At 67.0% G+C, this 904519-nt stretch carries 813 protein-coding genes, 12 tRNA genes, 1 other RNA gene, 4 pseudogenes and 3 riboswitches (2 of these 833 cut by a window edge); of the genes and pseudogenes, 397 read left to right on the plus strand and 433 right to left on the minus strand.

The window, feature by feature from the left end; genetic code table 11:
• The 3 genes from ACQY8B_RS12545 to ACQY8B_RS12555 form a co-directional block, all read right to left on the minus strand.
• Positions 1-347: the beginning of an efflux RND transporter permease subunit gene (locus ACQY8B_RS12545; RefSeq protein ID WP_422086997.1), read on the minus strand. It extends 2935 nt beyond the left edge of the window; 347 of the gene's 3282 nt are visible here — the first part of the coding sequence; the start codon lies at positions 345-347; the stop codon falls past the left edge of the window.
• Positions 348-387: 40 nt separating this feature from the next.
• A complete protein-coding gene (locus ACQY8B_RS12550) occupies positions 388-1638 on the minus strand; it encodes an efflux RND transporter periplasmic adaptor subunit (RefSeq protein WP_422086998.1) in 1251 nt (416 codons plus the stop codon).
• Positions 1639-1786: 148 nt separating this feature from the next.
• Positions 1787-2683 carry an alpha/beta hydrolase gene (locus tag ACQY8B_RS12555; RefSeq protein ID WP_422086999.1) on the minus strand — a complete coding sequence of 299 codons (897 nt, stop codon included), beginning with the start codon at positions 2681-2683 and terminating at the stop codon, positions 1787-1789.
• Between the two features lie 181 nt (positions 2684-2864).
• Between ACQY8B_RS12555 and ACQY8B_RS12560 the strand changes: the two genes are divergently transcribed.
• Together ACQY8B_RS12560 and ACQY8B_RS12565 are read left to right on the plus strand one after the other, a co-directional pair.
• Positions 2865-3779, plus strand: coding sequence for a LysR family transcriptional regulator (locus ACQY8B_RS12560; protein WP_422087000.1), 915 nt, complete (start codon positions 2865-2867; stop codon positions 3777-3779).
• Positions 3780-3999: 220 nt separating this feature from the next.
• Positions 4000-4752 carry a flagellar brake protein gene (locus tag ACQY8B_RS12565; RefSeq protein WP_422087001.1) on the plus strand — a complete coding sequence of 251 codons (753 nt, stop codon included), beginning with the start codon at positions 4000-4002 and terminating at the stop codon, positions 4750-4752.
• 14 nt (positions 4753-4766) lie between these two features.
• On the opposite strand, the gene ACQY8B_RS12570 is transcribed toward ACQY8B_RS12565, so the two are convergent.
• The 17 genes from ACQY8B_RS12570 to ACQY8B_RS12650 all read right to left on the minus strand — a co-directional run bounded on the left by ACQY8B_RS12570 (position 4767) and on the right by ACQY8B_RS12650 (position 22231).
• Positions 4767-5231 (minus strand): OsmC family protein, encoded by a 465-nt coding sequence (locus ACQY8B_RS12570; RefSeq protein WP_422087002.1) that lies wholly within the window; start codon positions 5229-5231, stop codon positions 4767-4769.
• A 29-nt stretch (positions 5232-5260) separates the two neighbouring features.
• Positions 5261-5812, minus strand: coding sequence for a GNAT family N-acetyltransferase (locus ACQY8B_RS12575; protein ID WP_422087003.1), 552 nt, complete (start codon positions 5810-5812; stop codon positions 5261-5263).
• A gap of 47 nt (positions 5813-5859) precedes the next feature.
• Positions 5860-6588: an LrgB family protein gene (locus tag ACQY8B_RS12580; protein ID WP_422089191.1), complete on the minus strand. Its 729-nt coding sequence runs from the start codon at positions 6586-6588 to the stop codon at positions 5860-5862.
• A 268-nt stretch (positions 6589-6856) separates the two neighbouring features.
• Entirely contained in the window at positions 6857-7210 is a 354-nt protein-coding gene (locus tag ACQY8B_RS12585) for a CidA/LrgA family protein (RefSeq protein WP_422087004.1), read from the minus strand.
• A gap of 21 nt (positions 7211-7231) precedes the next feature.
• A complete protein-coding gene (locus ACQY8B_RS12590) occupies positions 7232-8248 on the minus strand; it encodes an aminotransferase class I/II-fold pyridoxal phosphate-dependent enzyme (RefSeq protein ID WP_422087005.1) in 1017 nt (338 codons plus the stop codon).
• Positions 8245-9237, minus strand: coding sequence for an adenosylcobinamide-phosphate synthase CbiB (cbiB, locus tag ACQY8B_RS12595; protein WP_422087006.1), 993 nt, complete (start codon positions 9235-9237; stop codon positions 8245-8247). Before cbiB ends, ACQY8B_RS12590 begins: the two co-directional genes overlap by 4 nt.
• A 9-nt stretch (positions 9238-9246) precedes the next feature.
• On the minus strand, positions 9247-13218 hold the full coding sequence (gene cobN / locus ACQY8B_RS12600) for a cobaltochelatase subunit CobN (RefSeq protein ID WP_422087007.1): 3972 nt from the start codon (positions 13216-13218) through the stop codon (positions 9247-9249).
• 35 nt (positions 13219-13253) lie between these two features.
• On the minus strand, positions 13254-13607 hold the full coding sequence (locus ACQY8B_RS12605; protein ID WP_081266948.1) for a DUF2149 domain-containing protein: 354 nt from the start codon (positions 13605-13607) through the stop codon (positions 13254-13256).
• A complete protein-coding gene (locus ACQY8B_RS12610) occupies positions 13604-14077 on the minus strand; it encodes a MotA/TolQ/ExbB proton channel family protein (protein ID WP_422087008.1) in 474 nt (157 codons plus the stop codon). The genes ACQY8B_RS12605 and ACQY8B_RS12610 overlap by 4 nt, the downstream gene beginning before the upstream one ends.
• Complete coding sequence (gene bluB, locus ACQY8B_RS12615) at positions 14077-14766, minus strand: 5,6-dimethylbenzimidazole synthase (protein WP_422087009.1); 690 nt, start codon at positions 14764-14766, stop codon at positions 14077-14079. The genes ACQY8B_RS12610 and bluB overlap by 1 nt, the downstream gene beginning before the upstream one ends.
• A 303-nt stretch (positions 14767-15069) precedes the next feature.
• The gene (cobO, locus tag ACQY8B_RS12620) at positions 15070-15639 is read right to left on the minus strand and encodes a cob(I)yrinic acid a,c-diamide adenosyltransferase (RefSeq protein ID WP_422087010.1); all 570 of its coding nucleotides are present in this window, start codon (positions 15637-15639) and stop codon (positions 15070-15072) included.
• 22 nt (positions 15640-15661) lie between these two features.
• The gene (locus tag ACQY8B_RS12625; protein WP_422087011.1) at positions 15662-16438 is read right to left on the minus strand and encodes an ABC transporter ATP-binding protein; all 777 of its coding nucleotides are present in this window, start codon (positions 16436-16438) and stop codon (positions 15662-15664) included.
• Positions 16435-17460 carry a FecCD family ABC transporter permease gene (locus ACQY8B_RS12630; protein WP_422089192.1) on the minus strand — a complete coding sequence of 342 codons (1026 nt, stop codon included), beginning with the start codon at positions 17458-17460 and terminating at the stop codon, positions 16435-16437. The genes ACQY8B_RS12625 and ACQY8B_RS12630 overlap by 4 nt, the downstream gene beginning before the upstream one ends.
• A complete protein-coding gene (locus ACQY8B_RS12635) occupies positions 17457-18332 on the minus strand; it encodes an ABC transporter substrate-binding protein (protein WP_422087012.1) in 876 nt (291 codons plus the stop codon). The genes ACQY8B_RS12630 and ACQY8B_RS12635 overlap by 4 nt, the downstream gene beginning before the upstream one ends.
• Complete coding sequence (locus ACQY8B_RS12640) at positions 18329-18928, minus strand: bifunctional adenosylcobinamide kinase/adenosylcobinamide-phosphate guanylyltransferase (protein WP_422087013.1); 600 nt, start codon at positions 18926-18928, stop codon at positions 18329-18331. Before ACQY8B_RS12640 ends, ACQY8B_RS12635 begins: the two co-directional genes overlap by 4 nt.
• Entirely contained in the window at positions 18912-20330 is a 1419-nt protein-coding gene (locus tag ACQY8B_RS12645) for a cobyrinate a,c-diamide synthase (protein WP_422087014.1), read from the minus strand. Before ACQY8B_RS12645 ends, ACQY8B_RS12640 begins: the two co-directional genes overlap by 17 nt.
• Complete coding sequence (locus tag ACQY8B_RS12650) at positions 20315-22231, minus strand: TonB-dependent receptor domain-containing protein (protein ID WP_422087015.1); 1917 nt, start codon at positions 22229-22231, stop codon at positions 20315-20317. Before ACQY8B_RS12650 ends, ACQY8B_RS12645 begins: the two co-directional genes overlap by 16 nt.
• A 93-nt stretch (positions 22232-22324) precedes the next feature.
• Positions 22325-22588, minus strand: a riboswitch (cobalamin riboswitch).
• Between the two features lie 53 nt (positions 22589-22641).
• On the opposite strand from ACQY8B_RS12650, the gene ACQY8B_RS12655 reads away from it, so the two are divergent.
• From ACQY8B_RS12655 to ACQY8B_RS12670, 4 genes are all read left to right on the plus strand, one after another.
• On the plus strand, positions 22642-24357 hold the full coding sequence (locus ACQY8B_RS12655; RefSeq protein ID WP_422089044.1) for a ClcB-like voltage-gated chloride channel protein: 1716 nt from the start codon (positions 22642-22644) through the stop codon (positions 24355-24357).
• A 98-nt stretch (positions 24358-24455) separates the two neighbouring features.
• Positions 24456-24680 (plus strand): DUF904 domain-containing protein, encoded by a 225-nt coding sequence (locus ACQY8B_RS12660; protein WP_081270851.1) that lies wholly within the window; start codon positions 24456-24458, stop codon positions 24678-24680.
• Positions 24677-25021, plus strand: coding sequence for a cell division protein ZapA (locus ACQY8B_RS12665; RefSeq protein WP_422087016.1), 345 nt, complete (start codon positions 24677-24679; stop codon positions 25019-25021). Before ACQY8B_RS12660 ends, ACQY8B_RS12665 begins: the two co-directional genes overlap by 4 nt.
• Before the next feature lie 303 nt (positions 25022-25324).
• Complete coding sequence (locus ACQY8B_RS12670) at positions 25325-26146, plus strand: sulfite exporter TauE/SafE family protein (protein WP_422089045.1); 822 nt, start codon at positions 25325-25327, stop codon at positions 26144-26146.
• A gap of 33 nt (positions 26147-26179) precedes the next feature.
• Here ACQY8B_RS12670 and ACQY8B_RS12675 read toward each other — a convergent pair whose 3' ends face one another.
• Complete coding sequence (locus ACQY8B_RS12675) at positions 26180-27142, minus strand: helix-turn-helix domain-containing protein (RefSeq protein WP_422087017.1); 963 nt, start codon at positions 27140-27142, stop codon at positions 26180-26182.
• Between the two features lie 199 nt (positions 27143-27341).
• Between ACQY8B_RS12675 and ACQY8B_RS12680 the strand changes: the two genes are divergently transcribed.
• Together ACQY8B_RS12680 and ACQY8B_RS12685 are read left to right on the plus strand one after the other, a co-directional pair.
• On the plus strand, positions 27342-28346 hold the full coding sequence (locus tag ACQY8B_RS12680; RefSeq protein ID WP_422087018.1) for a carbon-nitrogen hydrolase family protein: 1005 nt from the start codon (positions 27342-27344) through the stop codon (positions 28344-28346).
• 18 nt (positions 28347-28364) lie between these two features.
• A complete protein-coding gene (locus ACQY8B_RS12685; protein ID WP_422087019.1) occupies positions 28365-29429 on the plus strand; it encodes a phenylacetaldoxime dehydratase family protein in 1065 nt (354 codons plus the stop codon).
• A 6-nt stretch (positions 29430-29435) separates the two neighbouring features.
• On the opposite strand, the gene ACQY8B_RS12690 is transcribed toward ACQY8B_RS12685, so the two are convergent.
• The 7 genes from ACQY8B_RS12690 to ACQY8B_RS12720 form a co-directional block, all read right to left on the minus strand.
• On the minus strand, positions 29436-30974 hold the full coding sequence (locus ACQY8B_RS12690) for a malonate--CoA ligase (protein WP_422087020.1): 1539 nt from the start codon (positions 30972-30974) through the stop codon (positions 29436-29438).
• 12 nt (positions 30975-30986) lie between these two features.
• Complete coding sequence (locus tag ACQY8B_RS12695; protein WP_422087021.1) at positions 30987-31787, minus strand: enoyl-CoA hydratase/isomerase family protein; 801 nt, start codon at positions 31785-31787, stop codon at positions 30987-30989.
• Positions 31784-32770, minus strand: coding sequence for a Bug family tripartite tricarboxylate transporter substrate binding protein (locus tag ACQY8B_RS12700; RefSeq protein WP_422087022.1), 987 nt, complete (start codon positions 32768-32770; stop codon positions 31784-31786). The genes ACQY8B_RS12695 and ACQY8B_RS12700 overlap by 4 nt, the downstream gene beginning before the upstream one ends.
• 111 nt (positions 32771-32881) lie before the next feature.
• On the minus strand, positions 32882-34348 hold the full coding sequence (locus ACQY8B_RS12705; RefSeq protein ID WP_422087023.1) for a malonyl-CoA decarboxylase: 1467 nt from the start codon (positions 34346-34348) through the stop codon (positions 32882-32884).
• 28 nt (positions 34349-34376) lie between these two features.
• On the minus strand, positions 34377-35045 hold the full coding sequence (locus tag ACQY8B_RS12710; RefSeq protein ID WP_422087024.1) for a GntR family transcriptional regulator: 669 nt from the start codon (positions 35043-35045) through the stop codon (positions 34377-34379).
• A 124-nt stretch (positions 35046-35169) separates the two neighbouring features.
• Positions 35170-36000 (minus strand): prolipoprotein diacylglyceryl transferase, encoded by an 831-nt coding sequence (gene lgt, locus ACQY8B_RS12715; RefSeq protein WP_422087025.1) that lies wholly within the window; start codon positions 35998-36000, stop codon positions 35170-35172.
• 75 nt (positions 36001-36075) lie between these two features.
• The gene (locus ACQY8B_RS12720; protein WP_422087026.1) at positions 36076-37020 is read right to left on the minus strand and encodes a LysR family transcriptional regulator; all 945 of its coding nucleotides are present in this window, start codon (positions 37018-37020) and stop codon (positions 36076-36078) included.
• Positions 37021-37123: 103 nt separating this feature from the next.
• On the opposite strand from ACQY8B_RS12720, the gene ilvD reads away from it, so the two are divergent.
• Positions 37124-38818 carry a dihydroxy-acid dehydratase gene (gene ilvD / locus ACQY8B_RS12725; protein WP_422087027.1) on the plus strand — a complete coding sequence of 565 codons (1695 nt, stop codon included), beginning with the start codon at positions 37124-37126 and terminating at the stop codon, positions 38816-38818.
• A 112-nt stretch (positions 38819-38930) separates the two neighbouring features.
• Here ilvD and ACQY8B_RS12730 read toward each other — a convergent pair whose 3' ends face one another.
• Complete coding sequence (locus ACQY8B_RS12730; protein ID WP_422087028.1) at positions 38931-39182, minus strand: TIGR04438 family Trp-rich protein; 252 nt, start codon at positions 39180-39182, stop codon at positions 38931-38933.
• Between the two features lie 107 nt (positions 39183-39289).
• Here ACQY8B_RS12730 and ACQY8B_RS12735 point away from each other — a divergent pair, with 107 nt between their 5' ends.
• On the plus strand, positions 39290-39604 hold the full coding sequence (locus ACQY8B_RS12735) for a c-type cytochrome (protein ID WP_422087029.1): 315 nt from the start codon (positions 39290-39292) through the stop codon (positions 39602-39604).
• Between the two features lie 19 nt (positions 39605-39623).
• Here the strand turns inward: ACQY8B_RS12735 and ACQY8B_RS12740 are convergent, their stop codons facing one another.
• Positions 39624-40139: a LapA family protein gene (locus tag ACQY8B_RS12740; RefSeq protein ID WP_422087030.1), complete on the minus strand. Its 516-nt coding sequence runs from the start codon at positions 40137-40139 to the stop codon at positions 39624-39626.
• Between the two features lie 137 nt (positions 40140-40276).
• The gene (acs, locus tag ACQY8B_RS12745; protein WP_422087031.1) at positions 40277-42274 is read right to left on the minus strand and encodes an acetate--CoA ligase; all 1998 of its coding nucleotides are present in this window, start codon (positions 42272-42274) and stop codon (positions 40277-40279) included.
• Between the two features lie 157 nt (positions 42275-42431).
• Here acs and ACQY8B_RS12750 point away from each other — a divergent pair, with 157 nt between their 5' ends.
• Positions 42432-43070, plus strand: a complete 639-nt coding sequence (locus ACQY8B_RS12750; RefSeq protein ID WP_237680148.1) for a YqhA family protein — start codon at positions 42432-42434, stop codon at positions 43068-43070.
• A gap of 13 nt (positions 43071-43083) precedes the next feature.
• On the opposite strand, the gene ACQY8B_RS12755 is transcribed toward ACQY8B_RS12750, so the two are convergent.
• Positions 43084-44001: a LysR family transcriptional regulator gene (locus tag ACQY8B_RS12755; RefSeq protein ID WP_422087032.1), complete on the minus strand. Its 918-nt coding sequence runs from the start codon at positions 43999-44001 to the stop codon at positions 43084-43086.
• Between the two features lie 101 nt (positions 44002-44102).
• Here ACQY8B_RS12755 and ACQY8B_RS12760 point away from each other — a divergent pair, with 101 nt between their 5' ends.
• Complete coding sequence (locus tag ACQY8B_RS12760; RefSeq protein WP_422087033.1) at positions 44103-44720, plus strand: NAD(P)-dependent oxidoreductase; 618 nt, start codon at positions 44103-44105, stop codon at positions 44718-44720.
• A gap of 89 nt (positions 44721-44809) precedes the next feature.
• Here the strand turns inward: ACQY8B_RS12760 and fumC are convergent, their stop codons facing one another.
• On the minus strand, positions 44810-46207 hold the full coding sequence (gene fumC / locus ACQY8B_RS12765; RefSeq protein ID WP_422087034.1) for a class II fumarate hydratase: 1398 nt from the start codon (positions 46205-46207) through the stop codon (positions 44810-44812).
• Positions 46208-46710: 503 nt separating this feature from the next.
• Between fumC and proV the strand changes: the two genes are divergently transcribed.
• From proV to ACQY8B_RS12795, 6 genes are read left to right on the plus strand one after another with little or no spacing between them, the layout of a single operon-like run.
• Entirely contained in the window at positions 46711-47979 is a 1269-nt protein-coding gene (gene proV, locus ACQY8B_RS12770; RefSeq protein ID WP_422087035.1) for a glycine betaine/L-proline ABC transporter ATP-binding protein ProV, read from the plus strand.
• Between the two features lie 21 nt (positions 47980-48000).
• Complete coding sequence (proW, locus tag ACQY8B_RS12775; protein WP_422087036.1) at positions 48001-49182, plus strand: glycine betaine/L-proline ABC transporter permease ProW; 1182 nt, start codon at positions 48001-48003, stop codon at positions 49180-49182.
• Positions 49183-49199: 17 nt separating this feature from the next.
• A complete protein-coding gene (gene proX, locus ACQY8B_RS12780; RefSeq protein ID WP_422087037.1) occupies positions 49200-50216 on the plus strand; it encodes a glycine betaine/L-proline ABC transporter substrate-binding protein ProX in 1017 nt (338 codons plus the stop codon).
• A gap of 56 nt (positions 50217-50272) precedes the next feature.
• A complete protein-coding gene (locus ACQY8B_RS12785; protein WP_422087038.1) occupies positions 50273-51826 on the plus strand; it encodes a fumarate hydratase in 1554 nt (517 codons plus the stop codon).
• 1 nt (position 51827) lies between these two features.
• Positions 51828-52622, plus strand: a complete 795-nt coding sequence (gene murI, locus ACQY8B_RS12790; RefSeq protein WP_422087039.1) for a glutamate racemase — start codon at positions 51828-51830, stop codon at positions 52620-52622.
• Between the two features lie 30 nt (positions 52623-52652).
• A complete protein-coding gene (locus ACQY8B_RS12795) occupies positions 52653-53426 on the plus strand; it encodes a hypothetical protein (RefSeq protein WP_428745022.1) in 774 nt (257 codons plus the stop codon).
• Between the two features lie 13 nt (positions 53427-53439).
• On the opposite strand, the gene ACQY8B_RS12800 is transcribed toward ACQY8B_RS12795, so the two are convergent.
• The 8 genes from ACQY8B_RS12800 to tig form a co-directional block, all read right to left on the minus strand.
• Entirely contained in the window at positions 53440-54081 is a 642-nt protein-coding gene (locus tag ACQY8B_RS12800; RefSeq protein ID WP_422087041.1) for a DUF6806 family protein, read from the minus strand.
• Positions 54082-54101: 20 nt separating this feature from the next.
• Positions 54102-54193 (minus strand) — tRNA-Leu (locus ACQY8B_RS12805).
• A gap of 99 nt (positions 54194-54292) precedes the next feature.
• Positions 54293-54366 (minus strand) — tRNA-Cys (locus tag ACQY8B_RS12810).
• A 63-nt stretch (positions 54367-54429) separates the two neighbouring features.
• Positions 54430-54505: transfer RNA gene (locus tag ACQY8B_RS12815), tRNA-Gly, on the minus strand.
• A 65-nt stretch (positions 54506-54570) separates the two neighbouring features.
• The gene (gene lon / locus ACQY8B_RS12820) at positions 54571-57012 is read right to left on the minus strand and encodes an endopeptidase La (protein ID WP_422087042.1); all 2442 of its coding nucleotides are present in this window, start codon (positions 57010-57012) and stop codon (positions 54571-54573) included.
• A gap of 23 nt (positions 57013-57035) precedes the next feature.
• Complete coding sequence (gene clpX, locus ACQY8B_RS12825; protein WP_422087043.1) at positions 57036-58301, minus strand: ATP-dependent Clp protease ATP-binding subunit ClpX; 1266 nt, start codon at positions 58299-58301, stop codon at positions 57036-57038.
• A 109-nt stretch (positions 58302-58410) separates the two neighbouring features.
• Positions 58411-59019 carry an ATP-dependent Clp endopeptidase proteolytic subunit ClpP gene (gene clpP, locus ACQY8B_RS12830; RefSeq protein WP_081270880.1) on the minus strand — a complete coding sequence of 203 codons (609 nt, stop codon included), beginning with the start codon at positions 59017-59019 and terminating at the stop codon, positions 58411-58413.
• A gap of 115 nt (positions 59020-59134) precedes the next feature.
• Positions 59135-60451, minus strand: coding sequence for a trigger factor (tig, locus tag ACQY8B_RS12835; protein ID WP_422087044.1), 1317 nt, complete (start codon positions 60449-60451; stop codon positions 59135-59137).
• A gap of 267 nt (positions 60452-60718) precedes the next feature.
• Between tig and ACQY8B_RS12840 the strand changes: the two genes are divergently transcribed.
• Positions 60719-61684 (plus strand): tetratricopeptide repeat protein, encoded by a 966-nt coding sequence (locus tag ACQY8B_RS12840; protein WP_422087045.1) that lies wholly within the window; start codon positions 60719-60721, stop codon positions 61682-61684.
• 86 nt (positions 61685-61770) lie between these two features.
• Here ACQY8B_RS12840 and ACQY8B_RS12845 read toward each other — a convergent pair.
• The 4 genes from ACQY8B_RS12845 to ACQY8B_RS12860 all read right to left on the minus strand — a co-directional run bounded on the left by ACQY8B_RS12845 (position 61771) and on the right by ACQY8B_RS12860 (position 68300).
• A tRNA-Leu gene (locus ACQY8B_RS12845) sits at positions 61771-61857 on the minus strand.
• Between the two features lie 101 nt (positions 61858-61958).
• On the minus strand, positions 61959-65117 hold the full coding sequence (locus tag ACQY8B_RS12850) for an efflux RND transporter permease subunit (protein ID WP_422087046.1): 3159 nt from the start codon (positions 65115-65117) through the stop codon (positions 61959-61961).
• Positions 65114-66325: an efflux RND transporter periplasmic adaptor subunit gene (locus ACQY8B_RS12855; protein ID WP_422087047.1), complete on the minus strand. Its 1212-nt coding sequence runs from the start codon at positions 66323-66325 to the stop codon at positions 65114-65116. Before ACQY8B_RS12855 ends, ACQY8B_RS12850 begins: the two co-directional genes overlap by 4 nt.
• A 130-nt stretch (positions 66326-66455) precedes the next feature.
• Positions 66456-68300, minus strand: a complete 1845-nt coding sequence (locus ACQY8B_RS12860) for a potassium transporter Kup (protein WP_422087048.1) — start codon at positions 68298-68300, stop codon at positions 66456-66458.
• A 153-nt stretch (positions 68301-68453) separates the two neighbouring features.
• Here ACQY8B_RS12860 and hpnC point away from each other — a divergent pair, with 153 nt between their 5' ends.
• The 4 genes from hpnC to ACQY8B_RS12880 all read left to right on the plus strand — a co-directional run bounded on the left by hpnC (position 68454) and on the right by ACQY8B_RS12880 (position 71893).
• A complete protein-coding gene (hpnC, locus tag ACQY8B_RS12865) occupies positions 68454-69368 on the plus strand; it encodes a squalene synthase HpnC (protein ID WP_422087049.1) in 915 nt (304 codons plus the stop codon).
• Entirely contained in the window at positions 69365-70204 is an 840-nt protein-coding gene (gene hpnD / locus ACQY8B_RS12870) for a presqualene diphosphate synthase HpnD (protein ID WP_422087050.1), read from the plus strand. Before hpnC ends, hpnD begins: the two co-directional genes overlap by 4 nt.
• 127 nt (positions 70205-70331) lie before the next feature.
• Positions 70332-71588: a hydroxysqualene dehydroxylase HpnE gene (hpnE, locus tag ACQY8B_RS12875; RefSeq protein ID WP_422087051.1), complete on the plus strand. Its 1257-nt coding sequence runs from the start codon at positions 70332-70334 to the stop codon at positions 71586-71588.
• Positions 71585-71893 carry a hypothetical protein gene (locus ACQY8B_RS12880; RefSeq protein ID WP_422087052.1) on the plus strand — a complete coding sequence of 103 codons (309 nt, stop codon included), beginning with the start codon at positions 71585-71587 and terminating at the stop codon, positions 71891-71893. Before hpnE ends, ACQY8B_RS12880 begins: the two co-directional genes overlap by 4 nt.
• Before the next feature lie 15 nt (positions 71894-71908).
• Here ACQY8B_RS12880 and ACQY8B_RS12885 read toward each other — a convergent pair whose 3' ends face one another.
• Entirely contained in the window at positions 71909-72553 is a 645-nt protein-coding gene (locus ACQY8B_RS12885) for a LysE family translocator (protein WP_422087053.1), read from the minus strand.
• Between the two features lie 120 nt (positions 72554-72673).
• On the opposite strand from ACQY8B_RS12885, the gene ACQY8B_RS12890 reads away from it, so the two are divergent.
• Complete coding sequence (locus ACQY8B_RS12890; RefSeq protein WP_422087054.1) at positions 72674-72979, plus strand: NIPSNAP family protein; 306 nt, start codon at positions 72674-72676, stop codon at positions 72977-72979.
• Positions 72980-72983: 4 nt separating this feature from the next.
• On the opposite strand, the gene ACQY8B_RS12895 is transcribed toward ACQY8B_RS12890, so the two are convergent.
• Positions 72984-73715, minus strand: a complete 732-nt coding sequence (locus ACQY8B_RS12895; protein WP_422087055.1) for an HAD family hydrolase — start codon at positions 73713-73715, stop codon at positions 72984-72986.
• A 15-nt stretch (positions 73716-73730) separates the two neighbouring features.
• Between ACQY8B_RS12895 and hemH the strand changes: the two genes are divergently transcribed.
• Positions 73731-74762 carry a ferrochelatase gene (hemH, locus tag ACQY8B_RS12900; RefSeq protein WP_422087056.1) on the plus strand — a complete coding sequence of 344 codons (1032 nt, stop codon included), beginning with the start codon at positions 73731-73733 and terminating at the stop codon, positions 74760-74762.
• 7 nt (positions 74763-74769) lie between these two features.
• Here hemH and ACQY8B_RS12905 read toward each other — a convergent pair whose 3' ends face one another.
• From ACQY8B_RS12905 to ACQY8B_RS12965, 13 genes are all read right to left on the minus strand, one after another.
• A complete protein-coding gene (locus ACQY8B_RS12905) occupies positions 74770-75333 on the minus strand; it encodes a thioredoxin family protein (RefSeq protein WP_422089046.1) in 564 nt (187 codons plus the stop codon).
• A 159-nt stretch (positions 75334-75492) separates the two neighbouring features.
• Positions 75493-75999 carry a DUF1993 domain-containing protein gene (locus ACQY8B_RS12910; RefSeq protein WP_422087057.1) on the minus strand — a complete coding sequence of 169 codons (507 nt, stop codon included), beginning with the start codon at positions 75997-75999 and terminating at the stop codon, positions 75493-75495.
• Positions 76000-76053: 54 nt separating this feature from the next.
• Complete coding sequence (locus tag ACQY8B_RS12915; protein ID WP_422087058.1) at positions 76054-76944, minus strand: alpha/beta fold hydrolase; 891 nt, start codon at positions 76942-76944, stop codon at positions 76054-76056.
• Positions 76941-78008, minus strand: coding sequence for a branched-chain amino acid ABC transporter permease (locus tag ACQY8B_RS12920; protein ID WP_422087059.1), 1068 nt, complete (start codon positions 78006-78008; stop codon positions 76941-76943). Before ACQY8B_RS12920 ends, ACQY8B_RS12915 begins: the two co-directional genes overlap by 4 nt.
• 16 nt (positions 78009-78024) lie before the next feature.
• Positions 78025-79005: a branched-chain amino acid ABC transporter permease gene (locus ACQY8B_RS12925; RefSeq protein WP_422087060.1), complete on the minus strand. Its 981-nt coding sequence runs from the start codon at positions 79003-79005 to the stop codon at positions 78025-78027.
• Positions 79002-79730, minus strand: a complete 729-nt coding sequence (locus ACQY8B_RS12930) for an ABC transporter ATP-binding protein (protein WP_422087061.1) — start codon at positions 79728-79730, stop codon at positions 79002-79004. The genes ACQY8B_RS12925 and ACQY8B_RS12930 overlap by 4 nt, the downstream gene beginning before the upstream one ends.
• Positions 79727-80491, minus strand: a complete 765-nt coding sequence (locus ACQY8B_RS12935; protein WP_422087062.1) for an ABC transporter ATP-binding protein — start codon at positions 80489-80491, stop codon at positions 79727-79729. Before ACQY8B_RS12935 ends, ACQY8B_RS12930 begins: the two co-directional genes overlap by 4 nt.
• A gap of 44 nt (positions 80492-80535) precedes the next feature.
• Positions 80536-81990 carry an extracellular catalytic domain type 2 short-chain-length polyhydroxyalkanoate depolymerase gene (locus ACQY8B_RS12940; protein ID WP_422087063.1) on the minus strand — a complete coding sequence of 485 codons (1455 nt, stop codon included), beginning with the start codon at positions 81988-81990 and terminating at the stop codon, positions 80536-80538.
• 245 nt (positions 81991-82235) lie between these two features.
• Positions 82236-83423 (minus strand): substrate-binding domain-containing protein, encoded by a 1188-nt coding sequence (locus ACQY8B_RS12945; protein ID WP_422087064.1) that lies wholly within the window; start codon positions 83421-83423, stop codon positions 82236-82238.
• 145 nt (positions 83424-83568) lie between these two features.
• The gene (locus ACQY8B_RS12950; protein WP_422087065.1) at positions 83569-83844 is read right to left on the minus strand and encodes a hypothetical protein; all 276 of its coding nucleotides are present in this window, start codon (positions 83842-83844) and stop codon (positions 83569-83571) included.
• A complete protein-coding gene (locus ACQY8B_RS12955; RefSeq protein ID WP_422087066.1) occupies positions 83841-84179 on the minus strand; it encodes a hypothetical protein in 339 nt (112 codons plus the stop codon). The genes ACQY8B_RS12950 and ACQY8B_RS12955 overlap by 4 nt, the downstream gene beginning before the upstream one ends.
• 47 nt (positions 84180-84226) lie before the next feature.
• Positions 84227-85348 (minus strand): DUF4272 domain-containing protein, encoded by a 1122-nt coding sequence (locus tag ACQY8B_RS12960; RefSeq protein WP_422087067.1) that lies wholly within the window; start codon positions 85346-85348, stop codon positions 84227-84229.
• Positions 85349-85400: 52 nt separating this feature from the next.
• Entirely contained in the window at positions 85401-86924 is a 1524-nt protein-coding gene (locus ACQY8B_RS12965) for a sigma-54 interaction domain-containing protein (RefSeq protein ID WP_422087068.1), read from the minus strand.
• 144 nt (positions 86925-87068) lie between these two features.
• Here ACQY8B_RS12965 and ACQY8B_RS12970 point away from each other — a divergent pair, with 144 nt between their 5' ends.
• Genes ACQY8B_RS12970 through ACQY8B_RS12985 form a run of 4 tightly spaced genes read left to right on the plus strand, consistent with a single transcriptional unit; the run spans position 87069 to position 93561 of the window.
• Positions 87069-87764: a TetR/AcrR family transcriptional regulator gene (locus ACQY8B_RS12970; protein WP_422087069.1), complete on the plus strand. Its 696-nt coding sequence runs from the start codon at positions 87069-87071 to the stop codon at positions 87762-87764.
• Positions 87761-89284, plus strand: a complete 1524-nt coding sequence (locus ACQY8B_RS12975; protein WP_422087070.1) for an efflux transporter outer membrane subunit — start codon at positions 87761-87763, stop codon at positions 89282-89284. The genes ACQY8B_RS12970 and ACQY8B_RS12975 overlap by 4 nt, the downstream gene beginning before the upstream one ends.
• Positions 89281-90423: an efflux RND transporter periplasmic adaptor subunit gene (locus tag ACQY8B_RS12980; RefSeq protein ID WP_422087071.1), complete on the plus strand. Its 1143-nt coding sequence runs from the start codon at positions 89281-89283 to the stop codon at positions 90421-90423. The genes ACQY8B_RS12975 and ACQY8B_RS12980 overlap by 4 nt, the downstream gene beginning before the upstream one ends.
• A gap of 21 nt (positions 90424-90444) precedes the next feature.
• Positions 90445-93561, plus strand: coding sequence for an efflux RND transporter permease subunit (locus tag ACQY8B_RS12985; RefSeq protein WP_422087072.1), 3117 nt, complete (start codon positions 90445-90447; stop codon positions 93559-93561).
• 88 nt (positions 93562-93649) lie between these two features.
• On the opposite strand, the gene ACQY8B_RS12990 is transcribed toward ACQY8B_RS12985, so the two are convergent.
• The 3 genes from ACQY8B_RS12990 to ACQY8B_RS13000 all read right to left on the minus strand — a co-directional run bounded on the left by ACQY8B_RS12990 (position 93650) and on the right by ACQY8B_RS13000 (position 96810).
• Complete coding sequence (locus ACQY8B_RS12990) at positions 93650-95173, minus strand: tripartite tricarboxylate transporter permease (RefSeq protein ID WP_422087073.1); 1524 nt, start codon at positions 95171-95173, stop codon at positions 93650-93652.
• A 1-nt stretch (position 95174) separates the two neighbouring features.
• Entirely contained in the window at positions 95175-95711 is a 537-nt protein-coding gene (locus ACQY8B_RS12995) for a tripartite tricarboxylate transporter TctB family protein (protein ID WP_422087074.1), read from the minus strand.
• Positions 95712-95850: 139 nt separating this feature from the next.
• The gene (locus tag ACQY8B_RS13000) at positions 95851-96810 is read right to left on the minus strand and encodes a Bug family tripartite tricarboxylate transporter substrate binding protein (protein WP_422087075.1); all 960 of its coding nucleotides are present in this window, start codon (positions 96808-96810) and stop codon (positions 95851-95853) included.
• Positions 96811-96941: 131 nt separating this feature from the next.
• Here ACQY8B_RS13000 and ACQY8B_RS13005 point away from each other — a divergent pair, with 131 nt between their 5' ends.
• From ACQY8B_RS13005 to ACQY8B_RS13025, 5 genes are all read left to right on the plus strand, one after another.
• Positions 96942-97622, plus strand: coding sequence for a response regulator (locus ACQY8B_RS13005; RefSeq protein ID WP_422087076.1), 681 nt, complete (start codon positions 96942-96944; stop codon positions 97620-97622).
• Entirely contained in the window at positions 97619-99049 is a 1431-nt protein-coding gene (locus tag ACQY8B_RS13010; RefSeq protein ID WP_422087077.1) for a sensor histidine kinase, read from the plus strand. Before ACQY8B_RS13005 ends, ACQY8B_RS13010 begins: the two co-directional genes overlap by 4 nt.
• A gap of 18 nt (positions 99050-99067) precedes the next feature.
• Positions 99068-99502 (plus strand): RNA-binding S4 domain-containing protein, encoded by a 435-nt coding sequence (locus ACQY8B_RS13015; protein WP_422087078.1) that lies wholly within the window; start codon positions 99068-99070, stop codon positions 99500-99502.
• A 43-nt stretch (positions 99503-99545) separates the two neighbouring features.
• Positions 99546-100352: a polyphosphate kinase 2 family protein gene (locus tag ACQY8B_RS13020; RefSeq protein ID WP_422087079.1), complete on the plus strand. Its 807-nt coding sequence runs from the start codon at positions 99546-99548 to the stop codon at positions 100350-100352.
• A 123-nt stretch (positions 100353-100475) separates the two neighbouring features.
• Complete coding sequence (locus ACQY8B_RS13025; RefSeq protein ID WP_422087080.1) at positions 100476-100658, plus strand: hypothetical protein; 183 nt, start codon at positions 100476-100478, stop codon at positions 100656-100658.
• Between the two features lie 19 nt (positions 100659-100677).
• Here the strand turns inward: ACQY8B_RS13025 and ACQY8B_RS13030 are convergent, their stop codons facing one another.
• A complete protein-coding gene (locus ACQY8B_RS13030) occupies positions 100678-101349 on the minus strand; it encodes a hypothetical protein (RefSeq protein ID WP_422087081.1) in 672 nt (223 codons plus the stop codon).
• Positions 101350-101481: 132 nt separating this feature from the next.
• Between ACQY8B_RS13030 and ACQY8B_RS13035 the strand changes: the two genes are divergently transcribed.
• From ACQY8B_RS13035 to ileS, 14 genes are all read left to right on the plus strand, one after another.
• The gene (locus ACQY8B_RS13035; RefSeq protein WP_422087082.1) at positions 101482-101922 is read left to right on the plus strand and encodes a DUF3592 domain-containing protein; all 441 of its coding nucleotides are present in this window, start codon (positions 101482-101484) and stop codon (positions 101920-101922) included.
• A 29-nt stretch (positions 101923-101951) separates the two neighbouring features.
• Entirely contained in the window at positions 101952-102266 is a 315-nt protein-coding gene (locus tag ACQY8B_RS13040) for a c-type cytochrome (protein ID WP_422087083.1), read from the plus strand.
• 146 nt (positions 102267-102412) lie between these two features.
• On the plus strand, positions 102413-104320 hold the full coding sequence (locus tag ACQY8B_RS13045) for a sensor histidine kinase (protein WP_422089047.1): 1908 nt from the start codon (positions 102413-102415) through the stop codon (positions 104318-104320).
• A 165-nt stretch (positions 104321-104485) separates the two neighbouring features.
• The gene (locus tag ACQY8B_RS13050) at positions 104486-105325 is read left to right on the plus strand and encodes an AraC family transcriptional regulator (protein WP_422087084.1); all 840 of its coding nucleotides are present in this window, start codon (positions 104486-104488) and stop codon (positions 105323-105325) included.
• Positions 105326-105603: 278 nt separating this feature from the next.
• Complete coding sequence (locus tag ACQY8B_RS13055; RefSeq protein ID WP_422087085.1) at positions 105604-106596, plus strand: class I SAM-dependent methyltransferase; 993 nt, start codon at positions 105604-105606, stop codon at positions 106594-106596.
• Between the two features lie 47 nt (positions 106597-106643).
• Positions 106644-107465, plus strand: coding sequence for a hypothetical protein (locus tag ACQY8B_RS13060; protein ID WP_422087086.1), 822 nt, complete (start codon positions 106644-106646; stop codon positions 107463-107465).
• A gap of 57 nt (positions 107466-107522) precedes the next feature.
• Positions 107523-107822: a DUF1330 domain-containing protein gene (locus tag ACQY8B_RS13065; RefSeq protein ID WP_422087087.1), complete on the plus strand. Its 300-nt coding sequence runs from the start codon at positions 107523-107525 to the stop codon at positions 107820-107822.
• An 80-nt stretch (positions 107823-107902) separates the two neighbouring features.
• On the plus strand, positions 107903-108832 hold the full coding sequence (locus tag ACQY8B_RS13070; protein WP_422087088.1) for a DMT family transporter: 930 nt from the start codon (positions 107903-107905) through the stop codon (positions 108830-108832).
• Between the two features lie 23 nt (positions 108833-108855).
• On the plus strand, positions 108856-109581 hold the full coding sequence (locus tag ACQY8B_RS13075) for an alanyl-tRNA editing protein (protein WP_422087089.1): 726 nt from the start codon (positions 108856-108858) through the stop codon (positions 109579-109581).
• 9 nt (positions 109582-109590) lie between these two features.
• Positions 109591-110265 (plus strand): Rieske 2Fe-2S domain-containing protein, encoded by a 675-nt coding sequence (locus ACQY8B_RS13080; protein WP_422087090.1) that lies wholly within the window; start codon positions 109591-109593, stop codon positions 110263-110265.
• Positions 110266-110532: 267 nt separating this feature from the next.
• Positions 110533-111624 carry a Leu/Phe/Val dehydrogenase gene (locus ACQY8B_RS13085; protein ID WP_422087091.1) on the plus strand — a complete coding sequence of 364 codons (1092 nt, stop codon included), beginning with the start codon at positions 110533-110535 and terminating at the stop codon, positions 111622-111624.
• On the plus strand, positions 111621-112760 hold the full coding sequence (gene argE, locus ACQY8B_RS13090; RefSeq protein WP_422087092.1) for an acetylornithine deacetylase: 1140 nt from the start codon (positions 111621-111623) through the stop codon (positions 112758-112760). Before ACQY8B_RS13085 ends, argE begins: the two co-directional genes overlap by 4 nt.
• Positions 112757-114109, plus strand: coding sequence for an MFS transporter (locus ACQY8B_RS13095; RefSeq protein WP_422087093.1), 1353 nt, complete (start codon positions 112757-112759; stop codon positions 114107-114109). Before argE ends, ACQY8B_RS13095 begins: the two co-directional genes overlap by 4 nt.
• Before the next feature lie 66 nt (positions 114110-114175).
• The gene (gene ileS / locus ACQY8B_RS13100; RefSeq protein WP_422087094.1) at positions 114176-116956 is read left to right on the plus strand and encodes an isoleucine--tRNA ligase; all 2781 of its coding nucleotides are present in this window, start codon (positions 114176-114178) and stop codon (positions 116954-116956) included.
• Between the two features lie 79 nt (positions 116957-117035).
• Here the strand turns inward: ileS and ACQY8B_RS13105 are convergent.
• The 6 genes from ACQY8B_RS13105 to cysS all read right to left on the minus strand — a co-directional run bounded on the left by ACQY8B_RS13105 (position 117036) and on the right by cysS (position 122511).
• Positions 117036-117128 (minus strand) — tRNA-Ser (locus tag ACQY8B_RS13105).
• A gap of 27 nt (positions 117129-117155) precedes the next feature.
• Positions 117156-118424, minus strand: a complete 1269-nt coding sequence (locus tag ACQY8B_RS13110; RefSeq protein ID WP_422087095.1) for an aspartate kinase — start codon at positions 118422-118424, stop codon at positions 117156-117158.
• A gap of 55 nt (positions 118425-118479) precedes the next feature.
• Positions 118480-119457 (minus strand): tRNA lysidine(34) synthetase TilS, encoded by a 978-nt coding sequence (gene tilS / locus ACQY8B_RS13115; protein WP_422087096.1) that lies wholly within the window; start codon positions 119455-119457, stop codon positions 118480-118482.
• Positions 119458-119470: 13 nt separating this feature from the next.
• Positions 119471-120451: an acetyl-CoA carboxylase carboxyltransferase subunit alpha gene (locus ACQY8B_RS13120; RefSeq protein ID WP_422087097.1), complete on the minus strand. Its 981-nt coding sequence runs from the start codon at positions 120449-120451 to the stop codon at positions 119471-119473.
• A 15-nt stretch (positions 120452-120466) separates the two neighbouring features.
• Positions 120467-121117 (minus strand): DNA-3-methyladenine glycosylase family protein, encoded by a 651-nt coding sequence (locus tag ACQY8B_RS13125; protein ID WP_422087098.1) that lies wholly within the window; start codon positions 121115-121117, stop codon positions 120467-120469.
• A gap of 17 nt (positions 121118-121134) precedes the next feature.
• On the minus strand, positions 121135-122511 hold the full coding sequence (gene cysS / locus ACQY8B_RS13130; RefSeq protein ID WP_422087099.1) for a cysteine--tRNA ligase: 1377 nt from the start codon (positions 122509-122511) through the stop codon (positions 121135-121137).
• A gap of 189 nt (positions 122512-122700) precedes the next feature.
• Between cysS and ACQY8B_RS13135 the strand changes: the two genes are divergently transcribed.
• From ACQY8B_RS13135 to ACQY8B_RS13160, 6 genes are all read left to right on the plus strand, one after another.
• Positions 122701-123288, plus strand: coding sequence for a tetratricopeptide repeat protein (locus ACQY8B_RS13135; RefSeq protein WP_422087100.1), 588 nt, complete (start codon positions 122701-122703; stop codon positions 123286-123288).
• 80 nt (positions 123289-123368) lie between these two features.
• Positions 123369-123962 carry a peptidylprolyl isomerase gene (locus tag ACQY8B_RS13140; RefSeq protein ID WP_422087101.1) on the plus strand — a complete coding sequence of 198 codons (594 nt, stop codon included), beginning with the start codon at positions 123369-123371 and terminating at the stop codon, positions 123960-123962.
• Positions 123963-123988: 26 nt separating this feature from the next.
• The gene (locus ACQY8B_RS13145) at positions 123989-124501 is read left to right on the plus strand and encodes a peptidylprolyl isomerase (protein WP_422087102.1); all 513 of its coding nucleotides are present in this window, start codon (positions 123989-123991) and stop codon (positions 124499-124501) included.
• Between the two features lie 25 nt (positions 124502-124526).
• Positions 124527-125288, plus strand: coding sequence for a UDP-2,3-diacylglucosamine diphosphatase (locus ACQY8B_RS13150; protein WP_422087103.1), 762 nt, complete (start codon positions 124527-124529; stop codon positions 125286-125288).
• A gap of 17 nt (positions 125289-125305) precedes the next feature.
• On the plus strand, positions 125306-126109 hold the full coding sequence (locus tag ACQY8B_RS13155; RefSeq protein ID WP_422087104.1) for a zinc-dependent peptidase: 804 nt from the start codon (positions 125306-125308) through the stop codon (positions 126107-126109).
• 81 nt (positions 126110-126190) lie between these two features.
• Positions 126191-126787, plus strand: coding sequence for a hypothetical protein (locus tag ACQY8B_RS13160; protein WP_422087105.1), 597 nt, complete (start codon positions 126191-126193; stop codon positions 126785-126787).
• A gap of 74 nt (positions 126788-126861) precedes the next feature.
• Here the strand turns inward: ACQY8B_RS13160 and ACQY8B_RS13165 are convergent, their stop codons facing one another.
• Positions 126862-129696: a DUF349 domain-containing protein gene (locus ACQY8B_RS13165; protein WP_422087106.1), complete on the minus strand. Its 2835-nt coding sequence runs from the start codon at positions 129694-129696 to the stop codon at positions 126862-126864.
• Between the two features lie 202 nt (positions 129697-129898).
• Positions 129899-133720 carry a DUF748 domain-containing protein gene (locus ACQY8B_RS13170; protein ID WP_422087107.1) on the minus strand — a complete coding sequence of 1274 codons (3822 nt, stop codon included), beginning with the start codon at positions 133718-133720 and terminating at the stop codon, positions 129899-129901.
• Between the two features lie 674 nt (positions 133721-134394).
• On the opposite strand from ACQY8B_RS13170, the gene ACQY8B_RS13175 reads away from it, so the two are divergent.
• From ACQY8B_RS13175 to nrdR, 3 genes are all read left to right on the plus strand, one after another.
• A complete protein-coding gene (locus ACQY8B_RS13175; RefSeq protein ID WP_422087108.1) occupies positions 134395-135228 on the plus strand; it encodes a transglycosylase SLT domain-containing protein in 834 nt (277 codons plus the stop codon).
• 39 nt (positions 135229-135267) lie between these two features.
• Positions 135268-135393: riboswitch (ZMP/ZTP riboswitch) on the plus strand.
• Between the two features lie 41 nt (positions 135394-135434).
• Entirely contained in the window at positions 135435-136679 is a 1245-nt protein-coding gene (gene glyA, locus ACQY8B_RS13180; RefSeq protein WP_422087109.1) for a serine hydroxymethyltransferase, read from the plus strand.
• Between the two features lie 18 nt (positions 136680-136697).
• On the plus strand, positions 136698-137141 hold the full coding sequence (gene nrdR / locus ACQY8B_RS13185; protein ID WP_106934830.1) for a transcriptional regulator NrdR: 444 nt from the start codon (positions 136698-136700) through the stop codon (positions 137139-137141).
• Positions 137142-137176: 35 nt separating this feature from the next.
• Here the strand turns inward: nrdR and ACQY8B_RS13190 are convergent, their stop codons facing one another.
• The 6 genes from ACQY8B_RS13190 to ACQY8B_RS13215 all read right to left on the minus strand — a co-directional run bounded on the left by ACQY8B_RS13190 (position 137177) and on the right by ACQY8B_RS13215 (position 143534).
• Positions 137177-137638, minus strand: a complete 462-nt coding sequence (locus ACQY8B_RS13190; RefSeq protein WP_422087110.1) for a type IV pilin protein — start codon at positions 137636-137638, stop codon at positions 137177-137179.
• Between the two features lie 14 nt (positions 137639-137652).
• Positions 137653-140985, minus strand: a complete 3333-nt coding sequence (locus ACQY8B_RS13195; RefSeq protein WP_428745023.1) for a pilus assembly protein — start codon at positions 140983-140985, stop codon at positions 137653-137655.
• Between the two features lie 53 nt (positions 140986-141038).
• Positions 141039-141653, minus strand: a complete 615-nt coding sequence (locus ACQY8B_RS13200; RefSeq protein ID WP_422087112.1) for a pilus assembly PilX family protein — start codon at positions 141651-141653, stop codon at positions 141039-141041.
• A 65-nt stretch (positions 141654-141718) separates the two neighbouring features.
• Positions 141719-142543: a PilW family protein gene (locus ACQY8B_RS13205; protein ID WP_422087113.1), complete on the minus strand. Its 825-nt coding sequence runs from the start codon at positions 142541-142543 to the stop codon at positions 141719-141721.
• The gene (gene pilV, locus ACQY8B_RS13210; RefSeq protein WP_422087114.1) at positions 142540-143091 is read right to left on the minus strand and encodes a type IV pilus modification protein PilV; all 552 of its coding nucleotides are present in this window, start codon (positions 143089-143091) and stop codon (positions 142540-142542) included. The genes ACQY8B_RS13205 and pilV overlap by 4 nt, the downstream gene beginning before the upstream one ends.
• Positions 143085-143534, minus strand: a complete 450-nt coding sequence (locus ACQY8B_RS13215) for a GspH/FimT family pseudopilin (protein WP_422087115.1) — start codon at positions 143532-143534, stop codon at positions 143085-143087. Before ACQY8B_RS13215 ends, pilV begins: the two co-directional genes overlap by 7 nt.
• A 276-nt stretch (positions 143535-143810) precedes the next feature.
• Here ACQY8B_RS13215 and ribD point away from each other — a divergent pair, with 276 nt between their 5' ends.
• The 11 genes from ribD to ACQY8B_RS13270 all read left to right on the plus strand — a co-directional run bounded on the left by ribD (position 143811) and on the right by ACQY8B_RS13270 (position 153476).
• Complete coding sequence (gene ribD, locus ACQY8B_RS13220) at positions 143811-144932, plus strand: bifunctional diaminohydroxyphosphoribosylaminopyrimidine deaminase/5-amino-6-(5-phosphoribosylamino)uracil reductase RibD (protein WP_422087116.1); 1122 nt, start codon at positions 143811-143813, stop codon at positions 144930-144932.
• A gap of 131 nt (positions 144933-145063) precedes the next feature.
• Complete coding sequence (locus tag ACQY8B_RS13225) at positions 145064-145729, plus strand: riboflavin synthase (RefSeq protein WP_422087117.1); 666 nt, start codon at positions 145064-145066, stop codon at positions 145727-145729.
• Positions 145726-146880 (plus strand): bifunctional 3,4-dihydroxy-2-butanone-4-phosphate synthase/GTP cyclohydrolase II, encoded by a 1155-nt coding sequence (gene ribBA / locus ACQY8B_RS13230; RefSeq protein ID WP_081271158.1) that lies wholly within the window; start codon positions 145726-145728, stop codon positions 146878-146880. The genes ACQY8B_RS13225 and ribBA overlap by 4 nt, the downstream gene beginning before the upstream one ends.
• 7 nt (positions 146881-146887) lie before the next feature.
• A complete protein-coding gene (ribH, locus tag ACQY8B_RS13235; protein WP_081271157.1) occupies positions 146888-147352 on the plus strand; it encodes a 6,7-dimethyl-8-ribityllumazine synthase in 465 nt (154 codons plus the stop codon).
• Positions 147349-147906, plus strand: coding sequence for a transcription antitermination factor NusB (gene nusB, locus ACQY8B_RS13240; RefSeq protein WP_081271156.1), 558 nt, complete (start codon positions 147349-147351; stop codon positions 147904-147906). Before ribH ends, nusB begins: the two co-directional genes overlap by 4 nt.
• The gene (locus tag ACQY8B_RS13245) at positions 147903-149099 is read left to right on the plus strand and encodes a pyridoxal phosphate-dependent aminotransferase (protein ID WP_422087118.1); all 1197 of its coding nucleotides are present in this window, start codon (positions 147903-147905) and stop codon (positions 149097-149099) included. Before nusB ends, ACQY8B_RS13245 begins: the two co-directional genes overlap by 4 nt.
• A complete protein-coding gene (locus ACQY8B_RS13250) occupies positions 149096-149554 on the plus strand; it encodes a YbgC/FadM family acyl-CoA thioesterase (RefSeq protein ID WP_422087119.1) in 459 nt (152 codons plus the stop codon). The genes ACQY8B_RS13245 and ACQY8B_RS13250 overlap by 4 nt, the downstream gene beginning before the upstream one ends.
• Positions 149551-150273: a protein TolQ gene (gene tolQ / locus ACQY8B_RS13255; protein WP_081271153.1), complete on the plus strand. Its 723-nt coding sequence runs from the start codon at positions 149551-149553 to the stop codon at positions 150271-150273. The genes ACQY8B_RS13250 and tolQ overlap by 4 nt, the downstream gene beginning before the upstream one ends.
• Before the next feature lie 15 nt (positions 150274-150288).
• Complete coding sequence (locus tag ACQY8B_RS13260; RefSeq protein ID WP_081271152.1) at positions 150289-150726, plus strand: ExbD/TolR family protein; 438 nt, start codon at positions 150289-150291, stop codon at positions 150724-150726.
• A 3-nt stretch (positions 150727-150729) separates the two neighbouring features.
• Complete coding sequence (locus tag ACQY8B_RS13265; protein ID WP_422087120.1) at positions 150730-151656, plus strand: energy transducer TonB; 927 nt, start codon at positions 150730-150732, stop codon at positions 151654-151656.
• 86 nt (positions 151657-151742) lie between these two features.
• Positions 151743-153476: a peptidoglycan D,D-transpeptidase FtsI family protein gene (locus tag ACQY8B_RS13270; RefSeq protein ID WP_422087121.1), complete on the plus strand. Its 1734-nt coding sequence runs from the start codon at positions 151743-151745 to the stop codon at positions 153474-153476.
• 58 nt (positions 153477-153534) lie between these two features.
• On the opposite strand, the gene dnaE is transcribed toward ACQY8B_RS13270, so the two are convergent.
• Positions 153535-157053 carry a DNA polymerase III subunit alpha gene (gene dnaE, locus ACQY8B_RS13275; protein WP_422087122.1) on the minus strand — a complete coding sequence of 1173 codons (3519 nt, stop codon included), beginning with the start codon at positions 157051-157053 and terminating at the stop codon, positions 153535-153537.
• Positions 157054-157198: 145 nt separating this feature from the next.
• Between dnaE and ACQY8B_RS13280 the strand changes: the two genes are divergently transcribed.
• The 5 genes from ACQY8B_RS13280 (at position 157199) to ACQY8B_RS13300 (ending at position 162478) form a co-directional block, all read left to right on the plus strand.
• Positions 157199-157990, plus strand: a complete 792-nt coding sequence (locus ACQY8B_RS13280; RefSeq protein ID WP_422087123.1) for a sulfurtransferase — start codon at positions 157199-157201, stop codon at positions 157988-157990.
• A 27-nt stretch (positions 157991-158017) separates the two neighbouring features.
• Complete coding sequence (locus tag ACQY8B_RS13285) at positions 158018-158728, plus strand: response regulator (RefSeq protein WP_422087124.1); 711 nt, start codon at positions 158018-158020, stop codon at positions 158726-158728.
• Positions 158685-160232, plus strand: coding sequence for a sensor histidine kinase (locus ACQY8B_RS13290; protein ID WP_422087125.1), 1548 nt, complete (start codon positions 158685-158687; stop codon positions 160230-160232). Before ACQY8B_RS13285 ends, ACQY8B_RS13290 begins: the two co-directional genes overlap by 44 nt.
• A gap of 145 nt (positions 160233-160377) precedes the next feature.
• Complete coding sequence (locus tag ACQY8B_RS13295; RefSeq protein WP_422087126.1) at positions 160378-160899, plus strand: tripartite tricarboxylate transporter TctB family protein; 522 nt, start codon at positions 160378-160380, stop codon at positions 160897-160899.
• A gap of 4 nt (positions 160900-160903) precedes the next feature.
• The gene (locus ACQY8B_RS13300; protein ID WP_422087127.1) at positions 160904-162478 is read left to right on the plus strand and encodes a tripartite tricarboxylate transporter permease; all 1575 of its coding nucleotides are present in this window, start codon (positions 160904-160906) and stop codon (positions 162476-162478) included.
• 75 nt (positions 162479-162553) lie between these two features.
• Here the strand turns inward: ACQY8B_RS13300 and ACQY8B_RS13305 are convergent, their stop codons facing one another.
• From ACQY8B_RS13305 to ACQY8B_RS13320, 4 genes are all read right to left on the minus strand, one after another.
• Positions 162554-163477 carry a pirin family protein gene (locus tag ACQY8B_RS13305; RefSeq protein ID WP_422087128.1) on the minus strand — a complete coding sequence of 308 codons (924 nt, stop codon included), beginning with the start codon at positions 163475-163477 and terminating at the stop codon, positions 162554-162556.
• A 160-nt stretch (positions 163478-163637) separates the two neighbouring features.
• Positions 163638-164189 (minus strand): flavodoxin family protein, encoded by a 552-nt coding sequence (locus ACQY8B_RS13310; protein WP_422087129.1) that lies wholly within the window; start codon positions 164187-164189, stop codon positions 163638-163640.
• Between the two features lie 109 nt (positions 164190-164298).
• Positions 164299-164715, minus strand: coding sequence for a DoxX family protein (locus ACQY8B_RS13315; RefSeq protein WP_422087130.1), 417 nt, complete (start codon positions 164713-164715; stop codon positions 164299-164301).
• A gap of 77 nt (positions 164716-164792) precedes the next feature.
• Entirely contained in the window at positions 164793-165494 is a 702-nt protein-coding gene (locus ACQY8B_RS13320) for a pirin family protein (RefSeq protein ID WP_081270110.1), read from the minus strand.
• 160 nt (positions 165495-165654) lie between these two features.
• Between ACQY8B_RS13320 and ACQY8B_RS13325 the strand changes: the two genes are divergently transcribed.
• The 5 genes from ACQY8B_RS13325 to ACQY8B_RS13345 all read left to right on the plus strand — a co-directional run bounded on the left by ACQY8B_RS13325 (position 165655) and on the right by ACQY8B_RS13345 (position 170766).
• The gene (locus ACQY8B_RS13325; RefSeq protein WP_422087131.1) at positions 165655-166608 is read left to right on the plus strand and encodes a LysR substrate-binding domain-containing protein; all 954 of its coding nucleotides are present in this window, start codon (positions 165655-165657) and stop codon (positions 166606-166608) included.
• A 118-nt stretch (positions 166609-166726) separates the two neighbouring features.
• Positions 166727-167827 (plus strand): NAD(P)/FAD-dependent oxidoreductase, encoded by a 1101-nt coding sequence (locus tag ACQY8B_RS13330; protein WP_422087132.1) that lies wholly within the window; start codon positions 166727-166729, stop codon positions 167825-167827.
• 7 nt (positions 167828-167834) lie between these two features.
• Positions 167835-168758: a tRNA glutamyl-Q(34) synthetase GluQRS gene (gluQRS, locus tag ACQY8B_RS13335; protein ID WP_422087133.1), complete on the plus strand. Its 924-nt coding sequence runs from the start codon at positions 167835-167837 to the stop codon at positions 168756-168758.
• Positions 168758-169513 (plus strand): tRNA (guanosine(46)-N7)-methyltransferase TrmB, encoded by a 756-nt coding sequence (trmB, locus tag ACQY8B_RS13340; RefSeq protein WP_422087134.1) that lies wholly within the window; start codon positions 168758-168760, stop codon positions 169511-169513. The genes gluQRS and trmB overlap by 1 nt, the downstream gene beginning before the upstream one ends.
• Positions 169514-169593: 80 nt before the next feature.
• Positions 169594-170766, plus strand: coding sequence for an ABC transporter substrate-binding protein (locus ACQY8B_RS13345; protein WP_422087135.1), 1173 nt, complete (start codon positions 169594-169596; stop codon positions 170764-170766).
• Positions 170767-170792: 26 nt separating this feature from the next.
• Here ACQY8B_RS13345 and ACQY8B_RS13350 read toward each other — a convergent pair whose 3' ends face one another.
• Positions 170793-171515 carry a Crp/Fnr family transcriptional regulator gene (locus tag ACQY8B_RS13350; protein WP_422087136.1) on the minus strand — a complete coding sequence of 241 codons (723 nt, stop codon included), beginning with the start codon at positions 171513-171515 and terminating at the stop codon, positions 170793-170795.
• 119 nt (positions 171516-171634) lie between these two features.
• Between ACQY8B_RS13350 and ACQY8B_RS13355 the strand changes: the two genes are divergently transcribed.
• The 3 genes from ACQY8B_RS13355 (at position 171635) to ACQY8B_RS13365 (ending at position 175446) form a co-directional block, all read left to right on the plus strand.
• Positions 171635-172225: an HD domain-containing protein gene (locus ACQY8B_RS13355; RefSeq protein ID WP_285411851.1), complete on the plus strand. Its 591-nt coding sequence runs from the start codon at positions 171635-171637 to the stop codon at positions 172223-172225.
• 23 nt (positions 172226-172248) lie between these two features.
• Positions 172249-173016, plus strand: a complete 768-nt coding sequence (locus tag ACQY8B_RS13360; RefSeq protein WP_081270119.1) for a class II aldolase/adducin family protein — start codon at positions 172249-172251, stop codon at positions 173014-173016.
• Positions 173017-173160: 144 nt separating this feature from the next.
• A complete protein-coding gene (locus tag ACQY8B_RS13365) occupies positions 173161-175446 on the plus strand; it encodes a glycoside hydrolase family 3 N-terminal domain-containing protein (RefSeq protein ID WP_422087137.1) in 2286 nt (761 codons plus the stop codon).
• Positions 175447-175464: 18 nt separating this feature from the next.
• Here the strand turns inward: ACQY8B_RS13365 and ACQY8B_RS13370 are convergent, their stop codons facing one another.
• The gene (locus ACQY8B_RS13370) at positions 175465-175818 is read right to left on the minus strand and encodes a hypothetical protein (RefSeq protein WP_422087138.1); all 354 of its coding nucleotides are present in this window, start codon (positions 175816-175818) and stop codon (positions 175465-175467) included.
• A 475-nt stretch (positions 175819-176293) separates the two neighbouring features.
• Here ACQY8B_RS13370 and ACQY8B_RS13375 point away from each other — a divergent pair, with 475 nt between their 5' ends.
• Positions 176294-176644: a VOC family protein gene (locus ACQY8B_RS13375; RefSeq protein ID WP_422087139.1), complete on the plus strand. Its 351-nt coding sequence runs from the start codon at positions 176294-176296 to the stop codon at positions 176642-176644.
• Positions 176645-176663: 19 nt separating this feature from the next.
• Here the strand turns inward: ACQY8B_RS13375 and ACQY8B_RS13380 are convergent, their stop codons facing one another.
• Positions 176664-177962, minus strand: coding sequence for an aspartate carbamoyltransferase (locus ACQY8B_RS13380; RefSeq protein ID WP_422087140.1), 1299 nt, complete (start codon positions 177960-177962; stop codon positions 176664-176666).
• A gap of 153 nt (positions 177963-178115) precedes the next feature.
• Between ACQY8B_RS13380 and ACQY8B_RS13385 the strand changes: the two are divergent.
• Positions 178116-178427, plus strand: a pseudogene (locus ACQY8B_RS13385) (RraA family protein); the annotation flags it as partial.
• Between the two features lie 64 nt (positions 178428-178491).
• Here the strand turns inward: ACQY8B_RS13385 and ACQY8B_RS13390 are convergent.
• The 9 genes from ACQY8B_RS13390 to urtA form a co-directional block, all read right to left on the minus strand.
• Complete coding sequence (locus ACQY8B_RS13390; protein ID WP_422087141.1) at positions 178492-179346, minus strand: patatin-like phospholipase family protein; 855 nt, start codon at positions 179344-179346, stop codon at positions 178492-178494.
• 304 nt (positions 179347-179650) lie between these two features.
• Entirely contained in the window at positions 179651-180001 is a 351-nt protein-coding gene (locus ACQY8B_RS13395) for an alpha/beta hydrolase (RefSeq protein WP_081270124.1), read from the minus strand.
• A 160-nt stretch (positions 180002-180161) separates the two neighbouring features.
• Positions 180162-180503, minus strand: coding sequence for a zinc ribbon domain-containing protein (locus ACQY8B_RS13400; RefSeq protein ID WP_422087142.1), 342 nt, complete (start codon positions 180501-180503; stop codon positions 180162-180164).
• A gap of 14 nt (positions 180504-180517) precedes the next feature.
• A complete protein-coding gene (gene fmdA / locus ACQY8B_RS13405) occupies positions 180518-181750 on the minus strand; it encodes a formamidase (protein WP_422087143.1) in 1233 nt (410 codons plus the stop codon).
• A 38-nt stretch (positions 181751-181788) separates the two neighbouring features.
• Positions 181789-182478 carry an urea ABC transporter ATP-binding subunit UrtE gene (urtE, locus tag ACQY8B_RS13410; RefSeq protein ID WP_422089048.1) on the minus strand — a complete coding sequence of 230 codons (690 nt, stop codon included), beginning with the start codon at positions 182476-182478 and terminating at the stop codon, positions 181789-181791.
• 122 nt (positions 182479-182600) lie between these two features.
• On the minus strand, positions 182601-183344 hold the full coding sequence (urtD, locus tag ACQY8B_RS13415) for an urea ABC transporter ATP-binding protein UrtD (protein ID WP_093073602.1): 744 nt from the start codon (positions 183342-183344) through the stop codon (positions 182601-182603).
• A 17-nt stretch (positions 183345-183361) separates the two neighbouring features.
• A complete protein-coding gene (gene urtC, locus ACQY8B_RS13420; protein WP_422087144.1) occupies positions 183362-184552 on the minus strand; it encodes an urea ABC transporter permease subunit UrtC in 1191 nt (396 codons plus the stop codon).
• A 32-nt stretch (positions 184553-184584) separates the two neighbouring features.
• Positions 184585-185499 (minus strand): urea ABC transporter permease subunit UrtB, encoded by a 915-nt coding sequence (gene urtB, locus ACQY8B_RS13425; protein ID WP_422087145.1) that lies wholly within the window; start codon positions 185497-185499, stop codon positions 184585-184587.
• 145 nt (positions 185500-185644) lie between these two features.
• Positions 185645-186910 (minus strand): urea ABC transporter substrate-binding protein, encoded by a 1266-nt coding sequence (urtA, locus tag ACQY8B_RS13430; protein ID WP_422087146.1) that lies wholly within the window; start codon positions 186908-186910, stop codon positions 185645-185647.
• A 244-nt stretch (positions 186911-187154) separates the two neighbouring features.
• Between urtA and ACQY8B_RS13435 the strand changes: the two genes are divergently transcribed.
• The 3 genes from ACQY8B_RS13435 (at position 187155) to ACQY8B_RS13445 (ending at position 192323) form a co-directional block, all read left to right on the plus strand.
• On the plus strand, positions 187155-190550 hold the full coding sequence (locus tag ACQY8B_RS13435; RefSeq protein ID WP_422087147.1) for an ATP-binding protein: 3396 nt from the start codon (positions 187155-187157) through the stop codon (positions 190548-190550).
• Positions 190528-191430 carry a response regulator gene (locus ACQY8B_RS13440; protein ID WP_422087148.1) on the plus strand — a complete coding sequence of 301 codons (903 nt, stop codon included), beginning with the start codon at positions 190528-190530 and terminating at the stop codon, positions 191428-191430. Before ACQY8B_RS13435 ends, ACQY8B_RS13440 begins: the two co-directional genes overlap by 23 nt.
• Before the next feature lie 122 nt (positions 191431-191552).
• On the plus strand, positions 191553-192323 hold the full coding sequence (locus ACQY8B_RS13445; RefSeq protein WP_422087149.1) for a TIGR04325 family methyltransferase: 771 nt from the start codon (positions 191553-191555) through the stop codon (positions 192321-192323).
• Positions 192324-192344: 21 nt separating this feature from the next.
• Here the strand turns inward: ACQY8B_RS13445 and ACQY8B_RS13450 are convergent, their stop codons facing one another.
• Positions 192345-192833 carry a Spy/CpxP family protein refolding chaperone gene (locus tag ACQY8B_RS13450; protein ID WP_428745024.1) on the minus strand — a complete coding sequence of 163 codons (489 nt, stop codon included), beginning with the start codon at positions 192831-192833 and terminating at the stop codon, positions 192345-192347.
• A 172-nt stretch (positions 192834-193005) separates the two neighbouring features.
• On the opposite strand from ACQY8B_RS13450, the gene ACQY8B_RS13455 reads away from it, so the two are divergent.
• The 3 genes from ACQY8B_RS13455 to ACQY8B_RS13465 all read left to right on the plus strand — a co-directional run bounded on the left by ACQY8B_RS13455 (position 193006) and on the right by ACQY8B_RS13465 (position 195029).
• Complete coding sequence (locus tag ACQY8B_RS13455) at positions 193006-193902, plus strand: SPFH domain-containing protein (protein WP_422087151.1); 897 nt, start codon at positions 193006-193008, stop codon at positions 193900-193902.
• 23 nt (positions 193903-193925) lie between these two features.
• Positions 193926-194123, plus strand: a complete 198-nt coding sequence (locus ACQY8B_RS13460; RefSeq protein ID WP_422087152.1) for a hypothetical protein — start codon at positions 193926-193928, stop codon at positions 194121-194123.
• A gap of 93 nt (positions 194124-194216) precedes the next feature.
• Positions 194217-195029: a substrate-binding domain-containing protein gene (locus ACQY8B_RS13465; protein ID WP_422089049.1), complete on the plus strand. Its 813-nt coding sequence runs from the start codon at positions 194217-194219 to the stop codon at positions 195027-195029.
• 13 nt (positions 195030-195042) lie between these two features.
• Here the strand turns inward: ACQY8B_RS13465 and ACQY8B_RS13470 are convergent, their stop codons facing one another.
• Both ACQY8B_RS13470 and ACQY8B_RS13475 read right to left on the minus strand, forming a co-directional pair.
• The gene (locus tag ACQY8B_RS13470; RefSeq protein WP_422087153.1) at positions 195043-195939 is read right to left on the minus strand and encodes an alpha/beta fold hydrolase; all 897 of its coding nucleotides are present in this window, start codon (positions 195937-195939) and stop codon (positions 195043-195045) included.
• 17 nt (positions 195940-195956) lie between these two features.
• Positions 195957-196340, minus strand: a complete 384-nt coding sequence (locus ACQY8B_RS13475; protein ID WP_428745025.1) for a hypothetical protein — start codon at positions 196338-196340, stop codon at positions 195957-195959.
• Between the two features lie 114 nt (positions 196341-196454).
• On the opposite strand from ACQY8B_RS13475, the gene ACQY8B_RS13480 reads away from it, so the two are divergent.
• Both ACQY8B_RS13480 and ACQY8B_RS13485 read left to right on the plus strand, forming a co-directional pair.
• Positions 196455-197147, plus strand: a complete 693-nt coding sequence (locus ACQY8B_RS13480; protein WP_422087155.1) for a response regulator — start codon at positions 196455-196457, stop codon at positions 197145-197147.
• On the plus strand, positions 197144-198652 hold the full coding sequence (locus tag ACQY8B_RS13485) for an ATP-binding protein (RefSeq protein WP_422087156.1): 1509 nt from the start codon (positions 197144-197146) through the stop codon (positions 198650-198652). The genes ACQY8B_RS13480 and ACQY8B_RS13485 overlap by 4 nt, the downstream gene beginning before the upstream one ends.
• A gap of 12 nt (positions 198653-198664) precedes the next feature.
• Here ACQY8B_RS13485 and ACQY8B_RS13490 read toward each other — a convergent pair whose 3' ends face one another.
• From ACQY8B_RS13490 to ACQY8B_RS13510, 5 genes are all read right to left on the minus strand, one after another.
• Positions 198665-201199 (minus strand): response regulator, encoded by a 2535-nt coding sequence (locus tag ACQY8B_RS13490; protein WP_422087157.1) that lies wholly within the window; start codon positions 201197-201199, stop codon positions 198665-198667.
• The gene (locus ACQY8B_RS13495) at positions 201192-201650 is read right to left on the minus strand and encodes a response regulator (RefSeq protein WP_422087158.1); all 459 of its coding nucleotides are present in this window, start codon (positions 201648-201650) and stop codon (positions 201192-201194) included. Before ACQY8B_RS13495 ends, ACQY8B_RS13490 begins: the two co-directional genes overlap by 8 nt.
• Positions 201643-203883, minus strand: a complete 2241-nt coding sequence (locus ACQY8B_RS13500; RefSeq protein WP_422087159.1) for an ATP-binding protein — start codon at positions 203881-203883, stop codon at positions 201643-201645. The genes ACQY8B_RS13495 and ACQY8B_RS13500 overlap by 8 nt, the downstream gene beginning before the upstream one ends.
• Before the next feature lie 103 nt (positions 203884-203986).
• On the minus strand, positions 203987-204616 hold the full coding sequence (locus ACQY8B_RS13505) for a biliverdin-producing heme oxygenase (protein WP_422087160.1): 630 nt from the start codon (positions 204614-204616) through the stop codon (positions 203987-203989).
• Positions 204613-205029, minus strand: a complete 417-nt coding sequence (locus tag ACQY8B_RS13510; RefSeq protein ID WP_422087161.1) for a response regulator — start codon at positions 205027-205029, stop codon at positions 204613-204615. The genes ACQY8B_RS13505 and ACQY8B_RS13510 overlap by 4 nt, the downstream gene beginning before the upstream one ends.
• 167 nt (positions 205030-205196) lie before the next feature.
• On the opposite strand from ACQY8B_RS13510, the gene ACQY8B_RS13515 reads away from it, so the two are divergent.
• Positions 205197-205949, plus strand: a complete 753-nt coding sequence (locus ACQY8B_RS13515) for a transporter substrate-binding domain-containing protein (protein WP_422087162.1) — start codon at positions 205197-205199, stop codon at positions 205947-205949.
• A gap of 5 nt (positions 205950-205954) precedes the next feature.
• Here ACQY8B_RS13515 and ACQY8B_RS13520 read toward each other — a convergent pair whose 3' ends face one another.
• The 4 genes from ACQY8B_RS13520 to alaS all read right to left on the minus strand — a co-directional run bounded on the left by ACQY8B_RS13520 (position 205955) and on the right by alaS (position 213013).
• Entirely contained in the window at positions 205955-206374 is a 420-nt protein-coding gene (locus tag ACQY8B_RS13520; protein WP_422087163.1) for a hypothetical protein, read from the minus strand.
• Positions 206375-206388: 14 nt separating this feature from the next.
• On the minus strand, positions 206389-208635 hold the full coding sequence (locus tag ACQY8B_RS13525; protein ID WP_422087164.1) for a M1 family metallopeptidase: 2247 nt from the start codon (positions 208633-208635) through the stop codon (positions 206389-206391).
• Between the two features lie 697 nt (positions 208636-209332).
• Entirely contained in the window at positions 209333-210349 is a 1017-nt protein-coding gene (locus ACQY8B_RS13530) for a 2-dehydropantoate 2-reductase (RefSeq protein WP_422087165.1), read from the minus strand.
• A 39-nt stretch (positions 210350-210388) separates the two neighbouring features.
• A complete protein-coding gene (alaS, locus tag ACQY8B_RS13535) occupies positions 210389-213013 on the minus strand; it encodes an alanine--tRNA ligase (protein WP_422087166.1) in 2625 nt (874 codons plus the stop codon).
• A 250-nt stretch (positions 213014-213263) separates the two neighbouring features.
• Here alaS and ACQY8B_RS13540 point away from each other — a divergent pair, with 250 nt between their 5' ends.
• From ACQY8B_RS13540 to ACQY8B_RS13550, 3 genes are all read left to right on the plus strand, one after another.
• Positions 213264-214085: a ferritin-like domain-containing protein gene (locus tag ACQY8B_RS13540; protein ID WP_422087167.1), complete on the plus strand. Its 822-nt coding sequence runs from the start codon at positions 213264-213266 to the stop codon at positions 214083-214085.
• A 211-nt stretch (positions 214086-214296) separates the two neighbouring features.
• Positions 214297-214611 (plus strand): hypothetical protein, encoded by a 315-nt coding sequence (locus tag ACQY8B_RS13545; RefSeq protein WP_422087168.1) that lies wholly within the window; start codon positions 214297-214299, stop codon positions 214609-214611.
• Between the two features lie 772 nt (positions 214612-215383).
• Positions 215384-215653, plus strand: a complete 270-nt coding sequence (locus ACQY8B_RS13550) for a hypothetical protein (protein ID WP_422087169.1) — start codon at positions 215384-215386, stop codon at positions 215651-215653.
• Here the strand turns inward: ACQY8B_RS13550 and ACQY8B_RS13555 are convergent.
• Both ACQY8B_RS13555 and ACQY8B_RS13560 read right to left on the minus strand, forming a co-directional pair.
• Complete coding sequence (locus tag ACQY8B_RS13555; protein ID WP_428745026.1) at positions 215634-216113, minus strand: Crp/Fnr family transcriptional regulator; 480 nt, start codon at positions 216111-216113, stop codon at positions 215634-215636. The two genes, ACQY8B_RS13550 and ACQY8B_RS13555, sit on opposite strands and share 20 nt — an antisense overlap.
• A 191-nt stretch (positions 216114-216304) precedes the next feature.
• Positions 216305-216583, minus strand: coding sequence for a hypothetical protein (locus ACQY8B_RS13560; RefSeq protein WP_422087171.1), 279 nt, complete (start codon positions 216581-216583; stop codon positions 216305-216307).
• Positions 216584-216788: 205 nt separating this feature from the next.
• On the opposite strand from ACQY8B_RS13560, the gene ACQY8B_RS13565 reads away from it, so the two are divergent.
• Both ACQY8B_RS13565 and ACQY8B_RS13570 read left to right on the plus strand, forming a co-directional pair.
• Positions 216789-217268 (plus strand): DUF4188 domain-containing protein, encoded by a 480-nt coding sequence (locus ACQY8B_RS13565; RefSeq protein WP_422087172.1) that lies wholly within the window; start codon positions 216789-216791, stop codon positions 217266-217268.
• Between the two features lie 93 nt (positions 217269-217361).
• Positions 217362-217435 (plus strand) — tRNA-Gly (locus ACQY8B_RS13570).
• 22 nt (positions 217436-217457) lie between these two features.
• Here ACQY8B_RS13570 and ACQY8B_RS13575 read toward each other — a convergent pair.
• Positions 217458-218369: a LysR family transcriptional regulator gene (locus tag ACQY8B_RS13575; RefSeq protein WP_422087173.1), complete on the minus strand. Its 912-nt coding sequence runs from the start codon at positions 218367-218369 to the stop codon at positions 217458-217460.
• Between the two features lie 124 nt (positions 218370-218493).
• Here ACQY8B_RS13575 and ACQY8B_RS13580 point away from each other — a divergent pair, with 124 nt between their 5' ends.
• From ACQY8B_RS13580 to ACQY8B_RS13590, 3 genes are all read left to right on the plus strand, one after another.
• Positions 218494-219489, plus strand: a complete 996-nt coding sequence (locus ACQY8B_RS13580; RefSeq protein ID WP_422087174.1) for a Bug family tripartite tricarboxylate transporter substrate binding protein — start codon at positions 218494-218496, stop codon at positions 219487-219489.
• A 10-nt stretch (positions 219490-219499) separates the two neighbouring features.
• Positions 219500-221047: an amidase gene (locus ACQY8B_RS13585; protein WP_422087175.1), complete on the plus strand. Its 1548-nt coding sequence runs from the start codon at positions 219500-219502 to the stop codon at positions 221045-221047.
• 121 nt (positions 221048-221168) lie between these two features.
• On the plus strand, positions 221169-221588 hold the full coding sequence (locus ACQY8B_RS13590) for a hypothetical protein (protein WP_422087176.1): 420 nt from the start codon (positions 221169-221171) through the stop codon (positions 221586-221588).
• Here the strand turns inward: ACQY8B_RS13590 and ACQY8B_RS13595 are convergent.
• On the minus strand, positions 221510-222502 hold the full coding sequence (locus tag ACQY8B_RS13595) for a LysR substrate-binding domain-containing protein (RefSeq protein ID WP_422087177.1): 993 nt from the start codon (positions 222500-222502) through the stop codon (positions 221510-221512). The genes ACQY8B_RS13590 and ACQY8B_RS13595 overlap by 79 nt on opposite strands.
• A 113-nt stretch (positions 222503-222615) precedes the next feature.
• Between ACQY8B_RS13595 and ACQY8B_RS13600 the strand changes: the two genes are divergently transcribed.
• From ACQY8B_RS13600 to ACQY8B_RS13615, 4 genes are all read left to right on the plus strand, one after another.
• Entirely contained in the window at positions 222616-223887 is a 1272-nt protein-coding gene (locus ACQY8B_RS13600; RefSeq protein WP_422087178.1) for an SGNH/GDSL hydrolase family protein, read from the plus strand.
• Positions 223888-223965: 78 nt separating this feature from the next.
• Entirely contained in the window at positions 223966-224187 is a 222-nt protein-coding gene (locus ACQY8B_RS13605) for a hypothetical protein (RefSeq protein ID WP_422087179.1), read from the plus strand.
• Positions 224188-224197: 10 nt separating this feature from the next.
• The gene (locus ACQY8B_RS13610) at positions 224198-224716 is read left to right on the plus strand and encodes a 2'-5' RNA ligase family protein (RefSeq protein WP_422087180.1); all 519 of its coding nucleotides are present in this window, start codon (positions 224198-224200) and stop codon (positions 224714-224716) included.
• Between the two features lie 33 nt (positions 224717-224749).
• Complete coding sequence (locus ACQY8B_RS13615) at positions 224750-225766, plus strand: phosphotransferase (RefSeq protein ID WP_422087181.1); 1017 nt, start codon at positions 224750-224752, stop codon at positions 225764-225766.
• A gap of 21 nt (positions 225767-225787) precedes the next feature.
• Here the strand turns inward: ACQY8B_RS13615 and ACQY8B_RS13620 are convergent, their stop codons facing one another.
• The 4 genes from ACQY8B_RS13620 to imuA form a co-directional block, all read right to left on the minus strand.
• The gene (locus ACQY8B_RS13620; protein ID WP_422087182.1) at positions 225788-226711 is read right to left on the minus strand and encodes a hypothetical protein; all 924 of its coding nucleotides are present in this window, start codon (positions 226709-226711) and stop codon (positions 225788-225790) included.
• Between the two features lie 71 nt (positions 226712-226782).
• Positions 226783-230151: an error-prone DNA polymerase gene (locus tag ACQY8B_RS13625; protein WP_422087183.1), complete on the minus strand. Its 3369-nt coding sequence runs from the start codon at positions 230149-230151 to the stop codon at positions 226783-226785.
• Entirely contained in the window at positions 230144-231496 is a 1353-nt protein-coding gene (locus ACQY8B_RS13630; RefSeq protein WP_422087184.1) for a Y-family DNA polymerase, read from the minus strand. Before ACQY8B_RS13630 ends, ACQY8B_RS13625 begins: the two co-directional genes overlap by 8 nt.
• A complete protein-coding gene (gene imuA, locus ACQY8B_RS13635; RefSeq protein ID WP_422087185.1) occupies positions 231465-232271 on the minus strand; it encodes a translesion DNA synthesis-associated protein ImuA in 807 nt (268 codons plus the stop codon). Before imuA ends, ACQY8B_RS13630 begins: the two co-directional genes overlap by 32 nt.
• Before the next feature lie 153 nt (positions 232272-232424).
• On the opposite strand from imuA, the gene ACQY8B_RS13640 reads away from it, so the two are divergent.
• A complete protein-coding gene (locus tag ACQY8B_RS13640; RefSeq protein WP_422087186.1) occupies positions 232425-233360 on the plus strand; it encodes an aldo/keto reductase in 936 nt (311 codons plus the stop codon).
• Here ACQY8B_RS13640 and ACQY8B_RS13645 read toward each other — a convergent pair.
• The 7 genes from ACQY8B_RS13645 to ACQY8B_RS13675 all read right to left on the minus strand — a co-directional run bounded on the left by ACQY8B_RS13645 (position 233347) and on the right by ACQY8B_RS13675 (position 241465).
• A complete protein-coding gene (locus ACQY8B_RS13645) occupies positions 233347-234318 on the minus strand; it encodes a Bug family tripartite tricarboxylate transporter substrate binding protein (RefSeq protein ID WP_422087187.1) in 972 nt (323 codons plus the stop codon). The genes ACQY8B_RS13640 and ACQY8B_RS13645 overlap by 14 nt on opposite strands.
• A 15-nt stretch (positions 234319-234333) precedes the next feature.
• Positions 234334-235461: a porin gene (locus ACQY8B_RS13650; RefSeq protein WP_422087188.1), complete on the minus strand. Its 1128-nt coding sequence runs from the start codon at positions 235459-235461 to the stop codon at positions 234334-234336.
• Between the two features lie 126 nt (positions 235462-235587).
• Positions 235588-237288, minus strand: coding sequence for a dihydroxy-acid dehydratase (locus tag ACQY8B_RS13655; protein WP_422087189.1), 1701 nt, complete (start codon positions 237286-237288; stop codon positions 235588-235590).
• A complete protein-coding gene (locus ACQY8B_RS13660; protein WP_422087190.1) occupies positions 237285-237737 on the minus strand; it encodes an aconitase X swivel domain-containing protein in 453 nt (150 codons plus the stop codon). The genes ACQY8B_RS13655 and ACQY8B_RS13660 overlap by 4 nt, the downstream gene beginning before the upstream one ends.
• Positions 237734-239029 carry an aconitase X gene (locus ACQY8B_RS13665; RefSeq protein ID WP_422087191.1) on the minus strand — a complete coding sequence of 432 codons (1296 nt, stop codon included), beginning with the start codon at positions 239027-239029 and terminating at the stop codon, positions 237734-237736. The genes ACQY8B_RS13660 and ACQY8B_RS13665 overlap by 4 nt, the downstream gene beginning before the upstream one ends.
• A 53-nt stretch (positions 239030-239082) precedes the next feature.
• On the minus strand, positions 239083-239925 hold the full coding sequence (locus ACQY8B_RS13670; protein ID WP_422087192.1) for an IclR family transcriptional regulator: 843 nt from the start codon (positions 239923-239925) through the stop codon (positions 239083-239085).
• Between the two features lie 85 nt (positions 239926-240010).
• Positions 240011-241465, minus strand: a complete 1455-nt coding sequence (locus ACQY8B_RS13675) for an FAD-dependent oxidoreductase (protein WP_422087193.1) — start codon at positions 241463-241465, stop codon at positions 240011-240013.
• 155 nt (positions 241466-241620) lie between these two features.
• On the opposite strand from ACQY8B_RS13675, the gene ACQY8B_RS13680 reads away from it, so the two are divergent.
• The gene (locus ACQY8B_RS13680) at positions 241621-242616 is read left to right on the plus strand and encodes a Bug family tripartite tricarboxylate transporter substrate binding protein (RefSeq protein ID WP_422087194.1); all 996 of its coding nucleotides are present in this window, start codon (positions 241621-241623) and stop codon (positions 242614-242616) included.
• A complete protein-coding gene (locus tag ACQY8B_RS13685) occupies positions 242613-243629 on the plus strand; it encodes a Bug family tripartite tricarboxylate transporter substrate binding protein (RefSeq protein ID WP_422087195.1) in 1017 nt (338 codons plus the stop codon). Before ACQY8B_RS13680 ends, ACQY8B_RS13685 begins: the two co-directional genes overlap by 4 nt.
• Before the next feature lie 15 nt (positions 243630-243644).
• Here the strand turns inward: ACQY8B_RS13685 and ACQY8B_RS13690 are convergent, their stop codons facing one another.
• Together ACQY8B_RS13690 and ACQY8B_RS13695 are read right to left on the minus strand one after the other, a co-directional pair.
• A complete protein-coding gene (locus ACQY8B_RS13690) occupies positions 243645-244496 on the minus strand; it encodes an alpha/beta fold hydrolase (protein WP_422087196.1) in 852 nt (283 codons plus the stop codon).
• An 8-nt stretch (positions 244497-244504) separates the two neighbouring features.
• Positions 244505-245077 carry a cytochrome b gene (locus tag ACQY8B_RS13695; RefSeq protein ID WP_422087197.1) on the minus strand — a complete coding sequence of 191 codons (573 nt, stop codon included), beginning with the start codon at positions 245075-245077 and terminating at the stop codon, positions 244505-244507.
• A 128-nt stretch (positions 245078-245205) separates the two neighbouring features.
• Between ACQY8B_RS13695 and ACQY8B_RS13700 the strand changes: the two genes are divergently transcribed.
• On the plus strand, positions 245206-246663 hold the full coding sequence (locus tag ACQY8B_RS13700) for a glycosyltransferase family 2 protein (RefSeq protein ID WP_422087198.1): 1458 nt from the start codon (positions 245206-245208) through the stop codon (positions 246661-246663).
• A gap of 26 nt (positions 246664-246689) precedes the next feature.
• Here ACQY8B_RS13700 and ACQY8B_RS13705 read toward each other — a convergent pair whose 3' ends face one another.
• From ACQY8B_RS13705 to ACQY8B_RS13740, 8 genes are read right to left on the minus strand one after another with little or no spacing between them, the layout of a single operon-like run.
• A complete protein-coding gene (locus ACQY8B_RS13705) occupies positions 246690-247724 on the minus strand; it encodes an L-idonate 5-dehydrogenase (protein WP_422087199.1) in 1035 nt (344 codons plus the stop codon).
• A gap of 12 nt (positions 247725-247736) precedes the next feature.
• A complete protein-coding gene (locus tag ACQY8B_RS13710) occupies positions 247737-248705 on the minus strand; it encodes a Bug family tripartite tricarboxylate transporter substrate binding protein (RefSeq protein WP_422087200.1) in 969 nt (322 codons plus the stop codon).
• A 23-nt stretch (positions 248706-248728) separates the two neighbouring features.
• A complete protein-coding gene (locus ACQY8B_RS13715) occupies positions 248729-249496 on the minus strand; it encodes an SDR family oxidoreductase (protein ID WP_422087201.1) in 768 nt (255 codons plus the stop codon).
• A 10-nt stretch (positions 249497-249506) separates the two neighbouring features.
• On the minus strand, positions 249507-250754 hold the full coding sequence (locus ACQY8B_RS13720; RefSeq protein WP_422087202.1) for an enolase C-terminal domain-like protein: 1248 nt from the start codon (positions 250752-250754) through the stop codon (positions 249507-249509).
• Positions 250755-250765: 11 nt separating this feature from the next.
• Positions 250766-251989, minus strand: a complete 1224-nt coding sequence (locus ACQY8B_RS13725; protein WP_422087203.1) for an ABC transporter ATP-binding protein — start codon at positions 251987-251989, stop codon at positions 250766-250768.
• A 22-nt stretch (positions 251990-252011) separates the two neighbouring features.
• Complete coding sequence (locus ACQY8B_RS13730; protein WP_422087204.1) at positions 252012-252848, minus strand: carbohydrate ABC transporter permease; 837 nt, start codon at positions 252846-252848, stop codon at positions 252012-252014.
• Positions 252848-253756 (minus strand): carbohydrate ABC transporter permease, encoded by a 909-nt coding sequence (locus tag ACQY8B_RS13735; protein WP_422087205.1) that lies wholly within the window; start codon positions 253754-253756, stop codon positions 252848-252850. Before ACQY8B_RS13735 ends, ACQY8B_RS13730 begins: the two co-directional genes overlap by 1 nt.
• A 20-nt stretch (positions 253757-253776) precedes the next feature.
• Positions 253777-255033: an ABC transporter substrate-binding protein gene (locus ACQY8B_RS13740; protein ID WP_422087206.1), complete on the minus strand. Its 1257-nt coding sequence runs from the start codon at positions 255031-255033 to the stop codon at positions 253777-253779.
• Between the two features lie 204 nt (positions 255034-255237).
• Here ACQY8B_RS13740 and ACQY8B_RS13745 point away from each other — a divergent pair, with 204 nt between their 5' ends.
• On the plus strand, positions 255238-256026 hold the full coding sequence (locus tag ACQY8B_RS13745; RefSeq protein WP_422087207.1) for a GntR family transcriptional regulator: 789 nt from the start codon (positions 255238-255240) through the stop codon (positions 256024-256026).
• Positions 256027-256056: 30 nt separating this feature from the next.
• On the opposite strand, the gene ACQY8B_RS13750 is transcribed toward ACQY8B_RS13745, so the two are convergent.
• The 6 genes from ACQY8B_RS13750 to ACQY8B_RS13775 form a co-directional block, all read right to left on the minus strand.
• Entirely contained in the window at positions 256057-256881 is an 825-nt protein-coding gene (locus ACQY8B_RS13750) for a DODA-type extradiol aromatic ring-opening family dioxygenase (RefSeq protein ID WP_422087208.1), read from the minus strand.
• Positions 256882-257004: 123 nt separating this feature from the next.
• Positions 257005-257889 (minus strand): LysR family transcriptional regulator, encoded by an 885-nt coding sequence (locus ACQY8B_RS13755; protein WP_422087209.1) that lies wholly within the window; start codon positions 257887-257889, stop codon positions 257005-257007.
• A gap of 62 nt (positions 257890-257951) precedes the next feature.
• Positions 257952-258674, minus strand: coding sequence for an ABC transporter ATP-binding protein (locus ACQY8B_RS13760; protein ID WP_422087210.1), 723 nt, complete (start codon positions 258672-258674; stop codon positions 257952-257954).
• A 34-nt stretch (positions 258675-258708) separates the two neighbouring features.
• On the minus strand, positions 258709-260634 hold the full coding sequence (locus tag ACQY8B_RS13765) for an ABC transporter permease subunit (protein WP_422087211.1): 1926 nt from the start codon (positions 260632-260634) through the stop codon (positions 258709-258711).
• 25 nt (positions 260635-260659) lie between these two features.
• The gene (locus tag ACQY8B_RS13770; RefSeq protein ID WP_422087212.1) at positions 260660-261535 is read right to left on the minus strand and encodes a branched-chain amino acid ABC transporter permease; all 876 of its coding nucleotides are present in this window, start codon (positions 261533-261535) and stop codon (positions 260660-260662) included.
• Between the two features lie 83 nt (positions 261536-261618).
• A complete protein-coding gene (locus ACQY8B_RS13775; protein WP_422087213.1) occupies positions 261619-262848 on the minus strand; it encodes an ABC transporter substrate-binding protein in 1230 nt (409 codons plus the stop codon).
• 219 nt (positions 262849-263067) lie between these two features.
• Between ACQY8B_RS13775 and ACQY8B_RS13780 the strand changes: the two genes are divergently transcribed.
• Positions 263068-264924: an ABC transporter ATP-binding protein gene (locus ACQY8B_RS13780; RefSeq protein ID WP_422087214.1), complete on the plus strand. Its 1857-nt coding sequence runs from the start codon at positions 263068-263070 to the stop codon at positions 264922-264924.
• Positions 264925-264930: 6 nt separating this feature from the next.
• Here the strand turns inward: ACQY8B_RS13780 and ACQY8B_RS13785 are convergent, their stop codons facing one another.
• Complete coding sequence (locus tag ACQY8B_RS13785) at positions 264931-265362, minus strand: VOC family protein (RefSeq protein WP_422087215.1); 432 nt, start codon at positions 265360-265362, stop codon at positions 264931-264933.
• Positions 265363-265445: 83 nt separating this feature from the next.
• On the opposite strand from ACQY8B_RS13785, the gene ACQY8B_RS13790 reads away from it, so the two are divergent.
• The 3 genes from ACQY8B_RS13790 to ACQY8B_RS13800 all read left to right on the plus strand — a co-directional run bounded on the left by ACQY8B_RS13790 (position 265446) and on the right by ACQY8B_RS13800 (position 269196).
• The gene (locus tag ACQY8B_RS13790; protein WP_422087216.1) at positions 265446-266027 is read left to right on the plus strand and encodes a TetR/AcrR family transcriptional regulator; all 582 of its coding nucleotides are present in this window, start codon (positions 265446-265448) and stop codon (positions 266025-266027) included.
• A gap of 341 nt (positions 266028-266368) precedes the next feature.
• Positions 266369-267778: a DUF2868 domain-containing protein gene (locus ACQY8B_RS13795; protein ID WP_422087217.1), complete on the plus strand. Its 1410-nt coding sequence runs from the start codon at positions 266369-266371 to the stop codon at positions 267776-267778.
• On the plus strand, positions 267775-269196 hold the full coding sequence (locus tag ACQY8B_RS13800; RefSeq protein WP_422087218.1) for a GTPase/DUF3482 domain-containing protein: 1422 nt from the start codon (positions 267775-267777) through the stop codon (positions 269194-269196). The genes ACQY8B_RS13795 and ACQY8B_RS13800 overlap by 4 nt, the downstream gene beginning before the upstream one ends.
• Before the next feature lie 6 nt (positions 269197-269202).
• Here ACQY8B_RS13800 and ACQY8B_RS13805 read toward each other — a convergent pair whose 3' ends face one another.
• Positions 269203-270198 (minus strand): sialic acid TRAP transporter substrate-binding protein SiaP, encoded by a 996-nt coding sequence (locus ACQY8B_RS13805; RefSeq protein ID WP_422087219.1) that lies wholly within the window; start codon positions 270196-270198, stop codon positions 269203-269205.
• Positions 270199-270393: 195 nt separating this feature from the next.
• Between ACQY8B_RS13805 and ACQY8B_RS13810 the strand changes: the two genes are divergently transcribed.
• The 5 genes from ACQY8B_RS13810 (at position 270394) to ACQY8B_RS13830 (ending at position 274760) form a co-directional block, all read left to right on the plus strand.
• The gene (locus tag ACQY8B_RS13810; RefSeq protein WP_422087220.1) at positions 270394-270900 is read left to right on the plus strand and encodes an O-acetyl-ADP-ribose deacetylase; all 507 of its coding nucleotides are present in this window, start codon (positions 270394-270396) and stop codon (positions 270898-270900) included.
• On the plus strand, positions 270897-271667 hold the full coding sequence (locus tag ACQY8B_RS13815) for a class I SAM-dependent methyltransferase (RefSeq protein ID WP_422087221.1): 771 nt from the start codon (positions 270897-270899) through the stop codon (positions 271665-271667). Before ACQY8B_RS13810 ends, ACQY8B_RS13815 begins: the two co-directional genes overlap by 4 nt.
• 135 nt (positions 271668-271802) lie before the next feature.
• Positions 271803-273206 (plus strand): glycerophosphodiester phosphodiesterase family protein, encoded by a 1404-nt coding sequence (locus ACQY8B_RS13820; protein ID WP_422087222.1) that lies wholly within the window; start codon positions 271803-271805, stop codon positions 273204-273206.
• A gap of 37 nt (positions 273207-273243) precedes the next feature.
• Positions 273244-273867 (plus strand): PAQR family membrane homeostasis protein TrhA, encoded by a 624-nt coding sequence (gene trhA / locus ACQY8B_RS13825; RefSeq protein ID WP_422087223.1) that lies wholly within the window; start codon positions 273244-273246, stop codon positions 273865-273867.
• A 47-nt stretch (positions 273868-273914) separates the two neighbouring features.
• Positions 273915-274760, plus strand: coding sequence for an amidohydrolase family protein (locus tag ACQY8B_RS13830; protein WP_422087224.1), 846 nt, complete (start codon positions 273915-273917; stop codon positions 274758-274760).
• A 16-nt stretch (positions 274761-274776) separates the two neighbouring features.
• Here ACQY8B_RS13830 and bla read toward each other — a convergent pair whose 3' ends face one another.
• On the minus strand, positions 274777-275664 hold the full coding sequence (bla, locus tag ACQY8B_RS13835) for a class A beta-lactamase (protein ID WP_422087225.1): 888 nt from the start codon (positions 275662-275664) through the stop codon (positions 274777-274779).
• 180 nt (positions 275665-275844) lie between these two features.
• On the opposite strand from bla, the gene ACQY8B_RS13840 reads away from it, so the two are divergent.
• The 6 genes from ACQY8B_RS13840 to ACQY8B_RS13865 all read left to right on the plus strand — a co-directional run bounded on the left by ACQY8B_RS13840 (position 275845) and on the right by ACQY8B_RS13865 (position 280989).
• On the plus strand, positions 275845-276186 hold the full coding sequence (locus ACQY8B_RS13840; protein ID WP_422087226.1) for an ArsR/SmtB family transcription factor: 342 nt from the start codon (positions 275845-275847) through the stop codon (positions 276184-276186).
• A 35-nt stretch (positions 276187-276221) separates the two neighbouring features.
• Complete coding sequence (locus tag ACQY8B_RS13845; RefSeq protein ID WP_422087227.1) at positions 276222-276764, plus strand: SRPBCC family protein; 543 nt, start codon at positions 276222-276224, stop codon at positions 276762-276764.
• A gap of 332 nt (positions 276765-277096) precedes the next feature.
• Entirely contained in the window at positions 277097-277357 is a 261-nt protein-coding gene (locus ACQY8B_RS13850; protein ID WP_237679913.1) for a hypothetical protein, read from the plus strand.
• Between the two features lie 149 nt (positions 277358-277506).
• On the plus strand, positions 277507-278094 hold the full coding sequence (locus ACQY8B_RS13855) for a hypothetical protein (RefSeq protein WP_422087228.1): 588 nt from the start codon (positions 277507-277509) through the stop codon (positions 278092-278094).
• Positions 278095-278389: 295 nt separating this feature from the next.
• Positions 278390-280120: a caspase family protein gene (locus ACQY8B_RS13860; protein ID WP_428745027.1), complete on the plus strand. Its 1731-nt coding sequence runs from the start codon at positions 278390-278392 to the stop codon at positions 280118-280120.
• Positions 280117-280989: a hypothetical protein gene (locus tag ACQY8B_RS13865; protein WP_422087230.1), complete on the plus strand. Its 873-nt coding sequence runs from the start codon at positions 280117-280119 to the stop codon at positions 280987-280989. The genes ACQY8B_RS13860 and ACQY8B_RS13865 overlap by 4 nt, the downstream gene beginning before the upstream one ends.
• A 69-nt stretch (positions 280990-281058) precedes the next feature.
• On the opposite strand, the gene ACQY8B_RS13870 is transcribed toward ACQY8B_RS13865, so the two are convergent.
• Positions 281059-282186 (minus strand): hypothetical protein, encoded by a 1128-nt coding sequence (locus ACQY8B_RS13870; RefSeq protein WP_422087231.1) that lies wholly within the window; start codon positions 282184-282186, stop codon positions 281059-281061.
• Between the two features lie 494 nt (positions 282187-282680).
• Here ACQY8B_RS13870 and ACQY8B_RS13875 point away from each other — a divergent pair, with 494 nt between their 5' ends.
• On the plus strand, positions 282681-283547 hold the full coding sequence (locus tag ACQY8B_RS13875) for a DUF2272 domain-containing protein (protein ID WP_422087232.1): 867 nt from the start codon (positions 282681-282683) through the stop codon (positions 283545-283547).
• 24 nt (positions 283548-283571) lie between these two features.
• Here the strand turns inward: ACQY8B_RS13875 and ACQY8B_RS13880 are convergent, their stop codons facing one another.
• The 3 genes from ACQY8B_RS13880 to ACQY8B_RS13890 are packed head-to-tail and all read right to left on the minus strand — an operon-like array spanning position 283572 to position 284853.
• Positions 283572-283835, minus strand: coding sequence for a DUF3297 family protein (locus ACQY8B_RS13880; protein WP_422087233.1), 264 nt, complete (start codon positions 283833-283835; stop codon positions 283572-283574).
• A 48-nt stretch (positions 283836-283883) separates the two neighbouring features.
• Positions 283884-284351 carry a ribonuclease HI family protein gene (locus ACQY8B_RS13885; protein ID WP_422087234.1) on the minus strand — a complete coding sequence of 156 codons (468 nt, stop codon included), beginning with the start codon at positions 284349-284351 and terminating at the stop codon, positions 283884-283886.
• A 10-nt stretch (positions 284352-284361) separates the two neighbouring features.
• Positions 284362-284853 carry a hypothetical protein gene (locus ACQY8B_RS13890; RefSeq protein ID WP_422087235.1) on the minus strand — a complete coding sequence of 164 codons (492 nt, stop codon included), beginning with the start codon at positions 284851-284853 and terminating at the stop codon, positions 284362-284364.
• A 53-nt stretch (positions 284854-284906) separates the two neighbouring features.
• Between ACQY8B_RS13890 and ACQY8B_RS13895 the strand changes: the two genes are divergently transcribed.
• The 8 genes from ACQY8B_RS13895 to ACQY8B_RS13930 all read left to right on the plus strand — a co-directional run bounded on the left by ACQY8B_RS13895 (position 284907) and on the right by ACQY8B_RS13930 (position 292156).
• Positions 284907-285647, plus strand: a complete 741-nt coding sequence (locus ACQY8B_RS13895) for a glutamine amidotransferase (protein ID WP_422087236.1) — start codon at positions 284907-284909, stop codon at positions 285645-285647.
• 112 nt (positions 285648-285759) lie between these two features.
• Positions 285760-286398 carry a CDP-alcohol phosphatidyltransferase family protein gene (locus ACQY8B_RS13900; RefSeq protein WP_422087237.1) on the plus strand — a complete coding sequence of 213 codons (639 nt, stop codon included), beginning with the start codon at positions 285760-285762 and terminating at the stop codon, positions 286396-286398.
• A gap of 27 nt (positions 286399-286425) precedes the next feature.
• A complete protein-coding gene (locus ACQY8B_RS13905; RefSeq protein WP_422087238.1) occupies positions 286426-287007 on the plus strand; it encodes a glutathione S-transferase family protein in 582 nt (193 codons plus the stop codon).
• A 94-nt stretch (positions 287008-287101) separates the two neighbouring features.
• Entirely contained in the window at positions 287102-289504 is a 2403-nt protein-coding gene (locus tag ACQY8B_RS13910; protein ID WP_422087239.1) for an acylase, read from the plus strand.
• A 13-nt stretch (positions 289505-289517) separates the two neighbouring features.
• Positions 289518-290168, plus strand: coding sequence for a histidine phosphatase family protein (locus ACQY8B_RS13915; protein ID WP_422087240.1), 651 nt, complete (start codon positions 289518-289520; stop codon positions 290166-290168).
• Positions 290169-290228: 60 nt separating this feature from the next.
• On the plus strand, positions 290229-291191 hold the full coding sequence (locus ACQY8B_RS13920) for a DnaJ C-terminal domain-containing protein (protein WP_422087241.1): 963 nt from the start codon (positions 290229-290231) through the stop codon (positions 291189-291191).
• 2 nt (positions 291192-291193) lie between these two features.
• Positions 291194-291511 (plus strand): chaperone modulator CbpM, encoded by a 318-nt coding sequence (locus ACQY8B_RS13925; protein ID WP_422087242.1) that lies wholly within the window; start codon positions 291194-291196, stop codon positions 291509-291511.
• Between the two features lie 60 nt (positions 291512-291571).
• Entirely contained in the window at positions 291572-292156 is a 585-nt protein-coding gene (locus ACQY8B_RS13930) for a DNA-3-methyladenine glycosylase I (RefSeq protein ID WP_422087243.1), read from the plus strand.
• A gap of 78 nt (positions 292157-292234) precedes the next feature.
• On the opposite strand, the gene ACQY8B_RS13935 is transcribed toward ACQY8B_RS13930, so the two are convergent.
• The 18 genes from ACQY8B_RS13935 to ACQY8B_RS14020 form a co-directional block, all read right to left on the minus strand.
• Positions 292235-292588 carry an alpha/beta hydrolase gene (locus ACQY8B_RS13935; protein ID WP_081266769.1) on the minus strand — a complete coding sequence of 118 codons (354 nt, stop codon included), beginning with the start codon at positions 292586-292588 and terminating at the stop codon, positions 292235-292237.
• A gap of 231 nt (positions 292589-292819) precedes the next feature.
• Positions 292820-293788 carry a Bug family tripartite tricarboxylate transporter substrate binding protein gene (locus ACQY8B_RS13940; protein ID WP_422087244.1) on the minus strand — a complete coding sequence of 323 codons (969 nt, stop codon included), beginning with the start codon at positions 293786-293788 and terminating at the stop codon, positions 292820-292822.
• 65 nt (positions 293789-293853) lie between these two features.
• Positions 293854-294846, minus strand: coding sequence for a Bug family tripartite tricarboxylate transporter substrate binding protein (locus ACQY8B_RS13945; RefSeq protein ID WP_422087245.1), 993 nt, complete (start codon positions 294844-294846; stop codon positions 293854-293856).
• Positions 294847-294978: 132 nt separating this feature from the next.
• Entirely contained in the window at positions 294979-295782 is an 804-nt protein-coding gene (locus ACQY8B_RS13950) for a hypothetical protein (protein ID WP_428745028.1), read from the minus strand.
• Positions 295783-295876: 94 nt separating this feature from the next.
• Positions 295877-296548, minus strand: a complete 672-nt coding sequence (locus ACQY8B_RS13955) for a DUF1345 domain-containing protein (protein ID WP_422087247.1) — start codon at positions 296546-296548, stop codon at positions 295877-295879.
• 129 nt (positions 296549-296677) lie between these two features.
• Positions 296678-296932: a hypothetical protein gene (locus ACQY8B_RS13960; protein ID WP_422087248.1), complete on the minus strand. Its 255-nt coding sequence runs from the start codon at positions 296930-296932 to the stop codon at positions 296678-296680.
• 8 nt (positions 296933-296940) lie between these two features.
• The gene (locus tag ACQY8B_RS13965) at positions 296941-297504 is read right to left on the minus strand and encodes a YbjN domain-containing protein (protein ID WP_422087249.1); all 564 of its coding nucleotides are present in this window, start codon (positions 297502-297504) and stop codon (positions 296941-296943) included.
• 27 nt (positions 297505-297531) lie between these two features.
• A complete protein-coding gene (locus tag ACQY8B_RS13970; RefSeq protein ID WP_422087250.1) occupies positions 297532-298446 on the minus strand; it encodes a peptidylprolyl isomerase in 915 nt (304 codons plus the stop codon).
• Complete coding sequence (locus ACQY8B_RS13975) at positions 298443-299180, minus strand: hypothetical protein (RefSeq protein WP_422087251.1); 738 nt, start codon at positions 299178-299180, stop codon at positions 298443-298445. Before ACQY8B_RS13975 ends, ACQY8B_RS13970 begins: the two co-directional genes overlap by 4 nt.
• A gap of 10 nt (positions 299181-299190) precedes the next feature.
• Positions 299191-300978, minus strand: coding sequence for a putative porin (locus tag ACQY8B_RS13980; RefSeq protein ID WP_422087252.1), 1788 nt, complete (start codon positions 300976-300978; stop codon positions 299191-299193).
• A gap of 68 nt (positions 300979-301046) precedes the next feature.
• Complete coding sequence (locus ACQY8B_RS13985) at positions 301047-301787, minus strand: energy transducer TonB family protein (RefSeq protein ID WP_422087253.1); 741 nt, start codon at positions 301785-301787, stop codon at positions 301047-301049.
• 10 nt (positions 301788-301797) lie between these two features.
• Positions 301798-302211, minus strand: a complete 414-nt coding sequence (locus ACQY8B_RS13990) for an ExbD/TolR family protein (RefSeq protein WP_258352369.1) — start codon at positions 302209-302211, stop codon at positions 301798-301800.
• Positions 302212-302223: 12 nt separating this feature from the next.
• The gene (locus tag ACQY8B_RS13995; RefSeq protein ID WP_422087254.1) at positions 302224-304032 is read right to left on the minus strand and encodes a DUF2341 domain-containing protein; all 1809 of its coding nucleotides are present in this window, start codon (positions 304030-304032) and stop codon (positions 302224-302226) included.
• 64 nt (positions 304033-304096) lie between these two features.
• Positions 304097-305725 (minus strand): ShlB/FhaC/HecB family hemolysin secretion/activation protein, encoded by a 1629-nt coding sequence (locus tag ACQY8B_RS14000; RefSeq protein ID WP_422087255.1) that lies wholly within the window; start codon positions 305723-305725, stop codon positions 304097-304099.
• A 291-nt stretch (positions 305726-306016) separates the two neighbouring features.
• Entirely contained in the window at positions 306017-319723 is a 13707-nt protein-coding gene (locus ACQY8B_RS14005) for a filamentous haemagglutinin family protein (protein ID WP_422087256.1), read from the minus strand.
• Positions 319724-319853: 130 nt separating this feature from the next.
• Entirely contained in the window at positions 319854-320798 is a 945-nt protein-coding gene (locus tag ACQY8B_RS14010) for a FecR family protein (protein ID WP_422087257.1), read from the minus strand.
• 31 nt (positions 320799-320829) lie between these two features.
• The gene (locus ACQY8B_RS14015) at positions 320830-321390 is read right to left on the minus strand and encodes an RNA polymerase sigma factor (RefSeq protein ID WP_422087258.1); all 561 of its coding nucleotides are present in this window, start codon (positions 321388-321390) and stop codon (positions 320830-320832) included.
• 13 nt (positions 321391-321403) lie between these two features.
• The gene (locus ACQY8B_RS14020; RefSeq protein ID WP_422087259.1) at positions 321404-322081 is read right to left on the minus strand and encodes a TonB family protein; all 678 of its coding nucleotides are present in this window, start codon (positions 322079-322081) and stop codon (positions 321404-321406) included.
• A 310-nt stretch (positions 322082-322391) separates the two neighbouring features.
• On the opposite strand from ACQY8B_RS14020, the gene ACQY8B_RS14025 reads away from it, so the two are divergent.
• Entirely contained in the window at positions 322392-322769 is a 378-nt protein-coding gene (locus ACQY8B_RS14025; RefSeq protein WP_422087260.1) for a hypothetical protein, read from the plus strand.
• A gap of 32 nt (positions 322770-322801) precedes the next feature.
• Here ACQY8B_RS14025 and ACQY8B_RS14030 read toward each other — a convergent pair whose 3' ends face one another.
• The 6 genes from ACQY8B_RS14030 to ACQY8B_RS14055 all read right to left on the minus strand — a co-directional run bounded on the left by ACQY8B_RS14030 (position 322802) and on the right by ACQY8B_RS14055 (position 332165).
• The gene (locus tag ACQY8B_RS14030; RefSeq protein WP_422087261.1) at positions 322802-323584 is read right to left on the minus strand and encodes a Crp/Fnr family transcriptional regulator; all 783 of its coding nucleotides are present in this window, start codon (positions 323582-323584) and stop codon (positions 322802-322804) included.
• A 101-nt stretch (positions 323585-323685) separates the two neighbouring features.
• On the minus strand, positions 323686-328413 hold the full coding sequence (locus ACQY8B_RS14035) for a beta strand repeat-containing protein (protein WP_422087262.1): 4728 nt from the start codon (positions 328411-328413) through the stop codon (positions 323686-323688).
• 102 nt (positions 328414-328515) lie between these two features.
• Positions 328516-329925 (minus strand): CsgG/HfaB family protein, encoded by a 1410-nt coding sequence (locus ACQY8B_RS14040; RefSeq protein ID WP_422087263.1) that lies wholly within the window; start codon positions 329923-329925, stop codon positions 328516-328518.
• Between the two features lie 16 nt (positions 329926-329941).
• Entirely contained in the window at positions 329942-330538 is a 597-nt protein-coding gene (locus tag ACQY8B_RS14045; protein ID WP_422087264.1) for a hypothetical protein, read from the minus strand.
• 44 nt (positions 330539-330582) lie between these two features.
• Entirely contained in the window at positions 330583-330789 is a 207-nt protein-coding gene (locus ACQY8B_RS14050) for a hypothetical protein (RefSeq protein WP_081266675.1), read from the minus strand.
• Positions 330786-332165 carry an EAL domain-containing protein gene (locus tag ACQY8B_RS14055; protein ID WP_422087265.1) on the minus strand — a complete coding sequence of 460 codons (1380 nt, stop codon included), beginning with the start codon at positions 332163-332165 and terminating at the stop codon, positions 330786-330788. The genes ACQY8B_RS14050 and ACQY8B_RS14055 overlap by 4 nt, the downstream gene beginning before the upstream one ends.
• Before the next feature lie 682 nt (positions 332166-332847).
• Here ACQY8B_RS14055 and ACQY8B_RS14060 point away from each other — a divergent pair.
• The gene (locus ACQY8B_RS14060) at positions 332848-333210 is read left to right on the plus strand and encodes a hypothetical protein (RefSeq protein WP_422087266.1); all 363 of its coding nucleotides are present in this window, start codon (positions 332848-332850) and stop codon (positions 333208-333210) included.
• 82 nt (positions 333211-333292) lie between these two features.
• On the opposite strand, the gene ACQY8B_RS14065 is transcribed toward ACQY8B_RS14060, so the two are convergent.
• The 3 genes from ACQY8B_RS14065 to ACQY8B_RS14075 all read right to left on the minus strand — a co-directional run bounded on the left by ACQY8B_RS14065 (position 333293) and on the right by ACQY8B_RS14075 (position 334865).
• A complete protein-coding gene (locus tag ACQY8B_RS14065) occupies positions 333293-333550 on the minus strand; it encodes a hypothetical protein (RefSeq protein ID WP_422087267.1) in 258 nt (85 codons plus the stop codon).
• A gap of 122 nt (positions 333551-333672) precedes the next feature.
• Positions 333673-334371, minus strand: coding sequence for a Crp/Fnr family transcriptional regulator (locus tag ACQY8B_RS14070; RefSeq protein ID WP_422087268.1), 699 nt, complete (start codon positions 334369-334371; stop codon positions 333673-333675).
• A gap of 260 nt (positions 334372-334631) precedes the next feature.
• Positions 334632-334865, minus strand: a complete 234-nt coding sequence (locus tag ACQY8B_RS14075) for a hypothetical protein (RefSeq protein WP_422087269.1) — start codon at positions 334863-334865, stop codon at positions 334632-334634.
• Between the two features lie 279 nt (positions 334866-335144).
• Between ACQY8B_RS14075 and ACQY8B_RS14080 the strand changes: the two are divergent.
• A pseudogene (locus tag ACQY8B_RS14080) lies at positions 335145-335408 on the plus strand (DUF3761 domain-containing protein); the annotation flags it as partial.
• 160 nt (positions 335409-335568) lie between these two features.
• Here ACQY8B_RS14080 and ACQY8B_RS14085 read toward each other — a convergent pair.
• The 11 genes from ACQY8B_RS14085 to ACQY8B_RS14135 all read right to left on the minus strand — a co-directional run bounded on the left by ACQY8B_RS14085 (position 335569) and on the right by ACQY8B_RS14135 (position 345894).
• A tRNA-Pro gene (locus ACQY8B_RS14085) sits at positions 335569-335645 on the minus strand.
• Between the two features lie 26 nt (positions 335646-335671).
• A complete protein-coding gene (locus ACQY8B_RS14090; RefSeq protein WP_422087270.1) occupies positions 335672-336136 on the minus strand; it encodes a MerR family transcriptional regulator in 465 nt (154 codons plus the stop codon).
• A gap of 72 nt (positions 336137-336208) precedes the next feature.
• On the minus strand, positions 336209-336586 hold the full coding sequence (locus ACQY8B_RS14095; protein WP_422087271.1) for an integration host factor subunit alpha: 378 nt from the start codon (positions 336584-336586) through the stop codon (positions 336209-336211).
• Positions 336587-336591: 5 nt separating this feature from the next.
• A complete protein-coding gene (gene pheT / locus ACQY8B_RS14100) occupies positions 336592-339033 on the minus strand; it encodes a phenylalanine--tRNA ligase subunit beta (protein WP_422087272.1) in 2442 nt (813 codons plus the stop codon).
• A gap of 40 nt (positions 339034-339073) precedes the next feature.
• Positions 339074-340150 (minus strand): phenylalanine--tRNA ligase subunit alpha, encoded by a 1077-nt coding sequence (gene pheS, locus ACQY8B_RS14105; protein ID WP_422087273.1) that lies wholly within the window; start codon positions 340148-340150, stop codon positions 339074-339076.
• Between the two features lie 112 nt (positions 340151-340262).
• Positions 340263-340622, minus strand: coding sequence for a 50S ribosomal protein L20 (gene rplT, locus ACQY8B_RS14110; protein WP_012747009.1), 360 nt, complete (start codon positions 340620-340622; stop codon positions 340263-340265).
• 24 nt (positions 340623-340646) lie between these two features.
• A complete protein-coding gene (gene rpmI, locus ACQY8B_RS14115; RefSeq protein ID WP_007832497.1) occupies positions 340647-340850 on the minus strand; it encodes a 50S ribosomal protein L35 in 204 nt (67 codons plus the stop codon).
• A 151-nt stretch (positions 340851-341001) separates the two neighbouring features.
• Positions 341002-341622 carry a translation initiation factor IF-3 gene (gene infC / locus ACQY8B_RS14120; protein WP_422089050.1) on the minus strand — a complete coding sequence of 207 codons (621 nt, stop codon included), beginning with the start codon at positions 341620-341622 and terminating at the stop codon, positions 341002-341004.
• A 101-nt stretch (positions 341623-341723) separates the two neighbouring features.
• Positions 341724-343631: a threonine--tRNA ligase gene (gene thrS, locus ACQY8B_RS14125; protein WP_422087274.1), complete on the minus strand. Its 1908-nt coding sequence runs from the start codon at positions 343629-343631 to the stop codon at positions 341724-341726.
• Positions 343632-343942: 311 nt separating this feature from the next.
• Positions 343943-345274 (minus strand): isocitrate lyase, encoded by a 1332-nt coding sequence (gene aceA, locus ACQY8B_RS14130; RefSeq protein WP_007832492.1) that lies wholly within the window; start codon positions 345272-345274, stop codon positions 343943-343945.
• A 227-nt stretch (positions 345275-345501) separates the two neighbouring features.
• Complete coding sequence (locus ACQY8B_RS14135; protein WP_422087275.1) at positions 345502-345894, minus strand: gamma-glutamylcyclotransferase family protein; 393 nt, start codon at positions 345892-345894, stop codon at positions 345502-345504.
• 98 nt (positions 345895-345992) lie between these two features.
• On the opposite strand from ACQY8B_RS14135, the gene ACQY8B_RS14140 reads away from it, so the two are divergent.
• Together ACQY8B_RS14140 and ACQY8B_RS14145 are read left to right on the plus strand one after the other, a co-directional pair.
• Entirely contained in the window at positions 345993-346856 is an 864-nt protein-coding gene (locus ACQY8B_RS14140) for a DMT family transporter (protein ID WP_422089051.1), read from the plus strand.
• 154 nt (positions 346857-347010) lie between these two features.
• Positions 347011-347463, plus strand: coding sequence for an SWIB/MDM2 domain-containing protein (locus ACQY8B_RS14145; RefSeq protein WP_081266636.1), 453 nt, complete (start codon positions 347011-347013; stop codon positions 347461-347463).
• 87 nt (positions 347464-347550) lie between these two features.
• Here ACQY8B_RS14145 and ACQY8B_RS14150 read toward each other — a convergent pair whose 3' ends face one another.
• Positions 347551-348294, minus strand: coding sequence for an AraC family transcriptional regulator (locus ACQY8B_RS14150; RefSeq protein WP_422087276.1), 744 nt, complete (start codon positions 348292-348294; stop codon positions 347551-347553).
• Positions 348295-348397: 103 nt separating this feature from the next.
• On the opposite strand from ACQY8B_RS14150, the gene ACQY8B_RS14155 reads away from it, so the two are divergent.
• On the plus strand, positions 348398-348697 hold the full coding sequence (locus ACQY8B_RS14155; protein WP_422087277.1) for a hypothetical protein: 300 nt from the start codon (positions 348398-348400) through the stop codon (positions 348695-348697).
• Here the strand turns inward: ACQY8B_RS14155 and ACQY8B_RS14160 are convergent.
• Positions 348657-350387 carry a thiamine pyrophosphate-binding protein gene (locus ACQY8B_RS14160; protein WP_422087278.1) on the minus strand — a complete coding sequence of 577 codons (1731 nt, stop codon included), beginning with the start codon at positions 350385-350387 and terminating at the stop codon, positions 348657-348659. The two genes, ACQY8B_RS14155 and ACQY8B_RS14160, sit on opposite strands and share 41 nt — an antisense overlap.
• Before the next feature lie 93 nt (positions 350388-350480).
• Here ACQY8B_RS14160 and ACQY8B_RS14165 point away from each other — a divergent pair, with 93 nt between their 5' ends.
• From ACQY8B_RS14165 to ACQY8B_RS14210, 10 genes are all read left to right on the plus strand, one after another.
• Entirely contained in the window at positions 350481-351155 is a 675-nt protein-coding gene (locus tag ACQY8B_RS14165; RefSeq protein WP_422087279.1) for a TetR/AcrR family transcriptional regulator, read from the plus strand.
• Positions 351156-351313: 158 nt separating this feature from the next.
• Complete coding sequence (locus ACQY8B_RS14170) at positions 351314-352306, plus strand: tripartite tricarboxylate transporter substrate binding protein (protein ID WP_422087280.1); 993 nt, start codon at positions 351314-351316, stop codon at positions 352304-352306.
• Positions 352307-352328: 22 nt separating this feature from the next.
• Positions 352329-353102 carry an ABC transporter permease gene (locus ACQY8B_RS14175; RefSeq protein WP_422087281.1) on the plus strand — a complete coding sequence of 258 codons (774 nt, stop codon included), beginning with the start codon at positions 352329-352331 and terminating at the stop codon, positions 353100-353102.
• A 39-nt stretch (positions 353103-353141) separates the two neighbouring features.
• Positions 353142-354152, plus strand: a complete 1011-nt coding sequence (locus ACQY8B_RS14180; RefSeq protein WP_422087282.1) for an ABC transporter substrate-binding protein — start codon at positions 353142-353144, stop codon at positions 354150-354152.
• 57 nt (positions 354153-354209) lie between these two features.
• Positions 354210-354989, plus strand: coding sequence for an ABC transporter ATP-binding protein (locus ACQY8B_RS14185; protein WP_422087283.1), 780 nt, complete (start codon positions 354210-354212; stop codon positions 354987-354989).
• Positions 354990-355000: 11 nt separating this feature from the next.
• A complete protein-coding gene (locus tag ACQY8B_RS14190) occupies positions 355001-356431 on the plus strand; it encodes an enolase C-terminal domain-like protein (RefSeq protein ID WP_422087284.1) in 1431 nt (476 codons plus the stop codon).
• Positions 356432-356473: 42 nt separating this feature from the next.
• Positions 356474-357637 (plus strand): Gfo/Idh/MocA family protein, encoded by a 1164-nt coding sequence (locus ACQY8B_RS14195; protein WP_081266627.1) that lies wholly within the window; start codon positions 356474-356476, stop codon positions 357635-357637.
• 7 nt (positions 357638-357644) lie between these two features.
• Positions 357645-358832, plus strand: coding sequence for a dihydrodipicolinate synthase family protein (locus ACQY8B_RS14200; protein WP_422087285.1), 1188 nt, complete (start codon positions 357645-357647; stop codon positions 358830-358832).
• Positions 358833-358841: 9 nt separating this feature from the next.
• A complete protein-coding gene (locus ACQY8B_RS14205) occupies positions 358842-359720 on the plus strand; it encodes a sugar phosphate isomerase/epimerase family protein (protein WP_422087286.1) in 879 nt (292 codons plus the stop codon).
• Between the two features lie 443 nt (positions 359721-360163).
• Positions 360164-361441: an IS256 family transposase gene (locus tag ACQY8B_RS14210; protein WP_422089052.1), complete on the plus strand. Its 1278-nt coding sequence runs from the start codon at positions 360164-360166 to the stop codon at positions 361439-361441.
• 150 nt (positions 361442-361591) lie between these two features.
• On the opposite strand, the gene ACQY8B_RS14215 is transcribed toward ACQY8B_RS14210, so the two are convergent.
• Together ACQY8B_RS14215 and ACQY8B_RS14220 are read right to left on the minus strand one after the other, a co-directional pair.
• Positions 361592-362167 carry a DUF6998 domain-containing protein gene (locus tag ACQY8B_RS14215; protein ID WP_422087287.1) on the minus strand — a complete coding sequence of 192 codons (576 nt, stop codon included), beginning with the start codon at positions 362165-362167 and terminating at the stop codon, positions 361592-361594.
• 278 nt (positions 362168-362445) lie between these two features.
• The gene (locus ACQY8B_RS14220) at positions 362446-362715 is read right to left on the minus strand and encodes a hypothetical protein (protein ID WP_422087288.1); all 270 of its coding nucleotides are present in this window, start codon (positions 362713-362715) and stop codon (positions 362446-362448) included.
• A gap of 448 nt (positions 362716-363163) precedes the next feature.
• Here ACQY8B_RS14220 and ACQY8B_RS14225 point away from each other — a divergent pair, with 448 nt between their 5' ends.
• The 4 genes from ACQY8B_RS14225 to arsC all read left to right on the plus strand — a co-directional run bounded on the left by ACQY8B_RS14225 (position 363164) and on the right by arsC (position 368030).
• A complete protein-coding gene (locus tag ACQY8B_RS14225) occupies positions 363164-364258 on the plus strand; it encodes a DNA glycosylase AlkZ-like family protein (RefSeq protein ID WP_422087289.1) in 1095 nt (364 codons plus the stop codon).
• A gap of 271 nt (positions 364259-364529) precedes the next feature.
• Positions 364530-366716 carry a TonB-dependent siderophore receptor gene (locus tag ACQY8B_RS14230; RefSeq protein ID WP_422087290.1) on the plus strand — a complete coding sequence of 729 codons (2187 nt, stop codon included), beginning with the start codon at positions 364530-364532 and terminating at the stop codon, positions 366714-366716.
• A gap of 97 nt (positions 366717-366813) precedes the next feature.
• A riboswitch (FMN riboswitch) is annotated at positions 366814-366983 on the plus strand.
• A gap of 98 nt (positions 366984-367081) precedes the next feature.
• Positions 367082-367594, plus strand: a complete 513-nt coding sequence (locus ACQY8B_RS14235) for a 6,7-dimethyl-8-ribityllumazine synthase (protein WP_422087291.1) — start codon at positions 367082-367084, stop codon at positions 367592-367594.
• A gap of 46 nt (positions 367595-367640) precedes the next feature.
• On the plus strand, positions 367641-368030 hold the full coding sequence (gene arsC, locus ACQY8B_RS14240; RefSeq protein WP_422087292.1) for an arsenate reductase (glutaredoxin): 390 nt from the start codon (positions 367641-367643) through the stop codon (positions 368028-368030).
• Here the strand turns inward: arsC and queG are convergent.
• Positions 368027-369100 (minus strand): tRNA epoxyqueuosine(34) reductase QueG, encoded by a 1074-nt coding sequence (queG, locus tag ACQY8B_RS14245; protein WP_422087293.1) that lies wholly within the window; start codon positions 369098-369100, stop codon positions 368027-368029. The two genes, arsC and queG, sit on opposite strands and share 4 nt — an antisense overlap.
• Here queG and tsaE point away from each other — a divergent pair.
• The 3 genes from tsaE (at position 369086) to ACQY8B_RS14260 (ending at position 371515) form a co-directional block, all read left to right on the plus strand.
• Positions 369086-369592: a tRNA (adenosine(37)-N6)-threonylcarbamoyltransferase complex ATPase subunit type 1 TsaE gene (tsaE, locus tag ACQY8B_RS14250; RefSeq protein WP_422087294.1), complete on the plus strand. Its 507-nt coding sequence runs from the start codon at positions 369086-369088 to the stop codon at positions 369590-369592. The two genes, queG and tsaE, sit on opposite strands and share 15 nt — an antisense overlap.
• Entirely contained in the window at positions 369589-371076 is a 1488-nt protein-coding gene (locus tag ACQY8B_RS14255) for an N-acetylmuramoyl-L-alanine amidase (RefSeq protein WP_422087295.1), read from the plus strand. Before tsaE ends, ACQY8B_RS14255 begins: the two co-directional genes overlap by 4 nt.
• Before the next feature lie 154 nt (positions 371077-371230).
• Positions 371231-371515 carry a glycine zipper domain-containing protein gene (locus tag ACQY8B_RS14260; RefSeq protein WP_422087296.1) on the plus strand — a complete coding sequence of 95 codons (285 nt, stop codon included), beginning with the start codon at positions 371231-371233 and terminating at the stop codon, positions 371513-371515.
• 74 nt (positions 371516-371589) lie between these two features.
• On the opposite strand, the gene ACQY8B_RS14265 is transcribed toward ACQY8B_RS14260, so the two are convergent.
• Positions 371590-372258 (minus strand): DedA family protein, encoded by a 669-nt coding sequence (locus ACQY8B_RS14265; protein WP_422087297.1) that lies wholly within the window; start codon positions 372256-372258, stop codon positions 371590-371592.
• Between the two features lie 85 nt (positions 372259-372343).
• Between ACQY8B_RS14265 and mutL the strand changes: the two genes are divergently transcribed.
• The 5 genes from mutL to ACQY8B_RS14290 all read left to right on the plus strand — a co-directional run bounded on the left by mutL (position 372344) and on the right by ACQY8B_RS14290 (position 378766).
• Complete coding sequence (gene mutL, locus ACQY8B_RS14270) at positions 372344-374251, plus strand: DNA mismatch repair endonuclease MutL (protein WP_422087298.1); 1908 nt, start codon at positions 372344-372346, stop codon at positions 374249-374251.
• 191 nt (positions 374252-374442) lie between these two features.
• Complete coding sequence (locus tag ACQY8B_RS14275) at positions 374443-375417, plus strand: alpha/beta hydrolase (RefSeq protein ID WP_422087299.1); 975 nt, start codon at positions 374443-374445, stop codon at positions 375415-375417.
• Between the two features lie 82 nt (positions 375418-375499).
• Positions 375500-376555 (plus strand): tRNA (adenosine(37)-N6)-dimethylallyltransferase MiaA, encoded by a 1056-nt coding sequence (gene miaA / locus ACQY8B_RS14280; RefSeq protein WP_422087300.1) that lies wholly within the window; start codon positions 375500-375502, stop codon positions 376553-376555.
• Positions 376552-377202: an ABC transporter ATP-binding protein gene (locus ACQY8B_RS14285; protein ID WP_422087301.1), complete on the plus strand. Its 651-nt coding sequence runs from the start codon at positions 376552-376554 to the stop codon at positions 377200-377202. The genes miaA and ACQY8B_RS14285 overlap by 4 nt, the downstream gene beginning before the upstream one ends.
• Positions 377203-377428: 226 nt before the next feature.
• Positions 377429-378766, plus strand: coding sequence for a TIGR03118 family protein (locus ACQY8B_RS14290; protein ID WP_422087302.1), 1338 nt, complete (start codon positions 377429-377431; stop codon positions 378764-378766).
• Positions 378767-378770: 4 nt separating this feature from the next.
• Here the strand turns inward: ACQY8B_RS14290 and ACQY8B_RS14295 are convergent, their stop codons facing one another.
• A complete protein-coding gene (locus ACQY8B_RS14295) occupies positions 378771-379736 on the minus strand; it encodes a threo-3-hydroxy-L-aspartate ammonia-lyase (RefSeq protein WP_422087303.1) in 966 nt (321 codons plus the stop codon).
• Between the two features lie 117 nt (positions 379737-379853).
• Here ACQY8B_RS14295 and ACQY8B_RS14300 point away from each other — a divergent pair, with 117 nt between their 5' ends.
• The 5 genes from ACQY8B_RS14300 to ACQY8B_RS14320 all read left to right on the plus strand — a co-directional run bounded on the left by ACQY8B_RS14300 (position 379854) and on the right by ACQY8B_RS14320 (position 384556).
• Positions 379854-380561, plus strand: a complete 708-nt coding sequence (locus ACQY8B_RS14300; protein ID WP_422087304.1) for a GntR family transcriptional regulator — start codon at positions 379854-379856, stop codon at positions 380559-380561.
• Positions 380558-381433, plus strand: coding sequence for a phytanoyl-CoA dioxygenase family protein (locus ACQY8B_RS14305; RefSeq protein ID WP_422087305.1), 876 nt, complete (start codon positions 380558-380560; stop codon positions 381431-381433). The genes ACQY8B_RS14300 and ACQY8B_RS14305 overlap by 4 nt, the downstream gene beginning before the upstream one ends.
• A 4-nt stretch (positions 381434-381437) precedes the next feature.
• Positions 381438-382799 carry an NAD(P)H-dependent oxidoreductase gene (locus ACQY8B_RS14310; RefSeq protein ID WP_422087306.1) on the plus strand — a complete coding sequence of 454 codons (1362 nt, stop codon included), beginning with the start codon at positions 381438-381440 and terminating at the stop codon, positions 382797-382799.
• A 162-nt stretch (positions 382800-382961) separates the two neighbouring features.
• Positions 382962-383324, plus strand: coding sequence for a YciI family protein (locus ACQY8B_RS14315; RefSeq protein ID WP_422087307.1), 363 nt, complete (start codon positions 382962-382964; stop codon positions 383322-383324).
• Positions 383324-384556 carry an RNA polymerase sigma factor gene (locus tag ACQY8B_RS14320; protein WP_422089053.1) on the plus strand — a complete coding sequence of 411 codons (1233 nt, stop codon included), beginning with the start codon at positions 383324-383326 and terminating at the stop codon, positions 384554-384556. The genes ACQY8B_RS14315 and ACQY8B_RS14320 overlap by 1 nt, the downstream gene beginning before the upstream one ends.
• Before the next feature lie 6 nt (positions 384557-384562).
• On the opposite strand, the gene ACQY8B_RS14325 is transcribed toward ACQY8B_RS14320, so the two are convergent.
• On the minus strand, positions 384563-385219 hold the full coding sequence (locus tag ACQY8B_RS14325; RefSeq protein ID WP_422089054.1) for an NUDIX hydrolase: 657 nt from the start codon (positions 385217-385219) through the stop codon (positions 384563-384565).
• Positions 385220-385374: 155 nt separating this feature from the next.
• On the opposite strand from ACQY8B_RS14325, the gene ACQY8B_RS14330 reads away from it, so the two are divergent.
• Together ACQY8B_RS14330 and ACQY8B_RS14335 are read left to right on the plus strand one after the other, a co-directional pair.
• Positions 385375-385935 (plus strand): NADAR family protein, encoded by a 561-nt coding sequence (locus ACQY8B_RS14330; protein ID WP_422087308.1) that lies wholly within the window; start codon positions 385375-385377, stop codon positions 385933-385935.
• Positions 385932-386834, plus strand: a complete 903-nt coding sequence (locus tag ACQY8B_RS14335; RefSeq protein WP_422087309.1) for an ADP-ribosylglycohydrolase family protein — start codon at positions 385932-385934, stop codon at positions 386832-386834. Before ACQY8B_RS14330 ends, ACQY8B_RS14335 begins: the two co-directional genes overlap by 4 nt.
• A 13-nt stretch (positions 386835-386847) precedes the next feature.
• On the opposite strand, the gene ACQY8B_RS14340 is transcribed toward ACQY8B_RS14335, so the two are convergent.
• The gene (locus tag ACQY8B_RS14340) at positions 386848-388296 is read right to left on the minus strand and encodes a serine hydrolase domain-containing protein (RefSeq protein ID WP_422087310.1); all 1449 of its coding nucleotides are present in this window, start codon (positions 388294-388296) and stop codon (positions 386848-386850) included.
• A gap of 81 nt (positions 388297-388377) precedes the next feature.
• Here ACQY8B_RS14340 and ACQY8B_RS14345 point away from each other — a divergent pair, with 81 nt between their 5' ends.
• The 3 genes from ACQY8B_RS14345 to ACQY8B_RS14355 all read left to right on the plus strand — a co-directional run bounded on the left by ACQY8B_RS14345 (position 388378) and on the right by ACQY8B_RS14355 (position 393238).
• On the plus strand, positions 388378-391011 hold the full coding sequence (locus ACQY8B_RS14345) for an FtsX-like permease family protein (RefSeq protein ID WP_422087311.1): 2634 nt from the start codon (positions 388378-388380) through the stop codon (positions 391009-391011).
• 68 nt (positions 391012-391079) lie between these two features.
• Complete coding sequence (locus ACQY8B_RS14350; RefSeq protein ID WP_422087312.1) at positions 391080-392156, plus strand: PLP-dependent cysteine synthase family protein; 1077 nt, start codon at positions 391080-391082, stop codon at positions 392154-392156.
• Between the two features lie 5 nt (positions 392157-392161).
• Positions 392162-393238, plus strand: a complete 1077-nt coding sequence (locus ACQY8B_RS14355) for a lipocalin-like domain-containing protein (RefSeq protein ID WP_422089055.1) — start codon at positions 392162-392164, stop codon at positions 393236-393238.
• Between the two features lie 37 nt (positions 393239-393275).
• Here the strand turns inward: ACQY8B_RS14355 and ACQY8B_RS14360 are convergent, their stop codons facing one another.
• The 12 genes from ACQY8B_RS14360 to ACQY8B_RS14415 all read right to left on the minus strand — a co-directional run bounded on the left by ACQY8B_RS14360 (position 393276) and on the right by ACQY8B_RS14415 (position 412209).
• Positions 393276-399758, minus strand: coding sequence for a S8 family serine peptidase (locus ACQY8B_RS14360; protein WP_422087313.1), 6483 nt, complete (start codon positions 399756-399758; stop codon positions 393276-393278).
• Between the two features lie 146 nt (positions 399759-399904).
• The gene (locus ACQY8B_RS14365; protein WP_422087314.1) at positions 399905-400660 is read right to left on the minus strand and encodes a hypothetical protein; all 756 of its coding nucleotides are present in this window, start codon (positions 400658-400660) and stop codon (positions 399905-399907) included.
• Positions 400661-400747: 87 nt separating this feature from the next.
• Positions 400748-401560 (minus strand): hypothetical protein, encoded by an 813-nt coding sequence (locus ACQY8B_RS14370; RefSeq protein ID WP_422087315.1) that lies wholly within the window; start codon positions 401558-401560, stop codon positions 400748-400750.
• A 194-nt stretch (positions 401561-401754) separates the two neighbouring features.
• Positions 401755-401886, minus strand: coding sequence for a hypothetical protein (locus ACQY8B_RS14375; protein ID WP_422089197.1), 132 nt, complete (start codon positions 401884-401886; stop codon positions 401755-401757).
• A gap of 493 nt (positions 401887-402379) precedes the next feature.
• A complete protein-coding gene (locus tag ACQY8B_RS14380) occupies positions 402380-403855 on the minus strand; it encodes an HlyD family type I secretion periplasmic adaptor subunit (protein ID WP_422087316.1) in 1476 nt (491 codons plus the stop codon).
• Positions 403852-406113 carry a type I secretion system permease/ATPase gene (locus ACQY8B_RS14385; protein ID WP_422087317.1) on the minus strand — a complete coding sequence of 754 codons (2262 nt, stop codon included), beginning with the start codon at positions 406111-406113 and terminating at the stop codon, positions 403852-403854. The genes ACQY8B_RS14380 and ACQY8B_RS14385 overlap by 4 nt, the downstream gene beginning before the upstream one ends.
• Positions 406114-406286: 173 nt before the next feature.
• The gene (locus tag ACQY8B_RS14390) at positions 406287-407285 is read right to left on the minus strand and encodes a branched-chain amino acid ABC transporter permease (RefSeq protein ID WP_422087318.1); all 999 of its coding nucleotides are present in this window, start codon (positions 407283-407285) and stop codon (positions 406287-406289) included.
• 10 nt (positions 407286-407295) lie between these two features.
• Complete coding sequence (locus ACQY8B_RS14395) at positions 407296-408171, minus strand: branched-chain amino acid ABC transporter permease (protein WP_422087319.1); 876 nt, start codon at positions 408169-408171, stop codon at positions 407296-407298.
• Positions 408172-408216: 45 nt separating this feature from the next.
• Positions 408217-409413 carry an ABC transporter substrate-binding protein gene (locus ACQY8B_RS14400; RefSeq protein WP_422087320.1) on the minus strand — a complete coding sequence of 399 codons (1197 nt, stop codon included), beginning with the start codon at positions 409411-409413 and terminating at the stop codon, positions 408217-408219.
• A gap of 54 nt (positions 409414-409467) precedes the next feature.
• Positions 409468-410667, minus strand: a complete 1200-nt coding sequence (locus ACQY8B_RS14405) for an ABC transporter substrate-binding protein (protein ID WP_422087321.1) — start codon at positions 410665-410667, stop codon at positions 409468-409470.
• A gap of 64 nt (positions 410668-410731) precedes the next feature.
• Positions 410732-411439: an ABC transporter ATP-binding protein gene (locus ACQY8B_RS14410; RefSeq protein ID WP_081266595.1), complete on the minus strand. Its 708-nt coding sequence runs from the start codon at positions 411437-411439 to the stop codon at positions 410732-410734.
• Positions 411439-412209: an ABC transporter ATP-binding protein gene (locus ACQY8B_RS14415; protein ID WP_422087322.1), complete on the minus strand. Its 771-nt coding sequence runs from the start codon at positions 412207-412209 to the stop codon at positions 411439-411441. Before ACQY8B_RS14415 ends, ACQY8B_RS14410 begins: the two co-directional genes overlap by 1 nt.
• A gap of 268 nt (positions 412210-412477) precedes the next feature.
• On the opposite strand from ACQY8B_RS14415, the gene ACQY8B_RS14420 reads away from it, so the two are divergent.
• The gene (locus tag ACQY8B_RS14420; RefSeq protein ID WP_422087323.1) at positions 412478-413686 is read left to right on the plus strand and encodes an AGE family epimerase/isomerase; all 1209 of its coding nucleotides are present in this window, start codon (positions 412478-412480) and stop codon (positions 413684-413686) included.
• A 52-nt stretch (positions 413687-413738) separates the two neighbouring features.
• On the opposite strand, the gene ACQY8B_RS14425 is transcribed toward ACQY8B_RS14420, so the two are convergent.
• From ACQY8B_RS14425 to ACQY8B_RS14440, 4 genes are read right to left on the minus strand one after another with little or no spacing between them, the layout of a single operon-like run.
• On the minus strand, positions 413739-415301 hold the full coding sequence (locus tag ACQY8B_RS14425; protein ID WP_422087324.1) for a DHA2 family efflux MFS transporter permease subunit: 1563 nt from the start codon (positions 415299-415301) through the stop codon (positions 413739-413741).
• A 50-nt stretch (positions 415302-415351) separates the two neighbouring features.
• On the minus strand, positions 415352-416668 hold the full coding sequence (locus ACQY8B_RS14430; RefSeq protein ID WP_422087325.1) for an efflux RND transporter periplasmic adaptor subunit: 1317 nt from the start codon (positions 416666-416668) through the stop codon (positions 415352-415354).
• A gap of 38 nt (positions 416669-416706) precedes the next feature.
• A complete protein-coding gene (locus ACQY8B_RS14435) occupies positions 416707-418179 on the minus strand; it encodes an efflux transporter outer membrane subunit (protein ID WP_422087326.1) in 1473 nt (490 codons plus the stop codon).
• Positions 418172-418708 carry a MarR family winged helix-turn-helix transcriptional regulator gene (locus ACQY8B_RS14440; RefSeq protein WP_422087327.1) on the minus strand — a complete coding sequence of 179 codons (537 nt, stop codon included), beginning with the start codon at positions 418706-418708 and terminating at the stop codon, positions 418172-418174. The genes ACQY8B_RS14435 and ACQY8B_RS14440 overlap by 8 nt, the downstream gene beginning before the upstream one ends.
• Positions 418709-418784: 76 nt before the next feature.
• On the opposite strand from ACQY8B_RS14440, the gene ACQY8B_RS14445 reads away from it, so the two are divergent.
• Positions 418785-420569, plus strand: a complete 1785-nt coding sequence (locus ACQY8B_RS14445; RefSeq protein ID WP_422087328.1) for an ABC transporter transmembrane domain-containing protein — start codon at positions 418785-418787, stop codon at positions 420567-420569.
• A 15-nt stretch (positions 420570-420584) separates the two neighbouring features.
• Here the strand turns inward: ACQY8B_RS14445 and ACQY8B_RS14450 are convergent, their stop codons facing one another.
• The 26 genes from ACQY8B_RS14450 to ACQY8B_RS14575 form a co-directional block, all read right to left on the minus strand.
• Positions 420585-421037 carry a DUF1178 family protein gene (locus ACQY8B_RS14450; protein ID WP_422087329.1) on the minus strand — a complete coding sequence of 151 codons (453 nt, stop codon included), beginning with the start codon at positions 421035-421037 and terminating at the stop codon, positions 420585-420587.
• A 7-nt stretch (positions 421038-421044) separates the two neighbouring features.
• On the minus strand, positions 421045-421653 hold the full coding sequence (locus tag ACQY8B_RS14455) for an NUDIX domain-containing protein (protein ID WP_422087330.1): 609 nt from the start codon (positions 421651-421653) through the stop codon (positions 421045-421047).
• 4 nt (positions 421654-421657) lie between these two features.
• Complete coding sequence (locus tag ACQY8B_RS14460; RefSeq protein WP_422087331.1) at positions 421658-421963, minus strand: DUF2818 family protein; 306 nt, start codon at positions 421961-421963, stop codon at positions 421658-421660.
• A gap of 15 nt (positions 421964-421978) precedes the next feature.
• Entirely contained in the window at positions 421979-423466 is a 1488-nt protein-coding gene (nuoN, locus tag ACQY8B_RS14465) for an NADH-quinone oxidoreductase subunit NuoN (protein WP_422087332.1), read from the minus strand.
• Positions 423467-423490: 24 nt separating this feature from the next.
• Positions 423491-424969, minus strand: a complete 1479-nt coding sequence (locus tag ACQY8B_RS14470) for an NADH-quinone oxidoreductase subunit M (RefSeq protein WP_422087333.1) — start codon at positions 424967-424969, stop codon at positions 423491-423493.
• 25 nt (positions 424970-424994) lie between these two features.
• On the minus strand, positions 424995-427028 hold the full coding sequence (gene nuoL / locus ACQY8B_RS14475) for an NADH-quinone oxidoreductase subunit L (RefSeq protein ID WP_422087334.1): 2034 nt from the start codon (positions 427026-427028) through the stop codon (positions 424995-424997).
• A gap of 7 nt (positions 427029-427035) precedes the next feature.
• Complete coding sequence (gene nuoK / locus ACQY8B_RS14480) at positions 427036-427344, minus strand: NADH-quinone oxidoreductase subunit NuoK (protein ID WP_019653383.1); 309 nt, start codon at positions 427342-427344, stop codon at positions 427036-427038.
• Complete coding sequence (locus tag ACQY8B_RS14485; protein WP_422087335.1) at positions 427341-427997, minus strand: NADH-quinone oxidoreductase subunit J; 657 nt, start codon at positions 427995-427997, stop codon at positions 427341-427343. The genes nuoK and ACQY8B_RS14485 overlap by 4 nt, the downstream gene beginning before the upstream one ends.
• 37 nt (positions 427998-428034) lie before the next feature.
• Positions 428035-428556 carry an NADH-quinone oxidoreductase subunit NuoI gene (nuoI, locus tag ACQY8B_RS14490; RefSeq protein ID WP_042579825.1) on the minus strand — a complete coding sequence of 174 codons (522 nt, stop codon included), beginning with the start codon at positions 428554-428556 and terminating at the stop codon, positions 428035-428037.
• Positions 428557-428574: 18 nt separating this feature from the next.
• Positions 428575-429654 (minus strand): NADH-quinone oxidoreductase subunit NuoH, encoded by a 1080-nt coding sequence (gene nuoH / locus ACQY8B_RS14495; RefSeq protein WP_422087336.1) that lies wholly within the window; start codon positions 429652-429654, stop codon positions 428575-428577.
• Positions 429651-431822: an NADH-quinone oxidoreductase subunit NuoG gene (nuoG, locus tag ACQY8B_RS14500; protein ID WP_422087337.1), complete on the minus strand. Its 2172-nt coding sequence runs from the start codon at positions 431820-431822 to the stop codon at positions 429651-429653. The genes nuoH and nuoG overlap by 4 nt, the downstream gene beginning before the upstream one ends.
• Positions 431823-431842: 20 nt before the next feature.
• Complete coding sequence (gene nuoF, locus ACQY8B_RS14505) at positions 431843-433183, minus strand: NADH-quinone oxidoreductase subunit NuoF (protein WP_106934983.1); 1341 nt, start codon at positions 433181-433183, stop codon at positions 431843-431845.
• Positions 433183-433737 carry an NADH-quinone oxidoreductase subunit NuoE gene (gene nuoE, locus ACQY8B_RS14510; protein WP_422087338.1) on the minus strand — a complete coding sequence of 185 codons (555 nt, stop codon included), beginning with the start codon at positions 433735-433737 and terminating at the stop codon, positions 433183-433185. Before nuoE ends, nuoF begins: the two co-directional genes overlap by 1 nt.
• Before the next feature lie 10 nt (positions 433738-433747).
• Positions 433748-435001 (minus strand): NADH-quinone oxidoreductase subunit D, encoded by a 1254-nt coding sequence (locus ACQY8B_RS14515; RefSeq protein ID WP_422087339.1) that lies wholly within the window; start codon positions 434999-435001, stop codon positions 433748-433750.
• A 5-nt stretch (positions 435002-435006) separates the two neighbouring features.
• The gene (locus tag ACQY8B_RS14520) at positions 435007-435618 is read right to left on the minus strand and encodes an NADH-quinone oxidoreductase subunit C (protein ID WP_422087340.1); all 612 of its coding nucleotides are present in this window, start codon (positions 435616-435618) and stop codon (positions 435007-435009) included.
• A 13-nt stretch (positions 435619-435631) separates the two neighbouring features.
• Positions 435632-436111 carry a NuoB/complex I 20 kDa subunit family protein gene (locus ACQY8B_RS14525; RefSeq protein ID WP_007837763.1) on the minus strand — a complete coding sequence of 160 codons (480 nt, stop codon included), beginning with the start codon at positions 436109-436111 and terminating at the stop codon, positions 435632-435634.
• 15 nt (positions 436112-436126) lie between these two features.
• Positions 436127-436486 (minus strand): NADH-quinone oxidoreductase subunit A, encoded by a 360-nt coding sequence (locus ACQY8B_RS14530; RefSeq protein ID WP_012748607.1) that lies wholly within the window; start codon positions 436484-436486, stop codon positions 436127-436129.
• A gap of 67 nt (positions 436487-436553) precedes the next feature.
• Positions 436554-436638, minus strand: a tRNA-Leu gene (locus ACQY8B_RS14535).
• Between the two features lie 119 nt (positions 436639-436757).
• Positions 436758-437168, minus strand: a complete 411-nt coding sequence (secG, locus tag ACQY8B_RS14540; RefSeq protein WP_422087341.1) for a preprotein translocase subunit SecG — start codon at positions 437166-437168, stop codon at positions 436758-436760.
• 39 nt (positions 437169-437207) lie between these two features.
• Positions 437208-437972 carry a triose-phosphate isomerase gene (gene tpiA / locus ACQY8B_RS14545; protein WP_422087342.1) on the minus strand — a complete coding sequence of 255 codons (765 nt, stop codon included), beginning with the start codon at positions 437970-437972 and terminating at the stop codon, positions 437208-437210.
• 13 nt (positions 437973-437985) lie between these two features.
• Positions 437986-438984 (minus strand): NAD(P)H-quinone oxidoreductase, encoded by a 999-nt coding sequence (locus ACQY8B_RS14550; RefSeq protein WP_422087343.1) that lies wholly within the window; start codon positions 438982-438984, stop codon positions 437986-437988.
• An 89-nt stretch (positions 438985-439073) separates the two neighbouring features.
• Positions 439074-441398 (minus strand): polyribonucleotide nucleotidyltransferase, encoded by a 2325-nt coding sequence (gene pnp, locus ACQY8B_RS14555; RefSeq protein WP_422087344.1) that lies wholly within the window; start codon positions 441396-441398, stop codon positions 439074-439076.
• 206 nt (positions 441399-441604) lie between these two features.
• Entirely contained in the window at positions 441605-441871 is a 267-nt protein-coding gene (rpsO, locus tag ACQY8B_RS14560) for a 30S ribosomal protein S15 (RefSeq protein WP_007837783.1), read from the minus strand.
• 88 nt (positions 441872-441959) lie between these two features.
• Positions 441960-442895 carry a DMT family transporter gene (locus ACQY8B_RS14565; RefSeq protein WP_422087345.1) on the minus strand — a complete coding sequence of 312 codons (936 nt, stop codon included), beginning with the start codon at positions 442893-442895 and terminating at the stop codon, positions 441960-441962.
• Positions 442896-442986: 91 nt separating this feature from the next.
• Positions 442987-444159: a pyridoxal phosphate-dependent aminotransferase gene (locus ACQY8B_RS14570; RefSeq protein ID WP_422087346.1), complete on the minus strand. Its 1173-nt coding sequence runs from the start codon at positions 444157-444159 to the stop codon at positions 442987-442989.
• Positions 444160-444191: 32 nt separating this feature from the next.
• Entirely contained in the window at positions 444192-445472 is a 1281-nt protein-coding gene (locus ACQY8B_RS14575; protein WP_422087347.1) for a branched-chain amino acid ABC transporter substrate-binding protein, read from the minus strand.
• Positions 445473-445597: 125 nt separating this feature from the next.
• Between ACQY8B_RS14575 and ACQY8B_RS14580 the strand changes: the two genes are divergently transcribed.
• Both ACQY8B_RS14580 and ACQY8B_RS14585 read left to right on the plus strand, forming a co-directional pair.
• Entirely contained in the window at positions 445598-445969 is a 372-nt protein-coding gene (locus ACQY8B_RS14580; protein ID WP_422087348.1) for an Hsp20/alpha crystallin family protein, read from the plus strand.
• A 188-nt stretch (positions 445970-446157) separates the two neighbouring features.
• Positions 446158-446919, plus strand: coding sequence for an alpha/beta hydrolase-fold protein (locus ACQY8B_RS14585; protein ID WP_422087349.1), 762 nt, complete (start codon positions 446158-446160; stop codon positions 446917-446919).
• Here ACQY8B_RS14585 and tsaD read toward each other — a convergent pair.
• Positions 446855-447916 (minus strand): tRNA (adenosine(37)-N6)-threonylcarbamoyltransferase complex transferase subunit TsaD, encoded by a 1062-nt coding sequence (gene tsaD / locus ACQY8B_RS14590; protein ID WP_422087350.1) that lies wholly within the window; start codon positions 447914-447916, stop codon positions 446855-446857. The genes ACQY8B_RS14585 and tsaD overlap by 65 nt on opposite strands.
• A 127-nt stretch (positions 447917-448043) precedes the next feature.
• Here tsaD and ACQY8B_RS14595 point away from each other — a divergent pair, with 127 nt between their 5' ends.
• From ACQY8B_RS14595 to ACQY8B_RS14685, 19 genes are all read left to right on the plus strand, one after another.
• Positions 448044-449309: a nitrate- and nitrite sensing domain-containing protein gene (locus ACQY8B_RS14595; protein ID WP_422087351.1), complete on the plus strand. Its 1266-nt coding sequence runs from the start codon at positions 448044-448046 to the stop codon at positions 449307-449309.
• A gap of 335 nt (positions 449310-449644) precedes the next feature.
• Positions 449645-450889 (plus strand): CmpA/NrtA family ABC transporter substrate-binding protein, encoded by a 1245-nt coding sequence (locus ACQY8B_RS14600; protein WP_422087352.1) that lies wholly within the window; start codon positions 449645-449647, stop codon positions 450887-450889.
• A 10-nt stretch (positions 450890-450899) separates the two neighbouring features.
• Entirely contained in the window at positions 450900-451838 is a 939-nt protein-coding gene (gene ntrB / locus ACQY8B_RS14605; RefSeq protein WP_422087353.1) for a nitrate ABC transporter permease, read from the plus strand.
• 55 nt (positions 451839-451893) lie between these two features.
• Positions 451894-452703 (plus strand): ABC transporter ATP-binding protein, encoded by an 810-nt coding sequence (locus ACQY8B_RS14610; RefSeq protein WP_422087354.1) that lies wholly within the window; start codon positions 451894-451896, stop codon positions 452701-452703.
• A gap of 24 nt (positions 452704-452727) precedes the next feature.
• On the plus strand, positions 452728-455199 hold the full coding sequence (gene nirB / locus ACQY8B_RS14615; protein WP_422087355.1) for a nitrite reductase large subunit NirB: 2472 nt from the start codon (positions 452728-452730) through the stop codon (positions 455197-455199).
• A gap of 11 nt (positions 455200-455210) precedes the next feature.
• Positions 455211-455615, plus strand: a complete 405-nt coding sequence (gene nirD, locus ACQY8B_RS14620; RefSeq protein WP_422087356.1) for a nitrite reductase small subunit NirD — start codon at positions 455211-455213, stop codon at positions 455613-455615.
• A 12-nt stretch (positions 455616-455627) separates the two neighbouring features.
• Positions 455628-458423, plus strand: coding sequence for a molybdopterin-dependent oxidoreductase (locus ACQY8B_RS14625; protein WP_422087357.1), 2796 nt, complete (start codon positions 455628-455630; stop codon positions 458421-458423).
• A 110-nt stretch (positions 458424-458533) separates the two neighbouring features.
• Positions 458534-459439, plus strand: a complete 906-nt coding sequence (ybiB, locus tag ACQY8B_RS14630; protein WP_422087358.1) for a DNA-binding protein YbiB — start codon at positions 458534-458536, stop codon at positions 459437-459439.
• Positions 459436-460245: a uroporphyrinogen-III C-methyltransferase gene (cobA, locus tag ACQY8B_RS14635; RefSeq protein WP_422087359.1), complete on the plus strand. Its 810-nt coding sequence runs from the start codon at positions 459436-459438 to the stop codon at positions 460243-460245. Before ybiB ends, cobA begins: the two co-directional genes overlap by 4 nt.
• Positions 460246-460342: 97 nt before the next feature.
• On the plus strand, positions 460343-461461 hold the full coding sequence (locus ACQY8B_RS14640) for an ABC transporter ATP-binding protein (RefSeq protein ID WP_422087360.1): 1119 nt from the start codon (positions 460343-460345) through the stop codon (positions 461459-461461).
• Positions 461462-461522: 61 nt separating this feature from the next.
• On the plus strand, positions 461523-462791 hold the full coding sequence (locus ACQY8B_RS14645) for an ABC transporter substrate-binding protein (RefSeq protein WP_422087361.1): 1269 nt from the start codon (positions 461523-461525) through the stop codon (positions 462789-462791).
• Positions 462792-462807: 16 nt separating this feature from the next.
• A complete protein-coding gene (locus ACQY8B_RS14650) occupies positions 462808-463725 on the plus strand; it encodes an ABC transporter permease (protein ID WP_422087362.1) in 918 nt (305 codons plus the stop codon).
• Between the two features lie 207 nt (positions 463726-463932).
• Positions 463933-464823, plus strand: coding sequence for an ABC transporter permease (locus tag ACQY8B_RS14655; RefSeq protein ID WP_422087363.1), 891 nt, complete (start codon positions 463933-463935; stop codon positions 464821-464823).
• Positions 464824-464887: 64 nt separating this feature from the next.
• A complete protein-coding gene (locus ACQY8B_RS14660; protein WP_422087364.1) occupies positions 464888-466018 on the plus strand; it encodes a sterol desaturase family protein in 1131 nt (376 codons plus the stop codon).
• Positions 466018-466806: a YaeF family permuted papain-like enzyme gene (locus tag ACQY8B_RS14665; protein WP_422087365.1), complete on the plus strand. Its 789-nt coding sequence runs from the start codon at positions 466018-466020 to the stop codon at positions 466804-466806. The genes ACQY8B_RS14660 and ACQY8B_RS14665 overlap by 1 nt, the downstream gene beginning before the upstream one ends.
• Entirely contained in the window at positions 466803-468020 is a 1218-nt protein-coding gene (locus ACQY8B_RS14670) for an NAD(P)/FAD-dependent oxidoreductase (protein WP_422087366.1), read from the plus strand. The genes ACQY8B_RS14665 and ACQY8B_RS14670 overlap by 4 nt, the downstream gene beginning before the upstream one ends.
• A gap of 230 nt (positions 468021-468250) precedes the next feature.
• Positions 468251-468463 carry a 30S ribosomal protein S21 gene (rpsU, locus tag ACQY8B_RS14675; RefSeq protein ID WP_007833691.1) on the plus strand — a complete coding sequence of 71 codons (213 nt, stop codon included), beginning with the start codon at positions 468251-468253 and terminating at the stop codon, positions 468461-468463.
• A gap of 109 nt (positions 468464-468572) precedes the next feature.
• On the plus strand, positions 468573-469022 hold the full coding sequence (locus ACQY8B_RS14680; protein ID WP_081266549.1) for a GatB/YqeY domain-containing protein: 450 nt from the start codon (positions 468573-468575) through the stop codon (positions 469020-469022).
• Positions 469022-469498: an NUDIX domain-containing protein gene (locus tag ACQY8B_RS14685; protein WP_422087367.1), complete on the plus strand. Its 477-nt coding sequence runs from the start codon at positions 469022-469024 to the stop codon at positions 469496-469498. Before ACQY8B_RS14680 ends, ACQY8B_RS14685 begins: the two co-directional genes overlap by 1 nt.
• Before the next feature lie 7 nt (positions 469499-469505).
• On the opposite strand, the gene ACQY8B_RS14690 is transcribed toward ACQY8B_RS14685, so the two are convergent.
• Positions 469506-470264 (minus strand): sulfite exporter TauE/SafE family protein, encoded by a 759-nt coding sequence (locus tag ACQY8B_RS14690; protein WP_422087368.1) that lies wholly within the window; start codon positions 470262-470264, stop codon positions 469506-469508.
• Positions 470265-470365: 101 nt separating this feature from the next.
• Here ACQY8B_RS14690 and ACQY8B_RS14695 point away from each other — a divergent pair, with 101 nt between their 5' ends.
• Positions 470366-471301 carry a LysR family transcriptional regulator gene (locus ACQY8B_RS14695; protein WP_422087369.1) on the plus strand — a complete coding sequence of 312 codons (936 nt, stop codon included), beginning with the start codon at positions 470366-470368 and terminating at the stop codon, positions 471299-471301.
• Positions 471302-471310: 9 nt separating this feature from the next.
• On the opposite strand, the gene pmbA is transcribed toward ACQY8B_RS14695, so the two are convergent.
• Positions 471311-472681: a metalloprotease PmbA gene (gene pmbA / locus ACQY8B_RS14700; protein ID WP_422087370.1), complete on the minus strand. Its 1371-nt coding sequence runs from the start codon at positions 472679-472681 to the stop codon at positions 471311-471313.
• A gap of 105 nt (positions 472682-472786) precedes the next feature.
• Here pmbA and yjgA point away from each other — a divergent pair, with 105 nt between their 5' ends.
• On the plus strand, positions 472787-473443 hold the full coding sequence (gene yjgA, locus ACQY8B_RS14705; RefSeq protein ID WP_422087371.1) for a ribosome biogenesis factor YjgA: 657 nt from the start codon (positions 472787-472789) through the stop codon (positions 473441-473443).
• Positions 473440-474039 (plus strand): molybdopterin adenylyltransferase, encoded by a 600-nt coding sequence (gene mog / locus ACQY8B_RS14710; protein WP_422087372.1) that lies wholly within the window; start codon positions 473440-473442, stop codon positions 474037-474039. The genes yjgA and mog overlap by 4 nt, the downstream gene beginning before the upstream one ends.
• Positions 474040-474059: 20 nt before the next feature.
• Here mog and ACQY8B_RS14715 read toward each other — a convergent pair whose 3' ends face one another.
• The 7 genes from ACQY8B_RS14715 to czcI all read right to left on the minus strand — a co-directional run bounded on the left by ACQY8B_RS14715 (position 474060) and on the right by czcI (position 484301).
• On the minus strand, positions 474060-474332 hold the full coding sequence (locus ACQY8B_RS14715; protein WP_422087373.1) for a hypothetical protein: 273 nt from the start codon (positions 474330-474332) through the stop codon (positions 474060-474062).
• A 161-nt stretch (positions 474333-474493) separates the two neighbouring features.
• On the minus strand, positions 474494-476752 hold the full coding sequence (gene katG, locus ACQY8B_RS14720; protein ID WP_422087374.1) for a catalase/peroxidase HPI: 2259 nt from the start codon (positions 476750-476752) through the stop codon (positions 474494-474496).
• Between the two features lie 210 nt (positions 476753-476962).
• Complete coding sequence (locus tag ACQY8B_RS14725; RefSeq protein ID WP_422087375.1) at positions 476963-477874, minus strand: cation diffusion facilitator family transporter; 912 nt, start codon at positions 477872-477874, stop codon at positions 476963-476965.
• A complete protein-coding gene (locus tag ACQY8B_RS14730) occupies positions 477864-481076 on the minus strand; it encodes a CusA/CzcA family heavy metal efflux RND transporter (RefSeq protein ID WP_422087376.1) in 3213 nt (1070 codons plus the stop codon). Before ACQY8B_RS14730 ends, ACQY8B_RS14725 begins: the two co-directional genes overlap by 11 nt.
• Positions 481077-481086: 10 nt before the next feature.
• The gene (locus ACQY8B_RS14735) at positions 481087-482448 is read right to left on the minus strand and encodes an efflux RND transporter periplasmic adaptor subunit (RefSeq protein ID WP_422087377.1); all 1362 of its coding nucleotides are present in this window, start codon (positions 482446-482448) and stop codon (positions 481087-481089) included.
• Positions 482449-482466: 18 nt separating this feature from the next.
• Positions 482467-483831 (minus strand): TolC family protein, encoded by a 1365-nt coding sequence (locus ACQY8B_RS14740; protein ID WP_422087378.1) that lies wholly within the window; start codon positions 483829-483831, stop codon positions 482467-482469.
• A 95-nt stretch (positions 483832-483926) separates the two neighbouring features.
• On the minus strand, positions 483927-484301 hold the full coding sequence (gene czcI / locus ACQY8B_RS14745) for a cation efflux protein, CzcI family (protein ID WP_422087379.1): 375 nt from the start codon (positions 484299-484301) through the stop codon (positions 483927-483929).
• A 160-nt stretch (positions 484302-484461) separates the two neighbouring features.
• Between czcI and ACQY8B_RS14750 the strand changes: the two genes are divergently transcribed.
• Together ACQY8B_RS14750 and ACQY8B_RS14755 are read left to right on the plus strand one after the other, a co-directional pair.
• Positions 484462-485139, plus strand: coding sequence for a heavy metal response regulator transcription factor (locus tag ACQY8B_RS14750; protein ID WP_422087380.1), 678 nt, complete (start codon positions 484462-484464; stop codon positions 485137-485139).
• Complete coding sequence (locus ACQY8B_RS14755) at positions 485136-486461, plus strand: heavy metal sensor histidine kinase (protein ID WP_422087381.1); 1326 nt, start codon at positions 485136-485138, stop codon at positions 486459-486461. The genes ACQY8B_RS14750 and ACQY8B_RS14755 overlap by 4 nt, the downstream gene beginning before the upstream one ends.
• A gap of 4 nt (positions 486462-486465) precedes the next feature.
• Here the strand turns inward: ACQY8B_RS14755 and ACQY8B_RS14760 are convergent, their stop codons facing one another.
• A complete protein-coding gene (locus ACQY8B_RS14760) occupies positions 486466-487719 on the minus strand; it encodes a cation:proton antiporter (RefSeq protein ID WP_422087382.1) in 1254 nt (417 codons plus the stop codon).
• 81 nt (positions 487720-487800) lie between these two features.
• Positions 487801-490116 (minus strand): heavy metal translocating P-type ATPase, encoded by a 2316-nt coding sequence (locus tag ACQY8B_RS14765; RefSeq protein ID WP_422087383.1) that lies wholly within the window; start codon positions 490114-490116, stop codon positions 487801-487803.
• A gap of 70 nt (positions 490117-490186) precedes the next feature.
• On the opposite strand from ACQY8B_RS14765, the gene cadR reads away from it, so the two are divergent.
• Positions 490187-490657, plus strand: a complete 471-nt coding sequence (gene cadR / locus ACQY8B_RS14770) for a Cd(II)/Pb(II)-responsive transcriptional regulator (RefSeq protein ID WP_422087384.1) — start codon at positions 490187-490189, stop codon at positions 490655-490657.
• A gap of 10 nt (positions 490658-490667) precedes the next feature.
• Here cadR and cysE read toward each other — a convergent pair whose 3' ends face one another.
• Together cysE and ACQY8B_RS14780 are read right to left on the minus strand one after the other, a co-directional pair.
• Entirely contained in the window at positions 490668-491441 is a 774-nt protein-coding gene (cysE, locus tag ACQY8B_RS14775) for a serine O-acetyltransferase (protein WP_422087385.1), read from the minus strand.
• A 76-nt stretch (positions 491442-491517) separates the two neighbouring features.
• The gene (locus ACQY8B_RS14780) at positions 491518-492258 is read right to left on the minus strand and encodes an RNA methyltransferase (RefSeq protein ID WP_422087386.1); all 741 of its coding nucleotides are present in this window, start codon (positions 492256-492258) and stop codon (positions 491518-491520) included.
• A gap of 109 nt (positions 492259-492367) precedes the next feature.
• Here ACQY8B_RS14780 and ACQY8B_RS14785 point away from each other — a divergent pair, with 109 nt between their 5' ends.
• Genes ACQY8B_RS14785 through ACQY8B_RS14795 form a run of 3 tightly spaced genes read left to right on the plus strand, consistent with a single transcriptional unit; the run spans position 492368 to position 496766 of the window.
• Complete coding sequence (locus ACQY8B_RS14785; protein ID WP_422087387.1) at positions 492368-493426, plus strand: inositol monophosphatase family protein; 1059 nt, start codon at positions 492368-492370, stop codon at positions 493424-493426.
• A gap of 2 nt (positions 493427-493428) precedes the next feature.
• Positions 493429-495681 (plus strand): FUSC family membrane protein, encoded by a 2253-nt coding sequence (locus tag ACQY8B_RS14790; protein ID WP_422087388.1) that lies wholly within the window; start codon positions 493429-493431, stop codon positions 495679-495681.
• Positions 495681-496766 carry a mechanosensitive ion channel family protein gene (locus tag ACQY8B_RS14795; RefSeq protein ID WP_422087389.1) on the plus strand — a complete coding sequence of 362 codons (1086 nt, stop codon included), beginning with the start codon at positions 495681-495683 and terminating at the stop codon, positions 496764-496766. The genes ACQY8B_RS14790 and ACQY8B_RS14795 overlap by 1 nt, the downstream gene beginning before the upstream one ends.
• On the opposite strand, the gene ACQY8B_RS14800 is transcribed toward ACQY8B_RS14795, so the two are convergent.
• Positions 496733-497218 carry an Lrp/AsnC family transcriptional regulator gene (locus tag ACQY8B_RS14800; protein ID WP_422087390.1) on the minus strand — a complete coding sequence of 162 codons (486 nt, stop codon included), beginning with the start codon at positions 497216-497218 and terminating at the stop codon, positions 496733-496735. The two genes, ACQY8B_RS14795 and ACQY8B_RS14800, sit on opposite strands and share 34 nt — an antisense overlap.
• A 106-nt stretch (positions 497219-497324) precedes the next feature.
• Between ACQY8B_RS14800 and ACQY8B_RS14805 the strand changes: the two genes are divergently transcribed.
• The gene (locus ACQY8B_RS14805) at positions 497325-497945 is read left to right on the plus strand and encodes a LysE family translocator (RefSeq protein WP_422087391.1); all 621 of its coding nucleotides are present in this window, start codon (positions 497325-497327) and stop codon (positions 497943-497945) included.
• Here the strand turns inward: ACQY8B_RS14805 and ACQY8B_RS14810 are convergent.
• Entirely contained in the window at positions 497918-499132 is a 1215-nt protein-coding gene (locus tag ACQY8B_RS14810) for a DUF418 domain-containing protein (RefSeq protein WP_422087392.1), read from the minus strand. The two genes, ACQY8B_RS14805 and ACQY8B_RS14810, sit on opposite strands and share 28 nt — an antisense overlap.
• Positions 499129-500088, minus strand: coding sequence for a pca operon transcription factor PcaQ (gene pcaQ, locus ACQY8B_RS14815; protein ID WP_422087393.1), 960 nt, complete (start codon positions 500086-500088; stop codon positions 499129-499131). Before pcaQ ends, ACQY8B_RS14810 begins: the two co-directional genes overlap by 4 nt.
• A gap of 125 nt (positions 500089-500213) precedes the next feature.
• Between pcaQ and ACQY8B_RS14820 the strand changes: the two genes are divergently transcribed.
• From ACQY8B_RS14820 to ACQY8B_RS14830, 3 genes are all read left to right on the plus strand, one after another.
• Positions 500214-501224: a Bug family tripartite tricarboxylate transporter substrate binding protein gene (locus tag ACQY8B_RS14820; protein WP_422087394.1), complete on the plus strand. Its 1011-nt coding sequence runs from the start codon at positions 500214-500216 to the stop codon at positions 501222-501224.
• A gap of 145 nt (positions 501225-501369) precedes the next feature.
• Entirely contained in the window at positions 501370-502368 is a 999-nt protein-coding gene (locus ACQY8B_RS14825; RefSeq protein ID WP_422087395.1) for a Bug family tripartite tricarboxylate transporter substrate binding protein, read from the plus strand.
• Positions 502369-502388: 20 nt separating this feature from the next.
• The gene (locus ACQY8B_RS14830; protein ID WP_422087396.1) at positions 502389-503720 is read left to right on the plus strand and encodes a sulfatase; all 1332 of its coding nucleotides are present in this window, start codon (positions 502389-502391) and stop codon (positions 503718-503720) included.
• A 95-nt stretch (positions 503721-503815) separates the two neighbouring features.
• Here the strand turns inward: ACQY8B_RS14830 and ACQY8B_RS14835 are convergent, their stop codons facing one another.
• The 4 genes from ACQY8B_RS14835 to ACQY8B_RS14850 form a co-directional block, all read right to left on the minus strand.
• Positions 503816-505744 carry an ATP-dependent nuclease gene (locus ACQY8B_RS14835; protein ID WP_422087397.1) on the minus strand — a complete coding sequence of 643 codons (1929 nt, stop codon included), beginning with the start codon at positions 505742-505744 and terminating at the stop codon, positions 503816-503818.
• A gap of 142 nt (positions 505745-505886) precedes the next feature.
• Positions 505887-506990 (minus strand): hypothetical protein, encoded by a 1104-nt coding sequence (locus ACQY8B_RS14840; protein WP_422087398.1) that lies wholly within the window; start codon positions 506988-506990, stop codon positions 505887-505889.
• A gap of 48 nt (positions 506991-507038) precedes the next feature.
• On the minus strand, positions 507039-507812 hold the full coding sequence (locus ACQY8B_RS14845; protein WP_422087399.1) for a hypothetical protein: 774 nt from the start codon (positions 507810-507812) through the stop codon (positions 507039-507041).
• Positions 507813-507905: 93 nt separating this feature from the next.
• Entirely contained in the window at positions 507906-508187 is a 282-nt protein-coding gene (locus ACQY8B_RS14850) for a hypothetical protein (RefSeq protein WP_422087400.1), read from the minus strand.
• A gap of 614 nt (positions 508188-508801) precedes the next feature.
• Between ACQY8B_RS14850 and ACQY8B_RS14855 the strand changes: the two genes are divergently transcribed.
• Both ACQY8B_RS14855 and ACQY8B_RS14860 read left to right on the plus strand, forming a co-directional pair.
• A complete protein-coding gene (locus tag ACQY8B_RS14855) occupies positions 508802-509785 on the plus strand; it encodes an IS5 family transposase (protein WP_422087401.1) in 984 nt (327 codons plus the stop codon).
• A 178-nt stretch (positions 509786-509963) separates the two neighbouring features.
• Positions 509964-510836, plus strand: coding sequence for an HNH endonuclease (locus ACQY8B_RS14860; RefSeq protein WP_422087402.1), 873 nt, complete (start codon positions 509964-509966; stop codon positions 510834-510836).
• A gap of 21 nt (positions 510837-510857) precedes the next feature.
• On the opposite strand, the gene ACQY8B_RS14865 is transcribed toward ACQY8B_RS14860, so the two are convergent.
• Both ACQY8B_RS14865 and ACQY8B_RS14870 read right to left on the minus strand, forming a co-directional pair.
• Positions 510858-511781 carry a hypothetical protein gene (locus tag ACQY8B_RS14865; protein WP_422087403.1) on the minus strand — a complete coding sequence of 308 codons (924 nt, stop codon included), beginning with the start codon at positions 511779-511781 and terminating at the stop codon, positions 510858-510860.
• 97 nt (positions 511782-511878) lie between these two features.
• On the minus strand, positions 511879-512673 hold the full coding sequence (locus ACQY8B_RS14870) for a DUF1266 domain-containing protein (protein ID WP_422087404.1): 795 nt from the start codon (positions 512671-512673) through the stop codon (positions 511879-511881).
• A 228-nt stretch (positions 512674-512901) separates the two neighbouring features.
• Between ACQY8B_RS14870 and ACQY8B_RS14875 the strand changes: the two genes are divergently transcribed.
• Positions 512902-513480: a PadR family transcriptional regulator gene (locus tag ACQY8B_RS14875; RefSeq protein ID WP_422087405.1), complete on the plus strand. Its 579-nt coding sequence runs from the start codon at positions 512902-512904 to the stop codon at positions 513478-513480.
• A gap of 46 nt (positions 513481-513526) precedes the next feature.
• Positions 513527-514366 carry a siderophore-interacting protein gene (locus ACQY8B_RS14880; RefSeq protein WP_422087406.1) on the plus strand — a complete coding sequence of 280 codons (840 nt, stop codon included), beginning with the start codon at positions 513527-513529 and terminating at the stop codon, positions 514364-514366.
• Between the two features lie 131 nt (positions 514367-514497).
• Here the strand turns inward: ACQY8B_RS14880 and ACQY8B_RS14885 are convergent, their stop codons facing one another.
• Genes ACQY8B_RS14885 through ACQY8B_RS14895 form a run of 3 tightly spaced genes read right to left on the minus strand, consistent with a single transcriptional unit; the run spans position 514498 to position 517524 of the window.
• Positions 514498-516030 carry a DHA2 family efflux MFS transporter permease subunit gene (locus ACQY8B_RS14885; RefSeq protein WP_422087407.1) on the minus strand — a complete coding sequence of 511 codons (1533 nt, stop codon included), beginning with the start codon at positions 516028-516030 and terminating at the stop codon, positions 514498-514500.
• Entirely contained in the window at positions 516027-516494 is a 468-nt protein-coding gene (locus tag ACQY8B_RS14890; protein WP_422087408.1) for a MarR family winged helix-turn-helix transcriptional regulator, read from the minus strand. Before ACQY8B_RS14890 ends, ACQY8B_RS14885 begins: the two co-directional genes overlap by 4 nt.
• Before the next feature lie 52 nt (positions 516495-516546).
• Positions 516547-517524: a magnesium and cobalt transport protein CorA gene (locus ACQY8B_RS14895; protein ID WP_422087409.1), complete on the minus strand. Its 978-nt coding sequence runs from the start codon at positions 517522-517524 to the stop codon at positions 516547-516549.
• Between the two features lie 190 nt (positions 517525-517714).
• Between ACQY8B_RS14895 and ACQY8B_RS14900 the strand changes: the two genes are divergently transcribed.
• The 4 genes from ACQY8B_RS14900 to ACQY8B_RS14915 all read left to right on the plus strand — a co-directional run bounded on the left by ACQY8B_RS14900 (position 517715) and on the right by ACQY8B_RS14915 (position 523773).
• Positions 517715-519244, plus strand: a complete 1530-nt coding sequence (locus tag ACQY8B_RS14900) for a sensor domain-containing diguanylate cyclase (RefSeq protein ID WP_422087410.1) — start codon at positions 517715-517717, stop codon at positions 519242-519244.
• 224 nt (positions 519245-519468) lie between these two features.
• Positions 519469-522099 carry a DNA mismatch repair protein MutS gene (gene mutS / locus ACQY8B_RS14905; RefSeq protein WP_422087411.1) on the plus strand — a complete coding sequence of 877 codons (2631 nt, stop codon included), beginning with the start codon at positions 519469-519471 and terminating at the stop codon, positions 522097-522099.
• Between the two features lie 28 nt (positions 522100-522127).
• Positions 522128-522967: a peptidase gene (locus ACQY8B_RS14910; RefSeq protein WP_422089056.1), complete on the plus strand. Its 840-nt coding sequence runs from the start codon at positions 522128-522130 to the stop codon at positions 522965-522967.
• Between the two features lie 5 nt (positions 522968-522972).
• Entirely contained in the window at positions 522973-523773 is an 801-nt protein-coding gene (locus ACQY8B_RS14915; protein ID WP_422087412.1) for an alpha/beta fold hydrolase, read from the plus strand.
• Positions 523774-523782: 9 nt separating this feature from the next.
• Here ACQY8B_RS14915 and ACQY8B_RS14920 read toward each other — a convergent pair whose 3' ends face one another.
• The 7 genes from ACQY8B_RS14920 to ACQY8B_RS14950 form a co-directional block, all read right to left on the minus strand.
• On the minus strand, positions 523783-525255 hold the full coding sequence (locus ACQY8B_RS14920) for an amidase (RefSeq protein WP_422087413.1): 1473 nt from the start codon (positions 525253-525255) through the stop codon (positions 523783-523785).
• A 318-nt stretch (positions 525256-525573) separates the two neighbouring features.
• Positions 525574-525918: an AzlD domain-containing protein gene (locus ACQY8B_RS14925; protein WP_422087414.1), complete on the minus strand. Its 345-nt coding sequence runs from the start codon at positions 525916-525918 to the stop codon at positions 525574-525576.
• Positions 525918-526628 carry an AzlC family ABC transporter permease gene (locus tag ACQY8B_RS14930; RefSeq protein WP_422087415.1) on the minus strand — a complete coding sequence of 237 codons (711 nt, stop codon included), beginning with the start codon at positions 526626-526628 and terminating at the stop codon, positions 525918-525920. The genes ACQY8B_RS14925 and ACQY8B_RS14930 overlap by 1 nt, the downstream gene beginning before the upstream one ends.
• 26 nt (positions 526629-526654) lie before the next feature.
• The gene (locus ACQY8B_RS14935) at positions 526655-528292 is read right to left on the minus strand and encodes a dipeptide ABC transporter ATP-binding protein (RefSeq protein ID WP_422087416.1); all 1638 of its coding nucleotides are present in this window, start codon (positions 528290-528292) and stop codon (positions 526655-526657) included.
• Between the two features lie 12 nt (positions 528293-528304).
• On the minus strand, positions 528305-529177 hold the full coding sequence (locus tag ACQY8B_RS14940) for an ABC transporter permease (RefSeq protein WP_422087417.1): 873 nt from the start codon (positions 529175-529177) through the stop codon (positions 528305-528307).
• 13 nt (positions 529178-529190) lie between these two features.
• Positions 529191-530132 (minus strand): ABC transporter permease, encoded by a 942-nt coding sequence (locus ACQY8B_RS14945; protein ID WP_081266501.1) that lies wholly within the window; start codon positions 530130-530132, stop codon positions 529191-529193.
• 4 nt (positions 530133-530136) lie between these two features.
• A complete protein-coding gene (locus tag ACQY8B_RS14950) occupies positions 530137-531747 on the minus strand; it encodes an ABC transporter substrate-binding protein (RefSeq protein WP_422087418.1) in 1611 nt (536 codons plus the stop codon).
• Between the two features lie 157 nt (positions 531748-531904).
• On the opposite strand from ACQY8B_RS14950, the gene ACQY8B_RS14955 reads away from it, so the two are divergent.
• Genes ACQY8B_RS14955 through ACQY8B_RS14970 form a run of 4 tightly spaced genes read left to right on the plus strand, consistent with a single transcriptional unit; the run spans position 531905 to position 536594 of the window.
• The gene (locus tag ACQY8B_RS14955) at positions 531905-533335 is read left to right on the plus strand and encodes a PLP-dependent aminotransferase family protein (protein ID WP_422087419.1); all 1431 of its coding nucleotides are present in this window, start codon (positions 531905-531907) and stop codon (positions 533333-533335) included.
• 54 nt (positions 533336-533389) lie between these two features.
• Complete coding sequence (locus ACQY8B_RS14960; RefSeq protein ID WP_422087420.1) at positions 533390-534022, plus strand: GNAT family N-acetyltransferase; 633 nt, start codon at positions 533390-533392, stop codon at positions 534020-534022.
• A gap of 41 nt (positions 534023-534063) precedes the next feature.
• Positions 534064-534768, plus strand: coding sequence for a response regulator transcription factor (locus ACQY8B_RS14965; RefSeq protein WP_422087421.1), 705 nt, complete (start codon positions 534064-534066; stop codon positions 534766-534768).
• Complete coding sequence (locus ACQY8B_RS14970) at positions 534678-536594, plus strand: ATP-binding protein (RefSeq protein ID WP_422087422.1); 1917 nt, start codon at positions 534678-534680, stop codon at positions 536592-536594. The genes ACQY8B_RS14965 and ACQY8B_RS14970 overlap by 91 nt, the downstream gene beginning before the upstream one ends.
• Positions 536595-536605: 11 nt before the next feature.
• Here ACQY8B_RS14970 and ACQY8B_RS14975 read toward each other — a convergent pair whose 3' ends face one another.
• On the minus strand, positions 536606-537430 hold the full coding sequence (locus tag ACQY8B_RS14975; protein WP_422087423.1) for an undecaprenyl-diphosphate phosphatase: 825 nt from the start codon (positions 537428-537430) through the stop codon (positions 536606-536608).
• 158 nt (positions 537431-537588) lie between these two features.
• Between ACQY8B_RS14975 and ACQY8B_RS14980 the strand changes: the two genes are divergently transcribed.
• On the plus strand, positions 537589-538473 hold the full coding sequence (locus ACQY8B_RS14980) for a hypothetical protein (RefSeq protein ID WP_422087424.1): 885 nt from the start codon (positions 537589-537591) through the stop codon (positions 538471-538473).
• Here the strand turns inward: ACQY8B_RS14980 and ACQY8B_RS14985 are convergent.
• From ACQY8B_RS14985 to ACQY8B_RS14995, 3 genes are read right to left on the minus strand one after another with little or no spacing between them, the layout of a single operon-like run.
• Positions 538465-539106 (minus strand): aspartate/glutamate racemase family protein, encoded by a 642-nt coding sequence (locus tag ACQY8B_RS14985; protein WP_422087425.1) that lies wholly within the window; start codon positions 539104-539106, stop codon positions 538465-538467. The genes ACQY8B_RS14980 and ACQY8B_RS14985 overlap by 9 nt on opposite strands.
• A gap of 13 nt (positions 539107-539119) precedes the next feature.
• Complete coding sequence (locus ACQY8B_RS14990; RefSeq protein WP_422087426.1) at positions 539120-540034, minus strand: transporter substrate-binding domain-containing protein; 915 nt, start codon at positions 540032-540034, stop codon at positions 539120-539122.
• Positions 540035-540086: 52 nt separating this feature from the next.
• On the minus strand, positions 540087-541421 hold the full coding sequence (locus tag ACQY8B_RS14995; protein ID WP_422087427.1) for an aspartate aminotransferase family protein: 1335 nt from the start codon (positions 541419-541421) through the stop codon (positions 540087-540089).
• A 144-nt stretch (positions 541422-541565) separates the two neighbouring features.
• On the opposite strand from ACQY8B_RS14995, the gene ACQY8B_RS15000 reads away from it, so the two are divergent.
• Positions 541566-542432 (plus strand): MurR/RpiR family transcriptional regulator, encoded by an 867-nt coding sequence (locus ACQY8B_RS15000; RefSeq protein WP_422087428.1) that lies wholly within the window; start codon positions 541566-541568, stop codon positions 542430-542432.
• A gap of 19 nt (positions 542433-542451) precedes the next feature.
• Here ACQY8B_RS15000 and ACQY8B_RS15005 read toward each other — a convergent pair whose 3' ends face one another.
• Positions 542452-543141: a GntR family transcriptional regulator gene (locus ACQY8B_RS15005; protein ID WP_422089057.1), complete on the minus strand. Its 690-nt coding sequence runs from the start codon at positions 543139-543141 to the stop codon at positions 542452-542454.
• A 347-nt stretch (positions 543142-543488) separates the two neighbouring features.
• Between ACQY8B_RS15005 and ACQY8B_RS15010 the strand changes: the two genes are divergently transcribed.
• Positions 543489-543854, plus strand: coding sequence for an SPW repeat protein (locus ACQY8B_RS15010; protein ID WP_422087429.1), 366 nt, complete (start codon positions 543489-543491; stop codon positions 543852-543854).
• A gap of 61 nt (positions 543855-543915) precedes the next feature.
• Here ACQY8B_RS15010 and ACQY8B_RS15015 read toward each other — a convergent pair whose 3' ends face one another.
• From ACQY8B_RS15015 to ACQY8B_RS15030, 4 genes are read right to left on the minus strand one after another with little or no spacing between them, the layout of a single operon-like run.
• A complete protein-coding gene (locus tag ACQY8B_RS15015; protein WP_422087430.1) occupies positions 543916-545400 on the minus strand; it encodes an efflux transporter outer membrane subunit in 1485 nt (494 codons plus the stop codon).
• 10 nt (positions 545401-545410) lie between these two features.
• A complete protein-coding gene (locus ACQY8B_RS15020) occupies positions 545411-548701 on the minus strand; it encodes an efflux RND transporter permease subunit (protein WP_422087431.1) in 3291 nt (1096 codons plus the stop codon).
• 34 nt (positions 548702-548735) lie between these two features.
• A complete protein-coding gene (locus ACQY8B_RS15025) occupies positions 548736-551852 on the minus strand; it encodes an efflux RND transporter permease subunit (protein ID WP_422087432.1) in 3117 nt (1038 codons plus the stop codon).
• Between the two features lie 46 nt (positions 551853-551898).
• Positions 551899-553404 carry an efflux RND transporter periplasmic adaptor subunit gene (locus ACQY8B_RS15030; protein WP_422087433.1) on the minus strand — a complete coding sequence of 502 codons (1506 nt, stop codon included), beginning with the start codon at positions 553402-553404 and terminating at the stop codon, positions 551899-551901.
• Positions 553405-553661: 257 nt separating this feature from the next.
• On the opposite strand from ACQY8B_RS15030, the gene ACQY8B_RS15035 reads away from it, so the two are divergent.
• From ACQY8B_RS15035 to ACQY8B_RS15055, 5 genes are all read left to right on the plus strand, one after another.
• Complete coding sequence (locus tag ACQY8B_RS15035) at positions 553662-554183, plus strand: DUF6622 family protein (RefSeq protein ID WP_422087434.1); 522 nt, start codon at positions 553662-553664, stop codon at positions 554181-554183.
• Positions 554184-554245: 62 nt separating this feature from the next.
• Complete coding sequence (locus ACQY8B_RS15040) at positions 554246-555202, plus strand: sterol desaturase family protein (RefSeq protein WP_422087435.1); 957 nt, start codon at positions 554246-554248, stop codon at positions 555200-555202.
• Positions 555199-555498: a 2TM domain-containing protein gene (locus tag ACQY8B_RS15045; protein ID WP_422087436.1), complete on the plus strand. Its 300-nt coding sequence runs from the start codon at positions 555199-555201 to the stop codon at positions 555496-555498. Before ACQY8B_RS15040 ends, ACQY8B_RS15045 begins: the two co-directional genes overlap by 4 nt.
• 53 nt (positions 555499-555551) lie before the next feature.
• On the plus strand, positions 555552-556565 hold the full coding sequence (locus ACQY8B_RS15050; RefSeq protein WP_422087437.1) for a sensor histidine kinase: 1014 nt from the start codon (positions 555552-555554) through the stop codon (positions 556563-556565).
• 9 nt (positions 556566-556574) lie between these two features.
• Complete coding sequence (locus tag ACQY8B_RS15055) at positions 556575-557411, plus strand: LytR/AlgR family response regulator transcription factor (RefSeq protein WP_422087438.1); 837 nt, start codon at positions 556575-556577, stop codon at positions 557409-557411.
• Positions 557412-557492: 81 nt separating this feature from the next.
• Here the strand turns inward: ACQY8B_RS15055 and ACQY8B_RS15060 are convergent, their stop codons facing one another.
• A complete protein-coding gene (locus ACQY8B_RS15060; RefSeq protein ID WP_081271540.1) occupies positions 557493-557840 on the minus strand; it encodes a hypothetical protein in 348 nt (115 codons plus the stop codon).
• A gap of 147 nt (positions 557841-557987) precedes the next feature.
• Between ACQY8B_RS15060 and ACQY8B_RS15065 the strand changes: the two genes are divergently transcribed.
• Positions 557988-559802: a glutamine--tRNA ligase/YqeY domain fusion protein gene (locus tag ACQY8B_RS15065; protein WP_422087439.1), complete on the plus strand. Its 1815-nt coding sequence runs from the start codon at positions 557988-557990 to the stop codon at positions 559800-559802.
• A 61-nt stretch (positions 559803-559863) separates the two neighbouring features.
• Here the strand turns inward: ACQY8B_RS15065 and ACQY8B_RS15070 are convergent, their stop codons facing one another.
• Complete coding sequence (locus ACQY8B_RS15070; RefSeq protein ID WP_422087440.1) at positions 559864-560172, minus strand: hypothetical protein; 309 nt, start codon at positions 560170-560172, stop codon at positions 559864-559866.
• Positions 560173-560258: 86 nt separating this feature from the next.
• Here ACQY8B_RS15070 and ACQY8B_RS15075 point away from each other — a divergent pair, with 86 nt between their 5' ends.
• From ACQY8B_RS15075 to ACQY8B_RS15090, 4 genes are read left to right on the plus strand one after another with little or no spacing between them, the layout of a single operon-like run.
• A complete protein-coding gene (locus ACQY8B_RS15075; protein WP_422087441.1) occupies positions 560259-560810 on the plus strand; it encodes a pseudouridine synthase in 552 nt (183 codons plus the stop codon).
• A gap of 40 nt (positions 560811-560850) precedes the next feature.
• Complete coding sequence (locus ACQY8B_RS15080; protein WP_422087442.1) at positions 560851-561762, plus strand: peptidoglycan DD-metalloendopeptidase family protein; 912 nt, start codon at positions 560851-560853, stop codon at positions 561760-561762.
• Between the two features lie 39 nt (positions 561763-561801).
• Positions 561802-562092 (plus strand): nucleotidyltransferase family protein, encoded by a 291-nt coding sequence (locus ACQY8B_RS15085; RefSeq protein WP_422087443.1) that lies wholly within the window; start codon positions 561802-561804, stop codon positions 562090-562092.
• A complete protein-coding gene (locus tag ACQY8B_RS15090; RefSeq protein ID WP_422087444.1) occupies positions 562089-562448 on the plus strand; it encodes a DUF86 domain-containing protein in 360 nt (119 codons plus the stop codon). Before ACQY8B_RS15085 ends, ACQY8B_RS15090 begins: the two co-directional genes overlap by 4 nt.
• On the opposite strand, the gene ACQY8B_RS15095 is transcribed toward ACQY8B_RS15090, so the two are convergent.
• The 4 genes from ACQY8B_RS15095 to ACQY8B_RS15110 form a co-directional block, all read right to left on the minus strand.
• Entirely contained in the window at positions 562445-562840 is a 396-nt protein-coding gene (locus tag ACQY8B_RS15095; RefSeq protein WP_422087445.1) for a hypothetical protein, read from the minus strand. The genes ACQY8B_RS15090 and ACQY8B_RS15095 overlap by 4 nt on opposite strands.
• 13 nt (positions 562841-562853) lie before the next feature.
• The gene (locus ACQY8B_RS15100) at positions 562854-563789 is read right to left on the minus strand and encodes a succinylglutamate desuccinylase (RefSeq protein ID WP_422087446.1); all 936 of its coding nucleotides are present in this window, start codon (positions 563787-563789) and stop codon (positions 562854-562856) included.
• 80 nt (positions 563790-563869) lie between these two features.
• A complete protein-coding gene (locus ACQY8B_RS15105; protein WP_106935068.1) occupies positions 563870-565072 on the minus strand; it encodes an ammonium transporter in 1203 nt (400 codons plus the stop codon).
• A gap of 151 nt (positions 565073-565223) precedes the next feature.
• Positions 565224-566126 carry a LytTR family DNA-binding domain-containing protein gene (locus tag ACQY8B_RS15110; RefSeq protein WP_422087447.1) on the minus strand — a complete coding sequence of 301 codons (903 nt, stop codon included), beginning with the start codon at positions 566124-566126 and terminating at the stop codon, positions 565224-565226.
• Positions 566127-566279: 153 nt separating this feature from the next.
• Here ACQY8B_RS15110 and ACQY8B_RS15115 point away from each other — a divergent pair, with 153 nt between their 5' ends.
• Positions 566280-567503: an acyltransferase family protein gene (locus ACQY8B_RS15115; RefSeq protein ID WP_422087448.1), complete on the plus strand. Its 1224-nt coding sequence runs from the start codon at positions 566280-566282 to the stop codon at positions 567501-567503.
• Here ACQY8B_RS15115 and ACQY8B_RS15120 read toward each other — a convergent pair.
• A complete protein-coding gene (locus ACQY8B_RS15120; RefSeq protein WP_422087449.1) occupies positions 567433-567858 on the minus strand; it encodes a PaaI family thioesterase in 426 nt (141 codons plus the stop codon). The genes ACQY8B_RS15115 and ACQY8B_RS15120 overlap by 71 nt on opposite strands.
• A gap of 198 nt (positions 567859-568056) precedes the next feature.
• Between ACQY8B_RS15120 and ACQY8B_RS15125 the strand changes: the two genes are divergently transcribed.
• On the plus strand, positions 568057-569700 hold the full coding sequence (locus tag ACQY8B_RS15125; RefSeq protein WP_422087450.1) for a DUF4139 domain-containing protein: 1644 nt from the start codon (positions 568057-568059) through the stop codon (positions 569698-569700).
• A 144-nt stretch (positions 569701-569844) separates the two neighbouring features.
• Positions 569845-570681: a hypothetical protein gene (locus ACQY8B_RS15130; RefSeq protein WP_422087451.1), complete on the plus strand. Its 837-nt coding sequence runs from the start codon at positions 569845-569847 to the stop codon at positions 570679-570681.
• A gap of 1 nt (position 570682) precedes the next feature.
• Here the strand turns inward: ACQY8B_RS15130 and ylqF are convergent, their stop codons facing one another.
• Positions 570683-571645: a ribosome biogenesis GTPase YlqF gene (gene ylqF, locus ACQY8B_RS15135; RefSeq protein ID WP_422087452.1), complete on the minus strand. Its 963-nt coding sequence runs from the start codon at positions 571643-571645 to the stop codon at positions 570683-570685.
• A 193-nt stretch (positions 571646-571838) separates the two neighbouring features.
• On the opposite strand from ylqF, the gene bamE reads away from it, so the two are divergent.
• The 3 genes from bamE (at position 571839) to ACQY8B_RS15150 (ending at position 573498) form a co-directional block, all read left to right on the plus strand.
• Positions 571839-572447: an outer membrane protein assembly factor BamE domain-containing protein gene (gene bamE / locus ACQY8B_RS15140; RefSeq protein ID WP_422087453.1), complete on the plus strand. Its 609-nt coding sequence runs from the start codon at positions 571839-571841 to the stop codon at positions 572445-572447.
• A gap of 146 nt (positions 572448-572593) precedes the next feature.
• Positions 572594-573022 carry a CBS domain-containing protein gene (locus ACQY8B_RS15145; protein ID WP_422087454.1) on the plus strand — a complete coding sequence of 143 codons (429 nt, stop codon included), beginning with the start codon at positions 572594-572596 and terminating at the stop codon, positions 573020-573022.
• A gap of 116 nt (positions 573023-573138) precedes the next feature.
• Positions 573139-573498, plus strand: a complete 360-nt coding sequence (locus ACQY8B_RS15150) for an HPF/RaiA family ribosome-associated protein (protein ID WP_422087455.1) — start codon at positions 573139-573141, stop codon at positions 573496-573498.
• Here ACQY8B_RS15150 and ACQY8B_RS15155 read toward each other — a convergent pair.
• The 7 genes from ACQY8B_RS15155 to ACQY8B_RS15185 form a co-directional block, all read right to left on the minus strand.
• Entirely contained in the window at positions 573485-573973 is a 489-nt protein-coding gene (locus ACQY8B_RS15155) for a MerR family transcriptional regulator (protein WP_422087456.1), read from the minus strand. The two genes, ACQY8B_RS15150 and ACQY8B_RS15155, sit on opposite strands and share 14 nt — an antisense overlap.
• Positions 573963-574385: a nuclear transport factor 2 family protein gene (locus ACQY8B_RS15160; protein WP_422087457.1), complete on the minus strand. Its 423-nt coding sequence runs from the start codon at positions 574383-574385 to the stop codon at positions 573963-573965. The genes ACQY8B_RS15155 and ACQY8B_RS15160 overlap by 11 nt, the downstream gene beginning before the upstream one ends.
• A 120-nt stretch (positions 574386-574505) precedes the next feature.
• On the minus strand, positions 574506-575435 hold the full coding sequence (locus ACQY8B_RS15165) for an SDR family NAD(P)-dependent oxidoreductase (RefSeq protein ID WP_081271525.1): 930 nt from the start codon (positions 575433-575435) through the stop codon (positions 574506-574508).
• A 110-nt stretch (positions 575436-575545) separates the two neighbouring features.
• A complete protein-coding gene (locus ACQY8B_RS15170; RefSeq protein WP_422087458.1) occupies positions 575546-575926 on the minus strand; it encodes a response regulator in 381 nt (126 codons plus the stop codon).
• Positions 575927-576112: 186 nt separating this feature from the next.
• Complete coding sequence (gene gshA / locus ACQY8B_RS15175) at positions 576113-577675, minus strand: glutamate--cysteine ligase (RefSeq protein ID WP_422087459.1); 1563 nt, start codon at positions 577673-577675, stop codon at positions 576113-576115.
• A gap of 175 nt (positions 577676-577850) precedes the next feature.
• Positions 577851-578168 (minus strand): putative quinol monooxygenase, encoded by a 318-nt coding sequence (locus tag ACQY8B_RS15180; protein ID WP_422087460.1) that lies wholly within the window; start codon positions 578166-578168, stop codon positions 577851-577853.
• A 13-nt stretch (positions 578169-578181) separates the two neighbouring features.
• A complete protein-coding gene (locus tag ACQY8B_RS15185) occupies positions 578182-578844 on the minus strand; it encodes an alpha/beta hydrolase (protein ID WP_422087461.1) in 663 nt (220 codons plus the stop codon).
• A gap of 146 nt (positions 578845-578990) precedes the next feature.
• On the opposite strand from ACQY8B_RS15185, the gene ACQY8B_RS15190 reads away from it, so the two are divergent.
• Positions 578991-579299, plus strand: coding sequence for a hypothetical protein (locus ACQY8B_RS15190; protein ID WP_422087462.1), 309 nt, complete (start codon positions 578991-578993; stop codon positions 579297-579299).
• 15 nt (positions 579300-579314) lie between these two features.
• Here ACQY8B_RS15190 and ACQY8B_RS15195 read toward each other — a convergent pair whose 3' ends face one another.
• Positions 579315-580313 carry a Bug family tripartite tricarboxylate transporter substrate binding protein gene (locus ACQY8B_RS15195; RefSeq protein WP_422087463.1) on the minus strand — a complete coding sequence of 333 codons (999 nt, stop codon included), beginning with the start codon at positions 580311-580313 and terminating at the stop codon, positions 579315-579317.
• Positions 580314-580482: 169 nt separating this feature from the next.
• On the opposite strand from ACQY8B_RS15195, the gene ACQY8B_RS15200 reads away from it, so the two are divergent.
• A complete protein-coding gene (locus ACQY8B_RS15200) occupies positions 580483-580971 on the plus strand; it encodes a Fur family transcriptional regulator (RefSeq protein ID WP_422087464.1) in 489 nt (162 codons plus the stop codon).
• 10 nt (positions 580972-580981) lie between these two features.
• Here ACQY8B_RS15200 and zigA read toward each other — a convergent pair whose 3' ends face one another.
• The 4 genes from zigA to ACQY8B_RS15220 all read right to left on the minus strand — a co-directional run bounded on the left by zigA (position 580982) and on the right by ACQY8B_RS15220 (position 584929).
• Positions 580982-582175, minus strand: a complete 1194-nt coding sequence (gene zigA / locus ACQY8B_RS15205) for a zinc metallochaperone GTPase ZigA (protein WP_422087465.1) — start codon at positions 582173-582175, stop codon at positions 580982-580984.
• Positions 582176-582274: 99 nt separating this feature from the next.
• Positions 582275-582988 (minus strand): DUF899 family protein, encoded by a 714-nt coding sequence (locus ACQY8B_RS15210; protein WP_422087466.1) that lies wholly within the window; start codon positions 582986-582988, stop codon positions 582275-582277.
• Between the two features lie 128 nt (positions 582989-583116).
• Positions 583117-584016, minus strand: a complete 900-nt coding sequence (locus ACQY8B_RS15215; protein WP_422087467.1) for an SDR family oxidoreductase — start codon at positions 584014-584016, stop codon at positions 583117-583119.
• A gap of 43 nt (positions 584017-584059) precedes the next feature.
• Positions 584060-584929, minus strand: coding sequence for a helix-turn-helix domain-containing protein (locus ACQY8B_RS15220; protein WP_422087468.1), 870 nt, complete (start codon positions 584927-584929; stop codon positions 584060-584062).
• Positions 584930-585029: 100 nt separating this feature from the next.
• Here ACQY8B_RS15220 and ACQY8B_RS15225 point away from each other — a divergent pair, with 100 nt between their 5' ends.
• Positions 585030-585677 (plus strand): glutathione S-transferase, encoded by a 648-nt coding sequence (locus tag ACQY8B_RS15225; RefSeq protein ID WP_422087469.1) that lies wholly within the window; start codon positions 585030-585032, stop codon positions 585675-585677.
• Here the strand turns inward: ACQY8B_RS15225 and ACQY8B_RS15230 are convergent.
• On the minus strand, positions 585674-586576 hold the full coding sequence (locus ACQY8B_RS15230) for a LysR family transcriptional regulator (RefSeq protein WP_422087470.1): 903 nt from the start codon (positions 586574-586576) through the stop codon (positions 585674-585676). The two genes, ACQY8B_RS15225 and ACQY8B_RS15230, sit on opposite strands and share 4 nt — an antisense overlap.
• Before the next feature lie 135 nt (positions 586577-586711).
• On the opposite strand from ACQY8B_RS15230, the gene ACQY8B_RS15235 reads away from it, so the two are divergent.
• Entirely contained in the window at positions 586712-588031 is a 1320-nt protein-coding gene (locus ACQY8B_RS15235) for an MFS transporter (RefSeq protein ID WP_422087471.1), read from the plus strand.
• Positions 588032-588085: 54 nt separating this feature from the next.
• Positions 588086-589189 (plus strand): M14 family metallopeptidase, encoded by a 1104-nt coding sequence (locus ACQY8B_RS15240; RefSeq protein WP_422087472.1) that lies wholly within the window; start codon positions 588086-588088, stop codon positions 589187-589189.
• 26 nt (positions 589190-589215) lie between these two features.
• Here the strand turns inward: ACQY8B_RS15240 and ACQY8B_RS15245 are convergent, their stop codons facing one another.
• The 3 genes from ACQY8B_RS15245 to ACQY8B_RS15255 form a co-directional block, all read right to left on the minus strand.
• Entirely contained in the window at positions 589216-590013 is a 798-nt protein-coding gene (locus ACQY8B_RS15245; RefSeq protein ID WP_422087473.1) for an enoyl-CoA hydratase/isomerase family protein, read from the minus strand.
• A gap of 15 nt (positions 590014-590028) precedes the next feature.
• Positions 590029-590454: a hypothetical protein gene (locus tag ACQY8B_RS15250; RefSeq protein ID WP_422087474.1), complete on the minus strand. Its 426-nt coding sequence runs from the start codon at positions 590452-590454 to the stop codon at positions 590029-590031.
• Between the two features lie 66 nt (positions 590455-590520).
• Complete coding sequence (locus ACQY8B_RS15255; RefSeq protein ID WP_237679590.1) at positions 590521-590793, minus strand: DUF2164 domain-containing protein; 273 nt, start codon at positions 590791-590793, stop codon at positions 590521-590523.
• Between the two features lie 113 nt (positions 590794-590906).
• Between ACQY8B_RS15255 and ACQY8B_RS15260 the strand changes: the two genes are divergently transcribed.
• Together ACQY8B_RS15260 and ACQY8B_RS15265 are read left to right on the plus strand one after the other, a co-directional pair.
• A complete protein-coding gene (locus ACQY8B_RS15260; RefSeq protein WP_422087475.1) occupies positions 590907-592103 on the plus strand; it encodes a lactonase family protein in 1197 nt (398 codons plus the stop codon).
• Between the two features lie 29 nt (positions 592104-592132).
• Positions 592133-592345, plus strand: coding sequence for a hypothetical protein (locus ACQY8B_RS15265; RefSeq protein WP_422087476.1), 213 nt, complete (start codon positions 592133-592135; stop codon positions 592343-592345).
• A gap of 33 nt (positions 592346-592378) precedes the next feature.
• Here the strand turns inward: ACQY8B_RS15265 and ACQY8B_RS15270 are convergent, their stop codons facing one another.
• From ACQY8B_RS15270 to ACQY8B_RS15280, 3 genes are all read right to left on the minus strand, one after another.
• On the minus strand, positions 592379-593287 hold the full coding sequence (locus ACQY8B_RS15270) for a DUF808 domain-containing protein (protein WP_422087477.1): 909 nt from the start codon (positions 593285-593287) through the stop codon (positions 592379-592381).
• A gap of 79 nt (positions 593288-593366) precedes the next feature.
• The gene (locus ACQY8B_RS15275) at positions 593367-594050 is read right to left on the minus strand and encodes a PepSY-associated TM helix domain-containing protein (protein ID WP_422087478.1); all 684 of its coding nucleotides are present in this window, start codon (positions 594048-594050) and stop codon (positions 593367-593369) included.
• 11 nt (positions 594051-594061) lie between these two features.
• Complete coding sequence (locus ACQY8B_RS15280; protein ID WP_081271502.1) at positions 594062-594580, minus strand: GNAT family N-acetyltransferase; 519 nt, start codon at positions 594578-594580, stop codon at positions 594062-594064.
• An 87-nt stretch (positions 594581-594667) separates the two neighbouring features.
• Between ACQY8B_RS15280 and ACQY8B_RS15285 the strand changes: the two genes are divergently transcribed.
• From ACQY8B_RS15285 to ACQY8B_RS15295, 3 genes are read left to right on the plus strand one after another with little or no spacing between them, the layout of a single operon-like run.
• Entirely contained in the window at positions 594668-594817 is a 150-nt protein-coding gene (locus ACQY8B_RS15285) for a hypothetical protein (RefSeq protein ID WP_172839976.1), read from the plus strand.
• The gene (locus ACQY8B_RS15290; RefSeq protein WP_422087479.1) at positions 594814-595101 is read left to right on the plus strand and encodes a VF530 family DNA-binding protein; all 288 of its coding nucleotides are present in this window, start codon (positions 594814-594816) and stop codon (positions 595099-595101) included. Before ACQY8B_RS15285 ends, ACQY8B_RS15290 begins: the two co-directional genes overlap by 4 nt.
• A 10-nt stretch (positions 595102-595111) precedes the next feature.
• Positions 595112-595399 carry a 2Fe-2S iron-sulfur cluster-binding protein gene (locus ACQY8B_RS15295; protein WP_422087480.1) on the plus strand — a complete coding sequence of 96 codons (288 nt, stop codon included), beginning with the start codon at positions 595112-595114 and terminating at the stop codon, positions 595397-595399.
• Between the two features lie 14 nt (positions 595400-595413).
• Here the strand turns inward: ACQY8B_RS15295 and ACQY8B_RS15300 are convergent, their stop codons facing one another.
• Positions 595414-596619, minus strand: coding sequence for an MFS transporter (locus ACQY8B_RS15300; RefSeq protein ID WP_422087481.1), 1206 nt, complete (start codon positions 596617-596619; stop codon positions 595414-595416).
• A 206-nt stretch (positions 596620-596825) separates the two neighbouring features.
• On the opposite strand from ACQY8B_RS15300, the gene ACQY8B_RS15305 reads away from it, so the two are divergent.
• Positions 596826-597488, plus strand: coding sequence for an RluA family pseudouridine synthase (locus tag ACQY8B_RS15305; RefSeq protein WP_422087482.1), 663 nt, complete (start codon positions 596826-596828; stop codon positions 597486-597488).
• Positions 597489-597502: 14 nt separating this feature from the next.
• Here the strand turns inward: ACQY8B_RS15305 and ACQY8B_RS15310 are convergent, their stop codons facing one another.
• The 5 genes from ACQY8B_RS15310 to egtB form a co-directional block, all read right to left on the minus strand.
• Complete coding sequence (locus ACQY8B_RS15310; RefSeq protein ID WP_007833935.1) at positions 597503-597943, minus strand: universal stress protein; 441 nt, start codon at positions 597941-597943, stop codon at positions 597503-597505.
• Positions 597944-598087: 144 nt separating this feature from the next.
• Complete coding sequence (locus tag ACQY8B_RS15315; protein ID WP_422087483.1) at positions 598088-598843, minus strand: 2OG-Fe dioxygenase family protein; 756 nt, start codon at positions 598841-598843, stop codon at positions 598088-598090.
• Positions 598840-599124, minus strand: a complete 285-nt coding sequence (locus tag ACQY8B_RS15320) for a DUF427 domain-containing protein (protein WP_422087484.1) — start codon at positions 599122-599124, stop codon at positions 598840-598842. Before ACQY8B_RS15320 ends, ACQY8B_RS15315 begins: the two co-directional genes overlap by 4 nt.
• 512 nt (positions 599125-599636) lie before the next feature.
• The gene (gene egtD, locus ACQY8B_RS15325) at positions 599637-600641 is read right to left on the minus strand and encodes an L-histidine N(alpha)-methyltransferase (RefSeq protein WP_422087485.1); all 1005 of its coding nucleotides are present in this window, start codon (positions 600639-600641) and stop codon (positions 599637-599639) included.
• A gap of 2 nt (positions 600642-600643) precedes the next feature.
• A complete protein-coding gene (gene egtB / locus ACQY8B_RS15330) occupies positions 600644-601903 on the minus strand; it encodes an ergothioneine biosynthesis protein EgtB (protein WP_422087486.1) in 1260 nt (419 codons plus the stop codon).
• A 156-nt stretch (positions 601904-602059) separates the two neighbouring features.
• On the opposite strand from egtB, the gene ACQY8B_RS15335 reads away from it, so the two are divergent.
• Together ACQY8B_RS15335 and ACQY8B_RS15340 are read left to right on the plus strand one after the other, a co-directional pair.
• Positions 602060-603406, plus strand: coding sequence for an NAD(P)/FAD-dependent oxidoreductase (locus tag ACQY8B_RS15335; RefSeq protein ID WP_422087487.1), 1347 nt, complete (start codon positions 602060-602062; stop codon positions 603404-603406).
• Between the two features lie 100 nt (positions 603407-603506).
• A complete protein-coding gene (locus ACQY8B_RS15340; protein WP_422087488.1) occupies positions 603507-605171 on the plus strand; it encodes a phospholipase D-like domain-containing protein in 1665 nt (554 codons plus the stop codon).
• A 10-nt stretch (positions 605172-605181) separates the two neighbouring features.
• Here the strand turns inward: ACQY8B_RS15340 and ACQY8B_RS15345 are convergent, their stop codons facing one another.
• Positions 605182-605703 (minus strand): thermonuclease family protein, encoded by a 522-nt coding sequence (locus tag ACQY8B_RS15345; RefSeq protein WP_422087489.1) that lies wholly within the window; start codon positions 605701-605703, stop codon positions 605182-605184.
• A gap of 118 nt (positions 605704-605821) precedes the next feature.
• On the opposite strand from ACQY8B_RS15345, the gene ACQY8B_RS15350 reads away from it, so the two are divergent.
• A complete protein-coding gene (locus tag ACQY8B_RS15350) occupies positions 605822-606304 on the plus strand; it encodes a tetratricopeptide repeat protein (RefSeq protein ID WP_422087490.1) in 483 nt (160 codons plus the stop codon).
• Between the two features lie 12 nt (positions 606305-606316).
• Here the strand turns inward: ACQY8B_RS15350 and ACQY8B_RS15355 are convergent, their stop codons facing one another.
• Positions 606317-608014: a long-chain fatty acid--CoA ligase gene (locus tag ACQY8B_RS15355; protein WP_422087491.1), complete on the minus strand. Its 1698-nt coding sequence runs from the start codon at positions 608012-608014 to the stop codon at positions 606317-606319.
• A 226-nt stretch (positions 608015-608240) separates the two neighbouring features.
• Here ACQY8B_RS15355 and ACQY8B_RS15360 point away from each other — a divergent pair, with 226 nt between their 5' ends.
• The 20 genes from ACQY8B_RS15360 to ACQY8B_RS15455 all read left to right on the plus strand — a co-directional run bounded on the left by ACQY8B_RS15360 (position 608241) and on the right by ACQY8B_RS15455 (position 623195).
• Positions 608241-608681, plus strand: a complete 441-nt coding sequence (locus ACQY8B_RS15360; protein WP_422087492.1) for an OsmC family protein — start codon at positions 608241-608243, stop codon at positions 608679-608681.
• A 49-nt stretch (positions 608682-608730) separates the two neighbouring features.
• A complete protein-coding gene (locus tag ACQY8B_RS15365) occupies positions 608731-609696 on the plus strand; it encodes a Bug family tripartite tricarboxylate transporter substrate binding protein (RefSeq protein ID WP_422087493.1) in 966 nt (321 codons plus the stop codon).
• A gap of 195 nt (positions 609697-609891) precedes the next feature.
• Complete coding sequence (locus ACQY8B_RS15370; RefSeq protein ID WP_422087494.1) at positions 609892-610581, plus strand: hypothetical protein; 690 nt, start codon at positions 609892-609894, stop codon at positions 610579-610581.
• Positions 610578-611333 (plus strand): tetratricopeptide repeat protein, encoded by a 756-nt coding sequence (locus tag ACQY8B_RS15375; RefSeq protein ID WP_422087495.1) that lies wholly within the window; start codon positions 610578-610580, stop codon positions 611331-611333. Before ACQY8B_RS15370 ends, ACQY8B_RS15375 begins: the two co-directional genes overlap by 4 nt.
• A gap of 135 nt (positions 611334-611468) precedes the next feature.
• Positions 611469-612260 (plus strand): GntR family transcriptional regulator, encoded by a 792-nt coding sequence (locus tag ACQY8B_RS15380; protein ID WP_422087496.1) that lies wholly within the window; start codon positions 611469-611471, stop codon positions 612258-612260.
• On the plus strand, positions 612257-613057 hold the full coding sequence (locus tag ACQY8B_RS15385; RefSeq protein WP_422087497.1) for a transporter substrate-binding domain-containing protein: 801 nt from the start codon (positions 612257-612259) through the stop codon (positions 613055-613057). Before ACQY8B_RS15380 ends, ACQY8B_RS15385 begins: the two co-directional genes overlap by 4 nt.
• Positions 613058-613173: 116 nt before the next feature.
• A complete protein-coding gene (locus ACQY8B_RS15390) occupies positions 613174-613836 on the plus strand; it encodes an amino acid ABC transporter permease (RefSeq protein ID WP_422087498.1) in 663 nt (220 codons plus the stop codon).
• Positions 613837-613857: 21 nt separating this feature from the next.
• Positions 613858-614511 (plus strand): amino acid ABC transporter permease, encoded by a 654-nt coding sequence (locus ACQY8B_RS15395; protein ID WP_422087499.1) that lies wholly within the window; start codon positions 613858-613860, stop codon positions 614509-614511.
• Positions 614495-615277: an amino acid ABC transporter ATP-binding protein gene (locus tag ACQY8B_RS15400; protein WP_422087500.1), complete on the plus strand. Its 783-nt coding sequence runs from the start codon at positions 614495-614497 to the stop codon at positions 615275-615277. The genes ACQY8B_RS15395 and ACQY8B_RS15400 overlap by 17 nt, the downstream gene beginning before the upstream one ends.
• Positions 615278-615467: 190 nt before the next feature.
• Positions 615468-615974 (plus strand): AAA family ATPase, encoded by a 507-nt coding sequence (locus tag ACQY8B_RS15405; RefSeq protein WP_422087501.1) that lies wholly within the window; start codon positions 615468-615470, stop codon positions 615972-615974.
• 19 nt (positions 615975-615993) lie between these two features.
• Positions 615994-616485 carry a GNAT family N-acetyltransferase gene (locus ACQY8B_RS15410; RefSeq protein ID WP_422087502.1) on the plus strand — a complete coding sequence of 164 codons (492 nt, stop codon included), beginning with the start codon at positions 615994-615996 and terminating at the stop codon, positions 616483-616485.
• A 152-nt stretch (positions 616486-616637) separates the two neighbouring features.
• Complete coding sequence (locus ACQY8B_RS15415) at positions 616638-617180, plus strand: DUF1439 domain-containing protein (protein WP_422087503.1); 543 nt, start codon at positions 616638-616640, stop codon at positions 617178-617180.
• A 2-nt stretch (positions 617181-617182) separates the two neighbouring features.
• Positions 617183-618178: a glycerophosphodiester phosphodiesterase gene (locus tag ACQY8B_RS15420; RefSeq protein WP_422089058.1), complete on the plus strand. Its 996-nt coding sequence runs from the start codon at positions 617183-617185 to the stop codon at positions 618176-618178.
• On the plus strand, positions 618175-618462 hold the full coding sequence (locus ACQY8B_RS15425; RefSeq protein ID WP_422087504.1) for a hypothetical protein: 288 nt from the start codon (positions 618175-618177) through the stop codon (positions 618460-618462). The genes ACQY8B_RS15420 and ACQY8B_RS15425 overlap by 4 nt, the downstream gene beginning before the upstream one ends.
• A 24-nt stretch (positions 618463-618486) precedes the next feature.
• Positions 618487-618909: a hypothetical protein gene (locus ACQY8B_RS15430; RefSeq protein ID WP_422087505.1), complete on the plus strand. Its 423-nt coding sequence runs from the start codon at positions 618487-618489 to the stop codon at positions 618907-618909.
• 77 nt (positions 618910-618986) lie between these two features.
• Positions 618987-620483 (plus strand): TolC family protein, encoded by a 1497-nt coding sequence (locus ACQY8B_RS15435; protein ID WP_422087506.1) that lies wholly within the window; start codon positions 618987-618989, stop codon positions 620481-620483.
• A 1-nt stretch (position 620484) separates the two neighbouring features.
• On the plus strand, positions 620485-621879 hold the full coding sequence (locus ACQY8B_RS15440; protein ID WP_422087507.1) for a multicopper oxidase family protein: 1395 nt from the start codon (positions 620485-620487) through the stop codon (positions 621877-621879).
• Positions 621880-621902: 23 nt separating this feature from the next.
• Complete coding sequence (locus ACQY8B_RS15445; protein WP_422087508.1) at positions 621903-622415, plus strand: cupredoxin domain-containing protein; 513 nt, start codon at positions 621903-621905, stop codon at positions 622413-622415.
• Between the two features lie 10 nt (positions 622416-622425).
• The gene (locus ACQY8B_RS15450; RefSeq protein ID WP_422087509.1) at positions 622426-622872 is read left to right on the plus strand and encodes a DUF411 domain-containing protein; all 447 of its coding nucleotides are present in this window, start codon (positions 622426-622428) and stop codon (positions 622870-622872) included.
• Between the two features lie 32 nt (positions 622873-622904).
• On the plus strand, positions 622905-623195 hold the full coding sequence (locus ACQY8B_RS15455; protein ID WP_422087510.1) for a copper-binding protein: 291 nt from the start codon (positions 622905-622907) through the stop codon (positions 623193-623195).
• A gap of 16 nt (positions 623196-623211) precedes the next feature.
• Here the strand turns inward: ACQY8B_RS15455 and ACQY8B_RS15460 are convergent, their stop codons facing one another.
• The gene (locus ACQY8B_RS15460) at positions 623212-624513 is read right to left on the minus strand and encodes an NAD(P)/FAD-dependent oxidoreductase (RefSeq protein WP_422087511.1); all 1302 of its coding nucleotides are present in this window, start codon (positions 624511-624513) and stop codon (positions 623212-623214) included.
• Between the two features lie 40 nt (positions 624514-624553).
• Here ACQY8B_RS15460 and ACQY8B_RS15465 point away from each other — a divergent pair, with 40 nt between their 5' ends.
• The 5 genes from ACQY8B_RS15465 to ACQY8B_RS15485 are packed head-to-tail and all read left to right on the plus strand — an operon-like array spanning position 624554 to position 629702.
• Positions 624554-625582, plus strand: a complete 1029-nt coding sequence (locus ACQY8B_RS15465) for a P1 family peptidase (RefSeq protein ID WP_422087512.1) — start codon at positions 624554-624556, stop codon at positions 625580-625582.
• A gap of 17 nt (positions 625583-625599) precedes the next feature.
• Entirely contained in the window at positions 625600-626979 is a 1380-nt protein-coding gene (locus ACQY8B_RS15470) for a TAXI family TRAP transporter solute-binding subunit (RefSeq protein WP_422087513.1), read from the plus strand.
• Positions 626969-628774: an aminodeoxychorismate synthase component I gene (gene pabB, locus ACQY8B_RS15475; protein ID WP_422087514.1), complete on the plus strand. Its 1806-nt coding sequence runs from the start codon at positions 626969-626971 to the stop codon at positions 628772-628774. Before ACQY8B_RS15470 ends, pabB begins: the two co-directional genes overlap by 11 nt.
• A gap of 51 nt (positions 628775-628825) precedes the next feature.
• Entirely contained in the window at positions 628826-629323 is a 498-nt protein-coding gene (locus ACQY8B_RS15480; protein ID WP_422087515.1) for a MerR family transcriptional regulator, read from the plus strand.
• Positions 629241-629702, plus strand: coding sequence for a carboxymuconolactone decarboxylase family protein (locus tag ACQY8B_RS15485; RefSeq protein ID WP_422087516.1), 462 nt, complete (start codon positions 629241-629243; stop codon positions 629700-629702). The genes ACQY8B_RS15480 and ACQY8B_RS15485 overlap by 83 nt, the downstream gene beginning before the upstream one ends.
• 3 nt (positions 629703-629705) lie before the next feature.
• On the opposite strand, the gene ettA is transcribed toward ACQY8B_RS15485, so the two are convergent.
• Entirely contained in the window at positions 629706-631367 is a 1662-nt protein-coding gene (ettA, locus tag ACQY8B_RS15490) for an energy-dependent translational throttle protein EttA (RefSeq protein WP_056587499.1), read from the minus strand.
• 302 nt (positions 631368-631669) lie between these two features.
• Here ettA and ACQY8B_RS15495 point away from each other — a divergent pair, with 302 nt between their 5' ends.
• Both ACQY8B_RS15495 and ACQY8B_RS15500 read left to right on the plus strand, forming a co-directional pair.
• Positions 631670-633478 carry a DEAD/DEAH box helicase gene (locus ACQY8B_RS15495; protein ID WP_422087517.1) on the plus strand — a complete coding sequence of 603 codons (1809 nt, stop codon included), beginning with the start codon at positions 631670-631672 and terminating at the stop codon, positions 633476-633478.
• A gap of 117 nt (positions 633479-633595) precedes the next feature.
• Positions 633596-634636, plus strand: coding sequence for an endonuclease/exonuclease/phosphatase family protein (locus ACQY8B_RS15500; RefSeq protein ID WP_422087518.1), 1041 nt, complete (start codon positions 633596-633598; stop codon positions 634634-634636).
• A gap of 12 nt (positions 634637-634648) precedes the next feature.
• Here the strand turns inward: ACQY8B_RS15500 and ACQY8B_RS15505 are convergent, their stop codons facing one another.
• The 5 genes from ACQY8B_RS15505 to ACQY8B_RS15525 all read right to left on the minus strand — a co-directional run bounded on the left by ACQY8B_RS15505 (position 634649) and on the right by ACQY8B_RS15525 (position 639748).
• A complete protein-coding gene (locus ACQY8B_RS15505; protein WP_422087519.1) occupies positions 634649-635719 on the minus strand; it encodes an ABC transporter ATP-binding protein in 1071 nt (356 codons plus the stop codon).
• Positions 635720-635742: 23 nt separating this feature from the next.
• The gene (locus ACQY8B_RS15510; RefSeq protein WP_422087520.1) at positions 635743-636594 is read right to left on the minus strand and encodes a carbohydrate ABC transporter permease; all 852 of its coding nucleotides are present in this window, start codon (positions 636592-636594) and stop codon (positions 635743-635745) included.
• On the minus strand, positions 636591-637472 hold the full coding sequence (locus ACQY8B_RS15515; RefSeq protein WP_422087521.1) for a carbohydrate ABC transporter permease: 882 nt from the start codon (positions 637470-637472) through the stop codon (positions 636591-636593). The genes ACQY8B_RS15510 and ACQY8B_RS15515 overlap by 4 nt, the downstream gene beginning before the upstream one ends.
• Positions 637473-637515: 43 nt before the next feature.
• Positions 637516-638898, minus strand: coding sequence for an ABC transporter substrate-binding protein (locus ACQY8B_RS15520; RefSeq protein ID WP_422087522.1), 1383 nt, complete (start codon positions 638896-638898; stop codon positions 637516-637518).
• Between the two features lie 106 nt (positions 638899-639004).
• Positions 639005-639748: a FadR/GntR family transcriptional regulator gene (locus tag ACQY8B_RS15525; RefSeq protein WP_422087523.1), complete on the minus strand. Its 744-nt coding sequence runs from the start codon at positions 639746-639748 to the stop codon at positions 639005-639007.
• Between the two features lie 149 nt (positions 639749-639897).
• Here ACQY8B_RS15525 and ACQY8B_RS15530 point away from each other — a divergent pair, with 149 nt between their 5' ends.
• The 5 genes from ACQY8B_RS15530 (at position 639898) to ACQY8B_RS15550 (ending at position 644738) form a co-directional block, all read left to right on the plus strand.
• Positions 639898-641634 (plus strand): IlvD/Edd family dehydratase, encoded by a 1737-nt coding sequence (locus ACQY8B_RS15530; RefSeq protein ID WP_422087524.1) that lies wholly within the window; start codon positions 639898-639900, stop codon positions 641632-641634.
• Positions 641635-641946: 312 nt separating this feature from the next.
• Entirely contained in the window at positions 641947-642858 is a 912-nt protein-coding gene (locus ACQY8B_RS15535) for a 2-dehydro-3-deoxygalactonokinase (protein WP_422087525.1), read from the plus strand.
• A complete protein-coding gene (locus tag ACQY8B_RS15540) occupies positions 642855-643496 on the plus strand; it encodes a 2-dehydro-3-deoxy-6-phosphogalactonate aldolase (protein ID WP_422087526.1) in 642 nt (213 codons plus the stop codon). Before ACQY8B_RS15535 ends, ACQY8B_RS15540 begins: the two co-directional genes overlap by 4 nt.
• Before the next feature lie 38 nt (positions 643497-643534).
• Positions 643535-644272: an aldolase gene (locus tag ACQY8B_RS15545; RefSeq protein ID WP_422087527.1), complete on the plus strand. Its 738-nt coding sequence runs from the start codon at positions 643535-643537 to the stop codon at positions 644270-644272.
• Positions 644273-644420: 148 nt separating this feature from the next.
• Entirely contained in the window at positions 644421-644738 is a 318-nt protein-coding gene (locus ACQY8B_RS15550; RefSeq protein WP_422087528.1) for a hypothetical protein, read from the plus strand.
• Between the two features lie 12 nt (positions 644739-644750).
• Here the strand turns inward: ACQY8B_RS15550 and ACQY8B_RS15555 are convergent, their stop codons facing one another.
• The 4 genes from ACQY8B_RS15555 to ACQY8B_RS15570 form a co-directional block, all read right to left on the minus strand.
• Positions 644751-645461: an SDR family oxidoreductase gene (locus ACQY8B_RS15555; RefSeq protein WP_422087529.1), complete on the minus strand. Its 711-nt coding sequence runs from the start codon at positions 645459-645461 to the stop codon at positions 644751-644753.
• A gap of 44 nt (positions 645462-645505) precedes the next feature.
• Positions 645506-646927 (minus strand): MATE family efflux transporter, encoded by a 1422-nt coding sequence (locus tag ACQY8B_RS15560; protein ID WP_422087530.1) that lies wholly within the window; start codon positions 646925-646927, stop codon positions 645506-645508.
• Positions 646928-646950: 23 nt separating this feature from the next.
• Positions 646951-648273, minus strand: coding sequence for an MFS transporter (locus ACQY8B_RS15565; protein ID WP_422087531.1), 1323 nt, complete (start codon positions 648271-648273; stop codon positions 646951-646953).
• A 102-nt stretch (positions 648274-648375) separates the two neighbouring features.
• Entirely contained in the window at positions 648376-648831 is a 456-nt protein-coding gene (locus tag ACQY8B_RS15570) for a MarR family winged helix-turn-helix transcriptional regulator (RefSeq protein ID WP_422087532.1), read from the minus strand.
• 75 nt (positions 648832-648906) lie between these two features.
• Here ACQY8B_RS15570 and ACQY8B_RS15575 point away from each other — a divergent pair, with 75 nt between their 5' ends.
• The 7 genes from ACQY8B_RS15575 (at position 648907) to ACQY8B_RS15605 (ending at position 655020) form a co-directional block, all read left to right on the plus strand.
• Positions 648907-649455 carry a PaaI family thioesterase gene (locus ACQY8B_RS15575; RefSeq protein WP_422087533.1) on the plus strand — a complete coding sequence of 183 codons (549 nt, stop codon included), beginning with the start codon at positions 648907-648909 and terminating at the stop codon, positions 649453-649455.
• 160 nt (positions 649456-649615) lie between these two features.
• The gene (locus tag ACQY8B_RS15580; protein WP_422087534.1) at positions 649616-650680 is read left to right on the plus strand and encodes a Fe(3+) ABC transporter substrate-binding protein; all 1065 of its coding nucleotides are present in this window, start codon (positions 649616-649618) and stop codon (positions 650678-650680) included.
• Positions 650681-650825: 145 nt separating this feature from the next.
• The gene (locus ACQY8B_RS15585; protein ID WP_422087535.1) at positions 650826-652502 is read left to right on the plus strand and encodes an ABC transporter permease; all 1677 of its coding nucleotides are present in this window, start codon (positions 650826-650828) and stop codon (positions 652500-652502) included.
• Complete coding sequence (locus tag ACQY8B_RS15590; protein ID WP_422087536.1) at positions 652499-653185, plus strand: ABC transporter ATP-binding protein; 687 nt, start codon at positions 652499-652501, stop codon at positions 653183-653185. The genes ACQY8B_RS15585 and ACQY8B_RS15590 overlap by 4 nt, the downstream gene beginning before the upstream one ends.
• 102 nt (positions 653186-653287) lie before the next feature.
• Positions 653288-653968 (plus strand): glutathione S-transferase family protein, encoded by a 681-nt coding sequence (locus ACQY8B_RS15595; RefSeq protein ID WP_422087537.1) that lies wholly within the window; start codon positions 653288-653290, stop codon positions 653966-653968.
• 61 nt (positions 653969-654029) lie between these two features.
• On the plus strand, positions 654030-654443 hold the full coding sequence (gene gloA / locus ACQY8B_RS15600) for a lactoylglutathione lyase (protein WP_422087538.1): 414 nt from the start codon (positions 654030-654032) through the stop codon (positions 654441-654443).
• A gap of 19 nt (positions 654444-654462) precedes the next feature.
• Complete coding sequence (locus ACQY8B_RS15605; protein WP_422087539.1) at positions 654463-655020, plus strand: DUF1697 domain-containing protein; 558 nt, start codon at positions 654463-654465, stop codon at positions 655018-655020.
• On the opposite strand, the gene ACQY8B_RS15610 is transcribed toward ACQY8B_RS15605, so the two are convergent.
• The 4 genes from ACQY8B_RS15610 to ACQY8B_RS15625 form a co-directional block, all read right to left on the minus strand.
• Positions 655021-655749 carry a haloacid dehalogenase type II gene (locus tag ACQY8B_RS15610; protein ID WP_422087540.1) on the minus strand — a complete coding sequence of 243 codons (729 nt, stop codon included), beginning with the start codon at positions 655747-655749 and terminating at the stop codon, positions 655021-655023.
• Between the two features lie 2 nt (positions 655750-655751).
• A complete protein-coding gene (eda, locus tag ACQY8B_RS15615; protein ID WP_422087541.1) occupies positions 655752-656387 on the minus strand; it encodes a bifunctional 4-hydroxy-2-oxoglutarate aldolase/2-dehydro-3-deoxy-phosphogluconate aldolase in 636 nt (211 codons plus the stop codon).
• A 159-nt stretch (positions 656388-656546) separates the two neighbouring features.
• The gene (gene edd, locus ACQY8B_RS15620) at positions 656547-658376 is read right to left on the minus strand and encodes a phosphogluconate dehydratase (protein WP_422087542.1); all 1830 of its coding nucleotides are present in this window, start codon (positions 658374-658376) and stop codon (positions 656547-656549) included.
• A gap of 197 nt (positions 658377-658573) precedes the next feature.
• Positions 658574-659131, minus strand: a complete 558-nt coding sequence (locus tag ACQY8B_RS15625; protein ID WP_422087543.1) for an OmpA family protein — start codon at positions 659129-659131, stop codon at positions 658574-658576.
• Between the two features lie 135 nt (positions 659132-659266).
• Here ACQY8B_RS15625 and ACQY8B_RS15630 point away from each other — a divergent pair, with 135 nt between their 5' ends.
• Both ACQY8B_RS15630 and ACQY8B_RS15635 read left to right on the plus strand, forming a co-directional pair.
• Positions 659267-659962, plus strand: coding sequence for a gamma-glutamylcyclotransferase (locus ACQY8B_RS15630; RefSeq protein WP_422087544.1), 696 nt, complete (start codon positions 659267-659269; stop codon positions 659960-659962).
• Positions 659959-660495 carry a superoxide dismutase family protein gene (locus tag ACQY8B_RS15635; protein ID WP_422087545.1) on the plus strand — a complete coding sequence of 179 codons (537 nt, stop codon included), beginning with the start codon at positions 659959-659961 and terminating at the stop codon, positions 660493-660495. The genes ACQY8B_RS15630 and ACQY8B_RS15635 overlap by 4 nt, the downstream gene beginning before the upstream one ends.
• Here ACQY8B_RS15635 and ACQY8B_RS15640 read toward each other — a convergent pair.
• Positions 660485-661063: a nucleotidyltransferase family protein gene (locus tag ACQY8B_RS15640; RefSeq protein WP_422087546.1), complete on the minus strand. Its 579-nt coding sequence runs from the start codon at positions 661061-661063 to the stop codon at positions 660485-660487. The genes ACQY8B_RS15635 and ACQY8B_RS15640 overlap by 11 nt on opposite strands.
• Positions 661064-661092: 29 nt before the next feature.
• Between ACQY8B_RS15640 and pdxH the strand changes: the two genes are divergently transcribed.
• A complete protein-coding gene (pdxH, locus tag ACQY8B_RS15645; protein WP_422087547.1) occupies positions 661093-661746 on the plus strand; it encodes a pyridoxamine 5'-phosphate oxidase in 654 nt (217 codons plus the stop codon).
• Between the two features lie 21 nt (positions 661747-661767).
• Here pdxH and ACQY8B_RS15650 read toward each other — a convergent pair whose 3' ends face one another.
• The 6 genes from ACQY8B_RS15650 to msrA all read right to left on the minus strand — a co-directional run bounded on the left by ACQY8B_RS15650 (position 661768) and on the right by msrA (position 668669).
• Positions 661768-662718: an AEC family transporter gene (locus ACQY8B_RS15650; protein WP_422087548.1), complete on the minus strand. Its 951-nt coding sequence runs from the start codon at positions 662716-662718 to the stop codon at positions 661768-661770.
• Positions 662719-662876: 158 nt separating this feature from the next.
• Positions 662877-664970: a TonB-dependent receptor gene (locus ACQY8B_RS15655; protein ID WP_422087549.1), complete on the minus strand. Its 2094-nt coding sequence runs from the start codon at positions 664968-664970 to the stop codon at positions 662877-662879.
• An 82-nt stretch (positions 664971-665052) separates the two neighbouring features.
• A complete protein-coding gene (locus ACQY8B_RS15660) occupies positions 665053-665403 on the minus strand; it encodes a hypothetical protein (protein ID WP_422087550.1) in 351 nt (116 codons plus the stop codon).
• 52 nt (positions 665404-665455) lie between these two features.
• Positions 665456-667633, minus strand: a complete 2178-nt coding sequence (locus tag ACQY8B_RS15665; protein ID WP_422087551.1) for a TonB-dependent receptor — start codon at positions 667631-667633, stop codon at positions 665456-665458.
• A gap of 80 nt (positions 667634-667713) precedes the next feature.
• Positions 667714-668103, minus strand: a complete 390-nt coding sequence (locus ACQY8B_RS15670; protein WP_422087552.1) for a hypothetical protein — start codon at positions 668101-668103, stop codon at positions 667714-667716.
• A gap of 14 nt (positions 668104-668117) precedes the next feature.
• The gene (gene msrA, locus ACQY8B_RS15675) at positions 668118-668669 is read right to left on the minus strand and encodes a peptide-methionine (S)-S-oxide reductase MsrA (protein WP_422087553.1); all 552 of its coding nucleotides are present in this window, start codon (positions 668667-668669) and stop codon (positions 668118-668120) included.
• A gap of 102 nt (positions 668670-668771) precedes the next feature.
• Here msrA and ACQY8B_RS15680 point away from each other — a divergent pair, with 102 nt between their 5' ends.
• The 4 genes from ACQY8B_RS15680 (at position 668772) to ACQY8B_RS15695 (ending at position 672130) form a co-directional block, all read left to right on the plus strand.
• Positions 668772-669449 carry a TetR/AcrR family transcriptional regulator gene (locus ACQY8B_RS15680; protein WP_422087554.1) on the plus strand — a complete coding sequence of 226 codons (678 nt, stop codon included), beginning with the start codon at positions 668772-668774 and terminating at the stop codon, positions 669447-669449.
• Positions 669450-669538: 89 nt separating this feature from the next.
• Positions 669539-670216: a protein-L-isoaspartate O-methyltransferase family protein gene (locus ACQY8B_RS15685; protein WP_422087555.1), complete on the plus strand. Its 678-nt coding sequence runs from the start codon at positions 669539-669541 to the stop codon at positions 670214-670216.
• Positions 670217-670232: 16 nt separating this feature from the next.
• Positions 670233-670568 (plus strand): rhodanese-like domain-containing protein, encoded by a 336-nt coding sequence (locus ACQY8B_RS15690; protein WP_422087556.1) that lies wholly within the window; start codon positions 670233-670235, stop codon positions 670566-670568.
• A gap of 20 nt (positions 670569-670588) precedes the next feature.
• Positions 670589-672130 carry a TolC family outer membrane protein gene (locus ACQY8B_RS15695; RefSeq protein ID WP_422087557.1) on the plus strand — a complete coding sequence of 514 codons (1542 nt, stop codon included), beginning with the start codon at positions 670589-670591 and terminating at the stop codon, positions 672128-672130.
• Between the two features lie 9 nt (positions 672131-672139).
• Here ACQY8B_RS15695 and ACQY8B_RS15700 read toward each other — a convergent pair whose 3' ends face one another.
• Both ACQY8B_RS15700 and ACQY8B_RS15705 read right to left on the minus strand, forming a co-directional pair.
• Positions 672140-673525: a 3-deoxy-D-manno-octulosonic acid transferase gene (locus tag ACQY8B_RS15700; protein ID WP_422087558.1), complete on the minus strand. Its 1386-nt coding sequence runs from the start codon at positions 673523-673525 to the stop codon at positions 672140-672142.
• Positions 673526-673529: 4 nt separating this feature from the next.
• On the minus strand, positions 673530-674912 hold the full coding sequence (locus tag ACQY8B_RS15705; protein ID WP_422087559.1) for a phosphomannomutase/phosphoglucomutase: 1383 nt from the start codon (positions 674910-674912) through the stop codon (positions 673530-673532).
• 111 nt (positions 674913-675023) lie between these two features.
• Here ACQY8B_RS15705 and ACQY8B_RS15710 point away from each other — a divergent pair, with 111 nt between their 5' ends.
• Genes ACQY8B_RS15710 through ACQY8B_RS15720 form a run of 3 tightly spaced genes read left to right on the plus strand, consistent with a single transcriptional unit; the run spans position 675024 to position 678096 of the window.
• Complete coding sequence (locus tag ACQY8B_RS15710) at positions 675024-676616, plus strand: DNA-3-methyladenine glycosylase 2 family protein (RefSeq protein ID WP_422087560.1); 1593 nt, start codon at positions 675024-675026, stop codon at positions 676614-676616.
• A 6-nt stretch (positions 676617-676622) separates the two neighbouring features.
• Positions 676623-677120 carry a methylated-DNA--[protein]-cysteine S-methyltransferase gene (locus tag ACQY8B_RS15715; protein WP_422087561.1) on the plus strand — a complete coding sequence of 166 codons (498 nt, stop codon included), beginning with the start codon at positions 676623-676625 and terminating at the stop codon, positions 677118-677120.
• A gap of 28 nt (positions 677121-677148) precedes the next feature.
• The gene (locus ACQY8B_RS15720; RefSeq protein ID WP_422087562.1) at positions 677149-678096 is read left to right on the plus strand and encodes a DMT family transporter; all 948 of its coding nucleotides are present in this window, start codon (positions 677149-677151) and stop codon (positions 678094-678096) included.
• A 19-nt stretch (positions 678097-678115) separates the two neighbouring features.
• Here ACQY8B_RS15720 and ACQY8B_RS15725 read toward each other — a convergent pair whose 3' ends face one another.
• Positions 678116-678775: a DUF1345 domain-containing protein gene (locus tag ACQY8B_RS15725; RefSeq protein WP_422087563.1), complete on the minus strand. Its 660-nt coding sequence runs from the start codon at positions 678773-678775 to the stop codon at positions 678116-678118.
• 236 nt (positions 678776-679011) lie between these two features.
• On the opposite strand from ACQY8B_RS15725, the gene ACQY8B_RS15730 reads away from it, so the two are divergent.
• Together ACQY8B_RS15730 and ACQY8B_RS15735 are read left to right on the plus strand one after the other, a co-directional pair.
• Positions 679012-679851, plus strand: a complete 840-nt coding sequence (locus ACQY8B_RS15730) for a hypothetical protein (RefSeq protein ID WP_422087564.1) — start codon at positions 679012-679014, stop codon at positions 679849-679851.
• Between the two features lie 100 nt (positions 679852-679951).
• Complete coding sequence (locus ACQY8B_RS15735) at positions 679952-681583, plus strand: class I adenylate-forming enzyme family protein (protein ID WP_422087565.1); 1632 nt, start codon at positions 679952-679954, stop codon at positions 681581-681583.
• Here the strand turns inward: ACQY8B_RS15735 and ACQY8B_RS15740 are convergent.
• The 3 genes from ACQY8B_RS15740 to ACQY8B_RS15750 are packed head-to-tail and all read right to left on the minus strand — an operon-like array spanning position 681568 to position 685087.
• Positions 681568-683118: an AMP-binding protein gene (locus ACQY8B_RS15740; protein WP_422087566.1), complete on the minus strand. Its 1551-nt coding sequence runs from the start codon at positions 683116-683118 to the stop codon at positions 681568-681570. The two genes, ACQY8B_RS15735 and ACQY8B_RS15740, sit on opposite strands and share 16 nt — an antisense overlap.
• Positions 683119-683122: 4 nt before the next feature.
• Positions 683123-684259, minus strand: a complete 1137-nt coding sequence (locus ACQY8B_RS15745; protein WP_422087567.1) for a DUF5938 domain-containing protein — start codon at positions 684257-684259, stop codon at positions 683123-683125.
• A 24-nt stretch (positions 684260-684283) separates the two neighbouring features.
• The gene (locus ACQY8B_RS15750) at positions 684284-685087 is read right to left on the minus strand and encodes an SDR family NAD(P)-dependent oxidoreductase (protein ID WP_106935146.1); all 804 of its coding nucleotides are present in this window, start codon (positions 685085-685087) and stop codon (positions 684284-684286) included.
• Positions 685088-685291: 204 nt separating this feature from the next.
• On the opposite strand from ACQY8B_RS15750, the gene ACQY8B_RS15755 reads away from it, so the two are divergent.
• A complete protein-coding gene (locus tag ACQY8B_RS15755) occupies positions 685292-685984 on the plus strand; it encodes a TetR/AcrR family transcriptional regulator (RefSeq protein ID WP_422087568.1) in 693 nt (230 codons plus the stop codon).
• On the opposite strand, the gene ACQY8B_RS15760 is transcribed toward ACQY8B_RS15755, so the two are convergent.
• The 3 genes from ACQY8B_RS15760 to ACQY8B_RS15770 form a co-directional block, all read right to left on the minus strand.
• Positions 685981-686961 (minus strand): LysR substrate-binding domain-containing protein, encoded by a 981-nt coding sequence (locus ACQY8B_RS15760; RefSeq protein WP_422087569.1) that lies wholly within the window; start codon positions 686959-686961, stop codon positions 685981-685983. The genes ACQY8B_RS15755 and ACQY8B_RS15760 overlap by 4 nt on opposite strands.
• An 89-nt stretch (positions 686962-687050) precedes the next feature.
• Positions 687051-688469, minus strand: coding sequence for an FAD-binding oxidoreductase (locus ACQY8B_RS15765; RefSeq protein WP_422087570.1), 1419 nt, complete (start codon positions 688467-688469; stop codon positions 687051-687053).
• A 10-nt stretch (positions 688470-688479) separates the two neighbouring features.
• On the minus strand, positions 688480-689799 hold the full coding sequence (locus ACQY8B_RS15770; protein WP_422087571.1) for an MFS transporter: 1320 nt from the start codon (positions 689797-689799) through the stop codon (positions 688480-688482).
• 190 nt (positions 689800-689989) lie between these two features.
• Between ACQY8B_RS15770 and ACQY8B_RS15775 the strand changes: the two genes are divergently transcribed.
• The 4 genes from ACQY8B_RS15775 to ACQY8B_RS15790 are packed head-to-tail and all read left to right on the plus strand — an operon-like array spanning position 689990 to position 693413.
• Complete coding sequence (locus tag ACQY8B_RS15775; RefSeq protein WP_422087572.1) at positions 689990-690949, plus strand: TIGR03571 family LLM class oxidoreductase; 960 nt, start codon at positions 689990-689992, stop codon at positions 690947-690949.
• A gap of 51 nt (positions 690950-691000) precedes the next feature.
• A complete protein-coding gene (locus ACQY8B_RS15780) occupies positions 691001-691705 on the plus strand; it encodes a glutathione S-transferase N-terminal domain-containing protein (RefSeq protein WP_422087573.1) in 705 nt (234 codons plus the stop codon).
• Positions 691706-691730: 25 nt separating this feature from the next.
• Positions 691731-692540 (plus strand): 4'-phosphopantetheinyl transferase family protein, encoded by an 810-nt coding sequence (locus ACQY8B_RS15785; protein ID WP_422087574.1) that lies wholly within the window; start codon positions 691731-691733, stop codon positions 692538-692540.
• Positions 692541-692570: 30 nt separating this feature from the next.
• Positions 692571-693413, plus strand: coding sequence for a plasmid replication/partition related protein (locus ACQY8B_RS15790; RefSeq protein ID WP_422087575.1), 843 nt, complete (start codon positions 692571-692573; stop codon positions 693411-693413).
• Between the two features lie 21 nt (positions 693414-693434).
• On the opposite strand, the gene ACQY8B_RS15795 is transcribed toward ACQY8B_RS15790, so the two are convergent.
• Complete coding sequence (locus ACQY8B_RS15795) at positions 693435-694019, minus strand: BPSL1445 family SYLF domain-containing lipoprotein (RefSeq protein ID WP_422087576.1); 585 nt, start codon at positions 694017-694019, stop codon at positions 693435-693437.
• Between the two features lie 324 nt (positions 694020-694343).
• Here ACQY8B_RS15795 and ACQY8B_RS15800 point away from each other — a divergent pair, with 324 nt between their 5' ends.
• From ACQY8B_RS15800 to ACQY8B_RS15820, 5 genes are all read left to right on the plus strand, one after another.
• Complete coding sequence (locus ACQY8B_RS15800) at positions 694344-695096, plus strand: hypothetical protein (RefSeq protein WP_422087577.1); 753 nt, start codon at positions 694344-694346, stop codon at positions 695094-695096.
• Entirely contained in the window at positions 695093-695617 is a 525-nt protein-coding gene (locus ACQY8B_RS15805; protein WP_422087578.1) for a GTP-binding protein, read from the plus strand. The genes ACQY8B_RS15800 and ACQY8B_RS15805 overlap by 4 nt, the downstream gene beginning before the upstream one ends.
• Before the next feature lie 31 nt (positions 695618-695648).
• The gene (locus ACQY8B_RS15810) at positions 695649-696032 is read left to right on the plus strand and encodes a roadblock/LC7 domain-containing protein (RefSeq protein ID WP_422087579.1); all 384 of its coding nucleotides are present in this window, start codon (positions 695649-695651) and stop codon (positions 696030-696032) included.
• 99 nt (positions 696033-696131) lie between these two features.
• Positions 696132-696491, plus strand: a complete 360-nt coding sequence (locus tag ACQY8B_RS15815) for a hypothetical protein (protein WP_422087580.1) — start codon at positions 696132-696134, stop codon at positions 696489-696491.
• Positions 696492-696618: 127 nt separating this feature from the next.
• Positions 696619-697620: a DUF418 domain-containing protein gene (locus tag ACQY8B_RS15820; protein ID WP_422087581.1), complete on the plus strand. Its 1002-nt coding sequence runs from the start codon at positions 696619-696621 to the stop codon at positions 697618-697620.
• On the opposite strand, the gene ACQY8B_RS15825 is transcribed toward ACQY8B_RS15820, so the two are convergent.
• Together ACQY8B_RS15825 and ACQY8B_RS15830 are read right to left on the minus strand one after the other, a co-directional pair.
• The gene (locus ACQY8B_RS15825; RefSeq protein WP_422087582.1) at positions 697551-699380 is read right to left on the minus strand and encodes a bifunctional metallophosphatase/5'-nucleotidase; all 1830 of its coding nucleotides are present in this window, start codon (positions 699378-699380) and stop codon (positions 697551-697553) included. The genes ACQY8B_RS15820 and ACQY8B_RS15825 overlap by 70 nt on opposite strands.
• 92 nt (positions 699381-699472) lie before the next feature.
• The gene (locus ACQY8B_RS15830; RefSeq protein ID WP_422087583.1) at positions 699473-699946 is read right to left on the minus strand and encodes a hypothetical protein; all 474 of its coding nucleotides are present in this window, start codon (positions 699944-699946) and stop codon (positions 699473-699475) included.
• 186 nt (positions 699947-700132) lie between these two features.
• Between ACQY8B_RS15830 and ACQY8B_RS15835 the strand changes: the two genes are divergently transcribed.
• Together ACQY8B_RS15835 and ACQY8B_RS15840 are read left to right on the plus strand one after the other, a co-directional pair.
• A complete protein-coding gene (locus ACQY8B_RS15835) occupies positions 700133-700342 on the plus strand; it encodes a hypothetical protein (protein WP_422087584.1) in 210 nt (69 codons plus the stop codon).
• 807 nt (positions 700343-701149) lie between these two features.
• Positions 701150-723037: an Ig-like domain-containing protein gene (locus tag ACQY8B_RS15840; protein WP_422087585.1), complete on the plus strand. Its 21888-nt coding sequence runs from the start codon at positions 701150-701152 to the stop codon at positions 723035-723037.
• A gap of 175 nt (positions 723038-723212) precedes the next feature.
• Here ACQY8B_RS15840 and ACQY8B_RS15845 read toward each other — a convergent pair whose 3' ends face one another.
• From ACQY8B_RS15845 to ACQY8B_RS15875, 7 genes are all read right to left on the minus strand, one after another.
• The gene (locus ACQY8B_RS15845; protein WP_422087586.1) at positions 723213-723491 is read right to left on the minus strand and encodes a flagellar transcriptional regulator FlhD; all 279 of its coding nucleotides are present in this window, start codon (positions 723489-723491) and stop codon (positions 723213-723215) included.
• Positions 723473-724768 (minus strand): tetratricopeptide repeat protein, encoded by a 1296-nt coding sequence (locus ACQY8B_RS15850; protein ID WP_422087587.1) that lies wholly within the window; start codon positions 724766-724768, stop codon positions 723473-723475. Before ACQY8B_RS15850 ends, ACQY8B_RS15845 begins: the two co-directional genes overlap by 19 nt.
• Before the next feature lie 9 nt (positions 724769-724777).
• A complete protein-coding gene (locus tag ACQY8B_RS15855; RefSeq protein ID WP_422087588.1) occupies positions 724778-726076 on the minus strand; it encodes an HlyD family type I secretion periplasmic adaptor subunit in 1299 nt (432 codons plus the stop codon).
• Positions 726063-728180 carry a type I secretion system permease/ATPase gene (locus ACQY8B_RS15860; protein WP_422087589.1) on the minus strand — a complete coding sequence of 706 codons (2118 nt, stop codon included), beginning with the start codon at positions 728178-728180 and terminating at the stop codon, positions 726063-726065. Before ACQY8B_RS15860 ends, ACQY8B_RS15855 begins: the two co-directional genes overlap by 14 nt.
• A complete protein-coding gene (locus ACQY8B_RS15865; RefSeq protein WP_422087590.1) occupies positions 728177-729604 on the minus strand; it encodes a TolC family outer membrane protein in 1428 nt (475 codons plus the stop codon). The genes ACQY8B_RS15860 and ACQY8B_RS15865 overlap by 4 nt, the downstream gene beginning before the upstream one ends.
• 205 nt (positions 729605-729809) lie before the next feature.
• A complete protein-coding gene (locus tag ACQY8B_RS15870; RefSeq protein ID WP_428744976.1) occupies positions 729810-730808 on the minus strand; it encodes a response regulator transcription factor in 999 nt (332 codons plus the stop codon).
• A gap of 388 nt (positions 730809-731196) precedes the next feature.
• On the minus strand, positions 731197-733140 hold the full coding sequence (locus ACQY8B_RS15875; protein ID WP_422087592.1) for a sensor histidine kinase: 1944 nt from the start codon (positions 733138-733140) through the stop codon (positions 731197-731199).
• 59 nt (positions 733141-733199) lie between these two features.
• On the opposite strand from ACQY8B_RS15875, the gene ACQY8B_RS15880 reads away from it, so the two are divergent.
• The 7 genes from ACQY8B_RS15880 (at position 733200) to ACQY8B_RS15910 (ending at position 739577) form a co-directional block, all read left to right on the plus strand.
• Positions 733200-733931: a response regulator transcription factor gene (locus ACQY8B_RS15880; RefSeq protein ID WP_422087593.1), complete on the plus strand. Its 732-nt coding sequence runs from the start codon at positions 733200-733202 to the stop codon at positions 733929-733931.
• A 169-nt stretch (positions 733932-734100) separates the two neighbouring features.
• Positions 734101-735594 (plus strand): NCS1 family nucleobase:cation symporter-1, encoded by a 1494-nt coding sequence (locus tag ACQY8B_RS15885; RefSeq protein ID WP_422087594.1) that lies wholly within the window; start codon positions 734101-734103, stop codon positions 735592-735594.
• Between the two features lie 31 nt (positions 735595-735625).
• A complete protein-coding gene (locus ACQY8B_RS15890; protein WP_422087595.1) occupies positions 735626-736363 on the plus strand; it encodes an aspartate/glutamate racemase family protein in 738 nt (245 codons plus the stop codon).
• A 14-nt stretch (positions 736364-736377) separates the two neighbouring features.
• On the plus strand, positions 736378-737142 hold the full coding sequence (locus ACQY8B_RS15895; protein WP_422087596.1) for a GntR family transcriptional regulator: 765 nt from the start codon (positions 736378-736380) through the stop codon (positions 737140-737142).
• Between the two features lie 10 nt (positions 737143-737152).
• Positions 737153-737356 (plus strand): helix-turn-helix domain-containing protein, encoded by a 204-nt coding sequence (locus tag ACQY8B_RS15900; RefSeq protein ID WP_422087597.1) that lies wholly within the window; start codon positions 737153-737155, stop codon positions 737354-737356.
• A gap of 69 nt (positions 737357-737425) precedes the next feature.
• A complete protein-coding gene (locus ACQY8B_RS15905) occupies positions 737426-737935 on the plus strand; it encodes a hypothetical protein (protein WP_422087598.1) in 510 nt (169 codons plus the stop codon).
• A 151-nt stretch (positions 737936-738086) separates the two neighbouring features.
• A complete protein-coding gene (locus ACQY8B_RS15910; protein WP_422087599.1) occupies positions 738087-739577 on the plus strand; it encodes a nucleobase:cation symporter-2 family protein in 1491 nt (496 codons plus the stop codon).
• An 11-nt stretch (positions 739578-739588) separates the two neighbouring features.
• Here the strand turns inward: ACQY8B_RS15910 and ACQY8B_RS15915 are convergent, their stop codons facing one another.
• Both ACQY8B_RS15915 and ACQY8B_RS15920 read right to left on the minus strand, forming a co-directional pair.
• A complete protein-coding gene (locus tag ACQY8B_RS15915; protein WP_422087600.1) occupies positions 739589-740446 on the minus strand; it encodes an aldo/keto reductase in 858 nt (285 codons plus the stop codon).
• A 31-nt stretch (positions 740447-740477) separates the two neighbouring features.
• Entirely contained in the window at positions 740478-741950 is a 1473-nt protein-coding gene (locus ACQY8B_RS15920; RefSeq protein WP_422087601.1) for a sensor histidine kinase, read from the minus strand.
• A gap of 348 nt (positions 741951-742298) precedes the next feature.
• On the opposite strand from ACQY8B_RS15920, the gene ACQY8B_RS15925 reads away from it, so the two are divergent.
• Genes ACQY8B_RS15925 through ACQY8B_RS15965 form a run of 9 tightly spaced genes read left to right on the plus strand, consistent with a single transcriptional unit; the run spans position 742299 to position 752400 of the window.
• Complete coding sequence (locus tag ACQY8B_RS15925; protein ID WP_422087602.1) at positions 742299-743381, plus strand: tartrate dehydrogenase; 1083 nt, start codon at positions 742299-742301, stop codon at positions 743379-743381.
• A 39-nt stretch (positions 743382-743420) separates the two neighbouring features.
• Positions 743421-744371 (plus strand): ABC transporter permease, encoded by a 951-nt coding sequence (locus tag ACQY8B_RS15930; protein ID WP_422087603.1) that lies wholly within the window; start codon positions 743421-743423, stop codon positions 744369-744371.
• Positions 744368-745249 (plus strand): ABC transporter permease, encoded by an 882-nt coding sequence (locus ACQY8B_RS15935; protein WP_422087604.1) that lies wholly within the window; start codon positions 744368-744370, stop codon positions 745247-745249. Before ACQY8B_RS15930 ends, ACQY8B_RS15935 begins: the two co-directional genes overlap by 4 nt.
• Before the next feature lie 7 nt (positions 745250-745256).
• Positions 745257-746258, plus strand: a complete 1002-nt coding sequence (locus ACQY8B_RS15940) for an ABC transporter ATP-binding protein (RefSeq protein ID WP_422087605.1) — start codon at positions 745257-745259, stop codon at positions 746256-746258.
• A complete protein-coding gene (locus ACQY8B_RS15945; RefSeq protein WP_422087606.1) occupies positions 746255-747070 on the plus strand; it encodes an ATP-binding cassette domain-containing protein in 816 nt (271 codons plus the stop codon). Before ACQY8B_RS15940 ends, ACQY8B_RS15945 begins: the two co-directional genes overlap by 4 nt.
• A 45-nt stretch (positions 747071-747115) precedes the next feature.
• Positions 747116-748609 carry an ABC transporter substrate-binding protein gene (locus ACQY8B_RS15950; RefSeq protein ID WP_422087607.1) on the plus strand — a complete coding sequence of 498 codons (1494 nt, stop codon included), beginning with the start codon at positions 747116-747118 and terminating at the stop codon, positions 748607-748609.
• A 4-nt stretch (positions 748610-748613) separates the two neighbouring features.
• Complete coding sequence (locus ACQY8B_RS15955; protein ID WP_422087608.1) at positions 748614-750026, plus strand: amidase; 1413 nt, start codon at positions 748614-748616, stop codon at positions 750024-750026.
• A 25-nt stretch (positions 750027-750051) separates the two neighbouring features.
• On the plus strand, positions 750052-751500 hold the full coding sequence (locus ACQY8B_RS15960; RefSeq protein ID WP_422087609.1) for an aldehyde dehydrogenase family protein: 1449 nt from the start codon (positions 750052-750054) through the stop codon (positions 751498-751500).
• A gap of 9 nt (positions 751501-751509) precedes the next feature.
• On the plus strand, positions 751510-752400 hold the full coding sequence (locus tag ACQY8B_RS15965; RefSeq protein WP_422087610.1) for an NAD(P)-dependent oxidoreductase: 891 nt from the start codon (positions 751510-751512) through the stop codon (positions 752398-752400).
• Positions 752401-752451: 51 nt separating this feature from the next.
• Here the strand turns inward: ACQY8B_RS15965 and ssrA are convergent.
• The 4 genes from ssrA to ompA form a co-directional block, all read right to left on the minus strand.
• Positions 752452-752836, minus strand: a transfer-messenger RNA (tmRNA) gene (gene ssrA, locus ACQY8B_RS15970).
• Positions 752837-752848: 12 nt separating this feature from the next.
• Positions 752849-753520 carry a phosphoglycolate phosphatase gene (gene gph, locus ACQY8B_RS15975; RefSeq protein WP_422087611.1) on the minus strand — a complete coding sequence of 224 codons (672 nt, stop codon included), beginning with the start codon at positions 753518-753520 and terminating at the stop codon, positions 752849-752851.
• Positions 753517-754236 (minus strand): bifunctional 2-polyprenyl-6-hydroxyphenol methylase/3-demethylubiquinol 3-O-methyltransferase UbiG, encoded by a 720-nt coding sequence (gene ubiG / locus ACQY8B_RS15980; protein WP_422087612.1) that lies wholly within the window; start codon positions 754234-754236, stop codon positions 753517-753519. Before ubiG ends, gph begins: the two co-directional genes overlap by 4 nt.
• Positions 754237-754364: 128 nt before the next feature.
• Positions 754365-755015, minus strand: a complete 651-nt coding sequence (ompA, locus tag ACQY8B_RS15985) for an outer membrane protein OmpA (protein WP_422087613.1) — start codon at positions 755013-755015, stop codon at positions 754365-754367.
• Between the two features lie 224 nt (positions 755016-755239).
• Here ompA and gyrA point away from each other — a divergent pair, with 224 nt between their 5' ends.
• From gyrA to ACQY8B_RS16095, 22 genes are all read left to right on the plus strand, one after another.
• A complete protein-coding gene (gene gyrA, locus ACQY8B_RS15990) occupies positions 755240-757885 on the plus strand; it encodes a DNA gyrase subunit A (RefSeq protein ID WP_422087614.1) in 2646 nt (881 codons plus the stop codon).
• Complete coding sequence (locus ACQY8B_RS15995; protein ID WP_422087615.1) at positions 757882-758463, plus strand: DUF2059 domain-containing protein; 582 nt, start codon at positions 757882-757884, stop codon at positions 758461-758463. The genes gyrA and ACQY8B_RS15995 overlap by 4 nt, the downstream gene beginning before the upstream one ends.
• Before the next feature lie 69 nt (positions 758464-758532).
• Positions 758533-759600 (plus strand): 3-phosphoserine/phosphohydroxythreonine transaminase, encoded by a 1068-nt coding sequence (gene serC / locus ACQY8B_RS16000; protein WP_422089059.1) that lies wholly within the window; start codon positions 758533-758535, stop codon positions 759598-759600.
• A gap of 29 nt (positions 759601-759629) precedes the next feature.
• Positions 759630-760754 (plus strand): prephenate dehydratase, encoded by a 1125-nt coding sequence (gene pheA / locus ACQY8B_RS16005; protein WP_422087616.1) that lies wholly within the window; start codon positions 759630-759632, stop codon positions 760752-760754.
• 20 nt (positions 760755-760774) lie between these two features.
• Entirely contained in the window at positions 760775-761665 is an 891-nt protein-coding gene (locus ACQY8B_RS16010; protein ID WP_422087617.1) for a prephenate dehydrogenase, read from the plus strand.
• 1 nt (position 761666) lies between these two features.
• The gene (locus ACQY8B_RS16015) at positions 761667-763679 is read left to right on the plus strand and encodes a bifunctional 3-phosphoshikimate 1-carboxyvinyltransferase/cytidylate kinase (RefSeq protein WP_422087618.1); all 2013 of its coding nucleotides are present in this window, start codon (positions 761667-761669) and stop codon (positions 763677-763679) included.
• Positions 763680-763883: 204 nt separating this feature from the next.
• Entirely contained in the window at positions 763884-765572 is a 1689-nt protein-coding gene (rpsA, locus tag ACQY8B_RS16020; protein WP_422087619.1) for a 30S ribosomal protein S1, read from the plus strand.
• 71 nt (positions 765573-765643) lie between these two features.
• Complete coding sequence (locus ACQY8B_RS16025) at positions 765644-765970, plus strand: integration host factor subunit beta (RefSeq protein WP_093236803.1); 327 nt, start codon at positions 765644-765646, stop codon at positions 765968-765970.
• A 57-nt stretch (positions 765971-766027) separates the two neighbouring features.
• Entirely contained in the window at positions 766028-766369 is a 342-nt protein-coding gene (locus ACQY8B_RS16030; protein ID WP_422087620.1) for a LapA family protein, read from the plus strand.
• Complete coding sequence (lapB, locus tag ACQY8B_RS16035; RefSeq protein ID WP_422087621.1) at positions 766359-767528, plus strand: lipopolysaccharide assembly protein LapB; 1170 nt, start codon at positions 766359-766361, stop codon at positions 767526-767528. The genes ACQY8B_RS16030 and lapB overlap by 11 nt, the downstream gene beginning before the upstream one ends.
• Before the next feature lie 137 nt (positions 767529-767665).
• Positions 767666-767986, plus strand: coding sequence for a ComEA family DNA-binding protein (locus tag ACQY8B_RS16040; protein WP_422087622.1), 321 nt, complete (start codon positions 767666-767668; stop codon positions 767984-767986).
• A 145-nt stretch (positions 767987-768131) separates the two neighbouring features.
• Entirely contained in the window at positions 768132-769100 is a 969-nt protein-coding gene (locus ACQY8B_RS16045) for a TRAP transporter substrate-binding protein (protein WP_422087623.1), read from the plus strand.
• A 21-nt stretch (positions 769101-769121) separates the two neighbouring features.
• Positions 769122-769631: a TRAP transporter small permease gene (locus tag ACQY8B_RS16050; RefSeq protein ID WP_422087624.1), complete on the plus strand. Its 510-nt coding sequence runs from the start codon at positions 769122-769124 to the stop codon at positions 769629-769631.
• A complete protein-coding gene (locus ACQY8B_RS16055; RefSeq protein WP_422087625.1) occupies positions 769624-770925 on the plus strand; it encodes a TRAP transporter large permease in 1302 nt (433 codons plus the stop codon). Before ACQY8B_RS16050 ends, ACQY8B_RS16055 begins: the two co-directional genes overlap by 8 nt.
• Positions 770926-770956: 31 nt before the next feature.
• Positions 770957-771334: a fluoride efflux transporter CrcB gene (gene crcB / locus ACQY8B_RS16060; protein WP_422087626.1), complete on the plus strand. Its 378-nt coding sequence runs from the start codon at positions 770957-770959 to the stop codon at positions 771332-771334.
• 86 nt (positions 771335-771420) lie between these two features.
• Positions 771421-774363 carry a monovalent cation/H+ antiporter subunit A gene (locus tag ACQY8B_RS16065; RefSeq protein ID WP_422087627.1) on the plus strand — a complete coding sequence of 981 codons (2943 nt, stop codon included), beginning with the start codon at positions 771421-771423 and terminating at the stop codon, positions 774361-774363.
• A complete protein-coding gene (locus tag ACQY8B_RS16070; RefSeq protein WP_422087628.1) occupies positions 774363-774713 on the plus strand; it encodes a Na+/H+ antiporter subunit C in 351 nt (116 codons plus the stop codon). The genes ACQY8B_RS16065 and ACQY8B_RS16070 overlap by 1 nt, the downstream gene beginning before the upstream one ends.
• A gap of 41 nt (positions 774714-774754) precedes the next feature.
• On the plus strand, positions 774755-776425 hold the full coding sequence (locus ACQY8B_RS16075; protein ID WP_422089060.1) for a monovalent cation/H+ antiporter subunit D: 1671 nt from the start codon (positions 774755-774757) through the stop codon (positions 776423-776425).
• Positions 776422-776913, plus strand: a complete 492-nt coding sequence (locus ACQY8B_RS16080) for a Na+/H+ antiporter subunit E (RefSeq protein ID WP_422087629.1) — start codon at positions 776422-776424, stop codon at positions 776911-776913. The genes ACQY8B_RS16075 and ACQY8B_RS16080 overlap by 4 nt, the downstream gene beginning before the upstream one ends.
• Positions 776910-777188, plus strand: a complete 279-nt coding sequence (locus tag ACQY8B_RS16085; RefSeq protein WP_081266821.1) for a K+/H+ antiporter subunit F — start codon at positions 776910-776912, stop codon at positions 777186-777188. Before ACQY8B_RS16080 ends, ACQY8B_RS16085 begins: the two co-directional genes overlap by 4 nt.
• A complete protein-coding gene (gene mnhG, locus ACQY8B_RS16090) occupies positions 777185-777541 on the plus strand; it encodes a monovalent cation/H(+) antiporter subunit G (RefSeq protein WP_422087630.1) in 357 nt (118 codons plus the stop codon). The genes ACQY8B_RS16085 and mnhG overlap by 4 nt, the downstream gene beginning before the upstream one ends.
• A 645-nt stretch (positions 777542-778186) precedes the next feature.
• Positions 778187-779092 carry a PKD domain-containing protein gene (locus ACQY8B_RS16095; RefSeq protein ID WP_422087631.1) on the plus strand — a complete coding sequence of 302 codons (906 nt, stop codon included), beginning with the start codon at positions 778187-778189 and terminating at the stop codon, positions 779090-779092.
• Between the two features lie 18 nt (positions 779093-779110).
• Here the strand turns inward: ACQY8B_RS16095 and ACQY8B_RS16100 are convergent, their stop codons facing one another.
• The 7 genes from ACQY8B_RS16100 to ACQY8B_RS16130 form a co-directional block, all read right to left on the minus strand.
• Positions 779111-780133, minus strand: a complete 1023-nt coding sequence (locus tag ACQY8B_RS16100; protein ID WP_422087632.1) for an XdhC family protein — start codon at positions 780131-780133, stop codon at positions 779111-779113.
• 19 nt (positions 780134-780152) lie between these two features.
• Positions 780153-780767, minus strand: a complete 615-nt coding sequence (locus ACQY8B_RS16105) for a CoxG family protein (protein WP_422087633.1) — start codon at positions 780765-780767, stop codon at positions 780153-780155.
• Between the two features lie 36 nt (positions 780768-780803).
• Complete coding sequence (locus tag ACQY8B_RS16110; protein WP_422087634.1) at positions 780804-782018, minus strand: vWA domain-containing protein; 1215 nt, start codon at positions 782016-782018, stop codon at positions 780804-780806.
• Positions 782019-782033: 15 nt separating this feature from the next.
• Positions 782034-783020: an AAA family ATPase gene (locus tag ACQY8B_RS16115; RefSeq protein WP_422087635.1), complete on the minus strand. Its 987-nt coding sequence runs from the start codon at positions 783018-783020 to the stop codon at positions 782034-782036.
• Positions 783021-783171: 151 nt separating this feature from the next.
• Positions 783172-783966: an FAD binding domain-containing protein gene (locus tag ACQY8B_RS16120; RefSeq protein ID WP_422087636.1), complete on the minus strand. Its 795-nt coding sequence runs from the start codon at positions 783964-783966 to the stop codon at positions 783172-783174.
• A 40-nt stretch (positions 783967-784006) separates the two neighbouring features.
• Positions 784007-786391: a xanthine dehydrogenase family protein molybdopterin-binding subunit gene (locus ACQY8B_RS16125; protein WP_422087637.1), complete on the minus strand. Its 2385-nt coding sequence runs from the start codon at positions 786389-786391 to the stop codon at positions 784007-784009.
• A gap of 10 nt (positions 786392-786401) precedes the next feature.
• Positions 786402-786899 carry a (2Fe-2S)-binding protein gene (locus ACQY8B_RS16130; protein ID WP_422087638.1) on the minus strand — a complete coding sequence of 166 codons (498 nt, stop codon included), beginning with the start codon at positions 786897-786899 and terminating at the stop codon, positions 786402-786404.
• Between the two features lie 178 nt (positions 786900-787077).
• Between ACQY8B_RS16130 and ACQY8B_RS16135 the strand changes: the two genes are divergently transcribed.
• Entirely contained in the window at positions 787078-788223 is a 1146-nt protein-coding gene (locus tag ACQY8B_RS16135) for a helix-turn-helix domain-containing protein (RefSeq protein WP_422087639.1), read from the plus strand.
• 38 nt (positions 788224-788261) lie between these two features.
• Here ACQY8B_RS16135 and ACQY8B_RS16140 read toward each other — a convergent pair whose 3' ends face one another.
• From ACQY8B_RS16140 to ACQY8B_RS16175, 8 genes are all read right to left on the minus strand, one after another.
• A complete protein-coding gene (locus ACQY8B_RS16140; protein ID WP_422087640.1) occupies positions 788262-788639 on the minus strand; it encodes a nuclear transport factor 2 family protein in 378 nt (125 codons plus the stop codon).
• Positions 788640-788743: 104 nt separating this feature from the next.
• Positions 788744-790237, minus strand: coding sequence for a M81 family metallopeptidase (locus ACQY8B_RS16145; RefSeq protein ID WP_422087641.1), 1494 nt, complete (start codon positions 790235-790237; stop codon positions 788744-788746).
• On the minus strand, positions 790234-791487 hold the full coding sequence (locus ACQY8B_RS16150) for a Zn-dependent hydrolase (protein ID WP_422087642.1): 1254 nt from the start codon (positions 791485-791487) through the stop codon (positions 790234-790236). Before ACQY8B_RS16150 ends, ACQY8B_RS16145 begins: the two co-directional genes overlap by 4 nt.
• Before the next feature lie 34 nt (positions 791488-791521).
• A complete protein-coding gene (locus tag ACQY8B_RS16155; RefSeq protein ID WP_106935190.1) occupies positions 791522-792238 on the minus strand; it encodes an ABC transporter ATP-binding protein in 717 nt (238 codons plus the stop codon).
• A complete protein-coding gene (locus tag ACQY8B_RS16160) occupies positions 792235-793002 on the minus strand; it encodes an ABC transporter ATP-binding protein (RefSeq protein WP_093050013.1) in 768 nt (255 codons plus the stop codon). The genes ACQY8B_RS16155 and ACQY8B_RS16160 overlap by 4 nt, the downstream gene beginning before the upstream one ends.
• The gene (locus ACQY8B_RS16165; protein WP_422087643.1) at positions 792999-793961 is read right to left on the minus strand and encodes a branched-chain amino acid ABC transporter permease; all 963 of its coding nucleotides are present in this window, start codon (positions 793959-793961) and stop codon (positions 792999-793001) included. Before ACQY8B_RS16165 ends, ACQY8B_RS16160 begins: the two co-directional genes overlap by 4 nt.
• Positions 793962-793972: 11 nt before the next feature.
• Positions 793973-794833 (minus strand): branched-chain amino acid ABC transporter permease, encoded by an 861-nt coding sequence (locus tag ACQY8B_RS16170; protein ID WP_422087644.1) that lies wholly within the window; start codon positions 794831-794833, stop codon positions 793973-793975.
• A gap of 22 nt (positions 794834-794855) precedes the next feature.
• On the minus strand, positions 794856-796061 hold the full coding sequence (locus tag ACQY8B_RS16175) for an ABC transporter substrate-binding protein (protein WP_422087645.1): 1206 nt from the start codon (positions 796059-796061) through the stop codon (positions 794856-794858).
• Between the two features lie 206 nt (positions 796062-796267).
• On the opposite strand from ACQY8B_RS16175, the gene ACQY8B_RS16180 reads away from it, so the two are divergent.
• Entirely contained in the window at positions 796268-797032 is a 765-nt protein-coding gene (locus tag ACQY8B_RS16180) for a FadR/GntR family transcriptional regulator (protein ID WP_422087646.1), read from the plus strand.
• 33 nt (positions 797033-797065) lie between these two features.
• On the opposite strand, the gene ACQY8B_RS16185 is transcribed toward ACQY8B_RS16180, so the two are convergent.
• A complete protein-coding gene (locus ACQY8B_RS16185; protein ID WP_422087647.1) occupies positions 797066-798025 on the minus strand; it encodes a LysR family transcriptional regulator in 960 nt (319 codons plus the stop codon).
• Positions 798026-798130: 105 nt separating this feature from the next.
• Here ACQY8B_RS16185 and ACQY8B_RS16190 point away from each other — a divergent pair, with 105 nt between their 5' ends.
• On the plus strand, positions 798131-799486 hold the full coding sequence (locus ACQY8B_RS16190) for an aspartate aminotransferase family protein (RefSeq protein WP_422087648.1): 1356 nt from the start codon (positions 798131-798133) through the stop codon (positions 799484-799486).
• A gap of 25 nt (positions 799487-799511) precedes the next feature.
• Here ACQY8B_RS16190 and ACQY8B_RS16195 read toward each other — a convergent pair whose 3' ends face one another.
• Genes ACQY8B_RS16195 through ACQY8B_RS16220 form a run of 6 tightly spaced genes read right to left on the minus strand, consistent with a single transcriptional unit; the run spans position 799512 to position 805370 of the window.
• Positions 799512-800900: an FAD-dependent oxidoreductase gene (locus tag ACQY8B_RS16195; RefSeq protein WP_422087649.1), complete on the minus strand. Its 1389-nt coding sequence runs from the start codon at positions 800898-800900 to the stop codon at positions 799512-799514.
• Between the two features lie 18 nt (positions 800901-800918).
• On the minus strand, positions 800919-801368 hold the full coding sequence (locus tag ACQY8B_RS16200; protein WP_422087650.1) for a GNAT family N-acetyltransferase: 450 nt from the start codon (positions 801366-801368) through the stop codon (positions 800919-800921).
• Positions 801365-801931 (minus strand): phosphonate degradation HD-domain oxygenase, encoded by a 567-nt coding sequence (locus tag ACQY8B_RS16205; protein WP_422087651.1) that lies wholly within the window; start codon positions 801929-801931, stop codon positions 801365-801367. Before ACQY8B_RS16205 ends, ACQY8B_RS16200 begins: the two co-directional genes overlap by 4 nt.
• A 6-nt stretch (positions 801932-801937) precedes the next feature.
• Positions 801938-803386, minus strand: coding sequence for a phosphonoacetaldehyde dehydrogenase (phnY, locus tag ACQY8B_RS16210; protein ID WP_422087652.1), 1449 nt, complete (start codon positions 803384-803386; stop codon positions 801938-801940).
• 27 nt (positions 803387-803413) lie between these two features.
• Positions 803414-804640: a phosphonoacetate hydrolase gene (phnA, locus tag ACQY8B_RS16215; protein ID WP_422087653.1), complete on the minus strand. Its 1227-nt coding sequence runs from the start codon at positions 804638-804640 to the stop codon at positions 803414-803416.
• 1 nt (position 804641) lies between these two features.
• The gene (locus ACQY8B_RS16220; protein ID WP_422087654.1) at positions 804642-805370 is read right to left on the minus strand and encodes a phosphonate utilization associated transcriptional regulator; all 729 of its coding nucleotides are present in this window, start codon (positions 805368-805370) and stop codon (positions 804642-804644) included.
• Between the two features lie 158 nt (positions 805371-805528).
• Here ACQY8B_RS16220 and ACQY8B_RS16225 point away from each other — a divergent pair, with 158 nt between their 5' ends.
• The 5 genes from ACQY8B_RS16225 (at position 805529) to ACQY8B_RS16245 (ending at position 812335) form a co-directional block, all read left to right on the plus strand.
• Positions 805529-806569 carry a putative 2-aminoethylphosphonate ABC transporter substrate-binding protein gene (locus ACQY8B_RS16225; RefSeq protein WP_422087655.1) on the plus strand — a complete coding sequence of 347 codons (1041 nt, stop codon included), beginning with the start codon at positions 805529-805531 and terminating at the stop codon, positions 806567-806569.
• Positions 806570-806749: 180 nt separating this feature from the next.
• The gene (locus tag ACQY8B_RS16230; RefSeq protein ID WP_422087656.1) at positions 806750-807886 is read left to right on the plus strand and encodes a putative 2-aminoethylphosphonate ABC transporter ATP-binding protein; all 1137 of its coding nucleotides are present in this window, start codon (positions 806750-806752) and stop codon (positions 807884-807886) included.
• Entirely contained in the window at positions 807883-809616 is a 1734-nt protein-coding gene (locus ACQY8B_RS16235) for a putative 2-aminoethylphosphonate ABC transporter permease subunit (protein WP_422087657.1), read from the plus strand. The genes ACQY8B_RS16230 and ACQY8B_RS16235 overlap by 4 nt, the downstream gene beginning before the upstream one ends.
• Before the next feature lie 46 nt (positions 809617-809662).
• On the plus strand, positions 809663-810793 hold the full coding sequence (locus tag ACQY8B_RS16240) for a 2-aminoethylphosphonate--pyruvate transaminase (protein WP_422087658.1): 1131 nt from the start codon (positions 809663-809665) through the stop codon (positions 810791-810793).
• Between the two features lie 93 nt (positions 810794-810886).
• Positions 810887-812335 carry an MFS transporter gene (locus ACQY8B_RS16245; protein ID WP_422087659.1) on the plus strand — a complete coding sequence of 483 codons (1449 nt, stop codon included), beginning with the start codon at positions 810887-810889 and terminating at the stop codon, positions 812333-812335.
• Positions 812336-812453: 118 nt separating this feature from the next.
• On the opposite strand, the gene ACQY8B_RS16250 is transcribed toward ACQY8B_RS16245, so the two are convergent.
• A complete protein-coding gene (locus tag ACQY8B_RS16250; protein ID WP_422087660.1) occupies positions 812454-813740 on the minus strand; it encodes an SUMF1/EgtB/PvdO family nonheme iron enzyme in 1287 nt (428 codons plus the stop codon).
• A gap of 162 nt (positions 813741-813902) precedes the next feature.
• Here ACQY8B_RS16250 and ACQY8B_RS16255 point away from each other — a divergent pair, with 162 nt between their 5' ends.
• A complete protein-coding gene (locus ACQY8B_RS16255; protein ID WP_422087661.1) occupies positions 813903-814529 on the plus strand; it encodes a TRAP transporter small permease subunit in 627 nt (208 codons plus the stop codon).
• Between the two features lie 19 nt (positions 814530-814548).
• Positions 814549-816384, plus strand: a complete 1836-nt coding sequence (locus tag ACQY8B_RS16260) for a TRAP transporter large permease (protein ID WP_422087662.1) — start codon at positions 814549-814551, stop codon at positions 816382-816384.
• Positions 816385-816453: 69 nt separating this feature from the next.
• On the opposite strand, the gene ACQY8B_RS16265 is transcribed toward ACQY8B_RS16260, so the two are convergent.
• Complete coding sequence (locus ACQY8B_RS16265) at positions 816454-817536, minus strand: TRAP transporter substrate-binding protein (protein WP_081266844.1); 1083 nt, start codon at positions 817534-817536, stop codon at positions 816454-816456.
• A gap of 223 nt (positions 817537-817759) precedes the next feature.
• Here ACQY8B_RS16265 and ACQY8B_RS16270 point away from each other — a divergent pair, with 223 nt between their 5' ends.
• The 5 genes from ACQY8B_RS16270 to ACQY8B_RS16290 all read left to right on the plus strand — a co-directional run bounded on the left by ACQY8B_RS16270 (position 817760) and on the right by ACQY8B_RS16290 (position 822295).
• Positions 817760-818914 (plus strand): ABC transporter substrate-binding protein, encoded by a 1155-nt coding sequence (locus ACQY8B_RS16270; protein ID WP_422087663.1) that lies wholly within the window; start codon positions 817760-817762, stop codon positions 818912-818914.
• Positions 818915-819017: 103 nt separating this feature from the next.
• The gene (locus tag ACQY8B_RS16275) at positions 819018-819899 is read left to right on the plus strand and encodes a branched-chain amino acid ABC transporter permease (RefSeq protein ID WP_422087664.1); all 882 of its coding nucleotides are present in this window, start codon (positions 819018-819020) and stop codon (positions 819897-819899) included.
• Position 819900: 1 nt separating this feature from the next.
• The gene (locus tag ACQY8B_RS16280; RefSeq protein ID WP_422087665.1) at positions 819901-820764 is read left to right on the plus strand and encodes a branched-chain amino acid ABC transporter permease; all 864 of its coding nucleotides are present in this window, start codon (positions 819901-819903) and stop codon (positions 820762-820764) included.
• Entirely contained in the window at positions 820761-821564 is an 804-nt protein-coding gene (locus tag ACQY8B_RS16285) for an ABC transporter ATP-binding protein (RefSeq protein WP_422087666.1), read from the plus strand. The genes ACQY8B_RS16280 and ACQY8B_RS16285 overlap by 4 nt, the downstream gene beginning before the upstream one ends.
• Positions 821561-822295 (plus strand): ABC transporter ATP-binding protein, encoded by a 735-nt coding sequence (locus tag ACQY8B_RS16290; protein ID WP_422087667.1) that lies wholly within the window; start codon positions 821561-821563, stop codon positions 822293-822295. Before ACQY8B_RS16285 ends, ACQY8B_RS16290 begins: the two co-directional genes overlap by 4 nt.
• 139 nt (positions 822296-822434) lie before the next feature.
• On the opposite strand, the gene dxs is transcribed toward ACQY8B_RS16290, so the two are convergent.
• From dxs to xseB, 3 genes are read right to left on the minus strand one after another with little or no spacing between them, the layout of a single operon-like run.
• On the minus strand, positions 822435-824288 hold the full coding sequence (gene dxs, locus ACQY8B_RS16295) for a 1-deoxy-D-xylulose-5-phosphate synthase (RefSeq protein WP_422087668.1): 1854 nt from the start codon (positions 824286-824288) through the stop codon (positions 822435-822437).
• A 22-nt stretch (positions 824289-824310) separates the two neighbouring features.
• On the minus strand, positions 824311-825234 hold the full coding sequence (locus tag ACQY8B_RS16300; protein ID WP_422087669.1) for a polyprenyl synthetase family protein: 924 nt from the start codon (positions 825232-825234) through the stop codon (positions 824311-824313).
• The gene (xseB, locus tag ACQY8B_RS16305) at positions 825231-825497 is read right to left on the minus strand and encodes an exodeoxyribonuclease VII small subunit (protein WP_081266851.1); all 267 of its coding nucleotides are present in this window, start codon (positions 825495-825497) and stop codon (positions 825231-825233) included. The genes ACQY8B_RS16300 and xseB overlap by 4 nt, the downstream gene beginning before the upstream one ends.
• A 229-nt stretch (positions 825498-825726) precedes the next feature.
• On the opposite strand from xseB, the gene ACQY8B_RS16310 reads away from it, so the two are divergent.
• From ACQY8B_RS16310 to ACQY8B_RS16345, 8 genes are all read left to right on the plus strand, one after another.
• On the plus strand, positions 825727-826866 hold the full coding sequence (locus ACQY8B_RS16310) for an aromatic ring-hydroxylating oxygenase subunit alpha (RefSeq protein ID WP_422087670.1): 1140 nt from the start codon (positions 825727-825729) through the stop codon (positions 826864-826866).
• 73 nt (positions 826867-826939) lie between these two features.
• Entirely contained in the window at positions 826940-827872 is a 933-nt protein-coding gene (locus ACQY8B_RS16315; RefSeq protein ID WP_422087671.1) for a DMT family transporter, read from the plus strand.
• Between the two features lie 52 nt (positions 827873-827924).
• On the plus strand, positions 827925-828833 hold the full coding sequence (locus tag ACQY8B_RS16320; RefSeq protein ID WP_422087672.1) for a sulfurtransferase: 909 nt from the start codon (positions 827925-827927) through the stop codon (positions 828831-828833).
• Complete coding sequence (locus ACQY8B_RS16325) at positions 828830-829408, plus strand: DUF2796 domain-containing protein (protein ID WP_422087673.1); 579 nt, start codon at positions 828830-828832, stop codon at positions 829406-829408. The genes ACQY8B_RS16320 and ACQY8B_RS16325 overlap by 4 nt, the downstream gene beginning before the upstream one ends.
• A 4-nt stretch (positions 829409-829412) precedes the next feature.
• A complete protein-coding gene (locus tag ACQY8B_RS16330; protein WP_422087674.1) occupies positions 829413-830159 on the plus strand; it encodes an ABC transporter ATP-binding protein in 747 nt (248 codons plus the stop codon).
• Positions 830156-831418: an ABC transporter permease gene (locus tag ACQY8B_RS16335; RefSeq protein WP_081266856.1), complete on the plus strand. Its 1263-nt coding sequence runs from the start codon at positions 830156-830158 to the stop codon at positions 831416-831418. The genes ACQY8B_RS16330 and ACQY8B_RS16335 overlap by 4 nt, the downstream gene beginning before the upstream one ends.
• Before the next feature lie 2 nt (positions 831419-831420).
• Positions 831421-832059, plus strand: coding sequence for a DUF3299 domain-containing protein (locus tag ACQY8B_RS16340; RefSeq protein WP_422087675.1), 639 nt, complete (start codon positions 831421-831423; stop codon positions 832057-832059).
• Between the two features lie 163 nt (positions 832060-832222).
• The gene (locus ACQY8B_RS16345; protein ID WP_422087676.1) at positions 832223-834271 is read left to right on the plus strand and encodes a DUF3300 domain-containing protein; all 2049 of its coding nucleotides are present in this window, start codon (positions 832223-832225) and stop codon (positions 834269-834271) included.
• Between the two features lie 55 nt (positions 834272-834326).
• Here ACQY8B_RS16345 and ACQY8B_RS16350 read toward each other — a convergent pair whose 3' ends face one another.
• Together ACQY8B_RS16350 and ACQY8B_RS16355 are read right to left on the minus strand one after the other, a co-directional pair.
• The gene (locus tag ACQY8B_RS16350; protein ID WP_422087677.1) at positions 834327-835595 is read right to left on the minus strand and encodes a M20/M25/M40 family metallo-hydrolase; all 1269 of its coding nucleotides are present in this window, start codon (positions 835593-835595) and stop codon (positions 834327-834329) included.
• Positions 835596-835692: 97 nt separating this feature from the next.
• Positions 835693-836421, minus strand: coding sequence for a helix-turn-helix domain-containing protein (locus ACQY8B_RS16355; protein WP_422087678.1), 729 nt, complete (start codon positions 836419-836421; stop codon positions 835693-835695).
• 203 nt (positions 836422-836624) lie between these two features.
• On the opposite strand from ACQY8B_RS16355, the gene ACQY8B_RS16360 reads away from it, so the two are divergent.
• The 8 genes from ACQY8B_RS16360 to ACQY8B_RS16395 all read left to right on the plus strand — a co-directional run bounded on the left by ACQY8B_RS16360 (position 836625) and on the right by ACQY8B_RS16395 (position 846522).
• Positions 836625-837785 (plus strand): NAD(P)/FAD-dependent oxidoreductase, encoded by a 1161-nt coding sequence (locus ACQY8B_RS16360; protein WP_422087679.1) that lies wholly within the window; start codon positions 836625-836627, stop codon positions 837783-837785.
• A 35-nt stretch (positions 837786-837820) separates the two neighbouring features.
• Complete coding sequence (locus ACQY8B_RS16365) at positions 837821-839266, plus strand: M81 family metallopeptidase (RefSeq protein ID WP_422087680.1); 1446 nt, start codon at positions 837821-837823, stop codon at positions 839264-839266.
• A 137-nt stretch (positions 839267-839403) separates the two neighbouring features.
• A complete protein-coding gene (locus tag ACQY8B_RS16370) occupies positions 839404-840987 on the plus strand; it encodes an ABC transporter substrate-binding protein (protein WP_422087681.1) in 1584 nt (527 codons plus the stop codon).
• Positions 840988-841017: 30 nt separating this feature from the next.
• Positions 841018-841953: an ABC transporter permease gene (locus ACQY8B_RS16375; protein WP_422087682.1), complete on the plus strand. Its 936-nt coding sequence runs from the start codon at positions 841018-841020 to the stop codon at positions 841951-841953.
• A gap of 19 nt (positions 841954-841972) precedes the next feature.
• Positions 841973-842884, plus strand: coding sequence for an ABC transporter permease (locus tag ACQY8B_RS16380; RefSeq protein WP_422087683.1), 912 nt, complete (start codon positions 841973-841975; stop codon positions 842882-842884).
• Positions 842885-842894: 10 nt separating this feature from the next.
• Positions 842895-843926 carry an ABC transporter ATP-binding protein gene (locus ACQY8B_RS16385; protein ID WP_422087684.1) on the plus strand — a complete coding sequence of 344 codons (1032 nt, stop codon included), beginning with the start codon at positions 842895-842897 and terminating at the stop codon, positions 843924-843926.
• Entirely contained in the window at positions 843923-844921 is a 999-nt protein-coding gene (locus ACQY8B_RS16390; protein WP_422087685.1) for an ABC transporter ATP-binding protein, read from the plus strand. The genes ACQY8B_RS16385 and ACQY8B_RS16390 overlap by 4 nt, the downstream gene beginning before the upstream one ends.
• 140 nt (positions 844922-845061) lie before the next feature.
• A complete protein-coding gene (locus ACQY8B_RS16395; protein ID WP_422087686.1) occupies positions 845062-846522 on the plus strand; it encodes an N-acyl-D-amino-acid deacylase family protein in 1461 nt (486 codons plus the stop codon).
• 19 nt (positions 846523-846541) lie between these two features.
• On the opposite strand, the gene ACQY8B_RS16400 is transcribed toward ACQY8B_RS16395, so the two are convergent.
• The 6 genes and pseudogenes from ACQY8B_RS16400 to ACQY8B_RS16425 all read right to left on the minus strand — a co-directional run bounded on the left by ACQY8B_RS16400 (position 846542) and on the right by ACQY8B_RS16425 (position 850476).
• Positions 846542-847081, minus strand: a complete 540-nt coding sequence (locus ACQY8B_RS16400; protein WP_422087687.1) for a DUF6886 family protein — start codon at positions 847079-847081, stop codon at positions 846542-846544.
• Between the two features lie 37 nt (positions 847082-847118).
• The gene (locus ACQY8B_RS16405; RefSeq protein ID WP_081266868.1) at positions 847119-847331 is read right to left on the minus strand and encodes a hypothetical protein; all 213 of its coding nucleotides are present in this window, start codon (positions 847329-847331) and stop codon (positions 847119-847121) included.
• Positions 847332-847442: 111 nt separating this feature from the next.
• Positions 847443-848345 carry a ZIP family metal transporter gene (locus ACQY8B_RS16410; RefSeq protein ID WP_422087688.1) on the minus strand — a complete coding sequence of 301 codons (903 nt, stop codon included), beginning with the start codon at positions 848343-848345 and terminating at the stop codon, positions 847443-847445.
• Between the two features lie 120 nt (positions 848346-848465).
• A pseudogene (locus tag ACQY8B_RS16415) lies at positions 848466-848681 on the minus strand (dienelactone hydrolase family protein); the annotation flags it as partial.
• A 118-nt stretch (positions 848682-848799) separates the two neighbouring features.
• Complete coding sequence (locus ACQY8B_RS16420) at positions 848800-849549, minus strand: aspartate/glutamate racemase family protein (protein ID WP_422087689.1); 750 nt, start codon at positions 849547-849549, stop codon at positions 848800-848802.
• 36 nt (positions 849550-849585) lie between these two features.
• Positions 849586-850476, minus strand: coding sequence for a transporter substrate-binding domain-containing protein (locus ACQY8B_RS16425; RefSeq protein WP_422087690.1), 891 nt, complete (start codon positions 850474-850476; stop codon positions 849586-849588).
• Between the two features lie 241 nt (positions 850477-850717).
• On the opposite strand from ACQY8B_RS16425, the gene ACQY8B_RS16430 reads away from it, so the two are divergent.
• Positions 850718-851929 (plus strand): D-amino acid dehydrogenase, encoded by a 1212-nt coding sequence (locus tag ACQY8B_RS16430; RefSeq protein ID WP_422087691.1) that lies wholly within the window; start codon positions 850718-850720, stop codon positions 851927-851929.
• A gap of 22 nt (positions 851930-851951) precedes the next feature.
• Here ACQY8B_RS16430 and ACQY8B_RS16435 read toward each other — a convergent pair whose 3' ends face one another.
• Genes ACQY8B_RS16435 through polA form a run of 3 tightly spaced genes read right to left on the minus strand, consistent with a single transcriptional unit; the run spans position 851952 to position 857031 of the window.
• The gene (locus tag ACQY8B_RS16435) at positions 851952-852854 is read right to left on the minus strand and encodes a LysR family transcriptional regulator (protein ID WP_422087692.1); all 903 of its coding nucleotides are present in this window, start codon (positions 852852-852854) and stop codon (positions 851952-851954) included.
• Between the two features lie 20 nt (positions 852855-852874).
• A complete protein-coding gene (locus tag ACQY8B_RS16440) occupies positions 852875-854173 on the minus strand; it encodes a M20/M25/M40 family metallo-hydrolase (RefSeq protein ID WP_422087693.1) in 1299 nt (432 codons plus the stop codon).
• A gap of 41 nt (positions 854174-854214) precedes the next feature.
• The gene (polA, locus tag ACQY8B_RS16445) at positions 854215-857031 is read right to left on the minus strand and encodes a DNA polymerase I (protein WP_422087694.1); all 2817 of its coding nucleotides are present in this window, start codon (positions 857029-857031) and stop codon (positions 854215-854217) included.
• Between the two features lie 96 nt (positions 857032-857127).
• Here polA and ACQY8B_RS16450 point away from each other — a divergent pair, with 96 nt between their 5' ends.
• The 3 genes and pseudogenes from ACQY8B_RS16450 (at position 857128) to ACQY8B_RS16460 (ending at position 859461) form a co-directional block, all read left to right on the plus strand.
• Entirely contained in the window at positions 857128-857502 is a 375-nt protein-coding gene (locus ACQY8B_RS16450; protein ID WP_422087695.1) for a hypothetical protein, read from the plus strand.
• A gap of 55 nt (positions 857503-857557) precedes the next feature.
• The gene (locus ACQY8B_RS16455) at positions 857558-858622 is read left to right on the plus strand and encodes a homoserine kinase (RefSeq protein ID WP_422087696.1); all 1065 of its coding nucleotides are present in this window, start codon (positions 857558-857560) and stop codon (positions 858620-858622) included.
• Between the two features lie 9 nt (positions 858623-858631).
• A pseudogene (locus ACQY8B_RS16460) lies at positions 858632-859461 on the plus strand (BPSS1780 family membrane protein).
• 32 nt (positions 859462-859493) lie between these two features.
• Here the strand turns inward: ACQY8B_RS16460 and ACQY8B_RS16465 are convergent.
• From ACQY8B_RS16465 to ACQY8B_RS16475, 3 genes are all read right to left on the minus strand, one after another.
• On the minus strand, positions 859494-861020 hold the full coding sequence (locus ACQY8B_RS16465) for a DUF3999 domain-containing protein (protein ID WP_422087698.1): 1527 nt from the start codon (positions 861018-861020) through the stop codon (positions 859494-859496).
• The gene (locus ACQY8B_RS16470) at positions 861017-864733 is read right to left on the minus strand and encodes a DUF2339 domain-containing protein (RefSeq protein WP_422087699.1); all 3717 of its coding nucleotides are present in this window, start codon (positions 864731-864733) and stop codon (positions 861017-861019) included. The genes ACQY8B_RS16465 and ACQY8B_RS16470 overlap by 4 nt, the downstream gene beginning before the upstream one ends.
• Before the next feature lie 107 nt (positions 864734-864840).
• On the minus strand, positions 864841-867279 hold the full coding sequence (locus ACQY8B_RS16475) for a UvrD-helicase domain-containing protein (RefSeq protein ID WP_422087700.1): 2439 nt from the start codon (positions 867277-867279) through the stop codon (positions 864841-864843).
• 206 nt (positions 867280-867485) lie between these two features.
• Here ACQY8B_RS16475 and ACQY8B_RS16480 point away from each other — a divergent pair, with 206 nt between their 5' ends.
• The gene (locus ACQY8B_RS16480) at positions 867486-868463 is read left to right on the plus strand and encodes a GMP reductase (RefSeq protein WP_422087701.1); all 978 of its coding nucleotides are present in this window, start codon (positions 867486-867488) and stop codon (positions 868461-868463) included.
• A gap of 27 nt (positions 868464-868490) precedes the next feature.
• Here the strand turns inward: ACQY8B_RS16480 and ACQY8B_RS16485 are convergent, their stop codons facing one another.
• Complete coding sequence (locus tag ACQY8B_RS16485; protein WP_422087702.1) at positions 868491-869357, minus strand: alpha/beta hydrolase; 867 nt, start codon at positions 869355-869357, stop codon at positions 868491-868493.
• Positions 869358-869447: 90 nt separating this feature from the next.
• Between ACQY8B_RS16485 and ACQY8B_RS16490 the strand changes: the two genes are divergently transcribed.
• A tRNA-Ala gene (locus tag ACQY8B_RS16490) sits at positions 869448-869523 on the plus strand.
• A 51-nt stretch (positions 869524-869574) separates the two neighbouring features.
• Here ACQY8B_RS16490 and ACQY8B_RS16495 read toward each other — a convergent pair.
• Positions 869575-870282, minus strand: a complete 708-nt coding sequence (locus ACQY8B_RS16495; protein ID WP_422087703.1) for an SDR family NAD(P)-dependent oxidoreductase — start codon at positions 870280-870282, stop codon at positions 869575-869577.
• 139 nt (positions 870283-870421) lie between these two features.
• On the opposite strand from ACQY8B_RS16495, the gene ACQY8B_RS16500 reads away from it, so the two are divergent.
• From ACQY8B_RS16500 to ACQY8B_RS16515, 4 genes are all read left to right on the plus strand, one after another.
• Positions 870422-870497, plus strand: a tRNA-Lys gene (locus ACQY8B_RS16500).
• Positions 870498-870744: 247 nt separating this feature from the next.
• Positions 870745-870927, plus strand: a complete 183-nt coding sequence (locus tag ACQY8B_RS16505; RefSeq protein WP_422087704.1) for a hypothetical protein — start codon at positions 870745-870747, stop codon at positions 870925-870927.
• A gap of 182 nt (positions 870928-871109) precedes the next feature.
• Entirely contained in the window at positions 871110-871382 is a 273-nt protein-coding gene (locus ACQY8B_RS16510; protein ID WP_422087705.1) for a hypothetical protein, read from the plus strand.
• 491 nt (positions 871383-871873) lie between these two features.
• Positions 871874-872683 carry a winged helix-turn-helix domain-containing protein gene (locus ACQY8B_RS16515; protein WP_422087706.1) on the plus strand — a complete coding sequence of 270 codons (810 nt, stop codon included), beginning with the start codon at positions 871874-871876 and terminating at the stop codon, positions 872681-872683.
• A 46-nt stretch (positions 872684-872729) separates the two neighbouring features.
• Here ACQY8B_RS16515 and ACQY8B_RS16520 read toward each other — a convergent pair whose 3' ends face one another.
• The gene (locus ACQY8B_RS16520) at positions 872730-873146 is read right to left on the minus strand and encodes a hypothetical protein (RefSeq protein ID WP_422087707.1); all 417 of its coding nucleotides are present in this window, start codon (positions 873144-873146) and stop codon (positions 872730-872732) included.
• A 272-nt stretch (positions 873147-873418) separates the two neighbouring features.
• Here ACQY8B_RS16520 and ACQY8B_RS16525 point away from each other — a divergent pair, with 272 nt between their 5' ends.
• Complete coding sequence (locus ACQY8B_RS16525; RefSeq protein WP_422087708.1) at positions 873419-873595, plus strand: hypothetical protein; 177 nt, start codon at positions 873419-873421, stop codon at positions 873593-873595.
• Between the two features lie 91 nt (positions 873596-873686).
• Here ACQY8B_RS16525 and ACQY8B_RS16530 read toward each other — a convergent pair whose 3' ends face one another.
• From ACQY8B_RS16530 to ACQY8B_RS16550, 5 genes are all read right to left on the minus strand, one after another.
• Positions 873687-874250, minus strand: coding sequence for an HNH endonuclease (locus tag ACQY8B_RS16530; protein ID WP_422087709.1), 564 nt, complete (start codon positions 874248-874250; stop codon positions 873687-873689).
• A gap of 61 nt (positions 874251-874311) precedes the next feature.
• Positions 874312-874385: transfer RNA gene (locus ACQY8B_RS16535), tRNA-His, on the minus strand.
• A gap of 34 nt (positions 874386-874419) precedes the next feature.
• Positions 874420-874626 (minus strand): short-chain dehydrogenase, encoded by a 207-nt coding sequence (locus ACQY8B_RS16540; RefSeq protein WP_422087710.1) that lies wholly within the window; start codon positions 874624-874626, stop codon positions 874420-874422.
• Positions 874627-874664: 38 nt separating this feature from the next.
• Positions 874665-874741, minus strand: a tRNA-Arg gene (locus tag ACQY8B_RS16545).
• A 272-nt stretch (positions 874742-875013) separates the two neighbouring features.
• Positions 875014-875217: a hypothetical protein gene (locus ACQY8B_RS16550; protein ID WP_422087711.1), complete on the minus strand. Its 204-nt coding sequence runs from the start codon at positions 875215-875217 to the stop codon at positions 875014-875016.
• Positions 875218-875370: 153 nt separating this feature from the next.
• Here ACQY8B_RS16550 and ACQY8B_RS16555 point away from each other — a divergent pair, with 153 nt between their 5' ends.
• Positions 875371-875766 carry a hypothetical protein gene (locus ACQY8B_RS16555; RefSeq protein WP_422087712.1) on the plus strand — a complete coding sequence of 132 codons (396 nt, stop codon included), beginning with the start codon at positions 875371-875373 and terminating at the stop codon, positions 875764-875766.
• A gap of 10 nt (positions 875767-875776) precedes the next feature.
• On the opposite strand, the gene ACQY8B_RS16560 is transcribed toward ACQY8B_RS16555, so the two are convergent.
• From ACQY8B_RS16560 to ACQY8B_RS16670, 23 genes are all read right to left on the minus strand, one after another.
• Positions 875777-876211 carry an acyl-CoA thioesterase gene (locus tag ACQY8B_RS16560; protein WP_422087713.1) on the minus strand — a complete coding sequence of 145 codons (435 nt, stop codon included), beginning with the start codon at positions 876209-876211 and terminating at the stop codon, positions 875777-875779.
• Between the two features lie 2 nt (positions 876212-876213).
• Entirely contained in the window at positions 876214-876744 is a 531-nt protein-coding gene (locus ACQY8B_RS16565; RefSeq protein WP_237679327.1) for a MarR family winged helix-turn-helix transcriptional regulator, read from the minus strand.
• On the minus strand, positions 876741-877517 hold the full coding sequence (locus ACQY8B_RS16570; RefSeq protein ID WP_422087714.1) for an SDR family NAD(P)-dependent oxidoreductase: 777 nt from the start codon (positions 877515-877517) through the stop codon (positions 876741-876743). The genes ACQY8B_RS16565 and ACQY8B_RS16570 overlap by 4 nt, the downstream gene beginning before the upstream one ends.
• A 53-nt stretch (positions 877518-877570) precedes the next feature.
• Positions 877571-878317, minus strand: coding sequence for an SDR family NAD(P)-dependent oxidoreductase (locus ACQY8B_RS16575; RefSeq protein ID WP_422087715.1), 747 nt, complete (start codon positions 878315-878317; stop codon positions 877571-877573).
• A 4-nt stretch (positions 878318-878321) separates the two neighbouring features.
• Entirely contained in the window at positions 878322-879911 is a 1590-nt protein-coding gene (locus ACQY8B_RS16580) for an ATP-dependent acyl-CoA ligase (protein WP_422087716.1), read from the minus strand.
• On the minus strand, positions 879901-880632 hold the full coding sequence (locus ACQY8B_RS16585; protein ID WP_422087717.1) for an ABC transporter ATP-binding protein: 732 nt from the start codon (positions 880630-880632) through the stop codon (positions 879901-879903). Before ACQY8B_RS16585 ends, ACQY8B_RS16580 begins: the two co-directional genes overlap by 11 nt.
• Positions 880633-880714: 82 nt before the next feature.
• Positions 880715-882502 carry an ABC transporter permease subunit gene (locus ACQY8B_RS16590; protein ID WP_422087718.1) on the minus strand — a complete coding sequence of 596 codons (1788 nt, stop codon included), beginning with the start codon at positions 882500-882502 and terminating at the stop codon, positions 880715-880717.
• A complete protein-coding gene (locus tag ACQY8B_RS16595) occupies positions 882499-883554 on the minus strand; it encodes a branched-chain amino acid ABC transporter permease (RefSeq protein ID WP_422087719.1) in 1056 nt (351 codons plus the stop codon). Before ACQY8B_RS16595 ends, ACQY8B_RS16590 begins: the two co-directional genes overlap by 4 nt.
• A 34-nt stretch (positions 883555-883588) precedes the next feature.
• On the minus strand, positions 883589-884752 hold the full coding sequence (locus ACQY8B_RS16600) for an ABC transporter substrate-binding protein (RefSeq protein ID WP_422087720.1): 1164 nt from the start codon (positions 884750-884752) through the stop codon (positions 883589-883591).
• Positions 884753-884795: 43 nt separating this feature from the next.
• Positions 884796-885260 carry an aromatic-ring-hydroxylating dioxygenase subunit beta gene (locus ACQY8B_RS16605; protein ID WP_422087721.1) on the minus strand — a complete coding sequence of 155 codons (465 nt, stop codon included), beginning with the start codon at positions 885258-885260 and terminating at the stop codon, positions 884796-884798.
• Positions 885257-886582 (minus strand): aromatic ring-hydroxylating dioxygenase subunit alpha, encoded by a 1326-nt coding sequence (locus ACQY8B_RS16610; protein ID WP_422087722.1) that lies wholly within the window; start codon positions 886580-886582, stop codon positions 885257-885259. The genes ACQY8B_RS16605 and ACQY8B_RS16610 overlap by 4 nt, the downstream gene beginning before the upstream one ends.
• Positions 886583-886720: 138 nt before the next feature.
• On the minus strand, positions 886721-887866 hold the full coding sequence (locus ACQY8B_RS16615; protein ID WP_422087723.1) for an ABC transporter substrate-binding protein: 1146 nt from the start codon (positions 887864-887866) through the stop codon (positions 886721-886723).
• Position 887867: 1 nt separating this feature from the next.
• A complete protein-coding gene (locus ACQY8B_RS16620; RefSeq protein WP_422087724.1) occupies positions 887868-889034 on the minus strand; it encodes an ABC transporter substrate-binding protein in 1167 nt (388 codons plus the stop codon).
• Between the two features lie 49 nt (positions 889035-889083).
• Positions 889084-889818, minus strand: a complete 735-nt coding sequence (locus tag ACQY8B_RS16625; protein ID WP_422087725.1) for an SDR family NAD(P)-dependent oxidoreductase — start codon at positions 889816-889818, stop codon at positions 889084-889086.
• Entirely contained in the window at positions 889815-890627 is an 813-nt protein-coding gene (locus ACQY8B_RS16630; RefSeq protein WP_422087726.1) for a cyclase family protein, read from the minus strand. Before ACQY8B_RS16630 ends, ACQY8B_RS16625 begins: the two co-directional genes overlap by 4 nt.
• 16 nt (positions 890628-890643) lie before the next feature.
• A complete protein-coding gene (locus tag ACQY8B_RS16635) occupies positions 890644-891897 on the minus strand; it encodes an SDR family NAD(P)-dependent oxidoreductase (RefSeq protein ID WP_422087727.1) in 1254 nt (417 codons plus the stop codon).
• Positions 891898-891982: 85 nt separating this feature from the next.
• Positions 891983-893158, minus strand: a complete 1176-nt coding sequence (locus ACQY8B_RS16640; protein ID WP_422087728.1) for a thiolase family protein — start codon at positions 893156-893158, stop codon at positions 891983-891985.
• A complete protein-coding gene (locus ACQY8B_RS16645; RefSeq protein ID WP_422087729.1) occupies positions 893155-894780 on the minus strand; it encodes an AMP-binding protein in 1626 nt (541 codons plus the stop codon). Before ACQY8B_RS16645 ends, ACQY8B_RS16640 begins: the two co-directional genes overlap by 4 nt.
• 7 nt (positions 894781-894787) lie before the next feature.
• A complete protein-coding gene (locus ACQY8B_RS16650) occupies positions 894788-895276 on the minus strand; it encodes an aromatic-ring-hydroxylating dioxygenase subunit beta (RefSeq protein ID WP_422087730.1) in 489 nt (162 codons plus the stop codon).
• Positions 895276-896589 carry an aromatic ring-hydroxylating dioxygenase subunit alpha gene (locus tag ACQY8B_RS16655; protein ID WP_422087731.1) on the minus strand — a complete coding sequence of 438 codons (1314 nt, stop codon included), beginning with the start codon at positions 896587-896589 and terminating at the stop codon, positions 895276-895278. The genes ACQY8B_RS16650 and ACQY8B_RS16655 overlap by 1 nt, the downstream gene beginning before the upstream one ends.
• Before the next feature lie 20 nt (positions 896590-896609).
• Positions 896610-897602 carry a PDR/VanB family oxidoreductase gene (locus ACQY8B_RS16660; RefSeq protein WP_422087732.1) on the minus strand — a complete coding sequence of 331 codons (993 nt, stop codon included), beginning with the start codon at positions 897600-897602 and terminating at the stop codon, positions 896610-896612.
• Positions 897603-897615: 13 nt separating this feature from the next.
• On the minus strand, positions 897616-899124 hold the full coding sequence (locus ACQY8B_RS16665) for an indolepyruvate oxidoreductase subunit beta family protein (RefSeq protein ID WP_422087733.1): 1509 nt from the start codon (positions 899122-899124) through the stop codon (positions 897616-897618).
• 4 nt (positions 899125-899128) lie between these two features.
• The gene (locus ACQY8B_RS16670; protein ID WP_422087734.1) at positions 899129-901321 is read right to left on the minus strand and encodes a thiamine pyrophosphate-dependent enzyme; all 2193 of its coding nucleotides are present in this window, start codon (positions 901319-901321) and stop codon (positions 899129-899131) included.
• Positions 901322-901465: 144 nt separating this feature from the next.
• Here ACQY8B_RS16670 and ACQY8B_RS16675 point away from each other — a divergent pair, with 144 nt between their 5' ends.
• Positions 901466-901945: a MarR family winged helix-turn-helix transcriptional regulator gene (locus ACQY8B_RS16675; RefSeq protein ID WP_422087735.1), complete on the plus strand. Its 480-nt coding sequence runs from the start codon at positions 901466-901468 to the stop codon at positions 901943-901945.
• A gap of 27 nt (positions 901946-901972) precedes the next feature.
• On the opposite strand, the gene ACQY8B_RS16680 is transcribed toward ACQY8B_RS16675, so the two are convergent.
• The 3 genes in view from ACQY8B_RS16680 to ACQY8B_RS16690 are tightly spaced (each overlapping or abutting the next) and all read right to left on the minus strand, a layout consistent with a single transcriptional unit that may run on beyond the window.
• On the minus strand, positions 901973-902857 hold the full coding sequence (locus tag ACQY8B_RS16680; RefSeq protein WP_422087736.1) for a quinone oxidoreductase family protein: 885 nt from the start codon (positions 902855-902857) through the stop codon (positions 901973-901975).
• Positions 902854-903657 (minus strand): alpha/beta fold hydrolase, encoded by an 804-nt coding sequence (locus ACQY8B_RS16685; RefSeq protein ID WP_422087737.1) that lies wholly within the window; start codon positions 903655-903657, stop codon positions 902854-902856. The genes ACQY8B_RS16680 and ACQY8B_RS16685 overlap by 4 nt, the downstream gene beginning before the upstream one ends.
• On the minus strand, positions 903654-904519 hold the 3' portion of the coding sequence (locus tag ACQY8B_RS16690) for a 3-hydroxybutyryl-CoA dehydrogenase (RefSeq protein ID WP_422087738.1). Its footprint extends 139 nt past the window's final position; the window shows 866 of its 1005 coding nt (coding positions 140-1005); its start codon lies beyond the right edge, outside the window; the stop codon is at positions 903654-903656. Before ACQY8B_RS16690 ends, ACQY8B_RS16685 begins: the two co-directional genes overlap by 4 nt.

A 904519-nucleotide genomic window follows, 5' to 3' on the forward strand; every position in this document is an offset into this window, starting at 1 on the left:
GCTTGCGAGACGCGGTTCTGCACGAGCTGCTGCGCCTTGTCGGGATCGGTGCCCAGGCGGAAGGTGACGGTGAGCGTCAGCACGCCGTCGGTGGTCGCCTGGCTGCCCATGTAGAGCATGCCTTCGACGCCGTTGATCTGCTCTTCGAGCGGGGTGGCAACGGTCTCGGCGATCACCTTCGGGTTGGCGCCGGGGTACTGGGCGCGCACCACCACCGAAGGCGGAGCGACTTCCGGGTACTCCGAAATCGGCAGCCCGCGCAGCGCGATCAGGCCGGCTATCAGCATCAATAGCGACAGCACGCCGGCAAAGATCGGCCGGTCGATGAAGAATTTTGAGAGATTCATGTTGGTTCTCCGGCGGGCGCGGCTGCGCCCCCCTCCGAAATCAGGACTTCGCGGCCTCGGCCACGCGTTCCGGTTGTTGTTGCTTGGGGTCGGCCTTCGCGTCCATGGTCACTTGCTGCGGCGCCACCAGCGCACCCGGGCGGATGTGCTGCAGGCCGTTGACGATGACGCGGTCACCCGCCTTCAGGCCCTTGCTCACGACACGCAGGCCGTTGATGGAGGCGCCCAGCGTCACCTCGCGGTAGACCGCCTTGCTGTCGTCACCCACGACCATCACGAACTTCTTGTTCTGGTCGGTGCCGATGGCGCGCTCGCTCACCAGCAACGCGCTGTCGCTGCGCGCCTGGCCCATGCGGATGCGGGCGAACTGGCCGGGGATGAGCGCGCCGTCCTTGTTGTCGAACGAGGCACGCACGCGCACCGTGCCGCTGCGGGCGTCGACCTGGTTGTCGATCAGTTGCAGCTTGCCGGTGAAGGGCGTGCCGTCGAGGCCGGCGGTGCCCATCTGCACCGGAATGCTCTCGATCTGGCCGCGGGCGCTGGAGCCGCTGGGCAGTTCTTTCAGGGCGCGGGTGATGACCTGCTCGTCGGCGTCGAAGCTCGCGTAGATCGGGCTCACCGACACCAGCGTGGTCAGCACCGGGGCGCCCGGACCGGCCGCCACCAGGTTGCCCACCGTCACCTCGATCCTGCCGATGCGGCCCGACACCGGTGCGCGCACCTGGGTGTAGCCCAGGTTCAGGCGCGCCGACTGCAGCGAGGCCTGCGCCGCGCGCAGGTTGGCGTCGGCTTCGCGGCCGGCGTTCACGCGCTCGTCGAATTCACGCTGGGCGATGGCCTTGTCGTCCCACAGGCGCTTGGCGCGCTCCTGTTCGCTGCGGCTGAACGACTGGCGGGCCTGGGCGGATGCCACCTGCGCTTCGGCGCGCTCGACCTCGGCCGCATACGGCGCGGGGTCGATGGTGACCAGCAGGTCGCCCTGCTTGACCAGCGCGCCTTCACGGAAATGCACCGACTGCACGGCCCCCGCGACGCGAGAGCGCACATCGACGCGCTCGACGGCTTCGAGCCGGCCCGAGAACTCGTCCCAGGCGTTGATCTCGCTCGAAGCCACGGTCGCCACGGACACCGGCGTGGCCTGGGGCGCGGCGGGGGTGTTGTTGGCTTCTGCCTTGAAGCTGTACATGCCCACCACCGCGGCGGCCACTGCCAGCAGCGCGGTCAGGCCGGTCACGGCGGGCCACAGGCCCTTGCGGGCAGCGGAAGACAGCTTTTTCTCGTTGTTCGACATGATGGTTCGTCCTTCTCGATGACTTTTGGGATGCAACAGGCCAGCCCGGCGCTTTTCGGCACCAGGAGGCGGATTTCGGAAAAAAAGAGGCCCTGGCACGCCGCCGCGCTGGCAGCGTGTCGATCAGGCGGACGGGGTCGGCCGGCTACTAACTGGGGTGGTTGGGCGCCGTACCCGAAGGCACGGCCTTTGGCGTGGTGGCGCTGAAGAACTCGCGGAAGTGCTGCTGCACCGTGGCCTCACAGGCCACGCAACCCGTGTTCTCGGTGTCGTAGAGCGCCTTCGGCCAGTCGGTGGCACTGGGCAGCACGCTGCTCGTGACCTCGATGCCGGCGGCCCGCAGGCGGCCCGCGAAGGTCAGCGCCTCGTCGCGCATGGCGTCGTCCTGCCCCACCAGCACCAGCGCGGGCGCCAGGGCCGACAGCCGCAACGAGCCGCTGGGCACCGCATAGGGGTGCGTGGCGTTCGACGGGCAGCTGAGGTACTTTTCCCAGCCGCTGGCCCAGCGGCACTCGGCCGCGTCATTGGTGGCCTTGCGCAGCGAGGCGGTGCCGGCGCACGGGTCGAGCATGGGCGACAGCAGGATCTGGCCCGCCACCGGCGGATGCGCCCGGTCGCGGGCAATAAGTGCCACGGCAGCCGCGAGGTTGCCACCGGCTTCCTCGCCGGCCAGGTAGACCTGCGCGCCCTTGCCGCCCAGCTTGGTGCGCTGCTTGTAGAGCCATTCGAGGGCGGCGTAGCCCACCTCGATCGGTTCCGGGAACGGCGACTGGGGTGCCAGCGGGTAGGCCAGCGAAACCACCACCGCCCCGGCGCCGGCCAGCAGCCGGGCCACGTTGCGGCCGTTGTCCAGGCCGCCGCACACGAAGGTGCCGCCGTGGAAATGCAGCACCAGCGGCACCACCTCGCCCTTGGTACGCTGGCCGTACACGCGCGCGCCGACCGGTTCACGGCCGGGCAGCTCGATCGACAGATCGGCTTCCACGCCTTGTGCCGCGGCGCGCGCTGCGGCTTCGGCGGAACTGGACGATGGAACGGGTGACATGGGCGACCTCGGGGGAATGGGCGATGGTTGAAATATAAGGCGCTCCATGGAGCGTTAAACAGGAAACATGGCCCCACTCTGTTTCCAAACCGACAACAATCCCGGGCGCCATGGGGAATGCCCGCATATGTGAGAATCCGCTCCCCCCGGTGTGGGCCGGGTATCCCAGAACAGGCATTCAATGGATCAAATCCAGGCCATGCGGATCTTTGTCCGCGTCGTGGAGGCCGGCACTTTCACCCGGGCAGCCGACTCGCTCGCGCTGCCCAAGGGCACCGTCACCAAGCAGATCCAGGCGCTGGAATCGCGCCTGCGGGTGAAGCTGCTCAACCGCACCACGCGCCGCGTGACGGTCACGCCCGACGGCGCGGCGTACTTCGAGCGGGCCGCGCGCCTGCTGAACGACTTCGACGACATGGAAGCCAGCATGACGAATGCGCAGGCCAACCCCACGGGGCGGCTGCGCATCGACATCGGCACCTCGGTGGCGCGGCTCATCATCCTGCCCGCGCTGGCCACCTTCTGCGACCGCTACCCCGACATCCAGGTCGACCTGGGCGTGAGCGACCGCACGGTCGACCTGATCAGCGACAACGTCGACTGCGTGATCCGCGCGGGCGAACTCAGCGACCAATCGCTTGTGGCGCGGCGCATCGGCACGCTGCACTTCGTCACCGTGGCGTCACCGGCGTACATCAAGCGCTACGGCATGCCGCAGCATCCCAATGACATCGAGAAGCGGCACCACGTGGTGAGCTACTTCTCGGGCACCACGCGGCGGGTGTACCCGCACGAGTTCAAGAAGGGCGACGAGCAGATCGAGCTGAACGGGCCCTACCGGGTGTCGGTGAACGAAAGCAACGCGCACATCACGGCGGTGCTGGGCGGCTTCGGCATTTCGCAGTGCATCACCTTCATGGCCGAGCCGCTGCTGGAAAGCGGCGAACTGGTCGAGTTGCTGCCCGACTGGAGCCGCGACCCGCTGCCCATCCACGTGGTCTACCCGCCCAACCGGCACCTGAGCGCGAAGGTACGGGCCTTCGTGGACTGGGCGGCGGAGCTGTTCGCGAAGAATCCGAGGCTGCAGCGGCGCTGATTGGGCCGTGCGGCACGCCAGTTCCGCCACATTTGCAGAAGATAATTCGCGCCGGACCCTAAAACTTGGCCGTCTGATGCCGCTAATAACTCAGGTCCGATTCCGGAAAGCGTCGCGATTTCCGGTTTGACGCACGTGCCGCGGACCCCATAAGGTCCGCGCAGCAGCCCCGGCAGGAGCCTTGGTACGCGCCCGCAAGAACATACACACCGGCAAGCTCATGGATACAGACCAGTCGAACGGCCAGGCCAACGCGCCCGACGAAACAGGCAATTTCGGACGCCGCACGCCGGCGGAAATCGGCGTTCAGCTGCGCAACCTCGTCAATCGCAGCAACAACCTCACCGTTCAGTACGCGGGCGGCCAGCTTGTGACGCAGCTGCTGGACGTCGATCTGCGCAGGCGTGTCTTCATCTTCGACTGGGGCTCGCAGCCCGAGCAGAACCAGGGCCTGCTGGCAGCACGGCGCTGCCTGTTCCAGGCCCAGCCGGAAGGCGTGCGCATCGAGTTCTCCATCGCCACGCCGCGCGAGGTCCGCTACGAAGGCATGCCCGCATTCGAGGCCGACTTTCCCGAAGTACTGGTCTACATGCAGCGCCGCGAGTATTTCCGCGTCGATGCGCCCATCCTCGATTCGTACACCTGCTCGGGCCGCCTGCCGCCCAAGGGCGATCCGTTCAGCTTCGAGGTGCAGGACCTGTCGCTCGGCGGCGTCGGCCTGCGCACCAAGGACGAGCGCGTGGCCGAATTGCCGCTGGGCACGCGCCTGCTCGACTGCGAACTGTCGCTAGGCACGCTGGGCCAGCTCACGCTCGACATGCAGCTGGTGTCGCAGCGCGCCACCACGCTGGAGAACGGCACGATCCGCTACCAGCTGGGATTCCGATTCGTGGCACTGCCGGCCGGCGCCGAAACCGCGCTGCAGCGGCTGATCACCCGGCTCGAAATGAAGAGCCGGTCGCTGGTGGGCTGAAGCCGGTCAGCCGGTCAGTACACCGGCTCGCAACGCACCTCGGTCTTGACCGAATTCGCGATGAAGCACTCTTCATGCGCGCGGTGGTGCATCTGGTCGACCTGCTCGCGCGTGGGCAGGTGCTCGCCCGAAAAATGCACCTCGGGCCGCAGCGTGACCACTGTCATCGCCATCTTTCCTTCGGCGTTCTTTTCCATCGTGCCGACGGCCGCATCGAAATAGCGGTCGACCACGAACTTGCGCTTTACCGCCATCGTGAGGAACCACAGCATGTGGCAGTTCGACAGCGAGGCGACGAACATTTCCTCCGGGTCGACCGCCGAGGCGTCGGACATGGGCAGCGGCACCACGTGCGGCGACGACGATGCCGGCACCTCCACCCCGCCGTCGAAGCGCAGCGTGTGCCGCCGGCTGTAGGTGTTGCCCAGGAAATCCTGCTCGCCTCGCTGCCAGAGGACTTCGGCTGTGTAGTGGGCCATGGGTGGCGCTCCTTGCCTGTCGGCGGGTGTCAGAGATAGATGAAGTAGCGGAACTTGGTCAGGCTGCCCTGGCTCGGCAGCGTGAGGAAGGTCTCGGCCTGCACGCCGCCGTTGGCCAGGATCACCTTCTGCGACGCGAAGTTGTCGGGGCTGGTCGTGATCTCGACGCGGCTCAGCCCCTCGCCGGCCGCCAGCGTGAGCACGGCGCGCAGCGCGCGCGTCGCGTAGCCCTTGCGCTGCTTCCACGGCACCACGTGGTAGCCGATGTGGCCCAGGCAGTAGACCGGCAAGGCGATGGTGCCGGGCTGCCAGCGCAGGTCGATGCTGCCGCAGAACTCGCCGTCCCACATCCAGAGCTTGTAGCCCGGCAGGCGCGGCACCCGCGAGCCGTCGGGCAGCGTGACCGGCGGGCCCTTGGCCTCGCGGTCCACCAGGTTCTCGAGGAACAGCGCGGCATCGGCCTCGATGGCCGCGCGCTCCTCGGCGCCCGATTCGGGCCGCGACTCGTCGCGCGCCCAGCCCCGGTTCAGGGCCGACACATAGCTGGCCAGATACGGCTTCGCGGGCCAGACGAGCTCCATCGGCCGCGGCTCGGAGATGGATCTGGGCCAGTACCGCGGCACGCGCCTCAGGCTCCCATCAGCCTGACGATCAACGGCACCAGCAACGCCGTCGCTATGCCGTTGAGCCCCATGGCCAGCGCGGAGAACGCGCCCGCCGTCTCGTTGACCTGGATGGCCCGCGCCGTGCCGATGCCGTGCGCAGCCATGCCGACCGCGAAGCCGCGCACCGCGGGTTCGCGTATGCGCAGCAGGTTCAGGAGCCCGGTGGCCATGATGGCGCCCGAGATGCCCGCAATGGCCGCCGCCACCGCGGCAAGCGACGGCAGGCCGCCTATCTTTTCGGCCACGCCCATCGCGATCGGCATGGTGGCCGACTTGGGTGCCAGCGACATCATCAGCTCGTGCGAGCCCCCCAGCACCCATGCGATGCCGACGGCCGAAACAATGGCCGCGACCGAGCCCACCAGCAGTGCCACGCCGATTGGCAGCCACAGCCTGCGCAGGCGGCCGACCTGCCCGTAGAGCGGCACCGCCAGCGCCACCGTGGCCGGGCCGATCAGGAAGTGCACGAACTTCGCGCCCTCGAAATATGTGTCGTAGGGCGTGCGCGTGAGCAGCAGCACGGAGACGATGACGATCACCGATATCAGCACCGGGTTGACCACCGGATTGCGCCCGCTGCGCGTGTGCAGCCACAGCGCGCCCAGGTAAGCCAGCAGCGTGAGCGACAGCCACAGCAGCGGCGACTGCGCGAGGAAGACCCAGATTTCGGAGAGCCTGGCAGGCGCGCTCATCATCGGAAGACCTCCGCGCTTCGCGCTGCGGTGCGAGCTTGCTTGGGGCGGCCCGGCGCGGCGCTCGTCATCGGAAGACCTCCGCGCTTCGCGCTGCGGTGCGAGCTTGCTTGGGGCGGCCCGGCGCGGCGCTCGTCATCGGAAGACCTCCGCGCTTCGCGCTGCGGTGCGAGCTTGCTTGGGGCGGCCCGGCGCGGCGCTCGTCATCGGAAGACCTCCGCGCTTCGCGCTGCGGTGCGAGCTTGCTTGGGGCGGCCCGGCGCGGCGCTCATTCCGCATCCTTGCCGGTGATGCGGATCATCCAGCGCAAGGTGAGCGCGGTGACCGTCATGGTGAAGGCCGCGCCCACGATGCCGGCCGCGAGGAACGGAAGCCACTCGCGCCCCACCCGCTCGAAATGCAGCATCACGCCGGCCACGGCCGGGATGAAAAGCAGCATCAGGTTGCGCAGCAGATGGCCCGAGGTGTCGGTCAGCGACTGCGGCACGCCGCCGCGCACGAGCAGGCCGACGAACAGCAGCAGCATGCCGATCAGCGGCCCCGGGATCGGCAGGTTGAGCCACTGCACGAGCAGTTCACCGGCAAGTTGGCAAAGGAAGAGCGTGGTGATGGCGTAGAGCATGGTTCTTGTTCGGGTGTCAGCTCAGAGCGGATGTTCGGGGGAACACGCCGCGCTTGTCCACCCCTGTTTCAAGGCTTGCTGGCTCGCAGGCGAAAGCACGCCGAGCCGCACATGGCCCGGCAGGCCGAACGAAGCACAGTCGCGCAGCTTGATGCCCTGGGCGCGCAGTGCCGCGGCGAAACGGGGATATGGCTTGTCGGTGCGGGCGCAGAAGAAGTTCGCGTCGCTGGGCACGCACTCCCAGCCGAGGGACTCGCAGACGGCGCGCTGCTGCGCTTTCCATTCGCGAAGGGTGTCCAGGCTTTGTGCGAGCCAGTGCTGGGCGTCGTCGGCGGTCCATGTCTCCAGCAGCGCCACGCCGTGCGTGCCCAGAGGCCACGAGGGCGCCAGCAGGCCGATGCTCTCCATGAATGGAGAGCCGACGGCGTCAAGGGGAGCGATGGCATAGGCAGCGCGAATGCCGGTGAGGCCCATGGCCTTGTTCGGCGTCCACATCTGCCAGACATGGTCTCGCTGCGCGGTGTCCAGCGAAGGCCGGCCTTCGAGGCGCAGCGGTTCATAGGCCATGTCGAGCACACAAGGCCCGCCCTCGTCTTGCGCATGCGCCACGAGATCGGCCTGCGGCTGCCCGAGCGGGCTCGACGGTTCGCAGCACCAGCGCAAGGCGGCCGCGTCGAACGGCGCCGGCGCGCGCAACACCTGCAGGCCCCAGGCCCGCGCGGCACGCTCGTAGTCGCCGTAGCTGTGCGCCGGCAGCCAGACCGTGCGGGCACCGCCCTGCGCGACGGCCGCGCTGCTGCGGTGGATGAACTCGCTCGCGCTGGCCGCGATCACGATGCGCTCCGGCGCCACGCCGTGAAAGCCCGCGAGCCTGACGCGCAAGGCGGTGTAGCGCGGATCCGGGTAGTGCGCGGGATCGGCATCGCGCAGCGCGGCCAGAACGGCCGGGCATGCGCCCACCGCATTGCCGTTGGTCGAGAAGTCGTGCGGCGCCGCGCCCGATGCGTCGGGGCCGCCGTGAATGAAGCCGTCCGTCATTCCCACGTCACCCCAAGCACCGCGACGATGACCACCGAAGCGCACATCGCCCACGCCAGCACCGCCCTTGCGCCCAGTTGCGCGGCGCGCCGGGTGTCGGCCGCGGCGACAGCGCGCCCTTCCGCGTTCAGCGCATACACGCCGGGCTTGGCCAGCCGCACGCCGAGCAGCAAAGCCATCGCCGCCATCGGCCAGCCACTGTTGGGCGACGGGGTGCGCCGCGCCTCTTCGGCCAGCCTCGCCGGCCAGCGCAAGGCCGCCAGTGCCAGCAGCAATGCCGTGATGCGCGCGGGCACCCAAGAGAGCACGTCGTCCGCGCGCGCGGCCCACTTGCCGAACCATGTCCAGTCGCGCCCGCCGCGTTCGCCGCGGTAGCCCCACATGGCATCCGCAGTGTTGGCGAAACGGTAGATCGCGGCGCCCGGCAGGCCGAACAGCACGAACCAGAACACAGGGGCCACCAGCGAGTCGTTGAGGTTCTCCGCGAGCGACTCGATGGCGCTCTCGCGCACCTCGCGCTCGCCAAGCTCGGCCACGTCGCGGCTCACCAGCCGCGAGAGTTGCGCGCGGCCCGCGTCGAGCGACACGGCCAGCGCGTCTTCGACGGCCAGTACTTCGTCGCGCAGCATGCGCCATGCGAACAGCGGCTTGAACAGCAGGCCCAGCAGCACGGCCACCGCCCATGCGGGCAGCCACCGCACTATCGCGCCCTGCAAGGCCGAGGCCACGCCCCAGACGGCCATCGCGCCGATGCACCAGGTCAGCGCACCGATGAGGAAGGCCGGCAGGTCGACCGGCTTCGCCTGGTGATGCAGCGGCGCGGCGCTCAGGCCGATCCAGCCGAGGTACTTGCCCATCCACACCACGGGATGCAGGTACGCACGCGGCTCGCCGAGCCAGCGGTCGATGGCCAGCGCGACCCACAGCGCGCCGGCGAGGGCGAGGGAATAAGACAGGAGCGAATCGTCAGCAGGCATGGGAGCCGCCATTCTCGCGAATCAGGCGGCCGCCCTGCCGCGCCGCCACTGCGCCAGCGCGCCGAGCGCGACCAGCAATGCGGCACCGAACACGACCCACAGGCGCAGAACGACGGATTCGGCCTTCGGCGCCGGAGGCGTATCGGGCGTGGGTTCGAGCCTGAGGCCGCTCACGGGCTGTGCGCCGTCGGCAACCGGCTCGGCCTCCGGGGCCTTGGCGGGCTCAGGGGCTGGCGGCGCCGCGATCACCGGTACGACATGCGCGACAGATGCAGTCGGCGCGGCAAGCTGCTGCCGCGCGAACCTCTGCACGCCCTCGTTCCGCTCGCGCAGGCCGCTGGCCCGCGCCGCCTCGGCATACGCACGCGCAAGCTCCCGGCGCGTGGCGGCATCCGGCTTCCAGTAGTTCAGCCGCACCGCGTCGAGCATGCGTTCCAGCGTTTGCGCGAACGCCGCGCGGTTGTCGCCTTCGAGCCATTCGCGTGTGCCCAGCCTGTATTTGTCGCGCACGTACACGTCGTGCAGCGACTGCCACTGGTCCTGCCGCACCGCATCGGGCGCGGTGACCTGCCAACCCCACAGGAACTGCGCCGTCTTCAGCACCTGCAGCGTGCCGCTGTAGCCCTCGGCCTTCTGCGCGGCGATCCACTGCGGATGCAGGTAGCGCGTCTGCATCTCGCGGGCGATGGCGCCGGCGGCGGTGTCGGTGCGCACCGCCGTGCCGTCGCGCAGGTTCTGCACGTACAGCGCCGGGGCCTTGCCGGTGAGCTGCCGCACCGCCTGCGCGATGCCCCCGAGGTACTGGAAGGGATCGTCGTTGGTGAGCACGCCGTAGAGGTTGGAGCTGCGGGCCATCAGCGCCGCGTCGACCTGCGCGAGGTTGCCCGCATAGGCGCCCGGCCGCGCCGCGCCGTCGAGGCCCTTGCCGTAGGCGTGGCCCATGCGGTCCATGTAGAGCTGCGCCATCTGCGCGTCGCCGCCGCCGCGCTGCTGGCGCTTCCACGCATCGCTCGCGAGCGCGGCTTCTTCGAGCCCGGCGCCGTAGCTGCCCTGCTCGTTCGAGAACACGCGCGCGGTCGACCAGCGCTTCGCCTCTTCCGGCGTCGCGCCCTGTGCGCGCAGCTTGCCGGCCAGCGCGTCGCTATGCTGCGCCACCGCATTGCCGGGCTCGGGCAAGGCGGCCACCTGCTGCACCGCTTCGTCGAGCCAGCGCATCACGTTCGGAAACTGGTCGCGGTAGGAGCCGGTGACGCTGACCAGCACGTCCATGCGCGCACGCCCCAGCACCTGCGCCGGAATCACGTCGATGCCGCTCATGCGGCCCGCGTCGTCCCAGCGCGGCTTCACACCCATTGCATAGAACGCCTGGCTTTCGAGCACGCCCTGGTGGCGCGAAGCCTCGCCGGCCCACAGCGTGAACGCGATCTTGCCGGGCGTCCTGCCGCCGTGGCTCCTCGCATGCTCGGCGATCCAGGCGTCCATCGCGGCCACGCCCGTTTCCCAGGCCGCACGCGTCGGCACGCGGCTCGGGTCGAAGCCGTAGAGGTTGCGGCCGGTCGGCAGGCTGTCGGGGTTGCGCACCGGGTCGCCGCCATAGCTGGACTTGAGATAGCGGCCGTCCAGTGCGGTCAGCAAGCCTTCGATTTCCTCGTTGTGCGCGAGCACCGCGTCGAGCTTGCGGGCGCGCTCGGCCAGCTCGCCCAGCTTGTGCACCTCGGCCGGGGTCTTGCCCATGGCGCTCGCGGCTGGCGCATCGCTCAGCGCCAGCTCCACCCAACGCGCGGGCCGTGAGGCAGCCACGTTCTTCGCATCGATCAGGAAGGCTTCGTCGATATCCTCGCCCAGCGCCTCCACCAGCGGCTTGCCGAGGATCTGAAGGATCGTCATGCGGCGGCGTTCGGCATCGGGCGCCTGGCCGAAGGTGGCCAGGCCCAGCGGCTGCGCGGTCTGCGCGAGTTCGTCGAGGTACGGATGCAGCACCGCGATGAAGCCCGCGAAGTCGGCGCGGATGCGCGCGGGCGTCCATTGCAGGTCGCGGTCGTAGTGCTGCTCTACGAACTCGGCCGTCAGTTGCCTTTCCATGGCCGTCTTCACAGGCCCGGGCGACAGGTTTTCCCAGTCGTGCATGCGCTCGTGCATGGCCTGCACGCCGGGCCGGAAACCTGCGGGCGCGAACATCGGCGTCGAATGGCTCACCATCGTCGCCCGGCCGCGCCGCTTGGCGGTGGTGGCCTCGCCGAGGTTGTCCATGATGTACGGGTACACGTTCGGCAGGTCGCCCAGCGCGAGCAGCGGATCGTCCTGCACCGACAGCCCCCGCTCCTTGCCCGCCGACCATTCGACCGTGCCATGCGTGCCCACATGCACCACCGCGCTCGCGCCGAACTGCGTGCGAAGCCACAGGTAGGTGGCCAGGTAGCCGTGGCTCAGCGGCACGGCCGAGCGGTGATAGACCTGCTGGGCCTTGTCCACGACCTGCGTGCCGGGCTCGAAGCGCGGCGGCTGGCGCAGCACCACGACATTGCCGAAACGCACGCGCGGAATCACGAAGGCCGGCGCGCCCGAAACGGGGCGCAGCATGGTCGACTGTTCCGGCGGCCCCCAATAGGCCTCGATACGCCGCTGCGTCTCCACCGGCAGCGCGCGGAACCATTCGAGGTAGCGCGACAGCGGCATCGCGTCGGCCAGTCCCCTTTCGAGCAGTGGCTGCAAGGCGTCGTCCTGCCCCGTCGGGTAGTAGGCCTTCATCGTCGCCTGTACCTGCGCGATCAGCGCGTCGGCGCCCGGCAGCTCCGTGCTGTAGCCGGCGGACTTCATCGCCGCGAGCATGTTGTTCACGCTGCGCGGCACGTTGAGGAACGACGCGCCGAAGTTGGCCTCTCCCGGCGGGTAGTTGTAGACCAGCATCGCCACGCGCCGCTGCGACGCCGGCGTGCGCTGCAGCCGCAGCAGCGCGGCGGCCTTGGCGGCCACGGCGCCGATCTGCGCTGGCAGCGGCTGCAGCGTGCCCGATGCGGCGTCGCGCGCGCTCACCAGCATCGGGTCGGTCATGCCGGCCAGCTCGCTGGGGCTGTAGTAAGAGGCAATGTCGGCCTGCGCGAGGCCGTCCTTGCTCCGCGCCCACTGCGCGGCGTCCATCGCCAGCGAAGGCAGCGTCTGCAGCACGGGCACGCCGATGCGCTCCAGCTCGGCCTTGCGCTCGTTGGGGCTGAAGAGCAGCGAGGCATTGACGATCAGGTCGGCCACGCGCCGGCCACCGGCGTGCGTCATGCCAAAGAACAGGTCCTTCTGCTGGCGCGGGCCGTAGAAGGCATAGGCACGCAGGCCGCGCTGCTCCAGCGAGGCGATGAGCGCATCGAGCCAGCCTGTGTCGTCGCCGGTGACGGTGGCACTGTTGATCGCAATGGCGACTGTGCCGCTTGCGGGGTCGCCGGGCAGTTGGTCGAGCGCGGCGATGCCGGTTTCGATGCGCGGCCAGCCGGGGTGATAGAGGCCGGCGAGCGGCAACGGCACGGGTGCCGGCAGCCCCGCCAGCTCGCCGGTCCGCGCCATCGCCTTCATCGACGCGGCGAGGTTGGCCGCGCCGGAAAAGCGCCAGTACTCGCGCAGCCGCTGCGCCCAGGCGGCATCGACGCCCCGCTCAGCCGCGAGCGGCACGGCGACGGAGGCCTGGCCCTTGGCGACGAGCGCGAACTCGCCGACCAGCACATACGGCACGGCAGCGCGCGAAATGACGTCGCCGAAGCGGGCGGCGGCGGCCTGCGCCACGCTGATGTGCGGCGCATCGATCACGAGCAAGCGCGCGCCGTCGAGCGCAGCGCCCAGCACCTCGGGCGCATCCTTGGCCGCCGACACCACCTGCAGCGGCAGCCCCGCTTCAAGCGCCGCGTGCTCCAGCCGGACCACCCGCGCCGGCGACACCAGCGAGGTGCTCAGCACCACCACGCGCCCGCCCGCCGGCTGTGCATGGGCCGGCGCAAGAAGGCCCAGCATCGCCAGGACCCCGAACAACCAGAAGAAGACCCGCGTCACTTCCCGCCTTGCGCAGGCACCGCGTCCGCCGGCACATAGACCATCGTGCCGTCCTTCAGCCGCCAGGCCGTGCCGGCCTTCTCGCCGTCGCCCTGCCCCGTCGCGCCGCTGGCCTTGAAGCGCGTGAGCTTCTGGCCCTCGCGCGTGATGATCTCCATGTCGGGCTTGCCCTCGTTGCGGATGATCGTCACCTTGTCCTGCGCGAACGGGTTCATCGGGTTGTTGATGACCGCGATCATCAGCATGCCGATCACCACCATGAACACGTCGATCAGGTTGATGGTGGAGAGCACCGGATCATCGTCGTCGCTGTCAAGGCTGCTGAGAATGGAGAACTGCCGACGGCTCATGACAGGCGGTCCCGCGCGTCCAAAACTGTCACCAGTTCGCGCATCAGCCATCTGCGGCGCACGGTGTAGACCACGAAGGTGATCGATGCCGAAGCCAGCGCCACGATCACGCTGGCGAACGCCGGCGCCAGGCTCTGCGCCACGCCCTGCGATTCACCGGAAGCCACGGCCACCAGCGCCGGCCCCATCGGGATCATCGTGGCGATCAGCCCCAGCATCGGCGCCACCCGGCTGCACAGCCGCACGCCTTCGAGCTGCTTGAGCACCACCAGCTCCATCTGCTCCTGGCTCGCGGCGGCGTGGCGTTGCAGCAGCAGCGCGCGCGACGGATCGCGGCGCCGCTGCAGGTACTCGATGCCGAAGGCGCCGAGGCAGTAAACCGCATAGACGAAAGACAGCAGCACGCCCAGCGTCACCGGCCAGAGGAACAGGCGCGCAAGCTCGAAGAGAACGGTGTCGAAGGCCAGCATCAGGTCGGCTCCGTGGAAGAAGAAGTTGAGTCGAACAGGTCAGAAGGACGGCCCCAGCTTTCATCGAACACCAGCGACGCCAGCGGCGCGCGCTTCGCCCAGCGTTCGCGCTGCAGCATCGGCTCCTCATAGAACTGGTGCACAGGCCCGAGGCACAGCAGGCCGATGGGCTCCGCGCCTTCGGGCAGACCCAGCAGGACCGACACTTCGGCCGGATCGAACAGCGACACCCACCCCATGCCCAGCCCTTCCGCGCGCGCCGCGAGCCAGAGGTTCTGGATGGCGCAGGAGGCCGAGGCCAGGTCCATCTGCGGCAGCGTGCGGCGGCCGAATACATGCTTCTCGCGTCCGTCGGCCAGAGTGACCGCCAGCAGCTCGGCCGCGTCGAGCAGCCCTTGCACCTTGAGCCGCATGAACTCGTCTTCACGTTCGCCGAGCGCAAGGGCCGTGAGCACGCGTTCGTGTTCGACGACGCGGTGCAACTGCTGGCGCAGCGCCTGGCCGCGAATGCGGATGAAGCGCCAGGGCTGCATGAAGCCGACGCTGGGCGCGTGGTGTGCCGCGTCGAGCAGCCGTCGCAGCACATCGGGCTCTACCTGGCCGCCTGCGAAGTGGCGCATGTCGCGGCGCTCGTGGATGGCGCGGTAGACCGCCTGTGTCTCTTCTTCGGTGAACGTTGGGGTGGTCACGTTGCTCTTTCGGGGTGGGTGCACAGGCCACCGGGTACTCCCCTCGGCGAATGTCCCCCGCCTTCGCCTCCTCCTTTATTTCGCTGCGGGGAGCACCCGGCGCCCTGTGCACAAGAGGCGCGGTCGTTGTGCTGGCCGATCAACAAGTGCTCTGAACGATCACGCCGATGGGGTGCCTTGCGCAGCGAAATAAAGGAGGAGGCCGAAGGCCGGGGGACATTCGCGGAGCAAGGTACCCCGTCGGCGGGATCGCGCCCTGAACGACAACGACAACGACAACGACAACGACAAAACAGCCCCACGTCAATCCTCGATCCCACGCTGCGCAGGAATCCCGGCCTTGAACGCGTGCTTGACCAAAGTCATCTCAGTCACCGTATCGGCCAACTCGATGATCTCCGGCGGACAACGGCGCCCCGTCAGCACCACATGCACATGCCTGGGCCGCGCACGCAAAGTCTCGAGCACGCCCTCGAGCGGCAGCCAGCCGTAGATCAGCGGATACGTGATCTCGTCCAGCACCACGAGAAAAAACTCGCCCGACATGATCGCCGCCTTCGCCTTTTCCCAGCCGTCGCGCGCGAGCTGCCCCGAGCGTTCCAGGTCCTGGCTCTTCCAGCTGAAACCATCGCCCAGCCCCTCGATCGGAATGCCGATCTGCTCGAACATCCGGTGCTCGCCGAATCGTGCGCTCGGCACCTTCATGAACTGATAGATCTTCACCGCCTTGCCACGGCCATGAGCGCGCAGCGCGAGGCCGAAGGCCGCCGTGCTCTTGCCCTTGCCGTCGCCGGTGTTCACGATGACGATGCCGCGGCGCTCGCCTTCGGGCTTCTCGTAAGGCTTCTCGCTGGGGGGTGTTTCGATCTGCATGATTCTTCGGTTCGTATGTTGGTTACTGCGGCAGCGCGATCCACTGGTTGGCGACGCGGTGCACGCGGATGCGGTGGTCGAACACCTGCTCCAGCGCTGCATGGGTGGCCGGGTCGCCGCAGGTGCCGTGGTGCACCACGCGGCCGTGGTTCATCACGACCAGCTCGTCGGCGGCCAGTGCCATCGGCAGCTCGTGCAGCACGCTGACCACGGTCTTGCCCCCGGTGACGAGGGCTCGCACGGTCTGCATCCAGTCGGCCTGGTGCGGCGGGTCGAGGTTGGCGAGCGGCTCGTCCATCAGCAGCAGCTCGGCCTCGACCGCCAGCGCACGCGCCAGCAGCACGCGCTGGCGCTCGCCGCCGGAAAGCTGGCCCAGCGGGCGGTCGCGCCAGTCCCAGGCCTGGGTGGTGCGCAGCGCGCGTTCCACCGCGTCACGGTCGGCCGCGCCGGGCGCTGCCAGCCAGCGCTGGTGCGGCAGCCGGCCGAGCATGGCGATGTCGTACACCATCAGGTCGTCGGCGCTGCCCTCGCCCGTGCCGCTCTGGCCGAGCCAAGACAAGCGCTGCGCTCGCACGCGCGCCGGAATCTTCGCTTGCGGCTCGCCGAACAGCCGCACCTCGCCGCGATGCGCGAGCAGCCCCGCCAGCGCCTTGAGCAAGGTCGACTTGCCCGCGCCGTTCGGCCCGACGATGCTGGTCCAGCGGCCGGACGCGAGCGCCAGGTCGATGCCGTGCAGCACCTCGGTGGCGCCGAGGGTGGCGCTCAGGCGGCGCGCTTCGAGCGCGGGTGCGTTGTTCATGCCACGCCCCCGCGGGCGCCGCGCCGGTGCATCAGCCAGAGCAGGTAGCTGCCGCCCAGCACCGCCGTGAGCACGCCCACCGGCAGTTCCTGCGGCGCGATGAGCCAGCGCGCCAGCAGGTCTGCCGACATCAGCAGCAAGCCGCCCATCAGCGCCGACAGCACGATCAGCCGCGCATGCGTGGTCTTGACCACCGAGCGCACCAGGTGCGGCGCCGCCAGGCCGACGAATGCGATCAGCCCGGTCTGCGCCACTGCCGCGCCGGTGGCCAGCGCAAGCACCACCACAAGCGCCGCGCGCATCGCGCCCAGCGGCAGTCCCAGGCTGCGCGCCGTGGCCTCGCCGAGCGCCAGCCCGTCGAGCACCGGCGCCAGCGCCCAGCCGAGCAGCAGGCACACCGCGCCGACCATCGCCATGACCGCGCAGGCGCTCCAGCCGACCAGCCCGGTGCTGCCGAGGATGAAGCCCTGGATGGCCTGAAGGATGTCGGCCGAGGCGATGGTGATGAGGTCTTTGGCGGCGCCGAGCACCACGCCGACGATCACGCCCGCGAGCAACAGCCGCAGCGTCTGCTGCACGCCGCGCGCGAGCAGCAGCGTGAGCATCACCGCCACCACCGCGCCAATGAAGGCCGCGCCGGTGAGCCCGAGCCGCATCACCCATTGCGTGCTCGCGGCCGATCCGCCGAACATCAGCAGCGCCAGCGCCACGCCCAGCGAGGCGCCCGAGGCGCTGCCCAGCAGGTACGGATCGGCCAGCGGATTGCGGAACAGCCCCTGCGCCACCGCGCCCGCCAGCCCGAGCAAGGCGCCGGCCAGCCAGGCGCCGAGGGTGCGCGGCAGGCGGATGTCCCACACGATCTGCAGCGCCACAGGGTCGTGCCGCGCCGACAGCAGGCTCTCGAAGCCGGTGCTGCCGATGCCCAGGCCCAGCAGCATCGCCCCGGCGCCGAGCACCAGCAGGCCGAAGCCCAGCAGCAGAACCCGCCGCAGGTGTGCCGTGTGCCTGACCGCCGCGTTCACCGACGGCCGCCCTTGTCGATCAGGCACTGCGCCATCAGGCGCGCGGCCTCGTCCATGCGCGGGCCGGGCCGCACCAGCACGTCGGACTGCTCCGCGCTGAAGCGGCAGATGCGCCCTTCGCGCACCGCGCGGATGCCCGCCCAGCCGGGCCGTTGCTCCAGCCCCTGCGCGCTGCGCACGCTCACCATGATGAGGTCGGGATTGGCGCGCACCACGTATTCGGGGTTGAGCTTGGGAAACGGGCCCAGCGAGGCCGGAACGATGTTCCTTGCGCCGAGCCGGGTGAGCGTTTCGCCGATGAACGACGACTCGCCCGCCGCGTAGGGCGCGCTGTTCACTTCGAAGTACACGCGCAGGCCCTTCGCGCTCGCGGGCAGCGACTGCGCGGCGGCCGACACGCTGGCGTCGATCACGCGCCAGACCCTGGGCGCCTCGTGCGTGCCCAGCACCTGGTCGAGCTTGTCGAGCACGCGCCGCACGTCGGCATGGCTCTTGGGCTCGAGCACCAGCACCTTCACGCCGAGCGCCTCGAGCCGCTGGGTGACGCGCGACGACTTGGCGAGCAGCACCGCATCGGGCTTGAGCGCGACGATGGCCTCGACGTTCGGGTCGAGACCGCCGCCGACCTGCGGCAGCGCCTTCACCTGCTCGGGCGAATTGGAATAACGGTCGATGCCCACCAGCCTGTCGCAAGCGCCGAGCGCGCAAACCGATTCGGTGAGTGAAGGCAGCAGCGTGACGATGCGCCGCGGCGGCTCGCGCAGGCTCACGGTCACGCCGCGCTCGTCGACCACGTCCAGGGCGTGCGCCGCCAGTGCGAACAGGGCCAGGCCAATCGCAGCCAGCGGAATGCGGATCTTCTTCATGCTCATGCGGCGGGGGCTTTCAGGCTCAGCGGCAGGCCGGCCGCCATGAGCGTCACACGGTGGCAGGCGGCGGCCACGTCCTGGTTCAGGCGGCCCAGCGCATCGACAAAAGCGCGCGTCTCGCGGCCCAGCGGAATCACGCCGAGGCCGATCTCGTTGCCCACCAGCACCACCGGGCCGCGCGCCTCGCGCAGCGCGACCATCAGCATGCCCATGTGCGTGGCCGGCGTGCGCGTGGCGGGACGGGCGTCTTCAACAGGCATCGGCATCAGCAGGTTGGTGAGCCAGAGCGTGAGGCAGTCGACGACCACCAGCGTCCCGGGCGTGCTCTGCGTGACGATGGCGCGCGCGAGCTCGACCGGTTCCTCGATGGTGCGCATGCCGGGCACGCGCTCGGCGCGGTCGGCCTGGTGGCGCACGATGCGCTCCTGCATCTCGTCGTCGTAGGCCTGCGCGGTGGCGATCATCACGGCGCGATGGGTGCGTGGGCCGGCGGCGAGCCAATCGGCGGCACGCTGCTCGGCGCGGCGCGACTTGCCGCTCTTCTGGCCGCCGAGGATGAACTCGTGCTCGACAGTCGCCGGCTTACTCATGGGGGGCATGGCTTTGCAACTCGATGGGCATGGCGCCGAAAAGGCGCGCGGTGGCTTCCGGGCTGGAAGCGAACCACGCATGGAAATAACTGGCGCGCACCGGGCCGTGCACGTAGAGCGCCTCGCCGCCCTGCGCGCCCACGGCCTGGGTCGTGCCCGGCCGGGCGGTGCGCGCGACGGGCGCGAGCGGTGTCTCGCAGCGCGAATAGTGGAAGGTGTGGCCGCGCAAGGCGTGGCTGCCGAGCTGCAGCTGCTGCGGGCCGAGGCCGGCCAGCCGCTTCTGCATGGTCACCCGGCCGGGCAGCAGGCCCCACAGACGATGCACGTTGCCTGTGCCCTCGTCTTCATGCGTGGCCAGCTCTTCGAAAAGCACCATCATGCCGCCGCACTCGGCCCACACAGGCTTGCCGGCCGCCACGTGGGCCGCCAGCGCGGCGCGCATCGGCTCGCAGCGCGACAGCGCCTCTGCGTGCAGCTCCGGGTAACCGCCGGGCAGCCAGACCGCATCGCAAGGAGGCAAGGCGTCGCCCGCGAGCGGCGAGAAGAAGGAAAGGCGCGCCCCCAGCGCGGTGAGCACGTCGAGGTTCGCCGGGTAGATGAAGGAGAAGGCCGCATCGCGCGCAATGGCGATGGTGCGGCCGGCCAGCAGCGGCTGCATGGGCGCGGCAGGCGGCGCGGCATCGAAGCGCACCTGCGGCAGTTGCGCGATGTCCATCTGCCCCAGCGGCGTGCCGGCCAGCACGTCGGCGACGGCGTCGAGGCGCGCCATCGCGTCGCCCAGTTCGTCCGCGACCACCAGCCCCAGGTGCCGTTCGGGCAGCGTGAAGCCCGCGTCGCGCGGCAAGGCGCCGAGCCATTGAGACGGCTCGCGCAGCGCGTCTTTCAGCATGCCTGCATGGCGCTCGCTGCCCACGCGGTTGGCCAGCACGCCGGCCCACGGTAGCCCGGGACGGAAGTTCTGCAGGCCATAGGCCAGCGCGCCGAAGGTGCCGGCCATGGCATGCGCGTCGATCACGGCCAGCACCGGCAGGCCGAAGCGCACGGCCAGGTCGGCCGCGCTGGGCGTGCCGTCGAACAGGCCCATCACGCCTTCGACAATCAGCAGGTCGCAGTCGGCCGCCGCCGCGCGCAGGCGCTCGCGGCAGTCGGCTTCGCCGGTCATCCACAGATCGAGTGAATGCACCGGCGCGCCGGTGGCCAGCGCGAGCCAGAGCGGGTCGAGGAAATCGGGCCCGCACTTGAAGGCCTGCACCCGCCGGCCCTGCCGCGTGTGCAGCCGCGCGAGCGCGGCCGCGGCCGTGGTCTTGCCCTGCCCCGAGGCCGGCGCGGCCACCAGCACCGCGGCGCAGGCGGCCGCCGCGGCACCGGCGGTGTCGCTTCTTCGCGAGGGGTTGCTTATTGCGGCGTCCACTTGAGACCGACGTACGCGGTGCGGCCGGCGGTGGCGTACAGGCGTGCGTACTGGTAGTCCTTGTTGCCCACATTGTCGACCCGCGCGATCAGGTTCAGGTCGCGCGTGATCTGCTTGCTGGCCGACAGGTTCAGCACGGTGTAGCCGCCGAGCTTGACGCTGTTGGCGGCGTCGTCGTAGCGGCGGCTCGAGGTCTGCACCTCGGCACCCAGCGTCCAGCCGGCGACGCGCCAGTCGGCACCGAAGGTGGCGTGGCGCTGCGCGCGGCGAGCCAGCAGGTTGTGCGTGCCGAGGTCGCGCGGATCCTGGAAGTCGAGCGAGGTGCGCAGGGTGACGTCGCCGATGCGGTGGCCGCCCGACAGCGTGACGCCCTGGTAGCGCGCGCGCGCGGTGCTGGTGTAGCAGCCGAAGGACGAAGCGCAGCCCTTGGCGGTGCCGTCGAAGCTGATCAGGTTGCGCACCTGGTTGTTGTAGACCACGATGCCGGCGTGCGAGGCGCCTTCGGTGTACTGCAGGCCCAGTTCGACGTTGCGGCTGGATTCGGGCTTGAGCGACGCCAGGCCGTACTCGCTGAAGCGCTGGTACAGCGTGGGCACGCGGAAGGCGGTGCCGGCCGAGGCCGTGAAGCGCAGCGACGGCGTGATGGCATAGCCGTAGGCGGCGCTGCCGGTGGTCTTGCCGCCGAATTCGCTGTCGCGGTCGTGGCGCACATGCAGCTGCAGCGAGTGCGGGCCCTGCACGAAGCCGTAGCCCAGCGACAGCGCGTCCTGCGCGCGGTCGCGCGACAGAAGCTTCGAGCTGGTGGTGGGCGCGTTGTCGAGTGCGTCCTCGCGGCGTTCCAGGGTGGCCGTCACCAGGTGCGGGCCGAAGCGGAATTCGTTCTGGAACAGGTAGCCGCGCAGGTGGGTTTCGGTGCGGTAGAACGAAGGCTGCGTCTTGTAGACCGACTGCGAATCGGTGATCTGCACGCGGGTGCTGTAGACGTCGTTCCACTTGGCCGACCAGGTGAGGCCGGCGGTGCGCAGCGTGTTGCTGGAGATGTCGTTGGCGAACAGGAACGGCAGCTTGGTCCTGTACGACACGGTGGCGTCGTAGCCGGCCTTGATGTCGCTCGCGAGCAGCGTGGCGTCGATGCGCTGGTCGGGCGTGAGCTGGAAGCCCAGCTTCACGTTGCCCGAGGTGCTGTTGTAGCCGTCGCGGTCGGGGCTGGTGAAGCCGTCCTTGACCACGTTGCGCTTGTCGACCGGCTGCACGTTGTAGCCCTTGCTCTCTTCATGTTCGACACCGAAGGAGTAGTCGAACAGGCCCGACTTCCCGCTCACGCCGCCTTCGATCTTGCGCAGGCCGTAGCTGCCGAAGCCGATGCCCGCGTAGGGCGAGATGCCCTCTTCGCCGCGCTTGGTGAAGAGCTGGATCACGCCGCCGATGGCGTCCGAGCCGTACACCGCGGCAGCCGGGCCGCGCAGCACTTCGATGCGGTCGATCTGCGACAGCGGAATGCCTTCCCAGCCAGCGCCGCCGGTCGATTGCGAGTCGATGCGCACGCCGTCGAGGTAGACGGCCGTGAAGCGCGTTTCCGCGCCGCGGATGTACAGATTGGTGGTGTTGCCGATGCCGCCATTGCGCGAGATCTCGATGCCGGGCAGGCGCGCCAGCACGTCGGCCACGCCGGTGGCGCCGCTGCGCTCGATGGTCTGGCGGTCGATGATCGACACGTCGCCCACCAGGTCAGACAGCGCCTGCGGCGTGCGGTTGGCCGTGACCACCGTCTCGCCGAGGGTGGGCGCCTGTTGCGCATGGGCCGGGCCGCCGAAGGCGGATGCCAGCGCCAGCGGCAGGCAGGCGAAGCGGAGACGGCGCGCGGGAGCGCGGCCACGGAAAACGGAAGCGTGGGAAATCATGAAATGTGCCGAACGAACGTCAATGCCCCGTGCCGGCTTCCCCGCCGGCACCTGGGCGCAATGGCTGCCTCGCGCACTGAATATCTCGTGCATGCGGCAGCCGCCTTGTTGGCCGGTATCCGGGCTGGCAGAACGCCCCTCGCCGCCTTCCCAGGCACCTGTTTCAGGGTGCCCAGTGGCTGTGTGGATAGGGGTGACGCCTTGCGGCGTCGTCTGCTTGACCGTTGCGGGGGCAGCGCAGGCGGCTTGGGCCGGGCCCGGTACGCGCTCGACGGCGTTCGGGGGACCTTCACTCCTGCTTCCCGTTGAACCGCGGCGCGTGAACCACGCCGCAGGCACCAACGGGCGGGATTTTAGGCCCTGGCGGACACGATTTAAGCCGAAAGTTGCGCACCGCTAACATCGCAGTGATGCGCCCGGCCTCGGTTTTCCTGAATATTCGTTCCGCGCTGCGGCGGCTTTTCGGCGTTTCGGGCTGGCAGTCGATGCTGCTCTGGTCCATTGCCGCGGGCCTGCTCGGCACGCTGGCGACCGAACTGTTCCGCGCGGCGCTCTACGGCTTCGAGCACCTGGTGCTGGGCCCCGGCGAAGGGCTGGTGGCCATGGCCAGGCACCTGCCGTGGTGGGCGCGCGTGGCCTGCCCCACGCTCGGCGGGCTGGTGGCGGGCCTGCTGCTGGTGCTGGCCAAGCGCGTGGCGGTGCGCAGCGCCACCTCCGACTACATGGAAGCGATCGTGCTCGGCGACGGGCGCATCCCGGTCGCGCAGACGCTGGTGCGCAGCGCGTCGTCGCTCGTGAGCATCGGCACCGGCGGCTCGATCGGGCGCGAAGGCTCGATGGTGCAACTCGCGGCGCTGGCCGCCTCGCAACTGGGACGGCTGCTGCGCTTTCCGGCGGAACGGCTGCGGCTGCTGGTGGCCTGCGGTGCCGCCGCCGGCCTCACGGCTGCCTACAACGCGCCCATCGCAGGCGCCTTCTTCGTCGCCGAGATCGTGCTGGGTTCGATCGCGATGGAGAGCGTGGGGCCGATCATCATCGCGTCGGTGGTGGCGAACGTCGCGATGCGCGCGCTGCCAGGCTATCAGCCGCCCTACAAGATGCCGGCGTTCCCGGAGATCCACGGCGCAGAGGTGGTGCTGTTCTGCGTGCTCGGCGTGCTGCTGGGCTTTGCGTCGGTCGGCTTCCTGCGTGCGCTGCAGGGCAGCCGCGCGCTGTTCGCGAAGCTGCCGCTCGCGCTGCCGTGGCGGCTGGCGCTGGGCGGGCTGCTGATGGGCGTCATCTCGGTGCCGATGCCCGAGGTCTGGGGCAACGGCTACAGCGTGGTCAACGCGGTGCTGCACACGCCGTGGCCCTGGACGCTGATCGCGATGGTGCTGGTCGCCAAGGCGGCCGCGACCATGGCCACCGCGGGCTCGGGCGCGGTGGGCGGTGTGTTCACGCCCGCGCTGTTCTTCGGCTGCATGATCGGCGCGCTGTTCGGGCTGGCGGTGCAGGCACTGTGGCCGGCTTCCAGCTCGGCGCCTTTTGCCTATGCCATCGTCGGCATGGGCGCCTTCCTGGCAGGCGCGACGCAGGCGCCGCTGATGGCGATATTGATGATCTTCGAGATGACGCTGAGCTACCAGGTCATGCTGCCGCTGATGGCGGCGAGCGTCATCGCCTACTTCGTCGCGCGCTCGGCCAATGCCGGCTCCATGTACGAGATCACGCTGCGCCGCAACGAGCAGCGCGACGAGCAACTGCGCCTGCGCGGGCTGCACGTGCGCGACCTGGTGCAGCCGGCCGAGACCGTGGTCGGCCCCGACGCGGACCGCGAGGCGATGAGCAAGCTCTTCCTGCAGCATCCGGTGAAGTACCTGTACGTGGTCGATGCCCGGGGACGCTACCTGGGCGTGGTGCCGCTGGCCGCGCTCGGCGCCGCGCCGGCCGAGACAACGGCCGCAAGCCTGCTCTCCCAGGAGATACTGCCGATCACCGCCGACACCGGCCTGGGCGAAGCGCTGCAACGCTTCCTGGAGCACCGTGGCGAGCGCCTGCCGGTGATCGAGAGCGCGGCCAACCCGGTGCTGCTGGGCGTGGCTGCAAAGAGCGCGCTGCTCGCCACCTATGTGCGGCTGAGCGAGTAGTTTGAAACACCGGGGGAAGGCCGCAGAATCCATGCCTCGACGCACCCTCGCCCAAGCACGGCGAAGGGCCCCTCCCAGGGAAACTACAATCGCCAACCATGCCCGCATCCAGCCCCATCGACCAGATCGCCGAGCGTGTCGAACGCCTGCTCGTGCGTCACGAAGAGGTGCAGCGCACCAATGAGTTGCTGCAGGAACAGGTCGATGCGCTCACGCGCGAACGCGACGCACTGAAGTCGCGGCTCGCCGCGGCCCGCACGCGCCTCGACGCGCTGCTCGAACGGCTGCCGGCTGAACCACCTCCCCAAGACCCCTCCGCATGAAGCAGATTGAAGTACAGATCATGGGCCAGAGCTATCTGCTCGGCTGTCCCGATGGCGGCGAAGCGCAGTTGCGCGAAGCCGTCGAACGCGTGGACGCGGCCATGTGCAAGATCCGCGATGCAGGAAAAGTCAAGGCCCGCGACCGCATCGCGGTGCTGGCCTCGCTGAACCTGGCCTTCGACCTGGCCGCCCAGCAGGCCACGGCCGCCGCCGCGCCCGTGGCAGTACCTCCCGCCGAGGCAGCAGGCACTGCCGCCGATACGGCGGAAACCGACCCGAAGGCCGCGCAGCTCATTCAGAGACTCGATCAAGCCCTTGCCGGCGATGGACATTTGCTCTGAATGAATTCGTCGGACACAGGCAGGGAGGCGTAAAATCCGAACTGTCTGCAGACGTGTCGGGCTTAATATTTCCTTGTTCCAATGCTCTCCGGAGCCGGGCTTGGTACATCGCTAGACGGGCGTGATCATCTCGCGTCAGATGAACCCGAAGTCTTGCTGCCCTCGCCCACCTGAACCCTGGTTCAGGATGCGGGTCCGGCACATCATCTGCAGACACCTTTTCCCGCCGCGGCCCCCTGCACCAGTTGCACGGGGCCGCTGCTTTTTGCAGAAGCACTTTCCCTTCCCCGCGCCACCGTGAACATCACCGCCCTGCTCGACCCCCTGCTCATCGCCGAACTCGCGGCACTCGGCCTCGGTACCGGCTTTCTCGCGGGCCTGCTGGGCATCGGCGGCGGCATGATGATGGTGCCGTTCATCACGATCATCATGGGCCACCGCGGCGTGCCGGCCGACCTGGCGGTGAAGATGGCCATCGCGACCTCGATGGCCACCATCATCTTCACCTCGGTGTCGAGCGTGCGCGCTCACCACAAGCGCGGCGCGGTGCGCTGGGACATCGTGAAGCGGCTCGCGCCCGGCATCGTCATCGGCAGCCTCGCGGGCAGCCTGGGCGTGTTCGCGCTGCTCAAGGGCACGGCGCTCGCCATCGTCTTCGCGCTGTTCGTGGGCTTCTCTGCCACGCAGATGTTCCTCGACAAAAAACCCAAGCCGACGCGGCAGATGCCGGGCACGGGCGGCCAACTGGCGGCGGGCGGCGCCATCGGCTTCATCTCGGGCCTGGTGGGCGCGGGCGGCGGTTTCATCAGCGTGCCGTTCATGACGTGGTGCAACATCGCCATCCACAACGCCGTGGCCACTAGCGCGGCGCTGGGCTTTCCGATTGCGGTAGCCAATGTCGCGGGCTACGTGGTCAGCGGCCAATCCGTCGAGGGCCTGCCGGCCGGCTCCTTCGGCTACATCTGGCTGCCCGCGCTCGCGGTGATCGCCGCATGCAGCGTGCTCACCGCACCGCTGGGCGCCAAGGCCGCGCACAGCCTGCCGGTGAAGAAGCTCAAGCGCGTGTTCGCGAGCATCCTGTACCTGCTGGCGGCGTACATGCTCTGGAAGGGGCTGCGCGGCTGAAGACAATGAGCTGCCGGTAGGGCAGCTCCGGCCCTACTGCTGCACCCGCTGCCGCCACTCGCGCGGCGAGCACCCGAAGCGCTCCCTGAAGGCACGGCTGAAATGCGCCGCGTCGTTGAAGCCCCGACCGTAGGCGATCTCCCCCACCGGACGCCCCGCCAGGCGCGGCTCCAGCAGGTCGCGGCTGCACGCCTCCAGCCTGCGCTCCCAGATGTACTGCGACGGCGTGAGCGGCTCGCTCTTGAACACGCGGTGGATGTGGCTCACCGACACCCCCAGTTCCGCCGCCAGCGTGCCGACCGACAGCATCGGGTCGGCCAGCTGCTCGTCGATGCGCCGCTTCACACGCGCCAGGTGGTACGCCGTGAGGTTGCTGAGAGCCGGCGCGCGCGCCGCAGGCAGCGTCTGCAGGCCCGCCACCAGGATGTTCTGCACGCCGTGGGCCACGGCCAGCGCCGATGCGGGCTGCAGCGTGTCGATGTCTTCGCGCAGCGTGCGGATCATGCCCAGCAGCAGATGCCCCGCCCCTTCGCGGCCCGACACGGTGGTGGCCGTCAGCGCCTCGGTGTCGCGCAATTCGCTGCGCAGGCGGTCGCCGGGCAGCTTGAGCACGATCTGCTCGAAGGCCTGCTCGAACAACAACTCGTAAGGCCGCGTGCTGTCGTACAGCGCGAAGTCGCCGGCCGACAGCACCGCATCGCGCCCGTCCTGGCGCACCACGCCCTGGCCGCGCGCCTGGATGCTCACAAGGAAGTAGTCATCGCTCGAATGCGCGATGTGCCCCGGCGTGCGCATCACCCTCTGCGGCCCTGAGGTGACGACCGACATGTCGAGGCTGGGCAGCGTGTGCTGGCGGATGCTGCCTTCGAAGTTGCCGGTGTCGTCGTCCTTCACGGCGTCGCACTCGAGCTGCACGTACACGTTGCAGATCATGTCGGTCCAGTAGGCGAGCCGCTGGTCGCGCGAGACGGCGTCGGTGCTGAGCAGCTGGGTCATCGGAATTCCTCGAAGGGCCTGCAGGAGGCCGGAAACAGGGCATGCAACGCTGGAACAAGAACGCCGCCAATCCGGGTCAAGGCGTTCCGGCGGCGCGAATCTACGCTTCAAGCAACCCGCATGCCACAGCGCAAACCCGGTGCGCCACCCACGCGGTCCGTTACGTCCCTTGCTCTTTCATTGCACCTGGAGATCCACCATGCCGACCACCGTCCACCCCAAGCTGCGCGTCGCCGCCGTGCAGGCCGCGCCCGTGTTCCTCGACCTCGACGCCACCATCGACAAGACCATCGACCTGATGGCGCAGGCCGCCAGGCAGGGCGTGCAGCTCATCGCCTTTCCCGAGACATGGATCCCCGGCTACCCGTGGTGGATATGGCTCGACTCGCCGGCATGGGGCATGCAGTTCGTGCAGCGCTATCACGACAACTCGCTGGTCATCGGCTCCGCCGAGTTCGAGCGACTGAACGCCGCGGCGCGCAAGCACAAGATATGGCTGTCCTTCGGCTTCAGCGAGAAGGCGGCGGGCAGCCTCTACATTGCGCAGGCGCTGATCGACGACCAGGGCAATACCGTGCAGACGCGCCGCAAGCTCAAGCCCACGCACGTGGAGCGCACCGTGTTCGGCGAAGGCGACGGCGCCGACCTGCACGTGGTGGAAACGCCCATCGGCAACATCGGCTCGCTGTGCTGCTGGGAGCATCTGCAGCCGCTCAGCAAATACGCCATGTATGCGCAGAACGAGCAGATCCACTGCGCCGCCTGGCCCAGCTTCTCGCTGTACCGCGGCGCGGCCTACGCGCTGGGCCAGGAAGTCAACAACGCCGCGAGCCAGGTGTATGCGGTCGAGGGCGGCTGCTTCGTGATCGCGCCCTGCGCCACCGTGTCGAAGGCCATGAGCGAGCTCATGTGCACCGACGCCGGCAAGCAGCAGATGCTGGGCGTTGGCGGCGGCCATGCGCGCATCTACGCGCCCGACGGCTCACCCCTGGGCACGCCGCTGGCGGAAGACGAAGAAGGCCTGGTCGTCGCCGACATCGACCTCGGCATGATCTCGCTCGCCAAGGCCGCGGCCGACCCCAGCGGCCACTACTCTCGCCCCGACGTCACGCAGTTGCTGCTGAACAAGACGCGCCGCGAGCCCATGGTGGTGCAGCTCACACCCGAGCCCGAGAGCAGCGCGACCGAGCCGGTCGTGGCCTGACACCGAAGGAGCCGAGCCATGGAATCCGCCATCGCCGAACACCTGAAGTGCCCCCGCACGCGCCACCGCCGCGTGGAAGACGACTACGCCCCGCCCTACCCCGTGTGGTCGGCCCGCGCGCCCGTGTCGACCACGCAGGTGGTCATGGGCTACTTCGGTGTGCAGTCGCGCGGCGCGGACATGCAGGGCCGCGCCTGCGCCGCGCTGATGAAGATTGCGCGCGACTTCGCCCTGCCCGACGGGCCGGGCCACCACGACCTCACGCACTACGTCGATGCCGACGGCTTCGACAACATGATCGCCATCGCCTACTGGCGTGATCCCGATGCGTTCAGGCGCTGGTGCGCCACGCCCGCCGTCGACGCATGGTGGCGCTCGGACGAGCGGCTCACGGAAGGCCTCGGCTATTTCCGCGAGATCGCATCGCCGCGCGTGCAGCACTTCGAGACCATGTTCAACACGCCCGACCGCCTCGAGGGCGTGGGCGTGGTGATGGGCGAGGTCAGCGGCGAGCTGCAGGAGCACGGCTACTGGGGATCGATGCGCGACCGCATACCGCTTTCGCAGACCGACGCCATGCTGCCTTCGGGCACGCGCGCGGTGATCGCCGGCGCGCCGCCCCCGGGGCAGCGCGTGCGCATCGCGGGCCACGAGAACATCGCGATGATCCGCTCCGGCCAGGAGTGGACCGACACCACCGGCCAGGAACGCACCCTCTACCTGCAAGAGATGGAGCCCGTGCTGCGCGAAGGCATGGACTTCCTGCGCGACCAGGGCCTGGGCATCGGCTGCTACAGCAACCGCTACATGCACCACCTCGACACGCACGGCAAGCCGCTGCAGAAGTCGTTCGGCCTGAGCTACTGGCGCTCGCTGGCCGACATGGAGCGCTGGGCCGAGTCGCACCCGACGCACGTCGCGATCTTCGGCAGCTTCATGCGCTACGTGCAGGCGCTGAACTTCCAGCTGCAGCTGCGCGTGTACCACGAGGTGTCGGTGTTGAAGGCCGACGAGCAGAGCTACGAGTACATCAACTGCCACGCGCGCAGCGGGCTGATGAACGGGCTCGCGCCCGTCGAATGAACAGCCTCAGGCGCCGAACAGCGCCTTGTGCTCCGCGCGCAGCAGCGCCTTCTGCACCTTGCCCATGGTGTTGCGCGGCAACTCGGGCACCACGAAGCAGCGCTTGGGGATCTTGAAGTTCGCGAGCTTCGACTTGAGGTCGGCCACGATCGCCTCCGCGTCGAGCGAAGCGCCCGACTTGGCGATCACGATGGCCACGCCCACCTCGCCGAAGTCGGGGTGTGGCACGCCGACCACGGCGCTCTCTGCCACGCCGGCCATCTCGTTGATGTAGCCCTCGATCTCGGCCGGGTACACGTTGTAGCCGCCGCTGATGATCAGGTCCTTGCTGCGCCCGACGATGGTGATGTAGCCCAGGCCGTCGATCTTGCCCACGTCACCGGTCTTGAAGAAGCCGTCGGCGGTGAATTCTTCTTCGGTCTTCTCGGGCATGCGCCAGTAGCCCGAGAACACGTTGGGCCCGCTGACCTCGATGTTGCCGATCTCGTCGGTGGTGCAGTCGCGGCCGCTGTCGTCGCGCACGCGCAGTTGCACGCCCGGCAGCGCGAAGCCGACGGTGCCGCCACGCCGCTCGCCCTGCGCGGGGTTGTAGGGGTTGGAGGTGAGCATGGCGGTCTCGCTCATGCCGTAGCGCTCCAGGATGGTGTGGCCGGTGCGCTCGCGCCACTCGTCGAAGGTCTCGATCAGGAGCGGCGCAGAGCCGGCGATGAAAAGCCGCATGTTGCGCACCGCCTCGCGCGTGAGGCCCGGCTCGGCCAGCAGCCGCACGTACAGCGTAGGCACGCCCATGAACACCGTGGCTTCGGGCAGCTTCTGCACGACGCGCTTGGGGTCGAACTTGCCGAACCACAGCATCTTGCTGCCGTTGAGCAGCGCGCCGTGCAGCGCCACGAACAGGCCGTGCACATGGAAGATGGGCAGCGCGTGGATCAGCACGTCGCCTTCGGTCCAGCCCCAGTAGTCCTTCAGCACCTCGGCGTTCGACAGCAGGTTGCCGTGCGACAGCATGGCGCCCTTGCTGCGGCCGGTGGTGCCGCTGGTGTAGAGGATGGCGGCCATGTCGTCGGCCTTGCGCCGCGCCGGCGTGTGCCGGTCGCTGCATTGCGCGGCCACCTCCAGCAGCGTGCCGGTGCGGTCGTCGTCCAGCGTGAAGACGTGCTTCGTGCCCGCCGCGTTGGCGATGGGGCCGACCCACGGCGCATTGCGGCTGGTGCACACCACCACGGCCGGCTCGGCGTTGCCGATGAAGTATTCGATCTCGGCGCTCTGGTAGGCGGTGTTCAGCGGCAGGAACACGTAGCCGGCACGCAAGGTGGCGAGGTACAGCAGCATGGCCTCGACCGACTTCTCGACCTGCACCGCGATGCGCGCGCCCTTCTCGAGCTTCAGTGCATCGAGCAGGTTGGCGATCATGGCGCTGGCGCGGTCCAGGTCGCGCCACGAATAGAACAGGCCGTCGTCGGTCTCCACGGCAATGGCGTCGAGGTCGGCGGGAAAGGCCGCGCGCAAGGCGGCGAACAGGTTGGCGTTGGCAGGCTTCTTCATCGGGCAGGTACTTCAGAAATTCGGTTTGCGCTTGGCAAGGAAGGCGTTGATGCCTTCGCGGTGCTCGGCGGAGTCGGCATAGTCGTAGGCCGTGGCCAGCAGGCTGTGGGCCGAGGGCGCACCGGCACGCAGCGCGGAAAAGGTCTTCTTGTGCAGGCGCGCCGTCTGCGGCGCGAGCGCGGCGATGCGCATGGCGTGGTCGCGCGCGGCGGCGGCCACTTCGTTGTCGGGCAGCACGCTCAGCAGAAAGCCCGCGTCGTACAGCCGCCGGGCGCCGTGCACGCCGGCGGCCAGCAGCATGTCGCGCGCGAGCACGTCGCCGATGGCGCCATGCACCAGCGCGGCCTCGCGAGGCGCCATCGGAAAGCCGAGCTTCGCAATGGGCGCGCCGAACTTTGCTGAAGCGCCGGCCAGCCGGATATCGCAGCAGCTCGCGATCTCGATGCCCGCGCCCATGCAGGCGCCTTCGATCTGCGCGACCAGCGGCAGCGGGCAGTCGAGCATCGCCTGCAGAGCGGCCCACACCTCGTTCTCGTGGAATTCGCGCAGGCTGGGTTCTTCGAAGCGGAACGACGGGTACTCGGAAATGTCGCCGCCCGCGCAGAAGGCACCGCCCTCCCCGTGCACGACGACGCAGCGCAGGCTGCCGTCGCTTTCGTTGCTGTTGCGCAGGTCGTCGAACACGGCGCGCAGCGTGCGCCACATGGCACGCGTCATTGCATTGAGCCGCCCCGCGTTCGAGAGCATGACGAAAGCGATTGCGCCGTCCCGGCGCAACGAAACCTGGCTGCCCCGCTGCTCGCCTACGCTCATTCGATCTTCGCGCCCGAGGCCTTCACCACCGTCGCCCATCGCTTGATTTCGGAATTCACGAAGCTGCCGTAGGCGGCGCCGGTGATGGTCGGGATCTCCGAGCCGTTCTGGGCCCAGATGTTCTTGATGTCGTCGCTTGCGAGCACTTTCTTCATTTCATCGATGATCTGCGGCTGCACATCGGCCGGGGTGCGCCTGGGTGCCCACAGGCCGTACCAGGTGGTGACGGTGTAGTCGGGCAGGCCGACTTCGGCCGCACATGGTACGTCGGGGAATGCGGGGTTGCGCTTGCTGCCGGCCACCATCAGCGCCTTGATGCGGCCGCTCTTGATGTACTGAGCCGAGGAGCCGAGGCCGTCGAACATCAGGTCGACGTTGCCGGAAATCAGGTCGGCCAGCGCCGGGCCCGCGCCGCGGTACGGAATGTGGGTGATGAAGGTGCCGGTCTGCAGCTTGAACAGCTCGCCCGCCAGCTGGTGCGAAGTGCCCGCGCCGGCCGAGCCGTAGTTGAGCTGCCCGGGGCTGCGCTTGGCCAGCGCGATGAGCTCCTTGATGCTCGTGGCCTGCACCCGCTTCGGGTTGACCACCACCACCTGCGGCACGTTGGCCAGCAGCATCAGCGGGACGAAGTCTTTCTCGATGTCGTAGTCGAGCTTGGGATAGACGGAAGGCGCGATCGCATGATGGACCGCGCCCATGAAGAGCGAGTAGCCGTCCGCCGATGCCTTCGACGCGATGCTGGCTCCCAGCGTGCCGCCCGCGCCGCCGCGGTTGTCGATGATGAGCGACTGGTTCGTCAGCCGCGAGAACTGGCCCGACAGCGGCCGTGCGAACGCGTCGGTGCCACCGCCCGCCGGGAACGGCACGACCATCGTCACCGGCTTGCCCGGCCAGTTCTGCTGGGCGCGCGCCGCGCCGCAAAGCATGGCCGCGCCGGCGGCGGCCACGCGCAGGACGTCGCGGCGTTGGAAGTTGGGGTTCATTTGTCTCGTCTCCTGTCGTTGTGGATTTTGCCGCCCGATGCGGCTGCCGGCGTGTCTTGCGCCGGCGCTGGCACTTGCTTGCTTATTTGCTGTTGCGCTCTTTTTCGGACTTCAGCCTTTTTTGAAGAACAGGCTTTCGATGTCTCCCGACACTGCCACCTTGCCGTCCGCCAGCCAGGTGCGATGTTTGTCCAGCCGCTTGAGGTCGTAGAGGTAATTGACCATCAGACCGTACGACTGCTTATGTCCCTTGGGCGAAGGGTCTCCCGCCCAGTTCAGGCGTTCGACGCGCGCGCCGTTGCCCAGGTGGAAGCGCGCGACCGGGTCGGCCGGCGTGCCGTCGACCAGCGCCCGGCCCAGGTATTCGGCGGCGGCCTGCATGAGCCATTGGCGCAGCGGCGACTTGGGCTCCAGGCCGTTGGCCGCATCCACGGCGGCGAGCAGGCGCTCCGCGGTGGGCGGCATCGAACCGACGAGCCGGCCGAGCTCGGCTTCGCGCTTTTCGTCCAGCCGCGGCAGCAGCTCGGCCGCGTTCTTCGCGAGCCAGGTGCGAAAGCCCGGAATCGGCGACAGCGTGGCAAAGGTCTTCAGGCGCGGCAGCTCGTCCTGCAGGGTCTCTACCACGCGCTTGATGAGCGAGTCGCCGAAGCTCACGCCGCGCAGGCCGTTCTGCGTGTTGCTGATCGAATAGAAGATGGCGGTGGTGGCCTTGGCTGGCAGCACTGGAACCGCGGCCTCGTCGAGTAGCGGCGTGATGCCGTCGCTGATGCGGTCGACCAGCGCCACCTCGACGAAGATCAACGGCTCGTTGGGCAGGCGCGGATGGAAGAAGCCGTAGCAGCGGCGGTCGCTGTCGTCGAGCCGGTTTTTCACGTCGGACCAGCTCTTGATGTCGTGCACCGCCTCGTAGCGGATGAGCTTCTCGATCAGCGAGGCCGGCGAGTCCCAGTCGATGCGGCGCAGCTCGAGGAAGGCCACGTCGAACCAGGTGGAGAACAGGTGCTCCAGTTCGGCGTCCAGCGCAATCAGGCGCTTGTCGGCCTTCAGGCACGGCAGCAGGTCGGCGCGCAGGTCGACCAGAAAGCGCATGCCCTCCGGCTCGACCGCAAAGCGCTGCAGCAGGCGCATGCGCGGCGACACCAGCGCGCGGCGCAGGCGCAGCTCGGCCTGGCCTTCGTCGGGCGTGCCGACCGCCGCCTGGTGCTGGTCGCGGGCGACCTTGAGCTTTTGCGCGTCGGCGGCGAAGTGCTCGCTCATCAGCGCCCAGTAGTCGCGGCGCTCCTCGGCAGTGGCGGCGCGGTAGGCGTCCGCGATGGCATGCGCGCGGCGCCCGCCCTCGACCTCGCTCACGCGCGGATCGATCACCGCCTGCAGCTCGGCCAGTACGCGGCGCAGGGCGCGCGGCGACAGGGCCTCGTCGGCCTTGCGCAGCGTGACCTGCAGGCGCTCGGCGGTGGAGCGCACGCTGGGCTTGGGGGCGCTCCTGGGCGCACTCTTTACCGTGCTCTCCGGCGCCACCGGCACCTTGGAGCTTTCACCGGGCCGCAGCCGGGCCTGGAACCATTCGGTCGCACTCATCGGGGGACTCCAATGCTCGAGGGGATACTCACGACATCACCCTGGATTTCTGATGGCGCATCACTTCGCGCAGCGCCTCGCGCTGGCGCAGCATGTGGGTGCGCATGGCGGCGTCGGCGCCTTCGCTGTCGCGTGCCTTCAGGGCCGCAAAAACGGCCAGGTGCTCCGACAGGCTCTGCTCCAGCCGGCCAGGCGCATGCAGCTGCTGCAGGCGCGCGAGCTTCAATATCTTGCGCAGGTCGCCTATCACCTGGGCCAGCCACTTGTTGTCGGCGAGCGTGATGATCGCCTCATGGATGATGTGGTTGGTGGCGTAGTAGTCGTTGATGCGGCGCGCCTTGGCATGGCGCACCAGCCGTTCGTGCAGCGCGTCCAGTTCGTGCAGTTCGGCATCGCTCGCGTTACGGGCGGCCTCGTAGGCGCAGCGGCCTTCGAGCAGCGCGATGACCGGGAATATCTCGTCGAGGTCGCGCTCGGTCACCTCTCGTACGAAGCAGCCGCGGCGCGGCTCGTGCCGCAGCAGGCCTTCGGCGGTGAGCACCTTGAGCGCCTCGCGCAGCGGCGTGCGCGAAATGGAAAGCCGCTCGCACAGCGCGGCCTCGTCCACGAAGCTGCCGGGCGCCAGCGTGCCGTCGAAGATCTGCTCGCGCAGCGTGGCGGCGACTTCGTCGTGCAGGGAGTTGGGGACCAGGCGCATGAGAGTCGTCGGAGCGGGGCCGCGTAATTTCCTGTAATTACGCGTAATTCTGAGCTTGCACGCGAGCCGGCGCAAGGCGGCGAACCCGCTGCGCGGGCTGGGACTTACCCTGCGAACTTCCGGGTCAAGCGCGTGCGGTAGCCGCGGTCTTGCCGCCGCGGCCGAACCAGAACCACAGCGCGATGCCAACAATGACCATCGGCACGCTGAGCCATTGGCCCTGGCTCAGGTTGAGCGCCCGCAGGCCGAGGAAGTCGTCGGGCTCGCGGAAATACTCGGCAATGAAGCGCAGAGCGCCGTAGCCGATCAGGAACACCGCGGCCACCTGCCCCTGCTTGCGCTCCTTGCGCGCATAGATCCACATGATCGCGAACAGCAGCAGCCCTTCGAGCAGGAACTGGTAGACCTGCGACGGGTGGCGCGGCAGCATCGAGCCGCTCTGCGGAAACACCATGCCCCAGGGCAGGTCGGGGCTGCTGAAGCGGCCCCAGAGTTCGCCGTTGATGAAGTTGCCCACGCGGCCGGCGGCAAGGCCGGTCGGCACGCAGGGCGCGACGAAGTCCATCACCTGCCAGAACGGCCGCGCGCGCGAGTGCGAGAACCACACCATCGCGCCGATCACGCCGAGCAGGCCGCCATGGAAGCTCATGCCGCCCTGCCAAACGTAGAGAATTTCGAGCGGATGCGTGAGGTAGAACTCGGGCTTGTAGAACAGGCAGTAGCCGAGCCGCCCGCCGACGATGACGCCCATCACGCCCAGGAAAAGTATGTCCTCGATGTCCTTGCGCTGCCATGCACCCGCGCCCACCAGCGAGCGGTACGGCTCATGGCGCAGCCGGCGCGTGCCGAGAAAATAGAACAGCGCAAAGGCGGCCAGGTAGGTCAGGCCGTACCAGTGGATGGCCACCGGCCCCAGTTGCAGGGCGATGGGATTGATCTGCGGATACATGAGCATCCGCAGATTGTGCCCCGGCCGGATGTCGGGGCCGGGGCGGGGATATTCGGCCTGAGGCCGCCGTCCAGACGTCCGTCAGGCCAGCCCCGCGCCGCGCTCGCGCACGAAGGCCACGAATCGCGCGAGCGCTGGGTTGGCGGCCTCCTCGGGCCACACAAGGCTGGTCTCGCAAGCCGGCAGCACCGGCGCATTGCGATGCCGCGCGGCCGGGGCGAACTCTTCGGCGCGCCGGTACACGACACCCGCGCGCCGGAACTGCGTGACGCTCTCGGGCACCCAGGCCACGCCGATGCCGCCGGACACGAGATTGACGATGGTCTGCATCTGGATCGCCTCCTGTCCCAGCAGCGGCGCGCGGCCGGCTGCGTGGTACAGGTCGAAGATGGCGTCGTGCAGCGAAGGCACGATACGGCGCGGGAACAGCACCAGCGGCTCGGCCAGCACATCGGACATCAGCAGTTTGGGCACGTGGGCCAGCGCATGCCGCTCTGGCAGCGCAAGCACGAGCGGCTCCTGCGACACCACCAGCCGCGCAAGCCCCGGCGGCGCCGCGCCGGGCGAATGCAGCATCAGCCCGGCATCGATCTCGCCGCGCGCGAAGGCTTCGAGCTGCACGTCGCCGGTGGCCTCGACCAGCTCCAGCGCCACCTCGGGGCACAGCACCCGAAATTCGCGCACCCAGGCCGGCAACTGCTCGAAGCCCACGGTCGAGACAAAGGCGATGCGCACGCGCCCCACCTGCCCTGCCGCCGCCGCGCGCGCCCGTGCCGGGAGCGCCTGCGCGCGCGCCAGCAGTTCGCGCACGTCGGGCAGCAGCGCCTCGCCGGCCGGCGTGAGCGCCACGCGCCGGCGGGTGCGATCGAACAGCACCACGCCCAGCGCCTTCTCGAGCTGGGCAATGGCCTGGGTCACCGGGGGCTGCGTCATGTGCAGGCGCAGCGCGGCGCGGCCGAAATGCAGTTCTTCGGCCACGGCCACGAACTGGCGCCAGGCCCGCAGGTCGATCAGGCTTTCTTTCATATGCCAAGCATATCAATCGACAGCAAAAAACGGATTGGAACCAATCAATCAGAAGTCCGATACTTGGGCTCCCCCCGATCTCCCCCACGACAGAAGAGACACCATGGACACCAAACCGATCCAGATCAACCGCCGCAGCGCCAACATCGTCGAAGGCAAGAGCCGCGCGCCCAACCGCTCCATGTTCTACGCCATGGGCTACGAGGAAGGCGACTTCAAGAAGCCGATGGTCGGCGTCGCCAACGGCCACAGCACCATCACGCCCTGCAACTCGGGCCTGCAGAAGCTGGCCGACGCGGCCATCGCGGGCATCGAGGAGGCCGGCGGCAACGCGCAGGTGTTCGGCACGCCCACCATCTCCGACGGCATGGCCATGGGCACCGAAGGCATGAAGTACTCGCTGGTGAGCCGCGAGGTCATCTCCGACTGCATCGAGACCTGCGTGGGCGGCCAGTGGATGGACGGCGTGCTGGTGGTCGGCGGCTGCGACAAGAACATGCCCGGCGGCCTGATGGGCATGCTGCGCGCCAACGTGCCGGCCATCTACGTCTATGGCGGCACCATCCTGCCGGGCCGCTACAAGGGCCAGGACCTGAACATCGTCAGCGTGTTCGAAGCCGTGGGCCAGAACGCCGCCGGCAACATGAGCGACGAAGACCTGCACGAGATCGAGAAGCGCGCCATTCCCGGCACCGGCTCGTGCGGCGGCATGTACACCGCCAACACCATGTCGAGCGCATTCGAGGCGCTGGGCATCTCCCTGCCCTACTCGTCGACCATGGCCAACCCGCACGACGAAAAGGCCAACTCGGCCAAGGAATCGGCCAAGGTGCTGATCGAGGCGATCAAGAAAGACCTGAAGCCTCGCGACATCGTGACCAAGAAGGCCATCGAGAACGCGGTGGCCGTGATCATGGCCACGGGCGGTTCGACCAACGCGGTGCTGCACTTCCTGGCCATCGCGCACGCGGCCGAGGTCGAATGGACCATCGACGACTTCGAGCGCATGCGCAAGAAGGTGCCCGTCATCTGCGACCTGAAGCCCTCGGGCAAGTACCTCGCGGTCGACCTGCACCAGGCCGGCGGCATTCCGCAAGTGATGAAGGTGCTGCTGAAGGCAGGCCTGCTGCACGGCGACTGCATCACCATTTCGGGCCAGACCATCGAAGAAGTGCTGAAGGACGTGCCGGACGTGCCGCGCGCCGACCAGGACGTGATCCGCCCGATCGACAAGCCGATGTACGCGGAAGGCCACCTGGCCATCCTGAAGGGCAACCTGTCGCCCGAAGGCGCCGTGGCCAAGATCACCGGCCTGAAGAATCCCGTCATCACCGGCCCGGCCCGCGTGTTCGACGACGAGCAGTCTGCGCTCAAGGCCATCCTGGACGGCAAGATCAAGGCCGGCGACGTGATGGTGCTGCGCTACCTCGGCCCCAAGGGCGGCCCGGGCATGCCGGAAATGCTGGCCCCCACGGGCGCGCTGATCGGCGCGGGCCTCGGCGAAAGCGTGGGCCTGATCACCGACGGCCGCTTCTCGGGCGGTACCTGGGGCATGGTGGTGGGCCACGTCGCGCCGGAAGCGGCAGCGGGCGGCACCATCGCCTTCGTGAACGAGGGCGACTCGATCACCATCGACGCGCATGAACTGAAGCTCGAGCTGAACGTGTCCGAAGCCGAGATCGCCAAGCGCCGCGAAGGCTGGAAAGCACCGGCACCGCGCTACACGCGCGGCGTGCAGGCCAAGTTCGCGTTCAATGCCTCGAGCGCCAGCTCCGGCGCAGTGCTCGACAAGTTCTGACCAAGGCTATTGCGAGAACACCGAGGAACCGGCTCCGCCGGGCCTCAGGTGTTGCCACCGGCACGGGGAAGGCGAAGCGGACACGAAGTGCCGCGCAGCCTGGGGGCGAGCCCTACCTGCGGCGCTGGCCGTTGGTGGGCTTGATGCCCATGTTGGTCTTCTGGCGGTCGATGCGCGCCTGCTTGCGCCTGTCTTCCCGCTCCATGATCCTGCGCTTGGTGTAGCCCGACGAATCGGCCCATGCCCACCATGCGAGGGCCATCGCGAACGGCGACAGCACGATCCACCAGCTCCAGCCGGCGACCATGCCGACTTCGAGATACTTCAGGGCCAGGCCGAGCAGGCCCAATGCCAGAAACCACATCGCGAATCCCTCGGGGTTGTATTGGCAACGCTGAGGGACGCCGTGCACGGCGCTACCTACAATCGCGTTGAGTCGAATGTAACCCAGCCCTTACGAAATAGATTCCCATGAAAAGAGTACTGATGACGGCAGCCCTGGGTCTCGGCCTCGGCGTACTCGCCGCGCCCGCCTTCGCCGATCTGGCACTCGCCACCTCGAAGAACTGCATGAGCTGCCACGCTGTCGAGCGCAAGGTGCTCGGGCCCTCGTTCAAGGACGTGGCCGCGAAGTACAAGGACGACAAGGGCGCGGTCGACAAGCTGGCCAGCAAGATCATGAAGGGCGGCTCCGGCGTTTGGGGACCGGTGCCGATGCCGGCCAACAACCAGGTCAGCGAAGCCGACGCCAAGAAGCTCGCGGCCTGGGTGCTGCAGACGAAGTAAGGCTAAAGGCGCCGCCGCATCAGCCCTGCGGGTTGATGTCGGCCGGCATCACCACCGGCGACAGCGGCCGGCGCTCGATGCGGTCCTCGAGCTGGCCGATATGCGCGGCCACCGTGTTGTCGGTCTGGTCGGAACGCAGCCGCACCGAGGTTTCGAGCTGATCGATGCGCGCCAGCAGCGCGGCTTGGCGGTCGGCGTTCTGCGCCATGTGCTTGTTCTCCTGCGCCTCCAGGAAATTGCGCAGTTCGGTGAAGCGGGAAGCCTCGGCCTTGTCGGCCAGATCGCGCTGGGCCTGCATTTCCTTCGTATGACGCTTGGTATCGATCAACACCGAGCTGTGCAGGTACAGCACATAGACCAGGAAGAAGGCCGCCAGCACCACGGTCAGGCCCAGCATGATCAGCCCCAGCGGCGCCGATACGGTCATGAAGCCCAGCCACACGTCGGTGGGCGCGGACAGCGTGCCCCAGTTCAGCGCGGCGAGTGCCGCGATGAGCAGCACGATGACAAAAAGAAAAGCAGATCTCACGCCCATGGGGGCCTCCTTCGGAAAGATCGAACACATTGGAGACAGCCGCGCGCATCGAGGCGCACGGTCACTCCAATGGTTTTACCTCAGCCGGAGGCCGTCCACGGGCTCATTGCCCCACAGGGGGCCACGTCCTACAGCCGTCAGAGCTTTTCGGCCAGCTGTTCCAGGATGGCCGGGTTTTCCAGCGTCGAGGTGTCCTGCGTGATGGCCTCGCCCTTGGCGATGCTGCGCAGCAGGCGGCGCATGATCTTGCCGCTGCGCGTCTTGGGCAGGTTGTCGCCGAAGCGGATGTCCTTGGGCTTGGCGATAGGACCGATTTCCTTGGCGACCCAGTTGCGCAGCTCGTTGGCGATCTGCTTGGCTTCTTCGCCGGTCGGGCGGCCGCGCTTGAGCACGACGAAGGCGCACACCGCCTCGCCGGTGACGTCGTCGGGGCGGCCCACCACGGCGGCTTCGGCCACGAGGTCGGTCTTGGACACCAGCGCCGACTCGATTTCCATCGTGCCCAGGCGGTGGCCCGAGACGTTCAGCACGTCGTCGATGCGGCCGGTGATGCGGAAGTAGCCGCGGTCTTCGCTGCGCACCGCGCCGTCGCCGGCCAGGTAGATCGTGCCGCCCATTTCTTCGGGGAAATAGCTCTTCTTGAAACGCTCGGGGTCGTTCCAGATGGTGCGGATCATCGAGGGCCAGGGCCGCTTGATGACCAGCATGCCGCCCGCGCCGTTGGGCAGGTCTTTACCCGTCTCGTCGACGATGGCGGCCATGATGCCCGGCAGCGGCAGCGTGCAAGAACCCGGCACCAGCGGCGTGGCCCCCGGCAGCGGCGTGATGACGTGGCCGCCGGTTTCGGTTTGCCAGAAGGTGTCGACGATGGGGCAGCGCTCGCCGCCGATATTGCGGTGGTACCACATCCACGCCTCGGGATTGATCGGCTCGCCGACCGAACCAAGGATGCGCAGGCTGGTGAGGTCCCAGTTCTTCGGGTGCACCTTCTCGTCGCCCTCGGCGGCCTTGATGAGCGAGCGGATGGCGGTGGGCGCGGTGTAGAACACGCTGACCTTATGCTTCTCGATCATCTGCCAGAAGCGGCCCGCGTGCGGGAAGGTCGGAATGCCCTCGAACACCACCTGCGTGGCGCCGGCCGCCAGCGGGCCGTAGGCGACGTAGGTGTGGCCGGTGATCCAGCCGATGTCGGCGGTGCACCAGAAGACGTCTTCGGGACGGATGTCGAAGGTCCAGTCCATCGTGAGCTTGGCCCACAGCAGGTAGCCGCCGGTGGCGTGCTGCACGCCCTTGGGCTTGCCGGTGGAGCCCGAGGTGTAGAGGATGAACAGCGGATGCTCGGCATTCACCGGCACGGGTGCGCACTCGGTGCTCTGCCCTTTCAGCGCCTCGTCGAAGGTCTTGTCGCGGCCTTCGACACGGGTCCACGCAGTGGGCGTGCGCTCGTACACGAACACGGTCTTGATCGACTCGCAGCCGCCCAGCGCGATGCCGTCGTCCACGATGGCCTTCAGCGGCAGTTCCTTGCCGCCACGCAACTGATAGTTGGCCGTGATGACCGCCACCGCGCCCGCGTCGATGATCCGCTCCTGCAGCGCCTTGGCCGAGAAGCCGCCGAACACCACGCTGTGGGTGGCGCCGATGCGCGCACAGGCCTGCATGGCGATGACGCCCTCGACCGTCATCGGCATGTAGATGACGACGCGGTCGCCCTTCTGGATGCCCTGCGCCTTCAGCGCGTTGGCGAACTGGCTCACGCGGGCCAGCAGTTGCTTGTAGGTGACGTTGGTGACGGTGCCGTCGTCGGCCTCGAAGACGATGGCGGTCTTGTTCTCGACCGGGGTGCCGATGTGCCGGTCGAGGCAATTGGCGCTGGCGTTGAGTTCGCCGTCGCCGAACCACTGGTAGAACGGCGCGTTCGACTCGTCGAGCGTCTTGGTGAACGGCTTGGTCCACTGCAGGTTGTCCTTGGCCAGGCGGGTCCAGAAACCGTCGAAGTCCTGTTCGGCCTCCTTGCACAGGGCCTCGTAGGCGGCCATGCCGGAAATGCGGGCGCCGTCGGTGGCGCGGGCGTCGGGCGGGAACACGCGGTTCTCGACAAGGACGGATTCAATGTTCTTCGATGCGCTGCTCATGCTCTATGTCTCCTGGATGGATGCGGCCGTAATGTCGGCGTGCCCACTTACGGGGCACTGACGGGTCGGTGACTGCCCGATGTTAGTTCGCGGGGTTATCACGAGTGCGACACGGGGACACCCCTAGAATCCCCCGTCCCAAACAACCGCCCTCCAGATGTCCGCTCCCGATCCTTTCGACACCCGGAACCCGCCCGTACCACGCCGCGGTTCGCCGCTTCGGCCGCTGCCCAAGCTGATTTTCGCGAGCCGCTGGCTGCAGTTGCCGCTGTACCTGGGCCTGATCGTGGCGCAGGCGGTTTACGTGGTGCATTTCCTGGTCGAGCTGCTGCACCTGGTGGAAGCCGCCTTCGGCAGCAAGGAAGCGCTGCAGGCGCTGATCACCAGCATCGGCTACAAGACCACCGCCCCGGTCGGCACGCTGAACGAGACGGTGATCATGCTGGTGGTGCTGGCGCTGATCGACGTGGTCATGATCTCCAACCTGCTGATCATGGTGATCGTGGGCGGCTACGAGACCTTCGTGAGCCGCATGGACCTCGAAGGCCACCGCGACCAGCCCGAATGGCTGAGCCACGTGAACGCCTCGGTGCTCAAGGTGAAGCTGGCCACCGCCATCATCGGCATCAGCTCCATCCACCTGCTGAAGACCTTCATCAACGCCGACAACTACACCGACCGCGTGCTGATCGCCCAGACGGTGATCCACATCGCGTTCCTGTTCTCGGCCATGGCCATCGCCTACACCGACAAGCTCATGACCTCGTCGGCGCCGCACGGCGACGACCGCCACTGAGTTTTTCTTGTACCTAGCCTGCGTGCGGCAGATCCCACGCGGGCACTTCGGTGAAGCGCCCTGCCAGGAAGTCGAGCATGGTGCGCAAGGTGGCCGGCATGTGCTTGCGAGAGGCGTAAACCGCATACATGCCGACGACCTGCGGCTCGAAATCGGTGAACAGCGGCACCAGTTCCCCTGCCTGCACCAGTGCCGAGGTCAGGTAGGTCGGCAGCATCGCGATGCCCGCCCCCGCCCGCGCCAGTTGCATCAGGCTGGCCGCGTCGTTGGTCGACACGTTGCCTCCCACGGCCACCGAAACCGGCTCCCCATCTTCCTTGCGCGTGAAGTTCCACAGGCTGCGCCCGAAATAGGAATGCGTGAGGCAGTTGCGCTGGGCCAGCTCTTCCACCCGCATCGGCCTGCCCTGCTCCTTCAGGTAGCCCGGTGAAGCGCAAACCACAGAGCGGCAATCGGTGAGCCGACGCGCGATCAGGTTCGGGTCGATTTCCGCGGCCACGCGAATCGCGAGGTCGATGCGCTCGTCCACCAGGTTCACCGAGCGGTCGAGCAGCACCAGGTCGACCGCCACGCCGGGATACAGCCTCACATACTCAGCCACGGCCCCGGCCAGTTGCGCCTGCGCGAACGAGGTACTGGCCGTGATGCGCAGCTGACCGCGTGGCGCCTCGGCGGGGTGCCGCACCGCGGCCTGCATGTCGCCCGTGAGCTCCAGCACCTGGCGGCAGCGCGGCAGCAGTTCTTCGCCTGCCGCGGTGAGACTCAGCCGGCGTGTCGTGCGATGCAGCAGGCGGGCGCCGGTCCACTGCTCCAGTTCGGCCACATAGCGCGTGACCACGGGCCGTGACATGTCGAGCTTGTCGGCGGCCGCGGAGAGGCTGCCCGAATCGACCACGTTGACGAACACCCGCATTGCATTCAATCTATCCATTTGCACGATTTTAGGAATAAACAAGCGCGCAAATCGAGGTGTTTCTTTCGAAAGCAGAAACCTAAGATGCGGCTCATCCCATCCACTTTCTGGAGATCACCATGAGCCACATCGCCATCATCGGCGCCACCGGACGCGCCGGCAGCCAGCTTCTCGAAGAGGCCCTGCGCCGCGGCCACACCGTCACCGCCATCGCCCGCAAGGCCAGCGCCAAGCTGGCCGGACGCGCCAACGTCAAGGCCGTCGACCTCGACGTGCTCGACGCCGCCGCCCTCGAAAAAGCCCTGGCCGGCCACGACGCCGTGTTCAGCGCCGCGCACTTCGCCACCGTGCCGCCGGCTGCCATCATCGAGCCGGTCAAGCGCGCAGGCGTGAAGCGCCTGCTGGTGGTCGGCGGCGCCGGCAGTCTGTTCGCGGCGCCCGGCCTGAAAGTGATCGACACGCCCAACTTCCCCGATGCCTACCGCGCCGAAGCCTCGGCCGGCGGCGTGTTCCTCGACGCGCTGCGCAACGAGAAAGATCTCGACTGGACCTTCCTGTCGCCCTCCGCCGAGTTCGTCGAAGGCGAGCGCACCGGCAAGTTCCGCCTGGGCAAGGACGACCTGCTGGTGAGCGCCGAAGGCCGCAGCTGGATCACCTTCGAGGACTACGCGATCGCGTTCATCGACGAGCTGGAAAAGCCCGCTCACTCGCGCCAGCGCTACACCATCGGATATTGAGGCTCGCCCCCAGGCTGCGCGCACTTCGTGTCGCTTCGCCAACCCCCTGCCGGGGGCGGGCCCCACGAAAGAGCCAGGCCGTAACGAAGTTAGCGGCCGGTCATGTTCTCCGGCACCACCCACGCATCGAACTGCTCGGCCGTCAGGTGGCCCGAGGCGATCGCCGCCTCGCGCAGGCTGGTGCCTTCCTTGTGCGCCTTCTTGGCGATGTAGGCCGACTTGTCATAGCCGATGTGCGTGTTCAGCGCCGTCACCAGCATCAGCGAGCGCTGAACCAGCTCGGTGATGCGTTCGCGGTTCGGCTCGATGCCCACGGCGCAGTGGTCGTTGAAGCTCACCATGCCATCGGCCAGCAGGCGCACGCTCTGCAGGAAGTTGTGCGCCACCATCGGGCGGAATACGTTCAGCTCGAAGTTGCCCGAGGCGCCGCCGATGTTGATGGCCACGTCGTTGCCGAACACCTGCGCGGCCAGCATCGTGACGGCCTCGCTCTGGGTCGGGTTGACCTTGCCCGGCATGATCGACGAGCCCGGTTCGTTCTCGGGAATGCTCAGTTCGCCGATGCCGCTGCGCGGGCCGCTGGCGAGCCAGCGCACGTCGTTGGCGATCTTGTTCATGCTGGCCGCCAGCGTCTTCAGCGCGCCGTGGGCATGCACCAGCGCATCGACGCTGGCCATGGCTTCGAACTTGTTCGGCGCGGTCACGAACGGCAGGCCGGTGATCTTCGCCAGCTCGGCGGCCACCTGTTCGGCGTAGCCCTTGGGCGCGTTGAGCCCCGTGCCGACGGCCGTGCCGCCCAGCGCCAGTTCGCTCAGATGCGGCAGCGCGGCGCGCACATGCGCCTCGCCGTGGGCCAGTTGCGCGACGTAGCCCGAGAACTCCTGGCCCAGCGTGAGGGGCGTGGCGTCCTGCAGATGGGTGCGGCCGATTTTCACGATGTCCGCGAAGTCCTTCGACTTCTGCTCCAGCGCGCCGCGCAGCTTGGCGATGGCGGGCAGCAGCTTGTGCGTGATGGCTTCCACCGCGGCCACGTGCATGGCGGTCGGGAACACGTCGTTGCTCGACTGGCTGCGGTTCACGTCGTCGTTGGGGTGCACGAGGCGGCCTTCGCCGCGCTCGCCGCCGAGCAGTTCGCTCGCGCGGTTGGCCAGCACTTCGTTGACGTTCATGTTGGTCTGCGTGCCCGAGCCGGTCTGCCAGACCACCAGCGGGAACTCGCCCGGGTGCTTGCCGGCGATGACTTCGTCGGCGGCCGCCACGATGGCGTTGGTCTTCTTCTCGTCCTGCAACCCCAGCGCGTGATTGACCACGGCCGACGCGCGCTTCACCTGGGCCAGCGCCTTGATGATTTCGCGCGGCTGCTGCTCGCCGGAGATGTCGAAGTTCTGCAGCGAGCGCTGCGTTTGCGCGCCCCACAGCTTGTCGGCCGGCACGTCGATCGGTCCGAAGGTGTCGCGCTCGGCACGGGTCTTGGGGGAAGTCGTCATGAGAAAAAGCTCCGCGTTCAAGAAAATCGCGCCGCTTTCCGGCGCGACGCAGAGTATCGCGCCAATAGGAGTAGCTCTCATCTGACGAGGCCATTGCGCCGCCGCTGACAGGCTGATACCTGCCAGCGCCTTGACCTCATCATGCCGAAAAGTTATGATCTGGGCCTTCTGACGACCGACAAGTCATGATGATGACAGCGTCGGTCAAGCCTTCACTACTCGCGGATCACCGAATCCCGTCGCGGTGCAAGGTTCCCCCGCCGGGCCAAGCCCGGCAACCCGGGCGGATCTTTCCGTCCCCATTGCCACGCCAAGCTCATCCAGGCGGCGCCCCTCGACCAGGCCCGCCGCTCTGCGATTGAAGCATCCGGCGGGCACTGGTTTCGTCGCCAAGTCGTCTTCAGTGCCTGTCGGCAGCCCATCGAATGGGCTGGGGGCGTGGTCGCGTCGTCCTTTCGGGGGCGGCGATCTGTCAACCCTTCACACGAAAGGAGCCCCGACGTATGGCCAAAGGAATTCTCATCGACCATGTTTTCAAGGTGTTCGGCGACGAGCCCGAGCAAGCACTGGAACTGGTCCGCCAAGGTCTGTCCAAGAAAGAAATCCTGGCCCGCACCGGCCAGTCGATCGGCGTGTTCGACGCCACTTTCGAAATCCAGGCCGGAGAAATCTTCGTCATCATGGGGCTCTCGGGTTCGGGCAAGTCGACGCTGGTGCGCCTGCTGAACCGGCTGATCGAGCCGACCGCGGGCCGCATCGTGATCGACGGCGCCGACATCAACGAACACTCCGACGCCCGCCTGCGCGCGCTGCGCCGCAAGGACATCAGCATGGTGTTCCAGTCGTTCGCGCTGATGCCGCACATGACGGTGCGCGAGAACACCGCCTTCGGCCTCGAACTCTCGGGCACGGGCAAGAAGGAACGCCTGGCGCAGGCCGACAAGGCGCTCGCACAAGTGGGCCTGTCGGGCTGGGGCGCCAGCTACCCGGACGAGCTTTCCGGCGGCATGCAGCAGCGCGTGGGCCTGGCGCGCGCGCTGGCCTCCGACCCGTCGATCCTGCTGATGGACGAGGCCTTCTCGGCGCTCGACCCGATCATCCGCACCGAAATGCAGTCCGAACTGCTGCGGCTTCAGCAGGAGCAGCGCCGCACCATCGTCTTCATCTCGCACGACCTCGACGAAGCCATGCGCATCGGCGACCGCATCGCGATCATGAAAGACGGGCAAGTGATCCAGGTCGGCACGCCCGACGAGATCCTGCGCAGCCCCGCCAACGACTACGTGCGCAGCTTCGTGCGCGGCGTGGACGCGGCCGCCGTGTTCAAGGCCGGCGACATCGCGCGCAAGCAGCTCACCGTGGTCAGCGAGCACCCCGAGCGCGGCGCGCGCGCGGCACTCAAGCAACTGGAAGACCAGGACCGCGACTTCGCCTACGTGACCAGCCCGAACAAGCGTTACCTGGGCACCGTGTCCGCCGAAACCCTGCGCGCGGCGCTCGACGGCCATTCCGGAGCGCTCGGCCTGCGGCACGCGTTCCTCAATGACCTGGGCGTGATCGAAGCCGACGCACCCGTGGCCGGCCTTTTCGGCCAGGTGGGCCAGGCGCCTTGCGCGGTGCCGGTAGTGGCCGCAGACGGCCGCTTCTGCGGTGCGATCAGCAAGACGACGCTGCTGAAGTTCCTCGACCGCGACACACCGCCGATCGACCCCGCGCACCAGCCGCAGCAGCAACCCGCCGCCGTGCCTGCAGCAGCCACCGCCACGGCCTGACCGATTTCGAAGGACCTCCAGATGAACGACACCACACTGCCCTCCGAACTCGCGCCCCTGAACGACGCTGCCTCCATGCTCGCGACGCCCGCTCCGGTGACGACGCCAGTCGATCCGTGGGAAGCCCTGTCCGCCACGCCCGACCCCGCGTCGACCAGCGCCTGGCTCGACGCACCCGTGCCCGCCAATGCGGCGCACCAGCTGGCCGGCCAGGCCGATGCCGCCAGCGGCGGCTTCCAGCTGCATCGCCTGTGGGACGGCTCGCTGCCCGTCGAATCCTGGATCAACCAGGGCCTGGGCTGGGTGGTCGAGCACTTCCGCCCCTTCTTCCAGACCGTGCGGCTGCCCATCGACAGCACGCTCAACTCCGTGCAGAGCCTGCTGACCGGCCTGCCCACGCTCGCGATGATTGCGTTGATCGGCCTGTTCGCCTGGCAATTCGCCGGCCGCGCGCTGGCCATCGGCACCACCGTGGCGCTGCTGCTGGTGGCCATGCTGGGTATCTGGCCCGAAGCGATGGTGACGCTGTCGCTGGTGCTGACCTCGCTGGTCTTCTGCATGGTCATCGGCCTGCCGCTGGGCGTGCTGCTGGCCAGCAGCGATCGGGCGCAGCGGATCATGCGGCCGGTGCTCGACGCGATGCAGACCACGCCCGCCTTCGTGTACCTGGTGCCGGTGGTGATGCTGTTCGGCATCGGCAACGTGCCCGGCGTGATCGTCACCATCGTCTTCGCGCTGGCCCCGCTGGTGCGCCTGACCAACCTCGGCCTGCGCCAGGTGCGCCCCGACCTCATCGAAGCCGCGCGCGCCTACGGTGCCTCGCCCTGGCAGATGCTGGTGAAGGTGCAGCTGCCGCTGGCCATGCCGTCGATCATGGCGGGTATCAACCAGGCATTGATGCTGTCGCTGTCGATGGTGGTGATCGCCTCGATGATCGCCGTGGGCGGCCTCGGCCAGATGGTGCTTCGCGGCATCGGCCGGCTCGACATGGGCCTGGCGACTGTGGGCGGACTGGGCATCGTGCTGCTGGCGATCTCGCTGGATCGCCTGACGCAGGCCATGGGCAAGTCGCGCCGCGCCGGCGGCCGCCGCTGGTGGCACACCGGGCCGGTGGGCTTCGCGCTGCGTGTGCTGCAACGCGCCGTGGCGCCGGGCCGTACCGCTGGCGAACCGGCACCCGCCCTGTCGGCCCAGGCGCAATGACCGGAGGACACCAACGCATGACAAAGAAGACCAGTCTCATCGCACGCGGCCTGCTGGCCCTTGCCTTCGCGGCCTCCGGCATGGCGGCCCAGGCGAGCAACGACCTGCCCGGCAAGGGCGTGACCGTGCTGCCGCTCAAGAGCTCGCTCGCCGAGGAAGCTTTCCAGACGCTGCTGGTGATGCGCGCGCTCGAAAAGCTCGGCTACACCGTCGAGCCCATGAAAGACCTGGAGCCGGCCACCGAGCACCTGGCCATCGCCAACGGCGACGCCACTTTCATGGCCAACCACTGGAGCCTGCTGCACGCCGACTTCTACAAGAACAGTGGCGGCGACGCCAAGCTGTGGCGCAAGGGCGTGTACTCCGACGGCGCGGTGCAGGGCTACCTGATCGACCGCAAGACGGCCGAGCAGTACGGCATCAGCAACATCGCGCAACTGAAGGACCCGGCCATCGCCAAGCTGTTCGACGCAGACGGCGACGGCAAGGCCGACCTCACGGGCTGCAACCCCGGCTGGGGTTGCGAACTGGCCATCGAGAACCACCTGACGGCCTACCAGCTGCGCGACACCGTCACCCACAAGCAAGGCAGCTACGCCGCGCTGATGGCCGACACCATCGCCCGCTTCAAGCAGGAAAAGCCGGTGCTGTATTACACGTGGACGCCGTATTGGGTGAGCGCCGTGCTGCGCCCGGGTACGGACGTGGTGTGGCTGCAGGTGCCCTTCTCTTCTTCGCAGGGCGAAGGCGGGAACGTCGACACGCAGTTGCCGAACGGCAAGAACTACGGCTTCCAGGCCAACCAGGAGCAGATCGTCGCGAACCGGGCCTTCGTCGAGAAGAACCCCGCGGCGGGCAAGCTGTTCGAGGTCATGAAGCTGCCGATCAGCGACATCAACGCGCAGAACCTGCGCATGAGCCAGGGTGCCAACACGCAACAGGACGTGGAACGGCACACCGACGGGTGGATCAAGGCGCACCAGCAGCTGTTCGACGGGTGGATCGCCGAGGCGCGGGCCGCGGCGGCTCCCTAGGCAGTGGGCTGAGATAATCGGGGGGCGTTTTCACATTCCTAAAAAAGCCCCCCACCATGACGACCACGATCCAGCAGGCCGACCTGATCGAATCGATCAGCGCCGCGCTGCAGTACATCAGCTACTACCACCCCGCCGACTACATCGCCCACCTGGCCCGCGCCTACGAGCGCGAACAGAGCCCCGCGGCCAAGGACGCCATTGCGCAGATCCTGACCAACAGCAAGATGAGCGCCACGGGCCAGCGGCCGATCTGCCAGGACACCGGCATCGTCAACGTGTTCCTCAAGGTGGGCATGGACGTGCGCTGGGGCGGCTTCACCGGCAGCCTCGACGACGCCATCAACGAAGGCGTGCGCCGCGGCTACAACCACCCCGACAACACCCTGCGCGCCTCGGTCGTGGCCGACCCGCAGTTCGACCGCAAGAACACCAAGGACAACACGCCCGCAGTGATCTTCACGGAGATCGTTCCGGGCGACAAGGTCGAAGTCACGGTCGCGGCCAAGGGCGGCGGCAGCGAGAACAAGAGCAAGCTGGCCATGCTGAACCCCGGCGACAGCGTGGTCGACTGGGTGCTCAAGACCGTGCCTACCATGGGCGCCGGCTGGTGCCCGCCGGGCATGCTGGGCATCGGAATCGGCGGCACCGCCGAGAAGGCCGCGCTGATGGCCAAGGAAAGCCTGATGGACGACCTGGACATGCACGAGCTCCTGGCCAAGAAGAAGTCGGGCGCAGAGCTGAGCAAAGTCGAGGCACTGCGCATCGAGCTGTACGAGAAGGTCAACGCACTGGGCATCGGCGCGCAGGGCCTGGGCGGCCTGGCCACCGTGCTCGACGTCAAGATCCAGATGTACCCCACGCACGCGGCGAGCAAGCCCGTGGCGATGATCCCCAACTGCGCCGCCACGCGCCACGCGCACTTCACGATGGACGGCAGCGGTCCGGTCTACCTCGACCCGCCATCGCTCGACCTGTGGCCCGACGTGAACTGGGCCCCTGATGAGAAGAAGAGCAAGCGCGTCGACCTCGACAAGCTCACGCCCGCCGAAGTGGCGAGCTGGAAGCCCGGCGACACCCTGCTGCTGAACGGCAAGATGCTGACCGGCCGGGACGCAGCGCACAAGCGCATCCAGGGCATGCTGGCCAAGGGCGAGAAGCTGCCGGTGGACTTCACCAATCGCGTCATCTACTACGTCGGCCCGGTCGACCCGGTGGGCGACGAGGCCGTCGGCCCCGCCGGCCCCACGACCGCCACGCGCATGGACGGCTTCACCGAGATGATGCTGGCCGAGACCGGCCTGATCGCCATGATCGGCAAGGCCGAGCGCGGCCCGGTCGCCATCGAGGCCATCAAGAAGCACAAGAGCGCCTACCTCATGGCCGTGGGCGGCGCCGCCTACCTGGTCAGCAAGGCCATCAAGACCGCCAAGGTGGTCGGCTTCGAGGACCTGGGCATGGAAGCCATCTACGAATTCGACGTGGTCGACATGCCCGTGACGGTGGCGGTCGATGCCGGCGGCACCAGCGCGCACATCACCGGCCCGGCCGAGTGGCAGAAGCGCATCGCCAGCGGCGAGTTCAAGACCATCATGATGGAAGAAGCCTGAGTTGAGCCCGATAGGCGTCTTCGACAGCGGGGTCGGCGGCCTCAGCGTGCTGGCCGCGCTGCGGGCCGAGTTGCCGCAAGAGAACTTCGTCTACTTTGCCGACACGGCCTTCGCGCCGTACGGCGAACGCGGGGACACCTACGTGATCGAGCGCTCGCGCGCGGTGGTCGAACAGCTGCGGCGCGAGCACGGCATCAAGGCGCTGGTCGTCGCATGCAACACCGCCACGACCGCCGCCATCCACCTCATGCGCGCCGAGCACCCCGACCTGCCGATCGTCGGGCTGGAGCCCGGCCTCAAGCCCGCCGTGGCAGCCAGCCGAACGGGGCATATCTCGGTGATGGCCACGCGCGGCACGCTGGCCAGCGCCAAGTACGCGGCCTTGCGCGCATCTTTCGCCGGATCGGCCGAGGTGCGATCGGTGCCCTGCGACGGGCTGGTGAAGGCCATCGAAGGCTTCGACGCCGCGGGCATTTCTGCCTTGTGCGAGCGCTACATGAAAGAGGCCGGGCCTTTCGGCGACGGCCCCACGCAGGTCGACACGGTGGTGCTTGGCTGCACTCACTATCCGCTCGTGAAGGACGAACTGCGCCGAAACGCGCCGGCCACGCTGCGGTTCATCGACACCGGCGTGCCGGTCGCGCAGCAGACCCGGCGCCTGCTGGCTTCGGCAGCCCGGCTCGCGGACAGCGGCAACGGCGGGCTGCGCCTTGAAAGCAGCGGCGATGTCGCCGTGCTCGAAGCCGCCGCGGCGCGCTGGCTCGGGCTTGCCGCCCGCACCGCCACTTCAGCCTGATCGGACTCCATCATCTCCATGCGTTCCCGGATGCGCCACGCCGCCCTCTTCCTGAGCCTTCTGCTGGCCGCCGGCCTGAGCCACGCGGCCTGCGAGAGCGGCCTGGCCGAACGCATGCATGCCAAGCTGTACCCCAAGCGCCCGCTCGACGAGCGGCTGGCGGCGTGCAAGGTCTGGCCGGCCTTTCCGGGGCGCAGCATCGTCGTGCTGCCGCTGCCCCGCGAGACCACCGACAACGGCGCCAAGGTGTTCGACCTCGAACTGCTGCTGATCCAGCGGCCCGACAACGGCAACACCGAGCGCGACACGGTGATCGGCCGGCTCTTCCAGCCCGAGGCGCTCGACGAGGACGCCACCACGTCGATCCAGGACATCCGCATCGACACCTCGCGCTACGTGCTGGCATCCGACGCCCGCGCCTTCGGCGTGCGCGTGCGCTACCGGGGCACCAGCGCGCCGGGCAGCCCATTGGCGAGCGAGACGGTGCGCCTGTACGTGCAGCACGGCAAGCAATTCCGCCAGGTGCTGCAAGAGGTCGAGCTCGACCACGACAACGGGGGATGGGATTCGACATGCACCGGTCACTTCGAGAAGCTGCGCACGATGCTCTCGATCGGCAAGACGACGAGCAACGGCTTTGCCGACCTGCAGCTGTCGCGCACGCTGGTGCAAAGCCGCGCGCAGCAAGAGGAAGACCAGGGGTGCGTGGAGAAGGCGCTGCCCGCGAAGTTCAGCACCGTGACGCTGCGCTACGACGGCGAGCGATTCAAGGTGCCGAAGTCGCTGCTGCGGCAGGCACCCTGAAGTCTTTTCGATCTCAGTGCAGGTGACGCGGACGGCGCCCGCCGCCATGCCCACCGCCGCTGCCCCCGCTGCCGGGGCCGCCCGTGCCGCGCGGGCGCTTGCCGATCTCCAAGGAGTTCACCAAGGCGTCAAAACGGTCGCTGAAGAGGCGATCGATCTCGGAGACGACCCCACCCAGCTCGGCACCGTCGAAGTGGCGTTCCATGAGGTTCACTACGTCTTCCACCAGCAGGTCGCGCTGCACCTGCATGATGGCGGCCGGGTTGGGGCCGACGAAGAGCATCAGGAAGTCGTCGCGCGACTCTTCTTCGGGGTCGCCCTCTTCCTCGTCGAAATCGGTGTCGTAGAACGTGACCTCGATGGCCGCACCACGGTCAGCCAGCTCGTTCAGGCCCATGCACATCTCATCGAGCGCCTGGCGGAAGTCTTCGTCGCCCGGCACCGTCCAGCAGATCTGGAGCATGTGCTCCTTCTGCTCGAAGCGGATGCCCGGCTCTTCTTCGTAGGTGCTGGTGGCGCCGTCGGCCAGCGACTTGGCGCCGGCGTACTTCCACAGAGGCTTGAGCGCCTCCTGGATCTGGTCGAAGCTCACGTCCGCACGCAACGGCACATCGCCGTGCACATGGATCTCAAATGGAGCGTTGTAGCGAGGCATCGAATGCTCCCTTGTAAATGTGGTACCCGGAACGGGGGTCGAACCCGTATGCCCCGATTAAGGAAGCGGCGGATTTTAAGTCCGATGTGTCTACCAATTTCACCATCCGGGCGTCAGGTTGAACATCGACGATAACCCAAACAAAACAAGCCCCGGCAACGATGGTTGGCGGGGCTTGGTGATCGGGGTCGAATCGAGTTGAACGAGAGGGTGGAGGCGCGACCCGGAGTCGAACCGGGCTAGACGGATTTGCAATCCGTTGCATAACCGCTTTGCTATCGCGCCACGCAGAAAAACGAAATCGACCTAGCGAAAAAAAAGGAAGCTGGAGCTTCCCTTTTTCAAAACTGGAGCGGGAAAAGAGTCTCGAACTCTCGACCTCAACCTTGGCAAGGTTGCGCTCTACCAACTGAGCTATTCCCGCGTTTCAAGCCTCGAATTATATACCAATATTTCGGGGCTCTGAAAGTTTTGCGATCAATCGATCGATCAATGTTTGACCGAGCCTTCGGAAGCAGGTGCCGCGGCGCGCTGCTTGGCCAGTTCGGCCACTGCAGCAGCCGATGCGGCCACTTCTTCGTCAGAGAGTGCCTCGGGCATCTTCTCCAGCGCGATCTCGAGCACCTTGTCGATCCACTTCACGGGGACGATCTCGAGGCCGTTCTTCACGTTCTCGGGAATGTCCTGCAGGTCCTTGGCGTTCTCTTCCGGGATCAGCACGGTCTTGATGCCACCGCGCAGCGCGGCCAGCAGCTTTTCCTTCAGGCCGCCGATGGCCGTGACCTCGCCGCGCAGCGTGATCTCGCCGGTCATCGCGACATCGCTGCGCACGGGGATGCCCGTGAGCGCCGACACGAAGGCCGTCGTCATTGCCGCGCCCGCGCTCGGGCCGTCCTTCGGCGTGGCGCCGTCGGGCACGTGGATGTGGATGTCGCGCTTCTCGAACACCTCGTCTTTGATGCCAAGGCGGCGCGAGCGGCTGCGCACCACGGTGCGCGCGGCCTCGACCGATTCCTTCATCACGTCGCCCAGCGAACCGGTGCGGCTGATCACGCCCTTGCCGGGCATCGTGACCGCTTCGATGGTCAGCAGATCGCCGCCGACCTCGGTCCACGCAAGGCCGACCACCTGGCCGACCTGGTTCTGCTTCTCCGCGAGGCCGAAGCTGTACTTGCGCACGCCCAGGAACTCGTTGAGGTTCGCGCCATCGACCGTGACCTTCGGCGTGAGCTGCTTGAGCAGCAGGCCCTTCACCACCTTGCGGCAGATCTTGGACAGCTCGCGCTCGAGCGAACGCACACCCGCCTCACGCGTGTAGTAGCGCACGATGTCGCGCACGGCCTCTTCGGTGACGAAGAGCTCTTCGTCCTTGACGCCGTTGTTCTTCATCTGCTTGGGCAGCAGGTACTTGATTGCGATGTTCGTCTTCTCGTCTTCGGTGTAGCCCGAGAGGCGGATGACTTCCATGCGGTCCAGCAGCGCCGGCGGAATGTTCATCGAGTTCGAGGTGGCGACGAACATGACGTCGCTCAGGTCGAAGTCGACTTCCACGTAGTGGTCGCCGAAGGTGTGGTTCTGCTCCGGGTCGAGCACCTCGAGCAGCGCGCTCGAAGGGTCGCCACGGAAGTCCGTGCCCAGCTTGTCGATTTCGTCGAGCAGGAACAGCGGATTGCGCGTGCCGATCTTGCTCAGCCCCTGCAGCACCTTGCCCGGCAGCGCGCCGATGTAGGTGCGGCGATGGCCGCGAATTTCGGCTTCGTCGCGCATGCCGCCCAGCGCCATGCGGGTGTACTTGCGGCCGGTCGCCTTGGCGATCGACTGCCCGAGCGAGGTCTTGCCCACGCCCGGCGGTCCGACCAGGCACAGGATCGGCGCCTTGACCTTGTCGACGCGTTGCTGCACCGCGAGATATTCGAGGATGCGGTCCTTGACCTTCTCCAGGCCGTAGTGGTCGGCGTTGAGCACGGCTTCGGCATTGGCCAGGTCGTGCTTGATCTTGGTCTTCTTGCTCCAGGGCAGGCCGATCAGCACGTCGATGTAGTTGCGCACCACGGTGGCTTCGGCCGACATGGGCGACATGAGCTTGAGCTTCTTGAGCTCGCCCTCGGCCTTCTTCAGGCCTTCCTTGGACATCTTGGCGAGCTTGATCTTCTTCTCGATCTCCTCGATGTCCGCGCCCTCTTCGCCTTCGCCGAGCTCCTTCTGGATGGCCTTGACCTGCTCGTTGAGGTAGAAGTCGCGCTGGTTCTTTTCCATCTGGCGCTTCACGCGGCCACGGATCTTCTTGTCGACGTTCAGGATGTCGACTTCGCGCTCGAGCTGGCCAAACAGGTTTTCCAGGCGGGCCTTGACGTCGTCGAGGTCCAGCACGGCCTGCTTGTTGTCGAGCTTGAGCGGCAGGTGCGCGGCGATGGTGTCCGCGAGGCGGCCCGGATCGTCGATGCTCGAGATCGAGGTCAGGATCTCGGGCGGAATCTTCTTGTTCAGCTTGACGTACTGGTCGAACTGCTGCATCACCGCACGGCGCAGCGCCTCGACCTCGGTACCCTTCTCGCCGCCTTCGGGCGCCTCGACGGGCGTCACGTTGGCCGAGAAATGGGTTTCGCCGTCATCGATACGGTTCACGCGGGCGCGCTGCTGGCCTTCGACCAGCACCTTCACCGTGCCGTCGGGCAGCTTGAGCATCTGCAGGATGGTCGAGACACAACCGACCTCGAACATGTCCTCGACCGAGGGCTCGTCCTTGGCGGCGGCCTTCTGGGCCACCAGCATGATGCGGCGCTCCGCCTCCATGGCCAGTTCGAGCGCCTTGATGCTCTTGGGGCGACCCACGAAGAGCGGGATCACCATGTGGGGAAACACCACGACGTCGCGCAGCGGCAGCAGCGGCAGGTCGAGGGCTTCGGGAGGCAGAGGGGTATGGCCAGACATGCAGATCCTTCGCGTCTTTGGCTTTAAGCCTTTTTCGCAGCTTCGCGGTACACGAGCAGCGGGGGCTTGTTTTCGTCGATGGTCGATTCCTCGACCACCACCTTGTCGACATTGGTCGCGTTCGGCAATTCGAACATGGTGTCGATCAGCGACTGTTCAAGGATCGACCGCAGGCCGCGTGCACCGGTCTTGCGGGCCAGGGCCTTGCGCGCGATCGCCTTGAGCGCCGCCGGGCGGATTTCGAGGTCCACGCCTTCCATCTGCAGCAGCTTGGTGAACTGCTTCACCACGGCGTTCTTGGGCTCGGTCAGGATCTGGACCAGCGCATCCTCGCTGAGCTCCGCGAGCGACGCGACCACGGGCATGCGGCCCACGAGTTCGGGAATCAGGCCGAACTTGATCAGGTCTTCGGGTTCGACTTCGCGGAACACCTCGGTGATGCTGCGCTGCTGCTTGCTCTTGACCGACGCGCCGAAGCCGATACCCGAGGCCTCGGTGCGGTTTTCGATGACCTTTTCCAGGCCGGCGAAGGCGCCGCCGCAGATGAACAGGATGTTGGTCGTGTCGATCTGCAGAAAGTCCTGGTTCGGGTGCTTGCGCCCGCCCTGCGGGGGCACGCTGGCCATGGTGCCTTCGATGAGCTTCAGCAGGGCCTGCTGCACGCCCTCGCCCGACACGTCGCGGGTGATAGAGGGGTTGTCGGACTTGCGCGAGATCTTGTCGATTTCGTCGATGTAGACGATGCCGCGCTGTGCGCGCTCGACTTCGTAGTTGCAGCTTTGCAGCAGCTTCTGGATGATGTTCTCGACGTCTTCGCCCACATAGCCGGCTTCGGTCAGCGTGGTGGCGTCGGCCATCACGAACGGCACGTCGAGCATGCGCGCCAGCGTTTGTGCCAGCAGCGTCTTGCCCGAGCCCGTGGGGCCGATCAGCAGGATGTTGCTCTTGCTGAGCTCGACATCGTCGCCCTTGGCCTTTTCCTTGTGGCGCAGGCGCTTGTAGTGGTTGTAGACCGCCACAGACAGCATGCGCTTGGCCGGCTCCTGGCCGATCACGTAGTTGTCGAGGTTGGTCTTGATCTCGAGCGGCGTCGGCAGGTCGCTGCGTGCCTCGCGCGCTTCTTCACCCGCGGGTAGCTCGTCGCGGATGATCTCGTTGCAAAGGTCGATGCACTCGTCGCAGATGAAGACCGAAGGGCCCGCGATCAGCTTCTTGACCTCATGCTGGCTCTTGCCGCAGAACGAGCAATAAAGCGTTTTTTCGCTGGAAGAGCCTTTTTTTTCGGCCATGGACAGATGCCTCGTTACAGGGTAGGGACAATGATAACTAAACAAAAACGGCGTTTCCCGTGTGGAAAACGCCGTTTCTGCCATTTGTTGGCGCCACCGGCGCCGGCCTTCAACCGCGCTTGGCGACGACCTGGTCGACCAGGCCGTAGTCCTTGGCCTCGTCGGCCGTGAGGAAATAGTCGCGCTCGGTATCGGCCTTGACCTTTTCCAGCGGCTGGCCGGTGCGCTCGGCCAGGATGCGGTTCATCTGGTCCTTGGTGCGCAGGATGTCGCGCGCATGGATCTCGATGTCGGTGGCCTGGCCGCGTGCGCCGCCGAGCACCTGGTGGATCATGATCTTCGAGTTGGGCAGCGAGAAGCGCTTGCCCTTCTCGCCGGCCGCCAGCAGGAAAGCGCCCATGCTGGCCGCGAAGCCCAGGCACATCGTCGACACGTCGGGCTTGATGAACTGCATGGTGTCGTAGATCGCCATGCCGGCGCTCACGCTGCCGCCCGGGGAGTTGATGTAGAAGGAGATGTCCTTGTCCGGGTTCTCGCTCTCGAGGAACAGCAGCTGCGCCACCACGAGATTGGCCGTCTGGTCGTTGACCTCGCCCACCAGGAAAATGATGCGCTCCTTGAGGAGGCGCGAGTAGATGTCATAAGACCGCTCGCCGCGGCCCGATTGCTCGATGACCATCGGGACCATGCCGAGGCCTTGGATTTCCTGTGCGCTCATGAATTTGCTCTCCGGAAAATGAAATCGTTCGCTGTCTGTTAACTGTACGCCTGAGTGAAATGGGGCTCGTGCCGCAAAGCACAAGCCCCATTGGCGTAGCGGGCGAAGACGGAAATCAGCCCTGCTGCTGCGCCATCAGTTCGTCGAACGACACCGACTTTTCATTGACCTTGGCCTTGCCCAGGACGAAGTCGGTCACGTTGTTCTCGATGACCACGGCTTCGACTTCGGCCAGGCGGTTGTTGTCGCTGAAGTACCAGCGCACCACGTCGGCCGGCTTTTCATAGCTGGCGGCCAGCTCGTCGATGTGGGCCTTGATCTGCTCGGGCTTGGCCTGCAGGTTGTTGGCACGCACCAGTTCGGCCACCACCAGGCCCAGGCGCACGCGGCGCTCGGCTTGCGGGCGGAACACTTCGTCGGGGATCGGAGCCTTGTCGGCGTCCTTGATGCCGCGCTGCTTCAGCTCGGCACGGGCGCCTTCGACCATGCGGTTCACTTCGGCTTGCACGCTGGCGTTGGGCAGGTCGAGTTCGGCGTTGGCCACCAGGGCGTCCATCACGGCGTTCTTGTTGCGCGCCAGCAAGCGGAACTTCACTTCGCGCTCGAGGTTGCGCTTGATGTCTGCGCGCAGGCCTTCCACGGTGGCTTCGGCGATGCCGAGCGACTTGGCGAGCTGTTCGTTGACTTCGGGCAGGTGCGAGGCTTCGATCTTCTTCACGGTCACGAGGAAGTCGGCTTGCTTGCCGGCCACGTCCTTGCCGTGGTAGTCGGCCGGGAACGACAGCGGGAAGGTGCGGCTGTCGCCGGACTTCATGCCGCGCACGGCGTCTTCGAATTCCTTGAGCATCTGGCCTTCGCCGACGATGAACTGGAAGTCTTCGGCCTTGCCGCCCTGGAAGGGCTCGCCATCGATCTTGCCTTCGAAGTCGACCGTCACGCGGTCGCCGTCTTGCGCCACGGCGTCCTGCGCGCGTTGGGCGAAGGTACGGCGCTGCTTGCGCAGGATGTCGAGGGTCTTGTCGATGGCGTCTTCGCCCACTTCGGCCGAGAGCTTCTCGACTTCGGCGCCCGACAGGTCGTTGATCTTGACTTCGGGGAACACTTCGAAGACCGCGTCGAAGGCCAGTTCGCCTTCGGGTGCGTTTTCCTTCTCGGTGATGCGGGGCTGGCCGGCGACGCGCAGCTTGGCTTCGTTCGCGGCTTGCGAGAAGGCTTCGCCGACCTTGTCGTTCATGACTTCGTAGTGCACCGAGTAGCCATAGCGCTGGGCCACGACGTTCATCGGCACCTTGCCGGGACGGAAGCCGTCCATCTTGACGGTGCGCGCGAGCTTCTTGAGGCGCGAATCGACTTCGGACTGGATGGTGCCGACCGGCAGGGTCAGCGTGATCTTGCGTTCGAGCTTCTCGAGAGTTTCAACGGTCACGGTCATGATGTCTTCCTGGTAAGGGGGCTGTGCGCGGGGCCTGCATCTTTTTTATCAATACAGATCAAGGACTTACACGCGCTGGCGGGATTTATGCGGAGGCACGCGGGTGCCTCCTGCAAAACTGGGCAACCCGGGATTCTAATCCGGCGGGAAAGCGGGTTTTCACGGGGTTGAAGCGCGAGGCGAACAGCGGTCAGGTTTGGCCAATATTCGGCTCGTACAGTGACTCTCGATTCATCCTCCCTCACAGGGATGCACAGGAAAATTCTCATGCTCCAGCGAATGTTTGCCGCCCTCGCCCTCAGCCTTGCCGTGGCACTCGGCATGCCCTCCCTCGCGCAAGCCAAGACTGACGCGCCGGCTCCGAAAGAGCCGACCATCCAGCAGATCTACGAGGCCGCCAACGGCGGCCGGATGTCCGACGCCGACGCGATGATCGCGAAGGTGCTGAAAGACCACCCCAACAGCGCCAAGGCGCATTTCGTGCACTCCGAGCTGCTCGCGGCCGAAGGCAAGCTCGACGACGCGAGAAGCGAACTGGCGAAGGCGAAGATGCTTTCGCCCGAACTCGACTTCGCCAAGCCCGAGGCCGTCGAACGGCTCACGAACAAGCTCGACAAGCCGGCGCCGCAGGCCAGGAGCACGCCCTCCCGCGTGAGCGAGCCCGCTGCGCCGGCACCGCGCGTCACAGAGAGCAGAACGAGTTCCGTACCGTGGATGCCCATCGCCCTGCTGGGGCTGCTGGTCGTCGGCTACCTCGCCTTCCGGCGCCGGGTTGCGCCGCCCGCGGCACCGGTCGCCCCGTCGTACGGCCCCGCACCGGGCATGCCCGGCATGCAGGGCGCGCCGGCAGGCTATGGAAGCTACGGCCCTGGCGGCAACTGGACGCCCGCGCCACCGCCCGCCGCCAGCCCCGGCATGGGCCTCGGCTCGGCCCTTGCCACGGGTGCGGCCGTGGGCGTCGGCGCGGTGGTCGCGCAAGAGGCGGTGCGCCACTGGATGCACGGCAGCGACAACAACGTGATCGACAACAGGGACAGCGGCACGACCCGCATCGCCGACAACGGAAACACCGAAATGGGCCGCGGCCTCTGGCCCTCCTCGACCACCCCGGAGCCCGAACGCATCGTCGACAACGACTTCGGCATCAAGGACACCAGCTCCTGGGACGACTCGAGCGGCGGCGGCGGTTTCGACAGCGGCGGCGACAGCAGCAGCGGCGACAACGACTGGTAACAAGAGCCGGCAAAAAGAAAAAGCCCCGGTCCTCACGGAACGGGGCTTTTTCACTGCTCGATAGAACGGGCTACGTAGCAGAGGGCTGGTGCGCGGGGCCGGACTCGAACCGGCACGTTCTTGCGAACGTCAGGACCTAAACCTGGTGCGTCTACCAATTTCGCCACCCGCGCGATGCCAATCTTTCAGGTGAATGCAAAAGCGGACGGGCTTTCGGCGCCACGGATTCCCGTGGGCCAAAGACCATCCGCTTGAAATCGGTCAGCTTTCGATTTTAAACGCTAATCGGCACCGCTTTCGGCTCGCGCTTCACACGGAATGCAGCGGCGTACATCGCAGGCAACGCGAGCAGGGTCAACACCGTTGCCACGATCAGCCCGCCCATGATTGCAACCGCCATCGGCCCCCAGAAAACGCTGCGCGACAACGGGATCATCGCAAGCACCGCGGCCGCCGCCGTCAGCACGATCGGTCGCAGCCGCCGCACCGCCGACTCGACGATCGCGTCCCACGCCGGCACACCCGCCGCGCGGTCGATCTCGATCTGGTCGATCAGGATCACCGCATTGCGCTGGATCATGCCCATCAGCGCGATCACGCCCAGCAGCGCGACGAAACCGAACGGCCGGTTCAGCACCAGCAGCGCACCGGCCACGCCGGCAATGCCCATCGGCCCGGTGATGAACACCAGCAGCGAGCGGCTGAAGCTGTGCAGTTGCAGCATCAGCAGCGTGAACACCAGGAACAGCATGATCGGCACGCCCGCCACGATGGAGGCCGAGCCCTTGCTGCTTTCCTCGGCGGCGCCCGCCACCTCGATGCGATAGCCGCCCTGCCCGGCCGCGGCCCAGCCGGCCTCCAGCTCGCGCAGCTTCGGCAGCAACTGGGTCGTGACGGTCGCGCCCTGCAGGCCTTCGATGACGTCGCCCTGCACGGTGATGGCGTAGTCGCGGTTCTCGCGCCACATCACGCCCGGCTCCCAGGTGAACACCGGCTTGGCGATCTGCGCGAGCGGAATCGACCGGCCCGAACTCGTCGGAATGTAGGCATTGCCGATGTCCGAGATGGCCTGGCGCTCGTCGGGCGCCTGGCGCAGCACGATGTCGATCAGCAGGTCGTTCTCGCGGTACTGGCCCACGGTGGTGCCGCTGAACATCGTCTTCGATGCCTGCGCGATGGCCTGGCTGGTCACGCCCAGGGTGCGGGCCTTGGCCTGGTCGACCTCGAGGCGGATCACCTTCACCGACTCGTTCCAGTTGTCGTTCACGCCGCGCATGTTGGGGTTGTCGCGCAGCACGGCCTTGACCTCGTCGGCATGGCCGCGCAGCAGCGCGGGCTCCGGCCCGATCACGCGGAACTGCACCGGGTAGGCCACGGGCGGCCCGTTGGGCAACAGCTTGACACGGCCTCGCACCTCTGGGAACTCCTGCGCCAGCAGCTGCGGCAGCTTCAGGCGCAGCGTCTCGCGCACCTTCAGGTCCTTGGCCAGCACGATGAGCTGCGACACGTTGGTCTGCGGGAACACCTGGTCCAGCGGCAGGTAGAAGCGCGGCACGCCGGAGCCGATCCAGGTGCTGACCGTGCTCACGCCGGGCTCTTCCATGAAACGCTTCTCCACGCGCTTGGCCACTTCTTCGTTCGCGGCGAACGAGGTGCCTTCGGGGAACCAGATGTCGACCAGGATCTCCGGCCGGCTCGAGTCCGGGAAGAACTGCTGCTGCACCTTGCCCATGCCGACGATGCCCAGCGCAAAGATCAGCACGGTGGCGCCGATGGTCATCCAGCGGTGCTGCACGCACCAGTTCACCGCGCGGCGGAAGGCGTTGTAGAACGGCGTGTCGAACAGCTCGTGCGGCGGCGCGTCGGGGTCGTGCGCCTTCACCTTGAGCAGCAGCGTGCCGAGGTACGGCACGAAGTACACCGAGACGATCCACGACAGCACCAGCGCGATCACCGTCACCGCGAAGATCGCGAAGGTGTATTCGCCAGTCACCGACTTCGCCAGCCCGATCGGCAGGAAGCCGGCTGCCGTGATGAGCGTGCCCGTGAGCATCGGCTTGGCCGTGACGTCGTAGGCGTAGGTGGCGGCGCGGGCCTTGTCGTAGCCCTCTTCCATCTTCCGCACCATCATTTCTACAGCGATGATGGCGTCGTCCACCAGCAGGCCGAGCGCGATGATGAGCGAGCCCAGCGATATCTTGTGCAGCCCGATGCCGAAGTAGTTCATTGCCAGGAAGGTCACGGCCAGCACCAGCGGAATGGTGATCGCCACCACCAGCCCGGGGCGCATGTCGATGTACCAGCCGAAGCGCCCGCCCTTGTGCAGCCCGAGCGAGATGATGCTCACGGCCAGCACGATGGCCACGGCCTCGATCAGCACGCCGACGAACTCGTTGACCGAGCTGGCCACGGACACCGGCTGGTCTTGTACCTGCGCCAGCTTCACGCCGGCCGGCAGGCGCTTGTCGATGGTGGCGGTGGTGGCCTTCAGCGCCTTGCCCAGCGCGATGATGTCGCCGCCCTTGGCCATCGACACGCCCAGGCCGATCACTTCCTTGCCCTGGTGGTGCATCTTGACCGCCGGCGGATCGACGTAGCCGCGGTGGATATCCGCGATGTCGCCCAGCTTGAGCTGGCTGCCCGAGCTGCCGCGGATGGGCATTTCGCGCAATTGGTCCACGCTGGTGAACTGGCCGGCCACGCGCACCTGCACCACGTCCTGCGGCGACGAGATGGAGCCGGCGCTCTCCACCGCATTCTGCGAGCCGAGCTGCTGCAGTACCGCGTTGAAGTCGAGCCCGAGCTGCGCCAGGCGCTTCTGCGAGATCTCGATGTAGACCTTCTCGTCCTGCACGCCGAACTGGTCGACCTTGGCCACGTCTTTCACGCGCAGCAGCTGCTGGCGCACGTCGTCGGCCAGCGTCTTGAGCTCGGCGTAGCTGAAGCCTTCGCTCTCCAGCGCGTAGATCACGCCGTAGACATCGCCGAAGTCGTCATTGAAGAACGGGCCTTGCACGCCGGCCGGCAAGGTGGCGCGCATGTCGCCGATCTTCTTGCGCACCGTGTACCAGACGTTGGCCACCTCGGTGGACTTCGAAGAGTCCTTGATGTTGAAGATGATCTGCGACTCGCCCGGCTTCGAGTAGCTGCGGATCTTGTCGGCATAAGGCGCCTCCTGCAGCGTGCGCTCGAGCTTGTCGGTGACCTGCTCGGCCACCTGCTGCGCGGTGGCGCCGGGCCAGTAGGTCTTCACGACCATGGCACGGAATGTGAACGGCGGGTCTTCGTCCTGCCCGAGCTGGAAGTACGCGAACACGCCCAGCACCATCAGCACCACCATCAGGTAGCGCGTCAGGGGCGCGTGGTCCAGCGCCCATTTGGAGAGGTTGAAGCCGGCGGGCTTGTCGTCGGGGTTCTCCGGGCTGCCGCTCATTTGGCAACACCGCCCGTTGCGCCTGCCGCAATCTCTTTGTCGGTCGCAGCGACGGCGGCCACGGGCTGTGCCGATGCCTTCGCCTCGGCATTGGCGGCGGCCGCGGCCGCCTCCTTCGACTGGTAGATGGTGACCTTCTGCCCCGGCGACAGCACATGCACGCCGGCAGCCACGACCATCATGCCGGGCGTGATGCCGCTGGCGATGACTGCTTCGTTGCCGTCGGCCGTCGCCACCTGCACGGGCTGCGAGCGCACCGTCATGGTCGATTTGTCGAGCACCCACACGGCGGAGCCCTTGCCCTCCTGGCGCAGCGCGCTGGTCGGCAGCTTCATCACGGCAGTGGTGGCGTGCGCCAGCGCCTGCGGCCGCGCATAGACCGTGGCGCCGAGCGGCGGCGAGGCGGCCGCGTCGATCGCGACCTTGACTGAATACGTGCGCGTCACGGCGTCGGCGCTGGCCGCCACCTCGCGCACCTGGCCCTGCAACTCGTTGCCGCCCGACCAGCCGCGCACGGTGACCGGCGAGCCGATCTTGACGAGCGTGGCGCGGTCTTCCGGCACCGCGAACACCACGTCGCGGGCGCCGTCCTGTGCGATGCGCACGACCGGCGTGCCGGCCTGCACCACCTGGCCCGGCTCCGCCTCGATGGCGGTGACGATGCCGGCCACGTCGGCCACCAGCGTCGTGTAGTTGGCCTGGTTGCCCTGCGAGGACAGCTGCGCCTGCGCCTGTTCGAGCTGGGCCTGCGCGGCCTTCCAGGTGGTTTCGCGGCGCTCCAGTTCGGCGCCGCTGATGAAGTTCTGCTCGCGCAATTCGCGATAGCGCTTCAGGTCGGCTGCGGCGAGATCACGGTTGGTCAGCGCGGCGGCCTGCTGGGCGCGGGCGGCTTCGGCGGCAAGCCGGTAGTCCTGCGGATCGAGCTGCGCCAGCACCTGGCCCGCCTGCACGTGCTGGCCCAGTTCCGCTTGTCGCCGGGTGATCTTGCCCGCCACGCGGAAGCCCAGCCGCGACTCGACGCGCGCCCGCACCTCGGCGGAGAACTCGGGCTGGGCGTCGAACTCGCTCGCCCCCACGGTCACGACCTTGACCGCGCGAACGGGGTCCTCGACCGCGGGTTTAGGCGAGCAGCCGGCCAGAAAGACAGCGGGAAGCAGCAGCCATGCGGCGCTGCGGGCACGGGAAAAGACAGTGGTGGAGGCGGTCATGAGACACCCAGGAGAGGACGAACCGGGCCATTAATGACCCACTGGTTAGTAATCTAGGATAAACCCGAACCACTGTCAATGACCGGTTGGTCACTAGAGCCTGACCCCGCCGATGCCTACGCGCCAGGCACTACGTACGCTGCCCCATCTCCACCAGCCGGTTGTCCGGCAGCTCGAAATAGTCGGACGCCCGCCCCGCATTGCGCTGCAGCCAGCCGAACAGCGCGCGCCGTATCGGGTTCAGGCCCGGCAGGTTTTCCTCGCCGACCGAGGCGCGGGAGACGAAGTACGAAGTTTTCATCGAGTCGATCGCCAGCGTCTTCTGGTAGGCCAGGATGCGGATGAACTCGGGCACATCGGGCCGTTCCATGAAGCCGTGCCGCGCGGTGACCACCCATATGCCGTCCATCAGCTGCTCGGCCTCGATGCGGTTGCGCGCATCGACGCGCGGCGTGTCGCAGGGCAGCACGCGCAGCACGATGACCTGCTCGTGCAGCACCTGGTTGTGCTTGAGGTTGTGCAGCAGCGCATGCGGCACCGCGGTGGCGTCGGGGTTCAGGAAAACCGCCGTGCCGCTCACCCGGTGCGGCATGTGCAGCGCCAGCGACTCGACGAAGGGCCGAAGCGGCAGGCTCTCGGCCGCGGCAGCCTCCAGGCCCAGCCGGCGGCCCTTGGCCCAGGTGGTGAAGACAACCATCACCACGACCGCCACCGCCAGCGTGAGCCAGCCGCCCTCGGCGATCTTCAGGCTGTTGGCCACCACGAAGGTCAGGTCGACTACCGCGAAGGCCGCCACGCCGACCACCACGGCCACCTTGTTCCAGCGCCACAGGCCCCAGGCCACGATGCCGGCCAGCAGCGTGGTCGTCACCATGGTGATCGACACCGCGATGCCGTAGGCCGCCGACAGCGCGCCCGAACTCCTGAAGCCCAGCACCAGCAGCAGCACCCCCACCATCAGCAGCCAGTTGACCGTCGGCACGTAGATCTGCCCGATCGCCGTGCCCGAGGTCTGGATCACCCGCATGCGCGGCAGATAGCCCATGCGCATCGCCTGCGCCGTGAGCGAGAAGGCGCCCGAGATCACCGCCTGCGAGGCGATCACCGTGGCCATGGCCGCCAGCACCACCATCGGCAGCACGCCCCAGGAAGGAAAGAGGCGAAAGAACGGGTTGTCGATGGCCGCCGGGTTGGCCAGCACCAGCGCCCCCTGCCCGAAGTAGTTCAGCACCAGCCCCGGCAGCGCGATGAACAGCCACGCGAGCCGGATCGGCCTGGCACCGAAGTGCCCCATGTCGGCATACAGCGCCTCGCCGCCCGTGAAGGCCAGGAACACCGCACCCAGTACCGCCAGCGACTGCGCCCGGTGCTCGACCAGGAAACCCAGGGCCCGGCGCGGATCCAGCGCCGCCAGTACCTGCGGCTGCTGCAGCACCTGCCACAGCCCGGCCGCGGCCAGTATCAGGAACCACAGCAGCATGACCGGCCCGAACACCTTGCCGACCACGCCCGTGCCCTTCTTCTGCACCGCGAACAGCCCGATGAGGATGACCACCGTGATCGGCAGCACCGCCTTCTGCAGCACCGGCGCCTGCACCTCCAGGCCCTCGACCGCCGACAGCACCGAGATGGCCGGCGTGATCAGGCTGTCGCCGTAGAACATGGCCGCGCCCACCAGCCCGAGCATGCCGATCACGTTCCACACCCACGGCTTCGTCTTGGGCCCGGACACCGCGTTGCGCGCCAGCGCCTGCAGCGCCAGGATGCCGCCCTCGCCGTCGTGGTCGGCGCGCAGCACGAACACCACGTACTTCAGCGTGACCACGAACATCAGCCCCCAGAAGATCAGCGAGAGCAGCCCCAGCACCGAGTCGGGGGAGAACGGCACCCCGTGCTCGGGGTTCATCGTCTCCTTGAAGGCGTAGAGAGGCGAGGTGCCGATATCGCCGAACACGACGCCCAGCGCGGCGATCATGAGCGTCGGCCCCGCCGGGTGCGCTGCCTCGCCGTACGCTGAAACCTGGGACCCGGAAGCCGGTGGGGATGCTTTCATGAGAAGCAGGAAGTTCAAAGTGGCGACGGTGCGAGCATAGTGCCGGGGCGTTGCGTCGTCGCGGACAATCGTGGCGTGTCCGCCACTCCCCACCTCGCCGCCCCGCCGGCCCACTACGAGAACTTCCCCGTAGCCTCCTGGCTGTGCCCACCACACCTGCGCCCGCCCATTGCCGCGATCTACCACTTCGCGCGCACTGCCGACGACATCGCCGACGAAGGCGAGGCCTTGCCCGACCAGCGGCTGGCCGAGCTGCGCGCCTACCGCGAGGAACTGGCCGCCGCCGCGCAGGGCGAGGTGCTGCCGTCGTCGCGTTGGCCGCACGTGTTCGGCCCGCTGGCCCACAGCATCGCGCAATACAAGCTGCCCGAAGACCTGCTCGCCGACCTGCTGAGCGCCTTCATGCAGGACATCGAGAAAACCCGCGACCACGGCACCTACGCCGACCGCGCCGAGCTGCTCGACTACTGCCGCCGCTCCGCCAACCCGGTCGGCCGGCTGCTGCTGCACCTCTACGGCGTGCATGACGCCCAGGCGCTGGCGCAGAGCGACGCCATCTGCAGCGCGCTGCAGCTCATCAACTTTTGGCAGGACCCGAGCGTGGACCTGCCGCGCGGACGCTTCTATTTCCCGCTGACAGACTGCAACCGTCGTGGCCTGACGCGCGAGAACTTCAAGGTCTTCGCGCCGCTGTCGCCGGCCCCGGCGCCGCAGGAAGCTATAAATCTGATAGCAGTGGTGGCCTATTGGGCGCGCGAGCTCATGACCGAGGGCGCGCCGCTGGTGCACCGGCTGCCCGGCCGCGCGGGCTGGGAACTGCGGCTCGTGGTGCAGGGCGGGCTGCGCATCCTCGACAAGATCGTCGACCTCGGCTTCGACACCTTCTCGCAGCGCCCCACCGTCGGCAAGGCCGATGCTCCCCTGCTGCTCTGGAAGGCCGTGCGGATGCGGAGACAATCACGGCCCATGAAAGCAGCGCCTCCCCGATGAATCCCGAGCAATACGTGCAAGACAAGGCCGCCGCCTCGGGCAGCAGTTTCTATTACGCCTTCCTGTTCCTCCCCAAGCCGCGCCGCGCCGCGATCACGGCTTTCTATGCGTTCTGCCGCGAGGTCGACGACGTGGTCGACGAGGTCAGCGACCCCGGCGTGGCCGCCACCAAGCTCGCCTGGTGGCGCACCGAGGTGGCCCAGTCATTCGCTGGCACGCCGCGCCACCCGGTGATGCAGGCGCTGATGCCGCATGCCGCGGCCTACGGCATCGAGGCGCGCCAGCTCAACGAGGTGATCGACGGCTGCCAGATGGACCTGGACCAGACCCGCTATCTCGATTTCCAGGGCCTCTCGCGCTACTGCCACCTCGTGGCCGGCGTGGTGGGCGAAGTCGCGGCGCGCATCTTCGGCCAGACCGATCCGCAGACCACCGCCTATGCCCACAAGCTGGGCCTGGCGCTGCAGCTCACCAACATCCTGCGCGACGTGGGCGAAGACGCCCTGCGCGGGCGCATCTACCTGCCGGTGAACGAACTGCAGAAGTTCGACGTGAAGGCGCACGAGATCCTGAACCGCGTGCACTCCGACTGCTTCGTCGCGCTGATGAAGTTCCAGGCCGCGCGCGCCCACGTGGCCTACGACGAAGCGCTCGCCCTGCTCCCGCTGGCCGACCGCCGCACGCAGAAGCCGGGCCTCATGATGGCCAGCATCTACCGCACCCTGCTGCGCGAGATCGAGCGCGACGACTTTCAGGTGCTGAACCAGCGCGTGAGCCTGACGCCGGTGCGCAAGTTCTGGCTGGCGTGGAAGGTTCAGGCGTTGGGCAGAATATGACTCGCCCCCAGGCTTCGCGCACTTCGTGTCGCTTCGCCACCCCCCTACCGGGGGCAACACCTGAGGCCCGGCAGAGCCGGCTCCTCGGTGTTCCTGGAAATGGCCCCACGCCAGCGGCACAGCGCGCATGAAAACAGCCGTCATCGGCGCCGGCTGGGCCGGCCTCGCGTGCGCAGTCGAGGCTACCCGGCTCGGCCATGCCGTCACGCTGTTCGAAGCCGCGCACATGCCCGGCGGCCGCGCGCGGCGCGTCGACGACATGCATGGGCTGGCGCTCGACAACGGGCAGCACATCCTGATCGGCGCCTACACCGCCACGCTGAAGCTGATGCGCGACGTCGGTGTGGATGTCGACAGCGTGCTGCTGCGCCTGCCGCTGTCGCTGCGCTTTGCGGACGGTGGCGGCCTCAAGCTGCCGCGGCTGCCCGCGCCATTCGACCTGCTGGCCGGCATCTTCAGCGCGCGCGGCTGGACATGGCGCGACAAGTCGTCGCTGCTGCGCACCGCCATCGGCTGGCGTCTTACGGGCTTTCGCTGCACCGGCACCACCACGGTCGCCGACCTGTGCGCCGGCCTGACGCCGCGCGTGATGAAGGAGCTGATCGAGCCGCTGTGCGTGTCGGCGCTCAACACGCCCGTGGGGCAGTCGAGCGGCGAAGTGTTCCTGCGCGTGCTGAAAGACGCACTCTTCAGCGGCAGCGGCGGCGCCGACCTGCTGCTGCCACGCGCCGATCTGGGCACGCTGCTTCCCGACGCGGCTATCCGATGGCTGACGGCCCAGGGCACGCAAGTGCGCATCGGCACACGCGTTCGCTCCATCGCATCCGAGGGCGGACAGTGGCGCGTCGACGATGAAGCCTTCGACCAAGTGGTGCTGGCCTGCGCGCCGTGGGACGCTGCCCGGCTGGTCCGTGCGTCCGGCCTGCAGGCGGATACCTGGTGCGCAACCACCCAGGCCTTGCGCTTCGAGGCCATCGCCACCGTCTATGTGCGCGGTGCCTCGCCGCTGGCGGAACCGATGCTGGCGCTGCGCAGCGACCCGGCCAGGGCGCCCGCGCAGTTCGCTTTCGACCGGGGCCAGCTCGGCGGCATGCAAGGCGTGCTGGCGCTGGTCGTCAGCGCCAATGAGGCTTCGCGCGAAGTGCTGGAAGAACAGGTGATCGCACAGGCTGTCGCGCAACTGGGCCAGACGAAGCTGCAGCTCGTGCAGACCGTGGTCGAGAAGCGCGCCACCTTCGCCTGCACGCCCGCCCTCGCCAGACCCCCGTCGGCCATCGCGCCCGGCCTGCAGGCCTGCGGCGACTACACCGAAGGCCCTTACCCGGCCACGCTCGAAGGCGCCGTCCTCAGCGGGCTCGCCGCCGCACAGGCATTGACCCCATGACCACCGAACTGCGATACCTCGACTTCGACTACAGCGAAGACACCGAAGGCCACGGCACCTTTGACGCGATGGCCTCGACCACGTCCGACAAGACGCCCGAGGTAAAGGAAGAGATTGCCGCCGTGCTGGCGTGGGCCGATGCCACGTTCCCGCATGCACGAGGCGCCCTCGACGAAGGCGCGACGTGGGACTACGACCTGCAGGAAACGCGCGAAGAGAACCCGCGCTTCGACACCGTCACCCTCTCGCTCAGCGGCACAGCCGATTTCTGCGCGGCGCTGCGCGAGCAGTTCGCGCTCGACTGACGACCAGGAAGAAGCTCAGGCCGCCGTCTTGTTGCGCAGCCTCAGCAGGCTCAGGCCCAGCAGCACGAAGGCCCCGCCCGACACCTTGTTGAACAGCCGCGTGCGGCGCGGGTCCGAGAGCTGCTTTCGCAGCAGGCGCGCCAGCAGCACGTAGAACGCATGCGACAGCACCGACGCGGTCGCGAAGGTGGTCGTCAACACCGCAAACTGCATGGCCAGCGGCGCGTCCTGCGTGAGGAACTGAGGGAACAGCGCGGAGAAGAAAAGAATGCCCTTCGGGTTGGTGAGCGCCACCGTCAGGCCGTTGCCGAACAGGCGCAGGCTCGAACGCGGCACGGCGCCGGCCGGCGCGCCCTGCAGGTCGGCAAAAACGCTGCCCTGGCTGCGCCACTGCTTGATGCCCAGGTAGACCAGGTAGGCCGCGCCGGCCACCTTCAGCAGCATGAAGGCATGGGCCGAGGTCGAGAGCACCACGCCCAGCCCGGCCATCGCCGCGGCCGACACCATGAACAGCCCTGTCGCATTGCCGAGCGAGCTGATCATCGCGCGTCGCGGGCCGACGCTCATCGAATTCGAGACCGCGAGCAACACCGCGGGTCCGGGCGTGAAGGCGACGAGCAGCGTGACGCCGCAGAAGACGAGCCAGTTCGAGAAATGCACTTTTGGGTTCCTGCCCGGCGCGTGGCCGCAAGAAGTTGAGGACGACGGGAAACTATAGTCAGCCCCGCGAATCGGCGCAGACGCCGCGCCAATATCCCCTCACTTCCCGGAACCCAACCCATGGTCACCTGCTACCTGCGCTACATCGTCGACGCCTACAAGCTCAAGGAGTTCGAGCACTACGGCAAGCTCTGGATCCCGCTGGTCGAGAAGTTCGGTGGCCAGCACCACGGCTACTTCCTGCCTTCGGAAGGCACGAACAACGTGGCGCTGGCGATGTTCACCTTCCCGAGCCTGGCCGCCTACGAAAAGTACCGCGCCGAATCGATGCAGGACCCGGAATGCCAGGCCGCCTTCAAGTACGCGGAAGAAACCCGCTGCATCATCAGCTACGAGCGCAGCTTCTTCCGCCCGGTATTCAAGTAAACCCTCAGGCGCCGAGCGCCACGCACAGCGCGTGCAGGTTCGGCACGATCAGCTGCGGCCGGGCGCCATGCACCCAGGGCCGCTCGTCGCGCACCAGCCATGCAGCCTGCATGCCGACATTGAGCGCGCCGACCACGTCTAGTTCGGCGTCGTCGCCCACGTGAAGCACGTCCTTGGGCAGGAAGCCGACCGATGCCGCGGCGGCGCGGAAGATCGGCGCATGCGGCTTGCCGCTGCCGAAGGCCCGCGCATTGAAGGCGGTGCGAAACCACCGGCCGACGCCGGTCTTGTGGATGTCGGCGTTGCCGTTCGAGATGGCCACCAGCGGGTAGCGTTCGCTGAGCCATTTGAGTGCGGGCAGCGCGTCGTCGTACAGCGTCACGCGCTGGCGCTCTTCGAAGAATGCCTCGAAGGCCGGGTCGGCCAGCGCCGGGTCTTCGCCCGAGCGCTTGAGCGCGGTGCGGATCGACTCCCGGCGCAGCGCGCTCAGGTCGTGCGCGAGGTCTGAACGCTCCTTGGCGGTGGCTTCGCGCAGTTCGCGAAGAATGCCGGGCGTCAGCAGCAGCGAGGCCGTCTTGGGCGCCTCGCGCAGCAGCCATTCCTGAAGCACGCCCTCGGCGCGCTCGATGGTCGGCCAGATCGGCCACAGCGTGTCGTCGAGGTCGAGCGAGATCGCGGAAATACGTTGGAGGTCGAGGGGTTCGGCGCCCGCAGGCGCCGTCGAAGCGGAGGTCATGCCTGAGAATATCGCATGCCTCCACATCCCGAGAACGCCCAGCCGGGCACCCCGCGCACCGCCGTGCTCTGGTGCAACCTGGGCTCGCCCGACGCACCCACCGCCGCCGCCGTGCGCCCCTACCTCGCAGACTTCCTGGGCGACCCGCGCGTGGTCGAGATTCCCAGGGCGATCTGGGCGCTGATCCTGCACGGCATCATCCTGCGCGTCCGCCCCGCCAAGTCGGCCGCCAAGTACGCGAGCATCTGGACGCCCGAAGGCTCGCCGCTGAAGGTGTTCACCCAGAAGCAGGCCACCCTGCTGGCCGGCTGGCTGGGCGAACGCGGCCACCGCGTGACGGTGCGCGATGCGATGCGCTACGCCAACCCGTCGATCGCCTCGCGCCTGGACGCGCTGCAGGCCGAGGGCGTCACCCGCGTGCTCGTGCTGCAGGCCTACCCGCAGTATTCGGCCACCACCACGGCCAGCGTGATCGACGCGGTGAACGACTGGAGCCGCAAGCAGCGCCGCCTGCCGGAGTTCCGCTTCGTCAATGACTTCCACGACGACCCGGCCTACATCGAGGCGCTCGCGCAAGGCATCGAGAAACACTGGAAGACCGAAGGCCGCGGCGAAGTGCTGCTGATGAGTTTCCACGGCATTCCCGCGCGCAACATCGCGCTCGGCGATCCGTACCAGTCGCAGTGCCTCGAAACCGCACGCCTGCTGGCCGCGCGGCTGGGGCTCTCGGCGGCGCAGCACCGCGTCACCTTCCAGTCGCGCTTCGGCCGTGCCAAGTGGCTCGAGCCCTACACCGAACCCACGCTGCGCGAACTCGGCGCCTCCGGCATCCGGCGCGTCGACGTGGTGTGCCCCGGCTTCCCCGCCGACTGCCTCGAGACGCTCGAGGAAATCGCCATGGAAGGCCGCGAGGCCTTCCTGCATGCCGGTGGCAAGAACTTCAGCTACATCCCCTGTCTCAACGACAGCCCGGCATGGATCACCGCGCTCGCGGGCATTGCCGAACGCAACCTGGCAGGCTGGCCCACGCAGTCGACCGCGCGCTGAAGCGACCTCAGCCCGCCGACCTGCGCGCCAGCAGCACCTGGATCGCGGCTTCCATCTCGGCGTACTCGCCCTCGCCGAAGTGCTGCCGCATCACCTGGCCCTTGCTGTCGACCAGGTAGAACGCCGGCCAGTACTGGTTGTCGTAGGCCTTCCAGGTGGCAAAGGCGTTGTCCTGCGCCACCGGATAGCGGATGTTGAAGCGCCGGATCGCGTCTTCCACGTTGCGCGTGAGCTTCTCGTAGGCGAACTCCGGCGAGTGCACGCCCACCACCACGAAGCCCTGGTCCTTGTACTTCTCGTACCAGCTCACCACATGCGGCAGCGTGCGGATGCAGTTGATGCACGAGTAGGTCCAGAAGTCGACCAGCACGACCTGCCCGGCCAGCCCCTTCAGCGTGAGCGGCTCCGAGTTGAGCCACTTCTCGATGCCCGTGAACTCGGGTGCCTTGCCGTACTCGCGCAGGCCTGGCGCCGCGGCAAAGGCACTTCGCGCCGGCCATCCGCCACCGGCAGCCGCAGCCAGGGCGGACGCCCCCACGGCGAGCCCCGAGAAAGCTCTCCTGGAAAGCATGTTCTTCATGATCGCAACCCCGTTCCTTGTGTCAGACCGACAGCGGTCAGGCGCGATTGTTTGCGGCGCACCCCGGGCGTGCGCATGTGTCACGGCAATTTGAACTTTGTCCCGGCGGCGTGAAGGCCCGGCCCCGGCGGCCCGGCGGCCCCGGGCGCCTCAGAACTTGCCGAGGTAGTCCATCTTGCCGATCGGGATGCCCTTGTGGCGCAGCACGTCGTACGCCGTGGTCACATGGAAGAAGAAATTGGGCAGCGCGAACTGCAGCAGGTAGCGCTGCGCGGTGAAATGCGCCTCGCCTTCGCGCGCCTTGATGGTCACGGGGCGCTCTTCCTGGCCGTCGATCAGCGCGCGGTCCACGCTTGCGAGGAAGTCCTGCGTCTTCGCGACGCGGGCGAGCAGGTCGTCCCAGGTCTTTTCCTCGTCGGGAAAGCTCGGCGCGGTAATGCCGGCGATGCGGGCCGTGCCCAGCTTCGAGGCATCGCTGGCGCGCTGGATCTGTCCGGTCAGTGTGAGCATGTCGGGCGCCAGGCGCGCCTCGACCAGCGTGGCCGGGTCGATGCCGTTGGCCTTGGCGTGCGCCAGGCTCTTGTCGAGCAGATGGGTGAGTTGGCCGAGTCCGCGTGCGAAGACGGGCACGGACAGGTCGTACAGCGAGAGCGCCATGATGTTCGAGGCCTTTGTGGTTGAAGCGGCGGCGATTGTGCTGCCGCCGCGGCTTCAACGACCGGCCGCCCGGATAAACCCTTCGATCGGCTCCAGTTGTTCCGGTACGTTGAGCGCGGGCGCGTGACCACAGGCAGGCACTTCGATCACCTGCAGCCGGCCGGCCGCGCCGGGACCACGCAGGCGCATCTGCTCGACCACGTCGGGCAGCACCAGGTCGGACTCCACGCCGCGCAGGCACAGCACCGGCACCTCGATAGCGTCGTAATGCGGCCAGATCAGGTAGTCGTTGTCGTGCGCGCTGAACTGCCGGACCATGGCCGGGTCGTAGTGCGGCGTGACGCGGCCGTCGGCCAGACGGCGCGTGGAGCTTTCGGTCAAACGGCGCCATTGCGCGTCGCTGAGCCAGCCGTAGGGCTTGTAGACGGTGCGGAAGAAGGCCTCCAGCTCGGCCACGGTGTCGAACGCGGGCGGCTGGCCCGCGTAGGCGCGGATGCGCTCGATGGCGGGCTGGGCCAGTTCAGGCGCGTTGTCGTTGAGCACCAGGCTTGCGATGCGCGCCTTCATGCGCGGTTCGAACAACCCCGACGCACAGACCGTGCCGATGGCACCGCCCATCGATGTGCCGACCCAGTGCACGCGCCCCAGCCGCAGTTCGTCGCACAGCGCATTGGCGATGCGTGCATAGAACGACAGCTTGTATTCCTCGTCGGGCAGCGGGCTCCACTGGCTCAGGCCGCGGCCGATGGTGTCGGGGCAGATCACGCGGAAGCCGCGCGAGGCGAAGTGCTGCGCCAGTTCGTCCATGTCGCGGCCGGTGCGCGCCAGGCCGTGCCATGCAATGACCACGGGTGCGTCTTCGGCGCCCCACTCAAGCCAATGGATCTCGCGGCCCGCGAGCTGCGCATAGCGCGAGAGTGGAATCTGATTGTTGTTGTCGCTCATCGCGCAGCCCTTGCTCGCAGTTTGCCGACGATGCCGGTGGGAAAGTAATAGACGGACAGCACGAACAGCACGCCGAGCCACAGCAGCCAGCGGTCGGGCGACAGCAGCGCGGCAAGCCAAGGCAGGCCGCTCGCGGCCTCGTTGGCGACGCGCAGCAGGTCCTGCAGGTAGCTCTGTGCAATGACGAACAGCACCGCGCCGATGGCCGCGCCGTAGATGGTGCCCATGCCGCCGATCACCACGATGAGCAGCACGTCGATCATGATTTCGAAGCTCAGCGAGGTGTCGGGCCCGTTGTAGCGCAGCCAGATCGCCAGCATCGCGCCGGCAAGCGTGGCGAACAGCGCCGACAGCACGGCGGCCGTGGTGCGGTACACGACCACGCGGTAACCGATGGCCTCGGCACGGAACTCGTTCTCGCGGATGGCCTGCAGCACGCGGCCGAACGGCGAATTCACGATACGCAGCAGCGCGAGCACCAGCACCACCGCCGCAACGAACAGCATGTAGTAGCACAGCAGGCGCCCGTCGAGCGAAACGCCGAGGAAAGGCTCCTCGGAGAACTCGAAGCTCGGCGAGATCAGCTCCGGCAGCTTGAAGGTCAGGCCGTCTTCGCCGCCGGTGAAATCCGACAGCTGCGAGGCCAGCGTCTGGAACGCCGAGGCCACGGCCAGAGTGATCATCGCGAAGAAGATCGCGCGCACCCGCAGCGAGAACAGGCCGATGGCGAACGACAGCACCAGCGAGATCGCCAGCGAGGCCCCCAGCCCCACCAGCACCGCGCCCCAGTTGGGCCCGAGCCGCGAGGCCGAGATGGCGATGCCGTAGGCACCGATGCCGAAGAACATCGTGTGCGCGAAGCTCACGATGCCGGTGTAACCCAGCAGCAAGTCGAAGCTGGCCACCAGCACCACGAACACCAGGATCTTGGCCGCGACGCTGAGCGCCTTGACGCCCGGGAAGATGAAAGGCGCAAACGCAAGCGCAAGGAACAGCACCACCAGCAGCAGCGCCAGCAGGCGGCTGCGCGGCATGTCGTTGGAGAGAAGTCGTTTCAGGAACATGACGGCTTTCTCCTTCTCAGCGGTTCGCCACGGGGTACACACCCTGCGGGCGCCACAGCAGCACGGCAACCATCAGGAAGATGCTCGCGAACTGCGTGAGCGTCGGCAGCAGGAAGCCGATGTAGTTGGTCATCAGCCCCACCAGCAGCGCGCCGATGAGCGCACCGCCCGTCGAGCCCAGCCCGCCGATGATGATGACGATGAAGATCAGCACGTTGACCTGCGCGCCCATCTGCGGCACCAGGTTCTGCTGGAACAGACCCCACATCACGCCGCCCAGGCCGGCCAGCGCGCTGCCCACCACGAACACGCCGACGAAAAGGCGCCCGATGCGGTAGCCCAGCGACTCGACCATCTCGCGGTCTTGCACGCCGGCACGGATGAGCAGGCCGATCTTGGTGCGGCCCAGCGTCCATGCGAGCACGCCGAACACCACCACGCCCACGGCCACCGCGAGCAGCCGGTACTTGCTGATGGCCGCGTCGCCAACCAGCAGCGAGCCGCGCAGGGCCTCGGGCAGCGGCAGCGGAACCTGCGCCGGTCCCCAGATCACCTTGATGAGTTCCTCGCCGATGATCATGCCGCCCATCGTGATGAGGATCTGCTTCAGATGCTGGCCGTAGACCGGCCGCACGATGAAGCGCTCGAACGCCAGCCCCACCGCGCCGGCCACGAGCATCGCGACCAGCATGGCCGGGAACACCGCCAGCAGGTTGCGCCACAGCTCGCCGGAGCCGGTCCAGTCGCCCATCAGGCCGAGCACGCTGCTCGCCACGAAGGCGCCCAGCGCAATGAACACGCCGTGGCCGAAGTTCAGCACGTCCATCAGGCCGAACACCAGCGTGAGGCCCGAGGCGATGATGAAGATGATCATGCCCATCGCCAGCCCCGCCACGGTGAGCGTGAGCCAGGTGGAGAAAGAGCCGGTCAGCGGCAGCGCGACGAGCGCCAGCACCGGGGCCAGCAGCAGCGGCTTCCAGTCGAAGTCGAGTTTCATAGAGCCAGTCCGAGCAGCGATTGCTGCAGTTGCGCGTCGGCGGAGAAGTCCGCCATCGAGCCGGCGTGCACCACGCGGCCGTTATCCATCACAGCGACGGTGTCGCCCAGTCGCTGCGCGAAGTTGATGTTCTGCTCCACCAGCAGAATGGTCACGCCGCTGCGCTTGAGCTCGGCGAAGGCGTCGATCATGTTGTTGATCATCACGGGCGCCAGGCCCTTGCTGGGCTCGTCGATGATGAGCAGCTCGCGCGGCTCCACGATGGCGCGCGACACGGCCAGCATCTGTTTCTGTCCACCCGAGAGCTTGCCCGCCGGGTGGCTCCAGAATTTCTCGACCGCGGGGAAGAGCTTGAAGATCCACTTCAGGCGCGTGTCGTCGATCTGCTGCGCGTTCTTGGCGCCGCGCGCGGCGAGCAGCATGTTCTCCTTCACGGTGAGGTCGGAGAAGATGCCCATGTTCTCCGGCACGTAGGCAATGCCCAGGCCGGCGATCTGCGGCGTGTGCTGGGCGGTGATTTCCTTGTCACCGAAGCGCACCCTGCCCTGCGACGCATGCCACAGGCCCATGATGGTTCGCAGCGTGGTCGTCTTGCCCGCGCCGTTGCGGCCCAGCAGCATGGTGAGCTGGCCGCGCGGCACCGCGAGGTCCACGCCGTGCAGGATGTGATACGCCCCGATGTGCGTGTGCACGCCCTCCAGGCTCAACAGGTTCTGTGTGCTCATGCAGCCTCCTTCGAAACGCCCAGGTAGGCCTCCTGCACCACCGGCGAGGCGATCACCTCCGCCGGTTCGCCGTCGGCCACCAGCGTGCCGTTGTGCAGCACGATGATGCGGTCGGCCAGCTCGCGCACCACGTCCATCTTGTGTTCGACCAGCAGGATGGTCTTGGTCTTGTCCTGCTTGAGCTTGCGGATCAGGTCGAGGATGACGGGCGCCTCGGCCGCGTTCATGCCGGCCGTGGGCTCGTCGAACATGAAGACCTTGGGCTCCAGCGCCATCAGCAATGCCACTTCGAGCTTGCGCTGGTCGCCGTGCGGCAGGCTCGCCACCGTCGCGTGCTCGCGCGATTTCAGCGCCACGTCGGCCAGGATCTGGTCGGCGCGCTCCGTCAGCGCCTTGTGGTCGCTCCAGATGCTCCACAGGTTCAGGCCGCGTCGGTGCGCCCCCTCGCGCGTGGCCTGCACCGCCAGGCGCACGTTCTCCAGCACGGTGAGGTTCGGGAACAGGTTGGTGAGCTGGAAAGCCCGCCCCAGCCCGGCGTGCGTGCGCGCGGACGGTGACAGGCCCGACAGCGGCTGCCCGTCGAGCGACACCGTGCCGGCGCTCGCCTTGAGCTGGCCCGAGATCAGATTGAAGTAAGTGGTCTTGCCCGCGCCGTTGGGGCCCACGATGGCCGTCAGCGTGCCCGGCGCGAAAGCGCAGCTCACACTGTTGACGGCCACGTGCCCACCGAAGCGGATGGTCAGATCTCGGGTCTCAAGCATCGTTGGTCATTGCAAGTCAGGAGTCGAAAGATTGCACGGCCGCCTCAGCAGCTGCCGATCACGTAGTAGTTGGGGCCGGTCTGCTTCAGCGTGGTGGTCGCGTAGATGTTCCACAGCCCCATGGACTGGTTCGAGCCGTAGGCATAGGTCAGCCCGTACAAGGCATAGGCGCGTCCGGCGATGGTATGCGTGTAGTTGCTCGCGGTGTAGCAGGTGCCCGTGCCGCCGCCGCTGCCCGCGGTCGTGGCACCGGTGGCCGCCGTCGACATGGCGCCTTCGACATTGCTCGCATTCAGCGCGGCCACGGTCCAGCTGTAGCTGGTCGACGCGGCCAGGCCGCTGTCGGTGTAGCTGGTGGCAGTCACCGGAGCGGCATTGACCTTGCTGCCGCCGCGGTACACGTTGTAGCCGCTGGCACCGCTCACGGCGTTCCAGCCGATCACCATGCTGCTGCTGGTCGCGCCCGAGGTGCCCACCCCGGTGGGCGCGGGCAGTCCGCTGCCGCCGCCGGAGCTGGTCACGCGGTCGATCATGGCCTTGAACGCCGCCATCTGCGGGCCCGACTTCTTCGCGTAGTTGGCGCTGTCGTAGCCCCACCAGTCCCAGCAGCTGTTGGTGGCCGCGGTGCTGGTCTGCGGATAGATCAGCACGATGTTGTTGGTGTCGGCCCAGCGGTTGTAGCCGGTCTTGCGCACGTACTGGTCGCTCACGTCCGAGTAGTTCTGCTTGCAGCCATGCAGCACCAGGTGCACGCGGCACGAGGTGGTGGTGCAGGCCTGCGGCACGTAGATCCAGCCGGTCGCGGCCATGCCGTGGCCGGAGACGAACTCCGACTGGTTGAACTCGGTGAAGGTGCCGCCCAGCGTGCCGTTGTTGCGCGGGTTCAGCGGTCCGTAGATCTGCGTGAGGATCTCGCCCGCCAGGTCGAAGCCGCAGTTGTTGATGTATGGCGCTGCGGTCGTGCTGCAGGCGCTGCCGTAGTCGTCGGTGACCATCGCGTGGCCGGCGCCGATGTTGTTCTTGTAGACGATGTTGGCCGCGGGCACGAAGCTCTGGTAGTAGGTCTTCAGGTCGTCCATCACCGCCTGCTTGACGGTGTTGTCGGAGGTGCCCGAGAACATGTACACCTTGGAGGCGCTCAGGTTCGACACCGGGTCGATCGCACCGCTGGCGGCCCAGCTGTTGGTGGTGCTCACCAGCGACGACACCGGGATGCTGGTGCTGTGCGTCATGCACCGGCCGGTGGCGTTGAGCACCGAGCCTTCGGCGCAATAGAACGGCCCGCCGGCCACCACGCCGGCGCCGCGCTTGAAGGTGGCCGAATAGGCCACGTGCAACTGCACCGCCGCAAAGCCGCCGGCCGACAGGCCGGACACGCTCACCTCCGCCGGGTTGGCCCCGAGCGACGGCAGCGGCACCGCCCCCGTCGCGGCGTGCGCCGCCACCGCCATCGCCGCAGCCGCGGCAAGTCCCTTCCAGTTCAATCGTATCGCTGGCATCGCTGTCTCCTTCTGTTGTGGTTTGTCGAACGCTTGCTTGCTCACGAATCGGCCGTGGATCGCGCCGGCCCGCACTCCATCAGGAAAAAAAGGGCGCAGGCTGTCGCTTCGCCCGGCGGCCATCCGGGGCGAAAGAAAGAACATTCAAGGAACACCGCGGAACCGGCTTTGCCGGGCCGCTGGTGTTGCCCCCGGCAGGGGGTTGGCGCAGCGACACGAAGTGCGCGCAGCCCGGGGGCGAGCTCTTATCTCTTGTTCTTGATCGGGATGTTCATTTCTTCGGGCTTGATCTCGTGCACCAGCTCCGGCACGCCCCAGGCGAACGCCGGGTCGACCTTGATCTTGAAGTGGTACATCGACTGCATCGCCTGGTGGTCTTCCTTGCGGAAGGTCATCTTGCCCTTGGGCGTGTCGAAGCTCATGCCTTCCATGGTGCTGATGAGCTTGTTGGTGTTGGTGTCGCCGCCCGTCTTCTTGAGCGCCGTCACCACCGCCATCGCGGCCGAGAAGCCGCCGGCCGTGAAGAAGTCCGGCGGCGTCTTGAATTCCTTGTAGTGGGCCGACACCATCGCGTCGTTCACCGGGTTCTTCGGAATTCCGAAGTAGTAGTACGCCGCGCCTTCCATGCCCGGCAGCGCCTTGTAGGCGGCCATGGCCGGCAGGATGTTGCCGCCGGTGGCGATCTCGATGCCGTAGCGCTTGAGGTCGAGGTCGACGATCTTGAACGGGTTGCCCGCGCCGGCCCAGACGATCCAGATGATCTTGCGGCCCGGCTGGTCCTTCAGCTTGTCGATCAGGCGCTGCGCGCCGGCGGTGAAGTCGGTGGTGGCGGGCGGCAGGTACTCTTCATGGACCAGCTTGGCCTTCTTGAGCGCGGAGCCGAAGGCCTTCACGCCGTCGCGGCCGAAGGCGTTGTCCTGTGCCAGCGTGGCCACGGTCACTCCGGGCTTGTCGACTGCCACGGCATTGGAAATGGCGTCCTGGCTCGAATTGCGGCCGGTGCGGAAGATGTACTTGTTCCACTTGTCGCCGGTGATCGAGTCGGCCACGGCGGGCTCGACCAGCAGGATCTTCTTGTATTCCTCGGCCACCGGCAGCATGGCCAGCGCCACGCCCGAAGCGGTCGGGCCGATGGCCAGCGCGGCCTTGTCGTCCGAGTAGGCGGCCGCCAGCAGCGACTTGCCGAGGTCGGGCTTGCCCTGGTCGTCCTTCTCGATGACCACGATCTTCTTGCCGTTGACCATCATCGTGCCTTCGGTGGCGTAGCTCAGGCCCATCATCAGGCCGGTCTGCGTCTGCTTGCCGTAGGCTTCCAGCGCGCCCGTCTTGCTGTAGATGTGGGCGATGCGGATTTCGTTGGACTGGGCCCAGGCTGGAGCGGCGGCTGCGCAAGTGGCAAGCGCGGCCAGGGCGACGAGGTGGCGACGGTTCATTTCTTTGTCTCCTGAAAATGGTGACTGAATATTGCACAGTTCGTGCCATTCTCTAAGCCATTGATAACAAACGTTTCTTCATTCGGGAGGAACGCCATCCGGCTGAATTCAGAACACTGTCTCTGCCTTTTTTTCAGACAACTGTCTATTTATCGTTCAGGGTTTTCGCGGAGGCCTGACGCTCGGCGATCCATTGCCTGAACTGGCGCTCCGCCTGCATGCGGAACTCGTTGCGCGCATGGTTGCACGCCGCATGCGCAAGCCGCCGGTGCTTTGGCGAACGCACGCCGCCGAAGGTCGAGTCGACGAGGTGCTCGATGGTGGCGGATTCAGGCCGGCCGAAGGGCTCGCTGAAGTCCATCGGAAGGCCGCACCAGTGGCAGTTGGGGCCGAAGGTGGCGCGCAGGGCCTGGACGCTCACAGGCTTGCGAACTCCAGGATTTCCTGGCCCATCAACGTGCAGTCCTTGCCCGACACGTAGTAGATGAGCCGCATGCGGTAGTTGCCCTTGTAGATCGAGCCCCACACCTCCAGCACCTTGAACTGCTGCTGCTTGTTGGCAGGGTTGCGGATAGGCGGCATTTCCTTGACGGCGGGGTCGATCTGGATGCGGTCGTCCTCGCCGAAGTGGAAGGTCAGCAGCTTCCTGGCGCGGGAGACGGCTTCACTCGCGCATTGGGGCGCAGGCGCCGCGCTGGCGAGGCTGGCTGCAGCGCATGCCGCGACGAGCACAAGGGAACGGATCGATGTCTTCATGAATGCAAAAGCAGAAGGATGGCAGGAGGAAGCGAGATTGTCGGGCGTCATGTGGGCGTGTCGACGTCGTCCCAGTCGCGGTCTTCGAAGCGCACCAGCCAGTTCAGCGCGCGATGCCGCTCCAGCACGACACCGGCGTCTACGCCCGGAGGAGGTGCCTCTTCCTTGAGACGCGCCTGGCGCACGAGCCAGTGCAGCCGGTAGTGCAGGTCCAGCGCATCGAGCAGTTCGCTGTCCGGGCGCACCTTCGCGGCCCGCATCACGCCGTCGACGTCGCCGGCGTTCAGCATCAGGCGCGTGGCCAGCGGCACGTCGCAGATGGCCCCGGGAAACGGCAGTGCATCGACAAGGCCCAAGGCCCATTCGAGCACGAAGAGGCACTCGAAGCGCCAGCCGAACTGCGCCACCGCCGACTCGCCGGGCGTGTCGTCGGAGAGAAAGGCCTGCTCGTCTGGCGACAGGCTCGCCTGCGCGGACGGCAGCCGCCCGAACAGGTCGCTCGCAGACAGCGGCTCGCCGCTCGCGACCGACTCGGCGCGGGCCGATACGGCCAGCAGCGCGAACGCCCTGCCCGCCAGCTCCTGCGGCGTGCGCGGGCGCAACTCGGGCTCCGAAACAAGAGGCGGCAGGTGCTGCGGCACCGGCACGCCGCGCGACGCGAGCAGCGCCTCGGTTCGCGCCTTTCGCTGCCATGCCTCGGCGGGATAGGGAACCGCAGCCTCCCGGTCGGACTCCTCGCCCGCCGCGGACAGCAACACCCGCCCATTGGGGTCGCGAATGCCGCCGTCGGGCAGGAACACGATGGCATTCGCACGCTCCGCCCACGCAGAAAACGCGTCGAGCTGCGACTCGGCGATGGAGAAACTCAAGTGCTGGCGTACCCGCTGGATGTGCCGCATCACGTGATAACGGTTGCGCGACATCTCGCCGTTGCCCCTGCTGAGCACATAGCCCACGAAGCCCGAAAGATGCGCCGCGAGCTCGGGATCGGAAAGATCGCGGCGCGCATGCAGCGTGTGCGGAAAGTCGAGCGCCGGGACGTCGGCACGCGTGCAGTAGGCATTGATCAGCACGCCTTCGCCCTCCTCTGCGTCAGGCGATGCAGTGGATGCGGCCGGCGCGGCGCCCGAGCCGGCCAGCGCCTTCAGTCGCGTCAGCAAACCCTTCATGGAAATCCTCTCCCTTGTCGATCGAAATCCGGCCGCCATCGGCGGCCGCTACTTACTGGTTCGTCATGCGCTCGTACAGCGTGGCCCGCGAAATCCCGAGCAGCCGCGCCGTCGCCAGCTTGTTGCCGCCGGTGGATGCCAGCGCAGCCGCAATCGCCTTGCGCTCCAGTTCGGCCACCTGCTGCGCCAGCGGCCGCAGCAGCGCCGCTTCTTCATCGGCATCGTGCGCGCTCTGCAGGGCTGCCGGCAGCTCGATCTGCTCCAGCCCCGCCTCGCGCAGGATGCGTTCGAGCTGCACGGCGTCGATGCGCTGCGAGTCGCTGCGCATGGTCACCTGCTCCAGCACGTTGCGCAGTTCGCGGATGTTGCCGCGCCAGTGCTGGCCGGCCAGCAGCGCGAGCGCGTCGGGCGTGAGTTCGGGCGGGGCCTCTCCGCTGCGCAGCGCCATGTCTTCGCCCAGCGCCTCGACCAGCGCGGGAATGTCGGCGCGGCGTTCGCGCAGCGGCGGCACGCGCAGCGGCAGCACGTTGAGGCGGTAGTACAAGTCTTCGCGGAACTGGCCGCGGCGCACCAGTTCCGGCAGGTCGCGCGAGGTGGCGGCGATCACGCGGGCATCGAAGGGCACGAGCTTGTTGGAGCCCAGCGGCTCGATCTCGCCTTCCTGCAGTGCGCGCAGCAGCTTGGCCTGCAGGCCCAGCGGCATGTCGCCGATTTCGTCGAGGAACAAACTGCCGCCGTCGGCCAGCTTGAACTTGCCCTCGCGGCCTTTGCGGTCGGCACCGGTGAAGGCGCCGGGCGCGAAGCCGAAGAACTCGGCTTCGAGCAGGGTGTCGGGCACGGCCGCGATGTTGACGCTGACAAACTGCCCCTTCGCCCGCGCGGACGACGCATGAATGGCATGCGCCAGCAGTTCCTTGCCGGTGCCGGTCTCGCCCAGCAGCAGCACCGGGCTGGCCGACTGCGCGGCGCGGCGCGCATGGCGCTTGACCTCCACCGCCGCCGGACTGCTGCCGATGAAACTGGCAAAGGTGTATTTGGAGCGCCGCTGGCCGTCCGCATGGTGGTAGAGCGGGTTGTTGCGCTGGCTGGCCAGTTCGCGCCGCGCATCGTCGAGGTCGCGCTGAAGCAGCGCGAACTTGCTGATGAGCGGCTGCAGCGTGGTCTCGGGCTGGTCGAACAGCACGATGCCGATGGCGCCGATCACCTCGCCCATGCCGCCGTCGGCGCCCTCGCGCTCCTCGCGCAGCGGAATGCGGCTGACCACGAAGGTGCCAGCCTTGTTGGTGAGCAGGTCGATCAGTATCGGTTCGCCGGTCTCGAGCACGCGGCGCATCTGCGTGTTCGGAATCACGTCTTCCACCATGTGGCCCATGAACTGGTCGATGGAAGAGAAACCCAGCGCCGGCAGGAAGCGCCGGTAGCCCTCGTTCACCCACACGATGCGCCCGCCGCGATCGACCAGGAACATGCCCTGGCTGATGCTTGAAAACAAATGAAACATCGAGCGCGCGGCCAGCGCGAGGATTCCCTGCGCATCGAGCGGCAGGGCGGGCGGCAAGGAAGGAGTAACAGGCATGGCGGCATCGTAGCGCGCATCAATCGGCAACAAACCGGGCGCCGTTTCTCTTCAGCAAATACTCATATTCGCGTGTAACGGAAGCTCTTCATGAAGCCTTAAGTTAATCAATCGTTTGATTTCTTGCGTGGTGTAATGCCGGGCATGAACGCGAAAGCCACCACCACCCAGGCTGCGCGCCGCGCGCCGCGCAGCGACGGCGCAGAGGCACGCCACAGGCTGCTGCACACAGCGCTGCGGCTGTTCGCGCAGAAGGGCTTCGCCAAGACCTCCACGCGCGAGATCGCCAAGGAGGCCGGTGCCAACATCTCGGCCATCAGCTACTACTTCGGCGACAAGGAAGGCCTCTATGCGGCCACCTTCAACGAGCCGATGGGCGGCGACTCCAGCGACCTGGTGGCGGCCTGCAAGGTGCCGGGCCGCCCGCTGGAGGAAACGCTGCGCATCTGCATGGTGTCGATGATCGACCCGCTCAAGCAGGGCGAGATCGTGCGCCAATGCATACAGCTTCACATGCGCGAGATGCTCGAACCCACCAGCCGCTGGGCCAAGGAACTCGAGCACGACATCAAGGGCCCGCACCGCGCCATCGCCGAGCTGCTGTGCCGCCACCTGGGCGTGGCGCGGGCCGACGACGACATCCACCGCCTCACCTTCGCGATCACCGGGCTGTCGATGCAGCTCTACGTGAGCCAGGACTTCATCGAGGCCATCCGTCCCTCGCTGCTGCGCACGTCGCGCGGCATCGACACCTGGGCCGACCGCCTGACCGGCTACGCAATGGCGCTGGTCGCGGCCGAGGCGGCACGCCGCCGTGCCGACAGAAAGCCAACCCAATGAGAAGACTCCGACTGATTGCCACCCTGTGCCTGCCGCTGGGCTTCGGCCTCGGCCTCCCGGGCTGCGCGCTGACCCGCCCGCCGGCGCAGGTCGAGGCGCCCACGCCCGCGCAATGGCACGCCCCCCTGCCCCACGGCGGCTCCCTCGCATCGCTGGCCGACTGGTGGCGCCAGCTCGACGATCCGCTGCTGGTCGAGCTGATCGCCGCCGCCGAGGCCGCCAGCCCCAACGTCGCCAGCGCCGCGGCACGCGTGGCCGAGGCACGCTTCACGCGCGTGCAGACCGGCGCGGCGCTGCTGCCGAGCCTGGACGGCACGGCGTCGGCGAGCCGAGGCACCTCCGGCTTCGCGGCCGGAGCGCCTTCGGGCGGATCGGCCTCCAGCAGTAGCAGCAGCCTCGGGGCCACCACCCCCATCACCACGCTGCAGGCCGGCCTGCAGTCGAAGTGGGAGGTCGACCTGTTCGGCCGCCTGCGCGCCGACCGCGACGCCGCCCAGGCCAAGCTGGGCAGCGCCGACGCCAAATGGCACGACGCCCGGGTGTCGGTGGCGGCCGAGACCGCCAACGCCTACTTCGCCGAACGCGCCTGCCAGCAGCAGCTGCGCGTGGCCGAGTCCGACACCCGCTCGCGCGCCGAGACCGCGCGCCTCACCGACCTGTCGATGCGCGCCGGCTTCACCGCGCCGGCCGACGCCGCTCTGGCCCGCGCCAGCGCGGCCGACGCCTCCGGCCGGCTGACGCAGCAGCGCGCCCAGTGCGCGGTGCAGCGCAAGGCGCTGGTCGCGCTCAGCGGCATCGACGAAAGCACGCTCGAGCAGAAGCTCGCGGCCTCCCCGGCGCAGCATGCGCTGCCCGCGGTGGGCAGCATCGCCAGCGTTCCGGCGGAAGCCATTTCGCAGCGGCCTGACGTGTATTCAGCCGAACTCGGCGTGGCATCGGCCAGCGCCGACGTCGGCTCGGCAGAAGCCGAGCGCTATCCCAAGCTCAGCATCTCGGGCTCCATCGGCCGTACGCAGTACCGCGTTGGCGGCCTGCAGCAGTCGCTGGAGAACTGGACCGTGGGCCCCGTGTCGCTGAGCGTGCCGCTGCTGGACGGCGGCTCGCGCAAGGCCAATGCCGACGCGGCCAAGGCGCGCTACGCCGAGGCGGTGTCGATCTATCGCGCCAACGTGCGGCAGGCGGTGCGCGAGGTGGAAGAGGCGCTGGTCAACCTCGACGCCACCAACGGCCGCGCGAACGACGCCGACACCGCGGTGAAGAACTACCAGGCCTCCTTCGACGCCACGCAGGCGCGCTACAGCAGCGGCCTGGCCAGCCTGTTCGAACTCGAAGACTCGCGCCGCACGCTGTTCGCGGCGCAGACCGCGCGCGTCTCGCTGCAGCGCGAGCGCACCGAGGCCTGGGTCGCGCTGTACCGCTCCATGGGCGGCGGCTGGAGCCGCCCCGGACAACCCTCCGAGTCGGCCGAAACATCCTCAATGAACACCACCCCGGCCGCCAAGGTCGCGACGTCGCCATGAAAACAATGAAGCGTTCCACCCTCGTCACCGCGCTGATCGTGCTGGCCGTCGTCATCGCGGCGGTCGTATTCATGACGCGCAAGCCGGCCGACAAGGCCGCGGCCGCCGGCCCTGCGCCCAAACCGACGCTGACCGTCACCGTCGCCGCGCCGGAAGCCACCGAACTCACGCTCACGCTTCCGGCCAACGGCAACGTGGCGGCCTGGCAGGAGGCCGTGGTCGGCTCCGAATCCAACGGGCTCAAGCTCGCCGAAGTGCGGGTGAACGTGGGCGACGTGGTCAAGAAGGGCCAGGTGCTGGCCGTGTTCTCGCCCGAGACGGTGCGCGCCGACATCGCGCAGTCGCGTGCCTCGCTGGCCGAAGCCCGCGCCACCGCCGCCGACGCCGCCGGCAATGCCGCGCGCGCCCGCACGCTGCAGGCCACCGGCGCGCTGAGCCAGCAGCAGATCAACCAGTACCAGACCACCGAGCAGACCGCCAAGGCGCGCGTCGAGGCAGCCGAAGCCGTGCTGGCCGCGCAGGAAGTGCGCGGGCGCAACACGCAGGTGCTGGCACCCGACGATGGCGTGATCTCGGCGCGCACCGCCACGGTCGGCAGCGTAGTGGCCGCCGGCACCGAGCTGTTCCGCCTGATCCGCCAGGGCCGGCTCGAATGGCGTGCCGAAGTCACCTCGGCCGAGCTGAGCCGCATCTCGGTGGGCACCGCCGCCTTCGTGGTCAGCGCCAGCGGCGCGCAGGTGCGCGGCAAGGTGCGCAGCATCGCGCCCACGGTCGATCCGCAGACGCGCGCGGCGCTGGTGTATGTCGACCTGCCCAACGTGCAGCAGAACACCGGCATCAAGGCCGGCATGTTCGCGCGCGGCGACTTCGAGCTCGGCCGCAGCTCTGCGCCCACGGTGCCGCAGAGCGCCATCGTGCCGCGCGACGGCTTCAACAACGTCTTCCTGCTCAAGCCCGACAACCACGTGGCGCAGATGAAGGTGCAGATCGGCCGCCGCCTGAACGACCGCATCGAGATCACCAGCGCGTTGCCCGAAGGCGCGAAGGTGGTGGTGCAAGGCGCCGGCTTCCTCAACGACGGCGACCTGGTTCGCGTGGTCGACGCCCCCGCGGCAGCAGCCCCCGCCGCCGCCAAGTAAGCAGGAACAAAGGACTCGCCCATGAACGTTTCTGCCTGGTCCATACGCAACCCGATTCCGGCGGTGATGCTGTTCGTGCTGCTCACCTTCGGTGGGTTGCTGTCGTTCAACGCCATGAAGGTGCAGAACTTTCCGGACATCGACCTGCCGACCGTGACGGTCTCGGCCTCGTTGCCCGGCGCGGCGCCTTCGCAGCTGGAGACCGACGTCGCGCGCAAGCTCGAAAACTCCATCGCCACTGTGCAAGGCCTCAAGCACATCACAACCAAGGTGCAGGATGGCGCCGCCACGCTGATCGTCGAGTTCCGCCTCGAGAAGCCGGTGCAGGAAGCCGTGGACGACGTGCGCTCCGCCGTGCAGCGCGTGCGCGCCGACCTGCCCGCCGACGTACGCGACCCGGTCGTCACCAAGCTCGACCTGGCGGGCCAGCCGGTGCTGGCCTTCACCATCGCGTCCTCTCAGATGGACAACGAGGCGCTGAGCTGGTACGTGGACAACGACGTCACCAAGCGGCTGCTGGCGCTGCCGGGCGTGGGTGCGGTCAACCGCGTGGGCGGCGCCACGCGGCAGGTGCATGTGGACCTCGACCCGGTCAAGCTGCAGGCGCTCGGCGCTTCGGCGGGCGACATCTCGCGCCAGCTGCGCCAGGTGCAGACCGAGAGCGCGGGCGGCCGCTTCGACCTGGGCGGCAGCGAACAGCCGGTGCGCACCCTGGCCACGGTGAAGTCGGCCGACCAGCTCGCCGGCATGCAGATCGTGCTGACCGACGGCCGCCGCATCCGGCTCGACCAGGTGGCGCGCATCAGCGACACCATCGCCGAGCCGCGCGCGGCCGCGCTGCTCAACGGCAAGCCGGTGGTTGGCTTCGAAGTGGCCCGCAGCCGCGGCGCCAGCGAGGTGGAAGTGGGCCACGCGGTGCAGAAGGCGCTGGCCGACATGCGCGCGCAGCGCCCCGACATCGAGCTGACCGAGGCCTTCAACTTCGTCGACCCGGTGGAAGAGGAATACAACGGCTCGCTGCACCTGCTGTACGAGGGCGCCATCCTGGCGGTGGTGGTGGTGTGGCTGTTCCTGCGCGACTGGCGTGCCACCTTCGTGTCGGCCGTGGCGCTGCCTATGTCGGTGATCCCGGCGTTCATCGGCATGCACCTGCTGGGCTTCTCGGTCAACGTGATCTCGCTGCTGGCGCTGTCGCTGGTGGTGGGCATATTGGTGGACGACGCCATCGTGGAGGTCGAGAACATCGTGCGCCACCTGCGCATGGGCAAGACGCCCTACCAGGCGGCCATGGAGGCGGCCGACGAAATCGGCCTGGCGGTGATCGCCACCACCTTCACGCTGATCGCGGTGTTCCTGCCCACGGCCTTCATGAGCGGCGTTGCGGGCAAGTTCTTCAAGCAGTTCGGATGGACCGCCGCGCTCGCGGTGTTCGCGTCGCTGGTGGTGGCGCGCGTGCTCACGCCGATGATGGCGGCCTACATGCTCAAGCCCGTGGTCACGGCCGAGAAGGAACCCGGCTGGCTGCGCTGGTACATGCGCGCCGTGGAGTGGAGCACGCACAACCGCTTCAAGACGATGGTGCTGGCCACCCTTTTCTTCTTCGGTTCGCTGGCGATGATCCCGCTGCTCAAGACCGGCTTCATTCCGCCGGACGACAACTCGCAGACGCAGGTGTACCTGTCGCTCGCGCCGGGGTCCACGCTCGCGCAGACCACCGCCGCGGCGGAAGAAACCCGCCGCCGCGTGATGCAGATCGCGCACGTGAAGAGCGTCTACACCACGGTGGCCGGCGGCAGCGCGGGCGGCGACCCGTTCGCCAGCTTCGGCACGCCCGAGACGCGCAAGGCCACGCTCACCATCAAGCTCGACCCGCGCGGCGACCGGCCGCGCAAGCAGGTCATAGAGAACCAGATCCGCACCGCGCTCGAAACGCTGCCCGGCGTGCGCAGCACGGTGGGCTTGGGAGGCTCGGGCGAGAAATACATCCTGGCGCTGACCGGCGAAGACCCGGTGGCCCTGGCCAGCGCCGCAAGCGCGGTCGAGAAAGACCTGCGCACCATTCCCGGCCTGGGCAACATCACCTCCACCGCGAGCCTGGTGCGCCCCGAGATCGCGGTGCGCCCCGACTTCGCGCGCGCCGCCGACCTGGGCGTGACCAGTTCCGCCATCGCCGAGACCCTGCGCGTGGCCACGCTGGGCGACTACGACCAGTCGCTCGCCAAGCTCAACCTCGCGCAGCGGCAGGTGCCGATCGTGGTGAAGCTGGAGGACTCCGCGCGGCAGGACATCGACCTGCTCGGCCGCCTCTCGGTGCCCGGCACGCGCGGCCCGGTCATGCTGAACCAGGTGGCCTCGCTCACCATGGAAGGCGGCCCGGCCGTCATCGACCGCTACGACCGCTCGCGCAACGTGAACTTCGAGATCGAACTGTCGGGCGTGGGCCTGGGCGACGCGAAGGCCGCGGTGCAGAAGCTGCCGTCGATCCAGAAGCTGCCGCCGGGCGTGCGCATTGCCGAGGTCGGCGACGCCGAGGTGATGACCGAGCTGTTCGCGAGCTTCGGCCTGGCGATGCTGACGGGCGTGCTGTGCATCTACATCGTGCTGGTGCTGCTGTTCAAGGACTTCCTGCACCCAGTGACCATTCTTTGTGCACTGCCGCTGGCGCTGGGCGGCGCATTCGTGGGGCTGCTGATCGGGCAGAAGGCGCTGTCGATGCCTTCGCTGATCGGTCTCATCATGCTGATGGGCATTGCGACCAAGAACTCGATCCTGCTGGTCGAGTACGCCATCGTGGCACGCCGCGACCACGGCATGAGCCGCTGGGACGCGCTGCGCGACGCCTGCCACAAGCGCGCGCGGCCCATCATCATGACCACGCTCGCCATGGGTGCCGGCATGCTGCCGATCGCGGTCGGCTTCGGCGCCGCGGACTCGAGCTTCCGCTCGCCGATGGCGATGGCGGTGATCGGCGGGCTGATCACCTCGACCGTGCTGAGCCTGCTGGTGGTGCCGGCGGTGTTCACCTACGTGGACGACATCGAGCACTGGATCCGCCGCACGGTGCGCAGGCTGCGCGGGCAGCCGGCGGATCCGCATATCGACGACGACCTGGTCGAGACGCCTGCAGCGGGAAGGTAGAACGCACAGGCAGAAATGAAAGAAGCCGCGGCAAATGCCGCGGCTTCTTTATTTGGCTGGCCCGCCCTGAAGCGGGCTCCGAAGAGCGTCAGGCGTCCAATTGCGCCAGCCGTTTCAGCTTGCGTTCGCTCATTCGCTTGGCAAGCCGCGGCAGCACAAGCACGGCCAGCACGATGACGATCAGCGCGAGCGACATCGGGCGCTGCAGGAACACGATGGCGCTGCCCTCGCCCATCGACATCGCATTGCGCAGTTGCGCTTCGGCGAGCGGCCCCAGGATCATGCCGACGACCACCGGCGCGGTCGGGAAGTCGAAGCGCCGCATCAGCACGCCCAGCAGTCCGATGCCGTACAGCAGGAACAGGTCGAACGCGCTCTGGCGCATGCCATAGGCACCCACGGTGGCGAAGATCAGGATGCCGGCGTAGAGCTGGGGCTTCGGAATCTTCAGCAGCTTGACCCACAGGCCGACCATCGGCAGGTTCAGCACCAGCAGCATCACGTTGCCGATGTAGAGCGAGGCGATCAGCGCCCACACCAGCGCCGCCGAGGTGGTGAACAGCTGCGGGCCAGGCTGGATGCCGTAGTTCTGGAATGCGCCCAGCAGGATGGCGGTGGTGTTGGAGGTGGGAATGCCCAGCGTGAGCAGCGGAATCAGCGCGGCGGTCACCGTGGCGTTGTTGGCGGCCTCCGGGCCTGCCACGCCTTCGATGGCGCCCTTGGTGCCGAACTCGGCCCTGGCGTCGGCGTCCTTGGCCAGCTTCTTTTCGGCCGCGTAGCTCAAGAAGGTCGGGATCTCGGTGCCGCCGGCGGGAATGCAGCCGAAGGGCGTGCCGATGGCGGTGCCGCGCAGCCACGCGGGGATCGAGCGCTTCCAGTCGCGCTTGCTCATGTGCACGCGGCTCAGCTTGTTCTGGCCCTCGACCACCTTGCCTTCGTACAGCACGGCGTAGAGCACCTCGGCCACGGCGAACAGGCCGACGGCCACCAGCACGATCTCGATGCCGTCGAGCAGTTCGGGCACGCCGCCGGTGTAGCGGCCTTGCCCCGAGATCTGGTCGAGCCCGACGCAGCCCGCGGCCAGGCCGACGAACAGTGCCGTCATGCCGCGCAGCGTGCTCTTGCCGAGCACCGCGCTCACCGTGGTGAAGGCCAGCAGCATCAGCATGAAGTATTCGGGCGGGCCGAGCTTGACCGCGAATTCGGCCACGAACGGCGCGAACAGCGTGACGATCACCGTGGCGATGGTGCCGGCCACGAAAGAGCCGATGGCGGCGGTGGCGAGCGCCGCGCCCGCCCTGCCGCTCTTGGCCATCTTGTTGCCCTCCATCGCGGTCACCATGCTGGCGGTTTCGCCGGGCGTGTTGAGCAGGATGGACGTGGTCGAGCCGCCATACATGGCGCCGTAGTAGATGCCCGAGAAGAAGATCATCGAGGCCGTGACGTCGACCTTGCCGGTGATGGGCAGCAGCATCGCCACCGCCACCGCCGGGCCGATGCCGGGCAACACGCCAACGGCCGTGCCCAGGGCGCAGCCGACCAGGCACCAGAGCAGATTGACGGGGGTGATCGCCGCGGCGAAGCCCGCCATGAGTGCGTTGAAGATGTCCATGTCAGAGCCAGCCAGTCGAAGTGAGGCCGGGCAGGTTGATGGCCAGGAATTGCGTGAAGGTCCAGAACACCGGCGCCGAGATGAGCAGGCCGGCCAGCAGGTCGGTCGCCCAGGTGCGCGGCGCGTTCACGCCGGTCTGCCCGCTCGCGCGGCGCAGGCCCTGCACGGCCAGCACGTAGCACAGCGTGCAGCTCAGGATGAAGCCGAGCGTGGTGATGAGCGCGGCGTTGAGCAGCAGCCCCGCCGACACCCAGACGAAGCCGGGCCAGTAGGCGTGCTCGGCGCCCGAGGGCGCGTCGAGTTCGCGGAAGCCGCCGGTACGCGCCTCCCACAAGATCCAGCCGCCGCACAGCACCAGCACCACCGACACCAGCCAGGGCAGGAAGTTGGGGCCGACGCCGCCGTAGCCGGCTTCGGAAGAAATGCCGATGGCGCCGAACGCCAGCGCGAGGCCGGTCAGCAGCACGCCGGCGCCGACCAGGGTTTGCGGCCATGTGGCCGCGGATTGCGGCGAGGCCGAGGAGTCTGGAGTTGTCATTTTTTGCTCCCGAATCGGGCGAAAGAAAAGCCCCCTTCAAGAACACCGAGGAACCGGCTCGGCCGGGCCTCAGGTGTTGCCCCCGGTAGGGGGTAGGCGAAGCGACACGAAGTGCGCGCAGCCTGGGGGCGAGCCAGGTTCAGACCATGCCGGACTTGGTCATGATGGCGCGCAGGCTCGCGAAGTCGTCATCGACGAACTTAGTGAAGGCTTCGCCAGACAGCACGGCGGGCGTCCAGTCGTTCTTCTTGAGCGACTCGGCCCACGACGCGCTCTTCATGGCGGCCAGCACCATGTCGGTCAGCGCCTTGCGTTGATCGGCGGAGATGCCGGGGGCGCCGTACACGCCGCGCCAGTTGCCGATTTCCACGTCGATGCCCTGCTCCTTCAGCGTGGGCACGTCGATGCCCGGCAGGCGCTGGCCCGAGGTGACGGCGATGGCCTTCATCTTGCCGGCCGCGATGTATTCGGCGAACTCGCTGTAGCCGCTGCCGCCGATGGTGACGTTGCCGCCCAGCACGGCGGCGGTGGCCTCGCCGCCTCCGCGGAAGGCCACGTAGTTGATCTTCGAGGGGTCGGCGCCGACCTTCTGCGCGATCATGGCCGCGGCGATGTGCTCGGTGGAGCCGCGCGAACCGCCGCCCCACTTGACGCTGCCCGGGTCTTTCTTGAGCTGCTCGACCACGTCCTTCATGGTCTTGAACGGCGAGTTCGACGGCAGCACGAACACGTTGTATTCGGTGGTCAGGCGCGCGATGGGCGTGGCCTGCGACAGGTTGACCGGCGGCTTGCCGGTGATGATGCCGCCAAGCATGACCGAGCCCATGACCATCAGCGCGTTGGCGTCGCCCTTGGAGCCGTTCACGAACTGGGCCAGGCCCAGCGCGCCGGCGGCGCCGCCCTTGTTGTCGTAGGTGACGGTGTCCGCCACCTTGGCGTCGGTCAGCGCCTTGCCAAGGGCGCGGCCGGTGGTGTCCCAGCCGCCGCCGGGGTTGGCCGGGATCATCATCTTGACGTTGGCGGCGGCCCGCGCGGACAGTGGCAGGGCCCCGGCGGCGGCCAGTGCGGCCAATGACTTCAGAAAGGTGTCGCGACGCATTGTTGTCTCCTGATGCTGAAAGTAACTTGAAAGGAAGCTGACTTGAAGCTGAGTATCATGCGCCGCCCCGCTGTCAGTTGGCTGTCCGACAAACTGGGGAAAACACCGAATTCCCACCAATCCGTGCCCGTATGAAGCTGCTGCTGGTCGAAGACGACCCCTCGATGCAAATCACCCTGCAGCGCACCCTTGGCCGCCAGCGGATCGACGTGCGCGTCTGCGGCGACGGGGCCGAGGCCGTCGCCATGTGGCGGGACCTGGAGCCCGACGTGGTGGCGCTCGACCTGAGCCTGCCCAACCTCGACGGCCTGCAGGTGCTGGCCCAGGCCCGAGCCGAGGGGCTGCGCACGCCGGTGCTGCTGCTGACGGCGCGCGGCACCGTCGGCGACCGCATCATGGGCCTGAACGCCGGCGCGGACGACTACCTGCCCAAGCCCTTCGACCTCGACGAGCTGGAAGCGCGCATCCGTGCGCTGCGCCGCCGAAGCCACGGCGTGATGAGCGACATGGGGCTGAACCCCCAGCAGATCGGCGGACTGCGCTTCGAGCCCGCGAACGGCGCCATCTACAACCGGGCCGAGTTGCTCGAACTCACCCCGCGCGAACTGGCACTGCTGAAGGCGCTGATGATGAAACCGGGCCACGCGGTGACCAAGGAGCGCCTGTTCGAACTGGTGTTCCCCGGCGAGACCGAGGTGCAGTACGAAGCGATCGAGGTGGTGGTCTACCGCCTGCGCAAGAAGCTGGCGGGCACCGGCGCCGTGCTGATGACGATGCGCGGGCTGGGCTACCTCTTGCGACCGGAAGCATGAGGCACATCTCCTCGCTTCGTGCGCGGCTGCTGCTCGGCATCCTCGCGCCGATTGCCGTGTTCATCGTGATCAACAGCGTGAGCCTGTACCGCCAGAGCCTGGCTGCCGCCACCACAGCCTACGACCGCACGCTGCTGGCGTCCGCCAAGACCATCGGCGAGCAGCTCGACGTGGAAGGCTACGACGAGATGGCGCAGCTGCGCGCGATCGTGCCCTACTCCGCGCTCGAGGCCTTCGAGGCCGACAACCGCAGCAGGCTGTTCTACCGCGTGTCGGCGCTCGACGGCGAAATGATCTCGGGCTTTGCCGAGCTGCCGTTCTGGCGCGGGCGCATCCCGGACCGCAGCGCGTATGCGGCGCTGGTCGATTTCTACGACGCCCAGTTCCGCAACCAGCCGGTGCGCGTGGCGGTGCTGCTGCAGCCCGTGGCCAGCGCGCGCGGCCGCGGCATGGCGGTGGTGCAGGTGGCCGAGACGCTGGAAATCCGCGAAACGCTGGCGCGCAAGCTGCTGGTCGACACGCTGTGGCGGCAGTTCCTGCTGATGGGCGTGATCGCGCTGGCCACGGTGTTCGTGGTGCAACGCGCCACGCGGCCGGTGCGCGAACTGGGCGAAGCCATCGAGAAGCGCGCGGCAGACGATCTCTCGCCCATCGACGCGCCCGACGCCCCGCGCGAGCTGCGCCCGCTGATCGACGCCACCACCGAGGTCATGGGCCGCCTGCAGCGGCTGCTGGACCATCAGAAACGCTTCGTGCGCGACAGCGCGCACCAGCTGCGCACGCCGCTGGCGGTGCTCAAGGCACAGGTGCAATCTGCGCGGCGCGGCGACGTGGCGCCCGAGCAGGCGCTCGGTGAAATAAGCCAGACGGTGGAGCGCGCCACGACGCTGGCCAACCAGATGTTGTCGCTCGCCAAGGTCGAGCAGTTGCGCCAGCAGCCGGAATCGGTGGCGCTCGACCTCGGCGCCATCGTGCGGCAGATCGCGCTCGACCTGTCGCCGCTGGTGGCCGACAAGGCGCTGGACTTCGAGCTGGCCATCGACGCGCCGGTGGTGGTGCGGGCTCACCAGTGGATGCTGCAGGAGCTCACGCGCAACCTGCTGCACAACGCCATCAAGCTGAGCCCGGCGGGCGCGGCGCTGCTGGTCTCGGTGCGTGCCGAGGCAGACGAAGCCGTACTCACCGTGCGGGACGGCGGCCCGGGCATCTCGCCGGAGCTGCGCCAGCGGCTGTTCGCGCCGTTTTCTGCAGGCAGCGCGTCGAGCGGCTCGGGGCTGGGGCTGGCGATCTGCAGAGAGATCGTGCTGGCGCTGGAGGGACGGATCGCGCTCGACAACCGTGTCGCGCCCGCCACGTCGGACTGCGCCGCACGCGTGGTCGGGCTGGATGCGGTCGTGCGTTTGCCGCTGTGGCGGCACAATTCCTGATATTCACTCCTGATATCCATGGAACGTCTGCGCATCGACAAATGGCTCTGGGCCGCCCGCTTCTTCAAGACGCGCTCGCTGGCCGCGGAGGAAATCGGCAAGAACCGCGTGCAGGTGAACGGCGACGTCGCCAAGGCCTCGCGCGAGGTCAAGGCCGGCGACACGGTCGCCATGCGGCTGGGCACGCTCACGCGAACGGTCACGGTGCGCGGCCTCAGCGGCCAGCGCGGGCCGGCGCCGGTGGCGCAGCAGCTCTACGAGGAAACACCCGAGAGCATCGCCGCCCAGGCCGCCTTCCGCGAACTGCGCCGCATGGGCAGCGAGCCGGCCCTGGCCATCGAACAGGGCCGCCCCACCAAGCGCGACCGGCGCGAACTCGACGGCGCGGTGCGGCACGCAGAATGGGACAGCCGCTGGAGCGCATCGATCGACGCGGACGACACCGAACACTGATCGCTTACGCTGTGGGCTTTCTTTATTCGAGGAGTCCCGTTGCATGGCCAGCTTCAAGAAATACCGCGTAGGCGACAAGTTCAAGCTCTCGCACATCGATCCCGACGACACGCCCTTCTGCGAGGGTGACGAAGCTTCGCAGCGCGCGGAGGTCGACGCGCTCGCCGTCGAGCTCGACGAGCTGCAGGACCTGCTGCACGCCGAGGGCCGGCGCAAGCTGCTGCTGGTGCTGCAGGGCATGGACACCAGCGGCAAGGACGGCACCGTGCGCTGGGTGTTCTCGCGAACCTCTCCACTCGGCGTGCGCGTGACGGCCTTCAAGGCGCCCAACGACGAGGAGCGCGCACACGACTACCTCTGGCGCTGCCATGCGGCCGTGCCGCGCACCGGCGAGATCATGGTGTGGAACCGCAGCCACTACGAAGACGTGCTCGTGCCGGTGGTCGAAGGCTGGATCGACAAGGCCGAGGCCAAGCGCCGCTACGCACAGATCAACGACTTCGAGCGGCTGCTGACGGAAACCGGCACGGTCGTCATCAAGTGCATGCTGCACATCGACAAGGACGAGCAGCGCGAGCGCCTGCAGGCGCGCATCGACACGCCCGGCAAGCAATGGAAGTTCAGCATGGACGACCTGCGGGTGCGCACCAAGTGGAACGCCTACCAGCAGGCCTACCAGAGCGCACTGGGCGCCACGTCGACCGAGCATGCACCCTGGCACGTGATACCCGCCAACAGCAAGCGGCACCGCAACGTGATGGTCGCCCAGCTGCTGGTGAAGACGATGCGGCAGATGAAGCTGAAGCCGCCGCCGCCGGACCCGGCGCTCAAGGGCATGATCATCAAGTAAGGCGCTCGGGTCTTCTTTGGTGTCGCGTTTGTAAAGTGCGACTTCGCCTACGGAGCCGCGCCGGGCAGCCCACTAAGCTGGGCTTCGTACCAATTCAGGTGCAACCCAAAGAAGGACTCCAACATGAAAAAAATACTCTTCGCCCTTGCAGCCTGCATGCTTGCCTCCACCGCGGCCATGGCCCAGCCCATGCCGCCGCGCCACGGCCCCGGCTACGACCGGCCGCACCATCGCCCGCACAAGGTGTGGGTGCCGGCGCACCGCGAGCATGGCCGCTTCGTGCGCGGCCACTACGTCTATCGCTGAGCGCGCATGAAGCAATGGCTCAGGAGCGTCGAATGAGCGCCTGGGCCAGCACGCGACACTTGCCGAACTCGCAGCGCACCGCCCAGGTGGCACCGTTGTCGCAAGGCACATTGTAGGTTTCGTAGCCCGGGCCCTTGGCCGTGAGTTCGGCGCGCGGCTGCAGGTTGCAGCGCCCGGCCTTGGCCAGCTTCTCGACGTTGTACGTGTCGACGCCGGTACGGCGCGGCTTGTAAACGATGGCCGGATCGAAGGTGTTGCCGTAGAAAGAGTCGCGCACGTTGGGATCGAGATTGCGGTAGCCGCGCTTTGCCATGCAGTGGACGATTGCGATCTGCTGGTGCTCGGCAATCAGCGTGGCCGAGGGCTGCCCCGCGTAGTCGACGGCCGAGGTGCCGATGCCGGCCACCGCGAAGCCGGTCGCCATGCCCTGGCTGTACCAGGTGACAAGACCTACCCCGACGGCGGCCCACATCAAATCGGTGTTGGCCTCGCTGCGCGCGATGATCCGCATGGCCGCCTCGCGGCAGGCGCTGACGTCGCTGGCGTAGCGCGCGCTGTCCACGCCTTCCATGGCGACCATCGGCACATAAGAGAGACCGGTCCCCGTTCCGGGTTCGGTCGGCGTCATCGGCTGGCTGGCACAGCCAGCCAGTGCGACAACGGCGGCCGCGATGCTCAGCAGGAACTTCATGGGAATCCCTCGTTTTCTAACGATTGTTCAAGGGATTTAACCATACATATAGTTACTCTTGAATCGCCTTGTCGCGAATGAACGACGCCCGGCATTTGCGACGATGGGGCCATTCCCCCAGCCGCCAGCCCCATGAAGATCGAGACATTCGCCAAGTACCTTTTTGCGCTCATCGGCGTCGCGCTGCTCGTGCTGTGCTGCTACCTGCTCTTCGGCAAGCTGCGGTTCATTGCGTCGGCCGACCGCGTGCAGGGCGAGGTGGTGGAACTCCAGCATGTGCGCAGCAGCAACAAGAACAACACCGACGGCACCTGGCGGCCGCTGGTGCGCTTCAGGGCACCGTCGGGCGCTCTCATCGACTTCACCACCTCGAGCAGCAGCGGCACGCCGCGCTACGAGGCCGGCGAGAGCGTCCAGGTCTATGCCCAGCCCTCGAACCCGGCCAACGTGATGCTCGACGACGCGTTCGAACTGTGGGGCGGACCGGCCATGGCAGGCATCATCGGCGCTGCGTTTCTGCTGTTCGCGGAGATCCTGCGGCGCATCCAGCGCGATCAGGAACCCGGAACCTGATCTCTCCTTCTCATCGAGCTTTCCCATCCATGCATTTCCGCCCCGCCTGGCTCATGCTTGCGGCGATCACCGCCACGGCCCAGACGCCGCCCGCCGACCTGGCTCGCAAGAACGGCTGCCTGTCCTGCCACGGACTGGTCCACAAGCAGGTGGGCCCGGGCTTCGCCCAGATCGCGGAGCGCTACCGAAACGACAGCGACGCGCCCGCGCGGCTGGCCGGCAAGATCCGCGATGGCAGCGTCGGCACCTGGGGCCGCGTCATCATGCCGCGGCAGGCCCACGTGTCGGAAGCCGATGCCCGCGCCCTGGCCCAGTGGGTGTTGTCCCAGCCCGCCTCTCACTGAAAGCAGCCAGCACTTCCTCAAGATTGGTAACAAAGAGCGAGAATGGGTTACATACGCGGTGCGTCGGATTTGACGCCCCACCTCAACGCTCTGCCTTGAACTCCCGTCCCGCGCCTTTCTTCGCCAACGTGGTACTCGTGCTGTCGATGACGCTGCTGGCCGTCATCGGCGCCTTCTTCGGCGGGATGTCCGGCTTGCAGCTGTCCAAGGCGGCGCTTCACCTGGAGCGCGCCGACTGGCAGGTCGAGGACACCTCGGGCTTCAGCACGCCGCCCCAGAGTCAGAAGGCAGGCGACCTGCCCGATGCCTGGAACCCGATCCGGCTGCCGCTGGCCCTGCCCATCGCGCTGCTGCGGCAGGCCGACGGGGACGCCAACGTCGGCATGTCGCCCACGGCCCGGCCGACGCGCATCACGTGGCTGCGAGTCTCCACGCGCCGCCTGCCCTCCTCGAACGGCCCTCTGGCGCTGTACGGCGCCCGCATCAAGACCGACGGCACCATTGCCGTCTACGCCGACGGCCGCCTCGTGCACCGCGCCCAGCAGCTGGGCCCGCTGTGGAACAGCACGCGCACGCCGCTGTGGGTCGAACTGGACCGCGGCCCCGCAAGCACGCCGCCGCAGGAGATCCTCATCCGCCTGGAACACTCGCGCAACACGCAGGTGGCGGTGTCCTCGCTGTGGGTCGGCCCCATCGACACGCTGCGTGGCCGCCACGGCCTGCGCCAGTGGCTTCAGCAGGAACTGCCGGCGATGCTCAGCGCCTCCTTCATGGCCGTGGGCGTGTTCGCACTCTTCGTCTGGTTCAGGCGCCCCGACGAAACCGGCTACCTGCTGTTCTTCAACCTTTCGGCCACGTCCTTCATGCGCGGCCTGCATTTCTACGTGGGCCAGCCGATTGCCAACGACTGGTTCGCATGGCTGACCGTCAATTCGCTGTTCTGGCTGGTGCTGGTGGTGCATTTCTTCCTGCGGCAGTTGCACCAGCGCCCGCTCAAGTGGCTGACCTGGGGCGTGGTGCTGGCCACCACCACGGTCGGGCTGCTGACCATGCCCGGTCTGAACCTGGTGCAGAACACCCCGCGCGTGACGCCGCTGATCTACGCCGTGGCGGCCCTCATGGGAACGGCCGTCTGCCTGGTCGGCGGCGTCAGCGCGTGGCGCCGCTCGACCGAGGGGCGGCTGGTGGCTGCCGGCATCGGCATCTGCGTGCTGCTGGGCATCAGCGACTGGCTGCTGCAGAACAACTTCATCAGCCCCGAAGGCTGGTACCTGGGCGCCTACACCAATGCCGTGACCTTCAGCGTGTTCGGCGTGCTGATGTACCGGCGCTACGTGCATGCCATCGGCGCCGTCGAGCAGCTGAACGACAGCCTTGCCGAGCGGCTGCGCAAGCGCGAGGCCGACCTCGAGCTCAGCCACCAGCGGCTGCGCGACGTCGAGCGCCTTCGCACCATCAGCGACGAACGCCAGCGCCTGATGCAGGACATGCACGACGGCCTCGGCTCCTCGCTGATCAGCGCGATCCGCTCGGTCGAGGGCGGCGGCATGAGCGACGAGAAGATCTCGCAGATTCTCAAGAGCTGCCTCGACGACCTGAAGCTCACGCTCGATTCGCTGGAGCCGGTGGAAGCCGACCTGCTGCTGGTGCTGGCCACCCTGCGCTACCGGCTGGAGCCGCGGCTCGAAGGCACCGGCGTGTCGCTGCGCTGGGAAGTGCAGGAGCTGCCCGCACTGCAATGGCTCGACCCGTCGAGCGCACTGCACATACTGCGCATCGTGCAGGAGAGCATCTCGAACATCCTGCGCCACACCCGGGCGACCGAGATCCGGGTCGAGACCGCGCTGGACGGCTCGGGCGTTCGCGTGACGATCGCGGACAACGGGCAGGGTTTCGACGTCGACAAGGTGCTGTCCTCGCCTTCGGGCCGGGGCCTGCAGAACCAGCGGCGGCGGGCGCGGTCGATCCAGGGCACCGTCAGCTGGGAATCGCGCCCGACAGGCACGCGGTTCATGCTGTGGCTGCCGCTTGCGCGCGAGGCCCTGGCGGCCTAGGGCCGGCACGCCATCGAAGAAATGGCACAGCGTTTGCTTGATCCAAACCTCTCGGCTCGCTCCGGTTCCTTTGCACAAACGGGCGGCATCGCTCACCATTCAGGTGCCACGCAACCGGTCGGACGCACGAAGCGTCGCAACCCTTGACCCGAACGGAGGCTCACGTTGGCAAGGCTTGACCCTCGGAACACGTCGCGCTACTGGCATGTGCCCGACCTGCCGGGCATGGACATGCTGCAGGCGGACTTCACGACGCATGAATACGCGCCCCACGTTCATCACTCCTTCGTGATCGCGGTGACCGAGGTCGGCGGCGCGGAGTTCAAGAGCCGCGGCCGCACCGACATCGCCCACCAGCAGGCGCTCCTCGTCTTCAACCCTTCCGAGCCGCACTCCGGCCGCATGGGCGGCAGCGCCCGGTGGCGCTATCGCGCCTTCTACCTGGCCGAACCGGGCATCCGGCACCTGCTGGCCATGCTGGGGATCGACCAGACCCGGTACTTCATGTCGAACATCCTCGGCGACCCGGACCTCATCGCGAGCTTCCTGGAACTGCACCGGGCCTTCGACGGCCACAAGGAACAGTGGGACGCGCTACGGCAGCAGGAGCTGTTCGTGCACAGCTTCGGCACCCTCTTCCAGAGCCATGGACAGGCGGGGCAGCGCGTGCTCGGCGTGCCGGCGGATGCGCAGGTGCTGGCGCCGGTGCTGGAGCTGCTGCACGACGCCTACGCGGAACGGCTGACGCTGGAACAGATGGCCGCCGCCGCCGACCTGACGCCGTTCCAGCTGATAGGCGCATTCAACCGCACCATCGGCCTGACGCCGCACACCTACCTCACGCAATTGCGGCTGCGGGCCGCCATCGCCCTGCTCGCGGCGGGCCGCCCGCTCATCGAAGCCGCCATGGCCAGCGGCTTCTACGACCAGAGTGCCCTCACCAGGCACTTCAAGCGCACCTTCGGCATGACGCCTCTTCAGTACGTGCGCGCGCGCACCTGCTGAGATCTCCTCCACGCGCCTCCACGGCCCTCGCGCCATGCGCTGAGGGCCCTCGCGAGCGTCTTCGCTCACGCACGGCTCCCGCATCAGAGCCCGCCCTCTTGCGGCCCGCCGTCTCGCGACGCTCGCACTGAATTCCGATTCGTTTTTTGCGCGATCGCTTCCGCCTGCAATTTTTACCAATACGGGTTTCCACGCACTGACTATCGTGCAACTAAATGGTTTCGACCACTGCAAAGTAATTAGTTCGTTTTCAATAGTGTTTAACCCACAGGTGACCCATGCAAAACGTTGATCGCGGCATTACTGGTTCCTCCCTCGCAGGCTCTGCAATCCTGCTGGAAATAGGCGCGGAGTACGGAATCATTGAATTTCTCCAGAAATCACCGGTCGTGGACGCGGCCACGGCCTCCAGGTCCTGCGGAATCAAGGAATCCGTGATTTCCGCCTACCTCGACTCCCTGAGCAAGGCGGGAATCATCGAGGTACTGGATGAAAAGGCGCCGGCAACCTACAAGGCCGGCAGCAATTTCGACGAACTGATCAACGAAGTCGGATATCTCTCATGGGCGCTCCGCGCCTGCGCCCCGTTGATCAACAACGCGAAAGAATTTTCGGAAAACAACGAGGAGGCACAACTCAAATACCCAAGAAGCGGAGGATTGGTTGCGCGCACATCGAAATGGATGGGCGAGAAATCTTTCTATCCGCAGCCGGAAAACGCCATCGTTGCCATGGCACCAAAGAAAATCGTGGATCTTGGATCGGGGTCAGGAGGATTCCTGATTCGCATGCTCAGGAAAATTCCAGGCTCAAAAGGCGTTGGAATCGATCTGAGTGCATCAGCCACCGAGCAAGCCGTTCGGGCGGCCAGTGAAGCGGGAATGAGCGACAGGCTCCAGTTCGTTACCGCCCCCATCCAGGTTCTCGTGGAAGACGCCTCTCTCATCAGGGATGCAGACATCATCCACGCGGGATTCGTCATGCACGACCTTCTTCCCGCGGAGGAAGAAACCCTCGACGCATTGCTGCGCGCTTGCTGCGCCAATGCGATCAAGGGCACGCTGATCATTGTCGACGCAATTCCCGTTGCTCAATCCAGCTGGGAAAAGCCGTTCGCCGCCGCATTCAATCATCTGCACAATCATTTCATGTCCAGGAGACTTCTGAGCGAGGAAGAATGGAGTGAAAAATTGTTCCGCGCGGGCTTTTCAAATGTGCGGGTCGAAATACTTGATCACCCTGGAGGGCGAATGTTGACGGCAAGCAAATAACCGAGTTATCACGGCATTTTTTAACCAACTGTAATTAGGAGCACGAAATGAGCGTTACCATTTCCGATCTGGTTGAGAGAGTTAAAAGTCATCGTTGCTATTCCCACCCGATTTTCAAGAATTGGGTAAAGATCGAACCGGAACCTCCCGTTGTGGGAGCACTTTTCCACCAGATCCAGAGCTTCTGCGCGTCTACGCGTCCGGGATGGAATTTTCCCGATGCGCTCAAGGAGCACGGGCTGCACAGGCAAAGCGAGTTGCTGGAAGAAATCGTCGAGAGCGAATCGGGTCACGGCCCCGAGCTGGCCACGATGGCGGGATACATCGTCAACCAATCGGCCGAGAAGCCCGTGTTTTCGGACCTCTACAACCAGGAAAAGGTCGAAGCGAAGCTCAAGGACTTTTCCAACCAGCTGCTCGGTTCCCTGCCCGGGTACGACATGGACACCGGGTTGACCGCGCAAGTCCGCAAGGCCATTGGCGTCTTCGATCACCGCAAGCTGACGGACATCGAGAACACCTACAGGAACCTCGGCACCACGCTGGCGCTGGAAATGATCTCCAACCAGCAATTGATTCCCGGCGAAAAGTATTGCCTGGTGGACAGCGGCATCTACAACGCGGACCTCGATGTGCCCGAAATGCACTACCTCCTGGAGCACTGGGGTGAAGTCGGCGCCGAGCAGCACCACGAGCAAAACGCCCGCACCGCGGTCGAGCTTGCCTTGAAGACGGAATACGCCCATCTGGTCGTCGAGGGCGCGGACGATTTCCTCGATTCGCTGACCGGCCTGTGGGACGTTCTGGATGCGGCACTGCTGCAATCCGGTGTCGCCGCCGCAGAGCAGAGAAAAGTCGCATACGTGTAGCAACCGGCTGTGCTTTTAATTTTGAACAGCGTTTTCAGCACCGAGTAAGGTTGCCATATGGTTGCCTATCTGATTGGCCGGATGTCCATCGTGGATCCGGATCAATACAACGAATACAAGCAACTCACGCCCGGGATCATAGAAAAATTCGGAGGCAAATTTCTGACACGGGGAGGCGAGCGCATGCATTTGGAAGGCTCTCCGGATGACCGGCGCGTGGTTCTTGTCGAATTCAAATCTGCCGACGCAGCGAGAAAATTTTACGAATCACCGGAATATACCTTTGCACGTGGGTTGCGAAAGGATGCTGCGGTCGACATGCAGCTCATGGTGATCGAGGGATTTGAAGGGCGATAGCTCTTTTGCCCTGTCCTTTTGATGATTAAAAACAAACCGGCTGACACGACCGATGGAGACTCGGTCGTGTCAAATCAAATATGACGACCATTGCCCTACCTGCTGCTTCAAAAAGCAATTTCTTTTCGTTCGTCGCGCTTCTGCTTGGCGCGGCGGCATTGGCGCTGGGCGGAGTTTTTCTCCGGCACAGCGAATTGCCTCCAACCGCGAGCGCGGTTTATCGGGTTGCATTGGCAATTCCGATCTTCTTCCTGCTCGATATGCTGGCGGCAAGAGCCGAGCCCACGCGCCTGGCTGGCCCGACCGGCCCGACCGGTCCGGTGGCCGAACGGATGCCGGCCATTCCCATCAAGCTCATTCTCGTCGGATTCATCTTTTCAGGGAATCTGGCGCTCTACCACTGGTCCATGACACTGACCACGCTGGCCAATTCCAATCTGCTTGCCAATCTTGCCCCGATCTTCGTGGTGCTAGGCTCCAATTTATTCCTGGGGAAAAAATTCAAATCCGGCTTCCTGCTCGGCATGCTGTGCGCATTGGCCGGCGCATTCATCCTGATCGGCCATCGACTGGATTTCGGGTCGAGCTATATGACGGGAAATCTGTTAGGGCTGCTGACGGCCGTCTTTTACGGTTCATATCTTTTGGCGGTCAGCCTCGTGCGCTCGAACTATCGGACGATGACCGTCATGGCATGGAGCAGCGTCGGCACGCTGATCGTTCTTCTGCCCATCACGCTGCTGCGCGGCGAATCGCTGGTTCCGCACACCATTCACGGCATGCTGATGCTGCTTGCGCTGGCTGTCGTGTCCCACGTCGGGGGCCAGGGCCTCATCGCCTATGCGCTGGCCAAGCTCCCGGCCGCGCTTTCTTCCATCACCCTGCTGATTCAGCCTGTCATTGCAACCGTGCTCGGCGCCTACTTGTTCCACGAATACCTGAGCGCTACCGAATTTGCAGGCGCCGTGATCATTCTGGTCGGCATCGTTACCGCACGACGATTTTCATAAGCATCCCGCGAACCGAGGAATTCATGTCACGTTACCTTTGCCATACCCAACCCGATTGCCTTCAATTCGAAGCCGATGTCATAGCGCGCCGCCCGAACGCCGTTCTTCTCGATCGGTCGTTCTTCTATCCGGGCGGCGGCGGGCAATTGGCGGATCGCGGCACGCTGCAGTGGAATGGCGGTGAAATCAAGATCGGCCGGATCGAAATGGAAGGCGGCAATGCATGGCACTACTTCGATGAAGCGGAAACCGCCGGGATTCCCGCCGAAAAGGTCATCGCCAAGGTGGATCAGGATTTCCGCTTCATGATGAGCCAATTGCACACGGGCTTGCACATCCTCAATGCGCTTGTCTACCAGCGCTTCGAGGGCTCGCTGGTCACGGGCGTGCAAATGGCAGCCGACGGCACGGCCCGAATCGACTTCGACCTGCCTGCAGCCGACAACAACGAACTGCGCAAGCTGGAACCCGAACTCAACACCCTCATCTCCGACGGGCTACAGGTGAATGCGGTGTACCTCGATGCGGCCGAACTCTCGCGCGAGCCCGGGGTGCTGCGCAGCCGGTCCGTGGCGCCGCCGAGCCAGGACGACGGCACCACGCGCATCATCGAAATCGTGGGACTCGACCGGCAGGCCTGCGGCGGAACCCATCTTTCGAAGACCTCGCAATCGGCACCGCTGCGCATCCTGAAGATCGAGAACAAGGGGCAGCACAACCGGAGGATCCGGATCGGCCTGGTCAGATAGGCACCGGGCATGCCAGTCGAACAGATTCCTCCGCGCCCCCTGCCCGAAGGGTTCCTGCCTTCGAACTGCAGCTTCTCCGAGCAGGACTGGCCCCTTCTGGCCAGGCAGTGGTTTCCGGTCTCCCGCGCCGACAAGGTATTGGCCAGACCGCGGCAGGTGAGCTTGCTGAATCTGCGACTGGCCATCTATCGCATGCCCGATGGCATTCGCATCGCCCGCGACATGTGCCCGCACCGCGGGCTGCAACTGAGCACGGGTCGCATCGAAGACGGCGAGCTGGTTTGCGCCTACCACGGCCTGCGCTTCGGGTCCGACGGGCAATGCCGCAAGGCGCCGGAGAAGCTGGCACTCAAGGCGGTGGATTGCTTCAGGATCACGACGTTTCCTGCGGTTGAGCGCCACGGTCTTATCTGGACCTGCCTGATCCCGCATGGCGAGCCGGAAATACCCTTGATTCCTTTGAAGACCGAAGACTCCGGCCAGGAAGACACGGAGCTTCGATTCAAACTTCTTCCTGAAGACTGGATGGACATCGCGAAATTCGAATTCTCGAATGGCGAACTAAGGATCGAATCCAGCCATCACCATTTGTTGCGAAATCTCGCACTGAATGAATACCAAAGGCTGTTCAACGAGATGGGATTGAGCGCCACGGCGAGCGCCTTGCAGCCATCCCGCACCTGATTTTCCAGGCGCAAAATTTTCGCCAATATCACCGCGCCGCCCCCTGTCATGCTGCACCTCAAAGCGAGGCCAACACATGACGCAATCATTCCGCCAAGCAAGCCCTGAAGTCCTGACGCTCACCGGCACGGCACCCGATGTCCGGCCAGTGGAGCTATTGCTATATCTACGCCGCCTGCTGCTTTTTCTAGCCTGAATTTCCAGGTATTGATGCGGCGGCCTGGCAGCGATGTCCGCACTCGTTCAAATGAAATTCAAAAAAATCAAATGACAGTCTTCTCCACCGAGTCTTTTGCGGACCACGAACAGGTCGTCTTCGTTTCCGATGATCGGGTCGGGCTGCGGGCCATCATCGCCATCCACAGCACCCGGCTCGGACCGGCCCTGGGCGGATGCCGCATGTATCCCTATGCCGACGATGCTTCCGCCCTGCGCGACGTGCTTCGGCTGTCGCGTGGAATGACGTTCAAGGCCGCGGCCGCGGGACTCGGCCTGGGCGGCGGAAAGTCGGTGATCCTCGGCGACCCGCGCAAGAGCAAGACGCCCGAACTGCTGCGGGCGATGGGCGTGGCGGTCAACCGCCTTGGGGGCCGCTACATCACCGCCGAGGACGTGGGCACCACTGTCGCCGACTTCGCCTGGGTACGACAGAACACCCGGCACGTGGTCGGCTTGCCGCAGGAGCTCGGCGGCACCGGAGATCCTTCGCCGACCACGGCGTTGGGGGTCTATCACGGCATCGAGGCCAGCGTCGCGCATCGGCTGGATCGCGACCTGCGCGGGCTGACGGTTGCGGTGCAAGGCCTGGGCAACGTCGGCTGGAACCTGTGCCGGCTGCTCGCCGGTGCGGGGGCGTGCCTGACGGTATCCGACGTCGACGCGACGCTGGCGCGCAAGGCGTGCGCCGAATTCGATGCGCGGGCAGTCGAGCCCGACGAGATCCATGCCGTTCAGGCCGACGTGTTCTCTCCTTGCGCAATGGGTGCGGTCGTGAACGATCGAACCCTGCCGCAGATGAAATTCCGGGTGATCGCCGGCGGCGCCAACAACCAACTGGCCCGCGACGAACATGGCAGGCAGTTGCGCGACCAGAAAATCCTGTACGCGCCGGACTTCGTGATCAACGCGGGCGGCCTGATCCGCGTGGCGTCGGAGCACGAGGGTTTCAATTCCGCAAAGGTGGATTCGCAGGTGAAAGCCATCGGCGCCACGCTGCACCGGATCTTCGAACTCGCCGCGCGCACGGGCATGCCGACCCAATCCGCAGCCATGCAGCTGGTGCAGGAGCGGCTGGGCGGCAACCCGGGCAGCGTCAACCGCAGCAGCGGCAACAGCACCCTGGCCGAGCGTGTCGCATGACCACCGTCGAGATCCTGCGGACCCTGGTGGCCTTCGATACGACATCGCACCGGTCGAACCTCGACCTGATCAACTGGATCGCCGACTACCTGTCGGCTCATCGGGTGAAAGTGCACCTCGTGCACAGCGAGGACAAGCGCAAGGCGAACCTGCTCGCCAGCATCGGCCCCGACATGGCGGGCGGCATGGTGCTCTCCGGGCACAGCGACGTCGTGCCGGTGACCGACCAGAACTGGAGCGCCAATCCCTTCACGCTGGTCGAACGCGACGGCCGCTTCCACGGCCGCGGCGCGGCGGACATGAAGGGCTTCATCGCCGCCTGCCTGTCGGCCGTTCCTTCGTGGCGGCAGCGGTCGTTGGTTCGCCCGATTCACCTTGCGTTCTCTTATGACGAAGAGATCGGGTGCCTCGGCGTTCCAGAGCTCGTGAGCTGCTTGAAGACGCAAGTGGAGGCACCTGCACTGGCCATCATCGGCGAGCCGACCGAGATGCGGATCGGCGTCAGGCATCGCGGTTTCTTCGGGCACCGGGCGCTCTTCAGCGGACTCCCCGCACATTCGAGCGACCCCTCGCTCGGCGCCAGCGCCATAGAGCCCGCCGCCTACCTGGTCACCTGCCTGGCCGGGCTGCGGCGCAGCCTTGCCAGGCAGGGCGGCGAGGCCACGATCAACATCGGCCGGATCGACGGAGGCACCGCCATCAACATCGTGCCGGGCTGCTGCGAGGTCCTGTGGGAGTTCCGTCCGGAAGACGAAGCGGCGGCGGAGCTTGTGCGCAACGTGGTCAGGGAGGCGCTGACGGACCTTCCCGCCGGCGTCACGGTCGAGGCCATGCAGGTTGCCGGCGTGCCGGCGCTGTCGGCACGCAACAACGACGTGGCTCTCTCGGTTGCACGCGAGCTCGGCGCGCTCTGGCCGGAGGCAGACCTGCCGTTCGGCACCGAAGCGGGCTTCTTCCAGCAGGTGGGTATTCCGACGGTGGTATGCGGCCCCGGCTCCATCGCGCAGGCGCATCAGCCGAACGAATGGATATCTGCAGCCCAGTTGCAGGCGGCCGATCGCTTCATGCAATCGGCCGGTGCGTGGGCACTCTGCGAAGCCGACGCCTCACCCACAACCTCTCTCAAGACAGCATGAAAAACCTCGATGCAGCCGCGGTAGCGGACACCGCCACCGCCCTCGCAGCCCTCACCGCCGACGGAACTCCGGCGCAGAGCGCACGGGCCCACGATGCCACGCGCCGCATGATTCCCGCCGCGGTCATCGGCAACACGCTGGAGTGGTTCGACTTTGCCGTCTACGGCTTCTTCGCGCTCACGATTTCCAGGCTGTTCTTCCCGACGGGCAACGAAACCTCTTCGCTGCTGCTGACCGTGGCGACCTTCGGCGTGGGCTTCGTGATGCGCCCGATCGGTGCGGTGGTTCTGGGCGCGCTGGGCGACACGCACGGGCGAAAGGCCGCGTTGTCCACGACCATCCTCCTGATGGCGCTTGGAACGGCAATGATCGGCCTGGCGCCGACCTACGCCCACGTGGGTCTCTGGGCACCCGCCTGGATCGTTCTGGCGAGGCTGATCCAGGGCTTCTCCGCCGGCGGCGAGGTCGGGGGAGCCACGGCATTTCTCGTCGAGCATGCGCCCAAGGGGCGAAAAGGCTACTTTGCAAGCTGGCAGCAGGCCAGCCAGGCCGGGGCACTGCTGCTCGGTTCGATCTTCGGCGCGACGCTCACGGGGATTCTTAGCCCCGAGCAGCTGGAGTCCTGGGGGTGGCGAGTTCCGTTTCTGTTCGGCCTGGTCATCGGTCCCGTGGGCTGGTACATCCGGGCCAGGACGCGAGAGCCGGCAACCTTCGAACGAGCCAAGGCCGCCAACCGGCAGGCGTCCCCGCTGAAGCAGGTGATCGGCTCGTACCGCAAGGAAATCGTCGCCGGATTCGGCGTCACCATCGTGTGGACGGTGTGCACGTATTTCTTTCTCGTCTACATGCCGACCTACGCCGTGCGCACGCTGAAACTGCCCCAGAGCGCATCGCTTTGGGCGAATGGCGCCGGGCTACTGGTGCTGGTCGTGCTGGCGCCGGTTTTCGGTGGACTGTCGGACCGTATCGGCCGGTGGCCGCTGCTGATCGGATTCGCCGCGGCGATCCTGGTGCTGGCCTATCCGGCGCTCTGGCTTCTCACGGCTTTTCCAAGTGCCGTGACCCTGACAGCGGTGCTGATCGTCTTTGCAGTGCTGATCGCCGGCTTTACCGGGCCCGCCCCTGCCGCCATGGCCGAGCTCTATCCGCCGCAGGTGAGGTCCACGGGGCTTTCCATTGCGTACAACTTCGCTGTCACGATCTTCGGTGGCTTCGCGCCATTCATTGCCACGGCGCTGATCGCCCAGACCGGGAGCCCGCTCGCCCCCGCCTGGTATGTGATGTTCGCCGCGGCCGCCAGCCTCGCGGCGCTCCTGACCGCCGGTTCGGTTCTACGCAACAAGGCATAACGCGCAGGTCACTTACAGCCGCGGCCGCCCCTGCGGCCCAGGTGATCGCCATAAAGAAGAAACCACATGTCGGACCTCAAAGACACCCTGAATCTGCTGAAGACCCCGTTTCCCATGAAAGGGGACTTGCCCAGGCGCGAACCCGATCTGGTCAAGCGGTGGGCCGAGCAGCGCATCTACGAGCAGATGCGCACCGCGGCGGCCGGCCGCCCTCCTTTCATCCTGCACGACGGCCCGCCCTATGCGAACGGCGACATCCACATCGGGCATGCGGTGAACAAGGTTCTCAAGGACATGGTCTTCAAGAGCCGCTTCTTCGACGGCTTCGATGCGCAATGGATTCCCGGCTGGGATTGCCACGGCATGCCGATCGAGCACCGGATCGAGCAGGCGAACGGACGGGGCCTGCCGACGGAACAGGTGCAGCAGCTGTGCCGCGAATACGCGCTCCAGCAGACGCAAAGCCAGAAGAAAGACTTCCTGCGGCTGGGCCTGCTGGGGGACTGGGACAGAGCCTTTCGCACCATGGACTTCGAGACCGAGGCCAACGAGATCCGTTTTCTCGACCGCATCCGCCGGCGCGGCCTGCTGTTTCGCGGCCAGAAGCCGGTCAACTGGTGCGTCGACTGCCAGTCGGCGCTGGCAGAGGCGGAACTGGAATACGCCTCCAAGCGCTCGACGACCGCCTACGTCGGCCTGCTGGCGCTGGACGCGGTCGATTTCGCATCGCGCTTCAAGTGCCAGCCCATGCCCGGCAAACAGGCCCGGCTGACGATCTGGACCACGACACCGTGGACGCTGCCGGGCAACGTCGCAGTGGGCCTCGATCCCGAGGCCGGCTACGGGCTCTACGACACGCCGAACGGCCTGCTGGTCATGGCCGCGGAAACCGGCGCAAAGCTGCTCGCCGCACTGGGCGTGGACCATGAACTCTGCGCGGTCGCGCCCGGCGCCGACCTCGTCGGCCTCAGGCTGAAGCACCCCTTGCTGGACACCGAAGTGCCGCTGGTGGCCGCCGACTTCGTCTCGCTGGACACCGGCACCGGCCTGGTCCACCTGGCGCCGGCCCACGGCGCGGAAGACTTCGAACTGTGCCGCAGCCTGGGCCTCGGCGGCGACAACGTGATCGACGGTGCCGGGCGCTTCGTGGCCGGCCTGCCGGCCATCGGCGGCATGGGGCTGGAAGAAGGCAGCAAGTTGATCCTCGACATGCTGAAGGCCGACGGATCGCTGCTCAGGCATGAGCGCATCGAGCACTCGTACCCTCACTGCTGGCGCCACAAGACGCCGATCCTGTTTCGCTCGACGACGCAATGGTTCATCGGCATGGACCAGCGGGCGGCGGGCGACACGCGCACGCTGCGCGAGACAGCGCGCGAGGCGATCAGGGACGTGCCGTTCTATCCGGCTTCGGGCCGCTCGCGCATGGAAGCGATGATCGACGGCCGGCCCGACTGGTGCGTTTCGCGGCAGCGGACATGGGGCGTCCCCCTTCCCTTCTTCGTCAGGCGCAGTGACAAGTCGCTGCATCCGCAGACCGCACGGCTCGTCGAAGAGGTGGCCTTGCGCATCGAGCGCGAAGGCATCTCCGCCTGGACGCGCCTGAAGCCCGCCGACCTGGGCGTGGACGAGAGCGAGTACGAGAAGCTGTCGGACACCCTGGATGTGTGGTTCGACTCCGGTTCCATCCACGCCACCGTCTATCGCGATGCCCGCCGCCCCGACGCGCATGGGTATCCGGCGGACCTCTATCTGGAGGGCTCCGACCAGCATCGCGGCTGGTTCGGCTCATCGCTCATGACCGGCTGCGCGGCCGATGCCCGCGCACCGTTCAAGGCAGTGCTGACGCACGGCTTCGCGGTCGACGGAGACGGCAAGAAGATGAGCAAGTCGCTGGGCAACACCGTCAGCCCGCAGGAGGTGGCGAATACGCGCGGCGCGGACATCATCCGCCTGTGGATCGCAAGCACCGACTACTCGACGGACATCTCCGTTTCGCAGGAGATCCTGGACCGCGTCGTCGAGATGTACCGGCGCATCCGCAACACCATCCGCTTCCTGCTGCTGAACGTATCGGACTTCGACGCGGCGACCGACAGCGTGGCCGCGGAGGATCTCGAGCGCGTCGACCAGTACGCCATGCTCCGCTGCCGCGAGCTCGCCGAGCAATGCCGCAAGAGCTACCGCGAGTACGACTTCGTTTCCGTGACCCGGCTGCTGCACGGCTACTGCGCGGAAGAGCTCGGCGGGTTCTACCTCGACGTGCTGAAAGACCGGCTGTACGCCAACGCGCGCGACAGCCATGAAAGACGCTCCGCGCAAACCGCGCTGCACGCCATCGTGCAGAACCTGCTGCTCCTGGCGGCGCCGATCCTCAGCTTCACCACTGAAGAAGCCTGGGCGGTGCTGTTCAAGTCGCAGGAAGATAGCGTGTTCGTCCACACCTGGGACGAAGCGATGCCACCTTGCATGGGCGACTCGGAGCTTGCCGAATTCTGGCGGCAGGTGAGGCTGCTTAGGCCCAGCGTGATGAAGGCGATCGAAGACATCCGCTCGTCGGGCGCCATCGGCCGATCGAGCGAGGCGAGCATCGTCATCGAAGCGCCTGCGGAGACCATCGAGTCGCTTGCGCTACTGAGTGCGGAACTGCCTTCGATCTTCATGGTCGCCGATGTGGCCTTGAAAGAAAGTGGCGGCGTCGAGGTCAAGGTCAGGCGCACCTCGTCGCTGCGCTGCATGAGGTGCTGGAGGCACGACGCCACGGTGACGGATGACGCCGAGCAGAAGATGCTTTGCGGGCGGTGCCGGACGGTGTTGTCTGGGCTTCTGGAGTTGAACGACGCCTGAGGGCGTGTGAAAGCACCTTCATTGGAATTCAGGAGCAGAAACAAAAAAGCCCAGCAGCGTGGAAGCTACTGGGCTTGTTTGGCGGAACCGGAGGGATTCGAACCCTCGATGAGGCTCTACACCCCATACTCCCTTAGCAGGGGAGCACCTTCGGCCACTCGGTCACAGTTCCTGAAAGAAGCCACGATTATGCCATTACTTAGGCGCTCGGTTGATCCAGATCGAACGCTTTATGCAGTGCGCGCACCGCAAGTTCCATATATTTTTCGTCGATCACGACCGAGGTCTTGATTTCGCTGGTCGAGATCATCTGGATGTTGATGCCCTCTTCGCTCAGCACGCGGAACATCTTGCTCGCGACGCCCACGTGGCTGCGCATGCCGATGCCCACGATGCTGACCTTGCAGATCTTGGTGTCGCCGACGATTTCGGTCGCGCCCAGCGAGGGCATGACCTTCGACTGCAGCAGGTCGACCGTCTTCGCGTATTCGTTGCGATGCACGGTGAAGCTGAAGTCGGTCTTGCCGTCCTTGCTCAGGTTCTGGATGATCACGTCGACTTCGATGTTGGCGTCTGCCACGGCACCGAGGATGTGATACGCGATGCCGGGCTTGTCGGGCACGCCGAGCACCGAGATCTTGGCTTCGTCGCGGTTGAATGCGATGCCGGATACGACGGCTTGTTCCATGTTTTCGTCTTCCTCGAAAGTGATCAGCGTGCCGGACTTGGCCTCTTCATTGATGTCGATGTCCCAGGGCGTGAAGCTCGAAAGCACACGCAGCGGCACCTTGTACTTGCCGGCGAATTCCACCGAGCGGATTTGCAGGACCTTGGAGCCCAGGCTCGCCATTTCGAGCATTTCCTCGAAGCTCACGGTCGTCAGGCGGCGTGCATCGGGCTCGACGCGCGGGTCGGTCGTGTAGACGCCGTCGACGTCGGTGTAGATCAGGCATTCGTTCGCCTTCATGGCCGCGGCGATGGCCACGGCCGAGGTGTCGCTGCCGCCACGGCCGAGCGTGGTGATGTTGCCGTCGTCGTCCACGCCCTGGAAGCCGGTGATGACCACCACCTTGCCCGCGTTCAGGTCGGCCATGACGCGCGCATCGTCGATGCTTTCGATGCGGGCCTTGGTGTAGGAGTTGTCGGTGCGCACCGAGACCTGCCAGCCGGCGTAGCTGACCGACTCGACGCCCTCTGCCTGCAGCGCGATGGCAAGCAGCGCCGACGACGCCTGCTCGCCGGTCGAGGCCAGCATGTCGAGCTCGCGGTTGTGCGCCACGCCAGGTTTGCTGGGCGCCAGCTCCTTGGCCAGGCCGAGCAGGCGGTTGGTCTCGCCGCTCATGGCACTCGGAACCACGATCATCTGGTGGCCTGCGCGCGCCCACTTGGCGACGCGCTTGGCGACATTCCTGATGCGCTCGGTCGAGCCCATCGACGTACCGCCGTATTTGTGAACGATCAATGCCATGGGTGAAATCAGAGAAAAGAAAAGGGCCGCTTGAAAGGCGGCGCCCTGCAAGCTGTCAGAGCAAAGTCTTCGGCGAGGGCAGGGCATTGTACCAATGCAGGAAATCGCCCTTCCGCTCGATGAATCCGGCGGCCACCTTGAGGTGGATCCGGTGGCCGCGCGTGGTGCAGGCGCGGACCTGGCTGAGCAGCTGCTCGAGCTGCGCCGCGCTGGGCGCGCAGCCGTGGGCCCGCATCAGCCAGTGGCGCAGCACATTGGCCTGCCGGGCATGCGACAAGGTTTGCAGCGTTGCAATGCGCGGCGGGTTGCCCACCGTCTCCAGGTCTTGGGCGGCAAGCTCGTCCAGCAGCTCCTGCGCCTGGGCGGCATGCCCGCTGCTGCGAGCGAAGGTGGCGCGGAACTGCGGAAAAGCCTGCGCCAGCGCCGGAAGCACCACGGCGCGAATCCGGTTGCGGGTGTAGCGCGCGTCGCCGTTGGTCGGGTCTTCGATCCACGGCAGGCCGCGCCCGGTCAGCCATTCACGGATGTCGGCACCGGCCACTCCCAGCAGCGGGCGATGGATTTCGAGCCCGCCCCGCTCCGCGTGCACCGGCATCGCGGCCAGCCCCGGAAGCCCCGCACCGCGCGAAAGCGCCAGCAACAGGGTTTCGATCTGGTCATCGGCGTGGTGGCCCAGCGCTATCGATTTGATAGCCGGAGCGCCCACATTCATGAGCGCCATCTCGGCAAACGCGCTGTAGCGGGCACGGCGGGCCGCGTCTTCCGGACTGTCTCCGCGCGCATGCCGTGCATCGACGCGATGAACGCGCAACGGTACGGCCAGACGTCCGCAAACGTCACGGCAATGCTGTTCGAAGTCGTCGGCTGCGGCCTGCAGCCCGTGATGCACGTGAAAGGCAACAACCTCGCCCGGCCGGCGCGCCGCGCAGGCGGCCAGCAGGGCCGTGGAATCGGCGCCCCCGCTGAACCCCACCGCCAGCGGCCAATGCGCCGGCTCGAACGCGGCCATGGCGCGTTCGAAAGCGGAGTTCATGACGGAGACTGCGTTACCTGCCGTTGTCGGCCTTGGTGTCGTTGAAACGGCCGTAGCTCTGCAGGCGCTCGTAGCGGCGATCCAGCAGTTCCTTCGGCTTCAGGTCGCTGACCTGGCGGAAGGCGTCGTTGAGCGCGCGCTTCAGGAACGCGGCCATCTGCCGATGGTCGCGGTGCGCGCCGCCGACGGGCTCGTTCACGATCTTGTCGACCAGGCCCAGCGCCTTGAGGCGGTGCGCGGTGATGCCCAATGCATCGGCCGCTTCCTGCGCCTTGTCGCTGGTCTTCCACAGGATGGAAGCGCAGCCCTCCGGACTGATCACCGAGTAGATCGAATACTGCAGCATCACCAGCTGGTCGCCGACCGAAATGGCCAGCGCGCCACCGGAACCGCCTTCGCCGATGATGGTGACGATGATCGGCACCTCGAGCTGAGCCATCTCGAAGATGTTGCGGCCGATGGCTTCCGACTGGCCGCGCTCCTCGGCGTCGATGCCGGGGTAGGCACCTGGCGTGTCCACGAAGGTGAACACCGGCAGCTTGAACTTCTCGGCCGTCTTCATGAGGCGCAGCGCCTTGCGGTAGCCCTCGGGCTTGCTCATGCCGAAGTTGCGCGCCGTACGTTCCTTGGTGTCGCGGCCCTTCTGGTGGCCCAGCACCATGCAGGGCACACCGTTGAAGCGCGCGAGGCCGCCCACGATCGACAGGTCGTCGGAAAAGTGCCGGTCGCCATGGAGTTCGACGAAATCGGTGAAGATTTCGTTGACGTAGTCGAGCGTATAGGGGCGCTCCGGATGCCGGGCGATCTTGGTGATCTGCCAGGGCGTCAGGTCGCTGTAGATGTCTTTGGTGAGTTGCTGGCTTTTCTTGCCGAGCTGATCGATTTCTTCAGAAATGTCGACCGCCGATTCGGTCTGTACATAGCGCAGTTCTTCGATCTTTGTTTCGAGTTCAGCAATGGGCTGCTCGAAGTCGAGGAAGGTTCGTTTCGCCAACGTCTTCTCCTGTGTTCAATATGCGACTGGAACCGGGTCCAGTGATCGCCAAATATACCAAGTCGCCACGCTGCAATACGGGGCCCAGGCCACGGCGACGTCGCGGGCATCGCTGCGGCTCACCGGATCGCCCGAAAAATAATTGACGCTGATGCCGTTGAGCAGTCCCAGGTCGTCTACAGGCAGCACGTTCGGGCGCATCAGGTGAAAGATGAGGAACATCTCGGCCGTCCAGCGGCCGATGCCGCGGATGGCCACGAGCTCTTCGATGATGAGCTCGTCCGACATGTCCTTCCACGAATCGACGTGCACCAGGCCCGAATCGAAGTGCAGGGCCAGGTCGACCAGGTACTCGATCTTGCGTGCCGAAAGGCCCGCGCCGCGCATGTCGTCGACCTTGAGCTTGAGCACGTTGGCCGGCGTCAGCTTGCGCGGCAATGCGGCGAACTTGTCCCAGACCGACTGCGCGGCCTTCACCGAAATCTGCTGGCCGACCACGCTGCGCGCCAGCGTGGTGAACGCGTCACCGCGCGATTCCAGGCAGGCGTCGCCGAACTTCGGGATCAACCGCTTCATGACGCGGTCTTTCCTGGAGAGATGCTTGCACGCCTCTTCCCAATAGTCCGGCGTATAGATCTGTACGCTGGACTTCTTGGTGGCGGGCATGGGGTTCGTCGTACCGTTCACTGCGCGGCCGCCCAGGTGGTTCCCGTGGGCGAGTCCTTGAGCACGATGCCCTGCTCGAGGAGTTCCTGGCGAATGCGATCGGCTTCGGCGAAGTTCTTTGCCGCCTTGGCAGCGGCACGCTCGGCAATGCGGGCCTGGATGGCCGCGTCGTCCAGCGTACTGCCGGCCTGCAGGAAAGCCCGCGGGTCGCCCTGCAGCAGGCCCAGCGAACCGGCCAGCGCTTTCAGCAAGCCGGCGGTCTCGGCGGACTTGGTGCGGTTGACCTCGCCGGCCAGTTCGAACAGCACGGCAATGGCTTCGGGCGTGCCGAAGTCCTCGTCCATGGCGGCCTTGAAGCGCGCGGCGTAGGGCTGGGCCCAGTCGATGGCCACTTCAGCCGGTGCGACGAGGTCGAGCGCGGTGTACAGGCGCTTGAGCGAATTGCGGGCGTCGTCCAGGTGCGCGTCGCTGTAGTTGAGCGCGCTGCGGTAATGCGTGCGTACCAGGAAGAAGCGCAGGCTTTCGGCGTCGTACTTCTGCAGCACTTCGCGGATGGTGAAGAAGTTGCCCAGGCTCTTGGACATCTTCTCGTTGTCCACGCGAACGAAGCCGTTGTGCACCCAGAAGCGCGACAGCGGCTTGCCGTTGGCGCCTTCGCTCTGGGCAATTTCGTTCTCGTGATGCGGGAACTGCAGGTCGGCACCTCCGCCGTGGATGTCGAAGGTCTCGCCCAGCGTGGCGCAGCTCATGGCCGAGCACTCGATGTGCCAGCCCGGCCGGCCGGTGCCGTAGGCGCTTTCCCATTTGGCGTCGGCGGGCTCGGTCGGCTTTGCGGCCTTCCAGAGCACGAAGTCGAGCGGGTCCTGCTTGCCGTCGAGCACGGCCACGCGCTCGCCCGCATGCAGTTCGTCGAGCGACTTGCCCGACAGCTTGCCGTAGCCCGGAAACTTGCGCACCGCGTAGTTCACGTCGCCGTTGTCCGAGCGGTAGGCCAGGCCCTTCTGCTCCAGCTTTTCGATGATGCCGAGCATCTGCGGCACGTATTCGGTGGCGCGCGGCTCGATGGTGGGCGGCTCGATGCCGAGCGCACCGATGTCCTCGTGCATGGCCGCGATCACTTCGTCGGTCAGCTCGCGGATGGTGATGCCGCGCTGTACGGAGCGGGCGATGATCTTGTCGTCGATGTCGGTGATGTTGCGCACGTAGGTCACGGCGTAGTCGCTGGCGCGCAGCCAGCGCTGCACCACGTCGAACGCCATCATCATGCGGGCGTGGCCGATGTGGCAGAAATCGTAGACCGTCATGCCGCAAACGTACATGCGCACCTGTCCGGGTTGCAGGGGGGAGAATTCCTCCAATTCACGCGACAGCGTGTTGTAGATGCGCAGACTCATGAGATTCGGAAAACGTCGCTTCGCGCACGTGCGGCACGGGCGAACGACGATGTTTTTCAGGGGTGACGGGGGCTGTGGTCGCGAGGGGTTGGACATGGCCCCTCGGCTACAATGCAACCTAGTATAAACGGCTGCTGCCGAGTATCTCCCGGGTGTTCCCCAAGCCCGCACTTCCCACTCCGAGGCTTCATGAAGCACGCCGCTTTCTCCAGACTCTCCCTTGCTTTCGTCCTGCTGTTCAGCCTGTGGGGCGCCGCGCATGCCAACGAGTATGACGACGTGAACACGCTGCTGCGCCAGGGCAAGCCGGCCGAAGCGCTCGCCAAGGCCGACACCTACATCGCCGGCAAGCCGCGCGACCCGCAGATGCGTTTCCTGCGCGGCGTGATCCTCACCGAGCAGAACAAGCAGGACGAGGCCATCGCCGCCTTCACCCAGCTCACGCAGGACTTCCCCGAGCTGTCCGAGCCCTACAACAACCTCGCCGCGCTCTATGCGTCGCAAAGCAAGTTCGACCAGGCGCGCTCCGCCCTCGAACAGGCCATCAAGCTCAACCCGAACTACGCCACCGCGCACGAGAACCTGGGCGACGTGTACGCCCGCCTCGCGGCACAGGAATACGTGCGCGCCCAGCAGTTCGCCAGCACCAATCCGAGCGTCGCGCCCAAGCTGGCGCTGATCCGCCAGATCTTCACGCCCAAGGCCGAAGCCGAGGCTGCCGCGCTGCCCAACGCGCCGGTGGTCATCCGCAAGCCGGTCGGCCGCACCAGCAAGTAAGCGAGCGAGGTCTCCCGCGCGACGGCGACAGATTCGTCGTGCGCCCCCCCGCTCTCCCCCATCCGCACACGGAGCATCACTTGACGATCCACGCACTCTCCCGATTCAGCCGCCGCAGCGCCCTCGTGCTGGCCGCCGCACTCACGTTCGCCGCCGCCGGGCATGCACAGACCTCCTCCCCGCGCGTCAAGCTCGCCACTTCGGCCGGCGACATCGTGGTCGAACTCGACGCCGCCAAGGCGCCGAAGTCGGTCGAGAACTTCCTGCAGTACGTCAACGACAAGCACTACGACGGCACGGTGTTCCACCGCGTCATCGACGGCTTCATGATCCAGGGTGGCGGCTTCACCGCCGACCTGAAGCAGAAGCCCACCCGAGCGCCCATTCCGCTGGAAGCCAGCAACGGCCTGAAGAACGACAAGTACACCATTGCCATGGCCCGCACCGGCAACCCCGATTCGGCCACCTCGCAGTTCTTCATCAACGTGAAGAACAACGACTCGCTCAACGCACCCAACCCCGACGGCTACGGCTACACCGTGTTCGGCAAGGTCGTCTCCGGCACCGACGTGGTCGACAAGATCCGCGCCGTGCAGACCGGCAACAAGGGCGGCATGCAGAACGTGCCTGTCGAGCCCATCACCATCAAGTCCGCCACCGTGGTGGCGAAGTAATCCGTTTTCCGAAGAAGGAGTCCCTCATGAGCAACCCACAAGTCGAACTGCACATCAAGAACTACGGCGTGATCACGCTCGAACTCGACGCCGCCAAGGCGCCGAAGTCGGTCGAGAACTTCGTCTCGTACGTCAAGAAGGGCCACTACGACAACACGGTGTTCCACCGCGTGATCCCCGGTTTCATGGTGCAGGGCGGCGGTTTCGAGCCCGGCATGACGCAAAAACCCACCGGCGCCGAGATCGAGAACGAAGCCAACAACGGCCTGAAAAACGACAACTACACCGTCGCCATGGCCCGCACCAGCGCGCCCCACTCGGCCACGGCCCAGTTCTTCATCAACGTGTCGGACAACGGCTTCCTGAACCACACCGCGCCTTCGGCCCAGGGCTGGGGCTATGCCGTGTTCGGCAAGGTCGTCTCCGGCACCGAGGTCGTCGACAAGATCAAGGCCGTGAAGACGGGCCGCAAGGGCTTCCATGACGACGTGCCGCTCGAAGACGTCGTGATCGAAAAGGCCGTCGTCACTGCAGAGTGATCGCGAGCCCCCGGTGGCGGCAGCGATGACGGTGTTCAATGAACTGGTGGCGCCCGCCGCCTGGCGCACTGTCGACCTGATCTCCGACCTGCACCTGCAGGCCGGCGAGCACGCCACTTTCGAGGCCTGGCAGGGCTACCTGCAGACCACGCCGGCCGACGCGCTGATCATCCTCGGCGACCTGTTCGAAGTGTGGGTCGGCGACGATGCCGCCGCCCAGCCCGGCTTCGAGGCGCAATGCGCCGAACTGCTGCGCCGTACGGCGCAGCGACTGCCGGTGTACTTCATGCACGGCAACCGCGACTTCCTGGTCGGCCCCGCGCTCGCGGCGCAATGCGGCTTCACGCTGCTGGACGACCCCACGGTGCTGGTGCTGCATGGCCAGCGCTGGCTGCTGAGCCACGGCGATGCCCTCTGCCTCGAAGACACCGACTACCTCAAGTTCCGCGCCCAGGTTCGCACGCCCGCATGGCAGGCTGCGTTTCTCGCGCGCCCGCTCGAGGAGCGCCGTGCGCTCGCACGTTCGATGCGGGTGCAGAGCGAGGACCGCAAGCGCGATCCCTCTGTCGTCTGGGCCGACGTCGACACCGCCGCCGCGCGCCAATGGCTGCAGCAGGCCCAGGCCAACGCCCTGGTGCACGGCCACACGCATCGCCCCGCCGATCACGACCTGGGCGAAGGCCTGCGCCGCATCGTTCTGAGCGACTGGGACGCAGCCGCCCATCCGCCGCGCGCGCAGCTGCTCTGTCTTTCCTCCGCCGGCGCCCAGCGCGTCGATCTGCGCTAGCCGCGCCGCCGCCACCGATGTTCAAGTGGCTGCGCCGGTTGCGCGCCCTGCCCCCGATCCCCGATGCCGCATGGCAGGCCGTGCTTACGCGCTACGCTTTCCTCGCCGACCGCCCCGCCGCCGACCTGCAAAGGCTGCGCACCCTGACCGCCGAGTTCCTTCGCGACAAGGAATTCCACGGCGCCCGCAACTTCAGCATCACCAATGAAGTGGCGCTGGCCATCGCCGCGCAGGCCGTGCTCCCGGTGCTGCATCTCAAGGGCGGCCTGGCCTGGTACGACGATTTCGTCGGCATCGTGGTGCATCGCTCCGAGGTCGTGGCCCGCCGCAAGGTGGTCGACGACGCGCAGGTGGTGCATGAGTACAACGAGGTCGTGGCCGGCGAGGCCATGGACCGCGGCCCGGTCATGCTGAGCTGGGACGACGTGCTCGCGAGCAGCATTACCTCGGACCGCGGCTACAACGTCGTGATCCACGAGTTCGCCCACAAGATCGACATGCGCAACGGCGACGCCAACGGCTGCCCGCCACTGCCGGCCGGCTTTGCGGGCAAGCGCAATGCGCGCGAGGCCCGCGCGGCGTGGATGGCCGTGCTGAAGCCCGCCTACGACGACTTCCGCGAAAAAACCATCCTGGCCGAACGCTTCGGTGCCGAACCGCCGTGGCTCGACGCCTACGGGGCGACATCGATCAGCGAGTTCTTCGCCGTCGCCTGCGAGGCCTACTTCGTGAACCGCCCGAATTTCGGCCGGGACTTCCCCGAAGTGCTCGCGATCTTCGATGAATTCTTTCTGCCTAAAAGGCCTCAATCCCTCGTCTGATCTCGATTGTTTGCTATCTATTTGATAGCGATCCAACCTTTAATATTGACGGGTTATCAACTCGCAAAAAAGGTAAACAACATGAGGGATTGGTTCTATCAGCTCACCGGCAAGGCATGGCTTGCGCTGGTGATCGGCATCGGAATCCTGGGGTGGGCAGGCTACGCACAGTTCAAGGCCAACGCCGACACGCACGGCACGGCGGTCGAAGACCTGGTGGCCAAAAGCGGCACCATCGTCAGCGGCAGCGAAATCACCGAAACCACCAAGCGCCGACGCGGCGGCAGCACGACGCGCCGCTATTTCGTGCTCGACGCCAAGGTGGCCGACGGCAGCAGCGAAAAATGGCGCGTCGACTATGCGGTGGGCCGCAGCAAGCTGGAGCCGCTGATCGACGAAGCGGTCGACGTACGCGTCGATCCCTCGGACAACAACCTGGTCTACGAGGTCAAGTTGAAGGGCCAGCCGGTGGTGTCGCTGGCCGATGTGCAGAAAATCATGGAAAACAAGGACAAGGCGGCGGCGTCGAGCGCTACCGACAAAGGCACGCTGATCGTCGGCATCGTCGCGCTGTTGCTGGGCATCGGCGGGCTGTTCATCCGGCGCCGCATTGCCAGCGGCCATGCGGCGGAACAGGCGGCGGCGGTGCAGACGCCTGTGATCGGCGAGAAGGTCTGACCTTCCCCCTGCCCTCGCAGCCCAAAGAAAAAGACGCCCGCGGGCGTCTTTTTCATGGCTGCAGGAAAACGGCCTTACTTGCGCAGCAGCGCCTTCAGCGCGTTCTGCAGGCGACGGGCGCTCGCGGCGTCGTGCGCGGCGGCCAGCACCTTGCCGGCGTCCTGGCCCCAGGTCTGTGCCGGCGCCGGATCGCCCCGCTTCGTCAGCAGCTTGAGCTGCAGCGCGCGGCGTGCATCGAGTTGCTCGGCGGGCGTCGGCACTTCGGCGGCCATTTCGAGGCGCAGCAGCGCTTCGGCGGCATCGCCCGCAGCAGCCGTCGGCGCGGAGCCGATGGCCTGCGACCAGCCGGTGCGCACGGCCGGCGTAACGGCGCGACCCAGTTCCTGCACGCTGGGCAGGCGGGCGGCATCGCGCTGCTCCCAGGCGCCGAGCACCTGCGTCAAGGCTTCGCCGTGCGCCTGCGCGGCGAGCTTGCGCAGTGCCATGTCGGCGCGCTCGAGCGCTTCGCGCTGGGCGCGGAAAGCCGCGTCGCCAAGGCGCGGGCCGCGGTCTTCACGCGGCGGACGGTCGCCGAAGCGGCCGCCACCAGGGGCTCCGCGATCGCCACGATCACCGGAGCGCGGAGCGCCACGATCGCCGCCGGGGCGACCCGGGCCACCCGCACCGGGCCGGCCGGCATCGCGCCGGTCGCCGAAGCGGCCGCCAGCGCCGCGAGCGGCGGGCGCCGCCTCGGTCTTCTTGCTGCTCGGACGGTCGTCGCCGCGCATGGCAACCACCGGCTTGGGCGCGGGCTTCGGCGCGGCAGCGGGGGCTTCCGCAGCGGCGTCGCTGCGTGCCGAGGCGTCCGCGCCATCGGCGGGCGCCACCAGATCGGCCGAAGCGGCAGGCGCCTCGGTGTGCGTGCCGGGCGAGGCTTCCGCGTCGCTCGGGCTGGGTGCCTGCTCAGCGCTCTCGCCGAATTCGGCAGCGGCCTGGCCCGGAGCCACGACCTCGGTCGCGCCGACCGACGGGCCGTCGCTCGTGGGGGCTGCCTGCTCGGCCTTCGGAGCCGGAGGCGGCGCTTCACCACGCAGCGCGCCTTCCAGGCGAGCGATGGCCGCGCGGATCTTCTGCACATCGCCGCCGGCATTGGCGGCATCGAGCGCCTTCGAGGCGTCGAGCACATGGCGGTCGTGCTCGCTCATCGCGGCCGAAGCCTTTTCACGCTCGGCCGTCTTGCGATTGAAGGCCTCGTCGATGGGCGCGCGGAAGGCGTCCCACAGCTTCTGCTCGTGGCGGCGGTCGAGCGGCACGCCTTGCGCCTCGGCCTGCCAGCGCTGCTGCAGCGCCTTGACGGCGTCGATACGCAGCATTGGCTGGGCGCCGAGCTCGGTCGCCTCGGCAATCATGGCCTGACGACGCTCGACACTCGCCTTCTGCGCAGTCTCGAACGGTGCACGGGCGGCACCGAAGGCTTCGTTCCACTGCGGCTGCAGTTCCGCGAAGACCTTCTCGCCCACATGGCCGGCGTCGCGCCAGCGGTCGGCGAACTGGTGCAGCGCACGGTTGTGCGCCTTCAGGTCGGTGGCGCCGGCGTGTTCCGCTGCCCAGGCCTTGACTTCTTCGATGAGTGCCACGCGATGGGCGCGGTGCTCGGCAGCGTCGGCGCGGACTTTCTCCAGCCAGGCCTCGACCACCTTGTGGGCCTCGTTGCAGGCTTCGTCGAAGCGCTTCCAGAGCGCGTGGTTCGGCACGCCACCCTGGTCGGCCTGCTTCCACTGGTCGCGCAGGGCGCGCAGCGTTTCCTGCATCTTGCGGCCGCCGAGGGCCTGGCCTTCGGGACGCTTGAGCAAGCCTTCGGCCTTGGCGACGAGGTCTTCGCGCACCTTGTCGGCGCTCCAGCGCTGCCAGCCTTCGAGTTCGCCGGCGGCCACGAGCGCGGCATGCACGCGGGCTTCTAGCGGCGCCTCGACCAGCTTGCCGTGTTCCTTGAGTACGGCGCGCAGCGCGGCTGCGGCGCCGGCGCTGGCCTTGCCGTGGCCTTCGGCGGTTTCCTGCTCGAGCTTGGCGAGCGCGGCCTGCACCGCGTCTTGCGCGGCGGCACGCACGGCCGGATCGACCTTGGGCACGGCAGGGCGTGCGGGAGCGGCGACCTTCGGAGCTACGACTTCACCACGCGCGGCGCGCAGTTCGTCTGCCCACACGGGCACTGGCGGCAGCGGCGCCGCGGCATCCGCGGCGGCAGCAATGGCCAGGGCCAGCGCGCTGTGGAAGGAGTCGGAGACCACCAGCAGTTGCGACTTCGACGACTCGAGCTGCGGCGCGAACTTGGCGTCCAGGCTAGTCCAGTTGGCGTCGCCGGTGATTTCGGTCGCCTGCTGCTGCCAGTGGGCCACGTCGGCGCGCAGCGATTCTTCGGCGGCCTGGGCGTCCTGCCAGCCCTTGGTCGACAGCACTTCGAAGCGCTGGGCCAGCAGCACGGCGGCTTCGCGGTGCACCTGCGCGCGATGCTGCAGGTCTTCGATGCCCTTGACGCGCTCCGCCAGCTTGAGCTTCAGGCCGGCCAGCGGTTCACGCGACAGCGGTGCGCCGGCCTTGGCGGCGTCACGCTGCCATGCCAGTGCGTCGGCGATGTTGAGCTTGGACTGTGCGAGCAGCGCCTCGGCCTTTTGCGCCCATTCGGCCGCAATGGCCTCCTGGCCCTTGGCGCGCTTGAGTTCGTCGAGTTTTTCGCGCAGCAGGCGTGCGGCGCCCTTGTCACGTCCGCTCAGCTCCTTGAAGACTTCCTGCATCTGCTCGGGCGCGGGGTTGCCAGCGAGCCAGTCGCGGATGCGCGCGGCGCGCTCGCCGGAAGTCGGCGCGGTGAAGGCGCCGCCGGTCAGCGTGTCGAGGGCCTGAATGTCGTGTGGCTTGGAAGAAGTAGAGGTCACTGCGCGAAATCGTTGTCTTAGTAGAGAAAGCAAAGGCGCCGGCAAGGGCCGGCGCACATCGACATTTTCACCCAGTTGCGGCCGGCCACCGAATTCCGTCCTGGAACCGTGACGAGCCCGGGGTTGCTGGCTGGGAGATTGACGGACTACATATATAGCAAGCGGTGGAAAAAAACCAAGTCCCTGGGGCGGTTCTGCCGCATCACTTCATGGTGAGGCTGAGCTCGGCGCCCGGCTTCCAGTCGGTGCCGCTGGCGGTGGTGCGCACCGCGCCCAGGAACAGGCGTTCGCTCGGCACGCTCTTCGCAAGCAGGTAGTCGCGCACGGCCGCGCCGCGCTCGACCGCCAACTGCCGCATCGACTCCTCGTCGACCGGCACGCTCGCGAACAGCAGATTCTCCATGTCCTTGAGCGGCAGGTCCTTGGCAAGGCCGACGAGGTTGCGCGGCTTCGTGATGTCCGCGCGCTTGTAGACGGCGGTCAGCAGCTCGGGGTATTCGGCATTGGTAACAGGCGGCACGTCGGTGCCGGCCTGGCCACCGCGCACCGCGACGCGGCGCTTCTCGGCCAGGGTCAGCTGGCGCACGCGCTGGCGCTGGTAGGCATCGCGCTCCTTGTCGAGGCTGGCGGTGCCCACGACCGTCATCTGCAGCGTGGGCCGGTCGGTCAGGGCCTTCGCGACCTTGTCCAGGCTTTCCTTGGCGGCAGTGCTCAGGTCCGAGCTGCCTGCATCGAAGGTAATGGCGCTCGATTCGCCGCTGCCGCCGCCCAGGCCATCGGTCAGCAGGCTGAACGGCGCGGTCACCGCCTTGACGATCAGGTTGACCACGGCCTTCCAGATCAGCGGGCCGACGCTGAATTGCGGGTCGTTGAGCGAGCCGCTCAGCGGCAGGTCGACGTCGATCACGCCGTTGCGGTCGGCCAGCAGGGCCACCGCCAGCTTCACCGGCAGGCTGGCGGGTGCACCCGCCACTTCATCGCCGAACTGCAGCTGGTTGAGCACCAGCTTGTTGGTGGCCGTGAGCTGGCCGTCGGCCGCCACCTTGTAGTTGACGTCCATGCTCATCTTGCCGCGCTCGATGCCGTGGCCGGCGTAGCGCACCGAGTACGGCGACAGCGGCGCGAGGTCGAGGTCGCGCATCTTGGCGGTGATGTCGAGCTCGAGCGGCTTGACCAGCGGATTGAGCTTGCCGGAGATCTCCAGTGCCGCGGTCTGCTGCGCCTTGCCGCGCAGTTCGAGGTCGGCCAGCGCGGGCCGACCGCCCTCGCCCTTCGGCGGATTGGACGAGAACGAACTGAGCTTGCCGGTCAGCTCGCTGAGGTCGGCGGAGTAGTTGGGCTTGACGAACAGGTCGGTGAAGTCGATCTTGCCGTTCACCAGGCTCATCGGGCCGAAGTTGATGACCGGCGCCAGGCCCGTATCGGCCGCGGCCGGTGCGGGCGTCGCCGCGGCGGTTGCCGCCGGCTTGGCGGGTTCGGGCGCGCCGCCGACCATTTCCTCGGCAGACACCGAGCGACCGGCGGGCTTCTGCGCCGCTGCCCGGGCCGTCGTGGTGGTGGTCGCTCCGCCCGGCCCCTTGCGGGTGCTCGCCTCGCCCGCGGCGGCGGCCGCGGCGTTGGCTTCCGCCTCGCCCTTCTTGGTCAGGCTCAGCAGGTTCAGCCGGCCGGTGGGGTCGACGATCACGCGGGCGAAGAAGTCGGTCAGCGTGGTCTCGCGCACGTCGACCGTCGGGGCCACGTTGGGAGCCATGCTGACCTGCAGACCGCGCAGGCTCAGCGTCTTCCAGCTCAGCAACTGGTTGGTGTTGCGGTCGAAGCCCGGCGACTGCGTGAGAGAAACGCTGTTGGCGCGGAAGTCGTCGAGCGCGGTGTCGCCGGCCAGCTTGATGCTCATGCCGGCGGGCGTGGTCGCGTAGCGCACCGTGCCGCGGTAGCTCGCGAAGGCGCGGCGGATGTCGACGTTGAGCGCGTCGGCGTAGTAGGCCTTGAAAGCATGCGCCGGGAACGACGCCACCTCGAGCCGGCCCTCGGCCGCCAGCGGCTTGAGAACGACGTTGCCCTTGTAGTCGAAGCGCCCCGGATCGGACCGCCCGGAGCCGATGCGGCCCGACACTTCCAGCGGGGAAGTCGCGTTCGTTTCGGGGGCGAGCTTTTGGGCGAGCAGCTTGAACGCGGTGACTTCGATCGTCACCGGGGTCGCGGAAGCCTTGTCTGAATAAGAGAGCGCACCGTTGTCGACGGCCAGCTTGCCGATGGTCAGCGCCCAAGGCTTGGTGTTGGCGCCGGGCTGAGGCGCCTCAGCGGCGGCAGGCTTTGGCGCTGCCACCTTGGCTTCGGCTTCCTTGGTGCCGTCGCCGGCCGGTGTCTTGATCCAGCGCTCGAACATCCAGCGCTTTTCGTTGTCGCGCTCGATGCGCACCTTCGGGTTGGTGGCCGTGAACGAAGCCACGTTCAGCGTGTGGTTCGTCATGTCGGCCTCGGCGTCGACCAGCTCGAAGCGCCCGACGCTGGCCAGCGCAGTCTTGGCCTGGGTCAGCGCGAGCCCGTCCGCGGCCAGGCGGCGGGCCTTGAACTTGAGGTTGGGCTGGGCCCAGGCGATGTCGATCTGCCCGCTGAGCTTGCCGTCGAGCGTGGGCTCCAGGCTCTGTGCCAGATAAGGAGCAGCCAGCGACAGCGGCAGCGCATCGACCTCGGTTTCCACGTCGGCCGCCTTGTCGGTGGCGCTGCCCTTGAACTTGAGCGAGGCGCCGGCAATGGCGGTGCTGCCGTTGAACTGGGCTGGCTTGTCCATGGGCCAGGCGACGCCGGTGACATCGAAGCCGAGCTCGGTCACATCGATGGCTGCGGCGGGCTTGACGGTTTCATCCCGCCAGCCGATGCGGCCACCGCTCAGCGCGACCTTGTCGACCTGCACCTTCAGCACCGGCTTTTCGGCGGGCTGGCTGGCCGGCGGACTCGCGGGCGCCGCTGGCAGGGGCGCGGCCTTTTCCGTAGCGCCGGTGGCGGGGTCGGTGGCCAGCAGGTTGAGCTGGCCGGCGGCATCGCGCGCCACCGCCAATTGCGGATTGACCAGCGCGATCTCGCTCAGGTGAAACACCGACTCCAGCGGCCGCACGTCGTCCAGCGCGAGCTTGAGCGACTCGAAAGCCAGCAGGTCGCGCCCGCGCGCGTCGGCCACTTTGGTGGTGTGCGCCTCGACCGTACCGGTGATCTTCAGCCCGTTGGTGGCGCCGTGCTCGAAGCCGATCTTCAGGTCGGCGTCGAGGCTGCCCGCCTGCAGGCGCACCGGCAGTCCGCCCGGGATGTAGCCGAGGTACGGCACCAGGTCGAGCCCCTTGAACTGCACGTGCGCGTCGGTCTTGCGGCTGTCGGCAAAGGGCGTGGTGAGGGCCGCCGAGTCGAACTTGCTGCCGTTGAGCACGAAGGCGAGCTTGGGCTCTGTGTTGATGTCGCGCTTCGAATCGAGGTTGCTCAGGAAAGGCACCTTGAGAACGAAGTCGCGCAGCTCATGCTTGCGCTTGACGGTCTGGTCGTCGAAGTCGACCGAGCCGCCATTGATCGCGATGTTGTAGATGGCAAAGCGCGCCGGCTTGGCCTTCGGGTCGGCGGGCGGGCCGGCCGACAGCTTGGCCAGGATGTCGTCGATGTCGTATTTGCCGTCGGCCTGGTGCGTGAGCAGGATGGCCGGCGCGTCGATGGACACGGCATCGATCACCGGTGCGAGGCGGAAGATGGATTGCAGCTCGGCATCGGCATAGATGCGCTGGATGGCCAACTGCGACTTGCTGCCATCGGCGGTGGCTATGCGCAGGTCGTTCAGCGTGAGCTCCAGCGTCCAGGGCTTGAAGTCGATCTTGCCGACGGTCACCTGCCGGCCTAGCTTCTCGCTTGCAATCTTCTGAAGCTGGCTCTTGGCGATCGGTGGCACTGCCAGCCAGGCGATGACCCAGAAGGCCAACAACGACAGCAACGCGACGATCCCACGCCGCACCCATTTGTTCTGTTTGATCGAAGCTACGTCCATCGCCGGAGTGTGCCGCAAAGACGCGTCAACTCTCCATAGCCGGAGCAACCGCGGCCGCGCTTCGGAAGAAATACCGGAAACACCGGAGAAGCTCCTCTGGGGCGCGCAAAAAAGAAAGCCCGATGGCTCGACGAATGCCTTGCCACCGGGCTTGATGGCGGGCGCTAGACCCATGCCATCGTTTCGCGCGACCGGAAGTTAGTGGTTCCCGCCGTGCTGGCAGCAAGAGATTGCCACCGTGGATCCTCGGTCGTTCGAGCCCTTGACTTGCACCTCGGGCTGCCTGACCTCGGAAAAACGCCTGAAAACCTCAGGCCCGTTCAGATTAGGCGTCTCACCCTTGCTTTGCAAATGCAAATTACAAAGGGATTTCACCTAAGACAAAACACCTCGAAACCACGAACTTTTTAAACAACTATTAGCATAAAGATGCAATTCCTTATGCTTGACCAGGTATTAACCCACGCTAGAATCCGGCCTGCCCTGACTGCCTGACGCAGCAGAGCCTCCCTGAATCCGCTGCCGAATCCCAACCGGCTTGATCAGGTCGCCGCGCTCCTAACCCACCTCCACTCCATGCGCGGAGCCTGATTCGTACCAATCCAAGCGCCGCTGCCTTCATCCATCGCCCTCAACGGCTTTGCGTATCAGGTGCCGCACAGAAAGGAAGAGCGATGAACAAGGCGTTCGATGCCACAGCCCGCGGGCTACGGACCTTCGTGTCCGATGTGGCAGACGGCTTTTTTGAAATTACCCACAACGGGTTTGCACTGGTCGGTCTGGCCATCGTGTTCGCGGCCCTCGCCCTCGTGGCGCGGCCCGACCTGCGCAAGACCGGCGAGGAGCAGCTGATGGGCTGGCTGCAGTCGCGCAAGCCCGCGCCTGAAGCCACCGACCTCGAGCCGACCGCCATCGAGCGCACCACGGCCGCGAGCCCCAGCGACCTGCCCAAACAGCAGGCCGCAGTGGCTTACTGGCTGAGCAAGAAGTACCGCGTGGCCGCCGAGCCGCTGAGCGTGCTGGTGGCCGAGGCCTACGGCATCGGCAAGCGCACGAAGATCGACCCGACCCTGATCCTCGCGATCATGGCCGTCGAGTCCAGCTTCAACCCCTTTGCGCAGAGCCAGGTCGGCGCGCAAGGCCTGATGCAGGTCATGACCCGCGTGCACGGCGACAAGTACGAAAGCGCGGGCGGCACGCTCACCGCCTTCGACCCCGTGACCAACATGCGCGTGGGCGTCAAGGTATTGCAGGAATGCATCGCCCGCGCCGGTTCGCTCGAAGGCGGCCTGCGCTACTACGTGGGCGCGGCCAATCTCGAGGACGACGGCGGCTACGCCGCCAAGGTGATGGCCGAACACGAGCGCCTGCTGCAGGTGGCCAACGGCCGTGCGCCGTCGATCACGCCGCCGGGCGTGCGCGCCCAGCCGCTGCCCGTGGTGGCGCCGGCCAAACCCGAAGAAGGCAGCGAGCCGGCCAAGGTCGCCCTGCTCTCCTCCGTCTCCTGAGGGTTCTCTGGCCGGGTACGGGCAGGCGTGCGCTACACTCGGCCTGTACGCGACTGGCGATAGGCGCAGCACCCTGAAAAGGTGTCCCGCGCTGACGTGGAATACCACTGGGAAGCGTACCGCCTGACCACAACAGGCGTTCAGCCGTTCGCCTGGGCAGCCCTTGTTTGGTTGAAGAACAAGGACCTCGTCTTCAAAGGACTGCCATGTACCAACGCAATATCCTGGTCGAACAGACCGATCCCGAAATCTGGGCCGCCATTCAAGCCGAAAACGCGCGCCAGGAACACCACATCGAGCTGATCGCCAGCGAGAACTACGCCTCGCCGGCCGTCATGGCCGCCCAGGGCTCGCAGCTCACCAACAAGTACGCAGAAGGCTATCCGGGCAAGCGCTACTACGGTGGCTGCGAGCACGTCGACGTGGCCGAGCAGCTGGCCATCGACCGCGTCAAGCAGATCTTCGGCGCCGACGCCGCCAACGTGCAGCCGCATTGCGGCGCATCGGCCAACGAAGCCGTGATGCTCGCCTTCCTGAAGCCCGGCGACACCATCATGGGCATGAGCCTGGCCGAAGGCGGCCACCTGACCCACGGCATGCCGCTGAACATGAGCGGCAAGTGGTTCAACGTCGTGAGCTACGGCCTGGACGCCAACGAAGCCATCGACTACGACGCGATGGAACGCAAGGCGCATGAACACATGCCCAAGCTGATCATCGCGGGCGCGTCGGCTTACTCGCTGCGCATCGACTTCGAGCGCTTCGCCAAGGTGGCCAAGGACGTCGGCGCCATCTTCATGGTCGACATCGCCCACTACGCCGGCCTCGTGGCTGCGGGCGTGTACCCCAACCCGGTGCCGCACGCCGACATCGTCACCTCCACCACGCACAAGAGCCTGCGCGGCCCTCGCGGCGGCATCATCCTGATGAAGTCGCAGCACGAGAAGGCCATCAACAGCGCGATCTTCCCCGGCCTGCAAGGCGGCCCGCTGATGCACGTGATTGCCGCCAAGGCGGTCGCGTTCAAGGAAGCAATGTCGCCCGAGTTCAAGGCCTACCAGCAACAGGTGGTCAAGAACGCCCAGATCGTGGCCGACACCCTGACCCAGCGCGGCCTGCGCATCGTGAGCGGCCGCACCGAAAGCCATGTGATGCTGGTCGACCTGCGCGCCAAGGGCATCACCGGCAAGGAAGCGGAAGCCGTGCTGGGCAGCGCCCACATGACGATCAACAAGAACGCGATCCCCAACGACCCGGAAAAGCCGATGGTCACCAGCGGCGTGCGTATCGGCACCCCCGCCATGACCACCCGCGGCTTCAAGGACGAAGAGGCCCGCATCACCGCGAACCTGATCGCCGACGTGCTCGAGAACCCGCGCGACGCGGCGAACATCGATGCCGTGCGCGCCAAGGTGCACGCGCTGACGAGCCGCTTCCCTGTCTACCGCTGAACTGGAAATCCCGACCGCATGAAATGCCCTTTTTGCGGTCATCTTGAAACGCAGGTCGTCGAGACCCGCGTTTCGGAAGACGCCGACTTCGTCCGCAGGCGCCGCCAGTGCAGCGCCTGCGACAAGCGCTTCACCACCTACGAGCGCCCCGACGTCAATTTTCCGGTCGTCGTCAAGAAAGACGGCAGCCGCGCCGACTTCGATTCGTCGAAAGTGCGCGCCTCGATGATGCTGGCGCTGCGCAAGCGCCCTGTGAGCATCGAGCAGATCGACAACGCCCTGCTTCGCATAGAGCAGAAGCTGCTGGCCAGCGGCCTGCGCGAAATCGACTCGACCAAGGTGGGCGAGCTCGTGATGCGCGAACTCAAGAAGCTCGACAAGGTCGCCTATGTGCGCTTTGCCTCGGTGTACCGCAGCTTTGAAGACGTGGACGAGTTCAGGCAGTTGCTGCGCGACATCTGAGCCTCGCCGGCAACCGCCGCACTCTCACAGACACTTCAACGGTTCCAGCAAAGCTGCACCAGCGCACTCGAAGCGTCTGTGCTGCTGCCCGCCAGCTTGACGCCCTGCTGGTTGATCGTGAGCGTTCCGCATTCGTCGCTGCGCGAAGCCCCGCCTGGAACGGCTTGCAAGGTGTAGCTGGTCGCAGTTCTTGCGGCATAGCTGATGGAATAGTTCGCCGTACCGGACGATGGTGCCTGCCTCAGTCCGGCCGGCAACGCAACGGTCGCCGGGGGATAGCTTCCGTTGGCGGTCATGTAGCGTTCGGTCCACTGCGCCGCCTGCAGCAACTGTTGCTTGGCATCGGCGCGCTTGGCCCGCAGCACGTAGCGCGTGTAGTTGGGATAGGCGATGGCAGCGAGGATGGCGATCACCGCCGTCGCGATCATGAGTTCGATCAGCGTGAAGCCATGCGAGCGACTTTGCTCATGGCACCGTGCCTTGGAATATTTGTTCATGGCTTGCCTCGGCGTCAGTTCGACGACGACATCAGATTGCGCCAGCCGAAGCGGCGCACGATGTCCGGCCGCATCGGCGTCTTGCACGCGCCGGCCGTATTGCAGATCACGTCCTTGCCCTTCTCCCGGCCCTGCGGCTCGAAGACGATGTCGTCCTTGCCGGCGTGATTCCGAAAACCGAGATAGCCGGCGGTGGCGGTCGCCGTGCCGTAGGCAATGCCGCCGGGGGCGGAGCCGCTGAAGAAGTCGATCACCATCGACCAGCCATCGTCGTTGGTGCCCGCGGTGCAATCGAGCGAATTGCCGCCGGCGCCGGGAACGGTGCTCGAGAACAGGGCTGCGCTGCTGCTCAAGGCATCGCCCGGGTAGACGATGCGCTCCCTGGAGGCCGGCAGCTGAAAGTACCAGCCGCGCTTGGCGTGGGAACCGCTGTAGCTCACGCTGTTGTTCGAGACGGTGCGGAACTCGCCACCGTCTTCCTCGACGGTGGCTGCGCCGACGGTCTGCGCCACCAGGTCTGTCAGCACGGCCGTACCGGTGCTTCCGTTGGCCCCGTCCCGGATGCCGTACAGATACTGGCTGGCGGTGCTGCTTTCGTCGCCGACGGCAAACAGCCTTCCCGTGCCGAACACCACCATGTAGCCGCCACGCGGATGACCGACGACCACCGGCGCCGCCGTGATCGGCTGCGTGGCTCCCGCCGCGAACAGCGGCACGTTGTCGAGGCTCGATGCGGTGGCGGCGGAACCCAACGTGGCTTTCCACTTGCGGCTGTCGGGATCGCTCAGGTCGAAGCGCCACATGTTTCCCAGCAGGTCGCCTGCATAGGCAAAGTCGACCTTGCCGTCGCCGTCACGGTCCACCACCCGCGGAGCGGACAGCCCGTTGCCAGCGCCGGCGCCCTGGGTGACGGGAGCGGGGATCTTGAGGATCGACTTGTCGCCGTCGAGGTACTGGATCCACAGCATCGCCTTCTCGCTCGTGCTGTTGTAGCCATTGCCCAGGATCACGGCCTTGCGCCCGTTGTTCAGCGGCGCCACCTGCAGCGCACGCCTGGAAAAAGAGTCGAGCACGGGTTGCTGGAACTGGTGGCCCAGGTCGTCGTCGGAAAGCGCGGTCGTGTCGATCAGCGCCGTCTGGGCCGCCTTGGACTCGTCGATCTCCTGAGGCTTGGTGACGTCGAGCACGAAGTAGCCCTTGCCGCCCGCCCCCAGCGCGCCCACGAGGAAAGACTTCCACGCCCCCACCTTCTGGGCCTCGGTGGTCGTGGCCGTGGCCCCCATATGGATGTCGGCCACGAAGGGACTGCCGTCGACGTAGTACCTGTGTGAATAGCTGCCTTCGCTGAGCCGCTTGAGCCTGGGCGCGGCTGCCGTGCCGTAGAGGCCTTCGGGCACGTAGGCGAACGCTTCCTGGCCGGTGTTTGCGTTGAAGGCGTGCAGCATGCCCTCGTTGGCGCCCACGTAGACCATCGGCGTGCGGGCGACCGAGGCGAATTTGGCGTAGGCATCGTTGGTGAAGCCGCTGTTGGGCTGCCCCGTGTACCAGACGCTGGAGCCGACGATGTCGCCGAGCACATGGCCGCGCTTGCGCAGTTCCAGGCCAGCGCCCTCGTTGCTGCGGTCTCCGCGCAGGAAGTCGAGCACGGCCCGCCCAAGGGCAGTGTCTTTGTCATCGGTGCTGGTGCTTCCCTTGAGCGCGGCCTTTTGCGCATCGCTCAGGCTCGCCCACCGGAACGGCACGCCGGAACCGGCGGCCGCGGCGCCCGAGAAACTGAGCACCTTGCGATTGCTGTCGTGCGCGCCTGCCGCCGCCATGCGGGCGTCAAGCAGGTCACGTGCCGACCATTCGGCCGTGTCCGACAGCCGGCCATTGGTGCCGAACCTGGTGGCGGTGAGCATGCCGGACCAGTCGGCCGTGTCGTAGCCGGCCTGGTAGACCGCCGTGCCGGCCGACACCCTGGAGGCACTTGCAGCAATGGAGGCCGGAGACAGGCGGGTGTCGAGAAGGATCTGCCCGAGGATGGAGCTGAAGGCATCGCTGAGTGCCTGCGCATTCGAGGCTGGCGTGAAGGTGCCGCGGCCGTTGAGGGCGGCATGCCAGAGGTCCATGCGGACAGCGGCAATGTTGGCGGCCCGTTCGTGGGAATAGCCACCAGTACGCCAGTAGGGGGGTCGGGTTGTGACGGAGCCATCGGGCCCGGAGGTTTCCGTCGCGTGCAGCGTGTTCGCGAGCGGGTTCGCCCATCGGATCGTGCCGTCGACCAGGCTTGCATAGTCACCGCTGTAGGTCGGCTTCGACGCCGCCGCCGAAATGGCCGGCGCCCCCGTCCACGACGACGCAGCGCCAAAACCGATGGTATGGGTCGTCAGGTGCTGCCAGGTGGCCGGATCGTTCCTGGGGTTCCAGTACTCGGGGATAGTCGCCGCGCCTATCGCCACGTTGCCGCCTTCGGCAATCACACGCTTGAGATTGTTCGGCACGTCCGGCTGCAGATCGCTGGCCCAGTAGTGAAAAGCCATGTCGGCCAGGGTCGGACGATATTCGGCCGTGGGTTTCCAGGCACCGCGCGGACTCTCGTTCCAGTTGGCGACATTGTTGACGGCTCCCGCGTTGTCCCCGTAGGGCGCGCGCGGCAGGTAGACCACGGAGTCGGGCAGGACGCGGCGCGACCCGTCCTCGTTGCCGATGGCCGGCATGCCGAGTTGCGCTGGATCCTGGTTGAACCCGAAGCGGTTGTACTCGCCGTCCGTCATGAGGATATGGAAGGATTTCCGGCAACTCGACTGCGCGGCCCCCTCCACACCCGGGTCGTCCGAATATGGGCTGTATTGGCCGGTGGTCTTCATGTATTCGCCGGCCCGGGTCATCATGGCGTGCAGCGGTGTTCCGCCGTTCGGCGACAACGCATCGACCCAAGCCATGAAATTGGCACGATGCGTACCGTCCAGCGAGCGCATCAGGTTTGCGTTGGCGCGGCCACCAACCAAACATCTGCTGGCCCCATGACTTCCCGCCGAGGTGTCGCCAAAGAAACCGACGCAGCTGCTGTCGTTGCTGTTGCTGTTCATCGCCTGCCAGGAGAGGCGGATCCGGTCGTTGGGAATGTTGGCCGCCGAGAAGTTTTCCCGGAGCGCGGTCTTCAGCGCCTCCATTCGCGAGGGCGTTCCTGCAACGGGCGTATTTCCGTCCGATGCGCGGGACGACCAATTCATGCTGCCCGAGTTGTCGACAGACACGATCACGTTCGGCGCCGGCTCCCTGACGGCGGTATTGCGCGGCGCCTGCGCCAGCGGATATTGCGCGGTGTGGCCGAAGCACTGCGCCAGCATCAGGCCGCACGCCACGGCGGCTCTCGAAAATTCTCTGATGTTTTTCATATTCCTCCCTCTCGCACTACTCAATTCACCTTGGTGACCGGATCCGGGTCGAACGACATCTGCAACTCGACCTGCGTCCCGCCGGCGGTGCTCGCGCTGCGAGCGCCCGTGGCGACTGCGGTGATCCGGTACAACGGGTACTTGCTGTTCTTGCGGTCGATGACTTCGATCCAGTACCTGGCGCCGGCAAGCGCCGGATTGCCGGCGCTGGGAGCCCCGGTGAACTGCCCGTAAGACGCGTGCTTGCTCGCATACGCATCGCGGGTCCAGAAACGGTAAGCCTCGCTGCCGCGTGCAGCCGCCACCGAATCGATCGCCGCGAAGTAGCAGATGCCGCGCTCGCAGCTGTTGGGGCCATCGTTTACGTAGGCGGTCACCCAGCCCGTCTCCCTATCGGGAAAGACGCGGCCATCTTCGGCCTTGCGGCAGCGCGACGTCGATAGTGCCGAACACGCAACATAGGTCTTGCTCGTGCTGGCAAAGGCCAGTTGCCGGATGTCACGTTCCGCGTCCAGCAGTGCCGCTTCCGCGGCCTCGAAAGCGCGTTGATGCTCACGCTGGTTTCCCGCCACGGACTCGAACAACTGGGCCATCCGCGCGCCGCCCACTGCCAGCAAGGCCGAGAGCAGCAGCATGACCAGCACGATGAAAAGCGAGAACCCGCGCTGTGCCCCAGGCACTCGAAGGCACCGGGAGTGCGTCATAGCGCCCCCAGGTTGTTGCGCAGCGCGAACACCGCCGTGTACACGCGCCGCAGCTTGCCGTCGCTGGTGGTCTTCGACGCACCGTCGCAGTCGGTGTAGCCGCCGCCCGGGTTGTTCCTGGAACTGCCCGCCAGTTGCAGGCAGACGCGCACCGTGCGAACCAGGTTGAAGTTCGCAACGCCGGCTGCCGTCACATAGCGCACCACCCGTTCGCTCCCGGCCTCGGCACCAATGCCGTACATGACGTCGAAGCGCTCCACGCCATCGACGATCGGCTGCGGCGTGTTACTGCCGCTGCCCTTGCACTTCAGAACCCCGTCCGCCACGGAAAACTCGCTGGTGATCAATCGGAGGTTGCCCGATGCGGCGGGATTGGCCGGGTCGTACGCATTGGCGGCTGTGCTGCTCGGCCCCTGACCCAGGCAGTCCTTGAAGTGGTCGGGACTCGGCGCATAGCCGACCTTCAGTTTGTCGTTCACCGAACCGCGCGGCGCCTCCTCTCCCTTGATCGCGAAGAAAACCGGCTCGCTCGCCAGATTGGTGTTCTTGTCCGCATTGAAGTTGAAGTAGTACAGCGGTTCGGTGACGTCGATCGGTATGTAGCCCGCCTGCCGGATCTGCTGGCCCAGCAGCCTGAACGCCAAAGCCGACGACTGGTTGAGCGCGTTGACATCGTCGCCCGTCATGGCTGTCGTGCGCGTGCCGAGCATGCCGGCCACGGCAGCCAGCACCACCAGCATGCCGATGATCAATGCGACGAGGAACTCGACCAGCGTGAAGCCGGCCTGCCACGGGCCGGGTGCAAATGCCCTGCTGCTCACGGCTGCGGCACCGCGACGACGACTTCCATGCAGGCCTTGCCGGTCGGGCAGTTCCAGTTCGAGTCCGGTGCGATCGGGTTGGAGACGGCGGGCTCGTTCCACGCGATATGCACGAACAGCAAGCCGCCGACCGCTTCGTTGCTCTGCACGTTTGCCTGTCCGCCCGGCAGCGCGGCCGCTACCGCGCGTTTCCAGTTCCACAGGTCGTTGGCCGCGAGTTGGGCGGCGGTGCAAGTCGCGCTGGTTCCGGCACATAGAGGCTCGGGGGCGGTGGCGCTCGCCGCTGACCAGTTGGCCACGTAGGGACTGTTGGATGCCGCGCCTGCAACAAGGTTGGCACGAATGCGATCTGCCATGTCGCCGGCCAACTGCACCGCGATGTTCTTGTTGCTGGCACCTGCGCTGTCTGCAAGCACGCGCAGCTGGAAGCCGGCCAGCGCCGTCAGGCCAAACGAAAGCAAGAGAATGGCCACCATGGCCTCGATCATCGAGAGGCCTGCCTGCTGCTTTCGCTTCCGACGAGGCTTGCGAACAGGAACGCTCAGCATGAGCCGCTTCCCTTCACCAGCCGAAGGCGCCCGGCAAGCGAAATGCACACCGCAGCAGCATTGGAAGAATCGGCATTTCCCACTGGGTAGAAGCTGAAGCCGGCGAAGCCGGAGGAGTGGCCCATTGGGTCGAAGGACATGGCGCCGGTCGGGCTTTTCTGGACTGCGACCCGCGTGTCGGGGTCTTGCCGCCTGATGATTTCGGCTGCGTCGCCGCTGCCTGCCAGGGTGTCCCAGCCACAACTCCAGTCTCTGCCGGTGCACCCCGTGCGCGCCTGGATGGTCACGGTCTTTCCGCGCCGGGCCGCTTCCGAGCGCGCCTGGCTCACGCTCGCCATCAAGGCCGAAGCCATGCTTTCGACACGGTACTTTTCAGTAAGGCGGCTGAAACCGGGCAGCGCCATTGCCAGGAGGACAGTCATCAATGCGACGACAACCATCATTTCGAAGAGGGTGAAGCCCCCTCGCCTTCCCGCATGGCGCGGGCGTGCTCTCGCGGACGCGCAGAATCCGTTATTCATGTTGTGCGTTCGGCCGCTTCGCACTGCTGTGCCTAGGCGGACCTTCTCCCCTGATTCGATATCCGGAAATTCTATTTTTCAAATTTCTATTGGCTGGCGAATTTCACGACAAACGGTCAAAACAAATAGACCAATGGCTATTTTTCAATTGCCTCAAGAATTCACACTTCAAAAATATTCGAATCAATAAATAAAAAAATGAAAAATCAAACCGCGAATTTGATGATCCAGGCGCTGAATCTCGCGCGTCAGGCCGGCCCGGAGACCGATCCCAATCCGCGCGTCGGCTGCGTCCTGGTGGCCGCCAACGGCACCGTGATCGGCCAGGGCCACACCCAGCAGGTCGGCGGCCCGCATGCCGAAGTCATGGCGCTGCGCGATGCGGCGGCGCGGGGCAATTCAGTCGTTGGCGCGACTGCCTGGGTCACGCTGGAGCCCTGTGCGCACCACGGCCGCACCGGCCCTTGCTGCGACGCGCTGATTGCGGCGGGCGTGAGCCGCGTCGTCGCGGCCCTCGGCGACCCCAACCCGCTGGTCGCCGGCCAGGGTTTCGAGCGGCTGCGCGCCGCAGGCATCGAGGTCGAGGTAGGGCCGGGCGCGGAAGAAGCGCGGGAACTCAACATCGGCTTCCTGAGCCGCATGGTCCGCAAGACCCCATGGGTACGGATGAAGGTCGCCGCGTCGCTCGACGGCAAGACCGGCCTCGAGAACGGCGTGAGCCAGTGGATCACGTCGGAAGCTGCCCGCACCGATGGCCATGCATGGCGGGCTCGCGCCAGCGCGATGCTGACCGGCGTCGGAACCGTGCTCGAAGACAACCCGCGACTGGACGTGCGACTGGTCCAGACCCCGCGCCAGCCGCACCTGGTCGTGGTGGACAGCCGGCTGCAGACGCCGCCTGGCGCGAACATATTCATCGAAGGCCGCGCCGTCTGGATCTACGCGGCCAGCCGCGACGACAAGAAAGCCGAGGCGCTGGAGGCAAAGGGCGCCACAGTCACCTGCCTGCCCAATGCCGACGGCAAGGTCGACCTGCGCGCCATGCTCCAGGACCTGGCGGCGCGCGGCGTGAACGAGCTGCACGTCGAATCGGGCCACAAGCTCAATGGCTCGATGCTGCGCGAAGGCTGCGTCGACGAGCTGCTGGTCTATCTGGCGCCCAAACTGATCGGCACCGGGCTCGACATCGCCAGCCACCTGCACGCAGGCGGTCCGCTGACCTCGCTGGCGGGCGCCCTGCCCCTCGAATTCAAGTCCGTGGACATGCTCGGGCCGGACTTGCGCATCGTGGCCCGGGTCGCCGGGAGGGACGCGTTCTAGCCTTCGGCGCACGAGCGGCCGCCGCCGGGCCGCCCCAAGGCGGGCCGCGCCTCCCCCCGGGGGGGGCGAATTACATGGCGCAAAGCGCCATGAAGAGCCGGGGGGCTCACGATGTCTGCGAAAATGCGCGGATGTTCACCGGAATCATCACCGGCGTGGGGCGCATCGCCGCCATCCACGACCTCGGCACCTCCTCCTCCTACGGCAAAAGACTCAGCATCGAGGCGCCTGACGGCTACCTCGACGACGTCGGGCTCGGCGACAGCATCGCGCTCAACGGCGCCTGCATGACCGTCACCACCCTCGTCCCCGAGCAACGGCAGTTCACCATCGACATTTCGGCCGAGTCGCTCGACAAGACGGCCGGCCTGACCGACGAAGGCGGCCGCATCAACCTCGAGAAGGCCCTGCGCGCCAGCGACCGCCTCGGCGGCCACATCGTGTCGGGCCATGTGGACGGCATCGGCAGCGTGAGCTTCTTCGAGCCGGTCGGCGAAAGCTGGGAGCTGCGCGTGCTCGCACCGCCAGCGCTGGCCCGCTTCCTGGCCTACAAGGGCTCCATCACCATCAATGGCGTGAGCCTCACCGTCAACAAGGTGGACGACATCGAAGGCGGCGCCGAGATCAGCATCAACCTGATCCCGCACACCGTCGAAAACACCTCCCTCGGCGGCCTGAAGGCCGGCTCGAAGGTCAACCTAGAAATCGACACCGTGGCGCGCTATGTGGAGCGCATGCTCCAGGCCGGCGTGCTGGTGCCCCCGTCTTCCACGTATTCCAAGGACACAGCCGAATGAACGCCTCCGTCACGCCGATCGGCGCCCCCCGCGCCGCGCGCGCCCCCGCCCCGATCTCGCCGGTCGAGGACATCGTGGCCGACCTCGCCGCCGGCCGCATGGTGATCCTGGTGGACGAGGAAGACCGCGAGAACGAAGGCGACATCGTCATCGCCGCCGACCACATCACGCCCGAAGCCATCAACTTCATGGCCCGCCATGCGCGCGGCCTCATCTGCCTGACGCTCTCGCGCGAAATGTGCGAGCGGCTGCAACTGCCGCCGATGGTCCAGCGCAACGGCGCCAAGCATTCGACCGCGTTCACCGTTTCCATCGAGGCCGCCGAAGGCGTGACCACCGGCATCTCGGCCGCCGACCGCGCGCGCACCGTGCAGGCCGCCGTGGCGCCCAACGCCGTGGCCGCCGACCTGGTGCAGCCCGGCCACATCTTCCCGCTGCAGGCGGTGGACGGCGGCGTGCTCATGCGCGCCGGCCACACCGAAGCCGGCTGCGACCTCGCCGCGATGGCCGGCTGCTCGCCCGCCTCCGTGATCTGCGAGGTGATGAACGAAGACGGCACCATGGCCCGCCTGCCCGACCTGCAGATCTTCGCGGCCGAGCACAACATGAAGATCGGCACCATCGCCGCGCTGATCGAGCATCGCAGCCGCGTCGAGTCGCTGGTCGAGAAGGTCGGCTGCCGCGAGATCCAGACCAACTGGGGAGCCTTCACCGCCCACGCCTTCATCGACAAGCCCAGCCGCGGCGTGCACCTGGCGCTGGTTCGCGGCAAGTGGGCACCTGAAGACACGGTGTCGGTGCGCGTGCACGAGCCGCTGTCGGTGCTCGACGCGCTCGAAATCAACCGCTCGCTGCACTCGTGGAGCCTGGACGCCAGCCTCTCGCACATCGCCAACGAGGGCAAGGGCGTGGCCGTGCTGCTGAACTGCGGCGAAACCGCCGGCGAGCTTCTGGCCCAGTTCGACGGCACCGCGCGCCCCGCGCAAGCCCCCGAGCGCGGCCGCATGGACCTGCGCAGCTACGGCATCGGCGCGCAGATCCTGCGCGAATGCGGCGTGCACAAGATGAACCTGCTGGGCACGCCGCGTCGCATGCCGAGCATGGCGGCGGGCTACGGCCTCGAGATTGCCGGCTACCTCACGAAAGACTGACCAGACCATGCAAGGCGCAAACAAGGGCGAGAACACGCCACTCAACGGAAAAGGCCTGCGCATCGGCATCGTGCAGGCGCGCTTCAACGCCGACATCACCGACGCGCTGGCCTCGGCCTGCCTCTCGGAACTCGAGGCACTGGGCGTGGCCGCCAACGACATCCACCACCTGCAGGTGCCGGGCGCGCTCGAAGTGCCGGTGGCGCTGCAGGCGCTCGCCGAGCGCGGCGGCTACCACGCGCTGGTGGCGCTGGGCTGCATCATCCGCGGCGAGACCTACCACTTCGAACTGGTGGCCAACGAGTCGGGCGCCAGCGTGAGCCGCGTCGCGCTCGACTACCGACTTCCCATCGCCAACGCGATCCTCACCACCGAAAACCTCGAGCAAGCCGTTGCCCGGCAGACCGACAAGGGCCGCGACGCGGCCCGCGTGGCAGTCGAGATGGCGCAACTGCTGGCCACCCTCTCATGACCGAAGACACCTCCAAGCCCCTCAAGCCCGCGAAGCCCGCCGATGGCGCCAAGCCGCGCCAGTCGCGCGTCGGCCTCACGAGCACCGGCGCGCGCAAGGCTTCGGCCAAGTCGAACCGCAGCCGCGCACGCGAGTTCGCGCTGCAGGCGCTCTACCAGCACCTGGTGGGCCGCAACGACCCGACCGACATCGACCACTTCACGCGCGACCTCGCCGGCTTCCACAAGGCCGACGCCCTGCACTACGACGCGCTGCTGCACGGCTCGATCGAAGGCGCGGAGCAGCTCGACGCGCTGATCCGCCCGCTGCTGGACCGCAAGTTCGAGGAAATCTCGCCCATCGAGCACGCCGTGATGTGGATCGGCGTGTACGAATTCCAGAACTGCCTCGACGTGCCGTGGCGCGTGGTGCTCAACGAGTGCATCGAGCTGGCCAAGGAATTCGGCGGCACCGACGGCCACAAGTACGTGAACGCGGTGCTCAACGGCTTGGCACCGCAGTTGCGCCCGCTCGAAGTGGAAGCGGACCGGGCTTCCGGCAAGGCGAAAGCATGAGGATTTCGACGCGCGCGCAGCGCATCGAGCCCTTCTATGTGATGGAGGTGGCAAAGGCCGCCGGTGCGTTGGCGCGCGAAGTCGCCCACACCGACCGGCCGATGATCTTCCTGAACATCGGCGAACCCGATTTCACCGCCCCGCCGCTGGTACAGGAAGCCGCCGCCCTCGCGGTGCGCGCCGGCGCCACGCAGTACACGCAGGCCACCGGCCTGGACCACCTGCGCGAACGCATCAGCGCCTGGTATCGCCAGCGCTTCAACGTCGACGTGCCGGCCCGCCGCATCGTCGTCACCGCCGGCGCATCGGCCGCGCTGCAACTGGCCTGCCTGGCGCTGATCGAATCGGGCGATGAAATCCTGATGCCCGACCCGAGCTATCCATGCAACCGCCACTTCGTGAGCGCAGCGGACGGCAAGGCCGTGCTGGTGCCGACCACGGCCGAAGAGCGCTACCAGCTCACCGCCGCCAAGGTCGAGGCCGCCTGGACCGACAAGACGCGCGGCGTGCTGCTGGCATCGCCGTCGAACCCGACCGGCACCTCGATCGCGCCAGACGAGCTGCGCCGCATCCACGAGGTGGTGTCGCAGCGCGGCGGCATCACGCTGATCGACGAGATCTACCTCGGCCTCTCGTACGACGACGCCTTCGGCCAGACCGCACTGGCCATCGACGACAACGTCATCAGCATCAACAGCTTCAGCAAGTACTTCAACATGACCGGCTGGCGGCTCGGCTGGCTGGTGGTGCCCGAAGTGCTGGTGCCGGTGGTCGAGCGACTGGCGCAGAACCTCTTCATCTGCGCGAGCACTGTGTCGCAGTACGCGGCGCTCGCCTGCTTCGAGGACGCGAGCATCGCCGAGTACGAACGCCGCCGCGCCGAGTTCAAGGCGCGCCGCGACTGGTTCATTCCGCAGCTGAACGCGCTGGGCCTGAATGTGCCCGTGATGCCCGACGGCGCCTTCTACGCCTGGGCCGACTGCACCGGCTTCGCCGGGAAGCTCGGCATTTCGGGCAGCTGGGACTTCGCCTTCGAGACCATGAAGCGCGCGCACGTGGCCGTGACGCCGGGCCGCGACTTCGGCACGGCCGAGACCGGCAAGTTCATCCGCTTTTCCACCGCCAGCTCGATGGCGCACCTGCAGGAATCCATCGAGCGCCTGCGGGTCATGGCCGAGACTTCGGCCTCATGAGCTACGCGTATGCGATCCGCGTCTACTGGGAAGACACCGACGCCGGCGGCATCGTGTTCTACGCCAACTACCTGAAGTTCATGGAGCGCGGCCGCACCGAGTGGCTGCGCTCGCTGGGCGTCGAGCAGCGCAAGCTGCGCGAGGAAACCGGCGGCCAGTTCGTGGTGAGCGAAACGCAGCTCAAATACCATCGCCCGTCCCGGCTCGACGACGAACTCCTGGTTACAGCCGATCTTCAACAACTCGGCACCGCGTCGTTGATAATCGGTCAGCGCGTGCTATCAAAAACAGAGCAGGAGCGTACCGGTGCCGCGGCACCTGTCTTGCTTTGCGAAGGCACGATCCGCATCGGCTGGGTGGACGCCGCCACCTTGCGTCCAGCGCGCATACCGAAACAAGTCACGGGAACCCTCGAGCGCTACAGCGGCTCCATGACTCAACCTATCAAGCCATGAACCAAGATCTTTCAATCATCAATCTCCTGCTCCATGCGAGCTTCGTGGTTCAACTGGTCGTGCTGCTGCTGGTGATCGTCTCGATCGCCAGCTGGGCCGCGATCATCCGCAAGTACTTTGCGCTGCGCCGCATGCGTGCGCTCAACGACGACTTCGAGCGCGAGTTCTGGTCAGGCACCAGCCTCAACGAGCTTTTCGCCTCCGCCGCGCAGAACGCCAAGTTCGCCGGCCCCATGGAGCGCATCTTCGCCTCCGGCATGCGCGAATACCAGAAGCTGCGCGAGCGCCACGTGAGCGACCCCGCCACGCTGCTCGACGGCGCCCGCCGCGCGATGCGCGCGAGCTTCCAGCGCGAGCTGGACGCGGCCGAGCAGAACCTTTCGTTCCTGGCCACCGTGGGTTCGGTCTCGCCTTATGTCGGCCTGTTCGGCACGGTCTGGGGGATCATGCATGCCTTCACCGGCCTGGCAGCCCTCACACAGGTGACGCTGGCCACCGTGGCCCCCGGCATCGCCGAAGCGCTGGTGGCCACCGCCATCGGCCTGTTCGCCGCCATCCCGGCAGTGGTGGGCTACAACCGCTTTGCCCGCGAGATCGACAAGATCGCCATCGCCCTCGAAACCTACATCGAGGAGTTCTCCAACATCCTGCAGCGCAACCTCTCGGCCAACCCGGCCGCCGGCGGCGCTGCTTCGTCGGTGGCTCCGGCCAACCGCTGAGCGGAGGCGCGACGCATGCCCGCCGTTTCATCCCGGGGCCGAGGACGCCGGACGATCAACGAGATCAACATGGTCCCGTTCATCGACGTGATGCTGGTGCTGCTGATCATCTTCATGGTCACCGCACCGCTCATCACGCCGAGCGTGATCAACCTGCCCACGGTCGACCGCGCCAACAAGCAGCCCGACAAGCCCATCGAGATCGTCATCAAGAGCGATGACGAAGTGCAGATCAAGAAAGACCCGTCCACCGGCACCGGCGGCACGTCGATCCCCATGACGCAGATCGGCACCGCGGCCAAGCAGGCCCAGGGCGGCGACAACGACCGCCCGGTGGTCATCAGCGCCGACAAGTCGGTGAAATACGAGACCGTGGTGAAGGCCATGAACCAGCTCAAGCGCAGCGGCGTCGAGCGCGTGGGCCTGTCGGTCACGACCACGGGCGGCAAATAAGGCATGTCGCTCGCACTGGATCGCCCCGAGTTCGCACCGCCGCAGCAGCGCGGCACGCCGCGCGCCGTCGTGCTGGCCCTCATTGCGCACGGCCTGCTGATTGCCGCGCTCACCTGGGGCGTGCGCTGGAAGAGCGAGGCCGACGAAGGCGCTATAGACGCGGAGCTGTGGTCGTCCACGGTGCAACAGGCGGCGCCCCGCCTGCAGGCACCGCAAGCACCGGCCCCCGTTCCCGCGCCGCCGCCGCCCGCCCCGGCGCTGCCTCCTCCGCCGCCCGTGGCCAAGGCCCCCGAGCCCGCTCCCGCACCCAAGGCGCCCGACATCGCCCTGGAGCGCGAGAAGAAGCTCAAGGAGCAGAAGGAACAGAAAGAGCGCGAACTCGAGCAGCAGCAACAGCAGCTGCAGAAGAAGAAAGAGCTCGAAGCCAGGCAGCGCGCCGAGGACGAGGCCCAGCGCAAGAAGGAACAGCAGCAGAAGCTGGCCGAGCAGAAGAAGCAGCAGGAGGCCGAGGCCAAGCAGGCTGAAGCCAAGAAGGCCGAGGCCGCCGCGAAGCAGGCCGCCGCCGACCGGGCCGCCACGCTCAAGCGCATGCAGGGCCTGGCCGGCGCCAGCGGCAGCGACGACTCCAAGGGCACGGCCATGCGCTCTTCGGGTCCGTCCAGCGGCTATGCAGGCCGCATTGCCGCGGCGGTCCGCCCGAACATCACCTTCCCCGATGCCGACACCGTGAACGGCAACCCGGCGGCGGAGTTCGAGGTGAGCCTGGCACCCGACGGCACCATCGTCGGCGTCAAGCTCAGCAAGTCGAGCGGCCTGCCGGGCTGGGACGACGCGGCCGAGCGCGGCCTGCGCAAGACCGACAAGCTGCCGCGCGACACCGACGGGCGCATCTTCCCGTCGCTGATCGTGTCGCTGCGCCCCAAGCGCTGATCTCTGCTTGCGCCTAATGCGCAGCTAAGAAAACGGGGCCCTTCCGGGTGACTTGCACGTCACCCGGAACTCGATAATCAGGGCTCATGAATCCCAACGGCCGCATCCGCTACGGCAGCAGTCCGCTGCTCGCCAGCCCCACCCCCGTGTGGCGCAGCAAGTTCATCGTGGCCAGCATCGCCTTCGGCTTCATGCTGCTGGCGGCACGCGCGGCCTACGTCCAGATCTTCAACAACGACTTCTTCCAGCACCAGGGCGAAGTGCGCTACCAGCGCACGCTGGAGCTGCCGGCCAACCGGGGCCGCATCCTCGACCGCAACGGACTGATCCTGGCCTCGGACATTCCGGCGCCCAGCATCTGGGCCATTCCCGAGGACATCGAGCGCGACGATCCCGCGGTGCTGGCCAAGCTCCAGCAGGTAGCCAGGCTGCTGGGCATGCCGCAGAAGGAGCTCGACAAGAAGCTGGAAGACGAGGACAAGAGCTTCGTCTGGATCAAGCGACAGGTCGACCAGTCGGTCGCCAAGCAGGTGGCGGCGCTCAACCTCAAGGGCATCTACCTGCGCCGCGACTACCGCCGCCAGTACCCCGAGGGCGAGGCCGCCGCCCACCTGGCCGGGTTCACCAACGTGGAAGACGTGGGCCAGGAAGGCATCGAGCTGGCCTTCAACCAGGAGCTGGCCGGCAAGTCCGGCTCGCGCCACGTGCTGAAAGACCGGCTGGGCCACATCGTCGAGGACACCGAAGACCAGGTGCCGCCCACCGAGGGCCACGACATCCAGCTGAGCATCGACGACCGCGTGCAGTTCGTGGCCTACGAGAAGATCCGCGACGCCGTGGTCACCAACAAGGCGCGTGCCGGCAGCGTGGTGGTGGTCGATGCCCGCACCGGCGAGCTGCTGGCCATGGCCAACTACCCCAGCTACGACCCCAACGACCGCCGCAACCTCACGGGCGAGCAGTTGCGCAACCGCGCCATGACCGACGTGTTCGAGCCCGGCTCGACCATGAAGCCGATCACCGTCGCCACCGCGCTGCAACTGGGCCGCGTCACGCCCAAGACCATCATCGACACCAACCCGGGGCGCATCACCGTGTCGGGCGCGACCATCCACGACGACGAGAACTTCGGCGTGCTCACGGTCGAGGGCGTGATCCAGAAATCCAGCAACGTGGGCGCCACCAAGATCTCGCAGCGCATGTCGGCGCAGGAAATGTGGAACTCGCTCACCGCGGTGGGCCTGGGCCAGAAGCCGCAGACGCCCTTCCCCGGCGCCGTGACCGGGCGGCTGCGTCCGTGGAAGTCGTGGCGCCCGATCGAGCAGGCCACCATGTCCTACGGCTACGGCCTGTCGGCTTCGCTGTTCCAGATCGCGCACGCCTACACGGCATTCGCGCACGACGGCGAAGTGATTCCGGTGAGCCTGCTGAAGAACAACGGCGAGGAGCCGGCCGGCGTGCAGGTGTTCTCGCCACTGGTGGCGAGCCAGGTGCGGCAGATGATGCACCTGGCAGCGGCGCCCGGCGGCACCGCGCCGCTCGCGCAGACCGTGGGCTACTCGGTGGGCGGCAAGACAGGCACCGCGCACAAGCAGGTCGGCAAGGGCTACGCCAGCAACAAGTACCGCGCCTGGTACACCGGCATGTCGCCCATCGACAAGCCTCGCATCATCGTCGCGGTGATGATCGACGAGCCCGGCGCGGGCAAGTACTTCGGCGGCCTGGTCGCGGCGCCGGTGTTCAGCCAGGTGGTACAGCAGACGCTGCGCATCATGAACGTGCTGCCCGACCTGGCCGTGGCGCCGCAGTCGTCGCACTGAGCCCGTCGTCCGGGCGGAGGAAACCGCCCATCCGCCAGAGGCGCCCGAGGCGCCTCGCTCAGTCGTAGACGATCTGCGCCTTGCCGGCCTCTGCCTGCGCGGTCCAACTGGCCAGTGCCGCGTCGGTAGGGAAGAACTTGGCGCGTTCGCCCAGCTGCAGTTCGACCTGCGCACCGCCGCGCGCCATCGACAGCCGCACCGGCAGGCCCTGGACCAGGTCGCCGACCTCGGTCTGCTCGGTGCGCGGCGGAAAGTCCTTGACCAGGCGTGCGATGTCGGGCGCCTTGCCGTTCACCGCCACGCGCAGGAACTTGCCGAAGCGGCAGCGCGCCGTGGCCAGGTCCCACACCTGCTGCACCTGGAAGCGCGCCTCGAAGCCGCCGCGCGCCGGTTGCAGCCGGCCGCTGACGATGACGAGTTCGTCGTCCTTCAGCGTGTTGCGGTTGGCGTTGATGGTCGCCTCGTCGGCGGTGGCGTCGATGGCCTCCGACTTGTCGTCGAGCTTGAAGATCGCCAGCCGGCCGCGCTGGCCGTTGATCACGCGGAAGTCGCTCACGATGCCGGCAATGACCTGCTGGTCGCGGCTGTCGAGCAGGTCGCCGATCTCGCGCTTGCAGAAGCGCCGCACTTCGTGCGAGACCTCGTCGAACAGGTGGCCCGACAGATAGAAGCCCACGGCCGTCTTCTCGAGCGTCAGGCGTTCCTTCACGCCCCACGGCGTGGCGTCGACCAGGTCGGGCTCTGCCGTGGCCGAGCCGTGTTCGCAGTCGCCGAAGATGTCGACCTGCGAGGCATTGGCCGCGGTCGCGCTGGCGAACTCGAAGGCCCGGTCGACCGAAGCGATCAGCGACGCGCGGTTCTGCTGGATGGAGTCGAAGGCGCCGGCCTTGATGAGCGCTTCCACCGTGCGCTTGTTGATGCGCTGGCGGTCGATGCGCACGCAGAAGTCGAACAGGCTCTTGAACGGGCCGCCCTCTTCGCGCGCCCGCACCACGGCCTCGACCGCGAGCTGGCCCGTGCCCTTGACTGCCCCCAGCCCGTAGCGAATGACGCGGTCGGTCACGGGCTCGAAGCGGTAGTTGCCGCGGTTCACGTCAGGCGGCTCGAAGGTGATGCCGAAGTTCTTCTGGGCGTCTTCGAACAGCAGCTTGAGCTTGTCCGTGTCGTCCATTTCCACGGTCATGTTGGCGCAGAAGAACTCGGCCGTGTAGTGGACCTTGAGCCAGCCCGTGTGGTACGCCAGCAGCGAGTAGGCCGCGGCGTGCGACTTGTTGAAGCCGTAGCCCGCGAACTTCTCCATCAAGTCGAAGATTTCGTCGGCCTTGTCCTGGACGATGCCGTGCGTGGCAAGCGCACCGGCGCGGAACTTCTCGCGGTGCTCGGCCATTTCCTCGAGCTTCTTCTTGCCCATGGCGCGGCGCAGCAAGTCGGCGCCGCCGAGCGAGTAGCCGCCCAGGATCTGCGCGGTCTGCATCACCTGCTCCTGGTAGACCATGATCCCGTAGGTCTCGGAGAGCATCTCGGCCACGGCCGGGTGCGGGTACTCGACCTCCTCGCGGCCGTGCTTGCGCGCCACGAAGCTGGGAATCAGGTCCATCGGGCCCGGGCGGTAGAGCGCGTTCAGCGCGATCAGGTCTTCCAGCCGCGTGGGGCGCGCATCTTTCAGCATGCCCTGCATGCCGCGAGATTCGAACTGGAACACCGCTTCCGTCTTGCCTTCGGAGAACAGCCGGTAGGTGGCCGCGTCGTTCAGCGGGATGTTCTCGAACGCGAAGTTCTCCTGGCCCTTGTGGCGCTTCATGATGAACTCGCGCGCAATCTCCAGGATGGTGAGCGTGGCAAGGCCCAGGAAGTCGAACTTCACGAGGCCGATGGCTTCGACGTCGTCCTTGTCGTACTGGCTCACGGCAGATTCGCTGCCCGGCTGCTGGTAGAGCGGGCAGAAGTCGGTGAGCTTGCCCGGCGCAATCAGCACGCCCCCGGCGTGCATGCCGATGTTGCGGGTCATGCCTTCGAGCTTCTGCGCGAGCTCGACCAGCATGCGGACTTCTTCTTCCTTCTCGATGCGCTCCGCGAGCTGCGGCTCCATCTCGATGGCGTAGTTGTTCTTGTCGCCCTCGATCTTCTTCTCGGGCGGATACTGCAGCGTGACCGACATGCCGGGCTTGTTCGGGATCAGCTTGCTGATGCCGTCGCAGAACATGTAGCTCATGTCCAGCACGCGGCCCACGTCGCGGATGGCCGCGCGCGCGGCCATGGTGCCGAAGGTGGCGATCTGGCTCACGGCGTTGCGGCCGTACTTGTCCTTCACGTAGTCGATCACGCGGTCGCGGTTGCCCTGGCAGAAGTCGATGTCGAAGTCGGGCATCGAGACGCGCTCGGGGTTCAGGAAACGTTCGAACAGCAGCTTGTATTCGAGCGGGTCGAGGTCGGTGATCTTCAGCGCATAGGCCACCAGCGAGCCGGCACCCGAGCCCCGGCCCGGTCCCACCGGGCAGCCGTTTTCCTTGGCCCACTTGATGAAGTCGCCCACGATCAGGAAGTAGCCCGGGAAGCCCATGTTCAGGATCGTGTTGATCTCGAACTCGAGGCGCTCGACGTAGCGGGGGCGCTCGGCATTGCGCTTGGCCTCGTCGGGGTAGAGGTGCTTCAGGCGCGCCTCGAGCCCCTCGAACGACTCTTGGCGGAAGAACTCGCCGATGGGCATGCGCACGCCGTCGCTGATGAAAGGCGTGGGAAAGTCCGGCAGCTGCGGCTTGCCCAGCACCAGCGTCAGGTTGCAGCGCTTGGCGATCTCGACCGTGTTGGCCAGCGCGCTCGGCACATCGGCAAACAGGGCCTGCATCTCGGCGGTCGACTTGAAGTACTGCTCTTCGGTGAAGCGGCGCACGCGGCGCGGATTGCCCAGAATCTCGCCTTCGGAAATGCACACGCGCGCCTCGTGCGCCTCGTAGTCTTCGCGGGCCGCGAACTGCACCGGGTGCGTGGCCACCACCGGCAGACGCAGCCGCGCCGCGAGCTGCACGGCGGCAATGACGTGCGGCTCGTCTTCGGGACGGCCGGCGCGCTGCAGCTCGATGTAGAAGCGATGCGGAAAAATCCCCGCCAGTTGCAGCGCGAGTTCGGCAGCGCGCTCGCCCTGCCCCTGCAGCAACGGCTGGCCCAGCGGCCCGGCCTGCGCGCCCGACAGCGCGATCAGCCCGCCCGCCAGTTCCTGTACCCATTCCAGCTTGCAGGCCGCCTGCGACTGGCCGCGCGCCACGTTCTGCGTCCAGGCACGCGCCAGCAGCTCGGAGAGGTTCAGATAACCTTCCATGTTCTGCACCAGCAGCACGATGCGGGTCAGCGCACCTGGCTCCTTGCCCAGCCCGTCGATGAAGATCTCGGCGCCAATGACCGGCTTGACGCCCTTGCCCCGCCCCTGCTTGTAGAACTTGACCGCGCCGAACAGGTTATTCAGGTCGGTGATGGCCAGTGCAGGCTGCTTGTCGGCAGCCGCGGCCTTGATGACTTCATCGATTCGGTTGGTGCCGTCGACGACGGAAAACTCGGTGTGCAGGCGCAGGTGAACAAACATCCAGCCATTGTAGAAAGCACCGCATCCACCATGTGAGTTAGCGATACGAATTGCCCCCCGGCTTGCCACTTCGTGTGCTTCGCCACCCCCCGAGGGGGAGGCTCGGTGCCTTGGGGCGGCCCGGCGGCACCTAGAATCCCGCCCCGTGCAAGAGATTTTGAATATCGCGGCCTACAAGTTCGTGGCCATCGACGACAGCCCCGTGCTGCGTGAAGACCTGCGCGCCCGCGCCCAGGCCCTGGACCTCATGGGCACCATCCTGCTGGCGCCGGAGGGTATCAACCTGTTTCTGGCGGGTTCGGCAGACGGCGTCCGGGCTTTTCTGGCCCACCTGCGAGCCGACGCGCGCTTCGCCGACCTCGAGGCCAAGGAGAGCTGGTCCGCATCGCAGCCCTTTCGCCGCATGCTGGTGAAGCTCAAGCGCGAGATCATCCGCATGGACCACCCGGCCATACAGCCCTCCGCCGGCCGCGCACCCGGCGTGGACGCACCCACGCTCAAGCGCTGGCTCGACCAGGGCCATGACGACGAGGGCCGCGAAATCGCCCTGCTCGACACCCGCAACGGCTTCGAGGTCGACGAAGGCACCTTCGACGGCGCGATCGACTGGCGCATCGCCAAGTTCACCGAATTCCCGCCCGCCCTGAAGGAGCACCGCGCCGACTTCGCCGGCAAGACCGTGGTGAGCTTCTGCACCGGCGGCATCCGCTGCGAGAAGGCGGCCATCCTGATGCGCGAGGAAGGCATCGAGAACGTGCTGCAGCTCGAAGGCGGCATCCTCAAATACTTCGAGCAGGTCGGCGGCGCGCACTACCACGGCGACTGCTTCGTGTTCGACGGCCGGCGCGCACTGGCGCCCGACCTGAGCGCCCGCGCGGCCGACGCCAGCGCACGCGCTGCGGAAGACGTCGACCTGAACCTCGGCCTCAAGACCTGAGTTGACCTGAACCACCGGCAGCCTCCCATGCGCATCCTCCTGGTCGAAGACGAACTGGACATGGCCTCCTGGCTGATCCGCGCATTGACCCAGAGCGGCTTCGTCGCCGACCACGCGCCCGACGCGCGCACCGCCGAAGCCTTCATGGCCGGCACCGAATACGACGCCATCGTGCTGGACCTGCGCCTGCCCGACAAGCACGGCCTGACCGTGCTGGCCGACATGCGCAATGCCGACGACCGCACCCCGGTGCTGATCCTCACCGCGCAGGGCGCCCTGCAGGACCGCGTGCGCGGCCTGAACCTGGGCGCCGACGATTTCCTCTCCAAGCCTTTCGAGCTGGTCGAGCTGGAGGCCCGCCTGTCGGCGCTGGTGCGGCGCAGCCGCGGCAAGCAGCACCCGCGCCTGCAGTGCGCTTCTCTCTCCTACGACAGCCAGAGCCATGCCTTCACGCTGCGCGGCGCGCTGCTGTCGCTCACGCCGCGCGAGCAGGCGGCGCTGACCGCGCTGCTGATGCGCAGCGGCTCGCCGGTCGGCAAGTCGCAGCTCTTTGCCAAGGTGTTCACCAACGACAGCACTGCCGGCCCGGACGCCATCGAAGTGGTGCTGCACCGGCTGCGGCGCAAGCTGGCGGACAGCGACGTGCGCATCGTCACCGTGCGCGGCCTGGGCTACATGCTCGAAGGCATTGCCGATGGATCCGCAGCCTCGGCCGCCAACCCCATCGCCGGCGACTGAGCCGCAGCGCTTCGGCATCCGCACGCGGCTGCTGGCGCTGTTGCTGCCGGGGATGGTCACGCTGCTGGCGCTGGACAGCTGGAACGACTACCACGCGCTGACCGACTCGCTGGTGGCCGCCTACGACCAGAGCCTGCTCGAGCCCGTGCAGGCGCTGGCCAACGGCATCGTGGTCGCGAGCGACGGCAGCGTGCGCGTGCAGGAGCCCTTCTCGATCCAGGCCATGTTCGAGTCGACGCACCTGCGCTACAAGTACCTGCACGTGGGCGTGCAGCGCATTCCCAAGGGCGGCACGCTCGACGTGAACTCGCCCGAGACCACGCTCATGGGCGTGCCCGGCCTGCCCCGGCCCGCCGCCCGCCCCGCCGACGGCGTGCCGGTGTTCTACGACGCTTTGCACGAGCAGCACCGTGTGCGCGTGGCCGCGCTGCGCCAGACGGTGTACGACCACGTCCACCCCGGCGTGGCGTACAGCGTGCTGATCCAGGCGGCCGAGGGCATCGGGCCGCGCACCGAGGCCCAGTCGGAGTCGCTGCGCCAGGAGCTGCTGCGCGACACCCGCATGGTGCTGGTGATGGCGCTGCTGGTGTGGCTGGGCGTGGCCTGGACCCTGCGCCCGCTGGAGCGCCTGCGCCGCTCGCTGCGCGAGCGTTCGCGCGACGACCTGAAGCCGCTCGACGCCAATGGCGTGCCCAAGGAAGTGGTGCCGCTGGTCGATGCGGTCAACCACCACATCGCGAGCCATCGGCGCATGGTAGAAGAGCAATCGCAGTTCCTGGCCGATGCCTCGCACCAGCTGCGCACGCCGTTGAGCATCCTCTCCATCCAGGCCGGCTACGCGGTGCGCGAGACCGATCCGGCGCGCATGCGCGAGTCGCTGCATGCCATCGTCGCGCAGCTGGCGCGCACGCGTCGCCTGAGCGAACAGCTGCTCGCGCTGGCCCATTCCACCACCGAAGGCGAAGCCGCCCGGGCCGAACCCGCGGTGGTCGACCTCAACGCCATCGCACGCGGCGTCGTGCTCGAGTACCTTCCGCTCGCGCGCGAGAACGACCAGGACCTGGGCTGGGTCGATGCGCGCAGCGATGCCGCTCCCGACGACGATGGCGAAGAAAACGACACGCCCGTGCTGCCGGTGCTCGCCAACGCGGCGGAGCTTCATGAAGTGCTCGCGAACCTCGTGCACAACGCACTCAAGTACACGCCGCGCGGCGGCAACATCACCGTGACCGTGCGGCGCGATGCTTCGTCGGCGCTGGCGGAGGTACGGGACAACGGCCCCGGCATCGCGCCCGAGCGGCGCGAGAGCGTGTTCGAGCGCTTTCACCGCGACCCGGCCGTGGATGCTGGCGCGGCACACGGTGCGGGCCTCGGCCTGACCATTGCGCGCGGCTACGCGCGGCGCAACGGCGGCGAGATCGAACTCGACAGCGCGGGCATGCCCGAGAGCAACACCGGCGGCGGACTGCGCGCCACGCTGAGGCTGCCGCTGCACCTCGCCTGAGGGCCATTTTTGCTAGGGTTTCACCGGATACGCCGGTACGTGATTACACGTATTTTGAGGCTCCACAGGCCGCTTGCGCCCCACCCGAAAGGGGATTGAAAGCCTCGATTCCTAGACTGCCCTCCTTCCAAATCGAAGGAGACTTATGCAGCACCAGCTCGGTGAAGATCCGGCCTCGCACGCGCCCCGGCCCGCTTCCAGATTCAAGAAAGACTACTACGGCGGCGCCCTGCTGATCGTCATCGGACTTGCCGCGGTTTACGCCGGCATCGGCTACCGCGTGGGCGAGCTCGCGCACATGGGCCCGGGCTTCTTCCCGGTGGCGCTGGGCGCGCTGCTGGCGCTCACGGGCCTGCTCATCGCGGTGTCCGCGCGCGGCGAAAAGCCCGCATCCGAAGAAGCCGTCTCGCACGGCCATCCGGTCGGCATGCCCGACATCCGCGGCGGCGTCTGCATCATCCTGGGCATCCTCGCGTTCCTGCTGTTCGGCGAGTACGGCGGCCTGCTGCCGGCGACCTTCGCCATCGTGTTCATCTCGGCGCTCGGCGACCGCGACAACACGCTGACCGAAGCAGTGCTGCTTTCGCTCGCGATGTCGTTCATCGCGGTGGTCGTCTTCTGGTGGGCGCTCAAGCTGCAGCTCCCCCTGTTCCAGTGGGGAGGCTGAGATCATGATCGGTCAATCGCTACATGACCTGTGGTTCGGCTTCGGCGTCGCCTTCCAGGGCTCGAACCTGCTGTGGTCCTTCTTCGGCGTGCTGGTGGGCAACCTGATCGGCGTGCTGCCGGGCATGGGCGCGCTGCAGGCCATCTCTATCCTGCTGCCGCTCACCTACGTGATGCACCCGGTGCCCGCCATCCTGATGCTGGCCGGCATCTTCTACGGCTCGCAGTACGGCGGCGCCATCGGCGCCATCCTGATGAACATGCCGTCCCACCCGCCGCATGCGGTGACCTGCCTGGACGGGTACCCCATGACCAAGCAGGGCAAGGGGGGCGTCGCGCTCGGGGTGACGATGATCGCCTCGTTCTTCGCGGCGTCGGTCGGCATCATCGTGATGATCTTCGCCTCGCCGCTGCTGGTGCAGATCGCGTTCAAGTTCGGCCCGACCGAGATCTTCTCGATCATGCTGCTGGGCCTGCTGGCCGGCTCCACCATGTCGCGCGGCTCGCCGCTCAAGGGCGTGGCCATGACGCTGTTCGGCCTGCTGTGCGGCGTGGTCGGCACCGACGTGAACAGCGGCAGCTTCCGCTTCGCGTTCGGCCTGCCTGAACTGAGCGACGGCCTGGAACTGGTGGCGATCTCGATGGGCCTGTTCGGCGTGGCCGACTTCCTGCTCAACGTGAACCGCATGAAGGCCATCGGCGACACCGGCACGCTCAAGCTCAGCGACATGCGCCCGAGCAAGGAAGAGCTCAAGCGCGCCTTCCCCGCGATGATCCGCGGCACCATCGTCGGCACGGTGTTCGGCGCGATGCCCGGCACGGGCCCGACCATCACCACCTTCATCGCCTACGCGCTGGAGCGCAAGGTGTCGAAGACGCCGAACAAGTTCGGCACCGGCATGATCGAAGGCGTGGCAGGCCCCGAGGCCTCTGCGCACTCGAAGACGCAGGTCGACTTCATCCCGACGATGAGCCTGGGCATTCCGGGCGACGCGGTGATGGCGCTGATCCTGGGTGCGCTGCTGATCCAGGGCATCCAGCCCGGCCCGCAGCTCATCACCGAGCATCCGGACATCTTCTGGGGCCTGATCGCCTCGTTCTGGATCGGCAACGTGATCCTCGTCATCCTGAACGTGCCGATGATCGGTGTGTGGGTGAAGCTGCTGAAGGTGCCCTACAAGTACCTGTTCCCTGCCGCGATGTTCTTCATTGCGACGGGCGTGTACAGCACGCAGAACAGCCTGTTCCAGATCTGGGAAGTGCTGGTGTTCGGCATCGTCGGCGCGGTGCTGATGACGCTGGAGTTCTCGGTCGCGCCGATTCTGCTGGGCTTCGTGCTCGGGCCGATGGTGGAAGAGAACTTCCGCCGCGCCCTGCTGCTCTCGCGCGGCGACATGTCGGTGTTCGTGACCCGTCCGATCAGCGGCACCTTCATCGGCCTGTGCGCACTGCTGCTGCTGGGCGTGGGCTACTCGGCATGGCGCGGTCGCGGCGGCCGCAAGGCAATGATGGACCTGCCCAAGCCGCCTGAAGGCGCTCCACCCGCGGAGGCTGCCTCGATGGGCGGCGGCGGCAAGTAAGCCGAACCTGCTTTCCGTTCCACCAAGAAGAAGGCCCGCTGATGCGGGCCTTCTTCATTTTCGAGCGGGTCTGTCTCAGACAGGTGTAGTGCCGGTGTCCGGCTCGCGCACGCCGAAGGGCTTGCCCGGCAGCGGAATGAACTCGGTTTCTCCGGGCACGTGGCCCATGCGTTGCGCCGCCCAATCGGCACCGGCCTCGAGGATGCGCTCGCGCCGGCTCGATACGAAGTTCCAGGTGATGTAGCGCGGTCCGTCGAGCGGCTCGCCGCCGATCACCATCAGGCGCACGGCGGTATCGGCCGTCAGCACCGCGCCCCGCCCGGCGGGCAGCACGGCCATGGTGTGCGCGGGCACCAATTCGCCATCGACGCTCGCATCGGCGTCGACCGTGTACACGGCCAGTTCCGGCGCCAGCGCGGGCAGCTCGAAGCGGCCACCGGCCGGCAATGCGATGTCGAGGTACACGGTCTGCGACAGCGTCTTGACCGGCGAGCGCACGCCGAAGGCTTCGCCCACCAGCACGCGCACATCGACGCCCTGTACCACCACTTCCGGGATGGCGCCGGCGGGCGTGTGCTCGAAGCTCGGCTCGACCTCTTCATGCGCCTGCGGCAGCGCGGCCCACAGTTGCAGGCCGTGGTTCTCGTAGGTGTCGGCCTTGAGGCGATCGGGCTTGCGCTCGGAGTGCACGATGCCGCGCCCCGCGGTCATCCAGTTGATGGCGCCGGGCAGGATCTCCTGCACGCTGCCCAGGCTGTCGCGATGCATCATCGCGCCCTTGAAGAGATAGGTGACCGTGGACAGGCCGATGTGCGGATGCGGCCGCACGTCGTGCTCGCTGCCCGGCACTTCGGTGGCGGGGCCGAAGTGGTCGAAGAACACGAACGGCCCGACCGAACGGCGCTGCGCCGCCGGCAGCAGCCGCCGCACCTTGAAGCCACCGCCCAGGTCCTTGTCGTGCGGTCGAAGCAGTTGAGTCTCTGGAATGGCGTCGGTCATCGTGTTCTCCATGATGAGTGAGTGATCAGCTTTGTTCGTCGCGGCCCATTCGCGGCCCATTCGCGGGACAGCGCGGAACCGGCTTTGCCGGGCCGCCGGTGTCGCCCCCGGTGAGGGGGTTGGCGAAGCGACACGAAGTGCGCGAAGCCTGGGGGTGGTTTCAACCCCGCGATCTTGCCACCGTGGCAATGCGCTCGCCGAATGCGCGGGCGGTGTCGAAATCGCCCTTGAGCATTTCGGCGGGGCTGGCGTCGGAGGGCGATTGCGTCAGCAGGCCGCCGTAGCCGCCCACGTAGTTCATCGAGTCGCGCGTGGCGGCCTTGTTGTTGGTCGGCAGGATGCCCATGCTGACCCAGATGCCGCTGTGCTGCATGGCCAGGGTCCACAGGTAAGTGAGGGTCGTGACCTTGTCGCCGTTCATGGTGGCGCTGTTGGTGAAGCCGGCGAAGAGCTTGTCTTTCCAGCCCTGCGTGTACCAGACCTTGGACGAGGCGTCGGCAAACTTCTTGAACTGCCAGCTCACGCCGCCCATGTAGGTGGGCGAGCCGAAGATGATGGCGTCGGCCGCCGCCAGCGTTTCCCAGCCGCCTTCGGGCAGGTTGCCGTCGGCGTCGATGGCGAGCAGCTGCGCGCCCGCGCCGTCTGCCACGGCTTGCGCCACGCGTTGGGTGTGGCCGTAGCCGGAATGGAAGACGATGACGATGTTTGCCATGAAATTTCTCCGAGGTGAAATGAGTGCGCGTGTTCGTTGTTCGGGGTGTGTGCGAAGGTCACCGGGTGGCTCCCTCCGCGAATGTCCCCCGGCCTGGAAAACCGGAAGATTACTTCTTGTCGATGCTGAAACGGCCGGCACCGAAGGCTGCGAGCGCCAGCAGGCCACCGGCGATCGCCATGTTCTTGTTGAAGTTGATCTGCTGCATCATCTTCATCGCTTCGGGTGCAGACCAGTACTTGTGGAAGAACAGTGCGGTCACGATGGTGAAGACAGCCATCACGATGGCGGTCCAGCGCGTCTTGAAGCCCAGCAGCAGCGCAATGCCAAGGCCCAGTTCCACGATGATCGCGACGACCGCGGCCACTTCGGGCAACGGCAGGCCGGCCGAGGTGATGTAGCCGACGGTGCCGCCGAAGCCCATCAGCTTGCCGAAGCCAGCGGGAATGAACAGGTAGGCGATCAGGACGCGGCCGATCAGGGCCAGCGTGTCTTGTGCCGAACTGGTGGTGGTTGTGGTTGCCATGCTTGAAAAACTCCTCGGTTGTTGAAATTGAAAAAGGGACAGAAAAAAGCCGGGCGGCGGGCGCCCGGCAAGGGGGATCAGGCGGCCAGGTCGAACACCAGAACTTCGGCGTCCTTGCCGTCGGCCAGCGTCAGCTGCGATTCGCCCTCGAGCATCGCGGCGTCACCGCCCGCGAGCTTCTGGCCGTTCACTTCGAGCTCGCCGCGCACCAAGTGCACATAGCTCTTGCGCGCCGGGTCGAGCGCCAGGCTGGCTTTTTCTTCACCGTCGAGCAGGCCGGCGTACAGGCGTGCGTCGGCATGGACCTTCACCGAGCCGTCGCTGCCGTCGGGCGAAGCCACCAGGCGCAGCTTGCCGCGCTTCTCGGCGTCGCTGAACTGCTTCTGCTCGTAGCCGGGCTCGATGCCGCGCACGTTCGGCTGGATCCAGATCTGCAGGAAGTGCGTGGTCTCGTCGGCCTTGTGGTTGAACTCGCTGTGCATCACGCCGCGGCCCGCGCTCATGCGCTGCACGTCGCCGGGCGGAATGCTTTCCACGTTGCCCATGCTGTCCTTGTGCGCCAGTTCGCCCGACAGCACGTAGCTGATGATCTCCATGTCCTTGTGGCCGTGGGTGCCGAAGCCGGCGCCCGCCGCCACGCGGTCTTCGTTGATCACGCGCAGGTTGCCGAAGCCCATGTGGGCCGGGTCGTAGTAGTTGGCGAAGGAAAAGCTGTGGAACGAGCGCAGCCAGCCATGGTCGGCATAACCGCGTTCCTGTGATTTACGGACTTGCAACATCGTAGAACTCCTTTGGCCCTGCCCCGTGGGGATGCTCGGGCCTTCTTCGTATGCCGCGCCGGATGCGCAGCGGATGTAGGGAACTTTAGGTCCGCACCCCATTTGGAAAGACGCCGTGTTTTGATGGCACCATTCAAATAATTTGATCAATGGAGCCGCCATGCCCAGCCCCCGAGACGTACTCACCCCCGACGCCCTGGCCATGCTCCAGACCGTGGCCGCCACGGGCAGCTTTGCCGCCGCCGCGCGCACGCTCGACCTGGTGCCCAGCGCCCTGAGCTACCGGGTGCGCCAGATCGAGGACGCGCTCGACGTGCTGCTGTTCGACCGCAGCGCGCGCCAGGCGCGGCTGACCGAGGCCGGAGCTGAACTGCTGCGCGAGGCCGACCGGCTGCTCAAGGAAATCGACGCGGTGGCCAACCGCGTGAAGCGCGTGGCCACCGGCTGGGAGCCGATGCTGACCATCGCGGTCGACAGCGTGATCGCGCGCGACCCGCTGCTCGACCTGGCCACCGCCTTCTTCGCGCTCGAGCCGCCCACGCGGCTCAAGCTGCGCGACGAGACGCTGCTGGGCACCATCGAGGCGCTGACCAGCGGCGAAGCCGACCTGGCGATCGGCGCGGTGCTCGACGCGGCGAGCCTGGCTTTCACCGCTACCGGCATCCGCAGCCGGTTGATCGGCGAGCTGCGTTTCGTCTACGCCGTGGCGCCGCACCACCCGCTCGCACGCCTGCCACAGCCCCTCAGCGACGCCGTGATGCGCGGCCACCGCGCGGTGGCCGCCGCCGACTCCACGCGCCACGGCACGCCGATGACCGTCAACCTCGTGGGCGGGCAGGACGTGCTGACGGTGCCGAGCATGCAGGCCAAGATCGCGGCGCAGTTGCACGGGCTGGGCGGCGGCTTTCTTCCCGAGCCGATGGCGCGGCCGTACATCGAGGCGGGCCACCTCGTCGAGTTGAAGACCGAGCGCACGCCGCCGCTGGGTTCGATGCATTGCGCATGGCGCGTGCGCAGCGCGGGCAAGCCAGGGCGCGCGCTGGAGTGGTGGCTCGCGCAGTTCGAGCATGAAGGCACGCGGCGCGCATTGCTCGAACGGCACCGCGGTCGATGAGCATGACCCGGATTCGCACAGACGCGCTAAGGGTGTGCCCTCAGGCAAAGCCCCCGCCGGACCGATGTAGAGTGCAGACACATCCAACAGCCTCCCATCCAGAAGAAAAGAGTCCGTCATGACCTCTCGCGCAACTGCAAAACCCGCCGACCGCCACCGAACCCCGGCCACCCCGCGCCCCTCGCCCCCGTCACGGCACTACGCCGTCGTTGGCGCCGGCATCGCCGGGGTGGCTTGCGCCCGAACGCTGGTGCAGGCCGGCCACAAGGTCACGCTGTTCGAACGCGGGGCCACGGCCGGCGGCCGCATGGCCAGCGTCGACACCGCTTTCGGCCGCTTCGACAGCGGCGCCCAGTACTTCACCGTGCGCGACCCGCGCTTCGCGCTGGCCCTCGAAAACACGCCCGGCGTCTGCAAGCGCTGGAGCGCCAACCTCGTGCGCGTGCTCGACGCCCACGGCCGCGTGGCCGAGGCCGCCCTGCCCTCGCTCGAATCGCACTGGGTGGCGCAGCCCGGCATGGACGCACTGGTAGCCTGCTGGGCCAAGCCGCTGGGCGACAGCCTCATCACCGGCACGCAGGTCACGCAGATCGAACCCGATGCGCTCGACCCCAAGCGCTGGCAGCTGCGCACTGCTGGCGCCGAGGACTCCCTTCACGTCTATTCCGGTTTCGACGCCGTGCTGCTCGCCGTGCCGCCTTCGCCCACGCGCGCCTTGCTGGACGGCGACAGGCTTTCGGCCCGGCTCGCAGCCAAGGTCGAACCGGTACGCATCGCGCCCTGCTGGACGCTGATGATTGCCTACCCCCAGGCCAACCAGCCCAACATGTCGCACCTCGGCCCGCAATGGAACGCGGCGCGCAGCACCCACCACCGCGTGGCATGGCTGGCGCGCGAATCGTCCAAGCCCGGCCGCGAGCCGGTCGAGCGCTGGACGCTGCAGGCCAGCGCCACCTGGTCGCAGGAGCACCTGCGCGACACGCCCGCGCGCGTCGAAGCCAAGCTGCTGCGCGCCTTCGCCGAGATCACCGGCATCCATGCCACGCCCGCGCACGCCCAGGCCCTGTGCTGGAACGAAGCGCAGACGCAAGTGCCAGTGGGCACCACGCACCTCTGGGACGCCAAGGCCCGCATCGGCGTGGCCGGCGACTGGTGCATCGGCCATCGCGTGGAAGACGCCTTCCTCTCGGGCCTGTCGCTCGCGCTCGCCGTCATCTGAACGGGAGATGAGGGAGACCGGCCGCTTCGCGCCCTCGCCCACCGGCCCGCTGCACGCGGGCTCGCTGGTGGCCGCGCTCGCCAGCTGGCTCGACGTGCGCGCGCGCGGGCCGCAGGCGCGCTGGCTGGTGCGCATCGAGGATGCAGACACCGAGCGCTGCCTGCCCGGCATGGGGGAGCGCATCCTCCAGCAGCTTGCCGACTGCGCCCTGCTGCCCGACGAGCCCCCGGTATGGCAGACACAGCGCACCGCGCACTACGAGGCCGCGCTGGGGCGGCTGAAAGATCGCGGGTTGGCCTACCCCTGCGGCTGCTCGCGCAAGGACATCGACGAGGCGCTCGCACGGCTCGGCCAGCGGCATGAACGGCACGGCGAGCGGGTGTACCCCGGCACCTGCCGCGACGGCCTGCACGGCAAGCCGGCGCGCGCCTGGCGCTTTGCCACCGAGAAATTCGAAGCAAGCCAGCCGCCCGGCGAACTCTGCTTCACCGACCGCCGCCTGGGCCGCCAGCGCCAGGACGTCAGCCGAGAGGTTGGCGACTTCGTGCTGCGGCGTGCCGACGGCCCCTGGGCCTATCAGCTCGCCGTGGTGGTCGACGACGCCGAACAGGGCGTGACCGACGTGGTCCGCGGCGAAGACCTCACCGACAACACCGCGCGCCAGATCCTGCTGCAGCGCGCGCTCGGCTTCCCCACGCCGACCTATTTGCACACGCCGCTGGTGCGCGCCGCCGACGGCGACAAGCTGTCCAAGCAGAACGGCGCCGCCGCCATCGACACCGGCACGCCGGCAGCCGCGCTGGCCGCGCTCGACGCCGCCGCGCGCGTGCTCGGCCTGCGGCCCGCCGCGGCCGCCGCGGCCGCCGATTGCACTGGCGCGCTGGCCTCCTGGGTGCCCGAATGGCGCGCTCTCTACAATTCGCGGCCGTAATGAACCTTCCCGACACCGTGCCCAACGACCTCCCGCGCAGCGACGACGCGCCCGCCCCCGACGACGACGCGGACAAGCCGCATCCGCTGCATCGCCGCCTCAAGAGCTTCGTGAAGCGCGCCGGCCGCACCACCGATGGCCAGGCACGCGCCTTTGCCGAACTGGGCCCGTTGTACCTGGTGCCCTACAAGCCCGAGCCGCTCGACCTGACGGCGGCCTTCGGCGGCCGCGCCGGCCCCACCGTGCTGGAAATCGGCTTCGGCATGGGCGAGGCCACCGCGCACATCGCGACGGTGCTGCCAGAGACCAACTTCTTCTGCTGCGAGGTGCACGAGCCCGGCGTGGGCGCGCTGCTCAAGCGCATCGGCGAGCAGTCGCTGCCGAACATCCGCATCTGCGCGCACGACGCGGTCGACGTGCTCGACCACATGCTGCAGCCCGGCACGCTGGCCGGCGTGCACGTGTTCTTCCCCGACCCGTGGCACAAGAAGCGGCACAACAAGCGCCGCCTGATCCAGCCCGAATTCGTGACCAAGCTCGCGCAGCACCTGCGCCCCGGCGGCTACATCCATTGCGCCACCGACTGGCAGCCCTATGCCGAGCAGATGCTCGAGGTGCTGTCGGGCGAGCCGCTGCTGCGCAACACGGCCGAGGGCTACGCGCCCAAGCCCGACTACCGCCCGCTCACCAAGTTCGAGAACCGGGGCATCAAGCTGGGCCACGGCGTGTGGGACCTGGTTTTCGAGCGCGCCTAGGGCAAGTCTGGAGCCGGCCCGGGCTTTCCCCCTGGCCTCGAAATTGCTACACTTTTTTACTAACGGTAAAAAGGTGTCACATGAGCACATCGCGCAGGGAATGGCTGGGCAAGGCTTGCGGTGCCTTGCTTCTGGGAAGCGGTATCGGCGCCATGCATCCGGCCATGGCGCAATCCACGCGCGCGGCACCGGCCGGCGCACCACGCGTGGTGCTTCTGGGCCAATCGGTGCCGCTCACCGGCGGCGCCTATGAAATCGGCACCGCATTCGCCGCCGGCAGCCGCCTCGCGGTGAGCGATTTCAATGAACGCAACGCCGCCAACGGCCTGCAACTGAAGCTGCTGCAGCTCGACGACGGCTATGACGCGGCGCGCGCCACCACCAACGCACGCACCCTGCTGACCACCAACAAGGCCGACATGCTGTTCGGCTTCGTCGGCACCGCCAGCAGCGAAGCCGGCGCCAATGTGGCCACGCAACAGGGCAGCCTGCTGTTCGCGCCCTTCGCGGCCTCCGACACACTGCGCGGCGCCGACCACCCCAACGTGTTCCACGTGCGCCCCGGCATGATCGACGAGGCCCTGAAGATCGTGCGCCAATGCGCCACCGTGGGGCAGACCCGTGTCGCGCTGGTGGGCGACGACGACGCCATGGGCCGCGCCGGCCTCGCGGCCGTGCAGCAGGCCGCGAGCGAACTCAAGCTGCCGCCGCTGGTGGCGACCGCGCTGGTGCCGGCCGACGGCGACAAGCTCGACGCCGCGCTGAAGACCGTGCAGCAGCAATCGCCGCAGGCCATCGTGCTGGTGTCGCTCTCGGGCACCACGGCCAACGCCATCCGCAAGCTGCGCAAGAGCGGCTACACGGGGAACTTCATGGCCTTCTCGATCGTCGGCATCGACCCGCTCTACGCCACGCTGGGCAAGGACATCGGCGGCATCGTCATCTCACAGGTGGTGCCCTCGCCGCGGCCGTCGGCCATCCCGATCGTCAAGGAGTACCTGGCGGCGGTCGACAACTCCGACCAGACCGCGTCGTATGAAGGACTCGAGGGCTTCATCGCCGCCAAGGCCGCCGGCGAAGCGGTACGGCGCGCGGGCAAGGGATTCAACACCGCGAGCCTGCAGCGCGTGATGACCGGCATGACCGACTACGACGTCGGCGGCTTCCGCATCAACCTGCGCCCGGGCCTGCGCGACAACGTGCGCAACATCGACCTCATCAGCATTTCGTCGGACGGCCGCGTGCTGCGCTGAGGCGCGGCCGCACGTCGAACGGCACCTCAGCCGGTGCGCACCAGCGCCTGCAGCGCGCCGAGCGACAGCAGCTCGATGCGGCCATAGCCCAGCGCAACCACGCCCTCGGCCGCCAGCGCATTGAGCTCCTTCGACAGCGTCTGGCGCGTCACGCCCAGCATCATCGCCAGCGCCTCCTGCGGCAGCGCCACGTTGCTGCGCGTGTGCGGCGACTGCGTGGCGTCGCCGCGCGCCAGCACCAGCAGCCGGTGCGCCACGCGGGCGCGCAGGCCGCGCAGCGTGGCGTCTTCGGCCAATCCGTAGAGCATGCGCACGCGCGCGGCCAGCATCGCCGCGATGGCGTTGGCGAACACGCCGTCGCGCATCAGCTGCACGAAGGCCTCGGGCGGCACCACCAGCAGGTCTAGCGCTTCGAGCGCGGTGGCGTCGTGCGTGCGCGGCGAGCCGTCGATAAGCGTGATTTCGCCGAACCAGTTGCCCGGCTCCAGCACCGCGAGGATGGCCTCGCGCCCGTCCTGGCGCAGCGATGAAATCTTGATGCTGCCGGCCACCAGCCCGTAGAAGCCGCCACCCGCCGCGTTGATGGTGTCACCCTGGCGGAACACCATCGCGCCGCGCCGCACATGCAGCAGTTCGGCCGCACCCACCAGCGCCTCGCGCTGCGCGCGCGGAATGCTGGTGAACCACGGATTGCCTTCCAGCGCCGCGCGATGCGGGGGTGAAAGTCGGGTCTTGGGAGCAGCGGCCATGGGCAGGAAGCCGCGCGAGGCGGGGGTTTACCAGAACGCCGCATTGTCAAATTCTTGACAGTTCAGCGTCAAGCACGGGCATACAGTGGCCGCTACCCCCAAGAACGGAGACTCCCACGATGAACGCACGCGCAAGTTTCAAGAGCATGCAGGAAAGCACGCGCGAAGACTGGCAACTGATCGGCGGCGAATTCATGCAGTTCACGGGCGGCCTGCCCGCACGCGTGATCAAGCACCTGCAGATTCTCGAAGGCGACTACGGCGGCTTTCCGGTCGACCGCTACACCCATTCGCTGCAGACCGCCACGCGCGCCCTGCGCGACGGCCGCGACGAGGAATACGTGGTGTGCGCGCTGCTGCACGACATCGGCGACACGCTGGGCAGCTTCAACCACCCCGACATCGCCGCCGCCATCCTGAAGCCCTTCGTGAGCGAGGCCAACCACTGGATGGTGCAGAACCACGGCATCTTCCAGGGCCACTACTTCTTCCACCACATCGGCCTCGACCGCAACATGCGCGACAACTTCAAGGACCATCCGCACTACGAGCGCACGGCCGAGTTCTGCGCGCTCTACGACAACCCCGCCTTCGACCCCAAGGCCGAAACGCTGCCCATCGGCGAATTCGAGCCCATGCTGCGCCGCGTGATGGCGCAGCCGAAGCAGAGCATCTACAAGGCCGCGCTGACCGAACCCGCGGCCGCCTGACCCCACCTCCAGGACACAACCCCATGAACGCCTTCTCCCAACCCGAAATCCAGAAGCTCGTCTCCGCCGAGGAGTGGCAGCTTCGCGTCGACCTTGCCGCCTGCTACCGCCTGGTGGCGCTCTACGGCTGGAGCGACCTGGTCTTCACGCACATCAGCGCGCGCATTCCGGGCCCCGAGCATCACTTCCTGATCAACCCCTACGGCCTGATGTTCGACGAGATCACCGCGTCGAGCCTGGTCAAGGTCGACCAGCAGTGCAACAAGATCATCGACTCGCCCTACCCCGTGAACCCGGCGGGCTTCGTGATCCACAGCGCGGTGCATGCGGCGCGCGAAGACATCCAGTGCGTGCTGCACACCCACACCAAGGCCGGCATTGCCGTGAGCGCGCAGAAGAACGGCGTGCTGCCCATCAGCCAGCAGTCGACCTTCGTGCTGGCATCGCTGGCCTATCACGACTACGAAGGCGTGGCCTTCCGCGACGACGAGAAGCCGCGCCTGCAGGCCGACATGGGCAATGCCAACTTCCTCATGCTGCGCAACCACGGCCTGCTGACCTGCGGCAAGACCATTGCCGACGCCTTCCTGTCGATGTACACCTTCGAGAACACCTGCCAGATCCAGATTGCGGCACAGTCGGGCGGCAGCGAACTCACGCACGTGAACCCGAAGATCGTCGAAGGCGTGGGCCAGGCCATGAAGGTGCAGACCGGCGGCCTGGGCGGCTCGTTCGTCTGGCCTTCGCTCATTCGCAAGCTGGACCGCATCGACGACAGCTACAAGCAATAAGCCACGCCGGTCACCGGTTTCCACGGCTGCCACCGCCTGCGCGACGGGTGTTGGCGGCCATTTTTTTTGGCGCGCCGCGGGGCCTGAAGCAGCGCGCATCCATTTCCGCCAGGGCGACTGCCGCTATCTGCAGAATAGACGCCCATGCAAGTCCGATCCCCGCGCCCCTCGGCGCTCTCTCTCGTCCCCGCCTGCGCCTTTCTCCTTTCCCTGGCGCTCATTGCCCCATCCGCATCGGCCGCCCCTGATGCGGCGGATGCCGACGCCCGCATCGAGGCGCTCATCGCCCGCATGACGCCGCAGGAAAAAGCCGGGCAGCTCAGCCTGTACGGCCCCGCCGAGATCGACACGCCCAACAACCCCCAGGCCGGCTGGCGCAATGCGCAGCAGGAAACGGCCGACGTGCGCGCCGGCCGCCTCACCGGCCTGTTCAACAACGCGGGCCTCGAGGGCAAGCGGCGGCTGCAGCAGATCGCGGTGAAGGAGTCTCGGCTGGGCATTCCGCTGATCTTCGGCGCGGACGTGATCCACGGTTTTCGCACGATGTTCCCGATGCCGCTGGCCGAGGCCTCGAGTTGGGAGCCCGCGCTGGCCGAACGCACGGCACGTGCCGCGGCGGTCGAGGCCACGGCCGATGGTTTCCGCTGGACCTTCGCGCCGATGGTCGACATCGCACGCGACGCACGCTGGGGCCGGGGCCTGGAGGGCGCCGGCGAAGACGTGCTGCTGTCGAAGCGCTTCGCCGCCGCCCGCGTGCGCGGCTTCCAGGGAAGCGATCTTTCGCGCCCCGACGCGATGCTGGCCACGCCCAAGCACTTCGCGGCCTACGGCGCGGCCGAGGGCGGGGTCGACTACAACGTGAGCGACATCTCGGAACGCACCTTGCGCGAGGTCTATCTGCCGCCGTTCCGCGCGGCCATCGACGCGGGCGCGCTGTCGGTCATGAGTGCCTTCAACGAGATCGGCGGCATCCCCTCCACCGCCAATCACGACCTGCTGACCGGCGTGCTGCGCGACGAATGGAAGTTCAAGGGCTTCGTGGTCTCCGACTACACGGCCGACGAGGAACTGGTCGAGCACGGCTACGCCGCGAACCCGCGCGAGGCCGCCAAGCAGGCCTTCCTGGCCGGCACCGACGTCAGCATGCAGAGCGGCCTCTACATTCGCTACCTGCCCGACCTCGTGGCCTCGGGCGAAGTGCCGATGGCGCGGCTCGACGAGGCGGTGCGCCGCGTGCTGCACGTCAAGCAGAAGCTCGGCCTGTTCGACGACCCGATGCACGGCCTCGACGGGCCGCCCGCGTCTCAACGCGCGGAGAACCCGGAGTTCATCGCGCTGGCCCGCGAGTCCGCGCGCCGCTCCATCGTGATGCTGAAGAACGACCGCATGCTGCTGCCGCTGCCCAAGGCCGGCACGAAGATCGCGCTGATCGGCCCCTTCGCCGAAGGCACTGTCGATCTGATGGGCGCCTGGAGCCTGTTCCCCGGGCAGTCGGCGCCGGTGGGCATCGACCAGGGGCTGCGCGCGGCGCTCGGTGCCAACTCGTCGGTCACCGTGGTGCGCGGCTCGGGCATCGGCATGGCACTGCCCGGCGGCATCGACGCCGCGGTGGCCGCCGCGCGCAATGCCGACGTGGTGGTACTGGCCATCGGCGAGAGCGAGAAGATGTCGGGCGAGGCGCGTTCGCGCAGCGACATCGGCCTGCCGCAGGCGCAGCAGGACCTCGCCGAAGCCGTGGCCGCCACCGGCAAGCCGGTGGTCGTTCTGCTGAGCAATGGCCGCGCGATGGCGCTGAAAGGCGCGGTGCGCAACGCACGCGCCATCCTCGTCACCTGGTTCCTCGGCCTGCAGACAGGCGGTGCCATCGCCGACGTGGTGTTCGGCGACTTCAATCCCTCGGGCAGGCTGCCGGTGAGCTTTCCGCAGACCGCGGGCCAGGTGCCCTACTACTACGCCCACAAGCGCACCGGACGGCCCTCACCCGAGGGCGCGCCGGGCATGTCCTTCAAGAGCCGCTATCTCGACGCGACCCACGAGGCGCTCTACCCCTTCGGCTTCGGCATCGGCTATGCGCCGGTGCGCTACGACGACGTGGAGCTGAGCCAGGAGCGCATCACCATGTCGGACACGCTGCGCGTGCGCGCCACCGTCACCAACACCGGGCAGCGCGATGCGGAAGAAGTGGTGCAGCTCTACGTGGCCGAGCGCGCGGCCAGCGTGACGCGGCCTGTGCGCGAGCTCAAGGACTTTCGCAAGCTGAGCATCGCGCCCGGCGCATCGGCGCAAGTCGAATTCACGCTCACCAAAGACGACCTGCAATTCATCGGCCGGGACATGAAGCCCACGGTCGAGCCCGGCGAGTTCGACCTGTGGGTGGCGCCTTCGGCTGCCGGCGGCATCCGCAAGCGCTTCGTTCTCACGCGCGACTGAAGACGGTAGCGCCAAGCCTCATTCGCCGGATGCGCTCGATGTGTTCGGCAGGTTCGCAGATGCCACCGGCGGTGCCACCTGCGATTCCATGACCTCCGTCGGATGGATGCCGGTGTTGGCGCGGATCGCGTCGGCCTGCACCTGTGCGCGGTCGAGGCCGCTCACGGCCGGCGCGGGCTGCGACTCCAGCACCTCGGTGGCGTGCATGCCGTTGTTGGCACGCACGGCATCTGCGGACACTGCATCGCGCGACTGCGTCGACTGCGACATCTGCGGATAGTCGGGATCGGCGCGCCCGCTCGCATGCGCGAGCGAGGCCAACACCAGCGCGGGCACAGCGGCGATGCACAGGGTGACGGTACGAACTCTCATGTCTGTCTCCTTGAGTGGTAGTGATGCTTTCACTCTAGGACGCTGCACTTATCGGCCTGTGAGTGGCTGCTTAAGCTGCGGTGAGAGTTCGCTTAGATGGGCATGAGCGGCCGCTTCGCGCCTGGCTCTATATTTGGTCGTTCCCCTACTCGGAAAGCCGCCTCGTGAAAGCAACGGATCCCACAGCCTCTGCCACTTCGATTCGCCGAGCCCCGCCCCAGGACGCAAAAGATATCGAGAGGCTCTACAGCGAACTTGTCGACAGTCCCCATCTCTGCGTACTGCCGGAGCGCATCGCCGAACTGGCGACCGACTGCGAGACCAGTCCGGACATGGACGCAAGCAAGGCATGAATCGAGATCGTCGGCTCCGACTGACACGCGAATCGATGGACGAACATCCGCGTCGAAGGCGACCTGCTGCACACCGAGCGCAACGGACTCGCCCAGACCTTCACCATCAGAAAGCCCACCCCATGAAAGTCAAGCGCATCGTCGCCAACATCGCAACACCCGCTCCTGCGCGCGCCGCCGTTTTCTACAAGGACGTGCTCGGCCTCGACCTGCTCATGGACCACGGATGGATCCAGACCTACGGCTCGCAAGCGGAAATGGCGGTGCAGCTGAGCTTCGCGTCGGAAGGAGGATCTGACACGCCGGTGCCCGACCTGTCGATAGAGGTGGACGACGTCGACACGGCCTTCGAGCGCATGGAGGCCGCGGGCTTCGCCATCGAGTACGGACCGGTCGACGAACCATGGGGCGTGCGCCGCTTCTACGTGCGCGATCCCTTCGGCAAGCTGGTCAACATCCTCGCGCACGCCTGAGCCACTGCGCAGAGCGGACTCAGTCGAGCCCGTGGAACACGCTGTCGTCCGGCCCGATGTGGGACGGCGGCGTCCACGCGGCGTCGCGCATGGAACGGCTCACCAGCTTGTCCACGCCCAGCAGCGTGGCGAAGATCGCCATGCGCACCGGGATGCCGTTGTCGGTCTGGCGGAAGATGGCCAGGCGCGGGTCGTTGTTCAGGTCGGTGCTCAGGTCGTGCGAACCCGGCCGGCCGTCCCGCGGCAGAGGGTGCATCACCACCACGTCCTGCTTGCAGGCCGATTCGATCAGCGCGCGATTGATCTCGAACGCGTTGTCGAAGCCTTCCAGCACCTCGTCGTTCGCGAAGCGTTCTTTCTGGATGCGCGTGGCGTAGATGATGTCGGCGCCGGCAAGTGCCTGCGCCGGCGTGGCGGCGGTTTCCACCACGTGGCCGTTGCGGCTCACGGCCTCCACGATGGCGGCCGGCATCGCGAGCGAGGGCGGCGAGATCAGCGTGAACTTCAGGCCCTTGTACAGCGCGAGCAGCTTGATGAGCGAATGCACGGTGCGGCCGTATTTCAGGTCGCCGACCATCGCGATGTGCGCGCCGTCGACCAGCTTGCCCAGCCGCGAGAACTCGCGCTGGATGGTGTACAGGTCTAGCAGCGCCTGGCTCGGGTGCTCGCCCGGGCCGTCGCCGCCGTTGATGACCGGCACGTTGGTGGCGCGCGCGAACTCGGCGACCGAGCCCTGCTCGGGGTGGCGCACCACCATCGCGTCGACATAGCCGCCGATCACCCGGCTGGTGTCGTAGATCGACTCGCCCTTGGCCATCGACGAGAAGGTGAAGCCGGTGGTGTCGCACACCGAGCCGCCGAGCCGGCAGAAAGCGGCGCCGAAGCTCACGCGGGTGCGCGTGCTGGCTTCGAAAAACAGGTTGGCCAGCACGGCACCTTCGAGCACGCGGCTGACCTTGCGCCGGCGCGCGATGGGCTGCATGACGTCGGCAAGCTGGAACAGTTCGTCGATGGCGTCGCGGTTGAGCTGGTTGACCGACAGCAGGTGATGCGCCCCGCCTGTGGCCATTGCCTTGCGCAAGGCACCTTCATGTGCGCTTTGCGTATATTCTTCGCGCCGACCGTTCGAAGCCAGGATTTCGCTGACGAAGCGCCGCGCGACCTCGGGCATGGCCCTGAATTCATTGGATTCGTCAGGCAGGAGCCAGGCGTCCAGCGCCCTCCTCCGGCTGCCGATGCGTTCGGCAAAGGCGTCGCGCGTCATGTTGAGTTGACGCATCGCGTCGCGGAGGAGCACCTGTTGCGGCATGTTGTTCATGGGCCGCGAATATATACTCAATGCGTATATTTTTAAAGCGCTGAAGCAAAAACTTATCGCTGAATCTTCCTGGCGGGTTTCTTCGCGGCCTGGCGCAGCGTGCACTGCCGCAGGGTCGCGCCCGAACCGCGCTGAGGACGCGGCGGCGGCATGGAGATGGACTTTCCGGTCTTCTCGGTCGGCACCAATCCCAACGGCCCGACGAAACTGGCCTCAGGGCGCATCGGGCACCCCGTGTCGGTCGGCGGCGTGGCGGTCCGGCCCGGAGACCTCGTGGTCGGCGACGCCGACGGCCTGGTCGTCATCGAGCGGGAGAAGGTAGAGGCGCTGCTGCCGGCGGCAAAGCGCAAGGTCGAGGACGAAGCCGCGCGCATCGAAGCCATCAAGAGAGGAGACACCGCAGCCAAGTGGCTGGACTCCGCGCTGCGCAATGCAGGCGTGCTCAAGGAAAACGAGAAGCTGTAGGAATGGATCGGCCCGGCTGGTGAATCATCTTTCACCGGTCTGCACCCACCCGACAGCGTCGGCCTCAGTGGGTATGAAATACCAGCGGCCCCGGATTGGCCGCAGCATGCAGGCCACCACCATCCAGCCAGGTTCTTGTTGTCGTGGCGGCGCGTTCGATCAACGCGGCACAGTGCCCATAGTCATACGACGAAACCTCGAGCGGGCAGAGCGCGGGCACGACGCAGATGCGCACTTGCGACGAAAAATGCGCCATGTCGTGCACCAGCTGCCGCGCCACCACCAGGCTGAGTGCGTGGAGCGATTGACTGATCCACCCCCGAGGCGGAGTCTGGAGCGCGCAGGCAAAGCCGGCAGGTAGCACGACGATATCGGTCGCACCCAATTGCACCGCCGCTGCGACAGGCGTGTTGCTGCACACACCGCCATCCACCAGTTCACGACCGTCGACCACGACGGGCGGAAACACGCCGGGGATGGCACTGCTCGCCAGAACGGCTTCCACGACCGGACCGCGGGACAGCACGACTTCGGCGCCGGTCACCCGTTCGCTGGCAACCACGTGCAGGGGAAGAACGGAGTCTTCGATCGCTTGGTAGCCGAGCGAGCGTTGAAGAAGCTGCCGCAACGCGCTGTTGTTCACCAGGTGCTCCTGGCGTCCCGTCAGGATGCGGAACAACGACATGAATGCGAACGGCATCACATCGCGGCGCCGGATGCTGCACCAAAGCCCCTGCAGGGCCGCAACGCCCTCTGCATGCGGAGCCCCGGCAAAGAACGCCGCGTTGATCGCCCCGGCAGAGGCGCCGACGACGAAGTCCGGCCGCACCTGGGCGCGAACAAGCTCGCGCAGCATTCCGACTTCCACCGCACCCAGGCTGCCGCCGCCGGCAAAGACGAAAGCCGTACGGGTCGTCACGGGCTTTGTCGCATCAATGAGGAAGGCATGCGATCTCCAGGTTGCGGTGAAAGGACGGGTCTGCCTGCTTCAATCTGGACAACGCCTCACTGCGCGCAAGCCGATCAGGTATGCCCAATTCCGCAATCATGCCCGGCAGCGGATGCGGGCGGGCGGCGCGACTGGAGTTGTCACGAATAGTTGAACTTTGCGCGAGTCCTGGATCTGCGCCGCCTGAAAGACAAAACCCCACGTTCCGGAAAACGCGGGGTTGTCGGCTGTCCGAAGGGCCCTCAGAGCCCTTCTTTCATGCACATGCAAAGGCTTACAGGCCGGCCTGGCGCGTGAACGACACGCTGGGCTTCTTGTAGGCTTGCGGCACTTCGTCGCGGTAGAACGCGCGGCGGTCGAGGCTTTGCAGCGGGTCGTGCGCCTTGGCGACGGCTTCGGCCTGCACGGTCGCGCGGTTGGCGGTCGACGTGAAGGCTTGTGCGCCGGCGCTGGCGGCATCGCTGTACTCGTTGCCTGCACGTGCGGCGGCAACGGCTTGCGGTGCCACTTCGGCGCGGGAAACAGACGAGTTCACGACGTGCACGCCGTCGTAGGTTTCTGCATGGGCTCCGGCGGCAGCCAGGAGCGAGAGGGCAGCAGCGGCGAGGATCTTCGAGGCATTCATTTCAATCTCCTTCAGGGCAAACGGTTGGTTGGTGAGGAGAAGTTTGATCCTGAATGACCCCGAAAAACGCTTGCAAAATGAACCGCGGCGTTCACAGGATTGAAACAATCCGAGCCTTGAAAAGAACCCGGTCAATAGGGGTTGCCCCTGCGAAACCGCCTCAGTGGCTGATCATCCAGGGCCGGCGCGACGGCGCGGACTTGGCGCCGTTGGGCGCGGTCACCGTCGCACCCCGCTTGCCCGAACTGCAGCAGCCACAGCCCGCCGGGTGCTTGAAGCGCGCATAGTCCCGCGAGCTGCCCGGCTCGTGCCGCGCCCGCTCGTTGGTCTCCATGGCCCGGCGCGTGCCCGATGCCATCAGCGCGAGCCGTGGCGCCGCCGAGAGCACGCGCGGAGAAGCCGTGCCGCAATCCGGGCAGCAGGCAGGTTCATCGCGCAGGCCCGAGGGCCGCAGCGCCTCGAAGCCGCCGCATTGCCCGCAGGCGTAGTCGTAGGTGGGCATGGGCTGGCCTTCCTTCAACGCGGGTCGTGCGAAAGCGGCATGTCGATGCTGCCGTCGATGAACTTCACCGGACCCGATGCGTTCGGGTTGATGTCGAAATCGAAGATGCCCGTGGGCAGCCACAGCGTGGCGCAGGAGTTGGGCACGTCGACCACGCCGCTGATGTGGCCCTGCACCGGCGCCGTGCCCAGGATCGAATAGGCCTGCGCACCCGAGTAGCCGAACTTTTTCAAATACTCGATGGCGTTCAGGCAGGCCTGCCGGTAGGCCACGTTCACGTCCAGGTAGTGCTGCTTGCCGCTCTCGTCGACCGAGATGCCTTCGAAGATCAGGTAGTCGTTGTACTGCGGCGTGATGGGGCTGGGCTTGAAGATCGGGTTCTTGATGCCGTACTTGGCCATGCCGCCCTTGATGAGCGTGACCTTCATGTGCACCCAGCCGGCCATCTCGATGGCGCCGCAGAAGGTGATCTCGCCGTCACCCTGGCTGAAGTGCAGGTCGCCCACGCTCAGGCCCGCGCCGTCCACGTACACGGGGAAGAACACCTTGGAACCGCGCGACAGATCCTTGATGTCGCAGTTGCCGCCGTGCTCGCGCGGCGGCACGGTGCGTGCGCCTTCCGCCGCAGCCTTGGCGCGGGCTTCACCGGTCATCTTGCCCATGTGGGCGGTGCCGGCGAACGGCGGGTTGGCCAGGCCGGGCACGCGGTCCGGGTCGGTGGCGATGAGCGCCTTCTCGCGCTCGTTCCACATGTCGAGCATGGGCTTGTCGGGCAGGCAGCCGATCAGGCCGGGGTGGATCAGCCCCGCGAAGTTGACGCCCGGCACATGGCGCGAGCTGGTGAACATGCCCTTGAAGTCCCAGATCGATTTCTGCGCCTCGGGAAAGTGATCGGTCAGGAAGCCGCCGCCGTTCTTCTTCGAGAAGAAGCCGTTGAAGCCCCAGAGGCTGTCCTGCTTGGCGCCGATGTCGAGCAGGTCGACCACCAGCAGGTCGCCAGGCTCGGCGCCCTTCACGCCCACCGGGCCCGAGAGGTAGTGCACGGTGCTCAGGTCGATGTCGCGCACGTCGTCCGCGCTGTCGTTGTTCTTGATGAAGCCGCCGGTCCAGTCGAAGGTCTCGAGGATGAAGTCGTCGCCCGGGTTGACCCAGCAGGCCATCGGAATGTCCGGGTGCCAGCGGTTGTGGATGTTCTCGTTCTCGGTGGGCGACTTGGTCAGATCGACCTTGATCAGCGTGTCCGTCATTTGCAGTGGCTCCTGGTTGGGTTGTGGTTGAACGGAAATCAAACGGAGAGATAGGCTTTGATGTGATCCACGTCGGTCTTGTCGCGCGCGGTCTCGTGCACGAGGCGCCCGCCTTCGATGACGAAGAGCCGGTCGGCCACGTCCATCGCGAAGCTGAGCACCTGCTCGGACACGACGATGGTGATGCCGCGCAGCTTGCGGATCTCGTTGAGCGCCTTGGCGATGTCCTTGATGATCGAAGGCTGGATACCTTCGGTGGGCTCGTCGAGCAGCAGCACCTTGGGGTCGGTGACGAGGGCGCGCGCTATGGCGAGCTGCTGTTGCTGGCCGCCCGAGAGGTTGCCGCCCTTGCGGCTCTTCATGTCCCACAGCACGGGGAACAGTGCGTAGATTTCTTCGGGGATGCGGCGGGTCTTGGAGTTCTCCAGGCCGGTCTGGATGTTCTCTTCCACTGTCAGCGTGGGGAAGATCATCCGGCCTTGCGGTACGTAGGCGATGCCTTTTGCCACGCGGCGGAAGCTCTCGTCGCGCGAGACGTCTTGCCCCGCCACTTCGATGCGCCCGCTCTTCAATGGCAGCACGCCCATCAGGCTCTTGAACAGCGTGGTCTTGCCCATGCCGTTGCGGCCCATGATGGCTATCGTCTCGTTGGTTTTGCCTTCGAACGAGATGCCGTGCAGGGCCTCGCTCTGGCCGTAGGCTACGTGCAGGTCTTCTACCTTCAGCATGAGGTTGCTCATTCTTTTGAATTCCTTTGGGTTGCGTTCGGGGTGCTTGCACAGGCCATCGGGTACTCCCCTCCGCGAATGTCCCCGTCGGCGTGAGCGAGCCCTGAAAGACAGCGCTTCATCTAGTGCCCCAGATAAACATCGATGACCTTGGGATCGGCCTGCACCTTCTCCATCGGCCCCTCGGCAAGAATCTTTCCCTGATGCATCACGGTGACCTTGTGCGCGATCTGCTTCACGAAGGCCATGTCGTGCTCGATGACGATCACGGCGCGGTTCTGGCATATGCGCTTGAGCAGGTCGGCCGTGAGTTCGCGTTCGCGCGCGCTCATGCCGGCGATGGGCTCGTCGAGCATCAGCAACTCGGGCTCCTGCATCAGCAGCATGCCGATTTCCAGCCACTGCTTCTGGCCGTGGCTCAGCAGGCCGGCTTCGGTGTCGAGGCGGTCGGCCAGCCCAATCTCTTCCGCAATCGCCTGCACCTTGGCCTTGACCTCGTCGTCGCACTTGAAGGCCAATGCGCCGAACACCGAGCGGCCCTTAGGGAACGACACCTCCAGGTTCTGGAACACGCTCAGGTTCTCGTAGATCGACGGGGTCTGGAACTTGCGGCCTATGCCCAAACGCACCCGCTTGTGCTCGGCCATCTTCGTGAGTTCGGTGTTCTTGAACTTGATGCTGCCGGCGCTCGCGCGCGTCTTGCCGCAGATCAGGTCGAGCAGCGTGGTCTTGCCGGCGCCGTTGGGGCCGATGATGACGCGCAGTTCATTTCGGTCGATGTACAGCGTGAGATCGTCGATGGCCTTGAAGCCGTCGAAGGACACGGTGAGGTCTTCCACCGCCAGCGCGAAGTCTGTGTTGCTCATGAATGTGTGGCTCCGGTTCAGGCGCGCTGGCTGCCGACGCCTTCTGGCAGCGTGGGTTCGGGTGGTTGTGCTGCGGGCGGTACCGGCGCAGTTGATGCCGGCGGCTTGACGGCGGCCTCGCGCAGCGCCTGCCGGCGCGACTTCCACCACGGGCGGATCTTTTCTTCCCACACGCCGGCCAGCCCCATCGGGAAGGCCATGGTCACGCCGATGAAGAGGCCCGCCATCAGGAACAGCCACAGGTCGGGGAAGCTCTCGGAGAACAGCGTCTTGCCCGCGTTCACCAGCAGCGCGCCGTACACCGCGCCCACCAGGCTCATGCGTCCGCCGACGGCGCAGAAGATCACCATCTCGATCGACGGCACGATGCCCACGAAGCTCGGCGACATGAAGCCCACCTGCAGCGCGAACATAGCGCCGCCGATGCCCGAGAGCCCGGCCGCCAGGCAGAAGATGAAGACCTTGAAGTTCGACACGTCGTAGCCGGAAAAGCGCACGCGGTCTTCCTTGTCGCGCATGGCCAGCAGCAGCGTGCCCAGCTTGCTGGTCTGCACCCAGCGGCAAAGCAGGATGCTCAACACCAGCAGGCCGACGCAGACGTAATACAGGACGTATTTGGCGCCGTCGGTGCGCGTGTCCCAGCCCAGCATGGTCTTCAGGTCGGTCATGCCGTTCACGCCGCCGGTGTAGCCCTGCTGGCCGATGATGAGCACGGTGCAGATCAGCGCCACCGCCTGCGTGATGATCGCGAAGTACACGCCGCCCACGCGCCGCTTGAACATCGCGAAGCTCACCAGCCACGCCAGCGCCATCGGCGCGAGCACCACCAGCGCAAGGCTCAGCGGCAGGCTCTTGAAGGGCAGCCACAGCGCGGGCAGCTCGGTGATCTGGTTCCAGTCCATGAAGTCCGGAATGCCGGGCGTGGTCTGGATCTTGGTGGAGACGGGGTCGGAGGCTTCGAGCTTGAGGAACATCGCCATCGCATACCCGCCGATGCCGAAGAACACGCCCTGCCCCAGGCTCAGCACGCCGCCGTAGCCCCACACCATGACGAGGCCCACTGCCACGAAGGCGTAGGTGAGGTATTTGCCCACGAGGTTGAGGCGGAAGATGTCGAGCGACAGCGGCAGCACCACCGCGAGCAGCAGCACCAGCAGCAGCAGGCTGCCGAGCTGGTAGCGCTGGATCGAGGCCTTGATGAAATTCATCGGAACGTTCTCCTGCAAGGGAATCGGGTTCATCAGCGGCGGACCTTGACGGCGAAGAGTCCCTGGGGCCGCATCATCAGGATCAGCACGATCAGCGACAGCGTCAGCACCTTGGCCATCGAGCCGGTCATGAAGAATTCGGAGATCGACTGCGTCTGCGCAATGCCGAAGGCCGAGACCACGGTGCCGAAGAGGCTCGCAGCACCGCCGAAGGTGACGACCAGGAAGGCGTCGACGATGTAGAGCGAGCCCGAGGTCGGCCCGGTCGAGCCGATGGTGGTGAAGGCCGCGCCCGCCACGCCGGCAATGCCGCAGCCGATGGCGAAGGTCAGGCGGTCGGTCTTCTTCGTGTCGATGCCGGTGGCATTGGCCATCGTGCGGTTGGCCACGGTGGCGCGCACCCGCAGGCCCCAGCGGCTCTTGTGCAGCGCGACGAGCACGCCGCCCGTCACCAGCGCGGTGAGCGCCAGCACGAACAGGCCGTTGATGGGAATGTCGAGGCCTTCATGCGGCGTCCACGAGCCCATGAGCCATTCGGGCAGCGTGGGGCTCACTTCCTTGGGGCCGATGAAGGTGCGAAAGATCTGCTGCAGCCCCAGGCTCACGCCCCAGGTGGCCAGCAGCGTGTCCAGCGGCCGCTTGTAGAGGTGGCGGATCAGCACCCACTCCACGATCCAGCCGGTGATGAAGGCAAACACGAAGGCCAGCGCGATGGCGATCGGGAAGTAGTACGGCATGAACTCGGGTGCCAGGCTTTCCGTGACGCGCGCGGCCAGGTAGATCGAATAGGCGCCGATGGTCATGAACTCGCCATGCGCCATGTTGATCACGCCCATCTGGCCGAAGATGATCGCCAGGCCAAGCCCCATGAGCAGCAGCACCGCGAAGAGGCTCAGCCCCGCGAAGCCCTGCATGAGGCCGATGTTCATCATGTCCGACAGAGTCATGGCGAGGTATTCCGAAGTTGGGGTATTGCTCCTTCCCCCTCTGGGGGAAGGTTGGGATGGGGGCAGGCTGAGCGTGCCCAGTAGTAACGCCGCTTGCCCCCGCCCCTGCCCTCCCCCAGAGGGGGAGGGAGAAAGACATCAGGGTTTACTGATAGCCCTTCGGGAACGGGTCCGGCTTGATCAGCTCAGCCGACTCCGCCACCACCTTGAACGTCCCATCCGGCTGCCCCTGCCCGATGCGCGCCTTGCTCCACAGGTGGTGGTTCGCATCCAGCTTCACGTAGCCCTCGGGCGCCGTCTTCAGCTCGATGCCCGGCGAACTGGCCACGACCTTGTCCACGTCGAAGCTGCCTGCCTTCTCCACCGCGGCCTTCCACAGCCACGGGCCGAGGTAGCCCGCCTGCGTCACGTCGCCGATGACGGCGTCCTTGCCGTACTTGGCCTTGAAGGCCTCCACGAACTTCTTGTTGTTCGCGTTGTCCAGCGTCTGGAAGTACTTCATCGACGAGTAGAAGCCCGCGAAGTTCTCGCCGCCCACACCGGTCATCTCGTCCTCGGTCACGGCCAGCGTCAACAGGAACTGCTTGTCGCCGGTGATGCCGGCGGCCTTGAGCTGCTTGTAGAAGGCCACGTTCGAGCCGCCCACCACGGCAGCGAAGATGCAGTCGGGCTTGGCGACCTTGATCTTGTTGATCAGCGAATTGAAGTTGGTGTGGCCCAGCGGGTAGTACTCCTCGCCCTTGACCGAACCCTTCTGGAAGTTCTCGATGTGCTTGCGCGCGATCTTCATCGAGGTGCGCGGCCAGATGTAGTCGGAGCCCACCAGGAAGAAGGTCTTGGCCTTCTTCTCCTTCGCGCCCCAATCCAGGCCCCAGATGATCTGCTGCGTGGCTTCCTGGCCCGTGTAGATCACGTTCTTACTCTGCTCCAGGCCTTCGTAGAAGGTCGGGTAGTACAGCAGGCCGTTCTCTTTTTCGAACACCGGCAGCACGGCCTTGCGCGAGGCGCTGGTCCAGCAGCCGAACACGGCCGCGCAGTGGTCGTTGACCAGCAGCTTCTTCGACTTCTCGGCGAAGGTGGGCCAGTCGGAGGCGCCGTCTTCCTTGATGACCTTGATCTTGCGGCCCAGCACGCCGCCCATGGCGTTGATCTGGTCGATGGCCAGCTGCTCGGCCTGGATCGAGCCGGTTTCCGAGATGGCCATGGTGCCGGTGGACGAATGCAGCTGGCCCACCGTCACTTCGGTGTCGGTCACGGCGAGCTTGGTGGTGTTGACCTTGGCCGTGGGGAACTGCCCCTGGCCGAAGCTCAGGCCACTCAGGCCCATCACGGGCAGCGCTGCGGCACCCTGCAGCAGACGGCGGCGGCGCAATGCCAGGGCATCGAGGGAAGAATCGGAATCACGCGACATCAGGAAACTCCAGGCAGGTTGTTGGAAAGGAAGGCCGCGCACCATCACAGTGCATCGGACGGTGCCCCGAGCACCATGGCTGGAACTTTAGAAATCAGTGGCGTATGCGCGAATACGTCATTCAACGTAGCGGCGGGAACCGGCCCTGCCCGCAGACTCGCGAGCCGGAGATCGGCGGAAAAAGGGCACAGGGAGCGCTTCTTGCTGTACCCGCCCCATGCAACCGCCGCCGCGAGAACCCGCCATGCAATCCGTCTCCGGACAGAAGATCTTTCGCATCCGCCGCGACTACAACGCCTGGGTCGCGAACGAGACGCTGGAGGACTACGCCCTGCGCTACACGCCGCGAAGCTTTCGCAAGTGGTCGGAGTTCCGCGTGGCCAACGCGGCCTTCGGCGCTACCTCGTTCCTGGCGCTGGAGGCCATCGGCGGGGCCATCGCGCTGAGCTACGGCTTCTCGAACGCGCTGTGGGCCATCCTGGTGGTGGGGCTCATCACCTTCCTGACCGGCCTGCCGATCTCGTACTACGCGGCCCGGCACGGCGTGGACATGGACCTGCTCACGCGCGGCGCGGGCTTCGGCTACCTGGGCTCCACCCTCACCTCGCTGATCTACGCGAGCTTCACCTTCATCTTCTTCGCGCTGGAGGCGGCCATCCTCGCGCTGGCGCTGCAGATGTACCTGGACTGGCCGCTGTGGCTGCTGTACATGGTGTCTTCGATCGTCATCATTCCGCTGGTGGCACGCGGCATCACGCTCATATCGGGGCTGCAGCTGTGGACGCAGCCGATCTGGATCGTGCTGTTCGTCTGCCCCTTCGTCGCGGTGCTGGTGAAGAAGCCCGAGCTGTACGCCGACTTCACCGGGCTGGTGGGCCGCACCTCGGACAGCAGCGGCTTCGATCCGCTGATGTTCGGCGCCGCCGCCACGGTGGCCTTCTCGCTGGTCGTGCAGATCGGCGAACAGGTCGACTACCTGCGCTTCCTGCCCGAGAAGACCGCCGCCAACCGCGTGCGCTGGTGGACGGCTGTGCTGGTCGCCGGACCGGGGTGGATCGTGCCGGGCATGCTGAAGATGATGGGCGGCGCCTTCCTCGCCTTCCTGGCTCTGCAGCACGAGATACCGGGCATCCACGCAATCGAGCCCACGCAGATGTATCTCACCGGCTTCTCTTACGTGCTGCGCGACCCGGCCTGGGTACTGGGCGTGACGGTGCTGTTCGTGGTGATCTCGCAGATGAAGATCAACCTCACCAACGCCTATGCGGGCTCGCTGGCGTGGTCGAACTTCTTCGCCCGGCTCACGCACAGCCACCCGGGGCGCGTGGTGTGGCTGGTGTTCAACGTGGTCATCGCGATACTGCTGATGGCGCTGGGCGTGTTCGCCGCGCTGGAGCATGTGCTGGGCTTCTACAGCAACATCGCCATCGCCTGGGTCGGCGCGCTGGTGGCGGACCTGGTCATCAACAAGCCGCTGGGGTGGAGCCCGAAGGCCATCGAGTTCAAGCGCGCGCACCTCTACGACATCAACCCCGTGGGTCTCGTCGCGATGCTGGTGGCGGCGGCGCTGGCCATGCTGGCCTACTCGGGCGCGCTGGGGCATTGGGCCAAGGCCTTCTCGCCCTTCATCGCGCTGGCTACGGCCATGGCGCTGTCGCCGCTGCTGGCGTGGCGCACGCGCGGGCGCTATTACCTTGCGCGCAACGACATCGAGCGCTGGGCGCCCGGCCAGAGCGTGAAATGCTCGGTGTGCGACAACAGCTTCGAGTCGGAAGACATGGCGCACTGCCCGGCCTACAGCGCACCGATCTGCTCGCTGTGCTGCACGCTCGAATCGCGCTGCCACGACCGCTGCAAGACAGACTCGCGCGCGGCCGAGCAGATGAGCGGATGGCTGCAGGCGCTGCTGCCGCCGGCCCTGTCGGCGCGGCTGAACTTTCGCGTGGCCCACTACCTGCTGGTGGCCACATCGCTCATCGCGCTGCTGGCCACGGTGGTGGGCGTCGTCTATGCGCAAGAGGCCATCGCGGGCACCAGCGACTCGACCATGGCCACGGCCTTGCTGAAGGTGTTCGCGCTGCTGTCGGTGGTGGCCGCGGTGGCGGCATGGTGGGTGGTGCTGGGCAGCGAAAGCCGGCAGATGGCGCAGGAGGAATCGAACCGCCACAACAACCTGCTCGCACTCGAGATCGAGGCGCACCGCCGCACCGACGCCGCGCTGCAGACCGCCAAGGAAGCCGCCGAGGCAGCCAACCAGGCCAAGACACGCTACGTGGCCGGCATGACGCACGAACTGCGCACCCCGCTCAACAGCATCCTTGGCTACTCGCAGATCCTGCTCAAGGGCGACGCGGTGACGCCGCCGCGCGATGCGGTACAGACCATCCACCGCAGCGGCGAGCACATGCTGGGCCTGATCGACGGGCTGCTCGACCTCGCGCGCATCGAGGCCGGCCGGCTGCAGTTGGAGCCCGCCCCGCTGGCGCTGCCGGCCTTTCTCGACCAGCTGGTGCACATGGTGCGGCCGCAGGCCGAGAACAAGGGCCTGGCCTTCGTCTACACGCACGCCGGCCGCCTGCCGCCCTGGGTGCATGCCGACGCCAAGTGGCTGCGGCAGATCCTCATCAACCTGCTGACGAATGCGGTGCGCTTCACCGACAGCGGCACGGTGACGCTGCACGTGGATGCGCGGCGCGAGGTGCTGCGCTTCGACGTGGTCGACACCGGCATCGGCGTGGCGCCGCAGGACCACCAGCGCATCTTCCTGCCCTTCGAGCGCGGAGCGGCTGGCCGGCGCAGGGGCGAGCCCGGCACGGGGCTGGGCCTCACCATCACCGGGCTGCTGACTTCGCTGATGGGCGGAGAACTCAAGCTGGCCTCGACCTCGTCGCAAGGCAGCACCTTCAGCGTGCGCGTGTACCTGCGCGAGGTGGCCGACCCCGGCCCGCAGGCCAGGGCCGGCGCGCCGCGCCAGCCGGTATCGGGCTACCTCGGCGCGCGCCGCACGCTGCTGGTGGTCGACGACCAGCCGGTGCAGCGCCAGATGCTCGCCGGCATGCTCGTGCCGCTGGGCTTCGAGGTGCGCGAGGCCGCGAGCGGCACCGAGTGCCTGGACAGCCTGCGCGAGGAACTGCCCTCTGCCATCCTTCTGGACCTGACGATGGACGACATGGACGGCTGGCAGACCGCCACGTCGGTGCGCGCCTCGGGCTTCCGCGACATCCCGATCATCATCGTCTCGGCCAACATGTTCGAGAACCAGGCCGAGCGGCTGCGCGCGGCGGGCTGCCAAGCTTTCGTGGGCAAGCCGGTGATCGAGTCGGAGCTGATCGCGACGCTGGAACGCCACCTCGGGCTCGAATGGCTGTCGCCCGGCGATGCGCAGCCACCAGCAGCCGATGACGACCACGCTGCCCCGCGCCCGCGCCGGCTCGACCTGTCGGAAGACGACCGCGCCGAACTCATGCGGCTGGTGCAGATGGGCCATGTGCGCGGCCTGCACACCGCGCTCGACCGGCTGGCCGCCGCATCGCCCTCGGCCGCGGCCACCTGCACCTGGCTGCGCGGCATGGTCGCGCGCTTCGAACTCGACAACCTCCGCAACGCACTGGCAGAAGATGCAGACACCCTCGCCCCTTGAATCGCCTTCGGCCGAACGCCCCGTGGTGCTGGTGGTCGACGACGCGCCCAGCAGCCTGGGCATGCTGTGCGACACGCTCGAGGCCAGCGGCTACACCGTGCTGGTGGCGGCCGACGGCGAAGCCGCGCTGCAGCGGCTGGAGCTGGTGGTGCCCGACGCGATATTGCTCGACGGCCTGATGCCCGGCCTCTCGGGCTTCGAGACCTGCAGGCGCATCAAGGCCAACCCGGCATGGGCGCACATACCGGTGCTGTTCATGACGGGGCTGTCGGAAACCTCGCACGTGGTCGAGGGCTTCGAGTGCGGCGGCGTCGACTACGTGGTGAAGCCGATCCGTGCGCAGGAGGTATTGGCGCGGCTGCACACGCACGCGCGCAACGCCCGCATCACGCGCATGGCGCGCGACGCGGTCGACGTGGCCGGCATGGGCGTGGTGTTCGTCGACACGCGCGGGCGCATCGCATGGCGATCGCCGCAGGCCGCGCTGTGGCTGCATGCGCTGGAAGACCCGGTGGCGCCCGGACTGCTGCCCGCATCGCTCGAAGCGGCACTGGCGCCGGGCGCGGCCGTTGCGGTGGGCACCGCCACGGGCATGCGCCTGTCGGTGCGCAACCTGGGCGCCGCAGCACTCGGCGAGACCATGCTGCTGTTCGCGATGCAGCGCGAAGGTCCCGCCACGCGGCTCGCGGAAGCGGCGCTCACGCCGCGCGAGACCGAGGTGCTGTCATGGCTCGCCAAGGGCAAGACCAACCGCGACATCGGCGAAATACTGGGCACCAGCCCGCGCACGGTGAACAAGCACCTGGAGCACATCTTCGAGAAGCTGGGGGTGGAAACGCGGGCTGCGGCCGCGGCGCTGGCGAGCGGGCAACTGGTGTGACGGCTGCCACCCGGGGTGCGAACGGTAGGTAACCCCCGTGGGGTAACCGCCCCAACGGCACAGGGCTTTGTCCCTTGGAGGCGTCTGCCGCGCTCAGAATCAGACGCCACCGGAGCAAACAAATGCTGTCAAGCCTTCTGCAGTTCCCGCCGCGCGAAAGCGCCTACAGGCGCAAGTTCCTGAACAACCAGGACGAGAACCTCTTCATGGGTTCGTTCGCGAGCTTCGCCGCGGCCGAGGCCGGCGCGCCGCCCAGCAAGGCGGTGGGCTACGACAACGCGGAGGCCGCCAAGCTCTACAGCCCGCAGATCTACTTCTACGACTACCCGGCGCTTTTCTGGCTCGGGCGTTCGATCGACTCGGGCCTCACGCGGGTGTTCGACCTGGGCGGGCACATCGGCATCAAGTACTACGCGTTCCGGCGCGTGCTGAGCTACCCCGACAACCTGCACTGGACCGTATGCGACGTACCCGGCGTGGTCGAGAGCGGGCGCGCGCTGGCGGTGCAGCGCGAAGCCATCGCGCAGCTCGAATTCACCACCGACCCTCGCGACGCCAGCGGCTGCGACCTGCTGTATGCCTCGGGCAGCCTGCAATACCTGCCGCAGCGCATCGATGCCATTCTTGCGTCGCTGGCGGTGAAGCCCAAGCGCATCATCCTGAACACGACGGCGGTGCATCCTGAGCGAACGATCTACACGCTCAACAGCATCGGCGTGGCGGTGTGCCCCTATCGCATCGAGCACTACGACGAGCTGATGGCCGAGCTCATGCGCTCGGGCTACAAGAAGCGCGACGCCTGGCGCAACGAGGGCAAGCCGATCGAGGTGCCCTTCGTGGACGGAGGCGACAAGCCCTACTACGCCGGCTGCTGTTTCGACCTGGGCACCTGAAGCAGCGAGGCCGCGAGCCCGTCAGGGAATGACTGCGGGCAGGTTCTGGTCCGCGATGTGGCGCTGCTCGGGCGACAGCGTTTCGTAGAGCCTGGAGAGCGCATCGCTCACCGCTTGCGCGCGGTGGGCCCGGTCTGCTGCCAGCGCAGCGCGCTGTTGCGCGAACTGCACCGCGGTCTGGTCGTCCGCCGAGGCCGCGCTGGCCATGCTGCCGCGACCGGCCATGTCCCACACGGCATCCGAGAAGCGGTCCCACGCCGGGGACTGTTCCGGCGTGATCATCAGCTGCAGCCGCAGGTCGTAGAGCTTGTCACGCACCTTGGCGGCCGCGGTGGCCGGCGTGGACAGGCCGTCGCCCGTGCGCTGGCTCGACGAACTGTCGCTGCGCGCGCCGCGCCGGCCGCCGCCACCCATGCCACCACCGCCGCCGAACTGTGCGAAGCCGTGGCCGCTCACGGCGATCAATACCGCGGCGAGCGCGAACCGCTGCAGGGGTCGTTTCATCGTCATCCTGAAATCCTTTGATGCAGGCCCGAGAAGGGCCAGGGTGCATTTCAGGAGCCGCGGCCGTCCAGCGGATTGCCCGCCGGTAAACCGGGGGTAAAGGCAGATGGCCGTCAGAAAAATCTTGAGCGGCATCAAAAAAGATATTAAAGTGATATCACTTTCACAGGAGGAACCCATGAACGAGATGCCCCCCGCAACCCCTCGCTCCATTCGCAAGGAGCGCTCCTACCGTTCCATCAACGGCTACGGCATCGTCGCGGTGGCGGTGCTGCTGATAGCACTCGGCGCGGTCGCCATCGTGCAGCGCCTGATGCCGCCACCAGCGAGCGTGCTGCTGGTCGTGGCGGGCATCGTGCTGGTGCCGGGTCTCTACATGCTGCAGCCCAACGAGGGCATCATCCTCACGCTCTTCGGCGAGTACCAGGGCACCGACCGCACCGAAGGCCTGCGCTGGACCAATCCGCTGCAGACAGGCAAGAAGATCTCGCTGCGCGCGCGCAACCTCAACACGCCGCCGCTGAAGGTGAATGACAAGCGCGGCAACCCGGTGGAGATCGGCGCGGCGGTGGTGTGGAGGGTGCACGACACCGCGCAGGCCGTGTTCGAAATAGACGACTACAACAAGTTCGTCGCCATCCAGGCCGAGGCCGCTATCCGCCACCTTGCCACCCTCTATGCCTACGACAGCGGCGACGACCTGTCGATCGACGAGACCACGCTGCGCGCCGGGCTCGACACGGTGGCCGACGCGCTCAAGGCCGAACTCAACCAGCGCTTTGCGAGCGCCGGCGTCGAAGTGCTCGACGCCAAGCTCACCCACCTGGCCTATGCACCCGAGATCGCGCAGGTGATGCTGCGCCGCCAGCAGGCGGTGGCCATCGTGAGCGCGCGGCAGCAGATCGTGGCCGGCGCGGTCGGCATGGTCGAGGCGGCATTGCGCGGCCTTTCCGAGCGCAACCTGGTGGTGCTCGACGACGAGCGCAAGGCGTCGATGGTGTCGAACCTGCTGGTGGTGCTGTGCTCCGACCGCGAGACCCAGCCCGTCGTCAACACGGGTACGCTTTACACCTGACCCCGCCCCGCCTCTTTCCCCTGATGGCCAGTCCCGGAAAAAAATCCTATCCCCTGCGCATCGATCCCGCCCTGTGGGCCGAGATCGAGCGCCTGGCGGCGCAAGAGCTGCGAAGCGCGAACGCGCAAGTCGAGTTCCTGCTGCGCGAAGGGCTGGCCAGGCGCGGCAGGCTGCCGGCCGCGGACGCGAAGGCCGACGACAAGCCCGCGCCGCCTCGGTGATAACCCCGAATCCGCCGTGGGCGGAATGACAGCCACGGCTTTTACGATGACGGCTGCGGGCGGCACCGTTCGCCGCCCGTTCCTACCGGAGACATCGTGACGAAGCCCTCTTTCTCTTCCTTCACCCGCCGCGCCGCCCTTCCGCTGCTCGCGGCCCTCGCTCTCGCCGGCTGCGGCACGCAACCGGCCGCGCCCACCGCGGACATCCACGTCATGACCTCGGGCGGCTTCACCGCCGCCTACAACGACCTGCGCCCGGCCTTCGAGCGCAGCAGCGGCCGCAGCGTCAAGACGGCCTACGGCGCGTCGATGGGCAACGCCGACGACTCGATCCCCAGCCGCCTCGCGCGCAACGAGCCGGCCGACGTGGTGATCCTCGCGCGCCCTGCGCTCGACGCGCTGGTCGCGCAGGGCAAGGTGGTGCCGGGCAGCCAGGTCGACCTGGTGCGCTCTTCCATCGGCTTCGCTGTGCGCAAAGGCGCGCCCAGGCCAGACATCAGCACGGTCGATGCGCTGAAGCGCACCCTGATCGCCGCGCCGTCGATCGCCTATTCGGCCAGCGCAAGCGGCACCTACTACGAGACCGAACTGCTCAAGAAGCTGGGCATCGAGGCCGAGGTGAAGCCCAAGAGCAGGCGCATCCTGAGCGAGCGCGTCGGCTCGGTGGTGGCGCGCGGCGACGCGGCGCTGGGGCTGCAGCAGGTGAGCGAGCTGCTGCCGATAGAAGGCATCGACTACATCGGCCCGCTGCCTGCAGAGGTGCAACGCGTGACGGTGTTCTCGGCCGGCATCGCAACCGCGTCGAAGCAGCCCGAGGCGGCGAAACAGCTGATCCGCTACCTCAACTCGCCGGCCGCCGCGCCGACCATCGCGAAGACCGGCCTGGAGCCGCTGACCGCGCGCTGAGCGCACACACGCGCTACAGCGTCCAGCCGTCGCGCCGGAAGAATTCGACCAGCGTGTCGCCGACCTTCTCCGCCTGGTCGAACGCGATGGTGTGGCCCGCATAGGGCAGCAGCTCGACGCGCACATGCGGTGCCTGGGCCTTCACGCGGGCGCAGGCGCGCACCGGGTCGTACAGCACCTCGTCCTCGCCGAGCATCAGCAGCGTGCTCTTGGGCAGCGCGCGCAGGTCGGCGTCGCTCATGCGGCCTGGCGCCCGGGGATGGCTGCGCTGGCAGCGCCAGCGCACGAGCAGGTCGTCCATGGCCCAGGGCGGCGGCTCGGGCGCCGTCGGCGACGACACCAGCCCATGGAAGGCGCGCACCTGCCGCTCGCTGGGAAACGCCGCCGCAAGCCCCGCGCGCAACATGGTGCCGATGCGCGGCGACTCGAGGTTGGGCGGCGCCAGCAGCGCAAGCCTGGTGACGCGTCGCGGGGTCTGGCGCGTGTACGCCGCCGCGAGCCACGCACCGAAGGAGGCACCGCACAGTCCCACCTTCGGCCGGCCGATGCCGATCAGCACGTCTTCGAGCCAGTTGCAGTACGCGTCTTCCGACGCGGGCCGGCGCCCTTCGGTGCGGCCGGCGTCGCCGATGATGTCTACCGCATACACCTGCAGCGAACCCGCGAGCCGCGCGATGTTGTGCACCCAGGTGGTGGCGTTGCCGCCCCCGCCGTGCAGCAGCACCACCGGCGGCGCATAGGCGGGCCCCGAGGCCAGCACGTGCGCGCGGCCGTAGCGCGTCTCGACGTAGCGGCTTTCATGGGGCAGCGGCCAGCGCGCGAGCACGCGGGCATACGAATCCAGCAAAGAGGACCGGGCTTCCGGCGAGCGGAAGTGGGCGCCCGGCAGGCTTGCTTGGCAGGGGCTCATCTCGGTGTCCCGGTGGCTCAGTGGCGTGACGGGTCGTGGGGCCGGCGATCCCGGCGGTCGGGCACGCCGTCGCCGTCGGAATCCCGCCGGTCGCGCCGCGGCTCGTCGTAGCGCTCATGGCTGTAGCGGCGGCCGCCTCGCGAATCCACGCCCCAGCCGGTGGGCCATCCCGACCCGGCGCCTGCGCCCCATCGGGTGCCCGGGCCGTCGCGGTGCAGGTCGATGCGCTCCAGCCGCTCCACGCGGTAAACGGGCCGCAGCGGCCTGAAGTCTTCCGGGAAGGGATCGGGGCGGTGAGCGCGTGCCTCCAGCGCCGCCAGGGGCAGCAGGAGCATCGCGGCGGCGATGGCGAACCGGGAATGCATGGTGTTTTTTCTTTTTTCGGACGGTTTGAACGACACCCGCCATCCTGATCCGCGTGGATGAAGGTCTGCTGAAAATCCTGCACCGTGTGGGCCGCCGCCGCCACTGCTTTCTTTGGGAATTCTTCAGCTTCGGGAGGTAGATTGCCGCCCATGAAGATCCTCCTGGCCGAAGACGACTTCGATCTGGCCACCGGCATCCGCGTTGCACTGCAGACCCAGGGCATGGACGTGGTGTGGGTGCGCCGCATCGAGGAAGCAATGCGCATCCTTGACGAGCAAGGGTGCGACCTGTTGCTGCTCGACCTCGGCCTGCCCGACGGCGACGGCCTTGCCGTGCTCGAACGGCTGCGCCGCGAAGGCGCGCGACTGCCGGTGCTGATCCTGAGCGCGCGCGACAGCCTGAACGACCGGCTGCTGGGCCTGGACAACGGCGCCGACGACTACCTGGTCAAGCCCTTCGTGCTGGCCGAGCTCATTTCGCGCGTGCGCGCCCTCACCCGCCGCAGCTACGGCGGCGACGGCGCCACCTTCGAGGTGCGCGGCCTGTGGCTGCACGAGCCGACCCAGCGCGTGCGGGTGAACGGCGAGCCGGTGGCGCTGTCGCGCAGCGAATTCAAGCTGCTGACGCTGCTGGTCAAGCGCGCCGACCGCGTGGTCGCGCGCCGCATGCTCGAACAACTGGCGCTGCCCGGCATGCCCGGCCAGAGCCCCGGCAGCAACGTGCTCGACGTGCACATCTCCAACCTGCGCCGCAAGATCGGCGACGGCTACATCCGCACCGTGCGCGGCATCGGCTACGTGATCTACCTGGCCGCGGCGGCCCACCAGGTGGAGCAGGCATGACGCCTATGTCGCTCGGTGCGCTCGATGCTCTCGCCCGGGCCCCGGGCAGGCTGCTGGGCAACCTGTGGGGGCGGCTGAAGCGGCCGTCGCTGGTGCGCCGGCTGATGTTTGCGCAGATCGGCATGATGACGCTGCTGTGGAGCCTGGCCGTGGCGCTGCTGCTGGGCTCGGCCATGATCGACGACCTGTCGGCCATCGACGCCTCCCAGCGCAGCATGCTCACGGTGGCGCGCAACCTCACCGACCAGCCGGCCAAACAGTACGAGAGCCTGCGCGCCATGGACCTGGCGCTGCGCAACGCCTTCGGCAGCGGCAACGACGCCACGCTGTCGCCGAGCGTCATCGTGTGGCAGAACGGCCGCGAGATCTACCGCTCCGACGGCGTGCCCTCGGGCATCTCGAACACCCGCCCCGACATCGGCGAGACGGTTGAAGCCGACGGCAAGAGCTGGCGCGCCCGCACCATCGAGTCGCCCACGGGCAAGACCCGCGTCACGCTGATCACGCCGGGCGGCATGCAGATCTGGCTCACCTTCCAGACGCGCGGCTACTACATCCTGCCGCTGGTCATCAGCGTGCCCTTCCTGCTGCTGCCGGCATGGCTGTCGATCCGGCTGGCGCTGCGGCCCTGGCGCAAAGTGGCGCGCGAAATAGCTTCGCGCGGCCCCCACGACCTGGCCCCGGTGACGGCCCTGCCGCGGCATGAAGAGCTGCTGCCGCTGGTGCACAACTTCAATGCGCTCATGGACAGGCTGCGCGCAAGCATCGCGCGCGAGCAGAGCTTCATCGCCGACGCGGCGCACGAGCTGCGCACGCCCATCGCCGCGATGCGGGTGAACGTGGAGGCGCTGCAGTCGCTGCTGGTGCAGCACATTCCCACCGAACGCCAGCACGAGCTGTTCGCGCGGGTGCTCAACAGCAACGCACGCGCCGAGCGGCTGGTGGGCCAGTTGCTGCGGCTCATGCGCAGCCACGCGCAGGCCTCGGCGCCCGGGCCGCTGCGGCTCGACGACCTGCTGCAGGAGCGGCTCGCAGCGCTGTCGCCGCTGGCGCATGTGCGAGAAGTAGAGATCGAACTGGTGACCGACGAGCCCGTGGAAATCGCGGGCGACCGCGACAGCCTGGTCTCGATGATCGACAACCTGATCGACAACGCCACCAAGTACAGCCCCGTGGGCTCGACGGTGAGCGTGGGCATCCGGCGCGACGGCAACGAGGCGGTGCTGACGGTGGCCGACCAGGGGCCCGGCATCATGCCGGCGCTGCGCGAACGCGTGTTCGACCGCTTCTTCCGCGACCCCGACCAGACGCAGACCGGCAGCGGCCTGGGGCTGGCGATCGTGCGCTCGGTGGTCGACGCGCACGCCGGCACCATCGCGCTCGACGACACCGGGTTGGGGCCGGGGCTGCAAGTGACGGTACGGCTGCCGCTGGCCGGAGAAAGCTCGCCGGGCGCCTCCGGTCCGCTGGGGCCGCTCGGCGCGGTGGCGCCTGCGGAGTCCTGAGGCCTGCCAGCTCTAGCGGCTTTCGATCAGCTGCTTCACCCGGCGCGCCAGCACGTCCATCTCGAAGGGCTTGGTCATCACGTGCATGCCGGGGTCGAGGTGGCCGTGGCTCAGCACCGCGTTCTCCGCGTAGCCCGTGATGAACAACACCTTGAGGCCGGGTCGCGCGATGCGCGCGGCGTCGGCCACCTGCCGGCCGTTCATGCCGCCGGGCAGGCCCACGTCGCTCACCAGCAAGTCGATGCGCTGGCGCGGCGACTGCAGCACGCGCAGCGCCTCGGCGCCGTCCCCGGCCTCCAGCGTGGCGTAGCCGAGCCCCTGCATCACCTCGACGATGATCATGCGCAGCGCGGGTTCGTCGTCGACCACCAGCACGGTGTCGCCCTGGTCGGCACGCGGCGCGAGCATGGTCTCGGCCGGCGCGGTGGCCACCTCTTCCTGCATGTCGTGGCGCGGCAGGTAGATGCTGACCGAGGTGCCCTTGCCGACTTCGGAGTAGATGCGCACCTGCCCGCCCGACTGCTTCGCGAAGCCGTAGATCATCGACAGCCCCAGCCCCGTGCCCATGCCGATAGGCTTGGTGGTGAAGAAGGGATCGAAGGCGCGCGCCACCACTTCGGGCGGCATGCCCACGCCGTTGTCGCTGACGGTGAGCGACACGTATTGCCCCATCGGCAGGTCGCGGTCGCGCGCGGTTCGGGCATCGATCCAGCGGTTGGCGGTCTCGATCACCAGCGTGCCGCCCTCCGGCATGGCGTCGCGCGCGTTGATGCACAGGTTGAGCAGCGCGTTCTCCAGCTGGCCCGGATCGGCGTGCACGTTCCACAGGCCCACCGCGGCCACCGTCTCCAGCGCGATCTGCGGGCCGAGCGTGCGGCGCAGCAGCTCTTCCATGTCGGTCACCAGCCGGTTGGCGTTCAGCGGCTTGGGCTCCAGCGTCTGGCGCCGCGAAAACGCCAGCAGCCGGTGCGTGAGCGAGGCCGCGCGCTTGACCGCGCCCTGCGCCACGCCAACGTAGCGCTCCATGTCGGCCGGCTTGCCGTCCAGGCCGCGCCGGCGCATCAGTTCCAGGCTGCCGCTGATGGCGGCCAGCAGGTTGTTGAAGTCGTGCGCCAGGCCGCCGGTGAGCTGGCCCACGGCCTCCAGCTTCTGGCTCTGGCGCAATTGCTCGCGCGCGGCGTCGAGTTCGGCCTCGCGCTCCTTCTGCTCGGTGATGTCGCGCGCGGCGGCGTACAGCAGGCCGTTGTCGGGCACGGCTGTCCATGAGAGCCAGCGGTAGCCGCCGCTTTTAGTGCGGTAGCGGTTCTCGAAACCGGTGGCGCGCTCGCCCCGCATCAGGCGCTGCAGCTCGGCCTCGGTGTGGGTCATGTCGTCGGCATGCACCAGCGAGCGAAACGGCATGGCGCGGATCTCGTCGGCGCTCCAGCCCAGCACGGTTTCCCATGCGGGGTTCACGCTCAGGAAGAAGCCTTGCTCATTGGCCACGCCCAGCAGGTCCTGGCTCAGGGCCCAGGTGCGGTCGCGCTCATGGGTGCGCGCCTCGACCTGGCGCTCCAGCGACTCGGCGAACGCCATCAGCTCGATCTGCGCCTCGCGCCGCGCGACGGCAGAGCGCACCCGGTCGCCGACTTCGCGGACGAAATCCAGCTCGTCGCGCGACCACGGCCGTGCCTGGCCATGGTTGAGATAGAGCAGCCCGACCAGCCCGCCGCGTTCGGTGAGCGGCATGTTGACCACCGCGCGCGCGGTGATGGCCTCCAGCGCATCGGCGTTGTCGCGGGTGCGCGGGTCCAGGCGGGCGTCGGCGAAGGCCACGGTCACGCCGCGGCGCAGGTCTTCGATGTAGGAGCCGTAATCGCGAAAGTGCAGCAGCCCCGCCAGACTGGCCACGCCGGGGGCGGTCCAGTCGCGGGCGATGGCGATGGTCTCGGCCGCCGTGTCCACCAGGCCGTAGCCGGCGCGGTCCACGGCGAGGCGCCGCCCCAGCATTTCCGAGGCCGCATAGGCGATGTCGCCCGGCTCGTCCATGTCGCGGATGCGGTCGCCCAGCTCCATCAGCGCCAGGCGGCGCGCCTCGGCTTCCATGATGGCCGCGTTGGCCGCGTTCAGCCGGCGCTCCGCCAGCCCCTTGGCGCGGCGGTCGGCGGCTTCCTTGAGCGCGCGCTCCAGCACCACCGGCAGCCGCGCGAGGCGGCCCTTGCTCACATAGTCGGTGGCGCCGCTCTTGAGCAGCTCGACCGCGTTGTCCTCGCCGATCACGCCCGAGACGAAGATGAAAGGCGTCTCCGGCGCCATTCGGCGCGCCACCTCGAGCGCATGCGCGCCCGAGAACCCCGGCAGCTCGTAGTCGGACAGGATCAGCGAGAAGCCGCCCGCGTTCAGCGCGTCGACGAAGCCGCGCTCGTCACGCACCACGTGGGTGGTGGCCGACGGCATGGCTTGCGCAAGGGCCTCGGTCAGCAGTTCGATGTCGAAGCGCGAGTCTTCGAGGATCAGGATGCCCGGAGGCTGCGGTGTCGCGGCAGCGGCGTCGCCCGCGCTACTCATGCTTGCGCGCCGCCTTCAGCGAACCCGGTGGCGGCTCGTTGAGCACCGCCCAGAACACGCCCAACTCGGCAATGGCCGAGACGAAGCGGTCGAACGCCACCGGCTTGACCACGTAGGCGTTCACGCCCAGCTCGTAGCTGCGCAGCACGTCCGACTCTTGCTGCGACGAGGTGAGCATCACCACCGGAATGCTGCGCAGCGCCGGGTTGGCGCGCACCGCCTGCAGCACTTCCAGCCCGGTGACCTTGGGCAGCTTCAGGTCCAGCAGGATCACGGCCGGGTTGCCTTCGGCGCGGTCCGCGTGCTCGCCTTCGCGGTGCAGGTATTCGAGCGCCTGCGCACCGTCGCGCAGCACGACCACGTCGTTCGCGAGCTGGCTGCGCTCCAGCGCGATGAGGGTGAGTTCGAGGTCTCGCGTGTCGTCCTCGACAAGCAGGATCGGCTTAAGCATTTCCTTCTCCGTTGTCGGGGCCCTGGCGCGGCAGGATGAAGCCGAAGCTCGCCCCCGCATCGATCTCCCCCTTTGCCCAGACCGTGCCGCCATGACGCTCCACGATCCGCTTCACATTGGCCAGGCCGATGCCCGTGCCTTCGAAATCCTCGGCCTGGTGCAGCCGCTGGAACACGCCGAACAGCTTGTCGACGTATTTCATCTGGAAGCCCACGCCGTTGTCCTGCACCTCGAGGCCGTCGCCCAGGTCGCTGCGGATGGCGCGCACCGTAATGCGCGACGGGCTGCGGGTGCGCGAATACTTGACGGCGTTGGCCAGCAGGTTGCGCACCGCCACCTGCAGCAGCAGCGGGTCGGCGTACAGCAGCGGCAGGCCGGCATCGACCTGCCATTCGATATTGCGCTGCGGCTCCAGCCGCGTCAGCTCTCGCACCAGCCCCTCGACCAGCGAGGCGCTGTCGACCTGCCGCTGCTTGAGCGCGGAGCGGCCCATGCGAGAAAAGTCGAGCAGCGCGTCGACCATCTGCCCCGCGAAGGCGGCGGCGTCCTTGACATGCGAAAGATAGCGATGGGCCCGCGCGCTCAGCTGCTTCCCCTCGGTCTGGGCCACCAGGTCGACGTAGCCGGCAATGTGCCGCATGGGCGCGCGCAGGTCGTGCGACACGGTGTACGAGAAAGCCTCCAGTTCCTTGTTGACGCGGCCCAGCTCGGAGGCCACGGAGGCCAGTTCCTCGGCGCGGCGCAGCACGATGCCGATCAGCGCCTGGCGCAGCTCGCCGGCCGCGCCCACTTCGGCCACCGACCACGACGTGGAGCAGCCCCGGATGTGCTCCACCCAGCTCTCGAAGCTCAGGCGCGGATGCATGCGTCCGTCGACGGCCCGCGGTTTCTGCGGGTCGCCAGCCCAGCGGACCGTCTGCACGATCTCGGGCCTGAACCAGAGGATCAGGTGCCGGTGCACCTGCGAGATGGAGATGGCGAGCACGCCCGCCGCGACTTCGATGAACTGCGCCGCGGGCGCGAAGTGCGCGGCCAGCGAATTGCTTTCGTAGACCTCCACGCCGAGCCCCGCGATCCAGCCCGCCAGCTCCTGCACATGCGCCCGCGCCGGCACGTCGCCCACGCACCAGACCTCGTCGTCGAGCACCACGGCGGCGCCGGTGGCGCGCATCACGCGCAGCATCAGCGAAACCTCGGCCGTGAGGTGCTGCAGGGTGGCGTCGCTGTCGGACAGGTGCGAGACGATCTGCAGCGTGAGCTGGCGCAGCTCGAGCCGCTCGGCCACCTCGCCGTTGCTTTCCTTCGACTGGATCTGCAGCGACAGCAGCTGGCCCAGGTGCTCGCACGCGAGCCGCGTGCCCGTGTCGAGGAAGCGCGGCGCGTGGTCATGGCAGGAGATCAGCCCCCAGAGCTTGCCGTTGATGACGATGGACACCGACATCGACGCCAGCGTGCCCATGTTGCGCATGTACTCGAGGTGGATGGGCGAGACGCTGCGCAGTTGCGCCTGCGACAGGTCGATGTCGCCGGCGGTGAGCGAGGCGTCGGTGGCGAGCAGGCGAACCGGCTGGTAGTTGGCATCGGCAATCAGCCGGAAATGGTTGACGAGGTACAGCGCGCGCGCCTGGCGCGGAATGTCGGACGCGGGAAAGTGATGGCCGCTGTAGCTGTCGTAGCCGGGGTCGGCGTTCTCCGCCAGCACCTCGCCGTGGCCGGCGGCGTCGAAGCGGTAGACCAGGCAGCGGCCGAAGCCGGTGAGCCGCTTCATCTCGCGCGCGGCCAGGCCGCACAGCTCGTCCACCGTGGCGGCCTCCTGCAGCAGGGGCAGGAAGACGCGTCCCAGCGAGTAGATGGGCGCCTCGTTGCCGCCCGGGGGCGAAGCCGGCTCGAACTCGACGATCAGGTGGTTCTCGCTGCGGTGCGCGGAAGCATCGAAGAACGCCTGCGCAAGATTCATCGCGCCGAGCGACACCGGCGAACCGCCCGGCGGCAGCGCCGGCAGCTTCAGCCCGCGAACCGCCGCCAGCGCGGCGGACAGTTCCGCGTCGGGCCAGTTCTCGCTCCATGCGACGAGCGCCAGCGACTCGGGCTGGAGCACCAGCATGCGCCCGTGCGGCTGGATCGAGCCCGGCACGCGGATCGGCTCGAGGTCGCAATTGGACAGGTCGACCTCCACGGGCTCGAGGGCCCGGGAACCGCCCGGAGGCTCGGTGAGGGTGATGGGCTGTGGCACGTTGGGCAAGGTCAGGCAGCGCGGCTGCGGCAGCGCGGGTTCGTCGGAAAACGGGTCGAAAGGATCATGCCAGCGCGTCCCGGGCGGTCTCGTCGGCGGCTTCCTACAGTCCGGCCGGCTGCAACCCGAAGCGCGGCATGAGGGTCTCGAAGCCGGCCACCGCACCGCGCTGGGCCGAGCCGACCGCCGCCGGATCGCGCAGCGCCGCCGCCAGTTGCGCTACAAAGTCTTTCCACTGCGCGGGCAGGCCATCGGGCGCATCCACGGGCTGGAAGTAGCGCATCGGATGCGGCGCCAGCCGCGGCCCCAGGCGCTTGTGCATGGCCATGCCGCCGAGCTGCGAGCCTTCGAGCACGTAGGCCAGGCCCCAGGCGAAAGCGGGCTCGCGGGCGGCTTGCGCCAGCCGCGGTGCAAGGGATGCCTCGGCCGATGCAGCCGCGCCCTCCCCGGCTGGCGCCGTGCCGGCGTCTTCGAGATCGAGTGCAAGCGCGGCCAAGCGGCGGTCCGTGCGCCGCGCCACGCGGTCGAGCCCGGGATCGCCGGGGGCGGCCAGAGCCTGGCGCACCGCCTCCAGCCACGGTCGCAGGGCACGCAGGTGGGCGGCGTAGTCGGCCAGCGAGGCGTTTTCGCGCGCGATCGGCAGGCGGCTGTCCAGCGCTTCATGCAGCGCGTGGGTGGCATTGCGCAACGGGCGCAACACCTCGGCCACGGAGGGCTGGGCGCCGGCGCTCATGGCGCGAGGCTTTCCAACGGCTTGCCGCCGCGCTCCCGGCCTTCGGCCTCGAGGCTGGCGCAAAGCGAGAAGAAGCCGTCCAGCTGCGCCGCCTTGTCGAATACGGCGTCGGCACCGAGTTCTCGCGCCCAGTCGGCGATTTCTCCGGTCGCATAGTTGGTCAGCACCACAACGCGCTGGCCCGGGCGGCAGCGCCCGCAGCGCTTGACGATGCCCAGCCCCGAGCCTTCGTTCAGGAACAGGTCGACCACCAGCAGGTCCCAGGTGCCCGGGTTCTTGTCGAGCCAGTCGACGGCTTCCGCCTCGGTGGTGGCGGTGCCGATCAGGTGGATGTCGACCTCGTCCTCCATGGCGGCGATCAGGTTGTGGCGGATGTGGGCGTTGTCTTCGACAAGAAAAGTGGAAAGCGGCACGGCGGAGACAAAATTGTTTCTTCGAATGCCCCCAAGCCTAAGCGAAGCCGCGACACCCGGCCGGTGAGCGCGCTTCCCTACATCCGGTAGGAAATCCGGCAAGCCCGCCCGTAAACTGGCGCGCTCCCCCCATCTCTCCCGGCGGCGCCTGCCGACGAATGAACGCCATGACACAGCCTCAGCCGACGACGATTTCCCCCGCCCTCGTTCCAGCCTTCGCGCCCGGCGGCACGCTGCGCGCCTCCATCAACCTCGGCAACCCGATCCTCGCGAACAAGAACCCCGCCGGCGGCGAGCCGGTGGGCGTGTCGATCGACCTGGCGCGCGAGTTCGCGCGGCGGCTGGGCGTGGGCATCGAGTTGGTGGTGTTCGAGAAGGCAGCGGCCTCGGTCGACGCGGTGAAGAACGAGAACGCCGACATCGGCTTCTTCGCCATCGACCCGGCACGCAGCGAAGGGCTGCTTTTCACCGCGCCTTATGTGCTGATCGAGGGCAGCTACCTCGTGCCCTCGGCTTCCGCGCTGACCGACAACGCGCAGGTCGATGCGCCCGGCCATCGCATCTCGGTCGGCGCGGGAAGCGCCTACGACCTGTTCCTGACGCGCGAGATCAAGCATGCCGAGATCGTCCGGCTGCAGGGCGCAGGCCCGGCGCTGGCGGCGCTGCGCGCAGGCGAGGTCGAAGTGGCGGCCGGCATCCGCCAGTTGCTCGAAGGCGAGGCGCAGCGCGCGCCGGGCGTGCGCGTGCTGCCGGGCCGCTTCATGGTGATACAGCAGGCCATGGGCACGCCGGCCAGCCGGGGGGCGGGAGCGCAGGCGCTGCTGGCGGCCTTCGTCGAGGAAATGAAGGCCGCCGGCTTCGTGGCCGATGCGCTGAAGCGCCATCGCATCGAGGGCGCGAGCGTCGCGCCCCCGGCCTGAGCCCCTCAGAGCTTGTACGCCTCGACCGGCCCCTGCGAATAGAACAGGAAGTAGCCGGTCGAGGTCTGGAAGCCGTTTTTCTTCCAGCCCGCCGGCACCTTGAAGATGCCGAGCTGCCCGCTCGCCACGCCGACGAAGGCGGTGTTCTCCTTGTCGGTGGTGATGCGGCTCCATTGCTCGCGCGTCACCGGCCGCATCCGCATCTTCGGTTCGCTCCACTCGGGCGTGCGCACCTTGTCGCGCATGACGTAGCCGTCGCCCTGGCGCTCGATCTTGATCAGTTCCTTGAGTGCGCCGTTCTGCCTGACGGCATAGACGCCGACCAGGTCTGCCTCCGGCGCGCCGTTGCCGCTGCTTGCGCCGCATGCGGCCAGCAGCAGCGCCGAGGCGCCGGCGGCCAGCCATTTCTTCGATGCCGTGTTCATGGCTGTCCTCCTTCTCAGCGCTTTTCGTTCTCGCGCAGCTTCAGGTTGCCCTGGAAGCGCAGCGCGTGCGGGTATTCCTCCTTCTCGGCGCCCGCGTCCACGGCGGCCATCTTCTGCTGGCTCTCGCTGGTCTTGGCCAGCAGCGCAGCAGGCAGGTTCACGATGCCCTTGATCTGGTCGTACTGCACCTGCGTGATGCGGCCCACCTGCAGCAGCCGGAAGGCGTCGCGCTCAATGTTCAGCAGCAGCGGCTTGTTGTCGGCAAAGCTCTGCGCCTTGGCCAGCAACGCGCTCCAGGACTGAGCGCTGTAGTTGCTCACGTAGTAGTCCTGCCCGGTCGGCCCGGCCAGCACCGCGGTGCAGCCCGGCAGCTCCACCTGCACGGCGCCCGTGGACATCACGAAGGTCTTGCGCTGCTCCATCGCATCGCCATACGCCAGCGTGACCGGGATGTTCCAGGTCGAGGCCGGGAACTGGTTCTGGTTGGGGAACGACTCCTGCGTGATGTTGACGTAGGTGCGGCCCGCCGCGCACTGCGCATCGACCGTGAGCAGCGGCACCCCGGTCTGGCGGATGAAGCTGTCGCCGATGTCGGCCACCTTCTTGCCCCCGCTCACCTTCTCCAGCGAAGTCCAAAGCCGCGACGGCGTGACGTTGCCGAAGCCGTAGTCCTTCAGGTAGATCTGCAGGCCCTTCTGCATCGCCTCTTCGCCGATGTAGTTCTGCACTGTCTCCAGCACGTGGCTGCCCTTGTTGTAGACGAAGATCGACGGGCTGATGAAGCCGAACGAACCCGCGTCGTTGAGGTTGCGCTGCACCGGGACCGCCGTGCTCTTCAGGTCGGCCACGATCACGTTGTGCTTGTCGAGCACGTAGTCGGAGAAGCTGTAGTACTCGGGGTGGAACTTGATGGTGGTGCGCCTTTCGAACCAGCGCGCGAACGACTCATTGAGCCACACGTTGTCCCACCAGTCGAGCGTGACCAGGTCGCCGAACCACTGGTGCGCAATTTCGTGCGTGACCACCGTCACCGAATACAGCGTCGGCTTGTCGCCCGGCTTGGTGAGCACCGCGTCGGCAAACTCGAAGATCGCGCCCCAGTTCTCCATGCCGCCGAAGCCGGTGTTGGGCTTGTTGTTGTAGCTGTCGTTGGCGGCGATGGTGTCGAACTTCTTGATCGGCAGCGGGATGCCGGTGTACTTGTAGTAGTAGTCCATGGCCACCTTGGTCCACTCCATCGGGAAGGTCGCCCAGGTGGAGCGGCCCGGCGGCGTGAACCAGCGCAGCGGAATGTCGCTGCCGTCGAGCGGGTTCTTGAAGGTGTCGGGCAGGATGTCGAACTTGCCGCCGCCGAAGAAGGTCAGGTACATCGGCATCGACGGTGTCTTCTCGAACGACACCCGCTGGTAGCCGTCGGGCAGCTTCACGGCCGAGATCTGCGCGCCGTTGGACACCGTCTTCCAGTCGCCGGGCACCTCGGCAGAAATCTCGAAGGTGTGGCGGAAGGCCGGCTCGTCCCAGCCCGGGAACCACTGCCGCGCGTAGTTGGTCTCGCCCTGCGTCACGATGGCGTCGCTGCTCACGCCCTCGGGTGTCGAGAGGCCGACCTTGAAGATGCCGGTGGCGGCCGAGCAGAACGGGTTGCGCTGCACCTCCGCTGGCGGGCAGAACTCCGCGTCGGAGAACTGGATCTTGCCGTCCCACTCCATGTGCAGCAGGTACTTGCCCTTGGCGATCTGGCCGTCGCTCAGGCGCAGTTGCACGAAGTCGCCGAGCGTCTGCGGCGTGGGAATCAGCGGTATCGCCTCGCCGGGATTCGACACCTTGCGCAGCGTGGTGCGGCCCTTCGCAAAGTTGAGGTTGTGCGCGGCCACGACGATGGCATCGACCGGCTTGAGCACCTCGATCTCCACGTCGCCGCGGCCCACGAAGGTCTTGAGCGCCGCATCGGGGCGGAACCACAGCTTGTAGTTGCCGGGCCAGACGGTGTCGGGCAGCTCCTGCGGCTTGGCCGAGCGGTCCACCGCCGCGGCGGCCAGGTCGTTGACGGCCACGGGCACCCCGTCGTCGGGCGCTTTCTGCGTGGGGTCGACCGCGGGTGCGGACACCACCGGCCCCGACGACGCGCCGAGGCCGACGCCGCCACCGCCGAGAGAAGCACCGCCGCCACTGTCTCCGCCGCCGCCGCAGGCCGTCAGCACGGCAAGGGTCACCGCCGTGATGGCAAGATGATTGACGACGGGTGTGTTGAATTTTTTCATGATCGCCTCTGGGTACTCTTGGTAAGAAGAAGATGCGCCGCCCCGCAAGCGCCGGCGGATAGCCGGCGATGCGCATGGCACGCGCGGTGATGGGATGGATGAACAAGTGCCCATGGAACGGGCAACACGGCGCCCTCCCGGCGAACAGGTGGTTCGTCAGGAAAGCACACGCATGCAGGAGCTGCACCGTGCAGAAAGCGGTGGTCCCAGGATGCGAGGGATGAGCTCGTCCATTCCCGTCAGGAAGCGGGTTGATCGGATGCGAAGCGGGAGCTGGCGGCGCGGAGGGTGCGTTCAGCGCCAGGAGATCGACAAGGCGCGTTCGCGCGTGTCGTCAACGGCACAGGCCATGCTGGCGATGGCAAGAATCTTTGCGGCTCTTCTCGTTGGTTTCACGCGCATTCCCTCGTCCATTGAAGTGCGCCAGTTTTAGCTGATCGAATGCGACGGCTCAACGACTGCCGGAACTTTTCTCTCTCAAAATGTTCGCGCGCCATAGGCCGAATGGAGTCATGGACCACAGCGGGCCACGCGCGCTACGAAGATGGTTCAGCCGCGGCAACACATGCTCACGCAGATGACAAATCTCGAGGGCGAACACTGTGCGTGCATCGCCACAGTACGAAGGTTCGTGTCGCCCCCGAATGCGTGAAAGCTGCGAACCCGAGGCCTCATGCGCTCGGGCACGCTGCCGGTGCTACAGGCCCAGCGCGTCCTGCAACTGGCGTGCCGACCAGCGCCGGGGCTGTTCCGGCCAAGCGCCGAGCAAGCCAACCATGCGCGCGTTGCGCGGCGCGCTCAAGCCATGCTCCTGCGCGAGACGCACGACCTCGCCGCTGAGCGCGTCGATCTCGGTGCGACGGCCAAGTGCCAGGTCATCGGCCATGCTGGAGCGGGCCTTGGCATCGATGCGCAGCATGCGCGCGGCGACGATGCGAAACACCCAGTCGGGCAAACGCAGCAGGCTCGACAAACGCCGCGCCGGCACCGCAGCCACCTGCGCCGGCGCAATGCCGGCAACGTTGAGGATGCTCAATGCTTCGTCGATCAGCGACGCGAAGCAGCGGCGGTAGCCGCGCAGCATCAGCTCTTCGCGCAGCGGCAGGCCGGAGAGCGCGTTGACCGGGTTGTTGAGGTTGAGCAGCAGCTTGCCCCACTGCACGGGCAACAGGTCGGCATGCAGGTCGAGCGGCACGCCGGCGCGCTCGAACACGGGCAGCCAGGGGCGCAGGGCAACGTCGTCCTGCGCGGCCAGCCGGCCGGGCGTGCCGCGATGGAAGGCGCCGGGGCCGATCTCGGCCACGTTGTAGGGCACCATGCCCGACAGCACGTTGAGCGAAGGCCCCGCCTGCGATGCGGCGGCACTGTTGGAAATGCCGTTCTGCAGCGAGACGACCGTCGTGCCCGCGGGCAATGCGAAGGCCAGTTCGCCTGCAGCCTCGGCCGTGGCGCCGCTCTTCACGCAGAGCAGCACCAGCGCGGGCCTGGCGCCCACGGGCACCTGCTCGCACAGCCGCAGTCCGGCAGCCGGCAGCTTGTGCCTGCCGCCGTCCATGTCGGAGAGCGTCAGCCCGTGTGAAGCGAGCTTCTCGAGCACGCGCTGACGACCGACGAAGGTGACGGGCACACCCGCCGCCGCAAGGCGGCCGCCGATGAAGCACCCGATGGTGCCCGCCCCCATCACGAGCACTTCACCGGGCGTCGCGTCTGGCATGAAATGAAGTACTTGCGGCTCGAAGGGACCGTGGTGCCGTCAGGCGCGTTCCGCGACCCACGCCTGCACCGACTGCAGCGCGGCCGCGAGGCCCGCCGGATTGGTGCCGCCGGCCATGGCCATGTCGGCCTTGCCGCCACCCTTGCCGCCGACCTGCTGGGCCACGAAGTTGACCAGCTCGCCGGCCTTGACCTTGGCTGTGCTGTCGGCGGTGACGCCGGCCGCGATCTGCACCTTGTCGCCGTCCACGGCAGCCAGCACGATGGCTGCCGTCTTTAGCTTGTCCTTCAGCTTGTCCATGGTGTCGCGCAGGGTCTTGGCGTCGGCGCCGTCGAGCTTGGCAGCGAGCACCTTGATGCCGTTGACGTCGACCGCCTGCGCCAGCAACTCGTCGCCCTTGGACGAGGCGAGCTTGCCCTTGAGCGAACCCACTTCGCGCTCCAGCGCCTTCACCTGCTCGAGCACCTGCGTGAGCCGGCCCTGCAGCTCGGCGGCCGGCGACTTGAGCGTGGCGGCCACGCTGTGCACGGTCGATTCGAGATCTTGAAGGTAGGACAGCGCGTTGGCGCCGGTCACGGCCTCGATGCGCCGCACGCCGGCGGCCACGCCGCCTTCGCTGACGATCTTGAACAGGCCGATGTCACCGGTGCGGTTCACGTGGGTGCCGCCGCACAGTTCGCGGCTGGTGCCGATGTCGAGCACGCGCACGGTCTCGCCGTACTTCTCGCCGAACAGCATCATGGCGCCGGTCTTCTGGGCCGACTCCATGTCCATCACGCGGGCCTGGGTGGGTGCGTTGGCCAGCACTTCGGCGTTCACGCGCTTCTCGATCTCCAGGATCTGCTCGCGCGTGACGGGTGCGTTGTGCGCGAAGTCGAAGCGGGTCTTGTCGGCATCGACCAGAGAGCCCTTCTGCTGCACATGGTCGCCGAGCACTTCGCGCAGGGCCTTGTGCATCAGGTGGGTGACCGAGTGGTTGCGCATGGTGGCGGCGCGGCGCGCGGTGTCGACCGCGGCCTTCACCGCATCGCCCACCTTCAGCGTGCCTTGCGTCTGCGTGCCGTGATGGCCGAACACGTCGGCCTTGATCTTCTGGGTGTCTTCGACGCCGAACTGCACGCCCTCGGACACGATCGCGCCCTGGTCGCCGACCTGGCCGCCGCTCTCGGCATAGAACGGCGTGGTGTCGAGCACCACGATGCCACTCTGGCCTTCCTTGAGTTCCTGCACAGCAGCGCCTTCGAGGTACAGCGCGACGACCTTGGCGTTTTCTTCGAGGTGCTCGTAGCCGGTGAAGACGTTGCCCGCGCCGGCGTATTCGACGTTGCGGTCCATCTTGAACTTGCCGGCGGCACGGCCTGCAGCCTTCTGCTTTTCCATGGCCGCGTTGAAGCCGGCCTCGTCTACGCCCACGCCGCGCTCGCGGCACACGTCGGCCGACAGGTCGAGCGGGAAGCCGTAGGTGTCGTGCAGCTTGAACGCCACTTCGCCCGGCAGCGTCTTGGCGCCACCGGCCAGCGCCGCGTCGAGGATTTCCATGCCGTTGGCCAGCGTTTCGAAGAAGCGCTCTTCCTCGGCCTTCAGCGTATCGGTGATGCGCTTTTCATCGGCCACGAGCTTGGGGTACGCGTCGCCCATCAGCTTCACGAGGTCGGGCACCAGCTTGTGGAAGAACGGCTTCTTCTGGCCCAGCTTGTAGCCGTGGCGGATGGCGCGGCGGATGATGCGGCGCTGCACGTAGCCGCGGCCTTCGTTCGACGGGATCACGCCATCGGCCACCAGGAACGAGGTGGCGCGGATGTGGTCGGCAATCACCTTCAGCGAGTTGTTCGACAGGTCTTGCGTGCCGGTCTCGCGGCCGGCGGCCTTGATGAGCGCATCGAAGATGTCGATTTCGTAGTTGCTGTGCACGTGCTGCAGGATCGCCGCCAGGCGCTCCAGGCCCATGCCGGTGTCGACGCAGGGCGCGGGCAGCTTCTTGACCGAGCCGTCGGGCTGCATGTCGAACTGCATGAACACGTTGTTCCAGATCTCGATGTAGCGGTCGCCGTCTTCATCGGGGCTGCCGGGCGGGCCGCCGGGGATCTCGGGGCCGTGGTCGTAGAAGATCTCGGAGCACGGGCCGCAAGGGCCGGTGTCGGCCATCATCCAGAAGTTGTCGGACATGTAGGGTCCGCCCTTGTTGTCGCCGATGCGCACGACGCGCTCGGGCGGCAGGCCGATTTCCTTGGTCCAGATGTCGTAGGCCTCGTCGTCCTCGATGTAGACGGTGGCCCAGAGCTTCTCGGCCGGCAGCTTGTAGACCTCGGTGAGCAGCTCGAAGGCCCACTTCAGCGATTCGCGCTTGAAGTAATCGCCGAAGCTCCAGTTGCCCAGCATCTCGAAGAAGGTGTGGTGGCGCGCGGTGTAGCCCACGTTCTCGAGGTCGTTGTGCTTGCCGCCGGCGCGCAGGCAGGCCTGGACCGAGGCGGCGCGCACGTAGGGACGCTTGTCTTCGCCGAGGAACACGTCCTTGAACTGGACCATGCCCGAGTTTGTGAACATCAGGGTGGGGTCGTTGCCGGGCACCAGCGAGCTGGACGGCACCACCGTGTGGCCCTTGGAAGCGAAGAAATCGAGAAAGGTCTTGCGGATGTCCGCGACCGTGAATGTGGGCTGGCTCATCTTTGGATTCGTCTTCTGTCGAGGGCGGCGCGGGCGATGGCGACCCTCTTGTCGAACCCACTGCGGCGAACCGGCCTAACTGCTTGATTTGCTTGGACAAACGATTATAGGTTTGGCCACGGTCCCCGGGCTGTCCGGGGTAAAACAGCATGATCCTGGCACCGCGGCTAATATGCAGCCCTGACGGAAAAGAGAACCAGATACGGGCGACGTCATCCGTACTTGTACGGACTTGAAGCAAGGAGCGCGCATGGCAAGGCAAGAGGCGGAACACTGGAAGATCGAAGATCTGGACTTCTCGCGCATTGCGCTCGATGAAGTCCGTGCGGACGAAAACCTCTTCTACCTGGTCGCCTCGGCGTCTTTCATCGAAAGCGGCTCGGACCTCTACACGCAGAACCTGGTCGATTTTTTCACCGGCGACGACGAGGTCACCGACTGGCTGTCGAACCACTGGGAGAAAGAAGAACTGCAGCACGGCAAGGCCCTGCGCGCCTACGTGCGCCACGTGTGGCCCGAGTTCGAGTGGGACACGGCCTACGCAGGCTTCCTGGCGGAATACGCGACCTACTGCAAGGTCGAGTTGCTGGCCCCCACCCGCGCCCTCGAGATGACCGCGCGCTGCGTGGTCGAGACAGGCACCGCCACCTATTACCGGGCCATGGCCCGCAGCACCACGGAGCCTGTACTGCACGACTTGGCAAGCCGCATCGCGACCGACGAGGTCAACCATTACAAGCACTTCTACCGCTTCTTCCGGCGCTACCGCGAGCAGGAAAAGCTGAGCCGCTTCCGGGTGTTCGGCACCATCGGCCGCCGCACGCTGGAGCTCAAGAGCGAGGATGCCGACTGCGCCATCCGCCACGTGGTGAAAGCACGCTCGCCCGGCCGCGCCAGCGACACGGCCTACGTGCAGCAACTGAGCGCCAAGATGAACAGCACCATCCGCACCAACCTGAGCGCCGGCACCACGCTCAAGATGCTGATGCGGCCGCTGGAACTGCCGGCGCGGGTGCAGACGGTGATCCAGTACCCGATCAAGCAGTTCATGCAGCACGTGTTCCTGCGCTGAGTGCGCCCGCGCCGACGCGGCACGCCCACCTACAACGGCCACGTCGAAACTGCAAGCCTGCGCAAAGCAGAAAAACGGGACGGCCGTCTCGTTTCCGGCAACCGGCGTCTCGTTAGTATTTGCACTCACACCTCTAGCGGCGGGGCGGAGACCTTCGGACGAGCGCCCTGCGCTCCTGGCAAGTTGCTCGCAGTCTCTGCATGCGAGTCCGATGTTCGAACACAAAGCCAATCGCGACCAAGCCTACACAGTGCGCCTCGAAGGCAAGAGCCTCTCCATACGGGACCTGATGGAAGTGCGCTTCACCTTCCTGCGAATGCTCGAGCAGCGCATCGGGCCGCCGACGCGCGTGGTGAAGTGCTACCGGGCCTGGTCGAGCCAGCTCGAATGGGGCACGGAGTCGATGACGGACACGCAGATTGCCAATGCCCGCGTATGGCGCGAAGCCTGGGACCACGCCATCGATGTGGCGGCACCACTGCTGAGCCATCCTCGGAACACGAAATTTCACTTCGAGCTGCTTTGAACAGAAATTGAACAAAAAAAACCCAGCACTAGGCTGGGCTGAACCTCTTGAGTGCTGTCACACACAGAGAACTCGCACTTCGAAGCGAGCAAACAAAATCTAGGGCTTCATGCGCCGCCGCGTTGTCGGACGGCACCGACAATTCCAATTTGCTGCTGTGGCACAACAACTTCGCACCCCAAGAAACTGCCAAATAGTTCACGTTTTAATAAGTGTCCTACGGCTGCTGACTGTTTCCGGCTGACAGGCCTCCAGCCGGCCTCCCTGGACCATGCAATTGCTGTCACGCAACAGGGCCGCAATAGAAGAAGAGCTCTCTGTTTTTTCTTAGAGCGCCCATACGGGCTCCTCGCCACCCGCTTCGGCGGGTATTTTTTTGCCCGGATCCAGCCGCCCTTCAACCTGGTCTTCCACGGTCATGACCGCCTACCACACGGCAATGACACGTTTTCCCTTCCCGATGGGGACAATGTTGTGGAAAACCTTGTGCGCAGCGCTCGGAAGCCTTGCCCGGCGTGGCCTGCAACGCGGTGCCCGCAAAAGAGGCAGCACTTGAAAAAATCTTCGGATTGGTTTGAATTCGGGGCTTTCCCGCAACGCTCAAGTGCTTCCAGACACCCAACGGCTGTCAGCAACGGTCGGTTCTGGCTGACAAGCCACCCCACAGCCTCCCGGGAAATTGCGACCATGCAGTCGCCGGATTCGTGCCAGCCAGGGAGGCGCTGCCAATGACATTCCGACGTGGCACCCGCAGCAGAACAGAGAGTTTTCCGTGGTCGAATATTTCAAGGTTGGTCTTCCCTACATACGAACGCGCTTCAGGGTTCCCGCGCGACGTGGTGGGCGCGTCGAACTTCAGGGCCGATTCGGCACCATCAGGGGATCGAGCGGCGAATACCTGCTGGTCAAGTTTGACGACGAGGAAACCGCGGCTATCGTCCACCCGGTCGAGCCCAACTATGTCGAATACGGCGAAGCGGCCGAGAGACCTCTTTCCACGCCGTGCGACGACAGCGCAGCGCCTACACGCGGCGGCGCCTGAGCAACCGCCAAAGCCCGCATCGCTTGATCGTCAGCCCCCCCGCGCTCGACGGGGCCAAGTCGGTAACCTGATGCAGCACGCGATGCACCACTGCTTCCGGCGGGAGCGACGAGATGCGGCGCATCTGGGTACGCAGCATGCCCATTCGCTTCATCGCGAGGCCCGGCAGGCCGAGTGCGACCTCGGGGTGCCTGGCGCACAGGTCGCGCATGCTGGATATGGGCACGAAATAGACCGCCGAAGGCAGTGCGGCAACGAGCGTATGCATCGACTGGTAGCGGTCTTCGCGGATCGACAGATCGAAGAAGAAGTCGTTGCGTGCGACGAACTCGGTCGTCACTTCGGTGCCTTGATCGCGCAGTGGCGTGACGACTCGAAGCAGACCGCTTGCCACGCAATAGATCTGATCGGTCGATTCACCCGCGTTCAGCAAAGTGTCGTTGCGCTTGTAGTGGCGCATTTCGCTGCACTTGAGGAGCGCCTCGCGCTCCGCGGCCGGCAGATTAGCCGTAAGAGGGTGAAGGTACATGCAGCGATGGTGAGCCGTTGGTACCTTCCCAGCGATCCCGCAGATTAGGAATTCGACGAATCGCGATACACCCTACAAACGCAAACTCCAATGAGGGCGCCTGCCCCGCCGGCCAAAGGCGCTCAGTCTTCGGTATCGGTTTCGTCTTCTTCTTCGTCGTCTTCGCTCTCTTCGGCGCGGCGAACCGTCACGAAGTTTTCGGCATCTTCCACGAATGCCATGAGCTTCTCGTCAGGCGCCATGCCGCGAACTTCGGTCTGAGGGCCGTCGCCATTCTTGTAGTCGACCTGAACCAGCGCGAAGCAGGCAAGGGGCTCTTCCATCTCGCCGTCGTCGCCTCCGTCATACACGGCAACCCAGCCTTCGGCGGGCATGATCTGCAGGATCTTCACATCTTCCATTGTCTGATTTCCAAGCTAAAAATTGCGTTGTGCCGCGCAGCATAGCCCATGAAAAGCAGCGTCGAACCGGCATTGCGATTCGATCCGCAGCAGGCGCACTTGGCACCTCGAACATGCATTTCGTCGCATTCGAGTGGCAGCCGATGCAGCGGACTGACACAGTCCACCCATCGACTTCACCGCCGCCGAACAGGATGCCCCGCCCATGATTCACCGAGAACGCCTGACCGCCAAACTCGAGGGCGACTTCGTCGTGTTCCTCATCGGCATGCGCATCAACCAGCCATTGAAAGTCCACAAGTGGCTGCCTGTCGCAAGCGCCATGCCACGCATGCTCAAGGAACTCGGTCGCCAGCCGGAGCGCGGCCTCCTGCATGCCGAAATGTGGTTCTCAAGGACGATCATGGTCCTTCAGTACTGGCGCTCCATGGAACAACTGCTGGCCTATGCGAAAGACAAGGAAGCCGAACATCTTCCGGCATGGAGGGCCTTCAACAAGGCGATCGGCACGGATGGCTCCGTGGGCATCTGGCACGAAACCTACGCGGTATCGCCGGGCACCTACGAGAACATCTACGTCAACATGCCGGCGTTCGGGCTCGGAGGGGCTGGGACGACGCAGGGCGTTGTGGAAGCCAATCGCTCGGCGGCTGCGCGATTGAGACAGACGAAGATGCAGGAGTGACGGGAGGATCTCGTCGCGGGCGAAAGGGCTCTTTTCCTCTGTAGAATCCGGCGCTTGAGGCAATAGCTCGTTGGCAATCAACGAGTTGCAGATGCGGGTGTAGTTCAATGGCAGAACGGCAGCTTCCCAAGCTTCATACGAGGGTTCGATTCCCTTCACCCGCTCCACTCCCCCTCTTCCCAGATCGCATCACGTAGCCTTCACCGCGTCGACCAGAAACCGCACGAAGGCTTTTCCCGCATCGGGCAGCGAGCGGCCCGCCATGGTCTCTATCTCCAGATGGCGCTCGTTCATCTCGCGGTCCTTGAGTGGAATGACGACCAGCGCCTTGCTCTGCAGCAACGGGCGCATCGACAACGCACCATAGAAGGCAATGCTGTCCCCGCCCTCCGCCACGAAGCTCAGCAGCGCGCTCGCGTGGTTGCTGGACATGGCCTGAACATAGCTCAGCCCCTGCCGGCTGCAACTGGCGTCGAGCAGGCGCCGTATCGAACTGTCTTCCTGCGGCAACCCAAGCGGGTACGCCACCACCTGGCGCAGCGACAACTGCCGCTGTGACGCCAGCGGATGGTCCTTGCTCATCACGGCGAGGATGGGGCTGGGGTGCCGCAGCTCGATCTCGATGCCGGGTTCGGGCACGGCGCTCAAGGTGATGCCGACGTCGGCTTCGCCATCGCGCACATGCCGGGAAATGTCGGACGGAGAGCAGACCTGCAAATGAAAGCGCACGCCCTCGTGCTTGCGCCGGAAGCGGGCGATCAGGGTCGGGATGAAGTCGAAGGCAAAGCCCTCGGTGCTCGCCACGCGCACATGTCCGCTGCGCAGTCCGCGCAAGCCGGCAATGTCGTTCGCGACCCGTTCGATGTCCTGCTGCGCCCGCTTGGCATGCGCCGCCAGCAGTTCGCCGGCGGCATTGGGCACCATGCCTCGCGCATGCCGATCGAACAGCAGCGTGTCGAGTTCGCGCTCCAGGCGCGCCACCTGCCGGCTCACCGCCGAAGGCGCGACGTTGAGCTTGAGCGCCGCTTCCTTCACCGAGCCGGTTTTCACGACCTCGAGGAAATAGCGGACCGCGGTCTCCTGCAAGGCACGAAGTGACATTGAATTCTCCGGTTCTCGATTGCCGATTCAGCAACGAAAGATTCTAAACATTGCGCTTGTTGCATCGACCCCTGACTCCTAGGATGGCTTTGTTACGCACCCTCTCGAACCATCAGGAGCCCCGATGCACCGTCTTCCGCTCATGGCCCGCGCGGCCCTCGCCTTGTTGTACGGATTCGGCCTTGCCGCCGTGCCGCTGACCGCGCCCGCCGCCGAGACGGCATTCCCCTCGCGCCCGATCACACTCGTGATTCCCTTCCCGCCAGGGGGCGCAACAGACGTCAACGGCCGCGTGATTGCGCAGCGGCTCGGCAAGGAGCTTGGCCAGCCCGTCATCATCGAGAACCGCGCAGGCGCCGGCACGGTGATCGGTGCAAGCTACGTCTCGAAGGCGGCACCCGACGGCTACACGCTCCTGGTCAGTTCGGGCACCACGTTCACCGTCAACCCCGCCATCCGCGCCAACCTGCCCTATGACCCAGTCAAGAGCTTCGACCCGATCGGCATCGCCGGGCGCACCGGGCTGATCCTGCTGGCCAACAGCGATGTGCCGGTGCAGACGGTGAAGCAGTTCGTGGACTACGTGAAGGCGTCGCCGGGCAAATACTCATACGGTTCCTTCGGCACCGGCACCACCTCGCAGTTCGCCGGCGAAAGCATCCTGCACGCTGCCGGCCTGAAGATGACGCACGTTCCCTACAAGGGCAGCGCTCCGGCCATGACCGACCTGATGGGCGGGCAGATTCCCTTCAGCATCGACACCGTGAGCGCAGCGATCCCGCAACTCAAGAGCGGCAAGATCAAGGCAATTGCGCTGACCACGGCCAAGCGCTCCGCCCTGCTTCCCAACGTGCCTACCATGGCCGAGAGCGGCTATGCCGACATCGACATGGACACCTGGCTGATGCTGGCGGCGCCGAAGGGGCTGCCAGCAGATGTGAAGGCCAAGCTCGAGAAAGCCCTTGCGGCGACCATCGCCGACCCCGACACACGCGCCAAGCTGCTGGGCCAGGGGCTGGAGCCGGCCTACAGCAACGCCGCCGCGGCCAGCGAACTCATCAACCGCGAACTGCCGGTGATGCGCGCCGTGGCTGCGCGCGCGAGCATCACGGCCGATTGAAGAGCGACTGATGAACGCAACACCGAACACATCGCCACCCGCCGCCGAACTCGTCGAGCAATCCGCCATCGAATTGCGCCGCCTCATCGGCAGCAAGGAAATCTCGCCGGTCGAACTGCTGGAAGCATGCATCGCGCGAATCGAACGCGTGAACCCCTTTGTCAACGCAGTGACCGCCACCTGCTTCGAGCGCGCGCGCGCCGAAGCCAGGGACGCGGAAAGCGCGGTCATGCGCGGCGACCCGCTCGGACTGCTGCACGGACTGCCGCTGGGCGTGAAAGACCTCGAGCCCACGCAGGGCCTGCTCACGACCTGGGGTTCCGCCATCTACCGCGACCACGTGCCGGCGGAAGACATCGAACTGGTGGCTCGCCTGCGCCGCGCGGGCGCCATCGTGACGGGCAAGACCAACGTGCCCGAGATGGGCGCGGGCGCCAACTCGCGCAACGAAGTGTGGGGCGCCACCGGCAACCCCTTCAACCCGAACCTGAATGCGGGCGGCTCTTCGGGCGGCTCGGCGGCGGCGCTGGCCTGCGACATGCTGCCCGTGTGTACCGGCTCCGACACCGGCGGCTCGCTGCGCATTCCTGCGGCCAAGTGCGGCGTGGTGGGCTTCCGGCCTTCGCCGGGCATCGTGCCGAGCGTGCGCAAGCCGCTGGGCTGGACCCCGATTTCGGTCGTCGGTCCCATGGGCCGCACCGTGGAAGACGCCTGCCTTCAGCTGGCCGCATCCGCCGGCATGCACGCGGGCGACCCGCTCAGCCATCCGCTGGACCCGTTGTCCTTTCTCAAGCCGGCTCCGGTCGACCTGGCCAATCTGCGCGTGGCATGGACCGAAGACTTCGGCACCTGCGCGGTGGACGACGGCATCCGCGCCACTTTCCGCCGGAAGATCGAGGCCATGCGGCACCTGTTCCGGCGCTGCGACAAGGTCGAACTCGACATGGGCGAAGCGCATCGCTGCTTCGACGTGCTGCGCGCCGAGGCCTTCGTGGCGGGCATGCAGGCAGCCTACGAGCGCGACCCAAACAGCCTGGGCCCCCACTCGCGCGCGAACTACGAAATGGGCGCGCGGATGAGCCTGCTCGACAGTGCCTGGGCGCAGGCCGAGCAGACCCGCCTTCTCAAGCGCTTCCAGGCGACATTCGCCGACTACGACCTCGTGCTGTCGCCGACCACCCCGGTCTCGCCATTCCCCTGGACGCAGCCGTATGCCGACACCATCAACGGCGAGACGCAGGCCAACTACTACCGCTGGCTGGCGCTGACCTACGTGGTCACGCTCACGACGCACCCGGCGATTTCGCTGCCTTGCGGCGTCGACCACGCAGGCATGCCCTTCGGACTGCAGGTCGTGGGCGGATTCAGGATGGACCACCAGGTGCTGGGTGCGGCGCATGCCATGGAGGCGGCGTTCTCTCGCGATGCGCAGCTGCGCAGGCCACGTCCCGACCTGGCAGCGCTGAGAGCGGCGGAGCCTGCGCTGACATCGATCGTCAGGACACCGCCCATCTTCGACCGCGGCCTCATGGAAAGCGCCGCGATCTCGGCTGTCTGAGCCTCACCGGCGGGGCGCTGGGTTGTTTGCTTGCACGTCAAGATACTGTATATTCAAACAGTACTTCACGGGAGTTCTGAAATTCCCAATCCCGGTCAATTGCCCCAAGCACACCAGGACGATGAACCAAGCTGAACTGTTCTTCCCCCGCGCAACCGCGCCGGCACCCGTGCCTGTCGCATCGTTGCCTGAATTCGATGCCCCGCTCCACTTCGTGGAGGTCGAAGCAGCGGCCCAAGCCGATGCCTCGCCACCAGACGCCTACACCGTGCGGCTGGCGGACTACGCACTGCCATCGGCCGACGCCGCGAGAGTGGCCGAGCAGCGCTTCCGGCGCGAAATCGATCGGCAACTGGGCGACGATGTCATCCCCGCGCTGCGAGCCTTCCAGAATGCCAGCGAGTCGAGCGAGAGCGAACTCTCGAAGGCAGAAATCGCAATGGCCAAGCGCTGGGCAAAGGCCTACGACGCCGCGCGAACCGCCGGCTTTCGCGATCTGGGCGAAACCGACGAGGCGTACTTCGAAATCCGCATCGACTGACGGCGATCAGCCTCGCCGCGGCAACCGGCTCCTGGCAAGCGCGACACCCGCTCGGCCAGGAAGTCCACCGCCACGCGCACACGCAGCGGCAGATGGCGGCGCGGCGCATACAGCAGATGAAGCTCCTGCGCAGGCCCTGTGTGCCGGCCGAGCACCCGCACCAGCCGGCCTTGCGCCAGCAGGTCCGCCACCATCCACGTCGGCTGCAATGAAATGCCTGCGCCGCCGAGCACGCTGTCGAGCAGCGCCACGGCGTTGTTGACGCGATAGCGGCTGCGCACCGGAACCGTCTCCGGCCCGTTCGGCCCCTGCAGCAGCACGCCGTCGTCTCCGCCCGCATAGCGCAGGTAGTCGTGCGTCAGCAGATCCTGCGGCTTGCGCGGTTTGCCGCGCGCGGCGATGTACTCGGGCGACGCGACCAGCACGCGCGGCCATGTGCCAAGGTGCCGGGCAACGAGATCGGGCGGCAGCGTGCCGCCGACCCGCAGCGACACGTCGATGCGCTCCTCCAGCGGATCGACGAATCGGTCGTCGAGCACCAGCTCCAGCTCGATGTCGGGGTACAGCGCCAGGAACTCCAGCACCATCGCATTGAGATGCCGCTGGCCCAGCGTCACCGGCGCGCTCACGCGCAGCAGGCCGCGCGGCTGCTGGATGCCTTCGCGCGCATCGGCCACCGCGTCGCCGTAGTCTTCCAGCACGCGCCGCGAGCGCTCGTGAAAGCGCTGGCCCTCCTCCGTCAGGCTCAGGCCCGCGGCGGTGCGCCGCAACAGCCGCACGCCGAGCGAACGCTCGAGCCCCGCGACGAGCTTGCTGACGGTGGGCTGTGTGGTGTCGAGCGCACGCGCGGCGCCCGACAGGCTGCCCAGCTCGACGCTGTGCACGAAGGCTTCGATGGCGCGCAAGGTGTCCATGGCGGATGTATTCGAATGTGGAATGGCCTGGATGCCATTCTGCCTTCTACCCATCCATATCTGCATGAATGAAAGTCGGGCCACCGATTCGCTTTTCATCCAAGGACATGCACATGAGAGCCTCTTCACTCATATCGTTCATCCGTCACGGCGCCCTGGCGCTTTCGCTGGCCAGCGCGGCCGCCGCGTCCGCGGCCGGACCCGCAACCACCTATTGGAACCCCAGCTGGATCGCCAGCACGCAGCCCATCTGGAGCGGCGACTTCGTGCTGCCCTCGGGCCTGCCCTTCCAGTTCAACCGGCAGACCGTGCGCCAGGTGGCGCGCCTGAGCATCGGCGGCACGCGGCTGCGCGTGTCGATCAGCAATGAAGGCGGCACGTCGCCACTGCACATCGGCGCGGCTCGTGTGGCACGCCATGCGGAGGGCTCCGGGATCGTCGAAGGCAGCGACCGGCAACTACGCTTCGGCGGACAGGCCGAAGTGACCGTGCCGCCCGGCGTCCGGCTCGTCAGCGATCCGGTCGACATCGCATTGCCCGCGCTCGGCGAGGTTGCGGTGTCGCTCTACCTGCCGCGCCCCAGCCAGCCCGCGGGCTTTCATTTCGACGCCCGCCAGGTCGCCTATGTGGCGGAAGGCGACCTGACCGGCGCCTCGCGCATGCCGGCCACCGCGAGCCAGTGGAGCACCCGCGTCTACGTCAGCGGGCTGATCGTGGAAGCGCCCACGGCCCCGGTCACCGTCGTCACCTTCGGCGATTCGCTGACCGACGGCAACGGCGCCACGCCCGGTGCCAACACCCGATGGCCCGATGCATTGGCCGAGCGGCTCGCAAACCGCGACATCGCCGTGCTGAACGCCGGCATCTCCGGCGGCCGGCTGCTGAAGGACGGCATGGGCCGCGCCGGCCTGGAGCGCGCGGGCCGCGACGTGTTCGCGCAGCCGGGCGTGCGGGCCATGGTCGTGCTGCTGGGCACCAACGACATCGGCTGGCCCGGCGGACCGTTCGCGCCCGACGAGCCCGCGATTCGCGCGGAAGAATTGATCCAGGGCTTCAGGCAACTGATCGAGATGGCCCATGCCCACAACGTGCGCATCGTGGCGGGAACCATCACCCCGAACGAAGGCGCGTTGCAAGGCACACCACTCGAAGGCCACTACTCCCCCGAAAAAGACAAGGTGCGCCAGGCCATGAACCGCTGGATCCGCGAGAGCGGCGCATTCGACGCGGTGGTCGACTTCGACGCCCTGCTGCGCGACCCGGCCCGTCCGTCGCGCCTGAAGGCGGCCATGGACTCGGGTGACCACCTGCATCCGGGCGATGCCGGCTACAAGGCGATGGCAGCCGCCGTCGACCTGGAAGCCCTGCTGGGCACGGCGCCGTAAGCTCGCAAATATACTGTACATACATACAGTATTTCTCTAGAATTTGTCGTCTCCAAGAACAACATCGAGGCGACGCCGATGACCACCGCCAACCCGCCCGCGCCCTCCGCGCAGGCCCTTTTCTTCTCGAGGCTGCATGCGTTGCAGCCCCGTTCCCGCAAGGGCCGGATCTCGACCTGGCCCTTCAAGGTGGCCCGAGAGCAAGGCTACGGCGAAAGCCATGACAAGGACGACGTTCGCGTTCAGGCGTCGCGCGTCATCCGCACGACGGCAGAGAGTTGGTGGCCGTCGGTTTCCTGAAGGAGCGACCATGACCGAAAGCAAAAGGCTTCTCATCGGACTTTTCCCTACCGCAGACGTGCAAGCTGAAATCCAGGCACACCGCCAGGATTGGTGGTGGCCAAGAGATTGCTCGTTTCCGCCGGAAGAGCGCCTGCACCTGACGCTTCAGTCCCTCGACGATCAGCAGGGCAAAGCCGAGCGGCGACTGCGTGCCGCGCTCGCCGAAGTGCCCACGCGGCCGCTGAACATCAAGCTCGACAGCTCATGCACATGGCCCAATGACGTCTCGGTGGTGCAGCCCTCCACGCACGAGGGATTGCGGCGCCTCCAATACGACATCAGCCTTGCGCTGCGGCGCTCGGGCTTTTCCTTGTTGCTCTCAGGCCGGTGGACGCCGCACATCACGATCGCACGCAATTCAGAGCATGCCGCCGGCCCCATGCCCCTTGAGCCCATCCACTGGACCGCCCGTGAATTCCGCCTGGTCCGCTCGCACTTCACCCGCCCGTTCCGCCACGAGTTGCTGGACTCATATCCTCTGCATTGAGACGAGGCATTCGCAAGGCACTACAGTGGCCGGATGCCGACACCCTCAGCCATCTCGCACGAGACCATCGCCCAGCACCTCACGCAGGCCTATCGGCTTCGCGTTGCCCGGTCCGAACTCCTGCCGACGGGCACAAGCGCCACATCCGCGGCCTTTCGCGTCATTGCGGATGACGAGACGCGATATTTCCTGAAGCTGCAGCAGGGCGAACTCAATCCATCCACCCTCGCCCTCCCCGCCTTTCTCCATCACGACAAGGGCATCGAAGCCGTGATGGCTCCCATACCCACCGCAGACGGCGCACTGAGCACTCAAAGCCACGGCTTCAACTGGACGCTCCACCCCTTCTTCGACGGACAGAACGGCTTCGATAGCGCCCTGTCGGACCGGCAGTGGATCGCACTCGGCCAGGCACTCGTCGCCATCCACTGCACCGAACTCTCAGAAGCCCTGCTCGCCAGCCTCCCCAAGGAAAGCTACGCGCACCAATGGCGCGAAGGCGTGCGCCGCTATCAGCGCCGCTTCATCAACGGCACCGCTGGCGACGGCATCGTCCAGCGCTTTCTCGCCTTGTGGGAAGAGCACGCCGAAGAGATCGACACCGTCGTCTACCGCAGCGAGCAACTGGCTTCCATCCTGCTCGAACGTCCGCCGCTGCTCGTGCCGTGCCACTCGGACATCCACGCGGGCAACGTCCTCGTGGGCGACGGCGACCGGCTGTCCATCGTCGGCTGGCACGCGCCGCTCCTCGCGCCCAAGGAGCGCGACCTGATGTTCATCGGCGGCAGCGTCGGCAACGCGTGGAACCAGCCTCGGCAGCAAACGCTTTTCTACGAGGGCTACGGCCCGTCGGAGATCGACACAGTCGCGCTGGCCTACTACCGCTACGAGCGCATCACCAAGGACGTGCTCGATCTCTGCGACCGGATACTCGACAGCGCCAAGGCCGGCACTGAAGAGCGCGAAGAAGGCTTGCGCCGGATGCAGAGCCTGTTCCTGCCGAACGGCGTCGTCGCCATCGCTCACCAGAGCTACGACGCCGTGACCTGAAGCAGGCGAAGGGGCAACGCGTCAGATCAGCAGGTCTTGTGCGTCGTCTTCGAAGCCGGCAATGGGCCGCGCCTTGGCCAGCGCCAGCCACACCCCGAACGGAATGCGCTCGAAGCTGCGATGCACGGCCGCACGCGCCACCACGAGCCGCTCGCCTTCGAGCACCATCACGCCGCACTCGGCCGGTACTTCCTCGGGCTTGGCGATGCAGCGGCCCTTGGCGTCGTTGCCCAGCACGTACCAGCACTCGCCGCCCAGGTCGAGGTACGCCGCGCGCTTGTCGGGCTTGCGCAGGTCGCCGAGCAGGTCGGCGCGACTCACCTTCACCTCGTGCACGATGGGGTGCGCGTAGGCCTCGACGCTGGTATTGCGGATCGAGAACACATCGGGCCGCGCAATGCACCAGCGCGGCTTGCCGCCCTCTTCCAGCGGCGGCAGCCGGGCGCGCAGCCCGAGGCCGCGCCATGCGATGCGGCCGCCGCGCGTCATCTCGCGTGCCACGCGCTCGACCAGCGCCTCGTGCGGCGACATGGCCGCGCGGTTGATGGTGAGCGTGGTCGCGATGCGCGCAATGCCCGCGTCGGTCACGCGCAGCGTCTCGTGGCCGTGCATGCTGCGCACGCGCTCGAGGAAGCCGCCCGCCAGCAGCTCGACCTCGATGCCGTCGCAACAGGGCCAGCCGGCGGAGCGGTAGATCTCGCGCAGGCGCCGTGCGTGCAGCTTGCCGAAGGGCACCTCGATCACTTCGCAGGAGGCGGTCTGCATCGGCGGCGGCTCGACCACCGGCGGCGGAAAACCGGGGTCGGTCACCGGCGGCACCACCGGCGGCGGATCGCCTTCGGGCGGTGGCATGGGCGGAGGCGGCATGGGCACCGGCACGTCGGGTGCGGGCGGTGGCGGACCGATGGGCGTGGCGATGACGGGGTCAAGGACGAGTTCGGGCATGGCTCTGGCAGGTTAGCGAAAAGTCTTTCGGAACGCGAGGCATGGAACGATCGGTTGCATCAATCGATCCTTCAATGGAAGTCGCGGCTGGTGTTGCTCTGCGCCAGCCGGCCCATGAGCGGCGTCAGGTCCTTGAAGCCGGTGGCCACGAGGTGCTGCACCTTGCCGCCGGTTTCGTCGTCGCGCTGCCACGTGCCCTGCACCGCGAGCAGGTGCGACTTGAGCAGCGGCTCGCGCCAGGCCTCGGTGACATGGCTCCAGACGATCACGTTGACGTTGCCGGTTTCGTCCTCCAGCGTGACGAAGATGGTGCCGTTGGCCGTCTGCGGCCGCTGCCGGACCTTGACGATGCCGCAGGCGCGCGCGGTCTGGCCGTTGGGCACCGAACGCAGCTCGGCCGCGCTCATGAGCTTCATGCGTGCCAGCCGCGGGCGCAGCAGAGCGAGCGGATGGCGGCGCAGCGTGAGCCTGAGCGCCGCGTAGTCGCCGACTATTTCCTCGCCTTCGGACGCGGCCGGCAGCAGCAGTGCCTGCTCGTTGATGGGCACGCCTCGCAGCAGGCCCGGCGCCCGGCGTTGCGCCGTGGCGTCCCACACCTGCTGGCGACGGTGGCCGGAGAGGTACATCAGCGCATCGGCCGCAGCCAGCGCGGCCATGTCCTTGCCGTCGAGTTCGGCGCGCAATGCGAGGTCTTCGGTGCTGGTGAAGGGTGCCGCGGCGCGGGCCTGCAGCAGGCGCTCGGCGCCGCCCGCGCTGAGGCTGGCAATGCGGTTCAGGCCCAGGCGCACCGCGGGCTGGTTCTCGTTGCCAAGGCGGTCGGCATAGCGTTCGTCGATGCCGGAGGGACGCGGTGCATCGGGGTCCCGCGCTTCGAGCGTGGTGTCGAAGTCGCTTCTCGTCACATCGACCGGGCGCACCTCGACGCCATGCCGCCGCGCGTCCTGCACCAGCTGCGACGGGCTGTAGAAGCCCATCGGCTGAGAATCGAGCAGCGCGGCCAGGAAGCAGGCGGGCTCGTAGTTCTTGAGCCAGCTGCTCACCGTGACCAGCAACGCGAAGCTGGCGGCGTGGCTTTCGGGGAAGCCGTAGTCGCCGAAGCCCATGACCTGCTTGAAGATGGCTTCGGCAAAGGCTTCCTTGTAGCCGTTGTCGACCATGCCGCGCACGAGCTTGTCGTGGAACTTGCCGAGGCCGCCCTTGCGCTTCCATGCGGCCATGGCTCGCCGCAACTGATCGGCTTCATCCGCCGTGAACTTGGCCGCGATCATGGCGATCTGCATCACCTGCTCCTGGAAGATCGGGATGCCCAGCGTGCGTTCGAGCGCGGGGCGCAGTTCTTCCTTCTCGTAGTGAATCGGCAATCCCTTGCGCACCCGCTCCCGCTGCTTCAGGTACGGATGCACCATCCCGCCCTGTATCGGCCCCGGCCGCACGATCGCCACCTCGATCACCAGGTCTTCATAGGTGCGCGGCTTCAGTCGCGGCAACATCGACATCTGCGCCCGGCTCTCGATCTGGAACACGCCGATGGTGTCGGCGTCGCAGATCATGTCGAACACCTTCTTGTCGTCGTTCGGTATCTGGTGCATCTCCACCATCGAGCCCCGCCAGCGGTTCATGTGCTCGAGCCCACGGCGAATGGCGCTGAGCATGCCGAGCGCCAGCACGTCGACCTTGAGCATGCCCATCGCTTCGAGGTCGTCCTTCTCCCACTGGATGACGGAGCGGTCTTTCATCGACGCCTTCTCTACCGGCACCAGCCGCGTGAGCTTGGTGTGCGTGAGCACGAAGCCGCCCACGTGCTGGCTCAGGTGGCGCGGGAAGCCCTTGAGCTTCTGCGTGAACTCGATCCACTGGGTCAGCTTGAGTTCGTCTTCTTCCACGCCGGCACGCGCGGCAGCCTGGCACAGTTGCTCGCCGAGCACGGTGTCGTCGAACCAGTAGTGGTCTTTCGCGAACTCGTCGATCAGCCGCTCGTCGATGCCGATGGCCTTGCCCACGTCGCGCAATGCGCTGCGCGAGCGGTAGCAGATGACGACAGCGGCGATGGCTGCGCGATGCCGCCCGTATTTTTCGTAGATGTACTGGATGACCAGTTCACGCTTCTGATGCTCGAAGTCGACGTCGATGTCCGGTGGTTCATGGCGCTCGCGGCTCAGGAAACGCTCGAACAGCAGATGCCCCTTTTCAGGGTTGATCGCGGTGATGCCCAGGCAATAGCAGACCGCGGAATTGGCCGACGAGCCTCGCCCCTGGCAAAGAATGCCCTTCGACCTGGCGAAGCGCACGATGTCTTCCACGGTGAGGAAGAACATCTCGTATTCGAGTTCGATGATCAGGCTCAGCTCTTTGTGCACCTGCCGGCAGACGTTCTCGGGAATGCCCGAGGCATATCTTTCGAGCGGATACCTCTTGAGCGCTCCCTCCCACGTCTTCCGCACCAGCGTCTGCGCGGCGGTCTCGCTGCTTCCCACGGTCTCGAGCGGGTACTTGTAGTTTTCGCGGATCACCTTGGGGTCGAACTTGCAAAGCCGCGCCACTGTCTGCGTATTCGCGAGCATCTCCGGCAGATAAAGCTCGGCCAGTCGAACCCGCAATCGCAGGTGCCGCTCGGCATTCGACTGCAGCGCAAAACCGCATTCGGCCACCGTCTTGCCCTCGCGTACGGCCGTCAACACGTCGTGCAGCGGCTTGCATCCGCGCTTATGCATGCGCACGTCGCCGGCCGCCACCAACGGCACGCCGGCCTCCTCGCCCGCCTGCATCAGCGTGACCAGCCAGAGGTCGTCGTCGAGTTCGTTGAACAGCTCCACGGCCAGCCAGAGGTTCTCGCCATACAGCGCCTTGGCAGCCATCAGGTCTTCATGCAGCGTGGCCGCGTCCATTGCGCCGCCGGGGTTGCGGTCCGGCACGAAAAGGATCTGGCAATGCTGCAGCGATGCCACGTCGCTCTCTTCCCAGCCCACGCGATACTCGCCCTTGGGCAACTCGGTGTTGCGCGCGGCGGTGATGAACTCGCACAGGTTGCCCCAGCCTTCGGTGTCGTTGGCGATCACCACGAGCCTGAAGCGTTCGAACTGGAACTCGCTGCCGAACAGCAGGCGGAAACCGGGGTTGCGCGGGATCTTCGGCTCGTCGGGGTTTTCGCGCTCATATTCGTCGAGCTTCGCGGGCAAGTCGCGCAAGCCCACATGCGCCCGCACGATGCCCGCCACCGAGCACTCGTCGGTGATCGCCAGCGCCGTGTAGCCGAGCTGATAGGCCCGCTCCACCATCTCCTCGGGCGTCGATGCGCCGCGCTGGAAGCTGAAGTTGGTCAGGCAGTGCAGCTCCGCGTAATCGGGCAGCGTGAACGCGGGCGGCTTGCGCAGCGGCACTGGCAGCGCATGCACCTTGGCAGGCTGGCGCCTGCTTTCCTGCTTGCCGCTCAGTTCAGGCATAGAACCCCTGCAGATACCAGCGCACCTCGCCCGAAGAAAAGCGCGCCGCAGGCCGCTCGCGAAAAATCCACACCAGCCCGGCTTCGGGGCTTTCCGCGACGTAGTAGTCGCGCATCGCGGGTTGGCCGCCCTCTTCCTTGTCGCCCCACCAGCCCGCCTCGACGCGCTGCGGCCCGACCAGCCTGTTCAGCGTGCCGCGATAGCACGGGCGCTCGCCGTCCATCTCGAGCCGCAGCGGCTCGGGCAGCAGCCACGGCGGGTAGATGGCGTCGGGCTGCGAGGCGGCCGCCTGCGCCTGCCTGCGCGCCTTGTCGGGCGGGGCCGTGTCTTTGTGCAGCGCGGGCCGCCACGCCTGCTTGCGCTCCGGCCGGTGGTCGGCCTGTGCCGAGGGCACCAGCACCTGCGACGGGCCGAGCCGCACGCTGAGCCGCTCGACCATCTCGTGCAGCCTGTCGCCCTTGCGGTTGTCTTCGGGCAGGAAGCTGGTGCTGGCGCCGGCCCACGGATCGGTCTCCAGCGTGCGCAGCCGCAGCCAGCTCGCGGGCGCCGAGAGCGTGGTGAGCGCGAGTTTTTCGGACATCAGCCGGCGCAGATGCGCCATGTCCTGCGTGGGCTCGGCCGTGCGCACGGTGACCTGCTGGTGCGGCGGCAGGTTCACGCCGTTGAAGCGCTTGAGATCGAGCGTCCATTGCAGCTCGAGCGCGCGCGCGCCGCGCTGGCGGGCACGCAGCCAGAGCTGCAGCGAAGCCAGCAGCCGGTTGGCCGACCACATGAGTTCGGGCGCCGTTTCGGCCAGCGCGGGCAGTTCGAGCTTCTGCTCGAACACGTCGGGCAGCGTGAGCCAGGCGTGGCTTTCGGGGCGCAAGCCCCAGGCGGCGTCGAGCGCATCGCGCAACTCGGCACCGAAGCGCCGCGTGAGGCCGCCGCGCGGCAGCGCAGCCACGTCGCCCCAGGTGCGGCAACCGAGGCGCGCGAGCAGCTCGAGGTGCGCGCGCGCCGCGCTCAGGGTGTCGAGCGGCAGGCCGGCGGGCATATCTTGCGGTCGCTTCTCTTCGCGTGCGAACAGCCGCAGACGCGCCAGCGCGATCAGGCTGGTGGCGCCCTGCGTACCCAGCATGCGCGCGTCGGGCGCGGGGTTGTCGGCCAGCAGAAGGCGCATCAGTTGCAGCCGGCCGCCCCAGAGGCGTTCGCAGGCCGAGACCTCGAGCATCAGCGCTTCGTCCTGCCAGGCGACGTGGGGCGTGTAGCGCAGCGCCCACCAGCCGAGGGCCTCGGGCGTGGGCAGGACCGGGCCATCGGGCGTGCCGGCGTCGTCAAGTAGCCACCGCAAGGCGATCCAGTGCACTGGGGCCTCCTTTCCATGCGTCGATGCGCACCACCTTGGCGGAGGTTGCCGTCTCGCCCGCGTCCACGGTGCCTTGCTGCTGCAGCCGCAGCTTGCGGCGCACCCGGGCGGCGGCCAGCAGCGCGGCCATGCGCTCGTTGCGCGCGGGCAGCATGACCGGCGCGGCCAGCGGCGGCCCGCGGCGCTTGAGGATGTGCAACGCGATCTGCGAGGCATCGGCCTCGCAGCGGTCGGCGCGAATGCGCAGCCGCGCGGGCGATGCCGACAACGCGACCGACTCGGGCCGGCACACGAACAGCAGCAGTTCATGCTGCGCCGCCGCCAGCTGCAGCCGCCGCAGTTCGGCCACCCGCGCCTGCGGCAGCCACGCCACCACGGCCGCCACGTCGGCGCAGCGCAGCGCCTGCTCGCAGGCCCACAGCCGCGCGGCCGGCGCCTCGCTGCGGACCCACATCAGCGCTTCCACCGGCAGCCCCTGCGCCGCAAGCGACGGCCCACAGGGCTCCAAGGGCGGGCCGACCAGCACCACCGGCCCGCCGCGCACCTGCACCGCCTGTGCCAACGCCGGCAGCAGCAGCCGCCAGACATGGGCTTCGGGCGCGGCCTGGAGCAATTCCGTCATCGCGCCGACCGGCCATCCGCCACCCGGCAACTCCGCGTCGAGCGCGGCGTGACCGGTCGCGACGACCTGGGCGTCGGCCAGGCCGAGTTCGTCGGCATGCCAGACGCCGCGGCCCGCGGCAGCGGAAAAGGAATCAAGGAAAGGAAGGCCCATGGCAAAGACTGTTAACTGTATTTTTATACAGTATTTCATGGGCTGCGGGAAAAAAGCTGTTTTTCTTCGTCACGGGGGGCCAGGAGGAAGAAACTGGCGCTCCAGAGCGCTCCTGCCGATGCCGCCCACGCCTTCCACCGGATACTGCCAGCCATGCCGCCTCCGAAGGACTTTCCCCTCACCCGCGCCGAACTGCTGCGCCTGGGCGCCGCGTTGTGCGCCGGCGCCGTGCTCCCCGCCTTCGCGCAACGACCACCCATGCCCGCAATGAACACCCGCCCAATTCCTTCCACCCGGGAAGCCCTGCCCGTCATCGGCTGCGGCACCTGGATCGGCTTCGACCAGCGCCCCGGCACCGAGGAATACAAGCGATTGCCCGGCGTGCTCGATGCGCTCTTTGCCGCCGGCGGCACGGTGATCGACAGCTCGCCGATGTACGGCCGCTCCGAGGAAACCACCGGCGAACTGCTGGCCGCGTCAGGCCGGCGCGACAAGGCCTTCCTCGCCACCAAGGTCTGGACCTCGGGCCGCGAGGCCGGCATCGCGCAGATGGAGCAATCTTTCGCACGGCTGCGCACGCAGCGCATGGACCTGATGCAGGTGCACAACCTCGTCGACTGGCGCACCCACCTGGCCACGCTGCGCGGCTGGAAGGACAAGGGCCGCGTGCGCTACATCGGCATCACGCACTACACCGCCTCGGCCTACGGCGAGGTGGAAGCGGTGCTGAAGGCGGAGAAGCTCGACTTCCTGCAGATCAACTACTCGCTCGACGCCCGCGAGGCGGAACAGCGCCTGCTGCCGCTGGCCGCCGAGCACGGCGTGGCGGTGATCGTCAACCTGCCCTTCGGCGGTGGCGGGCTGCTGCGCCGCCTGCGCGACAAGCCACTGCCGCCGTGGGCCGGCGAGATCGGCTGCACGAGCTGGGCGCAGGTGCTGCTGAAGTTCGTGCTGAGCCACCCCGCCGTGACCTGCGTGATCCCGGGCACGAGCCGCGCCGAGCACATGGCGGACAACGCGGCGGCCGGCATCGGCACCTTTCCCGATGCGGCGTTCTGGCGCCGCGAGGCCGACGCTATTCGAACTTGACGTTGTGCTCGCGCACGGTGGCGCCGAAGGCGTCGTACTGCGTGCGGAAGAACTCGGTGAACTTGGCAGGGCTCATGCCGTAGCCCTCGAAGCCCTGCTGCACCAGTTGGGCATGCACCTCGGGCCGCTTGAGCGTGTTCTGCAACTCCAGCGAGAGCCTGTCGGTAATGGCCTGCGGCAGCCCCGGCGGCCCGAAGAAGCCGGCCCACGGCGTGATGGTGAGCTTGCCCAGCCCCAGCTCGCCGCCGGTGGGCACCTCGGGCAAGAGGCCGCTGCGCTGCGGCAGCAGGGTCACCAGCGCGCGGATCCGGCCTTCCTTCACGAAGCCCGGCGCCAGCGTGCCGGTGGTGAACATCATGTGGATCTGCCCGCCCAGCAGGTCGGTCATGGCCTGCATGTCGCCCTTGTAGCGCGCGTTGACCACCTTGCGCTCGCCCAGCAGCTGCAGCATCGCGAGTTCCGAGGCGCTGTTGCTCGACGCGGAGTTGAGCGCACCGGGCTTGGCCGCAACCAGCGCGAGCAACTCGTTCACGCTCTTCACCGGCAGGCTGGCCGGCACCACCAGGAACATCGAGAACTGCCCGGCCGAGCTGATCGGCGTGAAAGCCTTGAACGGGTCGTAGGGCGGCGTCGGCCGCAGCGTGGGCGCGGCCACCATCGCGGTGTTGGTGCCCATGAGCAGCGTGTAGCCGTCGGGCTTGGCCGACGAGGTGGCCTGCGCGGCGAGCACGCCGTCGGCACCGGGACGGTTCTCCACGATCACCTGCTGGCCGAGCTGCTTGGCCAACCCCTCCGCGATGATGCGCGTGAGCGAGTCGGCGCCGCCGCCCGCCGCAAAGCCGACGATCAGCCGCAGCGGCTTGTTGGGATACGCCTCGGCGCTCCATGCGGCAGTGCCGGGCAGCGCCGTTGCGGCAAGGGCCGAGACGGCCGCCAGGGTCAGGGTTCTGCGTTGCATGACGGACCTCGTTTTTCAGAAGAGATGGCGCACGCCGAATTCCCAGCCGGTCGAACGCTGCCCGGCCGCCGGGGCCAGGCCGCCGCTGACCACGTAGCGCGCCTGGCCGCTGTTCATCAGCCTGGCGTAGGTGCCGTAGAGCGCGGTGCGCTTCGAGAGGTTGTGCACATAGCCGATGCCGAACTGCCGCGCATCGTCGCGGTTGCGCGGCGTGCCGTCGGCGTTGCGCACGCTGTCGTCGCTGCGGTCGTCCAGGTAGGCGTAGCTGATGCGGATACGTCCGACCTCGAAGGCCGGGATGTGCACGCCGATCTCGGTGGTGTTCTTGCGCACCGTGCCGGCCACGATCTTCACTCGCACCATGTTGTAGAGCGCGAAGAACTTCGCAAAGCCCGCGTCCCACGAGCCGCCGATGTTGGCGTGCGTGTAGTTGCCGATGGTGGCGGTCGAATCGAAATGCGAGCGCGTGACGGCCGCCGCAATGTCGAACGCGCCGGAGGCAAAGCCCAGGCGCGCGCCGGCGAAGTTGCCATCGTCGCGGTTCGCGGCGGTGGAGTCGTTCTCGCCGGTGCCCGCCATCGCCATGCCGTAGAGGCCGCCGAGCTTGGGCGGCAGCCAGTAGCTCACGGTGTTGCTGCCGGTGATGGCCGTGGGCAGCGGCCCGGTGCCCGCGCCCGCAAAAGTGAGGTTGCCCGCGCGCGCCACGCCGTTGGCGTTGAAGGGGTCGAAGTAGATGCTGTTGTAGTGCGTGGGAATGAAGTCGTGGCCCAGCCGCAGCTCGCCCAGCGTGTCCGACGAGATGCTCACGAAGGACATGCGGTCGAAGGTGATCGGGCCCGCCGTGCCGGCGCCGCTGGTCTGGTTGTTGGTGTTGCTCGGCCGGCCGGTGCCGAGGTCGGGGTTCAGGCTGCCTTCGAGCCAGAAGCCCGCGCGCAGGCCGCCGCCCAGGTCTTCGGTGCCGCGAAAGCCGATCCGGCTGGTGGAAAGGCCGCCGTTCGACAGCGCCCTCACCGAGCCGTTGCCGGCACCGTTCGTGTACTGGATGCCGAGGTCCATCACGCCGAACATCGTGACGCTGGATTGCGCGTGCGCCGCGCCGCTGCCGGCCAGCCCCAGCGCCGACCACATCAAAAATCTCTTCATGGTTTCTTGTCTCCTGCTTCTTTTCTTGGGTTGAAAAACTCGGAACGGACGTGACGCGCGCAGGGCTGCGCCACCGGATGCGAACGGGGGTCCGCACCGGTTGGCGAAGGCCGGGGTCGAAGAGGTCTAGCCCGCGGGCTCGGGGCGCTCGGTGCGCACGAGCACGGCGCCCTTGGAAAGCGGCCCCACGTTGCGCCGGTACTGCTGCAGCCAGCCGGTGTCATGCACCGGCGGCGGGGGCTGCCAGTCGGCGCGGCGGGCCCGGAGTTCGGCGTCGGTCAGCGCGATGTCGAGGCGGCGCGCATCGAGGTCGATGGTGATCGTGTCGCCGTCGCGCACCAGCGCGAGCGGGCCGCCCAGCGCGGCTTCGGGCGACACCTCGGCCACCACCAGCCCCTTGCAGACCAGGCCCGAGAGATGCCCGTCGGTGAGCAGCGCCACCTGGTCGCCCAGCCCGGCACCGTCGATGGCGAAAACCACGCGCGAAGCGCCGCCGCCCATGGCCGGGCCGCCGCAGGCGCCGGCACCGCGCATCACGACCACCTGGCCGGGCACGATCTCGCCCTTTTTCAGCGCGCCGATGGCGGCGTCGGAAGTCCAGAAGCAAACGGCCGGGCCGGTGAAGCGGCGCACCTTGCGCTCCATGATGCCGGTCTTGATGAGCCCGGACTCCGGCGCGAGATTGCCGCGCAAGAGCACGATGGCCGGCAGCGGCGCGACCGGGCGGCCGATGGGGCGGATCACCTCGGCGTCGGCCACTTCTGCGTTGCGCAGGTTGTCGGCCACCGTGCCGCCGGTGACGGTCGGCGCGGCGGTATCAAGCAGAGGCTGGAGCTGCTTCATCAGCGCACGGCAACCGCCCGCCGCCTCGAAGGCTTCGATGGAATTGCTTCCGATGGGCCGCACGCCGGCCAGCACGGGTGTGGTGGGGCCGAGGCTTTCGAAGAGGCCGTACACATCGACGCCGCACTCGCCTTCGGTCGCCACCGCCTGCAAGTGCTTGGCGGTGTTGAGCGAGCCGCCGATCGACAGCACGGCGCGCACCGCGTTGGCAAAGGCACCGGGCGTGAGGATGTCGCGCGGCTTCAGGTCGTCCAGCACCATCTGCACGATGCGCGTGCCTGCCGCGCGCACGTCAGCCATCATCTTCGGGCTCAAGGCGGCCACCGGCGCGCTGCCCGGCAAGGCCATGCCGAGCGCCTCGCACACGATGTGCATCGAGTTGGCCGTGCCCAGGCCCGAGCACACGCCGGGTCCGCGAATGGCCTCGCGGCTCATGCCCACCAGTTCCTCGACCGGAAGATTGCCGGTGACGGCATGCATCGCGCCAATGAACACTTCCTCGATGTCCATGTGGTGGCCCCGGTACTCGCCGCTGGGCTGGTAGCCGCAGGGCACCAGCAGCGTCGGAATGTTCAGCCGCGCGGCCGCCATGAGCTGCCCCGGCACCGTCTTGTCGCAGGAGGTGAGGCAGACCATGCCGTCGAGCTGCGCGCCTTCGACGGCCACCTCGATGTCGTTGGTGACCAGGTCGCGCGCGGCCAGCATGTAGGCGCCGCGTGCGCCGGCGCCGGTGATGAAGTCGCTGGGCGCGGCGGTGCGGATCTCGAAGGGCACGCCGCCCGCGGCGCGGATGGCGGCCTTCACTTCCGCCGCCACGCGGTCGAGGTGGCTGAAGCAGGCGGCCAGCTCCGAGGAGCTGTTGACGATGGCGATCTTGGGCTTCTCGCAGTCCTCTTCCGGAATGCCGAGCGCGCGCCAGTGCGCATTGCGCACCGACCACAGGTAGGAGCCGCGCGGGAAATTGCTGCGCAGGGGTCGGGTCATGCGGCACCTCCGGCCTTCTTCTTCGTGATCTCGATCACGCCACGGTCGGCGTCCACGCGCACCCAGTCGCCGGTCGCTATGCATTCGAGCGGGTCACGCTCGAAATCGGTCATCGAAGGCGCGTGCGTGACCACGGCGCCCAGCGCCATCTTGGTCGTCATCTCGTTGAACAGGAACGCGGCGGGGGCCGAGTTCATGAGCCGCGTCATGTGGAACATCGCCGACCAGCCCGAGGAACCCTTGGCCCCCGGAAACACAAGCACCTTGCCGGCAAAGCTCCGGCCGCGCAGCTCGTGCCGCGTCTCGATGACGGTGCCGGTGCGCGGATCGATGCCGCCCCAGCCGGAAATGCGGTCGCGCGTGACCAGCGCCTCGCCTTCGGCCACGCCGCCCACCACCTTGCGGCCGCGGATGACGATGGTTTGTCCAGTGACGACTGCGGCGCTCATGCGTAGCCTCCGTTCCAGCGGCCGGTGCAAGCGGCATCGATGCATTCGGCCGTGCTGCCGAACCAGGCCTGCACGCCGAGGATGGCGGGCAGGTAGTGGGCCTGCTTGGCCGAGTCGAGCGCCACGGTCTTCGTGCCCTTGGGCACGGCGCGGCTCATGGCGGAGCAGCTGTCGCTCATGATGATGCCGCCCGCGTCCTCGATGATCTTCGTGTAGCCGTTGCGGTCGGCCAGCGACTTGATGGCGCGCGGCGTGAAGATCCACAACTCGCAATCGGGATGCACCTTGCGCCCTTCGATGAGCTGCGCGGCTTCCCAGATCTGCTCGATGGTGTAGTGCGGGCAGCCCAGCATCACGTACTGCACCTCGGCGTCCTTGCCCGTGGTGTTGATCTTCTCGTAGGTGGCGCGGCGCTCGGCCTCGCCGTAGCGCAGCACCTCGACGGGCGCCTTTCCGCCCAGCGCCTGCTCCAGCGTCAGGGCCTCGGGCGTGACGCCCGCGATGTGATACATCTCCACGCCGCCCGACGACGAGGCCGCCGCACCGAAGTGCTTGAGCCGCGGCAGGTTCGGCACCCGCGAAATGCCGCGCCGGCCGTGCACCACCGGCACGCGCTCCTGCACATGCTCGCCGATGTAGTAGCCCAGCAGGCCCCAGTCCTGCACCGACTCGACCTCGATGTCGAGCTCGACCACGTGCGTGGCGCGGCGGTTTTCATCGAGGTGGTAGCCCCAGTACGGAATGCGGCCGGTGAGCATGGCGGCGCCGGTGCTCTCGCGGCCTTCGGTGTTGGTGCGCGCGCCCAGAACCGAATTGCAATACACCACCGCCGACGATTCCATCCATGCGCAGTGCTCGCCGCGCGTCGGGATGTTGCCGACCTGGTACGGCGTGCAGGTGTTCATGATCTGCGCGCCCAGGCCGGCGGCGTGCCGCTCGCTCCTGTTGTAGAACTGGACGATTTCCTCGCTCACGCCCATGCGCTCGGGCTGGCCGGGGTCGAAGCCCAGCTGCAGGTGGCTGGTGAAGACCTTGAACTTGGGGATCTCGACGGTCTCCTGGCTGTCGAGGCTGAACTCGGAGAACACCGCGTCCATGCCGCCGCCCTTGGCAAGCGCGAAGTCGCGCTGGAAGGGCGTGGTCGACGTGATGGTGGCGCACACGTTGCGCGTCTCTACCAGCCGCTCGGCGCCCAGTGCTTCGCCGTAGCGCATCAGCAGGTCCATCGCCTTCTGCACGGCCGGGCCGTCACGGCCGTCGTACATGGCTTTTTCTTCATCGCTCAGGTGCATGGCCTGTGTCTCCGTTCTTCTGTCGTCATGGGGAATGAACCCCGGCCGGGCTGCTAACCCGGCGAGGGCGTGGGTACGTGGCCGCCGATGTCGCGCGCAATGCTCAGTGCGATGTCGTGCAGGCGCGGCGCGAGTTCGTTGCGCAGCCGGTCTTCGGTGAACACGAAGGCGGCGCCGCCGCCGTTGAGCGCCATCACCTCGCCATCGGGCCCGATGAGGGGCACCGACACCGAGTTGATCTCGCGGTGGAACTCGCCGAGCGACAGGCAGTAGCCCAGCCGCTTCGACTCGCCGATGGCGCGGTTCATGCCGGGCGCGATGCTGTCCCACTCGGGGCCGCGCAGCAGGCGCATCGAATCGACCAGCTGGTTGCGCTGCGCCTCGGGCAATGCCGAGAGGTACGAGCGGCCCAGCGCCGAGTTGGCCAGCGGCGCGCGCGAGCCGACGTCGAGCCGCGCCGAGAGCATCGACGAGCGCGGGCGGCAGGCTTCGATCAGCACCATTTCCATGCCGTCGCGCACGGCCAGGTAGACCGAGGCGCCGACCTCCTCCGCCATCGCCTGCATGCTGGGCCGCGCGGCGGCGCGCACGTCGAGGCTGCCGAGGAACACGCGCGACAGAGACACCACGCCCGGCCCGAGCATGAAGCGGTCGGGCGCCTGCGCCGCCTTGAGCATGCCCAGCGAGAGCAGCGTGGCGACCAGCCGGTTGACCGTGGGACGCGGAATGCCGGTGATGCGTGCAATGTCGGCATGGCCCAGCACCGGGCGTTCTTCGCTGAAGCAGCGCAGCACCGAGATGCCGCGCTCCAGCGCGCTCACCGTGTCGGAACGCTCGCCGCGCGCGTCGGCCGGCTCGGCCGCGGAAAAGGAGGTGTCGTTTTTTTCAGTGGACATGGAGGGACCCTTTGCAAGACTCTTCTCAGGACTCTCCAATGTAGAGGCTTGCGAAGAGAGGGCTTTCGGGCTCATGGCCGCAGGCTCACACGCCGGCCTCGGCCGCCGCGGGCGACGCCGCCACCACCTGCCCTGCACCGGCTCGCAGGTACACGCCCTGGTTCAGCAACTCGGCCTGCAGCGCGCCCACGTCGATGAAGCGCGGCGCGATGCCGCCGCGCGATGCCAGCGCCGCCGCCACGCCCGCGGCCTGGCCGGTGATCCAGCATTGCGGAATCTCGCGCATGAAGCCGTGCGAGTTGCGGTCGCAGGAAATGTGGCGCCCGCAGGCCAGCAGGCCGTCGAGCTTCTGCGGCACCAGCGCGCCGTAGGGAATGGAGATGTTCGGGAATTTCGGCGACACCGCGGGTGACACGCCGATCTCGTCCGCCAGCGGCACGCCGTCGGGCCACTGGCTGCGCAGCACGGAGCCCACGCCGACGAGGCGCCGCGCATGGCGCACGCCGATCTGCGGCGCGCTCAGCATCAGGTAGGCGTTCTCGAAGCCCGGCGCATGGGCGCGGAAGTAGTCCAGGTGCGCGGCCATGGCGCGGTGCGAGCGCACTTCGACGGCGGTGAGGTCGTCCACGTCGAGCGCCGAATAGCCCGACTGGCGCGGCCCCATGAACAGCGCCACGTCGTTGCGCCACGAGACGAAGGGCCGCTCGAACAGGCCGCACTGCTCGCGCCCGCCCGCCATGAAGGCGGTGAATGCCTCGGGCTGGCCGGCCTTGAACTCGATCCAGCGGTTCATGTCCACGCCGCCGAACAGCCACGAGGTGTTCATGCAGTGGTGCACGTCGGCTTCTTCGATGTCGTTCACATAGTCGGCGCCGGCGCGGGCGAACAGGTCGCCGTCGCCGGTGGCGTCGACCACCACGTCGGCCATGATGGCCATGCGGCCTTCCTTGCTCTCGAACACCACGCCCTTCACGGTGCCGTCCTGCACGATGGGAATGGCGGCCCACGAGTGGTAGATGAGCTTGACCTTGCGCTCCAGCACGATCTCCTGCGAGAGCAGCTTGAGCCGCTCCGGGTCGATGGTGGGCGACCAGGTGACGACGCCGTGGTAGGCCGCCGTGCGCTGCGACCAGTGCGCGGCCTTGGCGGTGTCCTGCGAGCCCCAGTCTTCGCGCACCGGGCCGGCGATGGCATCGGCCGGCAGGCGGTCGAACAGCTCTTCGGCAAAGCCGCGGATCACCAGCTGGCCTTCCCAGTCGGTCATGCGGTCGATCCAGATGACGAGGCCGCCGGTCGACAGGCCGCCCAGGTGGTTGTAGCGCTCCAGCAGCGCGACGTCGGCGCCCGCGCGGGCGGCGGCTGCAGCGGCCGCCGTGCCCGACGGGCCCCCGCCCACCACCAGCACGCCGCAGCGGTGGTAGACGGGAATGCGCTTGCCGGGCTCGGCCCAGCTGCCGTGGTCGGGCCGCTTGACGCGGCTGTCGCGGTCGAAGATGTCGGAGGACAGGATGCGCTCGTCGGTACGGACGACAGTTTTCATGGATGCGGTCTCGGCTTGGCTTGTTTCGTCGTATTTTGATTTCACTTTCCATTTTGTCAAAACAAAAAGTGCATCTTCTGGGGTATTCCCTAGAAGATATGGATTTTTATGGATTTGAAGATCAATATAAAAGAAACATTCCAACGGAGACATTGATGAAGAAACTTCGGGGCACACGCCGTGCCTTCAGTTCGGCCCTTGGTGCCGCGGCCTTCCTGGGCCTGGCGCCCCTGGCCCTGGCGCAGGACTTTCCGGCGCGCGGCAAGCCGATACGCATCGTGGTGGGCTTCACCGCCGGGGGCGGCACCGACGCGCAGGCGCGCATCGTGGCGCAGAAGCTCGGCGAGGTGCTGGGAACCAGCGTGATCGTCGACAACAAGCCCGGCGCCAGCACCATGCTCGCGGCCAACGAGGTGGCGCGCGCCCTGCCAGACGGCTACACGCTGCTGTACGCGCCCTCGTCCACCATGGCCCAGAACCCGCACACCTTCAGCCAGGTGCCCTACGACCCGTTCAAGGACTTCACCGCCATCTCGATGGGCGGGCGCGGGCCGCTGGTGCTGTCGCTGAGCACCACCGTGCCGGTGAACAACGTGAAGGAACTGGTCGCCTACGTGAAGGCCCATCCGGGCAAGGTGAGCTATGCCTCTTTCGGAGCGGGCACCTCATCGCACATCTACGGCGAGGCCTTCGTGAAGAAGACCGGCATCGACGCGGTGCACATCCCGTACAAGGGCGGCTCCGACGCGGCCAAAGACCTGATCGGCGGGCGCGTGCAGTACATGTTCGACTCGGCCTCGTCGGCCGTCATCACCTCGGCCACGGGCAAGGTGAAGATCCTCGCGGTGGCCGCCGGCGCTCGCATCGCGGCACTGCCCGACGTGCCCACCTTCGCCGAGCAGGGCTATGCCGGGCTCGACCTGCCGAGCTGGCTGGGCTTCTACGGGCCGGCGCGCATGCCCGCGCCGGTGATCGCCACGCTCAACGCCGCACTCACGAAGGTGCTGGCGATGCCGCAGGTGCAGGAGTTCTACCGAAGCGGCGGCTACGAGGCCGGCGCCACCACGCCCGAGGAATTCGCCCGCATCACGCGCTCGACCTACGACCGCTGGGGCGCGATGGTGCAGCAAGTCGGGCTGGCCAAACAATGAGCGGCATGCACACCATGCTTCATCGCCGCCGCTTCAATACCGCGCTCGCGGCCGGTGCCCTCGGCACGGCCCTGGCACCGCTGGCCGCCCGCGCCGCCGCGCCGTTCCCCGAGAAGGGGCGCCCCATCCGCATCGTGCTGGGCCTGGCGGCCGGCGGCGCGTCCGACACGCAGGCGCGCTTCGTGGCGCTCCGGCTGGCCGAAGTGCTGCAGACGCCGGTGATCGTGGAAAACCGGCCGGGCGCGAGCTTCATCCTGGCAACCGAAGAAGTGATCCGCGCCGCGCCCGACGGCTACACCTTCATGTACGCGCCCTCTTCCGTGGTGGCGCAGAACCCGCAGACGCTGGCGCAGGTGCGCTACGACCCGTTCAAGGACCTGACGCCCATCTCGCTCGGCGCGCGCGGCCCGCTGGTGCTGACCGTGCATGCGAGCGTGCCGGCGCGCACGGTGCAGGAGCTGGTGGCGTACATCAAGGCCAACCCGGGGAAGATGAGCTACGCCTCCTTCGGCACCGGCACTTCGTCGCACATCTACGGCGAAGCCTTCGCGCGGCAGGCCGGGCTGGACGTGGTGCACGTGCCGTACAAGGGCGGCGCCGATGCCGCGAAAGACTTTCTTGCGGGCCGCGTGCAGTACTACTTCGACGCCGCGCCCAACGCCATCCAGAACACGGCCACCGGCAAGGTGCGCATGCTGGCGGTGGCCGCGCCCAGGCGCAGCCCGATGCTGCCCGACGTGCCCACCATGAGCGAACAGGGCGTGAGCGGCGTGGACATGCCCAGCTGGCTCGGCTTCTACGGGCCGGCGCGCATGCCGGCGCCGGTGGTCGAAAAGCTCAACACGGCGCTCGCGCAGGTGCTGGCGATGCCGGCCACGCGCGACTTCTTCCGCCAGGGCGCCTACGAAGCCGAGTCGTCGAGCCCGCAGCAGTTGGCCGAACTGACACGCGCCACCTATGACCAGTGGGGCGACATCATCCGCAAGCTGGGGCTGGTGAAGCAGCAGCAGTGACGCGCTTGGGAAGCGTCAGGCCAGGAACCGCAGCAAGCGCGCATTGACCTCGTCGGCGCGCTCGTACTGCGCCCAGTGCCCGGCACCGTCGATCACCGCGCCCTCGCGCCCCGGGCCTTCCGCCACCAGCCGCGCCACCAGCGGGCGCGGATCGGCGGTCACGTCGAACTCGCCCCACAGCAGCAGCGTGGGCACGCCGAGTGTGCCGATAGCCTGCTGCAGGCCGCCCGACAGCGACACCTCCTTGCTGCGAAAACGCGTGCCGTGGCAGGAGATGTCGTGGATCTCGAAGGCCAGCGCGTCGATGGCGGCCTTGTCGTGCAGCATCAGCGCGGCCAGGTTGTGCAGCAGCGCGGCGCGCTCGTGTTCGCGGTCGGGGGCGGAGCGCCAGTTGATCATCTGCACCGTCATGCGCCGCAGGGTGCCGTGGCCGCCGCTGCCCACCAGCGCAAGCCGGCGGATGGCGCCGCGCCGCACGGCGAAGCGCGCGGCCGTCAGTCCGCCGAAGGAAAAGCCGCCCAGGTCGATTGGCGTGCCTGCGCCGATCAGCTGGTCGAGCGTGCCGCCCAGCGCATCGAGCAAGGGCGGCAGCGAGTCTTCGCCGGGTGCCACGCGCGGCGGCGCATCGGATTCGTTGAAGCCCGGCATGTCGGGCAGCCACAGCGTGCGGCCGGCCGACAGCGCCTCGGCGTTGCGCAGCCAGTGCATCCAGCTGCCGTGGCCGCCGTGCAGCAGCACCAGGGGCGGCCGGCTGGTGTCGGTGCCGAAGCGGCGCCAGCGCACGCGCACGCCGGCGTGAACCGGGTCGTGATGGGTAGAGAGCGCATCGACGCGCGCGATGGCTGCGCGCGCTTCTTCTTCATTCATGTCGCCGCTCATCCGCGCGCTCCCGGCCACATGCGTTGCAGCTCGCGCTCGCCGTCCAGGAACTGGTGCTTCAGCGCGCCCAGCACGTGCAGCCCGAACATCACGTACAGCACATAGCCGGCCCAGGCGTGCACGCCGCCCAGAACGGTGTGCCAGGTTTCCTTGAGAGTGGGCTCGATGGCCATGATCCAGCCGATGCGCGGCCACTCGAACAGGCCGAACAGGTACATCGGGTGGGTGCCGGCGTCCTTCCAGGCCGAGTCGTGCATCCAGCCCGACAACGGCAGCAGCACCATCAGCAGGTACAGCACGCCGTGGGCCGCGTGCGCGGCAAAGCGTTCGAACGCGCCATAGGAGCCCGGCATGGCCGGCGGCTTGTGCGTGAAGCGCCAGAGGATTCGCAGAATGACCAGCCCCAGCACCGTGATGCCGATCGACTTGTGGGTGTCGACCGCCGGGCGCACCCAGTCGTCGGGGTACTGGTCGACCAGCAGGATCAGCGCGATGTTGACGGCCATGAGCACGGCGATGAGCCAGTGCAAGGCCATCGCGGTTCGGGTGTAGCGGGTTTGTGGGAGCATGCGGGGAATTTTCAGGCGTGGGCCGAGTCTGTCAGTGACTTTTGCGATTGTCCCGGTTGTATCCGGGCTTTTCCGAAACCGCTGACCATGTTCTTGCGTATGACCGTTCGTCGCCCAGGCATCTTCTCTTGAACAATTCCCTTCATTCCGCGTTTCTGGCCGCATCGCCGCGCCTGTCCCCCCCCGCCACCCCGCTGCGAAGCTGGCTGATCCACGGCGGCGTGCTCGTGCTGTGGGGCCTGCTTTTCGCGATGGCCTTCCGCGTCGGCAACGTCGGCGCATGGTCGGTGGGCGTGGCCTATGTGCTCTACGACACGGTGCTGCTGCTGTTCGTCGGGTGGATGACGCTGCCGATCCTGCGCCCCCGCCCTCCTTCCCAACCGGACGGCACCGGCCGCCGCACCACGCTGGGCGTGATCGTCGCCTCGCACAACGAGTGCGCCGTGCTGCCCGTCACGCTGGCCGCCCTGCTCGGCCAGACCGACGTACCCGACCGCATCGTGATCGCCGACGACGGCTCGAGCGACGGCACCGCCGAGCTTCTCACCACGCGCTACGGCCTTGTCGCGCCGGCCCTGGGCGAGCTGAGCGCAGCCAGCGCCACGCACCCGGCGCTCTACTGGCTGCGGCTGCCGCACGGCGGCAAGGCGGTGGCGCTGAACGCGGCCATCCAGTGCATCGACACCGACACCGTGCTCACGGTGGACGGCGACACGCTGCTCGACAGCAAGGCCATCGGCGCGGTCCGCCAGGCTTTTTCCGACGAACCCGACCTCGTGGCGGCCACCGGCGTCATCACGCCGGTGTGCAGCCGCACGCTGGCCGGGCGCTGCTTCCAGTGGTTCCAGACGTACGAGTACATCCGCAACTTCCTGTCGCGCTATGCGTGGATGCGCGTCAATGGGCTGTTGCTGATCTCGGGCGCCTTTGCCGGCTTTCGCACCGATGCGGTGCGCGCAGTGGGCGGCTTCGACACCGACTGCCTGGTCGAAGACTACGAACTCATCCACCGCCTGCACCGCCACGCCCAGGCGCACGGCCTGCCATGGACCGTGCGCGTGCTGGGCGACGCGCAGGCCCACACCGACGCGCCGAGCAGCACCGGTGCCTTCCTGCGCCAGCGCCGCCGCTGGTTCGGCGGCTTCCTGCAGACCCAGTACTGGTATCGCGCGATGGTCGGCGACCGGCGCTATGGCTGGCTCGGCATCGCGATGCTGCCCGTGAAGGCCATCGACACGCTGCAGCCGCTCTACGGGCTGGCCGCCTTCGGCCTGCTGCTGATGTACCTGGTGCGCGGCAACTTCGGCGTGCTGGCGCCGGTGGCCGGCGTGATCGGCGCGAAGATCGTGCTCGACCTGGTCTTTCACCTGTGGTCTGTGTTCCTGTACCGCCGCTGGATCGGCCAGCGCAGCGAAGCCAACATGGCGCAGGCCTTCCTGGCGGCGCTGGTCGAGCCCTTCACCTTCCAGATCCTGCGGCACACGGGTGCGGCCTGGGGATGGTGGAGCTTCCTGACCGGGCGCGGAACCTGGGGGCGGCAGACGCGCGTGGGGCTGGTGGATGCCGACGGGGTTCGGCGCAGCTAGAAAAGCGCCGCCACGCCCCGAGGGCATCAGTCGAAATTCAGGATCACCTTCATCGACCGGGACCGGTCCGCCGCCAGCGCGAACGCCCGCGCGGAATCGCGATAGGACAGCGTTGCGGAAATCAATGGCTTCACGTCGACCAGGCCCTTGTTGAGCAACTCGACCGCCACCGCGAACTCTTCGTGGAAGCGGAACGCGCCGCGCAGATCGAACTCCTTGGCCACGATGGTGTTGATCGGCAAGCTCATGTCACCGCCCAGGCCCAGTTGCACGATGACGCCGCGCGGGCGCAGCGCATCGAACGCACCGACCAGCGCGCGGGCATTGCCGCTGGCCTCGAACAGCACGTCGAAGCTGCCTTTGTCGGCTGTGAACCGCGCCAGGCCGTCAGGGGTTTGCGCAACGTTGACGATCTCGTCCGCGCCGACCTTGAGCGCCTTGCCCAAGGTATGCGCGCCCACATCGGTTGCGACGATGTGGCTCGCGCCGGCGCGCCGCGCCGCAATGATCGCCAGCGCGCCGATCGGGCCGCAGCCCGTGACCAGCACGCGCTTGCCAAGCAATGAGCCGGCACGCCGCACCGCATGCAGCGCCACCGCGAAAGGCTCGGCCATGGAGCCTTCGGCATCGCTGAGCGAATCGGCCAGCCGGTGCGCCTGGTGCGTCTCGACCACGATCTGCTGGCGGAACGCGCCTTGCACGTGGGGCGTGCGCATCGCACTGCCGTAGTAGCGCATGTCCAGGCAGTGGTTCTGCAGCCCCTGCTGGCAATAGCTGCAGAGGCCGCACGGGCGGCTCGGGCTGATCGCGATGCGTTCGCCCGGCTTGAAGTCCGTCACGCCCGCGCCGACCGCCTCGATCACCCCGGCCACTTCGTGACCCAGCACCATCGGCTCCTTGATGCGGATGGCGCCGAAGCCTCCGTGCTGGTAGTAGTGCAGGTCCGACCCGCAGATGCCGCCGCAACGCACACGCACCTGCAACTGGCCCGCACCCAGCTCGGCGGTTTCGAATTCCTCCACGCGCAGGTCGCCGGGGGCATGTATGACTAGAGCTTCCATGGTGATGGCCTGTTATTTCTTGAGATCGACGCTGGCAAGCAGCGACTTGAAGTAGGCGGACTGGCTGTTCATGAAGACCTGGAACTGCTCGCCCTCCATGTAGGCCGGCTGCAGGTTGGCCCTGAGCAGCGCATCCCGGAATGCCGGGTCTTCGGCTGTCTTGCGGGTCGCGTCGCGCAGGAACTTGACGACTTCGGGCGGCGTGTTCAGCGGCACGCCCAGCCCGCGCCAGGTTCCCACGACGAGGTCGACACCCTTCTCCTTGAATGTCGGAACCTTGTCGTAGGGCGCGGGCAGCCGCCGGTCGGCCATTGCGACCAGCACGCGCACCTTGCCCGCAGCCACGTGCGAGCCGATCTCGGCCGGGCTCACGGTGATCGCATCCACATGCCCGCCGACCAGCGCGCCTACGCTGGGCGCCGCGCCCTGGAACGGCACGTGGTTGAAGCGCACCTGCGCCTTCTGCTCGACGGCCGCGGCCGCCAGGTGCCAGATCGTGCCGGTGCCGGCATTGCCCATCGACACCACGCCCTCCTGCTTGCGTGCCGCGGCCAGCAGGTCGTCGATGGTCTTGTAGGGTGATTCGGCCCGCACAGCGATCACGCCGGGGTCGCCGTTGAGCCGCGCGATCGGGATGAAGTCGGCGGTGGTCACCTTCGTCATGTTCAGGTGCGGAATGATCGCCAGCTCCGAGATGATCACGCCGATCTTGTAGCCGTCGGCCGGCGCGCGCTGCGCCTCGGTCATGCCGATGCCGCCGCCCGCGCCGGGCTTGTTGACGACGATCAGCGGCTGAGGCACGTTCTTCTTCGCGGCGTCGGCAAAGATCCGGGCCATCACGTCGGTGCCGCCGCCGGCGGACGAAGGCACGATCACTTCGATCGGCCGCGTGGGGTAGTCGGCCGCATGCACGGCAGACGAGGTCAGCAGCACGCCCGCGAAAGTCGCGGCGGCGGCACAGGGAAGGCGAAAGCGCTTCATGTTGATGTCTCCTTCAATGACCGTCAGAGCACGGACACCATGCCGCCATCGACATAGATGATTTGCCCGCTCACGTAGTTGGATGCTTCCGACGCCAGAAAGACGGCGGTGCCGATGAGTTCTTCCGGCTTGCCCCATCGACCCGCCGGCGTGCGCCCTTTCACCCACGCATCGAAGCTCGGGTTGTCGATGAGCGCCTGGTTCATGTCCGTGAGCATGTAGCCCGGACCGATGGCGTTGGCCTGGATGTTGTGGCTCGCCCATTCGGCCGTCATCGCGCGGGTGAGCATCTTGATGCCGCCCTTGGCGACCGTGTACGGCGCCACCGTGGCCCGCGCCAGTTCGCTGGTGAGAGAGCCGATGTTGATCACCTTGCCGCAGCCGCGCGGAATCATTCGCCTGGCTGCCTCGCGCCCCACCACGAAGGCGCTGGTGAGATTGGTCTCGATCACGCGTCGCCAGTCGTCCGTGGCCAGCTCGACCATCGGCTTGCGGTATTGCACGCCGGCGTTGTTGACCAGGATGTCGACGGCAATGCCCGCCGCATCGAGCTTCTCGAAGGCGGCCACGACCGCGGCTTCGTCGCACACGTCGAACGCGCAAGCCTCGACGACGTAGCCCTTGTCGCGCAATGTCGCGGCGGAAGTCTCGAGCCGTGCCGCGTCGACACCGTTGAGCACCAGCCGCGCACCCGCGGCGGCCAGCCCGTCGGCAATGGCAAAACCAAGGCCGCGCGACGAACCGGTGACGAGCGCGGTCTTGCCCGCGAGGCTGAAGAGTTGGGTGGACATGATGGATTCCTCAGGGGGTTTGGAGCGTGCCGTCGACCAGTCGCGTCTGCGTCCAGGTGGTGATGACGTTCTCGCAGGGGTACTTGCGCGCCTCTTCTTCATTGATGTCCACGCCCAGGCCCGGCTTGTCGTTGGCGTAGACATAGCCGTCCTTGAATTCAGGCAAGCCGGGGAACACGTCCAGCAATGCACCGGGCGGGCCCTTCAGGTCCTGGATCACGAAGTTCGGCGGCTGCACGCCCGACCATTCCTGCACGCCGAAATTGCGCGCGGCCAGGTCGATGTGGATGTTGGCCGCGTGCGCCACCGGCGACATGTCGCCGGGCCCGTGCCACGCGGTCTTCACGCCGAACTGCTCGGCAAAGAGCTGCAGCTTGCGCCCGGGCGTGATGCCGCCGATCTGGCTCAGGTGGACTCGGATGAAGTCGATGAGTTGTTCGGCGATGAGCGTCTTCCACTCATAGGGGTTGTTGAAAAGCTCACCCTGCGCCAGGGGAATGCGCGTCTTCTCGCGCAGCTGGCGCAGCCACTTTCCCTCCTCCAGCGGAATCGCGTCTTCCAGGAAGAACAGCTCGAAGCGCTCCATCTCGCAGGCGAACCGGATCGCCTCGATCGGGCTCAGGCGCTCGTGCACGTCATGGCACAGCGCCACGTCGAAACCCACCTTGCCGCGGATGCCCTCGAAGAGCTTGAGGGTGTCGCGCATGTAGCTGCGGCTGTCCAGGTAGACGCCATCGGGCGCGCCGCGCGGCGCGGTCGAGGGAGCCTTGCCGAACCCACCGCCGCCATAACCGCCGCTCTGGCAGCGGATGTGGGTGATGCCCTGCGCCATGTAGCCCTGGATGTTGTCGCACAGCTCGGCCAGGTCGCGGCCATCGGCGTGGCGGTAGATGGGCACGCCTTCTCGCACCTTGCCGCCGAACAGCTGGTAGACCGGCATGCCGGCCATCTTTCCCTTGATGTCCCACAGCGCCATGTCGACACCGGAGATCGCGTTGTTCTCGGCCGGGCCGTTGCGCCAGTAGGCGTTCTGGTGCATGAGCTGCCACAGCTCCTCGATCGCACTCACGTCGCGGCCGACAAGCAGTGGCTTGAGGTATTGCTCGACCAGGCATTGCACGACAAGGTGGCGGTACGCGAAGGTCGCGCATCCAAGGCCGTACAGGCCGGGCTGGTTGGTCTCGACCTTCACGACCACGAGGTTGATGCCCTCGGGTGCCGTGAGGATGACCTTCACGTCGGAGATAAGTGTTGCCATGTGCGGATGCGTCAGTGCTGGGGTTGGAGTTGCAAGGCCGGGTGTGCCGTGCCGGCAGGCAGCGGAATGTCGTTCGAGATGCGCTTGCCCGAGTCGGCCGCGAACAGGACGGCCTGGTCTAGGTCGAGCGAAATGCGCACCTTGCTGCCGGCGCTCAGCGTGCTGTAGCCCGCCTCGGTCACCATGATTTCGTCGGCCGTGCCGCCGTCGCGGTCGTGCGCGGTGCGGGCCGTGTCCAGGCGAACGGTCACGATCGATTCGGCCCCCACGTGCTCGACCAGTCCCACGGTGCCTGCGATGCCCGGCTGTGTCGGATCGGCGCCGATGGCGAGCGCGTTCGGCCGCACGCCGACCAGCACGTTTGCGCCGCTGTCGGCGCCCCGAACGCCCAGATGCGCCGGCAGCGGCACCTTCAGTTCGCCGATGCTCAGCTGCGAACCCTCCAGGCGGGCGTGCACCAGGTTCATGGCCGGCGTGCCGATGAAGCGGGCCACGAAGGTGTTGGCCGGGTTGGTGTAGATCTCGCGCGGGGTGCCGATCTGCTGCGCCTCGCCGGCGTGCATCAGCACGATGCGCGTGCCCATCGTCATTGCCTCGATCTGGTCGTGCGTCACGTAGACGAAGGTGCCGCCCAGGTCGCGATGCAGCTTGATGATTTCCGCACGCATCGACGAACGCAGCTTGGCGTCGAGATTCGACAGCGGCTCGTCCATCAGGAACACCTCGGGCTGGCGCACCATCGCGCGGCCCAGCGCCACGCGCTGGCGCTGGCCGCCCGAGAGAGTGCGCGGGTGGCGGTCCATCATCTCGGTCAGCGACAAGATCTTCGCCGTGCGATCGACCAACTCGCGCACCTCGGGCGAACTCTCGATGCGGCGCTTGGCGAAGTGCCCCAGCAGCGGAATGTGAAACCACCAGCGGAACTTGCGCATGATCAGCGGGAAGGTGATGTTGCGCCGCACCGTCATGTGCGGATAGAGCGCATACGACTGGAACACGAACGCCATGTCGCGCGCGCTGGGCGGCAGCGTGTCGACGCGGCGCGAGCCCAGGTGGATCTCGCCGTCGCTCACGGTTTCAAGCCCCGCCAGCATGCGCAGCAGGGTCGACTTGCCGCAGCCCGAAGGACCCAGCAGCACCAGGAACTCGCCGGCCGGCACCTCGACGTTGATGTTGCCCAGCACCGTCTTGGCGCCAAAGGTCTTGGTGACGTTTTTCAGGGAGATGGATGACACGATGCAATCCTTGCGTGACCGGTCAGCCCTTGACGCTGCCGGCGGTCATGCCGGCAACGACGTAGCGCTGCACGAGGAGATAGAAGAAGACGGCGGGCAGCGTGTACATCAGGCCGATGGCCATCACCGAGTGCAGCGGCGTGCTCAGTTCGCCGACGAAGCCGGCCAGGCCCACCGAGGCGGTGTGCAGCTCGGGCGCGCTGACCAGGGTCTGCGCGAACACGTATTCGTTCCAGCCGTGGAAGAAGGCGATCACCGCGGTGGCCGCCAGCGTCGGCGCAATCAGCGGAATCACGACGATGAACACCGTGCCCAGGCGCGAGCAGCCGTCGATGCTGGCCGCTTCCTCGATGTCCATCGGCACGCCGTCGATGGCGCCTTTCAGGATCCAGGTGATCACCGGCACCGTGAAGGCCGTGTTCACCAGGATCAGGCCCGTGAGCGTGTTGAGCAGCGAGAGCTGGCCGAAGATCGCATACAGCGGCACCACCAGCATCGCCTCGGGCAGCATCTGCGTGACGAAGAGCGCGAGCCCCACGATGGCGATGCCGGCGAACCTGAAGCGCGACAGTGCATACGCAGGCAGTACCGCGAGGGCCAGGCTCAGCACCGTGGTGCCGACCGCAACGATCGCGCTGTTGACCAGCCAGGTGCCGACGTCGGTGCTCCCGAACACGTCGCGGAACACGTGCCACTGCGCCAGGCCCGGCAGCAGGTGCGGCGGCGTCGCGAAGAGGTCGGCCGACGACGTGGTCGAGGTGACCAGCATCCAGTAGATCGGAAAGGCCGTGATGCCCAGCATGCCGAGGATCACGATCATCAGCAGTGCCTGGCGCCAGTCGAGCGTCGTTGTTTTCATCAGTGCCCCGCCGCGCGCTCGGCGCGCACCGTCAACCGGAAATAGACCACCGTGATGACCAGCGCCAGCGACAGCCCCACCATGCCGACCGCAGCGGCCTCGCCCAGCTCGCGGTACGTGAAGGCCCGGCGGTACAGCTCGATCACCAGGGTGTTGGTCGAGCCGATCGGGCCGCCCTGCGTCATGAGCCAGATCAGGTCGAAGCGGCGCAGCGACCAGATCGTGATGAACAGCGTCAGCAGCATCACCGTCGGACGGATGGCCGGCCATACGACCGCGCCGAAGACGCTCAGCCTGTCGGCACCGTCGATGACCGCCGCCTCGCGGAGGTCGCTGGACACGCCCTGAAGCGCCGACAGGATCACCACCGAGGTGAAGGGAAAGATCTGCCACACGGTGGTGAGCAGCACCGCCGGCAAGGCCCGCGAGGGGTTGTCCAGCCACCCTTCCATGCCCGACGACAGGCCGAGAAAGTTGAAGACGTGCTGCAGCACGCCGTACTGGCCGTTGAACATCCAGATGAAGATCAAAGCCACCGCCACCGGCGGCGCCGCCCAGGGAATGGTGATGAGCGAGCGCGCGATGCCGCGTCCGCGAAACGGCATGTTCAACAGCAGCGCCGTGCCCAGGCCGATGCCGATCGAAAACACCACGCATGCCACCGTATAGACCGCGGTGACGAGCAGCACCTGGTTGAACTCGGCCTGGCCGAACAGGTCCGCGTAGTTGCGCAACCCGACCCAATCGTGCTGGCCCGGCGACAGCAGGGAAGTCTGCGTGAAGCTCAGGTACAGCTCCTGCACCAGCGGGTAGGCCTGGAAGACCAGCAGGTACAGCATGACGGGCGCGCAGAACAGGTACGGCGCCCACCCCACGCCGCCCGAGGCGGCTTGCTTGTTGGCAGTCATTGCAAGTGCCCTGGCCCGGCTTACTTGCGCAGGACGCGGGCACTGACGAGCCGTTGCGCGTCGTCCATGGCCTTCTGCGGGTCGGCGCCGCCCTGCAGTACACGCAGCACCTGCTCGAGGATCACCTGCTGGATCTCGGGCGTGCGCGCCTCGAAGCCCTGCACCAGCTGCGGCACGCTGTACGGCGCCTGGTCGTCGAAGACCTTGAGCCAGGGCTTGGCCTTGAGCTCCTCAGGCGTGCGTTCGACGACTGTGGCAACGCTGGCCGCACCAAGGATGGCCTGCAGCTCTTTCTGGTTGTCGGGCTGCATCATCCACTTGACGAAGGTGACGGCCGCGGCCTTGTGCTTCGTGTTGGCGTTGATGGCCAGCGGCGCGAGGATCAGGCCCTGGGTGCGGGTCGGGAACGGCGACGGCGCGGCACCCAGCGGCAGGTCGGGGGCCTGCTGGTTGAAGATGCCCGCCACACCGCCGTTGTCGATCTCCATCGCGAGCTTCTTTTCCCAGAACATGCGGCGGTAGGTGGCCGCGTCGGCGCCCTTGGGCGTGGCGCCGAGGTCGTACATCTTCTTGTAGGCAACCACGCCCTCCACCACCTTGGCGCTGTTGATCGTGAGGTTGCCCTTGTCGTCGCTCCAGCGCCCGCCGAAGCCGTAGACGAAGTTGCACAGGTCCTGCCAGAAACCGTTGCTCTCGGCCATGGTGGCGCGATAGGCGAAGCCGAACACGTTGTCGCCGCTGGCCGCCTTGGCCGCGCCAAGGAACTCGTCGAAGGTGGCGGGCGGCTTGCCGCCCTTGAGAAGCTGCGGGTTGTAGATCAGCTGGTAGTTGCTGATCTCGAAGGGCACCCCGTAGCGCTTGCCGCCGATCACCAGGTACTTGTTGGGGTCCGTCAGCCGGTAGTCGCCAGGCTTGATGTCGCCGTCGATCGCCACGATGCGCTGCGCCTGCGCGGCGGCGTAGTAGTCGATCAGGTCGAAGCGGATGAGGTCCGGCCCCGCCCCGCCGCCCATCTGGGTGAACACGGTCTTTGCCAACGTGGAGAACGGCAGCGCGAGCGGCTGCACTTCGATGGCGGTCTGGCTCTTGTTGAACTTGTCGACCCACAGCTTGAGCTTGTCGCCGCGCCCCGATTCCGCAAAGGTCGCCGCCGCGAAGCTCAGCGTTTCCTTGGCCTGCGCATGCGCGATGCCTGGCAGGGTCCAGGCGAACACAGCCGCGGCTGCCAACGCAACGGTACCGGCGAAAAGGCTCGGGTGGCTCGAGAGTTTTCTCATTCAGGTCTCCAGGAGGCGGCGCCGGGGCCGCAGGTTCTTCGGTGAAAGGTGGCAAGAATATCGTGATATTTCACGATATTTATTCGTACTTACCCTCTGCTCCGGGAGAACCCTGGATGCACCTTCTGCATTGGAGGGACTGACCATGGCGCTGTGATTTCCCTTGCATATCAGCTATGCTCGACCGACGAATCAAGGAGTTCCATGGCCACCCGTTCCCCCGCCAGGTCCAAGCTGGTTTCCGTCGACAACGGCGCGCCGGCCGCGTCGCCCAAGAGCGCCGCCAACCAGTCGGACCAGGCCTATGAACGCATCGAAGAACTGCTGATCTGCTGCAAGCTGGCGCCGGGCCGCTTTCTTGCCACGCACGAGTTACAGGCCATGGTCGGCTATGGCCGCACGCCGGTGCACCAGGCCCTCAATCGCCTGGCGGCCGACACGCTGGTGCAGATCACGCCGCGGCACGGCATCCGCATCGCACCCATCGACCTCACGCGCGACCGCCTGCTGCTGCGGCTGCGCCGGGACATGGAGCGCTTCGTCATTCGGCTCGCCACCGAGCGCTCCGGCGCATCGGAGCGCAACCGCATGCAGCACATCAAGCGGCAGCTGGTGGAGCACGGCGCGCAGATGTCGATCGAGCAATTCAACGTGGCAGACCGCCTGATCGACCAGCTGTTTCTGGCGGCCGCGCAGGAGCCCTTCGTGGAAGGCACGCTGCGGCCGCTGCACACGATCTTCCGGCGCATCGGCTGGATCTATCACATGCACAAGCCTGACAACGTGCAGCTGAAGGACACGGTCGAAGGCCACATTGCAGTGATAGAGGCCGTGGCCAACGGCGACGTGGACGCGGCCATCGCGGCATCGGACCGCTTGATGGACTTCGTCGACAGCATGTTCGAGGTGCTCGAGCGCGACGTGGCGCCGAGCACGCTCGACTGCAGCCTCAATGGCGACGACAGCTATCTGGCGCTCGGCGCGCCCGGTTGAGCCGCCGACCGGCGCCGGGGGCGGACCCGCTCAGGCGCCGAAGCGGAAGCTCGACACCACGAGCCCGCCCATGAAGGCATCCTCGTGATAGACCCGCTCGCCGGCTTCGCTTTCGGCCGCGCCTACAGCCACCATCAGCGGAATCAGATGCTCTTCGCGCGGATGCGCCATGCGCGCCGCGGGGGCTGAAGCCCAGTCGAGCAGTTGCGCACTGCGCCCGGCGGCGTCGCTTTTCACCACCGCTTCGTCGAGCCAGTCGTCGAAGGCCTTCGACACGCCGTGCGCCTGCGGGCCGAAGTTGCGCAGGTTGTGATAGCTCAGGCCGCTGCCGACGATCAGCACGTTCTCGTCGCGCAGCGGTGCAACGGCGCGGCCCAGCGCCAGGTGCTCCGCCGGGTCGAGTCCGCGCCGCAGCGACAGTTGCACCACCGGCACGTCGGCCTGCGGATACATGGCCGCCATCGGCGAGAACATGCCGTGGTCGTAGCCGCGCTCGGGGTCGATCTGCACCGGCAGGCCGGCGGCGGCAATCAGCGACTGCACGCGCTGCGCGAGTTCGGGCGAGCCGGGCGAGTCGTAGTGCACTTCGTAGGTGTGGGCGGGGAAGCCGCCGTAGTCATAGATCATGGGCGGCTTGGGGTTGCCTTGCACCGTGAAGGCGGGCGCCTCCCAGTGCGCCGACACCATGAGGATGGCGCTCGGCTTGCGGCCGAGTTGGCGCGGCATGTCGGCCAGCGATGCGGCGAGCTTGTCGTAGGTCGGGCCCATTTCCTTCTTCATCCAGGGCCAGGGGCCGCCGCCGTGGGAGATGAAATAGGTCGGCAGGCGCGAAGCGTGGGTGTCGTCGTGAGTCAAGTCGATGCTCCTTGAAAGCGTTGCATCGACTGTAGACATTTCCTGCAAGGAAATCGACAGGCACCGATGCATCGAATCAGTTCCCCACAGGAAACATTGAAGCGGCAGCCTTGGTGGCGCGCCCTACCCGAGCCGCTCGCTCAGAAAGTCGATGAAGGTCCGCAGCTTCGACGACATGTACTGCCGGCTCGTGTACACCGCAAACAGCGTGACTGGCTGGGAATGGAACTCCGGCAGCAGCCGCAGCAGCCGCCCGCTGGCGATGTCCTCTTCGACCAGCCACGAGGGCATGTAGGCGATGCCCATGTCCGAGCGCACCGCGTGCAGCGTGAGCGTGGTGTCGTCGGAGCGCATGGCCGGCACCAGCCGCAGGGGGAACATTCGCCCGCCCGGGCCCTTGAGCGCGAGGTTCTCCAGGTTCACATAGCTCGGCACGATGGCGCCCAGCTTCGCCAGGTCGGCCGGCAGCGCGGGCAACCCGCCCGCCCGTTCGACGCAGGCCGGCGTGCCGACCAGATGGAAAGGCACGCTGCACAGCGGCCGCGCGATGAGCGCCGGCGATGGCTCCTGCGTGGCGCGCAGGGCCAGGTCGTAGCCGTCGGCCGCGAGGTCGACCTTGCGGTTTTCCAGGTGCATGTCGACCAGCACCTCAGGGTACTGCGCGCGGTAGTCGGCCAGCATGCGCGCGAAGCGCGGCGTGGCGCACCACACGGGCGCGCTCACCTTGAGCTGGCCGCGCGGCGCGTCGTGGGTCTGGCCGATGGCGGCTTCAGCCGCGTCGAGCAGGTCGAGCGCGCGGCGGCTCTGCTCGTACCAGGCGGTGCCCGCCTCGGTCAGGCTCAGGTGGCGGCTGGAGCGGTGCAGCAGCCTAGCGCCGAGCGACTTCTCCAGCTGCGCCACGTGCTTGCTGGCCATCGGCGGCGACATGCCCAGGCGCTCGGCGGCGGCCACGAAGCTGCCCGCCTCGACCACTTCGCGGAACACCCGCAGGCTGGTCATGCGATCCATGGGCGTCTCCGCAAGAGGCCAGGCTCGGGGGTCTCGGTTCCTTCAAATTTCACACGGGGAGTCTAGTGCCCGCCGCCCAGGTAGGCCGCCTTCACGGCCGGGTCGCTGCGCAGCCTGGCTGCCGGCCCGTGCAGCGATATGCGCCCGTTCTCCAGCACATAGCCGTAGTCGGCCACGCCCAGCGCGGCGGCGGCGAACTGCTCCACCAGCAGCATCGTCACGCCCTCGCTCTTGAGCCGCTCGATGATGCGGAACACCTCGGCCACCAGGATCGGCGCCAGGCCCATCGAAGGCTCGTCGAGCAGCACCACCTCGGGGTTCAGCATCACCGCGCGCGCCATGGCCAGCATCTGCTGCTCGCCGCCCGACAGCGTGCCGGCCAGTTGCGTGCGGCGCTCCTTCAGGCGCGGAAAGAGTTCGAGCGCGCGCTCCAGGTCGCCCGCCACGTCGCCGCGCGGGCGGCTGCCCGTAAGGCGCGGGAAGGCACCCAGCGTGAGGTTGTCGGTGACGGTCATGGTCGCGAACACGCGCCGGCCTTCGGGCGAATGCGCCAGGCCCAGCTTGGCAATGTGGAACGACTCCAGCCCGTCGATGCGCTTGCCGTTGAGCGTGATCTCGCCGGCCGTGGGCGCGATCATTCCCGACACGGCGCGCATGGTGGTGGTCTTGCCGGCGCCGTTGGAGCCGATCAGCGTCACGACCTTGCCCTTGGGCACCTCGATCGAAATTCCGTGCAGCACCTGCACCTTGCCGTAGCCCGCAAAAAGATTCTGGATGGTCAGCATGTTGGGGTTCCTGGTCGTGCGTTGCCGGCGCCCGTCATGCGCCGCCGCCCAGATAGGCTTCGATCACCTTCTCGTCGGCCTGCACCCTGGCCGGCTCGCCTTCGGCGATCTTCTGGCCGAAGTCGAGCACCGAGACGGTGTCGCACATGCTCATCACCACGTCCATGTGATGCTCGATCAGGATCACGGTCACGCCGTGCTCGCGGATCTTGCGGATGATGGTGAGCAGCTCCTTGATGTCGGGCGCGGTCAGCCCGGCGGCCGGCTCGTCGAGCAGCAGCAGCTGCGGGTCGAGCGCCAGCGCCCGCGCGATCTCCAGCAGGCGCTGCTTGCCATAGGGCAGGTTGCGCGCCTCCTCGGCGGCAAACGACTCCAGGCCGACGAACTTCAGCAGCCCCAGCCCGCGCTGCACCGCCGCCGCGCTCTCGCGCCGGTAGCGCGGCGTGTGCACCGCCACGTCGAGCAGGTTGCTCGCAAAGCTGTGATGCAGGCCGACCTGCACGTTCTGCAGCGCGGTCATCTCGCCGAACAGCTGCACGTTCTGGAAGGTGCGCGCAATGCCCGACAGCGCGATGTCGGCAGAGGTACGCCCCACCAGCGAACGCCCCCCGAATGAGATGGCGCCGGCCGTCGGCACGTAGATGCCGGTCAGCACGTTCATCATGGTGCTCTTGCCGGAACCGTTGGGTCCGATCAGGCCGTGGATGGTGCCGCGCCTGATGCGCAGGTCGACGTTGTTGAGCGCCTTCAGGCCGCCGAACTGCATCAGCACGCCGGAGGCCTCGAGCACGTCCTCGGTGCCGCCGGCGTGGGCCGCGGTGGACACCGCATCGACCGGTGCCGCATCGACATCCGCCGCCACCACCGACGCCACGGGCCGGCGCATGTTCAGCGCCTTGCGCACAAAGCCGACGATGCCGTCCTGCAGGTAGTAGATGACGAACAGCATGATCACCCCGAAGATCGACAGCCGCCAGTCGGTCATTGCGTCCAGCCAGAAGGCCAGGCCCGCCAGCGCGATGCTGCCGACCACGGGAATGGCCATCTGCCCGGGCGTGGCGCGCTGGCGCCGCACGGCGACCACCGCCGCCACCAGCACCAGCACGGCCAGCCCCACCGACACGTATCGGAACAGCACCACGTCGTCCAGCAGCTTGGGCAGCAGCACGATGATGGTGGCGCCCAGCATTGAGCCGATGCGGCTCTTGCGCCCGCCCATGATCACCGCCAGCAGGAACAGCACGGTGAGCTCGAAGTTGTAGGAGTTGGGCGAGATGTACTGCTCGGAGTACGCATACAGGCAGCCCGCGAGCCCGGCAAAGCCGGCGCTGATGACGAAGGCATAGACCTTGTAGCGGTACACCGACACGCCCATGCAGTCGGAGGCCACCGGGCTGCCGCGCAGCGCCTCGAAAGCCCGCCCCAGGTGCGAGCGCAGGATGCGGTGCACCACCACCAGCGACAGCACCATCAGCACCGCCACCACCCAGTAGTACTCGCGGTCGTCGAGCTTGTGGCCGAACAGCGCGGGCTTCTCGAGCTTGATGCCCATCGGCCCGTCGGTCAGGAAGCTCATCTCGTTGATGAGGATCTGGATGATGGTGCCGAAGGCCAGCGTGACCATGGCCAGGTAAGGCCCCGACACGCGCAGCGCCGGCAACGCCAGCAGCGCGCCGAAGCCGGCCGTGAACACGATGGCGAACGGCACCGTGATCCAGAACGGCGCCGACAGCTTGAACACCAGCACGCCGGCCGCGTACGCGCCCAGGCCGAACAGGCCCGCGTGGCCCAGCGAAACCTGGCCTGTGTAACCCACCACGATGTCCAGCCCGAACAGCAGGATCGCGTAGATCATGATGGTCTCGAGCAGGTGGATGTAGTACGGGTTGTCGATGCCGATCGGGAACAGCAGCAGTGCCGCCACGCCCGCTATCGCCAGGAGGAGATGGCTGGTTTTCATTTTTTCGGAATTCATGGCCACGCGCTCACACCTTCTTGATGGCGGCCTTGCCGAACAGGCCCGACGGGCGCACGGCCAGCACGATCAGCAGCAGCACAAGCCCGGGCACGTCCTTGTAGCCGGTGCTCAGGTAGAAGCCGGTGGTGGTCTCGGCAATGCCCAGGATGATCCCGCCCACCACGATGCCCATGCCGCTGGTGAGCCCGCCGATGATGGCGACCGCGAAGGCCTTCAGGCCGAGCACCGCGCCCATCGAGGCGCCGGTCAGCGTGAGCGGCGCGATCAGCACGCCGGCAAAGGCCGCCGTCATGGACGACAGCGCATACGAGAAGGTGATGACCAGGCCGGTGTTGATGCCCATGAGCTTGGCGGCATCGCGGTCGTTGAAGGTCGCGACCACCGCCTTGCCGTAGATCGAGCGGCGGTTGAACAGCTCGACCGCCAGCATCATGAGCAGCGCGCCGATGACCACCAGTATTTCCATCGGCAACACGTTGGCGCCCAGGAAGTGCATCGGCGACTCCGGCAGCGGCGACGGGAACTTCAGGTCGTCGCGCCCCCAGACGTTCTCTGCCACGTTGGTGAAGATGATGCCCAGCGCAATGGTGGACATGATCCAGCCGAACTCAGACTTGATCTTGATCGCCGGGCGCACCGCTATGCGCTCCACCACCGCCCCCTGGAAGGCGCCGAACACGCACACCAGCGGGATCATCAGCCAGTAGTTCAGCCCCATGTTCACCAGCGTGAGGCCGACCATCGCGCCGAGCATGAGCGCGTTGCCCTGGCCGAAGTTCAGGGTGTCCGAAGTGGCGAAGGTGAGCTGATAGCCGAACGCGATGACGGCGTAGATCATGCCCAGCGCAATGCCGCTGAAGATGAGTTGGGTAAGGATTTGCATGGCGGCTCGCAGAAGGCGTTGGACCAAAAAATGCGCCGCCGCAGGAACAGGTCCCGGGGCGGCGTCGGCGCTCGATCCGGTGGCTACTTCTTCAGCAGCGCGTCGTTGGCCGCCACGTCCTTCAGGCGGACGGTGCCGGCGCTCTTCTGGTCGTCGGCGCTGGCAAAGACCACGCGGCCGCCCTTGACCTCGCCGAACACCGGAATGTTGGCGGTGATGGCGTCATGGTCGGTCTTGGTGAAGGGCTTGTTGTAGGTCGTCACCACGCCTTCGACCGGCGCCTGCAGGTCTTCGAGCGCGGCCTTGATCTTCGGGCCGTCGGTGCTGCCGGCCTGCTTGATCGCGGCGGCCAGCAGGTAGATGGAGTCGTAGCCCTGCGCCGCCGACACCGGCGAATCCATGCGGTTGTTCTTCGGCTTGAACTTGCCGACGAAGGCGTCGATGAACGCCTTGCGCTTGGGCGTGGTCGGCTCCTGGATGAAGGTCTGCGGCATGCGCGCGCCGTCGCCGCCGGGCCCGGCGTTGTCGATGAAGTTGGCCATGGCCAGGGTCCAGCTGCCGATGATCGGCACCTTCCAGCCCAGCTTGGTCATGCCGTTGGCGATCTGGGCCAGCTCGGGGCCGATGCCGTAGGTGAGCACGGCCTCGGCGCCGGCTTCCTTCGACTTCAGCAGCTGGGCCGTCATGTCGACGTCCTTGATGTTGAACTTCTCGACCGCCACGGGCGTGATGCCCTTGTTCTTGAGCGCGCGCTCCAGGTCTTCGCGCCCGAGCTGGCCGTAGTTGGTGGAGTCGGCCAGGATCGCGACCTTCTTGTAGCCGCGGCGCGTGACGGCCTCTTCCACGATCATCGGCGCCTGGATGCTGTCGTGAGCGGCATTGCGAAAGACGTAGTTCTCCGGGTCCTTGTCGAACTGGTGGGTGATGACCGAGCCCGTCGCGACGTTGTTGAGCACCGGGATCTTCGCCTCCTGGAAGAAGCGCTGCGAGGCCAGCGCCACGCCGGTGTTGATGTAGCCCACCGCGGCCACGACCTTTTCCTTGTTGACGAACTCCTGGGCAATCTGCACGCCGCGTTCGTTCTTGGCTTCGTCGTCGCGCTCGACGAGCTGGATCTGCCGGCCCAGCACGCCGCCGGACTTGTTGATTTCCTCCGCGGCCAGGCGAACGCCGTCGCGCATGCTCACGCCCATGGAGGACGAGCCTCCGGTGAAGGGGCCGTCCACGCCGATCTTGATCGGATCGGCCGCGAAGGCGCTGACCGAAAGGGCGAGCGCGCTGGTCAGCGCCAGCAGCTTGAAACGAAAATGCATGGAAAACGTCTCCAACGTTGTTGTGAAATTTCTGGGTCGGACCGAAAGCGACGACGCGCAAGCGCGAAGTCACCAAAACATAGTCGATAACGATTCGGCTCCGGAGAGTGACAACCCTAGCCGGACTGTTCCAGGGGCGACACCTGGACAACGCACCTTTTCGGGGCAAGGTCATGCATGCGCGGCTACAGTCGAAGGCTCTCCGGGAGACCGTTCGCCTTGTTCCGCTTCTTCGAAAAACTTCTCCATCCCTACCCTGTCGCCGAGCCTTCGCTGCCGCCGCAGGGCTTCTTTGCCTTTCTCTGGGCCTGCACGCACGGCGTGCGCGGCAAGATCGCTGCCATGGCCGCGCTCACGGCCGTCATGTCGACCTTCGAGGCGGTGCTGTTCGCCATCCTCGGGCGCATCGTCGACTGGCTCGGCGGGCAGGTGCCCTCGCGCCTGTGGGAAGAGCGCGGCACCACGCTGATGTGGCTGGCCGCCTTCCTGGTGATCAGCATCGGCGTGGTGGCGCTGCAGACCATCGTCAAGCACCAGACGCTGGCCGTGAACCTGCCGATGCGGCTGCGCTGGAACTTCCACCGGCTGATGCTGGGCCAGAGCATGGCCTTCTACCAGGACGAGTTCGCGGGCCGCATCACGGCCAAGGTGATGCAGACCGCGCTCGCGGTGCGCGAGACCATCTTCGTGCTGGCCGACGTGCTGGTGGCCATGGGCGTGTACGTGGCCACCATGATCATCCTGGTGGGCCTGCTCGACGCGCAGCTGGTGTGGCCGTTCCTGATCTGGCTGGCGCTGTACATCTGCGCCCTCATCTACTTCGTGCCGCGCCTGGGCAAGGTCGGCAAGGCGCAGGCCGACGCCCGGGCCCTCATGACCGGCCGAGTGACCGACGCCTACACCAACATCGCGACCGTCAAGCTGTTCTCGCACACGCAGCGCGAGGCCGGCTTCGCACGCGACGCCATGCGCGAGTTCATGAAGACCGGCTACGGCCAGATGCGGCTGGTGAGCGCCTTCGAGATCGTCAACCATGCACTCAGCATGGGCCTGACCGCCGGCATGGCGGGCGTGGCGCTGTGGCTGTGGTCCAAGGGCGCGGTCGGCGTGGGCGCGGTGGCCGCGGCCACTGCAATGGCGCTGCGGCTGCAGGGCATGTCGCACTGGATCATGTGGGAGATGACCAGCCTGTTCGAGAACATCGGCACCGTGCAGGACGGCATGAAGACGCTCTCGCGCCCGCGTACCGTGCTCGACGCGGCTGACGCCACCGTGCTCCAGGTGCCGCAAGGCGAGGTGCGCTTCGAGCATGCGAGCTTCCGCTATGGCGACGGCGGTCGCCGCGTCATCGACGACCTGAACCTCACCGTGAAGCCCGGCGAGAAGATCGGCCTGGTCGGCCGCTCGGGCGCGGGCAAGTCGACACTGGTGAACCTGCTGCTGCGCTTCCATGACCTGGAAAGCGGCCGCATCCTGATCGACGGGCAGGACATCGCGCACGTCACGCAGGACTCGCTGCGCAGCCACATCGGCATGGTCACGCAGGACACCTCGCTGATGCACCGCTCGGTGGCCGACAACGTGGCCTATGGCCGCCCCGACGCCACGCACGAGGAAATCGAGGCTGCCGCCAAGCGGGCCGAAGCCCATGAATTCATCCAGACGCTGGGCGACGCGAGCGGCCGTCGCGGCTACGAGGCGCATGTGGGCGAACGCGGCGTGAAGCTCTCGGGCGGCCAGCGCCAGCGCGTGGCCATCGCGCGGGTGATGCTGAAGGACGCACCGATCCTGCTGCTCGACGAAGCCACCAGCGCGCTCGACTCCGAGGTCGAGGCCGCCATCCAGCAGAGCCTCTACACGCTGATGGAAGGCAAGACGGTGATCGCCATCGCGCACCGGCTGTCGACCATCGCCGCGATGGACCGGCTCATCGTGCTCGACGAAGGCCGCGTGGTGGAAGAAGGCGACCACCGCACGCTGATGGCACAGGGCGGGCTGTATGCGCGGCTGTGGGCGCACCAGAGCGGCGGCTTCCTGGGCGACAGCCTCGACGAAGACGAGGCCCTGCGCGCCTGATCGCCTTCAGGCGGCCGGCAACGCCCCCGCCTCGTACTGCGCAACGAACTCCCCCGACGGCGGGATCGGCTTGATGATGTCGATCAGCACGCCGTTCGGGTCGCGGGTGATGAAGTGGCGCTGGCCGAAGGCCTCGTCGCGCAGCGGCAGCAGGATCGGCAGGCCGGCGGCCTTCAGCCGGTCGTGCACCGCATCGGCATCTTCCACCTCGAAGTTCAGCAGCAGGCCGCCCGCCACCTGCCCGCGCGCCGGCTCCGGAATGGTCTCGTGGCGTCCGTCCAGCACGGCGAGGTTCACCGAGGGCTGCCCCTCCAGCTGCAGATGCACGTACCAGTCGCTGGAGAAGAGCGGCACGAAGCCGAAATGCGACCGATAGAAGGCGGCGGTGCCCGCCACGTCTTCGGTCATGACGACGGGGTAGTAGCTCGTGACTTTCATGGAATCGGCCCTTTCATAAAACATACAGGCTGTACGTACTTTAAATACTAACCTACAGACAGCCTGCATGTAAATTAGCCGTCATGGCCACCAACCGCGAACGCACCGAAAGCACCCAGCTCGCCCTGCTCGAAGCAGCACGCGCGCTTTTCGTCAGCAAGGGCTACGGCGACACCTCCACCCCTGAAATCGCCCTCGCAGCCGGCATTACCCGAGGCGCGCTGTATCACCACTTCGCGGACAAGCGCGGCCTGTTCCGCCAGGTGCTGGCACGCGAGGCAATGGCCGTGGCGGCCGACATCGAAGCCGCCACGCCCGAGCGGCTGGGCCCGCGCGAAGCCTTGCTCGAAGGCAGCGAGGCCTATCTGGACGCCATGACCGTGCCGGGCCGCACGCGGCTGCTGCTGGTCGACGGCCCTGCCGTGCTGGGCATGGCGGAGATCATGGCGATCGACGATGCCAACGCGGCACACTCGCTGCGCCAGGGCCTGACGCGCGCCGGCATGGGACGCGGCGAAGTCTCGGTCGATGCGCTGTCGCAACTGCTGTCGGCCGCTTTCGACCGTGCGGCGCTGGAGATCGACGCGGGCGCCGATGCGAAAGAGGTCCGCGCGGCGATGCGCTGGCTGGTCGAGCAGGCGCTGGGGCCCGACAAGAAGCGCTGAACGCCACTCCCGGGGGCAAGCAGTACAGGCTGGCGCTTCGCAAGTCCTACATCACACGCCGCCTGCCGCCGACATTCGCGCACCCTGCGCGGCGCGATGCTGACATCGTCGTCAACAACGGAGTCTCGCGTGAATTCCATCATTTACATCGTCGGTCTGGTCGTGGTCGTGGTTGCCGTGCTCTCGTTCTTCGGCCTTCGCTGAGACCGGGCACGCCCCTGCTCCGACACCTGCAGAACGGGGCCGCTCGCGGCCCCGTTTCTCGTGGGGAGCCCGCGGCGCGCCGGGCATAATTCGCGCGCCCCGGCACCGTGCGGGGCCTCACTTGCGAAGGGACCCTGTTGACCAACACCGCGCTGCGCGAACATGCCTTTACAGATGCGGTGATCACCGAGGCGATCCGGTGGGTCGAACAGAGCGGCCCGCTCGACGACGCACAGGCCATGCGCGCCGCCCTCGCCTCGCGCACGCCCGACGCTCACGCGCCAATCATCGAACGCGCGCGCCAGCTCGGCGAACGCATCGGCCTGCAGCCTGAACTTTTACGCGCCCGGCAATGGGCGCCCTGGGTGCTGATCGCACTCGTGGCGCTGATCGTGACGGCCGGCCTCGGCCTCGCGGGGAACGTGGTGGGCGGTGGCGAGCGCCACATCAACGTGATCGTCGCGCTCGTAAGCCTGCTGGGCCTGCACGCGCTCACGCTGCTGCTGTGGCTGGTGGGGCTCTGCTTTCCGCTGGGTTCCTTCGGGACCGCATCGCTCGGCTGGATCTGGCTGTCGCTCACTGCACGCGTGGCCGGCGGCAAGCGTGGGCAGGCGCCGGTGCTGTTGCGCTCGATCACCGGGCTGCTGACGCGCGCCAGGCTGCTGCCCTGGGCCTTCGGGCTCGTGAGCCACGGCATCTGGTCACTGTCGTTCGCGGTGGTGCTGGCTTCGATGCTCTTCGCACTCGCCTTCCGCAACTACACGCTGAGTTGGGAAACGACGATTCTCGACCCCGCCTTCTTCGTGCGGGCGGTACAGGTGCTGGGCTGGGCGCCGGCGCAGCTCGGCTTTCCGGTGCCTGATGCAGCCACCGTGCTGGCCTCCACGCCCGCAGCGGCAGGCCAGCGCACCTGGGCGCTGTGGCTCACCGGCTGCATCGCCGTCTACGGCCTGCTGCCGCGCGTCGCGCTGGCGCTGTTGAGCGCCGCCGTCTGGAAGCGCCGCCGCAAGGCGCTGCAGCCCGACTGGCACGAGCCCTACTACCGCAAGCTGCTAGCGCGCTTCGCGGCGCTGGCGCCCGCCGCCATCGTCGATGCCGACCCGGGCCGCACGCGCACCGGCGCGCCCACGAGCCTGCCCGCATCGGCACTGCACGACGGCCTCTTCGTCATCGGCTTCGAGCTGCCGCCCGACATGCCATGGCCTCCGGCCGCCATCCCGCACGACGCGGCCACGCAGGTGGAGCGCATCGACGGCAGCGCTACGGCACGCCGCGCGCTGCTCGACCAGCTCGTGCACGCCCGCCCGCGCACCGTGCTGCTGGCCTGCAATGCCGCATCGAGCCCCGACCGCGGCACCGAACGCTTCCTGCGCGAAGTGCTGGCGCATTGCGGCGAATGCCGCCTGTGGCTCGCGGGCGCAGCCGATGCCGCCGCCACGCAGCGCTGGCTCGACTGGCTTCGCGACTGCGGCCTGGAAAGCATCGCCGCCAGCGACCGCATCGACCTCGCCCTCGCCCTGCGGCCGAACGAGGCAACCGCCCCATGACGCAGCAGCAGCAACAGCCCATCCGCATCGCGGTCGTCGGCCACACCAACGCGGGCAAGACCTCGCTGCTGCGCACGCTCACGCGGCGCATCGACTTCGGCGAGGTGTCGCAGCGCCCCGGCACTACGCGCCATGTCGAGTCGGCCGATCTCGAGGTGGACGACCAAACCGCCGTGCGCTTCTTCGACACGCCCGGCCTCGAAGACGCCGTCGCGCTGCGCGAGCACCTCGCGCGCTTCGACCCGCAAGCCACCCCGCCCGAACGCATCCGCCAGTTCCTGCAAGGCCCCGAGGCGCACGGCGTATTCGAGCAGGAGGCCAAGGTGCTGCGCACCATGCTCGACATCGACGCCGCGTTTCTCGTCATCGACGTGCGCGAACCGGTGCTGCCCAAGTTCCGCGACGAGATCGAACTGCTCAACGCCTGCGCGCGACCGGTGCTGCCGGTGCTGAACTTCGTGCGCGACGCCGCCAGCCGCGAGGCGGCCTGGAAAGAACTGCTGTCGGCCTACGGCTTGCACGTGCAGGTGCGCTTCGACGCGGCGGCTCCGTTCGTCGGTGCCGAACAAGACCTGTACAACGACCTCGCCACCCTGCTGCGCGATCGCCGCGAACTGCTGCGCGGCGTGGTCGATTCGCTGGACACCGAAGCCGCCGGCCGCCGCCGTTCGGCCTGCACGCGCATCGCCGCGCTGCTGGTCGATGCCGCCGCCGTGCGCCGCACGGTGCAGGCGGCCGAGTTCGCCGATGCCGCGCGCCGGCAGACGCTGGTCGCGGCGCTGCAGAAGACCGTGTTCGACAAGGCCCAGCGTTGCACCGACGACCTGCTCGCGCTCTACGGCTTTCGCCAGGGCGATGCCGACGAAGCGCCGCTGCCGATCATCGAAGGCCGCTGGGCGCTCGACTTCTTCAGCCCCGAAGCCATGAAGGACGCCGGCCTGCGCCTTGGCAAGGGCGCGGTCATCGGCGCCGCCGTGGGCGTGGTGGCCGACCTGGCCTTGGCCGGCATCTCGCTGGGCGCGGGCGCTGCGCTGGGTGGCGCGATTGGCGGTGCTGTGTCGCAGGGCTGGGGTCCGCTGGGCCGCAAGATCGCCAACAAGCTGCGCGACGTGCATGAACTGACGGTAGAAGACGGCGTGCTGTTCGCGCTGGTCGCATGGCAGCTCAAGCTCACGCAGGCGCTGGAAGTGCGCGGCCATGCGGCCACGCAGCGCATTGCCGCCGAGGCGCCCGCCGACGGCGATGCACCCACGCAGGCCGCCGCCGCGGCCGTGCGCGCCGTGCAGCCCGCGCGCAACCACCGCGACTGGGAAGCAACCGGCGTGACGAGCCGCGCCTTCTGGCGACCGTCGCCGCAACGCGAAGCCCTGGTCGCCGACTTGTCGAGCCAGCTGCTGCAAGCCTTCGAGCAGGCCTGAAGCGCCTCAGTTCGCGCCAGCCGCCAGTGCCTGCAGCTTCGCGTAGTCTCCCGGCCGCGCGCCCTGCTGCTCCGGCGTCGCGCGCTTCACGATGCGCTCGAGGAACAACTGGCGATTGACCGGCGTCACCGTCATGCCCTTGCTGCGCAGGAACTGCTCGTCTTCCAGCTCACCGGCGATCACGCCGACGTTGGTCCACTTCGCGGTTTCCACGAGCACCTTCTCGACCATCGCCTGCTGCGGCGGCGAGAGCCTGGCCCATGCCGCCTTGCCGATCACGATGCCCAGCGTGTCGTAGACGTGCGCGGTGAGCTGCACGTATTTCTGCACTTCATAGAGCTTCTTCGACCTGACGATGCCCAGCGGGTTTTCCTGCGCCTCGACCTCGCCCTTCTTGAGCGCACCGTAGAGGCTCATGAAAGGCAGCGTGAGCGGCTTGGCATCGAGCGCGGTGGCAAAGAGCTGATAAGCGGCGGCGGCGGGCACATACAGCCGCAGGTCGCGGAAGTCTTCGGGCTTTGCCAGCGGCCTGGCCGAAGTGACCTGCCGAGCGCCGTAATACACCGTGGCCACCATGCGGTTGCCGCTCTTCTCGTTGTATCCCTTCATCAGGTCGGCCAGCAACGGGCTCGCCAGGTACTTGCGCATGTGGTCGAGATCCTTGAAGGCGAAGGGGTAGCTGCCCAGGCTCAGCGGCGGATAGCCTTCGGCCAGCGTGGCGTCGCCGACGTAGGCGATCTGCATCGAGTCATTCGCCAGCATCAGCGGAAAGTCCGCCTCCTGGCCCATCTTCGACGAAGGCACCACCTCGATCCTGATCTTGCCGTCGGACTGCTCCGCGATCTTGCGCGCCGCCAGTTCGGCCTGCTGATGGAAGATGCTCGTGGGCTCGTAGACATGGCCCCACTTGAACTGCAACACCTGCTGCGCCTGCACGGCCATTGCGCATCCCAGCGCCACCAGCGCGAATGCGGCGCGGCGCCACGGCAAGAAGCTTTTCATGGACTCTCCCTCGAGTTGAGAACAATCGGCCCCATGCAAGATCGACGCCACTGCTACGGGTCCGACGCCAGGCCATCGGGCCCGGCGAGCGCATCGTAAGGAGTAGCGACAGCCGCCGGGAGCGGGTTTGCCCGACTGGGGTTTGCTGGGGTTCGCGGGGCGTTATCGTGAGGCCGCACCAGAAAGGAACACGCCATGACCGCCGCGCTGCGCGCCCTTCGCGCCGACATCACCACACTGCAGGTCGACGCCATCGTCAATGCCGCCAACTCTTCGCTGCTTGGCGGCGGCGGGGTGGACGGCGCCATTCACCGCGCGGCAGGGCCGGACCTGCTGCACGAATGCCGGCTGCTCGGCGGCTGCAAGACCGGCGACGCCAAGCTCACCAAGGGCTACCGCCTGCCCGCGCGCTTCATCATCCACACGGTCGGCCCGGTATGGCGCGGCGGCACGTCGGGCGAGCCCGAGCTGCTCGCGTCGTGCTACCGGCGTTCGATGGCGCTGGCGGGCGCGCAAGGCGTGCGCAGCATCGCCTTTCCGAGCGTGAGCACGGGCATCTACGGCTACCCCGTCGAACTGGCGGCGAAGGTGGCCGTGGACACGGTACGCGACGCCGCGAACGAAGCGGCATCGGTGCAGGAGGTCGTCTTCTGCTGCTTCTCCATGGGCGACCTCGCGGTCTACGAGGCAGCACTGGCATGACCAACGACTTCTACGACGACCTCGCACCGCTCTATCACCTGATCTATCCCGACTGGAACGAGAGCATCCGCGCACAGGGCGACAAGCTCGCGCAACTGATCGATACCGAGTGGCCCGGCGGCGGCGCGCGGCGCAGGGTGCTCGACGTGTCCTGCGGCATCGGCACGCAGACACTGGCGCTCGCTGCGCTGGGCCACGCATTGACGGCATCGGACCTGTCGCCCCAGGAGATCGAACGCGCGCGGCACGAGGCGCAGGTGCGCGGCCTCGATGTCGCCTTCTCGGTCTGCGACATGCGCGAGGCGCACACGCATCACGGCGGCGGCTTCGACATCGTGATGTCGTGCGACAACTCGATGCCGCACCTGCAGACCGACGAAGACCTGCTGCTCACCTTCCGACAGATGGCCTCATGCCTGCGCCCGGGCGGCGGCTGCGTGGTGAGCGTGCGCGACTACGCAAAGGAAGAGCGCGGCAGCAACCTCGTGAAGCACTACGGCGCGCGCGTCGAAAACGGCCTGCGCCACGTGCTGTTCCAGGTGTGGGACTTCACGGACGCAGGCAAGGGCGAGCACTACGACCTGGGCTTCTTCTTCGTCACCGAGAACCTGGCCACGCACGAGGTGAGCACGCGCGTGATGCGCTCGCGCTACTACGCCGTGTCGACCACGCGGCTGTGCGAGCTGATGCGCGAGGCGGGGTTGGAGAACGTGCGGCGCATCGACGGCGCGTTCTTCCAGCCTGTGCTGGTGGGCACACGGGCCTGAAAGGATTGATCGCCTGGAGGTTACCGGTCACCGTACCGTCATGGGCCAAACCTAGCATCCGCCAGCTTTCAATCTACTTGCAACGGACGCCAGGACCCAATGAAAAAAGCTGTTCCCGCACCCGCTCCCCGCCCCATGCGCGCTGCCTTGGTGGCCGTTGCAGGCGGCCTCATGATTGCCGCGTGCGGCGGCGGAGGTGGAGGCCCCTCGATTCCGTTTCTTCCGCCCGCGCCGGCTCCGGCACCGGCACCACCTGCGCCGCCGCCCCCCGCCGCGCTGGGCACCCTCGACGGCTCCGTGCCGCTCGTCATTGCTCACCGCGGCCTGCCCGGCCTGTTTCCCGAAGAGACCAAGACCGCCTACGAAGCCGCGGCCGATGCCGGCGCCGATTCGCTCGAGACCGACCTGCACCTCACCAAGGATTGCGTGCTGGTCGCACGCCACAACCCCTGGCTCAGCGACAACACCAACATCGCCGATGTCGCCGCAACCAATCCCACCGTGGCCGCGCGCAAGCGCACCGTGCCCGGCGTGCTGGTCAACGTGAAGTACCCCGCCATCCCGGAAAACGGCCCCGCCCAGTATCTGAGCGACCTGACCGATCCGAACGATCCGAAGTCGGTGCTCAAGTCGCTCATCGTCGACGGAGAGAACCACACCAACGACTGGTCCATCACCGACTTCACGATGGACGAGCTGCGCCAGTGGATCCGCGGCACCACCTACGACGCCAGGGACGAACGCCCCACCGATCTCAACGGCAAGCTGCCGATCATCAGCTTCCAGGAGCTCATCGACATCGCAAAGGCCAAGAGCGCCGCCACCGGCCGCACGTTCTCCGTGTACCCGGAAACCAAGAACCCGATCTGGAACAACGCGCAGGCCATCGCCAACGGCTGCGGCCCGGCGGGCAGCCACCCGCTGGAAGACGCGCTGCTGAAGGTCATGAACTTCAATGACCTGAACCGCAAGGACGCGCCGATCTTCGTGCAGAGCTTCGAGCCCGAAAGCCTGAAGTACCTGCGCTCGGCCGGCCTGAAGGCGCGTGCGGTGCAACTGGTGGACGGCAACGACATCAACTACCAGACCGGCGAAATGATCTACGTCACCAACGACGTCTACACCTTCGTCGACGGCCGCCCCTACAGCTGGACACTGGCCGGCAACCCGAAGTTCTTCGGCGAGATGCTCAAGCCTGCAGGCCTGGCCGAGATCAAGACCTACGCCGACGGCATCGGCCCGTGGAAGCCACAGGTCATGGCCCACACCATCGTGCCTTTCGCCGCGACCAACAAGGGCATGGCCGACGTGAACACCATCAAGCCCACCAGCCTGATAGCCGACGCGCACAAGGCCGGCCTGTTCGTGCACAGCTACACCTTCCGCAACGAGTCGAAGTACCTGGCCGGCATCTACAAGGGCGACCCGACGGCCGAATACCTCGCGTATTTCCGCGCCGGCATCGACGGCGTGTTCTCGGACTTCGCGAACACGGCCGTCGCGGCGCGCAAGACCTACCTGAAGGAAACGGGCCGCTGATGCGCAACGCGGCGCAGGCAACCGGCTGAACGGCACCATGTACCCGGGCGAACGACTCAACGGATACAGCCACCTGCTGGGCCTGCTGCTGGCGCTCTCAGCCACCGCGCTGCTGCTCATCAAGACCGTGCCCACCGGCGACCCCGCGCGCATTGCGGGGGCGCTGGTGTTCTCGCTTTCTGCCGTGGCGCTGTACGCGGCCTCCACGCTCTTCCACAGCACACGCGGCCGCCTCAAGCGCGTGTGGGAGCGGGCCGACCACTGCGCGATCTACCTGCTGATCGCCGGCACCTACACGCCCTTCGCGCTCGTCACGCTGCACGGCAAGTGGGGCTGGCTGCTGCTCTCGGCGATATGGGGCGTGGCACTGTTCGGCATATGGCGCGAGCTGCGGCCGCCGAAGCCCGGGGCTTCGGCCAAGCCCTCGCTGCCGCTCTACATCGGCATGGGATGGCTCGGGGTGCTGGCTGCCGTGCCGCTGGCCGCGCGGCTCGACGGTGCCGGGCTGGCGTGGCTGCTGATCGGGGGCGTGCTCTACACCGTGGGCACCATCTTCTACCGGAACCGGCAGGGCTTTCGCCATGCGCACGGCGCCTGGCACCTGTTCGTGCTGGCGGGCACGATCAGCCACTACATCGCTGTCGGCTGGTTCGTACTGTAGCTGGCGTGGTGCCGCCAGCGGCGTGGCGATGCCACACTCGGCACCCCATGGACGCTTCTATTTTTTCCGCCCCGAAGATCGACTGCCACTGCCACATCTTCGACCCCGAATCCTTTCCGTACGCGCCGGGCGTTTTCTACGCGCCGTCGGGCGGCGAGATCGCCACCGCCGACTACTTCATGCAGGTGATGTCGGCTTACGGCGTGTCGCACGCCCTGCTCGTCGGCCCGAACTCGGGCTACGGCACCGACAACCGCTGCATGCTCGACGCCATCAGGCGCGGCGGCCATCGCTTCAAGGGCATTGCCGTGGTCGAGAACGACGCATCGGCCTCGCAATTGCAAGACCTGCAGGCCCAGGGCGTAGTTGGCATCGCCTTCAACATGGCGCTGCTGGGCCTTGCGCACTATGCGAATGCCGATGCGCTGTGGGAACGCATCGCCGCGCTGGACATGTGCGTGCAGGTCCAGGTGCAGGACGACCAGATGGCCGAACTGGCACCGCGCCTGCTGGGCTGCGGCGCGCAGATCGTGGTCGACCACCACGGCCGCCCCGACATCTCGCGCGGGCTTGCGAGCCCCGGCTTCGACGCACTGCTGCGAATGGCCGACAGCGGGCGCTGCGCCGTCAAGCTGTCGGGCTACGACAAGTTCTCGCGCGAGGCGCTGCCCTTCGCGGATGCCCAGCCCTTCACCGATGTGCTGCTGTCGGCCTTCGGTCCCGCCAACTGCCTCTGGGGTTCAGACTGGCCGAACATTCGCGCCACCCGGCGGCTGGACTACGGCACGCTGCTCGGCGTGTTCGAGCGCAGCGTGCCTTCGGAGGCAGACCGCCGCACCATCCTCGTCGACACGCCGATGCGGCTGTTCGGCTTCGGCACCGGCGGCAACTGATCGCGACGCACCGGTCTCAGCCCGCGAGCGCCCTTACCGCGATGCGTGCTGCAGAGGCCACCACATCGTTGCGGTTCTTCGCGTCCTTGTCGGGGAAGGTCAGGTAGACGGCGACCACCAGCGGTGCGCCGGCCGGCGGCCACATCACGCCGACGTCGTTGTTGGTGCCGTAAGCCCCCGCGCCGGTCTTGTCGCCCACCTTCCAGCCCGGCGGCACGGCGGCCATGAAGCGCTCGGCGCTGGTCGTGTTGCCCTGCAGCCAGGCCTGCAACTGGCTACGCTGCGCGGCGCCCAGCGCATCGCCCAGCACCAGCCGCTGCACACTGTCGGCCATGGCCGCGGGCGTGGTGGTGTCGCGCAGGTCGCCGGGAATGGCCGTGTTGAGTTCGGTCTCCCAACGGTCGAGCCTGAAGGCCTGGTCGCCGATGGTGCGCGCGAAGGCGGTCACGTCGGCCGGGCCGCCCAGCATCTTCATCAACAGGTTGGCGGCTGCGTTGTCGCTGTACTGGATGGTGGCGGCGCACAACGCGGCCACCGTCATGCCGTCGGCCACGTGCTTTTCAGTGACGGGCGAGTTGGGAATGATGTCGGCCTTGCTGTAGCCGACGCGGCGCGACAGCAGGCTCGGGTCTTTGGCGCTGCGCTCCAGCACCGTGGCCGCCAGCATCAGCTTGAAAGTGCTGCAGAACGGAAAGCGTTCATGCGGCCGATGCTGCAGGCGTGCGCCGCTTGCCGTGTTGAACGCCACCACGCCAAGGCGCCCGCCACAGGCGCGTTCGAGTTCGGCGAGCTGGGCCTCGGCGGAAGCCTGCGGCCCCTTTTGCGACCATGCGGTGCAGGCAGCGGCAAGCGGCAGCACGGAGGCGGCGAGCAACAGGGTACGGCGCTGGACGGGTGAGTTCATTTCTTCTTTGCTTTCTGTTGGCGAGTGGAGTGAATGGAACGCCGGCAATCGTAGGAGCGCGGTGCCTAGCGCTCCAGTGCGCCGCCGCTGCTTTGCGTCTCGGGTGTATCGGCTGTAACGCCGGAAAATTGCTCAACCGAAAGGCTTAATAAAATTCGGAATCCGTCTATATTCAACCTCATGGTTGAACTAGAAGACGAACGGCTCGACGCCGTATTCCACGCCCTGGCCGACAGCACCCGCCGCACCATGCTGCAACTGCTGGCCCACGGCGAGTGCAGCGTGGGCGAACTCGGCGCGCCCTTTCGCATGTCCTTTGCGGGTGCGTCCAAGCACGTGAAGACGCTGGAGCGCGCGGGCCTGGTGTCGCGCACCGTGCAAGGCCGCGCGCACGTGTGCCGGCTGGAGCCCGCCGCACTGGCCACTGCCGATGCATGGCTGCGCTACTACGAAGGCTTCTGGACCACGCACCTCGACGCACTGGAAAACGAACTGCGGCGCGACGCCGCCCGGCCCAAGTAACCACAACGGCTTTTCACCCCAAGGAGCAACAGCCAATGACCCCAGCCATCAAGCACAGCCTCGGCCAGCAGACCGAGCCCGGTACCCTGCGCATGGAACGCAACCTGCCTGCCCCCATCGACCGCGTGTGGGCGTACCTCACCGACCCCGCCAGGCGCGCAGCATGGCTTGCGGGCGGCACCATGGCTCGGCAGCCCGGCGAAGTTTCCGAGATGCGCTTCGAGCACACCAAGCTGACCGACGAAGAAGCGCCAGAACGCTTTGCCGGCTACCGCAAGCCGCATCTGCAGAAGTCGAAGTTGATGCGCATCGAGGCACCGACATTGCTGGTCATCAACTGGGACGAAGGCCCGAATGCGTCGGAAGTGACCTTCGAGCTTGCGCCGCAGGGCGAGGACGCCACGCGGCTCGTGCTCACGCATCGGCGGCTGCGGGACCGCAAGGCGACTGTCAGCGTTGCGAGCGGGTGGCATGCGCACATCGATGTGCTCGATCAAGTACTGCAGGGGCACAAGCCCGAGGGCTTCTGGGCGGGGCTGGAGGCGGTCGAGGCTGTTTACGAAACGCACATCCGCTGAACCGTAGCGCACACACCGCGCGCTCGGCAAAAGCTGCATTTTTTGGCGCGAATCGAGACTTCGTGCCGCGCCCGGAGGCCACGCCGCCCCGCTCTTCTCTACAGTGAATGCCCCTGTCAATCGACACCCCGCCAAGGGGACATGGAAGGCATCATCTACCCACCGCATAGATCAACAAGTGACGAACCAACCGCTTCGCCTCGCGGCGGGTTGTCGGCGCGCAGCACGCGGCGATGCAAACGCGAGGTATCCAAAAGGCGACGGCCAAGGTGCGGTAACACCTCAGCCGTCTGACCAATTGACGTGCCAACTCTCGAAAAGGAGCACACCAAATGGCTGGACCGAATATAGCCCGACGCCCCGCGCCGGCACCTTCCCCCAACGTCAATGCGCAAGAACCCAGAGATCTTCTGGAAAACAAGCTGGCGCAACTGAGATCGCTCACATGGGTCTGCTACGGCGGCGGCATCGACTGGCTCGACGGCGCAGGGCCACAACACCTGGACAACGTGCTGTGGCTCGTGGCTGACCTGGCGGTGGAGACCGAGGAGTTGCATCAGCGCAGCGAGGCTGCGCGGCACGCGGGGCGCTGAGGACTTGCGCTGACGCGGCAATGCCCGCAGAAGGCCCGGCGCCATTGCGCGACGGGCACCCCAATCACTGGAAATGGTTAAGTGTTTTCACCGAGCACCTGGCCTGAATATGGGATGTTATTCAGGTAACTGAAATTTACACTTGTCGAATGCAATTGTTCATTCGACCCCGCCTCGCTCTCGCACTCAGCGCGCTCGCGTTTACCGCTGCATGCGGCAATGTCGTCAGAACGACCCTGCCCTATCCCGCAATGCAAAGCTCCAGCCTGCTGACGCAATACGTGTACGCATTGCGCGCCGCGGAACAACGCCAGATCGCCTACCCCGACGAGCCCCTATGGCTGCGCGACGAAGGCGGCCGCAGCGTAGACACCTCGCTGAACGCCGACAACGCCGCAATGGTGTTCTACGCGCTCGCCAACGGCGGGCCAGGCAATGAACGGATCACGAGCGAAATTCTGAGAACGCTGCCAACGATGCTGCAGCGGTATGAACAGGCTTATGAGAAGAGCCAGGGGAAGTGGTATCAGGACGAATACGTCGAGACGATTGGAGTGCAACTCGCGATGCTGAGTTTGCTGCCGGCGAAACTGGCGAATGCGGGCCAAATCGAGAAGGCGAATCAGGCTACGAGCAAGAGCAGCTTGATTGCGAAAGCCGATGCAATCGCGAAGTCTGAACAGTTGAAAGCGCCAGCGAGGGAACGATTGCAAGTGCTGGTCCGCAGGTATGGATAGGAGTCTTTCTTAACATCAAAAACTGCGGTTTGTTCGCATCAAAAGAAGATGCAGTGCAAAGTCAGCTTTAGACTGATTTGAGTCATTCGCTGTTGGCAGGTCGGGTGTCCGCTAGTGGCAGTGCCCGGACATTCAATCGGGAGTCTTGCGCGGATCGCGATCTGCTTCAGTAACTCTACGTTGCACCATCGCTATCATCCGTAGGTTTTCCGCGGCAGCGCTGGGGCATATACAAGACTAAAGATAGCGCTCTATCCAATCGCACAGCAATTTAGGGGGAGTTATGAAGTTATTCTTGACTATCGGGGTTTCCAAGGCACCACCGCTTTCGCATTTGCCGGGAGCAATTACAGTCGCTCGCGAAATGGGCGATTGGGCACGAAATTCCGGATTTATCACGGAAGTGATTACTGATGAAAATAAAAATCCGGTAACGATCGGGCGTATTCGTGAAACGCTGCTCGGAATGCTTCCGGCTAATGACCAAGTGGAGCTTTTTATTCTGCACTTCGCCGGGCATGGATTTCGATCTGGAGCAGAGCAAAACACCTGGCTCCCTAGCGATTGGCACAAGGAAATGCGCGCCATATCTGTGGAGGGACTGAAAAGGCAGCTTTACAGGCATGGAATAAAGAGCCTGTCGATCTTCGGTGATGCCTGCCGATCGTTACCTACGGACATCGACACTGCGGATATTTTCGGTGACCCTGTACTCCCGAGGGGGCCGTACGATGCAGTGGCCCCCATCATTGATCGCATCAACGCGGTTGGGGATGGTCAGCAAGCGTACATGCTTAAAGGAGATGGCGTTGCCCCGCCCAGGTGCGTTTTTTCCACTGTTTTGATCGAAGGGCTGTGCGGTCTCAAAGACGAGGCATTTGACAAGCATAATCCGGATTGCGTGATTCCCGAGTCGCTTGCATTGTTCTCGAGGGATAGATTAAAGGAAATTGGTGAGACATACGATCTGAAATGTTCTCCCGATTACGCTACCGGCATCCCTAGGGAGCATGCGATTTATTTCAGGCGCGGTGAGAATCCAGCCGACATCCCTATTCCTCAATGGCCTGCGCCGCCTTCCCCTCTGGTTCACGCACCTGACAACAACGGCGAAGATCTGCAGGCGAGCCCCCTCGATATCAAATTCCGAGCCTTTAAGCAGCACTTCCGAGATAGCCTGTCGCTGCATTCCTATCTCGCTCCGCGTAGCTTAAACTTGGCTATCCGCGGCGCAGTGCCGAAGAAGATATGGAGCACATTCCCAGTTGAAAAAATCTTAACCAATGCTGATGAAGCAGCCTACCGAGTACGAGGCATTACAGATAGCGCCATCCAAATCCTCGTCGAATTTGACGATGGCGTATTCGCATCGGCCGTAGTATATGAGGACCTCATCACGCTGATAAGTCGAGATGAAAATGGTGAGATAAATTGGACCTGTGTTTCTAGATGGTCCGAATTCACAGATGGTCTGAACACGTCTATCAACGTGATCAAGGATCTTCAGGCGGGTAATCTCTCTGCTGACCAAGTGGACGACATCACGGCAAAACTGCGAGAAGCAAAACACATCAATCCTACCTTGGGCGCCATCGCGAGCTACTTGTACGACTACACGGGGGACATCGATAGCATACGGCGCATGGCGTTCTTCTATTGCATCTACGCTCAACCCATGCCGTTCGACGTGGCCTTTATGGGGCTGCTCTCAACCAAAGATATGGGACGGGGGGCTATTGTGGCTGACGTGCCGCCGATCCCAGCAAGGCAGCAGTCGCTGGCAAATGGTAGGTTGCCGGAATGGGTTACGAGAGCGACGGATGGAGGGATGGGGCAGGTTGCGGGCCTATGGCCCTGGCTCCGCCAGGGATGGCAATTCATGGAGGATCCAGCGCCGCAAGAAAAAGCGGCCGCGAAAGGATTGCGTGATGTCGCCAAATTTCTGTTGCCATCGCAATTCTCTTCATTCAGGGAACAAGGGGCGAGAATACTGATAGATAGATTTCACTTGGAGGCAAGAGAATGAACGTTCTGATGATTCATGGAATTGGTCAAGAGGCTTCGACCAAGGATGAACTCCTCCAGAAATGGACAGATTCTCTCCACTCCAATCAGCTAGGCTTGCTCGATGGGGCATTGGTCGAGATGGCATATTACGGCACGACACTTGCCGACTGGACAAATGGCAAAGCAAAGAATGCAGTCGGTATGGGCGCTGAGTCCACGACGGTTGATGTCGGTGATGCTGATGAATTGAAATTCCTTAGTGCCGTAATGAATGAGTTCGCCAGCGACCATGGTATCGAGGAGGCTGAGATTGAGGCCGCGATAGAGGCAGCGGGAAATTCTGCAGTACCGATGGACAACTTGATCGCAAGGCGTCTCGTTGGCTTACTGCGCGTGATCGAGAAGATTTCTCCAGCCAAAGGTTCACTCCTTCTTCGGGTCATTAGGCAGGGACATACCTACCTTTCTTCACCCGGGGCAGCAAAGGCTGTCGATGGCATCGTGCGGCCATTATTGCAAAGAAGTCCTCAGGTGCTGATTACTCACTCGCTCGGAACCGTTATTGCTTTCAAGTTGCTGCGCGAGATGGAAGCGACGGGCACTGAAGTTCATATTCCACTTCTTATAACCATGGGGTCTCCGCTCGGCCTAGACGCGTTCAAGGCGAAACTTGGAGTGCCGCGGCGAAAGCCGGCCTTTGTGAAGCAGTGGATAAACTTCTATGACCCATCCGACTTTGTTGCGCTTGGAAAGCCATTGAACGAGGATAATTTCGCAATCAACATCAATAACGATGGCACCGTGGATAACAAGACCTTCAACGCCCATGGCATTGTTGGCTATCTCCCTCACAAGGGCGTCATCGACGCGCTCAAACGCGTTCTATAGCAGCCCGTGTCGCAACTCGAGAGTGGTCCTTATGGGCAGCCCATAGATAAGCAGGGCCTGTCTACTTTTTTAGGGGTGGCGCAGTCGCATGTATTTCAGCACGTGAGCTTGTAGCTCGCTCCTGAAGATATCCGAGTAGTAGAAATACACACGACTCCTACTTGCAATGACAATGAAGGCTTTTACCGCAAAGCCCAAAGGACCATCGTACTTTCTGATGAAAGGAATCGTGAAGCTGCCAGTCGGATGCTTCACTTTGATCACAAAGCAAAGAAATTCCCCTGAAAGTTTGACATCCTCGCAGCCTTCTTCAACGCAGGTTTCAAGGTAGCGTGTGATGGGGGCAATGGTGAACGTCCGGTCATTTTTGGTTGTGTGATTATTATCTTCGCCGTCGCAGTGAATTTCCATACTCCTGATTTTTAGGTCATCACCACGATAGGTGGACTTGAGCAGGAATTTTGGTAGTTCGACCTGAAGAATGCCATCAGCGTCGACCTCTGCCTCTGCATAGACGTAAACCACGTCGGAGATCTTGTGGAACTGGCCACCGTGGTATGCCACTATCTCGTAACCCCCTCCGAACAGGTCATTAATGGTCTCGGAATCAAATTTGTTTTCGAACTCGTGAATCACGTGAACTGCGAACTGATCGAGAGCCATGCAGGTGCCTTGTGCAGCTATGTCCTCCCAAGGAACATCGAATGCATGAGGAGGGTACTTCTTAAAGTGCTGAATGGCGTATTGCGCCCCCGAACCACCTACGTGCAGTTCGAAGTGCTCGTTGGAAATTCCTAGCGCCGTGCGGTGGTTCGTGATCAGAACTTCATCGCCATCGACACTGAGTGCGATAGTGCTCAACTGAGCGTCTTTTAATCGCTCGTCTGACAGGAGAGCGTCCGCGAAGCGCTTGCCGGTCAAGTCGGGGCATTGAGCGAGGAGCGAATCAATCAACCGTGCAGCCTCCTGGATTGCGGCAACCCTCCCTGCAAAAGCCACTGCGAAGTGTTTGTTGACTACCAAGATCTTTTGGCAGAGCCCTGCTACGGTGTGAGCGCTCAGCGACGTGCTGTCACCATCGGTGCTAAACGACGGAATCGGTAAAGCGCGCATCCTGGTGGTCTTACGTGCGGTGAGCAGAATGTCTGCTTGGAGGAACGCTCCATTTTTTAAACGATAGCCTGTAATCAAGGTCATTTGTAGTTATCGCTAGGGAAACAGTTCAGTCAGGTTCAAGCTAGCTGACGGCAGTATGCGCCGCTGTCCCCAGCGACCGCTTGATGCCATTCAGCGTGAGCTCAGCCTCCTACCACGAGAGGCTGTAACCGCTGGCAAAGCTGCCCTTAGGCACCAAAGCCCGCCACCTCCGCCGCCGTCCGCACCATCAAGTCTGCGCCGCAAGATCCGCCAACACACGCCGGCCTCACCATGCAGAGTGCCGGCCGGTGATTGCCGCAGAAGGAAAGGCCGGCGCCGGTGTCGACGTTCTGCCTACACCCCTGCGCGACGCACCGGGCTATGCTCCCCGGCCACACATGCAGCGACGGAACGCATCCCCCTCTTCTCTCCCACGCTGGGCCACGTCAGCCCTGGCCGCCTTCTGCCTCTCCGGCGCCTCCGCCACCGCACTCGCCGCCCCAGGCTGCCTCGACACCGCCCTCCAATCCCCCTCCCCCGCCCGGGCCCTCGCCATGGCCACCTTCGCCACGCAGGAGCACGAAGCCTTCGGCGGCCAGACGACGGATGCCGAGGGCCGCATGACGATGGATGGCGACTCCGAAGCCGAAGACACGCGCCGCACGGTTCCGGGCCTTGCGCCCTGGGAGCGGGTGGTCGGCTACTGGCAGGCGGTCGATCCGCTGTTGCCTTCGCGGGTGCGCTATGGCGGGCTGCGGCCGGCCTACCGGCAGTCGTTGATGCAGTCGCTGAACGAGGCCTCGGCCGCGCGGCTGCAGGGCATGGGCGTGGGGCCCGACGAGGGGCTGGACTCACCGGAGCTGCGCGCGGTCGATGTCGCATTGAAGCGGGTCGCGGTGATCGACACGCCGTGGTCGGCGGCCTTCATCAGCTGGCTCGCGCGGCAGGCGGGGCTGGCGGACGACGAGTTCGTCTTTTCCGAAGCGCACGTGGACTACGCGGGTGCCGCGTGGCAGGCAGGCATCGAGGAGCAGGCCGGGCGCCCGACGCGCTATGCCCTGCGCGCCTGCGACCTGACGCGCACGCCGCCGCGCGTCGGCGATCTGGTTTGCCAGGCACGCGGTGCGGGTGCGGACCTCGACACCTTCGACAAGATCGGCGAGGTCCTGGCGACACGGCCCACCGGCGGCGATGCGCTGCCGATGCATTGCGACGTGGTGGTGGCCGTCGATGCGACGGGCTTCGACGCGGTGGGTGGCAATGTGCTGCAGTCGGTCACGCGGCGCCGGCTGGACTTTGCGCCGGGCACGCGCCGGCTGGACCCGAGCTATCTGCCCGAGGGATGCACGCCCGGCGCGGCGGGGTGCATCGACCGCCACATGAGCAGGCAGCCGTGGTCGCTGCTGCTGCAGTGGCGCTGAAAGAACGCGCCAGTTGTCTGACGCTTACTTGTAGAACGCCTCGACCTTGCCCTTGAGCTTGAGCAGCAGGGGCTTGCCCTTGCGGTCGAGGGTCTTGCCGGCGGGAACCTTGATCCAGCCTTCGCTGATGCAATATTCCTCGACGTCGAGGCGCTCCTTCCCGTTGAAGCGGATGCCGATGTCGCCTTCGAAGGCGGCCGCCAGGTGGTGGGGGCTGCGCGGATCGGAAGACAGGTGGTCGGGAAGAGGCGGGAGGGAAGAAGAAGGAGTGGGAGTGGCTTCGGTCATGGCGCGTGATGATAGGGGCTCCGGCTGGCCCCCTCCCCTGACGGTGCTCTAACGGCGCTTCTTCTTCCCATGCCTGGGCGGCGGCTTGGGCCCGAAGCCGAGCGCGGCGCGGGCCAGCGCGTCGGCTTCGCCGTTGCGGTGGCGCGGAATCCATTGCACGCGCGCCTGCGCGAAGCTGCCGAGCAGCGCGCGGGCATCGTCGAACAGCGAGGCCATGCGTTCGATGGGTTTGGCGTCGGGCATGGCGAGTTGGTCGACCAGCGTGCTGTTGTCGCTGTAGGCCAGCACGGCGGTGGCGCCCTTGTCGCGCAGTGCGTGAAGCGCGGCGGTCAGCGCCAGCAGCTCAGCCTCGTTGTTGCAGCCGATGGCGTGGGTGGCCTGCGACAGCGTGTGGCGGCTGCCATCGGGCGCGGTGATGACGGCGCCTATGCCCATGCGTCCCGGGTTGGGCATGGCGCTGCCGTCGCAGTGAATCACCCACGGGAGTCCCGGGGCCACGGAACCGTCGCCGCTCATTCGATCGTCTTCAGCAGTTGTAGCGCTTGATGCCAGCCAGGTTCTGGCAAGGCCGCTGGCCGGGCGGCGGGCCGGGGTCGACCGCATGCGGCGGCCGTGGCCTGCGGATGGGGCGCGCGCCGTCGTAGTAGGGGTCGTAGTACGGATCGGGGCTCAGGACGACGACGCCCGGTGGTTCCGCCGCTGGCTGCGGCTCGGCGGGGTAGCGCGGGATGATGGCCGGACCCGAGGGCGGGTTGCTCGCCACCCGGCTGGGCGGCGGGGCTGGCGGCGCGGAGCGCTGTGGCGCCGCTGAATAGTCGCGGCGCGCCGGGTCGGGCGGCGGCGATTCGAGGATCGGCACCTGCCGCGCCTGCTTGCTGCCCGCCGGGCATTCGACGTTGGTGTAAGAGATGGCGCCGCTGGCATCGGTGCAGCGGGTCACTTCGGCGCGGGCGCCGCCGGGGGACACCGCCGCGGCCACGGCAAAGATCGCCGGAATAAGGAATGCCAATGCGCGCATCACGCCACTGTAGCCGCAGCAGGGCCGCAGCGCACCTGCGGCATGATCGCGTCATGGACAACAGCCCCCCGCTCCCCCTCGTCATCGTCAAGGTCGGAGGCACCTTCGACGCGCTGCGCGCCCGCCGTGGCGATTTCGAACACTGGGTTGCCGACGGACTCGGCACGCAGACGCTTCCCATCCTGGTGATCGACCCACGCCGAGGCGACACCCTGCCCGACCCCGGCCAGGTGGCCGGCGTGGTCGTCACCGGCTCGCATGCGATGGTGTCGCACCGCGAACCGTGGAGCGAAACCACGGCCGAATGGCTGGCGCAGGCCGTGGCGCTCGACACGCCGGTGCTCGGCATCTGCTACGGCCACCAGTTGCTGGCGCATGCGCTCGGTGGCGAGGCCGGCAACCACCCGGGCGGCGCGGAGGTCGGCACCGTGACGGTGTCGCTCACCGAGGCCGCCGCCACCGACCCGCTGCTGGGCGGCCTGCCCGCGCAGTTTCCGGCCAACGCGGTGCACTGGCAGAGCGCGCTGCGTCTGCCCGAAGGCGCGGTGCCGCTGGCCGCCAGCGCGCATGAGCCGGTGCATGCCTTTCGCGCCGGCAAGCATGCCTGGGGCGTGCAGTTCCATCCGGAATTCGACGCCGAGGCGATGCGCGGCTACATCGACAACCTGCGCGGCGAGCTGACCGCCATGGGCGCCGACCCCGCAGCACTGCGCGATAGCGTGAGCGAGACCGGCGCGGCTGCCAGCCTGCTCGGGCGCTTTGCGCGGATTGCCGAGGCACGCCAGGGCGTCTGAGCCGCATCGAGGTCCATCGCGGCCCCCGCAAGCCGTCGGACCGCGACTACAAGGAGCATCCGGCGCTTGGGTTAAGGTGCGGGCCATCCGCCTTTCGCTCCACACTTCTTTCATGACCACTCCCTCGCCCGTGCCGGCCCGCAAGCATTTTTCGATGATCCGGGAATTCCACCTGGCCGACGTCTTCACGCTCGGCAATGCGGCATGCGGGGTGGGCGGGGTGTTCCTGGCAATGGCTTTCATGGCCAGCCAGTCGCTCCCGCAGTTCCTGTGGGCGGCGGCGCTGGCGCCCGCGGCCTTCATCTTCGACGTGTTCGACGGGCGCATCGCGCGCTGGCGGCAGACGCAATCGGCCCTCGGCCGCGAACTCGACTCGCTGGCCGACATCATTTCCTTCGGCGTGGCGCCGGCCGCGCTGGGCTTTGCGGCCGGGCTCAACGGCGGCTGGGACTGCGTGCTGCTCATCTATTTCGTGGGCTGCGGCGTGAGCCGGCTCGCGCGCTACAACGTGACGGCCGAGGCGCTGTCAGCCGGGGCCGACAAGGTGAAGTATTTCGAGGGCACGCCCATCCCGACCAGCGTGGTGCTGGTGGCCGTGCTGGCCTATGCCGCGTGGCAGGGCAGCATTGGTGCATCGGTGTGGGGCGGCGCCTGGACCATCGGCCCGTGGCAGCTGCATCCGCTGGTGCTGATGTTCGCGCTCTCGGGCACGCTGATGATCAGCAAGACCCTGCGCATTCCGAAGTTCTGAGTTCCCCCAGACACAGGAGACACGTCGATGACCATGAAGCTCTACTTCGACCCGCAAAGCCGCTCGCGGGTTGCCAAATGGATGCTCGACGAGACCGGCGCCCCCTATGAGATCGTGACCACGCTCCTGCGCGAGAAGGCGCACAAGACGCCCGAGTTCCTGAAGATCAATCCGGCAGGCAAGTTGCCGGCGCTGGTGGACGGCCGTACGCGCGTGTTCGAGAACGCGGCCATCTGCATGTACCTGGCCGAGAAGTTTCCCGGAAAGCGGCTGGCACCTGCCGTCGGCTCGCCCGATCGCGGACGCTACCTGTCGCTGATGGTCTATTCGACCTCCCAGCTCGAGCCCGCGATGGGCGACAGCCTGCTGAAGATCCGCAGCAACAACAGCGCACGCGGCTGGACCGATTTCGAAGGCGCCAAGGACGCGGTCGAACGCGAACTCGGCGACGGACCCTACCTGTTCGGCTCGCAGTTCACGGCGGCCGACGTGATGATCGGCTCTATGTTCATCTGGCACCGTGCGTTCGGCGGCCGCTCGAACCGCCCGAAGATCGACGCCTACATCAACCGGCTGCAGGCCCGCCCCAAGGGCATGAAGTTCGGCTGAACACGGCGCGGCGTGCCGCGCTGGTGACATCGCGCGGCAAAGGCTCGTCCTTTAATCGGCTTGCTTGTTCCATTCCAAGAAGAGAGACGCCCGCATGACATCGAAGAACGCCACGCCCTCCCGCTTTGCTCTAACTGCCCTTTCCATGGGCCTGGCCGCCCTGCTCGCCGCCTGCGCGAGCACACCGCCGCCGGGCGGGCGCAGCGTGACCATCGAGCGCACCACCTTCGGCATCGCGCACATCACGGCGCCGGACTACGAAGGGCTGGCGTACGGCAGCGCCTATGCGCATGCACAAGACAACGTCTGCCAGACCGCCGAGCACCTGCTCACGCTGCGCGGCGAGCGCTCGCAGTTCCTGGGCGCGCAGAACACCGGCGACCTGGGCCTGGGCCGCGCGCCGAATGCGCAAATCGACCTGTTCATCCGCTATCACATGGATGACGCGGCCCTGGCGCGCGCAGGCGCCACCACCAGCCCCGACGTGCAGGCCGCGTTGCGCGGCTACGTGGCCGGCTACAACCGCTACCTGCAGGACGCCGGCGTCAACGGGCTGCCCGAACCCTGCCGCGGCAAGCCCTGGGTGCGGCCGATGACGGCGGCCGACCTGTCGCGCGCCACCGAGATGTCGATGATCCAGGGCGGCCTGGGCGCGCTGGCCGGCGCGGTGCTGGCTGCAGTACCGCCCAGCCCCGGCACCAAGACGGGCGCCGCCCCGCTCGACCCGAAGGAAGCCGTCGCCGAAATCGGCCGCCACAGCTTCAACGCCAACCCCGAGGGCGGCGAACTCGGCTCCAACGGCTGGGCCTTCGGCCGCAACGCCACGCCCGATGGCCGCGGCCTGCTGCTGGGCAACCCGCACTTCCCGTGGACCGGCACCAACCGCTTCTGGGAAATGCACCTCACCATTCCCGGCAAGGTCGACGTGATGGGCGCCACCGGCGGCCTGAGCCCGGTGGTGGCCATCGGCTTCAACAAGGACGTGGCCTGGACGCATACCGTGTCGACCGGCAAGCGCTTCACGCTGTACGAGTTGAAGCTCGACCCCAACGACCCGACCGTATACCTGGTCGACGGCCAGCCGAAAAAGATGGTGGCGCGCACCGTGGTGCTGCCGGCCGCGGCAACGGGCGGTGGTGCCGCGCCGGCGCAGCACACCTTCTACTCGACCGACTGGGGCCCGGTGATCTCGCTGCCGCGCGCCGGCCTGGGCTGGACCGCGCAGAAGGCCTACGCCATCCGCGACGCCAACACGCTCAACGTGCGCTCGGCCGAGAGCTGGATGAAGATGGCCCAGGCCCGCAACGTGGCCGAGCTGCGCGCCGCCATGGGCAACCAGGGCATGCCCTGGATCAACACCATCGCGGCCGACCGCGACGGCAACGCCATGTACGCAGACCTGTCGGTGGTGCCCGATGTTTCGGCCGACATGCTCAAGGCCTGCGCGCCCTCGCCTGCCGCCGCCGCGCTGCTCAATGCGGCCGGGCTGCCGGTGCTCGACGGTTCGCGCAGCGCCTGCGCCTGGAGCCGCGACAGCGCGGCCGCCGCGCCCGGCGTCATCGCGCCGGCCCGCATGCCGGTGGTCATCACGCCGGACTACGTGCAGAACAGCAACGACAGCTTCTGGCTCAGCAACCCCGAGACCGCGCCGATGGCGGGCGTCTCTCCGCTGGTCGGCCCCATGGGCGTGCCGCAGCGGCTGCGCACGCGCAGCGCCATCATGGAAATCCGGGGCCGCCTGGCGGGCAACGACGGCCTGCCCGGCAACCGCATGGGCGCGGCCGAACTGCGCAGCGTGATCTTCCGCGACAAGAACCTCGCCGGCATGCTGGTGATGGACGACCTGCAGGCCGCCTGCCAGGCCGGCGCCAGCGCGCTGAATGCCGACCAGGCACTGGGCTGCCGCGTGCTGTCGGCCTGGGACCGCACCAGCAATGCCGACTCCAGGGGCGCGGCGCTGTTCCGCGAGTTCTGGCGCAAGACCAAGGACGTGCCGAAGGTCTGGCGCGTGCCCTTCGACCCCGCGCAACCCGTGGCAACGCCGGCCGGCCTCGACATGGCCACGCCCGCCACGCGCGACGCCGTGTTCAAGGCGCTGGGCGAGGCGGTCGGCATCCTGCGCACCGCCGGCTTCGCGGCCGACGTGCCGCTGGGCGTGCCGCAGTCGCGCCTGGTGCGCGGCCAGAAGATCGCGCTGCACGGCGGCGACGAATTCGAGGGCGTGCTCAACAAGCTGGAGTCGCAGGGCCAGTCGCTGATCGACCCGAAGGGCTACAACGTCAACTACGGCAGCAGCTACATGCAGGTCGTGACCTTCGACGCCAACGGCCCTGTGGCGCAAGGCCTGCTGACCTACGGCCAGAGCAGCGACCCGGCCTCGCCGCGCGCCTACGACCAGCTGCCGCTGTTCGCGGCCAAGCAGTGGCACCCGCTGCCGTTCCACCCCGCCGACGTGCGGGCACAGCGCGAGGGCACGCCGCTGCAGCTCGCGTACTGACATCATCCCGTCCATGCCGCAACAGACTTCCCCTTCCCACACCGCCGCAAGCGGGCTCGACGAGCTGATCCGCATCGCGGCGGCGCAGCCGCTCGCGCCGGCCTGCGACCACTTCTACTTCCTGCGCCACGGCCAGACCGGGCGCAACGCGCAGCGCATCTTCCAGGCGCCCGACGAGCCGCTGAGCGAGCTCGGCCTGCAGCAGGCGGCACGGGCCGCCGGGCTGCTGGTGGGCGAGCCGATCCGCACCGTCGTCTGCAGCGATGCACGGCGCGCCTTCGACACCGCGAACACGGTGGCCGCCGCGCTGCGCCTGACGCCCTCGGCGCAAGAGGCGCTGCGCGAGCGCAATTTCGGCGCGCTGATCGGCACTTCGTCGGCCAACATCGACTGGGCTTGCGAGCCCGAGGGCGGCGAGACGCTCACGCAGTTCGTCGTGCGCAAGCGCGCCGCGCTCGACGCGGCCCTGCGCCAGCCCGCCCCGGTGCTGGTGGTGGCGCACGGCGGCACGCTGTACGCCCTGGCCGCGCTGCTGGGCGTGCCGGTCGATTTCAAGCTCCTGGGCAATGCGCAGCCATTGCGTTTCGAACGCAGCGGCCCCACATGGACCGTGACGCCGCTGCTGCGGCATGCAGATACAAACGGCGAGGCGGCCCTGGCCTAGGCACCCCGCGAAGCGCCCGGAACCCGCTCAAGCCGTCCACTCAACGAACCGCCACACAGCATGGAATTCAAGGACTACTACAGCGCTCTGGGCATCGACCGCACCGCGTCCGACGACGAGGTGCGCAAGGCCTACCGCAAGCTCGCCCGCAAGTACCACCCCGACGTCAGCAAGGAGCCCGACGCCGAGAAGCGCATGCGCGACATCAACGAGGCCAAGGACGTACTGGGCGACAAGGAGAAGCGCGCCGCCTACGACGCGCTGGCCGAGCGCGTCGCGCGCGGCGGCAGCCCCGACGGCCATTTCCAGCCGCCGCCGGGCTGGGACGAAGGTTTCGAGTTCCACCGCGGCCCCAACCAGGGGCCCGCGGACCACGCCGACTTCAGCGAGTTCTTCTCGTCGCTGTTCGGCGAGGCCGAGCGGCGCGGCGCCGCGCGCAAGAACTACAAGGCGCGCGGCGAAGACCACCACGCGGCCATCGAGATCGCCCTCGAAGACGCGCTCAACGGTGCCGAGCGCGAGATCACGCTGCGCGCGCAGACGGTCGATGCACAGGGCCACCCCCATTGGGAGAACCGCACGCTCAGCGTGAAGATCCCGCCGGGCATGCACCCGGGCCAGTTCATCCGCCTCGCGGGCCAAGGCATGCCCGGCCACGGCGGCGAGCCGCCGGGCGACCTGTACCTCGAAGTGCGCATCGCGCCGCACAAGCTTTACCGCGTGGAAGAGCGCGACCTGTACATGACGCTGCCCGTCACGCCCGCCGAGGCGGCGCTGGGCGCGCAAGTGCAAGTGCCGACGCCGACCGGCGGCGTGGTCGAGGTGACCGTGCCCCGCAATGCGCGCGGCGGCATGAAACTGCGGCTCAAGGGCCGGGGCCTCGCGGGCAAGACGCCCGGCGACCTGTACCTGCTGATCGAAATCGCGCTGCCCCCCGCCGACAGCGACGATGCCCGCAAGGCCTACGAGCAGCTGGCGCAAGCCACGGCATCGTTCAACCCACGCCAGCATCTGGGAGTCTGAGCATGGTGAATTTCACACTCACGACCGCCACCGCCATCAGCGCCTCGCACCCGCTCGCGGCCAGCGACCTGGCGCATGCCGTGGGCGCCGACACCGCCTGGGTGGTGCAACTGGTCGAGGTCGGCATCCTTCGCATCGAGACACCCGAGACCCAGCCCGAGCGCTGGCAGTTCTCGAGCGCCGACCTGCAATACGCGCTAGAGGCGCGCCGCCTGGAGCGCGACTTTGGCGTGGGACTCGACGCGGCCGCGCTGATCCTCGACCTGCAGCACGAGGTGCGGCGGCTGAAGGCGATGCTGCACGCGCACAGGCTGGGCTAGGCAGGCCCTTATTCGGTTCCCGGGCTCGTCCGGCCAGGCGAGCCGAGCGAGAATCCCGAGATGAGCCAACAGCCCCCCAAGATCCGATGCGCCTGGGCCCAGACCGACCCGCTTCTGGCCGCCTACCACGACGCCGAATGGGGCGTGCCCGAGCACGACAGCCGCGCGCTCTGGGAGAAGCTCATGCTCGACGGCTTCCAGGCCGGCTTGTCGTGGCTCACCATCCTGCGCAAACGCGATGCCTTCCTCAAAGCCTTCAAGGGCTTCGTGCCCGAGAAGATCGTCAAATTCACCGAGGCCGACGTCGAGCGGCTCATGCAGGACGCCGGCATCGTGCGCTCGCGCTCGAAGATCGAGGCCACCATCGGCAATGCGCGTGCCTATCTCGCCATGCAGGCGGCGGGCGAAGACTTCTCTGAATTCATCTGGGGCATGGCGGGCGGCAAACCCATCGTGAACCGCACCGGAAGCGTGCCTGTGAAGACACCGCTGTCGGAAGAAATCTCCGCCGCACTGAAAAAGCGCGGCTTCAAGTTCGTCGGGCCGGTGATCGTCTACGCATGGATGCAGGCCACCGGCATCGTCGACGACCACGCGGAGGACTGCCACCGTCACGGCGCAAGGCACAAAGCCAGGCCCCAATGAAAAAACCGGACACTGCTTTCGCAGGTCCGGTTCTTTTTTGGGCTTGTGACTGAAGCGGCTTGCGCCGCCTTCATTCGATTACAGGCCGGCTTGGCGCGTGAAGCTCAGGCTCTTGGCCTGAGCGGGGATCACGCTGCCAGCGAAGGTTTCGGGGCGCAGGTTCTGGCCCGGTGCGTGTGCAGCGGCAACAGCCTGGCTGCGGACGGTGGCGCGGTCGACCGACGCGGCCAGGACGGGCGTTGCGGTCGATGCAGCGCCTTCGTTGTCGCCATAAGCGTTGCCGGCACGGGCGGCTGCCACGGCTTGGGGCGCCACGTCGGCTCGGCTGTAGCCGGAGGTCAGGGGCTGCACGCCTTCGTAGGTTTCTGCATGGGCGCCAGCGGCGGCGAGCAGGGACAGAGCGGCGGCGGCGAGGATGTTCGAGGTCTTCATTTCAATTCCTTCTTCATTGGGCTTTTGAGTGCCTCCAGTGTGCACCACGATTCCTAGGGAAAACCCTATGCAATCGAATCGCAGTGTTCATGAAATTGAAACAATGACGAGGAACTTTCTGACTCCGCTAACGCAAGTGCCCTTTCATTCGCTCAAGACGAGCCGAGTTTGCGTACCTTCTTCCTGCTTTGCCAAGCGGCACACATCCGCATGCACATCGCGTGCCAGCTCCTAGTCTTCCTTCATGCCCGTGGCCTTGACCACGCCGCCCAGCCGGGCGCGCTCTTCGTCGACGAACTTGGTGAAGCTCGCCCGCGTGCCGCCGATGGGCTCGATGCCCATGCCCTTAAGGCGCTCGACCGTGGCCGGCGTCTTCATCGCGGCGTCGAGGGCGGCGGCCATCTTGTCCAGGATCGCGTCGGGCGTGCCGCGCGGCGCGTGCACGCCGGCCCAGTGGGCGATGCGGATCTCGGGGAAGCCCTCTTCCGCCGCCGTCGGCAGGTCGGGGTATGCCGAAATGCGCTGCGTCCACGTGCCGGCCAGCGCCTTCAGCTTGCCGCTCTTCACATAGGGCAGCACCACGATGCTGGCTTCCGAGGTGGCCTCGACCTGGCTGCCGAGCACCGCGGTGATCGACTCCGAGCCGCTCTTGTAGGGCACCACGTCGAGCTTGCTGCCGTACTTCGTCTCGAGAATTCCCTCGACGAAATGCGGCGTGCTGCCCGTGCCCGCGGTGGCCCAGTGGAAGCCGCCGCCGGACTTCCTGGAGGCAGCGACGAACTCCTTCAAATCCTTGTAGGGCGCATTGGCAGGCACCACGATGACCGAGGGCGCAAGCCCGATCATGGCAACCGGCACCAGCGCATCGTCCTTGTACGGCATGCTCTTCTTGATCATGCTGTTCGAAACCACGCCGGCCGCGCTCACAAGAAAGGTGTAGCCGTCGGGCGCACTCTTGGCGACCACGTCGGCCCCCAGGATCGCGCCCGCGCCGGGCTTGTTGTCGACGATGACCGGCTGGCCGAGCTGCTTCGACGCGCCCTCGGCCGCCGCACGGGCCATCAGGTCATTGGCGCCCCCCGCGGAAAAGGGAACGACCAGCCGGATCGGCTTGGTGGGCCACGCCTGGGCGGCGGCGCCCTGCGCGATCACGGATACGGCAAGCCCGATGGCCAATGAAGCAATGCGGATGGGAAACATGAGTGAGGTTCTCCTGTGTTGTTGTGAGGTATGAAGAAGAAGAAGAAAAAGCCCGGCACGCCAGGCTACTCGGCCTTGATGCCCGCTTCGCGGATCACCTTGCCGTAGCGCACCAGCTCGGCACGGATGAGCGCGCCAAACTCCTCCGGCGTGCCGCCGGCCGCGCCCACGCCGGTGGGCTCGAGGCGCTCTTCGACGTCCTTGGCGCGCAGCATCGCGTTGAGTTCGGTGCTGAGCCTGGCGAGCACCGCCGGCGGCAGCCCCTTGGGCGCCACCAGCCCGTGCCAGGCCACCACGTCGTAGTCGGGCAAGCCGCTCTCCGCGACCGATGGAATGTCGGGATAGGCCGGCAGCCGCTTCGCCGTGCTCACCGCCAGCGCGCGCAGCTTGCCCGCCTTCACGTGCTGCATCAGCGCCTCGGTGCCCGCGAAGAGCATGTCGACGTTGCCGGCCAGCAGATCGTTCACTGCCGGGCCGGTGCCCTTGTAGGGTACGTGCGTGGCCTTGGCCTTGGCCATCTCGAACATGTACTCGGTCACCACATGCAGGTGGCCGCCGGCGCCGCTCGATGCGAATGTGAGCTTGCCCGGATCCTTGCGCGCGAGCGCCAGCAGCTCCTGCAGGTTGCGCGCAGGCACGCGCGCGTTCACGCACAGCACGTACGCGCCGCGCGACAGTTGCACCACGGGGGTGATGTCGGCGACGGGATCGAAGTTGAGCTTGTAGAGCGCCGGATTCACCGTGTAGCTGCCCGCTATCAGCAGCAGCGTGTAGCCGTCGGGCGCCGACTTCACGCCGATCTCGGTCCCCAGCACGCCGCCCGCGCCGGGCTTGTTGTCGACCAGCACCGACTGGCCGATGCGCTCGCCGAGCTTGCCGGCCGTCAGCCGCGCGATGAAGTCCGAGCCGCCGCCCGGTGCGAACGGACAGACGATGCGAATGGGCTTGGACGGAAACGCCGCAGCCTGCGCCCGAGCGGTGCGGGAAACCAGCCCGCCGGCTCCGGCGAGCACCACCGCGGGGGCCAATGCGGAGAAGCTGCGGCGGTCGATGTTCATGCTGGCGTTGTTCCCGAAATTGATGGCGCGGCTGCGCGATGCAGACACCGGGCATTGCACGCCCTGGAACGGGTTTTGGCCCTCGGGATTTGTCCTAGCGCCCGCAGGGGATGGCCCGCGGCGAAGCTGTGCTCAGGAGCGCGGCCAGCCGCGTATCAGCGTGCGCAGCGCCACTCCGCCGCTGCCCTTGACCTCTGCGCGGTAGGTGCCCACCAGCGCCTCGCGCTCGGCTGCCGCCTGCGGCTCGTTGCGCCAGGCCAGCAAGGCGGCCACGTCTTCGCCGGGCGATGCGGCCAGCAGCGCCTGCGTGATCTGCTTCTCGAACTCGCGCGCCACGATCATCAGGTTGCGCGGGCGCGTCGAGGTCACGCCGCGCGACCACAGGGTGTCCAGCGCCATGTCGAGCGTGCTGTCGGGCAAGGCGCTGAGCTGGCCGCCGTTGCCGCGCGCCAGTTGCTTGACCACCGCGCTCATCAGCAGCTGGCTCGAGAAATCGATTTCGCGCACATCGCCCACGGCCATGCGTTCGAGCAGTTCGGTGCGCACCGGGTCGGCCGGCTTGGCGCGTTCGCGGCTGAAGAACTCCGCCTTGCCGGCCTCGCTCATCGCGGCGTAGTCGGCGCGCAGCTTGGCGAAACGGGCGACGGCGGCCAGCACCTGCGGGCTGGGCGCGGCACCGCCGTTGCCGGCCGATGCCACTTCCTGCTGGATCACGGCCAGGGAAGCCTTGGCGCTGAATGCGCGGCTGGAGGCAGCGTCGAGTGCCTTCAGTGCCTTGTCGGCGATGGCCTGGTCGTCGGGGTCCAGCAGCTCGCGTGCACCGCGTGCGACGGCGCCCGGCGCATACGAAGCCTGGTAGCGCGCCTGCACGCCCTCGAACTGCAGCAGCGCTTCCGCACGGCTTTGCGCCCAACCCATCAAGGGGGCCAGGAGCAACGCAAGCAACAGAAGGAAACGGGTCGGGGAAAGGCGGTTCGAAGAAAGCATGGCGACATTATTGGCACGCCCGCATTTCCCCTCCCTGACCTGCTCAGAACAGGCTTGCGCCGATGTTGATGAGCAGCGCCAGCACCGTCGTGTTGAACAGGTACGCGAGGATGCAATGCACCGAGCCGATCCGCCGCAAGGGCTTCGACACGAAGGACACGTCCGCCGTCTGCCCCGAAGTGCCGATCACCGCCGAGAAGTAGAAGAAATCGCCATAGGTCGGCGCCTCGTCATCGGGAAACTGCAGCCCCGGCTTGCGCCCCTTGCTGACTGCCGCGTAGTAGTCGTGCGCATAGTGCAGCGTGAACATCATCTGCGTGAAGGCCCACGACGACATCACCGTGAGCCCGGCCAGCGCGATGTGCGCGATCTTCTCGAGGCCGTGCATGTCCTTCACCACAGCCAGCTCGCCGCCGATGGCCGCGAGGCTCGCGATGGCCGACACCACCACCAGCACCAGAATGACGATCTGCCCCTCGTCCTGCAGCTGCGCGCGGTAGCGCATGTGCTGCGGCGATGACCGGATCATCATCGTCGCGGCCAGGGCCACGTAGAGGCATGCGCCGGTGTTCCATGCAATGAGCAGGCGCGTGACCAGATGGGCCTCGATGGCCGAGGGCAGCAGGATGCCGACAGCGATGGCAATGGCCGCGGCAATGAAGAGCCGTGGCCGCGCGACCAACTGGCGAAGAAGTGGGTGTCTTGGAGTTTTCATCTGAGGTCGTGCAGAGCGGCGTCGAGGATACGGCGCGCGCGCCGAAGTGGCGACTGTCGATGAAACTCCTTCGATGGCCCAAGTCCATCCCATAGAAGGCCGAGCGCAACCGGTTGGGGTCGCGTCGGCTCAGGACGCCCCGTCGTCCGGCGTCTTCCACGCGGGCGCCATCGCCCGCCGCGCCGCATTGAGTTCCGCCATCGAGATGTGCAGGTCCGCCATGGTCTGCACCAGCAGCTCCAGCAGCGCGGCGCGCTGCCGCAGGCGCACGGTCTCGGCGCGGCGCGCGCGCTGGGCCTGCCGCGCGGCGGCCTGGATGGCGCGGCCGGTCGGCGAATCGTGAAGGTCCGCCGCCGGACCGCCGGATGCTGCGCTCGCTGGCATCGCGCGGATCACGCAGCGGCGGATACGCCCTGGGCACCACCAACCGCGCCGGCCACTTCAGCGCCGACTTCGGCATTCGCCGCGTCGCCGCGCGTCTCGGCGGCGGGGCCGTAGTTGCGCAGGTGCAGGAAGAACTCGCCCATCATCTGCATCCACAGGCGCACGGCAAAAGTGAGGTATGCAGGGCTCACGCCGCCGGCCACGACCACGTCCATCTCCAGCACGACGAAGTCGCCGTGCTGCGCCACGCGCGCGAAGCGCTTGGTGCGGTGCCACGAGGCAAGCACAGCCTCCGGCAGCGTGCCGCCCTGCACATGCAGCGGGCAGCTCAGGGTGAAGTCGGTGTACTGGGTGGTGGTGACGGGGTTGCCCCACAGCACCTGGAAGCCGATGCCGTGGCTGGCGCTGTGCAGGCGCACCACGCCGTCCTGTTCGATGGTGGTCACGGCGCCGCCGGCGGCCTTGATGGCGTCCGACACCTGCTCGGGCGTGACGGCGTCCAGCAGGTCATTGAGGGGAGCGGCTGCAACTGCAGCGGCTTCGGCGGTGTTGCTTGTGGTTGTGTTGTTCATGGTGACCCTGTGGATGATGGTGATGGGTTAGTTGGTTTTCCTGATCGCGGCGTCCAGCGCCGCTGCATCGATGCTCAGGTTGGTGGCCGGCGCCACTTGCGCGAGATAGGCCTGCACCAGTTGCTGCTGCCGCTGCTGGCGCAGCGCGGCCTGCAGCTGCGGCTTCATCTCATCGAGCGTGGCGGTGCGTGCCGGCGTGATGTCGAGCAGCTTCACCACATGGAAGCCGGCTTCGGCCTGCACGGGCTCGCTGACCTGCCCCGGCTTGAGCCTGGCGACGGTGTCGCGCAGCTCCGGAAGAATGCGCGCGAGCGGCAGCGTGTCGACCTCGCCGCCGCGCTCGGCGCTGCGCTTGTCCTGCGAACTGGCGCGAGCCACGGCCGCGAAGTCGCCAGTGCGGGCCTGGCGCGCGAGCTTCGTGGCCTCTTCGCGCACCTTGGCCACGGCGGCCGCGTCGCGGTCTGGCGTTGCCAGGTAGATCTGCGCAACACGGTAGGCAGCCGGCAGGTTGTAGTTGGCCTTGCCCTGCTCGTAGGCGGTCTTCACCTCGGCGTCGGACGGGTAGCCCGCGGGCACCTGGCTCACCGACTCGAGGTAGCTGGTGCTCACGATGCGCGAAGTGACTTCGCGCGTGGCGGCATCGACCTTGGCCTTGACGTCGGCACGTTCGGCCCAGCCCTTGGCGCGCGCATCACGCAGCACGGCTTCGCTCAGCAGGCGCTGGCGCAGCCAGTTGTCGAGCACGGTGCGGTCGGCCTTGATGGCGGTGCGCTCGGCTTCGGGCAGCGACTGCAGCAGCCGCTCGATCTCGTCCTGAGCCACCGTGGCTTCGCCCAGGCGGGCGACCACCGCGTTGCCGGCGGCTGGCGCCTGCGCGCCAGCCATGCCGGCGGCCGACATCAGCAGCACCAGCGCGGCGGAAGAAGGCTTGAAGCGCCTCATTGCTTGTCTCCCGATGCGGGTGCGGCGGCAGCGGGCGCGGCGGCGGGTGCGGGTGCATTCACCGCGCGCACGTCGAACTTGCCTTCGTACAGCTTGTCGCCGTACTGCTGCGCGATCTGCTCGAACTTGACGCGGCTCTGCGCGGCAAAGGGCTGGCGCGAAGCCAGCACGCTGCCCAGGTCGACGGTCTCGTAGGCCTTCAGGATCTCCTGCCCCACCGCATAGAGCTGCGCGTTCTTGGCCTCGCACTGCGCGATGGCGGTGCGGTGCGTCGCGGCTTCGGTGGCCAGGCGCTGGCGCTCGGCCTCGGAGGCGCGCGCCATCTTCAGCAGGTCGTCGTAGGCGCCGCGGTACTGCGCGATCTGCGCGGTGGCTTTCTCGTTCGTGGCCTGGGCCTGCTGGCGCAGTTGCTGGCTGCCGGCGCCGGCCTGCTCGCGCGCGCGGCGCTCGGCCGCCAGTTGCGACTGGCTCTGCGCCAATTCTTTCTTGAGTGCCTCGACTTCGGAGGAACCCGCCGCCGCACCACCCGGCCTGGCCGGCGCCGCCGCGGGCTGCCCCGCTTTCAGCGCGGCCAGCTCGTTCTGCGCCTGCTGCAGCTGGGTGGTGGTGGCGCGCAGTTGCGCGCGCAGCCGCTCTTCCATGCTCTGGCCGCCCGGGGCCTGCTGTGCGTGGGTCACGCCGGCCGTGGCGGCCAGGGTCGCCAGCAGCAGCGCCGGGAAGATTTTTCTGGACACGGATGGCTCCTTAGAAACGCGCATTGAATTCGAGCTGCAGGGTGTCGATCGACTGCGGCGGTCCATAGACTTCCTTGGTCGAGATCCAGCGGCCGGTGAACCACATGTTCTTGTCGATCGCATACGAGCCGCCCAGGAAGTAGCCGCGCGCATTGGTGCCGCCGCCGTGGAAGGTCGAGTCGTTGTAGCCGTCGGGCATCGCATCGGGCTCGATGCGCTTGTAGCCCGCCAGCACGTTCCAGTCTCCGCGCGCGGTCGGTGCCGGCTTGCCGTAGGTGGCCTGCAGCATGTAGGCATTGCCGCCGCTCTTGAAGTCGGCCTGGCTGGTGCCGCCGGTGGCGCCAAAGTTGTTGACGATGGCGCCGCGGATGCCCGCGCGGTTCCAGATGTCGCGCGCGTCGTAGGCCGTGTTCTTCACGAAGTTGGCGTCCAGGCGCAGGTTGTTGCCCGCCACCGCGGTGTCCCAGCGCAGGTTCAGGTCGATAAGGCGGAACTTCGATGCCAGGCCCACGTATTGCGGCTGCGGCGTGCCGGCCGGGTTGAGCGGGTCGAGCGAGATGTCGCGCAGCAGCATGAGCGTGTTGCCCTTCTGCATGAAGGCAGGGCGCGACCAGTCGGTGCTGCAGCCGTCGGCGCCTGCATACAGCGCGCAAGGCTGCGAGACCTGGCCGCTGATGTTGCGGAAGTTGTAGTACGCCAGCGCGCCGCGCACGCGGTTCTCTTCGTCGAGCTTCCACTCGGCACCGGCCTGCGCGCCGAAGAGCCACTTGTTCTCGCTCTTCATCTTGGTCTGGCTGCGGCTCGGTGCGTTGTCCGACGAATACTCCAGCGGAATCAGGCCCAGCGTGCCGAACAGCGTGAGGTCGCGGTTGGCCGCGAGCTTCTTCTCGAACTGGGCGGCAATGCCGTCGAAGTTCAGGTCGCTGGAATACAGCAGGTCGGTCGACATGAACGGGTTGCCGAAGCGGCCCGCCGTCACGGTGAGCCAGTCGACCGGCTTGTGCGAGATCCACATCTGGTCGAGCCACACGCTCTTCTTGCTCAGGCCGCCGCCCAGCGTCTGGGTGGTCGAGACCGGGCTCTCGTCGCTGCCCGAGGCCAGGCGCACGCCGGCCTTGGTGTTCTCGGTGATGTCGGCGTACACGCCCAGCCGGGCCCGCGCGCGGAACAGGTTGCGGCGGTCTTGCCGGGTGTTCAGGATCGACGGCAGCGCCAGGTTGGTGTTGGGGTTGACGTCGTAGCCCGTGCCCTTGTTGAGCTCGGCCCAGTTGATCTCGATGTTGCTGTTGTTGCCCGCGTAGCCGCGCGACTCGTTGCGCACGCGCACGTCGCCTTCCACGCGGATGCGCTTGCTCCACTCGGGCGTTTCGTTGGGTGCGGCCCAGCCTTCGTCCTTGGCCTGCGCCATGACCTGCGCCTTGACCTCGTCGCGGATCTGGTCGCGCACGGTCTGCGAGATGTAGGGCACGCGCACGTCGCCGGGCTCCAGCCGCACGCCGCCGGCGTTGCTGGCCGACGCGGCGGTGGTGGCGGCCGACATGCGCTGCGCCTGCTGCGCGGCCAGCGCTTCGGTCTGCGCCTGGGCCAGCAGGGCTTCGCCCACATCCTTGGCGAGCGTGCCGCTCTGGATCAGGCCGCGGATCAGCTTGACCATGGCCGATTCGCCGGGTGCCGCGGCGGTTTGTGCGGAGGCATTGCCGGCCGCGAAGACGAACGCGGAGGCCACGGCCGCCGCGAGCGCGCATTTGCGCAGGGTCGGCATGGCGCCCCGGCTCGAGATGTTCTTGAGATGGTTCATCGCTTCGTTCACAGGATTGAATGGGTCAGGCAGGGCTTGCGGGGCGGCGGCGTGGTGGCGGTGCTGGTTCATGGCCGGCGCCCCTTCATGGAAACGCGCATCGGAAAGCGCAGCGAGGCCGGCGGTTTCTCGTCGATGCGGTCGAGGCCGCGCAACATGGCCAGCACCGCTTCGTCGCTGTCGGGCGTGCCGGTGCTGCGCACCAGTTGCACGCGCGTGGTCTTGCCGTCGGCGCCGAGCCAGATGTCGACCTGGATGTCGTCGAACACCAGCTGCCGCGTGCGCGGATCGCGCGACAGCGCCTGCTGCAGCACGCTCGACACATAGCGCGCATAAGAGCCGCTGCCCAGGCCGCCGCCGGCACCGGTGCCGCTCATGCCGCCGCCGCTGCCGGCCTGGATGCCGAATGCGTCGTTGCCGGCCTGTCCGGCGCTGTCCATGGTCACGGGGTCGCCGAGGTCTTTCGACGGGCTGGGCGGCGCGTCGTCCTTGGGCGGCTCCAGCGGCTCGACCGGCTTGGGCTCTTTCTCGACCACTTCGGGCTTGATCTTTTCCGGTTCGGGCTCGGGCAGCTTCTCGGGCTCGGGCGGCGGTGGCGGCGGGGGTGGCAGCATCAGCATCGGCGCGTCAGCCACCACGCGCTTGGTGCTCGCGGTGTCCGACAGCAGGTGCCATACCAGGGCCACCAGCGCGGCGACGATCGCCAGGCCGATGGCCACCCCGCCCCAGCGGCGCCAAAGCCCTGCACCACCCGCCTTGACGCCCGCGCCAGGCGCGAAAGCAGGAGAACTCGGGTCGCGAGGTTTCACTCTCCGTTCCTCACTTCTGCTTGCCGGTCACGAGGCCGATCTGGTTCAGCTCGATGCGGCGCAGCAGGTCAAGCACGTCCACGACCTTCGCGTACTGCACGCTGGCATCGCCGCGCACGATCACGGGGAAGTCGGGCGACAGGGCCTTCTCGGTGCGCAGGCGCTCTTCGAGCTCCGGCAGCGTGACCGGGTAGGCGTCGAGGAACACGTTGCCCGCGTTGTCGATGGTGATGGCCTTGGTCTTGGGCTTCTCGAGCGCCACCGAGGCGCTGGCCTTCGGCAGGTCGACCTTGATGCCCGGGATGCTGGCGTTGCTGGTGAGGATGAAGATCACCAGCACCACCAGCAGCACGTCGACGAAGGGCGTGATGTTGATGCCGCCCGCGCGCTTGCGGGTGCCGAACTTGGCTGCGGTGTTTGCCATGGTGCCCCGTCCTCAGGCACGACGCGCGACGGCCTGCGGCACCGAGCGGCCTTCGCCCTGCTCTTCCGCCAGGCGCGTGACGAACTCGTCGACGAACACGGCCATGTCGGCGCCGATGGCGTCCGAGCGCGAGGCCAGCCAGTTGTAGCCGAACAGCGCGGGAATCGCGACGCCCAGGCCGGCGGCGGTACACAGCAGCGCGGCCGCCATGCCGGGCGCCACCGAGTTGATGTCCACCGCGCCGGCCATGGCCGCCACGACGAACACCAGCATGATCCCGATCACGGTGCCGAACAGGCCGACGTAGGGCGCGCCTTCGATGGTGGTAGAGAGCCAGTTCATGCGCTTGGACATGCGCTCGGTCTCGCGCACCATCACGCCGTCCATGGCCGCGCGGATGGCGCCGATGGTGGCGGTGGACACGGAGTTCAGGTCGTAGCCGCGGTCGTGGCGGCGGCGCATCTCGTCGATGGCCACTTCGTACAGGCGCCACAGCGAGGAGTCGGCGCGCACGTCCTGCGGCACGGTGTTGTTGACGGCCAGGCGGTCCAGCGGCGCGCCGGCGGCTTCGCGGAAGTGCTCGATGAAGGCGGCGTTGGCGCGCGAGGTGGCGCCGTAGCTGCGGCCCTTGCCGATCATGATGGCCCACGACAGCGCCATCATCAGGCCCAGCAGGCCCACGACGACCCATGCGTCCAGCGGCATTGCGGCCAGGATGAAGCCGAAGTGGCTCTTGCCGGCCTGCTGCTCGTCGGCGCCGAACACGGTCAGGCGCGACTCGGCGCCTTGCGAGACGGCATCGGCCAGCAGCAGCGCGTCGGCGCGGGCGACCTTGGACACGCGCACTTCGTCGATCGCGCCGGTGAACGGTGCGAAGGCAGCGGCGGCAGCCTGTGCATTGGCGGCGGCGGGCGCGGTGGGCGCCACGTCGGCGCCGAGCGCGGCGGCGCTGTTCAGCGCGGGCAGCTTGGCGGCCAGCGACACGGTGGGACGGCCGCCGACGTAGAGCGCCACGCTCTCGCCTTCGGCCTTCACTGCAATGTGCGACCACTGGCCGGCCTGGATCGGCTGGCCCGGGGTGCTGCGCTGGCCGTTGACCTGCACGAAGGGCACGCCCTGGTCGATGCCGACCACCAGTTCACCGGCGCCGTCGCGGCGGGCATAGATGGCCTGGCGCGCGCCGAGCTGGTCGGGCTTGACCCATGCGGAGAAGGTGAGCGCGCCGCCGGCCTGCACGGCGAGCGACGGCGTGGCCGGCAGCATCAGCGCGCCGTTGCCCAGCTGCGCGCCCTTGCCGATGACGGTGCCTTCGACCGGCACGACGGCGGTCTGGCCGTTGTTGGCGTAGGCGGTGGTGTCGCGCGGGGGCACTGCGCCTTCGGCGAAGTGGTAGACCAGCGTGTAGTCGGGGTCGAAGGTACGCTGGCCGTTGCCCGAGGCCGGGGCCTTGGGGTTGCCGTAGTACATCCAAAGCTTCTGCGGCGTGCCGGCCGAGACGTTGGGCACGTCGACCCAGATCAGCGCCATGCCCAGCAGCGGATCGAACTGCTCGATCTGGTGGTTCAGCACGGTCTTGTCGTCGGCCGCGACGAAGCGCAGGTCGGCGCCGGTCTCGCTCACGCCTTCGAACTTGAAGTTGCCGGTGTGCAGGCGCACCAGCACGGGCACGCGCCCGGCATCGCTGCCGATGGCGCCGGCCTGCGGGCCGCCGTCGATGGTGACGGGTTTGCGGTAGGACCACTCGGCTTGCCACCAGGCGTGGGCCAGGCCCGGCAAGAGCGTGCTCAGCAGCGTGAGCACGATGAAAAGTATGCGTCGCATGACAGGGGTCTCCGAAAAGCTCGTAGAGAGAAAAATTGAAAGAAGGAAACTGGAAGCCGCGTCGTCAGTAGTTCGCGGTCAGGCTGAAATTCACGCGCGGGTCGTGGCGCTTGGTGCGGGGCCCGTCCTTCAGCGGATAGCCGAAATCGACGCGGCCCGAGAAGTACTGCCCCACCTTGAAGGTCGTGCCCAGGCCCACGGACGCCAGCTGGAACTTGTCGTTCTGCTCGGGCAGCGGGCTCTTCAGGCGCAGGCGCGCCGCATCGGCGAAGGCATACACGCGCCAGTTCTCCACCAGCGGGCCCAGCAGGGTGATGGGCTGGCTGCGCAGCTCGAGCGAGCCGACCACGCCGTAGTCGCCGGTGACTTCAGCCGACAGGTAGCCGCGCACAGAGTTCATGCCGCCGCCTGCGATCTGCTCGCTGGACACCAGCGGCGAGTCGGTCATCTGCGCGTTGAAACGTGCCGCCAGCTGCTGTCCGCCGTCGAAGGTGTAGGTGCCGTTGAGGTCGGTCTTCAGCACCATGAAGCTGGGCGAGGCCTTGTAGCGCTTGTAGTCGAAGGCGGCCCAGTCGCTGGTGTAGCCGAACGAGCTGCTCGTGCCCACCACCAGCGACACGCCCACGCCGTACTGGCTCTTGTCGCTCTGGCGGAAGCCCGAGTAAGACAGCGTGATGGGCGCGTACTTCAGCGGCACGGTGTCGCCGCTGCCCTTCAGGCGCAGCGCTTCCTCGTTGTTCTTGAAGTCGACGCCCACGCTGAAGGCATGCCACCAGTTGCCGGTGTTGGGCACGGTGTAGGTCGCCTTCAGCCCGAACGAATGGCCCTTGCCCAGCACGTTGGTGCCGCCGGTGGTGGCCACGTCGCTGTCGGACACGTAGGCGTTGCCTTCCAGGCTCCAGTTGGTGCCGGCCAGCGGCGCGTTGTAGCTTGCGGAGATGACCTTGGTCTGGCTCAGGTCCTGCGGCGCGCCGAAGAAGCTGATCGATGCGCTGTGGCCCATCTGCCAGAGGTTGTCGTGGCCCAGCGATGCGGTGGCGCGCAGCTTGCGCGTGTCGGCGCTGTAGTCGTTGTTCAGGCCGACGCTGGCACGCCAGGGGTTGCTGTCGTCCACCTTCAGGTCGACGTCCATCGTGCCCGGCATGCTGCCCTGGCGCACCAGCGGCATCACCTGCCGCTTGGGGCTGCGGTTGAGCGCGGAAAGCTCGGCCTGCGCGGTGTTGAAGTTGGGCACGCCGCCCTCCTTCAGCGCCGGCACCTGGTCGCGCACGTCGAGCGGCGAGTTGTACTCGGCACCCACCACGCGCACGCGGCCCACGCGGGTCTCGTTGACCTGCAGGAACACGATGCCCTGCGTGACCTGCTGTTCGGGCAGGTCGACGTACACCGACTGGTAGCCGGCCGCCTGGTAGGCCGCGAGCAGCGCGTCGCGCGCGCCCTCCACGTCTTTCAGCGTGCGCTCGGGGCCGAGAAAGGGCGTGACCGCCTTCTCGATGGCACGGGCGTCGAGCACGGTGTTGCCGCGCACGATGTATTCGGCAATGTCGACCTTGCGGGTCGACTCGGGTGCTGCCGCGGCGGCCGGGGCTGCCGCGGGTGTGGATGCGGGTGTGGACGGCGCCGGGGCCTGGGCGAACACCGCGCCCTGGGCGCTCATCGCCACCACTGCCAGCCACACCGCTCTCCAACACATCGGTGGGCCATTCTTCATGTCATGCATTTACAGCTCGTTCTCAAAGATGAAGCTCGCTTGGCAGCAGGGCATGTCGGAGAGACGCCATGTCGCTGCTGCGTACGCTTATCTAGACGCGCGGCGTTAACGGCGACTGCCATTTGTCACAAAAACTTCATCAAGAAAAAGACATGAAGTCCGCCTGACGGGTTTTTCTGCGCATAAGAAGAAGGGCCTCCACATGGGAGGCCCTTTCTTTGTGACACGGCGATGAAATTCAGCGCCGAATGCAGCGCGTGTTCAATGCGCCATTCACTGCTTCAGCGCACGCTGCTCGCCCGGCGTGAGCGACTGCATTTGCGCGGTAGTGAGCGCGCCCGCGCCCAGCACCTGCACCACGCCCTTCGGGTCGTAGGCCGCGCCGGTCACGCCGCGTTCGCGCGCGCCGCCGCTGCCGTTGCCCGCGCCGCCTTCGGGCGCATCGTTGCCGAAGCCGAGCACGCGCACCGTGAACACCGACGGCAGTGACTGGCGCTGCGCCGCGCGCTCGCGCTGCAGCACCTCCTGCGCGGCGCCGGCCGCCTGCGACGCGGCGGCGCTCGCGTTGGTGAGCGCGCCCACGTTCACCGCCGCTACCACCGGAATACCCACCGACTTGCCCTGCACCTGGATGTTCTCGGCGTTCACCACGTGCAGCGCCGCCAGGTTCACGTTGCCCGACACGCGGATGCCCGCCTCGCCCGCGTCGATGGTGCCCAGCGGCGCGATCAGGTCGACGTCGCCCGGCGGAATCTCCGGAATCGGGTTGAGCGTGGCGATGCCGGCGCCCGTGTTCGGCGTGTTGGGTGACAGCGCGACGTTGCCGACGTTGTCGTAGGCGCGCCGCTGCGGCGTGTAGACGATGGTGGTCTTGGCGCCGCGACCCGCGTTGATGTCGCCCTGCGCCGACCACGCCAGCACGTTGCCGCCGAAGGTGGTGAAGATGCGGCTCTGCCCGAGCAGGAGGCTGCCGTGCGTGTAGACGTTGATGTCGCCCTCGCCCTGCGTGAGCAGGCCCGAGCCCTCGCCCGGCGTGAAGCCGCCGTCCACGCCCACCACCGCGCGCCCGCCCGGCACCAGCAGGCTGATGTCGCCACCGAAGTCGGTGTGCATGCCGGCGTCGAGCACTTTGTAGTAGGGCAGGCTGGAGCCCGCGCTGCCCATGGCCAGCCATTCGTCGTAGCGCATGTAGGTCTTGCCGGGCAATGGGCGCTTGGTCGGCTCGGCGCTGCTCTGCTCGAAGTACTGGGCGCTGCTGAACATGGTCAGGTCGCCCATGTAGCTGCGCGGGTTGCCCTGCGCATCGTGTGACGGCAGCAGCGTGGCGATGGCCTCGCGCCCGCGCAGGTAGCTGCCGCTGCGCCGGCTCTTCGGGTCGTTGTACTCGCGCCCGCCGGCCTTCAGCTCGGCGTAGTACACGTTGCGCAGGAAGGCACGTTGCTGCGGCTGCGGCAAGGCGTCGAAGAAGGCGCGCGCGTCCATCGTCCGCGCATCGAAGTGCAGGCCCAGGCCGTTGGCGCCGCCGAAGCGCTCGGTGAGCCAGTTGACCAGGTGCAAGCCGCTTTCCAGGCGGTACTCGCGCTCCAGCGTGCGGATGGCCGCGCCGCTGCCGGTGTTGCCGGTGCCTGTGCCTTGACGCGCACCGTCAAGCTCGGCCTGCTTGCTCGCCATGTACGCGGGGGCCCCCGCCTCGTCGCCGCCGTAGCCGAACTCGCGCGCGAGCCATTGCGACAGCGACAGCGCGCCTTCGTAGGTACGCAACGCCTTGCCCGGCTGCTCGGCGAAGGACTGCCCGGCGTTCGCCAAGTTCTTCGGATCGAGATAGCGCGCGGCGAAAGCAGCCCAGTCGGCGCCTTCGCGGCCCGCGCCCACAGTCACCGCAATGCCGGCGCCGCTGCGGCGATCGCCCGGCACCACGCCGGGCCCGCGCGCCACCGAACCGATGCTGCGCAGCTCGGCCTTGTCGGCCATGTACACGTCTCGGCCCGCCGTGAGTTCGAGCTGGCCGGGCCCGGCCACGTAGAAGGTGCTGTAGCGGATGTCGCGGCCCGCTTCCACCACCGACACGTCGTCGATGTTGTTGTGCACGATCAGGTTGCCCGTGGCAAAACCGCTCCCCAGCGAGGGCCCCGGCCGGTACGGCGCATTGCTGTCGGCGCCGCGGACGCGCGTCCAGCCCAGGGCATCGGCCGGCAGGGTCTCGGTGACGCCCAGCGGTGTGCCGGCATTCACGATGTCGCGGCCGGCGCGGATCGCGACCGGGCCGCTGCCTTCGTACCAGGTGTCGATCGCGCCGGTGACCTCCGAGCGCGAGATGATGGAGCCGGTGCGCAGGCCGACGATGTCTCCCTGGACCGCGTAAAAGCGCGACGGCGCCTGGCTCGTGACGCTGTAGCCCGAAGCCGTGGGCGACACGAAGCTGAACAGCGGATAGCTCTGGGAAGTCGAATTGGGCACGGAGCTGCCCGACACCAGCACCGAGGGTGCGATCGCATCGGCGTGCACGTTGGTGATGCGAAGCGGCCCGTACCAGACGGCCTGGCCCAGACCGACGAAGCCCGGGTTGAACGGCGTGGGCAGCATCGCCGGATCGACGCCCGAGGGCGTGACGGCGTAGCCGCTCGCGTAGATCGAGTCACCGGCCAGCAGTTCGAGCTGCGGCTTGCCCTGGCGGACGAATTGCGCGCCGACCGGTGTCGGTGCCAGCAGGATGCTGGTGCTCGATTGGTCCGGCACGTTGCTGCGGTTGGACGTGCCGGTCACGGCGTTGCCGTAGTAGAGGCTGCCGTTGGCCGCCGCCGCGCGCAACACCGAGGGGTAGATGAATCGGTCGCCGCTCGCCACCTGGTCGCTCATGCCGCGGTTGTCGGTCCAGGCCATGCCCGGCGTCAGGTTGCCGCCGGCCGAGAACAGGTCGACCGCTGTCGACGGCGTCCACAGCGAGAACCAGCCGATGCCGCCGCCGGCGAAATGCGAGCCGCTGGAGGTGAACGGCACGCCGCTGTTGAACTGGGGCACGCGCCCGGCATCGGTCACGGTACCGATCACCAGGTCGCCGCGCGCTTCCATGCGCAGGCCGCTGTCGCCCAGCACCAGCACCGGCCCGCCGCCGGCAATGCCGGAGCTCGACACGTTGACACGCAGCGCGCGCGACTCCGTCGGGTCGGCCCGGTCGTAGCGCAGTTCGATGCCGCCCACCGAGCCCGCGTCCAGGCGCAACGCGCCGCGCAAGTTGGTGAAGGTGCCGTTCAGGTCCTGCCGCTGTTCGGTGCGGCGCAGGTCGGTCGCGAACTGGCTGTTGCCGTTGGGGGCGAAGCTGCGCGTTTCGGCCACGGGGTTGAGGCCGCCACCGATGCGAATGTCGAGGTCACCGCCGCCGGTGAGCACCAGCTCGCCTGTGGAGGTCACGCGGCCGGTGCTGCCCACGGCCAGGCTCAGGCCCTGGCTGCGCGAGACGAAGGCGGCGTTCCAGTCGCTGAGGATGTTGAGCATGCCCGCATTGCGGCCTGCCTCGAAAACCAGGTTGCCGCCGCCGAGCGTGCCGAAGCCGGTGAAGCCCGCCAGGTAGGGTGCGCTGTCGTTGCCGGCGCCGGCCACATAGGTTCCGTAGTTGATCCACCAGGCAGTCGGGACGTCCTGGGCCACGGTGCCGCCGCCCTGGCGCCAGAGCCATTGCCCGACGGAGCTGGAGCCCGTCATCGCACCGCGCACGCGCAGCGGTTCCGTGCGGATCAAGCCGCCGGCACTGCCGATCTGGTCGCCCATGACGTCGCCCCCCGCGCGCAGCAGCAGGTTGCCGCCGTGCTCGGGGTACCACGCCTGGTAGAGGCTCTGGCTGCCGCTGCCGTCGACGAAGGGCGCGAGCGTGTTGCCCAGCGAACCGAGCACGCTGCCGTCGGCCTGTCGGCCGCGGGGCAGGTTGTGAAGATCGGCCTTGCCCGGCGCGGCCAACGAGGCCGAGGGCGTGCCGGCGGTGTAGACGCCATACGGCGAGGTCATCAGGATATCGCCGCCGGAGACCAGGTCGAGGTCGCCGGTGCCGGTGCGCAGCACGCTGAAGATCGGCTCGCGCAGCGGCTTTTCTTCCAGCCGGGTCTCCGGCGGCTTCCCGGGTCCGGTCTGCACCAGCAGCGGGCCGGCGCCGAAGTCGTTGAGTTCCAGGCCGCCCCAGCCCATGACCTCCTCGACCTGCGCCGGTGTCAACGCCTGCCCGGGGTGGATGTCGAAGCCCAGGCCTTGTTCGTTCCAGAGCGCCACGTCGGCATCGATCGCCCACATGAACTCGCCGGGTGTGGCGGTGCCGGGAATTTCAACCCTGATGAAGTTGGAGCCGTAGTGCGTGTCGGACAGGCGGATGCCGGCCCTGGCATGCGGCTGCGTGAGGCGCGTGTCCGCAGCCGACAGGTCGGCGCCGCCGACCAGGCGCAGGTCCCACGACTGCGAGCCTTGCGCCAGCAGCGGCGCCAGTGCCCAGGTGCGGCCCTGGGTGCCGTCGGCCTCGCGATTGCGCAGGTCGACGAAGTTGATACCGCCCGGCAGGCGCACCAGGGTTTCACTCGGAATGACCGCGCCCTTGGCCAGCGCGAGCGGCCGCGCGAGCAGTACGCCGTTGAGAGGCGCGCCCGGAAAGGCCTCGTCGCGGATGTCGCCTTCGGGGAAAGGCAGCGCCACGCCGTGCGGCCAGGTCATGGCCGCCACGTTGGCGACGCTGTTCAGGCGGAAGCCCGCGCCCAGACGGGCGCCGGCGGGCAGGGTCACGTCCAACGGGAGCACCGTGCCCGCGGCATACAGCACGTTGCCGGCCGCATCCTGCACCGCGCCGCCCAGCACCATGCCCTTGGCCATTGCCAGCGGCTGGCTCAGCCTGACCGTGACGGGCAGCAACGTGCCGCGCGCCAGGCTCATGGCCTGCATCGGCAGGTCGTAGTTCAGCACGCGGCCCGACTGAAAGAAGGTGCCGGTGTCCAACGTCACGCGCCCGCCTTGCGGCAGCACCACGTCGCCGCCCAGGGGGATGCGCCCGCTCGGGAGCACCCAGCCCTTGTCGTCGGGCGTGACCGGCAGGCGCGCGCCGTCGAAGCCGTCGCTCAGGCTGCCGAAGACGTCCAGCCGGCCCTTGGCGCGCAACACCAGCGCACCGGCTTCGCCCGAGCCCGCGACGCCGGTGCGCGGCGTGTGGGGGTTGATGCCCTGGTAGCGGTAGCCCGACAGGTCGATGTCGCCGTCCAGGTGCAGGTCGCCGTCGGCCGTGCGGCTCGCGATCTCGATGCCCGGGCGCAGATGGAAGGCATCGCCGTACGCGCGCAGGCCTTGCAGCCGGGTGTTCATCAGCGTGCCGTTGGCCAGCGCATTGGCCATGAAGGCCGTGCTGTCGGCGTGCTTGGTATCCAGGTAGGCCTGCGTGACCGACTGGTAGCTGCGGCCGTCCACACCCATGTCGGTGCCGACCGGCGCATCGTCGTAGCGCCAGAAGGCGTTGAGCATGATCGAGCGGGCGCCGTCGATGGTGATGCCGCCGGCGGCGTCGATGCCGACGTCGTTGCCGGTCGCGCCGCCCAGGCGTGGTGCGTTGAGCGCGACGGTGCCGAACATGCGGCCCGAGCTTCCCGCGCGCAGGTCCATGCGCACGCCGGGTTCGATGCGCAGGCGTCCGCTGCCCGCGTCGATCTCGATCACAGCGCGGTTCGGTGCGTCGATGGCCTGGCCGTAGCTGTCCACGCGCAGCACGCTGCCATGCGCGTCGAGCACGGCGTTGCCGGCCAGCGTGACGCCGTTCTTCGCCGCGAGGCGGATGCTGCCCACCTGCTCGCCGCTGGCATCGACGGTGCCGGCCACCGTGAGCTGGCCGTTGTCGACCGACACGTTGATCTCGCGTGCGCGCAGCTCGTTGCCAATGCGCAGGTCGCCCTGCTTGAGCTGGAAGCTGCGGCCGCCGACCACGCCGCCGTCGTTAAGGCGCTGGTTGAGGCCAGCGAAGTCGTCGATGTGTTGCGCGCGAATGTCGGCACGACCCGCAGCGTAGGGCACGTCGGTGCCGCCCGCGTCGTAATGGCCGCTGCTGGCACCGCGCAGGGTGCCAGCGAGGGACACGGTGCCCGCGGTGTCACCCAGCGCCATTGCCACGATCTTGCCGGCGCGGTTCTCCACCGCCGACACGTCGATGGCCGAGCCCGCCGCCTGCGCGATATTGCCTGCACGGCTTTCGAGCAGCACGTCGCCGCCCCAGCTGTGCTTGGCGCTGTCGAAGAAGTCGATGCGCCGGCCTGCCATGTCGACCTGCGCGCCCGCTCCCAGCAGCAGGTCGCCCTGCGCCGCGAGGCTGAGCTTGCCGCTGGGCAGCAGCACGGCAGTGTCCAGGCGCAGGCTGCCTTTGCGGCTGTCGAGCGACAGCTCGGCGCCGAGCGCGTCGGCCAGCGCCGCGTTGTCGGGCACGCCTGCACGGGCACCGGGGAAGGCCACCGCTTCGATGTTGCCGCCCGCCACCATCTTGTTGACCGACCCCGCGCGGCCAGTGAGCAGCGGCGTGCGCAGGTGCAGCGTGCCGCCGCTGTAGCTGAAGTCGTTCAGGGTGTCGTCCCACGCACCACGGCTCTGGTAGACCGACAGCGAGCCGCTGCGGTTGGCCGTGATGCGCTCGCTCGCGTTCAGGCTCACGTCGGCAAAGCCGAGCGTCGTGCGATCGAAGGTGTGGACGGAATCGACGCGCGCACCGGGGCCGAAGCCGAACTCGATGCGGCGCGCGTCGATGGCCAGGCGCCCGCTGCCGGTGCCCGCGCCGCCGGCCACCACGTTGCCGGCCGGCGTGGTCGCGCCGTTCCACACCAGCGTGTCGGTCTGGATGCGCGCAAGCGCGTCGGCGCTGCCGTGGCCATAGATGGCGGGCGTGCCCAGCACCAGCCGCTCGACCGACGAGCGGCCGGTGGCGGGGTCGATGGTGGAGAGCGTGGCCGTGTCGTAGAGGTTGAGCGAATCGCGCACCGTGAGAACCAGGTTCTCCAGCGCAGGCGCGCCCGCCTCGGTGTCGCCGCGCAGCAACCGGTCGAGCACGCCCTGGTTGAGCGTGAGGCCCGGTGGCAGCGCGCCGCGCGTGGCGGCGTCGGCCAGCGACTGCTCGCTGCCCACGTTCACGCCGCCCACGGCCAGCACCAGGTTGCGCGTGCCGTAGCGCACCGCTTCGCCGAGGTTGAAAGCGTTGTCGGTCGCGGCCGTGATGGTGCCTTCGGAGTACAGGCGCGTGACGCCGCCGCACGGCGTGAGCGTGCAGACGCCGATCCGGATCGCGCCCGCGCCCTTGCCGTCGCCTTCGGTCGGCAAGGTGGGCGCCAGCATGTCGAGCCAGCCGTTGGACACGGCCACCAGGCTGTTGGGGCCGGGCGCGAAGGCGAAGCCGTCCGTCGAGTCGTAGGCGGCCTTGCCGCGCCCCAGTGTGTTGATGCTCGCGCCCTGCTCCACGGTGATGCCGCCGGCGCGCGAACTGGTGATCAGAAAGACCTCTGCCGCGCGCAGTTCGCTGCCGGCGCGCAACACGACGGAGCGCGACTGCGCCGCGGCATTGACCATGTTCGCCTGCTGCAGGCTGCCCTTGCTGTCGAGGTAAGAAGCCGTGAGCTGGCCGCCGATGACCAGGCGTGCGGCGCCGATGGCGTTGAGCTCGGAAGCGTTGATCGACACGCCGGTGAAACCCGGCGTGCGCAAAGCGCCGTCGGGCAGGATCTCGAAGTCGCTGCCGCCGCCGGCCGACACCGTGCTGCCGCGCCCGCCCTCGGCCGGCGCGGCCAGCACCGTGCCGGCAAAGCGCAGTTGCTGAGGCCGTCCGAACGAGCCGGTTTGCGTGGGCGGCAACAGGTCCAAGCGCATCGACTTGGCGTCGCGCTCCAGCACCGCGCGCGGCACGCCTTCGCGCAGGGCCTGCGCTTGTGCGAAGGCGCTGTAGCCCATCTCGTTGTACTGCGAGTAGGTGCGCAGCGTGTCGGCCGGCGTCAGGATCACCTGCGTGGGCATCGCATCGCGAAACGCAGTACCGGCCGTGCCGAGCTGCCCCGAGGCCGCCCACGACCCGTTGCGCATGGCGTTGGCCGTGCCCATGGCGCCCACGCTGGGCGCCAGGCCGTTCAGCTCGACGCGGAACGCACCCGGCATTAGCGCATAGGTGGAAGGCAGCAGCGTGTAGGTGCCCGCAGGCAAGCCCGGCACGCCCGCGCCGATGGTGATCTGGCGACCCACGGCAGCGCTGCTTGCGCCCTTCTCGCCGTTCTCACCATTCACCGGCGCATAGGCAGTCGACATGCCCGGAACGATGGCATACACCGGGTTGGTCGCAAGGCCCGGCAACACGAAACCGCGGCCGTCGACGCCGCGCTGCATCAGCGGGTTCATGCGCGCATCGACCGAGCCGCCACGGCCCGGCAGGAAGGCCGTGCCTGTGAGTTCGCCGCCGCCAGACAGGTCGACCACCGCGCCCGCGTGCACGTCCACCGCGTGGCTCACCAAGTTGACCGACGGGTCCCAGCCCACGCCCCGATACACCACGTCCTTGCCGTTGACTACATAGTTCAGCCCGTCCGACGTGCCGCCATAGGGCATGCGCAGCCCGGCCGCGCTGACCGACGTGACGCTGCCCGGCATCAGCTCGACAAGCCCGGTGTAGCCGCTGCCCGTTGCACTGCCCAGCGTGATGCTGCCCAGCGGCGCACGCAGCACGCCGCCCTGCACCACCTTGGCCGCCGACAGCGTGAGCTGGCCGAACGCACTCTGCGGCATGCCCGGCAATGCGTCGCCGATGCGCTCGACGGTGAGGGTGCGCTGGGGGTCGAACGCGACCTGCAACGTGCCGAACTCAGGGCTCAGATTGCTGTAGCGTCCGACCGCCACGGTGCCGATGTCGTTGCTGGCCGGATAAATCTGCGCCGCCGCGAGCGTGAGGTTGCCGGCCACATAGAGCCCGCCCCGGTCTTGAAAGCGGATGTCTCCCTGACTGGCCAAGCGCATGTCGTCGAAGGCAAAGCGCTCCACGGCCACCTTCTTGTCGTTGTTCAGATAGATCAGGCCGCGGGTGCCGGTCATGACGTCGCCGGCGATGTCGATCTGATCGGCATCCACCCGCAGGCTGCTGCCTGCCGCCACCTTCGGAATGCCCAGTTCCCCGCTGCCCTGGCCGGCGTTGCGCACGCCGGTCACGGGGTTGGGCATGAGCGTGTTGTCGACCTGGCGGTTGGCCGAGCCGCCAAGGCGCACGTAGGGGGCGCCCAGCACGATGCGGCTGTCGATGGGGGCGTTCTCGACCAGGCCCAGGCTGCTGGCGGTCAGGCGCAGGCTCTGGCCCAGCCGTAGTTCCACCGAGCCGTCGAAGCTCAACACGCCGTTGACGCCCAGCGCCAGGTTGTCGAAGCCACCGGCCTGGATGCGGTCCACGCCGACGCGCGCGCGGCCGTAGGTCAGCGCGGGATCGGCAGCGCCGGCCCGCAGGCCGGCCGCCAGCACGCCGTCTCCCTGCGTCTGTGCCAGCACCAGTTCACGCGTCTGGCGCACCGTGTCGGTCACATTCGGGCCCGCGAAGGTGAAGTTCGCGACCGGGCCGTAGATCGGCGTCTCCAGCGTCAGGGCCAGCGTACCGCCGGCCGCGCCAGCGCCGCCCGAAGCGGCACGCATCTGGCCGTCCAGGTACAGGCCGCGCGAAGAGGTCAGCGAGATCACGCCGCCCTGGCTGGGCGCTTCGACGGGCCCCGCACCCGGCTGGTACAGCGTGGCCGTGGCGCCCGAGGCGTCGAGCCGCGCACCGGGGCGCACCACCACGAAGGCGTCGGCCTGCGCCGACTTGCGGGTATCGAGGTCGAAGGGCACGCCAATCTCGATGGTGCCGCCCGCGCTGACCTTGCCGTAGGCATGGCCGAGCGAGTCGGTGGCGGTGAAGGCGCGCCCGGACACGTCGAGTTCGGCGTGCTCGCCGATCCAGATCGAACGGTTGTCGCCGCCGCCGTTGGCCACGCCTGCCGGCCCGACCTCGTTGTAGGCCCCGCGCAGCACCGAGATGCGTCCGCCCGCGGCCTGCAGCAGCCCATCGATGGTGGTTTGCGCATTGCCTTCGAGCGCAATGGTGCGGCCCGGGTCGACCTGGATGCGCGCACCGGTTCCGATGGTCAGCGTCCCTTCCGCTTCCAGCGTACCCGCCTTCAGCGACAGGTCGGCGCCGTCGCGCATCGTGAGCGTGCGGCGCACCGCGTTCTCTTGCTGCAGCGGCGGCAGCCAGGCCTGCAGCGCCCGCGAGGTGTCGCCCCCGGTCGCCAGCATGCGGCCCGCGGCCGGGTCGAAGCGCAGCACCGGCATGACAACCTGCAACTGCGCGCCGTCGACCACCGAGATGCCGTCGGGCGAACTCACCGCGTAGCGGCTGAAACCGCGCTGGAGAAGGCCGGGGTCCAACGCTAGAGAAGGCGCCACCGCAACCGTGTCGGGCCACACCGTGCCGGTGGCGATGCGCGTGCCTGCAGGCACCATGGTCGGGTACCGGGCCACAGTGCCCGCCTTGTAGACGGTGGTCTGCTCGAAGGTGGGCAGGCCCTTCGGGAACACGTCGGCCGGCAACACATAGCCCGCGGGAATGTTGGCGATGACGACCACGGCGCTGCCCGCGGGCACCACCTGATTGGCGGCAATGAGCTTGCCCGAAGCCAACTGCACGGACGACGTGCTCACCCATGGCGCAGCGGTGATCACGGGGTTCTGCTCGTTCAGCCGCGGCCGCGAGTCTTGCCGCACGACCTGTCCCGGCGCCAGCCTGTCGCTGGTCACGGAGAAATCCATCGGGATCGACGCGCCCGCGCCGATCACGTAGTCGTTTGCCAGGCGCAGCGGCTGCGCGCTGGCCAGCCCGCCTTGCAGCACCTTGTCGGCATCGATCAGCACGCCGCCGATGCTGACGGTGGTGCCGTGTTCCAGGCTCAGCTTGCCGCCGCCGCGCACGCCGTAGCCGCGCAGCTCGCCGTCCAGCGTCAGCGCGCCGGCGCCCAGGTTCTGGCTGGCACCCAACGTCACGTTGCCGCCCTTGCCGCCGCGCAGCGAACCGTCTTCCATCAGCGCCGCGCCCGAAGACACGTCGATCAGGCTGCCCGTACCAAGCGCCACGCTGCCGGTGCTGCGCACCGACACGTTGCCGCCGTCCACGTAGGGCAGGCCGGCAATGTTGCTGCGGTCGACCTTCAGGTTGGTCCAGAGGCCGCGCGCGTCGAGCGTCACGCCGTCGGCCACCCCCGTCTGGGCGAGGTAGCCGCCGGGCGGCATCTTCTCGATCGGCTGCTCCAGCCAGGGCTGGGCCAAGGGCGTGTGGCGCTCGATCATGTTGCCCAGCAGGATGCTGCCGCCGCGCGCCGTGAGGTCGGCATTGACCTTCACCTCGGTCGCGTGCAGCGCGAGCGTGCCGCCGTGGGCAACGCTCACCGCGCCGTTCACCTGGATGTCGCCCGCCGCATACACGCGCAGCTCACCGAGCCCCAGGCTGCTGAGCCAGCCGGCGTCGAGCTGCAGGCTCTTCGTGGCCGCTTCAGGCAGCGGCTGCGCGAGTGCGAGGTCGTCGGCCAGATGGCGCGAATGCGTGCCGATCTCGACCTTCTCGGCCATCGCGTCGGGGCTGTTGCGCAGGTTCTGCAGGGCCTTGTCGTAGTACGGCGTCAGCGCGCCGATGACGAGCTGCCCCTGCTTCGCCACGGCGGTCTGCACCTGCAGGTAGCCGTCGATGCCGGCGTCGCGTGCGCGTTGCTGGCGCGGCCCCTGGAAGGCAGTAGTCGTGAGTTCGCCTTCGAGCACCGCGGCACGGGTGGACACCACCAGCCGGCCGGCGTCGCGGCCCACGGTGTAGCCGCTTTCGAGCCGCTGCTGCGGTGCGATCAACGGGTTGTAGAAAAGGTCGGTGGCCGAGTCGCCCCAGCGCTTGTGCACCGACTCGAAGCCCTTGTACACGCCGTCGTACAGCAGGTCGCCCGGTGCCTTCGAGGCTTCGTAGAGGCGGCCGTCGCGGCCCTTCAGGTAGCTCTGGCGGATGTTGCCGGTCTGCACGTCGATCGTGCCGCCCGAGAGGTTGATGTTCGAGCCGCCCTGCGTCACGAGTTCGCCGCCGCCGAACTGCACCGTGCCGCCCTGCGCCGCCCATTCGCCGATGCCGTGGCCATTGGTTCCCAGGTAGCCGCCCACTTCGAGCAGGCCGCCGGCCGTGTACCAGCGGTCGCTGTCGTTGCCCTGCGTGCCCTTGGGCACGCGCACCAGCGTGCGCCGGTCGATCCACAGCTTGCTGTTGTTCAACCGCTTGCTGTCACGGTTGCCCGGTGCGTCGCGCTGCTCGTTGCCCTGCACGTCGACCTGCACGTTGTTGGCTTCCATGGCCACGCTGACGCCCACCGCGCCCGAAACATCGATGCGCGCGCCGCTGGCCACATGGCTGCGACGCACCGCGTCGACCATCACCTGGCCGCCGGTGGCGAGCGTGAGCGATTCGCCCTGGAAGTCGACATTGCCGCCGCTCGCAATGCGCACCAGCGACTGGTCTCGGCGGTTGAACCCGTCGCCGCCGGTCTTGTCGCTGTCCATCAGGAGCGATTCGCGCTGCACATCGAGTGCAGTGGCGGGCTCGGCGTCGAGCCGGATCACGGTGATGCTGCCGGGCGCGAGCGTGACCGTAGCCGCTGCCTGCTTCTCGTCGGCCACCAGGTGAATGGTGCCGCGCGTGTGCACGGAGGTGGTCGCTTCGAGCACGCCCTCCTGGTGCACCTGGCGACCGACCAGCGTGATGTCGCCGGTGGGCGCCTGCACAAGACCGCTGTTGACCACGCGGCCGGCGGCCGAGTCGGCCAGGTACAGCGGCGTAACCACGTTGCCGCGCGTGCTGGAGGTCTGGTTGGCGTCGGTGCCCATGCCCTTGCGGATCACGAAGGCATCGCCAGCGGCCAGCACGGTCTGGCCCGAAGGCGTCTCGATGCGCCCGCGGTTGACCGTCTCGCGGCCCGCGAGCAGCACGTAGCCGCCGCCTTCCGTCACGCTGGTTGGCTTGTGCGTGGCAATGCGCGCACCGGCCTCCACCGTCACGTCGGCCGTGGCTGCGCCGTGGGTGAAGCCGGTGGCTGTCGTCGACAGGTCGTTGGCCAACGTCGGAATGAAGGCCGAGGCCTGCGGGTCGCTGTACAGGCCCTTCTTGAACTGCGCGTCGCTGAGGCCCACGGCAGAAGCCACGAGGTTGCGCGTGTTCACCTGGCTGCTGCCGTTGAACACGATGCCGTTGCGGTTGACCACCAGCACCGTGCCGTCGGCCTGGATCTGCCCCTGGATCTGCGACGGCCGCGCATTCGGGTCGTTCACCCGGTTGAGCACGGCCCAGCTCGGCTGCTGCTCGAACTTCAGCGTGGTGTTCTTGCCGACGTTGAAGGTCTCCCAGTTGAGGATGGCCTGCGCGCCGGTCTGCGCGACCGTCACTTGCGTGCGGCCGCCGGCTTGCGTCTGCACCGGCGCATTGGCGTTAGCCCAGCCTGCGGTGAGGCTGGCGGTGTCGACCTTCAGGCCGCCTTCGGCCAGGCCGTCGGGCACGCCCTGCCCGCTCTCCAGCGCCGCGCGCCGGGCCGCCTCTTGCGCGGCCTGCTGCGCCGCGATGCCGCGCGCCGCGATGTTCAGGTTGCCGATGGAGCGCGCGAGCTGCTCGTTCGCGCGCTGCTGCTGCGCCTGCGGGCTGGTGAGCATCGACGCGGGCATGCCGTTGGGCAGCCGGCCGGTGGCCAGGGCGGTGCCCTGCGCCATGTTCTTCTGCGCCATCCACGCGCCGCTGAAGGCCTGCTGCGCCTGCGCACTCTGGGCGGAGGCGCCCGCAGCCAGCATCAGCGCGATCGCATGAACCATCGGCGTGAGCCGGGCCTGCGGAAAGAAGAAGGACGAAGAAGAATCCGGATTGCGCCGGGACACCGTGCTGCTGCGTTGCATGCGGACTTCCATGGGTTCGTGTTTCATTGCTCGAATCGATGCCACGAAGCACGCGCCCGGAAGGCGGACGGCCCGTGGTCTACCGAGCTATGACAGCGAAGGCGCGACGCGACTGCACCATGTCACGAAATCTTCATGAAGCGGCTTCGCGGCGCGCTCAGGCCTTGGCCATGCCCAGCAGCACGATGCCGCCGGGCAGCTGCGTCAGCTCCGCGCCGTACACGTCGCGCACGAGCATGGCCACGTCGTCGAGCCGGTCGATGGAAAAGCTCGCCTGCACCTTGCTGCGCCCGAGCGCCTCGCTGGTCAGCACCAGCCGGCCGCGGCGGTAGCGGTTGACCTCGGCCACCACCTCCGACAGCGGCACCTGGTTGAACACCAGCTGGCGGCGTCGCCATGCGCTCACCGGCCCGGTGTCGACCGCCGCCACCCTGCCGAGCCCCGCCGCGCCGTAGCGCAGCTGGCCCCCTTCGTCGATCCGCGCCTGCTGCGTGCCGCGTGCCACATCGACCTGGCCCGCGAGGCAGGTGACGCAGACCTCGCCGTCGATGTTGCGGATGTTGAAGCGCGCACGCACCGCCGACACCGTGCCGCCCGCCGCGGCCACGGTAACGCGCGCGACGGCGGAGGCCTCGGTGACCACCTCGGCCTCGCCCGCCAGCAGCTCGATGCTCTCGCCACCCTCCGTCTTGCGCTGCAGGTTGACGCGCGTCTGCGTGTTCATCTGCAGCACCGCGCCGTCGGCCATGGCCACCTCGCGCTGTTCGCCGGTGGCGGTGCGGTAGTCGGCGCCCCATTCGGTGACCGAGGCCCACAGCCCCAGCGGCGGCGACACCGCCAGATAAGCGACCGACGCCGCGACCGCGCCGCCGAGCAGCGCGCGCCGGCCCGCGACCGGCATGCGCCGACGCGCCTCGCGCTCGGCCTGCTGCCGCACGCGCAGCGCGGCCGGGGCCATCGCCTGCCAGACCTCGCGGGCGCGCACGAAGGCATCGGCATGGGCGCGGCTCTGCGCGCACCAGCGCCGGAAAGCGTGCGCGTCGTCTTCGGTGGCCTGTTGCGAGCCGAGCCGCACCACCCAGGCCTGTGCTTCGCGTTGCATGGTCTTCATCGCTTCGGTTTCCCCGGATTCTTCAGCTGCCATCACGCTTAGACTGTTTTCCCGCGCCGGGACCGAAGCGCTGGATGAAATCTCTTCCCAGCCGCTCGCAGCAATGCTCGAGGCCAGCGCGCAATTCTTTCTCGACGGTGCGCGCCGACACGCCGTAGCGCGCCGCGATGTCCTTGTGCGGCATTTCGTCCACGCGCGCCGCCAGCACGATGGCGCGGCGGCGGCGCGGCAGCTCGGCCAGCGCGCGCTCCAGCGCCTCCAGCTCGTTGCGGGCCTCGGCGCCGCGCGCGGGGTCGGCCATTTCGTCGGCCATGTCGTAGAGCTCCTCGACCTCGCCCACGCTCAGCAGGCGCGAGTTGCTCTTGCGCTGGTCTTCCGCCACGTTGAGCGCGATACGGAACAGGTAGGCCGACGGATAGCGCACCGCGCCGCGCACGGTGGTGTTCTCCACGCGCAGATAGGCCTCCTGCAGCGCGTCGTTGGCCAGGTCTTCGGAGCCGAGTCGAATCTGCAGATGCTTCCTGAACTGCGCGTAGCGCGCAAGGAACAGCGCGCGCAGCGCGGCCTTGATCGATTCGGGCATGCGATGCGTCGCCTCAGCCGGCCGAGCGGACGCGGTACGGCCGGCAGTCGCGCGCGGGGTCGGCACGCGGGGTCAGCAAGATGGTGACGGGCTGCGCCATGCCAGGCGGCGGCGGCGCGTCCATCTCGAGCGTGCGCAGGCTGGCGAGCACCGTGGCGTCGCGGGTGCCCTGGCCGCTGCTCTCGAGCAGGCGCGTGCCGCTGACAAGGCCGGCGGGGTCGATCCACAGCTGGATGCCGAGCCGGTAGCGGCCGAAGGTGTCGGGCTGCACGGCGCAGAGCACGCGGGTGATGGACGACTGCAGCACGGCTGCGTAGCCGGCCTGAATGCGCAGGCCTTCCGCCTCGGCCTGCGCCTTCGATGCGCGCGCGTTGCGCGCTTCCTCGGCGGCCGATTCGGCCGGCACCGGCACGAGCGTGAATGCGTTGGTCGCGGTGTAGCGCGCAGCAAGGCCGGTGCCCGCCAGCATGTGCTGCAGCGCGTCTCGCGGTGCGTAGTCGCCCTGCACCGCGGCGGCTTCGCGGCCGGCCGTGAGGCTGCTGGTGACCAGCACCGAATAACCCGTGATGCGGCCGAACACGGCCAGCGATATTTCGAGCGGCTGCACCGGCAGGTCGAAGCGCAGCAGCTCCGCGCCGCCGTCTCCGGCTGTCGTATTCGCTGCATGAGCCGCACCGATCCACAACGCCATGACAAGACACCAGGACAGTGTCAGGGCACCGCCCGATGCGGAAGTACGAGTCATGTGGCGGGGAGTCGGCAACGAAGGAATCTGTGGGAGTGCGGCCGCGTGTGTCGATTGCGGCCTGTCTGGCGTGCGGGCGAGCCTATCCGGCGCGCATGACCGATATGTGACGTTTGGTTTGCGCGGCGTTGCGAGCGACCGTGCCCGATCGGCGAGGTCGCAGGGCCGGCGTCTTTCCGATGACTTGTGCCCTGCCTAGACTGGCCGGCTCGTCGCCGCTGCGGCAGACGACCAGAACGAACATGGAGATGCGAGGATGCGCGAGTTCTTGTTGTATGGCGTCGCCGCCCTGGCGACATGCTGCCTCGGCGGTGCGGCCGCGGCCGAACCGGCGCAACAGCCGGCAACGGCGGCGGGCGCCGACAGTTGCGTGGAGGTGGTGGTCAACGGTGAACGCACACCCTCCTATGCCTGCCTGACGCAAAAGCTGCAACCTGCGTCGGCGCCACGCGGCCCCGACGGCGCCCAGCCGGGCCTTGCCTCGGAGGCCATCACGCAAAGGCCGTCCAACCAGCTAGGCCTGTTCAACCAGGCGGCCACCAGCAATCGCATGGGCAACACCTTCGGCACCTCGGTCTATCCGCAGCGTCCGCCGCCGGTGGTGCCTTCTTCGCCGCTGATTCCGCGTCCCTGACCCTGAAGAAGAACGTCCGCTCGCCGGGCGGCTCAGGGCAGCCCGGATTTGCCTGCGCAGCCGGACGACCCGCGCGACACTTCGAGCATGTCCGGCGCGAACATCGGATTGCCTTGGTGCGGCGCGATGTGCGAGAGGTTTTCTTCCAATGGCAGCAGGCCGCCGAAATCCGTGGCCGCAAAATCGGCATCGACGTGCACGCCGTGCTCGTCGCGCCGGACGAGGCCGCGGCTCTCCAGGTCGCGTATGGTCTTGTTGACCACCTCGCGCGACAGGCCGGAGTAAGAGGCGATCACCGACTGGGTGATGCGCTTGTCGTAGCCGCCGGTGACGGCCGGGGCCAGTTGGGTCAGCTGGTGCAGCACGCGGCTGACCAGGTCTTCGGACGACAGCGCGGAAATGCGGCGCAGCTGCCCGCGAATGACCGACATGCGCTTCATGGCCAGCCCCAGCAGGCCGATGGCCACTTCCGGGTACTGGCTGCACAGCTTGCGCACGGCCGCCACGGGCACGAGGTAGACCGAAGACGGCAAGGCCGCGACGAGCGTCTGCATGGCCTGGTAGCGGTCTTCGGTGAATGAGGGGCTGAGAAAGAAATCGTCCTGGCGGATGAAGTCGGTGGTGACGTCGCCGCCGTCTTCGCGGCCGTGCGCGACCACGCGCAAGAGGCCGCCCGCCACACAGTAGATGCGGTCCGTCCATTCGTCGGCGGTGAGCACGACGTCGTTGCGCCGGTACGAGCGCAACTCGCTGCACTGGACCAGGGCCGCGCGCTCGGCGGGCGGCACATTGGCTATGAGGGGATGCAGATACATGGCTGAAGGTTTTGGGGCCTGCGACGCCGGGCCGCGCAAGCGGCCCGGGCGGACAAGAAGCCCCGGCGAGAGAAATCTCGCCGGGGCTGGAGCGGCAACCCTTAGCGGGCCGACGCGATCGTGGACACGGCGGAGTTGCCCACCGCCGTGGCGGTGACCTGGTTACCCGCGGCGCGCAGGGTGCTGCCGTTGGTCGCACCCGTCACGCCCACGCCGTAGTTCACGCCAGTGGCCGTCGCGACGATGGCGCCGCTGTTGGTCTGGTAGTTGCCGATGGCAGCGGTCGGGCGGCCGGTGGCCGGTGCCGTCACGGTCAGCGTGTTGGTCGCGCTGTTGCCGTACGCCTGTGCAGCCACGGTGTTGCCCGTGACAGCCGCCGTGCCGCTGGTCAGGCCCGGCACGGTGCCCACGGCCTGGCCGTTGAGCGCGACCTGGTAGGTCCCCGTGGCGTTCGACGTCACCGCACCCGTGTTGCCCTGGGTGTTCAGCACCGCGGCCGTGGCCTGCGTGGCACCCAGCGTGCTGCCGGCCGTACCCGCGGTCGAAGCACCGTAGCTGCTGCCTGCCGCGACGTTCAGCGCGTTGGTGGCCGCGTTGCCGCGAGCCAGCGACGTGGTGCTGTTGCCGTCGATCGTGACGCCGCTGTTCAGCGCCGCGGCCGAGGCCGGTGCGGTGCCGTTCAGCTGGAACGTGGCCGAGGTGGTGGCGCTGGACGCCACTGCCGCGGAGCTGCTCTGCGTGTTGACCAGGCCGGCGTTGGCGCCTTGCAGCGCCGCACCGTTCAGGGCCACGCTGTTGTCGGCGCGGTTGGCGGAGGCTTCGGCCGTGGTGCTGTTGCCGGTCACGGTCACGCTGCTGTTCGCCAGGCCCGTGGTGGCTGCTGCCACCTGGTCCTGGTTGTACAGGCGCGTGCTGGCCGTGCTGCTCACGCTGGTCGAAGCGACCTGGCTGTTGTTCAGCACATGGTCGCCGGTAGCGGTGGCCGGATTCAGGTTCGCGTTGACGGCAGCGCCCACAGGCGTCACGTTGGTGCCGGTGACGGCCAGCGTGTTGGTCACGTCGTTGATCACGCCGAGCGACACGTTCTTGTTGCCCGAAAGAGCAACCGACGAGTTCGACACCGCACCCGGTGCGTACAGCTCGAGTGCCGAGCCGGCCGACACCGCAGCCGCGCTGCTCTGCTGCGACGCCAGGGCCGTGGTGGCCTGCACGCTGTTGCCGCTCAGCGCGACGCTGTTGGCCGCCGTGTTGGCGACCGCGCTACCGCGCTGGCTGTTGTTCGACACGCTCAGGGTCGAGCCCGAGACGGCCGCGCCCGCGGTGGTGTCGATGGCATAGGTGCCGAACACGCTGGTCGTGAGACTTGCGCCTTCGTTCACCTGCTGCACGTTCGACAGCGCATGGTCGGCCTTCGCGCCGGTGCCGTCAGGCAGCGGCAGCGTGCCTGCCGCTGCCACCGTGTTGCCGCTGCCCGCAGCGATGTTGCCGCCGGTGACGGACACGCTGTTGGTGGCGGTGTTGCCGGTGACCGCGCCGTTGGCGGTGTTGCCGTTGACGCTCAGCTGCGAGTTGGTGACCGCGCCGGCCACGGCGACGGTGACGCCGCCCTGGTTCGCGACGGCTGCCGTTGCGGTGGTGCCCGGAATCGTCGCACCGAAAGGCACCGTCTGTGCAGCAAGCAAGCTGTTGTATGTGGTCGTGGAGACGGTTCCCAGAATGCTGGCGGGGGCCGTCAGCAGGCCGGCGTTCGGGCCGGTGCCCGCCGACCAGCCGTGCGCGGTCAGATAGGCGATCTCCGAAGAGTCCAGGCTAGCCTGCGACACACCAAGCGTGCCGCTCGTGATGGTCGTGCTGCTGCCAAGGGTGTTGCCACCGAGGGCGTCCGGATCCAGCACGTGCGCGTTGTAAGTAAACGGCGTCGAAGGCGTAGCCGGCGAGCCAGGCGTACCCGCCAGACCAATCAGCGCATTCACGTCGGCACTGGTGCTTTGCGAGTTCTGCAGCGCGCCCGAGGTGGCGATCGTGGTGCCGGCAAGCGTCAGGCCGTTGGTGGCGCTGTTGCTCGTGGCCGAAGCGCTGGAGCTGTTGCCGTTGGACGCGACCGTGGAGCCCGTGACCGAGCCGCCGATGTCCGTGCGCACCTGTGCGGCGAGGGGCGAACCAGGATTCGTGGTCGTGTCACGCTGGGTGGCGGTGACGGAGCCCGAGCCGGTCTGCACGTTCTGCACGCTGAACGAAGCATCGGTGATCAGCTGCCCGACGTTCGACACGGCGCCCTGGCGAGCACCGGCGGTGCTTGCGGTGGACAGCGAATTGCCCGTCACCGACAGCGTGTTGCCGCTCGCGCGGTTGCCGTAGGCCAGCGCCTGGATCTGGTTGGTCGAGGTCGAGACCGAGGAGTTCGCAAGGTTGTCCTCGATGCTCGTGTTCACCACCGAGCCACCGGACGCGGCTGCCTCGACGGCACCGGCCGCGTTCTGCACGCTGGTCACGTTCGCCACCGACGAGAAGCCGGTGGTCGTCACGCCGGTGCCCAGCGCGAGCTTCGCGCCGTTGGCCACGTCGTTGCCGTAGGCCGCGCCGACGAAGGCGTTGCCTTCGTTGGTGACGGTGCCGCGCGTCACGTTGCCTTCAACCAGCACTTGCAGTGCGCTCACCGGCAGGATCTGCGCAGTGCCCGATGCGCTGGCGGTCACGTCGCCGAGCGCCGACTGGCTGCTCAGCACACCGTAGCCGGCGTTGACGTTGACGTTGCCGCCGACGGGGAACACGACCGAAGCGGTTCCGCCCGCCGCAGCCACGTTGGCGCCGTTGGCCGCGACGTTCAGGGTGTTGGATGCCGAATTGGCGTAGCCGACAGCGCGCTGCAGGTTGTTGGTGAGCGCCACGCTGGTGTCGGTCGAATGCGTGCCGATGTACGCGGTGGCCGTTGCACCGGCGAGTTCGGCCTGCACCGGCGAGTTGCCGTCGACGATCTGCACATTGGCCACGCCGGCGCCCGAGCCCACGCTGGTGCCGGTCAGCGACAGCGCGTTGCCCGCGCTGTTGCCGACGGCCACGGCTTCCTGGGTGTTGCCGGTGACAGCGAAGGCGCTGGCCTTGATGGTGTCGCCACCGGTGCCGCGCGAATCTGCGCTCAGGCCGATGACGGAGAGAGCGTTCGTGGCGCTGACCGCGCCCGAATAGTTGCCTTGCAGGTTCGACACCGTTGCCGCGCCGTTGGCCATCACGTTGCCGTCGGGCGTGCTGCCGCCGTTGAGGAATGCGGAACCGACCAGGGGCATTGCATTCGCTTCGAGCGACAGGTTCTGGCTCACGCTGCTGCCATAAGCGGTGGCCGCGGTGCGGTTGTTGCCCACGGTCACGGTGCTGGCGTTGTTGGTGCCGTTCTCGGAACCGGAGGTCACGCCGACGACCGACGGACCGGTGACGGCGTCCACGCTGACCCTGTAGTTGCTCTGCTGGCTGGCCAGAGCGGCGGTAGCTGCAAACGCAGCCGCATTACTTCCGCTGGCAATGGCGCTGGAAGCCGCGTTGCCGGTGGCTGCCGAGGTCACGCTGTTGCCCGACAGGTTGACCGAGCCGTTGTCGATCGACTGCACAGCGGCGCTGACGGAGGTGCCCAGGTTCTGGCTGGAGAGCGAGACGCCGACGTTGCCCTGGCTGTTGAGAATCGCCATGTCGGCCGCCACGACGGTCGACAAGGCGCCGCTGTTGAAGCTTGCCGTGTTGATGACCGGAGCGCCGGAGCCGGTGACGGACATGCCGTCGCCCAGCACGATCCGGTTGCCCGCCACGCCCGCCGCGCCCAGCGACTCATTGCCGGTGGCCGCGCTCGACACAGTGTTGCCCTGGACCGAGAGGCCGCCCGTCAGCGTGTTGGTCACGCCCACGGCGTTGCCGCTCACGGTCGCGCCGATGGTCGTGCCTTCGGTGACAGCGCTGTGGGTCACGCCGACGCCGGCAGCCTGGTTCAGCTGCAGGTTCGACACGACGGCCGAGCCGACGAACGTGGGCGCGCCGCCGGGCTGGATGCTGGCCGTGCTGGTCGCGGCGTTGCCCTTCAAAGTGGCCGAGACGGTGTTGTTGTCGAGCACCGGACCGGCAGTCACGGTGGCGTTGGTGGGCGAGGTCAGGCTCAGCGTGACCTCGTTGCCGCTGGCTGTCGCGCTGGAAGCGGCGCCCGTGCCCATCTGCGCCGAAGTGATGGCGATGCTGCCCTGCGAGTTGGCAAAGTTGCCGGTCGGCGCGTAGCTGATGTTCGTGGAGCCGAAGGTCCCGGAGGCGTAGTCGTTCGGCACCGTGCCGGCGATGGTCGAGGAGCCGCTGTTCAGCGTGGTGCTGGCCGCGATGGTGTTGGCCGTGTTCGAAGCGCTGCCGCTGGTGAAGCCGGTCAGGTCGACCTTCACGACGTTGTTGTTGGCGGTGCTGGACACCACGCCGCTGTTGGTCTGCACGCCGAGCGAAGCCGAGCCTTCGGCGCTCGAGTCGGGAGCGGTGCCGGTGAGCGACAGGTCGATCGAGTTGGTGAAGGTGTTGCCGATGGCGGTGGGCTTGACCTGGTTGTTGGTCGTCGTGTTGCTGGTGCCGGCCTGCGGGCCGACCACGGTGACGCCGGTCGTCGTGTCCGAGGTGTCAGCGGTAACACCGACGGTGTTGCCCTGCACGCTCTGCACGGTCTTGTGGCCAGTGACCGTCACTGTGGCCGGGGTGCCGAAGCTCACATCGGCGGCTTGCGCGCCGCTGCCCATCAGCATGGCGAGCACTGCCAGGCCGACGCTGCCGAGCGCCGGGGTACCGGCGCCGTGATTCTTGCGATTCTTCTTCATGGATTTTCCTTTTTGGATCGGATGACTGACTCGATCCCGAACGAGATCGATCTGGAAACGTGATGCGTTGTGGTGGTGGTGCGGTTGGGGACTCGGTGTCGGTTACTTCCCTCCGGTTGCGTTCTCCTCGCGGACCGTGCGGGCCGGTCCACCCCTCCCCGCGCCCTGCACGCGGAGCTTGGCGATCTCCTGCAGGCCGGCACCGTCGCGATGAATCGACGTGTCCGCCTTGTCAGGCCGCCATGTGACGTTGATGCCGCCGGGCGCGATTCCGCGCGATGCGAGCGCGGACGTGACCACGCCGATGCGCTGGTCGATCAGCATGTCGCGCTTGCCGGCGTCCCAGTTCTCGGTGTCGCGCGCCACGAGCACGACTTCGGTCGGGCCCTTGGCTGCGGCCGCGGCGATCTGGTCGAGCAGATTCAGCGTGCCGCCCGTGAGCGCGGCGGCGCCGAACTCGAACGGGATCTGCACGCTGGAGCCAGACAGGCTGGCGCCGGTCTGGCTGGCCGCGTTGACGGCCTCGCCCTGCTGCACCGGCGTGCCGGCCGAATCGACCAGCGGGTTGGCGACCTTGCGCAGCTTCTCGGCCGGCACCATCTGCAGCTGGTCGTTCATGCGCATGCCCAGGCAGGGCTCGGGGTCGACCTTGGAGACGGCGGCCACCAGGCGCACCACGCCCTCTTCTAGCGCGGCACGCACGCCCATCTGCACCGGCTCCTGGCCCTTGGCGCCGACGTCGATGTCGTACAGCTTGCTGCCGAAGAAGCGGAAGACGTTGAAGCCGACCTCGTAGCCGTTGAACTGCTTGGTCAGGCTGACGGTCTTGACGATCATCAGCGTCTTGGTGTCGACGATGCGCAGGTCCACGCCTACCGACTGGCTGAAGGTGCGCGCCTTGATGCCCACCTGGTTCACCGCGACCTCCGCACCGCCGGAGTTGATGTTGTAGTTGAGTTCGGTGATGCCGCCGACGATGAAGTAGTCGGACTTGTTGATGGAGCCGCCGAAGTACGGCAGCCAAGGCACCACCTGCCCGCCGTTGGGGCCGGCCAGTTGGTGCGAGCGGCCGTCGCCGAGCTGGCGGCGGTCGGCATAGCCGAGTTCGCGTTCGGCAATGACGGGGTCGAAGCGCTCGGCCACCTGCACCGCGCCGCCGAGCTTGCCGAGTGCCGAATACACCATCAGCGCGCCGCCCTGGGTGATGGCATTGCCTTCGTTGATGCTGTACTTGCCGGTGTAGTCCTTCACGTCGCCCACGGTGATGACGATGGGCGGGCGCTGCATGGCCGCCACGTGATCGCCGAAGCAGGCGAGCACGGGCTCCATCGGCGTGATGTTCTCGCGCACGGCGGGGCCGAGGACGATGGGCGCCTCTTTCGGCGCGAGCTGCTGCTGCGGCGCGGTCACGCAACCGGCCAGGCTCATGACGGCGGCTGCCGCCAGCAGGCCGCGCGACGCAGCCGTTTTCTTGGCGCGCGGTAATGCGCGGATCGACTCGAACGTGATCATTCTTTTTTCTTCCCTGTCAGTTGAGCGCGCCGAATGCGCATGCCGAGCTGCCGCTGACGCTGGCGCTCTGGTTGCCGGTGTTGGTCTGGTTGGAGTTCAGGGCCTGGCTGGACCAGCCCTGCACGTTGCTGCTGGTGGAGCCGTTCACGAACGAGCCGACGGTGCCGGTGTTGGCCTGGCCCGTTGTCACCGTGCCCGCGCCGCCGTAGCCGGTGTTGGCATTGCCCGTGGAGTTGGCGGCGGCGCCGCTGGTGCTGGGCGAATTGGCAACCGTGCTGTTGGTGCCCTGGTTGCCCTGCGCCGTGGCCGTGACGTCGCAGTTGTACTGTTTGCCGATGTAGGTGTTGGTGGTGTAGTTGGCCGCGCCGTAGCTGCCGGCCTTCTTGCGCTGGATCATGTCCTGCACCGCGGCCTGGTTGGCCTTGTCGGCGGAGGTCTGGAACTGCCAGGCGCTGTTCTCGCCCACGTTGTTGGCCGAAGCCCCCACTGCCGCGACCACGAAGAATGCATGCACCCCCAATCGCGTGCAGTGCCTGAACGAGACGAAAGACAAGCGCTGGCGCAACCGGAGGTCGCGCGCGCCGGGGGTAACCTGGACGAGTTGGTTAGGCATAGGATTTCTGCGGGAGAGAGGGAACGTTGAAAGGTGAAGCGGTGTCATGCGCGCGTCGTGCTGCGCGCATCGGGCATGCGCAACGCGGCTTCGAGCGCCAGGTACTGGGCCTTGGCGACGATGTCGTCTGCACTCGCGTTGTCCGAGTGCATGACGCATTGCTGCATCAGGTCTTGCACTGCGCGTTGCAGCTGGAGCAGCTCGGTGTTCAACCGGGCAAGGCGAAGGTGCAGGTCCGTAGGCATGTTCATGAGAAGTCCACCTGTTGGCGCCGGGCGGCGGGCGCCTCGGCGTGGCTTTGCGGCTCGCTGCCGCGAACGCTGTAACCCTGCAGCCACTGCGCGCCCGCAGCCAGGGCGATGTGCACGTCGTCCTCGCGCTCGACGCCGTCGACCACCACGTGCGTCGCAAAGTGGCTGCACATCGAGACCATTCCCTGCAGGCACTCGCGGCCGAAGGCGCTGCTGCGCGCACGACGCAGGAAGGACGCGTCGAGCTTCACGATGTCGGGGCGGCAGGCCTGCACCGCGGCCAGGTTGTCGCCGCCGCCGCCGAAGTCGCGCAATGCGATGCGGCAGCCGCGCAACTGCAGCTGCACGCAGAAATCGCGCGCCGCTTCGAGGTCGGGAAGGCCGCTGTTGCCGATGATCTCGATCACCAGGCGAGAGGCCAACGCGAACTCTTCGTCGAGCGCCGACAGCAGCGAAGCCCACCAGTGATCGGGCTTTGCGCTCTGCGCGCTGATGCGCACCCCGATGTGCGCCGAAGGCCGCAGCCTCAAGGCCTCCATCGCGCGCCGCAGCACGAGGCGGTCGAAGGCGCGCGCAAGGCCCAGGCGTTGCAGGCACGGCAGGAACACCTCCGGCGCGAGCGATGCGGGCTCTCCGCGGCCCGGCGCAATGCGCGGGCGGCCTTCGCGATAGAAGATGGTGGCGATGCCGCCCGCGTGCACCACGGGCTGCCATCCGAAGCTCAGTCCCTCGGCCAGCACAGCCTCGCTGACGCGCACGGCGACGTCCATGTCGGCGCGGTAGCGCTGGCGCCATCCATCCGCCCTGCTCTCGCCCAAATCAGGGAAGGGCTGCGCGGTCCACAGCGTGAGTTCGATCTCGGCGTCGCCGAGCTGCTCGGGCGGGCGCACCTCGATCCAGTCGGCATGCAGTTGCGCCATCGCGGTGATGCCCTTGACGCGCACCGGCTCCGCGCCGAGCTCGGACAGCAGCGTCTCGAGTTCGCGGCTTACGGACGACCCGGCACGCACGGTGCCGGCCGCAAAGGCATCGTTGGCCCAGAGCAGGAAGCAGTCGTCGCGCAGGCGGGCGAGATCGGTCTCGGCCGAACACAGGAAGTTCGCGCACAGGCGGCGCTGGATTTCGCGGCTAGCGCTCGATGCGAAGTCTTGTCCGTAGGCCTCGGCGAGGTGCGGCAGGTTCGCGATGAAGACGTAGGCACAAGGCCTGTGCCGCGGCTGGCGCGCGAAGAGTTCGGCGGGCACGGTGGAAACGAAGGGCACCGAGTCCGCGTAGGGAATGCGCATCGTGTCCTGCGCGTCGTTCGCATCGCGAGGCGGGCGGTCGTTTGCCGCGTCGCCCGCCGCCGACGCACGCGGTGCCCAGTCGGCGGGCATGTCCGCGCCGAGAGGCCAGGTTGTCAGCGGAGAGAGAGCAGGCATTGCATCCTCGGTCGAAAATTTCTGCGTCGAATTCACACAAGGGAAGAAGGAGCCACCGCGTTTCTTGCGGCAACAGTCGGCCACCCCACGTCGCAACGCGGGCTCGAACCGGACACTGGAAACTCGACGCGCAGGCGACAGCCGCCACAGGCTGGGGCCTTCTTTTCAGGAGGCCTCGCGATCGGCTATCGGGTCACGGCGAGGGGGGGGCGCGGCGTCAGGCGGAGAACGCCTGCGCTTGCGCTGCGGTGGCTAGGAATAAGGCATGGACGTGGCCCTCGACTCATCGGCGCCACGCGTTCGTGAGGCAGACCCGCGCACGGCACGCCGTGGCTTGTACGTTCGGAAGAACGAGGATCTTTGAACCATCACGTTGCAAGCTCCGTAGGACATTTGAAACAAAATGAATACTACGGATTACAGTAGCCGTTGGCATTCGTTTTCGGCCCGTGTATGTGTTCCAGCTCACATTTGTAAACAATGTTTGACGAACACCGGATGGCCCACGGGACCGAGCTGGCGCCATAGCTGCGCGAACGGCTCCAGGAGCCGTTCCGCTACCACGCATCCGATCAGCTGGCCGATGCGGGCTTCAGGCCGGGGGCGCCATCACACGAAGAGCGGGAGCGGTTTTTCGATGGCTTTCACCGGTCGATTGCCGCATTCGCGTGCGTGGCACGCAGGCCTTTCAAAGGTGCTGAGCAACGATCACCACGGCACCTGCGAGAGAGATGGCGCCGCCGACGAGCTTTCTGAATGTCTTCATGATGTTCTACCAAGCTTGTTCAAGGAGAACATCGATGGTGCCGCGGTTGCCATCGCTCGTGGTTTGGCAAACTTCATGCACGGGATAGGAAAAAAATGGGCTGTGACGAGCCCTGATATACTCGCGCCTCGTTCGGACTTGCTTCGAACGTTGCCTGGCCAGGCAAGCCGAATCTCACACCGGCGCGTCGAAGTCACTGCGACGAGAAAAATAACAGGTGGCTTCCGCAAGTGAAAATTTGCCGTAACCGTGGACCGCGTGAGAGTTCACGACCACATTTCAAAGCCCGCCTTGCGCGGGCTTTTTCATTTCCGCCTCAGTGCAGCTGCATCTGCGCTTCGACGTCCAGCAGCGAAAGCCGCTCCCTGGCGAACTGGCTGGCCCGCAGCCGCACACGTGCCAGCGCGGCTTCCAGCGACGGCTGCTGCATGAAGACCAGAACGCCCCACTTGAGCCCCTGCAGGCTCAATTCGGCGACACCCGCGTAGCGGCCATTGGTGGTTTGCTTGATATCGATCCGGCTCGACCACCCGTCGGGCAGTTCGACCAGAAGTTGTTGTTGCGTTGAACTCATGCTTCGAGAATAGGCCGGGGGGTAATGTCACACCAAGGAACTAATTCCTTGGTATGAGAAGAAGATTCTCGAGCGGCGCGATCGCTTCTCTCACCTCCCTCGTCGCCTGCCGGCCCTCCGCACTACACGCGCTGGCTGCATCCGGTCGATGTACCGAATACACGAGGCGGCACTGGAGCCTCCCCGACCTGCGGCAAGACATGAATTCCGTCCTCGTCGCGCCGAACAAGTCCCCTGCTCTCCAGATCGCGCATCGTCTTGTTGACCACCTCGCGCGAGAGTCCCGAGTAAGAGGCGATCACCGACTGCGTGATGCGCCTGTCGTAGCTGCCAGCACCGGCCGGCGCCAAATAGGTCAGTTGGTGCAGCACGCGGCTCACCAAGTCTTCGGTCGACAGTTCCGACACGCTGCGCATCTGCCCACGAATGCCGGACATGCGATTCATCGCGAGCCCCAGGAGGCCCAGCGCCACCTCTGGGTGCTTCGCGCACAGCTTGCGCAGTGCGGCCGCCGGCACGAGGTACACCGACGACGGCAACACCGCAATCAAGCCCTGCCTGGCCTGGTACTGGCCTTCGCTCAAGGATGGGCCGAGGAAGAAGTCGTCGGGACGAATAAAGTCGGTCGTGACGTCCATGCCATCTTCCCAGCCTGGGGCCACCACGCGCAGCAGGCCATTCGCGACGCAGTAGATGTGGCCTGTCCATTGACCGGCGACAAGAACCGCGGCATTGCGGCGATAGGAGCGCAGTTCGCTGGACTGGACAAGCGCGTCGCGATCGACGGCAGGCAACTTGGCAAGAAGAGGATGCAGGTACATGACGGGAAGCGGAATCTGGTGCCGCCGCGAACTTGGCATCGCGGGGCGGATACCGAGAGTGCTGGCTCGTCATCTGCGGACTTGACCGCGCGTCTCAGTCCTGAGACTGGACTTTTTCCGATTCGGCACTTTTTGGCAGTTCTCGTCAATTTTTAGCTATAAAGTTTTCAAAACGATGCCATCGATGCTCGTGCGCATCAAAGAAAAACGGGTTGCGGCCAGAGGCTGCAACCCGTCGGTTGGCCACACAAGGGCCTGCATCACTCCCGGGCGCTGGAGATCCATTCCCGCACGAAGTGCGCGGCTCGCGCACATGCACGCTCGAAGGCGCCGTCCCAGGTCAGTTGCTGGGTGATGACCAGCGCGCACTTCTGCACACCACTGAGGCTCAGCCTGGCGATGCCGGCATAGGAGCCATGAAGGGTGCGGACGATCTCGAAATCCGCAGTCCAACCGTCAGGAAGGTCAAGAATGTGGCTTGGTGCTTTCATCATGGTCCCGAGGATAAAAGGCCCTGCCCCATAGGCACAGGAACTAGTTCACAAGCGTTAATTTGCTCGTTGAGAATCGCTCACAACCTTTGCCAATCGTGAAAAACATCTCGTCCACGACTGCTGCAGGAGCCCCCCCCAGTCAACCCCCGCCCGGCGAGGGCGTTGGCAGCAACATGCACGTGTTTTCGTGTGACCTTCGAGGTGCCCATCTTGAAAAAAGCTCTGATCCTTTTGGCTGCTGGTAGCGTTTTTGCCGTTTCGGCGCTTGCCCAGAAGCCTGCTGCCGCACCGGCAGCGGCACCGAGCCCCGCTCCCGCCGCGCAGGCAGCGCCTGCGGCAGCACCCGCCGCCAAGCCGGCCGCAGCCGCAGCAACAACAACGACAGCGGCAGCCGGTGCTACCGCTGGTCAGGTCTGGGTGAATGGCAAGGTCTATCACTGCTCTAGCGACAAGTACTTCGGCAAGACCAAGCACGGCTCGTATATGTCCGAGGCTGACGCCAAGGCCAAAGGCGCCCATGCAGCTCACGGCAAGGCCTGCTGAAGACCGCCCCGACCAGGCTGCTCTTGCGGTGACGAAGCCCTCCTTGCGAGGGCTTTTTTCATGCCGGCAGAAAAGCCATGCCCAGACTCTCTGTTTGTCACGCGCAAAGAAAAACGGCTTACGCCTTGTGAGCGTAAGCCGTTGTTCTATCTACTGATTTTGGTCGGTGTGAAAGGATTCGAACCTTCGACCCCTTGCACCCCATGCAAGTGCGCTACCAGGCTGCGCCACACACCGAAGCTCTCGATTATAGCTGTGAAAATTCAGTGTCCGACGGTCAGCAGCTCACGAATTTCAAAGAGTTCTCGCCGCAGGTTCAGCAGTTGCGACAGATCGACCGTCTTCGGCGCAGCAGCCACAGGTGCTGGCGCATCCTCCACGGCCGCATCGAATTCTTCCTGTTCGATTTCGATCGCTTCCATGCCTTCGAGCGGCAGTTCACCGCCGGCCTTGCGGCGATCACGTTCGCCCTGCACCAGTTCCTGCAGTTTGTTGCGCGCACCGCTGATGGTGAAGCCTTGGTCGTAGAGCAGGTCGCGGATGCGGCGGATCATCAGCACCTCGTGGTGCTGGTAGTAACGGCGGTTGCCGCGCCGCTTCATGGGCCGCAGTTGCGTGAACTCCTGCTCCCAATAGCGCAGCACGTGCGGCTTGACGCCGCAGAGTTCGCCGACCTCACCGATGGTGAAGTAGCGTTTGACAGGAATCGGCGGGAGCGTTTTCTCCATTGAAATCAAGACTGTGCGCGGGAAACCTTAGAGATTACTCTACGCAAGCGCACAGCACCAAGCACTATTCATTCACTCCGTGCCCAGGCTCCACTCGACTTCGGTCGACCCACCGCCCTGCGGCTCGATGCTGCCGTGAATCTGTTCCTTGAGCTTGGCGCTCGCGTGGAAGGTGGCCACGCGGCGCTCACCGATCGGAATGGCTTCGCCGGTACGCGGATTGCGGCCCGGCCGCGGCGCCTTCACGCGGATCTGGAAGTTGCCGAAACCCGAGATCTTCACGTCCGTGCCATCGATGAGGCTGCTGGCCACGAGCTCGAAGAACGCCTCGACCATGTCCTTAGACTCACGCTTGTTCAGGCCGATCTGCTCGAACAGCAGGTCGGCCAGGTGCGCCTTGGTGAGCGCAGGCGTTTCCAGGGCCTCGAGCGTGAAATCGGCAGCATTCATTCTCTTCATCCCCTCAAGCGGCCGCCGAGCCTGGCGCCCAATTGTTCGACGATGGCACGCACCGCAGGCTCGACCTGCTCATCTGTCAGCGTGGCGATGTCGCTCTGGAAACTCAGGCGCACCGCCATGCTCTTCTCTCCCTGTGCCAGCGCACCGGGTGCGGCCACCGCGCCATCGCGCAGCGGCTGGGGACGGTAGATGTCGAACAGCGTCGCATCGCGCAGCAGGCCTTGTGCTGCCGTGGCCGCGCGGATGGTCTGCATCAGCGCGTCGTGCGTGACGGCTTCGGCCACGACGACGGCAATGTCGCGCTCGACGGCCTGGTGCTTGGGCACTGGCTGCGCCACAGGCACGGGCCGCGCCGTCACTGCGTCTAGATCGAGTTCGAACAGCACCGGCGCCTGCGCAAAGTCCCACTTCTGGCGCCAGCGCGGATGCAGTTCCCCGACGAAGCCGATGGCCTTGCCGTCGACCAGCACGCGCGCCGAACGGCCCGGGTGCAGCGCAGGATGTTCGGCCGCCTCGAAGCTCGGCACCAGCGGCGCGAGCAATGCTTCGACGTCACCCTTGACGTCGTAGAAGTCGATGCGCTCGGGCTTGCCGTCCCAACGCGCTTCGTCGGCGTCGCCCCATGCGAGGCCCGCCACGCGCATCGGCTGATGAACGCCGCGCACGGTGCTGTCGGTGGTGGCGACGCTGTCGTCGCGCAGGTAGACGCGGCCCAGTTCGAACACGCGCACGCGCGGCGCCTTGCGATCGAGGTTGAACTTGAGCACCTGCAGCAGCGAACCCAGCAGCGACGAACGCATCACGCTCATCTGGCTGGCGATGGGGTTCAGCAGCTTGATCGGATTGGCATTGCCGGCAAGGTCCTGCTCCCAATGCGCCTCGACGAAACTGAAGTTGATCGTTTCCTGATAGCCCAGCGCCGCAACGGCGCGGCGCACCGCAAAGCGGCCACGCTGCGCCTCGGGCCGCACACGGGCCGTGATCGGCGCGAGCGGTGCGGTGGTCGGCAGGTTGTTGAAGCCGATCAGGCGCGCCACTTCTTCGATCAGGTCTTCTTCGATGAGCAGGTCGAACCGATGCGGCGGCGGGGTCACGGTCAGCGTGCCTTCGCCTTCGGTGATGGCAAAGCCGAGCCGGTTCAGCGCTTCGGCGCATTGGGCCTGCGTCAGCGGCATGCCGATCACGCGCGCGGCGCGAGCCACGCGCAGCGTGACAGGGACGGCCTCGGGCACGTGCAGTTTCTGGTCGTCCATCGCACCGGCCTGGCCGCCGCAGATTTCGACGATCAGCTGAGTGATGCGCTCGATGATCTGCACCGTGCGGCTCGGATCGACGCCGCGCTCGTAGCGATGGCCGGCGTCGGTCGAGAAGTTGAAGCGGCGCGAGCGGCCCTGCACGGCGGCAGGCCACCAGAACGCGGCCTCGACGTAGATGTTTTGCGTGTCGTCCGAGACGGAGGTGGCATCGCCGCCCATGATGCCGGCGAGCGATTCGACCTCGCGGTCGTCGGCAATCACGCCGACCTTGTCGTCCACCGTGATGGTCGTGCCATTGAGCAGCTTGAGTTGCTCGCCCGCCTTGCCCCAACGCACCGTGAGACCGCCGTGGATCTTGTCGAGGTCGAAGATGTGGCTGGGCTGGCCGTACTCGAACATCACGTAGTTCGAAATGTCGACCAGCGGCGTCACGCTGCGCTGGCCGCAGCGCGCAAGGCGCTCGACCATCCATGCCGGCGTGGCGACCTTGGTGTTCACGCCGCGCACGATGCGGCCCGAGAAGCGGCCGCAAAGCTCGGGCGCCTCGACCTTGACGGGCAGCACGTCGCTGAACGACGTAGCCACAGGCGTGATGGCCGGCGTCTTGAGCGGCGCGCCGGTGAGCGCGGCGAGCTCGCGCGCTACGCCGTAGACGCTCAGGCCATGCGCCAGGTTGGGCGTGAGCTTGAGGGTGAGCAGCGAGTCGTCGAGCTTGAGCACTTCACGTACGTCGGCACCGATGGGCGCGTCGGCAGCGAGCTCGAGCAGGCCGCCGTGGTCTTCGCTCAGGTGCAGTTCGCGCGCCGAACACAACATGCCCTGGCTCTCGACGCCGCGCAGCTTGCCCAGCTTGATGAGAAACGGCTTGCCGTCTTCACCCGGCGGCAGTTCGGCGCCGACGAGTGCACAAGGCACCTTGATGCCAACGCGCGCATTGGGCGCGCCGCACACGATGTTGAGCAAGGCGCCCTGCCCCGCGTCGACCTGGCACACGCGCAGGCGATCGGCATTCGGGTGCTGCTCGGCTTCCTTGATTTCGCCGACCACGATGCGCGTGAAAGGCGGCGCGACCGGGCGGCGCTCTTCGACCTCGAAGCCGCCCATGGTGAGCGTTTCGGCCAATGCGGCGCTGTCAAGGGGCGGGTTGCAGAACTCGCGCAGCCAGGATTCCGGGAATTGCATCTCTTCGATCTCGATCTGGTTTTTCTATGTATGGAGGGGCTTACTGGAACTGCGAGAGAAAACGCAGGTCGCCGTCGAAGAACAGACGCAGGTCGTTCACGCCGTAGCGCAGCATCGTGAGCCGGTCAGGGCCCATGCCGAAGGCGAAGCCGATGTAGCGCTCGGGATCGAGGCCCATGTTGCGCACTACGTTCGGGTGCACCTGGCCCGAGCCCGACACTTCGAGCCAGCGGCCGGCCAGCGGACCGCTCGCGAACTGGATGTCGATTTCGGCGCTCGGCTCGGTGAAGGGGAAGAAGCTCGGGCGGAAGCGCAGCACGAGGTCGTCGCGCTCGAAGAAGGTGCGGCAGAAATCGGTGAAGACGACCTTCAGGTCCTTGAAGCTCACGTTCTCGCCGAGCCACAGGCCTTCGCACTGGTGGAACATGGGCGAATGGGTGGCGTCGCTGTCGACACGGTAGGTGCGGCCCGGTGCGATCACGCGGATCTCGGGCGCCTTCACGGTGCCGGTGGTGTCGGCCGCGGCGGCTGCGAATTCGGCTGCGCACTTCTTGATGTGCTGATGCGCATAGCGAACCTGCATCGGGCTGGTGTGCGGACGCAGGTTGTAGGGAATACCGTCGTCGCCGTTGATGTCGACGTAGAAGGTGTCCTGCATCGAACGCGCAGGATGGTTCGGCGGGTTGTTGAGCGAGGTGAAGCTGTGCCAGTCGCTCTCGACTTCGGGGCCGTCGGCCACGTCGAAGCCCATGCTCGAGAAGATTTCCTCGATGCGCTCCAAAGTCCGGCTCACGGGATGCAGGCCGCCCGGAATGCGGCGGCGGCCGGGCAGGCTCACGTCAAGGGCTTCGGCGCGCAGCTGGAGTGAGAGCTCTTCGTCAGCGAGTTGCTGGCGGCGATCGGTCAGCGCGGCCTCGATGGCCTGCTTGGCCACGTTGATCGCGGCGCCGCGGGACTTCTTCTCTTCGACACTCAGCGCGGCCATGCCCTTCATCAGCTCGGTGATGCGGCCCGACTTGCCGAGGAACTGGGCCTTGGCGTTTTCGAGCTCTGCGGGCGTTTTCGCTTCGGCGAATGCGGCGCGTGCGGTGTCGACAAGGGAGTCCAACTCGTTCATAGCAACAAAAATCTTCGAGGGGAAATAAAAAAGAGCTGGAGCTTTTTCAAGCGCCAGCCCTTGAGCCGTGGGCGCAGGAAGCCGCCCGGAGGCGGCAGCCTGCTGTGCAGAATCAAGCAGCCAGCTTGGCCTTGACCTGCTCCACGATGCCGGCAAATGCGGCCTTGTCGTGCACGGCGATGTCCGCAAGCATCTTGCGGTCGATCTCGATACCGGCCTTGCGGATGCCATTGGCGAACTGGCTGTAGGTCAGGCCCAGTTCACGCGAGGCGGCGTTGATACGCGCGATCCACAGCTGACGGAACACGCGCTTCTTGGTACGGCGGTCACGGTAGGCGTATTGGCCTGCCTTCATCACCGCCTGTTTGGCGATGCGGAAGACATTGCCGCGGCGACCGCGGAAACCCTTGGCGAGTGCGAGAACTTTCTTGTGGCGGGCGCGAGCCGTTACACCACGTTTGACGCGAGGCATGTGTGTACTCCTTGTTCGTCTGAGTTAAATGCCACGGCCGGGCAGCATGGCGGCGACAGAAACCATGTTGGTCTCATGCACTGCGACTGCACCACGCAGGTGACGCTTGTTCTTGGTGGTCTTCTTCGTCAAGATGTGACGCTTGAAGGCTTGACCGCGCTTGACGGTGCCACCGGGACGAACGCGGAAACGTTTTTTCGCGCTGCTCTTGGTCTTCATTTTGGGCATGTGAATGCTCCTTTAGTTTGTGCTCGTGAGGCGCCATGGATGCTCCACGGACTTGTTGGCCCCGAGACACTTCTTTATCTCGCCCCTGCCAGTCCTTCTTTCGAAGCACCGGCAAAGGCGAAATCCCTTCAAAACCTCTCTACCGCAGCCCTCAGGCCGTTGCGGGCGTCGCCGCCGGTGCAGCGTCCGTCGCAGGCTTTGGCGCTCCGCCACCGGCCTTCTTGCGGCCCGGCGCGATCATCATGATCATCTGCCGGCCTTCGAGCTTCGGAAACTGCTCGACCATGATCAGGTCGCCCAGTTCGTCGCGAATGCGCTGCAGCAGTGCCAGACCCAGCTCCTGGTGCGTGATCTCGCGGCCACGGAAGCGCAGCGTGATCTTGCATTTGTCGCCGTCTTCAAGAAAGCGCTTGATGTTGCGCATCTTGATGTTGTAGTCGCCATCGTCGGTACCGGGGCGGAACTTGATTTCCTTGACCTCGATGACCTTCTGCTTCGACTTCGCCTCGGCCGCCTTCTTCTGCTCGTGGTACTTGAACTTGCCGTACTCGATCAGGCGGCAAACCGGCGGGTTGGCCGCAGCAACGACCTCAACCAGATCCACGTCAGCCTCGCCAGCAAGGCGCAAGGCCTCCGAGAGACTCATAACACCCATTGGCTCGTTTTCCGGGCCGACTAGGCGGACTTCCGGGGCCATGATTTCCCGGTTCAGGCGGTGTTGGCGTTCCTCGCGGTGGCGGCGGTCGCGAAATGCAGTAGCGATGGTCAGAATCCTTCAAAATTTGCTACAAAATCTGTAGCGAACGCCGGTCAGTCCTCGCGGACAAGCGGCACGATCTGGCAGGGAAACATATAAGGTGTTTCAGAGACAAATCAACGCTTGTCAGCAACATCCTGGACGAGCCGTTGTGCAAACGATTCGAGGGACATTGCACCGAGGTCTTGATTTCCCCGGGCGCGCACTGCGACGGCACCTGCTTCCTTTTCCTTGTCGCCCACGACAACGATGTAAGGGAGCTTTTGCAACGAATGCTTCCGTATTTTATACGTAATCTTTTCGTTGTGCAGATCTAGCTGAACCCTAAGCCCTTGATTTTGCAGCGCTTTCGCAACTTGCGCAGCGTAATCGGCTTGTCCTTCGCTGATATTGAGCACCGCCACCTGCACCGGAGCGAGCCAGGCAGGCATCGCGCCGGAGTGGTGTTCGATCAGCATGCCGATGAAGCGCTCCAGGCTGCCGACGATCGCGCGGTGCAGCATCACAGGGTGCGCACGACCGCTCGATTCCGTCACGTATTCGCCGCCCAGCCGCTCAGCCGTGTTGAAGTCGACCTGCATCGTGCCGCACTGCCATTGGCGGCCGATGGCGTCGCGCAGCGTGTACTCGATCTTCGGGCCGTAGAAGGCGCCGTCGCCGGGCGCAATGACGAAGTCGACGCCCGAGCGGCGCAGCGATTCCATCACCGCATGCTCCGCCTTGTCCCACAGCTCGTCGGAGCCCACGCGGTTCTCAGGCCGCGTGGCGACCTTGTAGAGGATGTCCGTGAAGCCGAAGTCGGCGTAGACCTTCTGCAGTTGCGCCGTGTACGCGATGCACTCGTCGAGGATCTGGTCCTCCGTGCAGAAGATGTGCCCGTCGTCCTGCGTGAAGCCGCGCACGCGCATGATGCCGTGCAGCGCGCCGCTGGGCTCGTTGCGGTGGCACTGGCCGAATTCGCCGTAGCGCAGCGGCAGATCGCGGTAGCTGCGCAGGTCGCTCTTGAAGATCAGCACATGGCCCGGGCAGTTCATCGGCTTCAGCGCGTATTCGCGCTTCTCCGACTCCGTCGTGAACATGTTGTCGCGGTAGTTCTGCCAGTGGCCCGTTTTTTCCCACAGACTCTTGTCGAGGATCTGCGGGCCCTTCACTTCCCAGTAGCCCGTGTCGCGGTAGATGCCGCGCATGTACTGCTCCACCTGCTGCCAGATCGCCCAGCCCTTCGGGTGCCAGAACACCACGCCCGGAGCCACTTCGTCGATGTGGAACAGGTCGAGTTCCTTGCCCAGCCGGCGGTGGTCGCGCTTCTCGGCTTCCTCGATGCGCTGGATGTACTGGTCGAGCTGCTTCTTGTCGGCCCAGGCCGTGCCGTAGATGCGCTGGAGCTGCTCGTTCTTGGCGTCGCCGCGCCAGTAGGCACCGGCCAGCTTCGTGAGCTTGAAGACCTTCAGGAAGCGTGTGTTCGGCACGTGCGGGCCACGGCACATGTCGACGTATTCCTGGTGGTAGTAAAGGCCCATGGCCTGCTCGTCGGGCATGTCCTCGACGAGGCGAAGCTTGTAGTCTTCGCCACGCGACTTGAAGACTTCGATGACTTCCGCGCGCGGCGTCATCTTCTTGATCACGTCGTAGTCCTGCGCGATCAGCTCGCGCATGCGCGCCTCGATGGCGGCCATGTCTTCCGGCGTGAACGGGCGGTCGAACGAGATGTCGTAGTAGAAGCCTTCGTCGATCACGGGGCCGATCACCATCTTGGCCGTCGGATAGAGCTGCTTCACCGCGTGGCCGACCAGGTGGGCCGTCGAGTGGCGGATGATCTCCAGGCCCTCGTCGTCCTTGGGCGTGATGATCTGCAGCTTGGCATCATGGTCGATGACGTCGCTGGCATCGACGAGCTTGCCGTCGACCTTGCCGGCCACCGTCATCTTGGCCAGGCCGGGGCCGATGGACTGGGCAACCTGTGCCACCGAAACCGGGCCGGGGAACTCGCGGCGCGAGTTGTCGGGGAGCGTGATCTGGATCATGTGAAAACCTCGGGGAGAAAAACAAAAAAGCGCGGTGGAAGACCGCGCTTTGCTTGGTTGTAGAGCTGGCAGAAACCAGCGTGCGCGGGGCTACCGGCCTTTTCCTTCAGTGAAGAAAAAGCCGCTGAATCCTTGCGGAGTAGTTCGCGGTGTCATAACCAAGGTGCCTTTCTCGCTCTTGTTGAGTGCAGAGTCCGCGATTCTAGCCGCTGCCCGCTCGGGATGCGGGCGCGACATTCCCAAGGCACGGCACTGGCGCAAAAAAGCCCGGCGCTCGGCCGGGCTGAAAGTGACAGCGAATAGCTCGCGGATCAGTGGAACTGTTCTTCTTCGGTCGAGCCCGACAGCGCCTTCACGCTGGACGAACCGCCCTGGATCACGGTGGTCACGTCGTCGAAGTAACCCGCGCCCACTTCCTGCTGGTGCGACACGAAGGTGTAGCCCTTGTCGCGTGCCGCGAATTCGGGTTCCTGCACCATGTTGACGTAGTGCTTCATGCCTTCGCCGCGGGCATAGGCGTGGGCGAACTGGAAGGTGTTGAACCAGTTGACGTGGATGCCGGCCAGCGTGATGAACTGGTACTTGTAGCCCAGCTCCGACAGGTCTTCCTGGAACGAGGCGATCTGCTTGTCGTCGAGATTCTTCTTCCAGTTGAACGAAGGCGAGCAGTTGTACGACAGCAGCTTGCCCGGGCATGCGGCGTGCACGGCCTGCGCGAACTCACGGGCGAAGCCGATGTCCGGCACGCCGGTTTCGCACCACACCAGGTCGGCATAGGGCGCGTAAGCCACGCCGCGGCTGATGGCTTGCTCCAGGCCGTTCTTGACGCGGTAGAAGCCTTCCTGCGTGCGTTCGCCCGTCAGGAAGGGCTTGTCGTTGGCGTCGTGGTCGGACGTGATCAGGTTCGCGGCTTCGGCGTCGGTGCGGGCCAGCACGATGGTGGGCACGCCCATCACGTCGGCGGCGAAGCGGGCCGAGATCAGCTTCTCGCAGGCCTCTTGCGTCGGCACGAGCACCTTTCCGCCCATGTGGCCGCACTTCTTCACTGCGGCCAACTGGTCTTCGAAGTGCACGCCGGCAGCGCCGGAGGCGATCATGTTCTTCATCAGCTCGAAGGCGTTCAGCACGCCGCCGAAGCCGGCTTCGGCATCGGCCACGATCGGCAGGAAGTAGTCGATGAACTCCTTGTCGCCCGGGTTGATGCCGCGGCCCCACTGGATTTCATCGGCGCGGCGGAAGGTGTTGTTGATGCGACGGACCATCGTCGGCACCGAGTCGTAGGCATAGAGCGACTGGTCGGGATACATCGTTTCCGAAGTGTTGCCGTCGGCAGCGACTTGCCAGCCCGACAGGTATACGGCTTCCAGGCCGGCCTTGGCCTGCTGCATTGCCTGGCCCGCCGAGATGGCGCCGAACGCGTTCACGTAGCCCTTCTTGGCGCCGCCGTTGATCTTGTCCCAGAGCTTCTCCGCGCCGCGCTTGGCCAGCGTGTGCTCGATGGGGAAAGAGCCGCGCAGGCGCACCACGTCGGCCGCGCTGTAGCCGCGCTTGACGCCCTTCCAGCGAGGATCGGTGGCCCACTCTTTTTCGAGGGCGGCAATTTGCTGTTCGCGGCTGAGTTGTTCTGTGAGGGTCTGGGGCATGGTCACTCCGTGAGGTTGGTTGAAGGTTGGGCGCTGCGGCCGTGGAGTTACTTTAATCCGGCCTAAGACTCTTATGTCTTATATAAGACATATTTTTCACTCAACAAAATCATCAACTTACGTAGATATTTCTCAATGCAAAATTAATTTTCTCATATTGAGAAAAAATATTGCGCCGCAGCAGCAGCAAATTTCGCAATGCGCAATCGATCTTTCGGTGGTGAAAATCAAGCACCGATGCGCACCGCATGCGCGATCCAATCCCCGCTTTCGATCACACGCCGGCCCACGATGCGCGACGGATGGATCTCGTACACCAGGCAATCGATCCACCGCCCGCCAACCTCCACGCGCACCCGCCGCCTGATGTACTCGCCCGAGTCATCGTCGGCCACCTCCTCGAGCAGATCGAGCGCGGCCTCTACCGCGGGCTCGATCACATACACCTCGCCCTTCACGCATCCTGCCCCGCCCAGCACGACGCCCGGATACGCCCCCAGGTCGTACAGCGTGCCGCCGATGGCCCCCTCGCCCACCAGCACAGGCGCGGGCCGGTAGCGCGCGATGTCGTTGCGTCCGCCGCAGCGCAGCGTGCCGTAAACAAAAACGTGGGGCATCATCGAACCGCCTTCCCAGCAACTACAAAAACTTCAGTCTATTGAACTCCGCCGCCCCCACACCAGGCCGCCTAGTGGCCTACGGCTGCCTGGCCTTGAGCATGTCGCTCGTCGGCGGCTACGTTGCCCTCTCCAAGCCCCTCGTTGCCGCCTTCCCGGTGCTGTTGCTCGCATGGCTGCGCTTCGGCATCGCCGCCCTGGCAATGCCGCATTGGCTCAAGCGCACGCCCGATGAGCCGCCCATGACAGCGCACACACGCTGGCTCGTGTTCCTCGAATCGTTCCTCGGCAACTTCCTGTTCTCGATCTGCATGCTGTTCGGCGTGAGCCTGACCAGCGCTGTGTCGGCCGGCGTGATCATGGCGTCGATCCCCGCGTGCGTGGCCGTCGCGAGCTGGCTCTTCCTGCGCGAACGGATCACGGTGCGCATCGGCCTGGCCATTGCGTGCGCAGCGCTCGGCATCGGCCTGCTGGCGCTCTCGCCCGCGCATGCGTCGGCGACGCCCTCGTCCTCGCCGGCGTCGATGCCCTGGCTAGGCAACCTGCTGGTGTTCTGCGCGGTGCTTTGCGAGACGGCCTATGCGGTGATCGGCAAGTCGCTCACCGGACGCCTCGGCCCCAAGCGCATCGCATCGCTCATCAACCTCTGGGGCTTCGCGCTGTCGATGCCCTTCGGCATCTGGTTCGCGCTGCAGTTCGACTTCACCGCCGTGCGCTTAGGCACCTGGGCACTGCTCGTGGCCTACGCGCTTGCCGCGAGCATCTGGACGGTGTGGCTCTGGATGACCGGACTTCGCAACGTACCAGCCGCACAAGCGGGTGTCTTCGCCGTGCTGCTGCCGGTCAGCGCAGCCCTCGTGGGCGTGCTCGTGCTGGGCGAAAGCCTCTCTTCGACACAGCTGCTCGCGTTCGTGATCGCACTCGTGGGCGTGGTGCTGGCGACGTGGCCTGGGCGCCGGAGGTGAAAACGAGGCTTCTCCCCTCTGAAAAAACAACAACTCCCAATGAAAAAAGCGCTTTTTCCCTTGGAAACGCGTTTCTTCTCATTTAGCATCCGCAATGCCACTGGAGACGCAAGTTTTTCATTGGTGAGTGTTCAACCAAAAAAGGAAATCAACCATGGCAACTGCAAAGAAGGCTCCGGCCAAGAAAGCTCCGGCAAAGAAGGCTGCGGCTCCTGCAAAGAAGGCAGCCGCTCCGGCGAAGAAGGCTGCTGCACCGGCAAAGAAGGCCGCTGCTCCCGCCAAGAAGGCCGCACCGGCGAAGAAGGCTGCTCCTGCAAAGAAGGCCGCTCCCGCAAAGAAGGCTGCTCCCGCCAAGAAGCGCACGCCCAACGCAGCGTTCATGAAGGCACTGACCCCCAGCCCCGCACTGGCTGCCGTGGTCGGTTCCACGCCGCTGCCGCGTACCGCTGTCGTGAGCAAGCTGTGGGACTACATCAAGAAGAACAACCTTCAAGACAAGGCCAACAAGCGCAACATCAACGCCGACGCCAAGCTGAAGGAAATCTTCGGCAAGGCCCAGGTGTCGATGTTCGAACTGGCCGCGCTGATCGGCAAGCACGTCAAGTAAGCGTCCAGGGGCCTCGCGCTCCTGAATCAAGAAGCCGGCTTCCAGCCGGCTTTTTTTCGCCCGCATGCGAGGCCTTTCAGGTGCCTTTCACCACTCGAAGAAACGCGACGGCGTTCGCCCGAAGTGCTTGCGGAAGGCCTCTATGAAGGCGCTGATCGAGCTGTAGCCCACCGTCAATGCCACCGCCGTCACCGGCTCTTTCAAGCTCAGAAGCTCCACCGCCTTGAGCAGCCGCGCCTGCTGCCGCCACTGCGCAAAGCTCAGTCCTGTCTCGAGGACGAAGCGGCGCGTGAGCGTGCGGCGGGCCATGCCGATGCGATCGGCCCAATCGTCGATGCGGTCGGGCAGCGACGGGTCGTCTGCCAGCGCGGCGGCCATCGTGGCAAGACGCTTGTCCTGCGGCATCGGCAGGTGCAGTGAAGGCAGTTCGCCCGCCGCGAGTTCATCGACCAGCACGCCGACCAACCGCGCGCGGCGCGCATCGAGCGAACCGGCAGAAGCATCCAGCGAGGTCAGCCGGTCGACCAGCCCCTGCACCAGCGGCGTCGCGGCAAAAACATGCGGCCCATCAGGCAGGAGTGCGGCCACGCGAGCATCGACGTGCAGGCTCCAGCCGGCCGTAGGACCGAAGCTCTGCGCCGCGTGAGCGCACCGCGGCGCGATCCAGCCTATCCACCCCGGCGGCTGCACCCAGCGGCCCGAAGGCGTCTCGATAACCTGCAAACCCTCGCGCAAGGCGAACAATTGGCCGTCCTCGTGGGCGTGGTAGCCCGTGACGCGCGGCGCCTCGTAGGCGCTGATCCAGAGCTTCACAGGGGCATCAGCAGCCATGGGTGGCCCGCCGGCGGTATCGATCGGCCCCGCGCCGCAAGCCCGAAGGCCTGCTGCTGCCTAGCATCGGTCTCATCTGCACTACCCCTTCAAAGGAACAAAGATGAGAGCCCAAGACGTATTGCCCGACGGCCAGGACTTCGCCGTCATTGACGGCCACACCCTGCGCAAGGGATCGGTCGGCGCCTTCCTCGCCAACGTGCGCATCCTCGAAGACGCGAGCACGCCGGCCGCCGACAGGCAAGCCGCCGAGCAAGACCTGGTTGCCCTGATCCCCACGCTCGACGCGCTGGGCCTGTTCGACGTGTTCGAGCTGCGGTCGCCCGCCTTGCGCGCCGAGGTGGCACGTCATCGCGCGGCGCTCAGCCCCGCGCCTGTTGCTGCTGCCTCGCCGCGCGCGTGATCGACGCCAGCGTGCCGCGCGTGGTGATCACCTCGGGGTCGAGCGGAATCTCGATCAGCGTGCCCGTGTCGGCCGCCAGCGCGCGCAGCAGCGCGGCCTCGAACTGCGCAGTCTCCGTCACGCGCTCGGCTGCATAGCCGTAGGCGCGAGCAAGCCCGCAGAAGTCGGGGTTGCGCAGCGCCGTGCCGCTCGTGCGGTCCGGGTATTCGCGCTCCTGGTGCATGCGGATGGTGCCGAACATGCCGTTGTTCAGCAGCACGATGATGCTCTTGCCGCCGTGCTGCGAAGCCGTTGCCAGCTCCTGCCCCGTCATCAGGAAATCGCCGTCGCCCGCGATGGTGAACGCCACCCGCCCCGTCGCCAGATTGGCCGCGATGCCGGCCGGCACCCCGTAGCCCATCGCACCGCTGGTGGGCGCCAGCTGCGTCTTGGCGCCCTTGGCGAGCCCGTGATAGCGGAAGTAGCGGTGCACCCAACTCGCGAAGTTGCCCGCGCCATTGGTGATGGCGGCATCTTCCGGCAGGTGCTTCTGCAGCAGCGCGACGACCGCAGCCATGTCGACCGGCCCGCGCGGTGTCTCGGCGGGCATGCCGACCAGCGCCTGAGGCACGAGGTTGGCCTCGTAGTCCGCATGGGCCTGCAGCGTCCATTCTTCCCAGGGCAGCGTCGGCGGCGCGCTCAGCACCTCCAGGCTGCGCGCGGCGGCGCTCATGCCGGCGTTGATGGCCAGGTCGGCCTGGTAGACGCGGTTGAGTTCTTCCGCGCTCGCATGGATGTGCACCAGCGTCTGCTTCGCCTTGGGCGCCTCGAGCAGCGTGTAGCCGCTGGTCGTCATCTCGCCCAGGCGCGGGCCGATGGCCAGGATCAGGTCGGCATCTTTCACGCGCTGCGCGAGCTTCGGGTTGATGGCGATGCCGACGTCGCCCGCATACAGCGGATGGTGGTTGTCGAAGGTGTCCTGGAAGCGGAAGGCATTCGCCACCGGCAGCCGCCAGTTCTCGGCAAAGCGCTGCAACGCCTGCGCGGCCTGCGTCGTCCAGCCGCCACCGCCGGCAATGACCAGCGGACGCTGCGACTTCAGCAGCAGTTCGCGCAGCGTGCGCAGGGCGCCGGGGTCGCTCCACGGCTCGACCGCCTCCACGCGCGCCAGCGGGCGGGCGCTGGTCTCGCTGCGCAGCATGTCTTCGGGCAGCACCAGCACCACCGGCCCCGGCCGCCCGTTCATGGCGGTGGCGAAGGCGCGCGCCACGTACTCTGGAATGCGGTTGGCGTCGTCGATGCGCTCCACCCGCTTGGCGAAGCCCTTGGTGCTCGGCCCGAAGAAGCTGCCGTAGTCGACCTCCTGGAAAGCCTCGCGATCGCGGAAGTCGCTCCCGACGTCGCCCACGAACAGCACCATCGGCGTCGAGTCCTGGAAGGCGTTGTGCACGCCGATCGACGCATTGGTCGCGCCCGGGCCGCGGGTCACGAAGCACACGCCCGGGCGCCCCGTGAGCTTGCCGTGAGCCTCGGCCATGAAGGCCGCGCCGCCCTCCTGCCGGTTGACGATGAAGCGCGCACGGTCGCGGTAGGCATGAAAGCCGTCGAGCACCGCCAGGAAGCTCTCGCCCGGCACGCCGAACGCGATATTCATCCCTTGCTCGACCAGGCACTCGACGATCAGGTGGCCTGCGGGTTGTGATGTACTCATGTGAAGAAGAACCTCGCTACGAATGTCTCCGGCAATTATGAGCGCCCGCCCCAGACGCCTTGCGTTAATTCCCCAATTGGTTAAATTCGCGACATGAAGCCCCCCAAGGACTCCACGCCCGACGCCCTCGACGCGACCGAAACGCTCGAGCCACGCTCGCGCGATGCCGATCGCTCGCAGCTCGCCATCCTCGAGTCGGCGCGCGACGAGTTCTCCGCGCGCGGGCTCGCCGGCGCGCGCATGGACAGCATCGCGGAGCGCGCCGGGCTCAACAAGCGCCTCATCTACTACTACTTCGGCAGCAAGGACGACCTGTTCCTCGCGGTGCTGGAGCGCGTGTACGCCGACATCCGCGAGGCCGAGCAGCGCCTGCACCTCGACGAGATCGACCCCGTGGAGGCCATCCGCCAGCTGGTGTCGTTCACCTGGCACTACTACCTCGAGCACCCCGAGTTCATCACGCTGCTCAACAGCGAGAACCTGCACTGCGCGGCGCACCTGAAGCGTTCCGAACGCATCCAGGAAATGAACTCGCCGCTGGTGCAGCTGCTCGACACCGTGCTCGAACGCGGCCGCCGCGACAACCTGTTCCGCGCGGGCGTGGACCCGGTGCAGCTCTATATCTCTATCGCGTCGCTGTGCTACTTCTACCTGTCGAACAACCACACGCTGTCGGCCATCTTCGGCCGTGACCTGCGCGCACCCAAGGCGATGGCACAACGCCTTTCGCACATGACCGACCTCGTGCTGGGCTACGTACTGCACTGACACCGGGCGCGCAAGGCTGCGGCGCGCCCTCCAACTCTCCGGGTATTCACTAGGCAGCGGCCGTTGACGCTGCGGCGCAGCCGTTTCTACAATCTTTAATTCACTCATTGGTGAATTGATTGATACAAGAAGCGGCCCGACCGCGCGGAGACACGTCCATGAAGTTCTTTGCCAGCACTGCACGCACCACCGTCCTTGCCTCGCTGACCTGCATCGCCGCCCTTCTGCCGGGCATGGCCTCGGCGCAGAACGGCTACCCGGCCAAGCCGATCCGCGTGATCGTGCCCTTCGCTGCCGGCAGCACCACCGACATCATTGCCCGCGCCATCGCCGACAAGATGGGCGCCAGCATGGGCCAGGTGCTGGTCATCGACAACCGCGGGGGCGCCAGCGGCACCATCGGCCAGCAGGCAGTGGCCACGGCCGCGCCCGACGGCTACACGCTGATGATTCACTCGTCGTCGCACACGGTCAGCCCCTCGACATTCGCCAAGCTGCCCTTCGACACGGTGCACGACTTCGCCGGCATCACGCCGATCTCGTCGCTGCCCAACGCGCTGGTGATCTCGCCGTCGAAGAACATCAAGACGCTGCCGCAGTTGCTGGCCGCCGCGCGCGCCAAGCCTGGCAGCATGAACTTCGCCTCGGCCGGACAGGGCAGCGCCACGCACCTGAACGCCGAGAAATTCAAGCTCGCCGCGAAGATCGACGCGACCAACATCCCGTTCAAGGGATCGGGCGAAGCCGTGACCGAGGTGCTCTCGGGCCGCGTCGACTACTACTTCTCGCCCATCGCGCCGGTCATCGGCCAGATAAAGGAAGGCCAGTTGCTGGCGCTGGCCGTCGGTTCGCCCAAGCGTGCCGCCGCCCTGCCAGACGTGCCCACCACCACCGAAGCCGGCGTGCCCGGCTCCGAGTTCAATTTCTGGATCGGAATGATGGCGCCCGCCAAGACGCCGCGCGACATCGTCGAGCGGCTGCACGCCGAGGTGACCAAGGCGCTGGCCACGCCCGAGGTGAAGGAGCGCTTCGCCAAGCTGGGCGCCGATCCGTGGACGCTCAAGCCGGCGCAGTTCGACGCCTACATCAAGGAAGAGATCGCCAGCAACGCCGAACTCGTGAAGGCCGCCGGCCTGTCGGTCCAACAGTAAGCCAGAAAGCCCCGGCCCCTCCATGCTCCGCAAGCTCCTGCTCTCCCCCGCCCTGCGCCCTTTCCTGCTGATCCTGATGCTGCTGGTGCTGTGGGACCTGGCGATCCGCCTCTTCAGGATTCCGGCCTACCTGATTCCGCCGCCGTGGGAGGTGGTGAAGCAGCTCGTCGCCGAATGGCCGCACCTGCTCGCCGAAAGCTGGAAGACCACGCTCGCCACGCTCGGCGGCTTCGGCCTGACGATCCTGATCGGCATTCCGATTGCGATGGTCATCGCCTACTCGCGCGTGGTCGAGTCGTATGTCTACCCGCTGCTGGTGTTCTCGCAGAGCATTCCCAAGGTGGCAATTGCACCGCTGTTCGTGGTGTGGTTCGGCTTCGGCATATTCCCCAAGGTGATCAGCGCCTTCCTGCTGGGCTTCTTCCCGGTGGTGGTGTCCACGGTGATGGGCTTCAAGTCGGTGGAGCCCGACATGCTCGATCTCTCTCGCTCGATGGGCGCGAGCCGCCTGCAGACCTTCTTCAAGATCAGCCTGCCGCAGGCCCTGCCCCAGATCTTCAGCGGCCTGAAGGTGTCGGTCACGCTGGCCGTGGTGGGCGCGGTGGTCGGCGAATTCGTCGGCTCCAACTCGGGCATCGGCTATGTGCTGCAGGTGGCCAACGGCAACTTCGACCTGCCGCTGATGTTTGCCGCGCTGGTGGTTCTGTCGAGCATCGGCGTGATTCTTTTCGTCGCGGTCGACCTGGTCGAGCGCGTGATGATTCCGTGGCATGCCTCGCAGCGCCACACGCATTGAGTTCCTTCGCAAAAACCGACAACTCCTGGAGACAACACCATGAAGAAACTGCTTCCCTCGCTGCTCGCCGCGGCAGCGCTCGCCACCTTCGCCTCCTTCGCCATTTCGCCGGCCCATGCCCAGGGCGACAAGCCCAAGGACAAGGTCACGCTGATGCTCAACTGGTATCTGTACAGCGAGCACGCGCCCTTCTTCCTCGGCAAGGAAAAGGGCTTCTACGCCGACGAGGGCATCGACCTCGACATCCAGGAGGGCCGCGGCTCCGCCGTCACCGCGCAGGCGGTGGCCGCCAAGTCGGCCACCTTCGGCTACATCGACGTCACCACCATGATCAAGGCCGCCGCCAAGGGCGCGCCGCTGAAGTCGACCGGCGTGCTGTTCCAGGTGAGCCCGATGTCGGTCATGGGCTTCACCGAGAAGAACATCAAGACGCCGAAGGACATCATCGGCAAGACCGTGGCCGTGACGCCCGGCGACTCGATGTCGCAGATGTGGCCGCTGTTCCTGAAGGTCAACGACATCAAGCCCGACCAGGTGAAGATCGTCTCGGGCGACGGCCAGACCAAGCTCAATGCCGTGACCAACGGCCAGGCCGACCTGCTGCTGGGCTACGTGATGGACCAGGCCATCAAGCTGCAGGACGCCACCGGCAAGCCGGTGACGCCGATCCGCTTCGCCGACTCGGGCGTGAACCAGATCAGCTCCGGGATCATCACCAACAAGAACCTGCTGACGGAGAACCCCGACCTGGTGAAGCGCTTCATGCGCGCTTCCACCAAGGCCGCCGAAGCCGCCGAGAAGAGCCCCGAGGCGGCGGTCGACGCCATGCTCAAGGCCAACGCCAAGGCCGGCGTGCGCGACACGCTCATCGTGGGCATGAAGCAGAGCATCGCCCTCTATCACACGAAGGAAACGGCCAACCAGCGCCCGTTCCGCGTCACCATGAAGAACGTCAGCGACTCGCTCGACCTGCTGGTGCAGTACGGCGGCATGGACCCATCGACGCGCGGCAAGCCTGAAGACTACGTGACGCTCGACTTTCTCCCCTGACCCGCCCTTGCCCCTGAACCCGCGCGCTTTCCGCTGCCGCCATCTCTTACGCACTCCATGTCCCAAGTCAACCTGATCGAAGCGCGCGGCGTCTCGAAGATCTACCAAAGCAAGGATGGCCCGGTCGAGTCGCTCAAGCCGCTCGACTTCGCCATCGAGGAAGGCGAGTTTGTCTCCGTCGTCGGCCCCTCGGGTTGCGGCAAGAGCACCTTGCTGAAGATGGTGGCGGGCCTGCTGCCCATCAGCGGCGGCAGCCTCACGCTGGCCGGCAAGCCGATCAAGGGGCCGCAGAAGGACGTGGGCATCGTGTTCCAGAGCGCGGTGCTGCTGCCCTGGCGCAGCGTGGAAGACAACATCCTGCTGCAGGCCGAGATGCGCCATCTGCCCATGGACGCCGCCAGGGCTCGCGCCCGCGAGCTGATGGAGATGGCCGGCCTGAAGGGCTTCGAGGGCAAGTACCCCTGGCAGCTCTCGGGCGGCATGCAGCAGCGCGCATCGATCTGCCGTGCGCTGCTGCACGACCCGTCGGTGCTGCTGATGGACGAGCCCTTCGGCGCGCTGGACGCCATGACGCGCGAGAAGATGAACCTGGAGTTGCAGCGCATCTGGATGGCGTCGAAAAAGACGGTGATGCTCATCACCCACAGCATTCCCGAGGCCATCTTCCTGTCGGACCGCGTGATCGTGATGAGCGAGCGGCCCGGCTCCATTGCCGCCGTGTACGACATCGACCTGCCGCGCGCCCGCACGCTCGACATGATGGCCTCGCCCGAGTTCGGTGCCTACACGAAGCTGGTGCGCGCGCATTTCTTCTCGCAGGGCATCCTGGACCACTGAAGGCGACAGCCATGGACGCGATCCGTTTTCATGTCGAGGAGATCCGCTTCACCGAGCGCAACGTGGTGCTGAGGCTGCCGTTCCGCTTCGGCGCGGCCACGGTCACGGCCTGCCCGCAGGTCTACGTGAAGGCCCGCATCCGTTTCGCGGACGGCCGCACGGCCGAGGGCTGCGCCGCCGAGATGATGGTTCCCAAATGGTTCGACAAGAACCCCGCGCTCACCAACGAACAGAACTTCGAGCAACTGCGCTTCGCCCTGCGCGATGCGCGCGAGGCCTACACCGCCGAGGCCGACGCGCAGACCGCGTGGACGCATTTCGCCTCCAACTACGCCGCGCTGCAAAGCCGCGCCAGGGCCAAGGACCTGCAGCCGCTGGTGGCCAGCTACGGCCCCGCGCTGATCGACCGCGCCCTGCTCGACGCGCTGTGCCTGCACAGCGGCGTGAGCTTCGCGACGGCAATGAGCGCCAACCTTGCAGGCATCGACATCGCGGGCAGCGGCCTGGCCGACGACCTCGCGGCCTTCGACATGCAGGGCTTCCTGGAAAAGCAATCGCCGCGAACCCGCATTGCCGCGCGCCACACCGTGGGCTTGGCCGATGCCATCGACGACAGCGACGCCCTGCCCGACGCGCCTGCCGACGGCCTGCCCACCACCCTCGCAGCCGCCGTGCGCCGCTACGGCCTCACGCATTTCAAGCTCAAGCTCTGCGGCGACACCGCGCAGGACATCGCGCGGCTCGAACGCATCGCCCGCGTCATCGATGGCCACGCCCAACTCGTGACGCTCGACGGCAACGAGCAGTACGCCGACGCTGACGCCTTTGGCGCGTTCCTCGACCGCATGCTGTCCACGCCCGCGCTGCACACGCTGGTGCAGAAGACGGTGTTCGTCGAGCAGCCGATCCGCCGCGACGCCGCATTGCAGCGCGACGTGTCGGCACTGGGCAAGCGCATTCCGCTGCTCATCGACGAATCCGACAGCACGCTCGACGCCTTCGTGCAGGCCCGTGTGCTCGGCTACACCGGGGTGTCGAGCAAGAGCTGCAAGGGCTTCTACAAATCGATCGTCAATGCCGCGCGCTGCGCGCAATGGAACACGGCCGGCGACACGGCACGCTATTTCCTGTCCGGTGAAGACCTCACCATGCAGGCAGGCCTCGGCGTGCAGCAGGACCTGGCGCTGGTCGCGTGGCTCGGGCTCTCGCATGTCGAGCGCAACGGCCACCACTACGTCAACGGCCTCGCGGCCGTGCCCGAGGCCGAGCAGCAGGCCCTGCTGCAGCTGCATCCCGGCCTGTACGAACCCAGCGACGGCGCAGTGCGCCTCGCCATCCGCGAAGGGCAGCTCGATCTGTCCTCGCTCGCCAACGCGCCCGGCTTTGCCACCGGCAAACCCGGCGCCGGCATCTCGTGGGACGCCATGCGTTCCGTCTACTGAAGCACCCTCTTCAATCTCTCTCGCATCTCAAGGAAGAAAACGATGGCCACCCAACGTCTCGGAATCATCATGCACGGCGTCACCGGCCGCATGGGCATGAACCAGCATCTGATCCGCTCGATCTGCGCGATCCGCGCGCAAGGCGGAGTCACGCTGTCGAACGGCGACAAGGTCATGCCCGACCCGATCCTCATCGGCCGCAATGCCGAGAAGATGGAAGCGCTGGCCAAGGCGCACAACATCCCGCGCTGGGGCACCGACCTCGACAAGGCGCTGGAGAACAAGGACGACACCATCTTCTTCGACGCCGGCACCACGCAGATGCGCCCCACGCTGCTGGCCAAGGCCATCCGCGCCGGCAAGCATGTGTACTGCGAGAAGCCGATTGCCACCAACCTGAACGAGGCCGTCGAAATCGCACGCTTGGCCGAAGGCTCGGGCCTCAAGCACGGCGCGGTGCAGGACAAGCTCTTCCTGCCCGGCCTGCGCAAGCTCGACATGCTGCGCCGCGCCGGCTTCTTCGGCCGCATGCTCAGCGTGCGCCTGGAGTTCGGCTACTGGGTGTTCGAAGGCGACCTGCAGCCCATCCAGCGCCCGAGCTGGAACTACCGCAAGGAGGACGGCGGCGGAATGATCCTGGACATGATGTGCCACTGGCGCTATGTGCTGGACAACCTGTTCGGCGAAGTGAAGTCGGTGTCATGCATCGGCGCCACCCACATCCCCAAGCGCTGGGACGAGGCCGGCAAGCCCTATGAAGCTACCGCCGACGACGCCGCCTACGCAACCTGCGAGCTGACCGGCCACAACGGCGAGCCCGTCATCGCTCAGATCAACATGAGCTGGGTCACGCGCGTGCGCCGCGACGACCTCGTGACCTTCCACGTCGACGGCACCGACGGCTCGGCCGTGGCCGGCCTGTCGAGCTGCCGCGCCCAGTCGCGCGTGGCCACGCCGCGCCCGGTGTGGAACCCCGACGAGAAGCAGACCATGAACTTCTTCGACCAGTGGCAGGAGATTCCGGACTCGCAGGTCTACGACAACGGCTTCAAGATCCAGTGGGAGCACTTCATTCGCCACGTGGTCGAGAACGCACCCTACAAGTGGACGCTGCCCGAAGGCGCCAAGGGCGTGCAGCTGGTCGAGGCCGCGCTGGAATCGTGGCAGGACCGCCGCTGGGTCGACGTGCCCGCGCTGAAGGTCTGAGGCAGGCATGGCGCTTTCTCTCACTCTCCCCACCGTGGGCGGCGCGCTCGCGCCCTACGCGCTGCGCGGCACCGCGCCGGTCAAGCCCGACGCGGGCGTGAAGTTCAACCGCATCGCCTACTCGGCCGCGCACGTGGTGGCCGACCCGCTGGCCGCCATCGACCCGTGGCTGCAATGCGCGGTCGACTGGGACACCACCATCGCCTACCGCCGCCACCTGTTTTCGCTGGGCCTGGGCGTGGCCGAGGCCATGGACACCGCGCAGCGCGGCATGGGGCTGGACTGGCCCACGTCGCTGGAGCTGATCCGCCGTTCGCTCGACGCCGCGAAGGACGTGCCCGGCGCGCTGGTCGCCTCGGGCTGCGGCACGGACCACCTGGACATCGACAGCGTGAAGAGCGTCGACGACGTGATCCGCGGCTACGAAGAGCAGATGGCCGCCATCGAGGCGCTCGGCGGCAAGCTGATCGTGATGGCCAGCCGGGCGCTGGCCCGCGTGGCCAGGAGCCCTGCCGACTACGAGCGCGTTTACGACCGCATCCTGAGTCAGGCGAAGCAGCCGGTGGTGCTGCACTGGCTGGGCGACATGTTCGACCCGGCGCTGGCCGGCTACTGGGGCACCAAGGATGTCGACGCCGCCATGGACACCGCGCTGGGCATCATCGCGGCGCATCCGGACAAGGTCGATGGCATCAAGATCTCGCTGCTCGACAAGGACAAGGAGATTGCGATGCGCCGCCGACTGCCGCCGGGTGTTCGCATGTACACCGGCGACGACTTCAACTACGCCGAGCTGATTGCAGGCGACGGCTTCGGTGAGGAGCCCACGCACGGCAAGAGCGACGCGCTGCTGGGCATCTTCGACGCCATCGCGCCGGCAGCGAGCGCCGCGTTGGGCGCACTGGCGCAAGGCGACAACGAGAAGTTCCACGACATCCTCGGCCCCACGGTGCCGCTGTCGCGCCACATCTTTGCGGCGCCCACGCGCTTCTACAAGACCGGCGTGGTGTTCATGGCCTGGCTCAACGGCCACCAGAAGCACTTCACGATGGTCGGTGGCCAGCAGAGCACGCGCTCGCTGCAGCACTTTGCGGAGCTGTTCCGGCTGGCCGATGCGGCCAATCTTCTGGAGCAGCCGGAGTTGGCTGTCCGACGCATGAAGACATTGCTCGCGCTGCACGGCGTGGAAGGTTGAAGCCACCCCATGCGTGATTTTTCACAAGACCACGACTGGCTGTCGATCAACACCGCCACGGTGCGCAAGCAACTGGGCGCCGAGGTGGCGCTGGACCGGATCATCGACCAGTGCGCCGAGCGCGGCATCCGCGCGATCAGCCCGTGGCGCGACCAGGTGGCGGCCGTCGGTCTCGACAAGGTGGCTAAGCAACTGAGGGCGCACGGCATCGGCCTCTCGGGCTATTGCCGCGGCGGCTTCTTCCCCGCGCCGGATGCAGCGGGCCTGAAGGCTGCGCTGGAAGACAACCGCCGCGCCATCGACGAAGCGAAGACGCTCGATGCGCCCTGCCTCGTGCTGGTGGTCGGCGCCCTGCCCGGCGCGCTCGACGGCAAGGCGGCCTACAAGGACATCGGCCGCGCGCGCGGCGAGGTGCGCGATGGCATCGCCGCGTCACTTGAATACGCTCGGGAAGTCGGCATGCCGCTCGCCATCGAGCCCCTGCACCCGATGCAGGCGGCCGACCGCGCATGCATCAACACGCTGGAGCATGCGCTCGACCTGTGCGACGAACTCGACGCGGGCAAGAGTGGCATGCTGGGCGTGGCGTTGGACATCTATCACGTGTGGTGGGACCCGAAGCTGCAGCAGCAGATCGCCCGCGCAGGCCGCGAGCGGCTGCTGGCGTATCACGTCTGTGACTGGCTCACGCCCACGCGCGATCTGCTGAGCGACCGCGGGATGATGGGTGACGGGGTGGTCGAGCTGAAGAAGATCCGCGGGTGGGTCGAGGACGCTGGGTTCGCCGGCTTCAGCGAGGTGGAGATCTTTTCGAGTCTCGACTGGTGGCAGCGGCCTGGGAGCGAGACTCTGGAAGTCTGCATCGAGCGGCACAAGCGGGCTGTCTAGCGCTGCTGTTCGCCGTGTTCGGGGCGCGTGCACAGGCCATCGGGTACTCCCCTCCGCGAATGTCCCCCGGCCTGCGGCCTCCTCCTTTATTTCGCTGCGGGGAGCACCCGACGCCCTGTGCACGATGAGCGCGGCTGTAACGCTAGCGGTTTGACCTCTGCTGCGAATTTCAGATAGACGTGCAGAGGCGTATCAACCAGCTTTTTGAGAGACACGCGGGGGACAAGTGGAGGTCCAAAGGGTTGGTGCTGGCCGCGATCGACACCCATTGCGCCGATTGCGATGACGCTGGCGAAGGCCTAGACCCACGAGGTCGATTCGATGCTCGGGAGATTGCTTCTGAAAGAGAGTTCGTTCATGGCAGCCGCCGAGCCTGTCCTGAATTTTGTGTTCGAGGCATAGCATGACGAGAAGGAGCATGTATGCCAGTGAGCAAGACGAAGATGAAGAACGCGGCGATCGCCGCCAGGATGGCGGCCTTGCCATCGATTCCGAAAGAACTGATTGACCAGTTCGTCACCGGTCCCATGACCGGCGAGGCGGTCAACGAAGCGACAGCCGCGTTCAAGAAGGCGCTCATCGAGCGCGCCCTGGGCGCTGAGATGTCGCACCACTTGGGCTACCCCAGCGGCGCCAGCAAGCCCGAGACCGGCAGCGGCAACCAGCGCAATGGCAGGAGTGCCAAGACCGTTCTGGCAGGCGACGGGCCACTGCGCATCGAAGTGCCGCGCGACCGTGGCGGCAGCTTCGAGCCGGTGCTCATCCCCAAGCACGAACGCCGCTTCACCGGTTTTGACGACAAGATCGTGGCCATGTACGCGCGCGGCATGACCATGCGCGAGATCCAGGGCTTCCTGCAGGAGAGCTACGCGGTGGAGGTGTCGCCCGAGTTCATCAGCTCGGTCACCGACGCCGTCATGGTCGAAGTCACTGCCTGGCAGGCGCGCCCGCTGGAGCCGATGTACCCGGTGGTCTTCTTCGATGCCCTGCGTGTGAAGATCAAGGAAGATGCGGTGGTGCGCAACAAGGCCATCTACCTGGCCCTGGGCGTGTTGCCCGACGGCACGCGCGACATCCTGGGACTGTGGATCGAGGGCACCGAGGGTGCCAAGTTCTGGATGAAGGTGTTCAACGACCTGAAGACCCGCGGGGTCAATGACATCCTCATTGCCGTCACCGACGGCCTGAAGGGCATGCCCGAGGCGCTGGCTGCGGTGTACCCGGCCACCACGCTGCAAACGTGCATCGTGCACCTGATACGCAACTCGCTGGACTACGCGAGCTGGAAGGACCGCAAACTGCTGGCCGCGGCCATCCGGCCGATCTACACGGCGGCCAGCGCCGAGGCGGCACAGGCCGAACTCGAGGCCTTCGAACAGGGCCCGTGGGGCACCAAGTTCCCCACGGTGGTGGCAGCTTGGCGCCGGGCGTGGGACAGGGTGATTCCATTCTTCGCGTTCCCACCTTCGATCCGCCGGGTCATCTACACGACCAACGCCATCGAGAGCATCAACGCGCGGCTGCGAAAGATCATCAAGACGCGCGGGCACTTCCCCAGTGACGATGCGGCCTCCAAGCTGATCTGGCTGGCGCTGCGCAACATCACGGCCGATTGGGGGCGGGCAGCCAAAGACTGGAAAGAGGCAATGAACCAGTTCGCGATACTCTATGAAGATCGCTTCACGCAGCCGGCTCATGGCGCCAGCAAGGCAGGAGGTTGACACGCAGCCGGCTCATGGCGCCAGCAAGGCAGGAGGTTGAACTATGAATACATGGGCTCAACCGAGGTGCCTCCGGCGGCCCGGCAGGGGCCTGAAGACATAAGAGAAATCAATCGAGAGCAGATCAACATCCGCCTCGAACACAAAAATTCAGACAGCCCCCAGCCGCCCCTTAAGGTACTTGCCCGCGCCACCTGAGAGCTCGCTGCGGTCGATGAGCTTGCCTTGAAAGTGGAAGTCCCGATCAATACGGACAATAAGCAGTTTCTCGAAGTTGCCCTGGCTCTTGACCAGTACGTGGTCGCTGGTCTTCTCGGGCGAGATGGTCTTGACCTCCACCCGCTCGCCGTCAATCGTGCCGTCAGAGCCGGGCGTGTGAGTCGCATTGCGGCGAAGCCCAAACTTGATTTCTGCGTAGATTTCGCCAAGCTCGCCCCAGACTTGGAGATATCGGCCAGTGTTCTCGAAGTGCCGAGCCGCGCACTCGACCAGGTCTTGGAAGATGTCCGTCTGCTTCAGGATGCTGAACGGAAAGCCCTCCCTGCTTCGGACAGGCTGAACTGAGGAGGCATCCTCCTCAGGCTCGCCCTCAAGTTGATCCTCGGCCCACTCCCTGTCGATGTGCTCCCACTCCCAAGGTGCTACGCCGCAGGCCGCAGCATCCGCTATGTCCTCCGCGCTGTAGCCCCGGTCGTACATCTCGTGAAGAAAATCCCAATCGCTCATTCTGTCCCTCGCTTCTTGTCCTGCTCCTGCTCGATTGTCCACCTCCACACAGGCACTAGACGTTGCCAGCTATTGTCCTGTCGCATTAATTCGCCCGCAGCGTCGAGCGAGTTTTTCGAGGATTGAATCGGCGGTGGCGGGCCAGGTGAACGACCGCCGATCACCTCTGAACACAGAGCTGCCATTGAGCCAGACCCCGTAAACCCCAATCGCCCCGAATTCCCTTCACCACGAAGGCTTCACGCGGGCCGAGAAACCTGCGGCCCGCAGACCGGCCGCTATCCGCCAGTCTCAAACGCTGCGTGTCGCGCCTTCTCGCTCAGCTGAAACAGCTCTGCCGCCTTGCGAGCCAGTTCCGCCGCGAGCCAGAGCAGGTTGTCCAGTTGTCGAGCCCCGTCATCGCTGCACCAGTCGATGTCTTCCCCGTGGCAAACCCACAGGAGAGCTTCGAGTTGAGAGAGGGTGTTTTCGAGAAGATCCGCCGGGTCTTGGGCGTTGTCTTCGGAAGCTACCGGCGTGCGAGGCCGGGCTATAGTCTTGGTAGCCATTTTTGTGCGTTTCCTTCCAAGGTTGGTGCACGAACCTGGTTAGACGGTCGGGGTGCTGGTAACACCTCGGCCGTCGCCTTTTGATACCTCGCATCTGCATCGCTGCTTTCGCACCGACGACCTGCCGCGAGGCAAGCAGCCTTCAAACATGTAGGTGGCTTGGGTGTGTTGCTTCCCTTGGTGGGGTGTGAAGTGACAGGGGCATCCACTCTAGAGAAGAACGCGACAAAGCAGCCGTTCCACGCGGCACGAAGTCCCGACGACCGCCAACAAATGCAGCTTCCGCAGCGGCACTGAACGCTCACGCTGGCGGGGTGCCTTGCGCAGCGAAATAAAGGAGGAGGCCGAAGGCCGGGGGACATTCGCGGAGCAAGGTACCCCGTCGGCGTGATCGCGCCCTGAACAACGCAGCAAAGCGAAATCCCGCCACCTGTGCTGCAATTCGCCGATGGCTGACCCGACCCTCGACGACCTGCGCCGCTACGCCGTGGCGCGCACCCTCTTCAAGCCGACCACGCTGCCGGCAGCGATCCGCCAACTCGGCTTCGTGCAAGCCGACCCGATCCGAGCCCCGGCGCGTGCACAAGACCTGACGCTGCGCCACCGCGTCAAGGACTACCGCGCGGGCGATCTCGAAAGCCGCTACACACGGCTCGCCATCGAAGAAGACTGCCTCGTCAACTACGGCTTCCTGCCGCGCGAACACCTGGCGCTGATGCATCCGCGCGAGGCCAAGCGCGCATGGGATGCCGACACACGGCGCAAGGCGGCCGACGTGCTGGCCTATGTGCAGGAACACGGCCAGGTGCATCCGCGACAAGTCGAACAGCACTTCGCGCATGGCCGCATCAAGAACTACTGGGGCGGCTCGAGCAACGCCACCACGCACCTGCTCGACGACATGCACTACCGCGGCATGCTTCGCGTGGTGCGGCGCGACAGCGGCACGCGCGTCTACGAAGCCGTGACGCACCAGCCCGCCGACGACAGCCCCGCCGGCCGCGCACAACGCGCTGCCGCGCTGATCGAACTGGTGGTGCGCAAATACGCGCCGCTGCCGGCCGCGAGCCTCACTTACCTCGTGCGCCTGCTCGGCTACGGCGCGCCGCATCTGTCGGCGCAGACGCAGGCAGCGCTGCGCATCGCGCGGGAAGAACTCGCGAGCTGCCGCATCGACGGCACGACCTGGTACTGGCCCGCAGACGAGAACCCTGCCTCGCGCCGCCATGCGCCCGACGATGCGGTGCGCCTGCTCGCGCCCTTCGACCCGGTGGTGTGGGACCGCCGCCGCTTCGAGCTGCTCTGGGACTGGACCTACAAGTTCGAGGCCTACACGCCCGCGCCCAAGCGCCAGTTCGGCTACTACGCGCTGCCGATGCTGTGGCACGACCGGGTGATCGGCTGGGCCAACTTCGGCAGCTCGGCCGAGGGACGGCTGAAGCCGATGTTCGGCTATGCCGACGGGAGGCCGCGCGACGCGGCATTCCGCGCGGCGCTGGACGACGAACTGCAGCGCATGACGCAGTTTCTCGCGGGACGATGATGCCTTTCTTCCTATAATCGCGGGCCTCAGCCAGCTGCCCGCAACGGGCGCCAGCCGTCTTCGAAGGAACGAAGACCGCAGCTTCGACAGCTGCCCGCGACGACGCAACAAGAACCCATAAAACCCACCGGCCGCCAGCCCGAAGCCAGCCGCCGGTTTGCGCTCGTCCAAACCGAATCGACCGGATCAGAGACGAGAAGCCATGGCGCGCCCGCATTCGGCGCGCGCCGCAGCCACTCCCCCCAAACGCAGGACACAGGAGAAGCTGCACATGACATCGAAGAAGCATCGGCGCCCCGCTTGGCGCCATTTCCATACCCGCCGCGTCACGCTCGCGGCAACCGCCCTGGCGCTGGGCGCCGCCGTGCCGGCCTACGCCGAGGAGAAGGACGACGCCGCCGAAACCCGCAAGGCGCTGCCCACGGTCACGGTGTCGGGCGACGCCGGCGAGACCGCGACCGGGCCGGTGACCGGCTTCGTCGCCAGGCGCGGCGGCACCGCCACCAAGACGGACACCCCGCTGATCGAGACGCCGCAGGCCATCTCGGTGGTCACGCGCGACCAGATGGAGGCGCAGGGCGCGCTCACTCTGCGCGAGACCACCAACTACACGGCCGGCGTGGTGTCGAGCTACTTCGACAGCCGCGTGGATTCGTTCAAGGTGCGCGGCGGCGACGCCGTCCAGTACCTCGACGGGCTGCAGCGCACCTACGGCACATACAACTCCACCAAGCTCGATCCGTACATGCTCGAGCGCGTCGAACTGCTGCGCGGCCCGTCATCGGTGCTGTACGGGCAAGGCGGCATCGGCGGCGTGCTGAACATGGTGTCGAAGCGGCCGCAGGCCGAGACCCAGCGCGAAGTGCAATTGCAGCTGGGCAGCAACGCGCGCAAGCAGGTCGCGGCAGACTTCACCGGGCCGATCGACCCCGAAGGCAAGTGGCTCTACCGCCTGGTGGCTGTAAACCGCGACAGCGGCACGCAGGTCGACCATGTGCCGGACGACCGCATCCTGGTCGCGCCCTCGCTCACCTGGCGCCCGAACGCGGACACCTCGCTCACCCTGCAGGCGCTCTACCAGAAGGACAACAGCGGCTCGCTGATCGGCTTCTTCCCGTGGCAGGGCACGCTGCTGCCCTCGCGCTACGGGCCGATTCCCACCTCGACCTTCATGGGCGAACCGGGCTTCGACCGCTTCGACTCCCGCAACACCTCGCTGGGCTACCTGTTCAGCCATCGCCTGAACGACACCTGGACCTTCCGCCAGAACCTGCGCTCGACCGAGACCAAGGTGGTCTACAACACCTCGTACACCAGCTTCACCGCCAACCGGCTCACCGGCCGCCCGGCCCGCCCGGTGTTCAACGCCGACCAGCGCACGCTCGAACGCGACCTGAGCAGCGAAATCAACGGCGGCAAGATGCTGCTGCTGGACAACCAGGCAGAGGCCCGTTTCAAGACCGGCGATGTCGAGCACACGGTGCTGCTGGGCGCCGACTTCCAGCGCAACACCACCTCCAAGCTGTCGGGCCGCGGGCGCGCCAGCGCCATCGATGTCTACGCGCCGGTGTACGGCAACTACACGCCGCCCACCAGCTACACGCGCTCGCCCGAGGTGGTGCAGAAGCAGGCCGGCATCTACGTGCAGGACCAGGTCAAGTACGGCCGCTGGATCGGCGTGCTGGGGCTGCGCCACGACAAGGCCACCACCGACACTCAGGGCCGCCCTGCGGAAGGCATCGACGCCAAGGCCACCACCAAGCGAGCCGGCCTCGTGTACCTGGCCGACGGCGGCTGGGCACCATACCTGAGCTATGCGGAATCGTTCCTGCCGCTGGGCGGCGTCGATCTCAACAACACGCCCTTCAAGCCCCAGCGCGGCAAGCAGTGGGAAGCCGGCGTCAAGTGGGAGCCCGAAGGCCAGCGCAGCTCGTTCATGGCGGCGGTGTACGACCTGCGCGACACCAACCGCAAAACCACCGACCCGACCAACCCGCTCAACAGCGTGCAGCTCGGCGAAGTGCACGTGAAGGGACTGGAGCTCGAGTACAAGCGCAGCATCGCGCGCGACTGGGACTGGATCGCCACCTACGCCTACACCGACGCGCGCGTTTCGCGCAGCAACGCCGCCGACCTGGGCAAGCGCATCTCGGGCGTGCCCACGCACGCGGCTTCGGCATGGGTGACGCACCGCTTCTCGATCGGAGGCGTGCCAGGCTTCTCGGCCGGCGCCGGCCTGCGCTACGTCGGCAAGTCGTGGGACGGCATGGACGCCAACCCGGTGCCGGCGGTCACGCTGCTGGACGCAATGTTCGCGTGGGACAACGGCCCGCTGCGCCTGTCGCTCAACGTGGCCAACCTCACCGACAAGGTGCAGCTCACCACGTGCCTGGCGCGAGGCGACTGCTTCTACGGCCAGCGCCGTACAGTGACCGCGTCCGCCACGTATCGCTTCTGAAGAAAATCCCCGCGCGGGCGAAGGTCTGGCGCGCGGGTGACAAGCCCGGCCGCGGCGCGCTCCTAGAATCGCGCCGTCGTCCGGCCTGCCGGACGGCAAGCGTTCTCAGGGCGGGGTGCGATTCCCCACCGGCGGTGATGGCGGCTTTTCTGAAAGAGATGCTGCACAAGCCCGCGAGCGCCTGGCGCCTTCAAAGGGTTCCAGGGTCAGCAGATTTCGGTGCGATTCCGAAGCCGACGGTCACAGTCCGGATGAAAGAGAGCGCGAAATGCGGGACGACCCGCGTGCCCTGCCATGCAGGCGCGCGGGTGGCCTCGTGGTTTCGTGCGCCCTGATTCAGGAAACCTGCTTTCAAGAGGCACACCATGAGTCAGATCAACGACCTTCCCCTCTCCGCCATTGCCGCGTCGGATTCGCCGCGCGGCACGCGCATCGCATTCGTCGAGGCGCAGTGGCATTCCGACATCGTCCACCAGGCACGCGACGCCTTCCTCGAAGAGATGACGCGGCTCGGCGTGGCGCGCGAGCTCATCGACATCTTCGACGTGCCCGGCGCCTTCGAGATCCCGCTGCATGCCAAGCGGCTCGCCAAATCCGGCAAGTACGCGGCCATCGTCGGCTGCGCGCTGGTGGTGGACGGCGGCATCTACCGCCACGAGTTCGTCGCGAACACGGTGGTCAGCACGCTGATGTCGCTGCAGCTGGAGACCGACGTGCCGATCTTCTCGGCCGTGCTCACGCCGCACCACTTCCATGAGCACGTGGAGCACCGCAAGTACTTCCATCGCCACTTCGCGGTCAAGGGCACGGAAGTGGCCGAGGCCTGCTTCAAGACGCTCGAAGCGCTCAAGCAGGTCGACGCGCTGCTGGCCGCGTGACGACGGCCGCGAGGCGTGGTGCCCGGTTCTTTTCATAATCGGCGCCATGACCGCACGCACCCCCACCACCGACTATCCGATGACGATCTACCACAAGCCCAACTGCAGCACGTCGCGCAACGTGCTGCAGCTGATCCGCGAAAGCGGCGTGGAGCCCGAGATCGTTCTCTACCTGGAAACGCCGCCGAGCAAGAAGAAGCTGCGCGAGCTGGCCAAGGCCATGGGCCTGGGCGCGCGCGACCTGCTGCGCGCCAAGGAAGCGCCGTATGAAGAACTGCAACTGGCCGACGAGAAACTGAGCGACGACCAGCTGCTAGACGCCATCGCGGCGCATCCCATACTGCTTCAGCGGCCCATCGTGGTGTCGCCGCGCGGCACGCTGATGTGCCGGCCGTGGCAGCGCGTGCAAGAGATCCTGCCCGCGAAGAAAAGCTAGACGGGCACTTCCTGCTCGAGGCCCCACGCGACGTGCTCGCGCACGAGCTCGCTGGGGTGCTCCACGCGCGTGGCAAGCGCTTCTTTCGCGCCGTCCTCGCCCGCGCGCACCGCATTGCCCAGCGCCACCGCAATATTGCGCAGCCAGCGCTCATGGCCGATGCGGCGGATCGGGCTGCCTTCGGTGCGGCGCAGGAAGTCGGCCTCGGTCCACGCGAAAAGCTCTGCCAGCGAACGCCCGGTGAGCCCTTCGCGCGCGTCGAAGTCGGGCAGCTCGCTCTTCTTCGCGAACTTGTTCCAGGGGCAGATCAGCTGGCAGTCGTCGCAACCGTAGATCCGGTTGCCCATCAAGGGGCGCAGCTCCGGCGGAATGGCGCCGCCGTGCTCGATGGTGAGGTAGGAAATGCAGCGCCGCGCATCGAGCCGCTTGGGTGCGACGATGGCCTGTGTCGGGCACACGTCGATGCATGCGCTGCAGCTGCCGCAATGCGCGGTCACGGGCTCGCTCGGCGGCAGCGCCATGTCGACGTAGATCTCGCCCAGGAAGAACATCGAGCCCGCGTCGCGGTCGAGCACCAGCGTGTGCTTGCCGCGCCAGCCCTGCCCGCTGCGCGAGGCCAGCTCGGCCTCGAGCACGGGGGCCGAATCGGTGAAGGCGCGATGGCCGAAGGGGCCGACCTCCTCGGCGATGCGCTCGGCCAGCTTCGCGAGCCGGTTGCGCAGCACCTTGTGATAGTCCCTGCCCCGCGCATAGACCGACACGATGGCTTCGCCGGGCCGCGTGAGGCGGTCGAACTCGACGGCCTGCCACTCGGGGGCGGTGTCGCGCGGCAGGTAGTTCATGCGCGCGGTGATCACGCTCACAGTGCCCGGCACCAGCTCGGCCGGGCGGGCGCGGCGGGTGCCGTGTGTTGCCATGTATTGCATCTCGCCATGGAACCCGTGGGCCAGCCACTGCATCAGACCGTCCTCGGCGCTCGATAAATCGACGCCCGCGATTCCGATTTGGGAGAATCCGAGTTCCCGGGCCAAAGCCTGAATACGAACAACGAGTGGATGGCTGACGATCACTTGCCGATTGTAGAAACGCAAACGAGCACCCGCATCCTGCGCTGGCGCAGCGAAGACGACACTGACGCTTTCGCGCAGGCGCTTGCCGCATCGCCCGCGTTGCGCGACGCCTTCATCGCGCTGCATGGCGACCTCGGCGCCGGCAAGACGACTTTCGTTCGACACCTGCTGCGCGCGCTCGGCATCGCGGGGCGCATCAAGAGCCCCACCTATGCGGTGGTCGAGCCGCACGACGCGCCCGACGGACTGCAGATCTTCCATTTCGATTTCTATCGCTTCGCCGACCCGCGCGAATGGGACGACGCCGGCTTCCGCGACATCTTCGCTGGCCCGGGCCTCAAGCTGGCCGAATGGCCCGAAAACGCTGCGGGCCGCACACCAATTGCCGACCTCGCTATTAAAATAGAAGCAATGACTGACGACACACGCAGCGTGACCCTCCTCGCGAACACCCCTCGCGGCAGCGATCTGCTGGCGCGCATCGCCGCATGAAGGCGGTCGGCCTGAAACGGCGCGTGCTGCTGCAGGGCGGCAGCATCGCGCTGATGCTCGGCGTGCACCAGATCGCGCGCGGCGCGACCATCCTCGCAGTGCGCGTCTGGCCCGCCGCCGATTACACCCGAGTGACCATCGAGTCCGACGCGCGCCTCAATTCGCAACAGCTCGTGGTGGGCAGCCCGCCGCGGCTCGCGGTCGACATCGAAGGCATCGACCTGAACCCCGAACTGCGCGAACTGGTCGGCAAGATCAAGCCGGGCGACCCGTACATCAACGGCCTGCGTGTCGGGCAGAACGCGCCGAAGGTGGTGCGCATCGTGTTCGACCTGAAGCAGGCCGTGGTGCCGCAGGTGTTCTCGCTCGCACCGGTGGCCGCGTACAAGCACCGGCTGGTGCTCGACCTGTACCCGGAGCAGGCCGTCGACCCGATGGAAGCGCTGATCGCCGAGCGCCTGCGCGACGCGCCCCGCACGCCGCAGGGAAGCAACCCGCCCGTGGCCGGCATCGTGCCCTCGAACCCCACCGCGCCGGCGGGCGACCCGCTTGGCGACCTGATGGCGCAGCAGGCCATGCGCCCCGGCCCGCAGACGCCGCCGCCCGCCGTGGTGGCCGGCAACGATCGCCCGCAAGCGCCGGTGATCGTCGCTCCGCCGCCCGTCGTGGGCACCGCGCCCGTCAGGCCCGTCGCGCCACCTCCATCACCGCCGCCGGTGGCCGCGCCCCGCGGCGGCGCCGCCACGGCAAGCCGCACCGACCGCATCATCATCGTGGCGCTCGACCCCGGCCACGGCGGCGAAGACCCCGGCGCCATAGGCCCCAACGGCACGCGCGAAAAAGACATCGTGCTGCAGGTCGCGCACCGGCTGCGCGAGCGCATCAACGCGGGCAGCGTCAACGGCAGCCCGATGCGCGCCTTTCTCACGCGCGATGCCGACTTCTTCGTGCCGCTGGGCGTGCGCGTGCAGAAGGCCCGCCGCGTGCAGGCCGACCTGTTCGTGAGCATCCATGCCGACGCCTTCACCACGCCCGCCGCGCGCGGTGCCAGCGTGTTCGCGCTGAGCCAGAGCGGCGCGTCGAGCAGCGCCGCGCGCTGGATGGCCAACAAGGAAAACGAGGCCGACAAGATCGGCGGCGTCAACGTGGGCGGCCACGAGGCGCAAGTGCAGCGCGCGCTGCTCGACATGAGCACGACCGCACAGATCAACGACAGCCTCAAGCTCGGCGGCGCGATGCTCGGCGAGATCAAGAACATCGGGGCGCGGCTGCACAAGGGGCAGGTCGAGCAGGCCGGCTTCGCGGTGCTGAAGGCGCCCGACATTCCCAGCGTGCTGGTCGAAACCGCCTTCATCAGCAACCCGGAAGAAGAGGCGAACCTGCGCCGCGTCGAATACCAGGAAAGCCTGGCCGATGCGCTGATGCGCGGCATCCAGCGCTACTTTGCGCAGAACCCGCCGCTTGCGCGCAGCCGCCAGCTCTAGGCCGCCAGCGAGGGGTTTTGTAAAGCCAAAGCATGCCCTGCTGTCCCACGCGGGCCGGCCCGTGACAGCGCACAGGGAGGCGCGGCAGGCTCCTACACCGCGCCAAAGAGCAATCTGGACATGATGAGTCATCACTCCTCGAAAGGTGCACATCATGAAGACACGACTCTGGATCGCAGCGGCTGCAGCTACTTCCGTCATGGCTATCGCGGGTTGCGCAAGCGGCCCCAACCAGAACCTCGGAACTGGTGTGGGTGCGGTGGGCGGCGCGCTGGTGGGTAATGCCATCGGCGGCAACACTGCAGCCACCGTCGGCGGTGCAGCCATCGGGGGCATCATCGGCAACCAGGTGGGCCGCAATGCCGACGAACGCAACTACAACCGGCAGCGCTATCCGCAAGGCAGCGGCTACTACCCGAGCAACGGCCCGAACTACTGATCTTCAGGCCCAGGGATGAAAGAAGCGCGCCCTCGTGGCGCGCTTTTTACGTTTTGAGTTGAATGGGTCGCGGATCAGGCCGCGGGCAGTTGCGCAGCACGCGCCTTCTCGGCCTTGGAAGCGCGCCATGCGCCGTAGATCGCGATCAGACCCGGAATGAAGATCAGCGCCCAGATGATCTTGTCGAGATGCTGCCGCACGAACGGCAGGTTGCCGAAGAAGTAGCCGGCGGTCGCGATGCCCAGCACCCAGATCAGTGCGCCTGCGACGTTGTACGCCGTGAACTTGCCGCGGTTCATTTGAGCCACACCAGCCACGAAGGGCGCGAAGGTACGAATGAAGGGCATGAAGCGCGCGAGCACGATGGTGATGCCGCCATAGCGTTCGTAGAAGCCATGCGCCTGGTCGAAGGCCTTGCGGTTGAAGAAGCGCGAACTCTCCCACTGGAACACCTTCGGCCCGAAGTAGCGGCCGATCGAGTAGTTGCACTGGTCGCCCAAAATGGCCGCCGCAATCAGGATGCCGCAGGCCAGCGGAAAACTCATGAGCCCCGCGCCGCAAAGCGCGCCGACGATGAACAGCAGCGAGTCGCCGGGCAGGAACGGCATCACCACCGCCCCCGTTTCCACGAACACAATCAGGAAGAGAAGCGCATAGACCCACGGGCCATAAGCGATGACGAACTGCTCGAGGTGCTTGTCGACATGCAGGATGAAGTCGACGAGAAAGCTGATGATTTCCATGGGCGCGGATTATCCTTGCTGAACCCGAACGCACCCTGAATCCCCCCAACATCAGGCTCGGCGGCACCCCTCCTAAAATGACGCGGTGAGTGCCATCCCGACCTTTCCCTCTCCCACCGAACGCCGCCCCATCCGCGAACTGCCCGACGAGCTGATCAGCCAGATCGCCGCCGGCGAAGTGGTCGAGCGGCCCGCCTCGGTCGTGCGCGAACTGCTGGACAACGCGCTCGACGCGGGCGCCCGCCAGGTCACGGTGCGGCTGGCATCGGGCGGCGTGCGGCTGATCTCCGTCGAGGACGACGGCATGGGCATTCCGCGCGAAGAACTCACTGTGGCCCTGCGCCGCCATGCCACCAGCAAGATCGCGAGCCTCAACGACCTCGAGACGGTCGGCACGATGGGCTTTCGCGGCGAAGCGCTCGCGGCCATCAACGCGATCGCCGAGCTCAGCATTCTTTCGCGCTTTGCCGGTGCCGACACGGCCTTCGCGCTCGACGGCCGCACCGGCGAACTGCGGCCGGTGGCCCGCTCCACCGGCACGACAGTCGAGGTGCGCGAGCTGTTCTTCGCGACGCCCGCGCGCCGCAAGTTCCTGAAGACCGATGCCACCGAGCTGGCCCATTGCATCGAGGCGGTGCGCCGCCATGCGCTGGCGCGGCCCGAGGTGGGCTTCTCGATCTGGCACGACGGCAAGCTGGTGGAGCAATGGCGCGCCGCCGATATCCGCGAGCAGCGGCTGGCCGATGCGCTGAGCGACGAGTTCGTGGCGCAGAGCGTGGCCGTCGACCGCGTCGGCGGTCCGGTGCGCGTGGTCGGCCGTGCCGGCATTCCCGATGCGGCCCGCTCGCGCGGCGACCAGCAGTTCTTCTACGTCAACGGCCGCTTCGTGCGCGACAAGGTGCTGTCGCACGCGGTGCGCAGCGCCTATGAAGACGTGCTGCACGGCCACCGCCAGCCGATCTACGCGCTGTACCTCGAGATCGATCCGTCGCGGGTCGACGTGAACGTGCATCCCACCAAGATCGAGGTGCGCTTTCGCGACGGGCGCGAGATCCACCAGGCCGTGCGCCATGCCATCGAGGACGCGCTGGCGGCGCCGCGCGCCGGCGATGCCGTGGCCGCTTCCAGCCCGCCGCAGCCCTTCTTCAAGCAGACGCCGCTGCCGCCGAACGCCAGCTGGGCGCAGCCTGCTATCAATTTCGTAGCTCAGGAGCGTGGTGCCGGGGATTTCGAGGCGCTGTGGCCTCAACAGCGCGCCGATAACGAGCCGCAACGGAATGAAACGGCCTTCGAACAGCCCTCGAACTGGCCTCTGGGCGGATCGACCGCGCCGTTGGCCTTCCGCCCGCCCGCCGGCCCAGGCCTGCCAGCAAGCCCCGCCGCGGCCCCCATCGCCACCAATGACGAGGCCTGGCCCCTCGGCCGGGCATTGGCCCAGCTGCAGGGCATCTACATCCTGGCCGAGAACAGCCAGGGCCTGGTGGTGGTCGACATGCACGCGGCGCACGAGCGCATCGTCTACGAGCGGCTCAAGACGCAGCTCGACGGCGCGGCCATCACCAGCCAGCCGCTGCTGATTCCCGCCACCTTCGCGGCCACGCCGCAGGAAGTGGCCACGGCCGAGGCCTGCGCGGCGGTGCTGCCGACGCTGGGGCTGGAGATCACGCCGTTCTCGCCGCGCACGCTCGCGGTGCGCGCCGTGCCCGGAACGCTGGCGGACGGCGACCCGGTGGAGCTGGCGCGCAGCGTGCTGGCCGAACTGGGCCAGCACGACGCAAGCACCGTCGTGCAGCGTGCCCAGAACGAATTGCTCTCCACCATGGCCTGCCACGGCGCCGTTCGGGCCAACCGCAAGCTCACCATCGACGAAATGAACGCACTGTTACGCCAGATGGAGGCGACCGAGCGTTCCGACCAGTGCAACCACGGCCGGCCCACCTGGCGCCAGCTCTCCATCCGCGAGCTGGACTCGCTGTTCATGCGCGGTCGATAGCCCGGAAAGCGCCTTTCAGAGGGTTTTCGAGGGGTTTGGGCGGTCATCCACAGCGCAGGCACGCACGTTGCATAGGCTCCACAAAGCGCCTGCGAGCGTTGTTTCAGGGAGTTAACCGCGGCGCAATGTCGGCACGCCGCGGCCAGAGCAGGTGAACTTTTCCGCCGACTTCGCTGTCCCTCAACCTCATGATGAAACGCTGGACCCTCCTCGCGTCAGTCTTTTCGCTTTGCGCCCTGCTGGCGGCCGGTTGCTCGACGCTCGACGAACAGCAGCGCCAGTGGATCTTCCAGCCCAGCGACCGCAGCTGGGGCAATACCGCCTCCATGGCCCAGGGCATGGAAGACGTGTGGATCGACTTCCAGTCTTCCCTCACCGGCGAGCCCGCGCGCCTGCACGGCCTGTGGCTGGGTGGCAAGCCCGAGACGACCGACACGCCCGTGCTGCTGTACCTGCACGGCGCCCGCTACAACGTCGCCGGCTCGGCGCCGCGCATCCAACGCATGCACGAGCTGGGCTTCTCGGTGCTGGCCATCGACTATCGCGGCTTCGGGAAGAGCTCCAAGGGCCTGCCCTCCGAGGAATCGGCCCGCGAAGACGCCCGCGCCGCCTGGACGTGGCTGGCCGCGCGCCACCCCAAGCAACACCGCTACATCTTCGGCCACTCGCTCGGCGGCGCCATCGGCATCGACCTGGCGGCACACGTGAACGACGAGAGCGGCGTGATCGTGGAGAGCACCTTCACGTCGATCGCCGACGTGGTGAGCGGCTTCAAGTGGGGCTGGCTGCCCTTCGGCCCCTTCATCACCCAGCGCTTCGAGGCGATCAACACGGTCAAGAACATCACCGCGCCGCTGCTGGTGGTGCACGGCACGGCCGACAGCCTGATCAACCCCACGCTGGGCCGCAAGCTGTATGACGCGGCCACGGTGCCCAAGCTGTTCGTGCTGGTCGAGGGCGGCTCGCACCACGACACCAACTCTGTCGGCGAGGCGCAGTACCGCGCGGCGCTGGGGCAATTGTTTCGCATGAAGCCGGAGGCCACGCTTGCCAGCAACGGCGGCCCGGCCCGGCCGACGCCACGGCTCGCACCGCCAGCCGCCGCCGCGCCCGCTGCCCAAGACGTGCGCGGCGCCGCACCTTCGCCGGTACCCGCGGCCATCTGATCGACGATTCCGCGCAACGGCGTCCGCGGGCAAGCCCCGAGGCGCCGAAGCCCCCCGCGCCATTTGCTACCCTCGGCGCATCATGTCTCCCAGCTTCCCTCCGGCCGCCGCGGCCAACGCGGCTGCCTCCCCGGCCTCGCCGGGCGCCGCGCCCCCTCCAGATTCACCGCGCTATGTCGCACTCGCCGGCCCCACCGCGTCCGGCAAGACCGCGGTGGCGCTGGCCATGTCGATGGTCCGCCCCGTGGAAATCGTCAGCGTCGATTCAGCGCTGGTCTACCGCGGCATGGATATAGGCACCGCCAAGCCCACCGCCGAAGAGCGCGCCGCCGTGCCGCACCACCTGATCGACATCCTCGACCCGCGCGAAAGCTACAGTGCCGCCGCCTTCGTGGCCGACGCCACGCGGCTCATCGGCGAGATCCGCGCGCGCGGCGCGATGCCGCTGCTGGTGGGCGGCACCATGCTGTATTTCAAGGCGTTGTTCGACGGCATCGACGCGATGCCCGCCGCCGACGCCGCCGTGCGCGCGCGCATCGACGCCGAAGCGGCCACGCTCGGCTGGCCCGCCATGCATGCGCGGCTCGCGCAGGTCGACCCGGTCACGGCCGCGCGGCTCGCACCGCAAGACAGCCAGCGCATCCAGCGCGCGCTGGAGGTGTGGGAAAGCAGCGGGCAGCCGCTGTCGAGCTTTCATGCGAGCGACAACAAGACAGCCAGGCCCGTCGAAGGCGGCGTGCTGTTCTCGCTCGAACCCGCCGACCGCGCGTGGCTGCACAAGCGCATTGCCGAGCGCTTCGACGCGATGCTGGCAGCCGGCTTCCTCGACGAGGTGAAGGCGCTTCGCGCACGCGGCGACCTGTCGACCGACCTGCCCTCGATGCGCTGCGTCGGCTACCGCCAGGCGTGGGAAACGCTCGACGCGTGCGGCGCATCGCAGCCCGACGCCCGGGCCATGGCCGACCTGCGCGAACGCGCCATCGCCGCCACGCGCCAGCTCGCCAAGCGGCAGGTCACCTGGCTGCGCAGCATGACGCAGCGCACCGTGATTGCCTGCGACGCGCCCTACGCGGTGCAGAACGCCGTTCAACTGATTGCAAAGGCCATGAGCCCCATGAGCCCCAAGAGCCCCGAATGACGCTGCGCATTTCAAACCTCGGCAAGCACTACGGCGAATCGCCCGTCTTCGAGAACGTGACCCTCGCCGTCGAGCCCGGCGAGTTCGTCGCCATCGTGGGTGAGTCGGGTGTCGGCAAGTCGACCTTGCTCAACTGCATGGCCGGCCTGGACAGCTGGGACCAGGGCACGGTCACGCACGACGGCACGGACATCGGCGCGCTCGGCGGCGAAGCCTGCGCGCTCTGGCGCCGTCGCCACGTGGGCTTCGTGTTCCAGGCCTTCCACGTGCTGCCGCATCTCGACGTGGCGCAGAACGTGTCGCTGCCGCTGATGCTGCTGGGCCAGCAGCGCGACGACGGCCGCGTGGCGCAGATGCTCGAAGCGGTGGGACTGCCCGGCATGGGCGCGCGGCTGCCCCAAACGCTGTCGGGCGGCCAGCTGCAGCGCGTGGCCATCGCACGCGCGCTGGTGCACCGCCCCGCCCTGCTGCTGGCCGACGAGCCCACCGGCAACCTCGATCCGGCCACCGCCGCCAAGGTAATGGAACTGCTGATCGGCCAGACGCGCGAGCACGGCGCGTCGCTGGTGCTGGTCACGCACTCCGAGAGCGCGGCGGCCCGGGCAGACCGCCTGCTGCATCTGCGCGCCGACGGCATCGCTGCCTGAGATTTCCGGACTGCGCTCAATGCCATCGCCGAGTACGGCAAAAGTTGGCAGAAACAGCGCCGGATTTCCGAGCCCCCAGGACGGGTTCTCATAGCATTCGGCGGCCCGTAGCCAAGCCATCTGCGAACACACCGACGCCTGCAGTTCATCTGCTTCAAAGGCATGGTGGTCCCGCGTGCCCAGCCAACTCAAAAACGGCTTTGCAACGCAATCAGGGGGATCATCCATGCTCGACAGAAGAAACTTCGTTCTAGGCACACTCGCTTCATCCGCGCTGGTCGCCTGTGGCGGCGGCGGAAGCGGCGACACCGCTTTCAGCCAGTGCTCCTCGGTGCCAATCGCCTGCGCCGGCAGCAGCGGCGCCGCCACAGCCATCAACCGATACCGCCAGGCCAATCTGCTGGCCAGCCACACGCGCTACGGCGCCCGCTTCACGGAGCCGGAATTCATCAACGGCTGGGGCATCGCCATTCGCCCGGCCGGTGCCGGCGGCCATTTCTGGATCGGCGGCGGCGGCATCTCCTGGCAGTACCTCGGCGACGTCACGCGTTCCACCGACCCGTCATTGCACACGCTGCAACAGGACGGCCTGCGCGGGGTGACCGTGCCGGCCGCCGACGCCGGCACGGGCGATGACAGCCTCGGCAAGGTCACAGGCGTCGTATTCAACGGCGCGGCCCTGAGCTCGGACCTGTTCAGGGTGCAAGGCCAGCCGGCTGGCACGCGCATGCTCGATGGCTCGGCGCGCTTCATCTTCGTCACTGACAGCGGCAGCGTAAGCGCCTGGACCGAGCGCGATGCGGACAGTGGCGCCATCGTGCGCGTCGACGGCCCGGCCGTGGAAGTCTTCAACGGCGCGGATCAGGGCATGGCCTTCTTCGGCGCCGCCATCCACACCGGTCGATGGGACCGCCTGTGGCTGGCTGACTTCGGCGCGCAGCCGCAAATACGCACGCTCGATGCACAGTGGCAACCGGTGCCGACGCAGGGCTTCGCCAATCCCTTCGCGAGCGGGCCGGCGGGCATGGCGCGGCCCGGCGACCCTGTGCCGTTCAACATCCAGGTGGTGAACGACGGAACCCGGGACCGGGTGTTCGTGCTGTATGCCCTGAGCCAGGCAGACCCGGCCCAGGCCAATGCCTTTCACGCCGGCGAGGAAGATGCCCTGGATGCCGCCGCCGAAGCAGCCACGGGCAACCGGCCCGCGCGGGGCAAGCTGGCCGAGTTCGATCTTGACGGCCGCCTGCTGCGCATCTACGCGGACGACGACCGGCTCAACGCCCCTTGGGGCGTGGCCATCGCGCCGGCCGACTTCGGTGCGTTGTCGGGCCGGCTGCTGGCCGGCAACTTCGGCGGTGCGGGCCGCATTTGCGCCTTCGACCTGGGCAGCGGGCAGTATGTGGATGACCTGCGCGACGCACAGGACAAGCCGGTCGCCATCGCCGGCCTCTGGGGCCTGCAGTTCGGCAACGGCGTGGCGCTGGGCGACAGCAACGCGCTGTACTTCGCGGCCGGCCCGCAGGACGAAACCGAAGGGCTCTTCGGCTCGCTGCGCGCCGCCTGAGGCCTTATGACTGCGGGGCGAGCAACGCCGCGTAGCGCGACAGGTCGACGTTGCCGCCGCTGATCACGATGCCCACGCGCTGCCCGGCTATGGCCTTGCCCGCCGCAATGGCGCCCGCAAAGGCGAGGCAGCCGGTCGGCTCCACCACCATCTTCATGCGCTCGGCGAAGAAGCGCATGGCGTCGACGAGCTGCGCGTCGGTCACCGTGAAGATGTCGTCCACGTCGCGGCGGATGATGCCGAAGGTGTACTCGCCCAGGTGCTGGGTCTGTGCGCCGTCGGCGATGGTCTTGGGCGTCTCGATGTGCACGATCTTGCCCGCGCGGAACGACTGCTGGCCGTCGTTGCCCGACTCGGGCTCGACGCCGTAGACCTTGCACCGGGGCGACAGCGCGCGTGCCGAAAGCGCGGAGCCCGACAGCAGCCCGCCGCCGCCGAGGCACACGAACAGATGGTCGAGCGGGCCGGTCTCCTCGATGAGCTCCTTCACCGCCGTGCCCTGCCCGGTGAGCACGTCAGGGTGGTCATAGGGCGGAATCATGGTCATGCCCCGCTCCTGCGCGAGCCGCCTGGTCAGCGCCTCGCGGTCTTCGGTGAAGCGGTCGTACATCACCACTTCGGCGCCGTAGCCCTGCGTGGCCGCGACCTTGGCGGCGGGCGCGTCCTTGGGCATCACGATCACGGCGGGCATCGACAGCAGGCGGGCCGACAGCGCGATGGCCTGCGCATGGTTGCCCGAAGAAAAGGCGATCACGCCGCCCTTGCGCTGCTCGGCATCGAACTTCGACAGCGCGTTGAACGCGCCGCGGAACTTGAAGGCGCCCATGCGCTGGAAGTTCTCGCACTTGAAGAAGAAGCTGGCGCCCCAGCGCTCGTCGGCGGTGGTCGAGCGCAGCACCGGCGTGCGATGGGCATGGCCCTCGAGCCGCGCGGCAGCGGCGATGACGTCGTCGTAGGTAGGGAGTTGCATGCGCCGAGCTTAGCGGCGGCTTGCAATCTTTTGCAGCCCCGATGGGTAAAAACCCGGGATGCGCGGACGCCCTGAAGTTTGTACTCTGTATACAGAGTTCAGATTCGGAGCCCGCCCATGCCAGCTCAGCTCGTCAGCATCGAAGCCGCCCCCGACCTCGTCGACCAGGTCTACCGCGCCCTGCTCGGCGCCATCAGCAGCGGCACGCTCGCGCCGGGCGAGCGCATCACGCAGGAAGACATCGCGCAGCGCCTGTCGGTGTCGCGCCAGCCGGTGCTGCAGGCGCTGCGGCTGCTCAAGAAAGATGGCTTCGTGCTCGACGCGCCGGGCCGGGGTGTGCTGGTCGCGCCGCTGGAGGCCGAGGCGATGCGCAAGGTCTACCAGGTGCGCGGCGCGCTCGATGCGCTGGCCGCGCGGCTCGCGGCGCAGCAGCGCTTTCGCATCGACCCCAAGCTCATCGAGCGTGGCCGCCGCGCCGCGCGCGGGCGCAACGTGGAAGCCATGCTCGACGCCGACGTGGCCTTCCACCAGGCCATCTACGAGGCCTCGGGCAACCCGCTGATCGGCCAGAGCGCCGACGCGCACTGGCGTCACCTGCGCCGCGCGATGGGCGCGGTGCTGCAGGCCGAGCCGCAGCGCGAATCGCTCTGGGACGAACACGAGGCGATTGCCGCCGCCATCGCGGCCGGCAACGCGGAGCGCGCGGCGCGCCTGAGCGAAGAACACGTCTCGCGGGCCAGCGAGGCACTGAGCGAGCGGCTCGCGCAGCAACAGGCGCGCGCCGCATCCATGACCCCACCGACAAGAAAAGGAGACAAGGCATGAAGCTGACCCCGGAGCAACGCGCGCAGTTCGAGCGCGACGGCTACCTGTTCTTCCCTGGCCATTTCTCGGCCGAAGAGACGAAGGCGCTGACCGACGCGGTGCCGGACCTCTACGACCGGCGCGAGGCCTTCAACGTGCGCGAGAAAGGCTCCGACGCGGTTCGCACGAACTTCGCCGCGCACCTCATCAGCGAGCCGTTCGCGCGGCTGGCGCGCCACCCGCGCATGGTGGGCCCGGTGACCGACCTCTTCGAGGAAGAGGTCTACATGCACCAGTTCAAGATCAACGGCAAGATGGCCTTCGAAGGCGACGTGTGGCAGTGGCACCAGGACTACGGCACCTGGCTCAACGACGACCTGATGCCCACCGAGCGCGCGATGAATGTCGCGATATTCCTGGACGACGTAAGCGAGCACAACGGCCCGCTGATGTTCATTCCGGGCAGCCACCGCAAGGGCGTGGTCGATGCCAGGCATGACCTGACCACCACCAGCTACCCGCTGTGGACGGTCGACAACGACCTGATCCGCCAGCTGGTCGACCGTGCCGGCGGCAAGCACGGCGGCATCGTCTCGCCCAAGGGGCCGGCGGGCTCGATGATTCTTTTCCACAGTTGCCTGGTGCATGCCTCGGGCAGCAATCTTTCGCCCTTCAACCGCGTGGCGGTGTACCTGAGCCTGTGCGCGGTCAGCAACCACATCCGGCGCCACAAGCGGCCCGAGTACATCGCGCACCGCGACTTCACGCCCATCGAGATGCTGCCCGACGACTGCCTGTTGAAGCCCTATCCGGTGGAGGTGCCATGGAAGAACGGCCTGCCCGAGAGCGCGCTGCGCACCTCGCTCGACGTGCTCGACACCGCGGAGGCCTGACCCCATGAGCCTGCACAAACGCCTGCAGCAGCGCGCCGCCGAAGGCCGCCCCGTGCGCATCGGCCTGATCGGGGCCGGCAAGTTCGGCGCCATGTACCTCGCGCAGATTCCGCGCACGCCCGGGGTGCAGTTGGTGGCGATTGCCGACCTTTCGCCAGATGCGGCCCGCGTCAACCTGGAGCGCGTGGGCTGGCAGCGCGAACGTGCTGCGGCCTCATCCGTACAAGAAGCGCTGAAGAACGGCACCACCTGGATCACCGACGACTGGCAAGCCGTGACGCGCGAACCGTCCATCGACATCGTGGTCGAGTGCACGGGCAACCCCATCGCCGCAGTCGACCACTGCCTGGACGCCTTCGCGCACGGCAAGCACGTGGTGAACGTGACCGTGGAGGCCGACGCCTTCTGCGGCCCGCTGCTCGCACACAGGGCGCAGCAGGCCGGCGTGGTTTATTCGCTGGCCTTCGGCGACCAGCCGGCGCTGATCTGCGACCTGGTCGACTGGGCCCGCACCTGCGGCTTTCCGGTGGTGGCAGCCGGGCGCGGCCACAAGTGGCTGCCGCACTTCACCGAATCGACACCCGAGACGGTGTGGGGCAACTACGGCCTCACGCCCGAGCAGGCGAAGCGCGGCGGGCTCAACCCGAAGATGTTCAACAGCTTTCTCGACGGCTCCAAGCCGTCCATAGAAAGCTCGGCGGTGGCCAACGCCACCGGCCTCACCGTGCCGTCGGACGGCCTGCTCTATCCGCCCGCGAGCGTGGAAGACATTCCCTTCGTCACGCGCCCCAGAAGCGAAGGCGGCGTGCTCGAGCGCAAGGGCATGGTGGAGGTGGTCTCCTCGCTCGAAGCCGACGGGCGGAAGATTCCCTACGACATCCGCATGGGCGTGTGGGTCACGGTCGAGGCCGAGACCGAGTACATCAAGAACTGCTTCGAGGAGTACAACGCCCACACCGACCCGAGCGGGCGCTACTTCACGCTGTACAAGCGCTGGCACCTGATCGGCCTGGAGGTGGGCATGTCGGTGGCCAGCGTGGCGTTGCGCGGCGAGCCCACCGGCGCGGCCACCTGCTGGAACGCCGACGTGGTAGCCACCGCCAAGCGCGACCTCGCGGTGGGCGAGGTGCTCGACGGCGAAGGCGGCTACACGGTCTGGGGCAAGCTGCTGCCGGCCGACCGCTCGCTGCGCATGGGCGGCCTGCCGCTGGGGCTGGCGCACGGCATCCGCCTGTTGCGGCCGGTGAAGAAGGGCCAGAGCCTGAGCTGGGCCGACGTGGCCATCGACACTTCGACCGCTGCGTACAAGCTTCGCGGCGAAATGGAGGGCATGTTCGCACCGGCGATGGAAGCGCGGGTGGCGTGAGCGCGAACCGCGGGTGAATGCGAAATGATGCATTGCGCCCGCGCGCCATAACGGAAAAAATATTTGCCCCGACGCGCAACCGCGTGTCGAAATGGCCGCACGCGGGCCGTCATTGTGGTGAGCGATCCTGCTCTGCAAGCTTTTCCATGACGGAGAGACACCATGCAATACATGTTGATGTTCTACCAACCCGCGGCCGAATTCGAACAACGCAACGACGCCTCCTCCCAGGCCTACCGCGCGAGTTGGGTCGCCTATGCCGACGCGGTGCGCGAGGCCGGCATCTCGCTCGGCGGCCACGGCCTGTTCCCGCCCATGACCGGCACCACACTGCGCGTGCGCGGCGACAAGCGCCAGGTGCAGGACGGCCCCTTCGCCGACACCAAGGAGCAGCTCGGCGGCTACTTCGTGATCGACGTGCCCGACCTCGACGCGGCGCTCGAATGGGCGGCGCGCGCACCGTGCGCGACCAGCGGCGGCGTCGAAGTGAGGCCCGTGTTCGTGGCCACTGCCGTCGCCGCATGATGAACAGCCCGGTGGCTCACCAAGCCGCCGAACGTGCGGCGCGGGATTCGTACGGGCGGCTGCTGGCCATCCTGTCGGCCCGCACGCACGACATCGCAGCGTCGGAAGACGCTCTGGCAGATGCCTTTGCCCGGGCGCTCGAACGCTGGCCGGCCGACGGCATCCCGGCCCGGCCCGATGCCTGGCTGCTGAGCGTCGCGCGGCATCGCAAGCTCGATGCCTGGCGCCACACCCGCGTGCAGGACGAGGCCACGCAGGCGCTGATGCTGCTGGCGGGCGAGATCGACGACAGCGCCACCGACGGCGCGGCCGTGCCCGACGAGCGGCTGCGCCTGCTCTTCGTCTGCGCGCACCCGGCCATCGACGCGCCGGCACGCGCTCCGCTGATGCTCCAGACCGTGCTCGGCCTGGACGCGGCGCGCATGGCCAGCGCTTTCCTCACCTCGCCCTCGACGCTCGGCCAGCGGCTGGTGTGCGCCAAGGCGCGAATCCGCGCCGCCGGCATTTCCTTCGAATACCCGCAGGCGCGCGAACTGCCGCAGCGGCTGCAGGACGTGCTCGACGGCATCTACGCCGCCTACGGCACAGGCTGGGACGACGTGGACGGCGCCGATGCCATTCCGCGCAACCTCACGGCCGAGGCCATCGACCTGGCCCGCATCCTGTGCAACCTGATGCCGCGCGAACCCGAGCCGCTGGGCCTGCTCGCGCTCATGCTGTTCTGCGAGGCACGCACCGCCGCACGCCGCAACGATGCGGGCGCGTACGTGCCGCTCGACCAGCAGGACATCACGCGCTGGAATCACCAATTGCTGGCCGAGGCCGAGCACCACCTGCGGCACGCTTCATCGATGCAGTCGCTGGGCGCCTTCCAGCTGGAGGCGGCCATCCAGTCGGCGCATTGCGAACGCCGCGCCGGTGCGCCCGTGCCGCCCGAAACCCTGGTGTCGCTGTACCAGGGCCTGCTGGCATTGCGCCCCAGCATCGGCGCGCAGGTCAGCCTCGCCTGCGCGCTGGCCAATGCACGCGGACCGGAGACGGGCCTGCAGGCGCTCGATGCGATCCCCGCGGCGGATGTCACCAACTACCAGCCGTTCTGGGCCGCGCGTGCCCATCTGCTGGCTGCCGGCGGCGCACGCGCGGCGGCGCGGCAGGCATACGACCGGGCCATCGGCCTGAGCACCAGCGCGGTGGTGCGGGCTTATCTCAATACGATGTCGCAGCGGCTCTGAGCGGCCCTACTTCGTGCTGTTGAAGGTGCGCGGAAACAATGCCGCCTGCGAACGATCGCGCAACCGGTAGCTCATGGCCGGCCGGCCAAGGCTGCCCGTCACCATGCCGGCCTCTTCCATGAACCCGCCGTCGAGCATGCGCTTGCGGAACGCGCTCTTGTCGACGTCGCGGCCCAGCACCACTTCGTAGACGTGCTGCAGCGCCGGCAGCGTGAAAGGCTCTTCGAGCAGGAAGGCCGGCAGCGAGGTGTATTCGACCTTGCTGCGCAACCGGGCGACGGCCGCATCGAGCAGCTCGCCGTGATCGAAGGCCAGCCGCTTGCGCGAGGCGGCATCGACCTCGAACCACGTCACATCCGCCGCGTTGGCGCCGCTGCGCAATTGCATCGCCTGCGCCGGAACCAGCGCATAGAAGCAGTGCGTGGCCGACCAGCCCCGCGGGTCGCGCTGCGCCCCGCCCCAGCTGCCGAGCTGTTCGAGGTAGGGTGTGATCACGCCGGTTTTCTCGCGCAGCTTGCGCAGGGCGCAGTCGAGCAGCGTGGCGTCTTCTTCGATGTTCACGAAGCCGCCAGGCAGCGCCCACTTGCCGGGGAAGGGCTCGTCGCTGTCGGCTGGCCGCTTCACCAGCAAGACCTGCAGGGCATCGCCGAGCACGGTGAACATCACCACGTCGACAGTGACCAGCGGGCGGGGAAAAGTCAGCGGCGGGAAGTTCGGCTTGGGTGTGTTCACGGGAAAGGCTTGACGCCGGATCTGTTAGTTGTACTATACAACCTTCAATTAGTTGTACAGAGCAACTCCAAAAGAAGAAAAGAAAAATGACCACGACACCCCGCTGCACCCGAGACCTGCCCGCGTACTTCGCACAGGGCCACCGCCCCGAATACCTTCTGTTCTGGGGCCACCAGGCGCCGAAGAGCGGCGTCAACAAGAGCTGCTTCAGCCAGTGGTTCGAAGCGGAATTCACCGTCGACGGCATCCGCTATCGCACCGCCGAGCACTTCATGATGGCCGGCAAGGCGCGCCTCTTCGACGACGCCGAAACCTCCGAACGCATCCTCGCGGCCCGCACGCCCGGCGAAGCCAAGAAGCTGGGCCGCGAGATCCGCAACTTCGACGAGGCCGCATGGGTGGCCGCTCGCCTGGACGTCGTGACGCGCGGCAACATCGCGAAGTTTGCGCAGAACCCGGCACTCGGTGCCTTCCTGCTGGGCACGGGCCATCAGGTGCTGGTGGAAGCCAGCCCGGTCGATCCCATCTGGGGCATCGGCCGCGCCGCGACCGACCCCGCGGCGCAAGACCCGCGCGAATGGAAGGGCCTCAACCTGCTGGGCTTTGCCTTGATGGCCGCGCGCGATGCGCTGAGGCAGGCGCAATGAACAACGGCATCGACCGCTACCGCGGCTGCCTGCTCGGCCTGGCCTGCGGCGACGCCGTGGGCACAGCGGTCGAGTTCCGCACTCGCGGCAGCTTCACGCCCGTCACCGGCATGCAGGGCGGCGGCCCGTTCGGGCTTGTTGCCGGCGAATGGACCGACGACACCTCGATGGCGTTGTGCCTGGCCGCGAGCCTGGTCCACTGCAAGGGCTTCGACGCGGTCGACCAGATGAACCGCTATTGCAACTGGCGCAGCGTGGGCTACATGAGCAGCACCGGCAACTGCTTCGACATCGGCCTCACGGTGTCGCGCGCCCTCACCCGCTATCTCGCGTCCGGCGATCCGTTCGCGGGCGACCCCGATCCGCGCACGGCCGGCAACGGCGCCTTGATGCGGCTAGCGCCGGTGCCGATGTTCTACGCGGCCAGTGCGCAGGCCACCTGGAAGCAGGCCGGAGAAAGCACGCGCACCACGCACGGCGCCCTGGAGGCCATCGAATGCTCGCAGCTCTTCGCGCTGCAGTTGCGCTCGGCATTGCGCGGTGAAAGCAAGGAAGCGATTCTCGCGGCCGCCCCGCTGGCGCCCATGAGCAAAAAGGTCGCGGCGCTGGCGCGCGGCGACTACGCATCGAAGCGCATCGAGCGCATCAAGGGATCGGGCTACTGCGTCGAGTCGCTCGAGGCGGCGCTCTGGTGCTTCGCGCACACGCGGTCGTTCGAGGAAGCCGTGCTCGCCGCAACCAACCTGGGCGACGACGCCGACACCACCGCGGCGATCTGCGGCCAACTGGCGGGCGCCTTCTATGGCGCTGGCGCTATTCCGGCGGACTGGCTCCGGCCGCTGGTGATGCGCGAAGAGATCGAACAGATGGCGGACCGGCTTCTGGCGCTGGCCGGCTGAACGCCCCGCACGCTCACTGCGGCAACGGAACCGCCGCCGCAGCGCCCTCGCGCCGCGCATCGAGCTGGCTGCCCCCTTGCGTCAGCGACACGGCGACCACCGCATTCGCCGCGTCGCGCCGGAACACGAACTGCGCGCCGATGCCCACCACGGCAAAGCGATCAGTGCCCGTTGGCGTCAACGCGTTGTAGCCGCGCCCCGTTTCGCGCACCAGCAGCTTCGAGCCACGCACGGTGAAGCTCAGCGCCTTGGTCCTGGTGATGCGGAAATCGCCCTTGTAGTCGTCCAGCCGTTGCGGGTCGAGCGGCACCTCGGTCGTCGGCACCGGGTAGCGGCTCTTGCCGATGGCCAGCATCACCGGCTGCAGCGGCGCGCGCGCGTTGCTGCCGAGCACGACGATCGCCTCGTTGGTGTCGGGCGCGATCAGCCAGAGCGTGCGGTAGCCCTCGGTGAGGCCTGCGTGCCAGTAGGTGCGGCGGCCTCCCTCGGGGCCGCGCACCATCACCGCGTAGCCGATCTCGGCGCCCTCGTAATGCGCCAGCGGCGTGAGCATGCGCACGGCGGCCGGCCCCAGCGGGCCGCCGGCGCCCGCGATGATGGCTCGGCTGAAGGTCATCATGTCGGCGGCGGTGGAGCGCAGCGCGCTGGCCGGCGCATAGGCCTGCATGTCGAGCAGCGGCTGGCGGCGGTCGCCGGCAAAGGCCGGCGCCATGCGCGAAGCCTTGTCGCCGAGCGTGATGACGGTGTCGTTCATGCCCAGCGGCTCGGTGATGCGCGCGCGCACCAGTTCGCCCCACGAGGTGCCGTAGTGCTCCGCCAGCAACTGGCCGAGCAGCGCCATGCCGAAGTTGCTGTACGCGCCCTCGCACGGCGGCGCCGCCGCGGTGAGCTTGATGCGCGTGAGCGCGGCCCAGAACATCGGCTTGTCGAAGCTGCGGAACTGCTCCGCCAGCGGCGCGCCGCCGCCCACGCCGTCGGCCATCACTGGCATGCATCCGGTGTGCGTGACAAGCTGGCGCAGCGTGACCGAGGCCACGGCGGGCGACAGCCCCTCGACCTTGCCCGCTAGCAGCTTGCCCACGCTGTCGTCGAGCTTGAGGTCGCCGCGCTCCACCGCCTGCGCCAGCAGCAGGCCGGTGAAGACCTTGGTGATGGAGCCGATCTCGAACATCGGCTGCTCCGCGCTGTTGGGCTCGATGGCGCGCGGCGGCGACGGCGGCTCCGGGTTGTAGGCCGCGCCGTAGGCGGGCTTGCCGTTGCGCAGCGTGCCGACCACCAGCGTGCCGCGCTCCGCGCCGAGCGCGGCCCTGGCGATGAAGGCCGGATCGCTGGCCAGGGTCAGCGGCTGCAGTTGCGCGGCCGCAGTGCCGGCCAGCAGCGGGGCGAGGAGCCAGGCCGCGAGCCAGCGGCGGGGAATAACGCGGGTCGTGGCGCGGGTCGTGGCGCGGGGCAAGAGCCGCATCGGAGGGTTCCTCAGGCGTCGTCGAAGAGGTGACATCGTGCCACGGCTGTGTAACAAGGTGCGCGCCGCGACAATCGACGGATGCGCGCATTGCTCACGACCTTCTCCTGGCAGGAACTCCGCCACCACCCCTGGCGCAACGCAGCCGCCGTGCTGGCGGTGATGCTGGGCGTGGCGCTGGCGTTCTCGGTGCAGCTGATCAACGCCTCGGCGCTGGACGAGTTCTCCAGCGCGGTGCGTTCGGTCAACGGCCAGCCCGACCTCGAGGTGCGCGCCGTGCAGGGCGGCTTCGACGAGGCGGTGTTCGCGCGCATCGCGCAGCACCCGCAGGTCACGCTCGCCAGCCCGGTGCTGGAGTTCCAGGGCCTGGCGCTGGCCGCCGGCGAGCGCCAGGTGCCGATGCGCGTGATCGGCATCGACGCGCTGGTGCTGCCCACCATCGCGCCCGCGCTCATGCCGCAAGCCGCAGTTGGCGCCGACCGCTTCGCGCTGTTCGCGCCCGGCCACGTGTTTCTCAACAATGCAGCCCGCACCGCGCTGGGCCTGCCGGCGCAAGCGGCCGGCGGCACGGCCGAGACGGTGCAACTGCGCAGCGGCGACGCGTGGCAGCGGCTCGACGTGGCAGGCCACGTGGCCGCAGGCGGCACGGCACTCGCGGTGATGGACATCGCCGCCGCGCAGGAGCTGTTCGGCCAGGTCGGCCAGTTGAGCCGCATCGACCTGCGGCTCGCGCCCGGCACCGACCGGGCCGCCTTCATGGCCTCGCTGCGGCAATCGCCGGACTGGCCGGCGGGCGTGCAGTTCGCGGAGCCGGGCGATGCGGCGGAACGCGTGAGCAACCTCTCGCGCGCCTACCGCGTGAACCTCACGGTGCTGGCGCTGGTCGCGCTGTTCACCGGCGCCTTCCTCGTGTTCTCGGTGCTGGCGCTCAGCGTGGCCAAGCGCGCGCAGCAGTTCGCGCTGCTCGGCGTGCTGGGCCTCACGCCGCGCGAACGGCTGCGGCTGGTGCTGGCCGAATCGCTGGTGCTGGGCCTGATCGGCAGCGCGGCCGGGCTCGCGCTAGGCACCGCGCTCGCGGCTTTCGCGCTGCGGGTGCTCGGCGGGGACCTGGGCGGTGGCTACTTCGAAGGCGTCGCGCCCAAGCTGCACTGGAGCACCGGCGCCGCGGCGCTCTACGGCGGGCTGGGCGTGCTGGCCGCGCTGGTCGGCGGCTGGTGGCCCGCGCGCGCGGCGCAGGCCCTGCCCGAGGCGCAGACGCTCAAGGGCCTGGGCGCGGCACCCACGCGGGGCAACAGCCACTGGCTGGCGCTGGGGCTGATCGCGCTCGGCGCGGTGCTGGCCAATGTGCCGGCCATCGGCGGTATTCCGGTGGCGGCGTACCTGTCGGTGGCCTGCCTGCTGGTGGGCGGCATCACCGCCCTGCCCTGGCTCATCGCGCTGCTGTACGACCGCATTGCGCCGGTGTTCGCGCAGCGCCTGCTGCCGATGCTGGCCATCGAGCGCGCACGCCGCATGCGCGGCACCGCGGCCGTGGCGGTGAGCGGCGTGGTGGCCAGCCTGAGCCTGGCGGTCGCGCTGACCGTGATGGTCGCGAGCTTCCGCGATTCGGTCACGCACTGGCTCGACGTCGTGCTGCCGGCCGACCTGTATGTGCGGGCCACCTCGGGCGGGCGCGGCGGCAACGCCGGCAACGGCAACAGCACCGACACCGCGACCTTCCCGCCAGCTTTCGTGCAGGCGCTGGCGCAGTTGCCCGGCGTGGCGCGCACCGGCACGCTGCGCACGCAGACGCTGCAGCTCGACGCGACACGGCCCGCCGTCACGCTGATCGCGCGCAGCCTCGAAGGCGGCGCCACCCAGTCGCTGCCGCTGGTGGGCACCGCGCTGCCGGTGCCAGAGGGGCGGGTCGGCATCTACGTGAGCGAGCCGATGGTCGAGCTGTACGGTGCGAAGCCGGGCACGTTGTTTGCGCCGCTCTCGGCCGCCATGATCCCGGCGGTGAGCCCGGCGGTGAACCCGGGGACGAATACGCAAGGGAAACCGCAGGCGTTCTTCGTGGCCGGCGTGTGGCGCGACTATGCTCGCCAGTTCGGCGCCATCACGATGGACGCACGCGATTACGAGCGCATCACCGGCGAGCGCAACGTGAGCGACGTGGCGCTGTGGCTCGCGCCCGGCGCGTCCGAAGGCGCGGTGCAGACGCAGGTGCGGCAACTGGCGGCGCGCCAGGGCGGCGGCTCCGCCGAATCGGTGGAGATTGCGTCGGTGGGCCAGATCCGCACGACCTCGCTTCGCATCTTCGACCGCAGTTTTGCCGTGACCTACTGGCTGCAGGCGGTGGCCATCGCCATCGGCCTGTTCGGCATTGCCGCCAGCTTCAGCGCGCAGGTGCTGGCGCGGCGCAAGGAGTTCGGCCTGCTCGCGCACCTGGGCTTCACGCGGCGGCAGGTGCTGGCGGTGGTGGCGGGCGAAGGCGCCGCGTGGACTGCCATCGGCGCCGTCGCCGGGCTGGGCCTGGGACTGGCGGTGTCGGTGGTGCTGGTGAAGGTGGTGAACCCGCAGAGCTTCCACTGGAGCATGGATCTGCTGGTGCCGTGGCTGCGGCTGCTGGGGCTGTGCGGCGCGGTGGTGGTGGCGGGCACCGTCACCGCGTGGCTCGCGGGGCGGGCTGCGGCCGGGCGGGACGTGGTGCTGGCGGTGAAGGAAGACTGGTAGGCGGCGGGGCCGGCCCGCTCCAGTTGCCCACGCCGGGCGCCAACCATGACTTGTAGACTGGGACCGATATGCAGCAAACACCCTCTTCCTCGTCCTGCAACGCATGGCTCGACAGCGCCATCCGCCGCATCGAGGCCGACTACCAGCGCAGCGCCGACACGCACCTGATTCCGCTGCCCCTTCCCGCCCTCGCGGCGCAGGGCATCGACCTGTACATGAAGGACGAGTCGACCCACCCGACCGGCAGCCTCAAGCACCGGCTTGCACGTTCGCTCTTTCTCTATGCGCTGTGCAACGGCTGGGTGCGCGAAGGCACGACCATCGTGGAGGCGTCGAGCGGCTCCACCGCCGTGAGCGAGGCCTACTTCGCGCGGCTGCTGGGGCTGCCGTTCATCGCGGTGATGCCGCGCACCACCTCACCGGAAAAGATCGCGCAGATCGCCTTCTACGGCGCGAGCTGCCACTTCGTCGACCATGCGGCGCAGGTGTACGAAGAGGCCCGCTCGCTGGCCGAGCGCACCGGCGGGCACTACATGGACCAGTTCACCTATGCCGAGCGCGCGACCGACTGGCGCGGCAACAACAACATCGCCGAGAGCATGTTCCAGCAGATGGCGCGCGAGCGGCATCCGGTACCGAAGTGGATCGTAGTGGGTGCGGGCACGGGCGGCACCAGCGCGACCATCGGGCGCTACCTGCGCTACCGCCGCCACGACACCCAGGTGTGCGTGGCCGACCCCGAGGGCTCGGTGTTCTCTGCCTACCACCGCACGGGCGACGCCGCGCTGACGGCGGCGGGCTCGCGCATCGAGGGCATCGGCCGGCCGCGGGTGGAGCCCAGCTTCATCCGCGCGCTGGTCGATCGCATGATCGAAGTGCCCAATCTCGAATCGGTGGCTGCGATGCATGCGCTCTCGGCCATGCTCGGCCGCAAGGTCGGCCCGTCGACCGGCACCAACTTCGTCGGCATGCTCGCCGTCGCGCAGGAGATGCGCGCGGCCGGGCAACAGGGCTCCATTCTTTCGCTGCTGTGTGACGCCGGCGAGCGCTATCTGCCGAGCTATCACGATGCGGCCTGGGTGCGCAACGCCTTCGGCGACATCGGGCCGGCGCAGCAACGCATCGACGCGTTCGTGGCTGCGTGATGACGATGCTGCCCTCGCCCTCCTCTCTCTCCTCGCTGTCACGTCGCACGCTGCTGCTGGCGGCCATGTGCGCCGCACCGGCCGCGTGGGCGCTGCCGCCGAGAACGCTGCAGTTCCCACGCGACTTCGGCAGCCACCCCGACCTGCATACCGAGTGGTGGTACATCACCGGTCATGCGAAGACGGCGGCCGGACGCGAGTTCGGCTTCCAGGTGACCTTCTTCCGTTCGCGCGTCGAAGCCACACAGGGCATGCGCTCGGCCTTCGCGGCGAAGAACCTCGTGTTCGCACATGCGGCCGTCACCGACCTCGAAGGCCGAGTGCTGCTGCACGACCAGCGCATCGCACGCGCTGGCTTCGGCGTGGCGGAAGCCGGCGAGGCCGACACCAGCGTGCGCATCCGAGACTGGTCGCTGGCGCGAGAAGGCGGCATCTATGTGGCGCGCATTCCAGCCGGCGAGTTTTCACTCGACCTGCGCTTCACGCCGACGCAGCCCGTGCTGCTGCAGGGCAATGCCGGCCTTTCGCGCAAGGGGCCGGACGAATCGCAGGCCAGCTACTACTACAGCGAGCCGCAGCTCAAGGCGCAGGGCAAGCTGACGCTCAAGGGCCAGGCCTTCGAGGTCGATGGCGCAGCGTGGCTGGACCACGAATGGAGCGAAGCGCTGATGCACCCCGAGGCCGTCGGCTGGGACTGGATCGGCATGAACCTCGATGACGGCAGCGCCCTCACCGCCTTCCACCTGCGCCGCGCCGACGGCAGCGGCCTGTGGGCAGGCGGCTCGTTCCGTCCGCGCGACGGCGTGGCGCGCATCTTCAAGAATGACGAAGTGCGTTTCGAAAGCCTCAAGACATGGGAAAGCCCGCGCACGCAGGCGAAGTACCCGACGCGGTGGCACGTGCAGACGCCAGCAGGCAGCTTCGAAGTTCGCGCGCTGCTCGACGACCAAGAGCTGGACAGCCACGGCACGACCGGCGGCGTGTACTGGGAAGGCGTGAGCGAACTGCTCGAAGCGCAGGGGCGACGCGTGGGGCGCGGGTACCTTGAGATGACAGGGTACGCCGCGCCACTGCGGCTTTGATGCCCCAGGCCCCCTGGTAGCACCACGTGTTGCCGGCCTAATGCCAGTTGGCAGCAATGACTGGCGCCAAGTTGCTTTGGTAGTTGGCTGGCAGCGTAGTTTGGCCCGAGACTGGCGGCGAGAAACTCGCCATGGCCTGAACAAGGTTTTGCACCTGACCGTCCATCAGTGTCTTGCCGCCCGCTGACTTGAACTGTTCGATGTGGTATTGACTCCCCAAATACCAGCTGTTGATAACCAACCGGTCCCCGGCTCCGATCAGGCTGACCTCCAAATCATTTCCCGCGCGACGGAACCACAGCTGACTGATGTCGACGGTGTCATCAAAGAGCACAGTATCTCTATTTCCGACCGTTGCATCGTTTTCGCTTATACGGTCGACGCCATAACCTCGCCCCATCACATAGGTATCGTTCCCGGCACCGCCATCCAGCGTATCGTCGCCTCCCGCCCCATTCAGCAAGTCGCTTCCCGCGCCTCCATTCAGCCAGTTGGCTTGTTCATTGCCGATCAGGGTGTTGTCCAGAGCATTGCCGGTAAGTGCCGTTGCCGCCCCCAACAACACCCCCTTCTCCACATTTGCAGCCAACGTCGTGTTCACGCTGGCATAGACCGTGTCGAACCCGCCGTCCACCGCCTCCGTCACCGTATCGCCGACGTCGTCGACATAGTAGGTATCGTTACCGGCGCCGCCCGTCATACTGTCAGCCCCTTGCGCACCGTCCAGGATGTTGTCGCCGGCATTCCCTGTCAACACGTTCGCAAGCTCATTGCCGGTCGCGTTGATGTTGCGCGTGCCGGTCAGCGTGAGGCTCTCCAGGTTCTTGCCCAGCGTCCACGAAACGGAAGACTCGACAGTGTCGATGCCGGCATTGACATCTTCATGGACTGCATCCAACTGGTCGTCCACGACATATGTGTCGTTGCCCGCTCCGCCCGCCATATCGTCTGCCTCGGCGCCCCCGTCCAATCGGTTGTCGCCGGCGTTGCCCACCAGGCGATTGCGCTGACCGTTGCCGGTTGCATCGATGTTCGCGGTGCCCGTGAGCACGAGCACTTCGACATCGTCCGGCACCCTATAGCTCACGCTGGATTGCACAGTGTCGTAGCCGCCACCCGGCAGTTCGTTAACCGTGTCGCCCACGTTGTCGACGATGTAGGTGTCGTCGCCGGTGCGCCCGGTCATGCTGTCTGCGCCTTCCAGGCCATTGATCGTGTTGGCACCCGCATCGCCGGTCAGCACATCGTTCCCGCTCGTGCCCGCGATGGGCAAAGGCTGCGCCAGGCGAGCGGCAGTCGCTGCGGAAGCGACAGTTCCCAGAGGCGCAGCACCGGGCACCGTGACACCACTCGCCTTCATTACCGGCAGCGGCAGCGGCGTTGCGTCCGCGCTGCCTGCGAAGATGAAGTGAGCGGCCGTAAGGGCTGCAGGCTCGATGGCAAAGAGTCCGACCGAGACCAGTGACTGTCCCGGCGTCTCGGCCAGCACGCGCGTGATGAACTTGCCGTTGATGTTCATCGCCTTGTTGATCTTGAGCTGGCTGAAATCCTTGATCCAGGCAAATTGGCTCAGGTCGATCTTGTCCGCCGCCAATTCGAAATCCGCGATCAGATTGCTGGCGCCCATGTCGCTGCCCATGAAGCTCATCGACCTCGAACCGCCGCCACCCGGTGCAACCACGAAGCGGTCTGCGCCGGCTCCACCCGTCCGCGTGCCTGCACCGGCCCGCCCCGTCGAGTACGAAACACGACCTTGGTCACCGTCCAGCACGAGGACATCGTCCCCGGCCCCACCATTCAGCGTGTCAACCCCCGCACTACCCACCAGCCTGTCGTTGCCGTCGGTGCCCAGCAAGGTGTTGTTACCGCCGCCACCGATCAGCAGGGCTGTGTCTTGAAGCACGACTCCCTTGCTCTCGACGCTTTCGGCCGGTTTTCGACCCGCCTTCTGCCAAGCTTGCAGCGCTGCCTGCGATGCAAAGAACTGCAACTGCGCCGAACCGAGCTGAGCCACCTGCCGATTGCGCACAAGAACGCTCTGGCCGTCACCCAGGTCCAAGCGGACATCCGCCCCTACCTGAGTGCGAACGAGCGAGGCGAGGTTCAGGTTGCCGAAGCCCACCAATGCAATGGCTTCCGGAGCCTCCGCGCTGTCGCCGACTCCGAAGTCGACGATCTCATCCTGCGACCCTGCATCCTTGCCGATGACGAAAAGATCGCTGCCTTCTCCGCCCGTGAGCACGTCGCTGCCCTTGCCGCCGTCCAGCGTGTCGTTGCCGCCGCCACCGCTGATGACATCCGCGCCACGCCCCCCCATCAACACGTTGTTCAGCCCGTTCCCCGTCAGGGTGTCGTTGCCATCACCACCAATCGCAACCTCGATGTCGCCGATGACGACCTTCAGCTCCCGGCCCGCGATGGTGCTGGTGCTGCCGCTGAGCAGATTGATCGTGCTGTTGCTCGTTACAGCGCTGGCGTTGATGGTGTCAGTTCCACCATTGCTGTCCACCAACATGCTGGCGATCTGGAGATTGGGCATCCGGATGCCGCGGATGAACTGCTCCTTGCCGCCGAATTCATCGGTGTAGACATACACATCGTCGGCGCCAGTCTTCTTGCCGTACAGATCCAGCTTCCAGCTCTTGAGCGTCCCGGCATTCCCGGTGGCTGCGTCGATGACCTGCAGTTTCCAGTCGCCCGCGCTTTGTTCTCCCCGCACATGGGTGGTGTTGAAGCTGAAGCTCAGTGGACCCGACGAGGCACTGCCCACATCAGTGGCCGCACTGCCCGGCGCCTTGTCGGGCCGGTTGACCAGGACGCTCTCGGTCCCCCCGGGAGAAATGAGCTTGATGATCAGATCACCCCAACGCTGATGATCCAGGTCAAGCGTTACTTGGGCACTCTCGACCTCCACGCCCGCCCCCACGGCGAGTGTGCGTGTCACCATACCGGTGCCGTCGGGAATCGCAGCACTCAGAGCGCCGCTGGATGCGCTCGTAACGAACTCGTTCGCGTACGTGCTCTGTTCGGTCCAGGATTCGGCCATCCGTACCGCGGCACGGGCATCGACCTTGCCGAAGCCGAAGTCGTGACTGACATGCATGCCCCCACCATTCCAGGTCTTGGCTCCGTTTGTGACCCAGTCGGTTCCATTGGGATCGTTCACCTTCGTGGCCGTCATCGCCAGGATGGTCTGAATGTCGCGATAGCCAAGCGCAGGGTTGGCCTCGAGCATCAGGGCAATAACCCCCGACACGATCGGTGCTGCGAAGCTTGTGCCCTGGCTGGTGCCGTAGTTGCTTCCAAAAGTCGAGCCGTTGTCCCCAATGAGTTCGCGACTGGTCGAACCGATGTTGCTGCCAGGTGCCGACACCAGAATGGAAGCGCCCGGGTTGCTGAAAGGCTTGCTCCCCTGTTGCAGCGTGCCCAGATCGCCTGGCGCGTTGATGCTTCCCGCAACGATCACGGCCCGGTTGGCGGTGAGTGCGTTGTAGTTGGTGTTGGCGCCCGTCGCGCGATCATTGCCGCCAGCCATCACGATGGCCGTGCCCAGCCCGTTTCGACCGCGGGAAATGGCCTCAAGAATCCCGGTCTCGACGGTGCCCGTTGGCACCACGTTCAGCCCGAAACTCGTGGAAGCGCCCCACGAGTTGTTGACCACGTCGAAATTCTTGAATTTGGCCAGCGCGTTGGTGATTTCCTGGCCGAGTTTGCCGACTTCCAGGCCTTCGCCCTGGATGTAATGACCCGCGAGCGTTGCGTTGTAGGCCACGCCGACGCCGCCCTCGCCATTCCGCGCCGCGACCATGACGCCAGCCACCATGGTTGCATGGCTGCTGAAGGTCTGAGGCGTGTCGTTTCTGCCATTCGCGTCCAGCGTGTTCAGCCAAGCCTTGTCGACATTGGGCTGGAGATCCCGGTGACGGTAGTCGAACACCTCGGGCCCCGCGCTGAACGCACCGCCTGGCTCGAACTGGCCGATCCTGACGCCCTTGCCGGTGTAGTCCTTCCACACAGGCATCACATTGACATCGCTCAGGTACCACTGCTCTACAGCCAGCGGGTCGCTCGGCAGGTCACCCGTCTGCAGGTAGACAGCCGCCTTCATGGGCTCCGTCTGGCCGGTGGTGCTGTTGCTCACCTCCGTGAAATACCCCTCGGCATCTTTCACCTTGTACTTGAAGCCCATCACTCCGGTGTAGTTCAGATCGGGCGTGAAAAGCACGTCACCACTGGCGGTGAGTGCGACGGTGCCCCCGTTCGCGTCCAGAACCTCGGTGATCCTGAACTGGTCGATTCTGCTGTCCCAATCACGGTCATTGAGCAACAGTTGAGTTTTGGACAGCAGGTGAGCGGCGGTTCGACTCAGCACCTGTCCCGTCGAATTGACGGTCAGAACATCCTTGACCGGCAATGGACTGCCAATGGTCAGGTCAACGTGGCTGACGTCGGCGAAGCTCAGCTTCTCGATGCCGGTCAGCGTGTCGGCGCCGTCCCGCCCGGTGCGGGTATCGACCACGCGGTAACGCGCGCTCACGTTGACGTTATCGAGCTTGGTGATGCGGTAGTCGGCGTAGCTGCCGGAGTACTGGGCGACATCGATACCGCCGCCGCCGTTCAGGTTGTCGTCGCCCCCGCCGCCGATGAGCACGTCGTTGCCCGTGCCGCCATCCAGGTCGTCGTCGTCCAGACCGCCGTCGAGCACATCGTCACCGGCGCCGCCCAGCAGCTTGTCCCGCCCACGATGGCCGCGGATCAGATCGTTGCCGGCGCCGCCATCCACGATGTCGTCGCCGTCCTCACCCGAAAGCACGTCGTTGGCGGCGCCACCAACGATCACGTCATCCCCCGCGCCACCGCGTACGACCACCGAAGTGTGGCCGTCCGCCACGAAAACGTCGTTCCCGACGCCGCCGATCGCCATCTCGATGTTGCTCCGGGTCAGGTTGAGCGAGACGCCCTGGGCCCCCACGACCTGGGCAACGTCGAAGCCATCGCCGCCGTCGATGCGCTTGTCCCCGGCATCGAACAGCAACAAGTCGTCGCCAGCGCCGCCAAGGAGCGTGTCGGCGCCGGTGCCGCCGGCCAGCCAGTTGTCGCCTGCATCGCCGGTCAGGATGTCGTTGCCCGCGCCGCCTGTCAGGTTGAGCGCCTTGAGAGCGGCCGCATCGAGGGTCTCGTGGATCGAGGCCTTGGTGTTCGTCGACACGTAGGCGGTCGTCGCACCCGCGCCGCCGGCCGTGTTCTCCGTGACAACGGTGACACCATTGCCCTTTTGCGTGATGCTGCTGCCGGCTGGATTGGCGAGGAAGTTAGCCGCAATGGCCTCCCTGGCAATGCCGTTTTGCGTGAACGTGCCCCGAGCCAGGACTTCGTTGCCGTCGCGCACTTCGCCGCTTTGCGCGGCGGTCGCCAGGTTGATGGCCGTGATGCCCAGTTCTTCGAAGGTCTTCAGTTCGCCCGCATCGGTCTTCCCGTCATGGTTGGCATCGACCCACACGCGCAGTTTGCTCCAAGCCGCATCTTTCGCGGTGAACTGGTTGTCGGCGTTGCTGTCGAGGCTCTTGAGGGCGGCGAAGCCGTTCGCATACGATTTGGTACCACCAACACCGTTGGAGCCGGTCACGCCGTTGTAGTACTCGCTCAGCGTCTCGCTGATGTTGTTGATCTTGCCGTCGCCGTTGAGGTCATGCACGACAATGCCGTCCTGCGCACTGACCCAACCGGTCTGCTCCAGCGAGCCGCCATCGTTGTCCGCATCGAAGAGAACGGGCGAAGTGCCGTAGCTGGTGAGCTTGACACCGTCACCGTTGAGGTCGAGCACCAAGGGATCGGCGGGAAAAAGTTCGAAGTTGTAGCGGGAGGCCTTGTTCAGGCTGCTGCCGAACAGACCGTAGTCGACTGAGCCGGCCATTGAATCGGTATTACCGATGGCGCCAGTGCGCAGAATCGGAAGACCCAAGCCGCTGGATGCTTGGATGTTCAGTCCGAAATTGCCGTTGCCCGGGCGAAGACCGTCGGTGATCGCATAGCTGATCAATGCCTGGTTGCCGCTGGCGGTGTTGACGTCCCAGAAACTCCTGTTGATGCCGGCGGTATAGCTGCCGGCTGACAGCAGGTTGTTGTTGATCGCGCTCGGACCTAGGCTGGTGCCATCGGGCGGGGGTGTCTGGCTGGGGCCATGCAGGGTAACGGTGTTCAGACTGACGATGTTGACTTCGGTGCCGTTGGATCGAGGCGCTTCCACGGCGACGCCTTTGGAATCGAATCGCTGGACCTTGATCTGGTCCAACTGCGAGGTGCCAGGCAAATAGCTACTGGTCGTTGAAATCTTATCGCCGCCCCCTGCCGGGGCGGTATTGATGCTCTTGATGGGGCGTGCATCGAAGTCGTAGTACTTGTCCGTCTGATCGCTGTCAGGGACGGTCGACCTCAAGGTCTCGGAAGTCAGAACTGGTTTTCCATTTGAGTCCAGTTGATATCTTTTTTCGCGAATGACCGTCGTGCCAAGGTCTGGCATAGGTGTGTAGGTTTTTATCGACTGGGGCAACTCTGTCCCACCTATTTTCCCTGACTCCACTACATAAATTCCATCTGGCAGAGACCGAGTAACGGTGTTTGGAAGTTCGAGTTTCTCGAGCGACGTGAGCTTGAGATTCAGAAGCCTCAGGGCCTCATCCGTTTGAAGTTTAGAATATGGATGCGCCCCCCAGCATTGCCAGCTTGATTGAAATCAGAATTGAATCGAGCAGCCTGAGCGATCAGATCGGAAATATCATTCGCAGAGGCCTTATCCAAAATTCCTTTGAAATCTTGTTTGGAAGACGTCAAAATTGGTATATTCAATCTTTTATCTTCACTCAGGCTTGCATAAAATTTTGAAGTCTCGTAATTCGCAGCGATACCCTCCCCTTCCCGCCTAGCAATCAACCCTGCGAGCGCAGCCACCTTTTCTTTGGGCGTCAAATTTTCATCGGAGTTGAGACTTTTAAGAAGCCTTCTTTCCTGATTAAAATGCTCCACCCCCCGATAATAGTGATCAATTTCATGCGCTAGGTAAGCTATGAATTTCGCGATATCCACAGGCGTGGATGCATTCAAATAATTAGAATTTTGACCAAATACAATTGCCCCAACACCAGGTTGCAGGCTTCGCCAACGCGGCGACGACCCGTTTGCCATATTGGTAAATTCGAACGGTGCGATGCGATAAGCAGAACCATTCTCCGGATCACTCCACTTTTTTCCCGTTGACGGATCCGTTCTGTACCCTCTTATTACATCGCTGTTGTAAGAATTAATCTTTTCAACAAGAGAAGGATTGAGATTGAGCGCATCCACCATTACCTGATTGATGTACTTCTTATCAAATAATGGCATGTCAACCGTAAGTGGCTTCTGCAGATTGTTTTTTTCAGTCATTTTACTCCCTGTATTAAAATAATCACCCTAAAAATCCAAAATACCGACAAACCTCCAGAAAAAATCTTTGCAATCAATCAGATAAGCTCATTCCCCGAGATGAAAGTAGTCCACGTCAAATCCACCAAAAAACGGAATGCATTTAGCAACGACAATTTCCGAAGAAGTGCATTTTTTTTCATCCCAAACAGTATTTGGAATGCTGATCACAAAAAAATCCTCACTTTCGTTTGTATTTAATTTTTCATAGAACACCAGGGGATCGGTCATGGCCATTGGATTTTCCGGGTGAACGCGCCCCCAAATATCGCTCATCCAGCCTTCTGCATGCGAGACATTGAAAAACCACATGGTGAAGGAAACATGAAACAGCGAAGTTTTTGGCTCTTCGGTGTAGCCTTTTTCCTTAACGAAATTTTCAATCGACAACCCAAATATCCCGATTTCTTCCAATTTTTCGCTCACGCCTTTAGAAGAATGTATTGAGCCTCGATTCTGACTGCCAAAACCTTTCAACCCAAAGTCTTTCAACAATTTATCAGAAAGAATTGAGGGAATTGGTTGAATTCCACGAACATCACCTTTCGCCATTTTGAGAATCTCTATTCGAGACCAACGATAAAATACATCGGACTCAATAGATTTAACCACAAATTTGACGTCATGCTCTTTTTTCCACCAATCCATTTCAGGGTCGTTTCTGGAATTTATTATTTTTCTCAGAACCTCAATTTGCTTTCCTCTGCGAATCTTTCCTTCGGCAATCTCCTCTTCCGCAGAAAGAAACTTCTGTGCCGTGGCAGCCATTGAAAAAGTCAACAACATTCCCAGTACAGAAAATCTAAATATTAGATGATATTTCATTGTTTTCCTTGGCTTTTTCAAGGCAACGGATTTCATTAATTTCAAATTCATTTAATTCGAGGGAAATTCACCAATTTCTCGGAATTTCAACCGCTACCGCTCCGAGCGGTGTTCAGCAAAAATTCAATGACCCACCGTTTACTCGCCTTGACCTTGACCGCGCGATTCGTCCCCGGATTCAACTTGATCCGCCTGCCAACCACGTCGATGGCTGTCTTCAGGGTTCAGCGTCACTGGAGCGACTCGCAGAAGGTCATGCCGCTGAAGTACTGCCAGACCACGTTCTCGGCCCAACGCAGGGGCAACTCCTCGTCGCTGAATTTGTAGGCGTGCTTGAGGTAAGTTCCAAATTCAGCATCCAATCCAGCAGATGCTTTTGAAATAAAATTTTGCGCCACTAATTTTCCAGCCCCACTATTCGTGCAAAAAATCTCCCCATTGGAATTTGTATACACCATGTATTCATGGCAATAAACGATCCCGGAGATTTCGCCGACTCTTTTGCAATAAACGTTGATTTATTTCACAACCAAAACCTTAACTCGAATGACTAAATTCTTTGACCCAAATGGTCAAAATCCTTTCGCCTTCAAATTGAAATATGATTCGCAATTCAACATACTCAAATATTGAGGCAGGCTTTTTTGTTGGAAAATATTTTTACTTTTAACGCCCAAACGGTCAAAATCTCCAAATTCATTTCCTCAATACCGAGTCTTTAGATTCGCCAACAAAAACCATCTTCAACAAAATCCGATTTATTCAAATTCACCCCCCGAATTTGCCAACACAAAACCCCAACGAGATCGGCAATGACGAGAGTAGTTTTTTCGTTTTAACTTGATCGATTTTTAATCATCGCTCCCTCAAGCTTTCACTGGTAGCTTTTTGAACGGGGCTGAGCAGGAATTCAATAATCCGCCGCTTGCCCGTCTTGATCTCCGCCGTCAGGCTCATCCCCGGAGACAACTTGATCGGCCTGCCATCCACATCGATGGTTGTGTTGTTGAGGCTGAGCGTCACCGGGAAGATCGCCCCACGCTTCTCGTCATTGACCGCATCCGCCGTCACCGTTTTGACCGTGGCGTTCACCGTCCCGTAGCGCGTGTACGGAAACGTCTCCAGCTTGATCGCCGCTTCCTGCGTCGGACTCACGAAGCCGATGTCCTTGTTGTCCAGCGTCACCTCGGCGGTCACCTGCGCCCCGTCGGGCACGATCACCATCAGGGGCTGCGCTTCCGTAACCACGCCGCCTTCGGTATGCGCGGCCAGTTGCTGCACCGTGCCGGCCACCGGCGCCTTGAGCGTCGTCAGGCGTTCGCGCTGGCCGGCCTTGGCCAGGTCCTGCGTGCCCTGCTGGCGCTTGAGCTCGGCTGCTGCCTCCCGCGTTCTCAGGCTGTGCTTGGTCTCTGCGATGTAGGCAGACCTTGTGTTCTCGCTCTCCCTCAGCGTGGCATTGGCCTCGGCCAATCTCGCCCGCTGCGTCGCCAGGTCGCGTTCCAGCTCGATGCGCTCCCTCGTGCGGTCCTGGTTCGCATGGCTGGACATGAAGCCCTGGTTGGCCAGTTGATGGAAGTCGGCCTCTCTTTGCCTGGCAATCGGCACCGTGGTCTCCAGCTTGGCGACCATCTCGCGCACCGTGGCGATCTCGGCCTGGCGCCGGTTGATCTCTGATGCCGCCTTGACCAGCTTGGCCGTGATGTCGCTCCACTCGTCGCTCAACTGGGCTCTGGCGGCGTTGATGTCGACTTCCGACCAGCCGCCGGGGATGTTCTTGACCAGCTCGGGTGCGCGGGAGGCGGTTGTCGCGTTGAGCGCCTGCTGCAGCGCGCGCGTGCGCAGCACCTCGGATTGCACGGACTTCAGCTGCTCGTCGATGCTGGTCTTGTCGGCGTTCGCAGTGGTGGGGTCGAGTTCGACCAGCGGTTGGCCCGCTTCGACGTGATCTCCGTCCCTGACCAGCACCCGTTTGACTACGCTCACCTCCAGCGGCTGGATGATCTTGGTGCGCTCGCTCACGATGATCTTGCCCGGCGCCACCGCCACGATGTCGATCTGCCCGAAGATGGACCATGTCAACGCAATGAGGAACAGGGCGATCAGCGCATAGGCCAGTCGCCTGGGTGCAGGGTGCACGGGGGTGTCTTGCAAGCTGAGTGCCGCGGGCAGGAAGGCTGCTTCATCGGCCAAGCGCCTCGGTCCGGCCAGTTCGTGGCGATGCTTCCAGGCGGCCTTGAAGATGGCCTTGTAGCGCCCTAGGAGTTCGAAGACCGGATGTCGCACGCTTGGCGCATTGGCCGTAGGAGCGGTGGTAGAGACTTCCTGCGTCATACCGCAGCCCCAGTGCCCACACCTGCTCCTGCCCCTTCGGTCGGCAGCCCCCCGTCCTGCATCGCCCACAGATGCGCATAGATGCCCTTGGGCCGAGTGAGCAGGCTCTCGTGCGTGCCCCCTTCGACAATCTTGCCCTTGTCCATCACGATGATGCGGTTGGCATGCCGCACAGCACTCAGGCGGTGGGCAATGATGAAGACCGTGCGCCCTTTGCAGATGTGCGCCATGTTGCGCTGCACGATGGCCTCGCTCTCGTAGTCCAGCGCGCTGGTGGCCTCGTCGAAGATCAGGATGCGCGGATGGGTGAACAGCGCCCGGGCAATTGCGATGCGCTGGCGCTGCCCACCGGAGAGGCTGGCCCCTTGTTCACCCACCATGGTGTCGTAGCCCTCGGGCAGTTCGCTGATGAACTCATGGGCACCGGCCAACTGGGCCGCATGAATGATGGCTTCGAGCGGTGCCGCCGGATCGACGATGGCGATGTTCTCGCGCACGCTGCGGTTGAAGAGGGTGTTCTCCTGCAGCACCACGCCCACCTGTCTTCTCAGTTGCGCCGCATCGATCAGGCTGATGTCGATGCCGTCGACCAGCAGGCGTCCTTGTTCTAGGGCATACAGGCGCTGGATGAGCTTGGTCAGCGTGCTCTTGCCGGAGCCCGAGCGCCCGACGATGCCGATGACTTCGCCGGGGCGCACATCGAGGCTGACGCCGTTGAGCACGGGCGCAGCCTCGGGACGGTAGCGGAAACTCAGGTTGTCCAGGGTCACGCGCCCCTTGAGGGCGGGCAGTTGGGCCGCGGTGCTCGGCGGTACTTCGGTGCGTGTGTTGAGGATGTCGCCCAGGCGCGCCATGGAGATGCCGGTCTGCTGGAAGTCGGTCCACAGCTGGGCCATGCGCATGATGGGCTGGCTCACACGCTGCGCGAACATGTTGAAGGCGACGAACTGGCCGACGGTGAGGTCGTTGTTCATGACCAGGTGCGCGCCGTACCAGAGGGTCGCGGCATTGACGAGCTTGCCGATGAGGTTGACGCCTTCGTGCGCCCAACTGGCGAGGTTCTGGGTCCGGAAGCTGGCCGAGACGTAGGCAGCAAGTTGGTTGTCCCAGCGGCGCCCGAAGGCCGGCTCGAGCGCAGTGGCCTTGACGGTCTGGATGGCGCTGACGGTCTCTACCAGCATGGCCTGGTTCTCGGCGCCGCGCGCGAACTTCTCGTCCAGGCGGCTGCGCAGGATGGGCACCACCGCCAGGCTCAGCCCGAAGTACAGCGGCATGCTTGCCAGCACGATCAACGTGAGGGGCACGCTGTAGAACAGCATGACGGCCACGAAGACGATGGAGAAGACGACGTCCAGCAACACCGTCAGGGCATTGCCAGTCAGGAAGCTGCGGATGTTCTCGAGCTCGCGCACGCGCGCGACCGAGTCGCCGACGCGCCGGGCCTGGAAGTAGGCCAGGGGCAACTGCACGAGGTGGCGGAACAGCCTTGCCCCGAGCTCGACGTCGATGCGGTTGGTGGTGTGGCTGAAGACGTAGCTGCGCAGACCGTTCAGGAGCGATTCGAAGATGACCACCACCACCAGGCCGATGACGAGCACGTCCAGCGTGGTGAGGCCGCGGTGCACCAGCACTTTGTCCATCACGACCTGGAAGAACAGCGGGCTGACCAGCGCAAAGAGCTGCAGGATGAAGGAGATGAAGAGCACCTCGCCCAGCAGCTTCCTGTGCTTGACGAGGCTGGGAATGAACCAGGAGAAGTCGAACTGGGCGAGCTCGCCCGCGAGGCTGGCGCGGCTGGTGATGAGGATGAGTTCGCCTGTCCAGTGCGCTGCGAAGACCTCCAGGGGTTCGATGACGGGGCGGCCGTTCGAGGCGGAAGGGTCTTGCAGCAGGACGCGTTGAGCGTTGCATTGAGCAAGGATGACGAAGCGTTCAGCGCCGTCTTCGCCTCGAAGCACTGCGAGAGCCGGCAGTGGCGTCAGGGACAGGCGATCAAGCGTCGTGCGAGAGGACTTGGCCTTCAGGCCCAGGTGCTTTGCTGCGCCCAGCAGCTTAGGGGTGTCGACAGCCTCAGTAGAAGCAAGGCCCAATTGATGAGCCAGCAATGAGGCATCGGCTGCAGTCTGGTGAAAGCGCGCTAATGTGCACAGTGCAACAAGAGACGCCATCGCCATAGGCGAAAGCTCATCTCCTGTTGAACCTGCATGCGCGTCTGACTGTGGACCGGCCCCGGCCGGCGCCCCCATCGTGCTCGTCATTAACTCTCTCCCTCTGCTGAACTCTGCGGTTCAAGTCAGCGGAAGATATCGTGGCGGCCTGCTTTTTGTCGAAAACGACGAAAGAAGTTAGGGCTTATGGAATCAAAAACAACGCAATGTTAAATTGAGAAAACATAATTGTCAAAAGCTGTCTTCACCCACTCGACATTTGATCAATGCGAGCTGCCGCGCCCCTTGCGCCGCTCGATGAACGCAATGATCTCCCCCATGATCCCCTTGCGGAACGCCAGCACGCAGATCACGAAGATCAGGCCCGTGACCATGGTCACTGATTCGCCCAGGGTGTTGAACCAGTCGATGGTGGTGATGCGCGCGAGGAAGTTGCCGAGTTCGCCGATCTTGTTCTCGAGCAGCACCACCACGGCCGAGCCCACCAGCGGGCCCGACAGCGTGCCGAGGCCACCCACCAGCGTCATCAGGATGACCTGGCCCGAGGCGGTCCAGTGCACGTCCGACAGCGTGGCAAACCCCAGCACCAGCGTCTTGAGCGAACCGGCCAGGCCCGACAGCGCGGCGGAGATCACGAAGGCCAGCAGCTTGAAGCGGCTCACGTCGTAGCCCAGCGAAAGCGCGCGCGGCTCGTTCTCCTTGATGCCCTTGAGCACCTGGCCGAACGGCGAATGGATGGTGCGCACGATCAACAGGAACGCGGCCACCACGATCACCAGCGCCACGTAGTACATCGTGAGGTCGCTCGACAGGTCGATCAGGCCGAAGAGCTTGCCGCGCGGCACGCCCTGCAGGCCGTCTTCGCCGCCGGTGAACTTGGCCTGCAGCGCGACGAAGAACATCATCTGCGCGAGCGCCAGCGTGATCATCGCGAAGTAGATGCCCTGGCGGCGGATGGCCAGCACGCCGAAGATCCAGCCCAGGAATGCGCCGGTGAGCGTGCCGGCGATCAGGCCCAGCTCGGGCGTGAGGCCCCAGACCTTCATCGCATGGCCCGCGACGTACGCGGAGCCGCCGAGGAACGCCGCGTGCCCGAAGGACAGCAGCCCCGTGAAGCCCAGCAGCAGGTTGAAGGCCGCGGCGAACAGCGCGAAGCACATGAGCTTCATCACGAACACCGGGTAGGCGCCGAAGAACGGAGCCAGCACCAGGGCGAGCAGCAGCAGCGCGTAGACGACGGTGGATATCTTTTTCATGTTCATGCCGTCCGCCTTATTTTTCTTTGCCGAACAGGCCGGCTGGGCGAATGAGCAGCACGATGACCATGATCACGAACACGACGGTGGAGGATGCCTCCGGATAGAAGACCTTGGTGAACCCCTCGATCACGCCGAGGCCCAGGCCGGTGAGGATGGCGCCCATGATCGAGCCCATGCCGCCGATGACCACCACGGCGAACACCACGATGATGAGGTTCTGCCCCATCAGCGGCGAGACCTGCATCACCGGCGCGGCCAGCACGCCGGCGAAGGCGGCGAGCGCGCAGCCGAAGGCGTAAGTCAGCGTGATCATCAACGGCACGTTGACGCCGAAGGCTTCCACGAGGCGAGGGTTCTCGGTGCCGGCGCGCAGGTAGGCGCCCAGGCGGGTCTTCTCGATCACGTACCAGGTAGCGAAGCACACCACCAGCGACGCCACGACCACCCAGGCGCGGTAGTTGGGCAGCACCATGAAGCCGAGGTCGGTGGCGCTCGAAAGCGCATCGGGTGCGTCATAAGGCAGCCCCGAAACACCATAGACCGAGCGGAACACGCCCTCGATCAGCAACGTGAGGCCGAGCGTGAGCAGCAGGCCGTAGAGATGGTCGAGCTTGTAGATCCAGCGCAGCAGCAGCCGCTCGATCAGCACGCCGAAGATGCCGATGACGATGGGCGCCGCGATCAGCATCACCCAGTAGTTGATGCCGAAATACTCCATCGCCATCCATGTCAGGACGGCGCCGAGCATGAACAGCGCGCCGTGCGCGAAGTTGATGACGTTGAGCAGGCCGAAGATCACCGCCAGCCCGAGGCTCAGGATGGCGTAGAACGAGCCGTTGACCAGCCCCAGAAGGAGCTGGCTCAGCAGGCCGGGTAGGGAAATGTTCATAAGCGTTTCAACGAACCCGGGCGCTGCAGCAGCGCCCGCAGGAGATCACTTCCACAACGCGCACTTGCTTTCGGCCTTCGTCGTGAAGACGTCTTCACCCTTCAGCTTCTGGACCACCTTGTAGTAGTCCCACGGCTGCTTGGATTCGGCCGGCGACTTGACTTGCACCAGGTACATGTCGTGCACGAAGCGGCCGTCCTCGCGCACATAGCCCTTGGCGTAGAAGTCGTCGATGGGCGTCTTCTTGATCTGCGCCATCACCGTATCGGCATCCACGCTCTTGGCGGCCTGCACCGCCTTCAGGTAGGTCATGGTGGCCGAGTAGTCGGCGGCCTGGATGTCGGTGGGCATGCGCTTGGTCTTCTCGAAAAAGCGCTTGCCGAAGGCGCGCGTCTTGTCGTCGAGGTTCCAGTCCCAGCTGGTGGTCAGCAGCAGGCCTTCGGTGTTCTTCAGGCCCAGGCTGTGCACGTCGGTCACGAACACCAGCAGGCCGACCATCTTCATGGTCTTGGTGATGCCGAATTCCTTGGCGGCCTTGATGGCGTTCTGCGTGTCGCCGCCCGCATTGGCGAGGGCCAGCACCTGGGCCTTGGAGTTCTGCGCCTGCAGCAGGAAAGAGGAGAAGTCGGAGGTGTTCAGCGGATGCTTCACGCTGCCCACCACGGTGCCGCCCTTCTCCTTCACGACCTTGGAAGCATCGGCTTCCAGGGCCTGTCCGAAGGCGTAGTCGGCCGTCAGGAAGAACCAGCTCTTGTCGCCGCGCGCAATGACGGCGCTGCCGGTGCCCTTGGCCAGCGCCACGGTGTCGTAGGCGTAGTGCACGGTGTAGGGGCTGCACTGCTCGTTGGTGAGCGCCGAGCTGCCCGCGCCGTTCACCATGAACACGCGCTTCTTCTCCTGCGCCACCTTGGCCATGGCCAGGCCGGTGCCGGAGCTGGTGCCGCCGAACAGCATCGTCAGGCCCTGCGTGTCGATCCACTCGCGCGCCTTGGAGGCGGCGATGTCGGCCTTGTTCTGGTGGTCGGCCTGCAGCAGCTCGATGGGCATGCCGTTGACCTTGCCGCCGAAGTCGTCGATGGCCATCTGGATCGCGAGGGCTCCGTTCTTGCCCTCCACGTCCGCGTAGAGGCTGGACATGTCGGTGATGAAACCGATCTTGACCTTCTCCTGGGCCTGCGCGGCACCGGCGGCCACGAGGCAGGTAGCAGCGAGGCAGGCAGAAGCAATGAGCGTGCGTTTCATGGAGTGATCCTCTTGTTTGACTTCGGTGAAAAGGTCTGGCGCGGCTTCAGCCGTTTACTTCCAGAGGGCGCATTTCGTTTCAGCCTTCGTGGTGAAGACCTGGTCGCCCGGCAGCGTCTTGAGCACCTTCAGGTAATCCCACGGCTTCTTCGACTCGGCGGGCGACTTCACTTCGACCAGGTACATGTCGTGGATGAAGCTGCCGTCGGCGCGGATCTGGCCCTTGCCGTAGAAGTCGTCGATCTTCATGCTCTTGAGCTGCGCCATCACCTTGTCGGAGTCCGTCGTCTTGGCGGCGGCCACGGCCTTCAGGTAGGTCATGGTGGCCGAGTAGTCGGCGGCCTGCACGTCGGTCGGCATGCGCTTGGTCTTCTCGAAGAAGCGGTTGGCGAACTTGCGCGACTCGTCGTTCAGGTCCCAGTACCAGCTGGTGGTGTGTAGCAGGCCTTCGGTGTTCTTCAGGCCCAGGCTGTGGATGTCGCTCAGGAAGACCAGCAGGCCGGCGGTCTTCATGGTCTTGTTGATGCCGAATTCCTTGGCCGCCTTGATCGAGTTGATGGTGTCGCCGCCGGCATTGGCCAGGCCCAGGATCTGCGCCTTGGAGTTCTGCGCCTGCAGCAGGAAGGACGAGAAGTCCGACGCGTTCAGCGGATGGCGCACCGCGCCCAACACGGTGCCGCCCTTCTCCTTCACGACCTTCGTGGTGTCGGCTTCGAGCGCATGGCCGAAGGCGTAGTCGGCCGTCAGGAAGAACCAGCTCTTGCCGCCGCGGTCTACCACCGCCGCGCCCGTGCCCTTGGCCAGCGCCACCGTGTCGTAGGCGTAGTGGATGGTGTAGGGGCTGCACTGCTCGTTGGTGAGCACCGAGCTGCCCGCGCCGTTGTTGAAATACACGCGCTTCTTTTCTTCCGCTACCTTGGCGGTGGCCAGCGCCACGCCCGAGTTGGTGCCGCCGAAGACCATCGTCACGCCGGCGGTGTCGATCCACTCGCGCGCCTTGGAGGCGGCGATGTCGGCCTTGTTCTGGTGGTCGGCCGTCAGCAGCTCGATGGGCTGGCCCAGCACCTTGCCGCCGAAGTCGTCGATGGCCATCTGGATGGCGGTGGCGCCACCCTTGCCTTCGAGGTCGGCATACAGGCTCGACAAGTCGGTGACGAAGCCGATCTTGACTTTCTCCTGCGCCTGCACGGCGCCCGCGCTCATTGCGAGGATGCCGACGGCGGTTGCGATGAGGCCGAGTTTCTTTTTGTTCATGCTGTTGTCTCCTGAAGGAATCTTTGTGGGATGGAAGGAACAGGTCTTGTGGACTTGATGCGTTTCAGACGCCGAGCAACTCCGTGAGTACCGGCATCCTGGCTTCTAGCTCCGCCGCGCCGAAAGTCAGCGCGATGCGGCCGTGCTCCATCACGTAGAAGCGGTCGGCCAGCGGCGCGGCAAAGCGGAAGTTCTGCTCCACCATGACGATGGTGTAGCCCTTGGCGCGCAGCGTGGTGATCATGCGGGCCAGCGCCTGCACGATGACCGGCGCCAGGCCTTCTGAAATCTCGTCGAGCAGCAGCAGCTTGGCGCCGGTGCGCAGGATGCGCGCCACGGCCAGCATCTGCTGCTCGCCGCCCGACAGGCGCGTGCCCTGGCTGTGACGGCGCTCGGCCAGGTTGGGAAACATGGTGTAGATCTCGTCGACCGACATGCCCTGCCCCGCGCCCTTCAGCTCGGGCGGCAGCATCAGGTTTTCCTCGCACGAAAGGCTGGCGAAGATGCCGCGTTCCTCCGGGCAATAGCCGATGCCCAGGTGCGCGATGCGGTGCGTCGGCATGCCGATGGTTTCTTTGCCGTTGACCTCGATGCTGCCCTTGCGCGCACCGGTCAGCCCCATGATGGCGCGCAAGGTGGTGGTGCGGCCCGCGCCGTTGCGCCCCAGCAGCGTGACGACTTCGCCCGGCTGCACGACCATGTCGACGCCGTGCAGCACGTGCGATTCGCCGTACCAGGCTTGCAGGCCCTTGATCTCCAATGCGGCGGTCATCAGTGGGCCCCTTGGAGTTGGCCGTCGGTGGTGCCCATGTAGGCTTCCATCACCTGCGGGTTCTTCGAGACTACGGCGTACGGGCCTTCGGCCAGCACGGCGCCACGCTGCAGCACGGTGATGGTGTCGGCGATGGTCGAGACCACGCTCATGTTGTGCTCCACCATCAGGATGGTGCGGCCCGCCGACACACGCTTGATGAGTTCGGCCACGCGGTGCACGTCTTCATGGCCCATGCCCTGCGTAGGCTCGTCGAGCAGCATGAGTTCGGGCTCCATCGCCAGCGTGGTCGCGATCTCGAGGGCGCGCTTGCGTCCGTAGGGCAGGTTCACGGTCTGCTCGTCGGCAAGATCCTCCAGGCCGACTTCAGCCAGCAGCTCGCGGGCTCTGGCATCCAGAGGCTTGAGCGACTTCTCGCTCTTCCAGAAGTGGTACGAGGTGCCCAGCCGGCGCTGCAGGCTCAGCCGCACGTTCTCCAGCAGCGTGAGGTGCGGGAACACGGCCGAGATCTGGAACGAGCGGATGATGCCGCGCCGTGCGATCTGCGCCGGACGCTCGCGCGTGATGTCCTGTCCGTTGAAGAGGATCGAGCCGGTGGTCGGCTCGAGGAACTTCGTGAGCAGGTTGAAGCAGGTCGTCTTGCCGGCGCCATTGGGACCGATGAGCGCATGGATCGAGCCGCGCACCACCGACAGGTTGACCTTGCTGACCGCGGTGAACCCTTTGAATTCCTTGGTGAGCTGGCGTGTTTCGAGGATGACGTCGCTCATCTCGCGGAGTCGCCCAGGTGCGGAAAAATAAAGTGGGTCATGCAGTCCATCTCAATGCGCCGCCATCGGGCGCGGCCTGATTGTTGGTGGGCGCCCTTCGCTTGGATACTGGGGCAAATGCCTATGCTGCAGTGCAACCTGCGCAGGGCGGCGCAACAGCCCGATCCGCGACTGTCGTTGCAGCGACAAAGCACGCCCTGGCAACACTAAGACCTCTGCGGGAAACCCCGAGCGGGGTTCGCAGGGGGCTGCGTAGACTGAAGCGAACATGCTGAATTTCCGCTCTCCCGATTTCCTGACCGATCACGTGCTGCACACGCTGTCGTTCTACGAGCCGCGCTGCATCGACGCTTCGGGCGGCTTCTTTCATTTCTACAAGGACGACGGCACGGTGTACGACCAGCGCACGCGGCACCTGGTGAGCAGCACGCGCTTCATATTCAACAACGCGATGGCCTACCGGCACTTCGGCAACCCGGCGCACCTGGCGGCGGTGCGGCACGGCATGGCCTTCCTGCAGCACGGCCATGCACAGCCCGGCGGCGGCTATGCGTGGCAGATCGACTGGCACCAGCAACGCGCCACCGTGCAGGACAGCACCTGCCATTGCTACGGGCTGGCCTTCGTGCTGTTGGCGCATGCGCATGCACTGATGGCCGGCATGGAAGAAGCACATGCCGGCCTCACCCACACCTGGGACCTGATGGAACGGCACTTCTGGGAGCCGCACCACCAGCTCTACGCCGACGAGGCCACGGCCGACTGGCGCGTCGGCGCCTACCGTGGGCAGAACGCCAACATGCATGCCTGCGAGGCGATGCTGGCCGCCTACGAGGCGACGCAGGAAGCCCGCTACCTCGACCGCGCGCTGGTGCTGGCGGAATCCATCACCGGCCGGCAGGCCGCGCTGGCGGACGGGCTGGTGTGGGAGCATTACCGCGAGGACTGGTCGATCGACTGGGACTACAACCGGGAAGACAAGACCAACATCTTCAGGCCCTGGGGCTTCCAGACCGGTCACCTGACGGAATGGGCCAAGCTGCTGCTGCAGCTGGAGCGCCATCTTGCGAGCGCCGGCCGCAAGGCCGGCTGGATCCTGCCGCGCGCACAGCACTTCTTCGACACCGCCATGTTCCGCGGCTGGGACGCGGACAACGGCGGGCTGGTCTACGGCTTCGCGCCCGACGGCACGGTGTGCGACGGCGACAAGTACTTCTGGGTGCAGGCAGAGAGCTTCGCGGCCGCCGCGCTGCTTGCGGTGCGTACCGGCGAATCTGGTTACTGGGACTGGTACGACAGCATCTGGGCGTACAGCTGGGAGCACTTCGTCGACCACCGGCACGGGGCCTGGTATCGCATCCTCTCGCCGCGCAACAAGAAGATCAACGACGAGAAGAGCCCGGCCGGCAAGACCGACTATCACACCATGGGCGCCTGCTACGACGTGCTGCGCGCGCTGAACACGCCCGCCAAGTAAAAACCCCCAAGTCTTCTTGGCGAAGCCTGGGGGCTGCTGGGTAGTCTGCCTGTCAGTGTGCGCCTGCGGCAGCATCACCGCCTGCGCCGCCCTTCTGCGGCCTTGCCAGCCACACCAGCGGGATCAGCAGCAGGAACAGGAGCGCCGACGCATAGAAGATGTCGTTCGTGGCCAGCATGAACGACTGCTGGTCGACGATGCGGTTCAGTTGCCCCAGCACCTGCTCGGTGCTGAAGCCGCTGCTCGCCAGGCCCGACATCGCACTGGTCGCCGCGTTGTTGCCCTGGTTCACCGCCTCGGACAGCTGCGAGTGATGCAGCGCAGCGCGGTTTTCCCACAGCGTGGTGGTGATCGAAGTACCCATCGCGCCCGCCGTGATCCGCAGGAAGTTGGACAACCCCGATGCGGCCGGGATGCGGTCCGGCGTGAGGCCCGACAGCGTGATGGTCACGAGCGGGATGAAGAAGAACGCCATCGCGATGCCCTGGATCACCGTCGGGATGATGATGGTGACGAAGTCGGCCTGCGTGTTGAAGTTCGACCGCATCCACAGCACCAGGGCGAACACCAGGAACGAGAAGGTCGCGTAGCGCCGAGGGTCGATCTTGGCCACCGTGAGCCCGACCACCGGCGAGAAGAAGATCGCCAGCAGCCCCACGGGCGCCATGATCATCCCCGCCTGCGTCGCGGTATAGCCCATCCACTGCTGCAGCCACAGCGGCAGCAGCACCACGTTGCCGAAGAACAGGCCGTAGGCCACGGCCGTCGCAACGGCGCCAGACCAGAAGTTGCGGCGCTTGAACAGCGACAGGTCGACCACCGGATGCTTGTCGGTCAGCTCCCAGACCAGGAAGAACGCGAAGCCGACCACGGCCACCACCGCCAGCGTGATGATCTGCGCCGAGTGGAACCAGTCGAGCTCCTTGCCCTTGTCCAGCATCAGCTGCAGCGAGCCCACCCACAGCACCAGCAGCGCAAGGCCGATGGCGTCGATCGGCACCCTGTGCGTGCTGCTCTCGCGCTTGCGATACAGCGCCCAGGTGATGGCCGCCGCGACGATGCCCACGGGGATGTTGATGTAGAAGATCCACGGCCACGAGATGTTGTCGGTGATCCAGCCGCCCAGTAGCGGCCCCATCACCGGCGCGACCAGCGTGGTCATCGACCACATGGCCATCGCCAGGCCCGCCTTGGCGCGCGGGTAGCTCGACAGCAGCAGCGTCTGCGACAGCGGGATCATCGGCCCCGCAACGAAGCCCTGCAGCGCGCGGAACGCGATCAGCGTCGTCATGTTCGGCGCCAGGCCGCACAGCAGCGAGGCGACCATGAACAGGATCACGCTCGCCATGAACAGGCGCACCTGTCCGAAGCGCTGCGTCATGAAGCCGGTGAGCGGCACCGCGATGGCGTTGGCCACCGCGAAGCTGGTGATGACCCAGGTGCCTTGCGTGGTGCTCACGCCCAGGTCGCCCGAGATGGCAGGCAACGACACGTTCGCGATCGACGAATCGAGCACGTTCATGAAAGTTGCCGCAGACAGCGCGACCGTGCCCCAGACGCGGGCTGCGCCCTCGAGCGGCGGATGCGCAATGTAAGCAGGAGCAGCGGTGGCCATTGCGGGTCGCGCGAACTGAGCTGATTACCTGAAGAAGGCCGTGCGGGCGATCAGCCCGGCTGGCCTTGCACGGCCACCGAAGCGCCGGCGGGCGCGGCCTTGGCCGGTGTCGCGGCCGTGGCGGGCGCGCTGCGGCCGAGGTTGGCCGCCACGATGCGGTCCACTTCAGCGTCGGCGCCGCGGTCGAGCTGGCTGTAGACCTGCGTCTGCACCAGCGCGGCGGGGCGCGGCGCGTCGGCCAGCATCTTGCCGCTCTTGGACGAGATGTCGATCTCGGCGTCCATCGACAGGCCGATGCGCAGCGGATTGGCCTTCAGCTGTTCCGGGTCGAGCGCGATGCGCACGGGCACGCGCTGCACCACCTTGATCCAGTTGCCGGTGGCGTTCTGCGCGGGCAGCAGCGCGAAGGCGCTGCCGGTGCCCACGCCCAGGCCGGCGACCTTGCCGGTGTACTCGACCTTCTTGCCGTACACGTCGGCGGTGAGCTTCACGGGCTGGTCGATGCGGATATTGCGCAGCTGCACTTCCTTGAAGTTGGCGTCGACCCACAGCTGGTTGAGCGGCACGATCGACATCATCGGCGTGCCGGCGGCCACGCGCTGGCCGAGCTGCACGGTGCGCTTGGCGACGTAGCCGTCTACCGGCGCGGGCATGGCCACGCGCTGGGTGGCGAGGTAGGCCTCGCGCACCTTGGCGGCGGCGGCCAGCACGCTCGGGTGCTGGGCCACGCTGGTGCCTTCGGTCAGCGACTGGTTGCTGACCAGCGCTTCCTTGGCGGCGACCACGCCGGCCTGCGCCGCTGCGAGCTGGCTCTTGGCGGTGTCGAGCTGCGTCTCGGCGTGGTTGAGTTCTTCCTTCGACACGGCGCCGTTGCCCGACAGCGCGCGGCGGCGCTGCAGGTCGTCCTGCGCCTTGGCGATGTCGCTCTGCGCCTTCACGATGTCCGACTGGCGCAGCGTGACCTGCGCGGCCAGGGAGCCGTTGTTGGCGTACAGCGTGCGCACCTGGCGCACGGCCTGCGCGAGCGCGGCCTCGGCCTGCTCGAGCGCCACCTTGGCGTCTGCCGGGTCGAGCTGCACCAACGGCTGGCCGGCCTTCACGAAGTCGGTGTCGTCGGCGTTGATGGCCATGACGGTGCCGCCGATCTGCGGGGTGATCTGGATCACGTTGCCCGACACGTAGGCGTTGTCGGTGTCCTCGTAGTGGCTGGCCACCAGCCACTCGTACAGGCCCCAGCCGCCACCGGCGACGATGACCACGGCGGCAAGCGCGGTGAGTGCGCGGCGGCGCTTGCCGTTGCCGGCGGGCGCCTCCGGGGCAGCGGGAGCTGCGGCTGCAGCGGGCGTCGGAGTGTTGTTATCGCTCATGATGAAGTTCTTTCCGAAGACGAAAAAATCGGGTCTGTTCAGTTCTGTGCGGCCGGGGCTGAAGCCGTGGTGGTGGCCGGCGGCTGCCAGCCGCCACCCAGTGCGCGAGCCAGCGCCACCTGCGTGTCGAGCGCCCGCGCGGCGAGGTCGACCGCCAGGCGGCGTTGTTGCAGCACCGAAGTTTCCGCCGTCAGCACGTTGAGGTAGTTGCCAAGGCCGGCGCGGTAGCGCTGCACGGCGATGTCGTAGGCGCCTTCGGCCGCGGTCTGCGCGGCGCGCTGTTCGGTCTGCTGGCGTGCGATCGACTGCGCGCTCGTCACCTGGTCGGCGGCGTCGCGCACCGCGTCGATCACGGTGGCGTTGTAGCTTTCGATGGCCACGTCGAGGTCGGCCGACTTGCCTCGCAGGTTGGCGCGCAGCTTGCCGCCTTCGAAGATCGGCAGGCTGATGGCCGGGCCCACGCCCCACTGCTCGCTGCCCGACTTCAGCAGCTTGCCGAAGCCCAGCGCCTGGAAGCCGGCGAAGGCCGTGAGGTTCACGTTCGGATAGAACAGCGTCCTGGCATTGGCCACGTCGCTGGTGGCGGCCTCGACGCGCCAGCGCGCGGCGGCGATGTCGGCGCGGCGGCCCAGCAGGTCGGCCGGAATGTTCGCCTGCAGCGCGATCGGCTTGACCTCGCCCAGCAGCGGCGGCTTGAGCGATTGCGACACGTTGGGCTGGGCCACGAGCGCGTCGAGCGCATGCTGCTGCAGCGCGATCTGCTCGTTGAGCGATTCAATCTGCTGGCGCGCTTCGGGCAGGCCGCCTTCGCTCTGGCGCAGTTCGAGGCGGGTGTCGAGGCCGGCGGAGACGCGGTCGCGCACGAGCCTGAGCGTTTCATCGCGTTGCGCCAGGGTGCGCTTGGCCACGGTGAGCTGGTCGTTCAGGCGGGCCCACTGGAAGTAGCTGCGCGCCACGTTGCTTGCGAGCAGCACGCGGGCCGCGTCGGCATCGGCGGCGGCTGCATTGGCCGCGCCGATGGCGGTGTCGAGCGCACTGCGGTTCTTGCCGAAGAAGTCGAGCTCCCAGCTCGCGCCGAGCTGCAGCAGGCCGATGTTCTGGATCGAGCCGCCCAGCGGTGCCGGATAGATGTAGTTGCTGTTGAACTTCTGGCGGTTCAGGTCGAGCTCGCCGTTGACCTTGGGCTTGAGGGCGGCACCGGCGATGTCGGCGGAAGCCTGCGCGCGCGCAAGGCGGGCCTGCGCGACCTGCAGGTTAGGGTTGCCGGCCACGGCCTGGTCGATGAGCGTGTTGAGCTGCGGATCGCCGAAGGCGAGCCACCATTGGCTGTCGAGGCGGGAGACCGGCACTGCGGCGCTGTCGGGGGCGATGCCCAGCGACGACGCGTCGCGCAGCCTGGCCTGGGAGCCGATGCCGGCCATGTCGGCGCAGCCTGCCAATGCGACCACCAGCAGTGCGGCAGCCACCACGGGAGTGCGACGCAGCGCGCGCACGGCGAGGGAATCAGTCATTTTTATCTCCACGGGCCGCGAGAGCCTGTGCGTTGTCGAGGATGCGGCGCAAGTAACCCTTGAGCTGCTCCCATTCCTCGGTTGTGAAACCTGCAAGATGTTCGTTTTGCACACGGCTGAGCACGTACGGCACTTCCTTGGCGGCGGCACGGCCTTCGTCGGTGAGTTCGATGTTGACAACGCGGCGGTCTTCCAGCGAACGCACGCGGCGGCAGAGGCCCTTGGCCTCGAGGCGGTCGAGCAGGCGCGTCATGGCGCCGGTGTCGAGTTCGCAGGCACGGGCCAGTTCGGCCACGGTGGTGGCGGCGCCGACGTGCAACTTGTACAGCGGCACCCATTGCGGATAGGTCGGCCCGCCGGGCTCGCACATGCGGGTTTCTACTGCCTGCCCTACTGCCGTCACGATGCGGCGCATCAGGTAGCCGATGCTGTCTTCGGTCAAGTACGTCTCCGCTCGGTAGAAAACAGGCGGGCGACGCTCTGCGCCGGCGGAGGCCGGCACGGCTTCTGGGGTGTTTGCATCGCTCATGGGCAAAATATTAGCTGCCGAGGCAATTATTGTCAAGGCCGCCTTTGTAGGGGCAAGGGTTCGGTAGAATCACCCGATGGCTTCTACCCCTCCGTCTTCCATGGCCAAGGGCTCGCCCCGGTCGCTGTCGGGCCTGAGCCCTTTTCTTCGCCCCTACCGGGTCCAGATCGTCCTGGCGGGGGTGTTTCTGGTGATGGCAGCAGTCACGACGCTGGCTTTCCCTATCGCCTTGCGCAGCCTGATTGACGGCGGCTTCGTCAACCCCGACAAGGGCGCGCAGACCATGGCGCTGCGTGACCACTTCGGCGCCCTCTTCGCAGTGGCCGTGGCGCTGGGCCTTTTCTCCGCCGCGCGCTTCTATACAGTGAGCTGGCTGGGCGAGCGCGTTACCGCGGACATCCGCAATGCGGTCTACGGACACGTGCTGAAGCAGAGCCCGGCGTTCTTCGAGACCACGCAGACCGGCGAAGTGCTCTCGCGTCTCACGGCCGACACCACGCTGGTACAGACGGTCGTCGGCTCCTCGCTCAGCATGGGCTTGCGCAACGCGGTGATGGGCGTGGGCGCGCTGGCGGTGCTGGTCTGGACCAATCCTTATGTGATGGTGCAGGTGCTGGGCATCCTGGTGCTGGTGGTGTTGCCGAGCATGTGGTTCGGCCGCCGCGTGCGCAAGCTGTCGCGCGCCAGCCAGGACCGCGTGGCCGATTCGAGCGCCATCGCCGCCGAAGTGCTGAACGCGATTCCCGTGGTGCAAAGCTACACGGCCGAGGACCGCGAAGCCTCGCGCTTCAACGGCTCGACCGAAAACGCCTTCCGCACCGCCGTGCGCCGCACCAAGGCGCGCTCCGTGCTGGTGGCTTTCATCATCATCGCCACCTCGGCTGCGCTGCTCTGGGGCCTGTACCAGGGCACGCAGGCGGTGCTGCGCGGCGACATCACGGCCGGCCACCTGGGCCAGACCGTCGTGTACGTCGCCATTCTTGCGAGCGCCACCGCGGTGCTCGGCGAGGTCTACGGCGACCTGCTGCGCGCAGCCGGCGCCACCGAGCGCCTGATGGAGCTGTTGCATGCGCCCGCCGCCATCGTCTCCCCGGCCAACCCGACGGTCACGCCGGTGCCTGCCGCCGGCAGCGCCATCCGCTTCGATGCGGTGACCTTCCACTACCCCTCGCGGCCGGGCACCCCGGCGCTGCGCGACTTCAGCCTCGACATCGCGCCGGGCGAAACAGTGGCGTTGGTCGGCTCGAGCGGTGCCGGCAAGAGCACGGTGTTCCAGCTGCTGCTGCGCTACTACGACCCGCAGTCCGGCCGGCTGATGCTCGACGGCGCGCCGCTGGCGTCGCTCGCCCTGCCCGACCTGCGCACCCGCATCGGCCTGGTTCCGCAGGATGCGGTGATCTTCTCCGCCAGCGCTTTCGAAAACATCCGCTATGGCCGCCCCGAAGCCACCGCCGAAGAAGTGCACGCAGCCGCCCGCGCCGCTTTCGCCCACGACTTCCTGCAGGCCCTGCCCGAGGGCTACGACACATTCCTCGGCGAGCGCGGCGTGCGCCTGTCGGGCGGGCAGCGCCAGCGCATCGCGATCGCGCGGGCCATGCTGAAGAATCCGCCGCTGCTGCTGCTCGACGAAGCCACGAGCGCGCTCGACGCGGAGAGCGAGCGCATGGTGCAAGCCGCGCTCGAATCAGCGATGGAAGGCCGCACGACGCTCGTGATCGCGCACAGGCTGGCAACGGTGCAGAAAGCCGACCGCATCATCGTGCTGGACCACGGCGGCATCGTCGAACAGGGAACGCACGCGACGCTGGTAGCGCAAGGCGGCGTGTATGCGCGCCTCGCGGCGCTCCAGTTCACGGCCTGAGCAGGCCGCTTGCTGCTACTGCAGCGTTTCCTTCAGCGCGGCGGGAATCGGCAACGCCATCACCGGAATGCCCTCGTCAAGCAGCGCTTCGGTCTGCTCGGGCGTCGCCTGCCCGCGGATGCCGCGCTCACGGGCTTCGCCGTAATGCATCTTGCGAGCCTCGTCGGCAAAGCGCTCGCCGACGTCTTCGGTCTTGGCCAGCACCTCGCGCACGGCGCGCATCCAGCGGGCTTCAGGCGAAAGTTCGGCGGGAGCGTTCTGGGCGACAGCCGCGGGCGCCGCGGCTTCCGGCGCCTTGGCATTGCCCAGGTTCAGTCGCGGCGCGCTCAGCAGCTTGACGATGGCGGTGTCGCCGCAGACCGGGCATTCGACCAGCCCGCTAGCCAGTTGGCTGTCGAAGGCTTCGTTGGACGCGAACCAGCCTTCGAAGCCGTGGCCGTGTGCGCAGCGGAGATCGAGAACCTTCATGCGCGGATTATCCCGCGCCGCCTTGGGAGCCCAGGGCCGTCCAGTCCAGTGCCCATGCGCCCGAAATGACGTTCTGCAGCCAGAGGGTGCAGGTCAGCGTCTTGGCATCGGTGACGGTGCCGTCTCGGCACCAGCCGGCCAGCTCTTCGGGCGTGGCCGTGAACACGTCGAGGAATTCGCCGTGGTCGAGCTGGCGTTCGCCGAGCGAAAGGCCGCGCGCGAAATAGATGTGGATGATTTCCGTCGAGTACGCCACCGCCAGGTGCATGGCGCCCGCATGCGCCCATTCGCGCGCGGTGTAGCCCGTCTCCTCGAGCAGTTCGCGCTTGCCGCAGACGAAGGGGTCTTCGCCCGCGTCGAGCTTGCCGGCCGGGAACTCGACCATCACGTGGCCGACGGGGTAGCGGAACTGGCGCTCGAGCACCACCCGGCCGTCGTCCAACATCGGAATCACCACCACCGCGCCGGGGTGCACCACGTACTCGCGCGTGGCGGTGTTGCCGTCGGGCAGGCGGATGGTGTCGCGCTTGGCCTTCAGGAAGTTGCCCTTGAAGAGGTCTTCGCTCTTCGTGAGTTCTTCCCTCAGGTGCGAATCGGAGGTGGAAGATGCAGTCATGTCGTCAGTGCCTGTGTTTCATCAGGTAGCGCCAGGTGAACCCCGGAAAGGCGAGCACGATGAACAGCGAGCCCGTCACCGCGTAGAACTCCCAGCCCTGCGCCGCGATCTGCCCTGCCCTGCGCTCGAACAGCAGCCCGATGCCACCGGCCAGAAAGTACAAGACCACCAGTTCGGCAAGGCGTACCGCGAGCGACTTGGGATTCGTCGGCAGCGGCACGACGCCGAAAAGGCGGTCGTTGAAGAACGGCAGGTTGGCGGCCACGAGGGCCACCAGCAACACGACCCAGACAGACGCGGTTTGCGACACCCGTGGTCGGCCGCGTCAGTGGGCCAGCGTGGCCACGATCGCGTCGTAGCAGAGCGTCATCAGTCCGCCGGGCACGATGCCCAGGATCAGGATCAGCGCGCCGTTGATGGTCAGCACGGTGCGTACATCTCGCGGTGCAGACACGGTGGTGGCCGTGACCGGTGCGTCGAAGTACATGACCTTGACCACGCGCAGGTAGTAGAACGCGCCGATCAGCGACATCATCACCGCGAACACCGCCAGGCCGATATAGATGGCGTGGCCCGAGGCGATCAGCGCCTGCAGCACCGCCAGCTTGGCGTAGAACCCGACCAGCGGCGGCAGGCCGGCCAGCGAGAACATCGCGATGGCCATCACGCCTGCGTACAGCGGGCTGCGCTGGTTGAGGCCGGCGAGATCGGTGATCTCTTCGCTCTCGAAGCCTTCGCGTGCCAGCAGCAGGATGATGCCGAAGCTGGCCAGCGTGGTCAGCACATAGGTCACGATGTAGAACATCGAGGCGCTGTAGGCGTACTGGGCGTTGTAGGTGCCCTGCTGGTCCGAGCCTGCGACCAGGCCGAGGAGCATGAAGCCCATCTGCGAGATCGTCGAATACGCCAGCATGCGTTTCAGGTTGCTCTGCGCGATGGCCGCCAGGTTACCGACCAGCAGCGAGGCGATGGCGAGCACGGCCAGCATCTGCTGCCAGTCGATGGCCAGCGGCTGCAGCGCGTCGACCAGCAGGCGGATGATGATGGCGAAGGCAGCCAGCTCAGGCGCGGCGCCGATCAGCAGTGTGATCGCGGTCGGTGCGCCCTGGTAGACGTCGGGCACCCACATGTGGAACGGCGCTGCGCCCACCTTGAATGCCAGCCCGGCCACGATGAACACCAGGCCGAACACCAGCACCTGGTGGTTCACCTTGCCGCTCGCGATGGTCTTGAAGACTTCATTGACGTCGAGAGAGCCGGTCGCGCCGTACATCATCGACAGGCCGTACAGCAGGAAGCCGCTGGCCATGGCGCCGAGCACGAAGTACTTCATGGCGGCTTCGCTGGCCACCGCGTTGTCGCGGCGCAGCGCCACCAGCGCGTAGCTCGACAGCGTGAGCAGCTCGAGGCCCAGGTAGATCAGCAGGAAGTTGCTGCCCGAGATCATCACGAACATGCCCAGCAGCGCGAACATGCTGATGGTGAAGAGTTCACCGCCGCGCAGCATCTCGCGGTCGCCCGCATAAGGGCGACCGTAGACCAGCGTGACCATCAAGGCAACGGTGGCGAAGCACTTGAGCCAGTTGCCCATCGGGTCGCTGACGACCATGCCGCCGAAGCCGTAGGCGGTCTTGCCGTCGTAGGCCTGGAGGCCCGACAGCACGGCGACCACCGCCAGCGTGAGCAGCGTCAGCACATAGGTGCGGGTACGGCGCGGGCTCGTGTCCGACAGGTCGACCAGTGCAATGATGCAGGTCATGACCAGCAACACGATTTCAGGGTAGATCGTGACCCAGCTGATTTTGTCAATCATCTCGTTCTCTTCTTCAGCGTGGCATCAGGAGGGCAGCTTGGAAACTGCCACGTGGCGCAGGAGCTCGGTCACCGAGGCATCCATTGCATCGGTGAAGGGCTTCGGATACAGGCCCATCCACAGCACGGCAATTGCCAGCAGGGCCAGCATCAGGAATTCGCGGGCATTGATGTCCTTGAGTTCCTTGACGTGGTCGTTGCCGACCGGGCCGAGGTACACGCGCTTGTACATCCACAGGGTGTAGGCCGCGCCGAAGATCAGTGCGGTGGCAGCGCCAAGGCCGATCCAGAAGTTGGCCTTCACGGCACCCAGGATCACCATCCACTCGCCCACGAAACCGGCGGTGCCCGGCAGGCCGCAATTGGCCATGGCGAACAGCAGCGCGAACGCGGCGAACTTGGGCATGGTGTTGACCACGCCGCCGTAGTCGGCGATCTGGCGCGAGTGCACGCGGTCGTACAGCACGCCGATGCCCAGGAACATGGCGCCCGACACGAAGCCGTGGGCAATCATCTGCACGATGCCGCCGGACACACCGAGCTCGTTGAAGATGAAGAAGCCGAGCGTCACGAAGCCCATGTGGGCGACCGACGAGTAAGCCACCAGCTTCTTCATGTCCTGCTGCACCAGCGCAACCAGGCCCACGTAGATCACGGCGATCAGCGACAGCGCGATCATGAGCCAGGCCCACTCGTGCGAGGCGTCCGGCGCGATCGGCATGGAGAAGCGCAGGAAACCGTAGGCACCCAGCTTCAGCATGATCGCGGCCAGCACGGCGGAGCCGCCGGTGGGCGCCTCGACGTGCACGTCAGGCAGCCAGGTGTGGACCGGCCACATCGGCACCTTCACGGCAAAGGCGGCGAAGAAGGCGAAGAACAGGAAGGTCTGCGCGGTCGAACCCAGCGGCAGCTTGTGCCAGGCCAGGATGTCGAAGCTGCCGCCCGACTTGTTGTACAGGAAGATCAGCGCCACCAGCATCAGCAGCGAGCCGAGCAAGGTGTACAGGAAGAACTTGAACGCCGCGTAGATCTTGTTCGGGCCGCCCCAGATACCGATGATCAGGTACATCGGGATCAGCGTGGCTTCGAAGAACACGTAGAACAGCACGCCGTCGAGCGCGGAGAACACGCCGATCATGAAGCCCGACAGGATCAGGAACGCGCCCATGTACTGGTTCACGCGCTCGGTGATCACTTCCCAGGCGGAAATGACGACGATGACCGTGATGAACGACGTCAGCAGCACCAGCCAGAGCGACAAGCCGTCGACCCCGAGGTGGTAGTTGACGTTGAAGCGAGCGATCCAGCTCGTCTTCTCTACGAACTGCATGGCGGCGGTTCCGTTCTGGAAGCGCGTGAACAGCGGCACCGTGACCAGGAAGCTCACGATGGCACCGACGAGCGCGACCCAACGAACGCCCCTGGCGTGCTCGTCACGGCCAAACGCCAGCAGCACGGCGCCGAATGCGATCGGCACCCAGATGGCAAGGCTCAACAAACCCATTTTTCTTTTTCTCCAGCGCTTAGGCTCAGCGTTTGAACCAGACGAAGTACGTCATCAGGACGAAGATGCCGAGCAGCATCGCGAAGGCGTAGTGATAGATGTAGCCCGACTGCATCCAGCGCACCACACCCGAAATCCGGCCGATCACTTTCCACGAACCGTTCACGACGGCACCGTCGATCAGGGCCTGGTCGCCGCCCTTCCACAGGCCGGTGCCGAGGGCACGGGTGGCGCGGGCGATGACGTTCTCGTTGAACCAGTCCATGTAGTACTTGTTCTCGAGCAGGCGGTAGATCGGGCCGAAGGCACGCTTGATGGCGGCCGGCAGCGCCGGGTTGATCATGTACATGTACCAGGACAGGACCACGCCGGCCAGCGCCAGCCAGAACGGCGCCGTCGTCAGGCCGTGGATGGCCATGGCCACAGGACCATGGAAGCCCTCCTCCAGCTCCTTCATGGCGTGGTGTTTGGCACCGTCCACGAAGATCGCGTTCTTGAAGAACTCGCCGAACAGCATCGGCTCGATCGTCATGAAGCCGATCACCACCGAGGGGATGGCCAGCAGCACCAGCGGCAGCCAGACGACCCAGGGCGACTCATGCGGCTTCTGGTCATGGCCGTGGCCGTGATCGTCATGACCGTGCCCATGGTCGTCATGGTGTGCGTCGGGGTTCTGGTCGTAGCGTTCCTTGCCATGGAAGACCAGGAAGTACATGCGGAACGAATAGAACGCCGTGATGAACACGCCGGCCAGCACCGCGTAGTACGCGAAGTTCGCGCCCCACAGGTGGCTTTCGTGCACCGCTTCGATGATGCTGTCCTTCGAGTAGAAACCGGCGAAGAACGGCGTGCCGATCAGCGCGAGCGAACCCAGCAGCGAGGTGATCCAGGTGATGGGCATGTACTTGCGCACGCCGCCCATCCAGCGGATGTCCTGGTTGTGGTGCATGCCGATGATCACCGAGCCTGCGCCGAGGAACAGCAGCGCCTTGAAGAACGCGTGCGTCATCAGGTGGAACACCGCGACCGAGTAGGCCGAGGCACCGAGCGCCACCGTCATGTAGCCGAGCTGCGAGAGCGTCGAGTACGCGACCACGCGCTTGATGTCGTTCTGGATGATGCCCAGGAAGCCCATGAAGAGCGCGGTGATGGCACCGATCACGAGGATGAAGCTCAGGGCCGTGTCGCTCAGCTCGAACAGCGGCGACATACGCGCCACCATGAAGATGCCGGCGGTCACCATCGTTGCAGCGTGGATCAGCGCGGAGATGGGCGTCGGGCCTTCCATCGAGTCGGGCAGCCACACGTGCAGCGGGAACTGCGCGCTCTTGCCCATCGCGCCGATGAACAGGCAGATGCAGATCACGGTGATGAGCATCCACTCGGTGCCCGGGAAGGTGATGCCGGCCAGCGTGCCTGCCTTGGCGAAGGCTTCGGTGTAGTTCAGCGTACCGGCGTAGGCAGCGATCAGGCCGATGCCCAGGATGAAGCCGAAGTCGCCCACGCGGTTGACCAGGAAGGCCTTCATGTTCGCGAAGATCGCGGTCGGCTTGTTGAACCAGAAGCCGATCAGCAGGTACGACACCAGGCCCACCGCCTCCCAGCCGAAGAACAGCTGGAGCATGTTGTTGCTCATGACGAGCATCAGCATCGAGAAGGTGAACAGCGAGATGTACGCGAAGAAGCGGTTGTAGCCGTCGTCTTCTTCCATGTAGCCGATGGTGTAGATGTGGACCATCAGCGACACGAAGGTCACGACGCACATCATCATGGCCGTGAGGCCGTCGACCATGAAGCCGACTTCCATCTTCAGGCCGCCCACGACCATCCACTCGTAGAGGGTGGCGTTGAAGCGGGCACCGTCGACGATCACGCTCTTGAGCGTCATGGCCGAGATGATGAAGGCGACCAGCACGCCCAGGATGGTGAGCGAGTGCGTGACCTTGCGGCCGATGTGATTGCCGCCGAACTTGGTGCCGAACAGGCCGGCAATGGCTGCGCCGACCAGGGGTGCCAGGGGCACGGCCAGCAAGGTGGATGCGGAAAGGGTTGCGCTCATGTTGCTGTCAACCCTTGAGCGAGTTGAGTTCGTCCACGTTGATGTTCGACTTGTTGCGGAACAGCAGAACCAGCAGCGCCAGCCCGATGGCCGACTCGGCCGCTGCCACGGTCAGGATGAAGAACACGAAGATCTGTCCGTGCATGTCGCCCAGGAAGTGGGAGAACGCCACGAAGTTCATGTTGACCGCCAGCAGCATCAGCTCGATGGCCATCAGCAGAACGATCAGGTTCTTGCGGTTCAGGAAGATGCCGATCACGGAGAGCGCGAAGAGCATCGCGCCGAGCGAAAGAAAGTGTCCGAGCGTGAGCGTCATGCCTTGTTTTCCTTTGCCGCGTCCGCAGTTGCTGCTTCAGCCACCGGTTCGGCTGCGCGCGTCGCGGGCATCTGCACGATGCGCACGCGGTCACGCGCCTTCACGCGAACCTGGTCGGCCGGGTTGGTGTACTTGCTGTCCTTGCGAGTGCGCAGGGTCAGGGCAATGGCGGCCACGATGGCCACGAGCAGGATGACAGCGGCAATTTCGAGCGGATACAGATATTGCGAGTACAGCAGCTTGCCGAGTTCGAGCGTGTTCGAGCTGTCGGCGGCCATGGCGCCGCTGGTGACGCGCGCTTCGCCGAGGCGGAAGCCGCCCATCAGCACGGCTGCCATTTCGAGCGCGATCAGCGCGCCTACGCCCGCCGCCAGCGGAAAGTGCTTCCAGAAGCCCTCTCGCAGGCTGTCGACGTTGATGTCCAGCATCATCACGACGAACAGGAACAGCACCATCACGGCGCCGACATACACCAGCACCAGAGAGATCGCGAGGAACTCGGCGCGCAGCAGCAGCCAGATGGCCGATGCCTGGAAGAAAGCCAGCACCAGGTACAACGCGGCGTACACGGGGTTGCGGGAAGTGATGACGCGGAACGCTGCGAACAGCAGCACCGCGGCAAACAGATAGAACAGACCGGTCTTGACGTCCATTGGAATTCGAATTGGTACGGGGTTCGGGCTGGTCGGATCAGCGGTACTTGGCGTCGGCCGCCTTGTTCGCTGCAATTTCTTTTTCGTAGCGATCGCCAACGGCCAGCAGCATGTCCTTGGTGAAGTACAGGTCGCCGCGCTTTTCGCCGTGGTATTCGAAGATGTGCGTCTCGACGATCGAGTCCACCGGGCAGCTTTCTTCGCAGAAGCCGCAGAAGATGCACTTGGTCAGGTCGATGTCGTAGCGCGTGGTGCGGCGCGAGCCGTCGTCACGCACATCGGATTCGATGGTGATGGCCAGCGCCGGGCAGACGGCTTCGCAGAGTTTGCAGGCAATGCAGCGCTCTTCGCCGTTTTCGTAGCGGCGCAGTGCATGCAGGCCGCGGAAGCGCGGCGACAGCGGCGTCTTCTCTTCGGGGAACTGCACGGTGATCTTGCGGGCGAAGGCGTACTTGCCGGTGATGGCCAGGCCCTTGAACAACTCGAACAGCATGAAGCTGCCCAGGAAGTCCTTGAGCGAGAACGGCGCGGACGGGGTTGCGGTGTGCGCAGCAGACATGATTGTTGGCGCTTCCTGTTATTTCCAGATGTTGAACGGCGTCTGCATCCAGCCACCGACCACGACCAGCCACACGAGGGTGACGGGAATGAAGATCTTCCAGCCCAGACGCATGATCTGGTCATAGCGGAAGCGCGGGAACGTCGAGCGAACCCACAGGAACATGGTGACCACGCAGAAGGTCTTCGCGCCCAGCCAGATCCAGCCCGGAATGAAGCTCAGGAACTCGAACGGGGGCAGCCATCCGCCGAGGAACAGCACCACGGTCAGGATCGAGACGAGCCACATGTTGGCGTACTCGGCCAGGAAGAACATCGCGAAGCTCATGCCCGAGTACTCGATCATGTGGCCGGCAACGATTTCGGACTCGCCTTCCACCACGTCGAACGGGTGGCGGTTGGTTTCAGCCAGGCCCGAGATGAAGTACACGACGAAGATCGGCAGCAGCGGCAGCCAGTTCCACGACAGGATGCCGACGCCCATGTTGGCGAACATGCCCTTGCCCTGAACATTCACGATCTCGCTCATGTTCAGGCTGCCGGTGACCATCAGCACCACGACGAAGCAGAAGCCCATCGCGATTTCGTAGCTCACCATCTGCGCCGAGGCGCGCAACGCGCCCAGGAAGGCGTACTTCGAGTTCGAGGCCCAGCCGGCGATGATCACGCCATACACCTCGAGCGAGGTGATGGCCATCACGAACAGCAGGCCGGCATTGATGTTGGCCAGCGCCACGTCGGGGCCGAAGGGAATCACGGCCCATGCGGCGAGCGCCGGCATGATGGTCATGATCGGGCCCAGCAGGAACAGGCCCTTGTTGGCGACCGTCGGAAGAATGATTTCCTTGGTCATCAGCTTGAGCGCGTCGGCGATCGGCTGGAGCAGGCCCAGTGGTCCGATGCGGTTCGGGCCGATACGGATCTGCGTGAAGCCGATGGCCTTGCGCTCCCACAGCGTGAGGTACGCCACGGCCAGCATCAGCGGGATCACGACGACGATGATCTTGATCAGCGTCCAGACCACGGGCCAGACCACGCCGGTCCACCAGCCTGCGGCAACCAGCCCCTGGCCGAAGCCATGAATGGTGTCGACGATCATGCCAGTGCCTCCTCGGCACGAGCCGTCACGTTCGAACCAGCCGATGCGTTGCGCGCGTCGGCGGTCAGTTGCAGCGACGGCGCGCGGCGCACGATCGAGTCGAGCTGGTAGATGCTCGCGACCACGGGCGCGGCAACCACGCCGCTGGAAGCGACTGCATTGGCGGAGGTCGCGTTGCTCAGTGCGTTCGCGGGCACGGCACCCTTGTCACCCACGGTGGCCAGCACTTCAGCGGTCGATTCGAACGCGAAGCCTTGCAGGCCCAGCAGGTTGGCCAGCACGCGCAGCACCTTCCACGCCGGACGCGTTTCGCCCTGAGGCTTCACGACGGCATGGAAACCTTGCACGCGGCCTTCGGCATTGACGAAGGTGCCAGGGGTTTCGGTGAATGGAGCGATCGGGAGCAGCACGTCGCTGAACTCGAGGTTGGCCTTGAACGGGCTGAGCGTGACGACCATTTGCGCATTGCCGATGACATCGGCAGCGGCCTTGCCGGCAGCCGAGTCGAACACCGGCTCGGTGTTCAGCAGCAGCACGGCCTTCAGGCCGGAGCCCGCGGCGAGCATGCGGCCGGCATCGAGGCCGCCGTTCTTCGGGAACGCACCGACGAGCTGCGCGCCCACGGTGTTGGCGGCTTCGGTCAGGTAGCCGACGGTGGCGCCGGTTTGCGCGCCGATCCAGTTCGCCAGCGCCAGCAGGCTGCTGGCTTGGGCGTGGTGGGCGGCGGCGTTGCCGAGCAGCACGGCCTTGCTTTCGCCGCTGAGCAGCGAGGCCGCGATGGCCTTGGCGGCGGCGTCCGGTGCATTCTTCGGAGCCAGCGGCGCGGCTGCGCCATTGGTCTCGCCGATGGCCGCAGCCACGGCGGCCAGCGCCTCGACCCACTGGTCGGCTTCGACGATGGACGACTGCGCCACGTCGATGGCCCAGGCGTTGCGGTCGGCCATGAGGCTGGCCGAGGTGATCACCGACAGCGCGGCGCCCTTGCGCACGGCTTGGCGGATGCGCTGTGCGAACAGCGGATGTTCCTTGCGCAGGTTCGAGCCCACGACCAGCGCGCGCTGCACTTGCGTGAGCGAGGCGATCGAGGTGCCGAGCCAGCGCACGCCTTCGAACGCCGTGAATTCGGCGTTGCGCAGGCGGTAGTCGATGTTGTCGCTGCCGAGTTCACGCGTGAGCATGGTGGCGAGTTGCAGCTCTTCGAGCGTGCTGTGCGGGCTGACCAGCGTGCCGATGCTCTGCGCGCCATGGTCGGCCTTGATCTGCTTGAGGCCGTTGGCGACGTACTCGAGCGCCGTCTGCCAGTCGACCTGCTGCCATTGGCCGCCCTGCTTCAGCATGGGCTGCGTCAGGCGTTCCGTGCCGTTGAGCGCTTCGTACGAGAAACGGTCGCGGTCGGCGATCCAGCATTCGTTGACGTCTTCGTTCTCGAGCGGCACCACGCGCATCACGCGGTTGTTCTTGACCTGGACGATCAGGTTGGCGCCGGTGGAATCATGCGGGCTCACCGACTTGCGGCGCGAGAGTTCCCAGGTGCGGGCGCTGTAGCGGAACGGCTTGCTCGTGAGCGCGCCGACCGGGCAGATGTCGATCATGTTGCCCGACAGCTCAGAGTCGACCGAGTCGCCGACGAAGGTCTCGATTTCGGAGTGTTCGCCGCGGTGCGACATGCCGAGCTCCATCACGCCGGCCACTTCCTGGCCAAAGCGGACGCAGCGCGTGCAATGGATGCAGCGGCTCATTTCTTCCATGCTGATGAGCGGGCCGACGTCCTTGTGGAACACGACGCGCTTTTCTTCCTCGTAGCGCGAGGAAGAACCGCCGTAGCCCACGGCCAGGTCTTGCAACTGGCATTCGCCGCCCTGGTCGCAGATGGGGCAATCCAGCGGATGGTTGATCAGGAGGAACTCCATGACCGACTGCTGCGCCTTGATGGCCTTCTCGCTCTTGGTGCGAACGATCATGCCTTGCGTGACGGGGGTGGCACAGGCCGGCATCGGCTTGGGCGCTTTTTCCACGTCGACGAGGCACATGCGGCAGTTGGCCGCGATGCTGAGTTTCTTGTGATAGCAGAAGTGCGGGATGTACGTGCCCGCCTTGTCGGCAGCATGCATCACCATGCTGCCCTCGGTCACTTCGACCTTCTTGCCGTCGAGTTCGATTTCGATCATGAGTATGTTTCTTCTCGCGCTCAGGCCTTGACGGGCGCCGTCGGAACGTGGCCCGGAATCAGGGCTTCGAACTCGTGACGGAAATGCTTGATCATTGCGCGCACAGGCATGGCCGCGGCATCGCCGAGCGCGCAGATGGTGCGGCCCATGATGTCGCCGGCGACGGAGTCCAGCAGTTGCATGTCGCTGGGCTTGCCCTGACCGTTATGGATGCGGTCCACCACGCGGTAGAGCCAGCCGGTGCCTTCACGGCACGGCGTGCACTGGCCGCAGGACTCGTGCATGTAGAAGTACGAGAGGCGCTTGAGCGACTCGACCATCGAACGGCTGTCGTCCATGACGATCACCGCGCCCGAGCCCAGCATGGAGCCGGCCTTGGCGATGGAGTCGTAGTCCATGGTGCAGGCCATCATGATGTCGGCCGGCAGCACCGGCGCCGACGATCCGCCGGGAATCACTGCTTTCAGCGTGCGGCCCTTGCGCACGCCGCCAGCCAGCTCGAGCAGCTTGGAGAACGGCGTGCCCATGGGCACTTCGTAGTTGCCGGGCAACTCGACGTCGCCGCTCACCGAGTAGATCTTGGTGCCGCCGTTGTTCGGCTTGCCGCATTCGAGGTAGGCCGGACCGCCGTTGCGGATGATCCAGGGCACCGCCGCGAAGGTCTCGGTGTTGTTGATGGTGGTCGGCTTGCCGTACAGGCCGAAGCTGGCCGGGAACGGCGGCTTGAAGCGCGGCTGGCCCTTCTTGCCTTCGAGCGATTCGAGCAGCGCGGTTTCCTCGCCGCAGATGTAGGCGCCGAAGCCGTGGGCGGCATGCAACTGGAAGTTGTACGTGCTGCCCATGATCTTGTCGCCGAGGTAGCCGGCGGCGCGCGCTTCTTCGAGGGCTTCCTCGAAGCGGTCGTAGGTCTGGAAGATCTCGCCGTGGATGTAGTTGTAGCCCACGCTGATGCCCATCGCATACGCGGCGATGGCCATGCCTTCGATCACGATGTGCGGGTTGAACTGCAGGATGTCGCGGTCCTTGCACGTACCCGGCTCGCCTTCGTCGGAATTGCAGACGAGGTACTTCTGGCCCGGGAACTGGCGGGGCATGAAGCTCCACTTCAGGCCGGTCGGAAAACCCGCGCCGCCACGGCCGCGCAGGCCCGAAGCCTTGACTTCGGCGATCACCTGGTCGGGCGTGAGGCCCTCGGTGAGGATCTTGCGCAGGGCCTGGTAGCCGCCGCGCGCCTCGTAGTCGGCCAGACGCCAGTTGGTGCCGTCGAGGCCCGCATAGATCTGCGGCTCGATGTGGCGGTCATGGAAACAGGTCTGGACGCCCGTTGCCTGGAACTGCTGAAGCACTTGTTCGGGTGACATCACGAAGCCTCCCCCTTGGCGGCCGGCGCGGCATTGCGCAGGCCGTCGATGAGCTGGTCGAGCTTTTCGTTGCTCATGAAGCTGCACATGGTGCGGTCGTTGACCAGCATCACGGGCGAGTCGGCGCACGCGCCGAGGCATTCGCTCTGCTGCAGCGTGAACAGACCGTCGGCCGTGGTCTCGCCCATCTTGATGCCGAGCTTCTTCTCGAGGTGCACGAGGGCGGTGACGCCGTCGCGCAGCTGGCAAGGCAGGTTGGTGCACACATTGAGCTTGAACTTGCCAACCGGGTGCTGGTTGTACATGTTGTAGAAGGTCGTCACTTCGTGCACGGCGATGGGCGCCATGCCGAGGTACTCGGCAATCTCGCGCTCGCGCTGCAGGCTGACGAAGCCCTCGTCCTGTTGGACGATGGCCAGGCAGGCCATCACCGCGGATTGCTTGCCTGCTTCGGGGTACTTGGCCACCTCGCGAGCAAAGCGATCGAGGATCGCCGGCTGCAGAGGGGAAGAAGGCGCCGAAGGCGCCGTGTCATGGTGGGTCGAGGAAGTCATTCGCTCTTTCTCACCTGTCGATCTCGCCGAACACGATATCCATCGTGCCGATCACCGCGACAGCGTCGGCGATCATGTGACCGCGCGACATTTCGTCGAGGGCGGCGAGGTGCGGGAAACCAGGGGCGCGGATCTTCAGGCGGTACGGCTTGTTGGCGCCGTCGCTCACGAGATAGATGCCGAACTCGCCCTTCGGATGCTCGACGGCGGCATACGCCTCGCCTTCGGGCACGTGGAAGCCTTCGGTGAAGAGCTTGAAATGGTGGATCAGTTCCTCCATGTTCGCCTTCATCGATTCGCGCGCGGGCGCGGCAACCTTGTGGTTGTCGGTGATGACAGGACCAGGGTTGGCGCGCAGCCAGGCCGAGCACTGCTGGATGATCCGGTTGGCTTGGCGCATCTCTTCCACGCGAACCAGGTAGCGGTCATAGCAGTCGCCAGTCTTGCCGACCGGCACGTCGAACTGCATGCGCTCGTAGACGTCGTAGGGCTGCTTCTTGCGCAGGTCCCATTCGATGCCAGAGCCGCGCAGCATGGGGCCGGTGAAGCCGAGGTTCAGCGCGCGCTCCGGCGTGACAACGCCGATGCCCACGGTGCGCTGCTTCCAGATGCGGTTGTCTGTGAGCAGCGTCTCGTACTCGTCGACCATCTTCGGGAAGCGCTTGCAGAAGTCGTCGACGAAGTCGAGCAGCGAGCCCTGGCGGTTCTCGTTGAGCTTCTCGATCGCCTTCGCGTTCTTGATCTTGCTGACCTTGTACTGCGGCATCGCGTCCGGCAGGTCGCGATAGACGCCGCCCGGACGGAAGTACGCCGCGTGCATGCGCGCGCCGGACACGGCCTCGTACATGTCGAACAGGTCTTCGCGTTCGCGGAAGCAGTAGATGAGCATGTTCATCGCGCCGCAGTCGAGACCGTGCGCGCCGAGCCACAGCAGGTGGTTCAGCAGGCGGGTGATCTCGGCGAACATCACGCGGATGTACTGCGCGCGCTCCGGCACCTCGAGACCCATCATCCGTTCGATGGCCAGGCAATAGGCGTGCTCATTGCTCATCATCGACACGTAGTCGAGACGGTCCATGTACGGCAGCGACTGGATGAAGGTCCGCGATTCGGCGAGCTTCTCGGTCGCGCGATGCAGCAGGCCGATGTGGGGATCGGCGCGCTGGATGACTTCGCCGTCCAGCTCCAGCACCAGGCGCAGCACGCCGTGTGCCGCCGGATGCTGGGGACCGAAGTTGAGTGTGTAGTTCTTGATTTCGGCCATATCAGTCAGTGCAAACCGCCGCCGTAGTTGTCTTCGCGGATCACGCGCGGGGTGATTTCTCGCGGCTCGATCGATACCGGCTGGTAGACGACGCGCTTCTGTTCTTCGTCGTAACGCATTTCGACGTGACCCGACACCGGGAAGTCCTTGCGGAACGGGTGGCCGATGAAGCCGTAGTCGGTCAGGATGCGGCGCAGGTCGTCATGCCCTTCGAACACGATGCCATAGAGGTCGAACGCTTCGCGCTCGAACCAGGTCGCGGCATTCCAGACAGGCTGCAGCGAATCGACCACGGGCAGGTCTTCGTTCGGCGCGAACACCCGGAGGCGCACGCGCTGGTTGAGGCTCACGGAAAGCAGGTGCGTGACGACGCCATAGCGCTCGCCCTGCCACTCGCCTTCGCGGTAGTCGGAATAGTCCATGCCGCAGAGATCGATCAGTTGCTCGAAACGGCAGCCGGGCGCGTCGCGCAGCAGCAGCGCGGCGTCGATGTAGTCGGTCGAATCGACCACGACGGTCACCTCGCCGAGTGCGATCGTCACGCTCTTGGCCTTGTCGCCGAGCGTCTCGGCGATGGTGGCGCGCAGCACCTCCGGCGAAATTGCAAAGTCAGTCATCGTCGGCAATCTCTCAGGCGCGGGCAATGGTGTTGGTGCGGCGAATCTTCTGCTGCAACTGGATCACGCCGTAAAGCAGAGCTTCGGCGGTGGGCGGGCAACCCGGCACGTAAACGTCGACCGGCACGATGCGGTCGCAGCCGCGCACGACGGAATAGCTGTAGTGATAGTAGCCGCCGCCATTGGCGCACGAGCCCATCGACAACACCCAGCGCGGTTCGGGCATCTGGTCATAGACCTTGCGCAATGCCGGAGCCATCTTGTTGCACAGCGTGCCGGCCACGATCATCAGATCGGACTGGCGCGGACTGGGACGGAACAGCATGCCGAAACGGTCGATGTCGTAGCGGGCAGCACCCGCGTGCATCATTTCCACGGCACAGCATGCAAGGCCGAACGTCATCGGCCAGAGAGATCCGGTCTTCGCCCAATTCACGACCGAGTCATAGGTCGTGGTGACGAAACCTTCTTTGAGAACGCCTTCAATGGCCATTGTGTAGCTTCCTTGTCATTCCCAGTCGAGCGCGCCTTTTTTCCACTCGTAGGCGAAGCCCACGACGAGGATGGCGAGAAAGATCATCATGGCCCAGAAGCCGACAGCACCGATCTCCTTGAGCGCAATGGCCCACGGAAAGAGAAAGGCAATTTCGAGATCGAACAGGATGAAGAGAATCGCGACGAGGTAATAACGCACGTCGAACTTCATGCGTGCATCCTCGAAGGCTTCAAAGCCACACTCGTAGGGAGCGTTCTTTGCGGCGTCGGGCCGATTGGGACCGAGAATGTATCCGATGACCTGAGGGGCGACGCCTACGCCGACTCCGACCAAAATGAACAAAAGGACGGGGAGGTAGGAGTCGAGATTCATCGAGAGTTTTTCACCGCTTGCCACCGGCAAGAAGAACCCCTGGATGAGGCTTTCTGCCGATGAGATTTGGTGCGGTCGGCGAGACTCGAACTCGCACAGCTTTCGCCACTACCCCCTCAAGATAGCGTGTCTACCAATTTCACCACGACCGCGGTATTTACTGTTCGGATGGCATGAGGTACCTGCAACAGGTATTTGGCTTTCCGAACAGATTTAGAGTTTACCCTGAAAACGAGCCGTTTTTCACTGACAGCTCATGAAAACGAGTTGATTACTTGCTGGGAATCTGGCCGGGCGCCGGAGCGGGCGTGGCAGGAGCCGACGCAGGGGCTGCAGGAGCGGCTGCACCAGGGATTTCGCCGGCTGCAGGAGCAGCAGGTGCAGCGGGTGCAGCAGGCGCTCCGACAGCAGCGCGCTCGAGCAGGCTGCCACCACCAGCAGGACGCGAATGGCTGAAATAGGCCAGCAGCAGCGTACATGCGAAGAACACCGCGGCAAGCACCGCCGTGGTGCGCGACAGGAAGTTCGCACTGCCGCTCGCACCGAACAGGCTGCCGGCACTGCCGCTGCCGAAAGCTGCGCCCATGTCGGCGCCCTTGCCGTGCTGGATCAGGATCAGGCCGATCATGACGAGGGCTGCCAGCATCTGCACGCCGACCAGAAGGTTGAGGACCACATTCATTCGTTCTTACTCCTAATTGATTGCCACCGTTGCCCGCGTTCAGCGAGCAGCGGCAGAGATGATCTGCAAAAAGTCGGGCGCCTTCAGCGACGCGCCGCCGATGAGGCCTCCGTCGATGTCGGCCTGTGCCAGCAGCTCCGCGGCATTCGCCGCGTTCATGCTGCCGCCGTAGAGGATATTGATGGCCGCAGCGTGCTCGCTCGCTGCGTGATGCAGCTGCGCGCGCAGCACGGCATGCACTGCCTGGGCCTGCTCCGGCGTGGCCGTCTTGCCTGTGCCGATGGCCCAGACAGGTTCGTAGGCCACGACGATCTCGCTGATGCAATGGCCGTTCACATGGATGACCGCCGCCAGCTGACGCTTGACGACTTCTTCGGTCTGCCCTGCTTCGCGCTGTGCCAGCGTTTCGCCGACGCAGACGATCGGCGTGATGCCGTTGGCCAGTGCGGCAGCGGTTTTCGCAGCCACGGCCTCATCGGTCTCGCCGTGATACTGGCGACGCTCCGAGTGACCGACGATTGCATAGCGCACGCCGAAATCCTTCAGCATCGCCGCCGACTGCTCGCCGGTGAAAGCACCTTGGGGATGCGCCGAAATGTCCTGCGCACCCAATGCCAATGCGGGCGAGCCCGCCAGCAGCGATTGCAGTTGCGCGAAGTACGGCGCGGGCGCGCACAGCGCCACGTCGCACGCGGCCGGGCTGGCAGCCAGGCCTTGCTGAAGCGCCTTCACCAGCGCCTCGTTGGCAGCCAGGCTGCCATTCATCTTCCAGTTGCCGGCGATCAGTTTCTTCTTGGTTGTCATCGCGTTCTTCTCGTCACCATGACAGCACGATCTTGCCGATGTGCTGGTTCGATTCCATCAGCGTGTGAGCCTGGGCGGCGCCGCTCGGTTCACCCGCTGCCGCAAAAGTACTGTGGATCACGGGCTTGATCGCGCCGCTCTCGAGCAGCGGCCAGACCTTTTCGCGCAGCGCCTTGGCAATGGCGCCCTTGAATGCCACCGGCCGCGGACGCAGCGTCGAGCCGGTGATCGTGAGGCGCCTGCGCAGCACGAGGCCCGCATTGATCTGGCTCTTCACGCCGCCCTGCACCGCAATGATCACGAGCCGGCCATCTTCGGCCAGGCACTCGATCTCGCGCGCCACGTAGTCGCCGGCGACCATGTCGAGCACCACGTCCACGCCCTTCCCGCCCGTGAGCTTCTTCGCCTCTTCGACGAAGTCGCTCGTGCGGTAGTTGATGGCATGGTCCGCGCCCAGCTTCTTGCAGGCTTCGCACTTGTCGTCGCTGCCGGCCGTGACGATCACGGTCGCACCGAGCGCCTTGGCGATCTGGATCGCCGTCACCCCGATGCCGCTCGAGCCGCCCTGGATCAGAAGCGTTTCGCCCTTCTGCAGTCGGCCACGCTCGAACACGTTGCTCCAGACGGTGAAGAAGGTCTCCGGCAGCGAAGCCGCCTCGACATCGCTCCAGCCCTTGGGCACCGGCAGGCACTGCGCGACAGGCGCCACGCACAGCTGCGCATAGCCGCCGCCCGCAATCAGCGCGCAGACACGGTCGCCGACCTTGAAGCCCGCCTCGGCCAATGCCGCGGCATCGCCCGACACGATCTCGCCGGCCACTTCGAGGCCCGGCAGATCGGATGCGCCCGGCGGCACCGGATAGTTGCCCATCCGCTGCAGCACGTCGGGGCGATTGACACCACTCGCCGCAACGCGGATGAGCAATTCGCCAGCGCCGGCAACCGGATCGGGGCGCTCCGCCACGCGCAGCACCTCGGGGGCGCCGAACGAAGTGATTTCAATGGCTTTCATGGTCTTTCGGCCTCCTGCGCCCGCAGATGGGGCGAAGCTTGCTGTTCAAAAGATGGCAACGGCGGCACTGGACCGCCGTTGCGCCCTTCTTACTCCTGAGGCTCGCGCGGGGCTTGCTGGTGCTGCTCGCCGGCCGGAGCCTGCGGCTGCTCGTTGCGCGGTTGCTGCTGCTGGTCGTTGAAGCGCGGTGCGCGCTCGCCACGATCACCACCGCGGTCGCCGCGATCACCACGGTCCGAACGCTCGCGGCGCTCGCCACCACGGTCACCGCGATCGCCACGGTCTTCACGCGGCGGGCGCTCGCTGAATTCCATGCCGGCCGGACGCTCGGTCAGGGCCTTCATGGACAGCTTGACGCGGCCCTTTTCGTCGGTCTCGAGAACCTTGACCTTCACGATCTGGCCTTCGCTCAGATAGTCGGTCACCTTCTCGACGCGTTCGTGCGCGATCTGGCTGATGTGCAGCAGGCCGTCCTTGCCGGGCAGCAGGTTGATGAGCGCGCCGAAGTCCAGGATCTTGGTGACCGGGCCTTCGTAGACCTTGCCGATTTCGACTTCGGCCGTGATCTGCTCGATGCGCTTCTTGGCCAGCTCGGCCTTTTCCGGATCGGTCGAGGCGATGGTGATGGTGCCGTCTTCGTCGATGTTGATCGTCGTGCCGGTTTCTTCCTGCAGGCCACGGATGACCGAGCCGCCCTTGCCGATCACGTCGCGGATCTTCTCGGGGTTGATCTTCAGCGTGGTCAGGCGCGGAGCGAAGCTGGAGACTTCGGCCTTGGCCTCGCCCATGGCTTCCTGCATCTTGCCCAGGATGTGCATGCGCGCTTCCTTGGCCTGCGCCAGTGCGACCTGCATGATTTCCTTGGTGATGCCCTGGATCTTGATGTCCATCTGCAGCGCGGTGATGCCGTTGGTGGTACCGGCAACCTTGAAGTCCATGTCGCCCAGGTGATCTTCGTCGCCCAGGATGTCGGTCAGCACCGCGAAGCGGTTGTCTTCCTTGATCAGGCCCATGGCGATGCCGGCCACGTGCGCCTTCATGGGCACGCCGGCGTCCATCATCGAGAGGCAGCCACCGCACACCGATGCCATCGACGACGAGCCGTTCGACTCGGTGATTTCCGACACCACGCGAACCGTGTACGGGAATTCTTCCTTGCTCGGCAGCACGGCGACCAGGGCGCGCTTGGCCAGGCGGCCGTGACCGATTTCACGGCGCTTGGTCGAGCCCATGCGGCCCACTTCGCCGGTGGCGAAGGGAGGCATGTTGTAGTGGAACAGGAAGCGGTCTTCGTATTCGCCGGCCAGCGCGTCGATGCGCTGCGCGTCGCGTTCGGTGCCGAGCGTGGTGATGACCAGCGCCTGGGTTTCACCGCGCGTGAACAGGGCCGAACCGTGGGTGCGGGGCAGCACGGAGTTGCGGATCTCGATGGGGCGCACGGTGCGCGTGTCGCGGCCGTCGATGCGGGGCTCGCCCGACAGGATCTGGCTGCGCACGATCTTCGATTCGATGGCGAACAGCAGGTCGCTGACCTTGCCGGAGTCGAATTCGGTGCCTTCGGCCTTCAGTGCCTCGAGCACGCTGGCGTTGGCTTCGCGCAGGGCTTGCGTACGGGCTTGCTTGCTGCGAATTTGATAGACGGCGCGCAGCTTGTCTTCGGCCAGGCCCTTGACCTTGGCGACGAAGGCTTCGTCTTCGGCAGGGGCCTTCCAGTCCCACACCGGCTTGCCGGCGTCGCGCACGAGTTCATGGATCGCGTTGATCGCGACGTTGGCTTGTTCGTGGCCGAACACCACGCCGCCCAGCATGATTTCTTCGCTGAGTTGCAGGGCTTCGGATTCGACCATCAGCACGGCGGATTGCGTGCCGGCGACGACGAGGTCCATCTGCGAATCCTTGCGGGCGGTCTGGCCCGGATTCAGCACGTACTGGCCGTTGATGTAGCCCACGCGGGCCGCACCGATCGGGCCGTTGAACGGCACGCCGGAGATCGATAGCGCGGCGCTCACGCCGATCATGGCGGCGATGTCGGCGTCGACTTCGGGGTTGAGCGAGATCGTGTGGATGACCACATGCACTTCGTTCAGGAAGCCTTCGGGGAACAGCGGACGGATCGGGCGGTCGATCAGGCGGCTGGTCAGCGTTTCGTGTTCGCTGGGCTTGGCTTCGCGCTTGAAGAAGCTGCCGGGGATCTTGCCGGCGGCGTAGGTCTTCTCGATGTAGTCGACGGTCAGCGGGAAGAAGTCCTGGCCGGCCTTGGCCGACTTGGAAGCGACCACGGTCGCGAGGATGACGGTGCCGTCGATGTCGACGAGCACGGCGCCGCTGGCCTGGCGGGCGATTTCACCCGTTTCCATGACGACGGTCTTGTCGCCCCACTGGAACGACTTGGTGACTTTGTTGAAGAGGCTCATGTTTTGCTCCTGTTTTGATAGCGGACTACACAGAGTCCGCAAGAGACGGAGGCTTCTCAGAACACGATGCCATTCCAGCGAAGCTCGGGGAGAACTTCATTGGAATGACACAGCTTCGCTCTGTTTTGGCACTCCGAAAGTGGATCGCGAAGTAAAAAACGCCTGAGCTAGCGGACTAACCCAGGCGTTTTTTCATGCGATTTGGTTTACTTGCGCAGACCCAGCTTGGCGATCAGCGCGGTGTAACGGTCGGCGTCCTTGGACTTGAGGTAGTCGAGGAGCTTGCGGCGGCGGCTCACCATGCGCAGCAGGCCGCGGCGACCGTGGTGGTCCTTGGCGTGCGTCTTGAAGTGGGGGGTGAGCTCGTTGATACGGGCGGTCAGCAGTGCGACTTGCACTTCAGGGCTGCCGGTGTCGTTGGCGGCGCGGGCGTTGTCTTTGACGACTTCGGCCTTGATGGAGGCTGCGATCATGTTGATTTCCTTGTTCCGGGATGTTTGACTTGCGGTGTGCGCTGGAACTGCACCCACCGTGCGCCTTGCGGCATGCAAAGCCTCGGGATTATAGCTCGACGACTTTCACCGGGCTTTCATGCCCCCTGGAACCCCTTCCATCGAGGGAAGCCAGCCCCACCGCGCCCAGAACGCAGACGCCCCCGGCAATCTGGGCCGGGCTGATGCTTTCGCCCAGCCAGAGCGCCGCCAGCACAAGCGCCGAGACCGGCAGGATGGCCGTGAACAGCGCCGCCTCCGCCCCGCGCAACCGGGACGAGCCGGCGAACCACAGCACGAAGCCCAGCACGGTGGGCACCAGCGCGTAGTACGCGACACCGGCCAGCGCCTGCATCGGCAAGGCATGCTCCCAGGCTCGCTCGAACAGGGCCGGAACCAGCGACAGCAGCAGTCCGAAGGCGGCCATCAGCGTCGAGAGCGCCAGCGGGCGCACCGGCACCCGCAGCCGCTTGTTGAGCAGGATGAACATCGCCTCGCAGACGACCGCGCCCAGGACCAGCAGGTTGCCCAACAAGGCCGCGGGAGATTTCGAGTCCCCTGCCGAAACGGCTCCTGCCCCGGGCCAACTGATCGCCAGCACCCCTGCCGTCGCCAGCGCGATGCTGCCCACCAGGTAGCGTCCCGGCCGCTCGCGCAGCGCAATCACTGCCACCAGCGCCGCCACCGCCGGCAAGGTGCCCGCCACCACACCCGCACTGGCCGCCGGCGCCCAGCGCACGCCCATGATCAGCAGCACGGTGTACCCGACACTGCCCAGCCCCGCCTGACACAGCAGCAGCGCCATGTCGCGCCGGCCGGGCCTCGGCCACGGGGTGCGGGTCAGCCGCATCAGCAAGAGGAACACCGGCAGTGCCATCGCGAACCGCAGTGCGGTCGCAGTGAAAGGCGGCAGCCCGCCCGCGATGACCTTGCTCGCCACCACAGTGCTGCCCACCGTGACCATCGCCAGCGCGCACAGCGCCATGCCCTTCGACCGTTCCGACATGCAAGCCCCTTCGCTTTCGAGAAAAGGGCAAGCTTCGCGGGCGGCGCGCGCCGCGTATTGAACGAAATTGCAGCGGGGCCAAGCGCCTCGATCAGGCCTTGTACGAAGGCTGCTCCGCCAGCCAGTTGCGCAGGCGTTCCACGCCCTTCACAAGCCGCTGCGGGTCTTTGGAGGCAAAGCACCAGCGCAGCCAGCCCTGCGCCTCGGGCGCGAAGGCGTTGCCCGGCGCGAGACCCAGGCCCGCCTCGGCCACAAGCCGCTTGGCCACTTCGAGCGAATCGCCGAAACCTTCGAGCCGGAAGAAGGCATACATGCCGCCCTTGGCCGGCGCCACCTGCACGCCCGGCACCGCCGCCAGCAGCGGCACCAGCGTGTCGCGGCACGACTTCAGGTGCGCCACCACGCGCGGCGTGATCTCGGCGGTGTGCTCGATGGCGGTGATGGCCGCGCGCTGCGTGAACACGCTGGCGCACGAGGTGTTGAACTCGATCAGCTTGCCGATGCCGTCGACCATCGAAGGCGGCAGAACCAGCCAGCCGAGGCGCCAGCCAGTCATCAGGAAGCTCTTCGAAAAGCTGTGCGTCACGACCAGGCGGTCGTCGGGCTTCGAGATGTCGAGGAAGCTCGGCGCGCAGCCGTTGGGCGTCGGCTCGTAGTACAGCCGCTCGTACACCTCGTCGGCCAGGATCCAGGTGCCGGTCTGGCGGCAATGGTCGAGCACGGCCTGCTGCTCGTCGCGCGTCATGGTCCAGCCCGTCGGGTTGTTGGGTGCGTTGACGATCAGCAGCTTCGTCTTCGACGTGACCGCTGCGCGCAGCGCGGGCAGATCGAGCGTCCACTGGCCGTTCACCGGCACCAGCGGCAGCGTGCGCACATACGCCCCCATGATCGCGGGCTGCGCCGTGAGGTTGGGCCACACCGGCGTCACGGCGACCACTTCGTCGCCCGCGTCGACCAGCGCCTGCACCGCGAGCATCAGCGCGCTCACGCCGCCCGAGGTGACGGCGATGCGCGATGCATCGACCGCCGGATGCAGCCCGCTGGTGTAGCGCGCGATGGCTTCGCGCAGCTCGGGCAGGCCGAGGTTGTGGGCATAGAAGGTTTCGCCCCGCTGCAGCGACTCGATGGCCGACTGGCGGATCACCTCGGGCGTGACTTCGTCGCTTTCGCCGAACCAGAAGGCCAGCACGTCGTCGCGCCCCATGCCGGCGTTGGCGACTTCGCGGATCTTCGACGCTTCGAGGTTGTGGATGGCTTCACGCATGTCTTTGGGTCCTGTTCTCTTTCATCAATCGATCAAGGTCTCTTCATCTTGCACGAGGTCGGCAGCTCGGCGCGTTCGGCGGGAATGGTCTTGACCACGCGGAAGCCGTAGCCCGAACCTTCCACGTCGAACTGCACGCCCGGCCTGCCCTGCTTGTCCATCACACCGACCACCAGCTGCTGCTGGAACTGGTGATCGGCAGCGCGCATGCGGCCGCGCTGGCCATGGAGGCTCACGTCGGCCTGCTCCAGCGCGCGTGCGACCGGCACCGCGTCCACGCTGCCCGCGCGTTCGATCGCCTGTGCAAGCGCTTCGATCATCAGCGCCAACCGCATGTGCACATAGTCTTCGGCCGGCTTCGGAAAGCGTGCGCGAAAGGCGCGGTAGAACTCCGCGGACTGCGCCGTCTGCACGTTGGGCAGCCAATCTGCCACCGCGACCACGCGGCCGATGCCGGCGTCGCCGATGGCTGCGGGTGCCCCGAGCGCATTGCCGTAGAAGGTATAGAAGGTGCCGTTGAAGCCGGCCTCGCGCGCCGCCTTCACGAGCAGCGTGAGGTCGTTGCCCCAGTTGCCCGTGACCACGGCCTGCGCGCCGCTCGCGATGATCTTGGTGGCGTAGGGCGCGAAGTCTTTCACCTTGCCCATCGGGTGCAGTTCGTCGCCGACGATCTCCACGTCGGGCCGCTGCGCGCCGAGCTGCCGGCGCGCCTCGCGCAGCACCGACTGGCCGAAGCTGTAGTCCTGGCCGATCAGGTAGACGCGCTTGAGCGCGGCGTCGTCCTTCACCACATCCATCAGCGCCGCCACGCGCATGTCGGCATGGGCGTCGAAGCGGAAGTGCCAGAAGCTGCAGCGCTCGTTGGTGAGCACCGGATCGACCGCAGCGTAGTTGAGGAAGATCACGCGCCGCGACGGGTCGCGCTCGTTGTTCTTGTCGATGGCATCGACCAGCGCCGCGGCCGTGGCGGACGAGTTGCCCTGCAGCACGATGCGCGCGCCGTCGTCCATGGCGGCGCGCAATGCGGAAAGCGCTTCTTCGTTCTGCCCCTTGCTGTCGTAGCGGTCGAGCTGCAGCATGCGCGCGCCGCCCGGCAGCTTGATGCCGCCGCGCGCGTTCACACGCTCCACGGCCCACAGCAGGTTGCGGAACACGGCCTCGCCGGTGTTGGCGAAGGGGCCGCTCATGCTTTCGATCAGCGCGAGGCGGATGGGTGCGGGCGGGGTCTGCGCGAGCGCTGCGAAAGGCCTCGCGCATAGCGCCAGCGCCGCGAATTTCAAGGTCTCGCGACGCAAATTAAAGGGGGGATTCATTGTCTTGAAACGCTTGCCGGTGGGCCTAGATGAGGTGTCAAGCGGCACTCACACGATGGAACGGCCGCGCAGTGTAAGGGACACACATTCCTTGTCCCCGTTGTGTTCACTCAGGAGTTCTTCACATGTTTTTCGCACCTACCCTCCGCACCGCCCGTTTCGCTCCGCGCGCCTATGACCGCGCCTTCGAACGCTTCGCCAGCGAGGCCTTCGCCGGCACTCGCCGCTCGCCGCTCGTGGAACAGGACGACAAGAGCTGGACCCTCTCGCTCGACGTGCCCGGCTTCTCGCGTGAAGACCTCGCCATCAGCATCGAAGGCGCCGTGCTGCGCATCGACAGCAAGGCCGAAGCCAAGCGCCAGTTCAAGGCCGCCTACGAGCTGCCGCAGGACATCGACGTGGCCACCAGCGAAGCCAAGCTCGAGAACGGCGTGCTCACGCTGAAGCTCGGAAAACTGGTGCCGGTGAGCCAGGCCACGAGCTTGCAAATCAACTAGTCCGGCCTATGCCCACAAGAAGAAAGTGTCAGTAAAGGGTTGCTTTTGACTTTGAACATGCTCCCTATTCACAATAGGGCCGCATAACGTCACATGATGTGACGTTTTCTTAGTACTTTCTTCTTCGTGGGCGTCTTGTAAACGCATCGAAATCATGACGGTGCGGATAGGGTGCCCCTCACGGCACCATGAAAACTCACCTTCAACCCGCAAACCCCACCGAACAATCCGACACGCTCCTGGTCTTCCTGCCAGGCGCGTACCTCAAGCCTGACGAGTTCGAGCGCGAAGGCTTCATCAGCGCCGTCCGGGAGCGCCACCTCGCAGCCGATGCGCTGCTGGTGGACGCCGACGTGTCGTACTACTACGACCAGACCCTCAGCGAGCGCCTGCACGCCGACGTCATCGAGCCGCAGCGTGCCAAGGGCTACAAGGCGATCTGGCTGGTGGGCATTTCCATCGGCGGCTTCGGCGCGTTGATCCACGAACTGGCAAGGCCAGGATCGGTCGACGGCATCGTGGCGCTGGCGCCCTACCTCGGGCGCCGTGTGCTCGGGGCGGAGATCAAGAAGGCCGGTGGCCTGCGCGCATGGCAGGCACCCACCGGGCCGCAGCCCGACGAAGAGCCCGACCGCAAGCTCTGGCCCTTCTTCCAGCAATACCTTGCGGCGCAGCCTTCGAAGAACCTGCCGCCGCTCTACCTGGGATTCGGCCTCGAAGATCGCTTTGCCAGCAACCACAAGCTGCTGGCGGATGCGCTGCCGCCGGGCCGCGTGTTCACGACTGAAGGCGGCCACGACTGGCCGCAGTGGCGCCAGCTCTGGCGCAACGTGCTGGACGTGCTGCCGCTGCCGGCCATCGGCCGCTCGCGCCAGCAGCAGCCTGCTATGCAGCAGCCTGCGGCATTGACGCCTCGGTCGTCAGCGATGCCATTGGCCATCGCGGTCTGACGTCGAAGGCATAGCGCTCGGTCGCCTGCGACAGGCCCGACTGCAGGCGCATCGCGGCGGCCATGGCGATCATGGCGCCGTTGTCGGTGCACAGGTGCAGCTCGGGGTAGTGCACCCGCACCTTGCGCTTTGCGCATGCGGCATTGAGTTGCTCGCGCAGATTCTTGTTCGCCCCCACGCCACCCGCCACCACCAGCCGCTTCAGGCCGGTCTGGTCCAGCGCGGCGAGCGACTTCTTCAGCAGCACCTCGACGATGGCCGCCTGCGTGGACGCCGCGAGGTCGGCCTTGCTGGCCTCGAGCTGGTCGCCGAGCTTCTTGGCCTGCGTGAGCACCGCCGTCTTCAGGCCGGCGAACGAAAAGTCGAGATCGCCGCTGTGCAGCAGCGGACGCGGCAGCTTGAAAGCCGCGGCATCGCCGCCTTCGGCCAGCTTCGCGAGCCACGGCCCGCCGGGGTACGGCAGGCCCATGAGCTTGGCGCTCTTGTCGAAGGCTTCGCCGGCCGCGTCGTCGATGGTCTCGCCCAGCAGCTCGTAGCGGCCCACGCCGTCCACCCGCATCAGCTGCGTATGGCCGCCGGACACCAGCAGCGCCACGAACGGAAACTCCGGCGGATCGGCGCTCAGGAATGGCGACAGCAGATGTCCTTCGAGGTGATGCACGCCCAGCACCGGCTTGCCAAGCGCCACGCCCAGCGCGCAGGCCACGCCGGCGCCCACGAGCAGCGCGCCCGCAAGGCCCGGTCCGCGCGTGTAGGCCACCACGTCTATTTCACCGAGCGAGCGGCCGGCCTCGGCCATGACCGACTCGGTCAACGGCAACACGCGGCGGATGTGGTCGCGGCTGGCCAGTTCGGGCACCACGCCGCCGTAGGCCTGGTGCATGGCGATCTGGCTGTGCAGCGCATGCGAGCGCAGCACCGGCAGCGCGTTGCCGTGCGACTCCACCAGCGCCACGCCGGTTTCATCGCAGGATGATTCGATTCCCAACAAGAGCATGCCGCCGAGTGTAGGTGGCGCCCGCCGCAGGCGCCCGCGAAGGGGCAAGCGCGGGCGAGAGGCTGGCCCGAGAGGCACGGATGTTGCAATGCTCCCGCAAGGCTCCCCGCAGGCGAACGCACCCACCATGAAGTCCGGACTGAGTTTTCTGATCGCCGCCCGCCGCTGCGAGATCGACGAGCTGGACCAGCTCGCGCGCACCAGCGAACTGGTCGGCATGATCGGGCGGCTGGTGCATGCGCTGCAGCGCGAGCGCGGCATGTCGAACGTCTTCCTCGCCTCGCACGGCATGCGCCTGGCCGACCAGCGCGCCCCGCAGATCGCCGAATGCCTGGCGCTCGAGCAGGAAGTGCGCGCGGGGTTCGACCAGCTAGAGGCCGAGCACCATCGCGGCGTCGGCTCCGGCAACGGCGCACGGCTGTTCAGCCGCATTGCCTGGGTGCTGCCCGGCCTGGACGCCCTGCCCGCTTTGCGCCGGCGCATCGATGCGCGCGAACTCAAGCCGTCGCAGTCGACCGCCGCCTTCGTCAAGCTCATCGCCGGCCTGCTTTCGGTGGTGTTCGAGGCGGCCGACGGCGCCACCGACCCTGAAATCTCCCGCCTCCTGGTGGCGATGTTCAACTTCATGCAGGGCAAGGAGTTCGCCGGCCAGGAGCGCGCATTCGGCGCCGCCGCACTGGCCCAGGGCCGCAGCGACGAAACCCGGCGCCTGCAATGGCAACACCTGATCGAATCGCAGGAACGCTGCTTCCAGGTGTTCATCGACTTTTCCGGCGACGCGGTACTCGCCCTCTGGCGCGAGAGCCAGTCCGACGCCACCCTGGCCGAGCTTGAACGCATGCGCCGCCGGGGCGTCACCTCCGCGCCCGCCGACTCCGCGCTGGGCCAGGCCTGGTTCGACTGCTGCACCCGCCGCATCGACGCCATGCGGACCGTCGAAGACCGCCTCGAGGCCGACCTGCGCGCGCTTTGCAGCCGCAAGACCGCCCGGGCGCGCAGCGAACTGCAGGCCTACCGGCAGGTGCTCGACACGCTGGCGCCGCAGACCGACGCCACCCTGTTCTTCGACGACACCGACGCGCAGGCCGCCACGCCCGCGCAGCTCGGCCGCCACCTCGAACGATCGGTGCTCGACATGGTGCAGGAGCAGTCGCAACGGCTGCAGGCCATGAGCGACGAACTGCAGACCGTGCGTGCCTCGCTCAACGAGCGCAAGCTCGTCGAACGCGCCAAGGGCCTGCTGATGGCGCACCGGCGCATGAGCGAGCAGGAGGCGCACAAGATGCTGCGCGAGACCGCCATGAACCAGGGCCGCCGGCTCGTCGAAGTGGCCGAGTCGGTGCTTGCGATGGCCGACTACCTGCCCATGCCGGATCGCACGCCGCCCCGCTGACGGCGTTCAATTTGGTGCGCCGCACAACAATCGTGCCTGCCGCGCATCCATCGTCCGGATGGAGCCCGACCCTTGCCGTGCAAGGCGCTCCAGCTACTTTCCTGATAGCAACACACTGCATGGAAAGGCTGGCACAACGCTTGCAAGCAGCCAGCGCATAGACCCAAAAGGGTCTTCAGGCAGGCGGCACCCAAAGGCGGGTGCCACCCACCGAACCGGACAAAGGCGTCCCCATCCCGCAAGGGCTCGTTCTCGAGCAGCCCCTGCGCGGTGCGGACGCCTTTTCGTTTTTGTCTTTCTTGTTTGTTGTTTGTCTTCAACCGGAGCCCCGCCCCATGACCGACCTGCTCAAAACCCGCCTCAGCCGACGCCGCGTATTGCAAGCCGCCGCCATCGGCGCCGTTGGCATCGACCCCGCCCTGCGCGCGGCCGTCTGGGCCCAGGGCTCGGACAAGCCCGAGAAGGAAGAAGTCAAGATCGGCTTCATCCCGCTGACCGACTGCGCCAGCGTGGTCATGGCCTCGGTGCTGGGCATCGACAAGAAGTACGGCGTGAAGATCGTCCCCAGCAAGGAAGCCAGCTGGGCCGGCGTGCGCGACAAGCTGTCCAACGGCGACCTCGACATGGCGCACGTGCTCTACGGCCTGGTCTACGGCATGCACCTGGGCCTGAGCGGCCCCAGGAAGGACATGGCCGTGCTCATGACCCTGAACAACAACGGCCAGGCGATCACGCTGTCGAAGAAGCTCTCGGACAAGGGCGCGGTCGATGCGGCATCGCTCGCCAGGCTCATCGCCAGCGAGAAGCGCGAATACACCTTCGCTCAGACCTTCCCCACCGGCACGCACGCCATGTGGCTCTACTACTGGCTCGCATCGGCCGGCATCGACCCGTTCAAGGACGTGAAGAACATCACCGTGCCGCCTCCGCAGATGGTGGCCAACATGCGCGTGGGCAACATGGACGGCTACTGCGTGGGCGAGCCCTGGGGCCAGCGCGCCATCATGGACGGCATCGGCATCACTGCCATCACCACGCAGGACATCTGGAAGGACCACCCCGAGAAGGTGCTCGGCTGCACCGCCGACTTCACCAGGAAGTACCCCAACACCGCGCGCGCCGTGACGGCGGCCATCCTCGAAGCCAGCAAGTGGATCGACGCCGGCCTGCAGAACAAGAACAAGATGGCCGAGACCATCGCCGACAAGAGCTACGTCAACACCAGCGTGGACGCCATCAACCAGCGCATCCTGGGCCGCTACGTCAACGGCCTGGGCAAGAGCTGGGACGACCCCAACCACATGAAGTTCTACAACGGCGGCGCCGTGAACTTCCCGTACCTGTCGGACGGCATGTGGTTCCTCACGCAGCACAAGCGCTGGGGCCTGCTGAAGGAGCACCCCGACTACCTGAAGGTGGCCACCGAGATCAACCGCATCGACATCTACAAGCAGGCCGCCGCCGCCACGCAGACGCCGGTGCCCAAAGACCCGATGCGCACCAGCAAGCTGTTCGACGGCTCGGTCTGGGACGGGAAGGATCCGAAGAAGTACGCCGAGTCGTTCAAGTTGCATGCCTGAGGAGAACACCATGGTCAGCGCAGTCTTTCACTCGCCGCTCGAAGCATCCCTCCCTCTCCCGCGTGCGGCAGAGGGCCGGGGTGAGGGTACGCCTCGCGCCGAAGCAGCGCCTCACCCCAACCCTCTCCCCAAAGGAGAGAGGGAGCCAAAGCAACGCACGCCCATCGACCTGCGCGCCTTCTGGATGCGCGTGCTGCCGCCGCTGGCGGGCTTCGGCCTGCTGCTGCTGGTCTGGGAAATCGTCGCAATGAAGAGCACCACCGGCTTCCCGACACCGGCCGCCACCTGGCAGCAGGCAGTGACGGTGTTCAGCGACCCGTTCTACAGCAAGGGCCCCAACGACCAGGGCGTGGGCTGGAACGTGCTCTCGTCGCTGCAGCGCGTGGCGCTGGGCTTCGGGCTGGCCGCGCTGGTCGGCATTCCGGCCGGCTTTGCCATCGGGCGCTTCGAGTTCCTGTCGCGCATGTTCAACCCGCTGATCAGCCTGCTGCGCCCCGTGTCGCCGCTGGCGTGGCTGCCCATCGGCCTCCTGGTGTTCAAGGGCGCCAACCCGGCCGCCATCTGGACCATCTTCATCTGCTCGATCTGGCCGATGGTCATCAACACCGCGGTGGGCGTGCAGCGCGTGCCCAGCGACTACATGAACGTGGCCAAGGTGCTGAACCTCAGCGAGTGGAAGATCCTCACCAAGATCCTGTTCCCCGCCGTGCTGCCCTACATGCTGACCGGCGTGCGGCTGGCAGTGGGCACCGCGTGGCTGGTGATCGTGGCGGCCGAGATGCTCACGGGCGGCGTCGGCATCGGCTTCTGGGTGTGGGACGAGTGGAACAACCTCAACGTCGCCAACATCATCATCGCGATCTTCGTGATCGGCATTGTCGGCCTGGTGCTGGAGTTCGCGCTCATCAAACTCGCTACCGCGTTCACGTTCGAAGAGGTGAAGTCATGAGCCGCACGGCCGCTCCGAAGGCGAATACCGCAGCGCTGCTGCGCGGAGGTTTCCAATGACCGACGATGGCAAGTACATCGAGATCCACGGCGTGGAGCAAGCGTTCAAGACGCCCAAGGGCCGCTTCGTCGCGCTGCGCGACGTGAACCTGAACGTGGCCAAGGGCGAGTTCATCACGCTCATCGGCCATTCGGGCTGCGGCAAGTCGACGCTGCTGAACCTGATCGCCGGGCTCACCACGCCTACGCAGGGCGCGCTGCTGTGCGCCAACAAGGAAATCAAGGGCCCCGGCCCCGAGCGCGCGGTGGTGTTCCAGAACCACTCGCTGCTGCCTTGGCTCACCTGTTTCGAGAACGTGTACCTCGCCGTCGAGCGCGTGTTCGCGGCCACCGAAAACAAGGCGCAGCTGCGCGCCCGAACCGATGCGGCACTGGCGCTGGTGGGTCTCACGCCCGCTGCGCAGAAGCGGCCCGGCGAAATCTCCGGCGGCATGAAGCAGCGCGTGGGCATTGCGCGCGCTCTGTCGATGGAGCCCAAGGTGCTGCTGATGGACGAGCCCTTCGGCGCGCTCGACGCCCTCACCCGCGCCAAGCTGCAGGACGAGCTGCTGGCCATCGTGCAGAAGACGCACAGCACCGTCGTCATGGTGACGCACGACGTCGACGAGGCCGTGCTGCTGAGCGACCGCATCGTGATGCTGACCAACGGCCCGGCCGCCACCATCGGCGAAGTGCTGAGCGTCGACATCGCTCGGCCGCGCAACCGCGTGGAGCTGGCCGAAGACCCCGCGTACGTTCACGCCCGCAAGGCCGTGATCGACTTTCTCTATACCCGCCAGGCCCATGTGGAGAAGACCGCGGCCTGAACCGCGACCGCAGGAGCACACACCATGGACATGCGCGTGAAGACAAGGCAGAAGCTCGTGATGGTCGGCAACGGCATGGCCGGCGTCCGCACCATCGAGGAGCTGCTCAAGGTCGAGCCGGACCTGTACGACATCACGGTGTTCGGCGCCGAGCCGCACCCCAACTACAACCGCATCCTGCTGTCGCCGGTGCTGGCGGGCGAGCAGACGGTGGACGAAATCATCCTCAACCCGTGGAGCTGGTACGAGGAAAACAATATCACCCTGCACGCCGGCAAGAAGGTGGCGTCGGTCGACCGCGTCAAGCGCATCGTGCGCGCCGAGGACGGCACCGAAGCCGCCTACGACCGCCTGCTGCTGTGCACCGGCTCCAACCCCTTCATGCTGCCCGTGCCCGGGGCAAAGCTCGAAGGCGTGATCGCCTACCGCGACATCGCCGACACCAACCTGATGATCGAGACCGCGAAGACGCACAGGCATGCGGTGGTCATCGGCGGCGGCCTGCTCGGCCTCGAAGCGGCCAACGGCCTCATGAAGCGCGGCATGCAGGTGACGGTGGTGCACGTCATGCCCTGGCTCATGGAGCGCCAGCTCGACGAGGTGGCCGGCAAGCTGCTGCAGAAGTCGCTGGAAGACCGGGGCATGAAGTTCCTGATGGGCGCGCAGACACAGGAACTGGTGGGCGGTGAAGACGGCCGCGTCGAATCCATCCGTTTCAAGGACGGCCTCGAAGTGCCGACCGACCTCGTCGTGATGGCGGTCGGCATCCGCCCCAACACCGCGCTGGCCGAGAGCATGCGGCTGCACGTGAACCGCGGCATCGTGGTGACCGACACCATGCAGACGGTGACCGACGCGCGCATCTATTCGGTGGGCGAATGCGCGGCGCACCGGGGCATTGCCTACGGCCTGGTCGCGCCGCTGTTCGAGCAGGCCAAGGTGGCGGCCAACCATCTCGCCATGTTCGGCATCGGCCGCTACATGGGCTCGCTCACCTCGACCAAGCTCAAGGTCACGGGCATCGACCTGTTCAGCGCGGGCGACTTCCAGGGCGGCGAAGGCACCGAAGAGATCGTCATGAGCGACCCCTTCGGTGGCGTCTACAAGAAGCTGGTGATCAAGGACGACAAGCTGGTGGGCGCCTGCCTCTACGGCGACACGGTGGACGGCAGCTGGTACTTCAAGCTGCTGCGTGACGGCCGCAGCGTGCACGACATCCGCGACAAGCTGATGTTCGGCGAATCGAACATCGGCGACACCGGCCACGAGGGCCACAACAAGGCCGCGACCATGCCGGACGATGCCGAGGTCTGCGGCTGCAATGGCGTGAACAAGGGCACCATCTGCAAGGCCATCAAGGAAAAGGGCCTGTTCACGCTCGACGAGGTCAAGAAGCACACCAAGGCCAGCGCAAGCTGCGGCTCGTGCACCGGGCTGGTCGAACAGATACTGATGTTCACCGCGGGCGGCGACTACTCGGCCACGCCCAAGAAAAAGGCCGTGTGCGGCTGCACCGACGCAAGCCACCAGGACGTGCGCGACGCGATCCGCAAGGAGCACTACCTGACGCACGACGAGGTGTATCGCAACCTCGGCTGGCGCACGCCCAACGGCTGCGCCACCTGCCGCCCGGCCATCAACTACTACCTCATCAGCACCTGGCCGAAAGAGGCCAAGGACGATCCGCAGAGCCGCTTCATCAACGAGCGCAGCCACGCCAACATCCAGAAGGACGGCACCTACTCCGTCATTCCGCGCATGTGGGGCGGCCACACCACGCCCGACGAACTGCGCCGCATTGCCGACGCGGCCGACAAGTACAAGATCCCGACCGTCAAGGTCACGGGCGGCCAGCGCATCGACCTGCTGGGCGTGAAGAAGGAAGACCTGGAAGGCGTGTGGAAGGACATCGGCATGCCCAGCGGCTTTGCCTATGCCAAGTCGCTGCGCACGGTGAAGACCTGCGTGGGCAGCGAGTGGTGCCGCTTCGGCACGCAAGACAGCACGCAGATGGGCAAGGACCTGGAGCGCGCACTGTGGGCCATGTACTCGCCGCACAAGGTCAAGCTGGCGGTGTCGGGCTGCCCGCGCAACTGCGCCGAGGCCGGCATCAAGGACGTGGGCGTGATCGGCGTCGACTCGGGCTGGGAACTCTACGTGGGCGGCAACGGCGGCATCAAGACCGAAGTGGCGCAGTTTCTCGTGAAGGTGAAGACGTCCGAAGAAGTGATGGAGTATTCGGGCGCCTTCCTGCAGCTGTACCGCGAAGAGGGCTGGTACCTGGAGCGCACGGTGCACTACATCGGCCGCGTGGGGCTGGACTACGTGAAGAAGAAGATCCTGGAAGACGCCGAGGGCCGCAAGGCGCTGTGGGAGCGCCTGCAGTTCGCGCTCGACGGCGAACCCGACCCGTGGTTCGAATCGGCGCAGGCTTCGGTGGACGTGCGGCAGTTCACGCCGCTGACGGCGCCGAGCGACACCCACCAGACAGCCTGAAAGGAGACACCGTGAGCGATTGGAAAGTCATCTGCCGCATCGACGACATCCCCGTGCTCGGCTCGCGCCGCGTGGCGCGGCCGGTGGGCGTGGACGTCGCGGTGTTCCGCAACGCCGACAACGAAGTGTTCGCTCTGCTCGACCGCTGCCCGCACAAGGGCGGCCCGCTGAGCCAGGGCATCGTGTTCGGCACCAGCGTGGCCTGCCCGTTGCACAACTGGGCCATCGGGCTGGACGACGGCTGCGCCAAGTCGCCCGACGAAGGCTGCACGCCGAAGTTCGCGGTCAAGGTGGAAGACGGCGTGGTGCACCTGGACGCTGGCGAACTGGCGACGCATGCCACAGACCTGCCGCGCCCGATCGCCGGCCCGGGGGCTTTCGCCGTGTTGTCCCCTCTCCCCCTGGGAGAGGGCTAGGGAGAGGGAGTAATGCGGGAGACCCGCTCCACCTGTCCCTACTGCGGCGTCGGCTGCGGCGTCATCATCGAATCGCAGGGCAGCGAGATCACCGGTGTGCGCGGCGACCCCGAGCACCCAGCGAACTTCGGGCGCCTGTGCACCAAGGGCTCGACGCTGCACCTCACGGCCAGTGCCACGGTCACGCGGCAGACGCGGCTGCTGCAGCCCATGCAGCGCCTCGTGCGCGCAGAAGCACCCAGCGCGGTGACATGGGACACCGCGCTGGACAACGCGGCCGGCAAGTTCGCGCAGGTGATCCGCGACCACGGCCCGGACTCGGTCGGCTTCTACGTGTCTGGCCAGCTGCTCACCGAGGACTACTACGTCTTCAACAAGCTCGCCAAGGGCCTGATCGGCACCAACAACGTCGACACCAACTCGCGCCTGTGCATGAGCAGCGCCGTGGCCGGCTACAAGCAGACGCTGGGCGCCGACGCGCCGCCGGCCTGCTACGACGACCTGAAGCATGCGCAGTGCCTGTTCATCGTGGGCAGCAACACGGCGTGGGCGCACCCCATTCTTTTCCGCCGCATCGAGGACGCGAAGGCCGCGAACCCGGCGCTGAAGATCGTGGTGGCCGACCCGCGCCGCACCGACACGGTCGAGATCGCCGACCTGTTCCTGCCCATCCAGCCCGGCACCGACGTGATGCTGTTCAACGGCATGCTGCACCTGATGCTGTGGGAAGGCTGGATCGACGCGAAATACATCGCTGCCCACACCAACGGCTTCGACGCGCTGAAGGCGACGGTGCGCGAATGCACGCCGGACAAGGTGGCACAGGTGTGCGGCATCCCGAAGGAAGACCTGCTCGAAGCGGCGCGGCTGTTTGCCACCTCGCCTGCCACGCTGAGCCTGTACTGCCAGGGCCTGAACCAGTCGTCGAGCGGCACGGCGAAGAACGCTGCGCTCATCAACCTGCACCTGGCCACCGCGCAGATCGGCCGCGCCGGCGCGGGCCCGTTCTCGCTGACCGGCCAGCCCAATGCGATGGGCGGGCGCGAAGTCGGCGGCCTCTCCAACCTGCTGAGCGCGCACCGCGACCTGGCGAACCCGGATCACCGCGCCGAAGTGGCCGCGCTGTGGGGCGTGCCCTCGGTGCCCGAGAAGCCGGGCAAGACAGCGGTCGAGATGTTCCAGGCCGCGGCCGACGGCGAGATCCGCGCGCTGTGGATCGCCTGCACCAACCCGGCGCAGTCGATGCCCGACCAGGCCACGGTGCGCCGCGCGCTGGAACGCGCCGAGTTCGTCGTGGTGCAGGAAGCCTTTGCCACCACCGCAACCTGCGCCTTTGCCGACCTGCTGCTGCCCGCCACCACCTGGGGCGAGAAGGAAGGCACCGTGACCAACAGCGAGCGCCGCATCTCGCGCGTGCGCCCGGCCGTGCCGGCGCCCGGCGAGGCGCGCAACGACTGGTCGATTGCCGTGGCCTTCGCGCACCGGCTCGAAAGGCAACTGGACCGCACTTTCACGCTGTTCCCGTACGAGACGGCCGAATCGGTCTGGAACGAGCATCGCGAATCCACGCGCGGGCGCGACCTCGACATCACCGGCCTGAGCTACGCGATGCTGGAAACCGCCGGCCCGCAGCAATGGCCGCTGGGGGAAGGCGAAAGCACCGGCCGCGTGCGCCTTTACGAAGACGGTGTGTTCCCCACGCCGGATGGCCGCGCCCGCTTCGTCGACACGGTCTACAAGCCGGTGGCCGAGGCCCGCGAGGCCCGCTACCCCTTTTCGCTGAACACCGGCCGGCTGCGCGACCAGTGGCACGGCATGAGCCGCACCGGCACGGCCGGGCGTCTATTCGGGCACGTGCCCGAACCCGTGGTGCAGATGAACGCACAGGACATGGCGCGCCGCCAGATCCGCGAAGGCGACCTGGTGCACCTGACCTCCAGGCGCGGCTCGATCCTGCTGCCCGCGCGCGCCAGCGCCGAGGTGGGACTGAGCCAGACATTCGTTGCCATGCACTGGGGCGAGGAATACCTGAGCGGCTGCTCGTCGAACGGCACGCGGCTGGCGGGCATCAACGCGCTCACCACGCCGGCCTACTGCCCGACCTCGAAGCAGCCGGAGCTGAAGCACACGCCGGTGAAGATCCTCAAGGCCGAGCTTCCGTGGTCGCTGCTGGCCATGGCCTGGCTGCCCGATGGCGACGCGCTGGCCGCGCACCGCGCGCTGCAGCCGATGATGGCGCTGTTTCCTTTTGCGACCTGCGTGCCGTTTGCCGGCAACACGCAGGACGCCGAACGCAGCGGCCTCCTCTTTCGCGCCGCCGCGCACGATGCGCCCGACGACGCACTGATCGAGAAGATCGAAGCCCTGCTCGGGCTGCAGACCGCCGACACACTGCGCTACGCCGACCGCCGCCGCGGCCAGCGCCGTTCGGCCCGGCTGGTGCGCCGCGCCGACGGCAGCGCCGGCCTCGAAGCCTTCCTGCTGGGCGGCGACACCAGCGCCGAAGCCTGGATCGCCACGCTGCTGCGCGAGGAACTGCCGGCGCAAAGCTACGGCCGCCTGCTGCTGTCGCCGGGCTCGAAAGCGCCGGTGGCGGTGCAATCGCGCGGCAAGACGGTGTGCACCTGCTTCAACGTGGCGGACGTGGCGATACAGACCGAACTGGGCCGCTGCACCGGCACCGCCGACGAGCGGCTGGCCAGGCTGCAGGGCGCGCTCAAGTGCGGTACGAACTGCGGCTCGTGCATTCCGGAGCTCAAGCGCATGGTGCGGGCGACGCCGGCCGAGGCGGAGGCAGTTGCGCCATGACCCCGTGTCTCGCTCCCTCCCCCTCTGGGGGAGGTTTGGGGTGGGGGCAAGACACAGGCATAAGCCGAATGACATTCCGGCATAAGCGTTGCAGGACAATCCACCCACCCATGGGAATCAGCCAATACATCAAGGAAATCGGCCGCGGCGCGCGAGGCGCCAAGCCGCTCACGCGCGAGCAGGCCACCGACCTGTTCGGCCAGGTGCTGGACGGCACCGTCACCGACCTCGAAATCGGCGGCTTCTGCCTGGCCATGCGCATCAAGGGCGAAACACCCGAGGAGATGGCTGGTTTTCTGGATGCCACCCATGCGCGGCTGAACCGCATTCCGGCCGGCGACCGGGCGCTGGTCGTGCTGCCCAGCTACAACGGCGCGCGCAAGCTGCCGGTGCTCACGCCGCTGCTGGCGCTGCTGCTGGCGCGCGAAGGCCTGCCGGTGCTGGTGCACGGCAGCGCCAGCGAAAGCTCGCGCGTGCTGGCGTCCAACGTGCTCTCGGCGCTTGGCATCGCTCCTCTGGACGCCGTCCGCCCCGTCGCCAACGGCGAAACTGCCTTTGCCCCCACCGAACTGCTGAACCCCGCGCTCAAGCGCCTGCTCGACGTGCGCCGCGTGGTCGGCCTGCGCAACCCGGGCCACAGCGTGGTGAAGCTGATGCAGCCTACCGCCGGCCCCTGTGTGGTGGTGGCCAGCTACACGCATCCCGAATACGCCCGCACCATGGGCGAGACCTTCGAGCTCACGGGCATGACGGCCCTGCTCTCGCGCGGCCTCGAAGGCGAAGTGGTTTCCGATCCGCGCCGCACCGCGCAGATCGACGGCTTCGTGCGCGGCGTGCGCACCGAACTGCAGGCGCAACAGGCAGGCACCACCGCCGAGGTGCCGGGCCTGCCGAAGGAAATCGACGTCGCCACCACCGCCGACTACACGCGCCGCGTGCTGGCCGGCGAGCTTCCCGTGCCCGAAGCCATTGCGGCGCAGGTCAGGCACATCACGCAACTGGCATCCCACGCATGAACAACGACAACCCCACCTCCCTCATCGCCGGCCGCTGCACGCTGGTGGGCGCCGGCCCGGGCGACCCCGAACTGCTGACCGTCAAGGCCGTGAAGGCGATCCAGGCCGCGACGGTGCTGCTGGTCGACGACCTGGTGAACGACGAGATCGTGCAGGCCTACGCCCGGCCCGACGCGCGCATCGTGCACGTGGGCAAGCGCGGCGGCTGCAAGAGCACGCCGCAGGCTTTCATCGAGCGGCTGATGATCACCGCGGTGCGCGAAGGCGAGAACGTGGTGCGCCTCAAGGGCGGCGACCCCTTCATCTTCGGACGCGGGGGAGAAGAGGTGGAGCACCTGCGCGAAGCCGGCATCGAATGCACCGTGGTCAACGGCATCACCGCCGGCCTCGCGGCCGTGACCGCGCTGGGCGTGCCGCTCACGCACCGCGACCATGCACAGGGGGTGGTGTTCGTCACCGGCCATGCCAAGACCGGCGCCGGCGCGGCCGAAGACCCGACCGACTGGCGCGCGCTGGCCGCAACGGCGTACAACGCGCGGCTCACGCTGGTGATCTACATGGGCGTGGCGGGCGCGGGCCACATCGAGCGCGAACTGCTGCAGGGCCTGCCGGGAGACACGCCGGTGGCCGTCATCCAGCATGCGAGCCTGCCGCACCAGCGGCACATCGCGACCACGCTCGACAAGCTGCAGCGCGGCATCGCCGAAGCGGGGCTCGCCAGCCCGGCGGTGATCGTGGTGGGCGACGTGCTGCGCGGGCTCGCCGCAGCCGCCTTGCCGGTGCGCGCGGACAAGTTCGGTACCTGATCGGCGCCTGATCGGCACCTGACCGGGGCGAGGACGGTTCGAGCGGCGCGGGCGCCGCGCACCACAACGTGGCATGGATCGTGCTGTGCCACCGGCAATGAATGCAGCCGTCACGCCTGAACCCGCCGCCGTCGAAATCGTCGCGCTGACCAAGCGCTATGCGCCAGGCACGCCGGCCGCCGTAGACCAGATCGACCTGCGCATTGCCAGCGGCAGCTACTGCTGCCTGCTCGGCCCGTCGGGCTGCGGCAAGAGCACCACGCTGCGCATGATCGCGGGCCACGAGTCGGTGACCAGCGGCGACATCCTGCTGGACAACCGCAACATCACGGACCTGCCCGCGGCGGCGCGCGGCACGGCGATGATGTTCCAGAGCTTCGCGCTGTTCCCCCACCTCTCGGCCACCGACAACGTGGCCTTCAGCCTCAAGATGAAAGGCGTCGGCAAGGCCGAGCGCCACAAGCGTGCCAACGACCTGCTCGAACGCGTCGCGATGGGCCACCTGGCCAACCGCAAGCCCGGTGAGCTTTCGGGCGGCCAGCAGCAGCGCGTGGCGCTGGCGCGCGCACTCATCACCGAACCGCGCGTGCTGCTGCTCGACGAGCCGCTGTCGGCACTCGACCCATTCCTGCGCATCCAGATGCGCGCCGAACTGCGGCGCTGGCAGAAGGAACTGGGCCTGACCTTCGTGCACGTGACGCACTCGCAGGAAGAAGCCATGGCGCTGGCCGACACCATGGTGGTCATGAACCACGGTGTGATCGAGCAGGTCGGCTCGCCGCACGCGGTCTACAACCACCCGGCGAGCGAATTCGTGGCGCGCTTCATGGGCGGCCACAACGTGTTCGACACGCCGGCCGGCCCGATCGCGGTGCGCAACGACCGCATGCGGATCGCCGCGGTTTCCGACGAAGCGAGCGCCGCGCCCAATGCGCTGGGCGCCACCGTCACCGACGTGGAATACCAGGGCACCTACGTGCTGCTCGGCCTGTCGCTCGGCGGCGCCGCTCCAGGCCGCCAGAACGTTTCGGTGCTGCTGGGCGAAGCCGCCTTTCTAGCCCGGCCCTATGTGCAGGGCGAGGCAGTGCACCTGTCATGGGCCGCGGCCGACGCGCGCGTGCTCGGCCCCGGCGCCAAGCCGCCGGGCGAGCGGGCATCGGCACCCGCCGGCAGCGCCCCGCGCGACGACATGGCCGCGCTTGCCATGACCCTCTGAGCCGACCCTTTTTTCTTCCCTTTCCTTTCCTTTCCACTGTTTCTTCCACGGAGACTTCACCATGACCGACCCCATCGACTCGTCCGCCGGCTTCAAGCGTCGCACCCTGCTGCAGGGCACGGCCGGCATCCTGGCCACGGGCATCGCGCCTTTCGTGCATGCGCAGGAAAAGGTCGTGCTGCGCTACCTCGGCACGGCAGTGAACCAGGACAAGGCCATTGCCGAGAAGTTCAAGGCCGACACCGGCATCGAGATCCAGTACGTGGCCGTGACCACCGACGACGTGACCAAGCGCGCCGTCACCGCGCCCAACAGCTTCGACCTGATCGACACCGAGTTCTTCTCGCTCAAGAAGATCGTGCCGACCGGCAACCTCAAGGGCATCGACACCAGGCGCGTGAAGAACGCCGACAAGATCACCTCGCTGTTCACCAAGGGCGAAGTGGCCGGCAAGAAGGTCGGCGACCAGGGCACGGCGCCGGTGAAGGTTATCTACCTCGAGGGCGAGAAGAGCAAGGCCTTCGCAAAGTCGGCCACGCAGTACATGTCGCTGATTCCCACCACCTACAACGCCGACACGCTGGGCATCCGCCCCGACCTGATCAAGCGCCCCATCGGCTCGTGGGCCGAACTGCTGAACCCAGAGTTCAAGGGCAAGACCGCGATCCTGAACATTCCGTCGATCGGCATCATGGACGCCGCGATGGTGGTGGAGGCCAAGGGCATCCACAAATACGCCGACAAGGGCAACATGACCAAGGCCGAGATCGACCTGACGATCAAGACCCTGATCGAGGCCAAGAAGGCCGGCCAGTTCCGCGCGTTGTGGAAGGACTTCAACGAGTCGGTGAACCTCATGGCCTCGGGCGAGGTGGTGATCCAGTCGATGTGGTCGCCCGCCGTGACGGCCGTGCGCAGCAAGGGCATCGACTGCACCTTCCAGCCGCTCAAGGAAGGCTATCGTGCATGGGCCTCGGGCTTCGGCCTGCCGGCCACGCTGTCGGGCAAGAAGCTCGACGGCGCCTACGAGTTCATCAACTGGTTCCTCGACGGCTGGGCCGGCGCGTACCTCAACCGCCAGGGCTACTACAGCGCCGTGCTCGACACCGCCAAGACCAAGATGGAAGCCTACGAATGGGCCTACTGGATGGAAGGCAAGCCCGCCGCGCAGGACATCAAGAGCCCGCAGGGCGACGTGATCGCCAAGGCAGGCTCGGTGCGCGACGGCGGCAGCTACGAACAGCGCATGGGCGGCATCGCCTGCTGGAACGCAGTGATGGACGAGAACGAGTACATGGTCCGCAAGTGGAACGAGTTCGTCGCGGCCTGACCTTCGACCCTAGCCTGTGAACGCTCCCACCACTCGCGCGTCCGCCGCCGCCACGCCCATCCACGCCGTCAAGGCGTGGTGGCAGGCGGCGCCGTTCGCGCTGGTGTTCCTGCTGTTCTTCCTGATTCCGCTGGCGCTGGTCGCGATGGTCAGCCTGTGGAACTTCAACGAATACGAGCTGATACCGGCCGTCACGCTGCGCAACTACCTCAGCCTGTTCGAAGGCTGCTCGCGCCTCACCGACAACGGCGACCTGTGCGTCACGCTCAACACCTACCTGAGCACGTTCAAGTTCTGCGTGCTGGTTTGGGGCATCACGCTGCTGATCGGCTTTTCGGTTGCGTACTTCCTGGCGTTCCACGTGCGCTCGTCGACCATGCAGACGGTGCTGTTCGTGCTGTGCACGGTACCGTTCTGGACATCGAACGTGATCCGCATGATCTCGTGGGTGCCGCTGCTGGGACGCAACGGGCTGGTCAACCAGGCGCTGATGGGCCTGGGCCTGGTGAACCAGCCGCTCGAATGGCTGCTGTTCTCCGATTTCTCGGTGGTGCTGGCCTTCGTGCACCTGTACACGATGTTCATGATCGTGCCGATCTTCAACAGCATGATGCGCATCGACCGCTCGCTGCTCGAGGCGGCCAGCGACGCGGGCGCCTCGGGCTGGCAGACGCTGTGGAACGTGGTGGTGCCGCTGTCGCGCACGGGCATCCTGATCGGCTCGATCTTCGTCATCACCATCGTCATGGGCGACTTCGTCACCATCGGCGTGATGGGCGGCCAGCAGATCGCATCCATCGGCAAGATCATCCAGGTGCAGACCTCGTACCTGCAGTTTCCGCTGGCGGCTGCCAACGCGATGATCCTGCTGGCGGTGGTGCTGATGATCATCTGGGGGCTGACCCGGCTGGTCGATATTCGAAAGGAGCTCTGAGGTGGGCTCTTGCTTTTCAGGGCTCGCTCACGCCGACGGGGTACCTTGCTCCGCGAATGTCCTGCGGCACAAGCAGAGCGCTTGCCGTGCGCAGGGCGCCGGGTGCTCCCCGCAGCGAAATAAAGGAGGAGCCCGAAGGGCGGGGGACATTCGCGGAGGGGAGTACCCGGTGGCCTGTGCACACACCCGAATGGAGCGCAACAAGAAATGACTCACCGCATAGGCGAACAACGCGCCCCAGGCTTCTGGCCATTGGCAACCGTATTCGGGCTTTTCGTGCTGTTCCTCTACGGCCCGATGATCACGATCTTCGTGCTCAGCTTCCAGGGCCCCGAGGGCGGCCTCACCTTCCCGTTGCGCGGCGTCTCGCTGCACTGGTTCTACAAACTGGCCGAAGGGCTGGGCACGGTGGACATCGGCGCGGCCTTCAGGCGCTCGCTCGCGCTGGGCGCGGTGGTCATGGCCTTCACCGTCGTGCTGTCGGTACTGGCCGGCCTGGCATTCCGCAAGAAGCTCGCGGGCAGCAACGCCCTCTTCTTCGTCACCGTGGCCAGCCTCATCATGCCGTCGATCATCATCTCGCTCGGCATCGGCCTGCAGTTCCGCCTCATCGACACCGGCATCAAGAGCATGCTGACAGCCATGGACGCCACCACGCTGCTCGAAGGCTACGGCACCGCGCTCGGCCTGTTCAGCTCCGCCCTCGGCGCGCACCTGACATGGACGCTGCCCTTCGGCCTGCTCATCATGTTCGCCGTATTCAACCGCTTCAACCCGGCCTACGAAGAAGCCGCCCGCGACCTCGGCGCCAGCCCGTGGCAGAGCTTCCGCTTCGTGGTGCTCCCGCTGATCGGCCCCTCGATCGTGGGCATCGGCATGTTCGGCTTCACGCTCTCCTGGGACGAAATCGCCCGCACCTCGCAGGCCATCGGCGACGTCAACACCCTGCCGCTCGAGTTGCAGGGCCTGACCTCGACCGTCACCACGCCGTCGATCTACGCACTGGGCACGGTGACCACCATCGTGTCGCTGCTGGTCATGGCCGTGGCACTGGGTGCGGCCGCGCTGCTGCGCCGAAGGGCGGTACGGCCCAGGTGAGCTTTTTCCTACAGCCCCCTCTAAAATCGCGCTCCAACACAAAGTACAAGCGAGAGAGGCGGGCATGCTCGACATCGACAAACTCAATGAATTCACCCAGAACCACGGCGAACTGCGCCGCGGCCAAGGCCTGGTCACCGGCACCATCGCGCTGAGCCTGGCCATCCTGTGCTTCCTCGGCGTACTGGCCTTCCACTTTCCGCAATACCTCACCACGCCCGAGCTGCGCAAGAGCTACAACGTCGACGTGATGCGGATCATCCTGCTGGCGGCGCTGGTCATTTCGGGCGGGCTGTCGCTGGTCAACATCATCTTCAACCGCTCGCGCTGGCTCTCGTCGGCGGCGTTCCTGCTGGTGGTGGCGTCGGCGCTGCTCGGCGGGCACAAGGTGCCGGTGCACGACTTCGCGGACAACACGCCGTACATCGGGCTCGACTGGTTCATTCTCGACCTGCTGGGCTCGTCGCTGATCTTCATCTTCATCGAGAAGCTCTTTGCGCTGCGCAAGGACCAGCCCGTGTTCCGCGAGGAGTGGCAGACCGACTTCCACCACTTCGTGGTGAACCACATGATCGTGGGCTTCGTGCTGCTGGCCACCAACCTCATGGTGCACAAGCTCTTCGGCTGGGCCGCCAACGACGGAATCCGGGGCTGGGTGGGCAACCTGCCGTTCTGGGCCGGCATCCTGCTGATCATCCTGGTGGCCGACCTGGTGCAGTACTGGACGCATCGCGCCTACCACGAGGTGCCCATGCTGTGGCGCCTGCACGCGGTGCACCACAGCGTGAAGAGCATGGACTGGATGGCCGGCTCGCGCCAGCACATCCTCGAATTGCTGATTACCCGCACGCTGGTGCTGGCGCCCATCTACGTGCTGGGCTTCAGCAAGGAAGTGATCGACGCGTACATCGTGGTGGTCGGCTTCCAGGCGGTGTTCAACCACTGCAACGTGAGCGTGCGGCTCGGCCCGCTGCGCTATTTGATCGTGACGCCCAACTTCCACCACTGGCACCACAGCCAGGACATCGAGGCGCTCGACAAGAACTACGCGGCGCACTACGCCTTCCTCGACTACATCTTCGGCACGGCCGTGAAGAGCACCAAGCTCTGGCCCGAGAAATACGGCGTGCTGGGCGACTACGTGCCCAACGGTTTCTTCAAGCAGTTGAAGTTCCCGTTCGTCTGGAAGGGCTGATGCGCGCCACGTTCAAGACCGCCGCGGTCGTCATTGCCGCGGGCGCCGCCCTGCTGCTCACGGCCTGCGCCACCCGCCTCGACCTGCCGACCAAGGACGCCGGGCTGCGCCTGCGCGTGCAAAGCTCGGTCATCGCGCCGGGCAATGGCGGCGAGCTCATCGCGGCCGATGCGCTGGAGCCGGGCGACATCCTGCTGACCTCCATCGCCACGGTCAATTCCTTCGGCATCCGGCTGGGCACCTTCTCGCCGGTGAGCCACGCGGTGCTCTACCTGGGCGACGGCCAGATCGCCGAAGCCGTGGGCACGGGCGTGCGCGCCCGGCCGCTGACCGAGGTGGTCGACGAAGAACAGATGGTCGTGGCCTTTCGGGTGCCTGGGGTCGATGCAGCCGGTGCCGCCCGCCTGCGCGAATGGGCGATGTCGCAGGTCGGCACGCGCTACAACACCGTGGGCGTGCTGCTGAACGCGCCCTTCGTGCTCAACCGCCGCCTCTGCGAACTGCCGCTGATGCCGGAGGCAGTCAGCAGCTATTGCATGAGCGGCCTGGCGATGGTGCAACTGGGCGCGAGCCGCAACGACCAGTTCTTCTGCTCCCAGTTCGTGCTGGAGGCCTACAGGCAGGCCGGCCTGCCGATCACCCGCGCCGACCCGCGCTGGGTGAGTCCGGCCGACCTGCTGCACATGCGCGAAGGCGACGTTCCCTCGATTGCCGCCACGCAGCCGCTGCGCTATGTGGGTCACCTGAAATACAACCCGCCGCCGCTGCTCGCGGCGGATGGCCCTTGAGCGCGGCAGCTTCATCCCGCTTCGATGTCGTGGTGATCGGCGCCGGCGCGGCCGGGCTGTTCTGCGCCGGCGTGGCGGGCCAGCGCGGGCTCAAGGTGCTGGTGCTGGACCACAGCGAGAAGGTGGGCGAGAAGATCCGCATCTCGGGCGGCGGGCGCGCCAACTTCACCAATCGCGATCTCGACGTGCGGGCGCCGCAGCGCCATTTCATCGGCGACAACCCGAATTTCTGCCGTTCGGCGCTGTCGCGTTATGCACCGCAGCAGTTCATCGAGCTGGTGCAGAAGCACGGCATCGCCTTTCACGAGAAGCACAAGGGGCAGCTGTTCTGCGACGGATCGTCGCAGCAGATCGTCGACATGCTGCTGGCCGAATGCGCGGCTGGCGGCGTCGAGCGGTGGCAGCCGTGCAAGATCGGGAACATAGCTTTGACAGGCTCCGGCAGCTATCAAATCGAGAGCAGCCGAGGCCTGATCGAGACGTCGAAGATCGTGGTTGCCACGGGCGGCCTGTCGATCCCGCAGATTGGCGCCACCGACTTCGGCTACCGCATCGCCGAGCAGTTCGGCCTGCGTGTGGTCACGCCGCGGCCGGCGCTGGTGCCGCTGACCTTCGGCGGCGAAGCCTGGGAGCCCTATGCCGGACTGGCCGGGCTCGCGCTGCCGGTGCGCATCGAAACAGGGGCCAAGAAAGAAAAAATGGCCTTCCTCGAAGACCTGCTGTTCACCCACCGCGGGCTTTCGGGCCCGGCGGTACTGCAGATTTCGAGCTACTGGAAGCCCGGCGCCCCGCTGACGCTGGATTTCGCCCCGGGCGTGGACGTGGCCGAGGCGCTGGGCGAAGCCAAGCTCCGCTCCAAGAAGCGCATCGCCAACGAACTGGCCACGCTGGTGCCTTCCCGGCTGGCAGACGCCTGGGTCGGCCAGGACCCGGCACTGCAGCGTCCGGTGAACGAAGCGGCCGACAAGGCGTTGGCGGCGCTGTCGGAGCGCATCGCCCGCTGGCAGATCACCCCCAGCGGCACCGAGGGCTACAAGAAAGCCGAGGTCACGGCCGGCGGCGTCGACACCCGGGATTTGTCCTCCCAGACCATGGAATCGAAGCAGCCCGGGCTGTTTTTCATCGGCGAAGTGGTCGATGTCACGGGCTGGCTCGGCGGATACAACTTCCAATGGGCGTGGGCGAGCGCACATGCGTGCGCACAGGCCTTTTGACCCCCACGGACTCCCTTCCAGGGCACCGTGGAACCGGCTTTGCCGGGCCACCGGTGCCGCCCCCGGCGAGGGGGAAGGCGAAGCGACACGAAGTGCGCGCAGCCTGGGGGAGTGCTATACTCGCGGGCTAACTCTGGCCTCCCCTCAACGGCCGCAAACAGTTTTCAGTTGAGGAACCCCGGCTTGGGGCCTCGATCTCTCCAGGCCAAATTCATTTCAACGATTCATCAATGACCACCATCCGCGTTAAAGAAAACGAGCCCTTCGACGTCGCACTGCGCCGTTTCAAGCGCACCATCGAAAAGCTCGGCCTGCTGACCGACCTGCGTGCCCGCGAGTTCTACGAAAAGCCGACCGCCGAACGCAAGCGCAAGAAGGCCGCCGCGGTCAAGCGCCACTACAAGCGCGTGCGCAGCATGCAGCTGCCCAAGAAGCTGTACTAAGCAACCCCCAGGGCGGCCGGCTCCAGACGAAAGTCAGCACCGCCGCCCAGTTGCTTCAGCCGCGCCAGGGAAACCTGCCGCGGCTTTTGTTTTTCCGAAAGGTTGCCGAATGACACTCAAAGAACAGATCACCGAAGACATGAAGACGGCGATGCGCGCCAAGGACTCCGAGCGCCTGGCCACCATCCGCCTGCTGCTGGCCGCCATGAAGCAGAAGGAAGTCGACGAGCGCGTGGAGCTCGACGACGCCATGGTCGTCGCCATCGTCGACAAGATGGTCAAGCAGCGCAAGGACTCCATCGCCGCCTTCACCACCGGCGGCCGCGCCGACCTCGCCGACAAGGAAGCCGCAGAGATCAAGGTGCTGGAGGTCTACCTGCCTCAGCGCATGAGCGCCGATGAAACGGTGGCCGCGGTGAAGGCCATCGTGGCCGAGTTGGGCGCCAGCGGCCCCGGCGACATGGGCAAGGTGATGGGCGTGGTCAAGACCCGCCTCGCCGGCAAGGCCGACATGGGCCAGGTCAGCGCAGCGGTCAAGGCCGCTCTGACGGGCGCCTGATGCCGATGAACGCCGGCAGCCCCTCCGTCGCCATTCCCAAGGCCTGCGCCTGCCTGGTCGACGCACGGGGCCGGCTGCTGGTGTTCCGCCATCCCGAGGATGGCAACATGCAGCTCCCCAAGGGCACCATCGAGCCCGGTGAATCGCCCGAGGAGGCGGTGCGCCGCGAACTGCTCGAGGAATCGGGCATCGACCACCGCGGCCCGCTGCGGTCGCTGGGCACGCTGGACCGCGAATGCGAGGCCGGTGTCGAAGGCAACACCCATCGCCACCCGCAGCTGTGGCACCTGTTCCTGATGCGCGCCGAAAGCCCGCTGCCCGAGACTTTCACGCACACGGCAACGGGCAGCCCCGAGGAGGAAGGCCTGGTATTCCTGTTCAGCTGGCTCGAAGCCGGCGACGCGCTGGACGACTTCGCCCTGCCCTACCGCCAGACCATCGAGCGCGTCCGCGCCGCGCTGCTGCTCGCAGCCTGACCTCGGCTCACAAGCCGGCGCGCGCGGCCATGTAGAGCCCCAGCAGCGCCAGCCCGATCAGGAAGCAGCGCTTGAACACGGCCACAGACAGCCGCTGCCGCAGCCAGGTCCCGAGCACCATGCCGCCGATGGCCGGCACCAGCATCGCGAACGAGCCACCGAGCGCCGACACCGGATAGCCCCCGTTTCCGATCAGCCCGACGGCCAGCACCACCGTCGAGGTGGTGAACGAGATTCCCATCGCCTGGATCAGCGAATCGCGCTGGAACCCGAGCGCCTGCAAATACGGCACGGCCGGCACCGCGAACACACCCGTCACCGCAGTCACCAGCCCCGTGACGATGCCCACCAACGGCCCCAGCCAGCGCGCCCGCGCGTCGCTCACATGCAGCTGACGCCCGGTCAGCCCCCAGACCGCGTAGACCACCAGCGCCACCCCGAGCGCGAACGAAGCCCAGGCCCCCGCCGGCACGCCCAGCCACAGCGCCCCGCCCAGCGTGCCGATCACCACCCCCACCTGCATGCCGCCGATGCGCCGCAGCACCGGCATGAAGGTCGCGCGCGGCCCGGTCTGCCAGATGTTGGTGACGAGCGACGGCACGATCAGCAACGCCGCCGCCTGCACCGGCGACATCCAAAGCGCCAGCAGTCCCATCGACACCGTCGGCAGCCCGAGGCCGACCACGCCCTTGATCACCCCGGCCAGCAGGTACACCGCCGTGGCGGCGGCCCAGAAACTCATCGCGTCGTTCGTTGGCGTCGTCATCGCGGCCGAGTCTGCCGATGAAGCCCGCGCCCGGAAATGCGGCATTCGCGCAGCCGGCCTCAGGCTGGGCCTGAGGCTCCTGGTGCACACTCCGGCGGATCATGCGATTCGATCTCACCGACCTGCGGCTCTTCCTCAACGTGGTCGAGGCCGGCAGCCTCACGGGCGGCGCCGGCCGCTCGCACATGACGCTGGCCTCCGCCAGCCAGCGGGTGCGCGGGATGGAAGACGCGCTCGGCACCCCGCTGCTCACGCGCCACGCGCAGGGCGTGCGCGCCACCGAGGCCGGCCGCACGCTGCTGCACCATGCGCGCGTCGTGCTGCAGCAGATGGAGCGGCTGCGCGGCGAACTCGGCGAATACGGCCAGGGCCTCAAGGGCCATGTGCGCTTCATGTGCGGCACCTCGGCGCTGACCGAGCACCTGCCCGAGGTGCTGAGCCGCTTTCTCGCGCAGCATCCGCGCATCTCGGTGGACCTGGAGGAACGCGCCAGCCCCGACACGGTGGAAGCGCTGCGCGCCGGCCTGTGCGACATCGGCATCGTCTCGGACGCCATCGACAGCGAGGGCCTCGAATGCCACACCTTCCGCCGCGACGACCTCGTGCTCGTCATGCCGCGCGGCCACGCACTGGCCGGGCGCCGGCGCCTGAAACTGGCCGAGGTGGTCGACAACGAATTCGTGGGCCTGCCGGCGGACAGTGCGCTGCAGCAGCTGATCACCCAACATGTGCGAGCGCTCGGCAAGCACCTCGCCTACCGGGTGCGGGTGCGCAACTTCGAGGCGGTGTGCCGGATGGTCGAGTACGGCATCGGCGTGGGCATCGTGCCGCAGACGGCGGCCGACCGCTGTGCCCGCTCGATGAAGATCGCGCGCGCCTCGCTTGCGGACAAATGGGCCGAGCGCACGCTGATGGCCTGCGTGCGCTCGTCGGAAGACCTGCCGCTCAATGCCAGGCGCATGCTCGAGCACCTGATCGCGCCGATGGAAGAAACCGCCAGGCCGCGGCGGGCCGCGGAAGAAGCCCGACCCGGTTGACCCGGGACCTCAGGCGCCGGCCACCTTCATGCGGTTCACCAGCACCGACCCGGTGGTCTTGGCGCCGAAGGTGTAGGCATCCGCGCCGATGGCTTCGATGCCCATGAGCATGTCCTTCAGGTTGCCGGCGATGGTGATCTCCTGCACCGGGAAGGCGATCTTGCCCTTCTCGACCCAGAAGCCGCTGGCGCCGCGCGAGTAGTCCCCGGTCACGTAGTTCACGCCCTGGCCCATCAGCTCGATCACGAACAGGCCGGTGCCCAGCTTGGCGAGCATGGCGTCGAGGTCGTCGGTGTGCTTCGTCAGGCGCGAGCTCAGCGTCAGGTTGTGCGAACCGCCGGCGTTGCCGGTGGTCTTCATGCCCAGCTTGCGGGCCGAGTAGGTCGAGAGAAAGTAGCCTTCGAGGCGGCCGGCATCGACCACCTTGCGCGCGCGGGTGGTCACGCCTTCGTCGTCGAAGGGCGAGCTGCCCTTGCCGCGCATCACGTGGGGGTCTTCGGCCACGTCGATGTGCTTGGGCAGCACGGGCTTGCCCAGCGAATCGAGCAGGAAGCTGCTCTTGCGATACAGCGCCCCGCCGCTCACGGCCTGCACCAGGCCGCCCAGCAGGCCCACGGCCAGCGGCGACTCGAACAGCACCGGGCATTCGGTGGTCTTGATCTTGCGCGACTTCAGGCGGCTCAGCGCCCGCTCGGCGGCGTAGCGGCCCACGGCCTGCGGGCTGGCCAGTTCGTCGGCGGAGCGCATGGAGCTGTACCAGGCGTCGCGCTGCATGTCGTCGCCCTTGCCGGCAATGGGCGCCACCGAAATGGAGTGCCGCGAGCTGGCGTAGCCGCCACGGAAGCCGTGCGTGTGGGCGCTGAAGAAGTGGCTCTGCTGGGCCGAGACGCCCGCGCCTTCGCTGTTGGTGATGCGCTTGTCGGTAGACAGGGCAGCCGCTTCGCATTCAAGCGCCAGCCTGGCGGCCTGCTCGCTCGTCACGTCCCAGGGATGGAACAGGTCGAGTTCGGGGTGTTCCTTGGCGATGTCTTCCTCGTCGGGCAGGCCGCTCACCGGGTCTTCGGCAGTGAAGCGGGCGATGTCGTAGGCCGCCTGGACGGTCTGCTTGATGGCCCCTTCGGAGAAGTCGGAGGTGCTGGCGTTGCCGCGGCGGTGGCCCACGTAGACCGTGATGCCCAGCGACTTGTCGCGGTTGCGCTCGACGTTCTCGAGCTCGCCCTTGCGCACGGAGACGCTCAGGCCGCAGCCCTCGGACGCCTCGGCGCCGGCATCGGTCGCCCCGAGCTTCTTGGCGTGCGCCAAGGCCGAGTCGACCAGGTTTTCGAAGAAGGAACGGCTGTAGGCGAAGCCGGAATCGGCGCGCGAGGAGGATGTCGTCATGTGGTGGCTATGATACTTGCGCCCCCCAATCCCCGTTTACCCCCTGCTTCCCACCGCGCATTGCATGCGTTGCAACGCCGCACGGTGCGGCCCAGAATCCATCCCATGTCCCGCAAACCCAAAAAAGGCTATTTCGTCCGTGGCCAGTTCGTCGCTGAAGGCAGCGAACTCGACCTGGAGCTCAAGCGCGAGCTCAAGGGCACCGACGACGCCAGCCGCACCGACCTCAAGCGCGAGAGCGACGAACTCCAGAAGCTGGGCGGCGAACTGCTCACGCTGCGCGCCGGCCTGTTCGACGCGCTCCAGCTCGACGAGAAGCTGGTCGACGCCATCGCCGAAGCCAAGCGCATCACCAATTTCGAGGGCAAGCGCCGCCAGATGCAGTTCATCGGCAAGCTCATGCGCAAGCTCGAGCCCGAGGTGCTGGAGGCCGTCAGGCAGGCCCTGTCGGAGCAGGCCAGCGTGCCGGCAGCCGAAACCGCCGCCCTGCACGAGGCCGAGCGCTGGCGCGACCGGCTGATTGCCGACGACGACGCCCTCGGCGGCTGGATCGAAACCCACCCCGCCACCGACTCCCAGCAACTGCGCGCCCTGGTGCGCCAGGCCCGCAAGGACATGAAGACCGGCCCGGCCGGTGAAGCGCCCCGACAGGGCAAGGCCTACCGCGAGATCTTCCAACTCGTGCGCGCCCAGTTGGCGGTGCACGGCGGCGACGACCACGCAGCCGCCGCGGCGGAACAAGACCGGGAAGAGGACGCATGAGCGCAGAAGCTGTCTTCGAGCCGGTGCGCATCGGCATCGTCTCGGTCAGCGACCGTGCCTCCAGCGGTGCCTACGAAGACAAGGGCCTGCCCTCGCTGAAGGAATGGCTGGGCAAGGCGCTGAAGAACCCCATCGAATTCGAGCCCCGGCTGATTCCCGACGAGGCCGCGCGCATCAGCGCCGCGCTGGTCGAGCTGGTCGACGCCGGCTGTTCGCTGGTGCTGACCACCGGCGGCACCGGCCCCGCCCTGCGCGACGTGACGCCCGAGGCCACGCTGGCCGTCGCCCACAAGGAAATGCCCGGCTTCGGCGAGCAGATGCGCCAGATCAGCCTGCGCTTCGTGCCTACCGCGATCCTGTCGCGGCAGGTGGCGGTGATCCGCGACAAGAGCCTGATCATCAACCTGCCGGGCCAGCCCAAGTCGATCGCGGAAACGCTCGAGGGGCTGAAGGACGCGAACGGGGCGCAGCTCGTGCCCGGCATCTTCGCGGCGGTGCCCTACTGCATCGACCTGATCGGCGGGCCGTACCTGGAAACCGACGATTCGGTCTGCAAGGCCTTCCGGCCGAAGTCGGCCATCCGCACTCGCGCCTGAGCGGCGTCGACTCGCGGCCGCTACTGCGGCGGAAGGCTCCTGGCCTCGACGTCCTTCAGGCACGAACTGACCGCCGCGTGCGACGCCTGCTCGTAGCAGCGCGCGGCCGCGGCACGCGCCGCCTTCTGCTGCACGCGCCGCTCTTCGGCGCTGTCGATCTGGTAGCTCATGAGCCACTTCATGGAGAGCGCCAGCACGAGTCCCAGCCCGAGCGACATGCCCACCACCGTCGAGCGCCACGTCCGCGCACTGGGCGCAGCGGGCTCGGCCGCAGGGCCGACGTCGAACGCCATTGGAGGATGTGAAGGCGAGCCGCCATGGACCCGGCGGCGCTGCGGAGCGCGCGGCTCGGCGGTGGTAGTGGTGCGTGCGGAAGACTTGTCGTAACTGCCCATCGACCTGATTGTCCGCGAATCGGCAGCCCCCGCCGCGACGCGCCGGGGGCTCTTCAGGCTCAGGCCAGATCGAACCTGTCGAGGTTCATCACCTTCGTCCACGCGGCCACGAAGTCGTTCGCGAACTTCTCTTGCGCGTCCGAGCTCGCGTAGATCTCGGCGATGGCGCGCAGCTGCGCGTTCGAGCCGAAGACCAGGTCGGCGCGCGTGCCGGTCCACTTCAGTTCGCCCGATTTGCGGTCACGGCCTTCGTACTTCTCGTTGCCGGCCGGAGCTGCTTTCCACTCCGTGCCCATGTCGAGCAGGTTGACGAAGAAGTCGTTGCTCAGCGTGCCCGGCTTCTTGGTGAAGACGCCGTCCTGGCTCTGGCCGACATTGGCGCCGATCACGCGCAGGCCGCCGATGAGCACGGCCAGCTCCGGCGCTGTCAGCGTCAGCAGTTGCGCCCTGTCGACGAGCAGCACTTCGGCCGGCACGCTGAACCGCGCCTTGGTGTAGTTGCGGAAACCGTCGGCCACCGGCTCCAGGGGCTCGAAAGACTGCACGTCGGTCTGTTCCTGCGACGCGTCGGCACGGCCCGGCGAGAACGGAACCTTGAGTTCGCGTCCGGCATTGCGCGCAGCTTGCTCCACGCCGGCACCGCCGGCCAGCACGATCAGGTCGGCCAGCGAGATCTTCTTGCCGCCCTTCTGCGCGGCGTTGAACTCCTCGCGGATGCCTTCGAGCACCTGCAGCACCTTGGCCAGCTGCGCCGGCTCGTTCACCGCCCAGTCCTTCTGGGGCGCCAGGCGAATGCGCGCTCCATTCGCGCCGCCCCGCTTGTCGGAGCCGCGGAAGGTCGATGCCGAAGCCCATGCCGTCGAGACGAGCTGCGCCGGCGTGAGGCCCGAGGCCAGCACCTTCTTGGCGAGCGCCTCCACGTCCTGCGCATCGACCAGCGCATGGTCGACTGCCGGAATCGGGTCTTGCCAGATCAGCTCTTCGGCCGGCACTTCCGGTCCGAGGTAGCGTGCGCGCGGGCCCATGTCGCGGTGAGTGAGCTTGAACCATGCGCGGGCGAACGCGTCGGCGAACTGGTCGGGGTTTGCAAGGAAGCGGCGCGAGATCTTCTCGTAGGCCGGGTCGATGCGCAGCGACAGGTCGGTGGTGAGCATGGTCGGCGCGTGGCGCTTCGACGGGTCGTGCGCGTCCGGAATGGTTCCCGCGCCGGCACCGCCTTTGGCCACCCACTGGTGCGCGCCCGCGGGGCTCTTGGTGAGTTCCCATTCGAAGCCGAACAGGTTCTCGAAGAAGTTGTTGCTCCACTTCGTGGGCGTGGTGGTCCAGGTGACTTCCAGGCCGCTGGTGATGGTGTCGCCGCCCTTGCCGGTGCCGAAGCTGCTCTTCCAGCCCAGGCCCTGGTCTTCGATGCCCGCTGCCTCGGGCTCGTGCCCGACGTTGGTTGCCGGGCCAGCGCCGTGCGTCTTGCCGAAGGTGTGGCCGCCGGCAATGAGCGCCACGGTTTCTTCGTCGTCCATGGCCATGCGCGCGAAGGTGTCGCGGATGTCGCGCGCCGCGGCGAGCGGGTCGGGGTTGCCGTCCGGGCCTTCGGGGTTCACGTAGATCAGGCCCATCTGCACGGCGGCCAGCGGGTTCTCGAGGTCGCGTGTGTGCGGCACCTTGCTGTCGTCGTCCTTCACGAGCACCGCGCCGGATTTCTCGACGCCCGGCGAACCTTGCGAATAGCGGATGTCGCCGCCGAGCCAGGTGGTCTCGCGGCCCCAGTACACGTCCTGGTCGGGTTCCCACACATCGGCACGGCCGCCCGCGAAGCCGAAGGTCTTGAAGCCCATCGTTTCCAGCGCGACGTTGCCCGTGAGGATCAACAAGTCGGCCCACGAAATCTTGTTGCCGTACTTCTGCTTGATCGGCCAGAGCAGACGCCGTGCCTTGTCGAGGCTCACGTTGTCGGGCCAGCTGTTCAGCGGTGCGAAGCGCTGCTGGCCGCGACCGGCGCCGCCGCGTCCGTCACCGATGCGGTAGGTGCCCGCGCTGTGCCATGCCATGCGAATGAACAGCGGGCCGTAGTGGCCGAAGTCCGCCGGCCACCAGTCCTGCGAGTCGGTCATCAGCGCGGCGAGGTCTTTCTTCACCGCTGCAAGATCGAGGCTCTTGAACGCCGCGGCGTAGTCGAAATCCTTGTCCATCGGATCGGATTTCGACGAGTGCTGGTGAAGCAGATCGATACGCAGCTGCTTGGGCCACCAGTCTCGGTTGGTGGTGCCGGCACCTGCTGCCTGGCTGAAGGGACACTTGGCTTCGGTCTTGTCACTGCTCATGGGAACTCCTGGTTTTGTGCTGCGAGGGGATCAGGCAAATTCTCTGACAGAAGCCGCCGTGGGGCGAATAGAAGCACTCAATTCCAGCGATAGCGCAAGCTGGCCCTGCTTGTCATTCGCCGCGCGGTCTCCGGCGCTCGGACGCGAGCTTTATAGCCTCATCGCCCGCCCCGCCGCAATCGATCGGCCCCTGAAGCCGAGTGGCATCACTCAGGCCGCCGCCGGCCCGAACCCATGGCTTTCGGCCGCCTGCTCGCACGGCACGCGCTCGGCCTGCACGGTGGAGTGGTGAATGTCGAAGCGCTCCGCCAGCAGCGCGCGCAGGCGCTGCGTGAACGGCGCGAGATCGCCCACATCCGGCTTGCCCACCACGTGCACGCTCAGGCTCACCTTGCCGCTGGAGAGTGCCCACACGTGCAGGTCATGCAGGCTGGCGACGCCTTCGCTCGCCAGCAGCGCCCGTTCGATCTCCGGCAGGTCCACCTCGTCGGGCACGCCTTCGAGCAGCACGTTGAGGCTCTCGCGCAGGAGCCGCCAGGTGCGCGGCAGCACCCACAGCCCGATGGCCACCGCGATCACCGAGTCGACCCATGCCCAGCCCGTGAAGCGAATGACCAGTGCGCCGAGAATCACGCCGATCGAGCCCAGCATGTCGGCCCACACCTCCAGGTACGCGCCCTTCACGTTGAGGCTCTCGTCCTTGCCCGCCGCCAGCAGCCGCATGCCGACGAGGTTGACGACCAGCCCGCCGGCGGCCACCAGCATCATCATGGTCGACTGGATCTCGGCCGGCGCGGAGATGCGGCGGTACGCCTCGTACAGCACGTACATCGCCACGAAGAACAGCAGCACCGCGTTCAGCACCGCCGCCAGGATCTCGAAGCGGTAGTAGCCGAAGGTGCGGCGCCTGTCGGCGGGCCGCTTGCCGATCCAGATGGCGGCCAGGGAAATCGCCAGCGCCACGGTGTCGGTGAACATGTGGGCTGCATCGGACAGCAGCGCGAGGCTGCCCGACACCAGCCCGCCGACCACCTCGGCGACGAGGTAGACGGAGGTCAGCAGCAGCGCCCAGCGCAGCGCCTTTTCATTGCTGCCTGTGGCATGCGAATGCTCATGTGCCATGGAATCCTTGCGGTGCAGGGTCGAGCGGCGCGCCGTGGTTCTGCTCGCGGGCGTCTTCCTGCTGCACCTCGTCTTCGTCGCGCCTGTGCGCGATGCGGTAGAGCAGCGGAAGCACCAGCAGCGTCAGCGCGGTCGACGAAAGGATACCGCCGATCACCACGGTGGCCAGCGGCCGCTGCACCTCGGCGCCCGTGCCGGTGGCGATGGCCATGGGCACGAAGCCCAGCGACGCGACCAGCGCGGTCATCAGCACCGGCCGCAGCCGCGTGAGCGCGCCTTCGCGAATGGCCGCATCCAGCGGCAGCCCACCCTCGCGCAGGTTGCGGATGAACGAGATCATCACCAACCCGTTGAGCACCGCCACGCCCGACAGCGCAATGAAGCCCACCGCCGCCGAGATCGACAGCGGAATGCCGCGCATCCACAGCGCCACGATGCCGCCCGTGAGCGCGAACGGAATGCCGGTGAACACCAGCAGCCCGTCCTTGAGGTTGCCGAACATCGCGAACAGCAGCGTGAACACCAGCAGCAGCGACACCGGCACCACGACCTGCAGCCGCTGCGTGGCCGACGCGAGGTTCTCGTACTGCCCGCCCCACACGGTCCAGTAGCCCGAGGGAATGCTCACCTTGCGCATGGCCTCTTCGGCCTCGGCCACGAAGGAGCCCAGGTCGCGGCCGCGCACGTTGGCGCTCACCACGATGCGGCGCTTGCCGTCTTCGCGGCTCACCTGGTTCGGACCCGGCGCGATGTCCAGCGTGGCCACTTCGCCCAGCGGGATGAAGCTGGTGCGCGCGCTCTCGGCACCCGCGCCCTTGGGCAGCGCCACGGGCAGGCGCTTGATGGCCTCGAGGTCGGTACGCAGGTTCTCTGGCAGGCGCACGATGATGTCGAAGCGGCGGTCGCCGTCGAACAGCGTGCCCGCCTCGCGCCCGCCGACCGCGACCGAGATCGCGTCCTGCATGTCGCCCACGTTCAGGCCGTAGCGCGCGGTCTTGTTGCGGTCGATGTTCACCGTGAGCATCGGCAGGCCGGTGGTCTGCTCGACCTTCACCTCGGCCGCGCCGGGGATCTTGCCCAGCGCCTCCGACACCTCGGCCGCGGTCTTGTTGAGCACGTCCATGTCGTCGCCGAAGATCTTCACCGCCACGTCGCTGCGCACGCCGGAGATCAGCTCGTTGAAGCGCAGCTGGATCGGCTGCGAGAACTCGTAGTTGTTGCCCGGCAGCTTCTCGACTTCTTCCTGCACCGCCGCCAGCAGCTCGGCGCGCGAGCGGCGTGGCTTGGGCCACTCGCTCTCGGGCTTGAGCATGATATAGCCGTCCGAAATGTTCGGCGGCATCGGGTCCGAAGCGATCTCGGCCGTGCCGGTGCGAGCGAAGATGCGCTCGATCTCGGGAAACTTCTCCTTCAGCGTACGTTCGAGCTGTTTCTGCATCTCGACCGACTGCGTAAGGCTGGTGCCCGGAATGCGCAGCGCCTGAATGGCGAAGTCGCCTTCGCTCAGGCTGGGCACGAACTCGGTACCCAGCCGCGTGGCCAGCAGGCCCGACAGCAGCACCGCCACCACCGCGGTGGTGATCACCAGCGGCTTGGCGGACATGACGCGCGCCAGCAGGGGCTCGTAGCCGCGCTTGGCCCACACCATCAGGCGGTTTTCCTTCTCGCTCACCTTGTTGCCGATGAACAGCGCCACGGCAGCAGGGATGAAGGTGATCGACAGAATCATCGCGCCCAGCAGCGCGATCACCACGGTGAAGGCCATCGGGTGGAACAGCTTGCCCTCCACGCCCGTGAGCGCAAAGATCGGCAGGTACACGATCATGATGATGAGCTGGCCGAACAGCAGCGGCCGGCGCGCCTCCTGCGAGGCGGCGAACACTTCATGGAAGCGCTCGCTGCGCGTCAGCGGCCGGCCCTTGTGTGCCTGCGCATGGGCCAGCCTTCGCACGCAGTTCTCCACGATCACCACCGCGCCGTCGATGATGATGCCGAAGTCCAGCGCCCCCAGGCTCATGAGGTTGGCACTGACCTTCTGGTTCACCATGCCGGTGAAGGTGAAGAGCATCGACAGCGGAATCACCAGCGCGGTGATCAGTGCCGCGCGGATGTTGCCCAGGAACAGGAACAGGATCGCGATGACCAGCACCGCGCCCTCGAACAGGTTTTTCTTCACCGTGGCGATGGCCTTGTCCACCAGCACCGTGCGGTCGTACACCGTCACCGCCTTCACGCCGGCTGGCAGCGTGCGGTTGATCTCCTGCATCTTCTTGTCGACGGCCTGCGACACGGTGCGGCTGTTCTCGCCGATCAGCATGAACACGGTGCCCAGCACCACCTCGCGGCCGTTGTCGGTGGCGGCACCGGTGCGCAGTTCCTTGCCGATGCCGACCTCGGCCACGTCCTGCACGCGCAGCGGAATGCCGTTGGCGTTGCCGAGGATGACGTTGCCGATGTCATCCACCGACTTCACCTGCCCCGGCGCGCGAATGAGATATTGCTCGCCGCGCTTCTCGATGTAGCCCGCGCCCACGTTGGCGTTGTTGCGCTCCAGCGCGGTGACCACGTCGGTCATGGTGAGGCCATGGGCCAGCAGCTTGGCCGGGTCGGGAGCGATCTGGAACTCCTTGGCATAGCCGCCGATGGAGTTGATCTCGGTCACGCCCGCCACATTGCGCAGCTGCGGCTTGATGATCCAGTCCTGTATCTCGCGCAGGTCGGTGGGCGAATAGGGCCTGCCGTCGGCCTTCTTCGCGCCCTCTTCCGCTTCGACGGTCCAGAGATAGATTTCGCCGAGGCCTGTGGAGATGGGCCCGATCACCGGCGATATGCCGCCGGGCATGCTCTCGCGCGCCGACTGTATGCGCTCGTTGACGAGCTGCCGCGCGAAGTAGATGTCGGTGCCGTCCTTGAAGATCACGGTGACCTGCGAGAGCCCGTAGCGCGACAGCGAGCGCGTCTGCTGCAGCCCCGGCAGGCCGGCCATGACGGTTTCGATCGGGTAGGTCACGCGCTGCTCGGTCTCCAGCGGGGAGTAGCCGGGCGCGGCGGTGTTGATCTGCACCTGAACGTTGGTGATGTCGGGCACCGCGTCGATGGGCAGCTTCTGGTAGCTGAAGATGCCCAGCGCCGCCATGCCCAGCACGGCAAGCAGGATCAGCCAGCGCTGCTCGATGGAGAAGCGGATGATTCGTTCGAACATGCGTGCTTCCTCAGTGGGTGTGCGTGGCGGAGCTCTTGCCCTGCTGCGACTTCACGACGAAGCTGCCGGTGGCGGCATAGGCCGCGCCGGGTTTCAGGCCGCCGGTGATCTCGATGCGCTGGCCATCGCTGCGCCCGGTCTGCACATGCTGCGGCACGAAGCCGCCGGGCACGCGCAGGAACACGGTGGGCTTGTCTTCCACGGTCTGCACCGCCTCGGCCGACACGGTCACGGGCGCGTCCACTTCGGAGGCCACGAGCTCGACATTCACGAACAGCCCCGGGCGCCAGACGCGCTGCGGGTTGGTCAGCGTGACGCGCGCGGTGGCGGTGCGCGTCTGCGCACCGATGAGCGAACCCACGTAAGACACCTTGCCCGTGGCCGTCTGGCCCAGGGCGCTGGAGCGGATGCTCACCGGCTCGCCGATACGCACCAGGTTCAGGTTGTTGGCCGCCACGCTGATCTCTGCCCACACCGTCGACAGGTCGGAGATGGTGAACACATTGACCGCCTCGCCCACCGATTCGCCGAGCGAGATGTGCTTTTCGACCACCATGCCGTCGAAGGGCGCACGCAGCTCGTAGCGGCCCAGCGCCGACGAAGATGGCGTGGCGCCCAGCGCCAGCAGCTTCTGGTTGGCGTTGGCCACGGCGATCTGCGCCTCCTGCATCGCCTGCTGAGCCTGCAGGTAGTCCTGCTCGGGCGAGATCTTTTCTTCCCAGAGCTTCTTCTCGCGCTCGTAGGTGGTGCGCGCCAGCGCGAGCCGGCGCTGCGCCGACTGCAGCTCGCTGCGCTGCTCCGACAGCGCCGGACTCGAAATCACCGCCAGCACCTGGCCGCGCTTGACCTCCTGGCCCAGGTTGGCCGACACGCTGTCGACCACGCCCGCCACACGCGGCACCACGTGAGCCGTGCGGTCTTCGTTGAACTTGATCTCGCCGGGCAACTGCAGCGACGACTTGATGCGCGCGGGGCCCGCGCTTTCGATGGTCATGTCGGCCGCCTTGATCTGCGCGTCGGTGAAGCCGATCTTTTCTTCCTCTTCCTCCTGGCCGGCGGGTTCCTTTTTCGCTTCTTGCTTGCCTTCCTCGTGGTGCTCGTTGTCGGCGTGGCCCTTGGCTTCGCCGTGGCTGTGGTCGTGGTCCTTGGCCTCTTCCTTGGCTTCCGGCTTGCCGTGGGCCTTGCCTTCTTCGTGGTGTTCGCCGTCGCCATGGCCGGCCTCTTCCGAATGGCCGGCGGCCTCGGGCTTGGCGGGTGCGGAGCGAAGAATCATCGCGCTGGCGCTGAGCCCCACGACGAGGACGACGATGATGGCCATCCACTGCTTCTTGCCCACGCGTTCTGCGAAAGAGCCGCGGTTTTCTGTGTTCATGATCTGTTGCCTTCCTTGTCAGCGCGCCACGGGCGCCGCGGGTGTCATGGGAGAGATGTCGTCGCCTTCGTTGCCGAGCAGCCGGTCGAGTTCGCCGGCCGCGCGGTGCGCATCGGCCAGCGCGAGCAGGTACTGCGCGCGCACCTGGAACAGCGTGCGTTGGGCATCCAGCGCTTCCAGGAAGCTGAACTTGCCCAGTTCGAAGCCCTTGGTCGCGGCCTTGTAGGCGGTCTCGGCGCCGGGCAGCGCGTCGTGCTGCAGCGTCTGGGCGGTGGCGCGTGCGGAGCGCAAGCGTTCGGTGGCCTGCGCCACCTCGGTGCCCAGTTGCAGCTCGGCGGCGGCGAGGTCGTCGCGCGCCTTTTCCTCGCGGCTCAGGGCCTCGGCCACGTTGCCGCGGTTGGTGTCGAAGATGGGCAGCGGCACCGACAGGCCCACCACCACCTGGTTGCGCCGGTTGCCGCCGACTTCGGCGTCGGAAGCCGGCACGCGCTTGGCGCCGAGCGACACGGTCACGTCGGGAATGCGCTTGGCCTGCTCCAGGTCGGACAGTGCCTTGCGCCGCTCGACCTCGAGCCGCGCCTGCACCACCACGGGTGCCGCGGCCAGGCGCACGCCCAGGTCTTGCGCTGGCGCCATAGTGGGCAACTGGTCGATCGCGCCCTCCACCTGCGTGAAGCGCGGATCGGGGTTGCCCCACAGCGCGGCAAGTTGCTGGCGGGCCGAGCGCAGCGTGCCTTCGGCCTGCAGCAGCTCCACGCGCGCACCGGCCTCGGCCACGCGCGCCTTGGTTTCTTCCAGCGGCGACACCTTGCCGGCGGCCACGCGGTTGGTGGCCGCGCGGGTCGCGGTCTGCGCGAGGCCCACGGAATCCTGCGCGAGCCGCAGGCGCTCCTGCGCGGTCAGCACGTCGAAGAAGGCGGTGACGGTCGCGGCGCGGATCTCGGCGCGGCGCCCCGCCAGTGCCGACGCGGCCTGGTCGCGCGCGCGCTCGGCGGCCGTCACGCGGGCAGAGCGCTTGCCGCCGAGCTCGATCGGCTGGCTCAGCTGCAAGGTGGTGGTGCGGTTGTCGCGGCGCAGGTCTTCCAGCTGCGCGTCGAGCGTGGGGTTGGGCCAGGCGCCGGCCTGCACGATGGCGGCCTCGGTGGCGTCCTGCTCGCGCGATGCGGCGGCAAGGCCGGGGTTGGCGCGCAGTGCCATCGCGACGGCGCTGCGCAGGGTCAGGGGGCCCGCAGGCTCCTGTGTCCTGGTGGCCGCGCGCGAAGACGCCTGCGGCGAAGCTGACGAGGAACCGGCCGGAGCCTGAACGGGCAGCGTGACTTGTTGTGAATATGCCGGGGGCACCGCCATGGCCAATGCGGCCAGCGGCACGAAGAGCGTGCGCATCGAATTCTCCTGGGTTGCGAAACAACGGACGGACGAATTCGGCGAGAGCTCAGCTGATGGTGTGGATCAGAAGTTGTGCATGTTCTCTCGCCGAATCAGAGGGCGAGAGACCAGTCGGGACGGACCGGAACGTCGGAGATGTGCGAATCGAAGCGCTCGGCTGCCATGACGCGCAGCGGCTGTGCGGTGCGCCGTGCGGACAGCACGGGCTCGGGCGCGCCTTCGACGTGCTGTGCGTAGCCGGAATGGCAGACCGCGCAGTCGCCGATGACGGCGTTGGGCTGGGTGCTGGAGTTCTTCTGCGCGCCCTCGCCGCTGTGGCTGCGGTCGGTGCCACGGGTTTCGTGCTCGTGGTGGCCCCAGTGCCCGGGCTGCGTGTCGCGCTCGTGCTGGCAATAGGCTGACGCCGCCGCCCAGCTGAGCTGGAACGGAAGCAGGAACAGCATGAGGATCAGGAACCAGCGGCGCATGGAGCAAAAAGTATATCGGGGGCCTGTGGCAAGACTTTTGGCAATGCCCTTGCGGTGTGCACGCCCTGCGGAATGTATGACACCAGGTCGGGCGTTTGTCCGTCAATAGGATTACCAAAACGTAACCAGGGCAGCGTAAGTGCTTCGTTACTATTCGGTAATGCGAATTCTTGTCATCGAAGACGAGCCCAAACTGGGCGATTACCTGAAAAAGGGGCTCGAAGAGAACGGATACGTGGTCGATATTGCCCGCGACGGGATCGAGGGGAAGTACCTCGCCACCGAGGGCGACTACGCACTGGTTCTGCTCGATGTGATGCTGCCTGGCATCGACGGCTTTGCCGTCCTGCAGGCCATACGGCGCACCAGGAACGTGCCGGTGCTGGTGCTCACGGCGCGCGACAAGGTCGAAGACCGCGTGCAGGGCCTGCAGCAAGGGGCGGACGACTACCTCGTCAAGCCGTTCTCGTTTTCGGAGCTGCTGGCGCGGGTGCAGGCGCTGTTGCGCCGGGGCAAGCCTCAGGAATCGACCACGCTGCGGCTGGCCGACCTGGAGCTGGACCTCATCAGCCGCAAGTGCTTTCGCAACCGCGCGCGGCTCGACCTCACGGCCAAGGAATTCACGCTGCTGGTGGTGCTGCTGCGACGGCGCGGCCAGATCCTGTCGCGCACCACGCTTGCCGAGCAGGTGTGGGACATGAACTTCGACAGCGACACCAACGTGGTGGAAGTGGCCATCCGCCGCCTGCGCAGCAAGCTCGACGACCCGTTCGACGTGAAGCTGCTGCATACGGTGCGCGGCATGGGCTACGTTCTCGAAGACCGCTCCTGGGCATGAGCCAGCCCCCAGGCCGGCCGCACTCCATCCAGAGCCGGCTGTCGCTCTGGATCGCCGCGCAGACCCTGTTCGGGCTCAGTGTGATCTGCCTTGCCATCTACTTCGTCACCGCCTGGAACTTCGGGCAGAAGCAGGAAGAGGAACTCGACCACAAGGCCGTGCTGGTGCAACACCTGCTCAAAGAGGCCGAGAAAGGCGGCGACCTGCCCTTCCTGCGGCACAAGCTCGACGACTTCTTCTCGATGCAGGACGACGTGACGCTGTCGATCTCGCACGCGGGCCAGACGCTGTTCCAGTCCACGCCCGCGCTCGGCGGGCTCTGGATGCTGCGCGACATCGAGGTGCCATGGACGCAGGGCGCCACCAGCACGCAGCTGTCGGTGCAGATCGGCGTGAACACCGCGCAGGAAGCGCGGCTGCTGCGGCGCCTTGCCTGGACGCTGCTGGGCGCGGTGGTACTGGGCACGGCGCTGGTCTCGTTCACCGGCATGTGGCTGGTGCGGCGCGGGCTGCGTCCGCTCAAGCGGCTGGCCGAGAGCACCGCGGCCATGGCGCCGGACAAGGCCAACCGGCCGATCGACGCCATGGACTTCGCCGAGGAGCTGCGCCCCTGGATCACGCAGTTCAACGCCCTGCTGCTGCGCGTGCAGCGCGCCTACGTGCAGCTGGAGTCGTTCAACGCCGACGTGGCGCACGAGCTGCGCACGCCGCTGGCCAACCTGATCGGCTCCACCGAACTCGCGCTGACCCGCCAGCGCAGCAACGAGGAGCTGCAGGCCGTGCTCGCGTCCAACCTCGAAGAGATCGGCCGGCTCTCGGGCATCGTCACCGACATGCTGTTTCTCTCCCAGGCCGAGCGCGGCACGCCGATGCGTACGCGCGCGGTGACGAGCCTGGCCGTGCAGGCCGCCGACGTGATCGACTTCTACGACGCCATGCTGGAAGAAGCCGGCCTGCGCGCCGAGGTGGCGGGCGACGCCATGGCCGACGTGGACGCCGCGCTGATACGGCGCGCGCTGTTCAACCTGCTGGGCAACGCCATCCGCTTCGCGACGCCGGCCTCGGTCATCCGCATCGAGATTGCCCAGCACAGCGAGGAATTCACCATCGCGGTGGTCAACCGCGGCGAGCCCATCGACCCTGCCGCGCTGCCGCGCCTGTTCGAGCGCTTCTACCGTGCCGCCCAGGCGCGCGACGGCTCCACCCGGCACCACGGCCTGGGGCTGTCGATCGTCGAGGCCATTGCGCGCATGCACGGCGGGCGGGTGTTCGCGGCCAGCCAGGGCGGCGAGACGCGCATCGGGTTCACGCTGCAGCGGTGAGCCATCAAGGCTTGGCGTGCGCCGCATCGGCCACGGCAGGCGCCCGGCGGCCGATGAACAGGTTGATCAGCGGCCCGGTCATGGCGGTGGTCGCGAGCGCCATGACCAGCAGCATCGTGAACAGCTCGGGGCCGATGAGGCCGGCGTCCAGCCCGATCTTCATGACGATCAGCTCCATCAGCCCGCGCGCGTTCATCAGCGAGCCCGTGGCCAGGCTGTCGCGCCAGCCGTAGCCAGCCATGCGGGCACCGACCGCGCCGCCGGCGATCTTGCCGAAGGCGGCCACGCCCAGGATCAGCATCATGGCGCCGAAGCCCGCGCCCGAGAACGCGTTGGACGTGGTGCCGAGCCCGGCCAGCGCAAAGAACAACGGCATCAGCACGACGATGGAAATCGGCTCGATGCGCTCGCTCAGAGACTTCAGCAGCCGGTCGTCGCGCGGCAGGCAGGCGCCGAACAGGAAAGCGCCGAACACCGCGTGCAGGTGCAGCAACTCGGTGGCCAGGGCCGTGACCAGAAGGCCGATCATCAGCGAGGCCATCACGGTGGTCGAGGGCTCGCCCTCGGGCGCCTTGGTGCGCAACAGCCACGCGAAGGCCGGCTTGAGCCCGAAGAACAGCACGCACAACACCACCGCCATGCCCACGGTGGTCTTGAGCAGGCCCTGGTAGCCCTCGCCCGCCCCCACCAGCGCCACCACGAAGGCCAGCAGGATCCACGCGAACACGTCGACCACGGCGGCGGCGCCGAGCGACAGCTGCCCGAAGGGCGTGCGGGTCATGCCGCGGTCCTTGAGGATGCGCGCCATCACCGGGAATGCCGTGATCGACAGCGCCGCCGCCATGAACAGCGCGAACGGCCAGAAGCCGACACCCGCCGGCGCCAGCGTCGGGTAGAGGGCCGGCGAGATCGCGATGCCCAGCGCCAGCGGCACGATCACGCTCAGCACGCCCACGTAGCCCGCCGAACGCAACTGCTCGCGCACGCCCTTGGAAGCCCGCAGCTCCAGGCCAACCACGAACATGAAAAGCACCAGCCCGAGCGTCGACAGCGACGACAGCCCCTGCAGCGAGGCCTTGGAGAACAGCTGTGCGTGCAGCGACGGAAACAGCGCCCCGAAGACCACCGGCCCCAGCATCAGGCCGGCGGCCATCTCGCCCACCACGCCGGGCTGCCCGACGTGGCGGAGAACCCAGCCGCAGACGCGCGCGGTGGTCAGGATGACGATGAGTTGCAGCAGCAGGGACGTTGCGGACATGGCGTAGCGATAACCTGGAAGCCGACGGAATTGCGGCCCATGTTAGTGCCAGCCAATGATCGGCTCAACCCGGCTGCGCGCTCACTTGGGTACGCGCATCAGGCGCAGCCCGTTCGCCACCACCAGCAGGCTGGCCCCCATGTCCGCGAACACCGCCATCCACATGGTCGCGCTGCCGAACACCGCGAGCACGAAGAACACGGCCTTGATGCCGAGCGCCAGCGTGATGTTCTGCCACAGCACCGAGTGCGCGCGGCGCGACAGGCGGATGGTCTCGGGAATGCGGCGCAGGTCGTCGTTCATGATGACCACGTCGGCCGCTTCCATGGCGGTGTCGGTGCCCGCGCCGCCCATGGCGAAGCCGATGTCGGCCTGTGCCAGTGCGGGTGCGTCGTTGATGCCGTCGCCGGTCATGGCGGCTGCGCCGTAGCGCTGCTGCATGGCCTTGATGGCGTCGAGCTTTTCCTCGGGCAGCAGGTTGCCGCGCACGTCATCGATGCCGGCGTGGGCGCCGATGGTCTTTGCCGTGGCGGTGTTGTCGCCGGTGAGCATCACGGGCGTCACGCCCAGCGCGCGCAGTTCGGCCACCGCCGCCTGCGACGATTCCTTGATGGTGTCGGCCACCGCGAACAGCGCGAGCACCGCCTCGTCCGATGCCAGCAGCGTGACGGTGCGGCCTGCCTCTTCATGCCGCTTGAGCTCGGCTTCGAGCGCCGGCGAGCACAGCCTGCGCTCCTCGATCAGCCGGTGGTTGCCGAGCACATAGGCCTGGCCCGCCAACGTGGCTCCCACGCCGCGGCCGGGCAGCGCGGTGAAGTCGGCGACCTCTTGCCGCTGGCTCTTCAGGCCTTCGGCAATGGCCTTCGACACCGGGTGATCGGAGCGGCCCGCGATGCTGGCGGCCACTGCGAACACGACGGCTTCGTTGCCCGATGCATCCACCAGCACCGACTCGACCAGCTTGGGCTTGCCTTCGGTGATGGTGCCGGTCTTGTCGAGCGCAATCGCCTTGAGCTTGCGCGCCTCTTCGAGGTACGTGCCGCCCTTGATGAGAATGCCGCGCCGCGCGGCCGAGGCCAGCGCGCTCACGACGGTGACCGGCGTGGAGATGACCAGCGCGCACGGGCATGCAATGACCAGCAGCACCAGCGCCTTGTAGACCGACTGCATCCACGTCCAGTCCATGAACAGCGGCGTGAGCACCGCCACAGCCAGCGCCAGCACGAAGACCGTGGGCGTGTAGATGGCCGCGAACCTGTCGACGAAACGCTGAGTGGGTGCGCGCGAGCCTTGTGCCTCCTCGACCGCGTGGATGATGCGCGCGAGCGTCGTGTTCGACGCCACCGCCGTCACGCGGAACTCCAGCGCGGCGGTCTGGTTGATGGTGCCCGCGAACACCGGGTCGCCCACGGTCTTGTCGACGGGAATGCTCTCGCCGGTGACGGGCGCCTGGTCGATGGCGCTGGTGCCCTCGGTCACCACGCCGTCGAGCGGCACGCGCTCGCCGGGGCGGATGCGCGCCACGGCGCCCGGCGCAACGGTGTTGGCCATCACGGTCTGCCAGCTGCCGTCGGCCTGCTTGACCTCCGCCTGCTCGGGCGCAAGCGCCAGCAGGCTCTGGATGGCGTTGCGCGCGCGGTCCACGGCGCGCGCCTCGATCAGCTCGGCAATGGCATAGAGCGCCATCACCATCGCGGCTTCGGGCCACTGACCGATGATGAAGGCGCCGGTCACGGCCACCGCCATCAGGGCGTTGATGTTCAGGCGCCCGCGCACCAGCGCGGCAAATCCCTTCTTGTAGGTGTCCAGGCCGGCCAGCCCGATGGCGCCAAGGGCGAGCGCGATTTCCACGGCCTTGAAGCCCATGCCGTCCAGTGCCATGAACGAAATCGACTCGGCAGCCACCGCCAGCACCAGCGCCGCGATCAGGCGCACGAGGCCCATGTTCATGCCGGCGATCTGCGCGGGAGCCGGGGTGGCCTGCGTGCCCGATGCGGGGCCGCCCGCCGCGTTCAGCGGCTGCGGCTTGAAGCCGGCTTTGCGGATGGCGGCAAGTGCCTCGGGCAGCGCGCCGTCTTCGGTGGTGATGGCCATGGTGCGCTCGCCGAGGCGAAACCGCAGGGCCTTGACGCCCGCCACCGGCTCCAGCGCGCGGCGGATTTCAGACTCTTCCACCGCGCAGTCCATGGTGGGAATGCGGAAGAGCAAGGCGCCCTTCGGCACATCGGCGGTATTTGCCGCGAATGGAATCGCGCCGCCGTGGCTGCCGCCGCCGCAGCACGCGTCTTCGGCATGGTCATGGCTGTGGCTGTGGCTGTGGCTGTGGCCGTGGTCATCGCCATGCGAATGAGGATGGGCGTGCGGCACGGGCCGGGTCAGAGCGTTTTCGTTCGTCATGGAATCGATTGGAAACCCTGAAGCAGGTGTAGAGTCAAACGCTCATTTCCACTCGTTCATTTGCCGCATCATGAAAATCGGTGAGCTGGCCAAGGTCGCGAACACCCCCGTCGAAACCATCCGCTACTACGAGCGCGAGCAACTTCTGCCCGAGCCCGCGCGCACCGACGGCAACTACCGCATCTACGACGAAGACCATGCCCAGCGCCTCGGCTTCATCCGCCGCTGCCGCTCGCTCGACATGACGCTCGACGAGATCCGCAGCCTGCTCAAATTCCGCGACGCCCCGCAGGAAGACTGCGGCCAGGTCAACCAACTGCTCGACGACCACATCGGCCACGTGGCTGCGCGCATCGCGGAGCTGAAGACGCTGGAAAAGCAGTTGAAGGCGCTGCGCCAGCAATGCGGCGGGCCGGAGTCGGCAAGCAACTGCGGCATCCTGCAGGAGCTGGACACCGCGGCGCTCGCGCCCGAAACCTTCGGGCAGCACGCGGGGCATGTGCACGGCGCGCTGCACGCGCCGGCCAAGCGCGCCGCCTGAAGCGACGGACTTACTTGCCGATCAGCTGCGTGAGCTTCTCGGCCTCGAAGCACTCGTCGCGGGCCGCGTCGCCCGGCACGCAGTCCTTGGTGCTGCCGGAGCGGTCCGACAGCTTCTCGATGGCCTGCCACAGCAGCGCAATCTGGTGCTCCTGGCTCGATGCGTTGTCGATCAGGCTGCGCATGGCCTGGCTCAGCGGGTCGTCTTCCTGCGTGATGCCGTAGGCCGAAAACTTCTGCGGCGCGGCCACGTCGGCGCTCTCGCCGGCCTTCGACGGGATGATGCGCGCGGGAATGCCCACCGCCGTCGCGCCCGCGGGCACCGGCTTGATGACCACCGCATTGCTGCCGATCTTGGCGCCGTCGCCCACGACAAAGCCGCCCAGCACCTTGGCCCCGGCGCTCACCACCACGTTGCGGCCCAGCGTCGGGTGCCGCTTGGTGCCCTTGTAGAGAGAGGTGCCGCCCAAGGTCACGCCCTGGTAGATGGTGCAGCCGTCGCCGATTTCGGCGGTCTCGCCGACCACCACGCCCATCGCATGGTCGAAGAACACCCGCTCGCCGATCTTGGCGGCCGGATGGATCTCGATGCCCGTCATCCAGCGCGCCCAGTGCGCGATGAAACGCGCCGGCCACTTGAAGCCGCGGGTCCAACAGGCGTGCGCCCAACGGTGCAGCACCACGGCATGGAAGCCGGGGTAGACCGTGATCACTTCCCAGGCGCTGCGGGCGGCCGGGTCGCGTTCGAGGATGCACCGGATGTCGGCGCGCAGTCGAGAGAACATCGCTGCCTTTTGTCGTTATATCTATATGGGGCGGGCAGTCTATAGCCCGCCGCCATCGCTTACGGGCGATAAGGTTTTATTCGGGCAGGGCGCCGCGGGGCGGCTTGGTCGCGTCGCTCATGGCCTTGGCGATGCCGCGCAGGATGTGGATCTCTTCCGGCGTGGGCTGGGCCCGGTTGAACAGCTGCTGCAGCCGCGGCATGAGCTTCTTGGGCGCCTCGGGGTCGAGAAAACCGATGTCCACCAGCGAGCGCTCCCAGTGGTCGAGCATGCCGGCCACGGCCTGCGCGTCGGCCGCCTGCACCGGGTTGACGGCCTCGCGCACTTCGTAGCCGCCCAGCGCCAGCCGCCATTCGTAGGCGATCACCTGGATGGCCGCGCCCAGGTTGAGCGAGCCGAATTTCGGGTCGGTCGGGATGGTCAGGGCCACGTTGCACCGGTAGACGTCCTCGTTCCGCATGCCGAAACGCTCGGAGCCGAACAGGAAGGCGACGTGCTGGTCTCCCTGTTGGGCCAGGGGCTCCAGGTGCTCTCTGGGTGTACGGGTGGGCGGGCCGAAGTCGCGCGGGATCATGGCGGTGGCGCACAGGTGGGTCACGCCGTCGAGGGCTTCGTCCAGCGTTTCGACGATGCGGGCGTTGGTCAGCACGTCGAGCGCGCCGCTCGCGCGCTGGATGGTTTCCTCGCGCCGCAGCACGTTGGCCCAGCGGGGAGCCACCAGCACGAGGTCGGAGAAACCCATGGTCTTCATGGCGCGGGCGGCGGCGCCCACATTGCCGGCGTGGCTGGTCTGGATCAGGATGAAACGGGTGCGCATGGCGGGTTCGGGAGACACGGAACGGCGGAGCCGGTAAAATGCCACGATTCTCGCTGCCCGCATCGCCGGGCCGTCTCCGGGGCCTCCCCACCGTTCTTCTCACAATCCAATGTCGTCCCCCAACCTGCATCCCATGCTCAACGTGGCCGTCAAGGCCGCACGCGCCGCCGGCGCGATCATCAACCGCGCTGCCCTCGACGTCGAGGCCGTGCGCATTTCGCAGAAGCAGGTCAACGACTTCGTCACCGAAGTCGATCACGCGAGCGAGCAAGCGATCATCGAAACGCTGCTCGGCGCTTACCCGGGGCACGGCATCCTGGCCGAAGAATCGGGCACCGAACATGGCGCCAAAGACTCCGACTACGTCTGGATCATCGATCCGCTCGACGGCACCACCAATTTCATCCACGGCTTCCCCGTGTACTGCGTGTCGATCGCGCTGTCCGTGCGCGGCAAGATCGAGCAGGCCGTGGTGTACGACCCCAGCCGCAACGACCTGTTCACAGCCACCAAGGGCCGCGGCGCCTACATGAACGAGCGCCGCATCCGCGTGTCCAAGCGCACCAAGCTCACCGAGTGCCTCATTTCCACGGGCTTCCCGTTCCGCACGGGCGACAACTTCAAGCAGTACCTGGCCATCATGGCGGACATGATGCCCCGCATGGCCGGCCTGCGCCGCCCCGGCGCGGCGGCCCTGGACCTGGCCTACGTCGCCGCAGGCTTCACGGACGGCTTCTTCGAAACCGGCCTGAATCCCTGGGACGTGGCCGCCGGTTCGCTGCTGGTCACCGAAGCCGGTGGCCTGATCGGCAACTTCACGGGCGAGCCCGAATTCCTCGAACAGCGCGAATGCCTGGCCGCCGCACCGCGCATCTACGGCCAGCTGGTGCCGCTGCTCGCCAAGTACTCCAAGTTCGCCAACGTCGACGACAAGCTGCGCGCCAGCGACCGCATGCGCGCCGTGTCGGCCTCGACCAAGTCGAACCCCGACGACGCGTCGGTCGACCTCTATGCCCGCAGCACGGTGGTCGATTTCGCGGACGAAACCGCTGAAGGCGACAAGCCCGCCGTGGCCGTCCCTGCCGCGCCGCGCAAGCTCACGCGCGTGCGCCGCGACGCCGCTCCCGCCGCCGGAGCGCCCTCCGAGGGCGACGCTTCCGCCAAGTGACGATGCTGGGGCCCCGCGCCGCCCACCGAGTTCGCGCCGCTCTGCGCATTGCGCTGAGCCACTATGTCGCGAGCGGGCTCACCGTGGCGCTCGGGCTGCTGTTCATCTCGGGCGGCATCCACCTGTGGCTGGGCACCCTGGCGGCCTCCACGGCCGCCACCGGCGTGATCGTCACCGCGCCGCCCGACCTGCCCGGCCCGCGCCGCGGCAAGTTCTTCCAGATGCTGCCGGCGCCGCTCATCGGCCTGCCGCTCTTCTTTGCGGTGCAGATACTGCACACCGCGCCCATCCGCCTCGGGCTGCTGCTGGTGCCCGCCACCTTCATGGCCTTCCTGGCCATGGCCTGGGGCAAGCGGGGCATCCCGATCGCCATTGCGGTGATGTTCTCGATGATCTTCTCCATGGCCACGCAGACCCCGCGCGACATGGCCGATGCACTCGAGCGCACCTGGCATTTCGGGCTGGGCGCTGGCCTCTACGTGATCTGGGCCACGCTCGCCAACCTGCTGCTCAACGGGCGCTTTCGTACCCAGTCGATGGCCGACGTGCTGTATTCGCTGGCCGCGCTGATGCGCACCGAGGCGGGCCAGTTCCTTCCCCACGACGACACCCGCGACGTGCGCGACACCCCCGCGCCGGTGCTCGGCCAGTTGCTGCGCGAACAGGCCGCGCTGGCCGACCAGTTGCAGGCCACGCGCGACATCGTGCTCGAATCGCCCCGCACGCCGCGCCGCCAGCGGCTGGCCGCCATGCTGGTGATCGTGCTCGAAATGCGCGACCAGCTGCTCGCGAGCGAGCTCGACCTCGACACCCTGCGCGCCCACCCCGCGCATGCCGCGGCGCTCGTCGAAATGCGCCAGGTGCTCGAAGAACTCGCCGACGAGACCATCGCGCTGGCCGATGCGCTGCTGATGCGCCGCCATCCCCCCGCCGTGGCGGACCGGCGCCCGCGGCTCGCGGCCATTCACGTGTCGGCCGACGACAGCGCAAACACCCACGGGGGCGGCGGCCACATCGGCCCCACCGCCGCCATGCTGGCGCGCGGGCTGGCCAGCCGCATCGGCCACATCAACGACGAGGTGCTGCGCCTGTCGGCCATGGCCCGCGGCGACGCCGAGCCCAACCTCGCCGTGGTGCGCGCCAACTGGCAGATGTTCGTGAGCCCGACCGACTGGTCTTGGCGCCCCTTCTTCACGCTGTGGCGCTGGGACCAGCCGCCGCTGCGCCACGCCATCCGCGCGTCGCTGGCCATCGCTGCCGGCTATGCCATTGCGGTGTCGATGCCGTGGGGTTCGCACGACTACTGGATTCTGCTGACCATCGTGGTCGTGCTGCGCGGCAGCCTCTCGCAGACGCTGGAGCGCCGCAACGCGCGCGTGGCCGGCACGCTGCTGGGCTGCGTGCTCGCGGTGGGGCTGCTGTCGGCGCATCCGTCGGCGCTGGCGCTGCTGGCCATCGTGACCGTGGCGCAGGCCATTGCGCACAGCTTCGCGGTGCGGCGCTACCTCATCACCGCCGTGGCTGCCACCGTGCTGGGCCTGGTGCAGGCCCACATGCTGAACGTGGGCGTGGCGCCCATCTTCGCGCTGTTCGAGCGCATTGCCGACACGCTCATCGGCGCAGCGCTGGCCTGGGGCTTCTGCTATGTACTGCCGTCATGGGAGCGCACGCAGCTTCCGGCGCTGGTGGCGCGCGTGCTCACGGCGCAGGCCCGCCATGCGCGCCTGGCGCTCGGCCTGGGCCAATTGCAGGCCATCGACAGCAGTCCCGAACTCGAATGGCGGCTCGCGCGCCGCGAGGCCTACGACAGCCTCTCGGCGCTGGTGCAGGCCACGCAGCGTTCGCTCTCCGAACCGCGCGCGGTGCAGCCGCCCTTGGAGCCGCTCGAACACCTACAGGCCCACAGCTACCAATTGCTCGCGCAACTGAGCGCGGTCAAATCGATGCTCGTGCTGCGGCGCGACCGCCTCACGCCGGGCGAAGTCGAAGGCCCCATCAGCCGCACTTCGCAACGAATCGAGGCCGCCATTGGAACTATGCCGACCACCGGCCCCTCTCACCCCGAGAGCGCCGGCTCCACCACCGTCGGCGGCCCGATCCCCCTGCCCGACCCGTTCGACAACGACATCAGCCCCTGGCTGCTGCGCCGCCTCGATCTGGCCACGGCACTTGCCACGCAGCTGCGCGACGACGCGGCCCGCATTCTTCAACCACTGAACGAAACCGCAGCACAAGCAAAGACGACCACCGCCTGATGATCAAAGAGATACTCGCCCACCCCTGGTTCGGCACATGGATTGCCGCCCTGATCGCAGTTCCCCTTTCTCTTCTTGCGCACCGTATCGGCGGCCTTGTGTTGAGGCGGATCACCCGCCCTGCCCCGACGATCCATTCGATGGTGGTCAGCTGCAATTCCGCGGCGCGGGTCGTGCTGCCGCTGCTGGCGCTCAACGTGGTGTGGCAGGGCGCGCCCGACGACCTTCACTTCATCGGCAACGTGCGGCATTTCACAGGGCTGCTGCTGATTGCCTCGACCACCTGGCTCGCGGTCAGGGCCATCAGCGGCTTCGCCGAAGGCGTGCTCGCGCAGAACCCCTCGGACGTGGCGGACAACCTGCATGCGCGCCGCGTGCTCACCCAGACCCGCGTGCTCGCGCGCACCGCCATGACGGTGGTGCTGGTGGCCGGCGGCGCGATGATGCTCATGACTTTCCCCGGCGCGCGCCAGGTGGGCGCCAGCCTGCTGGCTTCCGCCGGCGTGATCGGCATCGTGGCCGGTCTTGCGGCCAAGCCGGTGTTCAGCAACCTCATCGCCGGCCTGCAGATAGCGCTGGCGCAACCGATCCGCATCGACGACGTGCTGGTGGTCGAAGGCGAATGGGGCCGCGTCGAGGAAATCACCGGCACCTTCGTCGTCATCAAGATCTGGGACGAGCGCCGGCTGATCCTGCCGCTGACCTACTTCATCGAAAAGCCGTTCCAGAACTGGACGCGCCACTCGTCGCAGCTGCTGGGCGCGGTGTTCATCTACGCCGACTACGGCATGCCGCTCGCGCCGCTGCGTGAAGAGGTCGAGCGCATCGTGAAGTCTTCGCCCGAATGGGACGGCCGCTTCTTCAACCTGCGCGTGACCGACGCCACCGAGCGCACCATGCAGATCCGCGTGCTGTGCACCGCCGCCACTTCGGGCCTGGCCTTCGACCTGCGCTGCAACGTGCGCGAAGGGCTGATCGACTTCATGCAGCGCGAGTACCCGCAGTTCCTGCCCAAGATGCGCATCGAGAGCGAAGGCACGCAGGAGCAGGCCTACGCGGCCCCTGCGGTTCCCACCGCACGCTGATCGGCCAGTCCGGCCGGTGCCTGCACCGCGCGCGCCGGAATCGGCACCGACATGACGATCGACGTGCGCGTCTCGCCCAGGTGGTTGATGCTGCCGACGAAGCTCTCCAGATGCTCGATGTCGCGCGCGATCACCTTCATCACGTACGAGTCCTGCCCCGTCACGTGCAGGCATTCGAGCACTTCGGGCTTGCCCTCGAGCAGCTTCAGCAGCCGTGGCTTGTCTGGCTGCAGCGTGGTGATGCCGACCAGCGCCGTCACCGTGTAGCCCACCTTGCGCGGCGGCACCACGGCGCGGTAGCCCTCCAGCACGCCGGCCTCCTCCAGCCGCTTCACGCGCTCCGACGTCGACGGCACCGACAGGCCGACCTGCCGCGCCAGCGAGGTGAGCGAGGTTCGCGCGTCCTCTTGAAGCACGTCGAGGATCTGCCAGTTCTTGCTGTCGATTTCCATGGATTTCAGGCGTGAGTGAGGCGCAGGCTTCCGATTTCAGGCCAACGGGCCGATCGGCCTGCGCTTCGCCATTCTCTACAACGGGGCGGCTCGGGACAATTGCCGGATGGATTCCGCACTCTTCCTCAAGTCCCTCGTCATCGGCCTTTCGATTGCCGCGCCGGTCGGCCCCATCGGCCTGCTGTGCATCCAGCGCACGCTCGCGCACGGCCGCCTCATCGGCTTCATGAGCGGCCTTGGCGCCGCGCTGGCGGATGCGTTCTACGGCGCCATCGGCGCGCTGGGTGTATCCGCCGTCATTGCCACGATGGTGGCGGCGCGCGTGCCGCTGGCGCTGGGCGGCGCGGCGTTCCTCGCGTGGATGGGCGTGCAGTTGCTGCGCGCGCCCGCCGCCACCAAGGCGCGCGAGGCCGCCGACGCGACCACGCCGCTGAAGGCGATGCTGTCGGTGTTCCTGCTGACGCTGGCCAATCCGATGACCATCCTGTCTTTCATTGCGGTGTTCGCTTCCATCGCCACCGGCCACGTGAGCGGCGCGCCGGCCGCCGCAACCGTGGTGCTCGGCGTGTTCCTCGGCTCCGCGCTGTGGTGGCTCGGGCTTTCGAGCGCGGTGTCGATGGTGCGGCACCGGCTCAGCGACAGGGCCATGCAGGGCATCAACCGGTTTTCAGGCGTGGTGCTGGTGGGCTTTGCGGCGTATCAGCTCTCGACGCTGTTCATGCGCTGAGTCTTGCGCATCGACGGCAGCTCGAGCAGCGTGAACGCACGCAGCAGCCATTCGACCGGGCCGTAGGCAAAGCGCTGCATCCACCAGCGGCTCAGCAGCAGTTGCACCGCGAAGATCGAGAACGCAAACGCAAAGCTGGCAAGCGGCCCTACCGAGCCCATCAGCCGCAACCCGTAAGCCAGGAAGATCCACGCGCACACCAGCGACTGCAGCAGATAGTTGGACAGCGCCATGCGCCCCGCCGGCGCGAGCCATGCGACAAGCGCTCGCCCGCGCGGCGTCTGGAACAGCAGCACCAGCCCCGACGCATAGGCGGCGGTAAGGAAAGGCGCGGTGAGCAGGCCGAGCGCAAGGCCGATGACCTCGCGGCCGCCGCTGTCGCTGTTGCGCATGGTCGAGAGGCCATAGAACATGGCGCCCGGCACGCCGATGAGCAGCCCGCAGAAAAACAGGCGCTCGAACAACGCGCGGTGCGCGCCGGCGTTGGCCAGCAGGCCGCGCCGCCCGGCGATGAAGCCCGCCAGGAACATCGCCAGCGCCGTCGGTGCCTGCGCGAATGCGAGCACCACCCACACCTGCGCCAGCTCGCGCACATGCTGGGCGATGACCGTGGCCGGCGTGCCCCGGTAGGCGTGCAGAGCGGCCACGGCTTCGGCATAGAGGCTGCGCGTGTCGGCATCGACACCCGCGCGCGTCATCAAGAAACCGAGGCTGGCCCACAGCAGCGAGGTGAGCAGCACCAGGCTCACCGCGCAGCACGCCATGACGCCGTCGCCGCGCCGCCGCAGCAACAGCAGCACGCCGCCGATCACCGCGTAAGTCGTGAGGATGTCGCCGTGGTACAGCACCACCGCATGCAGCAGGCCCAGCACCCACAGCCCCACCAGCCGCCGCAGCATGCGCGGCGCAAAAGGCTTGCCGTCGCGTTCGGCCGACTGCATCTGCAGCGTGAAGCTGTAGCCGAACAGGAACGAGAACAGCAGGTAGAACTTGGTCTCGAACAGGAAAGAACGCGCGAACAGCGCCGCGCGCTCCACCGCCGTCTGGGCCATCGGGTCGGGCACGCCCATGCCGTAGAAAGGCGACGAGAAGGTCGCGATGTTCACCACCAGGATGCCGAGCAGCGCGAAGCCGCGCAGTGCATCGACCAGCGACTGGCGCTCGTGCGATGAAGCCACCGTGCTCATGCCGCCTCCACCGGGTGCAGGCCCACGACGGGCTTGCGCTTCTGCACGATGCCGTGGATGGTTTCCATCAACAGGCGCGCGCCCTCGCCCGGCTCGCTGTTGCGCCGCACCGTGAGCCCCACCGGGCCTTCAGTGCTGGCGGTGTCGATGGCCACGCGCCTGAGCTCGCCGCGCACCAGGAAGCCTTCGACCGCCCCCTGCGGCGCAAACCACACCGCGTCGGAGCGCTGCAGCAGCCCGATGGCGAAGCTGGTGTCGGTCGCTTCCACCAGCCGGTTGGGCAAGGCCACGCCCTGCGCAATGAGAAAGGCGTCCGCCGTGTGGCGGATCAGCGAGCCCGACACCGGCAGCACCAGCGGATAGCCGGCCAGCGCATCGAGCGCCGGCTTGCGCCGCGAAGCCAGCGGATGCCCCGGCCGCACCACCAGCAGCAAGGGCTCGCTGTAGAGATGCTCGAAGGCAAGGTCGGCCATGGCCGAGGCCTGCGCGAGGCGGCCCAGCACGAGGTCGATTTCGCCCTGGCGCAGCTGCGTCATCAGCTGCGCGTTGATGCCGCTGACCACCCGCACGCGCAGCGCCGGATGCGAGGCATGCAGCAAGGCGACCGCCTCCGGCAGCAGGTTGGCCACCATGTTGGGCAGCGCACCGACGGCCACGTGCAATTGGTCGGCCTCGGGCATGTCCATGGCCAGGCCCAGGCCTTCGCTCAGCCCGCGCAGCGCCGAGACGGCATGGCGCACCAGCACCTCGGCGGCCGGCGTGAGCTCGACACCGCGACGGCGCCGCAGCAGCAGCGGACGGCCGATGATTTCTTCAAGCTCCGCCACGGTCTTGGACACCGCCGGCTGCGTGAGCGACAGCGCCTTGGCGGCGCGCACCAGGTTGCGCTCCTGCGCCACCATCACCAGGCATTGCAGGTGGCGCAGCTTCAGGCGCGCAAAGTTCATGGCTGACATCGGGTTTCTCTGTGGGAGACGGGCTTTGAAATATAACCAACCGGAATACCTGGCAGAAGAGCTTTCAGTTGTGCCGGCCTTGCCGCCGCCCTAGAGTTGCCTCAGACAAGGAGACAAGCCAAGACATGACCACCGTTTTCAAGAACGCCCTGGGCGGCGCGCGCCGCCGCTTTGCCGTGGCCGCCGCCTGCGCGGCGCTGCTGCCCCTGGGCTTCTGCGCCACGGCGGCGCAGGCAGCCGACGCCCCTTACCCCACCAAGGCGGTGAAGCTGCTCACCAACTTCCCGGCGGGCGGCCCCATCGACATCCTCGCCCGCGCGCTGGCAGATGCGCTGCAGAAAGACCTGAAGCAGCCCTTCATCGTCGACAACCGCCCCGGCGCGGGCGGCAACATCGGCGCCGACCTGGTGGCCAAGAGCCCGGCCGACGGCTACACGGTGCTGCTGGGCATCGACACCACCTTCACCATCAACCCGCACCTCTATGCGTCGATGCCCTTCGCGGCCAAGGACCTGAAGCCGCTGATGATCTTCAGCTCGTCGGGCCTGAGCTTCGGCGTGGCGGGCAACGTGAAGGCGAAGACGCTGCCCGAGTTCATCGCGCAGGCCAAGGAAGAGCCCGCCACCTTCAGTTCGGCCGGCAACGGCAGCCCCGGCCACATCGCCGCCGAGATCTTCGCGAACGAGACCGGCGCCAAGATCACGCACGTGCCCTACAAGGGCAACGCGCCGGCGGTGCTGGCGCTGATGGGCGACGAAGTGCAGGCCGGCATCCTCGCCACGCCGGGGCTGCTGCCGCAGGTGCAGTCGGGCAAGCTGCGCGCCCTGGCCGTGACCGGCCGCCAGCGCTCTCCGCTGCTGCCGCAAGTGCCCACCGTGGGCGAACTGGGCCTGAAGAACCTGGAGTTCGAGGTGCTCTACCTCGCGATGGTGCCAGCCGCCACGCCCGAGCCGGTGATGCAGACGCTGCGCGCGTCATTGCAGAGGGCAATGGCGCTGCCCGAGATCAAGTCGCGCCTTGCCACGCTCGACATGGTGCCCCTCGGAGAAACCGGCACCGCCGCCAGCGACCACCTGGCCGCCAGCCTTGCGCGCTACGGCCGTATCGTCAAGGCCACCGGCATGAAGGTCGACTGAACAGGGCAGGAGCGCCACACCTGGGTAAACCAGGGCAATGGTTGATTTGAACAATCGAATGCAGCGTCTTCAGAATCGTCCGCAACCGCGGACCTCGCGGTCACACTCATTGGCCATTGCCTGAAACGACAAGGACCTGCACATCATGCTGCCGACCCACTCCCTCACCCGCCGCGCCACCCACCGCCTCGTCGGCATGCTGGCTGTAGCCGGCTTCACGGCGGCCTTTGCCACCGGTGCAGCCGCCCAGGCCAAGCTCGACACCCCGCTGCACATCGTCGTCGGCTATGCGCCCGGCGGCGCCACCGACCGCGTGGCGCGCGTGGTGGCCGACAAGCTCGGCACCAAGCTGGGCGTGGCGGTGATCGTCGACAACAAGCCCGGCGCGGGTGGCCGCCTCGCGGCGCAGCAGGTGAAAGTCACGCCGGCCAACCAGAACGTGCTGATGCTCGCCAACCCCGCCGTAATGGTGGTGGCGCCGCTGGTCTTCAAAGACAACAACTACGACCCCGACCGCGACTTCGTGCCCGTGTCGCACGTCAACGACTACGACTTCGCACTCGCCGTGTCGCCCACCCTGCCGGTGCGCGAGCTGAACCACCTGCTCGCATGGATGCGCGCCAACCCCGCCCAGGCCAACGTGGGCGTGCCCGCCACCGGCAGCCTGCCGCACTTCTTCGGGCTCATGGTGGGCGAGAAGGCCAAGGTGCAGACCCAGGTGATCGGCTACCGCGGCTCCGCGCCGCTGCTGAACGACCTGATCGGCGGACAGGTGCCCATTGCCGTCGACACCGAAGACGTGGTGCTGCCGCAGCACGCGGCGGGCAAGCTGCGCATCCTGGCGCTGTCGGGCGCCAAGCGCTCGCCGTTCGCGCCGAACATTCCCACCTTCAAGGAAGCCGGCCTCGACCTGGCCGCCACCGGCTGGAACACCTTCTTCGCGCCGACCACCATGCCCAAGGCCAAGGTCGAGCAACTGGCCACCGCCATCCGCGAAGTCATGCAAGACCCGGACACCCAACGCAAGTTCAAGGACTCCGGCATGACGCCGGTGGTCAGCACCCAGGCGCAGACCGTGGCCATGCTCAAGGCCTACCGCACGCAGTGGGCGCCCGTGGTCCAGAAGTCGGGCTACCAGCCCTGAAGAAGAACTCCAGGAGATATATGACCAGACCCAACATCATCTTCATAGTGGCCGACGACCTCGGCTATGCCGACCTGGGCTGCTACGGCGGCCGCGACGCCGCCTTCGGCCCCGTGTCGCCCGTGCTCGACGGCCTGGCCGCCAACGGCCTGAAGCTCACGCAGGGCTACGCCAACTCGCCCGTGTGCTCGCCCACGCGCTTCGGCATGATCACCGGCCGCTACCAGTACCGCCTGCGCGGCGCGGCCGAAGAGCCCATCAACAGCAAGAGCCGCGGCAGCACCACCCTGGGCCTGCCGACGGACCACCCCACCCTGCCTTCACTGCTGAAGGCCAGCGGCTACCAGACCGCCCTCATCGGCAAATGGCACCTGGGCTACCCGCCCACCTTCGGGCCGCTGCGCTCGGGGTACGACGAGTTCTTCGGGCCCATGTCGGGCGGGGTCGACTACTTCACGCACTGCGACTCCACCGGCCGCCACGACCTGTGGTTTGGCGAAGAAGACAAGGTCGAAGAGGGCTACCTCACCGACATCCTCTCGAAGCGCGCAGTCGACTACGTCGACCGCATGGCAGAACTCCAGAAGAAAGAGGACGACGCGCCCTTCTTCCTGAGCCTGCACTACACCGCGCCCCACTGGCCGTGGGAAACCCGCGACGACGCGGCCAAGGCGCCGAACATCAAAGACAACCTGTTCGACTTGGCCGGCGGCAACATTCATGTGTACCGCCGCATGATCCATCACATGGACGAAGGCATCGGCTGGATCATGGCCGCGCTGGAAAAGCACGGCATGGCCGACAACACCCTGGTGGTGTTCACCAGCGACAACGGCGGCGAACGCTTTTCCGACAACTGGCCGCTGGTCGGCGGCAAGATGGACCTGACCGAAGGCGGCATCCGCGTGCCATGGATCGCCCACTGGCCCGCCGTGATCGGCAAGGGCGGCGAGAGCCCGCAGCTGTGCATGACCATGGACTGGTCCGCCACCATGCTCGACGCCGCCGGCGTGGCGGCGCACCCGGACTATCCGCTGGATGGCGTCTCGCTGATGCCCGTGCTCAAGGACGCGACCAAAAGCTTCCGCCGGCCACTGCACTGGCGCATGAACCATCGCGGGCAGGAAGCGCTGCGCGACGGCGACTGGAAGTACCTGAAGGTGGACGGGAACGAGTACCTGTTCAACATCCCGGGGGATGAACGCGAGCGGGCGAATCTGGCGAAGAAGGAGCCGGAGAGGCTGGCTGCGATGCGGGCGGATTGGGCGGCTTGGAATGCGACCATGCCGGCTATTCCTGAGGATGCGACTGTGAGTCTTGGGTATTCGGTAAAGGATATGCCGCAGAGATAAAACTCAACTGCAGTCCCCACACGGTATGCAGGAACGAACTGCATACGGCCTTCGAGACACCAAAGCTCAAACCGGTTAGTACAGTCAGACTGCCTCTACTTGCCCTTAAATCGAAGCTCGCTGCCGACGCCACTGGCAGCCGCCCACTCTTTAACTTTCGTGCTTAAGACGTCTAAATATTCGACGTCCCCGTGCAGAGTCGCTGCGTCGAAAGGATCATGCTGTGCAGATTGCATTAGTTCGGCCAGCAATCCCTGAACCTTTGTCCGAAGCCCATCGTCGGCAGTGACTCGCATGTAGGCATTCAAAGGTTTGTCCTTGGACTCCTCGTCTCCACCAAGGAAGCGTTCGAAGTCCGGAACACTCACCCGATGGCGTGCCTCAAGACCCTGCGCGCGCGCCGTAAGCAAGGCGGCACGAATTTTCCCATTTTCCGTCCACATGCCGTTTCCGCCACCGTTCTTGTTAAACGGCGGGTCACAGTCATGTACGACACCGAAGTTGATCTTGAAGTGCGTGAGCACCTTGATAAGTGGAAGCAGGATGGCCTTTCCACGAGCTCGCACCACTGTGACTCGGTCTAGCAGTTCATCCTCCTTCTCCACGATTGCGGCGATAAATGCTGCATGTTCCGTGTCACCTTCAACAAGAACCGGATAAGAACCGAAGAAGACCTCAGCAAAGCTGGGATCGATATGCTGGAGCGCTTGCAGCCTTGCCTTATCGTCCCCCTCAAATGTGATGTCGTCGGAGCGATAGGTTCGTGGCGCGATCGAACTCTTTTCTATATCCGCATCGCGCTCCAATCGGACAATCGTTGTATGGTCTTCAAATGGATTGATGAAGTATGGCGAGTGCGTAGTCATGATGACCTGCCAGTCAGGACTCTCTGCCAACTTATAAAGGTGACGCTGCGCGGCTCGCGCGGCCAAAGGGTGCAAGGCATTCTCAGGCTCATCGATTAGCAGCAGATAGCCGGGCAACGCCGGGTCATCGCTGTTCTCCGGAATCGCACCCCCTTCATCATGGGCCGCCAAGCGGGCGACACAGCCTGCGATTTCCGTTTCGATTTCAGCCAGTTGCTCCGCACTCAACTCCTTCTTCTTCGGTTTCTTCTTCTTTTCCAATTCGGCGATCTCGGCTACCAGTTTCTTCCGATGCTCTTCGCGAATCTCTTTGTCCCGCGTCAGCTCATTGTGGACCTGAAGCATCGCCCAGAATAGAGCACGTCGCGCACCCGTGCCTTGTTGCCCCAAAGACGAATCGGTTTTCCCATCTTTTATCTTCAGCCCCGAACCTGATTTGACCAAGTCACTGATGTTCGGCACGAGAGGTGCAGCCCCAAATTCCAGTTTGACATCGAGTTTAGGAAAAACCTTTTGAAAGCCGCTTGTCACGCGCGCAGACACTGTGTTGAAGTCTTCCTGGTGACTCCCACTCAGCGACTGAATCTCAGTGGTAACACTTAAAATTGACTTGTGTAGAGCGGACCCGTCGTCACTACGAGCTTTTTCCAGGGTTGCGAGCAGCGGGGCCAATGCCAAAGTAAGCAAACTCCCCTCGGTCTTTCCGATGTCTTCCAACGACCCAATCCGCAACGGTCGAGGCAAGCGGGAACTGAAAACAGCATCCGCGCCGCCCGCCTTGTCCTCCGCCCATTCGCCTCCCTCCATTGCGCCGCCCTTCGGATCCCACGTCTCCCGCACCTTCGTGAAGCCGGGCGCCGCCCACTGCCAGCGACTCTTGACAATTAGCAAGCCATTCTGTTGAGTCTTCCAACGCGCATCAACATTGCCAATGCCTTCGGGGATGTGAACCTCAAGTTCAATCTCTGAAGGTTGCTCTTCTGTCGCGTGCTGATGTCGATCACGACTAAGGTCGAACGCTACAGAGCCTCGAGCAAGCTCATACGCACGAAGGACTGTGGATTTACCTGCATTGTTCCGCCCCACTAAACAAACGATATTGTCCAACTCGACGACTAGCCCTTCATTGTCGATACACCCAATGTTTCGGACGGTCATTCGTACGAGCTTTGATCTATTAGCGTCCACCACTTTTCCCTTCGACAAAAATTTTTCAATCCGTTTTATTTTTCCTAGCCAGACTGAATGCGTGACTCCCGAACAGTCGTTTCAAATAATTTGAGTGTTTGATGAATTTGCATCAATCAGTCACATAATCACCGGGCGACGCAACCGTCACAGTTGGGGCCAACCGAAACACGCATTCGACATACGGCTGAACCTCAAGCCAATCCGCTTGACGGTCATAGAACTGCGCAAGAACTCTTCCAACATCTACCGCTGTCGGCGGCCCAGAAGACCAATGGACTGAGAACGCAGCGCGAACATCTGCCGCGGAATGCTTGTCTGCATCCTGGTGGCTGTAGGAGTGGAATTCTCTGATCTGCCCTGGCGCTGCGTAGTCACTTGCGGCGCCCGAGCACTTTGCCCCCTTCGTGACTTGTTCCCGCTCGACATGCGCGCGAGAAAACGAATCCTGAACAGTGTGCAGAAGACTTCCAAACGCGACCGCACCTAGATAGGAAGGTTTTCTGATGTTCGGATTGCCTAGTGCAAAAAGGTCTTGCACGCTCCAGCCGTTCATACCGAAGACATCGCGAATGCCCACCACGCCTTGATTCGCAACGATGCCATTGGCGGGGATCTTTTTGGTCGCGACCTTCCACGTGAACTCGGCCCACATCATGATGCGCGCGTAGGTGATGTCCGGCGACTCACCATCGACCGAGCCCATTGCGTGAAGAAACTGCATGTCTCCGAAGTGGGACCGCACAAGTAGCGGCGCCGTCTTGGCGTTCAATACTTCACCGCGAGCAGCCCTCTTCTTACCGTCATAGAACACTCGCCCCCAGCACTCCGGTTGCACTACAAGACGCACCGTGTCTCCGGGCTTGCATCCTCCATACTTGCCAAATGAAGACTCGAACCGGAATGGCGGGTCGTCATTCCAACGCACTCCAGAGAGCACATAGGCCTGCGCCGGATCCCAATCAGGGTCGGCGCAAATGTCGGCGTCACCATCGCAATCCAATGACCGGTTTGCAATCTCCTCGTGGACCGGACTTCCGAACTTTCGAACGCCCAAGTCTGCGATCTTGCTGAGCAACTTATCTCCGGTCGGCTGCCCCTTCTTCGCAAGTTTTTTCTCGAAGGATGTTCCGTCCGGGGATAGCTCAAAGGCAAAAGATGCACCCGGCATCAACAGGAATGCCGCTATGGCTAGGCTTGCCGCTGTCCCGTGCATCTTTCAGTCTCCGTACTTCTTTGCGTTTCTTTTACAGCCCTGCGCTGACTACTGCCAAACGGCATCCAGCACTGGCAAAAACTTCAACTCTGCGAGTCGTTGAAACCCCTCAGGTGTGGGATGCAACTCATTGGCCCATTGATCCTCCGCCAAAGTACCTGTCGTCTTCAGCGCGACAATCTTTCCCAATCCAGGCTCTGCCGCCAATACGTCCTGCGCTTTACCAAAGGCAGCTACAAGATCTGCGAAGAGTTCCCTGCGCAAGGAGGTAGGGACTTGGCATTTCTCCATCGGCACCTTGAGCCAATCCGCCGGACCAAAAACGCCCTCACCGGTCGCGTAAGCGTCGTCATAGTTGTGGAGTACGACTGCGGCAGTTTGGTTATAGGTTCTGAAGAGTTTGATCAGCCTACGGTAATGGCCGATGATCTTGTCGAGTGCTGTCGAAGGCTGCCCATCCGAGTAGCAAGACGGAACCGTCTGACAGGCCGAGCAATTGGCCTTGATCAGTTTCGGAAAATTCTTCTGCCCCACGATGTCGTTTCCGCCACCGCTGAGTAAGAGCACCTTGACCAGAGGGCCGCGCGCATAGAAATGGAAAGTGGCCTTGATCGAATCGGCGTACTTGCTCTGCCACTCCGAAGCCTCTGAGCCGTTGTAGCCAGCCACGACTATCGACTGCAAAACGCGGCGCGTCGCAATCTCGCCGAGCAGGTTGTCGAACGGATACCAGAACCAGGAGTCGCCCACAGCGAGTGCTGTTGGAGACGCACCGCGCATCAGGGCATCTTGATGCCCATAGAACAAGTTTGGGATCGGCATAGGAACCCTCCTCGGCGCACGTTAGCTGAGAGGAAAGTTCTGGGGCATCCCGCTTTTGTGGGATGCCCTTCCGATCAGCCGATCCCGAGCGCCTTATCCCAGTCCGCTCTCTTGCAACAACATCTCCGCATCCCTTGCCAAATCCGCAGCAATCCAAAGCATGTGATCCCGATGCCTCTCCCCCGCCTCCTCGAACCATCCATTGCCGTCGCCATAGCAGCACCACAGCAGCGAGTTCAGCTGCGCTAGTTTGATTTCGAGTAGTTCCCTTGCCTCGTCGGGCGTCGGGGTGGGCGCGGTGGGCTTGGTGGTGCCGAGTGTGCTGCGGCGGGAAGATTTGGGCGTGGAACGCCCGGCCATAATTCGCTTAGCCATTTGGTGTGCTTGCTTTCGAAAGTTGGTGCACGTCATGTGGTCAGACGGTCAGGGTGTTTCCGCACCCTGGCCGTCGCCTTTTGTGCCTCACGTTCGCACCAGTGCACCGAGGAGCACCGGCAACCCGCCGTGAGGTAGGCGGTTCATCAGTTCACTTGGTCAGCTGTTGGGGAGAGCTCCTTTCACGATCAGTGTTCGTAGCCCACAAGGAGGGGCGTCTTGCGGCAGGGCATTCACTGTAGAGAAGCGAAGCCGCGCAAGAGAAAAGAATTCGTCGAGGACTTCTCGAATCGGCGAGATATCTGCCGGGGACTACAGCGAGACACAAAGCTATGACAGTTAGCGCGCGTTCCGCGGCCATGACCGCTCGCAGCTGGCCATCTGCAACGACTTGGTTCGTAGACCTGATTCAGCTGCATTCGCCGAATCGTTGGCTGAACAACACGAGTCAAGCATGCAGACAACAAGGCCAGCAGCGACGATCCGCCCCCTGAACGGGACTTTGAACGACACTGGCAGCAACGCCAGTCGGTCGGAGGCTGGCCTGAGTCAATGCGCTATCGCCTCTAGGGATGGTCTGCAAAACCGGCCCGAGCCTTGCATGATCTGAACCCATGATTGCTAAACGCGTAGTGCCGCCGAGTCAACTCGGCTTGGGCCTGAACCTGTCGACGAAGAAGACGCGCAAGCGCGAGTTCCTCGATGAAATGGATCGGGTGGTTCCATGGGGCGCGCTGGTGCAGATCGTCGAGCCGCACAGTCCACGGGCCAAGACGGGGCGCCCGCCCTTTGCCATCGAGACGATGCTGCGGATTCACTACTTGCAGCAGTGGTTCGGGCTGAGTGATCCAGCCATGGAAGAGGCGCTGCACGACGTGCCCCTGTATCGGGAGTTTGCCGGCCTGGGGGATGGCGCGAGCCGTCTGCCCGACGAGACCACCATCCTGCGGTTCCGTCATCTGCTGGAGGCTCATGACCTGGCCGTCGACATGCTGCGCGTGGTCAACGACATCCTGCAGGCCAAGGGCCTGATGCTGCGCACGGGAACGGCCGTGGACGCTACGTTGATCGCGGCGCCCAGCTCGACCAAGAACGCCGAAGGCGAACGTGATCCCGAGATGCATCAGGTCAAGAAGGGCAACCAGTGGTACTTCGGGATGAAGGCGCATATTGGTGTAGACGCCGCGTCGGGCCTGGTGCATACGGTAGTGGGGACAGCGGCGAACGTCAGCGACATCAACGTCGCTGGTGCGCTTCTGCACGGCGATGAGCACGCGGCATTCGGTGACTCGGGCTATCAAGGCGTGCACAAGCGACCGGAGGCCGCGGGGCCGACCTGGCACGTGGCGATGCGCCCGGGCAAACGCAGGCTGCTGAATCCGTTCATCGAACCCGAGTTCGTGGCCGAGCGAGTGGAGAAGATGAAGGCCAGCATCCGAGCCAAGGTCGAGCACCCGTTCCGAGTGATCAAGCAGCAGTTCGGGTTCACGAAGGTTCGCTACCGAGGCTTGATGAAGAACACCGCGCAGATCGTCACGCTGTTCGCGCTGTCGAACCTGTGGATGGCGCGCAAGCGGTTGATACAGGCCCGGGGATGAGTGCGCCTGCAACACTCGAATCGGGCTCGCCAAGCCCGCATGAGGAGCGTCTGACGCAGCAGATCGATGCTGGGGCTGCCCGATCTGATGGCCGCAATGGCTCGCCACCACACTATTCATTCAGCCGCGATCGCAAATCGCGTTTTGCAGACAATCCCTAGCTGAGCAGGAGAAAACCATGCACATAGTCGCCAAGTTCTACGAGACCTACAACATGTGCGCTGTCGTGGACGAGTTCTTAAAAAACACGTTGGACAACGCCTTGCTGCTAGAAGGCTTTCATTGCGATGAGCAATGGGCGAGCTGGTTGGCACCCTATCAGCGGTATTCAGTCTTCCATCAGTTCATCGAGTACGTTGTCCGTGGCTTTCACTCCGATCAAGCCGACGAGTTCGACATCGACAAGAACAAGCGGATATATAAGTCTCTAAAGGGGATTCCTGCAGCGATCTCCGATCTCAAGCCCCATAAATTGCCGATCGAAGAGGCTTTCAGTCATCACGGGATCGATCATCAAAGCTTCTTTGAATACTTGGCCGACATTGGCAAGGCATTCGAAGATGCCGATGCGAACGACATCTATGACTTCATGAACGAGATCTGGATATCAGCGGCATACGAGGACCTCATGAAGCAGACGGTCGATGAGGTCTTTCATGTCCTTTTTCAGAACCGCGAACTCATGTTGATGTTCAACGACTATGCATCAGGAATCCTAAGTCAGGGACATTGGGATCGTGTCGAAGGGCTTGATCGATCGCTTCTCGCTCCCAGCGGAACGTTGGCGAGAGTGCGCCCACCGAGGTGGGCCCAGCGCGCCGTGTTTTTTCGAGATCGTGGCCAGTGTGTCCTTTGTGGAAAGGATCTCAGCGGACTGGTGAGCCTCGAAAATTTCGAGAATTTCGATCACATCGTCCCATTGTCGGGATGGGGCCTCAACGACATCACAAACTTGCAGTTGCTATGTGCGCCGTGCAATCAGCACGAGAAGCGAGATGGTGGAGCAATCACCTCCGGTCGCTATCAATCGTGGTATTCAATGGAGGAGTGAGCGATCTAGCTTGCTCTTCGATCAAGCCGGATCAAACCCCGGCGCCGAACTGATCTCCGTCGGCTTGTAGATCTTGTGCTGCGCCACGCCGCTGCCGGCATCGGTCACCACCAGCAGGCGCCACAGCGCCTCGCGCACGGAGCAGTCGCTTTCTTCCTTGCTGAGCTTGAAGCTGGGCACGCCGGGCGCGGTGCCCTTGACGACCACGCGCAACAGGGTCTGGCCCTTGGCGTTGGACACTTCGAGGTCGAAGCCCTTGCCGGTCATGTTCTCGGCCTTGTAGCCGTAGCCGGTGAAGTGCTTGACGACGTATTCGAGAGCCGCAGCCTGCACCTGCTCGGGCGATGCCTTGTCGCCGCCGCCTGCCGCGGCTGCATTGGCCGTGGTCGAGATGGGCTGCGGCACGTTGCCGCGCGCCCTGGCGGCCTGCACTTCGGCGTCGGTGGGCGTCCAGCCCTGCGGGCCGCGCACGAGCACGGCCAGCTTGTGCTCGGGCTCCCAGCTGGCGACGTGCCATTCGTCGTCGTCGCGCACGCGGGTGGACACCTTGGCGTCCTTGTTGCTTTCGACTTCGAGGATGGCGATGCGGTTGGTCTGCACCACGGCGCGGAAGCCGCTGCCGCTGTCATAGCTGCGCTTGAGCAGCGCGAGCCGGTCTTTGGCGCGCTGTATTTGTTGTGCGTTGCGTTCGCCGCCGCCGGCGCGGTGGTGCACGTCGAGCGACTCGAGGTAGAACCAGCGCCCGTTGGCCGCCACGTTCACCCATTCGGCCCAGATGGTGGCGATGATGTTGTCGCCGGTGGCCAGCCAGGCATGCTCGAAGGGCTTGTCGCGAGCGTCGAACACACCCATTTTTGCAACGATTTCGACCGGTGTGAGCCGTGGGCCCGAGAGCCGCATCTCGTCGATCACAGTGAGTACGCGGGGGTCGACTTCCTTGTCCATTCAGTGGAATTCTGGTGAGTTTGAGGGGGTGGGGAGTATGCCGCATCGCCCGGCAAGGCTGCCGGTGGATGCGGGCGTGGGTGCATCAGGCGCCGCTTCAGCCGGCGAACGGCACGCTGCGGTAGGGGCTGCGCGCATCGCTCAGCAGCATGCGGTTGGTGCGAAGCAGATGCTCTTCGCGCGCATCGGAGTATTTCCAGATGAGCCCGCCCGCTATGTATGCGGCGCTCACCTGCGACCAGCTGGTGTAGGCCTCGCGCACCTGCGCGGCCAGGCCGCCGGCGAAGCCCGCGAACTCGGCGCGCTCGATGTAGCCGAGCTGCACCGCCCAGCGCGAGAGGCTGGCAAGGCGCACGGCGTCCCAGGCGACCAGATTGGGCACATCGGCCGCGGAGACCTGGAAGTGCTTGCGCAGGGCCTCGACCCAGCTCGGGCTGCCCGTCATCAACGCTGCCAGCTCCTGTGTCGACTTGCCGCTCTGCGCGGCGAGCTGGCGATAGTCAAGGCTCTTGCGCGCCTTGATCTGGAAGAACGCGGGGAAGAAGGCTTCCATCGCCATCCGGAGCAGCATGGGCGTTTCTCGCGTGGCGGTGTCGATGGCAGCCACGGCATTCCACAGCGGGCGGTAGGCCGAGCGCTGGCCCTCGTCGACCAGCCATCGGGCGGTCTGCTCGAAGCTGGCGCGGTCGTGCACGCTCCAGACGTCGGCGATGCCCTCGCGCAGCACGTCGCTGTCCTTGCCGGTAGCCACCGCGTTCACGAAGTCGCCGTTGAAAGCAGACAGCGGCGCACTGAGTGTGACCAGCCATTGCTCTTCGCTTGTGAGCACCTCGGCGGTGTCGAAGTGAAGCTTGTCGTTGTCCATCAGCGCGTGGCCGAGGGTCTCCATCATCCCCATTGAACCTCCCTGTGATCGAAGCCAAATGGACCGGGTTGGCGTGGCGGGCACGCCGCAGCCCAAGGAACGGCAGATGTTAACCAGAACGGGCTGTCGGACATCCGATGAATTCTTCGTTCCAGCGCTCCGGACGAGGCCGCAACCCGGTGTCGGGTATCGATTTGACTTTTATTTAGATATATCTAAAATAATTTCCGACATACATCGAAAAGGATGCCCACCATGAGACATTTCCACTTCGGCCACCACCACTGCCGCACCGCGCGCGGCGAGCATGAAGACGGCCTCTCCGGCGGTCGCGGACACCGTGGCGGGCGCGGCGGCGGTGCCGGCGGCCGCGTGTTCGGCCACGGCGGCCTGCGCTTCGTGCTGCTGCAGCTCATTGCCGACAAGCCGGCCCACGGCTACGAATTGATCAAGGCCATCGAAGACCGCCTCGGCGGCAGCTACGCGCCGAGCCCCGGCGTGGTGTACCCCACCCTCACGCTGCTCGAGGAGCTGGGCTACCTGAGCGTGGAAACCGCCGACAACGGCGGCCGCAAGCGCTACAGCATCACCGCCAGCGGGCAGGAATTTCTTGCGGCCAACCGCGAGATGGCCGACGCCATGATGGCCCGCATGAGCGGTGGCGTCGACGGCGCCGGCCCGCGCGGCGGACGCCCGCCGCAAGTCACGCGCGCCATCGAGAACCTCAAGCTCGCCATGCGCATGCGCCTGTCGGGCGCGCCGCTCACCGAGCAGCAGGCGCACGACTTTGCCGCCGTGCTCGACAGCGCCGCACAGCAGATCGACAAGATCTGAGCCACCACCGAATCTCAACCCGCCCTGTTCCCACAGGATTCATGCAATGACTGACTTCAGTACTTCGCCAACCACTTCCGCACCCGACCGCACGCCGCGCCGGGTGCGGCATGAACTGCGCTTTCGCCAGCTCACGGTCAAGACCGTGGAACGCGTAACGCCGCACCTGATCCGCGTGACGCTCGCCGGCGACGACCTCGCGGGCTTCAACAGCCCCGGCTTCGACGACCACGCCAAGATCTTCTTTCCCGACGCCGCCACCGGCAAGCTCACGCTGCCGACCGCCGGCCCCGAAGGCCCGGTGTGGCCCGCAAGCGGCCGCCCCACCATGCGCGACTACACGCCGCGCCGCCACGACGCCAAGGCCGGCACGCTGGAAATCGACTTCGCGCTGCACGACGCCGGCCCCGCCACGCAGTGGGCGGAGCAGGCCAAGCCCGGCGACGTCCTCGGCGTGGGCGGCCCGCGCGGCTCGTTCATCGTGCCGACAGAATTCGACTGGCACCTGCTGATCGGCGACGACACCGCCCTGCCCGCCATCTCGCGCCGCCTGGCCGAGCTGCCGGCCGGCGCGCGCGTGGTGGTGCTGGCGGAGGTCGACAGCGAAGCCGACGAACTGCCCTTCGAGACCCGCGCCGAACTCACGCTGCACTGGGTGCACCGGCGCGGCGCCGAGCCGGGCACCAGCCCTGCGCTGCTCGACGCGCTGAAGGCCGCGAAGCTGCCGGCCGGCGACTTTCATGCGTGGGTGGGCTGCGAATCGGCCATCGCCAAGGCGCTGCGCGCGCATCTGGTGGGCGAGCGCGGCGCGAATCCGAAATGGACGCGGGCCTCGGGCTACTGGCGCCTCGGCGCGGTGGCGACGCACGACTCCCACGACGAGTGACCTGCTGGTATTGCTCCTTCCCCCGCTGGGGGAAGGCTGGGATGGGGGCAAGCGGCGTTCGATAAGCCGCTGGCCGTTCATAGGCCGCCATGCCCCCACCCCTGCCCTCCCCCAGCGGGGGAGGGAGAAATTCAATGCGGCACTTCCGCCGGGCCCGACGCCGCCGCACTCCGCCTGGGGCTGCGAATCAACAGCAGCAGCGGAATCGCCAGCACCGTGATGATCATCATGATCGCGAAGTCGTCCAGATAACCGACCAGCGCCCCCTGCCGCGTCACCTCGGCATTGAGCAGCGCCAGCCCGGTCATCGTGTCCGGCGACATCATCTGCGGCAGCGTGGAAAGCGCCTGGTTGCCCGGCGCCACGGTGGCGGCGATCTGCGCATGCGCCTTGCTCGAGCCTTCGGTCAGCAGCGCCTGCACGATCGAGATGCCCACGCTGCTGCCGATGTTGCGCAGCAGGCTGAAGATGGGCGTGCCCTGGTTGCGCAACCTCGGCGCCAGCGTGGCGAAGGTGGCGGTGGACAGCGGCACGAAGGTGAAGCCGATGCCCAGCCCCTGTATGAAGCCCGAGACGACGATCAGCGTGCTGTCCATCTGCAGCGTGAGCCGCGTCATCTGGTAGAGCGAGAACGCAGTGAGGCTGAAGCCCACGGCCATGATGGCGCGCACGTCCACCTTCTGCACCAGCCGCCCCACGATGATCATAGCGATCATGGTGCCGACGCCGCGCGGCGCCGTCACCTCGCCGGTGTAGACCACCGGGTAGCCCATCAGGCCCTGCAAAAAGTTGGGCAGCAGCGCCATCGTCGCGAACAGGATCATGCCGACGATGAAGGCGAACAGCAGCCCGGTGACGAAGTTGCGGTCTTTCAGCAGGTCGCGGTCGAAGAAGGAAACGCCCTGCACCGTCCACGTGTGGACCACGAAGAAGCCGAACGCCACCAGCGCGGCGGCGGCTTCGAGCTTGATCTCCCAGGAGTCGAACCAGTCCAGCTGCTCGCCCCGGTCCAGAAAGAGCTGCAGCATGCCGATGGCCAGGCTCAGCGTCACGAAGCCGAAGATGTCGAGCTTCTCGCCCTTCGGCCGGCTCTCCGGCAAATATCGCGCAATGCCCCAGAAGGCAAAGATGCCCACCGGCAGGTTGATGAAGAACACCCAGCGCCAGTCGAAGTTCTCGGTGAGCCAGCCGCCCAGCAGCGGCCCCAGGATGGGCCCGACCATGATGCCCGCGCCCCAGATCGCCATGGCCTGGCCGACCTTCTCGCGCGGGTTGATGTCGAGCAGCACCGCCTGAGAAAGCGGCACCAGCGCCGCGCCGAAGATGCCCTGCAGCAGCCGCGCCGCCACGATGCCGACCAGCGAGGTCGCGAGCCCGCACAGCGCCGAAGCCACGGTGAAGCCGATCACCGAGATGATGAAAACGCGCCGCCTGCCCCAGTGCCCGCAGAGCCAGCCGGTCAGCGGCAGCGCGATGGCCGAGGCCACGATGTACGAGGTCAGCACCCAGGTGATCTGGTCTTGCGAGGCCTGCAGGCTGCCCTGCATGTGCGGCAGCGCCACGTTGGCGATGGTGGTGTCCAGCGCCTGCATGATGGTCGCCAGCATGATCGAGATGGTGATCATGCCGCGGTGCGGCACCGTGGTTCCGGGAGCGACGCTCATGGCTTCTGCCCCCCGCCCGCGGTGATGTCCACCAGGCTGCCGTGCACCCTGGCGAGCAGGGCCAGCAGCTGCGCGCGCTCGGCCTGGGACAGCACCGCCATCACGCGGGCGTTGAGCCCGTCGCTGATGCTCAGCGCGGCGTCGAGCGCTTCTTCGGCGCTGGGCTCCAGGTGAATCTTGTTGACGCGGCGGTCGGTCGGGCTGGGTTCGCGGCGGATCCAGCCGGCAGCGGCCATGCGGTCGCACAGGCCGGCCACGGCCATCGGCGTGAGGTCGAGGCGCTGCGCGAGTTCAGCCTGCGACAGCGGCTCGTCTTCGTCATGCATGGCCAGCGCGCCGAGCAGGCGGCACTGGGCGCTGGTGAGTCCGATGCGTTCGCGCGCGAGCCGGTCGAACTCTTCGCTGTAGAGCTTGCCCACGCTCTTGACGAGGAAGCCGAAACGCTGGGTGAAGTCCCTTTTCATAAGGGACTGGATTATCTACATGTTTATTAGTTTGGCATTAGCACCCGCCGACTCATAGCCAGCCGGCCCGCCTGAACCGGTAATACAGGTAGCTGCAGGTGCTGAGGATGAGCCCCAGCGCCACCGCGTAGCCGTAGCGGAATTTCAGCTCCGGCATGTTCTCGAAGTTCATGCCCCAGATGCCGGCGAAGGCGGTGCACACCGCGAAGATGCTGGCCCAGGCGGCGAGCCGCTTGGTGACTTCGCTCTCTTCGATGGTCACCATCGACAGGTTCACCTGGATGGCGGTGGCGATGGTGTCGCGCATCGCGTCGATGGAGCCGTTGATGCGGCCCAGGTGGTCGCCCACGTCGCGGAAATATTCCTGCGAGCTCATGCATATCTGCGGCACCCGCCCGCCGTGCATCTTGCCGGCCGCCTCCAGCAGCGGCGCCACCGCGCGCTTCAGGATCATGCTGCGGCGCTTCAGGTCATACAGCTGCTTGATCTTGTCGCGGGCCGCGCCGCCCTGGCCGAAGATCTGCTGCTCGATGGCCTCTAGCTCCACTTCCAGCGCGTCGATCACCGGAAAGTAGCGGTCGACCACCGCGTCCATCAGCGCATAGAGCACGAAGCCCGCGCCGTTGCGCAGCAGCTCGGGTTCGCGTTCGCAGCGCTCGCGCACCCCCAGAAAGCCCTGCTGGCTGCGGTTGCGCACCGACAGCACGTAGTTGCTGCCCACGAACACGTCGACCTCGCCCACGTTCGTGCAGTGCTCGCCCTCGGGCGAGGGCTCCACCAGGTGCATGACCACGAACAGCGAATCGCCGTATTCCTCCACCTTGGGGCGCTGGTGGCCGTGGTGGGCGTCTTCCACGGCCAGCGGGTGCAGGCCGAATTCTTTCTGCATCTCGCCGAGTTCTTCGTCGGAGGCGTCGCTCAGCGCCACCCAGACAAAGCAGCCGGGCCGGGAGATGTAGTCGCTGATGTCCTCGACCGAGATGTCGGCGAGCTTGGAGCCGTTTTCATAGGCGACGCAGTTGATGAGCATCGGTACCCCCGGAATTCACGTTGGTGGAGTTCTGGATGGTGCCACGAGGCGGCGGCGGCTTCCGGCGCGGGTGCCACGGCGGATTCAGACTGGTCGGCTAGAGTTCACGTTCGTCCGTCTGGCAAATGGACATATAAATATATGAGGGGGAGAAAGCCATGGAAGCAAGTTCGTTCGAGGAATCGAACAAGTGAAGCGGGACATTCGTCTTGCGAAAACGCTGCTGCTGGCCGTCATGGTTTCAGTATCGACCGCCACGGTCTGGCAGCTCTGGGTGGCGCGCGACCAGACACTGGCCATGGCCGACACCAACAACCTCAACCTGGCCAAGGCGCTGAACATCTATGCCGAAGGTGTCTTCACCCAAAGCGACATGCTGCTTCAGGGCGTGGCCGAAACCTTGAAGGCGGAAGACGACCGGCACGAGCATCTGCAGCGCGTGCAGTCGCTGATCGAACGCCAGAAGCCCTTGCTCGACCAGCTCGACGGCGTCGCCGTACTCGACGCCCAGGGCAACTGGCTGCTGTACTCCAAGGGGCACGTTCCAGCGGGCACCAACAGCGCCAAACAGGCCTACTTCAAGCACCATCGCGAGAACCGCTCGAACGATGTCTTCATCAGCCCGCCGCTTCGCAACCCGTTCAGCGGCGAATGGGGAATCACGGTGAGCCGGCGCCTTGAAGACAGCGCGGGAAAGTTCTCCGGCGTTGTCGTCGTCGGGCTGGGCCTGCAGAATTTCCTGCGCGCCTTCGGCGCCATCGCGCTCGGCAGCAGCGGCACCATCGGCCTGACGACCGACAACGGAAAGATGCTGGTGCTCTATCCCTATCGAGAAAAAGACATCGGACTCGATTTTTCCGGGTCGGCCAATTTCCAGCGGCATTTTGCCGGCACGGTGGGCACGGCCTCTTTCCGCTCCAGCCTCGACGGCCTGCAACGGCTCTATGCATTCCGCAAGAGCGACCGCTACCCGGTGCTCACCAGCGTGACGCTCGGCCGCGACGAGGCGCTGAAAGCCTGGAGGCACCAGGCGCTGCTCACGACCGGCGTCGTGGGAGCCCTGCTTGCGGCCATGGCGGCGGTGGGTTGGCGGCTGATCGTCAACATCGGCCGCCGGATCAGTGCAGAGGCCTCGCTGGTGGCAGCGCGAGAGGACCTGTTGCAAGCCAACCGCCGGCTGGCGGTGCTGGCAACGCAGGACCAGCTCACCGGCCTGGCCAACCGCCGCAGCTTCGACGAAGTGCTGTCACTGGAATGCCGCCGCGCCGTCCGGGAAGGGGCGAGCCTTTCGCTGCTGCTGGTGGACCTGGACTACTTCAAGCGCTTCAACGACACATACGGCCACGTGGCCGGCGACCAATGCCTGAAAGCCGTCGCCGATGCATTGCAGCTGGGCGTCAAGCGCCCTGGCGACCTGGTGGCGCGCTACGGCGGCGAGGAAATGGCGATCATCCTGCCCAACACCGAGCTGCCGGGCGCCATGAGCGTCGCCGAACTGCTGCTGGGACGGGTTCGCGCGCTCGACATCCGGCACGGCGCCAGCCCGCACGAACGAGTCACCCTCAGCATCGGCGCGGCCAGCTTGCGGGGCATGCAGGCGAGCGGGGCGGAACAGCGGCTCATCGAAACCGCCGACCGCGCGCTGTACAGGGCCAAGGAAGGCGGGCGCAATCGCGCGATGGGGCATGAAGAGCCCTTGGGTGGCCGGCAGGCCGCCTGACACCGGCGGCGGCCTGGGGGTCAGGCACGCCGAACGTAAAATGCCCCGGCATTTCCACCCGTGCACACCCGTGCACACCCGTGCACATGCGGGCTCCGGCGCTGCGCTCCCCATGCACTCCCCCTGCAAGCCCCCCAGTCCCGAGGCGGCGGGCGACCGCTCCATGGCGCCCGGCCCTGCCGGCCCCGCACACCGGTGGCACGGATCGCAAGTTATTGATTGAAATGAACAAGACAGACGTCTCTGCGCACACGCCCATGATGGCCCAGTACCTGGGCCTGAAAGCCGACCATCCGGACACCCTGCTGTTCTACCGGATGGGCGACTTCTACGAGCTCTTCTGGGGCGACGCCGAGAAGGCCGCGCGCCTGCTCGACATCACGCTCACCCAGCGCGGCCAGTCGGCCGGCCAGCCGGTGGTGATGTGCGGCGTGCCCTTTCACGCGGTCGACACCTATCTCGCGCGGCTCATCAAGCTGGGCGAATCGGTCGCCATCTGCGAGCAGGTGGGCGAGGTCGGCGCCAGCAAGGGCCCGGTCGCGCGCAAGGTGGTGCGCGTGGTCACGCCCGGCACGCTGACCGATTCCGAACTGCTCAACGACAAAAGCGAATCGCTGCTGCTCGCGGTGCATGCGGGCTCGCGCAACTTCTGCGGGCTGGCGTGGCTCAGCGTGACCGGGGCCGAACTGCGGCTGGCCGAATGTCCGGCCGACACGCTCGAAGCCTGGATCGCACGCATCGCGCCGAGCGAATTGCTCTACAGCGCCGAGGTCACGCCGGCTTTCGAGCAGCGCTTGAAGGCCGCGCGCAGCGCCACGCCTTTCACGCTGTCGATCCGCCCTGCGTGGCAGTTCGACGGCGGACTGGGCGAGCGCAAGCTGGCCGAACAGATGGGCAGCAACAGCCTGGCCGCCTGGAACGCCGAATCGCTGACCAACGCACATGCCGCCGCCGCCGCGCTGCTGGGATACGCCGAGCACACGCAGGGCCGCGCGCTCTCGCACGTGCAGCGCCTTTCGGTCGAGCGCGACGGCGACCTGATCGAGCTGCCGCCCACCACGCGCCGCAACCTCGAGCTGGTGCAGACGCTGCGCGGCGAAGAGTCGCCCACCATGTTCTCGCTGCTCGACACCTGCATGACGGGCATGGGCAGCCGGCTGCTGAAGCGCTGGCTGCTGTCGCCCCGGCGCGAGCGCTCCGAGGCGCAGGAACGGCTCGAAGCCATCGGCGCGCTGCAGGCCACGGTGCTCGGCGCCACGGCGGCGCCCTGGCGCACGCTGCGCGAGCAGCTCAAGAACACCAGCGACGTGGAGCGCATCGCCGCCCGCATCGCGCTGCGGCAGGTGCGCCCGCGCGAGCTGCTGGCGCTGCGCCTGGCGCTGGCAAAGGCGGAGCAACTGGCGCCCCTGCTGCCCGGCGGCGCCGCGCTGCTGGCCCGGATCACCGAGCGCCTGGCGCCGCCTCCGGGCTGCGCCGACCTGCTGGCGAGCGCCATCAAGCCCGACCCGTCGGCGCTGGTGCGCGACGGCGGCGTCATCGCCACCGGGCATGACGCCGAACTCGACGAGCTGCGCGCCATCAGCGAGAACTGCGACGACTTCCTGCTCAAGCTCGAAGTCAGCGAACGCGAGCGCACCGGCATCAGCAACCTGCGGGTGCAGTTCAACCGGGTGCACGGCTTCTACATCGAGGTGACGCAGAGCGCGCTCTCGAAGGTGCCCGACAACTACCGCCGCCGCCAGACGCTGAAGAACGCCGAGCGCTTCATCACGCCGGAGCTGAAGGCCTTCGAGGACAAGGCCCTGAGCGCGCAAGACCGCGCACTGGCCCGCGAGAAGTGGCTCTACGAACAGCTGCTCGACGCGCTGCAGCCCTCGGTGCCCGCGCTCACGCAGCTGGCCGGCGGCATTGCCACGCTCGACGCGCTGTGCGCGCTGGCCGAGCGCTCGCACACGCTGCACTGGCGCGCGCCGAGCTTCGTGTCGCACCCCTGCATCGAGATTTCGCAGGGCCGCCATCCGGTGGTGGAGGCCCGGCTGGCGGAAAAGTCTTCGGGCGGCTTCATCGCCAACGACACGCAGCTCGGGCCGCAGCAGCGCATGCAGGTCATCACCGGCCCCAACATGGGCGGCAAGTCGACCTACATGCGGCAGGTGGCGATCATCGTGCTGCTGGCCTCCATCGGCTCGCACGTGCCGGCGGCCGCCTGCCGGCTGGGACCGATCGACGCCATCCACACCCGCATCGGCGCGGCGGACGACCTGGCCAATGCGCAGTCGACCTTCATGCTGGAGATGACCGAGGCCGCGCAAATCTTGCACAGCGCCACGGCCCAGTCGCTGGTGCTGATGGACGAAATCGGCCGCGGCACCAGCACCTTCGACGGGTTGGCGCTGGCCGCGGGCATCGCGGCCCAGTTGCATGACCGCAGCAAGGCCTTCACCCTGTTCGCCACCCACTATTTCGAGCTGACCGAGTTTCCGGCCACGCACCACGGCGCGGTGAACATGCACGTGAGCGCCACCGAAGCGGGCCGCGACATCGTGTTCCTGCATGAAATGCAGCCCGGCCCGGCCAGCAAGAGCTACGGCATCCAGGTGGCGCGGCTCGCCGGCATGCCGGCAGCGGTGGTCAACCATGCCCGGCAGGCGCTGGAAGCGCTGGAGTCGCAGCATGCGCAGACCCGCGCGCAGGTCGACCTGTTCGCGCCGCCCCCGGTGGCCGAGACGCCGCTGGTCAGCGCCGTAGAATCCGCGCTGGCTGCGCTCGACCCTGACGCCATGAGTCCGCGCGAAGCCCTCGATGCCCTGTATGCCCTTCAAAAACTGAATAAACGTGAACTCGGTGCCGCGTGATCGGGCACCGTTCATGCAAGACGAACCCATGACTTACTGCGTAGGCATCAAACTCAACGCCGGCCTGGTGTTTCTCTCCGACTCGCGCACCAATGCGGGCGTGGACCACATCAGCACCTTCCGCAAAATGATCGTCTACGAGCAGCCGGGCGACCGCGTCATGGTGCTGCTGTCGTCGGGCAACCTGAGCATCTCGCAGTCGGTGCGCGAAATCCTGCAGATCGAAGAACTGCGCGAGACCCGCGAAGACGGCACGCCCGGCGACCCCATCACCATCTGGAACGCCAAGAGCATGTTCGACGCCGCCCGCGTGCTGGGCTCGGCGGTGCGCCATGTGTACGACCGCGACGCCGAGGCGCTCAAGCATGCGGGGCTGGACTTCAACGTGTCCTTCATCTTCGGCGGGCAGGTCAAGGGCGAAGGCATGCGCCTGTTCCTGGTGTATGCGGCCGGCAACTTCATCGAGGCCACCACCGAGACGCCCTACTTCCAGGTCGGCGAGTCGAAATACGGCAAGCCCGTGCTAGACCGCGTGCTCACCCCCGAGACCCCGCTGGACGAAGCCGCCAAGTGCGCGCTGGTGTCGATGGACTCGACCATGAAATCGAACCTGTCCGTCGGCCTGCCGCTCGACCTGGTGGTGTACGAGGCCAACAAGCTCGAGACCGACCGCGTGATCTGCATCGACGCCGACAACCCCTACTACCGCATGGTGCACAGCAGCTGGGGCCAGAAGCTGCGCGAGGTGTTCGACAGCATCGAAGACCCTGTGTGGGACGACAGCCACACCGAGCATCCGCTGAAGATGCCGGCCACGCGCCACAGCGCGCTGCGCAAGATTTCCACGCCAGACGAAAAGCTCATCTGAACCCCGTGCCTCCCGTCGTTTTCTCGCACGGCAACAGCTTTCCTGCGAGCACTTACCGCGTCGTCCTCGACAGCCTGCGCAACCGCGGCTTCGAAGTCGACGCCATCGAGAAATTCGGGCACGACCCGAAGTACCCCGTTACCGACAACTGGCCGCACCTGGTGCAGCAGCTGGCCGACTTCGCCAAGGCACGCGCCGACCGGGCGGGCGGCCCGGTGTTTCTTGTCGGCCATTCACTTGGCGGCTTCCTGAGCCTGATGTGCGCGGCGCGGCATCCCGAGCTGGCGCGCGGCGTGGTGCTGATCGATTCGCCCATCCTCGGCGGCTGGCGTGCGAACACGCTCAACATGGTCAAGCGCACGCCGCTCATGAAGAGCATTTCGCCCGGCGCCGTCAGCCGCAAGCGCCGCAACAGCTGGGAGCACCGCGAGGCGGTGTTCGAGCACTTCCGCAGCAAGAAGGCCTTCGCGAAGTGGGACGAGCAGGTGCTGCACGACTACATCGACCACGGCACCTTCGACAGCGACGACACGCGGGCACTGAGCTTCGACCGCGACGTCGAGACCGCCATCTACAACACCCTGCCCCACAACCTGGGCGCCCTGCTGCGCGCGCACCCGCTCAAGTGCAAGGCCGCATTCATCGGCGGGCGCCAGTCGGCTGAGATGAAGCGCGTGGGCATGGCGATGACCCAGCAGGTCACCAAGGGCCGCATCGCCATGCTGGACGGCACCCACCTGTTCCCCATGGAAAAGCCGCTGGCCACAGCCGCGGCCGTGGAAGCCGCGCTGCGCAACCTGCTGTGACCCGCGTCGTCAGCCCTTGGTGACGTGCACCCCGGGCCGCTCGCCCGCATTCCACTTGCCACCCAGCGCCCGCTCGATCTGCGCGGCCAGCTGAAGCAGCAGCCCGTCGTTAGCCTGCGCGGCCTGCGCCTGGATGCCCAGCGGCAGGCCGTTTTCCTGCGAGGCCATCGGCAGCGAGATGCCCGGCATGCCGCAGAGATTGGCCAGTGGCGTGTAGGCGAAGTTCTTCCACAGGTTGGCGAACCAGTCGTAGACCGACGGGTTGGTGCTCGTCGTCAGGTACTCGCTGGTGCCTACCTTGGGTGTGGGCAGCGCGGTCACGGGCGTCAGGATGATGTCCCACTGCTGGAAGAAATTGCCGAAGGCGCGCGAGGTGGTGTTGAACACCGCCTGCATCTTCGATCGCTCGGTGTACGAGGTGTGCAGGCCCGCTTCCCAGATCTTGATGTTGATCGGCTCCAGCAGTTCGGCCGGCGGGCGCTCCAGCCCCAGGCGGTGCAGGTGGCCGTCGATGACCTGAGCGAAGTTGCTGATGTAGCAGGTGGTCTGCGCCGCGAAGGCAGTCTGGAAGTCGACCTCGGGCAGCGCCCATTCGACGTGATGGCCCAGCCCTTCGAGGAACTTGCCAACGCGCTCCAGCTCGGCCACGAAATGCGGCGTGGCGCGGAAATCGCCCCACTCGTGCGACAGCGCGATGCGCAGGCGGCCGGGGTCTTTCTTGATGAGCTCGCTGTACGGCTCGGCCGGCGACCAGAAGGGCATGAACTCGCCCGGCGCGCCGCCGCGTGCGTTGTCCACGAAGGCGGCGGTGTCGCGCACGGTGCGGCTGTGGCAGCCCTGGATCGACACCAGGCCTGACAGGTCCGACAGGCCCGGCGCCAGCGAGAACACGCCGCGTGACACTTTCAGGCCGATGTTGCCGTTCACGCCCGCCGGAATGCGGATGGAGCCGCCGCCGTCGGTGGCGTGCGACAGTGGCAGCACGCCCGCCGCGACCACCGCCGCGGTGCCGGCGGACGAGCCGCAGGTGGTGTATTCGAGGTCCCACGGATTGCGGGTGACGCTGATGGAGTTTTCGGCTGAGCTGCACACGCCGAACTCGGGGGTGGTGCTGCGGCCGACGATGTTGAGGCCGGACTTGCGCAGTTGCTGCGTGAGGAAGCTGTCGGCCGCGGGGCGGTGGCCCTGCATCATCATGGAGCCGAATTCCTGCAGCCGGCCCTTGAGGGTGGGACCCAGGTCTTTCATGAGGTAGGGCAGGCCCGCGAACACGCCTTCGGGGTTCATGCCGTCCTTGAGTGGATCGGCCACCACGTCGTCGAACACTTCGACGACGGCATCCAGTTGCGGGTTGACCTTCGCGATGCCGGCGGCGGCCTGTGCTGCAAGTTCTGCCGCCGTCACTTCGCCCTTGCGGACCCGTTCGGCCAGGCCGATGCCGTCATGCGAGGCCCATTCGTCCCAGCTCATTGCCAAAGTCATTTCTTCGTTCTCCGTTTGTGTTCAAGATAGGTTTGTTGGTTCAGGGCGAGTGCGCAGGCCACCGGGTACTCCCCTCCGCGAATGTCCCCCGGCCTTCGGCCTCCTCCTTTATTTCGCTGCGGGGAGCACCCGGCGCCCTGCGCACAGGGCACGCTGCTGGTGTGTGGCTGAACAACGATCGCTCTGTAAAACGATCACGCCGGCGGGGTACCTTGCGCAGCGAAATAAAGGAGGAGCCCGAAGGGCGGGGGACATTCGCGGAGCAAGGTACCCCGTCGGCGTGATCGCGCCCCGAACAACAACGACGCAAAAAATACATCAAGCCCACCCGAACCCCAGTCGCAGAAGCATCAGCGTACCCGTGCCGACAAGAATCGTCCCGGTCACGTCGTTTCGTCGAACGAGGTAGTAGGTCAATGCGGCGGCCACTGCAAAGAGCCGCGCATCGTGCCAGTCGGCCAGCATGCGCCCGTTGCTCAGGAACACGTCGGGCACCACCATAGCGAGCAGCGCCGCCACCGGCGCATGGCGCAATCCGCGCCACAGCCAGCCCGGCAGCTTCGGTTCGCTGTCGGGCAGCAGGAAGAAGCTGCGCGTGAGCACCGTCACCGCCACCAGCGCGCCCACGGCCAGCCACACATACACATCGTGGCCCAAGTGCATCAGCGCGTACCCCACCGGCGGTCGGCCCAGGTGCCGGCTGCGAAAGCCGTGACGATGGCCGCCACCACATTGAGGCCCATCGGCCACGAGGCCGTGGCCAGCGCCACCATGCCGGCGGCCAAAGCGGAGCAGCGCACCGCGCGGTCGGTGAGCATCGGCAGCGCGAGGGCCAGCAGCGCCAGCACGCCGATGAAGCGCAGGCCCCATGCGGCAGGAATCGCGTCGGCCAGGAAGATGCCCGCGAGCGACGCCACATGCCACGCCGCCCAGTTGGTCAGCGCGAGGCCGAGGAAGTAGCCCTGCTGGCGCGTCGTTGTGCGCCCCGAAGCCGGAGGCTGCGGGTGGCGCTGCACGAACTGCGCATACACCGGGTCGCCCGCAAGGTACGACAGCAGCACGCGCTGCATCCTGCGATGCCCGCCGAAATAGCGGCGCCAGTTCACGCTGAACACCACGAAGCGCAGGTTGAGCACGCACGCGGTCGCGACGATCACCCACAACGGCGCTCCGGCCGCGATGAGCGGCAGGCAGGCCAGCTGCGACGCGCTCGCGAACACCAGCAGCGACATGGCCAGGATCACGCCCAGCCCGACGCCGCTCTTGGCCATGGCCACGCCCGCCACCAGGCCCATGGCCATGGTGCCGAGCGCGGCACCCGCGATGTCTCGTCGCCCCTCGGCGAAGGCGCCGCGCCAGACGGGGTCGGCCATCGATGCGCGCCGGGCGCTCCACCGGCTCACCGGGCGCTCGCGAGTTCCGCACGCGGCGCGGCCGCCAGCAGCCGCCGCGTGTAGTCGTTGGCCGGCGCGCCGAACACCTGACCCGTGGGGCCTTGCTCCACGATGCGGCCCTGGCTCATCACGATGACGCGGTCGCACAGTTGGGCCGCCACACGCAGGTCGTGGGTGATGAACAGAATGCCCAGCCCCAGGTCGCGCTGGATCTCGCGCAGCAGGTCGAGGATCTGCGCCTGCACCGACACGTCGAGCGCCGACACGGCCTCGTCGGCCACCAGCACCTGCGGCTGGCAGGCAATGGCGCGCGCAATGGCCAGCCGCTGGCGCTGGCCGCCCGAGAACTGGTGCGGATAGCGGTCGAGCGCGGTGCGCGGCAGCTGGATGCGGTCCATCAGCTCCTCGGCGGTCTGGCGCGCATGCAGCTTGCTCAGGCCGAAGTTCATGGCGCCCTCGACCATCGACGAGCCCACGGTGCGGCGCGGGTTGAGCGAACGGTTCGGGTCCTGGAACACCACCTGCACCCGAGAGCGCAGCGGCCGCAGCCGGCCTTCGGGCAGGTCGCGCACTTCGGCGTCGCCCCAGAGGATGCTGCCCGCGCTGGGCGAAATCAGCCGGATCATGCAGCGCGCGAAGGTCGACTTGCCCGAGCCCGATTCGCCCACCACGCCCACAGTCTCTCCGCGATGCACGGCCACGCTGGCGTCCTGCAGCGCTGTGTTGTGCCTGGCGCGGCCGAGCCAGTCGCGCCGCGTGTAGATCTTGCCGACGCCATGGCCCGCCAGCAGCGGCTTGCCGCCGGGCAGCTCGCGCGCGGGCGGTGGCGTCATGCCGGGCACGGCGTCCAGCAGCATGCGGGTGTAGGCCTCGCGCGGCTTGCGCAGCACCTGTTCGCACGGGCCCTGTTCCACCAGCGCGCCGCGGTGCATCACCATCACGTCGTCGGCAATCTCGGCGACCACGCCCATGTCGTGCGTGATGAAGAGCACGGCACTGCCCTGCTCGGCCTGCAGCTCGGCGATGAGCTTCAGGATCTCGGCCTGCGTGGTCACGTCCAGCGCGGTGGTCGGCTCGTCGCAGATCAGCAGGCGCGGCTTGAGGATGATGGCCATCGCGATCACGATGCGCTGCCGCTGCCCGCCCGAGAGCTGGTGCGGGTAGCTCCCGTGGATGCGCGCCGGGTCGGGCAGCCGCACGCGCTCGAAGATGGAGAGGATGTGCGCCTTGCGCTCGGCCGCGCCCCACGCGGTGTGCGTGCGCAGCAGCTCGTCGACCTGCTCGCCGCAGGTCAGCACCGGGTTCAGCGCGGTCATCGGCTCCTGGAACACCATGCCCATGCCGGTGCCGCGCAACTGGCGCAGCCGCTTGTCGGAAGTGAAGCGGCCGTTGTCGACCAGCTTCTCGCCCGAAAGAATCACGTCGCCGCCCGCGAGCACCAGGCCCTTGGCCAGCAGCCCCATCACGGTGGTGGCCAGCACCGACTTGCCCGAGCCGGACTCGCCCACGATGCACAGCGTGCGCCCCGCCTCTATGCGCAGGTCGAGATGCTCGATGGCATGCGGCCGGTCGGCATCGGAGGGCAGCGCGACCCGCAGGCCGCGCACTTCGAGAATGGCGGCGCTTCGATTGGAATCAGTCATTGGATCGGCGCCTCACACGCGCTTGGAAAACTTGGGATCGAGTACGTCGCGCAGGCCGTCGCCCAGCATGTTGATGGCCAGCACCGTGGGCACCAGGAACAGCGCGGGGAACAGCACGTTGCCCGGGCTCTGCGAAAACTGTACGCGGCCCTCGGCCATGATGTTTCCCCAGGTCGGCACGTCCGACGGCAGGCCCAGGCCGAGGAAGCTCAGGATGGCTTCGGTCAGCACGGCGGAAGCCGCGATGAAGGTGCCTTGCACGATCAGCGGCGCCAGCGCGTTCGGCAGGATGTCGCGCCACAGGATGGTCGCGTCGGCCGTGGCCAGCGCACGCGCGGCCTCCACGAAGGGCTCGTCGCGCAGGCTCATCACCAGCGCCCGCACCAGCCGGGTCACGCGCGGCACCTCTGGCACCGCGATGGCCAGGATCACCGTGGGCAGGCTGGCGCCCAGCACAGCCACCAGCGTGATGGCGAGCAGCACCGCGGGAATGGCCATCACGCCGTCCATCACGCGCATCAGCACCGCATCGACGGCGCGGAAGTAGCCGGCCAGCATGCCCAGCAGGCAGCCGAAGGCAATGGCGACGAAGGCGGTGAACAGGCCCACCGTCATCGAGATGCGGGTGCCGTAGAGCACGCGGCTCCACACGTCGCGCCCCACGCTGTCGCTGCCCATCCAGAAGGTGTGGGCGAACTGGGCGCCGTCGGGCATGGTCACCTGCCCTGCGGTGCCGGCGCCTACCGAGATGAAGCTCGGGTCCATCGCGGACGGATCGAAGGTGCCGAGCCAGGGCGCCAACACGCCCAGCAGCGCCAGCACGGCCAGCACGACGACGCCGCCGCGCACGGCGGCGTTGCGCCAGAGTCTTTTCAGGGTGCTCATGTCAGTCAGTCAATCAATAGCGGATGCGCGGATCGATGAAGAGATAGCTCAGGTCCACCAGCAGGTTGACGGCCACGTACACCACCGCGAAGAACAGCACCACGCCTTGCAGCACGGGAAAGTCGCGGTTGAGCACCGCATCGACCGTGAGCTGCCCCAGCCCCGGAATCGCGAACACCGTCTCGGTGACCACCACGCCGCCCAGCAGCAGCGCCGCGCTCACGCCGATCACCGTGACCACCGGCACCGCCGCGTTGCGCAGCGCATGGTGCTTGAGCACTTCCAGCTCGGTGATGCCCTTGGCGCGCGCGGTGCGGATGTAGTCTTCGGTCAGCGCCTCGCTCACCGCCGCCCGCGTGACGCGCGACAGCAGCGCCACGTAGGTGATGGCCAGCGTGAGGCACGGCAGCACCAGCTGGTTCAGCCACGGCCCCACGCCGTCGGCGATGCGCCGGTAGCCCTGCACCGGAAACCACTGCAGCTTCATCGCCAGCAGGTAGATCAGCACATAGCCGACCACGAACACCGGCACCGAGAAGCCGGCCACCGAGAACGCCATGACGGCCTTGTCGAGCCAGCCGCCCATGCGCCATGCGGCCAGCGTGCCCAGCGGCAGCGCGATGGCCACCGCCAGCAGCAGCGTGCCGCCGGCCAGCGAAAGCGTGGGCTCCATGCGCTGGCCGATGAGCTCCGTCACCGGCTTGTTCAGGAAGAACGAGAAGCCCAGGTCGCCGTGCAGCACGCCGTTGCACCAGATCGCGAACTGCTCCCACAGCGGGCGGGTCAGGCCCAGTTGCACGCGGATGCGGTCCAGGTCTTCGTTGGTGGCGCTGTTGCCGCCGATCACCGCGGCCGGGTCGCCGGGGGTGAGGCGCACGATCATGAAGATCGCGAGCGCCACCACCAGCAGCACCGGCAACGTGGCGAGCAGGCGCTTGCCGAGGAACGTGAGCATGGGCTTATTGCTTCTTGATGTTCCAGTACACCTGCGCGCCGGCCGGCACCAGGCCGCTCACGTTCTTGCGCACCGCGGCGGGCTGGTTGTACTGGCCGACCGGCACGTGCGTGGCGGTCTCGAAGGCGCGCAGCTGGGCGGCCTGCGCCAGCTTCTTCTTGTCGGCGTCGGTCTTGGCCTGGGCGAACTGCACCTTGATCTCTTCGAGCCTGGGATCGTTCTGCCAGCCGAACCAGCCCTTGTCGCCGCTGGCGTTCATCATGGCCATGGTGATCGGGTTGAGGATGTCCGAGGCGGTCCACGAGGTCATGAACGCGCTCCAGCCGCCGGCCGAAGGGGCGTCTTTCTTGGCGCGGCGCGCCACCAGCGTGGACCAGTCCATCGACTGCATGTCGACCTTGAAGCCCGCCTGCTCCAGCTGCTGCTTGGCCACCAGCGGCAGCTTGCCGATGGTCGGGTTGTCGGTCGGGCGCATCAGCACCACGGGCTCGCCCTTGTAGCCGGCCTCCTCGAGCAGGGCCTTGGCCTTCTGCGGGTTGGCCACACCGGTGTAGTCGCCGGTCTGCTCCGATTCGAACAGCGTGCCGCACGGGAACATGCTCTTGCAGTAGCGCGTGAGGCCCGGCGTGCCAACCTGCGTGCGCAGGAAGGCTTCCTGGCCCAGCGCCAGCAATGCGGCACGGCGCACCTTCTCGTTGTTGAACGGCGGCTGCAGGAAATTGAAGCGCAGGATGAACTGGTTGCCCGCGGGCTGCGCGTCGATCAGCTTGATGTCGGGGTTGGTGCGCAGCGTGGCGTACTGTTCGAAGGCAGGCTGCTCGAGGATGTCGGCCTCGCCGTTGAGCAGGGCATTCATCTGCGTCTGCGCGTCGCGGATGATGAGCCACTCCACTCGGTCCACATACACGTTCTTGCCGCCGGCCGTGCCCGAGGGTGCCTCGGCGCGCGGCTTGTAGCGCATGTTCTTGGTGAACACCACGCGCTCGCCGGGGCGGAACTCGTCAGCCTTGAAGACGTAGGGCCCGGAGCCGATCGACTCCTTGATCTGCGTGTCGCCCGAGGTGTCGGCAATGCGCTTGGGCATGATGAACGGCACGTTCGACGAGGGCTTGCCCAGCGCTTCGAGCACCAGGCCGAAGGGCTCCTTCAGCACGATGGAGAAGGTCTTGGCATCGGGCGTCTCGTAGCGCTCCGTCACCTTGGCGAGCTGCGCGCCGAAGGTGTCGCGGCTGGCCCAGCGCTTGATGGAGGCGACCACGTCCTCGCTGGTGACGGGCTTGCCGTCGTGGAACTCCAGGCCGTCGCGCAGCGTGAAGGTCCAGGTCTTGTTGTCGGGCGACACCTTCCACTTGTCGACCATCTGCGGCTTGATATGGCCTTCGAGGTCGGTGGCGAAGAGCGTGTCGTACACCATGTAGCCGAAGTTGCGCGTCACGTAGGCCGTGGTCCAGATCGGGTCGAGCACGGTGATGTTGCTGCTCGGAATGATCTTGAGCGTGGTGGTCTGCGCCACGGCGGGAACGACGGCCGCGCCGGCCAGGAGCACGGCTGCGCCCCATCGGGCAAGGCGGCGCGACAACACGGCGCGCGAAGGCGAAAAGAGCTGCGGTTGCATGTGATTTCCTGAAGACGGCAAGGGCTCCATTGAGTCATCTGCCAGGTCAAATGCATATATACAGTTTGAATCGTCTGTAGTAGAACAGTCGCTCGCCTGTCCCGTGTTTGTCCCCGTGTTGGGGTTTTTCGTGCACACGAAGCGTGCACGCCTTGCCGTGATCACTGTCAATCCTTCGCTGCCCGCGCCCCTGGTTCGCCAGCTCTACGACGCCCTGCTGGCGCAGATCGCATCCAGCGCCATGAAGCCCGGCGACAAGCTGCCTTCGGTGCGCGCGCTCGCCACCGACTGCGGCGTGAGCACCATGACCGTCACCAACGCCTACCAGCGGCTGGTGGCCGAGGGCCACGTCGAGGCGCGGCGCGCCAGCGGCTACTACGTGGCCGAGGCCGAGCGCTCGGCCACGCGGCGCAAGCCCTTCCTGGGGCGCACCTCGGTCGACTCGCTGTGGCTGCTGAAGCATGTGTATGAAGACGACCGCACACTGCTGAACGCGGGCTGCGGCTGGATACCGCCCGAGATGCTGCATATGGACGGCGTACGCCGCGCGCTGGCCGCGCTGTCGCGCAAGCCGGGCACCGGCATCGCGAGCTACGGCACGCCCTACGGCTACCTGCCGCTGCGCCAGCAGATACAGACGCTGCTCGCGCAGCAGGGCATCGAGACCGCGCCGCACCAGATCGTGCTGACGCACGGCGCCTCGCAGGCGCTGAACCTGGTGGCGCGCTGCCTGCTGCAGCCGCGCGACGTGGTGCTGGTCGACGAGCCCGGCTCGACCAACCTGTACGCGATGCTGCGCTCGCTGGACCTGAAGCTGGTGGGCGTGGAGCGCACCGTGAACGGCCCCGACCTCGCGGCGCTGCAGGCGCTGGCGCAGCGCCACGGCGCCAAGGCCTTCTTCACCTCCGGCAACCTGCACAACCCCACGGGCAGCCAGTGCACGCCGGCCGTGGCGTACCAGATGCTGCGGCTGGCCGAGCAGCTCGACTTCCACATCGTCGACAACGACGTGATGGCGGGCCTGGAGCCGCCGGGCGCGGCCACCCCGCTCGCGAGCCTCGACCGCCTGCGCCGCGTGATCCATGTCGGCAGCTTCTCCAAGACGGTGTCGCCCGCGCTGCGCGTGGGCTTCGTCGCCTGCAGCGAGGAGTTCGCCGAGAAGATGATCCTGCAGAAGATGGTCAACAGCCTCACCACCTCGGAGCTCACCGAGCGGCTGCTGCACGGCGTACTGGTCGAAGGCCGCTACCGGGCCCACGTGGCAAAGCTGGCCGAACAGTTGCAGGCGGCACAGCGCACCGTGTGCGACCGGCTGGAGGCGGCCGGCATGCAGCTGTTCACTCGGCCGGCGGGCGGGCCCTTTCTGTGGGCACGCTTCGAGCGCGACGACGTCGACATGCGCGCGCTGGCGCAACGCGCCATTGCCGAAAGCTTTCTGCTGGCGCCGGGCGACCTTTTTCGCACCGATCTGCGGCCCACGCCGTGGCTGCGCTTCAACGTGGGTTACGCCGACGACCCGAAGCTGTATCGCTTCCTGGCGCAAGAAGCGAAAAGGCTGCGTTCCAAGGCCAAGGAGGACCCGGCATGAGGCAAAGGCGGCAAACTCCGAATAAGGGGTGCCCTGCCTAGAATCGCGCGGGTCATGAAGAAGCCCGAATCCGAATTCCCCTCCACCCCCGCGCTGGCCGACGCATTGATCGTCGATCCCTTCTATCTCGCGATCTCCGTCGATTTCGAGCACGACATGGCCGCCCGCAAGGCAGTGCTGGCCTCCTACTTCGCCTACTCGCTCGGCGAGGCTGCCCGGACCGGGCGCTGCCTGGCGACCGAAGACGGCCGGCTCGGCGCGGCCGCCTGGCTGCTGCCGCGCGCGGAGGCGGTAGATGCGGCCGAATCGGCGGCGAAGAACAAATTCCTCTCGGCCACGCTGGGCCCGCGAGGCCACGGCAACTACCACCGCATCGTCGAATTCATGGCCGCGCGTGCCCCGGCCGTGGTGCCGGAGGGTGCCTGGTATCTGTCGATCCTGGGCATCTCTCCCACCGCACAGGGGCGCGGGCTGGGCGCCCGGCTGCTCGCGCCGACGCTGGCCGAGGCCGATGCGGCGGGCGTGCCCTGCTTCCTGGAAACCTTCACGCCGCGCAGCGTGGCGTTCTACGAGCGGCTGGGCTTTCGCACGGCGGCGGAGCACCTGGAGCCGGTCACGCGTTCACCGTACGCGATCATGTGCCGCCCGCCCGGGACATACTTGGCAACCAGCCCGGAAAATAGCTGACCGTTCCAACCCTCGCGCCGCACTGGCCGAAGAACCGCCGAATGTCCCGAGTCCCTACCGAAGACGCCGAACCCGTCTCGCTGAGCCCCGCCCTCATCGTCGAGGACGACCCGGCCATGCAGGAGCGCCTGCGCCATGTGCTGTCCACGCTAGGCTGCGACGAGAACCGTATCGCGGTGGCCGACAGCGTCGCCGGGGCGCGGCAGCTGCTCGGCGAACATGACTACGGCGTGGTGCTGGTGGACATCGGCCTGCCCGACGGCAGCGGCGTGGAGCTGATCGGCTGGCTGCGGGCGCACCGCCCGGGCATTCCGGCGGTGGTGATATCGGCCTGGCGCACAGAAGAAATCATCTTCGCGGCATTGCGCGCGGGCGCCATCGGCTATCTGCTGAAAGAGCGCGACGACGTCGAACTGGGCATCGCGCTGCGCAGCATCCAGCAGGGTGGCGCTCCCATCGATCCGAGCATTGCGCGCCATATCCTCGGGTGGCTCGCGACGCAGCAGGCGCCGGCCGACGCACAGGCAAGCGCCCCCGGCGAAGCGGCGCCGGCCGCGCTGACGCGCCGCGAGCACAAGATCCTCGAGCTCGTGTCGCAAGGCCTGAGCAACCGCGACATGGCAGAGTCGCTGTCGATCTCCAGACTGACCGTGGAATGCCACACCAAGAACATCTACCGCAAGCTGGCCGTCAACTCGCGCACCGAAGCCGTCTTCCAGGCGCGGCGGCATGGCTTGCTGCGCTGACGGGCGCGCTGCTTCTTTTTCTTCTTGCGGCCCCCGCGGCCTTTGCCCAGGCCGGCGCGGAGGCACCCGCGCTGCGCGTGGAGGCCGTGCGCGCCACCGGCTGGCACGACACGGCCCCGCCCGCCGAGGGCTGGACACCCGTCACCCTGCCCGACAGCTGGGCCGCGCGCTGGCCGGGCTTCGACGGCGTGGTCTGGTACAGGCTGACCTGGGAACAGCCCGGGCAGGTGCGTGAAGCCGGCCTGCTGCTGCATTACCTGAACATGGCCGGCGAGGTGTCGCTCAACGGCACGCCGATTTCGCGCGACGACAGCCTGGTCGAGCCGCTCACGCGCGCCTGGAACACGCCGCGCTACTGGCTGCTGGCACCGCCGCTGCTCAGGCCCGGCACCAACACGCTGCTGGTGCGGGTGTCGGGCCTGTTCGCCTACCAGGCGGGGCTGGGGCCGGTGAGCCTGGGCACGCCGGCCGCGATGCAGGCGGATTTCGAGCGCGAGCGCCTGATCCGCCGCGACCTGCAGGTGCTGGGCCTGGCGGTGAGCGCGGCGGCCTCGGCCTTCTTTGCCGCGCTGTGGCTGCTGCGCCGGCGCGAGACGGCCTATGGCTGGTTCGCGCTGATGTCGGTGCTGTGGCTGCTGTTCGGCTACAACCAGATCGCGACCAGCCCCTGGCCCTTTGCCAGCAACCACAGCTGGCAGGCGCTGAACGTTTCGTTGCTGCTGGTCTTCGGCGTGTCGTACGTCGTTTTCGCGCTGCGCTTCTGCGGGCGGCGCATGCCGCGCCTGGAGGCCGCGGCGCTGCTGCTGGCGACGGCCGGCGTGCTCGACCTTTGGCTGGCGCCCGGCGCCGACCTGATCGCGCATCGAGCCGTCTGGACCCTGGTGGGTGGGCTCACCGTCATTGCGGTGAACGGCACTTCCATCGTGCATGCCTTGCGCCACCGAGACAGCCCGATGCGCTCGCTCGCCCCGTTCATGGCGGTGTCGGCGCTCACCGATGCGCACGACCTGCTGGTGTTCACGCAGATCATCGACAGCAACACCTACTACACGACGATGTCCTCGTACATCCTGCTGCTGGGCATGGCGCTGACGCTGGCCGCACAGTTCGTGAAGAGCCTCAAGCGCATCGAGAACTTCAACACCGAGCTGATAGAGGAAGTGAACGCCGCCAAGGCCGACCTGGCCGCCACGCTGGCGCAGCGGCATGCGCTGGAGCTGACGCATGCGCGCATCGGCGAGCGGGTGAATCTGGTGAGCGACCTGCACGACGGGCTCGGCGGCATGCTGGTGGGCAGCATCGCCAAGCTGGAGCGCACGCCCGAGAACCTCGGCGCGCCCGAGCTGCTCGCCATGCTCAAGCATCTGCGCGACGACCTGCGGCTGATCATCGATGCCACCGGCCGGGACGACGGCGCCCGCGCGCTGGGCGAACTGCTGGCACCGATGCGCTACCGCAGCGCGCAGCTGCTGGAAGCCAACGGCATCGACTGCCGCTGGAGCGTGTCGAACATCGAGACGCTCGAACTGACCGCGTCACAGAGCCTCGACCTGATGCGCTTCCTGCAGGAGGCGCTGACCAACGTGCTCAAGCACAGCGCCAGCCGGCGCGTGGACGTGACCGTCGCGCGCGCCGGTGCCGAGCTTCGGCTCAGCGTGCGCGACGACGGCCGGGGCTTTGCCGTGGAGAGCATCGACAAGGCCACCGGCGCGGGCCTTCGCAGCCTGCAGGCACGGGCGCGGCGGCTCGGGGCGCAGCTGCAGCTGCAGTCACGGCCCGGCGAAACGCAGGTGCTGCTGCGCATGCCGCTGGCCGCGCAGCCCTGAACTCAGCGGCCTCAGTCGGCCCAGACCACCGTGCCGGTCCACGCCGTGACCAGCACCACGATGCCGAACACGATGCGATACCAGGCGAACGGCACGAAGTTGTGGGTGCTGATGTAGCGCAGCAGCCAGCGCACGCACAGCCACGCACTCACGAACGAGAACAACAGCCCCACGGCGAACAGCGGAATGTCGGCCACCGACAGCAGCGCACGCTCCTTGTAGAGGCTGTACACGCCCGCGCCGATGAGCGTCGGGATGGCCAGGAAGAAAGAGAAGTCGGTCGCCGCCTGCCGCGACAGGCCCAGCAGCATGCCGCCGATGATGGTCGAGCCGCTGCGGCTGGTGCCGGGGATCATCGCGAAGCACTGCACCAGGCCGACCTTGAGCGCGTCCCACGGCGTCATGTCGTCCACGTGCTCGATGCGCACCGAGCCCGGCGGCCGCTTTTCGGCCCAGAGAATGATGAAGCCGCCGATGATGAAGGTGCTTGCCACCACGGTCGGGATGAACAGGTGCGCCTTGATGACCTTGCCGAACAGCAGGCCCAGCACCACCGCCGGCAGGAAGCCGATGAAGATGTTCAGCGCCAGCCGCTGCGCCCGGGGCTGCCGGGGCAGCGCGACCACGGTCGACTTGATCTTTTCCCAGTAGACCAGCACCACCGCGAAGATCGCGCCGGTCTGGATGGCGATGTCGAAGACCTTGGCCTTGTCGTCGTCGAAGCCGAGCAGCGAGCCGGCAAGAATGAGGTGGCCGGTCGACGAGATCGGCAGGAATTCGGTCAGCCCCTCCACGATGCCCATGATGGCGGCCTTGACCAGCAAAACGATGTCCACGCGTACTCCTTGAAAGAGCAGCAATTATCACGATGGCACTGGTCAGCCAGCGTTCAGGTAGCGCGGCAGGATACCCAGTTCAGGTGATATGCCGCCCCGCCGCGTTGACCCATAGTGGAAACCGGCCGGACAGGTTGTGATCCGGCGGAGTTTTGCCGATGCCCACCTTGACCCTCGGGGACCGCCTCGAAGAGCATGTTTCGACTGCCGACGACCACGGTGAAGACCGCCGCAAGAACATGCAGGACATCGAGAAAGAGCAATGCGCCTCGATGCGGCGGGTGGTCGAGGCCACCGGCGCCTCGGCCGGCGAACTGCGCCAGCTGATGCAACGGCTGCTCGACATCGACCGCAGCGGCCACAGTACCGGCATCGTGGCGCAGGGGCACATTGCCGCCGACCGCATGGAATCGGTCATGCAGGAGCTGGACCTCGGTGACGGCATCGCCGCCGGGCAGCGCACCGACGCGGCCCAGAGCATCGACTTCTGGCTGCTCGAGCCGCTGGACCCGGCGCACGACAAGAAGTGGTACGCCCGCTGGAAGTTCTGGAGCTTCATCCTCGGCGCCTCCGCGCCCGAGGTCTCGCTCACCCTGCAGGGACTGGCACTGAGGCCGACCGAGCCGGGCGACGCGCATGCCGACCTGGTTGCCAAGGCGCGCAAGGTGCTCGAAAGCTGGCGCCGCACCTCCGAGGCGCTGTTCTGGGGCGCCTTCGAGTGCTATGTGCGCCAGCAGTCGTTCTCGCTAGAGACGCAGGCCTACCTGATGCACTGCATCGCCGCCGTCTTCGCGGGCGACTCGATGAAGCTGTCGAACGCGCAGAGCGAGCAGCTCACCGGCATCCTCACCGACACCTACTGCGACGCGCTGGGCACGTCGGCGACCATGCCTTCGGCGGATATCTACCGGCGCCTGTCGCAGGGCCTGGAGGGCACCGACCGCGAGAGCCTGGTCACGCGCCGGCTGGGCCGCAGCGACGCGGCGCAGATCGCGATGACGGCGCTGTTCTCGGTCATCGAAAGCACGCGCGCCTCACGCTGAGCGCCGGCGCAGCGCGCGCACCGCGCTGTCGACCGTGGTCAGCACCGGCAGGCCGCTGGCCGACTCGCAGGCGGCGCGCGAGCGCGCCATGCTGAACTGCGCCAGCGCCAGCCGCGTGCAACCGCGTTGGCGCAGCGCGACGGCCTGGGCGGCGATGAGCGCGTCGTGCCGCTGCGCGTCGCCGGCGTTCAGCGCCTCGAGCGCGCCTTCGGCCAGCGCGAGTTCGAGCGGCGTTTCTTGCGGGAATTCGGGCGGCATCGACGCCAGCGTGGGCGCGAAGGTGGCGATCAGCCCGAGCCGGCCCTGCCCTGGCGCCGCCTCGTCGATCATGGCCTCGTTGGGCTTGAGCACCGGAATGCCCGCATGCCGCCGCGCCACCGCCTCGATGCAGGGCCCGAAGGCCGAGCAGGTGAAGAGAATGCCCCGCGCGCCGGTATCCACCGCGTACTGCGCCAGGCGCTGGAAGCGCTCGTGCATTGCATCGTCCAGCCCCTTGCCGCCCCGCGCGAGATCGGCCGAGAGGCTGTCGTCGAGCAGGTTCATGCGCTGCGCCTCGGGCCAGTCGCGCGCGAAGGCCTCGTTGATCGGAGCGACGGAGTGCGAGAGTGCGTGGATCAGGGCAATGCGGGTCATGGGGTCGTTTGGTTCAGATGCCTTTGGACGAGGGATTCGCGAACGCGTCTTTCGTCTCTGCGTTGAGCGGGTAGTTGATGTTGATGCCCTTCGGCGGAATCGGCGACATGAACCACCGCGCGTAGAGCTGTTCCATCTCGCCCGACTTCATCATGCCCGACACCACGCGGTCGACCAGCGCCTTGAAGGCCGGGTCGTCCTTGCGGAACATCAGCGACTGGTTCTCGGTGCGCAGGCTTTCGCCGGTGATGGCGAAGTCTTTCGGGTTGCGCGCATTGGCGAGCTGGCCGGCCAGCAGGATGTCGTCGAGCACGAAGGCCTGGGCGCGGCCGCTTTCCACCAGCAGGAAGGAATCGCTGTGGTCCTTGCCCGCCAGGTTGGTCACGTCGAGGCCGCGCCCCCGGTCGGCTTCGCGCAGCAGCCTGAACGAGGTGGTGCCGCTGGTGGTGGCTACCGTCTTGCCCTGCAGGTCGGCGATGCTTTTTATGCCCGAATCGGCCTTCACCAGCATGCGCACGTTGTAGCGGAAGATGTCCGGCGAGAACGCCACCTGCTTCTGCCGCTCGAGCAGGTTGGTGGTGGAGCCGCACTCGATGTCGACCGTGCCGTTCTGCACCAGCGGGATGCGGTTGGCCGAGGTCACGGCCTGGTACTTGATGTCGATGTTCGGCATCTTCAGTTCCGTCTTCACCGCGTCGACGATGCGGTGGCAGATGTCGATGCTGTAGCCGATCGGCTTGAGGTTGCCGTCGAGGTAGGAGAAGCCAAAGGACGACTCGCGGTAGCCGAAGGTGATGGCGCCGCTGGCCTTGATCTTGGCGAGCGTGTCGCTCTCCTGCGCATGCGCTGCGGCCAGGGGCGGCAGGAACGCGAAAACCAGCGCGAACGCGGCGGCACCGCAGGAAAACAGCGGACGAAGCTTGGGCATGAAACGCTCCTCGGAACGACGGTTGAAGAAAAAAACGAAGGGAAGGCGGTGCTCAGCGCGCGGCGGCGCGCGTCACGGCGTCGATCGATTCGGCCAGGCGCTCGACGATCCGTTGCAGGTCTTGCCGGGTGGCGATGAAAGGCGGTGCCAGCAGCACGTGGTCGCCCTGCCGCCCGTCGACCGTGCCGCCGAAGGGGTAGCACAGCAGGCCGCGCGCCATCGCGTCTTTCTTGACGGCGGCATTGACCTTGTGTGCCGGGTCGAACGGCGTCTTGCCCGCGCGGTCGGCCACCAGCTCGAGGCCCCAGAAGAATCCGCAGCCTCGGATGTCGCCCACGTGCGGATGCGCGCCCAGCGCCTCGGCCAGCATGGCACCGAAGGCGACGCCGTCCTCGCGCACCTTGGCGACGAGGCCGTCGCGCCGGATCACCCGCTGCACCGCGAGCGCGGCGGCGCAGGCCATCGGATGGCCCAGGTAGGTGTGGCCATGCTGGAAGAAGCCGCTGCCCTTGGACATCGCCTCGACGATGCGGCGCTGCGCCAGCACCGCGCCCACCGGCTGGTAGCCGCCGCCCAGCCCCTTGGCGATGGTCATCAGGTCGGGCACCACCCCTTCCTGCTCACAGGCGTGCAACGTGCCGGTGCGTCCCATGCCGCACATCACCTCGTCGAGGATCAGCAGCACGCCGTATTTGTCGCATACCGCGCGCACCGCCTTGAAGTAGCCGGGCACCGGTGTCAGCACGCCGGCCGTGGCACCGCCCACCGTCTCGGCCACGAAGGCGATCACGCGGTCGGCGCCCTGCGCGAGGATGGCGGCCTCCAGTTCGGCCGCCAGGCGCAGGCCGTACTGCTCGGCGCTTTCATCGGCGCGCTGCTCGCGATACGGGTAGCACGGCGACACATGCGTGGCCGGCACCAGGATCGGCGCAAAGGGCTCGCGCCGCCAGGCGTTGCCGCCCACCGCCAGCGCGCCCAGCGTGTTGCCGTGGTAGCTCTGGCGCCGCGCGATGAAATGGGTGCGCTGCGGCTGGCCGATTTCCACGAAGTATTGGCGCGCCATCTTGAGCGCCGCCTCCACCGCCTCGGAGCCGCCGCTCACCAGGTACACGTGGCTCATGCCCTCGGGCGCCGAGCCGATCAGCTCGTCGGCCAGCCGCTCGGCCACGTCGCTCGTGAAGAAGCTGGTGTGGACATAAGCCAGCGTGTCGATCTGCGCATGCATGGCCGCCAGCACCTCCGGATGCGCATGGCCGAGCGAAGACACGGCCGCGCCGCCCGAGGCGTCGAGGTACTCGCGCCCTTCGGTGTCGCGGATGTACATGCCGTGCGAGCCGGCGGCAACGGGCGGGGTCTGGCGGAGATGGCGGTGGAAGACGTGCGTCATGTCGGGCGGAGTCAGTGGATTTTTTGGAACTAACGTTTCGACTGAATTATTGTTTGGAACATTTGTTCCGTCAACTGTCGCCAAATGCCTGCTCCGGTACATTTGTTCCAACAGCAACAGAAGCCATCGAGAAGAGACATCGCCATGGGCGCCAGAGACCTGATACGCCAACGCTTCAACGAACTGAGCCCTGCGCTGCAGCAAGTGGCGCGCTACGTGCTCGACCACCCGAACGAGGTCGTCACCGGCTCGATGCGCAACGTGGGCACACGCTCGCAGAGCACGCCCGCCACGCTCGTGCGTTTCGCGCAGACCCTGGGCTTCGAGGGCTGGCCGCAGCTGAAGGAGGCGGTCGCCACCGACATGGGGCTGGACGCCGACACCTATGGCGAGCGCGCCAAGCAACTGGTCGGCCGCGCCAGGGACCAGAGCCTGACCGGCGAGATGTTCGAGGTGCAGCGCCGCAACCTGGAGGCCACCCACCGCCAGAGCGAGCAGGCGCTGCAGAAGGCCTGCTCGCTGATAGAAAAGGCCCCCGCCGTGCATGCGGCGGGCTTCCGGGCCTGCTTTCCCATCGCCTTTTCGTTCGTCTACGTGTATCGGCTGTTCCGCGACAGCGTGCATCTGGTCGATGGCCAGGGCGGCTCGCTGGAGATGCAGCAGCGCGCCTTCGCCAAGGGCGACACGCTGGTGGTCGCGAGCTTCGCGCCCTACTCGCGCGAGGCGCTGCAGGTGACGGAGGCGGCCAAGGCGGCGGGCTGCCGCATCGTCGCCATCACCGACAGCGCAGCCTCGCCGCTGTCGCTGCTGGCGGACGAAACGCTGCTGTTCACTATCCACAGCCCTTCGTTCTTCCCGTCGGTGGCGGCCGGCGTGGCGTTGACGGAAGCGCTGGTCGAACTGCTGGCCAGCCGCGCGGGCAAGCCGGGTATCCGGCGCATCGACCAGGCCGAGGCGCAGTTGTTCGAATCGGGTGCGTACCTGGTGCCGCCGGTCGTGCGCGGAGGCTGAAGCCCAGTCGCCTGCGCAGTCAGGCCAGCGCGCGCACCCTGCCGCTTTGCTTGCCGAGGTGGCGCACCAGCAGGTCCCGGTTGGCGGTGATGTGCTCGCGCATGAGCGCTTCGGCGTCGACGGCTTCCCGGCGGCTCAGCGACTCGACGATCTGCCGGTGTTCTTCCAGCGCCTGCTCGGCCTGGGCGCGGTGGTAGAGCGGCGTCGACGCGTCGCGGTTGTGCGGGCGCAAGTTGCTGTCGAAGATGATCGGCAACTGGTAGGCGCGGCCTACCGCCTCGCTCAGCCAGCGGTTGTCGGCCAGCATCAGCAGCTTGCGATGGAATTCGAGATTCAGGTCGTGCCAGCGCGTGGCGCGCTCGTCGCTCCAGCCGTCGGAGCGCATCACCTCGTGCTGCTCTGCGAGCATGGCCACCAGCCGTTCCAGCGCGGTGCCGTCCAACCCGCGCTCGCCGACGATGCGGCAGCCCATGCCTTCGAGGGTGGCGCGCACGCTGAAGGCGTCGAACACGTCCTTGGCGTTGAAGCGGCGCACCTGGAAACCCTTGTTGGGCAGATACACCAGCAACCCCTCGTCGGCCAGCCGCGCCATCGCGCCGCGCACAGGCGTGCGCGACACGCCCAGTTCGTTGGCGAGGGTGATCTCCATCAGGTGGGAGCCGGGTGCGATCACACCGTCGAAGATGCGATTGCGCAGCGTATCGGCCACGGACAACGCGCGTGTCCGGGAGGTATCTGGGGGGGTCATCGGAAATCGGAAACGGGTGCGCCCGGGATCAGGCCGCGCGGATGGTACGGCCCGCTATCAAAGCTTCATATCCCCGATTTCCGTAAAAATCCGATTTCGGACCTTTTCGATGAATAGGGAAAATCTCTTAACATTTACTAACACATTTAAGAATAAACACTGTAGTCCTACTTGGGAAGTACTACCTAAGCACCTTTTGGGTGCTTTTTTCATGTTTATTTCAGGAACGGTCCATGGAACGGAACCGCGTTCTGAAATGGAAGTCAAAAAACTTGTCGCGGCGCCTTGTCGCGACAGGAGTAACGACCATGAAGCAAGTCAAGCATTGGCAGGACCCCGTCAACGCCGTCGCCGGCGCGTGGCTGATCGTCTCGCCCTGGGTCCTGGGCTTTTCGGACATGTCGTCCGCAATGTGGACGATGGTGGCGACCGGCATCGTGCTGGGCGCAGTGGCGCTGGGCGCGACCTTCGTGCCGCGACAGTGGGAAGAATGGACCGAGGTCGCGCTGGCGGCCTGGCTCGCGGTGTCTCCCTGGCTGGTCGGGTTCCGTGGCTTGGAAACGGCGCTGATCAACGCGGTGCTCGTGGCCGCGGTGATCCTGGTGCTGGCGCTGTGGGTGCTGGTGACGGACAAGGACTATCTCGGCCAGGCGATGGACCGTCCGGCGCACTGACCGGCGACGCTTCATCGGAACAGGAGCCGGCGCCCTGGGCGGCGGCCGGGCCGTCAGGCACTCACGGCCTGGTGGGTGACGCGGGTGACGCAGCGGGCTGCTCCGGCTGCGCCTCGCCCTCCATCCAGCCCGCATGCCAGCCGCCGCCCAGCGCCTGGATCAGCGAAACGGCGGCGAGCTGCCGGTTGAGCTGCACCTGCACCAGCGTGCGCCGCGCGTTCAGTGCGGACACCTGGGCAGTGACCACGTCGGTGTAGGCCACCAGCGCCGAGCGGTATTGGTTGAGCAGGATCTGCTCGGTCTTGTCCGCGGCCGCGGAGGCCTCGCGGTACATGCCCTCCTGCTGCGCCAGCGTGGCGCCAGCGGTGAGCTGGTCTTCCACGCCCTGGAATGCGGCAAGCACGGTCTGGCGGTAGCGCGCCACGCTGGCGTCGTAGCTGGCCTTGGCCGCGTCGACACTGGCCGAGATGGCGCCCGCGTCGAACAGCACCTGCGCCGCCGAGAGGCCGAGCGACCAGAGCGTATTCGACGCGTTGAACAGGTCGCCGACCCGGCTGGCGCTGCCGCCGATTGCCGCGCTGAGATTGAAGCTCGGGAAATAGGCCGAGCGCGCGATGCCGATCTGCGAATTGGCCGAGGCCACCGAGCGCTCGGCGGACGCGATGTCGGGCCGGCGCTGCAGCAGGGTCGAAGGCACGCCGGTCGGAATGCCTGGCACGGTCTGCTTCCAGGCCGCGGCCGGCAGGCTGAAATCGGCCGGCACCGCACCCACCAGCATCGCGATGGCGTGCTCGAAGGTGGCGCGGTTGCGCACCAGCGTCAGGCGCGTGGCGCGTGCCGTGGCCAGTTGGCTCTGCGCCTGCAGCACGTCCGACTGCGCGGCAATGGCCGCCTTGTAGCGGTTGCTGGTGATGGTGTAGGCGCGTTCGTAGCCCTCGATGGTCTGGTCGAGCAGCCCGATTTCCACGTCGGCTTCGCGCAGCGAAAGGTAGTTGGTGGCCAGGCTGCCTATGGCCGACAGGCGCGCCGACGCAAGATCGGCCTCGCTGGCCTGCGCGTTGGCCGATGCGCTGTTCACGGACTCGCGCAGCCGGCCCCAGACGTCGGGCGCCCAGGTCGCGTCGAGCGTGGCGGAGAAAGAGTTGGAGGGGCTGGTGCTGCCCGTGTCCGAGCGCTTGCCGGAGCCGTTGAGCGACACCTGCGGGAACAGCGCCGCGCGCTGCCCGCGCACCAGCGCCTGCGCATTGGCGTAGTTGGCGACCGCCGCGGCGATGTTCTGGTTCGACACCTGCACCCGCGAGGCCAGCTCGTCGAGCGTCGGGTCGCCGAACAGCTTCCACCATTCGCCGCGGTCCAGCGCATCGGCCGGCGCGGCGGGCAGCCAGCCTTCGGCGGCCTTCTGCTCTTTCCAGTCGTTCGGCAATGCGGTCACAGGCTGGTGGTAAAGCGGGCCGACCGAGCAGCCCGCGAGCAGCGCGGCCAGCGCGAGCGCCGGGAGCGAAAGGCGCCCCGGCGCGCGAGAGGAAAAAGAAAGCAGTGCGTTCATGGCGATGGTCTCAGGCGGTCGTGGCACGGCTCAGTTCGTGTTCGTGGGCGCTGCGGCGGCGCAGCTTGTCCAGCAGCAGGTAGACCACCGGCGTGGTCAGCAGGGTCAGCATCTGGCTGGCGATCAGCCCGCCGATGATGGCCACGCCCAGCGGCCGGCGCAGCTCGGCGCCTTCGCCGAAGCCGATGGCCAGCGGCAGCGCGCCGAGAGCGGCGGCCAGGGTGGTCATCAGGATGGGGCGGAAGCGCAGCAGGCAGGCCTCGCGCACCGCCTCCAGCGGGCTGAGGCCGCGCGAGCGCTCGGCCTCCAGCGCAAAGTCGATGATCAGGATGGCGTTCTTCTTGACGATGCCGATCAGCAGGAACACGCCGATCAGCGCAATGATCGAGAACTCCATGCGGAACATCAGCAGCGCCAGCACCGCGCCCACGCCGGCCGAAGGCAGCGTCGACAGCACGGTGATCGGATGCACCAGGCTTTCGTACAGGATGCCCAGCACGATGTAGATGACGACCAGCGCCGCCAGGATCAGCATGGCCTGCTGGCTCTGCGACTGCTGCGCGCTCGCCGCCGTGCCCGCAAAAGCGCCGCGCACGTTGATGGGCATGGCGATGTTGGCCTCGGCCTTGGCGATGGCCTCGCGCGCGTCGCCCAGGTTGGCGCCTTCCACGAGGTTGAACGAGATGGTGGTCGCCAGCTCGCCGTCCTGGTGGCTGACCGAGGTCGCCACCGAGCTCTCCTGGAACTTCGCCACCGCGGACAACGGCACCAGGGACGTGGCCGTGTTGCTCAACACGTTGCCCGACGAGGCATTGCGCAGCGCCGGGTTGGCCGAGACCGGCACGGCGGTGCTCGACGAACTCGTGGCGGCAGAACCCGCGCCGGTCTTGCTGCCCGACTGCGCCGAATTGGAAGTGGTGGTCGGCGCCGCGACCTGCGTGGTCACCGCCTGCCCCGCCACCACCGTGGTCCTGGTGGCCGGCACGTACACGTCGCTCAGCGAATTGGGGCTTTGCGTGTAGCGCGGCGCCCATTCCATGATCACGTGGTACTGGTTGAGCTCTGTGTAGATGGTCGCCACCTGCCGCTGGCCGAAGGCGTTGTAGAGCGCGTTGTCCACGGCGGTGGAGGTCACGCCGAGCCGGTTCGCGGTGTTTTTGTCGACCTGCGCCATGGTCTCGACGCCGTTCTCGGTCTGGTCGGTGTCGACGTCTGTCAGCACCGGCTGCAGCTTCAATTCGTCAGCCAGCTTGGAGGCCCATGTGCGCAGGTCGGCCAGGCTGTCGCTCTTGAGCGTGTACTGGTAGGTCGAATTGCTGGAGCGTCCGCCCGAGCGCACGTCCTGCACCGTGCCCAGGAACACGCGCAGGCCGGCCACCGCGTTGAGCTTGGGCCGCAGCCGCGCGATCACGGCAAGGCCGCTGTCCTTGCGCTGGCTGGCCGGCTTCAGGTTGACGAACATGAAGCCGCCCCCTGCCCGGCTGCCGCCGGTGAAGCCGACCACCGTGTCGACCGCCTCGTCGGCGCGGATGATGTCGACCACCTCGCGCAGCTTGGCGGCCATGGCCTTCGACGAAATGCTCTGGTCGGCGCGCAGGCCGCCGTTGAGCTGGCCGCTGTCCTGCTGCGGGAAGAAGCCCTTGGGCGCGGCGCTGAACAGGTACACGTTGAGCCCCACCACCGCCACCAGGATCAGCATGACCAGCCCCTTGCTGTCCAGCGCCCAGTCGAGGCTGTGCTCGTAGCGCTTGAGCACCCAGTCGTAGCTGCGCGCGGCCATGCGACCAAAGCGGCCCTGCGGCTTGTTCTTGCCGTGCTCGCCGCCGGGCTTGAGCATCCAGGCGCACATCATGGGCGTGGTGGTCAGCGAGATGACGAGCGAGATCATCACCGCCGCCGACAGCGTGACCGCGAACTCGCGGAACAGCCGCCCCACCTGCCCGCCCATGAACAGCAGCGGAATGAACACCGCCACCAGCGACACGCTGATCGACAGCACGGTGAAGCCGACTTCCTTGGCGCCCAGCAATGCCGCCTTCATGCGCGTCATGCCCGACTCGATGTGCCGGCTGGTGTTCTCCAGCACCACGATGGCGTCGTCCACCACGAAGCCGGTGGCCACCGTGAGCGCCATCAGACTCAGGTTGTTGAGGCTGAAGCCCAGCAGGTACATGACCCCGAAGGTGCCCAGCAGCGCCGCCACCGTGGCCACGGCAGGCACGATGGTCGCGCGCACGCTGCGCAGGAACAGGCTGACCACCAGCACCACCAGGATGACGGAGATGACCAGCGTGAGCTCGACCTCGCGCAGCGAGCCGCGTATGGAGTTGGTGCTGTCAGAGGCCACCTGCAGCGTGACGTCGGGCGGCAGCTGCGCCTGCAGTTCGGGCAGCAGCGCGCGCACGCTGTCGACCGTCTCGATGATGTTGGCCGAGGGCTGCCGCGTGATCAGCACGATGATCGCGGGCTCGCCGTTGAACAGGCCCAGCGTGCGCGTGTCTTCCACGCCGTCGAGCACCTCGGCCACGTCCTGCAGCCGCACCGCCGCGCCGTTGCGCCAGGCGATGACCATGGGGGCGTAGTCGCTAGCGCGCAGGGCCGGCGTCTGGGTGTAGATCTGCAGCTTGCGGCCCTCGCCCTGCACCATGCCCTTGGGCCGGTTGGCGTTGGAAGCCTGGATGGCGGCGCGCACGTCCTCGGTGCTGATGCCGTAGCGGTTGAGCGCGAACGGCAGCAGCTCGATGCGCACCGCGGGCAGCGAGCCGCCGCCGATCTCGACGTCGCCCACGCCGTCCACCTGCGACAGCCGCTGGCTCACGATGTTGGAGACCGCGTCGTAGATCTGGCCCGGCGTCTTGGTCTTGGAGGTGAGCGCCAGGATGATCACCGGCGACGAGGCCGGGTTCGCCTTGCGGTAGGTCGGGTTGCTGCGCAGCGTGGCGGGCAGGTCGACCCGGCTGGCGCTGATGGCGGCCTGCACTTCGCGCGCGGCGCCGTTGATGTCGCGGCTCAGGTCGAACTGCAGCGTGACGCGCGAGGTGCCGACCGAGCTGGTCGAGGTCATCTCGTTGACGCCCGCGATGGTGCCCAGGTGCCGCTCCAGCGGCGTGGCCACGCTGGTGGCCATGGTCTCGGGGCTCGCGCCCGGAATGGACGCGTTGACGGAAATGACCGGGTAGTCGACCTGCGGCAGCGGCGACACCGGCAGCACGAAGAACGCGGCAATGCCGGCCAGCGCAACGCCGATGGTCAGGAGCACCGTGCCGATGGGGCGGCGCACGAAGGGCAGCGAGAGGTTCATCGCCCGGCCCCGGCAGATTGGACGGCGCGCAACGTCAAGCCGCTTCCTCCTCGATCGTGCGCCGGGTGCTTCCCCCGCCCAGCCGGTCGAACGCGAGATAGATCACCGGCGTGGTGAACAACGTGAGCAGCTGGCTCACGATCAGGCCGCCGAATATGGCCAGGCCCAGCGGGCGCCGCAGCTCTGCGCCGTCGCCGAAGCTCAGCATCAGCGGCACGGCGGCGAACAGCGCGGCCAGCGTGGTCATCAGGATGGGCCGCAAGCGCAGCAGCGCCGCCTGGTGGATCGCCTCGCGCGCCGACTTGCCCTGGTTGCGCTCGGCGTCGATGGCGAAGTCGATCATCATGATCGCGTTCTTCTTGACGATGCCGATCAGCAGGATGATGCCGATGATGCCGATCACCCCCAGGTCGTTGCCGGTGATCATGAGCGCCAGCAGCGCCCCCACGCCGGCCGAGGGCAGCGTCGACAGAATGGTGAGCGGATGCACGTAGCTTTCATACAGCACGCCCAGCACGATGTAGACGCACACCACCGCAGCCAGGATGAGCCAGAGCTGGTTCGACAGCGACCGCTCGTAGGCGCCCGAGGCGCCGAGGAAGCTCATGGTGATGCTGCCGGGCAGCCCGATTTCCTTGGCCGCCGCGCGGATGGCATCGACCGAGGAGCCGAGCGACACGCCCGGCGCGGTGTCGAAGTTCAGCGTGCTGGCCGGGTACTGCGCCACGTGCGTGATCTGCAGCGGCGCCTGCTGCTCGCTGATGTTGGCAATGGCCGAAAGCGGCGTGGCCGTGCCCGAGCCGGCAATGAGGCTGAGCTGGCCCAGCGACTGCGGCGTGTTCACCATGCCGGGCATGGCTTCGAGGATCACCCGGTACTGGTTGGTCTCGGTGAAGATGGTCGAGACGATGCGCTGGCCGAAGGCGCTGTAGAGCGCGTCGTCCACCGTGCTCGCGGTGATCGACAGCCGCGCGGCCGTGTCGCGGTTCACGTTCACGAAGGCCGCCAGGCCCTGCGCGCCCGCGTCGCTGCTCACGTTGCGCACCTTGTCGGAAGTCTGCAGCCGCGCCACCAGCTTCGTCATCCATTCGGTGATGGCGGCGCTGTCCACGCCTTCGAGCGACACGCGGTATTCGGTCGGGCCGGTCTCGGCGTCGATGGTCAGGTCTTGCGTGGGCTGCAGGTAGAGCGTGACGCCGGCCACGCCGCGCACATGCTCGCGCAGGCGGTCCATGATCTTCTGCTGGTTGTCGTGGCCGGGCTTCAGGTTGATCAGCATGCTGCCGGTGTGCAGCATGGTGTTGTTGGCCGCGTCCACGCCCACGAAGGAGCTGAGGTTCTCCACATCGGGGTCTTCGAGGATCGCGTGCGCCGCCTGTTGCTGCAGCTGCGACATGCGGTCGAAGGACACGTCCTGCGCGGCCTGGATGCGCGCCTGCAGCTGCCCGGTGTCCTGCGTCGGGAACAGGCCCTTCGGGATCGAGAGGTACAGCACCACCGTGAGCACCATGGTGAGCAGCGCGACCAGCAGCGTGAGCGGCTGGTGGTCGATCACCCAGTGCAGCGAGCGGTCGTAGCGCACCATCACGCCGTCGAAGAAGCGCTGCGCGCGCGCGCCGAGGCCCTGGCTGGCGGCGTCGCGCTTCGGCTCGTGCTTGAGCCAGCGCGCCGACATCATCGGCACCAGCGTGAGCGACACCACGGCGGAAATCAGGATGGTGATGGCCAGCGTCACCGCGAACTCGCGGAACAGCCGGCCAACCACGTCGCCCATGAACAGTAGAGGAATCAGCACCGCGATGAGCGACACCGTCAGCGAGATGATGGTGAAGCCGATCTGCGTGGCACCCTTGAAGGCGGCCTGCAGCGGTTTTTCGCCTTCCTCGATGTAGCGTGCGATGTTCTCGATCATGACGATCGCGTCGTCCACCACGAAGCCGGTGGCGATGGTCAGCGCCATCAGGCTCAGGTTGTTGAGGCTGTAGCCCAGCAGGTACATCAGCCCGAAGGTGCCGATGAGCGAAATGGGCACCGCGATGCTGGCGATGACGGTGGCGCGCAGGCTGCCCAGGAAGGCGAAGATCACCAGCACCACCAGCACCACGGCCAGCACCAGCTCCATCTCGACGTGCTCCACCGAGGCGCGGATGCCGGCCGTGCGGTCGCTGAGCACGGAGATGTTCAGCCCGGTGGGCAGGCCGGCCTGCAGCTCGGGCAGTTGCGCCTTGATGGCGTCGACCGTGGCGATCACGTTGGCGCCGGGCTGGCGCTGCACGTTCATGATGATCGCCGGAATAAGCTTGGTGCTGCCGTCTACCTTGCTGCCGGCCCAGGCGCTGAGCTGTGTGTTCTCGGCGCTGTTGACCACCTGGGCCACGTCGACCATGCGGATCGGCGCGCCGTTCTTGTACGAAACGATGAGGTTCTTGTAGTCATCGACCGTGAGCAGCTGGTCGTTCGAATTGATGGTGTAGGAGCGTTTGGGGCCGTCGAAGCTGCCCTTGGCGCCGTTGGAGTTTGCCGCCGCGATGGCGGTGCGCAGCGTGTCCAGCCCGATGCCGTTGGTGGCCAGCGCCTGCGTGTTGGCCTGGATGCGCACCGCCGGGCGCTGCCCGCCGCTCAGCGACACCAGCCCCACGCCCGAGACCTGGCTGATCTTCTGCGCGAGCCGGGTGTTGACCAGGTTCTGCACCTCGGTGAGCGGCAGCGTGTCGGAGGTGATGGACAGCGTGAGCACCGGCGCGTCGGCCGGGTTGACCTTGGCGTACACCGGCGGCGCCGGCAGGTCGGCCGGCAGCAGCGAGCCGCCGGCGTTGATGGCGGCCTGCACCTCCTGCTCGGCCACATCCAGCGTCTGGCCGAGCGAGAACTGCAGCGTGATGATCGACACGCCGGCCGCGCTGGTCGAGCTCATGCGGTCGAGCCCCGACATCTGGCCGAACTGCCGCTCCAGCGGCGCGGTGACGGTGTTGCTCATGACCTCGGGGCTGCCCCCGGGGTAGAGCGTCTGCACCTGGATGGTCGGGTAGTCGACCTGCGGCAGGGCCGACAGCGGCAGGAAGCGGAACGCCACCAGGCCGGCCAGCACGATGGCGACCATCAGCAGCGAGGTCGCCACCGGTCGGAGAATGAACGGGCGTGAGGGACTCATCGGTCGCGGCGCTTGCGGTCGGTCTGTCTGGTTGGCGCGCCAGCTGTCAGCGCATCGTGCCGCCGGGCGCGGCGGGCGGCGTGCCCGGCTGCACCGCGGGCGCGGGCGGAGGCACTGAAGGGGTGGCCGAGTCGGACGAAGCCGGCCGCTGCCGCGTGCCCGCGCCTTCCGCGCCGCCCGCGCCGCCTTCTCGCCGGCCACCTCCGCCAGCACCGCCGCGCTCGCCGCGATGCACGCGGCGCTCCCCGGAGGCCGCGCCCGCCGGCGGTGCCGCCGGCCGGTCGACCGTGGTCTGCACCCGCGCGCCGTCCTTCAGGCGGTCGCCGCCCTCGGTCACGACCTGCTCGCCGGCCGCGAGGCCGGACATGATCGCGACGTTGTCGACGCTCGACTCGCCGCGCGTCACCGTGCGCTGCGCCACGGTGCTGTCATCCTTCAGCACATACACGTAGTCGCCGTTGGGCCCGTGGCGCAGCGCCGTCACCGGCACAACCACCGCGCCGCTCACGGTGCGCAGCAGCAGCCGCAGGTTGACGAACTGGTTCGGGAACAGCGTGTTGTCGGCATTGGAGAAGCGGGCCTTTGCCTTGACGGTGCCGGTCGCGGTGTCGACCAGGTTGTCGAGCGTGGCGAAGGTGCCGGTGGCGAGCCTGCGCGTGCGCGTGCGGTCGAAGGCGGTGGCGTCGAGCTTCGCGCCCTGTGCCAGTCGGTCCTGCACCTCGGGCACGCGGTCTTGCGGAATCGCGAATTCGACGTCGATCGGCGCGATCTGGGTGATGGTGGCGATGCCGTTGGTGGCTCCGGTCGAGATGTAGTTGCCCGCATCCACCGGCCGCAGGCCGATGCGCCCGCTCACCGGCGCGGTGATGCGGCTCCAGGTGAGGTTGAGCCTGGCGGTGTTCTCGTTGGCGCGGTCGATGGCCACGGTGCCTTCGAGCTGCTTGACCAGTGCGGCCTGGGTATCGACGTCCTGCCGGGCGATGGAGTCCTGCCCGAGCAGGGTCTGGTAGCGCGACAGCGTGACGCGCGCCGCCGCCAGCTGGGCCTCGTCGCGCTGGCGTGCGCCGCTGGTTTGCGCCAGCGCGTTCTGGAACGGTTGCGGGTCGATGGTGGCCAGCACGTCGCCCTTCTTGACCATCTGCCCTTCCTGGAACAGCACCGCGGTGAGCACGCCCGACACCTGCGGCTGCACCACCACGTTGGCCAGCGGCGTGACCGTGCCCAGCGCCTCGAGCTGCACCGGGATGTCGGCCTGCTTGGCGGTTGCAATGCCGACCGTGCTGGTGGCCGCGCCGCCAGGGCCGCCGAGACCGCCACCGCCGCGTGCTCCCGGGCCACCCGCGCCGCCGGGACCGCCCGGCCGGCCGCCCGGGGCCGCGCCCGGCGCACCCGCGGGCGTCTTCGCGCGCTGGATCAGATACCAGGCACCGCCCCCCAGAACCGCGAGCAACAGCAGAGTCAGCAACGCCCCGACCCAGCGACGCCTGCGCACCGGTGGATGTGTGGGAGACACGTTGGCGGGCAGGGGCTCGGGCGGTTTTTCTTGTTCCATGGGCTGTGCGTGCGAAGGGGGTGCGAGGGTCGACCTAGAGTACAGCGCGGAATGGTAGCCCCGGAGTTTGCTGGGCCGTAAAGCGTCGGTAAAGCTGACGCCCGGGCCGCAGTTCACGCCCGCCTGCCGCAATTCGCGCCGCCGCCCGGCGTTTCGTCGCACGCCGGTGGCCGGCAGGGGTCGGGCCCGGCAAAGTCCGCTCCATCGATTCCTCTCCCGCCCTTCGGCTTTTCCTTATCTTTCAACGGAGCGCCACCATGCTGATGCAAGTCATCCTCCATACGCCCAAGTGGGTGTTCGCCGTTTTCTTCCTCCTGCTCTGGCTCGGCGCCAGGCAACTGCTCACCAACGACGTGAGCCTGAGCAGGGTCACGCTGATGCCCGTCGCCATGGGCGGCCTGTCGCTGTACGGCGTGATCTCGGTCTTCGGCGAATCGTTCGGCGCGCTGCTCGGCTGGGCCGTCGCCGCGGTCGTGCTGCTGGCGCTGGTGCTGCAGCGCCCGCTGCCCGCCACCACCCGCTACGACGCCGCCGGGCGCCGCTTCCACGTGGCCGGCAGCCCGGTGCCGCTGATGCTCATGATGGGCATCTTCCTGACCAAGTACGTGGTGGGCGCGGCCCTGGCCATGCACCCCGAACTGGGCCACCAGGCCGCCTTCGGCATCGTGGTGCCGACGCTGTACGGTGCCTTCACCGGCGTCTTCGCGGCCCGCGCGGCACGCCTGTGGAAGCTCGCCATCCGTACTGACGCCATGTCGGCTGGCGTGCGCGCCGCCTAATATCGGCTTCCGGCCCCAGCCTCCAGATCGGCTTCCGGCCCCAGCCCCAAGGAACCGCCACCATGAACGTGCTCTTGCTCATCCTCAAGATCTCCGTCACGGTGGTGCTCGTCGCCTCCATTGCCGAGGCGCTGGTGCTTGCCTTGCGCAACGGCTGGCGCAGCTACGACTGGAAGGCGTCCGGCATCTCGGTGGTCGACTTCCTGGTGCGCGAATACCCGCTGCGCTGGCTGCTGCCGCTGGCCTTCTGGACAGGCGCCATGGACTGGTTCTATGCCCACCGCCTGTTCACGCTGCCGATGGACCACTGGACCGGCTGGGCCGCCTGCTTCATCGGACAGGAGTTCTGCTACTACTGGTACCACCGCGCGGCGCACCGGGTGCGCTGGTTCTGGTGCACCCACTCCATCCACCATTCGCCGAACCAGCTGAACCTGTCGGCCGCCTACCGCTTCGGCTGGACCGGCCGCCTCACCGGCACCCTGGCCTTCTTCATGCTGGCGCCGCTGCTGGGCATGCCGCCAAAGGTGATCCTGCTGATGCTCACGCTGAACCTGCTGTACCAGTTCTGGATCCACGCGACCTGGATTCCGCGCCTCGGCCCGCTGGAATGGTTTCTGAACACGCCCTCGGCACACCGGGTGCACCATGCGTCGAACCTGGAATACCTGGACGGCAACTACGGCGGCGTGCTGATCGTGTTCGACCGGCTGTTCGGCACCTACATTCCCGAGCGCGCCGACCTCCCCTGCCGCTACGGGCTGGTGAACCCGATCACCACGAACAACATCTTCGAGATCGAGTTCTCGCAATGGCGTGCGCTGCTGCGCGACCTGGCCTCGGCGCGCTCGGTGCGGGCTTTCCTGGGCTATCTCGTGAAGCCGCCGGGCTGGAAGCCCGACGGCCCCGGCGACACCACGGAAGAACTGCGGCAGCGCGCGGCTCTGCAGGCAACGCCTGCGGCCCCCTCGGCCACCCCCGATTTCATTCCTGTCCAATACAACAAGGAGCTGTCATGAGCCCATCTTCGCCCGACAACGCCCGCTTCTCCGACGTAGAACGCCTCGCCCGCCGCCGCGCCGGCGCCAAGATGGGCTGGTACATCCACGCTTTTGTCTATGTGCTGGTCAACGTGGGCCTGGTCACGATCTCGGCCGCCAACGGCCGCAACTGGGCCATGTATCCGCTCATGGGCTGGGGCCTGGGGCTGCTGATCCATGGTGCCGTGGTCTGGTTCATCGCCCCCGGTGGCGGCTTCTACGACCGCCTGGTCGAACGCGAGCGCCGCGCGCTGGGCGCCGGGGACCGCGGGTGAGCCTGGAGCAGGCACCGCCACTTCCCCGGTTCGGGTCCGAAAACCTGCGGGACATGCTTCGGCATGGCCTGATCACCGCCGTCTTCTGCTGCCTCATTGCCATTGCGCTGACCATCACCGAAGGCGGCGGCTGGGCCGCGCACCTGGTCTATTCGCTGTCGATCGGCACGGTGAGCTGGCTGTTCATCGACTGCGGCCGGCTTCTCCTCACAGGGCGCCACGAAGTCCATTGGCCCGGCGGCCCCTGGGGCCTCCTGCTGGTGGCGGCGGGCGTGTTCGTCGGCTTTTTCGTCGGCAACCTCATCGGCGACGCGTGGGTCGGCGCGCCTGCATTCGACTTTCTCGACATCCGGGGCCACAAGCTGGCCACCGGCGTCGTCATCACCATCGTCGCCACAGTCTGCATGTGCTTCTTCTTCTACAGCCTCGGCAGGAGCAAGCACCTGCAAAGCCAGGTCGAACTGGCGCAGCGCAACGCCACCGAGGCACGGCTCAAGCTGCTCGAGACGCAGCTTGAGCCGCACATGCTCTTCAACACGCTGGCCAACCTGCGGGTGCTGATCACCGTCGACCCGCCGCGCGCCGTGGCCATGCTCGACCGGCTCAACAGCTACCTGCGCATGACGCTCAGCGGCTCTCGGGCGCTGTCGCATCCGCTGTCGGCCGAGTTCGACCGGCTGGCCGACTACCTCGAACTGATGTCCGTGCGCATGGGCGACCGCCTGCGCTACACGCTCGACTTGCCCGAGGCACTGCGCAACACGCCCGTGCCGCCGCTGCTGCTGCAGCCGCTGGTCGAGAACAGCATCCGCCACGGGCTCGAGCCCAAGGTGGAAGGCGGGGAAATCACCGTGCGCGCGCGCCAGGATGCCGGCCAGCTGGTCATCGAGGTGATCGACACCGGCGTCGGCCTCGATGGCGCGCCGCCCTCCGAAGGCAGCAGCTTCGGGCTCGAGCAAGTGCGCGAGCGGCTGGCCACTGTGTATGGCGCGCAAGGCGCCCTGCGTCTGGCGCCCACCGGTGCCGGCGGCACCTGCGCGACGCTGAATTTCCCCCTGCCTGTTTGAGATTCCAAGATGACCCCGACAGCCCTCATTGCCGAAGACGAGCCCCTGCTCGCACAAGCCCTCAAGGCCGAACTGGCCGCCGCCTGGCCCGAACTGCAGGTCGTCGCCATCGCAGGCGACGGCCGCAGCGCCGTGCGCGAGGCGCTGCGCCTGCTGCCGCAGGTGCTGTTCTTCGACATCCGCATGCCCGGCCTGGACGGCCTGGGCGCCGTCGCCGAGCTGGCCGACTGCTGGCCTGCCGACCAGGCGCCGATGCCGCAACTGGTGTTCGTCACGGCCTACGACGAATACGCCGCCCGCGCCTTCGAGGCCCAGGCCATCGACTACGTGCTCAAGCCGGTGCAGCCGGAGCGGCTGCGCAAAACGGTGGCCCGGCTGAAGCAGGCGCTGGCCGCCCGGCAGCCCGCGGCCACGCCCGCCGTGGCGGACGAAGCCCTCGAACGCACCCTCGCCCAATGGCGCCAGGTGCTGACCGCCGCGGGCGCGGGCGCCGAAGCCGTCGCGCCGCCGGCCGCACCGCTGCGCATGATTGCCGCCAGCGACGCCGGCGGCAGCACCGTGCGCATGGTGCCCATCGACGAGGTTCTGTATTTCGAAGCAGCGGACAAATACCTGCGCGTGCTGACCGCCACGCATGAATATCTGATCCGCACGCCGCTGAAGCAGCTGCTGCCCCAGCTCGATGCCGACACCTTCTGGCAGGTGCACCGGGCGGTGGTGGTACGCAGCGCAGCCATCGAGTCGGTGCACCGCGACGAGGCCGGCAAGATGCACCTCGTGCTGCGCGGGCGGGCCGAGAAGATTCCGGTCAGCCGCCTTTATGCGCACCTGTTTCGCGCCATGTGAAAAGCCGGCATACGGCGCACCCCAAAAAAACCGGCCCTCACGAGGGCCGGTTTTTCATTCAGTCACAAAAGCCGTTGCAAATTAGCGCCAGTGGCCATGACCGCGGTAGTAGCCACGACCATAGTAGCGCGGGCCGTAATAGGCCGGCGGGCCGTAGTAGACCGGGGCCGGACGGTAATACACCGGCGGCGGGTTGTAGTAGACCGGGGCCGGCGGCGCGTAGTAGACGGGTGCCGGCGGCACGTACACGGGGGCCGGAGCCGGGTAATAGCCCGGGTTGCCCACGCCGACAGCCACGCCTGGCACGCCGACGCCGATCGACCAGCTCACGTCGCTGCGAGCGCTGGCCGAGGTGGCCGCAAACAGTGCACCGGCTGCCACGACACCTGCGGCGGCCCATTTGAAGAAAGTAGAACGTGTGAGGCTCATGATGTGGACTCCTTGTTTGGGGGGCTGCGTTCGGGTCTGAACCGCCCATGTACGTATTGAACGCGGCAAATGCAAACGGGGTGCACCCTCCAATGTGAAGAGAGTTGCCAAAGGTAACGCCCAAAGGGCGCCCTCTAGAATGCCGCAATGACCTCCCCGACCGACAAAAACGGCGCCAAAACGACCGCTGCACCGAGCAATTTCCTGCGCCACGTGATCGAGAACGACCTCGCACAGGGCGCCTACGCAGGCCGCAAGTGGGGCGGATCGCCCGGCAGCGCCGCCCATCATGCCCAGGGCATGGCCGATCCGGCCAAGGTGCGCATGCGCTTCCCGCCCGAACCCAACGGCTACCTGCACATCGGCCACGCCAAGAGCATCTGGCTCAACTTCGAGCTGGCAAAGGAATACGGCGGCGTGTGCCACCTGCGCTTCGACGACACCAACCCCGAGAAGGAAGACCAGGAATACGTCGATTCCATCCGCGACGCGGTGAAGTGGCTCGGCTACGAAACCTACTTGGCCGACCGCCCCAGCGCGCCCGGCACGCTGCAGGAGCACGAGTACTTCGCGAGCAACTACTTCGACTTCATGTACGAGGCCGCCGAATACCTCATCGGAGCCGGCCTCGCCTACGTGGACGAGCAGACCGCCGACGAGGTGCGCGCGAACCGCGGCGACTTCAACACGCCCGGCACCGACAGCCCCTTCCGCACCCGCACGCCAGACGAAAACCTGGCGCGCTTCCGTGCCATGCGCGACGGCCAGGTCGCCGACGGCGCCGCCATCCTGCGCGCAAAGATCGACATGGCCAGCACCAACATCAACATGCGCGACCCCGCGCTGTACCGCGTGCGCCGTGCCCATCACCACAACACCGGCGACAAGTGGTGCATCTACCCGATGTACACCTACGCGCACCCCATCGAAGACGCGCTGGAGCAGATCACCCACAGCATCTGCACGCTCGAGTTCGAAGACCAGCGCCCCTTCTACGACTGGCTGCTCGACCGCCTCGCCGAAGGCGGCCTGATCGCCAGCCCGCATCCGCGCCAATATGAATTCGCGCGCCTCAACGTCACCCACGTGATGACCAGCAAGCGCAAGCTGCGCCAGCTGGTCGAGGAAAAATACGTCGACGGCTGGGACGACCCCCGCATGCCCACCATCGCCGGCCTGCGCCGCCGCGGCTACACGCCCGAGGCGCTGCGCCTGTTCTGCGAGCGCAGCGGCACCACCAAGTCGGGCGGCTGGATCGACTACGCCAGCCTCGAGGCTGCGCTGCGCGACTCGCTCGACCCCATCGCCCCGCGCGCCATGGCCGTGCTCGACCCGGTCAAGCTGGTCATCACCAACTGGGGCGAACTGATGGGCGGCGACGACACACTCGACGACTGCTCCGCCCCCGTGCATCCGCACCACCCCGAAATGGGCAAGCGCGAATTCAAGCTCGGCCGCGAAGTGTGGATCGAGCGCACCGACTACGAAGAAGTGCAGCCCAAGGGCTTCTTCCGCCTGTTCCCCGGCAACAAGGTGCGGCTGAAGTACGGCCACGTCATCGAATGCACCGGCGGCACCAAGGACGCCGACGGCAAGCTCGTCGAAGTGCAGGCCACGCTGGTGCCCGACACCAAGAGCGGCACGCCCGGCGCGGACGCGATCAAGGTGAAGGGCAACATCACCTGGGTGGCCGCCGCCGATGCGGTACAGGCCGAAGTGCGGCTCTACGAGCGGCTCTTCGCCGAAGCCAACCCCGGCAGCGGCGAGCTGCTGGACGAACTGAACAAGACCAGCCTGGAAGTGTGCTCGGCCTTCGTCGAGCCTTCGCTGGCCAAGGCCGAGCCGGGCGTCGGGATCCAGTTCGAGCGGCACGGCTACTTCGTGCGCGATTCGAAGGGCGGCGCCGATGGCAAGCTGGTGTTCAACCGCGCGGCGGGAATGCGGGACAGCTGGGGCAAGTAAGGCTTCCCGCGTCCCTACAAGGCGAAAGCCGGGGCCTCCAGGGCTCCGGCTTTTTCTTTTATCAGTACGCGCCCGCCCGCTTGTAGACCACGCCCAGCACCGCGCTGTTCTCATCGGTGGTGCACACGGCTGGCCGCGCTTGCGGCCCGACCTTCAGGTTGATCGTGTAGACCCCGTCGCGCGGCGTCGAACCGCTGTCCACCACGATGCTCGCCGGCGACACCCGCAGTTCACGCGCGGCGGCGGCAACGCAATTCTTGACGCTCGCATCAGGCGCCCCGCCGACGCGCAATGACGTGCTGCTGCAGGCCGCCATCAGAAAACCCGCCGCCGCCACGCAAGCGAGATGAATAAAGCTTCGCATCGTCATTTCCGGGTTCTCCTTGGTGATGAACCCATTGGAGCCACGCACTGCATCGAATGTTGCAGGACAGACCCGGGCTATCCTGTCGGCTCATGAACCTTCCGAGCCCTTCTTCCCGCCTGATCCGCTTCAACAAGCCCTATGGCGTCCTCAGCCAGTTCACGGCCGAGGGCCGCTGGCGCGGCTTGAAAGATTTCATCGACATCCCCGGCGTCTATGTGGCCGGCCGGCTCGACGCCGACAGCGAAGGCCTGCTGCTGCTCACCGACGACGGCAGGCTGCAGGCGCGCATTGCCGATCCGCGCTTCAAGATGGAAAAGATCTACTGGGTGCAGGTGGAAGGCACGCCGACCGAAGAGGCGCTCGCGGCGCTGCGCGGCGGCGTGCAGCTCAACGACGGCCCCACGCGCCCCGCAAGGGCGCGCCTGCTCGACCCGCCGCCCCAGGTGTGGGAGCGCCAGCCCCCGATCCGGGAGCGCAAGAGCATCCCCACCGCGTGGCTGGAGCTGGCGATCCGCGAAGGCCGCAACCGCCAGGTGCGGCGCATGACGGCAGCCGTAGGGCTGCCGACGCTGCGGCTGATCCGCGCCGCCATCGGGCCGCACACGCTCGAAGGGCTGGCGCCGGGCAGTTGGCTCGGCTGAACCCGCCACGCATCCAAGAACCTTCATCGAACATTTGCTCATGCCAACCAATTTCGTCTTTTCCGACCGTCCTCTCGACATGCTGAATCGCCGCTCTGCCCTGCTCGGCGGCCTCGGCCTGCTCGCGATGCCTGCTTCACAGCTCGCCAACGCCGCGTCGCCCAAAAAAGCGCAGCAACCCGCGCACGCCGATGTCTGGCCACACGCATCCCAGGTGCCGGGCGGCGTGGCCCGCCTGTCGCTCGGCCCGGCTGCAAAGCGGCCCGCAGCCTTCGCGGGCGACGTGCCCCTGCTCGTGGTGGGCGATGCCATCGAATGGACCGCGCTGGTCGGCATTCCTCTTTCTGCCGAGCCGGGCGAGGCCAGCATCACCGTGCGCCCCGAAGGCCGCGCCGAAAGGCAGATCGCCTACACCATCGCGCCCAAGCAATACCGGGAACAGCGCCTGACAGTCGCCCCGCGCACCGTCGACCTGGCCCCCGAAGACCAGGCCCGCTACGAGCGCGAACGCGAGCACCTCACCACCGTGATGGCCACGCTCACCGACATGCGCCCAGATGCAGCACTGCAGATGCGCGTGCCCGTGCCGGGCCGCCGCTCCAGCTCATTCGGCTTGCGCCGGGTGTTCAACGGGCAGTCGCGCAATCCGCATAGCGGCATGGACATCGCAGCAGGCACGGGAACGCCGGTGCTGGCGCCGCTGCCCGGCAAGGTGATCGACACGGGCGACTACTTCTTCAACGGCGGCACGGTGTGGCTGGACCACGGCGGCGGACTGCTCACGATGTACTGCCACCTGAGCCGGGTCGACGTGAAGGTCGGCGATGTGCTGAAGACCGGGGAGAAGCTGGCCGCGGTGGGCGCAACCGGGCGGGTGACCGGGCCGCACCTGCATTGGTCGGTGATGCTGAATCGGGCGATGGTGGATCCGGCGTTGTTTGTTGCGGCTTGAGGCGTTCGAGGCATCGCCGCACGGCACTACACTGCGACCATGCGCCCTTCGGAAGCCTTGTCCCTGCATCGCGCTCGCATTCGCGAGATCGCGCTGAGCCACCATGTCAGCGGAGTCCGGGTGTTCGGCTCCGTATCGCGCGGCGAGGACGGTGCAGACAGCGACCTGGATCTGCTGGTGGACCCCACCGAGCAAACCACGCTCATGGACATTGGCGCCATTCGCCACGAACTGAAGGCGCTGCTCGGGATCGAGGTGGATGTACTCACCCCTGCCGGCCTGCCTCCAAGGTTCCGTGAGCGTGTTCTGCGCGAAGCGGTGCCTCTATGAGTCGCAGCGATCCGCGGCGCGTTGCGGACTATCTGGGCCACATTCTTCAGGCCATCGACAATATCCTCGAATACACGGCCGGCTTCACGCTGGAAGGCTATCTAGGAGACCGGAAGACACAGGACGCCGTCGTCCGGAACCTGGAAGTGATCGGCGAGGCCAGCAACAACGTCGTCAAGCACCATCCGGAGTTTTCGTCGATGCACCCTGAAATTCCCTGGCGCATCGCATACGAAATGCGAAACGCGCTGTCGCATGGCTACTTCACTGTCGATCACACCATCGTCTGGCAGACAGTTCAGAACGACTTGCGGCCGCTTCGCGTGCAGATAGCCAAGTTGGCCTTGGTCGCCTAAATTGCCTTCGGCCGCGCCGTACTCCAAGCAATCAAGGCCAGCAGCACCACCTGCAAAGGCAGCCTCGCCACCAGCGCCCAATACGGCACGTTCGCGAACAAGTCCGCGCGCTGCAGCATGTAGACATTCGCGGGCGTGACCGCCAGGGTCAGCAGGAAAAGCCCGATCCCCGCAGCCCGCCGTGTCGGCCACCACAGCAACCCGGCCGCGCCCAGCAGTTCGAAGGCGCCGCTCACCCACACCGTCTCGCGCGGCCAGGGAATCCACGGCGGCACGATTTGCATCTCGGCCTCGGTCGCCACGAAATGCGCGACGCCGCCGATGGCGAACCACAGGAAGACGAACACCAGCCCCGCCACGCGCCAACGGCTCATGGCAGGCATCGTGGTCATCGAACAGCCAGCCTCACAGCGGCTTGGTCAGGTACACCGCCTCGCGCCCGACGATCGTGCGCTGCGCCGGCATGAAGATCGTGCAGTCGTCGCACAACGCGCGGATCTCTTCGTCGCCGTTGGTCGCGATCAGCTCGCCCTTGGCAAAGGTCTCGAAGCCGATCAGCGGGCGCACGAAGGCGAAGTCTTCCGACTTGATGACGTAGGTCTGCAGCAGCTGAAAGCGCCGTTGCGCCTCGGGCGGCGGCGTGGCCGGGTCCTTGTCGACGAGGCCGAAGTACGCAAGGAAGTCATAGGTGACGGCGGTCGCGAGTTCCGACGCGGAGCGCAGGAAGTGCTGGCCGCACTCGACCACCATCGCCACGCCCTTACCGTCCGGGCCGCCATGGCTGCCGTACTGGATCAGCGGCGTGCCCGAGCCCAGGCCGTCGGGCATCACCAGGTGCACCGACGGGCGACCGATGGCCAGCGCGACCTTGGCGTTGCGCTCGAACGCCGGGTACACCCAGAACGGCACCACGGGCTGGCTGGTCGAGTGGATGTCGAGGATGTGGTCGGCCGCCTCCACCACCGGGCGCAGGATGCGCGCACGGCGCAGCTCGGGGCTGTCTTCCGTGCCGTCGAGCCACTCGGGCGACCAGATGCGGTTCAGGTTGTGCACGATCTGGCGGCTGTCGAAGGGCGCCTCTTCCTTGAACGACTCGTAGGCCTCGATGTTGGCGAAGGCCACGGTGAGCGTGCCGATCTTCGGACGCACGTTGTTGTCGAGCAGGTGCGTGGCCGCGGTCATGCCGCAGATCTCGTTGCCATGCGTGAGCGCGTTGATGAGCACGTGCGGGCCAGGCTTGCCCGACTCGAAGCGGTGCACGTAGTCGATGCCGACGTTGCCCTTGCGGTAGGCGGAAAGGTCGCGGGGGAGGACTTCGAGGGCAGGGGGCGATTGGGTCATGGGGCTGTAGGGAGTGAGCGAAGCAGCCGGCAAGTTTGCTACAGATGGCCGTTTCGCGCCTCGCACGCCGCCAGGGCCCATTACCAGTTCACTTCACGCTCCGGCGTGGCCGAAATATGGTGGATCGACAGGTCCGCCCCGTCGTATTCCTCTTCCTGCGTCAGCCGCAACCCGACCGCCTTCTTCAGCGCGCCGTACACCGCCCACCCCGCCAGGCCGGCCCAGACGACGCCCATCAGCGTGCCAATGAGCTGCGCCCACACGTTCACCCCGCCCATGCCGCCCAGCGCCTGCGTGCCGAAGATACCCGCCGCGATGCCGCCCCAGGTGCCGCACAGGCCGTGCAGCGGCCACACGCCGAGCACGTCGTCGATCTTCCATTTGTTCTGCACCAGCGTGAACATCTTGACGAAGATCGCGCCCGCCACGCCGCCCACCACCAGCGCGCCCAGCGGGTGCATCAGGTCGGAGCCGGCGCAAATGGCCACGAGCCCCGCGAGCGGACCGTTGTAGACGAAACCGGGGTCGTTCTTGCCCATGGCCAGCGCCACCAGCGTGCCGCCGACCATCGCCATCAGCGAGTTGACGGCGACGAGGCCGGAGATCTTGTCGATGCTCTGCGCGCTCATCACGTTGAAGCCGAACCAGCCCACGCACAGCACCCATGCGCCCAGCGCCAAGAACGGGATGTTCGACGGCGGGTGCGCGCTCAGCGAGCCGTCGCCGCGGTAGCGGTTGCGCCGCGCGCCCAGCAGCAGCACGGCCGGCAGCGCGAGCCATCCGCCCACGGCATGGACCACCACCGAGCCCGCGAAGTCATGGAACTCGTGGCCGGTGAGCGAGGCGATCCAGCCCTGGATGCCGAAGTGCTTGTTCCAGGCGATGCCTTCGTACAGCGGATAGACGAAACCGACGATCACTGCCGTGGCGATGAGCTGCGGCCAGAACTTGGCGCGCTCGGCAATGCCGCCCGAGATGATGGCCGGAATGGCTGCGGCAAAGGTCAGCAGGAAGAAGAACTTGACCAGCTCGTAGCCGCTTCTTGCCGACAGTTCAGTAGCGCTCACGAAGAAATGCGTGCCATAGGCCACGCCGTAGCCCACCAGGAAGTACACGATGGTCGACACCGAGAAGTCGACCAGAATCTTCACCAGCGCATTGACCTGGTTCTTCTTTCGGACGGTACCGAGCTCCAGAAAGGCAAAACCGGCATGCATGGCCAACACCATGATCGCGCCGAGAAGGATGAACAGCGCGTCTGCGCCCTGTTTGAGTGCGTCCATTGAAGCTTCTTGCAGTTTTTGGTTTGATTTGGTGCAACGCACCCGAATTGCTCGGAGCGGCGCTACAAGCAAGCAAAAAAGGTGCCTGGAAGCTCTTTGATGGTGCAGTACGAACCAATAGCGGGCTTCCCAAGCCCGCTTGCGCACCGGATCAGCCCGCGCCGGCGCGCAGCGCGTCCCGGTAGCGGCGGCTGCAAGGCACCGTGGTGCCGTCGTGCATGTGCAGCCGGGCGTCGCCGCCGTCCAGCGGCTCGATTTCCTTGATGCGGCCCAGGTTCACCGCGTGGCTGCGGTGCACGCGCGCGAAGCGGTCGGGGTCGAGCTGGGTCAGGAAGTCGGTGAGCGTGGCGCGCAGCAGGTAATCGTGGCCGTTGACGTGCAGGCCCACGTAGTTGCCCTCGGCCTGCAGCCAGTCGATGTCGGTGGCGGCGATGAGGAATTCGCGGCGCAGCTTTCGCACGAGGAAGCGTTCGGGACGCGGGGGCGGCGGTGGGGGTGCTTGCGGCATGGAGGGCGCCGCCTCTGTCACGCCCTCCTCCGGCGCATCGAGCACCCGGGCCTCCCCCTGCAACCGCAGCAAGAACCGCCGGTAGACCCAGATGCCGAAGATCATGCTGGCGTACCCCCGCACGTCCTTCAGGTACTCATAGCCCCACTGGGCGGTCCAGCTGGAAAAGCCGTAGTGCTCGCCAACCATCGAATAGACCAGCGAGCGCAGCCCGAACATGCCGGCCACATGGACCACGCTGACCGCCACGCTGGCTGCCAGGTGCCAGGCCAGGAACCGGACCCAGTGCCTGCCCGCCAGCGGCGCCAGCCGGCGCTCGATGGCCACCAGCGCCGGCACCAGCAGCAACAGCATGAGGTGGCTCGACACCTCCCAGGTCACGACCTCCCAGCGGGCGTGCGGCACGGCGCGCGTGCCGACGTCGGCAATCGCGACCAGGGTGCTGAACACGGCCTGCAGCGTCATCAGCACGATCCAGAAGCCCACCTCGACATAGCGGCGGATCGGCTCGTAGCGTTCGTACAGGTTCTTGCGTGGATCGCCCATGCCCGGAATTCTCGCGAAATCGCCCCTGGGGCCGGCGGATTTCGTCCCTGGCGGCCACCGCTCGTCACAAAGCGGGGGCAATCCGTCCCTGCGGTGCGCGGCTGCAGCGCCGTGCGGCCGAACATCGCGGCCTTCCAGCTTCGAGGCCCCAAGATGCACGCCGCCAACCACACCCCGCCAGACCATCGCCGCCACGACATCGACGCGCTGCGTGCGCTGGCCTTCCTTTTCGTCATCCTCTATCACGTGGGCATGTATTACGTGGCCGGCTGGCACTGGCACCTCAAGAGCCCTCACGAGGCCGAATGGCTGCGCTGGCCGATGGCAATGCTCAACCTCTGGCGCATGGACCTGGTGTTCCTCATCTCCGGCGTGTCGCTGGGCTTCCTGAGCCGGGGCCAGGGCACCTGGGGGCTGCTGCGCAGCCGGGGCCTGCGGCTGATGCTGCCGCTGGTTTTCGGCATGGCGGTGATCGTGCCCTACCAGGCCTATGCGCAGGGTGTGGCCAACGGGATGGTGGCGCCGGGCTTCGGCGCCTTCCTGCTGCGCTACCTGTCGATGAGTGCGCCGTGGCCGAAGCAGGCCTTCGACGGCGCGGATTTCGGCATCACCTGGAACCACCTCTGGTACCTGCCCTACCTGTTCACCTACACGGCGCTGGTGGCGCTGACACTGCCGCTGTGGAAGTCCGCCGCCGGCCAGCGGGTGCGGCGCGGCTTCAACGGACTGCGCGGCTGGAAGCTGCTGTTGCTGCCGGCGGTGCCGCTGCTGCTGTGGACGATGCTGCTGGCCTCGCGCTTTCCGGCCACCCACAACCTGGTGCGTGACTTCCATCTGCACAGCATCTATTTCACGATGTTCCTCTACGGCTACTGGATGGGCGTGGACACCGGCGTCTGGAAGGAACTGGAGCGGCTGCGCCGGGTGTCCCTTGCATCGGCGCTCGCGGTGATCGCCACTTTCTTCGCGCTGCGCGCCGTCACCAGCGGGCCACCCTCGGGGCTGTCGATGGACGTGCTGCGCGTGCTCTACCTGTGGCTGACGGTCTCGGCCATCCTGGGCTACGGGCACCGGTACCTGAACCGGCCCTGGCCCTGGCTGCGCTGGGCCAACGAGTCGGTGTACCCGTGGTACGTGCTGCACCAGACGCTGATCATCGTAGGCGTGGTACTGCTGGCCCCGCTTGCTCTCGGCCCGGCGGTCGAGCCCGCGCTGCTGGTGGCTTTGACCATCTTCGGCTGCTGGGCGCTGACCGACGGGCTGATTCGCCGCGTCGACTTCCTGCGGCCGCTGTTCGGGCTGAAGCTCAGGCGGCCGGCTTCGCGGCAGCCTCTTCCACCGGAACCAGAATGGCGTTCCCCGTCGCCACGAGCTTGAGGGCATCGCCCTCGCCCTGCGCATAGAGCTCGGCCGCGGCAAACACCTGCTTGCGCCCGGCCTTCACCACCCGCCCCCGCGCCACGAAGGCGCGGCCCACGGCGGGCGAGATGCAGTTCACCGAGAAATGCGACGCCAGCACGCGGCCGGCCACGCTGGCGGCCGCGAAGCCGCTCACGGTGTCGAGCAGCGCGCCGATCAGCCCCGCATGCAGGAAGCCGGCGTACTGGCCCATGTCTTCCTCGCGAAAGTCCATGCGCAGCTCGGCTTCGCCGTTGGCGGCGCTCGTGACTTCGAAGCCGGCCCAGCGGTTGAAGGCGGCTGTCTTGTTGATGGCCTGGATGGTGTCGAGCATGGCGTGCAGGTCCTTGGAAAAGTGTTGCGGCCCACTCTACGAACCACCCCGCGCATTCGTCGTCGCGCGCGTGACCGCCCGCGCGCCGGCGGTTGCCTTGGCGACAGCGGCCGAAAATTTTCTTGCGATGCCTTAACCCCGTTCGCGAGGCCAGTCCGTAGCAGTGGGGGTCTGTCCCACTTTCTTCGAAGGCATCCCATGAAAGCATCGACCTCCGTCTTCCTTCGCGCCACCGCCGGCGCCGCCGTCCTGCTGGTGCTGAGTCTCAGCGCGCAGGGGCAAGCCGCCACGCAGCCGGCCGGCTTTTCCGGCTCGCGCATTACCCAGGTCAAGGTCTATCCCGGCAGCGCCACCATCGATCGCGTGGCGCGGGTGGCGGCCGGCAGCCGCTCGGTCACCTTCGCCTGCCTGCCCGCCGGGCTGGACGTGCAGAGCCTGCAGGTGTCGGCCGACGCATCGGTGCGCGTCGGCGAGACCTCGGTGCTCGGCGAGGCGCGCGAGCTTTCCGCGCAGTGCGCGAGCAGCGCGCTCGACGGCCGCATCCGCGAGCTGGAAGACCAGAAGGCCGCGCTGCAGGCCGAAAGCGATGCGCTCGGCATGGTCAACGGCTACCTCAAGGGCCTGGCCGGCAGCGGCGGCGACGCGCCCCAGGGCGCCCGCGCGCCGATGGATGCGCGCAACCTCGCGGCCATGACCGAGGCGATGCGCCGCACCGGACAAGATTCACTGCTCAAGCAGCACCAGATCCAGCGCCGGCAGACCGACATCGACCGCCAGCTCAACCCTCTTCTCGCCGAGCGCACCCGCACCCAAAGCAGCGGCGACCAGGTGATGGCCGTGACGGTCACCCTGGCAGCCAGCGCGGACGCCGACGTCAAACTCAGCTACCAGGTCAACGGCCCCGGCTGGACGCCCAGCTACCGCGCGCTGCTCGACAGCGGCACGGGCAAGGTCCGCATCGAACGCCAGGCGCTGGTGGCGCAGGCCACGGGCGAAGACTGGCGCGGCGTGAAGCTGGTGCTCTCCACCGGCCAGCCGCGCCGCGAAACCACGGGGCGCCTGCCTTCGGCATGGCGCATCGGCGTGGAGCCGCCACCGCCGGCGCGCCCGCGCAACTACGAGATGGCGCCGATGCCAGCCGCCGCGCCGATAGCCACGCCCCCCGAGAACGCCAAGCAGTTGCGGGAGCGCCGCGCACCGCTGTTCGACGTGAGCGCGTTCGACAGCAGCTTCGCCACCGAGTTTTCAGTGCCGCAAAGCATCGACGTGCCCTCCAACGGCCAGCGCGTGACCCTGGCGCTGGGCCAGCACGAAGACACCGCCAGGCTGGTCGCACGCACCAGCCCGCGCGTGGATGCCAGCGCCTTCCTGGTCGCCGACATGGCGCAGCCCGACGGCGTCTGGCCGGCCGGCCCGATGCTGCTGTACCGCGACGGCGCATTCGTCGGCAATGGCCGCTGGAGTCCCCCCACCGATGCCCGCCTGACGCTGTCCTTCGGGCGCGACGAGCTGGTGCGCGTGCAGGCCGAGCCCGAGCGCGACAACCAGGGCACCGGCGGCTTCGCCGGTTCGCGCGCCGAGCGCAAGGTGCAACGCGCCTATGTGGTCGAGAACCGCCACCGCACGCCAATCACGGTGGAGGTGCTGGAGGCCGCGCCGGTGTCGGTCGACGAGCAGGTGCGCGTGAGCTCGCAGTTCGCGCCCAGGCCCGACGACCTGTCGTGGAACAAGCAGCCCGGCCTGACGATGTGGCGCTTCGACCTCGACGCCGGCAAGTCCGCCCGCGTGGCGGCCGACTACACCATCGGCTACCCGAAGGACGCGCGGCTGCAGATGCGCTGAGCCTCCGGCGGGGCTGCCGGGCTGCCGGGCGGCCGGGCGGCCGGGCTACCGGGTGGCACCGGCACTTGCAACGCGTCCTCAGATCCGAGTCAGGCCGGCGTGGCATCCTCATGGACCCAACTGCTTTTCCATGGGAGAAAAAACGTGAGAAGGATTCATCGGCGAGGCGCGCTGGCCTTGTCGGCCGCGTGCGCGGCGTCCGCCCTGCTCGCCGTCTCGGGCTGCGAACGGAAAAGCGCGCCCGCCGCTGCCGCCGCGCCGCCGGAACCCGCCCTGCCGGCCACCGCCATCGGCAGCGTGGAGATCACGCAGGAAGACATCGACTGGTTCCGCCGCAGCAAGGCCGAGTGGATCGACTGCGAATCCGGCGCACCCAGCATCGTGCCGCCCGACCTGACGCTCGAGCAATTCGGCGAAGCGCTCGACGGCGCCGCGTCGCCGGCAGTCGAACGCTTCACCACCGTGGCCTCGGCCTTCTTCCTGCATGCGAGCTTTGCGCAGGGGCACTACGCCTTCCAGCCGCCCTTCGGCCAGCGCGAGGCTTTCGACGTGACCGACGAGCACATCCGCCTGCTGCAGCGCGCGAACTGGCGCACCTTCATGATCGACTGCAAGCGCCCGTATGGCGACTTCACCCATTTCGAGATCGACATGGCCGACATCCTCGGCATGCCGCTGAAGAAAGACGCCAAGGGCCGCGCGCAGATCGGCAAGGACGCCGAGCAGCGCATGGACGCGCTGCATGCCGACATGCTCTATGCGCTGCAGGCGTACATCCGCTTCGCGCGGCTCAACCCGGGGCGCTACGTGGTGCCGGGGCTCAGCCTCACGCGCTTCGTGAGCCGGCCGTTGTGCCGGCCGGTATCGGCCACGCGCGTCGCGCTCTACCAGCGCGCGCTGAAGGCGGCCGGGCCGCACCCGGATTCGCGCCGCACGGTGGCGCTCAACGAGGCAGCCGCGGCGTTGTTCGCGCTGGACTGACTCAGGCTTCCTGCCCCGGCGCGGTCTCGGGCTTCGGCTTGCCCTTTTGCTTGCGCGCGGCCTTCTTCGCGGCCCGCTCGGCGTCGCGGCGCTGCCCCTCGGCCAGCCACTCGGCAAACTCTTCCGGCGTTTCGAGCGTGATGCGTCCGAGGTTGCCGGCGCGGAACTCGTGCATGACGATTTCCGCCGCCTTCTGCAGGTTGACGCGCCCCTTGCCCAGCAGCGCGCCGCGCTTGCGGCCGATGGTGTCGAGCAGCGCCTCGTCCTTCATTTCGGCCATGGTGGCGGCGTCGAGCTCCACCAGCTTGAAGCGCGCGGCCACGCCGGCGCCGTAGTGCACCTTGAGGTAGTTGAGCAGCTCGAGCGCCACTTCTTCCTCGTCGAAGGCGTTGCGCCCCACGGCACCGCTGGCGGCCAGGTTGTAGCCGCTCTTGGGCACGATGATGCGCGGCCACAGCATGCCGGGCGTGTCCCACAGGTAGAAGTCGTCGGCCAGCGTGATGCGCTGTTCGAGCTTGGTGATGCCGGCCTCGTCGCCGGTCTTGGCCTTGCGCCCGCCGGTCAGCGTGTTGATGAGGGTCGACTTGCCCACGTTGGGAATGCCGCAGATCAGCACGCGCATCGGCTTGGCCATGCCGCCGCGGTTGGGCGAGAGCTGGTGGCAGGCCTTCACCAGTTGCTGCGCGGGCGTGGTCTGGCTCGCGTCCAGGCCGATGGCGCGGGTGTCGGGCAACGCGTTGTAGTGCGCGAGCCAGTGCACGGTGCGCTCGGGGTCGGCCAGGTCCTGTTTGTTGAGCACCTTGAGACTGGGCCGGCCGGCCGTGAGCTCCGCCAGCATGGGGTTGGCGCTGGAGCCGGGCAGGCGTGCATCGAGCAGTTCTATGACCACGTCGATGTCTTTCACCCGTTCGGTGATGGCCTTCTGGGTCGCATACATGTGACCGGGGAACCACTGGATCGCCATCGGTAGGCTCTTTCTTTTCGCGCTGACTGGAATTCGGGGAAACGGACCGGCCTTCGGGCCGGGGTGCGAATTGTGAACCGGGAACCTGAACGGTAGCTGCGTGCTACGTTTTCGATAGCTACGCACGGCCATTCTGCCTAGAATTTCCCCGCTGCAAACCGCAGCCATTCCAACAAGACTCCGAGGGAAATCCATGCTCAACCGCCTTGCGGCCGCCACCTTGCTGGCAGCCACCGCCCTGACCGCGACCGTCGTCCATGCGCAGCGCCCGTCGCCGCCGCCCGGCCCGATGATCAACGGCTACCTGTGCTGCAACATGCGCACGTACGGCGAGTCGATCAGCGACATCAACTACGACGAGCAGGGCACGAGCATCGTCGCCGTGGGCACCCCGGCGCGCATCACGGCCTACGACTTCCGCTGGTTCAGCCTCGACCTGGGCGGCAAGCCGCAGCGCATCAAAAACGACTACAGCCGCAACATCACGTTGCCGGAGTTTGCACAGCGCTATGTCGTCACCCAGGATCCGAAGCAGAAGATGGCCGCCTTCGCGCCCGCCGTGCGCGAGGCCATCCTGGCGGCCAAGGTGATGCCCGGCATGACGCGCGAACAGGTGCTGATGGCCATCGGCTATCCGGTGGCCAGCGAGAACCCCAGCCTCGACGCACCGGTGTGGCGCTACTGGCGAGACAGCTGGTCGGAGTTCCAGGTGCAGTTCGACGACAAGGGCCTGGTGAAGACCGTGGTGGGCGACCCCGTGGCCCTGAGCCGCGTGCTCGCCGCCGCGCCGGCACAGCCTTGAGTTTTCGCGGATTGCGCGTGCATTGCACACACGCGCAATCCCCTAGAGGGTTTTGCGCCGCCTGAGGCACGTCCGCCCCTATCATTTGAGCGAGCGCGGCGCATGAGCGTCGGTCGAATCGAAAACTTTTTTATGGAGTTACCGCGATGAAACCCGTCTCCGAACTGCTCAAGCGCCACGATTCCGCGGCCTGGCGCACCTCTCCCCACGCCACGGTGTTCGACGCGCTGGCCACCCTCGCGCGCTTCGAGGTGGGCGCGCTGATGGTGATGGAGGGCGAGAAGCTGGTCGGCTTTCTTTCCGAGCGCGACTACACCCGCAAGGTGGCGCTGCAGGGCAAGAACTCGAAGGAAGTGCGCGTCAGCGAGATCATGACGCCCGACGTGATGACCGTCACCCCGCAGACCCGCACGCGCGCCTGCATGACGCTCATGAGCCAGCGCAAGTTCCGCCACCTGCCGGTGGTCGATGGCGACAAGGTGGTCGGCATGATCTCGATCCAGGACCTGATGGACGACATCATCTCGGACCACGAGGCCACCATCGAGCAGCTGACCACGTACATCCAGAGCTGAGAAACCGCCGCATTGCGGACCCTGCCCGGCGCGTGGGTAGGGAATAGACCTACGCACGGTGTGGCGCATCCGGGCGCACAGTGGGCTTTCGTTCAACCATCCAGCAGGGACATTGCATGCAGATTCAGGTCAACACGAGCAACGGCATCACCAACAAGGACGCGCTGGAGCGTTGGGCCGACACCGAGATCAAGCAACACCTGAGCCGTTTCGTCGACGACGTGACCCGCGTCGAGGTACACCTGAGCGACGAGAACCACGACAAGACCGGCGGCGCCGACAAGTGCTGCGTGATGGAGGCGCGCCTCGCGCACCACCAGCCGCTGGCGGTGAAGCAGCACGCGGCCACCCTCGACGAGGCCTTCCGCGGCGCGGCCGACAAGCTCAAGCGGCTGCTCGACAGCACCCTGGGCCGTCTTCACAACCACCGGGACCGGGGCTCGATCCGCACCGACCCCACGTTCATCGCGGAGTAGCCGGCGCGGCGGCGGCTTTGCGCCTGCGTGCGCGAGGCCCCGCAGCTGTTGCCGGGCCGGGTGAATCGGCCGAGACCGGCGGTGGGCGGCGGCCGCTGGACATCCACTCGTCGTAGAAGCCGATCTTGCGCTCGACCAGGGTCAGCGCCTTCTTCCATTCGGCGATGGTGCCGGTAACGCGTTCACGGTGCGCTGCGAGCATGTCGCGCCGCTGGCGCAGCGTGACCTTGCCCTGCACTGCCAGCGCCGTGTACTCGCGCATCTCGGCAATCGACATGCCGGTGCGGCGCAGCCGTTCCATCAGGTCGAGCCAGCCGACGTGCGGCTCGCCGTATAGGCGCCGCCCGCCCTCGTCGCGCGCCACGCCGGGCACGAGCCCCTGTGTCTCGTACCAGCGTATGGCGTGCACCGTGCGGCCGGTGCGGGCCGCCAGCTCGCCGATATGGAAGGGCGCGCCCCTGCTCTCAGCCGGCATGGGCTGCGACGGAAGGCGGCTGCAGCGCCTCCTGCACGAGCGCTGTGTCGAAGTATTCGGTCAGCTCTTTCACCTTGCCTCCTTCGAGTCGGTAGACGTAGCAATAGCGGTTGTTGTAGCGCTTGCCAGCCTTGGTGGGCACGTCGCCGCTGAACAGCACCACCACGCGGTCGCCCTCGGCGATGACTCGCTCGGTACTGCTGCGGTAGGGCGCCGCGAACTGCGCGAAGAGCGGGTTCAACAGCTCCTCGCGGATCGCCTTCTTGCCCTGGTAGGTGCGCGACCACGCGGTGCTGCCTTCGAGTTTCCAGCTCGCATCGTCGTCGAGGCTGTCGACGAAGGCTTGGCCGTTGCCCTTGTCCAGTTCGTCATGGATGTGCTGGACGAGGGCCTTGTTGTCGATCGTGTTCATGGCTTGATTTCCTTTGGTTGAATGAATGAACCGAGCGCCAGGGGACGCCGGTGAATTCATTGGAAATGCTCGAGTGCACTCAAGGTCAAGCGCGCCATGAACGAACGACAAGTGGTACGTTCAGCCCCGCTTCGCGCTGGCCATGCCCTTGGCCACTTCGTTGGAGCCCTGCGCCGCGCCGCTCTGCGGCACGATCTCGCCTTCGCGCTCCGTCACCTCCGACAGGCGCGCGGCCAGTTGTTCGGGCGTGTCGGCCTCGATGCCCAGCCAGGCGCCTTGCGTCAGCGTGATGTGCGCCGCCTCGAAGGTGCCGGCGCCGGCACAGAGGATGGTGCGGTTCGGCGCGTCCTGCGCGGCCAGCACCAGCATGGCGGGCACCACGGCCTCGGGGCGGAAGGCCTCGAGCATTTCCTTGGGAAACAGGTCCTCGGTCATGCGGGTGGCGGCGGTGGGGGCCAGGCAGTTGACGCGGATGTCGTTCTTCGCACCTTCGATGCTCAGGGTCTGCATCAGGCCCACCAGCGCCAGCTTGGCGGCGCCGTAGTTGCTCTGGCCGAAGTTGCCGTACAGGCCCGAAGAAGACGTGGTCATCACGATGCGGCCGTACTTCTGCTCGTTCATGAGCGCCCAGACGGCCTTGGTGCAGTTCACGGCGCCCATCAGGTGCACGTCGACCACCAGCTTGAAGTCGGCCAGTTCCATCTTCGCGAAGCTCTTGTCGCGCAGGATGCCGGCGTTGTTGACGAGGATGTCGACGCGGCCCCAGGCGTCGACCGCTTCCTTGACCATGGCCTGCACCGCCTCGAAGTCGGTCACGGAGGCGCCGTTGGCAATGGCTTCGCCGCCGGCCGCCTTGATCTCATCGACCACCGCCTGCGCGGCGCTCACCGAACCGCCGGAGCCGTCACGCGCGCCGCCCAGGTCGTTCACCACCACCTTGGCGCCGCGCGCGGCCAGCGCCAGCGCATGCTGGCGGCCCAGCCCGCCGCCCGCGCCGGTCACGATGGCCACGCGGCCCTTGAAGTCGATGCTGCTGTTGCTGCTGCTCATGTCTCGTTGTCGCTTTCCTAGGGAGTTGCTTGCCGTTGTTCGTTGCCGCCCGGAAGGCGGCAGCGTGGCGTTTTACCCCAGAAAGGCGCCGGCGCGCAGTCCTGCGCGCGTCAGCCGTGGGAAGCCCGCACCTGCTCGCAGTACGCCACCAGCTGGTCGAGCTCGGCCGACTTGTCGAAGAAGGCATCTGCGCCCAGTTGCTCCGAACGCTGGCGCATGTCGGTGGTGGCGTAGTTGCTGAGCACCACCACCTTCTGGTGCGGCGCGCGGTTGCGGCAGGCCTGGATCACGCCGAGGCCGTTGCCGCGCTTCAGGAACAGGTCGACGATGGTCAGGTCCCATTCGTCGCTGTGCAGGCGCAGCCAGGTCACGGCCTCGTCCTCGGTACTGGCGGAGGCCACGACCTCGGCATCGGCCACGTCCTGCAGGAAACCGACGAGGTTGTCGCGGATCACGGGGCTGTCTTCGACGAGGTAGGCCCTGAAACTCATGGCGACAACCCCGGCTCGGCGGCTGGCCGGCAAGTATTGGAGGACGAAGGTGGTCGATGCATGGACCACATCCTCGCCACCCGGGCGCCGCTCACGGTGAGCCATGCGGGCCAATGCCTGTAGGCCATCGGCCAGCACGCCTGTCGGCATGCGAGGCGCGGGGCCCGCCCAGGTGCCCGCGTCGGGCTAGGCCGCCAGCGCCGCCACGCGGCCGCGCGTCATGCCCAGCCGCGCGGGCGACACATACTGCTCGCGATAGATCTCGAAGGGCATCGTGTCGGCCGCCTCGATGCGCTTCTGCTCCTGGATCGACTCGGCCGTCATCCGCTCGAAGGCGGCCTGCTGCTCGGCCGAGAACGGCAGCGCCAGCAGCGCGGCGCGGGTCTGCTCCGACTGCGCGCGCACGAAGCCGACGAAGGAATTGCCGTGCTGCTGCTCGATGGCCGCCAGCACGCGGGCCGAAGGCAGGCTGTCGGGGTCCTGCAGCGCGGCCAGCGCGGCACGCACCGCATCGACATGCTGCGTGCCGCCGCCATGCGCCGCGTCCAGCGCAGCGGCAATCGGCAGGCACTGCTCGGCCAGCTCCACGCCCCAGTCGGCCAGCGAAACTTCGCTGCCGCCGCGCAACAAGCGCAGGCCCGGCTCGCGGCCGCGCGCGGCGGTGAGGTGCTGGTTGCGCGCGAGGTCGGCGATTTCCTGCGGGGTGTCGTCAGGGCTGTCGCTCAGCAGGCAGTGCAGCAGGAACACGTCGATGAAGCGCATGGTCTGCGCGTTGATGCCGACGGTCTCGAAGGGGTCGAGGTCCATCAGGCGCACCTCGACGTATTCCACGCCACGCTCGCGCAACGCATGCAGCGGGCGCTCGCCGGGGTTGATGACGCGCTTGGGGCGGATGGTGCCGTAGAACTCGTTCTCGATCTGCAGCAGGCTGGTGGCGAGCTGGTTGTAGTCGCCGCCGAGGTTGCGGATGCCGATGGCCTCGTAGGCCGGCCACGGGCGCGTGAGCGCGTCCTGCAGCGAGGCACCGTAGCCCTCCAGGCTGTTGTAGCTCACCGCCAGCGAGGCCTGCGCGTCGCTCTGGTAGCCCAGCCGGCCCATGCGCAGCGAGGTGCCGTGCGGCATGAACATACTGCCGTCGCCCAGCGGCTGCAGCTCGTGCGGGCGGCCCGCCACGAAGCTAGAACACAGCGCCGGCGACGCGCCGAACAGGTACAGCAGCAGGAAGGCGTGGCGGCGGAAATTGCGGATCAGCGCGAAGTACTGTTCGCTGGACACCTCGGGCAGCGACCAGTTGTAGTGAATGCCCGAGATGGTCTGCATGCGCCGGCCATAGCGGTGGCTCAGGCCCATGCGGTAGACGCTCTTGGCGCGGCCCACGTTCGACGAGCCATAGCGGCCGATCGGAATGGTTTCGTCGGTGGGCAGGCCGCAGGGCATGCTCGACACCCAGAGGCGCTCGTCGCCCAGCGTGTCGAGCACCCGGTAGGTGAACTGGTGCACCCGCGTGAGCTCTTCCAGCGCCGACTCGACGCCGCCGTGCACGCCCGTGATGAGTTCGAGCTGCGATTCGCTGAAGTCGGTCGTGATGTGCGGATGCGTGAGCGCCGAACCCAGCGCCAGCGGATGCGGCGTGAGCGCGAGCTTGCCGTCCGGCAACGCCCGCAGGCTTTCCTTCTCGATTCCGCGTCGCATGCCTTTCAGTCGTGTCGCTGAAAGAGCACCCAACCTCTCCTGCAATCTGTTGCTCATATTGTTATGACCCATCAATCTTCTGAGGGGCTGGAAGGTAGCACGGGCGCGCGCACGTTGCTTGCGCAGGGAATCCCGCATTCGGCTAGCCTGCCGGGCGCTACTTTTTTGATAGCTTCACGCATAGCTGCCAAGCGGGTTGAACGGCTCGACCGTACCTTGATACCGGCCGGAATCAGGCCTTGGCGCGGCCCGCCGAGAGGTCGATCTCGTCGGACTGGTAGACATGCATCTCCGGCGTGCCCTCGGCCATGGCCGCCAGCGCCTTGGCGAAGGCGCGCGAGGCGTCCACCCGGAAGTGCGCCTGCAGCGCGGCCATGTCGCTCCAGCGCTCCACGAAGGTCAGGCGCAGCGGCTGCAGCACATCGGTGGTCACTTCATGCGAGATGCAGCCCGGCTCGGCGCGCGAGCGCTGCACGTGCTCGGTGCTGATGGCCAGCATCGCCTGCAGGGTGTCGGGCTTTGCCAGCGCGTGTCCGATGACCAGGATCATGGGGTCGTCTCCTTCAGCCGAGCACCCGCAAAAGAAAGCGGTTGAGGTCGGCAATTTCTTCCGTGCACACCGAATGCGCCATCGTGTATTCGTGCCACTCGACGGTGTAGCCCAGGGCGATGAGCGCGTCGCGCGAGCGCACGGCGCCGGCCAGGGGCACCACCGGGTCCTGCCGGCCGTGCGCCAGGAACACCGGCGTCTCGTGGTTGGCGGCGTGGCGCTCGGCCGCGGTGGTGGCCGCGATCGGCAGGTAGCCCGAGAGGCCGACGATGCCCGCCAGCCGTTCGGTGTGGCGCAGGCCCGTCATGAGGGCCATGGCGCAGCCTTGCGAGAAGCCCGCCACCACGATGCGGCTGGCGGCGATGCCCCGGGCCTTCTCGCCGGCGATGAGCGCCTCGATGGTGGCCTGCGAACGGCGCAGGCCGGCCTCGTCTTCGCGCGCCGCGAGATCGGCCACGGCGATGTCGTACCAGGCCGGCATCTGGTAGCCGCCGTTGATGGTCACGGGAATGACGGGCGCGTTGGGGAACACGAAGCGCACGGGGCCCACGGCCGCCAGGTCGAGTTCATTGGCGATCGGCACGAAGTCGTTGCCGTCGGCGCCGAGGCCGTGCATCACGATCACCGTGGCGGTGGGGTTGGGGGCGGTTTCTATCTCGATGGGGGGACGGGACATGGTCGGGCAAAGGTATTCAGGAACGCGAATGACCGGACCTTAGCGCATTCGGGGCCTGCCGGAGGCATGGAAACGGCCGGTTGGCTGACTTGCACATGGTTGCGCCGCGCCCAACATGGTTCGCAAAGACAGCAAGGAAACCCCGAGTGAGCCATTCCCCTCCCCTGGTAGAGACCAAGCTGGCCGGCGTCGTGCTGGTCTGCGGCGACTGCGAAGAACGCAAGGACGGCCCCACGAAGCTCAGGGCCAGGCAGGTCCGCAAGGAACTGAAGCATGGCCTTGCGCACCTGCCGGTGCGCCTGCGCGTGGTGCAGTGCAGCTGCCTCGGCCTGTGTCCCAGAAAGGCCGTCGCGCTAGCTGCCGTGGCGCAGGGCCATGCCCCGCTGGCCGCCGAGGCGTGCCACCAGGAAGACGTGGAAGCCTTCGCCAAGGCGCTGGCCCGGTCCGTCAAGTAAAGCAGGCAACGAGGGCTATTCGGCCTTGATGCCGACCGCCTTCACGATCTGCGCATAGCGCTCGTATTCGCTCGACACCTGCGCCTGGAACTGGCGCTGCGGATGACCGGTGGCCTCGATGCCCTGTGCCGCGAGTTCGGCGCGGGCAGCCGGTGTCTGCACGATGCGGCCGGCCTCGGCCGCGATGGCGTCGACCACCGGTTGCGGCGTGCGGGCCGGCGCGAACAGCCCGAACCAGGTGCCCGAACGGTAACCCGCATAGGTCTCGCTCACGGTGGGCACCTCGGGCAGCAGCGCATGGCGCTTCTCGCCGCTGGTGCCCAGTGCCACCAGCCGGCCGCTGCGGATCTGGGGCAGCGCCGGGCCCACGGCGATGAACATCACGTCGACCTGCCCTGCAATCACGTCCTGCATGCCCAGCGGGCCGCCGCGGTACGGGATGTGGGTGACGTAGATGCCCGCCTTCTGCTTGAGCAGTTCCATGCTGAGCTGCTGCGGACTGCCGTTGCCGGCCGAGGCGTAGTTGATGCGGCCCGGATGGGCCTTGGCCGCGCGCACGAAGTCGGCCACCGTGCGAAAGCCCGTCTTCGGGTTGGCCACCAGCACGAAGTCGATCTGCCCGAGCGACACCACCGGCACCAGGTCGCGCCGCGCGTCGTAGGGCAGGCCGGCCTGGATGTTGGGGAGGATGGTGATCGGCCCGTCGGCCCCCACCAGCAGCGAATAGCCGTCGGGCTGGGCCTTGGCCAGTCCGTCGGCCGCCAGGATGCCCGCCGCGCCGGCGCGGTTGTCGATGACCACCGGCTGCTTCCATTGTTCCGAAAGCCGCTGCCCCAGAAAGCGCGCCAGCACGTCGGGCGAACTGCCGGGCGTGTTCGCGACCGTGATGTGCACAGGCTTCGACGGGTAGGCCACTGCAGCAGGCTGCTGCGCCTGCGCGGCCAGGGGAAGCGATACGCCGGCCCACAACGCGCCCAGGGCGAATATCGGAGTCAGCAGGAAACGGGCGCGCATAGTGAACTTTCGTTAGCGTAAGACAAAGCGCGCGATTCTGGAGCGCCACCGCCCGCAGGCAAACGACCCATTTGTCAGATGCTTAGGTGCGTTCGGGCATATGCCCCCCGCCTCCCTGCGCCCCCGACGGGGACACGGGCACCCCGGATGCAACACAATGGCGTTTCGCATGAAGACCACCACCTCGCAACCGAAGCCCCCTCTTGCCGCGCCTGCCGCCGCGGCGCCGTTCGACAGCGAACGGCTGCTGCGCGACAGCGGCCTGCGCGTGACGCGCGCCGCGCAGACCGTGCTCGAACTGCTCGAACACAGCTCCCAGCCGCTGACTCACGAGGAAGTAGCCGCCGCCTACACCGCCGCGGCCGGCGAGGCGCCCGACCGCGTCACGGTCTACCGCGTGCTCGACCGGCTGGTCGAGGCCGGCCTGTGCGACCGCCGGGTGGGCGCCGACCGGGTCAACCGCTTTTCGCGCCACGTCGAGGCCGCCTCGGGCAACACCTTCGAATGCGACCAGTGCCACAAGGTGCTGGCCCTGCCGTCCGACCCGGAATTGCCGAAGGTGATGGGCAGGCTGGGCAAGGCGCTGCGCAAGCAGGGCATCGACACCCGCCACACCGCCCTCACCCTGCACGGCACCTGCGGAGAGTGCGCACGGTAGCTTCAGCCGTTCACGCGTTCCAGGAGGGGAACGGATCGGGAAAGTTCTGCCACCACGACGCGCCGAAGCGCATCTCGTTTTCCGTCAGCAGGCAGGCGTCCAGCCGCGCGCGCAGCGCGTCTTCATCCATGCCGATGCCGATCAGCACCAGCTCCTGCCGCGCGTCGCCCGTGGCCGGGTCCCAGTTCCTGCGGATCAGATCCAGCGCCTGTGGGTCGGTCGGCCAGTGCTCGCGCGGCACCGCCGCCCACCAGAAGCCTGCCGCGCCATAGCGGCAGGCGCCGCCGGCCTGCGACCACGAGCCCGCGCGCGTGGCGCGGCTGGCGAGCCAGAAAAAGCCCTTGGAGCGCACCACGCCCTCCCACTCGCTCTGCACCAGCTTCCAGAAGCGCATCGGGTGAAACGGCAGGCGCGAACGGTAGACGAAGCTGCGAATGCCGTATTCCTCGGTTTCGGGCAGGTGCTCGCCACGCAGTTCGGCCAGCCAGCCGGGCGCCTGCTCGGCCTCTTCGAAGTCGAACAGGCCGGTGTCCAGCACCCGGTCGAGCGCCACGCGGCCGAACTCCGACACCTCGATGCGGGCCCGTGGATTCAGGCTGTGCAGGATCGCCATCAGCCGCTCGCGCTCCTCGGCGGTGACCAGGTCGATCTTGTTGACCACCAGCACGTCGCAGAACTCGACCTGCTCGATCAGCAGGTCGACCACCGTGCGCGTGTCCTCGTCGCCGAGCGACTGGCCGCGCTTGCCAAGGCTGTCGGCCGAGCTGTAGTCGCGCAGGAAGTTGAAGGCATCGACCACCGTCACCATGGTGTCGAGCCGCGCCACGTCGGCCAGGCTCTTGCCGTCTTCACCGGCGAAGGTGAAGGTCTCGGCCACGGGCAGCGGCTCGGAGATGCCGGTGGACTCGATCACCAACTGGTCGAAGCGCCCCTCCTTGGCGAGCCGGCCCACCTCCACCAGCAAGTCTTCGCGCAAGGTGCAGCAGATGCAGCCATTGCTCATCTCGACCAGCTTCTCGTCGGTGCGCGACAGCTGCGCGCCGCCGTCGCGCACCAGCGCAGCGTCGATGTTGACATCGCTCATGTCGTTGACGATGACCGCCACGCGGCGACCTTCGCGGTTGTGGAGGATGTGGTTCAGCAGCGTGGTCTTGCCGGCACCGAGAAAGCCGGAGAGCACGGTGACGGGGAGGCGATCGGCCATGGGGGCAGGCTCCATATATGCAACAGGATTGCATTATATGGATCAACGCAACTTGGTTGCGTTTGCCTTTCGCGCAGTTCGCCCGCGCGGTCTCGCCGCTCAGTATTGAAGCTGCGGATACCAGTCCTTGCCCCGGCCTTCAGGCGTCATGTCCAGCAGGCTCAAGATCGGCATCGGGTCGGGCGCGCCGCGCGGGTCCTGCCCGGGGTCGGCGGTGCCGGGGCTCATCTCGGCCGCCCAGAAATGGCGGATGGTGTCGCCGTCGCGCCGGAACACGTTGAACGCCGAGTTGTCGCCGCCGTCGGGCTTCTCGCCGGCGTAGTCGCGGTTGAAGTCGTTGCCGCCCGACGAGTACAGCGGCAGATGGCGCCAGCCACGCTCCCGCGCAAACGCCGTCATGCGGTCGATGGGCGAGGTGGCGATCACCGCGAACGCCACGCGCTGCAGGATGTCGGGCATTTCGCCGTCGTAGGCGCTGAGCAGCGACGTGCACATGGGGCATGGCCGCTCGCGCTTCGGGCCGAACATCCAGTTGTAGGTGATGAGGGTGCCGTGCTTGCCGAACAGTTCGGAGAACTTCACCTGTCCATCGGCGCCCTGGAACAGGTAGTCCTGCGGCACGACGCCGCCCGGCGGCAGCGCGCGGCGCATCTCGGCCACGCGCTCGATGCGGCGGCGCAGATCGATTTCTTCGGCGAGCAGCTCGGTGCGCGCCTTGCGGTACTCGGCGCTTTCGCCGGGGAAGCGGACGGGGTTGGACCTTGCGAGCTGGCTTGCCGAAGCAAGGCCCAAGGACTCTGCACTGGAAGACATGGCGGATCACCTCCTGAAGCCCGAGAGATGGGGATTGACGTTGATCGCCACGCCATCTTGCTGCCGAATATCTCTCCGCGCCAGTACGCGCTTTTCCCCTGCCGGGCCTGGAGTTGTCCTACGCCGCCCTACATCTCGAAAGCCTCGACCTGCCGCCCGTCGATGTCGGTGAAGCCATAGGCGCGCGCCAGGTCGGCCACGCGCAGCACCTCGCCGGTCTTGTCCATGACGGCAGGGTCGGCCGCCAGCGCGGCCACCGCCCGGCCTAGGTAGCGCGGCGATTCGGTGCGCGCGAGTTCGGGCCTTTCCTGCCAGTGCGCCTCGTCGGTCTTGTGCCCGGCCAGCACGAATTCCGTGCGCATCCAGCCCGGCGACACCGCGACGGACGCAACGCCGTGCGGCTTCAGCTCATGCGCCATGCCGAAGGCCAGCCGCGTCATCGAGGCCTTGGCCAGGTCGTAGAACAGGCTGCCGCGCAGGTAGCGGCCCCGATCCCAGAAGGTGGTGGTGACGATCAGCCCCTTCTTCTGCCGCACCAGCATCGGCGCGGCGCAGCGGCTGGCCACCAGATGGTTGCGCACGCCGCGGTCGAACATGGCGTCCCAGTTGGAGAGCGGATGCTCCCAGAACGGCGCCTCGAATACGCCGTTGAAGCTCTCGTGGCCGCCCCAGGCGTTGTTGACGAGCAGGTCGAGTCGGCCATGCTCGCTGTCCACGCGTGCGAACAGCGCGGCCACCTCGGCTTCGCGGGTGTGGTCGCACTGCACGGCGATGCCCCGGCCGCCTTGGCGCGTGACCTCGTCGGCGGTGTCGTCGATGCTGCCGGGCAGCGCCTTCAGGTCCGACAGGGCCAGCAGTTGGCCGTAGCTGGCGGCAGGCTGTTCGCGCGTGCTGCGTCCGGTGACGTACACGGTGGCGCCGGCCGCGCCCAGTTCGATCGCAATGCCGCGCCCGGCGCCCCTGCTCGCACCCGTTACCACCGCCACGCAGTCCTTCAACGGACGGTCTGTGCTTTCTTGTTTCTGCATCTTTTCGGCTCCTTGCTTGAGAGCGAACGAAGATATCCCGCGCTCAATCGCCCGTCTTGGAAGAAACCGAAGCCGCGCGTCCGAGGAACTCGGTCGGCGTGACGCCGCACAGCGCGCGGAACTCGTTGACGAGGTGCGACTGGTCGTAGAAGCCGCCTTCCAGCGCAAGGTCCGCCCAGTCCGGCGCCGGCCGCTGCCGCAGCGCGCGCAGGCAGCCATGCATCCGCGCGAGCCGGCTCCAGGCGCGCGGCGACAGCCCGACGTGCGCATGAAAGAGCTGTTGCAGGCGCCGCTCGCCGACACCGACTGCCGCGGCCACCTCGCGCAGCGGCAGCCGCCCTTCGGACGCCGCGATCAGCCGCGCCGCATGCATGGCGATGTCGTTGCCCGCGATGCGGCCGTCGCGCAAGCGCTGTGACAGGGCCGCGTGAAGCAGCGCGACACGCTGTGCGTCGTCCGGCGCTTCGGCCATGCGCTCGAGCAACGCCGCTCCCTCCCCCCGCCACAGCGCATCGAGGTGGACCGCGCCGCCACCGATCTCGCCGGCCGGCAGCCCGAGCAAGCAGGCGGCGGCGCCGGGACGCAGCGTGACGGAAAGCCCCTCGACCTTGCCCCGCATGCGCACCACGACCGGTGCGGCCGAGGCGCCGATGGCCTCCACCGCCAGCCCGCCGCCGCTCCCCGCGGAGGGCGCATCGCCGAAATTGAAGACCAGCCGCACCGCGCCGTCTGGCAGCACGCGCTCGCTCATCTCGTGGCCTTCTGCAAACGTCTCGCGGTACAGCATGACGTGCGACACGTGCCCGCGCAGCGCGGCACCCACCGGAAACGCGCGCAGCGTGCCGGCAGGCATGGCCGATTCCGGCCCGTGCAGGGGGTCGTCTTCGAGCCGGAGGAAAAGGCGTTCGCCCATGGATGCCGATTGTGTTGAAAAACGCCCCTGGTGGGCGTGCCGGCTGGAGCTCGCTGAAAATCGGCCGTTCGCCTTGTTCGCTCCCCCTCTCCTCTCCCGCATGCCTGCCACCGCCCTCCCCGTTCTCTACTCCTTCCGCCGCTGCCCTTACGCCATGCGCGCCCGGCTCGCCCTGGTGGCCGCTGAGCAAGCCTGCGAACTGCGCGAAGTGGTGCTGAAGAACAAGCCCGCCGAAATGCTCGCCGCCTCGCCCAAGGGCACGGTGCCGGTGCTGCTGACCGGCGACGGCACGGTGCTGGAGCAAAGCCTGGACGTGATGCTCTGGGCCCTGCGCCGCAACGATCCCCTGCGCTGGCTCGCGCCCGAGGCCGGCACGCTCGCGGACATGCTCGCGCTGGTCGCCGAATGCGACGAGGGCTTCAAGCCTCTGCTCGACCGCTACAAGTACCCCGACCGCCATGCGGACGGCGGCGTGCCGGCCCGCGACCGGGGCGCGCTATTCCTGCGCGGCATCGAAGACCGGCTATCGGCCTCGCCGCAGCTCACCGGCGGCCGTTCCACGCTGGCCGACGCCGCGCTGATGCCCTTCGTGCGCCAGTTCGCGATGGTCGACGCCGCATGGTTCGCCGCGCAGCCGTGGCCCCGCCTGCAGGCATGGCTAGACGGCTGGACCGGCTCCGAACTGTTCGAACGCGTCATGCACAAGTACGAGCCCTGGAAGACCGGCGAGGCCGGCGCCCGGTTCTAGCCAGACATCACCGCCGCGGACGCACGCTGGATGCACTCGATGAAGTGCTGCGCCGCCGGCGTCGACAACTGCCCCCTGCGCCGCAGCACGCACACATTGAGCATGGGCAGTGACTCGTCGACGTCGACCCGGCGGATGCCGTGGCGCTTGAAAGTCAGCTTGACCAGCGGCTCGACGAACAGGCCGATCAGGTCCATGTTCCCCACCAGCCCGAGCGCCACCGTCACCGACTGCCCCTGGATGATGCGCGAGGGCGGCGGCAGCCCCAGCGGCGTGAACAGCGGCGCCACCGACTCGCGTCCGCGGTCGTCGTCGCCCGGCAATATCCATTCGGCCGGGTACAGGTCGAGCAGCGAGCGCGCCCCGCGCAGCGGATGGCGGTTGCGCATGCCCACCACCAGCTGCACCGGAAACAGCTCCAGCGCCTCGAACTGCGGATCGAGCGTGCCCGGCACCACGTGGGCCACCGCGAAGTCGAGGTAGCCGTCGCGCAGCCGCGCCAGCATCCATGGCAGCACCGCTTCGCTGAACTGCACGTCGACGGCTGGCAGGCGGGTGTGGAAATCCTTGAACGCGGGGGGCAGCACGGTGAGCGCGAACGAGGCGCTCACGGCCATCGACACCGTGCCGGTGGCGCCGTCGCGGATCTGCGCGATCTCGTCCCGCGCGCGCTGCATGTCGGCCAGCAGCAGCCGCGCGCGCGGCGCAAAGGCCTGGCCGAACTCGGTGAGCCGCACGCCCTTGACGCTGCGCTCCACCAGCGGCGCCCCGACCTCGCGCTCCAGCTCGCGCACGATCTTCGTCACCGCCGGCTGAGACAGCCCCAGCACCCGGGCCGCGGCGCGGATGCTCATCTGCTCGACCACCGCCACGAAGGCGTGCAACTGATTGGGTTTCATGACAACCAAAAGTTATCGTTATGGCCCAATTATTGTCTTTTCATGACAGCGGCGAGTCTCTAGCATCCGGCGCGGCCAGGGGCATACATACCCTTTGGCAGACATCCATACAAAGCAAGCACACACTGGAGAGACATGAGCATCCCAAGCAACCCGCCGGCTTCGAGCCCCGCGCGCCGGCGCCAGACCATCGTTGCCACGACCATCGGCAACGGCCTGGAGTTCTTCGACTTCACCGTCTACGGCTTCCTGGCGCTCGTGATCGGCAAGCTCTTCTTTCCGACCTTCAATTCCTACGGGCAGCTGCTGCTGACGGTGGCGAGCTTCGGCGTGGGCTTCATCATGCGGCCGCTGGGCGGCATCGTCATCGGCGCCTATGCGGACCGCGCGGGCCGCAAGAAGGCCATGACGCTCACCATCTTCCTCATGGCGCTGGGCTGCGCGCTGATCGCGTTCACGCCCACCTACGCGAGCATCGGCGTCGCGGCGCCGATCGTCATCGTGCTGGCGCGGCTCATCCAGGGCTTCTCCGCCGGCGGCGAGGTGGGCGCTTCGACCACCCTGCTGGTGGAACACGCCACGCCGGCCAACCGCGGCTACATGGCGAGCTGGCAGTTCGCCAGCCAGGGCCTGGGCGTGCTGATGGGCGCCGTGGTGGTGGGCGTGCTCACGACCGCGCTCTCGGCCGAGTCCATGCAGAGCTGGGGCTGGCGCGTGCCCTTCGTGATCGGCATGCTGATCGCGCCGGTGGGCATGTACATCCGCCGCCACCTGGAAGAGTCGCTGCACATCTCGCCGGCCGAAGCCGCCGCGCCGCGCGAAAGCAGCCTGAAGATCGTCTGCACGCAGCACGGCAAGACGGTGCTGGCCGCCATCCTCACGCTGGTGGGCGGCACCACGGCGGCCTACGTGGTCACGTTCTACATGCCGACCTATGCGGTGCGCGAACTCGGGTTCACGCCGTCGGTGGCGCTGTTCGGCGCCGCGCTCACCGGCCTCATCTCGTTCGCTTTCGCGCCCTTCGTGGGCAAGCTGTCGGACGTGGTGGGCCGCAAGCCGCTCATCCTGTGGAGCCGCATCGCGCTGGCGGTGCTCATCTACCCGGGCTTCCTGTGGCTCAACGCCTCGCCCACGCCCACGGTGCTGTTCGTGGTGCTCGGTGTCTTCAGCTTGGGCCTGGTGGTGCAGACGGTGCCCGGCATCACGATGCTGCCGGAGATGTTTCCGAAGGCGGTGCGCGCGAGCGGCATGTCGCTGGTGTACAGCGTGGGCGTGGCCCTGTTCGGCGGCTTCGCGCCCTTCATCAGCACCTGGCTGCTGAACGCCACGGGCAGCAAGCTGGCGCCGGCCTGGTACCTGGTGGCGATGACGGTCGTCTCGCTGCTCGGCCTGCTCTGGCTGCGCGACCATACGGGCCGCGACATCGACGCGGCGGGCGCCCACGCGGCGGGCTGACGACGGCCCCCTAAATTCAAACTCAAAGCCAACACAGACAGGAGTCCCCACCTCATGCCAACCCAACGCTCCGCCGCCACGCGGCATTTCTCGGGCACGTATGCCGAAGCCCGCGCCAAGTTCCTCGAGGCCGCCGCCCAGCGCGGCGCGGCCGTCGAGTCGTTCGTGCTCGATGCGCACCGCGGCGCGCTCGGCGAAGAACTGGCCACCGACGTCGCGCTGATCGGCGCCATCGACGCGAAGAAGCTGCTGCTCGTGACCTCCGGCACGCACGGCCCCGAAGGCTTCAGCGGCTCCGGCGCGCAGATCGCCACGCTGAACGACGCCGACCTGCTGTCGCGCCTGGAGCAGGCCGGCGTGGCGCTGCTGCTGGTGCATGCCGTCAACCCGCACGGCTTTTCGCACCTGCACCGCACCAACGAAGACAACATCGACCTGAACCGCAACCACATCGACTTCAATGCGCCGCTGCCGGTGAACGCCGCCTATGCCGAAGTCGAGCCGCTGGTGCTGCCCGCCAGCTGGCCACCCACGCCCGCCGACGAGGCCGCCGTGGGCGCCTACATCCAGAAGCACGGCATGACCGCCTTCCGCGCGGCCGTGACCAAGGGCCAGTACACCTCGCTCGACGGTCTGTTCTACGGCGGCACCGCGCCGTCGTGGAGCAACAGGACCATCCGCAAGATCCTGCGCAAGTACGCGGCCTCGGCCACGTACCTGGGCTGGATCGACGTGCACACCGGCCTGGGCCCCTACGGCCACGGCGAGAAGATCTACCCGGGCCGCAACACGCCCGAAGACCTGGCGCTGGCGCACGCCTGGTGGGGCGCCGACGTGTTCGCGCCGTTCGCGGGCGACTCGGCCTCGGCCGACGTGTCGGGCCCGGTCATCTCGACCGCCTACGACGAATGCCCGAACGCCCGCGTGGCGCCGATGGGCCTGGAGTTCGGCACGCTGCCCGACCTGGAAGTGCTGAACCGCCTGCGCGCCGACACCTGGCTGCGCCGCCACCCCGAGGCGCCCGACGCGCAGAAGCGCGAAATTCGCCAGCAGCTGCGCGACGCTTTCTACTGCGACAACGAAGAATGGAAGGGCATGGTGCTGGGGCAGACCCGCGTGGTTCTGCTGCAGACGCTTCAGGGCTTGCGCAAGGCCTGACGAGGCAGGCGCCGCGCCGGGCTCTTTCAGCCGAAGTTCGGCGCGCGCCGTTCGCGCAGCGAGGCAACGCCCTCGCGCACGTCGGCGCCTGCGAAGCCCATGAATTCGAGCGCCAGCGAAGCGTCGAAGGTCGGGCCGGCCTGGCGCAGCCAGTTGTTCAGCGCGTACTTGGTCAGGCGAATCGCGCTCTGGCTGCCGGCCGCGAGCCGGTCGGCCACCTCGTAGGCGCGCGGCAGCAGTTCGGCTTCGTCCACCGCGAGCGACACGAGGCCGATGCGCTCGGCCTCCTCGCCGCTCACCGGCTCGCACAGCAGCAGGTGGTACTTGGCCTTGGCCATGCCGCACAGCAGCGGCCACACGATGGCCGCATGGTCGCCAGCCGCCACGCCCAGTCGCGTGTGGCCGTCGACGATCTTCGCGCTCTTGGTGGCAATGGAAATGTCGGCCAGCAGGCCCGCCACAAGCCCCGCGCCCACGGCCGGGCCGTGCATGGCGCTGACGATGGGCTTGTCGCAGTTGATGATGTTGTAGACCAGGTCGCGTGCCTCGCGCCACACACGCTGGCGCACCGCGTCGTCTGTGGTCATGTCCTGCACCATCGCGAGGTCGCCACCGCCCGAGAAGCCCTGGCCCTCGCCCCGCAGCACCGCGCAGCGCACCGTGTCGTCGGCCGACACGTCGCGCCAGATCTCGGCGAGTTCGCGGTGGCCGTCGTGCCCGGCCGTCGGCAGCTTGCCGTTGGCCGCGCGCATCTGGATGTCGAGCACCGCGCCGTTCGCGCCCCGGCGCGTGATGGCAAGGGTTTGATAGCGGGTGTAGTCCATGGCGAATCCGTGTTTCTATTTCTTGGCGGCGATTTCGCGGCAGCGCCGCACGTTGCTGTCGAAGCGCGCCGCGAGGCCGGGCTCGCATGCATCGTCGCCGGGGGTGAGCCTGCACATGCCGACCACCACGTAGTCCATGACCGCCGCGGTGCACATCGGGTAGGCCGCAAGCTCGGGGTTGGCCTTGACCTTGAAGCCCCAGCGGTCCGAGAACTCCACCGTGCGCGCCATCGCGTCGTGGAAGAAGCTGCGGTCCTTCGCGGCGATGGCGGCTTCCATGCGCGGCAGTTCCTCGTTCAGGTAGCCGACCGAATCGAGCGGGAAGTCGGACGGGTTCTGCTGCGCCGTGGCCATGGATGCGGCCAGCACGAGAGGCAAGGCAGCGAAGATGCGCAAGGCCGGAGCGAGCGCGGAACGAAGGAACAGGCGTTGAAGGTGCATGGCCGTGAATTCTGCAACGTTTTGAAGCACTTTTGAATTCCCGGCGATGCGTGGGCGCGACGACGCCTACTTTCCCTTCTTCTGCTTGTCGTACTTGCGCCAGTACTGGAACTCGTCTTCGTGCACTTCGAGGTCGATCTCCGAAATGCGCAGCTGCAGCCGTTCCTGCACCTCGGCCACGGCCTTGTTGTAGACCAGCGGGCCGACTTCCTCGAGGAAGAAGCCGAGCAGCGCGCCGGCGCCGATGTTGCCGATCGGCTCTTCCATGTTCTCGCGGAAATAGCGCTCGATGGACGTGATGGCCTGCTGGCGCGCTTCCTTGGAAATCTCGATGGTCATGGATGTCTGTCTCTCAGGGATGGAGTCGATCGATTGTGCCGGGCGCGGGCGCGGCCGCGACCGGCCGTTCGCTACCATGCGGCCACAACAACACGGAACCGGAGACAGACACCATGAAGATCCGCCCCGCCGCACTCGCGGCCCTTGCCCTGGCCGCCCTCGCCTCGCTTTCCGGCTGCACCTCCATGACGCCCACCGTGGCGCAGCGCCAGCTGATGCTGGTGGCCAATGACGAGAAGCAGTCCTGGAACGACGCCGGCGCCGTCATTCTCGGCCCCATGGGGCGCGACACCGTGCAGGTGCTCGACATCGGCATCGACCCGCTCGCGCCCAAGGTGCTGGGCACGCTGCAGCTCGACAACACCATCGCCGGCCCGCCGACCAACCTGGCCATCACGCCCGGCGAAACGCTCGCGCTGGTCGCCAACTCGCTCAACGTGGTCGAGGAAAACGGCGTGCGCAAGCAGGTGCCCGACAACCGCCTGTTCGTGATCGACCTGACCTCCAGCCCGCCCAGGCTGCTGGACACACTGCAGGTCGGCAAGCAGCCCTCGGGCCTGTCGATCAACCGCGCGGGCAACCTGGCGCTGGTGGCCAACCGCGCCGACAACTCGGTGAGCGTGCTGCGCATCGCGGGCAAGAAGGTCACGCTGATCGACACCGTGGCCATGGGCGAATCGGTGGCGCATGTGCGCTTCACGCCAGACGGCAGGCGCGCGCTGGCGGCCAAGTTCCCGAGCCACAAGATCGCGCTGCTCGACGTGGACGGCGAGAAGGTCAGCTACAACAAGGTCGATCTCGCGGCGGGCCTGTGGCCTTACAACGTCGACGTGACGCCCGACGGCAAGCTCGCGCTCACGGCGGACAACGGCAACGCCGGCGCGTCCGACGGGCAGGTCGACACCGTGAGCGTGATCGACATGGAAGCCGCGCCGCCGCGCGTGATCGACAAGGTGGTGGTCGGCGACGGCCCCGAGGGACTGGCCGTGAGCCCGACCGGCAGGCATGCGGTGGCGGTGATCCTGCGCGGCAGCAACGCGGCGAAGAACGCCTACTTCTACAACCGCAACGGCTCGGTGGTGCTGCTGAGGATCGACGGCAAGAAGGTCACGCGCGCCAACGAGGTGGTGGTGCGCGGCCTGCCGGAAGGCGCGGTGTGGAGCGCCGACGGAAAGTACCTCTACGTGGGCAACTTCATCGACAAGGACATCACCATCCTGCGGCTCGACGGCGACACGCTGGTGCCTACGGGCAAGTCATTCGCGCTGGAAGGCCATCCGGCCGCGATGCGCGGGACAATGACGCACTGAATCCACTTTTCCCGAACGAAGAAGAAGCCATGGCGCAACCCAAACGACAACTCCGCACGCTCGAACGCGGCATCCTCTGCCTCGTGATCGGCGCCGCCGTTCTGCTGGCGCCGCGCTTCCTGCAGGGCACGCGCTGGTTCGAGATGGTGGCGGGCGCCTATCTGGTGGGCTGGTTCGCGCTGGCGCTGGGAACCGGGCTGGTGGTGGTCGAGCTGTTCAAGCGCGGCAAGCCGCGCCAGTAGTGCCAGTAGCCCAGGCAGGCCTCGAAAGCTCGGTCAGGCCTTCTTGCCGCGCAGCTTGCCGACCAGTTCCACCACGGCAAGCACGATGGCGCCGGCCACCACGCCCACGCCGGCATTCACGCCCATGGAGCCCAGCGTGCCGAACACGCCGCCGGTGGCCTTGGCCCAGTCTTCGACCGCATGGCCCAGTGCCGGCACGCCGTGCACCAGAATGCCGCCGCCCACCAGGAACATGGCGGCGGTGCCGGCCACCGACAGCGCCTTCATGAGCCACGGCGCCGCCACCAGGATGCCGCGGCCCAAAGCCTGCGCACCCGCGCTGGCACGCTGGCTCAGGTAGAGGCCCGCGTCGTCGAGCTTCACGATGCCGGCCACCAGGCCGTACACGCCGATGGTCATGATGAGCGCAATGCCCGCCAGCACGGTGAGCTGCGTGGTGAATGGCTGGCCCTGCACCGTGCCCAGCGTGATGGCGATGATTTCGGCCGAGAGGATGAAGTCGGTGCGCACCGCGCCCTTGATCTTGTCCTTTTCGACGGCGACCACGTCGGCCGAGGCGTCGGCCACGGCCTGTTCATGGCGCCCGATGTCTTCGGCGTGTTCCTTCTTGTGCAGGAACTTGTGGGCGAGCTTCTCGGCGCCCTCGAAGCACAGGAATGCGCCGCCGACCATGAGCAGCGGCGTCACCAGCCAGGGCAGCCAGGTGCCGATGGCCAGGGCGGCCGGCACCAGAATCGCCTTGTTGATGAACGAGCCCTTGCACACGGCCCACACCACGGGAATCTCCCGTTCGGCCCTGACGCCGGACACCTGCTGCGCATTGAGCGCGAGGTCGTCGCCCAGCACGCCGGCCGTTTTCTTGGCGGCCACTTTGGTGAGAACCGACACGTCGTCCAGTACGGTCGCGATGTCGTCGAGCAGCAGGAGCAGGCTGGTGGCCATGGGCAGGTCGGAGAAAAAGAGAATCGGCGAGCTTAGTCGTTGCCTTCGGGCTGCTCCGCAATACCCATACGGGGCCGGTTCAGAGCGCGCTCAGCGCCAGTGCCAGCACAGCCAGCAGCGAGGCACCGAACACCGCCAGCCCCACGCGGCGGCGGCGGTGCGTGAGCATCCAGAGCGCCACGCCCGACATCGAAAGGAAGATCAGGCTGCCCGCCAGCGTGTCGACCAGCAGGATCCACGGCATCGGCATGCCGCCGCCCTTGTGCATGTTGGTGAGCGTGGCGACGAAGCCGTTGTGCGTGGTGGCCACGCCGACCGAGCGGTTGCCCTGCCAGTACTCGGCCTGCACCATTTCGTTCGGCCCGCCGAAATTGAAGACCCAGTGCGCCGGCTGCGTGAGCGCGGGGGCGCCGTGGTCGCCCTTGTCGGCCCATGCCACGGGTTTGGCGGGCTCGATGCGGGTGGAGTTGGGCGGCCCGCTCATGCGCAGTGCCTCCTGCAGCCAGCGGCTCATGGCCTCGGGCGTCTCGGGCGCCGGCTCGGGCAGCGCCAGTTGGGCGCGGGTGCGCTCCTGTGCCTGCGGCAGCTTCAGCACATTGCGGTGGTTGAGCCAGATGCCGCTGAACCCGAACAGCAGCCCCAGCACCGCGCCCCAGAGGCCGATCCAGCCGTGCATGCGGCGGATCCACTGCACGGTGGCCGTGCGGCGCTGGTGGGAGCGCACGCGCGCGGCGTGGCCCAGGATGCTGCTGTCGTGGTCCATGGCAGCGGGGATCAGGAAACGTCGCGCTTGAGCCGGATTTCCTCGACACGCACGGTGCCGAAGGCGGTGGTCTTGGCGGTCTTCATCTCGCGCTTGAAGCCGGCGAGTTCGTGGAAGCGCATGGCGCGGTCGTTGCGAATGGGCACCCAGATGGTGACCGTGGTGCAGCCCTCTTCCTCGAGGCCTTCGCGCGCGGCGTCCCACAGGGCCACGCCGGCGCCCTTGCCCCAGTGCTCGGGCTTGACGTAGATGGCCCAGATTTCACCGGTGGTGGGCGGGGTCTTGGGGTCGCGCGAGCGGTCGAAGCCGACGAAGCCGACGATCTGGCCGCCGTGCGTGACCACGTGCACCTGGGGTTCGCTGTATTCGATGGCTTCGCGCCACTTGGCTTCCCGCGACGCCGGGGCCAGGGTGCGCAGCTCTTCTTCGGGGAGGATGCCTTCGTAGGCAGCCTTGGCGGCCAGGGCGTGGACTTCGGCGACGGCCTTGGCGTCGCGCAGGGTGGCGGGGCGAACTTCGTAATCTGACATGAATGCGGGGAAATCAATGGAACCGCGTATTGTCGCCGCACCGCTAAACTGCCCGCTGCATCCGTCGTAACAACAGGAGAAATCGACATGGCCAAGGGTCAGCAACGCAGCACCAAGGAAGCGAAGAAACCGAAGAAGGACACCTCGCCGCCCAAGCCCGTCGGCACCGGCGGCATCGAACCGGTCCGCACGGTCACCACGGCAGTGATCCCGCGCGGCAAGCTCAAGAACAAGTGACCGACGCAGCACCGGCCCCGGCCAGGCCCTCGCAGCCGCGTAATCCGCTGCACGGGCTTACGCTGGAAGCCATCGTGACGGCACTGGCCGGCCACTATGGATGGGAACAGCTCTCGGAGCTGGTTCCCATCCGCTGTTTCGCGATCGACCCGAGCGTGAGCTCCAGCCTCAAGTTCCTGCGCAAGACCCCCTGGGCGCGCGAGAAGGTCGAGAGCCTGTATCTCTTCATGCTGCGCGAGCAACGCCGCGAACAGCAGCAGCAGCAAAATCCAAACACCCCCTGATCCCGCAACGATGAAGGTTCGACTCGAACCGTCGGGCCTCGGCTTCGAGGCCGACGCCGGCACCACGCTGCTGCAGGCCGCCGAGGCCGCGGGCATCGAGCTGCCCAGCTCGTGCCGCAACGGCACCTGCCGCACCTGCATCTGCCGGCGGCTGTCGGGCGAGACCCGCCACACCATCGAGTGGCCGGGCCTGAGCATCGACGAAAAAGAAGAAGGCTGGATCCTGCCCTGCGTGGCGCAGGCACTGGGCGACCTGACGCTCGACGTGCCGGGCGCGCGCTCCCTCTTCCCGGACTGAGTTCGCCGGCCGGGCTACGAAGACAGGGGCCTGGCAGCGGCAGGCACCGCCACCGCCAGCCGGTCGCGCTGCGCCAGCGACGGGAAAAGCTTGAACCACGTGAGCGCCACCAGCATCGTGCCCACGCCGCCCACCACCACCGAGCCGACCGGCCCCAGCAGCGCCGCAGTTGCGCCCGACTCGAATTCGCCGAGCTGGTTGCTGGCGCCGATGAAGATCGAGTTCACGGCGCTCACCCGCCCGCGCATGGCGTCGGGCGTCTCCAGCTGCACCAGCGTCTGGCGGATCACCACGTTGACCATGTCGGCCCCGCCCGAGACCGCCAGCGCGATCAGCGACACGACGAAACTCTTCGAGATGCCGAACACCACCATGCACAGCCCGAACAGCGCAATGGCCATCAGCAGCGTGCGCCCCACGTGGCGCTCGACCGGCCGGCGCGTGAGCGCGATCGACATCACCAGCGCCCCCACGGCGGGCGCGCCGCGCAGCAGGCCGAGCCCCCAGGGGCCGGTGTGCAGGATGTCCTTGGCGTAGATGGGCAGCAGCGCCACCGCGCCGCCCAGCAGCACCGCGAACAGGTCGAGCGAGACCGCGCCGAGCACCGGCTTGCGCTTCCAGATGAAGTCGACGCCCGCGAACACCGTGGCCAGCGTGACCGGCTCGCGCGCGGCCGGCGTGTAGGCGTAGCGCAGCCGCAGCACCAGCGCACAGGCCAGGGCAAAGCACACCACGCTGGCGCCGTAGACCACCGCCATGCCGGCCACGAACAGCAGCCCGCCCAGCGCGGGCCCGCCGATGATCGCGCCCTGCATGCCGGCCGAGCTGAAGGCCATCGCGCGCGCCAGCATGGTCGGCGGCACCAGCAGCGGCGTCAGCGCCTGCTGCGCCGGCATCTGGAAGGCACGCACCGCGCCCAGCACCAGCGACAGGCCCAGCAGCAGCCCGCGCGTGTCGTGCTTCCCCATCACCGCCAGCAGCAGCACCAATGCGACCAGCCCCTGCACCGCGAAGCAGGCCGCGACGATGCGCCCCCGGTGATGGCGGTCGACGATGTGGCCCGCCAGCAGCGCCAGCAGCAGCGCGGGCACGAACTGGTAGAGGCCGACAAGGCCCAGGTCCCAGGCGCTGCTCGTGAGGTCGTACATGTGCCAGCCGATGGCCACCAGCAGCATCTGCGAGGCGGCGGTGCCGAAGAGCCGCGCCGTCCACATCTGCATGAAGGGACGTTCGCGCGTCAGGTCGGAAAAGCCGGGGGAGGAAGCAGCGCCGGCCGGAACGGCGGAGGCTGCGGGGGGAAAGGAAGCGGGAGCGGGGTCGGGGCCGGACATCCGCTCAAGGATATCCGAGGCTTCATGAGCGGGCCGTGAGGCGCGGCAACGCCCCCTGCGCGCCCTTTGTCGCGCTCTCTAAACTCGGTGCCTCCATGACCCTGCCAGCCCCCCTGCACCCCGTTCACGAAGACGACCACCTGCTGGTGTTCGACAAGCCCGCCGGCCTGCTCTGCGTGCCCGGCCGCGGCGAGGACAAGCAGGACTGCCTGAGCGCACGCGCCCTGCGCCAATGGCCCGACGCGCTGATCGTGCACCGGCTCGACATGGGCACCAGCGGCCTGGTGGTGATGGCTCGCGGCATCGAGATGCAGCGCGCCCTGAGCGCCGCCTTTGCCGAGCGCCGCGTGCACAAGCGCTACGAAGCCGTGGTCGACGGCACGATGCCGCTGCACGAAGACTGGTCGGTGATCGACGCCCCGCTGATGGCCGACTGGCCGCGCCGCCCGCTGCAGAAGGTGGACCCGGGGGGCAAGCCGAGCGTCACGCGCTGGAAGGCGATTTCAGCCTGGCCCGGCGAGCCGGCCGCCACCCACGTGCTGCTGGAGCCGCTGACCGGCCGATCACACCAGTTGCGCGTGCACCTGCTGTCGATCGGCCATCCGATATTGGGAGACGCGCTTTATGGCGATGCCGCCTTGCAGGCACGTGCGCCGCGCCTGCTGCTGCATGCGAGCGAGCTGGGCTTCGTGCATCCGGTGACGCGGCAGGAGCTCCGCTTAAGTCGGCCGCCCGATTTCGTTTCTTCGAGCTGCTGAGTGCTGGCTGGGCCTCAGCCGCCCTTGACGACCAGCACAGGCATGTTCGCGTCCTGCAGCACGCGCTGCGTGACGCTGCCGAGCAGCAGTTTCTCGATGCCGCTGCGGCCGTGCGAACCCATCACGATGAGATCGGCCGCGATGGCGATGGCCGTGTCGACGATGCCTTCGTGCACCACGTGGCCGTCGATCACGCGCTGGTCGCTGTGCAGGCCTTCGGCCGCCAGCGCAGCCACGCCGCGCGCGAGTGCCGCGTTGGCACTGGCCGTCGCGGCGGCGAGGTATTCGTTCTGGCCGAGCGCATAGTCCGCGCCGACGCCGATGAAGGGATAGTTGTCGATCACGTGTATCAACGTGATGCGGCTTCCGAAGGCCAGCGCGAGGCCGCTGGCCTTGCTGACGGCGAGCATGGAAGTTTCGGAGCCGTCGATCGGAACCAGGATGTGATTGAACATGGCGGGACCTCGCTTTCGTTCGCAGACAGACCCGGCTCAAAAAGAGCCGGGGCTCGAATTTAACCGCTGTTCGGGTGGGCGGACTGTAGGACTCGTACCAGCGGCGGCGCAACGCGTTCGCGCACTCAGCGCCGCGCGGGTTTGTCAGTCGCCCTGAAAACCCTTGGCCCGGCAGGTGATCACGAGCGTATCGCGCCAACCTTCGCCGCCCTCTTCGAGCGGCTGGATGGGCGTGGACTCGTGGATCACGCGCGCGTCGTCGAGCAGCAGCAGCGTCCACGGCTCGGTCATGGTGAAGCGCTCGCCGCGCCGGCCGTTGGCCTCGAACACGCGCGTTTCGCCGCCCTTGATGCCTTGGCGACCGATGAGTGCGACAGCCACGAGGTCGACACCGTCGCGGTGCGCGCCCTCGGGGGTAGGACGGCCGATGCCTCCTGCGGTGTCGATGCGGAACTGGTGCGCTTCCACGAACCAGCGCTGCGGCGCGCCGCGCATGTCGCTGCTGGTCTTGCCCAGCTGCTGCAAAAGGCGCTGCCACACCGGCTGCGCCACCGTGGCGTCGAGCATCGGCGCAAACCAGCGCTGCATGCCGCCGTGCAGCGCGTTGTATTCGACCGGCTGCCAGTGCGCGCGATGCGGCACCTGTGCCAGCGTGGCGTGGTCGTCGGCCTCGACGGTAAAGCAGGCGTGTCGCCGCGTGCGGTAGCGGCCGCCGTCCTTCAGGTACTCGTCGGGCGGGAGTTCGTTCCAGTCGGCGTGCAGCACCTCGAGCTGCGGCAGCGGAGCGCCTAGCCATTCGCTGACCCCCTGGGGGCTCAGCACCGCATAGCCCTGGCCACGCAGTGCGTCCGGGAGGTCTGCAGGAGCGATGAAGGGAGGTGTGAAAGCAGCCGTGGTCACTGCGCGCTGACCTTCACGTCCTTCCAGAACGCGACGCGGTCGCGAATCTCCTCTGCTTCGGGCTTAGGGTCGGCGTAGTACCAGGCGGCGTCGGTGTTGAGCTCGCCGTTGACCAGCAGCGAGTAATAGCTTGCGGTGCCCTTCCAGGGGCAGGTGGTCTTGTGGTTGCTGAAGGTGACGACGTCGCGGTTGAGCGAACTCATCGGGAAATAGTGGTTACCTTCGACGAGCACGGTGTCGTCGCTTTCGGCGATGGTGACGCCGTTCCAGGTTGCTTTCATGGTCTTGGTCTCCAGGGGGAGGGTTGCGGGGCGCTGGCCGTTGCGCTGCCGCACGGGGCGAGGGGTATTGTGCCGCTGCTGCGGCTTGAGCCTTCTTCGTTGTGTTTATCCACCTTGTTTGGGGCTTTGTTTTCCGGGGCCGGGTCTCGGCCCGGCGGCCGACCTACTTTTCTTTGCTTCGCCAAAGAAACGTAGGCAAAAGAAAGGCGACCCTGCTGTCTGCGTCCCTTCGCTTCGCTACGGGCAACCTGCGGTGCTCGACGTAGACGGGGGTCCGCAGAACTCGCTTCGCTCAAACAGCTGCGGCCCTGATCCCGCCTACGTCTGCGCTCCTCGGCGCAGCCAGAAGGGGGTTGGAAACCGAACGCGCCATCGCTACGCTCGGCGCGAATGGCAAAGCCGCGCCGAGGGTCGCAGACAGTGGGGTCGCCTTTTCTTTGCTTACTTTCTTTTGGCGAAGCAAAAGAAAGTGAGTCCGCCGCCGGGCGGATATCCCGGCCCCGGAACCAAACCTAGGCAGCCAACCAGTGCACGCTGAAGAGCCTCTCAGGATCCGTCCAAACAGCCCCCGGACGAAACCCCGCCCGAGCAGCCAGAGCCCGAAGCCCTTCAACAGTGAACTTATGCGAGTACTCCGTATGAATAGTCTCGCCCTCCTCGAACCCAAACCGTTCTCCATTCAGACAAACGCTCTGAGCCCGCCGGCTCACCAGATGCATCTCGATCCGTCGCCGAGGCGCGTTGTAGAACGCCGCATGCGAGAACCCATCCAGATCGAAGTCCGCGTTCAGCTCCGAGTTGGCACGACGCAGCAGGTTGAGGTTGAACTCGCCCGTCACCCCTTGCGCATCGTTGTAAGCCGCATGCAGCCGCGCCGGGTCCTTCACCAGGTCGACACCGATCAACAGCCCTCCGCCACGCAACATCCGCGCAGCCAGCTGCAGAAAGGCCAACGCCTCGTCAGGCTCGAAATTTCCAATGGTCGACCCCGGGAAGAAACCGACTCGCCGCCCCGCGCCGGCCAGCGGCGCAGGCAGCACCATCGGCATGGTGTAGTCGGCCGCAATGGGCTGCACCACAAGCTCCGGATAGTCCGCCTTCAAGCGCGCCGCAGCCGCTTCCAGGTGCTCACCCGAAATGTCGATGGGCAGATAGCGCTTGGGCGTCTCCAGCGCATCCAGCAACAGCCGCACTTTCGTGAGCGACCCGGCCCCGAACTCCACGATTTCCGCATTCGGCCCGACCTGCTGCGCGATCTCGCCCGCGCACTCGCCAAGAATGCGCAGTTCGGTGCGTGTGGGGTAGTACTCGGGCAACTCGCAGATCCGGTCGAACAGCTGCGACCCCGCCACGTCGTAGAAGAACTTCGGCGAAATGCTGCGCGGCGAGCGCGCAAGCCCCGCCTGCATCTCGCGCCCGAACTCCGACAGCGGCGCTGCGGCTTCGGAAGCATCGGTAACGGCACGCGTCTTCGCGGGAACGAACGACAGCGAGGAAGAGGAAGTCGGATTTCGCATGATCAGATGTCTTTCGCGAGCCGCAGCCCCGAGAACTGCCAGCGCGCCGCCGGCGGAAAGAAGTTGCGATAGCTGGGCCGCGTGTGCCCGGCCGGGGTGGCTACGCTGCCGCCGCGCAACACCAGTTGCCCCACCATGAACTTGCCGTTGTATTCCGCCGCGATGCCGGGCATCGGCCGGAAGCCGGGATATGGGTCGTACGACGAACGCGTCCACTGCCAGACGTGTCCGGTCATCTGCGTGATGCCGGGAGCGTCGTACGCGGCCTCCCATTCGAACTCTGTAGGCAGCCGTGCGCCGGCCCATTCGGCATACGCGGCGGCTTCGTAGAAACTGAGCTGCGACACGGGCGCATCGGCCTCCATCGGCCGCACGCCATGCAGGCCGAACACATTCCAGCCGGCGGAAGGCCCTTGCGTTTGCTGCAGGCCGAAGCCCAGCCGCGGATCGTCGGGCGCGAGCCAGTACGCCGGATGGCGCCAGCAGTTCGCCTGCACAGCCGCCCATCCGTCGGACAGCCAAAGCTCGGGCCGCTGGTAGCCGCCGTCGGCAATGAACTGCGCGAAGTCGCCGCAGTTCACAAGCCGGTCGGCAATGGCATGCGGCTGCACCAAGGCCTGGTGGCGCGGTGTCTCGTTGTCGAAAGAAAACTCACGGCCGCCAAAGCCCACCTCGACCAGACCGCCGCGCTGTTCGATCCAGCGCATGGCGGGCGGCACGGCGGCCAGCCGCAGCGCCGGCCCGCTCGCGGTCTTGTAGGCGGGCAGCATCGGGTTGCATGACAGCGCATGCAGGATGTCGGTGAGCAGCAGCTCCTGGTGCTGCTGCTCGTGGTTCAGCCCGAGCGTGACGATGGGCTCGATGGCCGCCCAATCGCCGCCGCCCTCTTCGAGCAGCGCGACCACTGCCTCGTCGACATGCCTGCGGTACGCATGCACCTCGTCCACCGAAGGCCGCGTCAGCAGGCCGCGCTGCGGGCGCGGATGGCGCGGGCCGAGCGCCTCGTAGTAGGAGTTGAAAAGATAATGAAAACGCCTGTCGAAAGGCTGGTAGCCCGTTGCATGCGGCTGCAGCAGCACCGTCTCGAAGAACCACGTGGTGTGCGCGAGGTGCCACTTGGTCGGGCTCGCGTCAGGCATCGACTGGATGCACTGGTCTTCGGCGGAGAGCGGGGCGGCAAGCGCCAGGCTGGTGGCGCGCACCTCGCGGAACTTGTCGCGCAATGCGCTCGCCGCTTGTGTGATCGGCCGGGAAAGCGTCATGGGGTCTCCAGTCGGGTCAGCCGCACTTTGTAGCCCATTCGCGTGAAGAAAGCGCGTAGGACAAAACGCCGCGGGCTCGCAGCCGAAAAATCGGCGGACAGGCACTGTGGCACAAGACGCAAGGGCTTGCATGGCGGGCTGCGTATCATCCGTCGAATGCAAACGACCAACCCATCGGGCAGGCCGCGAATCGTCATCGTCGGCTGCGGATTCGGCGGACTCGAAGCGGCGCGCAAGCTCCAGCACGCGGACGTCGACGTAACGGTCATCGACAAGACCAACCATCACCTGTTCCAGCCCCTGCTCTACCAGGTGGCGACCGCCGGGCTCGCGGCACCGTCGATCGCTGCGCCGGTGCGCGCCCTCTTCCGCAAGCAGCCGCGCATCACCACGCTGCTGGGAGAGGTGACCGGCATCGACCCCGCCGCGCGCAAGGTGCAGCTGTCCAACGGCGACAGCGTGCCCTACGACCACCTGATCGTCGCGGCCGGCGCCACGCACAGCTACTTCGGCAACGACCAGTGGGCGCCCGTGGCACCGGGCCTGAAGACGCTGGCCGATGCCTTCGAGATCCGCCGCCGCGTGCTGCTGTCGTTCGAGACGGCCGAGATCACCACCGACCCGGACCGCCGCCGCGCACTGCTCACCTTCGTGGTGATCGGCGCCGGGCCGACCGGCGTAGAGATGGCAGGCACGCTGGCCGAGATCGCCAAGCACACGCTGTCGGGCGAGTTCCGCCACATCGACCCCGCCAGCGCGCAGGTGCTGCTGGTCGAGGGCGGCCCGCGCGTGCTGCAGGCCATGCCCGAGTCATTGAGCCAGAAAGCGCTGGAGCAGCTGGAGAAGCTGGGCGTCGAGGTGCGGCTGAACGCCCGCGTCACCGCCATCGACCCCACGGGCCTCGAAGTGCAGACCGGCGGCGGCGCAGGCGGCGCGCCCGCGGCCAGCTACCGAATCGATAGCAGCTGCGTGGTGTGGGCCGCCGGTGTCGCTGCCTCGCCGCTGGGGCGCATGCTGGGCGCCGCCACCGGCGTCGAATGCGACCGCGCGGGCCGCATCAAGGTCGAGCCCGACCTGAGCCTGGCGGGTTACCCATCGATCAGCGTGGTCGGCGACCTTGCCGCCGCCATGAGCCACGCGCCCGGCAAGCCGCCGAAGCCGGTGCCCGGCGTGTCGCCCGGCGCCAAGCAGATGGGGCGCGCGGCGGCGGCCAACATTCTGCGCCGCATCGCGGGCCAGCCGACGTTGCCGTTCCGCTATGCCGACTACGGCAACCTGGCCACCATCGGACGCAACTCGGCCGTGGTCGACCTGGGCACGCCCTTCGGTCCGTTGCGCTTCAGCGGCCGCCTGGCGTGGCTGTTCTGGCTGTTCGCGCACGCCTACTTCCTGATCGGCTTTCGCAACCGCATCGTCGTGATGATGGACTGGGCCGGCGCCTACTGGAGCTTCCAGCGCAATGCGCGCGTGGTGGCCGACGTGCAGGGCAAGGGCGAATCCTGAGGCGGACGCCGCGATGTGAGGCGCCCGGGCCGCGTGCCAGGCGCTGTCATTGCCATGTCATGGCGCTTGCACTCAATGCGGGCTTCACAAGGAGCACGCCATGCAAGTGAAGGTCCATCACAACGGCGACGACGCGTTCATCGCCTGGAAACCCGAAGGCTTCATCAAGGACTGCCGGGGCTTCGCGCTCATGCGGCGTCGCAACGGCGTCGAGGAAGTGGTCAGCACCTGGGTCGGCTTCGCCGATGAAAAGCAGAAAGACGGCGATCGCCGCGCATCCACCAACTGGCCGATCCAGAAGTACCAGTGGACCGACTACATGGCCCATCCCGGCGACCGCCTGCAGTACCGCGTGGTGCCGATGGTCGGCCCCGACCGCAAGAACCTGCGCGCCGACAGCAACGACGCTAGCGGCTGGACCGACGAGATCGTGCTGAACCACGAGGTCTCGCCCAAGATCGAGGCCTATTTCAACCGCGGCATCGTGGCTTCGCAGTGGGTGTCGCGGCGGCTCGGCATCACGGCCGAAGACCTGAAGACGAAGAAACTGCGCAAAGTCATCGAGACGCCCGGCGATCTCTTCCGCGCGTACCTCATGGGTCCGCTGGGAGAACGCCTGTTCGAGCTGCTGGCCAAGGCCGCGAGCGACAAGCGCGACGTGTACGCGGCCCTCTACGAGCTGGACGACGAGGCGCTGGAAACCGCCTTGGAGAAATTCCGCAAGCACGCGCACGTGGTGCTGGCCAACGGCAGCGTGAAGAAGAAAGGCGAAGACCAGAACGCCGCCGCCCGCGAACGGCTCGCCGCGAAGATCGACCTGCACGACCGCATGGTGTCGCCGCGCGCACTGGGGCACAACAAATTCCTCGTCATCTGCGACGAAGAACAGAAGCCGCGCTGGGTGTGGACCGGCAGCCAGAACTGGACCAAGACCGGCCTTTGCACGCAGGCCAACAATTCGCTGCTGCTCGACGACTTCGAGCTGGCCCGCGAGTACCGCAAGCAGTGGGACCTTCTCAAGGAAGCAGGCGACCAGACACCGCAGGAACTGAAAGACGAGAACAGCCGGCCGCGCGCCACCAAGGTCGGCCCCGCGCCCACGCGCCTGTGGTTCACGCCCACAGTGGGCCAGGTCGACCTGGAAGAGGCCCGCGCCATCGTGCAGGGTGCACGGCAGGCCGTGCTGTTCCTGATGTTCAACCCCGGCCCGGCCGACACGCTGCTCAACGAAATCATCGACACCGCGCGTGCAGGCGACGGCGAGCACCGGCTCTACATCAAGGGCGTGATCAACCAGGACCCGAGCACCACCGCCCACCCCGTCGAGCTGTTCGACCAGGCCAACTCCGAGAAGGCCGACTTCGACGTGGTGCTGCCCGCCGCCATCGACGCGCAGACGAAGTGGTTCTGCCGCGAACTGAAGAAGCTGCCTGGCACCTTTGCCATGGTGCACAGCAAAGTCGTGCTGGTCGACCCATTCTCCGACCATCCGGTGCTGCTGACCGGCTCGCACAACCTGGGCCCCAAGGCCAGCGGCACCAACGACGAGAACCTGCTGATCGTGCGCGACGCACCGGGGCTGGCCTCGGCGTACGCTACGAACATCATGTCGATCTACAACCAGTACCGCTGGCGCTTCCGGCGCGCGGTGCAGAAGCCGTCGAAGCAATGGAAGGGGCTGGAGGACGGCGACAGCTGGCAGAAGGGCTACCTCAAGCCCGGTGGCGCGGCGTTGCGCGAGATCGATTTCTGGGTCGGCGCCTGATTGCTTCGGCTCAGAAGAAAAAGCCGTGGTGCCGCGAGTCGCGCTCGCTGCGGCGCCACTCCCACGGCGGCGTCGGCCTCGGGTCGGCCCACAGGCCCAGGCGCTTGCCTCTGGCCCTGGCCTCCAGCTTGAAGAGGCCGCCGCCGCGCCTGGTGGCGAGCTTGTTGTAGTCGTAGACCCAGGCCCAGCCTTCGGACACCATGCGGCTGCCGACGTCCTCGCCGTTGCAGCTGACGTCGGCCACGGTGCGGCCGTAGCGGTCGGTGTCGACTTCGGTGATGAGCGCGATCTCGCTGAAGCACAGGTTGCCGAGCGCCTGGCGGCTGCGCTGGCCGTAGGGCTGCGCTTTCTCGGGTGCGTCGATGGCCGCGATGCGCACCCTCACGCGTTCGTAGGCGCCGATGCGGCCGCAGCGCGCGGTGAGCGTGTCGCCGTCGCTGATGCCCACGACGAGGCAGGAACGCGGGGCGGCTTGGGTCAGGAGGGGAAAGAAAGCAAGAAGGAAGGAGAGCAGCAGCGCGCGCGAATGCATGAAGAAGCGGGAGATAGGCAGAATGCGGGACCGATCGAGGCTAAGTGATCCGCTCGCCGGAACTGGTCGGTACACAGACTTTTTCTTTTGAACCACGTTTCGAAGGAGAGCACGCACCATGCAAGAACCCACCCAGGACGACTGGTTCCTCGCGGCCAACGACGCATGGGACGCCGGCGCGCACAAGAAGGCTCTCTCGCTCTTCCTCAAGGCCGCGGCGGCGGGCGAGACCCACGCGCTCAACAGCGTCGGCTATTTCCTCGACCACGGCATCGGCGTGAAGAAGAACCCCGCTGCCGCACGCGACTGGTATCGCAAAGCCGCCAAGGCAGGCGACGTGGCGGGCTGCGCCAACCTCGCCATCTGCTATCGCGACGAAGGCAACTTCCGCTGGGCGCGCTTCTGGTTCGAGAAAGCCTATGCGCAAGGCGACGGCGACGCGGCACTGGAGCTGGGCCGGCTCTTCCTGTGGGAAGGGCCGAACCAGAACCGGCACAAGGTGGTCGACTACCTGGGCAAGGCGGTGGCCTCGCAGTCCATCACGCCGAACGGACGCACCGAGGCGGGGGCGCTGCTGAAGTCTCTGGGCCTCACAAAGTAAGGCCCGCTCCGCTCACTTCGCGCGGCTCTCGTCTTCCTGCAGCAGCCGCCACATCACCTTGCCGCTGCCGCTCTTGGGCAGCGCATCCACGAACTGCACCTTGCGCGGGATCTTGTAGACCGCCATGTTCTCGCGGCACCAGTCGATGATCTGCTGCTCTGTCGTGTCCTTGTGCGTGGCGCGCAGCACCACCACCGCCTTGACCGATTCGCCGCGGTAGTCGTCCTTGGTCGAGATGACGCAGGCCTCCTGGATGGCGGGATGGCGGAACATCAGCAGTTCGACCTCGGCCGGCCACACCTTGAAGCCGCTGGCGTTGATCATCCGCTTCAGGCGGTCGGTGATGAAGAAATAGCCGTCCTCGTCCATGCGGCCCATGTCGCCCGAGCGGAAGAAGCGCTTGCCCTCGAACTCGACGAAGGCCGCCGCCGTGGCATCAGGCCGTTTCCAGTAGCCCTGGAACACCTCCGGGCCGTGGATGATGATTTCGCCCGATTCGCCGATGGGCATTTCGGCCAGCGTGTCGGGGTCGACCACCCGCGCGTCGGTGCTCATGAACGGAATGCCCAGGCACTGCTGCTTGGGGTGGTCCGACGGGTTGGTGTGCGAGGGCGCGGCGGTCTCGGTCAGGCCGTAGCCTTCCTGGTACTTCAGCCCGTACTGCTCCAGCAGCCGCTGTGCAACTGCCTGCGGCATGGCCGCGCCGCCGCCGCCGATGTAGGTCATGCTCGAGAGGTCGTAGCTCGCGAAGTTGGGGCTGGCCATGAGGTCGATGACCATGGTCGGGATGTTGGTCCAGGCAGTGACCTTCCAGCGCGAGATGAGCCGGCCGGCCACGTCGCGGTCCCATCGCGGCATGATGATCAGCGTGGCTGCCGCCAGGATGGCGGTGTGCATCATGCTGACCACGCCGGTGATGTGGAACATGGGCACCACCGCCAGCACCACCGTCTCGGAGGTCGAGCCGCCCCAGAGCTGGCCGGCCACCGCGTTGTGCATCAGGCTCGAATGGTGATGCACGCAGCCCTTGGGCAGGCCGGTGGTGCCGCTGGTGTAGGGCAGCAGCGCCATGTCGTTGGCGCCCACCACATGCGCGGGCGCCGGATGGCCGGCGGCCAGCACGTCGGTCCAGGCCAGGGCCTGGCCGCCGGCCAGCGCGGGCAGCGGATGGCGGGTGGTGAGCCATTCCTTCCAGGCGGGTGCCGGGGCGTCCTCGCCCGACACGTCGGCGTCGAAGGCGTCGGTGAACTGGGTCACGATCATGTGCGAAAGCCGCTGCTCGGGCGGCAGCGCGTCGCTGGCCTTGGCAAGCTCGGGCGCGAGGTCGCCGGTGATGATCGCCACCTTGGCGTCGGGGTCGATGATGTAGTGCTTGAGTTCCTCGGCCCGGTTCATCGGGTTGACCGGCACCACCACCGCGTTGGCGCGCAGGATCGCGAAATGCGCGATCACCAGCTGCGGGCAGTTCTGCATGTCAAGGATCACGCGGTCGCCGCGCTTCACACCCAGCGCATGCAGCGCGCCTGCCAGGCGCTCGGCCTGGTCGGCGAATTCACGGTAGCTGAGCACACGGCCGAAGAACACGAGCGCCGGCTTTTCCGGGTAGCGGGCGGCGGAGGTGGCCAGGTTGTGCCAGAGCGAGGTGGCGGGGACGGTGATCGAATGCGGAAGGCGTTTGGGCCAGAACTTGTAATGCGGGCGTTGTTGCATGGTGAGAACAGGCGGGGAAAGCAGAAGGGAGAAGAAAAAGCGGCTGCACGCAGCCTAAGCCGCCAATGGCGCCGCTCCCATCGGGGAAGCCCGCGGGGCGTCGCCTAGGTGACGCCAATTTTTCTGACACCGCTGGAACGCACGCATGCGCCATGCGACTACAGACAACGCACCCGCCATCGGCGATACCTGCCCTTCCCCCCACCCACCGCACCAAGGAGTCGACATGGCAGCAGACAAGCACGCAAGCGTTCACTGGGAAGGCGCCGGCAAGACCGGCAAGGGCCTGGTCAGCACCGAGACCGGCGCACTCAAGGACTACCCCTACGGCTTCGCAAGCCGCTTCGAGGACGACAAGCGCGGCACCAACCCCGAGGAAATCGTCGGCGCGGCCCACGCGGCCTGCCTCACGATGGCCTTTGCCTTCGCGCTCGAAAAAGAAGGCTTCACCGCCACGAAGATCGACACCAAAGCCGCAGTGCGGCTGGCCAAGGACGGCGAGGGCTTCAAGATCGACCGCATCGCGCTCGAACTCGACGCCGCCGTGCCGAAGCTCGACGAAGCGAAGTTCCAGCAGATCGCGGCCGCAGCCAAGGCCGGCTGCCCGCTGTCGAAGGCGCTGGCGAGCGTGCCCGAAATCACGCTGAAGGCCACGCTGGCCGGCTGACCGGGCTGCCTATGATCGTCTCCCTGCAAACAAGAAGAGGAGACGGATCATGAACAAGCCCATCCGGACCGCCCTGGCGGTCCTTTCTTTCGGCCTCGGCACCGCCGCGCTGGCCGCCTACCCCGACAAGCCGATCAAGCTCGTCATCGGCTTTCCGGCCGGCGGCCCGCTCGACCAGCATGCGCGCCTGCTGACAGACAAGCTGCAGGCCGTGCTCGGCCAGCCGCTGATCGTCGACTACAAGCCGGGCGCCGGCGGCTCGGTAGGCGCCGACGCGGTCGCCAAGAGCCCCGCCGACGGCTACACGCTGATGCTCGCCAACACCGGCGTGGCGGTGATCAACGGCGCGCTCTACAGCAAGCTGCCCTACAACACGCAACGCGACTTCGTGCCGATCGCGCGCACCGCGATGCAACCGCTGGCGCTGCTGGTCACGCCCAGGCTGCCGGTGCAGGACCTCAAGCAGTTCGTCGACTACGCCAAGGCGCGGCCCGGCCAGGTCAACTACGGTTCGGCCGGCAACGGCGGCATCAGCCACCTGGTGCCCGAGATGTTCAAGACCGCGACCGGCATCTTCATGGTGCACATTCCCTACCGCGGCAGCGCCCCGGCGTTCACCGACCTGATGGGCGGGCAGGTGCAGTTCATGGCCGAATCGATTCCGCAGGCGGCCAACTATCACAAGCAGGGCAAGGTGCGCGCGCTGGCCGTGACCAGCCGCGAACGCAACCCCGCCCTGCCCGACGTGCCGACCGTGATCGAGTCGGGCGTCAAGGGCTTCGAGGTGGTTGGCTTCTACGGCTTCCTCGCCCCGAAAGACACGCCGAAAGACGTGGTCGCCAGGCTCAGCGACGCCTTCAAGCAGGTGCTGAACAACCCCGAGGTGCGCGACCGCATGGTCAGCCAGGGCGCCGACCCGGCCTACCTGGGCAGCGAGGACTTCGCGCGTTTCCTGGCAACGGAAACGCCACGCTGGGAAAAGGCGGTGAAGGCGTCCGGCGCGCGGATGGACTGACCGCCGGCCGGTCCGGTTGCGCGCCTGCGCCAACACCGGCGCCAACTTTTTTGCGATTGCCTTGGCCGATGCGCAGGCGCGTCGGCCGCGCATTGCCAAGTCTCTTGGATATAGTGCCGCACCTTGTCGCGTGGAGGGCGACCTGCGTCGCCGGAGACGACAAGGGCAACGCAATCAAACGGGAGGAATCGCGCAATGCGCACACATCAAGACCACACCGGCTTCGGCCGCCGCATCGCAGCCCTGGCTTGTTTCACGGCCATGTCTTTCTCGGCCGGCGCCGCCGACACGGCGCCCGACCTCGATGCCGCGAAGACGGCGCTCACGGCATTCGCGCAATGCGATGCGTCGTTTTTCACCTTGCTGGGTCAGAAGCCCCAGCTATTCGGGTCAGGCATCGAAATCGCCATGAACGGCACGGTGGCCGCCCCCACGGTGGCCGATCCACGGTCGGAGAAAGGACAGCGGCAGTCCTTCGCTCGGCCGATCGACGTGGCAGGCCTGCGCCTGCTCGCTTGGCGCAACGAGGTGAGCTACGACGCGACGATGGGCGCATTTCTCTGGTGGGGCTTCGACGTCGAGGGTACGCCCGACAAGGCCGCGGACGCACTCAACCGTCTTCTGCAGCCAGCCCAGCGTGTCGTGAAGACAGGCGCCGAATGGGCTCGCGCGGAAAACCGCCGGATCGGCGATCCCATGGACGCATGGCGCCGTGGTGGACAGTCCGGATCCGTGGCGCAGAAGGGCACGGTCGAGCGCGTGCTGCTCATCGAAGCCGACGAGGCGCCCGGCCGGACCAAGGTCTCCTGCGCCTTGCAAGGCTCCGTCACGCCGCCCTTGCTGGAACGCGTGCGTCCCGACCTTCCAACGTCGCTGCAGCAATGAGCAAAGCCGTCATCAGACTCGTCCTGGCCGCCGCGCTGGGCCTGGCCATCGCGGGCTGCGCGTCGGTGCCCCTCACGGGCCAAGGCGCGTGCCGGGTCGCCGGCAACCTGCCACTGACCGCCGACAAGACCGCATATGCCCAACCAGACAAGGCCTTGGCGCTCTGGACCCGTTGTGTAGATAGCGGACCGCAAACCGCGATCCTGAAAGGCCTAGCGCTGAAAATGCGCAGCCTGGTGAGAGGACAGCTCAAACAATACGGCGAGGCCATTCAAGACCTCGAAGCATCGCAGCGCCTGATGCCACCCCGCGAGAGCTGGGACTTCATGACTCTCGCGTCACTGTACAGAGATGCAGGACAACCCGAAAAGGCACTCGAACTGCTGCGCAAGATGCAGGACCAGCGGCTTGGCCTTGCGGGCATGGCGCCCTACTACCACCTGGGCCGGACCTTGAGCGAGCTCAAGCAATGGCCCGAAGCGACCGAAGCCTTCACCGAAGGCCTCAGCTATCAGCCGACCTATGTGTGGGCCTACATGTACCGCGCCCTCGCATACGACGCTCAGGGGAGGCGAGAACTGGCCAGGAAGGACCTCGAACGCGCCAAAGAATTGCTGGGCACCGAAGTCAAGCCTGGCGATCGTGCGCGGTGGCTCGTCTCGCTGGGACAACCGCCCTTTGATGCACTACTTCCCCGGTATGGCTTCGACCGCGCGACCTTCATGCCGGACAGCCTTCAGCAAGATGAGTGAACGACATCGGCCCCTACACGACGCAGCGCAAGGCGAACCGAAGTCCTGCACGCCGTAGCGGGTCGAGCCACAGCCTCTTTTTGGTGCACACGCCTTGCATACCAGTTGGCACAGAAGCTGCTGGTATGCAGGCCTATGGCCATTTCCGCATCCGAAATCAGTGCACGCATCGTTGAAGCGGTGATGGCGCAGAAGCTCGCGCCGGGTTCGCGCCTGGGCGAGCAGCAATTGGCGATGCTGTTCGACTGCAGCCGCACCATCGTGCGCGAGGCCCTCACCCGGCTGGCGGCGCGCGGCATCGTCACGGTGAGCGCGCGGCGCGGCTGGTTCGTCATCGAGCCTTCGCAGGACGAGGCGCGCGAAGCCTTCGAGGCGCGGCGCGTCATCGAACTGGGGCTCATTCGGAGCGCAGGCAGCGCGGGCCGCACCGGGAAGATCGAGAAGACCGCCCTGCGCCAGTTGAAGGCGCACCTGCAGCGTGAAAAAGCCGCACTGAAAGAGAGCGACGTCGGCAACCGCAGCTTCCTGCTCGGCGACTTCCACGTGTGCCTGGCCGAATGCCTGGGCAACACGCTGCTGGCCGACACGCTGCGCGACTACACCGCGCGCACCACGCTGATCGCGATGCTCTACCAGTCCACGCACGACGCGGTTCAGTCGTGCGAAGACCATGTGCAGATCGTCGCGGCGCTGGAGCGCGGCGACCACGCCGCCGCCGAGGCGCTGATGGCAGAGCACATCGGCACGGTGCAGTCGGCCCTGCGCGTGCAGGCGCCCACCGACCCGCTCGCGCAGCTGCGCGATGCGCTGGCGCCGTTGCACAACACCAATGCCGTCCCGGCGCCAAAGGCCAAAAAGCGCCGCAAGGCCGCCGACGCCGCGTCCCCCGATTCAGATTCTTCGACTTACCTAGGAGCCTTGCTATGACCTTCTCTGCATCCAAACGTCACCTCGCCCTTGCGCTTGCTTCAGTCGCCATGCTGGCTTCGGCCGGCGGCGCGTACGCCCAGAACGCACTCGACAACGTGCTCAAGGCCAAGACCATCAAGATCGCCGTGCCCACCGACTACCCGCCCTACGGCTCGGTCGACAAGAACATGAAGCCGCAAGGCCTCGACGTGGAAATGGCCGAGCTCATCGCCGCCAAGCTGGGCGTGAAGGTCGAGCTGGTGCCCGTGACCAGCGCCAACCGCATTCCCTACCTGCAGACCCGCAAGGCCGACCTGGTGATTTCCACGCTCGGCAAGAACCCGGAGCGCGAGAAGGTGATCGACTTCTCTTCCGCCTACGCGCCGTTCTTCCAGGCCGTGTACGCCGCCAAGAGCATGAAGCTGGCCAGCTTCGCCGACATGGCGGGCAAGACCGTTGCCGTGACGCGCGGCGCGATGGAAGACCAGGAGCTGAACAAGGTGGCGCCGCCGAACGTCGACTACCGCCGCTTCGAGGACAACAACGCGACCATCGCCGCCTTCGTGGCCGGCCAGACGCAAACCATTGCAACCAGCGCGGCGGTCGCCGGCGACATGCTCGCCAAGAACCCCAAGGTGAGCGCAGAGTTCAAGCTGCTGCTCAAGGACAGCCCCTGCTTCGTCGGCATCGCCAAGGGCGAGACCGCGTTGAAGACCAAGGTCAACGAGATCATCGCCGCCGCCAAGAAGGACGGCACGCTGGACGCCATGTCGAAGAAGTGGCTCGGCAAAGCCGCAGGCGACCTGCCCGTCTGAATAGGCACTCCCCCATGCTTCGCGCACTTCGTGTCGCTGCGCACACCCCCTCGCCGGGGGCAACGCCTGCGGCCCGGCGAAGCCGGTTCCGCGGCGTTCCACGAACAGACTGACCTATGAACATCGAGTTTGATTTCGGTGCGGTGCTCTCCGAGTGGCCGCTGCTGCTGCGCGGCGTGGCGTGGACCATCGGCCTCACGGCCGTGGGCACCGTGCTGGGCATGATCGTCGGCACCTTCTGCGCCTGGGCGCGCGCGAACGGGGCGGCATGGCTGCGCATCGCCGTGGGCACGTATGTGGAGCTGATCCGCAACACGCCCTTCATCGTGCAGCTGTTCTTCATCTTCTTCGGGCTGCCGGCGGCGGGGGTCAAGCTCTCGCCGGAGGTGGCTTCGGTGATCGCGATGGTCATGAACCTCGGCGCCTATTCCACAGAGATCATCCGCGCCGGCATCGAGGCCACGCCCAAGGGGCAGATCGAAGCCGCGGTGAGCCTGGCGCTGAGCAAGTCGCAAGTGTTCCTGCGCGTGGTGCTGCCGCCGGCGCTGAAGAAGGTGTGGCCCGCGATGGTGAGCCAGATCGTCATCGTGATGCTGGGCTCCGCCGTGTGCGGCCAGATCTCGACCGAGGAGCTGAGCTACGCCGCCAACCTCATCCAGAGCCGCAACTTCCGCGCCTTCGAGGCCTTCATCGTCGCCACGCTCATCTATCTCGCGCTGTCGGTCGCGTTGCGCCGGCTGCTCGACTGGGCGGGGCCGAAGTTCTTCTTCGGCCGCTGACCGAATACGGGGCCCTTCACCATGGTCGATTTTTCTCTCTGGGACATCCTGCGCAACCTGCTGATGGCGTTGCGCTGGACCGTCGTGCTGTCGCTCATCGCCTTCATCGGCGGCGGCATCGTGGGGGCGCTGCTGCTGTTCCTGCGGCTGCGCGGCGGCAGGTTCGCGAACCAGGCCGTGGGCCTCTACGTGCAGCTCTTCCAGGGCACGCCGCTGCTGATGCAGCTTTTCCTGGCCTACTTCGGCATTGCGCTGTTCGGCATCGATGTGTCGGCATGGACCGCCGCCAGCGTGGCGCTCACGCTCTACACCAGCGCCTTCCTTGCAGAGATCTGGCGCGGCTGCGTGGCTTCCATCCCCAAGGGCCAGTGGGAAGCCTCGGGAAGCCTGGCGCTGAGCTTCGGCGAGCAGATGCGCCACGTGATCCTTCCGCAGGCGGTGAAGATCGCCATCGCGCCCACGGTCGGCTTCCTGGTGCAGGTCATCAAGGGCACGGCGCTGGCCTCGGTGATCGGCTTCGTCGAGCTCACCAAGGCCGGCAGCATGATTTCGAACGCCACCTTCAAGCCCTTCGTGGTGTTCAGCTGCGTGGCCCTGCTTTATTTCGTGCTGTGCTTCCCGGTGAGCCTGTACGCCAAGACCCTCGAGAGGAAAACCCATGGCCGCCGTGCTTGAACCGCAACAACAGCCCGCCACCTCGGTGGGGGCGCCCATCGTGCGCATCACCGCGCTGCGCAAGTCCTACGGCACCAACGAGGTGCTCAAGGGCATCGACCTCGACGTGAAGCGCGGCGAGGTGATCGCCATCATCGGCAAGAGCGGCTCGGGCAAGAGCACGCTGCTGCGTTGCATCAACGGGCTCGAGGTGTTCCAGGAAGGATCGCTCACCGTCGACGGCAAGCCGCTGCTGCATGAAAGCGCCATGGCCATGCGCGAGCTGCGCCAGCGCGTGGGCATGATCTTCCAGAGCTTCAACCTGTTCCCGCACCTCACGGTCGGCAAGAACGTGATGCTCGCGCCCACGCTGGTGAAGAAGCGTGCCGGTCTCGAAGCCGCCTCGCAGGCGCGCAAGCTGCTCACGCGCGTGGGCCTGGCCGAGAAGTTCGACGCCATGCCCGACCAGCTCTCCGGCGGCCAGCAGCAGCGCGTGGCCATCGCCCGCGCGCTGGCGATGGAGCCGGCCGTGCTGCTGTGCGACGAGATCACGTCGGCGCTCGACCCCGAACTGGTGGGCGAGGTGCTGCGCGTGGTGGAGTCGCTGGCCGACGAGGGCATGACGCTGCTGATGGTGACGCACGAGATGAGCTTCGCGCGCAAGGTCAGCGACCGCGTGATCTTCATGCACCAGGGCCGCGTGCACGAGATGGGGCCGCCGGCGGAGCTGTTCGGCAACCCGCAGACGGCCGAGCTGAAGCAGTTCCTGTCGTCGCTGCATGACTGACTGAGGGCGCCACCATGGGCTATCCTCTGCCCATGGCCTGCCTGCACATCGCGTCGATTATTCGCACCATCCGAGAGATGGTGGGTTAGCGCGCGGTTCTTCTACAGACTTCACGCCATGCAACCCGCCCCACGAGGCGGGTTTTTTGTCTCCTGGGGTTTTCTTCAAGACCACGACAGGAGATAGAACGATGTCATTGAACGCCACCCGCCCCGTCCTTCGTCCCGTGCTTCACATGGTCTGCGGCAAGATCGCCGCGGGCAAGTCGACCCTCACCCAGCGCCTGGCCGCCGAGCCCGCCACGGTGCTCATCAGCGAAGACGCCTGGCTCGCCGCGCTGTACCCGGGCGAGATCCGCGAGCTGCCCGACTACGTGCGCGCATCCGGCCGGCTGAAGGCGGCCATGGCCGACCACGTGGCTGCCCTGCTTGCGGCCGGCGTGTCGGTGGTGCTCGACTTTCCCGCCAACACCGTCGCCAACCGGGCCTGGGCGCGCGGAATCTTCGAGAAGGCCGGCGCGGCACACCGGCTGCATTTTCTCGATGTGCCCGACGAGGTTTGCAAGCAGCGGCTGCGGGCGCGCAATGCCTCGGGCACGCATGCCTTCGAGACCTCGGACGCCCAGTTCGAGCTGATCAGCAGCCACTTCGTGCCGCCCGCGCCGGACGAAGGCTTCGAGGTGATGCGGCATGCATGAGCCGCTAAGCTCGGCCCCCATGCAGATCGAGCAAGCCCTCCCCGAGGAAGCCGCCACCGTGGCGGGCGTATTGAATGAAGCCGCGCAATGGATCGCAGCCGAAGGCCGCCCGCTGTGGACGGCCACCGACATCGCACCCGAGCGCATCCGGCGCGACACCGAAGCCGGCAGCTACTTCATCGCACGCAAGAACGGTGAGGTGGCCGGCGTCGTCAGGCTCGACCTCGAAGACCCGCACTTCTGGCCCGAGATCGAAAGCGGGAGTTCGGTGTTCGTGCACAAGCTGGCGGTGCGCAGGGCGTGGGCCGGGCAAGGCGTGCCGATCGCGCTGCTGGGCTTTGCGCGCGAGCGTGCGCGCGGGCTCGGCCGGCCCTGGTTGCGGCTCGACTGCGTGGCCGACCGGGCACCGCTTCGCAGGTTGTACGAGGGATTCGGGTTCTCGCTGCACAGCGAGGTTCGCAAGCAGAGCGGTGTCTTCGCGCGCTATGAGCTGCCGCTCGGCGGCGGGTAGTGCCCACAGTCGCGCATTTAACTACAAAGCGTTAATTGATCGAAGAAACGAGCGTGCCGGCAACATTCCTTGGCTGGGAACGTTTTGGCCTGTGGCAAGCTCGGCGAGGTATGCACATCCGCTCTTCTGTCCCCCTCACTACCCGCCGCCGGATGCTGCGCGCGCTGCTGGGCGCCGCGGCCCTGCAGGCGCCGTTCGCGGCGCTGGCCGGCTTCAACTTCTTCACCAGCGAATACACCGCCACGCGCGACGAGCTGCAGGCGCAGATCGCCAAGCGCTTTCCGGTGGCCGAGCGCTACGCGGAGATCTTCATGGTCGGCCTGCGCGATCCGCAACTGGGCCTTGACGCGCGCAGCAACCGCGCGGCCATCACGGCCACGCTGACCATCGCGAGCCCCCTGCTGGCCGCCTCGCCGGTGCAGGGCTTGGTGTCGGTCAGCAGCGCGCTGAAGTACGACGCCGCCACGCGCGCGCTGCGGCTCGACCAGCCCAAGGCCGAGCGGCTCGAGCTGCAAGGCGTGGAGGGGCGCGACGCCGAACGGCTGCAGAAGGTCGGCGCGGTGGTCGCGCAGGAACTGCTGCAAGGCCAGGTGCTGCGCAGCTTCACGGCGGACGAACTGACGGTCGGGCGCAAGACCTACGAAATCGGCGACATCACCGTGTCGGACAACGGCATCAAGGTGCAACTCAAATGAAGATGAAATTCACGCTCCTCGCCGCCACCGCGCTGCTCGCCGCCGGCTGCGCGGCCATCATGCCCACGGCCAGGCAGCATTTCGACCTCGAAGCCCATCGAGGCGGCCGGGGCCTGGCGCCGGAGAACACGCTGGCCGCGTTCGACAACGCCATCGACCTGGGCGTGACCACGCTGGAACTCGACATCGGGCTCACGGCCGACGGCGTGGTCGTGATCTCGCACGACACCTCGCTCAACCCCGACCACACCCGAGACGCCAGCGGCGCCTGGCTGGCGCCCAGGAGCGGCGCGGCGATCCGCTCGCTCACGCTGGCACAGCTGCAGACCTACGACGTGGGCCGGCTGAACCCGTCGAGCAACTACGGCAAGCAGTTCGCGCTGCAGCAGCCGCGCGACGGCGAACGCATTCCGACGCTGGCCTCGCTGTTCGAGCGGGTGCAGGCACGCGGCGCCAATGCGGCCACGGTGCGCTTCAACATCGAGACCAAGATCGATCCGGCCAAGCCCGGCGAAACCGCTGCGCCGGAGCCGATGGTGCGCGCACTGCTGGCCGAGATCGACAAGGCGAAGATGGCGGGCCGGGTGACCGTGCAGAGCTTCGACTGGCGCACGCTGGCGCTGGTCGGCCAGCTCGCGCCGCAATTGCCGCGCGCCTACCTCACCACGCCGCGCACGCTGCAGGACCCCCGCTGGACCGCGGGCCTGGCACTTTCGAGCTTCGCCTCGGTGCCGCAGATGGTCAAGGCCGCGTCGGCCAACGGAACCGGCCCGGTGATCTGGTCGCCGGCCTATGCCGACCTGTCGCCCGCCGTCATCAAGGAGGCGCAGAAGCTCGGCATGACCGTGCTGCCCTGGACAGTGAACCAGCGCGCCGACATGCAGCGGCTGATGGACTGGGGCGCCGACGGCATCATCACCGACTACCCCGACATGCTGCGCGACCTGATGCGCGAACGCGGCCTGGCCCTGCCGCCACCCGGAAAGGCCACGCCATGAGCCGCGAACTCGCCGCGGCCCAGCTCGACGCCCTGGCCGCGCGCATCGCGGCGCTGAGCGGCGGCGGTGGCGGCTTCGTCACCGCGCTGTCGAACGATGCACGCGGCAGCGCCGAACTGCTTGCCGCGCTGCCGCCCCGCTACGGCGAGGTGCTGCTGAACCTGCTCGACCGGCGCGAGTCGAGCGCGCTCTTCAGCGAGGAAAGCTGCTCGTTCAGCCAGAAGGACCTGCTCGACAACCTGCAGGTGTGGGCCGACAAGGCCCGGGGCCAGCTGGTGGCATAAGTCGCCGGTTTATCATCCCGCGCCATGCGCACCCTGCTGCTCGCCCTGATGATCGCCCTGCTGCCCATCCACGGCTGGCTCGGCGATGCAATGGCGCTGGAGATGGTGCGGCATTCGCTCCCGGCGGCCTCCGCGGCTTCGATGGCAACGGCGGCGACCGAAACCCATTGCCACGAGGCAATGGGGGCGATGGAAGCCGACGGGAACATGGACCACATGGCCATGTCCACGGCAGACCATCACGCCGGCTCGCACGACGACAACGACGCCGGCAGCCACCAGGGCTGCGGCACCTGCACCGCCTGCCAGGTCTGCCACACGGTGGCACTCGGCGGCATGCCCCTCCTCGGCATCGTGCACAGTGCGCCGCAGGCACCGCCCGCCGCGCACGCGAGCCGCTTTGCCAGCGCGGAGCCCGCCCCGGGCCTGAAGCCGCCCATTTCCTGATCTCCCTGCCCGTAGTCCGTCCGCGGTGAGCCTGTTCCGGCTCGCGGTGTCCGTTGTATTGCTCATGGAGATCGAGCGTGAACCCCATCTTTGGCCGGCAGTGCGCCGGCCGCACTTCTTCTTCCTCTTCTTCCTCTTCTTCCTCTTCTTCTGTTTCATTCGTCCGCACCACGGCCGCGCTGGCCGCCGCGCTGGTGCTGGCCGGTTGCGCCAGCCTCTCGTCCGACGGCGGCAGCGCCGACGTGCAGGCGCTGACGGCCGGCAATCCGCTGGTGGCCGGCGCCACGGCCCAGCGCGCGCCCGATGAGGCCTCGCGCAAGCGCATCGGCGAGTTGCTCGCGCAGCCGCTGGATGCCGAGTCGGCCGTGCGCATCGCCCTGCTCAACAGCCCGCGCGTGCAGGACGCCTTCGCCACGCTGCAACTGAGCGACGCCGACCGCGTGCAGGCCGCGAGCCTGCCGAACCCGGTGTTCGCCTTCAGCCGCCTGAGCGAAGGCAGCGAGCGCGAGTTCGAGCGCATGCTGAGCTTCAACGTGGTGGGCCTGCTCACGCTGCCGTGGCAGGCGCGCTGGGCCGGCCAGCGGCATGAGTCGGCCAAGCTGCAGGCCGCGCAGAGCGTGCTGGTGCTGGCCGCCGACACCCGCCGCGCCTGGGTGCGCGCGGTGGCCGCGCAGCAAAGCGTGGCCTATCTGCGCGACGCGAAAGAGGCCACCGAAGCCGGCGCCGAACTCGCGCACCGCATGGCCAAAGCCGGCAACTGGAGCACGCTGCAGCGCACGCGCGAACAGCTCCTGCTGGCCGACGCCTCGGCGCAGCTCGCTCGCGCAGAACAGGCGGCCGTCGCCTCGCGCGAGCAGCTCACCCGGCTGCTCGGCCTGAGCGGCGGCGACACCGCCTACACCCTGCCCGACCGCCTGCCGCCGCTGCCCAATGCAGCGCCCGAACTCGGCGACGTGCAGGCGCTGGCGCTGCGCGACCGGCTCGACGTGCGTTCGGCCACGGCGCAGAACGCGGCGGTGGCCGGCTCGCTCGGCCTCACGCACGCCACCAGCGTGATCAATGCGATGGAACTGGGCGTGGTGCGCAACACGAAGTTCGACAACGGCGCGGACCGCTCGCGCAGCACCAAGCGCGGCTTCGAGCTCGACCTTCCGATTCCGGTCTTCGACTGGGGCCAGGCGCGCAACGGCCGCGCCGAGGCGCTGTATTTGCAGTCGGCCGCCCGCGTGCGCGACGTGGGCGTGCTGGCCGCGAGCGAGGCGCGCGAGGCATGGCGGGGCTGGAACACCGCCTACGCCATCGCGCGCCGCTACCGCGACGAGGTGCTGCCGCTGCGCAAGCAGGTCAACGAGGAAATGGTGCTGCGCTACAACGGCATGCTCGCGAGCGTGTGGGAGCTGCTGGGCGAAACCCGCGCCAGCGTGCTTGCGGTGAACGCGGGCATCGAGGCGCAGCGCGACTTCTGGCTGGCGGACACCGATCTTCAACTGGTGCTCACCGGCAGTTCGCCCGGCGGCATGACCGCGCTGCAGACCGCCGCGGCCGGCGAAACACCCGCCGCGGGAGGCCACTGACATGAACCGCCGCAATTTCTTTGCGGGCGCGGCCACGGCCGTTGCCGCCACCACCGTGAGCCGCGCGGCCATGGCCGCATTGCCCGAGCCGGTGTCGCAAGGCTCGAGCGCCACCGCGCCGCCGCTCACCCCACCCAACGGCCGGCCCTACAACCCCGTCGTCACGCTCAACGGCTGGACGCTGCCCTGGCGCATGAACGCCGGTGTCAAGGAATTCCACCTCGTCGCCGAACCCGTGGTGCGCGAGATGGCGCCCGGCTTCAAGGTCAACATGTGGGGCTACAACGGCCAGTCGCCCGGCCCGACCATCGAGGTGGTCGAGGGCGACCGCGTGCGCATCTTCGTGACCAACCGGCTGCCCGAGCACACCACCGTGCACTGGCACGGCCAGCGGCTGCCCAACGGCATGGACGGCGTGGGCGGCATCACGCAGCCGCACATCCCGCCGGGCAAGACCTTCGTCTACGAATTCACCGCGCGCCGGCCCGGCACCTTCATGTATCACCCGCACGCCGACGAGATGGTGCAGATGGCGATGGGCATGATGGGCTTCTGGGTCACGCATCCGCGCGAGGCCCGCAGCCATCCGCTGATCGAGCCGGTGCAGCGCGACTTCTGCTTCCTGCTCGGCAGCTTCGACGTGGAGCCCGGCAGCGCCACGCCCAAGGTCAACACCATGACCGACTTCAACATCTGGAGCTTCAACAGCCGCGTGTTCCCGGCCATCGACACGCTGAACGTGCGCAAGGGCGACCGGGTGCGCATCCGCGTGGGCAACCTCACGATGACCAACCACCCCGTCCACATCCACGGCCACGAGTTCGAGGTGACGGGCACCGACGGCGGCCCGGTGCCGCGCACCGCGCGCTGGCCGGAGGTGTCGGTAGACGTGGCGGTGGGCCAGATGCGGCAGATGGAGTTCATCGCCGACGAGGAAGGCGACTGGGCGCTGCACTGCCACAAGGCGCACCACACCATGGGCCCGATGGGCCACGAGGTGCCGACCATGATCGGCGTCGACCAGAAAGGCGTGGCCGAGAAGATCCGCAAGCTCGTGCCCGACTACATGGTGATGGGCGACAAGGGCATGGCCGACATGGGCGAGATGGAGATGCCCATTCCCGACAACACCGTGCCGATGATGACCGGCACCGGCCCCTTCGGATCGGCCGAGATGGGCGGCATGTTCACGCTGCTGAAGGTGCGGCGCGACCAGAAGCCCGGCGACTACCGCGACCCGGGCTGGTTCAGGCACCCGGCGGGCACCGTAGCGCGCGAAGTGCCCGGCGCGGCCGTGCCACCGGCCACGCGCAGCACCCCTTCCGCCAAGAACGGCAACGACAAGACCGACGCCACCGTGCGCAAGCCTTCGGGCCCGGGCGCACACAACCACTGATCTCTTTTCCTGGAACCCACCTCATGAACAAGACACTCGCATCCATCGCCGCCTGCCTTGCGCTTGCGGCAGCCGCCACCGCGGCGCAGGCCCATGAGAACCACGCAGCCAAGCCGCAAGGCGCCGCCACGCTCGCCCCGGAACAAAAGCCCTGGGGCATCGCGGGCAAGGCCGGCGCAGTGAAGAGAACCATCGACATCGCGATGGCCGACGACATGACGTTCACGCCTTCGGTCATCGAAGTGCGCGAAGGCGACACCATCCGCCTGCGCCTGAAGAACCGCGGCAAGGACCTGCACGAACTGGTGCTGGGCACCACCGCCGAGATCGAGGCGCACGCGGCCATGATGAAGAAATTCCCGGGCATGGAGCACGACGAGCCGTGGATGGTTCACGTGCCCCCGGGCAAGACCGGCGACATGGTCCGGACCTTCAACCGCGCCGGCGATTTCGACTTCGCCTGCCTGGTGAAGGACCACTACGAGCTCGGCATGGCGGGCCGCATCCGTGTGCTGCCTGCCGCCGGCAAATCCTGAAGGAGAAACCATGCAAAGAAGAAAGCTGCTGCTGGCATTGGCTTCTACCGCCGTACCTTTCACTGCGATGGCCGCGGCGCCGATGGTCGAGATCTGGAAAGACCCGAACTGCGGCTGCTGCCAGGACTGGGTCAGGCACCTCGACAAGAACGGCTTTGCCACGCGCGTGCATGACGAAGGCAACACCGCCGCGCGCACCCGCCTGGGCGTGCCCGCCAAGCTGGGCTCGTGCCACACGGGCCTCGTCGGCGGCTACGCCATCGAAGGCCATGTGCCCGCGCGCGAGATGCAACGGCTGCTCAAGGAAAAGCCCAAGGCCATCGGTCTCTCCGTGCCCGGCATGCCTGTCGGCTCGCCCGGCATGGACGGCCCGGCCTATGGCGACCGGCGCGATCCCTACGACGTGCTGCTGGTGCTGGCCGACGGCAGCACGCGCGTCTATCAAAGCTATCGCTGAATCAAACGACTACCCAGGAAAGCAAACTCATCATGAAGAAACTGTTCACCGCACTCTCCGCCGCCCTGCTCGCCGCAGCAGCCTTCGCGCAGGCTGCACTGCCTTCCGTCGAAGGCGAGGTCCGCAAGGTCGACGCCGACGCGAAGAAGATCACGCTGAAGCACGGCGACATTCCCAACCTCGATATGACCGGCATGACGATGGTCTTCCGCGTGAGCGACCCCGCGCTGCTCACGAAGGTGAAGCCCGGCGACAAGGTGAAGTTCACGGCCGACAAGGTAGACGGCGCGCTCACGGTGCTGTCGATAGCGCCGGCGAACTGAGATTCAGCGACCGGCGTCAGGACTTGAAGCGCCCCGGGTCGAAGGGCGCCACCGGTATCTCCGCGGCAACGCCCGCGAGCAGCTGCGCCGCCAGTCGCCCCGTGCGCGCCGAGCCGCACAGGCCGACGTGGCCATGCCCGAAAGCCAGCACGATGTCGGCGCTGGCACCTGACGGGCCGATGCAGGGCAGCCCGTCGGGCAGGCTGGGGCGGTGTCCGAGCCAATGCTTCACGGAAGGCGCGCCAGGCGCGGGCCGTGCAAGCGAGGGAAACATCGATTGCAGATGCTCGTGGAGGATTGCGGCGCGGCGCCAGTCGGGCGCGGCTTCCAGGCCCGCGATCTCGACCTGCCCTGCCGCGCGCAGGCCGCCGTCCATCCAGTGCGCGATGAGCTTGCCATCGGCCACCATGGTCGGCGTGCGTGGGCCGGCCTTGGCGTCTTCGACGACCACGTGATAGCCGCGCTCCGATTCCAGCGGCACCGCGGAGCCGGCGGCCGCGGCCAGCGCGCCCGAGCGGGCACCGGCGCAGATGGCGGCGCCGTCGCAGGCGATTTCGCCGGCCTCGGTGCGCACGGCGCGCAACCGGCCGCCCTCGATGCGAAACCCCGTTGCGCGAGCGGCTACACGTTCGGCGCCCGCATCGAGCGCACGCCGGGCAAGGGCCGCCACATAGGCACCCGGGTTGCGGCAGTGGCCGGCTTCGGGCACGAAGATGCCGAGGGTGTAGCGCGCATCGAGATCGGGCTCGCGGCGGCGCAGTTCGTCCTCCGGCCATTCTTCCCACTGAACGCCGACACGCCGGCGCACGCGCCAGCCCAGCGCATCGCCGTCGAACTCGGCGCGCGAACGGTAGGCGTGCAGCAGCCCGCGCCGCTCGATGAGCTGCGGCACGCCGGCCTCGGCGGCCAGTTGCGCATGCAGCGCCGGCGCGTCCGCCAGCAGCGTGCGCAGTGCGTCGGCGGTGCGCTGCACGCGCGCCTCGGTACAGCCCGAGGCCAGGTAGCGCAGCAGCCATGGCAGGGCGTGCGGCAGGTAGCGCCAGCGCAGGGCGAGCGGCCCGAGCGGGTCGGCCAGCCAGCCCGGCACCTTGCGCCATGCCCCCGGCAACGCAGGCGGCACCACGGAATGCGACGACAGCCAGCCGGCGTTGCCGTAGCTCGTGGCCTGCGGACCGCCCGGTTCGCCGGGCTCCACCACCGTCACGCGCAGGCCCGCGCGCAGGGCTTCGATGGCGGTGGCGCTGCCAACCGCGCCCGCGCCGATCACCACGACATGGCGGCTCCCGCCGTCGGGGGAGAAACTTCTTGCAACTGTCATGGTGCCGATCGTAGAGGGTGCGGTCTCATAATCGGCCGCCATGTCAGCCCCCTCTTCCACCTCTTCCCATTCCGCCGGCTCCATCACCGACGTCGCCGGCATCGAAGTCGGCCATTTCTCCGACACCCGCCGCCCCACCGGCTGCACCGTGATCATGGCGCGCGACGGCGCCGTGGGCGGTGTCGACGTGCGCGGCGCGGCCCCCGGCACGCGCGAGACCGACCTGCTCGCGCCCGGCAACCTGGTGCAGCAGGTGCATGCGGTGATGCTCGCGGGCGGCAGCGCCTGGGGCCTGGCATCGGCCGAAGGCGCCATGCGCTGGATGGAAGAACGCGGCATCGGCATGGACGTGCGCTTCGGCACGCTGCCCATCGTGCCCGCCGCCGTGCTGTTCGACCTGCCGATGGGCGATGCGCGCATCCGCCCCGACGCCGCGGCCGGCTACGCCGCCTGCGAAGCCGCGAGCACAGCGCCGCCCGCCGAAGGCAATGTGGGCGCGGGCTCCGGCGCGCTGGTGGGCAAGCTCTTCGGCGTGCACCGCGCGATGAAGGGCGGCATCGGCACCGCGTCGGTCACGGTCGGCGGCGTCACGGTGGGCGCGCTGATCGCGGTGAATCCGTTGGGCGACGTGATCGACCACAACACCGGCCAGCCCGTGGCCGGCGCGCGCACCGAAGACGGCAAGTCACTGCTCGACACCCGCCGCGCCCTGCTGCGCGGCGACAGCCCCAAGCCGCTGCTGGCGGGCACCAACACCACCATCGGCGTGATCGCCACCGACGCCGTGCTGACCAAGGTGCAGGCCAACCGGCTTGCCATGGTCGCGCACGACGGGCTGGCACGCTCCATCAACCCGGTGCACACCATGAGCGACGGCGACACGCTGTTCGCGCTGGCCACCGGCCGCGTGCCGCTGGAAGGCAACGCCCCGGGCATGACGGTGCTCAGCACCATGGCCGCCGAGGCTGTCGCCATAGCCACGCTGCGCGCGGTGCAAGCGGCGCGCACGGTGACGGTGGGCGAGCTGCACATTCCCTGCGCGGCGGACATCGCAGCAACGCGCGGCTGAATACGGGAAAGATCACCATGGCGTTCCCCAGGACCTTGAAGCTCATCCTGCTGTCGATCCGCGACCTGATCGCCTCGGCGGGGCCGATCGTGTTCATCGTGATCGGCCTCCTGGTCGCCGCCTACTGGTGGCTGCAGCCGCAACCGCCCAAGCACGTCACGCTCGCCACCGGCCCCACGGGCAGTGCCTACGCGCAGTTCGGCAAGCACTATGCGGAAGCCCTCAAGCGCGCCGGCATCGAGGTGGAACTCAAGCCCACTTCAGGCTCGACCGAGAACCTGCAGCTGCTGCGCACCGGCGGTGCCGACGTGGGCTTCGTGCGCGGCGGCAGCGCCGACCCGGTGGCCGACGAGGAAGCCGGGCTCACTTCGCTCGGCAGCCTGTTCTACGAGCCGATCTGGCTGTTCTATCGTGCCGACACTGCGCAGAAGATCGACCGCAAGACCGGCACGCTGACATCGCTCACGCAACTGCGCGGCCTGCGCGTGAACGTCGACCTGCCGGGCAGCGGCCTGCCGGACATCATGGAGCGCATGCTCAAGGCCAACAAGCTCGGCCCCGACGACCTGCTGCTGTCGAACCTCGAGCAGGCCGCCGCCGCAGAGGCGCTGCAGGCGGGGCTGCTCGACGCCATCGTGCTGTCGTCGGCGCCGCAGTCGCCGCAGGTGCAGCACCTGCTGCGCTCGGACGACATCAAGCTCATGGACTTCGGGCAGGCCGACGCCTATTCGCGCCGCTTCCCGTTCCTGTCGGCCGTGACGTTGCCGCGCGGCGTGGTCGACCTGTCGAAAGACCTGCCGCCGCATGACGTGTCGCTGCTGGCGGCCACAACCTCTTTGCTGTCTCGCGACGAAACGCACCCCGCCCTGCGGCAGCTGTTCGCGCAGTCCGCACAGACGCTGCACAGCGGCGCCGGCTGGTTCAACCGGGCGCGCGACTTTCCCAACACGCGCACCAGCGAACTGCCGGTGAGCCCCGAGGGCGACCGCGCCATCAACGGCACGCCGCCGGCCTGGCAGCGCTACCTGCCGTTCTGGGCCAGCAACCTGGTCGAGCGCATGTGGCTGGTGCTCGGCGGCCTGCTGGTGCTGATGCTGCCGCTTAGCCGCGTGGTGCCCCCGCTCTACCAGTTCCGCGTGCGCCGCCGCGTGTTCCGCTGGTATGCGCGGCTGCGCGACATCGAGGCCAAGGTCGATGCGCACAAGGGCGAGACGAAGGCGCTTCTGGACGACCTCGACCAACTCGACCGCACCGTCAACAAGGTGGCGGTGCCGCTGTCTTATGCGGACGAGCTCTATGCGCTGCGCAACAACATCTATGCGGTGCGCAAGCGCGTGCTGGCGCGAAGTGCACCCGAGGCCGAACCGGTGGCAGCCGCCACGAGCAATGCTGGGTGACGGCAAGGCGCTTTCGGGCCTGAGCGCGCTGATCGACTTCGTGGAGCCGCGCAGCAACGGCACGAGCCGGCTGCGCATGGCCTTCGGCGCGCCGTCGCGCTTGCTGGTGGCGCGGACTGCCAGCGAGGTGCGGCCGGTGCTGGAGGCGGTGGAGGCAATGGCACGCGAGGGCCGCTGGTGCGTGGGCTACCTGCGCTACGAAGCCGCCGCGGCCTTCGACCCCGCTTTCGCGGTGCACGACGCCGACGGTCCGCTGGCATGGTTCGGCGTGCACGACGAAGCGCTGCCCTGGCCCGATGCCGCGCCTTCAGCGCCTTCAGCACCTTCAGCGCCCTCCCCGCCTTCTGTCGATTGGCAATGCAGCCTGCCGCGCGCGGCCTTCGACCAACGCATGCAGGCCATCCATCGCGCGATCGCGGATGGCGAGCTCTATCAGATCAACTACACCGCCGCCCTGCGCGCCGGCTTCCAGGGCGATGCGCGCGACTGGTTCCTCGCGCTGCGGCAAGCGCAACCCGGCGGCTACACCGCCTTCATCGACAGCGGCGAAGAGCAGGTGCTGTCGGTGTCGCCCGAACTGTTCTTCGACCGGGAGGGCGAGCACATCCTCGCTCGGCCGATGAAAGGCACGGCGCCGCGCGGCGTCACTGCGGAGGAAGACGAGGCGCTGGCGCAGCGGCTGCGTACGGTGGCCAAGGAGCGCGCCGAGAACGTGATGATCGTGGACCTGATCCGCAACGACCTGTCGCGCGTGGCGCGGCCTTTCTCGGTGCGGGTGCCACGGCTCTTCCACACCGAGGCACTGCCCACCGTGTGGCAGATGACTTCGGACGTCGAGGCGCTGGTGCGCGACGGCACCTCGCTGGCCGATGTGTTCGCGGCGCTGTTCCCGTGCGGCTCGATCACCGGAGCGCCCAAGGTCAGCGCCATGCGGCTGATCCGCGAACTGGAGCCCGAGGCACGCGGCGTGTACTGCGGCGCGGTCGGCGTGGTGCGGCCCGGCGGCCATGCGACTTTCAACGTGCCGATCCGCACGGTGACGCTGCGCAGTGGAGAAGCTCGCTGCGGCATCGGAAGCGGCATCACCGCCGATGCGCGGGCCGATGCGGAGTGGGACGAATGGCGGCACAAGCGCGCCTTCCTGTCGCGTGCACGGCGCGACGACGAACAGAATTTCGATCTGCTGGAGACCCTGGCGCTGGTGGAAGGCGAATTGCGCGATGCAACAGCGCATCTCGAACGCATGGCCGGCGCCGCAAGGCACTTCGGCCGCCCGTGGAAAGAAGCGCTCGTGGCCGCGTGCCTGCATGACCTGCAGGCACGCCACGCGGGCGGCACATGGCGCGTGCGCCTGCTGCTCGACGCGCAAGGCACGCCCCGCGCCGAAGCCTTTGCCATGGAAGCGCCACCCTCACGCGTGCAACTGCAGCTTGCGGACCGCGCATTCGACGAGGCCCAAAGCGACTTCACCCGCTTCAAGACCACCCGCCGTGCCCACTACGAGGCCTTCGCGCCCACGGCGCCGGGCATGTTCGACACGCTGCTCTGGAACCGCGACGGCGAGATCACCGAATGCACGCGCGGCAACATCGCGCTGCTGCTGGACGGCCGCTGGGTCACGCCTGCGCTGCACTGCGGCCTGCTGGGCGGCGTAGGCCGCGCCAGCCGGCTGCGCAGCGGCCAGCTTGCCGAAGCGGTCGTGCGGGTGGACGATCTGCCCCGCGTGCAGGCCCTGGCCTTCGTGAACAGCCTGCGCGGCTGGCTCGATGCCGATCTGCAGCTTCCTCAAAAATAGTTCAACGAAGCGCTTGACTTGGAGCGCGCTCTAATTTCGAGAATCAACGCCATGGAAACCAGTCTGACCATTGCGGAAGTCGCAGAGCGAACCGGCCTCACGGCCTACACGCTGCGCTACTACGAACGCATCGGGCTGATTGCCGCGGTGCCGCGTGCACCGGGCGGTCAGCGGCGCTATGCGAGCGCCGACATGGACTTGCTGGATTTCCTGTTGCGCCTGCGCGAGACCGGCATGTCCATCCAGGGCATGCAGGCCTTCGTCAGGCTTCGAAGCCAGGGGGACGCCAGCGTCGGCGAACGGCGCGAGATGCTCGAACAGCACCTTGCCGAAGTTCAGGCCCGGGTGGCGGCGCTGCAGCAATCCATGCAGGCGCTGTCGCTCAAGATCGACCACTACCGCGAGGTCGAGAAGACGAAGAAGCGTCCTCCTCTGTCGGGCAAAGCCCGGGAAGGAAAGACGAGCAATGACGAACACACAGAACCAGGGCCACAACGAAAACCTGCGCTACACGCGTGGCCTGGCCAAGCTCCAGGAGATCGACGGTGAAGGCGGCGTCAAGGTGGTCGAGAGCCTGGCCGGCATCGCGCCCGACTTCGGCCGCCTGTTGATCGAGTTTCCGTTCGGCGACATCTACTCGCGCCCCGGCCTCGACCTGCGCTCCCGCGAGATCGCCACGGTAGCCGCGCTCACCGCCATGGGCAATGCCGCGCCGCAACTGAAGGTGCACATCCAGGCCGCGCTGAACGTCGGCGTGACGCGCGACGAAGTGATCGAGATCATCATGCAGATGGCGGTATACGCAGGCTTTCCGGCGGCATTGAACGGACTCTTCGCCGCACGCGATGTGTTTGCGGCGGACGATGAAAAAAGCGCGCGGCCCCTTGCGGAACCGCGCGCTCTTGCTGAAGCGGCCGAAGCCGCCTGAGCCTTACTTCAGCGCCTTGTAGCGCATGCGCTTCGGTTTTGCGCCTTCTTCGCCAAGGCGCTTCTTCTTGTCGGCTTCGTACTCCTGGTAGTTGCCGTCGAAGAAGGTCCACTGGCTGTCGCCCTCGGCGGCCAGGATGTGGGTGGCGATGCGGTCGAGGAACCAGCGGTCATGGCTGATCACCATGACCGTGCCCGCGAACTCGAGCAGCGCGTCTTCGAGGGCGCGCAGGGTTTCCACGTCCAGGTCGTTCGACGGTTCGTCAAGCAGCAGCACGTTGCCGCCGGCGATCAGCGTCTTGGCCAGGTGCAGGCGGCCGCGTTCACCGCCGGACAGGGTGCCGACCTTCTTCTGCTGGTCGGCGCCGTTGAAGTTGAAGCGCCCCGCATACGCGCGGCTGGCCATCTGGAACTTGCCGACGTTGATGATGTCCAGGCCGTTCGAGATGTCTTCCCACACGGTCTTCTGGTTGGCCAGTTCGTCGCGGTGCTGGTCGACGAAGGCCATCTTCACGGTCTGGCCGATGACGACTTCGCCCGAATCCGGCTTTTCCTTGCCAGCGAGCAGCTTGAACAGCGTCGACTTGCCGGCGCCGTTCGGGCCGATGATGCCGACGATGGCGCCCGGCGGGACGGTGAAGCTCAGGTTGTCGATCAGCATGCGGTCGCCGAACGACTTGCTGACGCCGTGGAACTCGAACACCTGCTGACCCAGCCGCTCCGCCACAGGAATGAAGATTTCCTGCGTTTCGTTGCGCTTCTGGTACTCCATGTCGCTCAGCTCTTCGAAGCGGGCCAGGCGGGATTTGCTCTTGGCCTGGCGTGCCTTCGGGTTCTGGCGCGACCACTCCAGTTCCTTCTTCAGCGCCTTGGCGTGGGCTTCTTCGCTCTTCTGCTCCTGAGCCAGGCGTTCGCCCTTCTGCTCGAGCCAGGTGCTGTAGTTGCCCTTCCAGGGAATGCCGCGACCGCGGTCCATTTCCAGGATCCACTCGGCCGCGTTGTCGAGGAAGTAGCGATCGTGGGTGATGGCCACCACGGTGCCCGTGAAGCGCTGCAGGAACACTTCGAGCCACTCCACCGATTCGGCGTCCAGGTGGTTGGTCGGCTCATCGAGCAGCAGCATGTCGGGCTTGCTCAGCAGCAGGCGGCACAGCGCCACGCGCCGCTTTTCGCCGCCCGACAGCAGGCCGATCTTCGCGTCCCACGGCGGGAGGCGCAGCGCGTCGGCGGCGATTTCCAGTTGATGTTCGGAATCGGTGCCGGCAGTGGCGATGATGGCTTCGAGCTGGGCCTGCTCGGCCGCCAGCGCGTCGAAGTCGGCGTCTTCGGCGCCATAGGCGATGTACACCTCTTCGAGGCGCGCCTTGGCCGCGAACACCGCGCCCATGGACTCCTCGACCGATTCGCGCACCGTGTGCTCGGTGTTGAGCTTGGGTTCCTGCTCCAGATAGCCGATCGTCATGCCCGGCATGGGCAGTGCCTCGCCCTCGAACTCCTTGTCCACACCCGCCATGATCTTGAGCAGCGTGGACTTGCCCGAGCCGTTCAGGCCGAGCACGCCGATCTTGGCGCCGGGGAAAAAGGACAGCGAAATGTCTTTCAAGAGCTGCCGCTTGGGCGGCACGGTCTTGCTGACACGGTTCATCGAATAGACGTATTGAGCCATCTGGGAGTAGTTACCTTGGGTACAAAGATTCGGGGAAAAGCGCGGGCGCCAGAAAGGAGCATTCGGGCGCGGCAAACCACCGATTATCGACTCATGCGACAATAGGCACCGTTGCCGGGTCCAGTTGCCCGCAACACCGGCTCTCTGCCGGGGACGAAGAAAGCTCCAATCCAACAACCCTTTTGCAAGGGCGGACTTTCCGGCTCCCACCCCTGACCTTCATCTGCCTTGACTGGCTCGGCGTCAACAAGACGCCAAGCGGGCCGATGCCACTGCGCCGTGTATGGCGCTTATTGTTTCCAATGAATTTTGACGAACTGAAGCTGGCCCCCGCCATCTTGAAGGCTGTGCACGAGCACGGCTACGACTCGCCCACCCCCATCCAGGCGCAAGCCATCCCCGCGGTGCTCGAAGGTCATGACCTGTTGGGCGGCGCACAGACCGGCACCGGCAAGACCGCTGCATTCACGCTGCCGATGCTGCACAAGCTCAGCATGAGCCGCAGCGCCACCAACAAGTTCGGCGGCGTCGGCATCCGCGCCCTCGTGCTGACCCCCACCCGCGAACTCGCGGCCCAGGTCGAAGAGTCGGTGCGCACCTACGGCAAGTACCTGCAGCTCGACTCGACCGTGATCTTCGGCGGCGTCGGCATGAACCCGCAGATCAGCAAGCTCAAGAAGGGCGTCGACATCCTCGTGGCCACCCCCGGCCGCCTGCTCGACCTGCAGCAGCAGGGCATGCTCGACCTGAGCCAGGTCCAGATGCTGATCCTCGACGAAGCCGACCGCATGCTCGACATGGGCTTCATCCACGACGTGAAGAAGATCCTGGCCCTGGTGCCCAAGGAAAAGCAGAGCCTGCTGTTCTCGGCCACCTTCAGCGACGAAATCCGCGACCTGGCCGCCACGCTGCTGAAGAACCCGCAGAGCATCCAGGTCACGCCGCGCAACACCACCGTGCAGCGCATCACCCAGGTGATCCACCCCGTGGGCCGCGGCAAGAAGAAGGCGCTGCTCGCGCACATCATCAACGAGAACAAGTGGAGCCAGGTGCTCGTGTTCACGCGCACCAAGTTCGGCGCCAACAGCGTGGCCGAATTCCTCACCAAGAACGGCATCGAGGCGATGGCGCTGCACGGCAACAAGAGCCAGAGCGCCCGCACGCAGGCGCTGGCCGGCTTCAAGAGCGGCGACATCCGCGCGCTGGTGGCCACCGACATCGCTGCCCGCGGCATCGACATCGACGAGCTGCCGCACGTGGTGAACTACGAGATCCCGAACGTCAGCGAAGACTACGTTCACCGCATCGGCCGCACCGGCCGTGCCGGCTCGAGCGGCGAGGCAGTGAGCTTCGTGTGCCTGGACGAAGAAGGCTTCATGCAGGAAATCGAACGCTTCACCAAGCAGACGATTCCCGTGCAGATCGTCGAGGGCTTCGGTCCCGAAGAAGGCGAACGCGCCGAGCCCATCGCCATGGGTCGCCAGACGATCTGGGGCGGCGCCGGCCGTCCGCCGAGCCGCGACGTGATGCAGGCAGCCGCCAAGGCCGCCCGCACCGAGATGCTGCAACGCATCCGCGAGAACAAGGCCGGCCAGGGTGGCGGCAACGGCGGTGGCGGCGGCAATGGCGGCGGTCAGCGCCGCGGCGGCGGCCAGGGCCAGGGTGGCGGCCAAGCCCGCAATGCCAACGGCGGTGGACAAGGCCAAGGCCCGCGCGGCCCGGGTGCCCGCGCACCGCAAGGCCGCGGCCCGCAAGGTCCGGCACGCGCACCGCACCATGCACCGCATCAACAAGCCCATCAGCCGCATGACGAGCGCCAGCCGCGCCATCACGGCAACAGCCACAGCCCGACGCAAGCCAACCAGGTCGCGCACCTGCGTGCCGAAGCGGTCGCAGGCGGCGCGGGCCAGCCGGATCCGTTGCGCACCAGCGTCGACCACATGGGTGGCGGCCGCGGACGCGGTCGTCCGGGCGGCGGCGGCGGTGGCTACGGCGGCAACCGTTCGGGCGGCGGTGGCCGCTCGGGTGGCGGCGGTGGTGGCTACGGTGGCGGTGGCGGTGGCGGTGGCGGCCGTTCCGGTGGCGGCGGCGGCCGTTCCTTCGGCCGCTGAGGCAAGAAGCACACATATCCGGGCGGCACGCCTGCCCGGAACCAGAACAGGGGCACTTCGGTGCCCTTTTTCATTGGTGGCGCGGCACCGCCCTGCCCGGGCCACAATCGTTACGCCATGCAATACATCCCACCAAACTACGCCACCCTCTTCGTAGCCACCTGCAACCTTCTCAACCTTGCGAACCCGAACCGCGCGTACTACGAGAACCAGGACACCTACACCGAGCGCGAGTACGAGCGGAAGATCGACTGGACCGGCGAGCGATTCCATGCGCTCAATGCCGACGTACTGGCGGTGCAGGAGGTGTGGGACGAAGCGGCGCTGAAGGCCGCCATCGCGCGCAGCGGCCTGCGCTACGACTTCGTGTCCGTGCCCGGCGCCGAGAATACGCCGCCGCCCGGCAGCCCCGCCGGCACGCCGGTAAGACCGGGCGCACAGGGCACGCCGCGCGTGGGCATCGCAACGCGGCTGAAGGTGGACGAGGTCCGCTCCTTCGTCGACTTCCCGCCAGGCTTCGGCGTCGAGGTGCCGGGCCTGGGCGCGCACACGCGCTTCGAACGCCCGCCACTGCTGGCCACCGTGCGCATGAAGCACGGCCAGCAGGTGCATGTGCTGACGGTGCACCTGAAGTCCAAGCGCCCGAAGTTCCTGCAGGATGCGCAAGGCAACCACCTGGAGGACCGCGACGACCGCAAGGTGGGCGTGATGGCGTCGCTGCGCTCGCTGCTGATGCGCGGCGCGGAAGCCGCGGCCCTGCGCTGCATCGTCATCGACCTGCTGCAGGGCACGAACGTGCCGCTCGTGGTGATGGGCGACTTCAACGACAACCCGCACAGCGTGACCACGCAGCTCGTGGCGGCCACCTCGGAGGTCGCCTACGACAAGGCCGCGCGCGACGTGGCGCTGTTCAACGCCTACGAGATGCAGGGCGAGTCGGCGCTCAAGAAGGACGTGGCGTATTCGCACATCCACCAGGGCTATCCGGAGGTGCTCGACCAGATCCTGGTGAGCGAGGAATTCGTCGCCACCAGCCGCCACAGCCTGGGCGACGTGCGGCGGGTCGACTACTTCAACGACCACCTGCACGAGGGGCGCGACCGCTCGCGCTCCGACCACGGCTTCGTGCGCGCCCTGCTCAGGCTGCGCACGGACTGAACCCAGGGCCGCTCAGCCCATGCGGCGGCCGGTCTGCCGGTCGAACAGGTGCACGCGCGGCGTGTCGATCGCCAGGTTGACGATCTCGTCGGGCCGGGCATCGACGCGGCCATGCACCGCCAGCACCAGCCGGGCTTCGCCGACCTGCACCAGCAGTTCGGTCTCCGCGCCCGTGGGCTCGACCACGATCACCTTGGCGGCCACCGACTGCGGGCCGCCGCCGAGCGTGATGTCGCCGGGTCGCACGCCGTAGTGCACCGGCTGGCCGTCGGGCGCCGATGTGGTGGCCGGCACCGGCCAGCGCGCGCCCTGCGCCTCGACCCAGCACTCGCCGCCCGCGCGGCGCACCGTGCCCTCGATCACGTTCATCGAAGGCGAGCCGATGAACTGCGCCACGAACAGGTTGTCGGGCCGGTCGTACAAATCCAGCGGCGTGCCGATCTGCTCGACGATACCGTCGTGCATCACCACGATGCGGTCGGCCATGGTCATGGCTTCGATCTGGTCGTGCGTCACGTACACGGTGGTGGTCTTCAGCCGCTGGTGCAGCGCCTTGATCTCGGCGCGCATGGCCACGCGCAGCTTGGCATCGAGGTTGGACAGCGGCTCGTCGAACAGGAACACCTTCGGGTCGCGCACGATGGCGCGGCCCATGGCCACGCGCTGGCGCTGGCCGCCCGAGAGCTCGCGCGGATAGCGGCCGAGCAATGCGTCGAGGTTGAGGATCTTCGCGGCGCGCGCCACGCGCTCCTCGGTCACCGACTTCTCGGCGCTGCGCAGGCGCAGGCTGAAGCCCATGTTCTCGCCCACCGTCATGTGGGGATACAGCGCGTAGCTCTGGAACACCATCGCGATGTCGCGGTCCTTCGACTCGAGGTCGTTGACCACGCGGCCGTCGATCATGATCTCGCCGCCGCTGATGTCTTCCAGGCCCGCGAGCATGCGCAGCAAGGTCGACTTGCCGCAGCCCGACGGACCGACCAGCACTACGAACTCGCCGTCGGTGATGTCGAAGCCCAGCCCTTTGATGATCTGGACCTTGCCGAAGGATTTCTGGATATTGCGAAAGGAAACGGATGCCATCGTGTTGTCCCTGAGTCGTTCGTTCAGCTCTTGACGGCGCCGGCGGTGAGCCCGCCCACCATGTAGCGCTTGAAGGTGTAGTAGATCGCCGCGGGCGGCAGCGCGTAGATGAGGCCGGTTGCCATGAGCAGTTCCCACGGCGAGTCGTCGGCCGAGAGGAAGTTGCCGAGCGCCACCGCCAGCGTCACGCTCTTGTCGTTGGACAGCAGCAGGAACGCATAGAGGTACTCGTTCCACGCCAGCAGCAGCGAATAGGTGCCCACCGCCACCAGCGACGGCACCATCAGCGGCAGGTAGACCAGGCGGAACAGCTGCAGCGGCGAGGCGCCGTCCATGCGCGCAGCCTCGTCGAGTTCATAGGGCAGCTTGTCCGACGCCTGCTTGAGCACCCAGATGCAGTACGGCGAGGCGATGGTCACCATTGCCAGGATGAGCGCCCACTGGCTGTTCAGCAGCCCGTAGTTGCCCATGGTCTTGTACATGGGCACGGCCAGGAAGGCCGCCGGAATGAAATACGTGAACAGCGCCAGGTTCATCACCGTGCGGCCGCCGCGCACCCGCAGCCTGCTGATGGCGAAGGCGGCGGTGGTGGCGACGAACAGCGTGAGCGCGCCTACCGACAGCGCGATCACCAGCGAGTTCCACAGCTGCAGCCAGAAGTGGTCGAGGTAGAAATGCTTCTGCTGGAACACGATGCGGAAGTTGTCCAGCGTCGGGTTCTTGGGCCACAGGTGGCCGGAGGTCGCGGAGTCCTTCGACGAGATCGCGAACAGCACCATGTGGTAGACCGGAATCAGCGTCCACAGCAGCACCGGAATGCCGATGAGCAGCAGCTTGGCCTCGGTCGCTATGGCCTTGGGGGTCCAGCGTTTCATTTCGAGAGCCTCTTCATCATGAAGTACACGAGCGGCAGCACCAGCGGCATCGCCACCACGATGGATGCCATCGACAGGTCGACCTGGTCGAGCCGCAGGTAGCGGATGCCCAGCGTGGCGAGCACGTGCGTCAGGTCGGCGGGGCCGCCGCCGGTGAGCAGGTACACGCTGTTGAAGTCGCCCAGCGTCCAGATCATCGAAAGGATGAGCGAGGTGATGTAGAGCGTCTTGAGCGCGGGCCAGCTCACGAAGCGGAACTTCTGCCAGGAAGAAGCGCCGTCGACCGAGGCCGCTTCATATTGCTCGGTGGGAATGGCCAGGCGCCCGGCCACGAGGATGAGCGTCCAGAACGGCAGCGACTTCCACACGTGCACGAGCATCGCGAAGGCCAGCGCCAGCGCGGGATCGTTGAGCCAGTTGGGGCCGTCGGCGCCGGTCAGGCGGAAGATGGTGCTGTTGATCACGCCCCACTCCGGGTTCAGCATGAAGCGGATCGACAGGATGGTGGGAATGGAGGGCATCGCCCACGGCAGGATGAAGATCGCCGCAATGATCTTGATCCACCAGCGAGACGTTACGAAGAAGCCCGACAGCACGAGTGCCACGAGCATCTTGAGGTTGATCGCCACGACCAGGAAGATGGCCGTGTTGATCACCGAGCGGAAGAAGATCGGATCTTCGACCAGCTTCACGTAGCTTTGCGGATGGCGGGCGAGCCAAAGCCCGTAGCCCACCGGGTACAGCACGAACACCACGAACACCAGCAGGTAGGGCACGACCATGACCGCGCCCCAGAACTGCCAGCGCGCATGCCGCGCTCCGAGATTGACGACAGGCGCCGGTGTGGTCGACGCGGCGGCGGTGGCAGTGGCGCTCATGGTGTGCAGCTGCTGATGTTGACGGGTGCCGTGCGTGCGCGGCTTACTGCCCCGCCACCGTCTTGATGCGCGCGATCATCTCGTCAACGGCCTTGTCCACCGGCACCTTGTCGGTCACGACGCGGCTCATGGCCTTGGCCCAGACGTTCTCGTTGTTCAGCACGGTGAACTTGTAGTTCTTGGTGAATTCGAAGGTCACGGTGCCGGCGGCGTACTGGTTGTAGACCGAGAGGCGATGCGGGTCGGCCTTCCAGAAGTCGCGCTGCTGCGCGGCCTTGGTCACGGGGAACCAGCGGCCCAGCGAGCCCTCGACGTACGGCGTGAGGTTGTCCTCCTGCATCAGGAAGGCGACGAACTCCTTGGCGCGAGCCTTGTTCTTCGCATCCTTGAACACCACGCCGGTCTTCACCGCGGTGCGGTAGACCATCTTGCTGCCGTCGGGCTTGCTCGGGAAGCCGGCCGTGCGGATGCGCTCGGTGTAGTTCTTGCGCGCTTCCTCGCGCTGCTCTGGCGTGAGCGACGCATTGTTCGAGTCGTCAAGCCACTTGGCGGCAATGGAGATGGTCGCGTTGTGCGTCATCACGGTCGTCTTGTTGTGGAACGCGACGTTGTTGTCCGGGTCCTTCCAGCTGGTGGAAGAAGGCGGCGTGCAGCCCTTGGTGTAGGGCGCGGTGTAGTCGGTCATGGCGCCGATCAGGCCGGTGCGCACCTTCGGGTCGTCGACCAGCAGCTTGCCGTTGTCGTCCACCAGCTTGACGTTGTATGCGTCCATGAAGGTCAGGAACGAATAGAAGGCGTCGCTCGAATCCACGCCCATGGGCTGGCCGATGCCGAAGGTGCGCTTGCCGCTTTCCTTGCGGCTGGCGGGCTGCACCTTGTCGCACCAGAACGACCAGTACTCCTTCCAGGTGGTCGGGATGTCCGACTCCTTGAACCCGGCCTCGGCCAGCATGTCGCGCCAGTACTCGATGTGCATCGTCTGCTGCTTGATCGGGAACGCGTAGTACGCCTTGGCCTTGGTCTGGTCGTTGTAGAGGTAGGTGGTCTCCAGCGTGTTGGGCGCGAAGCGGTCCTTCATGGGCGTGAGCACGCTGCTGATGTCCTCGAGCTTGCCGTCGTAGGCCCACTTGCCGGTGACCTGGAAGTCGTACACGTCGGCGTAGGCGACGTCGGGCGGGCTGCCGGAGTCGAGCGCGGACACGGTCTTGGGGATCATGTCCTGGATCGGGTACTGCGACAGCTCGATCTTGACGTTCTTGTTCTTCTCCTCGAACTTCTTGATGGCGGCGAACAGTGCGTCGTCCTCCGCCTTGTAGAAGCCCTTGACCCACCAGACGGTGAGTTTTTCCTGAGCGGCGGCATTGCCCGCCGCTATCAGGCCTAGCGCGACCAGCGTCGGCGCGATCAGCGATTTGACGAGTTTCATGCTTGTTGTCTCCTTCTCTTCTTCGGTGGAATCGGCTCGGGCACGAGCCAGGGTGGAAAGAACCGGATGCGAACTGCGGGAAAACGCGTGGTCGGCGCCGAAGCTGCTAGCTGGCCTTGAGCCTTGGCGGCGGCCGGCTCAGGCGTGGCAGGCGCCGTCGCGAGGCGAGCACGTCATCGATGTCCTGCCGCGCGCCGTCGATGAGCCTGATGATGGCCAGCTCGGCCTTCGCGGGGTCGTGCGCGATCACGGCGTCGAGCACCGCGCGATGCAACGGCAGCGACAGCGCGGGACCGTCGGGCTTGGTGGTCGATATCTCGAAGCTGGTGCGCAGCAGCGCGTTGAGCACCTTGCTCATCTGCGAAATCATGCGGTTGCCGGCAGCTGCGAGCAGGCCGTTGTGAAAGCGCAGGTCGAAGGTGACGTAGTCGCCGCCGTTCTCCACCGCCTCTTTCATGCCCGCATAGGCGGCTTCGATCTCCTCGATGTCCTTGTCGCTCGCACGTTCCGCCGCGAGCCGCACGGCCGCGGGCTCGACCACGCGGCGCAGGTCCTGCAGGTCGCGCAGGAACTCGGGCGTGAGGCCTGCCCGCGCCTGCCAGGTGATGACGTCGGGGTCGAACCAGTTCCACTTGTCCTTGGGCAGCACACGCGTGCCGACCTTCGGCCCGGTGACGATGAGGCCCTTGGCCGCCAGCGACTTGATGGCCTCGCGCACCACGGTGCGGCTCACACCGAGTTCCTCGCCGAGCATGGGCTCGGCGGGGATCGAAGCACCGATGGCGTAACGCCCCGACACCACGGCTTCACCGAGCAGCTCGAGCGTTCGACCGTGGATGTTCTTGATCATGTGCGATGTGAATTCCGGTATCCCGCCAATCCAAAAAACAGAGGCTCTGGCAGGCTCTCCGCGCTTATCATATGATGATTGAAACTGCAGCCCGGCAGGACAAACCCTGAGGTTTGTCACCACAAAAACGGTACTCGGAGACAAACCCCATGAGCACAATCCCCAAGAAGAAACCCGGCGAACTTCGCAGCCAGCAATGGTTCGGCCGCAACGACCGCGACGGCTTCATCTACAGAAGCTGGATGAAGGGCAAGGGCGTGCCGCACGACCAGTTCGACGGTCGCCCGGTCATCGGCATCTGCAACACATTCAGCGAACTCACGCCCTGCAACTCGCACTTCCGCACGCTCGCAGAGCAGGTGAAGATCGGCGTGTACGAAGCGGGCGGCTTCCCGCTCGAGTTCCCGGTGATGTCGCTCGGCGAAACACTGCTGCGCCCCACCGCCATGCTGTATCGCAACCTCGCGAGCATGGACGTTGAAGAAAGCATTCGCGGCAACCCGCTCGACGGCGTGGTGCTGCTCATGGGCTGCGACAAGACAACGCCGGCTCTCATGATGGGCGCGGCCAGCGTCGACCTGCCGACCATCGGCGTGTCGGGCGGCCCGATGCTTTCGGGCAAGTGGCGCGGCCAGGAGCTGGGCTCCGGCACCGGCGTGTGGCAAATGAGCGAGCAGGTGCGCGCAGGCACGCTCAAGCTGCAGGAATTCTTCGAGGCCGAAAGCTGCATGCACCGCAGCCACGGCCACTGCATGACGATGGGCACCGCGAGCACCATGGCCAGCATGGTCGAGTCGCTGGGCATCGGCCTGCCGGGCAATGCGGCCTACCCCGCCGTGGACGGCCGCCGCAACGTGCTCGCACGGCAGGCGGGCCGGCGCATCGTCGGCATGGTGCATGAAGACATGAACATGTCGAAGATCCTCACGCGCCAGGCCATCGAAAACGCGATCAAGGTCAACGCGGCCATCGGCGGCTCCACCAACTTCGTGATCCATCTGCTGGCCATTGCGGGCCGCATGGGTGTCGACCTCACGCTCGACGACTTCGACCGCCTTGCCGCCGAGCTGCCATGCCTGGTGAACCTGCAGCCATCGGGCCAGTACCTGATGGAAGACTTCTGCTACGCGGGCGGCCTGCCGGTGGTCATCAAGGAAATCGCCGACCACCTGCACAAGGACATCCTCACCGTCACCGGCCAGAGCGTGTGGGAGAACGTGAAGGACGCCGAGAACTTCAACCCGCAGGTCATCCGCACTCAGGCCGAGCCCTTCAAGGACAAGGCCGGCATCTGCGTGCTGCGCGGCAACCTCGCGCCCAACGGCGCGATCATCAAGCCCAGCGCGGCCACGCCCGAGCTGCTGGTGCACAAGGGCCGCGCGGTGGTGTTCGAGAGTGCCGAAGACCTGCACAAGCGCATCGACGACGAGAACCTGGACATCGACGAGCACTGCATCATGGTGCTCAAGAACTGCGGACCCAAGGGCTACCCCGGCATGGCAGAGGCGGGCAACATGCCGCTGCCGCCGAAGGTGCTGCGCAAGGGCATCACCGACATGGTCCGCATCAGCGACGCACGCATGAGCGGCACGGCCTATGGCACGGTGGTGCTGCACACGGCGCCCGAGGCTGCGGCCGGCGGGCCGCTGGCACTGGTGCAGGACGGCGACATCGTCGAACTCGACGTGCCGAACCGCAGGCTGCATCTGCATGTGAGCGACGAAGAGCTGGCGAAGCGGCGCGAAAAGTGGGTTGCGCCCAAGGCACCGCTGGATTCGGGGTACTGGAAGCTGTACGTCGACACGGTGCTGCAGGCCGACCAGGGGGCCGACCTGGCGTTCCTGCGTGGGCGTCGCGGGTCTTTCGTGCCGCGCGACAATCACTAGCCACTAGGATTCAGGCTGGTTGTTGTTCGGGGCGCGCTCACGCCGACGGGGTGCCTTGCTCCGCGAATGTCCCCCGGCCTGCGGCCTCCTCCTTTATTTCGCTGCGCAAGGCACCCCGCCGTCGTGATCGTTGGACAGAACGGTCCTTGATCGAACGGCACAACGGCAGCGCTCGTTGTGCACAGGGCGCCGGGTGCTCCCCGCAGCGAAATAAAGGAGGAGGCCGAAGGCCGGGGGACATTCGCGGAGGGGAGTACCCGGTGGCCTGTGCGCACGCCCTGAACCAAAACACGACAAGACAGACAAGGACAAATGAAGAGACTGGTAGCCATCGACTGGGGCACAAGCTCCCTGCGCGGCGCCTTGCTGGATACCGACGGCAAGGTGCTGGAAGAACGCAGCGACGCGCGCGGCATCCTCACCGTGCCTGAAGGCGGATTTCCCGAAGTCTTCGAGACGCTGTTCGGCGACTGGATGCGGACCGAAGGCACCCGCTGCCTGATCTCCGGCATGGCCGGCAGCAAGCAGGGCTGGGTCGAGGCACCCTACTGCGCCTGCCCGGCGGGCCGCGTCGAAGTGGGCCGCAAGATCATCGACATCGACGCCATTCCCGGTGCGCGCATCGCGATCGTTCCCGGCCTGAGCGACGAGCATGACGGCGTGCCCGACGTGATGCGCGGCGAAGAAGTACAGATCTTCGGCGCCATGTCTATCACCGGACTGGACGACGGCGTCTTCGTGCTGCCCGGCACCCACAACAAGTGGGCCACGGTCAAGAAGGGCCGCGTGGCGGGCTTTCGCACCTACATGACGGGCGAGTTCTATGCGCTGCTGAGCCAGCACTCGATCCTCGCGCGCACGCTCGACGCGTCGGCGCCGCTCGACGAAGCCGCTTTCCTCGAAGGCGTGACCCTCTGCGAAAACGGCCACGGCCTGCTGCACAACGCCTTCGGCGCGCGCACGCTGGCGCTGTTCGAGCGCATGCCGAAGCAGGAGCTTGCAAGTTACCTTTCGGGCCTGCTGATAGGCGAAGAGCTGCGCACGCAATCGCTGCAGGCGGTCGGCGAAGTGGTGCTGATCGGCTCGCCCGCCCTCACCCAGCGCTACACGCTCGCGCTGCGCGCCACCGGCGTCACCACGCGCACGCTGGGCGCGGAAGCCACCTGGGCCGGACTGCACGCGCTGTCCGGCTTTCTCGACACCGACAGAACTGCAGCCGCATGACCACTCCCCTCGAAAAATTCAACGCCGCGATGCGCGAGTTGCCCCTGGTGGCGATCCTGCGCGGCCTCACGCCCGCCGAGGCCGCGGATGTCGGCGACGCCATCGTCGAGCCCGGCTTCCGGCTGCTCGAAGTGCCGCTCAACTCGCCGCAACCGCTGGAGAGCATCGCGCTGATGCGCAAGCGCTTTCCGCAGGCGCTGGTTGGCGCCGGCACGGTGCTCGGCGCCCAGCAGGTGCGCGACGTGCACGCGGCCGGCGGCGAGCTGATCGTCTCGCCCAACTACAACGCCGATGTCATCGCCGAAGCCGCGCGGCTCGGCATGGTCTGCCTGCCGGGCGTGATGACGCCCACCGAAGCCTTCGGTGCGCTCGCGGCCGGCGCCACGGGGCTCAAGCTGTTCCCGGCCGAACTGGCATCGCCCGCCGTGGTGAAGGCGCTGCTGGCGGTGCTGCCGGCCGGCACGCCGGTGATGCCCGTGGGCGGCATCACGCCCATGAACATGGCCGAATGGCGGGCGGGCGGCGCGGCCGGCTTCGGCATCGGCTCCGCGCTCTACAAGCCGGGCAAGCAGGCCTCGGCAGTGTGCGAAGACGCGAAGAAATTCATCGCGGCCTGGACCGGAGTGATCCAGGCCTGACACCGGCCAACCCACAAGAACCAGGAGAGACTCGCACGATGTCCGCCGATTCCGACTACGCCAGCCCCGCCGTGCGCAAGCTGCGCGAAGACCTCGCACTTGCCCTTCGCGCCGCCGCCCACCACGGGCTGTCCGAAGGCGTCTGCAACCACTTCAGCGTGATGCTGCCGGGCGCGCAAGACCGCTACCTCATCAACCCGCGCGGGCTGCACTGGAGCGAGATCGGTCCCGACGACATCGTGCTGATCGACGTGCACGGCGAAGTGCTCGCCGGCCGCCACCGCGTGGAGCCCACCGCCCTGTTCATCCACGGCGCGGTGCACCGGCTCACCGGCCATGCGGTGGTGCTGCACTGCCACATGCCCTACGCCACGGCGCTCACGATCACGGTCGACCGCGCGCTCGACCCGACCTCGAGCCAGAACGCGATGCGCTACATGAACCGCATCGCGATCGATGCCGAGTACAACGGCCTGGCGCTGGACGACGCCGAGGGCGAGCGCATCGCCCGCGCGATGTCGGGAAAGGACGTGGCCTTTCTGGCGAACCACGGCGTGATCGTGGCGGGCGGGACCATCGCCCATGCCTACGACGATCTCTACTACCTCGAGCGGGCCTGCCTGCACCAGGTGATCGCGCAATCGACCGGCCGGCCGCTGGCGCCGGTCGATCCGAAGCTGGCCGCGCACGTGGCGGCGCAGATCCAGGGCGAACGCGAGCAGTCGGACCTGTTCTTCGAGGCGCTGCGCCGCATGCTGCCGGCGCCGCGCGGCTGAGCGCCAAGCTGCTTCAGTTTGGTGCCCGGCTGGTGCCGCGTCCTACGCGCACGGGTTACAGCTCTTCATCGGATTTCGCTCCAGCCTTACAAGAAATTAACAAAAAGCAGCGAGGATGAGGACTCGAACACAAAGATGGGGATCAGAGATGAAAAAGCTTACTTTGGCATTCGGTGCAGCGGCCTTGCTGTCGCTGGCCGCATTCACCGCGCCGGCCCAGGCACAGCCTGGCGGCAGCTTCATCCAGGCACAGGTCTACGTCGTGCCGCCGCCTCCGCCGCGTCCGCGCTACTACGCACCGCCGCCCCCGCCGCGCTACTACCACGGCCCGCGCCACTACCACGGTGGTGATCGCTACTACCGCGACCGCCGCTGGGACGACCGTCGCCACGGCCGCCGCGACAACGACGGCGACGGCGTGCCCAACCGCTACGACCGCCGGCCAAACAACCCGTACCGCTACTGAGGCCGCGAGCCTCTATCGGGCAGGCGCCGCGGCATAGGGCGGCGCGTCGCTCGACAGGCCCTGCTTGAGCTGGCGCGTGACCGCGTCGGCCAGCACCTCGGCCTTGCCGGTTTCCACACCCTCCAGCGCCTGCCGCGCCACGTCGTCGGGCGAAGCCTTGGCACCGGGCACGTGCGCGGCCATGTCGGTGTCCATGAAGGCTACGTGCAGGCTCGTGACCTGCGTGCCCTGCCCCGCCAATTCGTTGCGCAGCCCGTTGCTCAGCGACCATGCGGCCGACTTGGTCGCGCTGTAGGTCGCCACGCTCGGGAAGGTGGTCCAGCTCAGGGCCGACAGCACGTTGATCACGGCGCCACCGCCGTTGGCCGCGAGCACCGGCGCGAAAGCCTGTGTCACGGCCCAGGGACCGAAGAAATTCGTTTCGAATTCCGCGCGCGCCGCAGCCATCGCATCGGGCGAACCCAGCAGACTGGAGCCGCGCGAAATCCCGGCGTTGTTGACCAGCAGCGACACGTCGCCGCAGGCGCGCACGGCCGCCTCGATTTGCGCGGGCTGCGTCACGTCGAGCGCCACCGGCGTCACGCCGGGCAGCGTGACGGAGCTGGGGTCGCGCGCCGCGCCATAGACCTTGCGCGCGCCCGCCGCCAGTGCTGCCTTCGCAAAAGCGAGGCCGAGGCCGCGATTGGCGCCGGTAATGAAAACGACGGAGTCCTTGATCTGCATGATGTGCCTTTGGGGTTGATTGAGAGATTTGTCAAATTGAGGCCTCAGGCCTGCGCCATGCGGCGCAGCAAGCCGTTGGTGGTGCGCGGCCAGCCCACACGGCCGAACCAGGCACCGCCTGCGATGGCCGACGCAGTGACGATGCCGTACACCGCCAGCGCGGTGCCCTGTGCAGCGAACACGCCTGTGAGCCCGACGCCCCAGCTCAGCGCCAGCCAGCCGCCGGTGCCCGCCACCACCAGACGCGCGATGTTGCCGAGCATCGGCCACAGCAGCCGGCCCGCGCCCTGCGACGCGAAATACAGCACCAGCCCCACACCGAAGAAGCCGTAGAGCGGCCCAACCACGCGCAGATAGTGCGCGCCGGTCTCGAGCATTGCAGGGTCGTTGCCGAACAGCAGCAGCCACGGACGCGGGAACAGCGCCGCCACCAGGCCGATGGTCTCGGTCAGCGCGAAGGCCAGTGCCGCGCCGGCCCAGGTGGCGCGCAGCGCGCGTTCGCGCTGGCCCGCGCCCATGCAGGTGCCGACCATCGCGACCAGCGGCGCGCCCAGGCCGAACACCAGCGGCACCAACAAATATTCGAGTCGCGAGGCCGTGCCGTAGCCGGCCAGCGCGCCCGAGCCGAAATGCCCGGTGAGCGCGGTCGCGATGCCGATCGACAGATTGGTGGCCACAGTGGACACCGCGCCCACCAGCCCGATGCGCAGGATGTCGCGGAACAGCGGCCAGCGCAGCTTGAGCGCGGCCAGCGTGGGCCGCAGCAGGCTGCGCGGCGAGCGCAGATAGACGATGAGCGCAATGGAGCCCAGCAGGTAATACAGCAGCAGCGCCATCGCGCCGCCGGCGATGCCCATGCCCGGCAGCGGACCGATGCCGAAGATCAGCAGCGGCGACGCCGGAATCAGGAACACCACGCCCACCACCGTCACGTTGGCCGGCACCGACATGTTGCCGGTGCCGCGGATGATGGCCGACAGCGAGTTGAACAGCCACACCAGCACAGCGCCCGAGAACACCCAGTGCGAGTAAGTGAGAGCGGCTTCGAGCGCCGCGCCAGTGCCGCCCATGATCCCGTAGAGCCAGCGCCCGCCCAGTATCAGCGCAAGCGTGAAGCACAGGCCGAAGCCCAGTGCGATGACGATGGCATGCCACACCAGCGCATCGGCATCGGCGCGGCGCCGCGCACCCAGCGCACGGGCGATGGACGAGGCAATGCCGCCGCCCATCGCGCCGCTGGAGGTCATCTGCATCAGCATGACGATGGGGAACACGAGCGCCATGCCCGCGAGCGCGTCGGTGCCGAGCTTGCCGACGAAGTAGGTTTCGATCAGGCCGACGCAGGCCTGCGCCACCATCACCAGCACGTTGGGCGCGGCCAGGCGCAGCAGCGTGGGAACGATGGGCGCCTCGAGCAGGCGGCGGGTGCGTGGGTCGAGATCGGCGGTGTTGCCTGAAGCGGTCATGGCGGGGCCTCGATGGGTTCGGGTCAGGCGCGTGCCGCGGCGGGCGTCACGGGGGTGCCCGGGTTGCCGGCCTTGGCGGCCGGGCGGCGGATCATCAGCACGATCAACGCGGCCACCAGGCAGGCCGCGCCGGCCGCGTACAGCGCCGGGGTGTAGGTCAGCAGCAGCGTGCGTGCGAAGCCGGCGCCATAGGCTGCCGTGGCGGCGCCCAACTGGTGGGCGGCAAAGACCCAGCCGAACACCAGGCCCACCTTGGCGGGACCGAAGGCAGCGCCCGCGAGCTTGACAGTGGGCGGCACGGTGGCGATCCAGTCGAGGCCGTAGAACATCGCGAAGATGCCCAGGCCGTAGATGGTGAACTCCGAATGCGGCAGCCAGAACAGCGACAGACCGCGCAGGCCGTAGTACCAGAACAGCAGCTTGCGGTTGTCATAGCGGTCCGACAGCCAGCCCGAGAGGATGGTGCCGACGAAGTCGAAGGCGCCCATCATCGCCAGCACCGACGCGGCGGGCACGGCGCCCATGCCGTTGTCGCCGCACAGCGAGATGAAGTGCGTCTGCACCAGGCCGTTGGTGCTCAGGCCGCAGATGAAAAAAGTGCCCGCCAGGATCCAGAAGGTGCGGTTGGTCGAGACTTCCTTCAGCACGCGGAACGGCGTGGCGAAGTTCATGGCGGGCGCTGCGGCGGCGGGCGCCGCCGGTTGAGTGCCGGGCTTTTCACCATAGGGCAGCAGGCCGATGTCGGACGGACGGTTGCGCATCAGGCACAGCGCGAGCAGGCCGATGAGGATGCTGCCGATCACGATCGGCACGATGGCCGAGCGCCAGCCCCAGTGCTCGATCATCCAGGCCGCGAACGGCAGGAACGCCAGTTGCCCCGTGGCCGAACTGGCCGTGAGCATGCCGATGACGAGGCCGCGCCGCGCCACGAACCAGCGGTTGGCCACCACCGCGCCAAGCACCAGCGCGGTCATGCCGGTGCCCAGGCCCAGCATCAGGCTCCACAGCACGAACAGCTGCCATAGCTGCGAAGCCATGGTGACGAGCGCCATGCCCAGGCCCACCAGGGCGAGGCCGGTGCAGATGACTGCGCGCAGGCCGTAGCGTTCCATGAGCACCGCGGCGAACGGCCCCATCAGGCCGAACAGCGCGAAGCGCAGCGCGAGCGCCGAGGAGATCTGCTCGGTGCTCCAGCCGAATTCCTGGCCGAGCGGCTTGAGCATGGCGCCCGGCAGGCCCAGCGCAGCCGACATGGTCAGCATGGTCAGGAAGGTGATGGCGGCGACGATCCAGCCGTAGTGGATGCCGCGGCGCTGCAGCCATGCGGAAACTTGGTTGGCGAACATGGGACCTCGGATGTTGGAATGCGATGTGGAGGACGAAGAAAACGGGGCAGCGCGCGGCCGTGCGCGTGATGTGAAGGCGTGGGAAAGCGGTGGGTGGCGGGGTCAGTCGTCGGCGTCGGGTGCGTCGTCGGCGCCCAGCAGTTCCATCGACTCGTCGATCAGCAGGTGCAGCGCCAGCACGCGCTCCACGCCCAGCAGCGCATTGAGCTTCTGCTGCGCGGTCTTCCAGTGGCCCAGGGCCTCGCGCCGCTTGGCCTCGCCCTCGGGCGTGACTTGCACCAGCCGGCTACGCGCATCGGCGCCCGCGGTCTGCGCCACGAAGCCCGCGGCGATCAGCGGCTGCAGGTTGCGGCTCAGGGTGGAGGCGGTCATCTTGAGTTCGGCAGCCAGGTCCACCGGGCGGCAGGGGCCGAGGCGGGCCAGGTTCGACAGCAGCGAGTACTGCGTGGTCTTGAGGCCGCTTTGCGAAACCTCGGCGTCGTAGTGCTGCGAAAGGCGGCGCGACAGCTGGCGCACCTTGAAGCTGGTGCAGCCGCGTGGCTTGGTGGGTGTGTCCATGGGATATTATTGTATGTGCAACTATTGCATATGCAATCAACACCACCCGGCAAAGCCCCCAGAAGGAACACAGGCATGACACAGAACCCCAACCAGCTCGAAGGCTGGATCGCCGAAGAACGCCGCATCACCGAGCGCCTCGACGCGGGCCCCGGCCCCGGCCTCGCCCGCCCCGAGCAGATCGCGGGCAAGACCGGCCTCGAAGTGATGCAGGCGATGCTGGCCGGCGAGATTCCCTACGCGGCCATCGCCAAGACGCTGGAGTTCACGATCGTGGAAGTGCGCGCCGGCGTGGCCATCTTCCAGGGCACGCCGCTGCCGCAGCACCTGAATCCGCTGGGCACCATCCACGGCGGCTGGGTCGCGACCATGCTCGACTCCGCACTGGGCTGCTCGGTGCACACCATGATGCCGCCCGGCCGGGGCTACACGACCGCCGAGCTGGGCGTGAACTACGTGAAGGGCCTCACGCCCAAGGTGCAGCGCGTGCGCGCCGAGGGCAAGGTGATTCATTGCGGCAAGCAACTGGCCACCGCCGAAGCGCGGTTGTACGGACCCGACGGCACGCTGTATGCGCACGCCACGACCACCTGCCTGGTCTTCGAGATCCCGCCGGCGCGCTGACCCCGACCTGCCCGGAATCGGAGTAGGCCTTCGACCTGTAAGTCCAAAGGCGTCGGCCTTAGCAGGCCCAGTGATAATTATTCTCATCGCCGCCGTTGCCAAAGCAACAGGCGGCGGCGTTTCCAGAATATTTCACAGCCGTTTCCCGGAGGATTTCTTCATGTTCACCGAACGCAAAAGCGTCCGAGGCCGCGCCGCGCGCGCACTGTTCGGCGCCAGCGCCGCCTGGCTGGCCGTTGCCGCCCTGCCCGCACAAGCCGCCACCGACGAACTCACGCTCTACACGACGCGCGAGCCGGCGTTGATCCAGCCGCTCATCTCGGCCTTCAGCGCGCAGAGCAACATCAAGGTCAACACCGTGTTCGTGAAGGACGGCCTGCTGGAGCGAGTAAAGGCCGAAGGCGCACGCTCGCCGGCCGACGTGCTGATGACGGTGGACATCGGCAACCTCATGGACCTGGTGGACGGCGGCGTGACGCAGCCTGTGAAGTCGGCCGCGCTCGAATCGGCCATTCCCGCCAACCTGCGCGGCGCCGACGGCCAGTGGTTCTCGCTCTCCATGCGCGCCCGCGTGCTCTACGCGGACAAGAGCCTGCCGATCACCAGCTTCCGCTACGAAGACCTGGCCAACCCGAAGTACAAGGGCAAGGTCTGCATCCGCGCCGGCCAGCATCCCTACAACACCGCGCTGGTCGCCTCGCTGATCGCGCATGACGGCGAAGCCAAGGCCGAGCAGTGGCTGCGCGGCGTCAAGGCCAACCTGGCGCGCAAGGCCACCGGCGGCGACCGCGACGTGGCGCGCGACATCCTGGGCGGCATCTGCGATGTCGGCCTGGCCAACTCGTACTACGTCGGCCAGATGAAGAGCGCCAAGGAAGGCACCGACGCGCGCAAGTGGGGCGACGCCATCAAGGTCATCCGCCCGACCTTCGCCAACGCCAAGAGCGGCGGCACGCACGTCAACATCAGCGGCGCGGCCGTGGCAAAGAACGCGCCGCAGCGCGCCAACGCGGTCAAGCTGCTCGAGTTCCTGGTGTCGGAACCGGCCCAGGCGCTCTACGCGCAGGCCAACTACGAATACCCGGTGCGCAAGGGCGTGGCGCTCGACCCGATCATCGGCCAGACCATCGGCGAGCTGAAGGTCGATCCGCTGCCGCTGACCGAGATCGCCAAGTACCGCAAGCAGGCCAGCGCGCTGGTCGACAAGGTCGGCTTCGACCAGTAGCGTTGGCTCGCCCCCAGGCTGCGGCGCACTGCGTGTCGCCTTCGCCAACCCCCTACCGGGGGCAACACCGTTGGCCCGGCAAAGCCGGTTCCACGGTGTTCCTCGCTGAAGCAGAGGCGCGCGTAATGGGCGCCCTGTTTTTCGCATGAACATCGTCGATCGGTATGGAGGCCTGCACGCCGCGGGCCCGGCTTGGCGCTGCGCGTCGCTCCTGATCGCCGTCGGCGTGCTCGCGCCGGTGCTCTCGCTCGCGTGGATCGCGTTCGGCTCGGGCGTCGGGCATTGGGGGCCGCTGTTTGCGCACGTGCTGCCGCAGGCGGCGCTCAACACTGCCCTGCTGCTGGCCGGTGTCGGCACGCTGGTGCTGCTGATCGGCACCGGCTGCGCATGGCTTGTGACGGCGCACGACTTTCCCGGGCGCGGCGTGCTGCACTGGGCGCTGCTGCTGCCGCTGGCGATGCCGACGTACATCGTCGCCTTCGCCTACCTCGACCTGCTGCACCCCATCGGCCCGGTGCAGGGCGCCATCCGCTGGATGCTGGGCTTCGACAGCCCGCGCCAGTTCCGCCTGCCTGACCTGCGTTCCATGCCGGGCGCGATCTTCGTGCTGGGCTTCGTGCTGTACCCCTACGTCTACATGACGGCGCGCGCGATGTTCATGACGCAGCCGGCCCATCTGATGGAAGCCGCGCGCATGCTCGGCGAGAACCGGCGCGGCGCATTCTTCCGCGTGGCGCTGCCGCTGGCACGACCGGCGCTGGCCGTGGGCCTGAGCCTGGCGCTGCTCGAAACGCTCAACGACATCGGCGCCTCCGAATTCCTCGGCGTCAACACGCTCACGGTAGCGGTCTACACCACATGGATCACGCGCTCCGACCTCGCGGGCGCCGCGCAGATTGCATGCGCCATGCTGTTCATGGTGGTGGCGCTGGTCTGGCTCGAACGCAACGGCCGCCGGCACCAGCGCTTCGGCTCGGCGCAACGCATGCGCGCCGTGCAGCCGCGCCGTCTGCGCGGAGGCGCGGCCTGGGCTGCGACCGCTGCCGCTGCACTGCCGGTGTTGATCGGCTTCGTGGCTCCGGCCCTGTACCTCGTCTGGGAAAGTGCCAAGCGGCTGCGCCAGGGCGGCGGCATTTCGCAGGGCCTGCTCGCCAGCCTGGGCAACACGCTGGCTCTGGCGGCGGGCGTTACCGTGGCGGCCGTGGCCGCGGGGCTGGTGGTCGCATGGACCGCGCGCGCGCAGGGCTCCGGCATCAACCGTGCGCGCTGGCAGGCGCGCGTCGCCACGCTGGGCTATGCGGTGCCGGGCACGGTGCTCGCCATCGGGCTGCTGACACCCGCACTGGCTTTCGACGCGGCGCTGGCCACGGCCTTCGGCTGGCAGGGCCTGCCGTTGATGGCCGCGGGCGTGGTGCTGGTGGTGGCCTGCACGATCCGCTTCCTGGCAATGCCGGTGGGCGGCATCGAGGCCGGTCTTTCGCGCATTCCCCCAGCCATCGAACAGGCCTCCCGGCTGCTCGGTGAAACCACCGGCGGCACGCTGCGCCGCGTGCACCTGCCGCTGCTGCGCCCCGCGCTGGCGGCCAGTGCGCTGCTGGTGTTCGTCGACGCAATGAAAGAGCTGCCCGCCACGCTGCTGCTGCGGCCCGCCAATTTCGACACCCTCGCCACCTGGCTCTACGCCGAGGCCGCGCGCGGCACCTACGAAGAAGGCGCGATTGCCGCGCTCGCCATCGTGCTGGCCGGCCTGCTGCCGGTGGTGCTGCTGGCGCGCAACCAATTGGGCACGCCCACCGCCACTTTCAGTCCGGATACGCCATGAGTTCTTCGCTGCACCTCGATTCGCTAAGGCTCGCCTACGATACGCCGCGCGGCCCGCACACCGTGGTCGACGGCTTCTCGCTCGCGCTGGACGCGGGCGACATCGCCTGCCTGTTCGGCCCCTCGGGCTGCGGCAAGACCACGGTGCTGCGCGCCATCGCGGGCTTCGAGCCGGTGCGCGGCGGCACCATACGCCTGGGCGAAACATTGCTGTCGTCCGGCCAGACTCACCTGCCGCCCGAGCAACGCCGCGTGGGCATGATGTTCCAGGAATACGCGCTGTTCCCGCACCTGTCGGCCGCCAGGAACGTGGCCTTCGGGCTGCGCCGCCTGCCGCGCAACACGCAGCACGAGCGGGTGGCCGAGATGCTCGCGCTGGTCGGCTTGGCAGATGCCGCGGAGCGCTATCCGCACGAGCTTTCTGGCGGCCAGCAGCAACGCATCGCGCTGGCCCGCGCGCTCGCGCCATCGCCCGCCCTGCTGCTGCTCGACGAGCCTTTTTCCAACCTCGACGGCGGCACACGCGAGCGCCTTACTGCACAGGTGCGCGGCATCCTGAAGCAGGCGGGCCAGACCGCGATTCTGGTGACGCACAACGAGGCCGAGGCGCATGCCATGGCCGACCGCATCGGCGTGATGCATGGCGGGCGCATCACGCACTGGCAAGGCACTGCGGCGGCTTAGCACAAGGGCGTCTTTTTCCGAATGGGCTTTTCGGGAAAAGGTTGTTCGGCCCCGCAAGAATCGCGGCGATCCGAAACATCCTTTTCGAGAACGGAAAGCCCCATGTCCCCCACACTCACCCTCGTCAGCCATCTGCTGTGCCCGTACGTCCAGCGCGCCGCGATCGCGCTGCATGAAAAAGGCGTGCCCTTCGAGCGCGTCGTGATCGACCTCGCGAACAAGCCCCAGTGGTTTCTCGACATCTCGCCGCTGGGCAAGGTGCCGCTGCTGAAAGTGCGCCAGCCCGACGGCTCCGAGGCGGTGCTGTTCGAGAGCAACGTGATCTGCGAGTACCTCGAAGAAACACAGCCCGGCGCACGCCTGCACCCCGAAGACCCGCTCACACGCGCCGAACATCGCGCGTGGATGGAGTTCGGATCGGCCATCCTCGCCGATCTCTGGGGCTACGAGACCACGCAGGACGCCGCCGTGTTCGAACAGAAGCGCCTTGCGCTCGCGGCCAAGTTCGAACGCGTCGAAGCCACGCTCGGTGAAGGCCCCTACTTCGCGGGCGCCAGCTTCAGCCTGGTCGACGCGGTGTTTGCGCCGGTGTTCCGCTACTTCGAGGTGTTCGACGCGATCAGCGACTCGCGCGTGTTCGATGGCAAGCCCAGGCTCAACGCATGGCGACAGGCACTCGCGGCTCGCCCCAGCGTGCGCGATGCGGTGGTGCCCGAATATCCGCAGCACCTCATGGCCTTCCTGCGCAAGCACCAGGCCCACCTGCTGACCCTGGCGGCTTGATCGCCACGCGCGGAAGCCGACAATAGCGGCCTCCCCTTTCATAACTACAAGGCACCACGAGATGCGACTTCTTCACACCATGCTGCGCGTCGGCAACCTCCAGCGCTCCATCGACTTCTACACCAAGGTGCTCGGCATGAACCTGCTGCGCACATCGGAAAACCCCGAATACAAATACAGCCTCGCCTTCATCGGCTACGGCAGGGGCAACCCCGATCAGGCAGAGATCGAGCTGACCTACAACTGGGGCACCGAGAGCTACGAACTCGGCACCGCCTACGGCCACATCGCGCTCGGCGTGCCCGACGCCTACGCGGCCTGCGAAAAGATCAAGGCGGCGGGCGGCAACGTCACACGCGAAGCCGGTCCGGTCAAGGGCGGCACCACCGTCATTGCCTTCGTGACGGACCCCGACGGCTACAAGATCGAGCTGATCCAGCGCGACGAAGGCGCCGCCGGCGGCGGCCTGCGCTGAACCCGGGCGGGGCTGCTCCATGCCAGGCACGAAGAAGGCGACAAGCACGACCCGCCATGTCGCGCTGCTGCGCGGCGTGAACGTCAACGGCATCACGATCAAGAGCGCCGACCTGAAAGCGCTGTTCGTCGAACTGGGCTTCGGCGCGGTGCGCACCGTGCTCGCCAGCGGCAATGTGCTGTTCGACACCGACGAAAGCGACGCCGGCGCACTGCGCACCCGCATCGAGCAGGCCCTGCGCAAGCGCTTCGGCTACGACGCCTGGATCGTGCTGCTCACGCAGAAAGCCGTGGCCGACATGGCCGCGGGCTACCCCTTCGAGCGCATCGACGAAGAGCGCCACCCGTACCTCGTGTTCGGCTCCGACGCCGCCATGCTCGACGAGATCATCGAGAAAGCCGGCACCGTCGACGCCAAGGTCGAGCGCCTGAAGCGCGGCAAGGGCGTGCTGTACTGGGAATGCCCGCGCGGCGAAAGCACCGACACGCCGGTCGCCAAGCTGCTGGCGAAGACCCGCTACAAATCGAGCACCACCTCGCGCAACCTGCGCACGGTGGAGAAACTGCTCACGGACTGATCAGCAGCCCAGCAGATCGGCCAGTTCGTCGATGTCGCGCGCATGCAGGTTGTTGTCCGGCTGCGGCGACACGTCCTTCGGCCTGGCGCGGCCGAACTCATGCGGGCGCTCGATGTACGCGGTCTTCAGCCCGCAGGTGCGCGCGGCGGCCAGGTCGTCGTGGTGCGCCGCGGCCAGCATCACCTGGCCGGGCGTGGCGTCGAACACGCCCGCCACGCCCAGGTAGGTGCGCGGGTCGGGCTTGTAGGCCTTGAACACCTCGGCCGACAGCACGCAGTCCCAGGGCAGGCCGGCGCGCTTGGCCATTTCGGTGAGCAGGCCGATGTTGCCGTTCGACAAGGTGCAGATGGTGAACTTTTTCTTGAGCCGCGTGAGCCCGGCTACCGAATCGGGCCACGCTGGCAGCCGGTGCCAGGCGCGGCTCAGGTCGCGCTTGGCGGCGGTGTCGAGACGGTCGGCCAGGCTGAAATCGTGCAGCACCTGCTCGAGCATGCTCAGGTGCAGCTCGTCGAGCAGCGTGAAGCCGCCCTCGCCCGCGGCGATCCGCTCCATCACGGCCTTCATTGCGGGCTGATAGCCCGCACGCCAGGCCAGCGCGAAGGCGGCGCCATCGACACCCGGCAGCGCGCTTTCGGCCTCGGCCGCAATGCCGCTGTGCCAGTCGACCACCGTGCCGAAGACGTCGAACGCGATGACCTTGAGGTCGCTCGCGTCGAACCCGGCGCGCATGGTCAGCGCGGCAGCTGGCTCGCGGCGCGTGCCAGCTGCTCGATGCGGGCCCAGTCGCCGTCGCGGATCGCGTCGGCCGGCACGATCCACGAACCGCCCACGCAGGCCACGTTCGACAGCGCGAGGAACTCGGCCGCATTGCCCGCGTGGATGCCGCCCGTGGGGCAGAAGGTGACGTCGCCGAACGGGCCTTGCCATGCCTTGAGCATCGGCAGGCCGCCGGCCTGGAGCGCGGGGAAGAACTTCAGCTGGGTGTAGCCGTCTTCCTGCGCGGTCATGATCTCGCTGCCGGTGGCCACGCCGGGCAGGAGCGGCAGGCCGATGTCATGGCAGGCCTTGCCGACGGAACGCGTATAGCCCGGGCTCACGCCGAACTTCGCGCCGGCCAGCGCCGACGCCTGCGCATCGGCCGCGCTGCGGATGGTGCCCGCGCCGGCCACGGCCTCGGGCACTTCCTTGGCGATGGCCTCGATGCACTGCAGCGCCTGCGGCGTGCGCAGCGTGACCTCGAGCATGCGGATGCCGCCGGCCACCAGGGCGCGCGCGAGCGGAACCGCGTCTTTCACGTCGTTCAGCACGATGACCGGAATGACGGGTGCGTCGCGCATCACGTCGAGAGGGGTGAGTTTTTCTGTCATCTCATGGCTCCATATGTTTCGTACAGCCCGCAGCCTCGAACTGCGCAGGGCTCGATTCCAGAAACACCGCGGAAACGGCTTTGCCGGGCCGCTGGTGTTGCCCTCGGCAGGGGGCGGGCGAAGCGACACGAAGTGCGCGCAGCCTGGGGGCGAGCCTGATCACAGCCATGAGCAGGCTCCTTCTTCAGCAGTCAATGCGTTTCTGCGCATGCCGGCGAACAGTTCGCGGCCGAGGCCGCGTCCGTCGGCGATGCGCTGTGCTTCGGGCAGCGTCGCGATTTCGCGCGCGGCCCATTCGTCTTCGGGCAGCAACACGGCGAGCGTACCCGCCACCGAGTCCAGCCGGATCAGGTCGCCGTCGCGCACCTTGGCGAGCGGGCCGCCGGAGGCCGCTTCGGGCGATACGTGGATGGCGGCCGGAATCTTGCCCGACGCGCCGCTCATGCGGCCGTCGGTGACCAGCGCCACGCGGAATCCCTTGCCCTGCAGCACCGACAGCGGCGGCGTGAGCTTGTGCAGCTCGGGCATGCCGTTGGCCTGCGGGCCCTGCCAGCGCACCACGCAGACCACGTCGCGCTCCAGCTCGCCAGCGGTGAAGGCCTTGTGCAGCGCCGCCTGCGAGTCGAACACGCGCGCGGGCGCCTCGATGACATGGCGGTCGTCCGGCACCGAGGACACCTTGATGACGCTGCGGCCGAGGTTGCCGCTCAGCAGCTTCAAGCCGCCGGTGGCGCTGAAGGGGCTGCTCACCGGCCGCGCGACGGCGTCGTTCTTCGACGGCGCGGCAGAGGTCCAGCGCAGTTGCTCGCCGTCAAGCTCGGGCACGTTGGCGAATTCACGGATGCCGCCGGCGCGCACGGTGAGCACGTCGCCGTGCATCAGGCCCGCGTCCACCAGTTCGCCGATCACGAAGCCGGGGCCGCCGGCCGCCTGGAATTCGTTCACGTCGGCGCTGCCGTTGGGGTACACGCGGGTCAGCAGCGGAATGATGTCGGAGAGCCTGGAGAAGTCGTCCCAGTCGATCACGATGCCGGCCGCGCGCGCCACGGCCACCCAGTGGATCAGGTGGTTGGTGGATCCGCCCGTGGCCAGCAGCGCGACCATGGCGTTGACGATGCAGCGCTCGTCGACCATCTCGCCGATGGGCGGGCACTGGAAGGCGGCGTCGCCGGCCTTGCCCAGCACCGTGCGCACAGCCTCGCGCGTGAGCGTTTCGCGCATCGCGTCGCCCGGCTGGATGAAGGCCGTGCCGGGCACGTGCAGGCCCATGGCCTCCAGCAGCATCTGGTTGCTGTTGGCGGTGCCGTAGAAGGTGCAGGTGCCCTGCGTGTGATAGGCCGCCATTTCGGCGTCGAGCAGCCCCTGGCGGCCGACGAGCCCCTGCGCCGCCTGCTCCCGCACCTTCGACTTGGCGCCGTTCGACAGGCCCGAAGGCATGGGGCCGGCAGGCACGAACACCGTCGGCAGGTGGCCGAAGTGCAAGGCGCCGATCAGCAGGCCCGGCACGATCTTGTCGCACACGCCGAGCATCAGCGCGGCGTCGAACATGTCGTGGGTGAGCGCGATGGCGGTGCCCATGGCGATCACGTCGCGGCTGAACAGGCTCAGCTCCATGCCGGGCGTGCCCTGGGTGACGCCGTCGCACATGGCCGGCACGCCGCCGGCCACCTGGGCGGTGGCACCGAGGCGGCGGGCCTCCTGCTTGATGATGTCGGGGTAGCCCTGGTACGGCGCGTGGGCCGAGAGCATGTCGTTGTAGGCGGTGACGATGCCGATGTTGGGCGCGCGTTCGGCCACCACGCGGAATTTGTCGTTGGCCGGGATGCCGGCCACGGCGTGCGCCACGTTGGCGCAGCCCATGCGGTCGGAGCCGCGGTCTCGGTTGCGGATCTCGGCCAGTTGGGCGAGGTAGGCGCTGCGCGGCCCATGGCTGCGCTCGCGGATGCGATCGGTGACGTCGCGGACAGTGGGGTGTGTGCTGCTGCTCATGGGGATATTGGCTCTTGCTGCGTGTCGCCGGGGCGACTGTGGGCCTGGAGGCCCATGGTACCAAGCCGGGCGCCGCGGGCTGATGAAATCAGGGCGCCGGACGATACGAATTTACTCAGTCATGCCCCACGAGGCGGCGCGCATGAAAAAAGCCCGGCGGACCGGGCTATCTTTGGCTTGCGAAGGCGGCAAGGCGGTCAGTCGACCAGCTTGACCTCGACGCGGCGCGCTTCCGCGTTGTTGCCCGTGCCGGCCGTGACCGCGGGCTTCTGCAGGTCGACCTTGGCGGCCGGAACGCCCAGGCCCACGAGCACGTCGCGCACCATTTCGGCCCGCTTCCTGGCGAGCTGTTCGTTGATGGCGGTGTCGCCAGTGGTGTCGTGGAAGCCGGAGATCACCGCCTTGCGGCCGCTTTCCACGCCCTTGATGACCGCAGCCAGCGCCTCGGCGGCCCCGGGCGCCAGGTCGGCGCTGCCGGTTGCGAAGTAGAAGTTCACCACACCGTTGACCACGCGGATGCTGGCGCCGTCGGGGATCGTGACCGTGACGGTTTCGGTCACTTCGGCCAGCTTGGGCTCCGCGCCGGGCGCGGGTGCCGAGATCACCACCGCCGGCGGCTTGGCGCCGGCCAGCGCGGTGGCCGGGTTGTGCGACTTGTGCCAGAGCACGATGCCGATCACGAAGAAGATCACGAGAGCGATCAACGCCATCAGGAAGCCGAGGATGAAATTTTGCTGGCTGTCGTCTTCGCTCATTGCGGGTCTTGCTCCGTAGGAAAGGGGACGGTAAATAATGGTGCGGTGAACCATGATCACGAAATTGTAGGCTCCGGCCCCGGCACGCCCGTGTCGGACCCGGCGCCAAACCCCGGTCCGCCGGGACTCGACCCCATGCCCAAGCCCCTGCGCGACCCGCAACCGATGCTCGAACGCGCCATCGCCGACTGGGGCGGGCATGAGGATCTGTGGCTGTTCGGCTACGGCTCGCTGATCTGGCGACCCGAGTTCGACTTCATCGAGCGGCGCCCGGCCTGGGTGCGCGGCTGGCACCGGGCGCTGAAGATGTGGAGCCGGGTCAACCGCGGCAGCGTGCAGGTGCCCGGCCTGGTGTTCGGCCTGCTCTCCGGCGGCAGCGTGCGGGGCATGGTGTTCCGGGTGCCGAAGGCCGAAGGGCTCGATACCCTGCGCCGGCTCTGGCTGCGCGAAATGCCGACCGGCGTGTACGACCCCAAGTGGCTGCGCTGCGGCACGGCCGAAGGTCCGGTGCGGGCGCTGGCGTTCACGCTTTCGCGGCGCAGCCCCAACTTCACGGGCGAACTCAGCGACGAGCACTACCGCCACATCTTCGCCAACGCGGTGGGGCGCTACGGCAGTTCGCTCGACTACGCGCAGCAGACGCTGGCGGAACTGCGCCGCCACGCCATTCACGACGCGGCGCTGGCCCGGCTGGTGGCGCTGGCCGCCGCGCAAGAACAGCAGGAGCAGTCCGCCGCCGATTGCGATGCGCCGCAGGCTCCGGTATATGTTCCGGGGTCTCCAGACAAACCCTCCCACCCCTCTTCCGGACCGTCCAAGGAAAACACATGAACCATCGTCGTCTCTCCGCCATCGCCGCCGCCCTGGGCGCCTGCGCCGTACTCGCCGCCTGCGGCAGCATGGGCGGCAAGCCCAGCACGGTCGTGGAGTTGATGCCGACCGGCGCGATCACGCCCAACCCGACCCGCGGCACGGTGACCTTCACCGCGCTGGACCACGGCGTGCGCGTGTCGGGCGAAGTGCGCGGCCTGGTGCCAGGCAGCGAGCACGGCTTCCACATCCACGAAAAGGGCGACTGCGGCAACAACGGCGATGCTTCCGGCGGCCACTTCAACCCCACAGGCGCCACGCACGGCAAGTTCGCCGCGCCGGGCAGCCATGCCGGCGAACTGCCGAGCCTGGTGGCCGATGCCGGCGGCGTGGCGCGCTTCAGCGTGGAAGATCACTCGATCTCCCTGACCGACGGCACCGCCAACAACGTGGTCGGCCGCGCGCTCGTCGTTCACCGCGACCGCGACGACTTCACGACCCAGCCTTCGGGCAACTCGGGCCCGCGCATCGCCTGCGCAGTGATCACGCGCTGAGCCTGCCCGGCCCGGCGAGCCAGAGCGCCTCGGCGTGCGCCAGGGCGTCGGGCGTGTCGATGTCGGTCACCACGCCGACGTCGTCCACAGCGAGGTCGACGACCGAACCGGCCGCACGCATCGCCCGCAGCACGGACGACGCGCCCAGGCCCCCCTCCAGCGCCGCGAGCTGTGCATGGCAGGCGGCCCCGAAGCCGACCGGGTGCCCGCGCTCTCCCCGGTACTGCGGCTGCACTGCATTTACGCCGATGCCCAGCGCGGCAGCGACCGCCAGCAGCGTTTCGGACCGCACCAGCGGCAGGTCGCCCGGCAGGATCAGCCAGCCGGCGGCATCGGGCGTGGCCCGCACCGCAGCCGCAATCGAATCGCCCATGCCGGGGTGCCCGGCATCTTCCAGGTGCCACGGCAGTCCGCTGGCGCGCACCGCGTCCAGCGTGCGTGCCAGCACCGGCTTGCCGGCCAGCGGCGCCTGAAGCTTGGAGCCCGTGCCGCCGGCCGCGATGAAGCGCTCGCCGCGGCCCGAGGCCAGCACGATCACCACCGGGGAATTCGCCTTCTTGGTCGTCATGGGCGGAGTATGTGCGCAACAATCCCGTCATGACTTCCCCTCTTTCCAATGACGCGCTGGCCGCGCTGCGCAAGAGCTACGAGCGCGCCGAGCTCGGCGAGGCCCACAGCGCCGGCGACCCGCTGAAGCAGTTCGAACGCTGGCTCACCGAGGCCATCGACGCGCAGGTGCCCGAGCCCAACGCGATGACGCTGTGCACCGTGGGCAGCGACCTGCGGCCGTCGAGCCGCATCGTGCTCATCAAGGGCTACGACGCGCGCGGCATCGTCTGGTACACCAACTACGAGAGCCGCAAGGGCCGCGAGCTGTCGGGCAACCCGTATGCATCGCTGCAGTTCCACTGGGTCGAGCTGGAGCGCGTGGTGCGCATCGAGGGCCGCGTAGAGAAGGCCGGCGCCGACGAGAGCGACGCCTACTTCGCCAGCCGCCCGCTCGATTCGCGCATCGGCGCCTGGGCCAGCCCGCAGAGCGAGGTGATCAGCGGACGCGACGTGCTGGTGAAGAACGCAGCCCTGTTCGCCGCCAGGCATCTGCTCTCTCCCCCGCGTCCGCCGCATTGGGGCGGCTACCGGCTGGTGCCGGACCGCTGGGAGTTCTGGCAGGGCCGCAAGAGCCGGCTGCACGACCGGCTGCGCTACCGGCTCGAAGGCACGGACTGGGTGCGCGAGCGGCTCGCGCCCTGAGCCGCATCGTCAGGCCCTGCTTCAGGGCAGCCACTGCACCCAGACCATCACCAGCGTCAGCGTGCCGAGGGCCAGCACCGTCGACACCGCGACGCTGGCCGTCACCAGGTCTTCGGCGGTGCGGTAGCGCTGCGAGAACAGGAACACGTTGGCGCCGATCGGCAGCGCCGCGGCCACCACCATCACCGTGAGCGGGATGCCGCGCACACCAAGCGCCCAGCCGATGGCGGCCACCAGCAGCGGGTGCAGCAGGTTCTTCACCAGCGCCTGGGTCAGCGCGCCGCGCCAGTGCCGCCCGATGGGCGTGAGCGCAAGCGTGATGCCCACCATCACCAGCGCCACCGGTCCGAAGGCCTGCCCCAGCAGCTGGATGGGTTTGTCGATGACCTCGGGCATGACGAGCCCGGTCTGCGCGAACAGCAGCCCGGCCAGGATCGGCAGCGGCACCGGATGAATGATGGCGTTGCGCAGCGCGCGCAGCACGGTACGCGCCATCGAGTGCTTCTGCACGCCGCCGGCCGCCGCGTGCTCGCGCGCCACGGCCAGCTCCAGCACCACCGTGGCGCTGGTCAAGAGCACCAGAGAGTGCAAAGAAATGAGGGTGAGCAGCACCACCATGCCGTCCTCGCCGTAGGCCAGGCCGATCAGCGCGATGCCGATCATCACGGTGTTGCTGTAGGTGTTGGCCAGAGCGATCACGGCCGCCGTGCGATTGAAGCCGCGCAGCGCCATCGTGCCCGCGAACAGCAGGCCCGAGGCAATGAAGTACGCCGCCACCGGCTTGAGGCTCAGCTGCTCGACATGCACGGTGCTCATGGCACGGAACAGCAGCGCGGGCGCGAGCAGCAGGAAGATGAGGTTCGACAGGTCCTTCACCGCATTGCCGCCGATCCAGCGGCGCCTTCCGGCAAGGTAGCCCGCGGCGATGAGCAGGACGACGGGAAGAAGCGAGGAGATGACGAACGAATTCACCCGGCGAGGATAGCCGAGGGTCTTGCGTTGTCTTGCTCCTTCCCCTTCTGGGGGAAGGCTGGGATGGGGGCAAGCGGCGCATGAAAAGCCACTGACATTGGATACGCCGCCAGCCCCCACCCCTGCCCTCCCCCAGAGGGGGAGGGAGCAAGGCAGGGTCAGAACGTCACGCGCAGCCCGACCTTCAGCGTCCGCCCCGGCAGCGGTGCGTTCGGGTACACCGTGGTCGTGAGGATCGAGGTCGGGCTGTAGGCCAGCTTGTTGGTGATGTTGTCCACGCGCGCATACCAGGTGAGGTTCGCGCGCTGCACCTTCATGCGGTAGGTGATGGCCGCGTTCCACAGCGTGTACGCATCGGTCTCGCGCGCGCCCACGCTCGGCACACGGTGCTGCGCGGCGTTGTAGTCGAAGCCCAGGCGCGCGGTCCACGGGCCGTTGCCGTAGGCCAGCGTGGCGCCCAGGCGCAGCGGCGCGATGCGCGGCAGCGGCTCGCCGGTGTCGAGGTTCTTCGCACGCACGATGTCGCCGCGCCACTCGAGGTCGAGCGTGCCGGCATCGGCCATGCGCGCGAAGCCGTCGGCGCCCAGCAGGCGCAGGTTGCCGTTGGCCTCGATGCCGGTGAAGCGCGCGCGCACGCCGCCGTAGAGGTACTCGGCCAGCGTGTCGGGGGTGCCGGGCTCGGCCACGTTGCCTTCGGCATCGAGTTCGCGGCCCGAGGCGGTCAGCCCGATGTAGTTGCGAAAGCGCGTGACATACGCGTTGACGCGGCCCGTGTTGGCGCCGTCCTTCCACTGCGCGCCAAGGTCGAAGCCGGTCGACTTTTCCTTATCGAGCTTCGGGTCGCCCACCTCCCACGCGGCCGTTGCCACGTGCGGGCCGTTGGCCAGCAGCTCGTAGTCCTTCGGCGCGCGCTCGGTGTAGGCGATGTTCGAGGTCAGCTGCCACTGCGGCGTGAGGTTGACCAATGCGCCGAAGGCTGCGCTGTGCGGATTGAAGGTGCGCTCGCCGACGGCGAAGCGCGTCACGCTCGGGTCTTCCGGGTAACCCAGCGAACGCACGCGGACCTTCTCGGTGCGCGCGCCGAAGCTCAGCCGGCCCCACGAGGTGCCGTACTCCTCGTGCACGAACAGCGCGGTCGAGCGCGTGCGGCTGTGCGGCGCGAAGGCTTCCTCGCCGTCGGCGGCGAAACGGTTGGTCTCGCTGCTGAAGCCGACCAGGCCTTCGAAGTTGCCGATCTTCTCGTGGCGCGCCTCGAGGCGGAGGTCGTTGCTCATGTTCGAGAAGGTCGTGCCCGGCTCGCGGCCCTCGAATTCGGTATGGCGGTAGTTGGTGTGGCTCAGCTTGGCGTGGATGCTGCTGATGAAGCCGCCCGGGCGCCATTCGCCTTCGAGCGCCTGGCGGTCGGACTTCATGCCGATGGTCACGTCGTCCTCGGCCACGGTGCCGTAGGTGCTGCGGTAGGTGCTGACCGACGCGCCGACCCAGCCCTGATCGAAAAACACCGTGCCGCCGAGGGCGCCGCCGTGCGCCTGGTTGGCCGAGTTGCAGATCTTGCGCGCCATCCACGGCGAGCCCGGCTTGCTGCATTCCAGGCTGATGGGCACCGACACATCTTTCGAATCTCGGTTGAAGGCGTCGACGTGCACCGCGATGCGGTCGTTGCCGCCCTCGAGCACCACGCCGCCGCTCTTTTCCTTGTTGCCGGTGGCATAGCCCAGGTCGGCGCGGCCGCCGAAGCCGTTGACGGGTTCGGACGGAATGCGGTTGTCGATCACGTTGACCACGCCGCCGACGGCGCTGCCGCCGTACTGCAGCGCCGAAGGTCCGCGCAGCACCTCGATGCGCTCGGTGACGAGCGCGTCGACCGGCACCGCGTGGTCGTAGCTCAGCGCCGAGGCGTCGGGCGCGCCGCCGCCGTTTTGAAGGATGCGGATGCGGTCGCCGTCCTGCCCGCGGATGCTGGGCCGGCTGGCGTTGGGCCCGAAGTAGCTGCTGCTCACGCCCGGCAGGTTGTTCAGCGTTTCGCCGAGGGTCGATTCGGAACGCAGCAGCAGCTTGTCGCCCGACAGCGAAGTCGTCGGCGCAATGAGGTCGCTGGCGCCGAGCGGATTGCCGGTGACGGTGACTTCACGCAGGCTGGCGTCATTGGCGGTGGAAGGCGCAGGCGCGGTCTGCGCCTGCGCCGCGCCCGCCAGTGCGGCGAGCGAGAGAACGGCAGCGCCGATGGCGTTGCGACGGAAATTGGGGGTCATGAAAAACACTCGTTGAAATCAATGGGCGACCGGCCACCACCCGCTCGAAGCGGACGGGGGCAGCGTCGGAACACGTGAGAAATCAGCGAGCGAGTGGAGGACCGCGTGCGTCGAACAGCACGATCCAGCGGGCGATGGCTTCGCCCTGCAGATAGGCGAAGGTGGCCGACGGCAGCACCATCGGCAACACCACCAGCGGCACGCCGGGCATGCTGAAGCCGTGCGACAGGCGGTCGTACAGCCGGCACTCGGCGTCGGTCTTGTCACCGAACAGCGCATGGATCCAGCCATGCCGCTGCGCCGGGGAGTGCCTTGCCGAGGGGTCGGCCGCGGCGGTCGCGGCCGCCACGGCCCACGCGCGGTCGCCTGGCACATGCAGCGTGGCGTGCACGAGGCCGAGCGTAGACGTCACCCACACTGCGAAGAGCAGCATGAGTGCGACGGTGCGCGACAGCCTCGGGTTCATCTTGCGTGCCAGGCCTGCATCAGAAGTGCGTGGTCATGCTCACGTACAGGCTGCGCCGCGTGCCGTACTGCGGCGCGCCAACGCCCACGCCGGTTCCGTCGCGCAGCAGGTAGCTCTTGTCGAACAGGTTCAGGATGGCGATGCGCCCGACGATGTCGCCGCCCGAAGACTCCTTCCAGGTGTGCGAGTACGCGGCATTGACCACGGCATAGTGCGGCAGCGCCGCGCTGTTGGGCGCGCCGCCGTCGGGCGTGCGGCGCAGGCCGCTGCCGAAGATCAGGTCGCCGCTGACCTGGTTGTCGCCGAAGCGGTAGGCTGCACCGCCCGACAGCGTGTAGGTCTGGTCGTGGTCCAGGTACACGTAGTGGTTGGCGATGTAGCTCAGCTCGTCGGCACCGAACAGCGACTGGCTCGACACGATGTTCTTGCCCATCGCCTTCTGGTAGGCGAAGTTCGCGTAGGCCGACCAGTGGTCGTCGTTGTAGCGCGCCGACAGCTCCAGCCCGCGCGCGAAGCCCTTGGCGTAGTTGAACGGCGACAGGATCAGCGCCTGGCCGAACTGGCCTTCGTCCAGCAGGTTGGTGATGTTCTTGTAGTACACGTCGGCCGACAGCGACAGGTTGTCGTTCACCTTGTGGTCCAGGCCCAGGTCGAAGTAGTGGGTGCGCTCGGCCTTCACCGGGTCGGAATTGGCGATTTCAGGCTGGTTGGTGGTGCCGGTGTAGAGGTTGATGCTCTGCTGCGAAGCCAGCTCCTGCGGCGGCGGCGTGAAGTAGCGCGCATAGCCCGCGTGCAGCGCCGTGTCGTCCGAGAGCTTGTAGGCCAGGTTCAGCCGCGGGCTCCACTGGTGCTCCTTGGTGAACGCGTCGACGCTGTCGTAGCGCAGGCCGTAGTTGAATGTCAGCCTGGGGTCGATGCGCCATTCGTCCTGCACGTAGAGGCTGGCGAGCTGGCCGACCTTGCCGGAGTTGTCGTTGATGAGCACCGGCGTGTTGCCTATCTGCGCGCCGGTGTCGTCGACCGGGAACACGTTCACCGCATTGATGCTGCGCGTGCTCTGGCGCGTGTAGGCGCCGCCGAAGCGCAGTGTGTGGGCGTCGTTCAGCTTGTACGACGCATCGGCCTGCAGGCCGTTCGACGAGTTGGAACGCAGGGTGTCGGAAGCCACGCCGTTGTAGATCAGGTCGCCCACGGCGTCCGGCACGTAGTGCAGGTTCGAGTACTGGTGGAAGGCCGATATCTGGAAATCCAGCGCGCCCACGGTCTTCTGGTAAGACAACGCGACGAAGCGCGTGGCCTCGGTCTGGCGCTCGCGCACGTCGGATGATGGCAGGCCGTTGTAGCCCGTGCCCAGGTCGCTGTAGCCGGCCAGCGAGAAGGCCGGCGTCTGGTTCGGGTTGGTCGGGATCTGGAACTTGCCGTTGTAGGTGCCGAACATCAAGCCCAGGCGGGTGTCGGCGTCGAGGTAGTAAGACAGGTTGCCGAAGGTCTTGCCCTGCCGCGTGCGGTCGTTCTGCGCGTTGAGCGTTGGCTGCGGGTTCTCGATGCCGTTGGTGTTGGACACCAGGCTGCCCGACAGGTAATAGCTCAGGTTGCCGGTGGTGCCGTAGACGGAGCCGCTTTCTTCCAGCGTGTTGTGGCTGCCGAAGGTGAAGCCGAGCGAGCCGCCGGGCTTGCCGAAGCCCTGCTTGGTCTGGATGTCGACCACCCCGGCGGTGCGCAGGCCGTACTGCGCCGGCAAGGCGCCGGTCAGGAAGTTGACCGAGTCGATGTAGCGCGTGTCCAGCGACTGGCCGAAGCCCGAGATGCCTTCGGGCAACTGCACGCCGTTGACGCGGTACTGCACGTTGCCATGGTCGTCGCGCACGTGCAGCGAGCCGGAGGCCTTGGAGTCCTTGGCCACGCCTGGCAGGGTCAGCAGCACGTCGTCGAGCGGCGTGGCGTCGCCCTTGCCGAGCGCGTCGATGGCCGCGCGGTCGATGCGATAGACGGTCGCGCCGACCTCGGGTGAAAGCTCCATGCGCGCCTTCTTGAGGCGCTCGGACTGGATCTCCACGGTGGACAGCGTTCCCTCGGCGCTGCTGGGAGCGACGGTGGTGGTTGTCGTGGTGGTGGTCGCGTCCTGGGCGAAGGCCGGCCAGGACAGCAGGGAAAGAACGGCAATGCCAACGGCATTGCGACGGAAATTGGGAATCATGAATGGACACTCGTTGAATCGATGAACGATCCGCAGCCGCCCGCGCAATGCGGGCAGCCACGGCCGGAACACGGGGGGATTCAGCGAGTGGAAGGCGGACCGCGCGCGTCGAACAGCGCGATCCAGCGGGCGATGGCCTCGCCCTGCAGATAGGCGAAGGTGGCCGAAGGCAGCAGTATCGGCAGCACCACCAGCGGCACGCTGGGCGCCGTGGAGCCGTGCTCCAGCTGGTCGTACAGCCGGCACTCGGCGTCGGTGTGCTCGCCGAACAGGCTGCCCAGCCCATGAGCCGCATGCTTGTGCACGCCGCTCTGCGATGCCTGCTGCACCGCCGCCGCGGCCTGCGAAAGGCCCGGCACGTGCAGCGACCGGTGCATGACCCCGAGCGTGCCCGCGATCCACAACGCGAACGCCAGCGCGACGATCAACGCGCGCGACGAACGGGAGGGAGACTGGCGGACGATGTGCACGGGGCGAAGGGCTATCAGGCCTTCAGGCGGGAGGCGAAGGTCTTCTGGAACTTCTCGACCTTCGGGCCCACGACGAATGCGCAGTAGCCCTGGTTCGGGTTGTTCAGGAAGTAGTCCTGGTGGTAGGCCTCGGCCGCCGAGTAGTTGTCGAGCCTGGCCACTTCGGTGACGACCGGCGAACGGTAGGTCTTGCTGGCCTCGATTTCGCGGATGACCCCTTCGGCCACTTCTTTCTGGGCGTCGTCGGTGTAGTAGATGCCGCTGCGGTACTGGGTGCCGACATCGTTGCCCTGGCGGTTGAGCGTGGTCGGGTCATGCACCACGAAGAAGATCTCGAGGATCTCGCGCAGGCTGATCCGGGCGGGGTCGAATTCGAGCTTCACCACCTCGGCGTGGCCGGTGCGGCCGGTGCAGACCTGTTCGTAGGTCGGCTTGACGACCTGGCCGTTGCAATAACCCGACTCCACGTCGAGCACGCCCTGCACCCGGTCGAAGACCGCCTCGGTGCACCAGAAGCAGCCACCACCGAGCACGATGGTTTCTGTGGGCGACGATGAAGAGGTCATTGCACTGCTCCGGAAGGTTGGAAAAAGACGAACCCGATATTGTCGCGGCTTGACGTGACAGATGCCGCTCACTACATTACTAACCCGCGAGTCATTAAAATCATGCCCACGCCCCGATCCTTTGTCGACAAGATCTGTCCGGTACGCGCCAAGCGTGAACGCCGGAAAGAAGCGCGCCCCGGCGAATTGCTGGCGGCCGCGCTCGACCTGTTCGTGGAAAAGGGCTTCGCCGCCACCCGCTCCGAAGAAGTGGCGGCAAGGGCCGGCGTTTCCAAGGGCACCCTCTTCCTGTACTTCCCTAGCAAGGAAGAGTTGTTCAAGGCCGTGGTCATGGAAAGCCTGGGCGGCCGCTTCACCGAGTGGAATGCCGAATTCGAAGCGTTCGAGGGCACCTCGGCCGAAATGCTGCGCTACTGCATGAACGTGTGGTGGGAACGCGTCGGCATGACCAAGGCCTCGGGCCTGACCAAGTTGATGATGTGCGAGGGCTCCAACTTCCCCGAACTCGCGGAGTTCTACCGCCAGGAGGTGGTGCGCCCCGGCCACGACCTGCTGCGGCGCATTCTGCAGCGCGGCATCGACCGCGGCGAGTTCGCCAAGGTCGACATCGACCACGCGATCTACTCGGTGGTCGCACCCATGGTCTTCCTCATGCTCTGGAAGCATTCGGCCATGGTCTGCGTCGACGGCGCCTCGACCCTCGACCCCGAGAAATACCTCGCGACGCAGGCCGAAACCGTGCTTTACGGCCTCACCGTTCGCCCCGGAGACAAGGCATGAAGCGTCGCGGAAGGCCGACCGGGCCGCGGGTGTCATCGGCGCCACCTAAAATTGAAGGTTTGTCCTGAGCCCACAAGGAAAGCCACGCCATGAACCCCACCCCCACCCTCGAGCGCTTGCGCTTCAACATGATCGAACAGCAGATCCGCCCCTGGGATGTGCTGGAGACCGACATCCTCGAACTGCTGGCTGAAATCCACCGCGAGGACTACGTGCCCGACGAGCACCGCACCCTGTCGTTCTTCGACATGGAACTGCCGCTGCTGGACGGCTCCGTGCCCGGCGAATTCATGCTGTCGCCCAAAGTCGAGGCCCGCACGCTGCAGGACCTGCACATCCAGAAGCACGAATCGGTGCTCGAGATCGGCACCGGCTCCGGCTTCATGGCCGCCCTGCTCGGCGCCCGCGCGGCCCAGGTGCTGTCGCTGGAAATCAACCCCGTGCTGGCCGCCCGCGCCGCCGAGACGCTGCGCCGCAACGGCGTGACCAACGTCGAAGTGCGCCACGCCGACGGCTCCATACCCCTGGCCAGCGGCCCGAGCTTCGACGTGATCGTGCTCAGCGGCTCGGTCGCGCGCATTCCGCAGAACCTGCTGGGCTCGCTCAAGGTCGGCGGCCGCCTGTCGGCCATCGTGGGCGACGAGCCCATGATGCGCGCCCACTTCGTCACCCGCACCAGCGAAAGCAAGTGGGACACCATCCAGCCCTGGGACACAGTGGCCCCGCGCCTGCTGAACTTCCCCGAGCCCTCGCGCTTCTCGTTCTGAGCGGACGGCACAACCCATGATCGACCAAGTCCGCCCCGCCGACCTCGCCGCCTGGTTCGCCCAGGACGCCGACGCGGCCCCGGTTCTGCTCGACGTGCGCGAGCCCTGGGAGCTGCAGACGGCGAGCGTCGTGCCCCAGGGCTTCACCCTGGTCGCGATCCCGATGAACGAGATCCCCGGGCGCCTGGCCGAGCTGGGCGAAGGCAAACGCATCGCCTGCCTCTGCCACCACGGCGCGCGCAGCCAGCGCGTGGCCGCGTTCCTGAGCCAGAACGGCTTTGCCGACCTGGCCAACGTGGCCGGCGGCATCGACGCCTGGTCTTCACACGACCCCACGGTCCCACGCTACTGATTCTTTCTCCAAGGACGTTCATGCCCTCCAGGCCCCGGCTTTCGCCACTTTCCGCAGCGCTCGCAAGCACCTTCGCAGCACTGCTCGCATTGCCGGCCCAGGGCCAGACACTGAACGAACTGTATGACGCCGCCCGCGGCTACGACGCCACCTACCAGGGCGCGCGAGCCCAGTACGACGCCAACGTGGCGCGCGCCGCGCAGGCCAAGGCCGGCATCCTGCCGGCGGTCGGCCTCACGGCCGGCGTGACGCGCAGCGACATCGAGATCGACACCCTCACGGGCGCCGGCCGCGGCACCAGCACGCCGCGCGACTTCAACACGCAGAACGTCGGCATCAACGCCACGCAGCCGCTGTACCGCCCCGCCAACTGGGCCACCTACGAGCAGGGCAAGCGACAGGCCGACATCGCGCAGGCGGTGTTCACCATTGCGGAGCAAGACCTGATCGTGCGCGTGAGCCAGGCCTACTTCGACGTGCTCGCCAGCCAGGACAACCTGGCGCTGGTGCGCGCGCAGAAAGTGGCCGTAGCCGAACAGCTGGCGTCGGCCAAGCGCAATTTCGAGGTCGGCACATCGACCATCACCGACTCGCGCGAAGCGCAGGCCCGCTACGACCTGGTGATCGCGCAGGAAATCTCGGCCGAAAACGACCTCCAGGTCAAGAAGGTGGTGCTCGACCAGCTGGTCGGCCGCCCCGGCAGCGTGCCGGTGCCGCTGGCGGTGCCGGTGGTGCTGCCCACGGCCATGCCAGCGGACATCAATGCCTGGGTTTCGCAGGCCGACGAAGTGCACCCGGCAATCAAGCAGGCGCGCCTGGGCGTCGACGTGGCCGGGCTCGAAGTGGAGAAGGCCAAGGCCGGCCACAAGCCCACGCTGGACGCCAACCTCGGCTACAACGTCACGCGCAATCCGACCGGCACCACCACCAGCACGGTGGGCACGCGCGCCAATGCGGCCACGGTCGGCGTCACGTTCAACCTGCCGCTGTTCGCCGGCTTCGCGACCGAGAACCGCATCAAGGAAACGCTGGCACTCGAAGACCAGTCGCGCAGCGTGCTCGAGGGCACGCGCCGCAACGTGGCGCAAGCCACGCGCGCGGCTTACCTCGGGCTGGTCTCGGGCGCGGGGCAGGTGAAGGCGCTCGAAGCCGCCGAATCGTCGAGCCAGAGCGCGCTCGATGCGAACCGGCTGGGCTACCAGGTGGGCGTGCGCATCAACATCGACGTGCTGAACTCGCAGAGCCAGCTGTTCCAGACCAAGCGCGACCTCGCGCAGGCGCGCTACAACGTGCTGCTGGGCAACCTCAAGCTGCGCCAGGCCAACGGCACGCTGACCACCGACGACATGAATGCGATCAACGCCACGCTGGCGAGCAACGGCAGCGTGCCGGCAGTGCCCTCGGCCACGGCACCGGACCGCGCGCAGCAGCAGCAACCGGTGGTCGCGCCGCCGAGCATTCCCGTGATTCCCCCGGTACCGGTGCAGCCGTTCAATCCGCCCGCGCCGACGATGCCGACGCCGCCCGTGCCACCGGTGATCCTGAACCCGCCGGTGCGCTGAGGCTGCTCTTCAGTCCAGCGTGGGTTCCGCGCGCGGCGGCTGATCTACTTCCAGCGGCGCGTTCACCGTGTCCACGGGCTCGGCCGCCTGCGCAATTGCCAGCACCGCCGCGGCCGTGCGTTCCGCGGCGCCACGGTTCGACGAGGCGAAGGCCTGCGCGGCTTGCGCCATCGCCGCACGGCGCTCGGGGTTCTCGACCAGCTTCAGCGCCGCCGTCACCGCCTGCTCCATGCCCTCGACGCGCAGCGACGCGCCTGCCGCCAATGAGAGCTGCGCCGCTTCGGCGAAGTTGAAGGTCGACGGTCCCATGATCACTGGGCAGCTGCAGGCCGCCGGTTCGATGAGGTTCTGTCCGCCCAGCGGCTCGAAGCTGCCGCCGAGCAGCGCCACGTCGGCCAGGCCGTAGTAGAGCGCCATCTCTCCCAGCGAATCGCCGAGCCAGATTTCCGATTCGGCCGGCTGCCCCGCCGCGCTGCGCCGCGCTACCGCGAAGCCTTCGGCCTCGATCAGCGCCGCCACTTCGTCGAAGCGCTGCGGATGGCGCGGCACGATCATCCACTGCACCTCATGCACGCGCTTGGCGATGGAGCGCACCGCGCCCTGCTCCGGCGGCACCGGCGAGGTCGCGCCGAAGCGCTTGAGCACTTCGAGCAGCAGCCGCTCTTCGCCTTCGCGCGAGCTTGCGAGCACGACCATGGGACGCGGCAGGCGTTCGCGCAGCGACATGGCGGTGCCGAGCTGGCGCGCGTCGGGCGTGGCGTCGAACTTGAGGTTGCCGTACACGCCGGCCACCTTGGCGCCGAGCGACACGAGCCGGTGCGAATCGGCCTCGGTCTGCGCCCAAACCGCGGTGAGGGCCGAGTAGGCGGGCCGCGAGAGCCATGCGAGGCGCTCGGCCGCGGCCAGCGATTTCTCGTTGAGGCGCGCATTGGCCAGCACCAGCGGAATGCGGCGCTCGGCGCAGGCGGCGGCCATCTCGGGCCAGACCTCGGTTTCCATCAGCACGCCGATGCGCGGCTGGAACTTGTCGAGAAAGCGCGCCACGGCACCCGGCGTGTCCCACGGCTGCCAGACCTGGGTGTCGCCCGGCTCGAGCAGCTTGGCGCCCTCCTCGCGTCCGGTGGCGGTACCGTGCGTGAGCAGGATCGGCACGCCCGGGTACTGCCGGCGCAATTCGGCAATGAGGATGGCGGCCGCGCGCGTCTCGCCAAGCGAGACCGCGTGCACCCAGCACTGGGCATGGCCGGTGATGGACTCGTCGTAGCGGCCGAAGCGCTCCTCGACGGCCACGCCATAGCCGGGCTCGGCCACGGCACGGCGGCGCAGCTTGCGGCGGACCAGCGGTTGCACGGCAGTGGTGAAGACGCCGTAGAGGCGCAGCAGTAGCGAACGCACAGGCTCAGTGGGCGGCTGCCGCCAGTTGGGCGTCGGGCTTGGCGGTGCGCAGCAGCGCCAGCATCTCGGCCTCGATGCGCTTGAGCGCGGCATCGGTCTGGCCTTCGAAGCGCAGCACCAGCACGGGCGTGGTGTTCGACGCGCGGATCAGTCCGAAGCCGTCGGGCCAGTCGACGCGCAGGCCGTCGATGGTCGACACCTTGGCCGGCGCCGCGAAATCGGCGCTCTTCACGAGCTTGTCGACCACCGCGTGGGGCTCGCCCTCGGCGCAGGCCACGTTCAGCTCTGGCGTCGAGAAGCTGGTGGGCAAGGCGTTGAGCACCGCGCTCGCGTCGGGGCTCTTGCTCAGGATTTCGAGCATGCGGCAGCCCGCATAGGTGCCGTCGTCGAAGCCGAACCAGCGCTCCTTGAAGAAGATGTGGCCGCTCATTTCTCCGCCCAGCGGCGAATCGAGTTCCTTCATCTTCGCCTTGATGAGCGAGTGCCCGGTCTTGTAGATCATCGGCTTGCCGCCCGCGGCCTCGATGGCTGGCGCCAGGCGCTGCGAGCACTTCACGTCGAAGATGATGGTGCCGCCCGGCACGCGCGACAGCACGTCCTGCGCGAACAGCTGCATCTGGCGGTCGGGGAAGATGTTCTGGCCGTCCTTGGTGACGATGCCCAGTCGGTCGCCGTCGCCGTCGAAGGCCAGGCCCAGTTCGGCGTCGCCGGAGGCCAGCGCGGCCATCAGGTCCTTGAGGTTCTCGGGCTTGCTGGGATCGGGGTGGTGGTTGGGGAAGTCGCCGTCGACCTCGCTGAACAGCTCGGTCACCTCGCAGCCGATGGCGCGGAAGATGGCCGGAGCCGATGCACCCGCGATGCCGTTGCCGGAGTCGACCACGATCTTCATGGGCCGGGCCAGCTTGATGTCGCCGGCGATGCGCTTCACGTAGGCCTCGGTCACGTCGACCTTGCGCACGCTGCCGCCGGGGGCGAGTTGCGCGGTGCCGGCTTCCATGGTCTTGCGCAGGCCCTGGATCTCGTCGCCGTAGATGGCGCGGCCGGCCAGCACCATCTTGAAGCCGTTGTAGTCCTTGGGGTTGTGGCTGCCCGTGACCTGGATGCCGCTGGAGGCCAGCGTGTGGGCCGCGAAGTACAGCATGGGCGTGGTGACGGCGCCCACGTCGATAACCTCGACGCCGGTGGCCACCAGGCCCCTGACCAGTGCTTCGACCAGCATCGGGCCCGACAGGCGGCCATCACGTCCCACGGCCACCGACTTTTCGCCGGCGGCACGGGCGGCGCTGCCGAAGGCCCGCCCGAGTGCTTCCGCCACTTCGGCGTCGAGAGTGACCGGCACGACGCCGCGAATGTCATAGGCCTTGAAGATCGACGCGCTGAGCTGCATGAAAGGCGTTTCCCTGCTGGATTTGTAAACGGGCCATTGTAGGCAACGCCCCGGGGTGCCACATGTCCGAAAACGGCCAGTTGAAACGAGTCGAAACCGTATCATTTCCCCATGCCTTCCAACCACGCCCCCACCGAAGCGCTCGAGAGCGACGCCTGCTACCTGGCGATGAAGACGCACGATGCGCGCTTCGACGGGTCGTTCTTCACCGCAGTGACCTCCACCGGCATCTATTGCCGCCCGGTCTGCCGCGTCAAGCTGCCGCGGCGCGAGAACTGCCGGTTCTTCCGCCACGCTGCGCAGGCGGAGGCCGCGGGCTTTCGCCCCTGCCTGCGCTGCCGGCCCGAACTGGCGCCGCGCGCGGCCAGCTGGTCGACCGAAGACGCCTCGCGCATCCTCGCGCTGCAGGCCGCGCGGCTGATCGACGAGCCCGACGCTTGGTCCGAAGACGGCCCCGGCGCGGCGCAGATCGCAGCCCGCCTGGGCGTGAGCGACCGCCATCTGCGCCGCATCTTCGAGGCGCAGTTCGGCGTGTCACCGCTGCAGTACCTGCAGACGCGCCGCCTGCTGGCCGCCAAGCAATTGATCGCCGACACCCGCCTGCCCATGACGCAGGTCGCGCTGGCCAGCGGCTTTGCGAGCGTGCGGCGCTTCAATGCCGCATTCGTGGAGCACTACGGCCTCAACCCGAGCGCACTGCGCCGTGCCGGCGGCGCGGCCGTCGAGAACGGCGCGGGGCGGGCCATCGAGGTGCGGCTGGGCTTCAGGCCGCCCTACGACGACAACGCCATGCTCGGCTTCTTCGCGCGCCGTGCGCTGCGCGGCATCGAAGTGGTGGCGACGGCCGACGGCAAGGAGCCGGCCAAGGGCAGCACGCCCGCCTATGTGAAGCTGGCGCGCACCCTGCGCATCCAGCAGGGTGCACAGGCGCACGCCGGCTGGCTGCAACTGCGCTTCGACCTCGAGCGCGAACAGGTGCTGCTGTCGGTCAGCGACTCGCTGGCGGCGGTGCTGCCTATCGTCATCAGCCGCGCCCGCGCGCTGTTCGACCTCGACGCCGAGCCGATGGCCATCAACGCCGCGCTGCATGCGGCCTTCCCGCACGGCGACGGGCTGCGCGTGCCCGGCGCGGTCGACGGCTTCGAGCTGGCGGTGCGCGCGGTGCTGGGCCAGCAGATCACGGTGGCCGCGGCGCGCACGCTGGGCTCGCGGCTGGTGGCGGCATTCGGCGAAACCATCGCCACGCCCGTCGAAGGACTCGACCGGCTGTTCCCGACGCCGGCCGCCATTGCGCAGGCAAGCGGCGACGCGCTGGGCCAGCTCGGCATCGTGCGCCAGCGGCAGGCCGCGCTGCAGGCCATCGCCCGCGAGGTCGCGGACGGCAAGCTGGCGCTGCATGCAGGGGCCGACGTGCCCTCGACCATCGCGGCGCTGCAGGAGCTGCCCGGCATCGGCGCATGGACCGCGCAGTACATCGCGATGCGCGCACTGCGCTGGCCCGATGCCTTCCCGGCAGGCGACGTCGCGCTGCAGAAGGCGCTGGGCGTGACCACCGCGCGCGCCGCCAGCGAAGCCTCGCAAGCCTGGCGCCCCTGGCGCAGCTATGCGGTGCTGCGCGCATGGCACGCGCCCTCGGCTCCCGATACCGGTATCGCAGCCACGGCTGCATCTCCCCTCATCACCACGGCAGGCCTCCCCGCCTGAAATGCCATGAAGTTCAAGAGCAAGCTCATCTACACATCGCACATCGACACGCCGCTCGGCGGCATCACGATGGCGGCCACCGACCTGGGCCTGGCCGGCGTCTGGTTCGACCAGCAGCGCCACTGGCCCGACACAACGGGCTGGATCGCCAAAGACGACCACCCCGCGCTGGTCGAGGCGGCCGCGCAGTTGCGCGACTACTTTGCCGGCAAGCGCGACCACTTCGACATGAAGCTCGACCTCTCGCACGGCACCGCGTTCCAGCAGAGCGTATGGCAGCAGCTGCTGGCCATTCCGGCAGGCGCCACGCTGACCTACGGCACGCTGAGCGCCAAGCTCGGCAACCCCACCGCGGTGCGCGCGGTGGGCGCGGCCGTGGGGCGCAACCCGATCAGCGTGATCGTGCCCTGCCACCGGGTGCTCGGCGCCGACGGTTCGCTGACCGGTTACGCTGGCGGGCTCGAGCGCAAGACCGCCCTGCTGGAGCTGGAAGGCGCGCTGTAAGGCAACCACGAAGAAGAACGAGAAACGCATGAGCACAACGAACAACAACATCTCCGCCAAGACCATCGCGCCCGCCACCTCCGCAGGGTGGCTCGTCGACCTGGTGCTGCTGGGGGCGCTCTGGGGAGCGTCTTTTCTCTTCATGCGCATCGGCGCGGCCGAGTTCGGGGCCTTGCCGACTGCGGCCGTGCGGGTGGCCATCGCAGCGCTGTTCCTGTTGCCGATCGCACTGCTGCGCGGCCAGGGACCGAGCATCGCGAAGCACTGGAAGGCCAGCTTCGCGGTCGGCGTCTTCAATTCGGGCATGCCGTTCGCGCTGTTCTGCTTCGCGCTGCTGACCATCAACACCGGCCTGGCCGCGGTGCTCAACGCCACCACGCCGATGTTCGGCGCGCTGGTGGCCTGGGCCTGGTTCCGCGAACGCCCCGCGGGCTCGCGCATCGTGGGCCTGGTGATCGGCTTTGCCGGCGTCGCGATGCTCGCGAGCCGCGGCGCCGGCCTGCATGCGGGCGCCAGCGGACATGCGGCACTGTGGGCGGTGCTGGCCTGCCTGGGCGCGTGCCTGTGCTACGGCATCTCGGCCAGCGCCACGCGCCGCCACCTGGGCGGCGTACCGGCCCTGACCACGGCAACCGGCAGCCAGATCGGCGCCACGCTGTTCCTGGCCATCCCCGCCTTTTTGTTGTGGCCTGCGCAGATGCCGAGCCTGCGCGCATGGCTTGCGCTGCTGGCGCTGGGCATCGCCTGCACGGGCATCGCCTACATCCTGTTCTTCAGGCTGATCGAGCGCGCCGGGCCCGCACGAGCACTGACGGTGACCTTCCTGGTGCCCGTGTTCGCACTCTTCTATGGCGCGGTGTTCCTCGACGAGCACATCACGCAGTGGATGCTGATCTGCGCCGCCGTCATCGTGTGCGGCGTGGCACTGTCGACCGGCATCGTCAAGCTCGGCTGGCCGCGCAAGGCCGCGGCCTGAACGTCCGCACCGGGCGCGCTCAGGAAAAGGCGCCGGCCACCACGTTGACCGAGAGCGCCAGCACCATCATGTTGAAGGTGAACGCCAGCACGCTGTGGATCAGCGTGATGCGGCGCATCTCCTTCGACGTGGCCTGCACGTCGGAGACCTGCGAGGTCATGCCGATCACGTAGGAGTAGTAGAGAAAGTCGAAGTAGTCGGGGGCGTCGTCCTTGCCCGGAAAGTCGAGGCCGCCGTCGGGCCTGCCGCTCTTCTGGTCGATGTAGTAGCGGTGCGCGTAGTGGAACGCGTAGATCGAATGCATCATCAGCCACGACCCCGCGAGCGCCACCAGCCCCAGCGCGACGTGCGCCACGCGCTCCCAGCCGTCGAGCTGCCTGACCTGCTGCAGCAGCATGGCGATGGCCACCACGCTCACGCCCACCGCCACCAGCATCGACACCAGGATCACCACGTTGGGCTGGTCCAGCGACTGCGCGCGCTCGCGCGTGCGGCGCGCGTCGAAGGTGTCGGCCAGCCACCAGGTGAGCACCTGGTAGACCAGCACGCCGGCGCACCAGCCGGCCAGCCCGCGCGCCATGCCGCTCATGGGCCAGGGCACCATCGCGACCGCGGCTCCCACCAGGCCGCCGTACAGAAGACGCTGCGGACCGGTGGTGGTGGAGAGGTGTTCTTTCATGCGGGCACTGTAGCGCCGTACACGCGCATGTGCCGGCAAAAAACGCGCATTCAGCTACCGTCAAGAAAGTCCTACACGCACAGCCGCATTGCGCGCATGTAATCGAACACGCGCCGCTATTAATTTGTCGGTCGACTCCAGGGAGCCGCCCCCGGATGCCACATGCGTCTTAACTAAAACCCCCGCCAACGCGCATGTGCCCGAGGCTTTTCTTTTCCATCCGAAGGATCCATTTCATGTTGCAGCTCCACTCCCGTCCTTTCGACTGGACCGTCCGCTTCGGCGCCATCGGCGCCCTGCTTGGCACCGGCTTTCTGTTTGCCGCCTCGCCCGCCCTTGCCGATCCGTCGCCGGCACTGGACCGCTTCAGCTTCTCCGTGGGCGGCTACAACGCCGATCCCAAGTTCAATGCCTCCGTCAACACGCCCTACGGCTCGCTGCAGTCGGGCGACCTCAAGCCCGGCCGCGTGACCATGCCGCGCGTCAGTGCCGACATGCTGATCGGCGACAGCCAGGGCATTTCTTTCGACTACTACCAGTACAAGCGCGACTACTCGGGCGGCATCGCGAGCAACAACACCTTCGGCAGCTTCGGCTCGCTCAACACTTTCGGCAACGCCAACATCAGCACCAAGCTCGACTTCGCCAAGCTGTCGTACAAGTGGTGGATCGGCACGGGCAACACGGTGCTGGGCCTGGGCGCCGGCGCGGCCTACTACCGCGCCACGCTGGGTGCGAGCGCCAGCGCCATCGTCAACGGACAGGTCGGCACCTACAGCCAGAGTTCGAGCGACAACGCGATCGCGCCGCTGCTGGAAATCGGCGTGCGCCATGCCATCACTCCCGACCTGCGGCTGTTTGCCGATGCCTCCGGCGTGTGGAAGAACGGCGGCCGCTTCCACGGCAACATCTACAACGCCTCCGCGGGCGTGGAGTGGTTCCCGGTGAAGAACGTCGGCGTGGTGCTCGCCTACAACGTGACCAACATCGACCTCACCCGCGACGCCGACTTTGCGGACACGCGCCTGAAGGTGCGGCTGCAAGGCCCGTCGGCTTTCCTGAAGGCCCGCTTCTAGGCACAGCCAGGGCGGCTGCGCGCAGCCAGTCTTCGCAAGACGCGACGTCGGGGCCAGCCTTAGGCTGCGCCCCAACGAACGAAGAACGGAGACATACAGCATGCCTGCAGCCACGACCACGGCCGTCACCGGCCTCGCGCCCTCGTCGGCCCCGCGCTTTCATGCGCGCATTTCGCGCATCGCGCTGGGCGATGTGATCCACCGCTGCGCGCGCCGCTTCGGCGAGCGCACGGCGCTGATAGAGGGCGAACATCGCCTGTCCTACCGCGCACTCGACGCAGCTTCGAACCGCTTCGCGCACCACCTGCTGGGCATGGGACTCCCCAAGGGCGAGCGCGTGGGCATGCTGTGCAACAACTCGATCCAGATGGTCGTTGCAATGCTGGGCATCCAGAAGGCCGGGCTGGTGTGGGTGCCGATCAACACCGCGCTCTCGGTGGACGCCATCGGCTACATCCTTGCGCATGCCGAAGTGCGGCATGTGGTGATCGACACCGCGCTGCAAGCGAAGCCCGAGCTGCGCGAATTGCTGCAGTCCACGGGCGTGTCTGCCCTGCTGTGCGTGCTCGACGGCGACACACCGCCGCCGGGCATCCCGACCGTGCCACAGGCCATCGCGCAAGGGCCCGAAACGCTGCCCGACGTGGACATCGACAGCACCGACCTCGCGCTCATCATGTACACCAGCGGCACCACCGGACGCCAGAAGGGCGTGATGCATTCGCATGCGTCGGTGCATTCGGTGCTGCTCAGCAACATGGTCGAGTGGGGCAGCAGCCCGGAGCGCGCCGATGTGTGGAGCAGCGTGCTGCCGCTGTTCCATTGCGGCCAGCACACGGTGCTCATGTCTGCGCTGTCGGTGGGTGGCGCGGTGGTCGTGCTGCGCGGCTTCGACCCCGGCGCGATGCTCGCCGCCATCGAGCGCCACAGGATCACGGTGGCCGTGGGCCTGCCGATGATGTACGGCGCGCTGTTGGCCCATCCGCAGCGCGCGGCACGCGACCTGTCGAGCCTGCGGCTTTGCGTGTATGCGATGGCGCCGATGTCGCGCACGCTGCTGCTGCGCCTGCTCGACGAGTTCTGCCCCGACTTCGCGCTGGTGTCGGGCCAGACCGAGATGTACCCCGGCGCCACCATCTTCGAGGCGAGCGAGCAGCGCAAGCGCTTCGGCTCCTACTGGGGCGTGGGCACGCTGGTGAACGAGGTCGCGGTAATGGGCGACGACGGCGAACTGCTGGGCCCGGGGCAAGTCGGGGAGATCGTCTTTCGCGGGCCCAACGTGATGCTGGGCTACTACAAGGATCCGGAGGCCACAGCCAATGCACAGCGCTTCGGCTGGCACCACTCGGGCGACCTCGGGAAGATGGACGACGACGGGCAACTGATCTTCCTCGACCGGCTGAAGGACATGGTGAAGTCCGGCGGCGAGAACGTGCCCTCCATCAAGGTCGAGGAAGTACTGCTGCGCCACCCGGGCGTGATGAACGCCGCCGTGGTGGGCCTGCCGCACGAGCACTGGGGCGAGGCCATCACCGCCTTCGTGACGCGCCGGCCCGACGCGCCCGCGGACTTCACCGAAGACGCGCTCACGGCGCACTGCAAGGAGCACCTGGGCGGCTTCGAGGTGCCCAAGCAGATCATCTTCCTGCCCGCGTTGCCGATGACGTCCACCGGCAAGATCCAGAAGTTCGAACTGCGCAAGGCGCACCGGGACAACTACACGCGCGGCTGACCGGCGGCTTGCAGCAGCGTCGTGCGCACGTCTTTCTTCAGCACCTTGCCCACCTTGGAACGCGGCAGGTCGAGCCACACCTCGATCTGCTTGGGCGCCTTCACGCTGCCGATGCGCGACTTGACGAAGGCCTTGATCTCTTCCACGTCGACCTGCCGCCCCGCATGCAGCTGCAGCACGGCCACCACGCGCTCGCCCCACTTCTCGTCGGGCAGGCCGACCACCGCGCTGTCCTGAACGTCGGGGTGCTGCATCAGCGCCTGTTCCACCTCGGCGGAGTAGACGTTGAAGCCGCCCGAGATGATCATGTCCTTGGCGCGGTCGACGATGTACAGGTAGCCGTCGGCATCGAGATAGCCGATGTCGCCCGTGTGATGCCAGCCGAAGCGCCGCGCTTCCTCGGTGGCGCGCGGGTCTTTGTAGTAGCCCTGCATCACCAGCGAGCCGCGCACCACGATCTCGCCGCTTTCGCCGGCGGGCAGCAGCGCGCCGTCGCCATTCATCACGCCCACTTGCACCAGCGGGCCTGGACGGCCGGCCGATGAAAGCCGATGGCGCGCGACCGTGCCGTCGGCGTTGAAGTGCTCGCGCGGCGACATCATCGAGATCATCATCGGCGCCTCGGTCTGGCCGAATAGCTGCGCCATGACGGGGCCGATCTTCTGCAGCGCCTCTTCGAGCCGCGCGGCGGACATGGGCGCGGCGCCATACCAGAAGCATTGCAGCGAATCGAGCTGCGTCGAGGCGAGCTCCGGATGCTGCAGCAGCATGTAGATGAGCGTGGGCGGCAGGAAGGTGTGGGTGATGCTGTGCGACTCGATGAGCCCGAGGAACTCGCCCAGGTCGGGCCTGGGCATGATCACCACCCGCCCGCCCAGCGCCATCACCGGCAGGCACAGCACGCCGGCCGCGTGCGTGAGCGGCGCAAGCGCGAGGTAGGCGGGCCGGCCTTCGAAGGGATAGCCCATGAGCGTCAGCGCCGACATCGCCTCGAGGTTGCGGCCCGAGAGCATCACGCCCTTGGGCTGGCCGGTGGTGCCGCCGGTGCCGGCGATCATGGCCACGTCGTCGGGCGGCGGGATGTCGATGGGCGAGTCGTCCAGCCCTTCGAGCCAGTCGTCCAGCGAGGGCGCGAAAGGCTGCCGCCCGTCGAGGCACACCAGCGCCCGCAGCTTGGGCAGCCGCGGGCGCATCTGGCCGACCATGTCCGCGTAGTTGCCGTGAAAGAGCAGGCATGCGCAGTCGAATGCGTCGAGCACGAAGGCGTTCTCGCTCGCCTCGTTGCGCGGGTTGATCGGGCACCACACGCAGCCCGCGCGCGAGATGCCGAACACCGTGGCGAAGGCCGTCGCGTCGTTGCTCGACAGCACGGCCACCTTGTCCCCCGGCCGCACGCCGGCGCGCTGCAGGCCGCGTGCCACGCGCCAGCTGATGCGCTGCACCTGGGCATAGCTCAAGTCGGTGGCGCCCAGGGTCAGGCACGGCGCATGGGCGCCCAGCTGGGCGCCCTTGTCGAGGTAGTCGACGAGGCGCATGGAGTCAGCCCAGGCGCGTGAGCGCCGGCTCCTGCACCAGCCCGAAGCTGCGCAGCGCACCCAGCAGCTCGCGATGCCCGAAGGCCTGGCAACCCGAAGCGAAGCCGGCGCGCCTGGGCGGCTGCTGCAGCAGCGAGGCGGCGGCATAGGCCTGCAGCAAGCCGGTCTGCTTGTAGTTGCAGTTGCCGAAGATCACGCAATGCACACGGCCCAGCGGACCGGAGGCATGCACCGAATCGACGGACTTGTTGATGCGCGGGTTCTCGCGCGGAGGCATGGTGTTCATCACGCCCGCCGCCGTCTTGGCCAGGGCGGCGTAGCGGTCTTCATCATTCATGCCTTCGGTGGCCTTGAGCGCGGCGGCGACGATCTGCGGCACGCCCTGCATCAGCGCCTTGTTGAAGACACCACCGAGCACCTTCACGTTGGCCACGCGCGGATCGCGCTTGAACCACACCGGGTGCGAGGTGCCGCCCCATGGCAATGCCAGCGCCGCTTCGTGCTGGCCCGGAATCGACAGGTGGTACAGGCCCGCGTCGGGTTGCCATTCAACGTACTCGTTCTGCTCCAGGTAGTAGGCCTTGGACGTGGCCGCATTGACCAGGATGGTCTGGGTAGAGGCGATGGTCGGGCTGCCGCCCCAGAACACAGCGATGTCCAGCGTGTCGAGCCCTGGCGTCTCCAGGCACAGCTGCGCTGCGATCTCGCCGGTGGTGTACATCTGCGCCAGGCCCGGCGAGAGCAACAGGCCGGCCTTGGCGAACTTGTCGCCCCATTCACGCTCGAGCGTGATGAGCCAGTCCTGCTCGCCGGTGGTGTCCGTGTAGTGGCATCCGGCGGCCAGGCAGGCTTCGACGACTTCGGCGCCGAACCTGGCAAAAGGCCCCACCGTGTTGAGCACCACCGATGCGCCGGTGAAGAGCTCGGTGAGTGCGCCTGCCGAATGAGCCACCTCCACCACCTCGTAGTTCGCGGTCTCGATGCCGGGCACGTTCGACTTCATCGCTTCTTCCACCTTTTGCGCGCTGCGGCCCGCTGCAATGAAGGGGATGTTGTACTCGCGCAGGTACTCGCAGATCAGGCGGCCGGTGTAGCCGGAGGCGCCGTAGACGACGACGGGTTTCTTCTTGCTGCTGCTCATGCTGTGTCTCCTTGTTCGTGCCGTTCACATGCCCATGCCGCCGTCCACCGCAAGGCCGGCGCCGGTGATGAACCGGGCCGCGTCGCTGCAGAGGAAGACCACCACGTCGGCCATGTCGCCGACCTCGCCCAGGCGCCCGAGCGGCGTCTGGCCGACCACGTCGCCCACGGCCGCCTCCACGCTGGGCGCGAGCCCCGCGGCCACGATGTCGTTGGCGAGCTTCATGCCCATGTCGGTGGGCACCAGCCCGGGGTAGATGCAGTTCACTCGCACGCCGTAGCCCAGCTTGCCCGACTCCATGGCCGCCACGCGCGTGGCGCGGTCGACCGCCGACTTGGTGGCCGAATAGCCGGCGATGGCCGGAAACGCGATGGTGGCCGCGACCGAAGCGATGTTGACCACCGCCCCGCCGCCGCCCGCGCTGCCGCCGGGGCGCATCGCGCGGAACGCGTGCTTCATGCCGAGCAGCGTGCCGGCCACGTTGACGTCGAGCATGCGGCGAAGGTCGTCGCCGTCGACGTCGATCACCAGCGAGGTGATCTCGATGCCCGCGTTGTTGACGAGAATGTCGAAGCCGCCGAGCTCTTTCACCGTGGTCTCTGTGGCCGAGGCCCAGTCGCCGTCTTTCGTGACGTCGAGCGGGACGAAGCCCACCTTCGCGCCTGAGGAAGAAAGCCGGGTGGCTGTTTCCCGCCCCAGGTCGGCGAGCACGTCGCCGATCATCACGGACGCACCTGCCGCAGCCAGCGCTTCTGCAATGCTCGCGCCAATGCCGCGCGCACCGCCCGTCACGAGCGCACGGCGCCCTTTCAAGTCGAACTTGGCCATCACTTGTCTCCTGTGGGTATGTTTGTGAGATGGAACGGCCATGCTAGAAATCGACTTGACGTGTGTCAAGGATTTATTTGACGAGTGTCAAGACTCCATAGAATGGCATGCGTGACACGCCGGATGCGGGTTCTCCCGCTTGCGTGCTATGGTTTGCAATCAACACGGGTACAGGGGGCCGGCATGCATGCGGCCCGTTTTGAAATGACGACAGAACAACGCGTAAAGAAGCAAGCGGAGCGGGTGCCCAAGGCGAGGATCGACAAGTTCTCGGAGCGGCGTGCGGAACTGGGCGAGGCCGCGCTCACCACATTGGCCGCGCTGGGCTATGCGCGCACCAGCCTGCGGGAGATCGCGCAGAACTCCGAGTTCTCGCACGGCGTGCTGCACTACTACTTCAGCGACAAGATCGACCTGATCATCTGCAGCGTCAAGCAATACAAGGCACGCTGCGTCACCCGCTACGACCATGCGGTCGACAGCGCGAACACCTGCGAAGAGCTGATGGAAGGCTTCCTGCAGAGCCTGGCCGACACGCTGCGCGACGAAGGCCATGTGCACCGCCTCTGGTACGACCTGCGCTCGCAGGCGCTGTTCGAGGAAGCATTCCGCTCCGATGTCGTGCAGATCGACAAGAGCCTGGAAGACATGATCTGGCGCATCATGAGCCGCTTCGCCGAGCTGTCCGGCGAAGACCCAGGCATGACGCCCTCGGCCACCTACGCGCTGTTCGACGGGCTGTTCCAGCAGGCGCTGCTCAAGCATCTTTCGGGCGACGCCGGCGCCGTGGCCGCCATGCAGGCCGACGTGCGGCAGTCCATCGTGCGGCTGTTCTCGCTGCCCGCCAAGGCCGCGCCGGCGGCACGCAAGCGCACTGCCGCCGCCAAGGCGCTCTAGGGCTTCGGTTTTTTCGCAGCTGCAGCGGCAGCCGCGCCCGCCACGAAGCGCGCGCCCTGCCACTCGCCGCTCTCGCACAGCGTGCGGACCACCTCGCCGATCAGCGCGCACACCGCGCGCTTCGCATTGGTCGTGGGCAGGTGCACCGACACGCACAGCCCCAGCGTGCGAAACATCGCAGGCGATGTGATGCGGTGGGCCGCCAGTCGCCCTTCCTTCATTTCGCGCTGCACCAGGCCCAGCGGCATGATGGTCGGCCCGAGCCCCGCCTCGACCGCTGCCTTCAGCGTGTAGACCGAATTGATTTCCGCCGCCACGCGCGCCGGTGGATGGCCCGCCGCCTCGAGCAACCCGTCCACCAGCCAGCGCGTGCAGTGGCCGTGCGCATTGGCCGGCCACACCAGCGGGCGCGCAGTGGCCTGCTCGATGCTCACGTCGCCGGGCGGCAGCGCATGCGGGCTCTGCGGCGATTCGAGGAACACGAAGTCTTCTTCCACCAGCGGCGTGAAGGCGATGTCTTCGGCCGGCATGGTCGGAGAGAACATCGCCACGTCGACCCGGCCGCGCAGCAACTGGTCGGCCATGTTGCCGGTGAGCTCTTCGTTGAGGTGCAGCACCACGTCGGGGTAGCGCCGGGCCGCCGCGCGCATGAGCGGCAACGCGATCATGGGCGACACGCTCTGCGGCAGCGCCGCCACCACGGAGCCGGCCACCGAATCAGCCGCGACATGCACCGCGGCCCTGGCGTCGCTGACCTGCTTGGTGATGCCCTGCGCGTACTCGTAGAACACCTTGCCCGCCTCGGTCATCGCCACGCCGTTGCGGCTGCGCAGCAGCAACGAGGCGCCGAGCTCGCCTTCCAGCTCGGCCATCTGCTTGCTCAGCGCCGACTGGGCAATGAAGAGTTGCTGCGCCGCGCGCGAGAGGCTGCCGCAGTCCACGATGGCGACGAAATACCTGAACTGGCGCAGTTCCATCCGCATATCTCCGGCCGCGCGTTGCGGGGGTGCGGAGCGCGGCCGGTCATTCTAGGTCGGGGGTATGCGGGCCTCGGTAGCGCGTGCGCTCATGCGCCGACGACTTTGCCGGGATTGAAGATGTCGTGCGGGTCGAGTGCCTGCTTGATCGACCGCATCAGCGCCACGCCGTGCTCGCCGTGTTCCTCGGCCAGGTACTTCATCTTGTGCATTCCCACGCCGTGCTCGCCGGTGCAGGTGCCGCCGTGGCGCAGCGCGCGATGCACCAGCCGGTGGCTGAAGGCTTCGGCGGCTTCGTTCTCGGCCGCGTTGTGCGGGTCCACCAGCACCAGGCAATGGAAGTTGCCGTCGCCGACATGGCCGAACACCGGAACCAGCAGGCCATGCTCGGCGATGTCGGCCTGCGTTTCGTCGATGCACTGCGCCAGCGCCGACAGCGGCACGCAGGCGTCGGTCGTCAGGCTGCGGCTGCCTGCCTTCAGCTGCAGGCAGGCGAAGTAGGCGTGATGGCGCGGCGTCCACAGGCGCGAGCGCTCTTCCTGCCGGTTGGCCCACTGGAACTCGCCGCCGCCGTGGCCGGCCGCGATCTCGCGCACGATGCCGGCCTGTTCGTCGATCTGCGTGCGGCTCGCGCCGAACTCCAGGAACAGCGTGGGGCTCTCGCCGAGCGTGGTGCGGCTGTGCGCGTTCACGGCGCGAATGGTCAGCGCGTCCAGCATCTCGGCGCGCGCGAGCGGCACGCCCATCTGGATCGACTCGATCACGCAATCGACCGCGGCGCGCACCGACGGAAAGTTCACCACCGCCGCGGCATATGCCTCAGGGTGCGGATGCAGCCGCACCGTGGCCTCGGTGATGAGCCCCAGCGTGCCTTCCGAGCCGCAGTAGAGCTGCGTGAGGTTGTAGCCCGCCGAACTCTTGCGCGCCCGCGAGGCAGTGCGCACCACGTCGCCGTTGGCCGTGACCACCGTGAGGCTCACGAGGTTGTCGCGCATCGTGCCGTAGCGAACGGTGTTGGTGCCCGACGCGGCCGTCGCCACCATGCCGCCGATGGATGCATCCGCGCCGGGATCGACCGAGAAGAAAAAGCCGCTCTCCGTCAGCGCCGCATTCAGCTGCCCGCGCGTCACGCCTGCTTCGACCGTGGCCGTGAGATCGCCCGGGCGGATCGCCAGCACCTTGTTCAAGCGCGAGAAGTCGATGCACACGCCGCCCTCCACCGCCAGCAAGTGCCCTTCCACCGACGAGCCCACGCCGAAGCCGATGACCGGCACGCGCTCGCTCGCGCAGGCCCGGACCACGAAGGCCACTTCTTCCGTGCTGCAGACGAACACGACCGCGTCGGGCGGCTGCGGCGGGTAGGTCGATTCGTCGGTGCCGTGCTGCTGCAGCACGGCGCTGCTGGTGGAAAAGCGATCGGCGAACTTGCGCTGCAACAGGGCGAGCAACTCGGGCGACGGGGAACGGCGCATTCTGGAACGCGCGGGAGTGCCTGCGACGGAGTCCATGGAGATTCCTTCAGGGCTGCGCCGAAGCGCGCCCGGGCTTGACGAACAACACCAGCACCGCGCCAGTCACCAGCAGTGCAGCGAGCATGTACAGGCCTGCATCGGTGCTGCGCGTCGCATCCTTGATGAGGCCGATGAGAAACGGCGCGCTGAAGCCCGACAGGTTGCCGAAGGAGTTGATGAGCGCAATGCCCGCCGCCGCAGCGGCACCGCCGAGAAAAGCCGTCGGCATGCCCCAGAAAACCGGGAACGTCGACATGATGCCCATGGTGGCGAGTGTGAGGCCGGCCATCGCGAGCACCGTGTTGCCGTGGAAGACCACGCTCAGCACCAGGCCGAGCGCACCGACCACGGCGGCCAGCGCGCTGTGCCAACGGTACTCGAGCCGGCGGTCGGCGCTGCGCGCCATGAAGTACATCGCGATCACGCCGAAGGTCCACGGAATCGCGCTGAGCAGCCCGATGTCGAGCGCCCCCGTCACGCCGATGGCCTTGATGATGCTCGGCAGCCAGAACGAGATGCCGTAAAGCCCCGAGGTATAGGCGAAGTACACCAGCGCCAGCAGCCACACGCGGCCGTTGCCCAGCACGCCGAGGATGCGCGGCTGCGCCTTGCCGGCGTCTTCCCGGGCGATGTCGCGCGCGATGAGTTCGCGCTCGGCGGGCGTGAGCCACTGCGCGTCTTTCACGCGGTCGTCGAGGTAGCGCCACACCACCAGCCCCAGCGCCACGGTCGGCAGGCCCTGCAGCAGGAACAGCCATTGCCAGCCGGCCCAGCCGTGGACGCCGCTCATGCCCTGCAGGATCCAGCCCGACAGCGGGCCGCCCAGGATGCCCGCGAACGGAATCGCCGCAAGGAACAGCGAGGTCGCCTTGCCGCGGCGCGCGGCCGGGTACCAGTAGGTCAGGTACATGATGATGCCGGGGAAGAAGCCCGCCTCGGCCGCGCCCAGCAGGAAGCGGATCACGTAGAACGACATCGGCGAACTCACCAGCATGGTGGCCGCCGACAGCACGCCCCAGGTGATCATGATGCGGGCGATCCAGCGCCGCGCCCCCACCCGGTGCATCACCACGTTGCTCGGCACCTCGAACAGGAAGTAGCCGATGAAGAAGATGCCCGCGCCCAGCCCGTAGACCGCCTCGCTGAACTGCAGGTCGCCCTGCATCTGCAGCTTGGCGAAGCCGACGTTCACACGGTCGAGGTACGCCACGATGTAGCAGACAAAGAGCAGCGGAATCAGCCGCCAGCCGACCTTGCGGTAGACCGCATCCGCAGTGCTGTCGAAGTACCCGCCATAGGGCTCGGCCGCGGTGGAGGTGGAACTCATGGGCGCTTCTCTCTTTCCTTGCTTCGGTCTGTATTCGTGTTGTCGGCAACCGATGGTCGCGGGCGGCCCGGCATCGCCGCTGCGGGTTTACACGCAAGATTCATATGGATTGAAGATCGGTGCATCTCCGAACGAGATTGCCCGTGCGATCATTTTCAGAACCTCACGTGCGCCTTCGCGCCTTCCGTACATGCCTCCCTTCAACGCCGCCTACCGGCAGACTTTGCTTGCCGGCCGACTCACCCTGGGCCTGATGACGCCCGTGGCCCGCGCCAACGGCGCCATGGCCGACCCCGAGGCGGAGCGCGAAGTTGCCGCCCTCGCCGACCGGCTCGGCTTTGCCGCGCTATGGACGCGCGATGTGCCGGTGATGGTGCCGCAGGGCGATGAGATCTCGGTGCTCGACGAACCCTTCGTGTGGCTCGCGACGCTGGCCGGCGCCACGCGGCGCATCGCGCTGGGCACGGCCGCGGCGGTGCTGCCGCTGCGCCATCCGCTGCATGTGGCCAAGGCGGCGCTGTCGCTGAACCGGCTGTCCGGCGAGCGCTTCATCCTCGGGCTGGGCTCCGGCGACCGCGAGGCCGAGTTCGCCATCTTCAAGCAGGACATCGCGCTGCGCGGCGACGCCTTCCGCGAGCGCTGGAACCTGGTGCGCTCGGCACTCTCGCCCGATGAAGCCGGCCGCGCTGCGCTGCGCGAAGCCACCGGCGGGCACGACCTGATGGCCCCGCCCGCCGAACGCATCGGCATGCTGGTGGTGGGCTCGGCGCGCCAGTCGCTGCAATGGACCGCCGCCCATGCCGACGGCTGGGCCACCTACCACCGCGACGAAGCACGCCAGCAGGGCCGCATCGGCCTTTGGCAGACCGCGCTGCGCGAGCGCGCGGACGGCGAGGCCAAGCCTTTCATCCAGTCGCTGCAGATCGACCTGCTCGAAGACCCCGCCGCGCCGGCCGAGCCCATCGAACTCGGCCTGCGCACCGGGCGCGATGCGTTGGTGGCCTATCTCGACCGCATGGAGGACGCTGGCGTCGCGCACGTGCTGATGAACGTGGTGCGCGGACCTCGGCCCGCCAGGGAGGTGGTCGAGGAACTGGGGCGCGAGGTGTTGCCGCGGCTGCAAGGCCACGCACGCACGCCGACGGCCTGACCCGGGCAGAATCCGGCGCTTGCAGTTTCCGCGAACCCAAGGACATCACCCATGACCGATCTCTCGAGCTTCCCCATCACGAAAAAATGGCCCGCGCAGCATCCCGAGCGGCTGCAGCTGTATTCGCTGCCCACGCCCAACGGCGTGAAGGTGTCGATCATGCTGGAGGAAACCGGCCTGCCCTATGAGCCGCACCTCGTGAGCTTCGAGACCAACGACCAGATGTCGCCGGAGTTCCTTTCGCTCAACCCGAACAACAAAATCCCCGCCATCCTCGACCCCGAAGGCCCGGGCGGCAAGCCGCTGGCGCTGTTCGAGTCGGGTGCGATCCTGGTGTACCTGGCCGAGAAGACCGGCAAGTTCATTCCGCAGGACGCCGCCGGCCGCTACCAGACCCTGCAGTGGGTGATGTTCCAGATGGGCGGCATCGGCCCGATGTTCGGCCAGCTCGGTTTCTTCAACAAGTTCGCCGGCAAGGACTACGAGGACAAGCGCCCGCGCGACCGATACGTGGGTGAGTCGAAGCGCCTGCTCGGCGTGCTCGACAAGCACCTCGCGAACCGCGAATGGATCATGGGCGACAGCTACACCATCGCCGACATCGCCACCTTCCCGTGGATCCGCAACCTCGTCGGCTTCTACGAGGCCGGCGAGCTGGTGGGCTTCAAGGACTTCGCGAACGTCGCGCGCGTGCTCGAAGCCTTCGTGGCGCGGCCCGCCGTCGTCAAGGGACTGGGCATTCCCAAGCGCGGCTGAACGGGCAGCGCTCATCGGCGCCCTCATGTCACCAGCCGACGCCCCCCTTCCCCTTCCTCCGGGCGAAATCCACCTCTGGTTCTGCCGCCACGGCGAATCCGGCGATCCTGCGCTGGAGGCGGCCTGCCGTGCGCTGCTCGAACCTCATGAACTTGCGCGGACCGCGCGCTTCCACTTTCAGCGCGACCGGTATCGCCACCTGCTGACGCGGGTGCTGGTGCGCACGGTCCTGTCGCGCTATGCGACGGTGCGGCCGCAGGACTGGCGCTTTGCCGAGGGCGGCTTCGGCCGCCCCCGTATCGCAGAGCCGATGACGCAGGCCGCCGACGGGTTGGATTTCAACCTGAGCCATACCGACGGGCTGATCGTGCTGGCGCTTGCGCGAAATCTCGAGATGGGTGTCGATGCCGAGAACCTCGGCCGCACCGCCTCACTGGAGCTCGCCGACCACTTCTTCTCGCCGGCCGAGGCGAAGGCGCTGGCCGCGTTGCCCCCTGAACGGCGCGCACATCGCTTCTTCGAGTTGTGGACCTTGAAGGAGAGCTACATCAAGGCGCGCGGAATGGGCCTGCAGATCCCGCTCGACAGCTTCGGCTTTGCGCTGGACGATGCCCACGACAGCATCGGATTCGCGCTCTGGGGCGACGCACGCGGCGACAGCGCACCGCATCGGCATTTCTGGCAACTGAGGCCTACGCCCGAGCACCTGGTTGCCGTCTGCGCCGCCACCGAGGGCAGCGGCATGCGTCTCGTGTGCCGCGACATCGCGCCGCTGCATTGGGAGAGGCCCCTCGATATCCGGGCGGTGCGCAGCGGTGGATCGGCGGGCATCTAGAATTCCGCCCCTCTCCCCGATCCCGCACCCATGAACATCGTCGTCAACGAAGAACTCAAAGCCTATATCGACCCACTGACGCCGGAGGAATACGAAGCGCTGGAACGCAGCATCCTGGCCGAGGGCTGCCGCGACGCGCTGGTGCTGTGGGGCGACGTGCTGGTCGACGGACACAACCGCTACGGCATCTGCCAGAAGCACGGCCTGCCATTCCAGACCGTGCAGAACACGCGTTTCAAGACCATCGACGACGTGCATCTGTGGATGATCGACCAGCACCTGGGCCGGCGCAGCATCTCGGACTTCCTGCGCGGCGTGCTCGCCTTGCGCAAGAAAGACATCGTGGACCAGCAGCGCGCCCGCACGGCCTCTGCCGCCCCGGCATCGGCGAGCGATGCGCCCTTCGACGTCGATCCACCGGCAGACGCGAATGCCGAAGACGGCGCCGTGCCCCTGCCGCCGCCTGCCCCGCTGAACAGCCGCGAGGCCATTGCCAGGGCCGCACGCTTGAGCAGCAGCCAGGTCGTGATGATCGAGAAGATCCAGAAGCAGGCCGCACCTGAACTGGTGGCGGCCGTGAAGTCGGGCGTGATTTCCATCAACACCGCCGCGGCAGTAGCCACCTTGCCGGCCGACGAACAGGTGTCGGCCGCGAACGCCGGCAAGGACGAACTCAAGCAGGCGGCCAAGCGCGTGCGCGAGTCGAAGAAGAAGCCGCGCGAGGAACCAGCGGAGACCGCGGCCGGCGACGATCAGTCGTCGTCAGACGCCGACACGGTGCAACTGCTGAAGGAACGCGTCGCTCAGCTGACCGCCGAAAACGACGCCCTGCGCAAGCAGGTGGCCGAGCTGCAGGCGCGGCTCGGCCAGTAACTGCTCTAGCGCGCGGCCGGGTTACAGCTGGATTTCGGTGATCTTCGCGCCCGACAGCGAGACGCCGGCTTCCAGACCCACGTTGGTCATCACGAAGCCCACCACCGGCTGGCGCAGGGTATTGGTGTCGATGCTGCCGTTGGCGCCGATGGTTGCAACGGCCACGGTGGCGTCGGCGCCGGCGGTCCAGCCCTTGCTGTTGCGGAACTTGTCCAGCGCAGCCTGCGTGGTGAACACGTAGACCACCGCCTTCGACTGCGCACCGGCCTGGAAGCCCAGCGAACCCGAAGTGGTGCTGTAGTACGACTGCGTGCGCCCGTTCACGCGCAGCGCGCCGCGGCCGTACTCGGCGCCCACGCCCATGCTGGCCCCCACCACGGCGGGAAACACCAGCACCCCGCTCGAACGCGCGACCAGTTCGCGCGAGCCCTTCACGGAGTCATACAGCTTGGACATCGAGGCGTCGACCTGCGCGTCGACCGAAGCGCGCGACGACGGGCTGCTGGCCTGATCCTGCGGCTTCGTGGTGGTGCAGCCGACAAACGCGATGCTGCACAGGGCAACAGCGGACGAAACGGCAAGCGTGCGGAGATTCAGGTTGTTCATGGCGTCTTCCTTTGGAAAAAACATGGTTCGACTAACAAATCACTGCCTCCCTCGGCAGGTGCGCCCATGCTAAGTCCGCAAAACCGGGGCAAATCTGGCTTGGGGAATCGGCCTACGTGAAGACACGGCGTCGATGAACAGCCTGCTTGTCGACCCAAAACTTCCGCCGTAATGTTGTGTTTTTATTTGCAACAGGTGTTATATTTTTATCGTCACACATATTGATACAACCCTTTCCAGCGAGCCTGAGTTGCATCCAAACCGGCATATCCGCCCCACGCTGCAGCCCTCCTTCGAGGCGCATCGCAGTCACGCACACGAGCCATGACGACCGCCGCCAACCCCGCGATCAAAGGCCAACGCGCCTTGCTGAGCTTCAGCGTCGAGGGGTTGCCGCCCCGGGAAGAGCTGCTTCTCAAGTCCCTGGTCCGCCTGCTCGACCACCGCACGCACCAGCACTGGGCCTGGAAAGCCGGCCAGGCCGACCTCCGGGTGGTGGGCGGGCAAGCCTCCGCCGAAACCGACGATCCGGCAACGGCAGTGCCGGTACTCGCCATCGGCCAGCCTGATCCGCAGCGCGGCGGCCATTTCCTGGCGCTGCCGCTGCATGCCGACGAGCTGGAGAACACGCTCAACCGGCTCGGCGCGATGGTCGTGCATGCACGCGGCCTGGGGCTTGCGGCGCCCGACACCCACATCGCCGACGACGAAGAATTCCGCCTGCTGCGCTGGCCGCCCGCCGCCCTGCTGGAGACGCCCGCGCGCGTTCGCCTGGCCACCCTCATGACCGGCCGGCCGACTTCCCTGCTGCTGCTGCGGCAACGCTCGGGCCTCGCGCCGCAGGACTGCCTCGACTTCCTCGCCGACCTGCGGCGCGCCGAATTGCTCGAAAGCGCCCGCCAGCCTGCGCCCGTTGCCGCCGCCGCGCCGCCTATCGCGCTGTCCACGCCGTCCGCGCCCGATTCGGTACTGCCGCTCGACAGCCGTCCGCAGGCCCTGGCGCGCGACCCCGTGCAACCGGGCCTGCTGGCGCGCATCCGCAACCGACTCGGCCTGCTGGCGACAGGGCACAAATGACTGTCGAACACAAGATCCTCTTCACCGGCACCATGGGCGCCGGCAAGACCACCGCCATCGGCGCCGTGAGCGAGATACCACCGGTCAGCACCGACGTGCGCAACAGCGACACCTCCGTGGCCAAGGCCACCACCACGGTGGGCCTGGACTACGGCGAACTCACGCTCGACAACGGCGAGAAGCTGCGCCTGTACGGCACGCCCGGCCAGATGCGCTTCGATTTCATGTGGCGCATCCTGGCGCGCGGCGCGCTCGGCCTGGTGATCCTGGTGGACAACAGCCGCCCCGACCCGCTGGCCGACCTGGATGTCTATCTCGACGGCTTTTCCGAACTGATCGCCAGGACCGCCTGCGTGGTCGCCGTGGGCCGCATGGAGGCCCACCCCCAGCCCGACATCGATGCCTATGCGCAGCGAATGGAAGCCCGGGGCGTGCTGTGCCCGGTACTGCCCGCCAACGTCACCGATGCGCGGCAGGTGGTCGAGTTGCTGGAGCTGCTGCTGCTTCAGCTCGAAACCTGAGCCATCCCTCTTTCCTCATTCCTGAGCCGCCATGCAAATAACGCCAAGAATCAAGCTCGCCGCCGAATCCGCCATCGACACGCTGATGCGCGAGATCAAGGGCGTGAAAGCGGTGGTGATCTCGACCGAGGACGGCCTGGAGCTGGCCGCGCGCGTCGAGAACACCGCGCAAGTGGCCCGCCTCTCGGCCATTGCCAGTTCTCTGGCGGCGCTGGGCGCGGTCGCTGGCGAGGAAAGCAACCTCGGCGCCTGCGACAACGTGACCATCGAAGCAACCCACGGCCACATCCTGATGCTGCAGGCGCGCCACCCGGAGATCACGCTCATCGTGAGCGTCGTCACGGGCAAGGACGCGATCATCGGCCAGGTCCTCTACTTCGCGAAGCAGGCGACGCTGTCGCTGCAGCAGGCCTGAGGGCCCGCCCCGGCCGCATCGGTTCGACTCCGGCAGCCGCCCACCTCTTCGCCCGGGTGGCTGCCGACTTTCAGGGGCGAGGTACTAGGAAAGATTCCGATGGCAAATATCAAGCAATCCATGGACGACCTGATGACCTGCGACGGCGCGCTGTGCGCGGCACTGGTCGACTCCAGCAGCGGCATGATCCTGGGCCAGATCGGCTCGGGTGTCGACCTGGAGGTGGCGGCGGCGGGCAACACCGAAGTGGTCCGCGCCAAGCTGCGCACCATGCGCGACCTGGGCCTGAACGATGTCATCGAGGACATCCTCATCACCCTCGGCAGGCAGTACCACATCATCCGGCCGATGCAGAAGAAGGAAGGCCTGTTCGTCTACCTCGTGCTCGACAAGGCCAAGTCGAACCTCGCGCTGGCGCGCCGCAAGGCGCTGGACGTGGAGCAGAACCTGGCCGTCTGAGCGCGCGGCGCATGCGCCGAACAACGCAATGTTCGCGCAATGCTGATTCATAGCATCGCAGGTCTGGCACGGGCGGCTCGCTGCAGCCGCCCGACATACGGCACCCGACCCGACCCTGCGAACTCCGATGACATTCGATCCTGCAAGGCTGCCGCGCTATTCAGCCGCGGGCGGCTCCCTGAGCCATTCGAACACCGCCGTCCCGCGCGCGCGAACCTCATCCACGCCCGGGCCTGCGCCCTTCACGCGGCGCGTTGAACTTCTCGACGCACTGCGCGGCTTCGCGCTGCTCGGGGTGCTGCTGGTCGACGCGAGGTCGATCACCCTCTTCACGCTGCTCTTCGGCGTCGGCTTCACGATGCAGCTCGACGGCACGCGGCTCTGCATGCGGCGCATGCTGCCGGCAATCGGCCTTGCGCTCGCCTGTCTCTTCTGGTGGGGCGACATCAGCATGCGCACTGCCGCGTGGTCGCTTCCTCTTTTCCTGCTCGGTCCGCTGCTGATCGGCATGGCCGTCGGCCGCGCGAGGGTGCTGCAGGAGTCGGTGACGCACCGGCGCTTCTGGGTCCGGCTGTTGCGCGCGAGCTTTGGCGTCAGCGTGCTTGCGGGCACGCTGCTGGTGCTGCGGAACTACCACGGCACCGGCACGGCCGCCTCATGGCTGCACGACGGCGCGGGCTTCGTCCTGGCACGCCTGCTGCGGGAAATCGCGCCGCTGGCGCAGGGCCTTTTCTGCATGGCGGGCTTTGTGCTGCTGTTCCAGCAAGCCGCGTGGCGCCGATGGTTGCGCAAGCTGGCGCCGATGGGCCGCATGGCGCTGACCAACTTCCTCGCTCAGACACTGTTCGGCCTTGGCCTGCTCTACGGCATCGGGCTGGGCCCGGGGCCGCAGTTCGGACTCGCGGGCGTTGCGCTCGCCGCTCTCGCGATCTTCGGTCTGCAGACGCTGTTCAGTTGCTGGTGGCTGGGCCGCTTCCGCTTCGGTCCGGCCGAGTGGGTGTGGCAAAGCCTGGTCCAAGGCGAGCCACAACCGATGCGCCTGCCCGCGCTGCCGGCCTCTCAGGGCGGCGTGGCGTTGGTAATGCGGTCCGTTGCCGGCGGGACCAACGGACTGCCGGCCTTGATGTAGGCCTCGAGCGCGTCCACGTCCTGGTCACCGCCCAGCGTGTTCGTGCCCTGGTTGAACACGGTGAAGTTGTCGCCGCCCGTGGCCAGGAAGCTGTTCATCGTGACGCGGTAGCTGGTGGCGTCGACCATCGCGGTGCCGTTGAGCGCCATGTTGGTAATGCGCGAGCCCGCGGGCTGCGAGAGGTTGTAGGTGTAGGTGAAGCCGGCCGACGGCAGCAATACCTTCGGTGCTGCGGTCGTGTTGGCGCCGCTGTTGAACTGCTGCTCCAGCACCGCCCGAATCTGCGCGCCGGTCATCGTCTTGACCACGAGGCTGTTGCCGAAGGGCTGCACCGCAAAGATCTGCCCGTAGGTCACGCTGCTGTCGGAAGCGGGCGCGAGGTCGGCGCGCACGCCGCCCGGGTTCATGAAGGCGATCTGCGCGGCGCCCTTGTCAGCGGCCTTGGTCGCGGCCAGTTGAGCGTCGGCGATCAGGTTGCCCAGCACGCTCTCCTTCGATGCCGTCTGGGTGCGCGTGGCAGTGGTGGTGAGTTGGCCCACCACGCGCTGCACCAGCGGCCCCGCGATGGTGAGGTACTGGCTGATCAGCGCAGCCACTTGCTGGTTCTTGCCGAACACAGGGTACTGGTCGGTCACCGCATAGGTATTGGAGCCGCTGGTATAGGCCTCGCCCTGCACGATCACGTTGTCGGCCGCCTTGGCCGTGACCTTGCGCGTGCGGGTATCGATCGTCAGGTTGATGTCGGTGAGCAGCGTGCCGTACTGGCCGGCGCTGGTCAGCAGGAAGGGCTTGGCCGGATTGGTCTTGCTGTAGTCGCACACATAGGAACGGTGCGTGTGGCCCGAGATCACGACGTCGACGGCGGCATCGAGCTTGTTCAGGATCGGCAGGATGTCGCCGCTCAAGCCCGTGCAGCTCTTGTCGTTGTAGCCCACGGTGGTGGTGCCGCCTTCGTGGATCACCACCACCACGGCGTCGGCGCCCTGAGCCTTCAGTTGCGGGATGAGCGCATTGGCGGTGTCGGCCTCGTCCTTGAAGCTCAGGCCGGCGACACCGGCGGGCGTGACGATGTTGGGCGTGCCCTTCAGCGTCATGCCGATGAACGCCACCTTGACCGTGGCGCCATCTTTGGTGAAGGTCTTCATGCCGGTGGCGGGGAACAGCGTGTTGCCGTCGGTCTTCACCGTGTTGGCCGACAGGAAGCCGAAATTCGCACCCGGGAAGTCCTTGTTGACGCGGCAAGGCTCGAGTGCGGTGTTCTTCGCACAGCCGCCGTTCTTCATGCGCAGCAGTTCGGTCTGGCCCTTGTCGAACTCATGGTTGCCGACCGCGTTGAAGTCGATCTTCATGGCATTGACGGCCTCGATGGTCGACTCATCAAGGAAGAGCGCGGACACCAGCGGCGACGCACCGATCATGTCGCCGGCCGAGACCACCGCGTTGTTCGGGTTTTTCTCCTTGAGCGCGGCGATGGCCGAGGCCATGTAGGCCGCGCCGCCGGCCGGCACCGCCACAGTGCCGCCACCCTTGGCGGGCGCGGAGATCGTCAGCTTCGGCGGCTCGAGGTTGCCGTGCAGGTCATTGAAGGCAATGAGCTTGACATCCACCGTGCCTGGCACCGCGGGCGCAGGCGCCGGCGGGTTGGAAGCGGTGGGCGCCGGTAAAGGCAGGAGGCTGTTCGAATTGTTGCTGCCGCCGCAGGCGGTCAACGTGGCAAGTACGACGCTCGCCAGGGCGAGCTGTTTCAATGATGTTTGCATGGCACCTCTCCTCTGTTTTGAGTGCAGCGGATGCTGGTCAAGGCGCATGACGGCGCCGTGAATCCCTTCGGCCCCTGAAGGTTTCACGAAGATCAGGGCAGCTGGACCAAGCGGGCCGAGACGCCCGGGCCAAAGGCGGTTTGCAACAACGACAGGGCCTGTGCGCTGCGCGTGTCGGCGAGCGACTGCACCGCGAGCCGCGCCTCGGCAGGCCGCCGCTGCAGGTGCCAGCCTTCCTGCCCGAGACGGATGAGCTGCGCGAGCGCCGCCGGGTCGGCCACGACAAGCCCGGTGGGCGTGATGTCGAGCCAGTCGGTCACCTGGTCCGTCTCCCCGCCCAGACGCTCGGCCGCGCCTTGTGCCAACGCAAGTTGCGTGGCCGCGTCACGCACCGCGCCCTGCAGCACGATGCCGCCGCCATGCCAGCGGATTTCGAGCAACGGAACTGATGCGGCGTCGCTTGCGCTGGCAGTTTTTTCAGTTGCGGGGTTCCATGCGACGAGCACGACCGACACGACAGCCAGCAGGCAGGCGGCCAGCGCGGCGACTATATGCAGTGGCTTCATCGCAATTTCTCGACTTCAATCCGTTGGGGGAAACGGGCGTGAGCGTGCCACGCGACGCATGACGCCGATATGACCAATCGCCAACGGCCGGCAGACCTACAAGATTCGTTGTGGCGCGACGCCCCGTCATCGGCACAGGCGCTGTAAGCTGACAACTCCCGCCACCCAGCCCAAGGAATGCACCCCATGCCAGCGAACGCGAAAGTCACCGGAGATGTCGAGTACAGGGCCGGTGACGGCCCCCTCATCCTGATCCCCCAGGGACCGATCGAGGTCCAGTTGGCACCCGACAGCGCAGTGCTGAGCTGGGGCGACGGCGGAAGCGCGCAGACGACGGCGATCCCGATCGCCGAGTACCAGCGCTATCTGGACGAAGGCGTGATCGAGCCCGATTGAGCTGAGCGTGCGTATTGGCGGCGCCCTTGAGCGCTGCCTTTGAATTACCGGGAACCATTTCGTCGACGGGCGCGATCGACGGAACTTCAAAACGTCCCAAGCGACGCGCGCTTCATTTGCGCATCGCACATATTGATCCACTCGCCGGGCGGCGGATGAGCAATTCATCCGCTCGGGCACGATCGAGTTCGACTGCGAAACGCACTTGAACCAATCGGCCTCCGGCCGGAAGCCTGAACGAGGGTCGCTCGCGCCGACGCGCCCTCAACTCTCCCCACCGACAACTGCCCCGCCATCCGAGCTGCTCCGGAGGGCTTCGCGCGTCCGTCTTGATGACGTGATTTTTTTCGCAAACCTCCTGCAAATTGATTCGACCGCCTTTTCAAGGGGTTTTCTAGATCATTTCTCTCCATGGCAATAAATATGAAATTAACAAAACCCCGAACCCTCTCAAGACCTATTAAACGCGTGACTTTTCTCACATCCATTTTAAAAAATACAAACAGAAGAATATTTCTCGAGGTGGCGACTGACACCTGCGTTCATACACTGAAATGTTTTACGCGCAATGTAAACCATTACATTGCACCGTCCAAGCAGTGCTGGCAAAGGTACCGAGGCGTTCAGCCCACGGGCCTCCTTCCAGCAACCTGCAAATGGTCGATAAGTTTCATTGATTTTTGAACGCCAAATTAAATCAATTTGTCCGTTCTTTTGAGATATTCCAGAATTCGACCATCCCATCCTGGTTCAAATTTTTATTACAGAGCCTTGAAAGACCAATCAATTCAAGGACAAGGAGCGAAGATGTTTTCGTTGGAAGTGATTGCTAAGCGTGGTGGAGAAATCAGCCAGATCCTGATGAACGAGATTTCCCTGAAGGCAGCATCGGTTGTCCGCATCGGCCTCTCGAAGGACCAGATCAAGGGAATGCGCCGCGTTGGCGACGATCTGGTCATCACCGCTGTGTCAGGCGAGGTCGTGATCGTTCACGGCTTCTTCACTTCATTCGACGGGAACAAGAGCGATCTGGTAGTGAACGACGACCAGGGCGGCCTGGAACTGGCAAAGCTCGCCGAAGGCCAAGGCGATCTGGCCGTCGATTATTCGGACATCGATTCCATCGAGCCTTTGCTTTTGCATCAGGACTTCAATTTCGGCATGCTTCCCTGGCTGGTCGGCGGTGGGCTGGCCGCGGCGGGTGCTGCCGGGGGTGGCAGCGGCGGGGCGGACGACGCAGGGGCCGGCAGCGGTGCATCGATGCCGGCATCCCGGCTCACCTCGCCCGGCGACGCCATGCCGCCAGCCAGACCCACCATCAATCCGACCAACGCAATTTCGATCACCGGCACGGCGGAGCCCGGAACGGTCATCAGGGTCACCGACAGCGCAGGCAAGGAAATCGGCAGCGCAACTGTCGCGCCCGACGGCACCTACGAGGTCCGTCCCGCCGCGCCGCCGCCGCACGGCACGGAACTTCTCGTCGTCGCGGTGGACCGCGCCGGCAACGTCAGCCCCGAAGCCAGGGCGACCGTCGACAGCATGCCGCCCCGCATGCCCACGGTCGACCCCACGGCTGGCAGCCTCATCACCGGCACCGCGGAGCCGGGTTCGGTGGTCACAGTCACCGACGAACGCGGCAACCTGATCGGCAGCACGATCACCGGCCAGGACGGCACCTACCGCGTCACGCCGGCCACGCCACCGGCAGACGGTGCCGTGATCCACGTCGTGACCACGGACGTCGCCGGCAACGCAAGCCCGTCGGCCACGGCCACCGTAGACAGCTCGGCTCCCACCGGGCCCTCGGTCCACCCGACCGACGGCACCACGATCACGGGTACAACCGAGCCTGGTGCACGAGTCACCATCAAGGACGGCGCGGGCAACATCATCGGCAGCGCAACCGCCGGCTCCGACGGCGCTTACAGCGTCGCTCCGGCGAAGCGACCGGCCGACGGCGAGGCGATCAGCGTCGTGGCCACGGACCCCGCAGGCAACACCAGCCTGCCCACCATCATCAAGGTCGACAGCACAGCGCCCGACGCGCCCACCATCAACCCGACCGACGGCAGCCCCATCACCGGCACCGCGGAACCGGGGTCGGTGATCACCGCGACCGACGCCAATGGCGCCGTCATCGGCAGCGCGACCACCGCGGCCAGCGGCATCTACAACTTCACGCCGGCCAAGCGCCCGGCGAACGGCGAGGTGATCAAGGTCGTCGCTGCCGACGCCGCGGGCAACGTCAGCGCACCAGCCACGGCCACCATCGACGGCACGCCGCCTACGCCGACCGTGCGCCCGACCAACGGCAGCCTGATCGCGGGCACCTCCGAGCCGGACTCGATGGTCACGATCACCGACGGCAACGGCAGCTTGATCGGCAGTGCGGTCACCGCAGCCAACGGCACCTATGCCCTCGCCCCGGCCACGCCGCCGGCGGACGGCACGGTGATCCAGATCGTGGCCAAGGATCCTGCCGGCAACGTCGGCCGGCCGGTCACGACGACGGTGGACAGCAGGCCGCCCGACGCGCCTGTCGTCAACCCGACGAACGGCAATTCGGTCACGGGCAACGCGGAGGCCGACTCGGTCGTCACGATCAAGGACGGCGCGGGCAAGCTCATCGGCAGCACCACGGCAGATGCCAGCGGCAAGTTCAGCATCACTCCGGCGGCGCCGCTTGCAAACGGCACGACGCTGCGCGTCGCCGCCACCGATGCCGTCGGCAACACCAGCGCCGAGGCCGCGGCCACGGTAGACAACGTGCCGCCCCTCGCGCCCAAGGTCGATCCGACCCACGGCAACCCGATCACGGGCACGGCAGAGGCCGGCTCGGTCGTCACGATCAAGGATGACGCGGGCAAGCTCATCGGCAGCGCCGTCACCGCACCCGACGGCACCTACAGAGTGACGCCGACGAACTCGCCGGCCAACGGCACGGTGCTGCGTGTCGCCGCCACCGATGCCGCCGGCAACACCGGCCCCGAAACCAGCGAAACGGTCGACGGCGTGCCTCCGGTACGGCCCACCATCGACGCGACCAACGGCAGCCTGATCAAGGGCACCGCCGAACCCGGCTCCGTCGTCACCATCAGGGACGGTTCGGGCAAGCTCCTCGGCAGCACGACCGCCTCGCCCTCCACGGGCGCCTACAGCGTCGCTCCGGCCACCCCTCCTGCGCACGGCACCGTGCTGCGCGCGACCGCTACCGACTCCGCCGGCAACACCAGCCCTGAAGCCAAGACAACGGTCGACAGCGCGCCTCCGCCGGCGCCCACCGTCGATGCAACGAACGGCAATGCGATCACCGGCACCGCCGAAGCCGGCTCGGTCGTCACCATCAAGGACAACGCGGGCAACCTCATCGGCAGCACCACCGCCGACGTCAACGGCAAGTTCGGCATCAACCCCTCGGCGCGGCCGGCAGGCGGCACGCAGATCAGCGTCGTTGCTGTCGACGCCGCAGGCAACGCGAGCCAGCCGGCCACGACCACGGTCGACGGCACGCCGCCGCCTGCGCCGGTGCTCAACGCAAGCTCGGGCAGCCCGATCACCGGCACCGCGGAGCCCGGCTCCGTGGTCACGGTCAAGGACGACGCCGGCGACCTCATCGGCAGCACGACGACCGGCACCAACGGCGTGTACAGCATCACGCCTGCCAAGCTCCCGGCACACGGCGTGAAGATCAGCGCCGTTGCCACCGACGCCGCGGGCAACGCCAGCCAGCCCGGCACCACCACCATCGACAGCCTGGCGCCGGCAAAGCCCACCATCGATGCGACCAACGGCCTCCTGATCACCGGCACGGCCGAACCCCAATCGGTCGTCACCATCAGGGACGGTGCCGGCAATGTCGTCGGCAGCACGGCGGCCGACACCAACGGCGCCTACAGCATCAAGCCCTCGACCATTCCGGTCCACAACACAGTGCTGCGCGCGACCGCCGCCGACGCCGCCGGCAACACCAGCCCCGAAGCCAGGGCCACGGTCGACAGCGAACTGCCCTCCGCGCCCAAGGTCGCACCGACCAACGGCAGCCGGATCACCGGCATGGCCGAGGCCGGCTCGGTCGTCACCATCAAGGACGGCCTGGGCAATGTCGTCGGCAACGCCACCGCGGATGCCAACGGCGCCTACAGCATCGCACCGGCAACGCCTCCGGCAAACGGCGCGGTGCTGAGCGTCACCGCCACCGACGCTGCCGGCAACACCAGCCAACCCGCCACGACCACGGTCGACGGCCAAGCCCCCGATGCGCCTACGGTCAGTCCGACCAACGGCAGCGCGATCTCGGGCACCGCCGAGCCTGGCTCGGTGGTCACCATCAAGGACGGCGCAGGCAAGCTCATCGGCAGCGCCACCGTGGAGCCCAACGGCACGTACATCGTCACCCCGGCCGGCACACTGGCGAACGGCACGACGGTCAATGTCGTTGCCACCGACACCGCAGGCAACACCAGCCAGGCCGCCAGCGCCACGGTCGACAGCGTGCCTCCGGCCAGGCCCACCATCGACGCGACCAACGGCGTCCTGATCACGGGCACGGCCGAGCCCAAATCGGTCGTCACCATCAGGGACGGCGCGGGCAACGCCATCGGCAGCGCCACCGCCGACGCCAACAGCGTGTACAGCGTCAAGCCCGCGACCGTTCTGGCCCACAACACCGTGCTGCGAGCGACCGCCACCGACGCGGCCGGCAACACCGGCTCCGAGGCCAGGGCCACGGTCGACGGCGAACTGCCTTCCGCGCCCAAGGTCGATCCCACCAAGGGCAGCCTCATCACGGGCACGGCCGAGGCGGGGTCCGTCGTCACGGTCAAGGACGGCGCGAACAATGTCATCGGCAGCGCCACCGCTGCAGCCAGCGGCGCCTACAGCATCGCGCCGGCAACGACTCCGGGGCACGGCGAGGTGCTCAGCGTCACTGCCACCGACGCCGCCGGCAACACCAGCCAGCCCGCCAGCGCCACGGTCGACAGCAAGGCGCCCGGCGCGCCGGCGGTCAACCCGACCAACGGCAGCACGGTCACGGGTACGGCCGAAGCCGGCGCCGTGGTCACGGTCAGGGACGGCGCGGGCAAGGTCATCGGCAGCGCGACCGTCGCATCCGGCGGCAACTTCGCCGTCGACATCGCCACGCTGCCGGCGCACGGCACACAGATCCAGGTCATTGCCACCGACGCCGCCGGCAACGCCAGCCAGCCCGCGACGGCCACGGTCGACAGCGTGCCGCCTCCCGCGCCCACGCTCAATCCGACCAACGGGAACCTGATCACCGGCACGGCCGAGTCCGACTCGATCGTCACCGTCAGGGACGGTGCCGGCAACCTCGTCGGCAGCACGAAGGCCGACGCCAACGGTGCCTACAGCATCAAGCCCACCACCGTAGCGGCGAACGACACGGTGCTGCGCGCCGTTGCCACCGACGCCGCCGGCAACGCCAGCCCCGAAGCCAGGACCATGGTCGACAGCGTGGTGCCCACCGCGCCCACGGTCAACCCGACCAACGGCAGTCGCATCGCTGGCAAGGCCGAAGCCGGTTCCGTCGTCACCGTCAAGGACGACGCGGGCACGCTCATCGGCAGCGCCACCGCCGACGCCAACGGCGCCTACAGCATCACGCCCGCAGCCGCACCGGCGCACGGTACGGTGCTTCATGCCGTCGCCACCGACGCCGCCGGCAACACCAGCCCTGAAACCACGGCCAGGATCGACCGCTCCGCGCTCGCGACGCCCACGATCAGCCCGACCGACGGCAACCCGATCACGGGCACGGCCGAGCACGGCTCGGTGGTCACGGTGAAGGGCGACGCAGGCAACCTCATCGGCAGCACGACGGCGGATGCCGGCGGCACCTACAGCCTCACGCCTGACGCCACCCCGGCACACGGCACGGTACTGCACGTCGTTGCCACCAACGCAGCCGGCACGAACAGTCCCGAGGCCACGGCCAAGGTCGACAGCCAGGCGCCAGATGCGCCGCGCGTCGAGCCGACCAACGGCAACCTGATCACAGGCACCGCGGAAGCCGGCGCCGTGGTCCGGGTCACCGACGATTCGGACAGGCTCATCGGCAGCGCCATCGCCGCGCCCAACGGCACCTACAGCATCAAGCCCGCAGCCATTCCGGCGCACGGCACCGTGCTGCGCGCCGTGGCCACCGACGCTGCGGGCAACGCCAGTCCTGAAGCCCGGGAAACAGTCGACCGCGTGCTGCCCCCGGCACCGACGATCGCCCCGACCGCGGGCAACAGCATCGCGGGCACGGCCGAGGCCGGCTCCGTGGTCACGGTCAAGGACAGCGCGGGCAACCTCATCGGCAGCGCGACCGCCGCCGCGAGCGGCGCCTACAGCATCGCGCCAGCCGCCACCCTGCCGAACGGCACGGTGCTGCGCGCGGTCGCCACCGACGCCGCAGGCAACGCCAGCCCCGAAGCCAGGGCCACGGTCGACGGCGAAGCACCCGTCGCGCCCACCGTCGATGCGACCAACGGCAACCAGATCACCGGCACGGCCGAGCCCGGCTCGATCGTCACGGTCAAGGATGGCGCGGGCAACGTCATCGGCAGCGCGACCACTGCAGCCAACGGCAGCTATGCCGTCAAGCCGGCCGGCAAGCCCGCCGACGGCACGCTGCTCAGCGTCGCCGCCACCGACGCGGCCGGCAACGTCAGCCAGCCCGCCACGGCCAGGGTAGACGGCGTGGCACCCGACGCGCCCACGGTCAACCCGGCCAACGGCAGCTCGATCACGGGCAAGGCGGAGCCCGGCTCGGTGGTCACGGTGAAGGACGGCGCGGACAAGGTCATCGGCAGCGCGACCGCCGCGGCCGATGGCACCTACACGGTCAATCCCGCCAAGCCGCCGGAAGACGGCGCGACGATCAAGGTCGCAGCCACCGACAAGGCAGGCAATGCCAGCCCTGAAGTCACGGCAACGGTGGACGGCCTGCCTCCGGCAAGGCCCACGGTGAATCCGACCAACGGCAACCTGATCACCGGCACGGCCGAGCCCGGCTCGGTGGTCACGGTGAAAGACGGCGCAGGCAACCTCATCGGCAGCGCAACCGCCGGGGTGAACGGCAGCTATGCCGTCAAGTCGGCGAACACTCCCGCGAACGGCACGGCGCTCAACGTCGCCGCCACCGATGCGGCCGGCAACATCGGCCCGGCGACCACGGCCAGGGTGGACAGCGTGCCCCCGGCAGCGCCCATCGCCAACCCGACCAACGGCGACCCGATCACAGGCACAGCCGAGGCCGGCGCGCTGGTCACGGTCTTCGACGACGCGGGCACCGCGATCGGCAGCGCCATCGCAGCGAGCGACGGCAAGTACAGCATCAAGCCCACGGCCAGGCCGGCGGATGGCGCGCAACTGCGCATCGTCGCCACCGACCCGGCGGGCAATGCCAGCCAGCCCGCTTCGGCCACGGTCGACGGCAAGGCCCCGGACGCCCCGAAGCTCAACCCGACCAACGGCAGCTCGATCACGGGCACGGCTGAAGCCGGCTCGGTGGTCACGGTGAAGGACGGCTCGGACAAGGTCATCGGCAGCGCGACCGTCGGGGCCGACGGCACCTACGCCATCAACCCCGCCAAGCCGCCGGAAGACGGTACGACGCTCAAGGCCGTGGCCATCGACACCGCCGGCAATGCCAGTCCGGAGGCCACGGTAACGGTGGACAACATGCCTCCGGCAAAGCCCTCGGTGAACCCGACGAACGGCAAGCTGATCGCCGGTACGGCGGAGGCCAACTCGGTCGTCACCGTCAAGGACGATGCGGGCAAGGTCGTAGGCAGCGCAACCGCCGCAGCCGATGGCAGCTATTCCATCAAGCCGGCGAGCACCCCGGCGCACGGCGCCGTACTGCACGCCACCGCTACCGACGCCGCCGGCAACACCAGCCCCGAAGTCAAGGCAACGGTAGACAGCGCGGCCCCGGCCACCGCCACGGTCAAACCAACGAACGGCGACACGATCACCGGCTCGGCCGAGCCCGGCTCGGTCGTCACCGTCAAGGACAAGGCGGGCAGCCTCGTAGGCAGCGCCACCACCGACGGGAACGGCGTCTACACCGTCAAGCCCACGACCCGTCCGGCGCACGGCACGGTGCTCGAGGTCACGGCCGCCGACGCGGCGGGCAACGCCAGCTCGCCCGCCAGCGCCACGGTCGACAGCAAGGCGCCCGAAGCGCCGACGATTGCCCCGAACCATGGCAATCCGATCACAGGCACGGCAGAGTCCGGTTCGACCGTCACCATCAGCGACGGCACGGGCAAGGTCATCGGCAGCGCCACTGCGGCATCCGACGGCTCCTACGCCATCACGCCGGCCAAGCCGCCGGAAGACGGCGCGAAGATCAGCGCGGTGGCCGCCGACGCGGCTGGCAACGTCAGCGCAGCAACCACGGCAACGGTGGACGCCGTGCCTCCGCAAAGGCCTACGGTCGACCCGACGAACGGCAGCACCATCACCGGCAAGGCAGAGCCAGGCTCCATCGTCACGGTCGCGGACCAGACCGGCAAGGTGATCGGGAGCGCGACAGCCGACGCCGGCGGAAACTATGCGGTCAAGCCCGCGACTCCTCCCGCGCATGGCGCGACGCTCGGCGTCTCCGCAACCGACGCCGCCGGCAACACCGGCCCTGCAGCCACTGCCACGGTGGACAGCTCAGCCCCGGCAATGCCCACCGTCAAACCCACGAGTGGCGGCCTCATCGCCGGCACGGCAGAGGCCGGCTCGGTGGTCACGGTGAAGGACAGCGCGGGCAACCTGGTCGGCAGCGCCGCGGCTGACGCGAGCGGCAACTACACCGTCAAGCCGGCGAATGCTCCGAAGCACGACACCGTGCTCGAAGTCGCCGCCACCGACGCCGCCGGCAACACCGGCCCGTCCGCCAGGACCACGGTCGACAGCAAGGCTCCGGATATGCCGACCATCAAGCCAACCTCGGGCAGCACGATTGCCGGCACGGCCGAGGCAGACTCCGTCGTCACCGTCAGGGACAGCGCAGGCAATCTCATCGGCAGCACGACCGCGGGCAGCAATGGCGAGTACCGCATCGCACCCGCTACACCCGCCATCAACGGCACCCAGCTGCGAGTCGTCGCTACCGACGCCGCCGGCAACGCCAGCCAGCCCGGCCTGGCCACGGTCGACAGCGTGGCACCCGTCATCGCCATCGCGATCGTCAACGACGCCAACAACGACGGCTTCATCAACGCCAAGGAGAAGGGAGCAGACGTGACAGCGCGGGTCACCCTCGTGTCCGGCGCCGACGTGGGCGACGAAATCAGCGTCACCGACGGCACCCGCATGTACGACGTCAAGCTGGCCGCAGCGGATGTTGCCAAGGGCTTCGTCGACTTCTCCTTCCCCAACCCGGCCGAGGGCTCGCCGATCCGCGTCAGCGCAATCAGCAAAGACGTCGCCGGCAACGTCTCAAGGCCGACGGCGAACGACAGCGCGGTGCTGGACACCACGGCACCGGCCACCCCGGCCACCGTTTCAGCCACGGACAACTTCGGCACCGTGCAGGGCGCGTTCGGCAATGGCGGCTCCACCGACGACACCACGCCTACGTTCGCCGGCAGCGGCGCAACGCCGGGCGAGGTGGTCAAGGTGTACGACGGCGCCGCGCTGCTCGGCAGCACGACAGTCAAGTCCGACGGCAGCTGGGAGCTCACGCCCGCCGGCCTGGTCCCGGGCACGCACAGCATCACGCACACCATCACCGACGCCGCGGGCAACACCAGCGCCGCCAGCGCACCGCTGGGCTTCACGGTCGACACCGGCGCGGTTGCCGTCAGCGTCACCAAGGCGGGCGAAACCCGGCAAGGGCAGCAGATCAAGACCCGCCCCACCGGATCTACGGACGACACCACGCCGACGATCGTGGGCACGGCGACCCCAGGTGCAGTGGTGACCATCAAGGAAGGAGCAGCCGTCCTTGCCTCCACCGCGGCGGATGCCAGCGGCAACTGGAACCTCATGCTGCCTGCGCAGGCAGAAGGCGCGCACAGCTACAAGGCCACGGCAGTGAACGCGGCCGGCAACAGCAGCGAAACCGCATTCACGCTCACCATCGACACCACGCCGCCGGCCGTGCCGGTCATCGCCGCGGTCGGTGACGATGTCGGCACGGTCCAGGGTCCGCTCTCCAGCGGTGCCGCCACCGACGACACGAGGCCCACGCTCGGCGGAAGCGGCGCGACGCCGGGGGACATCATCACGATCCACGACAACGGCAGCGCCATCGGCAGCACCACGGTGCAGTCAGACGGCCGATGGAGCTTCACCACGGCTGCCCCGACCGCGCAGCTTGCCGAGGGCGAGCACAAGCTCACCGCAACGGCCACCGACCCAGTGGGGAACCGGAGCCAGCATTCGGCGCCCTTCGTGATCAACGTCGACACGACACCCCCGGCGAGGCCCGACGCCGTGTCGAGCTACGTCGACAGCACCGGCGCCACCCAGGACCCGGCGAGCGTGGCCTCTTCCACCGACGACACCACGCCCGGCTTCAGGATCGCCTCCGTCGCGGCCGGACAGACGCCGTCGCTGTATGTCGACGGCGCCAAGGTCGCCGCCACCTACGACCCGAACACCGGCACGCTGACGCCGACCTTCCCGCTCGGCGAAGGCGCTCACACCGTCAGCTACACGCTCACCGACGCGGCGGGCAACGAGAGCCCGCGCGCGAACGACTTCAGGCTCACCGTGGACACCACGCCGCCTCCGGCGCTGGACGCCTCGCTCATCCAGGTTCTGGATGACGTGGGCGCCATGACCGGCCCGCTGGCCGCGGGCGCGCAGACCGACGACAGCAAGCCCGAGTACGCCGGCAAGGCGGACCCGAACCAGGTTGCGAGCGTCAACGTCTACGACAACGGCATGCTGATCGGCGGCGCGGCGGTTCGCGCGGACGGCAGCTGGCGCTTCACGCCCGGCCAGCCCCTGGCCCAGGGCCCGCACAGCTTCACCGCACGGCCGGTGGATGCAGCCGGCAACATCGGCGCGTCCACGCTCGCGTCCACATTCACCCTGCTGGGCGATGCACCGCCGGCACCGGCAATCACGGGCGTGAGCGACGACAAGGGCAGCCTCGCCAAGGATGCCAGCACCAACGACACGACCCTCACGCTCGGCGGCACGGCCAAGGCCGACACGGTCGTGACGGTGTATGCCAACGACGTGGCCGTGGGCTCGACCAGCGTGGCCACCAACGGTACCTGGAGCGTGACCACCAGCCCCCTGAGCGGCGACGGCGTCAAGAACCTGCGCGCGGTCGCGGTTGACGGCGCGGGCCAGGCCAGCCCGTCGACCGGCCTGTACCCGGTCATGCTCGACACCACGGCGCCGGCCACGCCGGCCGTGGTCGTCGTCACGGATGGCCAAGGGCTGCTCAAGGGCCCGATCGCGGCAGGCGGAACCACCGACGATGCCTCGCCCACCTTCAGCGGCAACGGCCTCAAGGCCGGCGACACCGTCAAGGTGTACGACGGCGACACGCTCATCGCCAGCCTGACGGCCGCGAACGACGGCGCATGGAGCATGACGCCGGGCAAGCCGCTGGGCGAAGGCGCGCACAGCATCAAGCACACGATCACCGACGCCGCCGGCAACACCAGCGCCGCCAGCGCGCCGCTGGCGTTCACGGTCGACACCAGCGACGTCGTCGTCAGCATCGGCCATGCGGAGGACAACCAGGGCAGCATCAAGGCCGACCTCGCATCCGGCTCGCGCACCGACGACACCACGCCCACGCTCGTTGGCAAGACCACTGCCGGCGCCCTCGTGACCGTGACGGACGGTGCGAACGGACCGGTTCTCGGCTCGACCACGGCAGATGCCGGCGGCAACTGGCGCCTGGTGCTGCCTGCGCAGAACGAAGGCAGGCACGAGTACAAGGCCACGGCGGTGAATGCCGCAGGCAAGAAGGGCGAAGCCGCCATCGAGCTGACCATCGACACGACCGCACCTGACTCGCCGAAGATCGCCGGTGTCGGCGACGACGTCGGCCTCGTGCAGGGCCCGCTCGCCAACGGCGGCTTCACCGACGACACCACGCCCACGCTCGGCGGCAGCGGCGCGACGGCCGGCGACGTCATCAAGGTCTACGACAACGGCAGCTTCCTCGGCTCCACGACGGTGAAGGCCGACGGCAGCTGGAGCTTCACGCCGACCACGCCGCTGACCGAGGGCGCGCACAAGCTCACCACCACGGCCACCGACCCGGTGGGCAACGAGAGCCCGCAGTCGAGCGTCTTCACGGTCAACGTGGACGTCACGCCGCCCACGGCCAAGGCCACGCTCGTCGCGATCAGTACCGACACCGGCACCAGCGCCAGCGACTTCGTCACCAGCGACCGCACCCTCGTGGCGACGCTCACGGTCGACGCGGCGCTGGAGCCCGGCGCCACGGTGGAAATCTCGCTGGACAACGGCAAGACCTGGAACAAGGCCACGCCCGTCGGCGGCGGCAACTACCAGTTCGACAACACCGCCGCCTCGCTGCCCGACGGCAGCCATACCTTCCTGGCGCGCGTGGTGGACGTGGCCGGCAACGCGGGGCAGCCGACCTCGCAGGTCGTGGTCATCGACAACAGCAGCCCCACCGCCGGCAACGCGGTGGCCGTCACCGCCTACACCGACGACGTGGCGCCCAATACCGGCGACTACGGCAGCGGCACGAGCACGAACGACACCACGCCGGTGCTCAAGGGCACGGTTTCGGGCCTGAAGACCGGCAACATCGTGCAGATCCTCGAAGGCACCGCGCTGCTGGGCACGGCCACCGTCAACGGCAACGCCTGGACCTTCGCGCTGCCGGCCCTGGCCAGCGGCAGCACGCACACCTACAAGGCGGTAATTGCCAACGCGGCAGGCAACAAGGGCACAGCCTCCGCGGACTTCTCGCTGACCGTGAACACGGAGACGCCGATCCAGTCGGCGACCATCCTCAACTTCATCGACGACCAGAACCCGCAACAGGGCACCTTCGCATCGGGCAGCACGACCAACGACACATCGCCGCTGCTCAACGGCACGCTCACCGGCCCGCTCAATGCCGGCAGCGCGGTGGTGATCTATCGCAACGGCCAGCGCCTCGGCGCCGCCGCCCTGACCGGTGACTCCACCTGGACCTTCCAGGACGCCGGCCTCGTCGATGGCACCAGCTACAGCTATGTCGCGCGTGTCGAAGACGCAGCGGGCAACCGGGGCGGCGCCTCGGCGTCCTTCACGCTCACCGTCGACCAGCGTGCACCCACGGCAGCGCCTTCCATCGAAAGCGCCTTCGACGACGTCGCACCGGTCACCGGCTCCATCGCCGCGGGCGGCACCACCAACGATGCCCGCCCCGAGCTGAAGGGCTCGGGTGCCGAACCCAACGGCATCGTCAGGATCTACGACAACGGCACGCTCATCGGAACGGCCACGGTGGACAGCGCCGGCAAGTGGAGCTTCACGCCAGAGGCCGGAAGGGAACTCGCCAACGGCGCCCACAGCCTCACGACGAGCAGCGTCGACGCGGCCGGCAACGAGGGTCCGCGTTCCGCACCGCTGGCCTTCACGGTCGATACCATCGCGCCGTCGCAATCGACGACCATCGTCTCGATCAACGACGACCAGGGCTCGCTGCGTGGAAAGGTGGCGGACGGCGGCTATACCGACGATGCCGCGCCGCAGGTGGCGGGCACGATCTCGGCGGCGCTGCAGGCTGGCGAGAAAGTCGTCGTGCTGCGTGACGGCGCCGTCATCGGCACCGCGACAATGACCGACGCCACCAGCTGGACCTTCGACGACGCCGGCCTGAGCGACGGCCGCACCTACAGCTACACCGCGCGCGTCGAGGACGCCGGCGGCAACCGGGGCGCCATCTCGGGCGGCTATGCCGTCACCATCGACACCTCCGTGCCGATGCAGAAGGCCACGATCTCGACCGTGTTCGACAACGCCGACCCGGTGCAGGGCGACGTCGCCAACGGCGGCACCACCAACGACTCGCAGCCGGAGCTCAGGGGAACGGTGACGGGCGGCCTGGGCGGCAACGAGGTCGTCGCGGTGTATCGCGACAACGTCAGGATCGGCACCGCAACGGTCCTGGGCACGAGCTGGTCCTACACCGACACCAGCGGCCTCGCCAATGCCGCGAGCTACAGCTACACCGCGCGCGTCGAAGATGCCGCGGGCAACGGCGGCGCGGCTTCGTCGCCGTACGTCATCACGCTGAAGCTCTCCGGCCCGCCCACCACTACCACCATCACGGCCGTGACCGACGACGTCGATCCGCAGCAAGGCCCGGTGGCCAACGACGGCTATACCAACGACACCACGCCGAAGGTGACGGGCACGGTCTCGGCCGCGCTGCAGGCGGGCGAGAAGGTCATCGTGCTGCGCGACGGCAAGGAAATCGGCTCCGCGACCATGACGGATGCGACCCACTGGACCTACGCCGACAGCGGCCTCTCCAATGGCCGCAGCTACGTCTACACCGCCCGCGTGCAGGATGCGGCCTCCAATCCGGGGGCCGAGTCGAACGCCCATACCATCCGCATCGACACCACCGCGCCGACGCAGACGGTGAAGCTGGTCCGCGCCATCGACAACGTCGACCCGGTCTCCGGAGACATCCCGGCCAACGGCCACACCAACGACGACACGCCGACGCTCGAGGGCACGATCTCGGCGGCGCTCGGCGGCACCGAGCAACTGCACGTGTTCCGCAATGGCTTGCACGCCGGCATCGCGAAGGTCACGGGCACCGCCTGGACCTTCGAGGACGCCAGCCTCTCGAGCGGCACGACCTACACCTACGAAGCCAGGGTCATGGACTCTGCCGGCAACGCCGGCGCCGCCTCCAACAGCCTGAGCTTCACCGTCAATACCTCGGGTGTCTCCCAGACCGTGCAGATCCTGCGGGTGCTGGATGACACCGAGCCGGCGAAGGGCAACTTGGTCAACGGCGGCATGACCAACGAAACCCGGCCATTGCTCAGCGGCTCGATCTCCACCGCCCTCAATGCAGGCGATGTGGTCGAGGTACTGCGCAACGACAAGGTGATCGGCACCGCCACCGTGACCGGGACGGCCTGGTACCTCCAGGACACGGGCCTGGCCGATGGCATGACCTACAACTACACCGCCCGTGTCGTGAACTCGGCCGGCAACCAGGGTGCGCAAAGCGCGGCCCATGCGATCACCGTCGACCTGAAGGCGCCGACCCAGTCGGTGGCAATCACGAGCTACACGGACAACCAGGACCCGACGCAGGGCACCTTCGGGTCGGGCAGCACGACCAACGACGCGACGCCGCAGCTCAACGGGACACTGGACGGTACGCTCGATGCGGGTGAAATGGTGGCGATCTATCGCAACGGCGTCCGCCTCGGCGCCGCCACCATGACCGGTGCCTCGGCCTGGACGTTCCAGGATTCAGGCCTCGTCGACGGCACCCGCTACAGCTACACCGCCCGCGTCGAGGACGCGGCGGGCAACCAGGGCGGATCTTCGGCAGTCTTCACGCTCGCCGTCGACCGGACAGCGCCTGCGACGGCGCCCTCTATCGACAGCGTGACGGACAACACTTCACCGGTCACCGGGCCGATCACATCGGGCAGTGCGACCAACGACACCCGACCCCAGCTCAAAGGTGCGGGCGCGGAGCCGAACGGCACGGTCAGGATCTACGACAACGGCACGCTCATCGGCACCGCCACGGTGGACAGCGCCGGCAAGTGGAGCTTCACGCCCGAGGCCGGCAAGGAACTGGCCGAAGGCGCACACCGCCTGACGGCGAGCAGCGTCGATACGGCCGGCAACGAGGGGCCGCAATCGAAGACGCTGGACTTCACGGTCGACACCAACGCGCCAACGCAATCGACGGTCGTGACCGCGGTCAACGACAACATCGATCCCCAGCAGGGCACGGTGGCAAACAACGGCTACACCAACGACCTGGCGCCGCAGGTGGAAGGCACCATCTCGGCCGCGCTGCAGGCCGGCGAGAAGGTTGCCGTGCTGCGCGACGGCGTGGTCGTCGGCACAGCAACGATGACCGACGCGACCCATTGGAGCTTCGATGACGCAGGCCTCGCCGACGGCACCAGCTACCGTTATACCGCCCGCGTCGAAGACGCTGCGGGCAACCGCGGCGCCATCTCCAACCGCTACACCATCACGGTCGACGCCTCGCCTCCAGCGCCGGAGCTGCAGGTGACGATCTCGACCGTGTTCGACAACGTCGATCCGGGCCAGGGCAACATTGCCAATGGCGGCACCACCAACGACTCGCAGCCCGAGTTGCGAGGCACGCTGTCGGCCGGCCTGGGCAGCAACGAAGTGGTCGCGGTCTATCGCGATGGCGTGAAGATCGGTCGCGCGTCGGTCTCCGGCACAGGCTGGTTCTTCATCGACGACACCGGCCTCGTCAACGCGACACGCTACAGCTACACCGCCCGGGTCGAAGATGCCGCAGGCAATGCCGGCGTGGCCTCCTCGCCCTATGCCATCACGCTGCAGACCACCGGCCCGACCACCGTTGCCGTGGTCACAGCCGTGATCGACGACGTCGATCCGCAACAAGGCACCGTGGCTGACAACGGCTATACCAACGACACGGCACCGATGTTGACCGGCACCATATCGGCCGCGCTGCGGTCGGGCGAGAAGGTCGTCCTGCTGCGCAACGGCATGGTGGCCGGCACCGCGACCATGACGGATGCAACGCACTGGACCTATGCCGACAGCGGCCTTGCCACCGGTACGACCTACGCCTACGTCGCCCACGTACAGGACGCGGCCTCCAACCCGGGGCCTTACTCCAGCGCCTATACCGTTCGCATCGACACCACGGCGCCGACGCAGACGGTGGTGCTTACCCGCGCCATCGACAACGTCGACCCGGTTTCGGGCGACATCGCGGCCAACGGCAGCACCAACGACGACTCGCCCACGCTGGAAGGCCGCCTCTCCTCCGCGCTCGGCGGTACCGAACAGCTGTATGTGTTCCGCAACGGCCTGAACGTCGGCATCGCGAAGGTCTCCGGCAAGACATGGACCTTCGACGACGCAGGTCTCGCGAGCGGGTCGACCTACACCTACGAGGCCAGGGTCATGGACGCTGCCGGCAACGCCGGTGCCGCCTCCAACAGCCTGAGCTTCACCGTCAACACCTCGGCCGTCTCGCAGGCGGTGCAGATCCTGCAGGTACAGGACGACAGGGATCCTGTACAGGGCAACGTGCCCAACGGCGGCGCGACCAACGATGCCACGCCAACGCTCGGTGGCTCGATCTCGACCGCCCTGAACGCGGGCGACGTGGTCCAGGTGCTGCGCGACGGCACTGTGGTCGGAACCGCCACCGTGACCGGCACCGCCTGGAGCTTCCGCGACACGGGGCTGGTCGACGGCATGACCTACAGCTACACGGCCCGCGTCGTGAACTCGAGCGGCAATCAGGGCGCGCAGAGCGCGGCCTACGCGATAAAGCTCGATCAGGACGCACCGACCCAAACGGCGACGATCAAGAGCTACACAGACAACCAGGACCCGCTGCAAGGCACATTCGAATCGGGCAGCACCACCAACGACGGGGCACCTCAACTCAACGGCACGGTCGGAGGCACACTGGACGCGGGTGAAGTGGTCGCGATCTATCGCGACGGCGTACGCCTCGGCGCCGCCACCATGACCGGCGCCTCGGCGTGGACCTTCCAGGATTCTGGCCTCGTCGACGGCACCCGCTACCGCTACGTCGCCCGCGTCGAGGACGCGGCGGGCAACCGGGGCAGCGCCTCTGCGGTCTTCACACTCAGCATCGACCAGAGCGCGCCCGCGGCGGCGCCTTCCATCGATAGCGTCACGGACAACACGGCCCCTGCCATTGGTGCGATCACGCCGGGCGGTGCGACCAACGACACCCGGCCCGCCCTGACAGGCTCCGCAGCGGAGCCGAACAGCACGGTCAGGATCTACGACAACGGCACGCTCATCGGCACAGCGACGGCGGGCGGTGCTGGCAAGTGGAGCTTCACGCCCGCAACGGGTTCTGAACTGGCCAACGGCGCGCACAGCCTGACGGTAAGCAGCGTCGATGCGGCCGGCAACGAAGGGCCGAAGTCGTCGCCGCTGAACTTCACGGTCGACACGGTTGCGCCCTCCACGGCACCTTCCGTCGAAAGCGTCATGGACGAGACTGCACCGGTCACCGGCGCCATCACCTCGGGCAGCACCACCAACGAAATCCGCCCCGTGCTGAAGGGCAGCGCGGCCGAGCCCAACGGCACTGTCAGGATCTACGACAACGGCACGCTGATCGGCACCGCAACCGCGGACGGCGCGGGCAAGTGGAGCTTCACGCCCGAAGCCGGCAAGGAACTGGCCAACGGCGCTCACCGCCTGACGACAAGCAGCGTCGACGCGGCCGGCAACGAAGGGCCGAAGTCGTCGCCGCTGAACTTCACGGTCGACACGGTCGCACCGTCGCAACTGGCAACGATCACCGCCATCAGCGCCGATACCGGCCTGAGCGCCACCGACTTCATCACCAGCGACACGACCCTCGTCGTCACGGCAACGGTCAACGCCGCGATCGGCGCGGGCGAGAAAGTGCAGATATCGCTCGACAACGGCACAACCTGGAAGGACACGACCCTTGTCTCCGGCAGCACCTACCAGCTGGACAACACCGGCGTGGCGCTTGCGCCGGGCGAACATGCCTTCATGGCCCGCGTCATCGACGCTGCCGGGAACACCGGCAGCCCGACCAGCCAGCGTGTGGTGATCGACACCCAGTCTTCGTCCGGCGTCTCGATCGGCATCGGGTCGATCACCACCGACACCGGAGTCGCCGGTGACTTCATCACCAACGACACCAGCTTGACCATCAACGGCACGCTGACCGGCAAGATGGCAGCCGACGAGGTAGCGCAGATCAGCGCCGACGGCAGCAGCTGGACCAACCTGACGGTCACCAACGGCAGTTGGAGCTACGTCGACGGCAGAGTGCTGACCGAAGGCAGGCACGACTACCGGGTGCGTGTGGTCGACACCGCGGGCAATCTGGCGGCGTCCGCCTCCCAGGCCGTGCTCATCGACATTACCGCCCCGACCACCGGCAACGCCGTGGCCATCACCGCCTACACCGACGACGTGGCGCCCAACACAGGCGACTACGCGAGCGGCACGAGCACAAACGACACCACGCCGGTGCTCAAGGGCACGGTAAGCGGCCTGAACGCAGGCGACGTGGTGAAGATCTACGAAGGCTCGACCTTCCTTGGCGACGCGACGGTTCTCAACGGTACCTGGACGCAGCAGCTCAGCGGCGTAGGCAAGGGCTTGCATGAGTACAAAGCCGTGATCACCGACGCCAGCGGCAACGCCGGCACGGCATCCGCACCGTTCAGCCTGACCGTGAGCCTCGCGCTGCCGTCGATCTCGGTCAGCATCGATTCGATCTCGGAAGACAACGGCGTCAGCTCCACCGACTTCATCACCACGGACAACACCCTGACGGTGAACGGATCGCTGAGCAGGACGCTTGGAAGCAACGAGACGGTGCAGATCCGCCTCGACAACGGAACCTGGGTCAACGTAGCCACAACCGGTACGGCGTGGAGCTACTCCGGCGGCCCGGTGCTGAGCGAAGGACAGCATACCTACCAGGTTCGCGTCGTCGATGCCGCCGGCAACATCGGAGCCGAACAGACGAAGGCTGTGACGATCGACGTCACGCCGCCAGCTGGCAGCATCACGGTCAATGCATTGAGCACGGCCGACACCACGCCCACGATCACCGGCACCGTCTCCGGCCTTGCTGCGGGCGACAGCGTGTGGGTTACCTGCAATGGCGTGACTTACAAGCAAGGAATCGACGCTGCCTTGAAGGTGACGGGTTCGACCTGGTCGCTTTCCATCCCTCAAGCAAATCGGATCAACTGGAACGGTTCATCGGATCTCGTCGTGAATGTGGACGCCAGGATCGTCGACGTGGCCGGCAATGGCGTCAGTGCTGCTTCGAATCCGGGCGTGGTGATCTATCGCGACGCAACCGTGATTCGTTCGCAGAGCTTCGACTACATGGCGGAGGTCCAGCCCTCCCTCATCGGCCGCGGCAAGATTGGAGCCGGCGAGAAGTTGACCGTCGAGGTGGCCGACAGCACCGGCAAGGTCGTGAAGACATTCAGCAGCGCGAGCGACGTGACGATGGACGCGAACCTGGGCGGCTGGAAGATCGCCTCCTCGGCATGGGGATCGACCCGGCTGGGAAGCGGCTCCTACACCGTGAAGGCTTACGTCAACGTTGCGGATGGCTCGGGCGGCCAGGTTTCCGAGGTGGAGACTTTCAGGATCGTGAAGCCGGTCATCAACGACGCGGTGTCGAGCTATGGCGATGATGCCGCGTCGAAGGCCTACGCGCTTTCTGACGGAAGCTACTGGTTGTTCTATGTTTCGGCGAAGGGCGCGCGGGCCACCCAGATGTACGCCGACTATGACCTGTTTGCCCAGAAGTTCTCGCAGCAGGGCGCGAAGATCGGCGGCCAAGTCACCATTTCCGCCACATCGAACGTAACGGACGGGTATTCGACGAACGATCTGCTGCAGTACATCAAATCCTACGATGTTGCATTCAAGGCGGATGGATCGTTCAACGTGTTCTATTCGTCGAACAACAGCATGGTTCCGCACATCAAGAGATTCAACAGCAGCGGCACGGCTCTTGGCCCGACGGAAAATCTCAGGAATCCCGATCCGTACGAAGTGGAGCCAACCTATGTCGCCATGCCGGACGGCCGGTATGCGCTGCTCTATGCCTCAGGAACGATACACAACTACAACATCTATCAGATGCGATTCAGAGCCGACGGATCGGATATCGACATGAATCCTGTAGCACTGACCTCCGGTACCAACTGGATGAACGGCTTTGCCCAGAATGTGCGCAACCTCGGTGCGCCAACCGGGGATCAAACCGGAGTCTGCACTCAAGGCCTCGCGGCAGTTGCCATAGACAACGACAGGTACGCGATGCTCTACATGAGCAACAAGGGTGCCACGACGACCAGCTGGGCGAAGACCGACATGTTTGTGCGCGTCTACGACTTCAACACCGGAAGAATGGTCGGGAGCGAAGTGCCGGCGAACACAAAATTCCTCGGCTATCAGGTTGGCGCGCAAGTCGTGTCACTCAAGGAAGGCGGCTTCGTCACCATCTGGGCGTCCAACCACACCGCCGGGACCTCAAATGGATCAATGGACGAGTTCAACGTCTATGCAAGACGCTTCGCCTGGAACAATTCCAGCCAGTCGATCACGGCCAGCGATCCCGAGGAAGTACGCGTCAACACCACGACGAGCGGCGTCAACGGCGTCGGGTTCGACGGCATGGTTGTTCAGCTTGGCGCTGCGGCTCTTGCCCATGGCGGCTACGTGGTGGTGTGGAGCAAGTCCACCAGTCCCTCGACATCCGAGATTTACGGCCAGACGTTCGATGCAGCCGGCAACAAGCTGGGTGGCGAAACGCAAATATCAGCCGGAGGATGGTCGAATGATCTGGAGCCTGCGGTGACCGCGCTGCCGGACGGCGGCTATGTGGTGAGTTGGACGAAGACCCTGGCACTCGACTATTGGGGCTACAGAGGCGGCTCCACCTATGGATTCCAAGGAGATATCAAGACCATCATAGTGAATGCCGATGGATCGATCCGGGGCGCGGGCGATACCCAGAGCTACCCGGTGACTGCCAGCTACATCGATGGTTCGGGCACGCTGAGCGGCAACGATGCCGTCAACACGCTCGATGGACGCAAAGGTGCCAGCGTGCTCAACGCCGGCGGCGGGAACGACTACATCATCATCAAGGACACCAGCTTCACGTCGGTCGATGGTGGCGCCGGCAACGACACCCTGATCTGGGATTCGACGCAGAACCTCAACTTCAGCGACATCGCCGCAAAGGTGAAGAACATCGAGACCATCCACCTCGGTGACAAGAACGCCAACATCCTGAAGCTGACGCTCGCAGACGTGCTTGGCGCATCGGACACGACCGACACCCTTCTCGTCCAGGGTGGTCGCTCCGACCAGGTGGTGATCGAGGACACCTGGTCGCTGGCTGCCAAGCAGGAGTGGCGCGGGGAAACGTACAACGTCTACACCAACCGGCTGGACAGCGCTGCGTCCCTGTGGGTCCAGGATGGCATTGCCGTTGATCGGCAAGCCTCTCAGCAGGGCGAAACAAGAATCGCCCAGATGAGCATGACGGGGGCGAATGCAACCGCCTGGACCTACGATATCGGCGACCAGTTCGAAGGGCGTAGCGGAAACGACGTATTCGATCTCGTGGGCGGAAGCAGCGACACGGTGCTGTACAAGCTGCTGGCTTCCAGCGACGCCACCGGCGGCAACGGCTTCGACTCTGTCAACGGGTTCACGGTTGGCGCCTTCGAAGCAACACCCGATGCGGACCGCATCGACCTGAGGGAACTGCTGGTCGGTTACAAGGCGGACGCGGGCGACAACATCGCCGACTACCTCAGCGCGACGGTGAGCGACGGCAACACGACGTTGAGCATCGACCGCGACGGATCCGGCAGCGCCTATTCGGAAACGCCGCTTGTCACGCTCAACGGCGTAGCCACCGACCTGGCAACGCTGCTCGCCAACCATCAGCTTGTACTGGTCTGAAGCGCATTGCCGGCCGAGGAAGGAAGGGGGTGCAACCCGCGCCTCACACTTCTTCCCGGCCGGCTTCATGAAGCCTCACAAATGCTGAATCTTCGGGATCACCCGTGTCGTCGTCGAGGGCAGCGGGCACACCGGCGCGCGGCGAGTCCTCGGCAAACCCGAGTTGCAAAGGAGCTCAGTTCTTGATCGAACGTATGTCTCGTGCCGGCGAGATCGTCGTGTTCTCGAGCCGGAAGCTGCAAAGCATCAGGTTCGTCTCGGCCAGCTTCGCGATCTGCGCGGAGGACATGTTGGCAAGGAGATCGGCGAGATCCTTGCCGATACCCAGGCGGTGCATCGCCGCCGCGCCGTCCTCCTTCACCAGCTTCTGCGCCAGAAGCATGTACATCAGGTTGAAGTCGCCAATTTCCTTGTGCAACTGCCTGTCTACGCCACTCAGGTTTTCAAGGGACATCGAGTTTTCTCCAGATCTGATGAGGGAAGGCCGCGAGAGACGACTCTCCAGCGGCCGGCCGCAATCTCTGCGGCATAAGGGGCGGGGATGCTGACGCTGTAGCTGTTGCTCCTGACAACGGCGCCGTAGCTGCAGACGGCTTGGCCCGTGGCGTCGTGGAGCGTCCACCAGACCTGCGTGCCGTCGGGCGCCGAATGCACCACCTCCATCGAAGGCGCACCGATGTTGGCGCCCACGTGGGCGTAGCGCGCATCCACGGTCATCGGCACATGCGGCGGAAATGGCTGGCTGCCGGGCAGGCCGAACCACTCGTCATGGGTGAGCATGCTGGTCGCCGCCGTTTTCCAGACGCGATGGCGCAGGAAGTGCTGGTCTGCATAGCGCAACGAGAACGGCCGGCTCTTCAGATATTCGCGGATGTCGCCCGCCATGTCGGTGAAGACGCCGCGGCACGCGCCCCACATGCCGGCCAGCATCAACTCGGTGTGCGAGTGATAGTCGCGCATCACATGAAACCAGCAGTCCGAGGCGCACCATGCGCGCACCGCCGCCTGGTCGCGGGTGGACAACAGCGAGTCGGCATCTCGAAACTGCACGCGGTCGACCCCGGGATCATCGAGTGCGAGAAAGCGCCACAGGGTGCCCGGCAGGTCCTGGCCGCCAACCGAGCGCGCCTCGATGACCGATGCGCCCGCCGCCACGAGGCGCTCGCACACCGCCGTGGGCACCGAGCCGTCGACGTAGAAGCGGCAGACCCATTCAGGGAAGAACTCATGCGCGGCCCGTACATTGAGCACGGCCATCTCACAGTAGCGCGGGTCGCCGCCGAACAGGCTGAAAGCGATGACGTTTCGCTCGCGGTTCCTTTCGTCGAATCGCGGCAGCACGGGAGAGTCGGCGGTGGAGGCTGCCGCCTCCTTGTCGGCCTCCAGCTTTTTCAGCTCGAGCGAGATCGTCCCGACCTCCCGTACTTCGCTCCACTTGCCCAGATGCCCCGCCGCCTCCGCCAAGCCGTCATAGACGTTCGCGGTCTTCAGGTACTCGGCGACGCCGCGATAGATGTCGTAAGCCTGCTCCGGCTGACCCAGCCGCATTCGGCACAGCGCGACATCGGCCAGTGGCTGCGGGCTGCGGGTGGCCTGCCAGGCCTGCGTCGCGAACGCCAACGCCCGGGTGAAGTCGCCCACTTCGAAGGCGGTTCGAAACTGCTCGCCCAACTGGTTCAGGGCAGGCTGCGAGATTGCAGGCCCGCGGCGCGGAATGGGCACTCTTTTCATTCGGGCCTCTCAGCGCTCGCGCAAGGCTTCACGAGCCTTGTTCAGCGGCTTGAGCAGATAGTCCAGCACCGACTTGCTGCCCGTGTGGATGTCCACCGTGGCGATCATTCCGGGCACGATAGGGAAGCTCTGCCCGCTCTTGTTCTTCAAGTGATCGACATCTGTGCGGATGTACACGCGGTAGTAGTACACGTCGCGCTTCACGTCGTCCTGGATGGTGTCGGGCGAAATCGTCGTTACCCTGCCCGGCAAGCCGCCGAAGATGGCGTAGTCGTAAGCCGTCAGCTTCACCGCCGCTTCCTGGCCCGGGTGGATGAAGGCTACGTCTCGCGGCGAGATGCGCGCCTCGACCAGCAGCTTCTCGTCGAGCGGCACGATCGCCATGAGCTTGCCGCCCGGAGGCAGCACACCGCCCACCGTGGTCACCGCGATGTCCTTCACGATGCCGCGCACCGGCGAGACAAAGGTCAGCCGCGTGAGCGAGTCGGAACGCCCGCGCGTCACCGAACGCTGTGCCTCGATCTCGGCGTTGGCCTTGGCGAGGTCTTCTCGTGCCTTCACGTAGTACTGGCTCTTGAGGTCGGCGGCCTTGGTCTCGGCCTCGTTGATCTGACGCTTCAGGCGCAGCACCTCGACGTCGCTTGCGGCGCCGCGCGACACCAGCGGCTCGGTCAGCGCAAGCTCGCGGCGCATCAGCGACAGCGCCTGGGTCACGCCAGCCAGGCTGCTCGACAGCTGCTCGCGGCGCGACTGGTAAAGCGCAGTTTCGGTGCGCACAAGGTCGGTGTCGGAGCTCACTTCCGGGGGAAACACCAGCGGCGTGCCGCCTACTTCGGCCGTGAGCCGCGCCGACATGGCCAGCGCGGCGCGCACGCGCGAGGCGCTTTCCTCCACGGTCGATTCGGTCTTGGTCCTGTCCAGTTGCGCGAGCACCTCTCCCGCATCGACGATGTCGCCCTCGCGCACCTTCAGGTCGACCAGGATGCCGCCCTCGAGCGACTGGATCATCTGCTCGCGCGATGAAGGCACGACCTTGCCCGCGCCGGTGGAGACCTCGTCGAGCCTGAAAAGCCAGGCCCATGCCAGCAGCGCGAGCAGCAGCGCCGCAATGATCCACACGAGCAGCGATGCGCGCGGCAGCGGCGGCTCGGGCGGCGAATAGTAGGCGGCGGGCGCGGTCTTCGAGCGTTCCGTCTTCTGGAAAGGAGATTTCGCGCGCGGCGGCCTAGCGCCTGCGGCAAGACCGGGCGGCATCGTCATGCCGACCGTGGCTGGCGCCTTCACCCGGATTTTCTCAGGCGTTGCCATGGGAGAGCCTTCCAAGAACCTGGTCCTTCGAACCGTCCATCACGATGCGGCCGCCGTCGATCACGACGATGCGGTCCACCCACTGCAGCACCGGCATTCGATGCGTTGCCACCACCAGCGTGCGCGGCCCCATCCAGTTGCCCACCAGATCGATCACCTGCCGTTCGGAGACCTCGTCGAAGTGCGCTGTCGGCTCGTCGAGCAGCACGATCGACGGCTGCCGGATCAGCGTGCGCGCCAGCAGCAGTGCCTGCCGCTGCCCACCCGAGAGACCCAGGCCGCCCTCGTGGATGAGCTCGTCCAGCCCCTCGGCGCGCGATTGAAGAAAGGGCAATGCACCCGCCATCGCGATGGCCTCGAACACCTGGTCGTCGGTGGCGAGCGGCATGCCCATGGTCACGTTCTCGCGGATGGAACCGTGGAAGAGCCGTGCGTTCTGCGTGAGCAGGCCAATGTCGCGGCGCAGGTCGGCCGGATCGATCAGCGACAGGTCGAGCGCATCCAGCGCCACGTGGCCCTGCTGCGGCGACTGCAGGCCTGCCAGCAGTTGCAGCAGCGTCGACTTGCCCGCGCCCATGCGGCCCAGCAACGCGACCTTCTCGCCTGCCTGAATCTGCAGTTGCGCGACCGTGAGCGCCGGGCTCTTGTCGTCCTTGCCGTAGCGGAACTCCACACCGGCCAGGGCGTAATGCCCCTGCAGCGCCGGCGCATGCACCAGCCGTGCGCCGTCGGCCTGGTCGACCGGGCGCTGCATGAGCTGGTCGAGCCCGCCCCGCGCCACCTTGGCCTGCTGCCAGCGCGCGAACACGCCCGACAGCTGCGCCAGCGGCGAAATCATGCGAGATGCGAGGATCGACGAGCCCACCAGCGCGCCCGTCGTCATGTCGCCCCGCATAACGAGAAAGCAGCCTGCCAGCAGCACCACGGCATACACGATGCTCTGCACTTCCTGCGTCCAGGTCATGAGCAGGCTCGTGAGAAAGCGCTGCCGCATGCTGACGCCGGCGGACACGTCGTTGACGTGGTTCCACTGGTTCTGGAAGCGCGGCTCGGCGCGCATGAGCTTGATGTCCTCGATGCCTTCGACCACTTCGACCAGCAAGGCATTGCGCAACGCCGATTCGCGCATTCCTTCGCTCGCCAGGCGTGCCAGCGGCTTCTGGATGAGCAACCCCGGAATGACCAGCAACGGCACTGCCGCCAAGGCCACCAGCGCGAGTGGCCCGGCCACCAGCCACAGAACGACGAGGAACAGCAGGAAGAACGGCAAGTCGGCCACCGCGGAGATGGTGGTGGAGGTAAGCAGCTCCCTCACCTGCTCCACCTCCCTCACCTGCGCGATGAAGGAGCCCGTGGACTTGGAGCGAGCGTCCGTACGCACACGCAGCGCATGACCGAACACCACATCCGATACCTTGAGGTCGGCGCGCTTGCCGACCACGTCGGAGATGTGCGTGCGCGACACGCGCAGCATGAACTCGAAGGCCACCGCCAGCATCACGCCGCCGAACAGCACCCACAGCGTCGACTCCGACTGCGCGGGCACCACGCGGTCGTAGATCTGCATCGAGAAGATCATCGACGCAAGTGCCAGCACGTTAGCGAACACCGAGGCCAGCATGATGTCGCCGTAGCGCCGCCAGTCGCGCAGCGCGATGGCCCAGAACCAGTTCGCCTTGTAGGGCTTGATGTAGTCGTCCACCCGCGCATCGGGCACGGCGGTGTTCGGCCGCAGCACGGCCACGCGTTTCGCGCGGCGGCGCAGTTCATCGAGCGGCAGCGCCGTCTCGAGCCCGTGGTCGCCGCCGAGCAGCACGCCCAGTTGCCCACGTCCGTTGGAGGCACGCACCACGCCGACCTCCCCGTTGTCGAACTCCACCACCAGCGGCAGGCGCCATGGGTCGAGCATCGCTTCGGAGAACTCGCCCAGGCGCAGCGTCAGGCCGAGCTGGCGGGCCATGTGATCGAGCAGCGTGTCGAGCGGCGCGCCACGCTCCCAGGCCAGCGAGACGCGCACGCTTTCTTCCGAGGCGCCGATGCCGTAGTGGCGGGCGACGAAGAGCATGGCGTCGAGCCAGCTCGTGTACTGCGAAGGCAACTTCATGGAAGCAGTTCAATTCCCTGGACGGTGGTGTTGTTCAAGCCGTAGTACGCGCGGGCCTGGCCGGTGGCGCCTATGTAGCCGATGCGGCTGGCCCAGAGGTCGTGCAGCACGGCCTCCTGGTCGGCGGCGGCCTGGTGAATTTCCTGCTCGGCATTGAGCAGGTCGAGGATGGAACGGGTGCCGAGCGTGTACTGCTCGCGGTATAGATCGCGTGCCTCGGCAATGCTGCGGCGCCGGTCGGCCAGCACGCCCAGGCGCGCCTGCGCGCCGATGACCTGCTCGCGGAAATTGCGCACCTGGTCGCCGGCGTTGAGGCGAGCGGTTTCGATGCGCATGCGTGCGGCCTCCTCGGCGGCGACGGCGGCGTCGACCTGGGCTTCGAGCGCGCCGCCCTGATACAGCACGCTGGAGAGGTTGAGCATGACCGAGTGAGAGCCACCGCTGCGCTCCGGAACGCCGGAGTTCATGCCGCCCAGGGGCCTGTTGACGGAAGCGTCGAGGCTGAGGGTGGGATAGCGCTGGGCCCTGGCGACTTCGAGCTGGGCGGTGGCGACGCGGCGTTCGGCTTCGGCGGCCAGCACTTCGGGCATGAGGCTGGTGTCGGGCTGCAGGTCGACACGCAGTTCGCTCGCCAGGCGCTCCGGCAGCGGGGCCATGCGCGGCGGCACGGAACGCCCCAGCAGCGTGCCCAGGCGCTCGCGCCACTGCGCCAGTTGCGACTTCACTTGCAGAAGGTTGGCACGAGCGCTGTCCACGCGCGATTCGGCCTGGATCGGGTCGGCCTTCGTACTGAGACCGGCATTGGCGCGCAGCCGCGCGGTCTCCAGCACTTTCTCGACCGCCTGCACCTGCTCCTGTGCAATGGCGACGAGCGATTGGTAGCGGTGCGTCATGACCACGGCTTCGGCCGCCTGCTGTGCGACGGCGTCGATCTGCTTGAGGATCGCCGCCTGCTGGCGCTGCACCTGTGCCTCCGACTGCCCGACCGCACCGGAGACCTTGCCGAAGTCGTACAGCATCTGCGACACCGAGGCGGTGGCGAGCGCGCCATTGCTGCGCCCCTGGCCTGCGGGACCGCGGCCGTTGACGCCCGCGCCCATGCCGACACGCACCAACGGGTAATAGCCGGCGCGTGCCACGTCCACGCCACCCGACTGCTGGGCCAGCATGGCAATAGAGTCAGAGATGGACGGATGGCGCGCCACCGCCTGCCGCACGGCATCGGCCAGCTCCAGCGGCGTCGTGGTTTCGGCAGCCTCGGGCAATGCGGGGCCGGGCTTGACGCCCAATTCCTTGGCCAGCGCGCTGGGGGCCAGCCGTCGTGAAAGCTTCAGTTCGCTGTAGTCGCTTTGCGCGAAAGCAGGCGAGCAGGCCGCGAGCAGACACGCCGCTGCCAGCCGCCGATGAATGAGTTCTTTGTTCATGTGTTTTGGTTCAAGGGCGGACGGGGGCGACAAAGCCTGGGCCGCCGGTACGGTGCCTGCATTCGGCAACGGGCAGAAACGTGGCTGTTGCCATCGCCATCGTGATCACAGGAGATCACCTTGCCCCCATCTCATTTACAGAGATTCGATTGCCCCCGCCAATTCGCGGGACCAGTAGATGCGACAAGCTCGTCCACCAGGGAAATTACCATCGACTGGAAAATTCCTGGGCGAAGGTGGTACGTAATTCATAGCCGTACCCAAAGACTGCTTTCAAAATCAGCCCGTTCGCGGGTTCTATGCGCAGCTTTTTTCTAAGTTTTGCAACATAGACGTCAAGCACGCGAGAGCGAGAAGCAGAAAGATCGCGGCGAAGCAGGAAATTGAGACTGCTCCTGGCCAAAGGCAAATCCATGTTCTGGAAAAAATGGAGCGCCAGATCGTACTCGCGCCGCTGCAAGGCGATTTCCCGCTCTTCGTAGAAAACTTTTCTTTCGTCGAGCTGGAACCTGTAGTTTTTAAAGGCCAGAACCCCTTTGCCCGTCGTAGCAGATTTAGTCGAGGCACCGCGGCTGAGTAAATTCCTTACCCTCAGCCGTATTTCCGCAGCATCAAAGGGAGGAAAGACAAAGTCGAAATTGCTCTCCGCATGGAGTTTTCCACCCGAGCGCAATTGCCACGCGGCTTTGCTTTCGTTGACCACAAACAAAACCGGCGCGCTCGAAAGGCTGCGAATGGCTTTAAGCCAATTGATATTTACGTCCGCAGGCAAGTTCAAAAGCAGCAGACCAAAGCGGTCGCCCGCCTGAAGGGCCTTCATGAGATCGCCTAACGTGTCGAACGCCACCGACGCGCAACCCAGCCTATCAATGCTCTTTCGCAAATCAGGGCAGCTGGTACCGGAATCGTCGAGGGCAACAATAGGAAACTGCGGTTCGCCCGAAACCAAGGCTGCTGCACCGGCTGCTGTGCCCACGGAAGCGCTCGCAGCGCCGGGCCCATCAGGAGAGAGCATCTCCAAGGCTGACGGCAATCGGCCATAGCCGGAATAAGTGGAACTGGCTTGGGACAACAGGGCGGGGTGCACACCAGCCCCGCCGAGGCATTCGCCCTCCTGTTTTGTTCCTGGCGCCATTCCGATGTTAGGGACGTGGCCCTGTGCTTCCAGGTTCGGGGATCGGCTACAAGACTCTGGGGAAATCATTCCAACCTCTCAAGTTCAAAGGTGAACGTCTAGAGAGGCTTGTGGCTGCACTCCGCTAAGACCGTTCGGCCAGCGGAATGTATCGTTTTATTACCAGCACAATTAATGACATGTTTTTGCAATTAATGTCATTAAAAGGCAGTTCGCAATCCGGAGGAATTGTTTACCCAAGCTCGAGCCGGAGCCTGAGGAGCATCTGCAGAACAATATTTGCACCAAATCTGTGCGTTACTGCTCCCGAGAAAATTTCATGCCGCAGCAATGATTCCTAGCTTATGGCACAGCAAAGTCGCCACAAATTTCACGAAAACCGTGAACTAGTTCACGCTATAGTGGTAACTTCTTGAGCAGGAAAAGTACGATCTACCACTTTTGTATACACAAATCGTTAGTCGGAGACTCTCTGGGGCGGCAAGGGCAGCGTCAGGCGAAACACCGTACCGGTGCTGTTGCTGGAGACCAGCACGACATCGCCGCCATGCAAACGGGTGATCGCACGTGAAATATGAAGGCCAAGACCGGATCCCGGCACCAGCGAAGAATTACCGCCTCTGAAATAGCGCTCGAACAACTCGCCCTTCTCGGAATCCGGAATCGGATTTCCTTTGTTTGAGACTGTCACACTGAAAATATTGGCGCCTGCATCGCATTGCACATCTACAATCGAATCCGCCGGAGAGTATTTGATGGCATTCAAAAGCAAATTTCGAACTGCCATTTCTATTTTTGCCTGATCTCCTTCAAACAAAATTGGCCGGCGGACCGCATTGATATTCAAACGCGCATGCTCATCAGGCAAGCCTACATTACGAACGTTTTCAATCACGCTACAAAGATCGAAGCTTCGGAAGGTTGCGCGCACCCCGGATTCCAGAGCATCGTCCAACAAGATATTTTCTACAAGCGTGGTGAGGCGGCGAGTGGCTTTGCGGATTTTCTCCGTACTGCGCTTTACGCGCTCGTCACTTCCCGATGGTGACAACCCGAGCGCTTGGGCCACTGCATCGATGATGGCTAGTGGCGTACGGAATTCATGCGAGAGGATTGCGACAAATTCGCGCTGGCGTACACGATCCTCCAGTGCAAGCTTTGCGACTTTCATCGAATTGAAAGCCCGCTTTCTCTCCGCCCTCAACCTCAGTTCGGACTGCCTGGAGCGACTCACCACTGCAATGTTGAGTACTGCCAGATTCGCCACCTGAGTGAACTGCATCAATGACTCCGTGACGAACGACTGCTCCAGTCTCACGACGCCCAGCAGCACCATGGAGTAGAAGAGCCACGACGAATTTACGACGAAGAACAAGAACGCAGCGAACAGTTGATGAAGAGCCTTTCTATGCGCAATGACCCAGGCGATGAATATTGTATTGAAAACACCGACAGCAATTTCAAGATAGAGCAACCATCCGATTGCATTTTCTATTACCCCGAGCAAGGCAAATATGACTGCCAGGAAGAAAATGAATGCCACCAGATACATGAGCTTGGCGGCCCAATCCGAATATTCCGCATAGGTGAAAAACCGGCATACGAACACGGCGGAAATCGACATGAGTGCACAGGCGGTCGCATCAACGAAACGATCTGCATACACCGGATTGTCCGGAAAAAACAGAGAGCTGGAATATCCCTGCAGTGCAAACACCGCCGCCAGCATCACGATCAGGAACAGCGAATATATAAAATAATTGCTGTCCCGGGTCCATTTCCAGAAAATCAGATTCATCAGCACCATGACACCAACGGATCCAAAAAATGCAGAAAAGAAAAGACTTCTTTTCAGTTCGACTTTTTTGAATTCTGATTTCTGCCAAAGATTCAGATCGAGGATGGTCACTCCGTGGGTCTTGACCCTGAAATAATACGTTCTCGGCATTGAATCCACGACGAGCGGGAATGCCATGATGCTGGACTGAATCTCCCTTTCCAGAAAGGAAAATTGATCACCCACCTTGTTGGATGAAATTTTTCCGTCGGGAGCCACGAAATACATCTCGACTTCATCGATCCAGGCCGGAAATATTTGCACGACCCAGTCAATCGGAGTGCCGACTTCGTGCTGCAGCGAGACCCGCATCCACAAGGCATCGTTGGAATATCTGTCCTGAGAGCGAATATCTTCACGGACGAAGCTGTATTTTTGCGGTTCTGAGACGATATCGTTCATAGTGACCTTCCCGGTAGGGTCACGAAACACCTCCACCTCCTTCGCCAACGAAATCGGACCATCATCGCCCTGCCCCTTCTTGAGAACGACTCCTTCCGCGCCCTGGCACGACAGCCAAAAAATCAGTCCGAATATCAAAAACAGGCAGCGATTTTTTTTCATTTCATTGATTTGTCTGGCTCGCCGTCGAAACTATCGCCGAGGCCGAGGAAATATGCACCATGAACATTACGAAAATCGACAGCGACGAAAAAATAATCGTCTACCTGATCGAAGATGAAGAGGACCTGCAAGAGGCACTCGTATATAGCCTCAATCAGATGGACATCGAGGCTTATGGTTTTTCCACGGCGTCCGCGTTTTATCGGGCCTACGCGGTCCGCCGATGCGACATCGTGGTCATCGACATCGGGCTTCCGGACGAAAACGGATTTTCAATTGCGCAGCACCTGCGTTCGGCCAGCAACGTGGGAATCGTGTTTGCGACCGCACGCCACGAACTCAGCGATCGGGTTCGCGGCCTGCGTGACGGTGCGGATGCCTATTTCGTGAAGCCGGTGCATGCCGAAGAACTTGCCGCTTCGCTGCAGGCCATCCACCGGCGCATCAAGGTGTCCGAGCGCAGTTCCCGTGCCACCCCCCTGCAGGCCGAGACCACAAGAGGTACAGGGCGCTGGGAGCTCAGGGAAGAAGACTGGATCCTCTGCGACCCCGGCGACCGGATGCTGCGCCTCACCATGTCCGAGCGAGCCATCGTGGGATGCCTGTTCAAGCGGCGCGACAAGCCTGTCGACCGCACGGAACTCGCGGCCGCACTCGGCGGCGATCTCGAGCATTTCGATCTTCAGCGCGTGGACGTTGTAATCAGCCGCCTTCGGCGCAAGGCACTCGCGGCGGGCATTTCGCTGCCGCTGCACACCGTCAGAGGCACCGGCTACCGATTCCGGGCCTGAGCGCCCTCGCCCGGCCCCCGCTCATCAGGGAATCTACGGATATATGATTCCTTGAATGGTCTTGATTGCGTGCAGTTTTTGTATACAAATAACGCATCCGAAAGACGGCGCGAAATTTGCGTCAAAAACTGCTCCCAACCCCTACCTATCCGCACAAGGAAAGAAGACCATGAGCACAGTCGTCAGCCAGGCCCCCACGGGGACAAGCGAAGCCGGCATTGCGCCGCACGGCGAGTCGAACGCAGTCATCAAGCCCGGCTACCACCCGCGGCTGACCAACGAAGACCTCGCGCCGCTGAAGAAACAGACCTGGGGGCAATACAACATCTTTGCCTTCTGGATGTCCGACGTGCACAGCGTGGGCGGCTACATCACCGCCGGCAGCCTGTTCGCGCTGGGGCTGTCGAGCTGGCAGGTGCTGGTGTCGCTGCTGGTGGGCATCGTGATCGTGCAGTTCTTCTGCAACCTCGTGGCCAAGCCCAGCCAGGTGACGGGCGTGCCCTACCCCGTGGTGTGCCGCGCGCCTTTCGGCGTGCTGGGCGCCAACATCCCGGCCATCATCCGTGGGCTGATCGCGGTGGCCTGGTACGGCGTGCAGACGTACCTCGCGTCGGCGGCCTTCATGGTGCTGGCGCTGCACATGGCGCCGGGCCTGGCGCCTTACGCCGACGTGGCGCAGCACGGCTTCGTCGGCCTGTCGGCCCTGGGCTGGGTCGCGTTCATGGTCATGTGGGTGCTGCAGGCCTTCGTTTTCTGGCACGGCATGGACGCCATCCGCAAGTTCATCGACTGGGCCGGTCCGGCGGTGTACGTGGTCATGGCCGTCCTGTGCGGCTGGCTGGTGTGGAAAGCCGGCTGGAGCAAGATCGACCTGAACCTGGGCGGCATCAAGTTCCAGGGCTGGGACGCGCTGCCGGTGATGCTCTCGGCCATCGCGCTGGTGGTGAGCTACTTCAGCGGACCGATGCTCAACTTCGGCGACTTCTCTCGCTACGGCAAGAGCTTCGACGCGGTGAAGAAGGGCAACTTCTGGGGCCTGCCGGTGAACTTCGTGTTCTTCTCGCTGCTGACCGTCATCACCACGGCAGCCACACTGCCCGTTTTTGGTGAGCTCATCACCGATCCGGTGCACACCGTGGGCAAGATCGACAGCACCACCGCCGTGGTGCTGGGCGCGCTGACCTTCATGATCGCCACCATCGGCATCAACATCGTGGCCAATTTCGTGTCGCCGGCGTTCGACTTCTCGAACGTGGCGCCGCAGCACATCAGCTGGCGCACGGGCGGCATGATCGCCGCTGTGGGCTCGGTGTTCCTCACGCCCTGGAACCTCTACAACAGTCCCGAGGTCATTCACTACACGCTCGACGTGCTGGGTTCGTTCATCGGGCCGCTGTTCGGTATCCTCATTGCCGACTACTACATCGTGCGCAAGCAGCGCATCGACGTGGACGCGCTCTACACCATGAGCCCCAAGGGCGAGTACTGGTACAGCGGCGGCTACAACCCGAAGGCGATCCAGGCGCTGGTGCCGTCGGCCATCGTGCCCATTCTTTGCGTGATGGTGCCGACGCTGCGCGGCGCCGCCAACTATGCGTGGTTCATCGGCATGGGCCTGGGCTTCATCCTGTACGCGCTGCTGAACCGCAACAGCAAGACCTGAAACACTGAAAGAGAAAGAAAGGGACCGCGCCGTGCGCATCAAGATCATCAACCCCAACACCACCTGGAGCATGACCGAGAAAATCGGCGCGTGCGCCCGCGCGGTGGCGCACGCCGGCACCGAGATCGTGGCTGTGAGCCCGGCCATGGGCCCGGTCTCCATCGAGAGCCACTACGACGAAGCGCTGGCCGTGCCGGGGTTGCTGCAAGAGATAGCGGCGGGCGAACGCGAAGGCATCGACGGCTACGTGATCGCCTGCTTCGGCGACCCGGGCCTGAAAGCCGCGCGCGAACTGGCAAGCGGACCCGTGGTCGGCATCGCAGAGGCGGCGATGCACCTGGCCAGCATGGTCGGCAGCCGCTTCAGCGTGGTCACGACGCTGGGGCGCACCATGGGCCAGGCCTGGCACCTGGCCGAGATCTACGGCATGGAGCGCTTCTGCGCCAACGTGCGCGCCTGCGAACTGCCGGTGCTCGAACTCGAGGAACCCGGCTCGCGGGCCCGCGAGCGCATCGTCGACGAATGCCGGCTCGCGCTGGAGGAAGACGGCTCCGACTGCATCGTGCTCGGCTGCGCCGGCATGACCGACCTGTGCGCGCACATCGAACAATTGCTGGGCGTGCCGGTGATCGACGGCGTGGCCGCGGGCACCAAGCTCATCGAGTCGCTGGTGACGCTGAAACTGCGCACCAGCAAGCGCGGCGAACTGGCAAAGCCCCTGCCGAAGCCCATCATTGGCGCGCTCGAAGGCTTCACCCTGCCGCGCTAGGCCACAATCCGCGCATGCCCCGCGCCAGTTCCAAACCTCCCGTTTCCGACGCCTCTTCCGCTGCAGCCGCGCCGCCCGATGACGGCGCCGCACCGGCGGACAAGCAAAGCTCCATCGAGAGCATTGCCAACGACATCGCCACCGCCATCGTCGAGAAGCGTTTGCCGCCCGGCACCTGGCTGCGCGAAGAAGCGCTGGGCCGCGTCTATTCGGTGAGCCGCACCAAGGTGCGCGCCGCGCTGCTGATGCTGTCGAAGGACAAGCTCATCGAGATGATTCCCGACAAGGGCGCCTTCGTCTGCCAGCCCACCGTGGAAGAAGCACGCGAGGTGTTCGCGGTGCGCCGCATCCTCGAGAGCGAGGTGGTGCGCCTCTTCATTGCCAACGCACGGCCGCGCGACTACCAGGTGCTCGAGCAGCACATCAAGTTCGAGCGCACCACGCTGCGCCAGACCACCACCATGGGCACCGTGCGCGAGAAGCTGCTCGGCGACTTCCACGTGGCGCTGGCCGAGGCCACGGGCAACCGCACGCTGGCCGAGCTGGTGCGCGAGCTGGTGGCGCGAAGCTCGCTGATCGCGATGCTGTACCACTCGTCGAACGACCCGCACTGCTCGTCCGACGAGCACGCCGAGTTCCTGCGCCTGTGCCGCAAGGACGACCCGGAAGCCGCGGTGACGAGCATGATCGAACACCTCGAGCGCATCGAGGCCAGCCTCTCGCTGGACACCGAGAAGCCCGACCGCCAGCTCGACCTGGTGAAGGCACTGCTGGCCTGAGGCTGACGCCGTGCATCACAGCCCGAACCATCCGGGCCTGGGCACGGCCCTGCGCCGGATGCGCCTGCTGCGCAGCATCAAGCAAACCCATTTCGCGCAACTGATGGGCGTGAACCAGGCGACTGTGTCGCGCTGGGAGCGAGGGCAGCTCGCGCTGTCCGCCGCGCAGCAGGACGCGGCATTGAAGCGGCTGGTCGAATCCACCATCGCCTGAGCGCGGGCGCCCGATGCGCGCATAGCTCATGCGTGGACGCCCTCAACGTCGGCCGATAGTCTTGCAGCCATGACCATCCTGATCACCGGCAGCGCCGGCCACCTCGGCGAGGCCCTGATGCGCACGCTGCGCGCGGGTTCGCAAGACTCACGCGGTATCGACATCGCGCCCTCCCCCTTTCACCGACCGCACAGGTTCCATCACGGACCGAGCCTTCGTGCGCGACTGCATGCGCGGCGTGCGCACTGCGTGATCGTGCTGAAGACTTCTTGCTTCTTTCCCGAGGAAGACGACGATGCCACTGTGCGAAGCCTCTATTCGCCGCACAACGCGCAGGCCAACGAACTGCTGCATCGCCGCGTCGACATCGAGGACGTGGTCGACGCGCACCTGCTGGCGGCCAGGCAAGCACCGGCTATCGGCTTCGGCCGCTACATCGTCTCGGCCACCACGCCCTTCACGCAGGAAGACCTGCCGATGCATGAAGGCCGCGACTTCCGCAGCCAGCCGGCACGAGACGTGGGCAGCAAGGGCTACCACGGCGAAGTGTTCGACGAAGGGCCGTATCCCGCCGCCTGAGCGACTCCTGGCGGAATGAACCCGGCCTGCTTCGGGTTTTTCCGGGTCAAGATTGTCGCATAAGTTGTATACAGTTTCGCGTACACATTGAGGCATGCGCCGTGGCAAGCCACGCCGCCCCGCCTCTTCCCTTGCGCAGCAGGAGACAACGATGACGGCCGACGCCACACTTTCCCAAGTCCATCCCGTGGACCAGCGCTTGCCTTCGGGCAAGCTCGCGGCCCTCGGATTGCAGCATGTGCTGGTGATGTATGCGGGGGCCGTCGCGGTGCCGCTGATCGTCGGGCGCGCGCTCAAGCTCACGCCCGACGAGGTCGCGCTGCTGATCTCTGCCGACCTGTTCTGCTGCGGCATCGCCACGCTGATCCAGGCCCTCGGCGCCACGCAGTGGTTCGGCATCAAGCTGCCGGTGATGATGGGCGTGACCTTCGCGTCGGTCGCGCCGATGGTGGCCATCGCCAACGCCAACCCGGGGCAGAACGGAGCCCAGCTGCTGTTCGGCTCGATCATCGGCGCGGGCGTGGTGTCGATACTGATCGCGCCGCTGGTGAGCCGCATGCTGCGCTTCTTTCCACCGGTGGTCACGGGCACGATCATCGCGGTCATCGGCATCAGCCTGATGCGCGTGGGCATCAACTGGATCTTCGGCAACCCGGTGGGCCCGACCGCGCCCGCGCTGGTCGACCCGGTCTACGCCAAGTGGCTCGCCGAGGTGACGTCGCCGGGCAGCTCGATTCCGGCCGTGCCCAAGGGCTTCGCGATCATGCCCACGGTGCCCAACCCCAAGTACGCGGATCTTTCGGGCTTCGGCGTGGCAGCACTGGTGCTGGTGTCGATCCTGCTGATCGTCAAGTACGCCAAGGGCTTCGTCGCCAACATCTCGGTGCTGCTGGGCATCGTGATCGGCGCGGTGGTGGCGTCCATTACCGGCCTCATGACCTACGAGAAGGTGGGCAAGGCCGCATGGGTCGACGTCGTGCTGCCCTTTCACTTCGGCATGCCGCAGTTCGACCCGATCCTGATCCTCACCATGACGCTCATCATGATCGTGGTGATGATCGAATCGACCGGCATGTTCCTCGCGCTCGGCGAGATGACCGGGCGCAAGATCGACCAGAAAGACCTGGCGCGCGGCCTGCGCACCGACGGCCTGGGAACGCTGATCGGCGGCATCTTCAACACCTTCCCGTACACCAGCTTCTCGCAGAACGTGGGCCTCGTGGCCGTCACCGGCATCCGCAGCCGCTATGTGTGCGTGGCCGGCGGCGCGATCCTGATCGTGCTGGGCCTGCTGCCGAAGATGGCCGCGCTGGTGGAGTCTCTGCCCACGGTGGTGCTCGGCGGCGCGGGCCTCGTGATGTTCGGCATGGTGGCCGCCACCGGCATCCGAATCCTGTCGGGCGTGGACTTCAAGAACAACCGCCACAACGCGATGATCGTTGCGGTGTCGATCGGCATCGGCATGATTCCGCTGATCGCGCCCAACTTCAAGCAATGGATGCCGCATGCGATTCACTCGCTGATCGAGTCGGGCATCCTGCTGGCCTCGATTGCCGCCGTGCTGCTGAACCTGTTCCTCAACGGCGCGAAGCACGACGAGCAGGCCGTGATCGCCGCGGCCAAGCAGGCCGAGGCGCACTGAGCCTTCCCGGGTCAGATCATCGCCAGCGGCCCCTTGCGCCGCGGCGGCGGGTGCAGGCGGTCTATTTCTTCCAGCGTCGCCGCGTCGAGCTTCAACTCCGCGGCGGCCAGGTTTTCCTTCAGGTGCGCAGCACGCACCGCCTTCGGGATCGCTGCCACGCCGGGTCGGGCGATCACCGCGGCCAGCGCCAGCTGAGCGGCCGTCACGCCCAGCCGCGCAGCCAGTTCCCCCAACGCCTTGTCTCCCGCCAGCGCGCCCTGGTCGATAGGGCTGTAGGCCATCAGCGGCATGCCGCGCTCGCGCTGCCAGGGCAACAGGCTGAACTCGGGTCCGCGCTCACCCAGCGACAGGTACACCTGGTTGGCCGCGCAGCCCGGCCCGCTGCCGGCGAGCGGCTCCAGCTCTTCCATGTCGTCGGTGTCGAAGTTGCTCACGCCCCAATGGGCGATGCGGCCGTCGGCCACCAGCGACTGCATTGCGGCGACGGTGTCGCGCAGCGGGTGGTTGCCGCGCCAGTGCAGCAGGTAGAGGTCGATGGCGTCGAGCCCCAGCCGCTTCAGGCTGCGTTCGCAGGCTTCGCGCGTGCCGCGCCGGCTTGCGTTGTGCGGGTAGACCTTGCTGACGATGAACAGCGCCTCGCGGCGCACGTCGCCTGCGCGCAGCGCATCGGCAACGGCCTGGCCCACGACGGTTTCCGCGCCGCCTTCGCCATACATCTCGGCGGTGTCGATGAGCCGGTAGCCCAGGGCGATGGCCTCGCGCACGGCAGCGACTTCGGCCGCGCGGCGGCTCGCGTCCTCGCCCATGCGCCAGGTGCCCAGGCCGAGTACCGGCATCTCGCCGCCGGTGGGGAGTGAAAGTGTTCGCATCGGCACATGGTAGATGCGGCCGATACCCCTGTCAGCCTGCCGACAACGGCAGCCACACGGTCGCGAGCAGCCCTCGCCCGTCTTCGCTCGCCTCCAGAATGATCTGTCCGTGGTGCTTGTCCAGCACCGACTTCACGATGGCCAGCCCCAGCCCGCTGCCGGACTGCGTCTGGTCGGGGTTGCGGAAGAAGCGGTCGAACACCCGCTCGCGCAGCGCCGGCGGAATGCCTGGGCCCTGGTCGGCCACGCGCAGCACCGCGCGTGTGCCTTCGCGGCCGACACGCACCCCGACAGTGCCGCCGTCGGGGCTGTACTTGACGGCGTTCTCGACCAGGTTGCTCACCATCGAGATCAGGCTCTCTCGCTCGCCGAACACCGGCACCGGGCCTTCGTCATCCAAGGCAAAGTCGAACTTCACGCCGCGCGCCTGCGCCAGCGGCCCGAGCAGCGCGATGCGCTCGCGTGCCAAGGCATCGAGCGCGAGCGCCTCGGGCACGGCGCCCTGCGACATGTCGTCGCTGCGCATCAGTTGCTGCAACTGCCCGACCAGCCGCGTCGCGCGGTCATTGCTGCGCAGCAGGTTGGCCATGAGCTCGCGCTGGCCTTCGTCGTTCGTCTGCGCCTTCAGTGTCTCGACGTTCACGCGCATCGCCTCGAGCGGCACCTGCAGTTCATTGGCCGCGTCGGCGATCAGCCCGCGTTCGCGCAGACCGCGGTCGCGCACGCTGCGCAGCAGGCCGTTGATGCTGCGCACCATTGGCCGCAGTTCCTTGTGCTGCGGCTCGAACGACAGCGGCGTGAGGTCGGCGGGGCCGCGCTCGGCGGTCTCCCGCGTCACCTGCCGCCAAGGCCGCAAGGCGAGCAGCACGGCCAGCCATGCGGGAAACACCAGGAACGGCAGGCTGATGAGCAACGGCAGGAAGTAGTAGCTGCGGTGGTCGACGTTGAAGTACAGCCGCAGGAACTTGGGCTCGGCCAGCATCACACGGGTGTCGAGCAGCGGCGAAACCATGGTCCGCGCGCGCAGCGACCGTTCGCCCAGCCGGATGACCTCCACCTTGCCGATGGTCTGGTTGACGATAGGCGGCACCGATTCGGTCGAGTTGTAGATGAGCTTGCCGCGCTGCCACACCTGCATGACCGGCGCCTTGTCCACCTCGGAAGAAAAGTCGCCCGAGGTCTCGAGCAGCGCCATGTCGAAGGCACGCAGCGTGGCTTGCTGGCGGTCCGGCGAGGCCGCGAGATTCTGCGCGGCGGCGATGATGCAGGCGAAGAGGGTGTCATAGCGCACGAGTTCGGGTAAGCGATTGGAGTCGTGCAGGAACAGGCCGACGATGCAGGCCCACAGCAGCCCGACCACCGAAATTTGCGCCAGCAGCAATCGCCGCAGCAGCGAGGGCTGAACCCAGCGCCGGCAACGTTGCCCGAGCGCGTGCCGCCACCCCGCGCGCATGGCGGCGCCCACGCCGGAGCCGGCGTTGTCCTGGACAGGCAAAGAATTCATGTGTCTCCTGGCGGCCGCTCGCTCCGGAATGGGTGCCGCGAGCGGCCGAAGTATCTGCCGAGTCTGCAAGCCGGAATTCAGCAAGCCTTCATGAAGCCGCTTGCGGACCCTCGGGCGACCTGGAGCGGCACGCCAGGCCTTCTAATTTTTAGAAGCCAAAGACATTTTCATGACACCAAAATCCTTGTCCAACAAAGCAAACGGCTTCGCCACGCCTTCTTATTTTGTCAACACTAAGTGGGTGCCAACCCCGACCTTTCGCGCAGCCCCGGCTCCTAGAATTTTTCAACGGCCTTGCGTCACGAGCGCGCTCGCCCCATCGAAACGAATTTGGAACAGGTTGAGTCAATGCAGAAAAAGCACAGGATTGCCGTCATTCCCGGAGACGGCATCGGCGTCGAGGTCATGCCCGAAGGTTTGCGCGTGCTCGATGCGGTCGGGCGCCGCTTCGGCATCGACTTCTCTTACGACCACTTCGACTGGGGCTCCGACCACTATGTGCGCACCGGCCTCATGATGCCGGCCGACTGGGCCGAAAAGATCCAGGGCCATGACGCCATCTACTTCGGCGCGGTGGGCGCGCCCGACAAGGTGCCCGACCACATCGCCGTGTGGGGCCTGCTCATCAAGATCCGCCGCGACTTCGACCAGTACGTGAACCTGCGCCCCGTGCGCCTGATGCCCGGCGTGCCCGGCCCGCTGGCGCACCGCAAGCCCGGCGACATCGACTTCCTGGTGGTGCGCGAGAACACCGAGGGCGAATACACCTCGGTGGGTGGGCGCCTGTTCGAGGGCACGCCGCGCGAAATGGCGATCCAGGAAGCGGTGTTCACCCGCGTCGGCGTGGACCGCATCATCGAATACGCATTCGAGCTGGCCAGCCGCCGCCCGCGCAAGAACCTGGTGGCCGCGACCAAGTCGAACGGCATTTCGGTGACCATGCCCTACTGGGACGAGCGCCTGGCCGAGATCGCCAAGCGCTATCCGGACATCGCGACCAGCAAGTACCACATCGACATCCTGTGCGCGCACTTCGTGCAGCACCCCGACTGGTTCGACGTGGTGGTGGCCTCCAACCTGTTCGGCGACATCCTGTCGGACCTGGGCCCGGCCTGCACCGGCACCATCGGCATCGCGCCGAGCGCCAACCTGAACCCGGAGCGCAAGTTTCCGTCGCTGTTCGAGCCGGTGCATGGCTCGGCGCCCGACATCGCGGGCAAGGGCATCGCCAACCCGATCGGCCAGATCTGGTCGGCCGCGCTGATGCTCGACCACCTGGGCAACAACGACCCGGTGTACGCGCAGGCTTCGGCCGCCGTCATCTCGGCCATCGAGACGGTGCTGAGCGAAGGCCCGCGCACGCGCGACATGGGCGGCACTGCGAACACGGTGGACGTGGGCCGCGCAATCGCCGATTGCATCTCGGCATGACGGCCAGCCCCTCATCCCTTTGCGGCCGGGGACACTGAGATGGGCCTGTTCCTGCTGAAGCGCACGCTGACGCTGATCGGCACGCTGGTCGGCGCGTCGATCATCGTGTTCCTGGTGCTGGAGATTCTTCCGGGCAACGCGGCGCAGATGCTGATGGGGCCGGATGCCTCGCCTGAAGCCGTGGCAGCGCTGGCCACCAAGCTCGGCCTCGACCAGCCCGCATGGACGCGCTACTGGCACTGGATCGGCGGCCTGCTCACCGGCAACCTCGGCGACAGCTACGCCTACAGCTCGCCGGTGCTCGACCTGATCCTGGAGCGCCTCGCGCTCACCATGCCGCTGGCCCTTCTGGCGATGTTCTTCACCACGGTGATCGCGCTGCTGGTGGGCGTGACCGCCGCGGCGCGCCACAACAAGCTCGGCGACGTCGGCCTGATGGGCATGGCCCAGGTCGGCATCGCCATTCCCAATTTCTGGTTCGCGATCCTGCTGATCCTCGTGTTCTCTGTGAAGCTGCAGTGGTTCTCCGCCGGTGGTTTCGAGGGCTGGGGTGACGGCTTCTTCTCGGGCATCAAGTCGCTGCTGCTGCCTGCCCTTTCCCTTGCGGTGGTGCAGGCCGCGATCCTCGCGCGCATCACGCGCTCGGCGGTGCTCGAGGTGATGCGCGAAGACTTCGTGCGCACCGCGCGGGCCAAGGGCGTGTCGCAGCGCATGGTGCTTTGGACCCATGTGCTGCGCAACGCGATGATCCCCGTCATCACGGTGATGGGCATGCAGTTCTCCGAACTGCTGGCCGGCACCATCGTGGTGGAGAACGTGTTCTATCTTCCCGGCCTCGGCCGGCTGATCTTCCAGGCCATCAGCAACCGCGACCTGATCGTGGTGCGCAACTGCGTGATGCTGCTCGCGGCCATGGTGGTCATCGTGAATTTCGTGGTCGACGTGCTCTATGCCGTGATCGACCCGCGCATCAAGGCCAGCGACATATGAACGCCATCACGGCCCCGGCCCCCAGCGCCGCGGCGCTCAAGCTCCCCGGCTTCTGGCAACGCGCGGTGAAGCACCGCAGCTTCGTCATCGGCGGCGTGCTGGCCGCGCTGCTGCTTGTCGCGGCGCTGGTGTCTTTCGTTTGGACGCCGTGGTCGCCGTATGCGATGGACATGGCCAACAAGATGCAGGCGCCCACGGGCTCGCACTGGCTGGGCACCGACGCATTCGGACGCGATGTAGCCTCGCTGCTGCTGGTGGGGGCGCGCGCATCCATCCTGGTCGGCGTGATCGCGGTGGGCATCGGCCTCGTGGTCGGCACCGCGCTGGGGCTGCTCGCGGCCGCCAGGCGTGGCTGGGTCGAGGAAGCCGTGATGCGCCTGTCGGACTTCACGCTGGCCTTCCCCGCGATTCTCTCGGCCATCATGATGACGGCCGTGTTCGGCGCGGGCATCGTGAATGCCATCGTGGCCATCGGCATCTACAACATCCCGACCTTCGCGCGCATCACCCGCGCGTCGGCCAACGCGATCTGGTCGCGCGAGTACGTGGCCGCGGCGCGTGCCTGCGGCAAGGGCTCCTTTGCCATCACCATGCAGCATGTGCTGCCGAACATCTCGGCGGTGCTGATCGTTCAGATCACGATCCGCTTCGCCATCGCCATCCTCGCGGAGGCTGCGCTCTCCTACCTCGGCCTGGGCACGCAACCGCCGCAACCGTCGTGGGGCCGCATGCTCAGCGAAGCGCAGACCCTGATGTTCCAGCAGCCGCTGCTGGCGGTGTTCCCCGGCATGGCGATCGCACTGGCGGTGCTGGGCCTGAACCTGCTGGGCGACGGCCTGCGCGACCTGCTCGACCCGCGCCTTGCCCGCGCACGCTGAGACCAAGATGCCCCTCCTCGAAGTCAACAATCTCCAGATCGGCCTGCAGACCCAGCGCGGTCCGGCGCAGGCCGTGCGCGGCATTTCGTTTTCGCTGGAGCGCGGCGAAACGCTGGGCATCGTCGGCGAATCGGGCTGCGGCAAGTCGATCACCGTGATGTCGCTCATGGGCCTGCTGCCCTCCAGCGCGCAGGTCACGGGCAGCATCAAGCTCGACGGGCAGGAGCTCGTCGGCCTGCCTGAAAAGCAGATGTGCCAGATCCGCGGCAATCGCATCGGCATGATCTTCCAGGAGCCGATGACGGCGCTGAACCCGGTGCACACCATCGCGCGCCAGGTCGGCGAGCCGCTGCAACTGCACCGCGGGCTGACCAAGGCACAGGCACGCAAGGAAGCACTGAGCCTGCTCGACCGGGTGGGCATTCCCGACGCGGCTTCGCGCCTCGACGCGTACCCGCACCAGTTCTCGGGCGGGCAGCGCCAGCGCATCGGCATCGCGATGGCACTGGCCTGCGGACCCGACCTGCTGATTGCCGACGAGCCCACCACGGCGCTCGACGTGACCATCCAGAAGCAGGTACTCGACCTGATCCAGAGCCTGGTCAAGGAAATGGGCATGGCGCTGATCCTGATCTCGCACGACCTCGGCGTGATCGCCAACAGCGTGAAGCGCATGCTGGTGATGTACGGCGGCAGCGCGGTGGAAAGCGGGCCGACCGACACGGTCTTCGCTGGCCGCGCGCATCCGTACACGCGCGGCCTGTTCGCGGCGCGCCCCGCTCTCGGCGCGGTGCGCGCCGGCCGGCTCCCGACCATCCGCGGCAGCGTGCCGGAGCTGGTCGACATGCCGCGCGGCTGCGCCTTCGCGGGCCGCTGCGCCCACACCATCGACCTGTGCCAGAGCACGCGGCCCCAGGCCACGCTGCTGCCGAACGACCACACGGTGCGCTGCCTGCGGCTCGGCGAGATCGCAGCGCTGAACGCCAAGGCCGCCGCCCTCCCCGCATGAGCCAGCCCACTACCGCCGGCCAGCCCTTGCTGGCCGTGAAGAACCTCTACCGCCACTACGCGCTGCCGCGCGAAAAGCTGTTCGGCCCGCCGCCTACGGTGAAGGCGCTCAATGGCGTGAGCTTCGAGGTGCAGGCCGGCAAGAGCGTGGGCATCGTCGGCGAATCGGGCTCTGGCAAGTCGACCATCGCGCGCCTGGTGATGGCGCTGGACACGCCCACGTCGGGCACCGTCTCGCTCGAAGGGCGCGACCTGCATGCGCTGCCCAAGGCCGAACTGCGCGCGGCGCGGCGCGATTTCCAGATGGTGTTCCAGGACCCGTACGGCTCGCTCGATCCGCGCCAGACCGTGGCGCGCATCGTCGCCGAGCCGCTGGAAGCGTTGGCAGAGACCAGCCGCGCCGAGCAGCGCGAGCGCGCCTCGGAAGCACTCGCCGCCGTCGGCCTGCGCACCACCGACATGGACAAGTACCCGCACGAGTTCTCGGGCGGGCAGCGCCAGCGCATCGCCATTGCGCGGGCGCTGATCACGCGGCCCAAGCTCATCGTGGCCGACGAGCCGGTGAGCGCGCTCGACGTGTCCGTGCAGGCCCAGGTGCTCAACCTCATGCAGGACCTGCAGCAGCAGTTCGGCATCAGCTACCTGCTCATCAGCCACGACCTCGCGGTGGTCAACCACCTGTGCGACGAAGTGTGCGTGGTGTTCAAGGGCCGCATCGTGGAGCGAGGCCGCCCGGCCGATCTCTTCGCGCATGCGCAGCACGAGTACACCCGCACGCTGCTTTCCGCCGTGCTGCACACGCCGTCCCGCTAGGCAAGGCCGGCTCCCAATTTCTCCCTCACCTCCAGGAACTATCGAATGTTGAAGCGACGCACACTCATGACTTCCGCCATGGCCGCGGCAATCCCGGGTGTCTTCCTGCCCCAGGCGCGCGCCCAGGCCGGCAAGAACACGCTGACGATCGGCATGCCGCTCGAGCCGCCGGGCCTGGACCCGACCACCGGTGCCGCATCGGCCATTGCGGAGATCACGCAGTACAACATCTTCGAGACGCTCACCAAGGTGAACGCCGACGGCTCGGTCACGCCGATGCTGGCGGAGAGCTGGTCCTCGTCGCCAGACATGAAGACCTTCGTCTTCAAGCTGCGCAAGGGCGTGCGCTTCGAGAATGGCCAGCCCTTCAACGCGCACACGGTGAAGTTCTCGTTCGACCGCGCGGGCGGCGCCAAGAGCACCAACAAGGACAAGCGCTTCTTCAGCGAAATCGGCACCGTGGTGCTCGACGAATACACGGTGGGCGTGAACAGCACGCTGCCCAACCCCGACCTGCCCTTCATGCTGGGGCAGTCGACCGCCTGCATCGTCGAGCCCAAGAGCGCCGACACCAATGCCACCGCGCCGGTGGGCACCGGTCCGTACAAGCTGAGCGCATGGCAGCGCGGCGCCTCGTGCACGCTGGTCAAGTCGCCGAGCTACCGCGACCCGAACATCGCGAAGGTTCCGAAGTTCGTGTTCCGCTTCATGTCCGACACCGCCGCGCAGACCGCCGCGCTGATGGCCAACGACATCGACATCTTCCCGCGCGCAGGCACGCGCTCGGTCGCGCAGTTCAAGGGCAACCCGCGCTTCCAGGTGATCGAGGTCGGCACGCGCGGCAAGGTGATCCTGACCATCAACAACCGCAAGAAGCCGCTGGACGACGTGCGCGTGCGCCGCGCCATCCTGGCGGCCATCGACCGCAACGCGATCATCCAGGGCGCGGCGGACGGCTTCGGCAAGCCCATCGGCAGCCACTACGCCATGGGCGCGCCGGGCTTCGTCGACACCACGGCGATGAACCCCTTCGACATCGAGAAGGCGAAGAAGCTGCTGGCAGAAGCCGGCGTGAAGACGCCGCTCGAACTGCGCCTGCAACTGCCCCCGCCTTCTTATGCACGCCAGGGCGGCGAGATGATCGCCGCGCAACTGGCGCAGATCGGCATCAACGTGAAGATCCAGAACGTGGAATGGGCCCAGTGGCTCAGCGGCACCTTCGGCGGCGCACATGACTTCGACCTGACGATGGTCGCGCACGTGGAGCCCTTCGACCTCGTGAAGTACACCGAGCCCGACTACTACTGGGGCTACGACTCGAAGAAGTTCCGCGACCTGTTCGTCACCATCCAGAACGAAGAGAACAAGAAGCGCCGCGCCGACCTGCTGGCCGACGCCCAGCGCATGCTGGCCACCGATGCGGTCAACGGCTTCCTCTACCAGGCGGTGTTCCCGACCATCGCGCGCAAGGAAGTGAAGGGCCTGTGGCCGAGCATGCCGATCGTGGTGAACGACCTGGCAGCGATTTCGTGGGGTTGATGCGATGACGACCAAGCCCCTCTATTCGCTGAGCGTGCAGGAGCTGCACGCGGCCTATGCCGCCAAGGAACTGTCGCCGGTGGAAGTGGCGCGCTCGGTCAACGAGCGCATCGCCGCCTACGAGCCCGAGCTGCACGCAACCTGGCTGTTCCGCCCCGAGCTTGCGCTCGAGCAGGCGCGCGCCTCCGAGGCCCGCTGGCTGGCCGGCAAGCCGCGCGGCACGCTCGACGGCGTGCCAGTGACCATCAAGGACAACCTCGCCACCGAAGGCGACCCGATGCCGCTGGGCACCGCCGCCTACGACCTGGTGCCGATGGCGCAGGACTCCCCGCCCGCCGCTCGCCTGAAGGAAGACGGCACGGTGCTGGTCGCCAAGACTACGATGCCCGACCTGGGCATGCTGTCGTCGGGCCTGTCGAGCTTCCATGAACTCTCTCGCAATCCGTGGGACCTCTCGCGCACGCCAGGCGGCTCCAGCGCGGGCGCCGGTGCGGCGGCTGCCGCAGGCTACGGCCCCTTGCACGTGGGCACGGACATCGGCGGCTCGCTGCGCCTGCCAGCCAACTGGTGCGGCATCTACACGCTCAAGCCCAGCTTCGGCCGCATTCCGCTGAGCACGCCCTACATGGGCCGCTGCGCCGGTCCGATGACGCGCACGGTGGCCGATGCGGCGCTGATGATGGCGTCAGTGGCGCAACCCGACGACCGCGATTACTCGGAACTGCCGCCGCCGGTCATCGACTGGAACGCCTTCGAGGTCGATCCGTCGTTCCTCAAGGGCAAGCGCGTGGCGCTGCACATGGACGCGGGCTGCGGCCTGCCGCTCGATCCGCAGATCGCCGAGGCGGTGCGCCGTGCAGCCAAGCGCATTGAAGCCGCCGGCGCGCACGTCGAGGAAATCCCTGCCTTCATGACGCCGAAGATGCTGCAGGGCATGGACCACTTCTGGCGCATGCGCTCGTGCATCGACATCCAGGCGATGCCGGCCGAGAAACGCGCGAAGATCCTGCCGTACATCCGCGACTGGGCCGAGAGCGCGGCAGGCTTCTCTGGCGCGCACATCTTCGACGCCTACAGCCAGTTCATTGCCACGCGCGCGGCCACGGTCGCCGCGACCAAGGCCTACGACTTCGTGATCTCCCCGGTGTCGCCCAACCTGCCGGCGCCTGCCGACCACGCCTCGCCGACGAACGATCCGATGCTGCCGCTGGAACACATCGGCTTCACGGTGCCCTACAACATGTCGGAACAGCCGGCCGCGTCCATCAACTGCGGCTACTCGGCCGAAGGCCTGCAGGGCATGCCGATCGGCCTGCAGATTGCCGGGCGCCGCTTCGACGACCTGGGCGTGCTGCAGTTCAGCCGCGCCTTCGAGCAGATCCGCGAAGCACAGAAACCCTGGCCGGAACCCAAGTGATCCGCCGCAAGGAGACATTGACCCCATGAACGCCACCCACTACATCGACGGACGCCGCGCGGCGTCCGAAGGCAAGGCCACCATCGACGTGATCGACCCGAGCGACGGCCAGAAATTCGGCGAGATCGCGCGCGGCACCGCCGCCGACATCGACACGGCCGTGCGCGCGGCGCGCCGGGCCCTGGGCGACAACTTCGACGGTCCCTGGGGCGAGATGACGGCGCTGCAGCGCGGCCGCCTGCTCAGCAAGCTAGGCGCCGCCGTCATGGCGCACCACGAAGAGCTGGCCCAACTCGAAGCCCGCGACACCGGCAAGGCGCTGCGCGTGGCGCGCAACGACGCGACCGCGCTGGCCCGCTACATGGAGTACTACGCCGGCGCCTGCGACAAGCTGCACGGCGACACGCTGCCTTATGAGCGCGGCTACACGGTGCTGACGGTGCGCATTCCGCACGGCGTGACCGGCCACATCATTCCCTGGAACTATCCGATGCAGATCGCGGGCCGCAGCGTGGGCGCATCGCTCGCCGCCGGCAACGCCTGCGTGGTGAAGCCGGCCGAGGACGCCAGCCTGTCGCTGCTGCGGCTCGCCGAGCTTGCGACGGAAGTCGGCTTCCCGGCCGGCGCTCTCAACGTGGTGACGGGCTACGGCAAGGAAGCCGGCGCTGCGCTGTGCGCGCACCCGGGCATCGACCACATCTCCTTCACCGGCTCGACCATGACCGGCCGCAGCGTGGGCCTGGCCGCCGCCGAGCGCCACTGCCCGGTGACGCTGGAGCTGGGCGGCAAGTCGCCGCAGATCGTGTTCGCCGACGCCGACCTCGACGCGGCCGAGCCGGTGCTGCTCAACGCCATCATCCAGAACGCGGGCCAGACCTGCTCGGCCGGCAGCCGCGTGCTGGTGGAACAGTCGGTCTACGAAGAGGTAGTGCAGCGGCTCGCAAAGCGCTTCGCCGCCGTGCGCGCGGGCACGCCCGCCGAAGACCTCGACATGGGCCCGCTCATCAATGAAAAGCAGTTCCGCCAGGTGCGCGACATGGTCGCGACCGCCGAGGCCGCAGGCCTGAAAGTGGCGGCGCGCGGCACGGTGTCGACCAACGCATCGTCCACCGGCTACTACCAGGAGGCAGTGCTGTTCCGCGACGTGCCGCACTACAGCGATCTGGCGCAGCGCGAAATCTTCGGCCCAGTGCTGGTCGTGATGCCCTTCGCCGACGAGGCAGAGGCGGTGCGCCTGGCCAACGGCACGGACTTCGGACTGGTGGCCGGCGTTTGGACCCGCGACGGCGCGCGCCAGCTGCGCATGGCGCACAAGCTGCACTGCGGGCAGGTCTTCGTCAACAATTACGGTGCGGCGGGTGGTGTAGAACTGCCCTTCGGCGGCGTGAAATCCAGCGGCTTCGGCCGCGAGAAGGGCTTCGAGGCCCTGCTCGGATTCACGACCCTCAAGACCATCGCAATCAAGCACGGATGAAGACAACACATGACAACCACTGAACAGCAAACGCCGCGCAAGGTCGGCCTCGTCGGCGTCGGCCTGATGGGCCACGGCATCGCCAGCAACATCGTCAAGCACGGCCACCAGCTGACCGTGCTGGAACACGCGGGCAACCAGCCGATCGACGGCCTGCTGAAGGCCGGCGCCACTTCGGTGAAGGACGTGGCCGCGCTGGCCGCGCAGGTCGACGTGCTGATCCTTTGCGTGACAGGCACGCCGCAGGTCGAGGCCGTGATGCTGGGCGACAAGGGCGCGCTCTCCGCGCTGCGCACCGGCACGGTCGTGATCGACTGCTCGACGGCAGTGCCCGCCTCCACCGCCAAGGTGGCCGAGGCGGTGAGCGCCAAGGGCGGCAAGTTCATCGACGCGCCCATGACGCGCACCGCCAAGGAAGCCGCCGAAGGACGCCTGAACCTGCTGGTGGGCGGCGACGCCGAGGTGCTGGCCTCGTGCCTGCCGCTGCTGCGCTGCTTTGCCGAGAACATCACGCACGTGGGCGGCATCGGCGCCGGCCACGCGATGAAGCTGCTGCACAACTTCGTGTCGCTGGGCACCGTGGCGTTGCTGTGCGAGGCCGCGGCATGTGCGGAGCGCGCCGGCGTGAAGCCCGAAGTGTTCGTCGATGTGCTGGCCAAGGGCGGCGGCAACGGCGTGGCGCTGGAACGCGTCAAGCCCAAGCTGCTGACGGGCGGCACCGACTCGCTGAAGTTCTCGATGGCGAATGCCAAGAAGGACCTGGGCTACTACAACGACATGGCGGAGCAGTCGTCTTCCAGCCATGGCATTGCGCAGGCCGTGGATGCGCTGCTGACGCAAGGTGTCGAGAAGTTCGGCGGCGACCGGATGGTGCTCGACCTGGTCGAAGCGTTGCGCTGATTGCCAGATCGCTTAAGTCCTTGATTTTGTTGGACTTAGCGTGAGCGAATATGGTGGAGCTGGGGGGATTTGAACCCCCGTCCGCAAGCCTTCATCGCGCAGTTCTACATGTTTAGTGATCTGATTTAAGTCTCGCTTCCGGAACCGCGCAGTCACACGCTAAACCGGACGCCAGCACCCTATTTTCTCGCCTCGACCCAAGGTACCCGGATCGAAGCCAGCCCATGTAATTATCCTTGTAGCCGGGAGGTCAGGATTGCTCCAGACCCCCTTGCCCAGCCCATCGGCCAACTGTTACAAGGCTCACTGGCAATTAAGCAGCGAGTGCGAAACGTTCGTCGTTTGCAGTTAGTTTGTTTGAATCTGTTTTACGAGCGCATTCAGCTCGACATGCCCCGCTGCGACTCCGAACCCACGTCGAAACCAGTGCAGCCCCAAGCGACCCATTTTAGGCGCTATTGAGTAACTTCAAGAGCTCCATGGGCGAAGATATTGATGCGTCGGCCTTCCAGAGGGCCGAATCGGCTTGCGAACCCATGTAGCCGTAGGTGGCGGCAACGGTGCGCATGCCTGCCGCCCGGCCCGCGATGATGTCCCGCTCGTCGTCGCCGACGTACATGCAGGCGTCGGAAGGCACGCCGAGCCTGCGTGCGGCCTCGTGCAGCGGCTCGGGATGCGGTTTGGCGAACGGCGTGGTGTCGCCGCTGATCACCGCGCCCGCGGTCTCGAAGAGCGGGATGGCACGCGTCAGCGGATCGGTGAATCGCATCGACTTGTTGGTCACGACGCCCCACAGCAGCCCCTGCCCGCGCAGCGCCTCGATCAACGCATGAACGCCGTCGAACACCTGCGTGTTGAGCAGCATGCGGCGCTCGTAGGTCACGAAGAACTCTTCGCGCAGTTCGTCGAACTCGGGCGACTCCGGCGTGATGCCGAAGGCCACGCCGAGCATGCCCCGCGCACCGGCGCCCGCCATCGGTCGGTATCTTTCGAGCGGATACGACGCCAGGCCGCGATCGGTACGCATCTTGTCGGCTGCGGCGCCCAGGTCGGGGGCGCTGTCGATCAGCGTGCCGTCGAGGTCGAACAGCACGGCTTGTGTCTTCAGCACCCTGCTCATGCTGGAGTGCCCGGCTTCTGGGTGGCGAACATGTAGTTGACGCTGGTGTCGCCACTGAGCCAGTAGCGGCGACTCAGCGGGTTGTGCTCCATGCCCCGGGTGTGCCGCAGGTCGAGCCCGGCGGCCCTGCAGTAGGCGGCCAGTTCGCTGGGGCGGATCAATTTCGCGTACTCATGCGTCCCACGCGGCAGCATGCCAAGCACGTATTCGGCGCCCACTATCGCCAGCATGAAGGACTTCAGGTTTCGGTTGATGGTCGAGAAGAACACCCATCCGCCTGGTTTCACCAGGTCCGCGCAGGCCTGAATCACCGAAGCCGGTTGCGGCACATGCTCGAGCATTTCCATGCAGGTGACGACATCGAAGCTCCCCGGCTGCTCGGCGGCCAGAGCCTCTGCGCTGATTTCGCGGTACTTCACGCCGCGCGTACCGGCTTCGAGCGCATGAAGCTGCGCCACCTTGAGCGCCTTGCCGGCCAGGTCGATGCCCAGCACTTCCGCGCCCTTGCGGGCCATCGAATCGGTCAGGATGCCACCGCCGCAGCCGATATCGAGCACTCGGCGCTGCGAAATAGGCGCAATACCGTCAATCCATTCCAGGCGCAATGGATTGATTTCGTGCAGCGGTCGGAATTCGCTTTCCAAATCCCACCAACGGTGCGCGAGTTCTGAAAACTTGGCCAGTTCGGCCGGATCGGCATTCACGTTTTCTGTCATGCAGTGATTATGAAACGAGCGATACCCGGCAAACCCAGAAGAGGCTTTGTTGAATGAGCCGCCAAGAATTCGCGGGCATAAAAAAACCCCGCCGTAGCGGGGTTTTCATGATCGATGGAATCGATTGATTAGTTGGCGCGGGTGCCGACCACTTCGATTTCCACGCGACGGTTCTTGGCGCGACCTTCCTTGGTCTTGTTGTCAGCCACAGGCTGCGACTTGCCCTTGCCTTCGGTGTAGACGCGGTTGCGTTCGATGCCCTTCGAGACCAGGAAGGCCTTGACGGCTTCAGCGCGACGGACCGACAGACGCTGGTTGTAGGCAACCGTACCGATCGAGTCGGTGTGGCCCACAGCGATGATCACTTCGAGGTTGACGCCACGGATCTTCTCGACCAAGTCGGTCAGCTTCGCGCGACCTTCAGGCTTCAGAACCGACTTGTCGAAGTCGAAGAAGGCGTCAGCAGCGAAGGTAACCTTCGAAGCGGCGACTTGCTGGGGGGTCGGCGGAACCGGAGCAGCAGGCGTAGGCGTCGCAGCAACCGGGGCGGCAGGAACCAGAGCACCGTCGCAACCAGCAGCAGCCGTTGCGGGCGTCCAGTTGGCATCGCGCCAGCACAGTTCATTCGTGCCGTTCTTCCAAACCAGTTCGCCGGTGCCGTTTTGCCAGTTGTCGATCGTAGGACCGCCGTCCGCAGCGGTGACACGGGTCTGCGCGCCGGCGGCAGTGGCGAGCGCAGCGACTGCAAACATCATCGCCACTTTATTCAGTTTCTTCATGGTTCTCCTCTTGGGGAAAAAGCCGCAGCCGCGCTGCGAATCAAGGACGCTTTAAGTGACCACCACCCAAAACGTTGAGGCGATTGTGCCATAGGGTCTTTGGCAAACAGGCCGCCGGACGGCCCCGAAGCGTAGGACGGAGGCGGAATAGAGGCCTTGTGTTGCGGCGGTGCGACACCCCTCACAGCGTAAAATTTCGCCTTCCTGCCGCCAGCACCTCGTTCATGACCTCCTTCGCAAAAGAAACCCTGCCCATCAGTCTTGAAGAGGAAATGCGCAGTAGCTATCTCGATTACGCCATGAGCGTGATCGTCGGCCGAGCGCTTCCCGACGCCCGTGACGGCCTCAAGCCGGTGCACCGGCGCGTGCTCTACGCGATGCACGAACTCAACAACGACTGGAACCGGCCGTACAAGAAGTCGGCCCGTATCGTCGGTGACGTGATCGGTAAGTACCACCCGCACGGCGACCAGTCGGTCTACGACACCATCGTCCGGCTGGCCCAGGACTTCTCCATGCGCCACATGCTGGTCGACGGCCAGGGCAACTTCGGGTCGGTCGATGGAGACAACGCGGCCGCAATGCGCTATACGGAAATCCGGCTGGCCAAAATTGCGCACGAAATGCTGGCCGATATCGACAAGGAAACTGTCGACTTTCAGGACAATTACGACGGCTCCGAGAAAGAGCCGAAGGTGCTGCCGAGCCAGCTGCCCAATTTGCTGGTCAATGGCTCCGGCGGTATTGCGGTCGGCATGGCCACCAATATCCCGCCGCACAACCTGAACGAGGTCGTCGACGCCTGCCTGTACCTGCTTCGCAACCCCGAAGCCTCCATCGACGAATTGATGGAAATCGTGCCGGCGCCCGACTTCCCCACCGCCGGCATCATCTACGGCATCAACGGGGTGAAGGACGGCTACCGCACCGGCCGCGGCAAGGTCGTGATGCGCGCCAAGTGCCACTTCGAGGATATCGACCGCGGCCAGCGCCAGGCGATCATCGTCGACGAGCTCCCCTACCAGGTCAACAAGAAGACGCTGCAGGAGCGCATGGCCGAGCTGGTGCACGAGAAGAAGATCGAAGGCATCAGCCACATCCAGGACGAGTCGGACAAGTCGGGCATGCGCCTGGTGATCGAGCTCAAGCGCGGCGAAGTGCCTGAAGTGGTGCTCAACAACCTCTACAAGCAGACGCAGCTGCAGGACACCTTCGGCATCAACATGGTGGCGCTGGTCGACGGCCAGCCCAAGCTGTGCAACCTGAAGGACCTGATCCAGGTCTTCCTGCAGCACCGCCGCGAAGTGGTCACGCGCCGCACCGTCTTCAACCTGCGCAAGGCACGCGAGCGCGGCCACGTGCTCGAAGGCCTGGCGGTGGCGCTGGCGAACATCGACGAGTTCATCCGCATCATCCGCGAATCCCCCACGCCACCGGTCGCCAAGGCCGAGCTCATGACGCGCAGCTGGGACAGCAAGCTGGTGCGTGAAATGCTCACGCGCTCGCGCGCAGACGGCGGCGTGATCAACGCCGACGACTATCGCCCCGAAGGCCTCGAGCGCCAGTACGGCATGGGCGGCGACGGCCTCTATCGCCTCTCGGACACGCAGGCCCAGGAAATCCTGCAGATGCGCCTGCAGCGCCTGACCGGCCTCGAGCAGGACAAGATCGTGGCCGAGTACAAGGACGTCATGGCCGAGATCGACGACCTGCTCGACATCCTGGCCAAGCCCGAGCGCGTCTCGACCATCATCGGCGACGAGCTGGGCACCATCAAGCAGGAGTTCGGCCAGTCGAAGGTCGGCGCGCGCCGCAGCCTGGTGGAGCACAGCGCCTACGACCTCTCGACCGAAGACCTGATCACCCCGACCGACATGGTGGTGACGCTCTCGCACAGCGGCTACATCAAGAGCCAGCCGCTGGGCGAGTACCGTGCCCAGAAGCGCGGCGGCCGCGGCAAGCAGGCCACGGCCACCAAGGACGACGACTGGATCGACCAGCTCTTCATCGCCAACACGCACGACTACATCCTGTGTTTCTCGAACCGCGGCCGGCTGTACTGGCTCAAGGTGTGGGAAGTGCCGGCGGGTTCGCGCGGCTCGCGCGGCCGCCCGATCGTCAACATGTTCCCGCTGCAGGAAGGCGAGAAGATCAACGTCGCCCTCGCCCTCACCGGTGAAAAGCGCACCTTCCCGGCCGACCAGTACGTGTTCATGGCGACCTCGATGGGCACGGTCAAGAAGACCGCGCTCGACGAGTTCAACAACCCCCGCAAGGGCGGCATCATTGCCGTGAACCTCGACGAGGGCGACTACCTGATCGGCGCCGCCCTGACCGACGGCAAGCACGACGTGATGCTCTTCAGCGACGGCGGCAAGGCCGTGCGCTTCGACGAGGAAGACGTCCGCCCGCTGGGTCGCAATGCACGCGGCGTGCGCGGCATGTCGCTCGATCCGGGACAGGGCGTGATCGCCATGCTGGTGGCCGAGGACGAGCAGCAAAGCGTGCTCACCGCGACCGAAAACGGTTACGGAAAACGCACAAGCATTACGGAATACACGCGCCACGGCCGCGGAACCAAAGGCATGATCGCGATTCAACAGAGTGAGCGCAACGGCAAGGTCGTTGCCGCCACACTCGTGCATTCGGATGATGAGATCATGCTCATTACCGACAAGGGCGTGCTTGTACGCACGCGGGTTGCCGAAATTCGCGAACTGGGTCGTGCGACGCAAGGCGTCACGCTGATCGGGCTTGACGAAGGCGCCAAACTCAGCGGGCTGCAACGTATCGTCGAAAACGACGCGAATGGCGAAATCGAGCCTGACGCGGACGATACTTCCTCATCTTCAACGGAGAATCCTCAGTGAAAAAAATCAAACTCGCACTTCTGACGGTCGCCCTGGCTAGCAGTTCGATGGCCGCAATGGCCCAGGACAAGGCCACGCTCATCAAGCAGTTCATCGACATCCAGCGCCCCGGCATCGAATCGCTGGCGCGCGGCCTGGTCGAGCAATCGAGCGCTCCGATCGCACAGGCGGGTTCGCAGTACCTGCAGACGCAGGTGCCGGAAGCCAAGCGTGAGGCAGCCGCCAAGGCCGCCGACGCCGAGCTGAAGAAGTACTTCGACGACGCTTACCCGATCGTGCGCGACAAGGCAGTGCAACTGGCTCCTGGCGCCCTGACCCCCCTGCTCGAGCAGAACTTCAGCGAAGACGAGCTCAAGCAACTGCTGGCCTGGATCAACTCGCCCCTGAGCAAGAAGTACCAGGAACTGAACCCGAAGATGCAGACCGCCCTGACGGAAAAGCTGGTGGCCGACACGCGCGCCACCATCGAGCCCAAGATGCGCGCTCTCGACGAAAACGTCGCCAAGGCCCTCGGCGCCCCGACCGATGCTCCCGCCCCCGCCGCCAAGGCCCCGGCCAAGGCACCAGCCAAGAAGTAAAGCAACGTGACCCAGCAGCAGACGCCGGCCGGCAAGCGCCCCTACAACTTTTCGGCCGGTCCGGCTGCCATGCCGGAGGCGGTGCTGCAACGCGCCGCTTCCGAAATGCTCGACTGGCACGGCAGCGGCATGAGCGTGATGGAAATGAGCCATCGCGGCAAGGAATTCGGCTCGATCTGCACACAGGCCGAAGCCGACATCCGTGCGCTGCTGGCCGTGCCCTCCAATTTCCACATCCTGTTCATGCAGGGTGGCGGCCTCGGCGAGAACGCCATCGTTCCGCTGAACCTGTCGCGCGGCAAGACCGCCGACTTCGTCATCACCGGCAGCTGGAGCGCCAAGTCGCACAAGGAAGCGCAGCGCTATTGCACCGCGCGCGTGGTTGCCAGCAATGCCGACGACCAGCACACCAAGTTGCCAGATCCCGCGACCTGGCAGCTGTCCAAGGACGCCTCGTACGTGCATGTGTGCTCCAACGAGACCATCAACGGCATCGAGTTCCAGCAACTACCCGACCTGGCAGCGCTCGGCAGCAATGCCCCGCTGGTCATCGATTTCTCGTCGCACGTCGCCTCGCGCAGCGTCGACTGGAGCCGCGTTGGTCTGGCCTTCGGCGGCGCACAGAAGAACCTCGGCCCGGCCGGCCTGACCATCGTCGTCGTGCGCGACGACCTGCTCGGCCATGCCCTCGAAATCTGCCCGAGCGCGTTCAACTACAAGACCGTGGCCGACAACAACTCCATGTACAACACCCCGCCGACCTGGGGCATCTACATGGCTGGGCTCACGTTCCAGTGGCTGCTGCAGCAAAAGGAAGGCGATCTCACGGGCGTCGCGGCCATGGAGCAGCGCAACATCGCCAAGGCGAAGCTGCTGTACGACTTCATCGACGGCTCCGACTTCTACGCCAACCGCATCGACGCCGGCTGCCGCTCGCGCATGAACGTGCCGTTCTTCCTGGCGGACGAAGGCCGCAACGAAGCCTTCCTGGCCGGTGCACGCGAAGCCGGGTTGCTGCAGCTCAAGGGCCACAAGTCGGTCGGCGGCATGCGCGCCAGCATTTACAACGCCATGCCGCTGGAAGGGGTGCAGGCGCTGGTGGGCTACATGCGAGAATTCGAGCGATCGCATGCCTAGGCGCATGCTCCGCTCAGTTGCCCGCACCGATGACCGCCTCCGACTCCACACCACCCTCCTCTTCTTCCGATAACTCCGAGAGCCTGTCCGATCTGCGCGTGCAGATCGACTCGCTGGACCAGCGCCTGCTCAGCCTGCTCAACGAGCGGGCCCATGTGGCCGAGCTGGTCGGCGAGGTCAAGAAGCGCGAGGGCACGCCGTTCTTCCGCCCCGATCGCGTGGCGCAGGTCATCGACAAGATGCAGAAGAGCAACGGCGGTCCGCTCAAGGACCTCCATGTGGCGGCCATCTGGCGCGAAATCATGTCGGCCTGCCTGGCGCTCGAATCACCGCAGCGCGTTGCCGTTCTGGGCCCGGAGGGCACCTTCTGCGAACAGGCCGCCATCGAGTACTTCGGCGGTGCCGCCGACCTGATCTACTGCGCCAGCTTCGACGAGGTGTTCCACGCCACGGCCGCCGGCAGCGCCCAGTACGGCGTGGTCGGCGTCGAGAACTCGACCGAAGGCGTGGTGACGCGCTCGCTCGACCTGTTCCTGCACTCGCCCACCCATGTCGTCGGCGAAGTCAGCCTGCTGGTGCGCCACCACCTCCTGCGAAGCAGCAACTCGCTCGAAGGCGTGGAAGCCGTGCTGGCCCATCCGCAGGCGCTGGCACAGTGCCAGACCTGGCTGTCCAAGCATCTGCCGAATGCCGAACGGCGCGCCGTGTCGAGCAACGCCGAAGGCGCTCGCCTCGCATCGACCAATCCGGCCTGGGCCGCGCTGGCCGGCGAACGCGCCGCCACCCGCTTCGGCCTGCATATCGTGGCGCACGCCATCCAGGACGACTCATACAACCGCACCCGCTTTTCCGTCATCTGCCTGCCGCAGACCCTGGCCATGCCTCCGGCCTCGGGCCGCGACTGCACCAGCCTGATCGTCTCGGTGCCGAACCGGCCCGGCGCGGTGCACGACCTGCTCGTTCCGCTGAAGGCCAACAACGTGTCGATGACCCGCTTCGAGTCGCGCCCCGCGCGCACCGGCCAGTGGGAGTACTACTTCTACATCGACCTCGACGGCCACCCCTCGCAGCCCAACGTGGCCGCGGCGCTGGCCGAGCTGCGCGGACTCTGCGCCTTCTACAAGGTGCTGGGCGCCTACCCCGTCAAAGCCTGAGCGGCAGGCAGACACACAGCATGTTCGAACAACTGGGACTGATCGGCTGCGGCCTGATGGGCGGCTCCTTCGCGCTCGCGCTCAAGCGCGCGAAGCTGGTGAAACGCGTGGTGGGCTACAGCAAGTCGCCCTCCACCACCGAGCGGGCACGCCAGCTCGGCGTGATCGACGTGGCGGCGCCTTCAGCGCTGCTGGCGGTGTCGGGCGCCGACATCGTGCTGCTGGCGGTGCCTGTGGCCGCGTCGGAAGCCACCTTCAAGGCCATCCGCCACGGCATCGCGAGCGAAACGCTCGTGATGGACGTCGGCTCGACCAAGGGCGACGTGATCGAAGCCGCCCGCAACGGGCTGCAGCGCCAATTCGCGAACTTCGTGCCGGCGCACCCGATCGCGGGCAAGGAGCTGTCGGGCATCGAGCATGCCGAGGCCTCGCTCTTCACCGGCCGCCAGGTCGTGCTGACGCCCGTGAAGACCACGCTGCGCTCCAACGTGCAGCGGGCCTCCCAAGTGTGGAGCGGCATCGGCGCGCAAGTGGTCACCATGACGCACGAAGAGCACGACGCCGCTTTCGCCGCCGTGAGCCACCTGCCGCACCTGCTGGCCTTCGCATACACCAATGCCATCGCCACCCAGCCCCAGGGCGACCGCTTCCTGAGCCTCGCGGGCCCGGGCTTCCGCGATTTCTCGCGCATCGCCGCGAGCGACCCGGTCATGTGGCGCGACGTGCTGCTGGCCAACCGCGAACAGGTGCTGCAGCAGTCGCAGGCTTTCCGCAAGGCACTGGACGATCTCGAAGCGCTGATGGCCGCGGGCGACCTGCAAGCGCTGGAGCAAGCCATCGCCACCGCCAGCAAGGCCCGGGCAGCCTGGAAGCCGGCCACCGACACCTCGTCGCAGCAGCAGGACAACTGAGATGTTCTCGACCACCTTCCTCGACCTCCCGCCCCTCGCGGGCGCGGCCGGCACGGTGCGGCTGCCGGGCTCCAAGAGCATCTCCAACCGCGTGCTGCTGCTGGCGGCGCTCGCGAGCGGCACCACCACCATCCACGACCTGCTCGATTCCGACGACACGCGCGTGATGCTCACCGCGCTGCGCGCGCTCGGCTGCGGCATCGATCCCGACGGCAACACCCTGCGCATCACCGGCCTCGGCGGCCAGTTGAAGCCCAACGAGACGCTGCTGCCGCTGTTCCTCGGCAATGCCGGCACCGCGATGCGCCCGCTGACGGCCGCCCTGTCGCTGCTGGGCGGCGAATTCGAGCTGAGCGGCGTGCCGCGGATGCACGAGCGCCCCATCGGCGACCTGGTCGATGCGCTGAGCCAGCTCGGCTGCCGCATCGACTACCTCGGCAACCCCGGCTACCCGCCGCTGCGCATCCACCCGGTGCCGCACGGCGAGCTGGCACTCGACGCCCCGATCCGCGTGCGCGGCGACGTGTCGAGCCAGTTCCTGACCGCGCTGCTGCTGGCGCTGCCGCTGGCCGCCGCTGACGACATCGTGATCGAGGTGGTCGGCGAGCTGATCTCCAAGCCCTACATCGAGATCACGCTGAACCTGCTGGCGCGCTTCGGCATCCAGGTGCGGCGCGACGGCTGGGAGCGATTCACCATTCCGGCCGGCAGCCGCTACAGCTCGCCCGGCGACATCCACGTCGAGGCCGACGCCTCTTCTGCTAGCTATTTCATAGCACTGGGCGCCATTGCAACCGGCGTTTCCGGCAAGAACGGCGTCCGCATCGAGGGCGTGGGCGCCGATTCGATCCAGGGCGACATCCGCTTCATCGACGCTGCCCGCCAGATGGGCGCGCAGGTCGACAGCGGCCCCAACTGGCTCGAGGTGCGCCGCGGCGCATGGCCGCTCAAGGCCATCGACATCGACGCCAACCACATCCCCGACGCGGCGATGACGCTGGCCGTCATGGCGCTGTATGCCGACGGCCCGACCACGCTGCGCAACATCGCGAGCTGGCGCGTGAAGGAAACCGACCGCATCGATGCCATGGCCAACGAGCTGAAGAAGCTCGGCGCCGCCGTCGAGGCCGGGCCGGACTTCATCCGCGTGCACCCGTTGGCGCAGGCCGGCTGGCGTCCGGCGAGCATCCACACCTACGACGACCACCGCGTGGCCATGTGTTTCTCGCTCGCGGCGTTCAACCCGGCAGGGGTACCCGTGCGCGTGCTCGACCCGCATTGCGTCGCCAAGACCTTCCCCGATTATTTCGAGACCCTGTTCTCGGTGGCCGAGGCCTCGGAGGTGCCGGTGATCTGCATCGACGGTCCGACCGCCTCCGGCAAGGGCACGCTGGCGGCCGAAGTGGCGCGGCTGCTGGGCTACCACTACCTCGATTCGGGCTCGCTCTACCGCGTGACCGGCCTGGCCATGCGCCGCGCCGGTTTGAGCGCCGACAGCCAGCACGAAGCGCAGATCGCCGCCCTCGCCGCGGGCCTGCCCCTGCAGTTCACCGAAGGCAAGGTACTGCTGGCCGGCGAAGACGTCAGCGACGAGATCCGCACCGAGGCTGCCGGCATGGACGCCTCCCGCGTCTCCACGCTGCCCGCCGTGCGCGAGGCGCTGCTGGCCCTGCAGCAGCGCTTTCGCCAGCTGCCCGGCCTGGTGGCCGACGGCCGCGACATGGGCACCGTGATCTTCCCCGATGCGGCGCTCAAGGTGTTCCTCACGGCCAGCGCCGCCGAGCGCGCTGAACGGCGCCATAAGCAGTTGATTTCAAAGGGTATTTCGACTACACTCGACAGTCTTCGCTCCGACTTGGAAGCGCGTGATGCCCGGGATTCCTCCCGCAGCGTCGCCCCCCTCAAGCCGGCGCAGGACGCCCGCCATCTCGACAACTCCCAGCTGTCCATCGAGCAATCGATCGATCAGGTGTTGGACTGGTGGCAGCAAGTACAGCCTTTCAAGTCCGCTTGAAAAGCTGGCGCCAGACGGAATATCCAAAGGCGCATACCGCTCCAGCAGGCTCTCTTCGCGCGACAGCGCACCGGCCTGCTGGTTGTTCAACCAACCCGGGTTTATATCCAAAAAGCCCACAAAACCGCCGTCTACAGACCCACAGCAGCCGCACGCAATTTCGCATGAGCGCCTGCCAACCCTGCCTGACGGAAGGAACCATAAATGTCTGAATCTTTTGCCGACCTATTCGAAGAGTCCCTGAAGCGTTCCGAAATGCGCACCGGCGAGGTCATCACGGCCGAAGTCGTGCGTGTCGAACACAACCACGTCGTCGTCAACGCCGGTCTGAAGTCCGAAGCGTATGTGCCGATCGAAGAGTTCAAGAACGACAAGGGCGAACTCGAAGTTCAGGCCGGCGATTTCGTTTCCGTTGCCATCGGCAGCGTTGAAAACGGCTACGGCGACACCATCCTCTCGCGCGACACCGCCAAGCGTCTGGCTTCGTGGCTCGCCCTGGAGAAGGCGCTGGAATCTGGCGACTTCGTCACCGGCACCACCAGCGGCAAGGTCAAGGGCGGCCTCACGGTCCTGGTCAACGGCATCCGCGCGTTCCTGCCGGGCTCGCTGATCGACACGCGTCCGATCAAGGACCTGACCCCGTACGAGAACAAGACCCTCGAATTCAAGGTCATCAAGCTCGACCGCAAGCGCAACAACGTTGTGCTGTCGCGCCGTGCCGTGGTCGAAGCCAGCATGGGCGAAGAACGCGCCAAGCTGATGGAAACGCTGAAGGAAGGCGCAGTCGTGCGCGGCGTGGTCAAGAACATCACCGAATACGGTGCGTTCGTGGACCTCGGCGGCATCGACGGTCTGCTGCACATCACCGACATGGCATGGCGCCGCGTCCGCCACCCGAGCGAAGTCGTTCAGGCCGGCCAGGAAATCACCGCCAAGATCCTCAAGTTCGACACCGAAAAGAACCGTGTCTCGCTGGGTCTCAAGCAAATGGGCGACGACCCGTGGATGGGCGTTTCGCGCCGCTACCCGCAATCGACCCGCCTGTTCGGCAAGGTCACGAACATTGCCGACTACGGCGCGTTCGTCGAACTCGAACCCGGCATCGAAGGCCTGGTGCACGTCTCCGAAATGGACTGGACCAACAAGAACATCGCTCCGAACAAGATCGTCTCCCTGGGCGATGAAGTCGAAGTCATGGTCCTGGAAATCGACGAAGACAAGCGCCGCATCAGCCTGGGCATGAAGCAGTGCAAGGCCAACCCGTGGCAAGAGTTCGCTCAGAACACGAAGCGTGGCGACCGCGTCAAGGGCCCGATCAAGTCGATCACCGACTTCGGCGTGTTCGTGGGTCTGGCTGCCGGCATCGACGGCCTGGTTCACCTGTCCGACCTCTCGTGGAACGAAGCCGGCGAAACCGCCGTTCGCAACTACAAGAAGGGCCAGGAAGTCGAAGCGATCGTGCTGGCCGTGGACGTCGACCGCGAGCGCATCTCGCTGGGCATCAAGCAGCTCGACAGCGACCCGTTCACCACGTTCACCACCGTGAACGACAAGGGCCAGATCGTGACCGGCAAGGTCAAGACGGTTGACGCCCGCGGCGCTGAAATCGACCTCGGCGAAGACATCATCGGCTACCTGCGTGCTTCGGAAATCTCGCGCGATCGCGTCGAAGATGCCCGCAACGTGCTGAAGGAAGGCGACGAAGTCACCGCCATCGTCGTGAATGTGGATCGCAAGACCCGCAACATCCAGCTGTCGATCAAGCAGAAGGACATGGTCGACGAACAAGGCGCCATGGCCAGCCTGAGCCAGCAGTCGGCACGCGAAAACGCGGGCACGACCAGCCTGGGCGCACTGCTGCGCGCCAAGCTCGACAACAGCGAAAACAAGTAAGCTGAGTCCGGAGACAGAGCAGGCCCTGGGGCCGCTCTGTCTTTTTTTTCGTCCACGTTTTTGTTTGGCCTATGACCCGCTCAGACCTCGTCGAAGAACTCGCAGCCCGCTTTGCGCAACTGACGCACCGCGACGCCGAATACGCCGTCAAGACCATCCTCGACGCGATGAGCGACGCACTGGTGCGCGGGCACCGCATCGAGATCCGTGGCTTCGGCAGCTTCTCGGTCAACCGCCGTCCGCCGCGCATCGGCCGCAACCCGCGTTCGGGCGAGAGCGTGCAGATTCCCGAAAAACGGGTGCCGCACTTCAAGCCCGGCAAGGCGCTGCGCGAGGCCGTGGATGCCAAGACAGCCGAACTGGACGCGGGCAAGGAAGCCAAGGCCCGCAAGGCCTGAATCGCAGACGATGAGAATGCCTGCAAACGTAGAATGCTCCCGGCAACGGGAACGGCTATGAAATACCTCCTGTGGCTGCTCAAGGCAGCCATTTTTTTTACGCTCTTCGCCTTCGCGCTGAACAACCAGCACGACGCGACCGTCTATTTCTTCTTCGGCACCTACTGGCGAGCACCACTGGTGCTCGTCGTGCTCGCGGCCTTTGCCGGCGGGCTCGTGGTGGGCGCGCTCGGCATGCTGCCGGGCTGGTGGAAGCACCGCACAGCGGCGGCGCAATTGCCTGCCGTTCCTTCCGAAACACCGTCCCCCGCCGTGGCATCGGCGGCCGTGACCGCCCCTGCAGCGGCCCAGCCCACTTCCGCCCCCGACCTTCCCGCCGTACGTCAACATGGACTTTGATCCCAGCTGGCTGCTGATCGGCCTGCCCATCGCCTTCGTGCTGGGCTGGCTTGCATCGCGCTTCGACATCCGCCAGCTCAAGCTCGAGAACAGGCAAGCCCCCAAGGCCTACTTTCGCGGCCTGAACTTCCTGCTCAACGAGCAGCAGGACCAGGCCATCGACGCCTTCATCGAGGCCGTGCAGAACGACCCCGACACGCAGGAGCTGCACTTCGCCCTCGGCAACCTGTTCCGCCGCCGCGGCGAATACCAGCGCGCCGTGCGCGTGCATGAGCACCTGCTGGGCCGCGGCGACCTCAGCCGCAGCGACCGCGAACGAGCGCAGCACGCGCTGGCGCAGGACTTCCTGCGCGCCGGCCTGCTCGACCGCGCCGAAGCCGCATTGCAGAAACTCGAAGGCACGCGCTACGAGAACGAGGCCCGGCTGTCGTTGCTGGCCATCTACGAGCGCTCGCGCGAATGGGCGCAAGCCGCCGACGTGGCCCAGAAGCTCGACGAGTCCGATCAGGCGAGCTACGCCACGCGACGCGCGCACCACCTTTGCGAGCAGGCCACCGAACGCGTCGCTGCCAGCGACCTGCCCGGCGCCACCAAGCTGCTCGCGCAGGCCGTCGAGCTGGCGCCGCAGGCGCCGCGTCCCGCCATCGACACCGCCAATCTTCAGCTGCGCAAGAGCGAACCGGCCGCGGCCTTCGACACCCTCGTGGCGCTCAGCGAAACCGCGCCGCTCGCGCTGCCGCTCTATGCCGCCACGCTGCAGCAGGCGGCCGTCGGCGCACACCGCGAAGGCGAGGCGCTCGCGTTGCTGCAGCGGCGCTATGTCGAATCGCCATCGATCGACGTGCTCGAGGCGCTGATCGCACTCGGCGGCACGCCCTCCGCCACCGCCGAAGATCCGCAGCCCACGCCGCGCGACGGCTACATTGCCCACCTCGCGCAGCAGCCTTCGCTGGTGGCCGCATCGCGCTGGCTCGCTGGCGAACGCTTCGAGCACGAGCAGTTCCATCCGCAGGTGCAGCGTGCGCTCGACCAAGCCACCCGCCCGCTGATGCGCTACCGCTGTGCGGCCTGCGGCTTCGAGGCGCACCAGTACTTCTGGCACTGCCCAGGTTGCCAGGCGTGGGACAGCTATCCACCCCGCCGCGTGGAAGAACTCTGACCACAATTCAGAACAATAGTCACCCTGAGGCCATTGCGGTCCAAGGGCGTCAACGCTCCGCTCCCTGACCCCGTTGTGCCCGGGCCGACGTGCTTGTCGGCTGTCTGTCACATCAACAAATCACAGGGAGTTTTCAAATGTTCAAGAAGTTGTTGGCCACCACGGCCATGCTGTTCGCCATCACCTCGTTCGCAGCGGTCGATGCCAACAAAGGCACCGTCGCCGAACTCGACGGCCTCAAGGGTGTCGGGCCCTCCATGTCGAAGCGCATCATCGACGCGCGCAAGGAAAAGGAATTCAAGGACTGGCCCGACTTCATGCAGCGCGTGAAGGGCGTGAAGGAAAAGAAGGCCGCCAAGCTGTCGGCAGACGGCCTGACAGTCAACGGCAAGAGCTTCGACGGCGCCGCTCCCGCGGCCTCGAAGGAAACGAAGGCGCCGAAGGCCGCCAAGTCCTGATCCCGCACTCGCATCCATGCAGAGCAAAGCCGCCTCCGGGCGGCTTTTTCATGCGCGCGCCGAGGCAGGGAAATGCCTCAGAGATGGCCCGGAATTTGCACGTATGCTCATTTTCGTTTTCACTTTCATACGTTCCGGAGCGCTCATGAATCACAAGTTCGGCATTGCCCTCGTTGGCCTGACCCTCGGCGCCGCAGCCTTCGCGCAAACCAAGTGGGACCTGCCTACCGCCTACCCGGCGAGCAACTTCCACACGGAGAACATCACCCAGTTCGCGAGCGACGTGGACAAGGGCAGCGGCGGCAAGCTCAAGATCACGGTGCACTCCAACGCCTCGCTGTTCAAGGCGCCCGAGATCAAGCGCGCGGTGCAAGGCGGCCAGGCTCAGCTCGGCGAGATCCTCCTGGTGAACTATCAGAATGAATGGCAGATGTTCGGCGCCGACGGCATTCCGTTCCTCGCCGACAGCTACGACGCCGCATGGAAGCTCTACCAGGCACAGAAGCCTGCGCTCGAGAAGAAGCTGGCCGAGCAAGGCATCGTGCTGCTCTACACGGTGGCCTGGCCGCCGCAAGGCATCTTCGTGAAGAAGGAAATCGCATCGGCGGCCGACCTGAAAGGCGTGAAGTGGCGCGCGTACAGCCCCGCCACCGCACGCATCGGCGAACTCGTCGGCGCGCAGCCCGTCACGGTCCAGCAGGCGGAGCTGTCGCAAGCCATGGCCACCGGCGTGATCGAGTCGTACATGTCCTCGGGCTCCACCGGCTACGACACCAAGACCTACGAATACATCAAGAATTTCTACGACACCCAGGCCTGGCTGCCGAAGAACGCGGTGCTCATGAACAAGAAGGCTTTCGACGCGCTCGACAAGCCCACGCAAGACGCGGTGCTCAAGGCCGCGGCGGATGCCGAGAAGCGCGGATGGGACCTGTCGAAGAAGAAGAACCTCGAATACCTCGACCTGCTCAAGAAGAACGGCATGACGGTGCACGTTCCTTCGGCGCAGCTCAAGGCAGACATGAAGAAGGTCGGAGACACCATGATCAAGGAGTGGACCGAGAAGGCCGGCGCCGAAGGCCAGGCTGTCGTCGACGCCTACAAGAAGATGTGAGGCGGGCTCGAGCTGCACCCGATGCGCAAGACGCTTGATCTTCTCTACATGAGCGCCGCCGCATTGGCGGCGCTTTTCATGGTCGGCCTGCTGGCGATGGTGCTCCTGTCCATCCTTGGCCGCCAACTCCATTTCAACATTCCCGGCATCGACGCCTACGCCGGCTACCTCATGGCCGGCGCGGGCTTCCTGGCGCTCTCGCACACGCTCAAGCGCGGCGAGCACATCCGCGTGACGCTGGTGCTGCAGAACCTGCCGCCCGCAGCCCAGCGCTGGCTCGAACGCTGGGCCATGGGTGCCGCAGCACTGCTCGCGCTGCTCTTTGCGTGGTACAGCGTGCGCCTGGCCTGGCAATCGTTCGACTACCACGACATCTCCACCGGCAACGACGCCACGCCGCTGTGGCTGCCCCAGCTGTCGATGGCGCTCGGCGCCATCGTGTTCGCCGTTGCGTCGCTGGACGAGTTCGTGATCGAGTGGCGCGGCCGCCCCGCCAAGGCCGCCGAGACGGAGGCGCTTCGCCATGAGTGACATCGCCGTTGCAGGCCTCCTGATCGCCGCGCTGTTCCTCATCCTGGGCAGCGGCGTCTGGATCGGACTCACGCTCTCGGGCGTGGCATGGATCGCCATGCAGATCTTCTCGTCCCGCCCAGCCGGGGACGCCATGGCCGTGACCATCTGGGGATCGGCCTCGAGCTGGACGCTCACCGCACTGCCGCTGTTCGTGTGGATGGGCGAGATCCTGTTTCGCACACGGCTCTCGCAAGACATGTTCAAGGGCCTCGCGCCCTGGATGCAAAGCCTGCCGGGGCGGCTGCTTCACACCAACGTGGTGGGGTGCGCGGTGTTCGCGGCCGTGTCGGGCTCGAGCGCGGCCACCTGCGCCACCATCGGCAAGATGAGCCTGCCCGAACTCAAGCGCCGCGGCTACCCCGACGACATGGTCATCGGCACGCTGGCCGGCGCCGGCACGCTCGGCCTGCTGATTCCGCCGTCGATCATCATGATCGTCTACGGGGTGAGCGCGGACGTGTCGATCGCGCGGCTGTTCATCGCGGGCGTGATCCCGGGCATCCTGCTCGCGGTGCTGTTCTCGGGCTACATCGTGTTCTGGGCCTTGCGCCACCCCGACCGGGTGCCGCCCGCCGACGCGAAGCTGCCCTTCGTGGAAAAGCTCAAGGCCTCGATGTCGCTGATTCCGGTGGCCCTGCTCATCCTGTCGGTGCTCGGCTCGATCTACGCGGGCATCGCCACGGCAACCGAGGCGGCTGCCGTGGGAGTGGTCGGCGCGATGGTCATCTCGGGCGTGCAGGGCTCGCTGAACTGGCACAGCTTCAAGGAAGCGCTGCTCGGCGCCACGCGGCTGTATTGCATGATGGCGCTGATCCTCGCGGGCGCTGCCTTCCTCACGCTGGCCATGGGCTACATCGGCCTGCCGAGGCACCTGGCCGAATGGATCGGCTCGCTCGGCCTGTCGAAGTTCCAGCTCATCCTGATGCTGGCCGCCTTCTACGTCGTGCTCGGCTGCTTCCTCGACGGCATCTCGATGGTGGTGCTGACCATGGGCGTGATCATGCCGACCGTCACCGCGGCCGGCATCGACCCGGTCTGGTTCGGCATCTTCATCGTGCTTGTGGTCGAGATGGCGCAAATCACACCGCCGGTAGGCTTCAACCTGTTCGTGCTGCAGGGCATGACGGGCAAGGACCTGCTCTACATCGCGCGCGTGACGCTGCCGATGTTCTTCCTGATGGTGGCGGCCGTGCTGATCATCTACTTCGTGCCGCAGCTGGTGACCTGGCTGCCGCAGCAGATGGCGCCCTGAGGCGCCCGTGGAGCGGCGCGACAATAGCCAGATGCTGCTTCCGGTTCTTGCCATCTGTGTCGGCGCCTCGCTGGGCGCCCTGTCGCGCTGGGGCCTTGCCCTCTGGTTCGGCGCCGGCGGGCTCATGCCCTGGGGCACCCTGGCCGCCAACCTGATCGGGGGCTACCTCATCGGGCTGGCCATTGCCACGTTCCAGCTCCTGCCCAACCTCGATCCAGTCTGGCGCCTGGCCCTGGTGACCGGCTTCCTGGGCGGCCTCACCACCTTCTCGAGCTTCTCGGCCGAAGTCACGACCATGCTGCTCGAAGGCCGGCTCGGCGTGGCAATGCTCACCGCGGCGGCGCATCTTGGAGGCTCCCTCTTCCTGACATGGCTCGGCATACGCACAGTGCAGGCGTTCTCGGGTTGACCCCTTCATGAAAACCTGAAAACTGCCTTATGTCTTGCGGTTATAGATAAGGCCTTTGATAGGGGCCGCCGATAGAATCAACCACAATGCCCCTGGTCTTTCTCGTCGCACTCCCATTCATTGCCAGCGTGCTGGCCGCGTTGATGCCCTCCAACGCGCGCAACAGGGAGTCGACGCTCGCGGGGCTCGTCGCGCTGGGCTGCGCCATCCAGGCCGCATGGTTCTTTCCGCAGATCGCGCACGGCAATGTGCTGCGCCAAGAGATCGAATGGCTCCCGGCTCTCGGCCTGAACCTCGTTTTCCGCATGGACGGCTTCGCATGGCTGTTCTGCATGCTGGTGCTGGGCATCGGCGCGCTGGTGGTGCTCTACGCGCGCTACTACATGTCGGCCTCCGACCCGGTGCCGCGCTTCTTCTCGTTCTTCCTCGCGTTCATGGGCGCGATGATGGGCGTGGTGCTCTCGGGCAACCTCATCCAGATGGTGCTGTTCTGGGAGCTCACCAGCCTGTTCTCCTTCCTGCTGATCGGCTACTGGCACCACCGCCGCGACGCGCGGCGCGGCGCGCGCATGGCGCTCACCGTGACCGGCGCGGGCGGGCTGTGCCTGCTGGCCGGCGTGCTGGTGCTGGGCCGCATCGTCGGCAGCTACGAACTCGACGTGGTGCTGGCCTCGGGCGACCTGATCCGCGCGCATGCGCTCTACCCGACCGCGCTGGTGCTGGTGCTGCTCGGCGCCTTCACCAAGAGCGCGCAGTTCCCGTTCCACTTCTGGCTGCCGCGCGCCATGGCCGCGCCCACGCCGGTGTCGGCCTACCTGCATTCGGCCACCATGGTGAAGCTGGGCGTGTTCCTGATGGCGCGGCTGTGGCCCGTGCTCTCGGGCACCGAGCAATGGTTCTGGCTGGTGGGCGGCGCTGGCGCCATCACGCTGCTGCTGGGCGGCTTCATCGCCATGTTCCAGCGCGACCTGAAGGCGCTGCTGGCCTACTCGACCATCTCGCACCTCGGACTCATCACGCTGCTGCTGGGGCTGAACAGCCCGCTGGCTGCCGTGGCCGCCGTCTTCCACGTGATGAACCACGCGACCTTCAAGGCTTCGCTGTTCATGGCGGCCGGCATCATCGACCATGAGACCGGCACGCGCGACATCCGCAAGCTCAGCGGCCTGATGCGGCTCATGCCCATCACGGGCACGCTGGCCATCATCGCCAGCGCCTCGATGGCCGGCGTGCCGCTGCTCAACGGTTTTCTCTCGAAGGAAATGTTCTTCGCCGAGACGGTGTTCATCCAGGCGACACCGTGGGTCGATTTCAGCCTGCCGGTGATCGCCACCATCGCCGGTATCTTCAGCGTGGCGTATTCGGCGCGCTTCGTGTTCGACGTGTTCTTCGGCCCGCCCTGCGGCGACGAGGTGCCAAAGCACCCGCACGAGCCGCCGCACTGGATGCGCGTGCCGGTCGAGCTGCTGGTGCTGGTGTGCCTTGTGGTGGGCGTGGCGCCGGCATGGTCCGTCGGCCCGATGCTCGCGGCCGCGGCATCGCCCGTGGTCGGCGGCACGCTGCCGGAATACAGCCTGTCCGTGTGGCACGGCTTCAACCTGCCGCTGGTGATGAGCTTCGTGGCACTGCTGGGCGGCGCCATGCTGTACCTGCTGCAGCGCCGCCAGCGCGCGGGCGGCGGCCTTGAAAACACACCGCTGCTGCACCGCTTCGACGGCCAGGTCATCTTCGAGCACCTGCTCGCGCTGCTGAGCGAAGCCGGCCGCCGCAGCCGCCGCCTGTTCGGCACCAAGCGCATGCAGTGGCAATTGCTGCTGCTCGTGGTGGTGGCCGTGGCGGGCGCGGCCGCCTCACTATGGGCCACGCCCGCAGCGCCCGGCACGCGCGAGCCGCTGCCCTTCTCGCCGATGTTCGCAATGACCTGGCTCATCGGCGGCACCTGCGCGGTGGCCGCCGCCTGGCAGGCCAAGTTCCACCGGCTCGCGGCGCTGATGCTCGCCTCCGGCGCGGGGCTGGTCTCGTGCGTGACCTACATCTGGTTTTCCGCGCCCGACCTCGCGCTGACGCAACTGGTGGTCGAGGCGGTGACCACGGTGCTGATCCTGCTGGGCCTGCGCTGGCTGCCGATGCGCAGCAAGGACGTCATTCAAACTGCACGCGCGCGGCTGCGACCGTGGGGCCGGCGCGGGCGCGACCTGCTGGTGGCCACCATCGCCGGCGGCGGCATGGCCGCGCTGGCCTGGGCCATGATGACGCGGACCTTCCCGCAGAGCATCTCCCCCTTCTTCCTCGAACGCGCGCTCACCGAAGGCGGCGGCACCAATGTCGTCAACGTGATGCTGGTCGACTTCCGCGGCTTCGACACCTTCGGCGAGATCACCGTGCTGGGCATCGTGGCGCTCACCGTCTATGCGCTGCTGCGGCGCTTTCGCCCCGCGATCGAATCGATGGCGCTGCCGATACAGCAACGCCTGCAGGTCGACGACGGCAGCAGCGACCTGCTGAACCCGCGCCGCGCCAAGGACACCGCCGTGGGCTACCTGATGGTGCCGGCCGTGCTGGTGCGGCTGGTGCTGCCGCTGGCGGTGCTGGTGTCGGTCTACTTCTTCATGCGCGGCCACAACGCGCCGGGCGGGGGCTTCGTCGCCGGGCTGGTGATGTCGGTCGCGCTGGTGCTGCAGTTCATCGTGTCGGGCACCGAGTGGGTGGAAGAGCACTTGCGCATCTACCCGCGCCGCTGGATCGCCATCGGCCTGCTGTTCGCGCTCACCACCGGCAGCGGCGCGGTGGTGTTCGGCTACCCCTTCCTGACCACGCACACCGCGCACCTGCACCTGCCGCTGCTGGGCGAAGTGCACGTGCCCAGCGCCCTCTTCTTCGACATCGGCGTGTTCGCGCTGGTGCTCGGCGCCACCATGCTGATCCTGACCGCGCTGGCCCACCAGTCCATACGAAGCCACCGCTGGGCCGACGAACAGGCCGAGAAAGAAGCCGAAGCGGCCGCCCTCGCCGCCGGAGGGGCCCGCTGATGGAGGCCGTGCTCGCACTCGCCATCGGCGTGCTCACCGGCTCGGGCGTCTACATGCTGCTGCGCCCGCGCACCTTCCAGGTCATCATGGGCCTGACGCTGATCTCCTACGCGGTCAACCTGTTCATCTTCAGCATGGGCCGGCTCAAGGTCGACAGCGAGCCGGTGCTCATCAAGGGCTTCGAAGCTACGCTGGCCAACACGGCCGACCCGATGCCGCAGGCGCTGGTGCTCACGGCCATCGTGATCGGCTTCGCGATGACTGCGCTGTTCCTCGTCGTGATGCTCGCCTCGCGCGGCCTCACCGGCACCGACCATGTGGACGGTGAAGAACGGCAGGAGGCAGAGTGACGGACGTTTTTCACCTGCTCGACGAACTGCTCGAGTTCAGCATGCCGCACCTGGTGGCGGTGCCGATCCTCGTGCCCATGCTCACGGCCGCGCTCATGCTGCTGCTGGGCGAGAACCGCCGCCGCGCCAAGTCGGCGCTGAGCGTGGTCTCTGGCCTGGTCGGCCTGCTGGCGGCGCTGGCGCTGCTGCGCTGGGTGAACGCGCCCGAAACCGGTGGCGGCCCCGGCTCCATCGGCGTGTACCTGCCGGGTAACTGGCGCGCACCCTTCGGCATCGTACTGGTGGCCGACCGGCTCTCGACCATGATGGTCGCGCTCACCGGGGTCATCGCCTTCGCGGCCTCGATCTATTCAACCTCGCGCTGGGACCGCGCGGGCGTGCACTTCCATCCGCTGCTGCAGTTGCAGCTCATGGGCCTGAATGGCGCGTTCCTCACCGGCGACCTGTTCAACCTGTTCGTCTTCTTCGAGGTGATGCTGGCTGCGTCATACGGCCTGCTGCTGCACGGTTCCGGCCGGCTGCGGGTGCAGGCGGGCCTGCACTACATCGCCATCAACCTCGCGGCGTCTTCGCTGTTCCTTATCGGCGCGGCCATTCTTTACGGCGTGACCGGCACGCTGAACATGGCCGACCTGGGCATGCGCATCGCCGAACTCTCGCCAGGCGACCGTGGCCTTGTGCACGCGGCGGCGGCCATCCTGGCGACCGCCTTCTTCGCCAAGGCCGGTGCGTGGCCACTCAACTTCTGGCTGGTGCCGGCCTACAGCGCGGCTGTCTCGCCCGTGGGTGCGGTGTTCGCGCTGCTGACCAAGCTCGGCATCTACACGATCCTGCGGCTGTGGACCACGCTGTTCGCGCCCGACACCGGCGACTCCGCCGCCTTCGGCCAGGCCGCGCTGGTGGCCGCCGGGCTGGCCACGCTGTTCGTGGGTGCCATCGGCATCGTCGGTACGCAGCGCCTGTCCAACCTTGCGGGCTTCAGCGTGCTGGTGTCCGCCGGCACCCTGCTCGCGGCGGTCGGCCTCGGCCAGCCCGCCGTGTGGGCCGGCGCGCTCTACTACCTGCTGAGCTCCACGCTCGCGGTCAGCGCCTTCTTCCTGCTGACCGACATGATCGAGCGCTGGCGCAACGCCGGCATGAGCGTCGCGCCGCACGAGGCTGCGGGCAATGCGCCCTTTCTTGCCGAAGACCTGCGCGCGCTCGCCGACGTGAACCTCGACGACGAGGCGCAGGCGCTCTACGGCCGCGCCATTCCGGCCGGCGTGGCCTTCCTGGGCCTGAGCTTCATGGGCTGCACGCTGCTGCTGGCGGGCCTGCCGCCGCTGTCCGGCTTCATCGGCAAGTTCGCGATGCTCTCGGGCCTGCTCGGGGGCACGACTCTCGGCACCGCCGGCTGGACCTTCCTTGCGCTGCTGATCGTCTCGGGCTTCCTGTCGCTCATCGCGCTGAGCCGCACCGGCATTCGCCACTTCTGGACCCAGCCGCACGCCACCATGCCCTCGCTGCCCGCGCTCGAGGTGCTGCCCGTGGCCGGCCTGCTCGCGGCCTGCGTGGCGCTTACCGTGTGGGCCGAACCCGTGATGCGCCATGCCATGGCCACTGCGCAGGGCCTGAAAAACCCGGTGGCCTATCGCCAGGCGGTGTTCGGCGCCAGGCAGGTGCCCAACCCCGTGCCCGCGGCTGACAAGAAACAGGAAGGCGCGGCCCCATGAAGCGCCTGCTTCCTTCCCCGCCGCTGTCGTTCGCGCTCTTCGTCGTCTGGCTGCTGCTCAACCAGTCGCTCGAAGCGAGCACGCTGGTCTCGGCCGTGATTTTGGCCATCGCCGTGCCGCTGCTGACCGAGAGCCTGCGTCCGGCCGCAGTGCGCATGCGCAGGCCCGGGGTCGCGCTGCGGCTGTCGTTCCTGGTGACCTTCGACATGCTCAAGTCGGCGTACGACGTGGCCCGGCTGCTGCTCACGCGCCGCACGAGCGGCATTGCCTCCAGGTTCGTGCAGATTCCGCTCGACATGCGCGACCCCAACGGCCTGGCCGTGCTCGCCATGATCATGTGCCTTACGCCCGGCACCGCCTGGGGCGAAGTGTCGTTCGACCGCAGCACGCTGCTGATCCACGTGTTCGACCTCGACGACGAGGCCGCCTTCATCGCGATGATCAAGCAGCGCTACGAACGCCCCCTGATGGAGATCTTCGAGTCATGACACCCGTCCTCTTCTGGGCCCTGAAGTTCGCGCTGTTCCTGCTGGCCGTGGCCATGCTGTGCGCGCTCTCGCGGCTGCTGATCGGCCCCACCGCGCAAGACCGCGTCATGGCGCTCGACTGCCTCTACATCAACGGCATGCTCATGATGCTGGTGCTCGGCATCATCTACGCGAGCAACGTCTACTTCGAGGCGGCCATGCTGGTCGCGCTGTTCGGCTTCGTCGGCTCCACGGCCATGGCCAAGTTCCTGCTGCGCGGGGAGGTGATCGAATGAACGATTTCATCATTGGCCCGCTGCCGCTGTGGGCCGAGATCATCACCGCCGTGTTCGCCGTGCTGGGCGCGGCCTTCGCGGCCATCGGCTCCTTCGGCCTGCTGCGGATGCCGACCTTCTTTCGCCGCATCCATACGCCCACGCTGGGCGCGACGGTGGGCGTGTGGTGCATGACGGTCGCCACCATCGTGTACTTCTCGGTGCAGGGCTTCAGCCTGTTCCTGCACGCGGTGCTGATCGTGCTGTTCATCGCGCTCACCGCGCCGATCACCACCATCTTCCTGATGCGCGCGGCGCTGTTCCGCGAACGGCAAAAGGGCGGGGACGTGCCGCCCGAGGCCAAGTCGAACTGACTGCATCGCTCTTCACGGGCACGGGTCCCCTCGACGGGGTACTCTGCTGCGCGAATATCGCGATGGCGCATGGCCTCAACGCGAACCTGCGCGCAAGCGGCGACGGCTTGCATCGGCACCGGTGTCCGTGCCCTTGTCTGTCGCATTACCGCTGACGCCTTCACCGGCAGTCCCTGCACAAGAGGAGACGTGCGGGTGATGGCACCGACACGCCAAGCTCGAGTTGGTGTTTGCGTGCCCCATTTCTACCGGAATCCGTGATAGCCGAGGTCGGTCGCCATTCCTAAGATTTGACTGGCCGATCTCACTTCAGCGTCAGCGCTGCAGGCGGGCCGACATGCCCGCAGATCGATGCCAAAGAGGCCGCTTGTATAGGCGGGATCTGCCGGTTCAGGCAGCGGTGAGGCGATTCGTCGCAAGCACCGCATCTGACCGGGCCATTGTTCTGCAACCGCGACGACCTTCAAAATGCCTTCACTTTTCTCGACGCCGCGCCCTCTCCATGCAGCTTCGTTGTTGGCCATTGCCGCTACCGCGGCACTCACCGCTTGCGGGGGCGGCGGCGGCGGATCCAATGGCGCACTCCTCCCGTTCACGCCCACAGCACCGGCACCGGCACCCGCCGCTCCACAAAATCAGACGCCTGTGGCGAGCGCCCGCGCCGACGCCCTCGGCCTCAAGGGCGTGGCCGCCACGCTGGATGGCAGTGCCAGCAGCGACGCCGACGGCGACGCCTTGCAGTACAGCTGGACCGTGGTGTCCGCACCGGGCGGCAGCCATGCTGCGTTCAGCAACGCTGCAGCTGCCGCGCCCACATTCACTCCCGATGTCGCGGGCAGTTATGAATTCGCCCTCGTCGTGAATGACGGCAAGGTCAACAGCGCGCCGTCCAAGGTGAAGGTGAACGTTGGCGCAGTCGCATTCGACACGATCCCGAAACCCCTGCCACTGAGCGCACCCAGCTTCTCGTTCGAGGCTTCTCAGCTTGCGAACGTCGGCGACTTGGTCACGCTGGACGCGAGCACGCCGCGCGGCGCGTTCGGCATGGAAGTGGTGCTGGTCAGTTGGGCCTGCGAGACCGGCGTGTGGACCGGCGCCTGTGCAACGACACCTGGCGCCACATTCACTCATCCTGTGACTGTTCGCATCCGCGATGCTGCAGGACTGCTGCTTGCCGAGCGCACCCAGACGGTCACGATCCCCTACCGGCCAAGCACCGATCCGACGTGTGCCACGCCTACCAATTGGCGCGGCGACGACGGCAACTGCCGCTCGGGGCGCTCCGTCAAGGTCGCGTTCGACCTGCATGACCTGAACGTCACGTTGCCAGATACGGTGCGCTACGAAGTGGCATTCAACACTCAGCACTTCGGCAGCTCGCCGCTCGGTGTGACCGGTCCCTACGATTCGCTGAACGTCGCGGCATCCAGCACGGCACCCACAGTCGGCATCGACCTGAATTCCAATGAGGACTATGAAAACGGAGTGCCGACGGTCAGCGGCGGCTTCGGCGTGATGGCGCAGATCATCACCGGGGTTCCACAGCACTAGCCTGTATCGCCCGCACGCTCAGCTCGGCTGCAGCTGCTGCATCTCCTTGGCCCGCGCGACCTCCATTTCGCGCGGCAGCGTCACCGCGTTCTTCACCGCGAGAATCTCCGCCATCACGCTCACCGCGATCTCCGGCGGCGTCTTGCTGCCGATGTAGATGCCGATGGGGCCACGCAGCCGCGCGAGCGATTCGTCGGTCTGGTCGAAGTGCTCGATCATGCGATCGCGCCGCGCGTCGGCATTGCGCCGCGAGCCGATGGCGCCGACGTAGAAGGCCTCGCTCTGCAGCGCCTCCAGCAACGCCAGGTCGTCGAGCTTGGGGTCGTGCGTGAGCGCCACCACGCAGCTGCGGCGGTCGGGCCTGAAGGCCTGCACCGCGTCGTCGGGCATCTCGGTGGTGATGTGCACGCCGGGCAGCGACCAGGCGGTGCGGTATTCGGCGCGCGGATCGCACAGCGTGACCGCGAAACCGCTGAACTTGGCCATGGTCGCAAGGTACTCGGCAAGCTGGCCGGCGCCGATCAGCAACATGCGGTATTCGGGGCCGAAGGTGTTGGTCAGTTCGGTGTCGTTCACCGTGAGCTCGTCGGGCGCCTTGGCTTCAGCCAGCCGCACCGCGCCGGTGGCGAGCGTGACGGTACGCCGCATGAGCCGGCCCTGTTCCAGTTGCGCCACCAGCAGGTCGAGCGAGTCGGCATCAGGCGCGTATTCGAGCAGCAGCTCAAGCGTGCCGCCGCAGGGCAGGCCGAAGCGGTGCGCCTCGTCGGCGGTGATGCCGTACTTGACGAGCGCGGGCGGCGCGCCCAGCGGCACGTCTTCGCCCTTGCCGTGGGCATGGCTGTAGCGCGCGATCAGGTCGTCCTCGATGCAGCCGCCGGAGACCGAGCCGACCACCGCACCGTCTTCGGCCAGGGCCATGATCGAGCCCACGGGCCGCGGCGACGAGCCCCAGGTACGCACCACGGTGGTCAGCAACGCGCGCTTGCCGGCACGCCGCCAATCGCGCAGCGTGCGCAGCACCATGACGTCGAGGTTTTCCATGGCTCGCTCCCTCGGCCCCTCAGGCGGCGTCACCCGGCGGCACCGGGTCGTCCTTCTTGCCGAGGCCGATCTTCTTCATGAGGCCCGACATCACGCTGGTCTTCTCCGCGGGCGCGTCGGCGGTCTCCGAGGCGGCGGCCGGCGGCGGGCCGTAGCGGCTCTGCATCTCGGCCTCGAAGCGCTTGAAGAAATCGTCTGCGGTCGACTTGGCCGCGCCGTCGATCAGCCGCTGGCCGAGCTGGGCGATCTTGCCGCCGACCTGGGCCTGCACCGTGTAGTCGAGCTCGCAGCCGGCAGCGGGTGCCGCGGCCTCTTCAGCCGGTGCGGCGTCGCCCGCCACCGGCTTGAGCGTGACGCTGGAAGAGCCCTTGGCGAACCCCGCCACGCCGCCCTGCCCCTCGAAGCTCAGCTTGTAGCCGTTGGGCGCCACGATGTCCGACAGCACCACCTTGCCGTTGAACTTGGCCGACACCGGGCCGATCTTCACCGCGAGCGCGACGCTGTAGGTGTTGTCGCCCGTCAGCTCGAACTTGTCGCAGCCGGGAATGCATTTCTTCAGCGTCTCGGGGTCGTTGAGCGCTTCCCAGGCTTGTTGTTGGGTGATGCCGAGGCGGCGGTTTCCGAGCATTTCCATGGTGGGCTTCCTTTTTTTGGGGCTCTGCCGGGCGCTTTAACGCCCGGCTCGCATCAGGGCGGCGAGGCTGGCGGCCAGCTGCTCGAGCGCGTTGAGATTGTGGACCGCCAGCATCGCGTCCGCATGGCGGTGCAGCACGCCGGCCCCACGGGCCAGAGGGGCGTAGCCGTCGAAACGCAGCAGCGGGTTGAGCCACAGCAGCCGGCGCGAATGGCGCTTGAGCCAGAGCAGTTCCTGTTCCAGCACTTCAGGCTCGCCGGTGTCCAGGCCGTCGCTGATCACCAGCACCAGCGTGCGACGGCCAGTCAGGCGGCGGGCGTGGGCGCGGCGCAGCTCGGCCAGCGAAGCGCCGAGCCGCGTGCCGCCAGCAAAGTCGTCGATGGCCACGCCGGCGGCGACCAGCATGTCGTCGGTGTCGGCCAGCCGGAAGGCGGGCGTCAGGTCGGTCAGGGCGGTGCCGAAGGCGAACACGTCACGCCGGCCGGCACGGCGGGTCGCTGCATGAAGAAAGGCCAGCAGCAAGCGCGCATAGCGCTCCATCGAGCCCGAGACGTCGACCAGCACCAGCAGAGGCAAGGGTTGCTCGCGGCGCGCCAGCCGGGGCAGCCGCAGGATCTCGCCGCCGGTGCGCGCCGCCTCGTGCAACACGCCGGGCCAGTGCATGCGCGCGTGCTGCTGGCCGGCATCGCCCGCGGCGCGCAGGCGGCGCGACGGCAGCGACGGAACCGGCAGCGCGATGTCGCGCGCGAGCCGCTCCACCAGCCGGTATTCGGAGGCACCGAGCGCGTTGAAGTCGGCGTGCTGCAGCCGCTGGCGGTCGCTCGACGTCATGGCGGCGTCGAACTCGATCTCGCGGTCGGGCTTGGCCAGCTCGGCCGGCCTGGCGGCATTGCGCGGCGCGGTGAGCGCCTCTCGCACGCGCGGGCGGCGCTTCGACGGCTCGGCCTTGCCTTCGGCGCTGGGCAGCATCTGCGCAAGCAGCTTGTTGGCCAGTTCCGGGTCGCGGAACCACGCGTCGAACAGCTCGCGGAACACCATGCGGTCCTGCTCGCGGCTGACCATCACGGCTTCCATCGCCGCGCCCAGGTCGAGCTTGTCTTCAACGCCAACCAGCGTGGCGGCCTCGGCGGCCAGCGCGATGCGGGCGGCGTCGGTGCGCACGCCGGCGCGGCGCAGCGCACGGCCGAAGGCGGTGATGTTGCCGGCGAGCTTGCCGCTGCGGGCGTCGCCGAGTTGCTGGATGCCGGCCATGCGTGTCCAGCGCGCTCAGCGCGCGGCCGGCTCCTCGGGACGCAGCAGGTCGGACGCCAGCTCCTGCGTGAGCGCGGCCACGTCGTCGCGCTGCTTGAACAGGATGCCGGCGGTGTCGACCACCACTTCGGGGTCGAGCTCGACCGTGTCGAGCGCGATCAGCGCGCGCGCCCACTCCACGCTCTCGGCAATGCCGGGCGCGCGCTGGAAAGCGTTGACGAACGGCGCCTCGCGCAGCCGCGCGACAAAGGCCGACACCTGCGCCGACAGCTTCTCGCTCGCCTGCGGCACCTGGGCCCGCACGATGGCCAGCTCGCGTTCGCGCTCGGGGTAGTCGAGCCAGTGGTACAGGCAGCGGCGCTTGACCGCGTCGTTGAGCTCGCGCGTGCGGTTGCTCGTGAGAATGGTCACGGGCGGCACCACGGCGCGCACCGTGCCAAGCTCCGGAATGCTCACCTGGTACTCGCCCAGGTACTCGAGCAGGAAGGCCTCGAAGGGCTCGTCGGCGCGGTCGACTTCGTCGATCAGCAGCACCGCGCCCGGCGCGGGCGTCTGCAGCGCCTGCAGCAGCGGGCGGCGGATCAGGTAGTGCGGCTGGTAGACCTCGGCTTCCACGTCGCGCACGAGCGCCGCCCGGCCGCCCGAAGGCGCGAGAGCCCCCTCGGGGGGCAGCGAGGACGCGTCAGCGCCGAGCGTGGGGGCCCTCAGCGCGCCGGAGGCTTCCGCCGCGCGCATGTGCAGCAGCTGCGCCGCGTAGTTCCATTCGTAGAGGGCCTCGCGCTGCTCCAGCCCGTCGTAGCACTGCAGGCGCAGCAGTTCGCGGTTCAGCGCTTTCGACAGCGCCTTGGCCAGCTCGGTCTTGCCCACGCCGGGCTCGCCTTCGACCAGCAGCGGCCGCTGCAGCTTGAGCGCGAGGAACACGGCCGTCGCCAGGCGTCGGTCGGCGAAGTAGCCGGCCTGCATCAAACCGTCGGAGAGGGAATCGATGGTCGGAAAGATCATGGCGAAGCGTAGCGGAGAGCCAGAGCAGGCCAGCGTGCGCCGCGCCTCCTCTTCGAGAACACCGCGGAACCGGCTGCGCTGGGCCGCTGGTGTTGCCCCCTGCAAGGGGGTTGGAGAAGCGACACGAAGTGCGCGAAGCCTGGGGGTAAGCCTAAGCCAGTGCCTTGGTCACGGCGCGCTGGGTGAGCACGCTGATCAGGTTCGCGCGGTAGGCGGCCGAGGCATGGAGGTCGCTGTTGAGGTCGCTCGCGTCGATCTTCACGGCGGAGGCGGCCGCGGCGGTGAAGTTCTGGTTCAGCGCGTCTTCCAGCCCGGCATGGCGGAACACGCCGTTGCCCGCGCCGGTGACGGCCACGCGCACCGCGCCGCTGTCGGCCTGGGCGAGGAAGATGCCGACGAGCGGAAAGTGCGAAGCCTTCTGGCGCAGCTTCTCGTAGACGGCGCGCTTCGGAATCGGAAAGCGGATCGCGGTGATCAGCTCGTCTTCTTCCAGCGCGGTGGTGAACAGGCCGAGGAAGAAATCGTCGGCCGCGATCTCGCGCTTTGACGTGACGACAGTGGCGCCCGAACCCAGCACCGCGCTCGGATAGCACGCCGCCGGGTCGTTGTTGGCCACCGAGCCGCCGATGGTGCCCATCGCGCGCACCTGCCGGTCGCCGATGCGCGAGGCCAGGTCGGCCAGCGCCGGGAAGGCGGCCTTCACGTCGGCGTTGTTGGCCACGTCGAGGTGGCGCGACATGGCGCCGATGGTGAGCGTGTTGCCGTCCTTGCGGATGCCCGTGAGTTCCTTGATGCCGCTCAGGTCCACCAGCTGTTCAGGGGCGGAAAGCCGCAGCTTCATGGAAGCCAGCAGGGTCTGGCCGCCCGCCAGCGGCTTGGCGCCTGCTGCAACGAGCCGGGCCGCGTCGGCCAATGTGGCCGGTCGTTCGAGTGTGAAGGCATACATGGTGTGCTTCCTTCTTTGTTCTGTATGTTCGATCTGTCGATCAATGGTTGGCGGCGGCCTGCATCGCTTCCCAGACACGGCTGGACGAGGCGGGCATGTCGAAATCCTTGACGCCCAGCGGCGCCAGCGCGTCGAGCACGGCGTTGATCACCGCCGGCGGCGAGCCGATGGCGCCCGCTTCGCCGCAGCCCTTGGTGCCCAGCGGATTGTGCGTGCACGGCGTGCACACGGTGTCCAGCTTGAACTGCGGGAACTCGGCCGCGCGCGGCATGGCGTAGTCCATGAAGCTGCCGGTGAGCAGCTGGCCGGTTTCCTTGTCGTACACGCAGTTCTCGAGCAGCGCCTGGCCGATGCCCTGCACCAGGCCGCCGTGCACCTGGCCCTCGACGATCATCGGGTTGATGATGGTGCCGAAGTCATCCACCGCGGTGAAGCGGTCCACGCGCACCTCGGCGGTCTGCTTGTCGATCTCGACCTCGCAGATGTAGGTGCCGCCCGGGAAGGTGAAGTTGGTCGGGTCGTAGAAGGCGGTTTCGTTCAGGCCGGGCTCCAGCTTGTCGAGCGGGTAGTTGTGCGGCACGTAGGCCGTGAGCGCCACCTGGCCGAAGGGGATCTTCTTGTCGGTGCCCTTGACCGTGAACTCGCCGTTGGCGAACTCGATGTCGGCGTCGCTCGCCTCCATCAGGTGCGCGGCGATCTTCTTGGCCTTGGTCTCGATCTTGTCGAGCGCCTTCATGATGGCCGCGCCGCCCACCGAGATGGAGCGCGAGCCGTAGGTGCCCATGCCGAAGGGCACGCGGCCGGTGTCGCCGTGCACCACGTCGACGTTGTCGACCGGGATGCCCAGCCGCGCCGCCACCACCTGCGCGAAGGTGGTCTCGTGGCCCTGGCCGTGGCTGTGCGAGCCGGTGAACACCGTCACGCTGCCGGTCGGATGCACGCGGATCTCGCCGCACTCGAACAGGCCGGCCCGCGCACCGAGCGCGCCGGCAATGTTCGACGGCGCGATGCCGCAGGCCTCGATGTAGCTCGAGTAGCCGATGCCGCGCAGCTTGCCGTTGGCCTCGCTGGCCGCCTTGCGCGCCGCGTAGCCGTCGACCTCGGCCAGCACCCGGGCCTTGTCCATGCATGCATGGAAGTCGCCGGTGTCGTACTGCAGCGCCACCGGCGTCTGGTACGGGAAGGTGGTGATGAAGTTGCGCTTGCGGATCTCGTCCTGCCCCAGGTTCATTTCCCAGGCGCAGCGCGACACCAGCCGCTCCAGCAGGTAGGTGGCCTCGGGCCGCCCGGCCCCGCGGTAGGCATCGACCGGCGCGGTGTTGGTGAACCAGGCATCGACCTCCACGTAGATCTGCGGCGTGGTGTACTGGCCCGCGAGCAGGGTGGCGTAGAGGATGGTGGGCACCGCCGTGGAGAAGGTCGACAGGTAGGCGCCGAGGTTGGCGTCGGTGTGCACGCGCATGGCCAGGAACTTGCCTTGACTGTCCATCGCCATTTCGGCGTGGCTCACATGGTCGCGGCCGTGGGCGTCCGACAGGAAGCACTCGGAGCGCTCGGCGGTCCACTTGATGTTGCGGTTGAGCTGCTTGGCGGCCCAGGTCAGGCACACGTCTTCCGCATACAGGAAGATCTTGGAGCCGAAGCCCCCGCCCACGTCGGGCGCTATCACGCGCACCTTGTGCTCGGGCAGGCCGAGCACGAAGGCCGTCATCAAGAGCCGCTCGACGTGCGGATTCTGGTTGGACACGTAGAGCGTGTAGTCGTCGGTGCCCCGGCTGTAGCTGCCGATGGCCACGCGCGGCTCGATCGGGTTGGGAATGAGCCGGTTGTTGACCAGGTCGAGCTTGGTCACGTGCGCGGCATTCGCAAAGGCCGCGTCGACCGCCGCCTTGTCGCCCAGCGCCCACTTGTAGCACTGGTTGTCGGGCGCCTCGTCGTGCAGGGTGACGCCGCCGGCCTTCCTGGCCGCGTCGGCCACGCTCACGAGCGCGGGCAGCACGTCGTAGTCGACCACCACCGCCTCGGCGGCGTTCTTGGCCTGCTCGACCGTCTCGGCCACCACCATGGCCACGTGGTCGCCCACGTAGCGCACCTTGTTGATCGCCAGGATCGGGTGCATCGGCTCCTTCATGGGGGTGCCGTCGGGGTTGTTGATGAGCCAGCCGCAGGGCAGCCCGCCCATCTTGCCCTCGATGTCCTTGCCGCTGAAGATGCCGATCACGCCGGGCATCTTCATGGCCTCGGCAATGTCGACCGACTTGACGGTGGCGTGGGCGTGCGGCGAGCGCACGAAAACGGCGTGGCTCTGGTTGGCCAGCGTGATGTCGTCGGTGTAGTTGCCCGCGCCGGTCAGGAACCGGTAGTCTTCCTTGCGCCGCAGCGCCTCGCCGATGTGCGGCAGGTTGGAGAAGTCGGATGCGCCCATGTCGCTCTCCTCAGGCCGTTGCCGTTGTCTTGACGGGCGTGCCCGAGGCCATGGCCTCGCCGCCCATCTTCACGGCCTTCACGATGTTCTGGTAGCCCGTGCAGCGGCACAGGTTGCCGTCGAGCAGCTCGCGGATCTCCGATTCGCTCGACTTGGGGTGGTGGGTGCACAGGTCGATGGCGCTCATGACCATGCCCGGGGTGCAGAAGCCGCACTGCAGGCCGTGGCACTCCTTGAAGGCGGCCTGCATGGGGTGCATGGCGCCGTCGGCATCGGCGATGCCCTCGATGGTGGTGATGTCTGCGCCGGCCGCCTGGGCGACCAGGATGTTGCAGGACTTGACGGCACGGCCATTGACGTGGACGGTGCAGGCGCCGCACTGTGCGGTGTCGCAGCCGACGTGGGTGCCGGTGAGATGGAGGTGCTCCCGGATGGCATGCACGAGAAAGGTGTTGGGAGGAGCGTCGACCGTGGCCTGACGGCCGTTGATCTTGAAAGCAACCTGCATTTGGCTGTCTCCGTGAAAGGTGATGGCTAATTCAGCAAAAGCATCTTGGATGCCGACCTCCCGCACTATCCTAGGCAAAACCCTTGACACTTGCACAGACGGCGCGAAATTCTCAAAATGAAACAGCTTGCCATCCTGCGAGCCGGGAAAAGCCCCAACACCGCGCGAACACCCCACGATGCCTGTTGCTTCAATCGTTTCGCCAGCCCCTGAGCGTTCGCTGGCCATCGCCCAGGCCCGCCGCGAGCTGATCCACGGCGAATCCCCCCGGGCCCGCGCAACGGCCTGCGTCGACTCCTGGATCAGCCGCTCCTGGCAGCGCTGCATCGAGGCCGGCCGCCGCCCTCAGCAGCGCGTCAGTTTCGACCCGGTGAGCCAGTCCGCGGAGCGCGATGCCGCCGAGCGCAACCGGGTGCTGGTCGCGGCCGCGCGGCCGGTGATAGAGCGGCTCTCGCGCGCCATCGCCGACACCCGCTATTTCGCCATCCTGACCGACGCCGACGGCATCGTGGTGGACGTCGGCAACCTGCCCGACGGTACCGATGCCGCCAGCCGCTATGCACGCGACATCGGGCGCATCGGCGTCGACCTGTCTGAGCCGGCGATCGGCACCAGCGCCATCGGCACCGCGCTGGCCGAGCAGGAATCGGTGTGGCTGCACCGCGGCGAGCACTTCTTCGACGACACCAGCGTCTACAGCTGCGCCGGCGCGCCGCTGTTCGGCCCCCGGGGCGACTGCATCGGCATGCTCGACCTGACCGGCGTGCAGGTGGTGGAACGCCCGGAACTGCGGCACCTGGCCACCCTGTCCGCGCGCAGCATCGAGAACATGCTGGTGCTGCGCGAGCCCTGCGAGCTGCTGCTGCGCCTGGCCTGGCCCGGCAGCACCGCCAGCGAAGCCACCGAGGGGCTGCTGTGCATCGATGGCGAAGGCCACGTCACCGGCGCCAACGCGGTGGCCCGTCAGATGCTGCACCAGCCGCTGGCGCGCGAGCAGCAGGCGCTGCATTTCAACGACCTGTTCGCCCTGCCCCTGCACATGATGTTCGATGCAGCCCGGCGCGGCGAGGCCATGCTCGAGGTGCCGCTGTGGTCGGGCCTGCGGGTGCAGGTGCAGCCCCAGCACGGCGGCCGCGGCACTCCGGGTGGGCTGCCGGCGACGGACAGCCGGCCCCGGCTGCGCGACGTGGAAACCGCGCTGATCCGCAAGGCGGTGGCCGATGCCCGCGGCAACGTGGCGGAGGCCGCGCGGGCGCTGGGCATCAGCCGCGCGACCGTGTACCGCAAGCTGTGGCGCGGCCGGCCGACCGGCGCGCCGGACTGACGGACCTACGAGCCGAAGCCTCGCTGTTCAGCTCCTGTTCAGGCGCCGACCGGGACCTTGTCGAGAAAGCCGGTCACCGAGCTGAGCTTGCCCGCCTCCACTTGCGCGAAGTCGGTGCCCTGGATCAGGTCCTCGGCGCCGCTCGGGCCCAGCGTCCACGAAAAGCGCAGATGGTCGCCGTGCGAGTCGGCCTTGCGCAGAAGGTTGAAGCGGAAGCCGGGAAAGCGCTGATGCACCGCGCCGACCAGCGCGCTGATCTGCTCGCGGCCGCTGGCCTGCGCCATCGGGTCGACGTAGCGGGCATCGGCGGTCCAGCCGGCTTCGATCAGCGCGGCGCGGCGCGCGGCGTCGGTCTCGTTCCAGACGGCGATGTAGCGTTGGGCAATCGTGGCGGCGTCGTGTGCGGCAGTGTTCATGATGGCCATTCCTTTCGGGAGTTTCGACCCGCAACATCGCGGGGTGAATGAATGGTCGCGCCGCACGCGCACAGCGTCGATGACCTGGGAGGTCATCTGGGAGGTCATGCCGCCCGTGCCATCTCCGCATCCGCGTCGAGCGGAAACACCGGCCTGCGCACCTTGCTGAACGGAAACAGGCTGTAGTCGGAACTCGTCACGCCGGGGCTGTCGCACTCCACAAGCGCGGCCGACAGCGGCTCGAACACCGGCCGGCAGTACATGCGCGACTTGAGCAGCAGGAAGCGCTCCTTGCGCGGATCGAGCCCCGCGCATTCGAAGACGCCGATGTCCCACGGCTCCTGCGTGCGCTCCGTCACCACGATGCGGGCGGCGCCGATGTCGAACAGCACCGTGCGGCCCATGCTGCTGCGCTGGCCGGTGTAGGTGGGGCCGGTGATCGTGTATTCACCGTCGCTCACGGCACGCACCATGCCCGTCAGGCGCACCGGCGTTTTCTTCAGCCCGATGCCCTCGAGCGAGACCTTGTTGCCCAGTGCCACGGTCACCTCGGCGCCCTCGCCCGCCGCAATGAGCTGCGCCACCGCCTCGGGATCGCACAGCGGGCCCACGCCGATGCCGTGCAGCCCCTGCGCCAGCGCCTCCTGCAGCACGTCCATGGTGTCGCAGCTGCCGCCGGACATGCAGTTGTCGCCGTGGTCCAGCAGCAGCACCGGGCGCGTGGCGCCTTCCGCGATCAGCTTCGCACGCGCAATCGATTCCACCATCGGCTCGCTGCGGTAGACGAAGGACTCGCGCTCGTTCCACATCTGCTCGGCGATGCGGTCGGCCGTGGCCTGCGCGCGTTCTGGCGAATGCGCATCGACCACGATCACGCTCATGCACGGCGCTTCTATGTCCGACAGCGAAAAGCCCGCCAGGATCGACACCGCAAGCGACTCCGACTTCTCCGCCTCGCGCGCCGCCTCGATGGCGCGCTGCATCGCACCGGTGAACGACGCGCTGCGCAGCGTGTGCGCCATCAGCGGCAGCCGGTGCCAGCGCATCGCCGGCTTGCTGCGCCCGGCGAGCATGTCGAACAGCAGGCGGCCGGCGTGCGCGCCGGTCTCGTACATGTCGATGTGCGGATAGGTCTTGAAGCCGACGATCACGTCGGCGTTCCCAACCATCTCGGGCGTGACGTTGGCATGCAGGTCGAGCGCCACGCCGATGGGCACGCCCGGCGCCGCCACGCGCAGCCGCACGAGCAGGTCGCCTTCGCCGTCCACGCTGTTCTGCGCGACCATCGCGCCGTGCAGGTCGAGCAGGATGGCGTCGCAGCCCGCAGCCGCATCGACGATGCATTGCGTCAGCAGCGCGTAGGCCTGCGCATCGACCGGCCCGCTCGGGTTGGCCGAGGCCGACACCGGCGTGACGAGTTCGGCACCCGCCGCCTCGGCCAGGTCGATGAAGGCAGACATCGCGGTGCGCATGCCCTTGTTGTCGCGGTAAGCCTGCTCGCCGAAGGTCGGCCCGTCGGGCCCGAAGGCCGAGAGCGGCGTGGGCACGGGCGAGAAGGTGTTGGTCTCGTGGTTGAGTCGCGCGATAAGTACTTTCATTGCGCGACTCCGGCGCTTTGCAACATGGCCTGCAGCAGCACATTGCAGCCGGCCTCGAGGTGACCGGGCTGCGCGTCCTCGATCTCGTTGTGGCTGATGCCGTCCAGGCAGGGCACGAAGATCATGGCCGTGGGGCACACGCGTGCGAGGTACACCGCGTCGTGGCCCGCGCCGCTGATCACGTTCATCCAGGTCATGCCCTGCGCCTGCGCGGCTTCGCGCACGGCGGACACCAGCTTCGGCGTGAAAGGCTGCGGCTGGAAATACACGACCTGCTCCACCGACATCTCGACCTTGCCCTTCGTCGCGATGCGCTGCACGGCCTCTTTCAGTTCGGCGTCCATGGCCGACAGCACCACGTCGTCGGCCGCGCGCAGATCGACACTGAGCTTCACGCGCCCCGGGATCACGTTGCGCGAATTGGGATAGTTGTCGATCCAGCCGACCGTGCCGCGCCCATGCGGCGCGTGGGCGAGCGCAATGCGGTTGACCTCGATCACGAGTTCGGAGGCTGCCAGCAGCGCATCCTTGCGCAGTTCCATCGGCGTGGGGCCGGCATGGGCTTCCATGCCCTGCACCACCACGTCGTACCAGCGCTGGCCTAGAGCGCCTTCCACCACGCCGATCACGCGCTCGTTGGCTTCGAGCACCGGGCCCTGCTCGATGTGCGCCTCGAAGTACGCGCCCACCGGCGATGCCGTTGCCGATGCGGGCGTGCTGCCCGCGTAGCCGATGGAAGCGAGCGCGTCGGACACGCTGACGCCGTCGTTGTCGCACTGCGCCAGCGCATGTTCGAGCGTGAACGCACCTGCGAACACGCCGGAGCCCATCATCACGGGCACGAAACGCGAGCCCTCTTCGTTGGTCCAGACCGCCACTTCGAGCGGCGCTTCTGTTTCGATCTTCGCGTCGTTGAGGCTTCGGATCACCTCCAGCCCCGCGAGCACGCCGTAGTTGCCGTCGAACTTGCCGCCTGTGGGCTGCGTGTCGATGTGGCTGCCGGTGGTGACGGGCGGCAGCGCGTTGTTGCGGCCGGCGCGGCGCGCGAAGATGTTGCCGATGGCGTCCACGCGGACTTCGCAGCCTGCCTCGCGCACCCAGCGCACGAACAGGTCGCGGCCCTGGCGGTCGAGGTCGGTCAGCGCGATGCGGCAGACGCCGCCTTTCTCGGTGGCGCCGAGCTGCGCCAGTTCCATCAGCGAATTCCAGAGCCGCTGGCCGTCGATGCGGAGTTCAGTGTGTGAGTTCATGGCTTTGCGATATGGATAAGTGTTGCGGGAAGCCTCAAGCAAGGCCCACACCCAGATAGCGGTCCTTCACTTCATGGTCGGCCATGAAGGCTGCGTTGCCGGCCTCGTGCACGATCACGCCCTGCTCCACGATGTAGTGCCGGTCGGCCAGCTGCACGCAGACTTCGAGGTTCTGCTCGACCAGCAGGATGGCCACGCCGGCCGCCTTGATGGTCTTCAGCTGCGCGACGATCTCCTCGACGATCACCGGCGCCAGGCCTTCGACCGGCTCATCGAGGATCAGCAGGCGCGGATGGTTCATGAGCGCGCGGCCGATGGCCAGCATCTGCTGCTCGCCGCCCGACAGCTGCCCGCCGCCGTTGCGCCGCCGCTCCTTGAGGCGCGGAAAGATTCGGTAGATGTCGGCCAGCTGCCAGGGCGACTCGCGCCGCAGGCCGAGCAGCAGGTTTTCTTCCACCGTCAGCAGCTTGAAGACGCCGCGGTGCTCGGGCACAAGGCACACGCCGCGCGTGGCAATGCGATGCGGCGGCATGCCCGCGATGTCCGCTCCCTGGAAGCGCACGCGCCCGCTCGTGGGCGTGACCGCACCGGCAATGCTCTTGAGCGTGGTCGACTTGCCCGCGCCGTTGCGGCCCAGCAGCGTGACGAGTTCGGCCTCGCCCACGCGCATGGAGATGCCCTGCAGCACGTGGCTCTTGCCGTAGTGCGCATGGAGCGCTTCGACTTCGAGAATGTTCTTCCCGCCGCTCATGCCTTGCCTCCGGTGATCATGTTGCCCAGATAGGCCGTGCGCACCCGCGCATCGGCGCGGATATCGCCTGGCAGCCCCTCGGCGAGCACGCGGCCCAGCTGCATCACGGTCACGGTGTCGGAGATGTCCATCACGATGTTCATGTTGTGCTCGATCAGCACCACTGTGTGCCGGTCGCGCAGGCTGCGAATGAGCTGCTTCATGTCGTCGAGGTCGTCGATGCCCATGCCCGAAGTCGGCTCGTCGAGGAAGATGGCCTTCGGCCTGGCGGCCAGCGCCATGCCCACTTCGAGGCGGCGCTGCTGGCCATGCGAAAGCTCGCTGGCCGGCGTGTTCGCCAGCCGTTCGAGCCCGACGCGCTGCAGCACTTCGTCCACCGTCTGCGTGCAGGCCAGTTCGCCGACCGGTGCGCGCCAGCAGTTCATGGCCTGGCGCGGCGAAACACCCTGTGCCGCGACGCGCAGGTTCTCGCGCACCGACAGGCTCAGGAACAGCGCCGTGACCTGGAACGAACGCGCCATGCCGCGCTGCACGCGCCGGTGGTCGGGCTCGCGCGTGACGTCGTGGCCGTCGAACAGGATGCGGCCGCCGGTGGTTGTGCCAGTGCCGGTGAGCATGTGGAACAGCGTGGTCTTGCCCGCGCCGTTGGGGCCGATCACCGAGTGCACGGTGTTGCGCCTGATCTTCAGGTCGACCCCGCCGAGCGCGGCGAACTTGCCGTAGTGCTTGGTGACGCCGATGGCTTCGATGAGAACGTCGCTCATGCCTTTTCTCCTTGCGCGGCGGGTGCGTTCGAAGCCGCCTGTGGCGCACGCCGGAAGATGCGCTTCCAGATGCCCTCGCCCAGCCCCCAGAGCCCGCGCTGCATGCCGATGCTCACGCCGATCAGCAGCAGGCCCAGCAGCAGCAGCCAGCGCGGCCACAGCGTGGAGAGCCAGTCGGCCAGCAGCACATAGGAGGCCGAGCCCAGCACCGAGGCAAACAGGTTGCCGGTGCCGCCGATCACGGTGATGACCAGGATCATTTCGCTCGTGTGGTACTCGGCGTTCGACAGCGGCGCGATGCCGGTCATCATGGCGTGCAGCCCGCCCGCCAGTCCGGTGACGGCGCCCGAGATCATGAAGGCCAGCAGCTTGAAGCGCTTGAGGTCGTAGCCCACGGCGGCGGCGCGGTCTTCGTTGTCGCGGATGGCGAGCAGCGTGCGCCCGAAGATCGAATCGGTCACGCGCAGCAGCAGGCCGAAGGCGATCAGGAAGACCACCGCGACGAAGGCGTAGTACTTCCACGGCGTGTCCATGAAGCCGGGGCGCGGCACGTCGAGCAGGCCGTTGTCGCCGCCCGTGAGGTCGGTCGCGGTGTAGGCGATGAAATAGAACATCTGCGCGAAGGCCAGCGTGAGCATCACGAAGTAAGTGCCGCGCTGGCGGATGGCGACCCAGCCGACCACCGCCGCACCGATCGCGCCCATGGCCATGGCCGCGAGCAATGCAAGCGGCATGGGCAGGTGCAGGCGCGTGAGCAGGATCGCGATGGTGTAGCTGCCAAGTCCGAAGAAGATGCCCTGCCCGAAGGACAGCAGCCCCGTGTAGCCCAGCAGCAGGTTGCAGCCCAGTGCCGCCAGCGCGTAGATGAGCACCTCGCTCGCGAGCGAGCCAGAGCTCAGCACCAGCGGCAGGCCCAGCGCGGCGATCAGCGCCAGGAGGAATGTGATTTTTCTCGGCATGGCGTGTCCGTTCATGCTTTCCGGCCGAGCAGGCCATGCGGGCGCAGCAGCAGCACGGCCGCCATCGCGATGTAGATCATCAAGCTCGCCCCCGGCGGCCAGATGGTGCTCATGAGGCTTTGCACGATGCCGATCACCAGCCCGCCCACGAGCGCGCCGCCGAAGCTGCCGAGCCCGCCGATCACCACCACCACGAAGGCAACACTCAGCGCCTCCACGCCCATGAAAGGCTCGGCCCCGCGAATGGGTGCAGCCAGCACGCCGGCCAGCGCGGCAGTGGCCGCCCCCAGCGCGAACACAAGGCTGAACACGCGGAACACGTTGATGCCGAGCAGCGACACCATCTCGGTCGATTCGCTGCCCGCGCGCACCGCGCTGCCCAGGCGCGTGCCTTCGAGCACCCACCACAGCAGCACCGCGAGCACGGCGGTGAAGCCGATCACGAACAGCCGGTACTTCGGATAGACGAAGCTGCCCCACATCACCACGCCCTGCAGCAGGTCGGGCGTGGGCACGCTGTTGCCCAGCGGGCCCCAGAACACGATGACGATCTCCTGCACCGCGAGCGCGAGGCCCACCGTCACGAGGATGTGGAACTCGTGCGCCTTGGCATACACGCGGCGCAGCAGCAGCTTTTCGGCAAGCCAGCCGAGCGCGCCGACGCCCAGCGGCACCAGCACCAGCGCGGCCCAGAAGTTCAGGCCCCACTGCATGGCCTGGTAACAGAGGTAGGCGCCCAGCAGATAGAAAGCGCCGTGCGCGAAGTTCACGAAACGCAGCAGGCCAAACACGATGGACAAGCCAACGGCCAGCAGGAAATACAGCATGCCGATGCCGATTCCGTTGATGGTCTGGAGCAGGTAGACGGTCATGGGCTCGTTGGCTTGCGTTGCGTCAGGCCAGCTTGCAGCCGGTTTTGTCTGCCGGCAGGAAGGACTTGCCGGAACTCACCACGTCGACGTAGTCGGCGGCGTTCTTCATCTTCGACTTGGCCTTGCCCTTGAGCAGGTAGTAGTCCTTGATGACCTGGTGGTCGGCCTTGCGGATTTCCTCGGTGCCGGTGAGGCCGTCGAACTTCATGCCCTCGAGCACCGCGATCACCGCCTTCTGGTCGACCGTGCCCGCCTTGACGATGCCGTCGATCAGGATCTTGGTGCAGATGTACGAGCCCGCGAGGCTGTAGTTGGGCACGATCTTGAGCTTGTCGGCGGTGCGCTTCACCAGGTCCTTGTTGAGCGCGGTGTCGGCCGTGTGCCAGTATTGCGCGCCGAAGTACACGTCTTCGCAGAGGTCGGCGCCCAGTTCGTCGAACTGCTCCAGGCCCGAGGCCCAGGCCATGAGGATCGTCATGTTCTTGTGCATGCCGAAGCTGATGGCCTGGCGCAGCGCGGCAGACGACTGCGCACCGAAGTTCAACAGCAGCAGCACGTCGGGCTTGGCGGCCATCGCGTTGGTGAGGTAGCCGCTGAACTCCTTCTCGTTGAGCGAGTGGTAGCTGTTGCCCACATGCTCGATGCCCTTCTCCTGGAAGATGTTCTTGGCCGCGCTCAGCAGGCCGTCGCCGAACACGTACTGCGGCGTGATGGTGTACCAGCGCTTGGCCTTCGGCATGGTGGCGATCAGCGGGCGCACCGTCTGCTCGATGGCACCGAAAGTGGGCACCGACCAGCGGAAGGTGGCAGGGTTGCAGTCCTTGCCGGTGATCTCGTCCGCTCCGGCGGTGGTGATGAAAAGGCCGCCGGCCTTCTCGGCCTCCTTGCCCATGGCCAGCGCTTCCGACGACAGGATGCCGCCCGCGAAGAACTTCGCGCCCTGCTGCTGCGAGGCCTCCTGCACCTTGCGCACGGCGGTGGCGGGCTTGCCTTCGGTGTCGAGCACCGTGTAGGCCAGCGGGCGCTTGAGCACGCTGCCGTACTGCTCGATGGCCAGCTTCATGCCCAGGTCGGCGTACTTGCCGTTCGCCGCAAAGGCGCCCGACATCGGGACCGGGCAGCCGAAGCGGATCGCCTCCGCCGACTGGGCAAAGGCGGCGCGGCCAGCCAGCAGGGAAGCGGGGGCAGCCGACAGGGCGGCCAGGTGAAGAAGGTGTCTGCGTTGCATGAGTTCTCCGGTCGTGGTGGGAAGTAAGGAAAAGGTGGTGCCTGCGATCGCCGGCGAATTTAAGCGGATAAATAGGATTAATATGCTGGTAAAAACCCGCTAGCAATCCTTGTGCCCAATACCACACTGCCCCGCCGCGTGACGCCGTTTAAGATCGCCCGCTGTTGCGCATCCCGCGCATCTCCCGATGGGCATGGAGCGTTTCAATGAGAGTGGGGCAGAACCGTCCTAAACGGCAAAAGCTCTCGGACGTCATCGTCGAAGACGTCAAGCGCTGGATCGTGGCGGAGCGCAAGCAGCCCGGCGACCGGCTACCGAACGAGAAAGAACTGATCGAGCTTTTCGGCTATTCGAAGAGCACGGTGCGCGAGGCCCTGAAGGCGCTGGAGGTGCGCGGCCTCGTCTCTATCCGCACGGGGCCCGGCGGTGGGGCGTACCTGCAGCAGGTGTCGGTCGACCATGCGTCGGAGCCGCTGCGCAACTTCCTGCATTTCCATCACCTGGACGGGCACCATATCTATCAGTTGCGCAAGGCACTGGAGCCCGAACTGGCCGTGAGCGTGGTCGGCAAGCTGACGCCGGAGCAGTTCGAGCAGCTCGAGGAAAACATCCGCCTGTGCACCATCGAGCCGAGCAACGAGGACGAACTGCGCATGCAGCGCGAGGCGGAACTCGGCTTCCACACCATGCTGGCGGAGAGCTGCCCCAATCCGGTGCTCTCATTCATGTGCCGCTTTCTGAACGACTTGTTGCGTGACCTGGTGGTCTACAAGAAGGCGCTGGAACATCATCATTTCGGCGAGGCCAACGTCGACTATCACACGCAACTTCTGGCGGCCTACCGCAAGGAGGACGCCGAAGAGGTGCGCCGGCTGATGGCCGAGCACATGGTCGATGCCGAGGCTCACATGCACGAGATGGAGGCGCACATCGGGGCCAAGCATCTGCTGCTGCCCAGCGGGCAGCGTTAGGCCGGTCCGTTCAGGGGGTGTGCACAACGACCGTCAGGCGTGGACCTGCTCCAGACAAGCCTGGAACGCCAGCACCGCCCGTGACGGCTTCGGCGAACGCCGCAGCAGGCTGACAAAGCGGCACGCGTAGTTGAACCGCGCCGGCAGCACCGCCTTCATCAGCCCGCGCTGCTCGAACACCTGCGCATAGTGGTCGGGCAGAAAGCCCAGGAAGCGCCCCGACAGAATCAGCGTGGCAATGGCTTCCTGGTCGAAGCCCGTCGCCTTGCGCGACAGCCGCGCCCTGTGGCTCAGCTCCATGTTGGGCGAGTGATAGCCAAGGCCCGCGAAATGATGCTCGCCCAGCTTCGGCCAGGTGAGCTTGGCATGGGAGCTGTCGAACAGCGGATGGCCCTTGCCGCAGTACAGCAGCATCGTTTCGTCGAACAGGTCCGCATAGACCAGGCTCTGCGAGGCGCGGTGCGCCGGGATGATGCCGATCTGGAAATTGCCTTCCAGCACCCCCTGCTCTATGGCGTTGATCGAGCCCACGTGCACCGCCAGGCTCACTTCCGGCGCTATATCGGTGAAGCGCGCAATGGCCTCGCCGATGCGCGCCTTCGGGTTGGTCGCGGTCTTGTCGAACAGCGCCACCTCCAGCTGGCCGCCCATGCGGTTGTGGATGTCGTCGATGCTGCCGCGAAAGGCGTCTACCGAAGCCAGCAGGCGCAGGGTCTCGTCGTACACGCGCTGGCCCTCGGCGGTGAGCGCGAAGCCGGCCCGGCCGCGCCGGCACAGCACCAGGCCCAGCCGCGTTTCCAGGTCCTTCACATGCCGGCTCACGGTGGAGGTGCCGATGTTCAGCTCCAGCTCGGCGGCCGCCATGCCGCCGCAGTCGACCACGCTCTTGAAAACCTTGAGCAGCCGCAGGTCCATGTCGCTGAGCTGCCCCAGGACGGCGCGATTACGGGCGCTGTTTTGGGCACTGTTTTGGGCCTTGGCCTTTACTTGCATGAAGTGTCAAGTGAACATTGATATTGCGCCATTCTCCACACTGAAGGGTCTGCCAACAATCGGCGCATTCACAACCCCCTTCGGAGCCCGCCCGCGCGGAACGCCATGACCCTTGCAGCCCCCGCCATCGAACCCACGCCCGCACTGCGCACCGACGCCGCCTGGCTCGACGCGCACTGGATGCCCTACACCGGCAACCGCAACTTCAAGGCCGATCCGCGGATCATCGTGGAGGCCAAGGGCGCCTACTTCACCGACATCGACGGCCGCAAGATCTTCGACGGCCTCTCGGGCCTGTGGTGCTCCGGCCTGGGCCACGGCCGCCCCGAGATCACCGAGGCGGTGAGCCGCCAGATCGCCAAGCTCGACTACTCGCCCGCCTTCCAGTTCGGCCACCCGCTCTCGTTCGAGCTGGCCAACAAGATCAAGGAACTGACGCCCGCCGGGCTGGACTACGTGTTCTTCACCGGCTCGGGCTCCGAAGCCGCCGACACGTCCCTGAAGATGGCGCGCGCCTGCTGGCGCACCAAGGGCCAGGCGAGCAAGACCCGCCTGATCGGCCGCGAGAAGGGCTACCACGGCGTCAACTACGGCGGCATCTCGGTCGGCGGCATCGCGGCCAACCGCAAGCTGTTCGGCCAGGGCGTCGAAGCCGACCACCTGCCGCACACGCAGCTCGCCGCCAACGCCTTCACGCGCGGCATGGCCGAGAACGGCGCCGAACTGGCCGACCGCCTGCTCGACCTGATCGCACTGCACGACGCATCGAACATCGCAGCCGTCATCGTGGAACCCTTCGCCGGTTCGGCCGGCGTGGTGATTCCGCCCAAGGGCTACCTGAAGCGCCTGCGCGACATCTGCACGGCCAACAACATCCTGCTGATTTTTGATGAAGTGATCACCGGTTTCGGTCGCTGCGGCGCGCTCACGGGCTCGGAAGCCTTCGGCGTGACGCCCGACATCATGAACATAGCCAAGCAGGTGACCAACGGCGCGCAGCCGCTGGGCGCCGTGGTCGCCAGCAAGGAAATCTACGACACCTTCATGGCAGCCGGCGGCCCCGACTACATGCTCGAGTTCCCGCACGGCTACACCTATGGCGCGCACCCGGTGGCCTGCGCCGCCGGCATCGCAGCGCTCGACGTGCTGCAGAAGGAAGACATGATCGGCCGCGTGCAGGCGCTGGCGCCGCACTTCGAGAACGCGGTGCACAGCCTCAAGGGCAGCAAGCACGTGACCGACATCCGCAACTTCGGCCTGGCCGCCGGCCTTACCATCGCCGCGGTGCCGGGCGAGCCTGCACGCCGTCCGTACGAGATCGCTATGAACTGCTGGAAGAAGGGCTTCTACGTGCGCTACGGCGGCGACACCATCCAGCTGGCACCGCCCTTCATTGCCGAGAAGGCCGAGATCGACCGCATGGTCAACGCACTGGCCGACGCACTCGCCGAAACCAACTGAAGCAGAACAGGCCCCCCGCGGGGCATCAGGCCTTGTCGGCCTTGCCCGCGGCGTTGGCCAGCTTGCTGAGCATGCGGTCCACCAGCCACGGCTGGCGGTTCTGGTCCTCGGCCAGTTCCTTTCGGCGGATCGCGTTGCGCACCACGATCGAGCCCACGTAGCGCACCGGCTCCGGTGGAAAGTAGCCCAGCGGCCCCCGGGTGATCGGGCTGCGGGTCCATGCGTTGTCCTGGTCGAGCACCAGGGACGACAGGATCTGGCCACCCATGTAGGTCGGCCCGACACCATTGCCCGAGTAGCCGAAGCCGTAGTAGATGTGCGGCGCGCCATCGAGCCTGCCGAAGAACGGAAAGCCCGTCACCGAGCGGTCGGACGGGCCGTTCCAGCTGGCCGTGATCGGCGTGTCGCTCAATGCCGGAAAGAAGGAACGCAGGGCCTGCGTCAGCTCGGCTTCGTACGGTGAGCGCTCGTCGAACACCTTGGCCATGCGGCCACCCCAGGCGAAGGTGTTGCCGCCCTTGCCCAGCATGATGCGGCCGTCGACCGTGCTGCGGTAGTAATAGACGAAGGTGCGCGAATCGAGCACCGACACGCCGTCGGTCAGGCCGATCTTTTGCAGCAGCTCAGGGCACCGCTCGGTGATGACCATGTCGCTCGACACGATGGCGATGGTCCGCTCGAACTGCGGGAAGGTGCTGGCCATCCATGCGTTCATCGCGAGCACCAGCTTCTTCGCACGCACGCTGCCGGTGGGCGTGCGCACCACGACCGGATGGCCGGTGCTGAAGTCCAGCATCGGCGTGCGCTCGTGGATGCGGATGCCCATGGCCAGTGCCACGCGCCGCAGACCGCGCACCAGCTTGCCGGGATGCACGGTTGCGGCAATCGGCGAATACACGCCCGCCAGGTTGCGCGCGGAGCCGGAGCGGCGCGCCACCTCTTCCGGCGGCAGCGTGCGATAGGAATGGATGCCGCGCGCCTCCAGCGCCTGCATCATCGGATCGAGGGTGCCGATCTGCGCTTGCGAGGTGGCGGTGTAGAGCGTGCCGTCCTGCCGCAGTTCGGCGTCGATGCCGTGCGCGGCGCAGAAGTCGGCGATGTGCTGCACCGCGGCCTCCGATGCCTTGACGAGGCGCACCGCCTCGTCCTCGCCGAACAGCCGGCGCAGCGTGAGGAACTTGGCCGACCATGTGAGCAGGCAGCCGCCGTTGCGGCCGCTCGCGCCGGCGCCGCAGAGATCGCTCTCGAGGATGACGACGTCGAGCGCGGGCGACTGCAGCTTTGCCTGGATGGCCGTCCAGAGACCGGTGAAACCGCCGCCGACGATGCAGACATCGGCACTCTGCTCGCCTTGCAGCGCGGGCGCGAGCTCACCCTCGTTGAAGAGAGCCTGTTCGATCCAGAAAGGGCGCATGTCGGGCTCGCAGTTTTTTCAGGGCTTGCGCCGCATCTCGCAGGAAAACTCGGACTCGCGCTCGACGACGAACCCGAAGCGCTCATAGAGCGACTTCGCGGGATTCGCCTTCAGCACGCTGAGCGTGAGGTCGACGCCGGCGCTTGCAGCCTGGTCGATGACTTCGGCCAGCAGCCCGGTGCCGATGCCGCCACCCTGGCAGACGGGCGCCAGCTGGATCTGTATGACGACCCATTCATGCGGATCGCGCGACACCTTGAGCAGGCCGACCGGCATCCCCTGGTGCAGCAGGACCTCGGCGCACTCGAAGCGATGCATCAGCCGCGCCATGTGATGCGCGTCGCTGACTTCGGCCCCGGAAGCTATGACGTGGCCGTTCATCGTCTGCTGCCGCAGCGCGAGCAGAAAGGGAATGTCCTGCGCCGTTGCCGGGCGTCTGGTCAGGGCGACCGGTGTCGCGGCGCTCATGCCGGTGCCGTGGCAACGGGCTTGGACGCGATCGCCAGGTGACGAGCGTAGTACGCCAGGTCTGGCGTCTTCGCATCGGAGCACTTGGCCGTGTCGTCCCAGCGCCGAAGGCGGACCGCATCCATTGCATACGGCAGGGCCTCGAAAGCGCTGGCCTGCGCGGAGTCGAACACGCCGCCCTGCAGCTGCAGGCTGCGTTTCGAATCGGGCGAGAGCGCTTCGAGATAGCCGGGCTCCCTGGCGCAGAGGAAGCGCTTGGCATCCACATGCAGGCGGATCGGCTCCAGCGTGGCCGGGCCGAACAGCGCACGAAGAAACGGCAGGCAGCGGTACTGGTGCAGGTCGTCCAGGCCCTGCTGCGTCGGCGTGCCGCCGAAGTCGTGCAGCAGATGGCCCAGGTCATGCAGCAGGGAGGCGGCGATCAGCTCGCTGCCGGCGCCCGCCTGCTCCGCCAGGTGCGCCGACTGCAGCGCATGCTCCAGTTGCGTGACCGGCTCGCCGTCGTACTGCGCGCCGCCCTTGGTTTCGAACAGGCCGACGATGTCGGGAATGCTCAGGCTCATCTTTGTCTACCAGGGCAGCGAATAGGTCTTGCAGTTGGTGAAGCTCTTCATGGCCTCGAGCACGCCTTCCTTGTAGCCCAGGCCGGAGTCCTTGATGCCGCCGAAGGGCGTGAGCTCCAGCCGGTAGCCCGGCACCTCGCGCACATTGACGCTGCCCACGTTCAGCTCGCGGATGAAGCGCGTGATGTAGTCCATGCGGTTGGTGCACACCGCCGACGACAGGCCATAGGCCGTGCCGTTGGAGATGCGTATCGCTTCTTCGATGTTCTTGAAGCGGATCACCGGCGACACCGGCCCGAAGGTCTCGTGCCTGGCAACGGTCATCTGCGGGTCCACATGGTCGAGCACCGTCGGCGAATACAGCGCTCCGCGGCGCTCGTTGCCATAGAGCAGCCTCGCCCCCGCCTTGATGGCCTCGTTGACCACCGACTCGAACTGGACTGCCGCCGCCTCGTCGATCACCGTGCCCATGTCCGTGGCCGGGTCCATCGGGTCGCCGTACTTCAGCGCTCTTGTCTTTGCGACCAGCAGCTCGACAAACTGATCGGCCACCGACTCGTGCACCAGCATGCGCTTGATCGCCGTGCAGCGCTGGCCCGAGTTCTTGTACGAGCCGCTGGCCGCCAGCGTCGCCGCCTCCTCGACATCGGCATCCTCCATCACGATGATCGGATCGTTGCCGCCCAGCTCCAGGATCTGCCGCTTGTAGACCGCCTTGCCCGCGATGTACTTGCCGATGGGCACGCCCCCCGTGAAGGTGACCAGATCGACGTCGGCGTTGGTCAGCAGCTCGTCGGCAATCTCGGCCGGATCGCCGGTGAGGACCGACAGCATCTGCGGCGGCAGGCCCGCCTCGTACAGGATGTCGGCCAGCAGGAAGGCGGTGAGCGGCGTCTTCTCGCTGGGCTTGAGCACGATGCGGTTGTTGGTCGCAATGGCCGGCGCCACCTTGTGGATCACCTGGTTCAGCGGATGGTTGAACGGGGTGATGGCGGTGATGGCGCCTTGCAGCGGCTCGCGCAGCGTGTAGACCTTGCGGCTCTTGCCGTGGTGCGTGAGGTCGCACGAGAACACCTGGCCGTCGTCCACCAGGGCCTGGTTGGCGGCGAACAGCAGCACGTCGGAGGCGCGGCCCACTTCGTACAGCGAGTCCTTGCGGCACAGGCCCGACTCCATGGTGATGACGCGCGAGATCTCGTCCAGGCGCGAGGCGATGATCTCGCCCGCGCGCATCAGGATCTTGTAGCGCTCGTAGCGCGTGAGGGTGGGCTTGTAGTCGCGCGCGACACGCAGGGCATGGCGCACGTCGTCCAGCGTGGCCTTGGGCACGGTGGCGATGACTTCGCCGGTGTAGGGGTAGGTGACCTCGATGGTGCGGTCGCGGTGCACGCGCTCGCCGGCAATGCGCAGGGCCTCGCGGTGGACGGTGCCCGGCTTCAGGATGGCTTGGCTCATGGGGAAGTGCTCCGGAAGTCGTTGTCGTTACTGGGCGTGGTTCAGCGCGATGTCGAGCGCGTCGAAGTTGCGCAGCCGGCGCGTGCTGGCAATGCCCGTGACCGGGCGGTTGCAGATCAGCGGCACGCGCTGCTCCGAGACGCCGCCGTGCGAGCGCAGCGGCACTTCGAGCGCCGACAGGTCATGCCGGCTGGCCGAGGTGCCGATGACGGTGTTCTGCTCGCTGACGACCACGATGTCGCCGATGCGATCGGGCGGCAGCTCGAAGCGCGCGGCGGCGTCCTTGCGCGAGAGCACCGACTCCATGCCGGGCACCTGCCGGATGCGTTCGATCCAGCCGGGCACGCTGGCTTCGTCGGGCGCATACACGGTGGCGAAGGAGCCGAGGGCGCCGTGGTGGACCACGTACGGGTCGGTGATCGGCAGGATGACCCGTGCGGCTCCAGCGCCGTACCAGCCGTCGAGCACGTCCTGCAGGTAGATGACGTTGGGCGATCCGTCGGCGCCGTGCTTGTCGTTCATGCCGTGGTCGGCGGTGACGACGATGGTGGCGCCCAGGGCGTCGAGCTGCGCGAGGTAGCCGTCCATCATGGCGTAGAAGGCGTTGGCGGCGGGGCTGCCGGGGGCGGCCTTGTGCTGCACGTAGTCGGTGGTCGACAGGTACATGAGGTCGGGGCGGCGCGACTCCATCAGCTTGACGCCGGCGGCGAAGACGAACTCCGACAGTTCGGCGCTGTACACCGAGGGCACGGGCATGCCGACCATGTCGAGCACGTTGTCGATGCCGTTCTCCTCCATCGTGACCTGGTCGGACTTCTCGGAGGAAAAGCAGATGCCCTTCATGCGGTGGCCCAGGAGCTTGCGCAGCTTGTCCTTGGCGGTGACGACGGCGACCTTGGCGCCCGCATCCGCGAAGGCGGCCAGCACGGTGCCCGCGCGCAGGTACTTGGGGTCGTTCATCATGACTTCCTGGCCGAGCTCGCGGTCGAAGAAGTAGTTGCCGCAGATGCCGTGCACCGCCGGGGGTGCGCCGGTCACGATGGACAGGTTGTTGGGGTTGGTGAACGAGGGCACCACGCAGTCGGCCAGCAGGTTGGCGCCGGACTTCCTCATGCGGTCGAAGTACGGGGCCACGCCCGCGGCGATGGCTGCGTCCAGGTACGCCGGCTCGCAGCCGTCGACACACACGACCACGACGGGGCGCGACATCCAGCGGTAGCTGCGGGCATTGACTTCGAGTGTCTCCGGTGTCATTTCAGACTTCCTTTTGGGGTGGGTTGTTCGGGGCTTCAATGGGAGCGGAATCGGCGCGGCCGAAGGCCTTGTGCATGCGTGCGCGGCTGCCGGCGACGTGCTTGCGCAGCGCCTGCCCCGCGATGTCGGGGTTGCCGCTGGCAATGGCGTCGACGATGGCGCGGTGCTCGTCGGCCGAAACCCGCAGGCCGCCGCCGCTGTCGAGCGCGCGCATTCTGAAAAGGTGCAGTTCCTTGACCAGGCGCTTGTAGGTTTCGGTCAGCTTCTTGCTGCCTGCGGTGTCGAGCAGGATCTCGTGGAACTGCAGGTTGAGCTGCGCGTACTGCTCCACGTCCTGGGCCTGGGCTGCCGAACGCATCGCGTCGAGCATGGCGCGCAGGCGCTCGATGGCGTCGTGCTTGATGGCAAGCGCCACGCGCCGGCCGATGACTTCTTCCAGCGCCTCGCGCAGTTCGTAGATTTCGTCGGCTTCCTCGAATGCGATCTCGCGCACGAAGACGCCGCGGTTCTTTTCGTTGCGCACGAGGCCGGCCTCTTCCAGCGCACGCAGCGCTTCCCGGATGGGGCCGCGGCTGGTGTTGAAGCGCTGCGAGAGCTCGCTCTCGTTGATGCGGCTACCGACGGGAAGCTCGCCCGTCATGATCAAACGCTCGATTTCTTCCTGCATCAGCATCGGCAGCGAGCTGGACTGGAGGAATGCGAGGGCGGCGGAGTGATTGCTGGTGACCATGGGGCGTATTTTCCCGATGAATTGAAAACTGTCAACAATTTTTTATTGACAGTCTTCAATCACCAATCTACATTTTGCTCACCGGAGCTTGGTACACCCATTGCCGGAGCCCGCCACTCACCTCTTCCAGTGACAGCAAGCCCTCTCAGGAGAAACAGATGACGATGAAACAAAGCACGCGCCGTCTCACGGCGGTTCTGTGTGCGGCCGCGCTAGGCCTTGCGGCCAGCGGCGCCGCATGGGCGCAAAAGACCTCGCTGCTGGTCTACACGGCGCTCGAAACCGACGCCATGAAGCTCTACAAGGACGCCTTCGAAAAAGCCAACCCCGACATCGAAGTGAAGTGGGTGCGCGACTCCACCGGCATCGTCACCGCCAAGCTGCTGGCCGAAAAAGCCAACCCGCAGGCCGACGTAGTGGCCGGCCTGGCCGCCAGCAGCCTCGCGCTGCTGCAGCAGGAAGGCATGCTCCTGCCCTACGAGCCCAAGGGCTTCAAGGAGCTGAACCCGGCCTACTCCGACGCCGCGCGCCCGCCGGCCTGGGTGGGCATGGACGTATGGGCGGCCACCATCTGCTTCAACCGCGTCGAGGCGAAGAAGCTGAACCTGCCCAAGCCGGAAACCTGGCAGGACCTGGCCAAGCCGGTCTACAAGGGCACGATCACCATGCCCCACCCGGCCTCCAGCGGCACGGGCTACCTCGACGTGTCTTCCTGGCTGCAAAACATGGGCGATGCCGAGGGCTGGAAGTACATGGATGCGCTGCACCAGAACATCGCGCAGTACGTGCACTCGGGCTCCAAGCCCTGCAAGCAGGCCGGCGCGGGTGAGTTCCCCATCGGCATCTCGTTCGAGTTCCGCGCGCACCAGGTCAAGAAGTCGGGCGCGCCGGTCGACCTGATCTTCCCGAAGGAAGGCCTGGGCTGGGACATCGAGGCCACCAGCGTCATGAAGACGAGCAAGAAGCTGGACCAGGCCAAGCGCTTCGCCGACTGGATGGCCAGCAAGGAGGCCAACCAGATCACCTCCACATGGTGGGCAGTGGTGGCCTATCCCGGCGTGGCCTCGAAGCTGGAAGGCATTCCGGACAACTACGAAAAGCTGCTGGCCAAGAACGACATCAACTGGGCTGCAAAGAACCGCGAACGCATCCTGGCCGAGTGGAGCAAGCGCTACGAAGGCAAGGCTGAACCGAAATAGGGCTCGCCCCCAGGCTGCGCGCACTTCGTGTCGCTTCGCCAACCCCCTGCCGGGGGCGACACCTGCGGCCCGGCAAAGCCGGTTCCGCGGTGTCCCACGAATCGGTTCGACAGGCCCGTAGTCCCTCTCACAACCCGCGACGCCCATTCCCGAGGCGTGCGCCAACGACGAGTGCGAAAAATGGATATGACCGACACCAAGTTCATTGCCAGCCCGGTGCCTGCGAGCGCTCCCGCAGCGCTCGAGATCATCGGCGTGCGCAAGGACTTCGAATCCTTCAGTGCGCTGCGCGACGTGCACCTGCGGGTGAACCCGGGCGAGATGCTGTGCTTTCTCGGCCCCTCCGGCTGCGGCAAGACCACGCTGCTGCGCATCATCGCGGGGCTGGAGACGCAGACCTCCGGGCAGATCCTGCAGAACGGCAAGGACGTCTCGTGGCTGCCGCCCGACCGGCGCGACTACGGCATCGTGTTCCAGTCGTATGCGCTGTTTCCCAACCTGTCGATCGCCGAGAACATCGGCTATGGCCTGGTCAACAGCCGTGCCCGGCGCGGCGAGATCAAGGCCCGCGTCGAAGAGCTGCTGAAGCTGGTCGGCCTGCCGACCTCGGGCAACAAATACCCCAGCCAGCTCTCCGGCGGGCAGCAGCAGCGCGTGGCGCTGGCGCGCGCCCTTGCTACGCGCCCCGGCCTGCTGCTGCTCGACGAGCCGCTGTCGGCGCTCGATGCGCTGGAACGCATACGGCTGCGCGGCGAAATCCGCCGGCTGCAGAAGCAGGTCGGCATCACGACCATCATGGTCACGCACGACCAGGAAGAAGCGCTGTCGATGGCGGACCGCATCGTGGTCATGAACCACGGCGTGATCGAGCAGGTCGGCACGCCGATGGAAGTCTATGAGCAGCCGGCCACGCCCTTCGTTGCCGATTTCGTCGGCAAGGTCAACGTGCTGCGCGCGGTTGCGCTGGGCAACCAGCGCTTCAAGGTAGGCGACATGGAACTGCAGTGCGATGCCTGCGACGGCGCCTTCGAGCCCGGAGAAGCCATCAATCTCTACCTGCGCCCCGAAGACCGTGCGGTCGAGCACCTGAATGACGACACGGCCAACCGCCTGCGGGCGCTGGTCACCAAGGTGGAGTTCCTCGGCGGACTCTGCATCGCCGAGGTCACGGCCGATGCGCTGCACGGCCAGGCGCTGGGCCTGCACTTCTCGCTCAACCAGCTGCACGACCTGGACATCCGCGAAGGCAACACCATCGACATCGCGCTGCGAGCGAACCGCATCCGCGCCTTCTCCGCCCGCGCACCGAAGCCATGAACACGCTGGCCCGCCCTCTTCCCGCACTCGCTGCGTTCAACGCACGCCCCGTCATGCGCTGGAGCCGCGACGAAACCATTGCCCGCGCGATCCTGCTCGTGGTGATGGTGATGCTGTTCGTGTTCCTGATCGCGCCGCTCCTGACCATCCTGGCGCATGCGGTGCAGGACAAGGAAGGCCGCTTCGTCGGCCTCACCCACTTCATCACCTACTTCCAGACGCCCAGCCTGCTGCGCGCGGCATGGAACTCGATCTGGGTGTCGGCGGCCGTGGTGATGATCTCGGTGCCCACCGCCTTCGTCTTCGCGTATGCGCTTACGCGCAGCCGCATGCCGACGCCGCTCAAGGCGGTGTTCCGCCTCATCGCGCTGATCCCGCTGCTGGCACCCTCGCTGCTGTCGGCCATTTCCTTCGTGCAGTGGTTCGGCAACCAGGGCGCGCTCAAGTTCCTGCTGGGCGGCGTGTCGATCTACGGCGCGCCGGGGATCATCATGGCGGAGGTCTACAACACCTTTCCGCATGCGCTGATGATCCTGGTCACCGCGCTGTCGCTGGCCGACGGCCGGCTGTACGAGGCGGCCACGGCGCTGCGCACGCGGCCGTTCCGCCAGTTCATGACCATCACGCTGCCGTCCTGCAAGTACGGCCTGATCAGCGCGGCCACCGTGGTCTTCACCTACGTGGTGAGCGACTTCGGCGCACCCAAGGTGATCGGCGGCAACTTCAACGTGCTGTCGGTCGACGTGTTCAAGCAGGTGGTGGGCCAGCACAACTTCTCCATCGGCGCGGTGGTGGGCATGCTGCTGCTCGTTCCGTCGATCATTTCCTTCGTCATCGACTACGTGGTGCGGCGCAAGCTGAAGGCGCAGCTCACGGCTCGTTCGGTGCCCTACAGCCCCAAGCGCCGCAAGCTCGCCGATCCGCTGCTGACGCTGTTCTGCACGGTGGTGTGCGGCCTGCTGCTGGCCACCATCGGCATGGCGATCTACACCTCGCTGATCTCGCTGTGGCCTTATGACCTTTCGCTAACGCTGAAGCACTACCACTTCGTGCTGATCGAAAGCGACATGGCCAACGCGTACACCAACAGCCTGATCGTCGCCATGGCCACCGCCGTGGCCGGCTCGCTCATCGTGTTCGTGGGTGCCTACCTGATCGAGAAGACGCGCAACCTGGGCCTGATGCGCAAGGGCATGCACCTGATGGCGGTGCTGTCGATGGCGGTGCCCGGCCTGGTGCTCGGCCTGGGCTACGTGATGTTCTTCAACCATCCGGCCAACCCGCTGAACTTTCTCTACCAGACGATGGCGATCCTGATCATCTCGATGGTGGTGCACTACTACACGTCGAGCCACCTCACGGCCGTCACCGCGCTCAAGCAGATCGACAACGAGTTCGAAGCCGTGTCGGCCTCGCTCAAGGTGCCGTTCTTCAAGACCTTCCTGCGGGTGACGGTACCGGTGTGCCTGCCGGCCATCCTGGACATCGGGCGCTATTTCTTCGTGGTGTCGATGGCCAGCCTGTCGTGCGCCATCTTTCTCTACACGCCGGAGACCATCCTGGCCTCGGTCGCGATCATGCATCTGGACGACGCCGGCGACATCGGCCCGGCCGCGGCGCTGGCCAGCCTGATCGTCGTCACCTCGACCGTCGTGTGCATCGCCTATTCGCTGCTCACCCGCGTGCTGCTGTCGCGCACGCAGGCCTGGCGCAACCTGAGCCGCGGCTGAACCCACGACAACCCCTGCCCCGTTCCCTTCCTTGCCTGGAGACACCATGAGTCAAGCCGACTACCCCATCCTGCTCACCCCCGGCCCCCTGACCACTTCGGACCGCACGCGCAATGCGATGCTGCGCGACTGGGGATCGTGGGACGCCGACTTCAACCAGATCACCGCGCGCATCCGCAAGGAAGTGTTGAACATCGTGCACGGCACGGGCACGCATGAATGCGTTCCGCTTCAGGGCAGCGGTACCTTCTCGGTGGAAGCGGCCATCGGCACCGTGGTTCCGCGCGACGGCCATGTGCTGGTGCCGAGCAACGGCGCCTACTGCCAGCGCCTGGCCAAGATCTGCAAGGTGCTCGGGCGCAAGCTGAGCACCATCGACTACACGGAAGAAAAGCAGGTCTCGCCCGCGGACGTCGACCGCGCGCTCGCGGCCGACCCGAGCATCACCCATGTCGCGGTGGTGCATTGCGAGACCGGCGCCGGCGTGCTCAACCCGTTGCACGAGATCGCGATGGTCGTCGCGAAGCACGGCTGCGGGCTGATCATCGACGCCATGAGTTCCTTCGGCGCCATCGAGATCGATGCGCGCAAGACGCCCTTCGATGCGGTCGTAGCCGCTTCGGGCAAGTGCCTCGAAGGCGTGCCGGGCATGGGCTTCGTGGTCATCAAGCGCAACACGCTCGAAAAATGCGAAGGCAACTGCCACTCCCTGAGCATGGACCTGCACGACCAGTGGGTGTACATGGAAAAGACAACGCAATGGCGCTTCACGCCGCCCACGCACGTGGTCGCGGCGCTCGACACCGCCATTGCGCAGTACATCGAAGAAGGCGGCCTGAAGGCGCGCGGCGCACGCTATGCGCGCAACTGCAAGGGGCTCATCGACGGGCTGGCCGCGCTGGGCTTCCGCAGCTTCCTCGACCCGGCCATCCAGGCGCCGATCATCATCACCTTCCACGCACCGGACGACGCCAACTACAACTTCAAGACCTTCTACCAGGAGGTCAAGAAGCGCGGCTACATCCTCTACCCCGGCAAGCTGACGCAGGTGGAGACCTTCCGCGTCGGCTGCATGGGGCACTTCGGCGATGCGGGCATTCCGGGCGCGGTGGCGGCCATTGCCGACACGCTCGAGGCCATGGGCATCCGGCAGGTGTCGGTGTCTGTCGCGGCCTGAACGCCAGAGCCTGAACTTCGGAGCCATTGGACCGGCGCATTGCAGCGCCGGTCCTACAACCGTGGAGGCGGCGTGCTTCACATAATTTCGCGCATGACGGCTCTGCGCAGCGACATCCCCGCCCGCCTGGACCGCCTGCCGTGGTCGCGCTGGCATTGGCGCGTGGTGATCGCGCTGGGCGTGGCCTGGGTGCTCGACGGCCTGGAGGTCACGCTGGTGGGCTCCATCGGCGCAGTGCTGGAGCGGCCCGACACGCTGGGCCTCACGGCTAGCGAGATCGGCCTGTCGGGCTCGGTGTACGTGGCGGGCGCGGTGATCGGCGCCCTGCTCTTCGGGCGGCTCACCGACCGGCTCGGGCGCAAGAAGCTCTTTCTCGTGACGCTGGTGGTCTACACGGTGGGCACGCTGGCCACGGCTTTTTCTCCCGACTTCGCCTTCTTCGCGCTCTGCCGCTTCGTTACCGGGCTGGGCATCGGCGGCGAGTACGCAGCCATCAACTCGGCCATCGACGAACTGATTCCGGCGCGCGTGCGCGGGCGCGTCAATCTCGCGATCAACGGCAGCTTCTGGATCGGCGCGGCGCTCGGCGCGGGGCTGAGCCTTGTGCTGCTGGACCCCCATGTGATCGGCCCGGTGTGGGGCTGGCGCGTGGGCTTCGCGCTGGGCGCGGTGCTGGCGGTGGCCATCCTGCTGGTGCGGCGCGACGTGCCCGAAAGCCCGCGCTGGCTCATTGCGCACGGGCGCGCGGACGAAGCCAGGCGCATCGTCGAGCAGATCGAGGCGGAGGTCTCGGCGCAGCACGGCACGCTGCCCGCGCCGCAAGGCCATGTGAACTACACCGATGCGCACCGGACCAGCCCGTCGATGCGCGAGGTGGCGCGCGTGCTGTTCAAGCGCTACCGGCAGCGCAGCGTGGTCGCGCTTGCGCTGATGGTGTCGCAGGCCTTCTTCTACAACGCGATCTTCTTCACCTACGCGCTGGTGCTCACGCGCTTCTACGGCGTGCCTGAAGCCAGCGTGGCGCTCTACATCTTTCCGTTCGCGCTAGGCAACGTGCTCGGCCCGCTGCTGCTGGGCCCGCTGTTCGACAGCGTGGGCCGGCGCAAGATGATCGCGCTGACCTATGTGCTCGCGGGCGTGGGCCTGGCGCTCACCGGCTGGGCCTTCATGATGGGCTGGCTCGATGCGCGCAGCCAGGCTCTGTGCTGGTCGGCGGTCTTCTTCCTGGCCTCGGCGGCCGCAAGCTCGGCCTACCTCACCGTGAGCGAGGTGTTCCCGCTGGAGATGCGCGCCATGGCCATCGCCATCTTCTACGCCGTCGGCATGGGCGCGGGCGGCTTCGTGGCGCCGGTGCTGTTCGGCCTGCTGATCGAGACCGGCAGCCGTGGCGCGGTGATGGTGGGCTACGGCATCGGCGCGATGCTGGTCATCGTGGCGGGGCTGCTGGCCTTGCGCTATGCGGCCGACGCTGAACGCAAGCCGCTGGAAGAAGTGGCGCCGCCGCTGGCGGCAGACCAAGGCATCGTCTCCGAAAACGATTGAGACCACCCCGCCGCACCCCATCGTGGAGCGCCGCGGAACCGGCTTCGCCGGGCCGCAGGCGCTGCCCCCGGAAGGGGGTTGGCGAAGCGACACGAAGTGCGCGCAGCCTGGGGGCGAATCAAAGACTGCAGGTACGGAAGCCGAAGAATCCGTCGTCGCGCTCCGGCAATGCAAAGCCGCGCCGCTTGGGCGAGCGCAGCCGCGCGCGTGTCGCGAACGACGCGCCGCGCAGCACGCGCGCACGTCCGAATGCCGCAGCGGGATCGAACTCGCCGCCCGCGCTCCACGGGTCGGCACGGTAGCCGGGCCAGGGGTTCAGCGTGCCGGCGGTCCACTCGTGCACGTCGGCCCAGCGGAAGCCGCGCCGCGCGGCAGTGTGTGCCGCGATCTCCCATTCGACCTCGGTCGCGACGCGGCGCCCGGCCCAGCGCGCCCAGGCATCGGCCTCCCACCAGCTCAGGTGCACCGCGCTGTGATGGCCGGCGGCGCGTACCGTCGCGCCAAAGCGATGCTGCAGCACCGAGCCGCCGGAGCCGTGCCGCGCGGCGCCGATCTGCTCCACGTGGCGCGGCCCGCGCCGCCCTTCGATCTGGGCACCGAGCCAGCGCCAGCCTTCGCCGCGCCACAGCTCCTCGCGGTCGTAGCCGCCGTCGTCGACGAACTCGACGTACTGGTTCCAGGTGACGGGCTGGGCGTCGATCTCGAACTCCGGCACGTCGATGCGGTGCGTGGCGCGTTCCTGCGCAAAGGCAAAGCCGCTGTCGGGCACGCCCAGTTCCCAACGGGTGGCCGGCAGCAGCAGCGGCTCGCGCGTGACGGCGATGGGCGCCTGCTCGACGCCCAGAGGCAGCCCCAGCGTCTGCGCCATCACCACGAACTGCTCGCCGCGCAGGTCTTCATGGAACAGCGCGAGCCGGTAGAAGTAAAGGCCGGCGTCGGTCTCGGCCGCGTGCTCCAGCAGTTCGAGCGTGCTCTCCAGCGTCTCGAGCAGGTAGGCCTTGGTCTGGGCGAGGTCGGGCAGCTCGGGCGACCAGCGCTGGTCGGGCGCGGCCTGCGCCGGGTTCCACCAACTGTCGGCGCCGGGCTCGATGGCCGCCAGCCGCGTGGGCCGCACCGGGCAATCGGCACCGAAGGCGCGCTGGGTGTTGCGCCCGATCCACCATTCGGCAAACCATCCGATGTGCCCGGCGAGCCAGATCGGCGGCACGACGTCGGGCCCACGCGGCGTCGGCATGCCTTCGCCGAGCGCCTGCTCGAAGAGCGAGAGCAGGTGCAGCGTGTGGTTGCGCGCGTCGATCAGCGCCAGGGAAAGCAGCTCCCGGCCGGCCCGGCTCATGTCGGGGGAATCGATCGATTGGGACGTCGACACGGCCGGGGCCGGAGTGGGTCGCGGTGTCTGGGCCATGAAACATTATGGCCAAGCCCAGCCTCCGGGTAGCCCCCAGAAGACACTTTCGATTACATCGATAGAATCCGCACCGCCTCACGCACCCGACCCGCTGGCACACAAGGCCAGTGCGTCGGGTGCGGTCGTATGTGGGGCATCCAATACAAAAATGGAGATGAAATGCAAGGCTTGCTCAAGCTTTCCCGGGCCATCGACTGGCTCAACGCCCAGGTGGGCAAATACGCGATCTGGCTGATCCTGGCCGCCACGGTGATCAGCGCCCTCAACGCGGTGGTGCGCAAGATATTCAACACCAGCTCCAACGCGTTTCTCGAAGTGCAGTGGTATCTGTTCGCCTGGTCGTTCCTGATCGCCGCCGGCTTCACGCTGCTGCATCGCGAGCATGTGCGCATCGACGTGCTCAACAGCCGCCTGTCCAAGCGCAAGCAGGTGTGGATCGACATCATCGGCTTCGCATTCTTCCTGACGCCGCTGTGCCTGACGGTGCTCTACCTGTCGATGCCCGTGGTGATCCAGATGTACCAGTCGGGCGAGATGTCCGGCAACTCGGGCGGGCTGATCCGCTGGCCCGTGTGGGCGGCGCTGCCGGCCGGCTTCCTGCTGCTGATGCTGCAGGGCTGGTCCGAGCTGATCAAGCGCATCGCGTTCCTGCGCGGCGAAGGCCCCGACCCCATGGGCCGGCTGACCGACAAGACGGCCGAGGCCGAACTGATCGAAGCCCTGCGCCTGCAGGCCGAGAAAGACGCCGCCAAGGCCGGCACGGCCGCTACCGGCCCGCAACACTGAACGGCCGAGCACAGACACCATGGAATTCATTGTTGCCAACTTCGCCCCGATCATGTTCGCGGGGCTGATCTGCTTCCTGCTGCTGGGCTATCCCGTCGCATTCAGCCTCGGGGCCTGCGGCCTGTTCTTCGGTCTCGTCGGCATCGAGCTCGGCGTGTTCCAGTCGTCGGTGATGGCCTGGCTGCCCCAGCGGCTGATCGGCATCATGGCCAACGACACACTGCTGGCGGTGCCCTTCTTCACGCTCATGGGGCTCATATTGGAGCGCAGCGGCATGGCCGAGGACCTGCTCGACACGGTCGGCCAGGTCTTCGGTCCGATGCGCGGCGGCCTGGCGCTGGCGGTGATCTTCGTCGGCGCGCTGCTGGCGGCCACCACCGGCGTGGTGGCGGCCTCGGTCATCTCGATGGGCCTGATCTCGCTGCCGATCATGCTGCGCTACGGCTACGACCGGCGGCTTGCCAGCGGCGTCATTGCCGCCTCGGGCACGCTGGCGCAGATCATCCCGCCCTCGCTGGTGCTGATCATCATGGCCGACCAGCTCGGCAAGAGCGTCGGCGACATGTACAAGGGCGCCTTCCTGCCCGGCTTCATGCTGATGGGCCTGTACGTCGTCTATGTCGTGTTCCTCGCGATCTTCAGGCCCGCGCAGGTGCCGGCGCTGCCGCCCGAGGCGCGCACCTTCCGCGAACCCAACGGCAGCGGCGGCTACACGTCTCTGGTGGCGCTTGCCGCGCTGTCGGCCGTGGTGGCGGTCTGGCTGGCGCGCAACATGGCGGCCGTCCACACCTGGTTCCAGGGCCAGGAAGTGACCTCGGTGGCCACCGACGAGAAGGTCGTGGTCGCCATGTGCGGCGGCGTGTTCGTGGCCCTGGTGATCGCGCTGATCAACAAGGGCCTGAAGCTCAACCTGCTGTCGCGGCTGGCCGAGCGCGTGACCTTCGTGCTGATTCCGCCGCTGCTGCTGATCTTCCTGGTGCTGGGCACCATCTTCCTGGGCGTTGCCACACCCACCGAAGGCGGCGCAATGGGCGCAATGGGCGCGCTGGTGATGGCCTGGGTGCGCCGGCGCATGAGCTTCTCGTTGCTGAAGCAGGCGCTGGCCTCGACCACCAAGCTGTCGAGCTTCGTGATGTTCATCCTGATCGGCGCCACCGTGTTCAGCCTGGTGTTCCAGGCCGCCGACGGCCCGATCTGGGTCGAGCACCTGCTGTCGTCCCTGCCCGGCGGCCCGGTGGGCTTCCTGATCGCGGTGAACGTGCTGGTGTTCTTCCTGGCGTTCTTCCTGGACTACTTCGAGCTGTCGTTCATCGTGGTGCCGCTGCTGGCGCCGGTGGCCCACAAGCTGGGCATCGACCTGATCTGGTTCGGCGTGCTGCTGGCGGTGAACATGCAGACCTCGTTCATGCACCCGCCCTTCGGCTTCGCGCTGTTCTTCCTGCGCTCGGTCGCACCCGACAAGCAGTACGTGGACCGCGTGACCCAGAAGGTCATGGAGCCGGTGACGACGATGCAGATCTACAAGGGTGCGATCCCCTTCGTGCTGATCCAGCTCACCATGGTGGGCGTGCTGATCGCGTTCCCGCAGATCGTGACGGGCGCGCTCGACAAGGAAGTCAAGGTCAACCTCGACGACATCGGGGCGCAGATGCGCGACAGCCTGAAGCCCGAGGACGGCGGACCGGCCGCCGACCCCTACGGCGGACCCGAGGAGGCCACGCCGGGCGCCGAACCGCAGCCGGGCGCGGAAGGCGCCGCGCCGGCACCAGCCCCCGAGGCCCCGCCGGCCGAAAGCGGCGAGACCGACCCCATGAAAGCCATGCAGGACGCGCTCAAGCAGCAGCAGAAGCCCTGAGCAACCCCGCAAGTAAAAAGGCCGCCCCGTGCAAACGGGGCGGCCTTTTTCATGCGAGTCGCGTCGGGATCAGATCTTGACCGAGTTCATGTACTGGTTGAACGGGTACTCGGAGAAGCGGTTCCACAGGATCTGGTCGCGCTGGAAGGCGCGCATGTCCTGGTGGATCTTCTTGAACTCGGGCGACTTGGCTTCGTGCTCGGCGAAGACTTCCATCGAAGCCTTGAAGCCCGCGTCCATCACGGCCTTGGGGAACGGCTTGAGTTCGGTCTTGGCGGCCACGAGGCGCTTGAGCGCCACCGGGTTGTAGGCGTCGTACTTGGCGATCATGTCGCGCGCGGCGACCTTGGTGGCCGCGTCGAGGATGGCCTTGTTCTCGTCCGACAGCTTGGCGAAGGCCTTGTTGTTGATGAAGAACTCGAGGTCCGCGCCGCCTTCCCACCAGCCGGGGTAGTAGTAGTACGGAGCCACCTTGTTGAAGCCCAGCTTCTCGTCGTCGTAGGGGCCGACGAACTCGGCTGCGTCCAGCGTGCCCTTTTCGAGCGCCTGGTACACGTCGCCGGCGGGCATGTTCTGCGACACCACGCCCAGCTTGGCCATGGCCTCGCCGAACACGCCGCCGCCCATGCGCATCTTCAGGCCCTTGAGGTCGGCGACCGTCTTGATTTCCTTGCGGTACCAGCCGCCCATCTGCGTGCCGGTGTTGCCGGCGCTGGCCGTGCGGAAGTTGTATTGCGCGAAGAAGGCGTCGAGCAGCTTGCGGCCGTTGCCGTACTCTTTCCACGAGTCGGTCTGGCGCGCGGTCAGGCCGAAGGGCACTGCGCAGCTGAACGCGAAGATCGGATCCTTGCCGGTGAAGTAATAGGCGGCGGTCTGCGCCATTTCGAGCGTGTCGCCCTGCAGTGCGTCGACCACGCCGAATGCGGGCATCAATTCGCCGGCGGGGTGGACCGAGATTTCGAATTTGCCGCCGGACAGCGCCTTGACAGTCTTCGACAGCATTTCGGCGCTGCCGAAAATCGTGTCGAGCGAGCGCGGGAAGCTCGAGGCCAGGCGCCAGCGGACTGCGGTTTGCGCATGAACGGCAGGCGCAATGCCGGCAGCCAAAACGCCGGCGATGCCGGCGTTTTTGATAAGGGAACGACGATCCATTGATAGCTCTCCGAGTTCTTTGAAAAAACAAAACGCGGCTTGTGACCGCGTTGGGGACTTTTGTATAAGCCCGGGGGATTGTAAAAACGCGCTTACAGCCTCCGGCGGGGGTTTACCCTGCGCCCGGCGCCTTCCCCTATCGCGCACGAACCCGGTCTCGTGTAGACGAGGCATAAAATGTTATATCGCCTTACATACACCCCCCGAAAACGGCATCAAAGACATGAGACTCCCTAATTCCTTCAAGCCCGCATTGCTCGCGTTCGCCGCGGCCACCGCTTTCGGCGCGCAAGCCGCCGACATCAAGATCGGCGTCGCGGCCGCACTGTCCGGCGGTGCCGCCCAGTACGGCGCCGCCATCCGCAACGGCTTCCAGCTGGCCGCGGACGAAATCAACGCCGCCGGCGGCATCAACGGCGACAAGATCGTGCTGGCCGTCGAAGACGAGCAAGGCAAGAAGGAAGACGCGATCAACGTCTTCAAGAAGCTGATCTTCCAGGACAAGGTCCTGATGACCTTCGGCCCCACGCTGTCGAACTCGGCCCAGGCGGCCGACCCGATCGCCCAGGCCGCCAAGACGGTGGCCTTCGGCACCTCGAACACGGCCGACGGCATCACCTCGATCGGCGACTACGTGTTCCGCAACTCCGTGACCGAGGCCGACGTGCTGCCCGAGACCCTGCGCGTGGCCATCAAGCACGCCAACGTGAAGAAGGTCGCTGTGCTGTACGGCAACGACGACGTGTTCACCAAGAGCGGCTACGACAACTTCAAGAAGGCCCTGGAAGACCTGAAGCTGCCCGTGACCACGACCGAGACCTTCGCCAAGGGCGACGTCGACTTCAAGGCCCAGCTCACCAAGATCAAGGCCACCAACCCCGACGCCATCGTGCTGTCGGCCCTGCTGGCCGAAGGCGCGCCGATCATGGTGCAGGCCCGCCAGCTCGGCCTGAACGTGCCGGTCATCGGCGGCAACGGCATGAACTCGACCAAGATCTTCGATCTGGCCAAGGGCAGCTCGGACAACCTGTACGTCGGCAGCCCCTGGTCGGCCAGCAACGCCACGCCCGAGAACACCAAGTTCCAGAAGGCCTACAACGACAAGTTCAAGATGGCGCCCGACCAGTTCGCCGCGCAGGCCTACGACGGCCTGTACGTGGTGGCCCAGGCGCTCAAGGGCGTGAAGCTGTCGGGCAACCTGGCGGCCGACCGCACCGCCCTGCGCGACGCGCTGCCCAGCGTGAAGTGGACCGGCGCCACCGGCGCCTTCGCCTTCGCACGCGCCAAGGACAAGGCCGGCAAGCCCGCCGGCTACGACGCGCAGCAGACGGCCATCGTGAGCGTCACGAAGGGCACCGCGTTCGTGATCGAGAAGTAAGCAAGCAGTCCCGGTGGCGGGCCGCGCGGCCCGCCATGCCTCCCGCATATGGCGCAGGACAGTCACTGCGCCGTTTTCTTTTTTGACTTGACGAAAGCCCATCGTGCTCGATCAGCAGCTTGTCAATGCCTTGTCGCTGGGGTGCGTCTACGCACTCTTCGCGCTCGGCTTCACACTCATCTTCGGCGTGCTCGGCGTCATCAACCTCTCGCACGGCGCGGTGTTCATGGTCGGTGCGTATGCCGCGGCCGAATTCATGCGCGTGTCGGGCATGCCGCTGTGGGTCGGCCTGCCGTTCGCCTTCGCGTTCTGCGGCGTCATGGGGTTCCTGATCGACGTGCTGGTGCTCAAACCGCTGCGCAAGCGCAACGCACCCCACCTGATTCCGATGATCGCCACCATCGGCGTGGCCATCATCCTGAACAACGGCATCCAGGGCATCTTCGGCGCGGAGAACCTGCGCTTCCCGCCCGGCACCATTCCCGACGACGCGCTGGTGTTCGCCGGCATCCATGTCACCGTGCTCGAACTGGGCATCGTGCTCGCGTCGTTCGTGCTGATGGGCGTGCTGATGCTGTCGCTGCAGCGCACGCAACTGGGCCGCGCGCTGCGCGCCATCGCAGAGTCGCCCAAGGCGGCTTACCTGGTGGGCGTGAACGTCGAAGGCCTGTTCTTCCTGACCTCGTTCGTGGCGGCCGGCCTGGGCGGCGTGGCGGGCGTGCTGATCGGCCTGTACTCGAACGCGCTCTTCCCGCTGATGGGCCAGCCGATGCTCGAGAAGGGCATCGCGGTCATCATCCTGGGCGGCATGGGCGACATCCGCGGCGCGCTGCTGGGCGGCCTGTTCCTCGGTTTCGCCGAGGTGCTGTCGGTGGCCTACGTGGGCTCCAACATGCGCGACGCGGTGGCCTTCGGCCTGCTGTTCCTCGTGCTGCTGGTTCGTCCCAAGGGCCTCTTTGGTTCGCTGAAGGAGCGCAAGGTCTGACATGGAAGCCCTCGACAACTTCTGGTCGGTCTACAGCAACTTGGTGCTCTCGCTGGGCATCAACGGGCTGCTGGCACTCTCGATCTGGCTCACCCTCGCCTGCGGCATGCTGGCGCTGGCCAATGCCGCATTCATGGGCATCGGCGCTTACACCGCGTCGATCCTCACGCTGAACTACGGCGCCCCGTTCCCGGTGGCCATTGCCGCGGGCATGGCCGCGCCGGCGCTGGTCGCCTTCATCATCGGCAAGCCGACGCTGCGGCTGTCGGGCGTGTACCTGGCCATGGCCACGCTGGCCTTCGGCGAGGTGGTGCGCATCGCCATCCTGAACGCCGAGTCGCTCACGGGCGGCGCGCTGGGCCTGAACGGCATTCCGCAATCCACCGAGTGGTGGCACGTGGCGCTGGCGCTGGCGCTCGTGCTGCTGGTGCTGTGGCGCATCCGCCGCTCCAAGGTCGGCCGCGCCTTCGAGGCCATCAAGGAAGACGAAACCGCCGCCGGCCTGATGGGCATCGACGTGGCGGGCCACAAGATGCTGGCGTTCGTGCTGGGCGGCGCCATTGCAGGCCTGGCGGGCACGCTGAACGCGCACCTGACCTTCTTCATCGGCCCGGCCGAGTACGGCTTCAACCGCGCGGTCGACATCCTGACGATGGCAATCCTCGGTGGCATCGGCAGCCTCACCGGCCCGGTTCTGGGCGGCACCATCCTCACGCTGCTGCCGGAAATGCTGCGCGGCCTGGGCGCGTTCCGCCTCGTGGTCAACGGCTTCATCCTGGTGCTGATCGTGCTGTTCCTGCCCAAGGGCATCTGGGACCCGGCGCGCATCCGCCAGTGGTTCGGACGCAAGGGGAGCGCAGCATGAGCGAACAGACTCTTCTGACGCTGAAGAACGTGTCTCGCCACTTCGGCGGACTCAAGGTCCTGCAGGACGTGAACCTGGACATTCCCAAGGGCGGCATCTTCGGGCTCATCGGCCCGAACGGCGCGGGCAAGACGACGGTGTTCAACCTCATCACCGGCCTGCTGCCCACCACCAGCGGCACGATCCACTTCCAGGGCCGGGACCTGGCGGGCCGCAAGCCCTTCCAGATCACGCGTGGCGGCATCGCGCGCACCTTCCAGAACATCCGCATCTTCAAGGAGATGTCGCTGCTGGAGAACGTCACGGTCGGCATGGACGCCAAGCTGCGCTACGGCCCGCTGGGCCTGCTGGCGGGCACTGGCCTGTTCCGCAGCGAGGAAAAGCGCGCCCGCGACCGCGCGCGCGAGCTGCTGAGCTGGGTCAAGCTCGACCACAAGGCCAACGACGTGGCCGACAACCTCTCGTACGGCGACCAGCGCAAGCTGGAGCTGGCGCGCGCGCTGGCCACCGAGCCCACGCTGCTGCTGCTCGACGAGCCGGTGGCCGGCATGAACAGCACGGAAAAGAGCGAGCTGATGGTCGAGATCGAGAACATCGCGGCGCGCGGCTTCACGGTCTTCATGATCGAGCACGACATGCGCTTCGTGATGGGGCTGTGCCAGCAGATCGCGGTGCTGAACTTCGGCCGCATCATCGCGCGCGGCGGGCCCGAGCAGATCCGCAACGACCCGCAGGTGATCGAGGCCTACCTCGGCCGCGAGGACGACGAAGCCACGAACGACCAGGAGGCCGCGGCATGAGCGCCGGTAAGACGAGCAACCCCTTGCTGCAGGTGCAGGACCTGAAGGTGAACTTCGGCCATGTGCAGGCGGTGAAGGGCATCGATTTCGAACTGCACGAAGGGCAGATCACCACGCTGGTCGGCGCCAACGGCGCGGGAAAGTCGACCACGCTGCTGGCGCTGTCGGGCCTCGTCAAGAAGACGAGCGGACGCGTGCTGTTCGCGGGCCGGGACATCACGGCGCTGTCGCCCCACAAGATCGTGGCCGGCGGCGTGGTACAGGTGGCCGAAGGCCGCGCCACGCTGACCACGCTCACGGTGCGCGACAACCTGGAACTCGGCGCCTACACGCGCCGCGACGGTGCGGCCGCGCGCGCAGCCGACCTGGAACGCATCTACACCCTGTTCCCGGTGCTGAAGGACCGGGCCGATGGCCTGGCCGGCAACCTCTCGGGCGGCGAACAGCAGATGCTGGCCATCGGCCGCGCCCTGATGGCCAAGCCGCGCGTGCTGCTGCTGGACGAGCCCTCGATGGGCCTGGCGCCGATCATCGTGCAGGACATCTTCCGCACGCTGCGCGAGATCAACAAGCAGGGGCTGACGATCTTCCTGGTGGAGCAGAACGTGCGCCAGGCGCTGAAGATCGCGGACCGGGCTTATGTGATCGAGACGGGCAGCATCGTGCTGTCGGGCACCGGGCGGGAGCTGCTGGGCAACCCGAAGGTGCAGGACGCGTACCTGGGGAGCTGACGGGTCTTCGGTATTCCTCCCTCCCCCGCTGGGGGAGGGTCGGGGCGGGGGCACGGCGGCCTTTGAAATGCTGCGGCTTTTTTCAGGCCGCTTGCCCCCATCCCAGCCTTCCCCCAGCGGGGGAAGGAGCGAATCCGGGTCAGGCGCGGCCGAAGCGGTCCGCGATGGACTTCTCGATACCCGCCGCATCGAGCCCGATGCCGGCCAGCAGCTTCGCCGGATCGCCGTGCTCCACGAACTGGTCGGGCAAGCCCAGCTGCAGCACCGGCTTCTGCACGTTGGCAGCCTGCAGCGCCTCGAGCACCGCGCTGCCGGCACCGCCCATGATGGCGCCCTCTTCCAGCGTCACGATGGCATCGTGCGTGCGCGCGACCTGCAGCAGCAGTTCCACATCCAGCGGCTTGGCCCAGCGCATGTTGACCACCGTCGCATCGAGCGACTCGGCCGCCGTCAGCGCCGGATACAGCAGCGTGCCGAAGGCGAGGATCGCAATGCGCTTGCCCTCGCGGCGGATCTCGCCCTTGCCCAAAGGCAGCGCGTCCAGCGTCAGATGCGGCGCCACGCCGGCACCCGAGCCGCGCGGATAGCGCACCGCCACCGGATGGCTCTGCTCGTAGGCGCTGGTCAGAAGCTGGCGGCACTCGCGCTCGTCGGCCGGGCACGCGATGCTCATGTTCGGTATGCAGCGCAGGAACGGAATGTCGTAGGCACCCGCGTGCGTGGCACCGTCGGCACCCACCAGGCCCGCGCGGTCGAGCGCGAACACTACCGGCAGGTTCTGGATCGCCACGTCGTGGATCAGCTGGTCGTAGGCGCGCTGCAGGAAAGTCGAGTAGATCGCGACCACCGGCTTCAGCCCTTCGCAGGCCAGGCCGGCAGCGAAGGTCACGGCGTGCTGCTCGGCGATGCCGACGTCGTAGTAGCGGCCGGGGAAGCGCTTCTCGAACTCCACGAGCCCCGAGCCTTCGCGCATCGCGGGCGTGATGCCCACGAGGCGGCCGTCGGCGGCGGCCGTGTCGCACAGCCACTGGCCGAACACCTGCGTGAAGGTCTGCTTGGCCGCGGCGGTGGACTTGACCAGCCCCACCTGCGGATCGAACTTGCCGGGGCCGTGGTAGGCCACCGGGTCGGCCTCGGCCAGCTTGTAGCCCTGGCCTTTCCTGGTGACCACGTGCAGGAACTGCGGACCCTCGAGATGCTTGAGGTTCTCGAGCGTGGGTACCAGCGAATCGAGATCGTGGCCGTCGATCGGGCCGACGTAGTTGAAGCCGAACTGCTCGAACAGCGTGGCCGGCACGACCATGCCCTTGGCATGCTGCTCCAGCCGCTTGGCCAGCTCGAACAGCGGCGGCGCATTGCGCAGCACGCTCTTGCCCACGCTCTTGGCGGCGGCGTAGAAATTGCCGCTCATCAGCTGCGCGAGGTAGCGGTTGAGCGCGCCCACCGGCGGGCTGATCGACATGTCGTTGTCGTTCAGGATCACGAGCAGCTTGCAGTCGCACACGCCCGCGTTGTTCAGCGCCTCGAAGGCCATGCCGGCGGTGAGCGCGCCGTCGCCGATGATGGCCACGGTGTGGCGGTCCTCGCCCTTCTGCTTGGCGGCCATGGCCATGCCCAGGGCGGCCGAGATGCTGGTCGACGAGTGGGCGGTGCCGAAGGTGTCGTACTCGCTCTCGCTGCGCTGCGGGAAGCCCGAGATGCCGCCGATCTGCCTCAGCGTGGGCATGCGCTCGCGCCGGCCCGTGAGGATCTTGTGCGGGTAGGTCTGGTGGCCCACGTCCCACACCAGCCGGTCGTGCGGCGTGTTGAACACGTGGTGCAGCGCGACCGTCAGCTCGACCGTGCCGAGGTTGGAGCTCAGGTGGCCGCCGGTGCGCGAGACGTTGTCGAGCACGCAGGCGCGCACCTCGTCGGACAGCTGGCGCAGCTGCGCCCGGTCGTATTTGCGGATCGGCGCGGGGTCGTGGAGTGTGGGAAGCAGCGGAGCAGCCATGGGGGAGGTTTGTTCTTTTCTCTCAGCGATCGCGGTCGACCACCATGTGGGCCAGTGCACGCAGGGCGGCAGTGTCGGCCAGGCCGCTCTTTTCCAGCGCGGCGAGCGCGTCGGCCAGCAGCTGGCGGGCCTGGGCGCGCGCGCCGTCGAGGCCGAGCAGCGATACGTAGGTGGGCTTGTCGGCCGCGGCATCCTTGCCGGCGGTCTTGCCGAGGGTTTGCGAGTCGGCGGTGACGTCGAGGATGTCGTCGACCACCTGGAATGCGAGGCCGATGGCCGCGCCGTAGTCGCGCAGTGCGGCCAGCGCGGCGGGCGTCACGGCGCCGCAGGCGGCGCCCATCTCTACGCTGCCCTGCAGCAGCGCGCCGGTCTTCAGGCGATGCATTTCGCGCAGCCGCGCCTCGTCGAGCGCGATGCCGACGCTGGCCAGGTCGATGGCCTGGCCGCCGGCCATGCCCTGGCTGCCAGCGGCACGTGCGAGCAGGCGGCACAGCAGGGCCTGGGTGGCAGCGGGAACCTCGTCGCCTTCGGGCGTGAGCAGCTCGAAGGCCAGGGCCTGCAGCGCGTCGCCGGCCAGCAGGGCGTCGGCCTCGCCGAACTTGACGTGGACCGTGGGTTTGCCGCGCCGCAGCACGTCGTTGTCCATGCAGGGCAGGTCGTCGTGCACGAGCGAATAGGCGTGGATCAGCTCGGTGGCGCATGCGGCGCGCAGCGCGGCGGCCTTGTTGCCGCCGACGGCCTCGCTGGCGGCCAGCACCAGCAGCGGCCGCAGGCGCTTGCCGCCGTCGAGCACGGCATAGCGCATGGCGTCGCCCAGCAGCACGGGGGCGTCGACGCCGACCCAGCGCGACAGCGCCGCCTCGACGTTCGCCAGGTGGGGATCACACCAGGCGGCCAGGGTCTTTGCGTCCCAGCGGGGGGAAGCCGTGATCGTGGCCGTGCTCATTCGGAAGTCCAGACCTTCAGGCTGCCCGCATCGAGCACCTTGATCTGGTCTTCGACCGCCTGCAGCTTGTCGCGGCAGAAGGCGAGCAGCGCGGCGCCGCGCTGGTAGCTGACGAGCAGCTGGTCGAGGGGGAGCTGGCCTGATTCGAGTTCCGCAACCAGCTTTTCCAGCTCCTGGAGCCCGGCTTCGTAACTGGCGGGCAGCGGGCCCGTATCAGGCGTTGCCGCCGGGCTGGACGAGGAAGGGGTTGGCACCTTGGGCATGCAAGCGAAACGTGGGTGAAACCGGGCATTTTAGGACTGGGACGGGAACAAGCGGCCAGCGCCTGCGGGCCACCCCGCCACGGATCGAGCCAAAAGATGCCCCCCGGGTACAATGCGAACTTCTCTCGTTGGCAACGCCAGCACATTCTTCGGGCCGCCGAGCCATCCAGGCGGCGCCTTTCCGTTCTTTTTCCTTTTTCTCCCTGTGGGGAGCTTGGTCAGGTCATCCATGTCTGATTTAAGTCTTCAACTGCAGCAGGCCGCGAGCCAACTTCCAGTTTCCGCGTATTTCGACGAGGCGCTCTATGCCCGCGAAATGCAAAACCTTTTCTCGCGAGGGCCCCGCTACGTCGGCCATCGCCTGGCCGTGCCCGAGCAGGGCAACTTCCACACCCTGCCGCAGGAGCACCAGGGCCGTGCGCTGGTCCACACGCCCAAGGGCGTGGAGCTGATCTCCAACGTCTGCCGCCACCGCCAGGCCCTGATCCTGAAGGGCCGGGGCCAGCTCGACAGCCAGACCGGCGGCAACATCGTCTGCCCGCTGCACCGCTGGACCTACGCCGCGAGCGACTCGCGCACCACCGGCACCCTGATCGGCGCACCGCACTTCGAGCAGGACCCCTGCCTGAACCTGCACAACTACCCGCTCACCGAATGGAACGGCCTTCTGTTCGAGAAGAACGCCGACGGCTCCGGCCCCGACGTGGCCGCCGACATGGCCGGTCTCGGCCCGCAGGCCGACCTCGACTTCTCGGGCTACTCGCTCGACCGCGTCGAACTGCACGAGTGCAACTACAACTGGAAGACCTTCATCGAGGTCTACCTCGAGGACTACCACGTAGGCCCGTTCCACCCGGGGCTGGGCAGCTTCGTCACCTGCGATGACCTGCGCTGGGAGTTCAAGCCGCGCTATTCGGTGCAGACGGTGGGCGTGGCCAACCGCCTGGGCCGCGCGGGCAGCCCGATCTACCAGAAATGGCAGGAGCAGCTGCTCAAGTACCGCGACGGCAAGCCACCGAAGTACGGCGCCATCTGGCTGACCTACTACCCGCACGTGATGGTCGAGTGGTATCCGCACGTGCTGACCGTGTCGACCCTGCACCCGGTCAGCCCGACCAAGACGCTCAACATGGTCGAGTTCTTCTATCCCGAGGAAATCGTCGCCTTCGAGCGCGAATTCGTCGAAGCCCAGCAGGCTGCCTACATGGAAACCTGCGTGGAAGACGACGAAATCGCCGAGCGCATGGACGCGGGCCGCCGCGCACTGATGCTGCGCGGCGACAACGAGACCGGCCCCTACCAGAGCCCCATGGAAGACGGCATGCAGCAGTTCCACGAGTGGTACAAGGCTGCAATGCAGCAGCCCTGAGCCCCTGCCGCCTCCGGCCCGATGAAACCATCGGGCTTTTTTATTTCCTTCTAGTTTTCGAGACTGACTGACGATGCAAGCGCTCTGGATGGTGCTCGGCGCCTTTTTGTTCGCCACGATGAGCGTGGTCGTGAAAATCGCCTCGGAGTGGTTCAACAGCGGCGAGATGGTGCTGGGCCGAGGCCTCATCGGCATCGTGTTCCTGTGGCTGCTGGCACGCAACCGCGGCGTCTCGCTCGCCACCCGGTACCCCGGCATGCACGCCTGGCGCAGCACCATCGGCGTGATCTCGCTGGGCGCGTGGTTCTATGCCATCGCCCACCTGCCGCTGGCCACCGCCGTCACGCTCAACTACATGAGCAGCGTGTGGGTCGCGGCCTTCCTGGTCGGCGGCGCGCTGCTGGCCTGGGTGCCGGTGCCCGGGCGCGACGGCCGGGTTGAGCGCCCGCCGCTGCAGGGCACGCTGGCCATGACGGTGCTCGCGGGCTTCGCGGGCGTCGTGCTCATGCTCAAGCCCACGGTCAGCGGCAACGAAGGCTTCGCCGGCATGCTGGGCCTGCTGTCGGGCCTGACCGCCGCCTTTGCCTACATGCAGGTGGTGGCGCTGTCGCGCATCGGCGAGCCCGAGCTGCGCACGGTGTTCTATTTCGCGGTCGGCTCGGCAGTGGCTGGTGCCTTCGCCACGGCGGCCACGGGGTTTTCGGGGGGTGCCTCGTGGACATGGCAGCATGCGCTGTGGCTGCTGCCGATCGGCCTGCTCGCCGCCCTCGGACAGCTGTGCATGACCCGCGCCTACGCCACCGCCAAGACCCAGGCCGGTACGCTGGTGGTGGCCAACCTGCAGTATTCGGGCATCGTCTTCGCGGCCTTCTACGGCGTGGTGCTGTTCAACGACCGGATCGACGCCTCCGGCTGGGGCGGCATGGCTCTTATCATCGCAAGCGGCATTGCCGCAACTGTGTTGCGGCAACGGGCGGTGCCCAAGGCACCTGCCGAAGAACATTGAACTGAATCGAAACAGCGGGCCCGCGCGGCCCCGGCAACGAAGGACAAACGCCATGTACACCACCCTCGTCACCGTCGACCAGCTGCGGCAACTGCAGGCCGGCGACAAGCCTTTCATGCTGTTCGACTGCAGCTTCGACCTCATGAAGCCCGAAGCCGGTGCGCAGCTGTACGCCGCCGCGCACATCCCGGGCGCGCTGTACGCCAACCTAGACACCGACCTCAGCGCGAAGCACGGCGCACCGGGCGCCCACGGCGAAGTCGTGACAGCGCAGGAAGACGGCGTTCCCGCATCGGGCGGGCGCCACCCGCTGCCGAGCCGCGAGAAGTTCGCGGCATGGCTCTCGGGCATCGGCTTTGCCAACGACATGCAGGCCGTGGTGTACGACCGCAACGGCGCCAACTACTGCGGCCGCCTGTGGTGGATGCTCAAGTGGATGGGCCACGACGCAGTGGCCGTGCTCGACGGCGGGCTGCAGGCCTGGCAGGCCGCGGGCGGCGAGGTGACCGACCGCGAGGAGCCCGCGCGCTTCCAGTCGAACTTCGTGGCGGGCGAGCCCATTGCGAAGCTCGTGACCACCGACATCGTGCTGGGCCGGCTCGGCCAGCCTGACCAGAACCTGATCGACGCACGCGCCGGCGCACGTTACCGCGGCGAGGTGGAACCTCTGGACCCGATCGCCGGTCACATCCCCGGGGCCCTGAACCGGCCCTTCGCCGAGAACATCGGCCCGGACGGCAAGTTCAAGCCGGCATCGCAATTGCGTGCCGAGTTCGAATCGCTGCTCGCGGGACGCGACCCGGCGACCGTCGTCCACCAATGCGGCAGTGGCGTGAGCGCCGTGCCCAACCTGCTCGCGATGCAGATCGCGGGGTTCGGGACGACCGCGCTCTATGCCGGCAGCTGGAGCGAATGGAGCAACACGCCGGGGCTGCCGACCCGGCAAGGCGCTGAACCATGAAGCACACCCGACTCCGACGCACCACCGGTCTCGCAATCGCAGCCGCGCTGTTCGCGGCCGCCCCGTTCCTTTCCGCGCAGGCACAGCAGCAGCATGCGCACGTGCACGGCCAGCTCAAGCTCGACGTGGCCGTCGACGGGCCCACGGTGGTGATCGACATGGAGTCGCCGCTGGACAACATCGTCGGCTTCGAACGCGCCCCCAAGACAGACGCCGAGAAGAAAGCCGTCGAAGACGCCGTGGCCGTGCTGCGCGCGGCCGACAAGCTCTTCATCGTCGACCCGGCCGCCAACTGCAAGCTGGGCCCGGTCGACCTGCGCTCGGGCGCACTGGGCCTGGGCAACCCCGACCCGGCCGAACCCGTCGGCCATGCCGACCTCGACGCCACCTTCTCCTTCAACTGCACCAATGCGGCCGCCGCGAAGTTCATCGACGTGAACCTGTTCGGCGCGTTCAAGGGACTGCGCCAGATCGATTCGCAGATCGCCTCGGCGCAAGGCCAGTTCAAGCGCCAGCTCAAGCGCCCCGCCGGCGCGCAGGCGTCGCAGCCGGTCCGGCTGAGCTGGGGCAAGTGACGCTGTGAGCAACTCCCCGCAGGGCGAGACGCCGGCATTGCGCGTCGTTCTCGCTGCAGAAGCGCTGCGCTTCTCATGGCCCGGCGTGAAGACGCCATGCATCGACATCGAGGCCTTTCGCATCACCGCCGGCGAATCGGTGTTCCTCCACGGCCCCAGCGGCTGCGGCAAGAGCACGCTGCTGTCGCTGCTGGCCGGCGTGCTGGTGGCCGACGAAGGCCGCGTCACGCTGCTGGGCCACGACTGGTCGAAGCTCTCGGGCACCCAGCGCGACCGCAGCCGCGTGGCGCACGTGGGCTACATCTTCCAGCAGTTCAACCTGCTGCCGTACCTGAGCGTGATCGACAACGTGCTGCTGCCCTGCCGCTTCTCCGCGCGGCGCGAGGCGCAGGCCGCGCGCAACGGCAGCGCCCGCGACGAGGCCGAGCACCTGCTCGCGCAGATGGGCCTGGACCGCAACCTCTGGAAGCGACAGGCGCTGCAGTTGTCGGTCGGCCAGCAGCAACGCGTGGCCGCGGCGCGCGCGCTCATCGGCCAGCCCGAAGTGGTGATCGCGGACGAACCCACCTCGGCGCTCGACGAAGACCGCCGCGAGGCCTTCCTCGACGTGCTGCTGACGGCCTGCGCGCAGAACAACAGCGCGCTGGTGTTCGTGAGCCATGACCAGCGCATCGCGCAGCGCTTCGTGCGGCACGTGCTGTTGCCCGAGATCAACCGCGCGGCCGCCAGCGCAATGGCGGTGGACGCATGAAGGCCCTGTTCTCGATTGCCTGGCGCAGTGCATGGAACCGGCGCTTCACGCTCGCGCTCACCGTGTTCTCCATCGCGCTGTCGACCTTCCTGCTGCTGGGCGTGGAGCGCATCCGCACCGAGCTGCGCGAGAACTTCGCGTCTTCTGTTTCCGGCACCGACCTGATCGTGGGCGCGCGCACCGGCTCCACGCAGCTGCTGCTGTATTCGGTGTTCCGCATCGGCGCGGCGACCAACAACATCTCGTGGAAGAGCGTGCAGGCGCTGCAGGCGCACCCCGGTGTCGACTGGGTGGTGCCGCTGTCGCTGGGCGATTCGCATCGCGGCTTCGCGGTGCTGGCCACCTCGCCCGAGTACTTCACGCGCTTTCGCTACGGCGACAGGCAACTGCTGAAGATGCGCGAGGGCAAGCCCTTCAGCGAGCTCTTCGACGCGGTGGTCGGCGCCGAAGTGGCCGACAAGCTCGGCTACCACGTGGGCCAGAAGATCACGCTCGCGCACGGCAGCGGCGAACTCAACGTGGCCGAGCATGCCGACAAGCCCTTCACCGTGGTGGGCGTGCTCGCGCGAACCGGCACGCCGGTCGACCGCACGGTGCACATCGGCCTGCCGGCCATGGAAGCCATCCACCTCGAATGGGTGGGCGGCGCGCCGATGCCCGGCGTGCACATTCCGGCCGAGCAGGTGCGCAAGTTCGACCTCACGCCCAAGAACGTGACGGCCGCGCTGGTGGGCCTGAAGAACCGCGCCGCCGTGTTCGGCGTGCAGCGCTGGATCTCCACTTACACCGGCGAACCGCTGATGGCCATCCTGCCCGGCGTGGCGCTCGACGAACTGTGGAGCGTGATCGGCATCGGCGAGAACGCGCTGCTGCTGATGTCGGCGCTGGTCGCGCTGGTGAGCCTCGCGGGGCTGGTGTCGGTGGTGATGGCGGGCCTCAACGAGCGCCGCCGCGAACTCGCCGTGCTGCGCGCCGTGGGCGCAGGGCTGCGCCACGTGCTGGCGCTGCTCGCGCTCGAAGGCGCGATGGTCACGGTGCTGGGCGTTGCCTTCGGCGTGGTGATGGCAGTGCTGGGCATCGCCCTGCTCTCCCCATGGCTGCAGGCGCAGTTCGGGCTGACACTGAGCCTTTCCGAACCTACACTGAACGAATGGCTGCTGATGGCGAGCCTGCTGGTCGCGGGCTGGCTGGCAAGCCTCTTGCCTGGCATCCGCGCCTACCGCCTCTCGCTGGCGGACGGCCTTTCCCCAAGGATATGAACATGCGCATCGCAAAGAAGACACCCACGGTCCAGCCTTTCATGCGGCTTTCAATGCTGCTCGCCGGTGCCGGCCTCGCGGCCGCTGCCTGGGCCGCCGACCCGGCACCCAAGGACACCACGGCCACCAACCCGCTCGGCGGCAAGGCAGCAGCCCCGGCGGCCGCCAAGGCCACGCCGGGCCAGCCGCGCCAGATCACCTGGGAAGAGCTGGTGCCCAAGGACTGGGACCCGGCCAAGGAGTTCAAGGGCATGGACCTGAGCGCACTTGATGACGGCGACCCGCGCGCCAACGAGCTGCTCATGAAGATGCAGGAGGTGTCGAACAACGCACCGACCAACCCCGCCATGAATGGCATGGAGGTCAAGATCCCGGGCTTCATCGTGCCGCTCGAAGAAGCCAAGGGCGAGGTCACCGAGTTCCTGCTGGTGCCCTACTTCGGCGCCTGCATCCACACGCCGCCGCCGCCGGCCAACCAGATCCTGCACGTGGTGCCGCAGAAGGGCGCCAAGTTCCGCGCCATGGACACCGTGTGGGTGACCGGCAAGCTGCAGACGCTGCGCAACGACTCCATGATGGGCGTGAGCGGCTACCACGTCAGCGCGGCCAATGTGACCAAGTACACGGGCGGCGCCAAGTAGGTCTTTGGGCCGACAGCAGCGGACTGTGGTCCCGCGCCGACAGGGTTGACGGCGCGTCGCCGACACAGACCGTTGCATCCACGGCGCAGGCTCTGTCATCGCCTGTTGCCGCGCGCCGTTGAAAGAGTTCCGGGCACGACACCGGCGCTACAAGGAACTCCAGATGACAAGAAACCATCGCCCAACGGTCCCGCGGCTCCTTACGATCTCGCTGTGCATAGGGGCCATTGCCCTCGCCGGCTGCGACAACAAGACACCCGGCACGACGGCTGCCGCCATCGACCCCGCCGCCTCTTCGATTCCAGCACCCTCGGTCCCGCAGACCAATGCACCCGCCGCGGCGGTGCCGGTGGCCTACACGCCGCCGTCGGCCGACAAGCTCTATGAAATGGTCGCGCCCATCGCGCTCTATCCGGACAAGCTGATAGCGCAGATCCTGGCCGGCGCAACCTATCCCGAACAGATCACCGCAGCGCACGACTGGCTTGCGCGGAACCCCAACCTCAAGGCCGGCCCGCTGGCCGACGCGGCCAACCAGCAACCATGGGATCCGAGCGTGAAGTCGCTCACCGCTTTCCGCAGCGTGGTCAACCAGATGGCCGCGAACATTCCGTGGACCGAATCGCTGGGCAAGGCCTACTACAACGACCCGACAGACGTGATGAACGCCATCCAGGTCATGCGGCAACGCGCGGCCAAGGCCGGTCGCCTCAAGAACAACGACAAGCTGCGCGTGGCCACCGCCGCGACGACGCCGCAGAACTACGCACCCGCGCCGGATTCGCAGGCCGTGTACTACAGCGGCCCGCCCGTGATCGAGGCCCCGCCGCAGTACATCACCATCGAACCGGTGCAGCCCGACGTGGTGTACGTGCCCGCCTATGACCCGCAAGTGATCTACGGCACGCCCCAGCCGGTGTACCCGGGCTACGCCTACGCACCGGCGGTCGAAGTGGCGCCGGGCTACAGCCAGGGGCAGGTGATCGCGGCGGGCGCACTTGCCTTCGGTGCCGGCATCGTGGTCGGTGCCGCACTGGAGCGCCACGACTGGGGCTGGCATTCATGGAACATGAACTGGGGCGCACCGGGCTGGCGCGGCCGCGACACCGGCGCACCGCCGCCGCCGGCCTACCGCCCTGCCGTGGTCTACAACAACAACACCTACGTCTCGCGCTCGACCACCGTGGTCAACAGTGTGACCAACGTGCGCAACGTCTACAACAACAATAACGGTGCGCCGCGCGGGCTCCCGGCAGGCGCTGGCGCACCCAACTTCGCGGCCGCTCCGGGCTTTGCGCCGCAGCAGCAACAGCAGATGCAGCAGCAAGCTGCGCTGGCCCAACAGCAGCAACAACAGCAGGCCCGCCAGCAGGAAGCCATGTTGCGCCAGCAGCAGATGCAGCAACAGGGACAGCAGCGCGCGCAGCAGCAAGCGCAGGCTCAGCAACAGCAGGTGCAACAGGCACAGCAGCTCCACGCGCAACAACTGCAGCAACAACAGCGGCAGCAGGTGCAGCAAGCACAACTCCAGCAGCAGCAACAGCAGGATCAACTGCGCCGTCAGCAGCAGGCACAACAGCAGCACCAGCCTGCGCGCCTCGCGGGCCAGCCTCCAGGCGTGCAGCAACAGGAGCAGCAACGCCAGCAACAACAGGCGCAGCAGGAACAATCAAGACGCCAGCAGTTGGAGCAGCAACAGCAGGCTCAGCAACAAGCGCATGCGCAGCAGCAGGCCCAGGCGCAACAGCAGCAACAACAAATGCAGCACCAGCGCGAACAGCAACTGCAGCAGCAACAGGCGCAGAACCAGGCCCGCCAGCAACAGCAGGCGCAGGAGCAGTCAAGGCGCCAGCAGATGGAGCAGCAACGGCAGGCTCAGCAGCAAGCGCGTGCGCAACAGCAGGCCCAGGCGCAACAGCAGCAGCAACAGATGCAGCACCAGCGCGAACAGCAACTGCAGCAGCAACAGGCGCAGAACCAGGCCCGCCAGCAACAGCAGCAACAAGCGATGCAGATGCAGCAGCAACGCCAACAACAGCAGGCACAGCAACAGCAACAGCAGCAGCGCATGCAGCAAGAACAGGCGCAGCAGCAGCAGCACGCCCAGCAACAGGCACAGCAGCAACAGCGCGTGGCAGCTGCAGCGGCGGCCGCAGCCGCCCATCGCCCACCCCGCCCCGGCGAGCCGGGGCAACCGCCACAGCATCCCTGAGCGGGGAGCCGGCTGCTAGCGCAGGCCGGCTCTTTTCTTCAGCAACGCTCGCTGCTCAGTTCTTTCCGATTTCGGTCAGCAGCCGCGTGACGAGGTAGATGCGCGGCACGATCGAATCGACTTCGATGTATTCGTCGCGGGCGTGGTAGCCGAAGCCCGCGAGGCCGAAGCTCTCGACCACCGTGGCCTTGCCAGAGCGGCCCGCATAGCCCGCGTCTGTGCCGCCGCCGGTCATGGGCGTGAGCGCGAGGTCGCGGTCGATTTCCTTGTAGATGGCCTGCGCCTTCTCGGCCAGCGCGCGGCCCTTCTCGCCCGCAATGAAGGCCGGGCGGCCCACTTCCACCTTCACGGTGGTCTCGGTGTCGGGAATCAGCTTGCCGGCCGCAACCTTCGCCTGCAGCGCTTCGTTGAGTTTCTTCTCCGCGCCGGGCTGCGTGATGCGGACGTCGCCCTGCGCCTGCGCCTTCTCGGTGATCTGGTTGAGCGGGCCGGTGGCGCGCGCCACGGTCCAGTTGAGCGTCACGCCGGGGATGTCCTTGGCGAGGTCCTTGGTCTGCAGCATCTGGTACGACAACTCGTACAGCGCGTTGCGGCCCAGCTCGGGCGCGGCGCCAGCGTGTGCCGCGCGGCCCTTCACCTCCAGCGTGGCGGTGGCGATGCCGGCTGCGCCCAGCAACAGCGATTCGCCCTTGGCCACCGACTTGGCCGCCGTCGGCTCGAACGACAGCACCGTGTCGTGCTGGTCGGCCATGGTGGCGATCAGCTCGCCGGAGCCGACCGAGCCCACTTCCTCGTCGGGGTTCATCACCACGGTGAGCGTGTCGTAGTCGCGCCAGCCGGCGTCGGCCAGGATCTTCAGCGAGGCCATGATGACCGCAAGTCCGCCCTTGTCGTCCGCGATGCCGGGGCCATAGATGCGGTTGCCGTCGACCTTGTAGGGCTGGCCGTTCAGGATGCCGGCCGGGTACACCGTGTCCATGTGGCCCTGCAGCATGATCTTGCGCTTGCCAGTGCCCTTGAGCGTGGCGATCACGATGTCTGCGCCCGCGCCGGCCGTCGCCTTGCGGCGCTCGGTCTTGAAGCCGGCGGCCTTCAGGCGCCCTTCCACCACGTCGGCCATCTTGAGCAGGCCGTCGACGTTGAGGCTGCCCGACTCGATCAGCACCATTTCCTTGAGGTTGTCGATCACTGCCGGCTGCGCCTTCTCGGCGGCGGCCAGCAACCTGGCGTCGGGTGCGGCGTGCGCGGCAACCATGGCTGCGAATGCGAGGCCGCATGCAGCGGCGACGGAACGAAGTGCGAAGAAGGGGGAGTGCTTGGTCATGTGCGTTGTCGACTCTGGTTGATGAGCGGCGCACAGCATATCGGCGGCGTTGAGGTTCGCCAGCAAATCGGCGACACCCGCCGCCTCGCCTCGCCCCTCAACCCTTGCCGCGTGCCGCCCGCTTCTTCGCGGGTGGCTCGGCCTTCGCCCTGACGATGCGCGGCGGCTTCAACGCCGGAGCCTCTCGCGCCGACTTCATGTGCCCGCTCTCGCCGATCGTCATGCCGACGATGCGCGCGAGCTGCCGGCTCACGCTCACGTAGGCGTGGCCCAGGCGGCTGTCGAAATACAGCGAGTCGCCGCGCGACAGGCGCAGCACTTCGCCGTTGTCGAAGTGCACGTCGATCTCGCCCGACAGCACATAGGCGAACTCCTCGCCCGCATGCCGCACGAAGTCTTCCGGCCCGTGGATGCGGCGCGCATGCACTGTGCCGACGATCGGGCTCATCTGCTTGCCGGCTGCCGTGGTGCCCAGGAACTCGTAGGCAATGGACAAGCCCCGGTACACCACGCCCTTGCCCGCGCGCGTGACCACCGGGCCGTCGAGCTGCGCGGGCTTGACGCCGGCGCCCGCGAACATCGCGTTCATGTCCATCTCGAGCGCGCGGCCCAGCGCGGTGAAGTTCTCGTAGCCCAGCGCAAGCTGCCCGCGCTCGGCGCGAGAGATGGTGGTGATCGAAACCCCCGAGCGCTCGGCCAGTTGCGCCAGCGTCCAGCCGAACCGCTTGCGCGCGCTGCGCAGGCGATGACCGAAAGTGGTGCGGTCCAGCGTGGGCGGCTCGTCCTTCGGCCTGGTCGCCGGCTTGGTCCCTGTGTGTGGATTCACGCTTGGCTTTCTCTTGTGATGCAAGGAGATTCTGCCAGCCCGCAGCCGCGCCATCCATGCGGGCAGACGCTTGCCGGGCCCGGAAGTTGCGTATCCGCAAATTGCGTGAACGCAAATTTCACCGCCATGGTGCACCATGGTTTCCCCTTGGTTGGTCGTTTTTAATTTGCGTATCCGCAAATTTGTTCCTACACTTTTCGCCGATGACTTCCAACACACCAACGCCCCTCGTGGCCGACTACCTTGTGATTGGCGGCGGCATTGCCGGGGCTTCGGTGGCCCATTGGCTCGCGCCGCACGCCCGTGTGATCCTTCTGGAGCGGGAGTCCCAGCCGGGCTACCACTCCACCGGCCGCTCGGCCGCGCTCTTCATGGAGAGCTACGGCACGGCGCAGGTCCGCGCCCTCACCATGGCCAGCCGCGCCTTTCTCGAACATCCGCCCGAAGGCTTCTCCGAGCACCCGCTGCTCACGCCGCGCGGCGCCATGATGGTCGCGGGCGCCGAGCACATGGCCGAGCTCGAAGCCCACTGGGAAGTGCTCCGCGCCATGGACACCGGCGCCTCGCGCCTGAGCGGCGAGCAGGCCCGCGAATTGGTGCCCGCGCTGCGGCCTGAACAAGTGCAGGGCGCCGTGTACGAGCCCGACGCCGCCGACATGGACGTGCACGCCATCCACCAGGGCTACCTGCGCGGGATGCGGCAGGCCGGCGGCAAGCTGGTGTGCGATGCGGGTGTGACGGCCATCGAGCGCACGGGCGATGTCTGGCGCGTGACCGCAGGCGGCATCGTGTACGAAGCCCCCGTGGTGCTCAACGCCGCCGGCGCATGGGTCGACACCATCGCGCGGCTGGCCGGCGTGCCGCCGCTGGGCATCGAGCCGCGCCGGCGCTCGGCCTTCATCTTCGCGCCGCCCGAGGGCGAGAACGTGGCCCACTGGCCGATGGTGTTCGGCGCCGACGAGAGCTGGTACATCAAGCCCGACGCCGGCATGCTGCTGGGCTCGCCGGCCAACGCCGACCCCGTGGAACCGCAGGACGTGCAGCCCGAAGAGCTGGACATCGCCTACGCCATCCACCACATCGAGGAAGCCACCACGCTCAGCATCCGCCGGCCCACGCGCACCTGGGCGGGCCTGCGCTCCTTCGTGGCCGACGGCGACCTGGTCGGCGGCTTCGAGCCCGCCGCGCCCGGCTTCTTCTGGGTGGCGGCGCAGGGCGGCTACGGCATCCAGACCTCGGCTGCCATGGGCGAGGCCTGCGCCGCACTGGCGCGCGGTCTGCCGCTGCCACAGCGCATCGCGGACTTCGGGCTCACCGCCGAGATGCTCGGCCCGCAGCGGCTGCGCACTGCCGCCGCGGCCTGAGCAGAAAAAACCCACAACCACAAAAGAGACCATCCATGCGTGTCTTCAGCGCCTCCCTCGCCACCGAGACCAACACCTTCGGCCCGATGCCGACCGGCCTCGCCTCCTTCAAGGACCGCGGCTACTTCCCCGCCGGCCAGCATCCCGATGCGCTGACGATCTACTCGGGCCCGCTGTGGGCAGCGCGCATCCGCGGCAAGGAAAAGGGCTGGACGCTGCTCGAAGGCATGGTGGCCGGCGCACAGCCCAGCGGCATCACCACGCGCCACGCCTACGAGACGCTGCGCGACGAAATGCTCACCGACCTGCGCGCCGCGCTGCCGGTGGACATGGTGCTGCTCGGCCTGCACGGCGCGATGGTGGCCGACGGCTACGACGACTGCGAAGGCGACATGCTGCAGCGCGTGCGGCAGATCGTCGGGCCCGACGTGGTCATCGGCGCCGAGCTCGATCCGCACAACCACCTCACGCCCGCGATGGTCGACAACGCCGACGTGATGGTCTCCTTCAAGGAATATCCGCACACCGACGTGCTCGAGCGCGGGCTGGAGCTGGTGGACATCTGCGCCGCGGCGGTCGAAGGCAAGGTCAAGCCGGTGCATGCGATGGTCGACTGCGACATCATCGTCACCGTGCACACCTCGCGCGAGCCGGCGCGCAGCTTCGTCGAGCGCATGCAGGCGCTCGAAGGAAAAGACGGCGTGCTCTCGGTCTCGCTCACGCACGGTTTCTCGTGGGGCGACGTGCCCGAGATGGGCACCAAGGTGCTGGTGTACACCGACGGCGACCAGGCAAAGGCCGATGCGCTGGCACGCCAACTGGCAGACGAAGTCATCGCCATGCGCGACGGCCTCACGGTCAACTACCCCAGCATCGACGCCTCGCTCGACGAAGCACTGGCCTTCGACGGCGGCCCGGTGGTGCTGGCCGACGGTGCCGACAACCCCGGCGGCGGCGCGGCGAGCGACTCCACCTTCATCCTGCGCCGCATGCTGGAGCGCGGCATCACCAACGCGGCACTCGGCCCGATGTGGGACCCGATCGCGGTGCGCATCGCGTTCGACGCGGGCGTGGGCGCCAGGCTGCAGATGCGCATCGGCGGCAAGATCAGCCCGCTGTCGGGCGACCCGCTGGACCTGGACTGCACCGTGAAGGCACTCATGCACGACCTGGTGATGACCGGCCTGTCGAACACGCCCACGGCCATGGGCGACTGCGCGCTGGTCGAGGCGGGCGGCATCGAGATCGTGCTGATCACGCGGCGCAACCAGGCCATGGGCACCGACCTGTTCACCCAACTGGGCTGCGACCTGGCCGCGAAGAAGATCGTGGTCGTGAAGTCTTCGCAGCACTTCTACGCGTCGTACTCCAAGGTGGCGAAGCACGTCATCTACGCGGGCGCGCCGGGCGCCGTGACGCTCGACCTCACGACCCTGCCCTACCGCAAGGCACGCCTGCCCAAGTGGCCGATCACAGCATGACCCCCAGGCTTGCCCACTTCGTGTGGCCTCCAACCCCCTTCCAGGGGGCAACGCCAGCGGCCCGGCAAAGCCGGTTCCGCGGCGTTTCGCGAGTTGGTGTGGCTTGCTTCTTTTCAGCCTTTACCGGAGAACCGACGATGAAACGACGAACGCTTGCCGCCTTCGCTGCCATGGCCCTTGCCGCTTGCGCGGCGAGCTTCCCGGCGATCGCCCAGACGCAGCCCAAGACCCTGAAGGTGGTGGCGCACGCCGACCTGAAGATCCTCGACCCGACCTTCACCACGGCCTATATCTCGCGCAACTTCGGCTACATGGTCTACGACACCCTGTTCGCACAGGACTCGACCGGCAAGCCGCAGCCGCAGATGGTCGAGAAATACACCACCTCGAAGGACGGCAAGCAGTGGAGCTTCACCCTGCGCCCGGGCCTGAAGTTCTCCGACGGCAGCGCAGTGACGGCGGCCGACGCCGTGGCCTCGCTGCAGCGCTGGGCCGCGCGTGACAGCCTGGGCCGCGCCATGACGGCCGTCGGCGCCGAATGGAAGGCCACCGACGCTCGCACCCTCGCGCTCACGCTGAACGAGCCCTTCGGCATGGTGCTCGACGCGCTGGCCAAGCCCTCGGGCTTTCCGCCGGTGATCCTGCCCGAGCGCCTGGCCAGGATGCCCGCCTCCGCGCCGCTGCCCGAAGTGCTGGGCTCCGGCCCCTTCATCTTCAAGCGCGACGAATGGGTGCCGGGCAACAAGACGGTGTTCGTGCGCAACCCCAACTACGTGCCGCGCAGCGAGCCGTCGAACGGGCTGGCGGGCAGCAAGAAGAGCAACTTCGAGCGCGTCGAATGGCTCTACCTGCCCGACGCCAACAGCGCGGTGTCGGCGCTCAAGCGCGGCGAGGTCGATTTCATCGAGCAGTTGCCGCCCGACTACATCGCACCGCTGCGCACCGATTCCAACATCAAGATCGGCTCCGGCGGCGCCTACCAGGCGTTTCTGGTCATGAACCAGCTGCACCCGCCCTTCGACAACCCGAAGGTGCGCCAGGCGCTGCTGCAGGGGGTGAGCCAGGAACGCTTCATGGCCGGCATGGGCTTCCCGCTGGACATGCGCATGGCCTACTGCGCCACCTACTTCATCTGCGGCAGCCCCAACGAGACGTCCGCCGGCGCAGAGCCCTATCGCAAGGCCGACGTGGCCAAGGCCAAGAAGATGCTCGCCGACGCCGGCTACAAGGGCGAGAAGGTGGTGCTGATGGTGCCCAGCGACGTGCCCTACCTCAACGCCGAGGCGCTGATGGCCGCGCAGACCATGAAAAGCATCGGCCTGAACGTCGACGCCCAGACCATGGACTGGGCCTCCATCGGCGCGCGCCGCGCCAAGCGCGACGCGGGCGATGCCGGCGGCTGGAACATGTACGTCACGGTGGCCGGCGAGTTCGACGCCAACTCGCCCATCGCCAACGCGTACCTGGGCGCGGCCTGCGGCAACACGCTGCCCGGCTGGCCCTGCGACAAGCCGCTCGACGAGCTGCGCACCGCCTGGCTGAAAGAGACCGTGCCCGCCAAGCGCAAGGAACTGCTGGACGCCTTCCAGGCCCGCGCCTACCAGGCCGTGCCGTACATCAACGCGGGCCAGTACTCGGCCGCGTATGCCGCGCGCTCGAGCCTCAAGGGGCTGGACAAGCTCTGGGCCGGCATGCCGGTGTTCTGGGCGCTCGACAAGTAACGCGCACGAACAGCGCACGCAGGTCACTCCATGGGCTACATCGTTCGACGTTTTCTCTCGACCCTTCCGGTCATGGCGGTGGTGGCCGTGGTGGTGTTCCTGCTGATCCACCTGTCGCCGGGCGACCCGGCCGCGCTCATCGCGGGCGACCTCGCCACCACCGAGGACATCGAGAAGCTGCGCGCCACGCTCGGGCTGAACCTGCCGCTGTGGCAGCAGTTCACGCTGTGGCTGGGCAAGCTGTTCACCGGCGACCTCGGCACCTCGATCTTCACGCAGGTGCCGGTGGCGCAGCTGCTGGGCCAGCGGCTGGAGCCCACGGTGTCGATCGCCGCGCTGACCATGCTCATCACGCTGGTGGTGGCGGTGCCGCTGGGCACGCTCGCGGCCTACCGCGCGGGAAGCTGGATCGACCGGCTGGTGATGCTGTTCGCGGTGCTGGCTTTTTCGGTGCCGGTGTTCCTGGTGGGCTACCTGCTGGTGTACAGCTTCGCCATCCAGCTGCCGTGGTTTCCGGTGCAGGGCTACGTGCGCTTCACTGACGGCGCCGGCGAATGGCTGCGCTCGCTGGTGCTGCCCTGCGTGAACCTGGCGCTGGTGTACATCGCGCTGGTGACGCGCATGACGCGCGCTACCGTGCTCGAGGTGCTGCATGAAGACTACATCCGCACCGCCCGCGCCAAGGGCCTGGGCGTGCTGCCGGTGCTGGGGCATGCGCTGCGCAACGCGGCCATTCCCATCGCCACCACCATCGGCGCGGGCATCGCGCTGCTGATCGGCGGCGTGGTGGTCACGGAGACGGTGTTCGCCATTCCCGGCGTGGGCCGCCTGGTGATCGACTCGGTGCAGCGGCACGACTACCCGGTGATCCAGAGCGTGCTGCTGCTGTCGGCGGGCGTGTACGTGCTGATCAATTTGCTGATCGACCTGAGCTACAGGCTCTTCGACCCGCGTATCCAGTACTGACGAAGAAGAGCCCCACGCAATGTCCACGGTCCTCCCCTTGAACACCGCACAAGCCCCCGCCACCGCGGCTGCCCCGGCCGATGATGAAGCGCCCTTCGTGCCGCCGCGCTGGCGCTGGGTGCGCAAGCACCCGACGCTGATCATCGGCGCGCTGCTGCTGATCGCGATTGCCGCTCTTTCCATTGCCGCGCCGTGGATCGCCACGCATGACCCGCAGGACATCGACCCGCTCGCGCGCATGCAGCCGCCCTCGACCGAACACTGGTTCGGCACCGACGCGCTGGGCCGCGACGTGTTCAGCCGCGCCGTATGGGGCGGGCAGGTGTCGATGATCGTGGGTGCCACGGTGGCGGTACTCGCTACCTTCTTCGGCATCGCGCTGGGGCTGGTGGCGGGCTTCGTGCGCTGGGCCGACGGGCCGGTGATGCGCGTGATGGACGGGCTCATGGCCATCCCAGGCATCCTGCTGGCCATCGCGCTGATGGCCGTGACGCGCGCCAGCCTGACGACGGTGATCATCGCCATCACCGTGCCGGAGATTCCGCGCGTGGTGCGGCTGGTGCGCTCGCTGGCGCTCACGCTGCGCGAGCAGCTTTTCGTGGAGGCTGCGCATGCGGTGGGCACGCGGCTGCCGACCATCCTGGTGCGCCACGTGCTGCCGAACATCGTGGCGCCGCTGGTGGTGCAGGCCACCTTCGTGGCCGCCGCCGCGGTGCTGACGGAGGCGGCCCTGTCCTTCCTCGGCGTGGGCGTGCCTTCGCAGACGCCGAGCTGGGGAAACATGATGGCCGAGGGCCGCAACTTCGTGACCGTGGCCTTCCACATCATCCTGTACCCGGGGCTGCTGCTGGCGGCCACGGTGCTGGCCATCAACCTGCTCGGCGACGGCCTGCGCGACGCGCTCGATCCGCGCCTGGCACGGCAACTGTGAAGGGCATGCAATGACGATCAACATGTCCCACACCGCGCTCGCCCCGGGCGAGCCGCTGCTCGAGGTCGACAACCTGCGCACCCACTTCCACACGCTGGCGGGCGTGGTGCGCTCGGTCGACGGTGTCTCGTACACCGTGCGCGCCGGCCGCACGCTGGGCGTGGTCGGCGAATCGGGCTGCGGCAAGAGCGTGACCGCGCTGTCGATCCTGCGGCTGGTGCCGACGCCGCCGGGCCGCCACATGGGCGCCGTGCGGCTGCGCGGCACCGACCTGATGCAGCTCAGCGAACGCGAGATGCGGCAGGTCCGCGGCAACCGCATCTCGATGATCTTCCAGGAGCCGATGACATCGCTGAACCCGGTGCTCACCGTGGGCCGGCAGATCGCCGAGACGGTGCAGCTGCACCAGAAGGCCAGCCGCGCCGATGCGATGAAGCGCGCGGTCGAGATGCTGCGCGTGGTGCAGATCCCCGAGCCCGAACGCCGCGTGAACGAATACCCGCACCAGCTCTCGGGCGGCATGCGCCAGCGCGTGATGATCGCGCTGGCCCTGGCCTGCAACCCCGAGGTGCTGATCGCCGACGAGCCGACCACCGCGCTCGACGTGACCATCCAGGCGCAGATCCTCGACCTCATCAAGCGGCTGCAGAAGGAGCTGGGCATGGGCGTGGTGATGATCACGCACGACCTGGGCGTGGTGGCCGAGAGCTGCGACCGCGTCGTGGTCATGTATGCCGGCAAGAAGGTGGAAGAAGCCGACGTGGTCGACCTGTTCGACCGCCCGCTGCACCCCTACACCCGCGCGCTGATGGCCTCGATGCCCGCGATGAACACCGCGAGCACGCGGCTCACCGAGATACCGGGCCTGGTGCCGGCCGCGCACGAACTGGGGCGCGGCTGCGCCTTCGCGGCGCGCTGCAGCCATGCGCGTGCACGCTGCCGCGCCGAGGCGCCGCAACTCACCCGGCAAGGCGGCGACCATGTGGTCGCCTGCTTCGCCGTCGAAGAACAATGGTCAGGCGTGGAAGAGGTGACGGCATGACGACGACGACCACGGCACCGCTGCTGCGGGTGCGCGACCTGCGCAAGCACTACACCGCGCCCAAGCGCTGGCTCAGCCCGCGCAAGCCGCCGATCCAGGCGGTCGACGGCGTGTCTTTCTCGGTGGCGCGCGGCGAGACCTTGTCGCTGGTCGGCGAGTCGGGCTGCGGCAAGACGACCACGGCCAAGTCCGTGCTGCGGCTGGTGGAGCCCAGCGGAGGCTCGGTGCAGCTCGAAGGCGAGGAACTGCTGACGCTCTCTTCCGAAGACATGCGCATGCGCCGGCGCGACCTGCAGATCATTTTTCAGGACCCGTACGCCTCGCTGAACCCGCGCCTCACGGCCGGCGACATCGTGGCCGAGCCGATGCGCAACTTCAGCAGCCTTGGCACGGGCGGCGCGGCCGAGCGGCGCGAGCGGGTGCAGTGGCTGTTCTCGCGCGTGGGCCTGCGGCCGGAGGCGGCCAGGAAGTATCCGCACGAGTTCTCGGGCGGCCAGCGGCAGAGGCTGGGCATTGCACGCGCGCTGGCGTTGAACCCGAAGCTGATCGTGTGCGACGAGCCGGTGTCCGCGCTCGACGTGTCGGTGCAGGCGCAGGTGGTCAACCTGCTGATGGACCTGCAGGCGGAGTTCGGCATCGCCTATCTCTTCGTGGCACACGACCTTGCCGTGGTGCGGCACATCAGCCATCGCGTGGCGGTGATGTACCTCGGGCACATCGTGGAAATCGCGGACCGCGACACGCTGTTCTCGGCGCCGCTGCACCCGTACACGGAGATCCTGCTGTCGGCCGTGCCCGTACCCAACCCACGCACGCCCGCGCGACGCATGTTGCTGCAGGGCGATCCACCGAGCCCCGCCAATCCACCCTCGGGATGCCGTTTTCACACGCGCTGCCCGATGGCGCAGGCGGTGTGCAAGGAGAAGGTGCCCGAGTTGAGCGAACGGCCTTCGTCTTCCAACGGCGGGCATTGGGTTGCTTGCCACTTTCGCTGAGATGACTCTGCTTGTTGCTCAGGTCAGTTGTTCGTGGCGCGATCACGCCGACGGGGGACATTCGCGGAGGGGAGTACCCGGCGACCTGTGCATGCGCCCTGAAAAAAGACGGCCCGGAAAAATCACACGAAAGGATCGACATGACAGAACCCCTTCCCCACTACGACCTCCTGATCCGCGGCGGCACAGTCATCGACGGCACCAAGGCGCCGCGTTTCGACGCCGACGTAGGCATCACGGCAGGCCGCATCGCCGCCATCGGCAAGCTCTCAGGCCACACCGCAAAACAGACCATCGACGCCACCGGCCGCATCGTCGCGCCCGGCTTCATCGACTCGCACACCCACGACGACCAAGCCGTGCTGTCCCAGGCGCAAATGCCCTTCAAGGTTTCGCAGGGCGTGACCACAGTGGTCGCCGGCAACTGCGGCATCAGCGCCGCGCCGCTGCGCATCGACATGGACCTGCCGATGCCGCTGAGCCTGCTCGACTCGCCCGCCGAAGGCCGCTTCACCAGCTTCGCCGCCTACCTTGAGGCACTGCGCGCCACGCCCTCTTCCGTCAACGTCGCCGCGATGGTCGGCCACTCGACCCTGCGCGCTGTCGTCATGGCGGACCTCGACCGCCCCGCCAACGACAGCGAAATTGCCGCCATGCAGGCGCTGGTCGAAGAAGCCATGCAGGCCGGCGCCATCGGCATGTCGACCGGCACCTTCTACCCGCCCGCCGTGAAAGCCACGACCGAGGAAATCATCGAAGTCGGCCGCCCGCTCACCGCGCGCAAGGCGCTGTATGTGACCCACATGCGCGATGAGAGCGACCGCGTGATGGAGTCGCTGGAAGAAACCTTCCAGATCGGCCGCGCGCTCGACATCCCGGTGGTCGTATCGCACCACAAGGTGCAGAACACCCGTAACTTCGGCAAGACCAAGGTCACGCTGCCCTTCATCAAGGAGGCCATGCAGCACCAGTGCATCGGGCTCGACTGCTACCCCTACACCGCCGGCTCCACCATGATCCGCACCGACCGCGGAATGATGGAAGGCCGCGTGCTCATCGCGTCCAGCGTGCCGCACCCAGAGTGCGCCGGCCGCGACCTGAAGGACATCGCGGCCGAATGGGGCGTGTCGGGCGAAGAAGCCGCGCAGCGGCTGCAACCCGGCAGCGCGATCTATTTCATGATGGACGAGGAAGACGTGCAGCGCATCCTCGCGTTCGACGACACCATGATCGGCTCCGACGGCATTCCGCTAGGCGACAAGCCCCATCCGCGCCTGTGGGGCACCTTCCCGCGCGTGCTCGGCCACTACAGCCGCGACATCGGCTTGTTCCCGCTCGAAACTGCCGTGTGGAAGATGACCGGCCTCACCGCTCGCAACTTCGGCCTGCACGAACGCGGGACGCTGAAGCCGGGCCACCACGCCGACGTGGTGATCTTCAACGCCGCGACGGTGCGCGACACAGCGAACTACGAAACACCGATGCAGCCGGCCGAAGGCATTGACGCAGTTATCGTGAATGGCGCCGTGACCTGGCGCGACGGCGTGCACAGCGGGGCACGCAATGGGCAGGTGATCACGCGGCGGGATGCCGCTTCCTGAGGAGCAGGAGCAAACGCGCCTATGCCCAGCCAACAGCGTTCCGCAACCGGATGCCGCTGGCGTGCATCGACGATTGCCATACGGGCTTGAGTGGAAGAAGGGAGTCGACCACCCTCAGTTCGGTGCGGCATGCGGCCAGCTCGGCCCGCAGATCGGACAAACGGGTGACCTCGCGCGGCACTACCGCGGCCCGCGACACCCACATGCCGACGTCGTCGATGTCCACGAAGTGATCGTGCGGCAATTCGTAGCGCGTCAGCACCGCGTGCTCGAGCCGTTCCAGCCAGCGCGCTTCGACGTATGCAACGGCCGCGATGTCGGGTGGCGCATCGCCAAGCCATGCCTGCCGGTCGCTCGCGCTGGTGCCGGCGTGCGCCCACATCACGATGCGCGGGCACTCCCTGGGAAAGAGGTACAGCTGCTGGTGGTCTTCGGCAATTGCCCAGACCAGCGGGCCGTTGAGCCATTCCATGCCCGGGCGGCGCTGGGCCGGCGTGCGGACAGGGCGGGGGTCGAAGCGATCGATGCCAGCGTCGTCGCTGAAGTGAAAAAGGCGCATGCACCGAGCGTAGCCGCCCGGGGCACCGCCTCCAGGGTCAATCCGGTGCGTTCATCACGCGATCGAATTCCTCGTCCGCCGGCACGTTGTCGGCATCGAGTTCGCTCGCATCGGTGAGATCGATGCCGGTTTCGTCCGACAGGTCGTCGGAGGCATCGCTCTCGATTTCTTCGAAGTCGTCGGCTGGCGTGTTGTCCTCATCGTCGTCGGAGGGCGAAGCGGAGCGCGCGGTGGCGTCGACGTTGTTCATGATTCGGTTCCTCGGCTGATTGCTGACAGGCCCCCTATGGTGCGCCTGTTTCAGCCGTTCCGGTTCATCCGGCACGCAGCGTCGGTGTCGGAAAGTTTCCCGCCCGGCGTGTCAGTCCTTGTGCACGTGGCCGTGTTCGCCGTGCCCGGGGTCGTTGTGGCCGTGATCGTGGCCATGCTCGCCGTGCGCCAGGCGGCTCACGCCGGTGACCAGCACGATGCCAGCGGCCAGCCACAGGATCTGCGCGGCGGTCTGGCGGGCGGGCAGGCGTTTCTGCAACTGCGGAATCAGGTCGGCCAGCGCCACGTAGACGAAGCTGCTGCCGGCCAGCACCAGGAAATACGGCAGCCAGCTATGCAACTGGTCGACCAGCCACCAGCCCACGATGCCGCCGAGCGTGGTCATGGTGCCGGCGAGCGACACCTTCACCAGCGCGGCGCGCTGGTTGGCCGAGCTCTGGCGCAGCACCACGAGGTCGCCGATGTGGTGAGGGATCTCGTGTGCCAGCACCGCTATGGCGGCCACCAGGCCCAGGCGGATGTCGGCCGTGAAGGCCGAGGCGATCAGGATGCCGTCGCCGAAGCAGTGCACGCTGTCGCCGGTCAGCACGGCCCAGCCGCCGGTGCGCGGGGTGTCGTCGTGGCTGTGGCCATGGCCGTGGGCATGTCCGTGATCGTGGCCATGGTCGTGCCCTGCATGCGCGTCGGCCTCGCTGCCGTGGTGATGTTCATGGCCGTGGTGCCACAGCTCGGCCTTGTCGAGCAGGAAGAAGAAGACCAGCCCGAACAGCAGTACCGCGAACAGCAGCGCGGGCTCGATGCCGCTTTCGAAGGCCTCGGGCAGGAGATGCATGAAGGCGGTGGCAAGCAGCGCGCCCGCCGCGAGGCTCAGCAGGTGCTGCGGGTTGACGCCGCCCGAACCACTGCGCACGCCCACTTTCAGCAACAGGGCCGCGAGCCAGACGCTCCCGATACCGGCAACCAGGGTTGCCACGATGATGACTATCAAATTCATAGCTGCTTGCGCAAGAGGGACGGCCACCGAGACAGTCTCGGGGCCGTTGCCCGATCATAAAAAAGAAAAAGGCCGTCACATCGGACGGCCTTCGGCGGGGGTGGCTACAGGGCGCCGTGTTCAGGCGACCCCATTGGCTTTGAACCAGGCCGTGGCGCATTGCCAGCCGTCGTCCGCCGCGCTCTTGAGGTAGCTGAGGCGGTAGTCGGCATGGAATGCGTGGCCTGCTTCGGGGTACACGACGAAGCTCGAAGCCCTGGCCGCCGGAGTCCCGTTGGCCAGAGCAGCTTTCATCTTATCAACCGTGTCAAGGGGGATCCCCTGATCTTTTCCGCCGGGTCAGTTCGCCGGGCTGGCCGACCAGCCGGCCTTGCTGGTCAGACAAGGCGATGCGCGAAAAACGCACCGCCGCAATGCAGGCAATGCTCGGCCGGCGGCCTCCATGCCCGGAAATTCAGTGGGGTTGGTCCACGCCGTAGGCGCGGCGCGCCAGCGCGGCGGCCAGCACCTGTGCCGGATCGATCAGGTCGAGCCCCGCCACGGCGGCCGAGCCCTGCAGGCCCAGCGGCACTTCGGTGCAGCCCATGACGATGGTCACCGGCCCGTGGCGCTCGGCGAGCCGCAGCGCCACTTCGGAGAAGCACTGTTCGGCCAGCGCCATGTTGCCGGCCTTCACGCCGTCGAAGATGCCGCGCGTGATGGTCCGGCGCTCTTCCGCCAGCGGGATGTGGCAGCCCAGGCCCGCTTCGGCCAGCGCCTGCTCATAGAGGCGCACGCGGTAGGTGCCCTCGGTGGCCATCAGCGCCACGCCGGTCGCGCCCTGCGACGACAGCTGCCGAGCGGTCTCGCGCGCCATGTGCAGCAGCTCGACCTGCGGAAAGCGCTCCTGCAGGTTGGCATGCCAGGCGTGCGCGGTATTGCAGGCGATGGCCACGGCCCGGCTGCCGAGCGCGGCCAGCCGGCCCAGCGCCTGCAGCATCGGCTCCAGCGGCTGGTGCGCGCCCTGCTCGGTCGAGGCCAGCGCCTCGGTGCGGTCGGGCACCGGCACCTGCGCGAGCCAGTGCTCCGGAAACGACTGGTCGCGCACCGGCTCGCCGCGCGCGCGCATCTGCTGCGCGCAGGCCTGCACGAAGAGCCGGACGAAATCGGCGCCCGCCGCGGGGCCCATGCCCCCAAGAATCCCGACCACCTGCGTCACTGCCATGTCCTTCTCTGTTCTCTTCTTTCCACGGCACCGAAATCAGGTCGCCGGTTTGTCACTCAGTGCTTTGAGGTTGTCCTTCAGCTGCGGGCTCATGGGCAGGTTCAGCGGCACGCCCTTCGGCGGAATCGGCTGCATGAACCACTTGTCGTAGAGCTTCTCGAACTCGCCGCTCTTCATCATGGCGGCGAAGGTGTCGTCGACCACTTTCTTGAAGGCCGGGTCGTCCTTGGGCAGCATGCAGGCATAGGGCTCGACCTGCAGCGACTCGCCCACCACCTCGAAGTCAGCCGGCGTCTTCGCATTGGCGATCAGGCCGAACAGCAGGATGTCGTCCATCGCGAAGGCCACGGCGCGGTCGCTCTCCAGCAGCAGGAAGGAGTCGGCGTGGTCCTTGCCCAGCACGATGTTCATGCCGAGGTTCTTCTCGCTGTTGTACTTGCGCATGACCAGCACATTGGTGGTGCCGGTGGTGCTGGCCACGGTCTTCCTCGCAAGGTCGGCGTAGTCCTTGATCTTCGAGGACTTCTTCACCAGCAGGCGCGTGCCCGTATAGAAATGGTTGATGGCAAAGGCCACGTCCTTGCCGCGCGCGGTGTTGTTGGTGGTGGAACCGCACTCCAGGTCGACGGTGCCGTTGGTGATCAGCGGAATGCGGTTCTGCGAAGTGACGGACATCAGCGCAACCTGCAGGTTGGGCTTGTTCAGCTTCTTCTTCACCGCCTCGACCACGGCATTCGAAAGATCGACCGAAAACCCGATCGGCTTGCCGGGGCCCTCGAGGTAGCTGAAAGGCACCGACGACTCGCGATAGGCGAGCGTGATCTTGCCGGACTCGGCGATCTTGGCCAGCGTGTCGGCGGCTTGCGCGCCGGTGGCGGTGAAGAGCACCGCCGCGGCCATGGAAGCCATCAGGACAGAGAGTTTCATTCGAGCCTTCGTTCGTTTGAATTGAACAGAAGGTCAGTGTAGGAAGGACCGGCCCAGGCGAACAATTCCAATTGAAACCCGGGCCATGCCCAAAGGTTATGGGTGCAAAACGAGGTCTCTCGGGCATGCACTTTGGCTATGGGGCAGCGTGCTATTGGCATGGACGGCGGGCGCCGCGCGGCTCTAAAGTCTGCGCTGCGCCTCATTCTTTTTTCTTCATCACTCCCGGAAAGTTGTCCCAATGCATGTGTGTGTGCTCGGTGCCGGCATCGTTGGCCTGGCCACGGCCTGGCAGCTGGAACGCCAGGGCCACCAGGTCACGGTGATCGATCGCGCAAGCCCGGGGGCCGGTGCCAGCGGCGGCAACGGCGCGCAGCTCAGTTATTCCTACGTGCAGCCGCTGGCCGATCCGTCGATCTGGAAGCAGTTGCCCAAGCTGCTGCTCTCGCCCACCTCGCCGCTCAAGCTGCGGCCACAGCTAGACCCGCTGCAGTGGCGCTGGGGCATGGCGTTCCTGGCCGCCTGCAACGCGCAAACCTCGCAGCACACCACGGCGCAACTCCTGACGCTTGCAGCCGAAAGCCGCGCAGGCTTCGAGGCGATGCAGGCCGGCATTTCGCCCGACTGCGATTTCTCCGCCACGGGCAAGCTGGTGCTCTATGCAAGTGCGGCATCGCTGGCAGGCGCGCGTGCGCAGCTCGAACTCCAGCGCGCCATGGGCAGTGAACAGCGGCTGGTGACGCCCGACGAATGCGTCGCCATCGAACCTGCATTGGCAGGCTATCGCGGACAGATGGCGGGTGCGGTCTACACGCCGAGCGAGTGCGCGGCGGACTGCCTCAAGGTGTGCGCCGAGCTGATGCGCGCCCTCAGCGCACGCGGCGTGCGCTTCATGCTCGGCACCGACGTGCACGGCTTCGCGCGCAACGGCAAGCGCATCGCCGCCGCGCGCACCAGCGGCGGCGACGTGGAGGCCGATGCCTTCGTGATGTCGCTGGGCGCCGCCTCGCACAAGCTGGGCCGCCTGCTCGGCGCCTACCTGCCGGTGTATCCGCTCAAGGGCTACAGCATCACGGTCGATGTCGATCCGGCACCCGGCGCGGCACCGCGCGTGAACGTGACGGACAGCGCGCGCAAGGTGGTGTTCGCACGCATCGGCTCGCGCCTGCGCGTGGCGGGCATGGCCGAGCTGGTGGGGCACGACGCGCGCATTCCGGCCACGCGCATCCAAACGCTTGAGGCAGCGACGCGCGCCCTCTTCCCGCATGCGAGCCGATTCGAAGAATTGCATCCCTGGACCGGCATGCGGCCCGCCACGCCGACCGGCCTGCCGATCATCGGCCGGCTGGCCAGCGCACCGTCGAACATGCTGTTCAACACCGGCCACGGCGCGCTGGGGTTCACGCTGGCCTTCGGCTCGGCGCAGAGGATTGCGCGGGCGCTGGCGGAATGACCGGCACGAACGGAACAGCGCGCTAGACGGCGTCCTGCAGCGCCTGCTGCATGCAGCGCGTGATGCCGCGCACGACCACCGAATCGGGCCGCCCCGCGAAGCGCAGCGCTCTTATCGGCACCGGGATGTGCGGCTCCAGCATGAGCACGTCGACCTTCTCGCGGTCTGCCGATCGCGCGGTGCAGCCGTCGATCAGCGCGATGCCGATGCCGTGGTGCGCCATGGCCAAGGCTGCGTGGTAGGTCTGCACCGTCACCACCGCCTGCTGGAAGCCCACGCCGGCCTGCCGGCAAGCCTGGCTCAGGCTGGTGCCGACGGGGTCGCGGCTGTCCAGGCCGATCACCGGCCGGTCGATCAGGTCATGCAGCGCCACCGAGCCGTTGCGCAGCAGCGCGCGAGGCAGCATGCCCTTGGGCGCGATGCACACCATGCGGCTGTCGGCCAGCGACTCCTGCGTGAGCGAAGGATGCACCGCCGGGCTGAAAGCGAAACCCACGTCGGCCTCCTGCAGCAGCAGCGCCGACATGATCTGCGGCGAGTGCAGCGACTCGACCGTGATCGCATAGCCCGGGTACTGTTCGCGAAAGGCCTTGAGCGCGCGCGGCAGGATCTCGTAGCTCAGCGCCAGCACGCTCAGGATGCGCAGCTCGCCCGAGTCGCCCGCCGTGCGCAGGTTGGAGGCAAGCCGCTGCACCTCGTCGAGCTGCGCGAACAGGCGCTCGATGTGCGGATACAGCGTGAGCGCCTCGGTGGTCGGCGTGAGCCGCCCCTTGGCGCGCTGGAACAGCGGAAAGCCCAGCTGCAGCTCCGCATGCTGCAGGGTGCGGCTGACCGCCGGCTGCGTGATGTTGATGAGCCGCGCCGCCGCGCTCACGCTGCCGGTGAGCATGATCGCGTTGAAGACTTCGATGTGGCGCAGGCGCATCGCGGGCGGCGGGCGGGTCTTCAGTTGCCGTTGGCGGTTTTGCCGCGGGCGATGTCCATCACCATGCGGGTGCCCAGGTACAGGCGCGGCTCGATGGAGTCGAGCAGCACGTATTCGGCGTCGGCCGAGTGTGCGCCGAAGCCCTGCAGGCCGAAGCGCTCGATGACTGGCGCCTTGGTCTTCAGCGCCGCGAAGGCCGCGTCGGTGCCGCCGCCGGCAGCCTTGTCGTCCGCGCCCAGCGGCAGGCCGAGTTCGTCCTTGTAGATCTGCTGCGCATGCCGGGCCATGGCGCGCGAGGCGTCGGTGGCTTCCAGCGGCGGACGGCGGCGTTCGAAATTCAGCTGGACCTTGGCTTCGGGAATCAGCTGCTTCTTCACGCGCTCGTTCACCTGCTGCTCGATGCGGTCGTAGTCGCTGACCTTGAGCACGCGCACGTCCGCGCCCGCCGTGGCGCTGGCCGGGATCACGTTGCGGTTGCTGCCCGACTTCGAGATGGTCCAGTTCATCTTGAGGCCCGTGGCCGGGTCGGACAGGTCGCGCATCTGCAGGATCTGGTGCGACAGCTCGTACAGCGCGTTCACGCCCAGTTCGGGCGCGGAGCCCGCGTGCGAGGCCTTGCCCGTGACATGCAGCGTGACCGAGGCAATGCCGGCGGTGGCAAGCGAGAGCTTGTCTTCCTTGACGTAGGCGCCTTCGAAGGACATGACCGCGTCGTGCTCCGCGCCCATGCGCGTGATGAGCGCGCGGGCGCCGGGCGAGCTGATTTCCTCGTCGCCGTTGATCAGCACGGTGAGCGTGCCGTATTCCTTGAACTTCATCGCCTGCAGCATCGACACGATGTGCGTGATGACGGCAACGCCCTGCTTGTCGTCGGCAATGCCCAGCCCGTAGGCCTTGTCGCCCTCGATGCGGAACGGCTGCTTGTTGAGCATGCCGACGGTGTAGACCGTGTCCATGTGCGCGATCAGCAGGATCTTCTTCTTGCCGGTGCCCTTGAAGGTGGCGCGCACCACGCGGCCCATCTTTTCGGGCGTGTCTTCCATGCGGTAGGCCTCGGCGCTCGGGTCGATCAGCTCGACCTCGCCGCCCAGTGCCTTGAACCTGTCGGCGATGAGGTTCGAGATTTTCTCGAGCCCCTCGAGGTCGCGGCTGCCCGACTCGATGGAGACCAGGTCTTTCAGCGTCTCCAGCAGCGCCGGCTTTTCCTTGGCGGCGAGCGCGGCGATGCGGGCGTCCGGGGCGGCGAAGGCGGTGCCGAGCGTGGCGGCGCAGACGGCAAAGACGGCGGTGTGCAGAAGCTTGCGATGGGGGAATTTCATTGGGGAGGCTTTTTCTTTCGTCTTGTCTTCGAGCGTGGTTTTCAGTGCGCCTTGTCCCAGTTGGGGCCGACGCCGATCTCGGCGAGCAGCGGCACCTTCAGCGCGGCAACGCCGGCCATGATGCGCGGGACTTCCGTGCGCACCCATTCGACCTCTGCCTCGGGCACTTCGAACACCAGTTCGTCGTGCACCTGCATGATCATCTTCGTGCCGCGCTTCTCTTCGTCAAGCACGTTCTGTACCTTCACCATGCTCAGCTTGATGAGGTCGGCCGCGGTGCCCTGCATAGGCGCGTTGATGGCCGCGCGCTCGGCGCCGCCGCGGCGTGGGCCGTTGGGCGAGTTGATCTCGGGCAGATACAGGCGCCGGCCGAACACGGTCTCCACGTAGCCCTGCTCCTTGGCCAGCGCCTTGGTCTCGTCCATGTAGGCCTTCACGCCCGGGTAGCGCGCAAAGTAGCGCTCGATGTACGAGGCCGCGGCCTTGGTCTCGATGCCGAGGTTCTTGGCCAGCCCGAAGCTGCTCATGCCGTAGATCAGCCCGAAGTTGATGACCTTGGCATAGCGGCGCTGCTCGCTCGACACCTCGCCGGGCGTGGAGCCGAACACCTCGGCCGCGGTGGCGCGGTGCACGTCGATGCCCTCGGTGAAGGCGCGCAGCAGCGACTCGTCGCCGCTGATGTGGGCCATGATGCGCAGCTCGATCTGCGAGTAGTCGGCGCTGGCGATCACGCTGCCGGCGGGGGCCACGAAGGCCTCGCGCACGCGGCGGCCTTCGGGCGTGCGGATCGGGATGTTCTGCAGGTTGGGGTCGTTGCTGCTCAGGCGCCCGGTGACCGCCACGGCCTGCGCATAGTGCGTGTGCACGCGGCCGGTGCGCGGATTGGCGAGCTGGCCGAGCTTGTCGGTGTAGGTGCCCTTGAGCTTCGACAGGCCGCGGTGCTCGAGGATCTTGGCCGGCAGCGGGTAGTCCTCGGCCAGCTTCTCGAGCACTTCCTCGTCGGTGCTGGGCGCGCCGCTCGGCGTCTTCTTGACCACGGGCAGGCCCAGCTTGGTGAAGAAGATCTCGCCGATCTGCTTGGGCGAGCCGAGGTTGAAAGGCTGGCCGGCGATTTCGTAGGCCTCCTGCTCGAGCGCCATGATGCGCGTGCCGAGTTCATGGCTCTGCGAGGCCAGCGTGGGCGCGTCGATCAGCACGCCGTTGCGCTCGATGCGGTAGAGCGCCTCGCTCGAATCCATTTCGAGCTGGTAGATGAAGCGCAGCTTTTCGTCCCGCTCCAGCTGGGGCCAGAGGGTGTTGTGCACGTCGAGCGTCTGGTCGCTGTCTTCGCAGGAATATTCAGCCGCCTTGGCGATGTCGACCTGGCTGAAGGGGATCTGGTGCGCGCCCTTGCCGCACAGGTCTTCGTACGAGATGCCGCTGCGGCCCAGGTGGCGCTCTGCCAGGCTCGACAGGCCGTGCGGCTTGTGCACTTCGAGCACGTAGCTCTGCAGCATGGTGTCGTGCGCGTAGCCCTGCACCTCGATGCCGTGGTTGGCGAACACGTGGCGGTCGTACTTGATGTGCTGGCCGAGCTTCTTCTTGTCGCCGTTCTCTAGCCAGGGCTTGAGTTTGGCGAGCACTTCGTCGATGGGCAGCTGCCGGGGCGCATCGGGGTAGTTGTGCGCGAGCGGAATGTAGGCCGCCTCGCCGGGCGTGACGCTGAAGCTCACGCCGACGATCTGCGCGACCATCTCGTCGAGCGAGGTGGTCTCGGTGTCGATGGCGGCCAGTTCCGATGCGTCGAGCCTGGCGAGCCACGCATCGAACTGTTCCCAGGTCATGATGGTGTCGTACTTGAGATTGCTCGCGGGGGCGGCCGCCTCCAGCGCCGACAGGTCGGCGGGCTCGTCGAACAGGCCGCCCTGGTCCTTGCTGGCCTTGGCACCGGCTTTTTTCTTGATGCTTTCCTCGATCAGCTCGGGCGGCACTTCCTGCGCCTCGAGCGTCTTCACCAGGCTCTTGAAGCCGAACTTCTCGTAGAAGGGCTTGAGCTCGGCCGTCTGCGGCGCGCCGACCGGCAGGCCTTCGAGCGACGGCAGGCCGGCGACGTGGCCGTCGAGGTCGCAGTCGGTGCGGATCGTCACCAGGCGCCTGCTCAGCGGCAGCTTGTCGAGCGCCCCGCGGAGGTTTTCGCCGGCGGCGCCTTTCACTTCGGCGGCGCGCTCGACCAGCGCGTCGAGCGAACCGTATTCGAGCAGCCACTTGGCTGCTGTCTTGGGACCGACCTTGGGCACGCCGGGCACGTTGTCGACGGAGTCGCCCACCAGCGTCTGGTAGTCGACCATCAGGTGCGGCGGCACGCCGAACTCGGCCGTAACGCCGGCCACGTCGCGCTTCTTGCCGTTCATCGTGTCGATGATGGTGATGTGCTCGTCGACCAACTGGCTCAGGTCCTTGTCGCCGCTGGAGACGATCACCTCGACGCCCTGCGCGGCGGCGATCTTGGCGAGCGTGCCGATCACGTCGTCGGCCTCCACGTCGGGCACGCTGAGCACGGGCCAGCCGAGCAGCCTGACCACTTCATGGATGGGGTCGATCTGGCTGCGCAGGTCGTCGGGCATCGGCGAGCGGTTGGCCTTGTATTCGGGGTACCAGTCGTCGCGGAAAGTCTTGCCGGGTGCGTCGAAGATGCAGGCCGCGTAGTCGGCGCGAACCTCGCGGCGCAGCGCGGTCATCATGTTGATCATTCCCCGGATGGCGCCGGTGGCCGGGCTCTTCGGGTCGCCGGGCACGGCCCGAAGGTCGGGCATGGCATGGAAGGCACGGTAAAGGTAGCTCGAGCCATCCACGAGCAGCAGCGTTTTCTTGTCGGTCATCGAGGCATTTTGCCGTGCCCGGCCTGGCCTGCGGAACCACACCGGGACGAGGTGCAAACCGACACCCCCGTGCAGGCGCACGCCTACAATGAGCGCATGCCTAGCTCCACACTCCTGGTCGCCCGCCGCATCCTGCTGGCGCTGGCTTTCGCAACCCCGTTTGCCGCCACCGTGCATGCGCAACAGCCCGCGCCCGCACCGGCAGCCGCACCGCCGGGCGAACCGCTACAAAATCAGGAGCAAGCCGCCGAAGGCCGCCGAAACCAGAAGGTGGAGAACCTGCACACCGAGGACAGCGCCGCCACCGTCGATGAAGTCCGCTACGGCGGCCGTACGCAGAGCATCAACGTCAAGCCCAAGTCGAACATGCCCGGCTACGAAGTGCTCCCCGCCGATGCCGCCACCGGACGCCAGGGCTCCACGGAAACGGGCGCCAACGGCCCCCGCGTCTGGAACGTGATGAAGTTCTGACCGTGCGCTTCTCCGTTTCCGCAGCAGCAAGCGCAACGCGGCGCTGAGCCCCGTCATGGCAGTTTTTACCGAAGTCGAATTCGGCGAGGCAGACGCGCTCGTCCAACGCCTGGGCCTGGGCCCGCTGCGCGAGTTGCGCGGCATCGAGGGCGGCATCGAGAACACCAACTACTTCGCGACCACCGAGTCCGGCGAGTTCGTGCTCACGCTGTTCGAGCGCCTGAACGCCGAGCAACTCCCCTACTACCTTTGCCTGATGAAGCATCTGGCGAGTGCCGGCCTGCCGGTGCCCGCGCCGGTGGCCGAGCCGCCCGCACCCGAGAAGGTTGCCAGGAAGGGGCCGTCCCCCGCGGCAGGCACTGCCGAAGCCGCATGCGACCTGCTGCACACCGTCGCCGGCAAGCCAGCGGCGGTGGTCCAGAAGCTTTCCGGACGCAGCGAGCTGGCGCCCGGCGCCGCCCACTGCGCCGAACTGGGCGCAATGCTCGCGCGCATGCACCTCGCGGGCCGCGACTACCCCCGCATCCAGCCCAACCTGCGCGGCCTTCCCTGGTGGAACGAGACGGTGCCGGTGGTGCTGCCGTACATCGAGGAATCGCAGGCGACGCTGCTGCGCGCCGAGCTGGCCTACCAGAACCACGTCGCCGAATCGTCTGCCTATGCGGCGCTGCCGCGCGGGCCGGTGCATGCCGACATGTTCCGCGACAACGTGATGTTCGCGACCGGCGGCAGCGACGAAGGCGCCCCGCCCCGCCTGACCGGCGTGTTCGACTTCTATTTCGCCGGCACCGACACCTGGCTGTTCGACCTGGCCGTGTGCCTGAACGACTGGGCCATCGACCTGCCGACCGGCCGCCACGACGCCGAGCGTTCCGACGCCCTCCTGTCGGCCTACGAAACCGTGCGCCCGCTGAACGCGGCTGAACGCGCGCTGCTGCCCGCGATGCTGCGTGCCGCCGCTCTGCGCTTCTGGATTTCCCGCCTCTGGGACTTCCACCTGCCGCGCGAGGCGAGCATGCTCAAGCCCCACGACCCCGCGCATTTCGAGCGCGTGCTGCGCGACCGCGCCACCCACCCGCATGCCATGGCCCAGGCGCTCGCGCCGCTCATGGCAGCCTGACCCTCACCCATGAAACTCAACCTCGTGCCGGCGCGAACCGGCGCCGAATGGGTCCGCCTCGGACTCAAGACCTTCTGGCGGCAGCCGCTGGCCTTCATCTCGCTGTTCTTCCTGCTGATGGCGATGATGTCGACGGTGTCGATCCTGCCGGTGATCGGCAGCATCGTCGCGCCGGCGCTGGTGCCGTTCATGACGCTGGGCCTGATGGTGGCCACGTCGGTGGCCTACACGGACAACGCCGAAGGCGCCGGCCGCGCCGGTGACGCGCGGCGGCCCACGGGTTCCGCGATGCTCGTGGCGGTGTTCTCCGCCATGCGCGCCGAATGGCGCGCGCTGCTGGTGCTTGGCGTCATTTCCGCCGTGTACTTCGTGCTGGCCGTGCTGGTGACCACGCTGGTCGACGGCGGCCTGCTCGCAAAGGCCTACCTGCTCGACGACCCGCTGACACCCGAGGTGTTTGCCAGCAGCGACTTCCAGCTCTCGCGCATGCTGCTGATGTGCCTGAACCTGCCGCTGTCGCTGGCCATGTGGCACGCGCCGGCGCTGGTGCACTGGCACCGCGTGGAGCCGGTGAAGAGCATTTTCTTCAGCATCGTCGCGCTGTTCCGCAACTTCGGCGCCTATGCGCTGTTCGGCATCGCGTGGTTCGGCGTGTTCCTGGTGCCGGCATCGGCATGGGGCTGGTGGCCACTGTGCTGGTCGGCGTGGGCGCGCTGGGCGCCGGCGGTGCCGCGCTGGCGGTGGGCAACATCCTGATCATCGGCACGGCGCTGGTGCTCGCGGCGATGTCGCTGAGCTCCACCTGGTTCACCTTCCGCGACACCTTCGATCCGAACTGAAGACGGCCCGCTGCGGCCATCGCCGGATCGGATCAGTCGGCCGCGGCCCGTTCCTTCTCCTTGCGCAGGCTCGCGAACAGCGACCACGCCATTCCGGCCAGCAGCAGCAGGCCGGCACCCAGAGCCCCCCACAGCCACCACTTGCGCGACGACTCCCGTACGGGAGCGGCTTGCGCCCGGACCGCTGGCGCCACGGCGGCGGCAACACTCATCAGGGGCAGCTCGACCGATGCACCGTCGGCGGCAACGGGCTTGTCCGCCGCATAGCCAGGAATCAGCGTGGACAGCGCCAGCGGCGCGCCGGGCTCCGCGCCTTCCACGGTGCCCGCGGCTTCCGGCGCCGAGCGCCATGCCAGCGAAAACGGCGCCGCGCCTTGCGCCAGGAACACCAGCGTGCGCGGCACCGCGCCCACGGCGATGGTCGGCGGCGTGGCACCCAGCACACTCACCGGGCCCGAGGTGCGCAGCCGCAGCCGCAGCCGCGCATGTACCGCTCCATCGAGCGCCAGCACCGGTGAACGCGCTTCACCGCCTGCCTGCGCGAGCCGGTACACCACGGTATCGACCAGCGGAGTTTCGTCCGCCAGGGCCGGGCGTTGCACCGGCTGGCGCTGCCGATGCCTCAGTGCATAGAGCGGATTGAGCGGCACAGGTCGCGGCGGCACGGCGGATGACGCGGGCACCGGATCGGACAGGCCCGAAATCGCCACCTCCGCCAAGGTGTTGATGTCGGCGAGGTCGATGCGCAGGCTCTGCACCGGCAGGCCGCGCGGCAGCAGGTAGTCGCAGTAGTCGGTGGCACAGCGCTCGGGCTTCAGCGAAGCAGACCATTCGAGCGGCGCGACCGGCTCGACCTCCTGCACGCTGTCGATGCCCACGCCGGTCAGCGCCACGCCGTGCTGCGGATCGCTCCAGCGCAAGCGCAGGAAGCGCGCGCGCAGGTTGCCCAGGTCGACCGCGAGGCGCTCGATGGCCTGGCCGCCGTGGGACAGCCGCACGAGCTGCTCCTCGCCGCCCACGGGGCGCCAGCGCCGCAGGTCGTCGCTGGCTTCGAGATGGAAAGCGAACAGCCCGCGCGCGTCGGGCGCAATCTCGAAGCGCGCCTGCAGCAGGCTGCCCTTGACCTGGCTCAGGTCGATGAGCCATTGGGCCGCGTCGGTCACCTTCCGGCTGGCGGCCTTGCCTTCAAGCGCCAGCGAGCCGTCGGGGCGCACAGTGAAGGCGAGCGCCGCATCGCCGGACGCCGCACTGGCATCGACACCGGGCAACGCGAAGATCGGCACGTTCCGCGAAGCGGTTCGCGGTGTCGCGGCTTCGTTGCGCAGCCATGCATAGGGCACGGCATGGCCGGCGCCATTGCGCACCCGCAGGTCGCGCAAGTCGGCATAGGCGGCGCGGCTATGGATGGACAGCGGCAGCGTGAGGCGGTGATACGGCCCCGAGCCTTGCAGCGTGATGGGCGCCGTGGTTGCAGGTTGTGCGACGGCGCTCCCGGCCATCACGGCCAGGAGCGCGGTGCCTGTGCGGAGCACCCGCATCGATGAACGATATTGGCTCATGCCGCCCCGCCTTCCGCTGGCGCCTTCTCCGACGCATCCTGTGGCTCTTCCCGCTTCGGAGGTACGGGCGCGAAGTACCCCACCAGCAGGAGCAGGGCCCCGACCGCGATGAACGACACGATGCGGAACAGGCCGCCCCGGTCCGCCAGCTCGACGAAGAACAGCTTCAGCACCACCACGCCAAGCAGCGCCGCGCCCGCCACCCACAGCGTGCGCACCCGGCGCGAATGGCCAAGCACCATCGCGACCACGCCGCAGACGGCCCAGGTGATGGACAGCGCCGCCTGCGTGAGCCATGAGGCATAGAGCGCATCGAAGCGCCATTCGACGCCCGCATAGTGGTGGCAGGTGCGCAGCACCATGCCGGTCAGCAGCGCAAGCCCGGTGAAGCCGGCCGCGCCCTTCGCGACCATCGGCTGCACGCGTGCGAACGACGCCGTCGGCAGCGCACGCCACCACAGCACCAGCGCAAACAGCACGAGCCATTGCGCGAGTTCGAGCGGATTCAGCAGTGGCACATAAGGCAGCGGTGCAGCGTCGCCAGGGCTGACGGCGTTCGTCACCCACACCCAGGCAAGCAGGTACGCCGCCACCGGCGTCGCGGCCAGCTCGAGGTAGGCGGGGCGGTACTCGGAAAGCGGCCAGCGTTGCAGAAGCGCGCGCGAGCGCATCGCCCACAGCACCAGCGCCGGCACGATCGCCCAGCCCAGCAGTTGCCAGCTCGACCACTCGGCGCCGACGCGGCCGAGCTGCCATTGGCATTCGCGCGCGGCCAGCAGCAGGAAGAGCCAGAAGCCGGCGACATGGAACGGCGTCAGCACCCAGGCCTCGAACCACTGCTTCTGCGCGCGCAGCAAGCGCAGATGCCAGGCGAGCGCGAGCGGCCAGGCGATCCAGCCCAGCGCGCTCGACGGCACGTAGAACAGCGTCGGGCCACCCACGATGCAACAGGCCGCGATCAGGCCGAAGCCCGGCAAGGTGGCGATGGTCGCCTTGCCGAGCTGCGACCAGTCGCGGCGGTGCGCAACCAAGGCTGCCAGCGCGGAGGTGACGAGCACCACGGCCATCGCGGCGGCGGGCACATGGCTCGAAAGGCCATGACGATCCAGCACGCGGACGCTTTCGTCCAGCATGCCGAACAGCCACCAGCCGAGCCCCCAGACCACCGGCGCCCACAGCACCACCGGAATGGCGCACCACGCATTGGCCCAGCGCTTGCGCGCCGAGCCGGCAGGCTCGCTCACGCGAGGCCTTGCCTCGTCGCGCAGCCAGTCGCCTGCCAGCAGTGCGGCCAGGCCGAGCACCACGGGCGTCCAGAAACTCAGGCTGGCGAAGGCCGGTGCGCCGGCTGCATCGAGCTCGGCCGACTGGGTCGCGCCGAATGCGAGCGCACTGATCACCTGCAGCACCCCGGCCAGCGCGGCGAGCGGGAAATGCGCCATGCGCAGTGCAACCCACAGCACCACCGTGGCGGTGAGCGGCCACAGCAGCGCGGCTTGCGCAAGGCTCAACTGGAACAGCATCGCCAGATGCAGCAGGCTCACGCCGGCCAGCACGCCGACCACATTGCCAGTCGACCACGCCGGCTGCACGCCGCGCGCCAACGCGGCGCGATGCGCCTGCAGCATCGACCACGCGGCGCTGCCGAGCACGCTGAGCGCGATGACAGTGGCAGCCACGGCCCCCTGCCATCCGCTTTCGAGCACGCGCCCGTCGACGATCTCGCCGGTGCGGTGCAGCGTCGCGATGAAACCCACCACCGCCAGCGCCTGCATGCCGAAGCTCACCTGCGCGAGCGGCGACAACGCGAAGCGGATCGCCACCACAAAGGTGACCGAGGCGAGCACTGCCGTGGCGGCGGCGGCCCACGGCGGCGTGCACCACTGCCACAGCAGCAGCGTGAGCGCGGCCATGCCGAGCCACGGCAAGGCGCCGCCGGCCACGGCCTCCACGCCCTTGCCTTCGTCGAGCCTCGCGCGGCGATGGATGGCCCACATCGCGAATGCGCTGACGGCCACGAGCACAGGGCCGATCACCGAGCCATCGAGCAAGGGATGGCCCGGCGCTGCGTCGAGCCGCGTGGCCTCCAGCAGCTTCAGCACGGCGCCGGCAAACACGACGAACGAGAAAGCGCGCGCATACGCCCGCTGCTGCCGTGCGCCCAGCCAGTACATGCCAGCGGCCTCGACCGCCCAGGCCGCGCCGGTCCATTGCCCTTCGAGGCCCAGCGGAATCGCGAGGGTGCCGAAGATCACGCCGACGATGGCGTAGGCCTCCGCGAGCAGCGCCAGCCCCTTGGGCTGGGTGGCGAACACCAGCCGCCCCAGCACGAGGTAGAAGGCCGCGAGCGCCATCGCCGAGAACGCGGCCCCGTATTCCCACGGACGCATCAGCAGGACCTGCATGCCGAACGCGACCATCGGCGTGCCGAACACCAGCGAGCTGTCGACCCGGCCCGCACGGCGCAGGGTGTCGAGCGCGCGGGTAGCCAGCGGCTGGGCGGGCTGCACCGGCGCGTCGAACAGCGTGCGGCGCGCGAACAGCAGGCCGATGGCGGTGAACAGCAGGAAGAAGACGATCAGGAAGGGCTGCACCGTCGCGTACTGGTCGTCGGTGTAGTACTTGTGCGCCCAGCCGGCGGCCAGCGTGAAGGTGCCGACGAAGCCGATCAGGTTGAGCACGCGCCAGGCCCGGAACCAGGCGATCAGCACGATGCCGATGTCGAGCACCAGCAAGTAGGTGAAGAGCCCCACCGGCTGGTTGGAGCCGGTGGACGCCAGCACCGGCGCGGCGAAGCCCTCGAGCGCCGCGACGATCGCCAGCACCGGCGAGTTCTGCAGCACCGCCAGCGCGGCGCTCAGCACCGCCACGCCGAACAGGAATGCGAAGCCGACGCTGGCCGGCAGCAGGCCGCTGAGCTTCATGGCCGCGAGCGTCGTGAGATAGAAGATGCCGATGCCCGCGCCCTGCAGGATCAGCGCATAGCCCGCGCGCTTGTTGCGCAGCAACCAACCCAGCACCAGCAAGCCGGCACCGACCAGCGCCACCGCCGCGTAGCGCAATTCGATCGGCACGGTCACGCGTTCGGCCGTGTAGCGCAGCAGGAAAGCCAGGCCAAGGAACAGGATCAGCACGCCGAGCTTGACGAGCATGTTGCCGCCGAAGATCAGGTTGGCAATCGGCGCGGGGAGACGGTCTCGCAGCGGGACCGGGGGTGGAGGCGGCGGGCGGCGCACGGGTGCGGGGGCGGCTACCGGCGGCTTGGCGACCGGAATTGCCGGAGCGGCCGGCCCGGGTGCGGCCTCCGGCCTCGGAACCTGCACGACGGCGACTTGCGGCCGTTGCACCTCCAAGGGCTGGGCTGGCGGCAATGGCACTTCGGCCAGCGTGACTTCCGGCACCGCAGGCAGTTCAGTGGCTTGCACCGCAATATCGCCCGCGCCTTGCGTCAGCCGCCGCTCGAGCATGGCGACCCGCTCTTCGAGTTCCGTCACGCGCCGCTGCAGCTTCATCATGCCGCCGTCGACGACTGCTGGGTCCGCGGGAGCCTGGCCCGGGATGCGTTCAGCTTCTGTGCGATGCGGCGGGGCTTTCTTCTTGCCGATCACCCGCGGCAACAGGAACGCACCAGCCACCGCGAGCACCAGCGCCACGGGAACCGATTCGAACAGCGCCCCGATGAACAGGCCGGCAATGATGCCTATGAACCACATCCTGACTCCCCTTGTTTGGCGAGTGCGGAGTTTACGGCGGTTCAGCAGCCGGGGCGGCACGGCGCCGCGAGCAGCCTGGATTGTTAGCTATAGCTTTAGTAGCAACCTCAGATTGGCGTGAGCTTGGCCACCGACAGGGCCAGCCATTTGATGCCATGCCGCGCGAACTTGACCTGCGCGCGCGCATCGTTCCCGGTGCCTTCGAGCGCGGTGACCGTGCCTTCGCCGAACTTGTTGTGGAACACCTGCATGCCCGAACGCAATCCGTGCGAGGGCGCCGTCTTCTGCGGTGGTACCGGCGGGCTGGCGAAGGTGTCCTTCTCGCGGCTGCCGCCGCCGTAGCTGTTGGCGCCATAGCCGCCACTGCCCCCTCCTCCACCGCGCGTGCTGCCATAGCCGCCGCCGTAGCCAAAGGCCGAAGTGCCGCCGCCAAAGCCCTGGTTCTTCGGTGTGAGCCACTTGAGCGCGCCCTCGGGCAGCTCTTCGAAGAAGCGGCTCTTGACGTTGTAGCGGGTCTGGCCGTGCAGCATGCGAGTCTGCGAGTGGCTCAAATACAGGCGCTTGCGGGCGCGGGTGATGGCCACGTACATCAGGCGGCGCTCTTCCTCGAGGCTCTCGAAGTCGCTCATCGAGTTCTCGTGCGGGAACAGGCCCTCTTCCATGCCGGTGATGAACACGCAATCGAACTCCAGGCCCTTGGCGGCGTGCACGGTCATCAGTTGCACCGCGTCCTGCCCGGCCTGCGCCTGGTTGTCGCCCGACTCGAGCGCCGCGTGCGTGAGGAACGCGGCCAGCGGGCTCAGCGTTTCGCCGGTTTCGGCGTCGGGCGCGAGCGGCTCGTCGATCACCGGCCGCGTCAGGTCGATGCCCTGGCTCGCGGGCGACTGGCGCAGTTCGTCGACCGGCAACGCCACGGCGTCGCGGCCGAAGCCCTCCTGCGTGACGAAGCTCTCGGCCGCATTCACCAGTTCGTCCAGGTTCTCGATGCGGTCGGCGCCTTCGCGGTCGGCCTTGTAGTGCTCGACGAGGCCGCTGTGGTCGAGCACCAGCTCGATGATTTCGCGCAGGCTCACGCCCTGCGTCTGCTCACGCAGCACGTCGATCTTGGCGACGAAGCCGGTGAGATTGGCGCCCGCCTTGCCGCCGACCACGCTCACCGCGTCGTGCAGCGAACGGCCGGCCGCGCGTGCCGCGTCCTGCAGGGTTTCGAGCGTGCGCGCGCCGATGCCGCGCGGCGGGAAGTTCACGACGCGCAGGAAGCTGGTGTCGTCGTCCTTGTTCTCGAGCAGGCGCAGGTAGGCCAGCGCATGCTTGATTTCGGCGCGCTCGAAGAAGCGCAGGCCGCCGTACACGCGGTACGGCACCGAGGCATTGAAGAGCGCGGTTTCGATCACCCGGCTCTGCGCATTGCTGCGGTAGAGCACGGCCATTTCCTTGCGCTCGAAGCCGTCGCGCGCGAGCTGGCGCATTTCCTCGACCATCCACTGCGCCTCGGCCAGGTCGGTGGTCGACTCGTAAACGCGCACCGGTTCGCCCGGGCCCTGGTCGGTGCGCAGGTTCTTGCCCAGGCGCTTCTTGTTGTGGCTGATGAGCTCGTTGGCCGAGTCCAGGATGTTGCTGTAGCTGCGGTAGTTCTGCTCCAGCTTGATCTGGTGGCGCACGTCGAACTCGCGCACGAAGTCGGTCATGTTGCCCACGCGCGCGCCGCGAAACGCATAGATGCTCTGGTCGTCGTCGCCCACGGCAATCACGCTGTTGTCGCGCCCGGGCTCGAACTGGCCGCCGACGGTGTTGCCGGCGAGCATCTTGATCCACGCATACTGCAGGCGGTTGGTGTCCTGGAACTCGTCGATCAGGATGTGGCGGAAGCGCCGCTGGTAGTGCTCGCGCACCGGTTCGTTGTCGCGCAGCAGTTCGTAGCTGCGCAGCATGAGTTCGCCGAAGTCGACCACGCCTTCGCGCTGGCACTGCTCTTCATACAGCTGGTAGAGCTCGACCTTCTTGCGGTCGTCGTCGCTGCGCACTTCTACGTCGCCGGGGCGCAGGCCGTCTTCCTTGGCGCCGGCAATGAACCACTGGGTCTGCTTGGCGGGGAAGCGCTCGTCGTCGACGTTGAACTGCTTCATCAGCCGCTTGATGGCCGAGAGCTGGTCTTGCGTGTCGAGGATCTGGAAGGTGGACGGCAGGTTGGCCAGCTTCCAGTGCGCACGCAGCAGGCGATTGCACAGGCCGTGGAAGGTGCCGATCCACATGCCGCGCACGTTGACGGGCAGTATGGCCGTCAGCCGCGTCATCATTTCCTTGGCGGCCTTGTTCGTGAAGGTCACGGCGAGGATGCCGCCGGCCGACACCTGCCCGGTCTGGAGCAGCCATGCAATGCGGGTGGTCAGCACGCGGGTCTTGCCGGAACCGGCGCCCGCGAGGATCAGCGCGTTGCCTGCGGGCAACGTGACCGCGGCCAGTTGCTCCGCGTTCAGGTTCTTGAGCAGCGGCAGGTCCGAAGGATTCGGGGAGTGGGCGTCAGCCGCAGGATCGTTAAACAACATCCTCCGATTGTAGAAACCACCGCGTATGCGGGTTATACGAAGAAGCGGAAGACCCGGCTTCGCAAGACCGCGTAAAATCAATCACCGGGCCCAAGTTTCTTGCGCCCGGTTTTTTGTGGGCGTTTTCTTTGCTGAACGCACCACGAAAACCGGCCGGACCAAGCGCTCTTTCGTTCCCTTCAACGATTCATTTCTGGAGCCTGGCCATGCAAATCTTCGACTACGACAACATTCTCCTGCTCCCGCGCAAATGCCGCGTGGAGAGCCGCTCCGAGTGCGATACCAGCGTGACGCTGGGCGAGCGCAGCTTCCGCCTGCCGGTGGTGCCCGCCAACATGAAGACGGTGGTCGACGAGTCGATCTGCCTGTGGCTGGCGCAGAACGGCTACTTCTACGTGATGCACCGCTTCGACCTCGACAACCTCAAGTTCGTCAAGGACATGCAGGGCAAGGGCGTGTTCGCCTCGATCTCGCTCGGCGTGAAGAAGCCCGACTACGACACCGTCGACCAGCTGGTGGCCGAGGGCCTGACGCCCGAATACATCACCATCGACATCGCGCACGGCCACGCCGACAGCGTGAAGAACATGATCGGCTACCTGAAGCAGAAGCTGCCGAAGGCCTTCGTGATTGCCGGCAACGTCGGCACGCCCGAAGCGGTGATCGACCTCGAGAACTGGGGCGCGGACGCAACCAAGGTCGGCATCGGCCCGGGCAAGGTCTGCATCACCAAGCTCAAGACCGGCTTCGGCACGGGTGGCTGGCAGTTGTCGGCGCTCAAGTGGTGCGCCCGCGTGGCGACCAAGCCGATCATTGCGGACGGCGGCATCCGAGACCACGGCGACATTGCCAAGAGCGTGCGCTTCGGCGCGTCGATGGTGATGATCGGCTCGCTGTTCGCGGGACATGAAGAATCGCCGGGCAAGACGGTCGAGGTCGACGGCACGCTATTCAAGGAGTACTACGGCTCCGCCAGCGACTTCAACAAGGGCGAATACAAGCACGTCGAAGGCAAGCGCATCCTCGAGCCGATCAAGGGCAAGCTGGCCGACACGCTGGTCGAGATGGAGCAGGACGTGCAAAGCTCGATCAGCTATGCGGGCGGCCGCACGCTGATGGACATCCGCAAGGTCAACTACGTCACGCTGGGCGGCGACAACGCGGGCGAACATCTGCTGATGTAAGCGCCCTGCGCTGCCTCGCCACGCCGGTCAGGCTTCTAGCAAATGCACCGCATGGCGGTGCAATGCGTGGGCCGGTTCGGCGAGCGCATCGACCACGCCGAAGTGGTTGAGACCCGGCAGCACTTCGCACACCGGCACGGTGTTGCGGCCCCACGCCTCGCGGATCATCGCGTTGTGGCGGATGAACTCCTCGCTCTCCTCGCCGCCGGCCACTGCATAGAGCTGGCCGCGCTTCGGCGCGGGCCACAGCGCCGGGCTGGCGCGCAGGGCGTCGGCATCGGTCAGCTTCAGCGTCTTCACCAGGAACGGCGTGTGCTGCAACGGACGCAGGTCGTAGAGGCCGGAGATCGACAGCGCGTTGCGCACCAGTTGCGCGGGCAGATCGGGCGCGACCGCTTTCCAGTCGCACGACAGCAAAGCCGCCGCCATGTGGCCGCCGGCCGAATGGCCCGCAACGGTGATGCGCGAAGGGTCGCCGCCGTAGGCCGCAACGCGACGCCACGTCCATTCCAGCGCGCGCACCATCTGCATCAAGATGCCGGGCACGGTCACCGGCTGCTCCGGCGTGCCGGGGCACAGCGCGTAGTTGGGCTGGACCACGCATATGCCGCGGTCGTTGAATGCCGGGGCGATGAAAGAGTGGTCCTTCTTGTCCATGGCGCGCCAGTAGCCGCCGTGGATGAACACCAGCACCGGCGCGTCGGGCACGGGAGCCGGGAAGACGTCGAGCGTTTCGTTCGTGCCGCTGCCGTAGGGAATGTCTAACCGGGCGGGCAAGTTGTCGCGCGCGGCGGCGGAGTCGCGCGCCCAGCGCTGGAAGTACGCGGGGTGGTCTTTCACCCGCGCAAGGTTGTTGTACATGCCTTCCAGCCAGGCGGGTTCGTACGAGGCCATGCGGTTCTTTTCTCAGTGCTTCGAAAGGCGCGAATCTTGGCACGGCGGCATGTTCCAAAACCGCGGTTCTGGTTAAAATTTGCCTGCGTTGGGGGGGTAGCTCAGCTGGGAGAGCGCCGCGTTCGCAATGCGGAGGTCGTGAGTTCGATCCTCATCCTCTCCACCAACCGATACTGAAAAGGCCTTGGCATCCGCCAGGGCCTTTTCCTTTTGCGGCTCAGGTGTCGAGCGTCAGGTGCTGGCCGTGCAGCGCGGCGGCCGCCGGCGACGCGAGAAAGCCGATGGTCTGAGCGGCAACCGAGGTCGACACCCACTCGGCCGGATTGGCGTCGGGCATGGCTTGGCGGTTCGCGGGCGTGTCGAGCACGCTCGGCGCCACGCTGTTCACGCTGACGCCGTGCGGTGCCGCTTCGGCCGCCATGGCTTCCACCAGCCGCTGCAGCGCGCTCTTCGAAGCGATGTACGCGGCCATTGCCGGCAGACCGCGCGCGGCGACCTTCGCCGTCACGGCCACGACGCTGCCCGCTCGGCGTTCGATCATCGAAGGCAGCACAGCCTGAGTCACAGCAACGAACGACCAGGCGTTGAGATTCATCATCCGGTCCCAGCTATCGCGCGAGAGCGCATGCGTGGCCTCGCCCATTTCGAAACCGCCCGCGATGTGCACGAGCGCATCGATGTGGCCGAAGGACTTGAGCGCCTGCGCGGCAAGGCCGGCCATGCCGGACGCCGAGGTCACGTCGCCCGCGAGCAGCAGGTGCCGCGAGTTGTCGAGGCCCGGAAAGACCTCGGCGAGCCGGTCTGCATGATGGTCGACCAACGCAAGGCGCGCGCCTTGGCCAAGGAAATGCTGGGCCACTGCGCGGCCCAGTGCGCCAGCGGCGCCGGTGATCAAGACATGGGACGTGGTGCTTGCATCGCTCATCGAAATTCTCCTGGTTGAAGGGCCTCGCCCGTCGGGTGTGGCGAATCCTAACGCTGCGACTCACAAATTTTTTGGACAAGATCAAAATCTGGGATATACTCGTGGTCTTGCCAGAAAACACTAAACGTTTTCAAAGCAAGGGCTCTTAGCTCAGTTGGTAGAGCAGCGGACTCTTAATCCGTAGGTCGAGTGTTCGAGTCACTCAGGGCCCACCACCAACACTAGGAACTGCGCGGTTCTCGCGCTATTTCTTAAGAAGCACTGTTCCGCGATAGCGAAACGTGCTCCGCAAAACAGAGAAACCTCCCGTCGAAAGACTGGGAGGTTTTTTCTTTTCCGGCTTATCTGAAAGCCGCGCATCACAACGCAACGGCGGCCTCAAATTGAGGTGGCGCAATCAGCCGAGGCAGCGGGCAGTACCCCTTGCTCGATGACGCGATGATTGCCGTGAAGTCCGGCACCATGGACTACGTTACCGGCAACGCTGACGCCCAACCCGATCAAAGACTGGCGGTCGGGTACAATCCTGCGACGCTCAATGGTTCTGAGCGCTGTCCTCCGGGCAAGCTGAACCCCATACCAGCGCGTCGAAGTCACTACGACGAAGAAAACAAAAATGACTTCATGCAAAAGAATTTGCCGTAGCGTGGACCGCGTAAGAGTTCACGACCACATTCTCAGAGCCCGCCTTGTGCGGGCTTTTTCATTGGCGTGCGTGCTATGCCGGTCGGCACTGCCAAGCAGTCGCAAAGCGGGTGCACCGCTCGGGCCTGCTCTTGGAGTACAGTCATAAGTCCTCAACACGGAGCCCGCAAGGGTAGGACAAAATGGCCACACCGGAAGAGGCAACTGCAACCGCTTCAGCTGCGAACCTTCTCGGAACAGAGATGGCGCTTACGGCAGCTCTGAGAGCGCTCATCAAGACTCACCCCCAGCCCAACCTGCTCGCACAAGAACTTGTGCAACAGCGGCAGTTTTCTCAGGCTCATCTTGAAGCAAGTCTCGTATCGGACAAGGCACTGATGGGCTTCGAATTGACCTGGGCAATGATCCTCCATCAGGATCCCGCGCAAGACGTACAACTCGTGCCAGCGTCCTAGCTACAAGCTGGCGGGCAAATCGAAGGCAGCTTCAGCTGGGGTGGCCTTCCACCGGCAGCGATGGGCGCCGCGCGTGGCTCGCACGCGCCCTGCTTGGCCACGTTGATGGTGAAAGGGGAAGGCGTCGAAGCTGCTCGGGTCGAGTTGTCCAGCCGGGGATAAAGGCCAGCAGCATGCCGCCGTATTCGGTGGTGGGTGATGTACGCACCAGCGCCAAGAGTCCTGAGCCCCTCTGCCTTCCAGGTCTCGTCGCATGGGTCCCTCCCGCCAGGCATGACTTTCTTCACAAACGCTCAGACCTTACTGAACAAGTCTGAGCGTTTGGCCGAATGGAACCCATTGCTGTCTCGTCCCAACCTTTTCCGAACGCAATGAAAAGTGGAGATTCAAGCCATCGACCGCTTCCTCGAAAGCAGTCGATATAGGCCCGGTGCTGCAAACCGCACGCCGGCATGGCTCGATCGAAAACTTATTGACAGGGGGAACTGGCAATGAACCAGTTGGCGGAAATGAAGCCCATCGCGCTCGTGGGCTGCGACAAGGTACAGGCGGTGTTGCTTACCGAAAAGCTTCGGTCCATGGGGCATGCATCCGCGACATTCGACAGCGGTGCTGACTTCCTCGTAGCGCTGGGGAGCGGCAGGAAATTCGGCCTGCTCCTGCTGACGCTGCAGGGCGAGGGAGGATGGACAGGTCTCGTCGCCATGTGCAAGGTGCTTCATGTTCCAGCACTCCTGGTCGTCAACGAAGCACAGCGCGATATGCCAGTCGACGAATTGGTCGCGGTGCGGGAAGAAGCCTCGAAGAATCACGCCATCGACTTCATCGTCTGGCCAATCAGCGATCTCGACCTCGATTGGCGCATACGCACCCTCGTCCACCGCGTCGAGGTGTCGCCCGCGCCGCCTGCGCGCACCGTCGATCTCGTGTTTGGCTGCTATCGCTTTCTCGGACCCAACCGCGTGGTCATGAACGACGATCAGGAGGTGCGACTGAAGCCCCGCGAGTTCGAACTCGCGCTATTGCTCTTCCGCAACAGCGGCCAGTTGCTGGAGCGGGACTGGATACTCTCGCTGCTCTGGAGTACCGGCGTGACGCGCAAGGACAGCCGCGTGCTCGATGTCTGCATGTCGGGCATACGCCGCAAGCTCGCCCTGTCCAGAGAGAACGGCTTCATCCTGCACACGGTGTATGGGCGCGGCTATGAACTGGGACGAGTTTCGCAGCCGACACATCAACCGCAAAGAACAGGGCCCTTCACGAGCCTGCGCGTCGAGGAGGTTCACATCCCCGCGATGTGACTCGCGCCCGAGAGAAAAGACAGTCACATCGCGCGCACCGACAAACTCAGGACGCAGCGCCTTGCCCGGCGGCCCAGTCATCGAGAAATCGCATGAGTGCCTCCTGTTGCTCACCGATCTCAGCCGCGAGGTACTGGCGTGCGTGCTCCCGAGCGAGTTCACTCGAAAGGAACCACTGCTCGCGCGCAAGACTGCCCTGCAATCGCGGCGTGCCCCAAGCCGCGTTGCTGCTGCCAAGAAAAGCCTCTGTCACCGGCAAGCGCCCGTCGGTCTTGCCGAGATCCGACAGCGCGTTGCGCGGGCCGCCCAGCGTGACGCGAACCCGGACGATGTCTTCGTCCATATCGATGGACGCACCCAAACCACCGGATTGATGCAGCTGCCAGAACTGCGCCGCCGAGGCGTTGCGGGCCCAACTCTCGAGTGCTTTAGCCAAACTTTCGAGAACGATTTTTTTGTTCATAAGGAAATATTCCACATATTTGTCGACTTCTTACGCCCCGTCGGGACGCAACCTACAAAAGCCACCTACGTCGCATGGCATCTTGTAATGGCTGTCACGCATCACAAGAACATTACGACAGGGAAACAAACTCGAAGCTCAAAAGCTCGTTCAGACCCGCTCATGCGGGTATTTTTTTGCCTGCTCGCAGCCTGCATCGGCAACGACGCCAGGGAACCACAGAACGGACCGGCAGCGGCAAGCGGCTTCGGGCGTCGGCTATATTTCTTGCCATGGAAAAGGCTTCCGACATAGGCAAACCCACGGTACCCATCGACTTGATCGGCCCGGACCATTGGCCTCGCTCGCGGCGCGGCAATGGCCGCACCGCCAAGGTTATTGCCGTCATCGTGGGGGGAATTGCAGCCGCAGGAGTGATCGCATACCGCTTCTTCGGTGTCGGGCGCTGAACCGCACACTGCTTATGGCAAAGCCCGCTGCCTCGAAGACAGCGGGCTTTTTTCATGGGCGCGGGCTGGAGCAAGCATCACGGCCGAGCCCCTACTGCAGCCGCGAACCCTTCGGCAGCCGCTTCGCCAGCCACTCGTGCACGTCCGCACGGATGTTGCGGCCTTCGAGCAGAAAGTTCTCGAAGCGGCTCGGCACATAAGGCAGATACACCAGCGGCATGCCGGCTTCCTCCGGCGTGCGCGCGGCCTTGCGGTTGTTGCAGACAGCGCACGCACTCACGAGGTTGGTCCATGTCCACGGGCCGCCGCGTGATTCGGGCATTACGTGCTCGCATTGCAGGTCGCGCTCCTGGAACACGCCCGCACAGTAGGCGCAGGTGTGGCGGTCGCGGCGAAGCAGCTTGCTCTTGGTAACGCTCGGAACCACGTCGAAGAGATTGATCTTCGAGGCACCGCGCAGCGCGATGATGGGCGCCACCTCGACGCGAGACTGCACGCCGCGCGCCACATTGAAGCCGCCGCGCAGCGTCGCCAGCGGCAGGTCGCCGTCTTCCCAAGCCACGGAGCCGGTGGCGTAGTGCAACGCCGCCTGCTCCAGCGAGATCCAGGCTTGCGGCGTGCCCTGAATGTCGAGTTGCAGGACGTGAGGATGCATATATCGCCTCCTTTCGCGGCGATGGTCGTCTTGACGACGTTGAATGAAATCCAGAAAACGATGGGGTACACGAACGGAATCGAACCGTCGTCAGCGGGACCACAACCCGCGGCTCTGCCATTGAGCTACGCGCACCATGAAACATGAGCGGCCTGCTGTCAGGCAGCCTCTACCACTCGCCGACTGCGCGCACGCGCTGATCGAGATCGAGGCCCTCCAGTCGAGGCTCGCGACCAGGCGATGCATCCGCGCCTTCCGGGAGACGCCGTGCATCGGTCACGATGCCGAATCGGCGGGCCAAGGCCAGCACCATGCGCTTGCGCGGCTGTGCGGGACGCACGGTGATCATCCGGATCGGGGTATTGCGCTTGCGCATGACGGCTCCTTGGTTGATGTGACAGCAAACAGAAAAACTGGCCCCACGTGCACGACTCGAACGTGCAACCCCTTGCTTCGTAGGCAAGTGCTCTGATCCATTGAGCTAACGCGGGTTGAAAACAGGGATCGAAATTTGCCCGCCCGCTTTCCATTCCGGTTGTGTCCTCACGCGACGGACAGCGCTGGGCGCTGCCCCGTACGACGTCGCTGCACAGGAGTGATCAAGTCCTGCACATCCCGCCAGACCGTCTACGCGGTGGGCTCTGGCGGTGTGGTGAAGGCACACCCGGAATGGCCAAGCACGGCCGGTAACAAACAAAACAAAAAAGGCCCGGAACCTTTCGGTGTCCGGGCCTCTGCATGAGAGAGCTTGGAAGGTATGCGCCTACGCGCAACCTCCACCCGGTAGCACCTGATCCTCGACTTTTCCAACGCGCAGGCTGGCTGCGGCTTTCGTGGAATACACGTGGCTCTGGTGCTGATTCAGTCGGATCGACGGCATGTCGCCGAAACCACCGCACGCCCAGACGCGCACGAGCGATCGGCCCGAGGCGGGTCGAATGCTGGTGAAGGTCAATGCGATGTTCACGATGGTTCCTGGGTCAAAAATTGCCGCTGTCGGCCGTTAGGGGTTGGAAAAAAGGTACGGCTTGGACCGCGAATGAAGACAACTGTAAATAGTGTTTACGGCGACGTCAACAACCGGGACAATCTTTTTTTGTCTTGTTGTTGTTTTTGAACAGTGCCCAATATCACCGTCGCGCGTCGCCGCAATGCCCTCGCGCTTCATCGCCGTTTTCTCGAAGAGGCCGTTGCCGCGGGCCTGCCCGCCAAGGGGCTGGATCAGGCGTTCGCCAAGAAGATCGAAATCTCTCCCAGCATGTGGAGCCAGATCAAGAGTTCGCGGCCCATCGGCGACAACCTGGCGCGGCAGATCGAACGACACTGCGACGTGGAAGCCGGCTGGCTCGACAAGGAAGACCGCCCCAGCGAAGTGCCCGACGCGGCGGAAGAGCGCTTCATCGCGGCGGCACGCGAGGCATGGCGCAGCGCCAATGCCAAGGGCAAGAAGGAACTCACCGGCTGGCTGAAGAAGCGCGCGCAGGACGCCGCGTCCGGCAGCGAGCCCGCGCCCTGAGAGCGAAGGCTCAGCCCAATTCCGGCGCGTTGCGCACGATGGCCGCGCGCATGTCGTCCGGAATGGCAACAGCGCGATGGGTTTCGAGCGACGTAGTCACCAGCACCTGCTGCATCTGCATGCGCACTTCACCGTCGACCGGATCGAAGCAGCGCACGCGCAACGTCATTGAGCGCGAGCCCAGCCGCTCCACGGTCAGACCGAGCATCACCTGGTCGCCCATGCGGCTCACCGCGCGGAAGTCGGCTTCGAGCTTCACGGTGGGCAGGCCGATTCGCCGCTGCGCCACCAGTCCGTGATAGCTGAGCCCGAGGCCTTCGTTCACCCAGTCTTCGACGAGGCCGTTGAGCATCACGAAGTACTGTGGATAGAAGACGATTCCCGCCGGATCGCAATCCGAGAAGCGAATCAGCCGCGGCCGGCAGAACTCGGTGCCCTCGCCCATGCTCAGCCCTCCTCGCCCGAAGGCTCGCCGCGCATCACATGCACCCGCAGCAGGCCGAGCTGCGTGTGCAGCTGCTTGACCGTCTTCATGTCGAGCCCCGAGAACATCTCGAGGATCCATTGCTCGTGCTCGCTCGCCATGGTCTCGAAGGTGCGGCGGCCCGTGGGCGTGAGGCTCACGATCCACGCGCGTCGATCGTCGGGGCTGGGGGCGCGCGCCACCATGCCTTCGCGTTCCAGCTCGTCGGTAAGGCCCGTGACGTTGCCGCCGGTCACCATCAGGTAGCGCGACAGCACGCGCATCTTCAGGCCGTCCTTGTAGCGGTAGAGCTGCGCCATGTAGTCGAAGCGCGCCAGCGAGATGCCGAAGCGCTCGCGCAGCCGGCGCCGGATCTCGGCCTCGATCTGCGTGGTGCTGGCCAGCATGCGCAGCCACAGCTTGAGCATCGCGTGATCCTCATGGCCCGCGCGCGCCTCGTGGCCCAGTTCTTCGGCATCGCTCAGCGCGGCGTGGGAAGCGTCGTTGCGTGTCATGTCACTTCTCCTCCGGAAACCGAGATCGACTGCCCCGTGACCGACGCGGCGCCTGCACCGCACAGCCAGCGCACGGCATCGGCCACCTCGGCCGGCTGAACGATGCGGCGCTGCGGGTTGACGCTCGAGAATTCCGCCAGCGCATCGGCCTCGCTGCGCCCCGTCTTGCCGACCACGTTGGCCACGCTGTTGCGCAGGATGTCGGTGTCGGTATAGCCCGGGCACACCGCATTCACCGTGATGCCCTTGCGTGCCACCTCCAGCGCCAGCGAGCGCGTAAGGCCGACCACGCCGTGCTTGGCCGCGGTGTAGGCCGCCACATATGCGTAGCCCTTCTGACCGGCCGTGCTCGCAATGTTGACGATGCGGCCCCAGCCGGCATCGAGCATGTCGGGCAGCGCGGCCTGCGCGCACAGGAAGCTGCCCGTGAGGTTGACCGACAGCATCCGTTGCCAGAGATCGAACGAGGTCTTGAGGAAGGGCGCGCTCTCGGCCGCGCCCGCGTTGTTGACGAGGATGGCGACCGGCCCGCGCGCGGCGCGCGCTTCGGCGAAAGCGGCCTGCACCGCCTCCGGATTCGCCACATCGGCAGCAGCTGCGCCGTGCCCGGTACCCTCCAGCGAATCTGCAACGCGCTGCAGTGCCTCGCGGTCACGCCCCAGCAGGGTCAGGACGGCGCCCTCGGCGGCAAGGGTGCGGGCGATCTCGGCGCCGATGCCACGTGCGGCACCCGTCACGAGTGCGTGGCGGCCAGTCAATGAATTTGAGTGCATACCTGAATGTTTTAGTTCTGAATCATTTTAGCGGCGCGGAGGGATGCCGGTTGTCACCGCATGAAACGGCCGCCGTTCAGGTCCAGGGTGGCGCCGGTCATGAAGGCTGCCGCCGGGGACGCGAGATAGACCACGGCGGCCGCAACTTCTTCCGGCAAGCCGAAGCGACGTATCGGAATGCCGGCCTGCAGCGCCTGCCGTCGCGCGGGGTCCAGAGACTCGAGCAAGGGGCTCTGGATGGCCGCCGGGGCCAGCGCATTCACGGTGACGCCGTGCGGCGCCAGCTCCTGCGCGAAGGAGCGCGTCAGCGCCAGCAGCCCCGCCTTGCTGGCCGCGTAGTGCGCGCCGGTCGCCGCGCTGGCCTGCTGCCCCGCCATCGATGCAAGGTTGACGATGCGGCCCGCGCCGCGCCCACGCATGTGCCGCCCGGCGATGCGGCAGCCGAAGAAGCTGCCGCGCAGGTTGACGGCGAGCACGTCGTCCCATTCCTCGGGGGTGATGTCCCAGAGCGAGGTCGTTGGCGTTCGGGCCGCGTTGTTGACCATGATGTCGACCGCGCCGAAGTGCGCCACGGCCTTGTCGAAGCAGGCGGAGAAGCCGGTCTCGTCGCGCACGTCGAGTTCCAGCGCGAGCCCGCCGGATTCTTTCGCCACAACTTCCACGCTGGCAATGTCGATGTCGGCCAGCGCCACGCGAGCCCCCGCCTGGCAGAGCCCGCGCGCAATCGCCAAGCCGAGCCCTCGCCCCGCGCCCGTCACGAACGCCGCGCGGCCGGAAAGGGGTTGCGCTGCGCTCGTCATGCATCTAGCTCCGTGCGGGCCGGCCGTCCCAGGTCAGCGGCCCCACGCCGCGCTCGCGCAGCTTGAACTTCTGCACCTTGCCGTTCTCTGTGCGCGGCAGGTCGGCCAGCACGTCGATATAGCGCGGCACGGCGAAATAAGGCAGGCGGCCTTCGCAGAAACGCGCAAGCTCCGCAGGATCGACCTGCACGCCCTCGCGCGCCACCAGCGCGGCCATCACTTCGTCTTCGGCCAGTTCGGAGCGCACCGGATACACCGCGCAAGAGGCCACGCCCGGGTGGCTCAGCAGCACCTGCTCGACTTCGAACGACGAGATGTTCTCGCCCCGTCGGCGGATCGCGTCCTTGATGCGGTCGACGAAACGGAACGCGCCATCGGCATCGCGCACCACGCGGTCGCCCGTATGGAACCAGAGATTGCGCCAGGCCTCGACCGTCTTCTCCGGCATGTTGAAGTAGCCGCTCGCAAAGGCGTAAGGCTCGTCCGCGCGCAGCAGCAGTTCGCCGGCCTCGCCGGGCGGCAGCGCCACGTCGTCTTCGTCTGCCACGCGCGCCTGGAAGCCCGGGCGCAACCAGCCCATGACGCCGCCGCGCGGCGAATCCGGCGCGGTGGCGATGGCGAAGTTGGTCTCGGTAGAGCCGTAGCCTTCGAGCAGCGACACGCCTGTGCGCGCCTTGAACGCCGCACCCGCGGCGGAAGGCACGCCCGGCCCGAGCCCGATGCGCACCCGGTGATCCCGCTCCCCCGCCCCTTCAGGCTGCGCGAGCAGGATCGGCACCATCGCGCCCAGCAGGTAGACCACAGTGGCGCGGCTCGCGCGCATCGCCGGCCAGAAGCCCGATGCGGAGAAGCGCTGCTCGAACACCGCCTCGGCACCGGTCAACGCAGCCTGCGCGAAGGTGTTGAGCGCATTGATGTGGAACAACGGCAGCGTGGTGCACAGCACGTCGTCGGCACCAACGCCCAGCACCTCGGCGCTGTTCAGGCCCCACCAGAAATACTGCGCATGCGGACAGATCACGCCCTTGGCCGGCCCGGTGGTGCCGGAGGTGTACAGGATGGCGAGCGGATCGCCCGGCTGCACCGGCGCCGGCTCCAGCGCGTCTCCTGCCTCGGGGTAAGGCACCATGCGCACGCCGGCAGGCGCCCGCCATTCGGCAGCTTGCGTCTCTCCGACCACCCAGATCTCGCGCAGCGCCGTTCGCCCCAGGTCCGCCGTTGCAAGCCGCCCGACGAACGCGGCCTCGATGACCAGCAGCTTCGCCTCGCTGTTCGCCAGGAAGTATTCGATCTGCGGACCCATCGATGCGGTGTTGACGGGCACGGTCGATGCACCCAGCCATGCCGCGCCGAGAAAGCTCTCCAGGAACTCGATGCGGTTGCCGCACATCACGGCGATGCGGTCGCCGCGCGCCACGCCCGCGGCCGCCAGTGCACCGGCACGAACGGCGGCGGCCCGAGCCGCTTCGCGGTGGGTCCAGGCATGCGCGCCGATGCGCAGCAGCGCGCGCGCGCCGAACACATCGGCCTGCCGCTGCAGTATCGCGGGCAGCGTGCGCCGGGCGGGCGGCACGGCGCGGGCGTCAGTCGTCATCGTGCGTGCCTCCGCCCAGATAGGTCGCCTGCACGCGCGGGTCACTGGCCAGCTCGGCCGACGCACCCGACAGCGCGATCTCTCCAGTCTCGAGCACGTAGCCCTGGTCCGAGCTCTCCAGCGCCGCGCGCGCGTTCTGCTCCACCAGCAGGATCGACACGCCGTCATCGCGCAGCTTGCGCACGATGGTCAGGATGTCGCGCACGATCAGCGGCGCAAGGCCCAGGCTGGGCTCGTCGAGCATCAGCAGCCGGGGCGCCGACATCAGTGCGCGCCCCACGGCCAGCATCTGCCGCTCGCCGCCCGACAGCGTATCGGCGCGCTGCGAGCGCCGTTCGGCCAGCCGGGGGAAGCGGTCGTACACCGACTGCAGCCGCTTCTTCATTGCATCGCCGCGCAGCCGCTTCGCGTAGGCGCCGAGCTGCAGGTTGTCGAGCACGGTGAGTTCGCCGAACAGCTCGCGCTTCTCGGGCACGAGGCACAGGCCGCGCTCCACGCGCGCCTCCACGTCCAGCCCCTGCAGGTCTTCGCCCTCGAAGCGCAGCGTGCCCTTGCAGGGCAGCAGGCCCATCGCCGCCGCCAGCAGCGTGGTCTTGCCGGCGCCGTTCGGCCCGATCACCGAAATGATCTGCCCCGGCTGCAGGTCGAGCGACACGCCGCGCACCGCCTCGACCTGCCCATACGAAACGTGCAGATCGCCAATCTCCAGCATCGCGGTCATTTCGACACCCCCAGGCTCGTCACTTCGTGTACTTCGCGCACCCCCTGAAGGGGGCCTGCGCCTTCGGGCGGCCGTGCGGCGCTCATACGACGCTCCCCAGGTAAGCCGCCTGCACGCGCTCGTCCGCGCGCACCGCCGACGGCACGCCCTCCACGAGCTTGGAGCCGAAGTTCATCACCACCAGCCGGTCCACCAGTTTCATCACGAAGTCCATGTCGTGTTCGACGATGAGGATGGTCACGCCTTCCTCGCGCAGCTTGCGCAGCAGATCGCCGAGTGCCATCTTTTCCTTGCGGCGAAGGCCCGCTGCGGGCTCGTCGAGCACCAGCAGCACCGGGTCAGCGGCCAGCGCGCGCGCGATTTCCAGGATGCGCTGGGTTCCCAGCGGCAGGCTGCCCGCGAGTTCGTGCGCGCGGTCGCCCAGCCCGATGCGGTCGAGCTGGCGTTGTGCCTCCTGCAGGATCTGCCGCTCTTCCGTGCGGTCCAGCCGCAGCCCGGCCTTCAGGATGCCCGAGCGTGTGCGCGAGTGCGCGCCCAGCGCCACGTTGTCCAGCAGGCTCATGTGCGGGCGCAGCTTCACGTGCTGGAAGGTGCGCGCCAGGCCCAGCCGTGCCACTTCGCGCTGCGGCATGCCTGCGATGTCGTGGGCCAGGAAGCGCACCTGGCCCGAACTCATCGGCAGCGTGCAGGTCAGCAGGTTGAACATGGTCGACTTGCCCGCGCCATTGGGGCCGATGAGCCCGACGATCTCGCCGGCCTTGACGTCGAAGCTCACGTCGTTCACCGCCACCAGCCCGCCGAAGCGCTTGACCGCGCCGTTCACCGACAGCACCTGCGAGCCGCGCTCGGGCAGCGTGCGGTGCGGCAGCGGCTCCACAGGCGGCGCATCGTGGCGCGAAGGCCCCTGGGCGCCGCCGCGCCGGCGCGTCCAGCGGCGCAGCAGCCCCATCACGCCACCGCGCGCAAAGTGCAGCAGCAGGATGAACAGCGCCGCAAAGGCCACCGCCTCCAGTTGGCCGGCGCGCTGCGTGAGCATGGGCAAGACGTCCTGCAGTCCGTTCTTCAGCACCAGCACCAGCGCGGCGCCCACCAGCGCGCCGGCAAGCTGGCCCAGCCCGCCGGCCACCGCCATCAGCAGATACTCGATGCTTGCACGCACGTCGAAGGGCGACGGGCTCACGAAACGGTTCATGTGCGCATAGAGCCAGCCCGCCAGCCCCGCGAACAGCGCGGCTGTGACGAACAGCGAGAGCCGCAAGCGGTATGCATCCGCCCCCACGCTCGCCAGCAGCGTCGCGCCGCCGCGCAACCCGCGAATCGCGCGCCCCGGCCGCGACTGCAGCAGGTTGTAGCTGAACAGGCAGGCCAGCCCGACCACCACCCAGATCAGGTAGTACATCGCGCGCGGATCGGCCAGCGACCAGCCCGCGACCTGCAGCGCCGGAATGTTCGACAGCCCCGTGTGCCGCCCCAGCGCATCGACATTGCCGAAAAGCATCGCGATCGACAACCCCCACGCGATGGTGCTCAGCGGCAGGAAGTGCCCGCCCAGCCGCAGCGTCAGCATGCCGATGGCCAGCGCCGACAGTCCCGTGAGCAGCAATGCGAACAGCAGCCCGATCCAGGGCGACATGCCCTGCGTCGTCGTGAGCCACGCGGTCGCGTAGGCCGCGATACCCACGAAGGCCGCCTGCCCGAAGGAAGTCGCGCCGCCCACGCCGGTCAGCAGCACCAGCCCCAGCGCCACCAGCGCGCCGATGCCGATGTCGTTCAGCAGCGAGACGGTAAAACTGCCCGCCACCGCCGGCACCAGCGCCAGCACGACGACCAGTCCGGCGATCCACGCCATGCGTTTGCGGTTGCCGTTCATTGGTCCACCTCGTCTTCTTCCTCTTCGGCGTGCGCCGCCATGAACGAACGCAGCATGAGCACGGGAATCAGCAGGCTGAACACGATCACGTCCTTCAGCGCGCCGCTCCAGAACGAGGCAAAGCTCTCCACCACGCCGACCGCCAACGCACCCACTGCCGTCATCGGATAGCTCACGAGCCCGCCGATGATCGCGGCAACGAAGGCCTTCAGGCCGATGATGAAACCCGAGTCGTAATACATCGTCGTCACCGGCGCGATGAGCACGCCGATCAGCCCCGCCAGCAGCGAGGCGCAGCCATACGCCAGCAGCGCCGTGCGCACCGGCCGTATGCCGACCAGCCGCGCACCCACGCGGTTCACGGCCGTGGCGCGCAGTGCCTTGCCAGCCACCGTGCGCTCGAACACCAGGAAGAACAGCCCGCTCAGCACGATGGCCGCCCCCACCATCAGCACCACCTGCCCGCTGACGGTGAAGCCGTCGCTCAGCGTGAACACGGCGCTGGTGAGCGGCGTGGTGCGCGAGCCTTCAGGCCCGAAGAACAGCAGGCCCAAGCCCGACAGGAGAAAGTGCAGCGCCAGGGAGACGATCAACAACACCAACACAGATGCATCCGCGATCGGCTGGAACACCACCCGCGCCAGCAGCGGTGCGATCGGCACCACCAGCAGCACGGCCACCGCGATGTGCACGGCCACCGGCACCCCGGGCCGCGCCGCCAGCCACGCGAGCACGCACGGAATGGCGGGCAGCACGCCCCACATCAGCACCGCCTTGGGAATGCGCGCGGCCTCGCCGCGACGCAGCAGGCTGCCGATCTCGGTGGCCAGCGCCAGCGCGGCCAGCACCGCGACCATGCCGATGGTCGGCGGCACACGGTCGGTTTCGAAGGCCGCGAGCGACAGGGCCGCAAAGGCCGCGATGTCGCCGAACGGCACGAACACCACCCGCGTGACGGAGAAGATCAGCACCAGCCCGAGGCCGGCCAGCAGGTAGACGGCGCCGTTGGCCAGGCCGTCGGTGAGAAGAATGAGCGCCACGTCCCATGTCATCGCGCGGCCCTCCGGTAAAGCAAAGGCGAGCGGTTCAAGGTGCGAGCTTCCATTGTCCGTTGTCGAGCTTGACGATCACGCGGGCGCGTTCGTCCACGCCATAGAGACTGCCCGGCTTGAAGGTGTACACGCCGTGCGTGCCCACCACTTCCTTCGTGCTGAAGATGGCGTCGCGCAGCGCCACGCGGAACTCGGGCGTTCCCGGCTCGGCCTTCTTCATGGCGCGCGAGGCTGCATCGGCGAACACCAGCCAGCCGTCGAAAGAATAGGCCGAGAAGGCATCGCTGGTCGGTGCGTTGTTGACCTTCTGGAAGACGGCGCGGAAATCGGTCGCGATCTTCTTGGTCGGATAGCTGTCGGGCAACTGCTCGGCCACGATCACCGGGCCGGTGGGCATCAGCGCGTTCTGGCCGGCCGCGCCGACCACGCGCACGAAGTCGGGGTTGATCAGGCCATGCTGGCCGTACACGCCGCCCTTGAAGCCGCGTTCCTGCAGGGCAAGGAACGGCAGCGCGCCGGGCGTGCCGGCGCCGCCGGTCATCACCGCGTCGGGCCGCAGCGCCACGATCTTCAGCACCTGGCCGGTCACCGATGCGTCGGCGCGCGCATAGCGTTCGTTGCTCACCACCTTGATGCCGGCGCCGGGCGCGGCCTTCATGAGCGCGTCGTACACCAGGTCGCCCCAGGCGTCGGAGAAGCCGATGTAGCCCACCGTCTTCACGTTGTTGCGCTTCATGCGCTCGACCACCGCGTCGATCATCAGCTGCGTGGGCTGCGCCACGGTCATGACCCACGGGTTCTCGTTGGGGTCGAGCAGGATCGGCGTGAGGCCGATCATCGGTGTGTTCGCTTCCTTGCCCACCTGCGCCATCGCTATTGCCGCGGGCACGCCAGAGGTGCCCATGAGCACGTCGACCTTCTCGTCCTCGATCAGCTTGCGCGCATTGCGCCCGGCCGTGGTGGGGTCGGAGCCGTCGTCGAGCACGACGAGCTGGATCTTGCGGCCGTTCACCTCGCCCTTGTAGGCCAGCGCGGCCTGCATGCCCTTGGCATAGGGCACGCCCAGCGAGGAGTTCGGCCCCGACAGCGACACGCTCAGGCCGACCTTGAGGTCGGCCGCCAGCGCGCTCGCAACGCCACAGGCGGTCAGCACCGCGGCGAGTGTGCCGCGCGTCAAGGTCTGCATCAGGCTCTTCATGTCGTAGCTCCGGTGAGGATGGTTGTTGGAATGAACAGGTAACTCAGATGAACAACTGGATGGCCGGCAGCGCGCGTCCGGCATTGAGCAGGTCGATACGCTTCTGGCGGATAGCCCAGCCGACGGGCGTGCGGACAAGGTGATGGCGGGCGGTGCCGCTCAGCAGGACCTGGTCTTCGCCGCGCGCCTCGACGTAGAGGAACGGCGTGCGCAGCCATGCCTCGTCACCCTCCTCGCGCTCGATGCGCGACGGCTGCAGCACATGCTGGCTGTGGCTGGCCGGGTGCTGCGAATGGGCGCGCGGGTTCTTGAGGCGGTCCACGCGCAGCTGCAGCAGCAGCCGGTCTTCATAGGCCAGCGAGTTGTGCGAGAACGGGTCGGCCTGCGCCGCGCCGAGCAGCGGCACCCAGTAGTGGCCGTCTTCGGCGAACAGGGCCAGCCATTCGTCGAGGCGACGCTCGTCGAGCAGGGCCGCCTCGTGGGCGACGAAATCGCGTGGGTCCGTCATTGCGTGGCCTCCATGCCCGCCGCCATGGACTTCGCCCATGCGCGGAACTGGTTGCGCATCAGCAGCTCATTGGTCCCGTTGGTGGTGACCGTGGCCTGCTGCGTCTCGGCAGGGTCGAAATTGCGATGCAGGCTCACCCATTCGTTGCCGCCAGCCCGCAGGCCCTGCTGGATGCTCTCGAACAGGTGCACGTCGTCATGCGCGACCACCGACATCGGGGAGAACACGAGCCGGTTGTAGCTCATGGCACGCTCGAACAGCAGTGCCGGCGCGCCCGCCGCACGGAAGCTCCAGGCCTCGATCAGCGTGCGGTTGGCCGCCAGCGGGCGAATCACGCGAATGGCCTGCGGCGAGCCCTTGACCGACAGGCTCGGATAGAAGACCGAGTTCTGCGGCGAGCGCTGCAGTATCTCGGTGGCACGCTCCTCGCCGTGCGCGGCACGCATCGCGGCCTCGTACTCGGGCAGTTGCGCGTAGTTGGAGTGGATACTGAAGTTCACGCCCAGCACGCTGTGCCCGTTGGCGAACACGCGCCCGCCCATCTTGTCGAAGAACTCGTAGCCCGAGCCGAAGGGCAGTATCTGCTCCATCGCCATCGGCTTGGGGTCGGTGGGCGCACGGCCTTCCCACAGTGCCTCGGCCGCCTTGGTGGCCGACTCGTGCGTCGACATCGGGTGCACCGTGTCGTTGATGTTCTCCAGGTACATCTTCCAGTTGCAGTGGACGATGTTGCGCAGCACGCCGCCGCCCACCGTCAGCTTGCCTTCGGGGGAGCGGTCGACCATGTTGTCGATGGCGCCCAGCACTTCGCCGAAATAGTCTTCGAACGAGGGGCCGTTGTCCGAGAGCCGCACGAACACGAAGTCGCGATACACCTTCACGTTCTTCACCACCGACAGCCCCTGCCCCGACTCGCAAGCCTTGAGCTGCGTGCCTTCATACCCGTTCTTCAACGGGAGCCCGAGCGGCGCGCCGTCGAGCTTGTAGGTCCACGCGTGGTAGGGGCAGCGAAAGAATCGGCCGGTGTTGCCGCACTCGTCGGTCACCAGCTGCGTGCCCTTGTGGGCGCAGCGGTTGTAGAGCACGTGCACTTCTCCGTCGGGCTGGCGCACCATGAGCAGCGGCCGGCCCGCGATGTCCTGCGTCACGAAGTCGCCGGGCTCGGGCACCTGGCTCGCGTGGCCGAGAAAGACCCAGGTGCTGGCGAACAGGTGCTCCTGTTCCAGCGCGAAAAGCTCTTCGCTCAGGTACAGGTCGCGGTGCACCCGGTCGTCGCGAACCAGCGCCGCGACGAGATCGGGGCGATTGCGATAAATGTTCATGGACGTGCTCCTGATTCAGGTCGCGTCACGTCAATTCGCGGAACACCGTGGAACCGGCTTTGCCGGGCCACCGGTGTTGCCCCCGGTAGGGGGTGGGCGAAGCGACACGAAGTGCGCGCAGCCTGGGGGCGAGCTTGCTCACGGGACCAGCTTCCACTGGCCCTTGGTCATCTGCACGATGACCACGCCGCGCTGGTCGGAGCCATAGCGGTCGTCGGGCTTGAAGGTATAGACGCCATGCGTGCCCACCAGCTCCTTGGTGCTCACGATGGCATCGCGCAGCGCCGTGCGGTACTGCGGCGTGCCCGGCTCGCCCTTGGTGCGCGAGGCTGCGTCGGCCAGCAGCAGGTAGGCGTCGTAGGTATATGACGAGAACGCATCGGTCGGCACCACGCCGTTGACCTTCTGGTAAGCGCTGCGAAAGGCCATCGACACCTTCTTGATCGGGTTGCTGTCGGGCAGTTGGTCGGCCACCAGCACCGGGCCGCTGGGCACCTGCAGGCCTTCGATGGAAGCACCGCCCACGCGCACGAAGTCCGCGTTGATGAGGCCGTGCGTGCCGTAGATCTTGCCCTTGTAGCCGCGATCGGCCAGCGCGATGTATGGCAGCGCGCCGGGCGTTCCCGAGTTGCCCGCGAACACCGCGTCAGGCCGCGCCGCGACGATCTTCAGCACCTGCCCGGCCACCGACGAATCGCTGCGCGCATAGCGCTCGTTCGCCACCACCTTGATGCCGGCCGCGTCCGCGCTCTTCACCAGCGAGTCGTAGGCCAGGTCGCCGAGCGCGTCCGAGAAGCCGATGAAGGCCACCGTCTTCACGCCCGACTTCTTCATGCGGTCGACCACGCCCGCGACCATGAGCGGGAACGGTTGCGACACCGTCACGGTCCACGCGCCCTCGGGGCCTGCGATGGTGACCGGCGTGGGCGAGATCAGCGGCGTGTTCAGTTCCTTGGCCACCGCGGCGATGGCCATCGCGCCGGGCACGCCCGAGGTTCCGATGAGCACGTCCACCTTGTCCTCGGTCACGAGCTTGCGCGCGTTGCGCCCGGCGGTGGTGGGGTCGGAGGCGTCGTCGAGCACGATCAGCTGGACCTTGCGGCCTGCGATCTCGGGATGCTCGGCAATCGCCGCGCGGATGCCCTTCTCGTACGGAATGCCGAGCGCGGCGACCGGGCCTGAGAGCGAGCTGATGAAGCCGATCTTCAGGTCGGCTGCCATGGTTTGCGTGGCGGCCAGTGCAAGCGCCGTGGCGCCGAGGATGTGGGTGAGCTTCTGCTTCATGTCAGGGCACCAGCTTCCATTGGCCTTTTTCGAGCTTCACGACGACGCGCGAGCGGTCGTCCGAGCCATAGCGATCGGTGGGTTTGAAGTTGTAGACCGAGTGCGTGCCCACCAGCTCCTTGGTGCTGACGATGGCGTCACGCAATGCAAGGCGGAACTGCGGCGTGCCGGGCTCGGCCTTGCCGGCCAGCGCACGCTGCGCGGCGTCGAGGTAGATCAGCCACGCATCGAAGCTGTAGGCCGAGAAGGTGTCGGTGGGCGGTGCGCCGTTGGCCTTCTGGTAAGCGGCGCGGAAGTCCATCGAGATCTTCTTCATCGGGTTGCTGTCGGGCAACTGCTCGGCCACCACCACGGGGCCGGTAGGCGCCAGCAGGCCTTCGACCGAGGGACCGCCGACGCGGATGAAGTCGGGGTTGATCAGCGAGTGCATGCCGTAGATCTTTCCCTTGTAGCCGCGCTCGGCCAGCGCCAGGTAGGGCAGCGCGCCAGGCGTGCCCGAGGCGCCGGTGATCACCGCATCGGGCCGCAGCGCCACGATCTTCAGCACCTGCCCCGCCACCGAAGAATCGCTGCGCGCATAGCGCTCGTTGCTCACCACCTTGATGCCGGCCGCGGGCGCCGACTTCGTGAGCGCGTCGTACACCAGGTCGCCCCAGGCGTCGGAGTAGCCGATGTAGGCCACCGTCTTCACGCCGGCCTGCTTCATCTTCTCGACCATCGCGCCCATCATCAGCGGCGCGGGTTGCGGCAGCGTCACCATCCACGCGCCCTCCTCGCCGGCCAGGTCGGCGTTGGCGATGGAGATGAGCGGCGTCTTCGTTTCGCGCGCCACGCCGGCGATGGCCAGAGAGCCTGGCGCACCGGCCGTGCCGATGATGACGTCGACCTTGTCTTCCTCGATCAGCTTGCGCGCATTGCGCGCGGCGGTGGACGGGTCGGACGCATCGTCGAGCTGGATCACCTGCACCTTGCGGCCGCCCACCTCCGACTTGTAGGCGACTGCGGCCTTCATGCCCTTGTCGTAGGGAATGCCCAGCGACGACACAGGCCCCGACAGCGAAGTGATGAAACCGACCTTGAGATCGGCGGCCCAGGCGCTCGCGGCGCCCAGCGCGCCGATACCCACGGCCACTGCCGCGAGTGTGCGAATTCGGTTCATGACTTTCATGGCGATGCTCCAGAGGTGGTTTTGGTTGGACGTGAGGAAAACTGGAAATTCAGAGGGCGAGGCTTCCGACGCTGGTGCCGCCGCACACGTACAGCACCTGCCCGGTGACGAAGCTGTTGTCGGCATCGGCGAAGAAACGCACGGCGCGTGCCACGTCGGCCGATTCGCCCAGGCGCTTGACAGGCACCGAGGCAGCGAGCGCGCGTTCCTTCTCGCTGCCGGCCTCGACCACGTCGTAGAACATGTCGGTGCGGATCGGCCCCGGGGCCACCACGTTCACCGTGATGCCGTCGGCCGCCAGCTCGAGCGCCCAGGTGCGCGCCATGCCCAGCATGCCGGCCTTGGTGGCCGAATAGCTGGTGCGCGTGGCAAGGCCCAGCGCGGCGCGCGACGACAGCAGCAAGATGCGGCCGAAGCGTTGCGCGCGCATCGCGGGCAGCGCACCCTGCACGAGCTGTATCGCACAGCCCAGGTGCAGGTCGACCAGCGCATCGAGGTCGTCGAGCTTCACGTCTGGCAACAGCGCGGCGCGGATGACGCCTGCGTTGTGCACGATGGTGGTCGGTGCGAAGCGTTCGACCAGTTCGCGCACCGCCTCGCCCGTGGCGGCGCGGTCGCTCAGGTCGACCTCGATGCTGTGCAGCTTCGGGTGGTCGATCTCGGCCTTGCGGCGTGCGAGCGACACCACCTCATAGCCCTGCGCGAGCAGGTCTTCGCAGATCGCCTTGCCGATGCCCGCGCTGCCTCCGGTAACGGCCGCGACTTTGGGTGCGGCGTTGTTCATGACGAGCCTCCCACCAACGCCAGCACACGCAGCGGGCTGCCGCTGCCCTTCTCGATCTTCAGCGGCGGGCAGATCAGCACGGCGCCGGCCGGCGGCAGCAGGTCGAGGTTACTCAGGCACTGCAGGCCGTATCGACCCGCGCCATGCATGTAGTAATGGCACGGATACGGCGGCCGCAGGTGATAGCCCTGGCCCGCATCCGTACCGATGGCCTCGGAGCCGAAGCCCAGCACGTCGCGCTGCTCGACCAGGAAGCGCACGGCCGCGGTGCTCGGGCCCGGCGTGTGCTGGCCCGTCTCGTCGAAGTTCTGGTACGCCTCGGGGTCGGTGCGCTTGGACCAGTCGGTGCGCATCAGCACCCACGCGCCCTTGGGGATGCGGCCATGCGCCGCCTCGTAGGCCTCGATGTCCTCGAGGGTCAGCAGGTAGTCGGGGTCGTCCTTCACCTGCGGCGAACAATCGATCACGCAGGCCGGCGCCACGAAGTGCTGCACGGGAATGGTGTCGACGGAATTGTTCGGCAGGTCGCGCCCGGAGATCCAATGGATCGGTGCGTCGAAGTGGGTGCCCGTGTGCTCGCCGCAGGAAAAGTTGTTCCAGTACCAGCCCGGGCCGCGCTCGTCGTACTTCGACACTTCCTCGATGCGGAAAGGCCAGCACTGGCCCATCTCGGGCGGCAGCGCGATCTGCGGGAACTCGGGCGTGAGCGTCTGCGTGAGGTCGATCACGCGGATGCGGCCACTGGCCATTGCGGTCACCAGGCCGCTGAGGATTTCGGCGGCGGACATCAGTTCGGTTGTCGTGGTCATTCGTATGGCTCCTGTCTCAGCCGCCCGCCGCGAGCTCGCGCTCGAGCACCTTGGGGTTGTCGCGCCAGCGCTCCAGCCACTCCTGCGCCACGTCACCGGGGTAGACGTCTTCCACGCCGTCGCGCAGCGCCTTCACGATGGCGTTGGCCAGCGCGGTGGGTGCGAGCTTGGGCGGCGGCGTGTGCTGGTTCCATTCGTCGTCGATGGGGCCCGGGAACACGTTGATCACGCGGATGCCGGCCGGCCGCATCTCTGCGCGCAGGCACTGCGCAAGCGAATGCGCCGCCGCCTTCGAGGCGCTGAAGGTGCCGTGCGGCGGGAAATTGCTGAGCGCATAGATCGACAACAGGTTGACCCATGCCGTAGCGCCCGTCACGCCATCGGCCGAACGGCCCTTGAGCGCGGGCCCGAACTCCTGCGCCAGCCGCAGCAGGCCGAAGTAGTTGATGTCCATCTCGGCCTTGGCCACGTCGGTGCCGCGCCGCGCGCCTATGCCGAAGGTGCGGTGCACCTCGGCGTTGTTGATCACGATGTCGACCTTGCCGCCGATGGAGCCCGCAAGCTCCGTCACCTGGCGGCCATTGGTCAGGTCCAGCGGCACCAGCGTGACCTGCGGCAGCGCAGAGATGTCGTCCAGCCCGTCGCCCATCTTCTTCCAGGGCTCGGCATGGCCGACCCAGACGATGTCTGCGCCAGCCTTCACCAGCGCACGCACGATGGCCTGGCCGGTCTCGGTCTTGCCGTCGGTCACCAGCACCTTGCGGAATTTGGGGTCGCTGGTCATTTCGCGCAGCATCTTGTCGTCGGCCATGTGGGGACTCCCTTCATTCGGAAAACCAATGAGAACGGCCTGGCCAGCGCGGTCGAGCCGGGCGCCGACACGAACGCGTTGCGGCGCGTCGCCGACTTCGCCATGCAGATGGACCATGAGCGTGGGGCCGGCATCCAGGTGCACCAGGCCCAGCCGCCAGGGCAGCCGCTCGCGAAAGAACAGGTCGTTGCTGTGATGCAGCGTGGTGCTGCCGAGCAGCTCGCCCTCGCCGCTCTGCTCGCGCCAGCGCAACGCGGCCGACAGGCACTTGTGGCAGACCTCGCGCGGCGGGTACTGCACCGTGCCGCAGTCCTCGCAGGCCTGCAGCTCGAAGCGGCCCTCGGCGGCTGCGGCCGTAAGGCCGAGCGCCACGCGGCCACGCGCGCCGGGCGGCAGGTTCATCTGCCGGGTGCGCAGCACCGGGTTCTTGCGCGGGGGGCGCATCAGGGGCATGGTCATGGCGCCTCCGCCGGGCCGCCCCAAGGCAGGCGCGCGGCCCCCTCGGGGGGCAGTGCAGCCGCGAAGCGGCAAACGTGGGGGTAAATCATGCCGGTCTCCCGAGGATGACGGCGCCTGTGCAAAGGCAGCGGTCGTAGGTCACCATGCCGAAGCCGGCGACGAGGCCCAACCGGGCATCGGGCACGGTGCGCGCACCGGCTTCACCGGTCAACTGGCGGATCGCCTCGACCATGCCGAGGAAGCCGCCCGCCGCACCGGCCTGCCCGGCCGACAGCTGCCCGCCGCTCGTATTGTTCGGAAAGCTGCCGTCGAAGATCATGGTGTTGGCCTGGACGAAGGCCGGGCCCTCGCCCTTCTCGCAGAAGCCCAGGTCTTCGAACTGCATCATCACGATGACGGGGTAGTCGTCGTAGGTCTGCACGAAGTCGAGTTCCGCTGGCTGGATGCCGGCCTGTGTGTACAGGTCGTCGCGGTCCTTGCGCCAGCCGCCCTGCACCATCACCGGGTCTTCGGCGTAGGCGTTGTGGCGTTCGATGGCACCGCGGATGACGACGTGCGCCAGGCCCAGGTCGCGTGCGCGCTCCTCGCTCATCACCAGGAAGGCATCGGCGCCCGCGCAGGGCATCACGCAGTCGAACAGGTGGATCGGGTCGGAGATGGGCCGCGCGGCCATGTACTCGTCGAGCGTCAGGCCCTTCTTGAACATCGCGTTCGGATTGCCCAGCGCGTTGGTTCGCTGGTCGACGCAGATGCGGCCGAAGTCTTCGCGCTTCGCGCCGTAGGTGCGCATGTAATTGGCGGTGATGAACGCGAAGATCGAGTTCGGTCCGCCCGAGCCATACGGGTAGCTCGCGTCGCGCGCGAAGTTGCTGAAGCTGCCGAGCGTCTGGCGAAAGGAGTCGACATGGTTGGTGTCGGCGCCCACGCAGGCCACGATGTCGGCATCGCCCGCCTGCACCGCCCGCGCGGCACGGCGCAGGCACATCACGCCCGACGCACCGCCGGTGGGCACATGGTCGAGCCAGCGCGGCGACATGCCCAGGTGCTGCGTGACGCCCACGGCCGTGTCGGGCGCGAGCGAGAAGCTGCTGAGGCACAGGCCGTCGATCTGCTCCTTTGGCACGCCGCTGGTCTTTACCAGCGCCTCGATGGCCTGCCCGATGAACCAGTGCGCGGTGCGCGTGGAGTAGCGCACATAGGGCACGGTGATGGGCACCGCGACCGCGACGCCTTCGTAGGAGAGTCGTCGTTTCGTGGTCATGGCTGCCTTTTCTTCATGGCGCGCGTGTCGATGCAATGGCCCTGGGCCGGCAGCGACTGCGCCATCTCGCGCAACTGGCCGCGCTGGATCTTCTGCGAAGGCGTGAGCGGCAACGCATCGACGAAGGCGACGTAGCCGGGTGCCTTGTAGTAGGCGAGCTGTGCCAGCGCATGCTCGACGATGCTGGCGGCGATCTGCGTGCGCTGCGAGGCATCCACGTCTTCCCGCACCACGATGCAGGCCAGCACTTCATCGCCGCGCACCGCGTCGGGCGTGGCGGCCACGGCCGACGCCTTTACTGCCGGATGCTGGTTGAGCACGCTCTCGACCTCGACGGCGGAGATGTTCTCGCCGCTGCGGCGGATCACGTTCTTCTTGCGGTCGACGAAGAAGAAATTGCCTTCAGCGTCGCGGCGCACCAGGTCGCCGGTGTGGAACCAGCCGTCGGCCCAGGCTTCGCGCGTGGCCTCCTCGTCCTTCAGGTAGCCGGAGAAGAAATAGCGCTTCGGGTCGGTGCCGGCGGAACGCACCAGCAGTTCACCCGGAGCATCGACGCCGACGTCGCTGCCGTCCTCGCCCACGAGGCGGATCTCGACGAAATCTTCCTGCCGTCCGAAGCAGCTCGTGCCCACGAGGCGCGGCTCGCGGTTGGCCATGATGCAGGCGGCCGCGCCGGTCTCGGTCATGGCCCAGGCCTCGACCAACGGGAAACCGAAGCGCTCCTCGAAGGGCACATGGTTCTTGCGGTCCACGCCTGCGCCGAAGCCCCAGCGGATGGCATGGTCACGGTCGGCCGGCGATGCGGGCGCGGACAGCAGCATGGCCGGCATCACGCCCAGGTAATGCACGATGGTCGCGCCGCTTTCCTTCGCACTGGCCAGCCAGGTCTTCGGATGGAAGCGGTCGAGCTGCACCAGGCAACCGCCAGCGGCCAGCACCACCATGGTGGAGAAGGCCATCGCGTTCATGTGGTTCAGCGGCAGCGGCGTGATCACGCGCTCCGTGTCGGGCCGGATGCCGCACACGCCGTCGAGCGCGGCGTACCACTCGCCAGCGCGCAGGAAGTAGGCATTGCTCAGGATGCAGCCCTTGGGGCGGCCCGTGGTGCCCGATGTGTAGAGCAGGCCGCATTCGGTGTCTGTGCCGATGGGCTCATGGGCGCGCGGGGCGGCGGTCTTAGCCGGCGGCACTGTGTCTTCAGGCCCCATCGTCTCGAATTCGACACCCGCCTGCACCGCTGCCGCACGCAGGTCGGCGGCGCGGCCCGGCAGCGTCACGGCCAGCCCGATCTCGCTGTGGCCGATCAGGTAGACCAGTTCGGCAGAACGCATCTCTGCGTTGATGGGCACCACGCTCACGCCCAGTGCGTTCAGCGCGAGCCAGTGAAAGATGAAGGCCGGCCGGTTCTCCAGCAGCAGGCCGACGCGGTGGCCGTGCCCGTAGCCGGCTTGCGCATAGGCCGCGCGCAGGCGCTCAATCTGTGCGGCAGCCTCGCCCCAGCGAATGGCGCCTGCCTCGATGCCATAGGCGGCGGCAGTCACCGATTCGGTGAACAGGAACGCGGCCTGCGGCGTGCGCGCCGCGGTGGCCTCAAAGACTTGATGGACGGTGTCGTGTGGCATCGCGTCCCTAGATGAAGAGTTGCACGGCCGGCAGCGCCGCGTCGCAGTTGAGCAGGTTCACGCGCTTGAGCGTCATGCGCAGTGCACCGTCCTGCAACGCGAGGTGATGGAAGAAGGTGCCGACGTAGAACTGCAATTCGTCGCCCTGCGATTCGGTGTAGTGGAATTCGGTACGCACCACAAAGCGATTAGCTTCAACATCGAACTGCTCGACCACCGGCACCTGCAGCAGGTGGTGGCAGCGGCTCTGCGGCTGCTGCGAAAAGGCGCGCGGGCTCTTCAGGCGCTCGATGCGCAAGTCGCGCAGCAGCTTGTCTTCGTAGAGATGCGATGTGTGGTTGACGCCGTCCTCCTGGTCGGGCACCAGCGGAATCCAGTAGAAGGCGTCTTCGGTGAAGAGCGCGTTCCACTCCTCGTAGCGGCGCGTGTCGAGCAGGTGCGCTTCGTTCACTACGAAGTCGATCAGGCCCTGGCGGGTGACTTCGGTGCGGGCCATCACATGGTCTCCGTCATGCGTTGCACCCAGCTTCGGTACTGGTTGCGCATGGGCAGCTCGTTGGTGCCGCCGGTGGTGATCTCGCCGCCCTTCAGCTCCGAGGGGTCGTAGTCGCGGTGCAGGCTCACCCACTCGTTGCCGCTCGCATGCAGCCCTGCCTGCATGCCACGATAGGCCTGCAGGTCGTCATGGCCCACCACCGAGAACGGCGAGTTGATGAGCCGGTTGTACATGGTGGTGCGCTGCAGCAGCTCGGGCGGCGCGCCCTTGAGGCGGAAGGTCCAGCTCTCGATCAGCGTCTTGTCGGCGGAGATCGGCTTCACCACGCGGATCGCCTGGATCGCGCCCTTGATCGTGAGGTTCGGGTAGTACACGGTGTTGTGCCGCGCCATGCCCAGGATCTGCGCCGTCTTCTCCTCGCCGTAGCGCGCCTTCATGGCGTCGTCGTACGCGGGAATCGCCTTGTACTTGCTGTGGATGCTGAAGTGCACGCCCGTGAAGCTGTGGCCGTTGTCGTAGGTGCGGATGCCCATGTCCTCGAAGAACTTGTAGTCGGACATGAAGGGCACGAACTGCTCCACCGCCATGGGCTTGGGCTCGTCTTCCGGCTTGTCGGCCCACATGCGCTTGGCGGTGCCGGCCGAAGACTCGTGCGCCACCATCGGGTGCATGGTGTCGTTGAGGTTCTCGACGAACATCTTCCAGTTGCACTGGTGCATGAAGCGCAGGCAGCCGCCCGCGATTTCGAGTTCACCTTCTGGCGAACGGTCGGCCATGTTGTCGATGGAGCTCAGCGAGTCGCCGAAGTATTCGTCGAAGCCGGGGCCCGCGTCGTTGATCTTCACGAAGATGAAGCCGCGATGGCTGCGCACATGCTTCACCGTGGTGAGGCCCTTGCCCGATTCGCATTCGTGCAGTTGCGTGTGCTCGTAGCCCGTCTTCAGCGGAATCGCGAGCGGCGCGCCGTCCGTCTTGAAAGTCCAGGCGTGGTACGGGCAGCGGAAAAACTTGCCGGTATTGCCGCACGCACCGTTGACCAGCCGCGAGCCTTTGTGTGCGCAGCGGTTCATCATCACGCGCACGCTGCCGTCGGAGTGGCGCACCACGATCAGCGGGCGGCCCGCTATCTCGTTGCTGATCCAGTCGCCGGGCTTGGGCAGTTGGCTTTCATGGCCGACGTAGTTCCAGGTGTTGGCGAAGAAGTGCTCCTGCTCCAGCTCGAACAGTTCCTGGCTGGTGTACAGGTCGCGGTGCACCCGGTCGTGCTGCACCAGCGCACGGACGGCATCGGGGTTGTCTCGGTAAGAGGTCATGGTTTCCTGGGCTCCTGGCTTCAGATGTCCAGCACCAGCCGCGCACCCTTGGCGCGCGAGATGCAGATCTGCATGACGTTGCCTTCCGCCTTCTCGCGGGCGGTGAGCACGTAGTCGCGGTGTTCGATCTCGCCTTCGAGCACGGGTACGGCGCACACGCCGCATTCGCCACGCTTGCAGTCGAACATCGGGTCGCAGCCGTGCTCGATCAGGCAGTCGAGGATGCTCTGGTCGGCCGGCACGGTGAAGCGCTGGCCCGACTGCGCAAGCTCCACTTCGAAGGGCTGATCGCCCTCTTCGGCGACAGGCTCGGTGAAGAGTTCGAAGTGCACGCGGTCGTGTTCCCAGCCGCGCGCCTGGGTGCGCTCGAGCACGGCGTCGAGCATGACCTTGGGGCCGCAGACGTAGAGCCGGTCGCCGGCGGGAACGCCGTCGAGCATCGCATCGATGCCGAGCGGCGCACCGGCCTCCGCATCGGCGTGCACGTGCAGGTCGTCACCCAGCAGCGCCTGCAGTTCGGGCAGGAAGGCCATCAGGTCGCGGCTGCGGCCGGCGTAGTGCATGCGCACGGGGGCACCTTCGGCGCGGCGGCGGGCGGCCATGGTGGCGAGCGGCGTCACGCCGATACCGCCGGCCACCAGCACGGTGCCGCCGGGGCCGGTGTGCAGCGGGAAGTCGTTCTTGGGCGCCTCGATGGCGAGGGTGTCGCCCTCTTTCAGCTGCTCGTGCATGAAGCGGGAGCCGCCTCGGCCTTCGGCTTCCTTGCGCACGGCGATCACGTATTCCGCAGGCGCGTTGGTGGCGTTGCGTGCCGTATCGAAGTTGATGAGCGAATAGTGGCGCCAGTCGGTCTTGCCGCCGGGCAGCGACACCTGCACGCGGATGTGGGCACCGGCCGAGAAGCCAGGCAGCGCGCGGCCGTCTTCGGCGCGCAGGCGCAGCATGCGGATCAGCGGATTCAACGCCTGCGCCTCGACGACGCGCAGTGAAAGGGTGGCTGAGGGTGCGGTCATCTTCGTTGTCTCTTCAGGCCAGTGCGTGCTGCGCCAGCGCGGCCTGCAGCTTGTGGCCGTGTTCGTCGGCCAGCGCCGCGTCGCGCAGTTCGCGCAGCGTGGCCGGCGCCAGCGCGGTGCCGGCACGCTCGACGGCGCGCATCACGGTGTCGTAATTGCGGATGCCGCGCTCGTGCGTGTCGCTGTAGCCCTTGACCAGGCGCTGGCACTGGGCCAGCTCCACTGCCAGTTCGGGGTTGCGCTGCGCGGTCGCGGCGATGCGTTGCAGCCATTCCTCGATGCGGCGGTTTTCCTCGGCATAGCGCATGGTGGAAAGGCGCCAGCGCCTGCATGCCGCCACCATGCGCAGCATGAGGTAGCCGCGCAGCGAGCTGGTCTGGATCACCCGGCCGTGCTGCGTGAAGCGCTCGACGAGCTTCTTGGGCAGCGTCGAATTCATGAGCCAGCGGCCGATGCCGCCGGGCAGCGTCTCGCAGATCTCCTGCAGCCGCGGGTGCATGTATTCGTTGATGGCGAGCACCTGGCCGGGCTGCACGCTTGCCTCGCCGCGCACGCGCTCGAAGCGGGTGGCGCGGGTCTTCAGGGCTGCGACGCGGGCGGTGTCTTCGTAGGACATCCAGAGCGCGAGGTGGCGCGCGGTTTCGCGCAGCAGGCGATGGTCGTCGTTGCCGGGCAGCGCGGCAACGGCTGCCATGCGGTCGAGGTACAGGTTGGCGTAGGCCGTGTCCTGGTAGTCGATGAGGCGGCGCACGCCTTCGAGCAGGAAGTCTTGCGCCTGCACGGGGAAATCGCGTTGTACCCGCTCGACCAGTGCCCGCACGGCCGGGTGGCGCGGCTGCGGCGCCGGTGCCACGACCGGTGCTTCCTTCGCGGGCTCGCCGTCGTCACCGCGCTGAGCGCGAGCGAACGCCGCGCCAAAGGCCTTGAGGCTGGGCTTCACGCCCACGCCGCCGCGTTCGATGGTTGCCTCGAACTGCGCGCGGCTGAACGGCAGCACGCCCGAACCTGCCAGCGCGCCGAAGAGCACCGCGCTGATCACGCTGCCCGAAGCTTCGGCCGCCTGCGCCATGTCGAAGCGTATGAAACGCTTGGCCGCCTTGGCGGTGTGTGCGAGCAGCTGATCGCTGTCGACGCGGCCATCGCCCAGCGCACTCTTCTCCGCGATGGAGAAGACGCGGTGCGTGGAGGCGATCAACGTGGTGCGGTCGGGCGTGACAAGGCCACGCTGCACGGCGCGCCCGGCCTCCATGAGCTCCGACGCCAACACCACGTCGACGTCGCCCGGCAGCGGCATCAGCGCCAACACCGGCAGGCCGCCGTCGGCCTCGGCCTGCGCCACCGGATACAGCTCGACGTAGTAGATGGTCGCGCCGGTGCGCTGGGCCACGCCCGGCACCGATGTGGTCTGGGCGACGTAGCCGTTCGCTTCGCCCATGTCGACGATCCAGTCGGCCAGCACGCCGCCGCCCTCCCCGCCCATGGCGAGGATGGCAACCTTTATGGGTTGTGCGTTGCTCGTCATTGCTTCAGAAGGCATAGGCTTCACGGCGGCGCGCCTCGCCGCGCTGCAGCCAGCCGATCACAGCGGCACGCACACGTTCACGCAGCACTTCCCAGCGGCTGGGGTTGCTCACGATCTGGGCCTTGTAGAACGACGGGCACAGCACCGCGGCATGCGAGACCTCGCCGCACACGCCGCAGCCCACGCAACTGTCGAGCACAGTCGCGACCGGGTCGGTGCGCAATGGATCGGGGTTGGGCTTGATCGACAGCGACGGGCAGCCCGACAAGCGAATGCAGGAGTGGTCGCCGGTGCAGGTGTCGGAATCGACGCCGAACTTCTCGCGCACCATGCGCTTGCCGTCGGCGATGGCCTTGCGCACCACCGGCTTCTCGCGGCGTTGCTTGTTGAGCATGCACTCCGATTGCGCGATCAGGACCTTGGGGCCCTTCTTCGTCGTGGTGAGTGCGTCTTTCAGCGCATCGCGCATGCCCGCCACGTCGTAGGTGCGGCGCAGCGTCTTGACCCACTCTACGCCCACGCCGCGCACGGCACGCTCGATCTCATGGCCGGTGCTGCGCGTCTTGTTGACGGCATGCGAGGAGAGGATGTCCTGCCCGCCCGTGGCCGAGGTGTAGTTGTTGTCGACGACGATGGTGAGGTTGTCGCTCTTGTTGAAGACGGCGTTGGCCACGCCGCTGGTGAGGCCGTTGTGCCAGAAGCCGCCGTCGCCCATCATCGAGATCGCGCGCTTGCCGTCGGGCGCATTGAGCGCCGCGGCACCCGCGCCGCCCAGGCCGTAGCCCATGGTGGTGTTGCCGATGTTGAAGGGCGGCAGGATGGAGAACAGGTGGCAGCCGATGTCGGCGCTCACGTGGTGCGCTCCGAGTTCGCGCTCCACCAGCTTCATCGCGCTGAAGATCGGGCGTTCGGGGCAACCGGTGCAGAAGCCCGGCGGACGGGCATGCACCACGTCGCCGAGCGCGGTCGATGGCTGCACGGGCTCGGGCGCGGCATCGACACCGATGGCCGCGACTTCCTTCAGCGGAATCACCTTGCGCACCGGCGCGGGCACCGGCAGCGGCGCCAGGCGCCCGTAGCGTTCGCAGAAGCTGCGCGCGCCCTTGAGCAACTCGGCGGCGGTGTATTCACCGGCCACCGGCAGCATGTCCTTGCCGTGCAGCGCGGTGGTCGATCCGGCCTGGCGCAGGATGGTCGCGAGGTTCTGCTCGACGAAGTTGGGCTGCCCCTCTTCCACGATCATCACCGCGCGCTTGCCCTTGCAGAAGCGGATCACTTCGCTCTCGATGACCGGGTAGGCCACGTTCATCACGTAGAGCGGCACCTGCGTGTTGCCGTACACATCGGCCAGGCCCAGCCGCTCGAGTGCGCGCAGCAGCGTGTTGTAGCTGCCGCCCTGGACGATGATGCCGATGTCGTCGGCGTCTTCCGAGAAGAACTCGTTGAGCTTTCGCTCTTCGATGAAGCGCACAGCGGCGGGCCAGCGGTCCTTCACCTTCTCTTGCTCGTGCACGAAGCTCGCAGGCGGCAGCACGATGCGGCCGACGTCGCGCTGCGGATTCTCCAGCGCGTCTTTCAGCGTGAACTTCGCGCGCTTGTTGTCGCCAGCCACGAAGTGCCCGTGCACATGGCAGGCACGGATGCGCAGCTGGAGCATCACGGGCGTGTTGCTGGCCTCCGAGAGATCAAAGCCCTGCTTCACCGCGTCGACGATGCTCGGCAGGTTGGGACGCGGGTCGAGCAGCCAGATCTGCGACTTCATCGCGAAGGCATGGCTGCGCTCCTGCATGATCGACGAGCCTTCGCCGTAGTCCTCGCCCACGATGATGAGCGCGCCACCGGTCACACCGCCCGAGGCGAGGTTGGCCAGCGCATCGGACGCCACGTTGGTGCCGACGGTGGCTTTGAAGGTGACGGCGCCACGCAGCGGGTAGTTGACGGAGGCGGCCAGCGTGGCGGCTGCAGTGGCTTCGCTCGCGCTGTTCTCGAAGCGGATGCCGTGGTCGGCCAGGATGTCCTGCGCGTCGGCCAGCACGTCCATCAGATGGGAGATCGGCGCGCCCTGGTAGCCCGCCACATAGGAAACCCCGGATTCGAGCAGGGCCTTGGTGACGGCCAGAATGCCCTCTCCACGGAACACCTCTCCGCCAGAAAGCCGCAGCTTCTTGACTTCTTCGACGAACGAACGCTCAGCCATGTGGGTCCTTGTTCTCTATCGTGGGAGGATGGGCATCAGTTGCCACATCACGCTTTCTATAATGTTGACAAATGAATGTATCCACAATCATGAATTACCCTAGACATGCAAGCTGCGTGCCCGCGGCGACCGTGAGGTGCCTTCATGGCTGAAGAACAACCCGTCGAGTCCCACCGCTTCGTCGACGACTACCTGCCCGCGCTGCTGGCGCAGGCCAGCCAGCTGATCTCTTCGGAGTTCCACGAGGTGGCGCGGCAGCAGGGTTTCTCCGTGTCGGAGTGGCGCGTGATGGCGTCTCTTGCAGGCAGCGAGCCGGTCAGCATCGGCCAGCTCGCGCAGGTGACCGTCACCAAGCAGCCGACGGTGACGCGGCTGCTGGACCGCATGGAATCGCGCGGGCAGGTCGAACGCCTGCCCCATGAAAGTGATCGCCGCATCACGCTGGTGCGCATCACGCGCAAGGGGCTGAAGGCGGTCGAGCACCTGATGGAACTGGCGCGCGACCACGAGCGGCGCGTGCTGGAGCCCTTCGGCCTGCGCCGTGCCGAGGAACTCAAGCAGACACTGCGGCAGATGATCGAGCTGCACGTGCACGTACCCGTCGAAGGGCCAGAGGAAGACTGAAGGATCGAGGCGCGCCTCTTCAACGGCTCAGAGGCGAGGCACGAGAACAGCCCGTCCTCGGTGGCCTCGCTGCGCGATCCAGTCGAGCGCGAGGGCCGCGTCCGCCAGTGCGAACGGCTGCACGTCAAGATGCAGGCGGCCATCGGCGAGCCTTGCCAGCAGTTCAGGTGCGGCGGCACGGCCCGCTGCTTCACGCCGAAGCATGTTCAGAGGCAACAGCGCAACATCGCGTTGCAGGAAGTGAGCGATGTCCAGTTGCAGCGTCGGGCCGGCGGTGTAGCCGACCAGCACGGCGCGCCCGCCCGGCCGCACGCACGGCAGGACTTTCGCGAGGACATCGCCACCGACGGTGTCGATCAGCAGGTCCGCACTGGCCACGGGCGGTGAGTCTGCATCCGGCATCACCGCCGTAGCGGCACATCCGGCCTCGCGCGCAAGCTGCATCACGAGCGAGCCCACGGCGCCGCTCGCGCCTGTCACCAGCACCTGTTCTCCGGCTTGCAGCTTCGCAACTTCGTGCAATGCCACCCAGGCCGAAGTCGTCGGCGAGAAGAATGCAGCGCCCAGCGCCATCGGCACCTCGTCCGGCAATGGTCCGAGCGCTTCGTCGGGCGCATCGATGCGTTCGCACCAGGTGCCGTCGAAGAGCGTGCCCAGGCCGCTGCCGCGCAGCCACACGCGCTGGCCGACCTGGTAGCACCCGCTCGCGACGACGATGCCCGCCGCCTCGACACCGGGCGTATACGGCAAAGGCGGATGTCGCAGGAAGCTGCCGCGCCACACCGTACGGTCGATGTGGCCGACTGTTGCGGCCTCCATCTGCACGAGAGTGCGACCGGGCCTCGCGACAGGGTCGACAACTTCTTCCAGCACCGGCACTGCGTCGAAGCCGTGGATGCGAACAGCCTTCATGGCAGGGTAGAGAGAAATTCGAGCACCGTGCGCGCGAAGGCCTCGGGCATTTGGTCGGGCAGCGGCACCATGCCGCCTTCGATATCGACGATGCGGGCCTGCGGCAGATGGTGCTGCAGTTCCGCCGCATGCGGCGCGGCAAAGGGATCGTCGGTGGCGCGCACGATCAGCGCGGGCTGCGCGATGCGGCCGATGCGGTCTTCCATGCGATACGAAGCCACGGCGCGATGGCCTTCTTCGACACGATGGCCGACCTTCAATGCATCGAGCACGAAGGCCTCGAGCAGATCGGCCCGCCCCGCCGGATAAAAGCCTTGGCGCTTCTGCCACAGCGCGGCGAGATGGGTGCCGTCTTCGCTGGGCGCGACTTCGTCGATGGGCGGGCGCTGCGCACGCGCACGCCGGAACGGCTCGTCGGTATAGGGTGTCGAAGAAAGCACGAGGCTGCGAACACGATCAGGGAACGCCGCCGCAAGCTCGACCGCCACGACACCGCCCGTGTGATGGCCGACCACATCGGCCTGCGCGACGCCCAGCGCATCGAGCAGCTCGCAGGCGACGCGCGCCCATTGTTCGATGCTCGCCGGCACGCCGCCATCGGAGGAGTCGCCGAAGCCGGCCGTGTCCATCGCGATGGCGTGCCGATGCGCGCCCACCAGAGGCAGCACCGCGCGGTACTCGGCCCAGCTGCGCGGCGACTGGTGCAGCAGGAGAACAGCGCGCGCATCGGGTTCGCCGCATGCCGCGTAGTGCACCTGCCCCACCGACAGGTCTGCGAAGGCGCGGCGGATGGTGGTCATGACAGCGTGTCGTCGGCAGGTGCGCGCCACAGACCCGCATGCCGCAGTTCACCAAGCGTGCGCGACAGCACGTCGCGACGGTAGGCGCCGATGTCGCGGCCTTCGTAGTCGTAGAAGCCGCTGCCGCTCTTCAGCCCCAGCCGCCCTTCCTCGACCATGCGGCCGACGATGGCCGGTGCGGTGTAGCGGCCCTTGTCGAGCGAGGCCGACATCTCGCGGCTCGCGTGGTGCAGGATGTCGCAGCCACCGAAGTCGATGAACTCGACCACGCCCAGCGCGGCGAAGCGCAAGCCCAGGCCGTAGCGTGTGGCCTTGTCGATTTCTTCGGCTGTGGCAGCGCCCTCTTCGATCATGCGCGCGGCCTCGTTCATCACCAGGGCCTGCAGGCGCGGCACGATGTAGCCGGGCGACGCACCGCAGACCACGGGCAGCTTGCCGATCTGCTCCATCAGCGCCTTGGTGCGCGCGAGCACGCCGGCATCGGTGCCGGGGTGGCAGCTCAGCTCCACCACCGGGATCACATAGGCCGGGTTGAGCCAATGCATGTTGAGGAAGCGCTCTGGCAGCCGCACGAACGCGGCCAGTTGCGTCACGAGGATGCTGCTCGTGGTCGAGGTGAGGATGGCATCGTCGCGGCAATGCCGGTTGATGTGTTCGAAGGCCTCGCGCTTGGCCTCCATGGTTTCGGGCACGCCCTCGAACACGAGTTCGGCGCCGGCCAGCGCGCGCGGGGCAGATGCGGCGTCGACGAAATCCACGCGGGCGGCAATGCGCTCGATCTGCGAAGCATCGATCACGCCGAGCTGCGCCAGGCCCGAGAGGCTGGCTTCGATCTCGGCTTTCGCTTCGTCGCGCAGGCGCT

Source organism: Variovorax sp. (assembly GCF_965279555.1).
Lineage (GTDB): Bacteria > Pseudomonadota > Gammaproteobacteria > Burkholderiales > Burkholderiaceae_C > Variovorax.

Bases quoted from the DNA above. Each gene is read 5' to 3' on its own strand.
- ACQY8B_RS14010 (WP_422087257.1), bottom strand. From the start codon at position 320,798: ATGCAACGCGAAGCACAGGCCTGGGTGGTGCGGCTCGGCTCGCAACAG.
- pabB (WP_422087514.1), top strand. From the start codon at position 626,969: ATGCTGGGTGACGGCAAGGCGCTTTCGGGCCTGAGCGCGCTGATCGAC.
- ACQY8B_RS12695 (WP_422087021.1), bottom strand. From the start codon at position 31,787: ATGAGCGTAGGCGAGCAGCGGGGCAGCCAGGTTTCGTTGCGCCGGGAC.
- crcB (WP_422087626.1), top strand. From the start codon at position 770,957: ATGCTGCTTCCGGTTCTTGCCATCTGTGTCGGCGCCTCGCTGGGCGCC.
- ACQY8B_RS14690 (WP_422087368.1), bottom strand. From the start codon at position 470,264: ATGACGACGCCAACGAACGACGCGATGAGTTTCTGGGCCGCCGCCACG.
- ACQY8B_RS13395 (WP_081270124.1), bottom strand. From the start codon at position 180,001: ATGAATGCCTCGAAGATCCTCGCCGCTGCTGCCCTCTCGCTCCTGGCT.
- ACQY8B_RS14380 (WP_422087316.1), bottom strand. From the start codon at position 403,855: ATGACGCAGGAAGTCTCTACCACCGCTCCTACGGCCAATGCGCCAAGC.
- ACQY8B_RS12760 (WP_422087033.1), top strand. From the start codon at position 44,103: ATGAGCCACATCGCCATCATCGGCGCCACCGGACGCGCCGGCAGCCAG.
- ACQY8B_RS16515 (WP_422087706.1), top strand. From the start codon at position 871,874: ATGAACCAGTTGGCGGAAATGAAGCCCATCGCGCTCGTGGGCTGCGAC.
- ACQY8B_RS14515 (WP_422087339.1), bottom strand. From the start codon at position 435,001: ATGGCCGAAATCAAGAACTACACACTCAACTTCGGTCCCCAGCATCCG.
- ACQY8B_RS12685 (WP_422087019.1), top strand. From the start codon at position 28,365: ATGGAATCCGCCATCGCCGAACACCTGAAGTGCCCCCGCACGCGCCAC.
- ACQY8B_RS13070 (WP_422087088.1), top strand. From the start codon at position 107,903: ATGACGACCATTGCCCTACCTGCTGCTTCAAAAAGCAATTTCTTTTCG.
- ACQY8B_RS13785 (WP_422087215.1), bottom strand. From the start codon at position 265,362: ATGAAAGTCACGAGCTACTACCCCGTCGTCATGACCGAAGACGTGGCG.
- ACQY8B_RS15505 (WP_422087519.1), bottom strand. From the start codon at position 635,719: ATGGCATCCGTTTCCTTTCGCAATATCCAGAAATCCTTCGGCAAGGTC.
- ACQY8B_RS13485 (WP_422087156.1), top strand. From the start codon at position 197,144: ATGACGCCTATGTCGCTCGGTGCGCTCGATGCTCTCGCCCGGGCCCCG.
- ettA (WP_056587499.1), bottom strand. From the start codon at position 631,367: ATGGCTCAATACGTCTATTCGATGAACCGTGTCAGCAAGACCGTGCCG.
- ACQY8B_RS14850 (WP_422087400.1), bottom strand. From the start codon at position 508,187: ATGGCTAAGCGAATTATGGCCGGGCGTTCCACGCCCAAATCTTCCCGC.
- ACQY8B_RS13720 (WP_422087202.1), bottom strand. From the start codon at position 250,754: ATGGCAACACTTATCTCCGACGTGAAGGTCATCCTCACGGCACCCGAG.
- ACQY8B_RS16285 (WP_422087666.1), top strand. From the start codon at position 820,761: ATGAGCGAACAGACTCTTCTGACGCTGAAGAACGTGTCTCGCCACTTC.
- cysS (WP_422087099.1), bottom strand. From the start codon at position 122,511: ATGAGTCTGCGCATCTACAACACGCTGTCGCGTGAATTGGAGGAATTC.
- ACQY8B_RS16205 (WP_422087651.1), bottom strand. From the start codon at position 801,931: ATGAGCCTGAGCATTCCCGACATCGTCGGCCTGTTCGAAACCAAGGGC.
- ACQY8B_RS15565 (WP_422087531.1), bottom strand. From the start codon at position 648,273: ATGTTCGCCAACCAAGTTTCCGCATGGCTGCAGCGCCGCGGCATCCAC.
- ACQY8B_RS16380 (WP_422087683.1), top strand. From the start codon at position 841,973: ATGTCCACGGTCCTCCCCTTGAACACCGCACAAGCCCCCGCCACCGCG.
- ACQY8B_RS15230 (WP_422087470.1), bottom strand. From the start codon at position 586,576: ATGAAACCCAATCAGTTGCACGCCTTCGTGGCGGTGGTCGAGCAGATG.
- ACQY8B_RS12730 (WP_422087028.1), bottom strand. From the start codon at position 39,182: ATGTGGTTTCTGGCATTGGGCCTGCTCGGCCTGGCCCTGAAGTATCTC.
- pnp (WP_422087344.1), bottom strand. From the start codon at position 441,398: ATGAGCCTCTTCAACAAAGTCACCAAGTCGTTCCAGTGGGGCGACAAG.
- ACQY8B_RS13940 (WP_422087244.1), bottom strand. From the start codon at position 293,788: ATGTTTCCCATCCGCATTGCTTCATTGGCCATCGGGCTTGCCGTATCC.
- ACQY8B_RS16040 (WP_422087622.1), top strand. From the start codon at position 767,666: ATGTTCAAGAAGTTGTTGGCCACCACGGCCATGCTGTTCGCCATCACC.
- ACQY8B_RS12705 (WP_422087023.1), bottom strand. From the start codon at position 34,348: ATGAGTGCGACCGAATGGTTCCAGGCCCGGCTGCGGCCCGGTGAAAGC.
- ACQY8B_RS12740 (WP_422087030.1), bottom strand. From the start codon at position 40,139: ATGGGCGTGAGATCTGCTTTTCTTTTTGTCATCGTGCTGCTCATCGCG.
- ACQY8B_RS16585 (WP_422087717.1), bottom strand. From the start codon at position 880,632: ATGACCGCGATGCTGGAGATTGGCGATCTGCACGTTTCGTATGGGCAG.
- ACQY8B_RS15655 (WP_422087549.1), bottom strand. From the start codon at position 664,970: ATGACCCCCAATTTCCGTCGCAACGCCATCGGCGCTGCCGTTCTCTCG.
- ACQY8B_RS16485 (WP_422087702.1), bottom strand. From the start codon at position 869,357: ATGGCCTCGTACGAACCCGCCTGGCTGGAAGGCATGTACAACAACCTT.
- ACQY8B_RS14290 (WP_422087302.1), top strand. From the start codon at position 377,429: ATGCTCGACAGAAGAAACTTCGTTCTAGGCACACTCGCTTCATCCGCG.
- ACQY8B_RS14835 (WP_422087397.1), bottom strand. From the start codon at position 505,744: ATGACCGTCCGAAACATTGGGTGTATCGACAATGAAGGGCTAGTCGTC.
- ACQY8B_RS13840 (WP_422087226.1), top strand. From the start codon at position 275,845: ATGGTTGAACTAGAAGACGAACGGCTCGACGCCGTATTCCACGCCCTG.
- ACQY8B_RS14045 (WP_422087264.1), bottom strand. From the start codon at position 330,538: ATGCCTAACCAACTCGTCCAGGTTACCCCCGGCGCGCGCGACCTCCGG.
- ACQY8B_RS14300 (WP_422087304.1), top strand. From the start codon at position 379,854: ATGCCAGCTCAGCTCGTCAGCATCGAAGCCGCCCCCGACCTCGTCGAC.
- ACQY8B_RS14840 (WP_422087398.1), bottom strand. From the start codon at position 506,990: ATGCACGGGACAGCGGCAAGCCTAGCCATAGCGGCATTCCTGTTGATG.
- argE (WP_422087092.1), top strand. From the start codon at position 111,621: ATGACCACCGTCGAGATCCTGCGGACCCTGGTGGCCTTCGATACGACA.
- ACQY8B_RS15150 (WP_422087455.1), top strand. From the start codon at position 573,139: ATGCAGATTCAGGTCAACACGAGCAACGGCATCACCAACAAGGACGCG.
- ACQY8B_RS12605 (WP_081266948.1), bottom strand. From the start codon at position 13,607: ATGAGCCGTCGGCAGTTCTCCATTCTCAGCAGCCTTGACAGCGACGAC.
- ACQY8B_RS13215 (WP_422087115.1), bottom strand. From the start codon at position 143,534: ATGATGGTTGTCGTCGCATTGATGACTGTCCTCCTGGCAATGGCGCTG.
- ACQY8B_RS15510 (WP_422087520.1), bottom strand. From the start codon at position 636,594: ATGAAACGCTGGACCCCCAAGGCCATAGCGACCGAGGCCAAGCTGCTG.
- ACQY8B_RS13540 (WP_422087167.1), top strand. From the start codon at position 213,264: ATGGCAAGGCAAGAGGCGGAACACTGGAAGATCGAAGATCTGGACTTC.
- ACQY8B_RS16200 (WP_422087650.1), bottom strand. From the start codon at position 801,368: ATGAGCGCCGCGACACCGGTCGCCCTGACCAGACGCCCGGCAACGGCG.
- ACQY8B_RS16480 (WP_422087701.1), top strand. From the start codon at position 867,486: ATGCAAATCTTCGACTACGACAACATTCTCCTGCTCCCGCGCAAATGC.
- ACQY8B_RS16595 (WP_422087719.1), bottom strand. From the start codon at position 883,554: ATGACATGGGACGTGGCGCTCATTCTTCTCACCGACGGCCTGGCCAAC.
- ACQY8B_RS15480 (WP_422087515.1), top strand. From the start codon at position 628,826: ATGGAAACCAGTCTGACCATTGCGGAAGTCGCAGAGCGAACCGGCCTC.
- ACQY8B_RS13980 (WP_422087252.1), bottom strand. From the start codon at position 300,978: ATGAACCATCTCAAGAACATCTCGAGCCGGGGCGCCATGCCGACCCTG.
- ACQY8B_RS14090 (WP_422087270.1), bottom strand. From the start codon at position 336,136: ATGGAGAAAACGCTCCCGCCGATTCCTGTCAAACGCTACTTCACCATC.
- ACQY8B_RS15085 (WP_422087443.1), top strand. From the start codon at position 561,802: ATGCGCCCTTCGGAAGCCTTGTCCCTGCATCGCGCTCGCATTCGCGAG.
- ACQY8B_RS13970 (WP_422087250.1), bottom strand. From the start codon at position 298,446: ATGAGGCGCTTCAAGCCTTCTTCCGCCGCGCTGGTGCTGCTGATGTCG.
- ACQY8B_RS13915 (WP_422087240.1), top strand. From the start codon at position 289,518: ATGCCGCAACAGACTTCCCCTTCCCACACCGCCGCAAGCGGGCTCGAC.
- ACQY8B_RS14145 (WP_081266636.1), top strand. From the start codon at position 347,011: ATGGCAACTGCAAAGAAGGCTCCGGCCAAGAAAGCTCCGGCAAAGAAG.
- ACQY8B_RS13295 (WP_422087126.1), top strand. From the start codon at position 160,378: ATGCAGCACCAGCTCGGTGAAGATCCGGCCTCGCACGCGCCCCGGCCC.
- ACQY8B_RS15035 (WP_422087434.1), top strand. From the start codon at position 553,662: ATGCTGATGCAAGTCATCCTCCATACGCCCAAGTGGGTGTTCGCCGTT.
- ACQY8B_RS14020 (WP_422087259.1), bottom strand. From the start codon at position 322,081: ATGGCGTTGTGGATCGGTGCGGCTCATGCAGCGAATACGACAGCCGGA.
- hemH (WP_422087056.1), top strand. From the start codon at position 73,731: ATGCCTCCACATCCCGAGAACGCCCAGCCGGGCACCCCGCGCACCGCC.
- ACQY8B_RS12940 (WP_422087063.1), bottom strand. From the start codon at position 81,990: ATGCCAGCGATACGATTGAACTGGAAGGGACTTGCCGCGGCTGCGGCG.
- ACQY8B_RS15495 (WP_422087517.1), top strand. From the start codon at position 631,670: ATGAATTTTGACGAACTGAAGCTGGCCCCCGCCATCTTGAAGGCTGTG.
- ACQY8B_RS16225 (WP_422087655.1), top strand. From the start codon at position 805,529: ATGACGATGAAACAAAGCACGCGCCGTCTCACGGCGGTTCTGTGTGCG.
- ACQY8B_RS16255 (WP_422087661.1), top strand. From the start codon at position 813,903: ATGCAAGGCTTGCTCAAGCTTTCCCGGGCCATCGACTGGCTCAACGCC.
- ACQY8B_RS12575 (WP_422087003.1), bottom strand. From the start codon at position 5,812: ATGGAGCTCGTCTGGCCCGCGAAGCCGTATCTGGCCAGCTATGTGTCG.
- ACQY8B_RS15710 (WP_422087560.1), top strand. From the start codon at position 675,024: ATGCCTTCCAACCACGCCCCCACCGAAGCGCTCGAGAGCGACGCCTGC.
- ACQY8B_RS12700 (WP_422087022.1), bottom strand. From the start codon at position 32,770: ATGAACCCCAACTTCCAACGCCGCGACGTCCTGCGCGTGGCCGCCGCC.
- ACQY8B_RS15925 (WP_422087602.1), top strand. From the start codon at position 742,299: ATGCAGAAAAAGCACAGGATTGCCGTCATTCCCGGAGACGGCATCGGC.
- ACQY8B_RS16150 (WP_422087642.1), bottom strand. From the start codon at position 791,487: ATGAACTCACACACTGAACTCCGCATCGACGGCCAGCGGCTCTGGAAT.
- ACQY8B_RS12910 (WP_422087057.1), bottom strand. From the start codon at position 75,999: ATGGCGCTCTCGCTGTACGACCTGTCCGTGCCCGTCTTCGCACGCGGA.
- ACQY8B_RS15545 (WP_422087527.1), top strand. From the start codon at position 643,535: ATGTCCGCCGATTCCGACTACGCCAGCCCCGCCGTGCGCAAGCTGCGC.
- ACQY8B_RS14765 (WP_422087383.1), bottom strand. From the start codon at position 490,116: ATGACGAACGAAAACGCTCTGACCCGGCCCGTGCCGCACGCCCATCCT.
- ACQY8B_RS15720 (WP_422087562.1), top strand. From the start codon at position 677,149: ATGAGCACAACGAACAACAACATCTCCGCCAAGACCATCGCGCCCGCC.
- ACQY8B_RS16115 (WP_422087635.1), bottom strand. From the start codon at position 783,020: ATGATCTTTCCGACCATCGATTCCCTCTCCGACGGTTTGATGCAGGCC.
- ACQY8B_RS15275 (WP_422087478.1), bottom strand. From the start codon at position 594,050: ATGGACCACGACAGCAGCATCCTGGGCCACGCCGCGCGCGTGCGCTCC.
- ACQY8B_RS15755 (WP_422087568.1), top strand. From the start codon at position 685,292: ATGACGACAGAACAACGCGTAAAGAAGCAAGCGGAGCGGGTGCCCAAG.
- ACQY8B_RS14340 (WP_422087310.1), bottom strand. From the start codon at position 388,296: ATGCGGCTCTTGCCCCGCGCCACGACCCGCGCCACGACCCGCGTTATT.
- ACQY8B_RS13565 (WP_422087172.1), top strand. From the start codon at position 216,789: ATGATTCACCGAGAACGCCTGACCGCCAAACTCGAGGGCGACTTCGTC.
- tsaD (WP_422087350.1), bottom strand. From the start codon at position 447,916: ATGCTCTTGTTGGGAATCGAATCATCCTGCGATGAAACCGGCGTGGCG.
- ACQY8B_RS16610 (WP_422087722.1), bottom strand. From the start codon at position 886,582: ATGAACATTTATCGCAATCGCCCCGATCTCGTCGCGGCGCTGGTTCGC.
- ACQY8B_RS14740 (WP_422087378.1), bottom strand. From the start codon at position 483,831: ATGCGCACGCTCTTCGTGCCGCTGGCCGCATTGGCCATGGCGGTGCCC.
- ACQY8B_RS13320 (WP_081270110.1), bottom strand. From the start codon at position 165,494: ATGTTGCAAGTCCGTAAATCACAGGAACGCGGTTATGCCGACCATGGC.
- ACQY8B_RS14425 (WP_422087324.1), bottom strand. From the start codon at position 415,301: ATGGCCACCGCTGCTCCTGCTTACATTGCGCATCCGCCGCTCGAGGGC.
- ACQY8B_RS15485 (WP_422087516.1), top strand. From the start codon at position 629,241: ATGACGAACACACAGAACCAGGGCCACAACGAAAACCTGCGCTACACG.
- ACQY8B_RS15070 (WP_422087440.1), bottom strand. From the start codon at position 560,172: ATGACGATGCGAAGCTTTATTCATCTCGCTTGCGTGGCGGCGGCGGGT.
- ACQY8B_RS15055 (WP_422087438.1), top strand. From the start codon at position 556,575: ATGACCCCGACAGCCCTCATTGCCGAAGACGAGCCCCTGCTCGCACAA.
- urtD (WP_093073602.1), bottom strand. From the start codon at position 183,344: ATGAGCAACACAGACTTCGCGCTGGCGGTGGAAGACCTCACCGTGTCC.
- ACQY8B_RS13875 (WP_422087232.1), top strand. From the start codon at position 282,681: ATGGCCACCTTCGCCACGCAGGAGCACGAAGCCTTCGGCGGCCAGACG.
- ACQY8B_RS16520 (WP_422087707.1), bottom strand. From the start codon at position 873,146: ATGAACAAAAAAATCGTTCTCGAAAGTTTGGCTAAAGCACTCGAGAGT.
- ACQY8B_RS14400 (WP_422087320.1), bottom strand. From the start codon at position 409,413: ATGAAACGCACGCTCATTGCTTCTGCCTGCCTCGCTGCTACCTGCCTC.
- ACQY8B_RS16440 (WP_422087693.1), bottom strand. From the start codon at position 854,173: ATGAAATTCCCCCATCGCAAGCTTCTGCACACCGCCGTCTTTGCCGTC.
- ACQY8B_RS15850 (WP_422087587.1), bottom strand. From the start codon at position 724,768: ATGAAAAGAGTGCCCATTCCGCGCCGCGGGCCTGCAATCTCGCAGCCT.
- ACQY8B_RS12975 (WP_422087070.1), top strand. From the start codon at position 87,761: ATGAGAAGACTCCGACTGATTGCCACCCTGTGCCTGCCGCTGGGCTTC.
- czcI (WP_422087379.1), bottom strand. From the start codon at position 484,301: ATGCGCCGCTGGTTCCTGATCCTCATGCTGTTCCTGCTTCCGTTCCAG.
- aceA (WP_007832492.1), bottom strand. From the start codon at position 345,274: ATGCCCCAGACCCTCACAGAACAACTCAGCCGCGAACAGCAAATTGCC.
- ACQY8B_RS14185 (WP_422087283.1), top strand. From the start codon at position 354,210: ATGTCCCAAGTCAACCTGATCGAAGCGCGCGGCGTCTCGAAGATCTAC.
- ACQY8B_RS12895 (WP_422087055.1), bottom strand. From the start codon at position 73,715: ATGACCTCCGCTTCGACGGCGCCTGCGGGCGCCGAACCCCTCGACCTC.
- ACQY8B_RS14995 (WP_422087427.1), bottom strand. From the start codon at position 541,421: ATGACGCACGTCTTCCACCGCCATCTCCGCCAGACCCCGCCCGTTGCC.
- cobN (WP_422087007.1), bottom strand. From the start codon at position 13,218: ATGCTGGGCCTTCTTGCGCCGGCCCATGCACAGCCGGCGGGCGGGCGC.
- ACQY8B_RS15575 (WP_422087533.1), top strand. From the start codon at position 648,907: ATGACACAGAACCCCAACCAGCTCGAAGGCTGGATCGCCGAAGAACGC.
- ACQY8B_RS16580 (WP_422087716.1), bottom strand. From the start codon at position 879,911: ATGACGACTGACGCCCGCGCCGTGCCGCCCGCCCGGCGCACGCTGCCC.
- ACQY8B_RS16260 (WP_422087662.1), top strand. From the start codon at position 814,549: ATGGAATTCATTGTTGCCAACTTCGCCCCGATCATGTTCGCGGGGCTG.
- ACQY8B_RS13765 (WP_422087211.1), bottom strand. From the start codon at position 260,634: ATGAAAACCAGCCATCTCCTCCTGGCGATAGCGGGCGTGGCGGCACTG.
- ACQY8B_RS13760 (WP_422087210.1), bottom strand. From the start codon at position 258,674: ATGCTGACCATCCAGAATCTTTTTGCGGGCTACGGCAAGGTGCAGGTG.
- ACQY8B_RS14530 (WP_012748607.1), bottom strand. From the start codon at position 436,486: ATGAATCTCGACTCCTACCTCCCCGTCCTTTTGTTCATTTTGGTCGGA.
- ACQY8B_RS15450 (WP_422087509.1), top strand. From the start codon at position 622,426: ATGCAAAGAAGAAAGCTGCTGCTGGCATTGGCTTCTACCGCCGTACCT.
- ACQY8B_RS13545 (WP_422087168.1), top strand. From the start codon at position 214,297: ATGTTCGAACACAAAGCCAATCGCGACCAAGCCTACACAGTGCGCCTC.
- ACQY8B_RS16265 (WP_081266844.1), bottom strand. From the start codon at position 817,536: ATGGATCGTCGTTCCCTTATCAAAAACGCCGGCATCGCCGGCGTTTTG.
- ACQY8B_RS13040 (WP_422087083.1), top strand. From the start codon at position 101,952: ATGCATTTCCGCCCCGCCTGGCTCATGCTTGCGGCGATCACCGCCACG.
- ACQY8B_RS13375 (WP_422087139.1), top strand. From the start codon at position 176,294: ATGAAAGTCAAGCGCATCGTCGCCAACATCGCAACACCCGCTCCTGCG.
- ACQY8B_RS16495 (WP_422087703.1), bottom strand. From the start codon at position 870,282: ATGAGCGATGCAAGCACCACGTCCCATGTCTTGATCACCGGCGCCGCT.
- ACQY8B_RS12925 (WP_422087060.1), bottom strand. From the start codon at position 79,005: ATGAAACTCGACTTCGACTGGAAGCCGCTGCTGCTGGCCCCGGTGCTG.
- ribBA (WP_081271158.1), top strand. From the start codon at position 145,726: ATGAACGCCTCCGTCACGCCGATCGGCGCCCCCCGCGCCGCGCGCGCC.
- ACQY8B_RS14230 (WP_422087290.1), top strand. From the start codon at position 364,530: ATGACATCGAAGAAGCATCGGCGCCCCGCTTGGCGCCATTTCCATACC.
- ACQY8B_RS14160 (WP_422087278.1), bottom strand. From the start codon at position 350,387: ATGAGTACATCACAACCCGCAGGCCACCTGATCGTCGAGTGCCTGGTC.
- ACQY8B_RS15050 (WP_422087437.1), top strand. From the start codon at position 555,552: ATGCTTCGGCATGGCCTGATCACCGCCGTCTTCTGCTGCCTCATTGCC.
- ACQY8B_RS15220 (WP_422087468.1), bottom strand. From the start codon at position 584,929: ATGGGCGAACGCCTTTTCCTCCGGCTCGAAGACGACCCCCTGCACGGG.
- ACQY8B_RS13365 (WP_422087137.1), top strand. From the start codon at position 173,161: ATGCAAGTCCGATCCCCGCGCCCCTCGGCGCTCTCTCTCGTCCCCGCC.
- ACQY8B_RS13555 (WP_428745026.1), bottom strand. From the start codon at position 216,113: ATGCGCCACTACAAGCGCAACGACACTTTGCTGAACGCGGGTGAATCG.
- ACQY8B_RS14455 (WP_422087330.1), bottom strand. From the start codon at position 421,653: ATGACTGCATCTTCCACCTCCGATTCGCACCTGAGGGAAGAACTCACG.
- ACQY8B_RS16505 (WP_422087704.1), top strand. From the start codon at position 870,745: ATGGACTACGTTACCGGCAACGCTGACGCCCAACCCGATCAAAGACTG.
- ACQY8B_RS14520 (WP_422087340.1), bottom strand. From the start codon at position 435,618: ATGACTGACTTTGCAATTTCGCCGGAGGTGCTGCGCGCCACCATCGCC.
- ACQY8B_RS14200 (WP_422087285.1), top strand. From the start codon at position 357,645: ATGGCGCTTTCTCTCACTCTCCCCACCGTGGGCGGCGCGCTCGCGCCC.
- ACQY8B_RS15065 (WP_422087439.1), top strand. From the start codon at position 557,988: ATGACCTCCCCGACCGACAAAAACGGCGCCAAAACGACCGCTGCACCG.
- ACQY8B_RS14610 (WP_422087354.1), top strand. From the start codon at position 451,894: ATGACCGACGATGGCAAGTACATCGAGATCCACGGCGTGGAGCAAGCG.
- ACQY8B_RS14260 (WP_422087296.1), top strand. From the start codon at position 371,231: ATGAAGACACGACTCTGGATCGCAGCGGCTGCAGCTACTTCCGTCATG.
- ACQY8B_RS13505 (WP_422087160.1), bottom strand. From the start codon at position 204,616: ATGAGCGCCGGCGCCCAGCCCTCCGTGGCCGAGGTGTTGCGCCCGTTG.
- ACQY8B_RS13060 (WP_422087086.1), top strand. From the start codon at position 106,644: ATGAGCGTTACCATTTCCGATCTGGTTGAGAGAGTTAAAAGTCATCGT.
- ACQY8B_RS13560 (WP_422087171.1), bottom strand. From the start codon at position 216,583: ATGGAAGATGTGAAGATCCTGCAGATCATGCCCGCCGAAGGCTGGGTT.
- egtD (WP_422087485.1), bottom strand. From the start codon at position 600,641: ATGCGAAATCCGACTTCCTCTTCCTCGCTGTCGTTCGTTCCCGCGAAG.
- ACQY8B_RS13610 (WP_422087180.1), top strand. From the start codon at position 224,198: ATGACCGAAAGCAAAAGGCTTCTCATCGGACTTTTCCCTACCGCAGAC.
- ACQY8B_RS14055 (WP_422087265.1), bottom strand. From the start codon at position 332,165: ATGCCCGCCGACTGGGCACCGCGTGCGTCGGCGGCGGGCGACGCGGCA.
- ACQY8B_RS13080 (WP_422087090.1), top strand. From the start codon at position 109,591: ATGCCAGTCGAACAGATTCCTCCGCGCCCCCTGCCCGAAGGGTTCCTG.
- ACQY8B_RS15390 (WP_422087498.1), top strand. From the start codon at position 613,174: ATGAACATCGAGTTTGATTTCGGTGCGGTGCTCTCCGAGTGGCCGCTG.
- ACQY8B_RS13870 (WP_422087231.1), bottom strand. From the start codon at position 282,186: ATGACCTTGATTACAGGCTATCGTTTAAAAAATGGAGCGTTCCTCCAA.
- ACQY8B_RS15785 (WP_422087574.1), top strand. From the start codon at position 691,731: ATGTCACCAGCCGACGCCCCCCTTCCCCTTCCTCCGGGCGAAATCCAC.
- ACQY8B_RS12960 (WP_422087067.1), bottom strand. From the start codon at position 85,348: ATGAAGGGTTTGCTGACGCGACTGAAGGCGCTGGCCGGCTCGGGCGCC.
- ACQY8B_RS13300 (WP_422087127.1), top strand. From the start codon at position 160,904: ATGATCGGTCAATCGCTACATGACCTGTGGTTCGGCTTCGGCGTCGCC.
- ACQY8B_RS14625 (WP_422087357.1), top strand. From the start codon at position 455,628: ATGCGGGAGACCCGCTCCACCTGTCCCTACTGCGGCGTCGGCTGCGGC.
- ACQY8B_RS15825 (WP_422087582.1), bottom strand. From the start codon at position 699,380: ATGCAAACATCATTGAAACAGCTCGCCCTGGCGAGCGTCGTACTTGCC.
- ACQY8B_RS14645 (WP_422087361.1), top strand. From the start codon at position 461,523: ATGACCGACCCCATCGACTCGTCCGCCGGCTTCAAGCGTCGCACCCTG.
- ACQY8B_RS16160 (WP_093050013.1), bottom strand. From the start codon at position 793,002: ATGAGCGACGTTCTCATCGAAGCCATCGGCGTCACCAAGCACTACGGC.
- ACQY8B_RS15320 (WP_422087484.1), bottom strand. From the start codon at position 599,124: ATGAAAGCAACCTGGAACGGCGTCACCATCGCCGAAAGCGACGACACC.
- ACQY8B_RS16105 (WP_422087633.1), bottom strand. From the start codon at position 780,767: ATGGAAATGCTCGGAAACCGCCGCCTCGGCATCACCCAACAACAAGCC.
- ACQY8B_RS14365 (WP_422087314.1), bottom strand. From the start codon at position 400,660: ATGACTGAAAAAAACAATCTGCAGAAGCCACTTACGGTTGACATGCCA.
- ACQY8B_RS15885 (WP_422087594.1), top strand. From the start codon at position 734,101: ATGAGCACAGTCGTCAGCCAGGCCCCCACGGGGACAAGCGAAGCCGGC.
- ACQY8B_RS15810 (WP_422087579.1), top strand. From the start codon at position 695,649: ATGCAAATAACGCCAAGAATCAAGCTCGCCGCCGAATCCGCCATCGAC.
- ACQY8B_RS14830 (WP_422087396.1), top strand. From the start codon at position 502,389: ATGACCAGACCCAACATCATCTTCATAGTGGCCGACGACCTCGGCTAT.
- ACQY8B_RS16630 (WP_422087726.1), bottom strand. From the start codon at position 890,627: ATGACCACGACAACCGAACTGATGTCCGCCGCCGAAATCCTCAGCGGC.
- ACQY8B_RS14730 (WP_422087376.1), bottom strand. From the start codon at position 481,076: ATGTTCGAACGAATCATCCGCTTCTCCATCGAGCAGCGCTGGCTGATC.
- ACQY8B_RS15940 (WP_422087605.1), top strand. From the start codon at position 745,257: ATGCCCCTCCTCGAAGTCAACAATCTCCAGATCGGCCTGCAGACCCAG.
- ACQY8B_RS14940 (WP_422087417.1), bottom strand. From the start codon at position 529,177: ATGAGCACCCTGAAAAGACTCTGGCGCAACGCCGCCGTGCGCGGCGGC.
- eda (WP_422087541.1), bottom strand. From the start codon at position 656,387: ATGACAGAAAAACTCACCCCTCTCGACGTGATGCGCGACGCACCCGTC.
- ACQY8B_RS14665 (WP_422087365.1), top strand. From the start codon at position 466,018: ATGCGCGCCACGTTCAAGACCGCCGCGGTCGTCATTGCCGCGGGCGCC.
- ACQY8B_RS13855 (WP_422087228.1), top strand. From the start codon at position 277,507: ATGCAATTGTTCATTCGACCCCGCCTCGCTCTCGCACTCAGCGCGCTC.
- gph (WP_422087611.1), bottom strand. From the start codon at position 753,520: ATGAGCAGGGTGCTGAAGACACAAGCCGTGCTGTTCGACCTCGACGGC.
- ACQY8B_RS16165 (WP_422087643.1), bottom strand. From the start codon at position 793,961: ATGCCGAGAAAAATCACATTCCTCCTGGCGCTGATCGCCGCGCTGGGC.
- ilvD (WP_422087027.1), top strand. From the start codon at position 37,124: ATGGACACCAAACCGATCCAGATCAACCGCCGCAGCGCCAACATCGTC.
- rpsU (WP_007833691.1), top strand. From the start codon at position 468,251: ATGACCACCATCCGCGTTAAAGAAAACGAGCCCTTCGACGTCGCACTG.
- ACQY8B_RS15515 (WP_422087521.1), bottom strand. From the start codon at position 637,472: ATGAGCGCCACTGCCACCGCCGCCGCGTCGACCACACCGGCGCCTGTC.
- ACQY8B_RS15605 (WP_422087539.1), top strand. From the start codon at position 654,463: ATGCCAGGCACGAAGAAGGCGACAAGCACGACCCGCCATGTCGCGCTG.
- ACQY8B_RS13895 (WP_422087236.1), top strand. From the start codon at position 284,907: ATGGACAACAGCCCCCCGCTCCCCCTCGTCATCGTCAAGGTCGGAGGC.
- ACQY8B_RS15865 (WP_422087590.1), bottom strand. From the start codon at position 729,604: ATGAACAAAGAACTCATTCATCGGCGGCTGGCAGCGGCGTGTCTGCTC.
- rplT (WP_012747009.1), bottom strand. From the start codon at position 340,622: ATGCCTCGCGTCAAACGTGGTGTAACGGCTCGCGCCCGCCACAAGAAA.
- ACQY8B_RS13690 (WP_422087196.1), bottom strand. From the start codon at position 244,496: ATGAATGAAGAAGAAGCGCGCGCAGCCATCGCGCGCGTCGATGCGCTC.
- ACQY8B_RS14215 (WP_422087287.1), bottom strand. From the start codon at position 362,167: ATGAGCGATTGGGATTTTCTTCACGAGATGTACGACCGGGGCTACAGC.
- ACQY8B_RS16300 (WP_422087669.1), bottom strand. From the start codon at position 825,234: ATGAGCACGGCCACGATCACGGCTTCCCCCCGCTGGGACGCAAAGACC.
- ACQY8B_RS15800 (WP_422087577.1), top strand. From the start codon at position 694,344: ATGACGACCGCCGCCAACCCCGCGATCAAAGGCCAACGCGCCTTGCTG.
- ACQY8B_RS13350 (WP_422087136.1), bottom strand. From the start codon at position 171,515: ATGGCCGCTGCTCCCAAGACCCGACTTTCACCCCCGCATCGCGCGGCG.
- ACQY8B_RS15625 (WP_422087543.1), bottom strand. From the start codon at position 659,131: ATGAGCGAAGACGACAGCCAGCAAAATTTCATCCTCGGCTTCCTGATG.
- bla (WP_422087225.1), bottom strand. From the start codon at position 275,664: ATGAACTCACCCGTCCAGCGCCGTACCCTGTTGCTCGCCGCCTCCGTG.
- ACQY8B_RS12660 (WP_081270851.1), top strand. From the start codon at position 24,456: ATGCCCGCATCCAGCCCCATCGACCAGATCGCCGAGCGTGTCGAACGC.
- ACQY8B_RS15705 (WP_422087559.1), bottom strand. From the start codon at position 674,912: ATGCAGCTCAGCGCGTCGATCTTCAAGGCCTATGACATTCGCGGCGTC.
- ACQY8B_RS15355 (WP_422087491.1), bottom strand. From the start codon at position 608,014: ATGCAACAACGCCCGCATTACAAGTTCTGGCCCAAACGCCTTCCGCAT.
- ACQY8B_RS14795 (WP_422087389.1), top strand. From the start codon at position 495,681: ATGATCAAAGAGATACTCGCCCACCCCTGGTTCGGCACATGGATTGCC.
- ACQY8B_RS14695 (WP_422087369.1), top strand. From the start codon at position 470,366: ATGCGATTCGATCTCACCGACCTGCGGCTCTTCCTCAACGTGGTCGAG.
- ACQY8B_RS14140 (WP_422089051.1), top strand. From the start codon at position 345,993: ATGTCGCTCGTCGGCGGCTACGTTGCCCTCTCCAAGCCCCTCGTTGCC.
- ACQY8B_RS14930 (WP_422087415.1), bottom strand. From the start codon at position 526,628: ATGGCCGACCCCGTCTGGCGCGGCGCCTTCGCCGAGGGGCGACGAGAC.
- ACQY8B_RS14895 (WP_422087409.1), bottom strand. From the start codon at position 517,524: ATGCTCATCAACTGCGTCGCCTATGAAAACGGCTCCAAGCTCGCCGAC.
- ACQY8B_RS14320 (WP_422089053.1), top strand. From the start codon at position 383,324: ATGAACAGCCCGGTGGCTCACCAAGCCGCCGAACGTGCGGCGCGGGAT.
- ACQY8B_RS16045 (WP_422087623.1), top strand. From the start codon at position 768,132: ATGAATCACAAGTTCGGCATTGCCCTCGTTGGCCTGACCCTCGGCGCC.
- ACQY8B_RS13730 (WP_422087204.1), bottom strand. From the start codon at position 252,848: ATGAAAACAACGACGCTCGACTGGCGCCAGGCACTGCTGATGATCGTG.
- ACQY8B_RS13455 (WP_422087151.1), top strand. From the start codon at position 193,006: ATGAACGAGATGCCCCCCGCAACCCCTCGCTCCATTCGCAAGGAGCGC.
- ACQY8B_RS14735 (WP_422087377.1), bottom strand. From the start codon at position 482,448: ATGAACACAGAAAACCGCGGCTCTTTCGCAGAACGCGTGGGCAAGAAG.
- ACQY8B_RS13470 (WP_422087153.1), bottom strand. From the start codon at position 195,939: ATGAGCCCCTGCCAAGCAAGCCTGCCGGGCGCCCACTTCCGCTCGCCG.
- ACQY8B_RS16660 (WP_422087732.1), bottom strand. From the start codon at position 897,602: ATGACCGCACCCTCAGCCACCCTTTCACTGCGCGTCGTCGAGGCGCAG.
- ACQY8B_RS16065 (WP_422087627.1), top strand. From the start codon at position 771,421: ATGCCCCTGGTCTTTCTCGTCGCACTCCCATTCATTGCCAGCGTGCTG.
- ACQY8B_RS14880 (WP_422087406.1), top strand. From the start codon at position 513,527: ATGACTGACTTCAGTACTTCGCCAACCACTTCCGCACCCGACCGCACG.
- ACQY8B_RS15550 (WP_422087528.1), top strand. From the start codon at position 644,421: ATGAAAAAGCTTACTTTGGCATTCGGTGCAGCGGCCTTGCTGTCGCTG.
- ACQY8B_RS15790 (WP_422087575.1), top strand. From the start codon at position 692,571: ATGAACATCGTCGTCAACGAAGAACTCAAAGCCTATATCGACCCACTG.
- ACQY8B_RS14385 (WP_422087317.1), bottom strand. From the start codon at position 406,113: ATGACGAGCACGATGGGGGCGCCGGCCGGGGCCGGTCCACAGTCAGAC.
- ACQY8B_RS15380 (WP_422087496.1), top strand. From the start codon at position 611,469: ATGGCCATTTCCGCATCCGAAATCAGTGCACGCATCGTTGAAGCGGTG.
- ACQY8B_RS15410 (WP_422087502.1), top strand. From the start codon at position 615,994: ATGCAGATCGAGCAAGCCCTCCCCGAGGAAGCCGCCACCGTGGCGGGC.
- ACQY8B_RS14655 (WP_422087363.1), top strand. From the start codon at position 463,933: ATGACTCACCGCATAGGCGAACAACGCGCCCCAGGCTTCTGGCCATTG.
- ACQY8B_RS15525 (WP_422087523.1), bottom strand. From the start codon at position 639,748: ATGATCAAGAACATCCACGGTCGAACGCTCGAGCTGCTCGGTGAAGCC.
- ACQY8B_RS14450 (WP_422087329.1), bottom strand. From the start codon at position 421,037: ATGAAGGTTCTCGATCTCCGCTGCGCACACGGCCACGGCTTCGAAGGC.
- ACQY8B_RS12890 (WP_422087054.1), top strand. From the start codon at position 72,674: ATGGTCACCTGCTACCTGCGCTACATCGTCGACGCCTACAAGCTCAAG.
- ACQY8B_RS16345 (WP_422087676.1), top strand. From the start codon at position 832,223: ATGACAAGAAACCATCGCCCAACGGTCCCGCGGCTCCTTACGATCTCG.
- ACQY8B_RS12860 (WP_422087048.1), bottom strand. From the start codon at position 68,300: ATGATCGCCGCGCTGGGCGTCGTGTTCGGCGATATCGGCACCTCGCCT.
- ACQY8B_RS14370 (WP_422087315.1), bottom strand. From the start codon at position 401,560: ATGAAATCCGTTGCCTTGAAAAAGCCAAGGAAAACAATGAAATATCAT.
- ACQY8B_RS15300 (WP_422087481.1), bottom strand. From the start codon at position 596,619: ATGCAGATGTGGACGGCGCGGCTCTTCGGCACCGCCGCCTCGCAGATG.
- ACQY8B_RS13530 (WP_422087165.1), bottom strand. From the start codon at position 210,349: ATGCCAGACGCGACGCCCGGTGAAGTGCTCGTGATGGGGGCGGGCACC.
- ACQY8B_RS12570 (WP_422087002.1), bottom strand. From the start codon at position 5,231: ATGGCCCACTACACAGCCGAAGTCCTCTGGCAGCGAGGCGAGCAGGAT.
- ACQY8B_RS13155 (WP_422087104.1), top strand. From the start codon at position 125,306: ATGTTCAAGTGGCTGCGCCGGTTGCGCGCCCTGCCCCCGATCCCCGAT.
- ACQY8B_RS14335 (WP_422087309.1), top strand. From the start codon at position 385,932: ATGAACAACGGCATCGACCGCTACCGCGGCTGCCTGCTCGGCCTGGCC.
- ACQY8B_RS16050 (WP_422087624.1), top strand. From the start codon at position 769,122: ATGCGCAAGACGCTTGATCTTCTCTACATGAGCGCCGCCGCATTGGCG.
- ACQY8B_RS15310 (WP_007833935.1), bottom strand. From the start codon at position 597,943: ATGTTCAATCACATCCTGGTTCCGATCGACGGCTCCGAAACTTCCATG.
- ACQY8B_RS15030 (WP_422087433.1), bottom strand. From the start codon at position 553,404: ATGGAACAAGAAAAACCGCCCGAGCCCCTGCCCGCCAACGTGTCTCCC.
- ACQY8B_RS15305 (WP_422087482.1), top strand. From the start codon at position 596,826: ATGACCCTGCCAGCCCCCCTGCACCCCGTTCACGAAGACGACCACCTG.
- ACQY8B_RS14990 (WP_422087426.1), bottom strand. From the start codon at position 540,034: ATGCCCAAGCTTCGTCCGCTGTTTTCCTGCGGTGCCGCCGCGTTCGCG.
- ACQY8B_RS16340 (WP_422087675.1), top strand. From the start codon at position 831,421: ATGCGCATCGCAAAGAAGACACCCACGGTCCAGCCTTTCATGCGGCTT.
- ACQY8B_RS15095 (WP_422087445.1), bottom strand. From the start codon at position 562,840: ATGACCACGATGCCTGCCATGAGCCGTTGGCGCGTGGCGGGGCTGGTG.
- ACQY8B_RS16335 (WP_081266856.1), top strand. From the start codon at position 830,156: ATGAAGGCCCTGTTCTCGATTGCCTGGCGCAGTGCATGGAACCGGCGC.
- ACQY8B_RS12710 (WP_422087024.1), bottom strand. From the start codon at position 35,045: ATGCGCCTGGTCCCCAACTCCCTGCACGACGAAGTCGCCGCCACGCTG.
- ACQY8B_RS13800 (WP_422087218.1), top strand. From the start codon at position 267,775: ATGACGCAGCAGCAGCAACAGCCCATCCGCATCGCGGTCGTCGGCCAC.
- ACQY8B_RS15880 (WP_422087593.1), top strand. From the start codon at position 733,200: ATGAACATTACGAAAATCGACAGCGACGAAAAAATAATCGTCTACCTG.
- cysE (WP_422087385.1), bottom strand. From the start codon at position 491,441: ATGTTCTCTCGACTGCGCGCCGACATCCGGTGCATCCTCGAACGCGAC.
- ACQY8B_RS12990 (WP_422087073.1), bottom strand. From the start codon at position 95,173: ATGGACATCTTCAACGCACTCATGGCGGGCTTCGCCGCGGCGATCACC.
- ACQY8B_RS16375 (WP_422087682.1), top strand. From the start codon at position 841,018: ATGGGCTACATCGTTCGACGTTTTCTCTCGACCCTTCCGGTCATGGCG.
- ACQY8B_RS13965 (WP_422087249.1), bottom strand. From the start codon at position 297,504: ATGAACAACACAACCACAAGCAACACCGCCGAAGCCGCTGCAGTTGCA.
- ACQY8B_RS14345 (WP_422087311.1), top strand. From the start codon at position 388,378: ATGCGCGCATTGCTCACGACCTTCTCCTGGCAGGAACTCCGCCACCAC.
- ACQY8B_RS15870 (WP_428744976.1), bottom strand. From the start codon at position 730,808: ATGATTTCCCCAGAGTCTTGTAGCCGATCCCCGAACCTGGAAGCACAG.
- ACQY8B_RS12665 (WP_422087016.1), top strand. From the start codon at position 24,677: ATGAAGCAGATTGAAGTACAGATCATGGGCCAGAGCTATCTGCTCGGC.
- ACQY8B_RS14595 (WP_422087351.1), top strand. From the start codon at position 448,044: ATGAAGTCCGGACTGAGTTTTCTGATCGCCGCCCGCCGCTGCGAGATC.
- ACQY8B_RS13655 (WP_422087189.1), bottom strand. From the start codon at position 237,288: ATGACCCGACCCCTGCGCAGCAATTTCCCGCGCGGCTCCTACCTGTGG.
- ACQY8B_RS15370 (WP_422087494.1), top strand. From the start codon at position 609,892: ATGCGCACACATCAAGACCACACCGGCTTCGGCCGCCGCATCGCAGCC.
- fumC (WP_422087034.1), bottom strand. From the start codon at position 46,207: ATGACGACTTCCCCCAAGACCCGTGCCGAGCGCGACACCTTCGGACCG.
- ACQY8B_RS16620 (WP_422087724.1), bottom strand. From the start codon at position 889,034: ATGAAAGTCATGAACCGAATTCGCACACTCGCGGCAGTGGCCGTGGGT.
- rpmI (WP_007832497.1), bottom strand. From the start codon at position 340,850: ATGCCCAAAATGAAGACCAAGAGCAGCGCGAAAAAACGTTTCCGCGTT.
- ACQY8B_RS15500 (WP_422087518.1), top strand. From the start codon at position 633,596: ATGCAATACATCCCACCAAACTACGCCACCCTCTTCGTAGCCACCTGC.
- ileS (WP_422087094.1), top strand. From the start codon at position 114,176: ATGTCGGACCTCAAAGACACCCTGAATCTGCTGAAGACCCCGTTTCCC.
- ACQY8B_RS16390 (WP_422087685.1), top strand. From the start codon at position 843,923: ATGACGACGACGACCACGGCACCGCTGCTGCGGGTGCGCGACCTGCGC.
- ACQY8B_RS16405 (WP_081266868.1), bottom strand. From the start codon at position 847,331: ATGAACAACGTCGACGCCACCGCGCGCTCCGCTTCGCCCTCCGACGAC.
- nuoI (WP_042579825.1), bottom strand. From the start codon at position 428,556: ATGTCTGCTGCGCACACCGCAACCCCGTCCGCGCCGTTCTCGCTCAAG.
- ACQY8B_RS13710 (WP_422087200.1), bottom strand. From the start codon at position 248,705: ATGAAGCGCTTTCGCCTTCCCTGTGCCGCCGCCGCGACTTTCGCGGGC.
- urtE (WP_422089048.1), bottom strand. From the start codon at position 182,478: ATGCTGAAGGTAGAAGACCTGCACGTAGCCTACGGCCAGAGCGAGGCC.
- ACQY8B_RS15105 (WP_106935068.1), bottom strand. From the start codon at position 565,072: ATGGACGCACTCAAACAGGGCGCAGACGCGCTGTTCATCCTTCTCGGC.
- ACQY8B_RS14935 (WP_422087416.1), bottom strand. From the start codon at position 528,292: ATGACTGATTCCAATCGAAGCGCCGCCATTCTCGAAGTGCGCGGCCTG.
- ACQY8B_RS14415 (WP_422087322.1), bottom strand. From the start codon at position 412,209: ATGAGCGACGTCATCCTCGAAACACGCCAGCTCACCAAGGAATTCAAA.
- ACQY8B_RS13735 (WP_422087205.1), bottom strand. From the start codon at position 253,756: ATGACTGCCAACAAGCAAGCCGCCTCGGGCGGCGTGGGGTGGGCGCCG.
- ACQY8B_RS12970 (WP_422087069.1), top strand. From the start codon at position 87,069: ATGAACGCGAAAGCCACCACCACCCAGGCTGCGCGCCGCGCGCCGCGC.
- ACQY8B_RS15455 (WP_422087510.1), top strand. From the start codon at position 622,905: ATGAAGAAACTGTTCACCGCACTCTCCGCCGCCCTGCTCGCCGCAGCA.
- ACQY8B_RS16625 (WP_422087725.1), bottom strand. From the start codon at position 889,818: ATGAACAACGCCGCACCCAAAGTCGCGGCCGTTACCGGAGGCAGCGCG.
- ACQY8B_RS14390 (WP_422087318.1), bottom strand. From the start codon at position 407,285: ATGAACATGAAAAAGATATCCACCGTCGTCTACGCGCTGCTGCTGCTC.
- ACQY8B_RS14285 (WP_422087301.1), top strand. From the start codon at position 376,552: ATGACGCTGCGCATTTCAAACCTCGGCAAGCACTACGGCGAATCGCCC.
- ACQY8B_RS15595 (WP_422087537.1), top strand. From the start codon at position 653,288: ATGTCCCCCACACTCACCCTCGTCAGCCATCTGCTGTGCCCGTACGTC.
- ACQY8B_RS15910 (WP_422087599.1), top strand. From the start codon at position 738,087: ATGACGGCCGACGCCACACTTTCCCAAGTCCATCCCGTGGACCAGCGC.
- ACQY8B_RS16235 (WP_422087657.1), top strand. From the start codon at position 807,883: ATGAACACGCTGGCCCGCCCTCTTCCCGCACTCGCTGCGTTCAACGCA.
- ACQY8B_RS12945 (WP_422087064.1), bottom strand. From the start codon at position 83,423: ATGAACCGTCGCCACCTCGTCGCCCTGGCCGCGCTTGCCACTTGCGCA.
- ACQY8B_RS13890 (WP_422087235.1), bottom strand. From the start codon at position 284,853: ATGCGCGCATTGGCATTCCTTATTCCGGCGATCTTTGCCGTGGCCGCG.
- ACQY8B_RS13035 (WP_422087082.1), top strand. From the start codon at position 101,482: ATGAAGATCGAGACATTCGCCAAGTACCTTTTTGCGCTCATCGGCGTC.
- ACQY8B_RS16080 (WP_422087629.1), top strand. From the start codon at position 776,422: ATGAAGCGCCTGCTTCCTTCCCCGCCGCTGTCGTTCGCGCTCTTCGTC.
- ACQY8B_RS13600 (WP_422087178.1), top strand. From the start codon at position 222,616: ATGAGAGCCTCTTCACTCATATCGTTCATCCGTCACGGCGCCCTGGCG.
- arsC (WP_422087292.1), top strand. From the start codon at position 367,641: ATGACCGCACGCACCCCCACCACCGACTATCCGATGACGATCTACCAC.
- ACQY8B_RS15180 (WP_422087460.1), bottom strand. From the start codon at position 578,168: ATGATCCTGGTCATCGGACACGCGCTGGCAAAGCCCGACACCCTGCAG.
- ACQY8B_RS16360 (WP_422087679.1), top strand. From the start codon at position 836,625: ATGACTTCCAACACACCAACGCCCCTCGTGGCCGACTACCTTGTGATT.
- ACQY8B_RS13715 (WP_422087201.1), bottom strand. From the start codon at position 249,496: ATGTCCACCCAACTCTTCAGCCTCGCGGGCAAGACCGCGCTCGTCACC.
- ACQY8B_RS13400 (WP_422087142.1), bottom strand. From the start codon at position 180,503: ATGCCCACCTACGACTACGCCTGCGGGCAATGCGGCGGCTTCGAGGCG.
- ACQY8B_RS14000 (WP_422087255.1), bottom strand. From the start codon at position 305,725: ATGTGTTGGAGAGCGGTGTGGCTGGCAGTGGTGGCGATGAGCGCCCAG.
- ACQY8B_RS16600 (WP_422087720.1), bottom strand. From the start codon at position 884,752: ATGAAGAGCCTGATGCAGACCTTGACGCGCGGCACACTCGCCGCGGTG.
- ACQY8B_RS12680 (WP_422087018.1), top strand. From the start codon at position 27,342: ATGCCGACCACCGTCCACCCCAAGCTGCGCGTCGCCGCCGTGCAGGCC.
- ACQY8B_RS13265 (WP_422087120.1), top strand. From the start codon at position 150,730: ATGTCGCTCGCACTGGATCGCCCCGAGTTCGCACCGCCGCAGCAGCGC.
- ACQY8B_RS16135 (WP_422087639.1), top strand. From the start codon at position 787,078: ATGCCTGTTGCTTCAATCGTTTCGCCAGCCCCTGAGCGTTCGCTGGCC.
- ACQY8B_RS15015 (WP_422087430.1), bottom strand. From the start codon at position 545,400: ATGAACGCACTGCTTTCTTTTTCCTCTCGCGCGCCGGGGCGCCTTTCG.
- ACQY8B_RS14195 (WP_081266627.1), top strand. From the start codon at position 356,474: ATGGCCACCCAACGTCTCGGAATCATCATGCACGGCGTCACCGGCCGC.
- ACQY8B_RS14820 (WP_422087394.1), top strand. From the start codon at position 500,214: ATGACCACCGTTTTCAAGAACGCCCTGGGCGGCGCGCGCCGCCGCTTT.
- miaA (WP_422087300.1), top strand. From the start codon at position 375,500: ATGTCTCCCAGCTTCCCTCCGGCCGCCGCGGCCAACGCGGCTGCCTCC.
- ACQY8B_RS14275 (WP_422087299.1), top strand. From the start codon at position 374,443: ATGAAACGCTGGACCCTCCTCGCGTCAGTCTTTTCGCTTTGCGCCCTG.
- ACQY8B_RS13755 (WP_422087209.1), bottom strand. From the start codon at position 257,889: ATGGATCGCATGACCAGCCTGCGGGTGTTCCGCGAAGTGGTCGAGGCG.
- ACQY8B_RS14580 (WP_422087348.1), top strand. From the start codon at position 445,598: ATGTTTTTCGCACCTACCCTCCGCACCGCCCGTTTCGCTCCGCGCGCC.
- ACQY8B_RS13345 (WP_422087135.1), top strand. From the start codon at position 169,594: ATGAGCACATCGCGCAGGGAATGGCTGGGCAAGGCTTGCGGTGCCTTG.
- ACQY8B_RS15610 (WP_422087540.1), bottom strand. From the start codon at position 655,749: ATGCGCGCCGGGTTCGACGCGAGCGACCTCAAGGTCATCGCGTTCGAC.
- ACQY8B_RS15840 (WP_422087585.1), top strand. From the start codon at position 701,150: ATGTTTTCGTTGGAAGTGATTGCTAAGCGTGGTGGAGAAATCAGCCAG.
- ACQY8B_RS15770 (WP_422087571.1), bottom strand. From the start codon at position 689,799: ATGAGTTCCACCTCCACCGCGGCCGAGCCCTATGGCGGGTACTTCGAC.
- ACQY8B_RS12795 (WP_428745022.1), top strand. From the start codon at position 52,653: ATGCGCCACGCCGCCCTCTTCCTGAGCCTTCTGCTGGCCGCCGGCCTG.
- ACQY8B_RS16510 (WP_422087705.1), top strand. From the start codon at position 871,110: ATGGCCACACCGGAAGAGGCAACTGCAACCGCTTCAGCTGCGAACCTT.
- ACQY8B_RS13190 (WP_422087110.1), bottom strand. From the start codon at position 137,638: ATGAACAAATATTCCAAGGCACGGTGCCATGAGCAAAGTCGCTCGCAT.
- ACQY8B_RS14945 (WP_081266501.1), bottom strand. From the start codon at position 530,132: ATGCTCACGTTCCTCGGCAAGCGCCTGCTCGCCACGTTGCCGGTGCTG.
- ACQY8B_RS15170 (WP_422087458.1), bottom strand. From the start codon at position 575,926: ATGAGTTTCAGGGCCTACCTCGTCGAAGACAGCCCCGTGATCCGCGAC.
- ACQY8B_RS14225 (WP_422087289.1), top strand. From the start codon at position 363,164: ATGGCTGACCCGACCCTCGACGACCTGCGCCGCTACGCCGTGGCGCGC.
- ACQY8B_RS15905 (WP_422087598.1), top strand. From the start codon at position 737,426: ATGACCATCCTGATCACCGGCAGCGCCGGCCACCTCGGCGAGGCCCTG.
- ACQY8B_RS12920 (WP_422087059.1), bottom strand. From the start codon at position 78,008: ATGTTCCTGAAACGACTTCTCTCCAACGACATGCCGCGCAGCCGCCTG.
- ACQY8B_RS15930 (WP_422087603.1), top strand. From the start codon at position 743,421: ATGGGCCTGTTCCTGCTGAAGCGCACGCTGACGCTGATCGGCACGCTG.
- ACQY8B_RS15965 (WP_422087610.1), top strand. From the start codon at position 751,510: ATGACAACCACTGAACAGCAAACGCCGCGCAAGGTCGGCCTCGTCGGC.
- ACQY8B_RS15750 (WP_106935146.1), bottom strand. From the start codon at position 685,087: ATGGCCAAGTTCGACTTGAAAGGGCGCCGTGCGCTCGTGACGGGCGGT.
- ACQY8B_RS16170 (WP_422087644.1), bottom strand. From the start codon at position 794,833: ATGACCGTCTACCTGCTCCAGACCATCAACGGAATCGGCATCGGCATG.
- ACQY8B_RS15120 (WP_422087449.1), bottom strand. From the start codon at position 567,858: ATGCTCGACACCATCCAGGCCATCAACAAGACAGCCGCCTTCAACCGC.
- ACQY8B_RS13145 (WP_422087102.1), top strand. From the start codon at position 123,989: ATGAGCAACCCACAAGTCGAACTGCACATCAAGAACTACGGCGTGATC.
- ACQY8B_RS16070 (WP_422087628.1), top strand. From the start codon at position 774,363: ATGGAGGCCGTGCTCGCACTCGCCATCGGCGTGCTCACCGGCTCGGGC.
- trmB (WP_422087134.1), top strand. From the start codon at position 168,758: ATGAACCTTCCCGACACCGTGCCCAACGACCTCCCGCGCAGCGACGAC.
- ACQY8B_RS14325 (WP_422089054.1), bottom strand. From the start codon at position 385,219: ATGTTCACCGTGCTCGGCGATGCCCTGCAGGTCTTGCTGGTGAAGCGG.
- ACQY8B_RS13670 (WP_422087192.1), bottom strand. From the start codon at position 239,925: ATGTCCACTGAAAAAAACGACACCTCCTTTTCCGCGGCCGAGCCGGCC.
- ACQY8B_RS15680 (WP_422087554.1), top strand. From the start codon at position 668,772: ATGCCCACGCCCCGATCCTTTGTCGACAAGATCTGTCCGGTACGCGCC.
- ACQY8B_RS15250 (WP_422087474.1), bottom strand. From the start codon at position 590,454: ATGCACCTTCAACGCCTGTTCCTTCGTTCCGCGCTCGCTCCGGCCTTG.
- ACQY8B_RS12855 (WP_422087047.1), bottom strand. From the start codon at position 66,325: ATGACCGCCTCCACCACTGTCTTTTCCCGTGCCCGCAGCGCCGCATGG.
- ACQY8B_RS16290 (WP_422087667.1), top strand. From the start codon at position 821,561: ATGAGCGCCGGTAAGACGAGCAACCCCTTGCTGCAGGTGCAGGACCTG.
- ACQY8B_RS12905 (WP_422089046.1), bottom strand. From the start codon at position 75,333: ATGCTTTCCAGGAGAGCTTTCTCGGGGCTCGCCGTGGGGGCGTCCGCC.
- imuA (WP_422087185.1), bottom strand. From the start codon at position 232,271: ATGGGCCTTCCTTTCCTTGATTCCTTTTCCGCTGCCGCGGGCCGCGGC.
- lapB (WP_422087621.1), top strand. From the start codon at position 766,359: ATGGACTTTGATCCCAGCTGGCTGCTGATCGGCCTGCCCATCGCCTTC.
- ACQY8B_RS15570 (WP_422087532.1), bottom strand. From the start codon at position 648,831: ATGGACACACCCACCAAGCCACGCGGCTGCACCAGCTTCAAGGTGCGC.
- ACQY8B_RS15555 (WP_422087529.1), bottom strand. From the start codon at position 645,461: ATGCAGATCAAGGACTCCGTCGTTTTCATTACCGGCGCCAATCGCGGC.
- ACQY8B_RS13270 (WP_422087121.1), top strand. From the start codon at position 151,743: ATGAATCCCAACGGCCGCATCCGCTACGGCAGCAGTCCGCTGCTCGCC.
- ACQY8B_RS15795 (WP_422087576.1), bottom strand. From the start codon at position 694,019: ATGAACAACCTGAATCTCCGCACGCTTGCCGTTTCGTCCGCTGTTGCC.
- clpX (WP_422087043.1), bottom strand. From the start codon at position 58,301: ATGGCCGAAAAAAAAGGCTCTTCCAGCGAAAAAACGCTTTATTGCTCG.
- ACQY8B_RS14575 (WP_422087347.1), bottom strand. From the start codon at position 445,472: ATGAATCCCCCCTTTAATTTGCGTCGCGAGACCTTGAAATTCGCGGCG.
- ACQY8B_RS16635 (WP_422087727.1), bottom strand. From the start codon at position 891,897: ATGACCATGCCCCTGATGCGCCCCCCGCGCAAGAACCCGGTGCTGCGC.
- ACQY8B_RS16365 (WP_422087680.1), top strand. From the start codon at position 837,821: ATGCGTGTCTTCAGCGCCTCCCTCGCCACCGAGACCAACACCTTCGGC.
- ACQY8B_RS16475 (WP_422087700.1), bottom strand. From the start codon at position 867,279: ATGTTGTTTAACGATCCTGCGGCTGACGCCCACTCCCCGAATCCTTCG.
- ACQY8B_RS15010 (WP_422087429.1), top strand. From the start codon at position 543,489: ATGAAGCAAGTCAAGCATTGGCAGGACCCCGTCAACGCCGTCGCCGGC.
- ACQY8B_RS14350 (WP_422087312.1), top strand. From the start codon at position 391,080: ATGCAGCAAACACCCTCTTCCTCGTCCTGCAACGCATGGCTCGACAGC.
- ACQY8B_RS12690 (WP_422087020.1), bottom strand. From the start codon at position 30,974: ATGAAGAAGCCTGCCAACGCCAACCTGTTCGCCGCCTTGCGCGCGGCC.
- ACQY8B_RS15915 (WP_422087600.1), bottom strand. From the start codon at position 740,446: ATGCGAACACTTTCACTCCCCACCGGCGGCGAGATGCCGGTACTCGGC.
- ACQY8B_RS14135 (WP_422087275.1), bottom strand. From the start codon at position 345,894: ATGATGCCCCACGTTTTTGTTTACGGCACGCTGCGCTGCGGCGGACGC.
- ACQY8B_RS15520 (WP_422087522.1), bottom strand. From the start codon at position 638,898: ATGAAACTCGTCAAATCGCTGATCGCGCCGACGCTGGTCGCGCTAGGC.
- ACQY8B_RS13620 (WP_422087182.1), bottom strand. From the start codon at position 226,711: ATGCCCGAACTCGTCCTTGACCCCGTCATCGCCACGCCCATCGGTCCG.
- urtC (WP_422087144.1), bottom strand. From the start codon at position 184,552: ATGAATTTCATCAAGGCCTCGATCCAGCGCTACCAGCTCGGCAGCCTG.
- ACQY8B_RS15345 (WP_422087489.1), bottom strand. From the start codon at position 605,703: ATGCATTCGCGCGCGCTGCTGCTCTCCTTCCTTCTTGCTTTCTTTCCC.
- gluQRS (WP_422087133.1), top strand. From the start codon at position 167,835: ATGAGGGAGACCGGCCGCTTCGCGCCCTCGCCCACCGGCCCGCTGCAC.
- ACQY8B_RS12565 (WP_422087001.1), top strand. From the start codon at position 4,000: ATGGATACAGACCAGTCGAACGGCCAGGCCAACGCGCCCGACGAAACA.
- lon (WP_422087042.1), bottom strand. From the start codon at position 57,012: ATGTCTGGCCATACCCCTCTGCCTCCCGAAGCCCTCGACCTGCCGCTG.
- ACQY8B_RS13920 (WP_422087241.1), top strand. From the start codon at position 290,229: ATGGAATTCAAGGACTACTACAGCGCTCTGGGCATCGACCGCACCGCG.
- ACQY8B_RS14395 (WP_422087319.1), bottom strand. From the start codon at position 408,171: ATGAACATTTCCCTACCCGGCCTGCTGAGCCAGCTCCTTCTGGGGCTG.
- ACQY8B_RS15360 (WP_422087492.1), top strand. From the start codon at position 608,241: ATGGCAGCAGACAAGCACGCAAGCGTTCACTGGGAAGGCGCCGGCAAG.
- ACQY8B_RS15000 (WP_422087428.1), top strand. From the start codon at position 541,566: ATGGGCGCCAGAGACCTGATACGCCAACGCTTCAACGAACTGAGCCCT.
- clpP (WP_081270880.1), bottom strand. From the start codon at position 59,019: ATGAGCGCACAGGAAATCCAAGGCCTCGGCATGGTCCCGATGGTCATC.
- ACQY8B_RS13695 (WP_422087197.1), bottom strand. From the start codon at position 245,077: ATGCTCCCACAAACCCGCTACACCCGAACCGCGATGGCCTTGCACTGG.
- polA (WP_422087694.1), bottom strand. From the start codon at position 857,031: ATGACCGACAAGAAAACGCTGCTGCTCGTGGATGGCTCGAGCTACCTT.
- ACQY8B_RS12640 (WP_422087013.1), bottom strand. From the start codon at position 18,928: ATGCCCCCCATGAGTAAGCCGGCGACTGTCGAGCACGAGTTCATCCTC.
- ACQY8B_RS13450 (WP_428745024.1), bottom strand. From the start codon at position 192,833: ATGACGATGAAACGACCCCTGCAGCGGTTCGCGCTCGCCGCGGTATTG.
- ACQY8B_RS13065 (WP_422087087.1), top strand. From the start codon at position 107,523: ATGGTTGCCTATCTGATTGGCCGGATGTCCATCGTGGATCCGGATCAA.
- ACQY8B_RS12995 (WP_422087074.1), bottom strand. From the start codon at position 95,711: ATGACAACTCCAGACTCCTCGGCCTCGCCGCAATCCGCGGCCACATGG.
- ACQY8B_RS15125 (WP_422087450.1), top strand. From the start codon at position 568,057: ATGAAAGCATCGACCTCCGTCTTCCTTCGCGCCACCGCCGGCGCCGCC.
- ACQY8B_RS14810 (WP_422087392.1), bottom strand. From the start codon at position 499,132: ATGAGCACGGTGGCTTCATCGCACGAGCGCCAGTCGCTGGTCGATGCA.
- ACQY8B_RS16030 (WP_422087620.1), top strand. From the start codon at position 766,028: ATGAAATACCTCCTGTGGCTGCTCAAGGCAGCCATTTTTTTTACGCTC.
- ACQY8B_RS13010 (WP_422087077.1), top strand. From the start codon at position 97,619: ATGAGGCACATCTCCTCGCTTCGTGCGCGGCTGCTGCTCGGCATCCTC.
- ACQY8B_RS16085 (WP_081266821.1), top strand. From the start codon at position 776,910: ATGACACCCGTCCTCTTCTGGGCCCTGAAGTTCGCGCTGTTCCTGCTG.
- ACQY8B_RS14680 (WP_081266549.1), top strand. From the start codon at position 468,573: ATGACACTCAAAGAACAGATCACCGAAGACATGAAGACGGCGATGCGC.
- ACQY8B_RS15240 (WP_422087472.1), top strand. From the start codon at position 588,086: ATGCCAACCCAACGCTCCGCCGCCACGCGGCATTTCTCGGGCACGTAT.
- xseB (WP_081266851.1), bottom strand. From the start codon at position 825,497: ATGCCCAAGGTGCCAACCCCTTCCTCGTCCAGCCCGGCGGCAACGCCT.
- ACQY8B_RS13325 (WP_422087131.1), top strand. From the start codon at position 165,655: ATGCCCAGCCCCCGAGACGTACTCACCCCCGACGCCCTGGCCATGCTC.
- ACQY8B_RS14075 (WP_422087269.1), bottom strand. From the start codon at position 334,865: ATGATGAAAGCACCAAGCCACATTCTTGACCTTCCTGACGGTTGGACT.
- ACQY8B_RS16185 (WP_422087647.1), bottom strand. From the start codon at position 798,025: ATGCAAGTAAAGGCCAAGGCCCAAAACAGTGCCCAAAACAGCGCCCGT.
- ACQY8B_RS13790 (WP_422087216.1), top strand. From the start codon at position 265,446: ATGGCCACCAACCGCGAACGCACCGAAAGCACCCAGCTCGCCCTGCTC.
- ACQY8B_RS13815 (WP_422087221.1), top strand. From the start codon at position 270,897: ATGACCAACGACTTCTACGACGACCTCGCACCGCTCTATCACCTGATC.
- rpsO (WP_007837783.1), bottom strand. From the start codon at position 441,871: ATGATCGCAGCCTCCATCAAGGCCGAAGTCGTCAAAGACAACGCCCGC.
- ACQY8B_RS13135 (WP_422087100.1), top strand. From the start codon at position 122,701: ATGAAGCACGCCGCTTTCTCCAGACTCTCCCTTGCTTTCGTCCTGCTG.
- ACQY8B_RS16655 (WP_422087731.1), bottom strand. From the start codon at position 896,589: ATGACCTCTTACCGAGACAACCCCGATGCCGTCCGTGCGCTGGTGCAG.
- ACQY8B_RS14235 (WP_422087291.1), top strand. From the start codon at position 367,082: ATGAGTCAGATCAACGACCTTCCCCTCTCCGCCATTGCCGCGTCGGAT.
- ACQY8B_RS16270 (WP_422087663.1), top strand. From the start codon at position 817,760: ATGAGACTCCCTAATTCCTTCAAGCCCGCATTGCTCGCGTTCGCCGCG.
- ACQY8B_RS16320 (WP_422087672.1), top strand. From the start codon at position 827,925: ATGTACACCACCCTCGTCACCGTCGACCAGCTGCGGCAACTGCAGGCC.
- ACQY8B_RS13030 (WP_422087081.1), bottom strand. From the start codon at position 101,349: ATGAAGTTCCTGCTGAGCATCGCGGCCGCCGTTGTCGCACTGGCTGGC.
- ACQY8B_RS15630 (WP_422087544.1), top strand. From the start codon at position 659,267: ATGCCCAAGCCCCTGCGCGACCCGCAACCGATGCTCGAACGCGCCATC.
- secG (WP_422087341.1), bottom strand. From the start codon at position 437,168: ATGAATGTGGTCCTCAACCTTCTGGTCGGCGTGCAGATGCTGGCAGCC.
- ACQY8B_RS16410 (WP_422087688.1), bottom strand. From the start codon at position 848,345: ATGAATTTGATAGTCATCATCGTGGCAACCCTGGTTGCCGGTATCGGG.
- ACQY8B_RS15440 (WP_422087507.1), top strand. From the start codon at position 620,485: ATGAACCGCCGCAATTTCTTTGCGGGCGCGGCCACGGCCGTTGCCGCC.
- ACQY8B_RS15025 (WP_422087432.1), bottom strand. From the start codon at position 551,852: ATGAGTCCCTCACGCCCGTTCATTCTCCGACCGGTGGCGACCTCGCTG.
- ACQY8B_RS12580 (WP_422089191.1), bottom strand. From the start codon at position 6,588: ATGAGCGCGCCTGCCAGGCTCTCCGAAATCTGGGTCTTCCTCGCGCAG.
- ACQY8B_RS13650 (WP_422087188.1), bottom strand. From the start codon at position 235,461: ATGAAGAGATTTTTGATGTGGTCGGCGCTGGGGCTGGCCGGCAGCGGC.
- ACQY8B_RS13925 (WP_422087242.1), top strand. From the start codon at position 291,194: ATGGTGAATTTCACACTCACGACCGCCACCGCCATCAGCGCCTCGCAC.
- serC (WP_422089059.1), top strand. From the start codon at position 758,533: ATGCCGGAGGCGGTGCTGCAACGCGCCGCTTCCGAAATGCTCGACTGG.
- ACQY8B_RS15765 (WP_422087570.1), bottom strand. From the start codon at position 688,469: ATGGACTCCGTCGCAGGCACTCCCGCGCGTTCCAGAATGCGCCGTTCC.
- ACQY8B_RS16525 (WP_422087708.1), top strand. From the start codon at position 873,419: ATGGAAAAGGCTTCCGACATAGGCAAACCCACGGTACCCATCGACTTG.
- ACQY8B_RS14445 (WP_422087328.1), top strand. From the start codon at position 418,785: ATGGCTTCTACCCCTCCGTCTTCCATGGCCAAGGGCTCGCCCCGGTCG.
- ACQY8B_RS14925 (WP_422087414.1), bottom strand. From the start codon at position 525,918: ATGCACTTGGGCCACGATGTGTATGTGTGGCTGGCCGTGGGCGCGCTG.
- ACQY8B_RS15780 (WP_422087573.1), top strand. From the start codon at position 691,001: ATGACCGATCTCTCGAGCTTCCCCATCACGAAAAAATGGCCCGCGCAG.
- ACQY8B_RS16385 (WP_422087684.1), top strand. From the start codon at position 842,895: ATGACGATCAACATGTCCCACACCGCGCTCGCCCCGGGCGAGCCGCTG.
- ACQY8B_RS13490 (WP_422087157.1), bottom strand. From the start codon at position 201,199: ATGAGTAGCGCGGGCGACGCCGCTGCCGCGACACCGCAGCCTCCGGGC.
- ACQY8B_RS13245 (WP_422087118.1), top strand. From the start codon at position 147,903: ATGAGGATTTCGACGCGCGCGCAGCGCATCGAGCCCTTCTATGTGATG.
- ACQY8B_RS15585 (WP_422087535.1), top strand. From the start codon at position 650,826: ATGAACATCGTCGATCGGTATGGAGGCCTGCACGCCGCGGGCCCGGCT.
- ACQY8B_RS16110 (WP_422087634.1), bottom strand. From the start codon at position 782,018: ATGGCCGGCATCCAGCAACTCGGCGACGCCCGCAGCGGCAAGCTCGCC.
- ACQY8B_RS12720 (WP_422087026.1), bottom strand. From the start codon at position 37,020: ATGAAAGAAAGCCTGATCGACCTGCGGGCCTGGCGCCAGTTCGTGGCC.
- ACQY8B_RS13150 (WP_422087103.1), top strand. From the start codon at position 124,527: ATGACGGTGTTCAATGAACTGGTGGCGCCCGCCGCCTGGCGCACTGTC.
- ACQY8B_RS15695 (WP_422087557.1), top strand. From the start codon at position 670,589: ATGCCCTCCAGGCCCCGGCTTTCGCCACTTTCCGCAGCGCTCGCAAGC.
- ACQY8B_RS14980 (WP_422087424.1), top strand. From the start codon at position 537,589: ATGCCCACCTTGACCCTCGGGGACCGCCTCGAAGAGCATGTTTCGACT.
- ACQY8B_RS15530 (WP_422087524.1), top strand. From the start codon at position 639,898: ATGAGCACAATCCCCAAGAAGAAACCCGGCGAACTTCGCAGCCAGCAA.
- ribH (WP_081271157.1), top strand. From the start codon at position 146,888: ATGCAAGGCGCAAACAAGGGCGAGAACACGCCACTCAACGGAAAAGGC.
- ACQY8B_RS15145 (WP_422087454.1), top strand. From the start codon at position 572,594: ATGAAACCCGTCTCCGAACTGCTCAAGCGCCACGATTCCGCGGCCTGG.
- ACQY8B_RS15200 (WP_422087464.1), top strand. From the start codon at position 580,483: ATGAAGACCACCACCTCGCAACCGAAGCCCCCTCTTGCCGCGCCTGCC.
- ACQY8B_RS12655 (WP_422089044.1), top strand. From the start codon at position 22,642: ATGCGCCCGGCCTCGGTTTTCCTGAATATTCGTTCCGCGCTGCGGCGG.
- ACQY8B_RS13885 (WP_422087234.1), bottom strand. From the start codon at position 284,351: ATGAGCGGCGACGGTTCCGTGGCCCCGGGACTCCCGTGGGTGATTCAC.
- ACQY8B_RS13005 (WP_422087076.1), top strand. From the start codon at position 96,942: ATGAAGCTGCTGCTGGTCGAAGACGACCCCTCGATGCAAATCACCCTG.
- ACQY8B_RS12965 (WP_422087068.1), bottom strand. From the start codon at position 86,924: ATGCCTGTTACTCCTTCCTTGCCGCCCGCCCTGCCGCTCGATGCGCAG.
- ACQY8B_RS15740 (WP_422087566.1), bottom strand. From the start codon at position 683,118: ATGCGCCTCGTCGACTACCTCGACAAGGGCGCCCAGCTGGGCGCCCAT.
- ACQY8B_RS15415 (WP_422087503.1), top strand. From the start codon at position 616,638: ATGCTGCGCGCGCTGCTGGGCGCCGCGGCCCTGCAGGCGCCGTTCGCG.
- ompA (WP_422087613.1), bottom strand. From the start codon at position 755,015: ATGAAGAAACTGAATAAAGTGGCGATGATGTTTGCAGTCGCTGCGCTC.
- ACQY8B_RS15395 (WP_422087499.1), top strand. From the start codon at position 613,858: ATGGTCGATTTTTCTCTCTGGGACATCCTGCGCAACCTGCTGATGGCG.
- ACQY8B_RS15820 (WP_422087581.1), top strand. From the start codon at position 696,619: ATGACATTCGATCCTGCAAGGCTGCCGCGCTATTCAGCCGCGGGCGGC.
- gshA (WP_422087459.1), bottom strand. From the start codon at position 577,675: ATGAGCAACAGATTGCAGGAGAGGTTGGGTGCTCTTTCAGCGACACGA.
- ACQY8B_RS16220 (WP_422087654.1), bottom strand. From the start codon at position 805,370: ATGGTCACCAGCAATCACTCCGCCGCCCTCGCATTCCTCCAGTCCAGC.
- ACQY8B_RS14525 (WP_007837763.1), bottom strand. From the start codon at position 436,111: ATGGCCATTGAAGGCGTTCTCAAAGAAGGTTTCGTCACCACGACCTAT.
- ACQY8B_RS13990 (WP_258352369.1), bottom strand. From the start codon at position 302,211: ATGGCAAACACCGCAGCCAAGTTCGGCACCCGCAAGCGCGCGGGCGGC.
- ACQY8B_RS16195 (WP_422087649.1), bottom strand. From the start codon at position 800,900: ATGCGCCCTTTCTGGATCGAACAGGCTCTCTTCAACGAGGGTGAGCTC.
- ACQY8B_RS16435 (WP_422087692.1), bottom strand. From the start codon at position 852,854: ATGCGCCTGCGCCACATCGAAGTCTTCAACGCGATCATGCTCACCGGC.
- ACQY8B_RS13480 (WP_422087155.1), top strand. From the start codon at position 196,455: ATGAAGATCCTCCTGGCCGAAGACGACTTCGATCTGGCCACCGGCATC.
- ACQY8B_RS14800 (WP_422087390.1), bottom strand. From the start codon at position 497,218: ATGGAAATCGACAGCAAGAACTGGCAGATCCTCGACGTGCTTCAAGAG.
- nuoN (WP_422087332.1), bottom strand. From the start codon at position 423,466: ATGATTGACAAAATCAGCTGGGTCACGATCTACCCTGAAATCGTGTTG.
- ACQY8B_RS15045 (WP_422087436.1), top strand. From the start codon at position 555,199: ATGAGCCCATCTTCGCCCGACAACGCCCGCTTCTCCGACGTAGAACGC.
- mog (WP_422087372.1), top strand. From the start codon at position 473,440: ATGAGCGCAGAAGCTGTCTTCGAGCCGGTGCGCATCGGCATCGTCTCG.
- ACQY8B_RS13045 (WP_422089047.1), top strand. From the start codon at position 102,413: ATGACGCTGCTGGCCGTCATCGGCGCCTTCTTCGGCGGGATGTCCGGC.
- ACQY8B_RS12935 (WP_422087062.1), bottom strand. From the start codon at position 80,491: ATGCTTGAGACCCGAGATCTGACCATCCGCTTCGGTGGGCACGTGGCC.
- ACQY8B_RS15895 (WP_422087596.1), top strand. From the start codon at position 736,378: ATGCCCCGCGCCAGTTCCAAACCTCCCGTTTCCGACGCCTCTTCCGCT.
- ACQY8B_RS15405 (WP_422087501.1), top strand. From the start codon at position 615,468: ATGTCATTGAACGCCACCCGCCCCGTCCTTCGTCCCGTGCTTCACATG.
- ACQY8B_RS13515 (WP_422087162.1), top strand. From the start codon at position 205,197: ATGACACAGCCTCAGCCGACGACGATTTCCCCCGCCCTCGTTCCAGCC.
- ACQY8B_RS14725 (WP_422087375.1), bottom strand. From the start codon at position 477,874: ATGGCACATGAGCATTCGCATGCCACAGGCAGCAATGAAAAGGCGCTG.
- ybiB (WP_422087358.1), top strand. From the start codon at position 458,534: ATGGGAATCAGCCAATACATCAAGGAAATCGGCCGCGGCGCGCGAGGC.
- ACQY8B_RS16130 (WP_422087638.1), bottom strand. From the start codon at position 786,899: ATGCAGGTTGCTTTCAAGATCAACGGCCGTCAGGCCACGGTCGACGCT.
- ACQY8B_RS15460 (WP_422087511.1), bottom strand. From the start codon at position 624,513: ATGACAGTTGCAAGAAGTTTCTCCCCCGACGGCGGGAGCCGCCATGTC.
- ACQY8B_RS14190 (WP_422087284.1), top strand. From the start codon at position 355,001: ATGGACGCGATCCGTTTTCATGTCGAGGAGATCCGCTTCACCGAGCGC.
- proX (WP_422087037.1), top strand. From the start codon at position 49,200: ATGACAAAGAAGACCAGTCTCATCGCACGCGGCCTGCTGGCCCTTGCC.
- ACQY8B_RS15805 (WP_422087578.1), top strand. From the start codon at position 695,093: ATGACTGTCGAACACAAGATCCTCTTCACCGGCACCATGGGCGCCGGC.
- ACQY8B_RS13905 (WP_422087238.1), top strand. From the start codon at position 286,426: ATGACCATGAAGCTCTACTTCGACCCGCAAAGCCGCTCGCGGGTTGCC.
- ACQY8B_RS16540 (WP_422087710.1), bottom strand. From the start codon at position 874,626: ATGCGCAAGCGCAATACCCCGATCCGGATGATCACCGTGCGTCCCGCA.
- ACQY8B_RS14805 (WP_422087391.1), top strand. From the start codon at position 497,325: ATGGATTCCGCACTCTTCCTCAAGTCCCTCGTCATCGGCCTTTCGATT.
- ACQY8B_RS13200 (WP_422087112.1), bottom strand. From the start codon at position 141,653: ATGCTGCTGCTCTCGGCCTTGCTGGCAGTGGGCGGCGCGCGGATGGCC.
- ACQY8B_RS14405 (WP_422087321.1), bottom strand. From the start codon at position 410,667: ATGAACAAAAAGAAACTCGGCCTCATCGCAACCGCCGTCGGCATCCTC.
- ACQY8B_RS13705 (WP_422087199.1), bottom strand. From the start codon at position 247,724: ATGGAAGCTCTAGTCATACATGCCCCCGGCGACCTGCGCGTGGAGGAA.
- ACQY8B_RS14885 (WP_422087407.1), bottom strand. From the start codon at position 516,030: ATGAGCGTCGCTCCCGGAACCACGGTGCCGCACCGCGGCATGATCACC.
- ACQY8B_RS16055 (WP_422087625.1), top strand. From the start codon at position 769,624: ATGAGTGACATCGCCGTTGCAGGCCTCCTGATCGCCGCGCTGTTCCTC.
- ACQY8B_RS14780 (WP_422087386.1), bottom strand. From the start codon at position 492,258: ATGCGCACCCGTTTCATCCTGATCCAGACCAGCCACGCCGGCAATGTG.
- ACQY8B_RS13775 (WP_422087213.1), bottom strand. From the start codon at position 262,848: ATGCATTTTCGTTTCAAGCTGCTGGCGCTGACCAGCGCGCTCGCCCTT.
- ACQY8B_RS15295 (WP_422087480.1), top strand. From the start codon at position 595,112: ATGAAGGTTCGACTCGAACCGTCGGGCCTCGGCTTCGAGGCCGACGCC.
- ACQY8B_RS16190 (WP_422087648.1), top strand. From the start codon at position 798,131: ATGACCCTTGCAGCCCCCGCCATCGAACCCACGCCCGCACTGCGCACC.
- ACQY8B_RS14970 (WP_422087422.1), top strand. From the start codon at position 534,678: ATGCCACACCAAGAACATCTACCGCAAGCTGGCCGTCAACTCGCGCAC.
- ACQY8B_RS15110 (WP_422087447.1), bottom strand. From the start codon at position 566,126: ATGGGCGATCCACGCAAGAACCTGTACGAACGCTACGAGCCGATCCGC.
- nuoH (WP_422087336.1), bottom strand. From the start codon at position 429,654: ATGATCGTCGACACCATTCATGGCTTCGGCCAGGGGCTGGTTGCCGCA.
- nuoK (WP_019653383.1), bottom strand. From the start codon at position 427,344: ATGACGCTCACGCTCGGACACTTTCTTTCGCTCGGCGCGATGCTCTTC.
- gyrA (WP_422087614.1), top strand. From the start codon at position 755,240: ATGACCTCCTTCGCAAAAGAAACCCTGCCCATCAGTCTTGAAGAGGAA.
- ACQY8B_RS16420 (WP_422087689.1), bottom strand. From the start codon at position 849,549: ATGGCAGTGACGCAGGTGGTCGGGATTCTTGGGGGCATGGGCCCCGCG.
- ACQY8B_RS13075 (WP_422087089.1), top strand. From the start codon at position 108,856: ATGTCACGTTACCTTTGCCATACCCAACCCGATTGCCTTCAATTCGAA.
- ACQY8B_RS12590 (WP_422087005.1), bottom strand. From the start codon at position 8,248: ATGACGGACGGCTTCATTCACGGCGGCCCCGACGCATCGGGCGCGGCG.
- alaS (WP_422087166.1), bottom strand. From the start codon at position 213,013: ATGAGCCAGCCCACATTCACGGTCGCGGACATCCGCAAGACCTTTCTC.
- ACQY8B_RS16395 (WP_422087686.1), top strand. From the start codon at position 845,062: ATGACAGAACCCCTTCCCCACTACGACCTCCTGATCCGCGGCGGCACA.
- ACQY8B_RS14155 (WP_422087277.1), top strand. From the start codon at position 348,398: ATGAGAGCCCAAGACGTATTGCCCGACGGCCAGGACTTCGCCGTCATT.
- ACQY8B_RS13910 (WP_422087239.1), top strand. From the start codon at position 287,102: ATGACATCGAAGAACGCCACGCCCTCCCGCTTTGCTCTAACTGCCCTT.
- ACQY8B_RS16370 (WP_422087681.1), top strand. From the start codon at position 839,404: ATGAAACGACGAACGCTTGCCGCCTTCGCTGCCATGGCCCTTGCCGCT.
- ACQY8B_RS12785 (WP_422087038.1), top strand. From the start codon at position 50,273: ATGACGACCACGATCCAGCAGGCCGACCTGATCGAATCGATCAGCGCC.
- ylqF (WP_422087452.1), bottom strand. From the start codon at position 571,645: ATGGCGATCCAGTGGTTCCCCGGTCACATGTATGCGACCCAGAAGGCC.
- ACQY8B_RS15660 (WP_422087550.1), bottom strand. From the start codon at position 665,403: ATGCTGCTCTTCGCAGTGTGGGTGACGTCTACGCTCGGCCTCGTGCAC.
- ACQY8B_RS15635 (WP_422087545.1), top strand. From the start codon at position 659,959: ATGAACCATCGTCGTCTCTCCGCCATCGCCGCCGCCCTGGGCGCCTGC.
- ACQY8B_RS14965 (WP_422087421.1), top strand. From the start codon at position 534,064: ATGTCCCGAGTCCCTACCGAAGACGCCGAACCCGTCTCGCTGAGCCCC.
- ACQY8B_RS15280 (WP_081271502.1), bottom strand. From the start codon at position 594,580: ATGTCAGATTACGAAGTTCGCCCCGCCACCCTGCGCGACGCCAAGGCC.
- ACQY8B_RS13865 (WP_422087230.1), top strand. From the start codon at position 280,117: ATGAACGTTCTGATGATTCATGGAATTGGTCAAGAGGCTTCGACCAAG.
- ACQY8B_RS13160 (WP_422087105.1), top strand. From the start codon at position 126,191: ATGAGGGATTGGTTCTATCAGCTCACCGGCAAGGCATGGCTTGCGCTG.
- tolQ (WP_081271153.1), top strand. From the start codon at position 149,551: ATGAACCAAGATCTTTCAATCATCAATCTCCTGCTCCATGCGAGCTTC.
- ACQY8B_RS13000 (WP_422087075.1), bottom strand. From the start codon at position 96,810: ATGCGTCGCGACACCTTTCTGAAGTCATTGGCCGCACTGGCCGCCGCC.
- ACQY8B_RS13645 (WP_422087187.1), bottom strand. From the start codon at position 234,318: ATGCAACGCAGAACCCTGACCCTGGCGGCCGTCTCGGCCCTTGCCGCA.
- ACQY8B_RS13055 (WP_422087085.1), top strand. From the start codon at position 105,604: ATGCAAAACGTTGATCGCGGCATTACTGGTTCCTCCCTCGCAGGCTCT.
- ACQY8B_RS13305 (WP_422087128.1), bottom strand. From the start codon at position 163,477: ATGACCGACGCCATTCCAGAGACTCAACTGCTTCGACCGCACGACAAG.
- ACQY8B_RS13370 (WP_422087138.1), bottom strand. From the start codon at position 175,818: ATGAGAGTTCGTACCGTCACCCTGTGCATCGCCGCTGTGCCCGCGCTG.
- ACQY8B_RS14920 (WP_422087413.1), bottom strand. From the start codon at position 525,255: ATGACTTTGGCAATGAGCTGGGACGAATGGGCCTCGCATGACGGCATC.
- ACQY8B_RS13355 (WP_285411851.1), top strand. From the start codon at position 171,635: ATGAACGCACGCGCAAGTTTCAAGAGCATGCAGGAAAGCACGCGCGAA.
- ACQY8B_RS13175 (WP_422087108.1), top strand. From the start codon at position 134,395: ATGAACAAGGCGTTCGATGCCACAGCCCGCGGGCTACGGACCTTCGTG.
- ACQY8B_RS15245 (WP_422087473.1), bottom strand. From the start codon at position 590,013: ATGGACTACACCCGCTATCAAACCCTTGCCATCACGCGCCGGGGCGCG.
- ACQY8B_RS15185 (WP_422087461.1), bottom strand. From the start codon at position 578,844: ATGTCCCGTCCCCCCATCGAGATAGAAACCGCCCCCAACCCCACCGCC.
- ACQY8B_RS15400 (WP_422087500.1), top strand. From the start codon at position 614,495: ATGGCCGCCGTGCTTGAACCGCAACAACAGCCCGCCACCTCGGTGGGG.
- ACQY8B_RS15640 (WP_422087546.1), bottom strand. From the start codon at position 661,063: ATGACGACCAAGAAGGCGAATTCCCCGGTGGTGATCGTGCTGGCCTCG.
- ACQY8B_RS14310 (WP_422087306.1), top strand. From the start codon at position 381,438: ATGAGCCTGCACAAACGCCTGCAGCAGCGCGCCGCCGAAGGCCGCCCC.
- ACQY8B_RS13250 (WP_422087119.1), top strand. From the start codon at position 149,096: ATGAGCTACGCGTATGCGATCCGCGTCTACTGGGAAGACACCGACGCC.
- ACQY8B_RS14180 (WP_422087282.1), top strand. From the start codon at position 353,142: ATGAAGAAACTGCTTCCCTCGCTGCTCGCCGCGGCAGCGCTCGCCACC.
- phnY (WP_422087652.1), bottom strand. From the start codon at position 803,386: ATGAGCCAAGCCATCCTGAAGCCGGGCACCGTCCACCGCGAGGCCCTG.
- ACQY8B_RS13315 (WP_422087130.1), bottom strand. From the start codon at position 164,715: ATGGCAACCACAACCACCACCAGTTCGGCACAAGACACGCTGGCCCTG.
- ACQY8B_RS12800 (WP_422087041.1), bottom strand. From the start codon at position 54,081: ATGCCTCGCTACAACGCTCCATTTGAGATCCATGTGCACGGCGATGTG.
- cobA (WP_422087359.1), top strand. From the start codon at position 459,436: ATGAACAACGACAACCCCACCTCCCTCATCGCCGGCCGCTGCACGCTG.
- nuoF (WP_106934983.1), bottom strand. From the start codon at position 433,183: ATGTCACCCGAACAAGTGCTTCAGCAGTTCCAGGCAACGGGCGTCCAG.
- ACQY8B_RS15100 (WP_422087446.1), bottom strand. From the start codon at position 563,789: ATGACCCAATCGCCCCCTGCCCTCGAAGTCCTCCCCCGCGACCTTTCC.
- nusB (WP_081271156.1), top strand. From the start codon at position 147,349: ATGACCGAAGACACCTCCAAGCCCCTCAAGCCCGCGAAGCCCGCCGAT.
- ACQY8B_RS16455 (WP_422087696.1), top strand. From the start codon at position 857,558: ATGGCAGTTTTTACCGAAGTCGAATTCGGCGAGGCAGACGCGCTCGTC.
- trhA (WP_422087223.1), top strand. From the start codon at position 273,244: ATGTACCCGGGCGAACGACTCAACGGATACAGCCACCTGCTGGGCCTG.
- ACQY8B_RS12560 (WP_422087000.1), top strand. From the start codon at position 2,865: ATGGATCAAATCCAGGCCATGCGGATCTTTGTCCGCGTCGTGGAGGCC.
- ACQY8B_RS15540 (WP_422087526.1), top strand. From the start codon at position 642,855: ATGACCACTCCCCTCGAAAAATTCAACGCCGCGATGCGCGAGTTGCCC.
- ACQY8B_RS15195 (WP_422087463.1), bottom strand. From the start codon at position 580,313: ATGCGCGCCCGTTTCCTGCTGACTCCGATATTCGCCCTGGGCGCGTTG.
- ACQY8B_RS15535 (WP_422087525.1), top strand. From the start codon at position 641,947: ATGAAGAGACTGGTAGCCATCGACTGGGGCACAAGCTCCCTGCGCGGC.
- ACQY8B_RS13830 (WP_422087224.1), top strand. From the start codon at position 273,915: ATGGACGCTTCTATTTTTTCCGCCCCGAAGATCGACTGCCACTGCCAC.
- ACQY8B_RS16425 (WP_422087690.1), bottom strand. From the start codon at position 850,476: ATGAAACTCTCTGTCCTGATGGCTTCCATGGCCGCGGCGGTGCTCTTC.
- ACQY8B_RS14060 (WP_422087266.1), top strand. From the start codon at position 332,848: ATGGCTTTCACCGGTCGATTGCCGCATTCGCGTGCGTGGCACGCAGGC.
- ACQY8B_RS12930 (WP_422087061.1), bottom strand. From the start codon at position 79,730: ATGAGCACACAGAACCTGTTGAGCCTGGAGGGCGTGCACACGCACATC.
- urtA (WP_422087146.1), bottom strand. From the start codon at position 186,910: ATGTCGCGTGATTCCGATTCTTCCCTCGATGCCCTGGCATTGCGCCGC.
- ACQY8B_RS13995 (WP_422087254.1), bottom strand. From the start codon at position 304,032: ATGCGACGCATACTTTTCATCGTGCTCACGCTGCTGAGCACGCTCTTG.
- ACQY8B_RS13660 (WP_422087190.1), bottom strand. From the start codon at position 237,737: ATGAGCGCCGCAGTCGTCACTGGACAAACCATCGTCATCCGCGGCCGC.
- ACQY8B_RS16155 (WP_106935190.1), bottom strand. From the start codon at position 792,238: ATGAGCGGCGGGAAGAACATTCTCGAAGTCGAAGCGCTCCATGCGCAC.
- katG (WP_422087374.1), bottom strand. From the start codon at position 476,752: ATGAGCAGTGACAAGACCGAAGCCAAGTGTCCCTTCAGCCAGGCAGCA.
- ACQY8B_RS14640 (WP_422087360.1), top strand. From the start codon at position 460,343: ATGAATGCAGCCGTCACGCCTGAACCCGCCGCCGTCGAAATCGTCGCG.
- ACQY8B_RS13585 (WP_422087175.1), top strand. From the start codon at position 219,500: ATGAACGCAACACCGAACACATCGCCACCCGCCGCCGAACTCGTCGAG.
- pheA (WP_422087616.1), top strand. From the start codon at position 759,630: ATGACCGCCTCCGACTCCACACCACCCTCCTCTTCTTCCGATAACTCC.
- ACQY8B_RS15270 (WP_422087477.1), bottom strand. From the start codon at position 593,287: ATGGCCACCAGCCTGCTCCTGCTGCTCGACGACATCGCGACCGTACTG.
- ACQY8B_RS16565 (WP_237679327.1), bottom strand. From the start codon at position 876,744: ATGACACGCAACGACGCTTCCCACGCCGCGCTGAGCGATGCCGAAGAA.
- dnaE (WP_422087122.1), bottom strand. From the start codon at position 157,053: ATGTTTGTTCACCTGCGCCTGCACACCGAGTTTTCCGTCGTCGACGGC.
- ACQY8B_RS13955 (WP_422087247.1), bottom strand. From the start codon at position 296,548: ATGAAAACTCCAAGACACCCACTTCTTCGCCAGTTGGTCGCGCGGCCA.
- ACQY8B_RS15375 (WP_422087495.1), top strand. From the start codon at position 610,578: ATGAGCAAAGCCGTCATCAGACTCGTCCTGGCCGCCGCGCTGGGCCTG.
- ACQY8B_RS16140 (WP_422087640.1), bottom strand. From the start codon at position 788,639: ATGAACACTGCCGCACACGACGCCGCCACGATTGCCCAACGCTACATC.
- ACQY8B_RS16570 (WP_422087714.1), bottom strand. From the start codon at position 877,517: ATGCACTCAAATTCATTGACTGGCCGCCACGCACTCGTGACGGGTGCC.
- ACQY8B_RS14985 (WP_422087425.1), bottom strand. From the start codon at position 539,106: ATGACCCGCATTGCCCTGATCCACGCACTCTCGCACTCCGTCGCTCCG.
- ACQY8B_RS15715 (WP_422087561.1), top strand. From the start codon at position 676,623: ATGAAGTTCAAGAGCAAGCTCATCTACACATCGCACATCGACACGCCG.
- ACQY8B_RS16075 (WP_422089060.1), top strand. From the start codon at position 774,755: ATGCCGCACCTGGTGGCGGTGCCGATCCTCGTGCCCATGCTCACGGCC.
- ACQY8B_RS14065 (WP_422087267.1), bottom strand. From the start codon at position 333,550: ATGAGTTCAACGCAACAACAACTTCTGGTCGAACTGCCCGACGGGTGG.
- ACQY8B_RS16590 (WP_422087718.1), bottom strand. From the start codon at position 882,502: ATGAACGGCAACCGCAAACGCATGGCGTGGATCGCCGGACTGGTCGTC.
- ACQY8B_RS14150 (WP_422087276.1), bottom strand. From the start codon at position 348,294: ATGGCTGCTGATGCCCCTGTGAAGCTCTGGATCAGCGCCTACGAGGCG.
- cbiB (WP_422087006.1), bottom strand. From the start codon at position 9,237: ATGGCGGCTCCCATGCCTGCTGACGATTCGCTCCTGTCTTATTCCCTC.
- ACQY8B_RS13845 (WP_422087227.1), top strand. From the start codon at position 276,222: ATGACCCCAGCCATCAAGCACAGCCTCGGCCAGCAGACCGAGCCCGGT.
- proV (WP_422087035.1), top strand. From the start codon at position 46,711: ATGGCCAAAGGAATTCTCATCGACCATGTTTTCAAGGTGTTCGGCGAC.
- ACQY8B_RS14315 (WP_422087307.1), top strand. From the start codon at position 382,962: ATGCAATACATGTTGATGTTCTACCAACCCGCGGCCGAATTCGAACAA.
- ACQY8B_RS15160 (WP_422087457.1), bottom strand. From the start codon at position 574,385: ATGAACACGATCGACAACAAGGCCCTCGTCCAGCACATCCATGACGAA.
- ACQY8B_RS15845 (WP_422087586.1), bottom strand. From the start codon at position 723,491: ATGTCCCTTGAAAACCTGAGTGGCGTAGACAGGCAGTTGCACAAGGAA.
- ACQY8B_RS14165 (WP_422087279.1), top strand. From the start codon at position 350,481: ATGAAGCCCCCCAAGGACTCCACGCCCGACGCCCTCGACGCGACCGAA.
- ACQY8B_RS13960 (WP_422087248.1), bottom strand. From the start codon at position 296,932: ATGCCAGCGAGCGCAGCATCCGGCGGTCCGGCGGCGGACCTTCACGAT.
- ACQY8B_RS15235 (WP_422087471.1), top strand. From the start codon at position 586,712: ATGAGCATCCCAAGCAACCCGCCGGCTTCGAGCCCCGCGCGCCGGCGC.
- ACQY8B_RS15445 (WP_422087508.1), top strand. From the start codon at position 621,903: ATGAACAAGACACTCGCATCCATCGCCGCCTGCCTTGCGCTTGCGGCA.
- gloA (WP_422087538.1), top strand. From the start codon at position 654,030: ATGCGACTTCTTCACACCATGCTGCGCGTCGGCAACCTCCAGCGCTCC.
- ACQY8B_RS14890 (WP_422087408.1), bottom strand. From the start codon at position 516,494: ATGAAAAGGGACTTCACCCAGCGTTTCGGCTTCCTCGTCAAGAGCGTG.
- ACQY8B_RS14600 (WP_422087352.1), top strand. From the start codon at position 449,645: ATGACCGACCTGCTCAAAACCCGCCTCAGCCGACGCCGCGTATTGCAA.
- ACQY8B_RS14760 (WP_422087382.1), bottom strand. From the start codon at position 487,719: ATGTCCGCAACGTCCCTGCTGCTGCAACTCATCGTCATCCTGACCACC.
- ACQY8B_RS14305 (WP_422087305.1), top strand. From the start codon at position 380,558: ATGAAGCTGACCCCGGAGCAACGCGCGCAGTTCGAGCGCGACGGCTAC.
- msrA (WP_422087553.1), bottom strand. From the start codon at position 668,669: ATGACCTCTTCATCGTCGCCCACAGAAACCATCGTGCTCGGTGGTGGC.
- ACQY8B_RS14255 (WP_422087295.1), top strand. From the start codon at position 369,589: ATGAAGGCGGTCGGCCTGAAACGGCGCGTGCTGCTGCAGGGCGGCAGC.
- ACQY8B_RS13595 (WP_422087177.1), bottom strand. From the start codon at position 222,502: ATGGACACCTTGCGCGCCATCGAAGCCTTCGTGCACAGCGTCGAGCTG.
- ACQY8B_RS14435 (WP_422087326.1), bottom strand. From the start codon at position 418,179: ATGACTGATTCCCTCGCCGTGCGCGCGCTGCGTCGCACTCCCGTGGTG.
- ACQY8B_RS15430 (WP_422087505.1), top strand. From the start codon at position 618,487: ATGCGCACCCTGCTGCTCGCCCTGATGATCGCCCTGCTGCCCATCCAC.
- ACQY8B_RS13380 (WP_422087140.1), bottom strand. From the start codon at position 177,962: ATGAACAACATGCCGCAACAGGTGCTCCTCCGCGACGCGATGCGTCAA.
- ACQY8B_RS16465 (WP_422087698.1), bottom strand. From the start codon at position 861,020: ATGAGCCAATATCGTTCATCGATGCGGGTGCTCCGCACAGGCACCGCG.
- ACQY8B_RS13745 (WP_422087207.1), top strand. From the start codon at position 255,238: ATGGCCACCCGTTCCCCCGCCAGGTCCAAGCTGGTTTCCGTCGACAAC.
- ACQY8B_RS16450 (WP_422087695.1), top strand. From the start codon at position 857,128: ATGCCTAGCTCCACACTCCTGGTCGCCCGCCGCATCCTGCTGGCGCTG.
- ACQY8B_RS14785 (WP_422087387.1), top strand. From the start codon at position 492,368: ATGTCGTCCCCCAACCTGCATCCCATGCTCAACGTGGCCGTCAAGGCC.
- ACQY8B_RS13015 (WP_422087078.1), top strand. From the start codon at position 99,068: ATGGAACGTCTGCGCATCGACAAATGGCTCTGGGCCGCCCGCTTCTTC.
- ACQY8B_RS16685 (WP_422087737.1), bottom strand. From the start codon at position 903,657: ATGACCACCATCCGCCGCGCCTTCGCAGACCTGTCGGTGGGGCAGGTG.
- yjgA (WP_422087371.1), top strand. From the start codon at position 472,787: ATGTCCCGCAAACCCAAAAAAGGCTATTTCGTCCGTGGCCAGTTCGTC.
- ACQY8B_RS15425 (WP_422087504.1), top strand. From the start codon at position 618,175: ATGAGCCGCGAACTCGCCGCGGCCCAGCTCGACGCCCTGGCCGCGCGC.
- ACQY8B_RS13820 (WP_422087222.1), top strand. From the start codon at position 271,803: ATGCGCGCTGCCTTGGTGGCCGTTGCAGGCGGCCTCATGATTGCCGCG.
- ACQY8B_RS14295 (WP_422087303.1), bottom strand. From the start codon at position 379,736: ATGCAACTCCCTACCTACGACGACGTCATCGCCGCTGCCGCGCGGCTC.
- ACQY8B_RS13685 (WP_422087195.1), top strand. From the start codon at position 242,613: ATGAGCGGCATGCACACCATGCTTCATCGCCGCCGCTTCAATACCGCG.
- ACQY8B_RS12850 (WP_422087046.1), bottom strand. From the start codon at position 65,117: ATGAGCGGCAGCCCGGAGAACCCCGACGACAAGCCCGCCGGCTTCAAC.
- ACQY8B_RS14565 (WP_422087345.1), bottom strand. From the start codon at position 442,895: ATGTCGGAACGGTCGAAGGGCATGGCGCTGTGCGCGCTGGCGATGGTC.
- rpsA (WP_422087619.1), top strand. From the start codon at position 763,884: ATGTCTGAATCTTTTGCCGACCTATTCGAAGAGTCCCTGAAGCGTTCC.
- pmbA (WP_422087370.1), bottom strand. From the start codon at position 472,681: ATGACGACATCCTCCTCGCGCGCCGATTCCGGCTTCGCCTACAGCCGT.
- ACQY8B_RS15855 (WP_422087588.1), bottom strand. From the start codon at position 726,076: ATGGCAACGCCTGAGAAAATCCGGGTGAAGGCGCCAGCCACGGTCGGC.
- nuoL (WP_422087334.1), bottom strand. From the start codon at position 427,028: ATGAGCGCAACCCTTTCCGCATCCACCTTGCTGGCCGTGCCCCTGGCA.
- egtB (WP_422087486.1), bottom strand. From the start codon at position 601,903: ATGACGCTTTCCCGGCCGATCACACAAGCGGCGAGCGCATTGCGCGAC.
- ACQY8B_RS15590 (WP_422087536.1), top strand. From the start codon at position 652,499: ATGAGTTCTTCGCTGCACCTCGATTCGCTAAGGCTCGCCTACGATACG.
- ACQY8B_RS14330 (WP_422087308.1), top strand. From the start codon at position 385,375: ATGACCACGACACCCCGCTGCACCCGAGACCTGCCCGCGTACTTCGCA.
- ACQY8B_RS14960 (WP_422087420.1), top strand. From the start codon at position 533,390: ATGAAGAAGCCCGAATCCGAATTCCCCTCCACCCCCGCGCTGGCCGAC.
- ACQY8B_RS13525 (WP_422087164.1), bottom strand. From the start codon at position 208,635: ATGAAAAAATTCAACACACCCGTCGTCAATCATCTTGCCATCACGGCG.
- ACQY8B_RS16640 (WP_422087728.1), bottom strand. From the start codon at position 893,158: ATGACCACGAAACGACGACTCTCCTACGAAGGCGTCGCGGTCGCGGTG.
- ACQY8B_RS14265 (WP_422087297.1), bottom strand. From the start codon at position 372,258: ATGGAAATCATCAGCTTTCTCGTCGACTTCATCCTGCATGTCGACAAG.
- ACQY8B_RS16470 (WP_422087699.1), bottom strand. From the start codon at position 864,733: ATGTGGTTCATAGGCATCATTGCCGGCCTGTTCATCGGGGCGCTGTTC.
- ACQY8B_RS13495 (WP_422087158.1), bottom strand. From the start codon at position 201,650: ATGCTTAAGCCGATCCTGCTTGTCGAGGACGACACGCGAGACCTCGAA.
- acs (WP_422087031.1), bottom strand. From the start codon at position 42,274: ATGAGCAGCGCATCGAAGAACATTGAATCCGTCCTTGTCGAGAACCGC.
- ACQY8B_RS16100 (WP_422087632.1), bottom strand. From the start codon at position 780,133: ATGGAAAACCTCGACGTCATGGTGCTGCGCACGCTGCGCGATTGGCGG.
- ACQY8B_RS13665 (WP_422087191.1), bottom strand. From the start codon at position 239,029: ATGCACCTGAGCGATGAAGAAAAAGCCATGTACGACGGCCGTGACGGC.
- ACQY8B_RS15210 (WP_422087466.1), bottom strand. From the start codon at position 582,988: ATGTCTTCCAGTGCAGAGTCCTTGGGCCTTGCTTCGGCAAGCCAGCTC.
- pheS (WP_422087273.1), bottom strand. From the start codon at position 340,150: ATGAACGAGTTGGACTCCCTTGTCGACACCGCACGCGCCGCATTCGCC.
- ACQY8B_RS15155 (WP_422087456.1), bottom strand. From the start codon at position 573,973: ATGCCGGCTGAGAGCAGGGGCGCGCCCTTCCATATCGGCGAGCTGGCG.
- ACQY8B_RS12635 (WP_422087012.1), bottom strand. From the start codon at position 18,332: ATGAGCATGAAGAAGATCCGCATTCCGCTGGCTGCGATTGGCCTGGCC.
- ACQY8B_RS16245 (WP_422087659.1), top strand. From the start codon at position 810,887: ATGACGGCTCTGCGCAGCGACATCCCCGCCCGCCTGGACCGCCTGCCG.
- ACQY8B_RS12880 (WP_422087052.1), top strand. From the start codon at position 71,585: ATGACCACCGAACTGCGATACCTCGACTTCGACTACAGCGAAGACACC.
- ACQY8B_RS13580 (WP_422087174.1), top strand. From the start codon at position 218,494: ATGCACCGTCTTCCGCTCATGGCCCGCGCGGCCCTCGCCTTGTTGTAC.
- ACQY8B_RS14175 (WP_422087281.1), top strand. From the start codon at position 352,329: ATGCTCCGCAAGCTCCTGCTCTCCCCCGCCCTGCGCCCTTTCCTGCTG.
- ACQY8B_RS16675 (WP_422087735.1), top strand. From the start codon at position 901,466: ATGGCTGAAGAACAACCCGTCGAGTCCCACCGCTTCGTCGACGACTAC.
- ACQY8B_RS15775 (WP_422087572.1), top strand. From the start codon at position 689,990: ATGCCTCCCTTCAACGCCGCCTACCGGCAGACTTTGCTTGCCGGCCGA.
- ACQY8B_RS13460 (WP_422087152.1), top strand. From the start codon at position 193,926: ATGGCCAGTCCCGGAAAAAAATCCTATCCCCTGCGCATCGATCCCGCC.
- ACQY8B_RS13880 (WP_422087233.1), bottom strand. From the start codon at position 283,835: ATGACCGAAGCCACTCCCACTCCTTCTTCTTCCCTCCCGCCTCTTCCC.
- ACQY8B_RS13360 (WP_081270119.1), top strand. From the start codon at position 172,249: ATGAACGCCTTCTCCCAACCCGAAATCCAGAAGCTCGTCTCCGCCGAG.
- ACQY8B_RS14865 (WP_422087403.1), bottom strand. From the start codon at position 511,781: ATGGACAAGGAAGTCGACCCCCGCGTACTCACTGTGATCGACGAGATG.
- nirB (WP_422087355.1), top strand. From the start codon at position 452,728: ATGGACATGCGCGTGAAGACAAGGCAGAAGCTCGTGATGGTCGGCAAC.
- ACQY8B_RS12955 (WP_422087066.1), bottom strand. From the start codon at position 84,179: ATGAAGACATCGATCCGTTCCCTTGTGCTCGTCGCGGCATGCGCTGCA.
- ACQY8B_RS16250 (WP_422087660.1), bottom strand. From the start codon at position 813,740: ATGGCCCAGACACCGCGACCCACTCCGGCCCCGGCCGTGTCGACGTCC.
- ACQY8B_RS14685 (WP_422087367.1), top strand. From the start codon at position 469,022: ATGCCGATGAACGCCGGCAGCCCCTCCGTCGCCATTCCCAAGGCCTGC.
- ACQY8B_RS16680 (WP_422087736.1), bottom strand. From the start codon at position 902,857: ATGAAGGCTGTTCGCATCCACGGCTTCGACGCAGTGCCGGTGCTGGAA.
- ACQY8B_RS14040 (WP_422087263.1), bottom strand. From the start codon at position 329,925: ATGATCACGTTCGAGTCGATCCGCGCATTACCGCGCGCCAAGAAAACG.
- ACQY8B_RS16025 (WP_093236803.1), top strand. From the start codon at position 765,644: ATGACCCGCTCAGACCTCGTCGAAGAACTCGCAGCCCGCTTTGCGCAA.
- ACQY8B_RS14050 (WP_081266675.1), bottom strand. From the start codon at position 330,789: ATGAACATGCCTACGGACCTGCACCTTCGCCTTGCCCGGTTGAACACC.
- ACQY8B_RS15665 (WP_422087551.1), bottom strand. From the start codon at position 667,633: ATGATTCCCAATTTCCGTCGCAATGCCGTTGGCATTGCCGTTCTTTCC.
- ACQY8B_RS13085 (WP_422087091.1), top strand. From the start codon at position 110,533: ATGACAGTCTTCTCCACCGAGTCTTTTGCGGACCACGAACAGGTCGTC.
- ACQY8B_RS14755 (WP_422087381.1), top strand. From the start codon at position 485,136: ATGAGCCAGCCCCCAGGCCGGCCGCACTCCATCCAGAGCCGGCTGTCG.
- ACQY8B_RS14005 (WP_422087256.1), bottom strand. From the start codon at position 319,723: ATGAAACACGAACCCATGGAAGTCCGCATGCAACGCAGCAGCACGGTG.
- tilS (WP_422087096.1), bottom strand. From the start codon at position 119,457: ATGAACTCCGCTTTCGAACGCGCCATGGCCGCGTTCGAGCCGGCGCAT.
- ACQY8B_RS15560 (WP_422087530.1), bottom strand. From the start codon at position 646,927: ATGACCGCTTCAGGCAACACCGCCGATCTCGACCCACGCACCCGCCGC.
- ACQY8B_RS15935 (WP_422087604.1), top strand. From the start codon at position 744,368: ATGAACGCCATCACGGCCCCGGCCCCCAGCGCCGCGGCGCTCAAGCTC.
- phnA (WP_422087653.1), bottom strand. From the start codon at position 804,640: ATGACACCGGAGACACTCGAAGTCAATGCCCGCAGCTACCGCTGGATG.
- ACQY8B_RS13330 (WP_422087132.1), top strand. From the start codon at position 166,727: ATGACCTCTCGCGCAACTGCAAAACCCGCCGACCGCCACCGAACCCCG.
- ACQY8B_RS16670 (WP_422087734.1), bottom strand. From the start codon at position 901,321: ATGGCTGAGCGTTCGTTCGTCGAAGAAGTCAAGAAGCTGCGGCTTTCT.
- ACQY8B_RS15060 (WP_081271540.1), bottom strand. From the start codon at position 557,840: ATGAGCCTCACACGTTCTACTTTCTTCAAATGGGCCGCCGCAGGTGTC.
- ACQY8B_RS13740 (WP_422087206.1), bottom strand. From the start codon at position 255,033: ATGAGAAAACTCTCGAGCCACCCGAGCCTTTTCGCCGGTACCGTTGCG.
- ACQY8B_RS15020 (WP_422087431.1), bottom strand. From the start codon at position 548,701: ATGAACCTCTCGCTGCCCTTCGTGCGCCGCCCCATCGGCACGGTGCTC.
- nrdR (WP_106934830.1), top strand. From the start codon at position 136,698: ATGAAATGCCCTTTTTGCGGTCATCTTGAAACGCAGGTCGTCGAGACC.
- ACQY8B_RS12750 (WP_237680148.1), top strand. From the start codon at position 42,432: ATGTCCGCTCCCGATCCTTTCGACACCCGGAACCCGCCCGTACCACGC.
- thrS (WP_422087274.1), bottom strand. From the start codon at position 343,631: ATGATCCAGATCACGCTCCCCGACAACTCGCGCCGCGAGTTCCCCGGC.
- ACQY8B_RS15260 (WP_422087475.1), top strand. From the start codon at position 590,907: ATGAAGATCCGCCCCGCCGCACTCGCGGCCCTTGCCCTGGCCGCCCTC.
- ACQY8B_RS15420 (WP_422089058.1), top strand. From the start codon at position 617,183: ATGAAATTCACGCTCCTCGCCGCCACCGCGCTGCTCGCCGCCGGCTGC.
- ACQY8B_RS13290 (WP_422087125.1), top strand. From the start codon at position 158,685: ATGGATCCGCAGCCTCGGCCGCCAACCCCATCGCCGGCGACTGAGCCG.
- tsaE (WP_422087294.1), top strand. From the start codon at position 369,086: ATGGCTGACGATCACTTGCCGATTGTAGAAACGCAAACGAGCACCCGC.
- ACQY8B_RS15340 (WP_422087488.1), top strand. From the start codon at position 603,507: ATGCAAGTGAAGGTCCATCACAACGGCGACGACGCGTTCATCGCCTGG.
- ACQY8B_RS14170 (WP_422087280.1), top strand. From the start codon at position 351,314: ATGAAGTTCTTTGCCAGCACTGCACGCACCACCGTCCTTGCCTCGCTG.
- ACQY8B_RS16560 (WP_422087713.1), bottom strand. From the start codon at position 876,211: ATGGGCGAGGGCACCGAGTTCTGCCGGCCGCGGCTGATTCGCTTCTCG.
- ACQY8B_RS12840 (WP_422087045.1), top strand. From the start codon at position 60,719: ATGCTCCAGCGAATGTTTGCCGCCCTCGCCCTCAGCCTTGCCGTGGCA.
- ACQY8B_RS12650 (WP_422087015.1), bottom strand. From the start codon at position 22,231: ATGATTTCCCACGCTTCCGTTTTCCGTGGCCGCGCTCCCGCGCGCCGT.
- mnhG (WP_422087630.1), top strand. From the start codon at position 777,185: ATGAACGATTTCATCATTGGCCCGCTGCCGCTGTGGGCCGAGATCATC.
- ACQY8B_RS13025 (WP_422087080.1), top strand. From the start codon at position 100,476: ATGAAAAAAATACTCTTCGCCCTTGCAGCCTGCATGCTTGCCTCCACC.
- ACQY8B_RS13900 (WP_422087237.1), top strand. From the start codon at position 285,760: ATGACCACTCCCTCGCCCGTGCCGGCCCGCAAGCATTTTTCGATGATC.
- ACQY8B_RS16615 (WP_422087723.1), bottom strand. From the start codon at position 887,866: ATGAAGCAGAAGCTCACCCACATCCTCGGCGCCACGGCGCTTGCACTG.
- ACQY8B_RS16400 (WP_422087687.1), bottom strand. From the start codon at position 847,081: ATGCGCCTTTTTCACTTCAGCGACGACGCTGGCATCGATCGCTTCGAC.
- ACQY8B_RS14550 (WP_422087343.1), bottom strand. From the start codon at position 438,984: ATGAAAGCCATTGAAATCACTTCGTTCGGCGCCCCCGAGGTGCTGCGC.
- ACQY8B_RS14950 (WP_422087418.1), bottom strand. From the start codon at position 531,747: ATGCAACCGCAGCTCTTTTCGCCTTCGCGCGCCGTGTTGTCGCGCCGC.
- ACQY8B_RS15075 (WP_422087441.1), top strand. From the start codon at position 560,259: ATGAACCTTCCGAGCCCTTCTTCCCGCCTGATCCGCTTCAACAAGCCC.
- ACQY8B_RS14095 (WP_422087271.1), bottom strand. From the start codon at position 336,586: ATGAATGCTGCCGATTTCACGCTCGAGGCCCTGGAAACGCCTGCGCTC.
- ACQY8B_RS14440 (WP_422087327.1), bottom strand. From the start codon at position 418,708: ATGAGCGATGCAAACACCCCAGAAGCCGTGCCGGCCTCCGCCGGCGCA.
- ACQY8B_RS15165 (WP_081271525.1), bottom strand. From the start codon at position 575,435: ATGAGCAGCAGCAACAGCAGCATCGACTTCAAGGGCCGCGTGGCCATC.
- ACQY8B_RS14420 (WP_422087323.1), top strand. From the start codon at position 412,478: ATGCTGAATTTCCGCTCTCCCGATTTCCTGACCGATCACGTGCTGCAC.
- ACQY8B_RS14875 (WP_422087405.1), top strand. From the start codon at position 512,902: ATGAGACATTTCCACTTCGGCCACCACCACTGCCGCACCGCGCGCGGC.
- ACQY8B_RS13310 (WP_422087129.1), bottom strand. From the start codon at position 164,189: ATGGCAAACATCGTCATCGTCTTCCATTCCGGCTACGGCCACACCCAA.
- ACQY8B_RS15955 (WP_422087608.1), top strand. From the start codon at position 748,614: ATGACGACCAAGCCCCTCTATTCGCTGAGCGTGCAGGAGCTGCACGCG.
- ACQY8B_RS12915 (WP_422087058.1), bottom strand. From the start codon at position 76,944: ATGAGCGACAACAACAATCAGATTCCACTCTCGCGCTATGCGCAGCTC.
- pdxH (WP_422087547.1), top strand. From the start codon at position 661,093: ATGACTTCCCCTCTTTCCAATGACGCGCTGGCCGCGCTGCGCAAGAGC.
- ACQY8B_RS14750 (WP_422087380.1), top strand. From the start codon at position 484,462: ATGCGAATTCTTGTCATCGAAGACGAGCCCAAACTGGGCGATTACCTG.
- ACQY8B_RS15945 (WP_422087606.1), top strand. From the start codon at position 746,255: ATGAGCCAGCCCACTACCGCCGGCCAGCCCTTGCTGGCCGTGAAGAAC.
- ACQY8B_RS13850 (WP_237679913.1), top strand. From the start codon at position 277,097: ATGGCTGGACCGAATATAGCCCGACGCCCCGCGCCGGCACCTTCCCCC.
- ACQY8B_RS12550 (WP_422086998.1), bottom strand. From the start codon at position 1,638: ATGTCGAACAACGAGAAAAAGCTGTCTTCCGCTGCCCGCAAGGGCCTG.
- ACQY8B_RS15040 (WP_422087435.1), top strand. From the start codon at position 554,246: ATGAACGTGCTCTTGCTCATCCTCAAGATCTCCGTCACGGTGGTGCTC.
- ACQY8B_RS15760 (WP_422087569.1), bottom strand. From the start codon at position 686,961: ATGGAACTGCGCCAGTTCAGGTATTTCGTCGCCATCGTGGACTGCGGC.
- ACQY8B_RS12985 (WP_422087072.1), top strand. From the start codon at position 90,445: ATGAACGTTTCTGCCTGGTCCATACGCAACCCGATTCCGGCGGTGATG.
- ACQY8B_RS13520 (WP_422087163.1), bottom strand. From the start codon at position 206,374: ATGAACACGGCATCGAAGAAATGGCTGGCCGCCGGCGCCTCGGCGCTG.
- hpnD (WP_422087050.1), top strand. From the start codon at position 69,365: ATGAATCCCGAGCAATACGTGCAAGACAAGGCCGCCGCCTCGGGCAGC.
- ACQY8B_RS15875 (WP_422087592.1), bottom strand. From the start codon at position 733,140: ATGAAAAAAAATCGCTGCCTGTTTTTGATATTCGGACTGATTTTTTGG.
- fmdA (WP_422087143.1), bottom strand. From the start codon at position 181,750: ATGACGGACACGCTGATCAAGGTCGATCTGACCAAGTCGCCCACCGAG.
- ACQY8B_RS15335 (WP_422087487.1), top strand. From the start codon at position 602,060: ATGCAAACGACCAACCCATCGGGCAGGCCGCGAATCGTCATCGTCGGC.
- ACQY8B_RS14210 (WP_422089052.1), top strand. From the start codon at position 360,164: ATGAAGAACGCGGCGATCGCCGCCAGGATGGCGGCCTTGCCATCGATT.
- ACQY8B_RS14870 (WP_422087404.1), bottom strand. From the start codon at position 512,673: ATGATGGAGACCCTCGGCCACGCGCTGATGGACAACGACAAGCTTCAC.
- ubiG (WP_422087612.1), bottom strand. From the start codon at position 754,236: ATGACAGAAAACGTGAATGCCGATCCGGCCGAACTGGCCAAGTTTTCA.
- ACQY8B_RS14660 (WP_422087364.1), top strand. From the start codon at position 464,888: ATGCTCGACATCGACAAACTCAATGAATTCACCCAGAACCACGGCGAA.
- ACQY8B_RS14860 (WP_422087402.1), top strand. From the start codon at position 509,964: ATGCACATAGTCGCCAAGTTCTACGAGACCTACAACATGTGCGCTGTC.
- ACQY8B_RS13575 (WP_422087173.1), bottom strand. From the start codon at position 218,369: ATGTCACTTCGTGCCTTGCAGGAGACCGCGGTCCGCTATTTCCTCGAG.
- ACQY8B_RS16310 (WP_422087670.1), top strand. From the start codon at position 825,727: ATGTCTGATTTAAGTCTTCAACTGCAGCAGGCCGCGAGCCAACTTCCA.
- ACQY8B_RS14570 (WP_422087346.1), bottom strand. From the start codon at position 444,159: ATGCGTGAAGCCATCCACAACCTCGAAGCGTCGAAGATCCGCGAAGTC.
- ribD (WP_422087116.1), top strand. From the start codon at position 143,811: ATGAAAAATCAAACCGCGAATTTGATGATCCAGGCGCTGAATCTCGCG.
- ACQY8B_RS14205 (WP_422087286.1), top strand. From the start codon at position 358,842: ATGCGTGATTTTTCACAAGACCACGACTGGCTGTCGATCAACACCGCC.
- ACQY8B_RS14025 (WP_422087260.1), top strand. From the start codon at position 322,392: ATGCGCGAGTTCTTGTTGTATGGCGTCGCCGCCCTGGCGACATGCTGC.
- nuoE (WP_422087338.1), bottom strand. From the start codon at position 433,737: ATGACTTCCTCGACCCACCATGACACGGCGCCTTCGGCGCCTTCTTCC.
- ACQY8B_RS15690 (WP_422087556.1), top strand. From the start codon at position 670,233: ATGATCGACCAAGTCCGCCCCGCCGACCTCGCCGCCTGGTTCGCCCAG.
- ACQY8B_RS13605 (WP_422087179.1), top strand. From the start codon at position 223,966: ATGACCACCGCCAACCCGCCCGCGCCCTCCGCGCAGGCCCTTTTCTTC.
- ACQY8B_RS15285 (WP_172839976.1), top strand. From the start codon at position 594,668: ATGGCCAAGGGTCAGCAACGCAGCACCAAGGAAGCGAAGAAACCGAAG.
- ACQY8B_RS13260 (WP_081271152.1), top strand. From the start codon at position 150,289: ATGCCCGCCGTTTCATCCCGGGGCCGAGGACGCCGGACGATCAACGAG.
- ACQY8B_RS13935 (WP_081266769.1), bottom strand. From the start codon at position 292,588: ATGAAGACCTCGAACATCCTCGCCGCCGCCGCTCTGTCCCTGCTCGCC.
- ACQY8B_RS15860 (WP_422087589.1), bottom strand. From the start codon at position 728,180: ATGAAGTTGCCTTCGCAGTACACGAGCTGGCTCGACGCCATGCTCTTC.
- ACQY8B_RS13930 (WP_422087243.1), top strand. From the start codon at position 291,572: ATGAGCCAACAGCCCCCCAAGATCCGATGCGCCTGGGCCCAGACCGAC.
- ACQY8B_RS16315 (WP_422087671.1), top strand. From the start codon at position 826,940: ATGCAAGCGCTCTGGATGGTGCTCGGCGCCTTTTTGTTCGCCACGATG.
- ACQY8B_RS15215 (WP_422087467.1), bottom strand. From the start codon at position 584,016: ATGCAGAAACAAGAAAGCACAGACCGTCCGTTGAAGGACTGCGTGGCG.
- ACQY8B_RS16605 (WP_422087721.1), bottom strand. From the start codon at position 885,260: ATGACGGACCCACGCGATTTCGTCGCCCACGAGGCGGCCCTGCTCGAC.
- tig (WP_422087044.1), bottom strand. From the start codon at position 60,451: ATGACCGTGACCGTTGAAACTCTCGAGAAGCTCGAACGCAAGATCACG.
- ACQY8B_RS12675 (WP_422087017.1), bottom strand. From the start codon at position 27,142: ATGACCCAGCTGCTCAGCACCGACGCCGTCTCGCGCGACCAGCGGCTC.
- ACQY8B_RS14825 (WP_422087395.1), top strand. From the start codon at position 501,370: ATGCTGCCGACCCACTCCCTCACCCGCCGCGCCACCCACCGCCTCGTC.
- ACQY8B_RS16430 (WP_422087691.1), top strand. From the start codon at position 850,718: ATGCATGTGTGTGTGCTCGGTGCCGGCATCGTTGGCCTGGCCACGGCC.
- ACQY8B_RS13110 (WP_422087095.1), bottom strand. From the start codon at position 118,424: ATGGCATTGATCGTTCACAAATACGGCGGTACGTCGATGGGCTCGACC.
- ACQY8B_RS13020 (WP_422087079.1), top strand. From the start codon at position 99,546: ATGGCCAGCTTCAAGAAATACCGCGTAGGCGACAAGTTCAAGCTCTCG.
- ACQY8B_RS16325 (WP_422087673.1), top strand. From the start codon at position 828,830: ATGAAGCACACCCGACTCCGACGCACCACCGGTCTCGCAATCGCAGCC.
- ACQY8B_RS15365 (WP_422087493.1), top strand. From the start codon at position 608,731: ATGAACAAGCCCATCCGGACCGCCCTGGCGGTCCTTTCTTTCGGCCTC.
- ACQY8B_RS12755 (WP_422087032.1), bottom strand. From the start codon at position 44,001: ATGGATAGATTGAATGCAATGCGGGTGTTCGTCAACGTGGTCGATTCG.
- ACQY8B_RS15265 (WP_422087476.1), top strand. From the start codon at position 592,133: ATGGCGCAACCCAAACGACAACTCCGCACGCTCGAACGCGGCATCCTC.
- ACQY8B_RS12555 (WP_422086999.1), bottom strand. From the start codon at position 2,683: ATGTCACCCGTTCCATCGTCCAGTTCCGCCGAAGCCGCAGCGCGCGCC.
- ACQY8B_RS12980 (WP_422087071.1), top strand. From the start codon at position 89,281: ATGAAAACAATGAAGCGTTCCACCCTCGTCACCGCGCTGATCGTGCTG.
- ACQY8B_RS14585 (WP_422087349.1), top strand. From the start codon at position 446,158: ATGAAAACTCACCTTCAACCCGCAAACCCCACCGAACAATCCGACACG.
- ACQY8B_RS15225 (WP_422087469.1), top strand. From the start codon at position 585,030: ATGCCTGCCACCGCCCTCCCCGTTCTCTACTCCTTCCGCCGCTGCCCT.
- ACQY8B_RS16575 (WP_422087715.1), bottom strand. From the start codon at position 878,317: ATGACGAGCGCAGCGCAACCCCTTTCCGGCCGCGCGGCGTTCGTGACG.
- zigA (WP_422087465.1), bottom strand. From the start codon at position 582,175: ATGGCCGATCGCCTCCCCGTCACCGTGCTCTCCGGCTTTCTCGGTGCC.
- ACQY8B_RS14430 (WP_422087325.1), bottom strand. From the start codon at position 416,668: ATGAGCGATAACAACACTCCGACGCCCGCTGCAGCCGCAGCTCCCGCT.
- ACQY8B_RS16120 (WP_422087636.1), bottom strand. From the start codon at position 783,966: ATGTATGCCTTCACACTCGAACGACCGGCCACATTGGCCGACGCGGCC.
- ACQY8B_RS14070 (WP_422087268.1), bottom strand. From the start codon at position 334,371: ATGTACCTGCATCCTCTTCTTGCCAAGTTGCCTGCCGTCGATCGCGAC.
- ACQY8B_RS13285 (WP_422087124.1), top strand. From the start codon at position 158,018: ATGCGCATCCTCCTGGTCGAAGACGAACTGGACATGGCCTCCTGGCTG.
- ACQY8B_RS14220 (WP_422087288.1), bottom strand. From the start codon at position 362,715: ATGGCTACCAAGACTATAGCCCGGCCTCGCACGCCGGTAGCTTCCGAA.
- ACQY8B_RS13170 (WP_422087107.1), bottom strand. From the start codon at position 133,720: ATGGACGTAGCTTCGATCAAACAGAACAAATGGGTGCGGCGTGGGATC.
- ACQY8B_RS12585 (WP_422087004.1), bottom strand. From the start codon at position 7,210: ATGCTCTACGCCATCACCACGCTCTTCCTTTGCCAACTTGCCGGTGAA.
- ACQY8B_RS15470 (WP_422087513.1), top strand. From the start codon at position 625,600: ATGGCGTTCCCCAGGACCTTGAAGCTCATCCTGCTGTCGATCCGCGAC.
- ACQY8B_RS16010 (WP_422087617.1), top strand. From the start codon at position 760,775: ATGTTCGAACAACTGGGACTGATCGGCTGCGGCCTGATGGGCGGCTCC.
- ACQY8B_RS13805 (WP_422087219.1), bottom strand. From the start codon at position 270,198: ATGAAAAGCTTCTTGCCGTGGCGCCGCGCCGCATTCGCGCTGGTGGCG.
- ACQY8B_RS13095 (WP_422087093.1), top strand. From the start codon at position 112,757: ATGAAAAACCTCGATGCAGCCGCGGTAGCGGACACCGCCACCGCCCTC.
- pilV (WP_422087114.1), bottom strand. From the start codon at position 143,091: ATGCTGAGCGTTCCTGTTCGCAAGCCTCGTCGGAAGCGAAAGCAGCAG.
- ACQY8B_RS15835 (WP_422087584.1), top strand. From the start codon at position 700,133: ATGCCAGCGAACGCGAAAGTCACCGGAGATGTCGAGTACAGGGCCGGT.
- lgt (WP_422087025.1), bottom strand. From the start codon at position 36,000: ATGCTCATGTATCCGCAGATCAATCCCATCGCCCTGCAACTGGGGCCG.
- ACQY8B_RS15815 (WP_422087580.1), top strand. From the start codon at position 696,132: ATGGCAAATATCAAGCAATCCATGGACGACCTGATGACCTGCGACGGC.
- ACQY8B_RS12625 (WP_422087011.1), bottom strand. From the start codon at position 16,438: ATGAACAACGCACCCGCGCTCGAAGCGCGCCGCCTGAGCGCCACCCTC.
- cobO (WP_422087010.1), bottom strand. From the start codon at position 15,639: ATGCAGATCGAAACACCCCCCAGCGAGAAGCCTTACGAGAAGCCCGAA.
- ACQY8B_RS13225 (WP_422087117.1), top strand. From the start codon at position 145,064: ATGTTCACCGGAATCATCACCGGCGTGGGGCGCATCGCCGCCATCCAC.
- dxs (WP_422087668.1), bottom strand. From the start codon at position 824,288: ATGGCTGCTCCGCTGCTTCCCACACTCCACGACCCCGCGCCGATCCGC.
- ACQY8B_RS14470 (WP_422087333.1), bottom strand. From the start codon at position 424,969: ATGGGTTTGTTGAGCCTTGCCATCTGGGTGCCGATCGCATTCGGCGCC.
- ACQY8B_RS13445 (WP_422087149.1), top strand. From the start codon at position 191,553: ATGCTGTCAAGCCTTCTGCAGTTCCCGCCGCGCGAAAGCGCCTACAGG.
- ACQY8B_RS15090 (WP_422087444.1), top strand. From the start codon at position 562,089: ATGAGTCGCAGCGATCCGCGGCGCGTTGCGGACTATCTGGGCCACATT.
- ACQY8B_RS15745 (WP_422087567.1), bottom strand. From the start codon at position 684,259: ATGAGCAGCAGCAAGAAGAAACCCGTCGTCGTCTACGGCGCCTCCGGC.
- ACQY8B_RS13615 (WP_422087181.1), top strand. From the start codon at position 224,750: ATGCCGACACCCTCAGCCATCTCGCACGAGACCATCGCCCAGCACCTC.
- ACQY8B_RS15255 (WP_237679590.1), bottom strand. From the start codon at position 590,793: ATGACCATCGAGATTTCCAAGGAAGCGCGCCAGCAGGCCATCACGTCC.
- ntrB (WP_422087353.1), top strand. From the start codon at position 450,900: ATGGTCAGCGCAGTCTTTCACTCGCCGCTCGAAGCATCCCTCCCTCTC.
- ACQY8B_RS14410 (WP_081266595.1), bottom strand. From the start codon at position 411,439: ATGACCGCCGCATTGGAGATCAAGGGCCTGCAAGCCTGGTACGGCGAA.
- ACQY8B_RS13640 (WP_422087186.1), top strand. From the start codon at position 232,425: ATGCCGCCTCCGAAGGACTTTCCCCTCACCCGCGCCGAACTGCTGCGC.
- ACQY8B_RS13125 (WP_422087098.1), bottom strand. From the start codon at position 121,117: ATGCCCGCCACCAAGAAGTCCAGCGTACAGATCTATACGCCGGACTAT.
- ACQY8B_RS16240 (WP_422087658.1), top strand. From the start codon at position 809,663: ATGAGTCAAGCCGACTACCCCATCCTGCTCACCCCCGGCCCCCTGACC.
- ACQY8B_RS13770 (WP_422087212.1), bottom strand. From the start codon at position 261,535: ATGCAAATCCTTACCCAACTCATCTTCAGCGGCATTGCGCTGGGCATG.
- ACQY8B_RS15950 (WP_422087607.1), top strand. From the start codon at position 747,116: ATGTTGAAGCGACGCACACTCATGACTTCCGCCATGGCCGCGGCAATC.
- ACQY8B_RS16180 (WP_422087646.1), top strand. From the start codon at position 796,268: ATGAGAGTGGGGCAGAACCGTCCTAAACGGCAAAAGCTCTCGGACGTC.
- glyA (WP_422087109.1), top strand. From the start codon at position 135,435: ATGTACCAACGCAATATCCTGGTCGAACAGACCGATCCCGAAATCTGG.
- nuoG (WP_422087337.1), bottom strand. From the start codon at position 431,822: ATGATCGAAATCGAACTCGACGGCAAGAAGGTCGAAGTGACCGAGGGC.
- edd (WP_422087542.1), bottom strand. From the start codon at position 658,376: ATGAGCAGCAGCACACACCCCACTGTCCGCGACGTCACCGATCGCATC.
- ACQY8B_RS15385 (WP_422087497.1), top strand. From the start codon at position 612,257: ATGACCTTCTCTGCATCCAAACGTCACCTCGCCCTTGCGCTTGCTTCA.
- ACQY8B_RS14910 (WP_422089056.1), top strand. From the start codon at position 522,128: ATGACTTACTGCGTAGGCATCAAACTCAACGCCGGCCTGGTGTTTCTC.
- ACQY8B_RS14485 (WP_422087335.1), bottom strand. From the start codon at position 427,997: ATGGACGTCAAGACCGGTCTGTTCTATCTGTTTGCCGCGGTGCTGCTG.
- ACQY8B_RS16015 (WP_422087618.1), top strand. From the start codon at position 761,667: ATGTTCTCGACCACCTTCCTCGACCTCCCGCCCCTCGCGGGCGCGGCC.
- ACQY8B_RS15580 (WP_422087534.1), top strand. From the start codon at position 649,616: ATGTTCACCGAACGCAAAAGCGTCCGAGGCCGCGCCGCGCGCGCACTG.
- ACQY8B_RS13945 (WP_422087245.1), bottom strand. From the start codon at position 294,846: ATGAACATCGACCGCCGCAGCTTCTCCGCATTGGCCCCCGCGGTGGTG.
- hpnE (WP_422087051.1), top strand. From the start codon at position 70,332: ATGAAAACAGCCGTCATCGGCGCCGGCTGGGCCGGCCTCGCGTGCGCA.
- ACQY8B_RS16530 (WP_422087709.1), bottom strand. From the start codon at position 874,250: ATGCATCCTCACGTCCTGCAACTCGACATTCAGGGCACGCCGCAAGCC.
- ACQY8B_RS16175 (WP_422087645.1), bottom strand. From the start codon at position 796,061: ATGCAACGCAGACACCTTCTTCACCTGGCCGCCCTGTCGGCTGCCCCC.
- ACQY8B_RS15830 (WP_422087583.1), bottom strand. From the start codon at position 699,946: ATGAAGCCACTGCATATAGTCGCCGCGCTGGCCGCCTGCCTGCTGGCT.
- ACQY8B_RS15725 (WP_422087563.1), bottom strand. From the start codon at position 678,775: ATGAAAGAACACCTCTCCACCACCACCGGTCCGCAGCGTCTTCTGTAC.
- ACQY8B_RS16125 (WP_422087637.1), bottom strand. From the start codon at position 786,391: ATGGGCGCATCCGACTTCTCCAACCTGCCGCACATCGGCGAGGCGCTG.
- ACQY8B_RS13440 (WP_422087148.1), top strand. From the start codon at position 190,528: ATGCAGACACCCTCGCCCCTTGAATCGCCTTCGGCCGAACGCCCCGTG.
- ACQY8B_RS15730 (WP_422087564.1), top strand. From the start codon at position 679,012: ATGTTGCAGCTCCACTCCCGTCCTTTCGACTGGACCGTCCGCTTCGGC.
- ACQY8B_RS14790 (WP_422087388.1), top strand. From the start codon at position 493,429: ATGCTGGGGCCCCGCGCCGCCCACCGAGTTCGCGCCGCTCTGCGCATT.
- ACQY8B_RS13625 (WP_422087183.1), bottom strand. From the start codon at position 230,151: ATGCCTGAACTGAGCGGCAAGCAGGAAAGCAGGCGCCAGCCTGCCAAG.
- ACQY8B_RS16645 (WP_422087729.1), bottom strand. From the start codon at position 894,780: ATGCCACACGACACCGTCCATCAAGTCTTTGAGGCCACCGCGGCGCGC.
- ACQY8B_RS16230 (WP_422087656.1), top strand. From the start codon at position 806,750: ATGGATATGACCGACACCAAGTTCATTGCCAGCCCGGTGCCTGCGAGC.
- proW (WP_422087036.1), top strand. From the start codon at position 48,001: ATGAACGACACCACACTGCCCTCCGAACTCGCGCCCCTGAACGACGCT.
- ACQY8B_RS14845 (WP_422087399.1), bottom strand. From the start codon at position 507,812: ATGCCGATCCCAAACTTGTTCTATGGGCATCAAGATGCCCTGATGCGC.
- ACQY8B_RS15685 (WP_422087555.1), top strand. From the start codon at position 669,539: ATGAACCCCACCCCCACCCTCGAGCGCTTGCGCTTCAACATGATCGAA.
- ACQY8B_RS15465 (WP_422087512.1), top strand. From the start codon at position 624,554: ATGTCAGCCCCCTCTTCCACCTCTTCCCATTCCGCCGGCTCCATCACC.
- cadR (WP_422087384.1), top strand. From the start codon at position 490,187: ATGAAAATCGGTGAGCTGGCCAAGGTCGCGAACACCCCCGTCGAAACC.
- ACQY8B_RS15735 (WP_422087565.1), top strand. From the start codon at position 679,952: ATGCCTGCAGCCACGACCACGGCCGTCACCGGCCTCGCGCCCTCGTCG.
- ACQY8B_RS14715 (WP_422087373.1), bottom strand. From the start codon at position 474,332: ATGGCGTTCGACGTCGGCCCTGCGGCCGAGCCCGCTGCGCCCAGTGCG.
- urtB (WP_422087145.1), bottom strand. From the start codon at position 185,499: ATGACTCTGTCGGACATGATGAACATCGGCCTCATGCAGGGCTTCGCG.
- pcaQ (WP_422087393.1), bottom strand. From the start codon at position 500,088: ATGTCAGCCATGAACTTTGCGCGCCTGAAGCTGCGCCACCTGCAATGC.
- pheT (WP_422087272.1), bottom strand. From the start codon at position 339,033: ATGCAATTCCCGGAATCCTGGCTGCGCGAGTTCTGCAACCCGCCCCTT.
- ACQY8B_RS14855 (WP_422087401.1), top strand. From the start codon at position 508,802: ATGATTGCTAAACGCGTAGTGCCGCCGAGTCAACTCGGCTTGGGCCTG.
- ACQY8B_RS13590 (WP_422087176.1), top strand. From the start codon at position 221,169: ATGAACCAAGCTGAACTGTTCTTCCCCCGCGCAACCGCGCCGGCACCC.
- ACQY8B_RS16665 (WP_422087733.1), bottom strand. From the start codon at position 899,124: ATGACGAGCAACGCACAACCCATAAAGGTTGCCATCCTCGCCATGGGC.
- ACQY8B_RS15960 (WP_422087609.1), top strand. From the start codon at position 750,052: ATGAACGCCACCCACTACATCGACGGACGCCGCGCGGCGTCCGAAGGC.
- ACQY8B_RS15080 (WP_422087442.1), top strand. From the start codon at position 560,851: ATGCCAACCAATTTCGTCTTTTCCGACCGTCCTCTCGACATGCTGAAT.
- bamE (WP_422087453.1), top strand. From the start codon at position 571,839: ATGCTCAACCGCCTTGCGGCCGCCACCTTGCTGGCAGCCACCGCCCTG.
- ACQY8B_RS15115 (WP_422087448.1), top strand. From the start codon at position 566,280: ATGCACGCCGCCAACCACACCCCGCCAGACCATCGCCGCCACGACATC.
- ACQY8B_RS13675 (WP_422087193.1), bottom strand. From the start codon at position 241,465: ATGAAAACTGTCGTCCGTACCGACGAGCGCATCCTGTCCTCCGACATC.
- ACQY8B_RS14035 (WP_422087262.1), bottom strand. From the start codon at position 328,413: ATGAAGAAGAATCGCAAGAATCACGGCGCCGGTACCCCGGCGCTCGGC.
- ACQY8B_RS16650 (WP_422087730.1), bottom strand. From the start codon at position 895,276: ATGGCCCGCACCGAAGTCACCCGCCAGGGCCTGATCGACTTCGTAGTG.
- ACQY8B_RS14015 (WP_422087258.1), bottom strand. From the start codon at position 321,390: ATGCCCGAATCGATCAAGGCCGCGCTGCGCGCGCTGTTCCTTGCGCGC.
- ACQY8B_RS12610 (WP_422087008.1), bottom strand. From the start codon at position 14,077: ATGCTGGCCTTCGACACCGTTCTCTTCGAGCTTGCGCGCCTGTTCCTC.
- ACQY8B_RS13680 (WP_422087194.1), top strand. From the start codon at position 241,621: ATGAAGAAACTTCGGGGCACACGCCGTGCCTTCAGTTCGGCCCTTGGT.
- ACQY8B_RS13435 (WP_422087147.1), top strand. From the start codon at position 187,155: ATGCAATCCGTCTCCGGACAGAAGATCTTTCGCATCCGCCGCGACTAC.
- ACQY8B_RS15350 (WP_422087490.1), top strand. From the start codon at position 605,822: ATGCAAGAACCCACCCAGGACGACTGGTTCCTCGCGGCCAACGACGCA.
- ACQY8B_RS14360 (WP_422087313.1), bottom strand. From the start codon at position 399,758: ATGCCAGACCTTGGCACGACGGTCATTCGCGAAAAAAGATATCAACTG.
- tpiA (WP_422087342.1), bottom strand. From the start codon at position 437,972: ATGACAACCAAGAAGAAACTGATCGCCGGCAACTGGAAGATGAATGGC.
- ACQY8B_RS15920 (WP_422087601.1), bottom strand. From the start codon at position 741,950: ATGAATTCTTTGCCTGTCCAGGACAACGCCGGCTCCGGCGTGGGCGCC.
- ACQY8B_RS12735 (WP_422087029.1), top strand. From the start codon at position 39,290: ATGAAAAGAGTACTGATGACGGCAGCCCTGGGTCTCGGCCTCGGCGTA.
- ACQY8B_RS13810 (WP_422087220.1), top strand. From the start codon at position 270,394: ATGACCGCCGCGCTGCGCGCCCTTCGCGCCGACATCACCACACTGCAG.
- ACQY8B_RS14355 (WP_422089055.1), top strand. From the start codon at position 392,162: ATGCTGCCCTCGCCCTCCTCTCTCTCCTCGCTGTCACGTCGCACGCTG.
- ACQY8B_RS16350 (WP_422087677.1), bottom strand. From the start codon at position 835,595: ATGACCAAGCACTCCCCCTTCTTCGCACTTCGTTCCGTCGCCGCTGCA.
- ACQY8B_RS16145 (WP_422087641.1), bottom strand. From the start codon at position 790,237: ATGAAAGTACTTATCGCGCGACTCAACCACGAGACCAACACCTTCTCG.
- mutS (WP_422087411.1), top strand. From the start codon at position 519,469: ATGAACAAGACAGACGTCTCTGCGCACACGCCCATGATGGCCCAGTAC.
- ACQY8B_RS16280 (WP_422087665.1), top strand. From the start codon at position 819,901: ATGGAAGCCCTCGACAACTTCTGGTCGGTCTACAGCAACTTGGTGCTC.
- ACQY8B_RS14030 (WP_422087261.1), bottom strand. From the start codon at position 323,584: ATGTATCTGCATCCCCTCATAGCCAATGTGCCGCCCGCCGAGCGCGCG.